The organism is Bradyrhizobium sp. 41S5, assembly GCF_011516665.3.
GTDB classification, from domain to species: domain Bacteria; phylum Pseudomonadota; class Alphaproteobacteria; order Rhizobiales; family Xanthobacteraceae; genus Bradyrhizobium; species Bradyrhizobium quebecense.
On record NZ_CP083721.1, the window covers coordinates 3,291,571 to 4,188,496 of the forward strand.

At 64.0% G+C, this 896,926-nt stretch carries 880 protein-coding genes, 7 tRNA genes, 14 pseudogenes and 2 riboswitches (2 of these 903 running past the window's edge); of the genes and pseudogenes, 510 read left to right on the top strand and 391 right to left on the bottom strand.

Annotation, left to right across the window (positions count from 1 at the left end):
* From HAP47_RS15470 to HAP47_RS15485, 4 genes are all read right to left on the bottom strand, one after another.
* On the bottom strand, window positions 1–321 hold the 5' end (the start) of the coding sequence (locus HAP47_RS15470) for an SDR family NAD(P)-dependent oxidoreductase (RefSeq protein ID WP_173637500.1). 450 nt of this gene lie to the left of the window's left edge; only the first 321 of its 771 coding nucleotides appear in the window; it begins with the start codon at window positions 319–321; the stop codon falls past the left edge of the window.
* Between the two features lie 20 nt (window positions 322–341).
* Window positions 342–2,006 (bottom strand): thiamine pyrophosphate-binding protein, encoded by a 1,665-nt coding sequence (locus HAP47_RS15475; protein WP_173637499.1) that lies wholly within the window; start codon window positions 2,004–2,006, stop codon window positions 342–344.
* Between the two features lie 119 nt (window positions 2,007–2,125).
* The gene (locus HAP47_RS15480; RefSeq protein WP_173637498.1) at window positions 2,126–3,352 is read right to left on the bottom strand and encodes an ABC transporter substrate-binding protein; all 1,227 of its coding nucleotides are present in this window, start codon (window positions 3,350–3,352) and stop codon (window positions 2,126–2,128) included.
* Window positions 3,353–3,571: 219 nt separating this feature from the next.
* Entirely contained in the window at window positions 3,572–4,033 is a 462-nt protein-coding gene (locus tag HAP47_RS15485) for a PACE efflux transporter (RefSeq protein WP_173637497.1), read from the bottom strand.
* Window positions 4,034–4,118: 85 nt separating this feature from the next.
* Between HAP47_RS15485 and HAP47_RS15490 the strand changes: the two genes are divergently transcribed.
* From HAP47_RS15490 to HAP47_RS15500, 3 genes are all read left to right on the top strand, one after another.
* Complete coding sequence (locus HAP47_RS15490; RefSeq protein WP_173637496.1) at window positions 4,119–5,009, top strand: LysR family transcriptional regulator; 891 nt, start codon at window positions 4,119–4,121, stop codon at window positions 5,007–5,009.
* 102 nt (window positions 5,010–5,111) lie between these two features.
* The gene (locus HAP47_RS15495) at window positions 5,112–5,840 is read left to right on the top strand and encodes an SDR family oxidoreductase (RefSeq protein ID WP_173637495.1); all 729 of its coding nucleotides are present in this window, start codon (window positions 5,112–5,114) and stop codon (window positions 5,838–5,840) included.
* A 273-nt stretch (window positions 5,841–6,113) separates the two neighbouring features.
* Window positions 6,114–7,223: a tetratricopeptide repeat protein gene (locus HAP47_RS15500; RefSeq protein WP_173637494.1), complete on the top strand. Its 1,110-nt coding sequence runs from the start codon at window positions 6,114–6,116 to the stop codon at window positions 7,221–7,223.
* Between the two features lie 44 nt (window positions 7,224–7,267).
* Here the strand turns inward: HAP47_RS15500 and HAP47_RS15505 are convergent, their stop codons facing one another.
* Together HAP47_RS15505 and HAP47_RS15510 are read right to left on the bottom strand one after the other, a co-directional pair.
* The gene (locus HAP47_RS15505) at window positions 7,268–8,485 is read right to left on the bottom strand and encodes a GGDEF domain-containing protein (protein WP_173637493.1); all 1,218 of its coding nucleotides are present in this window, start codon (window positions 8,483–8,485) and stop codon (window positions 7,268–7,270) included.
* Window positions 8,486–8,746: 261 nt separating this feature from the next.
* The gene (locus HAP47_RS15510; RefSeq protein ID WP_173640484.1) at window positions 8,747–9,406 is read right to left on the bottom strand and encodes a TetR/AcrR family transcriptional regulator; all 660 of its coding nucleotides are present in this window, start codon (window positions 9,404–9,406) and stop codon (window positions 8,747–8,749) included.
* Between the two features lie 266 nt (window positions 9,407–9,672).
* Between HAP47_RS15510 and HAP47_RS15515 the strand changes: the two genes are divergently transcribed.
* From HAP47_RS15515 to cynS, 7 genes are all read left to right on the top strand, one after another.
* Window positions 9,673–10,215 carry an OsmC family protein gene (locus HAP47_RS15515; RefSeq protein WP_173637492.1) on the top strand — a complete coding sequence of 181 codons (543 nt, stop codon included), beginning with the start codon at window positions 9,673–9,675 and terminating at the stop codon, window positions 10,213–10,215.
* Window positions 10,216–10,250: 35 nt separating this feature from the next.
* Window positions 10,251–11,378 carry an acyl-CoA dehydrogenase family protein gene (locus tag HAP47_RS15520; protein WP_173637491.1) on the top strand — a complete coding sequence of 376 codons (1,128 nt, stop codon included), beginning with the start codon at window positions 10,251–10,253 and terminating at the stop codon, window positions 11,376–11,378.
* 48 nt (window positions 11,379–11,426) lie between these two features.
* Entirely contained in the window at window positions 11,427–12,305 is an 879-nt protein-coding gene (locus HAP47_RS15525; protein WP_173637490.1) for a sulfurtransferase, read from the top strand.
* 106 nt (window positions 12,306–12,411) lie between these two features.
* Window positions 12,412–13,803 (top strand): CmpA/NrtA family ABC transporter substrate-binding protein, encoded by a 1,392-nt coding sequence (locus HAP47_RS15530; RefSeq protein WP_173637489.1) that lies wholly within the window; start codon window positions 12,412–12,414, stop codon window positions 13,801–13,803.
* 157 nt (window positions 13,804–13,960) lie between these two features.
* Window positions 13,961–14,800, top strand: a complete 840-nt coding sequence (ntrB, locus tag HAP47_RS15535) for a nitrate ABC transporter permease (protein WP_173637488.1) — start codon at window positions 13,961–13,963, stop codon at window positions 14,798–14,800.
* Window positions 14,801–14,802: 2 nt separating this feature from the next.
* The gene (locus tag HAP47_RS15540) at window positions 14,803–15,714 is read left to right on the top strand and encodes an ABC transporter ATP-binding protein (RefSeq protein WP_173637487.1); all 912 of its coding nucleotides are present in this window, start codon (window positions 14,803–14,805) and stop codon (window positions 15,712–15,714) included.
* Window positions 15,715–15,734: 20 nt separating this feature from the next.
* On the top strand, window positions 15,735–16,217 hold the full coding sequence (gene cynS, locus HAP47_RS15545) for a cyanase (protein ID WP_173637486.1): 483 nt from the start codon (window positions 15,735–15,737) through the stop codon (window positions 16,215–16,217).
* A 50-nt stretch (window positions 16,218–16,267) separates the two neighbouring features.
* Here the strand turns inward: cynS and purB (HAP47_RS15550) are convergent, their stop codons facing one another.
* Together purB (HAP47_RS15550) and HAP47_RS15555 are read right to left on the bottom strand one after the other, a co-directional pair.
* Window positions 16,268–17,698, bottom strand: coding sequence for an adenylosuccinate lyase (gene purB, locus HAP47_RS15550; protein WP_173637485.1), 1,431 nt, complete (start codon window positions 17,696–17,698; stop codon window positions 16,268–16,270).
* Window positions 17,699–17,914: 216 nt separating this feature from the next.
* Window positions 17,915–18,739 carry an isocitrate lyase/PEP mutase family protein gene (locus tag HAP47_RS15555; protein WP_173637484.1) on the bottom strand — a complete coding sequence of 275 codons (825 nt, stop codon included), beginning with the start codon at window positions 18,737–18,739 and terminating at the stop codon, window positions 17,915–17,917.
* Window positions 18,740–18,853: 114 nt separating this feature from the next.
* On the opposite strand from HAP47_RS15555, the gene HAP47_RS15560 reads away from it, so the two are divergent.
* The gene (locus tag HAP47_RS15560) at window positions 18,854–19,798 is read left to right on the top strand and encodes a LysR family transcriptional regulator (RefSeq protein ID WP_173637483.1); all 945 of its coding nucleotides are present in this window, start codon (window positions 18,854–18,856) and stop codon (window positions 19,796–19,798) included.
* Between the two features lie 47 nt (window positions 19,799–19,845).
* Here the strand turns inward: HAP47_RS15560 and HAP47_RS15565 are convergent, their stop codons facing one another.
* Window positions 19,846–20,169 (bottom strand): DUF1476 domain-containing protein, encoded by a 324-nt coding sequence (locus tag HAP47_RS15565; RefSeq protein ID WP_173637482.1) that lies wholly within the window; start codon window positions 20,167–20,169, stop codon window positions 19,846–19,848.
* 347 nt (window positions 20,170–20,516) lie between these two features.
* Between HAP47_RS15565 and purC the strand changes: the two genes are divergently transcribed.
* From purC to HAP47_RS15590, 5 genes are read left to right on the top strand one after another with little or no spacing between them, the layout of a single operon-like run.
* The gene (gene purC, locus HAP47_RS15570) at window positions 20,517–21,284 is read left to right on the top strand and encodes a phosphoribosylaminoimidazolesuccinocarboxamide synthase (protein ID WP_016843454.1); all 768 of its coding nucleotides are present in this window, start codon (window positions 20,517–20,519) and stop codon (window positions 21,282–21,284) included.
* Between the two features lie 15 nt (window positions 21,285–21,299).
* Entirely contained in the window at window positions 21,300–21,542 is a 243-nt protein-coding gene (gene purS, locus HAP47_RS15575) for a phosphoribosylformylglycinamidine synthase subunit PurS (protein ID WP_173637481.1), read from the top strand.
* A gap of 12 nt (window positions 21,543–21,554) precedes the next feature.
* Window positions 21,555–22,136, top strand: coding sequence for a hypothetical protein (locus HAP47_RS15580; protein WP_231168895.1), 582 nt, complete (start codon window positions 21,555–21,557; stop codon window positions 22,134–22,136).
* A gap of 4 nt (window positions 22,137–22,140) precedes the next feature.
* Complete coding sequence (gene purQ, locus HAP47_RS15585; RefSeq protein ID WP_173637480.1) at window positions 22,141–22,842, top strand: phosphoribosylformylglycinamidine synthase subunit PurQ; 702 nt, start codon at window positions 22,141–22,143, stop codon at window positions 22,840–22,842.
* A 5-nt stretch (window positions 22,843–22,847) separates the two neighbouring features.
* Window positions 22,848–23,828, top strand: a complete 981-nt coding sequence (locus HAP47_RS15590) for a tripartite tricarboxylate transporter substrate-binding protein (RefSeq protein ID WP_173637479.1) — start codon at window positions 22,848–22,850, stop codon at window positions 23,826–23,828.
* A gap of 8 nt (window positions 23,829–23,836) precedes the next feature.
* On the opposite strand, the gene HAP47_RS15595 is transcribed toward HAP47_RS15590, so the two are convergent.
* On the bottom strand, window positions 23,837–24,820 hold the full coding sequence (locus HAP47_RS15595) for a DMT family transporter (protein WP_173637478.1): 984 nt from the start codon (window positions 24,818–24,820) through the stop codon (window positions 23,837–23,839).
* 162 nt (window positions 24,821–24,982) lie between these two features.
* On the opposite strand from HAP47_RS15595, the gene HAP47_RS15600 reads away from it, so the two are divergent.
* Entirely contained in the window at window positions 24,983–25,387 is a 405-nt protein-coding gene (locus HAP47_RS15600) for a hypothetical protein (RefSeq protein ID WP_210285213.1), read from the top strand.
* Window positions 25,388–25,454: 67 nt separating this feature from the next.
* Here HAP47_RS15600 and HAP47_RS15605 read toward each other — a convergent pair whose 3' ends face one another.
* Together HAP47_RS15605 and HAP47_RS15610 are read right to left on the bottom strand one after the other, a co-directional pair.
* Window positions 25,455–27,683: an alkaline phosphatase family protein gene (locus HAP47_RS15605; RefSeq protein ID WP_173637477.1), complete on the bottom strand. Its 2,229-nt coding sequence runs from the start codon at window positions 27,681–27,683 to the stop codon at window positions 25,455–25,457.
* 344 nt (window positions 27,684–28,027) lie between these two features.
* A complete protein-coding gene (locus HAP47_RS15610) occupies window positions 28,028–28,519 on the bottom strand; it encodes a PaaI family thioesterase (RefSeq protein WP_173637476.1) in 492 nt (163 codons plus the stop codon).
* A 186-nt stretch (window positions 28,520–28,705) separates the two neighbouring features.
* Between HAP47_RS15610 and purL the strand changes: the two genes are divergently transcribed.
* Window positions 28,706–30,925: a phosphoribosylformylglycinamidine synthase subunit PurL gene (gene purL / locus HAP47_RS15615; RefSeq protein WP_173637475.1), complete on the top strand. Its 2,220-nt coding sequence runs from the start codon at window positions 28,706–28,708 to the stop codon at window positions 30,923–30,925.
* 108 nt (window positions 30,926–31,033) lie between these two features.
* On the opposite strand, the gene HAP47_RS15620 is transcribed toward purL, so the two are convergent.
* Complete coding sequence (locus tag HAP47_RS15620; RefSeq protein ID WP_173637474.1) at window positions 31,034–31,294, bottom strand: GlsB/YeaQ/YmgE family stress response membrane protein; 261 nt, start codon at window positions 31,292–31,294, stop codon at window positions 31,034–31,036.
* Between the two features lie 118 nt (window positions 31,295–31,412).
* Window positions 31,413–31,889 carry a redox-sensitive transcriptional activator SoxR gene (gene soxR, locus HAP47_RS15625; RefSeq protein WP_173637473.1) on the bottom strand — a complete coding sequence of 159 codons (477 nt, stop codon included), beginning with the start codon at window positions 31,887–31,889 and terminating at the stop codon, window positions 31,413–31,415.
* A 135-nt stretch (window positions 31,890–32,024) separates the two neighbouring features.
* Between soxR and HAP47_RS15630 the strand changes: the two genes are divergently transcribed.
* Window positions 32,025–33,140 (top strand): efflux RND transporter periplasmic adaptor subunit, encoded by a 1,116-nt coding sequence (locus HAP47_RS15630; RefSeq protein ID WP_173637472.1) that lies wholly within the window; start codon window positions 32,025–32,027, stop codon window positions 33,138–33,140.
* 33 nt (window positions 33,141–33,173) lie between these two features.
* Window positions 33,174–36,254, top strand: a complete 3,081-nt coding sequence (locus tag HAP47_RS15635) for an efflux RND transporter permease subunit (RefSeq protein WP_173637471.1) — start codon at window positions 33,174–33,176, stop codon at window positions 36,252–36,254.
* On the opposite strand, the gene HAP47_RS15640 is transcribed toward HAP47_RS15635, so the two are convergent.
* Window positions 36,255–37,439, bottom strand: a complete 1,185-nt coding sequence (locus HAP47_RS15640) for an acyltransferase family protein (RefSeq protein ID WP_173637470.1) — start codon at window positions 37,437–37,439, stop codon at window positions 36,255–36,257.
* A 186-nt stretch (window positions 37,440–37,625) separates the two neighbouring features.
* On the opposite strand from HAP47_RS15640, the gene HAP47_RS15645 reads away from it, so the two are divergent.
* A complete protein-coding gene (locus tag HAP47_RS15645) occupies window positions 37,626–37,799 on the top strand; it encodes a DUF1328 domain-containing protein (RefSeq protein WP_021077845.1) in 174 nt (57 codons plus the stop codon).
* Window positions 37,800–37,927: 128 nt separating this feature from the next.
* Here HAP47_RS15645 and HAP47_RS15650 read toward each other — a convergent pair whose 3' ends face one another.
* Window positions 37,928–38,287 (bottom strand): DUF427 domain-containing protein, encoded by a 360-nt coding sequence (locus HAP47_RS15650; RefSeq protein ID WP_173637469.1) that lies wholly within the window; start codon window positions 38,285–38,287, stop codon window positions 37,928–37,930.
* A 209-nt stretch (window positions 38,288–38,496) separates the two neighbouring features.
* Between HAP47_RS15650 and HAP47_RS15655 the strand changes: the two genes are divergently transcribed.
* Entirely contained in the window at window positions 38,497–38,733 is a 237-nt protein-coding gene (locus tag HAP47_RS15655; protein WP_021077843.1) for a BolA family protein, read from the top strand.
* Window positions 38,734–38,763: 30 nt separating this feature from the next.
* Entirely contained in the window at window positions 38,764–39,945 is a 1,182-nt protein-coding gene (locus HAP47_RS15660; RefSeq protein ID WP_173637468.1) for a low temperature requirement protein A, read from the top strand.
* 123 nt (window positions 39,946–40,068) lie between these two features.
* Here the strand turns inward: HAP47_RS15660 and HAP47_RS15665 are convergent, their stop codons facing one another.
* The 3 genes from HAP47_RS15665 to egtB are packed head-to-tail and all read right to left on the bottom strand — an operon-like array spanning window position 40,069 to window position 42,647.
* Complete coding sequence (locus HAP47_RS15665; RefSeq protein ID WP_231168896.1) at window positions 40,069–40,347, bottom strand: DUF4345 family protein; 279 nt, start codon at window positions 40,345–40,347, stop codon at window positions 40,069–40,071.
* A gap of 24 nt (window positions 40,348–40,371) precedes the next feature.
* On the bottom strand, window positions 40,372–41,340 hold the full coding sequence (egtD, locus tag HAP47_RS15670; RefSeq protein ID WP_173637467.1) for an L-histidine N(alpha)-methyltransferase: 969 nt from the start codon (window positions 41,338–41,340) through the stop codon (window positions 40,372–40,374).
* Window positions 41,341–41,393: 53 nt separating this feature from the next.
* Window positions 41,394–42,647, bottom strand: coding sequence for an ergothioneine biosynthesis protein EgtB (egtB, locus tag HAP47_RS15675; RefSeq protein WP_173637466.1), 1,254 nt, complete (start codon window positions 42,645–42,647; stop codon window positions 41,394–41,396).
* Window positions 42,648–42,939: 292 nt separating this feature from the next.
* On the opposite strand from egtB, the gene grxD reads away from it, so the two are divergent.
* From grxD to HAP47_RS15695, 4 genes are read left to right on the top strand one after another with little or no spacing between them, the layout of a single operon-like run.
* Window positions 42,940–43,272 (top strand): Grx4 family monothiol glutaredoxin, encoded by a 333-nt coding sequence (gene grxD / locus HAP47_RS15680; RefSeq protein WP_028336765.1) that lies wholly within the window; start codon window positions 42,940–42,942, stop codon window positions 43,270–43,272.
* Window positions 43,269–43,820, top strand: coding sequence for an O-acetyl-ADP-ribose deacetylase (locus HAP47_RS15685; protein ID WP_173640481.1), 552 nt, complete (start codon window positions 43,269–43,271; stop codon window positions 43,818–43,820). The genes grxD and HAP47_RS15685 overlap by 4 nt, the downstream gene beginning before the upstream one ends.
* Before the next feature lie 49 nt (window positions 43,821–43,869).
* The gene (locus tag HAP47_RS15690; protein WP_173637465.1) at window positions 43,870–45,156 is read left to right on the top strand and encodes a serine hydrolase domain-containing protein; all 1,287 of its coding nucleotides are present in this window, start codon (window positions 43,870–43,872) and stop codon (window positions 45,154–45,156) included.
* A 1-nt stretch (window position 45,157) separates the two neighbouring features.
* Window positions 45,158–46,420 (top strand): serine hydrolase domain-containing protein, encoded by a 1,263-nt coding sequence (locus HAP47_RS15695; RefSeq protein ID WP_173637464.1) that lies wholly within the window; start codon window positions 45,158–45,160, stop codon window positions 46,418–46,420.
* A gap of 121 nt (window positions 46,421–46,541) precedes the next feature.
* Here HAP47_RS15695 and HAP47_RS15700 read toward each other — a convergent pair whose 3' ends face one another.
* The 4 genes from HAP47_RS15700 to HAP47_RS15715 form a co-directional block, all read right to left on the bottom strand.
* The gene (locus HAP47_RS15700; protein WP_173637463.1) at window positions 46,542–47,609 is read right to left on the bottom strand and encodes a threonine aldolase family protein; all 1,068 of its coding nucleotides are present in this window, start codon (window positions 47,607–47,609) and stop codon (window positions 46,542–46,544) included.
* A gap of 92 nt (window positions 47,610–47,701) precedes the next feature.
* Entirely contained in the window at window positions 47,702–48,319 is a 618-nt protein-coding gene (gene rpsD / locus HAP47_RS15705) for a 30S ribosomal protein S4 (RefSeq protein ID WP_092115295.1), read from the bottom strand.
* Between the two features lie 269 nt (window positions 48,320–48,588).
* Entirely contained in the window at window positions 48,589–48,777 is a 189-nt protein-coding gene (locus tag HAP47_RS15710) for a hypothetical protein (RefSeq protein ID WP_173637462.1), read from the bottom strand.
* Window positions 48,774–48,875: a hypothetical protein gene (locus tag HAP47_RS15715; RefSeq protein WP_231168897.1), complete on the bottom strand. Its 102-nt coding sequence runs from the start codon at window positions 48,873–48,875 to the stop codon at window positions 48,774–48,776. The genes HAP47_RS15710 and HAP47_RS15715 overlap by 4 nt, the downstream gene beginning before the upstream one ends.
* A 751-nt stretch (window positions 48,876–49,626) precedes the next feature.
* On the opposite strand from HAP47_RS15715, the gene HAP47_RS15720 reads away from it, so the two are divergent.
* From HAP47_RS15720 to HAP47_RS15730, 3 genes and pseudogenes are all read left to right on the top strand, one after another.
* Window positions 49,627–50,631, top strand: coding sequence for a formylglycine-generating enzyme family protein (locus tag HAP47_RS15720; RefSeq protein WP_173637461.1), 1,005 nt, complete (start codon window positions 49,627–49,629; stop codon window positions 50,629–50,631).
* A gap of 15 nt (window positions 50,632–50,646) precedes the next feature.
* Complete coding sequence (locus HAP47_RS15725; RefSeq protein WP_210285212.1) at window positions 50,647–52,479, top strand: arylsulfatase; 1,833 nt, start codon at window positions 50,647–50,649, stop codon at window positions 52,477–52,479.
* Window positions 52,480–52,597: 118 nt separating this feature from the next.
* A pseudogene (locus HAP47_RS15730) lies at window positions 52,598–52,843 on the top strand (haloacid dehalogenase-like hydrolase); the annotation flags it as partial.
* A gap of 381 nt (window positions 52,844–53,224) precedes the next feature.
* On the opposite strand, the gene HAP47_RS15735 reads toward HAP47_RS15730, so the two are convergent.
* Window positions 53,225–54,583: an IS701 family transposase gene (locus HAP47_RS15735; protein WP_173637460.1), complete on the bottom strand. Its 1,359-nt coding sequence runs from the start codon at window positions 54,581–54,583 to the stop codon at window positions 53,225–53,227.
* 158 nt (window positions 54,584–54,741) lie between these two features.
* Here HAP47_RS15735 and HAP47_RS15740 point away from each other — a divergent pair, with 158 nt between their 5' ends.
* Window positions 54,742–55,845 carry an IS5 family transposase gene (locus HAP47_RS15740; RefSeq protein ID WP_173637459.1) on the top strand — a complete coding sequence of 368 codons (1,104 nt, stop codon included), beginning with the start codon at window positions 54,742–54,744 and terminating at the stop codon, window positions 55,843–55,845.
* A gap of 145 nt (window positions 55,846–55,990) precedes the next feature.
* On the top strand, window positions 55,991–56,125 hold the full coding sequence (locus HAP47_RS41315) for a hypothetical protein (RefSeq protein WP_256459761.1): 135 nt from the start codon (window positions 55,991–55,993) through the stop codon (window positions 56,123–56,125).
* Between the two features lie 7 nt (window positions 56,126–56,132).
* Here HAP47_RS41315 and HAP47_RS15745 read toward each other — a convergent pair whose 3' ends face one another.
* Both HAP47_RS15745 and murI read right to left on the bottom strand, forming a co-directional pair.
* Window positions 56,133–56,909, bottom strand: coding sequence for an HpcH/HpaI aldolase family protein (locus HAP47_RS15745; protein ID WP_173637458.1), 777 nt, complete (start codon window positions 56,907–56,909; stop codon window positions 56,133–56,135).
* Between the two features lie 60 nt (window positions 56,910–56,969).
* On the bottom strand, window positions 56,970–57,767 hold the full coding sequence (murI, locus tag HAP47_RS15750) for a glutamate racemase (RefSeq protein WP_173637457.1): 798 nt from the start codon (window positions 57,765–57,767) through the stop codon (window positions 56,970–56,972).
* 172 nt (window positions 57,768–57,939) lie between these two features.
* Between murI and HAP47_RS15755 the strand changes: the two genes are divergently transcribed.
* Window positions 57,940–58,506, top strand: coding sequence for a cytochrome b (locus HAP47_RS15755; protein WP_173637456.1), 567 nt, complete (start codon window positions 57,940–57,942; stop codon window positions 58,504–58,506).
* Between the two features lie 186 nt (window positions 58,507–58,692).
* On the opposite strand, the gene HAP47_RS15760 is transcribed toward HAP47_RS15755, so the two are convergent.
* The 4 genes from HAP47_RS15760 to HAP47_RS15775 form a co-directional block, all read right to left on the bottom strand.
* Window positions 58,693–59,865 carry a M20 aminoacylase family protein gene (locus tag HAP47_RS15760; protein ID WP_173637455.1) on the bottom strand — a complete coding sequence of 391 codons (1,173 nt, stop codon included), beginning with the start codon at window positions 59,863–59,865 and terminating at the stop codon, window positions 58,693–58,695.
* 185 nt (window positions 59,866–60,050) lie between these two features.
* Window positions 60,051–61,358, bottom strand: a complete 1,308-nt coding sequence (gene purB / locus HAP47_RS15765) for an adenylosuccinate lyase (protein WP_173637454.1) — start codon at window positions 61,356–61,358, stop codon at window positions 60,051–60,053.
* A 175-nt stretch (window positions 61,359–61,533) separates the two neighbouring features.
* On the bottom strand, window positions 61,534–62,199 hold the full coding sequence (locus HAP47_RS15770; RefSeq protein ID WP_173637453.1) for a response regulator: 666 nt from the start codon (window positions 62,197–62,199) through the stop codon (window positions 61,534–61,536).
* Between the two features lie 19 nt (window positions 62,200–62,218).
* A complete protein-coding gene (locus HAP47_RS15775; protein WP_173637452.1) occupies window positions 62,219–63,589 on the bottom strand; it encodes a sensor histidine kinase in 1,371 nt (456 codons plus the stop codon).
* 221 nt (window positions 63,590–63,810) lie between these two features.
* Between HAP47_RS15775 and HAP47_RS15780 the strand changes: the two genes are divergently transcribed.
* The 5 genes from HAP47_RS15780 (at window position 63,811) to HAP47_RS15795 (ending at window position 67,228) form a co-directional block, all read left to right on the top strand.
* Window positions 63,811–64,602 (top strand): MotA/TolQ/ExbB proton channel family protein, encoded by a 792-nt coding sequence (locus HAP47_RS15780; RefSeq protein WP_173637451.1) that lies wholly within the window; start codon window positions 63,811–63,813, stop codon window positions 64,600–64,602.
* Window positions 64,599–65,270, top strand: a complete 672-nt coding sequence (locus tag HAP47_RS15785) for a hypothetical protein (RefSeq protein WP_173637450.1) — start codon at window positions 64,599–64,601, stop codon at window positions 65,268–65,270. The genes HAP47_RS15780 and HAP47_RS15785 overlap by 4 nt, the downstream gene beginning before the upstream one ends.
* Window positions 65,263–65,871: a hypothetical protein gene (locus HAP47_RS15790; protein ID WP_173637449.1), complete on the top strand. Its 609-nt coding sequence runs from the start codon at window positions 65,263–65,265 to the stop codon at window positions 65,869–65,871. Before HAP47_RS15785 ends, HAP47_RS15790 begins: the two co-directional genes overlap by 8 nt.
* A gap of 632 nt (window positions 65,872–66,503) precedes the next feature.
* A complete protein-coding gene (locus HAP47_RS41320; protein ID WP_256375171.1) occupies window positions 66,504–66,638 on the top strand; it encodes a hypothetical protein in 135 nt (44 codons plus the stop codon).
* Complete coding sequence (locus HAP47_RS15795) at window positions 66,635–67,228, top strand: TetR family transcriptional regulator (RefSeq protein WP_173637448.1); 594 nt, start codon at window positions 66,635–66,637, stop codon at window positions 67,226–67,228. The genes HAP47_RS41320 and HAP47_RS15795 overlap by 4 nt, the downstream gene beginning before the upstream one ends.
* A gap of 115 nt (window positions 67,229–67,343) precedes the next feature.
* Here HAP47_RS15795 and HAP47_RS15800 read toward each other — a convergent pair whose 3' ends face one another.
* Window positions 67,344–68,225: an SDR family NAD(P)-dependent oxidoreductase gene (locus HAP47_RS15800; protein WP_173637447.1), complete on the bottom strand. Its 882-nt coding sequence runs from the start codon at window positions 68,223–68,225 to the stop codon at window positions 67,344–67,346.
* A gap of 73 nt (window positions 68,226–68,298) precedes the next feature.
* Between HAP47_RS15800 and HAP47_RS15805 the strand changes: the two genes are divergently transcribed.
* The 3 genes from HAP47_RS15805 to HAP47_RS15815 all read left to right on the top strand — a co-directional run bounded on the left by HAP47_RS15805 (window position 68,299) and on the right by HAP47_RS15815 (window position 71,116).
* Entirely contained in the window at window positions 68,299–68,763 is a 465-nt protein-coding gene (locus HAP47_RS15805) for a MarR family winged helix-turn-helix transcriptional regulator (RefSeq protein ID WP_173637446.1), read from the top strand.
* A gap of 128 nt (window positions 68,764–68,891) precedes the next feature.
* Window positions 68,892–69,632, top strand: a complete 741-nt coding sequence (locus HAP47_RS15810) for a metallophosphoesterase family protein (protein ID WP_173637445.1) — start codon at window positions 68,892–68,894, stop codon at window positions 69,630–69,632.
* A gap of 5 nt (window positions 69,633–69,637) precedes the next feature.
* Window positions 69,638–71,116 (top strand): serine/threonine protein kinase, encoded by a 1,479-nt coding sequence (locus HAP47_RS15815; RefSeq protein ID WP_173637444.1) that lies wholly within the window; start codon window positions 69,638–69,640, stop codon window positions 71,114–71,116.
* Window positions 71,117–71,215: 99 nt separating this feature from the next.
* Here the strand turns inward: HAP47_RS15815 and rpe are convergent, their stop codons facing one another.
* On the bottom strand, window positions 71,216–71,917 hold the full coding sequence (rpe, locus tag HAP47_RS15820; protein ID WP_173637443.1) for a ribulose-phosphate 3-epimerase: 702 nt from the start codon (window positions 71,915–71,917) through the stop codon (window positions 71,216–71,218).
* Window positions 71,918–72,168: 251 nt separating this feature from the next.
* On the opposite strand from rpe, the gene HAP47_RS15825 reads away from it, so the two are divergent.
* Window positions 72,169–72,993, top strand: coding sequence for an EF-hand domain-containing protein (locus HAP47_RS15825; protein WP_173637442.1), 825 nt, complete (start codon window positions 72,169–72,171; stop codon window positions 72,991–72,993).
* A gap of 233 nt (window positions 72,994–73,226) precedes the next feature.
* Here HAP47_RS15825 and HAP47_RS15830 read toward each other — a convergent pair whose 3' ends face one another.
* From HAP47_RS15830 to HAP47_RS15860, 7 genes are all read right to left on the bottom strand, one after another.
* Window positions 73,227–74,222 (bottom strand): P1 family peptidase, encoded by a 996-nt coding sequence (locus HAP47_RS15830; protein WP_173637441.1) that lies wholly within the window; start codon window positions 74,220–74,222, stop codon window positions 73,227–73,229.
* Window positions 74,223–74,411: 189 nt separating this feature from the next.
* A complete protein-coding gene (locus tag HAP47_RS15835) occupies window positions 74,412–75,530 on the bottom strand; it encodes a branched-chain amino acid ABC transporter substrate-binding protein (RefSeq protein ID WP_173637440.1) in 1,119 nt (372 codons plus the stop codon).
* Between the two features lie 166 nt (window positions 75,531–75,696).
* Window positions 75,697–76,431, bottom strand: a complete 735-nt coding sequence (locus tag HAP47_RS15840) for an ABC transporter ATP-binding protein (protein ID WP_173637439.1) — start codon at window positions 76,429–76,431, stop codon at window positions 75,697–75,699.
* On the bottom strand, window positions 76,428–76,949 hold the full coding sequence (locus HAP47_RS15845; RefSeq protein ID WP_231168898.1) for an endonuclease domain-containing protein: 522 nt from the start codon (window positions 76,947–76,949) through the stop codon (window positions 76,428–76,430). Before HAP47_RS15845 ends, HAP47_RS15840 begins: the two co-directional genes overlap by 4 nt.
* Window positions 76,949–77,782, bottom strand: a complete 834-nt coding sequence (locus HAP47_RS15850; RefSeq protein WP_173637438.1) for an ABC transporter ATP-binding protein — start codon at window positions 77,780–77,782, stop codon at window positions 76,949–76,951. Before HAP47_RS15850 ends, HAP47_RS15845 begins: the two co-directional genes overlap by 1 nt.
* Window positions 77,779–79,104 carry a high-affinity branched-chain amino acid ABC transporter permease LivM gene (gene livM / locus HAP47_RS15855; RefSeq protein ID WP_305879387.1) on the bottom strand — a complete coding sequence of 442 codons (1,326 nt, stop codon included), beginning with the start codon at window positions 79,102–79,104 and terminating at the stop codon, window positions 77,779–77,781. The genes HAP47_RS15850 and livM overlap by 4 nt, the downstream gene beginning before the upstream one ends.
* Window positions 79,105–79,114: 10 nt before the next feature.
* Complete coding sequence (locus tag HAP47_RS15860) at window positions 79,115–80,032, bottom strand: ABC transporter permease subunit (protein WP_173637437.1); 918 nt, start codon at window positions 80,030–80,032, stop codon at window positions 79,115–79,117.
* Window positions 80,033–80,310: 278 nt separating this feature from the next.
* Here HAP47_RS15860 and HAP47_RS15865 point away from each other — a divergent pair, with 278 nt between their 5' ends.
* Window positions 80,311–80,466, top strand: coding sequence for a hypothetical protein (locus tag HAP47_RS15865; RefSeq protein WP_173637436.1), 156 nt, complete (start codon window positions 80,311–80,313; stop codon window positions 80,464–80,466).
* A gap of 102 nt (window positions 80,467–80,568) precedes the next feature.
* Here HAP47_RS15865 and HAP47_RS15870 read toward each other — a convergent pair whose 3' ends face one another.
* Window positions 80,569–81,327, bottom strand: a complete 759-nt coding sequence (locus HAP47_RS15870; protein WP_173637435.1) for a hypothetical protein — start codon at window positions 81,325–81,327, stop codon at window positions 80,569–80,571.
* A gap of 182 nt (window positions 81,328–81,509) precedes the next feature.
* On the opposite strand from HAP47_RS15870, the gene HAP47_RS15875 reads away from it, so the two are divergent.
* Complete coding sequence (locus HAP47_RS15875; protein ID WP_173637434.1) at window positions 81,510–82,037, top strand: hypothetical protein; 528 nt, start codon at window positions 81,510–81,512, stop codon at window positions 82,035–82,037.
* On the opposite strand, the gene HAP47_RS15880 is transcribed toward HAP47_RS15875, so the two are convergent.
* The 3 genes from HAP47_RS15880 to HAP47_RS15890 all read right to left on the bottom strand — a co-directional run bounded on the left by HAP47_RS15880 (window position 82,017) and on the right by HAP47_RS15890 (window position 84,715).
* On the bottom strand, window positions 82,017–82,409 hold the full coding sequence (locus tag HAP47_RS15880; RefSeq protein WP_173637433.1) for a carboxymuconolactone decarboxylase family protein: 393 nt from the start codon (window positions 82,407–82,409) through the stop codon (window positions 82,017–82,019). The genes HAP47_RS15875 and HAP47_RS15880 overlap by 21 nt on opposite strands.
* Window positions 82,410–82,520: 111 nt before the next feature.
* Window positions 82,521–83,303: a 3-oxoadipate enol-lactonase gene (gene pcaD / locus HAP47_RS15885; RefSeq protein ID WP_173637432.1), complete on the bottom strand. Its 783-nt coding sequence runs from the start codon at window positions 83,301–83,303 to the stop codon at window positions 82,521–82,523.
* A gap of 56 nt (window positions 83,304–83,359) precedes the next feature.
* The gene (locus HAP47_RS15890) at window positions 83,360–84,715 is read right to left on the bottom strand and encodes a 3-carboxy-cis,cis-muconate cycloisomerase (protein ID WP_173637431.1); all 1,356 of its coding nucleotides are present in this window, start codon (window positions 84,713–84,715) and stop codon (window positions 83,360–83,362) included.
* A gap of 210 nt (window positions 84,716–84,925) precedes the next feature.
* On the opposite strand from HAP47_RS15890, the gene HAP47_RS15895 reads away from it, so the two are divergent.
* The 19 genes from HAP47_RS15895 to HAP47_RS15985 all read left to right on the top strand — a co-directional run bounded on the left by HAP47_RS15895 (window position 84,926) and on the right by HAP47_RS15985 (window position 102,524).
* A complete protein-coding gene (locus tag HAP47_RS15895) occupies window positions 84,926–85,372 on the top strand; it encodes an SRPBCC family protein (RefSeq protein ID WP_016840413.1) in 447 nt (148 codons plus the stop codon).
* A 168-nt stretch (window positions 85,373–85,540) separates the two neighbouring features.
* Window positions 85,541–86,026, top strand: coding sequence for a (2Fe-2S)-binding protein (locus HAP47_RS15900; protein ID WP_021077804.1), 486 nt, complete (start codon window positions 85,541–85,543; stop codon window positions 86,024–86,026).
* A 56-nt stretch (window positions 86,027–86,082) separates the two neighbouring features.
* On the top strand, window positions 86,083–86,889 hold the full coding sequence (locus HAP47_RS15905) for an FAD binding domain-containing protein (RefSeq protein ID WP_173637430.1): 807 nt from the start codon (window positions 86,083–86,085) through the stop codon (window positions 86,887–86,889).
* A gap of 128 nt (window positions 86,890–87,017) precedes the next feature.
* Window positions 87,018–87,926 carry an AAA family ATPase gene (locus tag HAP47_RS15910; protein WP_092115264.1) on the top strand — a complete coding sequence of 303 codons (909 nt, stop codon included), beginning with the start codon at window positions 87,018–87,020 and terminating at the stop codon, window positions 87,924–87,926.
* A 90-nt stretch (window positions 87,927–88,016) separates the two neighbouring features.
* The gene (locus tag HAP47_RS15915; RefSeq protein ID WP_173637429.1) at window positions 88,017–89,219 is read left to right on the top strand and encodes a vWA domain-containing protein; all 1,203 of its coding nucleotides are present in this window, start codon (window positions 88,017–88,019) and stop codon (window positions 89,217–89,219) included.
* A gap of 29 nt (window positions 89,220–89,248) precedes the next feature.
* Window positions 89,249–89,572: an XdhC family protein gene (locus tag HAP47_RS15920; protein ID WP_021077800.1), complete on the top strand. Its 324-nt coding sequence runs from the start codon at window positions 89,249–89,251 to the stop codon at window positions 89,570–89,572.
* 2 nt (window positions 89,573–89,574) lie between these two features.
* Window positions 89,575–90,276, top strand: coding sequence for an XdhC family protein (locus tag HAP47_RS15925; protein WP_173637428.1), 702 nt, complete (start codon window positions 89,575–89,577; stop codon window positions 90,274–90,276).
* Entirely contained in the window at window positions 90,273–91,877 is a 1,605-nt protein-coding gene (locus tag HAP47_RS15930; protein WP_173637427.1) for an NTP transferase domain-containing protein, read from the top strand. The genes HAP47_RS15925 and HAP47_RS15930 overlap by 4 nt, the downstream gene beginning before the upstream one ends.
* Before the next feature lie 494 nt (window positions 91,878–92,371).
* Window positions 92,372–92,728, top strand: coding sequence for a DUF4189 domain-containing protein (locus tag HAP47_RS15935; RefSeq protein ID WP_231168973.1), 357 nt, complete (start codon window positions 92,372–92,374; stop codon window positions 92,726–92,728).
* A gap of 33 nt (window positions 92,729–92,761) precedes the next feature.
* Window positions 92,762–93,172 carry a DUF2000 family protein gene (locus HAP47_RS15940; protein ID WP_173637425.1) on the top strand — a complete coding sequence of 137 codons (411 nt, stop codon included), beginning with the start codon at window positions 92,762–92,764 and terminating at the stop codon, window positions 93,170–93,172.
* A gap of 278 nt (window positions 93,173–93,450) precedes the next feature.
* The gene (locus tag HAP47_RS15945) at window positions 93,451–94,164 is read left to right on the top strand and encodes a TetR/AcrR family transcriptional regulator (RefSeq protein WP_173637424.1); all 714 of its coding nucleotides are present in this window, start codon (window positions 93,451–93,453) and stop codon (window positions 94,162–94,164) included.
* Window positions 94,161–94,946, top strand: coding sequence for an HlyD family secretion protein (locus tag HAP47_RS15950; RefSeq protein WP_173637423.1), 786 nt, complete (start codon window positions 94,161–94,163; stop codon window positions 94,944–94,946). The genes HAP47_RS15945 and HAP47_RS15950 overlap by 4 nt, the downstream gene beginning before the upstream one ends.
* Complete coding sequence (locus HAP47_RS15955; RefSeq protein ID WP_173637422.1) at window positions 94,943–95,902, top strand: ABC transporter ATP-binding protein; 960 nt, start codon at window positions 94,943–94,945, stop codon at window positions 95,900–95,902. The genes HAP47_RS15950 and HAP47_RS15955 overlap by 4 nt, the downstream gene beginning before the upstream one ends.
* A gap of 6 nt (window positions 95,903–95,908) precedes the next feature.
* Window positions 95,909–97,072: an ABC transporter permease gene (locus HAP47_RS15960; protein WP_173637421.1), complete on the top strand. Its 1,164-nt coding sequence runs from the start codon at window positions 95,909–95,911 to the stop codon at window positions 97,070–97,072.
* A gap of 112 nt (window positions 97,073–97,184) precedes the next feature.
* Window positions 97,185–98,498 carry an adenylate/guanylate cyclase domain-containing protein gene (locus HAP47_RS15965; protein WP_173637420.1) on the top strand — a complete coding sequence of 438 codons (1,314 nt, stop codon included), beginning with the start codon at window positions 97,185–97,187 and terminating at the stop codon, window positions 98,496–98,498.
* 72 nt (window positions 98,499–98,570) lie between these two features.
* The gene (locus tag HAP47_RS15970) at window positions 98,571–99,299 is read left to right on the top strand and encodes a GntR family transcriptional regulator (RefSeq protein ID WP_173637419.1); all 729 of its coding nucleotides are present in this window, start codon (window positions 98,571–98,573) and stop codon (window positions 99,297–99,299) included.
* A 45-nt stretch (window positions 99,300–99,344) separates the two neighbouring features.
* Window positions 99,345–100,589 carry an MFS transporter gene (locus tag HAP47_RS15975; protein WP_173637418.1) on the top strand — a complete coding sequence of 415 codons (1,245 nt, stop codon included), beginning with the start codon at window positions 99,345–99,347 and terminating at the stop codon, window positions 100,587–100,589.
* A 15-nt stretch (window positions 100,590–100,604) separates the two neighbouring features.
* On the top strand, window positions 100,605–101,516 hold the full coding sequence (locus tag HAP47_RS15980; RefSeq protein ID WP_210285211.1) for an amidohydrolase family protein: 912 nt from the start codon (window positions 100,605–100,607) through the stop codon (window positions 101,514–101,516).
* Window positions 101,517–101,606: 90 nt separating this feature from the next.
* Window positions 101,607–102,524, top strand: coding sequence for a PhzF family phenazine biosynthesis protein (locus HAP47_RS15985; RefSeq protein WP_173637417.1), 918 nt, complete (start codon window positions 101,607–101,609; stop codon window positions 102,522–102,524).
* Between the two features lie 235 nt (window positions 102,525–102,759).
* On the opposite strand, the gene HAP47_RS15990 is transcribed toward HAP47_RS15985, so the two are convergent.
* Both HAP47_RS15990 and HAP47_RS15995 read right to left on the bottom strand, forming a co-directional pair.
* On the bottom strand, window positions 102,760–103,221 hold the full coding sequence (locus HAP47_RS15990; protein ID WP_173637416.1) for a DUF488 domain-containing protein: 462 nt from the start codon (window positions 103,219–103,221) through the stop codon (window positions 102,760–102,762).
* Between the two features lie 10 nt (window positions 103,222–103,231).
* The gene (locus HAP47_RS15995; protein ID WP_173637415.1) at window positions 103,232–104,059 is read right to left on the bottom strand and encodes a DUF72 domain-containing protein; all 828 of its coding nucleotides are present in this window, start codon (window positions 104,057–104,059) and stop codon (window positions 103,232–103,234) included.
* Between the two features lie 141 nt (window positions 104,060–104,200).
* On the opposite strand from HAP47_RS15995, the gene HAP47_RS16000 reads away from it, so the two are divergent.
* The 7 genes from HAP47_RS16000 (at window position 104,201) to HAP47_RS16030 (ending at window position 111,254) form a co-directional block, all read left to right on the top strand.
* The gene (locus HAP47_RS16000; RefSeq protein ID WP_173637414.1) at window positions 104,201–104,572 is read left to right on the top strand and encodes a hypothetical protein; all 372 of its coding nucleotides are present in this window, start codon (window positions 104,201–104,203) and stop codon (window positions 104,570–104,572) included.
* 67 nt (window positions 104,573–104,639) lie between these two features.
* The gene (locus HAP47_RS16005) at window positions 104,640–104,849 is read left to right on the top strand and encodes a hypothetical protein (protein ID WP_173637413.1); all 210 of its coding nucleotides are present in this window, start codon (window positions 104,640–104,642) and stop codon (window positions 104,847–104,849) included.
* 287 nt (window positions 104,850–105,136) lie between these two features.
* Window positions 105,137–106,270, top strand: a complete 1,134-nt coding sequence (locus HAP47_RS16010) for a glycosyltransferase (RefSeq protein WP_173637412.1) — start codon at window positions 105,137–105,139, stop codon at window positions 106,268–106,270.
* A gap of 7 nt (window positions 106,271–106,277) precedes the next feature.
* Window positions 106,278–107,780, top strand: coding sequence for a glycosyltransferase family 39 protein (locus tag HAP47_RS16015; protein WP_173637411.1), 1,503 nt, complete (start codon window positions 106,278–106,280; stop codon window positions 107,778–107,780).
* A 78-nt stretch (window positions 107,781–107,858) separates the two neighbouring features.
* Complete coding sequence (locus HAP47_RS16020) at window positions 107,859–108,554, top strand: DUF899 family protein (RefSeq protein WP_173637410.1); 696 nt, start codon at window positions 107,859–107,861, stop codon at window positions 108,552–108,554.
* 424 nt (window positions 108,555–108,978) lie between these two features.
* A complete protein-coding gene (locus HAP47_RS16025) occupies window positions 108,979–110,106 on the top strand; it encodes a DUF2778 domain-containing protein (RefSeq protein ID WP_231168900.1) in 1,128 nt (375 codons plus the stop codon).
* A 191-nt stretch (window positions 110,107–110,297) separates the two neighbouring features.
* Entirely contained in the window at window positions 110,298–111,254 is a 957-nt protein-coding gene (locus tag HAP47_RS16030) for a GAF domain-containing protein (protein ID WP_173637409.1), read from the top strand.
* A gap of 6 nt (window positions 111,255–111,260) precedes the next feature.
* On the opposite strand, the gene HAP47_RS16035 is transcribed toward HAP47_RS16030, so the two are convergent.
* Window positions 111,261–112,209, bottom strand: a protein-coding gene (locus HAP47_RS16035) for an IS630 family transposase (protein ID WP_173637148.1) whose coding sequence is annotated in 2 segments (ribosomal slippage) — window positions 111,261–111,872 and window positions 111,874–112,209 — 948 coding nt in all. Because the reading frame shifts where the segments join, the coding sequence is not laid out codon by codon here.
* A 281-nt stretch (window positions 112,210–112,490) separates the two neighbouring features.
* On the opposite strand from HAP47_RS16035, the gene adh reads away from it, so the two are divergent.
* From adh to HAP47_RS16050, 3 genes are all read left to right on the top strand, one after another.
* Window positions 112,491–114,008 (top strand): aldehyde dehydrogenase, encoded by a 1,518-nt coding sequence (gene adh, locus HAP47_RS16040; RefSeq protein ID WP_173637408.1) that lies wholly within the window; start codon window positions 112,491–112,493, stop codon window positions 114,006–114,008.
* Between the two features lie 84 nt (window positions 114,009–114,092).
* Window positions 114,093–114,443, top strand: a complete 351-nt coding sequence (locus tag HAP47_RS16045) for a DUF779 domain-containing protein (RefSeq protein WP_173637407.1) — start codon at window positions 114,093–114,095, stop codon at window positions 114,441–114,443.
* A gap of 209 nt (window positions 114,444–114,652) precedes the next feature.
* Window positions 114,653–116,149, top strand: coding sequence for an AMP nucleosidase (locus HAP47_RS16050; protein ID WP_173637406.1), 1,497 nt, complete (start codon window positions 114,653–114,655; stop codon window positions 116,147–116,149).
* A 57-nt stretch (window positions 116,150–116,206) separates the two neighbouring features.
* Here the strand turns inward: HAP47_RS16050 and HAP47_RS16055 are convergent, their stop codons facing one another.
* Together HAP47_RS16055 and HAP47_RS16060 are read right to left on the bottom strand one after the other, a co-directional pair.
* Complete coding sequence (locus HAP47_RS16055) at window positions 116,207–116,836, bottom strand: glutathione binding-like protein (protein ID WP_173637405.1); 630 nt, start codon at window positions 116,834–116,836, stop codon at window positions 116,207–116,209.
* Window positions 116,837–116,845: 9 nt separating this feature from the next.
* Window positions 116,846–117,439 (bottom strand): cysteine hydrolase family protein, encoded by a 594-nt coding sequence (locus HAP47_RS16060; RefSeq protein ID WP_173637404.1) that lies wholly within the window; start codon window positions 117,437–117,439, stop codon window positions 116,846–116,848.
* Window positions 117,440–117,567: 128 nt separating this feature from the next.
* Here HAP47_RS16060 and HAP47_RS16065 point away from each other — a divergent pair, with 128 nt between their 5' ends.
* From HAP47_RS16065 to HAP47_RS16080, 4 genes are all read left to right on the top strand, one after another.
* A complete protein-coding gene (locus tag HAP47_RS16065) occupies window positions 117,568–118,407 on the top strand; it encodes a LysR family transcriptional regulator (RefSeq protein WP_173637403.1) in 840 nt (279 codons plus the stop codon).
* Window positions 118,408–118,714: 307 nt separating this feature from the next.
* Window positions 118,715–119,560 (top strand): DUF3313 domain-containing protein, encoded by an 846-nt coding sequence (locus HAP47_RS16070; RefSeq protein WP_231168901.1) that lies wholly within the window; start codon window positions 118,715–118,717, stop codon window positions 119,558–119,560.
* Window positions 119,561–119,745: 185 nt separating this feature from the next.
* Entirely contained in the window at window positions 119,746–123,102 is a 3,357-nt protein-coding gene (locus HAP47_RS16075; protein ID WP_173637401.1) for an adenylate/guanylate cyclase domain-containing protein, read from the top strand.
* 303 nt (window positions 123,103–123,405) lie between these two features.
* Complete coding sequence (locus HAP47_RS16080) at window positions 123,406–124,200, top strand: Crp/Fnr family transcriptional regulator (RefSeq protein WP_173637400.1); 795 nt, start codon at window positions 123,406–123,408, stop codon at window positions 124,198–124,200.
* 17 nt (window positions 124,201–124,217) lie between these two features.
* Here the strand turns inward: HAP47_RS16080 and HAP47_RS16085 are convergent, their stop codons facing one another.
* The 4 genes from HAP47_RS16085 to groES all read right to left on the bottom strand — a co-directional run bounded on the left by HAP47_RS16085 (window position 124,218) and on the right by groES (window position 127,353).
* Complete coding sequence (locus HAP47_RS16085; protein ID WP_173637399.1) at window positions 124,218–124,415, bottom strand: hypothetical protein; 198 nt, start codon at window positions 124,413–124,415, stop codon at window positions 124,218–124,220.
* Window positions 124,416–124,455: 40 nt separating this feature from the next.
* Window positions 124,456–124,671, bottom strand: a complete 216-nt coding sequence (locus tag HAP47_RS16090; protein WP_016840464.1) for a hypothetical protein — start codon at window positions 124,669–124,671, stop codon at window positions 124,456–124,458.
* Window positions 124,672–125,339: 668 nt separating this feature from the next.
* The gene (gene groL, locus HAP47_RS16095; RefSeq protein WP_173637398.1) at window positions 125,340–126,980 is read right to left on the bottom strand and encodes a chaperonin GroEL; all 1,641 of its coding nucleotides are present in this window, start codon (window positions 126,978–126,980) and stop codon (window positions 125,340–125,342) included.
* A gap of 58 nt (window positions 126,981–127,038) precedes the next feature.
* Complete coding sequence (gene groES / locus HAP47_RS16100) at window positions 127,039–127,353, bottom strand: co-chaperone GroES (protein WP_097674118.1); 315 nt, start codon at window positions 127,351–127,353, stop codon at window positions 127,039–127,041.
* A gap of 379 nt (window positions 127,354–127,732) precedes the next feature.
* Here groES and HAP47_RS16105 point away from each other — a divergent pair, with 379 nt between their 5' ends.
* Together HAP47_RS16105 and HAP47_RS16110 are read left to right on the top strand one after the other, a co-directional pair.
* On the top strand, window positions 127,733–128,023 hold the full coding sequence (locus HAP47_RS16105; RefSeq protein ID WP_173637397.1) for an usg protein: 291 nt from the start codon (window positions 127,733–127,735) through the stop codon (window positions 128,021–128,023).
* 107 nt (window positions 128,024–128,130) lie between these two features.
* Window positions 128,131–128,709 carry a cupin domain-containing protein gene (locus HAP47_RS16110; RefSeq protein WP_173637396.1) on the top strand — a complete coding sequence of 193 codons (579 nt, stop codon included), beginning with the start codon at window positions 128,131–128,133 and terminating at the stop codon, window positions 128,707–128,709.
* 153 nt (window positions 128,710–128,862) lie between these two features.
* On the opposite strand, the gene HAP47_RS16115 is transcribed toward HAP47_RS16110, so the two are convergent.
* Window positions 128,863–130,113: a NupC/NupG family nucleoside CNT transporter gene (locus tag HAP47_RS16115; RefSeq protein ID WP_173637395.1), complete on the bottom strand. Its 1,251-nt coding sequence runs from the start codon at window positions 130,111–130,113 to the stop codon at window positions 128,863–128,865.
* 116 nt (window positions 130,114–130,229) lie between these two features.
* Here HAP47_RS16115 and HAP47_RS16120 point away from each other — a divergent pair, with 116 nt between their 5' ends.
* Complete coding sequence (locus HAP47_RS16120; RefSeq protein ID WP_173637394.1) at window positions 130,230–131,450, top strand: MFS transporter; 1,221 nt, start codon at window positions 130,230–130,232, stop codon at window positions 131,448–131,450.
* A gap of 388 nt (window positions 131,451–131,838) precedes the next feature.
* Here the strand turns inward: HAP47_RS16120 and HAP47_RS16125 are convergent, their stop codons facing one another.
* Together HAP47_RS16125 and HAP47_RS16130 are read right to left on the bottom strand one after the other, a co-directional pair.
* Entirely contained in the window at window positions 131,839–132,600 is a 762-nt protein-coding gene (locus HAP47_RS16125; RefSeq protein WP_173637393.1) for an SDR family oxidoreductase, read from the bottom strand.
* 12 nt (window positions 132,601–132,612) lie between these two features.
* Window positions 132,613–133,374 carry a proteasome-type protease gene (locus tag HAP47_RS16130; RefSeq protein ID WP_173637392.1) on the bottom strand — a complete coding sequence of 254 codons (762 nt, stop codon included), beginning with the start codon at window positions 133,372–133,374 and terminating at the stop codon, window positions 132,613–132,615.
* A 297-nt stretch (window positions 133,375–133,671) separates the two neighbouring features.
* On the opposite strand from HAP47_RS16130, the gene HAP47_RS16135 reads away from it, so the two are divergent.
* Window positions 133,672–135,282 (top strand): ABC transporter substrate-binding protein, encoded by a 1,611-nt coding sequence (locus HAP47_RS16135; RefSeq protein WP_173637391.1) that lies wholly within the window; start codon window positions 133,672–133,674, stop codon window positions 135,280–135,282.
* Between the two features lie 27 nt (window positions 135,283–135,309).
* Here the strand turns inward: HAP47_RS16135 and HAP47_RS16140 are convergent, their stop codons facing one another.
* From HAP47_RS16140 to HAP47_RS16155, 4 genes are all read right to left on the bottom strand, one after another.
* The gene (locus tag HAP47_RS16140; protein ID WP_173637390.1) at window positions 135,310–135,735 is read right to left on the bottom strand and encodes a carboxymuconolactone decarboxylase family protein; all 426 of its coding nucleotides are present in this window, start codon (window positions 135,733–135,735) and stop codon (window positions 135,310–135,312) included.
* Window positions 135,736–135,923: 188 nt separating this feature from the next.
* On the bottom strand, window positions 135,924–136,766 hold the full coding sequence (locus HAP47_RS16145) for a transglutaminase family protein (RefSeq protein ID WP_173637389.1): 843 nt from the start codon (window positions 136,764–136,766) through the stop codon (window positions 135,924–135,926).
* A gap of 153 nt (window positions 136,767–136,919) precedes the next feature.
* Window positions 136,920–137,864 (bottom strand): alpha-E domain-containing protein, encoded by a 945-nt coding sequence (locus HAP47_RS16150; RefSeq protein ID WP_173637388.1) that lies wholly within the window; start codon window positions 137,862–137,864, stop codon window positions 136,920–136,922.
* Window positions 137,865–138,033: 169 nt separating this feature from the next.
* Window positions 138,034–139,452 carry a circularly permuted type 2 ATP-grasp protein gene (locus tag HAP47_RS16155; RefSeq protein WP_173637387.1) on the bottom strand — a complete coding sequence of 473 codons (1,419 nt, stop codon included), beginning with the start codon at window positions 139,450–139,452 and terminating at the stop codon, window positions 138,034–138,036.
* Window positions 139,453–139,677: 225 nt separating this feature from the next.
* Between HAP47_RS16155 and HAP47_RS16160 the strand changes: the two genes are divergently transcribed.
* The 3 genes from HAP47_RS16160 to HAP47_RS16170 all read left to right on the top strand — a co-directional run bounded on the left by HAP47_RS16160 (window position 139,678) and on the right by HAP47_RS16170 (window position 141,701).
* Window positions 139,678–140,430 (top strand): competence/damage-inducible protein A, encoded by a 753-nt coding sequence (locus HAP47_RS16160; protein WP_173637386.1) that lies wholly within the window; start codon window positions 139,678–139,680, stop codon window positions 140,428–140,430.
* Window positions 140,431–140,436: 6 nt separating this feature from the next.
* The gene (gene gpt / locus HAP47_RS16165) at window positions 140,437–140,964 is read left to right on the top strand and encodes a xanthine phosphoribosyltransferase (protein WP_173637385.1); all 528 of its coding nucleotides are present in this window, start codon (window positions 140,437–140,439) and stop codon (window positions 140,962–140,964) included.
* 113 nt (window positions 140,965–141,077) lie between these two features.
* Window positions 141,078–141,701, top strand: a complete 624-nt coding sequence (locus HAP47_RS16170; protein ID WP_173637384.1) for a hypothetical protein — start codon at window positions 141,078–141,080, stop codon at window positions 141,699–141,701.
* 16 nt (window positions 141,702–141,717) lie between these two features.
* Here the strand turns inward: HAP47_RS16170 and HAP47_RS16175 are convergent, their stop codons facing one another.
* Window positions 141,718–142,740 carry a methionine synthase gene (locus HAP47_RS16175; RefSeq protein ID WP_173637383.1) on the bottom strand — a complete coding sequence of 341 codons (1,023 nt, stop codon included), beginning with the start codon at window positions 142,738–142,740 and terminating at the stop codon, window positions 141,718–141,720.
* Between the two features lie 99 nt (window positions 142,741–142,839).
* Here HAP47_RS16175 and HAP47_RS16180 point away from each other — a divergent pair, with 99 nt between their 5' ends.
* The 3 genes from HAP47_RS16180 (at window position 142,840) to HAP47_RS16190 (ending at window position 145,202) form a co-directional block, all read left to right on the top strand.
* Window positions 142,840–143,544: a glutathione binding-like protein gene (locus HAP47_RS16180; protein WP_173637382.1), complete on the top strand. Its 705-nt coding sequence runs from the start codon at window positions 142,840–142,842 to the stop codon at window positions 143,542–143,544.
* 75 nt (window positions 143,545–143,619) lie between these two features.
* A complete protein-coding gene (locus HAP47_RS16185; protein WP_173637381.1) occupies window positions 143,620–144,231 on the top strand; it encodes a 2-hydroxychromene-2-carboxylate isomerase in 612 nt (203 codons plus the stop codon).
* Window positions 144,231–145,202 (top strand): NADPH:quinone oxidoreductase family protein, encoded by a 972-nt coding sequence (locus HAP47_RS16190; protein ID WP_173637380.1) that lies wholly within the window; start codon window positions 144,231–144,233, stop codon window positions 145,200–145,202. Before HAP47_RS16185 ends, HAP47_RS16190 begins: the two co-directional genes overlap by 1 nt.
* 157 nt (window positions 145,203–145,359) lie before the next feature.
* Here the strand turns inward: HAP47_RS16190 and HAP47_RS16195 are convergent, their stop codons facing one another.
* The 12 genes from HAP47_RS16195 to HAP47_RS16250 all read right to left on the bottom strand — a co-directional run bounded on the left by HAP47_RS16195 (window position 145,360) and on the right by HAP47_RS16250 (window position 159,623).
* Entirely contained in the window at window positions 145,360–146,034 is a 675-nt protein-coding gene (locus HAP47_RS16195; RefSeq protein ID WP_173637379.1) for an esterase/lipase family protein, read from the bottom strand.
* Entirely contained in the window at window positions 146,031–146,921 is an 891-nt protein-coding gene (locus tag HAP47_RS16200) for a crotonase/enoyl-CoA hydratase family protein (RefSeq protein WP_173637378.1), read from the bottom strand. The genes HAP47_RS16195 and HAP47_RS16200 overlap by 4 nt, the downstream gene beginning before the upstream one ends.
* A gap of 135 nt (window positions 146,922–147,056) precedes the next feature.
* Window positions 147,057–148,475 (bottom strand): amidase, encoded by a 1,419-nt coding sequence (locus tag HAP47_RS16205; protein WP_173637377.1) that lies wholly within the window; start codon window positions 148,473–148,475, stop codon window positions 147,057–147,059.
* Window positions 148,468–149,640: a M20 aminoacylase family protein gene (locus tag HAP47_RS16210; RefSeq protein WP_173637376.1), complete on the bottom strand. Its 1,173-nt coding sequence runs from the start codon at window positions 149,638–149,640 to the stop codon at window positions 148,468–148,470. The genes HAP47_RS16205 and HAP47_RS16210 overlap by 8 nt, the downstream gene beginning before the upstream one ends.
* Before the next feature lie 5 nt (window positions 149,641–149,645).
* Window positions 149,646–151,166, bottom strand: a complete 1,521-nt coding sequence (locus HAP47_RS16215; RefSeq protein WP_173637375.1) for a M81 family metallopeptidase — start codon at window positions 151,164–151,166, stop codon at window positions 149,646–149,648.
* Window positions 151,167–151,428: 262 nt separating this feature from the next.
* Window positions 151,429–153,093, bottom strand: a complete 1,665-nt coding sequence (locus HAP47_RS16220; protein WP_173637374.1) for an ABC transporter ATP-binding protein — start codon at window positions 153,091–153,093, stop codon at window positions 151,429–151,431.
* Window positions 153,090–153,977 carry an ABC transporter permease gene (locus HAP47_RS16225; RefSeq protein WP_173637373.1) on the bottom strand — a complete coding sequence of 296 codons (888 nt, stop codon included), beginning with the start codon at window positions 153,975–153,977 and terminating at the stop codon, window positions 153,090–153,092. Before HAP47_RS16225 ends, HAP47_RS16220 begins: the two co-directional genes overlap by 4 nt.
* 3 nt (window positions 153,978–153,980) lie before the next feature.
* Entirely contained in the window at window positions 153,981–154,922 is a 942-nt protein-coding gene (locus tag HAP47_RS16230) for an ABC transporter permease (RefSeq protein ID WP_173637372.1), read from the bottom strand.
* 263 nt (window positions 154,923–155,185) lie between these two features.
* Window positions 155,186–156,484 carry an ArgE/DapE family deacylase gene (locus HAP47_RS16235; protein ID WP_173637371.1) on the bottom strand — a complete coding sequence of 433 codons (1,299 nt, stop codon included), beginning with the start codon at window positions 156,482–156,484 and terminating at the stop codon, window positions 155,186–155,188.
* Window positions 156,481–156,678 carry a hypothetical protein gene (locus tag HAP47_RS16240; protein ID WP_173637370.1) on the bottom strand — a complete coding sequence of 66 codons (198 nt, stop codon included), beginning with the start codon at window positions 156,676–156,678 and terminating at the stop codon, window positions 156,481–156,483. Before HAP47_RS16240 ends, HAP47_RS16235 begins: the two co-directional genes overlap by 4 nt.
* Window positions 156,679–156,804: 126 nt before the next feature.
* Window positions 156,805–158,112 (bottom strand): D-amino acid dehydrogenase, encoded by a 1,308-nt coding sequence (locus HAP47_RS16245; RefSeq protein WP_173637369.1) that lies wholly within the window; start codon window positions 158,110–158,112, stop codon window positions 156,805–156,807.
* A 65-nt stretch (window positions 158,113–158,177) separates the two neighbouring features.
* Window positions 158,178–158,291, bottom strand: a riboswitch (glycine riboswitch).
* 3 nt (window positions 158,292–158,294) lie between these two features.
* Window positions 158,295–158,400, bottom strand: a riboswitch (glycine riboswitch).
* A gap of 92 nt (window positions 158,401–158,492) precedes the next feature.
* Window positions 158,493–159,623: a M20/M25/M40 family metallo-hydrolase gene (locus HAP47_RS16250; RefSeq protein WP_173637368.1), complete on the bottom strand. Its 1,131-nt coding sequence runs from the start codon at window positions 159,621–159,623 to the stop codon at window positions 158,493–158,495.
* A gap of 269 nt (window positions 159,624–159,892) precedes the next feature.
* On the opposite strand from HAP47_RS16250, the gene HAP47_RS16255 reads away from it, so the two are divergent.
* Window positions 159,893–161,512, top strand: a complete 1,620-nt coding sequence (locus HAP47_RS16255) for an ABC transporter substrate-binding protein (protein ID WP_173637367.1) — start codon at window positions 159,893–159,895, stop codon at window positions 161,510–161,512.
* A gap of 84 nt (window positions 161,513–161,596) precedes the next feature.
* Here HAP47_RS16255 and HAP47_RS16260 read toward each other — a convergent pair whose 3' ends face one another.
* Complete coding sequence (locus HAP47_RS16260; RefSeq protein ID WP_173637366.1) at window positions 161,597–161,917, bottom strand: hypothetical protein; 321 nt, start codon at window positions 161,915–161,917, stop codon at window positions 161,597–161,599.
* Between the two features lie 280 nt (window positions 161,918–162,197).
* Between HAP47_RS16260 and HAP47_RS16265 the strand changes: the two genes are divergently transcribed.
* Entirely contained in the window at window positions 162,198–162,485 is a 288-nt protein-coding gene (locus HAP47_RS16265; protein WP_231168902.1) for a PilZ domain-containing protein, read from the top strand.
* 192 nt (window positions 162,486–162,677) lie between these two features.
* Window positions 162,678–164,594: a phospholipase D-like domain-containing protein gene (locus HAP47_RS16270; RefSeq protein ID WP_175609469.1), complete on the top strand. Its 1,917-nt coding sequence runs from the start codon at window positions 162,678–162,680 to the stop codon at window positions 164,592–164,594.
* A 19-nt stretch (window positions 164,595–164,613) separates the two neighbouring features.
* Here HAP47_RS16270 and HAP47_RS16275 read toward each other — a convergent pair.
* Together HAP47_RS16275 and HAP47_RS16280 are read right to left on the bottom strand one after the other, a co-directional pair.
* A tRNA-Leu gene (locus HAP47_RS16275) sits at window positions 164,614–164,700 on the bottom strand.
* A 186-nt stretch (window positions 164,701–164,886) separates the two neighbouring features.
* Entirely contained in the window at window positions 164,887–165,333 is a 447-nt protein-coding gene (locus HAP47_RS16280; RefSeq protein ID WP_173637365.1) for a MarR family winged helix-turn-helix transcriptional regulator, read from the bottom strand.
* Window positions 165,334–165,478: 145 nt separating this feature from the next.
* Between HAP47_RS16280 and HAP47_RS16285 the strand changes: the two genes are divergently transcribed.
* Window positions 165,479–166,261 (top strand): alpha/beta fold hydrolase, encoded by a 783-nt coding sequence (locus HAP47_RS16285; RefSeq protein ID WP_173637364.1) that lies wholly within the window; start codon window positions 165,479–165,481, stop codon window positions 166,259–166,261.
* 48 nt (window positions 166,262–166,309) lie between these two features.
* Here the strand turns inward: HAP47_RS16285 and HAP47_RS16290 are convergent, their stop codons facing one another.
* The 4 genes from HAP47_RS16290 to HAP47_RS16305 are packed head-to-tail and all read right to left on the bottom strand — an operon-like array spanning window position 166,310 to window position 169,929.
* Window positions 166,310–167,332, bottom strand: coding sequence for a quinone oxidoreductase family protein (locus tag HAP47_RS16290; RefSeq protein ID WP_173637363.1), 1,023 nt, complete (start codon window positions 167,330–167,332; stop codon window positions 166,310–166,312).
* A gap of 9 nt (window positions 167,333–167,341) precedes the next feature.
* Window positions 167,342–168,250: a 3-keto-5-aminohexanoate cleavage protein gene (locus HAP47_RS16295; RefSeq protein WP_173637362.1), complete on the bottom strand. Its 909-nt coding sequence runs from the start codon at window positions 168,248–168,250 to the stop codon at window positions 167,342–167,344.
* Window positions 168,251–168,262: 12 nt separating this feature from the next.
* Window positions 168,263–169,018 carry an SDR family NAD(P)-dependent oxidoreductase gene (locus HAP47_RS16300; RefSeq protein WP_173637361.1) on the bottom strand — a complete coding sequence of 252 codons (756 nt, stop codon included), beginning with the start codon at window positions 169,016–169,018 and terminating at the stop codon, window positions 168,263–168,265.
* Window positions 169,019–169,026: 8 nt separating this feature from the next.
* Window positions 169,027–169,929, bottom strand: coding sequence for a dioxygenase family protein (locus HAP47_RS16305; RefSeq protein ID WP_173637360.1), 903 nt, complete (start codon window positions 169,927–169,929; stop codon window positions 169,027–169,029).
* 55 nt (window positions 169,930–169,984) lie between these two features.
* Between HAP47_RS16305 and HAP47_RS16310 the strand changes: the two genes are divergently transcribed.
* Both HAP47_RS16310 and HAP47_RS16315 read left to right on the top strand, forming a co-directional pair.
* The gene (locus HAP47_RS16310; RefSeq protein WP_173637359.1) at window positions 169,985–171,073 is read left to right on the top strand and encodes a LacI family DNA-binding transcriptional regulator; all 1,089 of its coding nucleotides are present in this window, start codon (window positions 169,985–169,987) and stop codon (window positions 171,071–171,073) included.
* A gap of 274 nt (window positions 171,074–171,347) precedes the next feature.
* Entirely contained in the window at window positions 171,348–171,782 is a 435-nt protein-coding gene (locus HAP47_RS16315; RefSeq protein ID WP_173637358.1) for a twin-arginine translocation pathway signal, read from the top strand.
* Between the two features lie 51 nt (window positions 171,783–171,833).
* Here HAP47_RS16315 and HAP47_RS16320 read toward each other — a convergent pair whose 3' ends face one another.
* Together HAP47_RS16320 and HAP47_RS16325 are read right to left on the bottom strand one after the other, a co-directional pair.
* Entirely contained in the window at window positions 171,834–173,036 is a 1,203-nt protein-coding gene (locus HAP47_RS16320) for an FAD-dependent monooxygenase (protein ID WP_173637357.1), read from the bottom strand.
* Window positions 173,037–173,043: 7 nt separating this feature from the next.
* Window positions 173,044–173,289, bottom strand: a complete 246-nt coding sequence (locus HAP47_RS16325; RefSeq protein WP_173637356.1) for a zinc-finger domain-containing protein — start codon at window positions 173,287–173,289, stop codon at window positions 173,044–173,046.
* 236 nt (window positions 173,290–173,525) lie between these two features.
* Here HAP47_RS16325 and HAP47_RS16330 point away from each other — a divergent pair, with 236 nt between their 5' ends.
* Both HAP47_RS16330 and HAP47_RS16335 read left to right on the top strand, forming a co-directional pair.
* Window positions 173,526–174,659, top strand: coding sequence for a hypothetical protein (locus HAP47_RS16330; RefSeq protein ID WP_173637355.1), 1,134 nt, complete (start codon window positions 173,526–173,528; stop codon window positions 174,657–174,659).
* Window positions 174,660–174,731: 72 nt separating this feature from the next.
* A complete protein-coding gene (locus HAP47_RS16335; RefSeq protein WP_173637354.1) occupies window positions 174,732–175,484 on the top strand; it encodes an alpha/beta fold hydrolase in 753 nt (250 codons plus the stop codon).
* Between the two features lie 24 nt (window positions 175,485–175,508).
* On the opposite strand, the pseudogene HAP47_RS16340 reads toward HAP47_RS16335, so the two are convergent.
* Window positions 175,509–176,891 (bottom strand): annotated as a pseudogene (locus HAP47_RS16340) (hypothetical protein); the annotation flags it as partial.
* 182 nt (window positions 176,892–177,073) lie between these two features.
* On the opposite strand from HAP47_RS16340, the gene cysE reads away from it, so the two are divergent.
* The gene (gene cysE, locus HAP47_RS16345; RefSeq protein ID WP_173637353.1) at window positions 177,074–177,901 is read left to right on the top strand and encodes a serine O-acetyltransferase; all 828 of its coding nucleotides are present in this window, start codon (window positions 177,074–177,076) and stop codon (window positions 177,899–177,901) included.
* 137 nt (window positions 177,902–178,038) lie between these two features.
* Entirely contained in the window at window positions 178,039–178,257 is a 219-nt protein-coding gene (locus tag HAP47_RS16350) for a DUF3126 family protein (protein WP_050406403.1), read from the top strand.
* Window positions 178,258–178,397: 140 nt separating this feature from the next.
* On the opposite strand, the gene HAP47_RS16355 is transcribed toward HAP47_RS16350, so the two are convergent.
* Window positions 178,398–179,108: a hypothetical protein gene (locus tag HAP47_RS16355; protein ID WP_173640474.1), complete on the bottom strand. Its 711-nt coding sequence runs from the start codon at window positions 179,106–179,108 to the stop codon at window positions 178,398–178,400.
* Between the two features lie 219 nt (window positions 179,109–179,327).
* On the opposite strand from HAP47_RS16355, the gene HAP47_RS16360 reads away from it, so the two are divergent.
* Together HAP47_RS16360 and HAP47_RS16365 are read left to right on the top strand one after the other, a co-directional pair.
* Entirely contained in the window at window positions 179,328–179,657 is a 330-nt protein-coding gene (locus HAP47_RS16360) for a DUF6949 family protein (RefSeq protein WP_092115175.1), read from the top strand.
* Between the two features lie 126 nt (window positions 179,658–179,783).
* Window positions 179,784–180,314: a gamma carbonic anhydrase family protein gene (locus tag HAP47_RS16365; RefSeq protein WP_173637352.1), complete on the top strand. Its 531-nt coding sequence runs from the start codon at window positions 179,784–179,786 to the stop codon at window positions 180,312–180,314.
* Window positions 180,315–180,318: 4 nt separating this feature from the next.
* Here the strand turns inward: HAP47_RS16365 and HAP47_RS16370 are convergent, their stop codons facing one another.
* Window positions 180,319–180,573: a hypothetical protein gene (locus HAP47_RS16370; protein ID WP_173637351.1), complete on the bottom strand. Its 255-nt coding sequence runs from the start codon at window positions 180,571–180,573 to the stop codon at window positions 180,319–180,321.
* 65 nt (window positions 180,574–180,638) lie between these two features.
* Here HAP47_RS16370 and HAP47_RS16375 point away from each other — a divergent pair, with 65 nt between their 5' ends.
* The 3 genes from HAP47_RS16375 (at window position 180,639) to HAP47_RS16385 (ending at window position 181,964) form a co-directional block, all read left to right on the top strand.
* On the top strand, window positions 180,639–180,971 hold the full coding sequence (locus HAP47_RS16375; protein ID WP_173637089.1) for a hypothetical protein: 333 nt from the start codon (window positions 180,639–180,641) through the stop codon (window positions 180,969–180,971).
* Window positions 180,972–181,126: 155 nt separating this feature from the next.
* A complete protein-coding gene (locus HAP47_RS16380; RefSeq protein ID WP_173637350.1) occupies window positions 181,127–181,612 on the top strand; it encodes a hypothetical protein in 486 nt (161 codons plus the stop codon).
* 202 nt (window positions 181,613–181,814) lie between these two features.
* Complete coding sequence (locus HAP47_RS16385; protein ID WP_173637349.1) at window positions 181,815–181,964, top strand: hypothetical protein; 150 nt, start codon at window positions 181,815–181,817, stop codon at window positions 181,962–181,964.
* Window positions 181,965–182,360: 396 nt separating this feature from the next.
* Here the strand turns inward: HAP47_RS16385 and HAP47_RS16390 are convergent, their stop codons facing one another.
* From HAP47_RS16390 to HAP47_RS16400, 3 genes are all read right to left on the bottom strand, one after another.
* Window positions 182,361–182,858 carry a hypothetical protein gene (locus HAP47_RS16390; RefSeq protein WP_173640473.1) on the bottom strand — a complete coding sequence of 166 codons (498 nt, stop codon included), beginning with the start codon at window positions 182,856–182,858 and terminating at the stop codon, window positions 182,361–182,363.
* A gap of 160 nt (window positions 182,859–183,018) precedes the next feature.
* Window positions 183,019–183,549 carry a bifunctional 3-hydroxydecanoyl-ACP dehydratase/trans-2-decenoyl-ACP isomerase gene (gene fabA, locus HAP47_RS16395; protein WP_173637348.1) on the bottom strand — a complete coding sequence of 177 codons (531 nt, stop codon included), beginning with the start codon at window positions 183,547–183,549 and terminating at the stop codon, window positions 183,019–183,021.
* 33 nt (window positions 183,550–183,582) lie between these two features.
* Window positions 183,583–184,212, bottom strand: a complete 630-nt coding sequence (locus HAP47_RS16400) for a TetR/AcrR family transcriptional regulator (RefSeq protein WP_173637347.1) — start codon at window positions 184,210–184,212, stop codon at window positions 183,583–183,585.
* 42 nt (window positions 184,213–184,254) lie between these two features.
* Between HAP47_RS16400 and HAP47_RS16405 the strand changes: the two genes are divergently transcribed.
* Window positions 184,255–184,395, top strand: coding sequence for a hypothetical protein (locus HAP47_RS16405; RefSeq protein ID WP_173637088.1), 141 nt, complete (start codon window positions 184,255–184,257; stop codon window positions 184,393–184,395).
* A 128-nt stretch (window positions 184,396–184,523) separates the two neighbouring features.
* Here the strand turns inward: HAP47_RS16405 and HAP47_RS16410 are convergent, their stop codons facing one another.
* The 4 genes from HAP47_RS16410 to HAP47_RS16425 all read right to left on the bottom strand — a co-directional run bounded on the left by HAP47_RS16410 (window position 184,524) and on the right by HAP47_RS16425 (window position 188,756).
* On the bottom strand, window positions 184,524–185,138 hold the full coding sequence (locus HAP47_RS16410; protein WP_173640472.1) for a transglutaminase-like cysteine peptidase: 615 nt from the start codon (window positions 185,136–185,138) through the stop codon (window positions 184,524–184,526).
* A 332-nt stretch (window positions 185,139–185,470) separates the two neighbouring features.
* The gene (locus tag HAP47_RS16415; RefSeq protein WP_092115166.1) at window positions 185,471–186,088 is read right to left on the bottom strand and encodes a PilZ domain-containing protein; all 618 of its coding nucleotides are present in this window, start codon (window positions 186,086–186,088) and stop codon (window positions 185,471–185,473) included.
* 150 nt (window positions 186,089–186,238) lie between these two features.
* Window positions 186,239–187,795: an FAD-dependent monooxygenase gene (locus HAP47_RS16420; RefSeq protein WP_173637346.1), complete on the bottom strand. Its 1,557-nt coding sequence runs from the start codon at window positions 187,793–187,795 to the stop codon at window positions 186,239–186,241.
* 433 nt (window positions 187,796–188,228) lie between these two features.
* Window positions 188,229–188,756 carry a hypothetical protein gene (locus HAP47_RS16425; protein ID WP_173637345.1) on the bottom strand — a complete coding sequence of 176 codons (528 nt, stop codon included), beginning with the start codon at window positions 188,754–188,756 and terminating at the stop codon, window positions 188,229–188,231.
* 233 nt (window positions 188,757–188,989) lie between these two features.
* Between HAP47_RS16425 and HAP47_RS16430 the strand changes: the two genes are divergently transcribed.
* The 3 genes from HAP47_RS16430 (at window position 188,990) to HAP47_RS16440 (ending at window position 193,418) form a co-directional block, all read left to right on the top strand.
* Window positions 188,990–190,141, top strand: a complete 1,152-nt coding sequence (locus HAP47_RS16430) for a zinc-binding dehydrogenase (protein ID WP_173637344.1) — start codon at window positions 188,990–188,992, stop codon at window positions 190,139–190,141.
* A 122-nt stretch (window positions 190,142–190,263) separates the two neighbouring features.
* On the top strand, window positions 190,264–192,219 hold the full coding sequence (locus HAP47_RS16435) for a patatin-like phospholipase family protein (protein WP_173637343.1): 1,956 nt from the start codon (window positions 190,264–190,266) through the stop codon (window positions 192,217–192,219).
* A 59-nt stretch (window positions 192,220–192,278) separates the two neighbouring features.
* A complete protein-coding gene (locus HAP47_RS16440) occupies window positions 192,279–193,418 on the top strand; it encodes an amidohydrolase/deacetylase family metallohydrolase (RefSeq protein ID WP_173637342.1) in 1,140 nt (379 codons plus the stop codon).
* A 606-nt stretch (window positions 193,419–194,024) separates the two neighbouring features.
* Here HAP47_RS16440 and cax read toward each other — a convergent pair.
* Window positions 194,025–195,188, bottom strand: a complete 1,164-nt coding sequence (gene cax / locus HAP47_RS16450) for a calcium/proton exchanger (RefSeq protein ID WP_173640471.1) — start codon at window positions 195,186–195,188, stop codon at window positions 194,025–194,027.
* Between the two features lie 359 nt (window positions 195,189–195,547).
* Between cax and HAP47_RS16455 the strand changes: the two genes are divergently transcribed.
* Window positions 195,548–196,390 (top strand): metal-dependent phosphohydrolase, encoded by an 843-nt coding sequence (locus HAP47_RS16455; RefSeq protein ID WP_173637341.1) that lies wholly within the window; start codon window positions 195,548–195,550, stop codon window positions 196,388–196,390.
* Window positions 196,391–196,440: 50 nt separating this feature from the next.
* On the opposite strand, the gene HAP47_RS16460 is transcribed toward HAP47_RS16455, so the two are convergent.
* Window positions 196,441–196,677, bottom strand: a complete 237-nt coding sequence (locus HAP47_RS16460; RefSeq protein ID WP_173637340.1) for a hypothetical protein — start codon at window positions 196,675–196,677, stop codon at window positions 196,441–196,443.
* Window positions 196,678–196,856: 179 nt separating this feature from the next.
* On the opposite strand from HAP47_RS16460, the gene HAP47_RS16465 reads away from it, so the two are divergent.
* On the top strand, window positions 196,857–198,866 hold the full coding sequence (locus HAP47_RS16465; RefSeq protein ID WP_173637339.1) for an SPFH domain-containing protein: 2,010 nt from the start codon (window positions 196,857–196,859) through the stop codon (window positions 198,864–198,866).
* A 302-nt stretch (window positions 198,867–199,168) separates the two neighbouring features.
* Here HAP47_RS16465 and HAP47_RS16470 read toward each other — a convergent pair whose 3' ends face one another.
* The gene (locus tag HAP47_RS16470; RefSeq protein WP_173640470.1) at window positions 199,169–200,779 is read right to left on the bottom strand and encodes an ABC transporter substrate-binding protein; all 1,611 of its coding nucleotides are present in this window, start codon (window positions 200,777–200,779) and stop codon (window positions 199,169–199,171) included.
* A 359-nt stretch (window positions 200,780–201,138) separates the two neighbouring features.
* Between HAP47_RS16470 and HAP47_RS16475 the strand changes: the two genes are divergently transcribed.
* From HAP47_RS16475 to coaA, 4 genes and pseudogenes are all read left to right on the top strand, one after another.
* Entirely contained in the window at window positions 201,139–201,999 is an 861-nt protein-coding gene (locus HAP47_RS16475) for an FAD binding domain-containing protein (protein WP_173640469.1), read from the top strand.
* Between the two features lie 4 nt (window positions 202,000–202,003).
* Window positions 202,004–202,486: a (2Fe-2S)-binding protein gene (locus tag HAP47_RS16480; RefSeq protein WP_173637338.1), complete on the top strand. Its 483-nt coding sequence runs from the start codon at window positions 202,004–202,006 to the stop codon at window positions 202,484–202,486.
* Window positions 202,483–204,741: a xanthine dehydrogenase family protein molybdopterin-binding subunit gene (locus HAP47_RS16485; protein ID WP_173637337.1), complete on the top strand. Its 2,259-nt coding sequence runs from the start codon at window positions 202,483–202,485 to the stop codon at window positions 204,739–204,741. Before HAP47_RS16480 ends, HAP47_RS16485 begins: the two co-directional genes overlap by 4 nt.
* Window positions 204,742–204,905: 164 nt before the next feature.
* Window positions 204,906–205,845: pseudogene (gene coaA, locus HAP47_RS16490) on the top strand (type I pantothenate kinase).
* A gap of 699 nt (window positions 205,846–206,544) precedes the next feature.
* Here coaA and HAP47_RS16495 read toward each other — a convergent pair.
* A complete protein-coding gene (locus HAP47_RS16495; protein ID WP_173637336.1) occupies window positions 206,545–207,489 on the bottom strand; it encodes an ornithine cyclodeaminase family protein in 945 nt (314 codons plus the stop codon).
* 143 nt (window positions 207,490–207,632) lie between these two features.
* On the opposite strand from HAP47_RS16495, the gene HAP47_RS16500 reads away from it, so the two are divergent.
* Window positions 207,633–208,373 carry a bestrophin-like domain gene (locus HAP47_RS16500; RefSeq protein ID WP_173637335.1) on the top strand — a complete coding sequence of 247 codons (741 nt, stop codon included), beginning with the start codon at window positions 207,633–207,635 and terminating at the stop codon, window positions 208,371–208,373.
* 144 nt (window positions 208,374–208,517) lie between these two features.
* Window positions 208,518–208,910 carry a COG4315 family predicted lipoprotein gene (locus HAP47_RS16505; RefSeq protein ID WP_173637334.1) on the top strand — a complete coding sequence of 131 codons (393 nt, stop codon included), beginning with the start codon at window positions 208,518–208,520 and terminating at the stop codon, window positions 208,908–208,910.
* A gap of 237 nt (window positions 208,911–209,147) precedes the next feature.
* Here the strand turns inward: HAP47_RS16505 and HAP47_RS16510 are convergent, their stop codons facing one another.
* The 4 genes from HAP47_RS16510 to HAP47_RS16525 form a co-directional block, all read right to left on the bottom strand.
* Entirely contained in the window at window positions 209,148–209,387 is a 240-nt protein-coding gene (locus HAP47_RS16510; RefSeq protein WP_173637333.1) for a hypothetical protein, read from the bottom strand.
* Between the two features lie 38 nt (window positions 209,388–209,425).
* On the bottom strand, window positions 209,426–209,881 hold the full coding sequence (locus HAP47_RS16515; protein ID WP_173637332.1) for a hypothetical protein: 456 nt from the start codon (window positions 209,879–209,881) through the stop codon (window positions 209,426–209,428).
* 224 nt (window positions 209,882–210,105) lie between these two features.
* Window positions 210,106–210,447 carry a hypothetical protein gene (locus HAP47_RS16520; protein ID WP_173637331.1) on the bottom strand — a complete coding sequence of 114 codons (342 nt, stop codon included), beginning with the start codon at window positions 210,445–210,447 and terminating at the stop codon, window positions 210,106–210,108.
* Window positions 210,448–210,862: 415 nt separating this feature from the next.
* Complete coding sequence (locus tag HAP47_RS16525) at window positions 210,863–211,444, bottom strand: HdeD family acid-resistance protein (protein ID WP_173637330.1); 582 nt, start codon at window positions 211,442–211,444, stop codon at window positions 210,863–210,865.
* Window positions 211,445–211,687: 243 nt separating this feature from the next.
* On the opposite strand from HAP47_RS16525, the gene HAP47_RS16530 reads away from it, so the two are divergent.
* Window positions 211,688–211,909 (top strand): dodecin, encoded by a 222-nt coding sequence (locus tag HAP47_RS16530; protein ID WP_173637329.1) that lies wholly within the window; start codon window positions 211,688–211,690, stop codon window positions 211,907–211,909.
* Between the two features lie 203 nt (window positions 211,910–212,112).
* Here HAP47_RS16530 and HAP47_RS16535 read toward each other — a convergent pair whose 3' ends face one another.
* Entirely contained in the window at window positions 212,113–212,673 is a 561-nt protein-coding gene (locus tag HAP47_RS16535) for a GNAT family N-acetyltransferase (protein WP_173637328.1), read from the bottom strand.
* Between the two features lie 18 nt (window positions 212,674–212,691).
* Window positions 212,692–215,049: an Orn/Lys/Arg decarboxylase N-terminal domain-containing protein gene (locus HAP47_RS16540; protein WP_173637327.1), complete on the bottom strand. Its 2,358-nt coding sequence runs from the start codon at window positions 215,047–215,049 to the stop codon at window positions 212,692–212,694.
* Between the two features lie 148 nt (window positions 215,050–215,197).
* Here HAP47_RS16540 and HAP47_RS16545 point away from each other — a divergent pair, with 148 nt between their 5' ends.
* Complete coding sequence (locus tag HAP47_RS16545; protein ID WP_173637326.1) at window positions 215,198–216,355, top strand: acyl-CoA dehydrogenase family protein; 1,158 nt, start codon at window positions 215,198–215,200, stop codon at window positions 216,353–216,355.
* A 33-nt stretch (window positions 216,356–216,388) separates the two neighbouring features.
* On the opposite strand, the gene HAP47_RS16550 is transcribed toward HAP47_RS16545, so the two are convergent.
* The 3 genes from HAP47_RS16550 to HAP47_RS16560 form a co-directional block, all read right to left on the bottom strand.
* A complete protein-coding gene (locus HAP47_RS16550; protein WP_173637325.1) occupies window positions 216,389–216,811 on the bottom strand; it encodes a cupin domain-containing protein in 423 nt (140 codons plus the stop codon).
* Between the two features lie 187 nt (window positions 216,812–216,998).
* Window positions 216,999–218,732 (bottom strand): adenylate/guanylate cyclase domain-containing protein, encoded by a 1,734-nt coding sequence (locus HAP47_RS16555; RefSeq protein ID WP_173637324.1) that lies wholly within the window; start codon window positions 218,730–218,732, stop codon window positions 216,999–217,001.
* A 128-nt stretch (window positions 218,733–218,860) separates the two neighbouring features.
* Window positions 218,861–219,415, bottom strand: coding sequence for a PAS domain-containing protein (locus tag HAP47_RS16560; protein ID WP_173637323.1), 555 nt, complete (start codon window positions 219,413–219,415; stop codon window positions 218,861–218,863).
* A 735-nt stretch (window positions 219,416–220,150) separates the two neighbouring features.
* On the opposite strand from HAP47_RS16560, the gene HAP47_RS16565 reads away from it, so the two are divergent.
* The 4 genes from HAP47_RS16565 (at window position 220,151) to HAP47_RS16580 (ending at window position 221,900) form a co-directional block, all read left to right on the top strand.
* Window positions 220,151–220,303 carry a hypothetical protein gene (locus HAP47_RS16565; RefSeq protein ID WP_173637087.1) on the top strand — a complete coding sequence of 51 codons (153 nt, stop codon included), beginning with the start codon at window positions 220,151–220,153 and terminating at the stop codon, window positions 220,301–220,303.
* Window positions 220,304–220,497: 194 nt separating this feature from the next.
* Window positions 220,498–220,800 carry a hypothetical protein gene (locus tag HAP47_RS16570; RefSeq protein ID WP_176396213.1) on the top strand — a complete coding sequence of 101 codons (303 nt, stop codon included), beginning with the start codon at window positions 220,498–220,500 and terminating at the stop codon, window positions 220,798–220,800.
* A gap of 273 nt (window positions 220,801–221,073) precedes the next feature.
* Window positions 221,074–221,385: a c-type cytochrome gene (locus tag HAP47_RS16575; protein WP_173637321.1), complete on the top strand. Its 312-nt coding sequence runs from the start codon at window positions 221,074–221,076 to the stop codon at window positions 221,383–221,385.
* Window positions 221,386–221,510: 125 nt separating this feature from the next.
* The gene (locus HAP47_RS16580; protein ID WP_173637320.1) at window positions 221,511–221,900 is read left to right on the top strand and encodes a hypothetical protein; all 390 of its coding nucleotides are present in this window, start codon (window positions 221,511–221,513) and stop codon (window positions 221,898–221,900) included.
* Between the two features lie 61 nt (window positions 221,901–221,961).
* Here HAP47_RS16580 and HAP47_RS16585 read toward each other — a convergent pair whose 3' ends face one another.
* The 4 genes from HAP47_RS16585 to HAP47_RS16600 all read right to left on the bottom strand — a co-directional run bounded on the left by HAP47_RS16585 (window position 221,962) and on the right by HAP47_RS16600 (window position 225,281).
* Window positions 221,962–222,129, bottom strand: coding sequence for a hypothetical protein (locus tag HAP47_RS16585; RefSeq protein WP_173637319.1), 168 nt, complete (start codon window positions 222,127–222,129; stop codon window positions 221,962–221,964).
* A 569-nt stretch (window positions 222,130–222,698) separates the two neighbouring features.
* A complete protein-coding gene (locus HAP47_RS16590) occupies window positions 222,699–222,917 on the bottom strand; it encodes a hypothetical protein (RefSeq protein WP_176396212.1) in 219 nt (72 codons plus the stop codon).
* A gap of 399 nt (window positions 222,918–223,316) precedes the next feature.
* A complete protein-coding gene (locus tag HAP47_RS16595; protein ID WP_173637318.1) occupies window positions 223,317–223,634 on the bottom strand; it encodes a hypothetical protein in 318 nt (105 codons plus the stop codon).
* Between the two features lie 198 nt (window positions 223,635–223,832).
* Entirely contained in the window at window positions 223,833–225,281 is a 1,449-nt protein-coding gene (locus HAP47_RS16600) for an amidohydrolase (protein ID WP_173637317.1), read from the bottom strand.
* A 259-nt stretch (window positions 225,282–225,540) separates the two neighbouring features.
* On the opposite strand from HAP47_RS16600, the gene HAP47_RS41325 reads away from it, so the two are divergent.
* On the top strand, window positions 225,541–225,675 hold the full coding sequence (locus HAP47_RS41325; RefSeq protein ID WP_256460304.1) for a hypothetical protein: 135 nt from the start codon (window positions 225,541–225,543) through the stop codon (window positions 225,673–225,675).
* 747 nt (window positions 225,676–226,422) lie between these two features.
* Window positions 226,423–227,475 (top strand): sensor histidine kinase, encoded by a 1,053-nt coding sequence (locus HAP47_RS16610; RefSeq protein WP_231168905.1) that lies wholly within the window; start codon window positions 226,423–226,425, stop codon window positions 227,473–227,475.
* 392 nt (window positions 227,476–227,867) lie between these two features.
* Here the strand turns inward: HAP47_RS16610 and HAP47_RS16615 are convergent, their stop codons facing one another.
* Window positions 227,868–228,131, bottom strand: a complete 264-nt coding sequence (locus tag HAP47_RS16615) for a hypothetical protein (RefSeq protein WP_176396211.1) — start codon at window positions 228,129–228,131, stop codon at window positions 227,868–227,870.
* A 160-nt stretch (window positions 228,132–228,291) separates the two neighbouring features.
* Here HAP47_RS16615 and HAP47_RS16620 point away from each other — a divergent pair, with 160 nt between their 5' ends.
* Together HAP47_RS16620 and HAP47_RS16625 are read left to right on the top strand one after the other, a co-directional pair.
* A complete protein-coding gene (locus HAP47_RS16620) occupies window positions 228,292–229,140 on the top strand; it encodes a rhomboid family intramembrane serine protease (protein ID WP_371821814.1) in 849 nt (282 codons plus the stop codon).
* A 188-nt stretch (window positions 229,141–229,328) separates the two neighbouring features.
* Window positions 229,329–229,757, top strand: coding sequence for a CBS domain-containing protein (locus HAP47_RS16625; RefSeq protein WP_097674180.1), 429 nt, complete (start codon window positions 229,329–229,331; stop codon window positions 229,755–229,757).
* A gap of 17 nt (window positions 229,758–229,774) precedes the next feature.
* Here the strand turns inward: HAP47_RS16625 and HAP47_RS16630 are convergent, their stop codons facing one another.
* Window positions 229,775–230,806: a patatin-like phospholipase family protein gene (locus HAP47_RS16630; protein WP_173637315.1), complete on the bottom strand. Its 1,032-nt coding sequence runs from the start codon at window positions 230,804–230,806 to the stop codon at window positions 229,775–229,777.
* A gap of 272 nt (window positions 230,807–231,078) precedes the next feature.
* On the opposite strand from HAP47_RS16630, the gene HAP47_RS16635 reads away from it, so the two are divergent.
* On the top strand, window positions 231,079–232,149 hold the full coding sequence (locus HAP47_RS16635; protein ID WP_173640466.1) for a hypothetical protein: 1,071 nt from the start codon (window positions 231,079–231,081) through the stop codon (window positions 232,147–232,149).
* Between the two features lie 279 nt (window positions 232,150–232,428).
* On the top strand, window positions 232,429–234,927 hold the full coding sequence (locus HAP47_RS16640; RefSeq protein ID WP_173637314.1) for a putative bifunctional diguanylate cyclase/phosphodiesterase: 2,499 nt from the start codon (window positions 232,429–232,431) through the stop codon (window positions 234,925–234,927).
* A 151-nt stretch (window positions 234,928–235,078) separates the two neighbouring features.
* Here the strand turns inward: HAP47_RS16640 and HAP47_RS16645 are convergent, their stop codons facing one another.
* The gene (locus HAP47_RS16645) at window positions 235,079–235,642 is read right to left on the bottom strand and encodes a nitroreductase family protein (RefSeq protein ID WP_173637313.1); all 564 of its coding nucleotides are present in this window, start codon (window positions 235,640–235,642) and stop codon (window positions 235,079–235,081) included.
* Between the two features lie 84 nt (window positions 235,643–235,726).
* Window positions 235,727–237,772, bottom strand: a complete 2,046-nt coding sequence (gene thrS, locus HAP47_RS16650) for a threonine--tRNA ligase (protein WP_173637312.1) — start codon at window positions 237,770–237,772, stop codon at window positions 235,727–235,729.
* Between the two features lie 228 nt (window positions 237,773–238,000).
* Here thrS and HAP47_RS16655 point away from each other — a divergent pair, with 228 nt between their 5' ends.
* Window positions 238,001–239,314, top strand: a complete 1,314-nt coding sequence (locus HAP47_RS16655) for an ATP-dependent Clp protease proteolytic subunit (protein ID WP_173637311.1) — start codon at window positions 238,001–238,003, stop codon at window positions 239,312–239,314.
* 121 nt (window positions 239,315–239,435) lie between these two features.
* Window positions 239,436–240,572: an MFS transporter gene (locus tag HAP47_RS16660; protein ID WP_173640465.1), complete on the top strand. Its 1,137-nt coding sequence runs from the start codon at window positions 239,436–239,438 to the stop codon at window positions 240,570–240,572.
* A 41-nt stretch (window positions 240,573–240,613) separates the two neighbouring features.
* Here HAP47_RS16660 and HAP47_RS16665 read toward each other — a convergent pair whose 3' ends face one another.
* The 3 genes from HAP47_RS16665 to yidD form a co-directional block, all read right to left on the bottom strand.
* Window positions 240,614–240,940: a GrlR family regulatory protein gene (locus tag HAP47_RS16665; protein WP_173637310.1), complete on the bottom strand. Its 327-nt coding sequence runs from the start codon at window positions 240,938–240,940 to the stop codon at window positions 240,614–240,616.
* A gap of 211 nt (window positions 240,941–241,151) precedes the next feature.
* Complete coding sequence (locus HAP47_RS16670; RefSeq protein WP_173637309.1) at window positions 241,152–241,319, bottom strand: hypothetical protein; 168 nt, start codon at window positions 241,317–241,319, stop codon at window positions 241,152–241,154.
* Between the two features lie 99 nt (window positions 241,320–241,418).
* Window positions 241,419–241,712, bottom strand: coding sequence for a membrane protein insertion efficiency factor YidD (yidD, locus tag HAP47_RS16675; protein ID WP_210285207.1), 294 nt, complete (start codon window positions 241,710–241,712; stop codon window positions 241,419–241,421).
* 302 nt (window positions 241,713–242,014) lie between these two features.
* On the opposite strand from yidD, the gene HAP47_RS16680 reads away from it, so the two are divergent.
* Window positions 242,015–242,932 (top strand): hypothetical protein, encoded by a 918-nt coding sequence (locus HAP47_RS16680; protein ID WP_173637307.1) that lies wholly within the window; start codon window positions 242,015–242,017, stop codon window positions 242,930–242,932.
* Window positions 242,933–242,953: 21 nt separating this feature from the next.
* Here HAP47_RS16680 and HAP47_RS16685 read toward each other — a convergent pair whose 3' ends face one another.
* Window positions 242,954–243,400: an iron-sulfur cluster assembly scaffold protein gene (locus HAP47_RS16685; protein WP_029080129.1), complete on the bottom strand. Its 447-nt coding sequence runs from the start codon at window positions 243,398–243,400 to the stop codon at window positions 242,954–242,956.
* A 239-nt stretch (window positions 243,401–243,639) separates the two neighbouring features.
* On the opposite strand from HAP47_RS16685, the gene folE reads away from it, so the two are divergent.
* From folE to HAP47_RS16705, 4 genes are all read left to right on the top strand, one after another.
* Window positions 243,640–244,320: a GTP cyclohydrolase I FolE gene (gene folE, locus HAP47_RS16690; RefSeq protein WP_173637306.1), complete on the top strand. Its 681-nt coding sequence runs from the start codon at window positions 243,640–243,642 to the stop codon at window positions 244,318–244,320.
* 28 nt (window positions 244,321–244,348) lie between these two features.
* On the top strand, window positions 244,349–244,777 hold the full coding sequence (hisI, locus tag HAP47_RS16695) for a phosphoribosyl-AMP cyclohydrolase (RefSeq protein ID WP_173637305.1): 429 nt from the start codon (window positions 244,349–244,351) through the stop codon (window positions 244,775–244,777).
* 111 nt (window positions 244,778–244,888) lie between these two features.
* Complete coding sequence (locus HAP47_RS16700; protein ID WP_173637304.1) at window positions 244,889–245,893, top strand: transglycosylase SLT domain-containing protein; 1,005 nt, start codon at window positions 244,889–244,891, stop codon at window positions 245,891–245,893.
* A gap of 161 nt (window positions 245,894–246,054) precedes the next feature.
* Window positions 246,055–247,236: a DUF2336 domain-containing protein gene (locus HAP47_RS16705; protein ID WP_173637303.1), complete on the top strand. Its 1,182-nt coding sequence runs from the start codon at window positions 246,055–246,057 to the stop codon at window positions 247,234–247,236.
* Window positions 247,237–247,295: 59 nt separating this feature from the next.
* Here the strand turns inward: HAP47_RS16705 and HAP47_RS16710 are convergent, their stop codons facing one another.
* From HAP47_RS16710 to HAP47_RS16720, 3 genes are all read right to left on the bottom strand, one after another.
* Window positions 247,296–247,874, bottom strand: coding sequence for an Hpt domain-containing protein (locus tag HAP47_RS16710; protein ID WP_173637302.1), 579 nt, complete (start codon window positions 247,872–247,874; stop codon window positions 247,296–247,298).
* A 9-nt stretch (window positions 247,875–247,883) separates the two neighbouring features.
* Window positions 247,884–248,429 carry a response regulator gene (locus HAP47_RS16715; RefSeq protein ID WP_092115128.1) on the bottom strand — a complete coding sequence of 182 codons (546 nt, stop codon included), beginning with the start codon at window positions 248,427–248,429 and terminating at the stop codon, window positions 247,884–247,886.
* Window positions 248,430–248,542: 113 nt separating this feature from the next.
* Window positions 248,543–249,322, bottom strand: a complete 780-nt coding sequence (locus HAP47_RS16720) for an NAD kinase (protein ID WP_173637301.1) — start codon at window positions 249,320–249,322, stop codon at window positions 248,543–248,545.
* Between the two features lie 162 nt (window positions 249,323–249,484).
* On the opposite strand from HAP47_RS16720, the gene HAP47_RS16725 reads away from it, so the two are divergent.
* Window positions 249,485–251,071: a S10 family peptidase gene (locus HAP47_RS16725; protein ID WP_173637300.1), complete on the top strand. Its 1,587-nt coding sequence runs from the start codon at window positions 249,485–249,487 to the stop codon at window positions 251,069–251,071.
* A 343-nt stretch (window positions 251,072–251,414) separates the two neighbouring features.
* Here HAP47_RS16725 and HAP47_RS41330 read toward each other — a convergent pair whose 3' ends face one another.
* Window positions 251,415–251,669 (bottom strand): LysR substrate-binding domain-containing protein, encoded by a 255-nt coding sequence (locus HAP47_RS41330; RefSeq protein ID WP_256460309.1) that lies wholly within the window; start codon window positions 251,667–251,669, stop codon window positions 251,415–251,417.
* Window positions 251,642–252,295, bottom strand: coding sequence for a LysR substrate-binding domain-containing protein (locus HAP47_RS16730; RefSeq protein WP_256460310.1), 654 nt, complete (start codon window positions 252,293–252,295; stop codon window positions 251,642–251,644). The genes HAP47_RS41330 and HAP47_RS16730 overlap by 28 nt, the downstream gene beginning before the upstream one ends.
* Before the next feature lie 182 nt (window positions 252,296–252,477).
* Here HAP47_RS16730 and HAP47_RS16735 point away from each other — a divergent pair, with 182 nt between their 5' ends.
* From HAP47_RS16735 to HAP47_RS16775, 9 genes are all read left to right on the top strand, one after another.
* Entirely contained in the window at window positions 252,478–252,939 is a 462-nt protein-coding gene (locus HAP47_RS16735; RefSeq protein WP_173637299.1) for a (2Fe-2S)-binding protein, read from the top strand.
* Between the two features lie 3 nt (window positions 252,940–252,942).
* Window positions 252,943–255,120, top strand: coding sequence for a xanthine dehydrogenase family protein molybdopterin-binding subunit (locus tag HAP47_RS16740; RefSeq protein ID WP_173637298.1), 2,178 nt, complete (start codon window positions 252,943–252,945; stop codon window positions 255,118–255,120).
* Between the two features lie 222 nt (window positions 255,121–255,342).
* On the top strand, window positions 255,343–255,675 hold the full coding sequence (locus HAP47_RS16745) for a hypothetical protein (protein ID WP_231168906.1): 333 nt from the start codon (window positions 255,343–255,345) through the stop codon (window positions 255,673–255,675).
* Window positions 255,676–255,752: 77 nt separating this feature from the next.
* Window positions 255,753–256,064: a hypothetical protein gene (locus tag HAP47_RS16750; protein ID WP_173637297.1), complete on the top strand. Its 312-nt coding sequence runs from the start codon at window positions 255,753–255,755 to the stop codon at window positions 256,062–256,064.
* A 9-nt stretch (window positions 256,065–256,073) separates the two neighbouring features.
* A complete protein-coding gene (locus tag HAP47_RS16755; RefSeq protein WP_173637296.1) occupies window positions 256,074–257,492 on the top strand; it encodes a TolC family protein in 1,419 nt (472 codons plus the stop codon).
* A 12-nt stretch (window positions 257,493–257,504) separates the two neighbouring features.
* Window positions 257,505–258,860: a multicopper oxidase family protein gene (locus HAP47_RS16760; RefSeq protein ID WP_173637295.1), complete on the top strand. Its 1,356-nt coding sequence runs from the start codon at window positions 257,505–257,507 to the stop codon at window positions 258,858–258,860.
* A gap of 44 nt (window positions 258,861–258,904) precedes the next feature.
* Window positions 258,905–259,378 (top strand): cupredoxin domain-containing protein, encoded by a 474-nt coding sequence (locus tag HAP47_RS16765; protein WP_173637294.1) that lies wholly within the window; start codon window positions 258,905–258,907, stop codon window positions 259,376–259,378.
* A gap of 29 nt (window positions 259,379–259,407) precedes the next feature.
* Entirely contained in the window at window positions 259,408–259,710 is a 303-nt protein-coding gene (locus HAP47_RS16770; RefSeq protein ID WP_173637293.1) for a copper-binding protein, read from the top strand.
* A gap of 223 nt (window positions 259,711–259,933) precedes the next feature.
* Window positions 259,934–260,203, top strand: coding sequence for a hypothetical protein (locus HAP47_RS16775; protein WP_173637292.1), 270 nt, complete (start codon window positions 259,934–259,936; stop codon window positions 260,201–260,203).
* 128 nt (window positions 260,204–260,331) lie between these two features.
* On the opposite strand, the gene HAP47_RS16780 is transcribed toward HAP47_RS16775, so the two are convergent.
* A complete protein-coding gene (locus tag HAP47_RS16780; RefSeq protein ID WP_173637291.1) occupies window positions 260,332–260,889 on the bottom strand; it encodes a tetratricopeptide repeat protein in 558 nt (185 codons plus the stop codon).
* A 280-nt stretch (window positions 260,890–261,169) separates the two neighbouring features.
* Here HAP47_RS16780 and HAP47_RS16785 point away from each other — a divergent pair, with 280 nt between their 5' ends.
* The 4 genes from HAP47_RS16785 to HAP47_RS16800 all read left to right on the top strand — a co-directional run bounded on the left by HAP47_RS16785 (window position 261,170) and on the right by HAP47_RS16800 (window position 263,661).
* On the top strand, window positions 261,170–261,490 hold the full coding sequence (locus HAP47_RS16785) for a His-rich protein BRANT (RefSeq protein ID WP_173637290.1): 321 nt from the start codon (window positions 261,170–261,172) through the stop codon (window positions 261,488–261,490).
* Window positions 261,491–261,708: 218 nt separating this feature from the next.
* A complete protein-coding gene (locus tag HAP47_RS16790; protein ID WP_173637289.1) occupies window positions 261,709–262,149 on the top strand; it encodes a hypothetical protein in 441 nt (146 codons plus the stop codon).
* Window positions 262,150–262,509: 360 nt separating this feature from the next.
* The gene (locus HAP47_RS16795) at window positions 262,510–263,226 is read left to right on the top strand and encodes an outer membrane protein (protein WP_173637288.1); all 717 of its coding nucleotides are present in this window, start codon (window positions 262,510–262,512) and stop codon (window positions 263,224–263,226) included.
* Between the two features lie 195 nt (window positions 263,227–263,421).
* Complete coding sequence (locus tag HAP47_RS16800) at window positions 263,422–263,661, top strand: DUF6719 family protein (RefSeq protein ID WP_173637287.1); 240 nt, start codon at window positions 263,422–263,424, stop codon at window positions 263,659–263,661.
* A gap of 63 nt (window positions 263,662–263,724) precedes the next feature.
* On the opposite strand, the gene HAP47_RS16805 is transcribed toward HAP47_RS16800, so the two are convergent.
* Window positions 263,725–263,976 carry a hypothetical protein gene (locus HAP47_RS16805; protein ID WP_173637286.1) on the bottom strand — a complete coding sequence of 84 codons (252 nt, stop codon included), beginning with the start codon at window positions 263,974–263,976 and terminating at the stop codon, window positions 263,725–263,727.
* A gap of 498 nt (window positions 263,977–264,474) precedes the next feature.
* Between HAP47_RS16805 and HAP47_RS16810 the strand changes: the two genes are divergently transcribed.
* The 3 genes from HAP47_RS16810 to HAP47_RS16820 all read left to right on the top strand — a co-directional run bounded on the left by HAP47_RS16810 (window position 264,475) and on the right by HAP47_RS16820 (window position 266,979).
* The gene (locus tag HAP47_RS16810; protein WP_210285206.1) at window positions 264,475–264,843 is read left to right on the top strand and encodes a hypothetical protein; all 369 of its coding nucleotides are present in this window, start codon (window positions 264,475–264,477) and stop codon (window positions 264,841–264,843) included.
* Complete coding sequence (locus tag HAP47_RS16815; RefSeq protein ID WP_173637285.1) at window positions 264,840–265,688, top strand: alpha/beta fold hydrolase; 849 nt, start codon at window positions 264,840–264,842, stop codon at window positions 265,686–265,688. Before HAP47_RS16810 ends, HAP47_RS16815 begins: the two co-directional genes overlap by 4 nt.
* Before the next feature lie 133 nt (window positions 265,689–265,821).
* Window positions 265,822–266,979, top strand: coding sequence for a DUF2652 domain-containing protein (locus tag HAP47_RS16820; RefSeq protein ID WP_173637284.1), 1,158 nt, complete (start codon window positions 265,822–265,824; stop codon window positions 266,977–266,979).
* A 35-nt stretch (window positions 266,980–267,014) separates the two neighbouring features.
* Here HAP47_RS16820 and HAP47_RS16825 read toward each other — a convergent pair whose 3' ends face one another.
* From HAP47_RS16825 to HAP47_RS16870, 10 genes are all read right to left on the bottom strand, one after another.
* Window positions 267,015–267,563, bottom strand: coding sequence for a hypothetical protein (locus HAP47_RS16825; protein ID WP_173637283.1), 549 nt, complete (start codon window positions 267,561–267,563; stop codon window positions 267,015–267,017).
* A gap of 133 nt (window positions 267,564–267,696) precedes the next feature.
* Window positions 267,697–267,927 carry a hypothetical protein gene (locus HAP47_RS16830; protein WP_173637282.1) on the bottom strand — a complete coding sequence of 77 codons (231 nt, stop codon included), beginning with the start codon at window positions 267,925–267,927 and terminating at the stop codon, window positions 267,697–267,699.
* Between the two features lie 129 nt (window positions 267,928–268,056).
* A complete protein-coding gene (locus HAP47_RS16835) occupies window positions 268,057–268,236 on the bottom strand; it encodes a hypothetical protein (protein WP_173637281.1) in 180 nt (59 codons plus the stop codon).
* Between the two features lie 87 nt (window positions 268,237–268,323).
* On the bottom strand, window positions 268,324–268,512 hold the full coding sequence (locus HAP47_RS16840) for a hypothetical protein (RefSeq protein WP_173637280.1): 189 nt from the start codon (window positions 268,510–268,512) through the stop codon (window positions 268,324–268,326).
* 123 nt (window positions 268,513–268,635) lie between these two features.
* A complete protein-coding gene (locus HAP47_RS16845; RefSeq protein WP_173637279.1) occupies window positions 268,636–268,947 on the bottom strand; it encodes a hypothetical protein in 312 nt (103 codons plus the stop codon).
* A gap of 43 nt (window positions 268,948–268,990) precedes the next feature.
* Entirely contained in the window at window positions 268,991–269,284 is a 294-nt protein-coding gene (locus tag HAP47_RS16850; RefSeq protein ID WP_173637278.1) for a hypothetical protein, read from the bottom strand.
* A gap of 13 nt (window positions 269,285–269,297) precedes the next feature.
* Window positions 269,298–269,483: a hypothetical protein gene (locus HAP47_RS16855; protein ID WP_231168907.1), complete on the bottom strand. Its 186-nt coding sequence runs from the start codon at window positions 269,481–269,483 to the stop codon at window positions 269,298–269,300.
* 99 nt (window positions 269,484–269,582) lie between these two features.
* Window positions 269,583–269,897: a DUF5658 family protein gene (locus tag HAP47_RS16860; RefSeq protein ID WP_231168908.1), complete on the bottom strand. Its 315-nt coding sequence runs from the start codon at window positions 269,895–269,897 to the stop codon at window positions 269,583–269,585.
* 178 nt (window positions 269,898–270,075) lie between these two features.
* Window positions 270,076–270,150: transfer RNA gene (locus HAP47_RS16865), tRNA-Thr, on the bottom strand.
* A gap of 164 nt (window positions 270,151–270,314) precedes the next feature.
* Entirely contained in the window at window positions 270,315–270,617 is a 303-nt protein-coding gene (locus tag HAP47_RS16870) for a hypothetical protein (protein WP_231168909.1), read from the bottom strand.
* A gap of 176 nt (window positions 270,618–270,793) precedes the next feature.
* Between HAP47_RS16870 and HAP47_RS16875 the strand changes: the two genes are divergently transcribed.
* The 4 genes from HAP47_RS16875 to HAP47_RS16890 all read left to right on the top strand — a co-directional run bounded on the left by HAP47_RS16875 (window position 270,794) and on the right by HAP47_RS16890 (window position 272,931).
* Window positions 270,794–270,958, top strand: coding sequence for a hypothetical protein (locus tag HAP47_RS16875; protein WP_173637277.1), 165 nt, complete (start codon window positions 270,794–270,796; stop codon window positions 270,956–270,958).
* A gap of 71 nt (window positions 270,959–271,029) precedes the next feature.
* The gene (locus HAP47_RS16880; RefSeq protein ID WP_173637276.1) at window positions 271,030–271,743 is read left to right on the top strand and encodes a HoxN/HupN/NixA family nickel/cobalt transporter; all 714 of its coding nucleotides are present in this window, start codon (window positions 271,030–271,032) and stop codon (window positions 271,741–271,743) included.
* A 173-nt stretch (window positions 271,744–271,916) separates the two neighbouring features.
* The gene (locus tag HAP47_RS16885) at window positions 271,917–272,390 is read left to right on the top strand and encodes a hypothetical protein (RefSeq protein ID WP_173637275.1); all 474 of its coding nucleotides are present in this window, start codon (window positions 271,917–271,919) and stop codon (window positions 272,388–272,390) included.
* Window positions 272,391–272,481: 91 nt separating this feature from the next.
* Entirely contained in the window at window positions 272,482–272,931 is a 450-nt protein-coding gene (locus HAP47_RS16890) for a hypothetical protein (protein ID WP_173637274.1), read from the top strand.
* A 351-nt stretch (window positions 272,932–273,282) separates the two neighbouring features.
* Here HAP47_RS16890 and rlmB read toward each other — a convergent pair whose 3' ends face one another.
* Window positions 273,283–274,110, bottom strand: coding sequence for a 23S rRNA (guanosine(2251)-2'-O)-methyltransferase RlmB (rlmB, locus tag HAP47_RS16895; RefSeq protein WP_173637273.1), 828 nt, complete (start codon window positions 274,108–274,110; stop codon window positions 273,283–273,285).
* Between the two features lie 309 nt (window positions 274,111–274,419).
* Between rlmB and HAP47_RS16900 the strand changes: the two genes are divergently transcribed.
* Together HAP47_RS16900 and HAP47_RS16905 are read left to right on the top strand one after the other, a co-directional pair.
* Window positions 274,420–274,505: transfer RNA gene (locus HAP47_RS16900), tRNA-Tyr, on the top strand.
* A 565-nt stretch (window positions 274,506–275,070) separates the two neighbouring features.
* Window positions 275,071–275,415, top strand: a complete 345-nt coding sequence (locus HAP47_RS16905; protein WP_173637272.1) for a hypothetical protein — start codon at window positions 275,071–275,073, stop codon at window positions 275,413–275,415.
* Window positions 275,416–275,944: 529 nt separating this feature from the next.
* Here HAP47_RS16905 and HAP47_RS16910 read toward each other — a convergent pair.
* A complete protein-coding gene (locus HAP47_RS16910) occupies window positions 275,945–276,871 on the bottom strand; it encodes a LysR family transcriptional regulator (protein ID WP_173637271.1) in 927 nt (308 codons plus the stop codon).
* 121 nt (window positions 276,872–276,992) lie between these two features.
* Here HAP47_RS16910 and HAP47_RS16915 point away from each other — a divergent pair, with 121 nt between their 5' ends.
* From HAP47_RS16915 to HAP47_RS16925, 3 genes are all read left to right on the top strand, one after another.
* Window positions 276,993–278,348 carry an MFS transporter gene (locus HAP47_RS16915; protein ID WP_173637270.1) on the top strand — a complete coding sequence of 452 codons (1,356 nt, stop codon included), beginning with the start codon at window positions 276,993–276,995 and terminating at the stop codon, window positions 278,346–278,348.
* A gap of 86 nt (window positions 278,349–278,434) precedes the next feature.
* Window positions 278,435–279,679: a metal-dependent hydrolase family protein gene (locus tag HAP47_RS16920; RefSeq protein WP_173637269.1), complete on the top strand. Its 1,245-nt coding sequence runs from the start codon at window positions 278,435–278,437 to the stop codon at window positions 279,677–279,679.
* A 163-nt stretch (window positions 279,680–279,842) separates the two neighbouring features.
* Window positions 279,843–281,042: an adenylate/guanylate cyclase domain-containing protein gene (locus HAP47_RS16925; RefSeq protein ID WP_173637268.1), complete on the top strand. Its 1,200-nt coding sequence runs from the start codon at window positions 279,843–279,845 to the stop codon at window positions 281,040–281,042.
* A gap of 8 nt (window positions 281,043–281,050) precedes the next feature.
* On the opposite strand, the gene HAP47_RS16930 is transcribed toward HAP47_RS16925, so the two are convergent.
* Window positions 281,051–282,364, bottom strand: a complete 1,314-nt coding sequence (locus tag HAP47_RS16930; protein WP_173637267.1) for a chloride channel protein — start codon at window positions 282,362–282,364, stop codon at window positions 281,051–281,053.
* A 169-nt stretch (window positions 282,365–282,533) separates the two neighbouring features.
* Window positions 282,534–282,929 carry an NUDIX hydrolase gene (locus HAP47_RS16935; protein ID WP_173637266.1) on the bottom strand — a complete coding sequence of 132 codons (396 nt, stop codon included), beginning with the start codon at window positions 282,927–282,929 and terminating at the stop codon, window positions 282,534–282,536.
* A 449-nt stretch (window positions 282,930–283,378) separates the two neighbouring features.
* On the opposite strand from HAP47_RS16935, the gene HAP47_RS16940 reads away from it, so the two are divergent.
* Both HAP47_RS16940 and HAP47_RS16945 read left to right on the top strand, forming a co-directional pair.
* Window positions 283,379–283,675: a hypothetical protein gene (locus tag HAP47_RS16940; protein ID WP_173637265.1), complete on the top strand. Its 297-nt coding sequence runs from the start codon at window positions 283,379–283,381 to the stop codon at window positions 283,673–283,675.
* 155 nt (window positions 283,676–283,830) lie between these two features.
* Entirely contained in the window at window positions 283,831–284,058 is a 228-nt protein-coding gene (locus HAP47_RS16945; protein WP_173637264.1) for a hypothetical protein, read from the top strand.
* A 67-nt stretch (window positions 284,059–284,125) separates the two neighbouring features.
* Here the strand turns inward: HAP47_RS16945 and HAP47_RS41335 are convergent, their stop codons facing one another.
* Window positions 284,126–284,254 carry a hypothetical protein gene (locus HAP47_RS41335; RefSeq protein ID WP_256460312.1) on the bottom strand — a complete coding sequence of 43 codons (129 nt, stop codon included), beginning with the start codon at window positions 284,252–284,254 and terminating at the stop codon, window positions 284,126–284,128.
* 138 nt (window positions 284,255–284,392) lie between these two features.
* Here HAP47_RS41335 and HAP47_RS16950 point away from each other — a divergent pair, with 138 nt between their 5' ends.
* Both HAP47_RS16950 and HAP47_RS16955 read left to right on the top strand, forming a co-directional pair.
* Window positions 284,393–285,190 (top strand): lytic murein transglycosylase, encoded by a 798-nt coding sequence (locus HAP47_RS16950; RefSeq protein ID WP_173637263.1) that lies wholly within the window; start codon window positions 284,393–284,395, stop codon window positions 285,188–285,190.
* A 128-nt stretch (window positions 285,191–285,318) separates the two neighbouring features.
* Window positions 285,319–285,726 (top strand): hypothetical protein, encoded by a 408-nt coding sequence (locus HAP47_RS16955; protein WP_173637262.1) that lies wholly within the window; start codon window positions 285,319–285,321, stop codon window positions 285,724–285,726.
* 6 nt (window positions 285,727–285,732) lie between these two features.
* Here HAP47_RS16955 and HAP47_RS16960 read toward each other — a convergent pair whose 3' ends face one another.
* Window positions 285,733–286,119 carry a YciI family protein gene (locus HAP47_RS16960; RefSeq protein WP_173637261.1) on the bottom strand — a complete coding sequence of 129 codons (387 nt, stop codon included), beginning with the start codon at window positions 286,117–286,119 and terminating at the stop codon, window positions 285,733–285,735.
* Between the two features lie 497 nt (window positions 286,120–286,616).
* Between HAP47_RS16960 and HAP47_RS16965 the strand changes: the two genes are divergently transcribed.
* Window positions 286,617–286,690 (top strand) — tRNA-Gly (locus HAP47_RS16965).
* Between the two features lie 72 nt (window positions 286,691–286,762).
* Here the strand turns inward: HAP47_RS16965 and HAP47_RS16970 are convergent.
* The gene (locus HAP47_RS16970) at window positions 286,763–287,071 is read right to left on the bottom strand and encodes a hypothetical protein (protein ID WP_231168911.1); all 309 of its coding nucleotides are present in this window, start codon (window positions 287,069–287,071) and stop codon (window positions 286,763–286,765) included.
* A 482-nt stretch (window positions 287,072–287,553) separates the two neighbouring features.
* Between HAP47_RS16970 and HAP47_RS16975 the strand changes: the two genes are divergently transcribed.
* Together HAP47_RS16975 and HAP47_RS16980 are read left to right on the top strand one after the other, a co-directional pair.
* The gene (locus tag HAP47_RS16975) at window positions 287,554–288,192 is read left to right on the top strand and encodes a hypothetical protein (protein WP_176396210.1); all 639 of its coding nucleotides are present in this window, start codon (window positions 287,554–287,556) and stop codon (window positions 288,190–288,192) included.
* A 1,015-nt stretch (window positions 288,193–289,207) separates the two neighbouring features.
* Complete coding sequence (locus HAP47_RS16980; RefSeq protein WP_173637259.1) at window positions 289,208–290,686, top strand: alpha/beta hydrolase; 1,479 nt, start codon at window positions 289,208–289,210, stop codon at window positions 290,684–290,686.
* A 260-nt stretch (window positions 290,687–290,946) separates the two neighbouring features.
* Here the strand turns inward: HAP47_RS16980 and HAP47_RS16985 are convergent, their stop codons facing one another.
* Complete coding sequence (locus HAP47_RS16985) at window positions 290,947–291,666, bottom strand: carbonic anhydrase (RefSeq protein ID WP_173640460.1); 720 nt, start codon at window positions 291,664–291,666, stop codon at window positions 290,947–290,949.
* A 64-nt stretch (window positions 291,667–291,730) separates the two neighbouring features.
* Window positions 291,731–293,083 (bottom strand): metal-dependent hydrolase family protein, encoded by a 1,353-nt coding sequence (locus tag HAP47_RS16990; RefSeq protein ID WP_173637258.1) that lies wholly within the window; start codon window positions 293,081–293,083, stop codon window positions 291,731–291,733.
* A gap of 1,171 nt (window positions 293,084–294,254) precedes the next feature.
* Between HAP47_RS16990 and HAP47_RS16995 the strand changes: the two genes are divergently transcribed.
* The gene (locus HAP47_RS16995; RefSeq protein WP_173637257.1) at window positions 294,255–294,482 is read left to right on the top strand and encodes a DUF3551 domain-containing protein; all 228 of its coding nucleotides are present in this window, start codon (window positions 294,255–294,257) and stop codon (window positions 294,480–294,482) included.
* Between the two features lie 393 nt (window positions 294,483–294,875).
* Window positions 294,876–296,252 (top strand): patatin-like phospholipase family protein, encoded by a 1,377-nt coding sequence (locus HAP47_RS17000; RefSeq protein WP_173640459.1) that lies wholly within the window; start codon window positions 294,876–294,878, stop codon window positions 296,250–296,252.
* Window positions 296,253–296,296: 44 nt separating this feature from the next.
* Here the strand turns inward: HAP47_RS17000 and HAP47_RS17005 are convergent, their stop codons facing one another.
* The 3 genes from HAP47_RS17005 to HAP47_RS41580 form a co-directional block, all read right to left on the bottom strand.
* Window positions 296,297–296,461, bottom strand: coding sequence for a hypothetical protein (locus tag HAP47_RS17005; RefSeq protein WP_173637256.1), 165 nt, complete (start codon window positions 296,459–296,461; stop codon window positions 296,297–296,299).
* A gap of 70 nt (window positions 296,462–296,531) precedes the next feature.
* Window positions 296,532–296,744: a DUF992 domain-containing protein gene (locus HAP47_RS41575; RefSeq protein WP_371821787.1), complete on the bottom strand. Its 213-nt coding sequence runs from the start codon at window positions 296,742–296,744 to the stop codon at window positions 296,532–296,534.
* 2 nt (window positions 296,745–296,746) lie between these two features.
* A complete protein-coding gene (locus tag HAP47_RS41580; protein WP_371821815.1) occupies window positions 296,747–296,941 on the bottom strand; it encodes a DUF992 domain-containing protein in 195 nt (64 codons plus the stop codon).
* Here HAP47_RS41580 and HAP47_RS17015 point away from each other — a divergent pair.
* The 5 genes from HAP47_RS17015 to HAP47_RS17035 all read left to right on the top strand — a co-directional run bounded on the left by HAP47_RS17015 (window position 296,907) and on the right by HAP47_RS17035 (window position 300,319).
* The gene (locus HAP47_RS17015) at window positions 296,907–297,386 is read left to right on the top strand and encodes a hypothetical protein (RefSeq protein ID WP_231169063.1); all 480 of its coding nucleotides are present in this window, start codon (window positions 296,907–296,909) and stop codon (window positions 297,384–297,386) included. The genes HAP47_RS41580 and HAP47_RS17015 overlap by 35 nt on opposite strands.
* A 1,217-nt stretch (window positions 297,387–298,603) precedes the next feature.
* Complete coding sequence (locus HAP47_RS17020) at window positions 298,604–299,122, top strand: DUF1269 domain-containing protein (RefSeq protein ID WP_173637255.1); 519 nt, start codon at window positions 298,604–298,606, stop codon at window positions 299,120–299,122.
* A complete protein-coding gene (locus tag HAP47_RS17025; RefSeq protein WP_173637254.1) occupies window positions 299,119–299,340 on the top strand; it encodes a hypothetical protein in 222 nt (73 codons plus the stop codon). Before HAP47_RS17020 ends, HAP47_RS17025 begins: the two co-directional genes overlap by 4 nt.
* Before the next feature lie 138 nt (window positions 299,341–299,478).
* Window positions 299,479–299,709: a YMGG-like glycine zipper-containing protein gene (locus HAP47_RS17030; protein ID WP_231168977.1), complete on the top strand. Its 231-nt coding sequence runs from the start codon at window positions 299,479–299,481 to the stop codon at window positions 299,707–299,709.
* Between the two features lie 133 nt (window positions 299,710–299,842).
* Window positions 299,843–300,319 (top strand): DUF992 domain-containing protein, encoded by a 477-nt coding sequence (locus tag HAP47_RS17035; protein WP_173637253.1) that lies wholly within the window; start codon window positions 299,843–299,845, stop codon window positions 300,317–300,319.
* 269 nt (window positions 300,320–300,588) lie between these two features.
* Here HAP47_RS17035 and HAP47_RS17040 read toward each other — a convergent pair whose 3' ends face one another.
* The gene (locus tag HAP47_RS17040) at window positions 300,589–301,125 is read right to left on the bottom strand and encodes an MFS transporter (protein WP_173637252.1); all 537 of its coding nucleotides are present in this window, start codon (window positions 301,123–301,125) and stop codon (window positions 300,589–300,591) included.
* Window positions 301,126–301,219: 94 nt separating this feature from the next.
* On the opposite strand from HAP47_RS17040, the gene HAP47_RS17045 reads away from it, so the two are divergent.
* Window positions 301,220–302,188 carry a helix-turn-helix transcriptional regulator gene (locus tag HAP47_RS17045; RefSeq protein ID WP_173637251.1) on the top strand — a complete coding sequence of 323 codons (969 nt, stop codon included), beginning with the start codon at window positions 301,220–301,222 and terminating at the stop codon, window positions 302,186–302,188.
* Between the two features lie 452 nt (window positions 302,189–302,640).
* On the opposite strand, the gene tnpC is transcribed toward HAP47_RS17045, so the two are convergent.
* The 3 genes from tnpC to HAP47_RS17060 all read right to left on the bottom strand — a co-directional run bounded on the left by tnpC (window position 302,641) and on the right by HAP47_RS17060 (window position 306,587).
* Complete coding sequence (gene tnpC / locus HAP47_RS17050) at window positions 302,641–304,176, bottom strand: IS66 family transposase (RefSeq protein WP_173640457.1); 1,536 nt, start codon at window positions 304,174–304,176, stop codon at window positions 302,641–302,643.
* Window positions 304,177–304,270: 94 nt separating this feature from the next.
* On the bottom strand, window positions 304,271–304,462 hold the full coding sequence (gene tnpB / locus HAP47_RS17055) for an IS66 family insertion sequence element accessory protein TnpB (protein WP_173640456.1): 192 nt from the start codon (window positions 304,460–304,462) through the stop codon (window positions 304,271–304,273).
* Between the two features lie 34 nt (window positions 304,463–304,496).
* The gene (locus tag HAP47_RS17060) at window positions 304,497–306,587 is read right to left on the bottom strand and encodes a recombinase family protein (protein ID WP_173637250.1); all 2,091 of its coding nucleotides are present in this window, start codon (window positions 306,585–306,587) and stop codon (window positions 304,497–304,499) included.
* Between HAP47_RS17060 and HAP47_RS17065 the strand changes: the two genes are divergently transcribed.
* Window positions 306,571–306,861, top strand: a complete 291-nt coding sequence (locus HAP47_RS17065; protein ID WP_173637249.1) for a hypothetical protein — start codon at window positions 306,571–306,573, stop codon at window positions 306,859–306,861. The genes HAP47_RS17060 and HAP47_RS17065 overlap by 17 nt on opposite strands.
* Window positions 306,862–306,929: 68 nt before the next feature.
* Here HAP47_RS17065 and tnpB (HAP47_RS17070) read toward each other — a convergent pair whose 3' ends face one another.
* From tnpB (HAP47_RS17070) to HAP47_RS17080, 3 genes are all read right to left on the bottom strand, one after another.
* Window positions 306,930–307,229, bottom strand: coding sequence for an IS66 family insertion sequence element accessory protein TnpB (tnpB, locus tag HAP47_RS17070; RefSeq protein ID WP_173637248.1), 300 nt, complete (start codon window positions 307,227–307,229; stop codon window positions 306,930–306,932).
* Window positions 307,226–307,621 carry an IS66-like element accessory protein TnpA gene (gene tnpA / locus HAP47_RS17075; protein ID WP_173637247.1) on the bottom strand — a complete coding sequence of 132 codons (396 nt, stop codon included), beginning with the start codon at window positions 307,619–307,621 and terminating at the stop codon, window positions 307,226–307,228. The genes tnpB (HAP47_RS17070) and tnpA overlap by 4 nt, the downstream gene beginning before the upstream one ends.
* 215 nt (window positions 307,622–307,836) lie before the next feature.
* Window positions 307,837–308,118: a hypothetical protein gene (locus HAP47_RS17080; RefSeq protein ID WP_371821816.1), complete on the bottom strand. Its 282-nt coding sequence runs from the start codon at window positions 308,116–308,118 to the stop codon at window positions 307,837–307,839.
* Between the two features lie 367 nt (window positions 308,119–308,485).
* Here HAP47_RS17080 and HAP47_RS17085 point away from each other — a divergent pair, with 367 nt between their 5' ends.
* From HAP47_RS17085 to HAP47_RS17095, 3 genes are all read left to right on the top strand, one after another.
* Window positions 308,486–309,118, top strand: a complete 633-nt coding sequence (locus HAP47_RS17085) for a response regulator (protein ID WP_173637246.1) — start codon at window positions 308,486–308,488, stop codon at window positions 309,116–309,118.
* A 570-nt stretch (window positions 309,119–309,688) separates the two neighbouring features.
* A complete protein-coding gene (locus HAP47_RS17090) occupies window positions 309,689–310,801 on the top strand; it encodes an efflux RND transporter periplasmic adaptor subunit (protein WP_173637245.1) in 1,113 nt (370 codons plus the stop codon).
* On the top strand, window positions 310,798–313,854 hold the full coding sequence (locus tag HAP47_RS17095; protein WP_210285203.1) for an efflux RND transporter permease subunit: 3,057 nt from the start codon (window positions 310,798–310,800) through the stop codon (window positions 313,852–313,854). The genes HAP47_RS17090 and HAP47_RS17095 overlap by 4 nt, the downstream gene beginning before the upstream one ends.
* Here the strand turns inward: HAP47_RS17095 and HAP47_RS17100 are convergent.
* The 7 genes from HAP47_RS17100 to HAP47_RS17130 are packed head-to-tail and all read right to left on the bottom strand — an operon-like array spanning window position 313,843 to window position 319,277.
* The gene (locus HAP47_RS17100) at window positions 313,843–315,462 is read right to left on the bottom strand and encodes a complex I subunit 5 family protein (RefSeq protein ID WP_173637244.1); all 1,620 of its coding nucleotides are present in this window, start codon (window positions 315,460–315,462) and stop codon (window positions 313,843–313,845) included. The two genes, HAP47_RS17095 and HAP47_RS17100, sit on opposite strands and share 12 nt — an antisense overlap.
* A complete protein-coding gene (locus HAP47_RS17105) occupies window positions 315,459–316,961 on the bottom strand; it encodes a complex I subunit 5 family protein (RefSeq protein ID WP_231168912.1) in 1,503 nt (500 codons plus the stop codon). The genes HAP47_RS17100 and HAP47_RS17105 overlap by 4 nt, the downstream gene beginning before the upstream one ends.
* Window positions 316,958–317,296, bottom strand: a complete 339-nt coding sequence (locus tag HAP47_RS17110; RefSeq protein ID WP_173637243.1) for an NADH-quinone oxidoreductase subunit K — start codon at window positions 317,294–317,296, stop codon at window positions 316,958–316,960. Before HAP47_RS17110 ends, HAP47_RS17105 begins: the two co-directional genes overlap by 4 nt.
* Window positions 317,293–318,243, bottom strand: a complete 951-nt coding sequence (locus HAP47_RS17115; protein WP_173637242.1) for a hydrogenase subunit MbhD domain-containing protein — start codon at window positions 318,241–318,243, stop codon at window positions 317,293–317,295. Before HAP47_RS17115 ends, HAP47_RS17110 begins: the two co-directional genes overlap by 4 nt.
* Window positions 318,240–318,524: a cation:proton antiporter gene (locus tag HAP47_RS17120; RefSeq protein WP_173640453.1), complete on the bottom strand. Its 285-nt coding sequence runs from the start codon at window positions 318,522–318,524 to the stop codon at window positions 318,240–318,242. The genes HAP47_RS17115 and HAP47_RS17120 overlap by 4 nt, the downstream gene beginning before the upstream one ends.
* Window positions 318,524–318,796 carry a multiple resistance and pH regulation protein F gene (locus HAP47_RS17125; RefSeq protein ID WP_173637241.1) on the bottom strand — a complete coding sequence of 91 codons (273 nt, stop codon included), beginning with the start codon at window positions 318,794–318,796 and terminating at the stop codon, window positions 318,524–318,526. The genes HAP47_RS17120 and HAP47_RS17125 overlap by 1 nt, the downstream gene beginning before the upstream one ends.
* Complete coding sequence (locus HAP47_RS17130; protein WP_173637240.1) at window positions 318,789–319,277, bottom strand: Na+/H+ antiporter subunit E; 489 nt, start codon at window positions 319,275–319,277, stop codon at window positions 318,789–318,791. Before HAP47_RS17130 ends, HAP47_RS17125 begins: the two co-directional genes overlap by 8 nt.
* Window positions 319,278–319,352: 75 nt before the next feature.
* Here HAP47_RS17130 and HAP47_RS17135 point away from each other — a divergent pair, with 75 nt between their 5' ends.
* On the top strand, window positions 319,353–319,574 hold the full coding sequence (locus HAP47_RS17135; protein WP_173637239.1) for a hypothetical protein: 222 nt from the start codon (window positions 319,353–319,355) through the stop codon (window positions 319,572–319,574).
* A 199-nt stretch (window positions 319,575–319,773) separates the two neighbouring features.
* On the opposite strand, the gene HAP47_RS17140 is transcribed toward HAP47_RS17135, so the two are convergent.
* Window positions 319,774–321,213: a GntP family permease gene (locus tag HAP47_RS17140; protein ID WP_173637238.1), complete on the bottom strand. Its 1,440-nt coding sequence runs from the start codon at window positions 321,211–321,213 to the stop codon at window positions 319,774–319,776.
* Window positions 321,214–322,253: 1,040 nt separating this feature from the next.
* Here HAP47_RS17140 and HAP47_RS17145 point away from each other — a divergent pair.
* The 9 genes from HAP47_RS17145 to HAP47_RS17185 all read left to right on the top strand — a co-directional run bounded on the left by HAP47_RS17145 (window position 322,254) and on the right by HAP47_RS17185 (window position 329,685).
* Window positions 322,254–323,036, top strand: coding sequence for a sensor histidine kinase (locus HAP47_RS17145; RefSeq protein ID WP_173637237.1), 783 nt, complete (start codon window positions 322,254–322,256; stop codon window positions 323,034–323,036).
* Between the two features lie 54 nt (window positions 323,037–323,090).
* A complete protein-coding gene (locus HAP47_RS17150) occupies window positions 323,091–323,627 on the top strand; it encodes a LuxR C-terminal-related transcriptional regulator (protein ID WP_231168913.1) in 537 nt (178 codons plus the stop codon).
* A gap of 162 nt (window positions 323,628–323,789) precedes the next feature.
* Window positions 323,790–324,290 (top strand): urease accessory protein UreE, encoded by a 501-nt coding sequence (locus HAP47_RS17155; protein ID WP_173637236.1) that lies wholly within the window; start codon window positions 323,790–323,792, stop codon window positions 324,288–324,290.
* 41 nt (window positions 324,291–324,331) lie between these two features.
* On the top strand, window positions 324,332–324,949 hold the full coding sequence (gene ureG / locus HAP47_RS17160) for an urease accessory protein UreG (RefSeq protein ID WP_173637235.1): 618 nt from the start codon (window positions 324,332–324,334) through the stop codon (window positions 324,947–324,949).
* A gap of 409 nt (window positions 324,950–325,358) precedes the next feature.
* Entirely contained in the window at window positions 325,359–326,180 is an 822-nt protein-coding gene (locus tag HAP47_RS17165; protein WP_371821788.1) for an urease accessory protein UreD, read from the top strand.
* A gap of 22 nt (window positions 326,181–326,202) precedes the next feature.
* A complete protein-coding gene (ureA, locus tag HAP47_RS17170) occupies window positions 326,203–326,505 on the top strand; it encodes an urease subunit gamma (protein ID WP_173637234.1) in 303 nt (100 codons plus the stop codon).
* A 10-nt stretch (window positions 326,506–326,515) separates the two neighbouring features.
* Window positions 326,516–326,821: an urease subunit beta gene (locus tag HAP47_RS17175; protein WP_173637233.1), complete on the top strand. Its 306-nt coding sequence runs from the start codon at window positions 326,516–326,518 to the stop codon at window positions 326,819–326,821.
* A gap of 9 nt (window positions 326,822–326,830) precedes the next feature.
* Window positions 326,831–328,534 carry an urease subunit alpha gene (gene ureC, locus HAP47_RS17180; RefSeq protein WP_173637232.1) on the top strand — a complete coding sequence of 568 codons (1,704 nt, stop codon included), beginning with the start codon at window positions 326,831–326,833 and terminating at the stop codon, window positions 328,532–328,534.
* Between the two features lie 101 nt (window positions 328,535–328,635).
* A complete protein-coding gene (locus tag HAP47_RS17185; RefSeq protein ID WP_173637231.1) occupies window positions 328,636–329,685 on the top strand; it encodes an urea transporter in 1,050 nt (349 codons plus the stop codon).
* On the opposite strand, the gene HAP47_RS17190 is transcribed toward HAP47_RS17185, so the two are convergent.
* Window positions 329,671–330,354, bottom strand: a complete 684-nt coding sequence (locus HAP47_RS17190; protein WP_173637230.1) for an urease accessory protein UreF — start codon at window positions 330,352–330,354, stop codon at window positions 329,671–329,673. The two genes, HAP47_RS17185 and HAP47_RS17190, sit on opposite strands and share 15 nt — an antisense overlap.
* Window positions 330,355–330,647: 293 nt before the next feature.
* On the opposite strand from HAP47_RS17190, the pseudogene HAP47_RS17195 reads away from it, so the two are divergent.
* The 3 genes and pseudogenes from HAP47_RS17195 to HAP47_RS17205 form a co-directional block, all read left to right on the top strand.
* A pseudogene (locus HAP47_RS17195) lies at window positions 330,648–330,993 on the top strand (transposase); the annotation flags it as partial.
* A gap of 153 nt (window positions 330,994–331,146) precedes the next feature.
* A pseudogene (locus tag HAP47_RS17200) lies at window positions 331,147–332,106 on the top strand (IS256 family transposase); the annotation flags it as partial.
* Window positions 332,107–332,509: 403 nt separating this feature from the next.
* A complete protein-coding gene (locus HAP47_RS17205; protein WP_231168914.1) occupies window positions 332,510–333,217 on the top strand; it encodes a Bax inhibitor-1/YccA family protein in 708 nt (235 codons plus the stop codon).
* Between the two features lie 175 nt (window positions 333,218–333,392).
* On the opposite strand, the gene HAP47_RS17210 is transcribed toward HAP47_RS17205, so the two are convergent.
* From HAP47_RS17210 to HAP47_RS17245, 8 genes are all read right to left on the bottom strand, one after another.
* Window positions 333,393–334,028 carry a response regulator gene (locus HAP47_RS17210; RefSeq protein ID WP_173637228.1) on the bottom strand — a complete coding sequence of 212 codons (636 nt, stop codon included), beginning with the start codon at window positions 334,026–334,028 and terminating at the stop codon, window positions 333,393–333,395.
* A 615-nt stretch (window positions 334,029–334,643) separates the two neighbouring features.
* Window positions 334,644–335,267: a response regulator gene (locus HAP47_RS17215; RefSeq protein WP_173637227.1), complete on the bottom strand. Its 624-nt coding sequence runs from the start codon at window positions 335,265–335,267 to the stop codon at window positions 334,644–334,646.
* A gap of 1,697 nt (window positions 335,268–336,964) precedes the next feature.
* Window positions 336,965–338,380: a pyruvate kinase gene (gene pyk / locus HAP47_RS17220; protein WP_173637226.1), complete on the bottom strand. Its 1,416-nt coding sequence runs from the start codon at window positions 338,378–338,380 to the stop codon at window positions 336,965–336,967.
* Window positions 338,381–338,383: 3 nt separating this feature from the next.
* Window positions 338,384–339,679, bottom strand: coding sequence for a glycerate kinase type-2 family protein (locus HAP47_RS17225; protein ID WP_173637225.1), 1,296 nt, complete (start codon window positions 339,677–339,679; stop codon window positions 338,384–338,386).
* Window positions 339,669–340,988: an oxalate/formate MFS antiporter gene (gene oxlT / locus HAP47_RS17230; RefSeq protein ID WP_173637224.1), complete on the bottom strand. Its 1,320-nt coding sequence runs from the start codon at window positions 340,986–340,988 to the stop codon at window positions 339,669–339,671. Before oxlT ends, HAP47_RS17225 begins: the two co-directional genes overlap by 11 nt.
* A 55-nt stretch (window positions 340,989–341,043) precedes the next feature.
* The gene (locus tag HAP47_RS17235; RefSeq protein ID WP_173637223.1) at window positions 341,044–341,826 is read right to left on the bottom strand and encodes a fumarylacetoacetate hydrolase family protein; all 783 of its coding nucleotides are present in this window, start codon (window positions 341,824–341,826) and stop codon (window positions 341,044–341,046) included.
* A 5-nt stretch (window positions 341,827–341,831) separates the two neighbouring features.
* Window positions 341,832–342,848, bottom strand: a complete 1,017-nt coding sequence (locus HAP47_RS17240; RefSeq protein ID WP_173637222.1) for a 2-dehydropantoate 2-reductase — start codon at window positions 342,846–342,848, stop codon at window positions 341,832–341,834.
* 84 nt (window positions 342,849–342,932) lie between these two features.
* Complete coding sequence (locus tag HAP47_RS17245; protein WP_173637221.1) at window positions 342,933–343,346, bottom strand: CBS domain-containing protein; 414 nt, start codon at window positions 343,344–343,346, stop codon at window positions 342,933–342,935.
* Window positions 343,347–343,583: 237 nt separating this feature from the next.
* Between HAP47_RS17245 and HAP47_RS17250 the strand changes: the two genes are divergently transcribed.
* The 5 genes from HAP47_RS17250 (at window position 343,584) to HAP47_RS17270 (ending at window position 349,988) form a co-directional block, all read left to right on the top strand.
* The gene (locus HAP47_RS17250) at window positions 343,584–344,426 is read left to right on the top strand and encodes an IclR family transcriptional regulator (protein ID WP_173637220.1); all 843 of its coding nucleotides are present in this window, start codon (window positions 343,584–343,586) and stop codon (window positions 344,424–344,426) included.
* A 192-nt stretch (window positions 344,427–344,618) separates the two neighbouring features.
* Window positions 344,619–346,406: a glyoxylate carboligase gene (gene gcl / locus HAP47_RS17255; RefSeq protein ID WP_173637219.1), complete on the top strand. Its 1,788-nt coding sequence runs from the start codon at window positions 344,619–344,621 to the stop codon at window positions 346,404–346,406.
* Window positions 346,407–346,445: 39 nt separating this feature from the next.
* The gene (gene hyi / locus HAP47_RS17260; RefSeq protein ID WP_173637218.1) at window positions 346,446–347,231 is read left to right on the top strand and encodes a hydroxypyruvate isomerase; all 786 of its coding nucleotides are present in this window, start codon (window positions 346,446–346,448) and stop codon (window positions 347,229–347,231) included.
* A gap of 125 nt (window positions 347,232–347,356) precedes the next feature.
* Window positions 347,357–348,244: a 2-hydroxy-3-oxopropionate reductase gene (locus HAP47_RS17265; protein ID WP_173637217.1), complete on the top strand. Its 888-nt coding sequence runs from the start codon at window positions 347,357–347,359 to the stop codon at window positions 348,242–348,244.
* A gap of 151 nt (window positions 348,245–348,395) precedes the next feature.
* Window positions 348,396–349,988 carry a gamma-glutamyltransferase family protein gene (locus HAP47_RS17270; RefSeq protein WP_173637216.1) on the top strand — a complete coding sequence of 531 codons (1,593 nt, stop codon included), beginning with the start codon at window positions 348,396–348,398 and terminating at the stop codon, window positions 349,986–349,988.
* Between the two features lie 52 nt (window positions 349,989–350,040).
* Here HAP47_RS17270 and HAP47_RS17275 read toward each other — a convergent pair whose 3' ends face one another.
* From HAP47_RS17275 to HAP47_RS17285, 3 genes are all read right to left on the bottom strand, one after another.
* The gene (locus HAP47_RS17275) at window positions 350,041–350,778 is read right to left on the bottom strand and encodes a TetR family transcriptional regulator (protein WP_173637215.1); all 738 of its coding nucleotides are present in this window, start codon (window positions 350,776–350,778) and stop codon (window positions 350,041–350,043) included.
* A gap of 142 nt (window positions 350,779–350,920) precedes the next feature.
* Window positions 350,921–352,141: an amidohydrolase family protein gene (locus HAP47_RS17280; RefSeq protein WP_173637214.1), complete on the bottom strand. Its 1,221-nt coding sequence runs from the start codon at window positions 352,139–352,141 to the stop codon at window positions 350,921–350,923.
* Between the two features lie 17 nt (window positions 352,142–352,158).
* Window positions 352,159–353,154: a polysaccharide deacetylase family protein gene (locus tag HAP47_RS17285; RefSeq protein WP_231168915.1), complete on the bottom strand. Its 996-nt coding sequence runs from the start codon at window positions 353,152–353,154 to the stop codon at window positions 352,159–352,161.
* A gap of 130 nt (window positions 353,155–353,284) precedes the next feature.
* Between HAP47_RS17285 and HAP47_RS17290 the strand changes: the two genes are divergently transcribed.
* The 15 genes from HAP47_RS17290 to HAP47_RS17360 all read left to right on the top strand — a co-directional run bounded on the left by HAP47_RS17290 (window position 353,285) and on the right by HAP47_RS17360 (window position 371,816).
* The gene (locus HAP47_RS17290) at window positions 353,285–354,481 is read left to right on the top strand and encodes an ABC transporter substrate-binding protein (RefSeq protein WP_210285202.1); all 1,197 of its coding nucleotides are present in this window, start codon (window positions 353,285–353,287) and stop codon (window positions 354,479–354,481) included.
* A gap of 40 nt (window positions 354,482–354,521) precedes the next feature.
* Window positions 354,522–355,397, top strand: a complete 876-nt coding sequence (locus tag HAP47_RS17295) for a branched-chain amino acid ABC transporter permease (RefSeq protein WP_173637213.1) — start codon at window positions 354,522–354,524, stop codon at window positions 355,395–355,397.
* The gene (locus tag HAP47_RS17300) at window positions 355,394–357,928 is read left to right on the top strand and encodes a branched-chain amino acid ABC transporter ATP-binding protein/permease (protein ID WP_173637212.1); all 2,535 of its coding nucleotides are present in this window, start codon (window positions 355,394–355,396) and stop codon (window positions 357,926–357,928) included. Before HAP47_RS17295 ends, HAP47_RS17300 begins: the two co-directional genes overlap by 4 nt.
* 105 nt (window positions 357,929–358,033) lie before the next feature.
* Window positions 358,034–358,876 (top strand): oxamate carbamoyltransferase subunit AllH family protein, encoded by an 843-nt coding sequence (locus HAP47_RS17305; protein WP_231168916.1) that lies wholly within the window; start codon window positions 358,034–358,036, stop codon window positions 358,874–358,876.
* Between the two features lie 204 nt (window positions 358,877–359,080).
* Complete coding sequence (locus HAP47_RS17310) at window positions 359,081–359,269, top strand: hypothetical protein (protein WP_050404632.1); 189 nt, start codon at window positions 359,081–359,083, stop codon at window positions 359,267–359,269.
* Between the two features lie 10 nt (window positions 359,270–359,279).
* The gene (locus HAP47_RS17315) at window positions 359,280–360,530 is read left to right on the top strand and encodes a DUF1116 domain-containing protein (RefSeq protein ID WP_173637210.1); all 1,251 of its coding nucleotides are present in this window, start codon (window positions 359,280–359,282) and stop codon (window positions 360,528–360,530) included.
* Entirely contained in the window at window positions 360,527–362,035 is a 1,509-nt protein-coding gene (gene fdrA, locus HAP47_RS17320) for an acyl-CoA synthetase FdrA (protein WP_173637209.1), read from the top strand. The genes HAP47_RS17315 and fdrA (HAP47_RS17320) overlap by 4 nt, the downstream gene beginning before the upstream one ends.
* Window positions 362,036–362,039: 4 nt before the next feature.
* Window positions 362,040–362,999 (top strand): carbamate kinase, encoded by a 960-nt coding sequence (gene arcC, locus HAP47_RS17325; RefSeq protein ID WP_173637208.1) that lies wholly within the window; start codon window positions 362,040–362,042, stop codon window positions 362,997–362,999.
* A gap of 232 nt (window positions 363,000–363,231) precedes the next feature.
* Window positions 363,232–364,830: an acyl-CoA synthetase FdrA gene (gene fdrA, locus HAP47_RS17330; RefSeq protein WP_173637207.1), complete on the top strand. Its 1,599-nt coding sequence runs from the start codon at window positions 363,232–363,234 to the stop codon at window positions 364,828–364,830.
* Window positions 364,830–366,275, top strand: a complete 1,446-nt coding sequence (locus HAP47_RS17335) for a DUF1116 domain-containing protein (RefSeq protein WP_173637206.1) — start codon at window positions 364,830–364,832, stop codon at window positions 366,273–366,275. Before fdrA (HAP47_RS17330) ends, HAP47_RS17335 begins: the two co-directional genes overlap by 1 nt.
* 101 nt (window positions 366,276–366,376) lie before the next feature.
* On the top strand, window positions 366,377–367,366 hold the full coding sequence (locus HAP47_RS17340; RefSeq protein WP_173637205.1) for a BMP family protein: 990 nt from the start codon (window positions 366,377–366,379) through the stop codon (window positions 367,364–367,366).
* A 2-nt stretch (window positions 367,367–367,368) separates the two neighbouring features.
* Window positions 367,369–368,922, top strand: coding sequence for an ABC transporter ATP-binding protein (locus HAP47_RS17345; RefSeq protein ID WP_173637204.1), 1,554 nt, complete (start codon window positions 367,369–367,371; stop codon window positions 368,920–368,922).
* Window positions 368,923–368,935: 13 nt separating this feature from the next.
* Window positions 368,936–370,024: an ABC transporter permease gene (locus HAP47_RS17350; RefSeq protein WP_173637203.1), complete on the top strand. Its 1,089-nt coding sequence runs from the start codon at window positions 368,936–368,938 to the stop codon at window positions 370,022–370,024.
* A complete protein-coding gene (locus HAP47_RS17355; protein WP_173637202.1) occupies window positions 370,021–370,944 on the top strand; it encodes an ABC transporter permease in 924 nt (307 codons plus the stop codon). Before HAP47_RS17350 ends, HAP47_RS17355 begins: the two co-directional genes overlap by 4 nt.
* Window positions 370,945–370,988: 44 nt before the next feature.
* Window positions 370,989–371,816: a cysteine hydrolase family protein gene (locus HAP47_RS17360; protein WP_173637201.1), complete on the top strand. Its 828-nt coding sequence runs from the start codon at window positions 370,989–370,991 to the stop codon at window positions 371,814–371,816.
* A 28-nt stretch (window positions 371,817–371,844) separates the two neighbouring features.
* On the opposite strand, the gene plsY is transcribed toward HAP47_RS17360, so the two are convergent.
* A complete protein-coding gene (plsY, locus tag HAP47_RS17365; protein WP_173640448.1) occupies window positions 371,845–372,531 on the bottom strand; it encodes a glycerol-3-phosphate 1-O-acyltransferase PlsY in 687 nt (228 codons plus the stop codon).
* Between the two features lie 197 nt (window positions 372,532–372,728).
* Here plsY and HAP47_RS17370 point away from each other — a divergent pair, with 197 nt between their 5' ends.
* The 4 genes and pseudogenes from HAP47_RS17370 to HAP47_RS41585 form a co-directional block, all read left to right on the top strand.
* Window positions 372,729–373,244: a GNAT family N-acetyltransferase gene (locus HAP47_RS17370; protein ID WP_173637200.1), complete on the top strand. Its 516-nt coding sequence runs from the start codon at window positions 372,729–372,731 to the stop codon at window positions 373,242–373,244.
* Between the two features lie 107 nt (window positions 373,245–373,351).
* On the top strand, window positions 373,352–373,807 hold the full coding sequence (locus tag HAP47_RS17375; protein WP_173637199.1) for a cupin domain-containing protein: 456 nt from the start codon (window positions 373,352–373,354) through the stop codon (window positions 373,805–373,807).
* Window positions 373,808–373,895: 88 nt separating this feature from the next.
* Window positions 373,896–374,078: a hypothetical protein gene (locus HAP47_RS17380; protein ID WP_231168917.1), complete on the top strand. Its 183-nt coding sequence runs from the start codon at window positions 373,896–373,898 to the stop codon at window positions 374,076–374,078.
* Window positions 374,079–374,123: 45 nt separating this feature from the next.
* Window positions 374,124–374,346, top strand: a pseudogene (locus tag HAP47_RS41585) (NrtR DNA-binding winged helix domain-containing protein); the annotation flags it as partial.
* A 3-nt stretch (window positions 374,347–374,349) separates the two neighbouring features.
* On the opposite strand, the gene HAP47_RS17385 reads toward HAP47_RS41585, so the two are convergent.
* Window positions 374,350–375,381 (bottom strand): phosphotransferase, encoded by a 1,032-nt coding sequence (locus HAP47_RS17385; protein ID WP_173637197.1) that lies wholly within the window; start codon window positions 375,379–375,381, stop codon window positions 374,350–374,352.
* A gap of 130 nt (window positions 375,382–375,511) precedes the next feature.
* Here HAP47_RS17385 and HAP47_RS17390 point away from each other — a divergent pair, with 130 nt between their 5' ends.
* The 4 genes from HAP47_RS17390 to HAP47_RS17405 all read left to right on the top strand — a co-directional run bounded on the left by HAP47_RS17390 (window position 375,512) and on the right by HAP47_RS17405 (window position 379,149).
* Entirely contained in the window at window positions 375,512–375,997 is a 486-nt protein-coding gene (locus tag HAP47_RS17390; protein ID WP_231168918.1) for a copper chaperone PCu(A)C, read from the top strand.
* 134 nt (window positions 375,998–376,131) lie between these two features.
* Entirely contained in the window at window positions 376,132–377,904 is a 1,773-nt protein-coding gene (locus tag HAP47_RS17395; RefSeq protein ID WP_231168919.1) for a PQQ-dependent dehydrogenase, methanol/ethanol family, read from the top strand.
* A 79-nt stretch (window positions 377,905–377,983) separates the two neighbouring features.
* Window positions 377,984–378,526 (top strand): c-type cytochrome, encoded by a 543-nt coding sequence (locus HAP47_RS17400; protein ID WP_173637195.1) that lies wholly within the window; start codon window positions 377,984–377,986, stop codon window positions 378,524–378,526.
* Window positions 378,523–379,149, top strand: a complete 627-nt coding sequence (locus tag HAP47_RS17405; protein WP_231168920.1) for a hypothetical protein — start codon at window positions 378,523–378,525, stop codon at window positions 379,147–379,149. Before HAP47_RS17400 ends, HAP47_RS17405 begins: the two co-directional genes overlap by 4 nt.
* A gap of 24 nt (window positions 379,150–379,173) precedes the next feature.
* Here the strand turns inward: HAP47_RS17405 and HAP47_RS17410 are convergent, their stop codons facing one another.
* Window positions 379,174–380,112, bottom strand: coding sequence for an IclR family transcriptional regulator (locus tag HAP47_RS17410; protein WP_173637194.1), 939 nt, complete (start codon window positions 380,110–380,112; stop codon window positions 379,174–379,176).
* Window positions 380,113–380,427: 315 nt separating this feature from the next.
* Between HAP47_RS17410 and HAP47_RS17415 the strand changes: the two genes are divergently transcribed.
* Together HAP47_RS17415 and HAP47_RS17420 are read left to right on the top strand one after the other, a co-directional pair.
* The gene (locus HAP47_RS17415) at window positions 380,428–382,206 is read left to right on the top strand and encodes an acyl-CoA dehydrogenase family protein (protein WP_210285409.1); all 1,779 of its coding nucleotides are present in this window, start codon (window positions 380,428–380,430) and stop codon (window positions 382,204–382,206) included.
* 36 nt (window positions 382,207–382,242) lie between these two features.
* Complete coding sequence (locus tag HAP47_RS17420; RefSeq protein WP_173637192.1) at window positions 382,243–383,463, top strand: ABC transporter substrate-binding protein; 1,221 nt, start codon at window positions 382,243–382,245, stop codon at window positions 383,461–383,463.
* Window positions 383,464–383,549: 86 nt separating this feature from the next.
* Here the strand turns inward: HAP47_RS17420 and HAP47_RS17425 are convergent, their stop codons facing one another.
* From HAP47_RS17425 to HAP47_RS17435, 3 genes are all read right to left on the bottom strand, one after another.
* Entirely contained in the window at window positions 383,550–385,229 is a 1,680-nt protein-coding gene (locus HAP47_RS17425; RefSeq protein ID WP_210285408.1) for a bifunctional protein-serine/threonine kinase/phosphatase, read from the bottom strand.
* A gap of 58 nt (window positions 385,230–385,287) precedes the next feature.
* On the bottom strand, window positions 385,288–386,547 hold the full coding sequence (locus HAP47_RS17430; RefSeq protein ID WP_173637191.1) for an MFS transporter: 1,260 nt from the start codon (window positions 386,545–386,547) through the stop codon (window positions 385,288–385,290).
* Between the two features lie 321 nt (window positions 386,548–386,868).
* Window positions 386,869–387,069 carry a hypothetical protein gene (locus HAP47_RS17435; protein ID WP_173637190.1) on the bottom strand — a complete coding sequence of 67 codons (201 nt, stop codon included), beginning with the start codon at window positions 387,067–387,069 and terminating at the stop codon, window positions 386,869–386,871.
* Between the two features lie 114 nt (window positions 387,070–387,183).
* Here HAP47_RS17435 and nirB point away from each other — a divergent pair, with 114 nt between their 5' ends.
* The 3 genes from nirB to HAP47_RS17450 are packed head-to-tail and all read left to right on the top strand — an operon-like array spanning window position 387,184 to window position 392,654.
* Window positions 387,184–389,643 (top strand): nitrite reductase large subunit NirB, encoded by a 2,460-nt coding sequence (gene nirB, locus HAP47_RS17440; protein ID WP_173637189.1) that lies wholly within the window; start codon window positions 387,184–387,186, stop codon window positions 389,641–389,643.
* Window positions 389,640–389,969, top strand: coding sequence for a nitrite reductase small subunit NirD (gene nirD, locus HAP47_RS17445; protein WP_173637188.1), 330 nt, complete (start codon window positions 389,640–389,642; stop codon window positions 389,967–389,969). The genes nirB and nirD overlap by 4 nt, the downstream gene beginning before the upstream one ends.
* A gap of 21 nt (window positions 389,970–389,990) precedes the next feature.
* On the top strand, window positions 389,991–392,654 hold the full coding sequence (locus HAP47_RS17450) for a nitrate reductase (protein WP_173637187.1): 2,664 nt from the start codon (window positions 389,991–389,993) through the stop codon (window positions 392,652–392,654).
* A gap of 78 nt (window positions 392,655–392,732) precedes the next feature.
* Here HAP47_RS17450 and HAP47_RS17455 read toward each other — a convergent pair whose 3' ends face one another.
* Window positions 392,733–392,948, bottom strand: coding sequence for a hypothetical protein (locus tag HAP47_RS17455; RefSeq protein WP_173637186.1), 216 nt, complete (start codon window positions 392,946–392,948; stop codon window positions 392,733–392,735).
* 3 nt (window positions 392,949–392,951) lie between these two features.
* On the opposite strand from HAP47_RS17455, the gene HAP47_RS17460 reads away from it, so the two are divergent.
* On the top strand, window positions 392,952–393,905 hold the full coding sequence (locus HAP47_RS17460; RefSeq protein WP_173637185.1) for an amidohydrolase family protein: 954 nt from the start codon (window positions 392,952–392,954) through the stop codon (window positions 393,903–393,905).
* A gap of 50 nt (window positions 393,906–393,955) precedes the next feature.
* On the opposite strand, the gene HAP47_RS17465 is transcribed toward HAP47_RS17460, so the two are convergent.
* Window positions 393,956–394,195, bottom strand: a complete 240-nt coding sequence (locus HAP47_RS17465) for a hypothetical protein (RefSeq protein ID WP_173637184.1) — start codon at window positions 394,193–394,195, stop codon at window positions 393,956–393,958.
* Between the two features lie 285 nt (window positions 394,196–394,480).
* Between HAP47_RS17465 and HAP47_RS17470 the strand changes: the two genes are divergently transcribed.
* The gene (locus HAP47_RS17470) at window positions 394,481–395,707 is read left to right on the top strand and encodes a CaiB/BaiF CoA transferase family protein (protein ID WP_173637183.1); all 1,227 of its coding nucleotides are present in this window, start codon (window positions 394,481–394,483) and stop codon (window positions 395,705–395,707) included.
* Window positions 395,708–395,960: 253 nt separating this feature from the next.
* Window positions 395,961–396,356, top strand: coding sequence for a RidA family protein (locus HAP47_RS17475; RefSeq protein WP_173637182.1), 396 nt, complete (start codon window positions 395,961–395,963; stop codon window positions 396,354–396,356).
* A gap of 120 nt (window positions 396,357–396,476) precedes the next feature.
* Here HAP47_RS17475 and HAP47_RS17480 read toward each other — a convergent pair whose 3' ends face one another.
* Complete coding sequence (locus tag HAP47_RS17480) at window positions 396,477–397,166, bottom strand: TetR/AcrR family transcriptional regulator (RefSeq protein WP_092115017.1); 690 nt, start codon at window positions 397,164–397,166, stop codon at window positions 396,477–396,479.
* 271 nt (window positions 397,167–397,437) lie between these two features.
* Between HAP47_RS17480 and HAP47_RS17485 the strand changes: the two genes are divergently transcribed.
* The 4 genes from HAP47_RS17485 to HAP47_RS17500 all read left to right on the top strand — a co-directional run bounded on the left by HAP47_RS17485 (window position 397,438) and on the right by HAP47_RS17500 (window position 401,496).
* On the top strand, window positions 397,438–398,670 hold the full coding sequence (locus tag HAP47_RS17485) for an acyl-CoA dehydrogenase family protein (RefSeq protein WP_173637181.1): 1,233 nt from the start codon (window positions 397,438–397,440) through the stop codon (window positions 398,668–398,670).
* Between the two features lie 134 nt (window positions 398,671–398,804).
* The gene (locus HAP47_RS17490; RefSeq protein ID WP_173637180.1) at window positions 398,805–399,863 is read left to right on the top strand and encodes a phosphotransferase family protein; all 1,059 of its coding nucleotides are present in this window, start codon (window positions 398,805–398,807) and stop codon (window positions 399,861–399,863) included.
* Window positions 399,864–400,016: 153 nt separating this feature from the next.
* The gene (locus tag HAP47_RS17495) at window positions 400,017–400,931 is read left to right on the top strand and encodes a DMT family transporter (RefSeq protein WP_173637179.1); all 915 of its coding nucleotides are present in this window, start codon (window positions 400,017–400,019) and stop codon (window positions 400,929–400,931) included.
* Between the two features lie 166 nt (window positions 400,932–401,097).
* Window positions 401,098–401,496 (top strand): contact-dependent growth inhibition system immunity protein, encoded by a 399-nt coding sequence (locus HAP47_RS17500; protein ID WP_173637178.1) that lies wholly within the window; start codon window positions 401,098–401,100, stop codon window positions 401,494–401,496.
* A gap of 151 nt (window positions 401,497–401,647) precedes the next feature.
* On the opposite strand, the gene lepB is transcribed toward HAP47_RS17500, so the two are convergent.
* The 4 genes from lepB to HAP47_RS17520 form a co-directional block, all read right to left on the bottom strand.
* A complete protein-coding gene (gene lepB, locus HAP47_RS17505) occupies window positions 401,648–402,406 on the bottom strand; it encodes a signal peptidase I (protein WP_173637177.1) in 759 nt (252 codons plus the stop codon).
* A gap of 38 nt (window positions 402,407–402,444) precedes the next feature.
* Window positions 402,445–403,614: an acetylornithine deacetylase gene (argE, locus tag HAP47_RS17510; RefSeq protein ID WP_173637176.1), complete on the bottom strand. Its 1,170-nt coding sequence runs from the start codon at window positions 403,612–403,614 to the stop codon at window positions 402,445–402,447.
* A 90-nt stretch (window positions 403,615–403,704) separates the two neighbouring features.
* Entirely contained in the window at window positions 403,705–404,619 is a 915-nt protein-coding gene (locus tag HAP47_RS17515; RefSeq protein ID WP_173637175.1) for a hypothetical protein, read from the bottom strand.
* A 283-nt stretch (window positions 404,620–404,902) separates the two neighbouring features.
* A complete protein-coding gene (locus HAP47_RS17520; protein WP_173637174.1) occupies window positions 404,903–405,688 on the bottom strand; it encodes an SDR family NAD(P)-dependent oxidoreductase in 786 nt (261 codons plus the stop codon).
* Between the two features lie 140 nt (window positions 405,689–405,828).
* On the opposite strand from HAP47_RS17520, the gene HAP47_RS17525 reads away from it, so the two are divergent.
* On the top strand, window positions 405,829–406,536 hold the full coding sequence (locus tag HAP47_RS17525) for a histidine phosphatase family protein (RefSeq protein ID WP_173637173.1): 708 nt from the start codon (window positions 405,829–405,831) through the stop codon (window positions 406,534–406,536).
* Between the two features lie 76 nt (window positions 406,537–406,612).
* Window positions 406,613–407,380, top strand: coding sequence for an SDR family NAD(P)-dependent oxidoreductase (locus tag HAP47_RS17530; RefSeq protein ID WP_092115009.1), 768 nt, complete (start codon window positions 406,613–406,615; stop codon window positions 407,378–407,380).
* An 82-nt stretch (window positions 407,381–407,462) separates the two neighbouring features.
* On the opposite strand, the gene HAP47_RS17535 is transcribed toward HAP47_RS17530, so the two are convergent.
* Entirely contained in the window at window positions 407,463–408,686 is a 1,224-nt protein-coding gene (locus HAP47_RS17535; RefSeq protein ID WP_173637172.1) for a serine hydrolase domain-containing protein, read from the bottom strand.
* Window positions 408,687–408,866: 180 nt separating this feature from the next.
* Here HAP47_RS17535 and HAP47_RS17540 point away from each other — a divergent pair.
* A tRNA-Trp gene (locus HAP47_RS17540) sits at window positions 408,867–408,942 on the top strand.
* Between the two features lie 64 nt (window positions 408,943–409,006).
* Here HAP47_RS17540 and HAP47_RS17545 read toward each other — a convergent pair.
* Window positions 409,007–410,212 carry an ABC transporter substrate-binding protein gene (locus tag HAP47_RS17545; RefSeq protein WP_173637171.1) on the bottom strand — a complete coding sequence of 402 codons (1,206 nt, stop codon included), beginning with the start codon at window positions 410,210–410,212 and terminating at the stop codon, window positions 409,007–409,009.
* A gap of 184 nt (window positions 410,213–410,396) precedes the next feature.
* Here HAP47_RS17545 and HAP47_RS17550 point away from each other — a divergent pair, with 184 nt between their 5' ends.
* From HAP47_RS17550 to HAP47_RS17610, 13 genes are all read left to right on the top strand, one after another.
* On the top strand, window positions 410,397–411,161 hold the full coding sequence (locus tag HAP47_RS17550) for a FadR/GntR family transcriptional regulator (protein ID WP_173637170.1): 765 nt from the start codon (window positions 410,397–410,399) through the stop codon (window positions 411,159–411,161).
* 54 nt (window positions 411,162–411,215) lie between these two features.
* On the top strand, window positions 411,216–412,829 hold the full coding sequence (locus HAP47_RS17555; protein ID WP_173637169.1) for an acyl-CoA synthetase: 1,614 nt from the start codon (window positions 411,216–411,218) through the stop codon (window positions 412,827–412,829).
* Between the two features lie 332 nt (window positions 412,830–413,161).
* Complete coding sequence (secE, locus tag HAP47_RS17560) at window positions 413,162–413,353, top strand: preprotein translocase subunit SecE (RefSeq protein WP_173637168.1); 192 nt, start codon at window positions 413,162–413,164, stop codon at window positions 413,351–413,353.
* A gap of 20 nt (window positions 413,354–413,373) precedes the next feature.
* Window positions 413,374–413,907: a transcription termination/antitermination protein NusG gene (gene nusG, locus HAP47_RS17565; protein WP_173640444.1), complete on the top strand. Its 534-nt coding sequence runs from the start codon at window positions 413,374–413,376 to the stop codon at window positions 413,905–413,907.
* 130 nt (window positions 413,908–414,037) lie between these two features.
* On the top strand, window positions 414,038–414,466 hold the full coding sequence (gene rplK, locus HAP47_RS17570) for a 50S ribosomal protein L11 (protein ID WP_066499365.1): 429 nt from the start codon (window positions 414,038–414,040) through the stop codon (window positions 414,464–414,466).
* A gap of 6 nt (window positions 414,467–414,472) precedes the next feature.
* Window positions 414,473–415,165 (top strand): 50S ribosomal protein L1, encoded by a 693-nt coding sequence (rplA, locus tag HAP47_RS17575; protein ID WP_029081784.1) that lies wholly within the window; start codon window positions 414,473–414,475, stop codon window positions 415,163–415,165.
* Window positions 415,166–415,362: 197 nt separating this feature from the next.
* Window positions 415,363–416,316: a 2-hydroxyacid dehydrogenase gene (locus tag HAP47_RS17580; RefSeq protein WP_173637167.1), complete on the top strand. Its 954-nt coding sequence runs from the start codon at window positions 415,363–415,365 to the stop codon at window positions 416,314–416,316.
* Between the two features lie 580 nt (window positions 416,317–416,896).
* Window positions 416,897–417,415 (top strand): 50S ribosomal protein L10, encoded by a 519-nt coding sequence (gene rplJ, locus HAP47_RS17585; protein ID WP_173637166.1) that lies wholly within the window; start codon window positions 416,897–416,899, stop codon window positions 417,413–417,415.
* Window positions 417,416–417,468: 53 nt separating this feature from the next.
* Window positions 417,469–417,846, top strand: coding sequence for a 50S ribosomal protein L7/L12 (rplL, locus tag HAP47_RS17590; protein ID WP_050420389.1), 378 nt, complete (start codon window positions 417,469–417,471; stop codon window positions 417,844–417,846).
* Between the two features lie 441 nt (window positions 417,847–418,287).
* Window positions 418,288–422,406, top strand: coding sequence for a DNA-directed RNA polymerase subunit beta (gene rpoB, locus HAP47_RS17595; protein WP_173637165.1), 4,119 nt, complete (start codon window positions 418,288–418,290; stop codon window positions 422,404–422,406).
* A gap of 127 nt (window positions 422,407–422,533) precedes the next feature.
* The gene (rpoC, locus tag HAP47_RS17600; RefSeq protein ID WP_173637164.1) at window positions 422,534–426,736 is read left to right on the top strand and encodes a DNA-directed RNA polymerase subunit beta'; all 4,203 of its coding nucleotides are present in this window, start codon (window positions 422,534–422,536) and stop codon (window positions 426,734–426,736) included.
* 181 nt (window positions 426,737–426,917) lie between these two features.
* Window positions 426,918–428,978 (top strand): FAD-dependent oxidoreductase, encoded by a 2,061-nt coding sequence (locus HAP47_RS17605; RefSeq protein WP_173637163.1) that lies wholly within the window; start codon window positions 426,918–426,920, stop codon window positions 428,976–428,978.
* A gap of 162 nt (window positions 428,979–429,140) precedes the next feature.
* Entirely contained in the window at window positions 429,141–431,189 is a 2,049-nt protein-coding gene (locus tag HAP47_RS17610; RefSeq protein WP_173637162.1) for an ABC transporter ATP-binding protein, read from the top strand.
* A gap of 96 nt (window positions 431,190–431,285) precedes the next feature.
* On the opposite strand, the gene HAP47_RS17615 is transcribed toward HAP47_RS17610, so the two are convergent.
* A complete protein-coding gene (locus tag HAP47_RS17615) occupies window positions 431,286–432,494 on the bottom strand; it encodes an FAD-dependent oxidoreductase (RefSeq protein WP_173637161.1) in 1,209 nt (402 codons plus the stop codon).
* A gap of 701 nt (window positions 432,495–433,195) precedes the next feature.
* Between HAP47_RS17615 and rpsL the strand changes: the two genes are divergently transcribed.
* The 32 genes from rpsL to HAP47_RS17775 all read left to right on the top strand — a co-directional run bounded on the left by rpsL (window position 433,196) and on the right by HAP47_RS17775 (window position 453,328).
* A complete protein-coding gene (gene rpsL / locus HAP47_RS17620) occupies window positions 433,196–433,567 on the top strand; it encodes a 30S ribosomal protein S12 (protein ID WP_028168167.1) in 372 nt (123 codons plus the stop codon).
* 15 nt (window positions 433,568–433,582) lie between these two features.
* Window positions 433,583–434,053 (top strand): 30S ribosomal protein S7, encoded by a 471-nt coding sequence (rpsG, locus tag HAP47_RS17625; protein ID WP_050402248.1) that lies wholly within the window; start codon window positions 433,583–433,585, stop codon window positions 434,051–434,053.
* Window positions 434,054–434,083: 30 nt separating this feature from the next.
* Entirely contained in the window at window positions 434,084–436,156 is a 2,073-nt protein-coding gene (gene fusA / locus HAP47_RS17630) for an elongation factor G (RefSeq protein WP_173637160.1), read from the top strand.
* A gap of 39 nt (window positions 436,157–436,195) precedes the next feature.
* Window positions 436,196–437,386 (top strand): elongation factor Tu, encoded by a 1,191-nt coding sequence (gene tuf / locus HAP47_RS17635; protein ID WP_173637159.1) that lies wholly within the window; start codon window positions 436,196–436,198, stop codon window positions 437,384–437,386.
* Window positions 437,387–437,480: 94 nt separating this feature from the next.
* Window positions 437,481–437,789 (top strand): 30S ribosomal protein S10, encoded by a 309-nt coding sequence (gene rpsJ / locus HAP47_RS17640; RefSeq protein ID WP_002712302.1) that lies wholly within the window; start codon window positions 437,481–437,483, stop codon window positions 437,787–437,789.
* Between the two features lie 54 nt (window positions 437,790–437,843).
* On the top strand, window positions 437,844–438,563 hold the full coding sequence (gene rplC, locus HAP47_RS17645; RefSeq protein ID WP_092114994.1) for a 50S ribosomal protein L3: 720 nt from the start codon (window positions 437,844–437,846) through the stop codon (window positions 438,561–438,563).
* Between the two features lies 1 nt (window position 438,564).
* On the top strand, window positions 438,565–439,185 hold the full coding sequence (rplD, locus tag HAP47_RS17650) for a 50S ribosomal protein L4 (protein ID WP_173637158.1): 621 nt from the start codon (window positions 438,565–438,567) through the stop codon (window positions 439,183–439,185).
* Window positions 439,182–439,481 carry a 50S ribosomal protein L23 gene (locus HAP47_RS17655; protein ID WP_029081770.1) on the top strand — a complete coding sequence of 100 codons (300 nt, stop codon included), beginning with the start codon at window positions 439,182–439,184 and terminating at the stop codon, window positions 439,479–439,481. The genes rplD and HAP47_RS17655 overlap by 4 nt, the downstream gene beginning before the upstream one ends.
* A gap of 12 nt (window positions 439,482–439,493) precedes the next feature.
* Window positions 439,494–440,327 (top strand): 50S ribosomal protein L2, encoded by an 834-nt coding sequence (rplB, locus tag HAP47_RS17660; RefSeq protein WP_021081655.1) that lies wholly within the window; start codon window positions 439,494–439,496, stop codon window positions 440,325–440,327.
* Between the two features lie 12 nt (window positions 440,328–440,339).
* Entirely contained in the window at window positions 440,340–440,618 is a 279-nt protein-coding gene (gene rpsS, locus HAP47_RS17665; protein WP_018272137.1) for a 30S ribosomal protein S19, read from the top strand.
* A gap of 10 nt (window positions 440,619–440,628) precedes the next feature.
* On the top strand, window positions 440,629–441,015 hold the full coding sequence (gene rplV, locus HAP47_RS17670; protein WP_018272136.1) for a 50S ribosomal protein L22: 387 nt from the start codon (window positions 440,629–440,631) through the stop codon (window positions 441,013–441,015).
* 20 nt (window positions 441,016–441,035) lie between these two features.
* Entirely contained in the window at window positions 441,036–441,737 is a 702-nt protein-coding gene (gene rpsC, locus HAP47_RS17675) for a 30S ribosomal protein S3 (protein WP_018272135.1), read from the top strand.
* 30 nt (window positions 441,738–441,767) lie between these two features.
* Window positions 441,768–442,181: a 50S ribosomal protein L16 gene (gene rplP / locus HAP47_RS17680; RefSeq protein WP_016843752.1), complete on the top strand. Its 414-nt coding sequence runs from the start codon at window positions 441,768–441,770 to the stop codon at window positions 442,179–442,181.
* Window positions 442,182–442,186: 5 nt separating this feature from the next.
* Complete coding sequence (gene rpmC / locus HAP47_RS17685) at window positions 442,187–442,393, top strand: 50S ribosomal protein L29 (RefSeq protein WP_021081654.1); 207 nt, start codon at window positions 442,187–442,189, stop codon at window positions 442,391–442,393.
* A 10-nt stretch (window positions 442,394–442,403) separates the two neighbouring features.
* Complete coding sequence (rpsQ, locus tag HAP47_RS17690; RefSeq protein ID WP_092114991.1) at window positions 442,404–442,652, top strand: 30S ribosomal protein S17; 249 nt, start codon at window positions 442,404–442,406, stop codon at window positions 442,650–442,652.
* 75 nt (window positions 442,653–442,727) lie between these two features.
* Window positions 442,728–443,096: a 50S ribosomal protein L14 gene (gene rplN / locus HAP47_RS17695; RefSeq protein WP_011473865.1), complete on the top strand. Its 369-nt coding sequence runs from the start codon at window positions 442,728–442,730 to the stop codon at window positions 443,094–443,096.
* Window positions 443,096–443,410, top strand: a complete 315-nt coding sequence (rplX, locus tag HAP47_RS17700) for a 50S ribosomal protein L24 (RefSeq protein WP_173637157.1) — start codon at window positions 443,096–443,098, stop codon at window positions 443,408–443,410. The genes rplN and rplX overlap by 1 nt, the downstream gene beginning before the upstream one ends.
* Complete coding sequence (rplE, locus tag HAP47_RS17705; RefSeq protein ID WP_173637156.1) at window positions 443,403–443,960, top strand: 50S ribosomal protein L5; 558 nt, start codon at window positions 443,403–443,405, stop codon at window positions 443,958–443,960. Before rplX ends, rplE begins: the two co-directional genes overlap by 8 nt.
* 46 nt (window positions 443,961–444,006) lie before the next feature.
* Window positions 444,007–444,312, top strand: a complete 306-nt coding sequence (gene rpsN / locus HAP47_RS17710) for a 30S ribosomal protein S14 (RefSeq protein ID WP_173637155.1) — start codon at window positions 444,007–444,009, stop codon at window positions 444,310–444,312.
* Window positions 444,313–444,328: 16 nt separating this feature from the next.
* The gene (gene rpsH / locus HAP47_RS17715) at window positions 444,329–444,727 is read left to right on the top strand and encodes a 30S ribosomal protein S8 (RefSeq protein WP_021081651.1); all 399 of its coding nucleotides are present in this window, start codon (window positions 444,329–444,331) and stop codon (window positions 444,725–444,727) included.
* 14 nt (window positions 444,728–444,741) lie between these two features.
* On the top strand, window positions 444,742–445,275 hold the full coding sequence (gene rplF, locus HAP47_RS17720) for a 50S ribosomal protein L6 (RefSeq protein WP_092114986.1): 534 nt from the start codon (window positions 444,742–444,744) through the stop codon (window positions 445,273–445,275).
* 11 nt (window positions 445,276–445,286) lie between these two features.
* Entirely contained in the window at window positions 445,287–445,646 is a 360-nt protein-coding gene (rplR, locus tag HAP47_RS17725; protein WP_029081760.1) for a 50S ribosomal protein L18, read from the top strand.
* A gap of 58 nt (window positions 445,647–445,704) precedes the next feature.
* Window positions 445,705–446,280: a 30S ribosomal protein S5 gene (gene rpsE / locus HAP47_RS17730; RefSeq protein WP_028349043.1), complete on the top strand. Its 576-nt coding sequence runs from the start codon at window positions 445,705–445,707 to the stop codon at window positions 446,278–446,280.
* 39 nt (window positions 446,281–446,319) lie between these two features.
* On the top strand, window positions 446,320–446,523 hold the full coding sequence (rpmD, locus tag HAP47_RS17735) for a 50S ribosomal protein L30 (RefSeq protein ID WP_173637154.1): 204 nt from the start codon (window positions 446,320–446,322) through the stop codon (window positions 446,521–446,523).
* A 21-nt stretch (window positions 446,524–446,544) separates the two neighbouring features.
* Entirely contained in the window at window positions 446,545–447,030 is a 486-nt protein-coding gene (rplO, locus tag HAP47_RS17740) for a 50S ribosomal protein L15 (RefSeq protein ID WP_173637153.1), read from the top strand.
* A gap of 159 nt (window positions 447,031–447,189) precedes the next feature.
* On the top strand, window positions 447,190–448,524 hold the full coding sequence (gene secY, locus HAP47_RS17745; protein WP_024578584.1) for a preprotein translocase subunit SecY: 1,335 nt from the start codon (window positions 447,190–447,192) through the stop codon (window positions 448,522–448,524).
* Window positions 448,525–448,594: 70 nt separating this feature from the next.
* Entirely contained in the window at window positions 448,595–449,521 is a 927-nt protein-coding gene (locus HAP47_RS17750; RefSeq protein WP_173637152.1) for an adenylate kinase, read from the top strand.
* A 191-nt stretch (window positions 449,522–449,712) separates the two neighbouring features.
* On the top strand, window positions 449,713–450,081 hold the full coding sequence (gene rpsM / locus HAP47_RS17755) for a 30S ribosomal protein S13 (protein WP_173637151.1): 369 nt from the start codon (window positions 449,713–449,715) through the stop codon (window positions 450,079–450,081).
* A 113-nt stretch (window positions 450,082–450,194) separates the two neighbouring features.
* A complete protein-coding gene (gene rpsK / locus HAP47_RS17760) occupies window positions 450,195–450,584 on the top strand; it encodes a 30S ribosomal protein S11 (protein ID WP_006021048.1) in 390 nt (129 codons plus the stop codon).
* Between the two features lie 118 nt (window positions 450,585–450,702).
* A complete protein-coding gene (locus HAP47_RS17765) occupies window positions 450,703–451,734 on the top strand; it encodes a DNA-directed RNA polymerase subunit alpha (RefSeq protein ID WP_092114981.1) in 1,032 nt (343 codons plus the stop codon).
* A gap of 164 nt (window positions 451,735–451,898) precedes the next feature.
* Window positions 451,899–452,315 carry a 50S ribosomal protein L17 gene (gene rplQ / locus HAP47_RS17770; protein ID WP_173637150.1) on the top strand — a complete coding sequence of 139 codons (417 nt, stop codon included), beginning with the start codon at window positions 451,899–451,901 and terminating at the stop codon, window positions 452,313–452,315.
* 218 nt (window positions 452,316–452,533) lie between these two features.
* Window positions 452,534–453,328 (top strand): SDR family NAD(P)-dependent oxidoreductase, encoded by a 795-nt coding sequence (locus HAP47_RS17775; RefSeq protein ID WP_173637149.1) that lies wholly within the window; start codon window positions 452,534–452,536, stop codon window positions 453,326–453,328.
* Between the two features lie 92 nt (window positions 453,329–453,420).
* On the opposite strand, the gene HAP47_RS17780 is transcribed toward HAP47_RS17775, so the two are convergent.
* Window positions 453,421–454,369, bottom strand: a protein-coding gene (locus HAP47_RS17780) for an IS630 family transposase (protein ID WP_173637148.1) whose coding sequence is annotated in 2 segments (ribosomal slippage) — window positions 453,421–454,032 and window positions 454,034–454,369 — 948 coding nt in all. Because the reading frame shifts where the segments join, the coding sequence is not laid out codon by codon here.
* Window positions 454,370–454,476: 107 nt separating this feature from the next.
* A protein-coding gene (locus tag HAP47_RS17785; protein ID WP_173637509.1) for an IS5 family transposase occupies window positions 454,477–455,240 on the bottom strand; the annotation gives its coding sequence in 2 pieces (ribosomal slippage) (window positions 454,477–454,902 and window positions 454,905–455,240; 762 coding nt in all).
* 77 nt (window positions 455,241–455,317) lie between these two features.
* Between HAP47_RS17785 and HAP47_RS17790 the strand changes: the two genes are divergently transcribed.
* Window positions 455,318–455,533, top strand: a complete 216-nt coding sequence (locus HAP47_RS17790) for a DUF1330 domain-containing protein (RefSeq protein WP_173640443.1) — start codon at window positions 455,318–455,320, stop codon at window positions 455,531–455,533.
* Window positions 455,534–455,539: 6 nt separating this feature from the next.
* Here HAP47_RS17790 and HAP47_RS17795 read toward each other — a convergent pair whose 3' ends face one another.
* From HAP47_RS17795 to HAP47_RS17805, 3 genes are all read right to left on the bottom strand, one after another.
* Entirely contained in the window at window positions 455,540–456,667 is a 1,128-nt protein-coding gene (locus HAP47_RS17795; RefSeq protein ID WP_173637147.1) for a hypothetical protein, read from the bottom strand.
* A gap of 62 nt (window positions 456,668–456,729) precedes the next feature.
* Window positions 456,730–457,809 (bottom strand): phosphotransferase, encoded by a 1,080-nt coding sequence (locus HAP47_RS17800; RefSeq protein ID WP_173637146.1) that lies wholly within the window; start codon window positions 457,807–457,809, stop codon window positions 456,730–456,732.
* 253 nt (window positions 457,810–458,062) lie between these two features.
* Entirely contained in the window at window positions 458,063–459,073 is a 1,011-nt protein-coding gene (locus tag HAP47_RS17805; RefSeq protein ID WP_173637145.1) for a zinc-binding alcohol dehydrogenase family protein, read from the bottom strand.
* A 118-nt stretch (window positions 459,074–459,191) separates the two neighbouring features.
* Here HAP47_RS17805 and HAP47_RS17810 point away from each other — a divergent pair, with 118 nt between their 5' ends.
* The gene (locus tag HAP47_RS17810) at window positions 459,192–459,572 is read left to right on the top strand and encodes a winged helix-turn-helix transcriptional regulator (RefSeq protein ID WP_092114975.1); all 381 of its coding nucleotides are present in this window, start codon (window positions 459,192–459,194) and stop codon (window positions 459,570–459,572) included.
* 72 nt (window positions 459,573–459,644) lie between these two features.
* Here the strand turns inward: HAP47_RS17810 and HAP47_RS17815 are convergent, their stop codons facing one another.
* Window positions 459,645–461,243 carry an OprO/OprP family phosphate-selective porin gene (locus HAP47_RS17815; RefSeq protein ID WP_173637144.1) on the bottom strand — a complete coding sequence of 533 codons (1,599 nt, stop codon included), beginning with the start codon at window positions 461,241–461,243 and terminating at the stop codon, window positions 459,645–459,647.
* A 345-nt stretch (window positions 461,244–461,588) separates the two neighbouring features.
* Between HAP47_RS17815 and HAP47_RS17820 the strand changes: the two genes are divergently transcribed.
* Window positions 461,589–462,947, top strand: coding sequence for a DegQ family serine endoprotease (locus HAP47_RS17820; protein WP_173637143.1), 1,359 nt, complete (start codon window positions 461,589–461,591; stop codon window positions 462,945–462,947).
* Complete coding sequence (locus HAP47_RS17825) at window positions 462,944–464,278, top strand: replication-associated recombination protein A (RefSeq protein ID WP_173637142.1); 1,335 nt, start codon at window positions 462,944–462,946, stop codon at window positions 464,276–464,278. Before HAP47_RS17820 ends, HAP47_RS17825 begins: the two co-directional genes overlap by 4 nt.
* Window positions 464,279–464,561: 283 nt before the next feature.
* On the opposite strand, the gene HAP47_RS17830 is transcribed toward HAP47_RS17825, so the two are convergent.
* On the bottom strand, window positions 464,562–465,503 hold the full coding sequence (locus HAP47_RS17830; RefSeq protein WP_173637141.1) for an alpha/beta hydrolase: 942 nt from the start codon (window positions 465,501–465,503) through the stop codon (window positions 464,562–464,564).
* Window positions 465,504–465,644: 141 nt separating this feature from the next.
* On the opposite strand from HAP47_RS17830, the gene HAP47_RS17835 reads away from it, so the two are divergent.
* The 3 genes from HAP47_RS17835 to HAP47_RS17845 all read left to right on the top strand — a co-directional run bounded on the left by HAP47_RS17835 (window position 465,645) and on the right by HAP47_RS17845 (window position 468,165).
* Window positions 465,645–466,838: an RluA family pseudouridine synthase gene (locus HAP47_RS17835; RefSeq protein WP_173637140.1), complete on the top strand. Its 1,194-nt coding sequence runs from the start codon at window positions 465,645–465,647 to the stop codon at window positions 466,836–466,838.
* 124 nt (window positions 466,839–466,962) lie between these two features.
* The gene (locus HAP47_RS17840; RefSeq protein WP_173637139.1) at window positions 466,963–467,427 is read left to right on the top strand and encodes an amidohydrolase family protein; all 465 of its coding nucleotides are present in this window, start codon (window positions 466,963–466,965) and stop codon (window positions 467,425–467,427) included.
* A gap of 159 nt (window positions 467,428–467,586) precedes the next feature.
* Window positions 467,587–468,165, top strand: coding sequence for a glutathione S-transferase family protein (locus HAP47_RS17845; RefSeq protein WP_231168921.1), 579 nt, complete (start codon window positions 467,587–467,589; stop codon window positions 468,163–468,165).
* A gap of 234 nt (window positions 468,166–468,399) precedes the next feature.
* On the opposite strand, the gene HAP47_RS17850 is transcribed toward HAP47_RS17845, so the two are convergent.
* Window positions 468,400–468,999: a hypothetical protein gene (locus HAP47_RS17850; protein WP_173637137.1), complete on the bottom strand. Its 600-nt coding sequence runs from the start codon at window positions 468,997–468,999 to the stop codon at window positions 468,400–468,402.
* Between the two features lie 242 nt (window positions 469,000–469,241).
* Window positions 469,242–469,937, bottom strand: a complete 696-nt coding sequence (locus tag HAP47_RS17855) for a VIT1/CCC1 transporter family protein (RefSeq protein WP_173637136.1) — start codon at window positions 469,935–469,937, stop codon at window positions 469,242–469,244.
* A 130-nt stretch (window positions 469,938–470,067) separates the two neighbouring features.
* On the opposite strand from HAP47_RS17855, the gene HAP47_RS17860 reads away from it, so the two are divergent.
* A complete protein-coding gene (locus tag HAP47_RS17860; RefSeq protein WP_173637135.1) occupies window positions 470,068–471,150 on the top strand; it encodes an AI-2E family transporter in 1,083 nt (360 codons plus the stop codon).
* A 35-nt stretch (window positions 471,151–471,185) separates the two neighbouring features.
* Here HAP47_RS17860 and HAP47_RS17865 read toward each other — a convergent pair whose 3' ends face one another.
* Window positions 471,186–472,442 carry an MgtC/SapB family protein gene (locus HAP47_RS17865; RefSeq protein ID WP_173637134.1) on the bottom strand — a complete coding sequence of 419 codons (1,257 nt, stop codon included), beginning with the start codon at window positions 472,440–472,442 and terminating at the stop codon, window positions 471,186–471,188.
* Between the two features lie 47 nt (window positions 472,443–472,489).
* Complete coding sequence (locus HAP47_RS17870; protein WP_173637133.1) at window positions 472,490–473,059, bottom strand: cytochrome b; 570 nt, start codon at window positions 473,057–473,059, stop codon at window positions 472,490–472,492.
* 287 nt (window positions 473,060–473,346) lie between these two features.
* On the opposite strand from HAP47_RS17870, the gene HAP47_RS17875 reads away from it, so the two are divergent.
* On the top strand, window positions 473,347–474,729 hold the full coding sequence (locus HAP47_RS17875; RefSeq protein WP_173637132.1) for a TAXI family TRAP transporter solute-binding subunit: 1,383 nt from the start codon (window positions 473,347–473,349) through the stop codon (window positions 474,727–474,729).
* 341 nt (window positions 474,730–475,070) lie between these two features.
* Here HAP47_RS17875 and HAP47_RS17880 read toward each other — a convergent pair whose 3' ends face one another.
* Window positions 475,071–476,624: a winged helix-turn-helix domain-containing tetratricopeptide repeat protein gene (locus HAP47_RS17880; protein ID WP_173637131.1), complete on the bottom strand. Its 1,554-nt coding sequence runs from the start codon at window positions 476,622–476,624 to the stop codon at window positions 475,071–475,073.
* A gap of 163 nt (window positions 476,625–476,787) precedes the next feature.
* Between HAP47_RS17880 and HAP47_RS17885 the strand changes: the two genes are divergently transcribed.
* The 6 genes from HAP47_RS17885 (at window position 476,788) to HAP47_RS17910 (ending at window position 483,361) form a co-directional block, all read left to right on the top strand.
* A complete protein-coding gene (locus HAP47_RS17885) occupies window positions 476,788–477,828 on the top strand; it encodes an alpha/beta fold hydrolase (protein WP_173637130.1) in 1,041 nt (346 codons plus the stop codon).
* Window positions 477,829–477,932: 104 nt separating this feature from the next.
* Window positions 477,933–478,301: an ArsC family reductase gene (locus tag HAP47_RS17890; RefSeq protein WP_173637129.1), complete on the top strand. Its 369-nt coding sequence runs from the start codon at window positions 477,933–477,935 to the stop codon at window positions 478,299–478,301.
* A 291-nt stretch (window positions 478,302–478,592) separates the two neighbouring features.
* Window positions 478,593–478,988, top strand: a complete 396-nt coding sequence (locus tag HAP47_RS17895; protein ID WP_173637128.1) for a hypothetical protein — start codon at window positions 478,593–478,595, stop codon at window positions 478,986–478,988.
* Between the two features lie 425 nt (window positions 478,989–479,413).
* Window positions 479,414–480,205 carry a hypothetical protein gene (locus HAP47_RS17900; RefSeq protein WP_173637127.1) on the top strand — a complete coding sequence of 264 codons (792 nt, stop codon included), beginning with the start codon at window positions 479,414–479,416 and terminating at the stop codon, window positions 480,203–480,205.
* Window positions 480,206–480,479: 274 nt separating this feature from the next.
* A complete protein-coding gene (locus HAP47_RS17905) occupies window positions 480,480–482,930 on the top strand; it encodes an arylsulfatase (RefSeq protein WP_173637126.1) in 2,451 nt (816 codons plus the stop codon).
* Window positions 482,931–482,974: 44 nt separating this feature from the next.
* Window positions 482,975–483,361: a hypothetical protein gene (locus HAP47_RS17910; RefSeq protein ID WP_173637125.1), complete on the top strand. Its 387-nt coding sequence runs from the start codon at window positions 482,975–482,977 to the stop codon at window positions 483,359–483,361.
* A 145-nt stretch (window positions 483,362–483,506) separates the two neighbouring features.
* Here the strand turns inward: HAP47_RS17910 and HAP47_RS17915 are convergent, their stop codons facing one another.
* The 3 genes from HAP47_RS17915 to HAP47_RS17925 form a co-directional block, all read right to left on the bottom strand.
* Entirely contained in the window at window positions 483,507–484,061 is a 555-nt protein-coding gene (locus HAP47_RS17915) for a hypothetical protein (RefSeq protein ID WP_176396312.1), read from the bottom strand.
* 203 nt (window positions 484,062–484,264) lie between these two features.
* Window positions 484,265–484,882: a hypothetical protein gene (locus tag HAP47_RS17920; RefSeq protein ID WP_173637123.1), complete on the bottom strand. Its 618-nt coding sequence runs from the start codon at window positions 484,880–484,882 to the stop codon at window positions 484,265–484,267.
* A 3-nt stretch (window positions 484,883–484,885) separates the two neighbouring features.
* Window positions 484,886–485,488 (bottom strand): PAS domain-containing protein, encoded by a 603-nt coding sequence (locus HAP47_RS17925; RefSeq protein ID WP_173637122.1) that lies wholly within the window; start codon window positions 485,486–485,488, stop codon window positions 484,886–484,888.
* 339 nt (window positions 485,489–485,827) lie between these two features.
* Between HAP47_RS17925 and HAP47_RS17930 the strand changes: the two genes are divergently transcribed.
* From HAP47_RS17930 to HAP47_RS17960, 7 genes are all read left to right on the top strand, one after another.
* On the top strand, window positions 485,828–486,583 hold the full coding sequence (locus HAP47_RS17930) for an ABC transporter ATP-binding protein (RefSeq protein ID WP_173637121.1): 756 nt from the start codon (window positions 485,828–485,830) through the stop codon (window positions 486,581–486,583).
* Window positions 486,576–487,319 (top strand): ABC transporter ATP-binding protein, encoded by a 744-nt coding sequence (locus HAP47_RS17935; RefSeq protein ID WP_173637120.1) that lies wholly within the window; start codon window positions 486,576–486,578, stop codon window positions 487,317–487,319. Before HAP47_RS17930 ends, HAP47_RS17935 begins: the two co-directional genes overlap by 8 nt.
* A 42-nt stretch (window positions 487,320–487,361) precedes the next feature.
* Window positions 487,362–488,582: an ABC transporter substrate-binding protein gene (locus HAP47_RS17940; protein ID WP_173637119.1), complete on the top strand. Its 1,221-nt coding sequence runs from the start codon at window positions 487,362–487,364 to the stop codon at window positions 488,580–488,582.
* 64 nt (window positions 488,583–488,646) lie between these two features.
* Window positions 488,647–489,510: a branched-chain amino acid ABC transporter permease gene (locus tag HAP47_RS17945; RefSeq protein WP_050406473.1), complete on the top strand. Its 864-nt coding sequence runs from the start codon at window positions 488,647–488,649 to the stop codon at window positions 489,508–489,510.
* 1 nt (window position 489,511) lies between these two features.
* Window positions 489,512–490,480, top strand: a complete 969-nt coding sequence (locus tag HAP47_RS17950) for a branched-chain amino acid ABC transporter permease (RefSeq protein ID WP_173637118.1) — start codon at window positions 489,512–489,514, stop codon at window positions 490,478–490,480.
* A gap of 147 nt (window positions 490,481–490,627) precedes the next feature.
* A complete protein-coding gene (locus HAP47_RS17955; protein WP_173637117.1) occupies window positions 490,628–491,272 on the top strand; it encodes a DUF47 domain-containing protein in 645 nt (214 codons plus the stop codon).
* Window positions 491,273–491,286: 14 nt separating this feature from the next.
* A complete protein-coding gene (locus HAP47_RS17960) occupies window positions 491,287–492,291 on the top strand; it encodes an inorganic phosphate transporter (protein ID WP_092113372.1) in 1,005 nt (334 codons plus the stop codon).
* A gap of 58 nt (window positions 492,292–492,349) precedes the next feature.
* On the opposite strand, the gene sugE is transcribed toward HAP47_RS17960, so the two are convergent.
* Window positions 492,350–492,664 carry a quaternary ammonium compound efflux SMR transporter SugE gene (gene sugE / locus HAP47_RS17965; RefSeq protein WP_092113374.1) on the bottom strand — a complete coding sequence of 105 codons (315 nt, stop codon included), beginning with the start codon at window positions 492,662–492,664 and terminating at the stop codon, window positions 492,350–492,352.
* 156 nt (window positions 492,665–492,820) lie between these two features.
* Between sugE and HAP47_RS17970 the strand changes: the two genes are divergently transcribed.
* The 9 genes from HAP47_RS17970 (at window position 492,821) to HAP47_RS18010 (ending at window position 502,658) form a co-directional block, all read left to right on the top strand.
* A complete protein-coding gene (locus HAP47_RS17970; RefSeq protein WP_173637116.1) occupies window positions 492,821–494,440 on the top strand; it encodes a peptide chain release factor 3 in 1,620 nt (539 codons plus the stop codon).
* A gap of 233 nt (window positions 494,441–494,673) precedes the next feature.
* Window positions 494,674–495,285 (top strand): hypothetical protein, encoded by a 612-nt coding sequence (locus tag HAP47_RS17975; protein WP_173637115.1) that lies wholly within the window; start codon window positions 494,674–494,676, stop codon window positions 495,283–495,285.
* An 81-nt stretch (window positions 495,286–495,366) separates the two neighbouring features.
* Complete coding sequence (locus tag HAP47_RS17980) at window positions 495,367–495,951, top strand: NnrU family protein (protein ID WP_173637114.1); 585 nt, start codon at window positions 495,367–495,369, stop codon at window positions 495,949–495,951.
* A gap of 2 nt (window positions 495,952–495,953) precedes the next feature.
* Window positions 495,954–496,775 (top strand): 3-methyl-2-oxobutanoate hydroxymethyltransferase, encoded by an 822-nt coding sequence (gene panB, locus HAP47_RS17985; protein ID WP_173637113.1) that lies wholly within the window; start codon window positions 495,954–495,956, stop codon window positions 496,773–496,775.
* A gap of 10 nt (window positions 496,776–496,785) precedes the next feature.
* A complete protein-coding gene (locus HAP47_RS17990) occupies window positions 496,786–498,378 on the top strand; it encodes a class I adenylate-forming enzyme family protein (RefSeq protein ID WP_173637112.1) in 1,593 nt (530 codons plus the stop codon).
* Between the two features lie 200 nt (window positions 498,379–498,578).
* On the top strand, window positions 498,579–499,235 hold the full coding sequence (locus tag HAP47_RS17995; RefSeq protein ID WP_173637111.1) for a tetratricopeptide repeat protein: 657 nt from the start codon (window positions 498,579–498,581) through the stop codon (window positions 499,233–499,235).
* 86 nt (window positions 499,236–499,321) lie between these two features.
* Window positions 499,322–499,882, top strand: a complete 561-nt coding sequence (locus tag HAP47_RS18000) for a hypothetical protein (RefSeq protein ID WP_173637110.1) — start codon at window positions 499,322–499,324, stop codon at window positions 499,880–499,882.
* 152 nt (window positions 499,883–500,034) lie between these two features.
* The gene (gene der, locus HAP47_RS18005) at window positions 500,035–501,417 is read left to right on the top strand and encodes a ribosome biogenesis GTPase Der (protein ID WP_173637109.1); all 1,383 of its coding nucleotides are present in this window, start codon (window positions 500,035–500,037) and stop codon (window positions 501,415–501,417) included.
* A gap of 29 nt (window positions 501,418–501,446) precedes the next feature.
* Complete coding sequence (locus tag HAP47_RS18010) at window positions 501,447–502,658, top strand: MFS transporter (RefSeq protein ID WP_173637108.1); 1,212 nt, start codon at window positions 501,447–501,449, stop codon at window positions 502,656–502,658.
* A 245-nt stretch (window positions 502,659–502,903) separates the two neighbouring features.
* Here the strand turns inward: HAP47_RS18010 and HAP47_RS18015 are convergent, their stop codons facing one another.
* The 12 genes from HAP47_RS18015 to HAP47_RS18065 form a co-directional block, all read right to left on the bottom strand.
* Window positions 502,904–504,130, bottom strand: a complete 1,227-nt coding sequence (locus tag HAP47_RS18015; protein WP_173637107.1) for an ABC transporter substrate-binding protein — start codon at window positions 504,128–504,130, stop codon at window positions 502,904–502,906.
* A gap of 171 nt (window positions 504,131–504,301) precedes the next feature.
* A complete protein-coding gene (locus HAP47_RS18020) occupies window positions 504,302–505,438 on the bottom strand; it encodes a hypothetical protein (RefSeq protein ID WP_173637106.1) in 1,137 nt (378 codons plus the stop codon).
* Window positions 505,439–505,658: 220 nt separating this feature from the next.
* The gene (locus HAP47_RS18025) at window positions 505,659–506,399 is read right to left on the bottom strand and encodes an SDR family NAD(P)-dependent oxidoreductase (RefSeq protein WP_173637105.1); all 741 of its coding nucleotides are present in this window, start codon (window positions 506,397–506,399) and stop codon (window positions 505,659–505,661) included.
* A gap of 156 nt (window positions 506,400–506,555) precedes the next feature.
* Window positions 506,556–508,133: an amidophosphoribosyltransferase gene (gene purF, locus HAP47_RS18030; protein WP_173637104.1), complete on the bottom strand. Its 1,578-nt coding sequence runs from the start codon at window positions 508,131–508,133 to the stop codon at window positions 506,556–506,558.
* 26 nt (window positions 508,134–508,159) lie between these two features.
* Window positions 508,160–508,795: a CvpA family protein gene (locus HAP47_RS18035; RefSeq protein ID WP_173637103.1), complete on the bottom strand. Its 636-nt coding sequence runs from the start codon at window positions 508,793–508,795 to the stop codon at window positions 508,160–508,162.
* Window positions 508,796–508,965: 170 nt separating this feature from the next.
* The gene (gene radA / locus HAP47_RS18040) at window positions 508,966–510,447 is read right to left on the bottom strand and encodes a DNA repair protein RadA (protein WP_176396311.1); all 1,482 of its coding nucleotides are present in this window, start codon (window positions 510,445–510,447) and stop codon (window positions 508,966–508,968) included.
* Window positions 510,448–510,539: 92 nt separating this feature from the next.
* Window positions 510,540–511,265: a sulfite exporter TauE/SafE family protein gene (locus tag HAP47_RS18045; protein ID WP_173643181.1), complete on the bottom strand. Its 726-nt coding sequence runs from the start codon at window positions 511,263–511,265 to the stop codon at window positions 510,540–510,542.
* 373 nt (window positions 511,266–511,638) lie between these two features.
* Window positions 511,639–512,409: an exodeoxyribonuclease III gene (locus tag HAP47_RS18050; RefSeq protein WP_173643182.1), complete on the bottom strand. Its 771-nt coding sequence runs from the start codon at window positions 512,407–512,409 to the stop codon at window positions 511,639–511,641.
* A gap of 24 nt (window positions 512,410–512,433) precedes the next feature.
* Entirely contained in the window at window positions 512,434–513,738 is a 1,305-nt protein-coding gene (alr, locus tag HAP47_RS18055; RefSeq protein WP_173643183.1) for an alanine racemase, read from the bottom strand.
* Between the two features lie 46 nt (window positions 513,739–513,784).
* Complete coding sequence (locus tag HAP47_RS18060) at window positions 513,785–515,293, bottom strand: replicative DNA helicase (protein WP_173643184.1); 1,509 nt, start codon at window positions 515,291–515,293, stop codon at window positions 513,785–513,787.
* A gap of 291 nt (window positions 515,294–515,584) precedes the next feature.
* The gene (locus HAP47_RS41340) at window positions 515,585–515,707 is read right to left on the bottom strand and encodes a hypothetical protein (protein WP_256460480.1); all 123 of its coding nucleotides are present in this window, start codon (window positions 515,705–515,707) and stop codon (window positions 515,585–515,587) included.
* A 371-nt stretch (window positions 515,708–516,078) separates the two neighbouring features.
* Window positions 516,079–517,332, bottom strand: coding sequence for an SAM-dependent methyltransferase (locus HAP47_RS18065; protein WP_173643185.1), 1,254 nt, complete (start codon window positions 517,330–517,332; stop codon window positions 516,079–516,081).
* A gap of 258 nt (window positions 517,333–517,590) precedes the next feature.
* Between HAP47_RS18065 and HAP47_RS18070 the strand changes: the two genes are divergently transcribed.
* The 3 genes from HAP47_RS18070 (at window position 517,591) to HAP47_RS18080 (ending at window position 519,721) form a co-directional block, all read left to right on the top strand.
* Window positions 517,591–518,565, top strand: a complete 975-nt coding sequence (locus tag HAP47_RS18070) for a hypothetical protein (protein ID WP_173643186.1) — start codon at window positions 517,591–517,593, stop codon at window positions 518,563–518,565.
* A gap of 92 nt (window positions 518,566–518,657) precedes the next feature.
* Entirely contained in the window at window positions 518,658–519,263 is a 606-nt protein-coding gene (locus HAP47_RS18075; protein ID WP_173643187.1) for a TetR/AcrR family transcriptional regulator, read from the top strand.
* Window positions 519,260–519,721: a PaaI family thioesterase gene (locus HAP47_RS18080; RefSeq protein WP_097675616.1), complete on the top strand. Its 462-nt coding sequence runs from the start codon at window positions 519,260–519,262 to the stop codon at window positions 519,719–519,721. The genes HAP47_RS18075 and HAP47_RS18080 overlap by 4 nt, the downstream gene beginning before the upstream one ends.
* A gap of 39 nt (window positions 519,722–519,760) precedes the next feature.
* Here the strand turns inward: HAP47_RS18080 and rplI are convergent, their stop codons facing one another.
* The 4 genes from rplI to rpsF all read right to left on the bottom strand — a co-directional run bounded on the left by rplI (window position 519,761) and on the right by rpsF (window position 522,224).
* The gene (gene rplI, locus HAP47_RS18085) at window positions 519,761–520,363 is read right to left on the bottom strand and encodes a 50S ribosomal protein L9 (protein WP_173643188.1); all 603 of its coding nucleotides are present in this window, start codon (window positions 520,361–520,363) and stop codon (window positions 519,761–519,763) included.
* A 52-nt stretch (window positions 520,364–520,415) separates the two neighbouring features.
* The gene (locus HAP47_RS18090; RefSeq protein WP_173643189.1) at window positions 520,416–521,384 is read right to left on the bottom strand and encodes a hypothetical protein; all 969 of its coding nucleotides are present in this window, start codon (window positions 521,382–521,384) and stop codon (window positions 520,416–520,418) included.
* A gap of 126 nt (window positions 521,385–521,510) precedes the next feature.
* The gene (gene rpsR, locus HAP47_RS18095; protein ID WP_016844287.1) at window positions 521,511–521,750 is read right to left on the bottom strand and encodes a 30S ribosomal protein S18; all 240 of its coding nucleotides are present in this window, start codon (window positions 521,748–521,750) and stop codon (window positions 521,511–521,513) included.
* A 6-nt stretch (window positions 521,751–521,756) separates the two neighbouring features.
* Window positions 521,757–522,224: a 30S ribosomal protein S6 gene (rpsF, locus tag HAP47_RS18100; protein WP_173643641.1), complete on the bottom strand. Its 468-nt coding sequence runs from the start codon at window positions 522,222–522,224 to the stop codon at window positions 521,757–521,759.
* A 352-nt stretch (window positions 522,225–522,576) separates the two neighbouring features.
* On the opposite strand from rpsF, the gene HAP47_RS18105 reads away from it, so the two are divergent.
* The 9 genes from HAP47_RS18105 (at window position 522,577) to gmk (ending at window position 531,397) form a co-directional block, all read left to right on the top strand.
* Window positions 522,577–523,287 carry a TetR/AcrR family transcriptional regulator C-terminal domain-containing protein gene (locus HAP47_RS18105; RefSeq protein WP_173643190.1) on the top strand — a complete coding sequence of 237 codons (711 nt, stop codon included), beginning with the start codon at window positions 522,577–522,579 and terminating at the stop codon, window positions 523,285–523,287.
* Window positions 523,284–524,309 carry a fatty acid desaturase family protein gene (locus HAP47_RS18110; RefSeq protein WP_173643191.1) on the top strand — a complete coding sequence of 342 codons (1,026 nt, stop codon included), beginning with the start codon at window positions 523,284–523,286 and terminating at the stop codon, window positions 524,307–524,309. The genes HAP47_RS18105 and HAP47_RS18110 overlap by 4 nt, the downstream gene beginning before the upstream one ends.
* A gap of 206 nt (window positions 524,310–524,515) precedes the next feature.
* Window positions 524,516–525,469, top strand: coding sequence for an ACP S-malonyltransferase (gene fabD / locus HAP47_RS18115; protein WP_173643192.1), 954 nt, complete (start codon window positions 524,516–524,518; stop codon window positions 525,467–525,469).
* A gap of 21 nt (window positions 525,470–525,490) precedes the next feature.
* Entirely contained in the window at window positions 525,491–526,228 is a 738-nt protein-coding gene (gene fabG / locus HAP47_RS18120) for a 3-oxoacyl-[acyl-carrier-protein] reductase (protein WP_173643193.1), read from the top strand.
* Between the two features lie 289 nt (window positions 526,229–526,517).
* A complete protein-coding gene (locus HAP47_RS18125) occupies window positions 526,518–526,757 on the top strand; it encodes an acyl carrier protein (protein ID WP_002716125.1) in 240 nt (79 codons plus the stop codon).
* Window positions 526,758–526,853: 96 nt separating this feature from the next.
* Window positions 526,854–528,119: a beta-ketoacyl-ACP synthase II gene (gene fabF / locus HAP47_RS18130; RefSeq protein ID WP_173643194.1), complete on the top strand. Its 1,266-nt coding sequence runs from the start codon at window positions 526,854–526,856 to the stop codon at window positions 528,117–528,119.
* A 232-nt stretch (window positions 528,120–528,351) separates the two neighbouring features.
* Window positions 528,352–529,611: an endolytic transglycosylase MltG gene (gene mltG / locus HAP47_RS18135; protein WP_173643195.1), complete on the top strand. Its 1,260-nt coding sequence runs from the start codon at window positions 528,352–528,354 to the stop codon at window positions 529,609–529,611.
* 241 nt (window positions 529,612–529,852) lie between these two features.
* Window positions 529,853–530,740: a YicC/YloC family endoribonuclease gene (locus HAP47_RS18140; protein WP_173643196.1), complete on the top strand. Its 888-nt coding sequence runs from the start codon at window positions 529,853–529,855 to the stop codon at window positions 530,738–530,740.
* Window positions 530,741–530,743: 3 nt separating this feature from the next.
* Entirely contained in the window at window positions 530,744–531,397 is a 654-nt protein-coding gene (gene gmk / locus HAP47_RS18145; RefSeq protein WP_173643197.1) for a guanylate kinase, read from the top strand.
* Between the two features lie 66 nt (window positions 531,398–531,463).
* Here gmk and HAP47_RS18150 read toward each other — a convergent pair whose 3' ends face one another.
* From HAP47_RS18150 to lptF, 8 genes are all read right to left on the bottom strand, one after another.
* The gene (locus tag HAP47_RS18150; protein WP_173643198.1) at window positions 531,464–532,498 is read right to left on the bottom strand and encodes a hypothetical protein; all 1,035 of its coding nucleotides are present in this window, start codon (window positions 532,496–532,498) and stop codon (window positions 531,464–531,466) included.
* A 262-nt stretch (window positions 532,499–532,760) separates the two neighbouring features.
* Window positions 532,761–533,819 carry an alcohol dehydrogenase gene (locus tag HAP47_RS18155; protein ID WP_173643199.1) on the bottom strand — a complete coding sequence of 353 codons (1,059 nt, stop codon included), beginning with the start codon at window positions 533,817–533,819 and terminating at the stop codon, window positions 532,761–532,763.
* 19 nt (window positions 533,820–533,838) lie between these two features.
* Complete coding sequence (gene rsmA, locus HAP47_RS18160) at window positions 533,839–534,693, bottom strand: 16S rRNA (adenine(1518)-N(6)/adenine(1519)-N(6))-dimethyltransferase RsmA (protein WP_173643200.1); 855 nt, start codon at window positions 534,691–534,693, stop codon at window positions 533,839–533,841.
* Window positions 534,694–535,695: a 4-hydroxythreonine-4-phosphate dehydrogenase PdxA gene (gene pdxA, locus HAP47_RS18165; RefSeq protein ID WP_173643201.1), complete on the bottom strand. Its 1,002-nt coding sequence runs from the start codon at window positions 535,693–535,695 to the stop codon at window positions 534,694–534,696.
* 17 nt (window positions 535,696–535,712) lie between these two features.
* On the bottom strand, window positions 535,713–536,660 hold the full coding sequence (locus tag HAP47_RS18170; protein WP_173643202.1) for a SurA N-terminal domain-containing protein: 948 nt from the start codon (window positions 536,658–536,660) through the stop codon (window positions 535,713–535,715).
* Window positions 536,661–536,747: 87 nt separating this feature from the next.
* Window positions 536,748–539,165: an LPS-assembly protein LptD gene (locus HAP47_RS18175; protein WP_173643203.1), complete on the bottom strand. Its 2,418-nt coding sequence runs from the start codon at window positions 539,163–539,165 to the stop codon at window positions 536,748–536,750.
* Between the two features lie 77 nt (window positions 539,166–539,242).
* On the bottom strand, window positions 539,243–540,340 hold the full coding sequence (lptG, locus tag HAP47_RS18180; RefSeq protein ID WP_173643204.1) for an LPS export ABC transporter permease LptG: 1,098 nt from the start codon (window positions 540,338–540,340) through the stop codon (window positions 539,243–539,245).
* Entirely contained in the window at window positions 540,337–541,503 is a 1,167-nt protein-coding gene (lptF, locus tag HAP47_RS18185) for an LPS export ABC transporter permease LptF (protein WP_173643205.1), read from the bottom strand. The genes lptG and lptF overlap by 4 nt, the downstream gene beginning before the upstream one ends.
* Window positions 541,504–541,864: 361 nt before the next feature.
* Here lptF and HAP47_RS18190 point away from each other — a divergent pair, with 361 nt between their 5' ends.
* From HAP47_RS18190 to HAP47_RS18200, 3 genes are all read left to right on the top strand, one after another.
* Entirely contained in the window at window positions 541,865–543,367 is a 1,503-nt protein-coding gene (locus HAP47_RS18190) for a leucyl aminopeptidase (RefSeq protein ID WP_173643206.1), read from the top strand.
* 18 nt (window positions 543,368–543,385) lie between these two features.
* Entirely contained in the window at window positions 543,386–543,838 is a 453-nt protein-coding gene (locus HAP47_RS18195; protein ID WP_173643207.1) for a DNA polymerase III subunit chi, read from the top strand.
* A gap of 103 nt (window positions 543,839–543,941) precedes the next feature.
* The gene (locus HAP47_RS18200; RefSeq protein ID WP_173643208.1) at window positions 543,942–544,493 is read left to right on the top strand and encodes a hypothetical protein; all 552 of its coding nucleotides are present in this window, start codon (window positions 543,942–543,944) and stop codon (window positions 544,491–544,493) included.
* A 143-nt stretch (window positions 544,494–544,636) separates the two neighbouring features.
* Here the strand turns inward: HAP47_RS18200 and HAP47_RS18205 are convergent, their stop codons facing one another.
* From HAP47_RS18205 to HAP47_RS18215, 3 genes are all read right to left on the bottom strand, one after another.
* Window positions 544,637–546,499 (bottom strand): ABC-F family ATP-binding cassette domain-containing protein, encoded by a 1,863-nt coding sequence (locus HAP47_RS18205; protein ID WP_176396310.1) that lies wholly within the window; start codon window positions 546,497–546,499, stop codon window positions 544,637–544,639.
* Between the two features lie 107 nt (window positions 546,500–546,606).
* The gene (locus tag HAP47_RS18210; protein ID WP_173643209.1) at window positions 546,607–546,777 is read right to left on the bottom strand and encodes a hypothetical protein; all 171 of its coding nucleotides are present in this window, start codon (window positions 546,775–546,777) and stop codon (window positions 546,607–546,609) included.
* A gap of 230 nt (window positions 546,778–547,007) precedes the next feature.
* Window positions 547,008–547,277, bottom strand: coding sequence for a sulfur globule protein precursor (locus tag HAP47_RS18215; RefSeq protein WP_173643210.1), 270 nt, complete (start codon window positions 547,275–547,277; stop codon window positions 547,008–547,010).
* Window positions 547,278–547,628: 351 nt separating this feature from the next.
* Here HAP47_RS18215 and ndk point away from each other — a divergent pair, with 351 nt between their 5' ends.
* The 3 genes from ndk to HAP47_RS18230 all read left to right on the top strand — a co-directional run bounded on the left by ndk (window position 547,629) and on the right by HAP47_RS18230 (window position 551,306).
* A complete protein-coding gene (gene ndk, locus HAP47_RS18220; protein WP_139482959.1) occupies window positions 547,629–548,051 on the top strand; it encodes a nucleoside-diphosphate kinase in 423 nt (140 codons plus the stop codon).
* A gap of 110 nt (window positions 548,052–548,161) precedes the next feature.
* Entirely contained in the window at window positions 548,162–549,001 is an 840-nt protein-coding gene (locus tag HAP47_RS18225; protein ID WP_173643211.1) for a TerC family protein, read from the top strand.
* Between the two features lie 526 nt (window positions 549,002–549,527).
* Window positions 549,528–551,306 (top strand): B12-binding domain-containing radical SAM protein, encoded by a 1,779-nt coding sequence (locus HAP47_RS18230; protein ID WP_231168922.1) that lies wholly within the window; start codon window positions 549,528–549,530, stop codon window positions 551,304–551,306.
* A 140-nt stretch (window positions 551,307–551,446) separates the two neighbouring features.
* Here HAP47_RS18230 and ppx read toward each other — a convergent pair whose 3' ends face one another.
* From ppx to HAP47_RS18250, 4 genes are all read right to left on the bottom strand, one after another.
* Complete coding sequence (gene ppx / locus HAP47_RS18235) at window positions 551,447–552,949, bottom strand: exopolyphosphatase (protein WP_173643213.1); 1,503 nt, start codon at window positions 552,947–552,949, stop codon at window positions 551,447–551,449.
* A gap of 12 nt (window positions 552,950–552,961) precedes the next feature.
* A complete protein-coding gene (locus tag HAP47_RS18240) occupies window positions 552,962–555,166 on the bottom strand; it encodes an RNA degradosome polyphosphate kinase (protein WP_173643214.1) in 2,205 nt (734 codons plus the stop codon).
* A 132-nt stretch (window positions 555,167–555,298) separates the two neighbouring features.
* On the bottom strand, window positions 555,299–555,976 hold the full coding sequence (locus HAP47_RS18245) for a chromosomal replication initiator DnaA (protein WP_173643215.1): 678 nt from the start codon (window positions 555,974–555,976) through the stop codon (window positions 555,299–555,301).
* A 95-nt stretch (window positions 555,977–556,071) separates the two neighbouring features.
* Complete coding sequence (locus HAP47_RS18250) at window positions 556,072–556,614, bottom strand: CDP-alcohol phosphatidyltransferase family protein (protein WP_092113493.1); 543 nt, start codon at window positions 556,612–556,614, stop codon at window positions 556,072–556,074.
* Window positions 556,615–556,774: 160 nt separating this feature from the next.
* On the opposite strand from HAP47_RS18250, the gene purM reads away from it, so the two are divergent.
* The gene (purM, locus tag HAP47_RS18255; protein WP_173643216.1) at window positions 556,775–557,860 is read left to right on the top strand and encodes a phosphoribosylformylglycinamidine cyclo-ligase; all 1,086 of its coding nucleotides are present in this window, start codon (window positions 556,775–556,777) and stop codon (window positions 557,858–557,860) included.
* Window positions 557,857–558,507 (top strand): phosphoribosylglycinamide formyltransferase, encoded by a 651-nt coding sequence (gene purN, locus HAP47_RS18260; RefSeq protein WP_173643217.1) that lies wholly within the window; start codon window positions 557,857–557,859, stop codon window positions 558,505–558,507. The genes purM and purN overlap by 4 nt, the downstream gene beginning before the upstream one ends.
* An 89-nt stretch (window positions 558,508–558,596) precedes the next feature.
* Here the strand turns inward: purN and HAP47_RS18265 are convergent, their stop codons facing one another.
* Both HAP47_RS18265 and rnd read right to left on the bottom strand, forming a co-directional pair.
* The gene (locus HAP47_RS18265; protein ID WP_021079877.1) at window positions 558,597–558,800 is read right to left on the bottom strand and encodes a cold-shock protein; all 204 of its coding nucleotides are present in this window, start codon (window positions 558,798–558,800) and stop codon (window positions 558,597–558,599) included.
* Between the two features lie 346 nt (window positions 558,801–559,146).
* Entirely contained in the window at window positions 559,147–560,295 is a 1,149-nt protein-coding gene (gene rnd / locus HAP47_RS18270) for a ribonuclease D (protein WP_173643218.1), read from the bottom strand.
* A 537-nt stretch (window positions 560,296–560,832) separates the two neighbouring features.
* On the opposite strand from rnd, the gene HAP47_RS18275 reads away from it, so the two are divergent.
* A complete protein-coding gene (locus HAP47_RS18275) occupies window positions 560,833–561,531 on the top strand; it encodes a hypothetical protein (protein ID WP_173643219.1) in 699 nt (232 codons plus the stop codon).
* A 48-nt stretch (window positions 561,532–561,579) separates the two neighbouring features.
* Here the strand turns inward: HAP47_RS18275 and HAP47_RS18280 are convergent, their stop codons facing one another.
* The 6 genes and pseudogenes from HAP47_RS18280 to HAP47_RS18305 form a co-directional block, all read right to left on the bottom strand.
* Window positions 561,580–562,293: a hemerythrin domain-containing protein gene (locus HAP47_RS18280; protein WP_231168923.1), complete on the bottom strand. Its 714-nt coding sequence runs from the start codon at window positions 562,291–562,293 to the stop codon at window positions 561,580–561,582.
* A 64-nt stretch (window positions 562,294–562,357) separates the two neighbouring features.
* On the bottom strand, window positions 562,358–562,567 hold the full coding sequence (locus HAP47_RS18285) for a hypothetical protein (protein WP_173643221.1): 210 nt from the start codon (window positions 562,565–562,567) through the stop codon (window positions 562,358–562,360).
* A 106-nt stretch (window positions 562,568–562,673) separates the two neighbouring features.
* Window positions 562,674–563,747: an acyltransferase family protein gene (locus HAP47_RS18290; protein WP_173643222.1), complete on the bottom strand. Its 1,074-nt coding sequence runs from the start codon at window positions 563,745–563,747 to the stop codon at window positions 562,674–562,676.
* A gap of 112 nt (window positions 563,748–563,859) precedes the next feature.
* A complete protein-coding gene (gene chrA / locus HAP47_RS18295) occupies window positions 563,860–565,086 on the bottom strand; it encodes a chromate efflux transporter (RefSeq protein WP_210285403.1) in 1,227 nt (408 codons plus the stop codon).
* Window positions 565,087–565,583: 497 nt separating this feature from the next.
* Window positions 565,584–565,922 (bottom strand): annotated as a pseudogene (locus HAP47_RS18300) (LysR substrate-binding domain-containing protein); the annotation flags it as partial.
* A gap of 110 nt (window positions 565,923–566,032) precedes the next feature.
* Window positions 566,033–567,505 carry a protein adenylyltransferase SelO gene (locus HAP47_RS18305; RefSeq protein ID WP_173643223.1) on the bottom strand — a complete coding sequence of 491 codons (1,473 nt, stop codon included), beginning with the start codon at window positions 567,503–567,505 and terminating at the stop codon, window positions 566,033–566,035.
* 207 nt (window positions 567,506–567,712) lie between these two features.
* Between HAP47_RS18305 and aspS the strand changes: the two genes are divergently transcribed.
* Window positions 567,713–569,485 carry an aspartate--tRNA ligase gene (gene aspS, locus HAP47_RS18310; RefSeq protein WP_173643224.1) on the top strand — a complete coding sequence of 591 codons (1,773 nt, stop codon included), beginning with the start codon at window positions 567,713–567,715 and terminating at the stop codon, window positions 569,483–569,485.
* 215 nt (window positions 569,486–569,700) lie between these two features.
* On the opposite strand, the gene HAP47_RS18315 is transcribed toward aspS, so the two are convergent.
* Window positions 569,701–571,686, bottom strand: coding sequence for a hypothetical protein (locus HAP47_RS18315; protein ID WP_173643225.1), 1,986 nt, complete (start codon window positions 571,684–571,686; stop codon window positions 569,701–569,703).
* Between the two features lie 222 nt (window positions 571,687–571,908).
* Between HAP47_RS18315 and HAP47_RS18320 the strand changes: the two genes are divergently transcribed.
* Window positions 571,909–574,218, top strand: coding sequence for an NADP-dependent malic enzyme (locus tag HAP47_RS18320; protein ID WP_173643226.1), 2,310 nt, complete (start codon window positions 571,909–571,911; stop codon window positions 574,216–574,218).
* A 100-nt stretch (window positions 574,219–574,318) separates the two neighbouring features.
* Entirely contained in the window at window positions 574,319–574,771 is a 453-nt protein-coding gene (locus HAP47_RS18325; RefSeq protein WP_173643227.1) for a DoxX family protein, read from the top strand.
* A 44-nt stretch (window positions 574,772–574,815) separates the two neighbouring features.
* Here the strand turns inward: HAP47_RS18325 and HAP47_RS18330 are convergent, their stop codons facing one another.
* The 5 genes from HAP47_RS18330 to HAP47_RS18350 all read right to left on the bottom strand — a co-directional run bounded on the left by HAP47_RS18330 (window position 574,816) and on the right by HAP47_RS18350 (window position 580,620).
* Window positions 574,816–575,934 carry a helix-turn-helix domain-containing protein gene (locus HAP47_RS18330; RefSeq protein WP_173643228.1) on the bottom strand — a complete coding sequence of 373 codons (1,119 nt, stop codon included), beginning with the start codon at window positions 575,932–575,934 and terminating at the stop codon, window positions 574,816–574,818.
* A 538-nt stretch (window positions 575,935–576,472) separates the two neighbouring features.
* Window positions 576,473–577,030: a dihydrofolate reductase gene (locus HAP47_RS18335; protein ID WP_231168924.1), complete on the bottom strand. Its 558-nt coding sequence runs from the start codon at window positions 577,028–577,030 to the stop codon at window positions 576,473–576,475.
* Between the two features lie 20 nt (window positions 577,031–577,050).
* Window positions 577,051–578,037 (bottom strand): polysaccharide deacetylase family protein, encoded by a 987-nt coding sequence (locus tag HAP47_RS18340; protein ID WP_173643229.1) that lies wholly within the window; start codon window positions 578,035–578,037, stop codon window positions 577,051–577,053.
* 163 nt (window positions 578,038–578,200) lie between these two features.
* Entirely contained in the window at window positions 578,201–578,770 is a 570-nt protein-coding gene (locus tag HAP47_RS18345; RefSeq protein WP_173643230.1) for a glutathione peroxidase, read from the bottom strand.
* Window positions 578,771–578,853: 83 nt separating this feature from the next.
* Window positions 578,854–580,620 (bottom strand): L,D-transpeptidase, encoded by a 1,767-nt coding sequence (locus HAP47_RS18350; RefSeq protein ID WP_173643644.1) that lies wholly within the window; start codon window positions 580,618–580,620, stop codon window positions 578,854–578,856.
* Between the two features lie 223 nt (window positions 580,621–580,843).
* Between HAP47_RS18350 and HAP47_RS18355 the strand changes: the two genes are divergently transcribed.
* Window positions 580,844–581,404: a CreA family protein gene (locus HAP47_RS18355; protein WP_173643231.1), complete on the top strand. Its 561-nt coding sequence runs from the start codon at window positions 580,844–580,846 to the stop codon at window positions 581,402–581,404.
* 126 nt (window positions 581,405–581,530) lie between these two features.
* Here HAP47_RS18355 and HAP47_RS18360 read toward each other — a convergent pair whose 3' ends face one another.
* The gene (locus tag HAP47_RS18360; protein ID WP_173643232.1) at window positions 581,531–581,758 is read right to left on the bottom strand and encodes a hypothetical protein; all 228 of its coding nucleotides are present in this window, start codon (window positions 581,756–581,758) and stop codon (window positions 581,531–581,533) included.
* A gap of 422 nt (window positions 581,759–582,180) precedes the next feature.
* Here HAP47_RS18360 and HAP47_RS18365 point away from each other — a divergent pair, with 422 nt between their 5' ends.
* Together HAP47_RS18365 and HAP47_RS18370 are read left to right on the top strand one after the other, a co-directional pair.
* Window positions 582,181–582,339 carry a hypothetical protein gene (locus HAP47_RS18365; RefSeq protein WP_173643233.1) on the top strand — a complete coding sequence of 53 codons (159 nt, stop codon included), beginning with the start codon at window positions 582,181–582,183 and terminating at the stop codon, window positions 582,337–582,339.
* 39 nt (window positions 582,340–582,378) lie between these two features.
* Window positions 582,379–582,786 carry a hypothetical protein gene (locus HAP47_RS18370; RefSeq protein WP_173643234.1) on the top strand — a complete coding sequence of 136 codons (408 nt, stop codon included), beginning with the start codon at window positions 582,379–582,381 and terminating at the stop codon, window positions 582,784–582,786.
* Window positions 582,787–582,840: 54 nt separating this feature from the next.
* Here HAP47_RS18370 and HAP47_RS18375 read toward each other — a convergent pair whose 3' ends face one another.
* The 3 genes from HAP47_RS18375 to pdxR are packed head-to-tail and all read right to left on the bottom strand — an operon-like array spanning window position 582,841 to window position 584,805.
* Window positions 582,841–583,083 (bottom strand): DUF6719 family protein, encoded by a 243-nt coding sequence (locus HAP47_RS18375; RefSeq protein ID WP_173643235.1) that lies wholly within the window; start codon window positions 583,081–583,083, stop codon window positions 582,841–582,843.
* A gap of 11 nt (window positions 583,084–583,094) precedes the next feature.
* Window positions 583,095–583,244, bottom strand: a complete 150-nt coding sequence (locus HAP47_RS18380) for a hypothetical protein (RefSeq protein WP_173643236.1) — start codon at window positions 583,242–583,244, stop codon at window positions 583,095–583,097.
* Window positions 583,245–583,290: 46 nt separating this feature from the next.
* Complete coding sequence (pdxR, locus tag HAP47_RS18385) at window positions 583,291–584,805, bottom strand: MocR-like pyridoxine biosynthesis transcription factor PdxR (RefSeq protein ID WP_173643237.1); 1,515 nt, start codon at window positions 584,803–584,805, stop codon at window positions 583,291–583,293.
* A gap of 106 nt (window positions 584,806–584,911) precedes the next feature.
* Between pdxR and HAP47_RS18390 the strand changes: the two genes are divergently transcribed.
* Window positions 584,912–585,604 (top strand): pyridoxamine 5'-phosphate oxidase family protein, encoded by a 693-nt coding sequence (locus HAP47_RS18390; RefSeq protein WP_371821817.1) that lies wholly within the window; start codon window positions 584,912–584,914, stop codon window positions 585,602–585,604.
* Window positions 585,605–585,658: 54 nt separating this feature from the next.
* Window positions 585,659–586,936 (top strand): ArgE/DapE family deacylase, encoded by a 1,278-nt coding sequence (locus HAP47_RS18395; RefSeq protein WP_173643239.1) that lies wholly within the window; start codon window positions 585,659–585,661, stop codon window positions 586,934–586,936.
* Between the two features lie 106 nt (window positions 586,937–587,042).
* Here HAP47_RS18395 and HAP47_RS18400 read toward each other — a convergent pair whose 3' ends face one another.
* The gene (locus HAP47_RS18400) at window positions 587,043–587,831 is read right to left on the bottom strand and encodes a cobalamin-binding protein (protein ID WP_173643240.1); all 789 of its coding nucleotides are present in this window, start codon (window positions 587,829–587,831) and stop codon (window positions 587,043–587,045) included.
* A gap of 149 nt (window positions 587,832–587,980) precedes the next feature.
* Here HAP47_RS18400 and HAP47_RS18405 point away from each other — a divergent pair, with 149 nt between their 5' ends.
* Window positions 587,981–588,379: a PaaI family thioesterase gene (locus tag HAP47_RS18405; RefSeq protein ID WP_092113549.1), complete on the top strand. Its 399-nt coding sequence runs from the start codon at window positions 587,981–587,983 to the stop codon at window positions 588,377–588,379.
* Window positions 588,380–588,519: 140 nt separating this feature from the next.
* The gene (locus HAP47_RS18410) at window positions 588,520–589,143 is read left to right on the top strand and encodes a GNAT family N-acetyltransferase (protein WP_173643241.1); all 624 of its coding nucleotides are present in this window, start codon (window positions 588,520–588,522) and stop codon (window positions 589,141–589,143) included.
* 137 nt (window positions 589,144–589,280) lie between these two features.
* On the opposite strand, the gene HAP47_RS18415 is transcribed toward HAP47_RS18410, so the two are convergent.
* The 3 genes from HAP47_RS18415 to HAP47_RS18425 form a co-directional block, all read right to left on the bottom strand.
* Window positions 589,281–589,589, bottom strand: a complete 309-nt coding sequence (locus HAP47_RS18415) for a hypothetical protein (RefSeq protein ID WP_050401418.1) — start codon at window positions 589,587–589,589, stop codon at window positions 589,281–589,283.
* Between the two features lie 89 nt (window positions 589,590–589,678).
* On the bottom strand, window positions 589,679–589,978 hold the full coding sequence (locus HAP47_RS18420; RefSeq protein WP_173643242.1) for a putative quinol monooxygenase: 300 nt from the start codon (window positions 589,976–589,978) through the stop codon (window positions 589,679–589,681).
* 16 nt (window positions 589,979–589,994) lie between these two features.
* Entirely contained in the window at window positions 589,995–590,678 is a 684-nt protein-coding gene (locus HAP47_RS18425; RefSeq protein WP_173643243.1) for a DUF2161 domain-containing phosphodiesterase, read from the bottom strand.
* A 137-nt stretch (window positions 590,679–590,815) separates the two neighbouring features.
* Here HAP47_RS18425 and HAP47_RS18430 point away from each other — a divergent pair, with 137 nt between their 5' ends.
* On the top strand, window positions 590,816–591,160 hold the full coding sequence (locus tag HAP47_RS18430; RefSeq protein ID WP_173643244.1) for a GrlR family regulatory protein: 345 nt from the start codon (window positions 590,816–590,818) through the stop codon (window positions 591,158–591,160).
* Here HAP47_RS18430 and fabG (HAP47_RS18435) read toward each other — a convergent pair.
* A complete protein-coding gene (fabG, locus tag HAP47_RS18435; RefSeq protein WP_173643245.1) occupies window positions 591,157–591,837 on the bottom strand; it encodes a 3-oxoacyl-ACP reductase FabG in 681 nt (226 codons plus the stop codon). The two genes, HAP47_RS18430 and fabG (HAP47_RS18435), sit on opposite strands and share 4 nt — an antisense overlap.
* Before the next feature lie 124 nt (window positions 591,838–591,961).
* On the opposite strand from fabG (HAP47_RS18435), the gene HAP47_RS18440 reads away from it, so the two are divergent.
* A complete protein-coding gene (locus HAP47_RS18440; protein ID WP_231168925.1) occupies window positions 591,962–592,669 on the top strand; it encodes an SGNH/GDSL hydrolase family protein in 708 nt (235 codons plus the stop codon).
* A 113-nt stretch (window positions 592,670–592,782) separates the two neighbouring features.
* Entirely contained in the window at window positions 592,783–592,989 is a 207-nt protein-coding gene (locus HAP47_RS18445; protein ID WP_038375209.1) for a hypothetical protein, read from the top strand.
* A 99-nt stretch (window positions 592,990–593,088) separates the two neighbouring features.
* Here HAP47_RS18445 and HAP47_RS18450 read toward each other — a convergent pair whose 3' ends face one another.
* The gene (locus tag HAP47_RS18450; protein ID WP_173643246.1) at window positions 593,089–593,832 is read right to left on the bottom strand and encodes a tyrosine-protein phosphatase; all 744 of its coding nucleotides are present in this window, start codon (window positions 593,830–593,832) and stop codon (window positions 593,089–593,091) included.
* 127 nt (window positions 593,833–593,959) lie between these two features.
* Here HAP47_RS18450 and HAP47_RS18455 point away from each other — a divergent pair, with 127 nt between their 5' ends.
* Window positions 593,960–594,271: an MliC family protein gene (locus tag HAP47_RS18455; RefSeq protein ID WP_173643247.1), complete on the top strand. Its 312-nt coding sequence runs from the start codon at window positions 593,960–593,962 to the stop codon at window positions 594,269–594,271.
* 90 nt (window positions 594,272–594,361) lie between these two features.
* Here the strand turns inward: HAP47_RS18455 and HAP47_RS18460 are convergent, their stop codons facing one another.
* Window positions 594,362–594,562, bottom strand: a complete 201-nt coding sequence (locus tag HAP47_RS18460; RefSeq protein ID WP_173643248.1) for a DUF2735 domain-containing protein — start codon at window positions 594,560–594,562, stop codon at window positions 594,362–594,364.
* A gap of 541 nt (window positions 594,563–595,103) precedes the next feature.
* Between HAP47_RS18460 and HAP47_RS18465 the strand changes: the two genes are divergently transcribed.
* The 5 genes from HAP47_RS18465 to HAP47_RS18485 all read left to right on the top strand — a co-directional run bounded on the left by HAP47_RS18465 (window position 595,104) and on the right by HAP47_RS18485 (window position 598,900).
* A complete protein-coding gene (locus HAP47_RS18465; RefSeq protein ID WP_024581543.1) occupies window positions 595,104–596,138 on the top strand; it encodes a glutamine synthetase beta-grasp domain-containing protein in 1,035 nt (344 codons plus the stop codon).
* Window positions 596,139–596,348: 210 nt separating this feature from the next.
* On the top strand, window positions 596,349–597,053 hold the full coding sequence (locus HAP47_RS18470; protein WP_173643249.1) for a hypothetical protein: 705 nt from the start codon (window positions 596,349–596,351) through the stop codon (window positions 597,051–597,053).
* A gap of 5 nt (window positions 597,054–597,058) precedes the next feature.
* Window positions 597,059–597,745 (top strand): substrate-binding domain-containing protein, encoded by a 687-nt coding sequence (locus HAP47_RS18475; RefSeq protein ID WP_173643250.1) that lies wholly within the window; start codon window positions 597,059–597,061, stop codon window positions 597,743–597,745.
* 32 nt (window positions 597,746–597,777) lie between these two features.
* Window positions 597,778–598,596, top strand: a complete 819-nt coding sequence (locus HAP47_RS18480; RefSeq protein ID WP_173643251.1) for a tetratricopeptide repeat protein — start codon at window positions 597,778–597,780, stop codon at window positions 598,594–598,596.
* A gap of 154 nt (window positions 598,597–598,750) precedes the next feature.
* A complete protein-coding gene (locus HAP47_RS18485; protein WP_016843021.1) occupies window positions 598,751–598,900 on the top strand; it encodes a hypothetical protein in 150 nt (49 codons plus the stop codon).
* Window positions 598,901–598,910: 10 nt separating this feature from the next.
* On the opposite strand, the gene HAP47_RS18490 is transcribed toward HAP47_RS18485, so the two are convergent.
* From HAP47_RS18490 to HAP47_RS18505, 4 genes are all read right to left on the bottom strand, one after another.
* Window positions 598,911–599,528, bottom strand: coding sequence for an Isoquinoline 1-oxidoreductase subunit (locus tag HAP47_RS18490; RefSeq protein WP_173643252.1), 618 nt, complete (start codon window positions 599,526–599,528; stop codon window positions 598,911–598,913).
* An 11-nt stretch (window positions 599,529–599,539) separates the two neighbouring features.
* Entirely contained in the window at window positions 599,540–600,064 is a 525-nt protein-coding gene (locus HAP47_RS18495; protein WP_092113576.1) for a (2Fe-2S)-binding protein, read from the bottom strand.
* A complete protein-coding gene (locus tag HAP47_RS18500) occupies window positions 600,061–602,835 on the bottom strand; it encodes a xanthine dehydrogenase family protein molybdopterin-binding subunit (protein ID WP_173643646.1) in 2,775 nt (924 codons plus the stop codon). The genes HAP47_RS18495 and HAP47_RS18500 overlap by 4 nt, the downstream gene beginning before the upstream one ends.
* A 142-nt stretch (window positions 602,836–602,977) precedes the next feature.
* Window positions 602,978–604,069: a hypothetical protein gene (locus HAP47_RS18505; protein WP_173643253.1), complete on the bottom strand. Its 1,092-nt coding sequence runs from the start codon at window positions 604,067–604,069 to the stop codon at window positions 602,978–602,980.
* Between the two features lie 284 nt (window positions 604,070–604,353).
* On the opposite strand from HAP47_RS18505, the gene HAP47_RS18510 reads away from it, so the two are divergent.
* Window positions 604,354–605,058, top strand: a complete 705-nt coding sequence (locus tag HAP47_RS18510) for a hypothetical protein (protein WP_173643254.1) — start codon at window positions 604,354–604,356, stop codon at window positions 605,056–605,058.
* Window positions 605,059–605,091: 33 nt separating this feature from the next.
* On the opposite strand, the gene HAP47_RS18515 is transcribed toward HAP47_RS18510, so the two are convergent.
* Window positions 605,092–605,535, bottom strand: coding sequence for a DMT family transporter (locus tag HAP47_RS18515; protein WP_173643255.1), 444 nt, complete (start codon window positions 605,533–605,535; stop codon window positions 605,092–605,094).
* Window positions 605,536–605,695: 160 nt separating this feature from the next.
* Here HAP47_RS18515 and HAP47_RS18520 point away from each other — a divergent pair, with 160 nt between their 5' ends.
* On the top strand, window positions 605,696–607,318 hold the full coding sequence (locus HAP47_RS18520) for an ABC-F family ATP-binding cassette domain-containing protein (protein ID WP_173643256.1): 1,623 nt from the start codon (window positions 605,696–605,698) through the stop codon (window positions 607,316–607,318).
* Between the two features lies 1 nt (window position 607,319).
* On the opposite strand, the gene HAP47_RS18525 is transcribed toward HAP47_RS18520, so the two are convergent.
* Complete coding sequence (locus tag HAP47_RS18525) at window positions 607,320–607,952, bottom strand: DapH/DapD/GlmU-related protein (protein WP_173643257.1); 633 nt, start codon at window positions 607,950–607,952, stop codon at window positions 607,320–607,322.
* Window positions 607,953–608,318: 366 nt separating this feature from the next.
* Here HAP47_RS18525 and HAP47_RS18530 point away from each other — a divergent pair, with 366 nt between their 5' ends.
* Both HAP47_RS18530 and HAP47_RS18535 read left to right on the top strand, forming a co-directional pair.
* Entirely contained in the window at window positions 608,319–608,615 is a 297-nt protein-coding gene (locus HAP47_RS18530) for an HU family DNA-binding protein (protein WP_092113589.1), read from the top strand.
* A 129-nt stretch (window positions 608,616–608,744) separates the two neighbouring features.
* A complete protein-coding gene (locus HAP47_RS18535) occupies window positions 608,745–609,620 on the top strand; it encodes an MBL fold metallo-hydrolase (RefSeq protein ID WP_173643258.1) in 876 nt (291 codons plus the stop codon).
* A 24-nt stretch (window positions 609,621–609,644) separates the two neighbouring features.
* On the opposite strand, the gene HAP47_RS18540 is transcribed toward HAP47_RS18535, so the two are convergent.
* Genes HAP47_RS18540 through HAP47_RS18550 form a run of 3 tightly spaced genes read right to left on the bottom strand, consistent with a single transcriptional unit; the run spans window position 609,645 to window position 611,300 of the window.
* Window positions 609,645–609,836: a hypothetical protein gene (locus HAP47_RS18540; protein ID WP_231168926.1), complete on the bottom strand. Its 192-nt coding sequence runs from the start codon at window positions 609,834–609,836 to the stop codon at window positions 609,645–609,647.
* Between the two features lie 10 nt (window positions 609,837–609,846).
* Window positions 609,847–610,182: a PilZ domain-containing protein gene (locus HAP47_RS18545; RefSeq protein ID WP_173643260.1), complete on the bottom strand. Its 336-nt coding sequence runs from the start codon at window positions 610,180–610,182 to the stop codon at window positions 609,847–609,849.
* An 8-nt stretch (window positions 610,183–610,190) separates the two neighbouring features.
* On the bottom strand, window positions 610,191–611,300 hold the full coding sequence (locus HAP47_RS18550; RefSeq protein ID WP_173643261.1) for a DUF2336 domain-containing protein: 1,110 nt from the start codon (window positions 611,298–611,300) through the stop codon (window positions 610,191–610,193).
* On the opposite strand from HAP47_RS18550, the gene HAP47_RS18555 reads away from it, so the two are divergent.
* The 3 genes from HAP47_RS18555 to HAP47_RS18565 all read left to right on the top strand — a co-directional run bounded on the left by HAP47_RS18555 (window position 611,290) and on the right by HAP47_RS18565 (window position 612,898).
* Window positions 611,290–611,652: a hypothetical protein gene (locus HAP47_RS18555; protein ID WP_173643262.1), complete on the top strand. Its 363-nt coding sequence runs from the start codon at window positions 611,290–611,292 to the stop codon at window positions 611,650–611,652. The two genes, HAP47_RS18550 and HAP47_RS18555, sit on opposite strands and share 11 nt — an antisense overlap.
* The gene (locus HAP47_RS18560; protein WP_231168927.1) at window positions 611,612–612,583 is read left to right on the top strand and encodes an AraC family transcriptional regulator; all 972 of its coding nucleotides are present in this window, start codon (window positions 611,612–611,614) and stop codon (window positions 612,581–612,583) included. Before HAP47_RS18555 ends, HAP47_RS18560 begins: the two co-directional genes overlap by 41 nt.
* A gap of 120 nt (window positions 612,584–612,703) precedes the next feature.
* Entirely contained in the window at window positions 612,704–612,898 is a 195-nt protein-coding gene (locus HAP47_RS18565) for a hypothetical protein (protein ID WP_371821789.1), read from the top strand.
* Window positions 612,899–613,001: 103 nt separating this feature from the next.
* Here the strand turns inward: HAP47_RS18565 and HAP47_RS18570 are convergent, their stop codons facing one another.
* Window positions 613,002–613,250: a hypothetical protein gene (locus tag HAP47_RS18570; RefSeq protein ID WP_173643264.1), complete on the bottom strand. Its 249-nt coding sequence runs from the start codon at window positions 613,248–613,250 to the stop codon at window positions 613,002–613,004.
* A 150-nt stretch (window positions 613,251–613,400) separates the two neighbouring features.
* Here HAP47_RS18570 and HAP47_RS18575 point away from each other — a divergent pair, with 150 nt between their 5' ends.
* The 3 genes from HAP47_RS18575 (at window position 613,401) to HAP47_RS18585 (ending at window position 615,636) form a co-directional block, all read left to right on the top strand.
* On the top strand, window positions 613,401–614,078 hold the full coding sequence (locus HAP47_RS18575) for a nitroreductase (RefSeq protein WP_173643265.1): 678 nt from the start codon (window positions 613,401–613,403) through the stop codon (window positions 614,076–614,078).
* A 39-nt stretch (window positions 614,079–614,117) separates the two neighbouring features.
* Window positions 614,118–614,333: a hypothetical protein gene (locus tag HAP47_RS18580; RefSeq protein ID WP_173643266.1), complete on the top strand. Its 216-nt coding sequence runs from the start codon at window positions 614,118–614,120 to the stop codon at window positions 614,331–614,333.
* Between the two features lie 139 nt (window positions 614,334–614,472).
* Complete coding sequence (locus tag HAP47_RS18585; protein WP_173643267.1) at window positions 614,473–615,636, top strand: acyl-CoA dehydrogenase family protein; 1,164 nt, start codon at window positions 614,473–614,475, stop codon at window positions 615,634–615,636.
* Here HAP47_RS18585 and HAP47_RS18590 read toward each other — a convergent pair.
* Window positions 615,633–616,634 (bottom strand): zinc-dependent alcohol dehydrogenase family protein, encoded by a 1,002-nt coding sequence (locus HAP47_RS18590; protein WP_173643268.1) that lies wholly within the window; start codon window positions 616,632–616,634, stop codon window positions 615,633–615,635. The genes HAP47_RS18585 and HAP47_RS18590 overlap by 4 nt on opposite strands.
* Window positions 616,635–616,731: 97 nt before the next feature.
* On the opposite strand from HAP47_RS18590, the gene HAP47_RS18595 reads away from it, so the two are divergent.
* Window positions 616,732–617,586, top strand: coding sequence for a LysR family transcriptional regulator (locus tag HAP47_RS18595; protein ID WP_173643269.1), 855 nt, complete (start codon window positions 616,732–616,734; stop codon window positions 617,584–617,586).
* Here HAP47_RS18595 and HAP47_RS18600 read toward each other — a convergent pair whose 3' ends face one another.
* Both HAP47_RS18600 and HAP47_RS18605 read right to left on the bottom strand, forming a co-directional pair.
* Window positions 617,587–619,668 (bottom strand): methyl-accepting chemotaxis protein, encoded by a 2,082-nt coding sequence (locus HAP47_RS18600; RefSeq protein ID WP_173643270.1) that lies wholly within the window; start codon window positions 619,666–619,668, stop codon window positions 617,587–617,589.
* Window positions 619,669–619,839: 171 nt separating this feature from the next.
* Entirely contained in the window at window positions 619,840–620,094 is a 255-nt protein-coding gene (locus HAP47_RS18605) for a hypothetical protein (protein WP_173643271.1), read from the bottom strand.
* A 179-nt stretch (window positions 620,095–620,273) separates the two neighbouring features.
* On the opposite strand from HAP47_RS18605, the gene HAP47_RS18610 reads away from it, so the two are divergent.
* Together HAP47_RS18610 and HAP47_RS18615 are read left to right on the top strand one after the other, a co-directional pair.
* Window positions 620,274–620,864 (top strand): NADPH-dependent FMN reductase, encoded by a 591-nt coding sequence (locus HAP47_RS18610; RefSeq protein ID WP_173643272.1) that lies wholly within the window; start codon window positions 620,274–620,276, stop codon window positions 620,862–620,864.
* Between the two features lie 33 nt (window positions 620,865–620,897).
* The gene (locus HAP47_RS18615; RefSeq protein ID WP_173643273.1) at window positions 620,898–621,680 is read left to right on the top strand and encodes an SDR family NAD(P)-dependent oxidoreductase; all 783 of its coding nucleotides are present in this window, start codon (window positions 620,898–620,900) and stop codon (window positions 621,678–621,680) included.
* A gap of 10 nt (window positions 621,681–621,690) precedes the next feature.
* On the opposite strand, the gene HAP47_RS18620 is transcribed toward HAP47_RS18615, so the two are convergent.
* Window positions 621,691–622,074, bottom strand: coding sequence for a hypothetical protein (locus HAP47_RS18620; RefSeq protein ID WP_173643274.1), 384 nt, complete (start codon window positions 622,072–622,074; stop codon window positions 621,691–621,693).
* 239 nt (window positions 622,075–622,313) lie between these two features.
* On the opposite strand from HAP47_RS18620, the pseudogene HAP47_RS18625 reads away from it, so the two are divergent.
* A pseudogene (locus tag HAP47_RS18625) lies at window positions 622,314–622,880 on the top strand (L,D-transpeptidase).
* Between the two features lie 185 nt (window positions 622,881–623,065).
* Here HAP47_RS18625 and HAP47_RS18630 read toward each other — a convergent pair.
* Window positions 623,066–624,118, bottom strand: coding sequence for a hypothetical protein (locus tag HAP47_RS18630; RefSeq protein WP_173643275.1), 1,053 nt, complete (start codon window positions 624,116–624,118; stop codon window positions 623,066–623,068).
* 379 nt (window positions 624,119–624,497) lie between these two features.
* Here HAP47_RS18630 and HAP47_RS18635 point away from each other — a divergent pair, with 379 nt between their 5' ends.
* Together HAP47_RS18635 and HAP47_RS18640 are read left to right on the top strand one after the other, a co-directional pair.
* The gene (locus HAP47_RS18635) at window positions 624,498–625,079 is read left to right on the top strand and encodes a septal ring lytic transglycosylase RlpA family protein (RefSeq protein ID WP_173643276.1); all 582 of its coding nucleotides are present in this window, start codon (window positions 624,498–624,500) and stop codon (window positions 625,077–625,079) included.
* Between the two features lie 410 nt (window positions 625,080–625,489).
* Complete coding sequence (locus tag HAP47_RS18640; protein ID WP_173643277.1) at window positions 625,490–625,696, top strand: hypothetical protein; 207 nt, start codon at window positions 625,490–625,492, stop codon at window positions 625,694–625,696.
* Window positions 625,697–625,791: 95 nt separating this feature from the next.
* On the opposite strand, the gene HAP47_RS18645 is transcribed toward HAP47_RS18640, so the two are convergent.
* A complete protein-coding gene (locus HAP47_RS18645; RefSeq protein WP_173643278.1) occupies window positions 625,792–626,520 on the bottom strand; it encodes a class I SAM-dependent methyltransferase in 729 nt (242 codons plus the stop codon).
* 191 nt (window positions 626,521–626,711) lie between these two features.
* Here HAP47_RS18645 and HAP47_RS18650 point away from each other — a divergent pair, with 191 nt between their 5' ends.
* Together HAP47_RS18650 and HAP47_RS18655 are read left to right on the top strand one after the other, a co-directional pair.
* Window positions 626,712–626,897, top strand: coding sequence for a hypothetical protein (locus tag HAP47_RS18650; protein ID WP_092125583.1), 186 nt, complete (start codon window positions 626,712–626,714; stop codon window positions 626,895–626,897).
* 152 nt (window positions 626,898–627,049) lie between these two features.
* A complete protein-coding gene (locus HAP47_RS18655; protein WP_173643279.1) occupies window positions 627,050–627,571 on the top strand; it encodes a DUF1993 domain-containing protein in 522 nt (173 codons plus the stop codon).
* Between the two features lie 115 nt (window positions 627,572–627,686).
* On the opposite strand, the gene HAP47_RS18660 is transcribed toward HAP47_RS18655, so the two are convergent.
* From HAP47_RS18660 to HAP47_RS18695, 8 genes and pseudogenes are all read right to left on the bottom strand, one after another.
* Entirely contained in the window at window positions 627,687–627,923 is a 237-nt protein-coding gene (locus tag HAP47_RS18660) for a hypothetical protein (protein WP_092113629.1), read from the bottom strand.
* Between the two features lie 322 nt (window positions 627,924–628,245).
* A complete protein-coding gene (locus HAP47_RS18665) occupies window positions 628,246–628,419 on the bottom strand; it encodes a hypothetical protein (RefSeq protein ID WP_173643280.1) in 174 nt (57 codons plus the stop codon).
* 9 nt (window positions 628,420–628,428) lie between these two features.
* Complete coding sequence (locus HAP47_RS18670; RefSeq protein ID WP_173643281.1) at window positions 628,429–628,659, bottom strand: DUF6894 family protein; 231 nt, start codon at window positions 628,657–628,659, stop codon at window positions 628,429–628,431.
* A 141-nt stretch (window positions 628,660–628,800) separates the two neighbouring features.
* Window positions 628,801–629,145 carry a tRNA-binding protein gene (locus tag HAP47_RS18675; RefSeq protein WP_173643282.1) on the bottom strand — a complete coding sequence of 115 codons (345 nt, stop codon included), beginning with the start codon at window positions 629,143–629,145 and terminating at the stop codon, window positions 628,801–628,803.
* Complete coding sequence (locus tag HAP47_RS18680; protein WP_173643283.1) at window positions 629,145–629,771, bottom strand: LysE family translocator; 627 nt, start codon at window positions 629,769–629,771, stop codon at window positions 629,145–629,147. Before HAP47_RS18680 ends, HAP47_RS18675 begins: the two co-directional genes overlap by 1 nt.
* 17 nt (window positions 629,772–629,788) lie before the next feature.
* Window positions 629,789–630,661, bottom strand: coding sequence for a pyridoxal kinase PdxY (gene pdxY, locus HAP47_RS18685; RefSeq protein ID WP_173643284.1), 873 nt, complete (start codon window positions 630,659–630,661; stop codon window positions 629,789–629,791).
* A 10-nt stretch (window positions 630,662–630,671) separates the two neighbouring features.
* Window positions 630,672–630,845 carry a hypothetical protein gene (locus HAP47_RS18690; protein WP_016840760.1) on the bottom strand — a complete coding sequence of 58 codons (174 nt, stop codon included), beginning with the start codon at window positions 630,843–630,845 and terminating at the stop codon, window positions 630,672–630,674.
* Between the two features lie 379 nt (window positions 630,846–631,224).
* Window positions 631,225–631,906: pseudogene (locus HAP47_RS18695) on the bottom strand (IS110 family transposase); the annotation flags it as partial.
* Between the two features lie 311 nt (window positions 631,907–632,217).
* Between HAP47_RS18695 and HAP47_RS18700 the strand changes: the two are divergent.
* The 6 genes from HAP47_RS18700 (at window position 632,218) to HAP47_RS18725 (ending at window position 637,899) form a co-directional block, all read left to right on the top strand.
* The gene (locus tag HAP47_RS18700; RefSeq protein ID WP_176396309.1) at window positions 632,218–633,225 is read left to right on the top strand and encodes a transporter; all 1,008 of its coding nucleotides are present in this window, start codon (window positions 632,218–632,220) and stop codon (window positions 633,223–633,225) included.
* Between the two features lie 377 nt (window positions 633,226–633,602).
* The gene (locus HAP47_RS18705; protein WP_173643285.1) at window positions 633,603–633,845 is read left to right on the top strand and encodes a hypothetical protein; all 243 of its coding nucleotides are present in this window, start codon (window positions 633,603–633,605) and stop codon (window positions 633,843–633,845) included.
* 85 nt (window positions 633,846–633,930) lie between these two features.
* Window positions 633,931–634,593 carry an FMN-binding negative transcriptional regulator gene (locus HAP47_RS18710; protein WP_173643286.1) on the top strand — a complete coding sequence of 221 codons (663 nt, stop codon included), beginning with the start codon at window positions 633,931–633,933 and terminating at the stop codon, window positions 634,591–634,593.
* A gap of 631 nt (window positions 634,594–635,224) precedes the next feature.
* Window positions 635,225–635,974 (top strand): ROK family protein, encoded by a 750-nt coding sequence (locus tag HAP47_RS18715; RefSeq protein WP_210285399.1) that lies wholly within the window; start codon window positions 635,225–635,227, stop codon window positions 635,972–635,974.
* 130 nt (window positions 635,975–636,104) lie between these two features.
* On the top strand, window positions 636,105–636,365 hold the full coding sequence (locus HAP47_RS18720) for a PepSY domain-containing protein (protein WP_173643287.1): 261 nt from the start codon (window positions 636,105–636,107) through the stop codon (window positions 636,363–636,365).
* Window positions 636,366–636,615: 250 nt separating this feature from the next.
* A complete protein-coding gene (locus HAP47_RS18725) occupies window positions 636,616–637,899 on the top strand; it encodes a cystathionine gamma-synthase family protein (RefSeq protein ID WP_173643288.1) in 1,284 nt (427 codons plus the stop codon).
* Between the two features lie 40 nt (window positions 637,900–637,939).
* Here HAP47_RS18725 and HAP47_RS18730 read toward each other — a convergent pair whose 3' ends face one another.
* Window positions 637,940–638,284, bottom strand: coding sequence for a zinc ribbon domain-containing protein YjdM (locus tag HAP47_RS18730; RefSeq protein ID WP_173643289.1), 345 nt, complete (start codon window positions 638,282–638,284; stop codon window positions 637,940–637,942).
* Window positions 638,285–638,448: 164 nt separating this feature from the next.
* On the bottom strand, window positions 638,449–639,165 hold the full coding sequence (locus HAP47_RS18735; RefSeq protein ID WP_173643290.1) for a carbonic anhydrase: 717 nt from the start codon (window positions 639,163–639,165) through the stop codon (window positions 638,449–638,451).
* 166 nt (window positions 639,166–639,331) lie between these two features.
* Here HAP47_RS18735 and HAP47_RS18740 point away from each other — a divergent pair, with 166 nt between their 5' ends.
* A complete protein-coding gene (locus tag HAP47_RS18740) occupies window positions 639,332–640,243 on the top strand; it encodes a MarR family transcriptional regulator (RefSeq protein WP_173643291.1) in 912 nt (303 codons plus the stop codon).
* Between the two features lie 12 nt (window positions 640,244–640,255).
* Here the strand turns inward: HAP47_RS18740 and HAP47_RS18745 are convergent, their stop codons facing one another.
* From HAP47_RS18745 to HAP47_RS18755, 3 genes are all read right to left on the bottom strand, one after another.
* A complete protein-coding gene (locus HAP47_RS18745) occupies window positions 640,256–641,257 on the bottom strand; it encodes an LLM class flavin-dependent oxidoreductase (protein ID WP_173643292.1) in 1,002 nt (333 codons plus the stop codon).
* Window positions 641,258–641,527: 270 nt separating this feature from the next.
* A complete protein-coding gene (locus HAP47_RS18750; RefSeq protein ID WP_231168929.1) occupies window positions 641,528–641,815 on the bottom strand; it encodes a hypothetical protein in 288 nt (95 codons plus the stop codon).
* Window positions 641,745–642,368: a hypothetical protein gene (locus HAP47_RS18755; protein WP_173643294.1), complete on the bottom strand. Its 624-nt coding sequence runs from the start codon at window positions 642,366–642,368 to the stop codon at window positions 641,745–641,747. The genes HAP47_RS18750 and HAP47_RS18755 overlap by 71 nt, the downstream gene beginning before the upstream one ends.
* A gap of 222 nt (window positions 642,369–642,590) precedes the next feature.
* On the opposite strand from HAP47_RS18755, the gene HAP47_RS18760 reads away from it, so the two are divergent.
* The 7 genes from HAP47_RS18760 to HAP47_RS18790 all read left to right on the top strand — a co-directional run bounded on the left by HAP47_RS18760 (window position 642,591) and on the right by HAP47_RS18790 (window position 648,080).
* On the top strand, window positions 642,591–643,217 hold the full coding sequence (locus tag HAP47_RS18760; protein WP_173643295.1) for a hypothetical protein: 627 nt from the start codon (window positions 642,591–642,593) through the stop codon (window positions 643,215–643,217).
* Window positions 643,218–643,384: 167 nt separating this feature from the next.
* Window positions 643,385–644,509, top strand: a complete 1,125-nt coding sequence (locus HAP47_RS18765; protein ID WP_173643649.1) for a metallophosphoesterase — start codon at window positions 643,385–643,387, stop codon at window positions 644,507–644,509.
* A 159-nt stretch (window positions 644,510–644,668) separates the two neighbouring features.
* Window positions 644,669–644,941 (top strand): DUF2312 domain-containing protein, encoded by a 273-nt coding sequence (locus tag HAP47_RS18770; RefSeq protein ID WP_021079629.1) that lies wholly within the window; start codon window positions 644,669–644,671, stop codon window positions 644,939–644,941.
* Between the two features lie 320 nt (window positions 644,942–645,261).
* Window positions 645,262–646,233 carry an MBL fold metallo-hydrolase gene (locus tag HAP47_RS18775; protein ID WP_173643296.1) on the top strand — a complete coding sequence of 324 codons (972 nt, stop codon included), beginning with the start codon at window positions 645,262–645,264 and terminating at the stop codon, window positions 646,231–646,233.
* A 334-nt stretch (window positions 646,234–646,567) separates the two neighbouring features.
* On the top strand, window positions 646,568–646,972 hold the full coding sequence (locus tag HAP47_RS18780; RefSeq protein WP_173643297.1) for a carboxymuconolactone decarboxylase family protein: 405 nt from the start codon (window positions 646,568–646,570) through the stop codon (window positions 646,970–646,972).
* Window positions 646,973–647,223: 251 nt separating this feature from the next.
* Window positions 647,224–647,619, top strand: coding sequence for a lysozyme inhibitor LprI family protein (locus HAP47_RS18785; RefSeq protein ID WP_173643298.1), 396 nt, complete (start codon window positions 647,224–647,226; stop codon window positions 647,617–647,619).
* 221 nt (window positions 647,620–647,840) lie between these two features.
* A complete protein-coding gene (locus tag HAP47_RS18790; protein ID WP_173643299.1) occupies window positions 647,841–648,080 on the top strand; it encodes a hypothetical protein in 240 nt (79 codons plus the stop codon).
* A 15-nt stretch (window positions 648,081–648,095) separates the two neighbouring features.
* Here HAP47_RS18790 and HAP47_RS18795 read toward each other — a convergent pair whose 3' ends face one another.
* The 5 genes from HAP47_RS18795 to HAP47_RS18810 form a co-directional block, all read right to left on the bottom strand.
* The gene (locus HAP47_RS18795) at window positions 648,096–649,067 is read right to left on the bottom strand and encodes an AlbA family DNA-binding domain-containing protein (RefSeq protein WP_173643300.1); all 972 of its coding nucleotides are present in this window, start codon (window positions 649,065–649,067) and stop codon (window positions 648,096–648,098) included.
* A 38-nt stretch (window positions 649,068–649,105) separates the two neighbouring features.
* Window positions 649,106–649,363, bottom strand: a complete 258-nt coding sequence (locus tag HAP47_RS41345) for a TIR domain-containing protein (protein ID WP_256460353.1) — start codon at window positions 649,361–649,363, stop codon at window positions 649,106–649,108.
* Window positions 649,360–649,932, bottom strand: a complete 573-nt coding sequence (locus HAP47_RS41350) for a TIR domain-containing protein (RefSeq protein WP_256460354.1) — start codon at window positions 649,930–649,932, stop codon at window positions 649,360–649,362. The genes HAP47_RS41345 and HAP47_RS41350 overlap by 4 nt, the downstream gene beginning before the upstream one ends.
* A gap of 179 nt (window positions 649,933–650,111) precedes the next feature.
* Window positions 650,112–650,366, bottom strand: coding sequence for a hypothetical protein (locus tag HAP47_RS18805; RefSeq protein WP_173643301.1), 255 nt, complete (start codon window positions 650,364–650,366; stop codon window positions 650,112–650,114).
* A 330-nt stretch (window positions 650,367–650,696) separates the two neighbouring features.
* Window positions 650,697–654,473 carry a vitamin B12-dependent ribonucleotide reductase gene (locus HAP47_RS18810; protein ID WP_173643302.1) on the bottom strand — a complete coding sequence of 1,259 codons (3,777 nt, stop codon included), beginning with the start codon at window positions 654,471–654,473 and terminating at the stop codon, window positions 650,697–650,699.
* 831 nt (window positions 654,474–655,304) lie between these two features.
* Between HAP47_RS18810 and HAP47_RS18815 the strand changes: the two genes are divergently transcribed.
* Window positions 655,305–656,198 (top strand): DMT family transporter, encoded by an 894-nt coding sequence (locus HAP47_RS18815; protein ID WP_173643303.1) that lies wholly within the window; start codon window positions 655,305–655,307, stop codon window positions 656,196–656,198.
* Between the two features lie 6 nt (window positions 656,199–656,204).
* On the opposite strand, the gene HAP47_RS18820 is transcribed toward HAP47_RS18815, so the two are convergent.
* Both HAP47_RS18820 and HAP47_RS18825 read right to left on the bottom strand, forming a co-directional pair.
* On the bottom strand, window positions 656,205–658,442 hold the full coding sequence (locus HAP47_RS18820; RefSeq protein ID WP_173643304.1) for a CHASE3 domain-containing protein: 2,238 nt from the start codon (window positions 658,440–658,442) through the stop codon (window positions 656,205–656,207).
* A 19-nt stretch (window positions 658,443–658,461) separates the two neighbouring features.
* A complete protein-coding gene (locus HAP47_RS18825; protein WP_173643305.1) occupies window positions 658,462–658,866 on the bottom strand; it encodes a response regulator in 405 nt (134 codons plus the stop codon).
* 180 nt (window positions 658,867–659,046) lie between these two features.
* On the opposite strand from HAP47_RS18825, the gene HAP47_RS18830 reads away from it, so the two are divergent.
* Entirely contained in the window at window positions 659,047–659,943 is an 897-nt protein-coding gene (locus HAP47_RS18830; protein ID WP_173643306.1) for a DMT family transporter, read from the top strand.
* 48 nt (window positions 659,944–659,991) lie between these two features.
* On the opposite strand, the gene HAP47_RS18835 is transcribed toward HAP47_RS18830, so the two are convergent.
* Window positions 659,992–660,567 carry a BA14K family protein gene (locus tag HAP47_RS18835; RefSeq protein ID WP_173643307.1) on the bottom strand — a complete coding sequence of 192 codons (576 nt, stop codon included), beginning with the start codon at window positions 660,565–660,567 and terminating at the stop codon, window positions 659,992–659,994.
* Window positions 660,568–660,831: 264 nt separating this feature from the next.
* Here HAP47_RS18835 and HAP47_RS18840 point away from each other — a divergent pair, with 264 nt between their 5' ends.
* A complete protein-coding gene (locus HAP47_RS18840; protein ID WP_173643308.1) occupies window positions 660,832–661,242 on the top strand; it encodes an NADH:ubiquinone oxidoreductase subunit NDUFA12 in 411 nt (136 codons plus the stop codon).
* 373 nt (window positions 661,243–661,615) lie between these two features.
* Here HAP47_RS18840 and HAP47_RS18845 read toward each other — a convergent pair whose 3' ends face one another.
* The gene (locus HAP47_RS18845; RefSeq protein ID WP_173643309.1) at window positions 661,616–662,302 is read right to left on the bottom strand and encodes a DJ-1/PfpI family protein; all 687 of its coding nucleotides are present in this window, start codon (window positions 662,300–662,302) and stop codon (window positions 661,616–661,618) included.
* Between the two features lie 129 nt (window positions 662,303–662,431).
* Between HAP47_RS18845 and HAP47_RS18850 the strand changes: the two genes are divergently transcribed.
* Both HAP47_RS18850 and HAP47_RS18855 read left to right on the top strand, forming a co-directional pair.
* Complete coding sequence (locus HAP47_RS18850) at window positions 662,432–663,370, top strand: GlxA family transcriptional regulator (RefSeq protein ID WP_173643310.1); 939 nt, start codon at window positions 662,432–662,434, stop codon at window positions 663,368–663,370.
* A gap of 248 nt (window positions 663,371–663,618) precedes the next feature.
* Window positions 663,619–663,837, top strand: coding sequence for a hypothetical protein (locus tag HAP47_RS18855; protein ID WP_173643311.1), 219 nt, complete (start codon window positions 663,619–663,621; stop codon window positions 663,835–663,837).
* A gap of 243 nt (window positions 663,838–664,080) precedes the next feature.
* Here HAP47_RS18855 and HAP47_RS18860 read toward each other — a convergent pair whose 3' ends face one another.
* The 5 genes from HAP47_RS18860 to HAP47_RS18880 all read right to left on the bottom strand — a co-directional run bounded on the left by HAP47_RS18860 (window position 664,081) and on the right by HAP47_RS18880 (window position 669,497).
* Window positions 664,081–664,515 carry a hypothetical protein gene (locus HAP47_RS18860; protein ID WP_231168930.1) on the bottom strand — a complete coding sequence of 145 codons (435 nt, stop codon included), beginning with the start codon at window positions 664,513–664,515 and terminating at the stop codon, window positions 664,081–664,083.
* 195 nt (window positions 664,516–664,710) lie between these two features.
* Entirely contained in the window at window positions 664,711–666,072 is a 1,362-nt protein-coding gene (nhaA, locus tag HAP47_RS18865) for a Na+/H+ antiporter NhaA (RefSeq protein WP_173643312.1), read from the bottom strand.
* A gap of 432 nt (window positions 666,073–666,504) precedes the next feature.
* On the bottom strand, window positions 666,505–667,740 hold the full coding sequence (locus HAP47_RS18870; protein WP_173643313.1) for a cation:proton antiporter: 1,236 nt from the start codon (window positions 667,738–667,740) through the stop codon (window positions 666,505–666,507).
* Window positions 667,740–668,681, bottom strand: coding sequence for an alpha/beta hydrolase (locus HAP47_RS18875; RefSeq protein ID WP_173643314.1), 942 nt, complete (start codon window positions 668,679–668,681; stop codon window positions 667,740–667,742). The genes HAP47_RS18870 and HAP47_RS18875 overlap by 1 nt, the downstream gene beginning before the upstream one ends.
* Before the next feature lie 36 nt (window positions 668,682–668,717).
* On the bottom strand, window positions 668,718–669,497 hold the full coding sequence (locus tag HAP47_RS18880) for an SDR family NAD(P)-dependent oxidoreductase (protein ID WP_173643315.1): 780 nt from the start codon (window positions 669,495–669,497) through the stop codon (window positions 668,718–668,720).
* A 267-nt stretch (window positions 669,498–669,764) separates the two neighbouring features.
* Between HAP47_RS18880 and HAP47_RS18885 the strand changes: the two genes are divergently transcribed.
* A complete protein-coding gene (locus HAP47_RS18885) occupies window positions 669,765–670,778 on the top strand; it encodes a DUF2155 domain-containing protein (RefSeq protein ID WP_173643316.1) in 1,014 nt (337 codons plus the stop codon).
* Window positions 670,779–670,840: 62 nt separating this feature from the next.
* Here HAP47_RS18885 and aat read toward each other — a convergent pair whose 3' ends face one another.
* Window positions 670,841–671,521, bottom strand: coding sequence for a leucyl/phenylalanyl-tRNA--protein transferase (gene aat, locus HAP47_RS18890; RefSeq protein WP_173643317.1), 681 nt, complete (start codon window positions 671,519–671,521; stop codon window positions 670,841–670,843).
* Window positions 671,522–671,745: 224 nt separating this feature from the next.
* On the opposite strand from aat, the gene HAP47_RS18895 reads away from it, so the two are divergent.
* The 7 genes from HAP47_RS18895 (at window position 671,746) to HAP47_RS18925 (ending at window position 683,260) form a co-directional block, all read left to right on the top strand.
* A complete protein-coding gene (locus HAP47_RS18895; RefSeq protein WP_173643318.1) occupies window positions 671,746–673,191 on the top strand; it encodes a DASS family sodium-coupled anion symporter in 1,446 nt (481 codons plus the stop codon).
* A gap of 178 nt (window positions 673,192–673,369) precedes the next feature.
* The gene (locus HAP47_RS18900; protein ID WP_210285397.1) at window positions 673,370–674,710 is read left to right on the top strand and encodes an MdtA/MuxA family multidrug efflux RND transporter periplasmic adaptor subunit; all 1,341 of its coding nucleotides are present in this window, start codon (window positions 673,370–673,372) and stop codon (window positions 674,708–674,710) included.
* Window positions 674,707–677,814 (top strand): MdtB/MuxB family multidrug efflux RND transporter permease subunit, encoded by a 3,108-nt coding sequence (locus HAP47_RS18905; RefSeq protein ID WP_173643319.1) that lies wholly within the window; start codon window positions 674,707–674,709, stop codon window positions 677,812–677,814. The genes HAP47_RS18900 and HAP47_RS18905 overlap by 4 nt, the downstream gene beginning before the upstream one ends.
* Window positions 677,815–677,817: 3 nt before the next feature.
* Window positions 677,818–681,102: an efflux RND transporter permease subunit gene (locus tag HAP47_RS18910; RefSeq protein WP_173643320.1), complete on the top strand. Its 3,285-nt coding sequence runs from the start codon at window positions 677,818–677,820 to the stop codon at window positions 681,100–681,102.
* A complete protein-coding gene (locus HAP47_RS18915) occupies window positions 681,103–682,590 on the top strand; it encodes an efflux transporter outer membrane subunit (RefSeq protein WP_210285396.1) in 1,488 nt (495 codons plus the stop codon).
* Window positions 682,591–682,598: 8 nt separating this feature from the next.
* Window positions 682,599–682,910: a hypothetical protein gene (locus HAP47_RS18920; RefSeq protein ID WP_173643321.1), complete on the top strand. Its 312-nt coding sequence runs from the start codon at window positions 682,599–682,601 to the stop codon at window positions 682,908–682,910.
* An 11-nt stretch (window positions 682,911–682,921) separates the two neighbouring features.
* Window positions 682,922–683,260 carry a BA14K family protein gene (locus tag HAP47_RS18925; protein ID WP_231168931.1) on the top strand — a complete coding sequence of 113 codons (339 nt, stop codon included), beginning with the start codon at window positions 682,922–682,924 and terminating at the stop codon, window positions 683,258–683,260.
* 25 nt (window positions 683,261–683,285) lie between these two features.
* On the opposite strand, the gene HAP47_RS18930 is transcribed toward HAP47_RS18925, so the two are convergent.
* From HAP47_RS18930 to HAP47_RS18980, 11 genes are all read right to left on the bottom strand, one after another.
* A complete protein-coding gene (locus tag HAP47_RS18930; protein WP_176396308.1) occupies window positions 683,286–684,083 on the bottom strand; it encodes a hypothetical protein in 798 nt (265 codons plus the stop codon).
* A gap of 35 nt (window positions 684,084–684,118) precedes the next feature.
* The gene (locus tag HAP47_RS18935; protein WP_173643324.1) at window positions 684,119–685,210 is read right to left on the bottom strand and encodes a sensor histidine kinase; all 1,092 of its coding nucleotides are present in this window, start codon (window positions 685,208–685,210) and stop codon (window positions 684,119–684,121) included.
* Window positions 685,207–685,647 carry a response regulator gene (locus HAP47_RS18940; RefSeq protein WP_173643325.1) on the bottom strand — a complete coding sequence of 147 codons (441 nt, stop codon included), beginning with the start codon at window positions 685,645–685,647 and terminating at the stop codon, window positions 685,207–685,209. The genes HAP47_RS18935 and HAP47_RS18940 overlap by 4 nt, the downstream gene beginning before the upstream one ends.
* Window positions 685,644–687,170, bottom strand: a complete 1,527-nt coding sequence (locus HAP47_RS18945) for a sensor histidine kinase (RefSeq protein WP_173643326.1) — start codon at window positions 687,168–687,170, stop codon at window positions 685,644–685,646. Before HAP47_RS18945 ends, HAP47_RS18940 begins: the two co-directional genes overlap by 4 nt.
* A 99-nt stretch (window positions 687,171–687,269) precedes the next feature.
* A complete protein-coding gene (gene accC / locus HAP47_RS18950) occupies window positions 687,270–688,628 on the bottom strand; it encodes an acetyl-CoA carboxylase biotin carboxylase subunit (protein ID WP_173643327.1) in 1,359 nt (452 codons plus the stop codon).
* Between the two features lie 24 nt (window positions 688,629–688,652).
* Entirely contained in the window at window positions 688,653–689,147 is a 495-nt protein-coding gene (gene accB / locus HAP47_RS18955) for an acetyl-CoA carboxylase biotin carboxyl carrier protein (protein WP_173643328.1), read from the bottom strand.
* Window positions 689,148–689,199: 52 nt separating this feature from the next.
* Window positions 689,200–689,661, bottom strand: a complete 462-nt coding sequence (gene aroQ, locus HAP47_RS18960) for a type II 3-dehydroquinate dehydratase (protein WP_173643329.1) — start codon at window positions 689,659–689,661, stop codon at window positions 689,200–689,202.
* Window positions 689,662–689,974: 313 nt separating this feature from the next.
* A complete protein-coding gene (locus HAP47_RS18965) occupies window positions 689,975–690,820 on the bottom strand; it encodes a DUF1236 domain-containing protein (protein ID WP_173643330.1) in 846 nt (281 codons plus the stop codon).
* 125 nt (window positions 690,821–690,945) lie between these two features.
* Window positions 690,946–691,521: a hypothetical protein gene (locus HAP47_RS18970; RefSeq protein ID WP_173643331.1), complete on the bottom strand. Its 576-nt coding sequence runs from the start codon at window positions 691,519–691,521 to the stop codon at window positions 690,946–690,948.
* Window positions 691,493–692,260, bottom strand: coding sequence for a DsbA family protein (locus tag HAP47_RS18975; RefSeq protein ID WP_173643332.1), 768 nt, complete (start codon window positions 692,258–692,260; stop codon window positions 691,493–691,495). Before HAP47_RS18975 ends, HAP47_RS18970 begins: the two co-directional genes overlap by 29 nt.
* 86 nt (window positions 692,261–692,346) lie before the next feature.
* The gene (locus tag HAP47_RS18980) at window positions 692,347–693,768 is read right to left on the bottom strand and encodes a M48 family metalloprotease (protein ID WP_173643333.1); all 1,422 of its coding nucleotides are present in this window, start codon (window positions 693,766–693,768) and stop codon (window positions 692,347–692,349) included.
* Between the two features lie 226 nt (window positions 693,769–693,994).
* Here HAP47_RS18980 and HAP47_RS18985 point away from each other — a divergent pair, with 226 nt between their 5' ends.
* Window positions 693,995–695,182: a pyridoxal phosphate-dependent aminotransferase gene (locus tag HAP47_RS18985; RefSeq protein WP_173643334.1), complete on the top strand. Its 1,188-nt coding sequence runs from the start codon at window positions 693,995–693,997 to the stop codon at window positions 695,180–695,182.
* Between the two features lie 185 nt (window positions 695,183–695,367).
* Window positions 695,368–696,702 (top strand): dicarboxylate/amino acid:cation symporter, encoded by a 1,335-nt coding sequence (locus HAP47_RS18990; RefSeq protein ID WP_173643335.1) that lies wholly within the window; start codon window positions 695,368–695,370, stop codon window positions 696,700–696,702.
* Between the two features lie 7 nt (window positions 696,703–696,709).
* On the opposite strand, the gene HAP47_RS18995 is transcribed toward HAP47_RS18990, so the two are convergent.
* Window positions 696,710–697,942 (bottom strand): NAD(P)/FAD-dependent oxidoreductase, encoded by a 1,233-nt coding sequence (locus tag HAP47_RS18995; protein WP_173643336.1) that lies wholly within the window; start codon window positions 697,940–697,942, stop codon window positions 696,710–696,712.
* Window positions 697,943–698,048: 106 nt separating this feature from the next.
* Complete coding sequence (locus tag HAP47_RS19000) at window positions 698,049–701,240, bottom strand: Rne/Rng family ribonuclease (protein ID WP_173643337.1); 3,192 nt, start codon at window positions 701,238–701,240, stop codon at window positions 698,049–698,051.
* A 705-nt stretch (window positions 701,241–701,945) separates the two neighbouring features.
* Here HAP47_RS19000 and HAP47_RS19005 point away from each other — a divergent pair.
* From HAP47_RS19005 to HAP47_RS19025, 5 genes are all read left to right on the top strand, one after another.
* The gene (locus tag HAP47_RS19005) at window positions 701,946–703,271 is read left to right on the top strand and encodes an N-acetylmuramoyl-L-alanine amidase (protein WP_173643338.1); all 1,326 of its coding nucleotides are present in this window, start codon (window positions 701,946–701,948) and stop codon (window positions 703,269–703,271) included.
* Window positions 703,272–703,578: 307 nt separating this feature from the next.
* Window positions 703,579–706,080: a penicillin-binding protein 1A gene (locus HAP47_RS19010; RefSeq protein ID WP_173643339.1), complete on the top strand. Its 2,502-nt coding sequence runs from the start codon at window positions 703,579–703,581 to the stop codon at window positions 706,078–706,080.
* 106 nt (window positions 706,081–706,186) lie between these two features.
* Window positions 706,187–707,318 (top strand): peptide chain release factor 2 gene (gene prfB / locus HAP47_RS19015; RefSeq protein WP_173643340.1). Its coding sequence is split into 2 segments (ribosomal slippage): window positions 706,187–706,255 and window positions 706,257–707,318, totalling 1,131 coding nucleotides; the frame shifts between segments, so codons are not numbered across the junction.
* Between the two features lie 3 nt (window positions 707,319–707,321).
* Window positions 707,322–708,191, top strand: coding sequence for an NAD(P)-dependent oxidoreductase (locus HAP47_RS19020; protein WP_173643341.1), 870 nt, complete (start codon window positions 707,322–707,324; stop codon window positions 708,189–708,191).
* An 84-nt stretch (window positions 708,192–708,275) separates the two neighbouring features.
* Window positions 708,276–709,211 (top strand): DMT family transporter, encoded by a 936-nt coding sequence (locus HAP47_RS19025; RefSeq protein WP_173643342.1) that lies wholly within the window; start codon window positions 708,276–708,278, stop codon window positions 709,209–709,211.
* Here the strand turns inward: HAP47_RS19025 and HAP47_RS19030 are convergent.
* A complete protein-coding gene (locus HAP47_RS19030; RefSeq protein ID WP_231168932.1) occupies window positions 709,171–711,234 on the bottom strand; it encodes a carbamoyltransferase C-terminal domain-containing protein in 2,064 nt (687 codons plus the stop codon). The genes HAP47_RS19025 and HAP47_RS19030 overlap by 41 nt on opposite strands.
* A 250-nt stretch (window positions 711,235–711,484) precedes the next feature.
* On the opposite strand from HAP47_RS19030, the gene HAP47_RS19035 reads away from it, so the two are divergent.
* On the top strand, window positions 711,485–712,720 hold the full coding sequence (locus HAP47_RS19035; RefSeq protein WP_173643344.1) for an ABC transporter substrate-binding protein: 1,236 nt from the start codon (window positions 711,485–711,487) through the stop codon (window positions 712,718–712,720).
* A gap of 191 nt (window positions 712,721–712,911) precedes the next feature.
* Here HAP47_RS19035 and HAP47_RS19040 read toward each other — a convergent pair.
* The 5 genes and pseudogenes from HAP47_RS19040 to HAP47_RS19055 all read right to left on the bottom strand — a co-directional run.
* Window positions 712,912–713,037 (bottom strand): annotated as a pseudogene (locus HAP47_RS19040) (M23 family metallopeptidase); the annotation flags it as partial.
* A 9-nt stretch (window positions 713,038–713,046) separates the two neighbouring features.
* A pseudogene (locus tag HAP47_RS19045) lies at window positions 713,047–713,183 on the bottom strand (IS5/IS1182 family transposase); the annotation flags it as partial.
* Between the two features lie 177 nt (window positions 713,184–713,360).
* Entirely contained in the window at window positions 713,361–713,915 is a 555-nt protein-coding gene (locus HAP47_RS41590) for a putative immunity protein (protein ID WP_371821792.1), read from the bottom strand.
* Between the two features lie 124 nt (window positions 713,916–714,039).
* Window positions 714,040–715,392, bottom strand: coding sequence for a M23 family metallopeptidase (locus tag HAP47_RS19050; protein ID WP_173643345.1), 1,353 nt, complete (start codon window positions 715,390–715,392; stop codon window positions 714,040–714,042).
* 99 nt (window positions 715,393–715,491) lie between these two features.
* Window positions 715,492–716,226 (bottom strand): peroxiredoxin, encoded by a 735-nt coding sequence (locus HAP47_RS19055; RefSeq protein ID WP_173643346.1) that lies wholly within the window; start codon window positions 716,224–716,226, stop codon window positions 715,492–715,494.
* Window positions 716,227–716,452: 226 nt separating this feature from the next.
* On the opposite strand from HAP47_RS19055, the gene HAP47_RS19060 reads away from it, so the two are divergent.
* Together HAP47_RS19060 and HAP47_RS19065 are read left to right on the top strand one after the other, a co-directional pair.
* Window positions 716,453–720,157, top strand: coding sequence for a YhdP family protein (locus tag HAP47_RS19060; protein WP_173643347.1), 3,705 nt, complete (start codon window positions 716,453–716,455; stop codon window positions 720,155–720,157).
* Between the two features lie 593 nt (window positions 720,158–720,750).
* Complete coding sequence (locus tag HAP47_RS19065) at window positions 720,751–721,575, top strand: LysR family transcriptional regulator (RefSeq protein WP_173643348.1); 825 nt, start codon at window positions 720,751–720,753, stop codon at window positions 721,573–721,575.
* Window positions 721,576–722,626: 1,051 nt separating this feature from the next.
* Here HAP47_RS19065 and HAP47_RS19070 read toward each other — a convergent pair.
* On the bottom strand, window positions 722,627–722,962 hold the full coding sequence (locus HAP47_RS19070) for a c-type cytochrome (protein ID WP_371821818.1): 336 nt from the start codon (window positions 722,960–722,962) through the stop codon (window positions 722,627–722,629).
* A 525-nt stretch (window positions 722,963–723,487) separates the two neighbouring features.
* Window positions 723,488–723,670 (bottom strand): annotated as a pseudogene (locus tag HAP47_RS19075) (MFS transporter); the annotation flags it as partial.
* Window positions 723,671–723,812: 142 nt separating this feature from the next.
* Between HAP47_RS19075 and HAP47_RS19080 the strand changes: the two are divergent.
* Complete coding sequence (locus HAP47_RS19080) at window positions 723,813–725,567, top strand: hypothetical protein (protein WP_173643349.1); 1,755 nt, start codon at window positions 723,813–723,815, stop codon at window positions 725,565–725,567.
* Window positions 725,568–725,655: 88 nt separating this feature from the next.
* On the opposite strand, the pseudogene HAP47_RS19085 reads toward HAP47_RS19080, so the two are convergent.
* A pseudogene (locus tag HAP47_RS19085) lies at window positions 725,656–726,901 on the bottom strand (MFS transporter).
* Between the two features lie 56 nt (window positions 726,902–726,957).
* The gene (gene tyrS, locus HAP47_RS19090) at window positions 726,958–728,211 is read right to left on the bottom strand and encodes a tyrosine--tRNA ligase (protein ID WP_173643350.1); all 1,254 of its coding nucleotides are present in this window, start codon (window positions 728,209–728,211) and stop codon (window positions 726,958–726,960) included.
* 152 nt (window positions 728,212–728,363) lie between these two features.
* On the opposite strand from tyrS, the gene HAP47_RS19095 reads away from it, so the two are divergent.
* From HAP47_RS19095 to HAP47_RS19105, 3 genes are all read left to right on the top strand, one after another.
* Complete coding sequence (locus tag HAP47_RS19095; protein ID WP_173643351.1) at window positions 728,364–729,467, top strand: anhydro-N-acetylmuramic acid kinase; 1,104 nt, start codon at window positions 728,364–728,366, stop codon at window positions 729,465–729,467.
* 82 nt (window positions 729,468–729,549) lie between these two features.
* A complete protein-coding gene (locus HAP47_RS19100) occupies window positions 729,550–730,227 on the top strand; it encodes a glutathione S-transferase family protein (protein ID WP_173643352.1) in 678 nt (225 codons plus the stop codon).
* A gap of 3 nt (window positions 730,228–730,230) precedes the next feature.
* Complete coding sequence (locus HAP47_RS19105) at window positions 730,231–730,560, top strand: DMT family transporter (RefSeq protein ID WP_173643353.1); 330 nt, start codon at window positions 730,231–730,233, stop codon at window positions 730,558–730,560.
* Between the two features lie 77 nt (window positions 730,561–730,637).
* Here HAP47_RS19105 and HAP47_RS19110 read toward each other — a convergent pair whose 3' ends face one another.
* Both HAP47_RS19110 and HAP47_RS19115 read right to left on the bottom strand, forming a co-directional pair.
* Window positions 730,638–731,093: a hypothetical protein gene (locus HAP47_RS19110; protein WP_173643354.1), complete on the bottom strand. Its 456-nt coding sequence runs from the start codon at window positions 731,091–731,093 to the stop codon at window positions 730,638–730,640.
* A gap of 50 nt (window positions 731,094–731,143) precedes the next feature.
* On the bottom strand, window positions 731,144–731,791 hold the full coding sequence (locus tag HAP47_RS19115; protein ID WP_016843213.1) for an alpha/beta hydrolase: 648 nt from the start codon (window positions 731,789–731,791) through the stop codon (window positions 731,144–731,146).
* Between the two features lie 461 nt (window positions 731,792–732,252).
* Between HAP47_RS19115 and HAP47_RS19120 the strand changes: the two genes are divergently transcribed.
* From HAP47_RS19120 to HAP47_RS19180, 13 genes are all read left to right on the top strand, one after another.
* On the top strand, window positions 732,253–733,410 hold the full coding sequence (locus tag HAP47_RS19120; protein ID WP_173643355.1) for a cysteine desulfurase family protein: 1,158 nt from the start codon (window positions 732,253–732,255) through the stop codon (window positions 733,408–733,410).
* A 96-nt stretch (window positions 733,411–733,506) separates the two neighbouring features.
* Window positions 733,507–735,003: a Fe-S cluster assembly protein SufB gene (sufB, locus tag HAP47_RS19125; RefSeq protein WP_173643356.1), complete on the top strand. Its 1,497-nt coding sequence runs from the start codon at window positions 733,507–733,509 to the stop codon at window positions 735,001–735,003.
* Window positions 735,004–735,061: 58 nt separating this feature from the next.
* Window positions 735,062–735,814 carry a Fe-S cluster assembly ATPase SufC gene (sufC, locus tag HAP47_RS19130; RefSeq protein WP_173643357.1) on the top strand — a complete coding sequence of 251 codons (753 nt, stop codon included), beginning with the start codon at window positions 735,062–735,064 and terminating at the stop codon, window positions 735,812–735,814.
* Window positions 735,815–735,831: 17 nt separating this feature from the next.
* A complete protein-coding gene (sufD, locus tag HAP47_RS19135) occupies window positions 735,832–737,154 on the top strand; it encodes a Fe-S cluster assembly protein SufD (RefSeq protein ID WP_173643358.1) in 1,323 nt (440 codons plus the stop codon).
* Window positions 737,151–738,398, top strand: coding sequence for a cysteine desulfurase (locus HAP47_RS19140; RefSeq protein WP_173643359.1), 1,248 nt, complete (start codon window positions 737,151–737,153; stop codon window positions 738,396–738,398). Before sufD ends, HAP47_RS19140 begins: the two co-directional genes overlap by 4 nt.
* Window positions 738,395–738,766, top strand: coding sequence for an SUF system Fe-S cluster assembly protein (locus HAP47_RS19145; RefSeq protein ID WP_028342143.1), 372 nt, complete (start codon window positions 738,395–738,397; stop codon window positions 738,764–738,766). The genes HAP47_RS19140 and HAP47_RS19145 overlap by 4 nt, the downstream gene beginning before the upstream one ends.
* A gap of 64 nt (window positions 738,767–738,830) precedes the next feature.
* A complete protein-coding gene (locus tag HAP47_RS19150) occupies window positions 738,831–739,220 on the top strand; it encodes a HesB/IscA family protein (protein ID WP_173643654.1) in 390 nt (129 codons plus the stop codon).
* A gap of 150 nt (window positions 739,221–739,370) precedes the next feature.
* Entirely contained in the window at window positions 739,371–739,817 is a 447-nt protein-coding gene (locus tag HAP47_RS19155) for a TfoX/Sxy family protein (protein ID WP_173643360.1), read from the top strand.
* A gap of 531 nt (window positions 739,818–740,348) precedes the next feature.
* A complete protein-coding gene (locus HAP47_RS19160; RefSeq protein ID WP_173643361.1) occupies window positions 740,349–741,599 on the top strand; it encodes an ABC transporter substrate-binding protein in 1,251 nt (416 codons plus the stop codon).
* A 40-nt stretch (window positions 741,600–741,639) separates the two neighbouring features.
* Window positions 741,640–742,509, top strand: a complete 870-nt coding sequence (locus HAP47_RS19165) for a branched-chain amino acid ABC transporter permease (RefSeq protein ID WP_173643362.1) — start codon at window positions 741,640–741,642, stop codon at window positions 742,507–742,509.
* Window positions 742,506–743,510, top strand: a complete 1,005-nt coding sequence (locus tag HAP47_RS19170) for a branched-chain amino acid ABC transporter permease (RefSeq protein WP_173643363.1) — start codon at window positions 742,506–742,508, stop codon at window positions 743,508–743,510. Before HAP47_RS19165 ends, HAP47_RS19170 begins: the two co-directional genes overlap by 4 nt.
* 2 nt (window positions 743,511–743,512) lie before the next feature.
* Complete coding sequence (locus tag HAP47_RS19175; protein WP_210285394.1) at window positions 743,513–744,256, top strand: ABC transporter ATP-binding protein; 744 nt, start codon at window positions 743,513–743,515, stop codon at window positions 744,254–744,256.
* Entirely contained in the window at window positions 744,253–744,975 is a 723-nt protein-coding gene (locus tag HAP47_RS19180) for an ABC transporter ATP-binding protein (protein WP_173643365.1), read from the top strand. The genes HAP47_RS19175 and HAP47_RS19180 overlap by 4 nt, the downstream gene beginning before the upstream one ends.
* A 107-nt stretch (window positions 744,976–745,082) precedes the next feature.
* Here the strand turns inward: HAP47_RS19180 and HAP47_RS19185 are convergent.
* The 6 genes from HAP47_RS19185 to HAP47_RS19210 form a co-directional block, all read right to left on the bottom strand.
* Window positions 745,083–746,031, bottom strand: a protein-coding gene (locus HAP47_RS19185; protein ID WP_173637148.1) for an IS630 family transposase whose coding sequence is annotated in 2 segments (ribosomal slippage) — window positions 745,083–745,694 and window positions 745,696–746,031 — 948 coding nt in all. Because the reading frame shifts where the segments join, the coding sequence is not laid out codon by codon here.
* Window positions 746,032–746,405: 374 nt separating this feature from the next.
* On the bottom strand, window positions 746,406–747,473 hold the full coding sequence (locus HAP47_RS19190) for a GGDEF domain-containing protein (protein WP_173643366.1): 1,068 nt from the start codon (window positions 747,471–747,473) through the stop codon (window positions 746,406–746,408).
* Between the two features lie 316 nt (window positions 747,474–747,789).
* Window positions 747,790–749,283 carry a DEAD/DEAH box helicase gene (locus tag HAP47_RS19195; RefSeq protein ID WP_173643367.1) on the bottom strand — a complete coding sequence of 498 codons (1,494 nt, stop codon included), beginning with the start codon at window positions 749,281–749,283 and terminating at the stop codon, window positions 747,790–747,792.
* A gap of 518 nt (window positions 749,284–749,801) precedes the next feature.
* Window positions 749,802–753,650 (bottom strand): autotransporter domain-containing protein, encoded by a 3,849-nt coding sequence (locus tag HAP47_RS19200; protein ID WP_173643368.1) that lies wholly within the window; start codon window positions 753,648–753,650, stop codon window positions 749,802–749,804.
* Between the two features lie 153 nt (window positions 753,651–753,803).
* On the bottom strand, window positions 753,804–754,394 hold the full coding sequence (locus HAP47_RS19205) for a helix-turn-helix transcriptional regulator (RefSeq protein WP_371821794.1): 591 nt from the start codon (window positions 754,392–754,394) through the stop codon (window positions 753,804–753,806).
* Window positions 754,395–754,592: 198 nt separating this feature from the next.
* Complete coding sequence (locus tag HAP47_RS19210) at window positions 754,593–755,546, bottom strand: AraC family transcriptional regulator (protein WP_173643370.1); 954 nt, start codon at window positions 755,544–755,546, stop codon at window positions 754,593–754,595.
* Window positions 755,547–755,796: 250 nt separating this feature from the next.
* Between HAP47_RS19210 and HAP47_RS19215 the strand changes: the two genes are divergently transcribed.
* Window positions 755,797–757,293, top strand: coding sequence for a caspase family protein (locus tag HAP47_RS19215; RefSeq protein ID WP_173643371.1), 1,497 nt, complete (start codon window positions 755,797–755,799; stop codon window positions 757,291–757,293).
* Between the two features lie 72 nt (window positions 757,294–757,365).
* On the top strand, window positions 757,366–758,610 hold the full coding sequence (locus HAP47_RS19220) for an FAD-dependent oxidoreductase (RefSeq protein WP_210285391.1): 1,245 nt from the start codon (window positions 757,366–757,368) through the stop codon (window positions 758,608–758,610).
* A 78-nt stretch (window positions 758,611–758,688) separates the two neighbouring features.
* Here HAP47_RS19220 and HAP47_RS19225 read toward each other — a convergent pair whose 3' ends face one another.
* From HAP47_RS19225 to HAP47_RS19245, 5 genes are all read right to left on the bottom strand, one after another.
* Window positions 758,689–759,459 carry a glucose 1-dehydrogenase gene (locus HAP47_RS19225; protein ID WP_176396307.1) on the bottom strand — a complete coding sequence of 257 codons (771 nt, stop codon included), beginning with the start codon at window positions 759,457–759,459 and terminating at the stop codon, window positions 758,689–758,691.
* A 199-nt stretch (window positions 759,460–759,658) separates the two neighbouring features.
* Window positions 759,659–760,450: an outer membrane protein gene (locus HAP47_RS19230; protein WP_173643372.1), complete on the bottom strand. Its 792-nt coding sequence runs from the start codon at window positions 760,448–760,450 to the stop codon at window positions 759,659–759,661.
* Between the two features lie 243 nt (window positions 760,451–760,693).
* Window positions 760,694–761,457, bottom strand: a protein-coding gene (locus tag HAP47_RS19235; protein ID WP_173643373.1) for an IS5 family transposase whose coding sequence is annotated in 2 segments (ribosomal slippage) — window positions 760,694–761,119 and window positions 761,122–761,457 — 762 coding nt in all. Because the reading frame shifts where the segments join, the coding sequence is not laid out codon by codon here.
* 69 nt (window positions 761,458–761,526) lie between these two features.
* Window positions 761,527–763,587, bottom strand: coding sequence for a DNA topoisomerase IV subunit B (gene parE / locus HAP47_RS19240; RefSeq protein ID WP_173643374.1), 2,061 nt, complete (start codon window positions 763,585–763,587; stop codon window positions 761,527–761,529).
* 127 nt (window positions 763,588–763,714) lie between these two features.
* Window positions 763,715–764,083, bottom strand: coding sequence for a hypothetical protein (locus HAP47_RS19245; RefSeq protein WP_173643375.1), 369 nt, complete (start codon window positions 764,081–764,083; stop codon window positions 763,715–763,717).
* A 188-nt stretch (window positions 764,084–764,271) separates the two neighbouring features.
* Between HAP47_RS19245 and HAP47_RS19250 the strand changes: the two genes are divergently transcribed.
* The 6 genes from HAP47_RS19250 (at window position 764,272) to HAP47_RS19275 (ending at window position 769,594) form a co-directional block, all read left to right on the top strand.
* The gene (locus HAP47_RS19250; RefSeq protein ID WP_173643376.1) at window positions 764,272–764,802 is read left to right on the top strand and encodes a DedA family protein; all 531 of its coding nucleotides are present in this window, start codon (window positions 764,272–764,274) and stop codon (window positions 764,800–764,802) included.
* 153 nt (window positions 764,803–764,955) lie between these two features.
* Complete coding sequence (locus tag HAP47_RS19255; RefSeq protein WP_173643377.1) at window positions 764,956–765,945, top strand: MBL fold metallo-hydrolase; 990 nt, start codon at window positions 764,956–764,958, stop codon at window positions 765,943–765,945.
* Between the two features lie 221 nt (window positions 765,946–766,166).
* The gene (locus HAP47_RS19260; protein ID WP_173643378.1) at window positions 766,167–766,838 is read left to right on the top strand and encodes an FMN-binding negative transcriptional regulator; all 672 of its coding nucleotides are present in this window, start codon (window positions 766,167–766,169) and stop codon (window positions 766,836–766,838) included.
* The gene (gene argC / locus HAP47_RS19265; protein WP_173643379.1) at window positions 766,838–767,884 is read left to right on the top strand and encodes an N-acetyl-gamma-glutamyl-phosphate reductase; all 1,047 of its coding nucleotides are present in this window, start codon (window positions 766,838–766,840) and stop codon (window positions 767,882–767,884) included. The genes HAP47_RS19260 and argC (HAP47_RS19265) overlap by 1 nt, the downstream gene beginning before the upstream one ends.
* A gap of 119 nt (window positions 767,885–768,003) precedes the next feature.
* Entirely contained in the window at window positions 768,004–768,984 is a 981-nt protein-coding gene (gene argC, locus HAP47_RS19270; RefSeq protein ID WP_173643380.1) for an N-acetyl-gamma-glutamyl-phosphate reductase, read from the top strand.
* 16 nt (window positions 768,985–769,000) lie between these two features.
* Window positions 769,001–769,594 (top strand): class I SAM-dependent methyltransferase, encoded by a 594-nt coding sequence (locus HAP47_RS19275; protein WP_173643381.1) that lies wholly within the window; start codon window positions 769,001–769,003, stop codon window positions 769,592–769,594.
* Window positions 769,595–769,635: 41 nt separating this feature from the next.
* Here the strand turns inward: HAP47_RS19275 and HAP47_RS19280 are convergent, their stop codons facing one another.
* A complete protein-coding gene (locus tag HAP47_RS19280) occupies window positions 769,636–770,034 on the bottom strand; it encodes an MAPEG family protein (protein ID WP_173643382.1) in 399 nt (132 codons plus the stop codon).
* A gap of 91 nt (window positions 770,035–770,125) precedes the next feature.
* Window positions 770,126–771,934: a PHA/PHB synthase family protein gene (locus HAP47_RS19285; RefSeq protein WP_173643383.1), complete on the bottom strand. Its 1,809-nt coding sequence runs from the start codon at window positions 771,932–771,934 to the stop codon at window positions 770,126–770,128.
* Between the two features lie 292 nt (window positions 771,935–772,226).
* Here HAP47_RS19285 and HAP47_RS19290 point away from each other — a divergent pair, with 292 nt between their 5' ends.
* The 7 genes from HAP47_RS19290 (at window position 772,227) to HAP47_RS19320 (ending at window position 780,073) form a co-directional block, all read left to right on the top strand.
* Window positions 772,227–772,514, top strand: a complete 288-nt coding sequence (locus HAP47_RS19290; protein WP_173643384.1) for a hypothetical protein — start codon at window positions 772,227–772,229, stop codon at window positions 772,512–772,514.
* Between the two features lie 215 nt (window positions 772,515–772,729).
* On the top strand, window positions 772,730–773,950 hold the full coding sequence (locus HAP47_RS19295; protein ID WP_173643385.1) for an LL-diaminopimelate aminotransferase: 1,221 nt from the start codon (window positions 772,730–772,732) through the stop codon (window positions 773,948–773,950).
* A 38-nt stretch (window positions 773,951–773,988) separates the two neighbouring features.
* On the top strand, window positions 773,989–775,308 hold the full coding sequence (locus tag HAP47_RS19300; protein ID WP_173643386.1) for a homoserine dehydrogenase: 1,320 nt from the start codon (window positions 773,989–773,991) through the stop codon (window positions 775,306–775,308).
* Window positions 775,309–775,388: 80 nt separating this feature from the next.
* Window positions 775,389–776,387: a class II fructose-bisphosphatase gene (gene glpX, locus HAP47_RS19305; protein ID WP_173643387.1), complete on the top strand. Its 999-nt coding sequence runs from the start codon at window positions 775,389–775,391 to the stop codon at window positions 776,385–776,387.
* 138 nt (window positions 776,388–776,525) lie between these two features.
* The gene (locus HAP47_RS19310; protein WP_173643388.1) at window positions 776,526–777,245 is read left to right on the top strand and encodes a haloacid dehalogenase type II; all 720 of its coding nucleotides are present in this window, start codon (window positions 776,526–776,528) and stop codon (window positions 777,243–777,245) included.
* Window positions 777,246–777,400: 155 nt separating this feature from the next.
* Entirely contained in the window at window positions 777,401–779,242 is a 1,842-nt protein-coding gene (gene recJ, locus HAP47_RS19315; protein WP_173643389.1) for a single-stranded-DNA-specific exonuclease RecJ, read from the top strand.
* Window positions 779,243–779,260: 18 nt separating this feature from the next.
* Window positions 779,261–780,073 (top strand): SDR family NAD(P)-dependent oxidoreductase, encoded by an 813-nt coding sequence (locus HAP47_RS19320; protein WP_173643390.1) that lies wholly within the window; start codon window positions 779,261–779,263, stop codon window positions 780,071–780,073.
* 189 nt (window positions 780,074–780,262) lie between these two features.
* Here the strand turns inward: HAP47_RS19320 and HAP47_RS19325 are convergent, their stop codons facing one another.
* Together HAP47_RS19325 and HAP47_RS19330 are read right to left on the bottom strand one after the other, a co-directional pair.
* Window positions 780,263–781,498 carry a lytic murein transglycosylase gene (locus HAP47_RS19325; RefSeq protein WP_173643391.1) on the bottom strand — a complete coding sequence of 412 codons (1,236 nt, stop codon included), beginning with the start codon at window positions 781,496–781,498 and terminating at the stop codon, window positions 780,263–780,265.
* Between the two features lie 111 nt (window positions 781,499–781,609).
* Complete coding sequence (locus tag HAP47_RS19330; protein WP_173643392.1) at window positions 781,610–782,182, bottom strand: MarR family winged helix-turn-helix transcriptional regulator; 573 nt, start codon at window positions 782,180–782,182, stop codon at window positions 781,610–781,612.
* Between the two features lie 83 nt (window positions 782,183–782,265).
* Here HAP47_RS19330 and HAP47_RS19335 point away from each other — a divergent pair, with 83 nt between their 5' ends.
* The 4 genes from HAP47_RS19335 (at window position 782,266) to HAP47_RS19350 (ending at window position 784,909) form a co-directional block, all read left to right on the top strand.
* Window positions 782,266–782,745 carry a carboxymuconolactone decarboxylase family protein gene (locus HAP47_RS19335; RefSeq protein WP_173643393.1) on the top strand — a complete coding sequence of 160 codons (480 nt, stop codon included), beginning with the start codon at window positions 782,266–782,268 and terminating at the stop codon, window positions 782,743–782,745.
* A gap of 43 nt (window positions 782,746–782,788) precedes the next feature.
* Window positions 782,789–783,295: a cupin domain-containing protein gene (locus HAP47_RS19340; protein ID WP_173643394.1), complete on the top strand. Its 507-nt coding sequence runs from the start codon at window positions 782,789–782,791 to the stop codon at window positions 783,293–783,295.
* A 185-nt stretch (window positions 783,296–783,480) separates the two neighbouring features.
* Window positions 783,481–784,374 carry a dihydrodipicolinate synthase family protein gene (locus HAP47_RS19345; RefSeq protein WP_173643395.1) on the top strand — a complete coding sequence of 298 codons (894 nt, stop codon included), beginning with the start codon at window positions 783,481–783,483 and terminating at the stop codon, window positions 784,372–784,374.
* 112 nt (window positions 784,375–784,486) lie between these two features.
* Entirely contained in the window at window positions 784,487–784,909 is a 423-nt protein-coding gene (locus tag HAP47_RS19350) for a chorismate mutase (RefSeq protein ID WP_173643396.1), read from the top strand.
* Between the two features lie 369 nt (window positions 784,910–785,278).
* Here the strand turns inward: HAP47_RS19350 and HAP47_RS19355 are convergent, their stop codons facing one another.
* Together HAP47_RS19355 and efp are read right to left on the bottom strand one after the other, a co-directional pair.
* A complete protein-coding gene (locus HAP47_RS19355; RefSeq protein WP_173643397.1) occupies window positions 785,279–786,865 on the bottom strand; it encodes a M23 family peptidase in 1,587 nt (528 codons plus the stop codon).
* Between the two features lie 152 nt (window positions 786,866–787,017).
* The gene (gene efp, locus HAP47_RS19360; RefSeq protein WP_173643398.1) at window positions 787,018–787,584 is read right to left on the bottom strand and encodes an elongation factor P; all 567 of its coding nucleotides are present in this window, start codon (window positions 787,582–787,584) and stop codon (window positions 787,018–787,020) included.
* A 524-nt stretch (window positions 787,585–788,108) separates the two neighbouring features.
* On the opposite strand from efp, the gene epmA reads away from it, so the two are divergent.
* Genes epmA through HAP47_RS19380 form a run of 4 tightly spaced genes read left to right on the top strand, consistent with a single transcriptional unit; the run spans window position 788,109 to window position 790,752 of the window.
* Window positions 788,109–789,161 (top strand): EF-P lysine aminoacylase EpmA, encoded by a 1,053-nt coding sequence (gene epmA / locus HAP47_RS19365; protein ID WP_173643399.1) that lies wholly within the window; start codon window positions 788,109–788,111, stop codon window positions 789,159–789,161.
* Complete coding sequence (locus tag HAP47_RS19370; RefSeq protein WP_173643400.1) at window positions 789,158–790,249, top strand: lysine-2,3-aminomutase-like protein; 1,092 nt, start codon at window positions 789,158–789,160, stop codon at window positions 790,247–790,249. Before epmA ends, HAP47_RS19370 begins: the two co-directional genes overlap by 4 nt.
* Window positions 790,218–790,469 (top strand): hypothetical protein, encoded by a 252-nt coding sequence (locus HAP47_RS19375; protein WP_231168933.1) that lies wholly within the window; start codon window positions 790,218–790,220, stop codon window positions 790,467–790,469. The genes HAP47_RS19370 and HAP47_RS19375 overlap by 32 nt, the downstream gene beginning before the upstream one ends.
* A gap of 22 nt (window positions 790,470–790,491) precedes the next feature.
* Window positions 790,492–790,752 (top strand): hypothetical protein, encoded by a 261-nt coding sequence (locus HAP47_RS19380; RefSeq protein WP_173643401.1) that lies wholly within the window; start codon window positions 790,492–790,494, stop codon window positions 790,750–790,752.
* A 132-nt stretch (window positions 790,753–790,884) separates the two neighbouring features.
* Here the strand turns inward: HAP47_RS19380 and HAP47_RS19385 are convergent, their stop codons facing one another.
* The 4 genes from HAP47_RS19385 to HAP47_RS19400 form a co-directional block, all read right to left on the bottom strand.
* Window positions 790,885–791,328 carry a VOC family protein gene (locus HAP47_RS19385; protein ID WP_173643402.1) on the bottom strand — a complete coding sequence of 148 codons (444 nt, stop codon included), beginning with the start codon at window positions 791,326–791,328 and terminating at the stop codon, window positions 790,885–790,887.
* Window positions 791,329–791,499: 171 nt separating this feature from the next.
* Complete coding sequence (locus tag HAP47_RS19390) at window positions 791,500–792,585, bottom strand: 3-deoxy-7-phosphoheptulonate synthase (protein ID WP_173643403.1); 1,086 nt, start codon at window positions 792,583–792,585, stop codon at window positions 791,500–791,502.
* 235 nt (window positions 792,586–792,820) lie between these two features.
* Window positions 792,821–793,393 carry an HdeD family acid-resistance protein gene (locus HAP47_RS19395; protein ID WP_173643404.1) on the bottom strand — a complete coding sequence of 191 codons (573 nt, stop codon included), beginning with the start codon at window positions 793,391–793,393 and terminating at the stop codon, window positions 792,821–792,823.
* Between the two features lie 80 nt (window positions 793,394–793,473).
* Window positions 793,474–794,511 carry a PrsW family glutamic-type intramembrane protease gene (locus HAP47_RS19400; RefSeq protein ID WP_173643405.1) on the bottom strand — a complete coding sequence of 346 codons (1,038 nt, stop codon included), beginning with the start codon at window positions 794,509–794,511 and terminating at the stop codon, window positions 793,474–793,476.
* Window positions 794,512–794,720: 209 nt separating this feature from the next.
* Between HAP47_RS19400 and HAP47_RS19405 the strand changes: the two genes are divergently transcribed.
* A complete protein-coding gene (locus HAP47_RS19405) occupies window positions 794,721–794,939 on the top strand; it encodes a DUF2061 domain-containing protein (RefSeq protein ID WP_173643406.1) in 219 nt (72 codons plus the stop codon).
* A 432-nt stretch (window positions 794,940–795,371) separates the two neighbouring features.
* On the opposite strand, the gene HAP47_RS19410 is transcribed toward HAP47_RS19405, so the two are convergent.
* Both HAP47_RS19410 and HAP47_RS19415 read right to left on the bottom strand, forming a co-directional pair.
* Window positions 795,372–795,860 (bottom strand): YciE/YciF ferroxidase family protein, encoded by a 489-nt coding sequence (locus tag HAP47_RS19410; RefSeq protein ID WP_173643407.1) that lies wholly within the window; start codon window positions 795,858–795,860, stop codon window positions 795,372–795,374.
* A 99-nt stretch (window positions 795,861–795,959) separates the two neighbouring features.
* Entirely contained in the window at window positions 795,960–797,192 is a 1,233-nt protein-coding gene (locus HAP47_RS19415) for a Zn-dependent hydrolase (RefSeq protein ID WP_173643408.1), read from the bottom strand.
* Between the two features lie 192 nt (window positions 797,193–797,384).
* On the opposite strand from HAP47_RS19415, the gene HAP47_RS19420 reads away from it, so the two are divergent.
* Both HAP47_RS19420 and HAP47_RS19425 read left to right on the top strand, forming a co-directional pair.
* Window positions 797,385–797,735, top strand: a complete 351-nt coding sequence (locus tag HAP47_RS19420) for a hypothetical protein (protein WP_173643409.1) — start codon at window positions 797,385–797,387, stop codon at window positions 797,733–797,735.
* Between the two features lie 390 nt (window positions 797,736–798,125).
* Window positions 798,126–798,200, top strand: a tRNA-Glu gene (locus tag HAP47_RS19425).
* Window positions 798,201–798,588: 388 nt separating this feature from the next.
* Here the strand turns inward: HAP47_RS19425 and HAP47_RS19430 are convergent.
* The 3 genes from HAP47_RS19430 to HAP47_RS19445 form a co-directional block, all read right to left on the bottom strand.
* A complete protein-coding gene (locus tag HAP47_RS19430) occupies window positions 798,589–799,350 on the bottom strand; it encodes an outer membrane protein (RefSeq protein WP_173643410.1) in 762 nt (253 codons plus the stop codon).
* 309 nt (window positions 799,351–799,659) lie between these two features.
* On the bottom strand, window positions 799,660–800,325 hold the full coding sequence (locus HAP47_RS19435; RefSeq protein ID WP_173643411.1) for a helix-turn-helix domain-containing protein: 666 nt from the start codon (window positions 800,323–800,325) through the stop codon (window positions 799,660–799,662).
* Between the two features lie 1,064 nt (window positions 800,326–801,389).
* Complete coding sequence (locus HAP47_RS19445) at window positions 801,390–802,166, bottom strand: hypothetical protein (RefSeq protein WP_173643412.1); 777 nt, start codon at window positions 802,164–802,166, stop codon at window positions 801,390–801,392.
* Between the two features lie 397 nt (window positions 802,167–802,563).
* Here HAP47_RS19445 and HAP47_RS19450 point away from each other — a divergent pair, with 397 nt between their 5' ends.
* Both HAP47_RS19450 and HAP47_RS19455 read left to right on the top strand, forming a co-directional pair.
* Window positions 802,564–802,821 carry a PilZ domain-containing protein gene (locus tag HAP47_RS19450; RefSeq protein ID WP_173643413.1) on the top strand — a complete coding sequence of 86 codons (258 nt, stop codon included), beginning with the start codon at window positions 802,564–802,566 and terminating at the stop codon, window positions 802,819–802,821.
* Window positions 802,822–802,852: 31 nt separating this feature from the next.
* Window positions 802,853–803,098, top strand: coding sequence for a hypothetical protein (locus HAP47_RS19455; protein WP_173643179.1), 246 nt, complete (start codon window positions 802,853–802,855; stop codon window positions 803,096–803,098).
* A 12-nt stretch (window positions 803,099–803,110) separates the two neighbouring features.
* Here the strand turns inward: HAP47_RS19455 and HAP47_RS19460 are convergent, their stop codons facing one another.
* From HAP47_RS19460 to HAP47_RS19470, 3 genes are all read right to left on the bottom strand, one after another.
* The gene (locus HAP47_RS19460) at window positions 803,111–803,752 is read right to left on the bottom strand and encodes a glutathione S-transferase family protein (RefSeq protein ID WP_173643414.1); all 642 of its coding nucleotides are present in this window, start codon (window positions 803,750–803,752) and stop codon (window positions 803,111–803,113) included.
* A gap of 347 nt (window positions 803,753–804,099) precedes the next feature.
* On the bottom strand, window positions 804,100–804,552 hold the full coding sequence (locus HAP47_RS19465) for a VOC family protein (RefSeq protein WP_173643415.1): 453 nt from the start codon (window positions 804,550–804,552) through the stop codon (window positions 804,100–804,102).
* Window positions 804,553–805,341: 789 nt separating this feature from the next.
* Window positions 805,342–805,515, bottom strand: a complete 174-nt coding sequence (locus HAP47_RS19470; protein WP_171947558.1) for a hypothetical protein — start codon at window positions 805,513–805,515, stop codon at window positions 805,342–805,344.
* A 168-nt stretch (window positions 805,516–805,683) separates the two neighbouring features.
* Here HAP47_RS19470 and HAP47_RS19475 point away from each other — a divergent pair, with 168 nt between their 5' ends.
* The 3 genes from HAP47_RS19475 (at window position 805,684) to HAP47_RS19485 (ending at window position 807,066) form a co-directional block, all read left to right on the top strand.
* Window positions 805,684–806,031 carry a GrlR family regulatory protein gene (locus HAP47_RS19475; RefSeq protein WP_173643416.1) on the top strand — a complete coding sequence of 116 codons (348 nt, stop codon included), beginning with the start codon at window positions 805,684–805,686 and terminating at the stop codon, window positions 806,029–806,031.
* 241 nt (window positions 806,032–806,272) lie between these two features.
* Window positions 806,273–806,458, top strand: a complete 186-nt coding sequence (locus tag HAP47_RS19480; protein WP_173643417.1) for a hypothetical protein — start codon at window positions 806,273–806,275, stop codon at window positions 806,456–806,458.
* A gap of 320 nt (window positions 806,459–806,778) precedes the next feature.
* On the top strand, window positions 806,779–807,066 hold the full coding sequence (locus tag HAP47_RS19485; RefSeq protein ID WP_173643418.1) for a hypothetical protein: 288 nt from the start codon (window positions 806,779–806,781) through the stop codon (window positions 807,064–807,066).
* 136 nt (window positions 807,067–807,202) lie between these two features.
* Here HAP47_RS19485 and HAP47_RS19490 read toward each other — a convergent pair whose 3' ends face one another.
* Complete coding sequence (locus HAP47_RS19490; RefSeq protein WP_171947559.1) at window positions 807,203–807,364, bottom strand: hypothetical protein; 162 nt, start codon at window positions 807,362–807,364, stop codon at window positions 807,203–807,205.
* 267 nt (window positions 807,365–807,631) lie between these two features.
* Between HAP47_RS19490 and HAP47_RS19495 the strand changes: the two genes are divergently transcribed.
* The 6 genes from HAP47_RS19495 to HAP47_RS19520 all read left to right on the top strand — a co-directional run bounded on the left by HAP47_RS19495 (window position 807,632) and on the right by HAP47_RS19520 (window position 811,976).
* Complete coding sequence (locus tag HAP47_RS19495) at window positions 807,632–808,393, top strand: SIR2 family NAD-dependent protein deacylase (RefSeq protein ID WP_173643419.1); 762 nt, start codon at window positions 807,632–807,634, stop codon at window positions 808,391–808,393.
* A 212-nt stretch (window positions 808,394–808,605) separates the two neighbouring features.
* Window positions 808,606–809,268: a cold-shock protein gene (locus HAP47_RS19500; protein ID WP_173643420.1), complete on the top strand. Its 663-nt coding sequence runs from the start codon at window positions 808,606–808,608 to the stop codon at window positions 809,266–809,268.
* Window positions 809,269–809,390: 122 nt separating this feature from the next.
* The gene (locus tag HAP47_RS19505) at window positions 809,391–809,870 is read left to right on the top strand and encodes a DUF192 domain-containing protein (protein ID WP_173643421.1); all 480 of its coding nucleotides are present in this window, start codon (window positions 809,391–809,393) and stop codon (window positions 809,868–809,870) included.
* A gap of 120 nt (window positions 809,871–809,990) precedes the next feature.
* Window positions 809,991–810,067: transfer RNA gene (locus HAP47_RS19510), tRNA-Pro, on the top strand.
* Window positions 810,068–810,146: 79 nt separating this feature from the next.
* Window positions 810,147–810,419, top strand: coding sequence for a hypothetical protein (locus tag HAP47_RS19515; protein WP_173643422.1), 273 nt, complete (start codon window positions 810,147–810,149; stop codon window positions 810,417–810,419).
* Window positions 810,420–811,199: 780 nt separating this feature from the next.
* The gene (locus HAP47_RS19520) at window positions 811,200–811,976 is read left to right on the top strand and encodes a cyclase family protein (protein ID WP_173643423.1); all 777 of its coding nucleotides are present in this window, start codon (window positions 811,200–811,202) and stop codon (window positions 811,974–811,976) included.
* Between the two features lie 356 nt (window positions 811,977–812,332).
* Here the strand turns inward: HAP47_RS19520 and HAP47_RS19525 are convergent, their stop codons facing one another.
* The gene (locus tag HAP47_RS19525) at window positions 812,333–812,599 is read right to left on the bottom strand and encodes a hypothetical protein (protein WP_173643424.1); all 267 of its coding nucleotides are present in this window, start codon (window positions 812,597–812,599) and stop codon (window positions 812,333–812,335) included.
* Window positions 812,600–812,965: 366 nt separating this feature from the next.
* Here HAP47_RS19525 and HAP47_RS19530 point away from each other — a divergent pair, with 366 nt between their 5' ends.
* On the top strand, window positions 812,966–814,783 hold the full coding sequence (locus HAP47_RS19530; protein ID WP_173643425.1) for a carbamoyltransferase family protein: 1,818 nt from the start codon (window positions 812,966–812,968) through the stop codon (window positions 814,781–814,783).
* A gap of 40 nt (window positions 814,784–814,823) precedes the next feature.
* On the opposite strand, the gene HAP47_RS19535 is transcribed toward HAP47_RS19530, so the two are convergent.
* From HAP47_RS19535 to HAP47_RS19545, 3 genes are all read right to left on the bottom strand, one after another.
* Window positions 814,824–816,278 carry a SagB/ThcOx family dehydrogenase gene (locus HAP47_RS19535; RefSeq protein ID WP_231168934.1) on the bottom strand — a complete coding sequence of 485 codons (1,455 nt, stop codon included), beginning with the start codon at window positions 816,276–816,278 and terminating at the stop codon, window positions 814,824–814,826.
* Between the two features lie 12 nt (window positions 816,279–816,290).
* Window positions 816,291–818,555, bottom strand: coding sequence for a TOMM precursor leader peptide-binding protein (locus HAP47_RS19540; RefSeq protein ID WP_173643426.1), 2,265 nt, complete (start codon window positions 818,553–818,555; stop codon window positions 816,291–816,293).
* 181 nt (window positions 818,556–818,736) lie between these two features.
* On the bottom strand, window positions 818,737–819,126 hold the full coding sequence (locus HAP47_RS19545) for a hypothetical protein (RefSeq protein WP_173643180.1): 390 nt from the start codon (window positions 819,124–819,126) through the stop codon (window positions 818,737–818,739).
* A gap of 262 nt (window positions 819,127–819,388) precedes the next feature.
* Between HAP47_RS19545 and HAP47_RS19550 the strand changes: the two genes are divergently transcribed.
* Window positions 819,389–820,276: a VOC family protein gene (locus tag HAP47_RS19550; protein WP_173643427.1), complete on the top strand. Its 888-nt coding sequence runs from the start codon at window positions 819,389–819,391 to the stop codon at window positions 820,274–820,276.
* 10 nt (window positions 820,277–820,286) lie between these two features.
* On the opposite strand, the gene HAP47_RS19555 is transcribed toward HAP47_RS19550, so the two are convergent.
* Window positions 820,287–821,453: an OpgC domain-containing protein gene (locus HAP47_RS19555; protein ID WP_173643428.1), complete on the bottom strand. Its 1,167-nt coding sequence runs from the start codon at window positions 821,451–821,453 to the stop codon at window positions 820,287–820,289.
* 241 nt (window positions 821,454–821,694) lie between these two features.
* On the opposite strand from HAP47_RS19555, the gene HAP47_RS19560 reads away from it, so the two are divergent.
* Complete coding sequence (locus HAP47_RS19560) at window positions 821,695–822,000, top strand: ETC complex I subunit (RefSeq protein WP_092113947.1); 306 nt, start codon at window positions 821,695–821,697, stop codon at window positions 821,998–822,000.
* Between the two features lie 141 nt (window positions 822,001–822,141).
* Here HAP47_RS19560 and HAP47_RS19565 read toward each other — a convergent pair whose 3' ends face one another.
* Complete coding sequence (locus HAP47_RS19565; protein ID WP_173643657.1) at window positions 822,142–822,639, bottom strand: Lrp/AsnC family transcriptional regulator; 498 nt, start codon at window positions 822,637–822,639, stop codon at window positions 822,142–822,144.
* A 2-nt stretch (window positions 822,640–822,641) separates the two neighbouring features.
* Complete coding sequence (locus HAP47_RS19570) at window positions 822,642–823,295, bottom strand: TetR/AcrR family transcriptional regulator (RefSeq protein WP_173643429.1); 654 nt, start codon at window positions 823,293–823,295, stop codon at window positions 822,642–822,644.
* 191 nt (window positions 823,296–823,486) lie between these two features.
* Here HAP47_RS19570 and HAP47_RS19575 point away from each other — a divergent pair, with 191 nt between their 5' ends.
* The 5 genes from HAP47_RS19575 to HAP47_RS19595 all read left to right on the top strand — a co-directional run bounded on the left by HAP47_RS19575 (window position 823,487) and on the right by HAP47_RS19595 (window position 831,093).
* Complete coding sequence (locus HAP47_RS19575; protein ID WP_173643430.1) at window positions 823,487–824,659, top strand: isovaleryl-CoA dehydrogenase; 1,173 nt, start codon at window positions 823,487–823,489, stop codon at window positions 824,657–824,659.
* An 86-nt stretch (window positions 824,660–824,745) separates the two neighbouring features.
* On the top strand, window positions 824,746–826,350 hold the full coding sequence (locus tag HAP47_RS19580; RefSeq protein WP_173643431.1) for a carboxyl transferase domain-containing protein: 1,605 nt from the start codon (window positions 824,746–824,748) through the stop codon (window positions 826,348–826,350).
* 14 nt (window positions 826,351–826,364) lie between these two features.
* A complete protein-coding gene (locus tag HAP47_RS19585; RefSeq protein WP_173643432.1) occupies window positions 826,365–828,374 on the top strand; it encodes an acetyl/propionyl/methylcrotonyl-CoA carboxylase subunit alpha in 2,010 nt (669 codons plus the stop codon).
* A complete protein-coding gene (locus tag HAP47_RS19590; RefSeq protein WP_173643433.1) occupies window positions 828,371–829,297 on the top strand; it encodes a hydroxymethylglutaryl-CoA lyase in 927 nt (308 codons plus the stop codon). The genes HAP47_RS19585 and HAP47_RS19590 overlap by 4 nt, the downstream gene beginning before the upstream one ends.
* Window positions 829,298–829,581: 284 nt before the next feature.
* On the top strand, window positions 829,582–831,093 hold the full coding sequence (locus HAP47_RS19595) for a sensor domain-containing diguanylate cyclase (protein ID WP_231168935.1): 1,512 nt from the start codon (window positions 829,582–829,584) through the stop codon (window positions 831,091–831,093).
* Between the two features lie 147 nt (window positions 831,094–831,240).
* Here HAP47_RS19595 and HAP47_RS19600 read toward each other — a convergent pair whose 3' ends face one another.
* Together HAP47_RS19600 and HAP47_RS19605 are read right to left on the bottom strand one after the other, a co-directional pair.
* Window positions 831,241–832,326 (bottom strand): tetratricopeptide repeat protein, encoded by a 1,086-nt coding sequence (locus tag HAP47_RS19600; RefSeq protein WP_173643435.1) that lies wholly within the window; start codon window positions 832,324–832,326, stop codon window positions 831,241–831,243.
* Window positions 832,323–833,432 (bottom strand): tetratricopeptide repeat protein, encoded by a 1,110-nt coding sequence (locus tag HAP47_RS19605; protein WP_173643436.1) that lies wholly within the window; start codon window positions 833,430–833,432, stop codon window positions 832,323–832,325. The genes HAP47_RS19600 and HAP47_RS19605 overlap by 4 nt, the downstream gene beginning before the upstream one ends.
* 820 nt (window positions 833,433–834,252) lie before the next feature.
* Here HAP47_RS19605 and ilvD point away from each other — a divergent pair.
* Window positions 834,253–835,977: a dihydroxy-acid dehydratase gene (gene ilvD / locus HAP47_RS19610; RefSeq protein ID WP_173643437.1), complete on the top strand. Its 1,725-nt coding sequence runs from the start codon at window positions 834,253–834,255 to the stop codon at window positions 835,975–835,977.
* Window positions 835,964–836,800 (top strand): tetratricopeptide repeat protein, encoded by an 837-nt coding sequence (locus tag HAP47_RS19615; protein ID WP_173643438.1) that lies wholly within the window; start codon window positions 835,964–835,966, stop codon window positions 836,798–836,800. The genes ilvD and HAP47_RS19615 overlap by 14 nt, the downstream gene beginning before the upstream one ends.
* 37 nt (window positions 836,801–836,837) lie before the next feature.
* Here HAP47_RS19615 and xth read toward each other — a convergent pair whose 3' ends face one another.
* Window positions 836,838–837,629 (bottom strand): exodeoxyribonuclease III, encoded by a 792-nt coding sequence (gene xth / locus HAP47_RS19620; RefSeq protein WP_173643439.1) that lies wholly within the window; start codon window positions 837,627–837,629, stop codon window positions 836,838–836,840.
* A gap of 222 nt (window positions 837,630–837,851) precedes the next feature.
* Here xth and HAP47_RS19625 point away from each other — a divergent pair, with 222 nt between their 5' ends.
* Together HAP47_RS19625 and HAP47_RS19630 are read left to right on the top strand one after the other, a co-directional pair.
* Window positions 837,852–838,922 carry an efflux RND transporter periplasmic adaptor subunit gene (locus HAP47_RS19625; RefSeq protein WP_231168936.1) on the top strand — a complete coding sequence of 357 codons (1,071 nt, stop codon included), beginning with the start codon at window positions 837,852–837,854 and terminating at the stop codon, window positions 838,920–838,922.
* Between the two features lie 3 nt (window positions 838,923–838,925).
* Window positions 838,926–842,054, top strand: coding sequence for an efflux RND transporter permease subunit (locus tag HAP47_RS19630; protein ID WP_173643441.1), 3,129 nt, complete (start codon window positions 838,926–838,928; stop codon window positions 842,052–842,054).
* A 63-nt stretch (window positions 842,055–842,117) separates the two neighbouring features.
* Here the strand turns inward: HAP47_RS19630 and erpA are convergent, their stop codons facing one another.
* The gene (erpA, locus tag HAP47_RS19635; protein ID WP_021081206.1) at window positions 842,118–842,447 is read right to left on the bottom strand and encodes an iron-sulfur cluster insertion protein ErpA; all 330 of its coding nucleotides are present in this window, start codon (window positions 842,445–842,447) and stop codon (window positions 842,118–842,120) included.
* 137 nt (window positions 842,448–842,584) lie between these two features.
* On the opposite strand from erpA, the gene HAP47_RS19640 reads away from it, so the two are divergent.
* From HAP47_RS19640 to surE, 12 genes and pseudogenes are all read left to right on the top strand, one after another.
* Window positions 842,585–843,793, top strand: coding sequence for a deoxyguanosinetriphosphate triphosphohydrolase (locus HAP47_RS19640; protein WP_173643442.1), 1,209 nt, complete (start codon window positions 842,585–842,587; stop codon window positions 843,791–843,793).
* A 9-nt stretch (window positions 843,794–843,802) separates the two neighbouring features.
* A complete protein-coding gene (argS, locus tag HAP47_RS19645) occupies window positions 843,803–845,599 on the top strand; it encodes an arginine--tRNA ligase (protein ID WP_173643443.1) in 1,797 nt (598 codons plus the stop codon).
* Between the two features lie 118 nt (window positions 845,600–845,717).
* Window positions 845,718–847,184: an SPOR domain-containing protein gene (locus HAP47_RS19650; protein ID WP_173643444.1), complete on the top strand. Its 1,467-nt coding sequence runs from the start codon at window positions 845,718–845,720 to the stop codon at window positions 847,182–847,184.
* 46 nt (window positions 847,185–847,230) lie between these two features.
* Entirely contained in the window at window positions 847,231–848,253 is a 1,023-nt protein-coding gene (gene nagZ, locus HAP47_RS19655; protein WP_173643445.1) for a beta-N-acetylhexosaminidase, read from the top strand.
* On the top strand, window positions 848,250–849,071 hold the full coding sequence (locus HAP47_RS19660; RefSeq protein ID WP_173643446.1) for a segregation and condensation protein A: 822 nt from the start codon (window positions 848,250–848,252) through the stop codon (window positions 849,069–849,071). Before nagZ ends, HAP47_RS19660 begins: the two co-directional genes overlap by 4 nt.
* A gap of 22 nt (window positions 849,072–849,093) precedes the next feature.
* Window positions 849,094–849,987, top strand: a pseudogene (gene scpB, locus HAP47_RS19665) (SMC-Scp complex subunit ScpB); the annotation flags it as partial.
* A 192-nt stretch (window positions 849,988–850,179) separates the two neighbouring features.
* Window positions 850,180–850,413 (top strand): twin-arginine translocase TatA/TatE family subunit, encoded by a 234-nt coding sequence (locus tag HAP47_RS19670; RefSeq protein WP_050400528.1) that lies wholly within the window; start codon window positions 850,180–850,182, stop codon window positions 850,411–850,413.
* A gap of 160 nt (window positions 850,414–850,573) precedes the next feature.
* Complete coding sequence (tatB, locus tag HAP47_RS19675; protein ID WP_173643448.1) at window positions 850,574–851,083, top strand: Sec-independent protein translocase protein TatB; 510 nt, start codon at window positions 850,574–850,576, stop codon at window positions 851,081–851,083.
* Complete coding sequence (gene tatC, locus HAP47_RS19680; protein WP_173643449.1) at window positions 851,080–851,874, top strand: twin-arginine translocase subunit TatC; 795 nt, start codon at window positions 851,080–851,082, stop codon at window positions 851,872–851,874. The genes tatB and tatC overlap by 4 nt, the downstream gene beginning before the upstream one ends.
* Before the next feature lie 203 nt (window positions 851,875–852,077).
* The gene (serS, locus tag HAP47_RS19685; protein ID WP_173643450.1) at window positions 852,078–853,409 is read left to right on the top strand and encodes a serine--tRNA ligase; all 1,332 of its coding nucleotides are present in this window, start codon (window positions 852,078–852,080) and stop codon (window positions 853,407–853,409) included.
* Window positions 853,410–853,422: 13 nt separating this feature from the next.
* Window positions 853,423–854,157 (top strand): hypothetical protein, encoded by a 735-nt coding sequence (locus HAP47_RS19690; protein ID WP_231168937.1) that lies wholly within the window; start codon window positions 853,423–853,425, stop codon window positions 854,155–854,157.
* Window positions 854,158–854,236: 79 nt separating this feature from the next.
* A complete protein-coding gene (gene surE, locus HAP47_RS19695; protein ID WP_173643452.1) occupies window positions 854,237–855,004 on the top strand; it encodes a 5'/3'-nucleotidase SurE in 768 nt (255 codons plus the stop codon).
* A gap of 116 nt (window positions 855,005–855,120) precedes the next feature.
* Here the strand turns inward: surE and HAP47_RS19700 are convergent, their stop codons facing one another.
* Both HAP47_RS19700 and HAP47_RS19705 read right to left on the bottom strand, forming a co-directional pair.
* Window positions 855,121–855,498 (bottom strand): response regulator, encoded by a 378-nt coding sequence (locus HAP47_RS19700; RefSeq protein ID WP_173643453.1) that lies wholly within the window; start codon window positions 855,496–855,498, stop codon window positions 855,121–855,123.
* 194 nt (window positions 855,499–855,692) lie between these two features.
* Entirely contained in the window at window positions 855,693–855,878 is a 186-nt protein-coding gene (locus HAP47_RS19705; RefSeq protein WP_173643454.1) for a hypothetical protein, read from the bottom strand.
* Here HAP47_RS19705 and HAP47_RS19710 point away from each other — a divergent pair.
* Window positions 855,871–856,527 carry a protein-L-isoaspartate(D-aspartate) O-methyltransferase gene (locus tag HAP47_RS19710; RefSeq protein WP_173643455.1) on the top strand — a complete coding sequence of 219 codons (657 nt, stop codon included), beginning with the start codon at window positions 855,871–855,873 and terminating at the stop codon, window positions 856,525–856,527. The two genes, HAP47_RS19705 and HAP47_RS19710, sit on opposite strands and share 8 nt — an antisense overlap.
* A 110-nt stretch (window positions 856,528–856,637) precedes the next feature.
* Complete coding sequence (locus HAP47_RS19715) at window positions 856,638–858,014, top strand: LysM peptidoglycan-binding domain-containing M23 family metallopeptidase (RefSeq protein WP_173643456.1); 1,377 nt, start codon at window positions 856,638–856,640, stop codon at window positions 858,012–858,014.
* A gap of 90 nt (window positions 858,015–858,104) precedes the next feature.
* Here the strand turns inward: HAP47_RS19715 and HAP47_RS19720 are convergent, their stop codons facing one another.
* Window positions 858,105–859,100, bottom strand: coding sequence for an ATP-binding protein (locus tag HAP47_RS19720; RefSeq protein ID WP_173643457.1), 996 nt, complete (start codon window positions 859,098–859,100; stop codon window positions 858,105–858,107).
* Between the two features lie 190 nt (window positions 859,101–859,290).
* Between HAP47_RS19720 and yajC the strand changes: the two genes are divergently transcribed.
* Genes yajC through HAP47_RS19745 form a run of 5 tightly spaced genes read left to right on the top strand, consistent with a single transcriptional unit; the run spans window position 859,291 to window position 863,572 of the window.
* Complete coding sequence (gene yajC / locus HAP47_RS19725; protein WP_173643458.1) at window positions 859,291–859,647, top strand: preprotein translocase subunit YajC; 357 nt, start codon at window positions 859,291–859,293, stop codon at window positions 859,645–859,647.
* A 40-nt stretch (window positions 859,648–859,687) separates the two neighbouring features.
* Window positions 859,688–861,283 (top strand): protein translocase subunit SecD, encoded by a 1,596-nt coding sequence (gene secD / locus HAP47_RS19730; protein ID WP_173643459.1) that lies wholly within the window; start codon window positions 859,688–859,690, stop codon window positions 861,281–861,283.
* 10 nt (window positions 861,284–861,293) lie between these two features.
* Window positions 861,294–862,322: a protein translocase subunit SecF gene (gene secF / locus HAP47_RS19735; RefSeq protein WP_092114012.1), complete on the top strand. Its 1,029-nt coding sequence runs from the start codon at window positions 861,294–861,296 to the stop codon at window positions 862,320–862,322.
* Between the two features lie 6 nt (window positions 862,323–862,328).
* Complete coding sequence (locus HAP47_RS19740; protein ID WP_173643460.1) at window positions 862,329–862,712, top strand: Mth938-like domain-containing protein; 384 nt, start codon at window positions 862,329–862,331, stop codon at window positions 862,710–862,712.
* Window positions 862,709–863,572 carry a phytoene/squalene synthase family protein gene (locus tag HAP47_RS19745; RefSeq protein ID WP_173643461.1) on the top strand — a complete coding sequence of 288 codons (864 nt, stop codon included), beginning with the start codon at window positions 862,709–862,711 and terminating at the stop codon, window positions 863,570–863,572. The genes HAP47_RS19740 and HAP47_RS19745 overlap by 4 nt, the downstream gene beginning before the upstream one ends.
* Here the strand turns inward: HAP47_RS19745 and HAP47_RS19750 are convergent.
* The 4 genes from HAP47_RS19750 to HAP47_RS19765 form a co-directional block, all read right to left on the bottom strand.
* Window positions 863,569–863,853: a DUF1488 family protein gene (locus HAP47_RS19750; protein ID WP_173643462.1), complete on the bottom strand. Its 285-nt coding sequence runs from the start codon at window positions 863,851–863,853 to the stop codon at window positions 863,569–863,571. The genes HAP47_RS19745 and HAP47_RS19750 overlap by 4 nt on opposite strands.
* Window positions 863,854–863,928: 75 nt before the next feature.
* Window positions 863,929–865,032, bottom strand: coding sequence for a serine/threonine protein kinase (locus HAP47_RS19755; protein ID WP_173643463.1), 1,104 nt, complete (start codon window positions 865,030–865,032; stop codon window positions 863,929–863,931).
* Between the two features lie 5 nt (window positions 865,033–865,037).
* Entirely contained in the window at window positions 865,038–866,471 is a 1,434-nt protein-coding gene (gene trmFO, locus HAP47_RS19760) for a methylenetetrahydrofolate--tRNA-(uracil(54)-C(5))-methyltransferase (FADH(2)-oxidizing) TrmFO (RefSeq protein ID WP_173643464.1), read from the bottom strand.
* Window positions 866,472–866,581: 110 nt separating this feature from the next.
* On the bottom strand, window positions 866,582–866,734 hold the full coding sequence (locus tag HAP47_RS19765; protein ID WP_016846063.1) for a DUF1127 domain-containing protein: 153 nt from the start codon (window positions 866,732–866,734) through the stop codon (window positions 866,582–866,584).
* Window positions 866,735–867,478: 744 nt separating this feature from the next.
* Here HAP47_RS19765 and HAP47_RS19770 point away from each other — a divergent pair.
* Complete coding sequence (locus tag HAP47_RS19770; protein ID WP_371821795.1) at window positions 867,479–867,751, top strand: hypothetical protein; 273 nt, start codon at window positions 867,479–867,481, stop codon at window positions 867,749–867,751.
* Between the two features lie 131 nt (window positions 867,752–867,882).
* Here the strand turns inward: HAP47_RS19770 and HAP47_RS19775 are convergent, their stop codons facing one another.
* Together HAP47_RS19775 and HAP47_RS19780 are read right to left on the bottom strand one after the other, a co-directional pair.
* Window positions 867,883–868,698, bottom strand: a complete 816-nt coding sequence (locus HAP47_RS19775; protein WP_173643466.1) for a lytic murein transglycosylase — start codon at window positions 868,696–868,698, stop codon at window positions 867,883–867,885.
* 234 nt (window positions 868,699–868,932) lie between these two features.
* Entirely contained in the window at window positions 868,933–869,844 is a 912-nt protein-coding gene (locus HAP47_RS19780) for a DUF2189 domain-containing protein (protein WP_173643467.1), read from the bottom strand.
* Between the two features lie 286 nt (window positions 869,845–870,130).
* Between HAP47_RS19780 and HAP47_RS19785 the strand changes: the two genes are divergently transcribed.
* Both HAP47_RS19785 and HAP47_RS19790 read left to right on the top strand, forming a co-directional pair.
* Window positions 870,131–870,544: a DUF3597 domain-containing protein gene (locus HAP47_RS19785; RefSeq protein ID WP_092114034.1), complete on the top strand. Its 414-nt coding sequence runs from the start codon at window positions 870,131–870,133 to the stop codon at window positions 870,542–870,544.
* Window positions 870,545–870,657: 113 nt separating this feature from the next.
* On the top strand, window positions 870,658–871,449 hold the full coding sequence (locus HAP47_RS19790; protein ID WP_173643468.1) for a fumarylacetoacetate hydrolase family protein: 792 nt from the start codon (window positions 870,658–870,660) through the stop codon (window positions 871,447–871,449).
* Window positions 871,450–871,460: 11 nt separating this feature from the next.
* Here the strand turns inward: HAP47_RS19790 and HAP47_RS19795 are convergent, their stop codons facing one another.
* A complete protein-coding gene (locus tag HAP47_RS19795) occupies window positions 871,461–871,733 on the bottom strand; it encodes a GNAT family N-acetyltransferase (protein ID WP_173643469.1) in 273 nt (90 codons plus the stop codon).
* A gap of 100 nt (window positions 871,734–871,833) precedes the next feature.
* On the opposite strand from HAP47_RS19795, the gene HAP47_RS19800 reads away from it, so the two are divergent.
* From HAP47_RS19800 to HAP47_RS19815, 4 genes are all read left to right on the top strand, one after another.
* Entirely contained in the window at window positions 871,834–872,778 is a 945-nt protein-coding gene (locus HAP47_RS19800) for a tetratricopeptide repeat protein (protein ID WP_173643470.1), read from the top strand.
* Window positions 872,779–872,962: 184 nt separating this feature from the next.
* A complete protein-coding gene (locus HAP47_RS19805; protein ID WP_173643471.1) occupies window positions 872,963–873,364 on the top strand; it encodes an SPW repeat protein in 402 nt (133 codons plus the stop codon).
* Window positions 873,365–873,588: 224 nt separating this feature from the next.
* Entirely contained in the window at window positions 873,589–875,229 is a 1,641-nt protein-coding gene (locus HAP47_RS19810) for an acyl-CoA synthetase (protein ID WP_173643472.1), read from the top strand.
* 4 nt (window positions 875,230–875,233) lie between these two features.
* Window positions 875,234–876,109, top strand: coding sequence for a PCC domain-containing protein (locus HAP47_RS19815; RefSeq protein ID WP_173643473.1), 876 nt, complete (start codon window positions 875,234–875,236; stop codon window positions 876,107–876,109).
* A gap of 112 nt (window positions 876,110–876,221) precedes the next feature.
* Here the strand turns inward: HAP47_RS19815 and HAP47_RS19820 are convergent, their stop codons facing one another.
* The gene (locus HAP47_RS19820; protein ID WP_173643474.1) at window positions 876,222–876,413 is read right to left on the bottom strand and encodes a hypothetical protein; all 192 of its coding nucleotides are present in this window, start codon (window positions 876,411–876,413) and stop codon (window positions 876,222–876,224) included.
* A gap of 198 nt (window positions 876,414–876,611) precedes the next feature.
* Here HAP47_RS19820 and HAP47_RS19825 point away from each other — a divergent pair, with 198 nt between their 5' ends.
* The 4 genes from HAP47_RS19825 (at window position 876,612) to HAP47_RS19840 (ending at window position 879,135) form a co-directional block, all read left to right on the top strand.
* A complete protein-coding gene (locus HAP47_RS19825; protein ID WP_173643475.1) occupies window positions 876,612–877,379 on the top strand; it encodes an AAA family ATPase in 768 nt (255 codons plus the stop codon).
* Between the two features lie 146 nt (window positions 877,380–877,525).
* Window positions 877,526–877,756 carry a DUF6894 family protein gene (locus HAP47_RS19830; RefSeq protein ID WP_173643476.1) on the top strand — a complete coding sequence of 77 codons (231 nt, stop codon included), beginning with the start codon at window positions 877,526–877,528 and terminating at the stop codon, window positions 877,754–877,756.
* Window positions 877,757–877,763: 7 nt separating this feature from the next.
* Window positions 877,764–878,480 (top strand): Crp/Fnr family transcriptional regulator, encoded by a 717-nt coding sequence (locus HAP47_RS19835; RefSeq protein WP_173643477.1) that lies wholly within the window; start codon window positions 877,764–877,766, stop codon window positions 878,478–878,480.
* Window positions 878,481–878,919: 439 nt separating this feature from the next.
* Entirely contained in the window at window positions 878,920–879,135 is a 216-nt protein-coding gene (locus HAP47_RS19840; RefSeq protein ID WP_371821796.1) for an SRPBCC family protein, read from the top strand.
* Here HAP47_RS19840 and HAP47_RS19845 read toward each other — a convergent pair.
* The gene (locus HAP47_RS19845; protein ID WP_173643478.1) at window positions 879,107–879,502 is read right to left on the bottom strand and encodes a c-type cytochrome; all 396 of its coding nucleotides are present in this window, start codon (window positions 879,500–879,502) and stop codon (window positions 879,107–879,109) included. The genes HAP47_RS19840 and HAP47_RS19845 overlap by 29 nt on opposite strands.
* Window positions 879,503–879,586: 84 nt before the next feature.
* Window positions 879,587–880,150: a hemerythrin domain-containing protein gene (locus tag HAP47_RS19850; protein WP_173643479.1), complete on the bottom strand. Its 564-nt coding sequence runs from the start codon at window positions 880,148–880,150 to the stop codon at window positions 879,587–879,589.
* 275 nt (window positions 880,151–880,425) lie between these two features.
* Here HAP47_RS19850 and HAP47_RS19855 point away from each other — a divergent pair, with 275 nt between their 5' ends.
* The gene (locus HAP47_RS19855; protein WP_173643480.1) at window positions 880,426–880,758 is read left to right on the top strand and encodes a PRC-barrel domain-containing protein; all 333 of its coding nucleotides are present in this window, start codon (window positions 880,426–880,428) and stop codon (window positions 880,756–880,758) included.
* A gap of 155 nt (window positions 880,759–880,913) precedes the next feature.
* The gene (locus HAP47_RS19860) at window positions 880,914–881,282 is read left to right on the top strand and encodes a VOC family protein (protein WP_173643481.1); all 369 of its coding nucleotides are present in this window, start codon (window positions 880,914–880,916) and stop codon (window positions 881,280–881,282) included.
* Window positions 881,283–881,432: 150 nt separating this feature from the next.
* Here the strand turns inward: HAP47_RS19860 and HAP47_RS19865 are convergent, their stop codons facing one another.
* The 5 genes from HAP47_RS19865 to HAP47_RS19885 all read right to left on the bottom strand — a co-directional run bounded on the left by HAP47_RS19865 (window position 881,433) and on the right by HAP47_RS19885 (window position 886,675).
* Complete coding sequence (locus tag HAP47_RS19865) at window positions 881,433–881,651, bottom strand: hypothetical protein (protein WP_173643482.1); 219 nt, start codon at window positions 881,649–881,651, stop codon at window positions 881,433–881,435.
* 53 nt (window positions 881,652–881,704) lie between these two features.
* Window positions 881,705–884,680, bottom strand: coding sequence for an excinuclease ABC subunit UvrA (gene uvrA, locus HAP47_RS19870; protein WP_173643483.1), 2,976 nt, complete (start codon window positions 884,678–884,680; stop codon window positions 881,705–881,707).
* A gap of 267 nt (window positions 884,681–884,947) precedes the next feature.
* Window positions 884,948–885,607: an outer membrane protein gene (locus HAP47_RS19875; RefSeq protein ID WP_173643658.1), complete on the bottom strand. Its 660-nt coding sequence runs from the start codon at window positions 885,605–885,607 to the stop codon at window positions 884,948–884,950.
* A 54-nt stretch (window positions 885,608–885,661) separates the two neighbouring features.
* On the bottom strand, window positions 885,662–885,916 hold the full coding sequence (locus HAP47_RS19880; protein WP_173643484.1) for a hypothetical protein: 255 nt from the start codon (window positions 885,914–885,916) through the stop codon (window positions 885,662–885,664).
* Between the two features lie 15 nt (window positions 885,917–885,931).
* Window positions 885,932–886,675: an outer membrane protein gene (locus HAP47_RS19885; RefSeq protein WP_173643485.1), complete on the bottom strand. Its 744-nt coding sequence runs from the start codon at window positions 886,673–886,675 to the stop codon at window positions 885,932–885,934.
* A gap of 441 nt (window positions 886,676–887,116) precedes the next feature.
* Here HAP47_RS19885 and HAP47_RS19890 point away from each other — a divergent pair, with 441 nt between their 5' ends.
* The 3 genes from HAP47_RS19890 (at window position 887,117) to gyrA (ending at window position 891,228) form a co-directional block, all read left to right on the top strand.
* On the top strand, window positions 887,117–887,611 hold the full coding sequence (locus HAP47_RS19890) for a single-stranded DNA-binding protein (protein WP_097672149.1): 495 nt from the start codon (window positions 887,117–887,119) through the stop codon (window positions 887,609–887,611).
* A gap of 255 nt (window positions 887,612–887,866) precedes the next feature.
* Window positions 887,867–888,265: a DUF2306 domain-containing protein gene (locus HAP47_RS19895; protein WP_173643486.1), complete on the top strand. Its 399-nt coding sequence runs from the start codon at window positions 887,867–887,869 to the stop codon at window positions 888,263–888,265.
* 236 nt (window positions 888,266–888,501) lie between these two features.
* Window positions 888,502–891,228, top strand: a complete 2,727-nt coding sequence (gyrA, locus tag HAP47_RS19900) for a DNA gyrase subunit A (RefSeq protein ID WP_173643487.1) — start codon at window positions 888,502–888,504, stop codon at window positions 891,226–891,228.
* Window positions 891,229–891,633: 405 nt separating this feature from the next.
* Here the strand turns inward: gyrA and HAP47_RS19905 are convergent, their stop codons facing one another.
* Entirely contained in the window at window positions 891,634–891,813 is a 180-nt protein-coding gene (locus HAP47_RS19905; RefSeq protein ID WP_173643488.1) for a hypothetical protein, read from the bottom strand.
* Window positions 891,814–892,073: 260 nt separating this feature from the next.
* On the opposite strand from HAP47_RS19905, the gene HAP47_RS19910 reads away from it, so the two are divergent.
* A complete protein-coding gene (locus HAP47_RS19910; protein WP_173643489.1) occupies window positions 892,074–892,883 on the top strand; it encodes a transglutaminase-like domain-containing protein in 810 nt (269 codons plus the stop codon).
* Window positions 892,880–893,071, top strand: a complete 192-nt coding sequence (locus HAP47_RS19915; protein WP_106326168.1) for a hypothetical protein — start codon at window positions 892,880–892,882, stop codon at window positions 893,069–893,071. Before HAP47_RS19910 ends, HAP47_RS19915 begins: the two co-directional genes overlap by 4 nt.
* Window positions 893,072–893,261: 190 nt before the next feature.
* Here HAP47_RS19915 and HAP47_RS19920 read toward each other — a convergent pair whose 3' ends face one another.
* Together HAP47_RS19920 and HAP47_RS19925 are read right to left on the bottom strand one after the other, a co-directional pair.
* Window positions 893,262–895,160 (bottom strand): potassium transporter Kup, encoded by a 1,899-nt coding sequence (locus tag HAP47_RS19920; RefSeq protein WP_231168986.1) that lies wholly within the window; start codon window positions 895,158–895,160, stop codon window positions 893,262–893,264.
* Window positions 895,161–895,314: 154 nt separating this feature from the next.
* Complete coding sequence (locus HAP47_RS19925; protein ID WP_173643490.1) at window positions 895,315–895,572, bottom strand: hypothetical protein; 258 nt, start codon at window positions 895,570–895,572, stop codon at window positions 895,315–895,317.
* 266 nt (window positions 895,573–895,838) lie between these two features.
* Between HAP47_RS19925 and coaD the strand changes: the two genes are divergently transcribed.
* A complete protein-coding gene (coaD, locus tag HAP47_RS19930) occupies window positions 895,839–896,336 on the top strand; it encodes a pantetheine-phosphate adenylyltransferase (protein ID WP_173643491.1) in 498 nt (165 codons plus the stop codon).
* 47 nt (window positions 896,337–896,383) lie between these two features.
* A protein-coding gene (locus tag HAP47_RS19935; RefSeq protein ID WP_173643492.1) for a peptidylprolyl isomerase crosses the window boundary here: on the top strand, window positions 896,384–896,926 show its 5' portion. The gene runs 21 nt beyond the window's last position; 543 of the gene's 564 nt are visible here — the first part of the coding sequence; the start codon lies at window positions 896,384–896,386; its stop codon lies beyond the right edge, outside the window.

Sequence of the window (896,926 nt, forward strand, 5' to 3'; positions counted from 1 at the left end):
ATGGATGCGTTGGCCGGGCGGGCCGACGGAGCGCCCCGCCACGCCGGCATTGTTGAACGCGCAATCGATGCGCCCAAACGCCGATACCGTGCGTGCCACCATGTTGGCGACATCAGCCTCGTCGGTGACGTCGCCCTGGATCGCGATCGACTGGCCGCCCGCGGCGTTGATGAGAGCGACTGTCTGTTCGATTCCGTCCTTTGACAGATCGGACACCGCCACGCGCGCACCCTCGCGCGCCATGGCGATCGCCGTTGCCCGGCCGATGCCGGAGCCTCCGCCCGTCACCAATGCAGCCTTGCCGTCCAGAATGCCTGCCATCAGAAACTCCTCCAGCGCGTTTAGCGCTTGCCTTCGATTGCGATCTCGACGAGGTACGGGCGCTGCGCCGCGACAGCCTTGGCGATTGCGCCAGCGATGTCGTCCGCCTTCTCGACCCTGACGGCCTCGACGCCCATGCCGGCGGCAAGATGCACGAAGTCGAGCGCGGGACCGGTGATATCCATGTTCTGATAGGGATGCTGGGTGCCGGCCTCGAAATTCTGGCGCCAGACGTCCACATTGTGCTTGAGGATGCGGTACTCGCGGTTCGCAAGCACCACGAACACGATCGCAAGCTTGTGGTGCGCGGCGGTCCACAGCGCCTGGATCGCATACATCGCCGAGCCGTCGCCGGAGATCGCGACAACCGGGCGATCCGGAATCGCAACCTTGACGCCGATCGCGCCGGCAAGACCCTGGCCGATGCCGCCGCCGCGTCCGCCGAAATAATCGCCGAAGCCGTGATAGTCGAAGGCGCGGGCGAGATCGAGGCTCGCCGTGATGCTTTCATCGACGATGACCACATCATCAGGCAGCCCGCGACGAAGTTCCGCGGTGACGCGCGGCATGGAGCTCGGCTCGCGGTTCCAGCTCTTCTCGACGCGTGCGCGATAGGCTTCCTTCTCCTTCGCCTGCAGCTCGGCCAGCGCAGTATTGCGGTTTTGCGCAGCCTGCCTGAAGTCCGCGTTCGCCTTGGCCCGCAGCGCGTCCGTCAATGCGCCGAGGCTGACCGCGATATCACCGACAATGCCGGCATCGAGCCTGTTGTTGAGCGCGAGCCGCTCGGTTGAGGCTTCGATCTGGAGCACGGACGCGCCGTGGGGAATGTGGCTATCAGGCGCGAACCAGATGTCCTCGAAGAACGGACCGCTGATGAGGAGAACGAGATCGGTATCGCCGAGCACCTTGCGTACCTGCCGGGCGTCGCCGGGGAGCGACTGACGATAGCTCGGATGGCTGGTCGGGAAGGGCGCGTGATGCCGCAACCCTTCGAACCATACGGTGGCGCCGATCGTTTCCGCAAGTGCGACCAACGCCTGCTCGCCGCCCGATCTCGCGACGTCGTCGCCGGCGATGATGGCCGGATTTTTCGACTTCAGAAGCAGCGCAACCAGTGCTTCGATGCCTGCCGGATCGGGTCGTGTCGACCGCCACAGATGATCCGGCGTCGATGCGTCGACCGCGGTCTCCTGTTCCAGGATGTCGATCGGGAGCGATACGAACACCGGCCCTTGTGGCGCATCGGTCGCCACCTTGAACGCGCGGCGCATGATTGGTGCGATCTCGTCGGCGCGCTCGATCTGAACGCTCCACTTCGTCACGGGTGCGGCCATTGCAACGAGATCGTGGCCGAGGAGCGGATTGTTGAGCCGCATTCGCGTGTCCTGCTGACCCGCCGTCACGACCAGGGGCGAATTTGCTTTCAGCGCGCCGTAGAGCGAGCCGATGCCGTTGCCGAGGCCGGGAGCGACGTGCAGGTTGGCAACGGTGACGCGTCCGGATGCCTGCGCATAGAAGCTGGCGGCGCTGACTGCGACGCCTTCATGCAGCGCCATGATATATTCGAGTTGCGGAAATGCCGGCAGGCTGTCGAGCAGCGGCGTTTCCGTCGTGCCGGGATTGCCGAAGATATGACGCACGCCGTGCGACACGAACGACTCCATCAGCACACGGCGTCCACGCATTCACTTCCTCCCGGTTGGTTGGGTCCGTTTCGCGCATCATCGGCCGATGAGGGGCCGATGGCAACTGCGAGGCGGTTCGCGTCCGCGCCGCGCTGGTTTTCGCGGAACGCCGCGGACGATCACGCCTTCGAGATGCCGCCGTCGATCACGGGACCCATCGGCTCGTAGCGTTCGCCGCTGAAGCGTGTCAGTTGCAGTTGCTCGAGCGGATAGTAGTCGGTCGGCGAGGTGTTGATCTTGATGCCCGGCAGCAGCATGTCGGATTCGACGTCCCTGAGGTTCGCCGCCTGCCTGATGATGTTTTCGGGCGAGACGTCGTCGCCGCACTGCTTGAGCACCTGAACCAGGATCTGGCTGGTAAGATAGCCGGTGACTGCGTAGATGTCGTTCTTGGCCGCCGCCGGATCGTATTTGTCGAGGAAGGCGCGCCATTTCTGGATGGCGGGATCGCTGTCCCAGGCGGCGTCGACCGGATCTTTCAAATAGGCGCTCGAAATGATCCCCTTGGACACGTCGAAGCCGGCGGCCTTCAGGGTCGAGCCTGCGGAGGAGGCGTTGTTGCCGATGTAATGCGCCGGCTGCCAGCCGAGCTCGGCGATCTTCTTGATGCCTTGCGCGGCGAATTTCGGCGTGGTCATGCTCATGAACACGTTGGCACCGGCGGATTTGGAGCGGACCACCTGGCTGTCGATGGTCGGGTCAGCGGTCTCATAGGACAGCTCGGCGACGATTGCGGAGGTCTTGCCGCCGAGTCCGTCCTTGAAACCCTTCAGCACGTCGCGTCCGAAGTCGTCGTTCTGGTAGACGATGCCGATCCTGGGATCATTCTGTGTCGACAGGACGTGTTGCGCGAAGGCCCGGCCTTCGATCTGGTAGCAGGGCTGGAAACCCATCGTGTACGGGAAGTTCTTGTAGTCGCCGAACTTGGTCGCGCCCGAGGCGATGAAGAGGTGCGGGACCTTCTTCTGGTTCATGTACTTCATGATCGCCGCATTGGTCGGCGCACCGAGCGGCGCAAACAGCACGTCGATCTCGTCGCCCTCGACCAGCTTGCGCGCCTGCTCGACGGTCTTGGCCGGGCTGTAGGCGTCGTCATAGGTGATGTACCTGATCATGCGGCCGTTGATGCCGCCTTGATCGTTGATCATCTTGAAATAGCCGCCGGGCGTGCGGCCGATCGACGAATAGACCGCAGCCGGTCCCGAATAGGCGTCGATGTTGCCAATCACGATCTCGGTCTTGCCCTTGGCAATGGCGGGCTTGCCGAGCAGCAGTGTGGCCGACGTGGCGGCAGCGCCTTTGATGAAATGACGGCGGGTGAGGTGGGGTGAACGGTTCCTTGGCATTGTAGTCCTCCGCTTCTTCTTTTTGGCCGTTTTGGCAGCCTCTGACGGGCATGTCGGCCTGAAGCATTCCACAGCGCTCAAGCCGGATCAAACCAGTCTATGAGCGCTGCGCAGCGGAACTTGTGCGCAGTCGCTACCATTAGGAATATTGCTGCGGTGTCAGGGTCCGGCGCGGCGCCGCAGATCACATGATCCGAGGCGCCGAGTACCGAGGGCCGATCAGGCCGGCAGGGCTCGGCTTGCCGTGCGACCCTGCGCGCTGAGCTCGCGGACCAGGAAGACGCGATCGTAAGCGATGTTGAATACGAACGCGTAAACCAGATAGAACGCGACGATGGAGATATCCATCATCAGCGCGGCCCACAGCGAGATGCCGAGATACCAGGCGACGAACGGGATCAGCAGCACGATCAGGCCGGCCTCGAACAGCATCGCGTGAGCGACACGGATCGGCATCGTCTTGATGACACGGCCGGTGACGCGGACCAGCGCGTGGTCGAAGCCGAGATTGAACAGCAAGTTCCAGATCGTTGCCACCGTCGCCGAGACGACGCCGATGACGCCCATATGGGCGACCGGCTGATTGAACAGCCAAGCGGCTGCCGGCGTGAAGATGGCGATACCGATCAGTTCGAACAGGACTGCGTGCCTGACCCGGTCGGAAAAGGAACGCATAGACATTTTGAAACCCTTTCTGTCGTTGTGACCGGGTTTCTATCTGATATTGTGGGATTAAAAAGTTAGGTAATATCTGGAAAGCAGATAGATGGCCGTTTCCATGGACCAGCTCGAATCCTTCGTGGCGGCGGCCGAGCAGGGTTCGTTCTCCGGCGCGGCCCGGCTTCTGAAGAAGGCGCAATCGGCCGTCAGCACCCACGTCGCCAATTTGGAGACCGACCTCGGGATTGCGCTGTTCGACCGGGCCGGTCGCAACCCGGTGCTGACCGAAGCCGGTGCGCGGCTGTTGCCGGAAGCAAGATTGATCCTCGATCGCCGTGAGCATCTGATCGGCGTCGCGAGCAGTTTCGAGGCGCATGTCGAGAAGCGGTTGGTGGTGGCGATCGACGAGCTCTATCCGGAGAGCGCGGTCGGGGAGCTGTTTGCGGAATTCGCCAAGCGCTTTCCTCATGTCGAAGTGGAGCTGCTGTTTCCGATCATGGAGGACGTCAGCCGTCTCGTGCTCGACGGCAAGGCCGATGTCGGCGTGATGTGGCGGCAGGAGCATCTGCCGCCCGAGCTCGGCTTCAAGACCATCGGCTGGGTGCCGCTGCAGCTCGTGTGCGGCAAGAACCATCCGCTGGCGCATGGCCGGGTGGACTGGGAGGAGCTGAAGCGGCATCGCCAGATCATGGTCACGGTGCGCAACGAAGGCACCGAGCGGCACCGGCTTCGTGTCGCCGCGGAGGTGTGGTGGGTCGAGAGCCATTGGGTGATCCTGCAGATCCTCAAGCAGGGCGTCGGCTGGGCGCTGATCCCGGCGCACATCATGGCGAGCTCGCAGGTTGCCGAGGAGCTCGCAATTCCCGAGCTGGAATTCGACGAGGGCGCGCATCCCGTTGCGCTCGAAGTGGTCTGGCACAAGCAGCGGCCGGCGGGGCCGGCGGCAAAATGGCTGCGTCGCCGTTTCGCCACGCGGCCGCCGATGCTCCGCATGTGACGAGACATGCGCGTCAGGCAACGTCGCCTGCCGCATGGGAGCTGACATCGCGACCGCGATGTGTTGCCATGCGCGCCGCACTGACCGGACAGGGTGGAGACGATGGCGAAGCAATTGGAAGGCAAGGTCGCGGCGGTGACCGGGGCGGCGTCGGGCATTGGACTTGCGAGCAGCGAGGCGATGCTGGCCGCGGGCGCGCGCGTGGTGATGGTCGACCGTGACGCGGCCGCGCTGCAAGCGCTCGCCGGCCGGCACGGCGATGCGGTGATCCCGCTGGTCATCGATCTGCTCGATCCGAAGGCCTGCGCGACGCTGTTGCCCGCGATCCTCGAGAGGGCCGGCCAGCTCGACATCCTGCACGCCAATGCGGGGATCTATGTCGGCGGCGATCTCGTCGATGCCGATACCGGCGCGATCGACCGGATGCTGAACCTCAACGTCAACGTCGTGATGAAGAACGTGCGCGACGTGCTGCCGCACATGATCGCGCGCGGGACCGGCGACATCATCGTGACGAGCTCGCTCGCCGCGCATTTCCCGACGCCGTGGGAGCCGGTCTATGCGTCGTCGAAATGGGCGATCAACTGCTTTGTGCAGACGGTGCGGCGCCAGGTGTTCAAGCACGGCATCCGCGTCGGCTCGATCTCGCCCGGGCCCGTGATCAGCGCGCTGCTCGCGGACTGGCCGGCGGAGAAGCTTGAGGAGGCCAAGGCAGCGGGCGGCCTGCTGGAAGCCAGCGAGGTCGCCGAGGTCGTGATGTTCATGCTGACCCGGCCGCGCGGCATGACCATCCGCGACGTCGTGATGCTGCCAACGAATTTCGATCTGTAGGCTCGCGCCAATACCGTCGCCGGCGCGCCGCTGCGGCACAGGCAACGAAAGGTTGTGTTGCGGGCAGGGGCTTTGCTACTAGTCTCCTGGTGGGCGTGGGGGACAAAGTGACAGAACGGGTAAAACGTGTATTCGCCGCCAGGGCGATGATGATCGCGCTTGGCGTGTTGCTGGTGCCGATTCCGGCTGCTCGTGCACAACTTCCCCCTGCCGGCCAAGTGCACCGTAGCCGGAAATATCAGCCTGGATGATCGCATCGCAGGTTGCACTGCCTTGATCGAGGCGATGTCGACCAATTTGCAAGCGACGATCTCCGCGCATTTTCGACGCGCCGCGCTCTATCTTGATAAGGGCGACGTTGATCGGGCAATCGAGGACTACAATTACGTTATCGAGCGCGATCCGAACAATCAGATCGCTCTTCTCCGCAGGGCGTGGGCGCATAAACGGAAGGGCGAGATCGATACAGCGCTTGCCGACTACGGTCGAGCCATAGAACTCGCTCCAACAGACACCTACGCATATCTGGGACGGGCCGGCGCCCACTTGATCAAGCAGGATGTTGACAGCGCGATCGACGACTACGGCCGAGCCCTTCTAACCCATCCCGACAATGTGGCTGCGTATGTCGGCCGCGGGCGCGCCTACAATCTCAAGGACGAGCCAGATCGGGCCATAGCTGACTGCAATCGTGCGATCGAGATCAGCCCAGAACGCGGGGCGGGGGTGGGCCTCATTTGCCGCGGACACGCTCACATCATCAAGGGCGACATCGAGCTCGCATTGGACGACTTCAATCAAGCTATCCGTTTCAATCCAAAAAATCCCCTGCCTTACGTTGGTCGAGCCAGCATCCTTCGCGCTCGCGGCGACCTCGAACTGGGACTATCCAACATCAAACAGGCGATCGAGCTGGCCCCGAACGATCCTCAACTTCATCGCTGGGCGGGGAGTGCTTACTTTCAAGGCGGGCTCCTGTCGGAAGCGCACGACGAGTTCGTTCGTGCCAGCGAGCTCGATCGGAAGGATGTTTACACACTGCTATGGCTCGACCTCGTGCGCCAGAAGACCGGCCAACCGAGCGGACTTGATGAGGCCTCCGGGCGGCTCGACCAGTCGCAATGGCCGGCGCCGATCGTTCGCCTGTTCCTCGGTGCCACAACGCTGGAGGCGGTTATTAAAGCCGCCGACGATGCCAATCCGGTCAAGGTAAGAGGGCAGCTTTGCGAAGCGCATTTCTATGGCGGTGAGCTGGCGCTCGCGAAGGGTGCGACAGACGAGGCATCGCGGCTGCTTCGCCTCGCCGTGGACGGATGCCCGAAGACCTACGTCGAATGGGCGCCAGCCAATGCCGAATTGCGCAAGCTCGACACAAGACACTGACGGCGTTTGCCGGTTGCTGGGCCGCGTCCCTGCCGGACGTCGCCTCAGGCGGCGCCGCGATCGAGCGCCGGCGTGGGGTCCGTTTGCGTCAGCCGGCGCAGTGCCGCGACATTGGTGGCGACGGACGCCAGGCGGCACTGTGCCTTGCCGTCGGATTTGGCCTCATACAGCGCGGCATCGGCAACGGCCAGGAGCTCCTCGGCTTCGGTGCCGTGCTCGGGCGACACAGCGACACCGACGCTGACGCCGACCTTTGCGAAGATGCCGTCGGCGAGCCGGTAGGGCATCGTGACAGCCTGGATGATGCGCTGCCCGATCGCGCGCGCCTGATCGGCGATGACGCCGTTCGCCAGCACCACGAATTCATCGCCGCCAAGGCGCGCGATCACCGCGGTCTCGGGCAGAGCGCGCCGCAGCCGCTCGGCGGCCAGCATCAGCACCTGATCGCCGGCCGCATGGCCATAGGTGTCGTTGATCGGCTTGAAATTGTCGAGGTCGAGGAACAGCAGCGCGAACGGCCCGCCATTTCCAGCCGGAGCCGCCAGCTTCGTGTTCAGCGCGGCGACGAAACCGGCGCGATTGCGCAGGCCGGTCAGGGTGTCGTGATGGGCAAGATGGCCGTTCTCGCGCTCGGCGCGCATGGTTGCGATCAGCATCTTGTTGAGGCGGAAGGCCGCGACCGTCATCGCCGCGAGATACATCGGCACCTGCAGGAACACGATGGAGAGCAGCGGCTCGCCGGCAAGCGCTGCGCCCGGCACGATCGGGCCGAGGCTGAGCAGGATCATGGTTCCGGCGAGGCGCGGGGCGCTGAAGTTGCGGAAGCAGATGCCGCCGACCATCGCCGCCGCCGACAGCGAGGCGAGCATCGCAACCACCCAATCGCCGCTTGCGAGGCTGATCAGGATGCCGAAGCCCACGCTGGCGCTCCAGGCGACCGCGAGGACGAGGTGCAGATCGGTCGGCGTCGGCCGCCCTTCGCGTGCCGCGCGATGCGCAGCCACGAGCACTGACAGTCGCGAGAGGCAGATGACGAGTTCGAGGATGACCCAGGCGATGAACGGCGCGGTCGGCTCGCGGATCGCAATCACGGCCGCGACGGCGACCGTATTGACCGCGCCGGCTGCGAACACCGGCAGCGAGCCATAGAGATCCCCGATCAGCGCCGAGCGGATGTCGTCGGGCACGCCCGGACCCGCATCGGCGAGCCAGCGCGTCACGTCCCAGCGCGGCTGGCTGTATCGTCCTTTTTCGGACTGCATTGTTCTTGCCTCGTGCTTTCACGTGGCAACTGACCCGGCCGGACCTAACAGGCGTTTAAGGCCGCGGCGGATCGCGCGGTGTGATTGACGACAGGTAAATCCCGCGGGCGATCGCGCCGCCAAATACCGATGCCGGAGGCTGCGACGCGGCCGTTGTCGCGACGGTCCATTCGGCCGGCGGTTAATTTTCGGGCGGGCGTGCCGATCAAGGCGGGCAACGAGGGGATCGGGGGCGTCGCTATGTCGCGGCGTCTTCTTCTGTCAGACTGCCATGAGTTCGTCCGAGCGTCCCGCGCGCTTCGTCTTCTTCAGCTTCGCCGGCGCGAACAGATTGCTGGCGGCGAGGCCCGCGGTGTCGGCGACACCGGGATCGCACGATACCATGGCGGCGACGATGGCGCCGTCGATCAACAGCGCGAGCTGATGCGCGAGCACCGCCGGTTCGGTCGCGCCCATATCGCCGGCGAGCTTCTCGATATGCGCCAGCACCACCTTCTTGTGCTTCAGCGCGATATTCCGGAACTGCTTGGCGTCCTTGTCGTGCTCAGCGACCGCGTTGATGAACGGGCAGCCGTAGAAGCGTTCCTCGGCAAACCAGGTCTTGAGGGCAGGGAAGATCCGCGACAGCTTGGTCTGCGGATCGCCGCCGCCGGCCTCGATCGCGCCGATGAACCACTCACGCCACTGCTTGCCTTCGCTTTCCAGCACGGCATGCACGAGGTTGGTCTTCGAGCCGAACAATTTGTAGAGCGTGGTCTTGGCGGTTCCAGCCTCGTCGATGATCGCATCGATGCCGGTGGCATTGATGCCGTTCTTGCAGAACAGATGCGTCGCCGCATTCAGCAGGCGCCCGCGCGCCGATTCGTCGTCGCCGGCGGCGAACGCCGCGGCAGGTTTTTTCTTCGCAAGCGATCTGACCATGCGCGGCAGTAAATCGGAGCGCGGCGGAATCATCAAGCCGCATCTTCACGGGGGCGGGCATGTGCGCCGTCCTGCGCTCAAAATAATCGCGGCGGCGCGGCAGATGCACCGCGTTTGAGCAGCCGCGCCCTGATCAATCCGCAGGCAGGCACAGCTAAGCGTCTGCGGGATTTCGCCTTTTGATTTGGCGGAGGACTGGCACGCTTCGTGCAGGAAACAGACCGTTCGGTATCCTGATCAATCCATCGCTCCCAGGGAGAAAACTGATGACCGCTGTCGCTCAAAAAACCGCACTGACCGGCTGCCTCGCGCCGATCGATAGAGGCGGGCTCGAGCAGCTGATTGCCAACGGCAAGGCCAACCCGAAGGTCATCAAGACCTTGAAGTGCAAGACGGTGGCCGAGGGCAAGTTCCGTCACGCCAACTACATCCGCAACCTCGCGCCCTACATCGTCGACGAGCCGCCGGGCTTGCTCGGCGACGACACCGCGCCCAATCCGTCGGAGGCCTCGCTCGCCGCGCTCGGCTCCTGCCTTGCGGTCGGCCTGCACGCCAACGCGGTGCATCGCGGCTGGATCGTCAACAAGCTCGAATTGGAATTGGAGGGCGACCTCAACATCACCGCGGTGTGGGGCACCGGCGACGTCAGCGAGAAGCCGGTCGGCTTCACCGACGTCCGCGTCAAGGTCGATATGGAATGCGAGGGCGTCGCGCAGGACGAGATCGACGCGCTGGTGGCGCATGTGAAGAAGTGGTCGCCGGTCGCCAACACCTTCACCCGCCCCGTCAATCTCGAGGTCAGTGCGTAAGGCTCGACCGACCATTCAAGGTGCGGAGACCAACCATGGGTTCACTGGCTTTATCGCGGGTCGCAGCTCAAGATCCCGCACCGACCATCACGGACGAGGTCGCGCGCCTCGCCCGTCAGGAGCTGGCACCGCTCGCATCCGCGATCGATGCCGGCTCGGTCTATCCCGGCGAATTCCTGCGCCGGCTCGGCAAGGTCGGGGCGTGGAGCAGCCACGTGCCGCAGGAGGGGCCTGCCGACCTGCGCTGGGCGATCCAGTCGATGGCCGCGCTCGGCGAGGTTTGCGGCGCCACCGCATTCATGGCGTGGTGCCAGAACACGCTGGTCTGGTACGTCGCCAACTCCACCAACATGAAGCTCGCCGCTCGGTTCGGCAACTGCTTCTCCAGCGGGCGGGCGCTCGGCGGCACCGGGCTGTCCAACCCGATGAAGAGCTTCTTCGGCATCGAGCGGCTGAAGCTGAAGGGCCGCAAGGTCGACGGCGGCTACATCGTCCGCGGCGCGCTGCCCTGGGTGTCCAATCTCGGCCCCGACCATTACTTCGGCACGATTTTCGAGCGCGAGGACGAGGGCGCCAAGGGCGAGCCGGGCAGCACCGTGATGTTTCTTGCCGATTGCTCCGATCCCGGAATCACGCTGACGCCGTGCAAGCCGTTCCTGGCGATGGACGGCACCGGCACCTATGGCGTCCAGTTCCGCGACGTGTTCGTGCCGGACGAGCTGATCCTGGCCGAGCCGGCTGCGCCGTTCGTCAAGAAGATCCGCGCCGGATTCATCCTGCTGCAGGCCGGCATGGGCCTCGGCCTGATGAAGGATTGCAGCAACATCATGGACGAAGTCCATGCGCCGCTCGGTCACGTCAACCGCTATCTGCCGCAGCAGCCGCTGCAATTCCGCGAGCTCTATGCCGAGTTCGAGAAGGAGGCGATGACGCTGGCAAGCGATCCCTACAATGCCGATGACAGCTACTGGCGCCGTGTTGTCGCGCTCCGCCTGCGGATCGGCGATGCCAGCGTCGCCGTCGCGCACGCCGCGATGCTCCATTGCGGCGCGCGCGGCTATCTGATGAGCCACCGCGCCCAGCGCAGGCTGCGCGAAGCCTATTTCGTCGCCATCGTCACGCCCGCCACCAAGCAGCTGCGCAAGATGCTGGCGGACGGCTGACAAGGAGTTCGGGACCACCACAACTGCAACCACAAACAGGAGAGAGCCATGACGGACGTTCTGATCACCGCCGGCGAACTTGCCGAGCTCGTCAAGAAAGAACCGTGTGTCATCATCGACACGCGGAATCCGGATGCCTATGCGGCGGGACATCTGCCCGGCGCCGTCAATGTGCATGACATCTTCACATTCCTTGCGACCTCGACGCCGGAGGGCATCCACGAGCTGAAGACCAAGTTCGCCGACGCGTTCGGCGCGGCTGGTCTCTCCGGCAAGGAGACCGCCGTGATCTACGAGCAGTCGATGAATTCCGGCTTCGGCCAGTCCTGCCGCGGCTACTATCTGCTGACGATGCTGGGCTATCCCAAGGTGAAGGTGCTGCATGGCGGCTTCGATGCCTGGAAAGCCGCCGATCTGCCTGTCACCACCGACGTTGCGGTGCCGCCGAAGGCCTCCTTTGCGATCGTACCGGAGGCCAGCGACATCATGATCGACGCCAAGGCAATGCTGGCCGCGGTCGGCAAACCCGGCGTCGCGATCCTCGATGTGCGCGATGTCGACGAGTGGATCGGCGAGAGCTCCTCGCCCTACGGCAAGGATTTCTGCCCGCGCAAGGGCCGCATCCCCGGCGCCGTCTGGCTGGAATGGTACCGGATGATGAAGCCAACCGGCGAAGGCCCGCGCTTCAAGTCGAAAGACGAGATCCTGGCGGAATGCGCCACCGTCGGCATCTCGCAGACCACGCCGGTCTATCTCTACTGCTTCAAGGGGGCGCGCGCCTCGAACACCTTCCTGGCACTGAAGAACGCCGGCGTGAAGGACGTGCGCATGTACTTCGGCTCCTGGAACGAGTGGTCGCGCGACCCGGCGCTGCCGATCGACGAGGGTCTGCCGACCGCGGCCGTCGTCACGGACAAGGCGGCATAGAACCTGCATGTTTGTCGGCGTCCGGCGGCGCAAAACGCGGCCGGACGCCGATCAATGAACCGGATCGCGGAGTTCTGCGTGGTTCGGTGCGACAATGAGGCGCAGCATGTCCACGTCAGACGATCCCTTCGACGCCGACCGCGCGCTCGTGCGATCCGGCTGCGCCTGTGGCCGGCACAGCTCAGCCGCCGAGCATGTGCGTGCCGAGCGCACGCTGCGCTGTGAGCCGGTCGCCGATCTCGGCGAACAGAAGCGCTACGAAGGCATCGTCGCGTCGGCGGTGATGCGGGCCGTGTTTCCGCAGGATGTTGCGCGGCGCGCCTTCCTGAAATCGGTTGGCGCCGCGACCGCGCTTGCTGCGCTGTCACAATTCTTCCCGCTGAAGACGGCGACGGAGGCGTTCGCCGACGCCGGACCGCCGGAGAAGAAGGACCTCAAGGTCGGCTTCATCCCTATCACCTGCGCCACCCCGATCATTATGGCGGCGCCGCTCGGCTTCTATGCCAGGCAGGGCCTCAACGTCGAGGTGGTGAAGACCACCGGCTGGGCGGTGATTCGCGACAAGACCATCAGCAAGGAATACGACGCCGCCCACATGCTGGCGCCGATGCCGATCGCGATTTCGCTCGGGCTTGGCGCGAACGCTATACCCTTCACCGTGCCCGCGATCGAGAACATCAACGGGCAGGGCATCACGCTTGCCAGCAAGCACAAGGACAGGCGCGATCCGAAGGATTGGAAAGGCATGAAGTTCGCCATTCCGTTCGACTACTCCATGCACAACTATTTGCTACGCTATTATCTCGCCGAGCACGGGCTCGATCCGGATACCGACGTGCAGCTCCGCTCGGTGCCGCCGCCGGAGATGGTCGCCAATCTGCGCGCCGACAACATCGACGGCTTCCTCGCGCCCGACAACATCTGCCAGCGCGCGATCTATGACGGTGTCGGCTTCCTGCACATCCTGTCCAAGGAGATCTGGGACGGCCATCCCTGCTGCAGCTTTGCCGCGAGCCGCGAGTTCATCACGACGGCGCCGAATTCCTTCGCGGCGCTGACCCGCGCGATCGTCGATGCCACCGGTTACGCGGCGAAGGCCGAGAACCGCAAGCAGATCGCGGAGGCGATCGCGCCAGCCAACTACATCAACGCGCCGGTGACGGTGCTGGAGCAGGTCCTGACCGGCACCTATGCCGACGGCCTCGGCGGCGTGAAGACCGATCCGAAGCGCGTCGACTTCGATCCGTTCCCCTGGCAGTCCTTTGCGGTGTGGATGCTGACGCAGATGAAGCGCTGGGGCCAGATCAAGGGCGACGTTGACTACAAGGCGGTCGCCGAGCAGGTCTATCTCGCCACCGACACGAAAAAGGTGATGGCCGAGATGGGGCTTGCGCCGCCCGCCACCTCGTACAAGTCGTTCTCGGTGATGGGCAAGACTTTCGATCCGGCCAAGCCCGACGATTATCTCGCGAGCTTCAAGATCAGGAAGTCGTCGTGAGGGGAGAAATTCTATCCACGCCGTCGTCCCTGCGAAAGCAGGGACCCATACGCCGTACTCTCTCGGCTAGGCGCGCGGGGAGACACTCAGCGCAACAATTGGGGCCGGTGGTTATGGGTCCCTGCTTTCGCAGGGACGACGCGGGGAGGGAACGCGCATGACTCTCTCGCTCCGTCTCCGCGCCGCCATCGTCTCGCTTGCGCTGCTCGCGGCCTTCCTCGGCACATGGCACCTCGCGACCCGCAGCAGCGGCACAACGGCGGCCATGAGCCCGGAATACGCCAGGCTGATGGGGCTGACCGCGACCCAGGGCAAGTCGGCCATGCCCGGACCACTCGATGTCGGCGCCAAGCTGTGGGAGCATCTGAAGCGGCCGTTCTACGACAACGGGCCGAACGACAAGGGGATCGGCATCCAGCTCGCCTATTCGATGGGGCGCGTCGGGCTCGGCTATCTCATTGCGGTCATCGTCGCGATCCCGCTTGGCTTCATAATCGGGATGTCGCCTTTGATCAGTAGGGCGATCGACCCGTTCATCCAGATATTGAAGCCGATCTCGCCGCTGGCCTGGATGCCGCTCGCGCTCTACACCATCAAGGATTCCTCGATCTCGGCGATTTTTGTCATTTTCATCTGCTCGGTGTGGCCGATGCTGTTGAACACCGCGTTTGGGGTCGCAGGCGTGCGAAAGGAGTGGATCAACGTGGCGCGGACGCTCAAGGTCGGCACCATCAGGCGCGCCTTCACCGTGATCCTGCCGGCGGCGGCGCCAACGATCCTGACCGGCATGCGAATCTCGATCGGGATCGCCTGGCTCGTGATCGTCGCCGCCGAGATGCTCGTCGGCGGCACCGGCATCGGCTATTTCGTCTGGAACGAGTGGAACAATCTGTCGATCACCAATGTGATCATCGCGATCCTTCTGATCGGCCTCGTCGGCATGCTGCTCGACCAGGTGCTTGCGCGATTCACGCGCATGGTGACATTTCCGGAGTAGCGATGATCGACAAATTCATCTCCATCGAGGGCATCGCGCGGCGTTATCCCGGCGCCGGCGGCGGCCCCACTACGGTGTTCGAGAATTTTTGGCTGTCGATGACACGCGGCGAGTTCGGCTGCGTGATCGGTCATTCCGGCTGCGGCAAGACCACCGTGCTGAACATCCTCGCAGGGCTCGACGAACCGAGCGAGGGAACGGTCATCGTCGACGGGCAGGGGATCGAGGGCACCAGCCTCGACCGCGCGGTGATCTTCCAGAGCCACGCGCTGCTGCCGTGGCGCACGGTGCTCGGTAATGTCGCCTATGCCGTGAGCTCGAAATGGCGCAAATGGGACCGCGCCCGGGTCAGGGCCCACGCGCAGAGATTCATCGATCTCGTCGGGCTGACCGGCTCCGAGCACAAGCATCCGTCCGAGCTCTCGGGCGGCATGAAGCAGCGCGTCGGCATCGCGCGGGCGCTGTCGATCACGCCGAAGATCATGCTGATGGACGAGCCGTTCTCGGCGCTGGACGCGCTGACCCGCGGCACGCTGCAGGACGAGGTGCGGCGCATCTGCCTGGAGACCGGGCAGACCACCTTCATGATCACCCACGACGTCGATGAGGCGATCTTCCTCGCCGACAAGATCTTCCTGATGACCAACGGGCCTGGCGCGGTGCTGGCCGAGATCGTCGAGAACCCGCTGCCGAAGGAGCGCGGCCGCATCGACCTGCACCGTCATCCCTATTACTATGCGCTGCGCAACCATATCGTCGATTTTCTGGTCAGCCGCAGCAAGACCTTTGCGGCCGATGTCACCGATCACGATCCGCGTCACGTCCCGACAGTGCGGCCCGGTGTCGGCGAGCCCACGATCGTCTCGCCGCCACGCGTCGTCGAACCCAATCCCGCGCAGAGCGCTGCGCGTTGAAGCCTGAGGAGGAAACCCCCATGAAACGCGAAGACCTCACCGAGAAGCTGCTCGACATCAAGCGCGAGAAGGGCTGGACCTGGAAATACATCTGCGAAAAGATCGGTGGCTATTCCGAGGTGCTGATCACGGGCGCGATCCTCGGCCAGATGAAGCTGACAAAACCGCAGGCTGCCAATGCCGGCGAGCTGTTCGGCCTGTCGAAGTCCGAGATCGCGATGCTCAACGAGACACCGATGCGCGGCATGCCGATGCCGCCGACCGATCCCCTGATCTATCGCTTCTACGAGCTCGTGATGGTCAACGGACCGGCGTGGAAGGCGCTGATCGAGGAGGAATATGGCGACGGCATCATGTCGGCGATCGATTTCGACATGGTGATGGAACGCCTGCCGAATCCGAAGGGTGATCGCGTCAAGATCACCATGAGCGGCAAGTTCCTGCCGTACAAATATTACGGCGCCAGCGGCAACGTGCCGGAATACGGCTTCAAGGAGGAGTGAGGAGGGGCGCGACCGTTACACGCCGCGCGCCTCCCGGGTGTTTCGCCAGGCTACAGGATCGTGCCCGGCGTGTAGCTCGCAGCGTCCGGCTTGGCCTTCGCCAGGGCGTCGACCTGCTCGGCGAAGTGATCGACCTGGGCAGCGGCGTCGCCGGAGTTGGCGCGGCCCTGGTCGAGCACGGCCTGCAGCTCGGCTTCGCTCAAGCCGAGGCGCTGATCGGCGGCGAGCCGCTGCAGCAGGTCGTTCTGCACGATCTTGCCGGTGCGCAGGTCGCCGATCGCCGCGACGGCGTGCTCCTTGATCGCCTCGTGCGCGCCTTCGCGGCCGGCGCCCTTCTTGACCGCTTCCATCATGACCGTGGTGGTCAGCAGGAAGGGCAGATAGCGGTTGAGCTCGGTCGCGACGACGGCTTCGAACACCTCCATCTGGTCGAGCACAGTGAGCAGCGTTTCGAGCAACCCGTCCATGGCGAGGAATGCGTCGGGCAGCATGACGCGGCGGACGACGGAGCAGGAGACGTCACCTTCGTTCCACTGATCGCCGGCGAGCCCGGCAGCCATCGCGAGATAACCCTTCAGGATCACGTGCAGGCCATTGATGCGCTCGCAGGAGCGGCTGTTCATCTTGTGCGGCATCGCCGAGGAGCCGACCTGGCCCTTGGCAAAGCCTTCGCTGGCGAGCTCGTGGCCCGCCATCAGGCGGATGGTCTTGGCGAAGTTGCCGGGACCGCTGGCGAGCTCGGTGAGCACGCTGACCGCACGGAAGTCGAGGCTGCGCGGATACACCTGGCCGACGGCATCGAGCGCTTTCGGCAGGCCGAGGTGAACGAGGATGCGCTCCTCGAGCGCGCGCGCCTTGCCGGCATCGCCATTGAACAGGGTGATCTGGTCGAGACGCGTGCCCACTGCGCCCTTCAGGCCGCGCGCGGGGTAGGTCTGCAGCACATTGACCAGGTTCTGATGCGCCAGCAGCATCTCTTCGCCTGACATGGCGATGCGCTTGCCGAGCGTCGTGACTTGCGCGGCCACGTTGTGGGTGCGCGCGGTGAACGGGATGTCGCGCAATTGCTGGGCGCGCTTCGCAAATCGAATCAGCGCGGCGATGCTCTTGGTCTCGACCAGCTGCAACGCGCGGTAGACCTGCAACTGCTCGACATTCTCCGTGAGGTCGCGGCTGGTCATGCCCTTGTGCAGGTGCTCATGACCGGCAAGATCGCAGAACTCCTCGATGCGCGCCTTGACGTCGTGGCGGGTGACGCGCTCCCGCTGCATGATGGAGTCCAGGTTGATCTGGTCCTTCACGCGCTCGTAGCTTTCGATCACGCCGTCCGGAACCGGAATCCCGAGATCGCGCTGGCCCTTCAGCACGGCGATCCAGTAGTCGCGTTCGAGGCGAACCTTGCCCTCGCCACTCCAGATGGCGCGCATGGCGGGTGAGGCATAACGTTCAGCGAGAACGTTGGAAATGTGATCCTGGGACATGATCCCGCTCTCTTGGCATTGCCTGAGGCTGCCTGCAAGTCGCGACCTGTGATGAATCGTCAGGTCTGATGGCGCCTTGGCCGGACTTGCGGTGTTGACGCTACCATACCAGATCCTTGCAGCCGTCGCCTCTGGCGATCCGGGGCGGCGCCGGCATGCCTCGCGCTGGCCAACGGCTCGTCGCCAGCGCCCCTCCGATGACCGTCGGCGGTTAGGTCATGCCTGACCAGCTGCAAACATGTCTCTTATCTCCTTCACCGGCGCCATGTCGCGCACGAAACTGAACGTTCCCTGATCCTTCATCTCGCCGGCAGCGCGCAGGAACGCGGCCAGCGCGTGCCGCTCCATCGCGCCACCGACGCTGATGCGCTTGACGCCGGCGGCTGACAGCTGCTCGACCGTAAGGGTCGGGTCGGCAAAGCCCATCACGAGATTGAACGGCCGCTTCACGGCCGCGACCGCGGTCCTGATGGTGCCGATGTCATACAGACCAGGCGAATACAGCACGTCGGCCCCGGCGGCCTCGAATGCCTGCAGCCGCTTGATGGTGTCTTCGAGATCCTTGCGGCCGTGCAGGAAGTTCTCCGCGCGCGCGGTCAGCGTGAATGGGAACGGCAGCGCCCGTGCCGCCTCGACGGCGGCCTGAACCCGCTCGACCGCGAGCGAGAAGTCGTAGATCGGATGCTGCGGATTGCCGGTCGAGTCCTCGATCGAGCCGCCGACGACGCCGGCTTCGGCGGCGCGGGTGATCGCCTTTGCGGCAGTCTTGGGATCATCCGCGCCGCAATTCTCCAGATCGGCATTGACGGGCAGGTCGGTGGCATCGGCGATCGCCCGGCAGTTCTCGATGATGGAATCGAGGCTGACGGTTGTGCCGCCGAGCGTGTTGGCGAGGCCGAGGCTCGTGGTCGCGAGCGCCTCGAAACCCATCGCCGCGAGCAGCTTCGCCGTGCCGGCATCCCAGGGATTCGGGATGATGAAGGCGCCGGGGCGCTGATGCAGCTCGCGAAACCGTGCTGCCTTGTCTGCCTGGGTGCGCATGTGAACTCCTGATGGCTGGAAAAGCGACTGAGACCAGCGATAGGGCGGTTTCGGCTATCAGACAAATTTGTTATTTCTTTCGATATCATCAGTTTTTTGCATGATGGGTGAGGGATGGACAGCGACGCGCTCAACACGTTTCTGGTGGTGCATCGCCGCGGCGGAATCTCGAATGCCGCCAAGGCGCTGCATCGTTCGCAGCCGGCGATCTCGCGGCGCATCGCGCTGCTCGAGCAGGAGCTCGGCGTGCCGTTGTTCGAGCGGATCGGGGGCAAGACGAGATTGAGCGACGCGGGGCGGGTGATGGTGCCCTATGCCGAACGGGCGGTGGCGGCGGCACAGGATGCCGAGAATGCGGTGCGCGCGCTGCTGCGCGACAATTCCGGTCCGGTGGCGCTGGCGGTGACCGGCACGCTTGCGGGCGAGCGGCTCTCGAAGGTGCTGAAGCGCTTTGCGCGCCGGCATCCGGATGTCGCCCTGACGCTGCGCACCGCGACCAGTGCCGAGGTCAGCGATCTGATCCGGCGCGGCGAGGCGACCATCGGGCTGCGCTACGACCGCGACCGCTCGGCCGATCTCGATTGCGAGGTGCTGTTCGCCGAGCCGCTCGGGGTGGTCTGCGCGCCGGACCACCCGCTGGCGGGACGCCGGGTCGGCCGTCTTGCCGATCTCAGGGACGAGCGCTGGATCGCCTTTCCCGAGGTGCCCGGACGGCGCGAGATCACCGCTTCGCACGTGTTCGCCCTGTTCCTGACGCACGGGCTCGGCGAGGTCGACTGGACGCCGGTCGACAGCCTCACGGCGCAGAAACGGCTGGTCGAGGCCGGGCTCGGGATCGCCCTGCTGTCACGAAGCAACGCGGCGGAGGAGCTGCGCGCCTCCTCGATCGCGACGATCCGCGTCGGCAATCTCACCGCAAGTCATGAGGTCGTCGCGGTGACGCGGCGTGGCGGCTTTCTCAGCGCCGCGTCGCGCCGCCTGCTCGACATCATCCGGGCCGACTTCACCAAAGCGAGGGGCACAAAAACGTCGCGCCGGAAAGGTGTCCGGCGCGCGTAGAAAGTCGAATCGGAGCTCAGGCGGCGCGAGAACTTAAGTTTCCGCCTTCACGTTCCGGCTTTTACCTGGGCCGCAGCCACGGCCAGCAGTTCGTCCATCTTGGCGCGGACGTCGCGCTCGGTCGTGGCCTGGCCCTTGGCGGTGAGGTCTCTCAGAACCTTGTGCAGGACGTCATTGTCGCCGGCTTCCTCGAAGTCGGCGGCCACCACTTCCTTGGCATAGGCGTTGGCGGCATCGCCCGTGATGCCGAGCTTCTCGGCGGCCCACAGGCCGAGCAGCTTGTTCCGGCGGGCTTCGGCCTTGAACTTCTGCTGCTCGTCGAGGGCGAACTTCTTCTCGAAACCTTCCTCGCGCTTGTTGAATTCGTTCATGCCGAAGTTCCAATTCCCTGCTGAATGCGGGGTGATGCTCGTTGCGGCAGCCCCGATGCCTGCCTAGATAGGCAGGAGGAATCGGCAAGACAACGAGCCGTTAAGCCGCAGGCAAAACAGGCGGAATCGGGCCTTTTTGATGGGGCGGTATAAGTGCCCCGATGGGGGCACTATCGATTGTGCTGGATGGGCCAATCGGATAGGTTGCCAACAGGCATGGTTCTTGTTCTGTTTCCAGTTGGATTGCCCAGGTTCCAGGCCTCCGCGGCAGCTCCGTCGTGGGTCGTAACCCCAAGTCATCCGGAGCACCCAAATCCATGGATTTCAACAAAACACGGTACATCCCAATGAGCCGTCGACGCCGTATTTATGAAGGCAAGGCCAAGGTGCTTTACGAAGGCCCCGAGCCGGGAACCCTGATCCAGCACTTCAAGGACGACGCGACCGCGTTCAACGCCAAGAAACACCAGGTGATCGAGGGCAAGGGCGTCCTCAACAACCGGATTTCGGAGTACCTGTTTCAGCACCTCAACGACATCGGGGTGCCGACCCACTTCATCCGTCGCCTCAACATGCGCGAGCAACTGATTCGCGAGGTCGAGATCGTGCCGCTCGAGGTGGTGGTGCGGAATGTCGCCGCCGGCTCGCTGTCGCAGCGGCTCGGGATCGAGGAGGGCACCCAGCTGCCGCGCTCGATCATCGAGTTCTATTACAAGAACGACCAGCTCAACGACCCCATGGTGTCGGAAGAGCACATCACTGCCTTCGGCTGGGCCACGCCGCAGGAGATCGACGACATCATGGCGCTCGCGATCCGCGTCAACGATTTCCTGACCGGTCTCTTCCTGGGCATCGGCATCCGGCTCGTCGACTTCAAGATGGAGTGCGGGCGGCTGTTCGAGAACGAAATGATGCGGATCATCGTCGCCGACGAGATCTCGCCGGACTCCTGCCGGCTGTGGGACATCAAGTCGAACGAGAAGCTCGACAAGGACCGCTTCCGCCGGGATCTGGGTGGCCTGCTTGAGGCCTACACCGAGGTCGCGAAGCGGCTCGGCATTCTGATCGAAAACGAGCGGCCGGCCGGTAGCGGCCCGGTGCTGGTGAAGAGCTAAGCTTAAGGGGCGACCGTGAAGGCACGTGTAACTGTGACATTGAAGTCGGGCATCCTCGATCCGCAGGGCAAGGCGATCGAGGGGGCGCTGAAATCGCTCGGCGTCGACGGCGTCGCCAGCGTTCGCCAGGGCAAGGTGTTCGACATCGAGCTCGCCGCGACCGACAGGGCCAAGGCGGAGGCGGCGCTCAAGGCCGCCGCCGACAAGCTGCTGGCCAATACCGTGATCGAGAACTACCGGGTCGAGGTTCTGAGCTAGCGAGCGCGCCAAATGATAACAGCCGCTCCCGCCGCTGCTCGCCGCGACCGAATCTTCGTCGGAGCGCTCTTGGTCGGCCTGCTGACCGCAGCTGGAATCGGCGGGGCCTCGGCTCAGCCGGCACCGGCAGCGCCTGCCGCGACGACGCAGCCGCCGCCGTTCACGGTCAGCGGTTGGAGCTACGAGCGCCGCGGCTCCGATGTGCATATGTTCCGCTGCGCGCAATCGTCCTGCGGTGCGGGCTCCAAGGTCAGCTACCGGTATTATACCGGCGGAAAACAGATGACGCTCGACCAGTTCCGCGAGGGGCAGGAGCAGATCATCAAGGCGCTGGAGCAGCGGACGCCGGGGCAGCACATTACGCTGCTCGGCGTTGATGGCGACAAGGGCACCGCGGGGCCGCGCATGTTCAAGGCACGGCGCCTGACCGTGACAGCCAACGGCGCGAGCGAGTATCAAGTCAGCGGCTTGCTGCTTGGCGGACAAGGCTCCGCCAGCCTGATCAGCTCGGCGCGTGACGAGAAGGCCAGCAACGACAATTACGCGAAGTTTGCCGCCGCAGTTAAGCTCGTGCTGGCACCCAAAACCAGGTGATGCAATGAAATCAGCCGTCCTCGTCTTCCCCGGCATCAATCGCGAGCGCGACATGGCGCGCGCGCTCAAGCTTGCATCCGGTAATGAGACCGCGATGGTTTGGCACGCCGAGACCGCGCTGCCCAAAGGCACCGACCTCGTGGTGGTGCCCGGCGGCTTCTCCTATGGCGACTATCTGCGCTGCGGCGCGATCGCGGCCCGCGCGCCCGTGATGGACGCGGTGCGCGACTTCGCAGCCTCGGGCGGGCTGGTGCTCGGCGTCTGCAACGGCTTTCAGATCCTCTGCGAGTCCGGGCTGTTGCCGGGCGTGCTGATGCGCAACGCCGGGCTGAAATTCGTTTGCCGCGACGTGCATATGCGAATCGAACGCTCCGACACGCCGTTCACCCGCGGCTACAATGCCGGCCAGGTGATCCGCGTGCCGGTCGCGCATGGCGAGGGCAATTACGAGGCGGACGAGGAGACGCTGAAGCGGCTCGAGGGCGAGGGCCGGGTGCTCTATCGCTACTGCTCCGCCGAGGGCGTGGTCGACGAGACCTCCAACTTCAACGGCGCCGCGCATTCGATCGCCGGCATCGTCAACGAGCGCGGCAACGTGCTCGGCATGATGCCGCATCCGGAAAACCACGTCGAAGAGATCATGGGCTGCACCGACGGCCGCGGCCTGTTCGCAGGGCTGGTCCAGCATCTGGAAAAGGCGGCCTAGTTGTCATGCTGCGAAGGTGCCTTGCCGCGGCGGCGGCCGCGGTCCTGCTGCTTGCGACGGTGGCCAACGCCCAAAATACCTCGAAGCTGAACTTCCCGAAGCGTCCGATCACGATGATCGTGCCGTTCACGGCGGGCGGCACCTCGGACGTGATTGCCCGCGCAGTGGCCGACCAGATGAGCACGGCGCTCGGCCAGACCATCATCATCGAGAATGTCGGCGGCGCCGGCGGCTCGACCGCGCTGACCCGCGCCGCGCGCGCCGAGCCGGACGGCTACACGATCGCGATCGGCAACGCCGGCACCAATGCCGTGACCTACACGATCTATCCGAAGCTGTCGTTCACGCCCGATTCCTTCGCGCCGATCGCCGTGGTCGCCAAGACCTTCGGCATCGTCGCGCTGCGCAAGGATTTTCCGGCCAGGGACCTCAAGGAATTCATCGACTACGCGAAGAAGAATCCGGGCAAGGTCAATCTCGGCCATGCCGGCATCGGCTCGTCGAACTATTTGATCTGCAAGAGCTTCGTGCATGCCGCCGGGATCGACGTGCAGCTGGTCGGATATCGCGGCGCGGCGCTCGCGCTGACGGACGCGATCGGCAGCCAGATCGACGGCGTCTGCGATGCAGCCGCCTCGGTGTCGCAGGCGATCGACGACAAACTGGTGAAGGCGGTCGTGGTCGGCTCGACCGTGCGGCTCGCCTCGTTGCCGGAATTGCCGACCTCGGCCGAGGCCGGCCTGGCCGAGTTCGAGGCGCAGGGCTGGAACGGCCTGTTCGCGCCGAAGGGCACCCCGCCTGAAATCATCGCCAAGCTCAACGCCGCCGCGCGCACCGCAGTCGCGAGCGAGGCGGTGAAGAAGCGCTTCGTCGAGTTGTCGACCGTTGCGCCCGACGCCGATGAGCTCGCACCCGAGGTGCTGCAGCAACTCGTGACCCGCGACGTCGCGAAATACCGCGCGCTGCTGGCGGACGACAAGAAATAGCCGGAAGGCTATCCTCGCAACCTGCCAAGCCAGCGCTTCACGGCCTCGCCCGGGATTGTCATCGCGGCGACGCCGGCCATGACCAGCAAGAGGCCGAGCGCTAGGTTCGACGGCACGGATTCCCCGAGCAGGATCACCGACAACGCGACGCCGATCGGAATCCGCAAATAGCCTTGCGCGTTCGTGGTGAGTGTGCCGAGCCGCGTCAGGCACATGTAGAACAGCATCAGGCCGAACGCGCTGGAGAAGATGCCCATCACGATGGTCGCGACCAGTGCCTGCGTCGTCGGGTACAGCGTCCAGGGATGGTCGACGATCAGGGCGACCGGCAGCAGCACGGTGCCGCCGAACAAGAGCGAGCCGGCGGCCACCACCATGGGATCGTAGTCGGAGAGACGAAGCCCGAAGATCGTGGCGCAGGCGAACGAGACGGTGGCGAGCAGGATCGCGATCTCGGCGACAATCTCCTTGCCGAAGCCCGAGAGCGCGTCGAGGCCGATGATCGCGACCGTGCCGGCGAGGCCGAGGATCGCGCCGACGAATTTGAGCGGCGAGGCCGGCTCGTGCCGCGTGATCGCCCAGGTGATCAGGAAGGCGAAGATCGGCGTCGTCGAGGCCAGCACCACGGTGTTGGATGCCGGCACGTAGAGCTGCGCCCAGGTGATCACCAGGAACGGGATCGTCGAGTTGATGGTCTGCTGGAAGGCGAACAGCTTCCAGGCCTTGATGTCGGTCGGGATGCGGATGCCGCGAATCCGCAGCACCACGAGCAGGAAGGCGGCCGCGACCAGCGAGCGCGCGGAGATGAAGGTGACCGGCGGGATCGAGCCGAGCCCGATCTTGGTCAGCGGATAGGTCGAGCTCCAGCAGCAGGCCAGCGCCAGCAGCAGCGCATAGTCGCGCCAGCCGCGCGCGCCGGGAGCGGCGCTGGACGGCGTGGGCGTTGCTGCGGGAGCCGTCACGCCACCCGTCTTCGCTGTGCTCTGCGGCACCTTGATTGGCTCCCCCGCGCATTGGCGCGCGACGTGTATAATGTAGCGCGGCGCCGCGCCGCAAGGCTAGGGCGTTTGGCCGGTGCGCAGCCGTTCCTTGCGAAGCGCAGGGAGCAGTCCGGACGACACCGCATTCTGCGAACGACTGACAAGGAGCACAGCATGAAGAACACTCTCGTTTGCGGCTTCGCCGCAGTGGTCATCTGCTTGATGGCGGCGGACGTCGCTCGCGCTCAATCCGGAGTTCCTCCGGTACCGACGACACGAATTCTTGCGATCGGGCCCCTGAACCCGGGTGTCGATCCGGCCGCCGCGCGAGCGATCCTGCCGACCGAGGTCCGCGAGACCGTCAAGCTCTACCTCGCTGGCAAGATCGACCAGTGGTTCTCGCTGCAAGGACGTCCCGGCGTGGTGTTCATCCTGAACATGACCGACACCGCTGCGGCCCACGAGATGCTGGAGAAATTGCCGCTGGGGCAGGCGCATCTGATGAGCTTCGAATTGATCCCCGTTGGCCCGCTCAATCCGCTCCGGCAGTTGCTGGGGACGGCGACGGGGTCGCCGTAGGCCGGATATGGAGGAAACAACGATGGACGCCGGCCTGGCGTCCATCGCTTGACATTTGCGTGAGATCCTAGCGCAGGACCTCGCTCAGCACCTCGCCATCGACCTGGTGCGGTGTGGTGCCGAGGATCCGCATGATAGTCGGCGCCACGTCGATATTGCGCATGTGCCGCACCACGGTGTCCTTGCGGATCTGCGGCCCCGCGGCGATGAACGTCGCGCTCATCACCGGAAGCTCGGGATCGTGACCGTGGGCGCCGTAGAAATTCGGCATCGATAGCGCGGTAGTCGCCGAATTGAACGGCGCGTCGCCCTGGCGCGCGACGCCGGGGTTCTGCACGCCGTCGAAATTGTAGCCGGGCGCCATCAGCGCGAACACATCGCCATAGTCCTGGCCGACGGTCTTGCTGGTGCACTGTCCGGTTCCGGCGTCGCATTGCAGCGGCCGGGCCTCGACGACGGTGAAGATGCGCTGATCCCTGAGCGAGTAGTTGAAGCGCGCATTGGGATCGACGGCGTTCTTCACCGCATCGGTGATCTGCGCCACCAGAGTACGGTAGGTCGCCAGATCGACGGTGCCGCCGAGTTCGCGGTTCTGCAGGTTGGCGTAGATGTCGGCGGCCGGGCCGGAGGTGCGGATCCCGACCTTGCTGGTGTCGATGCCGGCGTTGCGGAGGATGTTGGTGAGATTGACCGAGGTGTGGAACGGCGCGAAGCCGTGGTCCGACACCACGACGACGTTGCTGTCACGGCCTGCAGCATCGGCAATCTGCTTCACCGCTCTGTCGGCGGTCTGGTAGGCGAAGCGGATGTAGGACGCGTATCGCTTGACCTTGGCGGGATCCTGGTTGGCGCCGATCGAATTCGGGTCGGTCGGGCTGGTGCCCTGGCGCGGATCGGTCAGCAGGAACTGGTGCTCGGAGCCGTCGGGCTGCTCGATATAGACCATGACGAGATCGGCGTCCGGATGGGTCTTGATCGCCCGTTCGCCGATATTGGCCTGGTAGCGCACGAAGGTCTTCACCATGTCCTCGAACATCGTCTCGATCTCGACGTCGGGGAAGCTGGTGAAGCCTGGGCTCAGACGCTCCGGAATGCGGAAGTCGGCCTGCGGACGCCAGAACCCGATATTGTTGTTGATGTCGTCGACATCGGCCAGCACCGGCGTGTTGCGCGGGATGAAGTTGGCACCGTAACGGGCGAAGCGCACCACCGAGAGGTCCGGCGACAGCGCCGAGACAAAGTAGGCGGCGCCGACCTTCGCCCCGCTGCCCTCGAAGAAGAACGGCGCGTTCTCGCCGCCGAACTTGACGTAGGCCGGGCCGGTCGACGGCGCGTGGAACGGTCCTGCGGTGATGCCGCGGTTGGCGTCGAAGAACACCAGCGTGTCGTAGTTCACCTTGCGGTCATTGGTGGTGTCGATGGCGGCGACGCGGATCGAATATTTGACGTCGAGCGTCGAGGCGTTGGTGCAGGTCGCGGTCGCCGCCGCGGAACATGAGAACGTCTCGATCGGCGCCGAGGTCACCAGCACCGGGCTGAACGAGAAACGGCCGGCAGCCTGCAGCGCCGCGACGATGCCCGGATCGGTCGTGAAGTCGCTGCGCGACAGTGAGAAGCCCTGGGCCCCGATGCCGCCGAATGCGCCGAACGGCACTGTGAAGTCGGTCACGCGGGTCGGCTGGGCCGGCTGCACCACGGTCTTGTTGATCAAGATGTCGGCGCCGTCGCCGCCGGGCCACGTTGCGGTGATGACCTTCTTGCCCTGCTGGCGCAGCTGCACCCAGAGCGGCTGCGCCGTCGGGTGCGCCGACGGCCCGAGCGGGCTTTCGTTGTAGCCGCCGATCGGCGCGGCGAAGCCGCTGATGCTGCTGGAGATCGGGCCGACGATCGGCTCGAACGTGTTGGAAGGGATGTCGTTATGGACCGCCGTCGAACCGGTCGCGATCGCAATGTGCGAGACCGCGGTGAGCGACGGCGACGCCGTCACGTTCTGCAGCGCCACTGCGCCGCGCCGGCTGAGCCGGGCGAGGCCGCCGTCGCGCGGCAGCACGCCTTCCTCGATGAATTTCTGGATGAGATCGGGCTTGGCACCATCGAGCGAGATCATCACCACGCGCGGCTTGCGGCCATGATGGTCGCCGTCATGGTCCTGATCCTGATCGTGACCGCGGGACTCGCCGACGCCGCGATCGCCATTGTCGCCGTCCTGACCGGCGCGCGCCAGAGTTGCAACGCACGCCACCGATGCGACAAGCGACATCACCGACGTGACGGAAACAAACGTCTTCAATTTCATGAGAATGCCCCAACTTCGCTGTGCGAATGCACAAACAGAAACCGTTCAGCAATCTTCTGGGGCTTGGCTGACGTGCATGTGACGCGCGCGCGACGACGCAACGACAGCATGTCGTCGTGTCACAACGGGCGTTTGAATGCTTCACGCAAAGAACGCGCGTGAACACAACGCGCCGGCGCGGTGCTGTCGATTCAACCCGCGGCGATGTAACGGCTGGATGACGGCGGGTGTCCACGGACGCGAAGCGTTTTCGATCAACGTGCGTAGCGGTTCACGTGAAGAAAACGCGTCAAAGAAAAGTCTGGAGCCCGTTCCGATTCAATCGGAGCGGCCTCCGGCGCGCTCTACGTTGTTGCTTCCGCCGGCGCCTTGCGCTTCGTCCGCTTGATGGTGCCGGAGAAGCTGAACAGCGGCCGCTCGGCCGATGTCAGCATGCCGCGCACGAAGATCAGCGATCCACCGGCGCGGGTGACCTCGCCGGTGCATTCGATCAAGGCACCCTCGCGGGCCGCATCGAGGAATTCCGAGGCGAACGAGACCGTGACCCCGGGGCCCTGGAGCACCGGGGAGGCGAGGGCGAACAGGCAGTAATCCGCGAAGGTCATGAGGCAGCCGCCATGGACGTTGCCGGAGCCGTTGAGGTGCTTCGGGCCGACCCGGAACGCGCAGGCGATGCGACCGTTCTCGTCCATGCGGTGGTAGAAAGGGCCGGTATGGGTCTCGAAACTGTCCCGGGTCCAGGTTCGCCAGCCGGCGAATTCGCCTCCGGTCTCGACGTGCAGGTCGGGGCGGCGGTTGAATGCCGTAGTGCGTGCGGTCTTGGCGAGTTCGTTCACGAAATCTGGCCTTCAATTATCGGGTTCGGGACCTTAAATCCGATCCATCCCCATTGTGCAAATCCCAGGTGCAATTCCGGGCTGCAAATCCCGGGCCGCGCCAAACCGCCGCAAAGCTCTGGACAGGCCGGAAATGGGCCGTAAAAGGCCTTTTCGCCCCCGTTCGATCTACCTAATAAGGGTCCCATGACCGCGCCCAAGAACGAGCCTCAAATCACCCCCGAACTCGTCGCTGCCCACGGGCTGAAGCCGGACGAGTATGAGCGCATCCTGAAGCTGATCGGGCGGGTTCCGACCTTCACCGAGCTCGGCATCTTCTCGGCGATGTGGAACGAGCATTGCTCGTACAAGTCGTCGCGCATCCATCTGCGCGGGCTGCCCACCAAGGCCCCCTGGGTGATCCAGGGCCCCGGCGAGAATGCTGGCGTGATCGATATCGGCGACGGCCAGGCCGTGGTCTTCAAGATGGAGAGCCACAACCACCCGAGCTACATCGAGCCCTACCAGGGCGCGACCACCGGCGTCGGCGGCATCCTGCGCGACGTCTTCACCATGGGTGCCCGCCCGATCGCCTGCCTGAACGCACTGAGCTTCGGCGCGCCCGAGCATCCCAAGACCCGGCATCTGGTGTCCGGCGTGGTCGCGGGCGTCGGCGGCTACGGCAATTCGTTCGGCGTGCCGACGGTCGGCGGCCAGGTGCGCTTCCACACCCGCTATGACGGCAACATCCTGGTCAACGCGATGGCGGTCGGCCTCGCCGACGCCGACAAGATCTTCTACGCGGCGGCCTCCGGTGTGAACATGCCGATCGTCTATCTCGGCTCCAAGACCGGCCGCGACGGCATCCACGGCGCCTCGATGGCTTCGGCCGAATTCGACGACGCCTCCGAGGAGAAGCGCCCGACCGTGCAGGTCGGCGATCCCTTTGCCGAGAAACTCTTGCTCGAAGCCTGCCTCGAGATCATGGCAGCCGATTGCGTGATCGCGATCCAGGACATGGGCGCGGCCGGCCTGACCTGCTCGGCGGTCGAGATGGGCGCCAAGGGCGATCTCGGCGTCGACCTCGATCTCGACGCGGTGCCGACCCGCGAGACCGGCATGAGCGCCTACGAGATGATGCTCTCGGAGAGCCAAGAGCGCATGCTCATGGTGCTCAAGCCCGAGAAGGAGAAAGAGGCCGAAGCGATCTTCCGCAAGTGGGGGCTCGATTTCGCCATCGTCGGCTACACCACGCCGAGCAAGCGCTTCGTCGTCAAGCATGGCGGCGACGTGATGGCCGATCTGCCGATCAAGGAGCTCGGCGACGAGGCGCCGGTCTATGATCGCCCGCACGTCGCATCGACTGCGCTGCCGGTGATCCGCGGGCAGGACGTCAAGCCGCCGCTCGGCATCGCAGAGGCGCTGACCAAGCTGATCGGCACGCCCGAATTGTGCTCGAAGCGCTGGGTGTGGGAACAGTACGACCACGTCATCCTGGGCAATACCGTGCAGCGCCCCGGCGGCGATGCCGCGGTGGTCCGCGTCGAGGACGGGCCGAAGGGACTTGCGCTCACCGTCGACGTGACGCCGCGCTATTGCGAGGCCGATCCGTTCGAGGGCGGCAAGCAGGCGGTCGCGGAAGCCTGGCGCAACATCACCGCGGTCGGCGGCCGGCCGCTCGCCATCACCGACAATCTCAACTTCGGCAATCCGGAGCGGCCCGAGATCATGGGCCAGTTCGTCGGCTGCCTGAAGGGCATTTCGGAAGCCTGCCGCGCGCTGGACTTCCCGGTCGTGTCCGGCAACGTCTCGCTCTACAACGAGACCAACGGCCGCGGCATCCTGCCGACGCCCTCGATCGGCGGCGTCGGCCTGCTCGACGACTTCACCAAGTCGGCGACCCTGGCCTTCAAGGCGGCGGGCGAAGCGATCCTCTTGGTCGGCGACACGCAAGGCTGGCTCGGCCAGTCGGTCTACCTGCGCGATGTCTGCGGCCGCGAGGAGGGCGCTCCGCCGCCGGTCGATCTCGCCACCGAGAAGCGCAACGGTGACGTGGTGCGCGGCATGATCCACGCCGGCACCGCGAGTGCGGCGCATGACGTCTCCGACGGCGGGCTCCTGATCGCGCTCGCCGAGATGGCGATCGCCAGCGGCATCGGCGCGCAGCTGCTGGCGGCGCCGTCCTCGATCGTGCCGCATGCCTATTGGTTCGGCGAGGATCAGGCCCGCTACATCGTCACCGTGCCCGCGGCCGACGCTGGCCTCGTGCTGGCCAAGATGAAAGGCGCCGGCGTGCCCTGTGCGCGCATCGGCACCACCGGCGGCGAGGCGATTGCGGTCGCCGACGAGCCGCCCGTGACGATCGAAAGCCTGTCCCGCGCCTTCGAGCACTGGCTGCCGAACTACATGCACAACACCGCCGCCTGATCCGGCAAGACCAAGCGCTGCGGCGCAAAGCAAACCATTTCAATAGCGCGATGAACCCGTCATCGCGCTATTTTCGTCTGTTCGACCACTGTCCCTGCGGATCAAAGCCTACGTCGCGCCGCGGATCGCGCGCCACGCAAAGATGATGATGCAGGCGCCGATGAAGCCGGCGACGAGAAAGCCGATCCATCCGCCGCCGAGCGACACGCCGAGCAGAGCCAATAGCCAGTTCGCCAGCGCGGCGCCGACGATGCCGAGGATGATATTCATGAAGATGCCGGTTCCGGTCTTCATGAACATCTCGGCGAGCCAGCCGGCCAATCCGCCGACGATGATAGCGGCGATCCATCCAACTTGAGGGTCGTTCATCCCAGGACTCCTTGAGGTCAGCAGTCCGGCCAGCATAACCGAGAATCACGTCGCGGCACGTGACCAATGGCAGGTTGTGCGCAACTTGTCGGCCGCGATCTTGCCGTCAGCGTTGCCGTCAGCCTTGCCGCCCACGGCGCTGCCGGCGTTCGGCCGCGGTGATCAGGATGCGGGGGCCCGGACCCTCGGCGCCGAGCCTGTCGTCGCCGTTGCGCAGCGGGCAATCGGTCACCGACAGGCAGCCGCAGCCGATGCAGTTGAACAGCTTGTCGCGGAGGTCGGTGAGATCGCTGATGCGCTGCTGCAGCGCCTCGGTCCAGGCCCGCATCGCACGCTCCCATTCGCGCATGGTCGGGGCGCGATCGAGCGGTATCGCGGCGAAGGTCTGCCTGATCTCTTCCAGCGGAATCCCGGCGCGCTGCGCGATCCTGATCACCGCGATGCGCCGCAGCACGCCGCGCATGTAGCGGCGCTGGTTGCCGCTGGTGCGCCGGCTCGCGATCAACCCCTTGCTCTCGTAGAAGTGAAGGGTGGAGACGGCGAGGCCGCTGCGCCGCGCCACTTCGCCGACTGAAAGCTCCTGTGGAAGCGCCATTGATCGGAAATCCCGGATTAGAAGTCCTGCAAGCTGTCAGCCTTGACCTCAACCATACTTGAGGTTCTATACCAGTCGCGGGCTTGCAGGGGCAAGCTTCCGGCCGCGATGCCGGGGTTCGTTCTTGGAAGCGAAATGCCGTCCGCATCATCCTCGTCGCGCCGCTGGCTCGGGCTTCGTGCCAAGCCGCTCGGCATCACTCTTGTCTTGCTGGCTTGTGCCGGGGCCGCCTTGTTCGTCTGGCGTGCCGGCGGATCCAGTGCGTCAGCCAAGGCCTCGACTGAGGCCCCGCCGACGCCGGTGGCGGCCATGGTGGTGCGGACCGAAACCTTGCCGAGCTCGATCGAGGCGATCGGCTCGTTGCAGGCAGTGCGGCAGGTGATTCTGGCGCCCGAAGTTGCCGGCCGCGTCACCGCGATCAATTTCGATGCCGGCACCGATGTCGCCGAGGGCGCAACGCTGGTGCAGCTCTATGACGCGCCGCTGCGCGCCTCGCGCGTGGTTGCGGTTTCCAAGGGACGCTTTGCGCAATTGCAGGAGAAGCGTTCGCAGGGCCTGGCGCCCTCCGGCTTCGTCACCCAGGAGACGCTGCAGCAGCGGCAGGAAGACCTGAAGCAGGCCGACGCCTCGGTCGAGCAGCTCGATGCGCAGATCGCGCAGACGACGATCCGCGCGCCGTTCGCGGGCCAGATCGGCCTGCGCAAGGTCAATCTCGGTCAATACGTCAATGCCGGCGATGCGCTCGCCACGCTGACCGCGCTCGACCAGCTCTATGCCAATTTCACCGTTCCGCAGCAGCGCCTGTCAAATCTGAAGGTGGGAGGCACGGTGACGATCCGTACCGATGCTTTCCCCGATCGGGTGTTCGAGGCCAAGATCGACGCCATCGAACCGCAGGTCGCCCAGGATACTCGCAATGTCCTCGTGCAAGCCCTGTTCGATAATCCCGACCGGCTGCTGCGGCCTGGTCTCTTCGTGACGGTGAACGTCGTGCTGCCGCCGCAGTTCGACGCCATCGTGGTGCCCGTCACCGCGATCCAGACCAGCGCGTCGGGTGAGAGCGTGCTCGTGGTGCACGACAACAAAGCGATTGGCGTCGCCGTCAGGACCGGGCAGCGCATCGGCGAGCGCGTCGTGGTGGAGCACGGGCTTTCGCCGGGCGATCACATCGTGACCGCGGGCCAGCTTCGCGTCATGCCGGGTGCTGCCGTCCAGATGACCATGGCGGAGACGCCGGAGAAAGGGCGCTAGCCCGCGAGCGGCAAGCGACCAGGGGCAGCCATCATGCATTTCACCGACATCTTCATCCGCCGGCCTATTCTTGCGACGGTCGTCAACCTGCTGATCCTCTTGATCGGCACCGCCGCGATGGTCTCGCTGCCGGTGCGGCAATATCCCAGCATGGAAAGCGCCACCATCCAGGTCGACGTGTCGTTCCCCGGCGCGACCCAGGACGTCATGCAGGGCTTCGTGACGTCGGTGATCGCGCAATCGATCGCGACCGCCAACGGCATCGAGTACATGACCTCGAACTCGACGCTGGGTCTCAGCCAGATCAAGGCCAAGCTGGTGCTCAACGCCAATGCCGACCGCGCCATGACCGAAGTGCTCGCCAAGGTGCAGCAGGTCAAATACCGCATGCCGGCCGGCGTGTTCGACCCTGTCATCACCAAGATCACCGACGGCGCGTCGGCGGTGCAGTACATCGCTTTCACAAGCGACACGCTCACGCCCGCGCAGATCACCGACTTCGCCACCCGCGTGGCGCAGCCGCTGTTGACCTCGGTGCCCGGCGTGGCCTCGGCCGACACATCGGGCGGATCGTCGCTGGCGATGCGGGTGTGGATCGATCCGTTCAAGCTGGCAGCGCGCGGCCTGACCGCGGCCGATATCGCCGCTGCGCTGCGCGCCAACAACGTGCAGGCGGCGCCCGGACGACTGCGCGGCGAGATGACGGTGACCAACATCACCGCGGCGACCGACCTGCGCAATCTCGACGATTTCCGCAAGATGGTGATCAAGACCGGTGCCGGCGGCGGCGGCCTGGTGCGGCTCGGCGACGTCGCGACGCTCGAGATCGGCGGTGAGAATTATGATTCCAACGCGCGCGACAGCGGCAAGCCCACCGTCTATATCGCGGTGCAGCCGACCCCCGACGGCAATCCGCTGGAGATCGTCGCCGCCACCGCCAAGGTGATCGAGGACCTCAACCGCGTGGCGCCGCCCGGATTGAACGTCGCCGACGTCTTCAACATCGTGCACTTCGTCAAGGCGTCGATATCGGAGGTGCAGCATGCGCTGGCCGAGGCAATCGCGATCGTCGTGGCGGTGATCCTGCTGTTCCTCGGATCGTTCCGCTCGGTGCTGATCCCGGTCGTCACGGTGCCGCTGTCGCTGGTCGGTACCGCCGCGATGATGCTGGCGCTCGGCTTCTCCATCAATTTGCTGACCCTGCTCGCGATGGTGCTGGCAATCGGGCTCGTAGTCGACGACGCCATCGTCGTCGTGGAAAATATCCATCGCCACATCGAGGAGGGCCTGAGCCCGGGCGACGCGGCACTGATCGGCGCGCGCGAGATCATCGGCCCCGTGATCGCGATGACGATCACGCTGACCGCGGTCTATGCGCCGATCGGCCTGATGGGCGGCCTGACCGGCAGCCTGTTCCGCGAATTCGCCCTCACGCTGGCAGGCTCGGTGGTGGTCTCGGGCGTCATCGCGCTGACCTTGTCGCCGATGATGAGCGCGCAGCTGCTGGGCGCGGCGACCTCGCACGGACGGTTTGCCCGCTTCGTCGAGCATCAGTTCTCGAAGCTGTCGCGCGGCTACAGCCGGCTATTGACCGCGACGCTCAAGATGCGCGCCGCGGTGCTCGTGGTCGCGGTCAGCGTGCTGGGGGCGATCGTGGTGCTGTTTCTCGGCAGCCAGCGCGAGCTCGCGCCGTCGGAGGATCAGGGCTATGTGTTCACCGTGCTCAGGGCACCGCAATATGCCAGCGTCGACTACACCACGCGCTACACCGACCAGGTCGAGCAGCTGTTTCGCTCGTTCCCGGAGTATCACGCCAGTTGGGTCATCAACGGCACCGACGGCCAAAACCATGCTTTCGGCGGCATCACGCTGACCGATTGGGACAAGCGCGAGCGCTCCGCCAACGACATCCAGAACCAGCTCTACGGCATGTCCTATGGCGTGCTCGGCGCCAGCGTGACGCCGTTCCAGCCGGCCGCATTGCCGGCCGCGACCGGCGGTCTGCCGTTCCAGATGGTCGTGCGCTCGGCCGGCGATTTCGCAACCATCTATCAGGAGGTCGAGACGCTGAAGCAGGCCGCCTGGAAGAGCGGGCTGTTCGTCTTCGTCGACAGCGATCTGGCGTTCGACAGTCCGACCGCGCGGATCACCATCGATCATGCCAAGGCAGCCGAGGCCGGCGTCAGCATGCAGACCATCGCAGACACGCTCGCGGTGCTGGTCGGCGAGAACTATGTCAACCGCTTCAACTTCTTCGAGCGCTCCTACGAGGTGATCCCGCAGGTGCGCCAGGCCGACCGGGTCACGCCGGAAAATCTCGGAAACTTCAATGTCCGTTCGAGCTCGGGGCAGATGTTCCCGCTGTCGACGGTGATCAAGGTCAACGTCAAGCCCGAGCCGAACCGGCTGCCGCAGTTCAACCAGATGAATGCGGCGACGATCTCGGCGGTGCTCAAGCCCGGCGTCACCATGGGGCAGGCGGTGGCGTTCATGCAGGCGCAAAAGCTGTCGCCGGGCATGACCGTCGACTGGCTGTCGGACAGCCGGCAATATGTCCAGGAAGGCAACCGCCTGATCGTCACCTTCGGCATGGCGCTGATCGTGATCTTCCTGGTGCTGGCGGCGCAGTTCGAGAGCTTCCGCGACCCGCTGGTCATCATGGTCACGGTGCCGCTCGCGGTCTGCGGCGCGCTGCTGCCGCTGTATTTCGGCTTCACCACGCTGAACATCTATACCCAGATCGGCCTCGTCACCCTGATCGGGCTGATCTCCAAGCACGGCATCCTGATGGTGAGTTTCGCCAACGAGATCCAGCATAACGAAGGGCTCGACCGCGTCGCCGCGATCCAGAAGGCCGCCGCGGTGCGCATGCGGCCGGTGCTGATGACGACGGCCGCGATGGTCGCGGGCCTTGCGCCGCTGCTCTATGCCGACGGCGCCGGTGCGGCCAGCCGCTTTGCCATCGGCATCGTCGTGGTGATGGGGGTGCTGATCGGCACGCTGTTCACGCTGTTCGTGCTGCCGACCTTCTACATCCTGATCGCCCGCGATCATCGCGCCGCGGCCGCACCGCGTCTCGAACGCGTGGCGGCGCGGGGCGAGATCGCTGCGTAGTTACAGCACGTATTTGGCGCCCGGCAGCTTGCGCAGCACGGCTGTGACGGCCCAGCTCAGTGCCACGGCGGCGAAGAACGCGATCGCGGCCTTGGCGATCGCCGGCAATTCCATATCGAACAGCCAGTATTGCAGCCACAGTACGATCGGATAGTGCACCAGGAACATGCCGTAGGCGTCGCCCTGCATGCGGTCGAGCAGTGTCGGTCCCTGCGCCTTCGATTGCAGGAAGTAGGCCAGGATCGCGAACAGGATCGAGGCGCTGAACAGCACGTAAAAGGTGCCGTAGGACGCGAGATACCAGCCCGGCAGCGGGTCGGGGTTACCGATGATCTCGCGCTTGATGTAGATCATCACCCACATCAAGCAGTAGGGGATCACCGTGATGCCGGTCCAGAACCAGCGCCGCTCGGTCAGCCGTCCGTGCGCGCTGAGCAGGCCGCCCTCGAAGTTTGCCGCTCCGATTCCTGCACCGATGAAGAAGTAGGACGCATACAGCAGCACCCGGCTCGCCTGCACCGAGAACGGTCCGAGCTCGAACCAGTAGTTCTGTCCGTAATGGACCAGCATCGGCAAATAGGCGGCGGCACTGACGACCACGATGAACAGCCAGAACTTCGAGGGACGTTCAAATCCCTTGATCGACAGACGGTTGATCGGCTCGAGCAGGCGCGATGACACCCGGTACAGCACGCTCGCCGTCACGTCGAAGGTCATCAAGACCCAGACGAACCAGATCGGGCCGCTCGGCCAGGGCCCGAAAATCATGGTCTTCCACCAGTATTCGGAGAACGTCAGGTCCGGCGTCTCGCGCAGCGCGATCGCGTAATAGGCGATCGGAATCACTGTGAACGCGCAGATCACAAAGGGCAGGCCGAGCCGCAGCAGCCGGTCGCGCAGGAAGATCAGCCACGGCTTGTGGCCGAGCCCGGGCCAGACGAACAGCCCCGACAGGAAGAAGAACATCGCCATGAAGAAGCTGTCGGTGGCGAGCACCACGCAGTCGAAGCCGATCCAGGACGTCGGGTCGGTGTGGCCGAAATGGGTGTAGGGGATCACCGCGTGGTGCAGCAGCACGACCAGCGTCAGGAAGGTGCGTGCACGGTCCAGGGCGACGTTGCGCTTGTGGAGCTTCGGTGCTGCCTGGACGTCGACGGCCGGAGCCGCGTGAGCAATTGATTTCATGGTGCCCCCAGCCGGGTCTGCCCCCGGATGTTGCAATCGGGAACCCGATTCAGCAAGGCCCAATCGTGCCGATTCCGAGGTGTCGAGGTCGGTCATTTCAGCGATCTGTTTCGTTCTGGAACCGGGGTCGGTGGCGGGCGTTGTCGGGTGGACGCGCTGAGCGCGCGCGGTTTTGTGGAGCAAGCAATGACACTGCTGAAATGGGCGTTGGTCTTCCTTGTCGTCTCGATCATCGCGGGCCTGCTCGGCTTCACCGGCATTTCCGCCGCCTCCGCCGACATCGCGCGCTTCCTGTTCTACGTGTTCGTCGTGATCTTCCTGGTACTGCTGATCCTCGGGCTCACGATATTCAGGGTCTAGCGGCGATCCGGCCGAACCCTCCCGTCGTCATGCCCGGGCCTCGCCCGGGCATTTCCGCTTTTTCAGGCTGGGTGGACACACGCCGAACCGGCCGGGCGAGGCCCGGCGCTTGCGGCAGGCGCGACGGTCTAGGCGACTTCCTCGATCTTCACCTTGTCCGGATAGAAGGCGAGGTGGCCGGCGATCTCGGTCATGGCCGGAAAGGGCGCCTCATAGGTCCAGATCGCATTGTCCAGCGTCTTGCCATTGGCCTTGATGCTGAAATAGCTCGCGTCCCCCTTATAGGGGCAATGCGTGGTCCGCTCGGTGCGGGTCAACAGCTCCATGTTGGCGTCCCGCCGGGGGACGTATTGCACGGCCGGATAGCTCGCTTCCTTCAAGGTCAGCGCATGGGTGGTCTCGGCGATGACGATGCCGTCGGCGGTGACGCGGACACGCTTGGCATTGGGCGTGATCGTGATCGGATGGTCGGGGCCGGGGAGCTTCATGATTCTGCGCCTCTTCTGGTCATTTCGGCGTGATGGCTTGTGACCGATTGATGCAGGTTTAATTCGCTGGGAATGGGAATATAGTGTGCCTCAGGATGACCTAGAAGACCTCAAGCGGTAGGTTTTGTCTGAGGTTTATCTTAGGTTTCGTCTTAGTTTTCCTGGCCGAATCGGCCCTGATTCGAATGACCTGACGGAGGTGGACTGGGATGCCGATGGACGCCCGTGATATCGAATCGATGATCAAGGCAGCGATCCCCGATGCCGAGGTGACGATCCGTGATCTGGCCGGCGACGGCGACCACTACGCGGCCACTGTCGTTTCCGAGTCATTCCGCGGCAAGTCCCGCGTTCAGCAGCACCAGATCGTCTACCAGTCGCTGAAGGGGCAGATGGGCGGCGTGCTGCACGCGCTGGCCCTGCAGACCGGCGTGCCGGAAGGCTAGTCCCCGGCAACCGGGCGGGGGCCCCAAGCGATGGCAGATAATCCGCGCGGCGCGATGTTTCGCGTCATCGTGCCGAACCAGCACAGCCGCGTCACCAATGCCGAGCTGTTCTTCGACCTCGTCTTCGTCTTCGCCGTCACGCAGCTGTCGCACACGCTACTGCACCACTTCACCCCGCTGGGCGCGGTTCAGGTTACGGTGCTGTTCCTCGCAGTGTGGTGGGTATGGGTCTACACCACCTGGGTCACCAACTGGCTTAATCCCGACCTGACGCCGGTCCGCCTGCTGCTGTTCGTCCTGATGCTGGGCGGGCTGCTGCTGTCGACCTCGATCCCGACCGCCTTCGAGGGCCGCGGGCTGTGGTTTGCCGGGACCTATGCGGCGATGCAGGTCGGCCGTACCGCGTTCTGGCTGCTGGCGACGCCGCGGCTCCGGACCGCGGTGCGCCACAACGCGATCCGCATCCTGACCTGGCTGTCCTGCTCGGCCGTGCTCTGGATTCTCGGCGGCTTCGCCGAGCACGAGACGCGGATGTGGCTCTGGATCGCGGCGCTGGCCATCGAGTACGTCGCGCCGGCTCTGCGGTTCTGGACTCCTGGGCTCGGCTTCTCCTCGATGGAGGCCTGGTCGGTCGAGGGCGGCCACATGGCCGAGCGCTGCGCCGGCTTCATCATCATTGCGCTCGGCGAGGCGATCGTGGTCGACGGCGCGACCTTTGCCGAGCTGACCTGGACGCCGGAGAATGTCGCCGCGTTCATCTCGGCGCTGGTCGGCAGCATCGCGATGTGGTGGATCTATTTCAACAAGGGCGCCGAGGCCGGCGCCGACATGATCTCCAAGTCCGAGGAATCCGGCCGCGTGGCGCGGATCGCCTACACCTATCTGCACATGCCGATCGTCGGCGGCATCATCCTCACCGCGGTCGCCGACGAACTGGTCCTGAAGCATCCCAGCGGCCATTCCGACCTGAAGACCATCGTGAGCTCGGTCGGCGGCCCCGCGCTGTTCCTGGTCGGAACCATCCTGTTCAAATACGTGATCCGCAACTTCCTGCAGCTCTCGCACGGCATAGGCATCGTGGCACTTGCGATCACGGCCTATTTCGCCCGCGAGATGTCACCGCTGGTGCTTTCGATCGTCACCACCGCGATCATGATCGTGGTCGCCGCGTGGGAATCGATCTCGCTGCGGTCGACCGGGGAGGAAGAATAGCGGGTCGCTACCTGCGGCCGGCGGTGGCCACGCGGTGCTGCCAGTAGACGAACAGCGGGGCGCCGATTACCTCGAGCGCAGTGAAGCCCACGAAGGGCAGCGGCGGGAGGCCACCATCGCCATCTACAGCAGCCTGCCGATGCCGCCGAGGAAGATGCCGCCCCAGACCACGCGGAACAGCACGCTCTCGGTTTCGATGCGCGGCACCAGCCAGAGCAGAGCAAGGCCGAGACCGAGCCAGACCCCGCCGAAGAAGCGCAGATTGCTGTCGAGCACCGGCAGCGCCGGAACGCCCGACGAGGCGTAGAGCGGGTCGCTCACGCCGAGCATGCTGATGATGCCGGTCAGGATCGGGACGAGGGCGAGCACCATTGTTGCGATCTGCAGCGCACGCCGGCCCATGACCGAGCCCCGTCCGGTTTGGTCTTAGTCCGCGACCAGCGCGTGCACCGAGAACATGGTGTTGGCGTCGGTCCAGCTGTCGCGCACTGTCCAGCTCGCGCTGCGGGCGAGCGCGGTGAATCGCTCGAGCGAGTATTTGTAGCTGTTCTCGGTGTGAATGCTCTCGCCCGGACGGAACGCGAAGGTGTTGCCGAGGATGCGCACGGTCTGCGCCTTGCGGCTGATCAGGTGCATCTCGATGCGATGGCGGTCGCGGTTGTAGATCGAGCGGTGCGTGAAGCCCGACACGTCGAAATTGCCGCCGAGCTCGCGGTTGATCCGAACCAGCACATTAAGGTTGAAGCGGGCGGTGACGCCGGCTGCGTCGTTATAGGCGTCGTACAGCACGCGCTCGTCCTTCTCGAGGTCGACGCCGATGATCATCTGCGCGCCGTGGCCGAGGATCTTGCGCGCACTGCGCAGGAAGGCCAAGGCCTCGCTTGGCTCGAAATTGCCGAGCGTCGAGCCCGGGAAGAAGCCGACCTTCGGCATGTCAGTGACCGCATCGGGCAGTGCGAACGGCGTGGTGAAATCGGCCGCGACCGGATAGATGCCAAGACCCGGAAAATCCCGGCGCAGGCCATCGGCCTGGGCCTTGAGGAAATCGCCGGAGATATCGACCGGCACATAGGCGGCGAATTCGCAGTGCTCGAGCAAGAGGCGCACCTTGGTGGTCGCGCCGGCGCCGAACTCGACCAGCGCCGCGCCCTCGGGGATGATCGCAGCGATTTCGTGGCCGCGATCGCGCAGGATGCCGAGCTCGGTGCGCGTCGGATAATATTCCGGCAGCACCGTGATCTGCTCGAACAGCTCCGAGCCGGTGGCGTCGTAGAAATATTTCGGCGACAGCCGTTTCGGGTGACGGGCGAGATCGCCGATCACATCGCCGGCAAACGCCGATGTCGCTTCGTCGAACGGATACGCTTTGGCCAAAGTGGCGGCATGCACATTCATGATACTCTCCCGAACGCGCTTACCGACGCGTTATCGATGTCGACAGGACTCAATCAGGCATAGTCGGCGAGGCGTAACCCCGTGAATTGCCAGCGATGGTGCGGATAGAAGAAGTTGCGATAGGTGACACGGCTGTGACCGGCCGGCGTCGCCAGCGACGAGCCGCGCAGCACGAGCTGGTTGACCATGAACTTGCCGTTGTACTCGCCGAGCGCGCCTTCGATCGCGCGGTAGCCCGGGTAGGGCGAATAGGCGCTGCGGGTCCATTGCCAGACGATGCCGTAGGCGTCGTTGAGCAGGCCGGCGCGGGCCGCGACCTCCCATTCCATCTCGGTCGGCAGATGCTTGCCGGCCCAGCGGGCGAAAGCGTCGGCTTCGTAGTAGCTGACGTGGCAAACGGGAGCCTGCGGATCGATCGGCTGCAAACCGCCGAGCGTCATGATCTTCCATTCGCCGTCGATCTCGCGCCAGTGGCCCGGCGCCTGCCAGCCCTCGTTGCTCACGGTGCCGAAGCCGTCCATCAGCCACAGCGTGGCGGTGGAGTAGCCGCCGTCCTTCATGAAGGCGAGCCAGTCGGCATTGGTGACGAGGTTCTTGGCGAGCCTGACCGGGCCGACCAGCGCGCGATGCGCGGGCTTCTCATTGTCGAAATGGAAGCTGTCGTCGGCGTGGCCGACGGTGTGGATGCCCTCGTTGAGCGTCACCCATTCCTCAGGCCCGAGCTGCGATGCCGGGAAGCGCCACGCCGGATCGTAGGCCGGCGGGATCGGGTTCTGTGCGAAGGCATGCAGGATGTCGGTGTACATCAGCTCCTGATGCTGCTGCTCGTGATTGAGCCCGACCTCGACCAGCGGCACCAGCGCCGCGAGCTTGTCCGTCGGGGCGCTCTCGAAGAATTTCACCACCTCGGCGTCGACATGGCGGCGGTAGGCGGTGACTTCGTCGGCGGTCGGGCGGGTCAGATGGCCGCGCTGGTGGCGGGCATGGCGGGGGCCGGCGCTGACGTAATAGGAATTGAACAGATAGGCGTAGTGCGGGTGGAACGGCGTGTAGCCCTTGACGTGCTCGCCGAGCAGAAACTGCTCGAAGAACCAGGTCGTGTGGGCGCGGTGCCACTTCGTGGGGCTCGCATCCGGCATCGACTGGATCAGCTGGTCTTCCGCCGACAGCGGCGCGGCCCGGCGCTCGGTCTCGTCGCGGACCGCGCGATAGGCGTCCACCAGCCGCTGCGCGAGCGAACCGGATTCGGAGGACAATGACGGGGAGGTGCCGGGAATGGCGGCCGCGGCAGAGGCTGGTTTCGTCAACGATGGTCTCCGATTCAAGGGGAGAACGTTGCTTCGGTAAACTGGTTCCAGACGGACAGTTCGTCCTAGATAGGGGCTCCGTTACGGGAAAAAAGCCTCCCCCATGATGATATTGGGGCCGTCAGATAATCCTGGCCCTTTTTGCGGCGCCGTCCGGCCCAGGCCGCATGCCAGATTTCCGCCATTTTGCTTTGGATGCACAATGGTTTGAGCTACATATATAGCCAGTCACGGGTTAGAAGGGTGGGCCGGCCCGCAAGGCTTGAGAGCGCCGCCCCCGAAGGAAGCGAAAATGAGCATCGAGCAATTCATCGACAACGAAGTGAAGTCGAACGACGTCGTGCTGTTCATGAAGGGCACGCCGCAATTCCCGCAGTGCGGGTTTTCCGGTCAGGTCGTGCAAATCCTCGACCACATCGGTGTCGGCTACAAGGGCCTCAACGTTCTGGAATCGGCCGAGCTGCGCGACGGCATCAAGGTTTATTCGAACTGGCCGACGATTCCGCAGCTCTATGTGAAGGGCGAGTTCGTCGGCGGTTGCGACATCATCCGCGAGATGTTCCAGGCCGGTGAATTGCAGCAGTTGTTTGCCGACAAGGGCATCCCGGTGGACGTGGCTGCCTGACCTTGACGGCGCGCCAGATCGGCAAGGCGCGGCTCGAAGTCATCGTTACCGACATCACGACCCTGCGCGTTGACGCCATCGTCAACGCGGCCAATTCGTCGCTGCTTGGGGGCGGTGGCGTCGACGGCGCGATCCACCGCGCCGCGGGCCCCGAATTGCGTGCGGAATGCCGCACGCTGCACGGCTGCAAGGCGGGCGATGCCAAGATCACCGGGGGCTACCGGCTCCCTGCCAAACATGTGATCCATGCCGTCGGGCCGATCTGGCATGGCGGCACCCAAAACGAGGATGCGCTGCTCGCATCCTGCTATCGGCGAGGCATCGAGTTGTGCCACGCTAACGGGCTCGGCTCCGTCGCATTTCCCGCCATCTCGACCGGCGTCTATCATTTCCCGCCGGACCGCGCCGCCGCTATTGCGGTCAAGGCCGTCGTCGACGCCCTGGCAGCCGCACCCGGCGTCACGCAGGCGATCTTCTGCTGCTTCTCGGCGCAAGGCGGCGAGCTCCATCGGAAGGTCCTGGATAGCCTCGGTAGCCCTTGTGCCTGATGATACCGCCGCTACACTTCCCCGTGATTTCCGGGAAGGGATTGATCAAATGCATTCACTTCGTTTGACGTGCGCCGCCGCAGCCGGCGCGGTGTTGCTGGCGGCATCGTTGGCTTACGCGCACACCGAGGGCACCTACGAGATTCCGGCGGGCGCGCATTTCAACCCCGACAAGCTCGCCAAGATCAGCGAGTTCTTCAAGAACGAGGTCGCGACCGGAAAGATTCCCGGCGCCATCGTCCTGATCCAGCAGCACGGCAAGCCGGTGTATCACGAGGCCTTCGGCGTGCAGGACGTGGTCAGCAAGGCGCCGATCACCGACAAGACCATCTTCCGGCTGGCTTCGATGTCCAAGTCGATCACCGCCGTGGTGTCGATGCAACTGCTGGAAGAGGGCAAATACAAGCTCGACGATCCCGTCTCGAAATACATTCCTTCCTTTGCCAATGTGAAGGTCGGCGTCGAGAAGAAGGCCGAGGACGGCACCAAGACGCTCGAACTGGTGCCGCCGCAGCGCCCGATCACGATCCTCGATTTGATGACGCATACGTCGGGCATCACCTACGGCTTCTATGGCGACAGCCTGGTCCGCAAGGCCTACAAGGAAGCCAATATTTATGCCGGCGATTTCGATCTTGCCGAATTCGCCGAGCGGATCGCCAAGCTGCCGCTGCACAACCAGCCCGGCGCGCTCTGGCAATACGGCCATTCCACCGACATTCTGGCGCGCGTGATGGAGGTAACCACCGGCGAGAAGCTCTCAACGATCGAGCACGAAAGGCTGCTCGACCCACTCGGGATGAAGGACACCGGCTTCTTCGTCACCGATCCCGAGAAGCAGAAGCTGATGGCGGAACCGATGCCGAACGACAGCGACTTCCGGGTCGGCCGGGTGAACGATCCGACCAAGGTCAAGAAATGGGAGTCCGCCAGCGGCGGCATGGTCTCGACCATGGCGGATTACGCGCGCTTCGCGCAAATGCTCCTCAACGGGGGCACTCTCGACGGCAAGACCATCATGAAGCCCGAGACATTCAAGGAACTGACGACCGACCGCGTCGGCCCGGGCTCCGGCGTCGAGCGCGACTTTTTCTACTTCCCCGGCGACGGCTTCGGCTTCGGGCTTGGCATCGCGGTGCGTACCGATCCGGGCACTGCGAAGCCGCCACCGCCCGGCGATCTCGGTGAACTGAAGTGGGACGGAGCAAGCGGCTGCTATTACGTGATTGACCGCAAGCAGGACATGTTCTTCATCCTGCTGGAGCAAACACCGAGCCAGCGCCAGCCCATCCAGCGGATGCTGAAGCAACTCGTCTATGAAGCCATGGAAAACTGATATGCGCGAGTGCCGCGCACTCGTCGCGGCACTCGTGCTCGCGTCCGCTGCTACGATTGCGCAGGCCGGCTCCGCGGGGCCGGCCGCGCAGAGCTTTTCTCCGGAAGGCTTCGCCAAGGTCTCCGACTATGTCAGGAACGAGGTCGCGACCGGGAAGATTCCCGGCGCGATCCTGCTGCTGCAGCAGCACGGCAAGCCGGTCTATTACGAGAATTTCGGGGTTCGCGACGTCGCAACCGAACTCTCGATGAGCGCGGATACCATCTTCCGCCTCTATTCGATGTCGAAGCCGATCACGTCAGTCATCGCGATGATGCTGGTGGAGGAAGGCAAGCTTGCGCTCAGCGATCCGGTGTCGAAATACATCCCGGCCTTTGCCGACATGAAGGTCGGCGTCGAAAAGCGCGGCGATGAGGGCAACGCGACGATGACGCTGGAGCCGCTCAAGCGTCCAGTGACGATCGAAGACCTGATGCGGCACACGGCAGGACTGCCCTACGGCTATTATGGCGGCGGTGTCGTGAACAAGACCTACGCCGATGCCGGCCTGTTCAACAACGATCCCGACAATGCCGAATTCGTGGCGCGGCTCACCGCGCTGCCGCTCGCCGAGCAACCCGGCACGCAATGGGATTATGGCTATTCCACCGACGTGCTCGGCCGCGTCATCGAGGTAATCTCGGGGAAACCCCTGTTCCAGGTCGAGAAGGAGCGGCTGCTCGGCCCGCTCGGGATGAACGAGACCGCATTCTATGTTGCCGACCGGGCGAAATGGCCGCTGATCGCCGAGCCGATGCCGAAGGATCGCAGGATCAGCCCGGTGGCCGAGGTTCGCGACCCGCGCCAGCCGCTGCGACGGGAATCCGGCGGCGGCGGCATGGTCGGCACCGTCGGCGACTATGCACGCTTCTCGCAGATGCTGTTGAACGGCGGCAGCTATGGGGGGAAGCGCTATCTGAAACCGGAAACCATCGCGCTGATGGCGTCAGATCACATCGGTCCCGAAACCGGTGCCGTGCGCGACAAGAACTATTATCCGGGGCCGAACTCCGGCTTCGGCCTCGGCTTCGCGGTCCGCACCTCGGTGCCGCCGAACACCGCATGGCCGCTCGGCGAATATCGCTGGGACGGCGTCGGGGGCACGTTCTTCTTCATCGATCCCGCCGACGATCTGTTCGGGATCTTCATGGTGCAGACGCCGTCACAGCGCGGCCGGATCCAGCAGAAGCTGAAGACGCTGATCTATCAGGCGATGGGGCGCTAAGGCACGATCCGGAAAAGTGCGAAGCGGTTTTCCGAAAAGATCATGCTAAAACAAGAATCTAAAGCGCGATGACGATTCAACCTGATCTCATCGCGCTTTAGACGCTCATCGGGCTACGTAGCTACGCCCCGCGCACGATATCCCTGACGTGACCGACCGCTTCCTCGATCATCGCGGCCGTGACGTCGAGATGCGTGCAGGCCCTGATCCGGCCGTCCATCATCGCGAGCGTCACCCCGCGCTTGCGCAACTCGCTGACCATCTTGTCGCCGGAGACGCCGGCGCCGTCCGGCTTGAAAAAGACGAGGTTGGTCTCGGGCGCCTGCACGGCGATGCCGTTGATCTGCGCCAGCCCGCGCGCCAGCGCCCGCGCATTGGCATGGTCGTCGGCGAGGCGATCGACATGGCGATCGAGCGCGTAGATGCAGGCGGCGGCACAGACGCCGGACTGCCGCATCGAGCCGCCGAGCCGCTGCTTCCAGCGCCAGACGTCGTCGATGAAGGCGCGGGTGCCGGCGATCACGCCGCCGATCGGCGCGCCCAGGCCCTTGGAGAAATCGATCCAGGCGGAATCCCATCCCGCCGTCATGTCGCGCGGCGAGATGCCGGAGGCGACCGTCGCGTTCAGGAGCCGCGCACCGTCCATGTGGGTCACAAGACCGTGCTCCTTGGCGATGCGCACGACCTCGTCCAGCGCGGTCTTCTTCCAGATCGTGCCGCCGCCGATATTGGCGGTCTGCTCGACGCTGACGAGCACCTGCGGCGGCTGGTAGCGGGTGCGCGGATGCAGCGCGGCGCGAAAGGTCTCCGGCGTGAACTGGCCGTCATCGCCCGGCAGCTGCGTGATCTGGAAGCCGCCGAGCGCGGCATGCGCGCCGCCCTCGCGGGCGATGATATGCGCGGTCGCGTGCGCCAGGATCTCGTCGCCGGGGCGGCAATAGGCCAGCGTCGCCGCGACGTTGCACATCGTGCCCGACGGCATGAAGACGGCGGCTTCCTTGCCGAGCATATCGGCGACGCGGGCGCAGAGCTCATTGGTGGTCGGATCGTCACCGACCTGCTCGTCGCCGACCTCCGCCCTTGCCATCGCCTCGCGCATCGCCGGCGTCGGCTTGGTTTGGGTGTCCGACAACAGGTTGATGCGGACGGCGGGCGCCTTGGGATCGGGCCGGGCAGGGGTGTAGTGCATGATGTTTCTCTCGGTCGACGTGCCGCGACTGTAGCCAAACAAAAAGGCCCCGGCAAAACCGGGGCCTTTCGGATCTCGCAATGCTGCTGTGATCAGCGCGAATAGAATTCGACGATCAGATGCGGCTCCATCTGCACCGGGAACGGCACGTCGCCGAGCGCCGGGATGCGGACGAACTTCGCGGTCATCTTGCCATGATCGACTTCGAGGAAGTCGGGCAGGTCGCGCTCGGGCAGCTGGGCGGCCTCCAGCACCGGGGTCAGCTGCTTGGAGGCTTCCTTGACCTCGATGGTGTCGCCGACCTTCAGCTTGTAGCTGCCGATGTTGACCTTGCGGCCGTTCACCTTGACGTGGCCATGGTTGATGAACTGGCGCGCGGCGAACATCGTGGCGACGAACTTGGCGCGATAGACCACGGTGTCGAGACGGCGCTCGAGCAGGCCGATCAGGTTCTCGCCGGTGTCGCCCTTCAGGCGGCTGGCCTCGACATAGATGCCGTGGAACTGGCGCTCGGAAATGTTGGCGTAGTAGCCCTTGAGCTTCTGCTTGGCGCGGAGCTGCACGCCGAAGTCGGAGAGCTTGCCCTTGCGGCGCTGGCCGTGCTGGCCGGGGCCGTACTCGCGGCGGTTCACGGGGCTCTTCGGGCGGCCCCAGATATTCTGGCCCATGCGGCGATCGATCTTGTACTTCGCCTCACTGCGCTTTGTCATCGCGTCCTCTTTGATAGCCGTCGCACGAAGCGCCCGGCGTTTTGTCAGTTTCAGGTTTGAGGAGACGCGCCCTCCTGTGTACCGGCCAAAAGGCCCGTACCGACAGGTCCGCCTCGAAAGCTCGGGGAGAACCACGGGTCGCGAAACGCATCGCGGGCCGAAACCGGCCCGCGAGCAGGGTGGTCATAAGGAGAAAGTCCGGTCCTGTCAAACAAAACGGGGGGGCGATTTGGACCGAATCGGCGTCAAAATGGGCCCCCTTTCGCGGCTCAAAGCCGGGTCCCGGCGGCCCGGACCGGCCGAGCGTCGGCTTGCGGCCGGATCGCGCCCAATTCGGCGGCGATTGCGCCGCCGAGCACCTGCTCGAGCCGGGCCAGGGTCTGGACGATCAGGGCGGCGTCACAGACCAAATGGTCCCAGCGCAGCACCACGTCGACGGTGTGGTCCGGCTTGATCACGCCATACCCGCACCTTCCGGGATCTGGCAGGAATGGCCTGCCTTAAGCTTCAACGGCAGCTTGCCGTCGATCACAAGTTCCAGCTCGTCTTCGAGCACATAGCGGGTTTCAGCACCGGGATGGCTGTGACGACCCGAACCACCGGATGGAACCTCGGCAGTCGCCGTGACCGTGTGTCGTATCTGGGATCAAGGCAAGCCCAATGCGAAGCAAGTCGGCGTCTGCGGCAAATCCCCCGTTCGAAACTGCGTGAGATTGACCGAGGCGCTTGTAGTCGGTGCACCGAGCGCCGTGCGACATCGTGCCTCGCTTGGCTGGATTCGAACGGCTAGCTCGTAGGTCGGATTTTGCAAACGCGCAGTTTTCCGCTTGTTTTCTCGAAAAACAAATCTGACGACAGCATCGGATTGATGGAATTGGGACATCTTCCGTTAAGGCTGCACGCCTTGGGTTGCGATCGGCACAAATTGCACATCACACGCAAGGCGAGTTGCGCTAATGTTTGATCTCAAAGCGAAACAGCTCGCGACAACGTCCGGTCGGGACGGGGCACGCGCCGCGGGAGCGGATGCGCTCGTCCAGATGGCGAAGAGGAGAGAAAGGGAAGAAGGCCTGACGCAATCAACGCTGCCGAAAAGTGCAGCGTCAAAAAATAGAAGGGCGCGACGATGCAATCGAGCACGACGTTCGATCACCAGGAACCCAAGCCCGTGATCCACAAGGCTTCGATCTCCAAGGCTGCCATCTTCAGCAGCATTTTCCGCGGAGCGCCCATCGGAGTCATCGCCCCATCGAGAACGCAGCGTTTCTGGGACTATTGCCCACAGTAGCACGAACAGGTGCATCGCCATGTCCCGGGCAGAGATCGCCTCCGCTGAACCCGAGCCGAACGACCGCATGCAGACCGACGACATGGTCTGGATTCCCAGCGGCACCTTCCGCATGGGCTCGGACCATCATTATCCCGAGGAGGCGCCGGCGCATCGGGCCTCGGTCGATGGCTTTTGGATCGACCGCACGCCGGTGACCAACGCCCAGTTCCGCGAATTCGTGCAGGAGACCGGCCACATCACGGTTGCCGAGCGGCCGCCCGATCCCGCGCAATATCCGGGTGCGCTGCCGCATATGCTGTACGCCGGCTCGCTGGTGTTTTCACCGCCGCGCCGGGTCCACACCCTGCGCGACTGGAGCCAATGGTGGACATTCCTGCGCGGCGCGAACTGGCGTCGTCCCTACGGGGCGCGCAGCAACATCAACGTGCTCAGCAGCCATCCCGTCGTCCACATCGCATATGCCGATGCGCTCGCTTACGCCAAATGGGCCGGCAAGCAGCTTCCGACCGAAGCCGAGTGGGAGTTCGCGGCGCGCGGCGGGCTCGAGGAGGAGGAATATGCCTGGGGCAATGCCCTGACGCCCGGCGGCAAGCACATGGCCAACACCTGGCAGGGCAATTTTCCGCTGCAGAATCTCTGCGAGGACGGCTTTGACCGAACCTCGCCGGTGACTGCGTTTCCGCCGAACGGTTACGGCATCCATGACATGATCGGCAATGTCTGGGAGTGGACCGCCGACTGGTGGTCGGCCCGCCATGAGGCCGACGTTGCAAAGCCTTGCTGCATCCCGCAGAATCCGCGCGGCGGCCGCGAGGACGCGAGCTACGACGCCTGCCAACCGAATATCAGGATTCCGCGCAAGGTGCTGAAGGGCGGCTCGCATCTCTGCGCGCCGAACTATTGCCGCCGTTATCGCCCCGCCGCGCGTCATGCCGAGCCGGTCGATACATCGACCAGCCATGTGGGATTTCGCTGCGTGAAGAGGACGCCCGCGGCGCAACCAAGTTCATCGTCCTCATAGTGCACAGGAGCCGAAATGCCCGACGACACTAGAGACCAGGGGCGCCATCAAGCGTCATCGAACGAGATCGAAGACCGCACGCTGAACCGTCGCAACATCTTGCTGGGGTCGTCGGCCCTGGTGGCTGCGGCGACGATGACGTCGAGCGCGCTCGCGCAGGCCCAAAAGGGCGCGCCTGCGACCCCCGCCCCAGCCGGCACCTCCGGCCGCAAGCCGAACATCCTGGTGATCTGGGGCGACGATGTCGGCGTCGCGAACATCAGCGCCTATTCGAATGGCCTGATGGGTTACGAGACCCCCAACATCGACCGTATCGGGCGTGAGGGAATCAAATTCCTGCACTATTACGGCGAGCAGTCATGCACCGCCGGTCGCGCGGCGTTCTTGACGGGCCAGCACGGCATCCGCAGCGGTCTGACCAAGGTGGGATTTCCCGGCGCCCCGATGGGCATGAGTCAGCTCGATCCATCAATCGGGGGCCTGCTCAAGAATCTCGGCTACGGGACCGGGCAGTTCGGCAAGAATCATGTCGGCGATCGCAACGAGTCGCTGCCGACTGTGAACGGGTTCGACGAATTCTTCGGCAATCTCTACCACCTCAACGCCGAGGAGGAGCCGGAGCTGCCGGATTATCCGAAAGACCCGAGCTATCTTGCCAAGTTCGGCCCACGAGGTGTCTTGAAGTGCAAGGCGACCGATCGCGACGATCCCACAGTCGATCCGCGCTTCGGCAAGATCGGCAAGCAGACCATTGAGGACACCGGGGCACTCACCAAGAAGCGCATGGAGACGGTTGACGACGAGACCTCGGCCGCCGCCATCGACTACATGAAGCGGCAGCAGGGCGCGGGCAAACCGTTTTTCTGCTGGTTCAACGCGACCCGGATGCACCTGCGAACCCACGTGCGCGCCGAACATCGTGGCCGCTACACCCACGGAGATAGCGAGTATATCGACGGCATGATGGAGCACGACGACACCGTCGGTGCCTTGCTCAAGGCTCTCGACGACATGGGCATCGCGGACAACACCATCGTCGTCTACTCCAGCGACAACGGCCCCCACATGAACTCGTGGCCGGATGGCGCCATGACCTGGTTCCGATCCGAGAAGAACACCAACTGGGAGGGCGCCTTCCGCGTCCCATGTCTGGTGCGATGGCCCGGCGTCATTAAGCCAGGCACAGTCACCAACGAACTGATGAGCCACAACGACTGGATTCCAACGCTGTGCTCTGCCGCGGGTGAACCTGATATCGTAAATAAGCTCAAGGCCGGCTACACCGCGAACGGCATCAATTACAAGGTCCACCTAGACGGCTTCGACCAGACCACGTTCCTGCGTACCGTCAGCGGCACAGCCGGCAATAACAACGGCACCAAGAGCGCCCGCGACAAGTTCTTCTACTCCGACGACGACGGACTGCTGGTGGCACTGCGCAAGGGTGACTACAAGTATGTCTACGCCGAGCAGCGGCTGCCCGGGACGCTCGGCGTGTGGGCGGAGCCCTTTACCAAGCTTCGCCTCCAGAAAATATTCAATCTGTTGCAGGATCCGTTCGAACGGGCCGACATCACCTCGAACACGTTCTGGGACTGGCAACTCAACCATGTCGGGCAGGTCTATGGCGCGATGGACGACGTCGGCGCCTTCGTGTTGACGTTCAGGGAGTTTCCGCCGCGCTCGTTCCCGCCGAGTTTCGTGCCGGCCACGATCCTTGAAGAGCAACTGGACGACATCAAGGACAACCGGGCCAAGGCCGGACAACGCGCCCAGAGCATCGACAAGATACGATCCGGCATCAACCAGATGATCGACCAGCAGCTCCAGCAGCGTGGCTTGAAATAGCTGGTACCTCCTACGCGCCGGCCCGCCCGCTCCGTTGCGGGCCGGTGTGATCTTCGCGTTTGGTGTGAGGTTGGGCTTGTTTGCTTTTGTCGCATCTGCTGTTCGACGCGGGCTGCTGATCGCTTTCATCGTGGTCAACTGCGTCGCGTTCGCTTGTGCTGCCGCTGTTGCCCAGACCGATCCGCGGCCGTCGTGGAATGACGGCGCTGCGAAGAAGGCGATCACCGGTTTCGTCGCACGCGTGACGACGCAGGGCGGGGTGGACTCCGTGCCACCCGCCGAGCGTATCGCGACCTTCGATAACGACGGCACGCTGTGGACCGAGCAACCGTTCTATTTCCAGCTCGCCTTCGCCGCCAACCGGGGCGTCTTCGACCGAATCGTTCGCGGCTGGGCCGACGCCAACGACCACGTGCTGCGCAACGGCAAGGCCGTGGCCGATACATTGCGGAAGAACCACTATCCACAGGCGTCGATCGCCGACATCGAGGAAGCGCTATCAGCGCAGAAGATGTTTTCGTCGCGCGAGTGGAAGCGGCTCTATGCCGACGGCACCGTGGCCCGATGGCTGCACCAGGTCAGCGATTTCTTCGTGGCTGAGGCGCCGCTCACAACCGCAACGCCGGCCACGCAATATTTCGATCCGAGCCTTTATCTGACGACGCTCTAGTCTTACTGCGTCACAAATCATGACGGCGCATCGACCTGGATTTGGACTGCGCAGCACGGACATCTACGTAGCCGGCTAACCAATGCGCTGGTAAGGCGCCGCCGCATGGTAGCGATCGAATTCGGAATATGACGCTCGGTTCTGAGCGGTAGCGCCCCGCGGCTTTTGATTTTTGGGAAGCGCAAATTCTTTGACGAACGCGGGCCGACGAGGTCGTGAGGGGGGAATCGTCTCCCTTTCGGAGATCAGGAAGCCGTAGGCGGCGATGCATAACGTGGCGTGGTGATGGAAGCCGCGCCAACCACGCCCTTCATAATGCCCCAGGCCGACCTCCTGCTTGAGCTCTTGGTAGTCGCGTTCGATGCGCCATCTGAGCTTGGCGAAGTTGACCAGGGCGCGGAAGGAGATGTTTTCAGGCAGTGTCGAGAACCAGTATTTGGTCGGCTCCGCCTCGCCGTCAGGCCATTCGATCAACAGCCATTCCTCCGCACGGGGCTCGCTCAGCCAGTAATCGCGATTAGCGGGACGGACCCGAACGCGTGCAAAGCGCGAGGTCAGCCAATCAGCACTGCCTTCGCGCCATCTGACATTGCGCCAGGCCGTTCTCGGCAGCGCGAGCGCCTTGACTGAGCAGGGCTTATTTTTGTCGTCGCGCCGGATCAGCTTTGGCGGCCGCCCATTCCCAGACCATCGCTTTGGTGGCAGCGGTCTCGTGCCTGGTGGCCAGACAGAGGTGTGCGGCAAGATACCGGCAACATAGCGCAACCCCAGTGCCGTCACTTCCCCGCGCAGCGCGGTATCGGCCCCATATCCCGCATCCATCAGCACAACACCGCGTGCAATGCCCGCTGCACACGCCGACCGGATCTGCTCCAGCGCGATCTCAGGCTTGGTCTTGAAGGTGACATCCTTTGGTACGCCCGCCTTCTCTCGGCGATCCTCATCCTCGGCCCAACTTTCCGGCAGGTACAAACGGTAGGCGATCGGCAAACTCGCATGATGATTGGCAATCGATAGCGAGACCGCCACTTGGCAATTGTCCTGCTTACCAAGCTGACCGCAGTATTGCCGTGCCACGCCAACCGAATGCCGCCCTTTCTTGGGAAAGCCAGTATCATCGATGATCCAGGCCTCGATCGGACCGTGTCGCTCGATCTTGGGCTGGACCATCTCTCGCACCTTGCTCAAGACCTTCTCGTCCGACCATCCGCCCGCGCCGACGAAATGCAATAATGATTGATGCTGGGCCGCCGTTCGCTCCGGGGCTGTTATCGCCGCCATCGGCTCGACGCTTTTGCGATCCCCGGGCAGCATCAGGCCAACACAGTAGTCCCTCAGCGGTCTCGTCCGATCCGCGTGCCCGATCACGCTCGCCAAACCCTCGACATAGGCCGTAAATCGCGATTCACCCTGGTTACCGCTTCGGCTACCCATTCCAGCTCCCCCTCGCGTGAGTCCCTCGGGTAGCCGATTCGTCGTCAAAAACGTCCGCGACTTTCTGACTCAGTAAGACTAGCAGGCTGTTGAAGAAGTCGCTGGCGAAGCGGTTTAGATCGTGATTCCCTAGGATCTGGGCGTGGCGGGGGATTGCGATGCGGGGAAGCGACGAGCGGTCTGGCGCGCTATTCAGTTATATTGACCTGGAGGCTCGGGTTCGCGCCGACCACCCGCTACGGGTGATCAGGGAGCTGGCGAATGCTGCGCTGGGCGATCTGTCAGGCGAGTTCGGCAAGCTCTATACGGACTTCGGCCGGCCCTCGATTGCGCCAGAGAAGTTGCTTCGGGCGATGCTGCTGCAGGCGTTCTATGGGGTTCGCTCGGAGCGGCATCTGATGGAACGAATGGAGTTCGATCTTCTGTTCCGCTGGTTTGTCGGACTTGGGGTCGACGATGCGGTTTGGGACCATTCAACCTTCTCGAAGAACCGGGATCGGCTGCTTGAAGGCGAGATTGCGGCCAAGTTCTTAAACGCGCTTTTGGCGCAGCCGAAGGTGAAGCGTTTGCTGTCAAGCGATCACTTCTCAGTGGACGGCACGCTGATTGAAGCCTGGGCTTCGATCAAAAGCTTCCGGAGGAAGGGCGGCAGCGACAAGGACCATGACGGTCCGGGACGCAATGCCGAGCGTAGCTTCCACAAGGAGAAGCGATCCAACGAGACCCATGAGAGTACGACCGATCCCGAGGCCCGGCTCTACAGGAAGGGCGACGGCCAGCCGGCCAAGCTCTGCTACATGGGCCATGCGTTGATGGAGAATCGCAACGGTTTGGCGATTTTAGGCGGGGTGAGCCAAGCGACTGGCACAGCCGAACGGGAGGCCGCGCTCGCTATGATCGACGGGCGTGGATCCGCGAAGCGGATTACTCTCGGAGCGGACAAAGCCTACGATGTCACCCAGTTCGTGTGCGACCTGAGAGAGCGGTCAGTCACTCCGCATATCGCGATCGACGGACATCTGAGCAAGACCGGCAAGCCACGCAAGACGGCGGTCGACGCCCGCACCACGCGTCACGCCGGCTATGACATCAGCCAGCGCTGCCGCAAACGCATCGAAGAAGTATTCGGCTGGATCAAGAGTTCCGCCGGTCTCGCCAAAATCAAGCTGCGCGGCCGTGCGCGTGTGGACGCCGCCTTCACACTTGCGCTGGCAGCTTATAACCTCATTCGCCTGCCCAAGCTTCTGACGGCGCCGGCATGAGCATCCGGGGTCGATGGCGCGTCGTCGAGACCCCGGGCCACGCACGAGATCGGCGGCGAATTCGCCTTCGATTGCCTCACGGGCTCCATCCACGGCTCCTTGCGACAGCGATGCCGTCCAGTTCAGTTGGGAAGGAAACGACGAAATGGAGCCAGCCGGCGGTGATGGCTGGGCCGAACTGCAGGATAACCGATCGCTCGAAGGTGAAATCTGCCTCGTCAACGGCGACGACATCCCATTCATCGCACGTCGTTCCGACATTTCTTCAACAGCCTGCTAGCGCCTTCCTACCGCTTGATCCCTGCGAACGCGGCGGCAATGCCGCGCTGGAACAGCGACCAGTCGAACCCGAGCGCAAGTGCGAGGTAACCCCGATCGATCATCGCATTGGCCTGCTCTGCGGTGCGCGCGACGCCGCTGATCGGCACGCCGCTCTTCATGATGCCTTCTTCGGCGCGCTGCATCAGCGCGACCACTTCGGGGTCGTCAGGCAGGCCGCGCTTGTTGATCGAGGTGGCGAGATCGCCGGGCCCGATCACCGCGAGGTCGATGCCTGGTGTCGCCATGATCTCGTCGATCCGGTTCACGGCATCGACATGCTCGATCGTGATCATGCAGATCATGTCGTCGTCGGCGGTCGCCATGTAGTCGTTCATCGAGACGCCCCAGCGGAACGGCGCATGGAACGGCCCCCAGAGCCGGTCGCCCTTCGGCGGATAGCGCACGCTGCGCGCGGCCTTCTCGGCGTCGCCGCGGTTGCAGATCATCGGAAAGTTGATGCCGAGCGCGCCGATGTCCATCGGCGCCTTGGCGAGGTGCGGCTCGTTGGCGGCGATCCGCACCATCGGCACGCACGGCGTCCCTGACGTGGCCACGATCATCGCATGCGCGGTGCTGAGATCAATCGGGCCATGCTCGAGATCGACGATGATCCAGTCCAGCGACTGCGCCATGATCTGCACGGTCTGGATGCTCGGAATGGTCGCGATCGCGCCGAAGGTCGGGCGCTTGTCACGCCACGTCTTGCGCAGGCGGTTGAGCGGCGTCAGCGGTGCTGAGGTCAATGCAGTGCTCCCTCGATGAGGCGAAGGGAAGCTAGCAGCACATGGTGACGGCGAAAAGGATCAGGCCGGAACGCGGCCGCCGAAGAACGGCGTCAGCGCCTCTGTCAGCGCATGTGGGCGCTTCGAGGTGAAGATCATCTCGGCACCGGCCTCGTCGCTTTCGGCGCCGGCAGGACCGAGCAAATCGGCGACGCGGCGGGCGATCGCGGGCGCCGGATCGATCCAGTCGACCGGCCAGGGCGCGAGCCTGGTCAGGCGTTCCAGCAGCAGCGGATAGTGGGTGCAGGCGAGCACGACGGTATCGGTGCGGACGGGGTCATTGGCGCCATCGCCGACGAAGCAGGGCGCGAGCTCGGCCGCGATGTCCTCGTCGCGCACGCTCCCGCCGCTGAGCGCGGCTTCCGCCAGCGAGGCCAGCTCGCCGGAGCCGACCAGAGTCACCTCGCAGCCCTGCGCGAAATCCGAGATCAGCTTGCGGGTATATTCGCGCTTCACGGTGCCTCTGGTGCCGAGCACCGAGACGCGCCTGGTTTTCGACGAGGCGCAGGCCGGCTTGATCGCCGGCACCGTGCCGACGAAGGGCAGGCGGTAGGCGTCGCGCAAATGCGACATCACCAGGGTGGATGCCGTGTTGCAGGCGATCACGACGAGGTCGGGCGCATGGGCCTCGATCAGCTCGCCGACCAGCGGCACCACCCGGGCGATGATCTCGTCCTCGGTGTGGTGGCCATAGGGGAAGAAAGCGTCGTCGGCGACATAGACATAGTGCGCGTCGGGCCGGGCGCGGACGATCTCGCGTAGCACGGTGAGGCCGCCGAGGCCGGAATCGAAGACGAGGATGGTCGGGGGAGTGGACACGGTGACAAGTCTATCCGAGGCAGGGTTACCATTCAGTTGTTTTGGCTAGCCAGCCTCTGCGGCCGACAAAAGGCGGTGGAGGCGGGAATTTCATATGGCCTTGGCCGATCCCTGCAAGTATCACGGCAAACTATTGCTGCGACGTGCGAAATCCAAACGGGGCAACTCGACCATGATCCGCAATACGACCGCGAGCTGGGGCTCGCTCGCCCGTGCGTTCCACTGGGTGCTGGGCATCACCATCATCGGCATGCTGGCCTATGGCTGGTGGATGAACCACTTCCCGGCACGGGCGGACAAGTTCTTCTACCGGTCGATCCATGCCGATATCGGCTATCTGGTGCTGCTGCTCACCGTGCTGCGGCTGCTCTGGCGCGGCGTCAATCCGACGCCGGCGCCGCTGGCCGACATGCCCGCCTGGCAGCGGATCGCCGCCCGCGTCAACCATGGCGCGCTCTATGCCGTCACCATCCTGGTCGCGATCCTGGGCTGGGCGCATTCCGGATCCCGCGACCAGGACTATTCGAGCTTCTTCGGCCTGTTCCACGTTCCCCAGATCACCTCGCCCGACAAGGCGGCGGCGGATGCCTTCGAGCATCGCCACATCTTCTTCGCCTATGTGCTGCTCGGGCTGATCGTGCTGCACCTCGCCGCGGTCGCCTTCCATCATTTCGTCAACCGCGACCGCGTCGCCGCGCGGATGATCGGCGGCGCCGGCGAGGTCGACGGCGCTCGTTAGGTTCACGCGCTCAGGGCGAGCGGACAATCGCCGAGTCACGCGCCAAGTCACGCGCCAAATCATGGCATCTCTACCGGCGGCGGCATTCACTGCATGACGCAACGGCAGCCGCGCTCGTGAAAACGATGACGCCGGCGCGAATTGATCGCGACCGGCGTCATGTTCGTCAACGGCCCGTGGCCGGTGCTAACCCGCCGGCATCTGCTTCTCGACCAGCCGCACCCAGTAGGACGCGCCGTGGCCGAGGATGTTGTCGTTGAACTTGTAGGCCGGGTGGTGGCACATCGGGCCGTCGCCCATGCCGAGGAAGACGAACGCGCCGGGGCGCGCTTCCAGCATGAACGCGAAATCCTCGGCGCCCATGACCGGCACCAGATTGTCGTTGACGCGGTCGGCGCCGGCCACATCGCGGGCGACCTCGGCGGCGATGCCGGCCTCACGCGCATGGTTCAGCGTCACCGGATACATGCGCCCATAGTCCGTCTCCGCCGATCCGCCATAGGCTTTGGCGATGTTGGAAGCAACCTCGCAGATCCGGCGCTCGACCAGATCACGCACCCCGGGATCCAGCGTGCGCACGGTGCCGCCCAGCGTGACGGTCTCCGGGATCACGTTGAACGCGCTGCCGGCCTCGAACATGGTGATCGAGATCACAGCCGATTTCAGCGGATCGACATTGCGCGACACGATCGATTGCAGCGCATTGATGATCTGGGCGCCGATCAGCACGCTGTCGACCGCCTCGTGCGGGGCCGCACCGGCGTGGCCGCCCTTGCCGTGCACGACGATCTTCAAGGTGTCCGACGAGGCGAGCATCGGGCCCGGCGTGGTCGCGAAATAGCCCTCGGGCAGGCCGGGCATGTTGTGCAGGCCATAGACCTCCTGGATGCCCCAGCGGGTCATCAGCCCGTCGTCGACCATCGCCTTGCCGCCGGCGCCGCCTTCCTCGGCGGGCTGGAAGATCACGACCGCGGTGCCGTCGAAATTGCGGGTCTCGGTGAGGTATTTCGCGGCGCCCAAGAGCATCGCGGTGTGGCCGTCATGGCCGCAGGCGTGCATCTTGCCGGGGACCTTCGAGGCGTAGGCGACGCCCGAGGCCTCGGCGATCGGCAGCGCGTCCATGTCGGCGCGCAGCCCGATGGTCTTGCCCGATCCGGACTTGCGGCCGCGGATCACGCCGACCACGCCGGTGCGCCCGATCCCGGTCACCACCTCGTCGCAGCCGAACTCGCGCAGTCTGTCGGCGACGATGCCGGCGGTGCGGTGCACCTCGTAGAGCAGTTCGGGATTCTCGTGGAAGTCATGGCGCCAGGCGGCCATTTCATCCGAGAGGGCGGCAACGCGATTGACGATGGGCATGGGGACGTCCGTTTCTTGTGAGCTTTGTAGGGCGGGCAGCGTAACCTAACCCGCCGACTTGTCACGCGAAAGCAACCGTCATTCCGGTGCGGCCAAAGGGCGAACCCCAATTCGCAATTGCGAATTGTGGAATCTCGAGATTCCGGGTTCGATGCTTCGCATCGCCCCGGAATGACGGAGGAAGGTTAGGTTTCCCCGAACACCCGCCGGAAGATCGTGTCGACATGCTTGAGGTGATAGCCGAGGTCGAATTTTTCCTCGATCTCGGCATCCGTCAGGTATTTCTTCACGTCCGCGTCCTGCTTCAGCAGCGTCTGGAAGTCGCCTTCGCCGCGCCAGACCGGCATCGCGTTGCGCTGCACGAATTTGTAGGCGTCCTCGCGGCTGGCGCCTTTCTGGGTCAACGCGATCAAGACGCGCTGCGAATGCACCAGGCCGCCGAGCCGGTCGAGGTTCTTCTGCATGTTCTGCGGATAGACCAGCAGCTTCTCGATCAGGCCAGCGAGCCGGACCAGCGCGAAGTCGAGCGTGACGGTGGCGTCGGGGGCCATCATGCGCTCGGCCGAGGAGTGCGAGATGTCGCGCTCGTGCCACAGCACGACGTTCTCCAGCGCCGGCGTTACATAGGCGCGCACCATGCGCGACAGGCCGGAGAGGTTCTCCGACAGCACCGGGTTGCGCTTGTGCGGCATCGCCGACGAGCCCTTCTGGCCCTCGGAGAAGAACTCCTCCGCTTCCAGCACCTCGGTGCGCTGCAGATGGCGCACTTCCACGGCGAGCCGTTCGACCGAGGCGGCGATCACGCCGAGGGTGGCAAAATACATCGCGTGGCGGTCGCGCGGGATCACCTGCGTCGAGACCGGCTCCGGCCGCAGGCCCATCGCTTTCGCGACGTGCTCTTCGACCCGCGGGTCGATCTGGGCGAAGGTGCCGACCGCGCCCGAGATCGCGCAGGTCGAGATTTCGTCGCGCGCGGCGACCAGGCGGGCGCGGGCGCGAGCGAACTCGGCATGGGCATAGGCGAGCTTGAGGCCGAAGGTGACCGGTTCGGCATGGATGCCGTGGGAGCGGCCGATGGTCGGCGTCAACTTGTGCTCGAAGGCGCGCGTCTTCAGTGCCGCCAGCACCCGGTCGAGATCGGCGATCAAGAGGTCGGCGGCGCGCTTGAGCTGGACGTTGAGGCAGGTGTCGAGCACGTCGGAGGAGGTCATGCCCTGGTGCACGAAGCGCGCCTCGGGGCCGACGATTTCTGCGAGATGGGTCAGGAAGGCGATGACGTCGTGCTTGGTCTCACGCTCGATCTCGTCGATCCGCGCGACGTCGAAGGTGGCGTCCTTGCCCTTGGCCCAGATCGTCCTGGCGGGTTCCCTGGGGATCACGCCGAGCTCGGCCAGCGCGTCGGCGGCATGCGCCTCGATCTCGAACCAGATCTTGAAACGCGTCTGCGGCTCCCAGATGGAAGCCATTTCCGGGCGGGTATAGCGGGGAATCATTGCGCACTCCGAATCGAGCGGGGCGGGGCCATTCACAGGGGAATATAGTGCGGAAAACCGGCCAATATAGCCGGCGTGGTGGCCGCAGCCCGGATGAGCGCAAGCGATATCCGGGGCCTCGCGGCCGCTCCCGGGTGTCACTTGCGCTCACCCGCTACAGGGACGGAGGGACGGTCTACAAATTCGCCAGTCCGCATTCGACCGCCAAGCGGACCAGCTGGGCGTCGGTCCGCATGCCGGTCTTGGCCTTGATCAGATAGTGATAGTTCTGCACGGTCTTGGTGCTGAGGTTGAGGTTTGCAGCGATCTGTTCCTTGGTGCTGCCGGCAGCGAACTGACGGAGAATCTCGATCTCCCGCTCGCCGAGCTGGTCGAGGGCCGATTTGGCCGGCACCAGGCTCTCCAGCGCGAGCACCCGGGCGACGTCGTCGCTCATCGCATGCTCGCCGCGCGCCACCGAGCGGATCGCCGCGATCAATTCGGCCGGCTCGCTGCCCTTGGTGACGAAGCCGCTGGCGCCGGCGCCGAACGCCGCCTTCACCTGGGCGGCCTCGCTGTGCATGCTGAACACCAGGATGCGGGCGTCGGCATCGCGCGCGCGGATGTTGCGGATCGCTTCCAGTCCGCTCGCGCCGGGCATCGAGATGTCCATCACCACCACATCGGGCTGGTGCGACTTGAAGGCGCGGTAGGCATTGGCGGCGTTGTCGGCCTCGGCGACCACGCGGAAATCGTCCTGATGCTCGAGCACGCGCCGGTAGCCCTGGCGGACGACGGGATGATCGTCCACCAAGAGGATCGAGATGCCGCGACTCTTCACGTTCGTTGTCTTTACGGCCATCGTCTTTGCAGTCGTCATCTCAGGCGGCAAGCGGGATCGTGGCGGCGACCGAGAGGCCGCGGCTGGCCCGCGCGATCGACAGCGAGCCGCCGAGTGCGGCGACGCGCTCGCTGACGCCGGTGAGGCCGAAGCCCGCCGACTGCGCCACCTTGGCCGCATCGCCGCCGCCGTCGTCCTCGACCCGCACCAAGAGCGCGTTCTCGGTTCCGGTGCGCCGCTCGATCCGCAGCACGATCTCGCGCGCGGCGCTATGGCGCAGCGCATTGGTCAGGCACTCCTGCGCGATGCGATAGGCAGTCGCGGCGACCGTGCCGCTGATGTCGGCGAGATCGCCCTGCAAATCGAGCTGGATCATCGGCTGCGTCGTGCGTGATCGCCAGCTGTCGACCAGATCGACCAGGCTTGCCTCCAGCCCGAGTTCCTCGGCCGGCGGATGGCGCAGGCGGTTCAACGTATCGCGCAGGCAGGCGATGATGCGGCGCGTGGCCTGCGAGATCATCCGTGCGTCCTGCGCAATTTCGGTGCCGGCGGCGTATTTGTCGCCGGCGCTTGCCTCGATCGTGGTGGCGAAGGCGAGGATCGCGGTGAGATTCTGGCCGAACTCGTCGTGCAGCTCGCGGGCCAGCGCGCGGCGTTCGTCGCTGCGGATTTCGAGCAGCCGCCGCGTCAGCATCGTGCGCTCCTCCTCGGCCTGCGCGAGGCGGTCGCCGAGATCGCCGACGGCGCGTCCGATCATCGCGAGATCCATCGAGCGGACGCGCGGCAGCGGCGTGCGGTACTCGCCGTCGGCCATGCGCCGCAGAGCTGACACGATCGAGTGGGCGGGCGCCAGCGTGTGCGCGATCGCGAGCGAGGCGAGCAGCGCGATCGCGAGCGCCATCAGCAGCGCGACATGGATATTGTCCAGGATGTGCTGCCAGGCGAGCGCGATCGCGGCGTCCGGATCGGAGATGGCGCGGACGGTTCCAGCCGTCGCGGCGCGGGCGCTGATCGGCCGCTCGACGGTGGCGTGATCGCCGAGCACCGTCTGCACGGTTGCCGCGAACCAGCGCGGCGGCGCCCTACCGATCCCCTTGCTCTGGCCGCAGAGCGGCTTCTCGAAGGCGCCGGCCGGTTCGAACTGCACGCAGATCCCCGGCGCGATCAATCCCATGGTTTCGATGGTCCGCCAGTCCGGCGCCGGCAGCAGTTGCTCGCGCATCCGGTTGCTGCGCAGCAGCAATTCGCGCCAGTACAATGCTTCAAGCGCCTGCGAGACCCGCTCGGCGGACGCCGACGTGGCGCGATCGACGCTGCGGTAGGCATCGATCGTGGCCCAGCCGGTGGCCGCGCCGAGGCACAGCGCGACGATGACGAGCAGGCGGGCGACCAGTTGAAGCACGAGGCGCATGCGATCACTCCAAAGCCGGAGCACGATCCAGAATGAAGGACGAAGCGTAACAGCAACCCCGTTCCCGGCAAGTGCAAGCATGCCCAGCCATGCAGGTCGGGAAATTTGCCCGACGAAACTTGGGCAGATGTCTTTGGACGACACACGCCGGCTCTGCTCTAACAGAAGGCGAGGCCGCCGCGGAGCCTCATGGAACAATCGTCACAGGGAGCTCACGCAGCATGAATGCCAAGGTCGGCGCCGCCGCATCGGCCGGCACGGATGCGGCGGAGCGCAGCGTCCTGCTGCTCTGGATGATCTTCACCGGCCTTTCGGTGTTCGCCGCCTTCCTGCTGTGGCGCTACGGGCTGATCCGCCTCATGGTCAATTCCGACCGCACCTATATTTCCAGCGTCATCGCCGTGCTCTACATCGTCACCTGCATCCATTGCTTCTGGCGGACGCGGGCGATTGCGCGGGAAGGCGAGGTCGCGCGCGGCTGCCGCGCCATCCTCGCCGCGCCCGATGGCGCCAAGGTGCTTGTATCAGAGGCGCTTGCATCGGACGCGCGCGGCCTGCCCGGTGGCCTCGTCACCGATCACATCAAGAGCCTGGTGCAGAAGGCCGATGCGCAAGCCAAAGGCCGCATCGACCAGACCCTGCTGCTGCGGACGCTGGCGGATCGCCTGCGCGGCTCGAACGGCTTTGGCGCCTTCGTCTCCGACACGCTGATGAAGCTCGGCCTGCTCGGCACCATCATCGGCTTCATCATCATGCTGGCGCCGATCGCCACCCTCGATGCCGCCGACAAGGTCGCGATGAAATCATCGATGGGCCTGATGAGCGACGGAATGGCGGTCGCGATGTACACGACGCTGGCCGGGCTGATCGGATCGATCCTGGTCCGGATCCAGTACTACATGCTGGATTCCGCGACCCAGCGGGTGTTTTCCGATGCCGTCGTGCTGACCGAGACGCACGTCACCCCGGCGTTGGAGCGTCGCCTTGGTACGCCCCTTGGAACGTCGCCATGATGGACGAGTTCGGGCTCTATCCGCGCGAGGAAGCATTCGATCCCCTCGGTGTCATGCTGTTCAAGGCGCTGCAGGTCGTCGCTTTCCTGTTCTTCCTGGCGCTACTGGCGGTGTCGCCGGACTCCAAGGAAGGCAAGATCGAATCCAAGGCGGAGTTCATCATCACGATGGACTGGCCGGACAACCACCCTGATGATCTCGACCTGTTCGTGCAGGACCCGGCCGGCAACATCGCCTGGTACCGGCATCGCGAGGCCGGCTTCCTGACGCTCGATCGTGACGATCGCGGCGGCGCCAACGACTTCATCGTGGTCAACGGCAAGAAGATCGCGTCGCCGATCCGCGAGGAGATCGTCACCTTGCGCGGCATCGTCGCCGGCGAATACACCGTCAACGTCTCGCATTTCCAGGCGACGACCGGCGAGCCGGTGCAGGCCAATGTGAAGGTGCAGAAGCTCAATCCGACGGCGCAGGTCATCTTCGACGACAAGCTGACCGTCACTCACACCGGCGACGAGAAGACCGCGGTCAGGTTTCGCATCGACGCCGAGGGCAAGGTGATCAACGTGGACCAGCGGCCGAAATCGCTGCTGGAGACGTTTCGTAACGTCCACGCCAACGGCGCCGATCTCGACCCGAAGACCGGGGTGAGGATGCGCCGTGATTAGTCTGCAATCAGTGATTCTCACGCTTGCGGTCGCCTACGCGGCGGTCGGCGCGCTGCTGCTGATCGTGCTGGTCTATGCGCGGCTGCACTGGTCGCTGAAAGCGATCGTGATCGTCGTGACCAGCGCGTTCTATTTCGTCAGCTTCGGCGGCATGCGCAGCCTGCTCGGCTGGGCCTCCGCGGAAAAGCTGCCGGCGAACTTCAAGCTGCTCTCGACGCGGATCGTGGAGCCGCATTCGCTGGAGGGCGATCCGGGCTCGATCTATCTCTGGGTGGAAGAGCTTGATGAAGACAACCGGCCGAGCGCCGTGCCGCGCGCCTTCCGGATTCCCTATAGCGACGCGCTGGCGGAGCAGACCCACACCGCCGACAACGAGATCAAGGCCGGGCATCCGCAGGGTGGACGGGCAGCCGATTTCGGCGGCGGCGACGGGACCATCATGGACTTCGTCAGGGAGTACATCACACCGAAGACCATCCTGGAGACCACCGGCGGCGACTCCACGACCGGGACCTTCGTGCCGCCGCCGGCCGGCGCACAAGGGTCGGTCTTCACGCCGCTGCCGCCGCCTCGGATGCCGCCCAAGGACGAGCAGCAATAGGTGGATGCGCACCGACACGCGGATGGCATAAAAATAGGGATCGCCAATAATCGGTCAGCCGGGTGGACGGTAGTCATCCGGAATCCCGCCAACGGTCAGGTGGGTGTAATCTAAGTCCTAACCGGGGCTAGATTTCATCCCGAAGCCATTTTCCCGGCAAAGGGGCCGCTGCGTGAAGCGGCCCCTTTCGATTCCGGCGCCAATTCCACGGTTTGAGGTTCCGGTGCTGGAGGCGGCCTCAGAGCACTGTCAGGAATGCGATCGCGAGAACCATCAGCCACCCGACGATGATGAGCGAGACCACCGCGCCCGCGGTGATCTTGGCGATCTCCTTGAAGGTCATCGGCCGGTCCATGCAAACCTCTCCCGGGCAGCCCTGAGGGGGACATAGGTACGGACTGGCTAGTCGCCCCGGCCGCTCACGGAACGGTGTAGCGCGCAGCATGGCCGGGCCGCAGGGGCCCGTCCCGACGCATAGCTGTCATCTCGCAAAGTTTGTCTGACAGATATTGAAATCTGTCAGCGGGATGGTCTATATGCTAACGAGCCCAAGGGAGGAGGGCGCCCAGTGGCTGTTCCGGCATTTGGCCGGGGAGCCGTACTTAATTTGACTACCTCGAAGGACTACCTCCATGACGATAGAAATCTTTCAATTGACCGCCCAGATTCAACAGTGGCTCAATCTTCGCGTCGCCCGCCATTTGGCAGCCCAGGCCGCCAAGTTCAGCCGCGGGCAGGACAGCGATAACCAGACGGTAAACGCATGAACGAGGCGGTGGTATTGACACCCGAGCGGATCCTCGAAGCAACCGAGGATGTTTTGAGGCGCTTCGGGCTCGCCAAGGCCACCGTTGTCGACGTTGCCCGTGCGCTGGATGTGAGCCACGGCAGCGTCTACCGCCATTTCCCCAGCAAGGCCTCGCTCCGCGATGCGGTCGCCAAACGCTGGCTCGACCGCGCCAACGAGCCGCTGTGCAAGCTGGCGGCAAGCGATGGCCCTGCGCCGGAACGGCTGGAGAAATGGCTGCGCACCGCCTTCACGATCAAGCAGAAGAAGGTCTGTGACGATCCCGAGATGTTCGCGACCTACCTCGCGCTTGCGCAGGACGCGCGCGAGGTGGTGGAAGCCTACAAGGACAAGCAGGTCGATCTGATCGCGAAAATCCTGTCCGACGGTGTCGCGCAGGGCGTGTTCGAGGTCGACAATGTGAAGGCGACCGCGCGGGCCGTGTTCGACGCCACCGTCCGCTACCACCACCCGGCGCACGCCGAGGAATGGGCCAAGCCCGAATGCCCGTCGCGGATTGACGCCCTGATTGCCCTGCTGCTGCGGGGCGTGCGGGTGTGCAAGCACTAGCTCGTCTCCGAAGAGCACACTGCCGCAGAAACCCGCGACGATGCTCTGGCATGTGGACAGCCGGACCGTGCGAGGCAGCGGTGCGCGATAGGTCCTTCCAACCGCAAGGACGGACTCACATGCTTGAGGGGATCGCTCGGAGCACGTCTTTGGTGATTGCCCACACGGCCCGCCGGACATCAGGATCGTCGGCGGGTGATGCAGGCTTCAGTGGCCTTGTGCCCTTGACGGAGAAATACCCACCCGAGACGGCCTCGAATTCTGCGTCCTTGGCGAGGCGGACGATGATGCCCGCTCCCCGACGGGGATCGCCAATCCTAAGCTTCGTCAGCATTCGTTCAAGGATCGGAGCAAAGCGCAGCTCCCGCCCCAGACCGGTGACGTTGAAGCCCGGATCGAGGCAGTTCGCTGTGACGCCCGTTCCCTCCAGCTGCCTTGCAAGTTCGAGCGAGAACATAATGTCCAGCAGTTTCGTCCGTCCGTAGATCCGTGAGGATCCCAAACGGGAAAACTGCGTGTGCGCAAACATGTCGCCGGTCAGCTCGACCATTGCGTGATGGCGCGATGCTTCCGATGCCGTGGTCACAATGCGCGAAGGCGCCGAGCGGATCAGCGTCTCACGCAGGGTGCGCGTAAGCAGCCAGGGCGCGAGGTAGTTGACCGCCATCATTTCGTCGTAGCCGTCAATCGTGGTCCGCGGCGCGAAGGCGTGAATGCCCGCGTTGTTGATCAGCACGTCGATCCTGTCATATCGCGCGGCGATCGTCCGGCCGGCAGCGGCAACGGTCTCCAAACGCGTCAGGTCCGCAAAATGAAAATCGATTTGCGCCTGCGGTGCTATCCCCCTGATTGCCTTCCGCGTGGCTTCGGCGTTGACCTCGGAGCGGGCGATCAAAACGAGATGTGCGCCTCGGCTGGCCATCTCGGTCGCAGCCAGACGTCCGATCCCGCTCGTGGCGCCAGTCATGACGATGATGGGGGCAGGAATATCGGGCATGGACACCTCACGGATATAGTGGATATATATCCATCATATCTGCAGCGCCAAGGAATGGAAGGCAGCCCGGCGCATGGCGTCCTCAGTTGAAAACGAAACAAATGAGATGCCGCCGCTCTGGCTGTCGCTCGGCGAACAGCTCAATGCACTGCTGAGCGCGTCCCGCGCGGTCGCGGCTGAAATGGCTGCCAGTTTCGACGCCGATCTGCAACCGGCGGCCTACCACATCATCCAGTGGCTTTACGCGTTCGGGCCTGCCCAGGCGAGCCATGTCGCGGACGCGTTGGCCATGGACCGAAGCGCGACCAGCCGCCTGGTTCGGCAGCTCAAGCAAGCCGGAATCGTCGAGTCTCGTCCCGATCCAGCCGACAAGCGCGGAGTTCTACTGTCCCTCACAGACCAAGGTTCGAACAAAATGCGCGCGGCGATCAAGCACAAGGGCGAGGTCTTTCGCCGTCGTCTCGATGGCTGGAGCGAGGCGGATCTACGCCTCTTCACGGCCCTGCTTCGTCGCTTCAACACGGGGATGGCAGACTAGCTCGCTCCCCTCCCGAATTCACGGCGTCCAGATACCGCCTTCTGCCCGATTGCGAGCTGGAGGCCGCTTGTGCTTGATGGCGGTCAAGATCAGGCTCGCTCCCTTGAGGCTAACTGCTGCGGAAGACGATGCGGCTCGCGCTCTTTGCGGATATCCACGCCAACCGGCAGGCCTTCGCGGCCTGCCTTGATGCTGCGCGTGCGCGCGGCGCCGAACGGCTGATCTGCCTCGGCGATATCGTTGGCTATGGCGCCGATCCGGATTGGGCCGTCGACACAGTGATGGACCTCGTGGCCAAGGGCGCGATCGCGGTGCGCGGCAACCATGACAATGCGATCGGCGTGCCGAGCGACAGCATGACTGCCGACGCGCAGGCCGCCATCGACTGGACTCGCGGCCGGCTCAGCGGCGAGCAAAAGCAGTTCCTTGCGAGCCTGCCGATCAAGCGCGAGGAGGACTACCGTCTCTACGTGCATTCGGAAGCCTCCGATCCGGCGAAGTGGCGCTATATCCGCGACACTGCCGACGCTGCGCGCAGCATGATGGCAACCGAATTGCAGATCACCTTCTGCGGCCACATCCATCGTCCGGGCCTCTACTCGATGTCCTCGACCGCGAAGATGACCAGCTTCGTTCCGACCGCGGGCGTCGCGGTGCAATTGTTGACGGGGCGGCGCTGGCTAGCCGTGCTCGGCTCGGTCGGCCAGCCGCGCGACGGCGATCCGGCGGCTTCGTTTGCGATGTTCGACACCATCAGCCGCGAGATCACCTATCACCGCGCGCCCTACGACGTCGCGACCGCCGCGGCGCGGATCAAGGCCAGCGGCCTGCCGCATTGGCTCGCCGACCGCCTGCCGATCGGCAGGTAATGCAGATGGCGGCGCTGACGATGCAGCCGGGCACCGAGATCGATGGCTTCACCATCGGCGAGCGCGTGCACCGCGGCGGCATGGCAACGCTGTGGACCGTCACCCATCCGGGCATCACCGTGCCGCTTTTGATGAAGGTGCCGCTCACCTCGGAGGGCGAGGATCCGGCGGCGATCGTCAGCTTCGAGATGGAGCAGATGATCCTGCCGCGGCTGTCGGGGCCGCACGTGCCGGCCTGTTTCGGCAGCGGCGATTTCGAGCGCCAGGCCTATGTGGTGATGGAGCGCATCCCCGGCCAGACGCTCTACAAGCGGCTCGACGCCCTGCCGATGCCGTATGAGGAGGTAAGGGTGATCGGCGGCAAGGTCGCGACCGCGCTCGCCAGCCTGCACCGGCAGAACGTCATCCATCACGACATCAAGCCGAGCAGCATCATGTTCCGCGAGCGCGGCGAGGCGGTGCTGATCGATTTCGGTCTCTCGCATCACCAGCATCTGCCCGACCTGTTACAGGAGGAGTTTCGGCTGCCTTACGGCACCGCGCCGTATATGGCGCCGGAACGCCTGCTCGGTGTGCGCGACGATCCGCGCAGCGATCTGTTTTCGCTCGGCGTGCTGCTCTATTTCTTCACCACCGGCGTTCGCCCGTTCGGCGAGACCGAGACCCTGCGCGGCATGCGCCGGCGGCTGTGGCGCGACCCGTATCCGCCGCGCAAGCTGAAGCCCGACTATCCGCTTTGGTTGCAGGAGATCGTGCTGCGCTGTCTGGAGATCGACCCGGCCGCGCGCTACCCGACCGCGGCGCAGCTTGCGTTCGATCTCGGCCACCCCGAGCAGGTCAAGCTGACGGCGCGGGCGCAGCGGCTCGATCGCGATCCGCTCGGCACGGTGTGGCGCCGCCGCTTCAATCTCGGTGCGGTGCCGCCGCAGCCGAAGTCCGATGTCGCGGCGCAGCTCGCCTCGAGCCCGATCGTCGCCGTCGCGCTCGATCTCGGCGAGGGGACCGAGGCGCTGAACGAGACCATCCGCGTCACCGCCGAGCAGGTGCTGTCGACGTCGCCGTCGGCGCGGCTCGCCTGCGTCAACGTGCTGAAGCTCAATCGCCTGGCGATCGACCGCACCCATGACGAGCAGGGCCAGAACAAGCATGTCGACCGCCTGGTGGCGCTCCAGCATTGGGCGCGGCCGTTCAGGCTCGAGGAGGGGCGGCTGACCGTGCATGTGCTGGAGGCGATCGATCCCGCTGCCGCCATCCTGGAATTCGCCGCGGTCAATCTGGTCGACCACATCATCATCGGCGCGCGGCAGAACTCGGTGCGGCGTGCGCTGCTCGGCAGCGTGTCCGCCAAGGTCGCAGGGGAAGCGCCGTGCACGGTGACCGTGGTACGGCCGTCGCGGCTGACGCCGGCGACGGAGGCCGAAGACGGCGACGGCGCGGCGGACCCGGCGACCGGTGCCGCGGTCACGCCGCCCGCATTATTCTAGAACTTCGGTTCTGATCGGATCAGAACCGAAGTTCTGGATTCTTGTTTGGACGCGTTTTCTTCACGCGAACCGGTACCCACTTGGCTCGAAAACGCTCTGTCAGATCGCTTCGCCGCGCGCCTCGGCGGCCGCATGGCGGATCGCGGCGATGTTGGTCTTGTAGGCCTCGATGGTGCCGCCCTTGAAGACGGCGGAGCCCGCGACGAAGGCATTGGCGCCGGCGGCGGCGAGTTGGCCGGCGACATCGGGCGCGACGCCGCCATCGACCTCGATGTCGATCGGGCGGCCCGCGACCATCGCCCTGACGTCGGAGATCTTGCCGATCGCCGAGCGGATGAAGGCCTGGCCGCCGAAGCCGGGATTGACCGACATCACCAGCACGAGGTCGATCAGGTCGAGCACATATTCGATCGCGCTCGCCGGCGTTGCCGGATTGAGCGAGACGCCGGCCTTCTTGCCGAGTGCGCGGATCGCCTGCAGCGAGCGGTGCAAATGCGGGCCGGCCTCGGCATGCACCGTGATGTGGTCGCAGCCCGCCTTGGCGAACGCCTCGAGATATGGGTCGCAAGGCGAGATCATCAGATGGGCGTCGAAGATCTTCTTGGTGTGCGGCCGCATCGCCTTGATGACGTCGGGGCCATACGAGATGTTGGGAACAAAGTGTCCGTCCATCACGTCGAGATGGATCCAGTCGGCGCCGGCCTGGTCGACGGCGCGGACCTCCTCGCCGAGTTTTGAGAAATCCGACGCCAGGATCGACGGAGCGATGACGAGGGGACGCGGTGTGAATGACTGAGTCATAGCGCAGTTCCGAAAGGCTTCAGGGGGCGACGGGTGATCCCGCCTAACACGCGGGCGCGTGGCGGGCAATGCGAGCGGACGGCACCTTGGAGCCGGAAAATTCTGCCGCCGGCGGCAGCTCTTGCCGGGTGCGCGGAACCTGCATCGATGCGCCAAGGCCTGGATTTATTGGGTTTTTGCCATGGCATGCTCCTTGCTGCGCCTTTGGCAAGCGTTTGAGCCGCCATGCGCGGCCTTGTTGGAGTATTGCCATGTTATTTGCCATTGGCGCTGCGTCATCCGCCATCGATCTTTTGAGCTCGCTGATGTCGTCGAAGTCGACGACACAGACCGGCAGCTCCACGCAGGGAAATCAGTCGACCGGGCTGTTCTCGGCCTCGACCAGTACCTCGACGTCGACCAGCAGCAGCTCGGCTACCGGCTCGGGCAGCAGCAGCTCGACGCAGATTTCGCCGCTGACCATGAGCGCGCTGCTCGACGCGCAGAGCCAGTCGCAGACCACGGCCTCGACCAGTGCGACCCCGACCAGCCGGTCGGATGCGCTGAAGGACCTGTTCTCGCAGATCGACGCCGACGGCAACGGCCAGATCACCAAGACCGAATTCGAGAATGCGCTCGGCGCCGGCGGCACCAACATCGCGCAGGCCGACGACGTGTTCTCCAAGCTCGATACCAATGGCGACGGCAGCGTCAGCCTCGACGAGATGTCGCAGGCGTTGCAGGGCCACAAGGGCGGCGGCCATCACCATCACCACGCAGCCGGCGGCGCGACCGACGGATCCGGCGCCAGCAGCGGCTCGGGCGGATCGAGCGATCCGCTGATGCAGGCGCTGAACGGCGCGACCTCGACGTCGGTGACCAACAGCGACGGCTCGACCACGACGACAACGACCTATGCCGACGGCTCCAAGGTGTCGATGACGTCGGCGGCCACGTCGTCGACCAACAGCAGCGCGAACTCGTCCTCTGCCGGCAGCAACGCGACCTCGTCCTACAATTTCATCGAGCAGCTGATCCAGCGCCAGTCGCAGGCGATCTCGGCCCAGGCCTCGTCGTCGCTGTCGGTCAGCGCTTAAAGCAACATTCTTCGCTTTGAATGGAGCAGGCTGGCTCTGCTTCGCCTCGCCCCGCGTGCGGGGAGAGGCCGGAGCGGATCGTGAGATGCGCTCCGGGTGAGGGGGAGTCTCCACGAATGCACCTGTCACCGTTGATGCGGCGGCGGCCCCTCACCGCAACCCTCTCCCCGTAAGAACGGGGCGAGGGAGCGCACCTCCCTCGTGGTCGCGCTTCAACTCGACTTCATGATGATTTAGCCGAACCGGTCCTGCCAGCTCGGCAGTGCGCCGGGGAAGGGCAGGGCGGTGGCTGAATGGACGCCGCGTGCGATCGCGCGCGCCACCGTGTTGGCGGCGATCGCGCCGAGCTTGGTCAGCCCAAACAGCGGATCGACCGGCTTGGCGCCCGTGGCCGCGGCAAACACCACGTCGCCATCGAGCGGGGCGTGCACCGGATAGATCGCGCGCGCCATGCCGGTCTGCGCGATCATCGCAAGCCGCCTCGCCTGCGGCTTGGTCAGCTGTGCATCGGTCACGACAATGACGAGCGTGGTGTTCTCGGCGGCGGTGGCGTCCGCGCCGCCCTTCAGCCGCAGCTTCAGCATGTCCGGCGTGAACGCGGGCGGCAGGCCGCGCCCGCCGAACTCGCCGGCGACCTCGAACGGCGCCGCCCAGAACCACGGGCCGCTGCCGACCGTAACGCTGCCGACCGCGTTGACCACCGCGAGCGCCGCCACCTTAACGCCGTCGTCGGTCACATCAGACGCCGAGCCGAGGCCGCCCTTGAGGGTGGCGGTGGTCGCGCCCATGCCGGCGCCGACGCTGCCGAGCTCGAAATTGTCGGAGGCGGCATTCGCGGCCGCGTAGCCGAGATCGCGATAGGGCGGAAAGCGTCCCCACGCCTTGTTGCCGCCGTTGAGCAGATCGAAGCAGATCGCGCCCGGCACGATCGGGATCACCGCATCGCGGATCCGAAAGCCGCGGCCGCGCTCGGCAAGCCAGGCCTGCACGCCGCCGGCGGAGTCAAGCCCGAGCGCCGAACCGCCCGACAGCGTGATGGCATCGATCGCCTCGACGACATTGTGCGGAGACAGCAGCGCGTCCTCGCGGGTGCCCGGACCGCCGCCGCGGACATCGATCGAGGCGACCGCCGGCCGCTCGAACAGGATCGCGGTGACGCCCGAGGCGATCATGGCGTCGTCGGCGTGGCCGACGCTGACGCCGGCAATATCGGTGAGAAGGTTTTTCACGATTGAGTCCGTCCGCCTGCTGTCCGATCGACCCGGTATAGCAGCCGCGGCGGATGCAGCAACCTTTGACCGCGCGTGCGCACGGACTTGCGGCAGGACTTAGGTAAGACCTGCAGGTATCCGGTCAAAAAAAACGCCCCGGCGGAGCGGGGCGTTTTCGTTGCTCTGAATGGATCGGGCGCGCGAGGATCAGGAGCCCTTCGGATTGATCTCGGTGTAGTTGCCCTTGGCGTCCCACTTGTAGACGACGTAGTCGATCGCCTTGATGTCGCCCTTGGCGTCGAAGCCCATCTTGCCGAGCACGGTGTCCCAGTCGCCGGCCTTGATGGTGTCCATCACCTTCTTGGCGTCGGTGGTGCCGGCCTTGGCGACGGCCTGCGTCCACACCTGCATCGCGGCGTAGGTGTAGAGCGTGTAGCCTTCGGGATCGATGTTCTTGGCCTTGAACTTCTCGACGATCGCCTTCGCGGTCGGCTTGTTGCGCGGATCGGGGCCGAAGGTGAACAGCGTGCCTTCGGCGGCGGGGCCGGTGATCGAGGCGAATTCCTTGTCGTTCATGGCGTCGCCCGCCATCAGCACGGTCTGCAGGCCCTGGTCGCGCATCTGGCGCAGGATCAGGCCGGCTTCCTGATGGTAGCCGCCGACATAGACCAGATCGATATTGTCGCGCTTGAGGCGCGAGACGATCGAGTTGAAGTCCTTGTCACCCTTGTTGTAGGACTCGAACATCTTCTCCTGGAAGCCGGCCTTGTTCAGCGCTTTCTTGGTCTCATCGGCGAGGCCTTTGCCGTAGGTGGTCTTGTCGTTCAGGATCGCGACGTTCTTGCCCTTGAAGTTCTTCATGATGTAGTCGGCGGCGACCAGGCCCTGCTGGTCGTCGCGACCGCAGACGCGCGCCACGTTCCACAGCTTGCGCTCGGTGAACAGCGGGTTGGTCGAGGCCGGGGTGATCTGCAGCACGTTGGCGTCGGCATAGGCCTCGGAGGCCGGGATCGAGGACGACGAGCAGAAATGGCCGGCCACGAACGGGATCTTCGCGGAGCCGATCTTTTCCGCGATCGAGCGCGCCTGCTTCGGATCGCAGGCATCGTCGTCGGCTTCCAGCGCGAGCTTCTTGCCGAGCACGCCGCCAGCGGCGTTGATATCGGCGACCGCCTGCTCGGCGCCGTTCTTCATCTGCCGGCCAAAAGCGGATTCGGAGCCCGTCATCGGGCCCGCGACTGCGATGGTGATGTCTTGCGCGAACGCGCTCGCCGATAATGCGAACGACGCGCCCAGTGCCAGGCCGATCAGCTTCAGTGATTTCATGAGACGTCCCTCGTGGTCGTTGCCTCTTGCGGAAGGGCCCGGCACGCCGGGCCCCAAAACCGCCGGCATTCTCGGCTGATTTCGCGGCGAAGTCACCGGCAATTTTCAGGCAAATCGACGCTGCATCAGCCGCATCCTGCTGCAAGGGGCGGCGCTCAGGGGTGAGCTAGCCGCGGCGGCCGCCTTCCAGATAGGCGGCGCGGATTTCCGGGCGCTGCAGCAATTCGGCGCCGGTTCCGGCTAGCGTGATCAGGCCGTTGACCATGACGTAACCGCGATGGGCGAGCTTCAGCGCATGGTTGGCGTTCTGCTCGACGATCAGCACGGTGAGGCCGTCCTGCCGGTTCAGCGTGCGGATGGCATCGAAGATCTGGCGCGCGATCAGCGGCGCGAGGCCGAGCGAGGGCTCATCCAGCATCAGCAGCCGCGGCCGGCTCATCAGGGCGCGGCCGATCGCGAGCATCTGCTGCTCGCCGCCCGACAGCGTGCCGCCGCGTTGCGCGACGCGCTCCTTCAGCCGCGGAAACAGCGCGAACACGCGCTCCAGCCCGGCCTCGCGTTCGGCCTCGCTGCATTCGGTGGCGTCGGCGCCCATCTGCAGGTTTTCGGCGACGCTCATGCGCGGAAAGATCCGCCGGCCCTCGGGCGATTGCGCGATGCGCAGCCGCGCGATCTCGTGGGTCGGCACGCCGGTGATGTCGTGGCCGTCGAATTCGATGCGGCCGGCGCGGGCGCGCGGCCGGCCGAAGATCGTCATCATCAGCGTCGACTTGCCGGCGCCATTGGCGCCGATCAGGGCGACGATCTCCCCTCGGTTGATCTCGATGTCGACGCCCTTCAGCGCCTCGATCTTGCCATACGCCGCACGCACGCCGCGCACCGCGAGCAGGGGTGTGGTCATCGCTCGCTCCCGTCTTCGCCAAGCGTGCGATTGTTCGTTCTCCCTCCCCCTGAAAGGGGGAGGGCCGGGGTGGGGGTTGCCTCCGCTTGCGCCAATCGCTCCAAGTGAGTGACCAGATCGCTCAGCACGCCCTCCAAATTCGACAGCACGTCGTTGTTCCAGTAACGGATGACGGTGACACCTTTCTCCGCGAGCCAATGCGTCCGCCGATCGTCGGCCTGCTTGCGCTGCTCGGCATGCTGCCCACCATCCACCTCGACGGCCAGACGAAGCCGCGAGCAGTAGAAGTCGACGGTGTATTGACCGATCGGGTGCTGCTTGCGGAAAGAGAAGCCATAGAGCTGAACGCGGCGCAACGCGCGCCAGAGACACGCTTCCGCATCGGTCATGTTGACGCGGAGGGAGCGTGCGCGCGCCGTCATATCTTTCGTGCGGGAAAAGCGTGACCCCCACCCGCCCGCTTCGCGGTCGACCTCCCCCTTGCAGGGGGAGGTGGGGGGCTTGCCGGCTGCGCTCATCACGTGCCGCTCTCCATCACGGCGATCGCCTCTTCCTCGTCGGCGCCGAGATAGGCGGCGATCACCTTGGGATCGTCGCGCACCGCTTGCGGCGTGCCTTCGGCGATCTTGACGCCGTAGTCCATGACCACGACGTGATCGGAGATCTCCATCACGACAGACATGTCGTGCTCGATCAGGAGGATCGAGGTGCCCTGTTCGTTGCGGATCGACCGCAAGAGCTCGTTGAGGCCGCCGCTCTCGCGCGCGTTCAGTCCGGCCGCGGGCTCGTCGAGACAGAGCAGCGCAGGCTCGGTGCACATCGCGCGCGCGATCTCGAGCCTGCGCTGGTCGCCATAGGGCAGATTGCCCGCGGCGTCGTCGGCGCGGTCGAGCAGGCCGACGCGGTTGAGCCAGGTCCGCGCCAGCTCGATGGCGCGCGCTTCGGCCTCGCGCCAGGATGGCAGGCCGAGCAGGCCGAGCAGGGTCAGGCCCGAGGCGCGCATCAGCGCGTTGTGCTGGGCGACCATCAGGTTCTCCAGCGCGGTCATGCCGGGAAACAGCCGGATGTTCTGGAAGGTACGCGCCACCTTGGCCTGCCTGGAGATGCGGAAATCGTTCAGCCGCTCGAGCTGGATGGTGCGGCCGTCATCATGGGCGAGGCGGATCGCGCCGCCGCTCGGCCGGTAGAAGCCGGTGATGCAGTTGAAGACGGTGGTCTTGCCGGCGCCGTTCGGCCCGATCAGCGCGGTGATCTTGCGCCGCTCGGCCGCAAAGGAGAGCTCGTTGACCGCGACGATGCCGCCGAAGCGCATCATCAGGCGATCGACGGTGAGGATTTGGTCGCCGCTCATCCGTGGCCCTCCTTGACGAGGTCGGAGGAGATCGCCTGGTTGCGCTCCAGGAACACGGTCGGCGCGCGATGGCCGATCAGCCCGCGCGGCCGCCAGATCATCAACAGCACCATGGCGATGCCGAACACCAGCATGCGGTATTGATCGAGGCCGCGGAACAATTCGAAGCCGCCGATCATGGCGAGCGCGGCAAGCGCGACGCCGAGCTGCGAGCCCATGCCGCCGAGCACGACGATCGCCAGCACCAGCGCCGATTCCTGGAAGGTGAAGGATTCCGGGCTGATGAAGCCCTGCCGCGTGGCGAAGAACGCGCCGGCGAGGCCGCCGAACATCGCACCGGTCGCGAATGCCGTCAGCTTGGTGGTCGTAGTGTTGATGCCGAGCGCGCGGCAGGCGACCTCGTCCTCGCGCAGCGCCTCCCAGGCGCGGCCGATCGGCAGCCGCCGCAGCCGGATCGTCACCCAGTTGGTGAGCAGCGCCATCGCCAGGATCAGATAGAACAGGAAGACGAGGCGGTGGGTCGGCGAGAATTCGATACCGAGCTTGGCGGCGAGCCCGTCGTCGCCCGGCGTCAGCGGAATGCCGAACATGGTCGGGCGCGGAATCCCCGAGACGCCGTTGGGACCGCCGGTCAGGCTTTGCCAGTTGATGATGACGAGGCGGATGATCTCGCCGAAGGCGAGCGTCACGATCGCCAGATAGTCGCCGCGCAGCCGCAGCACCGGGAAGCCGAGCAGCACGCCCCAGAACGCCGCGAGGATGCCGGCGAGCGGCAGGCAGACCCAGAACGACAATCCGAAATTGGTCGCAAGCAGCGCGTAGGAATAGGCGCCGACCGCATAGAAGGCGACATAGCCGAGGTCGAGCAGGCCGGCGAGGCCGACCACGACATTCAAGCCCCAACCCAGCATCACATAGGTCAGGACCAGGATCCCGAGATCGAGAATGTAGCGTTGATCGTAGAAGATCACGGGGACGAGGAAGGTGAACACAAGCAGCGCCGTCGCAAGCCAGCGGCCTGCGAATGCAAGCGTGGTTTGCACCGGCTTGGGTACGATGCGCACCTTGTCGACCGGGCCCCACCATTGCCGCAACAGTTCGACGATGATGCTTCCGCCAAACACGATCGCGACCATGGCGGCGAGGTCGCCGAACCGCGTCCAGTAGATCAGGCCGCCTTGCGGCCCGGCCTCGGTGCGCACGCCGATCATCAGCGAGAACAGCACCAGCGCGACCAATGCGCTGATCAGGGCTTTCTTGAGAATGAAGGCGCCGCCCAAGGGCTGCGCGGCGTGCGAGGGGCGGGCTGAGGTCGCGCTCACGAAGTGCCTGTCAGACTTTTTCGACTTCGGGACGGCCAAGCAGGCCGGTCGGCATGAAGATCAACACCACGATCAAAATCGAGAACGCGGCGACGTCTTTGTATTCCACCGAGAAATAGGCCGACCAGAACGTCTCGATCAGACCGATCGCAAGCCCGCCGAGCATCGCGCCCGGCAGCGAGCCGATGCCGCCGAGCACGGCGGCGGTGAACGCCTTGATGCCGGCGACGAAGCCCATGAAGAAATCGACCAGGCCGTAATACAGCAGATACATCATGCCGGCGACGGCGGCGAGCGCGGCACCGATCACGAAGGTCATCGAGATGGTGCGGTCGACGTCGACGCCGAGCAGTGCGGCCATGGTCTGGTCCTGCTCGCAGGCGCGCATGTCGCGCCCGAGCCGGGTGCGCGACACCAGCCAGGTGAACAGCGCCAGCACCACGATGGTGGCGAGCACGACCATGATCTGGATATTGGATAGCTGCACGGCGAAGCCTTCGGAGCCCTCATGCAGCGTGTAGCCGCCGGTGATGATCGGCGGCACCGGCTTGACGCGCGCGCCCTGCGACACCTGCGAGAAGTTGGTCAACACGAACGACATGCCGATCGCCGACAGCATCGGCGCCAGGCGGAACGAATGCCGCAACGGCCGGTAGGCGATGCGCTCGATGGTCCAGCCATAGAGCGCGGTGATCGCCATCGAGACCAGCAGCACGATCAGAAGGATCAGGGGGATCGCGGTGAGGCCGAGCGACACCAGCACCAGGAATGAGATCAGCGCAATGAAGCCGCCGATCATGAAGATGTCGCCATGGGCGAAGTTGATCATGCCGACGATGCCGTAGACCATCGTGTAGCCGATTGCGATCAGTCCATAGATCGAACCGAGCACGAGGCCGTTGATCAGTTGCTGGGCGAAATAATCCATGCGCTGCCGTAACTCGAGGGGTGACGCGCCGAGGGCCCCCGGCAGCCTGATCCGTCGCGTCGTGGTATTTTCTAACAGTGGAACCCCGGCGGCGGCAACAGTGCCGGCTGCGGCCGAAAGGGCTTGTACATAACTACTTCGACGGGTGCGGTTCCGATGTCACAGGGTCGACACTCCGTTGCCTTGCAATGATCGCGCCGGAACCCGTGTTCCCCGAGCAACCGCAGTCCTGACGGCGCGTTGTCCCGAGCTTGATGAAAGCAAAGGGAGTTAAGCGAATGAGCAATCAGAACCAGAACCCCGGCCAGCAGAACCAGAACCCAAGTCAGAATCCGGGACAGAAGCCCGGTCAGCAGCAGGGCGGCGGTCAGAAGCCCGGCCAGCAGCAGCAGGATCCCGGCCGGCAGGGCCAGAAGCCCAATCCGGAGCGCTAGCTCGGCGCAATTGAGCAAATGTAACACAAGGGCCTCGCCGAACGGCGAGGCCTTTTTGTTCGGGACTTCTGTTTCGTTGGGTCTTCAGCTTCTGACTGTTGCTCAGGCCAGCTGATCGGCGAAGCGGCCGCGAAAGGCGTAGGAACCGAAATGCGTCAGCTCGCTTCGAAGGTCGAGCCAGATTTCGCCGCCGAGATCGAGCCAGCGCCGGCAGAAGGCGTAGTCTTCGGACAAATACTCGCCGGTCGTCTTGTCGATCATGCATTCGAACAGCGAGACGCGGTCGAGGTCGGCGCGAACCAGGTCGCCGGTGTTCAAGTCGTTGCTCTTGTGGTTCGCCCGATATTTGAGTTCGGGATGGGCGTCGCACAGCCTTACCAGGGCGGATCGCTTCATCATCAGGAAGCCGGTTCCGGCATATCGGACCTTGGCGAAGCCATCGCCGCGAGCCGTGATCTGGTCGCCCTCCCATGTGACGACATAGTCCAGCGAGGATGACGCGAGGTTCTGCCGCTTGGCTTCCGCAGCCCGCTGCACCTTTGCCCAATCGATGTGCTTGAGCGGGTAGGCCGCGGCCGCAACATCGGTGCCGCAATCCAGCAGCCGGAACACGGCCTCGGGTTCGAACCCGATATCGGCATCGATGAACAGCAGATGGCTGGCGCCGGATACGAGGAACTGGTGGGCCAGTTCGTTCCGGGCGCGCACGATCAGCGATTCGTTTCCTATCAGGTGGAACTGGATGTCGATGCCCCGGGCAGTGGCCGCAGCCTGAAGCTTCAGGGCGGACAGCACATAGGCCATCTTCAGGTCGCCGCCGAAACAGGGCGTCGCGACGAAAACGCGGGTTCTTTCGGTCATTTTACCCCCTCTATCTCGGCCGGCGCAGGTGCCGGCCTGGCCCGATCGCATCGATCCGGAACCATCGCACCGCGCTTAACCTTAACAAAGGGTTTAAATTGCTGCCGGCAATCGATCGGCGTTACCTCGCAGGCTGAACCGTCGCCGATCCAAAAGGCGCCGGAGAGAAGCGGGAAGCGGCAATGTCGAGCAACTGGCGGATCAGCTCCTTCAACGGCGCGCTGCTTGCGGCCTATTTCATTCCGGTCTGGACCATCATCGCCTTCAGCATCATGGTGTCGCCGATCCACGGCCTCTATGAGCGGCCGAGCGTGTCGATTGCGCTGTATGCCAACGACTATCTGCACCTCGGCAAGATGGCGACGGTGCGGCTGGCATGGCTGCTGGCGCTGGCGCGGATCACCGTGGTGGCGTTCTTCGCGGTCTTCCTCGCAATGGCCGCGTTCTCGCCATTGCGCAAGACCAGCAGCGGCGCCGACGAGGCGCTGGCGGTCGCGCTCTGCCTCGGCAGCGTGCTGAGCTTTGCCAGCATGATGATGGCATCCAAGGTCGGCGAGATCGAAGCGTTGCGCATGCATGCGGCCGAGCTTCTGATGCTGCTCGGCACCGCGATCGTGATGCTGTTCGAGACCTCGCCGAAGTCCGTCGCCAAGGCGCCGGCCGTCGAGACCAACGCAGCGGCGAGCGAGCTATCCCTTCAGCAGCCCTAGTTCGGCGATGATCGCGCCGGCTTCCTTGACGGCGTGATTGGCCGCGGGCACGCCGCAATAGATCGCCTGCTGCAGCAGGATCTCCTTGATGTCCTCGGGCGTGAAGCCGCCTTCGCTGAGCGCTGCGCGCACATGCAGGCGGAACTCGTCCCACTGGCCGAGCGCGACCATGGTGCCGATGACGAGCACGCGGCGCGTGCGGTGATCGAAATGCGGCCGGGTCCAGATGTCGCCCCACGCATAGCGCGTGATCAGGTCCTGGAAGTCGGTGTTGAACGCGTTGCGGTTCTTGATCGACTTGTCGACCCATTCATTGCCCAGCACCTTGCGGCGCTGCGTCATGCCGTCGTCACGGCGCTGATTGTCGTCCATTGATGTCTCCTCCCGTCATTGCGAGCGAAGCGAAGCAATCCATTTCACCGCTTGCGGAGGCATGGATTGCTTCGTCGCTTTGCTCCTCGCAATGACGTTTGTGGTTGTGGATTAGCGTTGCGTCAGGAAGCCGACCACGGCTTCGGTGAAGGCGTGCGACTGCTCGACATTTGAGATGTGCGCGGCGTCGAGCAGCGTCATGCTGGCGCCGGGAATGCCGCTGCGGATCATTTCACCTGCCGACACCGGCGTTGCCATGTCCTGCTTTCCTGCGATCACCAGGGTCGGGCTCTTGATCCTGGGCAACAGCGCGCGCTGGTCGAGCGTCGACAGCGCTTCACAGCAGGCGAGATAGCCCTCGACGGGAGAGGCGAGCAGCATCGCCTTCATGCGCGCCGTGGTCTCGGGTTCGCGCTCGCGGAAGTCCGCGGTCAGCCAGCCCGCGATCACGGCGTCGGCGACCGCCGCGATGCCGCCTTGCTTCACCGCCTTGATGCGGTTCAGCCAGTTGGTGGGATCGGGATAGTAGCAGGCGGTGTTGGCGAGGATGATCTTGCCGAATCTTTCAGGGGCGTTGGCGCCGAGCCATTGCCCGACCATGCCGCCCATCGACAGGCCGCACCAGTGCACCTTCTCGATGTTGAGGTCGTCGAGGATCGCGAGCACGTCGCGGCCGAACCGCTCCATCGAGTAGGGACCTGCCGGCACGTCGGATTTGCCGTGGCCACGACGATCGTAGCGGATGACGCGGAACATCTGCGTCAGTGCCCGCATCTGCGGCTCCCACATCTGCAAGGTGCAGCCGAGCGAGTTCGACAGCATCAGGGTCGGTCCGCCATCGCGGCCATCCACCTGGACGTTGAGCATGCATCCGTCGGCGTTGATCATCGGCATCGTCTTGTCCCTCTTGTCATGCGATCGCCGGGGCAAGCCCGGCAATGACATCGTCGCTACTTGTCGTCCAGTGAAGCAAGCAGGCGGTCGATCAGCGCCTGCGAGGCGCCCTGATAGGCCATCGGCTCGAACAGCTCCGCGATCCGCTTCGCGTCGAGATGCGCGGTGACCTTCGCATCCGATGACAGCAGGTCGCGCAAGTGCTTCTTCTCCGCAACCGCTTTCTTGCTGGCGGCCTCGATCAGATGATGGGCGTCGCTCTTGCCGATCGTTTCGGCCAGCGCAAAGGTGACGGCTTCCGCCATGATCAACCCATGGGTCGCATCGAGATTGACGCGCATCCGCGCCGCATCGACCTCGAGCCCTTCGGCGAGTTCGACGATTGCGGCGAGCGCGCCCGACGTCACCAGCATCAGGCCCGGCAATGTCGGCCATTCCGCATGCCACGGGCCGGCGCTGCGCTCATGGTCCTGCACCTGCGCGGCGAAGATCGTCGCGGCGAGGTTGGGCGCCATGGTCGCAGCCCCCAGCGCGCTCGCGGCGGCGACCGGATTGCGCTTGTGCGGCATGGTGGAGGAGCCGCCGCGGCCGGCGCCCGCGGGTTCGAAGGCTTCGCCAACATCGGTCTGCATCATCAGCGAGACGTCGCGCGCGATCTTGCCGCAGCTGCCGGCGAGGATCGCAAACACCGACGCGGCCTCCGCGATGCGGTCGCGGTGGGTATGCCAAGGTGCATCGGGCAGGGGCAGGTCCAGCTCTTTCGCAAGGCAGGCCGCGACCGCGAGGCCGTTGTCGCCGAGCGCGGCGAGCGTGCCGGCGGCGCCGCCGAATTGCACGGCCAGCGTCTCGCGGCGCAGGCGCAGCAAGCGCTTGCGGGAGCGGTGCAGGGCCGCGGCATATTCGGCAAGCTTCAGGCCGAACGGCATCGGCAGCGCGTGCTGCAGCCAGGTCCGCGCCACCACCGCGGTGTGACGATGGGCGCGGGCAAGGCCGGCAAAACCCGCAACGGCGCGGTCGAGGTCGATGAGCAGCGCATCGATGCCGGCGCGCAACGACAGCATGGTGGCAGTGTCGATGACGTCCTGGCTGGTCGCCCCCCAATGCACGTAACGCGCCGCCTCGGCATCCGCCTTGGCGACGTTGGCGGTGAGGGCCTTCACCAGCGGGATCGCCAGATTGCCGGATCGCGTCGCGGCATCGGCCAGCGCTGCGAGGTCGAATGATTCGGCTTTGCAGGCCGCGGCGATCGGTCCCGCGCTGGCTGCGGGAATCACGCCGCAAGCCACCTCGGCCCGGGCCAGCGCGGCCTCGAAATCCAGCATGTTCTGCAGGGTGGCGTCGTCGTCGCAGACCGCGCGCATCGCGGCGCTCGACAGCATCGACGCAAGCAGGGGGGAGAGGGCTGTGCTCATGGCGCGCGACCTAACCACTGTCGCGCGCTCCTGCCAATGCCCCGGCGCTGCCGCCAATTTCGACAGCGCCGATCGCGCGATTTCGTGAACGGCGGACGCGTCTTGCTGCGGTGCGAATATGCATCGCTCATCCTCCGAAGGTGCCCTTTCCTTTGCGCCCCGGCTGCTTTACTTGGGGGAAAAGGTTTCTTGTGATCGAGGAGGTCCCCCATGGCCATGACGATGACCGGCGAAGTCCAGCTTGCAGCGCCGCGCCAGGCTGTGTGGGACAAGCTCAACGATCCCGAAGTGCTGAAGGCCTGCATTCCCGGCTGCGAAGAGCTGGAGAAGACCGACGAGGGCGGCTTCCGCGCCACCGCCAAGATGAAGGTCGGCCCGGTCTCTGCCCGCTTCAAGGGCAAGGTCACCTTGAGCGATCTCGATCCGCCGAACGGCTACAAGATCTCAGGCGAAGGCGAGGGCGGGGTGGCCGGCTTCGCCAAGGGCGGCGCCACCGTCGGCCTCGCCGACAAGGATGGCGGCACGCTGCTGAGCTACAACGTGGAGGCGCAGATCGGCGGCAAGCTCGCCCAGCTCGGCCAGCGCCTGATCAATGGCGCCGCCAAGAAGCTGGCGGACGAATTCTTTGCAAATTTCGCCAAGGCGGTACAAGGTTAGCCCCGCGGGCGGGCCGGATCATTCAGGCCCCGCCGTGCCTTGCCGTTATGTCCTGGATGGGTGGCTCGAAAGGTTGCCCATCGCAGGGCGCGCCCATATTATGCCGTCTGGAATGATTTTAAACCGCCTGCTTCGCCGATATGCGGTGGCGCAGATAAGAGAGTGCTGATGGCCAAGATCTCAATGATCGTGAACGGCAACCCCGTTAACGCGAATGTCGACCCCCGTACCCTTCTGGTCCAGTTTCTGCGCGAAAACCTGCGGCTGACAGGTACCCATGTCGGCTGCGACACCTCGCAGTGCGGCGCCTGCGTCGTGCACCTGGACGGCAAGGCGGTGAAGTCCTGCACGACGCTTGCGGTGATGGCCGACGGTCATGAGGTCAAGACCATCGAAGGGCTGGCGGCCGATGGTGCGCCGCTGCATCCGATGCAGGAGGCCTTCCGCGAGCATCACGGCCTGCAGTGCGGCTTCTGCACGCCGGGCATGATCATGACCGCCGTCGACCTTGTGCATCGCAAGGGCCACGACCTCTCCGACGAGGTGATCCGCGAAGAGCTGGAAGGCAATCTGTGCCGCTGCACCGGCTACCAGAACATCGTTGCTTCGATCGCAGCCGGCGCCAAGGCGATGGCCAAATCGGACCTGGCTTAACAAGTCGCATCTCGCCCAATCAGCGATTCGTCGCGACAAGCGATCAGGACATTCCAATGTACGAATTCAAGTATCATCGTCCCGGGACCGTGCGGCAGGCCGCCAACCTGCTGGTGAAGAACGAGGACGCCAAGCTGATCGCCGGCGGTCACACGCTGGTGCCGGTCATGAAGCAGCGGCTCGCGAGCCCGCCGCATCTGGTCGACCTCTCCCATATCGAAGGTCTCGACACCATCGAGATGAAGGGCCGCTCGCTGGTGATCGGCGCCACCGCCAAGCACGCCGAGGTCGCGAACTCCGCGATCGTGGGCGAGGCGATCCCGGCGCTGGCCGAACTTGCCGGCATGATCGGCGATCCAGCCGTCCGCCATCGCGGCACCATCGGCGGCTCGCTCGCCAACAACGACCCGACCGCCGACTACCCGGCTGCGGTGCTGGCGCTGGGCGCGACCATCGTCACCAACAAGCGCCGTCTGAAGGCTGAGGAATACTTCCAGGGTCTGTTCTCGACTGCGCTGGAGGCCGACGAGATCATCACCAAGGTGATGTTCCCGCTGCCGAAGAAGGCAGCCTATGTGAAGTTCCGCAACCAGGCCTCGCGTTATGCGTTGGTCGGCGTGTTCGTGGCCAAGCGTCCGTCCGACGTGCGCGTCGCGGTCACCGGCGCGGGCTCCGACGGCGTGTTCCGCGTCACAGCGTTCGAGGAGGCGCTGAAGAAGCGCTTCTCGCACAAGGTGCTCGACGGCATTGCGGTTTCGGCCGACGGGCTGAACAGCGACCTGCACGGCAGTGCCGAATACCGCGCCCATCTGATCGGCGTTCTGACGCGCAGGGCGGTGGAAGCCGCCAACGCCAAGGACTAGATCCAAGGGACTAGATAAGGGACTAGATCCCAAGAGCTAGATCCCAAGGTCTAGATCCCAAGGTCTAGATTCAAGAACCAAATCCACGGCGTGATTTTGCTAACCCCTGTTCGAAGACTGGCTGTTCCATGAGTGCACCGGCGTTACCCACTTCCGTCGATGCGCTCGAGGAGCTGCTGACATCGCGCGGCTATCTCGCCGAACGGTCGCTCGCGACCGTGACCTATCTCGCGCTGCGCATGGGGCGGCCGCTGTTTCTGGAAGGCGAGGCCGGTGTCGGCAAGACCGAGATCGCAAAGGTCCTGTCGGCGGCGCTCGGGCGCAAGCTGATCCGCCTGCAATGCTATGAAGGCCTCGATGTTGCTTCCGCCGTCTATGAGTGGAGCAGCGCGGCGCAGATGATCGCGATCCGGCTCGCGGAGGCCTCCGGTGACACCGATCGCGACCAGCTTGCGAGCGACATTTTCGCCGAGCGCTTCCTGATCAAGCGACCGTTGTTGCAGGCGCTCGAGCCTGATGTCGCTGGCCCCCCGGTGCTGCTGATCGACGAACTCGACCGCGCCGACGAGGCGTTCGAGGCGTATCTGCTCGAAATCCTCAGCGACTTCCAGGTCACGATCCCCGAGCTCGGCACCGTGAAGGCGCCGGCGCCGCCGATCGTCATCATCACCTCGAACCGCACCCGCGAGATCCACGACGCGCTGAAGCGCCGCTGCCTCTATCACTGGGTGGATTATCCCACGGCCGACCGCGAGCTTGCGATCGTCAAGTCGCGGGTGCCGAACATTTCCGCGAAGCTGTCGCAGCAGGTCGTCCGCTTCGTGCAGGCGCTGCGCAACCAGGATTTCTACAAGTCGCCGGGCGTCGCCGAGACCATCGATTGGGCCACCGCGCTGTCCGAACTCGACGCGCGCTCGCTGACGCCGCAGGTGGTCGGCGACACGCTGGGCGCGCTCTTGAAGTACCAGGACGACATCGCGCGGATGCAGGGCGATGCGTTGCAGAAGACATTGAAGGAAGCGACGAGCGAGACGTAAGTCCGCGTGTTGCATTTTGCGCCCCGTCATTCCGGGGCGCGCCTGCCGGCGCATCCCGGAATGACGAGGCTGATGGATCGAGCAAACAAGATGGCCATCAACCACCTCGCGCCTCCGACCGGCCACATGGCCGACAACGTGATCGGCTTTGCCCGCGCGCTGCGGGCGGCCGGGCTCCCAGTCGGGCCGGGCTCGGTGATCGATGCGCTCGATGCGCTGCAGCTGATCGAGGTCGGACATCGCTCCGACTTCTACGCCACGCTGGAAGCGATCTTCGTCAAGCGCCATGAGCATGGGCTGATCTTCCGCCAGGCCTTCGAGCTGTTCTTCCGCGCCGCCGAGGAGTGGAAGAGCATGCTGGATTCCGTCCCGCTGCCCGACCACGCCAGGAAGAAGCCGCCGCCGGCCTCGCGCCGCGTCCAGGAGGCGATGGCGCAGCCGGCGAAGAGCGAGGAGCGGCCGCAGGCCCAGGAGCAGGAGCTGAAGCTCTCGGTCTCCGACAAGGAGGTGCTGCAGAAGAAGGATTTTGCGCAGATGACCGCGGCGGAGATCGCCGAGGTGACGCGCGAGATCGCCAGGATGCGGCTGCCGCAGGCCGAACTCGTGACCCGCCGCTACCAGCCGGATGCACGCGGCTTGCGGCTCGACATGCGCCGCACCGTGCGCAACTCGCTGCGCACCGGCGGCGAGATCATCGACATCCGCAAGCTCGGCCGGATCGAGAAGCCGGCGCCGATCGTGGCGCTGCTCGATATCTCCGGCTCGATGAGCGAATACACCCGCCTGTTCCTGCACTTCCTGCATGCCATCACAGACTACCGCAAGCGGGTCTCGGTGTTCCTGTTCGGCACCCGCCTGACCAATGTGACGCGCGCGTTGCGGGCGCGCGACCCCGACGAGGCGCTGGCGAGCTGCACGTCCTCGGTGGAAGACTGGGCCGGTGGGACGCGGATCGCGACCTCGCTGCACACCTTCAACCAGCTCTGGGCCCGCCGGGTGCTCGGGCAGGGCGCGATCGTCCTCCTTATATCCGATGGACTAGAACGCGAGGCCGATGCCAAACTGGCCTTCGAGATGGACCGATTGCACCGCTCCTGCCGCCGCCTGATCTGGCTCAACCCGCTGCTGCGCTATTCGGGCTTCGAGGCCAAGGCGCAGGGCATCAAAATGATGCTGCCCCACGTTGACGAATTTCGCCCGGTGCATAACTTGACGTCCATCAAGGGCTTGATCGGGGCGCTGTCATCCCCGCCGCCGGCGCACCACCGCAGCCTGATCCGCTCTGTAGCCTAAGAAGCCTGACCCGATAGCAGGAGGCCACCATGCTGAACCGCGACGAAGACATCCTTCAGGCCGCCGAGACCTGGCAGAAACAGGGCCATGGCGTGGCGCTCGCCACCGTGGTCGAGACCTGGGGCTCGGCGCCGCGCCCGGCCGGCTCGAGCCTCGTCATCAATGACGATGGCACGTTTCTCGGCTCGGTCTCCGGCGGCTGCGTCGAGGGCGCGGTGGTGACGGAAGCGCTCGACGTGATCGCGAGCGGCCAGCCAAAAATGCTCGAATTCGGCGTCGCCGACGAGACGGCCTGGAATGTCGGCCTGTCCTGCGGCGGTACCATCCGCGTTTTCGTCGAGAAGGTCGGTTAGCCGTGAAGCTCGAGATCCTGAAAGAGCTAAACGCCGAGCGCGCGGCGCGCCGCCCGGTCATCATCGTCACCGACACCGCCAATGGCGAGCAGCGCTTGGTGAAGGCTGCGGACATCGCCGCCGATCCGCTGCGCGTCGAGCTTGCCAAGCAGCTGCGGATGGGCAAGAGCGGCAATGTCGAGGCCGGCGGAAGAAAGCTGTTCCTCAACGTCTACGCGCCGACCGCAAAGCTCGTGATCATCGGCGCGGTCCATATCAGCCAGGCCCTGGCGCCGCTGGCGCGCTCGCTCGACTATGACGTGACGGTGGTCGATCCGCGCACCGCGTTTGCAAGCCCCGAGCGTTTCCCCGACGTGCCGCTGGTCGCCGAATGGCCCGACGTCGCGCTGCCGCCGCTCAACGTCGATCACTACACGGCGTTCGTCGCGGTGACGCATGATCCCAAGATCGACGACCCGGCGCTGCTGCACGCCTTCGACCGCGACTGCTTCTACATCGGCGCCCTCGGCTCGCGGAAGACGCATGCCAAGCGCGCCGAGCGGCTGCGCGCGCTAGGCGCGCGGGACAGCGACATCGCGCGCATCCACGCGCCGATCGGCCTCGACATCGGCGCGGTGTCGCCGTCGGAGATCGCGGTTGCGATCATGGCCGAGATCACCGCGCAGCTGCGCTTGCCCCCCAAGGAAAAAGAAGAAGCGGCATGAAGTTCGGTCCCGCCAGTCCGGCCGACGCGATTGGCGGCGTCACCGTGCACACGCTCCGCCAGGGCACGCTGGTGCTCAAGAAGGGCACCACGATCGGCCCGGATGAGGTCGAGGCGCTGACCAAGGCCGGCGTCAAGGACGTCGTCGTGGTGCGGCTCGAGGAGGGCGATGTCTCCGAGGACGTCGCGGCCGCCAGCATCGCGCAGGCGGTGGCGGGCGAGGGCGTCAATGTCGAGCGCGCCTTCACCGGCCGCGCCAATCTGTTCGCGGCGCGCCCGGGCGTGCTGGTGGTCGACCGCGCCGCGGTCGACCGCATCAACGGCGTCGACGAGGCCATCACCTTCGCGACGCTTGCGGCGTTCAAGCCGGTGGTCGAAGGCGAGATGATCGCGACCGTCAAGTTGATCCCGTTCGGCGTCGAGGGCCGGCTGCGCGATGCGGCCGTCGCCGTCGCCGGCAAGGACACGCTGCGGATCGCGCCCTATGTGATCCGGAAGGTCGGCGTGGTCTCGACGCTGCTGCCGGGCCTCGCGCCGAAAGTGATCGACAAGACGCTGCGCGTCACCGCCGAGCGGCTCGCGCCGGCCGGCGCCACCATCATCGCCGAGCGCCGGGTGCCGCATGACGAGACGGTGCTTGCGGCGTCGATCAAGGAATTGCTCGGCTTGGGGGCCGAGCTCGTCATCGTGTTCGGGGCGTCGGCGATCGCCGACCGCCGCGACGTGATCCCGGCCGCAATCACCGAGATCGGCGGCGCCATCGAGCATTTCGGCATGCCGGTCGATCCCGGCAATCTGCTCCTGATCGGCAGCGCCGGCGGCGTGCCGGTGCTGGGCGCGCCGGGCTGCGCGCGCTCGCCGGTCGAGAACGGTTTTGACTGGGTGCTGATGCGGCTGCTCGCCGGCATCAAGGTGACGCGGTCGGATCTCACCGGCATGGGCGTCGGCGGCCTCTTGATGGAGATCGTGACGCGGCCGCAGCCGCGCACCGTCCCCGACACCGAAGGCAACCGCAACGTCGCGGCGATCGTGCTCGCGGCGGGACGCTCGACCCGGATGGGCGGCCCGAACAAGCTGCTCGCCGAGCTCGACGGCAAGAAGCTCGCGCGCATCGTCGCCGAGCAGGCGCTGGCCTCGAGGGCTTCGGAGGTGATCGTCGTCACCGGGCATCAGGCCGACCTGGTCGAGCAGGCGCTTGATGGGCTCAAGGTCAAGTTCGTCCGCAACCCGGATTTCGTCGGCGGCCTCGCCAGCTCGGTGAAGGCCGGCATCTCGGCGGTCTCCGACAGCGCCGATGGCGCGGTCGTCTGCCTCGGCGATATGCCGCTGATCGATGCGAAGCTGATCGATCGTTTGATCGAGACCTTCGAGCCCGATCGCGGCCATCTGATCGCGGTCCCCGTCAGCGAGGGCCGCCGCGGCAATCCGGTCTTGTGGTCGCGGCGTTTCTTCAGGGAATTGATGACGCTCGATGGCGACATCGGCGCGCGTCATCTGATCGCCAAGCATTCCGAGGTGGTTGCCGAGGTCCCGGTCGAAGGCAACAGCGCCTTCCTCGACATCGACACGCCGCAGGCGCTGGAAGCAGCAAGGCGCGGCTAGCTCCATCCACCGTCGTCCCGGCGAAGGCCGGGACTCATAACCACAGGATGCACTTATTGTGCGACGCTGGGGGCCCGAGCGAATTCGATCACACAAGGCGTCCCGGCGACCGTGCGCAGCTGCGCACTAAGGCGGGATGAGTTTTGGTTGAATCGGCTTGCCGCGTTTTCGGTTCACCTCTCCCCGTCGGGGAGAGGTCGGATTGCGAAGCAATCCGGGTGAGGGCTCCTGCTCTTTCGATAGACCGTAACCCCTCACCCGATTTGCTGCGCAAATCGACCTCTCCCAAGGGAGAGGTGAACTCTCGACGCCGTTCCAGCTCAACCTAATCTCATCGCGCTTTAGGCCGGGACGACGTCGGATAGAACTCGTCTCAACCCGTCATTCACCATCTGGAAACGACCCCTGCGTACAGTCCGCGCCGGACTTTGGGGGATTTCCGCTTGATCATTTCGACCGCCGCCGCGCAGCGTCGCGTGCTGACGATTCTCGCTCTGACGTTGCTGCTCGGTGCCACGCGTTTCTCCGTGGAAAACTTCGTCCCCAAGGCTCGCGCGGCCGGCGCGTTCGCGGTCGGCAAATGCGGGGCGTATGGCCAGGCCTACGACTATCCGGCGGAGGGTGCGGCACGCGTCGCGGCGCTGAAGCAGTGCAAGGGCGATTGCACCACCGTCACCATGAAGCGCGCCTGTGCCGCGCTTGCGATCGACATGAAGAATCCTTGCGGCGCGCATGGCTATGCGGTGGCACCGAAGATCTCGAGCTCGCTCAATGCCGCGACCAAGAAGTGCTACGACTATGGCGGCAAGGAATGCGTGATCCGCGCCTGGGCCTGCGACGCCAAGGGGTAGCCCGGCGCGGCATACTGCGGCTAAGCTCCCGCCATGCAGTTCGACACCAAGATCGCGGTCGTGATCCGCACCGACCTGGAAGTCTGGCAGAAACTCAACGTGGCGTCGTTTCTCGTCGGTGGCATCGCCGCTTCGTTCCCCGAATGCATCGGCGAGAATTATGAGGACGGATCGGGGACCAGATATCTCCCCCTGATCGGCCAGCCGATTCTGATCTACGGCGCCGACCGCGCGCAGCTATCCCGGGCACTGGAGCGTGCGTTGGCGCGCGACGTGCGGCCGGCGCTCTACACCGAGGACATGTTCAGGACCACGCATGACGCCGCCAATCGCGAGGCGGTGAGGGCGGTGGCACGTAGCGATCTCAACCTGGTCGGCCTCGCCATCCGCGCCGAGCGGAAGGTGGTCGACAAGATCCTCGATGGATTGAAGTTTCACACGTAGCTCCCAGCGCAAGCAAGCGCCTGGGCGCGTGAGCGGAGCAGGGCTTCAGCGCGTGTCCCTTCCGTCGTCATTCCCCGATGCGCAATTGCGCATCTGGGGCGACGCGTAGCGTCGAGCCCGAAATCCATTCCACCAGGCGGCATGATCCCGAAATGTGGCGCGGCGTTTTGATCGCGCTCAAGGCGGCCAACAGCAACCTTTCGTAAGCAAGCGAGTTCTCCCTTAATCGCATTGACAATGACTGACTGGTCAGTCATATTCTGGCCATGACCGAGCGCATGAACACATCGACCCGTACCCCACCTGCAAAACGCCGGACCGCGAGCCGGGCCGCCTCGGCGAGGATCCCCAAGGTGACTTCGGCCAAGCTGCCTGAGGCGAGGCCGCCTGCGAACCGCGCCGAGAAATCGGCGGAGCGGCGCGCTGCGATCGTCGAGGCGGCGATGGACGAGTTCATCGCGCGCGGCTTTGCCGCGACGCGGCTCGACGACATCGCCAAGCGGGCAGGCGTCGCCAAGGGCACCCTCTATCTCTACTTCAAGGACAAGGAATCGATGTTCGAGGAGCTGATCCGCACCGCGCTGGTGCCGCTGATCGGCCGCTTGACCGCGCTGCCGGCCATCACCGGCCCCGTGCGCGACGCGGTGGAGGGATTTGCCGAGACCTTCATGCGCGAGATCGTGGCGACCCGCCGCGGCGACATCATCCGCCTGATCGTCGCCGAAGGGCCGCGCTTCCCGACGATCGCCGACTTCTATTTCCGCGAGGTGGTGTCGAAGGGCCTGGCCGGCATGAAGGCGCTGATCCAAATCGCGATCACGCGCGGCGAGATCAAGCAGCGGCAGCTCGGGGATTTCCCGCAGCTGGTGGTCGCGCCCGCGATCGTCGCGGTGATCTGGCAGAGCCTGTTTGCCCGCCACGCGCCGCTCGATGGGCTCGCGATGTTCAAGGTTCATCTCGATCTGATCTTCGGCGAACGGAGCAAGACATGACCGCTTCGCGCATGATGAAGCTGATCACGATCGTCGCGCTGGCGACGGCGCTGGCCGGATGCAAGGAGAAGCGCGACCCCGGCTTCCAGGGCTGGGTCGAGGCCGATATGATTTTCGTCAGCCCGGATGAATCCGGCCGCGTCATCAAGCTCAACGTGCGCGAGGGCGACGAGGTCAAGCCCGGCGATCTGCTCTACTCGGTCGATGACGATCTGCAGCGCGCCGATCTCAACCAGAACAACGCAACCCTGGCGAACGCCCGGCAGAGCTATGACCGCGCGGCCTCGCTGCGCGGCACCGGCGCCGGCACCCAGGCCAACCTGGATGCCGCCGTCTCGGCGCTGCGCGTCGCGGAGGCGCGCGTCGTCACCTCGCAGACGCGGCTCGACCGCCGCAAGGGTTTTGCGCCGATCGCGGGCTCGATCCAGCAGATCTATTTCCGCCAGGGCGAGATGGTGCAGGCGCAGCGGCCGGTGCTGTCGATCATGCCGCCCGGCAACATGAAGCTGCGCTTCTTCGTGCCGGAGACCGAGCTGCCGAAGCTTGCGCTCGGCGACGAGGTGAGGGTGACCTGCGACAATTGCGCTGATGATCTCACCGCCAAGATTTATTTCATCGCCACCACGGCGGAGTACACGCCGCCCGTCATCTACAGCCTCGATGAGCGCAACAAGCTGGTCTATTTGATCCAGGCGCGGCCGAGCCGGCCCGACGTGCTGCGCGTGGGCCAGCCGATCAGCATCTATCTCAACCCCAAGACGCCGGTGGCGGACCGCAGATGAACGGCGGCCCCACCAGCGCGCGGTCCAACGCATCGTCCATCGCGATCGATGTGAAGGGCCTGACCAAATCGTTCAACGGACGAGAGGTGGTCCACGACCTGTCGATGCAGGTCAAGCGCGGCGAGATCTATGGATTCCTCGGTCCAAACGGCAGCGGCAAGACCACGACCATCCGCATCCTGTGCGGCCTGTTGACGCCCGACAGCGGCGAGGGCACCTGCCTCGGCTACGACATCCGGCGCGACGCCGACAAGATCAAGCGCAAGGTCGGCTACATGACGCAGCGCTTCAGCCTTTACCAGGATCTGTCCATACGGGAGAACCTGGAATTCGTGGCGCGGCTCTACGGGATGCCCGATGCGCGCGGCGCCGCGCGCGACATGATCGCGCGCATCGGCCTCAAGGGGCGCGAGGAGCAGCTCGCCGGCGAATTGTCGGGCGGCTGGAAGCAGCGACTGGCGCTCGGCGCCTGCACGCTGCCCAATCCGCAATTGCTGCTGCTCGACGAACCCACCGCCGGCGTCGATCCCAAGGCGCGGCGCGATTTCTGGAACGAAATCCACGCGCTCGCGGCCGAGGGCCTCACCGTGCTGGTCTCGACCCACTACATGGACGAGGCCGAACGCTGTCATGAGATCGCCTATATCGCCTACGGTCATCTGCTGGCCCACGGCACGGTGGATGAGGTGATCGCGAAGTCCGCGCTGTCGACCTGGACGGTCACGGGCGAGGATTTCAACGGGCTGATGGCCGAGCTCACCGGCAAGCCCGGCGTCGACATGGTGGCGCCGTTCGGCACCAGCCTGCACGTCTCCGGCCGCGACAAGGCGGCGCTCGAGGCTGCCATCGCGCCGTATCGAGACAATTCGAAATGGCGCTGGCAGCCGAGCGAGCCATCGCTCGAAGACGTCTTCATCGATCTGATGGGGCGCTCCAAAGACAATTTTCAGGGATAGGTTCCGATGAGCGCGACGGATACGATCCGGAAGGATGAGGAGAGGGAGCCGGCATTCGGTTTCTGGCGGCGCAGCTACGCGATGCTGGTCAAAGAATTCATCCAGCTTCGCCGCGACCGCGTGTCGTTCGCCATGATTATCATCATTCCCGTGATGCAGCTGCTGTTGTTCGGTTTCGCGATCAACACCACGCCGCGTCATCTGCCGACCGCCGTGCTGCTGCAGGAGGATTCCGATCTCGGACGCTCGATCCTGAAGGCGATGGAGAATACCGCCTATTTCCATTTCACGCGCGAGGTGCATACCGTCGAGCAGCTCGACGAGCTGCTGCAATCCGGGAAGGTGCTGTTCGGCGTCGAGATCCCGCGCGGCTTCGAGCGCGCGGTGCGGCGCGGCGACAGACCGGCGCTGCTGGTCGCGGCCGACGCCACCGATCCGGTCGCTGCAGGCTCGGCGCTCGGCGCGCTCGGGCCGCTGGTGCAGTCGGCGCTGGCGCACGACCTGCATATCGGCGATCCGCCCGAAATGCCGTTCGAGATCCGCGCCCATGCCCGCTACAACCCGGCGGCGGAATCCCGCCTCAACATCGTGCCGGGCCTGGTCGGGACCATTCTCACCATGACCATGCTGATCTTCACCGCGCTGTCGGTGACGCGCGAGATCGAGCGCGGCACGATGGAAAGCCTGCTGTCGATGCCGATCAAGCCGGTCGAGGTGATGTTCGGCAAGATCATCCCGTATGTGATGGTGGGTTTCATCCAGGCCGGGCTGATCATCGGCATCGGCGTGTTGCTGTTCGGCGTACCGGTGCTCGGCAGCCTGACATTGCTGGGGCTGCTGACCACGCTGTTCATCACCACCAATCTGTCGATCGGCTATACTTTCTCGACCATCGTGCAGAATCAGCTGCAGGCCATGCAGCTCTCGATGATGTTCTTCCTCCCGAGCATCCTGCTGTCCGGCTTCATGTTTCCGTTCGCGGGGATGCCGGTCTGGGCGCAATATATCGGCGAGGTCCTGCCGCTGACCCATTTTATCCGCATCGTCCGTGCCATCATGCTGAAGGGCGCGGCGATGCCGAACCTGCAATATGACACGATTGCGCTCGCCGCCCTGATGCTGTTCGCCATGACAGTCGCCGTGACGCGCTTCCGCCGTACGCTCGATTGAGGCTAGGATGGATGCCGTCAATGATCGTCACTCCGGGGCGGCGCGCAGCACCGAACGCGGAATGACGAGATTTCGGGCTCGCTTCGCGCCCCGGAACGACGGGAGCAGGGGAATGGCCGGATTCCGGGACGAAGCGAAGACGGGACAGGACACCACCGTATCCGCGGACTTCCATCACGCCCTGATGCAGGAGGTGATGACCACCGAGCTGCTGCGCATCAAGGTGCTGATCGGCATCGCCGTGGTATTTTCGGTGATCAGTTCGGTGATCTACTTCACGGCTCCCGATGCGCTGGTGCGGGTGTGGCATGGCAATTTCAAGCCGTCCTATCTCTACTCCATCATTGTGCCGTTCATCCTGTTCGAATTGTGGGTGCATAGCGCGATCATCAGGCACCGGAAGCAGGGCCGCGACCTGCCGATTATCAGGCGCTATATCGGCGCCCTGATCGAGACGTCGATGCCGACGGTTGCGCTCGGCCTGCATATCGACAGCATGGGCCCGGTCGCCGCGCTCGGCTGGGTCGCACCGCTGGTCTATTTCATCTTCATCATCGCCTCGACCTTGCGGCTGGATTTCTGGCTGTCGACCTTCACCGGCTTTGTCGCGGCCTCCGAGCTGTTCTGGATGGCGATGTATTATCGTCCTGACGGGACGCTCGATCCCGCGCCGGATTTCTTCTATCACTGCGCGCGCAGTGTGGTGGTCCTGGTGTCGGGCGTGCTCGCGGGCACCGTCGGCCTGCAGCTGCGGCGCCAGTTCGCGGCCAGCATCGCCGCCGCCACCGCGCGCGACCGCATCACCAATCTGTTCGGCCAGCACGTCTCGCCGCAGGTGGTCGAACGCCTGATGGCGGAGGAGGCCTCTACCGCGAGCGACATCCGCCGGGTCGCCGTGATGTTCGTCGATTTCCGCAGCTTTACCGCGGGCGCGCGCTCACGCTCGCCGCAGGAGGTGGTCGATCGGCTCGACGGCGCCTTTGCGGTGCTGGTCGATATTCTCGATCGCCATGGCGGCATCGTGAACAAGTTTCTCGGCGATGGCTTTCTCGCGCTGTTCGGCGCGCCGTTCGAGGCCGGCGACGCCGCGCATCAGGCGGTCGCCGCCGCGCGCGAAATGCTTGCCGCCAACGAGCGCACCAATGCGGCCTCGAGCTGGCCGCTGCGCATCGGGATCGGCATCCATATCGGCGAGGTCGTCGCCGGCAATATCGGCTCGCCGCGGCGCAAGGAATACACCGTGATCGGCGACACCGTGAATTTTGCCGCCCGGCTCGAGGCGCTCAACAAAGAGCTCGGCTCGCAGTTCCTGATCTCCTCTGCCGTGCGCGAGGCGCTCGGCGATGCGTGCCCGGACGCCGTCTCGCGCGGCGAGATCCCGGTGCGGGGTTACGAACATCCGGTGCCGGTCTGGCAATTGGGGTAGGCCGCAGCCATCCAGATTTGAGGTAATAAGGTAGCGATTGACGCGGCATCATATGCTCATATAGATGACTAGATGAATTCAACCCTGGACGACCGCCTCCCGCGCTACCAGCGTCTCCGCGACGACCTCGCGGCGCGCATCAATCGCAATGAATGGCGTCCAGGGGACCTGATCCCCTCCGAGCCCGAGCTCGGCGCGCATTACTGCGTCGCGATCGGCACCGTGCGCAAGGCGATCGACCAGCTCGTCGGCGACGGGGTGCTGGAGCGCCAGCAGGGCCGCGGCACCTTCGTGCGCCGCGCGCGATTCAATTCCTCGCTGTTCCGCTTCTTCCGCTTCCAGTCGGAGAGCGGCGAGCGCCGCGTGCCGCAAAGCCGTATCCTGCGGCGCAAGGCGATGCCGGCGACCTCGGCGGTGGCCTCGGCGCTTCGAATCGGCGTCGGCGAGCCCGTCATCAGCCTGTCGCGCCTGCGGCTGATCGACGACGTGCCGCTGCTCGCCGAGGAGATCTGGCTCGAGAGGTCGCGCTTCGAGGCGCTGCTCGCGCTCGCGACCTCCGAGTTCGGCGACTTGCTGTATCCGCTCTATGAGGACCGCTGCGGTCAGGTCGTGGTGTCCGCCGATGAAATCCTCACCGTCGAGATCGCGACTGAGATGCAATCGCGCCTGCTGCGATTGGAGGCCAGCGCGCCGCTGATCGTGATCGAGCGCCTGGCCTTCGATCTGGAGCGGCGGCCGATCGAATGGCGCCGCTCGCGTGGGCCGGCGGACCGCTTCCGCTACCACGCCGAGATCAGGTAGCGCGGCGTCAAAACAGAACAACAGACAAGATCACGGGGGGGAATGATGGCAAATTGGTACAGCGAATGCTCGCCGCTCGAGCGACGCACCTTCTGGGCAAGTTTTGGCGGCTGGGGACTCGACGCGCTCGACGTCCAGATGTTCAGCCTCGCCATTCCGGCGCTGATCACAGCCTTCGGGATCAGCAAGGCCGATGCGGGGCTGCTCGGCTCGGTCACGCTGTTCTTCGGCGCGTTCGGCGGCTGGCTCGGCGGCGCGCTCGGTGATCGCTTCGGGCGCGTGAAGGCGCTGCAGATCACGGTCGCGACCTTTGCGCTGGCGACCTTCGCCTCGGCCTTCGCGATGAACTACAGCCAGCTCGTGGTCCTGAAGGCCATTCAGGGCGTCGGCTTCGGCGCCGAATGGGCCTGCGGCGCGGTGCTGATGGCGGAGATCATTCGTCCCGAGCATCGCGGCAAGGCGCTCGGCGCGGTGCAGAGCGCCTGGGCGGTCGGCTGGGGCGCGGCGGTGCTGCTCTCGGCCCTGGTCTTCACCTATGCGCCCGCCGATATCGCCTGGCGCATCCTGTTCGCCGTCGGCCTGATCCCGGCGCTGCTGATCCTGTATATCCGCCGCGGACTGAAGGAGCCGCCGCGCGCCGCGCCGCGCGAGGGCGAGCCGCCGTTCTTCGCCACGCTCGCCGGAATCTTTCACCGCGACGTGCTGCGCGCGACCTTGATCGGCGGCCTGTTCGGCATCGGCGCCCATGGCGGCTATGCAGCGCTGACGACATTCCTGCCGACCTATCTGCGCGAGGTGCGGCATCTCTCGGTGCTCGGCTCCAGCGCCTATCTCGCCGTGATCATCGTCGCCTTCTTCTGCGGCTGCGTGGTGTCGGGGATCATCAGCGACCGAATCGGGCGGCGCGCCAACGTGACGCTGTTCGCCGCCGCCTGTGTCGTGACAGTGCTGGTCTACATCTTCGCGCCGCTCTCCAATTCGCAGATGCTGGTGCTCGGATTCCCGCTGGGCTTCTTCTCGGCGGGCATTCCCGCCAGCATGGCGGCGCTGTTCAGCGAGCTCTATCCGGCGGGCGTGCGCGGCACCGGCGTCGGCTTCTGCTACAATTTCGGCCGCATCGTCTCCGCGGCGTTTCCCTTCCTGGTCGGCTACCTCAGCGATCACATCGGCCTCGGTGCTGCGATCGGGATCGACGCGGCGTTCGCCTATTCGCTGGTGCTGGTCGCGGTGCTGATGCTGCCGGAAACCCGCGGCAAGGTTTTCGAGCAGGCCGTCGCCACGCGCGCGTGATGATGAGGAATGATCATGACATCGTACGAACTTGGGTACGAACGTGGGTTGACGCGGCGCCGGTTTGCCGCGGGGATGGTTGCCGCGCTGTCGGCGGGCGGATTGGCGAGCAAAGTGAGGGCTGAGGTGCCGAAACTCGCGATCGATACCCACGCCCACGTCTTCCATCGCGGGCTGAAGCTTGCGCCCGGCCGACGCTACGCGCCCGACTACGACGCGCCGCTCACGCTCTATCTGCAGCAGCTCGACCAGAACGGCATCACCAATGGCGTGTTGGTGCAGCCGAGCTTTCTCGACACCGACAATTCCTATCTGGTCGAATGCCTGAAGGCGACCAATGGCCGCCTGCGCGGCATCGCCGTGGTCGACGTTGCCGTTGCCGCCGAGGAGCTTCGCACGCTCGATCGCGCCGGGGTAGCGGGCATCCGTCTCAATCTGGTCGGCCAGAAGCTGCCTGATCTTTCGTCGCCGGAGTGGACGGCGCTGCTGGCGCAGATCAGAACGCTCGACTGGCAGGTCGAGATCCAGCGCAACGCCAGCGATCTCGCGACGCTCGCGCCAACGCTGCTCGACCAGGGCGTGAAAGTCGTGCTCGATCATTTCGCCTTGCCCGATCCAAAGCTCGGCATCGACGATCCCGGATTCCAGTCGGTCCTCAAGCTTGGCGCGACGCGAAATGTCTGGGTCAAGATCTCGGCACCCTATCGCAACGGCGCGGCCGGCGAGGCATTCGCGAAGCAGGCCTATCCGTTGCTGCGCACGGCGTTCGGCGTCGATCGACTGCTGTGGGGCAGCGACTGGCCGCACACCCAATTCGAGACAACGCAGAGCTACGCCAAGAACCGCAAATTCCTCGACGAGCTCGTCACCGATGCCGATGAGCGTGCCCGCGTGCTCGCATCGCCGCGCGAGCTGTTTCGCTTTTAGCTCGCGCGATTGTACCGAGTGCTCTGAAGGGTGTCGTTGCTGCTGTGCTACGATGACGCCATCGGAATGACCGGCACAAGGACACGCAAGATGCAGCGCCGCTATATCACTGTCGACGTTTTCACCGACCGCGCCTTCGGCGGCAACCCGCTCGCCGTGGTGCTCGACGCCGAAGGGTTGTCGACCGGGCAGATGCAGGCGATCGCGACCGAGTTCAACTATTCCGAGACGACCTTCGTGCTGCCGCCGCAGGACAAGGCCAACGACGCCCAGGTTCGCATCTTCACGCCGGTCAGAGAACTGCCGTTTGCCGGGCATCCCAATGTCGGCACAGCCTTCGTGCTGGCGCAGCTGGCGAAGGAGCCGAAGCCGCGTCTGATCTTCGAGGAGAAGGCGGGATTGGTCCCGGTCGATATCGCGCGAGAGGGTGGCAGGGTCGTTGCCACTGAACTGACCGCCCCGCAGCCGCTGTCGCGCCTGTCGCAGTTCTCCGCCGGCGAGGTCGCGAGCCTGATCTCGCTCACGGCAGACGACGTCAGGACGGATCGCCAGGCACCGCAGGTGGTCGGGGTGGGAACGCCGTTCCTGGTCTTCGAGGTCGCATCGCGCGATGCGGTCCGGCGGGCCAAGCCGGATGCGGCGGCGTTCGCGCGCTTCTTCCCGCGTGACGGAGCATTCTCCGCGTATTTCTACACGCGCGACGTCCCCGTCGCGGAGGCGCCTTGCGATCTGCAGGCACGGATGTTCTTTCCGGGATCAAGCGGCCTGATCGAGGACCCGGCCACCGGCAGCGCCACGGTCGCCGCGGCCGCGCTGCTTGCCGCGCTCGATGCGTTGCGCGACGGCGACCTGAAGCTGACGGTCGGCCAGGGTTTTGACATGGGCCGGCCGAGCCTGCTGCTGACCCGCGTGCGCAAGCAGAATGGCGCAATCATATCCGCGCATGTCGGCGGGGCCTGTGTGCAGATGATGGAGGGGACGTTGCGCATCGCGGGGAACGAAGGCTAAAGCGGGATGAGTTTTGGTTGAATCGGTCTGGCGCGGTCTCGGTTCACCTCTCCCCGTTGGGGAGAGGTCGGATTGCGCCTGGCGATGCGAAGCATCGTCCAGTGCAATCCGGGTGAGGGCTCTTGCTCTCTCGATTGACCGTAACCCCTCACCCGATTTGCTGCGCAAATCGACCTCTCCCAAGGGAGAGGTGAACTTTCGACGCCGTTCCAGCTCAACCTGATCTCATCAGGCCTTAGACCTGCGGCGCTGCGAGGTTCTCGATCTTGACGCCGTCGCGCTCCTCGATGATCTCGGCGATCCAGCGGCGGTGACAATGTTCGTGGTCGCGCTCGTAGCAGAGGATGCAGACCGGGCCCGACTTCTTCACCAGCGCCGACAGCTCGTCGAGCTCCTCCTTGGCCTGCACCGTCTTGAGGTGCGCCGAGTAGATCTTGTGCAGCAGCGCATATTGCCCGCTGCGCGCCGCCTCCCGTCCGCTCTTCGGCGTACCGAGGCCGCGGAGGTGGACGTAGCCGATGCCGCGCTCGTCGAGGCCCGCGGCGAGCTGGCTCTTGGAGAAGCCGGGGCGGCGCGAGGAGGCGACCGCGCGGACGTCGACCAGCAGCTTGACGCCGGCGTGCTGGAGCTCATCGAGCACGGCCTTGGACGGCGTCTGCTCGTAGCCGATGGTGAACAGCCTCGATGCCTTCGCCATCGGCTCTCCCTCACTTCACCCGTTCGATCAGCTCCATCGCGCCCGCTGGCGCGCGGATCTTGCCCTCGTGGATCACGTAGGCGAACACGTCGCGCGGCGTCTTCTTCGGCACGGATTTGTCGACCCGCGGCAGGTCGTCCGGCTCGCCGCCGCCGGCCCAGTCCCGGAACCGCTTGGCCCAGGCGTCGAGCTGCTTCGGCGGATAGCAGGTCTTCAATTCGTCATTGCCCTTCTGCAGCCGGGCATAGACGAAGTCGCTGGCGATATCGGCGATCGCCGGGTATTTGCCGTGCTCGGCGAACACCACGGGTACCTCGAATTGCCGCAGCAGCGCGATGAATTCCGGCACGCAAAAGCTGTCGTGACGCACTTCGACGACATGACGCAGCGCGCGGCCGTCGAGCTTGCGCGGCAACAGCTCGAGGAATTTGCCGAAATCGGCGCCGTCGAATTTCTTGGTCGGCGCAAACTGCCAGAGCACCGGGCCGAGCCGGTCCTTCAGCTCAAGCACGCCCGAATCATAGAACCGCTTCACCGAATCGCCGGCCTCGGCGAGCACGCGGCGGTTGGTGGCAAAGCGCGGCCCCTTCAGCGAGAAGATGAAGCCGTCGGGCACTTCGTTCGCCCATTTGCGAAAGCTCTCCGGCTTCTGCGATCCGTAATAGGTGCCGTTGATCTCGATCGAGGTCAGCTTGGAGGCGGCGTAGGACAGCTCTTTCGCCTGTGTGAGCTTCTCGGGATAGAACACCCCGCGCCACGGCTCGAAGGTCCAGCCGCCGATACCGATATAGATTTTGCCTGCGTCTGTCTTGGTCGCCTTGGTGGGAGCTTTGGCCACGACTGCACTCATCGCGAGGAGGGGGAACAGGGATCGAACGTAGTCAAAATAATCGTGATTGGCCAGTTTGCCAGATTGGCGCGGCGGTGCTTATCGTCGCTCTCGCTCTTCGCTACGATGCGCCAAAATGGAGAACAACAGATGCGCATGCTGGTTGCGGCCGCCCTCTTGATCACGTCCTCCGCTGCGATATCCTCCGCTGCGATGGCCGACGAGGTCGACGATGCGCACAAGCTCGCGATCACCGGCCGCGACGCCTACTGGAATTGTCTCGCCCGCGAATATCCCCGCGACAGCAACAAGGCGATGTCCGACCAGGAGTTCACCTCGCTGATCGCCAATGTCTGTCCCTCGGAACGGCAGAATTTCCGGGTATCGCTGATCGACTTCCTGTCGCTGCAGTTTCCGAAGCAGGATGCCGACGCCAATCTGGCGACGGCCAACCGCGCGATCGAGCTGGCGCAGAAGGACATCGTGACCGCCTTCACCCGGCGCAGGGCCGCGGCGAAATAGGTTCCCGAATCCTGTTGCGGCCGGCCGATTTTTGATATCAATCCGCGCAGGCGAGGGGATGATCGGCATGAGATCGCAATCGACGGCAGGCTTTTTGGGCGCAGTGGTCGCAGCCATCGCGCTGGCGGCGGCGTTCATCTACGGGCCGTCGCCGAGCCAGCTCCGCAATCCGACCCAGCCCGCAGCAGCGCAGCCGCAGGCGGCTCCGGCCACTGAGGCCGCACCGGCGGCCCCGGTGCCACGTGGCCCGGTGATCCGGGAAGTCCCCAACAACTAGCGCCAAGACCCTTCGCGGACCGCCCTTCGGGACCGCCCTTTGCCGACCGCCCCTTGCGGACCGCCTGGGGCCTTCCTATCTAGCTTGCAACGGCGACGTTGCAGCTTAAGGGCTCCGGCGCCGGGACGACCACGACATTGTTTGGCTGCGCCGGATGTACGCGCGCCTCTTGTTCGTGGTCGTTGGCATTTTCGGGGGTATTTTGCCCCGTTTTCCCGCCTCCCGAGACCGCGTTTGGGCCAGCCCGCCTTGGCAGCGGCGGAGGCTGCGGCTATACGCTGGCGCTCATGAATGACGCCATCAAGCTAGCCCCCGAAACCGCCTCGCAGGCAGCAAGTTTGCCGCAGCTTTCGGTGGTCGTCCCGACCTTCAATGAGCGCGACAATGTCACGGTATTATACCGCCGGCTCGACGCGACCCTGAAGGACGTGTCCTGGGAGGTCATCTTCGTCGATGACAATTCGCCCGACGGGACCTGGGACGTGGTGCGCGCGCTGGCGCGGAAGGATTCCCGCGTACGCTGCATCCGCCGGATCGGCCGGCGCGGCCTGTCCGGCGCCTGTATCGAGGGTATCCTGGCGTCGAGCGCGCCCTATGCCGCGGTCATGGACGCGGACCTCCAGCATGACGAGACCCAGCTCCCGAAGATGGTCGCGCTGCTGCAGAGCGGCGAGGCCGAGCTCGTAGTCGGCAGCCGCTATATCGAGGGCTACAAGACCGAAGGCTTCAACAAGCAGCGCGCCGGCGCCAGCGCCCTTGCTACCGAGATCGCGCGCCGCTCGCTGAAGGTCGAGATCGCCGATCCCATGAGCGGCTTCTTCATGATCCGCCGCGACCGTTTCGAGCAGCTCGCGCCGCAGCTGTCGACCCAAGGCTTCAAGATCCTGCTCGATGTCGTGGCGACGGCGGAGGGCAAGCTGCGCGCGGTCGAAATTCCCTACACATTCGGTTCCCGCCAGCATGGCGAGAGCAAGCTGGACTCGATGGTCGCGCTCGACTTCCTTGGCCTGGTGCTGGCGAAGCTGACCAACGATCTTATCTCGCTGCGCTTCATTCTGTTCGCAGCCGTCGGCGGGCTCGGCTTGCTGGTGCATCTCAGTGTGCTGTTCATCGCGCTGGAATTGTTCAAGGCGCCGTTCCCGGAGGCCCAGGCCACCGGCGCGATCGTCGCCATGACCAGCAACTTCATCCTCAACAATTTCCTGACCTATCGCGACCAGCGGCTGAAGGGCTTCGGCATCCTGCGCGGCCTGCTGCTGTTCTATCTGGTCTGCAGCGTCGGCCTGCTCGCCAATGTCGGCGTCGCGTTCTCGGTCTACGACCAGGAGCCGATCTGGTGGCTTGCGGGCGCGGCCGGCGCGCTGATGGGCGTGGTGTGGAACTACGCGATGTCCGGGCTGTTCGTCTGGCGCAAGCGATGACGGTGGCATGAACGCGAACGAGGCGCGGCTGGCCCGGAACACCGCTCTTGCGGTGTGCGCGCTGCTCGTGCTGCGGCTGGCCGCCGCCGCATGGACGCCGCTGACCTTCGACGAAGCCTATTACTGGATGTGGTCGAAGGCGCTTGCCGGCGGCTATTACGACCATCCGCCGATGGTGGCGGTCGTGATCCGGATCGGCACCATGATCGCGGGCGACACGGCGTTCGGCGTGCGGCTGGCGTCGATCCTGCTTGCGTTGCCGATGAGCTGGGCGATCTACCGGGCAGCCGAGATCCTGTTCGGCGGCCGGCGCATCGCCGCGAGCGCAACCATCCTGCTCAATGTCACGCTGATGGCCGCCGTCGGCACGCTGATCGTGACGCCGGATGCGCCGCTGCTGGTTGCCGCGAGCTTCCTGCTGTATTCGCTCGCAAAGGTGCTGGAGAGCAGCCGCGGCGCCTGGTGGCTTGCGGTCGGCGTCAGCGCAGGCCTGGCGTTGCTGTCGAAATACACGGCGCTGTTCTTTGGACCCGCGATCCTGATCTGGCTTGCGATGGTGCCGAAGCTGCGGCGCTGGTATCTCTCGCCTTGGCTCTATCTCGGTGGCCTTGTTGCGGCCGGCCTGTTTGCGCCGGTCATCCTCTGGAATGCCGATCACCACTGGGTGTCGTTCATCAAGCAGATGGGCCGCGCCCGGATCGAGGACTTCCGCCCGAATTACATCGCCGAGCTGATCCCGACGCAGTTTGCGTTCGCGACGCCCTTGGTCTTCATCCTCGGTGTGATGGGCCTCTACGCGCTCTCCCGGCGCCGCGCCGGCGCGATGCCCGCGCGCGTGCTGGTCAATACGATGTTCTGGACCATCGTGGTCTACTTCACCTGGCACGCGCTGCATGCGCGGGTCGAGGCCAACTGGTTCGCGCCGGTCTATCCGGCCTTTGCGGTGGCGGCCGCGGTCGCGGCGATCCAGGTGCAGTGGGCGCCACGCGAGCAGCGCACGATCGATTTCTGCCGCCGCTGGGCCGCGCCCACTGGCGTCGTGCTGTTCGCTCTGCTGATCGTGCAGGCCAATACCGGCATGCTCTCGGGCTACCGCCGCGACGCTACCGTGCGCAGCGTCGGCGTCGGCTGGCAGGAGCTCGCCAATGAGATCGAGGCGGTGCGCGCGCGCTCCGGCGCGAGCTGCGTGCTGTCGCCGGACTACGGCACCACCGGCTGGCTTGCCTTCTATCTTCCCAAGGGCACCTGCGTCGCCCAGCAGGGCCAGCGCATTCGCTGGGTCAACATGCCCGAGCCGAGCCCGGCGCAGCTGGCCGGCAAGCTGCTGTATGTGCATGAGGTCGAGCAGGCGATGCCTGCTTCGGTGCGCGACAATTTCGCCCATGTCGAAACCGTCGCCGAGGTCAAGCGCATGCGCGGGCCGCTGGTGATCGAGACTTACGCGCTCGATCTGCTGGACGGCGCAAAGGGCGACGTCTTCGACCGGTCGCCGCCGCCGGAACTGCAGTAAAACTGTCACTGGCGCATGTCGGATCGTCCGGGTCCGGCTCGTCTTCCAGGGACCCGTCAACCCCGCGAGGTTCCAACCATGACCAGTTCCGTCCTCAAGCCCGCAGCCGAACTCGCCAGCACCAACGCCAGGCGCTTTCCCAATGAGAGCGCCGAATATCGTCGGGCGCGCCAGGCGCTGCTCGTCGAGGAGATCGAGCTGCGCCGGCACATCGCGCGCGTCGCCGAGCTGCGCCGCGCCCTGCCGCCGGGCGGCGAGGTGACCGGGGCCTATGAGTTCACGGGAGAGTCCGGCCCGGCCTCGCTCGCCGATCTCTTCGGCAGCAAGCAGACGCTCATCATCTACAGCTACATGTTCGGCCCGCAGCGCGAGAAGCCGTGCCCGATGTGCACATCGTTCATGGGCACATGGGAGCAGAAGCTGCCCGACATCGAGCAGCGCGTGTCGTTCGTGTTCGTGGCGCGCTCGCCGATCGCGCGGCTGATCGAGGCGAAGAAGGCGCGCGGCTGGACGCGTCACAAGGTCTATTCGGATGCGTCGGGCGATTACACGCGCGACTATGTCAGCAAGGATGACCGCGACGTGCCCGGCTACAATGTCTTCACGCGCCAGAGCGGCGTGATCCGGCATTTCTGGGCGGGCGAGATGGGAGCCGGCACGGTCGACCCCGGCCAGGACCCGCGCGGCGCGCCGGACATGGATCCGCTCTGGACCCTGCTCGACACCACGCGCGAGGGGCGCGGCGCGGACTGGTATCCGAAGCTCAGCTATTGAGAGATGGATTTTGCTCGATCCCCGCGCGATTACGGGGCCATCGGCAAGGAAATTCTCCCTAGGATTTATCTCGCATGCGGCGGCGGTGCCGCGTGCCGGAATGTCCCATCATGGGACAAAAAAGCCGCTTTGGCGGTCCAATGTGATCTTAAAAAAGCCCTACGCCACAGGCACTTCCCGCGCCGCAGGGGATCGCACGCGGTTAAGTCGCATTTAACTAAAAGTCGCCTTAATGGCCGTCTGTGCCCCCGCGCGACGTTGAGCCGAACATCGTTCGACGATGCGTCGAGTGAGGGACAAAGGTGGACCTGTTTTGAGCGCCGGGCGTATGGGTACGAGTGCGAGTGCGTATGTTCTTGGGGCGCCAAGCCGCAAGAAATCCTCCCGAAAAATCCTCCCACAGCATTTCCTCGGCAGTGCCGCGGTGGCGGGGCTGGTGCTTGGCTGCGCCTGGACCGTCTATGCCAACATCTTTGCGGCGAGCGTCTATCCGTCAGTCGGCAATGCGTCGTTTGACGCGCCGGTGGCGAAACGGCCCGTCGCCGTTGCCGCGCGGCCCGCACCTGCGTTCAACGAGGTGTTCGCGTCCCTGACGCCGGCGCCGGCCGCGCCCGCCAAGACCGAGGTCGCGAAGTCGGAAGCCCCGACACCGTCGCTTATGTTTAACGATCGGTTTGCGGCCGCCGCGCCCGAGGGCGTCGCGTCCAGCGTCGTGGCTGACGCCGCACTGCAGATCGACCCGATCAAGCAGGCCGCTGAATCCAAGGTTGCCGTTGCGGCGAGGGCGGTGGCGACGGCAGAACTCGCCGAGACATCGAAGCCTTTGCCGGCGCCGAAATCGGTCGAGACCGCCAAGAAGCAAGCCGCCGCCAATCTGAAGGTGGCGCTCAACGATCCCTCCGCGACGGTTGAACCCAAGGGAACTGCGAAGGCGCCCGAGGCCAAGCAGGCGACCAAATCCGGTGGCGTCCGTGACATGGCCGCGCGCGCCAAGGCCGCAGTGCTGTCGATCGCATCGAACGAGCGGCAGACCATGGTCGAGAAGCTGTGGGGCAAGCGCGAGCCGAGCGGCGGGCTGCTCTCCTTCGCCTCCGCCGATGCCAATGTCACCGGCAGCATCCCCTCGACGCTGGACCAGAACCCGATGCTCGGCGGCTCGCCGCCCTATGACCGCCAGACCGCGGTCTACGACATCTCGGCCAAGACCGTGTATTTGCCCGACGGCACGCGCCTCGAGGCGCATTCCGGCCTCGGCTCCAGGCTCGACGATCCCAGGTCCTCGCATATGAAGATGGTCGGCGTGACGCCGCCGCACATCTACGAACTCAAGCCGCGCGAGGCGCTGTTCCACGGCGTGCCGGCGCTGCGGCTCAATCCGATCGGCGGCGAGGGCAAGATCTTCAACCGCGACGGCCTGCTCGCGCACACCTTCATGCTCGGCCCGAACGGCGACTCCAACGGTTGCGTCTCGTTCAAGGACTATTACGCGTTCCTCGATGCCTACCGTAACAAGGGCATCCGCCGCCTCGCGGTCTTGGCGAGGATTCAGTAAGCGCCGTCCATCTGGGGGCGCTGCCCCCACGGCGTGAACGAGCGATGCAGCCCCCGTACCTGTCCGAAGGTCGCAGTCCCATCCCTTGAAAGGCCGCCGGGGGCGCTATATCCTGCGAAATACAAGGATGCCAGGGCCAACAGCGCCGCGCTTGCGAGGGTCACAGAACCCGCGGAGCAGGGGAGGGAAGCATGAGCCGGTCGCCAGGCGTCATGCACACGGACAAGGTTCTCGACGTGCTGGCCGGAGGCGGGGCGCCATCCGACCTGTCGGCGTCGTGGCGTCGTTCCGGCCATCTGCATGCGCTCGATCCGGCGAGCCGCCTGCCGTCCCATCGTCTCGGCCAGGCTGAAATCGCCGCTGCACAGCAGCGCCTCGGTGAATTCCTGAAGGTCGCACAGCGCACGCTCGACCGGCTGTTCCTTGCCGTGGGCGGGGTCGGCTGCTCGGTGCTGCTGGCGGACCGCGACGGCGTCGTCGTCGACCGGCGCGGCGCGGGCGCCGATGACGCGACGTTCGACGCCTGGGGGCTCTGGACCGGTGCGGTCTGGAGCGAGAAGTACGAGGGGACCAACGGCATCGGCACCAGCATCGTCGAGAAGCGTCCGCTGTCGATCGACCGCGAGCAGCACTTCTTCACGCGCAATTCCGGACTGTTCTGCACCACCGCGCCGATCTTCGACGAGCATGGCGAGCTTGCCGCGGCGCTCGATGTGTCGTCCTGCCGGGCGGACCTGACCGACGGATTTTCCCGGCTGATCGCGACCACGGTGACGGACGCCGCGCGCGTGATCGAAGCCGAGAATTTTCGCCGGGCGTTTCCCGATGCACGAATCCTCCTGACCCCGCGAAGCGGGCGCGCCGTCAACTCGCTGCTCGCGGTCGATCGCGACGATCTTGTGATCGGTGCAACGCGCGCCGCGCGCCGGGCGCTTGGCCTCAACGCGGCGTCGCTGGCGCGGCCATTGCCGGCGGCCGATCTGATCGGCGAGACGCGCGACGATGGCGGCCTGGCTGCTGCGGAACGCGCAGCGTTGCAGCGCGCGCTGGCGCGCGCCGGCGGCAACGTGTCGAAGGCCGCCAAGGATCTCGACATGTCCCGCGCCACATTGCACCGCAAGCTCAAGCAGCTCGGCTTGCATCGCTAGAGCGTTTCACATTTTGACTGAAGCATAACCGGCGTTTGCGAAGTAGTTTGCGCATTCGCGAGGCTGGATGTCCTGAACGAGGTGACCGATGTGGCGCCAAGTGTCTTCGACGGTGCGCCTCTGAGCCTGCCGCATCCAGTGTTTGATCTTGGAGAAGGCCTGTTCGATCGGGTTGAGGTCGGGCGAGTATGGCGGCAGGTACCAGAGCCTGGCGCCAGCAGCCTGGATCATTTGCCTGACAGCTTTCGACTTGTGGCTTCCGAGGTTGTCGAGAATGACGATGTCGCCTTCGCGCAGGGTTGGCAGGAGAAGGTGCTTCACATAAGCGCAGAAGCATTCGCCGTTGATCGGGCCGTCGAAGACGCAGGGTGCCGTGAGTTGGTCATGGCGGAGCGCGCCGAGGAATGTGAGGGTACGCCAGTGACCGTGCGGGGCGAAGCCGCGCAGGCGTGCGCCCTTGGGGCCCCAGCCCCGCAAAGGGGCCATGTTGGTCTTGATCCAAGTCTCATCGATGAAGACGAGCCGGCCCGGATCAAGTCCGGCCTGCCAGGATCGCCAACGCTGGCGCCTACGAGAGACGTCGGCGCGCGCTTGTTCGAGGGCGAACAGTGTTTTTTTTGAACCGCAGCCCTTCCCGGCGCAGGAACAGCCAGACCGCGTTGTGTGAGACCTTGACCCCACGAGCTGCCAGTTCCGCCTTCAGACCATGCAGCGTCAGGTGCGGCGTCTGAATGATCCGCTCGACAATGAAGGCACGATGCGGATCAAGCAAGGGCTTGCGGTGACCGCCCATCTTGCCGGGCGCAACCGAGCCGGTCGCCCGCTGCCGCTGTGACCACTTCACAACCGACGAGACCGCAACACCAAACCGTTCCGCCACAGATCGGCAGCTCTCGCCCGCCAAAACCGACGCCACCACACGCTCGCGAAGATCCAGGGAAAGAGGTCGGGTCATGCGATGCTGGCCTCCAATCCAGTCAGCATCTTGAATCACAAACCGCCAAAAACCGGAATCCCCTCCGATTCAGTTAAGCAATGAAATGCTCTAGGGCATACCCGAGCGTGCAGAACCAGCGTCCGGAGCGCTGGCGCGCCTGTGCCAATTTGCGGCGCACTCTGTCTCAGATTTGCGACAGTTCTCCCGCGGCCCTTGGGGCGAGCCCCTGTTCTGTCCGTCTGATTTGACCGAGCGTTCCGGCCAACGCCGTGTGCATCGGCGTGCCAACGGAGGAACACATGAACAAGGTTGACATGCAGCCCGTGCTCAAGGCGCCGTTCGCCAAGCGCTACGGCAATTTCATCGGCGGCGAATGGCGCGAGCCCCGCTCCGGAAAGTATTTTGAGAACATCTCGCCGGTGACCGGCCTTCCGGTCTGCGAGATCCCGCGCTCCGACGCGTCGGATATCGAGGCGGCGCTCGATGCCGCGCATGCGGCCAAGGAGGCCTGGGGCAAGACCAGCGCCGCCGAGCGCTCGCTGATCCTCAACAGGATCGCCGACCGGATGGAGGCCAATCTCGAAAAGCTCGCCACCGCCGAGACCTGGGACAACGGCAAGCCGATCCGCGAGACGATGGCCGCCGACATGCCGCTGGCGATCGATCACTTCCGCTACTTCGCCAGCGCGATCCGCGGACAGGAAGGCTCGATCTCGGAGATCGACCACGACACGATCGCCTATCACTTCCACGAGCCGCTCGGCGTGGTCGGCCAGATCATTCCCTGGAACTTCCCGATCCTGATGGCGACCTGGAAGCTTGCGCCCGCGCTCGCCGCCGGCAACTGCGTGGTCATCAAGCCGGCCGAGCAGACGCCGGCCTCGATCCTGGTCTGGCTCGAGCTGATCGGCGATCTCCTGCCCAAGGGCGTGGTGAACGTCGTCAACGGCTTCGGCCTCGAGGCCGGAAAGCCGCTCGCCTCGTCGAACCGGATCGCCAAGATCGCCTTCACCGGCGAGACCACGACGGGCCGGCTGATCATGCAATACGCCTCGCAGAACCTGATCCCGGTGACGCTCGAACTCGGCGGCAAATCGCCCAACATCTTCTTCAAGGATGTCTGCGCCGAGGACGACGATTTCTTCGACAAGGCCGTCGAAGGCTTCGTGATGTTCGCGCTCAATCAGGGCGAGGTCTGCACCTGCCCGAGCCGGGCGCTGATCCACGAATCGATCTATGACCGCTTCATGGAGCGCGCACTCAAGCGCGTCGAAGCGATCACCCCGGGCAGTCCGCTCGATCCGACCACGATGATCGGCGCGCAGGCGTCCTCCGAGCAGCTCGAGAAAATCCTCTCCTACATCGACATCGGCAAGAAGGAAGGTGCCGAGGTGCTCGCCGGCGGCGGGCGCAACAATCTCGGCGGCGGGCTCTCGGGCGGCTACTATGTCAAGCCGACGGTGTTCAAGGGCCACAACAAGATGCGCATCTTCCAGGAGGAGATCTTCGGGCCCGTGGTGTCCGTGACCACCTTCAAGAACGACGAGGACGCGCTCTCGATCGCCAACGACACGCTCTACGGCCTCGGTGCCGGCATCTGGAGCCGCGACGTCAATCGCTGCTACCGATTCGGCCGGGCCATCCAGGCCGGCCGGGTCTGGACCAACTGCTACCACGCCTATCCGGCGCATGCGGCGTTCGGCGGCTACAAGCAGTCCGGCGTCGGCCGCGAGAACCACAAGATGATGCTCGACCATTACCAGCAGACCAAGAACATGCTGGTGAGCTACAGCCCGAAGAAGCTCGGCTTCTTCTGATATCCCGGTTGCCCCGCGTTCAGGGGACGAAGACGACAGGCTTCGGCGGGGCGTCCCGCCGGAGCCTCCATCACGGAGGCCGAGATGGCTGACAAGGTGACCGCGACGCCGGCTGCGCTGGCGCTGATTGCCGAGATCGTCGCCGATCATGGCCCGGTGCTGTTTCACCAGTCCGGCGGCTGTTGCGACGGTTCGTCGCCGATGTGCTATCCGCAAGGTGACTTCCTGATCGGCGATTATGACGTCAAGCTCGGCGAGATCGGCGGCGCGCCGTTCTATATCAGCAGCGCGCAATACGATGTCTGGAAGCACACCGATCTGATCATCGATGTCGTTCCCGGCCGCGGCGGCATGTTCTCGCTCGACAATGGGCGCGAACGCCGGTTCCTGACAAGGTCCGAAATCTGCACGTTGCCGCCGCACGAGCCGGAATAGGGCATGATCCGGAAAAGTGCGAAGCGGTTCTCCGAAAAGATCATGCTAAAACAAGAATCTAAAGCGCGATGACGCTTCAGCCTGATCTCATCGCGCTTTAGAACGGTCCGGCGCGATCGGCGTCGATCTGGAACTGAAGGCCATTGTCGCTATACTGCGCAGATCCAGGGCGAGTCCCAACTCGGCAACGGATCGGGTGCAAAGCGAACATGTCTCCCACGCCTCCCATCGAAACTCCGCCGCCGATCACGACCGAAGCGTTCGTCGACGCTAGCGCCGCCGTTGCCCGTCTCGAGGAGATCTACGAGCGCAACACCGGATTCCTGCGCAGTCGCTTCGAGGCCTATGTCAACGGGGTGCCGTGCACGACGCGGGTGCGGGCGCATTACCCGTTCGTGCGCATCACGACCTCCTCGCATGCCCGGCTCGATTCCCGTCTCGCCTACGGTTTTGTCGCGGGACCAGGCGTCCACGAGACCAGCATCACGCGGCCGGACATTTTCCGGACCTACCTCACCGAGCAGATCGGGCTCCTGATCAAGAACCATGGCGTGGTGGTCGAGATCGGCGAGTCCAACGAGGCGATTCCGATCCATTTCGCCTACCGGCGCGACATCAATATCGAGGCGGCGCTGACCATCGCCGACAGTTCGGCCTTCACAAGGTCGCTGCGTGACGTGTTCGACACGCCCGACCTTGCCGCGATGGACGATGCGATCGCCGACGGAACGTTTGAACTGACGCCGGGAACACCCGAGCCGCTGGCCCTGTTCCGTGCCGCGCGCGTCGATTACTCGCTGCGCCGGCTCTATCACTACACCGGCACCGATCCCGAGCACTTCCAGAATTTCGTGATCTTCACCAACTACCAGTTCTATGTCGACGCCTTCGCGCAATCGAGCCTGCAGCGTCTCGCCTCGGGTGAGGCAGGCCTCGAGGCGTTCGTCGCGCCCGGCAATGTGATCACGCGCAACGCGCTGACAGGCGGCGGCGTGAGCGGGACGGCCTCGGATCGCGTCCCGCAGATGCCGGCGTTTCATCTCGTCGAGCCCGGCTATCGCGGCATCACCCTGATCAATATCGGGATCGGTCCATCGAACGCGCGCAACATCACCGATCACGTCGCGGTGCTGCGGCCGCATGCCTGGCTGATGATCGGGCATTGCGCTGGCTTACGCAACACGCAGCGGCTCGGCGACTACGTGCTGGCCCATGGCTATGTCCGCGAGGACCACGTGCTGGATCAGGAGCTGCCGCTCTGGGTGCCGATCCCCGCGCTTGCAGAGATGCAGGTCGCGCTCGAGGAGGCGGTCGGCGAGGTGACCGGGCTCACCGGCTTCGAGCTCAAGCGGTTGATGCGCACCGGCACGGTCGCCAGCGTCGACAATCGCAATTGGGAAATCAGCGGGCCGCAGGTGATCCGGCGGATGTCGCAATCGCGCTCCATCGCGCTCGACATGGAATCGGCGACGATCGCCGCCAATGGCTATCGCTTCCGCGTGCCCTACGGCACGCTGCTGTGCGTCTCGGACAAGCCGCTGCATGGCGAGATCAAGCTGGCGGGCATGGCGAGCGAATTCTATCGCCAGCGCGTCGGCCAGCACCTTCAGATCGGCCTGAAGGCGCTGGAGCGGCTCAAGCAGCAGGAATCCGAACGGCTGCATTCGCGCAAGCTGCGCAGTTTTGCCGAGGTCGCGTTTCAGTAGCCGATCACGGTCGATGCGCTCGTAAGCCCTCGCTGGAGAGGGAGCGCCCGCCGGCGATCACGCCGCCATCTTCTTCCACAGCTGCGTCTCGATGCCGACGGCGGCCTTCACGTGCGGGCGTGCGTGCATTCGCGCAAGATAGTCGACGAGTTCGGGCCACTGCGCGATATCGACGCCGGCAGAGCGAAGCAGCATCAAGGCCCAGGCGAGATGCGCGTCGGCGACCGTGAAGCGGTCGCCGACGAGATAGTCGCGACCATTGAGGCGCGCGGCTGCGACCGACACGGTTTGCCCGATCCGTTCGCGCGCGCTGGCCTTCGATGCATCGTCCTTGTACCAGAAGGTCGGAAACAGGAAGCCTTTGTGGATCTCGGTGCCGATGAAGCTCAGCCATTCCTGCAGGCGATAGCGGTCTAGGTCGCCAGGCGGCGGCGCGAGACCGAGCTCGGGCTTCCGATCGGCGATATACTGCAGCACGGCCGCGCTTTCGGTCAGCCGCTCGCCGTTCTCAAGAACCAGCACCGGCACCGCACCCTTCTGTGACACCACGCGAAAATCGCTGTCGTCGTCCAGCACCTTCTTGGTCCAGATATGGGCCAGGTGGTAACGCGCCTCGATGCCGGCTTCCATCAACGCGATGCGGCTGGCGAGCGAGCAGGCCATGGGAAAGAAATAGAGCTGGAGCATATTGCATCCTCAGGCGAGGGCGTTGCCGCGCGCGATGATCGCGAAGCGGTCGGACAGTTCGGCGAGGGCGACGTCGTGAATGAGCTTCGCGGCGATCGTGCCGCCGATGCCATCGGGCAGGTCGCGGGTGGCGCAGCTGTCCGCGTCGATGGTGGTGCGGAAGCCGAGATCGAGCGCGGCGCGGGCGGTCGAGCTCACGCACATATGCGTCATGAAGCCGGCTAGCACGAGCTCCTTGCGGCCGGTCGCGGCGAGCTGCGCGTTCAGGTCGGTGCCGGCGAAGGCGTTCGGCAACTGCTTCTCGATCACGATCTCGCCGGGCCGTGGCGCCAGCGGCGCGACGATCGCGCCACGCTCCGCGGTGCGATCGAACAGGCTTCCCGGCGCTCCCTTGTGCGCGACGTGGATGATTGCCGTGCCGCTCTCCCGCGCGCGGGCGAGCAATGCGGTGGCGCGTGCGATCGCGGATTTGGCGTCGGGCAGGGCGAGGGGACCGGCGAGATATTCGTTCTGGATATCGATCAGTACCAGGCAGCTGTCGCCGAGGCGGGGCGGGGAGAGGTCGATACCGGCAAGCTGCATCAGCGTTTGGGCTGCGGTCATGGTCCTGAGAACTCCAGAGGATGCGTCTTGCGAAAATATAGCCGCGGACCGGCCTGCCGTTATGCAGGGATATTGCAGCCGATGGCTGCGTTATTGCAGGCCAGCCGGAGGCGATGTAACCTGTGGTCATGAACTGGGACGACCTTCGCATCATCGCGGCCGTCAGGGACGAGGGCACCTATGCCGGCGCCAGTGCGCGGCTGCGGATCGACGAGACCACCGTTGGCCGCCGGCTGGCGCGGATCGAGCGTGCGCTCGGGCTGCGGTTGTTCGAGGCTGCCGACGGCGTCCGCAAGCCGACCCGGCAGTGCGACGTGGTGCTCGCGCACATCCAGGCGATGGCCGCGCATGCCGAGGAGATCGGCCGGATCGGCGAAAGCCTGCCCGGCCCAATCGGCCGGCTGCGCATCGCCGCCACCAATGCGATCGCGGAGGAGGTGCTGGCGCCGCGCACCAGCGAATTGCTGCGCGCCCATCCGGGGCTGACGTTGCAGTTTCTGACGTCGAGCGAGAATGTAAAATTCTCGCGCTGGGAAGCCGATCTCGCGATCCGCCTGCGCAAGCCCGACAAGGGCGACTTTTCGATCTCGAAGCTCGCCGAGGTCAGGCTGTATTTCTTCGAGCCGGTCGCGACGACGGCGGGAGAGGCGGTGACGTGCGCCTATCCCGACGAACTCGGAGGGATTCCGGAAATGCAGTTCCTGCGCGCGAAGCGGCTTCGCGCGCGCTGCGTGACCGACAATGTTCGGATCATCCACAAGCTCATCCAGTCGCATCAAGCGGTCGGTGTGCTGCCGGAGCATAGTTGCGTGGACCTGATGACCGATCGCCGTCTGCACGCCACGCTGTTGCCGAAGCGACGCGATGTCTGGCTGCTGGTGCAAAGCCACCTCAAGCGGGATGCGGCGACGCGCGTCACCATCGACTGGCTGCGCGCCTGCTTCCAGGACGCCGCGCGCAGCGGCTGAGGTTGACGGAAGCGGATTTCTCCGCTCGTCATTCCCCGGTGCGCAATTGCTTGCTCGAGCCAGGCGTCGACCGCGATGCGCAGTGCGCCGCTCGCGGCCATCGCGACAAGACGGAGGCGGTCGCGGCGGTCCTTGCCCGGCCACAACTCGCAAAGCGTCTCGTAGACGACCTGCTCCCGATGCAGATCGTTGCCACGATAATTACACCAAGTGTAATATTTACACGAAGTGTAAGTCAGTCGGGGCCCCAATGACAACCTGCTCGCGCATATACCGGATCAAGCTGATTCCGGCGGCAACTGGATTCGTGAGCGGGCCGAGGGCACTCCTCCGCGGCTGGGCGGGGGCGACGTTGCTCGGGCTGCTGGTCTCGGGCTGCGCGACCGCGACGCTGGACCAGGCCGGTTCACTCCGCTCCTACGACAATATGGAGCAATCGGACGGGATGTTGACCCGTTCGAAGCTGCGGGTGAGCAAGGAAGAGGTGCTGGCGGCGAAGACGATCAGGATCGTGCCAACCGTGTTCTCTGACGGAACGGCAGTGCCCTTCACGGCGGCACAGCGCAGGCTCGTCACCAACGCCGCCGACCGTGCATTGTGTGCGGGCCTGAGCGAACGCTTCTACGTGGTTGCGTCAGAGCCCGCCGACCTGACCGTTCACGCTGTCATCACGCATGTGGTGCCGACCGATCCGACGGCAGTCGGCGTCTCCAAAGGTGTGTCGGTGGCGAAGACGATTCTGTTGCCCGGCGTGCCGGTGCCGGTTCCGCGCATTCCCGTGGGGCTCGGCAGCCTGTCGCTTGAAGCCGAGGCGCGTAATCCGGCCGGACAGCAAAAGGCGGCGATGGTCTGGGGCCGTGCGGCCAATGCCTTCGACAGCGGGCGGATGTCGGAGGAGGGGGATGCGTACGGCCTTGCGGCATCGTTCGGCGGCGATTTCAGCCAGATGCTGGTCACCGGCGTGACGCCCTTCGGCGGCGTGCCATCGATGCCCTCGATGCAGCGGCTGGGCTTCCTGCTCGGCGGCGCGCCGAAATATCCGGCCTGCGAGGCGTTCGGACGCGCGCCGGGCCTCGTCGGCATGGTCGGCGACAGCGCCGGCGTGCCGCCGGATTGGACCGACAAGGGGCCGGTTGCGGCGAAGGTGGAGTGAGGCGGCCGGCACGCTTACGAATGTTCGCATGCACACGGCTGTAACGGGGCACCGCCAAGGCACAATTCGCATATCCTGCTCCGGGCGGACGACCGCAAAACAGAGTGCCACCCCGGACAGATTGCGGTAACGTCGGTTTACCGTAGTTCGGAATTCGGCCAGCCGTCAGCCCGTCGGTGGTGCCAATGCAACAAATTGCGGAATGGCTTGAGAAGCTGGGGCTTGGGCAATACGCGCTGCGTTTTGCCGAGAACGGGATCGACCTTGGCGTTCTTCCCGAATTGACGGATGAAGACTTCGACAGGCTCGGGGTCCTGCTCGGCCACCGCCGCAAGATGCTGCGTGCGATCGCCGATTTCAATCAAGCCGAACTGATCGCCGCGCCGGTTTCACCGCACGATGCCGAGCGCCGCCACCTCACTGTGATGTTCTGCGACCTGGTCGGCTCGACGGAATTGTCGGCGCGTCTCGATCCCGAGGACATGTGGGAGGTGATCCGCGCCTATCGCGCAGCCTGTGCACGGGTGATCACGACATACGACGGCGTCGTTGCCAGATTTATCGGCGATGGGATCCTCGCTTATTTCGGCTATCCGCGTGCCCACGAGGATGACGCGGAGCGCGCGGTGCGCGCCGGCCTCGATGTCATCGCCGCAATCGGCAAGCTCGAGACCCGCGCGGAAGAGGGAGTTGCGGTACGGATCGCGATCGCAAGCGGGCTTGTCGTGGTCGGCGACCTCGTCTCCGGCGGCGCATCGGAGGAGCAGGCGCTGGTCGGCGATGCGCCGAACATCGCGGCGCGGCTGCAGAGCCTGGCGGAGCCGGGCGTGGTCGTCGTGGCCTCCACGACACGCCGGCTGCTCGGCAATCTGTTCACGCTTCGCAACCTCGGTCGCCGCGAGGTCAAGGGTATCTCCGAGCCGATCGCGGTGTGGGCCGTCGAAGGCGAGCCGGCATCGGAAAGCCGTTTCGAGGCGGTGCGGACCGCGCGCTCGATCGGTTTTGTCGGCCGCAAGGCGGAGATCGAATTTGCATTGTCGCGCCAGCAACTGGCGTGGCAGGGCCAAGGCCAGGCAGTGCTGATATCGGGCGAAGCGGGTATCGGCAAATCGCGCATCGTGGCGATGCTGTCCGACAGCCTCGCGCCCGGGACACACCGCCGTGTGCGGTATCAATGCTCGCCCTATCACACCAACAGCGCGCTGCACCCTTTTGTCGCCCAGCTCGAGCGTGCCGCCGGCATCAGGTCGGAAGATGTTTCGGACCAGAAGCTGGACAAGCTCGAAGCCATGCTGGCGCTCGGTACCCAGCACGTGCCCACCGTGACACCGCTGATCGCGGCGCTGCTGTCGATCCCGACCGGTGACCGCTATCCGCCGCTCGGCCTGAGCCCGGCGCAGCAGCGGCGGCAGACATTCGCCGCGCTGCTCGACCAGCTCGAGGGCCTCGCCCGGCAGCAGCCGGTGCTTGTCGTCTGCGAAGACATGCATTGGGCCGATGCCACGTCGCTCGAACTGCTTGATCTCGCGGTCGACCGGATCAGGGGATTGCCAATCCTCATGCTGATGACGTTCAGGCCGGAGTTCGAGCCGCCATGGGCAGGGCTTGCCAATGTCAGCCTGTTGCGGCTCGATCGGCTCGACCGGCAGGATACGCGCGCGCTGATCGAGCAGGTGACCGTCGGTCGGTTGCTGCCCGGCGAAATGATGACGCAGATCATCGAGCGGACGGATGGTGTCCCGCTGTTCGTCGAGGAGCTGACCAAGATGGTCATGGAGTCGGGGCTGCTCGTCGAGAATGCCGGACGCTACCGCCTCGACAATCCGCTGCCACCGCTGGCGATCCCCGCGACGCTGCAGGACTCGTTGATGGCCCGGCTCGACCGCCTGGCGCCGGTCAAGGAGGTGGCGCAGATCGGCGCAGCGATCGGCCGTGAGTTCTCATACGCGTTGCTGCGCAGCGTGGCCGGTCGCGATGATCTGACGCTTGCCGCGGCGCTCGCCCAGCTCGAGGAGGCGGAGTTGCTGTTGCGTCGGGGCACGCCGCCGGATGCAAGCTACAGTTTCAGGCACGCATTGGTCCAGGAAGCGGCTTACGAGAGCTTGCTCAAGAGCCGTCGGCAATTGCTCCACAAGCAGATCGGCGATGTGCTGCGCGCCAAGTTTGCCGAGATCGCCGAGATCGAGCCCGAAGTCGTTGCGTATCATTTCACCGAGGCGGGGCTCGGCCGGACTGCGCTCGCGTGGTGGCGCAAAGCCGGTCAGCAGGCGCTGAAGCGCTCGGCCTATTGCGAGGCGATCGCACATCTCGGCAAGGCGGTCGCCATCGCCGATGAACTGCCCGACGAGCGGGGTCGGATGATCGGCCGGCTCCATCTGCAAATCGCCTACGGCCGCGCGCTGCGGGGCAGTCTTGGGCACAGCGCCCCCGAGACGGTGGCCGCTTGGACGCGAGCCCGGCGGTTCGCCTCTGACATTGACGATCCAATCGAACTGGCGCCGATCCAGTCGGGCCTCTTCAACGCCTGCTTGACCCACGGTGAGCTCGCGCCGATGCGGGAGTTGGCGGAGGCGATCATGGGCGCGGCGGAACGGCATCCGGAATCGCCGGTGGCGACGATCGTCGCGGGCTGGACCAGCGGAGTGACCTGCTGGTTTGCGGGCGACTATCTGAGCGCGGCCATCCATCTCGAGAAGGCGTTCGCTGCCTATGCGACCGAGCCGGATCCGGCAACGTTCAAGGCGTCGACGCTCGATCTGCCGTTCGTCATCATGAGATTTCTGGCGCTCGTGCTCTGGCCGCGTGGCGAGATCGATCGAGCCCGGCAGCTCGCGGGCGCAGCGGTGAGCGTCTCCGGAGAACAGCGCGCGCTCGCGCGTGCCAATGCGCTGGTTCACAAGGCCGTTTTCGACGGGCTGTGCGGCAGCCGGTTGCGGCAGACCGAGACGATCCTTGCCCTCGGACTGGCGCAGGATCACACGATGCCGCTGTATGTCGCCGCCGGCACCTATCTCAATGGTTTGGCGAAGTGGCGTGCCGGCGACCTAGTGGCAGGTCTCGCGGAGATGCAGCGCGGCTGGACATTGCTTCACGAGAACGACTGCTACCTCTGTGATCCCTTCTGGGGACTGCATATCGCGGTGGCGAACGCGGAGGCAGGGCATGTCGAGGCGGGGCTCGACATCATCAACGAGCTGATCGACGCGACGGAGCAGTCCGGGCAGCACTGGCTGGATGCCGAGCTGTATCGTGTATTGGGCGAGCTGCGGTCGCGTCGCGACACCCCCGACATTTCCGGCGCCGAGGATGCCTTCCACCGCGCCCTCGAGATTGCGCGAAGGCAACAGACCAGGACGTTCGAGCTCCGCGGCGCGCTGGGACTTGCACGTCTTTACAGCCGCAGCGGCCGGGCAGAGGAGATATCTCAATTGTTGGCGCCGTTGCTCGCCGGCTTCGATGCGGCGCTCGATCTTGCCGAAATCAAGGATGCGCAGGAACTGCTCATGCGAGCGTGGCCGGATCGCCACTCGCGCGCGTCCTGACGGGTGCCGCAGTGGAGCAGTCACATCACGTCAGCCCATCTTCCTGAGCCGGCGCAAGTGGTGAAAGAGCAGGTTCGGATGTCGCGCGCGGCGCTTGCGGTGCGAAACTGGAACTCTTGGGCTCGGCGAAGTTCTTGGGTTCCCGAAGTTCTACGGTGCGACGATGCGCATTTTGCTATTGCGTCCGACGGCGCATTTGCATCTAACTTTAAGGACGCTGCCGCGGAGAATTCCACCTTGCGGTCAATCGTTTGGAATTTGTTTTTGATCCTGTGTTCGAGTGAGTAAGCTGTGCGACCATTGATGACGTTCCCGCAGGTGAGCATTTCCGGCGGAACTCGCAATCGCCTTCTCGCGACATTGTTGCCGGCGGATCTGGACCTCCTGAAACCGGAACTTGAGACTGTCGCGCTCGAACAGGATGCGGTCCTGGCGCGCGCCGGTGACGAGATCGACTACGTCTTCTTTCCTCACAGCGGCGCGATCCTGCTGATGATCGACATGGCGGATGGGCAGACGGTCGCGACCGGTGTGGTCGGATGCGAAGGGGCCGTGGGCAGTCTTTCGGTCCTTGGAGCCTCGCCGTCGGGCATTACCGCCGTCGTTCGTGCGGCTGGTACCGCCTCGCGGATCCCGGCGCCGCGCTTTCATGCCGCTTTCGGCCGCAGTCCCGGGATTCGGCAGGCGATCCAGAAGCACGTCAGATCGATGCTGATCCAGTTTCAGCTCGGCTCCGCCTGCAATGCGCTCCACCCGGTCGAGGCGCGGATGGCGCGCTGGCTGCTTCAGCTTCGCGACCGCGTCGACAGCGACGTCCTCCCGCTGACCCAGCACGCGCTGTCGCAAATCCTCGGCGTACGACGAACAACGGTGACCTTGCTGATGGGCAATCTGCGCAAGCGCGGTGCGATCAGGTCGGATCAACGAGGCCGGATCGAGATCGACCAGGCGCGGCTCTTGGCGGCGGCGTGCGAATGCCATCGCGTCATGCGTATCGAGGCCGAGGAGATCTTCTCGGGCGACAAGGTTCGAACGCGCGGAATGGCGCCGGCTAACGATCCGCGCATCCCGGAAATCGAGGCGGACGACGCCGTGTGAGCGCGTTCCTGGTCGAATCAGCTTCCCGGCAGCCGATCAAGCTCCCGTGCAGGCGAGGATACCCCTTCGAGCTTCGCGATCTCGCGCAGCACCTTTGCGGTCTCGCCCAACTGATTGCGCTTTGGACCGGGCTTCAGCCGTCGTGCTTCATCGAGAAAGTCCTTGGCCTGCAGCAGCCGGGCAGACGTTTCCGTCGAGATCTGCACCTGCGCCATGGTGTCCCTCCATCGCGGTCGTCAATAGCGGTGGCCATTGTCAGGCCGGTGAACCGCCGCCGCGGCGTCGCCGCACGCGGATGCTCGGCTCATCGACCCAGGCGTCCCGCGCAAACCAGGCGTGATCCGCGCGGCAAAACGGACAGGGCGTGCGCGCGAAGAACACGGTACTGCGTCGAAAGCTCTCGCGATCGGTTTTGATTCCGGTGGAAATCGCGTGTCCGGTTTGCGGACATCTGACCATTACCATGCCCATGAGCGCCTCCCTCCCATATCGCCTTTTGCTTTTTTGCCTTTTGCCTTGCAGAAATAGTCCGGCCGGTTGGATTGGCCCCAGATCGGTGCGCGGGGTAGTTGGGGGGCATCGCACACCTGCGGCGTTTGACGGAGCATCGGCAGTGGGGGGCTGCACGCTCTCGTCACTGGGCTTCTTCCAACCGGCCAGGTCCCTCCTTGAACGAATCCTCGATGTGACTTCAACGCCGCTTCTTCAGGCGGCTTGGCAGAGAACCTCTTCGCTTTCCCCCACCGCACAGCCTCCATCGCAAGTGAGAGCATTCTCCGCGACGCTTGCCCGCGTCACGGGAGCTGACGCTCCGTGCTCGATTCAGATTTTTGAGAGTGAAGTTCGATCTCGTCCCGAGCTTACTGTGCGGGACGAAGGCGACAGTGTCGGTTCGGTTTGCGACTCTCGCACGAAATTTTTTTTGAGATTGTCAACTCAGGCCAACGTATGTTTACGGAGAGTGTTGTGCATAGCGTGCATGCTGAGAGCCGCGTGAAGCCCCTGCATCAGCGTGAGGTTGTGCAAGGTATTTGCATTGGCCGCGCTGCGGTAAGTAGCCCGGCAAGCCTACCCCAAACAAAAACCCCGGCATTTCTGCCGGGGTTTTGCATTTCGTGGATCGCCCGAGAGGCTGGACCTTAGAAGTCCATGCCGCCCATGCCGCCGCCCGGAGGCATCGCGGGGCCGCCCGAGTTCTTCTTCGGCAGTTCGGCAACCATCGCTTCCGTGGTGATCAGCAGCGCGGCAACCGAGGCAGCGTTCTGGATCGCGGTACGGACGACCTTGGTCGGGTCGATGATGCCCTTCTTGACGAGGTCGGCATACTCGCCGGTCTGGGAGTCGAAGCCGTAATTGTAGGCCTTGTTCTCCAGGATCTTGCCGACGATGACCGAACCGTCTTCACCGGCGTTGATCGCGATCTGGCGAGCCGGGGACGACAGCGCCTTGCGCACGATCTCGACGCCGGTCTTCTGGTCGTCGTTCTTGGTGCGCAGGCCCTTGAGCTGCTCGGAAGCACGGAGCAGGGCGACGCCGCCGCCCGGGACGATGCCTTCCTCGACAGCTGCGCGGGTCGCATGCATCGCGTCATCAACGCGATCCTTGCGCTCCTTCACCTCGACCTCGGTCGCGCCGCCGACGCGGATCACCGCGACGCCGCCCGCGAGCTTGGCGAGACGCTCCTGCAGCTTCTCACGGTCGTAGTCCGAGGTGGTCTCCTCGATCTGCGCCTTGATCTGGGCAACGCGGGCGTCGATGTCGGCCTTCTTGCCGGCGCCGTTGACGATCGTGGTGTTTTCCTTGTCGATCATCACCTTCTTGGCGCGACCGAGCATCTGCAGCGTGACGTTCTCGAGCTTGATGCCGAGGTCTTCCGAGATGGCCTGGCCGCCGGTCAGGATCGCGATGTCCTGCAGCATGGCCTTGCGGCGATCGCCGAAGCCCGGAGCCTTGACGGCCGCGACCTTCAGGCCGCCACGCAGGCGGTTGACGACGAGGGTGGCGAGCGCTTCGCCTTCGACGTCTTCAGCGACGATGACCAGCGGCTTGCCGGTCTGCACCACGGCCTCGAGCAGCGGGAGCAGCTCGTTCAGCGAGGAGAGCTTCTTCTCGTTGATGAGGATGTAGGCGTCGTCCATCTCGACGCGCATCTTGTCGGCGTTGGTGACGAAGTAGGGCGAGATGTAGCCGCGGTCGAACTGCATGCCCTCGACGACGTCGAGCTCGGTCTCGAGCGACTTGGCTTCCTCGACCGTGATCACGCCCTCGTTGCCGACCTTCTTCATGGCGTCGGCGAGGAACTTGCCGATCTCGGCATCGCCGTTGGCCGAAATGGTGCCGACCTGGGCGATTTCATCGTTCGAGGTGACCTTCTTCGAGTTCTTCTGGAGGTCCGCAACGACGGCTTCGACCGCGAGGTCGATACCGCGCTTCAGGTCCATCGGGTTCATGCCGGCGGCAACCGACTTGGCGCCTTCACGCACGATCGCCTGGGCGAGCACGGTGGCGGTGGTGGTGCCGTCGCCGGCCGCGTCCGCGGACTTGGAGGCGACTTCGCGCACCATCTGCGCGCCCATGTTCTCGAACTTGTCCTCGAGCTCGATCTCCTTGGCGACTGTGACGCCGTCCTTGGTGATGCGGGGAGCGCCGAACGACTTCTCGAGCACGACGTTGCGGCCCTTCGGGCCGAGAGTGACCTTCACCGCGTTGGCGAGGATGTCGACGCCGCGCAGCATCTTGTCGCGCGCATCGACGGAGAATTTGACTTCTTTAGCTGCCATCTGAATTTTTCCTTGGAATGGTTTTACCCTGGAGGAATCTTGCGGAGCGAGGAGGCGCTTAGGCCGCCTTCTTCTTGGAAGCGGGGACGTCGAGCACGCCCATGATGTCGCTTTCCTTCATGATCAGCAGGTCTTCACCGTCGATCTTGACCTCGGTGCCCGACCACTTGCCGAACAGGACGCGGTCGCCGACCTTGATGTCGATCGGGATCAGCTTGCCGGCCTCGTCGCGGCCGCCCGGGCCGACGGCGATGACTTCGCCCTGCGAGGGCTTTTCCTTGGCGCTGTCGGGAATGATGATGCCGCCAGCAGTCTTCTCTTCGGCGTCGATGCGCTTGACCACGACGCGGTCGTGAAGCGGACGGAATTTCATGCAGTCCTCCTAAACGTTTGCATATGCTGTAGATTTTTGGAGTGTTAGCAATCCAGCCCGGCGAGTGCCAGCTGGTTGAGCAGGAGATAAGCCAAGCCTTGGCGGCGGGCAAGTGGCTCTAGCAGAAAAATTGGCACTCGCGAATGACGGTTGCCAGGATCATTTCGGCATCCTTAACCGCGCCCGGCAGGGGGTGCCGGGCTATTAGCAGATGCGGTAAGCTGCTGCTAGCGCAAGAAATTTCAACAACCTATTAAACATTTAGGCTTGAGATGGGTTAGTCGCGTGCGTCACATTTCTCTCATGTGAGCGCATCCATTGCCGGTGGTCCGGCGGGGGTCGGCCGCCATGTGAATGCGCTCCGTCACAGGAGGTTGGCATGGTCTCGCGAGTTGGTGGGGGTGTTTCCGACGATTTCCGGAAGCAGTTGCTGGGGTATGGACTGACGACGGCGCAAATCCTCTATCGGATGCCGGATCATCCCTCGTTGCTGCAAACCTATGTCTGGCAGAACTACGACCTGTTTCCGAAATTTCCGGCGCTGCGGGATTTCCTCGCCTTCTGGCAGGAGAAGCTCGAAGGCCCGCTGTTCTCGGTGACGGTGGCGCATTCCAAGCTGGTCAAGCCGGCCGAACTGCGCGCGGTCGACGGCGTGTTCCGGCTGCATTGATCCGCAAAGGGGGCAAGGGAAGCAAGGCGCGGCCTGCGCCTTTGCCCACCTCGCGCGGCGCGACTTGTGTTAGCCTTCGCCCGTCACAAAAAGACGGGAGGCAAACAATGGCCAAGAAGACGGCATCGAGATCCGCAGCCAAGACCGCGGTGAAGAAGAAATGGTCGGGGCTTGGCGCCGGCGCCAAGAAATCGTCGACGAAATCGTCCGCGCGCAAGACCATCAGGTCCAAGGGCCGCGTCACCGCGGCCAAGAAGAGCGCGCCCAAGACAGCGAGCAAGGCAGCAAGCAAGGCGCGGCCGAAGCAGCGCGTCGCCGTAAGCCATCACCGCGAAGAGGATTTCAAGGCCGACGGGCTGCGCGCCTATGCCAAGTACCGCGACCTCGGCATCGCCGCAGCATCCCATGGTCTCGCGCAAGCGCATGTCATCCGGCTGCAGGGACCGTGCAATCCGGACGAGGTGTCGAAGCTGCACTTCCACGACGTCGAATTCCAGATGGTCTATGTCCTCAAGGGCTGGGTGAAGACCTACATGGAAGGCGAGGGCGAGACGCTGATGAAGGAAGGCAGCGCCTGGACCCAGCCGCCGCGCATCCGGCACATGATCCTGGACTACTCCGACGACGTCGAACTTCTGGAAGTGATCCTGCCGGCCGAGTTCAAGACGGTGGAGCTGAAGGCGTAACTCACGCCGTCATTCCGGGGCGCGCCAACGGGTCGCGCGAACGCGCGCCCGATGACAGGCTCCGCGCGAGCCCGGAATCCATCTATCGGCATAACCGGCGGCACAATGGATTCCGGGCTCGTCCTTCGGACGCCTCGGAACGACGCTGTGAGGTCACGTCAGCATCCCCACGATCGCCCCCATCAGGCACGTCGTCAGCGTGCCCGAGACGATCGACTTCAGCCCGAGCGCGTTGATCTCGTCGCGCCGTTCGGGCGCCATGATGCCGAGGCCGCCGATCATGATGCCGAGGCTCGCGAAGTTGGCAAAACCGCACATCGCGTAGAGCATGATCAGCCGCGAGCGCGGATCGAGCGCGTCGGGGCCGAGCTTCGACAGGTCGACATAGGCGATCAGCTCGTTCAGCACGGTCTTGGTGCCCATCAGGCTTCCCGCCGTGATCGCCTGCGGCCATGGCAGGCCCATCAGCCAGCACACCGGCGCCATCACGTAGCCGAGCAGCCGTTGCAGCGAGATCTTCGCGCCGCCAACCTCCGGCAGCAGGCCGATGATTTTGTTGGCGAGGTAGACCAGCGCGACCAGCACCAGCAGCATCGCGATGATGTTCATCAGCAGCTCGAGCCCGGCGGCGGTGCCCTTCACGATCGCGTCCATCGTCGATGACACCTGAACATCGGGATCGTCGAGCGACCCTCCGGTGCGCTTGTCCGACGTTTCCGGCACCATGATCAGGCTGACCAGGATCGCGGCCGGCGCGCCGAGCACCGAGGCAATGACGAAATGCGCGGCGGCATCGGGAATCAATGGCGCGAGCAGCGTCGCGTAGAGCACCAGCACGGTGCCGGCGATTCCCGCCATGCCGCCGGTCATCACCAGAAACAATTCGCTGCGTGTGAGCTGCGCGAGATAGGGGCGGATGAAGAGCGGGGCCTCCACCATGCCGAGGAAGATGTTGGCGGCGGTCGAGAGCCCGACTGCGCCGCCGACGCCGAGCGTGCGCTCGAGAAACCAGGCCATGCCGCGCACCACAGGCGGCAGCACGCGCCAATAGAACAACAGCGTCGTCAGCACGCTCATCACAAGCACGATCGGCAGCGCCTGGAAGGCGAGGATGAAATCCGAGCCCGGCGCCTTGGGATCGAACGGCGCCGGACCGCCGCCGACATAACCGAACACGAAGGCGGTGCCGGCGCGCGTCGCGGCCGCGATGGTGCCGACGGCATCGTTGATCACCCCGAAGGCCTGCGTCACCAGCGGCACCTTGATCAGCACCAGCGCGGTGACGACCGTGACGACAAGCCCGATCGCGGCCTGCCGCAGCGACACCTTCAGGCGATTCTCGCTCAATGCCCAGGCGATCACGAGCAATGCCACCACGCCGAACGCCGATTGCAATTGCAGCATCACGCCCCCAAGAACCCTCGAGCGATTATGAGCAGGGGCCCCGCGCAGCGCAATGCTGTTACGCGGTCATCCCGAATCCATTGACAAGTTGCAGGGGCTCAGTCACGCAATCATGCATGTCCTCTGCCACGCCGGCCGGTGCCCGCGAACTGCTCGGCCACAGACCCTTCCTGTTCTTCTTGTCGTCGCGCAGCCTGTCGCGCTTCTCCAGCCAGATCGGCGCGGTCGCGATCGGCTGGCAGATCTATGATCTGACCGGCAGCGCGTTCGACCTCGGCGTGGTCGGCCTGGTCCAGTTCCTGCCGACGGCGCTATTGGTGTTCGTCGCCGGCCACGCCGCCGACCGGTTCGAGCGCAAGCGTGTGGTGCAGGCCTGCCAGGTCGCAGAGGCGTTGACCGCATTGTTTCTCGCCGGAAGCACATTTGCCGGCACCATCTCCGAGATCCAGATCTTCGCTGCGACCTTCGTGCTTGGAATCGCCGGCGCGTTCGAGAGCCCGGCGACCGCCGCGCTGTTGCCGCTGATCGCGCCGCAAGGCTCGCTGCAACGGGCGACCGCGATCTCGAGCGGCGCCGCCCAGATTGCCACCATCACCGGACCCGCGCTTGGCGGCTTTGCCTATGCGATGATGCCGAGCGCGCCCTATGCCGTGATGATGGTGTTCTGGCTGTTCGGCGCGCTGCTGACCGGCGGCATCGGCCGGCTGCAACAGGCGCCGGCAAAGGATGGCGCATCGGTTGACCTGTATGCCGGCGTCACCTTCGTTCGCAGCAATCCGGCGATCCTCGGCACCATCTCGCTCGATTTGTTCGCGGTGCTGTTCGGCGGCGTCACCGCGCTGTTGCCGATCTATGCGCGCGACATCCTGCAGACCGGCCCGCTCGGGCTCGGCATCCTGCGCGCCGCGCCCGCGGTCGGTGCGCTCTTGATGACGATGCTGCTGGCGCGACACACCATCAACCGCCGCGTCGGCATGCGCATGTTCCAGGCGGTGATCGTGTTCGGCGTCGCGACGGTGGTGTTCGCGCTGTCGCAATGGATGTGGCTGTCGGCGCTGGCGCTTGCGGTGCTCGGCGCTGCGGACACGATCAGCGTCGTGATCCGTTTCTCGCTGGTGCAACTCGCCACCCCCGACGAGATGCGCGGCCGCGTCGGCGCGGTGAATTTCCTGTTCATCAACGCCTCCAACCAACTCGGCCAGTTCGAGAGCGGCGTCACCGCCGCGCTGCTCGGCGCCGTGCCGTCGGCCGTGCTCGGCGGCGTCGCGACGGTCGCGGTCGCGCTGCTCTGGATGAAGCTGTTCCCGACGCTGCGGAATGTCGAGAGGCTGGAGTAGGGCTTCTCCCTACCTCGCCGCGCTTGCGGGGAGAGGTCGCCGCGAAGCGTCGGGTGAGGGGACTCTCCGCGAATTCTTCTGACACCGGCTTCGCCGAAGCAGCCCCCTCACTTCCAACCCTCTCCCCGCAAGAGCGGGGCGAGGGAGCATGCGCGATTTCGGAATAATGGAAAAATACCGCTGATTTGCCCGACGTGTCAAGTTGCGGTGTCGAACGCCGGCAGCCACCGGCTACTTTGCATGGGGTTGTTTTCGATATTTTGGCAGTGCGCCCCTGGAACGGCATGGCCGGGACATAGGCCGAGCGGAAGCGACGCCGTCCTTCGGACGGCTATGCCCCGGCCATGCCGACGTGACAGTCCTGCCGCGAGCAGGGAGAAGGAGAAGATCAGCCCCGGCCCACGAACGGCATCTTGGTCGCCATGACTGTCATGAACAGCACGTTGGCGTCGAGCGGCAGGCCGGCCATGTAGGCGACGGCGTCGCCGACCGCTTTCGCGTCCATGCGCGGCTCGTGCTTGGTGGTGCCGTCCGGCTGCAGCACGCCGGGGCCGTTGACCATGCGGTCGGTCATCGGGGTCGCGGCATTGCCGATATCGACCTGGCCGACCGCGATGTCATACATGCGGCCGTCGAGGTTGGAGGCTTTTGTCAGGCCGGTGATGGCGTGCTTGGTCGAGGTGTAGGCCGCCGAGAACGGCCGCGGCGCGTGCGCCGAGATCGAGCCGTTGTTGATGATGCGGCCGCCGCGCGGCGTCTGGTCCTTCATGATGCGGAAGGCGTGCTGGGTGCACAGGAACGGCGCGGTGAGGTTGGTGTTGACCACGGCCTGCCACTGCTCGAGCGGCAGATCCTCGAAATTCACCGGCGGCGCGCCCATGCCGGCATTGTTGAACAGCACGTCGAGCCGGCCATAGGTCGCCTTCACCTTGTCGAACAGCGTGGCGATCGCGGCCGGATTGGCCATGTCGGCCGACACGCACAGGCTCTTGCCGGCGGGCCCGAGCTTGGCGGTCTCTTCCAGCATCTCGATGCGGCGTCCGGCGAGCACCACGGTGTAGCCCTTGTCCATCAAAGCGAGCGATGCTGCGCGTCCGACGCCGGTGCCGGCGCCGGTCACAAGCGCGATCTTGCTGTTTGCTTCGGTCATCCGAGTTTCCTCTTACCTGGTTTTTGCTTCGGTTTCGTTCTTGTAGGGTGGGCGTGGAATGTTCTGATGCGCCGCGCGCAGCGCTGCCGACCAGCGCGAGCGCAGGTCGTGGAAATAGGGCTCGCCGGCCTCGATGCGGTGGTTGAGATCGGCCTCGCACGCATCGGTGCGCACCACCAGCACGTCGATCGGCAGGCCGACGCCGAGATTGGAGCGCATCGTCGAATCCATCGAGATCAGCCCGGTCTTCAGGGCCTCATAGAGCTCGACGTCGTAATGCATGGCGCGGTCGAGCACCGGCTTGCCGTATTTGTGCTCGCCGATCTGCAAATACGGCGTGTCGGTGGTGCACTCGATGAAGTTGCCGGCGGTGTAGACCATGAACAGCCGCATCCGCGAGCCCTTGATCTGGCCGCCGAACAGGAACGAGACGTCGAAGGAAACGTCCTCCGCGCGCAGCGCCTCGCCTTCGGTGGCGTGCACGGCGCGGATGGCGCGGCCGATCCGCTGCGCCGCCTGGAACATGGTCGGCGCGTTCATCAGCGTCTCGAGCTGGCCGGTGTGCGGGTCTTCCATGCCCTCGGTCAGCGTCGACAGCACCGACTGGCTGATCGCGAGATTCCCCGCGCTGGCGATCGCCATGATGCGGTCGCCGGGCTTTTCGAAGATGTGCAGCTTGCGGAAGGTCGAGACGTTGTCGAGACCGGCATTGGTGCGGGTATCGGCGATCATGACGAGGCCGTCGCGCACCAGAATTCCGCAGCAATAGGTCATTTGCAGTCCCCAAACGGTCCGAGTTTCTCGGCGCCAAACGTGTAGCCAATTTCGAGGTCGCATCCAACCCTAATTCCCCGTGACGGGACATGCGATGGCTGGTCAAGGGGGGTCGGCGACGGTCCGTGTCAGGACCCGTTCCACCGTCGGCCGCCTGAGAATCCCGGTCCGCGCCAAGGCCTCGTTCGGCGTTGCGCGCAGCCGGCAATGATCAGCGCTCCCGTGTCATTGCGGGGCGCCTGGCGTTGTGGTCGACTGCCCGCAACCGACAACAACAAGAAATCCCGGGAGGCGAGAATGTCGTTCAAACTGGCCACGTGCCTCATGGCATTGGGCGCAGCAGTGATGGCGGCGAGCCCGGCATCGGCGCAGAAGAAGGGCGGCACCTTGCGGCTCTATCACAACGACAATCCGCCCTCGACCTCGCTGCTCGAGGAATCCACCATCGCCTCGGTGATGCCGTTCGCGGCGGTCTTCAACAACCTCGTGGTGTTCGATCCGGCCAAGGTGCACGAAAGCATCGACACCGTAATCCCCGATCTCGCCGAGAGCTGGTCGTGGGATTCCACCAACACGAAGCTCACCTTCAAGCTGCACCACGGCGTGAAGTGGCATGACGGCCAGCCGTTCACGGCCAAGGACGTGCAATGCACCTGGCGGATGCTGATCGGCAAGAGCGAGACCCAGGACTCCAAAATCCAGGACTTCAAGCGCAATCCGCGCAAGGTCTGGTACACGAAGCTCAAGGATGTCAGCGTCAATGGCGACGATGAAGCGACCTTCGAACTGACCGAGCCGCAGCCCGGCCTGCTGGCGCTGCTCGCCAGCGCCTTTTCGGTGGTCTATCCCTGCCACGTCCCGCAGCAGGTGATGCGCACCAAGCCAATCGGCACCGGGCCGTTCAAGTTCGTCGAATTCCGGCGCGGGGATTCGATCCGCCTCGTCCGCAACCCCGATTACTTCAAGAAGGACCGGCCGTATCTCGACGAGATCACGGTGCGCTCGATCGACAGCCGCGCCACGCGCATGCTGGCGTTCGCGACCGGCGACTATGACATCACCTTTCCGTCAGACGTCAGCATTCCCCTGATGAAGGACGTCAAGGCGCGCTCGCCGAACGCGATCTGCGAGATGACGTCGACCAATCTGCAGATCAATCTCTTGGTCAACCGGGTCAATCCGCCGTTCGACAATCCGGAGATTCGCGAGGCGATGTCGCTCGCGCTCGATCGCAAGGCCTTCAACACCATCCTGTTCGAGGGCACCGGGCGGCTCGGCGGCGCGATGCAGGCCAAGCCCGAAGGCGAGTGGGGCATGCCGCCGGAAATCCTGTCGACGCTGATGGGCTACGGCGCGGATGCCGGGAAGAATCTCGCGGACGCGCAGGCGATCATGCAGAAGCTCGGCTACAGCGACGCCAAGCCGCTGTCGATCAAGATCCAGACCCGCAATTTGCCGACCTATCGCGACCCGGCCGTGATCCTCGCCGACCAGTTGAAGAAGATCTACATCGTTGCCGAACTCGATATCCTCGACACGCCGCGCTGGTACTCGCGACTGCAGCGCAAGGACTACACGATCGGCCTGAATGTGACCGGCGTCAGCGTCGACGATCCCGACGGCAATCTGGTCGAGAACTATTCCTGCAACTCCGAGCGCAACTACACCCAGTATTGCAATGCCGAGGTCGACAAGCTGCTGACTGCGCAGTCGCGCGAGGTCGACAAGGACAAGCGCCGCAAAATCGTGTTCGACATCGAGCGCCTGCTGGTCGACGACGCGGCGCGGCCGGTCATCCTGCACTCATCGGCCGGCAATTGCTGGCAGCCCTACGTGAGGAATTTTCATCCGCACGACAACAGCCAGTACAACAATCTGCGCTTCGAGGATGTCTGGCTGGACAAGTGACGCGGCATAGGGGCGGGTGCAGGGCCGTTACGGCTCCTCGCTTCGTCCCGCCGGTGCCCCGACCAGAAATGCGTCGTCCACCGCCACGCCGAGCGCGGTGACCAGCCGGTTGGTTTCGGCGGCCATGCCGACGATCGCCAGCATTTCCTGATACTCGGCCTCGGTCATGCCTTTGGCGCGAGCGGCCGCGGTGTGCGAATGGATGCAGTAGCTGCAGCCATGCGCCACCGAGACCGCAACGTAGAGCATCTCCTTGACCTTCGGGTCGAGCGCGCCCGGCGCCATCACCTCCTTGATGCTCTCCCAGGTTCGCCGCAGCGTCTTCGGATCATGCGCGAGTGCGCGCCAGAAATTGTTGATGAAGTCCGAGTTCCGCGTCTTGCGGATGTCGTCGAAGACCGCACGTGCGTCGGCCGAGATTTCGTCGTCGGAGAGCAGTTTCACGGTTGCCATGGTTTCTCTCGCTGATCCGGTTTGCAGCCGCGATCATAGCACCGCTGCCGTCATTGCGAGGAGCCAACGGGTCCGGCCTTCGGCCGGCCCGATGATAAACTCCGCGACGAAGCAATCCATGTCTCCGCAAGCGGTCAGATGGATTGCTTTGCTGCGCTCGCAATGACGGATGCGGAGAGGGATCAGCCTTACGACTGGGTCTGGCTCTGCCACTGACCGGGGCGGCCGGCCTGGTCGACCTTGACCGCGACCGACAGCGTCTCGTTGCCGCCGCCATAGCGAGTGCCGCGGACCGGGGCGGCGCCGAGATAGTCGAGGCCGATCGCGACGCGGGCATGGGCGTCGGTGGTGCAGATGCCGTTGGCGGCGTCGAAGCCGACCCAGCCGAGTTCGGGCACGAAGGCCTCGGCCCAGGCGTGGCCGGCCTGCTGGTTGACCATGCCGTCGGAGCGCAGGAAGTGGCCGGAGACGAACCGCGCCGGAACGCCGCCGGCGCGCGCGCAGGCGATCAGGATGTGCGCGTAGTCCTGGCAGACCCCGCGCTTCAGCGCGAACGCCTCGGAGGCCGAGGTCGCGCTGTTCGTCGGGTCCTCGTCGAAGGTCATGTGCTCGTAGATCTGCACCATCACCGCGTGCAGGAAGCCGAGCACGTCGGCGCCGGCTTCGGCGCGCAACTCGCGCACGAAACTCGTCATCGCTGGGTTGAGGTCGGTCAGCGGCGTGGCGCGCAGGAACAGGCTCGGGGGAAACCGCTCGTCGGTGCCCTTCAGCACGCCGCCGGTGTCCTGGGTCTCGACCAGTCCCTCGCAATGGATCGTGAGGTCGGTGATCGAACCGTGCGTCAGCACGTGGGTGACGTTGCCGAACGCGTCCTCGTGGGTGTCGAGCCGGGAATCGGTCGAGACGTCGATCTGCCAGTCGGCGACATACTGGCCGTCATGGCTGCCCGGCGTCATCCGCAGGATCTGGATCACGCCCGAGGCCGCCGGCTCGTAGCGATAGGTGGTGGTGTGGGCAATCCGCAGGCGCATGGCTCAACCGGAGTTCAGTCGGTCTTCTGGGGCAGGAACATCACGCCCCGGGCACTCACGTCTTTCTTCCTAATCGGCCGCGAAAGCAAGACATGGGTGACCGGGACAGACCCGGTCATGACGACATTTTGAGCACTTTTCCCGCCGCGGCGGTCAGATCAAATATTGCTTGGCGATGATCTCACCCAGCCGCGAATTATCCGCAAGGAATTCCTGGATGAATTCATGCACGCCGTGCTGGAAGATATCGTCCATATGGCTGTGCTCAAGCCGGTTCCTGATGCCGCGGGCGTGGCGCTGGGCGGCGCCCTGGCGGCCATAGGCGACGCCGATCTGGTCGAGATTGCGCACCAGGTTGCTGTAGCAGCTGGCGAGCGACCGCGGCAGCGTGTCGTTGAGGATCAGGAGGTCGGCGATCAGCCAGGGCTTCAGGGTTTCCCGGTATACCCAGTGATAGGCGGTCGTTGCCGACACCGAGCGCAGGATCGAGGTCCACTGGTAGTAATCCAGCGGGCCGCCGACATGCTCCTCCTCGGGCAGCAGCATGTGATACTTGACGTCGAGAATGCGGGCGGTGTTGTCGGCGCGCTCGAGATGCACGCCGAGCCGCGAGAACCAGTAGGCGTCGTTGCGCAGCATGGTGCGGTAGGCCGAACCGTCGAAGCGCAGCGAGGTCTCCTGCACGAAGCGCAGGAATTTCGCCAGCTCCTCGCGGTTGGCGGGACCCTTGTTCCAGACTGCCTGCAGCTCGATCCACGATGAATTGATGGTGTCCCACATCTCCGACGTCAGCGCGGTGCGCACCGAGCGCGAATTGAGCCGTGCAGCTTCGATGCAGTTCTTGATCGAGGAGGGATTTTCCGACGAGAAGGACAGATACTCGACGACGTTTCGCTCGTTGGCTTCTTCGTAATGGTCGTAGAAGGCCGCGCCGACGCCGGCGGTGAGCAGCGCGGAATCCCACTCATTGGTCTTGCCGATATAGGCCGCGGGCAATGCGGTGACACGGAGCGTGGCGTCGATCGTGCGCGCGAGATACTCGGCGCGTTCGACATAACGGGCCAGCCAGAACAGATTTTCGGCGGTGCGCGACAGCATGCGATAGTCCCTACAAGACGAAACGTGTTTCACCTCCCCCTGAAAGGGGGAGGTCGACGCGCAGCGGCGGGTAGGGGTCCTCTCTCCATTCGGCGTATGCGGCCGACCCCCACCCCTCCCTCCCCCTTGCAGGGGGAGGGAGGGCTCGCGCTGCGCGTTGGGCTTCAAATCACTCACTCAATATCCAGGTGTCCTTGGTGCCGCCGCCCTGGCTCGAATTGACCACCAGCGAGCCTTCCTTCAGCGCAACGCGGGTCAGGCCGCCGGGCACGATGGTGGTGTGGCTGGAGCCGGTCAGCACGAACGGGCGGAGGTCGACATGGCGCGGTGCCAGCCCCTTGTCGGTGCAGGTCGGGCAGGTCGACAGCGCCAGCGTCGGCTGGGCGATGAAGCCCTCCGGCTCGCGCTTGAGCTTGTCGCGAAACGCCTCGATGGTCGCCTTGGTGGCGGCGGGTCCGATCAGCATGCCGTAGCCGCCCGAGCCGTGCACCTCCTTGACGACGAGGTCGGCGAGGTTGTCGAGCACGTAGGACAGATCCTGCGCCTCGCGGCAGCGCCAGGTCTGCACGTTCTTCAGGATCGGCTCCTCGCTGAGGTAGAACTTCACGATGTCGGGCATGTAGGAATAGATCGCCTTGTCGTCGGCGATGCCGGTGCCGACCGCGTTGGCGAGCGTGATGTTGCCGGCCGCATAGGCCGACATCAGCCCGGGGACGCCGAGCGCGGAATCCGGGCGGAAGGTGAGGGGATCGAGGAAATCGTCGTCGACGCGGCGGTAGATCACGTCGACCCGCTTCAGCCCCTCGGTGGTGCGCATGAAGACTTCGTCGTTCTTGACGATGAGGTCGCGTCCCTCGACCAGCTCGATGCCGAGCTTGTCGGCCAGGAAGGAGTGCTCGTAATAGGCCGAGTTGTAGACGCCGGGCGTCATCAGTGCGACCGTCGGCTCGGCGGAGGCGCTGTGCGGCGCCACCGACCGCAGCGCCGACAGCAGCTCGTCCGGATAGCGCTCCACCGGCGCAACGCGGTGACGCGAAAACAGGTCCGGAAACAGCCGCATCATGATCTCGCGGTTTTCCAGCATGTAGGAGACGCCGGACGGCGTGCGCGCATTGTCCTCCAGCACGATGAAGTTGTCCGGATCGGTGCGGATGATGTCGATGCCGGCGATGTGGACGTAGATGTCGTGCGGCACGTCCTGGCCGTTCATCTCCGGCCGGAACACCGGGTTCTGGAAGATCAGGGCTTCCGGGATGACGTTGGCGCGCAGGATATCGCGGCCGTGATAGATGTCCTTGAGGAACATGTTGAGCGCGAGCACGCGCTGCTTGAGGCCCTTCTCCAGCAGCGTCCACTCGGTCGCGGACAGGATGCGCGGGATGACGTCGAAGGGGATCAACCGTTCCTGGGCCTCGGAATCGCCGTAGACCGCGAAGGTGATGCCGATCCGGCGGAACAGCAGCTCCGCTTCCTGGCGCCGATATTCGAGCGCGTCCGGCGGCGTTTCTTTGAGCCAGCGGGAGAGCTCCTGGTAGGCCGGGCGGATATCCTCGCCGAGGCCGTTCATCTCATCGAACGCGACTGCCATATATCCCGACTGCCCTCCCAAGCCATGTGACACAGTGCATGACTTGATGGGATGGTAGCAAGGGGCGGGCCAGCGCGATATGCATTGGCTTCTGGCATTTGCTAAGGGGAGGCGGAAGGCCTGCCCGAAAAACCGGCTGAGGTCTGCTTAATTCGGCGGCAAACCCCGTGACATCAAGGCATTGGATCGGCAATGTCAGGGGATCAAGTTTAAGGAAATGGGACCATGAGCGAGATCGTCACGGCGGGGATATTGGTGATCGGCGACGAGATCCTGTCCGGCCGGACCAAGGACAAGAACATCGGCTTCATCGCCGAATACCTGACCAATATCGGCATCGACCTGAAGGAGGTCCGCGTCGTCGCCGACGACGAGGCCGATATCGTGTCTGCCCTTGATGCGCTGCGGCATCGATACACCTACGTGTTCACCACCGGCGGCATCGGGCCGACCCATGATGACATCACCGCCGACAGCGTGGCGAAGGCGTTCGGGGTCGAGATCCACCATCATCCCGACGTGGTGGCGCGCTTCAGGGAGCGCTGGACCGAGCAGGACCTCAACGAGGCGCGGCTGCGGATGGCCCGGGTGCCCGATGGCGCCGAGCTGATCCAGAGCGCGACCATCCTGGCGCCGGGCTTCAAGCTCGGCAACGTCATCGTGATGGCCGGCATCCCCACCATCATGCAGGCGATGATGGACATCGTGGCGCCGACCCTGAAATCCGGCGTGCGGATGCTATCGGACTCGGTCCGCGCCGACGCCCGGGAAGGCGACATCGGCGGCCCGCTGCGGGCGATCGCGGAAGCCCATCCCGACACCATCATCGGCAGCTATCCGTTCCAGGATGAGAACCAGAAGCCGAACACCAATCTGGTGGTCCGCTCGCGCGATCCGGAGAAGCTCGCGACCGCGATGGCCGCGGTGAAGGAGATGTTGAAGCAGGTGCAGGCCGCGCAGAAGAAGCCGGCGGGTTGAGTCGACATGGTTGAACGAAATTCTGGACCGCATGCGCAGGATCGGGCCGGTAGGCCGTTCCCGGTCTCGTGGGATCAATTCCATCGGGATTGCCGGGCGCTGACCTGGCGGCTCAACGAGGTCGGCCCATTCCATGCGGTGATCGCGATCACCCGTGGTGGGTTGGTGCCGGCGGCGATCGTGGCGCGCGAGCTCGGCCTGCGGGTGATCGATACCGTCTGCATCGCCAGCTACGACCATGACAAGCAGGGCGACCTGAAAGTGCTCAAGGGCATTTCGGAGCAGACCGCCAAGCTCGGCGGCGGCACCGGCAAGGGGCTTCTGATCGTCGACGACCTCGTCGATACCGGCAAGACCGGCAGGCTGGTGCGCGAGCTGCTCCCCGACGCGCATTTCGCCACAGTATACGCCAAGCCGAAGGGCCGGCCGCTGGTCGACACCTACATCACCGAGGTGTCGCAGGACACGTGGATATTCTTCCCCTGGGACACGGCGCTGTCGTTCCAGCCCCCGATCCGAGACGGGGCGGCGTGAGGTAGTCGTCATTGCGAGCGCAGCGAAGCAATCCATTCCTTCGCATATGCGGTACGATGGATTGCTCCGTCGCTTGCGCTCCTCGCAATGACGATCGTGGTTAGAGCTGTGCCATGCCCCTGCAAAACCGCGTCACGCCCACTGGCGACATCGTTGCGACCGAACACCGCGGCACCTTCACCGGCAATCGCGGCATCATCCACGATCCGGCGACCCGCACACTGCTGAACAAGCGCTGGTCGAGCCCGGCCTGGCTCACCTGCGTCTGCGAGTTCAGGGGACGGCGACGCAAGGTGATGAGCCGGCAGAGCTGGACCGAGCTGTTCTTCCTCGACGAAGCGACCGCATTCGCGGCCGGCCACCGGCCCTGTTTTTACTGCCGCCGCGACGACGCCAAGCGGTTTCGTGCCGCGTGGGAGGAAGGCAACGGCCTCAGCGATCTCGGCGTCAAGGCGATGGACGCCGTGCTGCACGCCGAGCGGCTCGATCGCGGCAAGAAGCGGCTGCATCCGCTGCCGATGCCGCTCGCCGTGCTACCTGACGGCGCGATGGTGCAGGCGAACGGCGAGAGCTACCTCGTTGCCGGTGGCAAGACCTTGCGCTGGTCGTTTGCCGGCTACGAGCGGGCCGATGCGACCGCTCCCGCCATGCTGCTGACGCCGCCGTCGACGGTCCGTGCGTTCCTGGCCGGCTATCGGCCGGTGTTGCATCCGAGCGCGATGGCCGTTTTGGGGTGATCTGTCGGCGTAGTCCCTAAGCCAGCCGCTGCCGTGCCAGCTTGGCGCCGGCGCCGAGCGCGATCAGCTTGGCTTCGGCGATATCCCGCCGCATCGGGGCCATGCCGCAATTGGTGGTCGCGATGATGTTGCCCTTCGGTACGTGTTTCGCGACCGCCTCGATCACCTTGACGACGTCCTCCGCGGTCTCGACCTCGTCGCTGGCGACGTCGATGACGCCGGCCTGCACGATCTTGCCGGGGAGTGCCGCGAGCAGCTCGATCGGCACCTTCGAGTTGCGGCATTCGATCGCGACCTGCTGGATCGTGCTCTTGTCGATCACCGGGAAGGTCTCTTCATATTGCCGCCACTCGCCGCCGAGCGTCTGCTTCCAGTCGGTGTTGGCCTTGATGCCGTAGCCGTAGCAGATATGCACGGCGGTGGCGCAGGTCAGGCCTTCGGCGGCGCGCTCCAGCGCCTTGATGCCCCAGTCGCGGACCTCGTCCATGTAGACGTTGAAGGCAGGCTCGTCGAACTGGATCATGTTGACGCCGTCGGCCTGCAGCGCCTTGGCTTCCAGGTTCAACAGCTCCGCGAAAGCGAACGCCATCTTCACGCGGTCGCCGTAATATTTGTCGGCGATGGTATCGATGATCGTCATCGGGCCGGGCAGGGTGAACTTCAGCCTGTTCCTGGTGTGGGCGCGCGCCGCACGCGCCTCGCTTTCATGGACGCGGCCCTTGAGCTGCAGCGGCGCGACCACCTGCGGGACCATGGCTTTGTAGCGGTCCTTGCGGATGCCCATCTCGACCTTGTGGGCGAAATCGATGCCTTCGATCCGCTCCAGAAAACCATGCACGAAGTGCTGGCGTGCCTGCTCGCCTTCGGTGACGATGTCGACGCCGGCATCTTCCTGCAGTTTCACCGCAAGCACCGTGGCATCGCGCTTGGCGCGGGCGAGTTCGGCGCCTTCGGATTTCCACGGCGCCCACAGCATGTTCGGTTCGGCGAGCCATTCCGGCTTCGGCAGGGAGCCTGCGATCGTGGTTGGAAACAGCATGGGTGCCTCCCACTGGGTTCTGATTGAGCGCCTGTGTGCCATGTCCTAAGGTGGACGTACAGAACAACAAAAGTCTTTGTGACGGGGAAGTGGACGCCGATGATCGACCTGCACTATGCGCCGACGCCGAACGGCTGGAAGATATCGATCATGCTGGAGGAACTGGGGCTGCCCTATCGGGTGATCCCGGTGAACATCCGTGCCGGTGAGCAGTTCCGGCCCGAATTCCTGGCGATCAGCCCGAACAACCGTATCCCTGCGATTGTCGATCATGCGCCCGCCGACGGCGGCGGTCCGTTCTCGGTGTTCGAGACCGGCGCGATCCTGATCTATCTCGCCGACAAGACCGGCCGCTTTCTGTCGCAGGAGCTGCGTGCGCGGTCGAATGTCATCCAATGGGTGATGTGGCAGATGGGCGGGCTCGGGCCGATGCTCGGCCAGCACGGCCATTTCGCGCTCTATGCCGCCGAGAAGATTCCCTACGCGATCGAGCGCTACCGCGACGAGACGGCGCGGCTCTATGGCGTGCTCGACCGCCAGCTCGGCAAGACCGGCGCCTATATCGCCGGCGACGATTATTCGATCGCGGACATCGCCTGCTTCCCCTGGACCATGACCCACAAGGCGCAGGGCTTTACCCTCGACGATTACCCGAACATCAAGCGCTGGTACGCGACCGTGCGCGCCCGGGCCCAGGTGCAGGCGGGCCTTGCGATCGGAAATTTCGTCAAGGAGCCGTTTGACGAGGAATCACGCAAGAACATGTTCGGCCAGCGTGCGAAGGAGCTGGTCGAGAGGAAATAGCCGGCATTCCGCGGCGCGGACAAAGTCGCGATCTTGGAATGACGAGATTGAAAGAATGAAACAAAGGAAACGCCAATGATCGAATTCTTCTTCGACTGTTCCAGCCCGTGGACCTATCTCGCCTGGCACAACATCCAGCCGATTGCGAAGGAGTTCGACGCGCCGATCACCTGGCGGCCGATCCTGGTCGGCGGCATCTTCAACACCGTCAATCCGTCGGTTTACGCGCAACGCGAGAAGCCGGTGCCGCTGAAGGCGCGCTACATGAAGAAGGACCTCGCCGACTGGGCGCGCTCGGCCGGTCTTGCGATCAAGATGCCGCCGACCGTATTCCCGGTGAACAGCGTCAAGGCGATGCGCGGTTGCATCTGGCTCGGCAACGACAAGATGGTGCCGTTCGCCCGCGCGGTGTTCGAGGCCTATTGGGGTGACGACAAGGACATCTCGCAGGATGCGGTGCTGACCGGGATCTGCAGCAAGCTAGGGATCGATCCGGCGCAATTCCTCGCCGGTATCGGCGACCAGGCGATCAAGGATCAGCTCAAGGCCAACACAGAGGAGGTGATGGCGCGCGGCGGCTTCGGCTCGCCCACGATCTATCTCGACAAGACCGACATGTATTTCGGCAACGACCGCCTGCCGCTGATCCGCGAGGCGCTGGCCCGCCTCAAGGCGCGAGCCGCCTGATGCCGAAAGCCGTTTTTTGCCGCGAGCTCGGGCCGCCCGAGCGCCTTCAGCTCGAGAATTTTGCCTCGGTGCCTTTGCAGCCGGGGCAGGTGCGCGTCGCGATCCGTGCCGCCGGGATCAATTTTCCCGACATCCTGATGGCCGCCGGCGAGTACCAGCTCAAGCCGCCGCTGCCGTTCACGCCGGGCTCGGAGGCTGCCGGCGATGTCGTCGAGGTCAATGAAGCTGCCGGTGTCGCCGTCGGCGCCAAGGTGATCGTCAAGATGCGCTTCGGCGCCTATTGCGATGAGACCGTCGCGACGCCGTCGCAGCTCGTGCCGGTGCCGTCGACCTTCGACTATGCGGAAGGCGCGACCTTCCTCGCCGCGCACGGCACGGCGCATCACGCACTGATCGACCGCGGGCAGATCAAGCCGGGCGAGGTGCTGCTGGTGCATGGCGCCGGCGGCGGCGTCGGGCTTGCCGCGGTCGAGATCGGCAAGCTGCTCGGCGCCACCGTGATCGCAGCGGCCTCGAGCGAGGAGAAGCTCGCGATCGCCAAAGAACGTGGCGCGGATCATCTTGTGCTCTACGCGCGCGAGCCGTTCCGCGATGCGGTCAAGCGTCTCACCGACGGCCGCGGCGCCGATGTGGTGTTCGATCCCGTCGGCGGCGAGGTGTTCGAGAACTCGATGCGCTGCATCAACTGGGGCGCGCGCATTCTCGTCGTCGGCTTCACCGGCGGCATCGGCCTTGCGCGCACCAACCTCCTGATGATCAAGGGGGCGAGCGTGCTCGGCGTTCGCGCCGGCGAGGCGGTGCGGAAGGACCCCGCGCTCGGCGAGGTCAGGGTCAAGGCGCTGAGCGAATGGGCCGAGGCCGGCCGGGTGCGACCGAATATCTCGCACCGGCTGCCGCTGGAGGACTACGCGAAGGCGATGCGGCTCCTGATTGAGCGCAAGGCGATCGGCCGTGTGGCGTTGATGATGTAGTAGTTCGTCATTGCGAGCCAACGGGTCGCGCGAACGCGCGTCCGATGACAGGCTCCACGAAGCAATCCATGCTCACCGGGAGGTATGGATTGCTTCGTCGCGGAGTTTATCATCGGGCCGGCCGAAGGCCGGACCCGTTGGCTCCTCGCAATGATGGTTACGCCTTTGCGAACTTCCCATTCCGCAGAAACACAAGCGTCTGCGCGATCGCCTCGCGGTTGCGTATCAGCCAGGGATGCGAGGTGCGGATCACGATGTGATCGGCCATGCCGTCGAGCCGGGTGTTGGTAACCGACACCCGGCCGTCATGCGGACGCGGCAGTCCCATCGACGTGATCGGATAGACCGAGCGGTTGCCGGCGATGATGCCGGCGGGAAAATCAATCGCCGGCAGCAGCGCGCTGGTCGCGGCATCGCGGCGGGTGACGAGCTGCTGGCCGGCCGGACCGAAGAAGGCACGATAGGCCGCGAGGTGTTTCAGGCGGTCGGCGATCTCGCTGCCGCCGTTCGGCGTGCCCAGCATCACGACGCGGCCGAGGCGCGCGGGGCGATGTCGTGCGAGGTAGACGCGGGCGAGCAGGCCGCCCATTGAATGGCAGACGAAATGCACGGAGCCGTCGAGGCTCTGCGCGAAGCGATCGAGCGGAGGATGGATATCTTCGGCCAGCGCATCGAGTCCTTTGCGCCGGCTATCATAGTCGAGATTGAGGGTGGCAAAACCGGCATCCCTGAGCGCCAGCTCCATCCTGCGAAACGAGCGCGCCGTCCTGCTGATGCCATGCAGCAGGACGACGCCGTCAGGAGTGGACGCCGCGGGACGCCGTTCGCTCACTTATAGTCGCGCTCTTGCCACCACGGGAAATAGTCGGGCATGTCCGACGACACCTTGTTCTTGAACTGCGCCGGGCGCTTTTCCAGGAACGACACCACGCCTTCCTTGACGTCCTCGGAGCGCCCGCGGGCATAGATGCCGCGGCTGTCGACCTTGTGCGCCTCCATCGGATCGTCGGCGCCCATCATGCGCCACATCATCTGGCGGATCAGCGCCACCGATACCGGCGCGGTCTTGGCCGTGAATTCCCTGGCGAGCGCGCGCGCGGTCGGCAGCAGATCCTCCGGCGGCACCACCTTGCTGACGAGACGGCCGGCGAGCGCTTCCTGGGCCGGAAAGACGCGGCCTGAGTAGCACCACTCGAGCGCCTGCGAGATGCCGACGATGCGCGGCAGGAACCAGCTCGAGGCGGCTTCCGGCACGATGCCGCGCTGGGAGAACACGAAGCCGAAGCGCGCGGCCTCCGACGCGATTCGGATATCCATCGCAAGCTGCATCGTGACGCCGATGCCGACCGCGGGACCGTTCACCGCGGCGATCACAGGCTTCAGGCACTTGAAGATGCGTAGCGTCACCTGGCCGCCGCCGTCGCGCACCTGCGGATCGCTGTAGTCGACGCTGCCGTCGGCATTGCGCTTGACCGGGCCGCGCCGCGCATCGCGGTCGAACGTGTTGGCGCCGGACGACAGGTCCGCCCCGGCGCAGAAGCCGCGGCCTTCGCCGGTCACGATGATCGCCCTGACGTCGTCGTCCTTGTCGGCCTTGTCGAACGCGTCGATCAGCTCCTGCTGCATCGTGGCGTTGAAGGCGTTGAGCTTGTCGGGCCGGTTCAGCGTGATGGTCAGTATCTGCTCGGCGACCTCGTACTTGATCGTCTCATACGCCATGGGGATGATTTCCTCTCGGTTTTCTTGAATGAACGGCGCTGGCGCGCGTCTCCATCCAGTTAACCCGGCAATCATCCCTTGTGAAGAAGAGGGATGCGCGGTGTGGTTCCGCGCATCCTGACTTGTGTTGAGGCGCTACTTCTTCGGCGGCGTCGGCCACGGCTTCTGCGGGCCGCGCAGGCCTTCGAACGCCTTGCCCATGCCGAGCACGCCGATGTCGTCGAAGCGGCGGCCGATGATCTGGACGCCGATCGGAAAGCCCTTCTTGTCGTAGCCGCCGTTGATCGACAGCGCCGGGCTCTCCGACATATTCCACGGCACGGTAAAGCAGATGTGCTCGAACGGCTTTGCGGGGTCGTTCAGCGGTGCTGCGAACTCAGCCGGGAAGTTCACAACCGGCGATACCGGCGAGATCACGTAGTCGACCTCGCAGAACAGTTTTGCAGCAGCCGCGCGGATCGCCATCGTCTGGTTGAAGCCGCGCACCACGTCGACGCCGGAGAGCTTTGCGCCGGCCTCGGCCCAGTTGAGGATGTAGGGCAGGGTCTTGCCGCGGTCGGCCTGCGACAGCTTCGACAGCTCGTCCCAGGTCCGCGCACGCCAGAAATTGTCGAGCCCCTCGAGCATCTCAGGCGTCAGGATGCCGTCGATCTCGGTGATGACGGCACCGGCGGACTCGAACGCCTTCGCCGCCTTGACGACGATTTCGCGGACTTCCTCTTCCACCTTCTGGCCGGATCCGGCGTCGAGCATCAGCCCGATGCGCAGCTTGCGCGGCGACTTCTCCAGCGCCTTCCAATTCACCTCGAGTGCCGGCAGGCTCATGCCGTCGCGGCGATCAGGGCGCGACAGCACGCTCATCATCAGCGCCGCGTCGTCGACGGTGCGGGTCATCGGCCCCGCCACGCGGCCGACATAGGGCGGATCGATCGGCACGCGGCCAAGACTTGGCTTCAGGGCGACGAGACCGCACCAGGAGGCCGGCAGCCGCACCGAGCCGCCGATGTCGGTCCCGAGATGCAGCGGGCCGTAGCCGGCCGCACCGGCCGCGCCGGCGCCTGCGCTCGAGCCGCCGGGATTCTTGCTGACGTCCCAGGGGTTGCGGGTGAGCGGATGGAACGACGACAGCCCCGACGACAGCATGCCGTAATCCGGCATCGTGGTCTTGGAGAAGATCACGCAGCCGGCTTCACGCAGCCGCGCGGCAGGCGGCGCATCCTTCTCGGCGGGCGCGAGCTTGACGCTTGCCGCACCCAGCGGCACCGGCTGACCCTTGGTCGCGACGTTGTCCTTGATCGTGACCGGCACGCCGTCGAGCGTGCCGACCGGCTCGCTCTGCTGCCAGCGCTCGGTCGCGGCCTTGGCGACCTTCCGCGCGCCTTCGGGGTCGTACAGATACAGCGCCTTGATGTGCGGCTCCCAGGTCGCGACCTGGGAGATGATGTCCTCCAGCACCTCGGATGGCGAGAACTGCTTGGCACGGTAGCCGGCGAGCAGGTCGACGGCCGAGAGATCGTGCAGCGACGTGATGGCGTCCCCTTTCGGCTTATGCATGCGCACCTGCCGGCATGCGTTTCTCGATGATGCGGGCGAACATGCTGGCGCCGATCGGAAGGATCTTGTCGTCGAGAACGTAACCGGGATTGTGCACGGGCACCGAACCGTCATGGCCGACCCAGAAATAGGCGCCGGGAATGGCCTGCATCATGTCTGCGAAATCCTCGCTGCCCATCTTCGGTGTCGAGCGGGTGATCACCTTGGCTGGATCGACCACCGTGCGCGCGACTTCCTCGACCACGCGGGACTGTTCTTCCTGATTCACCAGTACGCTGAAGCCGTCGCGGATCTCGACCGAGATTTCGGCGTCATATGCCGCCGCAAAGCCGGCGGAGATTTCGCGCATCCGCTTGCGGATCAGCGCACGGATCTCGTCGGAGAAGCAGCGCACCGTGCCGCACATCCAGGCCTCGCCGGGAATGACGTTGTACGCCGACCCGGAATGGATCTGCGTGATCGACAGCACCGCAGCCTGCAGCGGATCGACGTTGCGGCTGACGATCGACTGCAACGCTTGTCCGAGTGTCATTGCGATCACGACCGCGTCCTTGGAGCGCTCCGGCATCGCGCCATGCGCGCCGTAGCCCTGGATCCTGATGTCGAAGAAGTCGGCTGCGGCCATTGCCGGGCCCGGCAGGATCGCGATCTCGCCATGGTTGAGGTCGGGCGCGTTGTGCAGGCCATAGACCTCGTCGCAGGGGAACTGCTTGAACAGGCCGTCCTTGATCATGGCACGGGCGCCGCCGAGGCCTTCCTCGGCCGGCTGGAAGATGAAATGCACGGTGCCGTCGAAATTGCGGGTCTCGGCGAGATAGCGCGCCGAGCCGAGCAGCATCGTGGTGTGGCCGTCATGGCCGCAGCCATGGAAGCGGCCGGGGATCGTCGAGCGCCACTTCAGATTGGTGTTCTCCTCCATCGGCAGCGCGTCCATATCGGCGCGCAGGCCGATCTTCTTGGAGCTATTGCCCTTGCCCTTGAGCACGCCGACCACGCCGGTGCCGCCGAGGCCGCGATGCACCTCGATGCCCCAGCTCGTGAGCTTGTCGGCGACGATGCCGGAGGTGCGGACCTCCTCGAAGCCGATCTCGGGATGCGCATGCAGATCCCGTCTGATGGCGGTGAGTTCGTCGGCAAAACTGTCGATGCGCTCAATGGTCGGCATGATCTCTATCCGTTTGTGCGTGATGGGGAGGAGAGGGTGAAAGCGGGGCCGTTGGGCTTGATACGAATGCCGGGACGCAAATGTTTCCACGGCAGTGTGGCGGTATCGGCCGGCATTGCGCCGGGCGCGGCGCAGATCAGCAGTTTCTCGGCGATCGGCTCGAAATCGGCGCGGAAATGCACCGAGCTCTTGTTGACCAGGATTTTCTGCGCGGTCGGCTCGATGCCGACATAGCGGTACATCGACTGGTCGGCAAGCTGGGCCTTGTAGGAGCCGACGACGACGCGGACGTCGCCGACCCGCAGGCAGGCCGAGGGCCCCATATCCATGTCGCGGCCGCCGAAATACGGGCCGGGTGCAACGAACTTGCCGTCCGAGAGCTGCTCGACGATGAAAGTCTCCCGGTACGGCGCATCGCCTGGAATGCCGGACTTGCCGCCGAGCTCGAGCGTGACGGTGGCGCCGACGCCGGCCGAATGCGCGGCCTTCGCCGATTGAGGGTCGTAGATCACGCCGGTTGCGGCACTCGCTCTGTTGCGTACCAGCGCGCGCAGCATGCCTGTGGTGTCGGAATCGCCGCCGGCGCCGGGATTGTCCTGGGTGTCGGCGATGATGATCGGCTTGCTGGCCGACTTCGCCAGCTCCATCGCCAGCTGCACGCCTTCGTCGGGCGAATAGATCCGGCCGTCGAAATCGTCCTCATGGCTCTCGACCAGGGCGACGACCTTGTCGGCCGCCGCGTCCGCATCGGCCTGCGTCCGACCATAGGCGAACACGCTCGGCCCGCAATCCCTGAAATCGGCGGCCGGGAAGCCCGGCGCAAACGACAGCGTCGGCACGGCCTCGTTCTCGAGGGCGGCGAGTTTCTGATAGATGCCCTTGGTGGGCTGGTCGTTGGTGCATTGCCAGCTGATCGGGATCAGGAACGGCAATTGCCGGAATGCCTTGGCAAAGCGCTCTCCGGACTTGAGCATCAGCGCCAGATGCCCGGCGCAGGCGCGGCCGGTATCGGCCATGTCGACATGCGGATAGGTGCGGTAGGCGATCAGTGCATCGGCATGTTCGATCATCTCAGGCGAGACGTTCGCATGCAGATCGAGGCTCACCACCAGCGGGAGATCATTGCCTATGGCCTTGCGCACGCGGGCGAGGGTTTGGCCTTCGCCGTCGTCATAATGCTCGGTGACCATGGCGCCGTGCAGGTCGAGATAGACGGCATCGATCGGGCCGGCCGCGACAATGCCGTCGACCATTTCCGTCACGATCCGCTCGAACGCGTCCTTGCTCACATGCGCCGACGGGCTCGCCGCGGCGAAAATCGTCGGCACCAGCTCCCAGCCATTGGCTTCCGCGGCCTCGACAAAGCCGGCGAGGCCGACATTAATCTTGCGCATGACCTTGAGCACCTCGGTGCCATGCGTCATCGACGGCCAGCCGCCGCCGTGCACGAAGTCGTCATAGGTTGCTTTCGTCGGTGCGAAGGTGTTGGTCTCGTGCAGGAAGCCGCCAACGGCAATGCGGGTCATGAAGTTGGTCTCGATACGTTTCTTCGATCATGATGCGAACGGAACGGTTCGCGCCACGATCTCGTTTCATTGGTTTGAGCGCGATCTTCCGGCGAACCGGTGTCCACCGTCCGGCTCACGCTCTGGCGCGCGACGTTAAGCGTGTCGTCGCGCCAAGCGCAAGCCGTCGAGCACTTCCGGATTTGCATGCCCTATGGGCGTAAAGGCCCAAGGCTAAGCCAAGGCAGAGACCAAGGCTGAGACTGAGGCTACGGCTAAAGGCTTAGGCCGTTGCCACGAGGCCTTCCGAAACAGGGCGGAAGTTCGCAAAATCCCAGCCGCGCCCGGGCGCCGCCTCGAGCAGCGCACGGGTGTAGGCCTGCTGCGGATTGGTCAACACCTCCGCCGCCGGTCCCTGTTCCACGACACGGCCATGTTGCATCACCGCGACGTCGTCGCAGATTTGTGCGGCGACGCGCAAATCATGCGTGATGAACAACAGCGCGATGCCGAGCCGCCGCTGGATTTCGTCAAGCAGATTCAGAACCTGCGCCTGCACCGAGACGTCGAGCGCGGACACCGCCTCATCCGCCACCAGCACGTCGGGATCGAGCGCCAGCGCGCGCGCGATCGCGATGCGCTGGCGCTGGCCGCCGGAGAACTGGTGCGGATAGCGCGAGATCGCGTCGGGCGGCAGGTGGACGAGCTCGAGCAGCTCGCGGGCCCGCGCCAGCGCATCCTTGCGCGGCATGCCGTAATTGACCGGGCCTTCCGCAATGCTCTCGCCGACAGTGACGCGCGGATTGAGCGAGCGGTAGGGATCCTGGAAGATAATCTGGATCTTCTGGCGATGCGGCTGCAACAGCCGGCGCGACAGGTCGGATATCTCGCGGCCGACGAGGCGCACCCCGCCCGAGGTCGGATCGATCAGGCGGACGATGCAGCGCGCCACCGTCGATTTGCCGGAACCGCTTTCGCCGACGATACCGAGCGTGCGGCCCTTCCGCAAAGTGAGGGTGACGTTGCTGGCGGCGGCGACCTCGCGGGGTTTGCCGAACAGCGACCGCTCCCGGTAGACCTTGCTGAGCTCGTTGGCTTCCAGCACCACCGGCTCGGTCGTGTCCGGGCGCGGCGCGCGCGGCACGAGGCTCGGCACCGCGGACAGCAGGTTCCGGGTGTATTCCATCGTCGGGTTGCGCAGCACGTCTTGCAGCTGGCCTGTCTCGACCAGCCGACCATGCCGCATCACCGCGACGCGATCCGCGATCTCCGCCACCACGCCCATGTCGTGGGTGATGAACAGAACGGCTGTGCCGTGGTCGCGTTGCAGGTCGCGGATCAAAGTGAGGATCTGCTTCTGGGTGGTGACGTCGAGCGCGGTGGTCGGCTCGTCCGCGATCAGGAGCTTCGGTTCCAGCACCAGCGCCATCGCGATCATGATGCGCTGGCGCTGTCCGCCCGAGAGACGGTGAGGGTAGGACGAGAAGATGCGCTCCACATCGGGCAGCCGCACATGCTCCATCATCGCCAGGATCTTCTGACGCCGCGCGCGGGAGTCGAGATCGGTATGGGCCCGCAGCACCTCGTCGATCTGGCGGCCGACCGGCACGACCGGGTTGAGCGCGGTCATCGGCTCCTGAAAGATCATCGCCATCCGCGTCGCGCGCAGCTGGCGCAGCCGCCGGTCGGTCGCGGTGAGCAGTTCCTCGCCGACCAGTTTGACGCTGCCGCCGGTCGGCACCAGCGTGCCCTTCTGCAGCAGGCCCATTGTGGTCAAAGAGGTCACCGACTTGCCCGAGCCGCTTTCGCCGACAAGGCAGAGCGTCTCGCCCTCGCGCACCTGCAGCGACAGATCGTCGATGATGCGGTGCGCGTCAGCCTTGCGGCCGAGACCGACGACGAGATTGTTTATGTCGAGGACGACGTTGGCAGAGTTGGTTGTGGTCACTTGCCCTCACGCTGTTTCATGCGGGGATCGAGCGCGTCGCGCGCGGCGTCGCCGATCAGGTTGATGCTGAGAATGGCGATCGAGAGCAGCAGCCCCGGCCAGAAGATCAGCGATGGCTTGATTTGGAAGTAGGCGCGGCCCTCGGCCATGATGTTGCCCCAGGTCGGCGTTTCCGGCGAGATGCCGGCGCCGAGGAACGACAGGATCGCCTCGGTCAGGATCGCGGATGCGCAGACATAAGTGCCTTGCACGATCAGCGGCGCGATCGTGTTCGGCATCAAATGCCGCCACATGATCTTCGGCAGGCTCGAGCCCAGCGAGATCGCGGCCTCGACATAGGGCTCTTCGCGCGCGGTCAGCACCACCGAGCGCACCAGCCGCGCCACGCGCGGGATCTCGGGGATGGTGATCGCGACCATCACGGTCCAGATGCTGGCGCCGGACAGCGAAACCACGGCGATCGCGAGCAGGATGGCGGGGATCGCCATCAAGCCGTCCATCACGCGCATCATCACTGCATCGACCCAGCGGAAGAAGCCGGCGACGAGGCCGATCAAGAGCCCGATGGCGATCGAGCAGACGGCGGCGCCGAGCCCGATCAAGAGCGAAATCCGTGCGCCGTAGATGACGCGCGACAGCAGGTCGCGTCCATACGCATCGGTGCCGAGCAGGTATTGCGCGCTCGACGGCTTCAGCCGCAGCGATGGCGTCAGCAACAGCGGATCGTGCGGCGCGAGCAGCGGCGCGAAGATCGCCATCAGGATGATCAGGACGAGGCAGATCGTCGCAACAGCGATGATCGGCGTCGACGCCAGGAAGCCGAACTTGACGCGGAACGGCCGGGTGACGGGGATAGAGGATTCGGGAAGGGTTTCGATCGCCATTGCTCAGTACCGGATACGAGGATCGAGCAGGGTGTAAGCGAGGTCGATCAAGAGATTGACCGCGACATAGATACCCGACGTCAGCAGGATCATGGCCTGGATCACCGGATAGTCGCGCGCCAGCACCGCATCGACGGTGAGGCGGCCGATGCCGGGAAGGTTGAACACGCTCTCGGTGACGACGACGCCCGAGATCAGCAGCGCGAAACCGGAACCGATCACGGTGATAACCGGAACCGCGGCGTTGCGCAGCGCATGGCGCAGCAGCACGCCGGTCTCGCCGATGCCCTTGGCACGCGCGGTGCGCACGTAATCCTCACCCAGCACATCGAGCATCGAGGCCCGTGTCATGCGCGCGATCAGCGCGACATAGATGAAGGAGAGGGTGCAGGTCGGCAGGATGATGCGCTCGAAGAACGGACCGAAGCCGGCCGAGATGCTCTTGAAGCCCTGCACCGGCACCCAGCGCAGATCGATCGCAAACACCTGGATCAGCACATAGCCGATCACGAACACCGGCACCGAGAAGCCGAGCACCGAAAGCCCCATCACGCAGCGGTCGATCCAGGTGCCGTGCTTCCACGCCGCGATCACGCCGAGCGGTACCGCCACCAGGATCGAGAGGATGATGGTGGCCAGCGCGACCGAAATCGAGGGCTCGAGGCGCGGTCCGATCATCTCGAGGATCGGCTTGTTCGAGATCAGGGAGACGCCGAGGTCACCGTGCAGCAGCTTGGCGACCCAGGTATAGAACTGGATGTAGATCGGCTCGTTGAGACCAAGCGAGGTGCGGATGCGATCGAGCTGTTCGGGCGTCGCATTGTCGCCGGCGAGAATGGCGGCCGGATCGCCCGGCGTCAGCCGCAGCAACAGGAACACGAACAGAGCCACCACGCCCATCACGGGAATGGCGGCGAGGATGCGGCGGAGCAGATAGCCGAGCATCGTTGCTATCTCCTGCCGTCAGATGGTGCGAAGCGAAGGCTGGGCCGCATCATACTCATAGTGTCCCCGTGATGTGTCTCATGCGCTTCTGCGTCTTGTCTCAAGGCTAGCGCGAACGTGATGAATTTGCAGGCAAATACTGTGCCAATGGCGACGTTATATCAAGGCGCGGTTCAGGCCGTTGGAAGCCTCCCTTGGTCTGAAGCTGCTATTTCGAATTGCACATGTCGTCATGTGCCACCGACCCGAAACGACAAGTCCATTCATGCTCGCATCACGCCGCACCAGTTGGCGACGAACAGTGCGATGCTCTGCGTTGTTTTGCGAAGGCTGTCGAGCTCGACACGTTCGTTGAACCCATGCGGGCCGATACCGTAAGGACCATAGCAAAGTGCGGGGATGCCGTAGTCGACGCAATAGTAGCGGGTGTCGTTGACGGCCGTGGACAGGCGCTCCTGCATTGGAGCCTGGAAGACGGAGTGATGGGCGGCAGACAAAGCTGCTTCCGCTTCGCTGCCGGGCTCGCACACCGCTGCGTCCGCCTGAAAGCCACTCCACACGAGCTCGGCCGGATTGTCGGACAGGAAGTCGTCGGCATTGTGCGCCTCAGTCAGGCATTCCTCGATGCCGCGCATCGCCTGCTGTGGTGTTTCGCCCGGCAAGAGACCAAGCCGGCAATCCAGCTCGCACCACGCCGCGGTCGAACTGGCCCAATCGCCGCCTTTGATGATCCCGACGTTGAACTTGATCGGGTTCTTGACGGTGCGGAACCAGCCGTTGTCGAGCGCCCGGGCATTGAGCGCCTTGGTGTAATCCTGAAACGCGCGCACCAGATGCATCGCCGACAGGATCGCGCTGGTACCGGCCTCGGAATAGGCGACATGCACCGGCGTGCCGCGGACGCGCAGGCGAAACCAGACGGCGCCAACCTGGGCGCGCGTGAGCGTGTATCCGGTCGGCTCGGGAATCAGGCAGGCGTCGGCGCGATAGCCGCGCATCAGCGTCGACAGCGCGCCGTTGCCGGTGCTCTCTTCCTCTGTCACGGTCTGCAGATGGATGCGCCCGCCCGGGGCATACCCGGCGTCGCGGATGGCATCGAGCGCGAAGATCATTGCCGAGACACCGGCCTTCATGTCTTGCGCGCCGCGCCCGAACATCCAGCCGTCGTGCACGACGCCCGCGAACGGCGGCTGGTCCCAAAGGTCAGCGGGCCCCTCCGGCACCACGTCGATATGACCTTGCAAGATCAGGCTGCGACCGCTGCCCTTGCTGTTGAGCGTCGCAACGACCTGCTGCGATCCCGCAAGATCGATGCCGTCCATTGGTGCAGCCTTCGGATGGCTCATCAGGTTGACGTCGGCAAGGCTGAACGCATCGACGTCGTAGCGGCGCTTTGCGAATTGCTCGGCCAGCCAGCGTTGCTGCGGTGCTTCCTGTCCGCGCAAGCTGCGAAACTGCACCATGCGCGACAGGAACGCGATCTGATCGTCGAAGTTTCGATCGACCGCCGCACACAGCTCCGCGGCAATCTGATCCGGCCTGGTCAACGTCTCTGTTGTCATGTCGCGCCTTTCGTGGAGCCCAGCGCAGAGGCCTGAGCGTTGACCGCTTCGGAAAGGCGGCGCGCCGAGTTGGTGCACGTGCCGGCGGCGAGGTTACGTATCGGTCCGCCGAAGAAATCGCAGCCGGCACGCCTGCCGTCCGGAATCCCGCGCCGGACCGCAATGCCATGCGTGTCCGCCACCCCAATGCGCATTGTCCCCTCCCGCGCTGAAGCGCTTTTCCGCAATGTGACGCTAGTCCTTGTCATGCGGTGTTTCTCAGCGAATTCCGACTTGGCCACACGCAAATACGCTCATAATCTTCCTCGTCGGCCGGATAATCAGGGGAAAGCTGCGCGGGCGGTCGCGGTCGCATCGACCTGCGACGGCACCATCGAAGGCGTGTCGAGGTCGCGCCAGTCATCGATCGCCCCTGCCACCATCTGCGCCGTCGCGGCCGACAGCGTCCAGCCGAGGTGACCGTGGCCGGTGTTGTAGAACACGCCCGGAATCCGTCCGGCGCGCACCACCGGCATCATGTTCGGCATCATCGGGCGCAGGCCGGCCCACGGCACGACCCTCGACGTGTCGATGCCGGGAAAATGCTGCCGCACCCAATCCACCAGCGGCTGGATGCGGTCGGCGCGAATGTCGCGGTTGAAGCCGTTGAACTCGGCCGTGCCGGCGACGCGGAAGCGGTCGGCGCCGAGCCGGCTGGTGACGATCTTCGCGGCTTCATCGAGCAGGCTGACGGTCGGCGCAGCGTCCCGGCTTGGCGGCGCATCGAGCTGCACGGTGATCGAATAGCCCTTCACCGGATAGACGTTGACGCGGTCGTTGAGCAGGCCGGCGAAGTGGCGGCTCGCGACGCCGGCGCAAATGACGATGCCGTCCGCCTGCAACTCATGTCGCGTCGCGACCGCAGCATCGTGCGAAGCGGCTTCGTTCCAGCCGATGCGGAAACCGTCGTCGCCGCGCGCGATCGCATCGACGTCGGCTTCATGGACGAAGCTCGCGCCGCGGCGGATGCAGGCGTCGGCGAGCCCGCGCGTGAACTTGTGGATATCGCCGGTCGCATCCGACGGCGTGAAGAAGCCGCCATAGCAGGTCGTCTGCAGCGCAGGTTCGATGCTGCGGACTTCGTCCGCCGTCACCGGGCGGCGGTCGAGCCCGCCTTGTTGCAGCAGCGTGTTGACGCGCAGGCCCGCCTCGAAGCCGGCCTTGTCGTGATAGACGTGCAAGATGCCGCGGCGTTCGAGATCGAAGGCGATATTCTCGCGCTGCGCGATCGAGAACAGATGCCTGCGCGCTTCGATTGCGAGCCGCGTGGTCTCGATGGTGTTGGTGCGGTAGCGGCCGATGTGGCCGACGAACTCGCCGATCCAGGAATATTTGTGCCAGCTCGGCTTCGGATTCATCAGCAGCGGCGCGTCGCTGCGAAGCATCCAGCGCAACCCCTTGAGAATGGTCGCGGCGTTGTTCCACACCTCTGCGTTGCTGGCGGAAAGCTGTCCGCCATTGGCGAACGAGGTTTCCATCGCGGCGTAGCGATGCCTGTCGAGGACAGTCACCCGGTAGCCGCGTTCGAGCAGGGCATAAGCGGTCGTCACGCCGGTGATGCCGGCGCCAATGATTGCGATGTGAGGCATGGTGGTCTTCAGGCTCCCGTGGGTTAGAGTCGCCGAACCACCGGTGAAACCGGCGTCGGCGCCCCATCTGTCACGGTACCTGAGAGCTTGATCCGCATCGGGCCTCGGCCCGATGGCAGACTATCCCCTTCGGTGGACGTCACGGCCCTTGATGCGGTCGTGTCCGCCTCTCTCCAGATCGTCCTGACGATACAGTCCTTTTGCCTGAGAGTTTCCGGGGCGGTTGCTCCGTCGGCGCCGAAGCAACAACACGAATGTTGTTGCTACGATCTCTCCCGCATCGTCGCGTTGGACGGCCGGACCGTAGGCGAAGCCTCAAAATTGGACAAGGCTAAATTTCGGTCCGGCATTGCCAACGTGTTGTGCAGTGCAAATCGATGTTAGTCCAGCGTCGCCAGCAGTGCCGCCATCAGGCGGCCGCGCTCGGCGAGACTCTCGATCTCGATATGTTCGTTGAGCGTATGCGCATCGGCGCCGCGAACGCCGAGGCCGTCGAGGGTAGGGATGCCCATCGCGCCGGTGAAGTTGCCGTCCGATCCGCCGCCGGCGCTGCCGTGCGGCAGATCGAGGCCCATCGCCGCTGCAAGGTCCTTGGCCTTTTCATAGAGCGCCATGGTGCCGGCATCGGGCTCCCATACCGGGCGGGTGACGCCGCGCGTCACCTTGAAGGTCACGTCGTTGGCGGTGCCCGACAGCGCCAGCATGCGCTCGACGCCGCGGTCGAGATCGGCCTGGCGCTTGGCCATGCTGAGCGCTTCGCCGGTGCAGGTCGTTGCGACGCAATTGACCCATTGCCCGCCATGCACGATGCCGACCGAGAAGGTGCAGTCTTCGGTGGTCATGCCGTCGATGGCAATGATTTTCCGGGCCATTTCGCGGATAGCGGAACGGCCGGAGGACAGCGTCGCGCCGGCGTGGCTCGGCTTGCCGACAGCTTCCAGATTGAAGCGCGCGATTGCGTAGCGGCCGGTGACGACGCCGTTGTTCGGCCGGCCGGGCTCCGGCACCAGCACGTATTTGTTGCGCGCGGCTTCCGCCTCGATGATGTCGCGCGTCGATGGCGTGCCGACCTCTTCATCGGGCGTGAACAGCACCGTGATCGGCAGCGGCGTCGTAAAGGAGGCGCGCGCCAACTGCCGGATCGCCTCGATCGACAGATAGTTGCCGCCCTTCATGTCGAAGATACCGGGCCCGAAGCACTTGTTGCCTTCGCGCCGCCACGCGAGCTTTTCGATGGTGCCGACGGGGTGCACGGTGTCCAGATGGCCGGCGATGAGGATGCCGGGCTGGCCTTGTTTCGGATGGGGAAAACGGGCGCGGACGCAGCCGGCAAAGCCCTGGCGTCCCGCGATGCGTTCGATCGTCGCACCCATGACCGCCATCTCGCGCGCGGCGAGGTCGAGCATGCGCTCGACTGCGGCCGCATCCCATGTCGGGCTCTCGCATTCCACCCAGCTGCGCAGCCCCTGCAGCATCGCTTCGGAATCAAAAGGAAGATTGGCGGGGTTCATGTCTTTTCTCTCTTGTTGTTTGTGCGCGCCGATACACGTTCGCGTGCCGTACGAAAAGCTCGGAAGACGAGTTTGTAAAGTCAAATGCGCTGAACCTGCCGCTCATTCGTTCGTATACGTTCGATCTTGCCGGAAACCGATTGACGCGCATTGCGCTTGATGCAAGTCTCGATTTCACAAGCCATACAGCATGTTAGTTCGCCTAAATAACGAACCGCATGCATAACGAATAAGCCGGCTTTGACCAGTTACACGTCAGGAGAAATTGCATGTTCCCTATCTCGCGTTGGAAGCACCGCACGCTAGCGGCTGCGTTGACGGCGCTCGCGTTGTCGTTCGCGCCGCAGGAATTGTCGTTTGCGCCGCAGGCCATCGCCGCGGACAAGACCATCACCGCGGTGATGCATTCGGATCTGCGCGTCATCGATCCGATCCTGACCACGGCCTACATCACGCGAGACCATGGCTACATGGTCTACGACACGCTGGTCGCGACCGACTCCAACTTCAAGATTCAGCCGCAGATGGCCGACTGGAAGGTGTCCGACGACAAGCTCACTTACACGTTCACGCTGCGCGACGGCCTGAAGTGGCACGATGGAACGCCGGTGACCGCGGAAGACTGCGTCGCTTCGCTGAAGCGCTGGGCCAAGGTCGACGGCATGGGCCAGAAGCTGATGGACTTCACGGCGAGCCTCGAGGCCACCGACGCGAAGACGATCACGCTGAAGCTGAAGGAGCCCTACGGCCTGGTGCTGGATTCGATCGGCAAGCCGTCGTCGCGCGTCGCCTTCATGATGCCGAAGCGGCTCGCCGAAACGCCGCCGGACAAGCCGATCCCGGAGCAGATCGGCTCGGGACCGTTCAAGTTCGTCCAGGCTGAATTCCAGCCGGGCGTGAAGGCGGTCTATGTCAAGAACAAGGATTACGTGCCGCGCAAGGAGCCGGCGAGCTGGACCGCGGGCGGCAAGGTCGTAAAGGTTGACCGCGTCGAGTGGGTCACGATGGCCGACGCGCAGACCGCGATGAATGCGCTGCAGTCCGGCGACATCGATTTCCTGGAGAACCCGTCGTTCGACATGTTGCCGATCCTGGAAAGCGACAAGGACCTCAAGGTCGAGACGCTGAACAAGTTCGGCTTCCAGACGCTCGGCCGCATGAACTTCCTTTATCCGCCGTTCGACAACATCAAGGTTCGCCAGGCGGCGCTGATGGCGATCAACCAGAAGCAGGTGCTCGACGCGTTGGTCGGCAATCCGAAGTATTACAAGACCTGCGTCGCCTTCTTCATCTGCGACACGCCGTTCGCGTCCGAAGTCGGCGGCGAGACGCTGTTGAAGGGCGGCGACATGGCGGCGGCCAAGAAGGCGCTTGCCGAGTCGGGCTATGATGGCACGCCCGTCGTCATCATGGCGCCGGGCGACGTCACCACGCTCAAGGCGCAGCCGGTTGTTGTCGCCCAGCAGTTGCGGGACGCCGGCTTCAAGGTCGACCTGCAGGCCACCGACTGGCAGACCGTGGTGACCCGCCGCGCCAGCCAGAAGGCGCCGAAGGACGGCGGCTGGAACATGTTCTTCACCAACTGGGTCAGTGCCGACGTCTCCAACCCGATCGCCAACCTCTCGATTGGCGGCCAGGGCAAGAATGGCGGATGGTTCGGCTGGGCCGACGATCCGAAGATCGAACAGCTGAAGGACGCCTTCGTTCGCGCGCCGTCGCTTGACGAGCAGAAGAAGATCGCGGCCGATATCCAGAAGGAAGCCTACGAGCAGGTCATCTACATTCCGCTCGGTCAGTATCAGGGTCCGAGCGCCTGGCGGAAGTCGCTGACCGGTGTGCTCGACGGTCCGGCGACGCCGATCTTCTGGAATGTCGACAAGTCCGAGTAGGCTTGCGGCTTGACGCAACACAAACGGCCGGGACTTGTCCCGGCCGTTTTCGTTTCGCGCAGCCGCTCCGCAACGGCGGCTGACCTAGTTCGCGTGACCTGATTTCGCATTGCTCGTGCTCGACAGGCTCGAGAGCTCTGTCTGTCCGACACCGCCGCCCTTCATCCAGACCATCGCTCCCGCGGCAAATGCCAATAATCCGTACAGCACGATCGCGCTGCGAATCCAGCGCCGGTAGATCGCGCGCTCGTCGGGCGTCGCATCAAGGAATTTCTGTGCGTTGAGCCCGTTGCTGCAATGAGCCGCGTCGTCGCCGTGCTCGAGGACAGAAGCGCCATGATCGGGCGCGGCATTGCCGACAATCTGATTGCGACCGGCAATCCGATTGCGATCAGCAACCGTCATCGCCTATCTCCAATTCATTGATCTCGAAGTGTGGGGCCGCGAAATGTGCGGCCGGAATTTTCAATGCGACGACACTACACCAAGTGGCGCTCGCGGCATGTGAACCCTGCCACACCCGCAAAACACGATGAGGTGATGCAAGCACCGTGACGCCGCGGCTGCCTGCTCAGGCCGTGGGCGGGCGCGTGGCATACCAATTTGGATAGCGGCCGCTTTAATGTTCCCGTCAGTATTGCGTCGCAGTCTGACCGCCAACTTGTGTACCTACCGCGATGGGCCCATGGCCGACGACCATAGCAGGCCCGCACCGGCCAGCGCGCAACAGCCAATGCCGACCGAGAAGCGGCGTGCCGGCGTACGCCGCCGCGTCCTCAAGTCGGGCGCGATCGAATTCGGCAATGAAGCGATTGCCTGCACGGTCCGGAGTCTCTCGCCTCAGGGCGCCTGCATCGAAGTCAACTCTCCGCTGTGGTTTCCCGACCGCTTCACTCTCGCCGTCGACGGCCAGCGGTGGCCGTGCCGCATCGCATGGAAGAAGCAGAAGCGGCTGGGACTGGCGTTCGAGTAGGGCTCGATGCCAGGCGCGGCGCGCCTGCACCGATTTGCGCGAACAGTTGTCGCCTATTTCACAAACTACCCAAGGTTACCGGGGTATTGTCCGACGGGCCGATATCGGTGCCGCTCCAGGACGCTCTCGCCGTGCGAAGGCGGTGTCCAATATTTCGCAGCTGCGGATTCACCCAGCCTCGGGGAAATTGTGATGACCATCAATGTCAAGGCCTACGCGAACGCCGATGATATCCTGATCGCCTGGCAGCCGGACACCTGGTCGAACGACTGGGTCGGTTTCCAGCTCGAGCGGCGCAACAACATCACGCAGCAGACGACCGTGCTGTCCAACCGCATTCCGCCGAAGCCCGGCGAGAAACCGGTGGCGGATGCCGGCATCTCCTCGACGCAGTCGCCGTTCCGGCGCTGCATCTGGACCGATCACAGCGTCGTCGACACCGACAACGTCTCGTACCGCGTCACCGCGATGAAGAGCGGCGCGAACGGCACGTTCACGCCCGATGCCGCCTCGGTGTCGGCCTGGACGACGCCGACGGTCGCTTCCGGCGATGCGGGCGGCGGCCTGTCGGCCTATTTCAACCGCGGCACCCTGATGTCCCAGATCGTCAGCCGCTTCGTGCAGGGCAATACCTCCGACGACTCGCTGCGCAATTTCGTCAAGAGCCTGTCCGACCCGGCCAACCAGGCGCGGCGCTACCTTTCAGGCGACGCCCTGCACGAGATCCTGGCCTTTCTGCATGATGCCGATCTCCGCGGCAGCCAGATCCATGCCGCCATCTACGAGATGAATGACGAGGAGTTGGTCGGCGCGCTGAAACCGTTCGGCAGCCGCGGCAACGTCCTGCTTGGCAATGGCAGTGCGACCAAGCCGAACATCGCGGGCGAGCTCGGCGGCGCCGGTCTGACGGTCAAGCATCGCGATCTGTCGAATGCGGGCAGGTCGTCGCCCAGCGTCCACAACAAGTTCGTGGTCGAGAGCGACGCGCACGGCAACGCCATCCGTGTGCTGACCGGCAGCACCAATTGGACCACCACCGGGCTGTGCACGCAGCTCAACAACGTGCTGATCATCGAGAATGCGGTGATCGCCAAGCGCTATCTCGATCAATGGGGCAAGCTGGTCGCCGCGGGCAACGCCATGCCGCCCGCGCTCAAGACGTCGAATTCCAGTCCGACCAGCGACAGCAACATTTCGGTCTATTTCGCCGCGACCAACGGCGAAGCCGAGTTCAAGCCGGTGCTGGATCTGATCAAGAACGCCAAGGACGGCGCGCTCTTCCTGATGTTCATGCCGGGTCAATCGCCGCTGCTGGATTCCCTGTTGGACCGCGCACAGCAGAACGACATCTATGTCCGCGGCGTGGTGTCGACCATGATGGCGAGCAAGAACGGCAGCATTGTTTCGGTCGGCGGGGAGGTCGTCAAATCGGGCGCACCGAAGCAATCCTTCCATGACGACGTCCAGCTGCCTCATGGCGTGAGCGCGACCAACGAACCCTCATGGGCCGACGTCGAATTCAGCGTCCAGCAGATCCGCAACGCGGGCATGATCGCGATCGTTCACTCCAAGACCATCGTGATCGATCCGTTCTCCGACAATTGCGCCGTCGTCACCGGATCGCACAATTTCTCGGTCGCCGCCTCGGAGAAGAATGACGAGAATCTCGTGATCATCCGCGGCAACAAGCAGCTTGCCCAGGCCTATGCGCTGCACATCAACGGCGTCTACGACCACTATTCCTGGCGCGGCTATCTCGGCAGCGGCGGCAATCCGGATCAGATCTATTCGCTCGACGGCTGGAAGCCGGGCGGCGGCAAGGAGCAGGAGCTGGATTTCTGGATGGAGGAGCCGGTGCCGCCACGCCCGACGCGTGGTGGAGGCGGTGGCGGCGCGGCGCAACGGCCCAGCGCGGCTGGCGGGGCGTCGGCGAAGACAGCCGTCAAGAAGACCCCCAAGAAAGCCACGAAGAAAGCCCCGAAGAAATCGGCCAAGAAAGTCGCCAAGACGTCAGCCAAGACATCGGCGAAGAAGGCGAAGGCCGGCAAGCCGGCAAAGGCGAAGAAAACAAAGGCCAAGACGACGAAGAAGGCGCAGGCCAAGAAATAAGAGCGGTTGCGCAGCAGACTGGTGCGGGCGGTGGGACTCGAACCCACATGACGTTGCCGTCGAGGGATTTTAAGTCCCTTGCGTCTACCAGTTCCGCCACGTCCGCATCTTGATTTTATTGAGTTTTCGCAATTTAGACCGAGAGACTTTCCAAGATACCTCGGCGGTTTTCCAAATCTGGTTTCGTTCTGTGCCGGACAAAACCCCGGCGGGCGCATCTTCTAGCTCTTCGTCGTCAGCCGGGCAAACGCCGGGATAACGAATCGCAGGTCTGAACGGCACGGTTTGTCCGTTAGCCCGTTCCTGAATTCGTCAGCGCGTTGCGAAGCGCCTGGACGCGCTTGTTGAGTGAGATGAGTTCGTCGACGGTCAGGCCGGACCGCTCCAGCAAGGTATCGGTCAGGCAGCCGGTGCGCGATTGCATCGCCTTGCCGCTGTCGGTCAGATGGACTCCGACCTGCCGTTCGTCCTCCATGCTGCGCCGACGCACCACGAAGCCGGCATTTTCGAGCCGCTTGACCAGCGGCGTGATGGTGCTGGGCTCGAGAGCGAGCCGGTCGGCGATTGCCGAAATCATCTGTCCGTCCTTTTCCCAGAGCACGCTGAGAACGAGGTATTGCGGATAGGTGATGCCGAGGCCGTCGAGCAGGGGCTTGTAGGCGCGGTTGATCGCAATGGTCGTCCCGTAAAGAGAGAAGCAAAGCTGGCTATCCAGCGGAATCGGTCCCGGATTTGGCATGGGAGGGCCCTTTCGATGTGGTTTGCCCAGCATAGCACAAAATAATTATCGCGATAAAAACTATCTAGACAGGTAAATCGAGCGCGGCTATATGATGATTATCGCGATAAAGATTATCGCGAAATAAACATCCAGGAGAACTTCAATGTCTGTTGTCACCAAATTGCTCGCCGCCGCAGCGTCGCTGGGCCTCGCCATCGCGACGATCCCTGCGGCCCACGCCCAGTCCGCCCCGGTCAAGTCGATCGTCCTCGTCCACGGCGGTTTCGTCGACGGTTCGGGATGGGAAGGCGTCTACAAGATCCTGAAGAAGGACGGCTACAAGGTCAGCATTGTCCAGAACCCGACCACCACGCTGGCGGACGACGTCGCCGTCACCAAGCGCGCCATCGCCGCCGCCGACGGCAACGTCATTCTGGTCGGACATTCCTATGGTGGCGTCGTCGTCACCGAAGCGGGCACCGATCCGAAGGTCGCGGGACTGGTCTACATCACGGCTTTCGCGCCCGAACAGGGTGAATCGGTCGGCAAGCTGATCGCCAATCCTCCGCCCGGCGCGCCGGTGCCGCCGATCCTGCCGCCGAAGGACGGCTTCCTGTCGCTCGATCACGCGAAGTTCGCCTCAGCGTTCGCAGCCGATGTGAAGCCCGATGTCGCGGCATTCATGGCTGACTCGCAGGTGCCCTGGGGTGTCGCCGCCTTGAATGGCGAGGTGACCGCGCCGGCCTGGAAGAGCAAGCCGAGCTGGTACCTGGTGGCGACCAACGACAAGATGATCCCGGTCGACGCGCAGCGGATGATGGCCAAGCGCGCCGGTGCCAAGACCGTCGATCAGGCCGGCAGCCACGCCGTGTATGTCTCGAAGCCGGAGGCAGTGGCACAGGTCATCGAGCAGGCCGCCAAGGGCGTCGGCGACAAGCAGAAGTAACGCAGCCGTCCCTGACCGAGTTCCTGATCGGGCTCAAGCGATGCCCGATCAGGCTCCCGGTCGCAGTACGACGCGGTTGCGCGATGATCCGATCACGGCGGTGTAGGCCGCCTTCGCCTCAGCAAGCGGGTAGATCGAGGACGGGATGATCGGATAGGGGCGCAGGAAGCCGCCGGCGAACCCAGGTAGCACGCTACGCAGCAGCTCTGCGCTTTCGATCGTGGAAAACGCGAGGGTGTCGATGCCGAGATAAGTGTGCCGTCCGCGATAGAATTCCAGGATGTTGAATTTAACCGTCTGGTTGGTCGTGGCAATCAGGATCTGCCGCCCGGCCTTTGCGAGCGAATGATGCGCATCGTCGAAATAGGGGTCACCGACCGTGTTGAAGACGATATCGGCTCCGTGGCCGTTGGTCAGTTCGCGCACACGTTCCGCGACGTCGGCCATCGAGGAATTGATGATCTCGATCGGGGCGTTGGCGTGGCCTTCGTAGGGTTCGTCCTTGCGCATCACGCCGATCACCTTGGCGCCTTGCCAGGTCGCAAGCTGGACCGCAGCCTGTCCGACCTTGCCGTTGACGCCCATGACGAGGACATATTCGCCGGGTCTCGGCGCGCCGGCTCGCCGAAAGCCTTCGATGGCTGTCACGAACGGTACGCCGATCCCTGCAGCCTCATCCATTGAAATTCCATCCGGCTTTTCGACCAGGGCCGCGGCTTCGACGACGACATGGCTGGCGTGCGTACCGTCGCGGCGGATTCCGAGGTCGCCCGACGAACCGAACACGGCTTTTCCGATCAATGCGTCCGGCCCTTCGACCACCCGCCCGGAAAAATCACGGCCCGGGGTTCTTGGGAACACCGCATAAGGCATCAATCCCGTGGCGGCCTTGACGTCCGACGGATTGACACCCGCCGCTTCGATCGCAACCACGACTTCGTGCGGTTGCCGCGTGAGCGAATGTTTCTCGATGGTCGGCGCGATCGCCGCCGCATCGGCAGCTTTGGCATTGAGCCGCACGCAGGTCGCCTCGACGACGACATCGGTCCCCGATCTGGTGATGGCACTCATAGCTCGCTCCTAAGCCTTGATTGTCTTCGTGGGCGAGGGCAGGCCGACGATCCGCCTGCTGTCCTCGATCGTCGCGACGGCGCCTCCGAGATCCTCGACGATGCGGCGCGCCTTTGTGACCATTTCCGCGTTGGAGGTCGCGAGCTGGCCGCGTGTGAGATAGACCGCATCTTCCAGGCCGATCCGTACGTGACCGCCCGCAAGATAAGATTGTGCAACCGTCGTGAATGCGGCCTTGCCGATGCCGACCGCGGTGAATTCCGCGTCCGACGGCAGCAGGCCGCGCGCGTACAATACGGTTTCCGGGGAAGGCTGAAGGCCGTAACGAACGCCCATCACGAAGGAACACAGGACTGGCCCTTGCAGGGAGCCGTCGGCCAAGAGATCGCGCATCAAGGCAATATCGCCGGAATCGAACAGTTCGATCTCCGGTTTGACGCCGGCGTCCGCGATCACTTTCGCCATCCGGCGAACGTTCGCCGGCGTATTGATCACGACCTCGCCTCCGGAGTTCATGGTGTTGAGATCGAGCGTGCAGATGTCCGGTCGCAGCACGGCGATGTGCTCGACCCGCCTCTCCGGCGCCATCAGGGTCGTGCCTTCGGCGGCCATCTTCGGATCGTCCCTGGACGGAACAAAGCGTCCGCCCGGTCCGGTCGTGATGTTGAGGATCAATGCGGGGTTGCGCGCGCGGATGCGCTTGACGACGTCGACATAGTGGTCGAGCAGCATCGAGGGACGGCCGGTAAGCGGGTCTCGAACGTGAATGTGGACGATGGCGGCGCCCGCATCGGCGGCGTAGAGACAGGCGTCAGCGATCTGCGCCGGCGTGATGGGAAGATGAGGGGTCTGCTCGGGTGTCGTCAGGTTGCCGGTCACGGCGCAGGTGATGATGACCTTTTCGCGGGGAGATCGCATAGACTTGTTCCTTCAAAGCGAGCGGCCGCCGTCGACCACGAAAGTCGTTCCGGTCGCGAAGCCGAGTTGGGTTGCACAGGCGAGAATGGCCGAGGCGATGTCCTCTGCAGTCGCAATCCGCTTCAGCGGTGTCGTCGTCGCGGTCTTGGCGTTGAAGTCCGCGCCGCGCCCCGGAACGAAGCCGGTGTCGACCACGCCGGGCGCGACCGCGAGCACCCGCACCTCGGGGGCCAGCACGCGGGCGAGCGATTTCGTCATGACGTCGATGCCGGCCTTGACGGCACAATAGGCAATCGAGGACCCGATCCCGTTGGTGCCCGCGATCGATGATATCGAAACGACGAGGCCGTCACCGGACGCCTTCAGGAGCGGAGCGAAGGTGCGGATCGCCGCAAACTGTCCGCGCCAGTTGACCGCGAACATCCGGTCAATCAGGTCGTCATCCAGCGCGTCGAGATCGGCGTGAGGCACCGGCTTGGTAAAGCCGGCGGCATTGACGAGGATATCGAGCCGGCCGAAGCGCCGCTCGATCTCGGCGCGCAGTGCTTTCAAGGTTGCCGTCTGCGCGACGTCGGCGATCAAGGCGGCGTGGCCGTCTCCAGGCAGGGATTGCACCACCGTTGCCGCGGAGGCGGTCTCGTCCGGAACGTCGCGGTGGCTGATTGCGATGCGTGCACCGAGTTCGGCGAAGCGCTTGGCGGACACTGCCCCGATGCTGCCGGCGCCGCCTACGACGAGCACGACCTTGTCCTTCATGGATTGATTCATCGTCGGCTTCACTTGATCGGTGGCTTGGGGAGGATCGCTTCACCATTTTCCATGGTGAAGCGATAGTTCAGCGTGTACCAGGGAGCGCGGACCCCGGGCGCCGGTGGATCGCCGTCGTCATGCCGGCGATAATCGCCGACCAGCGTGCGCGTCACCCCGAACACCACGTCGCTGTCCAGGTGTTCGTCGTGGTCGACGAAGACCTGCGTGATCAGCGTCTTGTAGCCAGGCTTGAAGCCCAGGAAGTGCATGTGTGCCGGCCGGTAGGGATGCCTGTTCTGGGCGCGCAGCATGTCGCCAACCGGGCCGTCGGTCGGCACGGGATAGCCGGCGGGCTTGACCGATCTGAATGAGAATCGACCCGAGGCGTCTGTGGTGAACTTGCCGCGCAGGTTCATGTCGGCCTGCGTTTCGTCCTGGTTCTCGTAGAGGCCGACAGGTGAGGATTGCCAGACGTCGACCTCGACATTGGCGAGGGGCTTGCCCGCGATGTCGACGACCTCGCAGTCGACGAAGAGTTCGGGGCCGGGTGTCTCAGAACGAACGATCGATGCCCCGTTCTCCGTTCGGGGAGAATTGGCCCGCCAGAACGGGCCCAGCAATGCCGCCGCGGTTTCGGTCGCACCGGCGTTGCCGTTGTTCAGCAGGCAGACCAGCGTCGAGAAGCCGGTCGCATCCGCGAAGAGGATGCCCTCGTTGTGGCTGTCGTGGGTGGCCTGTCCGATCCGGTTCAGGAAATCGATGCCGAGATCGTATTCCGCCTCGCTGAGTTTCACCTCGCGGGCGAAGGCATGGAGGTGCCTCACGAAGGCTTCCATCACCGTTCGGAGCCGCGCATTGTCGGCCGACGCCATCGCCCGCAACACGGTCGGCGTCACGTCCTCGAGCTTTTCGATAATGCCGTGAGACATCGGTAGGCTCCTGTACGTTCGGTTACACTTATTATGCAATCGATTGCAGTTACTAATGCAATCGATTGCAGCCGGTCAAGGGAGGCGCTATGCTCATTTCGCAAACGAGCTAAGCAGCAGGAATCGCTGGGTGAATCGACCTGTCACGACAATCAAGCAGATCGCGGACGCCGCCGGCGTCCATCCTTCGACCGTGTCGCGGGCCCTCGATCCCAAGAAACGGCATTTGGTCGCGGACGACGTCGCCAAGAGGATCTCCGCCCAGGCGGAGGCGCTGGGCTACCAACCGAACCGGCTGGCCGCCAACCTGCGACTGGGTCGATCCGATCTCGTCGGTGTGCTGCTGCCCGACATCACCAATCCGGTGTTCGCTCCGATCCTTGGCGGCATTACCGAGGTTCTCTCTGCGGAAGGCTACGCACCGATCGTCGCGGACGCAGGGAATATATCGTCGCAGCAGATCTCCTTTGTCGAACGACTGCTCAGCCAGCGGGTCGACGGACTGATCCTGGCGACGGTTTCGCAGGATGACGAACTCGTCGGTTTCTGTATCCGGCGCGGCGTTCCCGTGATCCTGGTCAACCGATCCGAAGCGCGCGATCGCGTCTCCTCAGTCGTCTCGGACGACGAAATGGGAATGCGTCTCGCCGTCGATCATCTCGTCGATATCGGACACCGCCGCATTGCGCATATCGCAGGGCCGCTGTCGACATCAACCGGCGCGCTGCGGCGTGACGGCTTCGAGCGCGCGATGGCGCGGCACGGATTGACCGGTGCCGTACGTGACGCCGCGGGATACACGCGCGAAGGCGGCGCGTTGGCGGCGATGCATCTCGTCGGCGGGCCGCATCAGGTGACTGCGATCGTTGCCGCGAACGACCTGCTGGCGATCGGCGCCCTTGACGCTCTGAGGGAGCGGCACCTGCGGTGCCCGGAGGATATCTCGCTCGTCGGTCACAACGACATGCCACTCATGGACGTCGTCTCGCCGCCCCTCACCACCGTGCGCATCGAGCACCGCGAGATGGGGCGGATCGCTGCCAGAATGCTGATCGAAATGCTCCAGAGCAAGTCGGCCGAGATCCGGCACGTCGTACTTCCTCCCGAGTTGGTCGTCAGGAAGTCCACGCAACCGGCAGCCTAGACATACGCACGTCTTCAACGCGGTCGTACGCTTGTGTCCGCTCCGCGACCTCCATCCTGGGATGCTTGATCAAGCTACTGTCGCAAGGGGGGCGGCGCCTGGTATCCATCCTGGCTTAGCCCCGCGCTCCGTTATCCGCTGCCTGCGGCCTGCAATTCCATTTGCTTCAGCGGCCGAGCGCTGGGATAAGCGGCGCGCCGCCGCGATTGAGCCTCAATCCGGACACCGGCGGCTGCTTTAGGCAATCTCAACACTGTCGGACTAAGAAAGCTGAATGTCTGTTCGTCCCTCACGCCGCCCAAATCTGTCGCGCGCGGCAGCCATCGTTGCGCTGCTCGCCTCGGCTGCGGGCGTTTCCGGTTGCGCACAGATCGGTGACAGCGTGCCGTCGGCATTCGCCGATCCCGCCAAATACGATTTGTATGATTGCAAGCAGCTCGAGACCGAGCGCAAGAATCTCGCGTCTCGCGCGACGGATCAGGAAAAGTTGATGGCCAAGGCGGAGACCGGCGTCGGCGGTACCGTGGTCTCGGAGATGGTCTATCGCAACGAGCTGATCTCGATCCACGCCCAGCAGAGGCTTGCGGATCAGGCCTGGCGCGCCAACAAGTGCCATGAGAGCCCGCCGGACACGCCGGCGGCGGCCGCACCCGCGGCGCCTGCGCCGGGGGCAAAGGGCCCGCGCGCGCCGCGAGGCCTCGTTCGCTAAGTCAACGTTTCCGGACGAGCCGGTTGCTGTGTGCGCATAGGCGCGCTCGGCTCAGGCGCGCCAGTCGTAGATCCAGTCCTGCCGCGCCAGCATGCGCTGCGGACCGATGGCGCGGATCGCAAGATCGCGCGCGATCGCCAAGGGTCCGCTCAAATGATAGATGCGACCCTGCTGCCGCGCCGTGCGCTGCACCTTCAGCACGCGGCCGCGCCGCATCTCGGCGTAGCGCTTCAATGCGGCGGGAATGCCTGCGGTGTTTTCGCCGGTGCAGTCGGCCAGGGCCTTGGCGAGCACGGCCGCATCCTCGATCGCCATGCCGGCGCCTTGCGCGGCAAACGGCAGCATCGCATGCGCGGCGTCGCCGAGCAGCGTCACCGCGCCTTCGCTCCAGCGGCCGATGTCGGGCAGGGTGAACAGCGCCCATTTGCGCCAGCCATCGACCGCGCCGATCAGCATCCGCGCCGCGGCGGGCCAGCGCGCGGCAGCGAACGCATCCTTGATCTCGTTGATGTCGCCGGGCGCGCTCCAGCCCGGCCGGTTCCAGGTGCCTGACACGATCGCGACCACGTTGAGCTGGCGTCCGGCCGAGATCGGATAGGCCACGAGATGCGCATCCGGCCCCATCCACAGCTGCACGCGTGGCGCGGTGTATTCATGCGGCAGGGCGGTCGCGTCAAGCGTGCCGCGCCAGGCGATCATGCCAGAGAATTGCGGTTGTACATCCGGAAACAAATGTCCGCGGACCGACGACCAGATGCCATCCGCGCCGATCAGCGCAACCGCCAATTCCTCCTGCCGTGCATTGCCGCGGCGTTGCACCACCGTCAGCCCCTTGGCGTGCTTGGTGACATCCTCGAACTGGCAGCCGAGCCGCAGATCGATATCGGGATGGTCGTTGACGACGGCCTGCAACGCGGCCTGCAGATCGGCGCGGTGGATCACCCAATAGGGGGCACCGGCGCGGAACTCGGCGGCCCGGCCAAGCGGCATCCGCGCGATCTCGCCACCGGCCCGCGTGCTCAGGATGTTGACGGATTCCGGCGTGACCGCACGCCGCGCCAGCGGTTCCTTGAGCCCGAGCTCGACCAGGATGCGGCTGGCATTGGGAGAGAGCTGGATGCCGGCGCCGGCTTCCTCGAGCCGCTCGGCCTTTTCCAGCACGACGACGCGAAAGCCTTGAGCAGCCAGGGTCAGCGACGCCGTCAGTCCTCCGATCCCGGCGCCGGCAACGATGACGGTTCGCGTCAGCGCCACGGAGCGGTCAGGCGACCTTGTCTTTCAGCACGCATTCCGGCGGCCGTGCTTCGCCGGCACCAAGGTCGGACGCGAAGCGATAGAGCGTCGAGCAGTACGGGCAGATGATCTCGCTGTCGTTGCCGAGGTCGAGGAACACGTGCGGATGGTCGAACGGAGGGTTGGCGCCCACGCACATGAACTCCTGCGACCCGATCTCGATCACCGAGACACCGGCATCGTTATGGAAGTGCGGGACGATGTGGTCGGACATATTCTCACCTTGGTGGCAACGATGGGCAGACGCATCAACAGCATGCGGCATCGCGAAATGCCGCGCACCATACTGGCGGGAACAGTTGATTCCTAGAGCCCCGATGGCTCATTTGCTCATGCAAATTCGACACAATCTTGTCGTCCCAGAGAAGCCCTTCTTTGGTCGGAGCCGTTGTGTCGCAAAAGCGGCACACACTATTTCCAAGGCGAATAAAACTAGAGGTTTTCAGCGGAATGAACGGGGTGCGCCTCAGTTTTGCGGTGGCCGGCCTGGCAGCGAGCGCTGCCGTGGGCGCGGCCATTTGGCCGCACGCCCGGGACGCCGGCACGGTGCTGTCAGCGCGGAACGATCCGGCTGCGCTCGCCGACCTCAGGCTCAATTCCGTCCTGCGCAACAACCCGGCGTTGATATCGGACAATATCGAGGCGGCACTCTCCTCCGGAGATGCCGATCTTGCGACCAGCTTTGTCGCGCTCGCAAGCGAGAAGGACATCGCGCTCAGTGATGAACTTACAAGGCGCGTCGACGACGCGCGTGCCGAGCAATCGTCCACCACGCATTTCGCCAAGGGATTTGCCGCCGGTCTCGTGACCGGCAATGCCGACGATGTCGCAAGCCTGTCCGGCACTGTCGCCGGCGACCTGTTCGTGTTCGGTGACGTCAGGGATGTCGTGCGCGAGGGCAAGCACCTCGTGATGGGCGAGGACACCGACCGACTGGTGCTTGGCCTTGCGGCCGCCGGGCTCGCCGTGACTGCGGCCACCTATGTGTCGGTCGGCGGTGCCGCGCCGCTGCGTGCCGGACTGACGCTGGTCAAGGATACGCGCAAGGCCGGACGGCTGAGCGAGGGGATGATCGAATGGGCCGGGCGCTCGACCCGCGAGGTGGTCGATCAGTCGGCGCTGCGTGAGGCGGTCGCGTCCGGCTCGGCGCTGCGGCCGGCGGAAACTGCAACCGCGATCCGCGCGGCGTTCCGCGCCGAGAAGGCCGGCGCGCTGGTGCGCGTCGCCAAGGACGTCGGGCGCATCGGCGAGGCGGCCGGGGTTCGTGCCGCGCGGGATACGCTGAAGGTCGCGGAGAACCCGCAGGAGATCGCGCGCGCGGCCCGCATCGCGGGCGTGAAGGGCGGCCAGACCCGCGCGATCATCAAGCTGCTCGGCCGCGGCGCACTGCTGCTCGCGGCCGGCACATTCAATCTCACCATGTGGCTGTTCGGCGCGCTGCTTGCGCTGTTCGGCTTCCTGTCGTCGATCAAGGCCACCACCGAGCGAACCACGGCGTGGTGGCTCAGACGAAGCAAGGCGCTGCGCCTGAAGCGGCAGATGACCGCGCAGGCCGCGCTGGCGAGTATGCCCGTCCAGGGCTAAGCTTGCGGTCGCCGGTCGATCGCCAATCCCAAATCCCAAATCCCAAATCGCAAGAAAAAAACGGAATCGATGATGCCGAGTTTCCATCACGGCGATGTTGAAATTGCCTATATCGACGAAGGCGCGGGCGAGCCGATCGTGCTCGTGCACGGCTTTGCGTCGAGCAAGAACGTCAACTGGATCTATCCGACCTGGGTGTCGGAGCTCGTCAAGGCCGGGCGGCGCGTCGTCGCGCTCGACAATCGCGGCCACGGCGAATCCGCCAAGCTCTACGATGCCGCGCAGTACGAGATCGCGAACATGGCAAGCGACGTGATCGCGCTGATGGATCATCTCGGAATCGCGCGCGCCGACATCATGGGCTATTCGCTGGGCTCGCGGATGACGGCGATCCTGGCGCGTGAGAATGCCGACCGGGTGCGTTCGGTGATCCTCGGCGGCATCGGCATCGGGCTGATCGAGGGCGGCGGTCCCGGCGAGGCCGTTGCGCTGGCGCTGGAGGTGCCGTCGCTCGACGACGTCACCGATCCGGTCGGCCGCACGTTCCGCGCCTTCGCCGATCAGACCCGCTCCGACCGCCGCGCGCTCGCCGCCTGCCTGCGCGGCTCGCGCCGCCTGATGACGCGCGAGGAGGCTGCCGGCATGCGTGTGCCGGTTCTGATCGCGGTCGGCAGCAAGGACGAGATCGCGGGCTCGGCGTCAGCGCTCGGCCGGATCATTCCGGGATCGCTGGTGCTCGACATTCCGAACCGCGACCACATGCGGGCGGTCGGCGACAAGGTCTACAAGACCGGCGTCATCGACTTCCTGTCGCGGCGAAAATAGCTCGTCGGCATCGTTCCCGGCATCGTCCTTGGCGAAGGCGCACGCCGCCGCGATCAGAACCACGAAGGTCGCGACCCACACCATGCGTGCGCCATAGCGGTCGTGTGGCCCCGAGATCACGCCACAGACGGCGGCATTGCCGAGCAGAGCGAGCGTCACCGTGCCCGCCAGCAGCGTCAAATCGTCGAGCCGCCGCTGCCACAGTCCGCGGGCGAACAAGATCACGACCAAGAGCATCGAGGCCAGCGCGACCGGCACGTGGATGCGATTGATCGCGGTGAAGTCGAGGGCCCATTGTTGTTGCCGCGCGGCGCGCATCGGCGCGACCTGCTTGGGAATATAGCGCTCGATGATGCCGTAGGTATGCGGGATCCAGCCTGAGGAGCCTTCTCCGGTCGCGACATCCAACAGCTGGTCGGCGGTTGCTTTCAGCGCCGCCCTGGCCTGCCATCCCGGATATTCGGCCAGCGAGCGCACCACGATGTGGCCCATCTCGTCATTCAGTCCCTGAAAGCGGCCGAGCGTGTCGAACATGCTGTGGCCCCACAGGAAGTCGTCGGCGGTAGGCGGCAACTCGTCGCGATAGGGGCACAGCTTCAGGTTCTCCTTGGCGCAATGATCGCGCAGATATTGCGCGACGATGCCATCCTGCAGCATGCGGCCGAAGGCGACGCCATAGCCGCCGGGTGTCCAGGCAAGCTGACCCGACAGCGCGAAGTTCGCCGCCAGCAGCATCACGGCGGCGGTGACGATGGTCAGGCTGCCTTGCATGAGGCCCGCGACCGGGACGCGGCGGCCGAGCCACGGACGCAGCATCCAGACGACGCAGCAGAGCCCAAGCAGCACCGCGAGCGTAGCGCTGTGCGTGGCGGCGGAAAACGCTGTGAATCCGAACAGCACCGCCTTCTCGAGCGTCGAAATCCGCTCGCCGTGCAGGACGAGGATAAAGAGCGCGAGCACCGAGAGGCCGGCAAAGATGTCGGTCAGCAGCATGCTGGCGAGCCAGGGCAGGGCGGTGGTGGCGATCAGCGCGAGGCTGATCGCGATCAGCCGGGCCGGCCGGGCGAGCTCGAGCATGCGCAGGGTCAGTTGCAGGATCCACAGCGTCGCCAGGGTCTGGATGCCGAGGTTGAGCCAGAAGCCCGATGTCTCACCGACATGGAGGTAGATGCCGAACACCGTCGACCGGCTCGGCACCAGATAGCCCTCGTACCAGCGCGCCAGATAGCCGCCGGTATCCCATTGGAGCAGCGGATAGCCGTTCCAGAAGGCAGGCGCGAGCAGCAGGAGGGGAATGGCGATGGTGGCGATCCAGACCGACCGTGCGTCGGTCAGACGGGCACGTAAACTGCGGGTATTGATGATGTTTCCCCCTTTTATTGGGGCCGACCATGCCCAAAACCACATTCGGGACGAAATCCGCCAATAGTTGCAGAAGCACGGCTTGATTTCGGCAAAATCCCGACCAACTCCCTTTAGACGTCGGCCCGGGGCGTTCGGCTGGGATTTACCGTGCCGAGCCTTCCCGGGACGCGCTGGGGTCACCGTGCTATAACGCACATCAGAACAACCGAATTGCGAGAGCAGCGATGGCAGTTCATCAGGTCAATCCGCAGGGGGCAAAGCTGGCGGCGCTCGATCCGATCTGGGATCGAATTCGCGGTGAGGCGGAAGACATCCTGCGGCGCGAGCCGGAGCTCGCATCCTTCATCTATGCGACCGTGCTGCATCACGAGCGCCTGGAAGATTCCGTGGTCCATCGCATTGCCGAGCGGCTCGATCACGCCGCGCTGTCGGGCGACCTGATCCGCCAGACCTTTGGCGAGGCATTGCGCGATGAGCCCGATATCGGCAACGCCTTCCGCGCCGATCTCGTCGCCGTCTATGACCGCGATCCCGCGACCTCGCGCTTCATCGATCCCTTGCTCTACTTCAAGGGCTTCCACGCGCTGCAGACCCATCGTCTTGCGCACTGGCTCTATCAGAAGGGCCGCAAGGATTTTGCCTTCTACCTGCAGAGCCGCTCGTCGGCGGTGTTCCAGACCGACATCAACCCGGCGGCCAGGATCGGCCGCGGTATCTTCCTCGATCACGCCACCGGTTTCGTCTGCGGCGAGACGGCCGTCATCGACGACGATGTCTCGATCCTGCATGGCGTCACGCTCGGCGGCACCGGCAAGGAGAACGAGGATCGCCATCCGAAAATCCGCCACGGCGTGCTGATCGGCGCCGGCGCCAAGATCCTCGGCAATATCGAGATCGGTCATTGCGCGCGGATCGCGGCGGGCTCCGTCGTGGTCAAGCCCGTGCCGCACAACGTCACGGTCGCGGGCGTGCCGGCGAAAATCGTCGGCGAGGCCGGCTGTGCCGAGCCGTCGCGCACCATGGACCAGATGCTCAACGCGATCGGGCTTTGATTTCACTCGCTTTCTGATCGCGACGCGCTTTAGCGTGTGCGCAACATCACGTCGCCAAAGCCTGAAAAGGCTCTGGCGATCTTTGCCGTCTCGTCCTAAAACTCCCCCGAAAATCATCGACCCGATTGGAGACGGCTGTGGACGTTCAGGAAGTCAGGAAGCTCGACGCGTATCTCAAACGCGTGTTCAGCAATCCCAAGATCCGCGTGGTGCCGCGGCCCAAGAAGGACGACTCGGCCGAGGTTTATATCGGCGAGGAGTTCATCGGCGTGCTGTTCGTCGACGACGAGGACGATGATCGCTCGTTCCAGTTCCAGATGGCCATCCTGGAAGAAGATCTGGGCGAGCAGGGCTGAACAGCCTGGTCTCGGCGCGTCATTGCGAGGAGCTCGCGACAAAATTGCAAAGCAATTTTGCGCTGAAGCGACGAAGCAATCCATATTTCCGCGTTAGCGGCTCGATGGATTGCTTTGGTTCGCTCGCAATGACGAGGAAGCTACCCCTTCGCGCTATGCATCTGCGCGGAGAGGCGGTTCATCGCGGTGGCGATGTCGCGCCATTGCGCAAGCCAGACGCGTGGAAAGCGGAAGGTCAGGTCGGCGCCCTCGATGCGCTGCTCACTCAGGCACATGCCGGGCGTCGACGTATCGCGCGTGCAGCGCGCGATCAATTGCGGCTCGGTCGCGGTGAACAGGTCCTCGCCGCCATAGGGCGTGCCGTCGCGGAACGCGCGTGCCGTCAGGCCGTCATCGGTATTCGCGCGCTCGTCGAGATAGCGCGGATAGATCGTGCGCAGCCGCATGTCCGGCGCGAGCGAATCGTGATGCGCCGCGATCGACACGAAGATCCTGTCGATTGGCTGCACCTTGTCCTCGACCGTATCGGCGCTGTAGTGCTTCGGCGCGGCAGGCGCCTCCAGCGACGGATAGAGGAAGCTCAGATCGACGCGCTCCTGCGGCCCGGAGTGGCGCTGGATCTTCATGCGCACCGCCATGGTCGGCACGTTGAACAGCGTGCCGCCGACGCTCACCGGCAGTCGCGACGGATCGCTGGGCGGGACGGTCGTATAGGTCGGCCACAGCAGATAGGCGACGAGCGCAATCGCACCGGCCGCGATGACTGCCGAGGCGATGATCGGAACGAGATGCGCGCGCGGATTGCGGCGGGTGTCGCGGGCGAGATGCTGGGCGGTCGAGAGTAGCGTCATGAGCGAGGCAAAGTGCAGGTCGGGAGTGGCCGAATCATCTGCCGAATATGCCACGTGACGCGGAATTTCCGTACGATTCCAATGGAATCCCGGAGCGAATGGCAATGCGCAAACGCCGCGCCAAGCGCCCCCGGTTAACCTTTCCTTAAGGATGATGTGGCGGCCTGCCGCCAATTCTGCGAAGCAGGGTGAGTGGCCTGTTGCGTAGCGGAAGTTCCGATGTCGCCCGATACCTTGAATTCCCTGTTCTCGCTCTTCATCGGCTTTGCGCTCGCCGGCGCATTGGCCAGCGGCTATCAGGCGATGGCGGAGCGTCCGGCCGGCTTCGGCCTGCTGCAGGAGGGCGTGGCGCCGAGAACCTTCGCCGCGGTTCCGTTTCTCGTCTTTGCCGCACCGTTCATCATCATGCGCAACACGCTGCGTGGTGCGCGCATCGAGCGCCGCCGTTTCGAGTTCGTGATGATGGCAACCGTCATCTCCGGCTTCTGGAGCCTGATGTCGGGCACCTTCTTCGTGATGACGCTGCGCGCTGCCGGCGTGATCGGGTGATCCGCGCCGGATCCTGATCCGTGGATCGCGCTTGCTTGAAACCATGTCGGCCGCTGTGCCAAGGTCGTCCTGACGAGAGCCTCGGTTCTGATCAATCAGAACCGAAAACGCTCCAGGGAGACCTCCATGGCGATCTACGAACTCGACGGGCAGGGGCCCGATCTTCCCGCCGACGGCAGCTACTTCATCGCCGACAATGCCGTTGTGATCGGCAAGGTGCGCCTCAAATCCGCGGCGAGCGTCTGGTTCGGCGCCGTGCTGCGCGGCGACAATGAGTGGATCGAGATCGGCGAACGCTCCAACGTCCAGGACAATTCGACCCTGCATGTCGATCCCGGCTTTCCCCTGATCATCGGCAACAACGTCACGATCGGCCACAATGCGATCGTGCACGGCTGCACGCTGGAAGACGGTGTGCTGATCGGGATGGGATCGATCGTGATGAACGGCGCGCGCATCAGGCGCGGCAGTGTCGTCGGCGCCGGCTCCGTCATCACCGAGGGCAAGGAGTTTCCTGAAAATTCCCTGATCATCGGTGCGCCCGCGCGCGTGGTGCGCACACTCGATGCCGCGCAGGCGGAGGCGTTGTCGCGGCCGGCGAAGTCCTACGCGATCCGGGGCCCGCAGTACAAAGCCGGACTGAAGAAGATCGGCTGAAGCCTCAGCGCTTCCGGCCCTGCTTGCGTGCGCCCTTCGGTGTTGCGGGGCCTGGCTTTGCCGCCTCCTGTAGTCTTGCTGTCTCCTGAAGTCTTGCGCTCTTGCGCAGCGCGTCTTTCAGGTCGATCGGAATACCGTGCTTCTTGAGGAGGTCGGCGAAGGCCTCGTCCGCGAGCTCCTGCAGCGTCGCCATCCGGTCGCGCCCAAGCTGCTTCAGCTTGTCGAAAGTGTCGTCGTCAAACTCGATCAGCTTGCGCAAATTGAATTGCTCCCAAACTGTATTGCTCCAACGCCTGTGGGAACCGGCGTTTTGCGGACCCGTTGATGTCCGCAAGGGAGAATTGCCATGCGCAAATTATCCGTCACCGTCGCGTCAGCGACAATCGCCATTCTGCTGGCGCCCACGGTTACCGTCGCCCAAGGTACTGGAACGGTACCGGGAGCGGCAGCCCCTCGTCAGCCAGCCCGGCATCGCCGCAAGTCGCGTCACCGCCGCCCGGCACCAACAGCGCCGGCACGGCTCAGTCTTCCGGCCGGCTGAATACCGGTGAGGGCGTCACCACCGGTTCGGCGTCGAGCGAAAGCTTCGACAAGGCGATCGCCGACGAGAACAGGACCGTCGACCGCCGCGTCAATGGCATCTGCCGCGGCTGTTAGTTTTTGACGGCTGCGCCTTGATGAACGTGGGTCGCGCAGAAGTGAGCGCGGCATAGGCGCGCGGTCGAAGCCCCGGTCCTACATTAGGTTAGCATGCGCGGGACGCGGCGGAGGAGGCTTAAGACGAAAAGCCTTGGAAAGAGGAGTAACGGGTGATGTTGCGTAAAACGATGATTGCCTTGCTGGCGACGGCCTCGGTCGGCCTGTTCACGGTCGACGCCGCGTCGGCGCGCGGTGGCTTCGGCGGCGGCGGCTTCCACGGTGGCGGTGGCTTCCATGGTGGTGGCGGCTTCCACGGCGGCGGATTTGGCGGCGGAGCTTTCCGCGCCATGGGCGCGGGCGGTGGCTTCCGGTCGGCTGCAATCGGCGGCGGCTGGCATGGCGGCGGCTGGCATGGTGGAGGCTGGCACGGCGGCTACTATCGGCGTGGCTGGGGCTATCCGTTGGCGGCGGCCGCGATCGGATTCGGCCTGGGCTACGGCGCCTACGATTACTATGACGGCTATTACGGCAACCCGTACTACGCCGGTTACGGCTACGACGACGGGTATGGTTACGGTGACGGCGGTTGTTATGTCGTGCGCCGTCGCATGCTGACGCCGTATGGCTGGCAGGTGCGACCGGTGCAGGTTTGCAACTGAGATATCTGCCGACGCATGGCCGGTCCATCGGATCGCCATGCTGATGGTCCTGGAATGATCGGCGCGGCCTCGGTGTCTTGATGCCGGGGCCGTCGCGCATTGGTACGCGGCTTGCAGCGCAGCGCGGCAGTCTGTGTGTGAACGCGTCGCGAAAGCAAACGGTCCGGCTGCGATTGGAGCCGGTTCTCAGAGGATACCAGAGATGCTGACCATTCCTGATCTGACATTGCTGTTCATGGTGGTTGTTTCGGGCCTCGCCGCCGCATTCGTCTACATGCTCCACGAGCTCGAGCCGAAGCTTGCGCGGCTGCGGCAGCGAAGCGATCGCGTGCTGCGCGACCGCACCAGGTAGGCGGTAACCCGGATCGCTGCGGCTTCGGCTGCTGCGATGTCGCGCGTGCAGAGCCGTCATCCGAGCACGCCGCGTTTTCGGGGTGGGCAATCCAGAGGTCGGGAATTCACGGCCCCCAAAAAACAAGGCCGTCGACGTAGTATACCGTCAACGACCTTGCCAGCCCCGGATATTGAAATCGGCTCACGCCATCCGGTGATTAAGGATGACTCGGATTCGAAGTCGGATATGTGAACCAGTTCACAAAGTCCGGATTAATTCACGCTAACGGGCACTCATGCAGGGCCGCCGCCGGCTGGCCTGGAGCGGGAAAATTCCACCTCAGGTCCTGATGTTGTTCGGGATTTGGCGCATTTTGATGGCCGCGCTGGTGACGGCGCTCAGCGTCTTCGGTCGTCAACCGCGCGGTCTTTGGCTTTGGCGCTTGCGGTTGGAACTCCGGGTGGCCTTCGACCGCTTGCGCGGCTCGGGCTCGGCTGCCGGCTCATTGGCCTGCGCGCTCGCGAGCGACTGGCGCAGACCCTCGACCTGTTCGGTCAGTGCGGCGACCTGGTCGGAGAGCTTCTTGGCGTCGGCCTGCTGCGCGGCGAACTGCTTGCGCATGGTCAGCAGCTGGTCCTGCACCTCCTGCAGCTGGTCGATGGATTCCTGCTGGGTCGCCTCCATCCCCTTGGTCTTTTCAACCAGGGCCTCGGAGACCTGTGCGGTCCGCGCCTGCAATTGGCGGGCGGCGATCATCCGATCGGTCTCCGGCACGTTGCCGCTGAAGGCGCGCCACAGCGCGATCGAGCCGATCCCGAATAGCACGAGCACCAGCGCCACGGCGCCGATCGCGATCGGCTGCACGCCGATCAGGCTGCTGGCTTGAGCATTCCGGGGGGCAAGTTCGACCATGCGACCAGAACCGGACATCAATTGAAAGGTTCCGCATAGCACAACCGCGATGCGGGCAAAACCCCCGGGGATTCAAGCAGGTGGCGCGGGGAGTGCAAAACTCGCCGCAAATTCCGCGGCTCCTGCCTCAAAACGGGACTGTCCGGCGCGCGTCCGTGGCTCAGTCCGTCGGCGCGATCAGCCCGACCCGCATGTCCTTCGCCAGGTAGACGCAAGCGCCGTCGGCGAGCACGCGGCCGTCGGCGATGCCCAGCACCAGTCGGCCGCGCCTGATCTGACGCATGTCGACCTCGTAGCGCACGATCCTGACGTCTGGTGTGATGTGGCCCCGGAACTTGACCTCACCGACCCCGAGCGCGCGGCCCTTGCCCGGCGAGCCGGACCAGCCGAGCCAGAAGCCGATGATCTGCCACATCGCGTCGAGACCGAGGCAGCCGGGCATCACGGGGTCGCCGGCGAAGTGACAGGCGAAGAACCAATGGTCCGGCGCAATGTCGAGTTCGGCGGCGACACGGCCCTTGCCGAAGGCGCCGCCGTCGATACCGATGTCGGTGATGCGATCCATCATCAGCATCGGTGGCGCCGGCAGCTGCGCATTGCCGGGGCCGAAATAGCCGCCCGTGCTCGAGCGCAGCAGATCCGGCTTGCTGTAGGACGATTGCGGCGTGTGAAAATCATGCGGGTTGAACAAGATGGCCACCGACCTTGGGGTTATGGTTAAACGTTAGGAGCGGCCGCGCCGCGTGGCTTTTGGCTTGACGGGCCGGGACTTGGCAGTCAGGCGCAGCGCCGCGGCCATGAAGGCCCAGATGTCGCCGGTCAGCCTTGCCGGATCCGGCCGCCGCTCGGCCGTGAGCGCGCCGATCAGCGCCTGGCGGATGCCGCCGATCATCAGCGCGATGGTGAGGTGAGGGTCGAGGTTGCCGGGAACGATCCCGTCGCGCTGCGCGGCCTCAAGCATGCGCGCCCCGGCTGCAAGCTGGCGGCTGGTGAAGGCGGTCTCGACATCAAGCACTTCGGGCGCCCGGCTCAGCGGTCCGATCACCAGCGGCGCAAACGGGTGCTCATAGTGAAAGGCGACATAGGCGCCGATCCGCTCCTTCTCCCGGTCCGCCCAGTTCCTGGCGGACAGCTTGGCGCCGCCGAAGGCCGCCTCATCGAGATGTTCATAGAAGTCTTCGACCACGGCGGCGATCAGGCCGGCCTTGGATCCGAAGTGGTGATAGGCAAGCCCGACCGAGACTTGGGCCCGTCTCGCGACGGCCTGCATCTCGAGATGCCCATCGCCTTCGATCAGTTCGTCTTGGGCTGCCGAGAGCAGTCGCTCCCGTGTCCCCTGGCTCGTCGCGCCCATCGTTTGTCCATTGGTTGAATTGAATTCAATTCAATCGGGCGGATGCTAGGATGTCAAGCTTGGGGCGTTGGGGCGACGGCCGGCGCCGAGACCGAGCTCAATTTCAAATTCGATCGCCAGACCGCCAACAAGATCGCCGGCATCTCGGACGAGACGGCCGCGTTCCTCGATCGGTTCTTCTGATCGGTTACCGCGTCCCCCTCAAAAGGTTGCGGCCACCCTTTGGGGGAAGGGTGGCCGCGCGCGAACCGGTCTGGGACGGGGAGGGGTGGGGATGTGACCGGGTCGCGAACTCGATTCCTTGTTGCCGCTCAGCGCGAGCTTGCGGTTGAAACTGCCGGGCGGTTGTCGCCGAGCGAGACCCACACATTGGGATCGCTCTGCGATTGCCGCTTGACGAAGCGGTAGCCGGTCTCCGTCCAGGCGACGATGCTCTCGTTCTGGTTATCGAGCACGAATTCGCCCTTGTCGGTCTTCACCGTCAGCACCGCGTGGCCTTCGCCCTTCTTGTCGCGGACCACCGTGATCAACAGCGCCTCGCGCGGCCAGCCGGCGTCCATCAGCATCTTGCGCTTCAGGAGCACGTAGTCCTCGCAGTCGCCGTAGCCGTCTGTCGGCAACGACCATTTCTCGATCACGCCCCAATGATCCATGTCGGTTATCGGCTTGATGGATTCGTTGACCCACTTGTTGACCCGCACGAGGTCGCGCCAAGCGGTCTGCGACAACACGATGTCGCGTGGTTGCGTCTTGCCGCCGCGGCACTCGGCGGGGTTGTCGGCGCAGAATTCGACCCAGCCGATCGGCGAGCGCGCAACGTCACCCAGGCTGGCATAGACCACGTCGCCGGCCTTGGCCGACACGCACGTCGCAAACAGAATGGCGGCAACCGCCAAACCTTTCCCCTGTCCCCTGAACCCAAACATCATGGCCCCCGTTCTTCTTGTTGGGACCACGTTTCGCACAAAGCTTTTGCGCCGCCGCTAAGTGTGCGAAGTAGATTTGACGCGAATACTGATAAAAGCTGCGGCGAATTCGATCTTTACTTGAATCGAATTCGCGTAAAATTTGAAACAACTGCAATTGATTCAAATTTTATCTATTAACCCGGCAAGCGCTGCGCCTGCACGGTTTGTTGCAGCAAACGCCGCGGCCGTTAACCGCCGATTTCGCCGGACCAAACGCACCGAAGGCGGCCACCGGTGTACCGGAGGCCGCCTTCGCGGGCTGAAAACGGGGTCTTGAGCGGTCTTTCGCTTTACCTCGCGGTAACGCTCTCTTCGAGCGTTTCCGCGGACTGCTCGTGGACGAACTCGAGCGCGAAGCCTTCCTCGAGATTTCGCACCACGCGGGCCTGCACCCGGCCGAGCATCACGAGCGACTTCAGCGGCGGGCGGTTCTCCGCGGCGATCGCAGCACCGGACAGCGAAAGGTCGATGATGCGGCAGGTCATCCGCGAGCCGTCTTCCTGGGTGAGCAGGGCGATCGGGTTGCGCGGCACGATACGGTCGTGGCGGCGATCCTCGGGCAGATTGAGGATGTCGCGGTTGGCGAGCCAGGTGAGCTGGGCGGCGAGCTTGTCGCGCTTGCGCGCGGTGGCGCCGATCGTCATCGCAAAGCCGTTGTCGATGATGCGGGTGATGCGGCCCTCGACCCGGCCGATATGGTCGAGATAGGCGATCACGCGGTCGCCGACATTGCCGATGCCGGGCGCAAGCAGCGCGAGGCCGCCCGGGGACATGTTGATAATCTGGCAGGGAAACTCGCGCCGGTCGGGCAGCATGTAGCGGCCGAGCAGGTGCACTTTGACGCGCTGGAAGCGCCGCCGCTCCTCGGCAACGGGGACGACGGTAGTTTTCTTCTGTGCAAACGACATCACGACAAAACCCGGCCACCGTCCATTCGGAGCCCCGACGACCGTAAGGCTGATAGGGTTAACAGGGCGTTACGGTTGTGAAGGGGAACCCGGACACGGAGCGAGAGCGACAAGCGAAATTCACGCGAGCCGTGCCCGGGGGCGTTAGGCTCATTCTGATGCCGCGTCAGGTTCTCCGAACCATCGCGCCGCGGCTTGAGCAGTCTCCTCCAGATCCGGCTCGATGTCTGTGGCCCAAGCCACAAAGCCATCGGGACGCACGAGCACCGCGCACAAGCCCAGCCGATTCCCGGCATCGCTCGCGACATAGTTGATCCGCCCACGCCAGCGATCGGCCAGCGCGCGCAGAGGAGAGCGCGGCTCGAAGTCGAGCAGCAGGCCGCGCCCATCTCTGAGCAGTTCGCCGAGCCTCATGGCGCAGGCGAGCTCGAAGTCCGGCGCGCTACGGCCGACCAGCGGATGGCCGCCGCCAAGATCGTAGCGCAGCGAAACGCCCCACACGCGCTCGGCAAAATAGGTCGCGCCGTCGGTCGTCGCGATCAGATCGCGGATGATGGCTTCGAGCGCGCGCGAACTGCGGCTCGGCCGCATCAGCGCGACCTGCGCCCGCGACCAGTCGAGGATCTGCGCGCCCACCGGAAGCCGTTCGCTGCAATAGCTGTCGAGCAGACCGGCCGGCGCGTCGCCGCGGATCGTGGCTGCGAGCTTCCAGCCGAGATTCATCGCATCGCCAAGCCCGAGGTTGAGCCCCTGGCCGCCCAGCGGAGAATGGATGTGCGCGGCGTCGCCGGCGAGCAGCACACGTCCGTTCCGGTAAGCCGTCGCCTGACAGGCGCGATCCGTCCAGGTGGTGGCAAGCTGGAGGGCCGTCAACGTCACGTCGGTGCCGGAGACGCGGCGCAGCACCGCCTGCACATGCTCGCGCGTGATCTCGTGGGTGCGGTGGAAGGCACCGCCGTCGAAATCGACCATCGCGATGGTGCCGGGGCGCGTGTAGGTATACATGCCGGTCGGTGTGTAGTGGCGGCCCGGACGGAGCGTGTCCGGATCGGCAATCTCGACCTCGACCGAATAGCCGGTGAACTCGGGATCGCTGCCGACAAACTCAAAGCCGCCGGTCTTGCGCACAATGCTGCGGCCGCCGTCGCAGCCGACCAGCCAGCGTCCATGAAAGATCTCGCCGCCGGCCCGAACGGTCACGCCGTCATCCGACTGATCGAACGCCTCGACGGCCGCGCCGCGCCTGATCTCGACGTCCATCGCGATTGCACGCGCGGCGAGCGCAGATTCGAGTGACTCCATGTCGACTGCCATGCTGGTGCTGGCCGGACCCGGCAGGCGATAGGACCATTTCGAACTGTCGATCTCGTCGTGATAAAACTGGATGCCGGCGAAATGGCCGGCCGGGCGGCGCGGCTGCTGCATCCAATGCGCGCCGTTCGACGCATTGCGGCCCAGGCCATCTTTCGCGCGCTGCGGCATCGCGATCTCGTCCAGCATCCCGCGACGATAGAGGGCCTCGATGGTGGGCGCCGAGAGGCCGCGCATGCCGAACGGCAGTCGCTTCAACGGCGAGTGCGGGTCTGTGGCCTGCTCCAGTACCAGCACCGAGTACCCGGCAAGCCGCAGCTCGCAGGCAAGCAGCAGGCCGACCGGGCCGGCGCCGGCAATCACGACGTCATGGGGAAGCGGGTGGTGGTTCTGCATGAACTGCTCCTTTGTCGATGTTCGACCGGAGCGGTTCGTCGGATTGAGAACCACACGGACGAACAATGGACGCTTCGATAGCGTCCGGTGTTCGTCGTGGGGATCTCATGCACGCAGCAGGAGACCAGAGCTTTCGATTCCGAAGGGACTTCGTTTCGAAAGGACTTGGGCTTACCAAACCAAGTCTGCCTTTTCCGACATGGGCGATATAGCGGCGTGACGGCAGATCCGCAATGGCGATCCGTGCGCGCAAGTTATGGGAACAATGCAGGGCCGCGATGTTCCGGTGCGACCGTCGGGCGCGGTTCGACCATCCACCTGTTCCAGAAGAAGATCTCGATCGGCGCGATCACGGCGCACTTTATCACCCATCTGCACGCCGAGCACATCGTGGGCCGTCCCGACGATCTCGGTGCGCAGGCGACGCGGCTTGTTACTTGGCTTCCGCGTCCATGGCCGGTTCGACCGGCTCCGCCGGTGGCTCAACAGTCACGGTCTTTAGCACCTTGCGCTTCGCCGCACGGATCTCGAGCTGCAAAGGCGGCTGATAGGAGCCGGCCGGCGGCTCGAACATGAAGCCGTGGTGCCCATCGCCCTTGTTGAGCTTGAGAAGATCCTTGCGGAATTGATCGGCGACAACTTCGGCAACATGATCGCCGTTGAAATAGATATCGATCGTGACTCGTTTGTCGGGGTGCTGGTCGTACAAGGCCCAGCCGGCGATCCTGTTCTCGCTGAAGACGTCGACATGGCCGGTGACCTCGCCCGAGAGGCTCTCGATGCCGGCTTCGATCACCTCGATGTCGCTCTTGTAGATCGATCGCGTGACGTCGAAGCTGAAATGCGCGGTGTCGACACATTGGTCGAGCAGGTTCTGCCGATGCTCCTTCATTCGTTGCAGCGTGTCCAGCTCGCCCAGCCTGACATACATGCCGACGATGCCTTCGATACCAGAATTCATGTGTCGTTCCCCGCAATGCTACCAGCCTGTTGGCCCTCGGTTGCGTTCACAATCAACGGTTCTTTGCGATGCTTCCTTGCGGAAAAATACTCCCGGCAAGACTTGAAGCGCGTCGTCCCGCCAGGTCTGTCATAGAGGCGTTCATGACAGGCGTTCATGACATCCCGATCGTCCTGACCTAAAGTCGGTGCGGCCGAACCCGGCCCAATGACAAGGACAGGGAGAGCGAACCGATGGAGCAGATCCGCGTCTGCACGCATGACGGACCGGGAGCCAAGCCGGTAATCCGGACCGTGCCATGGCCGGATGTCGGCAAAAAGGCGGCCCTGATCAAGGTCGGCGCCTGCGGCGTTTGCGGAACCGACCTGCACATCCTGAAGGGACACTGGCCGAAGCCGCTGCCATGGCCGTTCACGCTCGGCCACGAGCTCGGCGGCGTGATCGTCGAATGCGGCCCGGAATTCACCGAAGACTTCATGAGCAAGCCGCTGCGGGTGGGATCGAAGGTCATGATCCCGCCCTTGATGCCGTGCGGCCGCTGCTATTACTGCATCCATTATCCCGAGAGCGCCAACAAGTGCCTGATGCCGGTGTATTACGGCCGCTATCTCGGCTTCGACAAGGCGCCGCACATGTGGGGCGGCTGGGCCGAATATGTCTATGTCGATCTCGACATGCTGCCCGGCACCAAGATCTACAAATTGCCCGACGACATGTCGCTGCGGCTGGGCGCGCTGTCGGAGCCCCTGACGTCCTGCATCCGCGCCTTCAACCGCGCCACGCGCGCCGGCGGCTTCAGCTGGGGCGACACCGTGGTGATCCAGGGCTCCGGGCCGATCGGCATCCTCGCGGTCGCGGCCGCGCAGGAGATGGGAGCGGGGCGCGTGATCTGCGTCGGCGCGCCGGAAACGCCGCGGCTGGCGCTGGCGCGCGAGTTCGGCGCCGAGGCGACCGTCGATATCGAGCTGCTGAAGACGCCGGAGGAGCGCATCAAGGCGGTGCGCGACATCGTCGGCGGCTTCGGCGCCGACCTCGTGATGGATTGCTCGGGCCATCCGACCGCCGGCCCCGAAGGCATCGAGATGCTGCGCGACGGCGGCACCTATGTCGAGATGGGGCAGTTCACCGACGCCGGCTCGATCAATACGTCGTGGCACCGCATCTGCACAAAGGACCTCAACGTGCTCGGCTCCTGGGGCTTTACCGGCAACGACCTGCCGCTCGGCGTCGACATGCTCTACCGCACGCGCAACAAATACCCGTGGCTCGACATGCAGACGATCTATCCGTTCACCGAGGACGGCGTCGCACGCGCGGTGGCGGACGCGATGGCGATGAAGACGGTGAAGTCGACCATCGTGCCGTGGCCGGAGCTGGTCGGATGAAGCAGGCCAATGGAAGCGTCGCTATTCCTGTTGCAGTGCTCCCAAGGAATGCCAGCCGGGGCGCCGTCAGGACCGGCCTGATATCGCTCGCCGGGACGGCGGCCCGGCGCTAACATGCGCGCATGCAATCGAACCGTGTGCCGCCGAGCGCAACGTTTGCGTGGGGAAACCTGTCCGAGGACTTCGCGCTGTTCCGTAAGCTCAGCCCTGAGCAGCGGCTGATTGCCTTTGGCGCGATGACCCGGCGCGACCTGGTGCGTGGTGAGCTGCTGGTCGAGCAGGGCGGCGCTTCGGACGCATTGTTCCTGGTGCTACACGGCGCGCTGGCGGTGCATCGGACCGATCATCCCGAGCCGATTGCGGAGCTTCGCGCCGGCGAACTGGTCGGCGAGATCGGCTTCTTCGCCAACATCCCGCGCACGGCCAACGTGATCGCGATCCGCGATACCAGCGTGCTGGTATTGACGCGGGCGGCCTATGCAAGGCTTGTGCAGGAAGCGCCCGGCATCGTCGAGGCACTGCTTGCCGCGCTTGCGCAGCGGTTTGCCATCCAGACCGCGCGGCTGTTGCCCGTCCGGGCGTCGCCAAAGGCGCGCACCGTCGCGCTGATTGCGGGCGGACGGGAGCCGGTGCCGGCTGCCTTTGAACGGAGGTTGCGCGAAGGCCTAGCCACAGCAGGTGCCGAGATCGTCGATCTCGCGCGCGTTCAGGCGTTGTTTCCCGGCCGCGCGCTGGACTCGTCCGAGGTCGCCGACTGGCTCAACCGGATCGAGTACGACGCGCCGCTGGTGGCTTATTTCGGTGGTGCGGAAGCATCCGAATGGGCGCGCAAGACCATTCGCCAGGCCGACCTCGTGGTGTTCGCCTGCCGCGGTGAGGCTCCGCCGCCGGTTCTCACCGATCTCGAAAGCTTCGCCTGCGGGGTGCATCCGGCGTCGGCGCGACGCCTGGTTCGTGTTCATGATATCAGGCAACACGAGGTCAGCGGCACCGCGGCCTGGCTGGCGCGACTGCCTTGCTTCATGAATCACCATGTCGCGCTCGAGGACCAGATCGATATCGAGAGTCTGGTGCGCTTCCTGTGCGGTCGCGCCATCGGGTTTGTCGCCGGCGGCGGCGGCAGCCTCGGCACCGCGCATGTCGGCATCTACAAGGCGTTTCGCGAGCGCGGCACCATGTTCGACATCTTTGTCGGCACCAGCGTCGGTTCGGCGATGGCGGCGGGCTTTGCCAAGAACTACGACGCCGAGCATCTCGAGCGCGGCACGCATGAGATCTTCGTCTCCAGCCGCAGCTTCCGCCGCCCGACCTGGCCGCGCTATGCGCTGCTGGACCACAAGGCCTTCGATCGGGCGCTTGCCGATCAGTACGGCGACAACTGTCGGATCGAGGATTGCTGGCGGCCGTTCGCGGCGGTCGCGACCAATCTGTCGACGCACAATCTCGAATTGATCAGGACCGGCCTGCTCTGGCAGGCGGTGCGTGCATCGAGCGCGATCCCCGGCCTGCTGCCGCCATTCTATACCAAGGACGGTTCGATGCTGGTCGATGGGTGCCTCGTCGACAACGTTCCGCTGGCGCAAATGCACCAGCTGAAGAGCGGGCCGAATCTGGTGGTGCATTTCGGCGAGCCGGCGACCGAGATGTTCGACGTCGACTATGCCGCGCTGCCTGGACGGCTGGAACTGCTCGCGTCGCTGCTGACGCCGTTCCGGCGGAAGGCGCTTCCGGCCGCGCCGAGCGCCGTCAACGTGTTGTGGCGAAGCCTCGTCGCGCATCAGCGCTACGATACGCTGCCGACCACGCCGCTCGACCTGGTGATGCGCCCGCCAACGCCTGAGGGCATCGACGTGACCGATTTCGACCGCCATCAGGAAATCTTCGAGTCCTCGTATCGCTGGGCGCAAGACACCATTGCCGCCTCGGAGGCGGCGCATAATCCGGCCATTGCTGCCATCGTCGCGTCGGCCAGGGTGGCGGATAAGGCTGCGGACACGGGTGCGGACTTGAGCGCGGACGACAGCGCGGATCAGACGACGGTGAGCGCGCCGGTCTCTCATCAGGCGAGCGTCGGCTGAACGTCTTGCGGGCGGCGCCGAAGTCGACCATCGTGCCGGACTGAAATCCGGAGACGACGATGCCTTTCGATTTGATTCTGCGCGGCGGACGGGTGGTCGACCCGTCGCAAAAGCTCGATGCGGTGACAGATGTCGCCTTTGCCGGCGGCAAGGTCGCTGCGGTCGGCCGGGAGCTGATGGCCGATCCCGCAACCGAGGTCCGCGATGTCTCCGGGCTGATCGTCTCGCCGGGGATCATCGACCTGCACACCCATGTCTATTGGGGCGGCACCTCGCTCGGCATCGACGCGGAGGAATTTTGCCGCAACTCCGGCGTCACCACCTCGGTCGACACCGGCAGCGCCGGTCCCGGCAATTTCGCCGGCTTCCGCAAGCACGTGATCGAGCCGAGCCAGGTCCGCATCCTCGCCTATCTGCATGTCTCGCATGCCGGCATCTTCGGCTTCTCCGATCGCGTGATGGTCGGCGAGAGCGAGGAATTGCGGCTGATGAATCCGGTCGACGCCGCGCGCGTGGCTGACGAGAACCGCGATCTCATCGTCGGCATCAAGGTGCGGGTCGGCTTGCACGCCTCGGGTACCTCGGGGCTGGTGCCGCTCGAGATCGCGCTCGAGGTTGCCGAGCAGGTCGGCATGCCCTTGATGGCGCATATCGATCACCCGCCGCCGAGCTACGAGGAGGTGCTCGCGCGCTTGCGCCCGGGCGATGTGCTGACGCATGCGTTCCGACCGTTCCCCAACACGCCCGCGACCGCGCAGGGCACGGTGAAGAAGGTGGTGCTGGAGGCGCGCGAGCGCGGCGTGTTGTTTGACATCGGCCATGGCAAGGGCTCGTTCGCCTTCAAGACCGCGCGCGCGATGCTCGCCAACGGCTTCTACCCCGACACCATCTCCTCCGATATCCATCGGCTCTGCATCGACGGTCCTGCCTTCGACCAGGTGACGACGATGTCGAAATTCCTCTGCATGGGGATGTCGCTGCCGGACGTGATCGCTGCGTCCACCGTCAACGCCGCGATGGCGTTGCGGCGGCCGGAGCTCGGCAGCCTGAAGCCGGGCAGCGTCGGCGACGCCACGCTGATCTCGATCAGGGACGGGCAGTTCGATTATGTCGACGTGGTCGGCGAACACCTGACCGGCGATCGCAAGATCGCATCCGAAGGCGTCGTGATCGGCGGCCGCTGGTGGCATCCGAGGTAGCGCCGTTCCTCACAAGACCCGCGAGCGCTTTGCCCTCAAGAAGGCGACATCGATGCCGGTCTGAATGTTGGACCCGAAACCGGAAGCCCGGCGGACCTGTTCGACCACCTCACTGCCGCTGCTTCTGACGGTCTCAGCAAGGCGGATATGGATAGTAACCGCAGCGACGGCCGTAATAGTACGCTCCAGTAGCCGCTGCTCCGACGGCAGCCGCACCTGCCGCAGCTCCGTAGTACGCGCGCCGATGCACTCGCCTATTAACCCCCGCGACGCTGCCAGGTGTGAGCGGGCGACCGACACGAGCGTCAGCCTTGTCCACGGAGATAACGACAGTCCCCGCAGGCGACAAGTGAAGCGAGACGGGAGACAAACACAACATCGCTGCTCCTAGGGCCGCGCCGACTACCGTTAGCGTTTTCATGCTCTTCTCCTGATCAGGTTCTGTGCCGCCTTCCGAGGCGGCTTTACTTTGGCTTGAGCGTTTCCACACTGACCCGGGTTCCTCGATGGTGCTCTTGATCCATGTCAAGCTATTCCGGTCTTCCCTCAACAGCGGGCACCACGTCTAGAGCCACCACTTCCAAAAAGGGGCCAGACTCCACTCAGTTACTCGCGCGAATGAGTAAACGGGGTGGGGCTGACGGACGGGCCACGGAAAGAGGTGTCGGCTTTAGCCGGCCCCTGGGTCGCCGGCGGAACTACGTAGAGCGTCAACGCGAAGACCGCGTAGATGAAGATGAGCAGCGCGCCGATGAACCATGCCGAGCGCCCACTGCTCGTGATGAAGCTCGCCGTCACGGTCGCGATCATCACCATGGTCACCGCGCCCGGCCAGAACTGCAGGCTCATCGGTGATGGTCCGACGACATAGCTGAGCAGCACAAGCGCAGGTGCCACGAACAACGCGATCTGGGAGGCGCTGCCGAGCGCGATGCTGACGCTCATGTCAAGCCGGTCCTTGCGCGCCGCGGAAAAGGCCACGGCAAACTCGGCGGCGGCGCCGACCAGCGAGACGATGATGAAGCCGACAAAGGCCGGGCTCATCCCAAATGTTTCCGCCGCCTTCTGCACGGACTCCACAAAGATCTCGCTCACCAGCGCGACCAGCACAGTGACGCCGAACAGCGTGCCGGCCGCAAGGCCAACTGGCCACTGCACCTCAACCTCGTTGTGCTCCGCGCTCGCGAACAGCTCCTTATGGGTCTTCAACGAAAACAACAGGCCGAGGCTATAGGCGACCATGAGCAGGACGGCGAGACCGACGCTGAGCCTCTGCATGATTGCCTCGCCTTGTGCGAGGTCGAGGTCGGCAACCGCTGACGGAGCGAGCAGCGCGACGGTCGCCATCAGCAACAGACCGGAATAGAGCCGCCCACCGGAACGGTTGAATTCCTGCACGTGATAGCGCAGCCCGCCGATCAGCAGACAGACGCCGAGCATGAACAGAGCGTTGGTGACGATTGCACCCGCGATCGACGCCTTCACGAGCGTGTACTGGCCGGCGCGCAGCGCGGTGATGGCGATGATCAGCTCCGTCAGATTGCCCAGCGTCGCGTTGAGCAGTCCACCGACCGCGTCGCCGGTTTTCGCGGCGACGGCTTCGGTGGCGTGGCTGAGAAGAGCGGCAAGCGGCACTATCGCAAGCACAGCGAGCACGAACAGCAAGGTGTGGGAGTGTGGCGCAGCCCTTTCGGCCACCAGCACGGCCGGCACGAAGACCAGCATCCAGAGCAAAGGAGTGTGCCGGATTTCCTTGAGTAAAGGTTGCATCACGGGGTGCCATCTCCAGACTGGCTGCACGGCGGAAAGTCGAACCCGGCGGCGAGGCGAGCATTGATCTGGCTCAACATATTCATGGGCCTTGCCCCAGGAAATGTCCGCTTCGGGGTCAAACTCGGACGTCGGAAAGCGCAACCGTGAGGTCCGCTTCACCCCGACACCGGACTTTCGATAGCTTGCGCGGCGCTTCCGAAAAGGGGCGGTGACCCAGGCGCCTACTACATTGATCCAGATCAACGGGCAGGGGCCAGCTACTCTAGAGTTGCGCTGAAAGCGTTAAATACTCCCAACCCTGCCCGACACGAAGTGCTCGACGTGTCATTGCTGCGCAAGCTGAAGGGAATATTGAAATGATCACAGTTCCGGAACTGGTATCGCAAGCCTTGGGGGCGTTTCTAACGGCGGAAACGAAGGACCGGTTTGGAGCTTCACACGCCGGTTTGACTGAGCTGCTTCCGTTTGCGGCGAAGCTCACGTTGGAGTGCATCGGTAACAGCGACGCCCTGTACCACAACATTGAGCATACACTGCTCGTTACCCTTGCCGGGCACGACATCTTAACCGGACGTACGCTGTTGCGGCCGACGACAGCAAACGATTATGCGAGTTTCATTTTGGCGTGCCTCACCCATGACATCGGGTACGTTCGCGGCGTTGTTCAAGGAGATGAAGACGAGTCCTTCATCGCAGATGTAAATGGTGGCACCATTCGTCTGCCTCGGGGATCGTCCGATGCCGCGCTTGCCCCGTATCATGTGGACCGTTCGAAATTGTTCGTCCTCGAGCGCCTGGACTCGGAAGAGCTGGATGCGAACCGCGTGGCCCGGGCAATCGAATATACCCGCTTTCCTTATTCGCTATCGTCGAACGAGAGTCTGATAGAAGAAGAGGGGTTGCTGCTGCGGGCCGCCGATCTTATCGGGCAGCTCGGCGATCCCCATTATCTGAGGAAGTCGAACGCGCTGTTCTACGAATTTGAAGAGGTCGGGCTCAACAAAACGCTGGGCTACGCGACGCCGGCAGACATCGTTTATAAGTATCCCCAGTTCTATTGGAAGACTGTTGCTCCCCAAATTCAGACGGCGATACGCTATCTCAATGTCACCTCTCGCGGCCGTCGATGGATAGCAACTCTTTATGGTAACGTGTTTCGGGCGGAGCGTGAGATGAATCTGTCGGGACCGCAGCCGTAGTTGGCGCCGGCTGGGGCCATCGACCCGCCTGAAGCCGGGCCAAGTCCGATTCAGCGCAGCTCGTCGACCGCCGCGAATCCGCGTTCGACGGTCTCGGCGAATAGCGTTTGGTGCCGCGTTCCGTCGCGAGACGTAGCAGGCTCGCCGATCGCGATGAGTCGCTGATAACGTCTGACGTTTTCGTGATTTATGTAATTTTGCATTGCGCTCTCCAACAGCTGACAGCTTTGCGCGCTGTCGCGCAAGGCGAACGCACTGCGAATGATGCGCAATCGCAGCAGACTCATCGCGCATCAATGTCGCGCGACCGGTTCGGCGGTTCATCCTGTCATCAAAAAAAGATTGGCAGTGCGAATAATGTTCGCGCCTTGCGGCCCTTGGGCCGCCGACCACATCTCCGCACCGCAATTCTTCGGTGCAGGTTTGGGCTCCCAAACCGCCCAGTTGCGAATTGTGGAGATGGATTATGGACTTCCTCGGTTTTCTTAATGGTTCAGGTTTAACCCAGCCTGCCATTTGGATCGCGATAGCGGTCGCATGTGTGATCCTGCTGCGCGTATCGAACGTATTTCGCTACATTCCCAACAATCAGGTCGGCATCGTCGAGAAGCTGTGGGCGATCAAGGGCTCGATCGAGGACGGCTTCATCGCGCTGAACGGTGAGGCCGGCTACGAGCCGGAAGTGCTGCGCGGCGGCCTGCACGTGATGTTTCCCTTCATGTACCGGATCCACCGCTCGGATCTCGTGACCGTCGGCCAGGGCAAGATCGCCTACGTGTTCGCGCGCGACGGTGCGGCGCTGGAGCCGTCGCAGGTGCTCGGCGCCAACGACACCGAAGACAAGTCGGACTTCCAGGACGCGCGCCGCTTCCTGCTCGGCGGCGGCCAGAAGGGGCCGCAGCGCAAGGTCCTGCGCGAAGGTACCTATGCGATCAACACAACGCAGTTCGCGATTATCACCGACGAGCGCGTCTACGGTCATGCGCTCAGCGAGCGGGAACGCGGCGTGCTCGAGAGCATGCAGCTCACGATCACCGAGCGCTGGGGCTTTGCGCCGGTGGTGCTGGCGGCCGATCACGATCTGGTCGGCATCGTCACCGTGCATGACGGCCCGTCGCTGCCTCCGGGCGAGATCATCGCGCCCGAGGTCGGTATCGAGCTGCGGGATGCTGCGACCTTCCACAACAATTTCCAGGAGCCCGAGAAATTCCTGCTCGCCGGCGGTTATCGCGGCCGCCAGCTCCAGGTCATCGTCGAGGGCACCTGGTACATCAACCGCCTGTTCGCGACCGTCGAGGCGGTGCCGAAGACGGTGATCCCGGTCGGCAATGTCGGTGTCGTCATCTTCTACACCGGCCCGCGCACCGACGACGTCTCGGGCGAGCAGTATCGCCATGGCGAGCTGGTGCTCAACGGCAGCCGCGGCGTCTGGAAGGACCCGCTGCTGCCGGGCAAGTACGCGTTCAACACCTATGCCGGCAAGATCGAGGTGATCCCGACCGTCAACTTCATCCTGAAATGGGTGCGCGGCGAGGTCGGCGCGATGAAGCTCGACGAGAACCTGTCGGAGATCTCGCTGATCACCAAGGACGCGTTCGAGCCGACGCTGCCGCTCTCGGTGGTGATGCATATCGACTACAAGAAGGCGCCGATGATCATCCAGCGCTTCGGCGACGTGAAGAAGCTGGTCGAGCAGACGCTCGACCCGATGGTCAGCGCGTTCTTCAAGAACATCGCGCAGAAGATGACGCTGATCGAGCTGCTGCAGAACCGCGCCGCGATCCAGGCGGAGGCGGAACACGACATGAAGGCGAGGTTCGAGAGCTATTCGCTCGACCTTCAGGAGGTGTTGATCGGCACGCCGCGCGCGGCCCCCGGTGACCACACCATCGAGAACATCCTGATTCAGCTCCGCTCGCGCCAGATCGCACGCGAGCAGATCGAGACATATCAGGAGCAGGAGAAGGCCGCGGTGCAGGAGCGCGCGCTGAACGAAGCCAAGGCGACGGCGGCAGCGCAGACGGCACTGACCCAGTCGCTGATCCAGGTCAAGGTCCACGAGAACGAGGGCGCGGCTGCGCTCGCCCGCGCGCAGAAGGATGCCGAGACGAGGAAGGTGACCGCAGCTGCGGTCGGCGAGCAGTCGCGGCTGGAAGGCCAGGGCGAGGCCGACCGGGTGCTCGCGGTCGGTACCGCCAACGCACAGGCGACCAAGCTGTCGGTCGATGCCTATGGCGGGCCGGAGTACCGGCTTGCCGAGCAGAACTTCGCGAAGTTCGCCGATGCGCTGACGCGGATCAACCAGCCGCTGGTGCCGCAATTCCTGATGTCGGGCGGGCAGGCGGGTGAAGGCGGCAATGCGGGCCTGATCCCGACCGCGATGCTGAGCTCGATGTTCGGGCAGATGATGCCCGGCGCATTGGAGAGGCTGAAGGACGAGGCGCCGAAGGCCGGGCGCCGCACCAACGGCCAGTGACACGGCGATCGTGCGATGCCGTCGAGCGAGCGACCGCAAAGATGTTGTGCTCCCTCGCACGGAAACCAAGACGTGGATGCCCGGCACAAGGCCGGGCATGACGCGTTCGTGGGGAGATCGAGCCCATATGCGATAGCCTCGCCATTGCGGGGCGAGGGGTGCATGCACGATTTCGGAATATTGGAAATATATGCCTGATTTGCCCGACGTGTCAAGTTGCCCGGTCGAACGCCGGCGGCCGTCGGCTCCTTTGCATGGGGTTGTTTTCGATATTTTGGCAGCGCGCAAAAGCGCCGCCGATCCTATTCGCTCTTGTCCACGTTCCAGAACACCGGCGGCGCCGGGCCTTCCAGCACGCCGGTGAGCGATTTGCGCCAGGCGCTCGGCAAGCGGAACTGGCCGAGCGGGACATAGATCACCTGCTCGTAGGCTTGCTTCTGGATCTCCACCGCGAGCTTCTTCTGCTCTTCAGGCGAGGTGGCGCGCGCGTAGGCGTCGCGCATCTGCTCGAGCTTGGCGTCCTCGGGCCAGCCGAACCAGGCCCGCTTGCCGTTCGCGGCGATCTGGTTGTTGACGATCGGGTTCATCACCTCGGTTGCGCCGGTGAAGGTGAAGAACAGGTTCCAGCCCCCTTCCTTGGGCGGCTTCTGGCTGGCGCGTCGGCTCACCACGGTCTGCCAGTCGGTCACCTGCGCGTCGACATTGAAGCCGGCCGCGCGCAGCAGCTGCGCTGCGACGGTCGGCGGTCCCTTCAGCGTCTGCACGTCGCCGGGGATCATGATCACGACGGGCGTGCCGTCATAGCCCGAGGCGGCGAGCGCCTTCTTCGCCTCGGCCATGCCGTTGCCCTTGATCAGCGTCTCCGCGCCGGCGTCGCTCGCGAGCGGCGTGTCGCAGGCGAAATAGGAGCCGCAGATCTCGTAATATTTTGAGTTGCCGACGGTGGCGTCGAGCACGTCCTTCTGGTTCATCGCCAGGAATGCCGCGCGGCGGATCTTGGGATTGTCGAACGGCGGGTGCAGGAAATTCATTCGGCCTTCGATCTGGAAGCCGAACTTGTTCAGCACGGCCACGGTGAGATCGGAATTGGCTTCGAGCACCGGCACCAGGTCGATCGAGGGCTGTTCCAGGAAATCGATGTCGCCGGATTGCAGCGCGTTGATCGCGGTCTGCGCATCGGGCATCGTGATCCATTCGACGCGATCGACCTTCGCGACCTTGCCGCCCGACAGCCAATCCGGCTTTTCCTTGCGCGGCACGTAGTCGGCGTTCCGCTCATAGACCGCCTTCACGCCCGGCTGGAATTCGGCCTGCACGAATTTGAACGGCCCGGAGCCGATCTGCTCGGCGATCTGCTTGCCTGGCGGCGTCTCCGCGAGCCGCTTCGGCATCATGAAGGCGACATAGGAGGAGGGCTTTGCCAGCGACTCCAGCACCAGGCCGTACGGCTCCTTGAGCTTCAGCACGATCGTCTTCGGTCCGCCGGCCTCGAGGGAGGCGGTGAACTCGGCCAGCTTCTGCGCCATGCCGTCGACGACGGTCCAGCGCTTCAGCGAGGCGATGCAGTCCTCCGCCGTGACAGCCGCGCCGTCATGCCATTTCAGGCCGTCGCGCAGCGTGAAGGTGTAGGTCAGCTTGTCGTCGGAGACCGTCCAGTCCGCCATCTGCGGCCGGACCTTGAAGCTTGAATCGATGCCGAGCAGCGTGTCGTAGACCATGTAGCCATGGTCGCGGGTGATGTAGGCGGTGGTGAAACCGGGATCGATGATGCGCAGGTCCGAATGCATCACCGCCGATATGGTCTTGCCCTTGCCGGCGGCGATGGCTCTCGATGAGAGGAGAGCCGGGGCCGCAATCGCCGGCGGCACGCTGGCCGCGAGCTTGAGGAGCGTTCTGCGCGAAACATCGACCATTCGCCGTCCCTCGATCTGTCGTTGCGCCGGCACGTAGGCCGCAGCGAGCCGCATGCTTCACCAATCCGTGACGCAAAGCAAGCAAGGGCCATGCCGCCAATCTCAGGATTTCGGCGGCGGGTTCGCATGGTCCGGTGACGTGAACGTTCGATGACCCGTCGCCGTCGCGCGCCACCACAGGCACCGCGCAAGCGCGCATCCTGCATAGGAGCCTGCGCTTCCTGCCGCACCTCGCAGGCTGTTCGGACGGCGATCCGCCGTGTAGGCTTGCGGTCTGCCGGCCAGCAATAAGGCCATATCCCGCACATCCTTAAGGGAACAAGCAGCCGAGGGAGACCAGAAGAACCGTCATGACCGATATCCGATACGTAGCACCGCGCACGCTTGATGAAGCGATCGGCGCATTTGCTGCCGCCGGGAGTGCCGCCCGCATTATGGCAGGGGGCACCGACTTATTGGTGCAAATGCGCTCCGGCCTGGTGCGGCCGGGATTGATCGTCGACATCAAGAAGATCGGCGAGATGACCGAGATCACCGAAACCGCCGATGGCGGTTTCCGCGTCGGCGCTGCCGTCTCCGGCATGGAGCTCGCCGACCATGCACGCTTCGGCAAGGTCTGGCCGGGCGTGCTCGAGGCGGTGAACCTGATCGGCTCCAAGCAGGTGCAGGGCCGGGCCTCCGCCGGCGGCAATCTCTGCAACGGCTCGCCGGCCGGCGACAGCGTGCCGGCGATGATCGCGGCAGGCGCGGTCGTCACCGTGCAGGGCCCAAACGGCCGCCGCGAGCTCAAGGTCGAGGATGTGCCGGCCGGGCCGGGACAGACCAACCTCAAGCCGGGCGAGATCCTCGTCAGCTTCACCTTGCCGCCGCGTCCCAAAGGCTCCGGCGATGCTTACTTGCGGATGATCCCGCGCACCGAGATGGACATCGCGGTGGTCGGCATCGGCGTCAGCCTGACCTTGCAGGACGGCGTCTGCACCGCGGCCCGCGTCGGCCTCGGCGCGGTGGCGCCGACCGCGCTGCTGGTCGCGCCGGCAGCGCAGGCGCTTGTTGGTTCGAAGCTCGACGATACGGCGCTGGAAGCGGCTGCTGCGGCATGCCGTGCCGCCTGCCGTCCGATCGACGACAAGCGCGGCACCATTGCCTACAGGACAAAAACCGCCGGCGTGCTGCTCAAGCGCACCGCCGCGATCGCCGCCCAGCGCGCCGGAGGACACTAGCACCATGCCGAAGCTGCACGTCACCACCTCCGTCAACGGCGAGCCGGTCGAATTCCTGTGCGAGCCGTATGAGACCATGCTCGATGCCTTGCGCGGACAATTGGGGCTCACCGGCTCCAAGGAGGGCTGCGCCTCGGGCGATTGCGGCGCCTGCTCGATCACGCTCAACGGCCGGCTGATCTGCTCCTGCCTGATGCTCGCGGCCGAGGCCGAGGGCCACGAGATCCGGACCATCGAGGGCATGGCCACGGGCGAGAAGCTGCATCCGTTGCAGCAGAAATTCCTCGAGCACGCCGCGCTCCAGTGCGGCATCTGCACCTCGGGCATGCTGGTGGCGTCCGAGGCGCTGCTGGCGCGCAACGCGAATCCGACCGAAGAGGAAGTCCGATTCTGGCTCGCCGGCAATCTCTGCCGGTGCACCGGTTACGACAAGATCGTCCGCGCGGTGATGGAGACCGCCGCTGAAATGCGGGAGATGAGGCCATGAACGTCGTCAACAACAAATGGATCGGTCAGCGCACCATCAGGCCCGATGGCGTCGACAAGGTAACCGGCCGCGCGGCGTTCGCCGCCGACACCACCATGCCCGGCATGATCTGGGGCAAGGTGCTGCGCAGCCCGCATCCGCATGCTCGCATCAAGTCGATCAACACCGCGAAGGCCGAGGCGCTGCCCGGCGTCAAGGCGGTGGTCACCTCGCGCGACATCGTCGACTTCACGATCGAGAAGGGCGCCGTGATGCTCGGCATCCAGGATATGCGCTGGATGTGCCGCAACGTGATGGCGCGCGACAAGGCGCTGTTCCCCGGCCATCCCGTCGCTGCCGTCGCCGCGACCACGGAGGCGATCGCGGCGGAAGCCTGCAAGCTGATCGAGGTCGACTACGAGGTGTTGCCCTGGGCGATCGAGATCGACGACGCCTTGAGGCCTGACGCACCGATCCTGCACGAGTTCAACAAATTCGACGGCAAGCCCTCGAACATCATGGGCCGCATCGAATCCAGGAAGGGTGACATCGCGCAAGGGTTCAAGGACGCCGAGATCGTCGTCGAGCGCTCCTTCACCACGCGCCCGGTGCACCAGGGCTATATCGAGCCGCATGCCTGCCTGATTTCTGTCGCCGCCGACGGCAAGACCACGATCTGGTCGTCGAGCCAGGGCCAGTTCATGGTGCGCGCGATGACCTCGATGCTGACCGGCATCCCACAGAACGACATCCGCGCCATCCCCGCCGAGATCGGCGGCGGCTTCGGCGGCAAGACCATCGTCTATCTCGAGCCGCTCGCGACCTTGCTCGCGAAAAAATCCGGCCGGCCCGTGAAGATGGTGATGACCCGCGAGGAGGTGATGCGCGCCACCGGGCCGACCTCGGGCTCGAAGAGCACGGTGAAGATCGGCGCCAGGAAGGACGGAACCATCGTCGCCGCCCACGGCAGCTTCTATCTGCAGGCCGGCGCCTTCCCGGGTTCGCCGATCCGCGGTGCGGTCGGATGCAGCTTCGCGCCCTACGACATTCCGCATGTGCTGTCGGAAGGCTTCGACGTCTGCTCCAACCGCTCCAAGGTCGCGGCCTATCGCGCGCCCGGCGCGCCGATCGGCGCCTACGCGGTGGAATGCGTGCTCGACGAGCTTGCCGAGGCGCTGAAGATGGATCCGCTGGCGCTGCGGCTGAAGAACGCGGCCAAGGAAGGCACCAAGGCCGCGCACGGCCCGGTGTTTCCGCGCATCGGCTATATCGAGACTCTGGAGGCCGCGAAGAACCATCCGCATTATGCCGCGCCGCTCCGCAAATATCAGGGCAGGGGCGTCGCCTCCGGATTCTGGTTCAACGCCGGCGGTGAATCCTCCGCGCAAGTCAACATCACCGAGGACGGCAACGTCGTGGTCACGACCGGGCATCCCGACATCGGCGGCTCGCGCGCCGGCATCGCCAACATCTGCGCCGAGTTGCTCGGCATCGATTACAAGCGCGTCTCCGTCATCATCGGCGACACCCAGACGATCGGCTTCTCCAACCTTACCGGCGGCAGCCGTGTGCTGTTCGCCTCCTCGATGGTGGTGACGCAGGCGGCCGACAAGGTGATCGCGACCTTGCGCGAGCGCGCCGCGAAGATCTGGGAGATCGACCCGGAAGCGGTGAAGTGGGAGAACGGCGCCGCGCATCCGGTGAGCCCGAATGCCGGCCAGTTCGAACCGCTGACGCTCGCCGACCTTGCCGAGAAGGCGCCGTCGCAGGGCGGCCCGATCGGCGCCAGCGTGCAGCTCAACACCCAGGGCGCCGAGGGCGGCTTCGGCACGCATATCTGCGACGTCGAGGTCGATGTCGATCTCGGCATCGTCAGGGTGATCCGCTACACCGCCGTGCAGGATGTCGGCCGCGCCGTGCATCCGAGCTATGTCGAGGGCCAGCTGCAGGGCGGCGTCGCGCAGGGCATCGGCTGGGCGCTGAACGAGGAATACATCTACAACAAGGACGGCAAGGTCGATAATCCGGGCTTCCTCGATTACCGGATGCCGGTCTGCTCCGACCTGCCGATGCTCGACTGCGCGCTGGTCGAGGTGCCGAACCCGAAGCATCCGCAGGGCGTCAAGGGCGTCGGCGAAGTGCCGCTAGTGCCGGTGATGGCCGCAGTCGCCAACGCGGTGCATAACGCACTCGGCAAACGCTTCTACAGCCTGCCGATGTCGCCGCCGAAGGTGTCGGCGGCGCTGGACGCACCGGCGCAGCGGGCCGCGGAGTAGGAAGCGGCAGGGCGGGTTAGCGCTAGCGTAACCCGCCGCGCACTCGACCAACTGAAAGACGGCGGGTTACGGCTTCGCCTAACCCGCCCTACGGTTCTGCGCCATTGACGTGGCAGTCTTTGCCTCGGCAAGATCGATCGCATGCATCAGGCTCACCGTGACGGATGAGAATGACCCACCCCGACGAGCTGTCCGCCTACATGTTCTTCAGCCGAAGCGATTGGGCGGCGTTGCGCGCCAGCACGTCGCTGACGCTGTCGGACGCCGATCTCGCGGCGCTTCGCGGCCTGAACGGGCCGATCACATCGTCCGAAGTCAGTGATGTGTACCTGCCGCTGACGCGCCCTGTTGAATCTGCATTTCTCGGCGGCGCGCAATCTGATGCAGGTCAAGGCGGAGTTTCTCGGCCGGCCGGCGCGCCGTTCGCCCCACATTGTCGCGTTAGCCGGCAGCGTCGGCGTCGGCAAGAGCACCTTCGCCCGTGTGCTGTGCGCGCTGCTGGCCGGTTGGGCCGACCATCCGCGGGTCGCGCTGGTGACGACCGACGGCTTCCTGCATCCCAACGCTGTTCTCGAAGAGCGCGGCCTGATGCGGCGCAAGGGCTTTCCGGAAAGCTACGATCTGCCGCGCATGCTGCGGTTTCTCGCGGCGGCCAAGGCGGGTGAAGCCGAGCTGGAGCTGCCCGTCTACTCGCATCTGATCGGCGACATCGTGCCGTCCGAACGCCAGGTCATCCGCCAGCCGGATATCCTGGTGTTCGAGGGCCTCAACGTGCTGTTGGCGCGCGGCACCGCGCCCGTGGTGGTGTCGGACTTCTTCGACTTCTCGATCTACCTTGATGCCGACGAGGCCGACATCCAGTCCTGGTATGTCGAGCGCTTCCTCAGGCTGCAGCCGACTGCGTTCCGAAACCCCGCCTCCTATTTCCACCACTACAGGGACCTGCCGCCCGGCGACGCGCGCAAGGTCGCGGAGAGGTTGTGGCGTGAGCATCATCGCGCCAATCTCAGGGAGAACATCCTGCCGACGCGGACGCGGGCCGACGTCGTGCTACGCAAGCGCTCCGACCATTCGATCGGTGAGGTCTGGCTGCGGGAGACGTAAAGTAGAGATCTAGCCCGGATGAGCGAAGCGATATCCGGGGAGCGATTTTCCCGCATGTCGCTACGCTCATGCCGGCTACTCATCGACCGCCGGGTCGTTTGTATTAGTTCGTGGAACGAGCCACAATCCTCGCGCTCCCTATGGCGCTCTCAACTTCTCGGAGTTCCGAACTAAGAAGCCTAATCTTATTTGATAGGTCATCGATCTCTGCCGGACTTATGGTCTTCGTTTGATAGGGTAGTTTTCCTGCCTCAGGCGTCGCTGTCCTAAGCATAATATAAACTTGGTTCTCCACGCTTCGCCCAATCGGATTATGCAGCAGCTCATTTCGACCTTCTGCCAACCGACGATAATCCTTCAGCGCACTGCGAAGACTCGCTTTCAGTTCCTCGGTCATGAACGGCGCCATCTTCGCTAGCTTATTTAGCACGTCACATTGGGTACGAGTTGCCTTAAAGAAGCTGAAAACGGTTACTGCGACAGTCAAGTTCGTATCCGTGAGGTGACTGAACATCCAGGCAAGAATGGACTCCACATGGGTCCAATTATTAGAACATCGCCCTATTGCTGATGCCATGACTGGATCGTCATCTACGGGATGAGACATCAAATTGGCTCGATGAGTTTCAACAACTACAAATTAACGCCGACAATTCTCGGTAAGCAAGCAGCAATTGCTGCGCTCGCGTGGGCTACCTGTCACCGCAGCTCCTTCCCCAGCTGCGCAAGCACCGTCTCGCAGGTCATCAGATCGAGATGCCCGCCGCCGGCATTCTTGAAGAAGGTGATGTCACTGGCCGACTGCCGGCCGGCGACCTTGCCGGTCGCGAGGTCGTAGTGATCGCCGAGCACGTCGCTCTCGCGGATGGCGCCGCTGGCGATCGGCGCAAGGATGTCGCCGACGCCGTCGAAGGCGGATTCGTGGCGGTCGACGAAGATGCGCGCGCGCCGCGCCGCCTCGTCGTCGGACTCGCGGGTGTCGGGGGTGAAGCCGCCGACCAGATCGAGATGGGTGCCGGGCTTCAGGTTGGCGCCCTTCACCAGCGGTTCGCGCGAGCGGGTGCAGGTGGTGATGATGGCGGCCTCGCGCGTCGCGGCATCGAGATCGGTGACGACATCGGCGGCGATGCCGTCGTCCTCCAGCAGCGTGGCGAGCTCCTGCGCGCGCTCGACCGTCCGGTTCCAGATCCGCACCCGCTTCAGCCGCGGCCGCACCGTGCGGTGGCCGCGCACCAGCCAGCGCGCCATCTCGCCGGCGCCGACCACCAGCAGCGTCTCGGCGTCCGGCCGCGCCAGATGCTTGGCGCCTAGCGCGGAGTCCGCGGCGGTCTTCCAATGAGTGATCTCCGCGGCGTCCATCACCGCCAGCGGCCGCCCGTCATTGCCGTCGAACAGCACGCAGACCGCCTGCACGGCCGGCAGCTTGCCATGCGCAAGGTTGCCCGGGAAGCTGGTGTACAGCTTGGTCATCATGAAGCGGCCGGCATCGACCGCGCTGCGCGTCACCAGCTGCTGGCCCCTGTCGTCGCCGAGATAGCCGTCCTTGACGGCGATCTTCGGCCGCCGGTGCGCGGCCTCGATCGCCTCGATCAGGATCGGAAAGGTCAGGACGCGGTTGACCTCGCGGTCGTCGACAATGTGCACTGTTTCTCTCCTCGGGCGCGCCGGACGCCCCAAAAAGCGCTCCGGACTGATAGCGCGTAGGGACGGCCAGTCAACCGGACATGCGCCGCCGCGCGGCGCTTGCTATCCTGCGCACCTGATTCTCTCGCAGGTTTTCGCAAGCCGTGGTTGCAGTCGTCGTCGCCATCCTGATCTTCATGCTGCTCGGCGGCGCCGCGCTTGCGACCATGGCGATCCATGGCCGGCTCAAGGACCATCACCGCAGCGACGAGACCAATACCTCGATACGCCTGGTCGCAACACTGTTCGTCACCATGCCGTCGCTGCTGCTCGGCCTGATGATGAACAATTCGGCCAACACCTATGTGGCTGTTGACCGCAACCTGCATGTCTTCGCGACCGACCTCATCCTGCTCGACCGCAGCCTGCGGCCGCTTGGCCCCAGCGCCGACGAGCCGCGCCGGCGGCTGCTCGCCTATGTCGAGCAGGCGCTCAAGGATGCCCCGATCTCGCGCGCGAACGAGGTGTCCGAACATTTGCTCGACGAGGTCGGCACCAGCATCCGCGAGCTGAAATTCGACGACGAGCAGAGTGTCGCGCTGTGGAACGACGCCCGGTCGGTCTACCGGCAGGCGGTGCAGCAGCGCTGGACCTTTGCCGAGCAGTCCGACAGTTCGTTTCCTTCGCCGCTGATCTGCATCCTGGTCGGGTGGCTGACGCTGATGTTCGCGACGCTGGGCTTTCGCGCGCCACGCAATGCGGTCGTGGTCTCGATCACCATCGCTGCCGCGGCGCTGATCTCGGCCGCGATCTATCTGATCCTCGAAATGAGCACGCCGTTCTCCGGCCCGATCCAGCTCTCCGACCGCCCGCTGGTGCGCGCGGCCGAGGAGATCAGGCGGTAGCTGCCGGTATCGGCACGCGCTCTCGGCTTTATTCCCCTCACGCCCGTCGCCCGGTCGAAAATTCTTCGCAGGCCGCCAACGGAATACGGTGCTTACTTCGGCGTCCTACGCATGCAAGCCATTTGCATTCGAAAGGGAGACACCATGAAGACAACGCTCGCACTCGCACTCGCGCTCGCCACCGCCGCTTCGTTCGCGCTCGCATCTGCCGCCCTTGCCGCGCCGCCGACCAAGACCGGCACCACGGCGAAGGGCTCGGTCCTGACCGACACCAAGGGCATGACGCTCTACACCTTCGACAAGGACACCGAAGGCAAGTCGGCCTGCAACGGCCCGTGTGCCACGAACTGGCCGGTGTTGAAGGCGGAAGCCAGCGACAAGGCCGAAGGCGGCTACACCATCATCTCGCGCGACGACGGCTCGAAGCAGTGGGCCTACAAGGGCAAGCCGCTCTATACCTTCGCCAAGGACCAGAAGGCCGGCGACATCACCGGCGACGGTTTTCTCAACGGCGCCTGGCACCTCGCGCAGCCCTGATGAGTTGCGGGGAGGACCGTAGGGCGGGTTAGCGCAAGCGTAACCCGCCATCTCGCGCGCATGCGCTGCGCGGCGGGTTCGCCCAAGCGTGCGACCCATATGGCGCGGCCCGAGATGGCCGACAGCCGGAAGCGATCTGTTTGCCTGACGCAATCCCTCGGAGGGCTCCATCCTATCGGAGCGTAGTTCGTTCGATCCTCCGAAGACCCGATCGCGAACCGATCGCCGCCGGCGCCGTCACTCGTATCGGGCGCAGACGCCGCCATGCCAGCGCAGGCATCGGCGCGCGGCCCGACGGGTGTGACGGACGGTGGTCCTTGCCACGCAGACGCCGGCGACGCGAGTTCTGCCAATACCGCAGCCGACGGCGACTTGGGTGAACATGTTGTCCGCTTGAGGAAGCGGTGCCGGGGTTATCGCGTGCGCCGAAGCCGTCAGCGAAACGGCAAAACCCAAGACAGCAATGAATCGAAACATGGCGTTTCTCCCTTGATCGTAGTTTTTGGATGCGGTTCTTACCAGTACCTCAACCAAGCGAATTGCCTCGAATGCGCTGCCACAATCATCCGCGGCCTCGGATGTCTTTTCGTCCGTGACGCGCCACGTTGCGGTACCGGCCGCCGTCGGTATTGGTCGAGCGAAGTTGGCGGACGCAAATCTGCGGGCGTCATCAGCGCAAATGCGGCGCGCGCCGACGCGGTCTCGAAGCTTGTGGCCGGCGGCCCGCAGTCACTGGAAGCGATATCTGCGACTTCGGTGTTTGCGCGGGCAGGGACGGCGACAATCAGCAATTGCTGCGTTGTATCGAAATCGACGCGATCGGGCAATTTATCGAGTGAATGAATGCGTATGACAGGTGGGTAGACCTTTTCCCTTTCAACGATGGCCGGTTTCGGCAAATAATAATCCGCAGCAAAGAGCAGCAGGAGAAGAGCCGCGCCTACGTTGCAAAGATATGCGGCCAGAGGCATTTTTCTCTCCGCGACCCACACGTCTACCGGGCCGAGTCCGCGACGTAGTCAAATTGATCTGCCGGGACGATGCTCGTCGGCAGACCCCAACTCGTGGCGAGGGCACTGAGTGCGCTCGCCACGACAGTGCGCTTCCGGCGAACCTCGAGGGAATGATGTCGCCATCAACCGAAGTGATCGATTTGACGAGCATTGCCAGGTTCGCCGATCTTCAGCGATCGATCCTACTGGCAAACATACATGATGCCGTCGCCGCCCTTGATCGCGGCGCCGGGCGTGCAGGCAATGCCATTGCGCGCGGCATAATCGCTCCAGCCCGTATAGCTGTAACCGGCGCCGCTCCAGGGACCATCGAAGTAATACGCTCTCACGGCATTCCAAGGGACGCCCTCCGTCGTGTAATAGTTCGCGCTCGCGGCGTAGCCGGTGTGAATATAGACACGTGCCCGTGCCTCCGCTGTGCTCATCAGCGATAAGACGCCCTGCCCCGTCCAGTTTGGCGAGAACGACAACGCGCATGCGAATGTCAAAGCCGCCAGTGCTGGAGTACTAAAAGCCATCTTCATATCGATTTCCTCCGTTACTAAGGCCGTTGTATGCTGCGCGTCGCGAGTAACAGCATGTTGATCTAGATCAAGCGCGATGACCGGCGGTCGCATGCTGGCCGCTGAGCTCGGCAGCCGTGCCGACAACACGGTGATGCTCGCGGATGTGTCGTGGAGGAGGTTGTCTATTCTGCCTGACGGAAGAAGCCCCGGGTTGATGAAGCTTGAGCCTTCAACGGGAGAACCGAACGGGCATCAATAATGCGTCTCTGACGAAAGGCCGAGAGGTGATGGTGCGGGTGGTGAGGCGGCCTAACGAAGGCTGCAGCCGTACACCGGTCCACACCATAGCAAAGACGATCGCCAACGGGGCGGGCGCTTCCACACGGCTTGCTTCTTTGCCACCAGCGTCACGGCCCGAGGCGATGAGGCCGCCTTACGCCCTGCGCTTCAGCGCCATGCCCATGCTGATCCAGCTGACGCCGGCGCAGATCAGGTCGACGCTGAGGAAGATGCCGAGCACGTAGAGGCTCGACACCGGCCAGCGCGCCAGGATCATGGCCCCGAGCACCAGCGTGATCAGCCCGGAGATCGCGACCATTCCCCACGGCGCCGCCGAGTTCATGCCGAACGCCAGGAAGATGCGGACGATGCCGGAGACCACCAGCGCGATGCCGAGGAATAGCGTCAGGGTCGCTGCGGCGAGCAGGGGGTTCTCGAAGGTGATGAAGCCCGCGACGACATAGAGCGCGCCGAGCAGCAGCCAGAACAGGAACTTGCCCCAGGTCTTGAACTGGAACGCGTTGATGATCTCGGCGACGCCGGCCACGATCATCATCGCGCCGACGAACAGCACGCTGACGACGGTGGCGAAGAACACGCTGCCGAAGGCGAGCACGCCTGCGATCAGGTAGATCACGCCCAGGGCGACGATCCAGCCCCACTTCGCGCGAAGATGGGCAAGCCCGGATCCGAGGCTGTGAGGAGGTGTGACGGGTGAGCTGGACGCGGTCGACATCGTATCGCTCCCGAATACTGGAATGGATTATGCTACCATAGGTGCCGGTGCGGACAAAGGGCCGCTGAAATGGCACCAAATGCATGGTGGCACCAAAGGCGTTGCAACACGTTGATTCAAGTCAACCGGTGTGTTGCCGCGCAGCATTCGTCGGTTTGACGAGAGCCGGTCCGCATCGGACGACGAATTGTCCGGATCGGAGAGCAAATTGTCCGGATCGCGCATCCACCCAAGGAGGTCGACATGCCCACGACACACGATAAGGACCACGTCTACAAGATCCTCGAACTGGTCGGATCATCGGACAAGAGCATCGAGGCGGCGATCGAGAACGCCGTCAGCCGCGCGTCGAAGACGATCCGGGAAATGAAATGGTTTGAGGTGGTGCAGACCCGGGGCCATATCGAAAACGGCAAGGTCGGCCACTACCAGGTGGCGCTGCGGGTTGGCTTCACGTTGGAATAGGGCGCACGGTCGCGAGAATGCGGACGTGTGACTCCGGGGCCGTGCAACATAGTCGATGTCGTCCCTGCGAAAGCAGGGACCATAACCACCGACAGACATTGTTGTGCGATGGTGGAATGACGAGTCCCGGTCACGACGTCCGCCGCGGAGTATGGGTCTCCCTGCTTTCGCAGGGACGACGACGGATGGTGTGTGGTCCCCCCTTACCGCCGCGACAGCGGCGCGGGCGGCGGCGGGGCGGTCGAGCCGGAGGCGAGCGAGCGCTGCAGCATCACGGTGTCGGACCAGCGGCCGTAGCGATAGGCGACACCGGGCAGATGGCCGACGCGGGCGAAACCGAACCGCTCGTGCAGCGCCAGCGACGCGGCATTGTCGCTGTCGATGTAGCCGATCATCTGGCGAAAGCCGGCCGCGGCGCAGGCGTCGACCAGTTCCTGCAACAGCCGGCCGCCGACGCCCTTGCCGGTGAAGCGGTGGTGAATATAGATCGAATGCTTCACCGTGTAGCGATAGGCCGGGCGCTTGCGGAACTGGACCACATAGGCGTAGCCGACCACCTCGCCGTCGCACAGCGCGACCAGATGCGGCAGGCGGGTGTTGCGCAGATTCTTGCGGCGGTCGCGCAGGTCATCGGGCTCCGGCGTGCCGGAATCGTCGACGCTCTCCTCGATGCCGTGGCGGATGTGATGGCGGTAGATCGACAGCATCGCATCGACGTCGCTGTCGCGCGAGGGACGGACGGTGATCTTTTGATCATTCTCCATTGTGTTGCGTCCGCTGGCCTATTCGGACACGACATAGGTGTAGAAGCGGACGCGGCCCGCGTCGTCGATCTCCTTGTAGATGCCCTGGACCTCGACCTCGAAGCCCGGGAATGCATTGAAACTCGCCTCGAACATCTTGAGGTAGTCGATCATCGGCTTGCTGCGTTCCGACAGCCGCTCGCCGGGCACGATGGTGGCGATGCCGGGCGGGTAGACCACGAACGGCGTCGCGGCGATGCGACCGAAGATCTGGTCGATCGGCAGATAGTCGACGTCGTTGCGGATCAGATATTGCGCCGCCTGGCGCGGCGACATCGCGATCTCGGGGAGATGTTCGGGCAGGAACTGCTTGGCCTGCAGCGTGCTGACACCGCCGTCGCGGAAGAAGCGGTGCATGTCGCCGCAGAGGTCGCGCAGCCGCACGCCGGCGTAGCGTTGCGGGCGGCGGCGGAAGAATTCGGGGATGACGTCCTCGACCAGCGCGTTGTCGTCGTGCAGCTTCTTGAAGGCGACGAGCCCGGAGATCAGCGTGCCGGCCTTGCTGGCCTCGACGCCGGGCGTCAGCAGGAAGAGCAGGGAGTTGAGGTCGTTCTTCTCGGCGACGATCTGGTTCTCGCGCAGATATTGCGCCACGACCGGGGCGGGGATGCCGTGGTCGGCATAGGCGCCGGTGGCATGATCGAAGCCCGGCGTCAGCAAGGTGAGCTTGTTCGGGTCGGTCATGGCAAAGCCCGCGGTCAGCTCCGGGAAGCCGTGCCAGGTTTCGCCCGGGCTGAGCTGCCAGTAGGACGGATTGGTCGCGAGCTGATCGGTCGAGATCGTCTCCCAGGCGACATTGTGCACGCCGTTCTTGCGCGCGACGTCGGGGATCATCACGCGGTCCGGCACGAACGACTCGAAGAACCAGCGTCGCTCGGCGCGCGTCTCCTTCTCCTCGAACTCGCGCTTCACCGCGCGGATCTTCTTGCGCAGCTCGATGCCGAGCCGGATCGTGTCGTCCCATAGCACTTCGCCGGAGCGGCCCTTCATCATCTGCGCGCCGACGTCGAGCGAGGCGAAGATCGGATAGAACGGCGAGGTCGAGGCGTGCTGCATGAAGCTTTCGTTGAAGCGGCGGTGCTCGACCCGGCGCTTCTGGCCCTTGATGTGGCGGTCGCGGATGTGGATCTGCGAGGCCTGCGAGAAGCTCGCGAGCTGCTTGTGGGTCGATTGGGTGGCGATGATGCCAGGCGCCTCGGGGCTGAGGTTGGAAAGCCCCATCGCGAAGCGGCCGGAATAGATCGGGTGGAACTTCATGAAGCCGGCCCAGGCCTCGTCGAACAGGATGTAGTCGCAGAGATGGCCGATCCGCTTGAGGATCATCTCGGCGGAGTGGATGGTGCCGTCATAGGTGCACTGCTCGACCACGGCGACGCGGAACGGACGCTCCTTCTTCCAGGCGCTCTCGTCCTTGACCAGCGGGTGCTTGCGGATCTGGTCGCGCAAGCTCCCCTCGTCGAGCAGGTCCCAGCGCATCGGGCCGATCAGGCCCCAGGCGTTGCGCACCGTCGGCACATAAACCGGGATGCCGCCGCCGATCAGGAGCGCGCCGTGATGCGCGGCCTTATGGTTGTTGCGGTCGAACAGCACGAGATCGCCGTCGGTGACCAGCGAGCCGAGCGCGACCTTGTTGGAGGTCGAGGTGCCGTTGAGCACGAAATAGGTCTTCTCGGCGCCGAAGATCTTGGCGGCTTCCTTTTGCGCCCGCAGCGCCGGCCCCTCATGGGTGAGAAGGTCGCCGAGATCGAGCACGGAATTGTCGAGGTCGTCGCGGAACACCGCCTCGCCGAGATGCTCGACGAACACCCGGCCGATCGGGCTGCGGCTGTAGAACACGCCGCCATTGTGGCCCGGGCAGGTCCAGAGCTGGTTGCCTTCCTCGGCGTAGTCGACCAGCGCCCCGAAGAACGGGGTCTTCAGGTTCTCGGCATATTGCTTGAGCCTCGAAATCAGGTTCTTGGCGATAAAGGGCGGGGTTTCCTCGGACAGGAACACGTAGCCGTCGATGAAATCGAGCACCTCGACCGGCAGGTCCTCGAACCGCTTGCGACGGATCAGCAGGAGGATCGGGAAGTCGAGGCCGCGCCGGCGCATCAGGTTGATCAGCGCCGCGGTCTTGCCCTCGAGACCCTTCTTGCCCCAGTCGACCACCATGCAGCCGATCGCCGCATCGGTCTGCACCGCGATCTCGGCATCTTCCAGCTTGCGGGCGCGGACCACCTCGAAGCCGGAGCGCTCGATCTCGGCGATGATCTGGTTGAAGCGGATGCCTTCGAGGTCGTCGGCCTCGAAAACCGGCGCCGCGAACAGGAAGTTGAAGCGTTTGAAATAGTCCATGCATGTCCCCGAAACTGGTCCGCTGAACCTGTCTGCACAATTCATGACAAAGAGATGACAATCCCGCTGCGACGCCAGGTGCCATGGCCAAATCCGCGTCGCTGCGCTGAACTCCCGATATTGCCAGCTTTCGCAAAAGGAAGGCGCTATGCCCCAGCCTGCCAACCCCGCTGTTGCCGACCATTTGGCCGCGCTCGAGCGCGTTGCCCCGCTGATTGCCGAGCAACGGGCGGATTTCGACCGCGAGCGCCGGCTTCCCGACGCCGTGGTCCGCGCCCTGGCCGAGGCCGGAATGTTTCGGCTGTACCTGCCTAAGGCGCTGGGCGGGCCGGAATTCTCGCCGCTCGACTTCATGACGATCGTAGAGGCGGCCGCCGCGCTCGACGGTTCGGTCGGCTGGCTAGTCGGCAATGGCGGCGGCATGAGCCGGGCCGGCGGCTATCTGCCGGAGGAGGTGGTGCGGGGCTGGTTCGCCGATCCGCACGCCTTCATCGCGAGCGCCACCGGGGCGATCGGGACGGCGGTCGAGGTCGAGGGCGGGTATCGCGTCAGCGGACGCTGGCCGTTCGGCAGCGGCGCGCCCCACGCCACCAGGTTCATGGGACTCGCCAGCGTGAAGGGGCCCGACGGCAAGGATGGCCCGCCGATGTGCTGCTACGTCGATCGCGCCGACGTCCGCCTCCACGACACCTGGTTCGTGTCCGGACTGCGCGCCACCGGAAGCTGCGACTTCGAGATGCAGGACTGCTTCGTGCCTGACAGCCACACCCATCCGCTGGTCGACTTCAAGCCGACCCAGCCGGGCATCCCGTACCGGCTGCCGGGTCTGGCGGCGTTTTCGTGGACGGTCTCGGTCGTGCCGCTCGGGATCGCGCGCGGCGCGCTCGACGCCTTGATCGCGCTCGCGGGCAAGAAGCCGCGGCTGGGTGGCGTCGGCCAGCTGCGCGACGGCGAGCTGGTTCAGGCGATGGTCGGCCGAGCCGAAACGGCGCTGCGGTCGGCGCGGGCGCTGCTGGTCGAGGACATGACGGAGCTGGTGGCAGCGAGCGAGGCCGGAGGCGAGCGCCTGATCGAAGCAAGGCTGCTGCACCGGATCGCGTGCGCCAATGCCGGCGAAAGCGCCGCGCGAATCGTCGAGATGATCGCGGCGGCCGCCGGCACGGCCGCGATCTTCGAGACCGGCACGCTGGAACGTTCGATCCGCGACGTCCAGGCGGCGATCAAGCATGTCGCGATGACGCCGAACAGCTATACGCTGACCGGGCGCATGAAGCTCGGCCTGCCGCTCGGCACGACGCGGTTTTGAGCAAGGCCGCCGGCGGTGCAGGTTTCTGAGCGGTCAGGAGGCGACCGGCACCAGGCCGTAGCGCAGCATTGTCTCTTTCATCCTGGCTGGATCGGGGGCACCCCCCGCCATCAGTGCCGCCATGTCCTTGAAATATTGTGGCCCGAGCGCGCCGGGGCTGAGGAGGCAGAGGCAGGTCGCCGGACCGTTCGAACGGTTGGTGAAGCCGTGCACGACACCGCGCTTGATGAACACCGACTCGCCGGGCCCGATGTCGATCTCCTTGCCGTCGACCCGCCAGGTCGAGACGCCCGAAAGCCCGTAGATCGTCTCGTCCCAGCTCTCGTGATAGTGCGGAATCGGCATCCGGGAATTCGGTTGCAGCGTCATCTCGAACAGATCGACGCTGCCGCCGGTGGTCTCCTTGCTCTGCAGGAATTTGAGCTGCAACGTACCGAAATCAATCAGGTCGGGCATGACGGACTCGCGAACGGTTCGGGTGCCCACGATAGCGGACGGGGCCGAAGGACGCCAACGGCCCGTGCAGTCCGGACGAGTCAATGCGTGTAGTCCGGATGAGCGAAGCGATATCCGGGATATTTCTTTCCGCATATCGCGGCGCCCGTCATCTGGCGCGCGTGTCGCGCGCGCCGCTGGCTCATCGCTATTTCTGCTCCAGGTGCCAGGCGCCGTCCCAATCCGCCGCAGGCGGATTTTGCCTGAACGCTGCGACGCGCGCCTTCAAGGCGATCGACGGTCCGTCGCCCGGCGCCGCAGCCAGCGCGGCCGCGAAAGCTTGCTCGGCGTCGTCCCAGCGGCGGTCACGATAGGCGGCGAGACCATCGGCGTAGCGCTGCCGCAACTCGGTCTGCGCCGGCGTCAGTTGATCCTTCTTGCCGAGGATCTCGAACACGGCGACCGGCTGGGTCTGGCCGACGGCGACCAGGCGGTCGACCTCGCGCAGCTCGATGGTCGCGGCGCAGGCGCTCGCGGTGGCCTCCGAGATCAGGCTGCGGCTGCCGTAGAACTTGTTGGCGCCTTCCAGCCGCGAGGCGAGGTTCACGGTGTCGCCGAGCACGGTGTAGCTCATCATGAATTCCGAGCCGATGCTGCCGACCAGCGCTTCGCCAGTGGCGATCCCGATCCGGATATCGCAGTCGGCCGGGATTGCGCGCACGCCGAGCAGCTCGGGCAGATCCTTGCGCAGCTGGTTGACCTGGCCGATCATGTCGATGGCGGCAAGCGCGGCCAGATGGGTCTGCTCGGCTTCCTCGACGAAGGGGGCGCCCCAATAGGCCATGATGGCGTCGCCGATATATTTGTCGATGATGCCGCGATGCGCGTGGACCGGCGCGGACATCGTCGACAGATACAGGTTCATGATCTTGACGAGGCCGCGCGGCGTCACGCCTTCGCTCAGGCTGGTGAAGCCTTTCATGTCGCAGAACATCACCGTCATGATGCGGCGCTGGCCTTCGGTGGCGGCGATCGCCGGCTGCTCGAGCAGGCCCTCGGCGATCCGCGGGTTGATGTAGCGGCCGAAGGTCTCGCGGATGCGCTGGTTGTGACGCAGCGTCTCGATCATGCGGTTGAAGGCGGCGGAGAGCTGGCCGATCTCGTCCTGGGTCGTGATCGCGATGGTGCCGTCGAGGCGGCCCGCCTCGACCTCGCGGGTGCCCTCCAGCAGCCGCATCACCGGGCGCGTGATGCCGCTGCCGACCAGCATCGCGAACACGAAGCCGAGGATCGCGGCAATCGCGGTCACGACACCGGAGATGATGATCGCCCGCTGCTGGGCACTCATCACCTTCGCGGCGGCCGAAGCGACCTGCGCCAGCATGTCGGTACGAATGCCTTCGATCCTGTTGTTGAAGTCGTCGCGCAGCACGTCGGCGCGGAGCGTGGTCGCTCTCGCGGCTGCAAAGTCCTGGGCGTCGAGCTGGTCGAGGAGCGTCTTGTTCTCGGCGTTCAGGCGCATCAGGAGGTCGTTGACGGCATTGTCGATGCGGTCATCGAGGCGCCCGAGCGCATAATTGTCGGAGGGGGTCGAGGGATCGGCGATGATCGCATCGATCAACGCGCGTGCGGCGTCGGCCTCGCGCTTGATCTGGGGCTCGATCTCGTCGAAGGCCTTGCGTGCCGCGTCGTAGCCGCTGGCTTCCCCCGGCGCCTGCATCTTCGCCATCATCATCCGGCGCATCGCCAGGGACCGCTCCAGCGAGCGGATGTTGACGCGGGCGAGATGGCCATAGGCGGGGATGTAGCGGTTGGTGAGCTCATCCAGGAGATGGCCGACCTGGCCCGCCATCACCATCGACAGCAGCGAGGTGATCACCGCGAGGACGATGAGTCCCGCGGCGATGCCGACGATCTTCTGCCTGATCGAATTGCGAAACATGCCCAGCCCGGCCGCAGCTACAATAAGCGGATCACCCCCGCCATGGCGGCGAAACAGCTAATAGAGTTCCGCGGCCCGCGGTGCAAGCGACCGGCGCGGCCGGTCTCGCCGCCGGACGAGGGCAGGCGTCAGCGCAGCCCTTCGTAGACCATGAGGCCGCGCGCGATGGCCAGCTTGCGCAGGGTCCGCGGCACCAGCCGCTCCTGGGGATGCAGGTAGCGCCACGAGGTCAGGACGAGGTCGTGCAGCCGTGTGACGTCATCCTCGAACGGGGCGAGCAGGCCGGTCAGGCTCGCCGGCATATGGACGCGAGCGGTAAAGGGCAGCAGCAGCAATTCAAGGTGCGCCTTGGAGCCGGTTTCGGTCGTGGCGGTGACACCGGCGATGGCCGGCAGGGTCTCTTCGACGACACAGGTGATGATGTCTTCGATCTCGCCGCGGCTCGCATCGGCGAACAGGGCGGAAAAGCTGCGGTTCTTGAGGTCGCAGCCGAGCAGGGCGGAGGTGCGGGTGCCGGCGACGCGGAACGGAAAGCGGGTCTCGCCGTCATAGGACAGCACGAAGATGTCGGACAGCAACTCGCGCACCGCGGACGGTTCGAATTCACTCCGGTCGGGTGCACGCGCAGCGCCGCGCTTCGCATTCCAATAGGCGAAGAATTCGCGGCTGGAGCTGTGTTTCATCCAAAAACCTTGCCCGGCAACTGGCTCGGCGGGACACATCTGTCCCGGTCTTGCTCAGGCGCCTTCCCTTCTCTGTTGTGCAGGGAGGGCTGTGCAGCGTCCATGCCGTGGCCGCGGTTTGGGCGGCTTATCGGCAGCTTTGTGTTGTTAAGGTAAATTTAACTATGTCCTTGGCGGCCGCGGAACCTGCGCGTAGGGTCCGCGCGTTCCCGTTCGCCGGCTGCCCCAAGCGCCGGCGTGGTTGGTACACAGGTGGCGTCAAACAGTTTGGTCACCGTGCGGGGAGGGGTGGGGATGCTCTCCCGATCCCTCTGGGGCACGAGAAGACCAGCCGATCAGGGAGGGCGTTCTCAGCGCCCTCCCTTGTTTGTCTTTATTGACGTGTTTCCGGTTTTTTAAGCTCCGCCCCCTGTTCGGTCCTTGGCCCGGTCAATACAGCGGCGCGCGTCAGCCGCAGCGCGGGCGTAGGAGCACGGTCAGCGACCGGGAGGGCCGGACGGGCCGCCGGGCCGGAAAACGCTACCGGACAGCCGCGCTGCGTGTCGGGACGGGCGCTCGGAGCGGAGGCCGAGGGCCGCTTCCGGGCCGCTTCCGGGTCGATCCGACGGGTTCGCGCCGGGACGTTTGGACTATCGATCCCCGATTCTATGGCGCACTGCATTTCCAGTTCGGGACAGCCGTCTCCTTTTGATCCACCGCAACGCGTCCCTCATCTCGTCGCGAGAGGATTTCGCTATGACCCCCGACGACGAACCGCCGCCCCCGCCGAAACCAAAGCCTGCACCCAGGCCGAAGCGCAGGGCGCGGCAGATGGATGAGGCGCGGGCTAACATCGAGGAATACGCCAACAACTTGCGGCAGTTGCTCAAGAAGCTCGGGCAGCGGTAGTTGCATTGAGGGTAGCGCGGCTTGCGAAAAGCCGGGCAGCAAGTGAAGGCCGCCGGGTGCAAGCTCCGGGAAACCCCTTACGCACACCACCCGAATTTTAAGTACGGGCTCCTTCGGGCTAGATGATGCTCGATGAGGTCAGGATGCTCGGGCCATGATGAGCAAAGAGTATCCAATAACAATGTTCGACGACAATGACCAAGCTTGAATTGATGAAGGTCAAAGACGCTGCCAAGGAACTGCCAGACCATTTTACTATGGGCTGGCAGACGATAGCGAGCGCACCGTTCGACCGTGATCTCGAAGTCGCGGTCTTCGACGCTGGAGAAACCCACGCGGTTGTCTTTCCGTGCCGCCGTGTGCTTCGGGGTTGGGTAAGCGCGGAGACGGCGGCCCCCGTGGCCATTCATCCAACCCATTGGCGCGAATGGCAGGCCTCCAACTCAGCGCTCTTTGTTGTGCTCGGTCCGGGCATTGCGGAAGGCGGCGACCTTTAGCTCCTCCTCCGCCAGTAGACGTTCGATGGCGGCGCGCCTCTCCGCGTCCGTTTCCGTCTCAAGGAGCGTCTTGAAGTGCGCAATGTTGGCGTTCGCGATCTCTTCAGGCATCCGGATAGGCGTCCAATCACCGACCAAGTTGATCCGACCCCGATCCCACAAGGGACATACGGCCGTGCTGCAATGCGGCACGAGAGTATCGCGATCATCTGCCCCCTTCAAGCCGTGGCCGATCAGCGGTACAAGCGATCCATCGAGTAGGAATCTTGCTCAATGCAAATCTGTCATGCAGCGATTTTCGCCGTCGCGTTTGAACTGACCGGATCGGCGGCCCTTGCTGCAGATGCAAACCACGGGGCGGATCTGGCAAAACGATGGTGCGCCACCTGTCACGTGGTGAGCGACGACCAGAAACAGGCGGTCGCCGATGTGCCGCCATTTGCTGCAGTTGCGCGTAACCCAGATTTTAGTCCCGAGAAGCTGGCGTTTTTCCTGCTCGACCCGCATCCAAAGATGCCAAATTTTCCGCTGAACCGAGCCGAAGCAGCGGATATCGCCGCTTACATCGCGTCGCTGCGCAAATAGCGCAGAGGCGAGGTTATAAGCATCCCCGCAAGCACAAATGGCCCCTCAATTACTCAGTAAACGGATGTTATGCCCGCGCCGGTTGTGGCCCAATATTGCTCCAGTGAACGTGCGGGGGATGAGCTATGGCGGACTTCATCTTCACGGCGAACATCGCCCACTTCAAAGACCTTCTGGGGACCGAAACGGACGCGGTGAAGATCGCAATGCTGCGCAGGCTATCGGAGCGCGCGCACGTAACCGATCATCTCTTCGGTATCATCAGCGTCTTTGAAGAGTGTCCTCAGCAGCCGCCACAATTCGCGGTGCCCGGCTGTTTGGCCACCTTGCTTGAGATAATCCGCGATATCCATCGCGGCAGTTTGGATCTCGATCGTACCGCTGACTCGTGCGTCCAAATGCGCCACCTCCCGCTCGACATACAAGCTTTTGGTGTCCGTATCGAAGACCAGTGCGCAACGATCCGCATGGGTGACCTCAGGGCCTCTAACTTGACGGTACAACTCGCGTCGTAGGAGGGCCATGTTCAACTCCTGACGATGACGGTTTCCGACAGCAGAATCCGAAGCTTCAGCTTCATGAGGCCGCCGCCTTCTCTCTCGCCTTCTTGATATGGAAGTCGGCCAGCTTGGCTTCTTCCTCCGCCAACAGCTTGTGGAGCATGGCGATCTTCCTAGCGTCGGTCGCCGTCGCCAGTAGCTCTTTGTAGTGAGCGATGTTCGCCTGAAAAATGAAATTCAACATGGCTCGACTTCCTTTGGTTGAGCCAAGGTTGGTTATGCTGCGCCTCGGAAACGCAAATAGCGAGTCAAATGTCGGCTACTGGACAAATGCAAACGAAGGCCACTGCAAAAATCGAAGGCCACTGCAAAAATCGAATTGGGGCGCCCCTGGGGTCAAAATAGTCCAACATCGTCCGCGCATCGATTTCATCTATAGGACAGCAATGCTTGCTTGATTAGCATCGTCGCCAATCACACGTCACAAGCCATCGGGGCTCGTTGGCCCGACACATTGGTAATGCAATAGCGTCTCATTTGAGCGCGGCACCCACGGCAAGGCAGTCTCTGGCTACGTTCGAGCGAGACTCGGCGCGGTAAACTGCGATGCAAACGCAACGCAACGGTAAGAGCCGTCGAGGGAAACCTTGGCGGCTTTTGCGTGGGGCCAGATTGGACTAGCGAGCAGGGTTTATCGGAGGGCGTGCGACAGCTGATCAAGAAGCTCCAGCAGCGGTGCTGGCATTGAGGGCAGCGCGGCTCTGGAACGGCTTCGGTTTGAACGTTGGTCTGGAATTCTTTTTGGCCATGCCCCTAGGCCGCCCGCCAGTGATCAGGCGTCTTCTTATCATTCAAGTGCCTGACACGAGCGACAAGAGGGGCATGACCCTGACCCTTCGCCCAATCGATTGCTTCACGCTGCGTTTTGAAAGTGGCGAGTGCGTGGTCCGCATGGTCTTCCACGACATATTCGTTGATATGGGTCCCCTCGGAGCGGCCCTTGGGGTGTGCCTCAATGTAAACGTTCGGCATGATCTTCTCTCTTTCTGTCGATGAAAGGAAAACTACGCTTCACAAAACCCGTCGGCGGTCAACCGCGCGCTATAACTTCGTTAGGTCGCAGTGGAAGCAGCGGTTAGCTGTGAGAGCGACAGAGCTGACGCTGGGGTATTGGGCTGAGGGGCTGATTCTTTGTTTGGCTTGGAAACTTTGAAAGGGCCGTAAATGTGAAACGCATTGCCCATGTTCAGAAATCCGTCAGAGAAGCGGATATGCTGTACTGATGGCAGAGCCTCACATTGATCCAAATCAACGGAATTAGATCGAGGTCCAGAAATTAGCGACTGAAGGCAAGGCAATGGCATGTATCGGACCTCGTTGTAGTGCACTCTTACCAAGGCGACATCCCTGCGGTCGGATGGCGTGTCCGCCTTACTTCTCGAAAGCGGACATGCAGTATTTGCGAGTATGCGCCCGAGCCACTTGCTCCTCGTCCCGGCTGGCGGTGGTTACTTGTTTCGCGGCACTCGCCGTCTTGCCGCGCCGGAGCATCATCATGGATGACCCAGCCATGAGGGACACCCTGCGAGCGCGACTGAGTGAAGCAGCTTTGCTTGCCGCGAATTGAAACACTGCCGGGACGGAATTGCCGTCACGCGCCTGGACTATCACGATAACTTTGCCCTTCCCGTTCTGGTTCCTGACCAAGCGGCGATCACGGCGATGCTCTTTTTGATTGGCGAGCTTCACGTAGGACCACCATCGACCTCGGCAACCCTCGTGGCCTTGCATCGAAAACAACATTCGCGGCCGCGTGATAGGCACTCCAGCACCACGGCCAAGGATCGGCACCATCAGGGGCAGGTCAGCAGCCCGAACCATATCCGAGAAACGGTTAGTGGATGAAGCCGGACCATCCACGCTGCAGTTGCCAATCGCGGGTATCGCTCACGTTTCAGAACTAACCTCGCTGAGGATTTCATCCCCAATATCCTTCGTCAGCCGATCGGGAATGCCCGGCGGCTGTTTGATCTCTGGCGGAATTGGCGAGACATATTTGTAGTCACCTCGGCGGCGCACCAGATCGGCCTTCGCCGCTTTGCGCAAGTCGGCGTTGGTCATCAGATCGTGTCCAATGCCTGCCATGATTTTCGCCGACGCGATGGATGCCTTGTCACCGATAGACATCCCGCCACATGCCGTCACACCCCATGTGTGCAAGGCAACGCCGAGCGGAACCGGCAGCTTCATTTCTTTCTGAACAGTTTTCGCAAACGTCTGCTCTGCTTCTGTCCACTCAATCGGCGTCGCCTGCATGTGCCGATGTGTCAGCGCAATCAATGTATCATTCGGAAGTATCTGGTGAACGCCGGTGAACACTTGGAATTCCGCTTTTGTCTGGGTCATCTGGGCCGCACCTTCGGCGATGCCCTTCGCCCACTCAGTTAGCTTCACTACGCTTTGGCGATTCTTGTCCCGGATCGTGAGGAGCATTTGCGCAAAATCCGGCACGATGTTCGGTGAGACGCCCGCTTCTTCGTAAACGTAGTGCATGCGAACGGTCGGCTCCACATGCTCGCGCATAAACTGTATGCCAATCCCGAATAGTTCCGCTGCCTTCAGTGCGCTACGCCCCTGCCACGGCTCCACGCCAGCATGCGCAGTCCTGCCAAAAAACTTGATGCGAATGCCATCATTGGCAGCGGTAGAGACGGAGCCTGTGACTGCAACTGGCGCTGGATGCCAGGACAAAGCGGCGTCGACATCGTCAAAAAGTCCATCTCGCGCAAAATAGGCTTTTACGGCTCCACCCTCCTCGGCGGCACAGCCAAAGACCAAGATGGTGCCAGGCGATTTGTCCTGCTCCATCATTTTCTTCAGCGCTATAGCGGCCCCCGTGCACCCAGCGCCCAGCATATTGTGTCCGCAGCCATGTCCGACCTCAAAGCCGGTCGGCCCTGGGGTCTTGCGCGGCTCAGCTGCGTTGCCGAGGCCAGGGAGGGCATCATACTCAGGCAGGAAGCCGATCTTGGGACCGCCCGATCCCTGGCTCCATTCCGCGAGAAAGGCGGTTGGAATATTTGACGTTCCGGTGATCACCTTGAAGCCAGCCGCCTTCAACTCTCGCACGTGAATCGCCGACGATTTGTCCTCGACGAAGAGACCCTCGGCGTTCATCCAAACCTCGCGGGAAATGCGCAGAATGACGTCGCGCGTGCTCTCCACTGCTGTCGCAGCAATAGCTGCAGAAGGAGGAGGCGCGGCGACTGCGGTTGGTACGGGTGCCGCCTGCGCCAGGACTGATCCCACCGACCCGATGCTGCTTACGCCGACACCGACTGCGCTAGTCGCGAGGAACGTTCTGCGATCGAAGCCGGCCTTGTTGTTTGCAGCCATTTGCGCCTCCAGTAAGCATGTTTGCCTCTGAGGCATGCCTTACAGGCTATACAGTTACCATCAAGGATGATTGATCCATCTCAAGAAGCGCTGTCGCGGCTCCCGATATTATTGGTTGTGTCTGCCTTTGGCCCTCTTCGGGCTTTCGTCCCACGGTCCAGCGGACTTCGACGGGAGCCCGCGCGGGTACTGTCCGTAAAAATGAAGGAAATTCAGAACTAATCTCGAGAAGCTCCGCTGCGATGCTGGGGAGTGCGCCATGATCCGCGATCTCACCGCCGACATTCCGAAGCGAGAGCTTTTCTCCAGACTGGCCGGGCATTTGAATTTGCTGGGGTCGATCGTTGAGCGTGAGATCGCGACGGGGGATACACCACCCGTCAGTGCACCGTAAGGCCGATGTTCCACTCTCTCCAATGGGTTGGATGAACCAGCACGGGTCGATTTGAATCGGCCTTGACCCATCCGCCGAGAACTCGGCAACAGGGAAATATCAGCGCGTGGAGGCCGTCCGAGTCCACTACGGCCAATTCCAAAACGCGGTTAAAGGGCGCAGTTTCAATATTGTGCCAAATCATGAAGGGTAAACTAGGCCATCGGTGACGACAGAACTTGACCACGATCAAAAATCTCAAGCCGGACCAACAGTGCGGCTACCGACCGACGTTCTGTGTCCCTAATTTCTCTCTTCGAAGCGTCGGCTAGCGTAAGAGAGGCACTAATTCCTTCTCGCAAGTGGCAGCCATGCTTCTGCAGCATTCTGGAGTGCCTTCCTGCAAGGGCCGATATTCCGCTCGGGCCTGCGCCAGCTTCCCGGCCGCCTTTTTTCCCGGCATTCGACTGCGGTACACGGACGCGGCGAGGTTTGTCTGATCAAAACAGAACTTATTCGGCTAGTCTGGAAGACTGTTCGAAGTCAGAATCTGGCCCATATCTGAAGGTCTGTATGACCATCGCGAACGCCGGCTCTTCTAGGGTGAAGCGGAAGTCCCTTGTCGATTCGCAGATCGGCCGCTTTTGACCCGCCCGGGACATTGCACTCTACGGAACTTAGGCTTTAGGCTTGGGCGTCAAGCGTCCGAGTGAGGTTGAGCGTATGGGCGGAGAGGCAGTCAGCGACTTCTTGGCGGGGGGCGGCGAGATGGGCGCTTTGACGAGAGGGTTCGACTGGTCAAAAACGTCGCTCGGCTCGCCTGAAACATGGCCGCAAAGTCTTCGGGTTACTGTCCGGCTCGTCCTTACCTCGCGCCATCCGATGTTCATTTGGTGGGGACCGGAGCTCGTCCAGTTCTATAACGATGCATATCGCGAAACGATGGGGCCCGAAAGGCACCCGAGCGCTTTGGGAGCGCGGGGACGCGATTGTTGGGCCGAGATATGGGACATTATTGGTCCCCAGATCGAGTACGTCACGGCTGGTAAGGGTGCGACCTGGCATGAGGATCAACTGGTGCCGGTAACGCGTCACGGTCGTCGCGAGGATGTTTGGTGGACGTATAGCTTTGGTCCAATCGATTTCGAAGGTAAAGTGGGCGGCGTGCTTGTCGTCTGCAGAGATGTCACCTCCGAGCACATGGCGAGAGAGGCGCTGAACCTCATCAATGAAGAGTTAAAGCACCGCGTCAAGAACACTCTAGCTGTACTTGGTGCTGTGGCCACTCAGACATTCCGCGATGTATCTAGCAAAGCCGATCTCGAAAAGTATCAAGGACGCCTTGCAGCGTTCGGACGAGCGCACGACTTACTTACCGCAGCAAATTGGGCTGCTGCGCCCCTTCAAGATGTAATCAGCACTGCCCTGAGCCCATATAGAACAGACGAAGGTCGGTTTACGGTTTCGGGTCCTCCACTTCTTGTCAAATCGCGACAGGCTCTCGCTCTGTCCTTGGCAATCCACGAGCTTGCGACCAATGCTTTGAAGTACGGCGCTTTGAGTGTGACGGGCGGCCGCGTGTCGATTACATGGACACCCGAAGATCAAGCCGGTGAGCCAAACTTCGTTTTCGTCTGGCAGGAGTTTGGGGGACCACCTGTGTCGGAGCCAGCCAGTGTAGGCTTTGGTTCGCGCCTCATTTCTAGGGTATTAAAAGACGATTTCAGAGGCTCCGTTGAAGTGTCTTATGGATCAACCGGACTGATTTGCTGCCTGACGGCCCCCCTCGAAAATCTAGGAACTTCCCAGAATAGTGGGTGAGAGACTCTTTCTCCGAGCCAAGGTGTGGCCAAACGTTCCGGTTCTGGCCCTTGGGGACATTCACTTAGGCGTTGTCGATGTCTACAGGGTAACGGGGACCTCGCTGTATCCCGACGATGCAGTAAATCAAAGGTGCAGTCGCGGAGGAAAGGGTCTTCCTTTATCCCACCGGCTGACGGCGTTCGACTTGCTAACGCACGCACTCGATCGTCGTGTTACACGCGCCAGAGCACCGTCATGGATGCTACGAGCCATGAGGGACACGCGCCCCGGCAACAGGGAGACGGGGAGATGATCAGCCTCGCCCTTTCGATACCGAGCGTTGAAAGGATAAGGCCGCCTTCGCGACGCCAAACCAACATAAACGTCGCGAATTAGAATTTCTTCTACCGCTACAGGAAGCAAAAAGCTTCGCGGGCGAGTTTTTCGGGCCAAGCTTCTAAAACCCCCCGCGTCAACTGATGCGCCTTGCGCAGGTCAACATGGTCGAAGGCGGTCGCGGGACGTTCACCGGCCTTGCGGGTCGCCTGCGCCTCGGCGTCGAAGAGCTTCGCGAATTCGGCCTCGGTGACACCGCCCAGCGGCTTGGTCACGCCCACATACTGCGTTCCGTTTCGCCCGCTCGCGAGGATGTAAACAAAGAATTGCGCGTTCATCTTGCACCAAATGGATGCGGAAGGCGTCTTAAGTCTCGCAAGTTCAGGGAACGTTGCCAAATTTCGATGGGTGCCGGCTCTGCGTCGCAGCAGTGCGTGCTGCGCCTCGTCCGGGACACGAGAGATGTCCGATTTCGGGATTGTGCACTTGCACAGCGGTATGAAAGCCGCCTATCTGGGATGCATAGCCGCGTGCGAGGTCGCCGATCCCTTGGACTCCCATCCCGAATCCCCGCTCGTGCCGCCGCCGGAGGCGCCGCGCGAGCCGATCCTGACCTTGCCGCCGGCGCTCACCGCCTACATCCTCCTGATCGCGGTGATCCATCTGCGGGTGCTGCTGCCGCCGGAGATGGAAAACTGGACCATCGACGTCTTCGGCTTCATCCCGAAGCGGTACGATTCGACGCTGCTCGACATCACCTTCCCGGGTGGAGACGGCGCCAAGGTCTGGACCTTCGTCACCTATTCGCTGCTGCACGCGAACCTCACCCATATCGGCTTCAATGTGCTGTGGCTGCTGCCGTTCGGCAGCGCGCTGGCGCGGCGCTTCGGCGCGGTGCGGTTTTTTGTCTTCATGGCGGTGACGGCGGCCGCCGGCGCGCTCGCGCATCTGTTGACCCATGAGCACGCCATTGCGCCGATGATCGGCGCGTCGGCCTCGGTGTCGGGGACGATGGCGGCGGCAATCCGCTTCGCCTTTGTGAAGGGCAGCTTCCTGTCGTTCAGCCGCGGCGATGCCGATGCGGCCGCCAAGGTGCCCGCGCTGTCGCTGTGGCGGGCGCTGCGCAACGGGCGGGTGCTCGCGTTCCTGGCGATCTGGTTCGGCGTCAATATCCTGTTCGGCGCGACCTCGCTGTCGCTCGGTGGCGAGGAGGCGAGCGTCGCCTGGCAGGCGCATATCGGCGGCTTCCTCGCCGGGCTGTTGCTGTTCTCGCTGTTCGATCCGATTCCGCGCGCGCGAGACGATGCTGCGGATGCGTCGTCGATGGACCAGTCCGGCCGGGTCTGATCGCCGCTTGCGGCTCGGTTCGAATTCCTCCATCATCTTTGCGACACAGAACAAAGCGGGCCGACACATCGAGCCCAGCTACCGACCGCGCCCCGGAACCGAAATCGGCGCGGAACTGTTGATTGAAGACTCTGGCGAACAGGCTCGACCCCGCTGAAGCGGGCGCGAGCGGATTCAGGGAGGCGGCAATGACGGTACGTTCCATTCTCGATGCAAAGGGCCATCAGGTCATGAGCGTCGCGCCCGGCGCGAAGCTCTCGGCCGCGGTCAAACTGCTCGGCGAGCGCAAGATCGGCGCCGTACTGGTGATGGAGCAGGGCCGGATGGAAGGCATCCTGTCGGAGCGCGACATCGTGCGCGTGCTCTCAGAGCGCGGCGCGGGCGTGCTGGACGAGCCGGTGAGCGCGGTGATGACCAAGAAGGTCGTGAGTTGCCGCCAATCCGATACCGTCAGCGGCCTCATGGAGATGATGACCACCGGCAAGTTCCGCCACCTCCCTGTCGTCGAGGACGGCAAGGTGGTCGGGCTGATCTCGATCGGCGACGTCGTCAAGCGCCGTGTGCAGGAATATGAGCACGAGCAGGAAGCGCTGCGCGACTACATCAAGACCGCCTGAGCAAAACGGCCTAAGTGCTACTTCCCGGTGGCGCCCGCGCCGTTGGACGGCGGCACCAGGATATCGATCGCTTCCTCGATCGCGCTGATAGAGCGTTCGGCTGCGCGGATGCCGTGTGCGATCAGGTCGTCGGCGCGGTGGAAGTCGAACCAGCCGATCTGACCGACGCGCGGCGAGATCAGCATGTCGGGCGGGTCGCCGGCGAGGCGCGCACGGGTGATGCGGTCCTGCATGATATTGAAGGCGTCGACCATGACGCTCGAGATCCCGGGCCGGCTGGCGCTGCCGAAAAACTCTCGCTTCACGGTCCGTTCGGCGGAGAAGAAGCGGCCGAACCGCCGCTTCGGCGGCTCCGGCTCGATCTCTGCCTCGGCAGTCACCGCGACCGTCACCTCGGGCGCGGCGGACGGCCCGTGATTGTAGATCGTGGTCGAGTGCGCGAACACGTCGCTGGAGAGGTTCGCCGCAATGACGATCTCGGCGCCGAGGGCGCGGGCGGCCGAAACCGGCACCGGATTGACCAGCGCGCCGTCGACCAGCCAACGGTCGCCGATCAGCACCGGCGCGAAGATGCCGGGCAGGGCGTAGGAGGCGCGCATCGCGTCGACCACGCGGCCCTGGGTCAGCCAGATCTCGTGCCCGGTGCGGACTTCGGTTGCGACGCTGGCGAACTTGACCGCGAGGTCCTCGATCATGACCTGGCCCAGCGCCGCCTCGATCTCGGCGGCGAGCTTGGCGCCGCCGATCAGGCCGGAGCCGTTGAGGCGGATGTCGAGGTAGCCGAGCACGCTGCGCGGCTGCAGGCTGCGGGCCCACTGCTCCAGCTTGTCGATATGGCCGGCCGCATAGGCACCGCCGACCACGGAGCCGATCGAGGTGCCGACCACGACGTTGGGGACGATGCCATGGGCGAGCAGGGTCTTGATGATGCCGATATGGGCAAAGCCGCGCGCGGCGCCGCCGCCGAGCGCAAGCCCAATCACCGGCCGGCGAACCGTTCCAAGTCCTACCTTGTCGGGGCCGTCGGAGCTCTTTTGGCCTCGGCCCATCCAGCTATCCAACACGGCAAATCTCCTGCCAGCGCGAGACTAGGCCGCGCGGCATCGCTGCGCCAGCGTCGTCCGGTTTCATGGTTATTCCCCACAGGCATGATTCATGCCCCGGGTGGACCGCGGTAGGCAGGGAATGTGACTTGACCGCGACGATAGGACTAACATCGGCTTGATCGAGCGGTTCCAAACCGGGGACGGTGCCCCCGGGACTGTGACAAAGCATTGGACGAAGGCTTGAATTTGCCGCGTTTTCGTTGAAAAGCATGATGATGACTTCGAGGGGCAACGGCATCGGCGGATGCGGGCGGGGCATGCGGCTCCTTCCGCTATTGACGCTTGCGGCATTTTTGCTCGCCTTGATCCCGACTTCCGTGTCGGCGCAGTTCTTCAGCGACCGGCCACCGCCAATCCCGCCCGCCTCGGTTCCGGACGTACCGTCCGGCCCGGCGCTCAATTTGGCGCCGCCGTCCGGGCCCGGTTCAGGGCCCGTTCTGCCCGGTCCGCTGACCCAGCCGACCATCGTCCAGCCGTCGACCGCGACCGTGCCTCCGGTGATGCCGCCGGCCGGCTCGCCGACCGCCGGGCAGGCGGTGCTGTCGCTGACGGCGCGATACGGCAAGGACCTGCCGGTCATCAATGCCGGGCTGGTGTGGCGGGTGTTCGCCGACAAGCCGGATGACAACGGCACCTACAAGCTGATCCGCGAGGAGCGCGGGGCGACGCCCAATGTCGTGCTGCCGCCCGGCAACTATGTCGTCCATGTCGCGCTCGGCCTCGTCAGCGCGGTACGCGCCGTCAGTCTGAAGTCGGAGACCGACCGCGAGTCCTTCGTGCTGCCGGCCGGGGGCCTGCGGATCGAAGGCCGGGTCGGCTCCAGCAAGATCCCGGCCAACCAGATTTCGTTCGCGATCTACAAGGGCAGCCAGTTCGACGGCTCGGACCGTGGCCCGCTGGTGCCCAACGTGTCCGCCGGCGACGTCGCGCTGCTGCCGGAGGGCACCTATTACATCGTCTCCAACTATGGTGACGCCAACTCGGTGGTGCGCTCCGACATTCGCGTCGCGGCGGGCAAGCTCACCGACGTCACCGTCACGCATCGCGCGGCCGTCATCACCCTCAAGCTGGTCAGCGAGAAGGGCGGTGAAGCACTCGCCAACACCGCATGGTCGGTGATCACGCCGGGCGGCGACGTGATCAAGGAATCGATCGGCGCGTTCCCGCGCGTCGTGCTCTCCGAAGGCGAGTATCGTGCGATCGCCAAGAACGAGGGCAAGGTGTTCGAGCGTCCCTTCAACGTCGTCAACGGCGTCGATGGCGAAGTCGAGGTCGTGGCGCGCTGACGCCCGATCGAATTGCATTTCATGCAACTGTCATAGTATCTAACGTGAACTAACCATCGCGCCAATTTGAGCTGTCATAATCGCTGACGGCGACGCACGGGCTCGCTATTTTTACATGGCGTTAAGCCGCGGCATGACTTGGATGCCACGGGGACTAAAGCGCGCTGAGTTCACGTTGTGTCGTCATCGCGCCTTGGCTTTTGGTTGAGCATGATCTTTTCGGAAGGCTGTTTCGCACTTTCCGGATCATGCTCCGGCGTTGCGTGAACGGGGCGTGCCATGATCATGGCCAACAAGAAATCAGCAAAGACTTCGGCCAAGTTCAATTCCGAGATGTTCGCCGACGTTCCGGTTCTGCAACGCAAGTGGCAGGCGGCAGTCCGTCCCGGTGAAAATCTGCCGCATTATGAAGACGTGATGCTCGGCAGTCTTGGCCGGCTCGCGGATCACATCGTGCTGTTGCGGAACGTCGACGGCGAGCTCAGCGTCTCGCACACCGGCCGCTATGTCCAGACCTGGCTGAACGACGAGCGCTGGGACCTTCCACTCAGCGCGCTGCCGCCGGACTGCGCGACGGCATTGACCGAAGCCGCCGCGAATGCGCGCGAGAACTGCCGGCCCTATCTCGCGTCGGCGCATTGCGTGCGCGACGGTCTGGTGCGGACCTTCGACGTGCTGGCGCTGCCGACGCGGTCGCGTTGGGGCGGCATCCTGGTCGGCGTCTATGTCAACGAGCGCAATGCGCAGTACAATCTTCTCGATACGATTTTCTCGGCCACCGACGAAGGCGTGCTGTCGCTCGCCGCGATCCGCGACGCGCGGGGCGAGGCGGCCGACTTCCAGATCGTGCATCTCAACCAGGGCGCCGCAAGGCTCCTGATGCAGCCCGCGACCGAATTGCTGTGGCGCCGGCTCAGCGCCGGCGGCAATCCGCTCGCAGCGCCGGCGGTGATGAACCGCCTGCGCGGGTTCGTCGGGAGCGGATTCGTCGGCAACGGTCCTGGCGGCCAGTTCGAGATCGACAGCGGCGATCGCTGCCTGCGGCTCGGCGTCACGGCGTTCGGAGACATGCTGTCGCTGACCGTGTCCGATGTCACCGCGCTGAAGCAGCGCGAGCTGTCGTTCCGCCTGCTGTTCGAGAACAACCCGATGCCGATGTGGGTATTCGACGCCGGCACGATGGAGTTCCTCAGCGTCAATGACGCTGCCGTTCAGCACTATGGGTACAGCCGGGAGAGATTTCTCGGCATGACGCTGCGCCAGATCTGGCCGGAGGATGAGTGGGCCATGCACAGCGCCGCCTTGCGCGAGGTCGGCGACGTCTATCAATCTAGCCGCGACTGGCGGCACATCAAGGCGGACGGCGCCGAGATCCATGTGCTGACCTTCGGACGCAGGGTGGCGTTCGAGGGCCGCGACGGCTATCTGGTCGCGGTGGTCGACATCACCGAACGCCGTGCCGCCGAAGCGCGGATCGCGCACATGGCGCACCATGACGGTCTGACCAACCTGCCGAACCGAGACTTCTACCAGGAGCGCCTGCGCGAGGCGCTGGAGCGCAGCCGGTCCGGCAATCGGCGCGTCGCGGTGATGTGCATCGATCTCGATCTGTTCAAGAACGTCAACGACTCCTTCGGGCATCCGATGGGCGACCGGCTGCTCAAGCTGGTGGCGGAGCGGCTGCGCGAGGTGGTTCGCGACGACAACGTGGCGGCCCGTCTTGGTGGTGACGAGTTCGCGATCGTGCTAGCCGCGGATGTCTCGCCGAACGAAGCGAGCGCTTTCGCCGAGCGGCTGATCGATGCCCTGAGCGCGCCCTACAAGATCGACGGGCTCGAAGTCGTGGTCGGCGCCAGCGTCGGGATCGCGCTGTCGCCGGGCGACGGCACGACGTCGGAGGACCTGATGCGCAATGCCGACATGGCATTGTATCGCGCCAAGTCCGAGGGCGGCGGCGTGCATCATTTCTTCGAGCCGGAGATGGATCAGCAGGCGCAGAAGCGCCGCGACATGGAGCGCGATCTGCGCGCGGCCTTCAGCAACGGCGAATTCGAGCTGCACTACCAGCCGCTGGTCGACATCGCCGCCGACCGCATCAGTGGCTTCGAGTCGCTGCTGCGGTGGCAGCACCCGCAGAAGGGCATGATCTCGCCCGCGGAGTTCATCCCGGTTGCGGAAGACATCGGCCTGATCGTCGCGCTCGGCGAATGGGTGCTGCGCGAAGCCTGCGCCGAGGCGATGAAGTGGCCCGCCGACGTGAAGGTCGCGGTCAATCTTTCGCCGGTGCAGTTCCGCAGCCGCAATCTGGTCCAGGCCGTGATTTCGGCACTGGCGCATTCCGGCCTGTCGGCGCGGCGGCTCGAGCTGGAGATCACGGAGTCGGTGTTTCTGGCGGAGACCGAGGCCAATCTCGCCATCCTGCATCAGCTGCGCGAGCTCGGCGTCAGCATCTCGATGGACGATTTCGGCACCGGCTATTCCAGCCTGAGCTATTTGCGCAGCTTCCCGTTCGACAAGATCAAGATCGACCGCTCCTTCGTGAAGGACCTGGCGCGGCGCTCCGATTGCCTCGCGATCGTGCGCGCGATCTCCGGCCTCGGCCGCAGCCTCAAGATCACCACGACCGCGGAAGGGGTCGAGACAACCGACCAGCTCGACTGGCTGCGCGCCGAAGGCTGCAACGAGGTGCAGGGCTTCCTGTTCAGCGCGGCGCGGCCCGGGCACGAGATTGCGGCCCTGCTGCGCGGCTTTGCGGAGCGCGCGTCGAAGGCGGCTTAGGCGCGTTCGAGGCGTCAAGCCGGTTACGGCTACGGCTTTCGTGGCCCGGGTGAGCAACGCGACACCCGGGACGAGGGACCCGCATATCGCGTCATCGGGCGCGCGTTCGCGCGACCCGTTGGCTCATGCGGGCTACAAGGCTGAGCCCCGTCTAAAATCGCGTCACGATATCCGACAGCGCCGGGCGCGGGCGATCCTCGCTCGGCTTGGTCGGCGTGCCGATGTGAATCAGGCCGGCGAGCTTCTCGTCCGGCTTCAGGCCGAGACCGTCGAGCACATCGCGGTCGAAGGCGAACCAGCCGGTCAGCCAGCAGGCGCCGTAGCCGAGCGCGGTCGCGGCGGTGACGATGTTCATCGCGCTCGCACCGGCCGACAATTCCTGCTCCCATGGCGGCACCTTCGGGTGCGGTTTGGTGAAGGAGACCACGCCGATCACCAGCGGCGCATCGGTCAGGCGCTTCTTCTCGACCTCGATGTCGGTGGCGGGCGCACCGGGATTCTTGCGGGCAAACACCTTCGCGATCACGTCGCCGGCGCGCGCGCGGGCCTCACCCTCGAACACGATGAAGCGCCAGGGCGCCAGCTTGCCGTGGTCGGGCACGCGCGCACCGATGGTCAAAATGGTCTCGAGCTCGGCCGCGGACGGGCCCGGGCCGGTCATCTCGCGCGGTTTCATCGAGCGGCGTGTCTTCAGGAGTTCAATGGCATCGGGCACGGAAATGTCCTTCAAGTGGAGTCGTGCCCCCAAGATGGGGGCACGACCAAGCCGACGAAAGGCAGTTTAGACCGATTGTGAAGATCAGGCGACCGATCGCGCCCGTTTCACGTCCGGCGGCGTCGCTTCATCCACCAGCGCGGCGATCGCCTCATCGGTCGGCATCACGGTCTGCCGCTCGCTGCCGAGGCGGCGGACCGAGACCGAATGCGTCTCGGCTTCCTTCTTGCCGACGACGAGCAGGGCCGGGATCTTGGCCAGCGAGTGCTCGCGGACCTTGTAGTTGATCTTCTCGTTGCGCAGGTCGATCTCGACGCGCAGGCCGGCGCGGCGCGCCGCTGCCGCAACCACCTTGGCGTACTCGTCGCCCTCGGAGGTGATGGTCGTGACCACGAGCTGGGTCGGCGCCAGCCAGAGCGGGAAGTTGCCGGCATAGTGCTCGATCAGGATGCCGATGAAGCGTTCCATCGAACCGCAGATCGCGCGGTGCACCATCACGGGCGCCTTCTTCGAGCCGTCGTGATCGATGTAGAACGCGCCGAAGCGTTCCGGCAGGTTGAAGTCGACCTGGGTCGTGCCGCACTGCCAGTCGCGGCCGATGGCGTCGCGCAGCACATATTCGAACTTCGGCCCGTAGAACGCGCCTTCGCCCGGATTGATCTCGGTCCGGATCCGGTTGCTGCCCTTGGCCTTGATCTCCGACAGCACGGTCGCCATCACGCGCTCGGCATGATCCCACATCTCGTCGGTGCCGACCCGCTTCTCGGGCCGCGTCGAGAGCTTGACCGTGAGCTCGCCGTCGAAGCCGAAATCGGCGTAGGTCGACAGGATCAGCTCGTTGATCTTGAGACACTCATCGGCGAGCTGCTGTTCGGTGCAGAACACGTGGGCGTCGTCCTGGGTGAAGCCGCGCACCCGCATCAGGCCGTGCATCGCGCCCGATGGCTCGTAGCGATGCACGACGCCGAACTCGGCGAGCCGCAACGGCAGGTCGCGGTAGCTCTTCAGTCCGTGCTTGAAGATCTGCACGTGGCCCGGGCAGTTCATCGGCTTCAGCGCGAACCAGCGCTTGTCCTCGGCCTCGTCGCCGGCGGACTGCGCCGCGAACATGTTCTCGCGGTACCAGTCCCAGTGGCCCGAGGTCTCCCACAGCACCTTGTCGAGGATCTGCGGCGCATTGACCTCGCTGTAGTCGCCGAGCAGCCGGCGCCGCATATAGGCGATCAGCTGCTGGAAGATGGTCCAGCCCTTCGGGTGCCAGAACACCACGCCGGGGCCTTCTTCCTGGAAGTGGAACAGGTCGAGCTCGCGGCCGAGCTTGCGGTGGTCGCGCTTCTCGGCTTCCTCGATCTGCTTGAGGTAGGCGTCGAGATCTTCCTGCTTGGCGAACGCCGTGCCGTAGATGCGGGTCAGCATCGGATTGTTGGAATCGCCGCGCCAATAGGCGCCGGCCACCTTCATCAACTTGAAGGCGTTGCCGATCTTGCCGGTCGAGGTCATGTGCGGGCCGCGGCAGAGATCGAACCAGTCGCCCTGGAAATAGATCTTGATCGGCTCGTTGCCGGGAATCGCGTCGACCAGCTCGACCTTGAAGGCCTCGCCCTTGTCGCGGAATACCTGCTTGGTCTTCTCGCGATCCCAGACTTCCTTGGTGAACGGCTTGTCGCGCGCGACGATCTCGCGCATCCGCTTCTCGATGGCGGCGAAATCTTCCGGGGTGAACGGCTCGTTGCGGAAGAAGTCGTAGTAGAAGCCGTTCTCGATCACCGGGCCGATCGTGACCTGGGTGCCGGGCCACAGCGACTGCACGGCCTCGGCGAGCACATGCGCGGCATCGTGCCGGATCAGTTCCAGCGCGCGGGGGTCTTCACGGCTGATCAATTCAATCCTGGCGTCGGCTTCGATCGGATCGTTGAGATCGGCGAGCGTGCCGTCGAGCGCCATCGCTACGGTGCGCTTGGCGAGCGAGGGCGAAATGCCTTTGGCGATGTCGAGGCCGGTCGTCCCTCTCGGGAAATCGCGCCTCGCTCCATCAGGGAAGGTGAGGGCGATCTTGTTCACGGGCTCTGCGGGTTTGAGGTTAGAGAGGCTGTACTGGAATCCGGACTCGGATTTGGGCGTTTCTGCCATCGATGTCTCCTGTAGCTCACTCCTGCGAACGAGCGCAGGTAAGCGGAAAGCAGCGGTATAGCAGGGGATTTGACGCCTGCAATCCGGCAATATCAAGAAAATGGGCCTCCGGCGCACCGATTCGAGCGCAGCTCGCCTGAACCTGGCGGCACCAAGCGTTGCGACGCTGCCGATCATCGTTTAACGTCGAATGTCAGCTTTCCCGCCATCGCGCGATCCGCAAGGTTCATGTTTTCCCGTCTCCTGTTTTTCGTGGCGTTGCTTCTGGTCCCGGGCGTCTTGCGGGCGGAAGAAGCACCGGTCGAGAAGGCCGGCTTTGCGAAGAGGCTGACCATCTACCTCGCGAAGGGACCGGCGAATGCCTGCGGCACCGGTTGCGATCGCTGGATCGCGATCGAAGGCGAGATCGATCGGAATGCCGCGGCGCGGATTCGCAGCTTCCTGCTTGCCGTCAAGGACCCGCAGCTTCCGATCTACCTTCATTCGCCGGGCGGAAACGTCGAGCAGTCCTATGCGATCGCGCGCTTTCTGCGTGCACGCAAGGCGATTGCCCGGGTCGGCCGCACCAGCGTGCCGGCCTGTTCCAAGGGTACGCAGATCGACGCCGCCTGCCAGCAGATCAAGGCTGCGAAAGGCGAGGTCGAGGCCGAACTTACCACGCGCAACGCGATGTGCGTTTCGGCCTGCGCCTATCTGTTCCTCGGCGCGACCGATCGTGAAGTGGCCCCCGACTCGGTGCTCGCGGTGCATAACTCCAAGCTGATGTTCGTCGTCCACGGGAATCCGCCGCCGCAGGTCGTCGCCGATTTCAGGCGGCGCGAGATGGTCAGCGCCGATCGCGACCGCAACCTGTTCCTAGCGGCGATGGGGATCAGTCATGAGCTCAGCGAGCTGATCCGGACCGTGAAGTTCGAGAACCTGCACGTGCTGACGCGGCCGGAACTCTATCGATTTGGAATCGATACGCGGCCGTTGCCGGAAACGCTGTGGGCGGTGGAGAGGGAAACTCGGCCCTATATCCGCAAGATCGCGCAACAGAAGAAGGGCGACGGCAGCTCGTTCCGCATGATGGAGTGGCGGCTGTTCTGCGAGAGCAAGGATCGCGGGCGGCTGATGTTCGTGCGCGAGTTCGACGAGGGCGCCGCCGGCAAAGGCACGGTGGTGATGATGGCTGGCGCCGCCAAGGCGATCGCATTCGGCAGGTTGCCGGCGCGGTTCGGCAAATACGAGGTCTGGAGCGACCCGGTGGGGTCGGACACTGTCAAGGCCATGCTGGCGGTCCCGCATCTGCAGATCGGCGAAAGCACGCCGCCGTCGGACGGCAAGTCCGATCCCAAGTCGGATCCGAAGTCCGATATCAAGTCCGATCTCAAGCCTGACTTTGCGACATTCGATATCGACACGACCGGGCTGGAGCAGGGCTGGACGCAGCTATTGGCGTCGTGCCCGGCAACGAGCGCCGGCCCGAAGCCTGCGAGCCCGTTGCCGGCCACCGTGTCGCCGAGCGTCAACGCGGTGCCGGCCGCGTCGCCGTCGCCATGAGCGCAACAGGCGCCATTCGATCACGTGCCAATCGATCACGTGCCATGCGTTTAGATGCAGTTGCATCGATTTCGGGGTCTGCTATCAACGCGGCGTGAAACGCTTCGCTCCCACCGCATTGATGCTCGGCAATATCGTCACCGGTTGTTCGGTGCTGGCGCCGGCCGGCATGCTGTCCGAGCTGTCCAACGGGCTCGGCGTCACGATCCACGCCGCGGGTCTCCTGATCACCTTCGGCGCGATCGTGCTGTGCGTGGGCTCGCCGGTGACGGCGTGGCTGACCAGCCGGTTCGAGCGGCGGGCGCTGCTGACGGCGACGCTCCTGGTGCTGACGCTGACCAACGCGGCATCGGCCTTCGCGCCGGACTACGACAGCCTCTTGACCATCCGCCTGGTGATGCTTGCGGTCGGTGTCCTCTACACGCCACAGGCGGCCGGCACCGCGGCGCTGATCGTGCCGGTGGAGAAGCGCGGCAGCACGATCGCCTATATCTTCCTCGGCTGGTCGCTCGCCGCTGCGATCGGGTTGCCGCTGATCACCTTCATCGCAAGCCGCTACGGCTTTCGCGCGACCTATGGCGCGATCGCGCTGACCGGGCTCGTGAGCTGCCTGCTGCTGTGGTGGCGGTTGCCCGGCGGGTTGCATGGCGCGCCGGTCGACTTGAGGACCTGGGCCGATCTCGGCCGCAATCCGACCGTCATCCTGCTGCTGTCGATCACCACGTTGCAGATGTCCGGCCAGTTCGTGGTGTTCACCTTCATGGGGCCGCTGCTCGGCAAATTGACCGGCGCCAACGCGGACGCCGTCGGCATCGTGTTCGCGCTCTACGGCATCTTCGGGTTCGTCGGCATTGCGATCGCGACCCGCATCGTGGATTCCTGGGGCGCCTGGAAGACGTCGGTGCTGTTCACCGTGCTGCTGCTCGCCGGCGTGGCCGGCTGGGCATTGAGCGCCGGCGCCTACGCATTGATGGCGGCCTCCGTTGCGGTGTGGGGCCTCGGCTTTGCGTCCACCAATTCGATGCAGCAGGTGCGTCTGGTCGGTGCGGCGCCGACGCTTGCGTCGGCATCGGTCTCGCTCAATACCTCGGTGCTCTACATCGGCCAGGCCATCGGCTCCGCGATCGGCGGATTGCTGTTTGCGCGCGAATGGCTCTACAGCGCGGGCTATGTGGCCACGGCCTTCGTCGCGGCGGCCCTTGCGGTCGTGGTCATCACGCGACCGCGACAGACGGTGCGCGCTGCCGCAGCCGAGTGAGCCTCTTGCCGTAACGCGGTTCTCTGCGTGCGCCCATAGCGCTAGTCGGCGATCCAGGTCAGGAACGCCTTGAAGCTCACGCCCGGCAGCTGCAGCGCCTCGCCCTCGAAATCGACCATGTCGCCGTTCGCGGTGCCCTTCAGCACCAACGTGATCATGTCGGTCCCGAACAGCGGCCGGAAGGTGGGATCGGGATTGTGCCGCTGGGTCGAGACCTTGGCGTGAATGCCGTCACCGCGGTCGGTGTAGTTGTCGACGAAGGCAAAGGCCGAGTTGCCGCCGCGCAGCTTGCCGCCCGTCGCGTAGAGCACACCGGTGCCGGTGCCGTGGACGGTGTGAAATTCGAGCTTGTACAACCCTTCCTGCAATGCGCACCCCCGAGAAAATATCTGTCCCAATGGTTGCAGCCTATGGTGCATGCGGGATGCAGACAATGCCGCGTGGCGCAGATCGCTCGGTCGTCAATACCACATGGGGTGAGGTTGGCGCATGGTCCGGGGCTTGGCGCTGCGGCTGTTTGCGTCGCGCGCTGGTCGTGGCGCGGCTTCTGGTTCTAGCCGGCGACTGACGCGCTCCGCGTCACCACTTCACGCTCTGGCTGGGCACGATGAACGCCATCGTGCTCGGCTTGTTCGGACTGTGGGTGAAGTAGCCGTAGGCGGCAACGATCACGACGAGCAGGGCAAGCACGGCCAGCAAATCGATCTGCCGGGGATCGTGACCGCTGTGGCTGGGTTTCCAGCGCATTGTTGTTTCCTCCCCAAGGGGGCAATGAAACAATGCGCCAGGTATCGCCACAGTTCCGCCGGACAGCAATGCGCGCCGCGGGAGCGGCGCAGCAATCGATCAACTGTCGTTGACGCCGCGCCAACGGCCGTAGCGCCAGGGCAGATACCAGTGTGCCTCAGGCGGCCGCGTCTGCGGGACATTGTCGATGCCGGAGGTTCCCCACGGCTGGCAGCGCAGCAATCTTGCCAGCGTCATCCACCCGCCGGCCCATAGTCCGAAGCGCTCGATCGCCTCATCGCCGTAGACCGAGCAGGTCGGCAGATGCCGGCAGTTGTAGCCGACCAGCGGTGACAGCGTGTGCCGGTAGATCCAGACTAGGACGCGGCCGAAATTGCGCGGCATGCGGCGCATGGTGCTGGCACAGTCCGTGCATCGCGAGAGGTGTGACGTTGAATGATCTGTCGGCTGCATGACGCAACTATGTACGTAGTCTTGCGGGGGTTCCAAGCCAGGGAACTGTGCTGTCACAGATATTTACGCCACAGTTTACCATTATCGCACAGCGCTGGTCGCGGTGCAGCAAGGGGTCCTATGGACGGTCCAGGTCGGCAACGCTACCGTTCCCATTACGCGCCGATGACAGATTCGTGGCGCATTGCCATGGGGCCATTGCCACCGCTCGCATCACCAAGGGCTTGGGGGAAGGAACCAAATTGAGGCTCGCGAACTCGCTTTCGTTGCGCAGTTGGGTGCTCACCGGCGCCGTTGCCCTTTGCTTCGCGGTTTCCGGCACCGCCACATGGGCGGGGAGCTCCACGCAGACCAGCTCGACCCTCGAAGAACGCAAGCTGCCGATGAAGTTCAGCTGGGTCGCCTGCCAGCCGAATTGCCGGGGCTGGGTGTCGGCGGTCGGCATCATCACGGCCGACAGCCCCAAGGAATTCGACGAGTTCGCGCGCAGCCGCCAGCTTGGCGGCGCCACCATCGTGCTCGACTCCAGCGGCGGCTCGGTCAACGACGCGATCGCGCTCGGCCGCCGCTTCCGCGGTCTCGGCGCGCTGACCACGGTCGGCACCAGCGTCGTCAATGCGGCCGCGCAGGGCGACCGCGCCAGCGTGCTGCCGGATGCCTATTGCGAGTCGATGTGCGTGTTCCTGCTGTTGTCGGGCAAGACGCGCTATGTGCCACCGGCCGCGCACATCCGGGTGCATCAAATCTGGATGGGCGATCGCGCCGATGACGCCAAGGCCGCCAGCTACACCGCGCAGGACCTGATGATCGTCGAGCGCGATATCGGCCGTCTTGCCAAATACACCTTCGAGATGGGTGGGGCGGGTGAGCTGCTGTCGCTCGCGCTCAGCGTGCCGCCGTGGGAAGATTTGCACGAATTGTCGGCGGCCGAATTGCGGCTGACCAATCTCGTCACCACGGATGCAGTCGCCGACGTGCTGCCGCATCAGGACAATGCAATCCCGGTCGCCGAGGCGAAGCCGAAGAACGCCGATCGCTTCGTCAGCAGCGCGGTGGAAGGCGAGGCGCTGCCGCAAGCCGCGAAGGCGACCAAGACTGCCGAGGCCGTGGTGCCGACCGGCGGCACCGCCGCGCCGGCGCCGGTCCAGCCGTCGCAGTAAGGTTGAGGCTGGCGGTCGGGCTTACGCTGGCTGCTTTGCCTTGGCCTCGATCTGGCCGATCGCATCGACCACGGCGTCGAAGGTCAGTAGCGTGGAGGCATGGCGGGCCTTGTAATCGCGCACCGGCTCGAGCAGTGCGATGTCGGCCCATTTGCCGCCCTGCGGAGGCTGGCCATTTTCCTTCAGCATCTTGCGGACGGTCTCGCGCAATTCGCGCAGCTCGTCTGCGGTCGACCCCACCACATGGCTTGCCATGATCGAGGAGGAAGCCTGGCCGAGCGCGCAGGCCTTCACGTCATGGGCGAAATCCGTCACCACGGGACCGTCCATCTTGAGGTCGACCTTGACGGTCGAACCGCACAATTTGGAGTGGGCGGTGGCACTGGCGTCCGGCTCGGCCAGTCGTCCGAGGCGCGGAATATTGCCGGCCAACTCAATGATCCGCTTGTTATAAATGTCGTTCAGCATGGGGGTAGGTGCCTGGTTCCGGCTGCGCCGGGCGCTCTTGGCGGCTGGGTCTCACCGTCCTATATATGAACGGCATCGTCCGAAACATAGCCCGGCTATGCTTCCACCGCGGGCCACTTGCGCCGCGGCGGTGCTACAAAGATGGGACTCAGGCGCCCGGCGGTTCGACGATCCGCCCCGTCTGCCCGGTGACACATCCGGCCCAAAGGCAAATGCCTGGCCGGTCGAACGGAGAAGACATGGACGCCTTGATCAAATCGATTCGCCCCAACAAGCCGGCCGATGCGAAGGCCAGCGAGCTCGACCCTTCAGAATTCCTGGCGGCGGCCGTCCGCGCCGACCAGCCGCGCCCGTCGCGGGCGGAGGCCGAGGACGCCGTGAAGACGCTGCTCGCCTATATCGGCGAGAACACCGGCCGCGAGGGCCTGCTCGACACGCCGCGCCGCGTGGTCGAGGCCTATGACGAGCTCTATCAGGGCTATCATCAGTGCCCGGCCGAAGTGCTGAACCGCACCTTCGGCGAGACCGCTGGCTACGACGACTTCGTCCTCGTCCGCGACATCGAATTCACCTCGCAGTGCGAGCATCACATGATGCCGTTCTACGGCAAGGCGCATATCGCCTACACGCCTGTGGAGCGCGTCGTGGGTCTCTCCAAGCTGGCGCGGCTGACCGATATCTTCGCCCGCCGCCTGCAGACCCAGGAGCATCTCACGGCGCAGATCGCGGCCGCGATCGACGAGGTGCTCAAGCCCCGTGGCGTTGCCGTGCTGATCGAGGCGGAGCATACCTGCATGTCGGTGCGCGGCGTCGCCAAGCATGGTGCATCGACCTTCACCAGCCGCTTCACCGGCATGTTCCGCGACAATCCGGCGGAGCAGCAGCGTTTCCTGTCCCTGGTGCGAGGACCGAACCGGTAACCTCGCATTTTCCTCAGCGAGGTTTTCCGTGTCCGCATCGACCCACGATCATGACCGCGAGGAAGGGCTGGCCTTCCAGCCCAAATTCGACGCGACAGGTCTTGTGACCTGCGTCGCGACCGATGCCGCGACCGGCGACGTGCTGATGGTCGCGCATATGAACGAAGAAGCCCTGCGCAAGACGATCGCGACCGGCGAGGGCTGGTATTTCAGCCGCTCGCGCAATGCGCTGTGGCGGAAGGGCGAGAGCTCGGGCCAGACCCAGCGCGTGATCGAGATCCGGATGGATTGCGATCAGGACGCGGTGTGGATCAAGGTCGAGCAGATCGGCGCGGCCTGCCACACCGGACGGCGCTCCTGCTTCTATCGCGCCGTAAAGGGCGAGGGCGGCAATGTCAGCCTGTCCTTTGTCGACGACGAGCGGCTGTTCGATCCGGCGCAGGTCTACCGCAAATAGCGGGTCCTGCTGGGCTCTCTGGATTCATCTTAACGCGCCGTTAACCATAATTACGGCAAGTTGAACGGACATGGGTGCCGATTGCCGGCGCCCGGCAAGGCACCCGGACAGATGGCGGTCGACCTCTTCAATGCGACGGCTTCGGCAGGTGTCGATGCTTCGCGCCTGAAGGTCGCCGGTTCGATCAAGCAGGCGGCCGCGACCACCGGCACGAGCTTCGAATATTTGCTCACGACCGCGAAGATGGAATCCAATTTCAATCCGCGGGCCGGTGCCACGACCTCGTCGGCGCACGGACTCTATCAATTCATCGACCAGACCTGGCTCGGCACCGTCAAGGAGGCCGGAAGCCAACTGGGCTACGGCCAGTATGCCGACGCCATCACCAAGAATTCCGACGGCAGTTATTCGGTCAGCGATCCCTCAGCGCGGAGTGCGGTCATGAAGCTGCGCGACGATCCCGATGCGGCGTCGTCGATGGCGGCGGTGCTGACGCAATCCAACAGCTTCAAGCTCACCGGCACGCTCGGCCGTCGTCCGACCGATGCCGAGCTCTATATGGCGCATTTCATGGGCGTCGGCGGCGCCGGCAAGCTGATCTCGAGCGCCGAGGACAGCCCGAGCGCCAATGCCGCCGCGATGTTTCCGAAGGCGGCGGCCGCCAACCAGTCGATCTTCTACGACAAGTCGGGCAGCGCGCGCAGCGTCAGCCAAGTCTATTCGATGTTGACCATGCGCTACGCCGCGGCTGCGAATTCGAACGACACGCGCACGGCCTTTGCCGCGGCGGGCGGCGACACCATGAGCCCCTATGCGATCGCAAGCGCTGCGCCGACACAGGCGCTGACCATGGACACCGCGTCCTATCTTTCGACCTTCCCGAATGCCCGCGCCGCCTCATCAGCCGGTGCGACCTCGGCCGTCGCATCGGCACAGCTGGCGCCAGCCTTCCGCTCGCTCTACCAGGGCGGCGATCGTTCGGAGCCGATCTCGCCGGCGGTGCAGGAACTGTGGGGCAATTCCGCATCGCTGACCGCGTCGGCGACGCCAAAGGTCCGCGCGCCCGGACGGCTTGATCTTTTCAGCGACCCGAACGGCACCTACAGCAACGGCTAGATTGCTGGCTTCGCAGGCGCGTTGGCGCGCCGTGGCCGTCTTAACGAAACGTCAATAATCCCAAACGTTTATGGTGAACCCTTTGTTAAGCGTCATGGTTTATTTTTCCTTGTAGTGGCGTCGTATGTCGATGCCGTCTCGTTGCGTAAGCCGGCAGGACCATGATCGTTCGGCAGTTCATTAGTTGGATTAGGACCGCTCCAGCAGGCGAGCGGGCAGAGGCGACGCGGGCGTTGGCCCGGGCCTGGCTCATTTCGGATCTCACCGAGGACGACCGCATCGCAGCCGAAGGCGCGCTGCTGATGCTGCTCGATGACCCGTCGCCGCTGGTGCGACAGGCGATGGCCGAGGTGTTTGCCTACAGCGCGGAGGCGCCGGCCACGATCGTGCAGGCACTGTCGGCCGACCAGCCGGCGATCGCGCTGCCGGTGCTGGAGCATTCGCCGCTGTTGATCGACGCCGACCTGGTCGACATCGTCGCGACCGGCTCCGACGAGATGCAGTGCGCGATCGCGCGCCGCGCCAATCTGCCGGCCTCGGTCGCCGCGGCGATCGCCGAGGTCGGCTCGGCGGCGGCCGCGCTCGAGCTGATCGAGAATCCCTACGCCGGGCTTGCGCCATTCTCCTTCGACCGCATCGTCGAGCGCCACGGCCATCTCGCCGCCATCAGGGAATCGATGCTGCAGCTGGAAGATTTGCCGTCGGCGACGCGGCTGGCGCTGGTCGCAAAGCTCTCCGACACGCTGGCGCAGTTCGTCGTCGCGCGAAACTGGCTCGGCGCCGACCGCGCCGACCGCATCGCCGGCGAGGCGAAGGAGCGCTCCACGGTGAACATCGCCGCGCGTGCCTTCGGCGACGACATGCAGAACCTGATCACGCATCTGCGCGCCACCGGTCAGCTCACCGCCGGGCTGATCCTGCGCGCGCTGCTCTCGGGCAATCTCGATTTGTTCGGGGCCGCGCTCGCCGAACTGTCCGGACTGCCCTATGGCCGCGTTTCCGCGCTCCTGAACGACCGCGGCGGCAACGGCCTGCAGGCGCTGCTGCGGCGGGCCGGCCTGCCGGAATCCACCTACGCGGCGTTCCGCGTCGCGCTCGAGGCCAGCCACGAGGTCGGCTATGTCGACAGCGGCGACGGCGCCGCGCGGCTGCATCGCCGCATGGTCGAGCGCGTGCTGACCCATTGCGAGACCGATCATTCGGCCGCCGAGCCGCTGCTGATCCTGCTGCGCCGCTTTGCGACCGAATCGGCTCGCGAGGATGCGCGGATGTTCTGCGAGGAGCTCGCCGCGGAAGACGCGATCGCGGTGCTGCCTTACGACGACGATCTGATCGCGGCCTGAAGGCCGCGTTTCCCGTGATTGACGATGATTGAAGCCGTGGCCGCCGCCGCGGCGCGCCGCTATTCGCCAGGTGCGATGCTCGGCGCGAGGATGGCCTCGAGGTGCTCGGGCCGGTCGCGGTTGGCGTGGGTCAGGAATTCATCGGCGATGCCGCGGAGCTGCTTGCTCAGCACGCCGGCAACGACCGCAGTGTCGAGCTTGGTGCGGTTGCGCACGATCGCCTGCACGGCATTGATATGGTGGGCAATCAGCTGCGCCGGCACCGCGGCGAGGTCGGGCGCGTGCTCGATGATACGGCACAGGCTCTCGGCCGCCGCCGCCGCCGAGGGATAACCGAATGTCGCGGCATCGCCCTTGATGTCGTGCGCGGCGCGGAACAGCTCATCGCGCGTCTTGTCGTTGAAGCCTTCGCGCTGCACCGTGGCGTGCGCGGCCGAGAGGCGGTCGGCCTCGATCGCCATCCATTCCTTGAACTCGCCCGACAACCCGGCGAGCGCCTTTTCGGCGCGGCCGACCGGATCGTCGAGATCGCTCTCGGGGACGCGCAGCAGCACCTTGCGCAGCGGGTTCGGCTGCGTGATGACATGGTGGGTGCCGAAACTCTTGACCTCGATCGTCCCGGGTTTGTCTTTCGCCATGGCGATATCCTAAATGGTCGAGCGCGCCTTCTCGAGCAGCGACGGCTGTTGCAGGATTTCGACCTCGCCGCTGCCGCGGCGTTCGGGGCCGATATAGGTGTTGGTGGTGTTGCGGCGGCGGTCGGGACCAAAATAGGTCTTGGTCTTGATGAACGGGCGCGGGTTGGCGACCACGTTCATGATGCGCTGGTAGAGGCCCTTGGCCGAGATCGGCTTGGCCAGGAATTCGGTGACGCCGGCATCGCGCGCCACGGTGACGCGGCGCTTCTCGGAATGCCCGGTCAGCATGATGATCGGCGCGTAGGGATTGCCCTTGGATTCCGGCTGTCGGATCATCTGCGCGAGCTCGAGGCCGTCGAAGATCGGCATCGACCAGTCGGTGATGACGATGTCGGGCACGTAATGGGTGTACATCTCGAGCGCGGTGGCGCCGTCCTCGGCCTCATACACCTCGCGCGCGCCGAACGAATGCAGCAGCGTCCGCAGGATGCGGCGCATGTGCGGATTGTCGTCGCAAATCAAAAATCGCAGCTTGTTGAAATCGATGCGATACATGGTCCGGTCCCGAACGGGCATACCGGGCCAATGCGGTATTACCCGACGTTAACCATATCCTGCCCGGGGTTAATGATTGGTTGCCGGGCAAGGGGAGCAAGGGCGGCGCGCCGTCAGTAGCCGAACTGCTCGCGCAGGATGCGCTCTTCGAGCGAGTGGCCGGGGTCGAACAGCATCCGCATCGCGATCGTCTTGTCGGAGAGCACCTCGACCCGGCGGACGTCGCGGACCTCGTCATGGTCGGCGACCGCGGCGACCGGGCGCTTCTCGTCCTCGATCACCTCGATCACCACGAAGGCGGAATTCGGCAGCAGCGCGCCGCGCCAGCGCCGCGGCCGGAACGCGCTGATCGGGGTCAGCGCCAGCAGCGCCGCGTTGATCGGCAGGATCGGCCCCTGAGCGGAGAGGTTATAGGCGGTCGACCCGGCCGGCGTCGCCACCAGGATGCCGTCGGCCATCAGTTCGGGCATCCGCTCATGCTCGTCGATCAGGATGCGCAGCTTGGCGACCTGGTAGGTCTGCCGGAACAGCGCGACCTCGTTGATGGCGTGATGCAGATGCACCGCGCCGTGGATGTCGGTCGCGCGCATCAGAAGCGGATTGATCAGCGACTCTCGCGAGGCGGCCAACCGCGTGCGCAGTTCGTGCGTCGAATATTCGTTCATCAGGAAGCCGACGGTGCCGCGATGCATGCCGTAGATCGGCTTGCCGCTGCGCATGTTGGCGTGCAGCGTCTGCAGCATCAATCCGTCGCCGCCGAGCGCAACCACGACGTCGGCATCGGCGGCCGAATGGTTGCCGTACATCGCGGTCAGCTGCTCGAGCGCGGTCTGCGCTTCCGCGCTCGCGCTGGCGACGAAGGCGATCTTGTCATACCGCTTGGAGCTAGCCATCGCTCACGAACTCGTTTGGCACGGAACACGCCGCGCTCGTCTATACATCCCGGACGGGCTTGTCGAGATGGTCCAGGAACGGACCGCATGCCTTGCGGGTGCCGCCAAGCTAGCGCAGTTTGCAGACGAAATGCGTAAATGTCGGCCCAGGGAGTGAACGGCATGGCTAACAGTTTTGCGACACAGCTCACCGCGGCGTTGCTGGTGGCCTGCCTCGCAACCGCGGTGCGGGCCGACGACGAGACACCGCAACCGTCGCCGTCGCCGAGCGCGCAGGCCCCAAGCGGTCAGAACCCAAGCGGCCAGAAGGGAGGACGGGCAGGGCGCGGCGAGGCCGGCTCCGGCGCCGTGGCCAACACGCCTGCCGCCGAGCAGCACCGCCTGCCGCCGGATTCCACGACCAAGCAATCGGTCGCGCTGCCAGGCCGCACGCTGAACTTCAGCGCGACCGCGGGCTCGATCCGCGTGTTCGACGACAAGGGCGAGCCGCTCGCCGATATCGCCTATACCTCCTACCAGCTCGACGGCGCCGAGAAGGCGAGCCGCCCGGTGACGTTCCTGTTCAACGGCGGGCCGGGCTCCGCGTCGGCCTGGCTGCAATTCGGCAATGTCGGGCCGTGGCGACTGCCGTTCGACGGCGACGGCGCGGTGTCCTCGGCCTCGCCGGAGCTGCAGCCGAATACGGACACCTGGCTCGATTTCACCGATCTCGTTTTCATCGATCCGGTCGGCACCGGCTACAGCCGCTTCGTCACCACCTCGGAGGATGCGCGCAAGCGCTTCTTCACCGTCGATGGCGATGCCAATTCGGTCGCGCTGGTGATCCGCCGCTGGCTGGAGAAATACGACCGGCTGACCTCGCCGAAATATCTTACCGGCGAAAGCTATGGCGGCATTCGCGGGCCCAAGGTGGTGCGCAATCTGCAAATGCAGCAGGGTGTCGGGGTCCGCGGCCTGATCCTGATCTCGCCGGTGCTCGATTTCCGCGACTATACCGGTACCAGCATCCTGCAATATGTCGCGAGCCTGCCGACCATGACGGCGGTCGCGCGGCACGCGAAGGGGCCGGTGACGCGCGAGGATCTCGCCGACGTCGAGAGCTACGCGCGCGGCGATTTCCTGCTCGATCTCGTCAAAGGGCAGGCCGATACCGAGGCCACCGCGCGGCTCGCCGACAAGGTCGCAACCCTGACCGGCATCGACCCGGCGGTGAGCCGCAGGCTCGCCGGCCGCTTCGACATCGGCGAATTCCGCCGCGAGTTCGATCGCAAGAACGGCAAGGTGACCGGCCGCTACGATGGCTCGGTCGAAGGCTTCGATCCCTTTCCGGACTCCAGCTCGTTCCGCTTCAACGATCCGTCCGGCGATCCCTTGATGGCGCCGCTGACCAGCGCCGCCGTCGATCTCACCACGCGCAAATTGAACTGGCGGCCGGACGGCTCCTATCATCTGCTCAGCGAGAGCGTGAACAAGGCCTGGGAGTTTGGTCATGGCGTCAACCCGCCGGAGTCGGTAACGCAGCTGCGCCAGATGCTGGCGCTCGACCCCAAGCTGAAGCTCCTGATCGGTCACGGCCTGTTCGATCTCGCGACGCCGTACTTCGCCTCGAAGATCATCCTCGACCAGCTGCCGGCCTTCGCGGGTCCGAGCCGCACCAGGCTCGCGGTCTATCCCGGCGGCCACATGTTCTACTCTCGCGACGGCTCGCGCCAGGCATTCCGCAAGGAGGTCGAGGCGCTGGTGAAGTGAGGGGAATATCGCTGCCGATCGGAGTGGAGTAGCGGACGGAGCGTGATCTCTTTCCGACGAAAGCCGGACCCATACGCCGCGGCGGCGTTGGGACCAAACGATTTCGCCGTCCGCTTTGCGTGCTCTCGTCAGCACCACGCTCGGCGTCCACCGCATCTCGACCCACGCTCGTGACGACCGCGAGCGCCCCTCGATCGGGTGAGACTGGTGCATTGAACGTCTGGTTTGGGGAATGTTCTGAAAAGCCAAATAGGTCGCCGGCGCCGGCGATATTTGATGGGTATCACTTCGTTCCACCCATCCTCCGATTCCACGCTTCCGAATTGCACCGGGTCAATTTATTTCAGCCATAGGTCTCCACAATGAAATCGATCAGGGCGCGGAGCTTCGGCGTCATCTTGCGGTTCTTCGGCCACAGGATCTGGCGCGCGCGGCTTTGCGTCGTGTAATTGGGCAGCAGCACCTGCAGCCGCCCCGCGGCGATATCGTCGGCCAGCAGCTCGTCGCGCATCAGTATGATGCCCGCGCCGGCGAGCGCCGCATAGCGGATGCCGAATGCGTTGTTGATGGTCAGGCGGCTCTCGACGTCGACATGCACTTCGCCTTCCGGCCCGGAGAGCTCCAACGCCTCGCGTCCGACCAGCCAGGATAGCGCAGGCATTCATGGGCGGCGAGATCCGTTGGATGGGTCGGCGTGCCGTGTTCGGCGAGATAGCCTGGCGCTGCGCAAACCACGCCGGTGTAGGGCGACAGCGAGCGCGACATCATGGTGGAGTCGGTCAGCGTGCCGACGCGGATCGCGGCGTCGAGGCCTTCCTCGAGCAGATCGACCATCCTGTCGCTGAGCACGAGGTCGACCGAAACCTCCGGGTATTTCCTCATGAAGCGGACCAGCGCGGGCGCCAGGCTGTACGACCCGAAGGCGACCGAGGTCGCGACGCGGAGCTTGCCGCGCGGCGCGCTCAACGCTTCCTCGACCAGCGCATCGCCGGCCTCGGCCTGTTCCAGCAAATGCTTGCAGTGATCGAGATAGCTGCGGCCGAGCTCGGTGAGGCCCTGCCGCCGCGTCGACCGGTTGATCAATTGCGAGCCGAGCCGGTCCTCGAGAAAACGGATATGCTTGCCGATCATGGTCGGCGAGATCCGCAGCTCTTTGGCCGCCGCGGTGAAGGAGCCGAGATCGGCGACGCGGGCGAACACGGCCATGCTGGTCAGTCGGTCCATGGATTGTAAACCAATGGTTATTTCAGTGCGCATCATCGCGCCGCTTACGCGGCATTGGAATTGGATTTATTACCACAAGTGAGTAATCGGCGCGATTGCGCGTTCGATCGCTTTGGAATGTCGCGGTTGCGCCCGGAGGGGCGCAGTCCGGGCGGGTCTCGAACGAGGACAGGAGTGTCAGGATGCCTTTCCAGATCATGATCAATGGGACCAGTCATTCGGTCGATGCCGATGGCGATACGCCGCTGCTGTGGGTGCTGCGCGACGTGCTCGGCATGACCGGCACCAAGTTCGGCTGCGGCATGGCGCTGTGCGGCGCCTGCACGGTGCATCTCGACGGCACCGCGGTGCGCTCCTGCATCACGACGATCGACAGCATCGGGGACTCCAGGATCACGACCATCGAGGCGGTCGGCGGGACGCCGGCCGGCAAGAAGATCCAGGACGCCTGGCTCGCGCATGAGGTGCCGCAATGCGGCTATTGCCAGTCGGGGCAGATCATGTCCGCCTCCGCCTTGCTCGCAAGCAAGCCGAAGCCGACCGATACTGATATCGACGACGCGATGTCGGGCAATATCTGCCGCTGCGGCACCTATGTGCGCATTCGCGAAGCCATCAAGCAAGCCGCGCAGTCGGGAGGTTGAGCCATGACGCTGATCGACAATTTGTCTGAGCGCGCCGCCGATCTGTCGCGGCGCAATTTCCTCCGCACCAGCGCGATCGCAGGCGGCGGCCTGCTGCTCAGCGTGAGCCTGCCGTTCGCCAGCCGCGAGAGCGAAGCCGCGGCCGCCGGTCACTTCGCGCCGAATGCCTTCATCCGGATCGGCAGCGACGGCAAGGTCGTGTTGACCATGCCCTATGTCGAGATGGGGCAGGGCACCTACACCTCGATCCCGATGCTGATCGCCGAGGAGCTCGAGATCGGCCTGAAGCGGGTTCAGCTCGAGCACGCGCCGCCGAGCGACAAGCTCTATGCCAACCCGCTGCTCGGCGTGCAAGCCACCGGCAATTCGAATGCGATGCGCGGCGCCTGGCAGCCGATGCGGAAAGCCGGCGCCACGGCGAAGGCGATGCTGGTCGCGGCCGCGGCGAAACGCTGGAACGTCGAGCCCGGCGCGTGCCGCGCAGAGAACGGCGAGGTGCATCATGCGGCGTCGGGACGCAAGCTCGGTTACGGCGAACTGGCGGCCGACGCGGCGCAGATGCCGGTGCCGGAGAACGTGACGCTGAAGAGCCCGGCCGAGTTCAAGCTGATCGGCACGCCGGCCAAGCGGCTCGATACGCCCTCCAAGATCAACGGCTCGGAGGTCTACGGTATCGACGCGCGGCCGCCCGGCGTGAAGATCGCGACGCTGGCGCAGTCGCCGGTGTTCGGCGGGCGGGTCAAGCGCGTGGATGATGCGGCGGCGAAAGCCGTCAACGGCGTGCGCCGGATCGTGAAGCTCGATGACGCGGTCGCCGTGGTGGCCGATCACATGGGGGCGGCGAAGAAAGGTCTCGCGGCGATCACGATCGAGTGGGACGAGGGCGCTCACGCCAAGCTCGCCACGTCAGATATCGCGCGCGAGCTCGAAGCCGCCACTACGAAGCCCGGCGCGGTCGCGCAGAATATCGGCGACGCCGACAAGGCGCTGGCGGGCGCGGCGACGAAACTCGAGGCAAGCTATCAGCTGCCGTTCCTCGCCCATGCAACGATGGAGCCGATGAACTGCACCGTGCATGTTCGCGCCGACGGCTGCGAAATCTGGGTCGGCAACCAGGCGCTCTCGCGCGTGCAGGCGGTGGCCGCGAAGATGCTGGACCTGCCGCCGGAGAAGGTGGTGGTGCACAATCACCTGCTCGGCGGCGGTTTTGGCCGCAGGCTCGAGGTCGATGGTGTCATTCGCGCCGTACAGATCGCAAAGCAGGTCGATGCGCCGGTCAAGGTGGTATGGACCCGCGAGGAGGACATCCAGCACGACATGTACCGGCCGTACTGGTGCGACCGGATTGCGGTCGGCCTCGATGCAGCCGGCAAACCGGTGGCTTGGAACAACCGCTTCGCGGGTTCTTCCGTCATTGCGCGATGGGCGCCCCCGGCGTTCCGCAACGGTCTCGACCCCGACACGACAGAAGGCGCGATCAATCTCGTCTATGACATTCCGAACTTCCACGTCGAATATGTCCGGGTCGAGCCACCCGGCATTCCGACCGCGTTCTGGCGCAGCGTCGGGCCCTCGCACAACGTGTTCGTCACCGAAAGCATGATCGACGAGATGGCGGCGGCCGCCAAGCAGGACCCGGTCGAATATCGCAAGGCGCTGCTCGGCAAGTCGCCGCGCGCCAAGGCGGCGCTCGAGCTCGCGGCGGCCAAGGCCGGTTGGGGCGGCAAGCTGCCTGCCGGGCGTGGCCGCGGCGTGTCGCTGCAATTCGTGTTCGGCAGCTACCTCGCACAGGTCGCCGAGGTCGAGGTTGCCAAGGACGGTTCGATCCGTGTCCATCGCGTCGTCTGCGCGATGGATTGCGGCACCGTCGTCAATCCCGACACCGTGCAGGCGCAGCTGCAGAGCGGAGTCAATTTCGGGGTCACCGCCGCGCTCTATGGCGAAATCACGCTGAAGGACGGTCGCATCGAGCAGAGCAATTTCGACAGCTACCAGATGCTGCGGATCGATCAGGCCCCGGCCATCGAGGTCCATATCGTGCCGAGCACAGAGCCGCCGGGCGGCATGGGCGAGACCGGGACATCGGGAATCGTGCCTGCGATCAGCAATGCGATCTTCGCGGCGACCGGCAAGCGGCTGCGAAAGATGCCGGTCGATCCGGCGGTGTTGAAGCAGACGTGATCGATTGCGCGATACCCAGAGGGGGTATATAGCTGGTCGCGATTTGCAGCAGGCTGATTTGCGGCTGGCCTGCTGCTGGGTGCGATCGGAGCGATCGGGCGGGTGTTGGTGCGGTTGGACAGGTCAGGGCGGGTGCGGGCGGGGTGTTCCATCATCTTGGCCTATTTGTTTTGCGTTCTCGCCCCGTCCGTTGCGCTTGCATTCGGAGCGCCGTTTCCGTGCTTGACTGATGAGGTCCCGCCGGCCGCCGCCGCGCATGTGCACGGGATGACGAAGGTGCATGCCGAAGGCGTCGCGCACGATCATGCCGCACATGATCATGGTGGCATGCATGGCCAGCACGCGGCCAATGCCACCGACCAACATGCGAAGCACAGCCACGACGGCAAGAATGCGCCGGGACCATGCTGCGCGATGATGTGCGTGTCGGCGCTGCCGGCCGATCTTCCGTCCGTCACTGCTCCCTTGCACCCGATCGCGACCCGTCTCGCCGAGGCTCTTCAGAGCCTGCACAGCGAGGCGCCGGCGCGGCTCTATCGTCCCCCCATCGCCTGATCCTCAGCTGACATCGTGGCTGCGCCGCGCGCTCGCGTGCGCATGCCTGTCATTCATCTGACGATCGGGACAGACCCATGTATTCGCATTTCGGGGGGAGGCTCGCCGCCGTGGCCACACGGCTTGGCAACCGGCTTGGCTGGCGCGCGCCATCCACATTCGCGTTGCGGATCGCCTCCGCCATCCTCGCGGCCGGGTCGCTTGCCGGCTGCATGGCCAACGGCCGGCCGCTTGCCGCCGCAGGCGATCCGGCAAACCCGTCGGCGGGCAGCGCCAGCGTCGGCTACCGCTCGACGATCGCGCCCTACAGCAGCCTGCGTCCGGCGACGCCGCTGCCCTGGCGCGAGCGCAACGACGGCGTGACGCCGCCGACCAATTCGAATCGGTAGGAGGGCGCCATGCGACATCTGGCCATCGTGCCGATCCTGCTGCTGACATCCGCGCTCGCGGGATGCGCGTCATTCTCGCCCGACGGCGGCATGGGCGTCGTCTCCGAGGTCACCGCGCAGGCGATCGGCAAGGACATCGCCTTCGTTCGCACCAAAGACGAAGCCACAACTGTCGACGCCGCGGTGAAGCGGCTGCTGGCGCGCAACCTGACTGCGGATGCCGCCGTCCAGCTCGCGCTATTGAACAACAAGGGTTTGCAGGCCGCCTATAACGAGCTGGCGTTGGCGGAGACGGAACTCGTCGCCGACAGCCTGCCGCCCAACCCGACCTTCTCGGTTTCCCGGATCACCGGCAACGGCGCCAGCGAGGTCGAGCGGCAGGTGGTCGGCGACATCCTGGCGCTCGCGATGCTGCCGGCGCGCTCCGAGATCGCGCGCGAGCGCTTCCGCCAGGCGCAGCTCAAGGCTGCGCTCGCTACCTTGCGGCTCGCTGCCGAGGTGCGGCGCGGCCATGTCGCGGCGGTAGCGGCGAACGAGACGGTCGCGCTGCTGACGGATGCGAAGGCGACTGCCGAATCGACCGCGCAGCTCGCGAAGAAACTCGGCGAGACCGGCGGCATGAACAAGCTCGACCAGGCCCGCGAGCAGGTGTTCTACGCCGAGATCACGGCCGACCTCGCCAGCGCGCGGCAGAATGCGGCGAGCTCGCGCGAGCGGCTGGCGCGTCTCTTGGGATTGTGGGACGGCGATCTCGGCTTCCGGATTTCGAGCAAGCTGCCATTGCTGCCGAAGCGGCCACTGGAACAGCCGTCGATCGAGGTCGCCGCGGTCGGTCATCGCGTCGATCTGCAGATCGCACGGATGGAGATTGTCGCGCTCGCCAAGGCGCTCGATCTCACCGAAGCGACGCGCTTCGTCACGCTGCTCGACGTCGCCGGCATCGACAGGCGGACGCGCGATCCCGAGGGCCCGCCATTCAGGGAGCGCGGCTTCGACGTCCAGTTCCAGATCCCGATCTTCGACGGCGGCGAGGTGCGGGTGCGTCAGGCGGCCGAGACCTACCGGCAGGCTATGAACCGGCTGACCGAGAAGGCCATCAATGTCCGCTCCGAGGCGCGCGACGCCTATCGCGTCTACCGCTCGACTTACGACATCGCGAGCCACTACCAGCGCGAGGTGCTGCCGCTGCGGCAGATCATCACCGAGGAGATGCAGCTGCGCTTCTCCAGCATGCAGGTCGACGTGTTTGCGCTGCTGACCGAAGCGCGGCAACGGCTCGGCTCGCTGCGCGCAGCGATCGACGCCAAACGCGACTTCTGGCTGGCGCAATCCGACCTGCAGACCGCGATCAACGGCGACGGCCCGGCGGCCGCGCCATCGACACCATCCGCCATCACCTCGACCGCGCCTGCGGCCGGCGATCATTGAGAGGAGACGTAGATGTTTTCACGTCGAGGATTTTTGGGGAGCGCGGCGCTGGTCACGGCAAGCGCGGTCAGCGGCCGCGTTCAGGCTGCCGCCATTCCGGAGGCGCCGACCATGGACAGAGCGGTGATGCAGCCGCCGCTGCATCCGTCGAGCGGGCCCGACTACCGGCCTGTGGTGACGCTCAACGGCTGGTCACTGCCGTGGCGGATGAACGGCGACTGGAAGGAATTCCATCTCGTCGCCGAGCCGGTGGTGCGCGAATTCGCTGACGGCATGAAGGCCAATCTCTGGGGCTATAACGGCCAGGCGCCGGGACCGACGATCGAGGCGGTTGAAGGCGACAAGGTCCGCATCTTCGTCACCAACAAATTGCCTGAACATACCACGGTACACTGGCACGGCATGATCGTGCCGTCAGGCATGGACGGCGTCGGCGGCCTCAACCAGCCGCACATCAAGCCGGGCAAGACCTTCGTCTACGAGTTCGAGATGAAGCACAGCGGGACCTTCATGTACCACCCGCATTCCGACGAGATGGTGCAGATGGCGATGGGCATGATGGGCATGTTCATCGTGCACCCGCGCGATCCGGCGTTTCGTCCGGTCGACCGCGACTTCGTCTTCATCATGAGCAGCTACCTGATCGACCCCGGCACCTATCTGCCGAAGGTCAACGAGATGACCGACTTCAACATGTGGACCTGGAACAGCCGCGTCTATCCCGGCATCGATCCGATGCCGATCCGGCTTGGCGACCGGATCCGCGTGCGGATCGGCAATCTGACCATGACCAACCATCCGATCCATGTGCACGGACACAATTTCGCGGTGACCTGCACCGACGGCGGCTGGGTGCCGCAGAGCGCACAATATCCGGAGACCACGACCGACGTGCCGGTCGGCGCCGTCAGGGCGTTCGACATGCTCGCCGACAATCCGGGCGACTGGGCGTTTCACTGCCACAAGTCGCACCACACCATGAACGCGATGGGCCACGACATGCGCAATTTCATCGGCGTGTCGCGTCAGGATCTGGCGAAGGCGGTCGGCAAGCTCGCGCCCGACGCGATGGTGATGGGATCGACCGGGATGGCGATGGGCAACATGGAGATGCCGGCGCCCGACAACACGCTGCCGATGATGACCGGAACGGGACCGTTCGGGCCGATCGAGATGGGCGGCATGTTCACCGTGATGAAGATCCGCGACGGGCTCGGCCGCGACGATTACGCCGATCCCGGTCCATACAATTATCCATCGGGCACCGTTGCCTATGAGGTCGACGCGCCAGCCGCCGAGCCCGCGCGGCAGCCGCCGGCCGCGCCCGAGCGGAAGAGCAAGCCATCGATGAAGGGAATGAAGATGTAGCGGATCGACGCGACGTCCCACGAAAAGCAAGCATCAAACTCAAGATGGAGAGTCCATTGAAGAATCTCACAACGACCGTCATCGCCCTCGTTGCGCTGTCCATCACCGCGATGCCGTCGCGCGGTCACGAAAGACACGGTCACCAATCCTATTCGGCCGGTGAGCCCGGCGATCCGAGCAAGCCGTCGCGTACGGTCGAGGTCGAGATGAAGGAGATGGAGTTCACGCCGTTCCGCATCGAGGTCAAGCGCGGCGAACAGATTCGCTTCGTGATCAAGAATGGCGGCACCGAGGATCACGAATTCCTGCTCGCGACCACCGAGGAGAATTTGAAGCATGCCGAAGTCATGAAGAAGCATCCGCACATGGAGCATGACGATCCGAACGGCGTCCGCCTCGCGCCGAAGAAGAGCGCGGAGATCGTCTGGAAGTTCACCAAGGCCGGAACATTCGAATATTCGTGCCTGATTCCCGACCATCGCGACTACGGGATGACCGGCCGCGTCATCGTGAAATGAAACCAGCAACAAAAGAAAGGACAACAACGATGAACAGGATGATCCGGATGGCAGGCGCGATCACGCTCGCGCTGGCGCTGACATTGGGCGGCGCTTTCGCGCAGGCCGCAGCCATCAACGGCGAGGTCAAGAAGATCGACGAGGGCGCGGGCAAGATCACGCTCAAGCACGGCCCGGCCAAGAGCCTCGGCATGGACGAAGCGATGACGATGGTCTACCGGGTCAAGGATCCCGCGCTGCTCAAGCGGGTCAAGGTCGGCGACAAGGTCAAGTTCGAAGCCCAGGAGGGCGACGGCGGCTACACCGTCACCGCGATCCAGAAGGCGAAGTGAGGCGACATCGGTCTCGTCGCTCCGCGCACGATGGGCTGTCGGCTGAAACACCGCCGGCAGCCGCGCATGGCGGATTCAGCCGCACGTGCCGTGTTCTGCCGCCTGAGACGTGGGAGGGGAGGCAGGGGAATTCGCCTTGCATTTACCTTAAATGATGGCGCCGGGGGAACGTCCGTGGCAGCGGCGCGTTGCTGTGCATCATTCGTGCGCAGAAGGCCCCTCCATGACAGTCAACGCGGCAATACTGATGGCGGCATTGGTGCTGTCGGGAACCGTGTTGGCGCAGAGCTCCGGTCCGTCGGCCGGCTTGGCGGGAGCCGGGCAGGCCGCCAACGTCACCACCACCGGCCAGGCGCTGAACACCAGCAAGAAGACCGGCGACAGCGGCCCGCCGATCGCGACGGCCGCGCACCCGGCGAAGCCGGCTGACGGCAGCACGTTGGGCGCGAGCCGTCCGCAAAAGCCCGACCGGCGCCTCGAGCACTACCCGTAGGCTGCGGAGCCCAAGCAAGGCAATCACCTCCAGATGGGTTACCTATCCTATCGCAGCGACATCGATCAGCAAAAAGCCGGCGCAGTCATTGTGACTACACCGGCTTGATGTTTGAACGGTTCGCTTGCTCAGTAAACCAGGCCGGTGCCCGGGGGCTTCTCCAGCGCGGCGGCAAGCGAGCGATATTCGTCGCTGCTGGTGCCGGCGAGCTGGGCGATGCGGTTCAGGTGGTATTGCGCCTGATCGCGGTTGCCCTGTTCGACCTGCCAGAGGCCGTAATACTGCCAGGTGCGCACATGGGCCGGGTCGGCCTTGAGCGCGCGCTCGTACCAGATCTGCGAGACCTTGTAGTCGCCGAGCTTGCGATAGGAATAGCCGATCAGGTTGGCGACGTCGGCACGGTCATCTTGGCCGAGCGCCTTCAGCTGCTCGATCGCGGCGCTATAGTCGTGCTTGTCGTAGATCGTGGCATAGGCGGCGTGATAGCCGGCCAGGAACTTCTGATCGTCGATCGCGGAGCTCTTGTCCTTCTTCGCCTTCTTGCCCTTGCTGCCGCTGTCGGAAGCCGGCGGGGAGGGATTGTCGCCGCCTGCGGCGTAGGCCGAGATGACCGGCCCGGCGGCGAGGGTCATCGAGAGCACTGCGAGGCCCAAAAACTTCCAAAGAAACTTCGGCGACTTGCTCATTCCTGGTTGCTCCTGATCGTTCCTGATCGTGCTCGGTAATCCTACACCCAAGCCTGCTGACTTGAACACCCGAGGGTGCAGAACATTCCCGCCCGGGTCCACGATTGCGTGATCCCCGCCGGCAGGGGGCGGCCAACATGACCAAGATGTCATTCACATGAATGAATACCGTCAGCGCCCTTCAGAACGGGTTCAGTGCGCGGCCCATAAGGTCACGTGCATTGATCGGTGAGGCCGACCATCCGGCCGGAGACCTCTCGATCCCGCAGAGGAGACCACCATGCTGAAGACGATTTCCGCCGCGCTGCTCGCCATGTCCGTGATCGCAGCGCCCGCGCTCGCCGCTGAGGCCGGCAAGACTGCTGCGCCCGCGCCGGTGACCACGACCGCCCCGGCGGCCAAGGCCGCCCCCGTCATCAAGAGCGAGCAGCTGCCCTCGAAGGTGCGCAACGCCAACGCCAAGATGCACCACAAGCACTATCGCCATCACCACCACCACAAGCACATGGGCATGCTGAAGGTGAAGGCGCCGAAGCATGCGACCAAGCACGTCCACGCGAAGGTCGCCACCAAGCACGTCGCGCCGGCCAAGCGCGGCTGATCAAGCGGGGCTGAGCCTGATCCGAAGGGCGTCGTTCGATCCACATTGCCCCGCTGCGCCCTTGGGATGCAGAACCGGCCCGTCCGTCCATTGCTTCCCCAATGGCGGCGGGCCGGAGTGCGTCGGGGCTTCGGTTGCGAGGCTGGGCGCCGGCTCGGCGGGAACAACCGAGTTGCGAATTCCCCGCCTGGCGGTTTATGAGACGCGGCCGGGGACTCATGAAACAGCGTCGTTTACGGACCTCATCAAAACTGGCGGCGATCCTGCTGCTCTCGATCCCGCTTGCCGGCTGCCTCACCAGCGATGACGGCGGCGGCTCGACCACCTTTACCGACGATCGCGGCGTCGCCAACCAGCCGTTTCCGGACCGGTACCGCGACCAGATCCTGGCCTTCATGCGGACCTACCTGAACAATCCGGTCGGGGTCCGCGAAGCCGGGATCGCCGAGCCGGTGCAGCGCACGGTCGGCGGCCGGCTGCGCTATGTGGTGTGCCTGCGCTACAGCGCAAAGGATACCGACGGCAATTACCGCCCGGCCCGGGAGCGCGGCGTCCTGTTCGTCGACGGCCGGCTCGACCGCATCCTCGACAATGCCGCCGAGGCCTGCGCCGGCGCGTCCTACGCGCCATTTCCGGAACTGGAAAAAATGGCGCGCTAGGCATGATCCGGAAAAGTGTGAAGCGGTTTTCCCTCGCGACAAACGCGTAGCGTTTGCGCGAAGATCATGCCCGCGCTGTAGAGCGCGGCGGCTCGTCGCAACAAGCCTGATCGAATCCTTAGCGAACTCCGATCACTTTTCGGGGAGCGCTGAACTTCAACTTAGCCGTTTGCGACTTACATACAGCCGAAATGCGGCTGCTTAACCGGTGAAAAAACCTTCTGTGGCAAGGAACAAACGGGCGTTGTTGCGACCCCGTCACAGCTCGGAAACATCACAGGTCAGGCATTGCCCCAAAGCAACCTAATTGGCGTCACGTTGTTTGGCTTAACAGCGCAGCGTTCGTAACGGGGATCAGAGATGAAGAAGTTTTTGCTCGGCACAGTCGCGCTGGCCGCCCTTGCGGGCCCGGCATTTGCGGCTGACATGCCGGCCCGCACTTATACCAAGGCACCGCCGCCCTATACCGCCCCGGCGCTCGTCTACAACTGGACCGGTTTTTATATCGGCGGCCATGTCGGCGGCGCGTTCACCGACGGCACCAATCTGATGGGCAGCGACGCGCGCTTCATGGGTGGCGTGCAGGGCGGCTTCGACTATCAGTTTGCGCCGAACTGGGTGATGGGTATCGAGGCGCAGTATTCCTGGCTGCCGAGTTCCTCGAACAATGGCCTGACGTTCCCCGCCGGAACGGTCGTGACCGGCAATACCGACCAGCTCGGTTCGGTGACCGGCCGCCTCGGCTACACTTGGGGTCCGGCGCTGCTCTACGCCAAGGGCGGCTACGCCTGGCGCGACAATAACAACATCACGGCGTCGGTCGGCGGCGTGCCGGCGGCCTTCACCACCGATGGCGGTCACAAGGATGGTTACACGGTCGGCGCGGGCCTCGAATACATGTTCGCCCCGAACTGGTCGGCGAAGGCCGAGTACCAGTACTACAATTTCGGCAAGACGACCTTCACCAGCGGTCCGGCCGACATTGTCGGTACAAGCTTCCGGAACGACGAACATACTGTCAAGCTCGGGGTCAACTACCGCTTCGGCTGGGGCGGTCCGGTGGGCTCCCGCTACTGATCCGTCATCGTATCGTCGAGATCGAAAGGCCGGCCTTCGGGTCGGCCTTTTTCGTTGGCCTGCCGCGTGCCCGCGCTCCCACATTCACCCGATGTTCAGGCCTGATCGTGCAATGCAAAAAATAATTCCTGCATTGCACGGAACTTTCATCGTGATGCGCTATTGTGGGATCGCCGGGCTGGTGGACAAACAAACATGCGTAGCTTTGCGTTAGGGCTGATCATCTCTGCGGTCTCCGTGCCGTGCTTTGCCCAGACCATCCTCAAATCCGAACCCTTGGCACTCGCGCCTTACGAGGTCGTGTTCGTGCAGGACGCCTCCTGCGCGGCCGGCAAGGTGCTCAAGGTGACCGGGTCGATCCGCGGTCTGCATCGGCGGAAAATCTGCGTCTCGCTCGCCGCCGAACAGGCGTCGCTGGCGACGGCGACGCCGTAACGGCAGCGCGACGGCTGCATCGACATCCGGTCCGCCCATGCGCACCGGACGACCCACTGTCCCTCAGTTCAACCGCGGCTCCAGACGCGCTTCGCGTTCGGCATCGGCCTTGTTCTTGGCCGGATCCTCGTTCGGCTCGGGTTGGCACGGCCGGATTTCGTAGTCATTGTCCAGCACCGGGCGCGGCGAGGACTTCTCCTCCTCGGAGACGGTATCCACCACCAGGCCCGATTTCCAGGCAAGCTTCCAGACGTCCGCCTCGGTCGGGTAGGTCTTGCTCAGCTTGGCGTCTTGATAGAACAGCGCGTACGGCATTCGTCGTTTCCCCAAACAACCGACAACGCCAAGGCACGTCCCGGGTTTCACGCAAGATCGCCGTTCCGATCACGGAACTGTGAGCTAAGATTCCGGACAACCGTCTGAAAACATGGGTCATTTCAGGCCTTTCGCCGGAGGGGCCTGAGTCCTTAATGAGCGGTAAACCCCGGAAAAAAGAATCCCCGGGACTCCCCGGGTAGAATCGCCGGATGCTCCGAGCCATGAGAGCGATCCACCAGCCCCCCTACGAACGCGTGCAGCTCGCGCTTGCGGTTGTGCTGCTCGCAGCCTGTGCCGCCAACGTGGCGCTGGTCTGGTCGTGGCTTTAGGGAAACTGGCTCCGGCCAAAACCTGTATGTAGCGGCCCACGCGAAAACGCCGTGGCCGCGCGACGCCTGTAACGATTGACGGGCCGGCCGTTCCTTCCATCATTGCCGCCAGAACAAGTGCCCGCCGCAGCCTGCGCGGACGGGCCGCGATCGGGGTGGAGCTGTCATGATCGAGATGCTGAAGGAACGGGTCAATTGCGACGCCGGCCTGGTGCGGCGCGGCCGCTACCTCACCACGACATTCCTGCTCGAGATCGGCAAGGCCGCCTGGCTGATTGCGATCCATGAAGGCCGCATCGTCGCGGTGACGAAGGGCCCGTTCGTGATGCCGTCGTCGTCCTTTGCGCTGCGCACCTCGGACGAGGAATGGGAGCGGTTCTGCGAAAAGCGGCCGCCACCGGGCTCCAACGACCTGATGGCGCTGATCAAGCGCCGCGTGCTGAAGGCCGAGGGCGAGCTGCAGATCTTCATGGCGAACCTGCGTTACTTCAAGGAGGCGCTCGGCAAGCTGCGCCGCGAGGGAGCCGCCGCATGAGCGCCAAATTCGAACCGATCACCGGCCGCTACATGCATCTCGAACTGTCAGGCCGGGCGCACCGCGTCTATGTCGAGGAGGCCGGCGAGGGCACGCCGCTGCTCTGCCTGCACACCGCGGGCGCCGACGGGCGGCAATATCGCGGCCTGATGAACGATGTCAGCGTTACGCGCAACCATCGCGTCATCGCCTTCGACATGCCCTGGCACGGCAAGTCGTCGCCGCCCAAGGGCTGGCACGACGAGGAATACCAGCTCACCTCGGCGCAATACATGGCGATGATCCTGGCCGTGATGGAGGCGCTCGATCTCGACCGGCCGATCGTGATCGGCTGCTCGATCGGCGGCCGGATCGCGCTGCATCTCGCGCTCGAGCATCCCGAACGCTTCCGCGCGATCATCGGCCTGCAGGCCGGCGCGCATGTCGATCCCTATTACGACCTGAACTTCCTGCACCGGCCGGACGTGCATGGCGGCGAGGTCGCAGCCGCCATCGTCTCGGGTCTGGTTGGGCCCGACGCGCCCGACAAAGAGCGGTGGGAGACGCTGTGGCACTACATGCAGGGCGGTCCGGGCGTGTTCAAGGGTGACCTCTATTTCTACAAGATCGACGGCGATATCCGCTCCCGCGTCGCCGAGATCGACACCAAACGCTGCCCGCTGTTCCTGCTGTCGGGCGAATACGACTATTCCTGCACGCCGGAGGAGACGCTGGCGGTGGCGAACAGCATTGCCGGCAGTGAGGCCACCATTATGAAGGGCCTCGGGCATTTCCCGATGAGCGAGAACCCGGGCGAGTTCTTGAAGCATCTGCTGCCGGTGCTAGAGAAGATTGGCGGCGGCTAGAGCGTTTTCAAGCGAAGTGGATACCGGTTCGCGCTCAGAAAACGCGTCAGAACAAGATTCGCCACTCTCGACCTCGTATGGCGCGGTGTGACAGACTGCGCAATTGCACGAAAAGGTTACGCGGGAGGTCTCCATGCTTCCGAAGGCTGAAGCGGCATATTTCGCGATTGCCGATATTTCCGGCTATACCAACTTCCTCGCGGCGGTCGAGCTCGACCACGCGCAGGACATCATCGCCGATTTCATGGACGTGGTGGTGAAAGGGTTGCGCCCGCCATTTCGCCTCGCCAAGTTCGAGGGCGACGCCGCCTTCGTCTACTCGACCGGGACAATCGACGGCTCGCTGCTGCAGGACGCGATCGAGGGCGCCTATTTCAAATTCCGCCGGCGCCTGCGTGACGTCCGCCAGGCCTCGACCTGCGAGTGCAAGGCCTGCGTCGCGATGGGCGATCTCGATTTCAAATTTGTCGTCCATCACGGCGAGATGGTGAAGCAGAAGATGGGCGGCAGGGAAGAGCTCGCCGGGCGCGACGTCATTCTGGTCCACCGGCTGCTCAAGAACACGGTTGGCGAGAAGGTCGGCGGGCGTGCCTACGCGCTCTACAGCGACGCGGCGATCCGTGCCATGGGCGTCGACCCGGTGGCACAAGGTCTGATCCCGCATCAGGAAACCATCGACATCATCGGCGATGTGATGCTGTGGGCGCGCGATCTCGAGGCGGCGTGGCAGCAGGACGACGCGCAAACGCGGCTGGAGGTGACGCGCGAAGACGCCTACGCGATACTGGAGTTCGACATCGCCGCGCCGCGGCAGACGGTATGGGAGTTCATTACCGTACCCGGGCAATGGCGGAAATGGTGGGACGCCGACGACATCATCGAGGAGTCAGGCAAGGGGCGACGCGGTGTCGGCACCAAAAATCATTGCGCGCACGGCAACCATACCAACGTCGAGGAGACGCTCGACTGGCGTCCGGTCGATTACTTCACGGTCGGGATCACGCTGCCGGTACCCGGAGCGCCGCGTATCATCATGACCCGGGCCGTTCTCGACGGCCCGGACGGAACGTCGCGTTTCGAGCTGCGGATCGCCAAGCCGAAGCCGAAGGACCGGGCGTTCCTCGATGGCGCCGCGGCCAAATTCGCCGAACGGATGACCCAGGCCGTGGCCGGCCTCCGATCAATGGTGGAAGGCAAGCAGCCTGCCGTTGACGCTGTGGAGGAGCCGACGCTGGCGCGATCGAGCGGACGCTTCCTGAGCGAGCCGGTGAAACCGGGCGCGCGCGGCTGAAGTTCAGCGAACGAGTCGGAGATTAAAGGGGCCGGTTACTTGCCGGAGCGCGGCAGCTCGCTGTTGTCGCGGATCGCGGCGCGGACCTTGGCCATGGTCGTGGTGCAGTATTCCTCGCGCTCCCTCAGGAAACGCTGCTGCTGCGCGCGGAACTTGGCAACACGCTCCCGCACCTCGGATCCGAAGTCGCCGCGGATGTCGAGCTTGGCAAACTGCGGCGGCTGCGCCGGCGGCGGCGGGACTTCGACGACGGTCACAGCCAAAGGCTGTGGAGCGGGGGGCAGGCCTTCGATCACGGTCGGCACCGGAAGCGGTGGCGGCATGAGTGCAGCTTGCACCTCAGCCTCAGGCTTGACGCTGAGCGTGGCGATGGCCTCGACCAAGGCCTGTTCAGCGGCGGTCTGCAACGCGGCAGCGGGTGCAACTGGTGCGGCGGGTGGCGTGGCGGTCGGCTGGGCGGCAGGCGGCGTCACCGTCCGCGGGGCAGGCGTCGGCAGTTCGGCGTCGGGCAGCTTGCCCTTCACCGACTGTACGAAAGCCATTGTCTGCGCGATCAGGAGATCGCGTTCCTTCATCCACTTCATGGTGCACCTTGAGCCCGCGGATTGCATCAGAGCAACCCCGCGGAAGCAAGCGCTCGCCATCATGATGGTTGACGAAGACGCTTGTTTTGCAGGCACGGTGACAAAATTGTGACGCGCCTGGGCGCGAGGACGGTCAGCGCTGGCGGGGATTGGTGTTCGGGACGAACGGGGTACCGACGATCCGGACCGGTGTCTGGGCCAGTGCGTGGCTTGGGACCGGCGCCTGATTCGCGGCCGGCCGGAGCGCGGTGCTGGCCGGCGCGGGCGCCGGATCGAGCACGGCGACGATGCCGGCGGCGGCTACGCTCAGCAGCGTGAAGCTGCCCAGAAGCATCAAATTGCGGTTGGTTTCGTGCACCCTCATGCGGGGAAAATCGCGTGAGGGGGCATAATGTTCCGAACAAATCCTCAGGTGCTTTCGCGCGGTTTGGCCTCGAGCTTGAGACGGTGCGGCAGGAGCAGACCTGAAAGCTCAAGTCGCGAGTCCATCAGCCTAGTGAGCTATCGCCTCGACAGGTGCCGGTTCGATGCTGCGGGCCTCGATCAGGTCGGCGTAGCGGCCATACTCATCGGCCATTTCGAGCAGCTTTTCACGCACCGCGGCGTCGGTGACCTGGCGGGCCAGCCGTCGCGCCTGGTCGGACTGGAAGCGATAATGGGCTGTGTCGGACATCGTAGGCTCCTCACACATGTGTAAGGGCCGTCCGGCAAAGGTTCATCAAGACGTCACTCAAGGGAGGACGTCATTGAAGGGCAGGCGCTATTGAAGGGTGCTGGACCGATCGGTCGCCGTAGCCGCGACCGGGTGGCCGGCCTTGTCCTCGCGGACCTCGACCTCGAACCAACCCATCTCCTTGAGCTCGCGCGCCTTCTTCTCGGCCGCGTCTTCGCTGTCGCGCTTCAGCACGATTTGACTGGTGCCATCCCGGGCAAGGATCAAATAGGTCATTGGCTGAGTCCCATCCCGCATTCTGCATACCCCAATTCGGGTCGCAAGGACAGAAACAAGGCAAGGGATGGGTGATCCTACGGGGATGATCCCACGATTCCTGCCAATGCACAGGGCGTCCGGCTATTCCAGACGGCTGTCGATATCGGCCGGCAACGCCCGATGATCGCCGATATCCGAGACGCGCTTGAGACCAGCGGAAGCTTGATTGGCGAGCTGTCTGCTGCTGGCTTCCAGCGGCAGGTGTACAAGTTGCGTTTCGTAGAGCGCACTGAGATGACGGATATCATCCTGCTTCGCTTGCGAGCCTGCCGCGCAAGGCTCCTTCGATGAGTCACCGGAGTCTTGCGTGTTCCGCAGGTGCCGTCGGTGATGCGAGGCATCTCGTCGAGACCGGAAGACTACGGCTTCCGTCAAACGTTGTGGGTAATCCAAGCGAGGCTCTTTGATTGAGCCGCAAATACATGCTCGGCTTGGATCAAGGACAATGTGCGGCGCAAGCCGTGTAGACATGGATGGAGGACTCGATGCCCAGGCACTTCGGTTTGAAGGCAATATCGGCGGCAGGACGGTCGGCATTCACGGGATCATCAAGAGATTTGCAGCAGCGGACCGCGTCGGCATCTGCGTCGAAGAACCGTGCTTCGGTCAGTTCGCCGACGTCAAAACCCGCTTCGCCATGCTCGGAGCTGCCGTATTCTCCTACGAGTTGGCGGGGCTGCTGCGGTCGACGGTCGATCTCGGCCGACTGAAGCTGCGCGCGACGAGGCATGGCTGGCCAGTCTTTATAGTTCGGACGGCTTGTGTTTCTTGTCGCGCTTCAGGTCCAGGCGATCGACGCGTTCATCGATCAGTCGATTCAGTCTCTCGTCCCGCAGCGTATCCTTCCTGTACAACCCGCCATGCAGGCGATAGGCGATCAGGAGCAGGACAACAGCAACGCCGACGAGATAGTAGGACCAGTTCATCATCAGAACCGCGCCTGGCAGTGTCCATTGTGAAACAGCGAGCGTCGGCAACTCTGCCAGGCCGCACTACCGGCGGCTCGCCAACATCACCGCAGGGTCAGCTCAATTGGCGCCCGCGAGGATGAACAGATTGTTGTAGACGGGCAGTGCGATGAGGGCGACCACATAAGCCATCTGGCGTTCGCTGTTGCCGTGCCAGAGCAACCATATCACGAGGTAGGTCAAACCCAGCTTGGCAACAAGCCACCATTCACCCAGCCACTCCTGGGTCAGCCACATGAACGGGTTCAGTTCGCCCATTCCCCGCTGTAAGATCTCGTTGGTGGTTATCAGATCCGAGTAGCCCATCAGCAGGGCGCAGACCAACAGCATTGCCTTCAGCAACGACGTCCTCGCCCGCAACTGCTTTTTCGTCATCCGGTGCCTGCCCGAAATCCGCCTGTAGCTCCCTGTCGCTCAATTTTGCGGAATGATTGCAGCGAGTGCAAGCCTCCACCACCCGGTTGTCCAACGCTCCGCCCTCCAAGGCGACCACGTTGGGTACCCCGTACGGAGGCACGGTCAACTGACCCGTCCCGTTGATTTCGTGAAAAACTGGTGCCGGCTGAGGGGATTGAACCCCCGACCTTCAGTTTACAAAACTGCTGCTCTACCGCTGAGCTAAGCCGGCGACATGGGAATGATTTGCGCGCTCGCATAGCAGACTTGGTGCGCCGGGGCCAGAACCTGAAGGCCAGAACCCGGGAGGTCCGGATCGACCGTTCGCCTCCACCGGCCAGGCGGCAAAAAAGGCGGGCCGGAGGCCGCCTTTTGCGCATCATTGGTTCGCCTGAGCTACTGACAGGGATGCCGCAGGCCGTCGCTGCCACGGAACCAGGTGCCGGGGGTGCAGACAAAGCCGTTCTGCCGGGCATATTCCTCGCCGCCGATCGGGGTGCGGGCGTATTCGGGTCCGCCGAACGGGGCGGTCGCGATCGCAGCCGCCGTGCCGACCGCGCCGCCGACCACGCCGGCCGCGGCGTCGACGGGCCCGAACGGGCCGGGGTCAACCCGGTTGTAGCTGTCTTGCCAGCCCGGATTCTGCCAGTCGCGGTCCCGCCGATAGGTGTGGTGGCGATAGGCGGCGTCTGACCCCATCGCCCGGCATCGGGCGTCCGGACCGGCGTTCGAGCAGCGCGCGGCGGTGCCGATCGTCTGTTGCGCCATCGCGGGGCCGGCCAGCACGGATGCGAGCAGGGCTGCTGCGCCAAGGAAGCCACCCGTAACTCTCGCGCATGATCCGTTCCGGATGATGCTGTCTTGACGAGAATTGCATGCACACTGGTGACATCGACTGCGCCGCCGGAGACGCCAATTTGCGCGGCTATCTTGCGTTCAAGGACCGCGGCGTAAAGCGTCCCGGCGTGCTCTACGACGCTCGGGCCGACCGCCGCTCCTGGGCGGCGATGCAAGGCCTGTTTGACGAGGTGCTGGTTTGACGAGGTGCCGGCCTGACAAGATCGGCGATGTGGTGTTTGATCTGCCGTCACGCGCCGGCGCGGGGGATTTGATGTTCGCAATCTTGAGTCTTGGCTTTCTGCTCGGCATGCAGCATGCGCTGGAGCCGGACCACATCGCGGCGGTATCGAGCATCGCGGCGCGCCGTACCCATGTCGGTGACATCGTCAAGCACGGCCTGACCTGGGGCCTCGGTCACACCCTCACGCTGTTCGTCTTCGCCGGCGCCGCGATCCTGCTCGGGCACGCGATCCCCGAGACGGTGGCGCAGCCGATCGAGACCGCGGTCGGCGTGATGCTGGTCGGCCTCGGCGCGCATGTCTGGTGGCGGCTGTGGCGCGACCGCGTGCACTTCCACACCCATTCGCATGGCGAGGGCATGACGCATTTCCACGCCCACAGCCATGCCGGCGAAACCGTGGCGCGTGCGTCCACCAGCCCGTATGTCCGCGCGGCGCACAGCCACGCCCATGGCTTCCGCTGGCGCACGCTGCTGGTCGGCCTGATGCACGGCATGGCGGGCTCGGCGGCGCTGTTGGTGCTGACGGTGTCGCAGGCCCCAAACCCGGTGATCGGGCTTGGCTATGTCGCACTGTTCGGCGTCGGCTCGATGATCGGGATGGGCGTGCTGTCGAGTGTGATTGCGGTGCCGCTCGCGGCCTCCGCGCGCTGGCTGACCTGGGCCAATCGCGGTCTGCAGATGGCGGTCGGCGCGGTCACGATCGCAATCGGCATCCACGCGATCATCGAGAACGCGTTTACCTGACGCAACCACGCGCGCCGGACTGCCGTTAACGATTTCTGAGCCCGCACGGCCGCATTGACCGGATGGCGATGCTTACGCGTTAGGCTTACCGCCAGTTTGGCCCGCGTCCTTAACCCTTCCGCCAAGCCGTTGGATTAGGCTGCGGGTGGAACAATTCGGGACGCTGGGTGAACATGCGCGGAAGTCTTGCGCTGGCAATATTGGCTGCGATGACCTCGACGGCGCTGGCCGGCGGCGGCTTCGACATCGTTGTGCCCGTGCGGCCCGGCGTGCCCATCATCATCAATGGCGTCGACGCCTCCTACGCCGTGGTCGAAAGCGCCATGGGGCTGGCCCGCAACGACTCGATGGTGCCGACCGTCTATGGCGGCCGCCCGATCGATCTCCAGCCGAACGTCGGCCACTATTATCCGAGCCTCGGTCGCATGCCGGGTTATGGCCGCCTCGAGATCGAGCCGCCGGTCAACCGCCGCCTGCCTCAGCCGGCCGAGAGCTACCACGAATCCTGGTCGGCGCACTCCGCGCCGCTGCCGGCGCAGTCGAGCGTGCCGGTCGATCCGCCGCCGGTGATCTACGCGCCGCAATTCAACGGGCCGCGGCCGCTGCCGGGACCAGTCCCGCGGCCACCGCGTCCCCGAGGACCCTAAATCAACTGCCCCAAGTCGGGAGCCCCTCGCGGGGCGCCTTCATAGCCACCAAGAGCTACGCGACCAACAGAGAGACCATCAGGAGAGAGTAATGCGTCAAATGATCAAAGGACTGATTGCGGCCGTGGCCGTCATGGTGACCGCGCCCGCAATGGCGTGCGGTTTCAACCCTTGCGGCTATTCCGCGCCCGTCGTGAATTACGGCTGCGGCGGCTGCGGTGGCTACGGCTATGGCTACGGCTACGGCTACGGCGGTTACGGCGCGGTCGAACGCCTGCCCGACCCGGATGCGGCCTATCCCGACGCAGCGCAGCAGTACTATTACGTCAACCAGGGACCGAGCTACACCGGCCCGGGCAATTGGGCGCCGCATCCGTACTACCGCGAAGGCTATGGCCGCCCGTATTACGGCTATCGCCACTATGGCTACCGTCACTACGGCTACCGCCATCACTATCGGCCCTACCGTGCGCACTACGGCTATCGCTACGGCTACGCGCCGCACCGCTACGGCCATCCGGTGCTGCGCCGCTACTACTGATCCGACGATCGGTTCGAGACCCGGTCGAAGACATCAGCGCCCGTTTGCGTCAAGCGAGCGGGCGTTCTTCGTTTGACAATTGAAGCGAGGTCGCTTCCGCATAAGGGCGCCGCAACCCCTGCATGCGACCGCCGCAGGTGCGCGCTGCCAAAATATAGAAAACAACCCCATGCAAAGGAGCCGGCGGCTGCCGGCGTTCGACAGGGCGACTTGACACGTCGGGCAAATCAGGGATACATTTCGAATATTCCGAAATCATGCGAGCGTCGCCTCGCAAGCCCCCCCTGACCCGCAAACTGGCCCTCAAGCGGGAGAGGTGAACGATATCTGCGGCCCCTTCCAACTATCAAACTAACCCATCAGCCCGAGCCGGCTGGCGCCGATATAGAGCGCGAGCACGGCGGCGTTCGACACGTTGAGGCTCTTGATCTCGCCGGGCATGTCGAGGCGGGCGACGACGCGGCAGGTCTCGCGCGTCAATTGCCGCAAGCCCTTGCCTTCGGCGCCGAGCACCAGCGCGAGCGGCTGCTGCAATGGAACCTTGCCTAGATCCTCGGTGCCCTCGCTGTCGAGGCCGACGGTCTGGAAGCCGTGGTCGTTCAGTTCGTTGAGCGCGCGCGCCAGATTCTGCACGGTGACAACAGGCACCAGCTCGAGCGCGCCGGAGGCGGACTTCGCCAGCACGCCGGTGGCCTCCGGGCTGTGGCGGGCGGTGGTGACGATCGCCTTCACCGCGAACGCCGCGGCCGAGCGCAGGATGGCGCCGACATTGTGCGGGTCGGTGATCTGGTCGAGCACCAGCACGATGCCCTCCTGTGCCAGCGCGTCGATGCCGGGCGAGGGCAGGGGATCGGCCTCCGCCAAAAGGCCCTGATGCACGGCATCGGGGGTGAGGCGCCGGTCGATGTCGCCGGGCCGGACGATCTCCGGGGTGACGCGGGTCGCGATGTTTTCGTCGGCAAGGCGCTTCGCGGCGTTCTCGGTGAGGTAAAGCTTGCGGATATGGCGGTCCGGGTTGGCAAGTGCGGCCGCCACCGTGTGCCAGCCATACAGAATCACCGGTCCGTCGGAACCGGATTCGCGCTCTTGCCGGGCCGGCGAGCGGGCGAATTTCGGCCCTTTTTGGAAGGGTTTACCGCCCTTGCCTCGGAAATTGGGTCTGCGCTCGCGATCGCTCATGTGAGGCTTGTGTCACGGCTCTCGATTATTGGCAATTTACACAGCGTTTTCGAGCGAAGTGGAGGGCGGTTCGCGTGAAGAAAACGCGTCAAAAACAAGAATCTAGCCGCCGCTTTTGCTTGTTTGGAACAGAGATCGCGACAGTCTGCAAAAGTATGCCAAATAGGCGGCTCGCTTGGTTGACTTTGGGGACCGCCTTCGCCCATAAACGCGCCCGACCGCGCACCCGTTTCGGGGCGTCCGGTTATCAGCGTCATCTCGATGACCCGGTCCGCCGCCACTCGCGCGGCCGGTCTGATGCTGTTGGACGGGGGAGTGTCCCGAGTGGCAAAGGGAGCTGACTGTAAATCAGCCGCCTCATGGCTTCGCAGGTTCGAGTCCTGCCTCCCCCACCAGCATTTCAATGGCTTACATGGTGGGTGCTTCCCAGTAGCTGCGCGCTTCCCAGATTTGGGAAGCATATGGGAAGCATCGAGAGCGATCGGATTCTATTACCCGATCAGGGCGGCGCTAAGCAGTTGACGGGCAGGGGTAAGGTGCGAGCCGCTTGCCGAGGCGGCCGTCATTGCTTCGCCTTCCCGAGTTTTTTTGAGATCGCTACCGCGTCGTTTAGTGGTGCCAAATCGCAGGTAACAACGTCGCGTATGCAACGGCGCGCGCCGTGACCGAAGGGCACGCGGACACTCTGACGACACACCAGCTCTGGCGGTTCGGTGGCATCACGTCGAACTGCACCGAGTAATGTCCGCTTTGCGGGGTATCCCGGAAGACATGTGCTCATGCTGAGTTCTTCCGACCAGCCCTCGGCGTCCGGCTATTTAATTTCTGACCATCCCGCTTTGCTCAGAATTGCTAAAACTTAGTTGACGCAAATCAACGAGCCGCCGTTCAGTGCGGGGCTAGATAGCTCAGGTTAGCTCTCCGTTGGAGCCAGTTCAGATTGAACGAAGGGATAAATGCATGAAGCGTCTATCGCTGATAATTGGCGCTGTGGCGCTGACGGCGACCGCGGCATCCGCCCAATCGGTTGATCTCACCGGCACCTACGCGTGCGTCCAGATGTGCCGCGGCGATCTGCTTGCCGTTGTCACGCAGAACGGATCCGAGTTCAATCTCACGACCGAAGCCGGCGTGCCTTCCCGCGCTTGGCCGGACTGGTTTAATCCAACCAGCCGTATCTGGATCGATGCCTACAATATTAGTGCAGTCTATACGCCTGATGGCATGACGATTCAGTTCGATAACGGCACCATCTGGCAGCGCTACGTGCCGCCGCCGCCGCTGGCGCGTCGCAGGGTTAGGTAGGGGCATAATTCGAAGCTTACCCGTAAATCTTCCAGCGACTGTTTGATCAACGCTTGATTCTTGCCGTGAGCTGATGAGCACAAGGCGTAGGCCCAAACTACGCCCGACGTTGAGCCGTCAGCTTCCCCAAGTTGGCGGCTCTTCCTTTTTGTCCACAGGGGATGACGCCATCCGAGATCGTGTCAGCGCCATGTCAGCACCGCGAAGCGCTGGGCGTGTCCAGCGCATGTAGCGCTGTCCGGCTTTGTCCAGAAGATGTATCGTAGTTTTAGGCGTTTAGTTTGAGTTTTTGGAAGAAGACCTTATCGGCCAAGAGCTTGAGTCAGGGGTCAATAACGAACTGTAAATCAGCCGCCTCATGGCTTCGCAGGTTCGAGTCCTGCCTCCCCCCACCAGCCTTCGCTCGCTTCGCGAGTGACGGCCAGGCAAGCCAGCAAGACTCCATCGTAGCGAAGTGAGCGAAGGCTGCCGCGCCAAAGCCCAAGGGGCGAAGGCGGGCTGTATTCGACGACCCAATTCGCTCCGTCCTTCACTCCATCCGCGCGAACATCTCCACCAGCGTCTCGCGCAGCCAGCGTTGCGCGGGCACGGTGTCGTTGCGCTGGTGCCAGAACAGGCTGACGATGCGCGGCGGGGCCGGCAGCGGCACCGGCACCGCATGCAGATAGGGCGCGTGGCGGGACTGTGCGCTGAGATCGCGCGGCAGCACCGCGATCAGGTCGGACTGGCGCACGATCTCGTAGGCGGCGTTGTAGTGATTGACGGTCGCGACCAGATTGCGCGACAGCCCGCGCGAGGCGAGAAACTGGTCGTAGGTCGGCAGCGTCTTGCCGGCGAGGCTGACATCGACATGCTTGGCGCCGAGGAAGCTGCGGGCGTTGAGCCGCTTCCTGTTCGCCAGCGGATGATCCCGCCGCATCATGCAGGCATATTCGACGGTCCACAGCGAGCGTGAGCGGATCGCGGCCGGCGGCTGCTGCGCCTCGTTGACATAGACGCTCAGCACGCAATCGACCCGGTTGTCCTCGAGCCGGTCGCCGATCTCGAGAATGGTGTTGGGCAAAGTGTGGATGCGCGCGGAAGGCGCGATTTCGCCGAAGCGGTCGAGCAGCCGCGGCATCACCAGCGACGACACGTAGTCCGACATCGACAGGCTGAATTGGGCCTCGGCGCGCCGCGGATCGAAGGCGTCTTCGTCGAGTGCGTGGCGGACGTGCTCCAGCGCATCGCCGATCGGCTGCCACAGCGCCACCGCGCGCTGCGTTGGGCGGATTCCGCTGGCTGATCGCACGAACAGGGGATCGCCGAGCGCGTCACGCAAGCGGGCGAGGGCGTTGCTGACGGCGGGCTGGGTCATCGTCAGCGCGCTCGCCGCGCGCGTGACGCTGCCCTCGGTCATCAGCGCCTCGAAGACTTTCAGCAGGTTGAGGTCGAGCGTGCGGAAGGACACGAGCAATATTCACAATGGTGATGTACCAGATAACAATTATAAATTATTCCCATAATATTGATTTGTCTATCATTCCCCGGACCGACCTCGCGGCGCGTGCCGACGGCGGGGCGGAGGGGGGCTTTTCATGTCGATGATCTCGGCGCGCATCGAGCGCCTGCCGTTCGCGCGTTTCCATGTCCATCTGCTGCTGATGGGCGGCCTGGGCTATCTGTTCGACGCAATGGATGCCGCCGTGCTGGCGTTCATCCTGCCGGTGCTGCGCACCGCCTGGGGGCTCACCAATGTCGAGACCGGCGTGCTCGGCAGCAGCACTTTCGTGGGCTATCTGTTCGGCGCGCTGCTCGCGGGGACGCTGGGCGACCTGATCGGCCGCCGTGCGGTGATGATGTCGGCGCTCGCGCTCTACAGCGCGGCTTCGCTGGTGAGTGCGACGGTGGACAGCTGGCCGGCGTTCTTTGCCGCGCGCGTCGTCGCCGGCATGGGCACCGGGGCGGAAAGCGCGATCATCGCGCCGTACCTTGCGGAATTCGTGGCGCGGCGTTACCGCGGCGCCTTCACCGGCGCGCTGGCGGGCTTCTTCTCGTTCGGCTTCGTCGCCGCCGCCTTGCTCGGCTATTTCATCGTGCCCGCCTACGAGAATGGCTGGCGCATCGTGCTCGTCATCACAGCCGTGCCAGTCGTGATGCTGCTGTGGTGGCGCCGGTCGCTGCCGGAATCTCCGCGCTGGCTGGAAAGCCGCGGCAAGGTGAAGGAAGCCGAGGCGGTGCTCGATAAAGTCGAGGCGAACTTCGCGCGCGAGGGCCGCGTGCTGCCGCCGCCGGTCGCAGAGCCCGCGCTGCCTGCCGTATCGTCGGGAACGCTGCTGAGCAATTTTGCGGCGCTGTTGGCCGGCCGCCAGGCGCGGATCACCACCATGACCTGGATCATGTGGCTGTCGATCACGTTCAGCTATTATTCGTTCTTCGTCTGGATTCCCGGCCTGCTGGTCCAGAACGGCATGAGCATCACCAAGAGCTTCGGCTATTCGCTCGCGATGTATTGCGCCCAGGTGCCGGGCTATTTCACCGCCGCCTTTTTCAATGAGCGGATCGGCCGGCAGTCCACCATCGCGTCCTACATGATCCTCGGCGGCGCCAGCGCGCTCGGGCTCGCCTTTGCGGCGAGCGACGGGCAGATCATGGCGGCCGGGCTGCTGCTGTCGTTCTTCATGAACGGCACCTATGCCGGCGTCTATGCCTACACGGCCGAGGTGTTTCCGACGGCGATCAGGACCACCGGCGCAGGGCTCGCGTCCGCGATCGGCCGCATCGGCGCGATCATTGCACCGATCCTGGTCGGTTATCTCTACCCGAAGTTCGGCTTTGCCGGCGTGTTCGGCGTCACCACGTCCGTGCTGTTGATCGGCGCCGTCACCGTCCTGCTGATGGGCGTGCCGACGCGCGGGCGATCGCTGGAAGACATCGCAAGCGAAGCCGCGTGAAGCATGATCCGGAAAAGTGTGAAGCGGTTTTCCGAAAAGATCATGCTCAAACTAAAGTGAGCGGCCCCGTCCCGACAGGAGACCTTATGTCCACCATCCTCTTCAAGAATGCCGCGCTGCTCGACCCGCTGCGGTCCGACCTGCTCGAAGGGCACCACGTGCTGGTCGAGGATCGCCTGATCAAGGAAGTGTCCGATCGGCCGATCGAAGCTACGGCCGATCGTGTCATCGACCTCAAGGGCAAGACCCTGATGCCCGGCCTGATCGACCTGCATGTGCACGCGGTCGCCGTCGAGCTCGACCTGTCGCAGCAGGCTCGCATGGCCAACGTGCTGGTGACGCTGCGCTCGACCATGCTGCTGCGGGGCATGCTGAAGCGCGGCTTCACCACCGTCCGCGATGCCGGGGGCGCCGGCTATGCGCTCAAGCAGGCGATCGACACCGGCCTGACCGACGGTCCGAGGCTGTTCGTCTCCGGCCGCGCGCTCAGCCAGACCGGCGGGCACGGCGACGGGCGCGGCCGCTCGGATTATCTGAGCGACCCGACCTGCTCCTGCTGCGTGCGGGTCGGCGCGATCGCGCGCGTCGTCGACGGCGTCGATGCGGTGCGCAAGGCGGTGCGCGAGGAGCTGCAGATGGGCGCCGACCAGATCAAGATCATGGCGTCCGGCGGCGTTGCGTCGCCCACCGATCCGATCGGCGCGTTCGGCTATTCCGAGGACGAGATCCGCGCCATCGTCGCGGAGGCGAAGGCGCGTCACACCTATGTGCTGGCCCATGCCTACACCGCGGAGGCGATCGAGCGCGCGGTGCGCTGCGGCGTGCGCACCATCGAGCACGGCAATCTGGTCGATCTTCCGACCGCGCGCCTGATGGCCGAGCAGGGCGCCTATGCGGTGCCGACCCTCGTCACCTACGAGGCGCTGGCCACCGAAGGCGCGAAATACGGCCTGCCTGCCGCGAGCGTCGCCAAGGTCGCCGGCGTGCGCGACGCCGGCTTGCGCTCGCTCGCGATCTACCGCGAGGCCGGCGTCAAGATGGGATTCGGCACCGATCTGCTCGGGCCGTCGCAGCGCTTGCAGAGCGACGAGTTCCGGATCCGCGCCGAATTGTTGGGCCCGCAGGCGGTGATCGCGAGCGCGACCATTGTCGGCGCCGAGGTGCTCGGCATGGAAGGCAAGCTCGGCCGCATCGCGCCGGAGGCGTTTGCCGATCTGCTGGTGGTCGAAGGCAATCCGCTGCGCGATGTAACGTGCCTGCTCGGCCAGGGCGAGCACATCCCGCTGGTGATGAAGGCCGGCAAGGCCGAGGTCGACCGGCTGGGCCGGTGAGCCGCCTGAGCACGCTCGCGGGCAAAGCGCTCGTCCTCACGGCATCACGCGGAGGCAGGCCGGGCCGATTTGCCCGATCACATTGATGCTGGCAGCGTTGACGCGGCTGGGCGAAAGCACGACATATCGCGTGCCGATCCCACCCGCCGCTCCGGAGCCAGCCATGAACGCGCCCCCCAACATCGATCACGTCACGCCGCAGTCCGACGGCGACGTTGTGAGCTGGCTGACCAGCGAGACGCGCGACCAGCGCTTCATCGACAACATCTTCGCCGAGCTGTGCATCCGGCTGCAGGGCGCGGGCATTCCGCTCAAGCGGGCGACGATGAACCTCCTGATCCAGCATCCGCAATGGCTCGGCGCCCGGATCATCTGGGCCGACGGCAAGCGCGAGGCCGAGATCACGCGGGTCGACTACGATGTCCAGCAGCGATCGGAATATATCGGCAGTCCGGTCTACGAAATCCATCAGGGTATCGACGAGGTGCGCGAGAAGCTCGAACGTGACCCGTCACAGGGCCGCAAGCACGCGCTCTATGACGAGATGCGCGCGCAGGGCCTGACCGACTATGTGGCGTGGCCGCTGCGGCATACGCTCGGCAAGCGGCATGTCGTGACCTTCGCGACCGACCGTGCCGGTGGTTTCGATGACGCGCATATCGCCAGCCTGAAGACGGTGCTGCCGGTGCTGGCACTGGTCAGCGAGATCCGCATGAAGAACCGCCTGGCGCGGACGCTGCTCGAGACCTATGTCGGCTCGCACGCCGGCGAGATGATCCTGGCCGGTGCGACGCGGCGGGGCAGCGGCACGACGGTGAGCGCCGCGATCATGATCTGCGACCTGCGGGATTTCACCCGGATCTCGGACTCCTGGCCGCGCGACGACGTGATCGATCTCCTGAACGACTATTTCGACGCGATGTCGGAGCCGATTGCGCGGCATGGCGGGGAAATCCTGAAATTCATCGGCGACGGTCTGCTCGCCATTTTTCCGCTCAGCGAACCCCAGGCCTGCGCCAACCTGCTCCATGCGGTAGCCGAGGCGCGGCTGGCGATGGCGGCGCTGAGCGAGAGGAACGGCATGATGGGACGGGCGCCGATGAATTACGGCATAGGCGTCCATGTCGGCGACGTCATGTACGGCAATATCGGATCGCGCACCCGGCTCGACTTCACCGTCATCGGCCCCGCCGTGAACATGGCGTCGCGCCTCGAAGCCCTCACCAAGCAGTTGAAGAAGACGGTGCTGCTGTCCCGCGCCTTCGCGGATCTTGTCGAGCACGATTTCGCGCTCGAACATGTCGGCGAGCATCCGGTGCGCGGCTTCAGCGAGCCGATCGAGCTGTTCGCCTATAACGGCTGAAGAAATCTTCAGGCCGGCGTCGCCTTCTGCGCCGGTGCAGCCCGATCGATGAATCCCTTGGCGAGGGCGTGATAGACGCCTTCCTTGCAGATCAGGCGCGAACTGGCGTGGGCGATCAGGGCCGCGGCCATCAGCGGCACGACCATCGCGTGATTGTCGGTCATCTCGGTGACGATCACGAAGGCCGTAATCGGGGCCTGAACCACGCCGGCGAAATACGAGACCATGCCGAGCAGCATGATGGCCGCAAGCGGAGCGCCGTGGAACAGCGGCGCGATGTTGGAGCCGAGCCCGGCGCCGACCGCGAGCGAGGGCGCGAAGATGCCGCCCGGCATGCCGCTGATCGAGGCAAACGTGGTGGCCAGGAATTTCCACACGCTGAAGCTCGCGGGCAATTGCGATCCGGCTTCGAGCGCGGATTTGACCTGCTGATATCCCGTGCCGTAGATCGCGCCGTCGGAAGCAATTCCGCAAATCGCCGCCGCAAATCCGCAGATCGCGGCAAAGCCGACCGGATAGCGCTTGATCGCGCGTCCGACCGGGTTGGCAAATCCGCGCGCCGTTGCGATCAGGATGCGGCTGAACAGGCCGCCCGCCAGACCTCCGGCCACGCCGCAGAGCGGGACCGCGAGCCAGTCGGTGCCGTTGCGCAGGGCCGTCGCGCTGGTGCCGAAATAGGTGTAGTTGCCCATCAAGGCGAGCGACGTCAGGCCCGCGGCGATCACCGCGCCGATGATCAGGCTGGAGGTTCGCGTCTCGAAGGCACGGCTCATTTCCTCGATGCCGAACACGATCCCGGCCAGCGGGGTGTTGAAGGCGGCCGCGACGCCCGCCGCCGCACCGGCAAGGATCAAGCCCGGTTGACGCCGGGGCGAGAAGCGGCCGAGCGCAAACATGATCGACGCGCCGATCTGCACCGTCGGTCCCTCGCGCCCGACCGATGCGCCACACAGCAGGCCGAACAGGGTCAGCAGAATCTTGCCGGCGGCAATGCGCAGCGAAACCAGACTTTCGCGCGCGGTCTGGTCGGTCAGATGGCGTGCGGCGATGGCTTGCGGGATGCCGCTTCCCTGCGCGTTCTGAAAGAAGCGATTGGTCAGGTAGACCGAGAGCGCGAAGCCTGCGGGCGTCAGCACCAGCGAGGCGTAACGGGCATGCGACACCAGTGCGGAGAAGGCGACCTGCGCCAGATCCGCGAGTTCTGCGAGCGCGACAGCGGCCGCACCGACCGCAATGCCGCCTAGCAGGAAGATGGCCCGGCGCTGCCAACGCGCGGAAACGATTCTGAACAGCCGCCTCTGGCGGTTGGAGGGGAAGCCCATTCTGACGCAATTCCGGCTGATGTCGTGGTCCGGTCCGGACGGATCACGGCATTCCTAGCATGCGTCGTTGGTGGGCGAAGCTCAATAAATCAGCAAGGCAAGCCCGCGCAGGCGTCAGATGCCGAAGCCGAAATCTGTGATTTTCCGCGGGCAGCAGATAACCTGCCGTCTATCTCCGGCTCCGCTGCTTCCTTGGAAACAGCCGATCGCGGATGTAGCGCGAGGTCGGCGTCAGGCGAAGTCCGCGGGGCTTCTGCCAGGCGGCGCGGTCGATCTCCTTCTTGTCGCCGATCGCCAGCCGTCCCTTGGCGTTCTTGGCGATGAAGATCGCATCGCTCATCCTGAGGCCGGAACGCTTGTTCTTGGCCGTCACTTCCTTCCACAGGCTGAGCCTGCCGAGCTTGAGCTTCGGCAGCTCTTCCTTGATCTCACGCTTCAGGCAGTCCTTGCCGGTCTCGCGCGCACGCCTGCGTCCGCCGGGGAACATCCACAGCCCGTCAGATCGACGTCGGACCAGAAGGACCTTGCCGCGCTTCGCGGCAACCAGTTTGGAAGACTTCGTCATGTACTGCGCAATGATCGAAACGGAATCGACCCCATCTTAATTTGTCTATTTGAGTAGACAAGTTCCAAGGGCGAATTGTTCCACAGTCATGTGTCGGCGGTTTGTCTGCCGCGGAAGGTCTGAGCACTGAGGAAATCCTGACGATGCGCATCCTCGTAAGGGAGGCCGCAAATGAAGAGGCCGCCGGGCTGTGACGGTCTGTCGCGGCTTCACCGCGCAAGCTTGCACACGTTCGCCCGATCCCCGGCCGGGCGCGTTCGTCCATGGCTCTCGGTCGCTTCATCGAACGTCCTCACGTTGGGTTTGTGAAAATGGTGATCCTCCGGGTTCCCGCAGCAGGAACCGGGCAGGGCCTTCGATGACAAAAATCCATGACAGGCAGGCTCCGCCGCTTGACTATATGTTCTTGTTTTGTTCTAATTGCCCTCCACCGTGAATAGGAGGCCGCCATGGACAACCGTATCAGCGAAATTCGCAGGCAGATCAGGGCGCTGCGCGTCAGCATGCTCGAGGCCGAGGCCATCATGCGACAGCAGATCAACCGGGATGAGGACTGCGCCTTCGTGGCCGGGGACCTCCTGAAGATGCGCCTGGTGATGAGCCGTCTGGTCGAAGAGCGGGGCATGCTGGGCGACCGCGAGCCGATCATCGTGCATGCGAGCGTTGCTCCGCGCCGCCGTGCCGCGACGCCGATCTTTCTTCGCGCGGCGAAGCGGGAGCTCGTCGCCGGCGAAGCGCGTGCCTGATGACACACCCAGGATGCAACGGCTGCGCACCGAGTTGCGCGAGCTCGACGCATCCGTGAACCGGCTCAGGCAGGCCGGACGCGATAGTGCATCGGCGCAGCTTCTGCTGTCGCGCAAGCGCGCCGAGCTGGAGGACGTGATCTGCCGGAGGAAAGATGAGAGAGCCGCTTCGGTATTTCCACGACAGCGATGATCATGCGCCCTGGATCAAGGCGCTGGCCGAGGTCCGGCACATGGCGACGCGGGAAGGCTGGTGCTTTCACCACGTGCAGGCGATCATCGTGGCGATCGACCAGTATGCGGAGACCGCGCTTGGCAACCGCGAGTTCTTCCTCAACCGCCCGCAGACTGTCGGCCCGCTGCGGCGAGGCGAGGTGCCGTAGCGTGCGGCATCGCGTGCGACATTTTGGGAGCTGGCGCTGCCGTCATCACCGCCGTCTGCTGACGTGCTCAAGGCAGCGCGTCGGCGGGATGCTTGTCGCGATGCTCGACATATTCGACGCGTGCCTGATCCGGATGCAGCACCAGCATGTTGCGGCCGGTCGGGACCGGCCTGCCTGATCTGGCCGGGATGGCCAATCCGCTGCCGGCGACATATCGTGACGGTCCGCGGCCGAATCTGAGGCGGATCGTTCATCGCCGGGTCATCTACATCAGGCCATCGTCAGCGCCGCGCCCGCGAGGGGCGGCGGCACATTTTTGCGGAGGAGGTTTCGGATGATCAGGGGCTGGCAGATTGCGACGTCGGCGCTCGCCATCGTCGTGATGGTTGCAACGCTGGGCGCAGAGGCGAACGCGGCGCAGTGCGGCAACGGGCCCGGCGGGTTCGAAGCCTGGAAGGAGCAGTTTGCCGGTGAGGCGAGGGCCAAGGGCGTCGGAGCCACTGCGATCGATGCGTTGATGCAGGCACATTACGCCAGTGCGACGATCGCCGCGGATCGCGGCCAGCGCAGTTTTGGCCTGTCGCTCGAGCAGTTCATGGCCAAGCGTGGATCTGCGACCATCGTGGCACGCGGCCGTTCGCTGAAGCAGTCGCAGGCGGCGCTGTTCGCCTCGATCCAGCAGCGTTACGGCGTGCCGCCTGGACCGCTGATCGCGATCTGGGGCATGGAGAGTGGCTTCGGCAGCCAGCGCGGCAACCAGAACATGCTGTCGTCGATCGCGACGCTTGCCTATGACTGCCGCCGCCCGGACTTCTTCACCGACCAGCTCTATGCCGCGCTGAAGCTGATCGACCGCGGTACTCTGTCCGGGAGCACGCGCGGCTCGATGCATGGCGAAATCGGCCAGACCCAGTTCATGCCGAAGAACGTCCTCGCCTATGGCACCGGCAATCTCGACGTCGCCGCCAACGCGCTGAGCTCGACGGCGAACTTCCTGCACGCCCATGGCTGGCGCGCCGGCGCCGGTTATCAGCCCGGGGAACCCAACTTCGCCGCGATCGAGGCATGGAACGCAGCGCAGGTCTATCAGAAGGCGATCGCCATCATGGGACGGCAGATCGACGGCCAATGAGCACAGGGTAAGTTCCTTCACCCAGGTTCCTCACTCCACGTTCCTTCGTCGCACGTTCCTTCACTCGCTGTTAACGCAACGGTGCCCAGATCGTTTGCGGTGAAACGGAGCGAGTGGAGACCGGCTCCATGCTCAAGAACGGCACCTACGCGGCGTGGTTTCGAACGTCGCTCGCTGACGGCACCGGCATCGTGCACGTGGCCGATGGCAGGCTGTGGGGCAGCGATGCCATCATGCTCTACAGCGGCACCTATGAGGTCGACGGCGAACGCTTCTCCGCCGTTCTCACGGCCAGGCGGCACTCCGACGGACATTCGACCGTGTTCGGCACCGACGATCTCGTGGTGCGGCTCGACGGCGTCTCGAGCGGCGCGATCGCAACCTGCAAGGGCAGGGCCGATGCCGTGCCCGATCTCGCCTTCGAGGTAACGCTGATTCCGAGCCACGAGGTGACACCCGAGCCGCCGCCGGATCTGCCGCTGCCGAAGTTCGATCCGAGCAAGCTGCCGAAATTGCCGAAACGCTCGAGCCGTTGAGCAACTTTATGCGTCGCTCGGGCCCGCGGTCTCCGGAAACGGCGCGCCGGGGATGTAGAGCTTCAGCGCGCGGATCTCGTAGACCGCCGACGGGTTGACGCTGCGCAGGTCGCGCGCCGCGGCGATCGCTTCGGCTTCATCGGCGCAATCGACCACGTAGAAGCCCAGCAGTTGCTCCTTGGTCTCCGAGAACGGGCCGTCGATCACGATGCCGTGGCCGGGCCCGCGCAGGGTGCTGGCGTTCCGGGTCTCGCCGAGCCGGGCAGCCGGGCCAAGCCGTCCCTTCAACCGTTGATGGACCTCGCGCAGACCCGCCATGACGGCTGCGTCCTCATCGGCGCTCCACGACTTGACCTCGGCTTCGACGTGATAGGCCAGGATGGCATAAAGCATCTCGTGAGCTCCTCATTTCTGATACGGCAGGCCCAAGGACGGCTCAAAGCCACCCATGCCGACATTTCATGTGTAGTGAGTCGGACGGTTTTTGTGCTGCGACAAGGTATCCCGCCGACGGCATGGCGGCGGCGAATCGCGCGGCCCGAACAGCCAAAAAAGGCGCGGCGGAATCGCTTCCGCCGCGCCCCCGGATTTGTTGTCTCGCTGGTCCAGGGCTGAGAGCGCCCCGATGCCAGGCTGATTGCTCAGCGCCTAGCGGGCGATCCCAGCGAGGTGACAGCGCTTGAGACAAGACACTGGATCACCTCCTTTCTTTGTTGATGGGACCAGCAATATAGGTGGCGAATCTGCCGCTGTTAAGGCCGCCGTCCATCCGTCCGATCCGGGCCAGGAACCGGTCGCATTGCGCGGACATATTCTCGTTTACCGGCGCACAAGGACGCCCGCCGAGGCAGTTGAGACGGCCGTCCGGCCGTGTTAGGTGATCGCTTGATGCGGGTGTAGCTCAATGGTAGAGCAGCAGCCTTCCAAGCTGAATACGAGGGTTCGATTCCCTTCACCCGCTCCAATGATTTCAAGCGCTTAGCGGAATATTTCATTTCCATTCCGACAAGGGCGCCGAATCCATTCCGACAAATGTTCACTTTCTGGCCGCCTGCTTGCGCCGCTTGATGCGCTTGATCTGCGCGTCCTGCTTGGCCTCATCGTCGTGATGAAGGTCGTGGGCCATCGCCTTGGTCGACGACCATTGGCCCTTCTTCATCAGCTGAGTTTCGGTGAGGCCGGACGTGCTCGCCTCGGTGGTCCCGCCATGCCGGCCAAACGACGTGAAGGTCAGCTCAGGACGCAAACCCGCGGCCAGAATGATTTTCTTCGAAATGCGCTCGACTTGAGTCAGCATCTCGCCTTTGCCGCTCCACGGCAGACTGCTGCCATCTCGCCGCCGCATCAGGCCCCCCGTCGGCCGCAATGCTTCAGGGCGTCGAGCTCGGCCATCAGCAGGGGATAGAGCGGCTTGCCCTTCTTATCGAAGAGCGGCTCCCAAGAGCCCGTGCTCGTCTTGTAGTTGATGACATAGACGTGGTTCGGGCGGCTTTCCGGCCGGTAGTGCGCCTTGAGTTGGTCGATTGCGCAACTCGAAGAGGAATTTGAACGCGCTCAGGACTGCGGCGACAGGGGGGCAATCGAAAAAGTCGTTAGCGAACTCCGCTTCCGCACCACCCCCAAGGCCGGTTCGCTGCTTCAGGCCGCGGAAAGATTCCTGGGCACTGCCGAGCAGCCGCGCAGCGAACCACAGGGCGCGGCAAAACCGCCGCCGAAAGCAAAGACGGGCCCGGCGCCAAGCCGTCTCCCGCCGCGAAGGGCAAGCCTTCGCGTAATCCGACAGGGGAGCAGCAGCAGGCCATCGATCAGTTTCAGCGCGGCGGTTCCGTGAAAATCAACGCCTATGCCGGGACGGGCAAAACCTCAACGCTCGAATTCCTGGCGCACAGCACATCCAGGCGCGGTCAATACATCGCGTTCAACCGCGACATTGTCCGCGATGCCAAGGAGAAGTTTCCCAACACGGTGAACTGCTCGACCAGCCACGGTCTCGCCTTCAAGGCGACGCCCTCAGCCTATCGAAACAACTCCGATAAAATGACCAAGAGGGTCAACGCCAATCAGCTTGCCGAGATGTTGAACCTGAAGCGGTGGGACGTTGACGGCCGGCACGTCCTGCGACCGCGATCGCAGGGGTATCTCATCCTCGATACGTTGCGTCGTTATATGCAGAGCGCCGATGCCGATCTGGCAGCGCATCACGTTTCCCGCCACGGTTCACTGCTTGCCGTCCCCGAGGCCACGATGCGGGCCGTGACGGAGTTCGCGCTCCACGGCGCAAAGCTCGTATGGGGTCGGATGAGGGGCGAGACCGATCCCATGCCACTCGGTCACGACGGCTACCTGAAACTGTGGGCTCTCAGCAATCCCGCGATTGCCGTCGACTTCATTCTTCTCGACGAGGCGCAGGATACAAATCCGGTTGTCCAACAGCAAATGGACGGCGCGCTCCGTGACCCTCGCTAATTTCCTTTTGGGCCAGGTGGCCCAATCGGACCTGCAGGCCCCGGAGGACCTGCCGGCCCCGCAGGTCCCGGAAGGCCGCAATTCTGAATTACTACGTCTCGCGTATCCGATCCGGAGCTGATTTTAACGGTGCAAGTCGACGGAAATTCTGGACCAATCCACCTGAAACCGCCGGTCGCAGAGCTCTCGACCTTCACCGTCTTGCTCGGGCTGATCTTGATCTCTACGTTGGGGTCGCGCGGACGGCGGACCCTTCCTACAATGACTAACTCTCCCCGAGTTATATTCGCTGTGGTGATAAATATCTCCGCATGTGTATTTCCGGGCCACATCGTCACCAAACAAGTTGTGGCAATCGCGGTATTGCCGACTAGCTTCGAAAGCATGGCCAATCTCCCTGTGTCCCCTCTCCAAAAATCGTCTATGGTTGAACCAGATACTGGGAAGCCCTGCGATGCAACTTGTTCGATCGCATGCAGGTCTGCTCCATTATAGTCGTGAACAATCGGCTTGTCCTTAGGCGGAGCCGAAGTGGGTCTCTCAAGCTCACCTTAAAGTCGGCATTCCAATATGCAAATTGGGGATCCTCTGTAGAGGGCAACTAGTGAATGTCAGGTGGAAGTGACCAGCGGAGGCGGTAACCGAATCCCGAGGGAGGTGCTCTTCCGTTTCGAGCATTGAACGAGTCACTCCAATCGTGATGGGGAATCCCTCGCCCTCTAATAGGTGATCTCCCGATACCCGGTGTTATCGTCTGAGCGCACGGTGCGCATCTGAGCGAGACCGGGGCGGGTTACTTCTGCTTGGTCTTCGTCGTGCGAGGTCTTCACATGGTTTAAGCGCATCACCCCAGATGTTTTCGCCGTTCGCGTTGACATCGATGGTGGTCGGCTCGATGGTTGGGTTCGGTATCTTCTCGCTGACGTATCCGGTCACCCGAGGTGCGGTGGATTAAAAAGCTCGATCGGGCAGCCCGGAAAGGAACGAGGAAGTCGGGTGCAGGCGGTGACGATCGATGAAAGTAAGACTCGTTAGTTCTCTAAAAGTTGCGGTTGCGCTGTTTGGGTTAGCGGTAGCGGTGCTTCTCGCCATCCGCATCTACGATTCGCAGAGGGGGTTGCCCCTCGAGCCGTGGCACACTTACGTGCCCCATGAAATGAGTGAGGACGAGCTAAACTCAGCCAATTGGACGCAGTATCTCGAAGCCGAAGCAAGAATATCCGCAGACGTCAAGCGTGAGGTGTCTCAGAAGCTTGGACCCGATGAACGTGTGCCGGCCAATCGCTACTTCGAGGAAAGCCCTGTTTATCCGGCGCACTTTGCGCAGGATTTTAATCGTTCATTTGTGCTTGAACCCGAGGGAAGGCCAATTGGCGTGGCCGTATTGCTTCACGGGCTGACGGATTCTCCGTATAGCCAGCGTCATATCGCAAGTTTTTACCGGGACCACGGATTTGTTGCGATTGTGCCGCGGTTGCCAGCACACGGTACTGTTCCGGCCGCTCTGACCGATGTCAGGTGGGAGGATTGGGTTGCCGCGACCCGCCTGGCTGTACGCGAAGCGCGCCGGCGCGTGCCGACAGGACCACTGCATTTGGTCGGATTTTCGAATGGTGGTGCGCTGGCCTTGATCTACGCATTAGATGCGCTTGGCGACGAAAAACTAGCGAAGCCGGATCGACTAGTGTTGATCTCGCCTATGGTGGGCATCACGCGCTTCGCGCGTTTTGCCGGGCTTGCGGGGTTACCGGCGCTACTACCGGCTTTTGCGAAGGCGGCATGGCTTGGCATAGTACCGGAATTCAACCCCTTCAAGTACAACTCGTTTCCAGTCAATGGCGCGCGTCAATCCCACCGGCTCACTCAGACTCTGCAGTCGCGGATCGCTGACTACTCTCGCGATGGCAAGATTGAGCGGTTACCACCTATCTTGACCTTTCAATCTCTGATCGACTTCACTGTGAGTACGCGAGCGATTGTTTCTTCACTCTACGATCATCTTCCCGCAAACGGGAGTGAGCTAGTATTGTTTGATGTCAACCGGACCGCGAAGTTCGGCCCGTTGCTGCGGGCAAGCGCGGATACTGCACTTGCTCGCATTGTGCCGCGCGGGCCGCGACGGTATCGCCTCACCGTCATCACGAACGACGATAGTGGCGGTGATGATGTGATCGAGCGCGTGACCGAGCCAAATAGCAGCGTCGAGAAGTCTCGTGCTCTTGGGTTGGTGTATCCGCGTGGGTTCTATTCACTGTCGCACGTTGCACTGCCGTTTCCAATGAGTGATTCTCTGTATGGGTCCGAACCGGATGGCTCTGAGAATTTCGGAGAGAACCTTGGTGCATTGGCACCTCGAGGTGAACGCAACGTGCTGATTGCGAGCCTTGATACCCTCATGCGGGCGTCTTCTAATCCCTTCTTTTCATATCTGATCGAGCGAGTAGGGGAGGGGATCCCTGCGAACTCAACAAAAGCCGGTCAAGGCGTCCAATAGGACGAGGAGCTAAGTCTGCGGTCGTGCCCCGGAGTCAATCACAGACTAACCAATGTACTGCGAACCGCATTTCGGACTAGAGCATTTTCGGTTCTGATTGAATCAGAACCGAAGCTCTAGATTCTTGTTTTGACGCGTTTTCTCCACGCGAACCGGGTCCATTTCGCTCCAAAACGCTCTAGCCCGGCAGTCGGCACGTTTGTCCATTGTTCGCAATGACCGTCTCTGGTGCTTCTTGCAACCAAAACCGTATGGGTTGTCTACACCAACGACACTTTCCCCGTAGCAAGGTCATAGACGCCGCCGACGATGCGCAGCTCGTTCTTCGCAATTAATCCTGCGAGGATGGGGCTCGCTTTCTTCAGGTGTTCGACGTTGTATCTGACATTCGCAACTGTCGCCTGCTCGGTAAGATTGGCGTCGCCCTTCTTAACCACCGCTTCAATTCCAGGCTTCATTGCAGTGACGAGCCCGGCGATATGACCTGGCAGATGATTGCCCTTCTCCAGGGCCTCCACAGTGGCTTTCACTGCGCCGCACTCGGTGTGGCCAAGCACCATGATGAGTTTAGTTCCTAAAACGGCCGAGCCGAACTCTAGGCTACCGAGCCCTTCGCTTGTGACGAAGTTGCCGGCGATGCGAACCACGAAGAGATCACCGGGCCTTTGATCGAATGCGAGTTCCGGCGCGACGCGGGAGTCTGCGCATCCAAGTATCGCGGCGAAGGGAGCTTGCCCGATGGCAGTATTTGCCCGGTTCGCGGAGAAATCACGCTCGTGCGGCTGGTTTGCAACGTAGCGGGCGTTCCCGTCCACCAGCAGCTTCAGCGCCGCGTCCGGCGCATCCGCAGCTCGTACCGGCTGAGCCTGGGCGGGGCGCGGAAGGAATGTGCTGCCCATCACGGAAATCGCGGCCAGTGCCAAGCCACCTCGCACCAGTCCTCGTCGTCCGATAGCTGCGTTCGCACATGCGTCACACATAGTTTTGCTCCTCTGCAACAATATTGACAGGCTCATGGCCTGTATCACTCGGGTTGAGCCGCGTTCACTTCGGGACGATATTCTTGTAAACGACGCCGTCCTTCATGATGACGAGAAACTTATTCGTCGGGTCCGCGACGAGACGGATGTCATTCAACGGGTCTCCGTCGACGAGCAAAACGTCGGCTAGCGCGCCTTGCTCGATGACGCCTAATTTGCCTGGATAGGGGTTACGCGGGCCAGACAGAGCAAGCAACTCTCCGTTTGTTGAGGTGGCCATGGTGAGCGCTTCGGCCGGCGTGAACCATCGCGTCAGATCCACAATTTCCTGGCCTTGATGCTGAGCAAGCGCCTCCGAAAACAGGATGTCGGTGCCAAAGGCAGTCTTGATCTTGTATTTCTTGACGAAACTGTAGACTTGGTTGGTTCCGTTCACGACCTGCATCATCTGTTGCTGCTGTGCAGGCGGAAGAACCGCAGCGCCACCCAGATCCGTGAACGGCTGTGTGCTCAACCAGACGCCTTTCTCTGCCATGAGTTGGGCCGTAGCTTCGTCCATCAGATGGCCGTGTTCGATGACCTTCACTCCTGCCGCTATCGAGCGCTGAATCGAGGCTGACGTATAAGCATGGGTGGCAACATAGGTCCCCCAATTCGTTGCCGCCTCAACCGCCGCCTTAAGTTCAGCGTCCGTAAAGGTGACGACGTCGAGTGGGCTAAACGGTGAGGCGACGCCACCTCCGGCCGTCAGCTTGATCTGAGAGGCGCCTTGCATGAGTTGTTCTCGTGCCCGTTTTCGGACTTCGTCGGGGCCATCTGCGATGGCGGTTCCTCCCAGGTCTTCGGCCCGGCTGAGGGGACCGCCTGGCGTTCTGGGTAAGTCGTAGAGTTCTCGAAAATCTCCATGACCTCCAGTGATCGTTATTACGGCACCCGAAGGATAGATGCGCGGGCCCGGGAGAATGCCTTCATCAATCGCTCTTTTGAGGGAGAACACCGGGCCGCCCATGTCGCGGACGGTGGTAAAGCCGCGCATGAGAGTTGCGGTGGCTTCCGCGCCGGCCAATAGCGTCGTGTAGCCTACGTCGTTGGATATCAACTGAGCGGGAGTAGGCCGGACCAGCATGGCGTGCCAATGCATGTCGCTGAGGCCCGGCATCAGGACACGACCGCCACCTCGAATGATTTGGGTATCCGCGCGCCGATCGGCTGGAATCTGGTCTGTTGTAATCCGCTCGATGATGTTGCCGCGGATCAAGACGTTTGACGGAGCTGAAAGAGATGGGTTTTCGCCATCGAAGATGCGGACATTTTCGAAGATCGTGATTAAAGATCGCTCCTGCGCCCACACCGCATTGAAAGGTTGGGACGCATATGCCAGGCACGTGACGCCCGCGCAGATCAGGGTTCGTAACATTGGCTCCCTCATCGAGTCAGCCGCGCGTTGCTTCGCAACCAACCGTCCGGACTAGAATGGCCCGCAAGAAGGGTAGCCGCGACTACGTGAGTTGTTCTATCCGGCGAAACCCTTGGTTCAGCTACGGGCATCCCCACGTGAAGCGCCTAAAGATCGCAGCGAACCCGTAAGGATCGAGTGGCGGGCCGCCGTCCGCGCGATCACTGTTGGTCGCATTGAGATCGACGCTAGCGATCTGCAGCCTCGCCTGGCCTAAGGGCCCGCTTTGATGCCCCTATGAGAGGCGATTCTCCGAAATGCGCGCGACGGGCATGCGAGAGACGGAATAACCTTCGCGGCTGATCCGCCGCGCGACTTCGTTGTATGATGGCCATCAATCCTCTCGCATGACACGGTCGCTTGCATGCGAAACAATAGCGCGTGGACAAGAATTCATAGCTAGCTTGGAACGTCGGGTAACCGTTCGACGCTGCCCGAGCAACGCCTTCGGTTGGGTGAATCGGTCCACCCCGCGACATCGCAATCAATTGCCGACTGTGAAAAGGGACGCCCGCATGCCGCGGAAAGCACGACAGGTCGCCTTAAGGCAACGTTGCAGCAGATATTTTCCGGCTAAGGACCGATGTTTTGGGCCACGCTGGCGCGCTTGTTTCAGCGAAACCTGGGATTCTGCGGTGTTGGGGGGCGTGCTTCGAACGGCAACGCATGATCTCAAATCTAAGATCGAGTTCGCGATGGTCTGCCATCCAGACCAGCTGCGGAATGGAATCGGACAGCGAGTGGAACTGCTGCTCGCGCGCGCAGCGTCGCTTCGGCCTGTTTGCGTTTGGTAATTTCCTCGGCTGCCACGTTGCTTGTTTTGACGCGTTTTCTTCACGCGAACCGGGTCCACTTCGCTCGAAAACGCTCTAGCGTTTTCTTCGGCATGCGATGGACGTTGCTCTGATTGCTCCCTACGAACTCAGGGACATTACCTATATTGTCCTCTCGGATCACGTGCTACCGCGCGTCGATCTCCTCGTCGGCCAACGACTGTCGTGATGAGAACAGAGCATTCCGCCTTGCGGTGGCGCCGCGACGCTGCACTCTCGTTGGTCAATGCGGAACTCAGTTGTGCGACGGGCGTCGAGGTTGAGTGTTGCGATCAAGCATTCATGCAAAGGAGCCTAAAATGCGTCTAAGCATCCTGGCGTTGGCGCTGCTTGCAAGCCTTGCCACGTTAACTTTCTCAAGCCATGTCCAGGCAGCTCCTAACGATCGATACTGTCTACAGGGTCGCCGATGGGGCATTCCTGGCAATTGCCAGTTTGCCACACGTCGGCAGTGCCTGGCCGCAGCGTCCGGCACGAATGCTAGTTGTGGGCTCAATCCGCGCTACGCGTTTTCAAGACGGCGTTAGTCAAACGAACGCGACGCTTCCGGGTGAGGGACAGGTCATTATTTGGAATTTGGGTAGCGGCCAGACCGCGTTGCGGGGGTCGAGCTACGCCGACAGCGTTCTAGCCGGCGCTACTGGGTTCCGACGGAGCCGAATGATCAGCCGACTGGATTTCGAAGTCGTTCGCTCGGGTCTGCCAGACGCTCGGTCAGAAACGTTCTCCATTCACGCTAAGGATTTGCATTCTTGTGTGAAGACATGCATTCGCGTCCGTCAGGAGAATGAAGTCGCGGACATTCTCGAGCTGAGTATGTGTTTCGCGGAGGGCATCAGGTTGGATCGTCGGATTTCGGTAAGAACAAGCCCTTGGAACGATTGCTTACCAAACTCAACGCTTTCGGCCGTGTAAGACAGATGCGCTGGTTATGTTCCGCGATGGTCGCTGTGGCCGCAAGTGCCGCCCTGCTTGGCTGTGTGTCCGTGTACAACTTACCGGTCAATGTGCCGCTGGATGATGCCGGCATCGGTCAGCTGAACGTCGGTCTCACGAGTACGGCAGATGATATTCTTGTCGGACTCTCTTTTTCGGGAGGAGGTACACGTGCGGCGGCCTTCTCATTCGGTGTCCTGTCTGAACTGGACACGCTGCCAGTCCGCGGTGCGGAGGGCTCCATGCTCGACCGGGTCGAATTCGTGTCAGGCGTCTCCGGCGGTTCGGTGACTGCGGCATATTATGGATTGAAGAAGCGGCTCGCCTTGAAAGATTTCCGTGAGCGCTTTCTCCTGAAAAATGCCGAGGAAGGACTGACCACCACAGTCTCTCTTGGAACAATCGGCCGCGCCTTTACCGGAGGCGTTAATGACTCTCGAGGCTTTACTGCCTGGCTCGATGCAAACCTGCTTAACGGCGCGACGTTAGGTGATCTCAGCACCGACCGACCACGGGTCTGGATCAATGCGACTGACATCTTCAATAGGGTACCTTTCGTATTTGGGAGCACGGCATTCACTGCGATTTGCAGCGATCTATCCAAGTATCCAATTTCCGATGCGGTTGCTGCATCCGCGGCCGTACCGATCGCATTTGCTCCCGTCGTCGTTCAAGCGTTTCCTGGTGCCTGCACTAACCTTTTGCCGCCGTGGGTCCGACGCTTGGCCCGCGATCGCAAGGCGCCGCCGATGGTCCGTTCCTATGCCGCTGCGATCGCCAGCTATCGAGATGGTGTGGTGCCATTTATCAAGCTGCTTGACGGAGGCCTTGTCGATAACTACGGAATTTCCGGCCTCACAATCGCGCGCGAATCCTCCGATACGCCGTACGGGCCCTTGACGCCGCAGCAGGCGGTAAAACTGCGCCGAGCGCTGTTCTTGGTGGTTGACGCAAAAACTGGGATCGCTGGCGATTGGGTTCACGCCGTCGACGGCCCCAATGGCGTCGAAACCGTCCGGGCTTCGGTGGCGTCGTCAATGGCTGCCAGTCTCGATGCGATTTACACCGTCTTCAACCGTACCATGAATGATTGGCAGACGTCGCTGGTGCGCTGGCGCTGCCAATTGTCCGCAACCGATCGTGCTAGGTTTGGCGTGGGACCCGGTTGGAACTGCCAGGACTTAAAGTTCTTTGTCGGTCGGCTAGGCTTCGATCAGTTCGATCCCGAGCGCGCTGCCGAGCTCGACGCGGTTCCGACGCGGTTTCAATTGCCTCCGGATCAAGTCGACAACGTCATCGCAGCAGGTCGGGATGCTCTTCGCGAAAGCGCAACGCTGCAGGCTTTCGTGAAAAGCAGGTAGTTCGGCAGCTCCGACGTCAGCTGGCGATATGGAGAATGTAACGGCTACGCGCCTTCGACGACGTGATCGATTTCACGGGTAGAGTATCTGCCGATGCTTTCACCATGCACCGCTAAGAACTCCTCCGCAGCCTTGCGGCCCTCTTCATGCAACGTGCAGAGGAAATCCCATTCGGCATTTAACTTCGAAGAGTAGCCGAGCGTACCCATGATCTTGTTTCGCACCAGGCGGACGATCCACGCGGACCAAGCGTCAAGTTAGTAACAGCAGCTGCGAGCTTCACTCCCCGATTGAACGCTCGATCGATAGTGGTTGGAGCGCAACCGTTCGTCGAGAGCTGCCGATCAGGACGTGTGCGCCGAGGCCTCGTCCAAATGCGAAGTTACCGCTAGCGCCCACATAGCTGCCGCGCAACCTGCCGGGACCGATACGCGAGTTCCTAGCGAAAACTGCCCAGGCGAGAGTCTCTGCACTGCACGTCAAGACCGACACGTCTAATCCGTCCCTCGTAGAGGTATCGCCAAGACGTGTTCCTCGAGTAAAAACAAGCAACGGAGCTGCTGGGCCGAACCAAGCACAAGCCCAACTCGTGGCGTGCTGGCACACACGAGTCTGCCGGCCCTGAACGCCTCGGCGTGTGCAGGAAGCGCAGTGATGGAGAGCAGAGCGACAAGCGTCAGCCGCAACACGCGGTTGAGCGGCAAGATGGGCCTCAAGGCCCTCGCAGCAGCGTCTAGAAAAGCCGCAAACAGTACCCCTGCGAAAACGATGAGGAGACTGGAGATCGTTTGCCAGACTAGAAGGACGGCGACGCATGTGGCGAGCAGGGCGAGGAATGCTGCGTCGCTCGTCAACCGCGAACGGGCCGGTCCGTTCGTCTTCGAGCACATGCTCGCGGAGCTGCTCTTGTTGCGCATGCATATCGTTCATCGATCGGTCAACTCGCCAGACGGGAAATTTCGCGAATTGTACCTGGCTCTAAGTGCGAACGCGGTGGCTGCCAAAGTGCGGATGGCGGCCGCCGCGGTGACGCCAATGGCGATGCTTGGCCGGATTCGTATTTGCGTTGCGAACCGCGCTCCCGGCGGGAGCTGTGACGGCTTCCTTCGGCGCCGATCCGCCATCGCCGCTTGATTGGGCTAGGGACGAGGTTGCTGGAGCAACTACAACCAAACCAGAAAGAACCAAGGTACCCCAGATAGTCCGGATCTTCATGTTCGCCTCGAAGTAACAGTGTGACGCGACCCTTCTCGATCTATGACCTTAGATGCGACGTTCCCCTCCGCACATCAGGGATTCTCTGTAGGCGTCGGGGCATGAAATCGGCATGCACGGCGTTATCTAGGCGAGCGTGGGACCTACACGAGGGGAACGGGCTCCGATCGCAACTGGAAGACGCTCCTGGATTGGTCAGCCGAGCGAAGCTCAACCCGGGCTGTGTTGCCGCGCGTCGCAGGCGGCGGAGCGCAGGATTCTGTGAATCTTTAGCGCGGATGTGGATCCGTCAGGCGGCCTGAACGCGCTGGCAAGTAGATGATTGTTGTTCGGGGCCCAGATGATCATTCGATACTCCCCGGACAGAACTTGAGGATTGGCTTGGCCCTGCTGCTTACACGCAACGTCAGACCTTGGTCGGGCCTTTGATCAGAATCTAGCGGCTACCGCTCGTAGGTGTCGGGGTCTTCGCAGGACGATGCTTCTGCGTCTCGCCGCCAATCGGCGTTAGCTCATATGGAACGCGATGAGCCTAGCAAATGCGGCGCGGGTCTCGATCATAATGTAGCGTCGGATCTGCACTGGTCGAGAGACGATGTATAGAAGATCCTTCAGACCGGCGTCCATCTCAGTCTCCAAGCGTGGATACCGCTGCGATATCTTCGGACAGCATAGCGGTCGAGTGCATTCAAACCGCGCGGATCGCGAATTAACGGCGTGCCCCGTCGTCTTAGCGCGAGCATTGAGAGCGGTGCCGCCGCTGGATTGCGCTAACGGATTGGTCAGCGGCGCATAAAAGGCGATCCAGCTGGACCGGCTGTCGATGGAGGTTGCGAACTGTCGACAACAGCGCAAGGTCATCACATCGTGATCGCTGCCGAAGTGACGCGATCCGAAAACGGCGGGACCGCTCAACGCGAATTGACTAGATCCCCGTAGTTCTCACCCGTCTCTTCGGGAGTATTCTCCTTGCCCCTGCTCGGGGTTTCTTCCGATGGCCCAGGAGACGTCGGGTGGTACTGTTCGCGACGAGCAGTCAAGTCGTGCGCGGACAGCTAAGGCGACGACTTGGTAGCGACGACAAAATGCTCAGGATCCATAAAACGTTCTGCGTCAATAGCACGTAGGAGACCTTGATGTCCGACTTGATAGTTATTGTCTATCCATCTGAAGCAAAGGCAGAAGAAGTCCGACAGCGCCTTCTATCTCTCCAGAAGGAGTACCTGATCACGATCAACGACGCCGTGATCGCGGTCAAGGGCGCAGATGGTAATGTCAAGCTTAACCAGCTTGTGAATACAACCGCCATGGGGGCCGCCTCGGGCAGCTTCTGGGGGCTCTTGGTTGGCATGGTCTTCTTGAACCCTTTGATCGGTGTCGCAGTCGGTGCGGCGTCAGGGGCCCTTGGAGGAGCGTTGTCTGACTTTGGCATCAATGACGCCTTTATGAAGGAGCTCTCCGGAAAGATCGAGGCCGGAAGCGCAGGCCTGTTCTTGTTGGTCAAGAATATGGCGACGGACAAGGTCGTGCGGGAAATCAAGGATGCGGGCGGAACGATCTTGCAGACGTCGCTCGACGACACCAAAGAGCAGAAGCTGCGTGACGCTCTCGCAATGGCGTCGGTCGCGCCACCTCCTGTGCCGTCAGCGACATGAGTCATGTTGGTCTAGAGAAAGAGGAGGCAACGCTGCAGTTCCTTCTGAAAAAGATCATCGGCGTCGGACTATTGGCGGTCGGCCTGGTCATCCTGGCGACGGGCATGACATACGCGTACGTTGGACTGACAGTCTTGGGAAGCGCAATCCTGTTGGTTGGTGCTGGGTTGCTCGCACTCAAGATCGTCTTGCGAAATCGATCTGCGCCGAATGCGTGACTGGCTCGTCGCGCGGAATAAACACAGAGCTGTTCCGATGATCGAACAATGGGAACGCTTCAACGATCACTCGGACTAAGGGGTCTACCAATGAAGCATGGTCTAACTCTTCTGCTGTTCGTTTGCGTTGCGATGACAATGACGCCGCCTACTGAGAGCTTCGCGCAGGCGGGGAGAGGCGCCGTTTCGGGTGCAATTATTGGAGGAGCGGTTGGCGGTCGACGTGGCGCGGCAATTGGCGCTACCGCCGGAGCGATCGCTGGCTCGCACCACCGGAATTGGCATAACTATTATTGGCGCCACGGGCAGTGCTGGTATCGCTCTCGCAGTGGACGTTCTCACGCTGTGTCACACCGGTACTGCCGTTGAGAAGTGGTTGCTCAGGTTGGCACACCAACTCTGTCGCTCATGAAACGTCAATTGGCCCGCCGGCGCAGTGCGCGGGGAGTCAAAGCAGTAGTTCAGGAACACTAGCCTTTATCTACTCGTGGGAGATAGGTTGATGGTGAAGTATAAGTACAGTGTGCTGACGGGCGTTTGTTTGCTGACTATCGGTCTATCGGCCCCGGCACTCGCGCAAGCACAGCCAATTCGGGTGGGTGGGCTGACTTGTGATACCGGCCCAAGGGTTGGATTACTTGTTGGCTCACGCCAGCGGATGAATTGCGTGTTCCGTTCGAATGCAACGGGACGACGATACTACTACACGGGCAGGATAAACCGGCTCGGTCTTGATGTGGGCGTTACCGGCGGTGGTAGGCTCTTTTGGGGTGTCTTTGCGCCGACATCGCACATCGGTCCAGGCACGCTGCGCGGGACCTACGTGGGTGCGAGTGGTAACGCATCGTTCGGTCTTGGTTTGGGCGCGAACGTACTCGTCGGTGGATCCAATCGTACAATTTCGTTGCAGCCATTGTCGATTGAAGGACAGTTCGGCGTAAATCTCGCATTGGGCATCGCAGGTTTGTCTCTTCGCTAGCCCCGACTTGCTGAGTCCGATTGATTGCCAGACGAGTGAAGCTGGAATGTCCTGGCTCCACAAGCCAACAGGTAGGCCTGTGCCTTCAAGGTTCCTCATGTACTGCGAGATGCTGGTGAGGAAAATCGTAACGGCACGATAGAGCACGAGGATCGGCATTTCGTAGAGCCCGATGCAACAATCCTACGACCTAACCGTCGCTCCAGGAGTGCTTCGCCCAATCGGCCCATGAATTTTGACTATGATCCTTCGCGTCGTGGTCACGGATATTACTCCAGCTTTTGCGGAGTGGGAACGTGGGCAAGAAGATCGTGCGCGAGCGACGTCGCCTGCGGTGTTAGAATCTCGAAGGGGCGCTCTTGGCTTATCGGCGAGGTTGTCGCCAAACCACGAGTTACGGCTATAAGGGCCAAGAGCAGGCTGAGAGCAGCCATGACATAGAACGGGCCGTTGATGGTAAAGTGCGCCATCATCGTTGTGCCGATCAACGGACCGAGGATTGAGCCAAGGCCGTCGATCAGGATCAGTCTACCGCTCACTGCAACTGCTTGATCAGATGGCATTTGATCGTGTGCGTTGGCAACACAAATCGGATAGAGCGTCGACGTAGAGCCGCCGAGCAGCACAGAGGCGGGTAGGATCACGTGGCGGGAATGCGGTAACTTGACCACCGCGATCACAGTAACACTTAAACCGAAGCTAATCATCGTTGGTGGATATGTGGTATGCGGCGATTGTCCTGGGCCCTCCTGACATCCGTTACTTGGCGATCTGACTGCGCGACGACGCACGATATCCATGTCCATTGAAATGTGCAGCTCAACAAGATAGCGTAGGTTAATATTCGAGCAGTCTCGCTGATGTCGTGTTCGTTAGCGATCGGCAAAATGGTGCGATTGCATGCACAAGTGGTTGGACATCGATTTTAGAGCTATTCAGAGCGAGCTTCGCGGGCGTGACTTTGTCCGTAGCAGCGAGATATTGGGTCCTACTGAAAGCCTATTCAAGACAAAGGAACATGGATACCGTCGCATCGACGATGCCATCTTTCTTCACGTCATGGATTTCGAAATAGGCCGGCCTTACAGCCTCCAGATGGCGCGGCCAGAGTTCATATGCATCCAGATTGCCGTGAGCGGAACCTACAACCGCTCGATTGGCGATCACGTCGACGTTGTGAAGCCGGCATCGATCCACATCTCGAATGCGCCCTTGTCAGTCTCGGATACACGGGCGGGAACGAAGCTGTGCGGCGTTCTGATTGCGTGCAACCGCGAATATTTCGTTGATCATTTCAAGTTGAATGTCGATCGCGTCCCGGAGGCCTACCGACCGATTTTCAGTTCCAGGATTGGCAGCCCGTCATCTTTGATGTTGCCCGCGAAACCGGACATCATGTTAGCTGCAGACCAGATATTGTCTTGCAGGTATCACGAACCATTGAGGCATTTCTATTTGAACGCGAAAGTGGTCGAGATCATTTGCGGGATCGCAGCGCAGATCAACGGCTTGCCAGCGCAAATGCCTCTGCGCGCAGTGCCGAACAAGCGGGCCGTGATAGAAGCCGCTGCGATGATCTATCGAAGGGAAACATTCAACCCTCCTACAATCGCGCAACTTGCGACGCGCGTTGGTTTGAATCGGAATGATATCACGAGTGGATTCCGCGAAGCATTTGGTATGACGCCTCATGCGTATGGTCACTTGCTTCGGATGGAGAAAGCGCACCTGATGCTGCAGGATGGACAATTGTCGGTCAGTGACGTCGCGCGACGGGTTGGCTATGAAGGATATTCGAGCTTCTGCCGAGCTTATCGCTCCCACTTCGGACGATCCCCATCCATAGTCAAACCTAAACCTGGCCGTTAGATGCAGCTGCTGTTCCAGAAGTTGTGCTCACAAGGCGATCGGAACATATCGACGCCTGTGTCGCTTTCTCCGGTTGTTGAGGAGCCGGCGGACAACGCTGAGCTTCCGATGGGGCTCATCACCGAGGCGAGGCTGTACGAGGTGAGCCTGGTCATCTGCCCGATGCGATGAATAGCGGTCCCCGGCCGCAATCATGCATGTTAGCCGGGGACGCTGCCCGGCCTGGGACGGACTGGGATGACCGCGCGGGTGCAATTGCATCAGCAACTGCGTTCGCCGTAAGTGCCGAAAGTCATGGCGTAAGCGTCGTTCTCAGGCCAAAGCTTTGAGGGCTTGTGCTCGCTTGGCCCCGGACACATAGGCAGCTCCCGAGAATGGATCTGCCCGCATGCTCCGCGCCCCGTACGCATCCGGTCAGCACCCCGGGCAGGCGCGCCGGTCAGCCGTGGCGCTCAGGCGGCAGCCGCTCTGGACTGTTGGGTTGCCTTCCAATTCCACGGGAGCAGGTCGGCGACTTTGTTGACGGGGTGATCTGGAAGCCTGGCCAACACATCCGCGAGCCAGGCTTGCGGATCAACGTCGTTCATCTTGCAGGTTTCGATCAGGGTATAGATGGCGGCGGCGCGATGGCCGCCGGCATCTGAACCGGCGAAGGTCCAATTTCGTCTTCCGACAGCCACACCGCGTAACGCTCGTTCGGCAGCGTTGTTCGAGAGGCAGACGCGACCATCGTCCAGGAAGCGGGTGAACGCCGCCCAACGGTTGAGCAGGTAGTTGATCGCCTTTGCAGTATCGTTGCCTGATGAGAGCAAGGTTCGCTGCTGACGCATCCAGATTTCGAGATCGGCGACGATCGGCCTCGACTTATCACGACGTACCGCAAGCCGCTGTTCCGGCGTTTTGCCGTTGATGGTGCGCTCGATCTCGAACAGGATATCGATGCGTCGCACGGCCTCGCTGGCAATCGGCGCCTCTCCAGATTTCGCCAGGTCGAAGAACTTTCTGCGGCCGTGGCTCCAACAGGCCGCTTCAAGGATCGGAGCTGGCTTCCTTTGGGCCTTGTAGAGCTGGTTATACCCATCGAAGGCATCGGCCTGCATGAGGCCGACATAGCCGGCAAGATGGCTTTGCGGGTGTTCTCCAGCCCGGTTGCGTGAGTAGTAGAACAGGGCCGCCGGCGGATCCGTGCCGCCAAACGGCCGGTCATCGCGAACATAGGTCCAGATCCGGCCGGTAACCGTCTTGAGCTTGGCCAGCACCGGCACCGTCGTATCGTCGGCGTGGATGCGTTCCGCGCTCATGACGTGGATCCGGATCGCCTCAATGATGGGATCGAGTGCCACCACGCAGGCGCCGATCCGATCCGCCAGGGTCGAGACGTCGATCTCGATCCCTTCGCGGGCATAGGTCTTGCTCTGTCGGTTCAACGGCTGGTGCAGCAGGAACTTGTTGACCAGCACCATCGCCAGCAGGCTCGGCCCGGCAAAGCCTCGCGGGATCGGATGGGAGGGCGCCGGCGCCTCGGTGATTGCCTCACAATCCCGGCAGGAGAACTTTTCGCGGACATGCTCGATAATCTTCCAGCGCCGCGGCTCACATTCCAGGGTCTTCGATACCACCTCGCCGAGCTTGTGCAGTCGCTCGCTGCCGCACTTGCCACATACGCAAGGAGCGGGTTCGACGATGCGTTCGATCGGCAGATTGTCCGGCAACGGACGTCGCGGCGGCCGTGGATTTTGCACGCGCTGCTGTTTGGCGGCTTCCGGCGCTGCGAGCTCGGCCTTGGTTTCCTGCTCAGCCTGGGTCTCTTCAAGATCCTCGATGGCGAGTTCGAGCTGCTCGACCAGCAGCTTGCCGCGCTCAGAAGATTGCCCGAACTGTTCTCGCCGTGCCTTGGCCAGCATCAGCTTCAGCCGCTCGATCTCCAACCGGCCGACGGTCACCTCGCTCTTCGCCAGCGTCAGCTGCTCGCGCTGCGCAATGATCATCGCGTGTGCTGCGGCAAGGTCGGTGGGAAGCGGATCGGCGGGCGTCGTCACGAGGACGAATCAACCATATTCGTCGCAAAAAATCCCGCTCGATTTAACCGGAAGCCTGTGGACGCCAGGTTGCCTGCGGCATCCGCCAATCAATTCCGGAGAGGAGATAGGATAGCTGCGCAACGCTGATCGTCACAACGCCGTCCGCCATTGATGGCCACAAAAAGCGGCCTCGCTCCAGCCGCTTCGTGAACAGACACGCGCCTTGGCCATCATGCCAGATGATCTTGATCAGGTCGGCACAGCTCGTTTCATTGTACGTCCCTTTGTCAGATACCGGGTAGGCGGATCATTCTATCATATTGATAATCAATGTAGTTTCTCGGCCGACGCTCGATCACGCGCTGCACCGCTATACGTACTGTTTCCGAGCTCAGCGCGTCGACAGGAACCAACCATTGCGAGCCCTTGATTGCTTGTGTGGCCGGCAAGATGTCCTTCAGCACCAAGCTCTTTGCTGATCCGACGCAAATTCCAAAGTGTGCCGCAGCCTTCGCAAGGCTGATCATTTTGCCGTCGGACGATGCGGGGTCGTATTCCGGCAAGCCCAGGCGTTCGCGCATTTCCCGCACGCGAACAGTCGTCCAGGTCTCGCCGTCGCCGGTCTTGCAGCGCATCCGATTGAGCGACACGGCGAGCTCTCGATCAGGCCAATGACCAGCGAGTTTACGAAGTGCGTCAACGGCAGTCGGTGCCATGTCGCCCGGATATCGGCCCGTCTTAACGCGAGCAACGCGAACCTCCGTGTGCCGGCCGCCGGTCCAGTGGATGAGCAGAACCGCCTCATTGGTGTTCCTATCGAGATCGCAAACAATCTCTCGGACCACAATGTGAACCAGCCGCTGCTTGGTGCGCGTGTCCGTGGACGGTGCATTCCAAACCCGCGGAAGATCATGCGCAAGTTGCAGAAGCAGGGCGCGGTCGATCTTGGGACTTTCCGCCGATGCGGTGCGCAGCTCCTTTACACGACCTTCAAGCTCGGCAACCCGCTCCAATGCGCCATTCCAGCGCGCCTCGAGTTCGCGGGCAACGTGGCGCTTGGCCGGATCCACAAGCTCGTATCGGCGTGCAGCAAGAGACGCTTCGTAGCGTACGACTTCAAGCTCCCGTTCGACGGCCGTGATGATCTCTTGTCTTGAGCGCTCAACCTGGTCGGACGCCAATATCGCTGCTTCAACAGCCCGATCGGAGACGGCCTCAAGGATTTGCAGCGCGACCGCACGATCGACCCGCACCCCGCCGATGCCGATACATAGGCCAGCGCCGACATGGGCGTCATCGCCGCGGCATTGATAACGATGGGCATTCCCCTTGGCCTGGCCGTAGAACACACGCATCATCCGCCCGCAATGGCCGCACCGCATCAATCCGGTCAGAAGTGCGCGTCCCCCGCGCGCCGATTTTCGCGAGCAGTTCTTCTTCATGTGGGCGTTTTCCAGCAGCAGCCTCTGATTGTCCTCATACTCCTGCCAGCTGACATAGCCGGGATGATTGTCGCGCAGGAGAACATTCCATTCCTCCCGCGGCTTTTTGAACCCGCTGACCTTGCGGGCGCGACCGTCCACGATCCGTGTCTTCTGGGCGATTCGGCCAAACGCATAGGCGCCAGCATAGAGCGGATTGTGCAGGATCTGCATCACCGTGTGATAGGCCGGCGCCTTCCAGCTGAGCTTGTAGATTTGAACGTTTTTTAGAACCACAGGCATTTTGATGTCGGCAGCACGCAGCCAAAGAAAGACCTGCCGGGCGCTACCGAGCTCGCGGAACTTCGTGAAGACGAGTCGAACCAATCCCGCCACATGTTCGTCGGGATCCATTTCGATCTTGCCGAGTTCACTCCAACAAAATCCAGGTGGAAGCATGAAGCGGTACTCGCCGCGCTTGGCCTTAGAGTCCCGAGCGGCGATTCCACGTTGGCGAAGCAGGCTCAGCTCATACTCCGACATCGTTCCCTTCAGTCCGAGAAGCAGGCGGTCGTTGACAAGCCGCGGATCATAGGCGCCGTCGGGATCAATGACCAACGCGCCCGCGAGGGCGCATAGGTCGATCAAGTGATGCCAGTCGCGTCCATTGCGCGCCAGCCGCGACGCCTCAATGCAATAAACGGCACCGACGTTACCCGAACAAACCATCGCCACAAGCCGCTCAAATCCGGGCCGTTGAGTGCTGCCAGAGCCTGAGCGGCCAAGATCATCGTCAATTACCGCCACCGACTTAAATCCGGCGGTTTCCGCGGCCTGCGCCAGGTCATATTGCCGCCGCTGGCTTTCGAGATTCCCCATAACTTGGGACATTGTCGATTGGCGAACATAGACGACGGCGGCGCGGTCGAGGTGATCACGTGTGATCTTGACACTCATGGTCACCTCCCGACATCTGAGCGGGTTCGACGCCAGCCGCTTCCAGCAACAGATCGGCGAGCGCCTCGATCAGACCTTTGGGATTGGCGCCCAGCGGGTTCTGGGGAATCCGAAGACGCAGATCCAGACCCAGTTGCATCGGCTCGCGATATTGGCTTTTTCTCCGCACGTCCTTTCTCCCTCTTCAAAGAAGGACGGGATTGTGCGCCCGACGCCTGAGTCGCGCCCAGAAGCTTCAGAACAGCAGCAAATTCGTTCAGCCCCTCAATACTGACCTGCGGCGGTCCTAGCGCCATGCCGGCGCAGTAGCTTTCGTCGAGCATCCAATTGGGAACTTCGCGGCTAAACCCACGCCGCTCCTCTGTGTAGATGCATTTCAGCTCCTTGCCGCGTCGGAACGGTGCCACCTGAAGCGTCCGCCCAAAAAGCGGATGCCACGGATACGCAATCTTCGCGCTTCGAAGACTGTATGCAGAATGTCGAGTGTTGGGCGCGGCGGCCTCTAAAAACATAGAGATCACCGGCATGCGGATCACGCTTCAAACTCTCCTGGACCAGACGCGCGAGGCTCGGGAAGCCGCGGCGCATATCGGTGTGGCCGGTCGCAAGCCACACCCGCACATTACCCGGTATGGCAATCATCGGCGCTCAAGTACCTCGAGGACCCGCGCCAGCGCTTCTGGATCGACGTGCGAATCCACTCGGATCCGTCGCCGGTTACCGAGGTCGATCTCGATCAATCCAATACGCGCGGCCACTACAGACCGCCCTCGGCTATCACCCGCAGGTAAGAGCTTCGGAGTTTCCTCTGCCTCCGTGGCGGCGATCTGCACCGGCGCAAAAGACGGTGCGACCTGCTCGGATGTCCGCGCTTGACGACGCCAGGTGAACACCAGGCTGGCCGCTACTCCGTTGCGACGTGCAACCGCTGTCACCTTTGCGCCCGGCGCCAACGTCTCCTCGACAATCCGTGCCTTGTCATCCTGCGACCAACGCCGCCGACGCTCCAGCCCGCCCAAAACCTCGACCCGCATCGCCTGATGACCTTAAAGCTAGACTTAAGGTCACACGCTTGGCGAATTACAGCGTGTCAGACAAGACGGCGCCCGCCGGATGCGTACCGCGCCCCAGGATCGCAAGCCCTTCCATCCGCTTGCGGAAGTCTGCCGGTTTGGTGGCCAACATCACCCGAATCGCACCCGGCGGGCCGGTCACCGGTTCGCCTTCAGTGCCTGGACGATCGATGCTATCATTGCGGGGTCCACTCCACGACCGGCCCGGATCGTGATCCCATCGACTTCGATCTCGATGATCCCGGAATCCGACTTGGCCTTGCAGAGCGCCACCTTGCGCGCCGGCCAAGAGCACGCGCCGGCACTAGGGCATCGACCACCGCCGGCACAAACCGTAATTCTTCCGCTTCGGAATGATCGCCCGCTGCTTCTCTCAACTGACATCGCCAGCCAAACGACTGCTGCAGCGACAATCCGTGCCGACGGGCTACCGAACAGACCGAGCCGCTGCTCATCATGATCTCCGCAGCTATCCGCGCCTTGTCCTCGTCGCTCCACTTCCGTCGACGGCCGGCTCCGGCGAAGACCTCAGGCTGCCGCACCGGCAAGCTCTCCGATCCAATCGGCGCTGTAGCGTTTTAGCCGTAGACGCGGGTTCCTTAAGAAGAGGGGCAGGACATCAACATAGCCAAGATCTCGGTGCCACATCAGTTCTTCTCCAATCATGGATGGCTAGGACTGCTGTCACTTGGTAGAGTTGCTCTGGGGTCTCAGGGTTTCATGGGATACCCGGTTGATATTGTCACCGGTACTGTCTCTGCCGTAACTGTAGATCATCGCCGTCGATTGCTCTACTCCATTGAGCCGGCAAACGGGAACGACGCCGTGAAACGCATCGTGATAGCGGATGATCACGAAGTCATCCGTTCCGGACTTCGCACGATTGTTGAAACTCGATCCGATTGGATCGTGAGCGGAGAGGCGATCAACGGCGAGCAGGCTGTCGCTCTGGTGGTGGAGACGCGGCCTGACATCGTGATCGTGGATTACTCGATGCCAATTCTGAACGGACTGGAAGTCAGTCGCCGGCTCAAGGCAATGCATCTCCGGGCCGCGGTCTTGATCCTGACAATGCACGAAGGTGAAGAGTTGCTGACCGAAGCCGTCTTGGCTGGTGTTCGCGGCTTCCTGTTCAAGTCGGACGCCGGCAAGCACCTGGTCTCGGCAATCGAGACATTGCTTGATGGTAGGCCCTATGTGACCGGTACTCTCATGGAGACGCTGCTCCACAATTATGCCAACAAGCAACGCGGGCCAGAGAATCCACTTACGCCGCGCGAGCTGAGCATAGTGCGGCTCATCGCGGAGGGCCACACGAACAGGTCCATCGGAGCTGTTCTGGAACTCAGCGCGAAGACCGTAGAGACGCATCGCGCATCAGCGATGCGAAAGCTCAGCATCTCGTCGACAGCAGAGCTGGTCCGCTACGCTGTCCGCAAGAAGCTGATCGCGCCCTGAAGAAGAGAAGAACAAACGAGCTCGAAGCGCTGTGGAGTGAAGTTTTGCTGCAATTGACGCATTGCGCGGACTATGGGGCGTGGCTTCATGTTGGGGCGACGTCGGAGAACGACAACCCATGATATCAGCTGTTACCGTTGCAGGCGTGCTTGCGCTGATGCAGAGCCCCGTGGACCAGTTTCCTGATAATGCGCTACCGCAATCATGGTCAGCGCGATGGTGCCCGGTGTCTCCACAGAGGTCGTGGAGAGCAGTGTCGCCCAACTTCATGGGGCGCGAGTGCTCCATATTGGGGACGCACGGGGTGGTTCCGTTCACCGTACCTTTATTCCAGTCGGTCGGTTGTCGTCGGTCTTGGAACGGGTGCCTTCGCTGGTCGCGATGGCTAAGCCTGTTTCGCAAAAACAGTTTTTCCTATGCCGACGGCTGCATTCTTCCGACCTGGTACAAGGGCAGGAGACTTCCATCGGCCAGATACAACAACGTCGTGTAGTGGCATGATGATAGGCATTCGGAGGTGCGTTTTGAAAGTGTTCTACTGCGACTTCCCTGCGTCAACCTGAGGTTCGCATGCTGGCTTCACCTTGCTCTCGACTTTCCCAGCGTCTACGCCGCTTCTTGCTCGCGGCCGCACCGGCGCTCGTCTTGACGCTCTGCGGCTGCAAGCAAGAGGTCGCCAAAGAAGCGCCGCCGCCACGTCCCGTGCGTACGGTGGTCGTCCAAAAGGGCGGTCTTGGCCAGTCGATTGTCCTCACGGGACAAATTCAGGCGGAGAAGGAAGTCGCGCTCGCTTTTCGTATTGGCGGCCGGATCATCGAGCGCCTGACGGATACGGGTGATCGAGTCGAGCCTGACCAAGTGGTGGCTAGGCTGGATCCGCAGAACGAATTGAACTCACTTCGTTCCACGCAAGCCGCGCTTGCTGCTGCTAGAGCTCGTTTGGAGCAGGATTCTAATCATTTCGACCGCCAGGAGACACTGCTGAAACAAGGCTGGACGACGCGTGCAAGTTTCGATCAGGCTCAGCAAGCATTGCGTACAGCGCGGGCGACCGTAGATGACGCCAAGGCGCAGGTCGAAATTGCGGAGGACCGCGTCAGTTATACCCAACTCAAGGCCGGTGTGAGCGGCACGATTACCCGACGTGCAGCGGAATCCGGCGAGGTGGTGCAGGCGGGGCAGATGGTGTTCACGGTCGCGCGTGAAACAGGCTGGGACGCGGTCTTTGACGTTCCGGCACAGGTATTGCGTACGGCCCCGGGAGACGCCGATGTGATCATCGCCCTGACGGACGATCCCAGCGTCACAGCAAAGGGCCGAGTGAGACAAGTCGATCCGCAGGCTGATCCGGTCACACGCACGTTTAAGGTCCGTGTGGCCGTCAGCGACCCACCGCCGTCCATGCGGCTTGGTGCGACCGTGTCAGGGACCATGGAAGTCGACCATGGCCACGGAATCTCGCTCCCTGCGAGCGCCTTAACCGCCACAGAGAAAAATCCGGCGGTTTGGGTCGTCGATCCGAAGAGCATGACCGTTGCCCTGAAGCCAGTTGACGTCTTGCGCTTTGATCCCGGGACAGTGGTGCTGTCGGGAGGTCTCGACGGCGGTGAGATCGTTGTGACTGCCGGCGTGCAGGTGCTGCATCCGGGACAAAAGGTCAGGCCGTTAGGGGTGAAATCATGATCGGCCCCAATCTTTCCGACTGGGCGCTGAAGCATCGGTCTTTTGTCATTTTCGCGATGATCGCGATCGTGGTCGCCGGTGTGTCCTCCTATTACCGCCTTGGACGCAACGAAGACCCGGCCTTTACCTTCCGCACCATGATTGTGCAAGCAGCGTGGCCAGGCGCAACACTCGACGATACCTTGGCCCAGGTCACCGAGCGCCTGGAGCGCAAGTTGCAGGAAACACAGGGCTTGGACTACCTGCGTTCGTATACCAGTCCGGGTCAAACGACGATTTTCGTCAACCTCAAAGGATCGACTCCCGCAAGGCAGGTGCCCGACATCTGGTATCAAGTGCGCAAGAACATCGGCGATATACGCCGGACCTTCCCCCAGGGCGTGGTGGGCCCCGGCTTCAATGATGATTTCGGCGACACCTATGGCCTTATTTACGCATTCTCTACGGACGGCGGCTTCAGTCATCGTGAGCTGCGCGACTATGTCGAGGACATTCGCTCGAAGCTCTTGCACGTTCCGGACGTCTCCAAGATTGAGATGCTCGGCGCGCAGGACGAGCAGATTTATGTCGAGTTTTCGACGCGGCAGCTTGCAGGCCTCGGGATCGACCGCGCGGCGCTGATTGCCGCACTCCAGGCGCAGAACGCCGTAATTCCGGCGGGCGCGCTCCAGACCGGCGATGAGAAAGTGTCGATCCGCGTGACCGGTGCCTTTAAGTCTGAGAATGATTTGCTCGATGTAAATTTTGTTTCGAACGGACGCCTGATCCGCTTGCGAGATATCGCGGAGGTTCGGCGCTCGCTATCCGATCCACCGCAGCCCATGTTCCGTGTCAATGGCAAGCCAGCGATCGGGCTTGCCATCGCCATGCGCGATGGCGGCGATATTTTGACGTTGGGCAACAATATTAAGAAGGCGATCGATTCCAGCATGGTTGATCTTCCGATCGGCATCGATGTGGCTCTCGTGTCGGACCAACCGGTCGTGGTGAAGAATGCTATCGGCGAGTTTATGGAATCTCTCTGGCAGGCTATTGCCATCATCATGGCCTGCAGCATCGTCAGTCTTGGTTTCCGCCCTGGGGCGGTGGTCGCGTTGTCCATTCCGCTTACTGTGGCGATTATCTTTCCGATCATGGAATCTGCCGGGATCGATCTGCAACGCATTTCGCTTGGTGCGCTGATCATTGCGCTTGGCCTATTGGTGGACGACGCGATGACGACGGTTGACGTGATGACCTCAAGGATGGCAGCTGGCGACAGCAAGGAGAGGGCAGCGACTTTTGCTTATGACACGCTGGCATTTCCGATGCTCACCGGCTCATTCGTCACCGCAGCGGGCTTCGTGCCGATCGGCTTCGCGCGGTCATCGGCTGGTGAATACACGTTCTCGATCTTTGCTGTCGTATCGATTGCGCTGATTGTTTCCTGGTTTGTTGCGGTGCTTTTCGCGCCCCTTCTTGGAGTGTGGTTTCTCAAAGCTCCCGATCAGAGAAAAGACGAGAAGCCGAGCCGTATTGTGAGCGCTTTTCGCGCGCTTTTGCTCACGGCGATGCGACGTCGCTGGATGACCCTTGCCGTCACTCTTGGATGCTTTGTTGCATCGCTTCTTGCTCTTCCGCTTGTGCCCCGACAGTTCTTTCCGGCCTCGGACCGTCCAGAGCTAGTGGTCGATCTGACCTTGCCACAAAATGCCTCGATTTTCGCCAGCGATTCTGTAGCGCATAAGGTCGACAGCATGCTCAAGGACAATCCCGACGTCGCTAGCTGGAGCACATACGTCGGACGCGGCGCGATCCGATTTTATCTTCCGCTGAACGTTCAGCTCAACAACGACTTTTTTACCCAGGTCGTGGTCATCGCCAAGGATGTTTCGGCCCGCAAGAGGCTGCAGGCAACGCTTGAGAAGAAGTTGGCAGAGGAGTTGCCGAGCGTCGTTTCGCGCGTCTCCCCGTTGGAGCTGGGACCGCCGGTGGGATGGCCAGTGCAATATCGCGTCAGCGGCCCGGATTTGACGCAAGTTCGAATGATTGCATTGCAGCTCGGTAAAGTGCTCGGCTCTGACAGCGATCTGCGACGGGTAAACTTCGACTGGATGGAGCCGGCGCGGAAGGTGCGGATTGTGATCGATCAGGATCAGGCCCGCCTCCTCGGGCTGAGCTCGACCTCGCTTTCGACCAACCTGAACGCGGTAATGACCGGCGCCTCGGTCACTCAACTGCGTGACGATATTTATCTCGTGGACATCATCGCTCGAGCTCAAGACGAGCAACGTGCTTCGCTCGACACGATGCGATCGTTGCAGGTGCCCTTGCCGAGTGGCCGCACGGTCCCCTTAAGCCAGATCGCGCGCTTTGAGTTCGACCAGGAATATCCGCTTGTTTGGCGACGCGATCGGGTGCCGACCCTCACGGTTCAGGCCGATGTGGCCCCAGGCTCGAGCCCGGAGGCCGCGGTGGCCTCTTTGGCTCCGGAGGTGGACAAGTTGCAGGGGAGCTTGCCGACGGGTTATCGCATCGCGGTGGGGGGCACGGTTGAGGAAAGCGCCAACTCGCAGGCCTCGGTCTATGCGATGGTTCCGGCAATGCTATTCCTGATGCTGCTGTTCCTTATGGCGCAGCTGCATAGCTTCAGTCGTCTCGCGATGGTGCTCTGCCTCGTACCGATGGGACTTATCGGCGTCGTTGCGGCCCTCTTGATTTCTGGCCGCCCTCTCGGTTTCGTCGCAATTCTCGGAATTCTGGCGCTGATGGGCATGATCGCGCGCAATGCGGTCATTCTCATCGAGCAGATCGAGGCAGAGCGTGCCCAGGGACGCGAGTTGTGGGATGCGATCGTGGAGGGCGCGGTCTCGCGTTTCCGGCCGATCATGCTGACGGCGATCTCAACCGTTTTGGGCTTTATTCCGATTGCACCGACTGTGTTCTGGGGCCCGATGGCCTTCGCTATCATGGGCGGCCTGTTTATCGCGACCATGCTAACTCTCGTCGTCCTGCCTGCGCTCTACGTTATTTTCTTCCGCGTCAAGGAACCGGTCGGACAACTAGCTTCCTGAGACGCTCGCTGTGAGCAGGGCCAGGATAATTAGAAGCAATGAGACGCCCGCCACCGGCCATTGCCGGAGCCGGGCTTCAAGCATTTCGAGCGATGGACCAATACTTAAGAGGCTGCGGAACGCACTCTCTTCAAGGACGACGCTGTCGCCGACTGGCACGTTGGGCAGAGGCCAGCCGATCCGTTGCAGCACCAGGGCGAGGCCCGCACCGACCGCCACAGGCCAGAACCCATCTAGGAGTTTGCCGAATTCAAATGCATTTGAAGTATCGCCAATTGCCGGATAGAAAACCCACGGCAGCGCGATCGCGGCAAACGCCGCCGCGTGCCAGAAACGGATCAGGCTGGCTGGACACTCCTGAGCGGCCTCGTGCAGCGGCACGGCGAGGCGGATCAGGAAATGTGTCATCAGTAGTGCTGTCCCGATCGAAGAAAGCGTGGCGAATATCGCTGTTGGTCCGCTGGCGAATTGCGCCTTCAAGGCAAGCTTTGCCAGAGCGCCGCCTGTAAACGGAAGGCCCGCAAGGCTCAGGGCAAGAATTGCGATCAGAATAAGCGACGTATAGGAAGATCTTCTGTCTCGCAGGGCTAGCGAACCAATCGCCAGGAATAGTGTGGCTTTGACCAGTAAATGGTTTGCGGCATAGAAAGCGACATTGAGAGAAGCGTCAGTTTGTCCATTGACGAGCGCCATGCCAAGAGCAGCTGTGATGATCCCCATCTGGCTGATGCTGGAATATGCCAGAATGACTTTGGGATTTCGTTGGGTCATTCCGAATACGACGCCGTAGAAGGCGGAAAGAAAGCCCATGATGGCCAAAGCGCTGCCCCAACCTTCCAACGCAGCAGCAAGCGGCAGAAAACGCATCAGCCCGATCACGCCGGCTTTAACGCCCGCGCCGCTCAGTGCGGCCGCAGCTGGAATCGGCGCGGCACTATAGGTCAGCGGCATCCAGCCATTGAAGGGAATCATGCCGACCTTCATGCCGAAACTGACAATGATTAACCCCAGAGCGGCGTCTCGCCAAGATGAGGCGGGCAAGGCCGCCACTACATCGTCGATGCGCAGGCTTCCGTGCGGTGCACCTACGATGAGCATCGCGAAGGCCAATAGCAGGAACGCCTCGCCAAGAATTGTGAAGGCGATATAGATCGCACCCGCGCGCTTTCGTTCAGTTTCATCTGAAAACGCGAACAGTCCATAGGCTGGGATGCTTACGAGGGCATAGAAAAAGTAAAAGGAAACCAGATCACCGGCGACGAAAACACCGATGTTGCCTGTCATGGTCATAAGCCAGCAAAGTCCGAAGCGATTGTCGGGCTGATGGTCACGCCAGAGGGCGGCGCTGATGATAATCCAAAGCAAGGCCGCGGCGGTGAGAATCAGTGCCCCCGGCGGATCGAGGCGGAGCGCGAAGCTCAAGACCGGCATGTCACAGGTCATCGGCGCGTGGGTCAAGCCGATGAGGCCAGTTGCGAGACTGGGTATTGGGGCAAGCCATTGCAAGGCCAGGGCGTGGCGGCGCCAGCGTTTGGCGAAGCAGGCGGCTAGAAAGGCCGCGGGTATCGCCAAGCTCGCACCAAGCAGTGCGGAGTACAGATTAGTCATGGCAGTCCCCTTGCAATTGGACGACCAATTTCAAGGAGATTAAAGAAACTCTGCGGCATAAGGCCGAGCGCAATGGCGATCGTTGCGAGTGCGAGCGCCGCCGCCTCTTGGCTGCGCTTGGGGGCCAATACCAACGAGATTTGGTCGTCAGAGAATGCGGGCGCAAGAATCCGGTAGACGTAGCCAGCCGCTAGAAGGCCACCGGCAAGAACGGGAAGCGTCCAGATCCATTGGCCCGACGCGACGGAGGCTTGCAGCATCAACCATTTGGTACTGAAACCGCCGCTTGGTGGCAGACCCACCAACGATACCCCTGCGAGGGCGATGGTCAGGAACGTGAGGGGTAGCATACGCGCAGCGCCGCGGATTCCAGCGATCTGGTCATGACCGAGCGCCTCAGCGAGCACTCCCGCAGACAAGAACATCGCTGCTTTGGCAAATGCGTGAGCCAGCATTTGCATTATGCCGGCGCTCCAGCCGAGCGCACTCCATGTTTGCGAGCCGGTAGCGAGCGGAAAAACCAGAAAAAGGTAGCCGATCTGGGCTACAGTCGAATAGGCGATCAGTAGCTTCAGTCGTGCTTGAAGCAAGGCCATTATGCTACCTGCGACAATGGCCACTGAGCCAAGACAACCGAGAAATATGGCCGCCTTGTCTGCGGGAAGCGCCGGAAGGATATAGAACCACAGCCGTAGCGTGAGAAAAAATGAGCCTTTAACGACCAGGCTGGAGAGTATTGCACTCGCCGCCGCCGGCGCGTTGGCGTGAGCGGGCGGCAACCAGAGGTGTACCGGGAAAAGAGCCGTCTTGGCGATTAGGCCAGTGGTCATCAGGGCAGTTGCTGTCCAAGTAATGGGTGTAGCCTGAACCCGTTGTGCGAGAAGTGGAATGTCTAGAGTCCCATACGCACCGTAGAACAAGGCGACGCCGAGCAGATAGGAAATCGATCCGAAGAGAGCAAAGAGCAGGTACCGCAATGCGGCGGCGAGCGTCTCGGGACGGGCGTCGATACAAACGAGGGGCACTGCAGCGAACGTCAGCAATTCCAAGGCGACGTAGAGGTTGAATAGGTCACCACCTACGAAAATCATAGTCAGCGCCGCCCAGATTGCCTGGAGCATGATCCAGAAAGTCAATGAACTTCGGTTCTCTCGGACGCTGCGGGGCGTATTGAATTTTGCACGCGCGTAGAATGCGGCGACGGTTACGATCACCGCCGCGGTGATCAGCATCACCGCCGAAATGCCATCGGCGCGCAAGGCGATTCCGAGCGGCGGCGGCAGTCCACCAATCGCATATACGACGGGCTTGCCCGTTCGACCGACGCAGAATGCGATTGCGCAAGCGAGAGCAAACCCGAGCGGCGTCGAGCTGAGAGCGACGCGTTCGGCATTACGGCCTCCAAGCGTGATAGACAGGATAATTCCAGCAATCGGCAGCAGAATCGCGAGAACAAGTAGGCTGCCGCCCGGTGTGGTCGCCCCCAGTTCCGCTATCACCCTGCGTCCCCATCGTTCAGCTTGGTCGAGGCATCAGGGTCTAACGCGACGTGGCTGCTTTCCGCGGCAAGCCGCAAGATGAGTGCCACTGCGACGGCGCTAGCGGCGAAGGCGACAACAATTCCGGTAATGACCATGGCCTGCGGAACAGGGTCGAAGCGTAGGCCATCAGTTGCGCCGCGGCGTGCAACAATCCCGAATACAAGGAAAACGCCGCTGCCGATCAGGTTGAACGCCAGCAATTTGCGAAGTGGATGCGGATGGAGAATGAGGCCGTAGAGCCCAAGACCAACCAAAGCTGCGCCTGTCAATCCCGCGAGAACTGAGGGAGTCATAGATCAGATCTCTCGTTTGGAGGACCGGCGACGAGCATCGGTAAGGCCACTGCGATGGACAAAACCATAAACGCCTCGATGAACAGAATGGTTGGTTTGGCAAAGCTGTGCGGATAGGCGAAAAAGCTTCCCGCCACCGGCTCGCCTGCGAGACCGACGATCAGGAATACAGCAGGCCCTGCGACCAAAGCCAGCCGGAGATAGCGCGCGTCGATACGGGGCGGCTCGACCAGCCGCGCCATCATGGTAACCATCCACATGGCCGCAAGCAGAGCGCCGCCCTGAAAGGCACCGCCCGGGCCGTCGGCGCCGGCCCAAAAAATATGAACTCCCACGAGCACGCCGATCGGCGCAAGCATCTGGGCGAGAAACACCATCGGAGCATAAGGTTTGGATTGGCGGAACGGCGCGGGTGCGCCGCCCCACGCCGTGTCGGTGCCCACCGACCAGATCCCGAACACGGCCAGGATCAGCACGACCTTCTCAAGCATCGTGTCGAAGGAGCGATAGGACATCAAGACCGCTGTGATGAGGTTACCGAGACCCGCGCCGGCACTGTCGACGGCTGCTGCTGCCTCGGGTGCAAGCGAGGCTGGCGGCTGAGGCAGCATCAGGATGACAGCCCCCAAAACGCTGGCGACGAGAGCCGCGAGCAGACCAGTAAACAGTTTGATGGTTAATCCTGGTGCCGCGGGAGTAACATTCTTGAGCGCTTTTAGCCTTTTTCCTGCGGTGATTAGCAGGACCCCTGTCACCCCTCCGCCAACTGCAGCTTCGGTCAAGGCAACGTCTGGTGCATAGAGGCGGATCCAGACGAAAGCGAGCAGTAACCCATACGCGACATAACCAATCACGGCGGCGAAGAGATCTCGTGCCGCGATGGTCCAAATGGCGACCCCGACGACCAAGAGGGCAAGACCAATATCGAGATAGGCAAGTAGACTCATTTGCGGCCTCGCCTGAGCGAGCGGCCAATCAATTGCGCCGTCGACGCGCTAGCCAGCAGAACTAAAGCCCAGATGACGATCAGTTTAAGCGCTGAAAGCGTGTTTTCCGCGAGCGGGATCAAGCCGAACGCGACCAGACCAAGGCCAAGGTTGTCGGCCTTGGCCAAGGCGTGGAGGCGGGTGAGCGAGTCAGGAAAGCGCAGAAGGCCAACCGTCCCCGCGAAAAAGAAGAACGTACCGGCGCTGATGGCCGCGATGCTGAAAAGATGAAGAAGCGTCATCACGCCTCGGCGTCTCCGTGGTCAGCATCGAGCAAATTGACGAAGGCAATCGCGACAAACGCGGCAAGCAAAGCGAGGCCGAGCGCGACGTCCTCCACGCCTGGGACGCTTGTTGCTGTAGCTATCAGCAATAGCGCGGCGATGCCGCCCGTGCCGAGCAGTTGAACTGCCATCAGCCCTTCTACGTCGTCCGACCCGCGCATAATGCGCGCGAGCCCTACCGCAACCGTGAAGAGAATCAGGCCGGCTGCGACGAGAAGCAAATCATTCATAGCCGATCGCCTTCTTGAACAGAGCCTCGTCAGCCAGAACAGCTGTCGCTATCGGCAGCGAAATGTCGAGGCAATGCACCTGGAGTATTTCGCCTTCCGCGCTGGTCGGTGCGGTCCCCGGCTGAAGGCTCTGATATAGGAGGAAGGCGTTTCGAGCGGCGCCAGGTGGCAGGGTAAAGGCGACATCGACGAATCCTGGACGCAAATCGAGGTGCGGCAGGAGTGCGCGTCGGGCGACATCTAACCCCGCGATGATTGAGCCGCTAAGAAAGCGAAGGCTGAGTTTGGCAAGCGGGGCAAGGCGTGGACGAGCGACGGCGGGCGACAACAGTGACAGGCTGATCCACGCCGCAAGTGCGGAAGCAATGAGGCCGACCGGTAGGTCCTCTTGCCTCCAACCAGCGATCATGAGCCAAACGCTCAGAAAGAAAGAAAAGCGAGCAGGTAAGGACGTCATGATCAAAGGTGCGCGAAAGGCCATCGAACACCTCACCTTTCTCGTTTGAACTTCCTGCGACAATCAGGCTACCATTTTCGCATCTCAACAACAACCGTGATGAGAGAGACAGCATGCGAAGCAGTCGCTTACCTCGCTCGCAAGCTGATCAAGCTCTTCCTTCACGAGAGGCTCGCATCCGTCCCGCGCGTCACGACCACGACAATCGTAAGAGCGCTGATCGCGGCGGTGGACGAGATGGGCAGCATGTCGCACGAGGCGATCGCCTTCGAGTCTGAATTTGCGGTGGCGGAGCTTCATGACAGCAATGTCTCGGCATAGGCATCGGAGGGGATACGCCGGAAGGTTGGTGCGCCTCCGTGATCATCTCCCTGATCTCGGAATGCATGAACGTTTCGCCGTTCGGGGCGCGAAGCGCTATACGATCTCTGTCATTCGAGTATCTTCATTCGGGAGGTGCCCGTGAGCTGTTGATTGGTTCCGCAATGACGTCGACATCGCTCGAACCTCAGTTCGTGCTTTAGAACGAGCCAAACATCGAACCCAACACCAAGACGACCGCCAGCGAAATGATCACGCTAACGATCACGGTCATTACCATGTCGAAGTAGCTTCCCGCGTGGGTCTGTTTGCTGATTTGCAGGAGAAGAAGAACAGTGCCGTTGTGCGGCAATGCATCAAGCGTGCCGGCACTGATCGTGGTCAAGCGATGCATCAGTGCGGGGTCGATGCCATGCTCATGGGCGAGGCGCATGTACTCGCTCCCCAATGCATTCAGCGCAATGGCCATCCCGCCGGAAGCGGTGCCAGTGAGTCCGGCCAGTACGTTCATCGCTACTACCAGTGACGCCAGCGGTCCCCCCGGAACCTGCAGCACAGCATCGCGCACAATCGTAAATGCCGGCATCGCAGCGACGACGGCGCCGAACCCGACGAGGCTGGCTACAGTCATGATCGGTAGCACTGAGGAATTCGCGCCGGCGTCAAGACTTTCGCGCAGCTTGGGAAGTCGCTGATAGTTGACAATAATGAGAGCGAGGATTGCGGCTGACAGCGCAATGAGAACTGACCATATGCCGACGAGTCCACCGACATTCAGCCTCCATGGTTCGGCAGTTAGGAAAGAAAAGTCGATGCGCGGAAGAACAATGAGCGCCATCAAGAAGTTCACTACGATAACGACAATGAGGGGCAACACCGCGAAAATGAAAGGCGGGCTTCTATCGGTGCGTTGGCCGTGGAGCAATTCGGCTGGGTCGAAATCACCCGATATCGTAGCTCGTTCACGGGTCTTCTCGTCGAGAACGGGGATGTTGGAGTCATCGACATATGCTTCCCCGGCCTTGCGCGCCGCGCCTTCTACCCGCGCAAGCCACCACATTCCGAAAGCAAAGGTGACAATGGACGCAATAATGCCCAGCCCCGGCGCCGCGAAAGTCGTCGTTCCGAAATAAGGCATCGGAATAGCATTGTTAGTTGAAGGGGTTCCTGGAAGCGCGGACATGGTGAATGTAAAGGCGCCAAGCCCGATCGCCGCCGGCATCAACCGGGCCGGGATGTTCGCCGCCTTGAACATCTCACGGGCCATTGGAACAAGAACGAAGAATGCAACGAAGACGCTCACCCCACCATAGGTCACCACCGCGGATGCGAGCACGACTGAAAGCATCGTGCGTTGAACGCCCAACCGTTCCGTGAGGAAGCGCGCGATTGAAGTGATTGAGCCGCTGTCGTCCATCAGTTTGCCGAAGATCCCTCCGAGCAGAAACATTGGAAACCACTGTGCGACGAAGCGAGCCGAACCACTCATGAACGTTTGCGTCCAGTGGGCCAGAAGGGGCTCGCCAGAAATTACGGCCGCGATGAGCGCGGCCGCTGGCGACAAGATGAGTACGCTCCAACCTCGGTAGGCAAGCCACATCAAGAGCGCTAACGCCACCAATATCCCGACAAGTCCCATGACCAGACCTTTAGTGTGAAAGAGAGTGACGTTGTTCAGCTTTGCGTGACGAAGTAGGAATCAGAAAGATCGTCCTGCGATCGATAACCGCAATAACAGCTGACGATAGCAACGGAGCGCGCTCGATATCGGAATATAGGCGCCGTCCGCGATGCCTTGCGAGGGGCGTCGGAAGGCAAGTTGCGAACGCCGCGCCGACGAGGCCATAGCAGAGCGACGTCCTAGTCGCTACGACTGTGTCAAAGGCGAGCTGAAGTATGGCGACAATTGCATGCCATCCCAGCTCGGGTGAAACGTCAGGACCGCGCGGTGCGCTGGCTGTGACGGCCGATGCCTCAGTCACGCTCAGCGACCTGCCTATGCGCTCGTGGTGTTGCTCTGGTGAGTATGGGGCCTTCGTGGGCATCGCACCGAACACGATACATGAGCGCGACACGCGCTGCAGTTAGGGGAATCCTTCCTCCACGGATAGGTAATTACCCAGTGTTTCGGTTCGTTCGATTTATCGTGGCCTCAATAGAGACCGAGATCTTCCCTTCCAATATCTGGCGCGACGTACCGTTGCCTTCAGAACGGATGAAGCTTCGTTCGGAGACGGTCTTATGGCGTTCTGGTCTTTAGGCGTCAGGGCCAGCTTGGAGATGGTCAAGGAGGACTTACGGGAGGCCGTTTGCAAGGCTGCGCAGGTTCGGACGCTCGCTTCGGTGGGACCGCTTGTCGCGGAGCAAACATTGGGTCAAAGCGAGAAGTCTCGGGTCGAAATGGCAGGAATGCTGTCCAAAATTTTAGGGTGGCTGGCCTGCCATTGGGGTTCTCGGATTCTTGGACTAAAGGGTTTCTACCTAGTGGTTTATATAAGTTTCGGGTACAACTGCTAACGCAAAGGTTGTACGGGATGAGGCGGTCTTCAAGTGCCCGAGCGATCGAAGACCCGCGCCGACGCTGTAATCCGTGCCGGCGCTGTAAGTTGAGCGAGTGATGTCATGCGAAACGTGACGATAGGCCGGAATGTTCGAAGTATACGTCGGAAGGAGTTGAGATTGGAGGACAAGCGCGGCTCTGAGTTCATGCACCTGCAAGAGGAACTCCATCGGAAACTGTCAGAAGAGCTTCACGATTCGACGTGCCAGCATCTTGTCGCGGCGAGCTTGACTATGATGCAAGTCAAACGGGCGATGAACGATTCGCAGGTGGGAGATGTACTTTGCGAGCAGGTTGCCGACTCCATCAATCTGGCTCTTAACGAGTTACGCTCTCTTACATATTTGCTTCACCCGCAGAGCTTCTTCGAGGACGGCGTAAAGGCCGCAATTGAACGCTATGCAGACGGGTTTGCAGCGAGAACCTTGTTGTCCGTCGATATCGGCATCTCATCCGAAGTGGATCGCTTGTCATTCGAGAAGCAACGTTCGGTGATGCGGATCGTGCAGGAAGCGCTGACGAATATTTACCGACATGCGAACGCAACGAAGGTATCAATCGCGCTCGTTGCCAAGGGCCGGCAACTGATGCTCGAGATTCGAGATAACGGGCGAGGTATGGTGTCCCGAGACAGCAAATGTCACCTCCGACCGCCCTCCCCAGGAACCGGACTTCGCATTATGCAGGCTAGGGTGCAAGAGATGGGCGGTCAGCTGCAAATACTATCGCCCCCGGTGATGGGACACCGAGGAACGACCCTGCGCGCGACGTTTCCGAGCGATCCTGTACCCAAGACAAGTGAGCTGACGCTCGGGAGACGAAGTGCCAAGTGGCAAGGGCGCTCCTCAAGGGCGGGCGCCTCAAGGAAGACCATGGGTAATGAGGCGAACCCTCAAAGCTGACGACGATGTTGCAGTGCGGACTGGGCTGCGTACGGAGCTGGAGCAACGCCCAGGTTGGAACGTCATCGCGGAGTAGCCGGCGGCAAGGGGGTGTTCGAGGCGGCAATTGAGACACTGCCCGATGTCGCAATACCGGAGTTTTCGCTTCCGCGCATGGCAGAAAGCGAAGTCGGGCGAGTGATCAGTAGTCGCCTGCGCGAGACACTGGTGCTGATCTTCACGATCCATGAATCGAGGATCTTGGCCAAAGAGGCGTTTCAAGCCGGCACCCACGTATGTCTTGTCAAATCAGATGCGAACAAGTTGCTGCCGACGGCGGCAGCCGCGTTGATAGCGCACAGTCCGCTTGCTGACAGGCTGTTCCGTGGTCGGTCAAGTCGTGAGCCGGGTGATGCATCGGAGGAGGATCAGGAAAGTGCGCCGCGCGAGCGATTCGTTGCAGCCTTTGTGGCTGAGGGCTGCGGCAACACGGATATCCGCGCTGTCTTGAATCTAAGCGTCAAAACCACAGAAGTCCATCGTGCGCTTGCTGTGCGCAAGCTTGAAGTGTTCGCTTGTGAGCGATCCACCGCTGACGAACCGATCGGCTAGGTAGTTTCCCGACGCGAACTAAGGCAAAGTCGGTATGTTAAGGCACTTGTCTCGATGATGCCTGCGTGATCAAGCTTATGTTGGCGTGAGATGCGGCCTCGCTCTGGATGGTCCTCGTGTACGTGTATCTTTGACCGCCGTCTAATTGTTGTGGAGCCACAGATGTTGCGCGCGATAGCGGTACAGCGGTCGAATGCAGAACCGGCGCGCGGGCCGTCGACGATCGGTACGATCGTCCTAAGGCATGACGAGCGTCATCTGCGTAGGAAGACGATTAGTCTGAGGAACGGCGTCGAGCTTCTCGTCGACCTGCCGACCCCAGTTGTTCTCGTTTCGGGTGACAAGCTTGTACTCGACAATGGTGCCGTGGTGGAAGTTGATGCGGCCCAGGAGCCATTATACGCAGTTACTGCGAATGGCTCCGCTCAGCTCGCTGAGCTGGCGTGGCACATCGGCAACCGTCACCTTCCGGCCGCTATATTTCCGGATCAGATCCTGATTCTGCGCGACCACGTCATTAAGTCGATGCTCGAAGGCCTCGGCGCTGCCGTTCGGGAAACAGTGGCGCCGTTCAGTCCGGTTCGCGGGGCTTACGACGGCCAAGAACACGGACACGACCTCGATCACAATCAGTCGCATCCGAACCATCAGGAACATTCGTAGCTGTAAGCTTGGAGTGTTCGACAGTAATCGGGACATCGCACATGGCGTCAAAAAATGGACCGCTCCGGGTGGGCATAGGAGGTCCCGTCGGCTCAGGAAAAACCACTCTAACCGAGAAGCTGTGTAAGTCGCTTCGTGATCGCTTCTCAATAGCTGTCATAACAAATGACATTTACACCAAAGAAGACGCGCTCATTCTCGCGCGACGTCAAGCGCTTTCCGAAGAGCGCATCCTGGGCGTTGAGACCGGTGGCTGTCCCCACACAGCGATACGCGAGGATGCCTCGATTAATCTCCAAGCGGTTGCCGAGATGAGCCGAAGGATTCCTGATCTCGACGTCGTCTTCATTGAATCCGGTGGCGACAATCTGGCTGCAACGTTCTCGCCCGATCTCGCTGATCTGACGCTGTATGTCATCTCCGTGTGCCAGGGCGAAGAGATTCCTCGAAAGGGGGGGCCAGGCATTGCGCGCTCGGATTTTCTTGTCATCAACAAGAGCGATCTGGCTCCATACGTGAACGTCAGCCTCGACGTAATGCGTCAGGATGCAGAGCGAATGCGCGGAGGTCGACCTTTTGGCTTTACCGATCTGTCGAGGGGCAAAGGTCTGGATCCGATCCTTGAATTCGTTGTCTCGCACGGGGGCCTAGGCGTCTAGTTGGCCGATTGCGTTGGCGGTGGAGCGGTCTAGGCAATCCGATCTACGGTTCGCGCTTTGTCAAGCATTTGCTCGGTTGGTTATCAGGTCTTGGATGGGAGACTCGGCTGCGGAGGACGCGCCAGCGTTAAGTGGCTTTTGACGTACGTGCGGTGAATTGTTGGCGCAGCTTGGAATCGTGCGCAAGCAGTAGGTTCCGTGCGTTCGCGAGCCGGCCAATGTCACGCTAAGGGTGCGACGAAGAGTGCAACTGTGATCGCGGAGCTATCCAAATTCGAAAGGAAAGGGAGGATGGGAGTCCCTCAAGCGGCTGGATGTTCAAGGCAATCTGCCCGGGAAAGTCTGGCGCATCCGTTGCGTGCCGTTCGCGCCGATCGTCAAACGGAAGAGCCCCGATCGTGAGCGCGCGGTGAGCGAGTGGCACGCCGAACTCGAACTGTGGTTCGAGAGAAATAATGGAATGACGCGGCTCATGCGGCGGCGGCACGTCGGGCCCCTTTCTGTGCAACGCCCATTTCATCCAGAGGCAGATGGTTCAGCCCACGTCTATCTCCTGCATCCTCCGGGCGGTATCGCGGGAGGTGATCGGCTGGCGATAAGCAGCCATCTGGGCCCACAATCGCGGGCTGTACTTACGACGCCCGGCGCAACCAAATTCTATCGCTGTCTGCAGAACCGTAGTGCATTGCAAACTGAGATCAATGTGGGAGCCGAAGCGATATGCGAGTACCTTCCTCAGGAGACCATTTTCTTCGACGGAGCGAATGCTTCGATCGCTACGCGCATTACGCTTGCTGCCGGTTCAATTTATCTTGGATGGGAATTGATCAGCTTTGGGCGCCCCGCGTCCGGCGAGCGCTTTGCGACCGGGCGCGCTCGGCAACGTGTTGAGATCGTACGGGACGGAGCGCCGATCTGGTTCGAGCAGTTCGACTTATCTGGGAAGTCGCGGATGACGGAGGCGCCGTTCACATTCGGGGGCCGACCGATCTTTGGAACGATGGTTTATGTCGGACCAGTGATGGAGGATTTAGCCGAACGGATGCGTGAAGAGCTCGGAGAGGCAGCGAGCGGTGTCTTTTCAGTTACTCAACTCAGGCAGGTAGTTGTCTGTCGCTATCTGGGAGGTCGGATGTCGGAAGGAAAGTGGCTTTTCCTTCGGGCGTGGGATGTGTTGCGCGAAGCTGGCATTGGCAAACGGGCTGTAGCTCCGCGCGTATGGGCAACATGAAGTCGACAAGAGAGGACCAACAATGGAACTATTGCCGCGCGAAAAGGATAAGTTGCTTCTCTTCACGGCAGGGTTGGTTGCGGAGCGCAGAAGGGCGAGGGGCCTGAAGCTCAACTATCCCGAGGTCGTTGCCTATATTTCGGCCGCGATCCTGGAAGGCGCCCGGGACGGCCGGACCGTTGCAGATCTGATGTCATACGGTGCAACTCTTCTCACCCGCGAGGAGGTGATGGAGGGCATTCCGGAGATGCTCCACGACATTCAGGTGGAAGCAACGTTTCCGGACGGCACGAAGCTTGTCACCGTCCACAATCCGATCCCCTGAGGAGGTCGTCATGATTCCGGGTGAGTATCTTATCGAGGATGGATCTGTTGAGCTCAATGTCGGTCGCGATACCAGGGTGATGCATGTGGAGAACTCGGGCGATCGTCCAATTCAGGTGGGCTCGCACTACCATTTCTACGAGACAAACGAAGCGCTCTTATTTGATCGTGAATTAGCCAGGGGCTTTCGCCTCAACATTCCGGCGGGGACAGCAGTGCGCTTCGAGCCCGGTCAAGATCGAAAAGTCGAGCTTGTGGCGCTCGACGGTGCACGGGAAGTCTACGGATTCAATGCCAAGATCATGGGCAAACTGTAGGAGGGGCTGATGACCACGATCACGCGGCAAGCTTACGCAGATCTTTACGGCCCGACAAAAGGCGATAGGTTACGGCTCGCCGATACGGACCTCGTAATAGAGATCGAAGATGATCACACCATCTACGGCGAGGAAGTTACCTTCGGTGGCGGCAAGGTTATTCGCGATGGCATGGGACAGGGCCAGCGCAACGCCGCCGACGTCGCGGACGTTGTCATTACGAACGTCATCATTCTCGATCATTGGGGCATCGTCAAAGCTGATGTTGGCATCAAGGGCGGGCGCATTTCTGGGATCGGCAAGGCGGGAAATCCCGATATTCAGCCTGGAGTGAATATCGTTGTCGGGCCGGCTACCGACGTCATCGCAGGCGAAGGCAGGATACTTACGGCGGGCGCGATCGACACGCACATCCATTTTATTGCTCCGCAGCAAGCCGAAGAGGCGCTGGCAAGCGGAACGACCACGCTGGTCGGCGGCGGGGCCGGCCCGACGGTTGGGACCCTGGCGACGACCGTGACGGCCGGTCCTTGGGCAATTCATCGGATGTTAGAGGCGGCCGAGGCGCTGCCGATCAATGTCGGCTTGCTCGGCAAAGGGAATGCCAGCAAGCCTGAGCCACTGCGTGAGCAAATTCGGGCAGGAGCTGTCGGCCTCAAGTTGCATGAAGACTGGGGAACGACGCCGGCTGCGATCGATAATTGTCTCACTGTGGCTGACGAGGAAGATATCCAGGTCGCCCTTCATTCCGATACGCTTAACGAAAGCGGCTTCGTGCGCGACAGCTTTGCCGCGATGAAGGGGCGGACTATCCATAGTTTCCATACGGAAGGTGCCGGCGGAGGGCACGCACCCGACATCATTACGGCGGCCGGCGAGGAGAACATATTGCCCTCGTCCACGAATCCCACACGGCCCTACACCATCAATACGGTGGACGAGCATTTGGACATGCTGATGGTTTGCCATCATCTCAGTCCGAAGATCCCTGAAGACGTGGCATTCGCAGAATCGCGTATCCGGAAAGAGACTATTGCGGCTGAGGACATCCTACATGATCTAGGTGTTTTCTCGATGATGTCGTCGGATTCGCAAGCGATGGGGCGGATCGGAGAAACCACGTTGCGCTGTTGGCAGACCGCCCACAAAATGAAAGTTCAGCGTGGGGCTCTGCCGGAGGACAATAGCCGCAACGACAATTTTCGCGCCAAGCGGTATGTCGCCAAGTACACCATCAATCCGGCGATTACCCATGGCTTTGCTCATGAGATCGGCTCAATCGAGATTGGTAAACGCGCTGACCTAGTTCTTTGGAAGCCCGCGTTTTTCGGCGTGAAGCCGAGTCTCGTCTTGGTGGGAGGAATGATTGCTATCGCTCCCATGGGCGACCCCAATGCTTCCATCTCGACGCCGCAGCCCGTGCACTACCGGCCTATGTACGGCGTGCTGGGGCGTGCGCTCGGCTCGACGGGCGTCACCTTTGTTTCGAAGGCAGCGCTTGATGATGGCATCGGGTATAAACTGAAACTGAGCAAGCAGCTTGTTGCGGTCCGCGGTATTCGGACGATCCGCAAGCGGGACATGGTGCATAACGGTCTTACGCCGAGGCTGGAGGTTGATCCTCAGAGTTATGAGGTTCGGGTTGACGGAAAAATCATCAGTTGCGAACCGGCAGACGTCTTGCCAATGGCACAGCGTTATTTTCTGTTTTAGAGGCTGCCGGACACGGAGCCTTGCAACCATCTTGGAAGCAAGGCTCCCGGGATCGAGCAAGCGGAGCACCGCCGAGAGGTGGCCTGTAAGAGGGGGGCGCCATGAAGCTGGACCAATTTCGGGACCATCCCGTCCTTGGCTTTGTCGACTGGACGTTGCGGGGGGTCGGTCAGGTCGTCTTCCAGAACAATCCTGTTTCTGGTCTCGTTATTCTGATTGGTCTCCTGGTCAATTCTTGGATCTATGCTGCCATCTGTGTTGTCGGTGTCATTGCGAGTACCCTGACGGCCCTCATCCTCAAGGCGGATCGAGCTGCTATTCGAGACGGTCTCTACGGCTTCAATGGAGCGTTGGTCGCGCTGGCGCTCGTTGCGTTTACGAGCGAGAACTTCCGCACAGGTGCTGTCCCGTCATTCGCGATGCTTGTTTATCTCGTCTGCGGAGCCGCACTCACGACCATGGCGTTCGCCAGCATAGGCGTCGTATTAGGGCCGCATAAAGTCGCCCCGCTCACCATGCCCTTCGTTCTGATCGGTTGGCTGTTTCTCTTTGCGGTCTTGAAGTTTGACGCCATCGATGCGGGTCCGATGGCGAAACCTGTTTCGCCAGATCAGTTCTCCTATGCAGACGCTTATATCCTTCCGACTTGGTATATGGGCATAGGGACCTCCATCGGCCAGATATTTTTTCAGGACAACTGGATCAGTGGATACATAATCCTCGTTGGCATTGCCGTTAATTCACGGATTTGCGCGTCGATGGGATTGCTTGGAGCGGTCGTTGGAGCGGCCGTGGCCGTGCTGTTCGGCGGGCCGGAAGGTGCTATTCGCGACGGACTTTTCGGATACAACGCTGCTCTTACGGCCATGGCGCTTGGCGGCTTCTTCCTAGTTTTGACTTGGAGCAGCTTTCTGTACGCCATTTTCGGTGCAATCGTCGCTACGTGGCTATGGGCGTCTATTGCTATATTTCTTAAACCGATCGGGATGCCGGTATTGACGTCCACGTTCGTGATCGTCACGTGGCTCATGCTGATCGGGCAGTATGCCTTCAGGGCTCTTGTGCCGGTGCCACCGGCCGAAGCGACGACCCCGGAGGACAATCGCCGACGGTACATGGAAGGCGGATGGCGATCTTCAGGAGCGGAATAATCGGCTATATTGGCTCTCATGCCACGCGCTCGCCATCGCCATGGCCGGTGCTAGGTTGCCGATTTCGTCATCCGTGAGGGTTGCTGCTCTCCGGAAAGCACGCTCGATGGTCGAGGTGCTGTCGATGAGAATGCGCTGGCCGGCTGTGTGCCCCAAGGGCACGAGCCGGATCGCGGCCGCGACCTGGCCTTCGACAACGGTCCACATCAGTCCGCGCAATGCATCCGCGGGTGGAATGTTCCAATGATTGGCGGCAACTGCGAAGGCTGCAGGATAGGTGAGACGCCGATCGCAATAGTCACGGGCGCAGCCAACGCCAAGCTCTGCTAGGAGGTGCAGCAAAGACTCACTCATTCGCAGGTCCTCCAACTCGAGTTCTCGGCTTTCTCGGCTGGCGGCGAGCCACGCATTTGCATCGAGAAAGAGTTGTCTGCTTCCAGCTTGTAGCGCGTGCATCATGCGCCAGAACAATGCCCCGTCGAGGGTGGCGTAGCTGTGCTCAAGCAAGCCTAGAATCCAGGCGCTCGCAGTCTGCTCGTTTCGGACCGTTCCTGTGTGTACTACCCATTCCAGTCCCCTGGAATAGGAGAAGCCGCCTACCGGTTGGCTTGGGCTGACAAGACGCAACAGATGGAGAGACAGTTCTGTCGGATGTTTATGAGTGGTCAAAGCGCGTCCTTAGTTGAAAAGCCGGCTTGCCGATCTGCGAAGGCGGTCTCTGCCGAGTGGAATAGCCACTGCCTCGAACTCAGCCGGAGATCACCAAGAGCTCGCCGATCCTCGCTGCACCGCCGGTCACGGGTCAAGGGGTAAACGAAAGTAAATTCAGACCATTAACGGCAGCGCCATAAGTCATGGGGGGTGGTGGCGCTGGCCGAGACTTGATTCAAGCTCCGAAACCGGAGCCTCGAATCATGTCCTACCAACTCAGCGATTATGTATGGACCGCCATCTGATCTAGGCTGCCGAACAAGCCGCGTTGCGTTCAACGTGTAAATGACCGTCGCGTCCTGAACGGTATCTTTGGGCCTTGCGCTCAGGCGTTTCCTGGCGCGACCTACGGGAAAGCCACGGTCCCCGGACCACTTGTTGCAATCGCTTCGTTCGGTGGCGGCGGGCGGGCGTCTGGGACCAAATCATGAATGCACTGGCTGGCGGTCATGACGCGGCGGTGCAAAAATGATCGATACTTCCGTCGTGTGCGTGCACCAGCGCGGAGCCTGTATCGGCAACAACAATCATCAAGATACGGGGCGCTCACGAGGTGCCCTGACCAGCAAGAGTTACCTGGTGGTGGACACCAATGGCCGGGTCGTGTCCCGAGTGATCGTGTAGCTCGATCGAGCAAAGCCGCCTGCGCGCGCCCAAACAGCGCCGTAGCGGGCGGCGGCTTTGCGGTGGTCATCGATGATTCGCCGGTAGGGTTGGTTGCTGACACCAACCTGATTCAAGGAGCCACCGATGACCGACGAAATGATGAACCTGCGCACGCGCGTGGAGAAGCCCCTAATGCCGATCTGCTGCGCGAGATGATCGGCTTTGCCGCTCAGCGGCTGATGGAATTGGAAGTGGAAGGCCAGACCGGGTCAGCCTATGGCGAGAAGAACCCCGAGCGCCTGGCCCAGCGCAACGGCTACCGCGACGGGATCTGGGAGACCCGTGCCGGCGCGGTCGAACTGCGCATCCCGAAGCTGCGCAAGGGCTCCTACTTCCCGGGCTTCCTGGAGCCGCAACGCATGGCCGAGAAGGCGCTCACCGCCGTGGTGCAGGAGGCTGAGGCTTACCTGCAGGGCGTCTCGACCCGCTCGGTGGACGATCTGGTGCAGGCGATGGGATGAGCGGCATCTCCAAAAGCCAGGTGAGCCGGCTGTGTGGCGAGATCGACGACAAGGTGAAGGCGTTGCTCGCCCGGCCGATCGAGGGTGACTGGCCGTATCTGTGGATCGACGCCACCTGCGTGAAGGTGCGCCAGAACGGGCGCATTGTCTCGGTCGCGGTGATCGTCGCAGTCGGCGTCAACAGCGACGGCCGGCGCGAGGTGCTCGGCATGGACATCGGCCCCTCCGAGGCCGAGACGTTCTGGACCGCGTTCCTGCGCAAACTGGCCCGCCGCGGCCTGCGCGGCGTCAAGCTGGTCGTGTCCGACGCCCACGAGGGCATCAAGGCCACCGTGGCCAAGGTGCTCAACGCCAGTTGGCAGCGCTGCCGCGTCCACTTCATGCGCAACGCGCTGGCGCATGCCGGCAAGAGCGGACGGCGCGTCGTCTCCGCGTTCATCGCCACTGCGTTTGCCCAGGACGATGCCGAGGCCGCTCGCACCCAATGGCGGAAGGTCGCCGACCACCCAAGCTGCCCAAGCTGCCCAAGCTCGCCGGCTTCCTCGACGAGGCAGAGACCGATGTGCTCGCCTACATGGCCTTCCGGCCGCAACAGGGCGAGCCGAGACCGCTTTGCGACAGTCACGTGAGGCGACGCGATGTGAATTCACGCCAGATTCGCTGCAGTTCCGTGACCGCTTACGCTTGGCACGCTCGGTCCGACGCGAGTAGATGGAATCGGCATACTTGGCGTCCAGATGGTCCATGCGGTCAGATCGGGCCGAGTATTGTTGGTTTTCGGAGACGAGCGTGCGGCGGTCTCCGCAGGTGGAATGGGAACTGACGGGGTCTCGACCTACGACTTGCAAAGGTGGATGATGATCCGAGACCAGCCTGACGGTACTGGAAAATAGGGTAAATTGCCCCTGGAGGCTCGGGTGATTATCCGATGGCTCGGCTGGCGCCTGAAGGCTAATCTGTTTCGTGGCCGGCGATGGAGGTGCGTGGTGTCAAAGTATGATGAGAACTTCGCGGCTTTGAGGGCCGACGATACACTGGCGATCGATACCGGACTTCGCAGCTACATGTTGCGAATTTACAACCACATGATGGCGGGCGTTGCCCTAACGGCGCTCGCCGCGTGGCTGACGTACCTGGTGACGGGCCCCGCGCTTCTACAGAGCCCACTGATGTGGGTGTTCGTCCTGGCGCCTTTGGTACTGGTATTCTTCATCAGTGCGCGCATCAATTCGCTGTCAGTGACGACGGCGCGATGGCTCTTTTTCGCCTATGCGGCACTGGTCGGGGTGTCGCTCTCGACGCTGTTCCACATCTACACCAATTCCTCGATTACGCGCGTATTCTTCATCACCGCCGCGACGTTCGGCGCGCTTAGCCTTTTTGGGTACACCACCAGGCGCGACCTTTCCGCACTCGGCACTTTCCTGTTCATGGGGTTGATCGGAATCATCATTGCAAGTCTCGTCAACCTCTTCCTGCGCTCGACCGCACTCGACTGGTTGGTCTCGGTCGTCGGCGCCGGGGTCTTCGCAGGGTTAACTGCCTACGATACACAGCGGATCAAGGCTTTGTACGACAGCCGGGACGATGAAACGTCTATGGGACGCAAGGCGTTGATCGCCGCGCTATCGCTTTACCTCAATTTTATCAATCTGTTCATGATGCTACTACGATTGGCCGGCAACCGGCGCTAGGCGGCTTAGAGGCGCGGCACGCCCGGCAGATGTAGCGCCCGCAGTGGCCACCAAGCGGCGCCGATCACCCTAGGTCGAAGGATATTGCGCAAGAGCGCCAGCTGCCAGCTTTTTGCGGGCCAAAACCAGGATGTCGGATCGCTGGCGCGACGCCTGGTTCGCGCGGACGATTCCATCAAGGTTCGACCATGTTCTTTCGGATCGCATAGCGGACTAGATCGGCGGTCGAAGACAGGCCGAGCTTGCGCATGGCTGACGCGCGGTGGGTCTCGACAGTCTTCACACTCAGTTTCAGGATAGTGCCGATAGACCGATTGGTGTGTCCTTCCGCGATGAGCTGGACGACGCTCTGCTCACGTGACGTGAGGAGCATGTCCGGATTGCTGCGCTTGCTAACCTGGTAGTCGTGGAGCAACTTCTCCAGCAGGATGCTAGTGAAGTAGGGTTTGCCGTCGAGCAATGCTTCTATCGCGGAAACCAGATGCTTACTGGCATCCGACTTGAAGAGGAAGCCCCGGATGCCAGCCACTATGGCCTCGGTCAGCAGCTCCTCGTTTTCGTACATCGTTAGTAGCAAGATTTCAGTGCGCAGACGAAGGGTCTTGAGCCGGCGACTGACCTCAAGTCCGTTGATCAGCGGCATCGAATAGTCGACGATCACAATGTCCGGCCGCGTCTCCAATACCATCGCTACGGCTTGTTCGCCGTTGGCCGCCTCTCCGCTAACGGTCCAGTCAGAGTTTACCTCAATGATCGCGCGAAGCCCGGATCGCACGATTTCATGATCATCCGCAATAACGATGCGTTTCACGGCGCCTTCTCCGTATGCCGGCCCGCAATTTATCAGAAAATCAATGGAGATACCCGCAGCAAAACTGATCAAACATATCGGCACCCAAAGGGTTATCCCGCAAAACCCTGAAACACGTACGACAAATCTACCAATGGGTTCACCGACGTCACACCTCAAGCGGCTTTGCAGGTATCACCCAATATTGCGGCCGCCGCCAAATAGACCGCTGTTGCACAGATCAGTCATTGCAAAATGTGCTCGCTGCAATCAACCTAGTGGCAAAGCCTTGTGGCCGTCGTGATCAGGACGGCCCGCCGCGGAGGAGGGTAGCACCCTGTGCTAGCCGTTCTATCTGGCGAGACCCCAAGCGCAAGGATTGGGGTGCTACTATGAATTTGAGGACCTCCGATCGCCGGCAAAGTCCAAATCGTCCTCCTTTGACGACGGATTCAGAAATCGACGCCCCGGTTATCGGGTCGGCTTAGGCTTTGGTGCGGCAAAACCAAACAATGCGGCGCGGTAGCATGATTTGCCATGACACCAAAAGCCATTGCACATATTTGAAGGTCTATCGGAGGCTGGCAGGCCGTGCCGTACCTTCCTTAAATTGGTTCGGCACGTGCAGACGAGCCATCACGGTTCGATGAGTTCGGTCCGAACAGCGTATCGAACGAGACCTGCAATTGAATTTACATCCAGCTTGCGCATCGCGGCCGCGCGATGCGCCTCGGCCGTCTTCACGCTGATGTTCAGGATGGCGCCGATGCTCTTGTTACTGTAACCCTCCGCCACCAGTTTGATCACAAGTTGTTCCCGCGGTGAGAGCCTCTGATGGCCATCTCCGACCCTGCCGCTATTCGATTTGCTTGAAAATCTGCCATTGAAGACGTGCTTGTGTGTCAGAAGCGAGTCAACGGTGGCCAGCAACAGCTTGTTCGCGTCCGACTTGAGCAGGTATGCTCTAGCGCCGGCTTCAAACGCTTGCTGCGCGATGAGGTCGGAGTTGTGCACCGTGAAGATCAAGACCTCAGTCTCCAGAGGATGCTGTCTTATCCGCCGCGCGACCTCAACACCGGTCATGCTAGGCAGGGAGAAGTCAACGATGGCAAGGTGAGGGCGGGTTTGAATTGCTGCGGCCAGTGCCTTTCTTCCGTCGCTGGCTTCAGCAACGACTTCCCAGTCCGCGCGTTGCGCCAAAACCGCCCGTAGTCCTGATCGGACAGCTGTATGATCGTCAGCTATAAGGATCTGCTTCATCAACAAACTCCGAATCGCCAAGTGAACGGAACTGGCCCGGTCGCTGAACGTGATCGCAACGCAAAATTGAATTCATGTCAGGACGCTGGAGCATAAAGGCACGCATTCGGTTCGGCCGGCATCTAGCTGTGCAAGATTGCACTAAGTTCGTGAAGATTTGCCATAGTGTGCCTGGTAGTTTCATGGTGATTGATGCAGGTATTGCCGCTTTCGTCCAAGCGCTCTGCCTTAATGTCGGCCCGGGGCGGTCGCGTCTTGCGTTACGCTCACGCGCCGTTGCGAAGCCTGACGATTACTCGACCTGGGCGTTGTCACTCGCAGTTAGATTCTTCACCGTCTTCGCTGGCTGCGCAAGCGTTAACGGCGCTGATCATGTGAAGCACGAACGGGCGACGGCTTAGCCAGCCTCTGCGAGAGGTAAGCCAACTCGTTCGAAAGAGGATTTAGTTGTCTCGTCCCCTTTGAGTACTGCCTCACGAACGTTGGCACAAACTGCACAACGACTATTTTCATCGATGGGGGATCTGGGCAGGCGCGTGGGCCAGATCAGCCCAGGCTCCGGGAAGAGCGTAATCTTGCGGCGAGAACAAAAAGCGACAGACCAAAGAGCGCAACCACAACCATCATCCAGTAACAGCGCTCGCCGAAGTCCGAATAGGCTGCGCCGCAAAGGCCTGTCAGCGCTGCCATAACGCTAGCCCATCCTGCAGCTAACCCAGCCTTGGGCGCGGGCCGGCATTCCGGACGGCGTGAAATGCGAAATCGCGATCATACTCCCGAGCTGTGTTGCGCCAAACGTCAAGCCGTGGCCAATCTGAAGTGGGATCAAGACACTGATCGGCGGATCGAGCGCCATAGCCGACCAGCGTATGACAGATGCGCCAGCGCCAAGGACAAGCATAGCCAGTGGTCCCCGCAATAGCCCCGAAATACGAGAGGGGCACTCGCCTCAGCTGAAGGGTCTCCAGGGCAAGCGGCACCAGGCCATTTGGGTGCCAGAGCAAGCTATTCGGACCAATCACAGCCGCGGTGAGGGAGCCTGTTAGCGCTCGGTAACAGTGCTTGCGGCCGTTTCGACAAAGCGAAATTCTGTGGTGATCTCAATCGTCCGGAAGGCTGTAAAATATCGGAATTGATGTTGAATATACTGGCGAAGATCGAAGACTTCCAAGCTGAATACGAGGGTTCGATTCCCTTCACCCGCTCCAATCGCCGGTCCGTAAAAATAACGACAATACAATGTGTTGCGTGTAGACGCGGCCATAGTCAAAGCTGCGCGGGAGGCTCGTTTGACGTGCTTTCGGGCGCACATTGCGCGCAGGTTTGCGAGACGCATTGATCCGTTGAGCGTTCGCTAACCTCGATCTTCCAAGTCGCCGGATTGGAGAGAAGCGGGCGGGTGCCAGTGGCGTGCCTTCGCGGTCCTGCCCGGATGTGTAGACGTAATAGCTACCGGGATTTTGCATTTCCTTCCTGGGGCTAGAGCCGACGCCGTCCGCATGCATTTTAAGCGGGCGGTGTTGGTGCCGATGTGAACCACCGCCCCGGCGCAGCATCCCGCTCCCGCACGATGTTCGCGCTCGTGATCTGGTTTGGCGCCATGCCGTGAGACTAGGGCGCCCGCAACGAGCCCGAGAAAATCCGGATGGCCCGGATGCGTGGGGCGTCTGGGACCGCGGCGCCGGGCGATGGCTCCGTCAGGGGAGCGAAACGACTCGCAGGTTGTTTGTGCTTCCCGCCTGCCCGAAGGGAATGCCGGCGACAACGACCAGCAGGTCTCGGCTTGATGCAAACTGCTCTGCATGCGCGAGAGCCGTCGCGCGCTCGACCATCTCCTCATAGTTCTGAACGTCGTCGGACAGGACGCTGTGCGCGCCCCAGAGCAGGCACAAGCGGCGCGACACTTCGCGGCTTGGGGTGATGGCGAGGATCGGCAGGCTCGGCCGCTTGCGCGCGACGCGTGCGGCCGTGGTGCCGCTCGACGTGTAGGCCACGATGGCCGCGGCGTGAATGACGGAGGCGAGGTCGGCGGCGGCCGTTGCAACGGCATGCGGCGGCGTCTGCTCTTCGCCGGGCTGGGTCGCCTCGACGATCGAGCGGTACATCTTGTGCTGTTCGGTGCTGCGGATGATGCGGTCCATCATCTCGACGGCCTCGCGTGGATAGCGGCCGGTCGCGGATTCTGCCGACAGCATCACGGCATCTGCGCCGTCATAGATCGCCGTCGCAACGTCGGAGACTTCCGCGCGCGTCGGTGTCGGCGCGGCGACCATGGAGTCCAGCATTTGCGTGGCGACGATCACGGGCTTCACCGCGAGACGGCAAGCCCGCACCAGCTCCTTCTGGCGCCCGGGCACGTCCTCATGCGGAATTTCGACGCCGAGATCACCCCGCGCCACCATGATGGCGTCGCACAACTGGATGATGTCGTCGATCCGCTCGAGTGCTGCCGGCTTCTCGATCTTGGCCATCAGGCCGGCGCGGTCGCCGACGAGGCCTCGCGCCTCGATGATGTCGGAAGGCTTCTGCACGAATGACAGCGCGACCCAGTCGACCCCGAGGTTCAGACCGAACTCCAGATCGAGGCGGTCCTTGGCGGTGAGCGGCGAAAGATCGAGCACCGTTCCCGGCAGATTGACGCCCTTGTGGTTCGAGATCGTGCCACCGACGATCACCTTGGCCTCGATGAAATCGTCACCGAGCCCGGTGACGCGAACCCGCACCCTGCCGTCGTCAATCAGAAGGTCGTGGCCTGGGGTCACGGCCGCAAAGATTTCCCGATGCGGGAGCGGGATTGCGGTTCGGTCGCCATCCGATCCGGACAGCACGAACCGGATGGTCTCGCCGGCCGCCACGGTAATCTTTCCATCGCGCAAGGTGCCGACGCGGATCTTCGGACCCTGGAGGTCCATCAGAATGCCGATCGGCCGGCTGACTTCCTGTTCCAACTTTCGGATCGCGGAATGGATGCTTGCGTGGTCGCTCTGGGTTCCGTGGCTGAAGTTCAGACGGAAGGTATCGACGCCTGCCAGCAGCAGCGCCTTGAGCATCTCGCGGGAACTGCTGGCAGGGCCGATGGTTGCGACGATCTTGGCCCGTCGATGACGACGCATGGGTCACCTCATTGCTGGCTTGCCGGCCGCAATCAGCACGGCACGGATATCGTTGACATTGGTAAGCGTTGGGCCGGTGCGCACGAGGTCTCCAAGGCGGTCGAAGAACTTGTAGCTGTCATGGGCTGCCAGATAGGCCCGTGCGTCGAGACTGCTTGTGGCTGCGCGCCGCAGCGTATCCGGACTGATCAAAGCTCCAGCCGCATCTTCCGTTCCATCAATACCGTCGCTGTCTCCGGCAATCGCCCAGATATCGGACGTACCGGACAGGGCGATGACAAGCCCCAGCAGGGATTCGGTGTTGCGGCCGCCGCGGCCCGCCGGCCCACGTCCGATCGTCACCGTCGTCTCGCCGCCGGAGAGCAGCACGGCAGGGGCAGGGCCGGGCTGCCCATGCCCCGCGACCGACCTGGCGATGCCCGCCATCACGGTTCCGAGTTCGCGCGCATCGCCTTCGATCGCGTCTCCAAGGATGATCGGGGTCAGGCCTTCATCCCGTGCGGCCCTGGCCGCAGCATCGAGCGCGTGGAACGGCGCGGCAAGGATGCGGACATCGGCGTCGATCTCGCCAGGTTTCGGGGTCTCGTCGGCTCGCTCGAGCACGAGTCGCGCCGCGTCCGGCAGGTCGATCGCAAACCGGCGCACGATCTCCTGCGCATCGGCTTTTGTGCTGCTGTCCGGCAGCAACGGACCGGAGCCGATCGCCGCGGGATCGTCGCCGGGGATATCCGATATCACGAGGGTCGTGACGTGGGCGGGGCGGGCGGCGAGCGCCAGCCGCCCGCCCTTGATCGCGGACAGATGTTTGCGGACGACGTTCATCTCGGCAATCGTTGCGCCGCTTGCAAGCAGGGTACGGTTGACCGCCTGCTTGTCGGCGAGCGTCATCGGGGATGCGGGAAGGGTCATCAGGGCCGAGCCTCCGCCGGACATCAGGGCGATGACGAGATCGTCAGCTGAAAGTCCCTGAACGGCATCGAGCATGCGAACGGCGGCCGTCTTGCTCGAGTCGTCCGGCACAGGATGAGACGCCTCGAGCACTTCGACGCGGCCCGCGGGAACGGAATGGCCGTGGCGCGTCACCACGACGCCTGACAGGTCGACATCGGGCCAGGCCGCGTCGAGGCCTGCGGCCATCGCCGCCGAAGCCTTGCCCGCGCCGACGACGATGCATCTGCCCTTCGGCTTTGCCGGCAGGGCGCGTGCGACGGTTATCCTTTGATCGCAGCTGGCGATGGCAGTATCGAAGATCCTCCGGAGCGCCGTCCGAGCCCGCAAGTCCGTCCAATCAGTGTTCAATCGCCGCACTCCGGCGGGGTGCAGGCGCGATCGCGGCCTTTGCCGTCGTCTCACTGCCGAGAATGAAGGCGCGCCGCATCGGCTTGATCACCAGCAAGGCCGTGAGGGCCGCGGTGGCATTGAGCGCAACCGCGACGATGAACACGGCCTGCCAGCCGAGCTGCGAGGAGATGATGCTCGCAAGCGGCACGAGCATCGCCGCGGTGCCCTTCGCCGTGTAGAGCATGCCGTTGTTGGTGGTTGCGTATTTGGCGCCGAACGTGTCGCCCGACGTCGCCGGAAACAGGCTGTAGATTTCGCCGAAGACGCCGAAATAGACCGCCGTCGCCAGCACGAAAACAACCGGAATATGGCCGTAGGCGGACAGCGTCAGCAACATCAGCGCCGCAGTCGCGAACGCAATGAACATCGTGTGCTCGCGGCCGATCGTGTCGGAGACCCAGCCAAAGAACGGACGGCCGAAACCGTCGAAGACACGATCGAGCGAGATGGCAAAGGTCAGCGCCGCCATCTGGAAGCCCGCCAGGGTGACTGGCGTATCCGCGATCTTGAAGTCGTGGGCGATCGGCCCGATTTGCGCGGCGGTCATCAACCCGCCGGAAGCAACCATGACGAACACGAGGTACATGACCCAGAAGATCGGCGTGCGCAGGACCTGGGGCGGCGTGTAGTCGATTGCGCTCTGCGGCAGATTAAGCTGCTTTTTCCTCGGGGCCTCGACGCCATGCGGCGGGCGGACGAACCAGGCCAGCAGCAGAACGATGAGGCCTTGCACGATTCCGAACGTCAGGAAGGTGCTTTGGTAGCCGCTGGCGGCAATCATGTTGGCGATCGGTACGACGGTGAGGGCTGCGCCGGCGCCAAAACCTGCGGCGGTCGCGCCTGCGGCCAGGCCGCGCCGGTCCGGAAACCATTTCAGCGCGTTGCCGACGCAAGTGCCGTAGACGGCGCCAGCGCCGATGCCCGCGACCACAGCCGCTGCATAGAGCATGACGAGAGAAGAGGCGCATGAGTTCAGCACCCAGGCCAATCCGATCATCAGCCCGCCGAACATGATGACGATGCGCGGGCCGTATTTGTCCACGAACCAGGCCTCCACCGGCACCAGCCATGTCTCCGTCATCACGAAAATCGTGAAGGCGAGCTGGATGGCCGGACGGCCCCAGTGAAACCTAGCGTCGATCGGATCAACGAACAGCGTCCACCCGTATTGCAGGTTGGCGATCATCGCCATGCAGACGATGCCGATCGCGAGCTGGAGCCAGCGGAAGCTGCCGGGCGACGATGCCAGTTTCGTGCTGGAGATCATGTGCGCTCCCAAAAGAGATGGTGGTCGTTGGGCCGGGCTGTCGTCCTGCCGCCGCCTACTGACGAAATTCGTTGGTCAACTCGCCGATTCCGTCGATCGCGACGGTGACCGTATTGACGGGCTCCTTCATCACCCCGACGCCGATCGATGTCCCGCAGCAGATCAGATCGCCCGGCAACAGCGTCATGTCGTGGGAGATCTTGCTGACCAGCGCCTGCGCGCTGAAGATCATGTCGGCGATCGGATAATTCTGGCGCTCCACGCCGTTGAGGATGGTGCGCACGACAAGGCGTGCGGGGTCGAGGCCCGAGGCAATGACGGGACCGAAGGGGCCATATCCGTCGAAGCCCTTGGCCCGCGCCCATTGCGGGAAGGTCGGATCGCGATTGAGAATGTCGGCGGCGGTGACGTCGTTGGTGCAGGTATAGCCGAAGATGAAGGCGTCGGCCTGTTCGGGGGCTATGGCCGTGCCGCTCTTGCCGATGACAATGCCGAGCTCGCCTTCGTAGGTCGTCTTGCCGTCGTAGCCCGGAGGGCGCGTGATGACGGCACCGGGCGCGGTCACGCTGGTCTGCGCTTTCAACAGGTACAGCGGTTCGGCAGGCTCAGGTGATTTCAGCTTCGCCGCCAGTGCGTGAAAATTGTTCCAGAGCGCGATGATCTTGCTCGGTTGGGTCGGAGCGAGCAACTCGACATCGTCCAGCGCCAGCGTCTGTCCAGTCGGTCGTGTCTCGCCGAACATCTCTCCTGCGTGCACGGAGATGCCCGACGGAGTGAGTTGCCCGAAGCCGATCTCGGCATGGTGGCGGAAGCGGACCCAGCGCGTCACATTGGCCATCGCGATCACGCCACCGCAAGCGATTGGGCTTCGACGCCGGCGGCCCCGTCATAGAGGCCCGCCAGTCTGCTGCGCTGCGCGACCAGCGCCAGCACCGCATCGAGGGCGGGCGTCGCAATCCCCGTCATCCGGCCCATCTCCTGCACCACGGTGATCAGCGGATCGATCTCGACCGGACGTCCACGCTCGAGATCCTGCAGCATCGAGGTCTTGTGCGCGCCGACCTTGCGAGCGCCCTCGATGCGGCGTTCGACATCGACCCGGAACTTGACGCCGAGGCTTTCCGCGATCGCCTGGGCCTCCAGCATGATCGCCCTGGACAGTGCGCGCGTGCCGGGATTGGTGCAGATCACGTCGAGGGTCGCGTGGGTGAGGGCGCTGATCGGGTTGAAGCAGACATTGCCCCACAGCTTGAGCCAGATCTCGTCGCGGATGCGGTCGAGGACCGGCGCCTTCATGCCCGCTGCCGCGAACAGGGCGGCAAGCCGCTCGACATCAGGTGTGATCTCACCGGAGGGTTCGCCGAGCGGAAAGCTGTTGCCGTAGACGTGGCGGATCACGCCGGGCGCCTCGATTTCGGTGGCGGGATAGACCACGCAGCCGATGGCGCGCGCGGGGTCGAGTTCGTTCCACTGCCGTCCGCCGGGATCGATGCTCTCGAGCGCCGATCCTTCGTGCCGTCCGCCGTGCTTGTAGAAATACCAATAGGGAATGCCGTTGACGGCGGTGACGATGCGGGTCCGCTCACCCAGCAGGGGGCGCATCGGTTCGATGACGCCGGTGATCGAATGCGCCTTGAGGCAGATGATGACGAAATCCTGCTCGCCGAGTTCGGCGGGGTTATCGGTACAGCGAGGATGCACCACGCGCTCCTCGTCGCCGATCAGGAGCTTCAGGCCATTCTGCCGCATCGCGGCGAGATGCGCGCCCCGCGCGACCAGGCTGACATCGGCGCCAGCGCGCATCAATTCGACACCGAGATAGCCGCCGATGGCACCGGCGCCGTAGATGCAGACCTTCATGAAATCCTCTTGAGCAGAGTGGGAACACAGCATGAGCCGCAACGGCTCGAACCGGGTTGCGTGGCAATGGCTCGGAAAAGTCCGTCAGGCCGCGCAGGCGGCTTCCTCCAGGGCAAAGCCGATGTCCCGCATGCTCACGACACCGACGAGCCGGCCGTTGTCGATGACGGGGATATGGCGGATGTCGTGACGGACCATCAGATGCTCGACATCGGTGAGCGCGTCTTGCGAAGTGCAGGACACCAGCGGCCGCGGCGAAATGAACTGCGCGACTTTCGCTGCAAGTCCACCCGTGCCGCGCTCGGCGATCACAGCGACGACGTCGCGCTCGCTGAACATGCCGACCACGGCGGCGTCGACGCTGCGCGAGGCGTTCCTGACCACGAGTGCGCCGACATTGCTCGCGTACATCAGGTTCGCAGCAATGCTCACGGTTTCGCTCGAGCCGATCGTCACCACGTGCGCACTGTTGGTGCGAAGGATGTCCCCGACATACATGGCATGGTCCTCCCGGTTGCATCATTGGATCGTTAAGAAACAATCGTGGTATACATTATCCCAGAAGTCAAACAAAAGAATCGCCGCATTCTGCGAAAGAAATGGCAAAAATACTTACCTATTCTCGAATTTCATGACATTGACTCAGAGGTCTTTTGGTATGCCATATGCCAATCCTACGCTCGTTGTCGGCGAGCAATTTCGTTCTGAACCGCAACCGGTTAGGGGCAGGTCGTGATGAAAAGAGAGCCGATCCGGCGCAAGCCGTCCGATCCCGATTTTCGCGCGCAACCGGATCAGGACACGCGAGACGGCGGCGTTCAATCGGTCGATCGCGCGCTGCAAATCATGGAAGCGCTTGCAGAGGATGACGAAGGCTATCGGCTGACCGATCTTGCGATCCGCATCGGCTTGCCGCCGTCGACGGCTCACCGGCTGCTGACGACGCTGGAGAACCGCAGGTTCGTGCAGTTCGACCGCGAGGAATCCAAATGGCACATCGGCGCGCAAAGCTTCGTGGTGGGCTCGACCTTCATGCGCCGGCGCAATTTTTCCGCGCGGGCATTGCCCTATCTGCGCAAGCTGCGCGACCAGACCAGGGAAACCGCCAATCTTGCAGTGGTCGATGATGATTCCATCATCGTCGTATCGCGCATCGAAAGCCGGGAGATCATGCGATCGCTGACCAAGGTCGGCGGACGCGTGGCGCTGATTGCCTCGGGCGTGGGGAAGGCGGTGCTGGCCGCGTATTCCGATGCCGACATCAACGCGATCATCCGCAGTCGCGGCATGCCGCGCCTGACGGAAAAGTCGATCATTCGGCCGGGCGAGCTGTTTCGGGAATTGGAGACCGTGCGACGCCAGGGCTATGCGGTGGACGATGAAGAGGCGCGGCTCGGCCTGCGCTGCGTGGCCGCAGTCGTCTTCAACGATTGCAGCGAGCCGTTCGCCGCGGTTTCGGTCTCGGGGATGGCGGTTCGGCTGACCGACGAGCGCTTGCCGGAGATCGGCGCCATCGTGCATCAGATCGCAGCCGAGCTCTCCGCAGAGCTTCGCGGGAGCAGCTGCACGCAACCCTAGCAGGGCGCAAGGCCCGCGGCTGTTCTCGCCCTTGCCGGTTTCCATTCCTTCGCACGCGCTAATCATTTGGAGACATGCAAGAAATTGCGAGCGCTGCCACTGTGCGGAAAATCCAATCGTTTGCGTTGAGATCGATGATCGCGGGCCTGATGATCATGCTCAGGCCAACTCATAGCGAAGCGGGATCATCAGATGAAAATGCGAGCAGTGGATGCAGCAGTGCGCATTCTCGAACGCGAGGGGATCACCTGCGCGTTCGGCGTTCCCGGCGCCGCGATCAACCCGCTTTACTCCGCGCTGAAGCGCAACGGCTCGATCCGGCATATTCTGGCGCGGCACGTCGAAGGCGCCTCGCATATGGCGGAAGGCTATACCAGGGCGAAAGCCGGCAATATCGGCGTCTGCATCGGCACATCCGGCCCCGCCGGAACCGATATGATCACCGGCCTCTATTCGGCGATCGCGGATTCGATTCCGATCCTCTGCATCACCGGTCAGGCGCCGCGGGCGCGGCTCTACAAGGAAGACTTCCAGGCCGTCGACATCGAGGCGATCGCGAAGCCGGTGACGAAATGGGCCGTTACCGTCCGCGAGCCGGCGCTGGTGCCGCGCGTGTTCAGCCAGGCTTTCCATATCATGCGGTCGGGGCGGCCGGGACCGGTGCTGATCGATCTTCCGCTCGATGTGCAACTGGCCGAGATCGAGTTCGACGACGAGACCTATTCTCCGCTGCCGGTCTACAAGCCGGCGGCGACGCGCAAGCAGATCGAGAAGGCGCTCGAAATGCTCAACGCCGCGGAGCGACCGCTGATCGTGGCCGGCGGCGGCGTGATCAACGCTGATGCATCCGAGCTGCTGGTGGCCTTCGCCGAAGCGGTCAACGTTCCGGTGGTCCCGACGCTGATGGCCTGGGGCGCCATTCCGGACGACCACGCGCTGATGGCCGGCATGGTCGGCTTGCAGACCAGCCATCGCTATGCCAACGCCACGATGCTCGAATCTGATTTCGTGCTCGGCATCGGAAACCGCTGGGCCAACCGGCATACCGGTTCGATCGAGACCTACACCAAGGGTCGCAAATTCGTCCATGTCGATATCGAGCCGACGCAGATCGGACGGGTCTTCAATCCGGACCTCGGCATCGTGTCGGACGCGAAGGCCGCGCTGGAAATGTTCGTGACCGTCGCCCGGGACTGGCGGAAGTCCGGCAAGCTGCGCGATCGGCAGGCCTGGCCCGCGGCCTGTCGCGACCGCAAGCGCTCGATGCTGCGCAAGAGCCACTTCGACAACATCCCGATCAAGCCGCAGCGCGTCTACGAGGAGATGAACAAGGCGTTCGGTCGCGACACCTGCTACGTGACGGTGATCGGATTGTCGCAGATCGCAGGCGCCCAGTTCCTCAACGTCTATCAGCCGCGCAACTGGATCAACGCCGGGCAGGCCGGTCCGCTCGGCTGGACGTTGCCCGCCGCGCTCGGCGTGCGCGCCGCCGATCCCGGACGCGACATTGTCGCGCTGTCGGGTGATTACGACTTCCAGTTCCTGATCGAGGAGCTTGCGGTCGGGGCGCAGTTCAATCTGCCCTACATCCACGTCGTCGTGAACAATTCATATCTCGGGCTGATCCGGCAGGCGCAGCGCGGCTTCGACATGGATTATCACGTCCAGCTCTCGTTCGAGAACATCAACGCACCCGAGATCGGCGCCTACGGCGTCGACCACGTTGCCGTTGCCGAAGGGCTGGGCTGCAAGGCGATCCGCGTGACGGATCCGAACGACGCACAGACCGCGTTCGCGACCGCACGCGAGCTGATGGCGAAGCACCGCGTACCCGTGGTGGTGGAGTTCATTCTCGAGCGGGTCACCAACATCGCGATGGGAACGGAGATCGACAACATCGTCGAATTCGAGGAGGTGCTCGATCTCCCGCTCGATGACGTGCCGAGCGCACAACGATCCGGCACGCTGTTGCCGGCCTGACGACATCATTCAGCGCTGCCCCAAGCGGAGATCCCACCCGTGCCTCAATTTGCCGCCAACCTCACCATGCTCTTCAACGAGCTGCCGTTCCTCGATCGATTCGCCGCCGCCAAGGCCGCCGGCTTCAACGCCGTCGAGTATCTCTTTCCGTACGACTTCGAAAAGGGCGCGTTGGGGGAGGAACTGGCGCGCTGCGGGCTGACCCAGGTGCTGCACAATCTTCCGGCCGGCAATTGGGCTGCCGGCGAGCGGGGCATTGCAATCCTGCGCAACCGGGTCGATGAATTTCGCGACGGCGTGATGCGCGCGATCGACTACGCGAAGGCGTTGGATTGCCGGCAGCTGAACTGCCTGGTCGGCATCGCGCCCGCCGGTGCGGATGCCGCAGAGCTGCGCGAAGTCCTGGTGTCGAATCTGCGCTTTGCCGCCGGCGCGCTCGGCCAGCACGGCATCAAGCTCCTGATCGAACCGATCAACACGCTCGATATTCCCGGCTTCTTCCTGAGCGGGACGGAACAGGCGGTGCAGCTCATTTCCGACGTTGGCTCATCCAACCTGTTCATCCAGTACGACATCTATCACATGCAGATCATGGAAGGTGATCTGGCGCGGACCCTGCAGAAGCATCTCGGCCGGATCGCGCATGTCCAGCTCGCCGACAATCCTGGCCGTTACGAGCCGGGGACCGGCGAGATCAACTATCCCTATTTGTTCAAGCATCTCGACAGCATCGGATATCGCGGCTGGATCGGATGCGAATACAAGCCGCGGACGACCACGCTCGAGAGCCTCGCCTGGCACGCCGCGCAGACCTTCGTGACCTAGAGCTTTTGCGTTTCGATCGAATAGGAACCGAACTCTGGATTTTTTGTTTTGACGCGTTTTCTTCCCGCGAAGCGGAATCCGCTTCGCTGGAGAACATCCAATCCGGCTGACAGGAGCGACGACAAATGAAAGACATAGGATTCATCGGGCTCGGCACCATGGGACGTCCGATGGCGAGCCACCTCCTGGCTGCCGGCTATCGCCTGTTCCTGCACGACGTCGCACCCATTTCGCCAGAGCTGGTTGCGGCCGGGGGCATCGCTTGCGAGTCCGCCAGGCAGGTGGCGCAGGAAGCGGACGCCGTGATCATCATGGTGCCGGATACGCCGCATGTGGAAGCCGTGCTGTTCGGTCAGGGCGGTGTCGCGGAGGGCGTCTCCAAGGGCATGATCGTGGTCGATATGAGCTCGATCTCTCCGCTGGCGACGAAGGAGTTCGCTCGGAAGATCGATGCGCTCGGAGCCGACTATCTCGACGCGCCGGTTTCCGGCGGCGAGGTTGGCGCAAAGGCGGCAAGCCTGACAATAATGGTCGGCGGGCGGGAGCGGGCGTTCAACGCGATGAAGCCCCTGTTCGACGCGATGGGAAAGAATGTCACGCATGTCGGCGGCAATGGCGATGGGCAGACCACCAAGGTCGCGAACCAGATCATCGTGGCGCTGACGATCGAGGCGGTGAGCGAGGCCCTGCTGTTCGCGTCCAAGGCGGGCGCCGATCCTGCGCTGGTGCGCAAGGCGCTGATGGGCGGCTTTGCCTCGTCCCGGATCCTCGAGGTGCACGGCGAGCGTATGCTGAAGCGCAATTTCGATCCGGGCTTTCGCATCGAGCTGCATCAGAAGGATCTCAACCTCGCGCTGGAGGGCGCACGGGCACTCGGGTTGTCGCTGCCGGGCACCGCGGCAGCCCAACAGCTGTTCAACGCCTGCACCGCGCTCGGCGGCAAGGCCTGGGACCATTCCGCGATTCTGCGGGCGCTGGAAGTCATGGCGGGCCACGAGGTGGCGGCCGCCTGAGCTTCATGCAAGGATCGCGGTGTCGAACTGCAATGGCCGGTCTTGATGACGAGATCGACGGCCCGGCACCCGTATCTCAAAGACCGATCTCTGGCGCCTTGACACGGTAAGTAAAAATATTATTACATACCGTGCTTGGGAGAGACGGCTGATGTTGCAGACAAAACGAAGCTATGGCGGCATGGTGACCGCGCCGCACCACCTCGCGGCGCAGGCTGGGCTCGCGGTCCTGTCGGAAGGTGGCAATGCGATCGAGGCGATGATCGCCGCGGCCGCGACGATTGCCGTGGCCTATCCGCACATGAACGGGCTCGGCGGCGACAGTTTCTGGCTGGTCGGCCGCGCTGGTTCGATGCCGGTCGGGATTCAGGCTTGCGGACGGGCTGCGATGGCAGCGGATCGCAGCTGGTATCGCGAGCGTGGCTGCAGCAGCATTCCTGGCCGGGGCCCGCTCGCCGCGCTCACCGTCGCCGGCACGGTCGACGGTTGGCAGAAGGCCTATGAGCTCAGCCGCGATCGTCATGACGGTCGGCTGCCGATGGCGCGGCTGCTCGAGCCCGCAATCCGGCATGCCGAGGAGGGCGTGGCCGTCACCAGCACGCTGCACGAGAACATCCGCAAGAAGCGGCATGAGCTCGAAAACGTGCCCGGCTACGCCGAGGTCTATCTGCCGCAAGGCACCCCGCTCGCGGTCGGTGCGCGGCTGCGGCAGCCTCGGGTCGCCGAGACGCTGCGGCGTCTGGCCAAGGCCGGGCTGGCTGACTTCTATCGCGGCGAACTGGCGCGCTCGATGGCGGCTGACCTCGAGCGGGTAAGGAGCCCGCTGCGGCTCGCTGATCTGGAGCGACATCAGGCATCGCTGGTGACCCCGCTCTCGGTTGAGGTGGCCGGACACAAGGTCTTCAACATGCCTCCGCCGACGCAGGGGCTGGCCTCGCTCCTGATCCTGGCGCTTTATGCCCGGCGCATCGCTGGCGAAGCCGATGGCGTCGATCATCTGCACAGGCTCGTCGAATGCACGAAAGCTGCGTTCCGTATTCGCAACGGCCACGTGACCGATCCCGACTACATGAAGCGCCCGGCCGCCGAATTCCTGTCCGAGGAATCGCTCGCCGCGCTTCACGAAACGGTCTCCGACCGCCGCGCCGCGCCGTGGCCCGATCCGTCCAAGCAGGGTGATACGGTGTGGCTTGCTGCGACCGATCGCAGCGGACTCAGTGTCAGCTTCATTCAAAGCGTCTACTGGGAATTTGGCTCGGGCGTCATCCTCCCCGAGAGCGGAGTGACCTGGCAAAATCGCGGAACGAGCTTCAGCCTCGGCGAGGCCGATACCAATCGGCTGGATCCGGGACGCCTGCCGTTTCACACGATCCAGCCGGCGATGGCCGAACTAGGCGATGGGCGGCTGATATCCTTCGGTACGATGGGCGGAGAAGGGCAGCCGCAGACCCAGGCCGCCATCTTCTCCCGCTACGCCATGCACGGCCAGGAGCTGCAGTCGGCGATTACGGCGCCGCGCTGGCTGCTCGGTCGCACCTGGGGCGAGGAAAACAACAATTTGAAGATTGAATCCCGCTTCGATCCCGCGATCGTCGATCGGCTACGCGCGCTCGGCCACGATATTCAGGTGACCGGCCCGTTCGAGGAGGTCATGGGACACGCCGGCGCGATCGTCTGGCATCCGGATGGCCTGATGGAAGGGGCCAGCGATCCGCGCAGCGACGGCGTCGTTGCGACCCGCTGAGGGGCATTTGGTGCGCTCGATCCGCACGATATTACGTCGTGCGGCTTGCCCGCTAGCGGGACGGCTTGCCGAGGCGCGCCGTCGCCTTCGATGCTGCCGACTTGTCCTTGCGATCCCCGGCCGGGGCCGTCAGCCAGGTCAGGATCATGTCCTGCGCATGCTTGCGGCGCAGCTCCAGCCAGTCCGGCGCGCCGAGATCCTTGTCGAACATCGCCGACAATGTGTACCGGTTGGAAACGTGGAAATAGCTCATCGCGGTGATTGAGACATAGAGCTGGATGGGATCGACGTCATCGCGAAACAGGCCCGCCGCCACGCCTCGACGCAGAATGCTTTTGATGCTTGCAACCAGGGGCAAGGTGAGCTCGGCAATCTTGCGCGACTTGCGCATATTGCGTCCGCGCTGAAGGTTCTCGGTGTTGATCAGGGCGATGTAGTTCTGGTGCTGCCCGAAGAACGTGAACGTGAAATCGATCAACCCGCTCATTGCGGCGATCGGCTCGAGATCATCCAGTTTCAGCCGCTGTTCGGCGGCGCGAATTTCGGTGTAGACGTCCTCGAGGACGGCAATGTAGAGCCCGTTCTTGTCGCCGAAATAGGCGTAGAGCAGGCGCATGTTGGCCTTGGCGCGCTGCGCAATGGCCTCGACACGTGCGCCGCCGAGGCCATTGTGGCAGAACTCGAAGGTCGCGGCGCGCAGGATCGCTTCCTTGGTGAGCGCGGAGTCGCGAGGCCGCTTTCCGCGTGTGGTGGTGCGGGTGGGGCTGGTCGGTGCTGTCGTCTCTGTCACGGCGTCAACCTTGCCTGGGCTCGGGTACTCACGCAGGGCACGTCCGCATCAGGCCACATCGGGCAGCGGACCGGTTCCCGGCGCAAGCAGCTGGGATTGAGATCGGCATTACGACTGTTCGTCAAGGGCGATTCCTCCATGTTCACTGCTTCCGGGCGCCGGCTACCACTATTGCGCCGGCGCGCGCGACCAGCCGGCCAGCCTTGTAGACATCGCGCGGCTTGGGACGAGAGACCACGGCTTCCTGGACATGCCGGGCATCCAGCACGACGAAATCCGCCATCCCGCCGACGGTGAGGCCGTAATCCTTGAGGCCAAGCGCGCGCGCTGCGTTGGTCGTCACCATGTCAAAGGCCGCGGCCAATTGATCGTCAGTGTTGAAGCCGGAGCGATAGCCGACCATCATTGCGCGTTCGAGCAGGTCGCCGTCGCCGTAGGGCCACCAGGAATCGCGGATATTGTCGTTGCCGGAGAACACAATGACACCGGCATCGCGGAGCAGCAACACGGGCGGAAATGCGTGCGCACCCGGGGCATTGGTGAAAATGGCGACGCGGGCCTCGGCAAGTTGCTGCGCGGTACGTTGAGCCACGTCAACAGCCACTTCGCCGAGCGCGTAGGCGTGACTGATCGTGACCTTGCCGCCAAGGCCCGACGCTTTGGTGCGTCGCGCGATCTCCTCGATCTCCGAGATGCCCTGCAAACCGCCGTCATGCAGGTGAATATCGATGCCGACGCCATGCCGCTCGGCGATCCCGAAGACGACGTCAAGATGCCCGGCGACGTCACCATCATGGCCTGCGGGATCAAGCCCGCCGACCAGATCGGCGCCGGCGCGAACGGCTTCCTCGAGCAATTTGGCCGTTCCGGGCGATGTCAGGATGCCGCTCTGGGGAAATGCGACGATCTGGATCGAAACCTTCTCCCGGTGGGCCTCCCGCGCGGCGGCGATCGGTTCGAAATGTCGCAGGCCGACCTCGGCATCGACATCCACATGGCTGCGCATGTGAGTGGTGCCCTGCGAGACGCAAAGGTCGATCAGAGCCGCGGCCCGAACCGGGATCGGCTTGGCGCCGGCGAGCGCTTCCTTCTCGAATTTGACACGCTCGCGCACGTTGAAGCCCGCGCTGCAGGGCCGATGCGGCTTCCAGTCGTCGCCGATGAAGCATTTGTCGAGGTGGATGTGACCTTCGACCATGCCGGGGAGCACCAGGCGTCGGCCAAGGTCGCGCCTTTCGCCGACTGTGCCGTAGCTTTGCGGGGACGACGCGATCGCCACGATCTTGCCGCCGCGGACGGCGATTTCGACCAGCTGGCCCTCGGTCAGCCGCGCGTTCTGAAAGAGTGTGTCGATGGCAGTCAATTCGAGTCTCCAGTTTCTTATGTCGGGACGATGCCATCGGGCAGGGCGCGGGAAAATGCCGCGATCTCGCCGGCGGTGGTGATCCAGATGTCGTCGCGCCTTGCGACGATCGTCTGTAGGGCGCGTCGCAGCGGCCGCAGCCGGTGCGGCTGGCCGACCAGGTATGGATGCAGCGCGATGCCCATCACCAGCGACTGCTTGGCGGATTGTGTAAGCATCTCCTCGAATGTGTCCGTGAGCATGGTCGCAAACTGTTCGCCGCTGTCCTTGCGCCCGACAATCGAGGGGATGTCGTTCAGTTCCTGTGGATAGGGGACGGACAGGATCCGCCCGCCAGCCCTCGTCGCGAACCACACCGGCTGGTCGTCCATGCACCAGTCGAGCAGATATTGGTAGCCCGCTTCGGCGAGAAGGTCCGGCGTTACCGCGGATTGCGAGATCCACGGACCGAGCCAGCCGAGCGGCCGGCGTCCCTCGGCACGCGCGATGACATCGGTCGCCTCCTCGATCAGCCGCTGCTCCTCGGCAGGTGAGAGCACGCCCTGACGTTCGGAATTGGTCCGTCCATGGCCGACGACCTCGTCGCCGCGCGCGCGAAATGCGTCCATGACTTCCGGGCAGTAGTGATAGATGCTGCTGTTAACGAGCACGGAGATGGGCAGTTTCAGTTCGTCGAACAGATCGATGAGCCGCCACACGCCGACCCGGTTGCCATAGTCGCGCCAGGCGTAATTGAGGACGTCCGGATGCGGACCGCCCGGACAGAGTTCGGCGCCAAGTCCATCGCCGAAAGCGAAATGCTCGAGGTTGAGCGCGATGTAGACCGCGAGCCGCTTTCCGTGCGGCCATACGAAGTCGGGGCGGCGGGTGATCGCGCTGTAGCGGTAGCGGTCATGAGAGATGAGACCCCGCGCTGGATCCGCCGCTTGCGCGGATGTTGCACCGCCGAGAACGCCACGCGAGGTGGCCCGCTCCGGTTCTGCTCCAGTCTCCCGTTGCATTGCAATCTCCATTCGGCGCGCGATCAGCCGCTTGACATTCGTCAATTTGTGAAGAAAGTTTTTACTTCCGTCAAGGCCGCGGAGACGGCGGCAGCGGACCAGAGGCGGCTCGGGAGCCGTCGGAGCGGGAGGAATCGCAGAAATGAGCTACGCTTGTACCCCCATCACCGGGTTGTGCCGCCGCGTTGTCTTGCAGGGCGCGCTCGCCATTCTCATCAGCTCTGTGCCGCTTGCGGCGCGGGCCGCCGAGCCGATCAAGATCGGCCTGGTCACGGCGCTGTCGGGCCAGTCGGCGCGCGGCGGCGAAGCGTTGACCCGCGGTGCCACGATCGCGATCGAGGAGATCAACGCGAAAGGGGGCGTGCTCGGCCGTCCGCTGGAGCTGGTGCGCCGTGACGATGAAAGCAATCCTGCGAAGGGGCTGACCGCCGCGCGCGAACTGATCCAGCGCGAGAAGGTCGCGGTGCTGCTCGGCGGTCTCGATACGCCCGTCCAGCTCGCGATCGTGCCGTTCGTCAACAACGTCAAGATGCCGTTCGTGGTGCCGTGGGCCGCCGGCACCAACATCACGCAGAACGGCGCCGCGTCCAACTATGTATTCCGCGTCTCGGCGATGGACGACGAGGTCGACAAGGCGATCGTTGCGTTCGCCGGCAAGACCTTCGCAGCCAAGAAGCCGGGCCTCATCCTCGTCAACAATCCCTGGGGCGAATCGAACGAGCATGGCCTGCGCGCGGCGCTGAAGGCGGCCGGGATCGAGCCGGCGGGTGTCGAGAAGTTCGAGGCGAACGATGTCGACGTGGTCGCGCAATTGTCCCGGCTCAAGCAGGCGGGCGCCGACTCCCTGTTCCTGGTCGGCAATGTCGGTCCGTCCTCGCAGGTCGTGAAATCGCTCGACCGAATGGGCTGGGCGCCCCCGATCGTGTCGCATTGGGGGCCGGCCGGCGGCCGCTTCACCGAGCTCGCCGGGCCGAGCGCCGAGAGCGTCGTCTTCGTCCAGACCTACAGCTTCTTCGGCAACCTCTCGCCGGTCGGCAAGCGTGTGCTCGCCGAGTTGCAGGCGAAGTATCCGGACATCAAGGGCCCCGCGGATGTGACACCTGCGGTCGGCTTCGCCAACGCCTATGACAGCGTCCTGGTGATCGCCGGCGCGATCCAGAAGGCCGGCAGCACTGATCCGACCGCCGTTCGTGACGGCTTTTACGGAATCGACCGGCTCGAAGGCCTGATCAAGACCTATGAAAAGCCGTTCGCCCAGGACAAGCACGATGCGCTGACGGCGCAGGACTACATCTGGGCCCACTTCGAAGACAACCACATCCTGCCGTTCAAGAACTGACGGCAGCGGTCGTCCAGCAAGCAGATCAGGGTGATCATCGATGTCGTTTCTTTCGGCGATAATAACCGGAATGGCGCTGGGGAGCATGTACGGTCTGCTCGCGCTGGGCTTTCACGTCACTTACGCCGTATCCGGCACGGTCAACTTCTCGCAGGGCAGCTCAATGACTCTGGGAGCCGTTGCCGGCTACTTCTTCCTCATCGTGTGGGGCTGGCCGGCCGCAATCGGCATCCCCGCGGTGCTGCTGGTCTGTGCGGTTTACGGCGTTCTGATTGAACGCTTCGCGGTTCGTCCGTTCGTGCTGCGCGGGTCGGACAACTGGCTGATGGCGACCGTTGCGGTCGGCATCATCGTCGACAATGTGATGCTGTTCGTGTTCGGCAAGGAGCCGCGCAGCTTCCCGTCGATGCTCGCGGCCAAGCCGATCCAGATCGTGGAGGGGGCAGGGGTCTATCCCCTGCAGCTCCTGATCCCCCTGGTCGGCCTGTTGCTTGCGCTGGCGCTGCATCTGATCACCCGCCGCACGAGGCATGGCGTCGCGATGCTTGCGGTGGTGCAGAATCCCAATGCCGCGCGGCTGATGGGCATCAATGTCAGTGGCGCCATTGCCGCAAGCTACGCGGTGTCGGCCATGCTGGCGGGCGTCGCCGCGCTGCTGATCGCGCCGCTGTTCAACGTTTCGTCCGAGATGGGCACGCTGTTCGGCATCAAGGCGTTCGCCGCCGCCATCATCGGCGGGCTGGCCAGCGCCTGGGGCGTCATGCTGGCTGGATTGTGTCTTGGCCTGATCGAGGTGTTCGCGACCAACTATCTCGGATCGGTCTACACCCAGATCATCACGTTCGCTTCCGTCATCGTCATCCTCGTCGTCATGCCGCACGGGCTGCTCGGCCGAGCTGGAGTTAAGAAGGTATGACCTCGCGCGCCTCCCTTCTCGTCGCGGTCGCGGCGTTCGTAATTGCCATCGGCTATGCCGCGGTCGCGGACAGCTATTCGGTGTTCCTGATCGCAACGATCTCGCTGACGGCGATCGGCTGCATCGGCCTCAACGTCCTGCTCGGCCTCGCCGGCCAGATCTCGCTCGGCCATATCGGCTTCATGGCGATCGGTGCGTACACCACCGTGCTGCTGATGGAGAAGGCCGGCTGGCCCTACCTCGCCGCGACGGCGGGGGCCATCGTGCTGGTCAGCATCGTCGGTGGGCTGCTCGCGATGCCGGCGCTGCGCGTGCGCGGGCCGTATCTGGCGATGGTCACGATTGCCTTCGGCTTCATCGTCGAGCACGTCACGATCGAGTGGCGCGATCTCACCGGCGGCGGCAACGGCCTGATGCTGAGTGCGCCGCCGAGCGTGTTCGGCTATGCGCTGTCCGAGCGTTCGCTTGCCATCGCGGGCGTCGTGCTGGTGTTTGCCGGTCTCATCCTGTTCGAGCGGCTGAAGCGCAGCGGCTGGGGCTATGCGATGCGAGCCGCCCGCGATACCGAGGTCGCGACGCGTTCGCTCGGTATCGATCTGGTGCAGGTCCGCGCCGTGGCCTTCGTGATCTCGGCGGCCGCGATGGCGCTGGCCGGCGCGCTGTTCGCACCGCTGCAGGGCTATATCAGCCCGAGTTCGTTCCCGTTCCTGCAATCGGTGCTGCTGTTGTTCGCCGTGATGGTCGGCGGCGCCGGCTCGGTGCTCGGTCCGGTGATCGGCGCAGCGCTGGTGGTGCTGCTGCCGGAAGCGCTGTCGGATCTCGCCGAGTATCGCCTGCTGGCCTTTGGCGTGCTGCTGTTCGTCGTGCTGCGCGCCGCGCCCTCCGGCATCGTTGGCCTCGTGGAGCAACTCGCGGCAAGAGTCCTGCCGGCGCGCAAGCCGGTGGCCGGGCCCGCGATCGCTGCGGCGGAAACCGATGTGGCGATCCTCGAGACCCACAACGCGGTGGGGCTCGACGCCACGGATCTCTCGATCTCGTTCGGCGGCGTGCGCGCGGTCCAGGGCGTATCGTTCAAGGCGCCGCCCGGTGCCGTCACCAGCATCATCGGTCCCAACGGCGCCGGCAAGACCAGCGCTCTCAATCTGCTCTGCGGCTTCTACCGGCCGCAGGCGGGGACGGTGAAGCTCGGCGATCGCGATGTCACCGGCATGACGTCGCATTTGCTGGCGCGGGTCGGCGTGGCACGCACGTTCCAGACCACGCAGCTGTTCGGCTCGCTCACGATCCTGGAAAACATCCTGCTGGCCGAGCGGGTCGGCCGTCTCGGCGGCGTGGTCTCCGCGCTGCGCAACGCGGAGACCGAGGGTTTCGCCCGGTTCCTGCTGCGCTTTGCCGGTGTCGACGGCGATGTCGATCGTCTCGCGGATTCGCTGTCCCATGGCGAGAAGCGGCTGGTCGAGATCGCGCGCGCGCTCGCGTTGCGGCCCCGCATCCTGCTGCTCGACGAGCCCGCGGCCGGCCTCTCCAAGGGCGACAAGCAGCGCCTGACCGCGCTGTTGCGCCGGATCGCCGATCTCGGGATCGCCGTCATCATCGTCGAGCACGACATGCCGATGATCATGTCGCTGAGCGATCTCATCGTCGTGCTCGACGGCGGCAAGCGCATCGCGATCGGCGATGCGGCGGCGATCCGCAACGATCCGTTGGTCCGCAAGGCCTATCTCGGCGATGCGATGGCCGGCGAGAAGAGCCGCGCGCCGCGGCCGGCGCGGCAGGGCACCGCACTCGAGGTCAAGACGCTCGATTCGTTCTATGGCCTGTCGCGCGCCTTGAACGGGATCGATCTGGTGGTCGCTCCCGGAGAGGCGGTCGCCGTGCTCGGCGCGAACGGCGCCGGCAAGACCACTTTGATGCGGTCGATCGCCGGTCTTGAACCGCCGCGCTCCACGGGTGAAGTGCGGCTCGCCGAGACGCGCATCGACAGGATGCCCGCGCATGTTCGTGCCCGCCATGGCGTCGTGCTGGTGCCGGAAGGGCGGCAGGTGTTTCCGGAGCTGACGGTGAAGCAGAACCTGCAGCTCGGCGCCTATGCGCGCAAGGGACTCGATCTCGATGCCGAGATCGAAGCGATGTTCGTGCGCTTTCCGCGGCTGAAGGAGCGCATCGACCAGCGCGCCGGCCTGTTGTCCGGAGGCGAGCAGCAGATGCTCGCGGTGGCGCGCGGCCTTCTGACCGGGCCGAAGATCTTCATGCTGGACGAGCCGTCGCTCGGGTTGGCGCCGCTCGTCGTCGATCAACTGTTTGCGTCCTTCGAGCGGCTGCGCAGTGAGGGCATGACCATCATCGTGGTCGATCAGATGGCAGGCCATGCGCTCGCGCTGGCCGACCGGGCCTATCTTTTGGAGACCGGTGCGATCCTGAAGAGCGGGGCCGCCGACATCATCGCCGAGGATCCGCTGCTCGAGGCGGCCTATCTCGGCGGCGAGGCCCAGGCGGGCGCGCCGCAACGGTTCGCGGCCCAGGTACGCTGAGGGAGGCGAGGGCGGATGTTGGTTGGAGGCCGGGAAACGGACGGAAGGCAGTCGGGCCGCGCGGGCGCGCGGCGTCCCGAGCCTGTAGCGACGTTTTGTGCCGAAGTGGAAGTCGGGCTCCTCGCCGACAGGGCGCTTCGCGATCGCGCCGCGGGCGAGGTCGTCGCCGTGTTCGAACGGTCGTTCTACGCCGTGATCGACGGGATCTGGATCTGCGTTGGACGGATCGGCATCGGATCGGGTCCGTTGCACGTGGTCGGCGACTTCCGATGGCCGGGACTGGCGGTCGGCGATCCGGTGCGGGTTGCGGACTCCATTCTGTGGATCGGAGCGACGCCGCTTGCGAATCTGGCCGCGCGGTCGGTCTGGGCACCGCCCGCTGCACCACACTGGTCGACGGCCAGCCTGCGACGCGGCCTTGATGCCGTCGACGAAGTGTGGCGCGGTGATCTGACTTCGGAAGGCCTCGCCGCGGTCGGGGCCGGACGTGATCCGGGCGTCGCCTCTGCGCTGGTTCGGGCCGCCATGCCCGGTCTCGCTGCACTGGAGCTAATCCTCGCAGGCTCGGATGACGATGCGGATCGCGAGTCCGGGCTTGCCAGCCTGATTGGTCTCGGGCCGGGGCTTACGCCGTCCGGCGACGATCTGATCGGCGGTGCGCTGATCGCGCTGGCTGCGCTCGGACGCATCGAAGCTCGCGACGCATTGTGGGACCATTGCCGCGCGCTGCTCGACGGCACCAACGACATCAGCCGAATCCACCTGCGCGCGGCGGCGCTGGGTTACGGCGCGGCGGCACTGCACGCTGCCGTCAATGCAACGATGAGCGGCGAGGCCGCCGGATTTCATCGCGCCCTCACGGCCCTGACGGCGATCGGGCATACATCCGGACTGGATGCATTTGCCGGCAGTCTGATCGTCCTGCGCCACGCTCTTCGCGCGCGGTGACGCCGTTGCAGATCAGATTTCGAGTTCTCCCAGACTGCTCCGAACGAAGTTCGGAGCTCTTTTTTAAGGCGTGATTGCGCTTCGGCCGGTCCGTCATTCGAGCGGATACGAAAATTCGCATTTTCCGAGAATCCAGCCGTGACGAAGTAAGTGTTTTCTTATTAGCTCGACACAACGAAAACGAACTTGATTAGGGCGGAGACGATGACGGATCAGGATAGGCCGCAGTATCAGCAGTTGCTGGCGCGCAAGGTCGAAGTCGTGAATGTCGGGCTTGAGGGGTTCGTGAAGGATCTTCGCGACTGCGGCATCGACGTCGTTCACGTCGACTGGAAGCCGTCGGCGGGCGGAGATCCGCAGATGGCGGCCCTGCTCGCGAAGCTCGGTGTGTGAGGGCGCACCGATGAAACTGATCGAAGACGCAAACCAGCAGGCGCTCGCCCGGATCCTCGAAGGGGAGCCACGGCTGATCGACATCGTTCCCGCCCGCCAATTGATCCCGGGCCTGCGCGAACGGATGATCCTCCACGCCGGACCGCCGATCTCCTGGGACAGGATGTGCGGCCCGATGCGCGGTGCGGTCGCAGGCGCCATCGTGTTCGAGGGATGGGCGACGGACCTGCCGACCGCGACCAAGCTCGCCGCCAGTGGCGAGATCGAATTTCATCCGAACCACCACTTCGGGGCGGTTGGCCCGATGACCGGCATGACGACGATGTCGATGCCGCTGTTCGTGGTCGAGAACGCGCGCTTCTCCAACCGTGCCTATTGCGCGATCAACGAGGGGCTCGGCAAGGTGATGCGCTTCGGCGGCAACGACGCGAGCGTGCTGAAGCGTCTGGCCTGGCTGCGCGACGTGTTCGGGCCGACGCTCGGCAAGGCGATCCGTGCCGCCGGCGGCATCGACCTGAAATCGATCGTCGCGCGGGGCCTGTCGATGGGCGACGAACTGCATCAACGCAATCTGGCCTGCTCGAGCGTCTTCCTTCGCGAGATCGCACCCTGGATGGCGCGAACCTCGACCGACAACGCCGTTCTCGCCGAATGCCTCGCGTTCATCGGGCAGAACGATCAGTTCTTCCTCAACATCGCGATGGCGATGGGCAAGGCGATCACCGATCCCGCCAACGGCATTCGGGGGTCGACCATCGTTACCACGATGTGCCGCAACGGCACCGATTTCGGGATCCGCGTGAGCGGGCTCGGCGAGCAATGGTTCACCGCGCCGGTCGAAATGCCGGAAGGGCTGTATTTTGCCGGCTATTCCGAGAAGGACGCCAATCCGGACATGGGCGATTCCGCCATCGTCGAGACGATCGGCCTGGGCGGATTTGCGATGGCGGCGGCGCCGGCGGTCGCAGGCTTCGTGGGGGCCGGTGCGCCGTCCGAGGCCGGCAACTTCACCCGCTCGATGGGCGAGATCACGGTTGCGCAGAATCCGGAATGGACCATCGCCGCAATGGACTTCGCGGGCGTGCCGACCGGCATCGATATCCGTCTGGTCGTCGATTCCGGCGTGGTGCCCGTCATCAACACCGGCATCGCGCATCGCGAGCCCGGCATCGGGCAGGTCGGTGCCGGCGTGGTCAAGGCACCGTTGGCGTGCTTCCAGCAGGCGATCGTCGCGATCGCCAAGGATTTGGGTGTGTCATGAACGTCGTTGTCCTGAACGAGGTCCGCAAGGGATTCTATCTCGACTCGGTCGCGCTGATGCGGCTGTCGCGCGAGGTGGCCGGCTCGCCCGGCGTGATCGAGGCGGCGTTGATGATGGGAACTCCGTCGAACGCTGCGATCATGCGCAATGCGGGGCTGCTGGAGGAGGGCACTGCCGTGAAGGGCAACGACCTCGTGATCGCGGTCAAGGCCGAGTCCGAGCCCGCTGCCCGCGGAGCCCTCGACAATGCGATCAAGTCGCTCGACAAGCCGAAGACCCAGGGCGAGGCGCAGGCTGCCTGGCGGCCGCACTCGATCGCCGCCGCTGTGAAGGTCAGGCCGGAGATCAATCTTGCGCTGATCTCCGTTCCCGGCGAGTTCGCCGCCGCCGAGGCCCGCAAGGCGCTCAATCGCGGCCTGCATGTCCTGATGTTCAGTGACAACGTGTCCCTCGAGGACGAATTGTCGCTCAAGCAGCAGGCGCGGGCGGCCGGTCTGCTGATGATGGGGCCGGATTGCGGAACGGCCGTGATCGGCGGCGCGCCGCTGGCGTTCGCCAACAAGATCAGGCGCGGCAGGATCGGCATCATCGGCGCATCGGGGACCGGAACGCAGGAGGTCTCATGCCTGATCTCGGAAGCCGGCGCGGGAATCTCTCACGCCATCGGGGTCGGCGGGCGCGATCTGAAGAAGGATATCGGCGGCATCACCACGCTGATGGCGATCGATGCCTTCGAGTCCGATCCGGAAACCGATCACGTGGTGCTGATCTCGAAGCCGCCGCATCCCGATGTCGCCAAATCCATCCTTGAGCGGATCGGCAGAAGCAGGAAGTCGTACACCGTGTGCTTCATCGGTGCTTCGGAGACCGAGCTGCCACCGAACGCCCGTTTCTCGCCGACACTGAAGGGCGCCGCGGAACTGGCACTGGGAGACAAGAAGATCGGCGCGGGCTTCGATGCGAATGCTGTCGCATCACGGCTTCCGCGCAGCGGCCGAGGCGGGATCGAAGGTTTGTTTGCCGGCGGAACGCTGTGTGCCGAAGCTCAGGTGATCCTCGCTGCCGCAGGTCGGAAGGTGGCGTCGAACGCCGCCATCCCCGGCGTGGTCAAGCTCGGCGTCGAGCCGAACGCCGGACGGGACCGGCTGATCGACCTCGGCGACGACGAATATACCCGTGGCCGACCGCACCCGATGATCGACCCCTCGGTGCGCGACGACGCGTTGCGTGCCGCGCTCAAGGACCGCGATCTTTCGGTGGTCCTGCTCGATCTTGTGCTCGGCTATGGCGCGCATGCCGATCCCGCCGAGCATCTGACCAGGATCGTCGCTGATCGCGGGCAAGATGCGCCGGCGTTGATCGCGTCCGTCGTCGGCACGGAGCAGGATCCGCAAGGGCGCTCCGCGCAGGTCAGGAAACTGGAGCAGGCCGGAATCCTCGTTGCGCCGTCGAACGCGCAGGCGTGCGAGCTTGCGGTTGCCATCGTCCGGAATGCCGGGAGGTAAGGAAATGCGTACACTCAATGACGTGCCGCGTCGCCTCGTGGTCGCGATCGGTGGCAATGCGGTTCACCCAGAGGACATCAGGGGCACTTCCCAGGAGCAGAAGTCCGTCGCGCGGATCACTGCGGAAGCGCTGCTGCCGCTCGCGCAACTCGACAATGAACTGGTCATCACGCACGGCAACGGCCCGGTCGTCGGCAAGATCATGATGCGCCAGATGCTGACGATGAGCCGAATCCCGCCGATGGACATGGACATCTGCGTCGCGCACAGCCAGGGCGGCATCGGCTATCTCCTGATGCAGGCGATCGAGAATGCCCTGCGCGAGCAAGGCAACCAGCGCCATGTGGCAAGCCTGCTGACCCAGGTCGAGGTAGACAAGGACGATCCCGCGTTCGAGAATCCAACGAAGTTCGTCGGACCGTTCTTTTCCGAGGACGAGGCGAAGAAGATCAGCGCCGAGCTCAATTGGGCGATGCGTGAGGATTCCGGGCGCGGCTGGCGTCATGTCGTGCCGTCGCCGAAGCCCAAGCATGTCTGCGACATCTCGCTGGTCGACGCATTGGTCAAGCGCGGAACGATCGTCATTGCGGGCGGCGGCGGCGGCGTGCCCGTGGTTCGTGACGCAAAGGGCGTGCGCACCGGCGTGCCGGCGGTCATCGACAAGGATCTGACGTCCGCTCACATCGCGAATGTGCTTGGTATCGAAGAGTTGCTGATCCTGACCGCGGTCCCGCGCGTCGCGGTGAATTTCGGCAAGCCGAACAAGAAGGATCTGGATCAGGTCAGTCTCGAGGAGATCAAGGCCTACCACCGTGAGGGACATTTCCCGCCGGGAAGCATGGGACCCAAGGTCGATGCGGCGATCCGGTTTCTCGAGGGCGGCGGCAAGCGTGCGATCATCAGTCACCTCGATTGCGCCATGGCGGCGCTGCGGGGCGAGACGGGAACGCACGTCTTTCAATAGCCACCGGGTTTGGCGCATCGGCGGGACATCCGCCCGCGCCAATCTGCATTCGAGCGTCGAGCAAGATGGCGGTCCGATGTTGATGGCCGCGATGGCGCCCGGCTCGTCGAGTTGAAGCAGTTGAGACGCATCGGCGCCTCATTCTGATCAGGCAATCGAGCTGGCCGCTGGCTCAAGCTCACACATACAAGACAAACAAGCAGCCTGCGGGATTCAAGGGAACGACAAGGCAATGGCCATTCAATCCAGCATTAGGGCGAACCTGTACAAGGATTCCGTGTCGTTGATGCGGATTTCCCAGGTCACGGTCGCGCGGACCGGCGTGCAGCGGGTCACGCTGCTGATGGGAACGCGCAGCAACAAGGAGTTCCTGCGGCAGGCCGGGCTTATGAGTCCGGCGCTCGAGAGCGCCAAGCCGGGCGATATCATGATCGTCGTGGCGGACGATGCGCCCGAAAAGCTCGCAGCCGCGGAACGGGAGATTCACTCCCTGATCGCCGGCGAAGAGCCGAAGGGCGGATCGGCTGAAGCTGCGGCCGAAGCACCGCCGCGCTCGATCTCCGGCGGTGTCGCGATCGCCGACCATGCCGACCTCGCATTGATCTCGGTGCCCGGCCCCTATGCCGCCGCGGAAGCCTTGAAGGCGCTGCGCCAGGGCCTCAACGTGCTGCTGTTCAGCGACAACGTGCCGATCGAACAGGAGCAGGCCATCAAGCGCGTTGCGGCGCAGAAGGGCCTGCTGGTGATGGGACCGGATTGCGGCACGGCCATCATCAACGGCGTGCCGCTTGGATTTGCCAACGTCGTTCGGCGGGGCGTGATCGGGCTCGTCGGAGCGTCGGGAACGGGCCTGCAGGAGGTGATGTGCCAGATCCATCGCCATGGCCAGGGCATATCGCAGGCCATCGGCACCGGCAGCCACGACGTTTCCAGCGAGGTCGGCGGCATCACCATGTTGCAGGGCCTGGAACTGCTCGCGGCCGACGCGCAGACCAAAGTTGTCGCCATCGTCTCCAAGCCTCCTGCGCCAGATGTGCAGAAGCGGGTGATCGAGCGCGCCAGCGCGATTGGAAAGCCGGCCGTGATCTGCTTCCTCGGCGGCGAGCCGGCAGCATCCGCCGGCAATGTTCACCGCACATCGTCGCTCGAGGAGACGGCGCGGCAGGCCGTCGTGCTTGCGGGAGCGCGCCAACCCGGGAGTGACGAAGGTGCGATCGAACAGTTGGCAACAAGGGTTTGTGCGTCGCTGGCACCCTCGCAGCGCTACCTGCGCGGTCTCTACTCCGGCGGAACGTTCTGCTCGGAAGCCCAGACCATTTGGCGGGCGGCGGGTATTCGTGCCCGGTCGAACGCGCCGCTTGCCGGCGTAGATCGTCTGGCCGATGTGGAAGAGAGCCATGCGCACACGGCGATCGATCTCGGCAGTGACGAATTCACGGTGGGGCGTCCGCATCCGATGATCGACTATGGCGTCCGGATCGAACGGCTGCTGAAGGAAGCGGACGATCCGACCGTTGCCTGCATCATTCTGGACGTCGTGCTCGGCTATGGCAGCCACCCCAATCCGGCAGAGATCCTGACCCCAGCGATCCGCCGGGCGAAAGCCGCGGCGCGAGCGCAGGGGCGGGAGCTTCCCGTGGTCTGCTTCGTCTGCGGCACGGATTCAGATCCGCAGCCCTGCGAGACCCAGAAAGCCATGTTGGCGGACGCCGGCGCGGAGATCGTCGGCAGCAGCACGGGCGCAGCCCGTTCCGCGCAAGCCATCGCGAGCCGCATGGCCGCGGCCGACAACGCCACGGGGCGTCGCATGATGCAAGGTGGAGAACGATGATGACCGCAGCTCCCTCCGCGCTCCGGAACAAGACTTCCGTCATCAGCCTCGGCGCCTCCGGCCTCGATCGCGGTGTCGAGAGCAGCGGTGCCCCGCTGGTGCGTCTGCACTGGCAGCCGGTCGGCGACGGAAGTCCCGAGGTCGCCTGGAGCCTCGCGCAACTGGTTGGCGACGCCGGTGATGCGGACTGCCTCGGATCGCGGATCGATCGCGCCAATGCCGAAGTGCTCGAGCGCATCCTGACCGCGCAGCCGGTATGGGTCGACGTCGCGGCGCACGCATCCGAGGTCTGGCCGGACATGGGCCGAACGCTGCTCCATGCCGGTCCGCCGATCGCCTGGGACGATATGTGCGGCCCGATGAAGGGGGCGGTCGTCGGCGCAGTTCTCTATGAGAAATGGGCGGCGACCCAGCAAGAGGCCGAACAACTCGTCGTGGCAGGCGGCATCCGCTTCGCGCCGTGCCATGAATTCGGCGCAGTCGGGCCGATGACCGGGATCATCTCGCCCTCGATGCCGCTTTTCGTGGTGCTGAACCAGACCACCGGCAATCGCGCCTACGCGCCGATGATGGAATCCGGCGGCGCCAAGACACTGCGTTTCGGCGCTTTCGCGCCCGAGGTGATCGAAGGCCTCAAGCTGATCGAGAATGTATTGGCGCCATGTCTGAAGGCCGCGGTCGCCGGCATCGATGGTGGATTGCCGTTGAAGCCGCTGATGTCGCAGTCGCTGCACATGGGCGACGACGTCCACAACCGCAACACGGCCGCGACCCTGCTGCTCTATCGCGCCGTCACGGAATCGCTGCTCAAGTCTTCGATCTCGCGCGATCTCGTTCACGAGACGCTGCGGACGATCGGGGCGGACGACATGTTCTTCCTCAGCCTGTCGATGGCGGCATGCAAGGCGACCATGGATGCCGCGCACGGCGTGCCGTTCAGCAGCATCGTGACCGCAATGGCGCGCAACGGCGTGAATGTCGGCATCAGGGTCAGCGGACTGAACGGGCAGTGGTTTGTCGGTCCGGCCGACATCCCAGTCGGCCTGTTCCTGCCCGGCTTCAGCGAGGCCGATGCCAATCCCGATATCGGCGACAGCGCGATCACCGAGACCGCGGGACTCGGCGCGTTCGCGATGGCGGCGGCGCCCGCGATGGTCCAGTTCGTCGGCGGCACGCCGCAGGACGCGCTGCGTTATTCGCGCGAGATGGCGCATGTCACGATCGGCCGCAATCCCGGCTTCACCCTGCCGATGCTCGATTTCATCGGAGCTCCGGTCGGCATCGACATCCGCAAGGTCGTGGACGAAAGCATGCGGCCGGTCATCAACACCGCAACGGCGCACAAGGAGCCGGGTATGGGGATCATCGGCGCCGGCGTCGTGCAGGCTCCGATGAAATGCTTCGTCGACGCCGTCGGTGCGCTGGCGGCGATGGCCGCGAGATGACGTTGCTGCGATTTTGAGGACGACGGCGCGGGCGCGCCGCCGATGCAAAAAACGCCGCAGCAAACAATGCGGCAACACCGGGAACGAACAGGAGGAAACACATGAGCGGTACCCGTCGTGCATTTCTGCAAACAGGCCTGCTCTCGGCGGCCTGGATCGGTTCATCAGGCCGGCTCGCCTTCGCCGACGATGCGGCGAAGCCGCTGCGCATCGGCATTCTCATTCCGGGGTCGCGGGCCGACCACGGCTGGATGGAGTCGGCCTACAACGGCATGAAGGCGGCCGAGCAGCGCCACGGCAGCAAGGTCGTGATCACGTCGATCGAGAACGTCAAGTTCGCCGACATGGAGCAGGCGCTCGTCACGCTCGCGAGCAAGAACGACATGGTGATCGGCGCCGCGGGGCAGACCCAGGCATCGGTGCTCAAGGTCGCCAAGCGATTCCCGAGGGTGAAGTTCTCCATCGTCGGGCCGACCGGACAGCCGACCGAAAACGTCGCGCAATACGACGTGCTGCAGGCCCAGATCGGCTTCATTGCCGGCGCGGTCGCCGCGATGATGTCGAAGAACAGTGCGGTGAGTTACGTCGGCGGGCTTGAGATTCCGGCCATCGTCAACACCGGAACGGAGTTCGCGAACGGCGCCAAGCACGTCAAGCCGGACACCAAATGCTTCGTGACCTACACCGGTGACTTCGACGACGTCGCCAAGGCGAAGGAAGCGACTCTTGCCGCGATCGCGCAGGGGGCGGACGTCCACTACAACATCCTCAATCTCGGCGTGCGCGGAATGGAGCAGGCGGCGCGCGAGAAGGGCACGAGGATGATCGGGAGCTATACCAACTACTGCTCCGACAACAATCCGCTCTACATCGCCTACACGGTCAGCGGCATCGGCTTCATGGTCGAATATGCCATCGACCAGGCCGTCGCCGGAACGTGGCACCCGGAGTACAAGCAGTTCGGCCTCGCCATGGGGCCACGTTCGGCCGACATCGAGATCTGCGCCGCGGCGACGCCGGAGATCCAGGCAAAGATCAAGGAGCTCAAAGACGACCTGCTGTCGAACAAGATCAAAGTCAAGGTGGGTTGACCGTGGCTCTTCTCGAACTGTCTGGCTTGACCAAGCGCTTCGGGGCTTTTACCGCGCTCGACGACATATCGCTGCTGATCGAGCGCGGCGAGGTGCACTGCCTGCTCGGTGAGAACGGCGCCGGCAAGTCGACATTGTGCAATCTGGTGTTCGGGGTGCACCGGCCGGATGCCGGCAGGATGACGCTGGGCGGAGAGCCGTTCGATCCGCGCGGCCCGGCGGAAGCGCTGCAGCGCGGCGTCGTCATGGTGCATCAGCATTTCAGCCTGGTGCCCAACATGAGCGTGGCCGAGAACCTGATGCTCGGCCGCGCCAGCGCGGTGCTGAAGCCACAGGACATCATCGTGCGGATGGAGCAGCTCGCCGCGGAATACGGGCTCGAAATCGACCCCGAGGCGCGGATCGATGAACTTTCGGTCGGCGAGCGGCAGCGGGTCGAGATCATCAAATGCCTGCTCGGCGATCCACAATTGCTCGTGCTCGACGAACCGACGGCCGTTCTGCAGCCGGACGAAATCGACGCGCTGTTGGCGATCTGCCGCCAGGTGGCGCTGCGCGGCAAGTCCGTGATCCTGGTGACGCACAAGCTCGGCGAAATCAGCCGCGTGGCCGATCGCACGACGGTGCTGCGGCAGGGCCGGATCATCGAGACCGTCGCGATGGACGGCGCCGACATCCGGTCGCTGGTGCGCTCGATGGTTGGCCGCGACGTTCAGTCGGCAGGTTCGGTGCTCGCCGCCGCCGTCGACATCGAGGGCAAGACGGCGGCGAAACCCGCAGTCGCGGCCGGTCCGGTGTCGCCGGGTGAGGCCGTGCTGCAGATCTCGGACCTCGTATATCGCGACCCGCATGGGGTGCCGAGGCTCGACGGCCTGAGCCTCACGGTCGGTACCGGCGAGATCGTCGGGATCGCGGGCGTCGAGGGCAACGGCCAGACCGAGCTCGGACTGGTCCTGGCCGGTCTCGCCACGCCAAGCGCCGGCGCGATCGTCGTCGGCGGGACCCAGGTCGGCGGCTGCACGCCGCAGGAAATCACGGATGCGGGTGTCGGCATCGTTCCCGAGGATCGCCATGCGGTGGCTTGCATCAAGGAATTGTCGGTGGCCGAGAACCTGTTTCTCGGCGCGATCGGAAAATTCAGCCGCTTCGGCCTGCTCGATAAGTCGGCGCGGCGCAAGGCGGCGGAGGCCATGATGCGCGACTTCGACGTGCGGGCGAGCAGCCCGGATGTTTCGATGGCGAGCCTTTCCGGCGGCAATCAGCAGAAGGCGGTGCTCGCGCGCGAGCTTTCGCTCGATCCGCTGGTGTTCCTGCTCGCCGCGCAGCCGACGCGCGGCCTCGACGTCGGTGCGATCGAGGCCGTCTACAATCGGATCCGTGCCGCGCGCGATGACGGCCTCGGGGTGCTTCTGATCTCCAGCGAGCTCGAGGAGCTGATGGCTGTGTCGGATCGGATCGCGGTGATCTACCGCGGAAAGCTGGTTGGCGAGCTCGCGGCCGGGTCGTTCAGCCGCGAGGCGATCGGAGCGATGATGTCGGGGCACGCGCATGTCTAGGTTGGCCATGGTTATGAAAAATCCGAAGCTTGCGCGGGTCGCGCAGGGCGCGAAACTCGAGCTCGTGCCGTTGCAGGTTCTGGTTCCGGTGGTATCGACCCTTGTCGCGCTCGGGATCGGCCTGCTCATCATCGCCGCCACCGGCGCCTCCGTCCTCGAGGCGATCGAAGCGTTCTGGGACGGCATGGCGGGAAGCGATTTCAACATCGGTGCGTCGATCAATCGCGCCATCAGCCTCGCGCTGGTCGGGCTCGGCTTCATTTTCGCCAGCCGTGCCAACCTGACCAATGTGGGAGGCGAGGGGCAGATCGCGATGGGCGGGATGTTCGCGACGGCCGCGGCCCTGTATGGCGCCGGCGACCTGCCGTTGGGACTGGCGTTCATCGTGCCGCTCGCGGTGGGAACCATCGCCGGCGCCGTTTGGGGCGGCCTGGCCGGCTTCCTCAAGGCGGCGCGCGGCACCAACGAGGTCATCAGCACATTGCTGTTGAGCTTCATTGCGCTGCCGCTGGTGTACTGGTCGGTCGAATCCTTTCACCTGCTGCGCAAGCCGATCAGCGATGTGTCGTCGCTGCCGGAATCGGCGGAGATTCCGGACACGACCAAGCTGCCGCTGCTGTTCCCGGACAATGGATCTCCGCTCCACATCGGCTTGCTGATCGCGGCGATTGCGGTGGTCGTGGTGTGGCTGGTGCTCAAGCACAGCACGCTCGGCCTGCGGCTGCACGCTGTCGGCCTGAATGCGACCGCCTCCCGCCGCGCGGGCATGCGGACGAGCTTCTACGTGATCCTGGCCATGACGGTCTCCGGCGGCCTGGGCGGTCTCGGTGGCGCGATCATGATCCTCGGCCAGCAATTCTATCTGACGAGCGATTTCTCGTCCGGATACGGATTTGACGGCTTGGTGGTCGGCCTCTTGTCGCGCGGCTCGGCCGTCGGCGTGGTGATCGGTGCGCTGCTGTTCGGCTTCCTGCGATCGGGATCCATCAACATGGAAATCTCGGCGCACGTCCCGTCCGCCGTGGTTCTGATCTGCCAGGGCCTGATCGTCGTTGTCATTGCAGGCTCCGCGATCCTCACCAACCGAAAGGTGACCCGATGATTGACGAACAGATGGCCGTGTTCATCGGTTCCGGACTTCGCCTCGCGGTTCCGATCATCTTCGCCGCAACCGGCGAGATGCTGAGCGAGCGTGCCGGCGTGCTCAATCTCAGCCTCGACGGCATGATGCTGATGTCGGCGTTCACGGCGGCGCTCGCATCGTGGGCGACCGGCTCGCCGCTTCTCGGCGTGGCGGCCGGCGTCTTGGTCGCGATGGCGGTTGCCGCGGTCCAGGCCGTGCTGAGCGTGACCTTGCGCGCCAATCAATTGGTGGTGGGGATCGGGTTCAACATCCTGGCGCTGGGAACAACCACGTTTCTCTACCGCGAGATCTTCGGCCCGCTGTCGCGCGATCCGATTCCGGGCTTCGCGCAGCTCAATCTGCCGTGGCTCGCGCATATCCCGGTGATCGGACCGGCATTGGCGAACCAGACCGGCCTTGCCTATGTCAGCATCCTGATGGTCGTCGCGACGTGGTTGATCCTGAAGTACACGTCGTTCGGGTTGGCGGTGCGGGCGGTCGGCGAGGATCCGCGCGCCGCGGACAAGGCGGGCATCAGCGTGGCGAGGACGCGCTATCTCGGCGTGCTCTACGCCGGCATCCTGGCGGGCCTCGGCGGCGCCTTCATGTCGGTTGCGGACAGCAATACGTTCACCGAGAACATGACTAAGGGCGCGGGCTATCTCGCGATCACGGCCGTGATCTTCGGCGGCTGGAATCCCTGGTACACGCTGGCGGCGTGTCTGCTATTCGGCTTCGCGACCGCGCTGCAATTCCTGGTGCCGGCGCTGCAGCTCGATGTGCCGGTCGCGCTGCTGTTGCTGCTGCCATATTTGCTTGCGCTGGTCGCCATCGCGGGCTTCGTCGGAAAGAGCCGACAGCCCTCGGCCCTGACCATTCCGTTCGAGCGCGGCGGCTGACCGCAACAGGCTTCAAGAAAACATGGGCAACGGAGGAAAGTCCGATGACGAGTTCCAATTTAGCAAAGGCCGCGGAATCCGCCGCGCCCGGCACCGCCAATCCTCTTGGGTCTGCTCCCGGTTACAAATGGCTGGTCGACGACAACAACGTCAACATGGCGATGGCGCCGCCGCCGCCCAGGGCGGTCACGATCGATGCGCAGCCTCAAACCGTGACGGTCGATCTGCATCGCACCGTTCTCATCGTCGTCGACATGCAGAACGACTTCTGCGCGAAGGGGGGATGGGTCGACCATCTCGGCCTTGACCACACGCCGGATCGGGCACCGATCGAGCCGCTCCAGAAGCTTCTCCCAGTGTTGCGGAATGCCGGCGTGCATGTCATCTGGCTGAACTGGGGCAATCGGCCCGATCTCAAGAACATGGCGCCCAACCAGCTCCATCTCTACAAGCCGAAGGGCGTCGGCATCGGCCTTGGCGAGCCGTTGCCGGGCAGTGGAGCGCGTGTGCTGCAGAAGGACAGTTGGGCCGCGGCCGTTGTCGATGAATTGAAGCAGGAGCCCGAGGACATTCACGTCGACAAATACCGGATCAGCGGCTTCTGGGACACGCCGCTGGATAGCATTCTGCGCAATCTCGGAACCAAGACGATCCTGTTTGCCGGCGTCAACACCGATCAATGCGTGCTGCATTCGCTCACCGACGCGAACTTCCTGGGCTACGGTTGCCTTCTGGTCGAAGACTGCTGCGCAACGACCTCGCCGGGCTACTGCGTTGAAGCAACTCTCTTCAACGTCAAGAAATGCTTCGGCTTTGTGACGCATTCGTCAAACGTCATCGGGGCCATTTCAGGAGTAGATCCAACGGCGTGACGGATCGGTCGCGCTCCGAGTGCACGCGCTAGCCTTGTGACGGCGCTTGCGATTCTCGTCCACCGGATCCCAGGCGCGGCTCGGCCCCGGCAAGCAGCCGCTGAATGTTGGCGCGGTGGCGCGCGATCACGTGAAGGCCACCTGCGATGACCAGCAGCCGATAGGGCAATGGCTGCTCCAACGCGCAGACCAGTGCGATCGCAGTGAGTGCCGCCGACATTGAGCTCAGGGAAACGATCCGGGAAATTGCCAGCACAACGCCAAAGGCTGCAGCGGCGCCGAAACCGACCGGCCAGGACAGCGCCAGCAACACGCCGAGCCCCGTCGCGGCGGATTTGCCACCCGTGAAATTCAACCAGATCGAACGGCTGTGCCCCAACAATACCGCAAGTCCGGCCAGGCAGACCGCCCAAGGCAGCAAGGTTTGCAGATCGATCGCCGTCGGTGGCGTGACCGACGGTAATGTCCCGAGCCAGGGATAGAACCAGCGGGCAAACGCGATCGCACCGGCGCCCTTCAGCACATCGACCAGCAGGACCGCCAACGCGGGCCACTTGCCCAGGGTACGCAACACGTTTGTGGCCCCGGTGGACCTGGAGCCGTGTTCCCGGATGTCGATGCCCTTGAGCAGTTTCCCCGCCAGATAGCCCGCGGGTATGGAACCGAGGAGGTAAGCTGTCGCCAATCCAGCCGCACTCGCAATCCAAAAAACCATCAGCTTCTCCTCGATACGCCAGTGTCGGGCAAGCGTCATCCGGAGTCTACCTCCATGCGAGGCCGATATCGTGGATACGAAGGGACGAATCCCTTACCGGCTCCAATCCCCTTTTGAATAGGCTGGCCTTGCGATAGATACCGCGATCGACGTGCCGATCGATCGGCGATGCTGCCGCGACGGAGACGGGACACGGAATGACGACGCAATCAATCGAGATTCGCCGCCTCCTGCCTGCGGACGCTGCGCTCTATCGCGACATCCGTCTCGAGGCGCTGCGCTTCAGTCCGGAGGCGTTCGGCAGTGCGTATGAGACGGAGAGCGTGCATCCCGGCGAATGGTTCGCGGACCGGCTCACGAGCGGTGCGGTGATCCTCGGGGCGTTTCGCGACGGCGAACTTGCCGGGATCGTCGGCTTTGTCGCGGCCGAGGGGCCGAAGCGGCAGCACAAGGGCGCGCTGGTGAGCATGTATGTGCGTCAGGCGTCGCGGCGCGGCGGTGTCGGCCGGCTTCTGGTCGAATCCGCCCTCGAGTTCGCCGTGCAATCGGTCGAACTGGTGCAGCTTGCCGTGGTGAAGGGCAATGAGCCGGCCGTCCGGCTCTACCGGAGCATGGGCTTTGTGGAGTACGGGCTGGAGCAGCACGCGCTGAAGATCGACGGCCGCTACTACGACGACATCCTGATGACGAAGGATCTGGTCGGGCGCGACTGACGTCGCACAATTTGAACCGTCACAATTCTGGCGGCCCGTTGCGATAGCCCCACATCCACGTTTAGGGCCACGCATTCGTTTGCTGTCATCGCCCCCGGGACGCTGCCATGCCGAAGATCGATCTGACAAAAGTGCCGGAACGCAAGGGGACCGGCTATCCGGCCGAGTTCGCCGCACCGTGTGCGGAACGAATCCGGCAGCGTCTCGGCGACGCCGGCGGGCTCGCTGATTTCGGCGTCAATCTGATGCGGCTGCCACCGGGCAATTGGTCGAGCCAGCGCCATTGGCATTCGGACGAGGACGAGTTCGTCTATGTGCTCGCGGGCGAGGTGGTGCTGATCGAGGACGGCGGCGAGACGGTGCTGCGCGCCGGCGATTGCGCGGCGTTCCCGAAGAATTCCGGCAACGGGCACCACATGATCAACAGGTCGCAGATGACGGCGACCTATCTCGAGGTCGGCTCGCGCTCGCGTGCCGACGTCATCACCTGTTCCGACATCGATATGATGAGCCCGAGCTCCGACGGCCGCTTTCTGCACAAGGACGGCCGGCCGTACGAATAGGCCCTGGACCGCAGGCCGGCGAAAAATCCGGCGTTGCGGATTGGCCGGCGAAGGACCAATCTTCCGGCCAGGGAGATTGGTCGCGTCCATGACGGAATGGTATTTCATCTGGATTGACGGTCCGCGCGGACCCGAGCCGCAGAAATGGTCGTCGGACGCGCTGTGGGGCCAGCTTGCGCGCCAGGACATCATTGTCCGCTTTCCCCTGACGGAGCGCGAAGCCGGGTTGTCGCTTGATCAGCTGGCGCGGCTGCATCCGGTGCCGCAGTGAGCTGTGCCCGGCAGGCTCACACCACCAGCCGGCCTTCGCGGTCCGGTGCCGCCGGAGTTCACGCTGCCGGAATTGCAGCGGACCTATGAGATCGTGCTCGATCGTCCGCTGGAGAAAAGGGCCTTCCGCACCCGCATGCTCGCCGCCGACCTGATCGAGCCGGTCGCGAAGATGCGCAAGGGACCGAACCGGCCGGCGCAGCTCTATCGGCTGAAGAAGGCCAAGGCCTTGGTGTTCTTTTGCGCGAACGTTCAATCCGCCGGGCTGACCGTCAAACCGAAAGATCGAAGCCGGGCGTCGCGACGTCGGTCAGGAACGAGGCCAGGAACATTTTTCCAAGTACGTGCCTGGCCGCGGGCGTGCCAGCCTTGAGCCGGCCCCTTCGGATGGCCGCCCTGAATTCCGTTGGCGTGGGCACCGTCATTTCTGTGTCAGGTGCCGCGCGTGGCGCCATTGCTGACGCGCTGAGCAGGACGCTGGCGTAATAAAGTCGGCTAAGGGCACGCACGAGCCGAAGCCGGGCGCGCACGGCGCCGTCCGGGGCGCGGCCGAGGCATGACTGTAGCAGGACGTCTTCGAGTTCGGGCGACCGCGCGATGCTGTCGCCGATGATGGCGATATCGACCAGCGGATCGTTGCGATAGCCGGACTCCCAGTCGATCATCCAGAGCCGCTTGCCGTCGTACAGGATGTTGGCGGGAATCAGATCATTGTGGCTGGAGAGCGAATTCGCATCATTCCAGACATAGGCCGCGCGGATACGCTCGAAGTGCTCACTGTATCGATCAAGCGTGCCAGGAGCAAACAAACCGGTACGACAGACGTGGGACCAGAGCCAGCCCACGATATCCGAATAGCGTACCAGATGTGGAAAGACCGGCGTCGCGTGCAGTCGCGCCAGCAATTCGCCGAGCGCCGTTGCCAACGCAGGCAATCCGCCAGCGTAGCTGCCCAGCGGTTGCCGCGCGACGAAGTCCATCACGGCAATGCGCGAGCCTTCGTCGGCGTAGTAGAGCCTTGGTGCAACGCCGGCTTCGGCGGCGATGCGCAGTGAGGTATATTGATGCGGATTTTGCAGCGCGCTCGCTGGTCCCTCGATCCGCAATCGCTGCAGCGGACTGACCGGCCCCTCCGCTCGCAACAGATAGCGGCGGCCGCCCGCATCGATTCCGAACAGCCGCGCCCCCGTCGTGCCGCCTGAGATCGGCGTCACGGCGTCGACCGTTGCCCTGCCGATCACGTCACGCAGCGCAGCATGCGCTGCATCGCGCTGTTCCGGCTGAAGTGTATCGATGTCGCTCATGCACAAAAAGTTAGCATGACGGCTATGCGTGCCGAAATCGAATTGATGTTGGGTTCCCGATCTTCAATTGCTGGTCGCGCGCGACGAAGCATGAAGCAATGCCGCAAAAATCTTGTCGGGAGAAAACTTGATGTCGTTCGAGCGGGGGTTGCATTGCGCCGTTGCGTGCAGGATCGCGAAGTGCAGATCATGGATTGCATTGCCATTATTCTGCCTGATCAGCACGTTCGGAGTGATGCATGACGCCGTCGCGAACGAGTCCCTGGCGATCGTGGATGCGCGTGTACCGGCGGTCGACAAAGCAGGCGGGGACCTTCCCTTGACGATGACGATCAGGAATGAGGCAGACAGCGCCGACGCGCTGCTGCGGGTCCGCTGCCCGGTCGCCAATTTTTCCGAGCGTCACACGGTCGATCGCGGCGAAGGCGCACCAGCCATGCGTTCGATTCCGAACATTCCGATACCTGCAAAGGCTGCGCTCGAGTTGAAGCGCGACGGCTATCACGTCATGCTGCTGCAGTTGCGTCAGGCGCTCGCGCCGGGCGAGACCTTCAAATGCGCGATCGTTTTTCAGAAAGCTGGAACCATCGAGACGGAGGTGCAGGTCCAGAAGTGACCCAAGATACGTGACTAAAGAAGGCGGCGGGTGTGAAGAATCACCCGCCGGGACGCAAGGCTTCTCGCGCGACTGCCCGTGTATGACGGGCGGTTCGATCAATGAAGAACGCTGGATCCGGAGGAAATGAACTCATGACAGGGTTGAATTGGGTTAGATCGCATATGCTTGCGGCAGCAGTAGCATCCGCTGCGACCTTCGCGGGCTCTTTCGCGCTCGCCGACGATGTCAACCAGGATCGCCTGCTCAATGCTGACAAGGAAGCAGGCAACTGGCTGCACCATCACAAGGACTATTCGGCGACCCGCTTCTCGTCGCTGGCGGATATCAACAAGGACAACGTCAAGAACCTGAAGGTCGCCTGGACCATGCATCTCGGCGGCGTCGAGGGCGGCGGAATCTGGGGGCACGGCGGCCTGGAGGGAACTCCGATCGTCGAGAACGGATTCATGTACGTCACCGACGGCTGGGGCTCGGTCTACAAGATCGACGCGCATGGCGGCAAGGGCGTGCTGCTCTGGAAGATGGATCCCAAGACCGACCACGACTGGGCCGGCGCGGTCGCCTGCTGCGGCGTCGACAACCGCGGTGTCGCGCTTTGGGACAACCTCGTGATCTCGCACACGCTCGACGGCCGCCTGATCGCGACCAACAAGGAAACCGGGCAGGTCGCCTGGCAGCGTCAGGTCGCCGATCCCGACAAGGGTGAGGTGATCACCGGCGCGCCACTGATCGTCAAAGGCATGGCGATCACGGGCGTCGCCGGCGCCGAATACGGCATTCGCGGCTGGATCGCGGCGACCGACCTGAAGAGCCAGAAGGAAGTCTGGCGTACCCACACCATCCCGGGCAAGGACGAACCCGGTTCCGATACCTGGAAGGACGACAAGAACGCCAAGGCAAGCGGCGGCGGATCGACCTGGGTCACCGGCAGCTACGACCCGTCGACCAACACCATCGTGTGGGGCGTCGGCAATCCCGGACCGGACTGGGACAATGAGTACCGGCCCGGCGACAACCTCTACACCGACTCGTCGCTCGGTCTCGATGCCGACACCGGCAAGATCAAGTGGCACTACCAGCACACGCCGAACGATCCCTACGACTATGACAGCGTGGCGGAGAACGTGCTGGTCGACGTCCCCGGTCCGAACAACACGACGCTGAAGCTCGCGCTTGAGGCCGATCGCAACGGCTTTGCCTATGCGGTCGATCGCAACACCGGCAAGTTCATCTGGGGTCTGCCCTTCGTCAAGAAGGTGACCTGGACCAAGGGTCTCGATCCCGAGTCCGGCAAGCCGGTGGAGTATGATCCGAAGCAGGGCGTGCAGAAGTACAACGCGTCGGTGACGCCGAGCCGGACCAACAAGGAAACGGACATCTGCCCGGGCAACATGGGCGGCAAGAACTGGCCGCCGACCGCCTACAATCCGAACCTGAAGCTCTGGTACATCCCCGTCATCGAGAGTTGTAACCACATCAAGGTCGAGGAGATGACGCCGGACAAGGTCAAGCCGCGCGAGTTCTTCACCGGCGGCGGACCGAGCCAGCCGGTCAAGATCACCGGCAGCGTGACCGCGATCGACGTCACCACCGGCAAGGTGGCAGGGAAGGCGGAGACGCAATTCCCGAACCTCGGCGGCATCCTGGCGACGCCCGACCTCGTGTTCTCCGGACAACCGTCCGGCGAGGTGATCGCCTACGACGCGAAGTCGCTGCAGCAGCTCTGGCAGTTCAACACCGGCGGCGGCGTCAATGCGCCTCCGATGACGTTCTCGGTGGACGGCAAGCAGTATGTCGCGATCCTGGTCGGCCTCGGCGGAGCCTGGGACAAGTGGTTCATCGATGCCACGCCCGAGCTGAAGCGGATGCAGCCGGGCTCGATGCTCTACGTGTTCGCACTCTGACATCGCAAGCGCGGGAGGCTTCGGCGAGAAGCCTCCCGCGTCGATCTGGCCGAGAGAAATCAGACAAGAAACAAGACAAATGAAACAAACATGGCTGGTTGGCGCGTGGCTCGGCTGCGCGCTGGTGACGGGATTTGTCGGTACCGCGCAGGCACAGTCGGCGAGCGATCCGACCGATGCGGGCAAGGCGGTGTTCAGGCGCGGCAATTGTGTCGGCTGCCACAAATGGCACGGCAATGGCGGCGGCGGCTATGGTGGCGATGCACTGTCGCTGCGCAAGACCGAGCTGACGCGCGAGCAGATCATCGAGACGGTGACGTGCGGGCGGCCGGGCACCGGCATGCCGTTCTTCGTGCGCGGCTCCTATGACACCACGAGATGCTACGAGATGACGAGGCAGGATGTCGCGGAGCGCATGCCGCCCGAGGCCAACGTGTTCCTGCGGCCGAACGAGATCGAGGCCGTCGCCGATTACGTGCTCGCCCATGTCAAGGGCAAGGGCGAGCCGACCTATGACGAATGCATCGCCTTCTTCGGCGACGGCTCGCGTGTCTGCAATATCTACAAGGAGGCCGGCCAGGCCGCCGCGTCGTCCGACCAGAGCGAGAAGGCAAAGCCATGAGCAAGCAGGGATCGGCAATCCGCGGGTTGGTCTTCGCCGCGTCAGTCACCGCGGCCGTGCCGGCGATGGCAACTGCGGGCGACCTGCGCGACATCAATGTCGGCATGGCAATCAGCAGCGTTCCCGACGCGGGATACATCAACCTGACCTGTGTCGGTGAGAAGACGCACCGATTGGCGGAATGGGCGCAGTGGGCGGCTTGCCCGGCCGGGCCGGACCAGCTGCGCGGCATCCGCTTCGAGTATGATCGCGAGACCGCGCGGGAAGGCACCATGGTCGGCGGCCATCCGGCGATCCTGACCGTGATGATCGACAAGGACGCCAGGATCGCGGCGCTGACGATCGAGACCGATCCCAAGGCGAGGCTCTATCTGCGCAAGAAGGCGTTTCTGCTCGGCCTGCAGGCGAAGTCACGCTACGGCGAGGACGGCTGGAGCTGCTCGGAGGCGAAGCCGGGCGCCGGAAAGCAGGAGGTCGGCGGCGTCTTCGTCGACGAGACATGCAGCAAGACCACCGACGGCCGGACGGTCGAGATCGAGCGTCACCTCTATCGCGAGCCCAACAAGGAGCTCAAGGATATGACCGACGAAAGCCGGATCACGATCCGCCGCGCCGGGTCCTGACGCAGTTCCGAAGCGCGGCCGGTCTCAGGTCTCGATCGGCGCCGCGTCGGTGTCGATCTGCGGCAGCAGGCCGGGCGACTGGCGCTCGACCAGCTCGCGCATCTTGCCGATGATCGCCTTCGCCTCCGCGGAGATGATCGAGCCCGGGCCGGCGACGGTGATGACAAGCGGCGGCGTCGGGTCGAGATCGGTCAGCCGCATTGCGATCGCGCTCAGACCCGGCGTTCCCATGTCGCGGGTATAGGCAAATCCCTGACGGCGGATGGTCGCCAGCGCCTGCTGGATATCGCCGAAACGGACGGCCGATGACGGCGCTTCCTCGGCGTTGATCCGCTGCACGATCCGCCGGGCGTCCTCGTCGTTCATCAGGCTGAGAAACAGCCGGCCCGGGGTCGAGTGGGTCAGGAGCCGTCGTGCGCCGGGTTCGAGATAGTAGCGCACTGGCGTGGTGCCCTGCAGCACGCGGATATACTGGCTGTAGAGCTGGTTGCGCGCCACGACGAAGGTGGTCAGCCGTGTCGCCTCGTGCAGCTCGTGCGTAATGGCATCGAGCGTGCCGGCGGGGAGCGTCTGGCTCTTGAGCCAGCCGCCGAGCAGGGCGACGCGGACCGTCGGCAGATAGCTGCGCGCCTGCCGGTCGTGCTCGAGATAGCCGAGTTCGACGAGGCTCTTCAAAAGCGCCGACGTGCTCGACGGCGGATAGTTCAGCCGGCGCGCGATCTCGGTCATGGCCGCGGGCCGTTCGATCTCGGCGAAATACTCGAAGATGCGGAGCACGCGGTGCGCCGACTTGACGATTGACGGATCTGGGCTGCCGTCGGCGGCGCGAAACAACTCGTCATGCCGGTTGGCCTCGATCACCATCGCCGCGGGATCGTCCGCTTGCGTGCGCACACGGTCGGCGACGATGCGCCTGCGGCCCCGCCGGGACGGGGGCTGGGTGTCGGAGCGAACTCCCTTCATCTCTGGCCGCTCGTGTCCTTTAACGCAGCGCATGCTTGGTGCGATGCAGCATTCATCGTCACCTTCCACTGTCGAATGTGCAGCGAAACCAACGGAGGTCAAGCGTCCGCGGTGCAGCATGACCGGACGTACGATCCGCGCGCGGGCGGCATTTCTTCCACGTATCTGAAATTATTCGCGCAAGCTGGTCCGCCGGTGGACATCGCCGCGATCGTTCCCGATGTTGCAGGCGAAGTGTGAACACCGAGCGATGACATCACGCACACCGGCAAGGCTGCTGCGACGTCATTCCGAACAAGGAGAGCCTCGATGCAGATGAGTGCGCGCGACCTTCGCAGCCCCGACAATGCCGTGGAGCCGGCCGATCCGGCCCGCCACATTTCGCATGATTGCGCAGGCCTCAACTTCTATGACCTCGACCGCGGACTTCGCGGCCTGCTGGGGCTCTATCTGTCGCGCGAGGATCGCGAGCGGCTGGAGCCCCATTTCCGCCGCCTCGGCGAGCTAGCGGGCGGCAGGCTCGACCGGCTTGCGCGGATCGCCGACAAGCATGCGCCGGTGCTCAATCCGAGGGACGCCTACGGTCGCGACGAGGACTGGATCGACTACCACCCGGCATACCGCGAGATGGAGGCGATCGCGTTCGGCGATTTTCAGTTTCACGCCATGAGCCATCGCGCCGGCGTGCTCGGCATGGACCGGCCGTTGCCGGCCGTGGCCAAATACGTGTTTCAGTATCTGTTTGTGCAGTCCGAGTTCGGGCTGATGTGCCCGATCAGCGTCACCGACACCTCGACGCACCTGATCCGCAAGTTCGGCTCCGACGAGCTCAAGGCCTATCTGTTGCCGAAGATGCTGTCGGACGACATGGCGACGCTGTGGAAGGGCACGCAGTTCATGACCGAGCGGGCGGGCGGCTCCGATGTGGGCGCGGTCGAGACCGTTGCGCGCCGGGATGGCGACGTCTGGCGTCTGACCGGCGACAAATGGTTCTGCTCGCACGCCGATGCCGATGTCGCGCTGATGCTGGCGCGGCCGGAAGGCGCGCCCGATGGCACCAGGGGGCTCGCGCTGTTCGCACTGCCGCGCCGCCTCAAGGACGGCCGGCGCAACAGCTACCGGATCGTCCGCCTCAAGGACAAGCTCGGCACCAAATCGATGGCATCAGGCGAGATCCGGCTCGACAACGCGGTCGCCTATCTCGTCGGTGATCCGGCGCAGGGCCTCAAGCAGATGATGGAGCAGGTCAATCTCTCGCGCCTGTCGCACGGCGTGCGTGCCGCCGCGATGATGCGCCGCTGTGTCAACGAAGCCGTCGCCAGCGCCTCGTCGCGCGCGGCGTTTGGCCGGCGCGTCATTGATTTCCCGCTGCTGCGCCGTCAGCTGATGAAGCTGATCGTGCCGACCGAGCAGGCGCTGTCGATGATGCTGGTGGCCGCGCGCGCGATGGACGATGCCAATGCCGGTTCGGCGCAGGCGAGGGACCTGCTGCGCATCCTGACGCCGCTGTTGAAGTACCGCGCTTGCCGCGACAACATTCCGGTCGCGACTGGCGCGATGGAGGTGCGCGGCGGCAATGGCTACATCGAGGAATGGGTGCAGCCGCGGCTGGTGCGTGATGCCCATGTCGGCGTGCTCTGGGAGGGCACCAGCAACATCAACGCGCTCGACATCATCTCGCGGGCTGTCGGCAAGAGCGGCGCGCACCGGGCACTTGCCGCTGTCCTTCAGGCGCGCCTCGAGGAGGCGAAGGCGTTGCCCGAGCCGTTCCGCCAGCGCCTACGCGTTGCGCTCGACCGGGCGATTGCCTTTGCAGAGCGGGTGGCGGCCGATCCCGGCTCGGAGCATGCGGCGCGGCTTGCCGCCAGCGCGCTCTACCATGCCACCTCGGCGATCATGCTCGCATGGGAAGGATCCCAGCCGGAGGTCGATGCGCGGCGGCTGTTGCTGTCGCGCTCCGTGCTTGAGCATCGCCTGTCGACGAAGGATCCACTGGCCCCGGCCGACGACGCGTGGGGGCGCGAAGCCATCGATCTGATGCTGGGCGATGCGCCGGTCACATTCGGTCAAGCGGTCAGGTCCCTGACAGCCTGACCACAAGAGAACAAAAAACATCGCGGGGAGGTCTCTATGCGATCGATTGCGGCCGCGCTCACGGCGGTCTTGTGTCTGGCTGCGGTTGGGTCCGTGCGCGCGCAGGTGTCTGGCGACGTGGTGCGCATCGGCGTCATCAACGACATGTCGGGACTTTATTCCGATCTTGGGGGCGAGGGGTCGGTCGAAGCGGCCCGGCTCGCGATCGAGGATTTTGGCCCGACCGTGCTCGGCAAGAAGATTGAGCTGATGTCCGCCGACCATCAGAACAAGCCCGATATCGCCTCCGGCATCGTGCGTCGTTGGATCGACGAGAACGGTGTTGATCTGATTGCCGATGGCGGCAATTCGGCGACGGCGCTGGCCATTCAGGCCATCACCCGCGAGAAGAAGCGCATCTTTGTGATTTCTGGGCCTGGTAGTTCCGATCTTACGGGAAAGCAGTGCTCGCCTTACGGGTTTCATTTCACCTATAGCACTTACGCTGAAGCCTCCGCCGTCACCAAGGCCATGCTCAAGAAGGGCGCGGATACGTGGTTCTTCCTGACCGCGGACTACGCCTTCGGCCATGCGCTGGAGCGTGACGCATCAAGCTTCATCACGACCGCGGGGAGCAAGGTCGTTGGCTCGGTTCGCCATCCGCTCGGTGCGTCGGACCTATCGTCGTTCCTGCTTCAGGCACAGAACTCGAAGGCGAAAGTCATTGCATTGGCGAACGCGGGCGGCGATACGGTCAACAGCCTAAAGCAGGCTTCGGAGTTCGGCATCGGAAAATCTGCCGACCAGAACATCGTCGCTCTTCTGATGTTGATCACGGACGTGCATTCGCTCGGCCTTGAGGCGGCGCAGGGCATCATCTACGCGACGTCGTTCTCGTGGACCCAGAACGAGGCAACCCGGACCTTCGGTCATCGTTTTATGGCGCGTCGGCACGGGCAAGCGCCGACCATGATCCAGGCCGGCGTCTACAGCGGAGTGATGCATTATTTGAAGGCAGTGCAGGCGGCCGGAACCGACGATGCTGGCGCCGTTGCCGCCGCCATGCGCAAGCTTCCGGTCAACGATTTCATGACGCAGAATGCACAGATCCGCGAGGATGGGCAGGTGATGCGTTCGATGTATTTGGTCCAGGCCAAATCACCATCCGAATCGCGCGAGCCTTGGGACTACGAAAAGGTGATTGCGACGATTTCGCCGGACGAAGCCTGGCGGCCGCTCTCGGAAGGCGGCTGTCCGTTCGTGACGAGGGCTCAGTAACGTTTGCGTTCAGTTGAAGAATTATTCCATGGCCTCGCGGTGAAGTCAGCTTCGTCGCTGCCATGGAATACGTCTTCAACGGCCTCCTAGTGCCGCGCCAGCAGCACCACGATGATCAGGGCCAGGACGGCGCAGAGCACCTTCCAGAACGTCACTGGATCGCGGTCGTGCAGCGATTTGCGGGCCGTGACGGCGGGCCCGGCCCAGGTCGCGCCGTTTTCGAGCTCGTGCGCGAACTCGATGGCGTCGCCGAAGCGCTGCGCGGGTTCGACGCTGAGCGCCTTGCCGATCACGGCGTCGAGCCAGGCCGGCAAGTCCGGCCGGTAGCGTGACAGCGGCGCGGGCTTGCCGAACCGTGGCCGCGAGAACGGCTCGATCTCGCCGAACGGATAGTTCGCGGTGAACATGCGATAGACGGTGACGCCGAGCGCGAACAGGTCGGAGGCCTCATCGCCGGCCTTGCCGCCGAACAGCTCGGGCGCCATGTAGCTCGCGGTGCCCGGAATATCCTCGGCGGGAAAGTCTTCCAGCAGCGGCACGCGCGCGACGCCGAGATCGACGAGGCGTAGCCCACCGTCTTTCAGCAGGATCACATTGTCGGGCTTGATGTCGCGATGGATGATGCCGGCGCGGTGCAGCGCCGTGACCGCGCGCACAAGCTTGGTTGCGATCGCGATGCCTTCGGTGAGCGACAGCCGCGGCGCGCGGCCAAGCCGCTGCTCCAGCGTTTCACCCTCGTAGAGCGGCATTGCCGAATAGAGCCTGGTCTGCCGCTCCGCCGGCACCTCGATGATTTCGCCGGTCCAGAGGCTGCGGACGCGCGCGGCGACCCAGGCCTCGCGCACGAAGGCGAGGCGGTAGGAACCTTCGCTGGCGACCCGCGGATGCGGAAACTTCAGCACGACCTCCCGGCCGGCGCGCTTGTCGGTCGCCTTGAACAGGCGGCTGTAGCGCCCCTCGGACAGCACGTCGTGGAGCGCGAAATCGTCGATCGTGTCGCCGCTCACGGGCAAGTCGAGGATCGGCAGCGTCGCGATCGCGTGGGTAAGATCGTCGCGATCCGCCGGCGGCAGGTCGACGACGTCCAGCACCAGTGCGGTCGTGTTGTCGCTGCTGCCGGCCGCGAGCGCGGCATCGACGATGCTGCGCGCTGATTCGTCAGGCGGCGTGCGCTCCTCCAGCAGTTGCTGGAGGCGGGAATCGGAGAGCGCGCCGTGAACCCCGTCGCTGCAGATCACGAGACGGTCATGTTGCCGCAGCCCGACCGAGGTATAGTCGAAGCGGGCGAACTCCTCGAAACCGATGGCGCGGTTGAGCATGTGGGCGAGGTCGCCGCGGCCGGCGATATGGTCCTGCGTCAAGCGCTCCAGCCGTCCGTCGCTCAGGCGGTAGGCGCGGGTGTCGCCGATATGGATCACATGGCATTGCCGCCGCGACAGGATGATCGAGGAGAACGCGCACGCCATGCCACTGCGCGCGGCATCGACGCGGCCCTGACTGTGGATCCAGCTGTTGGCGGCTTCCAGCGCCCGCGCGGCGCGGCGGCGCACGCCGAGCGTCTCGGGCAGCGAATAATAGGCGTCGATGAAGCTGCGGACCGCGACCTCCGCGGCCTCGCGTCCGCCCTTGTGGCCGCCGACGCCGTCGGCGACCGCGGCCACGACGTCGCGGTGCACTGAGCCCGGCTGGCCGAGGCAGGCCGCGACATAATCCTCATTCGCGGCGCGCTTGCCGGTCTCGCTGGCGAAACCGACACGGATGCTCAAATCCGGTTGCGCGCCATTCGCCACGTCCGAGCTATCCTCTCCCTGGGGGAGCGAGCGGTCAGACGCGCGCTCCCGACACCGCGCCCCAGGTGGTGCGCCAGCGGACCTTGACCATCGCAAGTCCGATGAAGCCAAGCAACGCCAGCGCGCCGAAGAACAGGAAGCCGGCGCCGAATCCGCCGGTCATGCCCTTGGCGAAGCCGAGCGTCTGGGCGAGGAAGAAGCCGCCGATGCCGCCGGCGCAGCCGACAAGCCCGGTCATCAGGCCGATCTCGTGGCGGAAGCGCAGCGGGATCAGCTGGAACACCGCGCCGTTGCCCATGCCGAGCGCCAGCACGCCGATCGAGAACAGCAGCACCGAGATCCAGGCGATGCGCGGCAGCTCGGTCAACGCCCAGCCGCCTGCAGTCGGCGCCGTCGGGCCCTCCGGCATGAAGGCGATCACGAGATAGGCCGCGACGACCACGCCGAACAGGATCGACAGCGAACGAATGCCGCCGATGCGGTCGGCAATCATGCCGCCCACGGGGCGGAAGCCCGAGCCGAACGCGACGATCAGCGCGACCAGCATGCCGGCCGCGACGCCCGAGACGTGATACTGCACGGTGAAATAGAGTGGTAGCGCGTTGGCGAGGCCGACGAAGCCGCCGAAGGTGATGAAGTAGAAGAACATGAACCAGCGGCTGTCGGAATCCTTCAGCAGCGTACCGTAGGCCTTCAGCGAGATCTTCTTGCGCTCGCCCGGCGCGTCCTTGGCCGCGAACGCGTAATAGGCGAGCACCATCAGCATCGGAATCAAGAGGCAGCCGAACACGGCCTGCCAGCCCCAATGTTCGGCAATGCTCGGTGCGAGCAGCGTGTCGAGCACGACGCCCATATTGCCGGCACCGGCGATCCCCATGACAACGCCCTGATATTGCGGCGGATACCAGCGGCTGGCCTGGGGCAGGGCGACGGCGAACGAGGCGCCGCCGACGCCGAGCGCAAGCCCGAACAGCTCGATCGCGAGCTTGCTGGTCAGCCCGAAATGCCAGACCGACGCGGTCGCGGCGATCACGACGAGCTGGGCGATGATGCCGGTGCGCTTGGCGCCGATGATGTCGGCGAGAATGCCCATCGGCACGCGCAACAGCGCGCCGGCGAGCACGGGAATGGCGACCAGGGTGAACTTCTCGTTCACGGCCAGGTTCATGTCACGCGCGATGTAGACGATCAGCGGTCCGAGCGCGACCCACGCCATGAAACTGATGTCGAAGTACAGGAACGCGGCGAGCAGGGTCGGCCAGTGACCTGCCTTCTTGAACTCGGCTAGCTTCATCACAACGTCTCGCGGTGATGCGGCGGAGATAGCCGCACACGTGCGGTTCTCTCGGGCGCAGATAAATCGAATGTGGGTGAATGCGTGTGCGCGCTCGTCGTTGAGACGCACTCCGTCAAGAGTCCAGGTCAGCAATTAGCGTGCCATCGAATCGATCGCGTCGCTTTGCCTTGCAGTCGCAAGACGTTGCCGCGAGATCGCGAACGAAATTCGGCGATCGGAATTGGCGTGGCTTGCAGCAAGCGCCGCCGCGCAAACGCGCACGCTGATGCTTTCTTGTGCGACGCGCCGCGAGCGCGCGATGGCGTATCAATGGCGGGTTCACGATTGCCATCGCGGCCGGCGATGCTGTGCTGCACAAGAGATCATCGCCGTGGCTAAAAATTCGGCCAGAAGGCCGGGCGGCGCATCATCAGGCACATGCGAGGTCACGGAAAACCTGTTGATTTTGCGTTGAGATTCGTTCGCGTCGAGTTGGCACGCGTTTTGAATGTTATCCGACAACGGAACATCGGTCGTCATCGAAGACGGTCTGCGCCCGCGGCTGGGCTTCCTGCAACTCCAAACCTTTATCGGTGCCCATCGACGACGCACATCGCGTCGCTGCGCAGCGCCGTCGGAATTGAAAGGCAGACCATGCTCGACAAAGTGACCAGGCAGAAGCTCGTGGTGATCGGCAACGGGATGGCCGGCATCCGCACGGTGGAGGCGCTGCTCGAGCGCGCCCCCGATCTCTACGACATCACGGTGTTCGGCTCCGAGCCGTACGGAAATTACAACCGCATCCTGCTGTCGCCCGTGCTCGCCGGCGAGAAGACCGTCGACGACATCATGCTCAACACCGTCGACTGGTACGAAGACAACAACATCACGCTGCGCAAGGGCGAGACGGTCAGCATGATCGATCGCCGCACGTGTGAAGTCGTCACCGATGCCGGCGATCGCGTGCCCTATGACCGCCTGCTGATCGCGACGGGCTCAAATCCGATCATGCTGCCGCTGCCGGGCAAGGACCTGCCGGGCGTGATCGGCTTCCGCGACATCTATGATGTCGACCGCATGATCAAGGCCTCGACCGACTATCGCAGCGCCGTCGTGATCGGCGGCGGCCTGTTGGGCCTCGAAGCCGCCAACGGGCTGATGAAGCGCGGCATGAACGTCACGGTGGTGCATCTGCTCGACACCTTGATGGAGCGCCAGCTCGATCCGGTAGCCGGCGGACTGCTGCGCAAGTCGCTGGAAGAGCGCGGCATGGTGTTCAAGATGCCGGCGCAGACCCAGGCGATCCTGGGCGCGGACCGCGTCACCGGCGTGCGCTTCGGCGACGGCACCGAGTTGCCGGCCGATCTCGTGGTGATGGCAGTCGGCATCCGCCCGAACTTCGAGCTCGCCAAGAAGGCCGGGCTTTACTGCGAGCGCGGCATCGTCGTCTCCGACACCATGCAGACCTATGACGGCCGCATCTACGCGGTCGGCGAATGCGTGCAGCACCGCCGCCAGACCTACGGTCTCGTCGCGCCGCTGTTCGATCAGGCCAAGGTCTGCGCCAACCACCTCGCGATGAAGGGCTTTGCCACCTATGACGGCTCGGTCACCTCGACCAAGCTGAAGGTCACCGGCATCGACCTGTTCTCGGCCGGCGACTTCGCGCCGGGCCCGGACAAGGAGGAGATCGTGCTGCAGGACGCCAATCGCGGCGTCTACAAGCGCATCATCCTGAAGGACAAGAAGATCGTCGGTGCCGTGCTCTATGGCGACACCATCGACGGCCCCTGGTACTTCCAGCATCTGCGCGACGGCACCGACGTCTCGCATATGCGCGAGCGCCTTGTGTTCGGCGCCGCCAATCTCGGCGAGGGCGGCGTCAGCGGCCAAAACTCGGTTGCCGCGATGAGCGACGAGACCGAGATCTGCGGCTGCAACGGTGTCTGCAAGGGCGCGATCGTCAAGGCGATCTCCGAGAAGAAGCTGTTCACGCTCGACGACGTCCGCGCCCATACCAAGGCCTCGTCATCCTGCGGCTCCTGCACCGGCCTCGTCGAGCAGGTGTTGGCGTTCACGCTCGGCGGCGACTATTCGGCGGCGCCGAAGGTCAAGCCGCTGTGCAAATGCACCGATCACAGCCACGACGACGTTCGCCGCGTCATCGTCGAGCAGCAGCTCAAGACCATCCCCGCCGTCATGCGTTTCATGGAATGGAAGACGCCCAACGGCTGCCACTCCTGCCGTCCGGCGCTCAATTACTATCTGCTCGCGACCTGGCCGGGCGAGTATCGCGACGACCAGCAGTCGCGCTTCATCAACGAGCGCGTCCACGCCAACATCCAGAAGGACGGCACCTATTCGGTGGTGCCGCGGATGTGGGGCGGCGTCACCACGCCGAGCGAGCTGCGCGCCATCGCCGATGTCGCCGAGAAATTCAACATCCCGACGGTGAAGGTCACCGGCGGCCAGCGCATCGACCTGCTCGGCGTCAAGAAGGAGGACCTTCCGGCGGTGTGGGCCGATCTCAACGACGCCGGTATGGTGTCGGGCCACGCCTACGCCAAGGGACTGCGCACGGTGAAGACCTGCGTCGGCTCCGAATGGTGCCGCTTCGGCACCCAGGACTCCACCGGTCTCGGCGTCAAGCTCGAGAAGTTCATGTGGGGCTCGTGGACGCCGGCCAAGGTCAAGCTCGGCGTCTCGGGCTGCCCGCGCAACTGCGCGGAGGCGACCTGCAAGGACGTCGGCGTGGTCTGCGTCGATTCCGGCTACGAGATCCATTTCGCCGGCGCCGCCGGGCTGCACATCAAGGGCACCGAGTTCCTGACCAAGGTCGAGACCGAGGACGAGACGCTCGAGGTGATCGTGGCGCTGACCCAGCTCTATCGCGAGGAGGGCTGGTATCTCGAGCGCATGTACAAATGGTGCGACCGCGTCGGTCTCGAGCAGATCAGGAAGCGGGTGGTCGACGACATCGCGAACCGCAAGGCGCTGTTCTCTCGCTTTGCTCATTCGCAGCAATTCGCGCAGACCGATCCGTGGGCCGAGCGTGCCAGCCGCGGCGTCGACCGCAACGAGTTCGCGCCTCTCGCCGAATTGGAGCTCGCATGACCAGCTGGATCGAAATCGGCGCGCTCGACGACATTCCGCGGCTCGGCTCGCGCGTGGTGCGCACGCCAGGCGGCAACATCGCGGTGTTCCGGACCGAGAGCGACGAGGTGTTCGCGCTCGACGACCGCTGCCCGCACAAGGGCGGCCCGCTGTCGCAAGGCATCGTGCACAACAAGCGCGTGACCTGTCCGCTGCACAATTTCGTCATCGAGCTGGCCAGCGGACTGGCGGTCGCGCCCGATGAGGGCTGCACGCATACTCATCCGGCCAAGGTCGAGAACGGCGTTGTCTGGCTGTCGGTGCGGCAGGCGGCCGCGGTGAGCTGAGCGGGCAAGGATCGGCCAACCATGTCCGTCAAGACCACGTGTCCCTATTGCGGTGTCGGCTGTGGCGTCATCGCGTCGAGGGACGCGGCGGGCGCCGTGCGGGTCGAGGGAGACAAGCAGCATCCGGCCAATTTCGGCCGGCTCTGCAGCAAGGGCTCGGCGCTCGCCGAGACCATCGATCTCGACGGGCGTCTGCTCGCGCCTGTCGTCGACGGCGCGCCGGCGGCGTGGGATGACGCGCTCGATCGTGTCGCCGATGGCTTCAGTCGCGTTATTCGCGAGCACGGGCCCGACGCGGTCGCGTTCTATGTCTCCGGCCAGCTCCTGACCGAGGACTATTACGTCATCAACAAGCTCGCCAAGGGCTTTGTCGGCACCGCCAATATCGACACCAATTCGCGGCTGTGCATGGCTTCCAGCGTCGCGGGGCACAAGCGTGCGTTCGGCAGCGACACCGTGCCGGGTTGCTACGAGGATCTCGAGCAGGCCGACCTTCTGGTGCTGGTCGGCTCCAACGCCGCCTGGTGCCATCCGATCCTGCATCAGCGCATGCTGGCGGCGAAGGAGAAGAACCCGGCGTGCAAGATCGTGGTGATCGATCCGCGCCGCACCGCGACCTGCGAGGGCGCCGATCTGCATCTGCCGCTGCGCTCCGGCAGCGACTCCGTGCTGTTCAACGGGCTGTTCGCGTTCCTCGCCGGCAGCAACGCGGTCGATCGCGGCTTTGTCGGCAATTGCACGACGGGGATCGTCGACGCCCTCAAGCAGGTGGCCGGCCAGACCCTGGCGCAGACCGCGGCGACCTGTGGCCTGACCGAAGGCGCGGTCGGACTGTTCTTCGACTGGTTCACGCGGACCGAGCGCGTCGTCACGCTGTATTCGCAGGGCATCAACCAGTCGTCGAGCGGCGTCGACAAGGTCAACGCTATCATCAATTGCCATCTGTTGACCGGGCGCATCGGCCGTCCCGGCATGGGGCCGTTCTCGCTGACCGGGCAGCCCAACGCGATGGGCGGCCGCGAGGTCGGCGGGCTCGCCAACCAGCTTGCCGCGCATATGGAGATCGAGAACCCGGCGCATCGCGAGCTGGTGCAGCGGTTCTGGCGCGCGCCTATGATTGCGGAGAAGGGCGGGTTGAAAGCGGTCGACATGTTCGATGCGATCGCCGACGGCCATATCAAGGCGGTGTGGATCATCTCGACCAATCCGGTGGTGAGCCTGCCCGATGCCGACCGCGCGCGCGCCGCGCTCGACGCCTGCGAGCTCGTGGTGGTGACGGATTGCATGCGAGACACCGACACTACGCGCCATGCCGACGTGCTGCTGCCGGCGCTGGCGTGGGGCGAGAAGGACGGCACCGTCACCAATTCCGAGCGCCGGATATCGCGGCAGCGGCCGTTCCTTGCAGCACCAGGCGAAGCGCGCGCCGACTGGCGGATCATCTGCGACGTCGCTGTCCGCGTGGGATATCCGGGTTTCGACTACGCCTCGGTGGCGGAAGTGTTCCGCGAGCACGCCGAATTGTCGGGCTTTGAGAATAACGGCCGGCGCGATTTCGACATCTCGGCGCTGGCTGCGCTCGATGACGGCGCCTATGACGCACTGGCGCCGGTGCAGTGGCCGGTGACATCTGACCATCCGGCCGGCACGCCGCGGATGTTCGAGAGCCAGAAATTCTTCACGCCCGACGGCAAGGCGCGCTTCGTGCCGGTCGCGCCGCGCGCCGCGCGCCATGCCACCAGCCGCGACTTTCCGCTGGTGCTCAACACCGGCCGTATCAGAGATCAGTGGCACACCATGACGCGGACCGGGAAAACCGGTCGGCTGCTGTCGCATATCTTCGAGCCCTACGCCGAGTTTCACCCCGAGGATGCGCGGCAGGCCGGCCTGCAGAATGAAGGGCTGGTGCGGCTGACGAGCAGCTGGGGCGAGATGATCGCGCGCGTCGTGGTCAGCGCCGACCAGCGCCGTGGCTGCGTGTTCGTGCCGATGCACTGGAACGAGGAATTTGCCGGCGAGGGGCGCGTCAACGCGCTGGTCAATCCGGCGGTCGATCCGCTGTCCGGCCAGCCGGAGTCGAAGCACACGCCGGTCAAGGCCGATCCCTACGCGCCGAAATGGCACGCCTTTATCCTGAGCCGTGATGCGATCAAACGCCCTGTGAGCGGCTATTGGGTTTACGGCAAGGCCGGCGATTGCACGCGGCTTGAGCTCGCGCTCGACCTCCGCCCGGAGAGCTGGCGCGACTGGGCGCGGGCGCAGCTCGGCCTCGAAGGCGTCGAGATCGAATGGATCGCCTATCGCGATCCGGCCGCGGGCCGTTTCCGCTACGCGGCGGTGCGCGACGGCCGGCTCGAGGGCTGCGTGTTCATCGCGCCCGATCACGCGCTGCCGTCGCGGGCGTGGCTCGCCGGGTTGTTCGCGGAGCAACAATTGTCGGCCAATGCGCGGATGGCGCTGCTCGCCGGGCGGCCGTTCGGCGCCGGCGAGGATGTCGGTCCGATCGTCTGCTCCTGCTTCAGCGTCGGACGGCACCAGATCACAGCGGAGATCAGGAAGGGGGCCGACAGCGTCGAGGCGATCGGCCGCTGCCTGCAGGCCGGCACCAATTGCGGCGGCTGCAAGCCCGAGATCGGCAAGCTGGTCGGCGCCACCGCGCAGCCGCGGCAGGCGATCGCATCCTGAGTTTCCGCGCGTTGCGGCGGCGCCAGGGCGAAGCGCAAGCCGTGCAATTGGGGCGCTATCCGCCCATAAGCAGATTCGTCATACTCTCCTTGAGTGCGTCCGGCCTTGACCCAACCGGGACACGCGCGGTTCAAGGTTGTTGCGACGCAATTGACCTTTGAACCCCATTTCTATGATCGCAATTTTCTGATGTGATCTTTCAATATTGCGAGCCAGTTTGCTGTCACCTCTGCTCAGGGGCGTCGTGTCGATCACCATCATGTCGTGACCAAAACGATAGAACAGGGAGGACATCACATGCCTTCACGCCGTCATTTTCTGACCGGCACGGTCGCGACCGGTGTCGCGCTGTCAATGCAGTACGTGCCGGCAACAGTCGCGCAGCAAAAGCGAGTGATCGTTGATTCGCAGGTTCACCTGTGGCCCGCGAGCACGCCGGAAAGACCCTGGCTCCCCGGTGCCAAACCGCAGCTACCGGAGCCCTTCACCACTGAGCGAATAATTCCACTGATGGACGAGGCTGGCGTCGACCGCGTCGTCATCGTTCCGCCAGTGTCGCTCGAAGGCGAGCGCATCGACTATGCCCAAGAGGCGGTCAAACGGTACCCCGGCCGCTTCGCCATCATGGCGCGTGTCGCCCTCGACAAGCCCGACCGCGCGGCACGGCTTGCGACCTGGCGCGACCAGCCCGGCGTGCTGGGTGTGAGGTTGAACTTCGGCCCCGGCGAAGCGGCGTGGCTGACCGACGGAACCGCGGACTGGTTCTGGCCGGCGGCGGAGAAGGCCCGCCTGCCTGTGATGTTTCTGACGTCGGGCCAGACATCGCTGTTCGCCCGCATCGCCGAGCGACACCCGCAACTGACGCTCATCATCGACCACATGGGCGTCGGCGCAGGCCTACGCCCTCGTCATGATTCATCGGATTCCACAAGCAGCAACGCGGTGCCGGAAGCTATTGCCCAGGCGGTCGCGCTCGCAAAGTATGCCAATGTGTCGGTGAAGTTGTCGTCAGTCCCGCTGATTTCGACTGAGCCATATCCATTCCGTGACGTGATCCCGCATATCCACCGCCTATTCGACGCCTACGGACCGGAGCGCTGCCACTGGGGAACCGATGTCACCAATTCATTCGCCCGGGCCACCTACCGGCAGCGCGTGACGCAATTCACAGAGGAGCTTCCGTTCCTCACCGAAAGCGACAAGGACTGGATCATGGGCCGCGCGATCCTGGCGCGGCTTCGCTGGACGTGAACCAGGTTTGCTACCGCCTCTGGCCCATTGCGGAATTATCACGACACGCTTTAGCAGCCGCGGCAGATGCTCTTCAGCTTGTTGTTGAGCACCTCCTCTTCGGAGGCTGCCTTGGTGTAGGGGTCGTCGGCGTGGCGTTTGTCGGCGGCAAATCCGCCACCGCGACTTACGCCGCCGGCATGCATGCCGTGCAAGCCGCCGCCATGGCCGTGGCCGCCGCGCGCATCCGCCGGCGGCATTGCGGCCGCAAGCAGAGTCAGCAGCAGTCCGACTGTTGCGATCGTCCGCATGATGTCCTCCTCGTCGCGCTCAAATACCGCTGATGCTGCGGCAAATCGGTGTCGGCCAACTTCACAATTTCGCGTGGCGGCAATCGGCCCGATACGCGCGGCGGGTTCCCGAGGGACCCCGCGGCTGCGCCACACGGGGATGGCTTCATGCCGACAATGCAGTGCTCGCGGCAGCAAAATGGTGTATCGGCAAGCTCTGGCGCGCCCAGGAGACGGGCAGGAAACGGGCAAGACACGGTCCGGTGCCGGATAATCAAGATTTAGCGAGATTTCGGAGGAACGTTCATGTCGGCTCTGCCACTTTCGGGCATCAAGATTCTCGACCTCACGCGGGTGCTCGCGGGCCCGCTGTCGGCCCAGATGCTGGCGGATCTCGGCGCCGAGGTGATCAAGATCGAGCGCCCCGGCGGCGGCGACGACGCCCGCGCTTTTGGCCCGCCCTATCTCAAGGATCCCGAAGGCAAGGCGAACAACAACAACTCGTTCTACCTCTGCGCCAACCGCAACAAGAAGTCCGTCACGGTCAATATAGCCAAGCCCGAAGGGCAGGCGATCATCCGCGAGCTCGCCAAGTCGGTCGACGTGATGATGGAGAACTACAAGGTCGGCGATCTCAAGCGCTACGGCCTCGACTACGACACCATCAAGCAGCTCAACCCCGGCATCATCTACTGCTCGGTGACCGGCTTCGGCCAGACCGGCCCCTACGCCACGCGCGCCGGCTATGACGCGATCCTGCAGGCGATGGGCGGCCTGATGAGCGTCACCGGCCATATCGACGGCGAGCCCGGCGCGGGCCCGATGAAGGTCGGTCCCTCGATCGTCGACTACATGACCGGCATGAACACCTCGATCGGAATTCTGTCGGCGCTGTACCATCGCGACGCCAACAACGGCGAAGGGCAGCATGTCGACGTCTGCCTGTTCGATACGGTGATCGCCTCGCTGTCGCATTGGCTGCAGATCTATCTCGTCAACGGCACCATGCCGCCGCGCCGCGGCACCTGGGGCAATGGCGGCATGCCGGCTGGCGTGTTCCGCTGCACCGACGGCGAATTGATGCTGGTGGTCGGCAATGACGGCCAGTTCCAGCGCACCTGCGCCGTGCTCGGCGAACCCGAGCTCGCCAACGACAAGCGCTTCGTCAAGAACAACGACCGCGTCGTGCACGGCAAGGAGATCATGGCGATCTTCGCCGGCCTGTTCCTGAAGCATCCGGTCGCCTACTGGCTGGAGAAGCTCGAGGAGGCGGGCGTGCCGTCGGGCCCGATCAACAATTTCGAGCAGGTGTTCAGCGACCCGCATGTGCAGTCGCGCGGCATGCGGGTCAAGGTCGATCACCCCTTCGAGCCCAACCTGTCGCTGATCCGCAACGCGCTGACCTTCTCGGGCACGCCGATCACCGACTACCGCGCCCCGCCGCTGTTAGGGGCCGACACCAAGGATGTGCTGGCGACGATCGGCTATGACGACGCCAAGGTCGAAGGACTGAAGGCGCAGGGGATCCTGTAGGCGCTGGTGCGCCAACAGCCGTTAGCCGATTCCGCCGCTCTACTCCGTTCCGTCGTCCTGAGGTGCGAGCGGAGCGAGCCTCGAAGGATGAATCGGCCACCAGCCGGGCCGTTCATCCTTCGAGGCTCGCGAGAGCTCGCTCGCACCTCAGGATGACGGTCTTCTGCGCTACAACACTTCGATCCGTATCGAAGCATCATTGACACCGCCGTGCTAGATTGGCGCCATCGATCCCTTATCGAAGGTGCCAATCATGAAACGGGAAGTGATGCGCGTCGAACCGATCTCGAGCTGGCTGGAGCGCTGGAATGCGCCGGCTTCGGCAGTCACGCGCGCCGGCAACATGATCTTCGTCTCCGGCCTGCCGCCGTTCGATCCGGCAACCGGCGAGATCGCCGCCGGCGCCTCGATCGAGCGGCAGAGCAAGCTGGTGATGGAGCAGCTCAAACAGTGTCTGGAGGCGGCCGGTGCTTCCTTCGACAATGTGATGAAGTGCAACATCTTCTGCACCTCGGCAAGGCACTTCGCGACCTTCAACGCGATCTACCGGAGATATTTCGCGGATGATCTGCCGGCGCGGATCTTCGTCTGCATCCCGGAATGGACCGGCCCGTTCGACATCGAGATCGATTGCATCGCGATGGTGTAGGGCACGATCAGGAAAAGTGTGAAGCGGTTTTCCGTCGCGACAAGCGCAAGGCGTTTGCGCGGATCGTGCTCAGAAGAAAACGAAAGCGCGATGGAAAATCGCGCTTGAGGGCGGGGCCTCTCACAAATCCTGGCGCGTCAGCCGGCCGTGCACAACGACCGGCCGCAGCGCCGGCTTGCTCGGCACGTCGCCCATCGTCAGCGCCATCACCGAGACCGTGACCACGCGATCGATGATGGCGCGAACGTCGTCGAGGTCGCATTTGCCTTCCGACAGCCGCAGCAGGCGTTCCTTCTCGCGGATGGTGTGATGCGCCATCGCGAGCGCGAAGTGCAGGCCCCAGTACAGTTCGGTGTCGTCGCGGCCCGGCATCGCGCGGCGCATCGCGGCGGCGAATTTGCGCAAGTGATCGACCTCGCGATTCTTGATGCGGCGGATCGGCGGCACGGATTCGATCGAGGCGCGGATCATGAAACGTGCCGCGGTCGAGCCCTCGCGATCGGGCCCGAGGCAGCCGCGCAAAGTGGGGCCGACGAGGGCGCGCATGATGTCCTCGATCGAGGCGCGTCCGCCGCCATTTTCCTCGGCCGCCTTCAATTCATTGAGACGTTCGCGGTTGGTCTGGATGCTGCGGGTGACGAACAGCTCCGCGATCAATTCGTCCTTGGAGCCGAAATGATAGTTCACCGCCGCGAGGTTGACGTTCGCCTCCGCGACGATGTCGCGCAGCGTGACGTCGCCGAAGCCGCGGTCGGCATACAGCCGCTCGGCGGCGGCGAGAATGGCGGATCGGGTCTGGTCGCTGGCCATGGTCTTGAGCCTTTCCGTTATTCCGCGGTGCGCCGGAGAATGACGAAGACGACGGGGAGTTGCATTTCAAACATTTGTATGAAACTATTGTTTGAAGAGCCGGAAATGTCAATCCGCTGATCGCGGGCCGGCATTCCGGCGCCCCAGCGCCGCCGTTTCCGCGAACGCCCTTGCGGGCTGCGGAGGCGAGGTCAACAATGTTGCCCAAAAGGCCAAGGCCCAAACTCAGGGCCGGGTCCAAAGCCCAAGTCTAGGAAACGAGGAGCGTCCCATGGATTTCACGTTGTCGGCCAGGCAGAAGGAATGGCTTGAGCGCATTCAGGCCTTCATGAAGACGCATGTTCGTCCGGCGGTGCCGATCTACGACCAGCAGGACGCCGAAGGCCCGCGCTGGAAGGTGATCCCGATCCTCGAGGATCTGAAGAAGAAGGCGAAGGCCGAAGGCCTCTGGAACATGTTCATGCCGCCGTCCTCGCACGAGGACGACGAATTCCACGGCGCGGGATTGAGCAACCTCGAATACGCGCTGCTGTCGGAAGAGATGGGCCGCATCTCCTGGGCCTCGGAAGTGTTCAACTGCTCCGCCCCCGATACCGGCAACATGGAAGTGTTCATCCGCTACGGCACCAAGGAGCAGAAGCGCAAATGGCTGCGCCCGCTGATGGACGGCGAGATCCGTTCCGCCTTCCTGATGACCGAGCCGGCGGTTGCGTCGTCTGACGCCACCAACATCGAGACCCGGATCGAGAAGGACGGCGATCACTACGTCATCAACGGCCGCAAATGGTGGTCGTCGGGCGTCGGCGATCCCCGCTGCAAGGTCGCGATCCTGATGGGCAAGACCGATTTCAACGCCGCCAAGCATCAGCAGCAGTCGCAGATCCTGGTGCCGCTCGACACACCCGGCATCAAGGTCGAGAAGATGCTGCCGGTGTTCGGCTTCGACGACGCGCCGCACGGCCACGCCCAGGTGCTGCTCGAAAACGTCCGCGTGCCGAAGGAGAATATCCTGCTCGGCGAAGGCCGCGGCTTCGAGATCGCGCAGGGCCGTCTCGGTCCGGGTCGCATCCATCACTGCATGCGCACCATCGGCAAGGCCGAGGAGGCGCTGGAGAAGATGGTGAAGCGGCTCGCCTCGCGCTCCGCGTTCGGCAAGAAGATCATCGAGCACTCGGTCTGGGAGCAGCGCATCGGCGAGGCCCGCACCGATATCGAGATGAACCGCCTCTTGTGCCTCAAGGCCGCCGACATGATGGACAAGGTCGGCAACAAGACCGCGCAGGCCGAGATCGCGATGATCAAGGTCGCTGCTCCAAACATGGCGCTGAAGATCATCGACCAGGCGATCCAGGCCTATGGCGGCGGCGGCGTCTCCGACGAAGCCGGGCTCGCCAAGGACTACGCCCACATCCGCACGCTTCGCTTGGCAGACGGTCCGGACGAGGTGCACAATCGCGCCATTGCCAGACTTGAACTTCGGAAGTATGCAAACACGTCGCACTGAGCATGATGCGGAACGCATGGCGTTCCCGCTGACATCGTGCTCAGAATGAAAAGAGAAATCAGGCTGGCGTGCCAGCCTGATTTAAGGGAGCGCCCGATGTGCTCCTTGAAAAATCGAGTTGAGGGAGCGTCATCGTGGCGGACGGCGTCAGGAAAGACGAAGAATTTTCCGGCACAAGGGAAGTCGAGGAGCGCCATCGTATCAACGAGGCGAACCTCGCGACCTGGATGCAGGAACACGTCGAGGGCTATCAGGGCCCGCTCAAGGTCCTGCAGTTCAAGGGTGGCCAGTCCAACCCGACCTACAAGCTCGAAACCCCCGGCCGCAACTATGTGATGCGCCGCCGTCCGTTCGGTAAATTGTTGCCGTCGGCGCATGCGGTGGATCGCGAGTTCCGCGTCATCGCGGCGCTCGGCAAGCAGAATTTCCCGGTCGCCAAAGCCTACGCGCTGTGCACCGACGATGCGGTGATCGGTTCGGCCTTCTACATCATGTCGATGGAGGAGGGGCGGGTGTTCTGGGACCCGACGCTGCCGAGCCAGCCGCCCGACGCGCGCCGCAAGATCTTCACCAGCAAGATCGAGACGCTGGCGAAGCTGCACATGCTCGATCCCGAAAAGATCGGCCTCGGCGATTTCGGCAAGCCCGGGAATTATTTTGCGCGCCAGGTCGACCGCTGGACCAAGCAGTATCGCGCCTCCGAGACGCAGCACATTCCCGAATTCGAGAAGCTCGCGGAGTGGCTGCCGAAGACGGTGCCGGAGCAGAAGCGCGTCTCGGTCGTGCACGGCGACTATCGCCTCGACAACATGATCTTCCACGCCACCGAGCCGCGAGTGCAGGCGGTGCTCGACTGGGAATTGTCGACGCTCGGCGATCCCATGGCCGACTTCACCTATCTGTTGATGCAGTGGACCATGCCGGGCCTCGCCAATGCCGACCTCAAGGCGTTGAACATTCCAAGCCAGGACGAGGCTGCGCAGATCTACTGCGACGTCACCGGCATGGCTGTGCCGGATCTGAATTGGTACTTCTCCTACAACCTGTTCCGCCTCGCCGGCATCACGCAGGGCATTGCGGGCCGGGTTCGCGACGGCACCGCCGCGAATGCCAAGGCCCTCGAGTCGGCCAAGCGCACCGTGCCGCTGTCGCAGGCGTCCTGGGAATACGCGCAGAAGGCCGGCGCAACCTGATGAGAAAAAGCGGCGCGATCCCCCAGGGTTCGCGCCGCTTCCGCGAGCTGCGGCATGTTTCCGCATTGTAGCCATGTGACTTGAGTTCGCTGCGCCGCTTTGGCAAGTCAGTCCGGTCAACGCCCGCCCTGGTCCTGATCGGACATTTTCACTTTGACCCTTTCCTCGAATCTTCGCGGCAGCCTGTTCATGGCTGCGGCCATGGCCAGCTTCACTGCCAACGACACCATCACCAAGGCGGTGTCGGCGGAGCTCAACATCGGGGAGATCCTGCTGGTCCGCGGCCTGGTCGCGATGGTGCTGGTCGCGGCACTCGCCTGGTACCGCGACGCGCTCCGCAGCTTCAGTGCGCTCCTGATCTGGCCGGTCGGATTGCGCGTGATGGGCGAGATCGGCGGCACGCTGACTTATCTCTCGGCGATTTCGCAGATCCCGCTCGCCAACGCGTCGGCGATCTTCCAGGCGCTGCCGCTGGTAATCACGTTAGGGGCGGCGCTGGTGTTCGGCGAGCCGGTCGGCTGGCGGCGCTGGCTTGCGATCGCCGCTGGCTTCATCGGCGTGCTGGTCATCGTGCGGCCGGGGGCAGAGGGCTTCAGCCAGGCCTCGCTTCTGGCGCTGGCGTCGGTCGGCTTCTGCGCGGTGCGCGATCTCGCCACCCGCCGCATCCCGAAAGCGCTGCCGACCGTGTTCATCACGCTGCTCACGACGGTGACGGTGACGACGGCAGGCGCTGCCGTCCTGGTGCCGCTCGGCGGCTGGAAGGCGCCGTCGGGCCACGCGCTGGGCCTGCTCGTGCTAGCCGCGGTGCTGATCCTGATCGGCTATCAATGCATCATCGTGTCGCTGCGCACAGGCGACATCTCGGCGGTGGCGCCGTTCCGTTACTCCGCATTGCTGTGGGCGATGCTGCTTGGCTATCTCGCCTTCGGCCACCAGCCCGACGTTCAGATGCTCACGGGCGCTGCGATCATCGTCGCCTCCGGCCTCTACGCCTTCTACCGCGAGCGCAAGCGCGACAAGCTGCGCCCGGCCGCGACGGGGCCGGGCCTGCCGCCGGACGGGTTGTAGTCCATCCGTGGTCTCGTAGGATGGGTTTCGCTACGCTCTACCCATCCCTCAACGGCCGGTACGATAAGCCATAGGCGGACTCCAAAGGGCGCGGTGTCCCACGCGTTCGAGGACCGAATGACGAGATCGCCGATTCTCGCTACAACTACACATCGCGGAGAGCGCAATGGTTGATGAGCGGCGAACGCTACAGGAACTTGACGGGCAGGATTGGGGGGAGCCGGAGACCGCTCCAACCGGCATGGTGGCACGCTGCCTGCGCTTGAGGCGTACACCTTTGAAGAACCTGAGCGCTGGCGACGTGCGTCTGCTGATCGGCCAAAAGATTGGCCTCCATGTGCTGATTCCAATGGCGTTTCGGTCCCTGCGTACCGATCCGCTCGTTGAATCCGAGTATTTTCCCGGCGATCTGCTGAGGTCGCTCCTGTCTGTCGACCGAGCTTACTGGTCCGATAACCCTGTCGAACTTGAGCAACTGATAGCCATAGCCAGTTCCGTCGCAGCCGCAGACGGAAAGGTTGCCAATGAGTGCCGAACATTCTTGGCTGCGAATGGTTGTCCGTAGTTCGTTGCCTCGGGCGAACGACGTAGCGTCGCAGCCCGGGTGAACGAAGCGATACCCGGGAGTGCTCCCGCATATCGCTTCGCTCATGCAGGCTACGTCTTGATCCGGGTCGCAGTCACCACGTTCGTTCTGTCGGTGACGGACTCGCTCATCAGTGAATGCCGGTGAACAGCCGGTCCCAGCGCACAGAGGACGGCCAGCGCCACACTTGCCATGCCGGCGCTTCGTTGCCGATCGAGAAGAAGATCACCTTGGCTTGCCCGATCAGGTTCTCGAACGGCACGTAGCCGACGCCGCCACGCGCGGGCGGCACGCGGCTGTCGGCCGAGTTGTCGCGGTTGTCGCCCATCGCGAAGAAATGCCCCGGCGGCACCACATAGACCGGCGTGTTGTCGTATTCGGAACGCTCGATGCGATCGAGCGTGTCGTAGCTGACCCCGTTCGGCAGGGTCTCGCGCCAGCGCTTGACGCGGACCGGGCGCGGCCCCTCGTCGCGATCGACATAGTCATCGACCCGCTCGCGCTTCACCGCGGTGCCGTTGAGGTACAGTTGCCCGTCGATCATCTGAATGCGATCGCCCGGCAGGCCGATCACGCGCTTGATGAAATCAACGGAGTCGTCGCTCGGCAGCCGGAACACCACGACATCGCCGGGCTTGGGTTCGGAGCCGAAGATGCGGCCCGAGAACAGCGGCGGCGAGAAGGGCAGGGAATAGTGGGTGTAGCCGTAGCTGTATTTCGAAAGAAACAGGTAGTCGCCGACCAGCAATGTCGATTCCATCGACTCCGACGGGATGTTGAAGGACTGGAACAGGAAGGTGCGGATCACCAGCGCGATGATCAGCGCCTGCACGGCCACGCGAAAGGTTTCCGCTACTCCGCCCTGCTGACGTTGCTTTTCGGTCGACATGGTCCCGGTTCCTGTTTCACGCCCTGCGCAGCAGAGTATCACTTCGCGCAATGCGCAATCAGCCGCGCGACGAACTCTCCGCAGGCCGCGAGCTGCGACATCTCGACGAACTCATCCGGCGTGTGCGCCTGCGCGATCGAGCCGGGGCCGACCACCACCGACGGCACGTCGGCCATGCTGACGAACAGGCTCGCCTCGGTGCCGAACGCGACCTTGGCGTGGTCGTTGCGGCCGGCGAGCTGCTTGGCGAGCGTGACGATCGGCGCGTCCGCCGCGGTGTCGAGCGCGGGGTAGTCGAGGATTTCCTCGAAATCAATGCCACACTCCGGATGCCGCTTGCGCATGTCAGGCTCGATCTCGGCCTTGGCCCAGGCGATGATCGCGTCCGTCACCTGCCGGGACTCGGTGATGCCGATGCCGCGGCATTCGAATTCCACCACGCAACTGTCAGGCACGATGTTCAGCGCGGCGCCGCCATGCACGATGCTGGTGAGCAGGGTCGAGTGCGGGACGTCGTAGAGGCTGTTTCGCTCGGCATCCGCGGCCAGCAGCGCGGCGCGGCGGCGGATTTCGGTGATCAGATCGGCCGCGTATTCGATGGCGTTGACGCCATCAGGCGCGATCGATGAGTGGCGGGCGAGCCCGCGGAACGTGGCGCGCACGCCGTGCTTGCCCTTGTGGCCGATGATCACCTGCATCTGGGTCGGCTCGCCGACGAAGCAGCCGAGCGGCTTGATCGGCTTGCGTGCGACGTCGCGCAGCATCGGGCGCACGCCGACGCAACCGATCTCCTCGTCATAGGAGATCGCAAGGTTGATCGGCGTCTTCAGACCGGCGGCGAGCATTTCCGGAACCATCGCGAGACAGACCGCGACAAAGCCCTTCATGTCGGTGGTGCCGCGGCCGTACAGCCGCCCGTCACGCTCGACGAGCTCGAACGGGTTGTGGCTCCAGTCCTGTCCCGCAACCGGCACGACATCGGTATGCCCCGACAGAACCAGCCCGGCCTTGTCCTCGGGGCCGACCGTGACCCACAGCGAGGACTTCTGTCCGGTGTCATCGACGATGCGCTGTCCGCTGACGCCAAGCGAGGCGAGGTAGCGCTCGATGTAGTCGATCAGGGGCAGGTTCCTGCGGTCGCTTATGGTGTCGAACGCGACGAGGTCGGCCAATAGCTTGCGGATACGGTCGGGGCGTTGATGTTGCATGGTCCAGGTCGGTTGAAGGGGCGCGGCTATGCCGGCCGACGAGTACAACAACTAGGTCGCCCAACGCAGCTGGGCAAGCATGGTGCGGACCTAGGTGGGTTGCGCGGGCCGATGCTCGAAGAAGTGCTGGTAGGCGTATGACAGGAAACCAATGCTGATCGGCAGGATCAGCAGATCGACGACTGCCACTAGGACGTCGGAGCCAATCATAGTCAATATGAGGTCTGCGGCTAGATTCTCCTCTAAATCCGCGCCAGCGTTCCTTGCGAAAATGGGATAGCCGACCAGCCTGCCAAACGTGAATTTGGCGGCCAGGTGGAGCGGGAGTGTGGTGAAGACCAGCCCCCAGAACAGCCGCCAGACGTTTCCTCTTGTCCGTTCCCATGCTTCTCGTATCGGCCATCTGCCTCGACCGACTGCGCTAGCCGGGAGCAGAAGACAAAGCCGGGCAATAATGACGGCAGATACACAGTACGCCACAAGCAATCCCAGCGTCAGCACGAGCAAGGTGTTTTCGGAATGGATATTCATGTTTGCAATCAACGACGCGGGAAGGATGTATCCGATAGGCAGAAGGCTCCACATCACCGGCACAAGCCCAAGTGCGCCAAGAACGAGGCTGATGACCACGTAGCGCCAGAAGTTAATCGTTGCCACGTTGCGTCCGATCAAACTGGGAGGTTCCTTCAGGATGATCAGCCGGTGCCATGTGACTGCAATGCTTACTGCCACGACGATCGTCAGGGTGGTATCGATCAGAAGGAGCGCTCTCAGCCATGCTGATACCGCCCAGAAAGATGGAGGTGCGGTAAAGTCGCCAAACGCCTCTGGCCCTTGTTGCCACTTGGTCAGACCAGCGACCGCTGTGACGAGCAGCAGCGCCGGCCAGGCGACGCGCAGGAGATCGGCGAGGTTCCGGAAATAGCTCGAATAGGAAAGGCGAACGGTGCTCGAGAATGGCAGCTTCGGATAGGGGAGCTGAGGCGGGCCGTTCGCAAGGCTCATTGCATGCTCGGTTGGGGTGGCGGAATCGTTCGATCAGGACGGAATTTGTCGCGAGAATGCGGTAGTTTGACTCACAAGCCGCGCCGCATATTTGGTGTCGTCCCGGCGAAGGCCGGGACCCATTACCACAAATGCGCATTGTTGCGTGGCGCTGGGGCCACGGCTTGTTTCCAACAACACAACTCGGTGGTTATGGGTCCCGGCCTTCGCCGGGACGACGGTGGTGGATGTGGCGCCGTCATCGCACCATGCAGACTCGCGCCGCGAACGGGGAATGCCGTTGCTAGATCGGCTTGCCCGTATACGGCATCGACGCGGTGAGGCCGCCGTCGACTGGGATGGCCTGGCCGTTGACGTAGGACGCCTCGTCGCTCGCCAGGAACAATCCCATAGCGGCGAGTTCGTGCGGCTGGCCGGGGCGCTTCAGCGGATTGAGCTGGCCGATCTTGTCCTGGGTGCCGCGCTCCTTGGCGCGATCGAACACCGGCTTGGTCATGCCGGTCTCGATCAGGCCCGGGCAGACCGCGTTGATGCGCACGCCGGTGCCGGAGAGCGAGTAGGCGGTGGTCTGCACCAGGCTGATCACGCCGGCCTTGCTCGCGCCATAGGGATGTCCGCTGGCGCCGGCCTTCAGGCCTGCGACCGAGGCGGTGCAGATGATCGAGCCGGAGCCCTGCTTGGTCATGTGCGGGATTGAATGCTTGATCGCGAGGAAGGGCCCGATCAGATTGATGCGCAACACTTCCTGCCAGTGCTCCACGGTCTGGTCGGCGAGCGGCACGAGGCCGCCGCTGACGCCGGCATTGGCCCAGATCGCATCGAGCTTGCCGTACGTCGACAGCGCCTTGTCGATGAACGCCTTCACGTCGCTCTCCGAGCCGGCATCGGCGGTGACGGCTTCGACGGTGCCGCCGGCATCGCGCACCAGCTTGGCGGTCTCGTTGACGCCCTCGGTGCGATCGACCGCGATCAGCTTGGCGCCTTCCCTGGTGAACAGCAGCGAGGCGGCGCGGCCGATGCCGCTTCCAGCGCCGGTGATGATGACGGATTTGCCTTCGAGGCGGCCCATGGTTTTTCTCCCTGTTCACATGGTCCGTGGCGCGTCTGCCGCGCGACGGAATTCAAACAAAATTTCAAACGTCCGAAGCACTTGAGACGATGTGCGGCGTGACGTACAGCGACGGGGGACAGTATTGAAGGGCTCATCCGATGTCCAATCCAGACAAGCCTAACGTGACGGTGACGCGGTGGTGGTGGGTTCGCCACGCGCCGGTGCGCAGCGACGGCGGCAACATCTACGGACAAGAGGATATCGACTGCGACACCGGCGACATCGAAGTGTTCGAAGCGGTCGCCAAGATGCTGCCACGCGATGCGGTCTGGTATTCGAGCAATCTGAAGCGCACGCACAAGACCGCGGAAGCGATCTGGGCCGCAGGTTTTCCGAAGCCGGCCAACATGACGCAGGAACGCGATTTCGCCGAACAGCATCTCGGCCAGTGGCAGGGCATGAACCGGGCCGCGCTGCTCGCGCGCCAGCCACCCGGCAGAAGCTGGTTTGCCGACGTCAACGAGCCCGCGCCCGGCGGCGAGAGCTTCATGGATCTCTATACGCGGGTCTGCCGCACGATCGTGCGGATCACGGCCGCGGAGCCGGGCAAGAACATCATTGCGGTCGGCCATGGCGGCGTGATCCGGGCTGCGGTCGGTCTTGCGCTCGGCGGCCAGCCGGACCGGGGCCTGTCGTTCGACATCGACAATGTCTCGGTGACGCGGCTCGATCACATCGCAGGCATCGGCCTGTCGACCTGGCGGCTGCCGATGGTGAACCAGCAGCCCTGGATCGCCGATCCGCGCCACGCCGCGATGCATCAGCCGTCCGGACCTGAAGTCCGGCCGGCGAGCAAGCTTGCATGATTGCCGCTATCGCAACTCCGGAACGCTGCCTAAGCTCAACCGCAGAATTCAAACGCCTTACATCAGGGAGAGAAACATGACCTTGTTCGACATGAAGGGAAAAGTCGCCGTCATCACCGGCTCGACGCGCGGCATCGGACTCGCCATTGCCGAGCGCATGGCCGAGCACGGCGCCAAGGTCGTGATCTCCTCGCGCAAGGCCGACGTCTGCGAGCAGGTCGCGGGCGACATCAACGGCAAGTTCGGCAAGGGCACCGCGGTCGCGATCGCCGCCAACATCTCATCGAAGGAAAACCTGCAAAATCTAGTCGACGAGAGCAATCGCGCCTTCGGCAAGATCGACGTGCTGGTCTGCAACGCGGCGTCGAACCCGTATTACGGCCCGCTTGCCGGCATCTCCGACGATCAGTTCCGCAAGATCCTCGACAACAACATCGTCGCCAACAACTGGCTGATCTCGATGGTGGTGCCGCAGATGATCGAGCGCAAGGACGGCTCCATCATCATCGTGTCCTCAATCGGCGGCCTCAAGGGCTCGACCGTGCTCGGCGCCTACGCGATCTCCAAGGCCGCCGACATGCAGCTCGCGCGCAACCTCGCCTGCGAATATGGCAAGCACAATATCCGCGTGAACTGCATCGCGCCGGGCCTGATCAAGACCGACTTCGCCAAGGCGCTGTGGGACAATCCGGACACCCTCAAGGCCTCGACCGCGCGCTCACCGCTGCTGCGGATCGGCGTGCCTGACGAGATCGCCGGCGCCGCCGTGTTGATGGGCTCGCGCGCCGGCGACTTCCTCACCGGCCAGACCATCGTGATCGACGGCGGCGCGACGATCAGCTGACGCGAAGCGTCATCCCGGGGCGCGCGTCAGCGCGAACCCCCGATGCGCAATTGCGCATCGGGGATCTCGAGCCGCAATGACCTCACTCCACCGCCGCGTAGACGCCGTTGCGCACCAGCGAGCGGGTATATTCGCGCTGGCCGGGGCCCTGCATCATGAAGACCGCGATCAGGTCTTCGCGCGGATCGATCCAGAAGAACGTGCCGGCCATGCCGCTCCAGAAGTACTGGCCGACCGAGCCGGAGAACGGCGCGATGCCCTGCTGCACGCGCACGGCGAAGCCGAGGCCGAAACTGTGGCCGGGCGACACCAGCGTGCCCTGGACCTTGACGCCGGCGCCGAGGTGGTCGGAGGCCATGAATTCGAGCGTCTTGCGGCCGATGATCCTGACACCGTCGAGCGAGCCGCCGTTGAGCAGCATCTGCGCGAAACGCGCATAGTCCATCGTGGTCGACACCAGACCGCCGCCGCCGGATTCCATCGCCGGCTTCTCCAGCATGTTGAACAGCTGCACCTTCTCGTTGGTCCAGGGATCGTTGGCAAAGGCCTCGGCGAGCCGGCCGGCGTTGGCTTCCGGGGTGTGGAAGGCGGTCTCGTTCATCTGCAGCGGCGAGAGGATGCGCTCGGTGAGGAATTCGCCGAGCGTCTGGCCGCTGACGACTTCGATGATGCGGCCGAGGACGTCGGTGGAGCGGCTGTAGTTCCACTCGGCGCCGGGCTGGCAGATCAGCGGCATGCCGGCGAGCATGGTGGCGTGCTCGGCATTGGTGATCTTGCGGCTGCGCAGCCGCGACTGCTGGTAGAGCTGCTGCACCGGGCCGTTGCCGGTGTGGTCGTAGGTCAGGCCAGAGGTGTGGCGCAGCAGGTCCTGGATCGTCATCTGCCGCTGGACGGGGACCAGCTCGAGCTTGCCGTTGTGCTCGACGCCGACCTTGGTCTCGGCGAATTCGGGGATGAATTTCGCGACGGGGTCGTTGAGCAGGAAGTGGCCGTCCTCCAGCAGCATCATGATGCCGACCGAGACGATCGGCTTGGTCATCGAGAAGATGCGGAAGATCGTGTCATGCGTCATCGGCGCCGACGCCGCCGGGCTTTGCCGCCCGATCGCATCGAACCAGCCGATCTGACCGCGCCGCGCCACCAGCACCGTGAAGCCCGGCGCGGTTCCCTTGTCGACCTCGCGCTTGAAGGTGTCGGACAGTGCCTGCAGCCGCGCGCTCGACAATCCGATCGATTCGGGCTTGGCGAGGGGGAGGGGCGGGGTGGTTGGGCTGGCGGCGTGCTTGGTGGCGGTCTGGGCGTTCATGGTCTCTCCCGGGTTATTGATTCTTGCGGCGGAGCGCCGGCATGGGGTGATCTTGGAGTGATGGCCGAAGTCTGGCGCAGAAGTTTTGCAATGAACAGAAGCTTCACCGCTTCGCCCTTGCAAACCGGCCATGCCCTGTGCTTGAAACGGCGCGAACCGGCGGCGACGCAGGTTCCCTGCAGGAGTGTAGCTCAATTGGTAGAGCACCGGTCTCCAAAACCGGGGGTCGCAGGTTCGAGCCCTGCCACTCCTGCCAGCTTTTACCCAATCATTTGAATGTGTTGGCCGAGGTCCTGGACCCCGGCCATGATCGTATTCACTCACTTGATGAGCGGGCAGCCGCCGTCCTTCAGCGGCCGGAACGCCTGGTCGCCGGGCACCTCGGCGAGCACCTTGTAGTAATCCCACGGCGCCTTCGATTCCTCGGGCTTCTTGACCTCGAACAGGAACATCGAGTGCACCATGCGGCCGTCCTCGCGCACCACGCCATTGTCGGTGAAGGCGTCGCGCACCGGGGTCGCGCGCATCTTTGCCAGCACCGGCTTGGTCTCCTTGGTGCCGGCCGCCTTCACCGCATTGAGGTAGTGCAGGGTGGCGCTGTAGGTCGCAGCCTGGTTCATGGTCGGCATCCGCTTCATGCGCTCGAAGAAGCGTTTGCCGAAGGCGCGGGTGCGGTCGTTGAGATCCCAGTAGTAGGCCTCGGTGATGATCAGGCCCTGCGCGAGCTTCAGCCCGAGGCTGTGGATATCAGAGATGAACATCACGATCCCGGCCAGATTCTGTCCGCCCGCGACGATGCCGAACTCGGCGGCCTGCTTGATCGCGTTGATGGTGTCGCCGCCGCCATTGGCGAGGCCGACGATCTTGGCCTTCGACGATTGCGCCTGCAGCAGGAAGGACGAGAAGTCCGGCGTGTTGAGCGGATGGCGGGCGCTGCCGAGCACCTTGCCGCCGGCGGCGCGGACCACGTCGCCGGTGTCGCGCTCGATCGAATGGCCGAACACGTAGTCGGCGGTGATGAAGAACCAGCTGTCGCCGCCGTTCTTGACGATCGCGCTGCCGACGGTGTGGGCGTTGGCGTAGGTGTCGTAGGTCCAGTGCAGCGTGTAGGGCGAGCAGGACTTGCCGGTGATGTCGGAGCTCGCCGCGTCCGTCACGATCATGATCTTCTCGAACTGCTTCGACATCTCCATGCCGGCGAGCGCGGTCGCCGAGGTCGGCATGTCGATGATCATGTCGACGCCCTCGGCCTCGTACCATTTGCGGGTGATGGTGGCGGCGACGTCGGCCTTGTTGAGGGCGTCGGCGGTGACGAGCTCGATCGGCTTGCCGAACATCGAGCCGCCGAACTCCTCGATCGCCATCTTGGTGGCCTCGACATTCCCGGCGCCGCCGATGTCCGAATAGACCGACTGGAAATCGGTCAGCACGCCGATCTTGAGCGGCGTCTGCTGCGCGAGCGCGGGCCCCGCCAGCACCGCGGCGATCAGGCCGGCGGCGGACAGACTCGTGACGATGGATTTCATGGTGATGCGCCTCCCAGATGTTCTTATCGGTTTGTCCGACAAAGCTAGATTTGCCCAGTTCCGCTGTCAATTCGTGCCGAGCGGGTGCGACAATCCGGCCAAAGTTAGCCGATTTGACGCTCAAAATGCCTTCGCCTATTCTTTGTCCGACAAACGACAATCGGAAGCCTCCCGGGGAGTGAAGATGCCCGCCACGCCGCTGTTCCGGCGCATCGATGTCGCGCCGGCCTATCAGAAGGTCGCGGACGCGATCGAACGCGAGATCATCAACGGCCGGATCAAGCCGGGCGAGCCGATCGGCACCGAGCAGCAGCTGGTCGCGCAGTTCGGCGTCAACCGCTCGACGGTGCGCGAAGGCATTCGCGTGCTCGAGGAGGGCGGGCTGATCCGCCGCGATTCCAGCCGTCGCCTGCAGGCCTGCCTGCCGCGCTACAACAAGCTCGCCACGCGGCTGTCCCGCGCGCTGATCCTGCACGAGGTGACGTTCCGCGAATTGTTCGAGACGTCGATGACGCTGGAGGTCGCGAGCGTCGAGGGGGCGGTCGAGCGCGCGACCGATGCGAATATCGCGGAGCTCGCCGGCAATCTCGACCGCAGTGCGGCCGTGGTCGGCAATCCCGCCAATCTCGCCGAGCTCGATGCGGAATTCCACGTGCTGATGGCCAAGGCCTCACAGAACCGCGTGCTGCAGCTCGCCCGCGAGCCCGCCGCGCAGCTGTTCTTTCCGACCACCGAGATGATCGTCGGCGGCGTGCCGGAGGGCGGCGCGCGCCTTGTCGAGGCGCATCGCCACATCCTCGATGCGATCACGCGGCGCGACAAGGAGGCCGGCGTGCTGTGGACCCGGCGGCATTTGCAGGACTGGCGGCGCGGCTTTGAGAAGATCGCCTCGCTCGATCGCTCGGTCGAGCACACCTACATGGAACACGCCTACGCCGCCCGGCAGTAGGGACGGCGCGGCGAAGACACGACAACGACAAGAAGCACATTCGGGAGGGACTTCATGAGCGGAGACATCGCAGCAACCATCCGGCGCGCCCGCGAGCACAGCATCGGCGATCTGCTGCGCCGGTCGGCCAAGCGCTACCCCAACAAGACCGCGCTGATCTGCGGCGAGGTGAGCTGGACCTTCGCGGAGATGGACGCGATCTGCAATCGGCTCGGGCGCGGCTTGCTCGCGCTTGGCATTGCGAAGGGCGATCGCGTTGCAGTGCTGTCGCGCAACTCGCACGGCTTCGCCGCGCTGCGTTTCGCAGTGGCGCGGATCGGCGCGATCCTGGTGCCGATCAACTTCATGCTCAATCCCGACGAGATCAATTTCATCCTCGCCAACTCCGGCGCGAAGCTGCTCGCGGTCGGCCCCGATTTCGTGGAGACCGCGCACGCTGCGGCCGCCAAGGGCTCGGCGGTCGAAACCCTGATCTGGCTGCCCGGCGAGGATCCGGCCACCGCGCCCGACGGCATCACGACGTTCGACAGCCTGCTGCACGGCGACGCCTCGGCGCCGGAGGCCTCGGTCGACAGCCGCGATCCCGCGCAGATCGTCTACACCAGCGGCACGGAATCGCTGCCGAAGGGCGCAATCCTCACCCATGAAGCCGTGATGTGGCAGTATGTCAGCTGCATCATCGACGGCGGCATGGCGACCGACGACACCGTGCTGCACGCGCTGCCGCTCTATCACTGCGCGCAGCTCGACGTCTTCCTGGGGCCCGCGATCTATCTCGGCGCCACCAGTCTCATTACCGGCAAGCCGGTGCCCGACAACGTACTGGCGCTGATCGCGGCTCACAAGATCAATGCGTTCTTCGCGCCGCCGACGATCTGGATCGCGATGCTGCGCTCGGCCGCGTTCGATCGCACCGACCTGTCGTCCCTGCGCAAGGGCTATTACGGCGCCTCGATCATGCCGGTCGAGGTGCTGCTCGAATTGCAGCGCCGGCTGCCCGACGTGAAGTTCTGGAATTTCTACGGCCAGACCGAGATCGCGCCGCTCGCGACCGTGCTGGCGCCGGAGCACCAGCTGCCGAAGGCCGGCTCGGCCGGCAAGCCCGCGATCAATGTCGAGACGCGGGTGGTAAAGCCGGACATGACCGACGTCGGGGTGGGGGAGGTCGGCGAGATCGTGCACCGCTCGCCGCATCTCTTGTCCGGCTACTACAACGATCCGGTCAAGACCGCTGCGGCATTCGCCGGCGGCTGGTTTCATTCCGGCGATCTCGCGACTGTCGATGCCGACGGCTACATCACGGTCGTCGATCGCGTGAAGGACATGATCAAGAGCGGCGGCGAGAATGTCGCGAGTCGCGAGGTCGAGGAGATGATTTACCGGCTGCCCGCGGTGTCGGAGGTCGCGGTGGTCGGGCTGCCCGATCCGCGCTGGATCGAGGCGGTGACCGCGATCGTGGTGGCCAAGGCGGGCGAGAGCCTCGATGCCGAGGCCGTGATCAAGCACTGCGCGGCGTCGATGGCCCATTTCAAGGTGCCGAAGCGGGTCATCTTCGTGGATGCCCTGCCGAAGAATCCGAGCGGCAAGCTGCTCAAGCGCGAGCTGCGCCAGCGCTATGTCGGCGGTGCCACGCTGGATCAGGCGGTCCAGAAGAGCTTTGCCGGGTGATCCACCCGGTCGCCGCGGTGGGCGGCCGGGGCAACGGACCTCGTACCATCAGCCTAAGTCCTTGATTCGAGGGGCCCCGTTCCGATCCGCCGCGGACGCGGCCGGGGTGGGGCGCGACCCCGCCGACCTTGACCTTTGGCCGGTCTCGCAGTAGATACCCGGCACTCGCAGCCGGCCCGCTTTGATCGCGGATATCCGGCGCGGCCTAATTCCCCGAACATTCGAGCTCGTTTATCGGCTCAACCTTCCAAACGAGGGCTGGGTCCGCAAGGTCGGCTGTTCGGATTCCTTGAAACGTTGCAAATCGTCCGGAGACGGGCGCGGATCTCACGATGGCTTTCAGCCCGTTCAAATTCCTGCAGGAAGTGCGCTCGGAGACCGCCAAGGTCACCTGGCCTACGCGTCGCGAGACGACCATCACCACCATCATGGTGTTCGTGATGGTGGCGCTGGCCTCGATCTTCTTCTTCGCCGCGGACCAGGTCATCCGCTACCTCATCACCCTGATACTGGGCATCCACTGATGAGCATGGGAACTCAATTGATGGACAAGCGCTGGTACATCGTTCACGCCTATTCGAACTTCGAGAAGAAGGTCGCGGAATCGATCCGCGAGCAGGCCAAGCAGCGCGGGCTGGAAGAGCTGTTCGAGCAGGTGCTGGTGCCGACCGAGAAGGTCACCGAGGTGCGCCGCGGCCGCAAGATCGACGCCGAGCGCAAGTTCTTCCCGGGCTATGTGCTGGTGAAGATGAAGCTGACCGACGAGGCGTTCCATCTGATCAAGAACACCCCGAAGGTGACCGGCTTCCTGGGCGCTGAAAACAAGCCGATGCCGATCTCGGAATCGGAGGCGATGCGGATCCTGCACCAGGTGCAGGAGGGCGTGGAGCGTCCCAAGGCGTCGGTATCGTTCGAAATCGGCGAGAACGTGCGCGTGGCCGACGGCCCGTTCGCCTCGTTCTCCGGCGTGGTGGAAGAAATCGACGAGGCGCGCTCGCGCGTGAAGGTCGCGGTGTCGATCTTCGGCCGCGCGACCCCCGTGGAACTGGAATTCGGTCAGGTCGAAAGGGTGGTCTGACCGGACGGCGTGGGGTATATGCCCGGCGTCAAGTGAGAGGCCGTGGGAGGAAGGAGGCGGTCGCCAGCCCCTTCAACCGAACCACGGAACCTGAAACCGCCGGCACCGTCCGGCACAACAGGAGCGATAAATGGCAAAGAAAGTGACCGGATACCTGAAGCTTCAGGTCCCGGCCGGTGCGGCGAATCCTTCGCCCCCGATCGGCCCCGCGCTTGGTCAGCGCGGTCTCAACATCATGGAGTTCTGCAAGGCGTTCAACGCGCAGACCCAGAAGGAAGAGAAGAATACCCCAATCCCGGTGGTGATCACGATCTACGCCGATCGTTCGTTCACCTTCGAGATGAAGACGCCCCCGATGTCGTTCTTCCTCAAGCAGGCTGCCAAGATCCAGTCCGGCTCGAAGGCGCCGGGCCGCGACAAGGCCGGCCAGGTGACTAAGGCGCAGGTGCGCGAGATCGCCGAGAAGAAGATGAAGGACTTGAATTGCGACACCATTGAATCGGCCATGAAGATGGTCGAGGGCTCTGCCCGTTCGATGGGTCTGGAAGTTGCGGGGTAACGGGCCATGGCAATCGGAAAGCGTTTGAAGAAGGCCCGCGAGGGTGTCGATCGCGAGAAGCTCTACCCGCTCGCGGACGCCATCAAGATGGTCAAGGAGCGCGCCAAGTCGAAGTTCGACGAGACGATCGAGATAGCGATCAATCTCGGCGTCGACCCGCGCCACGCCGACCAGATGGTCCGCGGCGTCGTCAACCTGCCGAACGGAACCGGCCGTACGCTGCGCGTCGGCGTGTTCGCGCGCGGCGCCAAGGCTGAGGAAGCCAAGGCCGCCGGTGCCGACGTCGTCGGTGCCGAAGACCTGGTCGAAAAGGTGCAGGGCGGTGCGATCGACTTCGATCGTTGTATCGCCACTCCCGACATGATGCCGCTGGTCGGCCGTCTCGGTAAGGTGCTCGGTCCGCGCGGCATGATGCCGAACCCGAAGATCGGCACCGTGACCATGGACGTCACCAACGCCGTCAAGGGCGCCAAGGGCGGCTCGGTCGAGTTCCGCGTCGAGAAGGCCGGCATCGTGCAGGCCGGCATCGGCAAGGCCTCGTTCTCCGAGGACAAGCTGGTCGAGAACGTCAAGGCGCTCGCGGACGCGGTTTCCAAGGCGAAGCCGGCGGGCTCCAAGGGCACCTACATCCAGCGCGTGGCGGTTTCCTCCACCATGGGCCCGGGCGTGAAGGTCGAGCCGGGCACGATCCTCGGCTGAGGTCTTTCGTCGTGACGAAATAAAGAGGGGCGGGATCGGGCAACCGGTTCCGCCCTTTGTTTTGCCGGAGCGTTGTCGCGCGAAGCGGCCACCGGCTCGCATCAAGAAGACGCGCCAAGACAAGAATCCAAAGCCTCGTTCCGATTCAATCGAAAGGGAAAGGCTCCAGGTGAAGCCTCTCGCAGGAAACAACAACAATGCCCGATAAGGTGCTGGTCTATTCGCGCTTTCCCAGAAACGAACTGGTGCGCTTCGGCGAGCGCTACGAGCTGCTGAATGCCGCGGGCAAGCCGCCGACCGAGATATTTCCGGCGGCGGAGCTTGGCGAGATCCGGGCGATGGTCACGGCGGGCGGGACCCCGCTTGGCGGCGAGGCGATGGACATGCTGCCGAAGCTTGGCGCGATCATCTGCTACGGCACGGGCTATGAGGGGATCGACCTTGCAGCTGCGGCCAAGCGCGGAATTGCGGTCGGCCACAGCCCCGGCGCCAATGCCGCATCGGTTGCCGACATCGCGGTGACGCTGATGCTGGCCGCTGCGCGTCGCCTGCCGGTCGCCGATCATTACGTCCGCAGCGGCGACTGGATCGCCGCCAAACCGTCGCCGATGATGCGACCGCAGGCCGGCATGCGCGGCCGCAAGGTCGGCGTGTATGGTCTCGGCGAGATCGGCCGCAAGATCGCCGCGCGGGTCGCGGCGTTTGAAACCGAGGTCGGCTATTTCAGCCGGTCACGGCGAGACGTGCCGTATCAGCACTTTCCGAGCCTTGAGGCGCTCGCCGACTGGTGCAGCGTGCTGATGATCGCGGTGCGCGCCGGTGCGGACACGGTCCATGCCGTCAATGCCGATATCCTGCGCCGGCTCGGCAGCAGCGGGATCGTCGTCAATATCTCGCGCGGCTCCGTCATCGACCAGAATGCGCTGATCGCAGCACTGACCGATGGCGCAATCGCCGGCGCAGGCCTCGACGTGTTCGCCAAGGAGCCGCACGCGCCGGACGAACTGACCGCGCTGCCGAACGTCGTGCTGTCGCCGCATATCGGCGGCCACACCCTGGAATCGCACGTGGCGATGCAGGACTGCGTGCTCGCCAATCTCGACGCGTTCTTCGCCGGCAAGCCGCTGCCGTATGAGGTAAGGGGCGACTGAGCGGCTGGCGGTTCCGGTCTCGAAACCGGTTCCCCTGCCGCAATGTGAAACTGGTCTGAAATTTGCTCTTGGCAAGCAGGGCGGGACCGGTTACATAGCGGCTTCCGGGCGTGCTGGCACTTGCTGGCATGTCCGTGTTCGCATTCCGAAAACCTGAGATGATAGGGGATCATTCCTTTCCGCATGTCCGCAAGGATGCTCGAAAGGAAGGAAACCCGTCGCCTCCAACGGAATGAGAGCAGGGCGTTCGGCCCCGGCCGATAGCCCGATCCTGTCCGAGACTGCAGGCGCCCACGAGAACCTCGTGTTTTCAACGGCTTAATCGCATGGCCTGCATAGACGGGTGAAGACCGGATTTTGTGCTCCACGTCGCGGCCTGTTCGCGGCTAGGAGGCTGGTTTGGTTCGAACCTCGACAGCCCATGGCCGCAAGGCTCTGGGAGGGCAGGCTTCTAGATGTCGTCTTGCCCGGCATGTCCGAAGGGTCTTCGCGCCCAACGGATCAGGTTTAGGGCGGGACGATGGGTGCAACCCGGCGGTCCTGCCTTCGCGGAAAGGCCGCCAACCGGAAAGAGCTTGCTGTGGAACGAGCGGCAAAAAAAGAGTCGGTCGAACAACTCAACGAGGTCTTCAAGACCACGTCGGTTGCGATCGTTGCTCATTATTCCGGCCTCACCGTGGCCCAGATGCAGAAGCTGCGCATGCAGATGAAGCAGGCGGGTGCGTCGGTGAAGGTCTCGAAGAACCGTCTCGCCAAAATTGCTCTTGAAGGCACTGACGTCGCTGCCATCGGCTCCCTGCTGAAGGGGCCGACCGTGATCGCCACTTCGAACGATCCGGTTGCGGCGCCAAAGGTTGCCGTCGAATTCGCCAAGGCGAACGAGAAGTTCGTCATCCTCGGCGGCTCGATGGGTAAAACCGTCCTGAATGTCGACAGCGTGAAGGCGCTTGCCTCACTGCCGTCGCTCGACGAACTGCGCGGCAAGATCGTGGGCCTCATCGTGGCGCCGGCGACCAAGCTCGCTCAGCTGTCGAACGCGCCTGCGGCCAAGCTCGCACGCGTCATTCAGGCTCATGCCTCAAAGAGCGAAGCGGCCTGACCCTTCGCTAATCTCAAACCTGGTTCGAACCAAACGTTTAAGGAAACAGATCAATGGCTGACTTGCAGAAAATCGTCGACGACCTCTCGAGCCTCACCGTGCTCGAAGCCGCCGAACTCGCCAAGCTCCTCGAAGAAAAGTGGGGCGTGTCCGCCGCTGCCGCCGTCGCGGTTGCCGGCCCGGCTGCCGGCGGCGCTGCCGCTGCTCCGGCTGAAGAGAAGACCGACTTCACCGTTGTGCTGGCTGCCGCCGGCGACAAGAAGATCGAAGTCATCAAGGAAGTCCGCGCCATCACCGGCCTGGGCCTGAAGGAAGCCAAGGACCTCGTCGAAGGCGCTCCGAAGCCCGTCAAGGAAGGCGTCAACAAGGACGAAGCCGACAAGATCAAGGCCCAGCTCGAGAAGGCTGGCGCCAAGGTCGAACTCAAGTAATGCGCGATCCGGGAGCGCCGCGGGGCGCTCCCGGGCCATGCAAACGGCGTGCGACAGGTTGTCGCGTGGCGCATTGGACACAAAAAAGTGTGGGGATCCGTGGACTTAACCCTCGAATCTCCTTTATTGCCATCCCATATCGGGTTGGCAGCAGAAAAACACGGTAGGCGGCGGGGGCGGCAGGGCACCCGGCGGAAGCCGTTGGGAGACAGTCAGATTTCGGGCTTTTTCAGTCCGTAAAGCGAAGCGTTTGGACGAGCGGGTGCAGTGATGCGCCTCGCGCGTCGTTTTGCGTTTTGGAGGTGATGGGGCCGAGCCGGGGATTTAATTCCTGACCTTGCGCTTCGTTCCTTCGGGACGATTCGAAATTCAACCCGGGGGCGATGGCAATCGCGTCCCGGAAGGTTCGCCCCACAAAGGCGACGAAAATGAGAGGCCACGATGGCGCAGCAGACATTCACCGGTCGCAAACGCGTACGCAAGTTTTTCGGTCACATCAAGGAAGTCGCCGAGATGCCGAACCTCATCGAGGTTCAGAAGGCATCCTACGACCAGTTCCTGATGGTTGACGAGCCAGCCGGCGGTCGCCTCGACGAGGGCCTGCAGGCGGTGTTCCGCTCGGTATTTCCGATCTCGGATTTTTCGGGCACCTCGATGCTCGAATTCGTCCGCTACGAGTTTGAACAGCCGAAATATGACGTCGACGAGTGCCGCCAGCGCGGCATGACCTTCGCTGCGCCGCTCAAGGTGACGCTGCGCCTCATCGTGTTCGATATCGACGAGGAAACCGGCGCCAAGTCGGTGAAGGACATCAAGGAGCAGGACGTCTACATGGGCGATATTCCGCTCATGACGATGAACGGCACCTTCGTCGTCAACGGCACCGAGCGCGTCATCGTCTCGCAGATGCACCGTTCGCCCGGCGTGTTCTTCGACCACGACAAGGGCAAGACCCATTCGTCCGGCAAGCTCTTGTTTGCCGCGCGCGTGATTCCGTATCGCGGTTCCTGGCTCGACATCGAGTTCGACGCCAAGGACATCGTGTTCGCGCGCATAGACCGCCGCCGCAAGCTGCCCGTGACCTCGCTGATGTACGCGCTCGGTCTCGACGGCGAGCAGATCCTGTCGACCTTCTACAAGAAAATTACCTACAAGCGGACCAAGGACGGATGGCGCGTGCCGTTCGATGCCAACCGCTTCCGCGGCTATTCGACCGTCAACGACCTGATCGACGCCGACACCGGCAAGGTGGTGCTCGAGGCCGGCAAGAAGCTGACCGTGCGCAGCGCGCGTCAGATGCAGGAAAAGGGCCTCAAGGCCCTGCGGATGTCGGATGAGGAACTCGTCGGCAACTATCTCGCCGAGGACCTCGTCAACCCGAAGACCGGTGAGATCTACGCCGAAGCCGGCGAGGAGATCACCGAGAAGTCGCTCAAGGTGCTGAACGAGCAGGGCTACAAAGACCTGCCGCTGCTCGACATCGACCACGTCAATGTCGGCGCCTATATCCGCAACACGCTGTCGGCCGACAAGAACTTGACGCGTGAGGACGCGCTGTTCGACATCTACCGCGTGATGCGTCCGGGCGAGCCGCCGACGCTGGATTCGGCGCAGGCGATGTTCCAGTCGCTGTTCTTCGATGCCGAGCGCTACGACCTCTCCGCGGTCGGCCGCGTCAAGATGAACATGCGCCTCGAGCTCGATGCGCCCGACACTCATCGCACGCTGCGCAAGGAAGACATCCTGGCGGTCATCAAGACGCTGGTCGACCTGCGCGACGGCAAGGGCGAGATCGACGACATCGACCACCTCGGCAACCGCCGGGTGCGCTCGGTCGGCGAGTTGATGGAGAACCAGTACCGGATCGGCCTGCTCCGCATGGAGCGTGCCATCAAGGAGCGCATGTCGAGCGTCGATATCGACACCGTGATGCCGCAGGACCTGATCAACGCCAAGCCCGCGGCCGCCGCGGTGCGCGAGTTCTTCGGTTCCTCGCAGCTGTCGCAGTTCATGGACCAGACCAACCCGCTGTCGGAGATCACCCACAAGCGGCGCCTGTCGGCGCTTGGCCCGGGCGGTCTGACCCGCGAGCGTGCCGGCTTCGAAGTCCGCGACGTGCATCCGACGCATTACGGCCGTATCTGCCCGATCGAAACGCCGGAAGGTCCGAACATCGGCCTGATCAACTCGCTGGCGACGTTCGCGCGCGTCAACAAGTATGGCTTCGTCGAGACGCCCTATCGCAAGATCAAGGACGGCCGGGTCACCGACGAGGTGGTCTATCTGTCGGCGATGGAAGAGGGCCGCTACCGCGTCGCGCAGGCCAACGTGCCGCTCGACGCCAAGGGCCGCTTCACCGACGACCTGGTGGTCTGCCGTCATGCCGGCGAAGTGCTGCCGGTGACGCCGGACAAGGTCGACTACATGGACGTGTCGCCGAAGCAGCTGGTTTCGGTCGCCGCGGCGCTGATCCCGTTCCTCGAGAACGACGACGCCAACCGCGCGCTGATGGGCTCGAACATGCAGCGCCAGGCAGTGCCGCTGGTTCGCGCCGAGGCGCCGTTCGTCGGCACCGGCATGGAAGGCGTGGTCGCCCGTGACTCGGGCGCGGCGATTGCCGCGCGCCGCTCGGGCGTGATCGACCAGATCGACGCCACCCGCGTCGTGATCCGCGCCACCGAGGATCTCGATCCGACCAAGTCGGGCGTCGATATCTACCGGCTGATGAAGTACCAGCGCTCCAACCAGTCGACCTGCATCAACCAGCGTCCGCTTGTGAAGGTCGGCGATGTCGTCAAGAAGGGCGACATCATCGCTGACGGTCCGTCGACCGATCTCGGCGAGCTCGCGCTCGGCCGCAACGTGCTGGTCGCGTTCATGCCGTGGAACGGCTACAACTTCGAAGACTCGATCCTGCTCTCCGAGCGCATCGTGAAGGACGACGTGTTTACCTCGATTCATATCGAAGAATTCGAGGTGATGGCCCGCGACACCAAGCTCGGTCCTGAGGAAATCACCCGCGACATTCCGAACGTTTCGGAAGAAGCGCTGAAGAACCTCGACGAAGCCGGTATCGTCTACATCGGTGCGGAAGTCCGCGCCGGCGACATCCTGGTCGGCAAGATCACGCCGAAGGGCGAGAGCCCGATGACGCCGGAAGAGAAGCTGCTCCGCGCCATCTTCGGCGAGAAGGCCTCCGACGTCCGCGACACCTCGCTGCGCGTGCCTCCGGGCGTGCAGGGCACCATCGTGGAAGTCCGCGTGTTCAACCGCCACGGCGTCGACAAGGACGAGCGTGCGCTGGCGATCGAGCGGGAAGAGATCGAGCGACTGGCCAAGGACCGCGACGACGAGCAGGCGATCCTGGACCGCAACGTCTACAACCGCCTCGCCGAGCTCCTGGAGAACCGCCAGGGCATCGCCGGCCCGAAGGGCTTCAAGAAGGATACCAAGATCACCCGTGCGGTGCTCGACGAGTATCCGAAGTCGCAGTGGTGGCTGTTCGCCTCGCCGAACGACAAGCTGATGGCCGAGATCGAGGCCATGCGGAAGCAGTACGACGAGTCGAAGAAGGGCCTCGAGCAGCGCTTCCTCGACAAGGTCGAGAAGCTGCAGCGTGGCGACGAGTTGCCGCCCGGCGTGATGAAGATGGTCAAGGTCTTCGTTGCGGTGAAGCGCAAGATCCAGCCCGGCGACAAGATGGCCGGCCGTCACGGCAACAAGGGCGTGGTGTCGAAGATCGTGCCGATCGAGGACATGCCGTTCCTCGAGGACGGAACGCATGCCGACATCGTGCTCAATCCGCTCGGCGTGCCGTCGCGCATGAACGTCGGTCAGATCCTTGAGACCCATCTCGGTTGGGCCTGCGCGGGCCTCGGCAAGCGCATCGGCCAGACCATCGACGCCTACTATCAGAGGCAGGATCTCAAGCCGCTGCGCGAGACCCTGAAGAAGATCTATGGCGAGGATGAAACCATCAAGTCGCTGAACGACAACGAGTTGGTCGAACTCGGCCGCAATCTGAGCCACGGCGTGCCGATCGCAACGCCGGTGTTCGACGGCGCCAAGGAGGCCGACATCGAGGAGATGCTGAAGCTCGCGGGCTTCGACGCCTCCGGCCAGTCGACCGTCTATGACGGCCGCACCGGCGATGCGTTCGATCGCAAGGTGACGATGGGCTACATCTACATGCTCAAGCTGCACCATCTCGTGGACGACAAGATCCACGCGCGTTCGATCGGTCCGTACTCGCTCGTCACCCAGCAGCCGCTGGGCGGCAAGGCGCAGTTCGGCGGCCAGCGCTTCGGCGAAATGGAGGTCTGGGCGCTGGAAGCCTACGGCGCCGCCTACACGCTGCAGGAAATGCTGACCGTGAAGTCGGACGACGTCGCCGGCCGTACCAAGGTGTACGAGGCGATCGTGCGCGGCGACGACACCTTCGAGGCCGGCATTCCGGAATCGTTCAACGTGCTGGTCAAGGAAATGCGCTCGCTCGGCCTCAACGTCGACCTGCACAATTCCAAGGTGGGACCGGCGCCGACGTCGGAAGCGGCCGAGTAACGCGTTGATTTACGCCCGGCGCGAAAGCGCCGGGCCTTCGCGCTCTGCTCGGACGTTGAGTGGGGCGCGCGTTGAATAAAAGTTTCGAATTTGCTGCCGGTGACGATCGGCACGCGAGGAGAAGACCATGAATCAAGAGATTATGAATCTTTTCAATCCGACGACGCCGGCTCAGGTCTTCGACCAGATCCGGATTTCGATCGCGTCTCCGGAGAAGATTCTGTCCTGGTCCTACGGCGAGATCAAGAAGCCGGAGACCATCAACTACCGCACCTTCAAGCCGGAGCGTGACGGCCTGTTCTGCGCGCGCATCTTCGGGCCGATCAAGGACTACGAGTGCTTGTGCGGCAAGTACAAGCGGATGAAGTACAAGGGCATCATCTGCGAGAAGTGCTCGGTCGAAGTGACGCTGTCGCGCGTCCGGCGCGAGCGCATGGGCCATATCGAGCTGGCGGCGCCGGTCGCCCACATCTGGTTCCTGAAGTCGCTGCCGTCGCGCATCGGCCTCTTGCTCGACATGACGCTGAAGGATCTCGAGCGGATCCTGTACTTCGAATACTACGTCGTTCTCGAGCCGGGCCTGACCGCGCTGAAGGACCGTCAGCTGCTGTCGGAAGACGAGTATCTGAAGGCGCAGGACGAGTACGGCCAGGATTCCTTCACCGCCATGATCGGCGCGGAAGCGATCCGCGAGCTGCTCAAGGGGCTCGAGCTCGAAAAGCTCGAGGCGACGCTGCGTGCCGACATGGCGGAGACCGACTCCGACATCAAGCACAAGAAGCTCGCCAAGCGTCTGAAGATCGTCGAGGCCTTCCGCGTCTCCGGCAACAAGCCGGAATGGATGATCATGACGGTCGTGCCGGTGATCCCGCCGGACCTGCGTCCGCTGGTGCCGCTCGACGGCGGCCGGTTCGCGACCTCGGACCTCAACGACCTGTATCGCCGCGTCATCAACCGCAACAACCGCTTGAAGCGGCTGATGGAGCTGCGTGCGCCTGACATCATCATCCGCAACGAAAAGCGCATGCTGCAGGAGGCCGTCGACGCGCTGTTCGACAACGGTCGCCGCGGCCGCGTCATCACCGGCGCCAACAAGCGCCCGCTGAAGTCGCTCGCCGACATGCTGAAGGGCAAGCAGGGCCGGTTCCGTCAGAACCTGCTCGGCAAGCGCGTCGACTATTCGGGCCGTTCGGTGATCGTGGTCGGTCCCGAGCTGCGCCTGCATCAGTGCGGCCTGCCGAAGAAGATGGCGCTTGAGCTGTTCAAGCCGTTCATCTACTCGCGGCTCGACGCCAAGGGCCTGTCCACCACGGTGAAGCAGGCCAAGAAGCTGGTCGAGAAGGAGCGTCCGGAGGTCTGGGATATCCTCGACGAGGTGATCCGCGAGCATCCGGTGCTGCTGAACCGCGCGCCGACGCTGCACAGGTTGGGCATCCAGGCGTTCGAGCCGGTGCTAATCGAGGGCAAGGCGATCCAGCTGCATCCGCTGGTCTGCGCCGCGTTCAACGCCGACTTCGACGGCGACCAGATGGCCGTGCACGTTCCGCTGTCGCTCGAAGCGCAGCTGGAAGCGCGCGTCCTGATGATGTCGACCAACAACATCCTGCATCCCGCAAACGGCCAGCCGATCATCGTGCCGTCGCAGGACATCGTGCTCGGCCTCTACTACGTCTCGATCATGCGCGAAGGCCTGCCCGGCGAGGGCAAGATCTTCGGCGACATGGCCGAGCTCGAGCACGCCCTGCATTCGAAGGTCATCCACCTCCACACCAAGATCAAGTACCGGTGGGAAGGCCTCGACGAGGAAGGCAAGATGTCCAAGCGGTGGATCGAAACCACCGCGGGCCGCGTCATGCTAGGCAACCTGCTGCCGAAGAGCACCAAGATCTCGTACGACATCATCAACAAGCTGATGACCAAGCGCGAGATCTCCGGCGTGATCGACCAGGTCTACCGTCACTGCGGTCAGAAGGAGACGGTGATCTTCTGCGACCGCATCATGGCGCTCGGCTTCTACAACGCCTTCAAGGCGGGCATCTCGTTCGGCAAGGACGACATGGTCGTGCCGGCGTCGAAGTGGAAGATCGTGGATCAGACCCGTACGCTGGCGAAGGATTTCGAGCAGCAGTACAATGACGGTCTGATCACCCATGGCGAGAAGTACAACAAGGTCGTCGACGCCTGGTCGAAGGCCGGTGAAGAAGTCGCCAAGGCGATGATGAAGGAGATCTCGTCCGTCAAGAAGACGGCCAGCGGAGCGGAAGCCGAAGTGAACTCCATCTACATGATGGCGCACTCCGGTGCGCGTGGTTCGCCGGCCCAGATGCGCCAGCTCGCCGGCATGCGCGGCCTGATGGCCAAGCCGTCGGGCGAGATCATCGAGACGCCGATCATTTCCAACTTCAAGGAAGGTCTGTCGGTGCTCGAGTACTTCAACTCGACCCACGGCGCCCGCAAGGGCCTCGCGGACACCGCGTTGAAGACCGCGAACTCCGGCTACCTGACCCGCCGTCTGGTCGACGTCGCGCAGGACTGCATCATCACGCAGACCGATTGCGGCACCAAGCTCGGCATCAAGATGCGCGCCATCGTCGATGCCGGCACGGTCGTTGCCTCGCTCGGCTCGCGTATCCTGGGCCGTACGGCCTGCGATGACGTGCGCGATCCCGCCACCAACGAGATTGTCGTCAAGCGCGACACGTTGATGGAGGAGACCCATGTCGACGCGATCCAGCAGGCCGGCATCCAGGAAGTGAAGATCCGCTCGGCGCTGACCTGCGAGCTGATCAACGGTATCTGCGCCAAGTGCTACGGCCGCGATCTGGCCCGCGGCACCCCGGTCAACCACGGTGAGGCCGTCGGCGTCATCGCGGCGCAGTCGATCGGTGAACCCGGCACGCAGCTGACGATGCGCACGTTCCACATCGGCGGCGCAGCGCAGCTCAACGAGCAGTCGTTTGTCGAATCGAACTTCGACGGCAAGATCGTGATCAGGAACAAGGCGATCGCCCGCAACAGCGAAGGCAATCTGGTCGCGATGGTGCGCAACATGGTCGTTGCGATCGTCGATGCCGACGGCACCGAGCGTGCAACCCACCGTATTCAGTACGGTTCGAAGATGCACGTCGACGAAGGCGACATGGTCAAGCGCGGCCAGCGCATCGCGGAGTGGGATCCCTACACCCGTCCGGTGCTCACCGAAGTCGAGGGCACGATCGGTTTCGAGGATCTGGTCGAAGGCCAGTCGATCTCGGAAACGCTCGACGAGTCGACCGGTATCGCCAAGCGCGTGGTCATCGACTGGCGCACGACGCGCGGCGGTTCGGACCTGCGTCCGGCCATCGTGGTCAAGGGCAAGGACGGCAAGGTGATGAAGCTCGCGCGTGGCGGCGATGCCCGCTACATGCTGTCGGTCGACGCCATTCTGTCGGTCGATACCGGCGCGAAGGTGATGCCCGGCGACATCCTGGCGCGTATCTCGACCGAGAGCGCCAAGACGCGTGACATCACCGGCGGTCTGCCGCGGGTGGCGGAACTGTTCGAGGCTCGCAAGCCGAAGGATGCGGCGATCATCGCGGAGACCGCGGGAACGATCCGCTTCGGCCGCGACTACAAGAACAAGCGCCGCATCTCGATCGAGCCGATGGACAAGACCGAGGAGCCGCGCGAGTACCTGATCCCGAAGGGCAAGCACATCCACCTTCAGGACGGCGACATCGTCGAAAAGGGCGATTTCATCGTCGAAGGCAATCCGGCGCCGCACGACATCCTGGCGATCAAGGGCATCGAGGAACTCGCTGCCTATCTGGTCAACGAAATCCAGGAGGTCTACCGGTTGCAGGGCGTGCTCATCAACGACAAGCACATCGAGGTGATTGTCCGTCAGATGCTGCAGAAGGTCGAAGTTACCGATCAGGGCGACACCGACATGATCTCGGGCGAGCAGGTCGACAAGATCGAGTTCGACGCGCTCAACACCAAGGCCAAGGAGGAGGGCAAGAAGCCCGCCACGGGGACGCCGGTTCTGCTCGGCATCACCAAGGCGAGCTTGCAGACCCGCTCCTTCTTCTCGGCGGCGTCGTTCCAGGAGACCACGCGCGTGCTCACCGAAGCTGCCGTCAACGGCAAGGTGGACCCGCTCGAAGGCCTCAAGGAGAACGTCATTGTCGGCCGCCTGATCCCGGCCGGCACCGGCGCCTCGATGGCGCGGATTCGCGAAGTCGCGGTCAAGCGCGACAAGCTGATCCTCGACGAGCGCGAGAAGCAGCAGGCGGCGATCGTGCCGACGGCTCCGGAAGCGGAGCCGCTGGCGCTGCCGCCCGCGGAATAAGCATCCGCAAGACTACGGTAGTCAGCGAGAAGGCCGGCGTTCTGCCGGCCTTTTTGTTACTTTCTTGCCTTGCTGCGGTGCAGGGACGCAGTTTGTTCATCTTCCCTTCAGGCAAAAAAGTGCCTTTGCTAGGGTGACTTAGACCGGCTGTTTGGCTCGTGCCGGAGACGACGGAATCGATATGCTCGACTTGGCGATTGTAGGCGGCGGCCCCGGGGGGCTGATGAGCGCCTGGTATCTGAAGCGCAAACTCGGCGACCTCTGCCGCATCACCATCTTCGAGGCGTCGAACCGTCTCGGGGGCAAGATTCTCACGCGCAAATTCGACACCGCGCCCGCGATGTACGAGGCCGGCGTCGCCGAGATCTACGATTACTCGATGACGGGACCCGACCCGCTGCGCGAGCTGATCCAGCATTTCGGACTGCAGACGATCCCGATGGATGCCGAGCAGGTGCAGCTCGACGGCGAACTGCTGGCCGACGTTCCCGGCATGCGCCGCAAATACGGCGCGAAGACCGCGGCTGCGATCGAGGCGTTCCGCAAGCGCTGCAGCGAGCTGGTGTCGCCGATCGAGTATTACGAGGGCGTCGGCGCCCACGACAACGAACATCCGTGGGCCTACAAGACCGCCGAGCAGATCCTCGACGAAGAGGTCGAGGACGTGACCGCAAAGCGGTTCTTCAAGGTGATGGCGCGCTCCGACCTCGCGACCGAGAGCCACAACACCAACGGCCTCAACGCGCTGAAGAACTACGTGATGGATGTCGACGGCTATATCGGCCTGTATTCGATCCAGAACGGCAACGAGCAGCTGATCGATTGCCTGCGCTCGGAGGTCAGCGCCGACATCCAGCTCAACCATCGCGTCCTCAAGGTCGGCAAGACCGCAAGCGGCCGCTACCAGCTCAACATGATGAACGGCAAGGGGCCGGAGACGCGCGACTTCGACCTCGTGCTGGTCTGCCTTCCGCACTCCTGGCTCGCGACCATGCGCTGGGACGGCGAACAGCTGCGCAAGTCGATGGTCAAGCACGTCGCCTATTTCGATCGTCCGGCGCACTATCTGCGCGTCTCGATCCTGTTCGACGAGCCGTTCTGGGGCGAGAAGATCCCGGGCGCCTGGTTCATGTCGGAAGCGTTCGGCGGCTGCTGCGTCTACAACGAGGGCGCGCGCCACGATGTCGGCAAGCACGGCGTGCTGAACTGGCTGATCGCCGGCTCCGACGCGCTCGCCTTCGCCAATCTCAGCGACGAGGAACTGATCGACACCGCGCTGAAGTCGCTGCCGGCCTCGCTCGGCGATGCGCGTGCGCATTTCCTCGAGGGCAAGACCCATCGCTGGCTGTCGTCGGTCAACGCGCTGCCGGGCGGCCTGCCGGTGCGCGACGTCATGACCAACCACCGTCCCGACCCGAAGCAGCACCCCGGCATCGTGGTGGTCGGCGACTATCTGTTCGATTCGACGCTGAACGGGCTGCTCGATTCCTCCGACGCCGCGACCGACATCATCGTCACCGAGATGATGCGGCTGCGCCGCGCCCGTGCGCAGGACGAAGGCGCGCTGTCCGACAAGATCGATCGCCACTATTTCGAGAATTATCGCGGCGCCGGTCCCTACAGCGAAGTCTGGCGCAACTTCACCGACCCGGCCTATCTGACCGACCTGATCAAGACGGTGTGGGGCAGGGCGAAGGGCTACAAGCTGCTGATCGCCGGCTCCGCCAGCGGCGAACTGGTCGGCGCGTTGCGCGAGCGCGGCATCGATGCCTGGGGCATCGAAAACAACCGCTACATCCACGGCAAGACGCCGAAGGCGCTCAAGAAGTACAACAAGCTCGGCTCGATCGCCGATATGCCCTTCAAGGACAACGAGTTCGACTTCGTGTTCGAGACCTCGCTGTGCCATCTAAGCGAGAAGCAGGTGGTGCGCGGGGTGCGCGAGCTCAACCGCGTGGTCAAGACCGGTGTCGTATTCGCGTCGGTGACCTCGGACATGGCGCCGGCGGTGATTGATCGCTACGACCTGCTGCGCGGCGTGAAGAAGCTCGGCACCTGGTGGGAATGGTCGGAACTGTTCTTCGGCAACGGCTTCGACCTGTCGATGCATCGCCGCGACTGCACCGATGCGCTGTGGACGTTGACGCTTGCCGCCAACAAGGGGCCGGGGCAGTGGTACGCCGACTCCGACAGCCTGCGCTATTCCTTCTTCGACAAGGTCGAGGCCGATCTCGACGACTAGCGGCAACGCGGCGTTGCCGTGATCCCGAATCCACGGACCGCGCGCCGCGCCGTTGCAAACGCTTTGCCGAATTCAATGTGATCGCATAGGATTGTACCGGCAGCGTTCGCCGCTGCGGTTTCGATTTGCGGTCATGCCGGCCGTGGAGCATCGGTTGGTTTCATGGCGCCAAGACCTCCTGCATCAAGACCTCCTGCATCAGACGATCCGAATCGATCGGCGGCCGACGATATCGAGCTGAAGAAAAAGTCTGCGGCCGCGGCCGGTGCGCCTGCGGCAACGGCCTCCGCCAAGCCGGCCGCTGCGCCGGCCAATGACGACGATGATCAGGACGAGGACGACGAGTTCGAGCTCGACGACGATGATGACGAGGACCTCGTCGTCTTCACCGCCAGGGAAGCCGCCGGCGCGCTCTCCACGATCTTCGGCTTCGTCAAGCCGATCCTGACCAACTACAAGAAGCCGCTCGCTTTCGTCGCCGTAGGCGTGCTGGTCGAGACGTTGTTCAACGTCATCATGCCGCTCAGCCTGAAATTCCTGATCGACGACGCGCTCGGCGAGGAGGATTTCCAGGCCCTTTACAAGATACTCGGCGTACTCGCGGTCGCCGGCATCGTCACCTCGATCATCGCGGTCTGGTACGAGCGCTGGGATGCGCGGCTTGGCGCGGGCATCATCGCCGACGTCCGGACCCGCATCTTCGACCACGTCCAGAACCTGCCGTCGGCCTATTTCGCGCGCACCAAGCGCGGCGAGATCCTGTCGCGTTTCTCGATCGATCTGTCGGCCTTCGAGGGCTCGGTCAAGACCTTCGCCAACAGCGCCGCGCTGCCGGGCCTCGAGCTGATCGCCGGCATCATCCTGATGCTGTTCCTGAACTGGCAGCTTGCCGTGGTCGCCTTGCTGGTGTTTCCGATCACGCTGATCGGGCCGCGAATCCTGACGCCGAAGGCGGTGCTGGCGAACTACGAGCAGAAGCAGAACGAAGCCGCGCTGCTCGGCATGGTGCAGGAGAACGTCGCTGCCCAGGCGGTGGTGAAGGCGTTCAACCTGCAGCGCCGGGCGCTCGGCTGGTTCACGCTGCGCAACCGCGACGTCCGCGCCAAGGCCGCCTCAGCCATGTTCCTGTCCACCATGGTGGAGCGCACCGTCACCATTTCGGTGCTGCTGCTGCACCTCGTGGTGTTGGCGATCGGCGCCTATCTCGCCACCAAGGGGCAGATCACGGTCGGCACCTTCGTGACCTTCGAGAGCGCATTCTGGGAGGTGTCGTACAACATCGCCCATCTCATGCATTTCATCCCGGTGTCGATCCAGTCTGCGGCGGCGGTGCGGCACATCCAGGAGTTGCTCGATGAGCCGACCCGCGGCGCCGACCGTCCCGGTGCGCCGGATCTGCCGCGCATCACCAACGACATCTCCTTCGACCGCGTCACCTTCCAATATGAGGGAACGCAGACGCCGGTGCTCGACAATTTCAGCCTCAAGCTCAATGCCGGCAAGAGCATTGCGATCGTCGGTCCCAGCGGCTCCGGCAAGAGCACGTTGATCAACCTGATCCTGCGGCTCTACGTGCCCGACGAGGGCCGCGTCACCATCGACGGCGTCGATATCCGCCGGGTGACGCGCGAGTCGCTGCGGGCCAGCATGGCGGTCGTATTCCAGGAGAACATGCTGTTCAACATGTCGATCCGCGAAAACATCCGGCTCGGCAAGGAGGGGGCCAGCGACGCGGAGGTCGAGGACGCCGCGAAGAAGGCCGAGATCCATCGCTACATCATGAGCCTGCCGCAGCGCTACGACACGCCGGTCGGCGAGCGCGGCGACACCTTGTCCGGCGGCCAGCGCCAGCGCATCGCGATCGCGCGCGCGATCATCCGCAACCCGTCCGTGCTGCTGCTCGATGAGGCGACCTCGGCGCTCGACCAGACCACGGAAGCGGCGATCAACCGCACGCTGCTCAAGGTCGCCGAGGGTCGCACCATGATCTGGTCGACGCACCGACTGGCCTCGGTGGTCGAGATGGACGAGATCATCGTGATCTCCGGCGGCAGGGCGATCGAACGCGGCTCGCACGAGGAACTGCTGGCCCTGAATGGCGTCTACCGCAAGCTGTGGGACGACCAGAGGCATGTCCACCACGACGCGGACGACGAGGATGACGACGACGATGACGATGACGAAGACGATGAGGACGAAGACGAGGTGTGAGTCCCGCGCCGCGTCGCCGGCGATGGTCGGACGCTGGATTCTTTTTAACGCGTTTTCTTTCCCCTTCGCTCGAAAACGCTCCTGCTGATCACGCCTCTACGCCCTGTCTGCGGCGTGCGGACGTTGCTGGAAGTGATTGGCGGACCGTGTCGCTGACGCTGCCTGCGGGCGGTGCAGCCGGCGCAGCGTGCCCCGGCCGAGATAGCCGAGGAAGCGCGCCCAGCGCTGGGCCTGCCAGTAGGGCCCGCTGCCGATCGACACCTCGCGGAAGTTGAATGCCTTGGCATTCGACCAGGCGTCGCACTCCGTCTTGACCGGATCGTCGTAGAACGCCGTGATCTTCTCCTCGCCCATCCCGTCGGTCGCAAGCCAGGCCGGGATATGGACGTTGCAGAGCTGGGACACGTCGGTGAACACCTTGTCGGTCCCGGTGCCGGTGACGGGGCAGGTGCTGGCGAAGGCGTCGCCGACCAGCACGACGCCGGCCTGCCGATAGCCGGTGCTGACATAGACGTCGGCGGGCCTGATCTTGATGTCGCCGGCGACATCGAACTCACCGGTGAGCCGGCGCAGCCGCGGCAGCGCCGCGTTGAGCGTCTCGACCGGATTGCGCCGCATCGCCCGCAGCCACGGATCGTCGGCCGGGCGGTAGGTGAACAGGTTGGCGCGCATCCGGTTTCCGACCGGAAACAGCGTGATGTAGGGGATGCGGTCGCTCGGCCGCTCCGAAAAGTAGGTCATGGCCGCGAACGGGAAGGCGGGGCGGCCGACGGGGACGAAATCGAAGCCGATCGAGATCGAGTGGCAGAAGCTGGTCACCAGCCGCTCGATACCGAGCATCCGGCGCAGCCCGACATTCAGGCCGTTGGCGAGCACCACGAGGCGCGCCGAGATTTCCTCGCCGCCCGAAAGCACCAAGCGCTGCCGCTCGGAGCTGGTCGCGACATTGACGACCTTGTCGCGGATGAATTCGGCCGGCCCGGCGATCTCGGCCCGGATCGCAGTGATCAGCGCGTCGTACATGAGACCGTATTGCCGGCTCGGCTGCCGGTCGAGCAGACGGCCGAATCGCGCGATCCAGTTCTCGCCGTCGAGCGTCGCCGAAAGCAGCACGGATTCGGCAATCCCGGTCCGGGCGAATCGCGCGAGCTGCAGGTCGCCGCCGATCTTTTCGACGCGGAAGTCGAACGGATAGACCTGATGGGGGTCGATCAGGACGGTCGGTATCCCGGCACGGCCGAGCATGGCGGCCGCGGTCGAGCCCGCAAGACCTCCGCCGATGATCGCGATGTCGGTGTACCGCATGACGTTTTCCGTGGCCGTAGACCGCAATTTTTGCGCTGCGAATGGCAAATAAAGGCTTAGTTTCGAAATTGGCCTTCGGGTCCAAGTTGGGGAGAATTGTTTCCAATCATATTGTACCCGGATATAATGTGATTCCGCTGGCGTACCGGAGATTCGGATTGAGGCGAGGGGAGGCGTGAAGGCTGTCACATTTCATCGCTCGGCGAGGCGCCGCGAAATGCGAAATCTGCAAGCGCCAGAGGCGTTTCTTTGCTTGTCGTTTTGCTTGACTTCACTATCTCTCGCTTATACAAGGCGCTCACTTAACGACAGGCGGTGAGCTACGCCAGCGTCGGAACGGAACACCCCAAAGCCCTTTTTCAGGCGCCGGACGGGCACCAACCTCGACGAATGCCGCTCAAACGCTGTCGATGATAGCTAGGCAATGCCAGGACGATTTTAGTTCTCTTGAGCGCGTCCTCTTGAGAGTGAATTCGGATGCATGACCTCGGTGGCGGACCGAACAGCGAACGCTGAACGGTTCGGAATCGCGGTCCTCTGTGGCGTCGATGCGCTTTCCGCTCAGTGATGAGTGGTTGGCGCGATTTCGCTTTGCGCGGGTGTTTGTTCCGCGTCGGGCGGGCCGTACGGGACGGCTAGTCCTGAGAAGAAATTTGCGGAGCCATTCAAGGTTTCCGCGCGAACTAAAGGGTGAAGGCTGCATGCCGACGATCAACCAGCTGATCGCAAAACCACGTGAAGTGCAGAAGTCGCGCAAGAAGGTGCCGGCGCTGCAGCAGTCGCCGCAGAAGCGCGGCGTGTGCACGCGCGTCTACACCACGACCCCGAAGAAGCCGAACTCGGCGCTTCGTAAGGTCGCCAAGGTGCGCCTGACCAACGGCTTCGAGGTGATCGGCTACATCCCGGGTGAAGGCCATAACCTGCAGGAGCACTCGGTGGTCATGATCCGCGGCGGCCGCGTCAAGGACTTGCCCGGCGTGCGCTACCACATCCTCCGTGGCGTGCTGGATACCCAGGGCGTCAAGAACCGTAAGCAGCGTCGTTCGAAGTACGGCGCGAAGCGTCCGAAGTAAGCGGGAAACGATCAGATGTCGCGTCGCCATTCTGCTGAGAAGCGTGAAGTTCTTCCGGATCCGAAGTTCGGGAACGTCATCATTACGAAGTTCATGAACTCGGTGATGTACGCCGGGAAGAAGTCGGTCGCCGAAAACATCGTCTACGGTGCGCTCGGCATGATCGAGGCCAAGACCAAGCAGCCGCCGCTCGGCGTGTTCGAGCAGGCGCTTGAGAATGTGATGCCGACCATCGAGGTTCGTTCCCGCCGCGTCGGCGGCGCGACCTACCAGGTGCCGGTGGAAGTCCGCTCGGTGCGCCGTCAGGCGCTCGGCATCCGCTGGCTGATCTCGGCCGCCCGTGAGCGCAACGAGAAGACCATGACGGAGCGTCTGTCGGCGGAGCTGCTCGACGCCTCGAACAATCGCGGCAACGCCGTCAAGAAGCGTGAAGACGTGCACCGGATGGCGGAAGCCAACCGCGCCTTCTCGCACTATCGCTGGTAAGGCGATCAACGGAATTTAAGGAACAGTCTCATGCCCCGCCAACATGCCATCGAGGACTACCGCAACTTCGGTATCATGGCGCATATCGACGCCGGCAAGACCACGACCACCGAGCGCATCCTGTATTACACCGGCAAGAGCCACAAGATCGGCGAAGTGCACGAAGGTGCCGCGACGATGGACTGGATGGAGCAGGAGCAGGAGCGTGGCATCACGATCACTTCGGCTGCGACCACCGCGTTCTGGAACGGCAAGCGCCTGAACATCATCGACACCCCCGGCCACGTCGACTTCACCATTGAAGTCGAGCGTTCGCTGCGCGTGCTCGACGGCGCCGTTTGCGTTCTCGACTCCAATCAGGGCGTCGAGCCGCAGACCGAGACCGTCTGGCGTCAGGGCGACAAGTACAAGGTTCCGCGCATCGTCTTCGCCAACAAGATGGACAAGACCGGTGCCGACTTCTTCAAGTGTCTGTCTGACATCGTCGACCGCCTCGGCGCCAAGCCGATCGCGATCCAGCTGCCGATCGGTGCCGAGAACAACTTCAAGGGTCTCGTCGACCTCGTGAAGATGAAGGGCATCGTCTGGAACGATGAGTCGCTCGGCGCCAAGTTCGACTATGTCGACATCCCGGAAGACCTGGTCGAGCAGGCCAAGGAATATCGCGAGAAGATGGTGGAAGCCGCCGTCGAGCTCGACGACGATGCTTTGGCTGCCTTCCTCGACGGCAAGGAGCCGGACGAGGCGACCCTGAAGCGCCTGATCCGCAAGGCCGTGCTGACCGGCGCGTTCTATCCGGTGCTGTGCGGCTCCGCGTTCAAGAACAAGGGCGTGCAGCCGCTGCTCGACGCCGTCGTCGACTACCTGCCGTCGCCGATCGACGTGCCCGCGATCAAGGGCACCGATGAGGACGGCAACGAAGTCGTGCGCCATGCGGACGACAAGGAGCCGCTGGCTCTGCTCGCGTTCAAGATCATGGACGACCCCTTCGTCGGCACCATCACCTTCTGCCGCATCTATTCGGGCATCCTGCAGTCGGGCACCGGCGTGGTGAACTCGACCCGTGAGAAGAAAGAGCGCATCGGCCGCATGCTGCTGATGCATGCGAACAACCGCGAAGACATCAAGGAAGCCTATGCCGGCGACATCGTCGCGCTGGCTGGCCTGAAGGAAGCGCGCACCGGTGACACGCTGTGCGATCCCGACAAGCCGGTCATCCTCGAGAAGATGGAATTCCCGGAGCCGGTGATCGAGATCGCGATCGAGCCGAAGTCGAAGGCCGACCAGGAAAAGCTCGGCGTGGCGCTTGCCAAGCTCGCCGCGGAGGATCCGTCGTTCCGCGTGTCGACCGACCAGGAGTCCGGCCAGACCATTCTCAAGGGCATGGGCGAACTGCATCTCGACATCAAGGTCGACATTCTCAAGCGCACCTACAAGGTCGATGCCAACATCGGCGCGCCGCAGGTGGCGTTCCGCGAGCGCGTGACCAAGAAGGCCGAGGTCAAGTACACGCACAAGAAGCAGACCGGCGGTACCGGTCAGTTTGCCGAAGTGTCGATCGTCGTCGAGCCGAACGAGCCCGGCAAGGGCTATGAGTTCGAATCGAAGATCGTCGGCGGTGCGGTGCCGAAGGAATACATCCCCGGCGTCGAAAAGGGCCTCAACAGCGTGATGGGCTCCGGCGTCGTTGCCGGCTTCCCGGTGGTGGACGTCAAGGTGCAACTGGTCGACGGCAAGTATCACGACGTCGACTCGTCGGCGCTGGCGTTCGAAATCGCGTCGCGGGCTGCGTTCCGCGAGGCGCTGACGAAGGGCAAGTCCGTTCTGCTCGAGCCGATCATGAAGGTCGAGGTGGTGACCCCGGAAGACTACACCGGTTCGGTCATCGGCGATTTGAATTCGCGGCGCGGCCAGATCCAGGGTCAAGACATGCGCGGCAACGCCAACGTCATCAATGCGATGGTGCCGCTCATGAACATGTTCGGTTACGTGAACAACCTGCGCTCGATGAGCCAGGGGCGCGCGACCTTCACAATGCAGTTCGATCACTACGCCGAAGCTCCGGCGAACGTGTCGGCTGAAGTCCAGAAGAAGTTTGCCTGATTGTCGTTGATGGCAGTCAACGATTGAACGGAGAGTCAAATGGCCAAAGCTAAATTCGAACGTAACAAGCCCCACTGCAACATCGGCACCATCGGTCACGTCGACCATGGCAAGACCTCGCTGACCGCAGCGATCACCAAGGTGCTCGCAGAAACCGGCGGCGCGACGTTCACCGCCTACGACCAGATCGACAAGGCGCCGGAAGAGAAGGCGCGCGGCATCACGATCTCGACCGCTCACGTCGAGTACGAGACGAAGAACCGCCACTACGCTCACGTCGACTGCCCCGGCCACGCCGACTACGTGAAGAACATGATCACCGGTGCTGCCCAGATGGACGGCGCGATCCTGGTCGTGTCGGCTGCTGACGGCCCGATGCCGCAGACCCGCGAGCACATCCTGCTCGCCCGCCAGGTCGGCGTGCCCGCGCTCGTCGTGTTCCTCAACAAGTGCGACATGGTCGACGATCCGGAGCTGCTCGAGCTCGTCGAGCTCGAAGTCCGCGAGTTGCTCTCGAGGTACGAATTCCCGGGCGACACGATCCCGATCATCAAGGGCTCGGCGCTCGCCGCCCTCGAAGACAAGGACAAGAAGCTCGGCCACGACGCCATCCTCGAGCTGATGAAGAATGTCGACGAGTACATTCCGCAGCCGGAGCGTCCGATCGACCAGCCGTTCCTGATGCCGGTTGAAGACGTGTTCTCGATCTCGGGCCGCGGCACCGTCGTCACCGGCCGTGTCGAGCGCGGCATCATCAAGGTCGGCGAGGAAATCGAAATCGTCGGTATCCGCGACACCCAGAAGACCATCGTCACCGGCGTCGAAATGTTCCGCAAGCTGCTCGATCAGGGCCAGGCCGGCGACAACATCGGTGCGCTGCTCCGCGGCACCAAGCGCGAGGAAGTCGAGCGTGGCCAGGTGCTGTGCAAGCCCGGTTCGGTCAAGCCGCACACCAAGTTCAAGGCTGAGGCTTACATCCTCACCAAGGAAGAGGGCGGCCGTCATACCCCGTTCTTCACCAACTACCGTCCGCAGTTCTACTTCCGCACCACCGACGTGACCGGTGTCGTGCACCTGCCCGAAGGCACCGAGATGGTGATGCCGGGCGACAACATCGCGATGGAAGTGCACCTGATCGTGCCGATCGCGATGGAAGAGAAGCTGCGCTTCGCGATCCGCGAAGGCGGCCGCACCGTCGGCGCCGGCGTCGTCGCCGCCATCATCGAGTAAGGGTGGATCAGTCAGTTTGCAGCGGGTGGGTTCGCCCACCCGCCGCTCACCACTCGCTATTCGCTAATTGAGCGACGAAGAAAGAGATACGGCAATGAACGGCCAAAACATTCGCATCCGTCTCAAGGCGTTCGACCATCGAATCCTCGATACGTCGACCCGTGAGATCGTGAACACGGCGAAGCGCACCGGTGCGCAGGTTCGCGGACCGATTCCGCTGCCGACCCGCATCGAGAAGTTCACCGTCAACCGTTCGCCGCACGTTGACAAGAAGAGCCGCGAGCAATTCGAGATGCGCACTCACAAGCGCCTCCTCGACATTGTCGACCCGACCCCGCAGACCGTCGATGCGCTGATGAAGCTCGACCTGGCCGCCGGTGTCGACGTCGAGATCAAGCTCTAAGGTTTTGGATTTTTACGTCCGCCGCTTGCGGACAGAAAGACAGGAAGCACGCCGATGCGCTCCGGAGTGATCGCACAAAAGGTCGGGATGACGCGGGTCTTTACGGAGACCGGCGAGCATATCCCTGTGACCGTGCTGAAGTTGGGCAACTGCCAGGTGCTGGGCCACCGCACGACCGAGAAGAACGGCTATGTCGCTCTTCAGCTCGGCTCGGGCGCCCGCAAGACGGTGTACATGCCGAAGGCCGAACGCGGCCAGTTCGCGGTCGCCAAGGTCGAGCCGAAGCGCAAGGTCGCCGAGTTCCGCGTGTCCGAGGACGCGCTGATCCCGGTCGGCGCGGAGATCCAGGCGGACCATTTCGTGGTCGGCCAGTTTGTCGACGTGACCGGCACCTCGATCGGTAAGGGCTTCGCCGGCGGCATGAAGCGCTGGAACTTCGGCGGTCTGCGCGCCACCCACGGCGTGTCGGTCTCGCACCGCTCGATCGGTTCGACCGGTGGTCGTCAGGATCCCGGCAAAACCTTCAAGAACAAGAAGATGCCCGGTCACATGGGCGTCGACCGCATCACCACGCTCAATCTGCGCGTGGTATCGACCGACGTCGAGCGCGGCCTGATCCTCGTCGAAGGCGCCGTTCCCGGCTCCAAGGGCGGCTGGATCTCGGTGCGCGACGCCGTCAAGAAGCCGCTGCCGAAGGAAGCCCCGAAGCCCGGCAAGTTCAAGGTCGCCGGCGGTGAAGCTACCGAGGCTGTAGCCGAGAAGGAGGGCGTGTGAGATGGAACTGAAAGTCACCACCCTTGAAGGCAAGGACGCCGGCTCGGTTCAGCTGTCGGACGAGATCTTTGGTCTCGAGCCGCGCAAGGACATCATCCAGCGTTGCGTGCAGTGGCAGCTCAACAAGCGCCAGGCCGGCACCCACAAGGCCCAGGGCCGCGCCGACGTCTGGCGCACCGGCAAGAAGATGTACAAGCAGAAGGGCACCGGCGGCGCCCGTCACGGCTCGGCCCGCGTGCCGCAGTTCCGCGGCGGTGGCCGTGCATTCGGTCCGGTGGTTCGCTCCCATGCGACCGACCTGCCGAAGAAGGTGCGCGCGCTCGCGCTGAAGCATGCGCTGTCGGCCAAGGCCAAGGACGGCGGGCTGATCGTGATCGACAATGCGCAGCTCGAGGCCGCCAAGACCAAGGCACTGCTCGGTCACTTCTCGGGCCTCGGCCTGACCAACGCGCTGATCATCGACGGTGCGGAGCTGCACAACGGTTTCGCGACCGCGGCCCGCAACATCCCGAACATCGACGTGCTGCCGATCCAGGGCATCAACGTCTACGACATTCTCCGCCGCCACAAGCTGGTGCTGACCAAGGCTGCGGTTGATGCGCTGGAGGCGCGCTTCAAATGAAGAACATCGATCCGCGCCACTACGACGTCATCATCTCGCCGGTCGTGACGGAAAAGGCGACGCTCGCCTCCGAGCACAACAAGGTGCTGTTCAAGGTCGCCGGCAAGGCGACCAAGCCGCAGATCAAGGAAGCGGTCGAGAAGCTGTTCGACGTCAAGGTGAAGAGCGTCAACACTCTCGTTCGCAAGGGCAAGACCAAGGTGTTCCGCGGCAATCTCGGCTCGCAGTCGGACTCCAAGCGCGCGATCGTGACCCTTGAAGAGGGCCACCGCATCGACGTGACTACCGGACTATAAGGCGCAACGACGATGGCATTGAAAACCTACAATCCCACGACGCCGGGCCAGCGCCAGCTGGTCATGGTCGATCGTTCGGCGCTCTACAAGGGCAAGCCGGTGAAGACCCTGACCGAGGGCAAGCTCGGCAATGGCGGTCGCAACAACACCGGTCGCATCACCGTGCGTTTCCGCGGCGGCGGCCACAAGAAGGCCTACCGCACCGTCGACTTCCGCCGCGACAAGGTGGACATGCCGGCGGTCGTGGAGCGGCTCGAGTACGATCCGAACCGCACCGCGTTCATCGCGCTGATCAAGTATCAGGACGGCGAGCTGGCCTACATCCTGGCGCCGCAGCGTCTGGCGGCGGGCGACACCGTCGTCGCCGGCAACTATGTCGACGTGAAGCCGGGCAACGTCATGCCGCTCGGCAACATGCCGGTCGGCACGATCGTGCACAACATCGAGCTGAAGATCGGCAAGGGCGGCCAGCTGGCGCGCTCCGCCGGCACCTATGCCCAGATCGTCGGCCGCGACCAGGACTACGTGATCGTCCGCCTGAATTCGGGCGAGCAGCGTCTCGTGCACGGCCGCTGCCGCGGCACGATCGGCGCGGTCTCGAACCCCGATCACATGAACATCTCGATCGGCAAGGCCGGTCGTACCCGCTGGCTCGGCTGGCGTCCGCACAACCGCGGCGTCGTCATGAACCCGATCGATCACCCGCACGGCGGTGGTGAAGGTCGTACCTCGGGCGGCCGCCACCCGGTTACTCCGTGGGGCAAGCCGACCAAGGGCAAGAAGACCCGCACCAACAAGTCGACCAACAAATTCATTCTCCTCAGCCGCCACAAGCGGAAGAAGTAAGGAACGCCGGACATGGTTCGTTCAGTCTGGAAAGGCCCGTTCGTCGAGGGTTCTCTGCTCAAGAAGGCAGATGCCGCGCGCGCGTCCGGCCGTCACGACGTCATCAAGATCTGGAGCCGTCGCTCCACCATCCTGCCGCAGTTCGTCGGCCTGACCTTCGGTGTCTACAACGGCCAGAAGCATGTGCCGGTGGCGATCAACGAGGAAATGGTGGGTCACAAGTTCGGCGAGTTCTCGCCGACCCGGACCTTCCACGGCCACTCGGGCGACAAGAAAGCCAAGAAGGCTTGAGGAATAGACGATGAGCAAACCAAAGCGCGAACGTAGCCTCGCGGACAATGAGGCCAAGGCCGTCGCCCGCATGCTGCGCGTCAGCCCGCAGAAGCTCAACCTGGTGGCGCAGCTGATCCGCGGCCGCAAGGCATCGGCTGCGCTCGCCGACCTGCAGTTCTCGCGCAAGCGGATCGCGGTCGACGTCAAGAAGTGCCTGGAATCGGCGATCGCGAACGCCGAGAACAACCATGACCTCGATGTCGACGATCTCGTCGTTGCCGAGGCGCATGTCGGCAATGGCATCGTGATGAAGCGTTTTGCTCCGCGCGGCCGTGGCCGTTCGGGCCGTGTGTTCAAACCGTTCTCGCACCTGACCATCGTGGTTCGTCAGGTCGAGGCCGAGGCAAGCGCCTAAGAAGGGCGCAGGAGAAGACGATGGGTCAAAAGATCAATCCAATCGGGCTGCGTCTCGGCATCAACCGGACCTGGGACTCCCGTTGGTTCGCCGGCAAGCAGGAATACGGCAAGCTCCTGCACGAGGACGTCAAGATCCGCGAGATCCTGCACAAGGAGCTCAAGCAGGCGGCTGTCGCCCGCATCGTGATCGAGCGCCCGCACAAGAAGTGCCGCGTGACGATCCACTCGGCCCGTCCGGGTGTCGTGATCGGCAAGAAGGGCGCCGACATCGACAAGCTGCGCAAAAAGGTCGCCGACATCACCTCGTCGGACGTCGTGATCAACATCGTCGAAATCCGCAAGCCGGAGCTCGACGCGACCCTGGTCGCTGAATCGATCGCCCAGCAGCTCGAGCGCCGCGTTGCGTTCCGCCGCGCCATGAAGCGCGCCGTGCAGTCGGCGATGCGTCTCGGTGCCGAGGGCATCCGCATCAACTGCTCGGGCCGTCTCGGCGGCGCCGAAATCGCGCGCATGGAGTGGTATCGCGAAGGTCGCGTGCCGCTGCACACGCTGCGCGCCGACGTCGACTACGGCGTTGCCACCGCGTTCACGACCTTCGGCACCTGCGGCGTCAAGGTCTGGATCTTCAAGGGCGAGATCCTCGAGCACGATCCGATGGCCCAGGACAAGAAGATGGCCGAGGGCGACAACACGCCGCGTTCGCGCCGCGACGCCGCTTGAGGCAAAGCAGGAATTTGAGGGCTTAAAGCCATGATGCAACCTAAGAAGACGAAGTTCCGGAAGGCGCATAAGGGCCGTATCCACGGCGTTGCGACCTCTGGCGCGACGTTGGCGTTCGGCCAGTTCGGCCTGAAGGCGATGGAGCCTGAGCGCGTCACCGCCCGTCAGATCGAAGCCGCCCGCCGCGCGCTGACCCGTCACATGAAGCGCGCCGGCCGCGTCTGGATCCGGGTGTTCCCGGACGTGCCGGTGTCGAAGAAGCCCGCCGAAGTCCGCATGGGCTCCGGCAAGGGTGCGCCGGAATTGTGGGTGGTCCGGATCAAGCCGGGCCGCGTGATGTTCGAAATCGACGGCGTGCCGGTGCAGACCGCCAAGGAGGCGCTGTCGCTCGCCGCCGCCAAGCTGCCGATCAAGACGCGCTTCGTTGCGCGCATTGCGGAGTAATCGCCATGGCCGAGATGAAAGTTGAAGACATTCGCGCGATGAGCGACGACCAGCGGGAAGACGCGGTCCTGAACCTGAAGAAGGAACGCTTCAACCTGCGTTTCCAGCGCGCCACCGGGCAGCTGGAGAACACGTCGCGGATGCGGGAAGCCCGCCGCGATATCGCTCGTATCAAGACCATCGCCGCGCAGCTGCGCGCGAAGAAGAAGTAAGGGGCCAGCTATGCCGAAACGTACTCTGCAGGGCGTGGTCGTGAGCGACAAGCAAGCCAAGACCGTGGTGGTGCGCGTCGATCGCCGCTTCACCCACCCGATCTACAAGAAGACGATCCGCCGTTCCAAGAACTACCACGCGCACGACGAGGACAATCAGTTCAAGCCGGGCGACATGGTCTGGATCGAGGAATCGAAGCCGATCTCGAAGCTGAAGCGCTGGACCGTGGTCCGGGGCGAACACAAGAAAACGGCCTGATTACTTCGGCCTGGCCGAAGACATTCAGGGAAATTTTGGGCGCGCTAAAGCGCAGAAAGAGGACGAGGTGCATCAATGATTCAGATGCAGACCAACCTCGACGTGGCCGATAATTCAGGCGCACGCCGTGTCATGTGCATCAAGGTTCTTGGAGGTTCCAAGCGCCGCTATGCCACCGTGGGCGACGTTATCGTTGTGTCGATCAAGGAAGCCATTCCGCGTGGCAAGGTGAAGAAGGGCGACGTGATGAAGGCCGTCGTGGTCCGGGTCCGCAAGGACATCCGCCGCGCCGACGGTTCGGTCATCCGTTTCGACCGCAACGCCGCCGTGCTCATCAACAATCAGTCCGAGCCGGTCGGCACCCGTATCTTCGGGCCGGTGCCGCGCGAGCTGCGCGCCAAGAACCACATGAAGATCATTTCGCTTGCGCCGGAGGTGCTGTGATGGCTGCCAAGATCCGCAAGGGCGACAAGGTGATGGTGCTCACCGGCCGCGACAAGGGTCGCACCGGCGAGGTGTTCGAGGTGCGTCCGGACGAGAACAAGGCTCTCGTTCGCGGCATCAACATGGTGAAGCGTCACCAGAAGCAGAGCCAGACCCAGGAAGGCGGCATCATCTCCAAGGAGATGCCGATCGACCTGTCCAACATTGCGTATGTCGGCAAAGACGGAAAGCCGACCCGCATTGGGTTCAAGATTCATGCCGATGGCAAGAAGGTTCGTGTTGCCAAGAGCTCGGGAGCAGAGATCGATGGCTGAGACAGCTTACACGCCGCGCCTGCGCGCGGAGTATGACAAGAAGATCCGCGGCATGATGACCGAGAAGTTCGGTTATGCCAACGTGATGCAGGTGCCGCGCCTCGACAAGGTCGTGCTCAACATGGGCGTCGGCGATTCCGTCAACGACCGCAAGAAGGCCGAGACTGCCGCTGCCGAGCTGAGCCAGATCGCCGGCCAGAAGGCGATCGTGACCTATTCGCGGATCGCGATCGCGACCTTCAAGCTGCGTGAGAACCAGCCGATCGGCTGCAAGGTCACGCTGCGCAAGACCCATATGTACGAGTTCATCGACCGCCTGGTGAACGTGGCGCTGCCCCGCGTCCGTGACTTCCGCGGCCTGAACCCGAAGAGCTTCGACGGCCGCGGCAACTATTCGCTCGGCATCAAGGAGCACATCATTTTCCCCGAGATCGACTTCGACAAGGTCTCGGAAGCGCGTGGCATGGACATCACGGTGTGCACCACCGCCAAGACCGACGACGAGGCGCGTGCCTTGTTGGCCGCTTTCAATTTCCCGTTCCGGCAGTGAGTAGCTGAGCCAAAGCCACTCAAACGCGGATACCCAGGAGCCAAGCATGGCAAAGAAGAGTTCGATCGAGAAGAATAACCGGCGCAAGCGGATGGCGAAGAACGCTGCCCCGCAGCGCGAAAAGCTGAAGGCGATCATCGCCGACAAGACCAGGCCGATGGAAGAGCGCTTCGCGGCGACGCTGAAGCTCGCCGAGATGCCGCGCAACTCGTCGCCGACGCGCATCCGCAACCGTTGCGAGCTGACCGGGCGTCCGCGCTCGATCTATCGCAAGAACAAGCTCTCGCGCATCGCGCTGCGTGAACTCGGCTCCAAGGGCCTGGTTCCGGGCCTCGTGAAGTCGAGCTGGTAAGGGGAGGGTCGGAACAATGTCTACGCACGATCCGATCAGCGATCTCATCACCCGCATCCGCAACGCGCAGATGCGTTCGAAGTCCAAGGTCTCGAGCCCCGGCTCGAAGATGCGCGCCAACGTGCTCGAAGTGCTGAAGTCCGAGGGCTACATCCGCGGCTACGCCAGCGTCGAGCATGCCTCGGGCCGCAGCGAGCTCGAGATCGAGCTGAAATATTTCGACGGCGAGCCCGTCATCCGCGAGATCGAGCGGGTGTCGAAGCCGGGCCGCCGCGTTTACGCATCGGTGAAGAACCTGCCGCGCGTGAACAACGGTCTCGGCATTTCGGTGTTGTCGACGCCGAAGGGAATCATGGCTGACCACGAGGCGCGCGACGCCAACGTGGGCGGCGAAGTTCTCTTCACGGTGTTCTGAGGAAGGATTTTACGATGTCACGTATCGGCAAAAGGCCGGTGGCGATCCCGTCGGGTGTGACGGCAAGCGTCGAGGGCCAGACGGTGAAGGTGAAGGGGCCGAAGGGCCAGCTTCAGTTCGTCGTGCATGACGACGTCGAGGTGAAGTTCGAGAACGGCCAGGTCAAGGTCGCTCCGCGCGTCAAGACCAACCGCGCGCAGGCGATGTACGGCACCGCGCGCGCGCAGGTCGCCAACCTCGTCGAGGGGGTCACGAAGGGCTTCGAGAAGAAGCTCGAGATCACCGGCGTCGGCTACCGCGCCGCGATGCAGGGCAAGAACCTGCAGCTCGCGCTCGGCTACAGCCACGACGTGGTCTACGCGATCCCGGAAGGCATCACCATCGCGGTGCCGAAGCCGACCGAGATCACGATCACCGGCAACGATCCGCAGCGCGTCGGCCAGGTCGCCGCCGAGATCCGCGCCTACCGTCCGCCGGAGCCCTACAAGGGCAAGGGCGTGAAGTACGCCAACGAATTCATCTTCCGCAAGGAAGGCAAGAAGAAGTAACGGAGCCGGTCATGTCACTCAAGGTTACGAATGCCCGGCGCAAGCAGCGCGTCCGCCTTGCGCTTCGCCGCTCGGCAGGCGGCCGTCCGCGGCTGTCGGTGTTCCGCTCGTCCAAGCACATCTACGCCCAGGTCATCGACGACCAGAAGGGCGAGACGCTCGCGTCCGCCTCGTCGCTGGAGAAGAACCTGCGCGACGCCGGCAAGACCGGCGCCGACATCGATGCGGCGAAGGCCGTCGGCAAGCTGCTGGCGGAACGCGCGGCGCAGAAGGGTGTCAAGGAAGTCGTGTTCGATCGCGGCGCCTACATCTATCACGGGCGCGTCAAGGCGCTCGCGGACGCGGCGCGCGAAGGCGGATTGAGCTTCTAAACGAATCGAACGATTACCGGGATAGAGGCGTCAGGCCTCCTAGAGATTGGAAAACACCATGGCAGGTGAACGCGAACGCGGCGGACGCGAACGGAGCAGGGATCGCGAGGAGCGCGACAGCGAGTTCGTCGACAAGCTCGTCCACATCAATCGCGTGGCGAAGGTCGTCAAGGGCGGCAAGCGCTTCGGCTTTGCGGCGCTGGTCGTGATCGGCGATCAGAAGGGCCGGGTCGGTTTCGGCCACGGCAAGGCGCGCGAAGTTCCGGAAGCGATCCGCAAGGCGACCGAATCGGCGAAGCGCAACCTGACGCGGGTCGCGCTGCGCGAAGGCCGCACGCTGCATCACGACATCGCCGGCCGTCACGGCGCCGGCCGCGTCTATCTGCGTGCCGCTCCGGCCGGTACCGGCATCATCGCTGGCGGCCCGATGCGTGCGGTGTTCGAGACGCTCGGCATCCAGGACGTGGTGGCGAAGTCGATCGGCTCGTCGAATCCCTACAACATGGTTCGCGCGACTTTCGACGCGCTGAAGCATCAGGATTCGCCGCGCTCGGTGGCTGCGCGCCGCAACATCAAGGTCTCCACCCTGCAGTCGCGCCGCGTCGGCGGTGACGCCGAAGTGGTGGCGGAATAACAACGCGCGCTTCTCGAAGCGCTATTCGGAGTTACTGTCATGGCCAAGGCCAACAATCAGGCCAGCAAGACCATCAAGGTCGAGCAGATCGGCAGCGCAATCCGCCGCCATCACTCGCAGCGTTCGACGCTGATCGGCCTCAAGCTCAACAAGATCGGCCGGGTTGCCGAGCTGCAGGATACCCCTGAAGTTCGCGGCATGATCAGCAAAGTTCAGCATCTCGTCCGCGTCGTCGGCGAGTAAGCAGAGATAAGGAGAAGGGCGATGAAGCTCAGCGATATCGCCGACAACGCCGGCTCGCGCAAGAAGCGCATGCGTGTCGGCCGTGGCATCGGTTCCGGCAAGGGCAAGACCTCGGGCCGCGGCGGCAAGGGCCAGACCGCGCGTTCGGGCGTCCGCATCAAGGGTTTCGAAGGCGGCCAGATGCCGTTGCATCGCCGTCTGCCGAAGCGCGGCTTCAACAACATCTTCCGGCTCGACTTCGCCGAGATCAATCTCGACCGTCTGCAGGAAGCGATCGACAACAAGCTGGTCGATGCGAGCGCGACGGTGAACGTCGAGTCGCTGGTGAAGGCCGGCGTGCTGCGCCGCGCCAAGGACGGCCTGCGGCTGCTCGGCCGCGGCGAGATCAAGACCAAGCTGACCATCGAGGCGCACGGCGCTTCCAAGTCGGCCATTGCTGCGGTCGAGAAGGCCGGCGGCTCGGTCAAGATCCTGGCCCCCGCCAAGGACGAAGGCGAGGCGGCGTAACATCTGCGTCATTGCCCGCGGCCTGCGCGGGCAATCCGCAGATCGAATGATGGACTTATCGAGGCCGAGCACCAGATAATGTCCGGTGTCTGCCGATGGCCCCGAGAGAACTAGTTTCTTGGGGGCGTCGGCGAAGCGGGCTCCGGGAGAAAGCCGAACATGGTCTCAGCAGCCGAACAACTTGCCGCAAACCTCAATTTCGGACAGCTGGCGAAAGCCGACGAGCTGAAGAAGCGCATCTGGTTCACCCTGGGTGCGCTGCTTGTTTATCGGCTGGGCACCTATATCCCGCTGCCGGGCATCGATCCCAACATCTGGGAGCAGGTGTTTCGCAGCCAGTCCGGCGGCATCCTCGGCATGTTCAACATGTTCGCCGGCGGCGGCATCCACCGCATGGCGATCTTTGCGCTGAACATCATGCCGTACATCTCGGCATCGATCATCGTGCAGCTGCTGACCACCGTGTCGCCGCAGCTCGAGGCGCTCAAGAAGGAAGGCGAGGCGGGCCGCAAGACGCTGAACCAGTACACCCGCTATCTGACGGTGATCCTGGCGCTGTTCCAGTCCTACGGCATTGCGATCGGCCTCGAAGGCGCCGGCAACGTCGTCAGCGACCCCGGCATGTTCTTCCGGATCTCGACCGCGATCACGCTGACCGGCGGCACCATGTTCCTGATGTGGCTCGGCGAGCAGATCACCTCGCGCGGCATCGGCAACGGTATCTCGCTGATCATCCTGTCCGGCATCGTCGCCGAGCTGCCGTCGGCGCTCGCCAACATGCTGGAACTCGGCCGCCAGGGCGCGATGTCGACCGGCCTGATCCTGATCGTCATCGTGATGGCGGTCGCCGTGATCGCCTTCATCGTGTTCATGGAGCGTGCGCAGCGCCGGCTGCTGATTCAGTATCCGAAGCGCCAGGTCGGCAACAAGATGTTCGAGGGCCAGTCCTCGCATCTGCCGCTCAAGCTCAACACCTCGGGCGTGATTCCGCCGATCTTCGCCTCGTCGCTGCTGCTGCTGCCGACCACGGTTGCGAACTTCAACGCCGGCAAGGGGCCGGAGTGGTTCCAGTGGCTCACCACCCAGCTCAGCCATGGCCGGCCGCTGTTCCTGCTCTTGTATCTCGCGCTGATCGTGTTCTTCGCGTTCTTCTACACCGCGATCGTGTTCAACCCGACCGAGACCGCCGACAATCTGAAGAAGCATGGCGGCTTCATCCCGGGCATCCGGCCCGGTGAGCGCACCGCCGAATACATCGACTACGTGCTGTCGCGCATCACGGTGCTCGGTGCGATCTATCTCGCGATCGTCTGCCTGATCCCCGAAATTCTGATTTCCTACGCCTCGGTCCCATTCTACTTTGGTGGCACCTCGCTTTTGATCGTCGTCAGTGTAACGATGGATACGGTGTCGCAGGTTCAGGGCTATCTGCTCGCCCATCAGTATGAAGGGCTGATCAGGAAGTCGAAGCTCAGGGGAGGCCGCCGCCGCTGATCGCGGCGCGGCTCCAAACTCAAAACACAGGTGTGCGGACTTCGCCACCTAGCCGGGGGGCGAAACAGATATGAGATTGATCCTTTTAGGGCCGCCGGGCTCGGGCAAGGGAACCCAGGCGCAGCGGCTGGTGCACCGGCATGGCATCGTTCAGCTCTCGACCGGCGAGATGCTGCGCGCTGCCGCTGCCGCTGGCACCCCGGTCGGCTTGCAGGCCAAGGAGATCATGGCCAATGGCGGCCTGGTTCCCGACGAGGTCGTGGTCGGAATCATCGCCGACCGGATCGAGGAGCCTGATGCGAAGAAGGGCTTCATTCTCGACGGTTTCCCGCGCACCGTGCCGCAGGCGGAGGCGCTCGACGAGCTGCTCCGGAAAAGGCACCTCAAGCTCGATGCCGTCGTCGAACTGCGCGTCAACGAGAGTGCGCTGCTCGCCCGCGTCGAGAAGCGTGCCGAGGAAACCCGCGCGCGCGGCGAGGAAGTGCGCCTCGACGATACGCCGGAAGTGCTGACCAGGCGCCTGGCGCAGTACCGCTCGCTGACGGAACCTCTGATTCACTATTATTCGGAGCGGCGGAAGCTTCTGACGGTCGATGGCATGATGACCATTGAGCACGTCACGCGCGAGATCAACCGGATCCTGAGCGCACTCGGCGCGCTGGAACCGAAGGAGCACGAGGAGCCCAAGAGCGCCTCGAAGGCGTCCAAGACGGCTAAGAAGACTGCGAAAAGGGCGACCAAGAAGGCCGCCGAATCGGCCAAAAAAGCCGCCAAGCCGGCCCGGAAGGGGGCCAAGGCGGCCTCAAAGCTGGTCTCCAAGGCCAAAGCTGCCAAGAAAACTACCAAGAAAACTACCAAGAAAACGGCGAAGCAACCGGCCAGGAAGACCGTGAAGAAGGCCGCAAGGCAGGCCGCCCGTACCGCGAATGCCCGGAAGGGGGCAAAGGCCGCCAAAAAGGCAGCAAAAAGGCTCACGAAAAAGCGAGCTAAACGCTAGGAGCGGTTGACGAAACCGACATGAATCCTTTAATAAGCCCCGCATCCAAGTTGGATAGTTTTATGACGATGCCGGGCCCCGAAGGACATCAGGGGAAGGGCGTCGTGTTCGCGTTTGTGGACACAAGCCCGCAGAGAGCAAGAACTTGAGAAGCCCGCATCCGTGATGGAGCGGCGACAGGAGAGAAGTCCGTGGCCCGTATTGCCGGCGTCAATATTCCTACCAACAAGCGCGTGCTGATCGCGCTTCAGTACATCCATGGTATCGGCCAGAAGAACGCGGCCGACATCATCGAGAAGGTCAAGATTCCGGCGGACCGTCGTGTCAGCCAGTTGACCGACCAGGAGGTCCTGCAGATCCGCGAAGTCATCGACCGCGACTATCTGGTCGAGGGCGATCTCCGTCGCGAGGTCGGCATCAACATCAAGCGGCTGATGGACCTCGGCTGCTATCGCGGCCTGCGCCATCGCCGTGGTCTGCCGGTGCGCGGCCAGCGCACCCACACCAATGCGCGCACGCGCAAGGGCCCGGCCAAGGCAATCGCCGGCAAGAAGAAGTAAGTTTCGCGATTGCATGTGGGGAGTAGCGAATCAAAATTCGCTGCTCGCCATTTGCGTTTTGAGGTGTAGCCGCTGGCACTACGGCGGCGTTGAGATCACAGGAAAGGTTTGAAATGGGCAAGGAAGCCACCCGCGTACGCCGCCGCGAACGCAAGAACATCGCCTCCGGCATCGCGCACGTGAATTCGTCGTTCAACAACACGACCATCACCATCACCGACGCGCAGGGCAACACCATCGCCTGGTCGTCGGCTGGCACGATGGGCTTCAAGGGCTCGCGCAAGTCGACCCCCTATGCCGCGCAGGTCGCGGCCGAAGACGTCTCCAAGAAGGCGCAGGAACACGGCATGCGCACGCTGGAGGTGGAAGTGGCCGGCCCGGGTTCGGGCCGTGAGTCGGCGCTCCGTGCGCTGCAGGCTGCGGGCTTCACCGTCACCTCGATCCGCGACGTGACCACGATCCCGCACAATGGCTGCCGTCCGCGCAAGCGTCGGCGCGTCTGATCTGTAAATCGCGGGCGGCGTCTAGCCGCCCTGCGATCGTTTTTGGAATTGACCGCGCGGACTGTTCCGCGATCTCCAACGCCAGGTTCGGCCATTCGACGGGCCCGACGACTGGCCCATGGGTGAACAAGTGACGATCCAGAAAAATTGGCAAGAACTTATTCGACCGAATAAGCTGCAGGTGACGCCGGGCTCGGACGCGAGCCGGTTCGCCACCGTGGTCGCCGAGCCGCTCGAGCGCGGCTTCGGCCAGACGCTCGGCAACGCGCTGCGCCGCATCCTGCTGTCCTCGCTGCAGGGCGCCGCGGTGCAGTCGGTGCATATCGACGGCGTGCTGCACGAGTTCTCCTCGATCGCCGGTGTCCGTGAAGACGTCACCGACATCGTCCTCAACATCAAGGACATCTCGATCAAGATGCAGGGCGAAGGCCCGAAGCGCATGGTCGTGAAGAAGCAGGGTCCGGGCGCCGTCACTGCCGGCGACATCCAGACCGTCGGCGACGTCACCGTGCTCAATCCCGACCTGCAGCTCTGCACGCTGGACGATGGCGCCGAGATCCGCATGGAGTTCACGGTCGCGACCGGGAAGGGCTATGTCGCCGCCGAGCGCAACCGGCCTGAGGATGCGCCGATCGGCCTGATCCCGGTCGACAGCCTGTTCTCGCCGGTCCGCAAGGTCTCCTACAAGGTCGAGAACACCCGTGAGGGCCAGATCCTCGACTACGACAAGCTGACCATGACGATTGAGACCAACGGCGCGATCACGCCGGAGGACGCGGTGGCCTATGCGGCGCGCATCCTGCAGGATCAGCTCAACGTGTTCGTCAACTTCGAAGAGCCGCGCAAGGAAGTCACGCAGGAGATCATCCCCGATCTCGCGTTCAATCCGGCGTTCCTCAAGAAGGTCGACGAGCTCGAGCTGTCGGTGCGTTCGGCAAACTGCCTGAAGAACGACAACATCGTCTATATCGGCGACCTCGTGCAGAAGTCGGAAGCGGAAATGCTCCGCACCCCGAACTTCGGCCGCAAGTCGCTGAACGAGATCAAGGAAGTGCTGGCGCAGATGGGTCTGCACCTCGGCATGGAAGTGCCGGGCTGGCCGCCGGAGAACATCGACGAGCTCGCCAAGCGCTTCGAGGATCACTACTGAGAATTCGTCATTCTGGACGTCGCGAAGCGGCGATCCGGAATTTCGAGATTCCGGGTTCGGCTCTGCGAGCCGCCCCGGAATGACGTCCGGGCGAACGCAGGCAGCCCACCTGAGCAACATGTCCGACGAACCGTCGCGGCAGATCACAAAGTAAGGAATAGACAATGCGTCACGGCAAGGTTCATCGGAAGCTCAACCGCACCGCCGAGCACCGGCGTGCGATGTTCGCCAACATGGCGGCAGCCCTGATCAAGCACGAGCAGATCGTCACCACGCTGCCGAAGGCCAAGGAGCTGCGGCCGATCGTCGAGAAGCTCGTCACCCTCGGCAAGAAGGGCGGTCTCGCCCTGCGCCGCCAGGCGATCTCGGAGCTGCGCGACCTCGACCAGGTCAAGAAGCTGTTCGATACGCTGGCGACCCGCTACAAGGACCGCCAGGGCGGTTACACCCGCATCATCAAGGCCGGCTTCCGCTACGGCGACAACGCGGCGATGGCCGTGATTGAGTTCGTCGACCGCGACGTCGATGCCAAGGGCCAGGACTCCGGTCCGACCCAGGGCAAGGAAGCCGAGGCGGCGTAACGCCACTTCACCGAGGCGGCTAGACCGCTCTCGAGCCAGGTTTCGAAGACGGCGCCTTCGGGCGCCGTTTTCATTTTGCGCGGCGTTCCATCCCAGTGGTCGTCCTGGCTTTCGCCAGGACGACCAGATGTCTTCAAGTTCCTCACGCGTCGGTGAGGTGCAATTGCTATGCGTGATCCCACGCCCGATATCTCCATTCACATCAATGGAGATGACAAATGAAAATCGACCTTTCCGGAAAGACCGCGCTGGTGACCGGCTCGACCGCGGGCATCGGCAACGCGATCGCCAGGGGGCTGGCAGAAACCGGCGCCGATGTCGTCATCAACGGCCGCAGCCAGGCCAAGGTCGATGCAGCGGTTGCCGCGATCACCAAGACGGTGCCGGGCGCCAAGGTCCGCGGCATTGCGGCCGACGTCTCGACATCGGCCGGTTGCAAGGCGTTGCTCGCGGCGCTGCCCGAGGTCGACATCCTCGTCAACAATGCCGGGATCTTCGAGCCGAAGCCGTTCTTCGACATTCCCGACGAGGATTGGAGCCGCTTCTTCGAGGTCAACGTGATGTCGGGCGTGCGGCTGTCACGCGGCTACATGCAGGGCATGCTGAAGCGCAATTGGGGCCGCATCGTCTTCATCTCCTCGGAATCCGGCCTCAACATCCCGACCGAGATGATCCACTACGGCACGACCAAGACCGCGCAGCTTGCGATCGCGCGCGGGCTCGCGCAGCTGACCCGCGGCACCGCGGTCACCGTCAACTCCGTGCTGCCCGGGCCGACGATGTCCGAGGGCGTCGAGACCTTCGTCAAGGATCTCGCCCAGCAGAACGGCCAGTCGGTCGAGGAGGCGGCCTCCAACTTCGTCAAGCAGCACCGGCCGACCTCGCTGTTGCAGCGCTTTGCCAGCACCGAGGAGATCGCCAACCTTGTCGTCTATGTCTGCTCGAAGCAGGCGTCCGCGACCAACGGCGCCGCGCTGCGCGCCGAGGGCGGCATCGTCAACACGATTGCCTGAGGTGCGGCCATGTCAGCCTATGTGATTTCCGAGGTCGACCGGAGGGATGCCGCGGGCTTCGAGGCCTATCGCGCGATCGCCGCTAGAGCGTTTCACATTTTGACTGAAGCATAACCGGCGTTTGCGAAGTAGTTTGCGCATTCGCGAGGCTGGATGTCCTGAACGAGGTGACCGATGTGGCGCCAAGTGTCTTCGACGGTGCGCCTCTGAGCCTGCCGCATCCAGTGTTTGATCTTGGAGAAGGCCTGTTCGATCGGGTTGAGGTCGGGCGAGTATGGCGGCAGGTACCAGAGCCTGGCGCCAGCAGCCTGGATCATTTGCCTGACAGCTTTCGACTTGTGGCTTCCGAGGTTGTCGAGAATGACGATGTCGCCTTCGCGCAGGGTTGGCAGGAGAAGGTGCTTCACATAAGCGCAGAAGCATTCGCCGTTGATCGGGCCGTCGAAGACGCAGGGTGCCGTGAGTTGGTCATGGCGGAGCGCGCCGAGGAATGTGAGGGTACGCCAGTGACCGTGCGGGGCGAAGCCGCGCAGGCGTGCGCCCTTGGGGCCCCAGCCCCGCAAAGGGGCCATGTTGGTCTTGATCCAAGTCTCATCGATGAAGACGAGCCGGCCCGGATCAAGTCCGGCCTGCCAGGATCGCCAACGCTGGCGCCTACGAGAGACGTCGGCGCGCGCTTGTTCGAGGGCGAACAGTGTTTTTTTTGAACCGCAGCCCTTCCCGGCGCAGGAACAGCCAGACCGCGTTGTGTGAGACCTTGACCCCACGAGCTGCCAGTTCCGCCTTCAGACCATGCAGCGTCAGGTGCGGCGTCTGAATGATCCGCTCGACAATGAAGGCACGATGCGGATCAAGCAAGGGCTTGCGGTGACCGCCCATCTTGCCGGGCGCAACCGAGCCGGTCGCCCGCTGCCGCTGTGACCACTTCACAACCGACGAGACCGCAACACCAAACCGTTCCGCCACAGATCGGCAGCTCTCGCCCGCCAAAACCGACGCCACCACACGCTCGCGAAGATCCAGGGAAAGAGGTCGGGTCATGCGATGCTGGCCTCCAATCCAGTCAGCATCTTGAATCACAAACCGCCAAAAACCGGAATCCCCTCCGATTCAGTTAAGCAATGAAATGCTCTAGGTCGTGTGGACACTTACCGCATCCAAAGGACGATGGCTGCGAGAGTGACGACGGCGCGATAATTTCGGGCGGTCTTTTCGAAGCGGGTTGCGACGCGGCGGAACTGCTTGAGCTTTGAGAAGCAGCATTCGACGAGGTGACGCTGGGCATAGAGGTGCTTGTCCAGCGGGTATTTGAGTGCGCGTGACGGGTTGTTGGGGATGACGGCGAGCGCGCCCTTGGCGGCGATGGCTTGGCGCAAATGATCGGCGTCATAGGCCGTATCGGCCATGACGACCTCGGCAGGTAGTCCCTCGATCAATGCGGCAGCTTGCGGTGCATCGCCCTGCTGGCCTGCGGTCAGCGCGAACCGTACGGGACATCCCAAGCCACGAACGGCCATATGTATCTTGGTGCTCAGCCCCCCGCGCGAGCGGCCGATCGCCTGATCTTCAGACCCCCTTTTTTGGCGCCGGCGGCGTGCTGATGCGCCCGGACGATGGTGGAATCGACGATCAGATATTCGAAGTCCGGATCATCGGACATCGCCTCGAAGATCCGCCACCAGACGCCCTTGATGCTCCATCGACTGAAGCGCCGGAACACGCTGTTCCAATCCCCGAACGCCTCCGGGAGATCACGCCAGGGAGAGCCCGTGCGAACAATCCAAAGTACACCTTCCACGAACATCCGATTGTCGCGCCCAGTGGAGCCCTTCTGGTCGGGGCGACCTATGATCAGCGGCGCCATCCGCTCCCAAGCCGCGTCGCTCAATACCAAACGGTCCATCACACCCAAGACTGCCTCCCCAAAAGCAGTCTTGAATCTGATTTGCGCCTAAAAGGGAATCCTTAGAGTCCACACCACCTAGGGCCATCGCGCAGTACGGCGGGCGCTATCTGGTGCGCGGCGGTGCTGCGGAGGCCGTCGAAGGCGGGCCGCCGCCGAAGAACATCATCGTCGTCGAATTCCCGTCGATGACGCGGCTGCGCGAGTGGTACGCATCGCCGGAATATGCCGAGGCGCTCAAGCATCGGCGGACCGCACTGGACCGCAGGCTGATCTTCGTCGAAGGCGTGCCGCCGAGCTAACCCTTGCTAACCCTTGGCGCCGTCGAGAAACTCGCTGAAGCCGGCCGCACGGTAGGGGCCGAAGCATATCTGCTCCAGGACGCCAATACCCGTCCGGTCGCCCTGGCGGGCGCGCACCACCTGTTGCACGTGCACGTTCTCGCGGGCCAGCGGGTCGAGCGTGACGGGATCGAACGACTCGCCGCCGATCTCGAGCTCGCCCTTCCACATGCCCTGGCCCCATTGCGGATGGCCGTAGCCGAGGCCCTTCATCTGGAATTTCAGGATCGGATCGAGCGCGATGGTCAAGGTGTGGCCGTCGATGTCGACCAGGTCGATTTCGGCTGACTGCGCAAGGCGCGTGTTCGGGACGTATTTGACGCGATGCCGCGCGGTTGCCATGCGGCGGTCGCGCCCATCGACGACGCCGGGGATCTCGGCTTCGCTTCGGTAGAGCGGCGCGGTGATGCCCTCGCGGACCAGCGCCTCACCCTGCGTCCCGTCGAAAAAGATGGCGTGCGAGATGTGGTCGTCCCAGACCAGCGGGGCCCAGAGGAAGAACACGTTCGGCGGCGGCATCGGCGCGCCGCCGACATCGCGTTCGCCGACATTGCGAACGCCCCAGGAGCGATCCTTGGTGCCGTAGCACGTGTGCTCGTCGACCTTGATCTCGCCATCGGGGTGGCGCACGACGCCGCTCCAGCGGCCGAACTGGTCGAACCGGGTCGAATCCATCGCGCGGCGGTCGCCGGACCAAAGCGTCTGCCGTGCTTCCTGGATCGCGGCCGTGCGCGCGGAGAAGGTCAGGTCGCAGGCGAGACCCGTCGCATTGTCGTCGAGCACGACCCGCGTCCGCCGCATCGGTTCGATGACCTCCAGCCTGAACGGGCCGACCTGCATCTCGGTGCGCTCGAGCGGCGCCCGCCGCGAACCGTAGAAGCAATGCTGCCGTCCGCCACGCTCCACGACGCTGAAGGCGCAATCGAGGATCTTGCGGTGCGGGTAGATCGCGATGCCGATGCCGAAATAATACGCGCCGTCCGCGGTGTAGCCGTTGAACCAGGTTCGGTCATAGACGTTGCGGTCGCTGGTCGAGGGAACCGCGATCGGCTCCGGCGTCTGGTGGATGGGGAAGTCGTCCAGTTTGTTGAGCACGCCGATCCCTTTCGCTGTCTTGACGCGTTGTCTTCACGGGAATCATTTCGCCCGATCGCGCTTCAGTCCTGCCAGTATGAAAAACTGTCGTGGTCCAGCGCTTGCGCGCAGGCGCCACGGGTCATTTTCAGGAACAGCGCGTCGCCCCGCTCGGAGCGCTGGACGCTGAGCGCCGAGACGACGCCCATCATGATGCCATGCAGCGTGTAGCGCCGGTAATCCCGCCAGCAATCATCCCAGCCATAATCCCGCACGCCGCGCCGGATCAGCTCGGAATGATAGAACCGCACCAGATCGGCTTCATGAAGCCGCCGCTCGGACGGATCGACGCCGGCCGACAGGAAATAGGCGACGTCGACGATGCCTGGCCCCACCGTCAGCGTCTGCCAGTCCAGCGTCGCCATCGGACGAGCGTTGCCGCGCACCTCGAACAGCATGTTGTCGAGCCGGAAGTCCGCGTGCTGCAAGGTTCGCGGCACCGATCGATCGGACTGGTAGCGCGGTATCGCGTCCGGAAGCCGGTCGATCAGATCCAGGAATTCCGGCTCGATCACGCCGTGATAGCGCTCCTTGTAGTGACCGATGATGGCGGGCAGCACCGCGCGAAGATCCCTGCGCCGGCTTGCGGCGAACACGAAGCATTGCACCGCGTCGAGCGTTGGGTCGTTCCATCGCGGCGCATGCAGCGCGGCGGCCTCACGCATCGCCGTCAGGCAGTCCGCGATCGCGCATCCGGCGAGCTGGTCGCCCGGGCGTGCGGGCGCCAGGTCTTCCAGGATCAGCGTGAAGTCGTCGGTCGCAGGATCGATTTCGGCGAGGATCGGCCGCGGGGTGTGAATGTCGACGGTGGCCGCCAGTTCGCGATAAAAGGCGACCTCGCGGATGTAGAGCGTGTGCGCGGAACCGGAGCGGCGGCTGTCGGGATCTGCGGCCGGGAATTTGCCGACGACGCTTGAGGGCGCGTTCGGCTCATCGCCGTCATAGGTCAGATGAAATCGATAGCTGTCGCCGACGAGGCCATTGCCGACCGGCTTGCAGACGAGTTCGACGACCTTCACCTGGTCGATGATACCGGCTGCGCGCAGCGCCTGCGTCATCCACTCCGGATCGATCCGCGACGGATCGGCCGTGAGCAAACTCATCGGTTTCCTCCCATCCCCGTATTTCCCCTTGGGGCGTCACCACCGTTCCGGCCGCGTCTCGCGCGGCCGGATTGAGGACGGGGTGATCGTTGCGCAAATTATACAGGCGATGTCAGGGCTTTGGCAAAGCCACGCGCCAGTCTGTGGGGATATCTCGCGAGTTGGCAGGGCGGGTTAGCGTCGGCGTAACCCGTCGTTCGCAGAGCGAAATGATGGTGGGTTACGCTGCGCTAACTCACCCTACGCATCGGGGCTACCAGCCCTCCAGCACGATCTTGCCGCGCGACTTGCCGCTTTCCAGCAGCGCATGGGCGCGCTTGAGGTTGGCGGCGTTGATGGTGCCGAAGGTCTGGTCGAGCGTGGTGCGCAGCGCGCCCTTGTCGATCAGGTCGGCAACGTCGTTGAGCAGATGATGCTGCGCGATCATGTCAGGCGTCTGGAACGATGAGCGCGTGAACATCGATTCCCAGTGCACCGACACCGCCTTGCCCTTGAACACGGCGACGTTGAATTCGGCGGGATCGTCGATCAGGCCGAACTTGCCCTGCGGCGCGATGAAGTCGGCGATCGACTTGTAGTGCTGGTCGGTGAAGGTGAGGCTGGCGACGAGGCCGACCGGCGGCAACTTCAGCTGCTCGATCTGCTCCTTCATCGGCTGCGAGTGATCGATCACCGCATGCGCACCGAGATCGAGGCACCACTTCTGAGACTCCGGCCGCGTCGCGGTCGCAATCACGGTCAGCCCGGTGAGGCGGCGCGCGAGCTGGATCAGGATCGAGCCGACGCCGCCGGCGCCGCCGGTGATCAGCAACGTGCGCGGATCGAGGCTCTTGCCCGGCACCGCGCCGAGCCGGTCGAACAGCAGCTCCCACGCGGTGATCGAGGTCAGGGGCAGGGCGGCGGCCTGCGCGAACGAGAGCGATGCCGGCTTGTTGCCGACGATGCGCTCGTCCACCAGATGAAATTCCGAATTGGTGCCCTGGCGCTGGATCGAGCCCGCGTAGAACACTTCATCGCCAGGCTTGAAGAGCGAGACGTCGGGCCCGACGGCGTCGACCACGCCGGCAGCGTCGAAGCCGAGGATCTTGTAGCCGTCGGTCGGCGCCGCGCGCTTGCGCACCTTGTAGTCGACCGGGTTGGCCGAGATCGCCTTCACCGCGACGCGAATGTCGCGCCCCTTCGGTTCTGGCTTGGCGATTTCGAAATCGACGAGCGAATCCGCCGCCTCGATCGGCAGCGATTTTTGGTATCCGACGGCCTTCATGCCTGGTCTCCGTGGTGGGCGATTGCCTGCCGTCTTACCTGTCGCGCTGGCGTCGTTTTGGCAAGTACTGTAAAATCAGGGAACTAGTCCCTGTTTGTATACTATTGGGAAATTACCAATGAAACGGAAGAATTTCGCGCGCCGGCCGGGCTGCGCGGTCGAGGCGGCGCTCGACCTGATCGACGGCAAGTGGAAGGGCGTGATCCTGTATCACCTGCAGGCCGGCACCCAGCGCTTCGGCGAGTTGCGGCGGCGAATGCCCGGCATCACCCAGCGCATGCTGACCAAGCAGCTGCGGGCGCTCGAGGACGACGGCCTCGTGACCCGCAAGGTCTACGCCGAGGTGCCGCCGCGGGTCGAATACACGCTCTCCGAACTCGGCGAGAGCCTGCGTCCGGTGATCGATATTTTGAAAGCCTGGGGCGAGGGCCATCAGGAACGGCTGTCCTGCGCGCCGGTGCCGGAGGTCGTTGTGAAGAAGTCGAAGCGCGCGGCCTGACAATTTGTAATGAAGAAGGCCGGGAGCGGCGTGTCGCTCCCGGCCATTGTTATCGGCGCTGATCAGATCGCGTCAGAACGCAACCTGCGTACGCAGCGCGACCGCGTCGAACTTCGAGCCGGCATCCACAGGCGATGTCGCCGAGGCCTGCTTGGCGATGTCGCCGTGCAGGTAGTTCAGCATGAAGCGGACGTTGTTGTTGACGTACCAGTTCAGCGCGGCGGTGTAGACGGTCTGCCGTCCGCCCGCGATGCCGACGGCCTGGCCGACCTGGTCGTTGAGATTCATCGTGCTGACGCGGCCGGCAATTTCCCACGCGCCCATGCCGCCGCCGGCAAGCGAGAACGGATCGTGCGGCTTGATACCGCCATAGGAGGCCGTTGCCGGATTGTAGGCGTGGTTCTCGCCGGTCAGCACGTAGCCGACCTGCGCGTAACCGCCGTCGAATTTCAGGCTCGGCGCGCCGAACGGCGGCAGCCCGGTATTCGCAGAGCGGTCGACATTGAACCAATAGTACTCGCCTTGTGCGATGAACGGGCCGTAGGTCGCTGCCGCCTCGACGCCGTAGACCTGCGCGCCCGAGACGTTGGCGATCGCACCGGTCGAGATCAGCGTCGTCGGGTCGATGCGCAGCTCGGGCCGGTCGTTCAGCGTGAGCGTCTGCGCCTGGGTGAGCTGGTTGCGCGGCGGCTGAACCAGCCATTCCGCATCGGCGCCGATATGCACCGAGTAGTTCTTGCCGCTGATCGGATTGCCGGCGACGCGGATGACACCGCCATACTGCTCGGACGTGCCGGCCGGCGCGGCTGACGACGCGGAGTGAATCGCGCCCGTCGTCGGTCCCGTGACATAGCCGCCGACCCAGAGCTGGTCGTTCCACCAGCGGGTGCCGGCGCCCGAACGGAAGTCACCGGCCGCGATGTTCTGTGCGATGATGCCGACCGAGGCGCGCTCCATGAACAGGATGTCGTTGGAGCTCGTCGATTCGTCCAGCGTCCACGGGATGTCCATGATTCCGCCTTCGATCGCCATCTTGCCGCCGAATGGCCTGAAGCCGGTGAAGCTCAGATAGGCATTCTCGACGCCGGAGGTGCCGCCGCCGGGCAGCGATCCCGGTGCCGCACCGCCGAAGCCGTCGGACGAGCCGCCGAAATCGTAGATCAGCGCGTAATTCCAGTCGCCGAAGAATTTGCCGACGATGCCGATGCGGGCGCGGCGCAGGTTCTCGCCGCTGTCGAGCTTCTGCGGCGAGGTGGCCGCGGTGTTCGGACGATAGTCGTAACCGCCGACGTCCCAGTGCACGCGGCTCGTGATCGCGACGCAGTTCTGTTCGTCCGCGGTGCAGATCGTCGGCCGGTTGTTCGGCATCGTCACCACGACGCCCGACGGCGCGATCGGGCCCTTGACCGGGATCGCGGCGTTGGCGCTTGCGACCCGCGCGGCCTTGGCATCCGCCGCCTTCGCGTTGGCATTCGCGCTGGCTGCGGTCGCGGTATTGGCATTGGTCTGCTTCTGCAGCTTGTCGAGCTTCTGCTCGAGCATCTTCAGCTGCTGTTTCAGCAGCGCGATCTCCGCGTCGCTGCCGCCTCCGGCCGATTGCGAATAGGCCGGCGAGGCGGCGAGCGCCCCTGCAAGCCCTATGGCGATTGCACCAACTTTTGTCGCACCCATTGTGCACCCCTGTTGTGTTTGAATTCCCCACTCACTCACTGAAACGTCCTAGGAGTTGATCGTGACTGACGCACGACAGCGCCGCCTGGCATCGCGGTTCCGCTTGTTGTCCGCAGGCAACAAGCGGATCGACGCAGTGAGACGACAGTCATCATAGGGGCCTGGTGGCGCGCTTCAACGCGGCTTCCGGCGGTTTTGCACTGGTCCGGCGGGGGGCCAGTTATCCGGCCGGGCGCCCTTCAATTGCCAGGCGAACACGCCTATATTCCGGCGTTTCCACGAGAGGTGAGAATGCTCCGACCAATCCGCTTCGCTGCCATATCCGCTCTGTGCACATTGGCTTTCATGGGGAATCCGTCCCCGTCCGCGGCCCAGGATCGCCGCGTGCCGTCCTCGCAGGCCGAGCTCCAATTGTCCTATGCGCCGATCGTGCAGCGGGTGCAGCCGGCGGTGGTCAACGTCTACGCCGCCAAGATGGTGCAGAACCGCAATCCGTTTCTGGACGACCCTATCTTCCGCCGCTTCTTCGGCGTCCCGGGGCAGCAGCCCGAGCAGATGCAGCGCTCGCTCGGCTCCGGCGTGATGGTCGATGCTTCCGGCCTCGTGGTCACAAACAATCACGTGATCGAGGGCGCCGACCAGGTGAAGGTTTCGCTCGCCGACAAGCGCGAATACGAGGCCGAGATCGTGCTGAAGGACAGCCGCACCGACCTCGCCGTGCTGCGGCTGAAGGAAACCAACAGGGAGAAATTCGCGACGCTCGACTTCGCCAATTCGGATCAGCTGCAGGTCGGCGACGTCGTGCTGGCGATCGGCAATCCGTTCGGCGTCGGCCAGACCGTGACGCACGGCATCATCTCGGCGCTGGCGCGCACTCAAGTCGGGATCACGGATTATCAATTCTTCATTCAGACCGACGCGGCGATCAATCCCGGCAATTCGGGCGGCGCGCTGGTCGACATGACCGGCCGGCTCGCCGGTATCAACACCGCGATCTTCTCGCGCTCCGGCGGTTCGCAGGGCATCGGCTTCGCGATCCCCGCCAACATGGTGCGCGTGGTGGTGGCCTCCGCCAAGAGCGGCGGCAAGGCGGTGAAGCGGCCATGGCTTGGCGCGCGGCTGCAGGCCGTCACGCCGGAGATCGCGGAGACGCTCGGGCTGAAGCTGCCGACCGGCGCGCTGGTCGCCAACGTCGCGCCCAACAGCCCGGCGGCGAAGGCCGGGCTCAAGCTGTCCGACCTGATCGTCGGGATTGACGGCACGCCGATCGACGATCCCAACGCGTTCGACTACCGCTTCGCGACCCGCCCGCTCGGCGGCAGCGCGGAGATCGAAGTGCAGCGCGCCGGCAAGCCGGTGAAGCTCACCGTGCCGCTGGAGACCGCGCCCGATACCAACCGCGACGAGATCGTGCTGACCGCGCGTTCGCCATTCCAGGGCGCCAGGGTTGCCAACATCTCGCCGGCGCTGGCTGATGAGCTGCATCTCGACGCCGGCGCGGAGGGCGTCGTCGTCACCGAGCTCGCCGATGACGGCACGGCCGCCAATGTCGGCTTCCAGAAGGGCGACATCATCCTTGCGGTCAACAATGAGAAGATCGTGCGGACCAGCGACCTCGACAAGGTATCGAAGGCGGGGTCGCGGATCTGGCGCATCACGCTGGTGCGCGGCGGCCAGCAGATCAACGTGACGCTCGGCGGATGAGCCCCAAGCAACCGCGGGACGCGACGAACCTGTTCGCTGCGGCGGGGATGGAGCAGGACGCGCCACACCCGCTGCCGGACCGGCTGCGCCCGCGTACGCTGGCCGACGTCGTCGGTCAGGATCACATCCTCGGCCCCGACGGCGCGCTGACCCGCATGCTGGAGACGCGCACGCTGGGCTCGTTGGTGTTCTGGGGACCCCCCGGCACCGGCAAGACCACCGTGGCGCGGCTTCTGGCCGATGCCACTGAGCTGCATTTCGAGCAGATCTCCGCGGTGTTCTCCGGCGTCGCCGACTTGAAGAAGGCGTTCGATGCCGCGCGGGCCCGGCGCGAGACTGGCAAGGGCACGCTGCTGTTCGTCGATGAGGTGCACAGGTTCAATCGCGCGCAGCAGGATTCCTTCCTGCCGGTGATGGAGGACGGCACCGTGGTGCTGGTCGGCGCCACCACGGAGAACCCGTCGTTCGAGCTCAACGCGGCGCTTCTATCGCGTGCCCGCGTGCTGGTGTTTCACTCGCTCGATACGGCTGCGATCGAACGGCTGTTTGCCAATGCCGAGAAGATCGAGGGCAAGACCCTGCCGCTCGATCCGGAAGCACGCGCCGTGCTGGTGCGGATGGCCGACGGTGACGGCCGCGCCTCGCTGACGCTCGCCGAGGAGGTCTGGCGCGCCGCGCGCAAGGGCGAGGTGTTCAACGCCGAGCAGTTGCAGGCCATCCTGCAACGCCGCGCGCCGATCTACGACAAGTCGGCCGACGGCCACTACAACCTGATCTCGGCGCTGCACAAGTCGGTGCGTGGCTCCGATCCGGATGCGGCCTTGTATTATCTCGCGCGCATGCTCGATGCCGGCGAGGACCCGCTGTTCCTGGCGCGGCGCGTTGTACGCATGGCCGTCGAGGACATTGGTCTTGCCGATCCGCAGGCGCTGGCGGTCTGCAACGCCGCCAAGGATGCCTATGATTTCCTGGGCTCGCCGGAGGGCGAGCTCGCGATCGCACAGGCCGTGGTCTATCTCGCCACCGCGCCGAAATCGAACGCGGTGTACACTGCGTTCGGCGCTGCGATGCAGACCGCGAAGCAGGGCGGCTCGCTGCTGCCGCCGAAGCATATTCTGAATTCGCCGACGAAATTGATGAAGTCGGAGGGCTACGGCTCCGGCTATCAGTATGATCACGACGCGCCCGACGCGTTCTCCGGCCAGGACTATTTCCCGGAAGCGCTGGGCCGCCAGACCTTCTACGATCCCCCCGACCGCGGCTTCGAGCGCGAGATCCGCAAGCGGCTGGATTACTGGAACAGGCTGCGCAAGGAGCGGGGCGGGAGCTAGAGCAAGACGAGATTAGGCTGCGGCCGCGAATAACGCGTGTTCCCGTTCCGGCCCGCAGCGCGGGAGCGTCCGTTGCAGAAGCCCGCAAATGCCATATGCAACAGCTTTGGACGAGGAACACTTGCGCGCGATTTCGGAATATTAGAAATATATCCCTGAATTGCCCGACGTGTCAAGTTGCTTGTCGAACGCCGGCCGCCGCCGGCTACTTTGCATGGGGTTGTTCTCGATATTTTGGTAGAGCCCGCTGCGACGGCCCATAATTTCATATTGCTCTCGCGCGTCACTTGACGCTTTTCACGAACTCCAGAATCTCATCCGTCAGCCGCGTGTCCGGCGTGTTGATCGCGTAGACCTCCGACATATGGCTGTGCTGCGGCAGCATGAAGCTGCGGACGCAGCCGCTCGGCCGCTTGCAGCCGGCCTGCTTCATGAGCTCGAACTGTTCGACGAAGCGCGGCGGATCGAGCTCGGCTGCGGTGATCAGAAATGGAATCGGACTGGCGACCAGGCCTTGCAGCGAGGAGCGTTCGGCGTAGCGCGAGGGGTCGGAGCCGTAATAGGCGAGCTCGGCGTCGCCGGCGGGCGAGGCGGTCAGATCGTAGATGCCCGACACCATGATCGCGCCGGCAAGGCCGCCGCCCGTCACCTTGTGGAATTCGCTGTGCGAGACATAGCTCGCGACATGGATCGCGCCGGCCGACTGGCCCATCAGGAAAATACGGCTGGGGTCGCCGCCGCGGGAGCCGATGTTCTCCGCGACCCACTGCACGATGGCGCCCATGTCTTCGGCGCCTGCCGGCCAGGGAAAGGTCGGCGCCAGGCGGTAGGTGGCATTGACGCCGACAAAGCCGCTCTTGGCGGCCCACAGCATGACGTTGTCGTAGAACGGGCTGCCGGGGTTGCGCTTGCTGCCGGCAATGAAGCCACCGCCATGGATGTAGATCAGCACCGGCCGGGCCGCCGCCGACGCTAGGTCCGGCGTGAAGATGTCGAGCAGATGGCGGTCGGCAGGGCCATACTTGACGTCGCGTTCGACCTTGACGCCCTGGTAGGGCTCCTTCTGCTGCAGCGGTGCGTAGAGCGCGGCCGTCTTGGGCGGGTCGATGACGCGGCCGAGTTCCAGGAGCTTCCAGGCCAGATCTTCCGGCATCGGGCCTTGCTGGGCCAGCGCCGGTCCGGAGAGCATCAGGGCCGCCGCCACAGCCGATACCGCCAGTCTCATTCCAAGCCCCCTTCCATGGCTCCCCACGATTGCCGCAGGCGGCCGAACATGGCCGATGTTGCGCCGGATTTGTACCGATTTCGCCGTGACGATTCGCGGCATTTGCGCTACCCACGGGCTTAACTTCGGAGTTGCAACCCCATGAGCCGCCGCGTCAAGAGACCTCTCCGCCCAGCCGGCGACCGCGCCAAAGGCGCGCGTCCCCATCGCGGCCCGGCAGCCGAGCGGGGGCCGGCGCATCGTGCGGGCGGCAAGCAGGCGGTGCGCCTTGGCGACAAGCAGCGGGCGCCCAAGCCATTCGTGCCCGAGCCGGAGAAGAGCGTCGCCGACCCGCCGCCGCTGCCGACCAAGGTGCAGACCGTGGTGGTGACGGCGGACGAGGACAACATGCGCGTCGACCGCTTTCTCGAGGCGCGTTTCCCCGGCCTGTCGTTTTCCCACATCCAGCGCATCGTTCGTAAGGGCGAGTTGCGCGTCAACGGCAAGCGTGCGGACAGCAAGGACCGGCTGGAAGAAGGGCAGAGCGTCCGCATTCCGCCGCTGCGGCTCGATACGCCGAAGGCAGCTGCTAGTCTCTCCGAAGCGGCGAAGAAGACCCTCCAGGATCTCAAGGACATGATCCTGTTCGAGGACGCCGACGTGATGGTGCTGAACAAGCCCGCAGGTCTGGCGGTTCAGGGCGGCTCCGGCATCACGCGCAATGTCGACGACATGCTGGAGGTGATGCGCGACGCCAAGGGGCAGAAGCCGCGGCTGGTGCATCGGCTCGACCGCGAGACCTCGGGCTGCCTGCTGATCGCCAAGACGCGCTTTGCCGCAACCGCTCTGACCGGCTCGTTCCGGCATCGCTCCGCGCGCAAGATCTACTGGGCGCTGGTCGCCGGCGTGCCGAAGCCGAAGCAGGGCCGCATCTCGACCTATCTCGCCAAGGAGGAGAGCGAGGAGGACAGCATCATGCGGATCGCGGCGCATGGCGACGAGGGCGCCAGCCACGCCGTGACCTACTATGCCGTGGTCGAAACCTCGGCGACGAAGCTCGCCTGGGTGTCGCTGAAGCCGGTGACCGGGCGCACCCATCAATTGCGCGCCCATATGGCGCATATCGATCACGCGATCGTGGGCGATCCGAAATACTTCAACAAGGAAAACTGGCAGCTGCCGGGCGGCCTGCAGAACCGGCTGCATCTGCTCGCCCGCCGCATCGTGATTCCGCATCCGCGCGGCGGCGTGATCGATGCCACCGCGCCGCTGCCGCCGCACATGCTGCAATCCTGGAATCTGCTCGGGCTCGAGGCCGACCGCTTCGACCCGATCGAGAACGCGCCCGAGGAGTGACGAGGCGGGGGCGCTGCCTCCATATCCCTCGCGTACAGCAAGAACGATCAAATCGCGCCGCGCACAGCCTCTATGTTGCCGCGCGCCGGACCGTTGCCGGCGTGAAATCCTGAAAGAGGCCGTCATGACCGGGACCTGGCTACGCGTCGCGCTTGTTCTCATTGGTTTGGCCGCCACCTCGGTGGCGTCGAATGCCGAGACCGTGGTGCTCCGCGGCGGCACGCTCTACGCGTCGGCCGATGCCGCCGCGCTTCCTGATGCCGTGATCGTGATCTCGGACGGCGTCATCAGCGCGGTCGGAAAATCCGGCGAGGTCGCCGTGCCCTCGGATGCACGGGTGATCGATTGCAGCGGCAAGACCGTTGTTGCCGGGTTCTGGAACAGCCATGTACATTTCACGGAACGTGTCTGGCGCAATGCCGGCGCAGCGCCGGCCGCGGTGCTGACGCAGCACATGCAGGAGATGCTGACGCGCTGGGGTTTCACCACGGTCTGGGATCTCGGCTCCGATCCAAACAACACGCTGCCGCTGCGCAAGCGCATCGCGGCGGGCGAGGTCGCCGGTCCCACCATCCTGCTCGCCGGGTGACCGACAAAGAGCCCGCCGCGAAGCGGGATTTGTCAATTTGCGAAGATTGGCTCAAAATGAAGGCCCGCATGGTAGGATGACGAATATGCGCCAAGCCTTCCCTGCGTTATGCGCCATCGATCGTCCGTTGCGCGGACGGCTAGCCTCTGCGAGTTAGGGATGGCTTATCGGCTGCGCCCGGTCGATCTGCTCGCAGTCGAGAGCGATCGCGATTTCCTCACGATCAACCCCGCCGGCTTTATTCCCGCACTGCAGGACGGCGAGACGATCATGGTCGAATCGATCGCTATTCTTGAGTACCTGCTTGCCCGCCACGGCTCAGGTTCGCTTGCGGTTGCCCCTGATGATCCCGCCTTCGCGTCCTATCTGCAATTTCTCCACCTGGGCGAGGCGGGGCTCGCCGGGCCGATGAACGCCGTCATTGTCGGTCGCCAACTGGCGCCTGCAGCCGAGCGAGATGCCCGGGTGACCTGCTGGGCACGCGAGACCTTCGAGAGCCGGCTGGGGTTGGTTATCCGCCGACTCGCGGATTGCCCTTATCTCGCCGGCGACCGATTCACTGCTGCCGATATCTCGGTGAGCTACGCCCTCCTGCTCGGCCTGCGAACCGGCAACTACGTCCCCGGTTCGACCGAGCGGGACTATCTCGCCCGCACGACGGCACGCCCAGCCTACGTCCGAGCGATGGAAAGCTGCCAGGCCACCAAGGCCTGGGCGGCGAGATCACCGGGATTGTAGTGCTCGCTTCATCGGAGCGGCCAAGCGAGTGGAGTAGCACTGCGTAAGCCGTGTACTCATTGAGCGGCGGGCGCCTGATGTCTGCTTAACCGCAACAGCGGCCGAAAAGCGCACATCTCCCGAGATCGCCGAGGGGCCACAATCGGAAGTCTGCCAAATGTCATTCTTGATCCTCGTCGAGCAAACAAGAAAGACCGCCTCGCAGCGGTCTCTCCGAGTCTAACCGATGCTCGGTCAAGCAACTCGCTTGAACGCTTCCCGGGCAGCCTCATTAGCGCGATCGAAGGCAGTTCGCGTTTCCGTCAAAGCCGCCATGAGTGCGGACCATGACTGGGTCCCCGCCTGGCTCAACTTCTCGAGTTTTTTCTCCGCCTCGACTGCATCGGCGTTCATACGCTTAACGGCGGCGTCGATATCGCCCCGTCGCTCAGAAGCGAATTTCTTGGCATCGCTGCCAAGCTTGTCGGCTGCTTCGCGCCACGCTTTCAATTGGGCATCGGCTTGAAGCTTGAACGTCGCCTGCTGGTGCTCGATTTGCTTGCCGAAGCCTTCGACATATTTCCTGACCTCGGCCTCGAACAAGCGCCAGTCAGCCTCCAGTTTTGGTTTGGCCTGGATCCAGGCCGCCTCGTTCGCTTCCGACTGCTTCTTCATGGTGTCGCGGAAGTCATCACGTTGCTTGCGCAGGTCAGCAAGAACCTTCTTGGCCTTTTCCCGGACATCGGCCTGCACCTCGGCAGCCTTGCCCTCAAGCGAGGTCACCGTTGCGTCCATTTCATCGAGACGCTCCTTGGCCCAATTTGTAAAGAAGTGGATATTGCTTTGCGTAACCATTTGCTCGTATCCATGATTGCCGGATGGCGCCGCCCCATGTTGCTGATTAACATGCCGCACCAAGCTAATTTTTGATGTGAGTCAATTTCAAACTTAAGAGCGTGCGCGATCTGACCTGACTTCGCCCAAGAAATTGCGAGGTCCGAAATGGATCAAACTCCGATGTCGGAGGTGCAAAGCGCGGCACTTCCGAGAAGGGCCAGTTAGTCTTCAAATTGAAACTGTTCCATGCCAGAACGAGTTTAACCGAACAGGTGGGCAAGCCAGAATGCAGCTGCGGCGGCCAATCCGCCGACCAGCAAGGTTTGGCCCGCAGACACAAGCCGGTTGAGGCCGGTAAAGTGTCCCTTCACGCCTCCAAAAACCAGAAGCGCAACGCCCGTTGTCAGCACCGAGATTTTCAACGCTTCTGTCAAATTGCTTGTCAGCATATAGGGGAGCAGTGGAATCAGACCGCCCACTAGATAAGACACCGCGATTGTCGCCGCACTGATCGGGGCGCGTTTTGGATCCGGCTTCTCCAGTCCGAGCTCGAACCGCATCATGAAGTCGATCCAGCGCTTACGATCGGACGTGATGGAGCTCACGACACTTTCAAGTGCGGCCCCGGACAGTCCGTATCCGGCAAAGACTTCGCGAACCTCTTTGAGCTCGAACTCGCGCTTGTTGTCGACTTCCCAGCCCTCCCGCGACAGCTCCGAAGCGAAGTGCTGGGCATCAGTGCGGGCCGCGAGATAACCGCCAAGGCCCATTGCGATCGCGCCGGCGGCGATTTCGGCGAGCCCGGCAGTTACGATCACCGATGTATTGGAAACGGCCGCAGAAAGTCCGGCCGCCAGCGCGAATGGCACAGTCAGTCCGTCGGCCATGCCGATGACGACATCCCTAACGGTCTCGGTCGCCATGAAGTGCTTTTCGACATGCGAAATAGTAGGCATTGTGTGGCGGCCCTTTGATCGCAACGTCGATTTATGCTCAACGAAGGCTCGTTCGAATAGCACGCCAAAGCGAAGTAGTTTTGAGAGTCATCAACAGGGGCAACAGTAAAGGTGCAGCATGTAATCTCAGATGCTCAACACACCGGAAGAGACCCAAGAGCAAGCCGGGTATGCAGACCGACCATTCGTGCACCACCTGTTGCTTGTGGTTCTCGGGGGCGCGGTCGTGCTGGCGGCCTGGCGGCTTTCCGATGTTCTGATACTCGCGTTCGGAACCGCTCTCCTGGCCCTCCTGTTGCGGGGCCTGGCCCGCTTGGTGAGCCGCTGGACACCCATACCAGAAGCCTGGGCCGTTGGTCCTGTAGTTGTGGCGCTTCTCGCGTTGTTCGGCGCCGTAGTCTGGCGCTTCGGCTCCCAGATCGCAACGCAATTTGACTTTCTTGTCGAAACCCTTCCGAAAGGCGTCTCTCGGTTCGTCCAGGAATTCGGCGCCAACCCCTGGGGCGGGTGGTTGCTCGGTCTCGCGCGCGATATGAACCTCACGAGTGCGACCGGGCAGGCCGCCGGATATATCGCGGCACTGTTCGGCTCCGTCTTGCGTGCCACCGCCTATATTGCCGTGTTGCTATTTGCTGCCGTTTATCTCGCGGCACAGCCCGAGCGATACCGTCACGGTTTGTTGCAGCTCGTTCCGCAGGATCGACGCGAACGGATCGGCGATGTGCTTGACCTCATGGGGACAACTCTCGGACGTTGGTTGATCGGCCAATCGGTGACGATGGCCTTTGTCGGCACGTTGACAGCGTTCGGTCTATGGTTGTTGGGCATTGCGGCGCCTCTGGCCCTTGGCCTGACCGCAGGAATGTTCGCCTTCGTTCCGTATGTCGGCCCGATCCTAGCCTCAGCCCCTGGCATCCTGATAGCCGCAGTGCAGGGACCGATGCCAGCGCTCTACGCCGCGGCGCTCTACGGGGGCGTCCACTTTGCGGAGGGCAATCTGGTCACGCCGCTGGTTCAAGCGGAAGCCGTGGAACTTCCACCAGTTCTCACGCTGTTCGCAACCGTGGTTTTCGGTTTGCTGCTTGGGCCCGTCGGCGTGCTTCTGGCAACTCCGCTCATGGTCGTGATACTGGTCCTCATCAACACTCTTTATCTCGAAGATGTGCTTGGGGAGCCGCGGGCCTGGCCATCAGTTCGTAAAGGCGACGATTAGCAGCCGTAACGTCACTTCTTGTCGTGCCGACGTCGTCACTGTCCGAGCAGGCGCGGAGCGTATGCGCCAACCCATGCTGCCGATATGACCAGGAGCAGCCCCGGGATCAACCGCAATGCGAAAGGTCGCCCGCCTGTGGTCCACGCGACGATGATCTTACTCAACGTGTTGGTCGAAAGCGCAGCGAGGATGGGAGATACAGCATCGGCTGGACTCATCTTTCCTGATGCGACCAGCGAAGCAATCGAAACAGCCGCCGAATGCGTGTCCGCGAAACCCGCCAGTGCGGCGCCGACAATCACACCGGTCTCGCCGAACTTCTCGCGCAAGGCAGCCGAGATAACCAGGATCCCGGACAAGGTCGCCGCCAGGATGATTGCGGATAAAAAGCTAAAGGCGTGCCCGGGCTCAGAATCAATTCCCTTCCTCCCACGCAGGCCCTTAATGGTGAACACTGCACCGTAGGCAGCCGCTGCCATTCCCGCGCAGAGCAGCGGAATCGATAGTTCCCGTAGTACGACTATGCTTGTAGGCGCGAGGACCGCACACATCTGCACGATCGTCGCCACCGTCGATAGAACCGCTGCTGCGACCGCAGCACCAAGAATGCCCGGGGTTGTCGTCGCTCGAGTGCCCATGGCGCCAATCGTAGCGATGCTGGAGACAAAGCCCGATGCCAGGCCCGCGACGGCCAGTCCAAACCGGTCGCCCAGGATGCGGACCGCAATATGCCCTGCAGCGCCTATCGCCATCATGAGGATGACGATGAGCCAGATCGACCGCGGGTTGAGTGCTGCATAAGGTCCCATCGGCTGGTTGGGCAGCAGCGGCAGGACCACCAGCGTAGCGCCGGCGAAAATCAGGCCGTCTGTTACTTCGCGCTCGGTGAGCACCGAGCGAACGAAATGATGCAGTTGCGTTCGTGAAGCCAGCAGGACGGCCAGCGCCACGGCCACGCCAGCCGCCAATGCCGGCTGGCGCATCGAAAGCCCCCCGAGCAGGACGGTTAGAACTAGCGCGATCTCACTTGTGAGGCCGGGGTCGTCGCTGCGAGATCGGAAATACGCAACCGCAGTCAATATGATCGCACCTGCCGTTGCGACCGCCAGAAGGATTTCACCGCCAATCGCAAAGCTGACGGCACCGGCGAGCGACGTCACCGCGAAGGTACGTATTCCTGCAGGTGATCGTGAGGGTCCTTTACCTTTTCGACGCTCGCGCTCGGCGCCAATCAAAAGCCCAATCCCCAGAGCCACCGAAAGGTTCACGATCACTGAATCAAGGATCGGCATGTGAGCCTGTCCTCAGGCCATTCGGCGCTGGGATCGGGTCATCAACGTCACGGCTTCGCGCCGGGTATCATCCGAGCCAGCGTGCGATCTCCGAAAACCCAATGATGGACCAGAGCGGCTGCGGCATGCAAGCCCCCTACAGCCAACAGACCGTGTGCGAGCAACTCGTGGGCTTCCTTCACGCCTTCAGCGAAAGCCCGATCGCGCGGCCATGGCGATGCGATATCGACAATTCCGAATATTGATAGGCTGTCGCCGCGCGCGAACTGCAGAACGATTCCCGCGATGGGAACGGCTAACAGCAAGACATAAAGCGCAAGGTGCGCCAATTTTGCCCCCAACCCGATCCAGTCCGCGAACAACCATTCGCCAAAGTACGTCCAGTCGGCAGGCGGCGATGGATCGACGAGCCGCCACAGCAAACGCAAGACGGTCAGCGCAATGACCAATAGCCCGGCGGTCGCGTGAATATATAGCCCCAAAGCTCTGCTCGCGCCTCGCGGCAACTCGTCGCCTAGCATTCCCAGCGTCCATGCCAACAACACGAGTGCCACCGCCGTCCAATGAAGGCACTGTGCAATCAGCCCATAGCGCGTTGCCGAATTGAATATTTGCATGACTATCACACTCGCGGGGCGCGTGAACCTACGATGTCGCGCTAATCAATCGAGCGAGTCATCTTCAATAGTTAATTTTTACAATCGATTGGTGGCAACGTCGTTGATTCAAATCAATCACCCAAGGCAGCGCCGCTCAGGAATGGGATCTTAGCGGCTTAAACAGCTACGTTCCCCCCGTCGGCACGGGCTCATTGAGCCTGCCGAGCCATGCTGGCGTACAAAGCTGCTGGACTTCCGCCGGGGAGCCGATAGGGTCGGCCCGACCGCAGCCGGACGCTGGAAGCATGCCGGGTTTAGGGCTCAGGTACATCCTGCTTTTCACGATATTGGTGTTCGCCGCCGTCTCGTGGGCGCTCATCTATTTCTTCCCGGCGCCTCCCTCGACTGTCACGATCGCCACCGCCTTCAAGGGCGCCAGTTTCGATTATTACGGCCGCCGATACCGGGAGAAATTTGCAGTCGCCAAGGTGAACCTGGAACTGCATGCGACCGAAGGTGCGCTGGAGAACCTGAAGCTGCTACACGATGCCGGCTCGGGAGTTCAGATCGCGTTCGTCACGGGCGGCGTCGCGGAGCCCGACAGCCCTTCCGGCCTTCTATCGCTCGGCACGATCGATTACCTGCCGATCTGGTTGTTCTACGTCTCCGGCGAGCGCCTTGAGAAACTGTCGCAGCTCAAGGGCAAACGCGTCGCCGTGGGACCTGTCGGAAGTGGTACCCGCTTCAGCGCTGAAAAAATACTGGGCAAAGGCGGCATCAGCGCGGAGAACGCGACCTTCGTCCCGATCGCGGGAGACAAAGCTGCGCAAGCACTGCAGGCCGGCGAAGTGGACATCGTATGGATACTTGGCTCGCCAAATGCGTCGGCCGTGCAATCTTTGCTGCGCAGTCCGAAGGTCCGACTCATGAGCTTCCCCATGGCCGAAGCGTTCACCCGGGTGATTCCAAGCCTCGTGCGGTTGGACCTTCCAGAAGGGGTCATCGACATCGCTGAGAATATTCCGGCTCATGACGTTGCGCTCATCGCGACAACCAGCAGCGTGCTGGTCCGCAGTGACCTGCATCCGGAAATCGTCAGCCTTCTTCTCAGGACTATGCAGGAGATCCATGGTGCGCCTGACATATTCCAACGCGCCGGCCAGTTTCCCATGGCAAGCGACCCGGATTTCCCGATGGCCGCGGCAGCAGTGGATTTTTACAAGAACGGCCCCTCCTTTCTGCAGAGGCATCTGCCGCTCTGGCTGACCGTTCACGCGCAAAGAGCGATCGCTGTGCTGGTGACCGCAATCGCGATCGGGCTGCCGCTCTTCCGATATCTGCCCGCAGCATACGAGTGGCACATCCGCAGACGCCTGCTCTATTGGTATGGCCAGCTCAAGACGCTGGAAGTCTCCATCGAACGTGACCAAAGCAGCAAGGATCAGGTCGCTATGCGAGCGGCGGTAGACAAGATCGAAGAAGCAGTTAGCCACATCCGTTTCCCGCTCGGCTTCGCAAACCAGGTTTATGATCTGCGGGGCCATATCGATATTGTCCGCCGCCGCTTGGCCGCACAAGCAGACGCGCCGAACAACCAAGAGATCAAGGAGGCGCCACTCCGCGCGCCTCGGCTCTCCGATGCAGACCTCCGAGACCGGCCGCACCAATTGGGCGGCACCGGGGCGTGACGTTTCCAAGGGAGCTTCTGTTGCGACCTGTCTTGCGCTTCATGGCACCCAAAGAGCTCTGGCTTTTTGTGCAGATCGCCAGCCGCAACAATTCCGGTTCGGATCAAACCCGACAAAACTCAAGGTGAGCATGATGCGTCCGCTTCCGGGCACATCGCGACCACCCCCCGTCGGCACTGGCTCATTGAGCCTGACTGCCGAGCCATGATTCAAATCTTTGACCGAAGCGGGCCGAATCATGCGCTACGAACTCTACGACGAGGAATGGACTGCCATTTGGCCGATGCTGCCAGCCGCGCGGCGTACCACGGGTGAATGATCGTCGCGTCGTCTGAGCGGCGTCAGTCCGGGACGCCGGACGCCTTGAGGGTTTCACGATAAGTCGCGGACATCGCTTCCACCGGGAAGGGGATCCGCGTCAGAAAACCGGAGATCGTGAACTCCGGATCGACCTTGAGCAATTCGCGCGCGATCTGGGTCGCGCGCTCGTTGTCGCCGGTCTTGACCAGCGCGACTGTCAAGACGCGGAGTGCCACCGCGAAGCGCCGGTTCTGCGCCAGCGCCTTGTCGGCCCATGTCACCGCTTCGGCAAAATTGTTGTCGAGCACAGCGCAGATTGCGAGCGCCGCGGAAGCGAACCAGCCGCGTGGGTCGCGCGGGTTCAGCCGCTGCGCGCGCTCGATCTTCGCCCGGCCAGCCTGCTGGTTGCCGCGCATCGCCTCGATCCAACCGGAGAGGACGAGCGCCATCGCCGAGTTCGGGTTGATCGCAAGCGACCGCTCGAACAATTCGTGCGCGGGTTCGATCTCGTCGGCCATGTTCCAGATCGCGAACGCCGCCATCCACAGCACCTGCGGGTCACCGGGGGCGAGCTCGACCGCGCGCCAGGCTTGCGCGACCGCGCGTTCCCGGTAGGCGTCGTTCGGCTTCAGCCAACCCTGGACATGACGCATGGCGTGGCAATAGGCCGACGCTGCCAGCGCCGGCGCGTAAGCCGGATCGAGCGCCAGCGCCCGGTCGAGGCAATCGAGCGCGGCTTCCATGCTCTCGGGCGTGAACTCGTACCTCAGACTGTACGCGCGCAGCAGCAGGTCGTAGGCGTCGAGCCTGTCGGGCGGCGCCGTCCGCACGCGCTCGGCTTCGGCGACCAGCAAAGTCGGCTCGATCGCGCCGACCACGTTCTCGGTGATGCAATCCTGCAGGTCGAACACGTCGGTCGCCGCGCCGTCGAACCGGTCGGCCCACAGATGCGCGCCGGAGACGGCGTCGATCAACTGGCCGGTGATGCGCAGGCGGTCGCCGCCGCGGCGGACGCTGCCTTCGAGCACGTAGCCGACGCCGAGATCGCGCCCGACCTGGCGGATATCGACCGCCTTGCCCTTGTAGGTGAAGGCGGAGTTGCGCGCGATCACCGTGAGGCGGCTGCAGCGCGCCAGCGCGGTGGTGATGTCCTCGGCGATCCCGTCGGCGAAGTAATCCTGCTCGGGGTCGCCGCTCATATTGGTGAAGGGCAGCACCGCGATCGACGGACCCTCGCTCGGCCGCGGCGGGGCGGCCTTGTCCGCAGCCGGATGATCGGGGGCGCTGTGCTCCCTGACATCGCCGACGAAGCGGAGGCCCTTGCGGGGCAGGGTGCGGATCAGCCGCTGCTCCTCGCCATTGTCGCCGATCGCGGTCCGTGCCGCATTGACCCGGCTGCTCAGCGTCGCCTCCGAGACTATCCGCCCGTGCCAGACCGCCGCCAGCACCTCGTCGCGGCTGACAACGCGGTCGCGGGCGCGGATCAGGAACTCGAGCAGGTCGAAGACCTGCGGCTCGACGGCCACCAGCGTATCGCCGCGGCGCAGCTCCCGGCGCCCGGAATCGAGGGTCAAGTCGTTGAAATGGTAAGTCAAATCCGATAGTCCGGCGGCCGGCGGCTGAATCCGGGGCGGAACCTAGCACAGGCGGCGCGGGGCCAAAATCACGACGGTCTGAAGGACAAATCCACGTTCTCTGAAAGCGGGCGGGGTCGGTCTCTGCAATATTGACTTCGACACCAGACGTAAGGAGATCGCCTTGTCCCAATCCATCAATCAGCAACGCCGCCGCTTCCTCGGCATCGCCGGCGGGATCCTCGCCGCTTCCAGGCTCGGCTTCATTGGATCGGCTCAGGCTCAATCCAGGACGGCGCTGCCCACGGTCAAGGCTGGCGGCCACACCACGATCGGTCCGGTCAAGCAGATCAATGCCGGCGTGCTCGATACCGGATATGTCGAGATGGGCCCGGCGTCGGGTCCCGCCGTGATCCTGCTGCACGGCTGGCCCTACGATATCCACAGCTACGCCGATGTCGCGCCGGCGCTGGCCGAGGCCGGTTATCGTGTGATCGTGCCGCATCTGCGCGGCTACGGCACCACACGCTTCCTCGCCAGCGACACGATGCGGAGCGGCCAGCCGGTCGCGGTCGCCGCCGACATCATCGCGCTGATGGACGCGTTGAAGATCGAGAAGGCCGTGCTCGGCGGCTATGATTGGGGTGCGCGCACCGCCAACATCATGGCGGTGCTCTGGCCCGAGCGCTGCAAGGCGATGGTGTCGGTGAGCGGCTATCTGATCGGCAGCCAGGCGGCCGGCAAGATGCCGCTGCCGCCGAAGGCCGAACTGCAATGGTGGTACCAGTTCTATTTCGCGACCGAGCGCGGCCGCGAGGGCTATGCCAAGAACCAGCGCGATTTCAACAAGCTGATCTGGCAGCTTGCCTCGCCGCAGTGGAAGTTCGACGACGCCACCTATGACCGCAGCGCCACGGCGTTCGAGAATCCCGACCATGTCGATATCGTGATCCACAATTACCGCTGGCGGCTGGGTCTCGCCGAAGGCGAGGCGAAGTACGACGCGTTCGAGAAGACGCTCGCGGAGGCGCCTGTCATCGCGATCCCGACCATCACGATGGAGGGCGATGCCAATGGCGCGCCGCATCCGGAGCCTGCGGCCTATGCCAAGAAATTCTCCGGGCATTACGAGCATCGGACCCTGACCGGCGGCATCGGCCACAATCTGCCGCAGGAAGCGCCGCAGGCATTCACCCAGGCCATCATCGACGTCAGCAAGGCCTGAGTTGCGGAAAGCGTGGATCGGTTTGGAGACCGGCGCGGTCCGATCTGGCGCAGTGATTGCCGCGGGGCTAGTTTCCCCGCAGCAATCGCATGCGGGGAACGGCTTTGACCATCACCATCTACGGCATCAAGAACTGCGACACCATGAAGAAGGCGCGCGCCTGGCTCGACGACCATGGCGTGGCCTACGACTTCCACGACTACAAGACCGCCGGCATCGCCAAGGACAAGCTCAAGCAGTGGAGCGACGAGGTCGGCTGGGAGACGCTGCTCAACCGCGCCGGCACGACCTTCAAGAAGCTGCCCGATGCCGACAAGGAAGGGTTGAACGAGCGCAAGGCGCTGGCGTTGATGGCCGAGCAGCCTTCGATGATCAAGCGTCCGGTGCTCGATCTCGGGCCGAAGCGCGTCGTCGGCTTCAAGCCGGACATTTACGCCAAGGAAGTGCCGGCGAAGGTGCGCAAGAACGGCTGACGCATTCCGCGCGAACCCCAGTTTGGGAGTTTGAATCACAGGGGGTGGGCAATCGCAACGCTTCCAACCCGGACCCCCGGCGCTTAGGGGCAGAAGCGGACATCAGCTTGCCAATAGTCCCCGCCGAGACCGTTGAAAATGACCCGACACGGACACTGGGACGGCGTGGTTTTGCTTTCCCAAGCCGTTCATCAGCATTAAATTGCGCGGAAACCGTTCCGCCAACGGTGGTCGGAGGAAACTATCGCTGGATTGTCGGTTGAAGTTCCGGGAACAACGGAGGCTTCGGAAATGAAGAAAGCAGCATTGGCGTTAGTGACCGCTGCCACCATCGGTGTCTCTGCCTTGGTGGCCCCATCACCGGCCCAAGCGTGGCGTGGTGGTGGCTGGGGCGCTGGACTCGCGGCCGGACTGATCGGAGCGGCGGTAGTTGGTGGCATTGCCTCCAGCGCCTACGCCTATGGCCCAGGTTACGGCTACTACGGCGGACCGGGTTATGGCTATTACGGCGGCTACGCCCCCGCGTATTACGGCGGCTATGCGCCAGCGTATTATAACTACGGCTACGCCCCCGCATACTACGGCGGATACCGGTCCTACTATGCTCGTCCCGCGTACCGGCGCGTTATTCGCCCCGCATACGTCTACGGCCCTGGGTACTATCGCGGGTATGGCTATCGCTGGTGATCGCCAGCGGCGGCACGGGAACTGGGCAACGAACGCCGAGGGGGGCCGCGGCCTGCTTCGTTGCCCGCGGGTGCTTGAGTGTTTGTAGCGAGCGGCGAGAGGACCGTGAGCATTGACGTCGGCGGCAGGCATAGACCGATAGCCGGCGTGTCTTCTGTTGGCCCATTTCGGAAGTGCCCAGCTGGCTATCGAAAGTCCGGTGACGGAGTTTAAGCGGACGTCGCGGTTGCGCCCTCCGACTTCCGCGTTTGACCCATAGCCGACGTCGTCAGCATCGCGTCCAGTTACGGAACCGACATCGCAATTGATAAAGTTAGATTTGCTCGGCAAGTCTTTCTTTTGGAACGAGCCGATAAGTTGCTCCCGTTCACCGAAAATTCAGCAACCCAAAAGAGGGTGCCAGGATCGGCAAGCGGACTGGGGACATGGCTGAGTTTGGACGAAGGCAATATTACACGACCAGCATCTCCTCCGGCGCAGAAACTTCCGACCGGATGAAGTGGCTTGTCTGTGGCGCCGTTGCGATTGCGCTGATCGCAGGCTCCTTCCTGAGCTACAAGATGCTTTATCAGCCTGCCGACCCGCTGTTGAAGCACGAGTCCTTTGCGGAGAAGTTGGAAAGGCATGCCTCTCGCGAGGAGCTCTGGCAAAATTATCCGTCTCTCGATGAGAGGACGATTCCCATCGCTTTTGGCGACAAGATCTACAAGATTCCGCGCAACTATTTGGTGGACCTGGATCGATCAAGTGCCGATCCCAAAGAGACTGCGTTCGAAATTTACGTGCTGCTTCCCAATCTGGAGCCAAGAACGGCCAATAACGCTGCAAGGTTCGCGAAGGGCCCGTTCTACGGCGGATACGGAGATCAGGTGAATGCGAGGATCCGTGGTGGGCAGAAGGAACTGGACTGGTCGGAACGGAGACTTCTGTGGAATCGTCGGTGCCAGGAGAAGGGCTCGGGCGTTTTTCTTATGGTCGAGTCCGGGTATCAATTATGTGAGGCTGATTCTGATCTGTTCTTGAAAGATACGCCTGAAGGCCCTTTGGTTTTTGCTTGCGAGAAGGTCACGATCAAGAGCCCTGACTGCACGATTGCGGATCTGACTGGAGCCGGATGGGGCGTTCTCACATTGGGTTTCAGTCGCAAGTACGTCTACCAGGCCGACGAGATAAGGAAGCGGTTTCGTTCGCTTTTGGATTCGTTCGCCGAAGATTAGGCTGGGTCATCCCTTATCTTGTGATCTTGGCTGATCGGCGACTTCCGCTGTTGGCCCCTTTCGGAAGTGCCGCGCTGGCTATTGAAGGTCCGGTGCCGGTAGTGAAGCGGAAGTCGCGATCGCGCGCTCCGACTTCCGAGTTTGACCCGGAGCCGACGTCCACTGGCTCTCAGACGGTCCGGACCAATTGATATGCATCAAGCCGCGGACCGCTCAATGCGAGCATTTTGAGGAGATTGTGCGCGCCCTCTCTTGCTAACGGGGAGTTTTCATCGTGAAAATCAGCATCCTTGCAGGCGTCAGCTTTCTCGTCCTCAATGGCATCTCGGCATCGGCGCAGCAGGTTACAGGGGTTTCGGGGTCGCCCGAAGCCACCACCACGATCACCGGCAAGCAACTTCCGCCGCCTTATCCACAATTTGGCGGGGTAATCAAGGAGAAGGCCGCGGAGTCGAAGGCCTGGTGGGCACCTCGGGTCGTGCCGCCAAAGGGCGCGCCCAACGTGTTGCTTATTATGACGGATGATCAAGGCTTCGGAGCGCCGGGTACCTTCGGCGGCGTCATACCCACTCCCACCATGGATCGCATCGCCGCGCAGGGGCTGCGCTACACCAATTTCCATTCCACTTCGCTTTGCTCACCAACGAGGGCAGCCCTCATTACGGGCCGCAACCACCACTCCGTGGGTACAGGCGTGGTCGGCGAATTGGCAACGGGGTTTCCGGGTTACGACACAATCATCCCGATTGAGAAAGGCACCATCGGTACGATCCTGAAGGAAAACGGCTACGCGACCTCGTGGTTCGGCAAGGACCACAACACACCTTCGTTTCAATCGAGCCAGGCCGGCCCGTTCAATCAGTGGCCCAACGGAATGGGCTTCGAGTACTTTTATGGCTTCGTCGGCGGCGACGCGAGCCAGTGGCAACCGAACCTGTTCCGCAATACGACAGCGATCTATCCGTTCCAGGGCAATCCCGGCTGGAATTTGGAGACGGCGATGGCCGACGAGGCCATCCAGTACATGAAGCAGCTCAAGGAGGTTGCACCCGACAAACCGTTCTTCGTCTATTATGTACCGGGAGCCACCCATGCGCCTCATCATCCGACGCCGGAGTGGATCAAGAAGGTGAGCGACATGCACTTGTTCGATGACGGGTGGAACAAGCTGCGTGAGACCATCTTCGCCAACCAGAAGCGGCTGGGTATCATGCCCGAAAACGCCAAGCTGACGCCGTGGCCGAAAGAATTGCCGCAGTGGGAGTCCCTGAGCTTTGACGAGAAGAAGCTCTTCATCAAGCAAGCGGATATCTATGGGGCATACCTCGCTTACGCCGACAATGAGATCGGACGGGTCATCAAGGCGGTCGAAGACCTTGGCCAACTCGACAACACCTTGATCATCTACATCGGTGGCGACAACGGCGCGAGCGCCGAAGGAATGCTCAACGGCACGCCGAACGAATTCACCACGTTCAACGGCATTGAAGTGCCGGTTAAGGACCAATTTCTTTGGTATCCGTTCTGGGGATCGGAACGGACTTTCCCGCACTTTGCTGCTCCCTGGGCGTGGGCGATGGACACCCCGTTCAAATGGGTGAAGCAGGTGCCGTCGCACTTCGGCGGGACGGCTCAGGGCATGGTTGTTTCCTGGCCCGGCCACATCAACGACACCGGTGGCATCCGTCGCCAATTCCATCACGTCATCGACGTGGTTCCGACCATCCTCGAAGCGGCTGGCATTTCGCAACCCGATACGATCAATGGCATCAAACAGATCCCCATCGAAGGCACGAGCATGGCGTACACGTGGGACAGGGCGAACGCGAACGCCCCGACCCAGCACACGACGCAATACTTCGAGATGCTCGGCAATCGCTCCGTCTATAACAACGGCTGGGTCGCGGCGACGACCCCGGTGACCCTGCCATGGGAGCTGAGCACTAAGGCGCCTCCCGATGTGATCACCGGCTACAAGTGGGAGCTTTATAACGTCCAGGAGGACCCCACGCAGTTCAACGACCTGGCCACCCAGATGCCGGGTAAGCTCAAGGAGATGCAGGACCTCTTCTATTCCGAGGCGAAGAAGTACAATGTGCTGCCGCTGGACAATTCGACGCTCACGCGCTGGAACGCTCCGCGCCCGAGTCTAACGGCAGGACGAACGCTCTTCACCTATTCGGGCGAACTAAGCGGCGTGCCTGCGAGTGCCGCGCCGAGCATCCTGAACAAGTCCTACACCATCACCGCCGAGGTCACGATCCCGGACGGCGGCGCGGAAGGCATGATCGTCACCGAAGGCGGGCGATTCGGCGGCTATGGCCTGTTTCTGAGCAAGGGCGACTTTGGCGTCGGCCGGGGCAAGGTCGTGTTCCTCTATAACTTCCTTGACCTCAAGCGCACGACTTGGGAAGGGCCCGAGTTGAGCGCGGGTAAACACACCATCGTCTTCGATTTCAAATCGGATGGTCCGGGCCTGGCCAAGGGAGGAACAGGGGTCCTCTCCGTAGACGGCAAGGAAGTAGCCAAGAATTCCATGGAGCATACCACTCCGATCACCTTCCCGGAGGACGAAACCTTCGACGTTGGCCAGGACAGCCGCACTGGCGTGGCGATGATCGAGTATCGCTATGACTCTCCGTTCAAGTTCACTGGCAAGATCGACAAATTGACTTTCAAACTCGAACCTTTCACGGCGGAGCAGGAGGCTAAAGCCAAGCCCTAACAGCTCGAGTATAGGCAGATGCCTCACACCCGTGGGCCGAAACGATGAAGAACGCGCTGACTTTCGCCGCGGTCGGTGAAGCCGCCACCGGATTGGCGTTGTTGATTGCTCCCTCGCTCGTCGTGCATTTGTTGTTGGGCGAGCAACTTACCGACGTCACAATACCGGTTGCGCGCGTAGCGGGCATCGCTGTGATCGCCTTGGCAATTGCGTGCTGGCCGGGTCCGCCACTTGTCGGCATGTTGATCTACAGCGCATTGATAACGCTTTATTTTGCCTACCTCTTCTTCGTGGGTGGTTTGACCGGCGTCCTTCTATGGCCAGCGGCAGCGCTTCACGTAATTCTAACGGTCCTTCTCGGTCGCGCTTGGCTCGCCGCCGCGCGGCGAGATAATGGAGCGGCCGATTTTCCGGTCAGGACGAGACCTTGATTGCTAGATGTCCCCGAGTCTGGCCCATCGCGTCCGTTGGCGCACTGTGGCGACATGCCGAATGAAGACCGGAAGTGCTGACCCGCCGGTGCGAGGTCTCAGTTTGACCCACAGCAGACGTAAGCTCCAACAATCTCAGGCTCGTCTATTTCGGCCTCGGGGCATAGACTGTGAAAGCCAACTCAAGACTAACGTTGGCAATCATCATCAGCGTCTTTGTGGAAACCGCAGACGTGAAACTGGGGGCCTGACAGTCATTTCCGGCTTGTATTCCAATATCCGCCCTTCGGTATTCCAGTCGGTCCCATGCAGCTCGCGCTTCGTTCGGAAGCATTTCTACCAACTTGACGAATTCCTGCAAAGTGGCTTCGGGCGTCGCGAGTTGCTCCGCGAGCTCTAAAGATGCATCGCAGTCCTCGTGCATCAAAACGACAATCGAGGAACGCGCCGAGCTGAGCAATATCTGCACGTCGGCCGCGTCTCCGCGAATATCGAGATCAACATTAAGAAAAATGGTGTTGCTATGGCTCAACGCGGGCTGAACCCGAACAGGCAAGGTTTTTCGGCCAGGAAAGTCGGCTTCCGGATGCTTGGCGTAGAATGCTTCCGCCCTGGATAGAGCGTCGGTCTCATCTTGCGCATGGAGGCATAGGTTTGGGGCGTCATCGGCGTTGCCCCAGGTCAGTTCAAAGTATTTCATGCCAGGCTGCCAGGCATGCCAGGATTTGTGCATAAGGGCCTCATGATCGCCGCTGCTCGACAAACTCTAACACATCCGGGGTGAATTCGATGTCAGCTTGTGGCCCTTTGCTGACATTCACTTAGGCATCGTCGATGTCTGCTTTTGAGGGCAACTCGGACATCGCATCCCGCGCACGTGCGTACCGGATTCATGAGTACGCCCTAGATCAGCTCGACTGAATCCTGGCTCGCCGGGTGATCTGCGGGCACGAACCTGCGGTCGATCACCGCCCGCACGGTGACGACAGGCACGGCCTTGGCCTTTACGCCCATCAGATTGTGCAGCCGGAATCCGCCCTCGATGCTGATCGCCTTGTACGAGCCGATGACGTGCTCGACGGTGTCGCCGCGTCCGAACGGCAGCAGCAGCCGTTCGTAGTACACGTCCTTGCCGTCGGCGTCGGAGAGTTCCGCAACCGTATAGGTCGGACGCTTGCGCGCGAGGCAAGCGCGATAGGACAGGATGACGCCGGCATAGCGCTCCGGGCCGATCGCATCATCGAGATAGCGGTTGGTGCGCAGTCGCGGCTCGACGTGCTCGTTGCCATAGGCCGTCGTCAGCCGCGCGCCTTCCTGCGTGATCAGGAAGCGTGCCGCGTCACCGCTGCCGACCACGTCAAAGCCCATCATGTCGGCGCGCTCGTCGGCGGTGCCGTCGGTGTGGAAATCGCACAGCAAGGGAAGGGCATCCGGCATGCGCAGCGCGCGCAGCCAGGCGTTCAGCAGCACCCGCTGCGTGATCGATTTCACCACCGATGGATCGGCGCTCCTGAATGGCATGGGCTAGCCGAACTCGAGCACATCCCCGGGCGGGATGCGGCCGGGGACACGGTGGAACAGGTCGCGGTCGATGATCGCGCTCAGTTTGAAGTTCGGCAGCGTGTCGTTGCCGCGCATCAGATTGCGGATCTCGAAACTGCCATTGTCGCTGATCGTCTTCAGCGAGGCGACAAGATGCGTGACGGCGCCGCCGTCCGAGAACGGCAGCAGCAGCCGTTCATAGGCCACGACGTGACCGTAGATGTCGTCGATATCGGTGATGGTGTAGGCCGGCAGCCTCCGCGCGATGCATTCGTGGTAGACCGGCATCACGGCCGGCGCGAGCCGCGGTCCGAGATAGTCGTCGAGCAGGCGGCCCTTGCCGCTGTGTCCGTAGGCGGTGGCCATCCGCGTGCCGTCGCTCTCGATCGTCAGTTGCGGCGGCCGCGTTGTCGCGTCGACGGTGAAGAAGACGGTGTCGGGCAGATCTTCCTCGATCCGCTCCGGCTGAAATTCATCGATCCGTGGGATGGTCTGGCCGCGGGCATAAAGTCGCAGCCACGTGTTCAGAAAATCACGTTGCCGGATCGACTTGATGACCGAGGGATTGGCGCTCTCGAAATGCAAGGCTCTAACCGCCCTTAATACAATGGCGGGAGCTTCGGCGAGAGGCGGAAATATTCTATGAAAGGGAAAGACCAGAGCAAAACACCCTTAACGGCGGCTTTCCGAGGCGCAAAGCGCGCTCAGGGGCCATTCGACTAAGGATCAACCGGAACTGGTCGTGCCAATACTGCACTGCACAGCTTTCCACCTTGCGTAACCGCCACAGATGACGGCATATTCCGGCCCGGAGGCGACAGGCCCCCGGACGGTTTCCAAGACGTACGGACAACCTGTCGGACACGAAAAAGGCTGGCCACGCGAGCGACGGGCTTCGCGGCGATGGCGTATGGGGGAATCTATTTGGCCGATGAGTTTATTCTCGAAACCAGCGGATTGACCAAGGAATTCGCGGGTTTCTTTGCCGTTCGCGACGTTGCGCTGAAGGTGCGTCGCGGCAGTATCCATGCGTTGATCGGGCCGAACGGCGCCGGCAAGACGACCTGTTTCAATCTGCTGACCAAATTCCTGAAGCCGACGGGCGGGCAGATTCGCTACAAGGGCCAGGACATCACCGCGATGCCGCCGGCCGACGTGGCGCGGCTCGGGCTGGTCCGTTCGTTCCAGATTTCGGCGGTATTTCCGCACATGACGGCGCTCGAGAACGTCCGGGTGGCGCTGCAGCGCCAGCACGGTTCGTCATTCGATTTCTGGCGTTCGAAGACCGTGCTCGACCGCTTCAATCCGCGCGCCCATGAACTGCTGAACGACGTCGGCTTGAGCGAATTCGCCAACACCCCGGCGGTCGAGATGCCGTACGGCCGCAAGCGCGCACTTGAAATTGCAACGACGCTCGCGCTCGACCCCGAGATGATGCTGCTCGACGAACCGATGGCCGGCATGGGCCACGAGGACATCGACAAGATCGCGGCGCTGATCAAGCGGATCTCCGCCAAATACACCATCCTGATGGTCGAACATAACCTCTCGGTGGTGGCCAACCTCTCCGACATCATCACCGTGCTGACGCGCGGGCAGGTGCTGGCGGAGGGCAACTACGCCGACCTCTCCAAGGACGAGCGCGTGAAGGAAGCCTATCTGGGAGCGGGTCATGGCTGAGGCAAAACTGGCGGAGAGGCCCGTGGCTGCGGCCGGCGTGGAGGTGCTGACGGTCAACGATCTGCAGGCCTGGTACGGCGAATCCCACATTCTGCACGGTGTCAATTTCAACGTGAAGGCCGGCGAGGTGGTGACGCTGCTCGGCCGCAACGGCGCCGGCAAGACCACGACGCTGAAGTCGATCATGGGCGTCATCGGCAAGCGCACCGGCTCGATCCGTTTCGACAACAAGGAGATCATCCGCGCCACGTCGGACAAGATTGCGCGGCTCGGCATCGCATTCTGCCCCGAAGAGCGCGGCATTTTCGCCAGCCTCGACGTGCGCGAGAATTTGCTGCTGCCGCCGGTGGTGCGCCCGGGCGGCCTGCCGCTCGACCAGATCTTCACGCTGTTTCCCAACCTGAAGGAGCGGCTCAACAGCCAGGGCACCAAGCTCTCGGGCGGCGAGCAGCAGATGCTGGCGATTGCGCGCATCCTGCGCACCGGCGCGCGCTTCCTGATGCTGGACGAGCCGACCGAAGGGTTGGCGCCGGTGATCATTCAGCAGATCGGGCACACCATTGCGCGGCTGAAGTCGCAGGGATTCACCATCCTGTTGGTCGAACAGAACTTCCGCTTCGCCTCGACCGTTGCCGACCGCTACTACATCGTCGAGCACGGCAAGGTGATCGACGGCTTCGCCAATTCGGAGCTGTCGGCCAACATGGACAAGCTGCATACCTATCTCGGCGTCTGAAGTCGCCCGAGCCAGAAAATTTAAGAACTGAGGGAATACGCCATGAGGAATACGATTTCAGCGCTTCTGCTCGGCACCGCGATGGTGCTCTCCGTCGCCAGCATCGCCTCCGCTGACGACAAGACAGTCAAGATCGGCGTGTTGTCGGATCAGTCCGGCCTCTATGCCGACCTCGCCGGTCCCGGCTCGACGCTGGCGGCGCAGATGGCGATCGAGGATTCCGGCCTCAAGGCCAAGGGCTGGACCATCGACCTGATCTCCGGCGATCACCAGAACAAGCCCGATATCGGCACCACCATCGCGCGCCAGTGGTTCGACGTCGACAAGGTCGACACCATCGTCGACGTGCCGAATTCGGGCGTCGCGCTCGCGGTCAACAACGTCGTGAAAGAGAAGAACGGCGTCTACATCAATTCGGGCGCCGCGACTTCCGATCTCACCAACGCACAGTGCACGCCGAACACGGTGCACTGGACCTACGATACCTACATGCTGGCGCACGCCACCGGCCAGGCGCTGGTGAAGGCGGGCGGGGACACCTGGTTCTTCCTGACCGCGGACTACGCGTTCGGCGCGGCGCTGGAGCGCGACACCACCGCCGTCATCACCGCCAATGGCGGCAAGGTGGTCGGCGGCGTCAAGCACCCGCTCAACACCGCCGACTTCTCCTCGTTCCTGCTGCAGGCACAGGCCTCCAAGGCCAAGATCATCGGTCTCGCCAATGCCGGCGGCGACACCACCAACTCGATCAAGCAGGCGGCCGAGTTCGGCATCGTCAAGGGCGGCCAGAAGCTCGCCGCGCTGCTGCTGTTCCTCACCGACGTCAAGGCGATCGGGCTGGAGACCGCGCAGGGCCTCAACTTCACCGAGACGTTCTACTGGGACCTCAACGACAAGACCCGCGCCTTCTCGAAGCGCTTCTCGGAGAAGATGAAGAACGGCGCTCCTCCGACCATGGTGCAGGCCGGCGTCTATGCGGGCCTGCTGCATTACTTCAAGGCGCTGGAAGCGCTCGGCGGCAATCCGCATGACGGCGCCAAGGTGGTCGCGAAGATGAAGACCATCCCGACCGACGATCCGCTGTTCGGCAAGGGCGAGGTCGAGGCCAACGGCCGCGTCACCCACGACGCCTATCTGTTCGAAGTGAAGAAGCCCTCGGAGTCCAAGGGGCCGTGGGACTTCTACAAGCTGGTCGGCACCGTGCCGGGCAACCAGGCCTTCACGCCGCTCGACAAGAGCACCTGTGCGCTTCTGAAGAAGTGACGATCATGCCCGCCGGCCATGCGCGTGGCCGGCGGGCTTCATCTATCTAGCGAAAGCTCATTCGATGCAGGCTCTCTACGCACAGCTTCTGGTGGGACTGATCAACGGCTCGTTCTACGCGCTGCTCAGTCTGGGGCTCGCCGTCATCTTCGGCATGCTCAACATCATCAATTTCGCGCATGGCGCACTCTACATGATGGGCGCCTTTGTGGCGTATTTCCTGCTCAATCTGGGCGGCATCAACTACTGGTGGGCGCTGCTCATCGCACCTGTCATCGTCGGCATCTTCGGCATGATCCTCGAGCGGACCATGCTGCAATGGCTCGCCGGCCTCGACCACCTCTACGGACTGCTGCTGACGTTCGGCATCGCGCTGATCGTGCAGGGCGTGTTCCAGAATTATTTCGGCTCCTCCGGCCTGCCTTACTCGATCCCGGATCAGCTCAAGGGCGGCGTCAATCTCGGCTTCATGTTTCTGCCGATCTATCGCGGCTGGGTCGTGATCTTCTCGCTGGTGGTGTGCCTTGCCACCTGGTTCCTGATCGAGAAGACGCAACTCGGCGCCTACTTGCGCGCGGCCACCGAGAACCCGACGCTGGTGCGGGCCTTCGGCATCAACGTGCCGCGCATGATCACGCTGACCTACGGGCTCGGCGTCGGTCTCGCCGCGCTCGCCGGCGTGCTGTCGGCGCCGATCAACCAGGTTCGTCCGCTGATGGGCGCCGATCTCATCATCGTGGTGTTCGCGGTGGTCGTGATCGGTGGCATGGGCTCGATCATGGGCTCGATCATTACCGGCTTCGCGCTCGGCGTGATCGAGGGACTGACCAAGTATTTTTATCCCGAGGCCTCCAACACCGTGGTGTTTGTCCTGATGGTGGTGGTGTTGCTGGTGAAGCCAACGGGACTGACGGGACGGGCGGCTTGATATGTCAGCATTGACCGACGATACACTTCCGGTGACGCCGCGCGCGGTGCGCGACGAGATGATCGTATTCGCCGTGATGGCGGTGCTGCTCGCAGTGGTGCCGTTCACGGGGATCTATCCCTTCTTCGTCATGCAGGCGCTGTGCTTCGCGCTGCTCGCCTGCGCCTTCAACCTTTTGATCGGCTATGGCGGCCTGCTGTCGTTCGGCCACGCCATGTTCCTCGGCACCGCCGGCTACGTCTCGGCGCATGCGCTGAAGGTGTGGGGGTTGCCGCCGGAGCTTGGCATCGTGGCCGGCACCGCCGCGGCCGCCTTGCTCGGCCTCGTCACCGGCTTCATCTCGATCCGCCGCCAGGGCATCTACTTCTCGATGATCACGCTGGCGCTGTCGCAGCTGCTCTATTTCATCTATCTGCAGGCGCCGTTCACCCATGGTGAAGACGGCATCCAGGGCATTCCGCAGGGGCGCCTGTTCGGGATCTTCGACCTGTCGAAGCCGACGGTGCTCTACTACGTCGTGCTGGCCGGATTCCTCGCCGGCTTCCTGCTGATCTACCGCACCATCAACTCGCCGTTCGGCGAGGTGCTGAAATCGATCCGCGAGAACGAGCCGCGCGCGATCTCGCTCGGCTACAAGACCGACCAGTACAAGATGCTGGCCTACATCCTGTCGGGCACGCTGGCGGGCTTTGCCGGCTCGCTGAAGGTGTTCGTGGCGCAGAACGCCTCTCTCACCGACGTGCACTGGTCGATGTCCGGCGAAATCGTGCTGATGACGCTGGTCGGCGGCCTCGGTACCATCTTCGGCCCGGTGGTCGGCGCATTCGTGATCATCGCCATGCAGCAATATCTCGCCGGTTTCGGCCAGTGGGTGACGGTGATCCAGGGCGTGATCTTCGTGGCCTGCGTGCTGCTGTTCCGGCGCGGCCTGGTCGGCGAGCTGGCCCACCTGCTGCGGCGGTCGCTGTAGGGCAGGGTAACCGATTTGCTGCCGACGACATAGCGGTGGACGACCGCCCGTTCGGGCGGTCGGTCCCGGTATTTTCCCCGCCAGATGCTCTATGACAGTTCTGTGACAGTCGCTAAAAGAGCTGTCCCGGAACGATGGAACTGAGACATGCTGCGCTGGTTTCGCGCCTTTCTGCCCAAGGAAGAGCGATTTTTCGACCTGTTCGCCCGCCACGCCCAGACCTCCGTGCAGTGCGCGCTGGCGCTGCAGGACATGCTGAAGGGCGGCGAGGAGACCCCGGTCTTCTGCCAGCGCGTCAACCAGTTCGAGAACGACGCCGATAGCGTCACCCGCGAGGTCCTGACCGCCGTTCGCCGTACCTTCATCACCCCGTTCGACCGCGGCGACATCAAGAACCTGATCACCGCGATGGATGACGCGGTCGACCAGATGCAGTCCACCGCAAAGGCGGTGATGCTGTTCGAGGTGCGGGAGTTCGAGCCCCCGATGCGCGAGATCGGCACCCTGATCGTCGAATCCGCCAATCTAGTCGTTCGCGCGCTGCCTCTGTTGCAGGCGATCGGCCAGAACGTCTCGATGCTGACCCAGATCACCGAGGAGCTGACCAAGCTCGAGGGCCGGGTCGACGATCTCCATGATATCGGGCTCAAGGAATTGTTCTTGAAGCACCGCAACGCCAACGCGATGGACTTCATCGTCGGCGCGGAGATCTACGATCACCTCGAGAAGGTGGCTGACCGCTTCGACGACGTCGCCAACGAGATCAACTCCATCGTGATTGAACAGGTTTAGGGCAGGGACATCACGTGGACGCCACGCTGGGTCTTCCGGTCCTGACTATCCTGATCGCGGTCGCGCTGCTGTTCGACTTCCTGAACGGCCTGCACGATGCCGCGAACTCGATCGCGACCATCGTCTCGACCCGCGTGCTGCGGCCGCAATATGCGGTGTTCTGGGCGGCGTTCTTCAACTTTGTCGCCTTCGCGGTGTTCGGCCTGCACGTCGCCAACACCATTGGCACCGGGATCATCGAGCCGTCGGTGGTGGACGCGACCGTGATCTTCGCGGCGCTAGTCGGCGCGATCGCTTGGAATGTGATCACCTGGGCGCTCGGCATTCCCTCGTCGAGTTCGCACGCGCTGATCGGCGGCCTGGTCGGCGCCGGCATGGCCAAGGCAGGCATTTCGGCGGCGGTGTGGAGCGGGCTCACCAAGACCTTGCTTGCGATCGTGCTGTCGCCGCTGGTCGGCTTCCTGCTGGCACTGGTGCTGGTTGCGATCGTGTCCTGGCTCTCGGTGCGCTCGACACCTTTCGCTGTTGATCGCGCCTTCCGGATTCTGCAATTCGCCTCGGCGTCGCTCTATTCGCTCGGCCATGGCGGCAACGACGCGCAGAAGACCATGGGCATCATCGCAGTGCTGCTCTACTCGCAGGGCCATCTCGGCGACAAGTTCGAGATTCCGTTCTGGGTCGTGCTGGCCTGCCAGAGCGCGATGGCGCTGGGCACCCTGATGGGGGGCTGGCGGATTGTGCGCACCATGGGGCTGCGGATCACAAAGCTGACGCCGATGCAGGGCTTTTGCGCCGAGACCGGGGGCGCCGCAACCCTGTTCATCGCGACCTATCTCGGGGTTCCGGTATCGACCACCCACACCATCACCGGCGCCATCGTCGGCGTCGGCGCCGCACGGCGGCTGTCCGCCGTGCGCTGGAACGTGGCAAGCTCGATTGTCTACGCCTGGGTGATCACGATCCCGGCCTCGGCTGCGGTTGCAGCCGCGACCTATTGGGCGGTGCAGGTTCTGAAGTAGCGTTTTCGAGCAAAGTGGAAGCCGGTTCGCGTCAAGAAAACGGGTCCAAAACAAGTAATCAACCGACCAGCTTCAAGCCGACGATGCCGGACACGATCAGCCCGATGCTGGCGAGCCGCATCGCGGTCGCGGGCTCGCCGAGCAGGATGATGCCGAGTGCCGCGGTGCCGACCGCGCCGATCCCGGTCCAGACCGCATAGGCGGTTCCAATCGGCAGCGTCTTCAGCGCGATGCCGAGCAGGATCACGCTGCCGGCCATCGCCGCGAGCGTCAGCACCGATGGCACCAGCCGCGAGAAGCCCTCGGTATATTTCAGCCCGATCGCCCAGCCGATCTCGAGCAGGCCTGCGGTGAACAGAATGGCCCAAGCCATAACGAACCCTCCGGATAAGGCAGGGTCGTCCCCGCGGATGGTATGGTGAGAAGAAGGTCGTCCTTCCGGTCCCTATATGTGGGTGGTGCGGCCATCCCGCATTGCGACAAAACGCCCTTGATTGCGCCCGTTTTCCCTGCCAAACGCTGCCCCGCCATGTCTGATACCGCTGTTTCAACCGAATCGCCGTCCCGCTCGCTGCTTTCCGAGGAAGTGGCGCGACGGCGCACCTTTGCGATCATCTCGCACCCGGACGCCGGCAAGACCACGCTGACGGAAAAGCTGCTGCTGTTCGGCGGCGCAATCAACCTCGCGGGCCAGGTCAAGGCCAAGGGCGAGCGCCGCAACACGCGCTCGGACTGGATGAAGATCGAGCGCGAGCGCGGCATCTCCGTCGTCACCTCGGTGATGACCTTCGAGTTCAACGACCTCGTGTTCAACCTCTTGGACACGCCGGGCCACGAGGACTTTTCGGAAGACACCTATCGCACGCTGACCGCGGTCGACTCCGCGGTGATGGTCATCGACGCCGCCAAAGGCATCGAGGCGCGCACGCGAAAACTGTTCGAGGTGTGCCGCCTGCGCGACATCCCGATCATCACCTTCATCAACAAGATGGACCGCGAGAGCCGCGACACGTTCGAGCTTTTGGACGAGATCGAGAAGACGCTGGCGCTCGACACCACGCCGATGACCTGGCCGGTCGGCCGCGGCCGCGACTTCCTCGGCACCTATGATGTCGTCAATGGCGGCGTGCGGCTGCTCGAGGGCGGCGGCGCCAAGACCGGCGCCACCGAGCAGATCGACATCGCCGATCTCGGCAAGCGCAATCCCAATCTCGACGTCGCCGAGGTCAGGGATGAGCTGGCGCTGGCCTCGGAAGCCTGCAAGCCGTTCGAGCTCGCGGCCTTCCGCGAGGGCCATCTGACGCCGGTCTATTTCGGCAGCGCGCTGCGCAATTTCGGCGTCGGCGACTTGCTGGAGGGTCTCGGCAAGTTCGCGCCGGCGCCGCGCGCGCAGGATTCCGATCTGCGCAAGGTCGAGGCGGCGGAGCCGCGCATGAGCGCGTTCGTGTTCAAGATCCAGGCCAACATGGATCCGAACCATCGCGACCGCATCGCGTTCGCCCGGCTGTGCTCCGGAAAACTCAGCCGCGGTATGAAGGCCAAGCTGGTGCGCACCGGCAAGAACATGAGCCTGTCGAGCCCGCAATTCTTCTTCGCCCAGGATCGCTCGGTGGCGGACGAGGCTTTCGCCGGTGACGTCGTCGGCATTCCGAACCACGGCACCTTGCGGATCGGCGACACCCTGACCGAGGGCGAGGATCTGACCTTCGTCGGCGTACCGAGCTTCGCGCCGGAAATCGTCCGCCGCGTTCGGCTGACAGATGCGATGAAGGCGAAGAAGCTGAAGGAAGCGTTGCAGCAGATGTCGGAGGAGGGCGTCGTGCAGGTGTTCCGCCCGCGTGACGGCGCGCCAGCGCTGGTCGGCGTGGTCGGTCCGCTGCAGCTCGACGTGCTGAAGGCGCGGCTCGATGCCGAATATTCGCTGCCGGTCGAGTTCGAGATCTCCGAGTTCTCGCTGGCGCGCTGGATCTCGTCCGATGACCGCAAGAAGTTGGAGGCCTTCATCGCCGCCAACAACTCCGGCATCGCCGACGACGTCGACGGCGATCCGGTGTTCATGGCCAAGAACGAGTTCTATCTCGGCTACACCCGCGAGCGCGCCGAGGGCATCACCTTCTCCAACGTCAAGGACGTGAAGAAGAAGGCGTAGCGCCGAATACGATAGCGCCACATACTCAGTGTCGTCCCCCGGCTCGACCGGGGGACCCAGTACGCCGCGGCTTATCCGTTCGATCACTGCCGTCTCTGGAATACTGGATCGCCCGGTTCAAGCCGGGCGATGACAGTTGTGGTTACGGCGCGCGCAAGGAATTGAACGCGGCCCGCTTGATGCGGTCCGGCCGCGGTACCATTTTCCCCGGAGCGCAATCCGGGTCCGTCTGCATGCTCCGACGCGTCGCCATCTGTCTCGCTTTTGCCGTGCTGGCCGTTGTGCTCGCGAGCGCTGCCTCTGCGCAGCAGCGGCAGCAGACCAATCCGGCGCCGTTCGCACACACGCCTTGCAGTGTGCTCGACGAAGGGCCTTGCATCCCGTCCTATTGCAGCGTGTTCAATCACGGGCCGTGCTTTCCCGAGATGGATTATCCGTACGGCGAAAATCTCCAGCTCACGATCCTGACGGTGCCGCCCGAGGACCAGGCCGCGAAATACCGCAAGCCGGATCATGATCTCGATACCATCGGCGATCTGTTCGCCGCGCTGCGTGCCTGCTGGGCGCCGCCGCCGGCGGACGATGCGCGCGAGGGCATGCAGATGTCGGTGCGCTTCAGCTTCAAGCGGACCGGGGAGATGATCGGTACGCCGCGCCTGACATTCGCGACGCGGGGCATCCCGGCGGATACCCGCACGACCTACCTCAACGCGATCAACGCCTCGCTCGGCGCCTGCCTGCCGCTGAAATTCACCGGCGGGCTCGGCGGCGCGCTGGCCGGCCGCCCAATCATGATCCGCTATGTCGACAATCGCGAGCTGGGCAAGCCGGCCGGCAATCCGTAGCCCGCCACCCGGCGTGACGCATTGCGTCCCGCCCGGCGAAGATGTTACGCGAAGGTAGCAATCGATCAGGGGAGGAACATCGTGGGACTGCTCGTCATGATCCTGGGTCTCGTGCTGTTCCTCGGCATCCATGTGCTGACCAGCCTGCGCGGCCTGCGCGCCGGCATCGTGAATGCTATGGGCGAGGGGGCCTACAAGGGCGTCTATTCGCTGGTGTCGTTCGCCGGCCTCGCGCTGATCATCTGGGGCTTCGGCCACTACCGCGCGACCGGCTGGATCGACGTCTGGACGCCGCCGACCGCGTTCAAGCACATCACGGTGGCGCTGATGCTGCCGGCCGTGATCCTGGTGGTGGCCGCCTATGTTCGCGGCCGCATCTACACCACGCTGAAGCATCCGATGCTGGCGGGCGTGAAGCTGTGGGCGTTCGCGCATCTGCTCGCCAATGGCGATCTCGGCTCGATCATCCTGTTCGGCTCGTTTCTCGGCTGGGCCGTTTATGACCGCATTTCGCTGAAGCGCCGCGCGGATGCCGGCGGGCCGCCGATCCCGGTAGGCGGCCCGACCAACGACCTGATCGCGATCGCGGTCGGTGTCATCGTCTATCTGGCGCTGGCGTTTGCGTTCCACCCGGTCGTGATCGGCGTGCCTGTCATGGGAGCCTGACTATGTCTGTTCAATCCGCCATCAAGCGCAAGACCGCGCCCGATCTCCGCGCCCGCAAGAATGGCGAGCCGATCGTGATGCTGACGTCGTACCATGCGCACACCGCGGCACTGGTCGACCGGCACTGCGACGCCATCCTGGTCGGCGATTCCCTCGGCAACGTGATGCACGGCTTCGAGACCACGGTGCCGGTTACCCTCGACATGATGATCCTGCAGGGCCGTGCGGTGATGCGTGGCTCGCAACAGGCGCTGGTCGTGGTCGACATGCCGTTCGGCTCCTACGAGGGCTCGAAGGAGCAGGCGTTTCAATCCGCGGTGCGGATCATGAAGGAGACGCTGTGCGGCGCGGTCAAGCTCGAGGGCGGCGCGCGGATGGCGGAGACGGTGGCGTTCCTGTCCGAGCGTGGCATTCCCGTGATGGGCCATATCGGCCTGACGCCGCAATCGATCAACACGCTCGGCTCGTTCCGCGCACAGGGCCGCGAGGAGGAGACCTGGGCGCCGATCGAGAATGACGCCAAGGCGATCGCGGAGGCGGGCGCCTTCTCGATCGTGGTCGAGGCGGTCGCCGAGCCGCTGGCGCGCAAGATCACGCAGTCGATCGCCGTTCCCACCATCGGCATCGGCGCCAGCGCTGCCTGCGACGGCCAGGTGCTGGTGCTGGAGGACATGCTCGGGCTGTCGCCGCGCGCGCCGAAATTCGTGCGCCGCTACGGCAACCTCGGCCCGATGATCGAGGAAGCGATCGCGGGCTATGCGCGCGACGTGAAGAGCCGCGCCTTTCCGGGCCCGGAGCACGTCTACGGCATGAAGAAGAGCTGACGAGGCGCGAATGGACTGGTCGCAACATGCACTGCCGCTGATGCGGCTCGAGCCGCGCTTCGGCGACCGCGTCGTACCTGTCTTCGCCGAACGGCCAGCCAGCCTGTGGGCGATGATCGCAGACGCCGTCGCGCAGAATGGCGACGGCGAGGCGCTGGTCTGCGGCGAGACGCGCCTCTCCTGGCGCGAGGTTGCCGAGCAATCCGCGAAGGTCGCAGCCGGCTTTGCAAAGCTCGGCCTCGCGCCCGGCGACCGCGTCGCGATCCTGCTCGGCAACCGCATCGAGTTCGTGCTGACGATGTTCGCCGCAGCCCATGCTGGCCTGGTCACGGTGCTGCTCTCGACGCGCCAGCAGAAGCCCGAGATCGCTTATGTGGTGAACGATTGCGGCGCGAAGCTTCTGGTCCACGAAGCCGCGCTTGCCGACCGCATCCCCGACGCCGCCGATATTCCCGGCCTCGCGCATCGCATCTCGGTCAGCAACGACGGCGCGTCGCAATTCGCGGGTCTGCGCGACAATGCTCCGGCGCAAGCACCGGCGGAGGTGAGGGAAGAGGACACCGCGATGATCCTCTACACGTCGGGCACCACGGGGCGGCCGAAGGGCGCGATGCTGGCCCATTGCAACATCATCCATTCCTCGATGGTGTTCGTCTCTTGCCTGAAGCTGACCAGGGCCGATCGCTCGATCGCCGCGGTGCCGCTCGCGCATGTCACCGGCGCCGTCGCCAACATCACCACCATGGCCCGCTGCGCAGGCGCGCTGATCATCATGCCGGACTTCAAGGCGTCGGAATATCTGAAGGTCGCGGCGCGCGAGCGCGTCACCTACACGGTGATGGTGCCGGCGATGTACAATCTCTGCCTGATGCAGCCGGATTTCGACAGCTACGATCTGTCGAGCTGGCGGATCGGCGGGTTCGGCGGCGCGCCGATGCCGGTCGCGACCATCGAAAAGCTCGACGCCAAGATTCCCGGGCTCAAGCTTGCGAACTGCTATGGCGCGACCGAGACCACGTCGCCCTCGACCTTGATGCCGGGCGAGTTGACCGCGACGCATATCGACAGCGTCGGCCTGCCGTGTCCCGGCGCCGAGATCGTCGTGATGGGCGCCGACGGCCGCGAGGTGCCGCGCGGCGCGATCGGCGAGCTGTGGATCCGCAGCGCCTCCGTCATCAAGGGCTATTGGAATAATCCGAAGGCGACCGCCGAGAGTTTTACCGCCGGCTTCTGGCATTCCGGCGATCTCGGCTCGGTCGATGCTGAAAACTTCGTCCGCGTGTTCGACCGCCAGAAGGACATGATCAACCGCGGTGGCCTGAAGATCTATTCCGCCGAGGTCGAGTCCGTGCTTTCGGGTCATCCGGCCGTGGTCGAGAGCGCGATCATCGCAAAACCGTGCCCGGTGCTCGGCGAGCGCGTGCACGCCGTGATCGTGACCCGCAGCGACGTGAATGCGGAGAGCCTGCGCGCCTGGTGCGCCGAGCGTCTCTCCGACTACAAGGTACCGGAGACGATGGCGCTGACATCAGAGCCGCTGCCGCGCAACGCCAACGGCAAGGTGATCAAGCGCCAGCTCAGGGAGAGCCTCTCGGCGTCCTAGCTTCCTTACCTCCCCGCAAGCGGGAGAGGGGAGGCCGCCACGTCGCGTGCCGCTGCAAACTTGCCCGGTTAACGCTTTGATCCGCCTCGCTTTGCCTTGCCTCCGCCACACCGTTAGGGTAACGCCGCCGCGATGTGGGGATCGGGTAGGGGCTGCGCTCCACCGAGATTCGCGGTCCCGAGGGGATGGGATAGCCTTAAGTGTCTGAATTATTTGACGAAGTCGACGAGGAAGTCCGTCGCGATCAGCTCAAGAAGCTGTGGGACAAGTACTCGCTTTTCATCATCGCGCTGGCGATCCTGGTGGTCGCGGGCGTCGGTGGCTGGCGTGGCTACCAATATCTCGAGGGCAAGAAGGCCGCCGAGGCCGGTGCGGCGTTCGACCGCGCCGTCGAGCTGTCGGATCAGAACAAGCACGCCGAGGCCGAGGCCGCGTTTGCCGACCTGATCACCAAGGCGCCGTCCGGTTACCGCAATCTGGCGCGGTTGCGCATGGCCGCTGAAGTCGCGACCCGCGATCAGCCGGCCGCTGCGAAACTCTATGACGAGATCGCGGCCGACCGCAGCGTCGGCGGCCCCGATCAGGATCTGGCGCGGATCCGTGCCGCGCAGATGGTGATGGACACCACGACCTATCCGAACATGGTGCAACGGCTCGAGGCGATGGCGACGTCGAAGGACTCGACGTTCCGCCACTCCGCGCGCGAGCTGCTGGCGCTGTCGGCCTGGCGCGCCAACGATGCCACCGCCGCGCGGCAGTGGCTCGACCAGATTGCCAATGACGGCGAGACGCCGCCGAGCCTGCGTTCGCGCGCCGAAGCGCTGCAGGCGCTGTTGCCGCCGGTCGCGAAAAGCTGACCTAAGGCATGATCCGGAAAAGTGGGAACCGGTTTTCCGATCGGATCATGCCCAGACAAAACCCGAGTTTGAGTGAGAGATCGACCATGCGCCGCTCGCAACGCCTGATCGCAGCCGCAGTTCTCCTCGCGCTTTGCAGCGTGCTGGCCGGCTGTGGCAGTGGCGGCATGGCCAATTTCGATCCGAGCGACCTGCTCGACTTCCTCGACACCAAGAAGAAGCTGCAGGGTGACCGCAAGCCGGTATTCCCGGAAGGTGTGCCCGGCCTCGAGCAGGGCGTGCCGAAGGAATTGTACAAGGGCTCGCAGCAGGAGCAGCTCGACCAGCAGAACGCCGCGGCAGCGGCCGCCGCCCAGCCGGCTCCGCCGCCGGAGCCGCCGAAGAAGGGCGCCAAGAAGCACACCAAGCGGGCCGCTCCGGCCGCGGATCAGGCGGCTGCTCCCGACGCGGCGGCGCCGGAAGAGGGCGCGCCCGCCGCGTTGCCGCCCGAGCCGAAGCCGAAGAAGATCGTCCGCCGCCGCACCACCGCGCCGCCGGCCGACGACCAGCAGGCGCAGCCTGCGGCGCCGGCCCAGCAGACCCAGACCACACAACAATCCGGCGACGCGTTCCCCGCACCGCTACCGAGCGGCGGATTTAGCCGCTAATGCGATGAGATAAGGTTGAATCGTCATCGCGCTTTACCTCCTTGTTTGAGCATGATCTTTTCGGAAAACCGCTTCGCACTTTTCCGGATCATGCTTTAGGCTCCTGCTTCAATTCATTAGACGCGCGTCGCGCCGCGGCGCCGGGATGATCCATGCCTTTTACCATTGCCATTATCGGCCGGCCCAATGTCGGAAAGTCGACGCTGTTCAACCGGCTGGTCGGCCAGAAGCTTGCGCTGGTGGACGACGAGCCCGGCGTGACGCGCGACCGCCGCGAGGGCCAGGCCCGGCTCTACGATCTCGACTTCACCATCATCGACACCGCGGGGCTCGATGAGGGCGCCAAGGGCTCGCTGACGGCGCGGATGCAGGAGCAGACCGAGACCGCGATCGAGCTCGCCGACGCTCTGATGTTCGTGATCGACGCCCGCGTCGGCCTGACGCCGACCGATCGCGCCTTCGCCGACTTCGCCCGCAAGGCCAACAAGCCGGTGGTGCTGGTCGCCAACAAGGCCGAGGGCAAGCATGGCGAGATCGGCGCGATGGAATCCTACGCGCTCGGCCTCGGCGATCCCGTGCAGATCTCGGCCGAGCACGGCGAGGGCATGGGGGACCTCCACGAGGCGCTGAGCGCGCTGGTGCCCGCGACATCGGAGGAAGACGACGAGGTCGAGGATGACGAGGACATTTCGGAGGAGGAGGCCGCGCAGCGCCCGATCCGCGTCGCCATCGTCGGCCGGCCCAACGCCGGCAAGTCGACGCTGATCAATCATCTGCTCGGCGAGGAGCGGCTGCTGACCAGCCCCGAGGCCGGCACCACGCGCGATTCCATCGCGGTCGAGATCACCTGGCAGGGCCGCCAGTTCCGCGTGTTCGATACCGCCGGCCTTCGCCGCCGCTCGCGGATCGAGGAGAAGCTGGAAAAGCTCTCGGTCGCCGACGCGTTGCGCGCGGTGCGTTTCGCCGAAGTCGTCGTGATGATGATGGACGCGCAGAACAAGTTCGAGGAGCAGGATCTGCGCATCGCCGACCTGGTCGAGCGCGAAGGCCGCGCCATCGTGCTCGCGGTCAACAAATGGGACCTCGTCGAGCGCAAGCCCAACCAGATCTCGCAGCTGCGCACCGATGCCGACCACTGGCTGCCGCAGGTCAAGGGCGTGCCGATCATCGCCGTCTCCGGCCTGATGGGTGAGGGCATCGACCGCCTGATGATTGCGATCCAGGAAGCCTATGCGGTCTGGAACCGGCGCTTGCCGACTGCGGGGCTCAATCGCTGGTTCGAGCAGGCGATCCAGGCCAACCCGCCGCCGGCCGTCTCGGGCCGCCGGCTGAAGCTGAACTACATCACGCAAGTGAAGGCGCGCCCGCCGAGCTTCGTTCTGTTCTGCTCGCGCGCCGATGCGATCCCGAGATCCTATCTGCGCTACCTCACCAACTCGCTGCGCGAGACCTTCGATCTGCCGGGCACGCCGATCCGGATCACGCTGCGCGAGAAGGCCAATCCGTTCGCCTACAAGCGCAAGCGGCCATCGTGAGCGGGAGCGCTGAAGTTGACCCTGCGGCCATGCCGCAGGCACGCGGCGGCGCCGTGATCTTCATCTTCATCACCCTGCTGCTCGACATGCTCGCGCTCGGGATCATCATCCCGATCCTGCCCAAGCTGATCGAAGGCTTCGTCAACAACGACACCGCCAATGCCGCGCGTATCTTTGGCGTGTTCGGATCGATCTGGGCGTTGATGCAGTTCGTCTGCTCGCCGATCCTCGGCGCGCTGTCCGATCGCTTCGGCCGCCGGCCGGTGGTGCTGCTGTCGAATTTCGGCCTTGCCGCGGATTATGTGCTGATGGCGCTGGCGCCGAACCTGATCTGGCTGTTCGTCGGGCGAGCGATCTCGGGCATTACCTCGTCGAGCATCTCGACCGTGTTCGCCTATATCGCCGACGTCACTGCACCGGAGCAGCGCGCCGCGATGTTCGGCAAGATAGGCGTTGCGTTCGGCGCGGGCTTTATTCTGGGACCTGCGCTGGGCGGCCTGCTCGGCGAGATCGATCCGCGACTGCCGTTCTGGGCGGCGGCGGGCCTGAGCTTCGTCAACGGCCTCTATGGCCTGTTCATCCTGCCGGAATCGCTGCCGCCGGAGCGGCGCGCGCCGTTCAAATGGAAGAGCGCCAATCCGATCGGCGCGTTGCATTTCCTGCGCGCGAACCCGACGCTCGCCGGCCTGTCGCTGGCGACGTTCTTCGGCCAGCTCGCGCATGTCGTGCTGCCCTCGGTGTTCGTGCTCTACGCCACCTATCGCTACGGCTGGGACACCGGCACCGTCGGCGCGACGCTCGCGCTGGTCGGGCTCTGCGGCATGATCGTGCAGGGCGCGGCGATCGGACCGATCGTGCAGCGGCTCGGCGAGCGCAATGCGCTGTTCCTCGGCCTCGTCTGCGGTGCCTTGGGCTTCGTGATCTTCGGCGCGGCGCCATCAGGCCAGTTGTTCTGGATCGGCATTCCCGTGATGGCGCTGTGGGGCATTTCCGGCGCCGCGACGCAGGCGTTGACGACGCAGCTTGTCGCCGCCGATCAGCAGGGCCAGTTGCAGGGCGCGACATCGAGCGTGCAGAGCATGTCGGAATTGATCGGCCCGTTCCTGTTCACGTTGACCTTCGCCTATTTCATTGGCGACAACGTGCCCATGAAGCTGCCCGGTGCGCCGTTCTATCTGGCGGGCGCGCTGCTGCTGCTCGCGCTCGCCATCGCCTGGCGCGCGACGGCGAAGAGAGCGTAGGGCGGGTTCGGACCGCTCGTCGGCCTGACCGGCGACGCCGCGGCCCGCGCGCCGACAGGGAATGGGCATCGCTGCCGGCGCCGGCGCGGAAGTCGGCCGGGAAGTGATGGCGCGGAGTAGGGTGGGTTAGCGAAGCGTAACCCACCGACCGACTCGTGCCGCGAAGAGATGGTGGATTGCGCCTTCCGCCTTCGCTCGTTGAGCTACGGCGGACGTAGTCGGCTATTCCACCCTTCAGAGCTCGCTTATTTCTTCACCAGCGGACAATCGCTGGCCTCGAGCGGCTTGGCGGCGTCTTCCGGCGAGATGGTAGCGATCAGCTTGTAATAGTCCCAGGGATATTTGGACTCTTCCGGCTTCTTCACCTCGAACAGATAGGCCGGGATGATGCGGCGGCCGTCGATCCGCAGCGGGCCCTTGCCGAACAGCGGGTCGTCGGTCGGGATCTCCTTCATCTTGGCGACGACCTTGGCGCCGTCATGCGGATTGCCGCCCATCGCGTCGAGCGCCTTCAGGTAATGCAGCACGCCGGCATAGACGCCGGCGACCGTCATCGATGGCATCGAGCCCTTCGGCGAGACCTTCTGGAAGCGCTTCGACCAGGCGCGGGTCTGGTCGTTCATGTCCCAATAGAACGACTCGGTGAAGGTGAGGCCCTGCGCGATCTTCAAGCCCAGCGCGTGCACGTCGTTGACGAACAGCAACAGCGCCGCGAGCTTCTGTCCGCCCGCGGTGACGCCGAATTCGGAAGCCTGCTTGATCGCGTTGGTGGTGTCGCCGCCGGCATTGGCGAGACCGATGACCTTGGCCTTTGATGCCTGCGCCTGCAGCAGGAACGAGGAGAAGTCCGCGGTGTTGAGCGGGTGCTTGACGCCGCCGAGCACCTTGCCGCCGTTCGCGGTGACGACCGCCGAGGTATCGCGCTCCAGCGCATGGCCGAAGGCGTAGTCGGCGGTAAGGAAGAACCAGGTGTCGCCGCCCGCCTTGGTCAGCGCCTTGCCGGTGCCGTTGGCGAGCATGTAGGTGTCGAACGTGTAGGAGATCGTGTTGGCGTTGCAGGCCTTGCCGGTGAGATCGGCGGTCGCCGCCCCCGAGTTGAGCACGATCGAGTTCTTCTCCTTGGCAAGGTTGCTCACCGCGAGCGCGACGCCGGAGTTCGGCGTATCGGTGATGATGTCGACCTTGTCGTTGTCGATCCAGTTGCGCGCGATGTTGACGCCGACGTCCGGCTTGTTCTGGTGGTCGCCGCTGACCACCTCGATCTTCCAGCCCTTGGCGCGCAGGCCGGAATCTTCCACCGCCATGTTGGCCGCGGCCACTGAATTGGGCCCGCCGATGTCGGCATAGAGGCCCGACATGTCGTTCAGCACGCCGATCTTGACGTTCTTGTCCTGAGCAAAGGCAGGGGTAGCAAGGCCGAGTGCAGCGCAAGCGAGAAGCACGGCGTAGCGCCGTGCGAGCGTCGTCGTCATGAGACATTCCCTCCACTGTCAATTTTTTCCGGACGGCCCTCTTATGGAGCCTTGTGCCGGTCGTTCGCGTTCCCGCTTACCCTTTCCTTTGGCGAGCGGCAATCCGCATAAAGCCGGATGAGCTGCGTCGAAGCGTCATGATTCAATCAGAACCGAAGCTCTGGGTGCCGCTTATTTGAGCGCCTCCGAGGTCAGCCTGAATTTCTGGATCCGCTTGCCCTCGACCTCGCCGGTGTAGACGTTGCCCTTCTGATCGACCGCCATGACGTGGAGCAGGGCAAACTGTCCGGCATTGCGGCCGCTATGGCCGAAGGTGCCGACCACGCTGCCGTTGTCGCGCTTCAGCACGCGGATCTCGTTGTTGGCGCCGTCGGCGTTGAGCAGATAGGTCTGCTTCGGATCGGGCCACAGCGCGAGATCGAACACGGCGCCGTCGCCGCGGGTGTTCTTCTCGTAGAACCATTCTCTGACGAAGGTGCCGTTCTTCTGGAAGACCTGGATGCGGTCCTGGCTGCGGTCGCAGACATAGACCAGCCCGTCATTGGCGATCTTGATGCAATGCACGGGGTTGCCGAACTGCTCCTGCACCGCGGCGCTCGGATCATAAGGCGGCTGCTTGTCGTCGGTGGGGAGCTTGCCGTAGCCGCCCCAGTGCCGCTTGTAGGCCAGCGTGGTGGCGTCGAACACGATGACGCGGCGGTTGCCATAGCCGTCGGCGATGTAGAGCTCGTTGGCATCCTTGTCGATCGCCATCTCGGCGGGGCGGCCGAGCTGGGTGGTGTCGTTGCTGTTGGTGCGTGCTGCGATCTTGCCGATCTGGCCGAGATACTTCCCGTCGAGCGAGAACTTCAGGATCGCGCTGTCGTCATCGGCATTGCCGCCGATCCAGACGAAGCCGCGTTCGTCGACCTCGATGCCGTGCTCGCGGCCGACCCATTGATAGCCGTCGCCGGGACCGCCCCAGGCCCGCAGCAGATTGCCGTCGACATCGAACTCCAGCACCGGCGGTGCAGCCACGCAGCATTTCGCGCGCGGCGGCATGAGGCTAGCCGCCTTCTCGCCATCGGTCAGCGAGCGCGGCCGGTGGACCACCCAGATATGTCCCTGCCAGTCGACGGTGATGCCCCCGACCTGGCCGATGATCCAGTTGTTCGGCAGCTGCTTGGGCCAAGACGCGTCGACCGCGAAGGTCGGGACGTCACCGGCCCTGGCGGGCGAGAGCGGAGCAAAAAGGGCTGACGATGCGATGCCGGCTGAGAGAAACAATCCGGACAGAATGGAGCGCGCGCGATTGAACGTCGGCGTCATGATGCCTCCCGAGATTTTTCTTGGCGGTGGTCCCGCTGCGGAGGGCAGTCAATCGCGGGGAGGGGAACGAGTCAACCGGTACCGCCGTCATTGCGAGGAGCTCGCGACAAAATTGCAAAAGCAATTTTGCGCTGAAGCGACGAAGCAATCCATGCGTCCGCGCATGCCGCAAGATGGATCGCTTCGCTTCGCTCGCAATGACGGGAGAATTTGCTGGTCCTCACGCCGGCGGCTGGAAGCTCCGCAGCGTGCGCGCTTTGTAGTCGTAGAGCTTGCCGGTTTCGGTCCACTCCGGCGAACACATCGGCACGATGAATTCGGCGGCCATGTCGGGCGTGTCCAGCGTCATCGGGTCTTCGCCGGGAAACACCTGTGCGCGCATCCGGGTGCGGATCGGCCCGGGGCTGAACAGGTTGACGCGCAGCGCCGTGTTGGCGGTCTCGTTGGCCCAGGAGCGCACCAGCGCATCCAGCGCGGCCTTCGACGCGGCATAGGGGCCGAGATAGGCGTTGGCCTTGTGCGCCACGCCTGACGTGACGAACACCGCACGGCCGGCTTCGGACTGGCGCAGCAGCGGGTCCATGCAGCGGATCAGCTGGAAATTCGCGGTGACGTTGATCGCGAACACGTCGTTCCACGGCTTCAGCTCGATATGGCCGAGCGGCGACGACGGGCCGGCAGTGCCGGCATTGCCGACCAGGATGTCGAGCTTGCCGTGGCGCTCATGCAGCGCGAGCCCCAGCCGCGCGATGCCGTCGTAATCGGTGAGCGAGAGTGGCACCAGCGTGGCGCTGCCGCCGTCCTTGCGGATCTCGTCGTCGAGCTCTTCCAGCCCTCCTTGCGTGCGCGCCACTGCCACGACATGCGCGCCGGCCTTAGCCAGCGCGACGGATGTCGCATAGCCGATTCCGCGCGAGGCGCCGGTCACGAGGGCAATACGGGAGGCGAGGGGTTTTGTCATGAGCGTAACTCTATCGTGGTCGTCCCTGCGAAAGCAGGGACCCATACGCCGCGGCGGTCGTGTCGTACAAAGGCGTTCGTAACCGATGCCGCCCGAAAAAACGAGGGCCGGTGGTTATGGGTCCCTGCTTTCGCAGGGACGACAGCGGTGGTGGCCTCAGCTCGCCTCGGCCAGCAGCGAGAGCTGGCGCGGCGGAGCCTCGGTTTCGCTCTGGTCGGTGAGGTGGGTCGGATAGGCGCCGGTGAAGCAATGGTCGGCGAATCTCGGATTGGCCGGGTCGCGCCCTTCATAGCCCATCGCGCGGTACATGCCGTCGATCGACAGGAAGGCCAGCGAGTCGGCGCCGATGATGTCGCGCATCTCCTCGAGCGAATGGGTCGCGGCGAGCAGGCCGCCGCGATCCGGCAGGTCGATGCCGTAATAGTCGGGATAGAGGATCGGCGGCGAGGCGAGGCGGAAATGCACCTCGCGGGCGCCGGCATCGCGCATCATGCGCACGATCTTCTTCGAGGTGGTGCCGCGCACCAGCGAGTCGTCGATCAGGATGATGCGCTTGCCTTCGATCGCGGCGCGGTTCGCCGAATGCTTCATGCGCACGCCGAGCTCGCGCACGGTCTGGGTCGGCTGGATGAAGGTGCGGCCGACATAGTGGTTGCGGATGATGCCGAGCTCGAACGGCACGCCGGAATACTGGCTGTAGCCGACCGCGGCGGGCACGCCGGAATCCGGCACGGGCACCACGACGTCGACCTCGGGATGGCTCTCGCGCGCGAGCTGGGCGCCGAACGCCTTGCGCACGTCGTACACCGAGCGGCCGCCGACGATCGAATCCGGCCGCGCGAAATAAATGTACTCAAAGATGCAGGGCCGCGCCGGCTTCGGCGGGAACGGCTTGTGGCTGTGCGCGCCCCGCTCGTCGAACACGATGATCTCGCCGGGCTCGATGTCGCGGACATATTTCGCGCCGATCATGTCGAGCGCGCAGGTCTCCGACGTCAGGATCGGATGGCCGTCGAGATCGCCGAGCACCAGCGGACGGATGCCGAGCGGATCGCGGGCGCCGACCAGCTTCTTGTTGGTCAGCGCGACCAGCGCATAGGCGCCTTCGATGGTGCGCAGCGCCTCGATGAAACGGTCGATGAAGCGGGTGCGCTTGGACTGCGCCACGAGATGCAGGATCACCTCGGTGTCGGTGGTCGACTGCATCATGGCGCCCCCCTTGACCAACTCGCGGCGCAGGGTGAGGCCGTTGGTCAGATTGCCGTTATGGCCGACCGCAAAGCCGCCGGCGCTGAGCTCGGCGAACAGCGGCTGCACGTTGCGCAGGATGGTGCCGCCGGTGGTGGAGTAGCGGACATGGCCGACCGCGGCGTTGCCGGGCAGGCGATCGATCACCTCGCGGCGGGAGAAGGCGTCGCCGACCAGGCCGAGGCGGCGTTCACTGTGGAAGCGGCCGCCGTCGAAGGAGACGATGCCGGCGGCCTCCTGGCCGCGATGTTGCAGGGCGTGCAGGCCGAGCGCGGTGATCGCGGCGGCCTCGGGGTGGCCGAAGACGCCGAACACGCCGCATTCCTCGCGGAGCGTGTCGCCATCGAGATCGGGGTGGTATCTGAGATCGTCGTCCCGGTGGTCGTGTCGGAGATGGTCTTGTCGAAGATGGTCCTGCATTTCGATCGGGCCGAGGTCGAGATCCATTTGGGCGGCGTGATCGGAAGGGGTTTGCATCTCGTTCATCGCCTCTCGTGAGGGGCCCAAATACGTTATCGGCCCGCGGGTTTCTCGATCAGCTTTTTCAAGCTGTCACGCGCAGGTTTGCTGTAGCCATCGCCGGACGCCGGCGTTGCCTGATCGTTGGTATCAGCCGCAGAATCGTCGTCCGGCTTATTCTTCTTGAACTTCTTTAAGATGGTGTTCTCGGGGTCGTCAGGCAAGAGCGCCATCAGCCAATCCCCGGTTCCCTGCAGCACCACCCGGGACTTCGCGCCGGTCACCCAATCGGGCCGCTGCTTGTCCGGAACCAGCCAGGTGAAGAACATGAACGCCACGACCACGATCAGCAGGCCGCGGGCGAGCCCGAACAGGAAGCCGAGGGTGCGGTCGAGCGCGCCGATCCGGGAATCCAGGATCATGTCCGAGATCCGCACCGTGACGATCGAGACCACGATCAGCGTGCCGATGAAGACGCCGGCCACCACGACCACGGCCGCGACCGTGTCGTTATTGAAGTAGGTTTTGGCGGTCGGCAGCAGCTTCGAGAAAGCATACAGGGTGACCAGGGCGGCGGCGCCCCAGGCCGCGATCGACAGGATCTCGCGCATGAAGCCGCGCACCATGGCAAGCAGGCCCGAGATCAGCATCACGCCGAGCAGGACGAGATCAAGTATCGTTATGGGCATCGGCTGGTCAGGTCCGCTGGTACGTTTGGGTCCGCTGTTAAGGGCTCGCGAATCGGCAAAGTCGGTGCCGTCCTAACTGAGGCGCGTCGGGGGCATTCGGCAAGGCCGCAACACCACCTGTCCCGCGCGGCGGATGTATAGCGGCGGGGGGCTGATACGTCACGCCCGCTTTAACTGGTCTCGCGACGGAATCGGGCCGGTGTGGCATTTTTCTCAGCCGCATCAGCGCCTCTGGAGCCACCCTGATCTTCCCGTGGCGCAGCCCGGCCGCCCCGGGGCGTGCCGCGCGCCGCAATTTCGGCGACCAGCGTGGTCAGATTGCCGACGCTGTTCAGCGCGAGCCCGCTATCGCCGCCGCCATCGCCGCGCGCCGATTCGGGCAGGATGGCGCGGCCGAAGCCGAGCTTGAGGGCCTCCTTCAGCCGGGCCGGGGTCTGCGCCACCGGACGGATCGCGCCGGACAGCGAAATTTCGCCGAAATAGACCGCGTCCGTCGGTAGGGGCGCATTCACCAGGGAAGAGACCAGCGCGGCCGCCGCGGCGAGGTCCGCGGCCGGCTCCTGGATGCGCAGGCCGCCCGCGACATTGAGATAGACGTCATGTCCGGACAATTTGACGCCGCAATGTGCCTCCAGCACCGCCAGCACCATCGACAGCCGGCTCGGATCCCAGCCGACCACGGCGCGGCGCGGCGTGCCGAGCGAGGTCGGCGCCACCAGCGCTTGCAACTCGACCAGCACCGGGCGGGTGCCCTCGATACCGGCGAACACCGCTGTACCGGGACTGCCGAGCTCGCGTTCGGAGAGGAACAATTCCGACGGATTGGTGACCTCGCGCAGGCCGAGCCCGGTCATCTCGAACACGCCGATCTCGTCGGTCGCGCCAAAGCGGTTCTTCGCCGAGCGCAGGATGCGGAACTGCTGCGAGCCTTCGCCCTCGAACGACAGCACCGCATCGACCATGTGCTCGACCACGCGGGGGCCGGCGATCTGGCCGTCCTTGGTCACATGCCCGACCAGGATGATGGTTGCCCCTGTTTTCTTGGCGAAGCGAATGAGGGCCTGTGCCGAGGCGCGGACCTGGGTCACCGTGCCGGGCGCGGACTCGACCGTGTCGGTCCACATGGTCTGGATCGAGTCGATCACGATCAGGCGCGGCACCGCGCCTTCCGACAGCGTCGAGACGATGTCCTCGACCGAGGTTTCGGAGGCGAGCTGCACCGGCGCGTCCGCGAGCCCGAGCCGCTCGGCGCGCAGCCGCACCTGAGCGACCGCCTCTTCGCCCGATATGTAGACCGCGCGGTGGCCTGCGCGCGCCATCATGCTGGTGGCCTGGGTCAGCAGCGTGGATTTTCCGATGCCGGGATCGCCGCCGACCAGGAGCACCGAGCCGCGGACGAAGCCGCCGCCGGTGACGCGGTCGAATTCGGCCATGCCCGACGACAGCCGCGGCGCGTCCTGGGTTTTGCCGGACAGCGATTCCAGCGCGAATGTCCGCCCCTTGCGCTTGCTGCGGATCGAGACCGGCACCGAGCCCGTGGTGTCTTCCTCGGCCAGCGTATTCCACTCGCCGCAGGAATCGCACTTGCCCTGCCAGCGATTATACGCCGCGCCGCAGTTCTGGCAGACGAAGGAGAGGGTCGATTTGGCCATCGATGGGATTGGTTCAGCGGTGGTTTCGAATCCGCAACACCCATTAGCACGGAATGAGGAAAGCGTGGCGTTTGATGCGCAGGGGGCGGATTCTACGACGTCATTGCCGACCACAGCAACGCCGTGCCCGCCGCCAGCATGATGCCGTCCATGATCAGGCGAAACGACTCCGGCTTCATCTGCAGCACGAAGCGCTTGGCGATGAAGGCGCCGGCCATCAGCGAGGCGCCGGCGATCAGGCCCTTCATCGCGATGTCTGGTGTCAGCGCGCCGAACCGCTCGAAAGTCACCGACTTGCTGACGTAGAGCCCGAGCGAGCTTGCCGCTTCGGTGGCGAGGAACGCGCCCTTGCTGAGGCCGTAGAACAAAAACAGCGGCACGCTGAGCGGGCCGGTCGAGGCCACGATGCCGGTGAGATAGCCGATCAGCGCGCCGCCGATTGCGAGATGCCAGAGATTGGCTTTCAGCCTGTGCTGCGCCAGCCAGTGCCGCACCGGCACCATCGCGATCAGGAACAGGCCGATCGCAATATCGACCGCGCGCGAGGGCAGAGCGAGCAGGGTGCGCGCGCCAAGCGCTGCGGCCGGAATCCCGGTGATCGAGTAGGCGGCGCAGGCGCGCCAGTCGACCTCGCGCCACCAGGCCAGGATGCGCGACAGATTGGCCATCACGGCGGCGACCGCCATGATCGGCACCGCCTGCTTCGGCCCGTACTGATAGACCAGCACCGGCATCAGCATGATCGACGAGCCGGTGCCGACGATGCCCGAGATGGTGCCGGCAACCAGGCCGACGACGAGGACGAACAGGAAGCCCACGCGCACTCCGGGACGTGTTCCCGAGCCACGCTGGATGCGTGCCTCGAAAGCGAAGGCTCAGTGTGACCTCATGGTTCGAGAACGCGCAAGGCCCCCTGAACCAGGGACATGCAAGTGTGCGCAGCGTCAGTACTTCGCGACGGCCGGGCCGCCGAACCGGTAGTTGACGCGCACCGTCACCATGTCGACATCCTGACGGATGCGTTCGTCATGACCACCTCCGGCTGTCCCCGGTCCGCCACATCCGGCCGCACTCGCGTGCATGTCGCGAGAATACGAGAGTATGACTCGCTGGCGGAGCCACATGTTCGGTGTCGTCCCGGCGCAGGCCGGGACGACGGCGTGGATGGCGGCACGCGCGCAAACATATCGATCACCTCAACACCACCCACGCTGGCGCGTGATCGCTGGCGCCTTCCTCGCCACGAACGCCCCGGTCGACACCGGCCTTCAGAAGCCGCGACGCCATGTCGGGGCTGAGCAGCAGATGATCGAGCCGGAGGCCTGCATCGCGCGGCCAGCGATTGCGCTTGTAGTCCCAGAAGGTGAACATCGGCGCATCCGGATGCAGCGTGCGGAGCGCATCGCACCAGCCTTGGTCGACCAGCGCCTTGAAAGCGGCGCGGCTCTTCGGCTGGATCAGCGCATCCTTGTCCCAGGAGCGGGTCGGATAGATGTCAAGAGGCGTCGGCGCGACGTTGTAGTCGCCGGCGAGCACCACGGGGACCTCCTGCTTGAGCAGCTTGGCGGCGTGGGCGCGCAGCCGCTTGAACCAGGCCAGCTTGTAGTCGAATTTCGGGCCGGGCTGCGGATTGCCGTTCGGAAGGTAAAGGCTGGTCACGACGATGCCGCGCACCGCGGCCTCGATGTAGCGCGCCTCATGGTCGTCGCGGTCGCCGGGCAGGGCGGTGCGGATCAAGACCGGCTCGGCGTTGCGCGCGAGGATGGCGACGCCGTTCCAGGTCTTCTGTCCCTGCCACACCGCGCCGTAACCGGCCTTCTCGAGCGCGGCCGCCGGAAATTCGGCGTCGCTGGCCTTCAACTCCTGCAAGCTGACGACGTCGGGCCTGTCCGATTTAAGCCAGCGCAGCAGGTTGGGGAGCCGGCGATTGACGTTGTTGATGTTGAAGGTCGCGATCTTCATGCGCAATCGCGAACCTCGATCGCGTCAGGTGGACGGTGCCGTTGGCGCGGCGGCAGGCAATGGTGGCGGTGCAGGCGGCGCTGCCGCCGGCAAGGCCGGAGGCGCTGCTTGCGCCGCGGCCGGCTCGCTCTTCTCAGTCGCAGCGTCGCTGCTTGCGGCGACGGCATCGCCGCCCTTGTAGATGCGCACGAAGCGGCGACCGAGGCTGGTCAGCACCTCGTAGCCGATGGTGCCGAAATGATGCGCGAGCTCATCGACCGTGATGCCTTCGCCGATCAGCGTCACCATGTGGCCGCGCCGCACGGCACTCTTGTCGAGATCGGTGACGTCGACCGCTATCAGATCCATCGAGACGCGGCCGGCGATCGGGCAGCGCTTGCCGGCGACCACGACTTCGGCGCCACGGGTGCCGTCATTGGCGCTGGCGGCGCGGAAATAGCCGTCCGCATAGCCCGCGGAGACGATCGCAAGCCGGGTCGGCCGGCGCGCGGTCCAGGTGCCGCCATAGCCGACGGTCTCGCCGCGATCGATGTTGCGGATCTGCACGATGCGCGCCTTGAGGTCGACCACCTGCTGCATCGGGTTGTCGGCCTCCGGCGTCGGGTTGACGCCGTAGAGCGCGCAGCCCGGCCGCACCATCTCGAACTGGAATTGCGCGCCGAGGAACACGCCGGAGGAGTTCGCGAGCGAGGCCGGCACGCCGGTGAACAGGCTCGCGATCTCGCGGAAGCTCGCCAGCTGCCTGGCGTTGGCGGGGTTGTTGAGCAGTTCGGCGGAGACGAGGTGGCTCATCACCAGCGTGATGCCGTGATCGCCGGCGTTGATCCGCGGGATGATGCCTTGCGCTTCGCTGACCGTCAGCCCGAGCCGGTTCATGCCGGTGTCGATATGGATGGCGGCGCCGCCGGACCAGCCGGAGCGGCGGCAGAACACGTCCCATTCGGCGAGCTCGTTGAGATCGCCGATGACCGGCTTGCAGTCGATCCTGGCGTAGGCGTCGCCGGTCTGCTGGAAGAAGCCGCCGAGCGCATAGACGGTTGCCTGCGGAACGGCCGCGCGCACCACGGCGGCCTCCTCGACGGTGGCGACGAAGAAGGTCTTGCAGCCGGCCCTGGCCAGCGCCCGCGATACCTGCTCGGCGCCGCAACCATAGGCGTTGGCCTTCACCACGGCGGCGCATTCCGCCGGGACCGCGGTCTTCTCGAGCTTGCGCCAGTTGGCGATGATGGCGTCGAGATCGACGGTGAGGATGCCGGTGGCGGTCGGATAGGCCGCCAGCAAACTGGCTTCGGGCGTCAGCTGCGATTTCGCGTCGGTCACGATATTCATGGCTCAGTTGTACAAGCGGGGCGGGCCGCCTTCAACTATCCCACCATTAGTAGGAGGGGGGGCGATCCGGGACCAGTCCGTCCGATGCGAGATCGCCGAACCGGGTGACGCTGGCTTCGAAGTGCAGCTCGACGGTGCCGGTCGGACCGTGGCGCTGCTTGCCGATGATGACTTCGGCCTTGCCGAGCGCGCGCTCCATTTCGGCTTGCCAGGTCGCGTGCTCCGGGGTGCCGGGCCGTGGTTCCTTGTTCGCGAGATAGTATTCCTCGCGGTACACGAACATCACGACGTCGGCGTCCTGCTCGATCGAGCCGGATTCGCGCAGGTCCGAAAGCTGGGGCCGCTTGTCGTCGCGGTTTTCGACCTGGCGCGAGAGCTGCGACAGCGCGATCACGGGGACGTTGAGCTCCTTCGCCAGCGCTTTCAAATTGGTGGTGATCTCGGTGATTTCCTGCACGCGGTTGTCGTTGCCGCGCTTGCCCGAGCCCTGCAACAGCTGGATGTAGTCGATCACAATCAGGTCGAGACCCTTCTGCCGCTTGAGGCGGCGGGCGCGCGCGGTGAGCTGAGAGATCGAGAGACCGCCGGTTTCGTCGACGTAGAACGGCAGTGACTGCAACTCGATCGAGCAGTCGCGGATCTTCTCGAAATCGAGCTCGGAGATACCGCCGCGCCGGATATGGCTGGAGGGAATGCCGGTGCGCTCGGCGAGAATACGGGTGGCGAGCTGTTCGCCGCTCATTTCGCAGGAGAAGAAGCCGACCGCGCCGCCGTTCACCGCCTTGGTGGTGCCGTCGGCCTGCACCTCGGGGACATAGGCCCTGGCAATGTTGTAGGCGATGTTGGTGGCGAGCGAGGTCTTGCCCATGCCGGGACGGCCGGCGAGCACGATCAGGTCGCTTGGCTGCAATCCGCCCATCTTGGCGTCGAGGTCGCGCAGCCCGGTCGAAATGCCGGACAATTTGCCGTCGCGCTGAAACGCCTTCGCCGCCATGTCGACGGCGACCGTGAGTGCATCCGCAAAGCGCTGGAAGCCGCCGTCGTAGCGGCCGGTTTCGGCAAGGCTGTAGAGCTGCCGTTCGGCGTCCTCGATCTGCGCGCGCGGGGCAAAATCGACCGGTGCGTCGTAGGCGACGTTGACGATCTCCTCGCCGATCTGGATCAGGTTGCGGCGCAGGCTGAGATCATAGACGGTACGTCCGTAGTCCTGCGCGTTGATGATGGTGGTCGCTTCGGCGGCGAGGCGAGCGAGGTATTGGCTGACCGTCATGCCGCCAAGGTCCAGATCGGCAGGCAGGAACGTCTTCAAGGTCACGGGATTTGCGACCTTGCCCATCCGGATCAGACTGCCGGCCGTGTCATAGATCTGCTGATGGATGGCTTCGAAGAAGTGCTTCGCCTCCAGGAAATCGGAGACCCGGTAGAAGGCATCATTGTTGACCAGTATCGCGCCCAGCAGCCCCTGTTCCGCTTCGATGTTGTGCGGCGCGCTCCGATAGGTCGGGGATGCGGCGTCGGGCGCGAGCTTGTGGACGTTCGAATCAATCAAGGCCATGGACGAGCTTATTCTTCTGATTTCGTCGTTACTGAGATTTTCGGCTGTGGGGCCGCGATCAAGCGCCAGCCCGGCACGAAGCGAAAGGACGGATGTTTCTTATGCACGATTCACACAATGCGATGTGTGAATCCGGGGTGGCCGGATGCATTCCGCTTGACTGCGCTTTGCCCGAAACCAGGCGGAGCCCGGCCGGTCAGCGATGTGGTTGGCAAAAATCTGACGCGGCCTGAACCTTTTTCCGGGCTGCCGCGCCCAACCATCGACGAGGTCGGTGCTGGCCTCGGTTCCTCAGACCAGGATGAGGAAAGCCAGCGCGATCAAGGCGGCGGCCACGCCGGTTGCGATCAAGGCGTAGTCGGTCACGAGGTCGCGTTGCGGGTCCAACATCGTCTGGTGCGGTTTTCGGGTCATCCCGAACCACTACGACAGCCCGGAACGAACCTCTGTGAAGCAGATCACACCTGTCGCATTTTCTTTGCGGCAGGTTCGCGGGAACGACCCGGCGGATTCCGGGTTGTCTTCGTTCAGGGAAGACACGGTGACGATGGCTCGAGAGTTTCAGACAGCGCGACCGAGGCTCGGCCGGGCAGGCAGGATGGACTGCCGCTGGCTGGCGTCGCTTGTCGATGCGATGGAGCAGGCGGCGCGTCCAGAGGTTCGGAGCGTTCCCTGCGACATCAGCCTGATTTCGGCCGCCGCCACTCACTTGGCGCGTCCGGCGCCGACCTTCGCCCATTGCGGCTCGGCCTACTGCGCAACTAGCAATACCGGTTCTTTCAGGCCTATTCGCCGGCGAGTTGCAGCCGGGGTTTTGCGGCGCCGGCTTCCTTGAGCCGGAGGCGGCCTTCCTCGCGTCCGATGTAATCGCGGGTCATCGGCACGATGCCCTGGCGCTTGGTCAGCTGCAGCTGGAAGTTCATCATGTTCTGCACCCGGAACGACATCTCCGAGGCCGCCAGATAGAATTCCCACATCCGGGCAAAGGTCTCGTCGTAAAGCCGCACCGCTTCCTCGCGTCGCGCCATGAAGCGGTCGCGCCACGCCTTCAGGGTCTCCGCATAGTGCAGGCGCAGGATCTCCATGTCGCAGATCAGCAGTCCGGCCTTCTCGATCGCCGGCATGACCTCGGAGAGCGCCGGAATGTAACCGCCGGGGAAGATGTATTTCCGGATCCAGGGGCTGGTCACGTCGGGACCGGTCGAGCGGCCGATCGAGTGCAGCAGCATGACGCCGTCATCGCTCAGCAGCTCGGCGCAGCGCTTGAAGAAGGTTTCGTAAAACGTGACCCCGACATGCTCGAACATGCCGACCGAGACGATGCGGTCGAACGGGCCGGGGATGTCGCGGTAGTCCTCCAGCAGGAAACGCGCCGAATGCGCCAGGTTCTTCTCCGCCGCCCGGGCGTTGGAGATCTGCAGCTGCTCGGTCGATAGCGTGACGCCGGTGACGTCGGCGCCGCTCATCTCGGCGAGATAGAGCCCCAGTCCGCCCCAGCCGGAACCGATGTCGAGGACGCGGTCGCCGGGCTTGATCAGGAGTTTTGCGGCGAGGTGGCGCTTCTTGGCGAGCTGGGCATCGTCCAGCGTCGAGTCCGGCGTCTCGAAATAGGCGCAGCTGTATTGCTTGTCAGCGTCGAGGAAGAGGGAATAGAGGCGGCCGTCGAGGTCGTAATGACGGGCGACATTGCTCCGGGACCGGCCGCGCGCATTGAGCTGCTGGGCGCGCCGCCCGAGGAAACGAACCCAGGCCTGCAGCCTGGCAAAGTTCGGCAACATGGCCGCCTGGCCCATCAAGACAGCCAGCACATCGGCGATGGTGCCTTGCTCCACCACGAACGTGCCGTCCATGAAGGCTTCGCCGAGGTAAAGCTCGGGATCGACCAGAATGCGCAGTTCGGCTGCCCTGGTCATGAACCGTGCGGCGACGGGAATGCCCGTGCCGTCACCACAGGTGAATTTGGCGCCGCTCGCGGTCGTGAACGTGATCGAACCGCGGCGGATGAAGCGCCCCAGGAAAAATCGCAACAATCGGTCCATCGAAGCACCAACGGAACGGCAAGCTGCACACTGACACCACCGGAGCTGATCACTCCAATGTGTCCCCAGCCTAAACATAGGCAGGGAATTGGATCGCGCTATTGCGTTGTGCTCAAAGCCGATATTCCAAAATATGACAATTGCGTGGATGCGTCACGCGCCCGCTTCCATTCGCGTGATAATCGGCTAAAAGGTGACCGCCGCGGCCCATCCATGAGGCGCAGGCGGCGATTTTTCCGGAATCTGGAGACTTAAGGAATGGTGAGCCGAGCCCTCAGTCTGGCGACGGTGACGCTTCTGATTGGCTGCCTGTCAGCCGTATCAGCGCAAGCGCAAAACCTCGAGGCCGGCAAAAGCCCCTCCCAGATCTTCGCCAACACCTGCACGGCCTGCCACAAGAGCCCGCGCGGTCTCTTGAAGACCGTACCTGCCGGCTCGCTACCGGGCTTCCTGCGCCAGCACTACACGACGTCGAGCGACATGGCCGGCGTGCTGGCGTCCTATCTGATTTCGAACGGCGCCAACGATCCGCGCTACCAGGCCAAGGATCAGCCCAAGGGGGCGAAGGGCCGGGACGGCCGCCGGGAGGCAAACCAGTCGCCGGAGCAGCCGGCCGAGCGCCCGTCTCGCCGGCAGCATCAGGGTGCGGCGCCGCAGGAAGGCGTCAAGGACGGTGCGAAGCCCGATGCCGACGGTTTGAATCCGGAAGCACGTCCCGCCCACCGCGGCCGGCGCATGGCGCGCCCGAGCGAGACGCCTGATGGTGCCCAGCCGGACGATGGCCAGATCCCGCAGGCCGCGGGCGAGGGCAGGCCGTCGCGCCAGAAACACGGCCGTCGCGGCAAGCCGGTCGAGGAGCCGAAGTCGGACGAGGCGCCCAAGGGCGAGGCGGCGGGCGACGAGCCCAAATCCCAGACCGCCGTCAAGCGCGAAGACAAGGGTGAGGCCGAGCAGCCGGCGAATCCAGCCAGCCAGCCCGACACGGCCAAGGTCGATGCGCCCAAGGTCGATACGCCCAAGAGCAATGCGGGCAGCGAACCAGCTGCCATGCGATCCGACCCGGTTCCGCAGGTCACGCCCGCGGCTCCCGCCGCTTCCCCTGCGCCCGAGCCGGCCGCTGCCGCATCGCCCGCACCGGCGCCCGCCGCGCCGCCGGTAACCGCGGCTGCGCCGCCTCCGCCGCCCCCGACGACGCCGGGCTCCGGTCCGCCGGAAGCGCCGACGTCGAAGTGATCGCCAACGCCGGGCCGTGAGGTCCGGCGTTATCATTTGACTGCCACTAGAGTAAAACTCTAGAGTAACGATCTAATCAGGAAGGAGCCGGGGTGAGTACGGCACGCGACGATCTCTTGGCGGCGGGACTGGCGGTGTTCGACCGCGACGGGTTCGAGGGCGCGACGGTGGCCGAGATCCGCTCCCGCGCCCGCGCGTCCAACGGCAGCTTCTTCCACTTCTTCACCTCGAAGAAGCAGCTTGCCGGAACCCTGTTCCTGGAGATCCTGCAGGCCTACCACGCCGCGATCATCACCGCGGTCAACGACACGCACGGCGCCGGCGAGGGCGTTGCGCGGCTGATCCGCGCCCATCTCGATTGGGTCGTGACCTTCAGGCGCGAGGCGCGCTTTCTGTTCGAGATTTCGCGCAGCGAGTGGAGCGAGGAGGTGCGCGGCGCGCAGCACACCGAGAACTCGCGGCTCACCGATGGCATCGAGCGCTGGCGCGCGCCGCTGCTCGCGCGCGGCGAGTTGCTGCCGATGAGCGCGACACTTTTCTTCAGCCAGATCATCGGGCCGGCGCAGATCTTTTGCCGCGCCTATCTGTCGGGCCGCCATGCCGGTGATCCGCGCGAACAGGTCGAGACGCTGATCGCCTGCGCGATCCGCGCGGTGGTGGCGCCGGGTGCGCCGGAGCGAGCAGGAGGGACGTCATGAACGAGACCGATCCGGACTTTGCGCCGATCGCGACGCGGATTCGCGACAATGTCGGCCGTCAGGGCTTCATGGGTCTTGTCGGTGCTGAGGTGGCCGAGCTGTCGCGCGGCGCGTGCACGCTCGCGGTCGACCGGCGGCCTGAGCTGTTGCAGCAACATGGCCTGTTTCACGGCGGGGTCACGGCGTTCCTGGTCGACAACGCCACCACGATTGCGGCGGCGACGTCGCGTGGCCAGCCGGCGCTGACGGCCGAGTACAAGCTGAACCTGCTGTCGCCGGCATCGGGCGATCGCCTGATCTGCCGGGCGCGCGTGATCAAGCCGGGACGCCAGGTCGCCGTCGTCGCAGCCGACGTGTTCTGCATCATCGACGGCAAGGAAAAGCATACCGCGACGGCGCTCGCGTCGATCGCGATGCTCGACGATCAGGCGGCTGCACGAATCCAAAGCCCGGCCTGATGGGGCCGGGCTTCAGTCGATGGAGGGATGAAGAGACGCTTACTTCTCTTCGGCAGCCGGAGCCGGCGCGGCCTCGTCGTCGTGCTGCGCTTCCGGATCGAAGAATTCGCCGGCGGCGGCGAGCGCTTCGGCGGCAGCGTCCTGGTCTTCCTGGCGGGTCGAGATGTCCTCGCCGCGCTTGATCCGCTCGGCCTCTTCGGCGGAGCGGGCGACCGTCACGGTGACGCTGGTCTCGACCTCGGGGTGGACGGCGATGGTCACCTTCTGCTGCCCGATCACCTTGATCGGCGAGTCGAGCCAGACCTGCGGACGCGCAACCGTGACGCCGTCGGCGGCCAGCGCAACGACGATGTCGCGCACAGTGACCGAGCCGAACAGCTGGCCGGACTCGGAGGCTTGGCGGATGATGATGATGTCGCGGCCGTCGATCTTCTCGGCGACCACGGCGGCTTCGCCCTTGGCCTTGATGTTGTTGGCCTCGAGCTCGGCCTTCATGCCGTCATACTTGGCGCGGTTCGCATCGGTGGCGCGCAGCGCCTTGCCGCGCTTCAGCAAGAAGTTGCGGGCGAACCCGTCCTTGACGCGCACGACTTCGCCCATCTGACCAAGCTTGGCAACGCGTTCCAGCAGAATGACTTCCATTTTCGTTCTCCTTTAGAGGCTAAGTATCGGGTTTAAGTGGTTGGATCGAATCTCACTCCGCAGGCAGAGGCGGCGGCCGTGTCTGCAGATAGCGCTGGCGCAGGCCGAACACGGCGTCGGCGATGCCGAGCGCGAAGATTGCGACGATCGGCCAGCCGAACATGACGACGACGGCGTAGATGCCGCCGAGCCAGAAGCCGCGATTGGCGAGCGACAGCGTCAGGGTGTGCAGCACGGCGAAGCCGACCAGCGCATAGGCGATCACGAGCGCAGCGGTCACGATCTGCGCCAGCAGCGCAAGCATGCCGCCGGCGAAGCTGACGGCGACCGCCACCAACAACGCGACCAGCGTCATGGCGGGGAGGGCGGTGCTGCGGAGCTCCGGCCATGGTCGATTCAGCCGCCCGGAGGTTTGTGCGATCTTGCCGGCGAGCCACAGGCTGAGCGTCAGCGTGACCATCGCGAGGATTGTTGCGGCGAGGGGCGCGAGGATCACCAGCACGTCGACCAATCGCTCGATCTCACCGCTGGGCAGCCCTTCGCCAGCGCTCAGCACCTTAAGCAGACCGCGCCGCAAAGTACCGGTGACTGTGCCGGCATCCGAGCCGAGCGTGAGCAGCGCGGCGGTTGTGGTGATGATGGCGAAGGCCGCGACCCAGAGCAGGATACGGCCGACGGGGTACCATTCAAGCGCAGGCGGCTGCTGGGCTATGCTGTCGCCGGCTGCGCCCGCGATCGGCCGTCCGAGCAGCGCGAGGTGGCCGAGCCACCAGCCGGGCAGCGCGACGATCATGGCAAACGCGATGCAATAAGGGAGTCCGAAGATCGCGCCGAGCACGGAGGCGGCAGCGACACCGCCGATGGCTGCGGCAAGCGGTCCCCAAGCGAGCGCCGACACCATCAGCGGCAGCGGCGCAAGAAAGTACAGCAGCAACGAGATCAGCGCGCCCGAACTGATCGAGGCGAACATCAGCGCCGACGCGGCGCCGGCGGCAAGTGCAACAATGAGGATCGCGATCATCAGCTGTCCCGCTCCTTTCGAGCGGTTAGAGGCACTCTGTCGAGAACCCCAACCATCGGCGACCGGACGACCCGGAAGCCTTATGAGAATGAGCGGCCGGCGGCGCGTGCCGCCGGCTGGAAACGGTTAGCGAATAACGTAGGGCAGCAGGCCGAGGAAGCGCGCGCGCTTGATGGCGCGGGCGAGCTCACGCTGCTTCTTGGCGGACACGGCCGTGATGCGGCTCGGCACGATCTTGCCGCGCTCGGAGACGTAACGCATCAGCAGCTTGGAATCCTTGTAGTCGATCTTCGGCGCATTCGCGCCCGTGAACGGGCAGGACTTGCGACGACGGAAAAACGGACGGCGGGCACCAGCATCAGCCATGATTCATTACTCCTCGGTCGCAGCTTCTTCTTCGCGCGGACGGCGCGGGCTACGATCGCCGCGGAAGCCGCCGCCATCGCGATCACCACGGAAGCCGCCTTCGCGGTCGCCGCGGAAACCACCGCCACGATCATCGCGCTCGCGGTCACGGTCGGCCTTGCGCATCATCGCGGACGGGCCTTCCTCGTGCTCTTCGACGCGCACGGTGAGATAGCGGATGACGTCTTCGCTGATCCGCTCCTGGCGCTCGATCTCGGTGACGACAGCCGACGGTGCGTCGATGTTCATCAGCACGAAATGCGCCTTGCGGTTCTTGTTCATGCGGTAAGTGAGGGAGCGCACGCCCCAGCTCTCGGTCTTGGTGACCTTGCCGCCGCCCTGTTCGACGATACCCGTCATCTGGGCCGTCAGTTCATCCACCTGCTGGGTGCTCGCATCCTGACGCGCGAGAAAAACATGCTCATAAAGAGGCATGGTTGTCCTTTCCTGTGTTGGCGCGGGTTCCGGCGACAAGCCCTTCGAGACCTTCGGAAAGGACTCGAGCTGCTCAGAAGGCGGGAGCACGGGACGACGGGCCGACTGGCCCTGCCACATCAAAATCAACGGGTGAATTTGCTGAGACCGTCCGTTCAGCTCCCGGCCGGAGCCCACGAATGGGGCGCGTTATACGGATTTTGGCCGCGAAGGCAAGGGTCCGCGAAAGGTTCTCGGCCTTGCGGATTTGCGGGCGGTCGTAGCCGCTCGGGCCGCCTGGCGCAGCTTTCGACGATTTCCGGTTGATTTCTTTGTTTGTATATCATACAAATATCTGACGGGAGGAAGATCGATGGGTTCGGAGACCGCCAGCGGCATGTCTGCGCCCGATCCGAAGCACGCGGTTCGCGCGACGCGGTCGGCGGGGCGCAAGATGCGCTCGCTGCTGCTCGATGCCGCCAGCCGCCTGTTCAAGGAGCGCGGGCTCTCGGGCACGTCGATCTCCGACATCGCCGCAGCCGCCGACGCTTTTCCGAGCCAGATCACCTATTACTTCCGCACCAAGGAAGCGCTGTTCGTGGAAGCCGCCAGCCGCGACATGCTTTACCTCGCGCGCGCGACCGAGCAGGCCGCCCTGAAGGCCCACACGCCGCGGGATTACACCCACGCCTTGGCCGAGACCGTGACCGCGACCGACACGGTCGCCTTCTTCGCCGAGGCCCTGACCCTGACCCGGCGCCGGCAGGATCTCGCACCCTTGGTCGAGCGCACCATCGAGCGTCTGCACGGCGAAGGCGCGCGCGCCTATGCGGATCAGGTCGAGCGACACGGCTGGCGCTCGCTGCGCGCGCCCGAGGAGAGCTCGCGGCGGTTCTGGGCGATTGCGATCGGCGTGATCGTCGAGGGTTTTGCGATGGGCCGCGGCGCCGAGGAGATGTGCCGCGAATTGCTGCGCGCGCTCGGCGAGCAGGCGACATCGACATCGGCCAATGATGGATCGCGGCTGCGCCTGGTCGGCGATCGCGATCATTCACCCTCAACGGACGGGGAGACGAGCTCATGACCGCGCTACGCATGCGTGCCCGCGATTTCCTCACCGAGGACGAACTGGTTGCCGTCCGGCAACGCACGACGTGGAAGGGCGCAGCCCTGATCGTGCACGCCTGGGCCCTGATCCTGGGCGCGATCGCGCTGGTCGCGTGGTGGCCCAATCCGCTGACCTATCTGCTTGCTGTTGCGATCATCGGCTCGCGCCAGCTCGGGCTCGCCATCCTGATGCATGACGGTGCGCATGGCTGTCTCTCCGCGAACGAGAAGACCAATCTGACGCTGAGCCAGTGGTTCTGCGCCTATCCGATCTTCGCCGAAACCCGCGGCTATCGCCGCTATCATCTGCAGCATCACGCCCGGACGCAGCAGGAGGATGATCCGGATCTCGTGCTGTCGGCGCCGTTTCCGATCACCAAGATGAGCTACCGCCGGAAATTCCTCCGCGACATCACCGGGCAGACCGGATACCAGCAGCGCAAGGCGCAGCTGCTCAATGCGATCGGGCCGAAAGAGTGGCCGCTATCGCGGCGCGCCGCCAATTTCTGGCAGAAGCTCGGTCCGCAATGCGTCACCAACGCGCTGCTGTTCGCCGGACTTGCCGCCGCGGGCGTGTGGTGGGCCTATCCGCTGCTGTGGCTGGTGCCGCTGCTGACCTGGATGATGGTGATTACGCGGATCCGCAACATCGCCGAACATGCCGTCGTGCCCGACAGCGCCGATCCCTTGCGCAACACCCGCACCACGCGAGCCAATGTCCTCGAGCGGCTGTTCATCGCGCCGTACTATGTGAACTATCACCTCGAGCATCATCTGCTGTTCTACGTGCCCTGCTACAACCTGCCGCGCGTCCACCGCATCCTAAGCGGAAGCCGCTATGCCGACCGGATGGAAGTCCAGCCGGGCTACGGCGCCGTGCTGCGGCTGGCGACCGCCAAGCCCAACCGGGAAGACCGCCCGGGCCAACTGGTCAACAGTGCGCGCCGGGCGCGGGCCGGCGCCGAGGTTAACGCCGACCAGAATGCCGGTGGATTCTAGGCGGAGCCGGCGCCGGCATCCCCAGGGTTCCGCGCGCGCGGCTTGACATCGCGCCCCCCATCAGTGTCTTACGGCCCGGTCCGAGGCCGGTTGCAAGGCAGGGTCCGGACCCGCTGTGGCGCGTTTCGCGCGACGGGATACCGTTTTCCCCTGCGGCAGGCGCGGCGCTTGCGCGGGGATCACGCTCAACAAGGCAGGGAGCGCCGATGACGGCAGCATTCACGTTTCCCGGGCAGGGCTCGCAGGCGGTTGGCATGGGCAAGGCCCTGGCCGACGCCTTTCCGGTCGCGAAGGCCGTGTTCGACGAGGTCGATTCCGCATTGGGCGAGAAGCTGACCGCGATCATCTGGGATGGTCCGGGCGAGACATTGCAACTGACCGAAAATGCCCAGCCGGCGCTGATGGCGGTCTCGATCGCCACGTTGCGCGTGCTCGAGAGCGAGGCCGGCTTCTCCGTTGGTCGCAACGCGGCCTTCGTTGCCGGGCACTCGCTCGGCGAGTATTCGGCGCTTGCCGCCGCCGGCAGCCTGACGGTCAGCGACACTGCGCGGCTGCTCCGGACCCGCGGGCTTGCCATGCAGAAGGCGGTGCCGGTCGGCGCCGGTGCGATGGCGGCGCTGCTCGGCCTCGATTACGAGGCGGCGGTCGCGGTCGCCAACGAGGCGGCACAGGGCCAGGTCTGCCAAGCCGCCAACGACAATGGCGGTGGCCAGGTGGTGGTCTCCGGCGACAAGGCGGCCGTCGATCGCGCGGTCGAGATCGCCAAGACCAAGGGCGCGAAGCGCGCCATGCTGCTGCCGGTGTCGGCGCCGTTCCACTGCAAGCTGATGCAGCCGGCGGCCGATGCGATGGCAGAGGCGCTGGCCGGCGTCACCATCAAGGCGCCCGCGGCGCCGCTGGTCTCCAACGTGCTGGCTTCCGCCATCACCGATCCCGACGAGATCCGCCGCCGCCTGGTCGAGCAGGTCACGGGGACGGTTCGCTGGCGCGAGTCGGTTGCCTATATGGCCGGCCAGGGCGTGACGCGGTTCTTCGAGATCGGCGCCGGCAAGGTGCTGAGCGGCCTCGTCAAGCGCATCGCCGATGGCGCGGTCGGCGTGTCCGTCGGCGGCCCGAACGATATTGCTGCGGCCAAGGATGCGCTGGCAGCATCGGCGTAAAGCAGCCGGAAGGAGAATTCGATGTTTGATCTGACTGGCAAGACGGCGCTCGTGACGGGCGCAACCGGCGGCATCGGTGGCGCGATCGCGCAGGCGCTGCATGCGCAGGGCGCGACGGTCGCGATTTCGGGGACGCGGCGCGAGGTGCTGGACGGCTTCGCGGCCAAGCTCGGCGAGCGCGTTCATGTGCTGCCGTGCAATCTCTCGAGCAAGGATGACGTCGAGGCGCTGGTGCCGGCGGCGGAAGCCGCGATGGGGCAGGTCGACATCCTGGTTGCGAATGCCGGCATCACCCGCGACAACCTATTCGTGCAGCTGCGCGACGAGGATTGGGACGACGTGATTGCGGTCAACCTGACTGCGACATTCCGCCTGGCGCGCGCGGCGACGAAATTGATGATGCGCAAGCGCTTCGGCCGCATCATCGCGATCACCTCGATCGTCGGCGTCACCGGCAATCCCGGGCAGGGCAACTACACCGCGTCGAAGGCCGGCATCATCGGCCTGATCAAGACGCTGGGCGCCGAATACGCCAAGCGCGGCGTGACCGCGAATTGCATCGCGCCGGGCTTCATCAAGACGCCGATGACGGATGCGCTCAACGACAAGCAGCGCGAAGCCATCCTGGCGAAGGTTCCTGCGGCGCGACTCGGAACGCCCGAGGATATCGCTGCGGCAGCGGTCTATCTGGCCTCGAACGAGGCCGCCTACGTCACCGGACAGACGATTCACGTCAACGGCGGGATGGCTATGATTTGAGCTGGTTGCTGGCTCTCGCAATGCGGCGAAAAGCCGTTTTCGAGAGCCGGTTCAGGCGTATAGTCAAGGCTTGGGAAGTATGATAGCTGAACCCCCCATGGATGGGCAAAGAACGCCATTGCAGGATTTTGAAACCCTGTATATTGGCGTGGCGACGCCTGCCGTTCGCCGGGGCTTTAGTCGGCTACGACCGGGCCGAATCAAGACTATGCGCGACTGAGTAATCGAGACGACCACGATGGCTCGTATCGTCTTGGGGTCGGGTCCAATGGAACAACGAGGTTGAACGATGAGTGAGATTGGCGAGCGGGTTAAGAAGATTGTGGTCGAGCACCTTGGTGTCGAACCCGAGAAGGTGGTCGATAGCGCGAGCTTCATCGATGACCTCGGCGCCGACAGCCTCGACACGGTCGAGCTCGTGATGGCTTTCGAAGAAGAATTCGGTTGCGAGATTCCCGACGACGCGGCGGAGACGATTCTGACCGTGGGCGACGCGACCAAGTTTCTCGAGAAGAACGCGAAGAGCTGACGCCGATCGCGAAGTTGACGGGGCCGGACGGACCGTGATCGAGCGGTCCCCCGGCTTCTTATTATTAGCGGCGCATTGCCGGCCGGAGACGTGGAAATGAGACGAGTTGTCGTCACGGGGCTGGGCATGCTTACGCCGCTCGGCTGCGGCGTTGACGCAACCTGGGCGCGCATACTCGCCGGCGACAGCGGCGGCAAGAAGATCGACACCTTCGAAGTGTCCGACCTCCCGAGTCAGGTCGCCTGCTACATTCCGCGCGGCGACGGCTCCAACGGCACCTTCAATCCGGATCAGTGGATGGAGCCGAAGGACCAGCGCAAGGTCGACGACTTCATCCTCTACGCGATGTGCGCGGCCAAGCAGGCGCTCGACGATGCCGACTGGCATCCGAAGTCCGATGAGGACCAGTTCGCCACCGGCACGATGATCGGCTCCGGCATCGGCGGCCTCACCGGCATCGCCGAGACTGCGGTTCTGCTGAAGGAGCGTGGGCCGCGCAGGATCTCTCCCTTCTTCATTCCGGGCCGCCTGATCAATCTGGCGTCCGGCTACGTCTCGATCGAGCACGGCCTGAAAGGGCCCAATCATGCGGTCGTCACCGCGTGCTCGACCGGCGCGCACGCGGTCGGCGATGCGGCGCGGCTGATCGCGCTTGGCGACGCCGACGTGATGCTCGCAGGTGGCGCCGAATCGCCGATCTCCCGCATCGGCATCGCAGGCTTCTGCGCGGCGCGGGCGCTGTCCACCGGCTTCAACGACACGCCGGAAAAGGCATCGCGGCCCTACGACAAGGATCGCGATGGCTTCGTGATGGGCGAGGGTGCCGGCATCCTCGTGCTCGAGGAATACGAGCACGCCAAACGGCGTGGTGCGAAGATCTATGCCGAGGTCACCGGCTACGGCCTGTCGGGCGATGCCTTCCACATCACCTCGCCGCCGCCGGACGGCAATGGCGGCTTCCGCAGCATGAGCATGGCGCTGAAGCGCGCCGGTCTCGTCGCATCCGATCTCGACTACATCAATGCGCACGGCACCTCGACGCAGGTCGGCGACGAGATCGAGCTCGGCGCGGTCGAGCGTCTGCTCGGCAACGCGGCTTCGAAGGTTTCGATGTCGTCGACCAAGTCGGCGACCGGACATCTGCTCGGCGCGGCCGGTGCGATCGAGGCGATCTTCGCGGTGCTGGCGATTCGCGATAACGTGGTGCCGCCGACCATCAATCTCGACAATCCGTCGGTGCAAACGGCGATCGATCTTGTGCCGCACACGTCGCGCAAGCGTGACGTGAATGTGGCGCTGTCCAATTCCTTCGGTTTCGGCGGCACAAATGCCTCCGTGATCGTGCAGCGCGTGACCAATTAGTAGGTCGTTAGAGCGTTTTCGAGCGAAGTGGGTACTGGGTACCGATTCGCGTGAAGAAAACGCGTCAAAATAAGAATCTAAAGTCCCGTTCCGATGTGATCGGAACGGGACTTTAGAACTAGTCCACCGTTTTGCCGTATTCCGCGGTGACTCCTAATAGCGGGCGTATGCTATTGGCAGGGCAGGGGTTTGTCCGGCCACGATTCAGCCGGCAGGATATTGGTTTGCATCGATGAGTGAGAGGCCGCCCATTTCACCAAGGAGTCCACGTGCCGCGCTGGAGCCCGAGCAGGTTCCGCCGCCGCCCAAGCGCTCGGATCGTGCCCGCAATCCTTTCGTGATCGTCGGAAATGCCATCTTCACCATCCTGATCATCCTGATGATCGGCGCCGGCGCCACCTATTACTACGGCAAGCAGACGCTGGAATCGCCGGGGCCGCTGCAGGAAGACAAGGTCGTCAACATCCCCGCGCGCGCCGGCAAGCGTGACATCGCCGACGTGCTGTCGCGCGAGGGCGTGATCAACGTGAATCCGTGGGTCTTCATCGGCAGCGTGTTTGCGTTGAAGGCGAGCTCCGATCTGAAGCCCGGCGAATATTCGTTCCAGAAGAATGCCAGCCTGCGCGACGTCATCGCCACCATCGTCGACGGCAAGGTGGTGCAGCACGCCATCACGATCCCGGAAGGTCTGACCTCGGAGCAGATCGTGACGCGGCTCACCGACAACGACATCTTCACCGGCTCGGTGCGCGAGATTCCGCGCGAGGGCACGCTGTTGCCGGAGACCTACAAATTCCCGCGCGGCACCACGCGAGACCAGGTGATCCAGCGCCTGCAGCAGGCGCAGAAGCGCGTGCTCGCCGAGATCTGGGAACGCCGCAACACCGATTCGCCGCTGAAATCGCCAGACCAACTGGTGACGCTGGCCTCGATCGTCGAGAAGGAAACCGGCCGCGCTGACGAGCGCAGCCGTGTCGCCGCCGTGTTCGTCAACCGCCTGCGGCAGAGGATGAAGCTGCAGTCCGACCCGACCATCATCTACGGACTGGTGGGCGGCAAGGGAACGCTGGGGCGTCCGATCAAGCGCAGCGAGATCACGCAGCCGTCGCCCTACAACACCTATGTGATCGACGGCCTGCCGCCGGGACCGATCGCCAATCCCGGCCGCGCCTCGCTGGAGGCCACCGCCAATCCGGCGCGCACCCGCGACCTGTTCTTCGTTGCCGATGGAACCGGCGGCCACGCCTTTACCGAAACCTACGACCAGCACGCCAAGAACGTCGCCAAGCTGCGCGCGTCGGAAAAGCAGATCCAGAACGACACCGTCGAGCCCGCGGATGATCCGGCGCCAGCCGCCGCGGCGCCCGGCGCGGCCGACACCAATCCCACGGCGGCCACGCCGCCGAAGCCCACCAATCAGAAGAAACCGCTGCGCAGCGGTCGCCAGGGCGCAGCCCAGCAGACCACTTCGCCGCCCGTTGTGCAGCGCTAAAGCGCGATGAGATCATTGCACTTTAGCTTCTTGTTCGAGCATGATCTCCGCGCAAACGCTTCGCGTTTGTCGCGAGGGAAAACCGCTTCACGCTTTTCCGGATCATGCCGTAGCTCAGCATTTCCCGAGGGTGGAACGTAATTCCACTTTCACGGAATCCGTTTTAAGGTCGTACCGGCTGCCCACGAGTCTCGTCGTCTCCGGGTGAGTCCCATATCCTTCTGTTGGAGAGTTTCACGCGATGGCGCTATCGAGCATGACCGGCTTTGCCCGAAGCCATGGCGCGAGCGGTCCCTATACGTTCGAGTGGGAGCTGAAGTCGGTCAACGCCAAGGGCTTTGACCTGCGGTTGCGGCTGCCGCCGGGCTGGGACGAACTGGAAGCCCTCGCCAAGAAGCGGGCCGGCGAGTTGCTGTCGCGCGGCACGGTCTACGCCAATCTCAGCGTCAAGCGCACCGATGCGGCGCAGACCATCCGGATCAATGAGGACGTGCTGGCCGCGGTCGTGAAGGTCGCAGGTGAGCTCGCGCAGCGGATCGACGCGGTGGCGCCGAGCATCGACGGATTGCTCGGCATCAAGGGCGTCATCGAGGTGGTCGAGCCTGACAGCAACGAGGACGAGGACAAGGCGGCGCGCGAGGCCGCCGCGAAGGCGTTCGAGCAGGCGCTCGGCAGCCTCGTGGAGATGCGCCGCCGCGAGGGCGATGCGCTTGGCCAGATCCTGATGCAGCGCATGGACGAGATCGAGCGGCTCGCCAAGCGCGCCGAGACGGCTCCCGGCCGCAAGCCGGAGGCGATCAAGGCGCGGCTTGCCGAGCAGATCGCGGCATTGCTGGAGACCTCCGATCGCTTCGATGCCGACCGGCTGAGCCAGGAGGCGATCCTGATCGCCACCAAAGCCGATATCCGCGAGGAGCTCGACCGCATCGCCTCGCACATCGGCCAGGCGCGCGAGATGATCGGCAAGGGCGGACCGGTCGGGCGCCGGCTCGACTTCCTCGCCCAGGAGTTCAATCGCGAAGTCAACACCTGCTGCTCGAAGTCGAACGACGTCGAGCTGACCAATACCGGCCTTGAAATGAAGAACGTGGTCGAGCAGTTCCGCGAACAGGTCCAGAATCTGGAGTGAACGATGACGGCGCAGGGTTTTGACGGCGTTGAGCGGCGCGGACTGATGTTCGTCCTGTCGTCGCCCTCGGGCGCCGGCAAGACGACGCTGTCGCGCATGCTGATCGAGCGGATGCCGGGCTTGAAGATGTCGGTGTCGGCGACCACGCGGCCGAAGCGGCCGGGCGAGGTCGAGGGCCGCGACTATTTCTTCGTCGACAAGACCAAGTTCGAGGCAATGGCCAAGCAGGGTGAGCTGCTGGAATGGGCCACCGTGTTCGACAACCGCTACGGCACGCCGCGCGCGCCGGTCGAGGCTGCGCTCGGGGCCGGCGAGGATGTGCTGTTCGACATCGATTGGCAGGGCACCCAGCAATTGCGCGAGAAGGCGCGGGCCGACGTGGTCAGCGTTTTCATCCTGCCGCCGTCAGCCGCCGACCTCGAGAAGCGGCTGCACACCCGTGCGCAGGATTCCGATGAAGTCATCCGCGGGCGGATGAACCGCGCCACCCATGAGCTGAGCCACTGGGCGGAATATGACTACATCGTCGTCAACCAGAACGTCGACGACGCCTTTGCCGAGGTGCAGTCGATCCTGAAGGCCGAGCGTCTCAAGCGAGAGCGCCGCACCGGCCTCACCGAGTTCGTCCGCGGCCTGCAGCGTCAGCTCGAGAAGTAGCGCGACCGGAACAGTGATGCGACCCGGGGATCGAATCACGTCTCATCTGCTTTCCTGAGCGCGATTCTAGTTCGCCACGCTGCGCGCCAGTCGCTGCAGCATCGCCGCGATCTGCTTGTTGTCTTGCTCGGTTTGATCCGCCTCGCGCGGCCTCTCGCGGCGAGCAACCGGCGTCTCGGCGCGGCGCGGAACCGGTGTCTCCGACCGGCGCGGCGTCGCCTCCGACAGGCGCAGCGGACGGTCGCGGCTGACCACTGCCATCGGCGGCGCCGGCTCGGTGTGGAGTGAATCCCAGGGCGCACGCCATTCGTCGCTGATCTGGTAGGGCGGCGTACGCATGCGGGTCAGCCGGAACACCAGCGCGCTGACCAGGCCCGCCAGCGCCAATGCGCCGACCATCACGATCAGCAGCATCTGCGTCGAGGACGACGACTTCTCGGCGGACGCCTCCATTGTCACGGGGGCGGCTGGTGCCGGCGCGGCCGTTTGTTGCGGCGTTGCATCGGCCTGTGCAACTACGGTTGGCTGGTCTGCGGCGTGCCGGGTTCCGTTGGTTCCGGCCATGCTCGATGCATCCAGCCATCGGGCGTTCACCTCCGACGCCTGGGCGTTGGCGCCGGCGGGCGCGGCGGACGCCGCCGGGGCGGTCGTCGCCGCAGTGCCGGACTGACCGGCGTCTGCGCTCGCGACCGGCGCGGTTGCGGCCTGCGGGGAGGGCCACTCGGCATGCGCGTCGGCGACGGATTTGCGCATGGCCGGCTGGGGCGCTGGCTGGCTCTGTGGCGGCGTTGCATCGGCGGTCGTGGTGTCCGGCGCGGCGGCCGCGGGCTGTTGCTGCGTCGTCGCGGTCTTGGCGACGGTCTTGGTCTTGGCGTCACCAAGATACCAGCATTGCTTCTTGGTGCTGCGGTCGAGATGGTAGAACCAGTGGCTCCCCGCCGGCGCGGTTCCCTTCGGCGCGGACAGACAGCTATCTGCGGTCTTCGCATTCGCCGTATTGGTGCTCGCCGTGGCGGCGGTCTGGGCCATGGCCGTGAGGTTGGCACCAGCCAACATGCTGACGGCAAGCGCCGCAGCGAATTTCGCTGAACGATTTGACATACGCGTCCCCGGTATTTCTTTTTACGCAAACGCTGGTGCAGCCAATCTCGGTAAAGAGTTGGGTCGCAATGCGCCGCAAATCCGGAACGGGTAGGGCTTAATTGAGGCTCGCCTCGCACCGCAATTGCGGCGGGCTGAAGGCTGGAACGCGGGCTGAATGATCGCTCGGTCGGCTGTCAGGTTCCGCAGGACCAAAGCTCGCGTTGCTGCTGCGAGAACGTTGCGTCCCGCCGGCGATCGCAACGCCGGCGGGACGTCTTCGTTAGTTCTTCAGGACGATGCGTCCCACGACCTTGCCGGCGCGCAGCTCGTCGATCCACTTCTGGACGTCGGCCATCGGCTCTTCCTTCATCGGGGTCGGCTTGATCTTGCCGGCGCGGGCGAGCGCCATCAGCTCCTGGCCTTCGGCCAGCGTGCCCACCATGAAGCCTTCGATGGTCATGCGCTTGTAGACCCATTGCACCATCGGCAGCGTGAACTGGCCGCCCATCAGGCCGGACACCACGATCTTGCCGCCACGTGCGACCGTCGACACCGCAAACGCCATCGACTTCTCGTTGCCGGCGAAGTCGACCACGCCGTCGAAGCCGCCGTCGCTCTCCTTCAGCATGCGCTTGACGACATCGGGCTCCGCGGGATCGTAGGCCGCCGCGGCACCGTTCTTCAGGGCGGTCTCGCGCGCCGCCGGGCTGAGATCGGCAACCGCGATCGGCTGCTTGAACATCGCCTGCGCAAACGACAGGCCCATCATGCCGACCCCGCCGAGCCCGATCAGCAGCAGATTGCGCTGGCGCGGACGATCGACCAGGCGCTTCAGCGCGCCGTAAGCCGTGACGCCGGAGCACATCAGCGTGGCGGCCTGATTGACCGGCAGCGGATCGTAATCGAGCAGGTATTTCGCGTCGGGCACCAGCACATGGGTGGCGAAGCCGCCGTCGATCGAGACGCCGAGGAAGCGCTGTTTGACGCAGAGATTCTCGTCGCCGGCGAGACAGTCGCGGCACTGGCCGCAGCCGATCCAGGGAAACACCGCCTTCTTCGTGCCGACCAGACCCTTCGGCGCATCGGGACCGACCTCGTCGACCACGCCCGCGATCTCATGGCCGAGCGTGAAGGGCAGGGTCATGCCGCGGGTGGTGTCGAGCTTCTTGCCGCCGCCGAGATCGGCGTAACCGTCCTGGATGTGGAGATCGGAATGACAGAGGCCGCAGCGCTCGATGCGCACCAGCACTTCGCGTCCCTGCGGCTTGGGTGTGTCCACGATGGTTTCGCACAGCGGTGCATCGAATTTGACGAGGGATTGGCGAACCATACGCGCCATTACGTTTTCTCCTGATGTTCTATTTTGTGGACCGTATATCGGCCAATTCCCTGGCCATGGCAACAAAGCCCGTGACCGGAATGGTTTCGGCGCGCCGTGTCGCGTCGATCTGGGCTGCGGCAGCAAGCCGCGCCGGGTCGACTGACAGCGACTTCAGGCTCTGGCGCAGCATCTTGCGGCGCTGGCCGAAGGCCGCGGCGGCCACCTGCTCGAGCATGCGGCGGTCGCACGGCTCCGGCGCGGCGCGCGGTATCAATCGTACCACCGAGGAGGTGACCTTCGGCTGCGGCACGAAGGCTGCGGGCGAAATGTCGAACAGGATCCTGGTCTCGGCGCGCCAGTTGGCGAGCACTGCGAGCCTGCCATAGGCTTCCTCTTCCTCATGGGCGACGATGCGCTCGGCGACCTCGCGCTGAAACATCAACACCATGGTGTCGTACCAGGGCGGCCACGGCTCGATCGACAGCCAGTCGACCAGGAGCGGGGTTGCGATGTTGTAGGGCAGGTTGGCGACGATCTTGGCCTTGCCGCCATCGAGCAGGGGACGCGGATCAAAGTGCTGCGCGTCGCCATGCACGATCTCGATGCGGCCTGGATAGCGCTTGACGATGTAGTCGAGTGCATCGATCGCGCGTTCGTCGCGCTCGATGGCGATGACGCGCTTGGCGCCCATTGCAAGCAGTGCGCGCGTCAATCCGCCGGGGCCGGGTCCGACCTCGATCACGGTGGCGTCTTCCAGCGGGCCCGCGGCACGGGCAATGCGTGCGGTGAGATTGAGATCGAGCAGGAAATTCTGGCCGAGCGATTTGCGCGCCGACAGCGAATGCTCGCGAATGATGTCGCGCAGCGGCGGCAGATCGTCGATCGCGCTCACTTAGCTTGATGCCGCGGCCATACGCGCGGCGAGCCGGAGCGCGGCGATCAGGCTCGAGGGATTGGCCTTGCCGGTGCCGGCGATATCGAACGCGGTGCCGTGATCGGGCGACGTCCGGATGAAGGGCAGGCCCAGCGTGACGTTGACGGCGTCCTCGAACGCGACGGTCTTGATCGGGATGAGCGCCTGGTCGTGATACATGCAGAGCGCGCAGTCATAGGTCTTGCGCGCGGCTGCGTGGAACATGGTGTCGGCCGGCAACGGGCCTCGGGCGGCAATGCCGTCGCGGCGCAGGATCTCGACCGCGGGCGCGACGATCTCGATGTCTTCCATGCCGAGCGTGCCGTCTTCACCGGCATGCGGGTTGAGGCCGGCGACCGCAAGCCGCGGCGAGGCGAGGCCAAACCGCGCCTTCATGTCGGCGACCAGTATCCGCGCGGTCGACACGATCAGGTCGGTCGACAATTGCGCCAGCGCCTCGCGGACCGACACATGGATCGTCACCGGGACGACGGCGAGCGCCGGCGACCACAACATCATCACCGGCTGCGGCGCGGGCCCGCCGCGGGCGGCAAGCTCGGCGAGGAATTCGGTGTGGCCGGGATGGCGGAAGCCGGCGCGGTACAACACGTTCTTGGCGATCGGATTGGTGACGACGGCGCTGGCCTTGCCCGACGCAACATCGGCGACGGCCTGACGGATCGACGCCAGCGCGGCATCGGCGCTCGTTCCGTCCGGCTTGCCCGGTCGCGCCGTCGCCGCCTTGTCGGTCGCAACGACGGGCAGGGCCCGCGCAAATGCCGCGGATGCCTCCTCGGCGCTGACCTCGGCAAACTCGACGGCAAGCCTCAGCGTCTTGGCGCGCTCGGCCAGGGCGGCGCGGTCACCGAGCAGATAGAACGGCGGAAGATCGAGTTCGCGACGGCGCAGCCACGCGGCGAGCGTGATGTCGGGGCCGATGCCTGCGGGCTCGCCGGATGTCAGTGCGAGAGGTTGAGCCATGCGTCAACGATAGTCGATCATCGCCCGCCTGGATATTCGATCATCGCGGCTTTCCGGACTTCCTGCAGGTAGGCCTTCGACTTCGCCTCGTACTTCTGCACGTACATCTTGTCCCGCATCTCACGCTTCTTCGGCGTGTCCACGGTGGTCGCCTTCCGGCCGCAGAGGGCGACCATCTCGATGCCCTGCTTGGTGACCTCGGGAGGGGTGAGGTGGCCGACCGGGGTCTTGTCCAGGATGTCACGCAGCGCCTGCGGCAGGTCGGCCGAAGTCTTTACGACGATCTCGCGGATCGCGGCGTTGCGCATCGACTTGAAGAAGGTGTTGGCTTCCTCGCAGGAGGTCACGCGCTCGCGCAGGGTGTCCGCTTCCTTGCGGCGGTTCTCGAATTCGGATGGCGGAGAGCCGCGGGGCACGATCAGAACGACGGGTTGCATCCGGTATTCGAACGCTTCGGCGTCGGGGGCATCACCGGTCTCCTTGACCGCGGTGGCGACGTCCCTTTCGCCGACCTGCAGGCTTTCCTTGAAGCGGCCGCGGACCAGGCTGGTCCAGACCATGTCGGCTCTGATGCGCTGCTTGAGCGTATCGGGGCGGATGCCCTTGCTCTCGAGGACCTTGGTCAGCTGGTCGTTGTTCAGCCGCATCCGTTGCGCCATGCCGCCATAGGATTGCTCGATATCGTTGGCGGTGGGATCGACGCCGAATTTCTTGGCTTCCTTGATCTTCAGCTTCTCGTCGATCAGTTCGTCGAGGATGGCCTTTCGATCGGGATTCTTGCCGCCGGTCAGGCCGTTCAGCTTGGCGCGCTGCTCGACGTCGAAACTGGTGATGGGTTCGCCATTGACCATCACGGCGATGGTCTGGGCATGCAGTCGCGCACCGCCCCCCAACAGGAGGAAAAGAGCTAGCAGGGAACTCAACACTAGCGAATGGCAGCGGGTTGGCAGGCTAGCGGTCGTCATTGTTGTCATGTCAGCCGTTTAAACCAATTCAAGCCGGGGCCACCGGCCCGCGGGCAATACAAGCCCCCAATTCAAGCTCCTCGCTCGCTACTGCATGCCAGCCGAACTGCTGGTCGTGGAGGTCTGGGCGATGGTCCGCAGCCCGATCTGGAACATGAACGCATGGCTGAGGACGGGCGGCTGCGAGCCTGCTTGATAGGTATAGGACGTGATGTAGTTGGCAGCCAGCACGAAGCAGTCGTCCACATAGCCCGCGCCGACGGCATACTGGTTGATCTTGTTCGCTTCAAGGTCCCAGCGCGCCGCACCCTGAACCACCCAGTTCGACGCCACCTTGACCGATCCGCTGGTGAGGATGCCCTCGCGGCGCGTCAGGTAGCCGAGTTCCGGTTGCGCCGCATAGTCGCCGTAGGTCACGGCGATCGACCAGCGGTCGAAATTCGCGCTCGCCGTTGCCTCGAACCGGTTGATGTTCCAGGTCGCTTCATCCATCCGCGAGCGGACGCTGAAGGTGTAGGTGCGGTTGGGCGAATAGGCGAGGCTCGCGACATAATCCGAGCGCGGGTTCTGCAGCCCGGAGTCGATGCCGGTGTTGGTGACGTCGGCGACCGCGAACGAGTTCATCCCGAACATCTGGTAGGACTGTCCGAACATCCCCTTGATGCTGCCGCCGCGGTCGAATTGCGTGGTGGCCTGCACGCCGACATTGGCTCGGCTACCGCCCTCGACGCGGTCGTAGCCGGAGAACTTGTCGACCGCGAACAGGTTGCTGGTATCGAACACCAGGCTCTGCGCGTCCTCGTTCGGAAGCTTGCCGGCATCGGGTTCGTTGGGCCGGATGATGACCTGCGCGATCGGTTCGACGGTGGTCGTGCCCCACGGCTGCACATTGATGAAGGGATAGCGGTATTCGAAGCCGACGGTCGGCATCAAGCGGACCGTCTGGGTGTCGCCGACCGGCAGGAAGTTGGAAACGCCCGGCTGGTTCGAGATGTCGGCGTTGATCGCATCGGCACGGACGCTGGCGAACGGCGTCCAGATCTGGCCGAGCGGGTCGGTGTAGGACTTGCGCCATTGCGCCTCGGCCGTCAGCCTTGTGTAGGTGCCCGGCATGCCGCGCAGCAGGCACTGCGACGGGGTTCGCGCCATTGGATCCGCGGACGTGGTCAAGCACAGGCCGTTGGTGTTGGCGGTCGTCGTGATCGGATCGAACACCGCGGTTTCGCGGGTCAGGTTGACGAAGTTCATCCTGTAGCTCAACTCGCCACCCAGGATGTTGCTGTTGATCACGTTATTGTAGTCGATCACGGGCGCGACCACCGGGACCTGGTTCTGGTTGCCCGAGTAGCTGAGATAGTAGATCGCGCGCGCGTCGAAGAAGCTGCGGTTGCCGACGCCGGTCAGATAGAGCTGCGAGATCGCTTCCGTCGGCAGCGACAGGAACGAACCGAACGGATCTTTGTACTGGGCGAGCCGGTAGTCGGACATGAAGAAGTAGTCGGACAGCACGACGCCGTCCCAGCCCCAGACCCATTTGTCGTTCAGCGCGAACTGGCCCTTGGTGTCGACGCCCCAGCGGAATTGGCGGTCGCCAGGCTGGCCCTTGAAGGCGTCCTGATCGAGCTGGTCGATGCCGTAAAGCCTGATCTGATAGGAGCCGTCCACGAAGCGCTGGCGGAATTCGGTCTGCAGCAGCACGCCCTGCTTCGTGGTGATGCGCGGACTGAAGGTCGCGTCCATGTCAGGCGCGATCGCCCAATAATACGGGATTTCGACGCCGTAGCCGAACGCCGTGTAGGTGGTGAAGCCCGGCATCAGGAAGCCGCTCTTGCGCTTCACGGTCGGATCGGGCGTCGAGAAATAGGGCATGTAGGCCATCGGAACGCCGAAGAATTCGAGCTGGGCGTTCTCGAAATAGAGCATCTTCTCGGTCTGGTCATGGATGATGCGCGCGCCCTTGACCTGCCAGAGCGGCGGCTTCTTCGGATCATCCTTACAGGGGGCGCAGGCGGTATAAACGCCGTTGTCGAACACCGTGTAATTGCCGCTGGATCGATCGGCGCGGGTCGCCGCCATGCGGGTCTGGTCTTCAGTGTCGACGCGTAGCGAATCGACGAACCCGTCGCGGTAGTCGTCGCTGAGATCCAGGATGTTGGCGTAGGTGATCTTGCCTTCCGCATCGGTCATGCGGATGTTGCCTTCGGCATGAAGACGCTTGGTCTTCTGGTCGTAGATGACCTTGTCGGCCTCGACGCTGGTGCCGTTGTAGAACATCTGGACGTTGCCGACGGCCGAGATGCGGCTGTTGTTGTAGTCGTAATCGACCTCGGTCGCCTGAACGAGCATCTGCCCGTCATTCTTGGCCGGCGGGCGGACCGGCTTCGGCGGACGCGGATTGTAGGTGAAGGCCTGCGCTGAAGCCGGCGTCGACGCGACCACGTCGAGCGCGCCGACCACGACGAACGCGGCAAGCAGAGCAGAAATCGAAACGCCAAACGCGGCCATGCGGCTCCGTTGACGGCGCAGGGCACTGCGCCGCCCGGATACAGGCGACCTCAACTGGCGGGCGGCGACGGTAGCCACTACCCGTCCTCCTGGTACAGCAAGGCTAAGAAACCGGTGAGGCTACCCACAACGACAGGCAACCACGCCGCAGCGATGGGATGCATCAACTCAGCCTTGCTCAAATCTTCAGTTACTTTCGACAGGACGTAGAGCAGAAAGCCTGCGCCCACGCCACTCAAAACCATCTTCTGCACGCCGCCCATCCGGAAGAAGCGGAGGCTCACAGAAGCCGCCAACATCACCATCGCAGCCAGCAAAAATGGCTGTGCGATGAGCTTGTGATACTGCAAGCGATAGCCGGCCGTCGCGAACCCTGAGCTCTCCGACGAACGGATGTAGTTCGGCAGTTGCCAAAAGGACACAGTTTCGGGGGTGGAGAAACTGTTGCGCACCTGTGCTGGTGTCAGGGTGGTGGTCAGGTAGAAGGTGTCCTGATCCACCGGAGCCTTGTCGAGGGTGTATCGGCGTACTCCCGTGAACGCCCAGCGGCCTTCTTCGAGCGTCGCTTCGCGGGCCTCGATTCGTTCCTTGAACTGCAGCGCCGTATCGAATCGGAACACCGTGAGGCCGGTCAGCCGGATGCCCTGCTGCTCGCTGCGGGCTGCATTGATGATCGCCTGACCTTCGTCGTTGATCTGGTTGAGCCAGAAGCCGGACGCGTCCTGGATGCCACCGCCGGGCGCCGAGCCGAACAGCTCGGCCTCCATCCGCTTGGAGAGCTCGCGCAGATTGGCCGACACGGGATTGTAGGCGGTCGTCGCAAAAATGCCGAGCATGATCGCACTGACCAGCGCCGGCGAGATGAATTGCCAGGCCGAGACGCCGGCAGCGCGTGCAACGACGAGCTCCAGTCGCCGCGACAGCGCGAGATAGCAGGTCATCGCGCCGATCAGCACGCAGAACGGCATCAGTTTCTCGAGCAGTTGCGGCACGCGGAACAGCGAGGTTTCCGCGACCGTGATCGCGGAGGCCCCGACGAGGCTCGACGTCTTGCGCACCATCTCGATGTAGTCGACCAGCACGAGCAGCACGAAGATGCCCGCGAACACGCCCACCGCCGCGACGACGAAGCGGCCGGCAAAATAACGCCCGAGCGTATTTGTGACCATGCTCATGCGGTGGCCGGCCTCCGGAAGAGGCGCGCAATGCGTTCGTTGTTCCTGTTGATCGCTTCCATCAATGCCGCTGGCGGTTCGACGACCACGCCGCCAATGATCATCCAGATCCCGACGCCGATGCCGGCGAACAGCATCAGATATTGCACCAGGGCAGCCAGCGGCGTCTTCACCGCCATGACGGAGCAGGCGAATCCGACCATGCGCAGGCCGAACACCGCGAATACCGAGCCGCCAATCGAGAAATTGCGGCTTTGGCGCGTGGTGCGCGGCGCGCCGAGGAAGGCAAAGGTGAGGGCCGCGAACGCAAACGGATAGATCGGCGCCATGAAGCGATCATGCAGCTCCGCGAAGAACTGGCCCGACAGCTGCTGATAGGTCTGGTCGTTCTCGTCCGGCCGCATCAGTTCCCAGAGGTAGCGCTCGCGAATTCCGAGCGTGACGTCGCGGCCTTGCGAGAATTTCGACATGTCGAAAGCGTAGCGCTGAAACACCACCAGCGTCGGATCGCGCTTGCCGACTTCGAATCGCTCGAGATTGCCGTCCTCCAGCACGAGATATGAGCCGCTCTCGTTCTTCAGCACGGTGCCGTGGTCGGCGACGATGGTGACGCGCTGCTGCGGATCGCGGCGATCGTCGACGAAAACGCCGCCGAGCACGCCGCCTGGCAGGCGCTCGCGGATCCGAATCGTCAGGTTCTGATCGAGCTGGGCGAAGCGGCCGGGCTGCAGGATGTTGGTCAGAACGTCGGCGGTGATCTCGGCATCCCACTGCTTGATTCGACGCATGCCGTCGGGGGCGAGATAGGCGCCGATGAAGGCGACCAGCGCCGCGACCACGCAGGTGGCGAAGAAGAACGGCCGGAACAGCCGGAACGGCGAGAAGCCCGCCGCATTCATCACGATGATCTCGGAATCGGTCGCGAGCTTGTTGAGCGTGTGCGAGATCGCGATCATCAGCGCGATCGGGGCGATGATCAGGACCAGGGCAGGAATCACGAGGCTGGTGATGCCGAGGAACGTGAGGATGGTCTGACCCTGGCTGGTCATCAGGTCGATGCCGCGCAACGCCTGGGTAATCCAGATCACGCCGGTAAGGCTGACCAGGACAAGCGCAAACGACGCCAGCGTCGTTTTGAAGATGTACTTGTCGATCGACCCCATCGCTACCGCACGGCCCCGTTGGCGCAACCAAACGCACGGCTTTCGACCAATCCCGTCAACCCGGGTTCCCCAATGGTCGAGCCGCGGACTCGTCCGGCTCACTCTCTGTTCACAATCTCACTACCATCCCTTTGATCCGTCAACAAAATGGCCGGGCCAAGGCACGCTTAATTTATGGTTAATTAATCGCTTTTGTGGCCTTCCGGCCACTCCGGCGCTTGGCAGCGGCGCAGCCGACAGGTCATAGTGTGCCACAAGCCCGGCCCGGGTCGCCCCGGACCGCCATCGCAATGCTCACCGCCGCGTGCCGGAAGGGCCGCCTCAGGCACGAGCAACACCCTGAGTTCTGGAGGATTTTCCTATGTCCGACGCCGTCAAGGTCGGCTTCGTTCCGCTCTCCGCGTCCGCCCGCGGCATTCTGGTCGCCTTTTGCGACGAGCAATTGAAGCTGGGAGCCGCCACCCGGAAGGCGCTGGGAGCTGCCGCCGAGACCGTCAAGCGGGCCGCTGCCGCCAACCAGTTCAAGGGCAAGAGCGGGGCGGCGCTGGACATCCTGGCCCCGGAGGGAATCAAGGTCGACCGGCTGATCGTGATCGGCACCGGCAAGGCGGCCGACCTCAAGGAGAAGGATCTGCTCAAGTTCGGCGGCGTGGTAGCGGGCAAGCTCAACGCCGGCAGCGGCGCGATGACCGTCCTCGCGGAACTGCCAGATGAGGCAATGACAGCCGGCCAGGCGGCGACGATCGCGACCGGCATCCGGCTGCGCGCCTACAAGTTCGACCGCTACAAGACCAAGAAGAAGGACGGCGAGGACGGCACCGTACGCGCCGACGTCTCGATCGCGGTCGAGGACGTCGCTTCTGCCAGGAAGGCGTTTGCGCCCGAATCGTCCATCGTCGACGGCGTGAACCTGGCGCGTGAGCTCGTCAACGAGCCGCCGAACGTGCTGTACCCCGAAGAGTTCGCGCGCCGCGCCAGCCAGCTGCGCAAGCTCGGCGTCACCGTCGAGGTCCTCGACGTCAAGGCGATGACCAAGCTCGGCATGGGCGCGCTGCTCGGCGTCGGGCAGGGCTCGGTACGGCCCAGCCGCACCGTGATCATGCGCTGGAACGGCGGCAAGAAGAGCGAGGCGCCGGTCGCCTTCGTCGGCAAGGGCGTCTGCTTCGACACCGGCGGTATCTCCATCAAGTCGGCCGGCGGCATGGAGGATATGAAGGGTGACATGGGCGGTGCGGCCTGCGTGGTCGGGCTGATGCACGCGCTCGCGGCGCGCAAGGCCCGCGTCAACGCGGTCGGTGCCATCGGCCTCGTCGAGAACATGCCCGACGGCAATGCGCAGCGCCCTGGCGACATCGTTACCTCGATGTCCGGCCAGACCATCGAAATCATCAACACCGACGCGGAGGGGCGCCTCGTGCTCGCCGACGTGCTCTGGTACGTCGCCAAGAAGTGCAAGCCGAAATTCATGGTCGATCTCGCGACGCTCACCGGCGCGATCATGGTCGCGCTCGGCACCGATCACGCCGGCCTGTTCTCCAACAATGACGAACTCGCCGAGCGCCTCGCCAAGGTCGGCCTTCAGACCGGCGAGAAGGTGTGGCGCATGCCGCTCGGTCCCGAATACGACAAGCAGATCGACTCGCAATTCGCCGACATGAAGAACACCGGCGGGCGCAATGGCGGCTCGATCACGGCCGCGCAATTCCTGCAGCGCTTCGTCGACGGCACGCCCTGGGCCCATCTCGATATCGCCGGCACCGCGATGGGCGCGCCGAAGACCGAGATCAATCAGAGCTGGGGCTCAGGTTACGGTGTCCGGCTGCTCGAGCGGCTCGTCTCCGAGTATTATGAAGCCAAGAAATAATAGAGTGTCGGCCGGCGCATGACCGAGGTTCTGTTCTACCATCTGCAGAACGTGACGCTGGAAAGCGTGCTGCCGCCGCTGCTCGAGAAGTCGCTCGAGCGCGGCTGGCGGGTGGTCGTGCAATCGACCTCGCAGGAGCGCGCCGAGACGCTCGACGCGCATTTGTGGACCTACAGCGACGATTCATTCCTGCCGCATGCGAGCTCGCGGGTCGCCGACGCCCAGGACCAGCCGATCATCCTGTCGATCGAGGAGGGCAATCCGAATCGGGCCAATGTCCGGTTCCTGGTCGACAACGCGGCGCTTCCTGCCGACTGCGACAGCTACGAGCGCCTGGTCCTCGTGTTCAACGGCGACGACCCCGACGCGGTGGCTTCGGCGAGGGAGAGCTGGACCGCTTGTAAGGCACGCGGCTTCGAGGTCACCTATTGGCAGACCGACGAGCGGGGACGCTGGCAGCGGCGCCAATAGCGATATCGATGAATTAATGATAATTCGACGTTTCCTCGGGCGGGTCACGGTCATGCCGCAAAGTGATGTTCGGACAAGCCCTTAGGTAGAGGGGTTAGGAGCCTTGTCGATCGTGCGAGACGGAACATTCAGTCGGAAGTCGCTGCTGGCGTTGCTGGTCCTTGCGCCGGGCCTTGCCGGCTGCTCGAGCGCGTCCGACATCTTTTCGCGTGACGCGGATTGGTTCTCTCGCCCTGGACGGGTGTTCATCCGCAACATCTCGATCGAATCGCCGCCGCTCACGCCGGACAAACCGGTGACCAACGACGATCTCGTCAGTGCCGACGGAAGCTGTCCCGGCATGGCGCCGCCAGCGGGTGCCACTGACGCGAACGCGCAGGCTGGCGGTGCGCCACCGCCGCAGCCGACCGGCGGCAGTGTCGCACTCGGCCACACTGAATGCGATGTCGTGCGCGGCATCGGCGCCCCCGACAGCGTCAACCTGTCCAGCGGGCCGGGCGGCGGACGCGTCGCGGTCGTGACCTGGTCGCGCGGCGCGCGCGCCGGTATCTATACGTTCTCCTCGGGACGCCTGACGTCGGTCGAGCGCGGCCCGGATCCTGCGCCGGAGCCGAAGGCCGCGAAGCCGAAGAAGAGAAAGACCGCGCACGGTTAGGGCATTTTCGCCGCAGCGACAGCTCGATCCCTGCATGCGCGCGCATGACACCGGATGGAATGAGAGCCCAGTCTCCCTCCACACGTCGTCCCTGCGAAAGCAGGGACGACACCGAATATGTGGCTCCGTCCGGCAGATCAAATCTAGTTCGCGGCTTCGTCGAGCTCGGCGCTGGCTTCCAGCCATTCCTCCTCGGCGCGTTGCAGTGCGCTCTCGGCGCCGGCGCGCGCCTTGGTCAGCTGTGCGGCCTGCTTGGGATCGCGCGTGAAAATATCGGGCAGCGCGAGCGCGGTATCGATCTTGGCGATGATGCCGTTGATGCGCTCGATCTCGCTCTCCGCCTGCGCGACCCGCTGCCTCGGTGAAGCGCGCTTCTCATTGCGAGCACGTTCCGGCTTTGCCGGCTCCTTGACGCGCTCACGCGACACGGTCCGTCCGTCATTGGCCGACAGGATCATGCGTCGATATTCGTCGAGATCGCCGTCATATGCCGTCACGGTCTGGTTGGCCACGACCCACAGGCGATCGGCGCAGGCCTCGATCAGATAACGATCGTGCGAGACCATCATGATGGCGCCGGGGAATTCGTTGATCGCCTCCGCCAGCGCCGCGCGGCTGTCGATGTCGAGATGGTTGGTCGGCTCGTCCAGGATGATCATGTTGGGGGCGTAGAACGTCGCAAGCCCAAGCAGCAGCCGCGCCTTCTCGCCGCCCGACAGGCTCTTCACCAGCGTGTCGCCGGCCTTGCCCGAGAAGCCGATCGCGCCGACGCGGCCGCGCACCTTGCTCTCCGGCGCCTCGGGCATCAGCTTGCGGATGTGATCGTAGGGCGAGCCGTCGAGGTTGAGCTCGTCGACCTGGTGCTGGGCGAAATAGCCGACCGACAGTTTGTCCGCCCGCGTGATCCTGCCCGCGAACGGCGCGAGCTTGCCTGCCAGCAGCTTGACCAGCGTCGACTTGCCGTTGCCGTTGGCCCCCAGCAGCGCGATGCGGTCGTCGGTATCGATGCGCAGCGTCACGCGATTGAGCACCGGCTTGCCCGGCTCGTAGCCGACCGAGACGTCGTCGACCGCGATGATCGGCGGCGACAGCAGCTTCTCCGGTGCCGGAAAGGAGATCTCGCGAACGTCCTGGGTCACCAGCGCGGTGATCGGCTTCATCCGCTCCAGCATCTTGACGCGCGACTGCGCCTGCCGCGCCTTGGACGCCTTGGCCTTGAAGCGGTCGACGAAGTCCTGCAGGCGCTTGCGCTCATCGGCCTGCCGCTTGGCGTGCTTGGCGTCGAGCAGTTCGCGCGCGGCGCGCTGTTCCTCGAATGAGGAGTAGGTGCCCTTGTAGAGCGTGAGCTTGCCGCGATCGAGGTGCAGGATCTGATCGACCGAGGTGTCCAGCAGATCGCGGTCGTGGCTGATCACGATCACCGTGCGCGGGTAGTTGGCGAGGTGGTTCTCGAGCCACAACGTGCCCTCGAGATCGAGATAGTTGGTCGGCTCGTCCAGCAGCAGGAGATCGGGCGCGGAGAACAGCGTCGCCGCCAGCGCCACGCGCATGCGCCAGCCGCCGGAGAATTCCGCGCACGGCCGTGCCTGGTCTGATGTCGAGAAGCCGAGGCCGGAGAGGATCGCCGCGGCGCGGGCCGGGGCGGAGTGGGCGTCGATGTCGACCAGCCGGGTCTGGATCTCGGCGATCCGATGCGGGTCGTGCGCGGTTTCGGCTTCGCGCAGCAGGGCGTCGCGCTCGAGGTCGGCCTTCAGCACGACGTTGATAAGGCTTTCGGGCCCGTCGGGTGCTTCCTGCGCAAGGCTGCCGATCCGCCAGCGCGGCGGAAGCGCGATGCTGCCGCTCTCGGTCGGGAGTTCGCCCCGGATGGCATGAAACAGCGTCGACTTGCCGACACCGTTACGGCCGACAAATCCGACGCGTGCGCCGGGCACGATTTGCACAGAACTGTGATCAATCAACAGCCGCCCGGCGATCCGGACTGAAATGTCAGTGATGGAGAGCATGCAGCGTTGTCACCGGACCCGCTGCCAAACGCAACCCGTCTGTCTGCAAAATCTCTCCGGACGGCTGTTTCAAAAACGCAATTGGGCTGCTGGTCAGCCCATAACATCTAGTGGCGCTCGTTGTCCCGGCGATGCAGCTCCTCGAGGAGCTGCTGCAGGCGGGACGAAAGTGCGGGTTCTGGCCGCATGCTTTGCTGGAGCCGTTCACCCACGGCATCGCAGATGTAACGGCAGGTCTTGCGATCAATCTGATCGGGATCGTTCTCGGTCTGGGTCATTGTCATCGTCATGGCTCTTGGCATATCTCTTGGCGAGTTCCACCTCGCGTGTCTCGTAAGTCCTTGCCATGACAAGTCGCGACCCCCGAATTTGGTTTCCACTGCGCCTTACTCTCGCCTTGAGGTAGTGTGGCGCATCCTGCGACCGGGTTCCCTGGCGGGCACAAAAGGGCCCCGGCGCAAGGCCGGGGCGAAGGCAAGTCAGGGGAGCAGTCGACAGAACAGATGGATCAATAGCAGCGATTGACCAGGCGCCAGCGCGGACCCCACGGGGTCGGCACGACGCGGCGCACGTAGCAACCGCCACCGTAGCCGTATCCATAGCCGCCGTAGTAGGCCGGACCTCCGACGATGACGCGCGGGCCGCCCCACCAGCCGTGATGCCATCCACCGTGCCAGCCGCCATGCCAACCACCCCAGGCCGAGGCGGAGGTCGGGGCGAGCGCGGCGGCACCGAGCGAAATTGCGGCAACGGCAGCGAGCGATAATTTGCGTAACATGATCGTCTCCTCGAGCTATGGGCGCGCATGACGCGCCCGCGGTGACATCGTTTCCCGAGACGTCCTGTGAGGCTTGCGGATTAGGGGGCCAGCAAGGCGTCCGATCGGTGCAGAGTCTAGGCGGCTGCAGCTGAACGGCAGCGGCACAGTGCTGTCAGAATGGGTTCACCTAGGTGAAATCGCGGTAAGTTGGTCGAGCCTGTCACCGTCTGGAGATCGCCCGGATGACGGTTTCTGTCGTGAAAATCCATCAAAACTAAAGGCTAACGCGTCACAGGGTCGCTTGCCGTTACTCCATCGCGCCGATATAAGCCCCGGCAACTCCCAGCCACCGTTTACAAGGACGAAATCATGGCGATTGAACGCACCTTTTCGATCATCAAGCCCGACGCCACCGAGCGCAACCTGACCGGCGCAGTCAATGCGGTGATCGAGAAGGCCGGCCTGCGGATCGTGGCGCAGAAGCGCATCCGCATGACCCGCGGCCAGGCCGAAACCTTCTATGCCGTCCACAAGGCGCGCCCGTTCTTCGGCGAACTGGTCGACTTCATGACCTCCGGCCCCGTGGTGGTCCAGGTGCTGGAAGGCGAGGGCGCCATCCTGAAGTATCGCGACGTGATGGGTGCGACCGATCCGTCGAAGGCCGCCGAAGGCACCATCCGCAAGCTCTATGCGAAGTCGATCGGCGAGAATTCGGTGCACGGTTCGGATGCGCCGGAGACTGCGGTGGTCGAGATCGCGCAGTTCTTCGCCGGCAACGAGATCGTCGGCTGACGCCGCACAACTGAAAGTGACGCGGTCTCTGGGGGAGACCGTGTCGACATGAACTGGGAGCGGCGGACCACCGCCGCCAGGGGCGGCCGCAAGGCCGAATAGGACTCGCTGTGGACTGGCTGTGGCAGATCTTTGATCCGGCGTACATCGGCGCGTTCTTCACCGAGTTCAAGAACGAGATGGCGACCCCGACCTTCTGGGTCGCCGTCGGCAAGATCATCTGGATCAACGTCCTGCTGTCGGGCGACAACGCGCTCGTTATCGCGCTGGCCTGCCGCGGACTCGCGCCGCGCCAGCGCCTGTGGGGCATGATTCTCGGCGCCGCCGCGGCAGTGCTGCTGCGTGTCATCTTCACCGGCATCGTCGCCAGTCTGATGGAGCTTCCATATCTGAAGCTGGTCGGCGGACTGGCGCTGATCGTGATCGCCGCCAAGCTCCTGGTGCCGGAGCAGGAGGACGAGGACGATGTGCACGCGGCCTCGCATCTCTGGGCCGCGGTTCAGATCGTTGTCGTCGCCGACATCGTGATGAGCCTCGACAATGTGATCGCGGTCGCCGCCGCCGCCAATGGCAGCGTGCCGCTGCTGGTGCTCGGACTTGCGATCAGCGTTCCCCTGATCGTTGCCGGCGCGGCGCTGATCATGGCGCTGCTCTCCAAGCTGCCGATCCTGGTCTGGGCCGGCGCCGCACTGCTCGGCTGGATCGCGGGCGACGTCATCGCGACAGATCCGGCCGTGCATCCCAGGCTGGATGCGCTGTTCGCCGGACCGCTCGGTGCCAGGGTCGATTCCTGGCTGACCTCGGTCGGCATGTCGCCGCAATTCGCCCATGGCGGCAACGGCGGCGAGATCACGCTCGCCGTGCTCGGCATCGTCGTGGTGCTGGTCATCGGATCGATCTGGCGTCGTTACGCGCTCCGGAAAGCCAAGCACGCTGCCAAGGCGGCGTGACGGGTCAGAGGCCCTCGAGCGATCGCTTGGTCCGGTCCTCGACGTCGCCCGGTACAAGGCCGCTTGGTTTGAGGGATAGACTGCCCATAGAAGAACTCAAGCCGCAGATGGGGCAGACCCTTGGCGTTGCCAGATCCTTGATTTGTAACTGCAGATCTCTGATATCCGATCTGTCCTTGATTCCGCCCGAACTCCATGCGAAGCTTTTGGGTAGTCCGTTCGTGCGGCTCGAGGCGACGCCTCGGCATTAGACGATCACCCGACATCCGGGCCGCCAATCATGACCTCATCCACACCTGCGATGAGTGAAAGTGTTACCTTGGACGGCTGTTTACCCTAACCGATCGCAACCGCGACGGGCATCTCGTTCCATCCGAATTCATACCAATCGGTCGGGCTGCAAGGCGAATTGAAAGCTGAACGCATCGATCAGAAGGCACCGAACGGCGAGCGCCGCTGCTGATGCGGATTTCAGCAGATGAGCCGCCGCGGTGTTTATCGCACCGCGCCAATCAGGAGACGGTCAGTGCTGCATTCCGATATAGCGGCGAGGCGACGCTTTCAGCTCATCCTGGTCAAGCCGTCTCACTACGATGATGACGGATACGTGATCCGCTGGTGGCGCGCCATGACGCCGTCGAATTCCCTGGCGGCCGTGTATGGCATTGCGGCGGATTGCGCCGAACGCCGGGTGCTCGGGCCCGATGTCGATTTTGATATTGAAGCCATCGACGAGACGAATACGCGCATCGACATCCCGGCGCTGCTATGCCGCTTCAGGATCCACGACGGGTTCGGATGTGTGGCCCTGATCGGTGTTCAATCGAACCAATATCCGCGGGCTCTCGACATCGCCCGTTCGTTCCGGGCAGCCGGGATTGCGGTAGCCATCGGTGGTTTTCATGTCTCGGGATGCCTGTCGATGCTGGATGGCCGGGCCGTCGAACTCGACGCTTGCCGGGACATGGGCGTCGCCATATTCGCGGGTGAAGCCGAAGGGCGTCTTGAATCCGTCATTGCCGATGTAGCCGCGGGGCGCCTCGCGCCGCTCTACAACCACATGAAAGAGTTGCCGGGCATGGACGGCGTGCCGGTGCCGTTCCTCCCGAAGCGATATATCGAACGGACGCTTGGCTCCAGCGCCAGTTTCGATGCCGGCCGCGGCTGCCCCTACCAGTGCTCGTTTTGTACCATTATCAACGTGCAAGGCCGCAAATCGCGCTACCGATCGGCAGACGATGTGGAGCATATCGTGCGCCTCAACTGGGCCCAAGGCATTCGAAAATTCTTCATCACCGACGATAACTTTGCGCGTAACAAAGAGTGGGAATCGACCTTCGATCGCCTTATCCAGCTCCGCGAAAGAGACGGCATCCCGCTTGGCCTGATGATTCAAGTCGACACGTTATGCCACAAGATCCCGAACTTCATCGAAAAGGCAAAGCGCGCCGGAGTGACAAAGGTCTTCATTGGACTTGAAAACATCAACCCCGACAACCTGGCGCTAGCAAAGAAGCGGCAGAACAAGATCACCGAGTATCGAAAGATGCTGCTGGCCTGGAAGGAGCAGGGCATCCTGACCATCGCGGGCTATATCCTGGGCTTTCCAGCCGACACGCCGGAAACAATCAAACGCGACATCGCTATCATCCAGGAAGAACTGCCGATCGACCTTCTCGAGTTCTTTTGTCTGACGCCGCTGCCCGGCTCTGAAGATCACCAGACGCTCTGGAAGAACGGCACAGCCATGGAAGCGGACCTCAACAGCTACGATGTCGAACACGTCTGTACGGCACATCCCAAGATGAGCAAGAAAGAGTGGCAGGACATCTATCACGAGGCCTGGCAACTCTATTATACGCCGAAGCACATGAAGGTTCTGCTGCGACGCGCCGCGGCCACCGGTGTTCCGATCGGCAATCTCGCAAAGTACCTACTTACTTTTTCGACGACGGATCGCCTCGAAAAGGTACATCCCCTTCAGGGTGGGATTTTCCGCCTCAAGCATCCGTCCGAGCGGCGATCAGGCTTGCCGCGCGAGAATCCGTGGCTGTTCTGGCTGCGTTTTGGTTGCGAGACGCTCGTGAAGCACAGCGTCCTCACCGTGGCGATCGGACGGTTGTTGATATGGAAAACGGTCATCGCCTACACCCCGCGGGCCGGCAGCTATCTTGACCGCGCGCTCACGCCGGTCAGCGACGACGGCGATGAGACGCTCGACCTTCTCACCAAGACGGCGGGCGCCCGCGCTGCGGTCGCTCATTTCAAGAAAATCGCCGGACTGACGGGCACCCAAGTCGCTTGATACAAGGCGCACTTTAGGTCGAGCTGTTGCGGATGGGCTACGGCATACGTCCGGCGAAGCTCGTCTCTGCGTGTTACGGAAGGCGAAGTCCTCGTTTCGGTTCACCGGTTTACCGAACGCTGCCTGTGATAGAAGCAGGCTTAGCGCCGGACGATCGAGCCGGCACGTCCGAGCAGCCGCGCCAATTGCTTGAAACGGCTGCCGACGCGATCGGCGACCAGATCCACCATCCGGTGCTCGAACACCAGCATCAGCTTGCGGCCCTGGGTGCGGAAATGCGTTGCCGGCAGCACGCCGGTGCGTGCCGCCGTGATCAGATGCGCGACGCGGAACGCGGCGCCGAGCACGCGCGCGCGCTCGTCCATCGCCGGCGTCACCAGCGCGCGGATCTGCGGCGGCGGCTCGTTCTCCTCGCTGAGGCCGGCGTAGCGATAGAACACCGACAGCGCGACGAAGGCGCGGCCCTGATGCGTGATCGAGCCGAAATTGCCGTTCATGATCAGGCTGAGGGTTTCCTCGCCGCGATGATCGGGATGCACCCGCCAGCCGATATCGGAGAGCAGGCAGGCGACGTGACGCAGCCTGCGGTCTTCCTCGGTCTCGCGGAGCCTGACGACCCGCACCAGCCGGTCGGTCCAGGCGGTCAGCTCCTGGGCGTGGCGGGCCGAGCGCGACAGCAATTCGTTGAGGTTCTGCGCGGCGCAGACCAAGCCGTCCTTGGCGCGCTCGGCCTGCGGCAGCATCTCGTAGAGCAGACCCTCGCGCACGCCGAAGGTCGAGAATACGATGGTCTTCGGCTGGGCGACGCGGATGATGTATTCGAGCACGAGCGCGGCGTAGGCCAATAGCGGCCGCCGCGCATCTGCGACGGATTCGATATTGGCCAGCATGTTGGTCGCCGCCAGCCGCCGCAGCCGCTGCGCGAAGTCGAGTGCGTCCGCTGCCGGAATGGAATAGCCGTGCATCACCTTGAGTGGGTAGCCGCTCTGGATGATGTGGATGCGCGCCAGCGCGCGCCAGGTGCCGCCGACCGCGTAGAAGGTACGGCCACGGCCGGTCTTGAGCTGGGCGACGCCGAGCACTTCGTTCTTGACGATGCGTTCGGCGCGCTTGAGCGATCTGTTCGAGAGGTCCTGCAGCGCAAGGCTGCCGAGCGGCAGCGTCACGCCGCTGCGCACGCGGTTGCCCTTGACGTCGATCAGTTCGAGCGAGCCGCCGCCGAGGTCGCCGACGATGCCGTTCGGATTGTGCACGCCCGAGACGACGCCGAGCGCCGACAGCTTCGCTTCACGCGGTCCGGTCAGAATCTCGATCTTGGCACCGCAGATGCGCTCGGCCTTGGCGATGAAGTCCGGGCCGTTCTTGGCGTCGCGGCAGGCCGCTGTCGCGATCGCGTGGACGCGGCCGACCTGCTGGATCCGGCACAGCGCGCGAAAACGGCGCAGCGCGGTGAGCGCCTTGTTGACCGCATCGGTTGCGAGCAGGCCGGTACTCTGCACCTCGCGTCCGAGCCCGCACAGCGCCTTCTCGTTGAAGATGGTGATGAGGCTGCGCGCCATCGCCTCGTAAACCACGAGACGAACCGAGTTCGAGCCGATATCGATCACAGCGACGCTGGAAGCGCGCTTCCGCGGCCGCTTCACCGTAAGGCCCCCTTAAGACGATGGCTGCTGACGCTCGTTGCGACGCGTGAGACGGCGCGGTGAAGATTCCTTGAGAGACTTACCACGGCCGGACAGACTCGGATTTGTCATGAAATAGTCATGCAGATTGAAGGGCTCTTCGCCTTTCGCGGCCTTCATACGCGTTGACGACCCATCCGGCAACAATTGCCAGCTCTGCTCGGTGTCCTTCAGGTTCGCGACCATGATCTGTTCGAGAACCTGCTGATGCACCGTAGGATTTTGCAGCGGACAGAGAACCTCGACGCGACGGTCGAGGTTCCGCGGCATCATGTCGGCGGACGAGATATACACAGCAGCTTTTGCGCTCGGCAGGCCCTGGCCCATGCCGAAGCAATAGATTCGGCCGTGTTCCAGGAACCGGCCGATCACCGATTTGACGCGAATATTTTCCGACAATCCCGGCAGCCCCGGCCGCAGGCAGCAGATGCCACGCACCACGAGCTCGATCGAGACGCCGGCCTGCGAGGCCTCATACAGCGCGTCGATGATGTCAGGATCGACCAGCGCGTTCATCTTCATCCAGATCGCGCCGGTCCGGCCATGTTTGACGTGAGCGATCTCGCCATGGATGTGCTCGATGATCCGCTTGCGCAATGTCAGCGGCGACACCGCCATCTTCTCGATGTCGCTCGGCTCGGCATAACCGGTGATGTAGTTGAACACCCGCGCGACGTCGCGGCCGATGATCGGGTCCGACGTAAAGTAGGAGACGTCGGTGTAGATGCGGGCGGTGACCGGATGATAGTTGCCGGTGCCGGTGTGCACATAGGTCGTGAGATTGCCGCCCTCGCGGCGCACCACCATCGACAGCTTGGCGTGGGTCTTCAGCTCGATGAAGCCGTAGACGACCTGCACGCCAGCGCGTTCGAGATCGCGCGCCCAGCGGATATTGGCCTCCTCGTCGAAGCGCGCCTTCAGTTCGATCAGGGCGGTCACCGACTTGCCGGCTTCGGCGGCATCCGCCAGCGCGCGCACGATCGGCGAGTTGTTCGACGTGCGATAGAGCGTCTGCTTGATCGCGACCACGTCGGGATCGCGCGCCGCCTGCTGCAGGAACTGCACGACGACGTCGAAGGATTCGTAGGGATGATGGACCACGAGATCCTTCTGCCGGATCGCGGCGAAGATATCGCCGCCATGGTCCCGCACGCGTTCGGGATGGCGCGGCACGTAGGGCGGGAATTCGAGGTCGGGGCGATTGAGGCGGGTGAGCTGCGACAGCTCGTTCATCGCGAGCACGCCGTCGACCAGGATCACTTCATCGTCCGCGGCCGACAATGCGTGCTGCACGAAGACGCGCAGCTCTTCGGGCATCGTGGCCTCGATCTCGAGCCGGATCACCGACCCGCGCCGGCGGCGCTTGAGCGCGGTCTCGAACAGGCGAACGAGGTCTTCGGCCTCTTCCTCGATTTCGAGTTCGGAGTCCCTGATGATGCGGAACGCGCCCTGGCCCTTGACGGTGTAGCCGGGGAACAGGCGGCCGATGAACAGACCGGTGGCCTGCTCGAGCGTGATCAGCCGCGCCGGCGCGCCTTCCTTGGTCGAGGGGATGCGGATGAAGCGGTCGATCTTGCCGGGCATGCGGATCAGCGCGTTCATCGCCTTACCGTCGGAGATCCGCGACAATTGCAGCGCGACCGTGAAGCCGAGGTTCGGGATGAACGGGAACGGATGCGCCGGGTCGATCGCAAGCGGCGTCAGCAGCGGGAAGATGTTGTGGAGGAAGTGATCCTCGATCCAGGTGCGTTCGGACTTGGTGACGTCGCGCCCGTCGACCAGCTGGATGCCAACCCTGGACAGGAGCTCGCGCAGGTCGCTCCAGATCGCCTGCTGGTCGGAGGCGAGCTGCGACACGGTCTTGTTGATCATCACGAGCTGCTCGGCCGGCAACAGGCCGTCCGGGCTGCGCTCGGCAATGCCCTCGCGGACCTGGGCCTTGATGCCGGCGACGCGGACCATGAAGAACTCGTCGAGGTTATTCGCCGAGATCGACAGGAAGCGGACGCGCTCCAGCAGGGGATGGCCGAGATTGACCGATTCCTCGAGCACCCGGCGGTTGAAGTGCAGCCAGGACAGCTCCCGGTTGATGAATCTCTCGGGGCTGGTCGCGATCGCGGGGACGGGCGGAAGCTCCGCCTCTTTCTCTTTGATTTCAGGAGCTTGTGCCGAGTCCATCAAGTGCTGGTCCAATTCCGGGCAGGGGGCTGGCGCGGTCTAGCCGAGGGCCACGCAGACCATGTGATATTGCGATGACGTTTCGATGACATTGATGTTCCGCCGGCCTACGCCGTCAAGCCGCGGGACTGCTCAGGCATCGCGCAACAGCTCGGCGGCCAGCGCCCGGGTCACCGGCCGGCCCAGCCGGAGCGCCTCGGTGTCGAGCAGTTCGACCGCCTGGCGGACGGCGGTATAGGAGCGCTCGATCCGGTTGGTCAGGTAGCTGACGAGCGGCTCGTCCACGCTCATCTGGCGGTCGGCGCAGAACTTGACGATCAGGCCGCGGAACAGCCCGCCGTCGGGCGGCAGCAACGTCACCGTCGGCACGGCGCGAAGCCGCGACCGCAGATCGCGCAGCTCGATCTCGAACGCCGACGGCGGCACGCGCGCCGTGATCAGGACGAAGGCATCGTCCTGGCGGGCGAGATTCATCAGATGGAACATCGCGCGCTCGTCGAAATCCGACGGCCTCAGGTCCTCGACCACCAGCGCGCCGGTCGCAAGCGCCATCGGCACCGTGTCGGCGGTCAGGGCATGCGCCGCGGTCGAGCGCGCGCCGGCGATCTCGGCCCAGATCGCGGCGAGGTGGCTCTTGCCGGAGCCTTCGGGCCCCACCAGCAGCATGATTCGGTTCGGCCAGTCCGGCCAGCCGTCGATCAGCGCCAGCGCCGCCTCATTGGCGGGCCCCTCTAGGAAATCGTCGCGGGTCAGCTTCTCCTCGTGCGGCAGGGCCAAAGCCAATTGACGAGGTTGAACGCTACCGGCCACGCAAGTCTCCAAACCATATTATTCTAGCATGATCCCAGCGCAAACGCTTCGCGTTTGTCGCGGGAAAGCCGGTTTCCACTTTTCGGGATCGTGCGCTACCGAGCCTCGATCGTGCTCATGTGCCGCACCCACTCCACGAGATAGAGGGACACCGAACCCAAAGTAAAGATCGTGACCAGGCCCATCAGGATCAGGTCGTAGGGGTGCGGCTGAAACCCGAAACCGAGCGAGGCCAGCACCAGGGCCGCGAACGCGACCTGTGCCACCGTGTTCAGCTTCGACACCATCAACGGCTTCATCTCGACCGGCTTGTCGAACAACCATGACACAATCACGGCGGAGACGATCATGATGTCGCGCGACACTACGAGAATCACGATCCAGCGCGGCACCGCGCCCCAGATTCCGAGCGCGACATAGATCGACACCAGCAGCGCCTTGTCGGCGAGCGGGTCGAGCAGGGCGCCGAGCTCGCTCGCCATGTTGAAGCGCTTGGCGAGGAAACCGTCGACCGCGTCCGAGACGCCGGCGATCACGAAGATCGCAAACGCGATCTCCATCTGGCTCGAGACGATGGCCCAGACGATCACCGGCACCAGGATGATGCGGCCGAGGGTGATGATATTCGGAATGCTCAACTTGAATCGCTTCCCGGCTAGAAGCCTGATTTTACTCGATATCCGGCTCTTTTGCGCGGTGGCCGGGTGTTATCTACATAGTATCGCGGCCGCATCGCCGCGAGCCATTGCGCGGGGGCGGAATTCCTCGTAACCAGCCCCTTATCATCTGGAATTGGGCATGACCGAGCGCAAAAACGGGCTCACTTACGCGGATTCGGGTGTCGATATCGACGCCGGCAATCGTCTGGTCGATCTGATCAAGCCGATGGTGCGAGCCACCGCACGGCCCGGCGCGGATGCCGAGATCGGCGGATTCGGCGGGCTGTTCGACCTCAAGGCCGCCGGCTTCAAGGATCCGGTCCTGGTGGCTGCGACCGATGGCGTTGGCACCAAGCTGAAGATCGCGATCGAGACCGGCCTCCACAGCGGCATCGGCATCGATTTGGTCGCGATGTCGGTCAATGACCTCGTCGTGCAGGGTGCGGAACCGCTGTTCTTCCTCGACTATTTCGCCTGCGGCAAGCTCCATCCGGAAGCCACCGCGCAGATCGTCGCTGGCATCGCCGAGGGCTGCCGCGACTCCGGCTGCGCGCTGATCGGCGGCGAGACCGCCGAGATGCCCGGCCTCTACAAGGACGGCGATTACGACCTCGGCGGCTTTGCGGTCGGCGCGGCCGAGCGCGGCACCCTGCTGCCGACGGGGGATATCGCGCCGGGCGACGCCGTGATCGGCCTGGCGTCCTCCGGCGTGCACTCCAACGGCTATTCGCTGGTGCGCAAGATCGTCGAGCAGTCCGGCGTGGCGTATGACGCGCCGGCGCCGTTCGCGCCGGTCATGACGCTCGGCGCGGCGCTGCTGACGCCGACCAGGCTCTATGTGAAATCCTGCCTGCGTGCGATCCGCGAGACCGGCGCGGTGAAGGGGCTCGCCCACATCACCGGCGGCGGCTTCACCGACAACATTCCGCGCGTACTGCCGAAGCATCTCGGCGTCGGCATCGATCTGGCGCGGCTGCCGGTGCTGCCGGTGTTCAAATGGCTGGCCGAGCAGGGCGGCATCGCCGAGCTCGAGCTGCTGCGCACCTTCAACTGCGGCATCGGCATGATCGCGATCGTCAAGCGTGAGGCGGTCGATGCGGTGACCGAGGCCTTCACTGCCGGCGGCGAGACCGTGACGCTGCTCGGTGAAGTGATCGAGGCCAAGGGGGCGCATGAGCAAGAGCATCGGGTGGTCTATCACGGTCATCTCGATCTCTCGCGATGAAGCGCCGCACAGCCATCCTGATTTCCGGCCGCGGCTCCAACATGGCCGCGCTGATCGAAGCTGCGAAGGCTGCGGATTTTCCGGCCGAGATCGTCGCCGTGATCTCCAATCGTCCTAATGCTCCCGGGCTCGAGAAGGCGGCCGCGAGCGGCATTCCGACCCTCGTCATCGAAAGCAAGCCGTTCGGCAAGGACCGCGCCGGTTTCGAGGCGGCGCTGCAGCGGGCGCTCGACGACAAGCAGGTCGAGCTGATCTGCCTCGGCGGCTTCATGCGGCTGTTTACGGCCGAATTCGTCCGGCACTGGTACGGGCGGATGCTCAACATCCATCCCTCGCTGCTGCCCTGCTTTCCGGGCCTCGATCCGCACGGCCAAGCCTTGCGTGCGGGGGTCAAGCTGTCCGGCGCGACGGTGCATTTCGTAATCCCGGAGACCGACGCGGGACCGATTGTGATGCAGGGTGCGGTCACCGTGGCCGACGACGACACGCCGGAGACGCTCGCCGCACGCGTGATCACCATCGAGCATCGCATCTATCCGGAGGCGCTGCGGCTTCTGGCGAGCGGCCGGCTCAAGCTCGAAGGCGACGTCTGCAGGACGCAAGGCAGCGTGGCAACCGACAGCACGCTGATCGCGCCGGCGCCTTAGCGCGCAATTGCACAAGAGATCGCCGAGACCAATCCCCCGGGTGATGCGGCCGGGGGAGGCGTCCGGATGAATTCCGCTAGCAGCGGCGTTCAGTGAACCTTGAGGTTCTCTGCCGACGCCTTGCCGCGGTTCTCCACCAGCTCGTACTCGACGGTCTGGTTCTCGTTCAATGTGCTGAGACCTGCGCGTTCGACCGCCGAGATGTGAACGAACACGTCCTTGTCGCCGACGGCCGGCTTGATGAACCCGTAACCTTTGGTCGGGTTGAACCATTTGACGGTACCCTTCGGCATCGTCTCTCTCCCAGTCTAGACATAAAAAAGACGCGGCCACGTTTTCCACGTGCCACGCCACAAGCGGGCTTTCCGCTGTCTGTTCAATTCCCGGGTCTCTATATCCAAGGTCTTCAAGTCCGAAGTTTCGCCTCTCGAAGCCCAGTTCTTTGAAGACTTGGCTATCAACGTCGTGAAACGCACAGTCGAACGGCCGCAATCCGATTGTGAAGGGATTGCAACACGAAAATTGCGCCTTAGCAAGCGCGCTGGTTTCGCGTGACGCAACCTCAGCCTGTGCCGGTCGAACTCCGGCGCCGAGCGTTCGGCCATTGGCCGACGGCCGGACGTGCCGGAACCTGGTTTGCTAACCCCGATCCACCCGCACCACGCGGCCTTTGTCGATCGCAAGCGCGAGCTGGCCGTGCTTGAGCTTGAGTGCAGCCTCGCCGAACAGTTCGCGCCGCCAGCCGTGCAGGGCGCCGACTTCGGCCTCATCGCTGGCCGCGATCTGTTCGAGGTCGTCGACGGTGGCGATCACCTTGCTGGCGACGCCGTGGCGCTCCGAGGTCATGCGCAGCAGCACCTTCAACAGCTCGACGGTCGCCGCACCGTTGGAATTGTTTCTCGGCTTTTCCAGCTTGGGGAGCGTGGCCTGGTCGCGCGCGAGCCCGCGCTGCACCGCGGCGATGATGTCGGCGCCCCATTTCGAGCGCTCGAAACCCTTCGGCAGCGAACGCAGATTGCCGAGCTTCTCCAGCGAGGTCGGCGCATGGGTGGCGATGTCGCCGACCGCGTCGTCCTTGAGCACGCGCGAGCGCGGCACGTCGCGGCTCTGCGCCTCCTGCTCGCGCCAGGCCGCGACCTCGATCAGCACCGCGAGTTCGCGCGGCTTGCGCACGCGGGTCTTGAGCCGCTCCCAGGCGCGCTCGGGATGGAAGTCGTAGGTCTTCGGCGAGGTCAGGATCTCCATTTCCTCGCTCACCCAGTCGCTGCGGTCGCGCTTCTTCAAGTCGGCGTCGAGCGCCGCGAACACCTCGCGCAGATGGGTGACGTCCGAGACGGCGTAATGCAGTTGCTCCTCGGTCAGCGGGCGGCGCGACCAGTCGGTGAAGCGATGGGTCTTGTCCGGGCGGTGGCCGGTGACGCGATCGACCAGCTGGTCATAGGCGATGCTGTCGCCATAGCCGAGCACCATGGCCGCGACCTGGGTATCGAAGATCGGATGCGGGATCGTGCCGGAGAGGTGCCAGACGATTTCGATGTCCTGCCGCGCGGCATGAAACACCTTCAGCACGGCCTCGTTCGACATCAGATCGAAGAACGGCTTGAGGTCGATGCCGGGCGCCAGCGTGTCGACCACGACGGCTTCATCCGCGCTAGCCATCTGCACGACGCAGAGCAGGGGATAGTAGGTCGTCTCCCGCAGGAACTCGGTGTCGACGGTGATGACCTTGTGTTTGGCGAGCCGGTCGCAGGCGGCGGCGAGGTCGGGGGTCGTGCTAATCAGATCCATGAACAGTCCATGACGGCTTGACACCACGCGTTCTGCCGAAAGGGCAGCTATGTCAAGGGTCTTGCAGGGATTTTGGCCCTGCGCGGGGTGAGGGACAGGGCATTTTTGAATTGATTGGGCGCGATTCGCGGGCGTTTCCGGCCCGGTTGCACCACGAATCCATCCGTCGTCCTGGCAAGGCCAGGGGACCCATATGCCACCAGGGCGTCAGGACCACACGACTTCACCGTCCGCCTCATACGCACTCGTCAGTTGCGCAATCAGCGTCCACCGCATCTCGACCCACCTTTGTGACGACCGTGAAGCGCCCCTTGATCGGGCGAGACAGGGCAGACCGTACACTGAGTTGGGTGTGCTGATAAACCGAACCGAAGTATCTTTCGTGCTGGGGCTTGCCCCGTCGGGCAACTCAGTGATTAGCGATTTGGGGCGGCCGGAGTGCCGAACTCTCTCAGGCCAGCTTGCCAGGAAGATAATGGGTGCAATACTGTGTAAAGGCAATCTGAAGTCGAGTTTCTGAAAGAGGAGGCCGCTACCGTGATCGCGACGCAGCCCAGGGCTGTTACCAGCGAGCTGCTTCAAATCGCCTCGAGCGTCCCGGAACATCGCCGCGATGCAGTGCTGGAGGACATCAACAGCATCATCGAAACGAACTGGTTGACAGAGGAAAGATTCTGGTCTCGCCAGCACTCTCCGTTCAAAGCCGACCATGGCATTGTCCTGTTCCACCACAGCGGTGAATGCGTGGCTTACCTCATCGTTCAGCGCCTGGCCGTTGCTGGCACGCGGGTGATCTATCTTTCAGGCACCGCAGTCAGGGACACGTATCGTGGCAACGGCTTTTTCAAGCGGATGTTCGATACCGCAATGACGGCGGAGTTCGGTGACCCGGTGGCGCCGGCGGAATTCTGCCTGTGCTGGCGGACGAGAAATCCTGTCATCTACGTATTGGGTCGCGCGCAATGCCGAAGCGTGGTGCCGGCTATACCGGCCGGTACACATGCGAGCGATCTCGACGAGCTTTGTGTCAACCTGGCTGCAACCCTGTACCCTCGTCAGACCATCGAGAGAGGGACGATGGCGATGCGGGGTGCCTATGGCCAGCTTCGGTATCGCGATGAGCCGACGACGCAAAGCTCGCCGGATGTCGACCGGTGGTTCGCGCAGACCATCCCCAGCGGCGCCGATGCGGTGTTCTGCGCTGGCTGGGCGAACAATCGCTGGTCGCAGCGGTGAGCTGCGAAGGTAGCAATTGATCTCAGCGACTGGAGGCTCGCAGCGGCGTCACCGCGGCGTGAATTGATCGAGATCGTGGATGCCCATCTGCTGCTCCAGTTGAGCGACGCGGGCCGCCATCTTCTCGAAGCCGTCCTCGCCGAACAGCTCGTGCTCCTTCTTCTCGAAGTCCTCACCCATTGCGTCGTACTCGTGCGGCGAGACCACGTCCTTCAGTTTCGGGAAGAGATCGGTGTCCTCCCGCGCCGCATGCGGCCGGTACATCGTGATGAAGGATTGCATGGAGCCGATCAGCTGCCGGCGATCGTCGACATTGCTCCGACCTGACGGCGCGAGCCGCAGGATCGTCTCCGTGACCTTGCGGCCGGCTGCGTGCTGGCGCAGCAAAGTGTCGACCAATTCCGTCATCTTCCCGGCCTTCTTGAAGCGCGGGAAGACATGCTCCTCCTCCGATTTCTCGTGATAGTCGTTGATGAAATCGCGAATGATCCCGGCCGACTGGGTGACCAATGCGGGGTTGAAGTCTTCGTTCGACGATAGCTTTCGGATTGCCGCTTCGTAGAGCAGGAGAACGCGATCGAGTACGCCGTGCTCGCGCATCAAGTCTTCGGGCGGAGTGACATCCTCTTCCTTTTTCCCTGCAGCCTTCAGCTTGTCGTGGCTTTCTTTCCTTTTGGCGAAGGCCGGCCTGACGAGAACGGCGGGCGCCGCAACGGTCGCCAGCGCTCCTCCGAGCAGAAGCAGGCGACGCTTGCTTGGCATGACGACTTCCATGATGGCACTCCTGCTGCAGAGGCGCGGACTGTCCGGTAATCGTCGGAGCCCGTCAACGCCAGGCTTTTTCGTTCCTCTGTTCGTAGGCCTTGAATGCCTTCTCAAGACCGCCAAGAACCTCTGCAGATGTTTCAAACCTAGCCTTTAACTGCGGTTCATCCACTTTCTCAATGTCTTCGCGCAGGTGGGCGCGGATGTCGTTGAGCGCCTTCTGCATCTTCTGCGTATGATGGCGCGGATCACGATCTGTCGTACTTGCCATGTTGAGTCTCCTTGCTCCTGGGAGAGCTCTGCCGGACTGTGAAAGACTCCGGTGAGATGGCGATCAACGATCGGCTGATAGCAACGTTCCAACAAATCGGCCCGGATCAACCGTCCGTGAGCAAGGCATTGCCGGCGCGGCCGAGGCGCGACGGCCATCCGTGCCGCGAAGCCAGCATCGTGAGCTTGTCCTTGACGAGGTAATGCGCGGGACTTTCGAGGAAGCGCCAGACGAACCATGCCAGCACAACCATGCCCGACACAACAAGCGCGGTCGAAAGCGCGTCCGGTGCTGGCGCGATCAGGAGCAGAAGCACGTAGCCGAGTTGCAGGTGCAGCAGGTAGAGCGGATAGGTGATGCCGCCCACGGCCCTGACGACGCTGTCCGGCAGCGGCACCGACTTGATGCGGGTGGCGGCGAACACGATGCCGAGCGAGACGATGCAGATCACGGTGACGACGCGCGGATCGAAGCTGCCATGGGTGTGGACGCCGAGCCGTTCCAGCTTGTGCACGGCCTGGAACGTCGCAGTGCCCATCGCCAGCGTCAGCAGGCTGTAGAGCCTGGTGTCGCGCCGTCCGCGGTAGTGTTCATAGATCAGCAGCCCGACGGCGAAGAAGCCGCTGTCGTCGGCCATGAACAGCTTCTCGAGCAGCGGAACGTCCAGCGTCAGTTCGTTCGCGAAGGTGATGGCGATCCATGCCACGATGATGGTGTCGATCCGCCGCGGGAAAATACCCCAGGCCAGAAACAGCGCGACCCAGACGTAGAACACGACCTCGATCACCAGCGACCAGTAGGCGTCGTCCATATAGGGCTGACCGAGCATCGGCGCCGCGATGAACAGGTTTGCCAGCCATTGCCCCCACGTCACGTGGAAATACGCCTGGCCCAACAGCAGCGTGGTGAGGAAGGTCAGCGTCATGCAGATGACGAAGGTCGGATAGATCCGGCTGAAGCGGGCGATCGCAAATCCGACCGGCGTGCGGCCTTCGGCCGAATAGGCGATGACGAAGCCAGAGATCGCGAAGAACACGGGGACGCCGAGGAAGCCGTACTGGGCGACCGGGGCGAGGTACGGCATCGCCACCTTTTGAACGCCGTGCGATGCGGTGCCCCAGAAGCCGTAATGGTACAGGATCACGGCCCCGACAGCGGCGAGCCGCAGGAGGTCCAGCACGGGAACCCGGGTCGGATCCGGTTGTTTGGGTAGGCTCGGCATACGCGCCCAATCATGGCGGCGAGGCATGAAGGCGTTCTTAATCCGGCCGGCCGAACGCCCGGGCGGCTGGTCACGATTGCAGGGGGCCCGTGGCGATGCCGGCAGCCGCGCTGAGGACGACCACCATGAGCGGTGGCGCGCGCCATGCCGTGAGCAGGACGAAGCCGGCCAGCGCGATGCCGAAATCAAGCGGACGCTGCACGCTGCTGGTCCAGACCGGATTGTAGAGCGCGGCACCGAGGATGCCGACCACGGCGGCGTTGACACCGCGCATCATCGCCTGCGCCGCCGGCCGTTTGCGGAAGCCATCCCAGAACGGTAGCGCCGCGAGCAGGATGAGAATTCCCGGAATGAAGATGCCGAGGAGGCCTGTGACCGCGCCCGGTACGCCGCCGATCACGGCGCCGAGATAGGCGGCGAAGGTGAACAGCGGGCCCGGCACGGCCTGCGCGGCGCCGTAGCCGGTCAGGAACGCGTCGTCGCCGATCCAGCCCGGCGTCACCACCGCTTCGCGCAGCAGCGGCAGCACGACGTGGCCGCCGCCGAACACCAGCGCGCCGGAGCGGTAGAAGGCTTCGAACAGCCCGAGGCCGGGCCATGCGCGGGCCAGGAGTGGCAGTCCGGCCAGCAGGGCAAGGAACAGGATCAGCGCTGCCACGCCAACGCGGCGCGACACCGGCATCGCGATGTGGGTGACACCGTTGGCCGGTTGCGGTGCCCGGCAGAACCAAAGCCCGGCGATAGCGCCGAGAACGATGGCGCCGATCTGCGCGATCGACGAGGAGCTCGTGAGGATGACGAGTGCCGCGACCGTCGCGATCGATGCGCGCTCGCGGTCCGGACAGAGCGAGCGCGCCATGCCCCAGACCGCCTGGGCGACGATCGCCACCGCGACCAGCTTGAGGCCGTGCACCAGCCCTGCGCCGGCCGGGCCGCTCAATCCGCCGGCGCCGAAGGCGAACAGCACCAGCGCGATCGCCGACGGCAGCGTGAAGCCGGTCCAGGCCGCCAGGGCGCCGAGATAGCCAGCGCGCATCAGGCCGAGCGAAAAGCCGACCTGGCTGCTCGCAGGGCCAGGCAGGAATTGGCAGAGCGCGACCAGATCCGCGTAGGCCTGCTCGTCAAGCCAGCGCCTGCGGGTGACGAACTCGTCGCGGAAATAGCCGATATGCGCGATCGGGCCGCCGAAGCAGGTCACGCCGAGCTTGAGGAAAATGAACAGCACCTCGAGCGGCGAGTGCGCTGAGCTCGCGGTGGAGGGCGGTGTGTGGGGCTGCTGGACGTCGGTGTCGTTCAAGCGTCAATTCCCTGACTTGCGTCCCGCGCCAGGACGCATCAGGGCAAGCATATCGCCATTCGATGACGCCCAGGCGCGGTATTATCGCGCCAAAATTATCGGGCCGATACAAGATCATCCCTGAGGGTAACCACCGAAACGACGGTGGAGACGAGGATGACATTCGAGGTCATCCTGGCCTCACCCGGTAGAGAACGCGCGCATGACGTGGCGGGTGCCAGTTCCGATTCCGGCGCCTCACTCGTAGCCCATGTTCTTCGACGGCCGGCGCGCCGCAGGCATCGCCAGCACGACGAGACACAGCGCGATCATCGCCAGTCCCATGAATTCGAATGCAAATGCGTCCACGGGTCGTCCTCCCCCATCAGAAACAGTTAGACTTGTTGGGGGAGCGTTGACGCGCTGTTAAGCCTTATGGTTACCGCCGCGAGCCTCCCGGCATGGTGGAGGGTGAGTTAACGCTCACGACGGCCGTCGCGGCACAATGCGTTCGCGCGCTACGCCACGAGCTTCGGCAGCGCAGCTGCGAGCGCGTCCACAGCAAGCCGGACCTTCAGCGGCAGTCGCGGCGTCGGCAGCCACAGCGCGTGGCAATCGTAGGGAAGTTCCCCTTCATTGCCGAGAACGCGGACCAGCGTGCCGCTGTCGAGGCGGTCGCGTACCAGCCAGGAGGGCAGCCACGCCAGCCCCATGCCGCGCGCCGCGGCGTCGGCGATGGCCACGAGATCGTCGAGCCTGAGCCGCCCGGCCGGCCACACCTCGCGCGGCGGCTGGCTGTCGCGCGGGAACAGCCGTGGGCGCGCGCGTCCCAGGCGGCGATAGACGATCGCCTGATGCTGGATGCTCGGCCGCGTCATTGCGAGCGGGAGCGAAGCAATCCATCGGGCCGCATGCGCGGATGAGTGGATTGCTTGGTCGCTTCGCTCCTCGCAATGACGAAGGTGGTTTACGTCCCGCAGAACGTCTGCGTCACCATCTGCTCGGGCAGCGGCGGATCGGCATAAGCCGCATATTGCGGCTGATCCTCGAACGGCTTTGCCAGCACCGTCAGCAGCTCCTCGAACGGTGCGTAGTCGTCGCTGTTGACGGCGGCGGCAATCACCGCCTCGATCCGGTGGTTGCGCGGGATGAAGGCCGGGCTGACGGCCCCCATCGCGGCCTTGCGCTCGGCCGGCATCTGCTGTTCCAGCGCGAGGCGCGTGCGCCAGCGGACGGCCCATTCGTCGAAGGCCGCGGGATCGGTGAACTGCGCGCGGATGTCGGCGGCGTCGCCGCTCGCTGCCTCGCCGAGATGGCGGAAGGTCAGCGTGAAGTCGGCCCCGTTCCTGGCCATCGCGTCGAGCAGGTCCTGGATCAGGGCTTCGTCACCGTCTCGCGCGGTGAACAGGCCGACCTTGGCGCGCAGCCCGACCTGATAGGCCGCGGTGAATTTTTCCGGGAATTCGCCGAGGATCACTTGCGCCTGCTCGATGGCCTTCTCCTGCTCGCTGTCGAACAGCGGCAGCAGGCACTCGGCGAGCCGGGTCAGATTCCACAACGCGATGCGCGGCTGATTGGCATAGGCGTAGCGGCCCATCTCGTCGATCGAGGAGAACACCTGCGCCGGGTTGTAGGCGTCGAGGAAGGCGCAGGGGCCGTAGTCGATGGTCTCGCCCGAGATCGAAGAGTTGTCAGTGTTCATCACGCCGTGGATGAAGCCGACCAGCAGCCAGCGCGCGACGAGATTTGCCTGCCGCGCCACGACACCGGCGAGCAGCGCATGATAGGGCTGGGCGGCATCCTTCAGCTCGGGATAGTGCCTGGCGATGACATGGTCGGCCAGCGCGCACACGCCGTCGGTGTCGCCGCGGGCGGCGAAGAACTGGAAGGTGCCGACCCGGATGTGGCTCGAGGCGACGCGAGTCAGCACGGCACCCGGCAGCGCCGTCTCGCGCATCACGGGCTCGCCGGTGACGACGGCGGCGAGCGAACGGGTGGTCGGGATGCCGAGCGCGAACATCGCCTCGCTGACGATGTATTCGCGCAGCACGGGGCCGAGCGCGGCGCGGCCGTCGCCGCGGCGGGAGAACGGGGTCGGGCCACTGCCCTTGAGCTGGATGTCGCGGCGGACGCCGTTTCTGTCGATGACCTCGCCGAGCAGGATGGCGCGGCCGTCGCCGAGCTGGGGCACAAAGTGCCCGAACTGGTGGCCGGCATAGGCCATGGCGATCGGGTCGGCGCCGTCAGGCAGCCGCTTGCCGGCGAGGATTTCGGCGCCCTCCGGTGTCGAGAGCAGGTCCGGATCCAGCCCGAGCTGGACCGCGAGCGGCCGGTTCAGCCTGATCAGCCGGGGGGACGCCACCGGGGTCGGCGCGACGCGGGCGAAAAAGTTCGCCGGCAGCGCCGAATAGGTGTTCTGGAACGGGAAATGGATGGTCATATCGGGAAGATAGGCCTGCGGGCCGAATAGGCAAACGATCGGCGCCCACTTGGCGCCGGATCGGCGTAAAATCTGCGGTTTCGGGGCAAAACCGGCCGTTCCCTTGGTTGCCGCACCCGGCCTCGTCGGGTAAACCCTCCGCAACTTCGGACAGGGCATTTTGGCCCTGTCGCGATTCGACCCTCCGACATCAGTTTTGGAACGAATATGCATCGCTACCGGTCACACACATGCGGCGCGCTCCGAGAGAGCGATATCGACCAGACGGCCAGGCTGTCAGGCTGGGTCCACCGTGTCCGAGACCATGGCGGCGTGCTGTTCGTCGATCTGCGCGACCATTACGGCATCACCCAGTGCGTGGCCGACCCGGACTCGCCGGCGTTCGCCGAGGTCGAGAAGTTCCGCTCGGAATGGGTGGTGCGGATCGACGGCAAGGTGCGCCGCCGTCCCGCCGGCACCGACAATCCCGAACTGCCGACCGGCCTGATCGAGGTCTACATCAAGGAGATCGAGGTGCTTGGCCCGGCGGCCGAGTTGCCGCTGCCGGTGTTCGGCGAGCAGGAATATCCTGAAGACATCAGGCTGAAGTACCGTTTCCTCGACCTGCGACGCGAGAAGCTGCACCAGAACATCATGACCCGCGGCGCGGTGGTCGATTCCCTCCGCAAGCGGATGAAGGAGCAGGGGTTCTTCGAATTCCAGACCCCGATCCTGACGGCATCCTCGCCGGAGGGTGCGCGCGATTTCGTGGTGCCCTCGCGGATCCATCCCGGCAAGTTCTACGCGCTGCCGCAGGCGCCCCAGCAGTACAAGCAGCTGCTGATGATGTCGGGCTTCGACCGCTACTTCCAGATCGCGCCGTGCTTCCGCGACGAGGACCCGCGCGCCGACCGTCTGCCGGAGTTCTACCAGCTCGACGTCGAGATGAGCTTCGTCACCCAGGACGACGTGTTCGCGGCGATGGAGCCGGTGATAACAGGCGTGTTCGAGGAATTTGCCAAGGGCAAGCCGGTCACGAAGAACTGGCCGCGGATTCCGTTTGCGGAAGCGGTGCGCAAATACGGCTCCGACAAGCCCGATCTGCGCAACAAGATCGTGATGCAGGAGGTCTCAGAGCATTTCCGCAGCTCCGGCTTCAAGGTGTTCGCGCGGATGCTGGAAGACCCGAAGAACCAGGTCTGGGCGATCCCCGGCACCGGTGGCGGCTCACGCGCGTTCTGCGATCGCATGAACTCGTGGGCCCAGGGCGAGGGACAGCCGGGCCTCGGCTACATCATGTGGCGAGAAAGCGGCGAGGGCGCCGGTCCGCTTGCGAACAACATCGGCCCGGAGCGGACCGCTGCGATCCGCGACCAGCTCGGCCTGAAGGAGGGCGATGCTGCCTTCTTCGTCGCCGGCGATCCCGAGAAGTTCTGGAAGTTCGCAGGTCTCGCGCGCACCAAGCTTGGTGAAGAGCTGAACCAGATCGACAAGGACCGCTTCGAGTTCGCCTGGATCGTCGACTTCCCGATGTACGAGTATGACGAGGAGAACAAGAAGGTCGACTTCTCGCACAACCCGTTCTCGATGCCGCAGGGTGGCCTTGAGGCGCTGCAGTCGCAGGATCCGCTGACCATCAAGGCGTTCCAATACGACATCGCCTGCAACGGCTACGAGATGGCGTCCGGCGGCATCCGTAACCACAAGCCGGAAGCGATGGTGAAGGCGTTCGAGATCGCAGGCTATGGCGAGCAGGAAGTCGTCGAGCGGTTCGGCGGCATGTACCGTGCGTTCCAGTACGGCGCGCCGCCGCATGGCGGCATGGCGGCCGGTCTCGAGCGCATCGTGATGCTGTTGTGCGGCACCAACAATCTGCGCGAGGTCTCGCTGTTCCCGATGAATCAGCAGTACGTGGACTTGCTGATGAGCGCGCCGGCTGAAGCAACCCCGAAGCAGCTCAAGGAGCTGCACATCAAGACCAACCCGCCGGCGAAGAGCTAGGCGGGTCGCCACCTCGCCCCGCAAGCGGTCACTTACGGGCGGGGCGGCATTTGCGCGACTTCGGAATATTAGAAATATATCCCTGATTTGCCCGACGTGTCAAGTTGCCTCGCCGAGCGCCGGCAGCGGCCGGCTGCTTTGCATGGGGTTGTTTTCGATATTTGGCTGCGCGCACCCGCAGCGGGCGACTTCGAGCGCGTCGCCCGGATGGAAGCTTACAGCCCCGTCGAGGCCTCGATCTTGAATTGCGCCAGCGCCGACTGTGGGTCGGTCTTGAGCAACTGCATCAGCTGAAGCGCCGGCGCTTTCGCGCGCGGGGTCAGCTTGATGACCAGCGTCTGTCCCGGCGTCTCGATGAACTGGCTGATGGCGGTGACGAGAGCCGTGACATCGGCACTGCCTCCGCTCAACGCTTCGCCCTGCGCCTTGATGCTGCCGAGGACGGCGTTGCGCGCCTCGTCGCGGCTGACATTCTGGGTGCGCGCGTATTGGGCGATGGCGAGATCGATGACGCCGAGGTCGTGGACGGCAAGTTCAATCGTGCCGGCTTCGATCTGCGCGGCCGCGCCCATCGCCTCCGCGGCGCTGGTCGAGAACGCTTCGCGCGGCACGTTGGCGAGCGAGACCTTCGCCGACGCATTCAACAGGCCCGCCATGTCGAGCTTGACCGGCTCGAGCGCGAACGAGCGTGACGCCTCGGTCCAGGCGGCGCCGAGATCGGCGTCGACGGCCATCCGGTCGATCCCGGCGGCGATGAGTGCCTGTTGCCGCGGATCGGCCGCATCCAGCGGCGCCGCCATCTTTGCGACGAGCCGCAGCTTGCTCGGGATCGTTCCGACGAACTGGCCCCAGTCGAGGCTGAGGACGTCGATGTTGACCGGCTTGCCGGTGGCCTTGTAGGGCGAGGTGACACCCTTGATCTCGGCACCCTCGATCAGGGGAAACAGCGTGAGCGCCTGTTCGGGCGACGGCTTCTGCGCGGCGAACTGCGCCGAGAGCCGGATGAAGCTGGCGACATCGAGCGATTTCAGCGCGAAACGTCCGACCTTGAAGGGACCGTTCGGGGCATTGCCATCAAGTCCCTCGACCGCAAGCTCGCCGATCTTGCCGTGTTCGAAGTTGAACCGCATCGAGGCAAGCTTGAGTGGGCCTTTCGGAGTCGCAATCGAGAGCCCGTGCATCTTGGCATTTCCGATGCTGGCACCCGCATAGAGGCCGGCGACCTTCTCCAACAGTTCGCGCGCCTGGGCTGGAGATGGCGATGGGCTGCCCGACGGCGGGATCATCGCGAGCAGCGCCGGCAATTGCATCTTTGACGGGTTGATCCTGACGTCGTCGACAGTGATGCCGTCGATCTGCATGTTAACGCCGCGCGTGGAGGTGATGACATAGGGACCGGCCGAAACGTGTCCCTGAACCTGGTACTCCCGGTCGTTATTGGCTTTGGCCGGATCGAGTATCGCCGCGATAGCGCCGACGTCGATATCGGTAGCGACGATATTGGCGAGGTCACCGGTTATCGTGATCGGCGTGCCGGCCGCCTGCTGGTTGATCGTGAGCAAAATCCTGTCAATCTTGCTGGACGCGATCTTTCCGTCCTTGATGTTTGCAATGGCCATGCCTGAATAGACGCCGCCTGCATCAGGGCCGCCCTTTGTGGCTGCGCTGGGAGTGATCGTCGCGGTCAGCTTGGGCGCGGTCACTGATGACGCGTTGATATTGGCGAACCGCTCGAATGCGAACCGGTATAGCTCGAATAGCTCAGACGAGGCCGGAAGCTGCGTCAAACCGGCTGGCCCGGAGTAGCCTTTCACCGTGATCTGCGGCACCTTGTAGTTTACGGAGGCGATCGTTTGGCTGGGCCTCGTCACACCGATCTCGACATCGCCGAACTCGACACTATCGGCGGAGACCCGTACCCCGTCCGTTTGACCGAGGCCCGTCATCGTGAGGCTGGCAATCTTGACGTTGATCGGGGACTGCGTCCCCGACTCGGCGGCAACGTCCGAAATCGTCAGGGTGCGGCTCTTGGTGTCGAACGCGATCTTGCCGTGGCTCGCCTTGGCGCCGGCGGCACGGATCTGCTCGAAGGCGGCCTCGACGTCACGCGTGACCCGGCGCTGGGCATAGAAGTCGAAACCGAAGTAGCCGCCGGCCGCGACGACTGCGACGGCGACCAAGCCGAGCAGAATTTTCTTCATTCGGTCAACTCCGGATCATCAAGGAAAAAAATTGCCAATCGGCGGTCGGAAGGTGCAGCATCGATGAATCGGCCCGCCAGGGCCTGTTGACGGGGATAGTATCCGATGTTGCATCCAAGCGGCGGGACATGCTTCACATCCGGCTCGATTTGCCGGACAACTGACTTTTGCCTGGGTTAGCACAGAAACAAGAAATTTGGGCCGGAAACGCGGGAAGCACGCATGTCGTCATCGTCTGAAGAACTCCATAACGCCGCGCTCGCCTATCACCGGCTGCCGCGCCCGGGCAAGCTCGAGATCCAGGCGATAAAGCCGCTCGCCAACCAGCGCGACCTGGCGCTGGCCTATTCGCCGGGCGTGGCCGCCGCCTGCACCGAGATCGCCAACAACCCGGCCGAGGCGGCGACGCTGACCGCCCGCGCGAATCTGGTGGCCGTGGTCTCGAACGGCACCGCGGTGCTCGGGCTCGGCAATATCGGCCCGCTGGCCTCCAAGCCCGTCATGGAAGGCAAGGCGGTGCTGTTCAAGAAATTCGCCGGCATCGACGTGTTCGACATCGAGATCAACGCCAATACGATCGAGCGCGTGGTGGAGACCGTCGCGGCGCTGGAGCCGACCTTCGGCGGCATCAATCTGGAGGACATCCGCGGGCCGGAGTGCTTCGAGATCGAGACGCAGCTCAAGGAGCGCATGAAGATCCCGGTGTTCCACGACGATCAGCATGGCACCGCCATCATCGTCGCGGCCGCGATCGTCAACGGGCTGCTCTTGAACGGCAAGCAACTGTCCGACGTGAAGATCGTCTGCTCGGGCGCGGGCGCCGCCGCGATCGCGACGCTCAATCTCCTGGTCTCGATGGGGGCGCAGCGCAAGAACATCTTCGTCTGCGACATCGACGGTGTGGTCTATGAGGGCCGCAACACCACGATGGACCGCTGGAAGGCGGTCTACACCCAGAAGACCGACGCGCGCGTGCTCGCCGACGTCGTTCCGGGCGCGGACATCTTCATCGGGCTGTCGGCGCCCGGCGTGCTGAAGCCTGAGATGGTCGAGCAGATGGCCGACAAGCCGCTGGTGATGGCGCTTGCCAATCCGGTGCCGGAGATCATGCCTGAAGAGGCGCGCGCGGCGCGTCCCGACGCGATGATCTGCACCGGCCGGTCGGACTATCCGAACCAGGTCAACAACGTGCTGTGCTTCCCCTTCATCTTCCGCGGCGCGCTCGACGTCGGCGCCACCGCGATCAACGAGGCGATGAAGCATGCCGCAGTCGATGCGATCGCGCAGCTCGCGCGCGATCCGCCGTCGGATGCGGTGGCCCATGGTTTCGACACCGGCGAGACGCAGGGGTTCGGCCCGGGCTCGCTGATCCCGAGCCCGTTCGATCCGCGCCTGATCCTGCGCATCGCACCGGCCGTCGCCAAGGCCGCAATCGAGTCCGGCGTCGCAACCCGTCCGATCACCAATTTCGACGAATACGCTGCAAACCTCGAACGCTTCGCGTTCCGCTCCGGCCTCACCATGAAGCCGGTGTTTGCCAAGGCGAAGACCCAGCCGGTGCGCGTGATCTACGCCGAGGGCGAGGACGAGCGTGTGCTGCGCGCGACCCAGGTGGTGCTCGAGGAAAAGCTGGCGCGGCCGATCCTGGTCGGCCGTCCGTCCGTGGTCGAGACCAGAATCAAGCGCTTCGGCCTTTCGATCAAGGCCGGCCGCGATTTCGACCTGGTCAATCCCGAGGACGACCCGCGCTACCGTTCCTACGTGCAGTCCTATATCGACGTCGCCGGCCGTCGCGGCGTGACGCCGGAGGCCGCGCGGACGGTGGTCCGCACCAACAATACCGTGATCGCGGCGCTGGCGGTGTCGCGCGGCGAGGCCGACGCGATGCTGTGCGGCGTCGAGGGCCGCTACATGAGCCATCTGCGCCATGTCCGCGAGATCATCGGCTTCCTGCCGGGGGTCAGCGACTATGCCGCGCTGGCGCTGATGATCACCTCCACCGGCGCCCACTTCCTCGCCGACACCCAGGTGCGGCCGAACCCGAGCGCGGAGGAACTGGCGGAAGTCGCGTCGCTCGCGGCGATCCATGTCCAGCGCTTCGCATTCAAGCCGAAGGTCGCCTTCGTGTCACATTCCGACTTCGGCAGCTATGATACGGACTCCTCGCGCAAGATGCGGCGGGCCACCCAGCTCTTGAAGGACAAGCATCCGGAAATCGAGGCCGACGGTGAAATGCAGGGTGACACCGCGCTGTCGGCGGTTGCGCGCAAGCTCGTCCTGCCGCAGTCGCGGCTGGAAGGCGAGGCCAATATCCTGATCATGCCGAACCTCGACGCCGCCAACATCGCCTACCAGATGATCAAGTCGCTGGCCAACGCGTTACCGGTGGGGCCGATCCTGATTGGTCCGGCGCGTCCGGCGCACATCCTCACCCCCGGCGTGACGGCGCGCGGCATCCTTAACATGACCGCGGTTGCGGCGGTCGAGGCCCAGGAGCGCGCCGGCCGCGCGCAGCCGACGCTGTTCGGCTGAGCAAGAGACGTCAGGCGGATTCGATTTGATCGAAGCAGGCGGGGCGGCCATACTCGCTCCGCCTGCTTCGTCCGATTTCTGCCATCCAGTGAGGCCGACCATGCCAGCGTTCATCACCTTCGGGCGCATTCTGTTCGCCGTGCTTTTCCTCTATTCGGGGGCGAGCAAGCTGTTCGGGATCCAGGCGACGGCGGATCTGCTCACGGCCAAGGTGACGATCCCGGCCATCGTCGCGCCCTATGCGCAGCAGATCGAAACCTTCGTCGGCATGCCGTTCATGCAGCTGCTGGCGATCACGGTCGGCGGGTTCGAGATCATCGCGGGGCTGATGATCGCGGTGAACGTGCTGGCAAGGTTCTTCGCGATCCTGCTGATCATCTTCGTGTGTTTCACGACCTTCTATTTCCATGATTTCTGGAATCAGCCGGCGCCCGACAACGCCAGGACCTTGATCGACGCGCTGAAGAACCTGTCGCTGATCGGCGCGCTGTTCATCATCGCGGGTTACGGCCGCGGCCCCCGCCGCGACGACCCGGCGTATGGGGACGTGTAGGGCGCCGAAGCCTCGGTCAAGCGAGCCGGGAGTGCGGCCGGCGATCAGTCTGCGATGCGGGGCGGGGCGATTTCCCGCATCCACCTTGAGATCGTCGCGAGGTCGGCATCGGTCGCCGATCGGTCGGTACGTGTGCCCAGCAACGCGGCCTCGCGCGCCGCGCGGGGCGTGATGCCGTAGGCGGCCTTGAACGAACGGGTGAAATGGGCGTCGGTGCCGAGGTGCCAGCGCCTTGCAAGTTCGCCGATCCTCAGGCGGCGCGCGTTCGAGCCAGCGAGCTCGAAGAAAGCCCGATGCAGACGGCGGCTGCGGATGTACTCGGCGATGCCTCCGACCGGCGCGAAGAGCCGGTAAAGCGAGGCCCGAGACAAGCCGAAATGGACCGCAAGCGACGCGGCCGAGAGATGTTCGTCGCCGAGCTGCGCCTCGATATGTTGCCTGATCCGCATCAGCGATGCGTTCGCGGTGACGCCACGGTCGGAAGCGCCGCGCTCCAACTCGCCCCTGAGGCAAGCGGCCAGCAGCGAGATCGTCCCTTCGACGACCGACGGGCACTCCTGGAATGTCATGCGCGGCGCGAACTCGAACAGGGCCTTGAGATGCCCGGCCAGAAGGCGTCCGACCATGCCGCTCGCCGGCAGCACGAGGCCGTGCAGGGCATCGACGTGCACGATGTGGGCCGCGAACATCGGTCGCGGCACGACAAGGGTCACGTTCTCAAAAGCGGTCGCTCTGGTCTCAAGCGTCTGCGCCAGGTCGAACACGCATATGTCCCCGGCGCGCACGCGGACCGGCATTTCACCCGCGACGCCATCGAAGCCACCCTTCAGATAGAGCTGCAGGATGATGTGATCGACGCCCGACCGCGCAACGGTCTCGGTGGTGCGCACGAAGCGCTGGCCGCCGGCGCGGCTGAGCCCGATCAGCAAGGGTCCCATGGCATAGGAACAAAGATCCGCGCTGAACGGCGCTGGCTCGCCGCGCCCCAACTCGTCGACGTCGAACAGCGTCGCGACGGCCTCCCGCCAGGCTGCGATGTTTTCATCCGTCCCCATCCGTGCGGCGGCAAAGCCGAAGGTCGGCAGTAGGGACGACACGGAGGCAGCATCGCCGATTGTTCCGGCGGTTTCCTCCTGGCCGGTTGTCGCGGGGTCGTCGGTCATTGTAGCAGGCGTTCAATCTTCGCGGGGATCCGATCTTCTCGTCCGGCCGGCTCACCCACGGGACACCGGCATATCGTGTCAATCCGTTGATGAATCGTCTCGGAAGATCACGGTATAGGTCGCCTCTACCGGAACGGAAAGTCGCCGCCGGGCCGTTGGCGCAATCCGTTGCCCCAATACGACGGCCGCGCGGCAGGGATCGCCGGCCGTTCGAAGCGATACCGCGGCTTGCGCTTTTGTCTCAGTCTATTGATGCGGCGTTTCGCGAGCATCAGCCTGTATTGACGAGGTTCGTCTCATGCCGGTTATAGCTCGGCGCGCGTCGGACATCGACGCAGGGCTGCGTGGTGGTTTTGTTGAGAAGCGGAACCAGCTGCGGGTTTGGACCGCCGTCGGGGCCGATTGCTGGCTCTTGGCACATTACGCGAGCCGGTTTTTCGCTGGCCGGCGGCGGTACCAGTTTCAACCCAATGACCTGCATCAACCAAATCGCTTGGCGCGAGCGATGTCCGATCGCAAGGTGACCATCGCGGTGCTGTCAACCCACCCGCCTCCACGGCGTCACGCTGACATCCTGGGCGGCGTCGATCAGCTGCGGCGCGCCGGCGTGCAGGCCGTGCGCCGCGAGCACCTGCTGCGGGGTGCGGGCAGGGACGCCGGGAAAGCACGGCTCGCCGTCGGGGATGTGCACCCTGGGCGCGACCGAGAGCCAGAATGTGTCGTAGCGGTCCATGAACATGCCGAACACGCTGGGGCCGCCGATGACCGCGACCATCCCCGAGGTCACGCCGGCCTCGCGGCTCGCGGTCTCGAACGGGCAGCCGGCGGGATTCCACAACAGCGCCTTTGGATTGTCCGGGTCGGGTGCGATCGCTGCGACCTTGCCGGTCACGATCAGGCGGCGCCGTTTCGGTGCGTTCGGCTGCTCTTCCTGGGAGTGGCGGCCATGCACGACGAGATCGGACCGGTCGAGGGCTGCGGTGAAGAACCGCTTGTCGCCCTCGATCTTGAGATCGTCAGGCATCACATTGTGCGCGTTCGCCAGCCGGCCGTCGGCCGAGACGATGACAAAGCCCTCAATACGCAACGCTGACACAGAAGCGATCGTCGGCGCGGCTACTGATCGACGGTGGTGACGACGCTGTTCACCGGCCGTGAGCTCACGGTCGGCAGCTTGACGTCCTTGGCGAGCTCCTGCTCGTATTGCGGCAGCACGGTCGCCGGGAATTTGGCGCGCATCGCCACCACCTTGTAGCCGCCGGCCTTGAGCTGCGTCAGCAGCGTCGGCAGGGCTTCCGCGGTGTGCTTCTGGAAGTCGTGCATCAGGATGATGCCCTTGCCGAGCTTGGCGAGCTTCTTCATCACGGTGTCGATCACCTGTTGCGAGTTCTTCGACTTGAAGTCGAAGGAGTCGAGATCGCAGGAGAAGATCGCGATGTTGCGGTTGCCAAGATAGGTGACCATCTCCGGCGGATGCTGCAGCGCCGGGAAGCGGAAGAACGGTGAGGGCGACGTCTCGAGCGCCCACTTGACCGCGGCCAGGCCGCGCTCGATCTCGTCCTTCTTCTGATCCTCGGTCAGCTTCTTGTTGTTCAGATTCTCGTGCGACCAAGTGTGCGAGCCGACAGTGTGGCCGGCGGCATAGACCTGGCGCAGGATCTCCGGGTGATAGGTGGCGTGCTTGCCGATCGGGAAGAAGATGCCCGTGGTGCATTCATCCGCGAGCGCCTTCAGCACCGCCGGCGTGTTGGCTGGCCACGGACCGTCGTCGAAGGTCAGCACCACCTCATGGTCGCGCAGGAAGTCGAGCTGCTTGAAATGCTCGAAGCCGAAGCCTGGACCGCCGGTGGTGTCGATCTCGACGGTGCGGGCGACGCCGAGCGCATTCGGATTGTTGCAGGCGGCGCGTGCCGGCTGCGGCGCTTGCTTCGGCGGCACTTGAGCGGCCGCTGCGGCGGGCGCCGGTGCAGCTGCGGCAGGCGCTGGAGCTGCGGCCGCCGGTGCCGCGGCGGCGCCCTTGGCGGGCGGCGTCTGCGACCAAGCTGCGCTCGACGCAAGCAACGATACGGTCCCTGCGAAAATCAGACCTGCCGCAATGCGCATGGCGTGTTCCCTGCTGATCGCGCTCCCGGTGCCGGCACTGCCGCAACCAAGGCCGCTTCACCCCCAAACCGATCGTACCCTAGTCACAGTGCCGACGCCAAGGCAATGAACGTGGCAGGCTCAGACCGAAATCCCAGTTAATTCCGGGGATTACCGCCGCCTTTCAGGCCGCCGCCAGTGCCCGTGCGATCGCGGTCTTGATCCGCGTATCGTCCGGCGTGACCGACTCAGGGAAGACGTCGGCGATATAGCCGTCGCGGCCGATCAGGTATTTGTGGAAATTCCAGCGCGGCACGTCCTTGGGCCGTGCTTCCGCCGCCCAGCGGTAAAACGGATGCGCGTTTGCGCCCTTGACCACGGCTTTCGCCGCGATCGGGAAGGTGACGCCGTATTGATGCTGCGCGGTCTCGGCGATCTCGGTCGGGCCGCCGGGTTCCTGGCCGCCGAAATCATTGGAGGGTACGCCGATGATGACGAAGCCGCGATCGCGGAATTCGTTCCACAATTGCTGCAGGCCGGCATATTGCGGCGTGAAGCCACAGAGCGAGGCCGTGTTCACGATCATCAGCGGATGGCCGGCATAGTCGGCAAGGCGAATGTCGCCGCCGGAGAGTGCCGGAAAGGAGAAGGCGTAGGCCGTGATCCGGCTCATCGCCGGCTGCTCCGCATGCAGCGCACGGGATCCTGCAGCCGCGGCCAACGCCGCCACGATCAGTGTCCTGCGGACGATCATGACGATGTCCCCGAAACAGATGTCACTGGCATCATAATCCACTAGGCAGGCGCAGGCCTTCAAGAAGGCGTTATATGTCGCAATCAGCGCAGTGGCAGGATGAAGTCGGTGCCTTCGCCGGTCTCGCCCTGGTTCACGCCGAGGTCGGAGACGATGATCGATCCGCCGGTGCCGAGCGCTTCGTTGATCCGCGACATCGCATCGGCCGGGATCGTGATGCGGTCGAGCGCCTCGGCCGGGGTGTTGGTCGTCGGCTGCGGCTTGACCTCGGCCGGCGCTGCGGTCGCCAGCTTGCGACGATGCGCGGCGCGCTCCTCGACGTCGATGCGGGCGGCGTTGCGGGTCGGCAGCGTCACCACCGACCAGCGCAGCAGGTTCGCATCGGTCTTGTCGGCTTCCGCGGTGAAAACATGCGTGCCGAGCGGCCGGTCGCTCGCCGCGATCGTCACCGGCGCCTCGAACAGCGGCGCAAAGTTCTGCCGCACATAGAGCTTGGAATCCTTGCGGCTGATGAACACCGCGATCTGTCCGGCGCGCTTCGGCGCGTCGATCTTGGCGACGCCTGGCAGCCGTGCCGAATCCTTGGCCGCGTCCTGCTTGGCATCGGGGATATCAGCGGCGGTTGCGGCCTCGGCGGGTTTGTCCGCCGTCTTGACCGCATTCGCCGCATTGGCGGCGTCCTTGGCCGCGTCAGTCTTCGATGCGTCGGCCTTGGGTGCCTCGGCAACGCCAGGCTTGGCGGCGTCTGGTTTCGGCTCGTCGACTTTGGCTTCGGCCTTCACCGGGTCGCTTGCGGACACCCCGGACTTCGGCGTGTCGGTGCTGCCGGTGGTTTCGCCGACCGTCTTGTCGTCGGTGGCGACGCTGCTGTCTCCAGCGGCGGAGTTGGTCTCGGCCGGCTTGTCGGCCGCGGCAGTCTCGGTCGCCGTCGTCTCGGACTTGTCAGCCGCGATCTTCTCCGCAATGGCGTCGCGCGCGGTCGAGGAGGACGCATCAGACATCGTCGCCGACGCGCTCGCCGCCGGCATTGCGCTGCTGGCGTCGGCGGTGTGGGTGTTGTCGCGCAGCGACGCGGGCGCCGCCGCATGGCCGACGCTGCTGCGCAAATCGAGACTGGATTGCTTGTCCGCACCCTTGTCGCTCTTCACGCCGAGCGGCGCATCCATCTTCAGGACTTCATCGGCAACCGGCTGCTGCGGGATGACCTTCTGCGTCGCCAGCAGCGGATGCGAGAAACTCTCCGGCGAGATCGTGCCCGGCGTGACGAACACGCGGGCGCCCATCCGCGTCCAGTTGTACATCTTGACCGCAAACGACATCGGCATGCGGATGCAGCCATGCGAGGCGGCATAGCCGGGCAGCACACCGGCGTGCATGGCGATGCCCGACCAGGTGATGCGCTGCATGTACGGCATCGGCGCGCCGCTGTAGATGTTGGACTGGTGGTATTTCTGCTTCTGGATGACGCTGAAGACACCCATCGGGGTCGAATGCCCCTTCATGCCCGTCGATACCGGGCTCTCGGCGTAGAGGCCGTTGGCGTCGTAGATGCTGACGCGCTGCTGGTCGATCGAGACCGAGATGATCAGGGGACCCTGCGGCTTGCGGCCGGCCTCCTTCTCGATCGCCGGATTCTTCTTGGCCGTGCTGCGCTTCGGCTTCGGCCGGGGCTGCTGCGGCGGCATCGGCTCGACATCGCCGTAATAGCCGGAGTCACGGTTCCAGTAGAACAGGGCTGCGTCGGCCTGCGAGGAGGCGGCCACGGTGCCGGCCACCGTCAGAATTGCAAACTGCCAGAACCGCCCATTCGCAGAATCAAAAATCGAAATCCGACGTCCGCTTGCGCGCATATTCCGAATCCCAGTCCAAACTATCTGTTGGTTGTCGCAGACGCCGAACGCGTTCACCAGCGCAAGCGATCTAACCCTTCCGTGAGGGGCGATTTTTCGACGAAAGAGTAGCAAAAAAGCCTCACAGGAGGTTAAAGCGCCCGGTTTGATCACCGAACTTTCAGCGCCTTCCTGTGCGGCGTTTGCGCACTACATAGGCGGGATCCACCCCGCGGAGACCTCAATGACATCGAGAAATGTGAGCTTGTGTGACGTGCGATTGTTGTCTCGATGGGGCTACGCGGCGCGGCTGATGTTGCTGGCTTTGGTGCAGGCAGTTCCCGCGGCCGCGGCCGACGAGCCGGACCTGATCTTTCGCCGCTCGACAGTGTTCAAATGGGTGAGCCCCAACGACAAGCTCGCGACCTATGGCGTCGACGACCCCGAGGTCGAGGGCGTCGCCTGTCACTTCACGGTGCCGGAGAAGGGTGGCTTCAAGGGCTGGCTCGGTCTTGCCGAGGAAGTCTCCGATATCTCGCTGGCTTGCCGGCAGATCGGGCCGATCCGCTTCAAGGGCAAGCTCGGCCAGGGCGACGACATGTTCAGCAAGCGGCGGTCGCTGTTCTTCAAGAAGATGCAGATCGTGCGCGGCTGCGACGCCAAGCGCAACGTGCTGGTTTACATGGTGTATTCCGACAAGCTGATCGAGGGGTCGCCGAAGAACTCGACGTCGTCGGTGCCGATCATGCCGTGGGGCGCGGCCGACGCTACCGCCGTGCAGAAGTGCGGCGAGTTCATTCAGTAACGGGAGCATGGGCTTGGCCCGGGTGGCTGACGCGGCGGACAAGCCACCATAATCTGGAAAAGTGCGAAGCGGTTTTCCGAAAGATCATGCGCAAACAAGTAGCTAAAGCGCGATCTTCATCGCGCTTCAGCGCTTGATTTGCCCGAACTGCTTCGCGTTGATGCTGAGGTCTGGCTTGACCTTCGGGTCGCGGCAGCCGACGAGATGGACAAGCTTCTGCTGCGCGCACTCATTGTCGCCCATCACATAAGCGCCTTGTTGCGGCATCGCGGCCGTCATCTGTTGCTGCCGGCCGGATTTGCCGGCCGCGGATTGATTGCCAACACCGATGTTGCCACTGCCCACGACTGACATCCTTCGTTGGATCGGGAATCGTTACAACGTGCCACCGCCGAGATGGTTGCACGGCGCCCAGATGAGTCGGCCAGACCGCCGGCCGGTTCACGCCGCACTTGCTGTATTGCTTCTTGTCTCAGCAGAGGAAAGTTAAGAAAGCGCGGTAGCCCGCTCAATTTGCACACATAATCCGCGGGCAGAGTGCAGCCGCCGGGCGGCCCGGTGCGCGAAATTTTGAACGCGCTCATGGGCGTCGCACTCTCACTGAAAACATTGGTGTTTTCCGGCCAATGTTTCGTGGGCTGCCCGCCCACGAAACAATTCGCCGGCCGACGAAACCATTTTCTGCTTGTTCCGCAGAACTCCCGAAACGGCAGATCGTTATCAATCCGTCAACACAACGGCGCCGGACGCCGACCAGGAATGACGGAGACTGTCAGATGCGGACCATGAGCCTGATCCTCGCATTCGCTTTCGTGATGGCTGGTTCGTCGATGGCTGGTACCCCGGACAATGGTTTGCCCGGCATCGGCACCTTCTCCTACAACGGCTCGCCGGTGGTCACCTCGGCCCCGATGGTGATGGCGCAGGTCAACTGAGCGCGACGCAACAAACAGAACTGCCGGTAAAGGCTACCCATGTTGCTCCGTATCCGTTCCGCCGCGATCCTGGCATCGCTCGCCTTGATGAGCCTTTTGGCAGGTTCCGCGCAGGCCCAATCGCAACTTCCGCTCGACTCGATACAGATTCGGTCGCTGTACCGCGTGCCCGAACCGCGCGACGAGTTCGTGCGCCAGTGCGCGCCGCATATGCTCGGGCGCTGGGCGCATCCCGAGGCCGTCTGCGGTTGCCTGCATGACCATGCTGCCGCGACGGTGGACGATCCAGATCTGCGCCAGGCGCTGCTGCGTGGCATCAGCGAGACCGGCGTGCCGACCATCGAGACCGATTGGGTGCCGCCGTCCAAGCAAAACGAGATTGGCCCGACCTTCACCAAGATCGCCAAGCCGACGCTGCAATGCATGTTCGAGCCGATCTCGAACTAAGCGGCGTGTTACCGATGCAATGATGGACGAGGCGCCTCGCGACAGCGGGGCGCTTTACTTTTTGGCGAGGCGCGGCACGCAGCTTTGGGTCCGCACCACGCCGTTCTGGCTCAGCTTGGCGCCGATCACCTGCTTGATCTGCCCGGCCGGGCAGGAGCCGTCATCGACCAGGACACGCTGACCGACCCGGAGGTCGACGATGTCAGCCTCGCGCATGACGGTCTGTGCGGAGGCGGCATGAATGATCGCGACAAGTGCTGCGGCGCTGACCAGCGCGACCAATCCAATGCGCGGCATCGCAGCCTCCTTCACTTGTTCTGGATCTTGACCCCATCGGGGCCGACATTGATCTGCAATCCTTCGGGCTGCTTCTTTGCCTGATACAGATTGTAGCCGAGCATCCCTGCGATCATGACCAGCGCGCCGATCACGAGATACAGGACGTTGCGATTGGGCATCCGGTATCTCCGTAGGCGGACACTGACTGAACGCGGGCGACCTTAGTCAGGTGGTTGCGATTCTCCTAGAGCGCTGCGGCCTGGCGGATGGCTTGACGGATATCTTGCGCGTCGCGCGCAGCGCAGTCAGCGTTGTCTTCGCCAATTGTTCCGCCGACGCGACGAGTTGCGGAACCGGATGACCGGAAAATCCCAGCACGAAGCCGGGCAGTGGGCGCGCGCGATGATAGGTCTCGGCGAGCAGCCAGCCGCCGACGCCGGCAGCCGCCTTGGCCTGCGCGGCAACCAGCGGATCGGTCGCGGGATCGAGCCGCGCCACGAGATGCAGGCCTTGCGACGGCACGGGAACCGTGAGCTCGCCCTCAGATGCATTCGTGAGTGTCGACGCCAGGACGTCGCGCGCCTCGCGATAGAGCTTGCGCGATTTGCGCAAGTTCGCAGCGAAGGCGCCGGAGTTCAGCATGTCGGCGACCGCGCCTTCCATCAAGGTGCCAGGAAAGCGATCGAGCGCGGCACGCGCCGCCGTCACCGGACCGATCAACGCTTCGGGCAGCGCGCAGTAGCCGATCCGCAATCCCGGAAACAGCGTCTTTGCAAACGTGCCCATGTAGATCACGCGGCGCAGATGATCGATGCCGGCGAGCGACAGTAGCGGCGCGCCGTCATAGCGGAACTCGCTGTCGTAATCGTCTTCGAACACGAAAGCGCCGGCGTCCCTGGCCCAGTCGAGCAGCTCGAGCCGGCGCGGCATCGACATCTGCACGCCGAGCGGAAACTGGTGCGACGGAGTGACATAGGCGGCGCGCGCGGCGGGAGCGGATATGCGTCCCCTGTCGATGCGCATGCCTGAGCCGTCGACCGGCACCGACACCGGGCGATAGCCGCAATGCTCGATCGCGCGCCGCGCGGCCGGATAGCCGGGGTCCTCGCACCAGACCTGGTCGCCAGGCTTGAGGATCGCGCCAAGCACGATGCGCAGCGCATGCAGCGTGCCCGAGGCCAGCATGATCTGGTCGGGATCGCAGCGCAGCCCGCGCGCCGACAGCAGATGGTCTGATATCGCGGCACGCAACTCGCTGCTGCCGCGCGGATCGCCGTAATGCAGATGCTCGGAGCCGAAGGCGCGCAGCCTGCGGCCAGCAAAGGCGCGGAAGCGTTGCAGCGCGCGGTCATCGATATGGGTGCAGCCGAGCGACAGCGCATTGTGCTGCGGCGGCTCGATCTCGATCTTCGCGTGTCGGGGCGCAGTGGCTTGTGCCGGAATGCGCGGCGCGACGAAGGTGCCGGAGCCGGTCGTCGCAACCGCAAAGCCGTCGGCGATCAGCCGCTCATAGGCCGTGGTGACCGCGTTGCGGCGAAACCCGGTCTGTTTGGCCAGCGCGCGCGACGGCGGCAGCGGCTCGCCTGGCTTGACGAGGCCGCCAACGATGGTGTGGCACAGCGCCTGATAGAGCCGCTGCTGCGAGGCCGCTGCCGCCGTCACGTGCGGGCCGGTGAGGTCGAGCGGCAGCTCGGGCTTGCGCGCCGCGGGCTTGCGGGAATTGGTCGGAATTTTTCGCATGGAATTGGCACTATCGCAGACCAAATGGGCCGCTACAACTCTGGACAGATTTCAGATTTCGAAAGGCACTGCCGTGACCGAAGGCGCGTCCACTCCGTCCTACCCCATGTCGTCCCGCAACCGGGTCAAGCGCCGCCATGACCGCGGCTTCTACGACCACGCTACCGTGCACAAGATCCTGGACGCCTCGATGCTGTGCCACGTCTCCTACGTGATCGACGGCCAGCCCTATTGCACGCCGACCTTCTTCTGGCGCAAGGGCACCAAGCTCTATTGGCATGGCTCGAGCGCGAGCCGGATGCTGGAGAACCAGTCGGAAGGGCAGCGCGTGTGCCTGACGGTCGCTCATCTCGACAGCCTGGTGCTGGCGCGTTGCGGCTTCAACCATTCGGCCGACTATCGCGCGGTGATGGCGTTCGGCACCGCCTACCTCGTCACCGATCCCGCCGAGAAGGAGCGAGCGATCGTTGCGATGGTCGACCGCTTCTTCCCCGAACGCACCGCGAGCCTGCGCGCCAGCAACAAGCAGGAGATCAAGGCGACCTCGTTCATCGCGATGGAGATCGAGGAGGCCTCGGCAAAGGTGCGCGCCAAGGGCGTCGCCGATGACGATGAGGATTACGAGTTGCCGATCTATGCGGAGCGCATTCCGGTGCGCACCGTGCTCGGCGCGCCCGAGCCGTGCCCGCGGCTGCTTGACGGCGTAACGCGGCCGACAACGCTCGATGGCTATTCGGAAGGCCGTCTGCTCGAAGATGCATTGCGGGATGCCTATTTTGCGCAATACAAGGAGGGGTGAAATCGGGTTACGGTGCGGCTCCCGCCTTTCTGATTTCCCCGATGGAGCCAAAGCATGACTGCCGAGACGCAACAACGAATCCTTGCTGCCGTTGACGAGGGATTCGATGCGCAGCTTGCGACGACGCAGGCCTTTGTCGCGATCCCCTCGACCCGCGGCGCCGAGGGGCCGTGCCAGGACATGATCGGCGATCTCCTGCGCGCGCGCGGCTATGAGGTCGACGACTGGCACATCAATCTCGACGAGCTGAAGGATTTGCGCGGCTTCGGCCCGATCGAGCATGATTTCTCCAAGGCGCGCACGGTGGTCGGCACCTACCGCCCGGCCACCAATGCCGGCAAATCGCTGATCCTGCAGGGCCACTGCGACGTGGTGCCGACCGGTCCGCTCGAGATGTGGGAGACGCCGCCGTTCTCGCCGGTCATCAAGGACGGCAGGATGTATGGCCGCGGTGCCTGCGACATGAAGTCCGGCACGATTGCGGCGCTCTACGCGCTGGATGCGATCAAGAAGGCCGGCCTCAAGCCGACCGCGCGGATTCACTTCCAGTCCGTGATCGAGGAGGAGAGCACCGGCGTCGGCGCGCTCTCGACCTTGCAGCGCGGCTACCGCGCCGATGCCTGCTTCATCCCGGAGCCGACCAACGGCAAGATGATCCGCTCGCAGGTCGGCGTGATCTGGTTCCGCCTGAAGGTGCGCGGCTTCCCGGTGCATGTGTTCGAGGCCGGCGCAGGCTCGAACGCGATCATGGCGGCGTATCATCTGGTGCATGCGCTGGAGAAGCTCGAGATCGCCTGGAACGAGCGCGCCCAGGCCGACCGCCATTTCAAGGACGTCAATCATCCGATCAACTTCAACCCGGGCATCATCAAGGGCGGTGACTGGGCCTCCAGCGTGCCGGCCTGGTGCGATGTCGACTGCCGCATCGCGGTGCTGCCGGGCTGGTCGATCGCCGAATGCCAGCAGGAGATTCTGGCCTGCGTCTCGGCTGCGGCACGCGATCACCGCTTCCTCTCCAACAATCCGCCGCAGGTGGAATGGTCGGGATTCCTGTCGGAAGGCTACGAACTGGTGAACTCCGAGGCGCCGGAAGCCGCTTTCGCCAGGGCGCATCAGGCGGTCTATGGCGGGGCGGTGGAAGATCGCGCCTTCACCGCGCTGACGGATACGCGCTTCTACGGCCTGAACTACGACATCCCGAGCCTCTGCTTCGGCGCCAGTGGCGCGGCGATGCACGGCTTCAACGAATATGTCGAGCTGGACTCGCTGCGGAAGTCGACCAAGGCCACCGCGCTGTTCATCGCGGAATGGTGCGGGGTGGAGAAGGCGTAGCTGCCCCGCTTGCGTCATTGCGAGCGAAGCGAAGCAGTCCATCTCACCACGTGCGGAGACATGGATTGCTTCGTCGCTTCGCTCCTCGCAATGACGGCGGAGAGATTCACGCGCGCTCCGCCCACAACGCCTTCGAGATCTCATCGAGCCCATCGGTCAACGCAGCGGGGCCGGGCTGCAGGATGATCGGCGACTTGATCTCGACGATGCGGTTGTTGCGCACAGCCGGAATGTCGCTCCAGCCACAGCGCTTGCGGATACGGTCGGGCACGACCTTCTTGCCGCACCAGGAGGCCAGCATCACGTCGGGCATCGCCTCGCGCACGGCGTCGGGCGTGACGATGCGATCCTTGGCGGCCTTGTGCACCCGCAGATGCGGTAGCGCGTCCTCGCCGCCGGCGATCTCGATCAGCTCGGACACCCAGCCGATGCCGCTGATCAGCGGGTCGTCCCATTCCTCGAAATAGACCTTTGGCCGCGGCGCCGGACGCGCCGTTGCCGCGATCGCGTTCAGCCGTTGTTCGAGCCCTTGCGCGAGTTGCCCGGCGCGCTCGGCCGCACCGACCATCGCACCCAAAGTGCGGATCATCGCGAGAATCCCGGCGACGTCGCGCTGGTTGAAGACGTGGACGGCGACGCCGGCACGCACGAGATCGGCGACGATGTCGGCCTGCAGATCGGAGAAGGCGAGCACCAGATCGGGATCGAGTGCCAGGATCTTTGGGATGTCGGCGGAGATGAACGCCGACACACGCGGCTTCTCGCGGCGGACCTGCGGTGGCCGCACCGCATAGCCAGAGACGCCGACGATGCGGTCCTGCTCGCCGAGCAGATACAGCGTCTCGGCCGTCTCATCCGTCAGGCAGACGATCCGGCGGGGAGGGAAGTCACGCATCGAGAACGGTATGCAGACTCGCCAGCGATTGTCACGACGGCCATGAGCGTCATCCGTACCATTACCTCGGAGGTCATTGCCCGGCCCGATGAGCCAATCCATCATGCCGGCACCAATCTCGAAGAAGCCCGCACAAGCAGGGAGTGCCCATGACGCCGCTCGAAAAGATCCAGTCGATGAAGATGCCGTTTGCGGAACTGAAGGGCGTCACCTTCACCGAGGCCGGCCAGGATCGCGTGGTCGCGAAAATGCTGGTGCGGCCGGACCTCTGCACCCTCCGCAACACCATCCACGGCGGCGCGGTGATGGCCTTCGCGGACTCGGTCGGTGCCGCCGCCACCGTGATCAACCTGCCTGAGGACGCCAAGGGCACCACGACGCTGGAGAGCAAGACCAACTTCATCGGCGGGGCGAAGGAGGGGACCACCGTAATCGCAACGGCGACCCCGGTCCATCGGGGCCGGCGGACCCAAGTCTGGCAGACCAGGCTGGAAACCGAGGACGGCAAGCTGGTTGCCGTCGTCACGCAAACGCAGCTGGTATTATGATGAGGCAATGATATGATTTACCAGTCACAGCATTGTTTATTTAAATGAATCTGCGCACTTGAATTATATGGTGCAGCGCACAATATAGCGACTGCTAGGGATTCGACGCCTCCTCGAGGGCTACCAAGAGGAGTTATGAAATGAACTATGATTCCATTCGTCCGACGTCCGCCAAGGGCACCGTGCGGACGTTGAGCCAGCAGGAGGAGCTTCCTCTGCTGCGCGATCACCTGTTGCGACTGGATCGTACCAGCCGCCATGATCGTTTTCATGGCTTCATCGACGACAGTTTCATCCGCCGCTATGCCGAGCGTTGCGTCAACGATGGCACGGTCATCATCGCCTATTTCGAGGATGGCGTGGTCCGCGGCGCGGCCGAGCTGCATCCGCCGGAGCAGTCGCCGGATATACAGCCGGAAATCGCCTTCAGCGTGGAGCGGTCGGTGCGGCGCAGGGGCGTCGGCAGCACGCTGTTCCGCAAGCTGATCGCCGAGGCGCATGCCAAGGGCTACAGCAGCCTGCGCATCACCACCGGCGCGCAGAACGACGCGATGCGTGCGCTCGCCACCAAGTTCGGTGCGCAGCTGAGCTTCCGTCACGGTGAGTCCACCGGCAGCATCGACCTGACCGAACAGAACCAGCCTGAACCGGCGCCGGTCGCTGCGCCAGTTACGCCGGTCGAGGCCGCGCGCGCGATCGTCGACATGAACCGCGCCTATTGGCGAATGGTGATGCAGATGTCCGGCTGGGGCCGGGCCGCCTGAGCCGATAGCGTGTCCAAGCGAAGCGGACACCGGTTCGCGTGAAAGAAACGCGTCCAATAAGAATCTCAGATCAAACCTAAAAAGGGCAATCCGTTCAGCGGATTGCCCTTTTTCTTTGAGTAACCGGATGTTGTATTTCAGGTGCCGGTGCGCTTGGCGGGCGCGAGACGGCGGACCACGCGGCGCTCGACCACGACCGAGCGCTGCGCGCCCTGTTCGCCGGCGATCACGCGGGTTGCCGTGCCGGTGCGGGCGCTGACGCGCGCGGTCTTCTTCACCTCGGCCAGCACCTCTTCATAGGGGAGCCCCATCAGCGACGACGCGATCTCGGCCTGGGCCTCCACGTCATCGGTGATGCCGATGGCGGCGAAGATTGCCTCCTCCAGCGTCGGCGGATCATGCCGCACGCGCCGGGTGCCATACTTGGTATTCCAGTCTCCGCTCATCGCCGCCTCATCTTTGAATCGCGGGAGATACGTAAGGTCCCCAATGTTGCATTGCAATATGAATATGAGATGGCAATCCAGCCATGCAGCTAGAGTTGCTCAATCTTCTGAGCGTCATAAAGTTCGATGGTGGTCGCTGCGGCCGCAAGGGATTGCAGGGAGCGGACGAAATCCCGCGAGGCGGGGACCGCGAAATGCGCCGCCAGCGCGGCGCGGTCGGCCCATTGCTCGAAAAACACCAGCCTGAGCGGATTCTCGCAGTCGATCTGGACCGCATGCGAGATGCAGCCGGGCTCGGTGCGCGAGCGATGGACATGTTCGAGGCTCAGCCGACGCACCTCGTCGAACGAGTCGGAGCGAGCGGTGACGCTGCCGGTGACGACAATCACGATCTCCCCCAGTCCGTTACGGGGCGGCTTCCGCCCCAGACGCATTGATCGGTTGCTGCGGCCAGCGCTTCAGCGCGGCACGGCCTGCATCGGTCAGGACATAGATACCGCGCTCCGCGCGATCGAACCAGCCGTAGACATTATTCTGCAGGATCTTGCCGGCGTCAGGAATCTCGGCGCGGAGGTCGCGCACCCGCCGGGGCCCATCCGACAGCGCACAGGCGCAGGCCAGCGCCTGCTGCCGGTAGGCGGTCATGATCGGCGCGCGCGTCGATCCGCCCATGGCTGGATCGCCCTTGCGCTTCCGGTGCTCGGTGATCAGGCGCGAGCGCTTCTTCGGATTGCGGCGCGGTGCCGCAGTCGGCGGCGGCACCAGCACCTCGACGTCGCCGCGGTCGGTGACGCCGAGCATGCCGAAGCCGAGCCGCCGGCACAGATTGCGATAGCGCGCATCGCTCTCGCGGCCCTTGCCGCGGGCCGACACCTTGGCCGCGATCCACACCTCATCGGCGGCGGCGACGCGATCGACCGCCTGCAGGATCAGTTCGAGATTGAAGGCGAGCTTCAGTTCGCCGATCACGACGACAGGCGGATCACCGCCGCTCAGCGCCACAAGGTCGCAGCCGCCGATCTCGCCCTTCACCGTGAAGCCGAGCTTTTCGAGGAAGCGTTTGACGGGCAGATAAAGCGCGGTTTCCAACAGGCAGGCTCCTGCGGCACCCGGCCGCGACTCAGGTGCCAGCATAGCGCGGAATTGCGCCCACTGAGCCCGATGGAATTTGCCCAAAGCGCGGCCGGGCGGCTATTGTTGGGCCGGGACAAGGCGCGACCATTTTCATGATCCGGAACGGCCTCTATCACATCACCGTCGAATTTCTTGATGGCGTCTCTGGCGGCAACCAGGGCGTCATGGTGCTACGCGACGGCCAGATGCGCGGCGGCGACTCGTTCTTCTTCGCCTATGGCAGCTACACTGCGGCCGACGGCAAGTGGAAGGGCGAGGTCACCAACGAGGAGCATTCGCCGACCTATGGCGAGCGCCCGGTGTGGGAACGCAAGGTGGTCACCATCGGTTTTACCGGCACCTACACCGACGAGACCGCCGAGGGCGACGGCATGGCGCTGGCCGGCAAGCAGAGCATTCGCTTCAGGTCGAAGCTGCGGCTTTTAGTTGCCGACTAAACCCTCCCGTTCACCGGCAGCAGCGCGCCGGTGACGGCGCTTGCGGCGTCGCTGGCGAGGAACAGGATGACGTCGGCGAGTTCCTTCGGCGTCACCCATTTCGAAATGTCGGCCTTCGGCATCGCGCCGCGATTGGCGGCGGTGTCGATGATCGAGGGCAGCACCGCATTGACCGTGACCTTGCCCTTGAGTTCGGCGGCGAGCGACTCGGTGAGGCGGTGCACGCCGGCCTTGGAAGCAGCGTAGGGGCCCATGCCGGACGCCGCCTGCAGGGCGCCGAGCGCCCCGATATTGATGATCCGTCCGGCGCCCGATTTGATGAGGTGCGGAATGGCCGCGCGTGACGTGTTGAAGGCGGTCATCACGTTCATCGCGTACATGCGCTGCCAGGTCGCGGGATCGCCGTCGCTCACCGCCTCGAAGGTGAAGCCGCCGGCGATGTTGATCAGTCCGTCGAGCCGGCCGAAATGCGCCGCCGCCTTGTCGATCGCAGCCGTCGCCTGCGCGGTGTCGGTGAGGTCGACATTCCCGAGCTCGATACGATCGGCCGTCGCGGCAAGCTGCGAGGCCGCATGATCGATGCCGGCAACGCGCGCGCCGCGCGCCAGGGCCTCTTCCGCGACCACCTTGCCAAGCGCGCCAAGCGCGCCTGTGATGACGATGGCTTTTCCGTTCATGGCGGTCTCCGTATCAGCAACAGGTTGCTGCCCACTATGATCAGGCGCATTTCATTTGCAATGCTGCCAATTTCGTCTCCTACTGCGCGCATTCCTCAATTCATTCGCCTCAAGGATGTTTGCGATGTCGACACCAAGACCGTGCGAAACCCATCTCGAACTCGTCAAGTTCAGCTACGGATTGCCGCATCTTGCGCAGGCGCTCAAGCGCGACCGGAAGGTCAAGATCGTTGCCCTCGGATCATCGTCGACCGCGGGAGCCGACAAAATTCTCCCATTTCCACCACGGCTGGAGATCTTATGGCGAAGCCAGAAGCAGTCCTTCGGCCGGATGATCGATATCGTCAACCGAGGGATTGGTGGGCAAGAGGCGCCGGAAGAGTTCTCGCGCATCGAGTCCGATGTCATCGCTGAAGCACCGGTGATGGTGATTTGGCAGGTCGGCACCAACGCCGTGTACAGGAACTACAACTTCGATCAGGTGCAAGCGACATTCGAGGCAGGACTCGATGTGCTCGCCGGCCTGCCGCTGGACGTCGTGGTGATGGATTCGCAATACACCCAGGCAATCATCGGCACGCCAGACGTACTCAAGCTCGCCAACCAGTTCATGCCAATGATCGCCGACGTCTCTGCAAGCAGGAAAGTCAACCTGTTCCGCCGCTTTGCGCTGATGAAGCAATGGGTCGCTGCCGGAATTCCGCTCTCCGAACTGGACGACGGCGCACAGGAGCATCTCCATACGAGCGAGTGGGCGACCGATTGTGTCACGCAGGCGTTGCTCGGTGCGATCAACGATGCGGTGGCACGCAGCGCGAGCACGTCGTCTTGACTACGTAAGACTACGGAGGTGGGCCGGTTCGATAAAATTTGCGGCACTTCTGTAAGTCGTTTTCAGAACCCTTTGCTTAGAAGCGGAACTCCGATCAAGGCAGGGGAATGCGAATGGGAAATCTTCCGGATCACGGTTTACCGCTCGTTCAGCTTAAGGAGCAGCGGCGCGATCTCGTGGTGGCGCTGCAAAACCGCAACGGACCAGTGGGCAGCTGGGAGCTGATGCAGATCGCGGCGATCCAGCAGGCGATCTCGGCGTTCGAGGATGTGATCGCCGATCTCGACGCGGAGCTTGAGCTCGAGGCCGCGGCGGCCTGAGCTTTTTTCAGTTTGGCCGCGTTTTCTTCACGCGAACCGGTGTCCATCCCGCATCACGTGCGGGACAGGCTTCGCTCGAAAACGCGTCGCGTAAATTGATCAGGCCTGCAGATAGCGGCCTTCAAGCGCCTTGCGCTCGGCCTGGCCGAGCCCGAGGCCTTCGCGGAAATAGCCGTCGAGGCCGCCATAGTCGGCATCGATCGCTTCGAACGCCGCCTCCAGAAACGCCGCGCGTACGGTGCCGAGCACCTGCTTGACGTCATCGGGCAGTTCGGTGCTGTGGGCCGGGTCGCGCTTATAGAACTGGTTGGTCAGGAGATAGTCGTCCGCGATCACCTGATCGGACACGCCGAGCGCGTGCAGGATCAGCGCGCAGGCAAAGCCGGTGCGATCTTTGCCTGCGGTGCAGTGGATCACTAGCGGAGCACGGTCCTCGAGCAGATGGGCGAACAGCGTGCGATAGCGCGGCGTGTTGTCCCGCACATAGCCGCGGTAGGAATCCCGCATCACATCGATCGCGTCGGCTTCCAGGAGCTGACGTTTGCTGGCGATCGCTCGCAGCGAAGCAACCACCGTCGGCTCGACGGGGAGTGAATGCACGGTAACGTCGTTCATGCCGCACAGCGCTTCGGCGCGCTCGGCAACGCCGCGGAAGTCGAATGCGCTCTTGACGCCGAGGCCGCGCACCACGGTGACGTCCTGCTCGGTGAGATGGGCAAGATGGTTGGAGCGGAAGATCTGCCGCCAGCGCACCGTCCGACCGTCACGCGTCTGGTAGCCGCCCAGATCGCGAAAATTGCTGGCGCCGGCGAGGTTGAGGTGACGGGCAGGTGCTTCTGACATCGGGCGGGCCTGTTGCAGCTGATGAGGTCTTGGCGCAGGAATCCTGGCGCAGGGAATCCTGCCACAGAAATCCTGGCGCAGGAGTATCGGCGCAGACAGGTCTATAACCGGCCTCTCGGGGGAGAATATGACTTATCGCGGAGGTGCCATTCTCGTCGGCGCAATTCTTTTCGAGATTTTTGGTTCCTCGGCGGCGCCGGCGCAATCCGCCTTCCGCAATTATCACTGTGCCGACGGCACGCAGTTCATTGCCGCGTTCTTCAACGGGGACACCCGCGCGCATCTGCAACTCGACGGCAAGGCGGTGACACTGACGAAGCGTCTGTCGCTGACGGGCACGCGCTACAGAGGCAGCGGTGTCACGCTTGAGATCACCCGGGTCGGACTTGCCAGGCTCCGGCACGCCAAGCGGCCGATGACGGCCTGCGAGCTGGCATGAAAAAAGGGCCGAAACGCTTCGTTTCGACCCTCTCTTACTGCCCTGCTGCTGTCTGACGTTTTTGCGTCACGCCTCTCCGTTGCGTCGGCATCAGTGGTCGCGGCTCGGTTTGGCATCGTCGATGGCCGCCTGATGGTACCAGCTCTCGCTGCAGGCCGAGGTCGCGACCTCAGCGGCCAGCTCGCGCGCCGTCCGCACCTCGCCGTAGCGGCGTCCGCCGAGAGCCGCGCGGCCCCCTGACGGAAATTGATAGATCGTTGCCGATCCCTGATTTTGGCCCGTCGTGATCATGTCAAAGTCTCCTATGGCCGGAGCGAGCCTCCATGGTGCGCCCGACTCATTCGCGTGTCGTTACCGTCATTTTGATATCGGTCCGGGTCCGGTAGGGTGCAAGTTGACCAAGAAACAGTCATTTGCTGTCTAATTCGTGTGCAAATCCCGGTTTGCATCCTGCGAGGCAGGATGCAGCTGACCAACGCTTGGGCCGAGCCGATGGTTGCTCAGCGCCCGATAGTTGGACACGAACTGTCACATGGCGCTGCCGCCGCATTAATCGGCGGCGGACGCCGTAGCTGAATTTGCTGCAGAAACGAGCGGCGGAGGGCGCTGAGAGAAGATTTTGGCTGACCATGACGCATGCCAGCTGCGCTGCTTTGTCGCAGCTAAAAACGCGATCTCCGCTGTGGACATCCGCGAGGCCGGCGGGTGCCGCAGTGCAGCGACTGGCATTTTAATTGCTTAGAAAGAGCCGGCCGATGGTGGCCGGGTACGCGTGCGGCGGCCGACTGGCTTTCGGTTCCTCACGGTTTTGCATCATCAACAGAGAGGTTCAATGACCAAGTACAAGCTGGAGTATATCTGGCTCGACGGATATACGCCGACGCCGAGCCTGCGCGGTAAGACGCAGATCAAGGAATTCGCGTCGTTCCCGACCCTCGAACAGCTCCCGCTGTGGGGCTTTGACGGTTCGTCCACCCAGCAGGCTGAAGGCCACAGCTCTGACTGCGTGCTGAAGCCGGTCGCCTGCTATCCCGACGCCGCGCGCGAGAACGGCGTGCTGGTGATGTGCGAAGTCATGATGCCCGACGGCAAGACACCGCATGTCTCGAACAAGCGCGCCACCGTTCTGGATGACGAAGGCGCCTGGTTCGGCTTCGAGCAGGAATACTTCTTCTACAAGGACGGCCGTCCGCTCGGCTTCCCGGAAGAGGGTTATCCGGCGCCGCAGGGCCCGTACTACACCGGCGTCGGCTACAAGAACGTCGGCAGCGTCGCCCGCAAGATCGTCGAAGAGCATCTCAATCTCTGCCTCGCCGCCGGCATCAACCACGAAGGCATCAACGCCGAAGTGGCGAAGGGCCAGTGGGAATTCCAGATCTTCGGCAAGGGCTCCAAGACCGCCGCTGACCAGATGTGGATGGCCCGCTATCTGATGCTGCGCCTCACCGAGAGCTACGGCATCGATATCGAATTCCATTGCAAGCCGCTCGGCGACACCGACTGGAACGGCTCGGGCATGCACGCCAACTTCTCGACCAAGTACATGCGCGAAGTCGGCGGCAAGGAGTACTTCGAGAGCCTGATGAAGGCCTTCGACAAGAACCTGATGGACCACATCGCCGTCTACGGCCCGGACAACGACAAGCGTCTGACCGGTAAGCACGAGACCGCGCCGTGGAACAAGTTCAGCTATGGCGTGGCTGACCGTGGTGCCTCGATCCGCGTGCCGCACTCCTTCGTCAACAACGGCTACAAGGGCTATCTGGAAGACCGCCGTCCGAACTCGCAAGGCGACCCCTACCAGATCGCTTCGCAGATTCTGAAGACGATCTCCGAGGTGCCGACCGGCGCCAAGGCTGCGGCTTAAATGGCTGCGGCTTAATAGCCGCGACCTAGCAGCTGTCGGACCCGGATGGAGCCATCCGGTACGGCAATCGGGTCCGCCAGGGCGACTGCCTTGGCGGACCTTTGCTTTTTAACGACAGTCTTTGCGGCGGGCTTGCCGCCGAAAGCGGTTTCACTGGGTTATGAACCGCGCTAGACAACGGTCATATCTTGGCTGCCGGGGACACGGCGCTTGTTTGAAGGGTTTTACAAGGTCCGGTTCGAACTGGGCGGCGCCGTCGGCCGCAGCGTGATGTATGTCGGCGGCGGCAAGATGCTCGGCGGCAACTCGGCCTTCGCCCATATCGGCACCTACCAGAAAGCCGGCGACGAGGTCGCGGTCGAGATCCAGACCGTCCGCCACAACCCCGATCCGAACTATCGTGCGATGGCCGGCACCGATGATGCGACGCTGCTCGCCAAGGGTGGGCCGGACGGCGAGTTGTACTGCTTCAAGGGCGAGCTCAAGGAATTGCCCGGCGTGCCGTTCCAGTCGGTGATGACGCCGATCGCCGAGGGCGAAGTGCCGATCGCAGGCGGCGTCGGCGAGGGCGGCATCGTCAACGGGCTCTATTCGATCCACATCCAGCTGCTTGACGGTGTCGACGGCAACCTCACCGGCGTGATGCTGCTGAACAACGGCCGCATCCTCGGTGGCGATGCGTTCTTCTACTATCTCGGCACCTACACCTCCGAGAAAGGCCGCTGGAAGGGGCAGATCCTCAATCAGGAGCACACCTCGGCGATGAGCGAGAACCCGGTCTTCGGCGGCCATGAGGTCGGCATCGGCTTTGCCGGTACCTGCGACGCGGAGGGTGCCGTGCTCGAAGCGACGGCGCTTGCCGGCAAGCGCAGCCTCCGCCTCACGGCCGCGCTCAAGCTGATGCGGCGGGCGTAAGCGGGATGGACAATTCGGTTCGCGTGCTCTCGACACTGGCGCTGAAGGGGGCGGTCGCGCGCCTTGCCGCGGCCTACCAGGCCGCAAGTGGTGTCCGGATCGACGCCGACTTCGCGCCGACGCTGGCGCTGCTCGAGCGCATGCGCGGCGGCGAGCGCGCCGATCTCGTGATCCTGACCCGCGAGGGCATCGACGAGATGACCGGCGAAGGCCGCGTTGCGCGGGAAAGTGCTGTCGATCTCGCGCGCTCCTATGTCGGCGTCGCCGTGAGGGCGGGTGCTGCGCATCCCGACATAGCGAGCGAAGCCGCATTGCGTGCGACGCTGCTCGGCGCGCGGGCGGTGGCCTATTCGCGGCTCGGCGCCAGCGGCATCCAGTTCGCGCGGCTGATCGCGCGTCTCGGCATTGCCGAGGCGATCAACGCCCGTGCGGTGATCATTCCGGTAGGCTTCACTGCGGAGCGGCTCGTCACAGGCGAAGCCGAGCTTGCGATCCAGCAGATCAGCGAGTTGAAGCAGATCGACGGTATCGAGGTCGTCGGGCCAATTCCCTTAGGTTTGCAGACGCCGGCGGTGTTTTCCGCGGGCCGCACGGTCGCTTCAAAGCGCGCAGCGGCCGCCGATCATCTGCTGCGTTACCTGGCGTCGGCCGATGTCGCGCCGGTGCTTCGCGAGACCGGGCTTGAGCCTTGAATTTGCCCGCACCGCGACGCAACCTGCCGGTCATGTTCAGAACACTCCATGCAATCGTCCTTGCCGTGGCGCTGGCCGCGCCTGTGCTGGCCCACGCGCAATCGGCCGACCTCGTGCTGTGCGACCGGCTCGCCGCCGATCCCACCGATCCCGACAAGCCGGCCGACGCGAAGGGCGTGCCCGAAATCGCGTCGGCGGATATCGCGACCGCGATCAAATATTGTGGGGTTGCGGCAAAATCGTCGCGCCGCGCGATGTACGAGCTCGGCCGTGCCTATGCCGCCAACCGGCAAACCGCGGAAGCAATGTCGGCCTGGCGCAAGGCGGCCGACAAGGGCTCGACGTCGGCGATGGTCGAGCTCGGCGTGCTCTACGGCAATGGCACCGGCGTCGCCAGGGACGAAGCGCAGGCGCGCAAACTGTTCGAGCGGGCGGCGCAGGCCGGCAACGCGCGCGGCGTCAGCAATCTCGCCGCCCTCGGCGGCAGCGTGGCGTCCGACCCGGCGCGTGCGCGCGAATTGCTCACCAAGTCGGCCGAGACCAATGCGGAGGCGCAGTACCAGCTCGGCATGATGCTGGCCGAAGGCAGGGGCGGCGCGCAGGACGATGCCGGCGCGCGGGCGTTGTTCGAGAAGGCTGCTGCGCAGAACCATCCCGGCGCGCTGGAGCGGTTGGGCGCCTTCGCGCAAGCCGGCCGCGGCGGTCCGAAGGATAGCGATGCGGCAAAAGCCTATTACGAACGGGCGGCGGCGCTCGGCGATGAGGACGCCAAGAAGGCGCTGGAGCGCGCTCGCTGCCCGTACGTGATCAAGGACAAGCGCGGCAATGCCGTGACCAATCTCTGCTTCTAGAGCGTTTTCGAGCGAAGTGGACACCGGTTCGCGTGAAGAAAACGCGTCAAACAAGAATCTAGAGCTTCGGTTCTGATTCACTCAGAACCGAAGCTCTAGGAACGCTCGCGCTTGCATGTCGTTGATATGCACAAGGCGTTGGCGAGGCGATGTCATGATCCGCAAGCTGCGTTCCGGCGAGTACCGGCTGTATTCCCGCAAGGTCAATCCGAAGACCGGCAAGCGCCGCAATCTCGGTACCTTCAAGTCACGCGCGGCGGCGGAAAAGCACGAGCGCGACGTACAGTACTTCAAGCGCCACTAAGCGTGTGCCGCTAGGGCGCCGGGCAGGCGGCGCCGGTCTTCACCCAGGCCTCGACCAAGGCGCCGGCCTCTGCTTGCGTGCCGGGTGCCGGCGAGCGGCCGAAGCCGGGATGCCAGGCCCAGCCGACCAGCGTGTCCTTGCCGATATGCTCGATCAGATCCTCGACTTTGCGGCCGCCATTGCGCGCGGGATCGCGGATTTGCTCGCAGATCTCGCCGATGGTCTTGCCGGCCCACGCCATCTCGTGCGGCGCGAGATGCCATTCCGGGTGGCCCGGCACGCGCCCGGGATCGAAATTGGCGTGCTGGTGGCAGATCGAGCAGCGCATCGCGCTGGTGCCATGGCCGTCGGCGCCGCGCGTGACCGGTGGCTGGTGCATACGGCTGATGTCGCCCTGCCGCGGGCTGTCGCCGGCGGGATGGCAATTGGTGCAGCGCGGATGGGTGAGCACCTTGCCGAGCTCGGTGAAGATCGCCGCCGAGCGCTGCTCGACATTCTCGATCCCGGCAAAGCTTTCCGGCGAGGCGAGGGCGTGGCTCGCGCTCTCCGACGCCGCGTAGCCGGCACACAGGCTGGTCGCGAGTGCCGTCAGCACTGCAACGATCCGAAACCGCGTTTCCGATGTCATCGCTCGCGGGCTCACTTGTTGGCCGTCAGATAGCGTTTGGCATCGGCGAGGATCACGTCACGCACCGCCTGATGATACTTGATGTAGCCGGTGCAGCGGCACAGATGGCCATCGAGCGCTTCGGCGATGATTGTCTCGAGCTGGTCCCGCGCCACCGGCGTCTTCGCCAGCCGTTCGAGCAGCACCTGGCCCTCGTTGAGGAAGCCGGCTGTGCAATAGCCGCACTGGAACGCGAAGTGGTCGATGAAGGCGCGTTGCAACGCGGAGAGTTCGCCGTCCTTGGCGTGGCCCTCGACGGTACGGATCGCCATGCCGTCGAAATTGGCCGCCGGCACCACGCAGGTCGGGCTGGTGTAGCTGGTGCCGTCGGGGTTATCGATGATGACCGCGCAGCTCAGGCATTGCGCGGCGCCGCAGCCGAACTTGGTACCGGTCATGCCGAGCATTTCCCGAAGGAAATCGTTCATCGAGAGGTCGTCGCGGACCTCGATCGGGCCGTGCTTCCGGCCGTTGATGGTGAGGTTGAGCGTCGTCACGCAAGCGCTCCCTTGAGCAGGCTTGATGTCACCGGCAATGAGCGGAAGCGGTGGCCGGTCGCATCGTTGATGGCGTTGAGCAGCGCCGGCACGACCGGGATCATCACCACCTCGGCCATGCCCTTGGGCGGTTCGTCCGGCGTCAATGGCGGCAGCATCTCGATCTCGAGATCGTGCAGCGGCAGGTCGGAGCCGCGCGCGATCAGGTATTGGCCGAGATTCCACTGCCCGTTGCCGGGCCCGCCTTCGAATGGCGGCAGGGTTTCGAGCAGCGCATAGCCGACGCCCATCGCAAAACCGCCATGCGACTGGCCGAGCACCACCTCGGGCACCAGCGCCTGGCCGCATTCGAACACGCTGTAGGCCTTGGCGATCCGCAGGATGCCGGTCGCGCGTTCGATCTCGACACGGACCAGCGTGCCGCACATCGAGGTGTAGGCGGTGCCGATCCGGTTGTTGTCGGTCGGCGGGAATTTCACGCTGACGCGGTCGATCCGCTCGAACCGGCCGCGGCCGCGGCGGATCGCCAGTGCGTCGATCTCGGCGCGGTATTGCTCGCCGGACAGGGGGAAGCGCGCGCGCGACCAGGCCCAGCGCGAGAAGCTGTGCGCCACCGCGCCGGTGACGAAGCCGCGCGCATACGCGGTCGCGGCAAGCGTTGGCAGCGGCAGCGGCGCGAGATCATCGAGCACGAGCTGGCCGTCGTTCCAGCGCGCTTTGTCCCATTGCCGTACGCGCGGATCGGCCTTGCCGATGCGCCAGAGCTCGAGGGCGGCCGGCCACAGGCCGAAGCGGAAGATGACGCGGGCGGCCTCGGCCGACGAATGCGTGCCGACATGGGCGCCGATCGACGCACTCGTCGCCGAGCTGATGGCGGGGACCCAGCGCGGATTTTTCTCGGCGATATCCTGGGTCTTCTGATCCATCGTGTAGGGATCGCCCGAGGTGATGAGCCCGAGCGCGTCGTAACTGTCGACCCGGGAGACGGCAACCTCGTCGGCGACAGCGCCGAGATGGCCGGCAACGCGGTTGGCAAGCGCGGTGCCGATGCCGTTGCCCATCTCGACGTGATCGCAGAAGATCGCGATCCGTCCCTCGGGATCGATCTCGACCCGGCCGAGCGAGCAATCCGCGCCCGCGCCGTAATCCTTGGTGACGCAGGCGACCCCGGTGCCGACCAGCTGTCCCTCCGATGCCTTCAGCTTGGACGCGGCGCGCTGCTGCCAGATCGGATGCTTCTCGAGCTTGTCGAGGATGTCTGACGTGCGCACCGACACGATGTAGGGATTGCCGGTCATGGTCCGGCCGTTCTGCTTCAGCGCGTTGTTGCGGCGGAACGCGATCGGATCGACCTTGAGCTCGCTCGCCGCCTCGTCGATCAGCACCTCCAGCGCGGTCATGGTCTGTAGCGTGCCGTAGCCGCGCATCGAGCCCGCGGTGACGCCACGCGAATGCAGCGCCACGGTGGTGACGTCGACCTTCGGGATGTCGTAGATGCCGATCGCCGCGGTGGCGGCGACGGTCGCGACGTTGGCGGAGAAGTTGGCGAGCCCGCCGCCGTCGAGCACATGGTCTGCGGCGAATGCCGTGATCTTGCCGCTCTTGCGATCGATGCCGATCCGCGAGCGCATCTTGACCGGGTGGCGTTTGATGCCGCCCTGGAATTGCTGGTAGCGATCGTGCGCCAGCCGCACCGGCCGTCCCGGAAAGAACATCGCCGCCAGCGCCACGTACAGCACGAACGGCGTGTGGTCGCGGCCGCCGAAGCCGCCGCCAACATGGGCAAACTGCGCGTTGATGTGCGAGGGGCGGAAGGGCGGGCGGGCCTTGCCGAGCATGAAGGCGATCGACTCGGTCGCCTCATAGGGCGACTGCACGCCGAGCACCAGTTCGAGATTGCCGCTGTTGTCGCTGTACCAGGCGAGCCCGCTTTCCGGCTCGAGGAACATCGGGTCGACCGACTGGGTTTCGAACTCGCGGTCGAGCACGAGCTGAGACGGATCGTCCTTGCCGAGCTGGGCGCGGATCGCTTCGCCATGGATTGCGGCCTTGGCGTAGTCAGCCTTGGTCTCCTTGGCGAGCGGCAGCCAGACCGGCAGCGCTGCGTTCTGGATGCGGCTCGGCGAGACCCAGCCGGCCTGGATCGGCGAATAGACGTCGGGCGCCTCAGGCGTGGCGCCGGCGACGCGGGTGAAGCGATAGGCGCCGTAGTTCGGCAGGATCACCGGACCGGTTTCGTCGCCGAATTTGACGAAGCCGACATCGCGCAGCGCGAGGCGTGCGCGGTCGAAGGCGTCGAACTGCTCGAAGATCAGCAGCGCGACCGGCTGCCCGAGATAGAGCGGTGTCGTGCCGACCGGGCAGAACAGATCGCCGGTATAGAACTCCGGCACCCGCGTGCCGATCCGGTCGAGATCGGCCGACGTCACGACGACCGAGGGCTTCGCCGGACCATCGAGCCGGGCGAGGTCCATGCCGGCATAGACATGCGTGGCGTCGTTGGCGCGGACCAGGATGGCGTGCGAGGTGGTCGCAGGCCAGCCCGGCATGTCGACGGCGCGAAAGTCGGAGGCGTAGAGCTTTGCGCCGGTGACCTTGGCCACCCCGTCGACCCGGCCGGCGCCCTTGGCCACCGGATTGAAATGGCCGCGCCCGGGAAGCGTCTCGCGGGTCGCGAAGGCCGGTTCCTTCGCAAGCGCGAGATGCGACAGGCTGACCGAGATGCCGCCTGCCGACAACCACTTCACGAAGTCGCGTCGCGAGGGCCGCATGGTCTGATCTCTCATCAACGCTTCGGTGGCGTATCACGCCGCGGTTTATGAATTGGCAAAATACACGCTGCAGTGTTGCGGCAAAGCGAGCGCAATCGCAATGCCGCAATAGGTCGTAGCCTTCTCACTTGCAGATCTGGCCTCACTTGAGGTCGGCGATGGTGGCCGGTCCCGGACCCGGGGTGATCAGGGTCGGCCATTGCTTGGAACCGAACGGCACCAGCGGCGGCAGGAAGGTCGTCATGCCGCGTTTCTTGGTCTCGGCGATGATCGCCTCGCGCGCGTCGCCGCCCATGAGTTCATAGTCCATCAAATGGTAGCTGCCGAAGAACAGCGCGCCCACCGAGCGGTCGGCGATGATCCGGGTCAGCGACTCCAGCATGTCCGACGGCGTGGTGGTGAAGGAGATCGTCTCGATCAGCATCAGGCGGCTGTTGATGGCGTCAGGCCCGAAGAACTGCGCCAGCACGCTGAAGATCACGTTGTTCTGCCGCGCGACGTAGATCGTGTTGCTCGCGCCATAGGTCTTGTCCCAGTCGGCGCCGAGCTGGGTCTTCCAGTCGGCCATGACGGTCATCCAGTGCGCGACCTGGGTCTGCGCGGCCCAGGCGACGTTCCTGGCGAGCAGCGGCGCCTGCTTCTTGCCGAAAGCTTCGAGCGTCGCGAAGGGGATCGCGCCGGCGGTGAGGCATTCATCCATGAAGGCGATGTTGTTCTTGAGGATGGCGCGGTTGTTGTCGCGCCAGTCCGCCTGCATTGGCGCGGCGTCGAGCCCGTCGAGCGCCGATTGCATCCGGCTGCGATAGGCTAGCATCGAGCCGCGCCACGCCTTGTCGTCGGGATTGTTGACATAGGGGCCGACCACCTCAGCCAGCGCCATCGTGCTGTGGCCGACCGATTTGAGCAGCTGATAGACGACCGGCACCTGCGGCGCTTCGGTCGGCGGCTTGCCCGGCCGGTACAGGATCAGGCGGCCGCCAGCACCGGAGAACAGGCCGAGGATCACCGGATGCTTGTCGAGGATGTTCTTCTGGAAGATCCGCGCCGCATCGCCATAGAGCTCGAACATGCCAGTGTTGAGCGCAAGCACGTCCTTGGTCGCGACATCGGCCGGCGTGGAGGCGGTCTTGCCCGCGATCGGCGCCATGTAGTCGGGCAGCGATTGGGCCAGCGCCGCGCTACCGCTGCCGAGCAGCAATGCCAGCGCGGCGGCCAGGCGAAAGCGATTGATCATCTGATGCTCCTCGAAGCCTCGCGCCAACGTCGCGGCCGGGTGTCGCCGCGCGACCATTGATGGGATGCGCAAATGCTTGGACGCAATGAACTGGAGAGTAGAGAAGTGAGAGGCCCCCGCGCGACGCAGCACAACGCGGGCGATGCCTACAGCTAAGCGACGAATCACCTGGTGTCCACAGCCGGACATTGCGGGACTTGCCCTGCGCCAAAAGACCCAATGGTGCGGGCTTTGGCCCGGTGCTATCTCGCGAACAGAATCAATTTTATTTATTGGAATTTTACGTGCTCAACGGACTTTACAAGGTCGAGTACGGCATCAACGGCGCATTCTGCCGCAGCATCATGTGCTTGCACGACGGCAAGATGATGGGAGGCAATTCAGGCTTCGCCCATCTCGGTACCTATCGGGTGACGAATGGCGAGATCGCCGGCGACGTGATCACCGAGCGTCACAATGACGATCCCAGCTTCAAGCCGCTGATGGGCGCCGACGTCGCCGCCATCAAGATCCGCGGCCGAACCGAAGGCTCGACCATCCTGCTCGAGGGGCGGGCGGACGCGATGCCTGACGGCGTGTTCTGGGCGAATTTGGCGCCGCTCGACGATGAGGCCCTGCCGCCGCGAGGGGAGGTCGGGCAAGGTGGCATCGTCAACGGGCTCTATTCCATCCATCTCCGCGCGCTCGACGGCGTCGATGCCGGCCTCACCGGGGTGATGCTGCTGATGGACGGCCGCATCCTCGGCGGCGATGCGTTCTTCTATTATCTCGGCTCGTATTCGTCCGCGAATGGCCGCTGGCGCGGCGAGATCGTCAACCAGGAGCATACGTCGGCGAAGGGCGAGTACCCGGTGTTCGGCGGCTACGAGGTCGGTATCGGTTTCGCGGGGAGCTGCTGCGAGGACGGCGCTGAGCTTGAACGCATCGCTCTCGCCGGCAAGCGCAGCCTTCGCCTGTCGGCCATCTTGCGGTTGATGCGCCGCGCGTAGAGCACGCTCAAACAAGGCAGGCTGGACTCGCTCTCAATCCTTGATCAGGAGCACGCCGCCGATGATCAGCGCGATGCCGGCCAGTCGTGAAATCGATACCGGATGCTGCGCCAGCCCGAACACGCCGAAATGGTCCATCGCGATGCCCGCGGTCATCTGACCCGCGACCACCAGCGCCAGCAAGGTTGCGGCGCCGAGCGACGGCAGCAGCAGGATCATCAACAGGATGAAGACGCCGCCGAGGATGCCGCCGCTCCAGGCCCACCATGGCACAGCCGATACCAGTTTCCAGGACGGCACCGGCTCCCGCGTCGCGACCAGCACGACCGCCATTGTCACGAGACCGCCGAGATAGCTGATGAGCCCGGCCCAAGCCGGCGAGTTCAGGGCGGACCGGAGATTGCCGTTCAGGACCTGTTGAACAGCCACGGCGATGCCGGCGCCGAGCGCGAGCAGATAGAGAAACCAGACTTGCATGTGACGCCCCAGAACCGATCGCTGAAGTATTTCATGTCATATTCGATCGGCAACGTTCGTGGCATGCGTAAAGCACGGCGCGAAACCCTAAGGATTGGGCTTCCACCCACGTCCCAGATCGAATAAGAGGCCGCAAACCCTCAGTTCCCAGTATTTGAGCATGATCCGCCTCGATAACGTCTCCAAGCAAGTCGGCCACCAGATCCTCTTCATCGAAGCCTCCGCGGCGCTCCAGAAGGGCGAGAAGATCGGCCTTGTCGGCCCGAACGGCGCCGGCAAGACCACGCTGTTCCGGATGATCTCGGGCCGGGAAATCCCCGACGAGGGCCAGGTCTCGCTCGATCGCGGCATCTCGATTGGCTATTTCAGCCAGGATGTCGGCGAAATGTCCGGCCGCAGCGCAGTCGCCGAGGTGATGGATGGGGCAGGCCCCGTCAGCGTCGTGGCAGCCGAGCTCAGGGAACTCGAGGCCGCGATGGCCGACCCCGACAAGGCCGATGAGATGGACGACATCATCGCACGCTATGGCGAGGTCCAGCACCAGTTCGAGGAGCTCGATGGCTACGCGCTCGACGGCCGCGCACGCGAGGCGCTGTCCGGTCTCGGCTTCAGCCAGGAGATGATGGACGGCGACGTCGGCAAACTCTCCGGCGGCTGGAAGATGCGCGTCGCGCTCGCGCGTATTCTTCTGATGCGTCCCGACGTCATGCTGCTCGACGAGCCGAGCAACCATCTCGATCTTGAAAGCCTGATCTGGCTGGAGCAGTTTCTGAAGGGCTATGAGGGCGCGCTGCTGATGACCTCGCATGATCGCGAGTTCATCAACCGCATCATCAACAAGGTGGTCGAGATCGACGGCGGCCAGCTCACCACCTATTCCGGCAATTACGAGTTCTACGAACAGCAGCGCGCGCTCTCCGACAAGCAGCAGCAGGCCCAGTTCGAGCGGCAGCAGGCGATGCTCGCCAAGGAGATCAAGTTCATCGAGCGTTTCAAGGCGCGCGCCTCGCACGCAGCTCAAGTGCAGAGCCGGGTCAAGAAGCTGGACAAGATCGAGCGGGTCGAGCCGCCGCGGCGGCGCCAGACCGTGGCGTTCGAATTCCAGCCGGCGCCGCGTTCGGGCGAGGACGTCGTCAGCCTGAAGAACGTCCACAAGGCCTACGGCAGCAAGCGCATCTATGACGGGCTCGACTTCATGATCCGCCGCAAGGAGCGCTGGTGCGTGATGGGCATCAACGGCGCCGGCAAGTCGACGCTGCTGAAGCTGGTTGCCGGTTCAACCGAGCCCGACGACGGCGCGGTCGCGGTCGGCGGCAGCGTCAAGATGGGCTATTTCGCCCAGCACGCGATGGACCTGCTCGACGGCGAGCGCACCGTGTTCCAGTCGCTGGAGGACGCATTTCCGCAAGCCGGGCAGGGCTCGTTGCGCGCGCTCGCCGGCTGCTTCGGCTTCTCGGGCGACGATGTCGAGAAGAAGTGCCGGGTGCTCTCGGGCGGCGAGAAGGCCCGGCTCGTCATGGCCAAGATGCTGTTCGATCCGCCGAACTTCCTGGTGCTGGACGAGCCGACCAACCATCTCGATCTCGCCACCAAGGAAATGCTGATATCAGCCCTCTCGGAGTTCGAGGGCACCATGCTGTTCGTGTCCCACGACCGGCACTTCCTTGCCGCGCTCTCCAACCGCGTGCTCGAGCTGACGCCTGACGGCATCCACCAATATGGCGGCGGCTACACCGAATACGTCGCCCGCACCGGGCAGGAAGCGCCGGGGTTGCGGAGTTAGCTCACGTTTTCCACCGCGCGCAGAACGCCTCGACGTCGCCGGACTGGAATTCGCCCAAGCGCTCCCAGATGGTTTCGGGAGGCCAGTTCCACCAGGCGATCTGCGACAGCTCGGCCGCGATCTTGCGGTTAAACCGCTCCTTGATCGGCCGGGCCGGCACGCCGCCAACGATGGTGTAGGGCGCGACATCGCGCGAGACCACTGCACCGGCCGCGAGCACCGCGCCGTCTCCGACGGTGACGCCGGGCAGCACGATCACGCCATGGCCGATCCAGACGTCATTGCCGATCACGACGCGGTCGGCGCGCCGATCGTTGAAGAAGCCATGATCGCGCTCGGCGGAGGCCGAGTAGTATTCAGGGCAGTAAGTGAAGCGGTGCTGCGAGGGGCGCTCGACCGGATGATTGGGCGCGCCGATCCGAACCTGGGCTGCGATCGCGCAGAACCGGCCGATCTGTGCGTCGGCGACGATGCAGCCGCTGCCGAGGTAGGAATAATCGCCGAGCTCGGTGTATTCGATCGCGGTGTCGCCGAGGACTTCGCAGCAACGGCCGACCTTGACCTCCCGCAGCTTGACCGTCGGCTCGATGACGGTTTCGGCAAGCTTGGGGCGGGTTGGGGTCGATTCAGTCATATGATTGTCCTCGATCGGGCAATTCGCGCGGTGTGGTATCTATCACGGCGAGCGGGCAAGGCGATGGTGGTTCGCAGTTTGCTGCCGCGGCCTGGTTCTTGAACTCGTCGACAACGGCAATCGCCTTGTTGAGCAAGTCCGCGCGTGGAATCAAGGCGCTAACCGGGTCGAGAAATATACACTGCAGATTGTTACGCTATCGAAGGTATTGCGATTCGGATGCTTGCGTTTCAGGCCTCGATAGGTTCTAAGCCCGGTGGCTTCATGACCGTTGGCATGAACAAGAAGTGCGCTGCGTGGCTCTACCACATTCTGGACAGAGTTACATCGTAGCTCGCGCGCCCCCCAAATTCCGAGGATTTCAGCATGGCCAAGATGACGAAGAATCAATTGATCGACGCGATCGCCGAGGGCACGCAGATATCGAAGAACGACGTGAGGACCGTCATCGAGCATATGGCGACTGTCGGCTACAAGGAGCTGAACGAATCCGGCGAGTTCGTCATTCCTGGCTTTGTGAAAATGTCTGTCGTGCATAAGCCTGCGACGGAAGCTCGCAGCGGTGTAAATCCTTTCACGAAAGAGCCGATGGAATTTGCAGCGAAGCCGGCCAGCAAGTCGGTCAAGGCGTCACCCCTCAAGGTCGCCAAGGACGCTGTTTAAAGACTACGGTTTGCGGCAAGCCACGCGCGCAAGCAATGCAACGGCGCATGGCCTGCCGCGCTGTGTCCGGCTTGTCCGGCCCAGCATCGCCCGCTACGCTTCCCAAAAAAATAGCGGGAGCGAAGCGGCATGAAGCAGATCAGGATCGGCGACATCACGATCGACGCAGTGATCGAGCGGGAGGGGCCGTGGCGGCGGCCGCAGGATTTCTTCCCGGCCTATGACGAGGCCGTGTTCAAGCATCACCTGAAGACGATAGAGCCGGAGGTCTTCGATGCCGCGCGCGGCATGATGGTGATCACCTATCAGACCTTCGTGGTGCGGACGCCGCGCTACACCATCCTGGTCGACACTTGCACCGGCGAGGACAAGGGACACCCGCCGCCGTTCGATTTCCCGGGCAAGGAGCGCTGGCGCAACGAACTGTTCGCGCTCGGCATCTCCTATGAGCAGATCGACTACCTGTTCTGCACCCATCTGCATATCGATCACACCGGCTGGAACACCACGCTGCGCGACGGCCGCTGGGTGCCGACCTTCCCGAACGCGAAATATGTCTTCCACAAGGGCGAGTATGCCGCCTGGGAGGTCGAGAACGCCAAGGGCGCCAATCCGCCCGGCACGGTGTTTCGCGACAATTGCCTGCCGATCGTCGAGGCCGGGCAGGCACTGCTGGTCGACGACGACTATGCGCTCGACGATACGGTCACGCTGACGCCGACGCCGGGACACTCGCCCTGTCATTGCTGCGTCAACATCTTCTCGAAGGGGCAGCGCGCCGTGGTCGCCGGCGACCTGATGCACCACGCGATCCAGTGCCGCGAACCGGACTGGTCGGCCAAGCCCGATTGGGACCCGAAGCAATCGGCGGTCTCGCGGCGAAAGTTCTTTGCCTCCGTTGCCGGGACCGACACGCTGATCCTGCCGATCCATTTTCCGGCCCCCACGGTCGGCCTGATCAGGGCGGACGGCGACCGCTTCGACTATCGCTTCAAGCGCGAGTAGGCGGCGCGGGCGTTCGAGGCAATGTCAGCCGGACCGCGCCGCGCTGGTCCGGCGCGGAACCTGGGTCAGAAACCGTTCGAGATCGCTGCAGAGGCGATGGGCGAGCTCCTCGTCGATCTCGAACGTCGCGACGCTACCGGAACAGTCGATTGCGATGGTGCCGCGCAATGGTGCGGCGGAGACCGCGGATACCGCGATGCTTGTTGCTCTCTGCATGGTCATGTCGTCAACTTCCCCTCGGGCCGGTTGCCGCCAATCCTGATCTCGGAATGACGGCACGTCCCTTTCGCTTTCGTTCTTCGATGAATCGCACGCCGATCTCGGTGCCGTCGACACGAACCAGTTCGCAGCGGCGGAATGCCAGTCCGCGCGAGGACAAGACCAGGAAGAACTCCTGGGCCTTCAGCACATCAAGCGTTCCATCGACCTCGAGCCGGGCACCGCTTTGCGAGACGTCGAGCAGGATGCAGCTCCGCCGCCACGTGCCGTCGACCCCCATGAGATTGACGGGATGGCGCGTCTCAAGCTTGACGCGCTCCGCCCTGCGGTCACCATACGTCATTGCGCCACTCACACTGCCTGAAGGGGTTTCGCAGCCAGCTCGCTTAGCGTCCCAAACCGGATCATGCGCTGCGCGTTTGAGAGCGGCAGTGCCTCGAACATCTTCCGAGCTTGCTCGAGCTGATCCGGTGGGACCCTGGACCCGGCCGTCCGGTAGCTCACGATGGTGGCCGCCGTATTCCAGTTCAGCCGCGATGCGCGGCAGGCGATCACGAGCCCGCTGATGTCGGCGGCTTCCATCAGCGGCGCGATCGTCTCGATCGGAACGGTCGCGAGTTGCGCCAGCGCCGCGACGACGTTGTGGACTTCCTGTCGGATTGCGAAGCGGTTGACGCTGGAATCGTTCAGCTGTCCGGAATTGTTGAGGGCCATCACCGTGGCCCGCGCCTCCGCATAGTCGATCGTGGCTGGTGGGCTTGCGGAGGCGCGGGCTGCGCCGGCATCGATCGCGGCGCGGATCGCGTGCTGGATCTCGGCGCGCGCGTTCTTGAGCAGCCGGGCTTGCTGGCGCGGCGTGGATCGCACCACGAGGTCGGCAAGAATGCGGTGAGGCAGGTCCTTGCGCGAGATCAACGCGGCTGCGATGTCCTCGTCGCGCTCGGCGGCATCGACCATCATGGCAAGGCCTGCGCTGGTCATGTCCGCGCCGGGATTGCCTGCGAGAGCGCGAAGCACATTGCTGTCGCCGCGCATCAGCAGAATGTCCGTGAGCTCCTGGTTGACGGCCTTGCGTCCGGCGATGGCGCAGAGGTGTCCCTCGGCCCGCATCCAGGCAATGTCGATCAGATCGGCGTCCGGAATGCATTCGCATTTTCGCAGGATCGGAGCGGCGACATCGGCGTCGTCATGGTTGGCCAGGCGACGGACGAGCTCCCGCGGCACCAGGCGCAAGTCGGCGAGCGAGCGGCTGAGCGTGGTCAGGGTGCGCAGCTCGACGCTCTCGGTCAGACGGATCAGGATGTCGTCGAACAGCTTGACCTGATGCTCGCTGAGGCGGTGAGCGTCGTCGAGAAACAGCCCGGCCACCTCCTGCAGCATGCGCGTGCGGAGGTCTGGGGAACCGGCTCTCAAGACGTGGTCGAGCTTGGCAATAAGATCGGGCGAGGCAATGGCTGTCATTGCGGTCCCTAAAATGTTCCGCGACGGGGAACATCATCGTTCCCAACGTCAATCTGCTCCCCGAATCTTTAATAGGGGTATAGAAATTGATGTGGAGGCTGATCCCAACGGTGGATATCCCGGCAAACACTATCGAAATTCGGCAGCAGCGCTATTTTTCCAGATTGTCCGGTTCAACCAACGGACCGCATTTTTGCTGATTGAGCTCATTGGACGATTCGTACTTTGTGCACGGAATTTATCAATGCGGCTGGCGCGCTGTGCGCGGCGCCGCGTGCAAATTTTAGAGACCATTTCACAGGAGCAGTCATTTGACGGCGCCATTGCTGGTGCCGAGAGTCTTTCGTTTTGACGATGTTGATGCATTCCGGAGTTCGATCCGAGGTCTGGATGTTGATTTCACGCCACTTGCGCGGAAGATTTCGGCCGAGCAGGTCATCCTGAGTTTGCCGGGATGCGAGCTCAACTACACGCAGTCCTTTCCGCGGATCGTCGACGCGCAGCTTGCGCGGCAGACCACCGCGGTCGGTTTCACGATGGATGACGGCGTTCCGATGCGGTTCAACGGCGTCGAGCGCGATCGTGCGGTGATCGTGCTCGGCGGCGGCGGCGCGTTCTACACCTCCGTGGAGGAGACGCCCCGCCAATATGCCTCGATCATGTTCACGCCCGAGATTGTCGACCGCGGCTGGCCGAGTGCCGGGCTCCATTTCAGCATTCACGAGATCTCTCAACGCGCGCAGGATCGGCTGCGCGAAGTCGTGAGACAGGTTCTGCTCGTCACGTCAGACCAGGTCACGATTGCGGAGTTCGCGACGGGCGCGTCGATCAAGGAGACACTGCTCGCCGCAATCGACAACGCGTTCGCCGAGATCGTGCCGGCCAAGTGGGCGACGAGGGCCAACACGACGCGCCAGTTCAAGGTCTTCAATGACGCGCGCGCCATTCTGGCCGGCGACGTGGCTCACCCGATCTACAGCGGCGAACTCGCCCGGCAGATCGGCGTGTCGGTGCGCACGCTGCATGACGCGATCCAGCGCTACCGAGGCGTCAGCCTGCATCGCTATCTGCGGCTGCGCCGGCTCTGGCTGGTGCGCCAGCAGCTGCTCGCCGGTGCGCCCAGCGTCAAGGCTTGTGCGCTGGCCTACGGGTTCTGGCACCTCAGCGATTTTTCGCGGAGCTATCGGTCGCAGTTCGGGGAAGCGCCATCGGAGACGCTGGCGGCCTCGCGCCGCACTGGCGTCGTGCCCACCGATCCGTCTGGCGGCAGACACGATTCGTAACAGTACGCTGAACGGAATCTTTACGGCCGCCGAGGAATCTGTTGGTACGATTCCACCAGAGGCGGGCTGATGCATCCCCGACGATTTGCGCGTGTTCGTCCGACAGGATGTGTATCCAGCGTGGTCAAGCTCCAGCTCGAACCGAAGGGGCCACTGATCGAATGCCGGCTGGTGGACTATTCCGCCGGCGGAGTCTGCCTGGAATTCTCCAAGCCCGTCCAGTTGCCCGAACGTTTCGAAATGTTTCACGGCAACACCCGGAAGCGTTGCCGGCGGGTCTGGAGCAAGGGCGTCCGGGTCGGCGTCTCGTTCTGAGGACACCGATCAACAGCGGTTCGGGCCGCGCCCTGCGCGACCCGATTGAGTCCCGATGAAGTCTGTCCCGATTGAGGCGGCTAAATAGGCGCCGCCGAGAGGCTCAGGCGCCGCTCTGGCACTTCTTCATGAACGAGCTCTTGGCCGCGCCGGCGAGCTTCTTGCCGTCGGAGCCGACCGCCTTGGTCTCGCAGGTATCCATCGTGCACTTCTTCATGAACGAGGTCTTGGCCGCGCCGGCCAGCGGCTTGCCGTCCTTGCCGACGGCCTTCGTCTCGCAGGAGGCGTCCTGTGCAAATGCCGAACCGGCGGCAAAGGTCGCGATCACCGCCGCCAAGAAAATCCGCTTCATCTGGGTTCTCCCTAAACCAAACCAGTGGCCGGATTGGATATCGGATTCTTGGCCCGATCAAGTTCCCACAGCCGAATTTGTCTATAAAATACCCGGATTGCCGTGAGAAATTTCCGTGTGCAGCGCGGAACAAAATGGGGGAAACGCGGAATGGAATTCGAGACGCTGGTACAGACACGCAAAAGCGTGCGCGGGTTCAAGAAGCAGCCGGTGTCCCGGGCGACCGTCGAGGGGATCATCGAGGTGGCCAAGCGCGCGCCGTCCTCGATGAACACCCAGCCCTGGCACGTCCATGTCCTGACCGGGGCGCCGCTCGAGGAAGTGCGCCGCCGCAACATGGAGGAGATGATCGCTGGCGCCAAGGCCAAGCGCGACATCATCAGCCACGGCGAGTACCAGGGTGTGCACCGCGGCCGCCAGGTCGACATCGCCAAGAAGCTGTTCGGTGCCATGGGGATTGCCCGCGACGACAAGCCGATGCGGCAGGATTGGGTGCTGCGCGGCTTCCGCCAGTTCGACGCCCCGGTCTCGCTGGTCCTGGCCTATGACAGGATCCTCGATCCCGGCGCGGTCTGCCATTTCGACCTCGGCGCGCTCTGCTACGGCATCGTGCTGGCAGCCTGGGATCGCGGCCTCGGCAGCGTGATCAACGGCCAGGGCATCATGCGCTCCGACATCGTGCGCGAGGTCGCCAACATCCCGGAAGAGCAGGTGATCATGACCTGCGTCGCGATGGGCTATCCCGATGACAGCTTCGCCGCCAATGCGGTGCGGTCGGACCGCGAGGCCAACAGCGATTTCGTCCGCTACGTCGGCTTTGCCGACTAGAAAGGCTGCGACCAGTGCGGACCGGCGGCAGCAAAACTCGTGACGCGGTTGTCGGACGCGTTCGCGAAATCCGGCGGCAAGCTTTCGCTGGTTCGAGCGGCTGCATTCGGCAGCGACGGTCACATGCTGTTCAGCGAGAACGGATCGGCGATCTCGGCACCGATCGTCGATCGCTTGCTTGCGGCCAACAATCTCGTGCTGCGCGATCGGCTGCTCGACGCGCCTGAGCGTCCGGCGCAATTGCGCACGCGCTGACCGCGCCGCGGGATATTGAATTCCGCACCATGAAACCCTCGCGCGACAGTGAGCGTGCGCGCGCGTTTCCGCTATTTGTGTCGACAAAAAATGCGCTACTGGTTTTGTGAAGCGAAACAGCACAGGCGAGGAATCTCAGATGAGCGATGACGAACAGACAGCCATGATCCGCGAGACCGTCGCGAGATTCGTCGATCGCGAACTCATCCCGCTCGAGCCGCAATATCTGAAATCGAAATTGCCCGGCAGCGATCATCCCGAGCTCACCTCGGAGCAGCGCAAGCGGCTGCGCGATGTCTCGAAGGAACTCGGCCTCTGGGGCCTCGATGCGCCCGAGGATCTCGGCGGCCACGATTTGCCGACGCGCACGATGGCCGCGGTGCATGAAGAGCTCGGCCGCAGTTGCGTGCCGTTCGTGCTGCCGCCGGACTCGCCGAACCTGCGCATGCTGCAGGCCGTCGGCACCGACGCGCAGAAGAAGAAATATCTGCAGCCCTATATCGAGGGCCGGATGGCGTCGGCGATCGCGATCTCCGAGCCCGGCGCCGGCGGCGATCCCGCGGGCATGAAGACGCGAGCGGTGCTCGAAGGCGAGCAGTGGGTGCTGAACGGCCGCAAGATCTGGATCAGCAATGCGCGCACCGCCGACTTCATCATCGTGATGGCGCGCGTCGGCAGCGACCAGCGCCAGGGCGGCATCACCTCCTTCATCGTCGAGAAGGGCACGGCGGGCTTCATCATCGAGCGCGAGATCCCGATGGTCGGCGGCGGCTCGACCTATGAGATCGTGTTCGAGGACTGCCGCATCCCGAAGGACTCGGTGCTGGGCGAGGTCGGCAAGGGCTACGCGCCGATGCAGTTGCGCCTGCGCACGCGGCGGCTCGAGATGGGATCGACCTGCGTCGGCATCACCAAGCGTGCGCTCGACATGATGTGCGAGCACGCCAAGCAGCGCGAGACGTTCGGCGTCAAGCTCGCCGAGCGCCAGGCGATCCAGTGGTGGATCGCCGACATCTCCACGCGCATGCATGCCTGCCGGCTGATGGTGCGCGAGGCCGCCGACAAGACCGATCGCGGCGAGGACATCCGCCACGAGGCCTCGATGATCAAGGTGTTCGCGACCGAGATGGCCTATGACGCCTGCGACCACGCCATGCAGACGCTCGGCGCGCTCGGCGTGACGCTGGAATTGCCGCTGAACGCGCTCTGGCAGAAGGCCCGCCTGATGCGGGTGTACGAAGGCCCGAGCGAGGTCCATCGCCAGGCGATCGCCCGCCGCGTGCTCGGCCTGCGCGGCGGTTAAGTCGCGACGTCCACCACCACCTTGCCGGTCGCGGTCCGGTCCCGGATCGCGGCATGCGCCTCGGCGATCGCCGCCAGCGTGAAATGGCGCGGATCGAGGCGCGGCGCGACCTTGCCGCTCTCGACCAGTCGCGTCGCCTCGCGCAGGATCTCGCCGTGATGCGCGCGGCCTTCGCCGGTCAAAAGCGGCAGCAGCGTGAACACGCCGGAGTACGTTGCGGCACGAAAGGACAGCGGCGCCAGCGCGTGCGTGCCCCAGCCGAGCGCGCTGACGACATGGCCGAAGCGCCGCACCGCATTGAAGGAGGCGTCGAGCGTCGCGCCGCCGACGGTGTCGAACACGATGTCGAAGCCGCGGCCTTGCGTGTGGTGGGCGACGTAATCCGCGACGGTCTCGCTGGCGTAGTCGATCGGCGTCGCGCCGAGACGCTCGATGAGGGGCACGCTGTTCGCCGAACCGGTGGCATAGACGTCGGCGCCAGAGGCACGCGCGATCTGGATCGCGACATGGCCGACGCCGCCGGCGCCGCCGTGGACGAGCACTTTCTGGCCGGCGGTCACATGCGCACGATCGACCAGACCTTCCCACGCGGTGATGAAGATCAGGGGCAGCGCCGCCGCTTCGCGCATGGTGAGATTGGCAGGCTTCGGCGCCAGCAGATCGGCATGGACGGCGGCGTAGTCCGCAAGCGAGCCTTGCAAGCCGCCGACGCCGCCGGTCATGCCGTAGACCTCGTCACCCCTGCGGAAGGCCGTGACATTGGCACCGACGGCCTCGACCACGCCGCTGAGATCGATCCCGAGGATGGCTGGCAGCGGCTGCCGCGCATGCACGGCCTGACCGGCGGCGACCTTGAGGTCGAGTGGATTGACGCCGCTGGCCTTGATGCGGACCAGCACCTGCCCTGGACTTGCCTGTGGCCGCACGATGTCGGTCAGGCGAAAAGGCTTGGCGGGTGCGTCGAGTATCGCGGCCTGCATCGAGGATTGGTCGGTCATGTCGGGCTCCTTGGTTGCACCTAATCTGACGAAATCAATATTGTTTGGAAATATACATTGCTGTACAGTTTCCATTCATTTTTGAATGGGTTGGCCAGTGGAATGGAGCGATCTGACGGTCTTCCTCGCCATCGCGCGGGAGGGCACGCTCGGTGCGGCGGCGCGCAAGCTCGGGCAGAGCCAGCCGACCATGGGGCGGCGGCTGCGCGAACTCGAAGCGTCGCTCGGCCAGACGCTGTTTCAGCGCACCGCCGACGGCTTTGTGCTGACAGACGAGGGAGCAAGTGTGCTCGTCCATGCCGAGCGGATGGAGGAGGAAGCCGAAGCCATGCAGCGCCAGGTCGCCGGACAGGATCGGCAGCTCGACGGCCTGCTGCGGATCTCATCGTCGGACTGGTTCGGCGCGCATCTCCTGACGCCGGTGCTCGCCGAGTTTGCAAAGCTTCAGCCACGGGTCGTGGTGGAGCTGTTGACTGATGCGCGGCTGTACAGCCTGCCGCGCCGCGAGGCCGACATTGTGTTCCGCATCACGCCGTTCGACGAGGCGGAGGTGATCTCGCGGCGGCTGATGCACATCGCCTACGGCGTCTATGTGCGGGCCGACAGCTCGCTAGCACCGAAGCCGGGCGATGGGCGCGGCACGCCGCTGATCACGATGGACACGGCGTTCGGCGGCATGCCCGATGCGGTCTGGCTGAAGCAGATGCTGCCCAATGCCCACATCGTCTCCCGCAGCAACAATCGCCAGGTGCAGGCGAGGATGTGCGCGGAGGGCGCCGGCATCGCGGTGCTGCCGCGTCCGCTGGCGGATTCAATAAACGACTTGCGTTTGATCGATCTCGGCGCGCCCCCTCCGGAGCGTGACACATTTGTCGGCTATCATCGCGACCTGAAGCGGCTGGCGCGCCTGCGCGCGCTGCTCGATCTCCTGATCGACCGGCTCGCGAATTAGCTACGCCGCCCGCACGTCGGAGAGGAAGCGGTTGACCTGGCCGGCGAGGTCCTTGGACTGCGTCGAGAGCTGCTCGGCGGCGCCCAGCACCTGGGTTGCCGCCGCGCCGGTGTCGTCGGCGGCGCGCTGCACGCCGGAGATGTTGGAGTTGACCTCCTGGGTGCCGCGCGCGGCTTCCTGAACGCTGCGCGAGATCTCCTTGGTCGCCGAGCCCTGTTCCTCGATCGCGGCGGCAATCGCAGTGCCGATCTGGTCGATCTCGGTGATGACGTCGACGACGCTCCGGATCGCGGTCACGGTCTCGTCGCTTGCGGTCTGGATCGCGGTGATCTGCTCGGAAATCTCCGTGGTCGCCTTCGCGGTCTGGCCGGCCAGCGACTTCACTTCCGAAGCGACGACGGCAAAGCCGCGGCCGGCCTCGCCGGCGCGGGCCGCCTCGATAGTGGCGTTGAGCGCGAGCAGGTTGGTCTGCGCCGCGATGCTCTGGATCAGGGTCACAACGTCGCCGATCTTCTGGGCACCCTCGGCAAGCGAACGCGCGGTATCGCCGGTGCGACGGGCATGGTCGACCGCACGGGCGGCGATCTCGGTCGAGGTCGCGACTTGGCGGGCGATCTCCGAGATCGAGGAGGTCAGTTCCTCGGTCGCGCTCGCCACCGTCTGCACGTTGGTCGAGGTCTGATCCGACGCCGCGGCGACGACCGCGGCCTGGCGGTTGGTGGCGGCCGCGGTGGCGGACATCGATTGCGCGGTGTCCTCCATCACCGAGGACGCCGCGGACAATCCGCCGACCAGCTCGGTGACCTTGGCTTCGAAAGCACGGGTCAGATCGTCGAGCACGCGGGCGCGGCGTATCTTGACGTCGTTCTCGGCTTCCTTCTCGGACGCAAGGCGATCGGCTTCGATCCTGTTGTCCTTGAACACCTGCACGGCGGCGGCCATCGCACCGATCTCGTCGTTGCGCGCGGCGCCCGGGATCGCCTCGGCGACGTCGCCCGCGGCGAGGCGCGACATCCGGCCGGTGAGGGCGGCGATCGGGTTGAGGATCCGGCGGCGGACCACGACGATGAGGCCGGCGCTGACGGCAATGACCGCGAGCAGCCCGATCAGTGCGATCACGAAGCTGAAGCGCGCCGATGAATAGGCGCTCGCAAGCACCTGCTCGGCATTCTCGTAGAACGAGTCGCGCACGGTGATGATGGCGGCGAGGCCGATCTGCGATTCCGGATAGTAGGTGTCGAGATCCAGCTCGTACTTGCCGGTCACTGCGCCTTCCTTGGCAAGCTTCAACGCCTTGCCGAAGCGCTCGACATAGTCAGCCTGCATCTTGCCGAGCGCCGTCATGACGTTGGCCGGCGTCGCCGGATTGTTGCGCAATTCCTGCAGCGTCGAGAGGATCTGCTCGGTGCGGCCGGTCGAGCGGTAGAGTTCCAGCTTCTCCGGCTCGGTCGCGACGCGCTTGGCGCCGACCAGCGCCTTGTGCAGGCTGGCATTCAGGCCGCCGGTGTCGCGCAGCATCCAGGCGACGTTGGCGTAGCTGGCCTGGCGATAGGCATTGCCGTCGAGGCCGGCGAGGCGGCGCACCTGCTCGTCGAGCAGCGTGGTGACACCGGCGTTGAACACGGAGTTGTCGGCGACGATCTTGCCGGCGGCGGCGCGGCGCGCATCGGCCGGTCCGGCGATTGCGGTCGCGATGGCGTCGCGCAGCCCGGCAAACTTCACCTTCAGCGCGTCGATCTCGCGCGCGACGGCCTCGCCATCGTCGAGCGATCCCGGCAGGGTGGCGCGCACCTGGTTGACCTTGGCGAGGGCACCGTCGGTCAGTTGACGCTGACGGTCGAGCTCAGCGATCTGCTTTGGCTCGATCGTGCCGCCAGCGAGCAACAGGTTGGTGGCATAGCCACGCTCGGGGTTCATGTAGCGCGGGATATCCCCGACGGCGCGGACGATCTCGAGCCGGCTCTGCGCGGTCGAAACCTTGTCCATGGTCTGGTACTTGGTCGCCGCGACATAGGCCGCCAGGCCACCGCCGACCGCGGACAATGAGACAATCGCGGCCGTCAGGAGAGTACCGATTTTCATGGGATGCGCGCCATTTCTTGACGAAAGCGGGAAGGCCTCAACCGTACCGGGTGCGCATTAAGCTTGGGTTTATGATGCGGGAGCCGTGGCGATCCCGCACATTCGTATTGTCCAAAAGTCGGAGGCGCCGGGCCGCTCGGCCGCGCGTGGCGGCACGGCGGTGACGATCGGTCAGCGCTCGTCGTCCTCAGCGCCCTTGGTCGCGGCGCGGTGCTGGGTCGCGCCGCCCGTACCGGCCTCGCCGCAGGGAAGCTGGTTCCAGGTGCCGTCGGCGGCCTGTTGGTAGGCCTGGCAGCCGGTCGAATTGGTTGTGGTGGCGGCTTTTTCGTCGGCTTTCTGCCGCTCGGCACTCTTCGCCAGCGCTGGCGTGGCAATGGCAGCGATGGCCGCGAGCGAGCCTGCGAAGACCAGCTTTGCGATCCGCATGTCGGGTTCTCCTTCTCGAAGCGAAAACATATCCAGAAAACAAATCTGGCAATTTTTGGCCGCGGCGAGGGACCTGCGACGAATTGCTTAATGCCGGGAAAACGCGCCGGAATGCCCGTTAACATCTGCGCGCGAGCCGCGGGACGGCTGTCGCAACGCCGTGGTAGGATCGCGCCATCATGACCCACCGCATTCTCGTTCTGTACGGCTCCTATCGTTCGGATCGCATGGGCATCCGTCTGGCGCACTTCGTCGTCGACGGCCTTCGTGCGCGCGGCGACGATGTCGAGTTGATCGACGCCAAGGAGGTCGGCCTGCCGATGCTCGACCGGATGTACAAGGAACATCCCAAGGGCCAGGCGCCGGCCGTGCTCGAAACGCTCGCCGGAAAGATCCGCGACGCCGATGGCTTCCTGTTCGTCACCGGCGAGTACAATTGGGGCATCCAGCCCGGGCTGAAGAACCTGACCGATCATTTCCTCGAGGAATGGTTCTGGCGTCCCGCGGCGATCGCGAGCTACTCGGCCGGGCGTTTCGCCGGTGCGCGCGCGGCGACCGCCTGGCACGGCACGCTCTCGGAGATGGGCATGGTAGTGGTGTCGAGCACGATCAGTGCGGGGCCGATCGCGCAAACCCTGTCCGCCGAAGGCAAGCCGATCGGCGAGGGCGGCAAGTCGCTCGAACGCGCCTTTCCACGCTTTGCCGACGACTTCACCTGGTGGATCGAAGCCGCCAAGGCACAGCGGGCACGCAAGGCGCCGCCATACTGAGCACAGGGCTGCACGTCCTCGGAGACAGGCATCATGAGCCTCTTCACATCGCCGTTCGATCCCGCGCGCGAGGCAGCTCTGGTGACCGGCGCCGGCAACGGCATTGGCCGGGCGATCGCGCAGGCCCTGGTCGGCGAAGGCGTGCGTACGGTGTTCGCCGACCTGCATGAGGACAAGGTATTGGCCGCCATCAAAGCCGCTCCCCGTCCCGATCTCGCCGTACCCTGGGTCGGCGATCTCGCGCAACGTGTGGCGTGCGACGCCCTGCTGGCGCATGCGCAAGCCGCGGTCGGGCAGGTGACGCATTTTGTCCATAGCGCCTCGCCGCCGCGGCGCGAGGCCGATCATGCGATGGCGGTCGATGAAGAGACCTGGCGGCAGATGCACGCGATCAACCTCGATGCGGGCTTTCATCTGTCGCGCGAACTGGCGCGCAAGCTGATCGCGGCGAAGCGGCCTGGCTCGTTTCTGCTGCTTACCTCGCTGCATGCCGGCACGCCGCGCAACCTGCCGCATTACTCGACGGCGAAGGCCGGGATGGCGATGCTGGTGAAGGAGCTTACCAGGAGTTGGGGCCGCTACGGCATCCGCGTCAATGCGCTGGTGCCCGGTGCGATCGCGGCTGGCGGCTTCGTCGCCGATCCCGCGCTGGCCAGGCACATTCCGCTCGGGCGGCTTGGCCAGGCGGACGATCTCGCACCGATGGCGCTCGCCGTGCTCTCGCACAGGCTCTCCGGCTACGTCACCGGCGCATCGATCGTGGTCGACGGCGGCCTGTCGCTGACCAACTGGTTCGCGCCGCCGCAGTTCGATTGAGAATCGAGGCTTACTCCTTGGTCCTGATGTAGCCCGCAAGCCGCGTCTTCTGGTCTTGGCACCAGGTCGTCATGCTGCCGGCGCGGCGCTGGTCGAGGTCGGTGCTCTGGGTCGCGATCGCGACTTCGGTCATCAGGTCGTCGGCCTGCTTCTCGCCCATCTTGCCGCCGGTGTGCATGTAGGCGATCGCCTTGCGCACCTGCTCGGTGGTGCCGTCGGGCAGGTGCATGTCCTGCGCGCGCTGCACGAGGTCCTGATAGACGAGATCGGTGCCGGGGCACTCGACCTTGGCGGCGAAGGCCTGAAGCACCATGGTGACATAGGCCGCGCGCGGATCGGCGTGGGCCGGTGTTGCCGCGACGATCAGGCCACCGATCAGCAGAGCGTAACGCATCGAATTCCTCCCGATGTTTTAGACATTTTGCCGCAAGGCTAGCGTCCGCGGGAACCGACTGCAACCGGAAGGACACACTTGCCGAAGGAACCGATCAAACAGCCGTGTTCCAATCTGCGCTGCCACGATTTCAGCACGATTTCGGCAGCAAGTGCCACAACTTGACGCAGGGGAGAATGATCGTGTCGAAGTTGGGGCTTGCTGCGGTGCTGATGGGGTCGCTTGCACTTGGCGGCTGCATGCAGGCGACGCTGTCGCCGGTGACGGATGCCGCAATGACGCCGCGCGATCGGCAATTGCTGGCGCATCCGCCGTATGCGGAGGCCAAGATTCCGGATCAGTTCTAGCGCCACATTGTCGACTACACGCGGAAGGAGCAGCCGGGTTCGATCCTGGTCGATACCGACGCGCGCTACCTCTATTACGTGCTGCCCGGCGGCAAGGCGATCCGCTACGGCGTCGCCGTCGGCGAGGAGGCGATGGCGTTCTCCGGCGTCGCCACCGTGGGCCGTCTCGCCGAATGGCCGGACTGGGTTCCGACCAAGGACATCCAGGAGCGGCTCGGGCCGTATCCGGCGCGTGTCGCCGGCGGACCGGCCAATCCGCTCGGTGCCCGGGGCATCTACCTCTACCAAGGCAACAAGGACACGCTCTACCGCATCCACGGCACCAACCAGCCCGAATATATCGGGCAGGCGATCTCGTCGGGCTGTATCCGCATGAACAATGCCGACGTCATTGATCTCTACCAGCACGTCAAGCCGGGCGCGACCGTGGTCGTGCTGCCGCCGGGACAGAGCGCCTAATTCGCATTTGAGATACAAAGAAGGGCACCGATCGCGTCCGAGCGATCGGTGCCCTTTCGTTTGCCCGCTAATGCGCGATGAGATCAGGTTGAATCGTCATCGCGCTTTAGCTTCTTGTTTGCGCATGATCTTGTCGGAAAACCGCTTCGCACTTTTCCGGATCATGCTTTAGCGTTGGCAGGCCGTCAGCGGAGCGGCATCGGCGGCCGAACCACGGGGCCGTTATCATCAGCATCGACAACCGAGGACTGCTGCGATTGCACCGCCCGCGGCGCGACAGCCTGCGGTGCGGCTGCAACGGGCGCCGGCAGCGGTGCTGCTGATGCCGGCGGGATGTAGGCCTGCGCCGGGCGGCGGATCGGCGGCGGGGCAACAGCCGTGCGTGGCGCCGTCGGGTACGGCGTGATCGCGGCACGCGGGCGCGGCGCGACCGGCCGCGGTTCGACGGCCCTGGTCTCGGTCGTCCGTGCGACCCGCTGCGTCAACTGATCCTGACCCGCCTTCAGCTGATCGATGCTGGTCTTGAGCTGTTCGATCTGCTGTCCCATCGACGCAAGATCGTGCGCCATCGAGTGCAACAACTGCGTTTGGTCAGGCGCGGCTGCGGCGGGCGCCGCCGGGGAAACCGGCGCCGCCGCTGCAGCGGGTGCTGCGGCCGCCGCTGGCTGCGCTGCAGCGACGTCCTGTGGCGCAGCCGCCGGGGCAGCCTCAGCCGGCTGGTCGGCGGCAGCCGTCTGAGCGGGCGGCGGGCTCGCCTGGTCGGCAACGGGAGTGGCTTTGCCCGGCAGCAGCGACGTCAGGGCCTCGACCTGGGGCACGTACTCCGCCACTATCTGCTTGACGCGATGGCCGTAGTGTTGCCACGCCGCGGTGCCCATGGCGCCGGCGATCGCGAACACGAACCAGAAGGCGCGGATCGCCCATTTGTTGGTCGGACGCGGCGCGCGTTCCAGTCTGATGTCGTCCAGCCTGCCGTCATGGCTTGCGGCGCTGTACTCCGGCGCGGCCGGCGGCGCCGTCACCGGTATCGGCGTCACCGGTGGCACCGAGGCGACTGGCGCGACCTGTGGCGTGGAAGAGGGGGCGAGGCTCGGGCCGAACCAAGGCTCGCGTTGCCCCGCCGCTCCCTTGGCGGCGGGTGCCGGCGCGGTGGCGGCATTGTCCGGGCGGGTTGCAGTGAAGCTATGTTCGATCGCGAAAATATCGTGCGGATCTGCGTCTTTCAGTGTCGATTGCATGGCGGTCCCCGTTTCAGTCCAAGGTCAACCGCAAATGGGCGGCCGGCAATTTGAGCTCTGTATCGACCCCTGGCCCTGGGCCCCACGACTCCAGTCCGGTTTGACCAAAGCAAGGCGAGAGGGTGGAGAGGTTGGGGAGTTTCGGGAACCAAACTGGGAGCCGAGGGAGCGGGCGCCCACCCACGCAGGCGGGGAACCTTCGAGACCGCATTTCCGGGTGAATCTCCCCGGTTGTGTGGCGCATCCACCACACCCGAGGGGAAATCGGCTCGCCTGCGGCACGTCCGATCACGCTCCGCCACCGTTCCGCCCCGATTGGATTCGGCCATGCGGGTGTTGGATTTTCGGCTTGGGCTGGGGCGCGAGTTGGGGATGCAACATGTCACGCGACGATGCAGTCATTTCGTACGTCGACGTCAAACGCAGCGCGCGCGGTGCGGCGCCGGCAATCCGGTTGGCTCGTGCGCGGAAGCCGCTGCGGCTCTGCGCCATCGTGATCGGCGCCGCGTCGCTTGCGGCCTGTGCGCAGTCCTCCGTCGTCAGCCAGCGCTCGCAGGCGCTCGCGAGCCGGTCGGTGTCGGCCGAGCCGACCCGGGCTGCGTCGTCGGCGACGCGCACACATGTCGCAACCGCGCGCAAGCACACGCCGTACGCCTCACGCAAAGGCGGCGAGACCAGGATCGCGTCGCAGGGCGTCGCGAGCTTCTACAGCGACGAGCAGGAGACCGCGAGCGGCGAGAAGTTCAACGCGCACGAACTGACCGCCGCGCATCCGACATTGCCGTTCGGCACCAAGCTGCGCGTCACCGACGTCAAGACCGGCCGTTCGGTCACGGTGCGTGTCAATGACCGCGGGCCTTACGTTCCCGGGCGCATCGTCGACGTCTCGTATTCTGCCGCACAGTCGCTCGGCATGATCGGCAAGGGCGTCGCGAATGTCAGGCTCGACGTGGTGCAGTGAGCTGCGTCGCAAGCCAGGTTCGGGATTTTTGCCGGACGGATCGGGAAAAAGTCCCGGTGTTGCGCGCGCTTTAATCCTGTTGTCCGAACGCTGGCAACAAATAGAATTGATGCCGCTACTTCCCGCGCTCTCCTTTTCCAGGCGCGTGGATTTCAACCCAATGAACCTTCCCCGCCTTGGCGTCCCACCGAGGCGGGGTTTTTCTTTGAGGCATGCGCGCCGCATGTGTTGACAGGGCCTGAGCCATCTGCGGCAAGATCCGGCACATGCTGGATATGCCGACCTTGATGGGTAAGTTGAGCTAGCCGCGACCGCACGTTGCGCTTTGGCGTATCTGGCGCCTTTGCTTCCACCAAATTGTCATGCTCCCGGCGAATTGCGGCCCAACGCCGCTGCCAACACACCGCCGAATGGATGACGTCGGCGAGGGACAAGCGTTGGCCTACAAGATGATCGCAGAACGCGAGAACGAAACGGTCAGGATCGAGCGGGAGAGCACCTTCATCATCGTCGCCAAGGCCAGGGTCTGGGCGAGCGAGGGATGGCAGGTGGTGATCACCGACAAGGACGGAAAATCATACCCGCCGGAGGAATTCGACAAGCTGCTTGCGGCGTAATGCTCAATCACGTTTTGCGCGTGATCTCCGCGCAAACGCTCCGCGCTTGTCGCGAGGGAAAACCGCTTCGCACTTTTCCGGATCATGCGCATGCGCTAGCGCTGCGCTGACACCAGCATCATCATCGGCCGTTCGAGTTCGTCGGCCAGTTCGGGCACAGCCTTGATCTGCTCCCGCGTCGGGGAGAATTCCTCGACATGGCGAAGCGTGAAGCCGGCACCGATCAACGCATTGAGCGTGGTGCCGATGGTGCGGTGATATTTCAGCACGCCTTTCACATACCAGTCGGTCCGGCGTTCGCCTTCGATGAAGTAGCTGTTGACCGGCCAGGTCTTGCGGCCGTCCTGGTCCTGTCCCCAGCCGGGATGGGCGGCGGCCATGTAGATCGGATGCTCGATGGTGAAGACCAGATGCCCGTCCGGGACGAGCGTGCGATACAGCATTCGCGCCAGGCGATCGAAGTCCCTGATGTAGTGGAAGGTGAGGGCGCTGTAGGCGAGGTCGAACGTGGCCTTCGGCAGCTCCAGCGTTTCGAGGTCGGCGATCTCGTAGGTGATGGCCGGATCCTGCGTCATCGCCGTGGCGCGCGCGATCATGTTCTGCGAGAGGTCGACGCCGAGCACGCCGGAGGCGCCTTGCTCGCGCATCCAGCGCGACATCCAGCCGAAGCCGCAGCCGAGATCGACTACGCGCTTGTCTGGGATGTCGGGCAGCATCGCGCGGATCGCGGGCCATTCGGGCGTGCCGAGCAGCCCGCGGACCTGCCGCGGCAACTGGCTGTAGCCGGCGAAGAAGCCGGGGTCGTCATAGATGTTCTGCGCCATGGGTCCGGCAATTCGAGAGGGTACGGAGTTCCCCCTCTGTCTAATCGCCGCCGCAGCGCGTGGAAACCGCTGATTATGCGGCGCCGGGCGGGATGGTGGAACCAGACGTGGCGTTCGGCGGTTTTGATGTCAGTCCGCGGGACGCGCGGTCACGCCTGTCCCTGCGGCGTCAGACAGCAGAGGAGAGCGCCATGATAGCCGAGATGCAGATCCACACCATCGCGCGGCAGATGCTGGAGAAGCACGGCCTGCAGGCGATTGCCGAGGCGGCGCAGAACGCCATCGCCTGCGAGAGCAAGGGCGAGACCGAAGAGGCCCGCGAATGGCGCCATATCGAGGACGCCATGAAGATGATGCGCGGACCGCATCAGAGCTGACCGCCGGAAGTCACTATGCCTGATCGAATGATCCGGCGCCGCGCGCTGGAGCATTCGACTTGCGAATCCCCAAGGTTGTTGCCTTCTCCGGAAATTCCGGGAACTCTGTTCCGGCAAGCATCAGACAAATTTTCTATATGGGGGAATTCGCCATGACCTTTTCACTGTACGACGCGACCGTTGCCAACTATCTGCAGATCCTCGGCGCCGCCTCGGGCTTTCTCGACAAGAGCCTCGCGCATTTCAAGGAGAACGGCATCGATCCGGCCGAGATCGTCGAGACCCGGTTGTTTCCGGACATGTTGCCGTTCCGCTTTCAGGTGGTCTCGCTCGCGCATCATTCCCGCGGCGCGATGGAGGCCGCGAAGAACGGCGTGTTCGTCCCGCCGTCCGGCAAGCCCGATCTGGATTACGCCGCACTGCAGGCGCTGGTGAAGGACGCGCTCAGCGAATTGTCGGCGCTGACGCCAGATGCGGTCAATGCGTTGCTCGGGCGCGAAGTGATGTTCAAGCTCGGCGAACGCTCGATGCCGTTCACGGCCGAGGGATTCCTGATGTCGTTCTCGCTGCCGAACTTCTTCTTCCACTCGACCACCGCCTACGACATCCTCCGCCACAAGGGCGCGCCGCTCGGCAAGCGTGACTTCATCGGCCGGTTGAACATGAAGAAGTGATCGGACCGCGCGCCGACTGATCTTGCTGAGGCGGCAACACCGGCCGCCCCGCACGCAGCAAGATCAAGACCGCGCGCGGACGGGCGCGGTCAACAGAGTCTAAAGCCTGCCGGCGCTAGCCGGCCCTGCGCCAGTGCGGCACGGGGTCGAGCGGCGTCCGGTAGAGCTCGCGCCGGTCGATGTCAGTGACGCGCACGGCGCAGCCGCGTGCCTTCAACTCCGGCTTGACCTGCGATAGCTCGTTGGCGAGCTGATCGGCGCGATCGGAGGCAAGGCTGATGTCTTCGAGGATGATCGTTCCTTGATTCCGGAACTCGTCCCCCACCACGAGATCGAAGGTGTAGTACGGCATCCGAAGTTCTCCGTTTCGGTTTGCATCACAGGGTAACACTGAGTCGTGCGTTCCCGAAGATGCATCGCGCACAATCGTCGGGCGATCGGCGCAAAAACGATGTGCAACGCTCCACGCACGATGAACGACTACACGCGCAGCACGGCGAAGGAGTCCTGTCATGCAGCTCAGCGCTATGCCGTTAAGATTTGATTAAAACTGTCGTCGCAAGCTTGGGACCAGGTGGAATTGCGGCGGAACCGGACTCCGGGAACCGGCAGCCGCAGGAGAAGGCCGGTGGCGTAACGCCCATCGGCCTTTTCTCGTCGCTCAAGCCCTCGGACTAGTCGCGCAGCGTGGCCTGCCGCCTGGCGCGGCATTTCGGACCCGGCCCGCGCATATAATACAGCTCGGGGCGATAGGGGTCGATGACGCCCTCGATCAGCGCGACGCAGCGCTGAGCGAGGCGGGCGAGGTGGCGCCGCAAGGGCCGCAGGGCGAGTTCCATCGAATTCATGGCACGCCCTCAGTGCAATTCGCCGAGGACGGCGGTGAACGGCAGCTCGAAGATCTCGGTACCGATATCGTCGGTGACGTGGACCGCCCAGTTGCGCCAGTCTTCCACACTCGGCGTCATGACAAAGCTGCGCGCCAGCTGCTCCGCATGCACCCGCACCTCCGAAAAATCCATCGCGGCGCCGATGCGATCCAGGATGACGTGCTTGTCGTCGGAGCAGTGAAAGAAAACTGCGGACATCTTCCGATTCCCATGCCGAAGCGATTCTCGAGCGCTGGAATAGCAGCGCGCGCGGGCACTTAGAATCCGGGTGATCCCCCATCGGTAAACTACGGGGAATCCAGACGATTTGAATCACGCGGCCGTGATCGGGGCGGGTCGTCAGAAGATCGGCTCACCGATCGCAACCTCGCTGCGCGGGCCGAGTACGATCACCTGGCCGCGGGCATCCTTGGCGCCCAGGATCAGAAGTTCCGAGGTGAAACCGGCGATGTTCTTTGGCCCGAGATTGCAGACGCAGACGACCAGCGAGCCGATCAGCGCCGCCGGCTCATAATTCGTGATCTGCGCGCTCGACCACATGATCCGCCCGGCGCCGACATCGACGCCGACCTTCAGGGACGGGTTGCGGGCGCGCGGAAACGGCTGCACCTCGACCACCTTGCCGATCCTGATGTCGAGGCGGGCGAAGTCGTCATATGTGGCCTGCGGTTTGAGCGGAGACATCAGCGCTCCTGAAAGGCGAGGCGGATGCCGAGCGCGATGTAGATCGTGCCGACCACGCGGCCCTGCCACTGGCCGATGCGGCGATGCCGCCGGATCCACGGGCTGATCTGGCCGGCGGCGAACGCGAGCCGCGAGGTGTAGGCCGCGCTCATCGCGACGAAGATCAGGCCGAGGGTCGCGAACTGCGCGACGGCGGAGCCGTGGCCGGGATGCACGAATTGCGGCAGGAAGGCGAGGAAGAACAGCGCGGTCTTCGGGTTGAGCATCTCTGCCCAGATCGCCTGTCGGAACGCGCGCCGCGGATCGAACGGCTGCGATGCCGGCAAATGCAGGTCGTCATTCTTCTCGAACAAGGCGCGGACCCCGAGCACGATCAGGTAGAGCACGCCGGCATATTTGACGATCGAGAACGCGAGCGCCGAGGTCATCAGCACGGCCGAGAGGCCGAACGTCGCCATGGCGGTGTGGACGAGGTCGCCGAGCGCGATGCCGAACCCTGTCGCGACGCCGACGCGCGGCCCGCCGGTGACCGAACGCGCGAGCACGAGTAGCACGGCTGGTCCCGGGATCAGGAACAGGCCGAGCACGACGGCGGCGTAGGTGAGGAGAGCGGTGATGTCGATCATGAAACGTGTCCCGGATGTCAGGATGTAGGGATGGCGACCGCCGCGAAGCGCGGCTTCGGATCAAGCATCAGCTCAGCGCTTTCGACAATGCGCATTTCCTCGGCTGCTCGCTCCGCCGTGCGCACCAGCACGCCGTGGATGCCTGACGCGGCGTGGCTGAGCGCCTCCGGCGTCGCCAGGCCACGCACGCGGGCGGCGACGAACAGCGCGGCGAACAGGTCGCCGGTGCCGGACGGGCTGATCGGCACGCGCGGGGTGCGCACGCGCCAGGCGCAAGTCTTGTCGGAATGAACGCGCTCGATCGCCAGCGTCTCGATCTCGCCGTCGGGCGTGCCGGCAAGCTCGGCGCTGGTGATGACGATAGTCGCAGGCCCCCGCGCCATCAGCTCGCGCGCCTGCGCGATGACGTCGTCGGTCGTCGTCACGCGCGTGCCGCAGAGGAATTCGAACTCGAAATGGTTTGGCGTGATGATGTCGGCCAGCGGACAGAGCTGATCGCGCACCAGCGGCGGGATGTCCGATCGCACGAACATGCCGCGATCACGGTCGCCGAGCACGGGATCGCAGCAATAGAGCAGGGCCGGGTTTTCCGCTTTCGCGCGGGCGACGAAGTCGGCGACGTCCGACGCGATGTCGGCCGAGCCGAGATAGCCTGAGAGGATCATGCTTGCGCTTTCGATCGCGCCGCGCTCCTCGATGCCGCGCAAGAGGTCGGCGACCAGCTGCACATCGAGCACCCGTCCGCGGATCGTCGGATAGCCCGGCCGGTTGCTGAGCAGCGTGGTCGGCACCGCGACGACGTCGATACCGTGCAGCTGGATCGGAAAGGTGGCAGCGCTGTTGCCGACATGGCCCCAGGCGACCTGTGACTGGATCGAGATGACGGTCATGTCGTCCGCATCACCCGAACAGCGCGGCGTAGATCACGTAGAGCCAGCCCAGGATACCGTGGATGATCGCCCACAGGATCGAATGGTTCTTGGTGTAGGAGATCGCAATCGCCAGCGCCGAGCCGAACCCCACGCCGTATTTCGCGCCCTCGACGCGAACGCCATAATATCGATTGCCGTTCATGGTGATCCTTCCAGCGAGAGGGCGTGATTGGCGACAGCGTAACCTGTCCGTTGCGGCCAATCCAGCCAAGCTTGACGTGTCAGCTATGTCTCCGAACACCTGTCAGTTATCTGTCCGGTCTAAACAGCATGCGGGTGATCCAGTAAGAGCTTTCTGGGATTGATCGGATCGCTTGCATCCATATGTCCGGCCTGTTGAGTGCGATCGAATGGATCGCTGGCCAAGATGGTTTGCGCGATGCGAGTTCCAAACAACCACGCGACCTGTTGGCGGCCGATGGGTCCTGCGGATTGTCTCGCTTCGTTGCTCGATCGACCGCTCCATCTGCTCTTGCAGCTCCGGGTCGGCTGACGAGCGAGCCCGCCGGCCGGCCAATCTGTTAAGCGGTACCCGTCGTAGCGGCATTCAGCCGTGCGGCGTCATAACTCTCGCCCGTCACCATCAGCTTCCAGGCGATGCGCGCCACCTTGTTGGCGAGCGCTACGGCCGCAAGCTTCGGCGGCTTGCGCTTGATCAGCGCCAGCAGCCAGCGCGAGTGATGACCGCGTCCGCGCCTGGCCTGCTGGATCACCGCCGTGGCCCCGACGACCAGCAAACGGCGCAGGTCCTCATCGCCCGCCCGCGTGATCTTGCCAAGCCTGGTCTTGCCAGCGGTGGAGTGGTCCTTGGGTGTCAATCCCAGCCAGGCCGCAAAGTGACGACCGGAGCGGAACGCGCCCGGATCAGGTGTCTTCATCACCAGCGCGGTTGCAACGATCGGACCCAACGAGGGGCATCTGAGCCAGGCGCCGGCCCGTGGCATCGCCGCGGTGCCAGGCCATCAGCTTGGCATCAAGCGCCTCCAACTCACCCTCGAGCCTGACGCGCTCCCGGCCCAGCACCACAAACAGTTCGCGCGCCAGAGCGGGAAGCGTCTCGTCCTGCGCGATCCGCGCCAGCAGTGGTTCGATCGCGTCCAGTCCCTTGGGCGCGATCAGGCCGTACTCCGCCGCATGGCCGCGTATCGTATTGGTCAATTGGGCGCGCCGGGCGATCAATCCGTCGCGGACCCCCATCAGCATCCAAGTTTATCCCGCGACCCTTTTGGCACGGCTCGTTACCCTCGAATTTTGGGGCTAGCCAGTAACCGCGCTTGGTTAGCGATGCCCGGCGTCGGCGTGTCGGTCGTCGGCGAATCTGCAATCAACGCACTTCGCCCAAATTAACATGCGGGTTGGTACATAAAGGCGAGGCGCGATCCCCGCCGAATGCCGATTTTCGGCGAGCTATTCCTTTGCTTGCTTCTCGCGCCTTGAAACCTGAAGCGATGACGAAGTTCGCCAATGGACCGTTGATCTCTTGATCCGACAAGGTTGCTTGGTAGGATACTTCGATGAACCAGCATTGCGTTGGGGTGCAGTTGACGGTCAGTGATGCGCCCATCGTGGTCGATGCAAGCTCCGATGCGCCTGAAGCGCGCGTCGCAAATGGGCTCTCTCTCGGCTTGGCAATCGGAATGATCGCCGCGATGTCCGTGGTTTCCAATGCGAAGGCACAGGAGGCAGAGCCGCGATCGTACTCGAATACGCCCGTCGGGTTGAATTTCCTGATCTCGGGCTACGTTTACTCGCAAGGCAAGCTCGCGTTCGATCCCAATGCGGCGATCGCCGATGCTACATTCCACTCGGACACCGGTGTGCTGGCCTATGTTCGGTCCTTCGATCTCGCCGGCCATTCCGCAAAATTGGATGTGATCGTGCCGACATCGTCATTCGCCGCGCAAGGGCTCGTGAACGGCGAGGCGCGCGAGCGGGAAATGTTGGGCTTGGGCGATCCGCGATTTCGCGTCTCGGTCAACTTGTTTGGAGCACCCGCGCTCTCGGCGAAGGAATTCGCCGGTTATCAGCAGGATCTAATCATCGGGGCAAGCCTGCAGGTCTCCGCGCCCCTAGGGCAGTATGACAACACCAAGCTGCTCAACCTCGGCGGCAATCGTTGGTCATTCCGGCCAGAGTTCGGGATCTCGAAGGCATGGGGTCCATGGACAGTCGAGCTTGCCCCCAGCGTGACGTTCTTCAGCGACAACACCGACTTCCTCGGCGGCAATACGTTCTCGCAGGCTCCAATCTATTCCTTGCAGGGACATGTCATCTACACGTTCCAGTCCGGCATATGGATGGCGTTGGACGGGCTCTATTTCGCGGGCGGCCGCACGGCCCTCAACGGCGTCAAAAGCGATAACGAGCAGGCGAACACACGCGCTGGCTTAACGGTCGCTTTGCCGATCGATCGACAGAACTCTCTCAAGTTCTCTGCCAGTACGGGCATCACGACCCGCACCGGAAGCGAACTGACAGCTGTCGGTATCGCATGGCAGTATCGTTGGGGCGACCGATATTGAGGAAGGATAGGAAATAGCAGGATGACGGTCAGTCGCGGTCGAACTTGCTTGCTCCGCTGTCGCTGCGGGTTGCGGACGGTGGGCACCGTCCTGCCCCGGTTCAGCCACCAGTGGCCGATGCAGCAAAACCAAATGTCATAGCTCTCGCAACCGGATTTGACTTGCGCGCAGGCAAATTCGGTTGCGGCCGCTCGGGCCTCCGGTCCCGGCGGTCACGCTTCGATCAATCGAATGTGTCGGACCGAGCCGCAGGACAGGCAAATTCGCTGCGTCGTCGCGGAATAATCCGGTCGTGCCGCCCGTCATGGTAGCAGCGAAAATGCTTCAGCAGGCTGGCGAGATGGTCCTATCCTGTTGAATCCAGCAGGAGACGCTCGATGATTACGATCAAACACGTCGCGGCCGGCTTGCTCGCCCTAGCCATGCTGACGACATCGGCCGTGGCGCGCGAAGTTCCGGCCGGCCCATCCGCTTTCGTGAAGGGACATGCCGCGGCCGCCGGCCGCTGGGGCGGTGGACCGCCGCGCATGGCCGTGTCGCGCTCCGGCGAGTTCGAAACGCTGCTCCGGGATCAGCCCGGCGGCGTCTGCGATCACGGCGACAATGCCATGATCTGCTGAGCCGGACGGTGCATGGCGGTGATCTCCGGCAAAAGTTGCGCTAGCTTCGCTGGGTCGTCTCCCTCCAGCCGCGAGCGCCGCCGCCATGCACATCCTCCGTCCCCAATTTCGCATCGAGGACGACCACGCGCTGGCCTTTGCGGCGGCGCGCGGCTTCGGCGCCATCGTCGCCGCCGATGCGCGCGGCCCGCAGGCATCTCATGTGCCGTTCGTGATCGCGCGGCGCGACGATCGCGTGATCGTGCAGATCCATCTCACCGCGAGGAATCCGCTGGTCGAACTCGCCGACGGCGTCATGCGTTTCCTGCTGATCGTCTCCGGCGACGACGCCTACATCTCGAACGACTGGTACGTCTCGCGCGATAACGTCTCCACCTGGCTCTACGAGGCGGTGCATTTGTCCGGCGTTGCGCATCTGCGCGATCACGGGGAGAACCGTGGCCACGGCGACGCGCTGCTCGCGGTGTCCGAGGCGCGGCTGCCGAAGCAGACTTGGGACCTCACGCAGATGGAGCCCGGCAAGCGCGAACAGATGCTGGCGGGGATCCGGGTGATCGACCTCGTTGTCGACCAGATCGAGGGCCAGTCAAAGCTCAACCAGCACAAGAGCGATGCGGACTATGTCGCGCTCGTCAATCGCCTGGCGCATGCGGAGGAGACCTCAAGTCACAGGCTTGCGGAGAAGATGCGCGCGCTGCGGCCGGGGCTTGCGTATGAGGATCGACGACGCGTAGGGCGGATTAGTTAGCGAAGGGCGGCGCGATGACAGGCTCCGCGTAACCCTGCGCAACGGTGCGATGGACAGATGGCGGATCGCGCTTGCGCAAATCCCGCCCTTGAGTCGATCGGCCTCGAATTCGCGAACGTATTGTTAAGATTCGGCTCGCGCCGATTTTTCCGATTCCGATTCGTTCCTTGTGAACAAAATGGAGTCGGATGGAGAACGGAGCGCGGTGCGCGCCTGTCCATGGTTGGACGTTCTCACGCATAAGAAAGCGGCGCATCTGGAGTTGCGCAAACCTGTTGTTAAGAATCGCATTGCGCCGATTTTTCAATTCCGATTCGTTCCTCGGGAACAAACTGGAGTCGGATGGGGAACGTGGCTGTGATGCGAGTCGTCGCTTGATCGGTGAAACGATCGAACGCGATGGGCCGAAATGCGCGGAGATATTCCGTGCCGGGAGCAATTATCCCATCTCGGTACAACATCGGCCGCTCGCACATGTCCGATGCATACGTCTTGTTAATGGTTGGACTGCGCCGATTTTCTCGATTCCGATTCGTTCCTCGTGAACAAACTGGAGTCGGATGCAGAACGGAGCTGTGGCGCGCGATGCGTTTCTCTGCTCCACTCGGTGCGCACAAGAGAGATCGCATTGATGGCCAAGAAGACAGGCAAGAAGACAAGCAGGAAGACAGCCAAGAAGGCGAAAAGGCTCGCGTCGCGCCGGACGGTGCTGGCGATCGACATTGGTGGCACGCATGTGAAGGTCATGACCGACAAGGAGCGCATCAAGCGCGAGTTCGAGTCAGGTCCAACGCTGTCCGCCACCGAGATGGTGCGGCAGGTCAAGGCGCTGACCAGGGACTGGTCCTATGACGTGATCTCGATCGGCTATCCCGGACCGGTGGTTCACAACCGTCCGCTGGCGGAGCCGCACAATCTCGGCCGCGGCTGGGCCGGTTTTGATTTTCACAGCGCGTTCGGCCGGCCCGTGAAGGTGGTCAACGATGCGCTGATGCAGGCGATCGGCAGCTATCAGGGCGGCCGGATGCTGTTTCTCGGCCTCGGCACCGGGCTTGGCTCCGCGATGATCGTGGAGGGCGTTTACGAGCCGATGGAGCTCGGTCATTTGCCCTATCGCAAGGACGGGACGTTCGAGGATTACGTCGGCGCCGCCGGCCTCGAGCGGCGCGGCCGGAAGAATTGGCGCAAGAGCGTCGACGATGTCATCGCGCGGCTGTCGGCGGCGCTGGAGCCCGATTACATCGTGCTCGGCGGCGGCAATGCCGACAAGGTCGACAATCCGCCACCGAAGGTGAGGTTCGGCGACAATGCCAACGCATTCGAGGGTGGCTTCCGGATGTGGAAGAGGGCAACGCGCAAGACGCTCGGTGCGCGTCGGTGAAACTGGAACTGCCACCAAATTGCCGCAACTGCCGAAGTTTCGCGCTGCTCGGTCACCTCTGTTGCCGGAACTGATTGGGTGCGCCGCTCGTTTTATGCGGCATGACATCCCGTTCCATGAGGAGTGACTGATGCGAAGCTTGATTATTCCCGCAATCGCGGCCTTGGCGATCGGCGCGGCGACGCCGGCAATGGCCTATGATTCCGGCAGCCAGATCTCGATGGAGGCAGCCCTCGACGTCGCGACCAATCTCGGCGTCGTGACGGTGTCCAACACCCAGTTCCTCGGCGACGAGTGGGAAGTCGAGGGCCGCGACCGGCTCGGCCGCTGGATGCAGGTCGATGTCGATGCGCGGACCGGCGAGGTGCGCAATGTGGATCGCAGCTGGTAGCCGTATTCACCGCAGCGTGAGCAGCCGGCGCCGGCGATCGGTCCTGGAATCGCCCGCCAAGTGACATCACGCACGCGCGATGCAAGCTACGGTTTTCGGACGGCCGGCGGCGCAGGGCGCACGCCGGCCGTTCGTTATCCAGAGTGCTCGATGCAGTGTTTTGGCAGAACGGCACAAAGGTGGAGTATGCTTGCGGCAGATTCTTATGGATCAGCCGCTGCGGCGATCCCTCGAGACAAGGAGACTGGCCGTGGTCAAACCGTTTCCGTCCAGAACCCACATCGGCAACCACCTGCTGCATCCGGAAACCCAGATGCTCAACTACGGCTACGATCCGCAGCTGTCGGAGGGCGCCGTCAAGCCGCCGGTATTTTTGACCTCGACCTTCGTGTTCCGGACTGCCGAGGACGGCAAGGACTTTTTCGACTTCGTCTCGGGCCGGCGCGAGCCTCCGGAAGGCATGGGGGCGGGACTGGTCTATTCGCGTTTCAATCATCCGAACAGCGAGATCGTCGAGGACCGGCTTGCGATCTACGAGCGCACCGAGAGCTGTGCGCTGTTCTCCTCCGGCATGTCGGCGATCTCGACCACGGTGCTGGCTTTCGCGCGGCCCGGCGACGTCATCCTGCATTCGCAACCGCTCTATGGCGGCACGGAGACGCTGTTCAGCCGGACGCTGGCGGGGTTCTCGATTCAGGCCGTCGGCTTTGCCGACGGCCTCGACGAGACCATCGTCCGCGCCGCTGCCGACGAAGCCATGAAGAAGGGCCGCGTTGCGATGATCTTCATCGAGACGCCGGCCAATCCGACCAACGGCCAGGTCGATATCGCGCTTGTCAGGCGCGTCGCCGACGCGATCGGCAAGGCGCAGGATTTTACCCCGATCATCGCCTGCGACAACACGCTGCTGGGGCCGGTGTTTCAGCGCCCGATCGAGCACGGCGCCGACCTGTCGCTTTACTCGCTGACCAAATATGTCGGCGGCCATTCCGACCTGATCGCGGGCGCGGCGCTCGGCTCGAAGAAGCTGATGAAGGATGTCAAGGCGCTGCGCGGCGCGATCGGCACCCAGCTCGATCCGCATTCCTGCTGGATGATCAGCCGATCGCTGGAAACGCTCAGCCTGCGCATGGAGAAGGCCGACCGCAATGCGCACATCGTCGCCGACTATCTGCGCGACCATCCCAAGGTGGCGCAGGTGCATTATCTCGGCCATCACGACGCGGCGTCGCCGGCGGGGCGTGTGTTCGCAAGCCAAAGCTCTGGCGCCGGCTCGACGTTCTCGTTCGACATCGTCGGCGGACAGGCGGCTGCGGAGAAATTCCTCAACAGCTTGCAGATATTCAAGCTCGCGGTGAGCCTCGGCGGCACCGAGTCGCTCGCGAGCCTGCCGGCGACGATGACGCATTCGGGCGTGCCGGCCGACATCAGGAAGAAGATCGGGGTGCTCGATACGACGATCCGGCTCTCGATCGGGATCGAGCATCCGTCCGATCTGGTCGCCGACATCGCGCAGGCATTGAGCAGGGTGTGAGCAAATGCGCAGGGCGGGAGAAGCATCCGCCCGACGCTTGCTAAGCCTTCTTCACGAACTCCGACTTCAGGTTCATCGCGCCGATGCCATCGATCTTGCAGGCGATGTTGTGTCCATCGCTCCCCTCGGTGAGGCGGATGTTCCGGACCTTGGTGCCACCCTTGACGACCGATGACGAGCCCTTGACCTTGAGATCCTTGATCACGATGACGCTGTCGCCGTCCGCCAGCGGATTGCCGTGCGCATCACGCACGCTTGCCTCCTGCGAGGCTACTGCGATCGCCTCGCCGCTCCATTCATGGGCGCATTCCGGGCAGACCCAGAGAGCGCCATCCTGATAGGCGTGCTCGGAATTGCATTTCGGGCAGTTCGTTGAGGCGTCCATCGCCGGTCTCATCCCCTTGTGGCGAGGGCACCGTAGGGTCATGTCCCGGCAAAGCAAGCGAAAAAAGGCAACCGGAAGCCTGGCGGAGGCAGACGCGGAGGTCCGCCCTGGCAGGGCAGCTTGGCTTGTCGCTGCGCTCGTCCGCTGACGCCGGCTGCGCGGTGTCAAACCGGCGAGATCTTGCCGGTTGCCAGATCATAGGTCGCCCCGACCACCTTCAATTTTCCTGATTGCACGAAGTTGGACAGGATCGGCCTTGCCGTTTCGAGCCGGCGAACGCCACGGCGGATATTCTCCGTGATCGCCGCCGCCAGCAGGTCATCCGGCTTGTTCTTCTTGGCGGCTTCGACCGCCGGCTTGATCTCGCGAATCAACTGCGGCAGATGGCCCGGCAGCGTGACCTTGTCCTTGAGCACCTTGATGGCCGCGTCGACCGCGCCGCAGTTGGTATGGCCTAGCACCATGACCAGCGGTGTGTTCAGGAACTTCACCGTGTATTCGAGGCTGGCAAGGCCATCGTCGTTGACGAGGTTTCCGGCGACGCGCACGACGAACAGGTCGCCCGGCGCCTGGTCGAAAGCGAGTTCGGGGGCAACGCGCGAATCGGAGCAGCTCAGGATGGCGGCGAAGGGATATTGGGCGGTGATGCGCGCGGCGCGCCCGGCCGAATAGTCCTTGTTGGCAGAGGTGTTCGCGGCATAGCGGGCGTTGCCGTCCATCAACCGCTTCAGCGCCTCGTCCGGCGAGATCGCGTTCTGCGGCGCGGCCGATTGCGCCGAAACGTCCCGCAGCGACAGGGCCGCAGCGCCCGCGAACGCCGCGCCGCCCCACAGCAGGCTGCGACGGGACAGCCGAGGCATATGGAAACAATCGTCACACATGATGAGCCCCCTTGTGAGCTTGCGCGCCTGAAGATGCTGCGGGACATCGCCCTCGCCGGACCGGATGTGCATCGACCCGGTTCGCCGCGCATTCTGGAATATCGAGCGCTCGATTATTGCTCCGGGAGCGAGGCGGCTGCAAAGTCCAAACTTTGCAGGGATTCGCATGGCAAGCGCACCACACGATCGCGGAGACGACATTCTCTACCCGTCGGTCCGCGCATATGCCGCGACCGACACGTGGACGCTTGCAAGACAATTGATTCAAATGCGGGGATTTCGCGCCGCGCTGGCGCAGTATTGCGAAGCGATGACGCGGCCGCCGGCCGTGCCCTGGCCTGTGAACAAGGTGTTCGCCCAGAAGCTGCGCTACATCGTCTGCTTCACCCTGATCGGAAATTACGCGCGCTGGCGCCGCGTCGGCGGTGAGCCACCCACGCTGACTGCCCTGCAACGGACGGCGCCGGCCAGCGCCCGGCAAATCGCCGGGTTCGTCAATGCGCTCCGGCACGGCGGCTATGTCGTCGCCGAACGGCATGCTAGCGACCGGCGCGCCATCTGCTTGCGGCCATCCTCCGCGCTGTTGCGGGAGATCGCGCGCTCGCCGTTGGCGTTCCTCGATGCGGCCGAACGCATCCTTCCGCCGGCAACGCAGATCGCCGCCGACGTCAGCGGCGACGACGATCGGCTCGCCGACTGGATCCGTCTGTCCGTCGAACGATTCCAGGCGAACGACATCCTGTTCGCCCCCTTTGCCACTATCGTCCATTTCACCGAGCACGATTGCGGATATCCGCTGCTGGCCGCCGTGATGGGCGCGCATTACGCCGCGCTCTCGCCGCACGCGCCACCGGCGCTGTCCCTGACATATTCCGTGCTGGCCGAGCGGTTTCAGGTCTCCCGCCAGCATATCGGCAATCTCCTGACCGAGGCGGAGCGGCGCGGATGGTTCACGGTGGCGCATAGAGGCGGCTCGGTTGCCGTCTCGGACGAACTGGTGCGCGAGTTCGAGACATGGGCAGCGGGCCAGATGGCCCATTACCGGATCATCGCCGCCTCAGCCGGCATGCCGAAGTGATTCTGCAGGATCCTACTGCCGGGTTTGCGGCTTGATTCCGCCGGCCTCGGCGATCAGCTCGAACGATCGCAGCCGCTTCTGGTGATCGTAGACGTCGGACACGATCATCAATTCGTCGGCGCCGGTCTCGGCGACCAGCGCATCGATCCCGGCACGCACCGTCTCGGGCGAGCCGATGATGGAGCGGGCGAGCATCCGCATCGCCTGGACTTTCTCGGATGGCGACCAGTAGGTCTCGATGTCGTCGATCGGCGGCTGGCTCAGGCCGCGCGCGCCGCGGAAGATGTTGGTGAACGACATCTGCTGCGTGGTGGCAAGCCGCCGCGCTTCCGCGTCGGTGTCGGCGGCGATGATGTTGACGCCGACCATGGTGTAGGGATGCTGGAGCTGCTCCGACGGCTTGAACCGCGCGCGATAGATCTGCAGCGCCTGGATCAGGAGCTCGGGGGCAAAGTGCGAGGCGAAGGCGTAGGGCAGGCCGAGCTCGCCGGCCAGCATCGCGCCGAAATTGCTCGATCCGAGAATCCACAGCGGCACGTCGGTGCCGGCGGCCGGCACCGCCTGGATGCGCTGGTTGGGGCCGGCGGCGGCGAGGAAGGCCTGCACCTCGAGCACGTCCTGCGGAAAGTTCTCGGCGGATTCCGGCGTGCGGCGCAATGCGCGCAAGGTGAGCTGATCGGTGCCCGGTGCGCGGCCGAGGCCGAGGTCGATCCGGTCAGGAAACAGCCGCGCCAATGTGCCGAACTGCTCCGCAATCACGTAGGGCGCGTGGTTCGGCAGCATGATGCCGCCGGCGCCGACCCGGATGGTCTTGGTGCCCGCCGCGATGTGCCCGATCACGACCGACGTCGCGGCGCTCGCAATGCCTGCCATGTTGTGATGCTCCGCCACCCAGATGCGGCGATAGCCGAGCGCCTCGGCATGGCGAGCGACATCGCGCGCATTGTAAAGCGCGCCGCGCGCGTCGGTCTCTTCGGTGACGCGGACGAGGTCGAGGATGGAGAGGGCGGCCACGGCGACTCCGGAATGCTGGGGACGGGGAGCCGATGGTATTTGGCTGTGTCCAGGTGGATGCGAAACGGCGCGGGCAGCCGGTTCATGCAGATGCATATGGATACTGTCCGCGTGCCGGTCAATCTGCCGGATGCGACCGAGGTATCGATACCGACGAAGCAAGGCCAGGAGTCCCAAAATATCGAAAACAACCCCATGCAAAGGAGCAGGTTGCCGCCGGCACCCGGAAAAGCGACTTGACGCGTCGGGCAAATCAGCGATACATTTCCATTATTCCGAAATAGTGCGGGCGCCCGCCGTTCGCCGGTCACCGCCGGCGAAGCGTCGCGTCACGCCCCAGCCAATTGCGGCGGTGGCCGCGGTCGCGATCAGATGCTTCAGGGTGTGGCCGCTGACGAACTGAAGCGTGTTTGCGATCTGATGGTCGAGCACCTCAGTGATCTTGGCCACGACGTACAGCGCCATCGCGGTGGCAAAGGCGATGCGCTCAGCGCGCGGCGCGCGATAGATCGCCTGCCAGAGCGGGATGAGGACGAGTGGCAGCACCTGCAGCAACATACGGTCGCAGGTCGCCCGCGCCGTGCCTGTCGGTCGTGACCCACCATGCGACGCTGGCGGCGGCGTAAAGCGCGAGAGCGATCGCCTCGATGTTCGTCTTCGCTTCCGGTTGCGTGTCGCCGCGGACGCCGATGAGAAGGCCGGCGCCGGCCAGCGCGATCGGCAGCATGTCCCAGGTCAGCCGGTCGTTGCCGGGAGCAAGGTGAAAGAACGCGGAGCCGAACGCGGTCAGCAACAGCCCGATCAGGAACAGGCGATAGCCCGGCCATCCGGCGCGGAGCCGGTCGCTGTCGCGGTGGGGCCGCAGCGCCAACCAGCCAGAGATCGCGACCAGGGCGAAGCCGATGTTGGACAGCACGTCGCCTGCGTGGGGGAGGCCGAAGACGGCCGAGTGGTCGGCGAAATCGTTGTAGTGGGCCGGCTGCGCAATGCGTCCGTGAACTGCGAATGCCGCAATGATGCCGATCGTGATGATCGCCGGGGTGACTTTCATCCACGGTTTCGCGGGCCGGTCGGGCCCGGTCGATCCGTCCAACCGGAAGGTCGTCTGCATCGTCGGCTCCAACAAAATGAACAATGTTCAATAATAGCCAGAAGAATGAGCAATGTTCAAGTTCTTTCTCGTGACAAGGCTTTGGCTATGGGCGTGGCCGCAATTGAGTCATAGGCAGAGGCCGCTCGTTGCAGCCGCCTCTGTGATCTCAGTCGCGCGACGTGCGAAAGCATTGCACCCGACGGCCGGCGGTCCACATCTTGGTGAATTGAGTGGCTGATCGTGCGGGTCGAGCAGCGTCGAAAAGGCAAACCGATGAGGCTCGCGGATTTCGTCCCTAAAGCAAAACGGTCCTTCGCCGATGCCGTCACGTGGGCGGTGGCTTACGTTTGTGCCGAGGCGTTTGGGTGGGCCGGCGGTTTTCTGATCGTGTTGGCGGGAAGCTTCAGTATCTACGCTGGCCTGGCCGTACTTTTATGTCTTGCGCTGTTTGTCACGCTGATTGTGCGGCGAGAACTCAAACTGGACATCAGAGCCCTCGATGATCCCGGCGAGAATCCCCGTGCGAACCGATTGGTCGGCAATGCATCCGCCAGCGCCTCAATCGGAACGCATCGGCGCGCGCTTCGCCCGGCCGCCCTTCGCTCGAACAGTCGCATGACCCGCGCGCTCGACGCGTTGGAAGATATGGCAGTTCGATTTGCGATCGAATTTTCCAAATCCGTCGCAATCATCATCGCACTGACGCTGGGGATGGGCTTTGTCGCTGAAGTGGTTGCGTTCGTTCTGTCCGACCGGGATGTCAGCGGTGCCTTCGGTTCTGGTCTGGCCGGAGTTGCCGGCGGCGTGTTTGGCTTGGTCCTCGCCATCGTGATCGTGCTCAGGCGCATTGCCGATATCGAAGACTGATCGGGCGCTTCCGGCGTTTGCGCCATACCACAGGGGCGGCTTGCGCGCAGGGCGTCTTGGCGCCGCGCACATGCCGAAAATGTGCTGATCGGCGGCTTACGCCCGCGTCCGATCCACCCTACGTTCGCTCTGCACAGCCTTAACCGATCCGATCCGGAGCGAGACCCATTCCCCAACTCATCTTCGGCCTGACCAGTCTCTTGATCCTGGCCCGCTTCATCTGGCCGCTCGACTGGCCGCTTCCGGCAAAGATCGTCGCAGCGTTGCTGGTGCTGGTCGCCTTGCAGTTTCACCGCTGGAACAGGTGGTCGTCGGGATCGGAATTCTCGCCGGAGTTTCCGCGTCCGGTGGTCGTCCTCTTCAACTGGGCGTTCGGTGCGATCGTGCTGCTGGTGCTGCTGCAGCTGGCGCTCGATGCTGGGCTATTGGTCGCAGTCCTGATCCACGGCGGCTTCGTCGGCGCGCCTGACGGCGTCCGCTACGCACTTGCTGCGCTCGCGGCCGCAGCCGCCGCGATCGGCGTCCATCAGGCCATGCGCATTCCGCCGCTCAGGGATGTCGAAGTCGCCATCCGCGGGCTGCCGCAACAGTTCGATGGCTACGCCATCCTGCAACTGACCGACCTGCACATCAGCCGGCTGTTTCCTGCGCCGTGGGCGCGCGAGGTCGTCGCGCGATCGAACAAGCTCGGCGTGGACCTGATCGCGATCACGGGCGATCTGATCGACGGCACCATCGATGCGCGGCGCAACGACATCGCGCCGTTGCAGGATCTTGTGGCCGCCGACGGCGTCTACGTGATCTCGGGCAATCACGAATATATCTTCGGCTATGACGGGTGGATGGCGCACTACGAAGCGCTGGGCCTGCGCTCGCTCGAAAACGGGCACATCGTGCTCGAACGCGGCGCCGGCCGCCTGGTGATCGCGGGGATTACCGACCGCGCGTCGCGGCACCGAGGGCATTCCATCCGCGACCTTGCCGCGGTGCTCGACGGCGCCCCCAAGGGTGCGCCCGTCGTCCTGCTCGACCACCAGCCGAGCGACGCCCGCAACGCCGCCGCGCTCGGCGTCGCCCTGCAACTCTCCGGACACACGCATGGCGGAATGATCCTGGGGATCGATCGCCTCGCCGCGCGCGCCAATGCCGGCTTCGTCTCGGGCCGCTACGACGTCGACGGGATGACGCTCTACGTCAACAACGGCACCGCGCTATGGCCGGGTTTTGCCTTGCGGCTCGGCCGCCCGTCCGAATTGACGCGGATCACGTTGCGGGTGGCGGGCGATGCCTGAGTGATCTGTTGCGCGTGCGATCATGCGCGCGCGGCGTTGTCGCGTGATCGCCGTCGTCACAAAAATACCTCCGCGATCGAGGCGCCGCGGCGTCGCACGGTTAAGACATTGGTCATCTCTTTGCTCGCATTTTCACGACCTCATTCAGCAGGAGGCACCATGTCTGACATCACCATTCCCGGCGGAAAAATTCGTTCCTTCGTCGAGCGGATCGAGAACCTGGACACTGAAATCCAGGAACTCAGCGAGCAGAAGAAGGAAGTCTTCTCGGAGGCGAAGGGCGACGGATTCGACGTGAAGATCCTCAAGGAGATCATCAAGCTGCGCAAGCAGGACCAGGACGAGCGCGACGAGCGTGAATCCTTGCTCGATCTCTACATGCGCGCGATGGAAACCGCGCCGGCAGAAGACAAGACCGCGAAAGCGGCCTGATGTCCGCGGAGGCAGCAGGGCGGGTTGGCGACGTGTCCGCGGTAGCTCATTGAGCGAAGGCGGAAGCGCAACCCGCCGCGACTGCTGCCAGCGAAGCGGCGGACTACGCCGGAGCCTGTCATCGGGCCGCGCTACGCGCGGACCTGGTGGGCTCATCCGCTCTGCGCCAGCTTTGAAGGCTGCAACGTCCGCTTTCGGAAGGTGAGCCGACCTGGGCAAGGCGCGCCGCCCCGGTCGAATTTTGACCCAAAGCCGACCTTGTGCGGTGCACATCCCCATTGATATGCTCGATGCATTCAGTCAGCGGGGCGTCCCGAACGATGTCCGATATCTCGCGTCGAGACGTGACACTTGGCACAGCCGGTGCTTATGCCGCGTTTGGACTCGGCAAGCCGATCACGTTTGTCGACGCGGCTCACGCTCAACAGTCCGTCACTCAACCTTTCCGCAAATACAAGGTCGGCGACATTGAAATCTTCTCTCTGATCGATGGCATGCGTGACGTTCCGCTGCGGGAGGGCATGGTCAGGAATGTCAGCGTCGAACAGGTCAAGACCGTGTTGCGTGGTGCCGGTTTTCCCGACAATCAGGCGCCCCTGCGGTTTATCGTCATGGCGCTCAAGCTCCGCGATCAAGTGGTCCTGATAGACTCGGGTACGGGCGGTCATCCGATCTATGGTGAGGGGAACGGCCGGTTATTCGAGAGCATGGCGGCGGCGGGCCTTGACCCCAAGGCAGTCAAGACGATCCTCATCTCCCATCTCCACGGCGACCACATTTATGGCCTCATGAACAATGAGAGCGATGCGCAGGTCTTCCCGGATGCCGACATCGTGGTGCCCGCCGCGGAATTGAAATGGTGGACGCAGCCGGGGGTCGAGTCGATCGATCTCGGACCGACGCGTAAAGGCCTCGCCCAGCGAATTCAGGCCACGGTGGCGACTTGGAAAAACGTCAGGACCTTTGAGGGAGAACCAGAACTCCTGCCCGGTGTGCACGCCGTTCAGGCGCCCGGCCATAGCCCGGGAATGGTCGCGCATCTGGTCACCTCCGGCGGCGAACAGTTCCTTATCAGCGCTGACGTGGTCAATCTTGCGCCACACATTTCAACAAATCCCGAGTGGCAGCTCGCTATCGACCAGGATCCGCAGATGGCTGTCGAAACGCGAAGGAAGATCTTCGATCGCGCGGTCGCCGACAAGCTCACCATTTCGGGTACTCACTGGTTGATGCCGAACGTCGGCACGCTGGCCAAGGATGGCAGCAGGTACGTATTCGTAGCCGAGGGGTAATATTCCCGCGACACTATCTGGTAATCGGAACACGACTGCTGCTCGTAGCGGAGAACCGGTCGGCATCTGAGTCAGCTATTGGCCCATCGCGTCAGTTGGCCCAATGCAGCGACATGTCCGGAGTTGAGGGTAGACCAGAAATAGCTGGCCGACTGCAAAGACGAATGAGCGGCTCAGGATTGCTGCTGTGCAAACGCAGCGCTGAATCCCGTTTCGCCGGTCGCATTTCCCTGCTCTAATCAGGCTCGTTGCAAACCGCTGGCGTGGTTCTGAGCCACAGCCAATGCGGCGACTTTGATTGCTCGGCGCAAATTATACTTGAGGGAGATCAGTCATGAGAACCTTACTAGCGAGTGCCGGTTTAGCGCTGTTGTTGGCCTTGGCAACGGAACCAGGCGTCAGCGCTCAGGAGGCTCCTGAATATCTGAAGCAGACACTTCCTGAGCAGGTCCTGAAGCCGCATTGGGACGAACAGCTGGCTGTGATGAATCCCAAGGGAGCCTTGGACGCGAAAACCAAGCAACTCATTGCGCTCGGTGTGGCAGCACAAATTCCGTGCGTCTATTGCGTTTACGGTCACACCAAATTGGCGAAGGCCGCTGGCGCGACCGATGCTCAAATCAAGGAGGCCGTTGCAACCGCCGCGCTGGTCCGTTTCAACAGCACGATGCTGCAAGGCGCGGGTTATGACCTTCAGAAACTCCAACAGGAAGTCGATAGATTGACCGCACCGAAATAGCCTTGGCAAGTCGCCCGCATGAGCGAGGTGATCTGCGGGATTGACCTGACCTTGCGACCTGCGCGCCGCTCCCGGATGTCGCGGAGCCTGTCATCGGGCGTGCGTTCGCGCGACCCCTTGGCTCATCCGCCTTATGCTTGCTGAGCAGCCCCGCCAGATAGCCGCTGCATCATTTCCTTGATCTCATTTCGGACGCTTTTGTGCGGCGATGGTTGGCGAAAGACGCTAGGCAGGGTGATCTGGACGTGGTGATGCTTTCGCGAACGCTTGTCATTGTTGCAGCCATGCTCGTGCTCGGGACTTTGTCGGCCCGCGCGCAGCAAGGCACCGAATATGATGCGTGCATGGACAAGGCCGCGGGGGTGTCAACGAAGATGCTCGATTGCGGCAAGGCCGAAATCGGCAAGTGGGACACCAGGCTCAACACCGCCTATCAAGCGCTTCTCGCCAAGTCGAAGGGCGAGGCGCACGCGCAATTGCAGACCGAGCAGCGGGCCTGGCTGAAGCATCATCTCAGCGAAACCCATCGCCTCGCCGCGGACCCCGACAACGGGTCCGTCGCGTTCCTCGACTCCCAGGCGTTCGAATTGAAGGACATCACCGACCGCACGTTGCTTCTTGAAAGGCGTGCCAACTCCTCGCGGTAGACGGTACCGTTTTGATCGTCGGCGAGCAGGGCGGGTGAGCGACTTGTCCGCCGTAGCTCATTGAGCGAAGGCGGAAACGTAACACGCCGAGAATGTTTTGCCCAAAACTCTGGGCCCATGCCGAGACCGTCATTCTTACTCGCCATTGGCGCCTCCTTTTGCGCCCAGCCATATAACGGGCTAATGCTTCGCGATAAGCTTCGCAATGGAGGGAGGTCGGTATGCGAGTGTTGAAGCGGTTGCCCGCGGAAAGAACCAAGGACCGTGCCAAACTTGAGGCAATGCGTCGCCCGGGTGGTGCTCGCCAGCACGAGTTGCAAGAGATTGACGGGAACGGTGGTTACGGGACCTACAAAAATGACGGAGCCCGTTACGCGGCATTTCTGGCTCTTGAATTGAAAATTTCAGGGAGCGGCACAAATCGCCTTTACCGATTGGTTCAGCCCGAAATTTTAAACTGAGACACTACCCATGTTTCATCTCAGCAGTGGATGACCTGGCGGAAGCAAGCGTAGTTGCGATCCGTGTTGGTGAATGAACCAAACTTCCGTAGAGGCAAAACCGGGGCTGAGTATCTCGACGATGATCGGCCACCTGTGTGACTGGGCGAGTGTACGCTCGTGAAACAATAGCGGAACGCCTATCTGGTCTAACGGCTGCTCGAGCTCTTTGAACACCGGAAAAGCGGGTGGAACGCTAAGTCTTTGGTACATCCAGTCGATCTTGCCGTAGTCCGTGGTTTCATCCGCTCCCGCATGAACCCAAGGGGCCGATCGCTTGGCCAGCCGAAGACTCGCCGAAATGCCGACGCGAATAAGGGCATGGAAGGCTGGTTGCGGAGATTTATTGCCAAGCTTTCCCATAAGCGCGACAGGATGGGAGTATTCTTGGTCGGCGCCGAAATCTAAATGTGCGCGCTCTCCGGGATTGAATGAGAAGGTCACGTATAGGTGAGGGGTCGTGGCTCTCCGCATCACGTCGCGGATTTCGTAATCCTCCATCGCTCTGACCTCGAGAGCGAAACGTCTATAGTATTTATTGTCTGGTGCTTGGTGTGGGCCCGTTAAAGATTGCGGTACAGAAATCACAAAGCCCAGTTGGCCATTATGAAGATCGATTGCGTCTATCGAATATTGAGCCAAGCGCGGTTGGATACGGGAATTGAGGATTTGACCTATCCACTCCCGCGTAATATTGCGATCAGTAACCCCTTCATCGACGACAACTGGACCGTTGGTCTTTTTGTTTTCGTTGATGCCATAAATGATCTGGCCGCCGGCTGAATTGGCGAGAGCAGAGACATTGACGCAAAGCTCTGTAATCTTCCCTTCATCGCGAGCCAGGGCGCGTGAGTCCTTGAATTCAAGGGTCGTGCCCTCGGCAGCTCCATCTGCGATAAGTTGTTCCAAGTCTTGGCGTGTTTTGTAGAGCGGGAAATCATCTGCCATAGGCACCTCGTGAAACGTGGGATTCAACGGAGGGGCTGCTATTCGCGATCGAAGTCACCGATGGTCTGCCAAGTCGTTCCGTCAAGATCAATCTTGAACTTCAGCTTTGATGCTAACCGGTCAGCTAGTCGTTTCCGATCTGAAAACGAGTTAGATAAGTGGACCATGTGTTTACCAGCGATGTCGCTAACGTCCCTGACCGTACCAACCTGGACCAAGATCGTTTTGTCAGAATGAGCGCCAAGAGCAAGGCCGGCCTCGAAGATGACATTTGGCCGCGGTTGAAATCCCTTCAAGTGGAGGCTCTTTTTTTATCGCTTGCTGATGCGAACTTCGACCGGACTTTGGCTTCTTCGTCAGGTGAGAAGAGGACCATGACACCTTGGACGCGATCCATGGCTTGGCTGATAACGTCTCCAACGATCGGATTCGCCCCACCTTTCGCCGCCTTGATGGCCTGATCCCATTCCATCGGGACGATACCAATAGAAGCCAAGAACGCGTAAATGTCCTGATTTAGCTTCGCGTCTCGTCCGTGAACCACGAACATTGAATTGTCTTTCGTGGCTTTCACCTTGGTCTTTGCAAGCTTCTTTCCGGGCGGCTGGGCCGTCGGGGCGGATGTGGATGCAGGGGAGGGTGAAACATAGGCCGATGCTGTCGCAAGGCGCATCTCGGCCCGATCTTCTGCCGTGGCAAAAGGTTGGTAGTTGATGCCGTTATCTCTGGCCACAAGTAGCGACGCAACATGACTATCCACGTGGGAGTCGAGTGATCGCCGTTGGATGACTCGGTACACATGCGCCTGGCCAACCCCCATTTTCTTAATGAGCTTGGCCAATAGTTGAGGGTTGATCTTCGCCATTTCACTTCCTCCGACTTTTCGCGACGTTGGCGAAGTTCGAATTCACGTCAAGCAATCGGCCGATGGTAGGGGCGTCGAATCCCGCGCCCAATAAGCGTCGGGCAGCTTCTTCCTTGTCCATGCCCACAGTCGCCGCAATCGCAACTACGCGAGCTAGCTTCTCCATTGGGTCCAGAATTTCAGTTCTTGCCTTTCTTGCCACGGCTGTCCCCTTTCTTCTCCCGTTGACGCAAGTTGGTCTTCACAGAGTTGGCAGTCGTGCCCATCAGGGCGGCGGCTTCCTTGGTCGGCAAGCCAATGCCTTCGAGAAATTTCACTTTCGCAACAAGGTCGGGCACCCGTTTTGGGTCGCTTCGCGAAACTTCCTGGACACACAAGAATGCGAGCGCTTTTCCGATAACGGAAAGCCACTCCGAACTAAGCTCATTGGACAAATTTCACCTGTATCGTTCTGGTGGTGCGAATCACCTGGGACAATCGCTTATTGGAAATACAATGGGTTCCGAGGGCCGGAAGTTAGCAAAAAGCAGTTATCCACCATGAATCACAGGGCACCCGCGCACAGCCGTTTCGCAATAGTGGCCTGATCGTCGAGTTTGGCAGCCTTGGCGAAGCTGGGAGATAGGAGCCCAAGGGGAGCGATCGATGCACGGACCGGTTGGGCGACCGGTGGTGCTGATCGCGGATATCGCTTATCCGGGCTACAAAAGGAAAGGCCGCTCGTTTGAGCGGCCTTTGTAATTTTGTTGGTGTGATCTATCACCTCACGAACACCCCGTCGTGCTCCCACACGTATCGCACTTCATGCAGGTCCCATTCCGCACCAGCGTGAAGTTGCCGCACTCCGAGCACATCTCGCCTTCGTAGCCCTTGGCCTTGGCTTCGGCGCGACGCTCCGCCTTGGACGGAGCGGCGGCTGCGGCGGTGCCGGGCTTGCTCCAGTTCAGCGCCTCGAGCTTCTCGGTCGGCGAGAGGTCGTGGCTGACCTCCTGCTTCAGGGCGACCGCGCCTTCGATGGTGTCGGAGGCGCCGCGGGCGCTGGCGCCGTGCGAGGCCAGCGACGTGACGCGGCTGCCGCCGGCGGGCGCGTTGTCGGCGCTCGCGCTCACCGCGGCCGAGCCGCCGCGCATGACGACGAGGTTGTCGGTGCGCGAACGGGTCAGGCCCTTCGACACGTACTTGGTCGCCTGGTGCTGGGCGGGGGCCTCATCCGGCTCCTTGCCTTCCTCGACGCCCTTGCCGAGCGCGTCGAAGCCAGACTCGTTCGGATCGACATGGGCGAGGTCGAAGCGGCTCATATAGCTCACCGCGAGCTCGCGGAAGACATAGTCGAGGATCGAGGTCGCGTACTTGATCGAGTCGTTGCCCTGCACCGGGCCCGCGGGCTCGAAGCGGGTGAAGGTGAAGGCGTCGACATATTCTTCCAGCGGCACGCCGTATTGCAGACCGAGCGAGACCGCGATCGCGAAGTTGTTGATGAAGGAGCGCAGCGCCGCGCCTTCCTTGTGCATGTCGATGAAGATCTCGCCGAGCCGGCCGTCGTCATATTCGCCGGTGCGCAGGTACACCTTGTGGCCGCCGACAACAGCCTTCTGGGTGTAGCCCTTGCGGCGATCCGGCATCTTCTCGCGCTCGCGCATCACGATGATGCGCTCGACCAGCTTCTCGACGATCTTCTCCGAGACCTGGGCGGCGCGCGCCGCCATCGGCTTCTCGTAGAGCGCTTCCACCGCATCGTCCTCGTCCTCATCGTCGGAGATGAGCTGCGAGTTGAGCGGCTGCGACAGTTTCGAGCCGTCGCGGTAGAGCGCGTTGGCCTTCAGCGCCAGCTTCCACGACAGCAGGTAGGCGGACTTGCAGTCCTCCACCGTGGCGTCGTTCGGCATGTTGATGGTCTTGGAGATCGCGCCCGAGATGAACGGCTGCGAGGCCGCCATCATCCTTATGTGGCTCTCGACCGAGAGATAGCGTTTTCCAATTTTGCCGCAGGGATTGGCACAGTCGAACACGGGATAGTGCTCGGCCTTCAGATGCGGGGCACCTTCCACCGTCATCGCGCCGCAGATGTGCACGTTGGCGGCCTCGATCTCGCGCTTGGTGAAGCCAACGGCCGCGAGCAGGTCGAAGCCCGGCGCGGCGATGGCCTCGGAGCCGATGCCGAGCGTGTCGCGAATGAAGTCTTCGCCAAAAGTCCACTTGTTGAAGGCGAACTTGATGTCGAACGCGGTCGGGAGTGCCTTTTCCACCTTGGCAATGGCTTCGTCGGTGAAGCCCTTTGCCTTGAGGGTGGAGGCGTTGATCCCTGGCGCATTCGACAGCGAGCCGTGGCCGACGGCGTAGGCCTCGATCTCCGCGATATCGCTCTCGCGGTAGCCGAGCGCGCGCAAGGCGGCCGGCACCGCCTGGTTGATGATCTTGAAGTAGCCGCCGCCGGCGAGCTTCTTGAACTTCACCAGCGCGAAATCAGGCTCGATGCCGGTGGTGTCGCAATCCATCACCAGGCCGATGGTGCCGGTCGGCGCCACGACGGTGACTTGCGCGTTGCGATAGCCGTTGACCTCGCCGAGCGCCAGCGCGTCATCCCACGCCAGCTTGGCGTGCGCGACGATGTCGGCCTGCGGGCAGGAGTCGTGGTCGAGCGCCACCGGATTGACGGCGAGCGCCTCATAGCCGCGGCTTTCGCCGTGGGCGGCGCGGCGGTGGTTGCGGATCACGCGCAGCATGTGCGCGGCGTTCTTCTTGTAGCCCGGGAAGGTGCCGAGTTCGGCCGCCATCTCGGCCGAGGTCTTGTAGGAGATGCCGGTCATGACGGCGGTCAGCGCGCCGCAGAGCGAGCGGCCTTCCTTCGAGTCATAGGGCAGGCCCATGGTCATCAGCAGGCCGCCGATATTGGCGAAGCCGAGGCCGAGGGTGCGGAACTCGTAGGAGAGCTCGGCGATCGCCTTCGACGGGAACTGGGCCATCATCACCGAGATTTCGAGCACGATGGTCCAGAGCCGGCAGAGGTGCTCATACGACTCGATGTCGAACCGCTTGGTGGTCGAGCTGTAGAACGTCAGCAGGTTGGCGGAGGCGAGGTTGCACGCCGTGTCGTCGAGGAACATGTATTCCGAGCACGGATTGGAGGCGCGGATGTCACCGGACGCCTTGCAGGTGTGCCAGTCGTTCATCGTGGTGTTGAAGTGCAGGCCGGGATCGGCGCTTGCCCAAGCCGCGTAACCGATCTTCTCCCAGAGGTCGCGCGCCTTCAGCGTCTTCGTCACCTTCCTGGTGGTGCGGCCGACCAGGTTCCAGTCGCCGTCGGTCTCGACCGCGCGCAGGAAGTCATCCTTCAGCGACACCGAGTTGTTGGAGTTCTGGCCGGAGACGGTGAGGTAGGCTTCCGAATCCCAGTCGGTGTCGTAGATGTCGAACTGGATGTCCTTGTAGCCCTGCTTGGCGAACTGGATGACGCGCTTGATGTAGTTGTCGGGCACGAGGCTGCGGCGCGCGAGCTTGATCTCGCGGCGGAGCGCAGGGTTCTTCTCGGGATCGAAGCAGTCGTCGCCACTGCCTTCGCAGTTCACGCAGGCCTTCATCACGGCCTTGAGGTGCTTCTGGTTGATCTTGGAGCCGGTGACGAGGGCGGCGACCTTCTGCTCCTCCTTCACCTTCCAGTCGATATAGGTCTCGATGTCGGGGTGATCGGCATCGACCACGACCATCTTGGCGGCGCGGCGGGTGGTGCCGCCCGACTTGATCGCGCCCGCGGCGCGGTCGCCGATCTTGAGGAAGCTCATCAGGCCGGACGAGCGGCCGCCGCCGGAGAGCTTTTCGCCTTCGCCGCGCAGGCTCGAGAAGTTGGAGCCGGTGCCGGAGCCATACTTGAACAGGCGCGCCTCGCGCACCCAGAGGTCCATGATGCCGCCCTCGTTGACGAGGTCGTCGCCGACGCCCTGGATGAAGCAGGCATGCGGCTGCGGATGCTCATAGGCCGACTTCGATTTTGTCAGTTTGCCGGTTTTCCAATCGACGTAGTAATGCCCTTGGCCGGGACCATCGACGCCATAGGCCCAGTGCAGGCCGGTGTTGAACCACTGCGGCGAGTTCGGCGCGACCATCTGCTTTGCCAGCTGGAAGCGGAGTTCGTCGAAAAAGGCCAGCGCATCTTCCTCGGTGGAGAAGTAGCCGCCCTTCCAGCCCCAATAGGTCCAGCAGCCGGCGAGGCGATCGAACACCTGTTTTGCGCTGGTCTCGCCGACGATGCGCTCGTTCTCGGGCAGGGTGGCGAGCGCCTCGGTGTCCGGCACCGAACGCCACAGCCACGACGGCACGGTCTCTTCCTCGACCTTCTTCAGGCGCGCGGCGACGCCCGCTTTGCGGAAATACTTCTGCGCCAGCACGTCGGAGGCGACCTGCGACCAGAACTCCGGAACCTCGACGTTCTCGGCGCGGAACACGACCGAGCCGTCCGGGTTGCGGATCTCAGATGTGGTCAGGCGGAAATTGATCCCGGCATAGGGAGACTGTCCGCTGGTGGTGTTGCGTCGTTCGATTCGCATGGTCGAGCCCCGTCTCTTCTTCTGCCCGGCCCCACGTTTCTCCGCAGGTGCCGGAATGTTATCGTTCGCGGACATCAGGGAACACGCGTCAGCACGCCTCCCGTCATCCGCAGCTCAGCCGGTGGACCCGGCCTGTTTCTCTCATCCGCTCGGCGCCGGTTTGATCCGGCCCTGGCGGCGGCACGATCCCGGCGCGGACACCGATGTTTCGGGTCCTCCGGGTCATGCATTCAACGCCCCAAACGCTCACGCGACACGTCACGCGTACGCTTCTCGCGGGCCGGTTACGGCCTCTGTTTCCGGGTCCTTCTCGGCCCGTTCTGTGCTCCCGAACCAAGTCCAAAGGACTCGGCCCAAAATCAGGGCAGACAAGCCCTTCACCCGCGGCCCGAAGGCCTGGCGGAGTGGTCATTTTGGAACCCTTGTGGGAGCGACCGGCGGGGACCCAAACACACTCGCGCCGAACAGGTTGAAAGCTAGGCCATGTCCGTTGCGCCCGTCAAGGACTAGTGCGAGTTTCTGAATCAAACACTAAATATGGTGGAAGGAGGGGGATAACAGGGGCCGGTGCCGCGTCTGTGATCGAGCCAACTATCGGTGAGTCCTGAGGGATTCCCAAGCCAAAAAAATTCGCTCCGCCTGTGGATTGGAGGTTCGCCCCGCTGTTCACAGGCGAAGTTTTTATTCGCGCTGGCGGATTGAATTTTGGGGACTCACGTAAGGCTACGGGCAAACTACGGATCAGGCATGTCAGAGCCGTGATGGTCGGGCGACAAAATCGCGGGCAAGCTGCGGCCGACTCACATCCTCTTCACACCCTTGCCGGGTTCCATGACAGACCAGAAGCCTTCCGGGCGGCCGCGCCTTGCGCCCGCCGGCCTGATGTTCCTCGCCATCACCTCGGTGGGCTGGGGGTTCAACTGGCCGTCGACCAAGTTCCTGCTCAGCGAGCTGCCGCCGCTGACCCTGCGCGGCATCACCGGCGTGATCGGCGCCGTGCTGCTGGCGGTGCTGGCGGTGCTCCGCGCCCAGAGCCTGCGTGTCGAGGCAAGGCTGTGGCCGCGCCTCGTGCTGTATGCGGCGCTCAACGTCTCCGGCTGGATGGTGCTGATGGGGCTCGCGCTGTTGTGGCTGCCGGCGAGCGAGACCGCATTGATCGCCTACACCATGCCGGTCTGGGCTTCGCTGCTGGCCTGGCCGGTGCTCGGCGAGCGGCCGACGTGGCTGCGGACCATCGCGCTGGTGATGGCGTTCGCGGGGCTTGCCGCGATCATGGGCGGCAACGGGATTTCCGCGAGCAAGGAGAAGCTGCCAGGGATCATCATGGCGCTCGGCGGCGCGTTCGGCTTTGCGCTCGGCACGGTGCTGGCGAAGAAATACCCGCTGGTGATGCCGCCGATCCCGGCCGCGGCCTGGCAGATCGGGCTCGGCTGCGTGCCGATCGCGATCATCGGCCTCATGATCGAGACCACGCATCTCGATCGAGTCACGACGGTCGGCTGGTGGCTCCTTGCCTATTCGACGCTGATCCAGTTCTGCGTCGCCTATGTCGCCTGGTTTGCCGCGCTCGCCCGGTTGCCGGCCTCGGTGGCGGCGATCGGCACCATGGCGGTGCCTGTCATCGGCGTGATTGCCTCCGCCGTCGCGCTGCACGAGCCGCTCGGGCCGACCCAGATCACAGCCCTGATGTTCACGCTGGCCGGCGTCGCGCTGGCGACGCGGTAGCTCACATCACTCGCCGAGCGCCTGCTGCAGCATGCTGGCGAGCTGTGCCTTGCGATAGGGCTTTGCCAGCAGCAGCACGCCCTCGTCGAGGCGGCCGTGATGCACGATCGCGTTCTCGGTGTAGCCCGAGGTGTAGAGCACCTTGAGGCCGGGCCGCCGCTTTCTCACTTCGTCTGCGAGCTGGCGGCCGTTCATGCCGCCGGGCATGATGACGTCGGTGAACAAGAGGTCGAACTTTTCGCCCTTGTCGACCAGCGCCAGCGCGGCGCGGGCGTCGGGCACGGCAATGGTCTTGTAGCCGAGGGCGCCAAGCTGCGTGACCACGTAGTTGCGCACCAACTGGTCGTCTTCCACGACCAGGATGACTTCGCTGCCGCGCCGCGGCGGCTCCGGCGCAGGCGCCTCCACCTCGACCTGACCGCCGGCAGGGGGCAGATAGAGCTTGATCGTGGTGCCGTGGCCTTCCTCGCTGTAGATCTTGATATGGCCGCCGGACTGCTTGACGAAGCCGTACACCATGCTCATGCCGAGGCCGGAGCCCTTGCCGACCTCCTTGGTGGTGAAGAACGGCTCGAACACCTTGTCCTGCACCGCGTGCGACATGCCGGTGCCGGTGTCGCTGACCGCGAGCAGCACGTAACGGCCCGGCGTGATGTCGGGATTAACAGCCGCATAGGTGTCGTCGAGCACGATGTTGCTGGTCTCGAACAACAGCTTGCCGCCGTTCGGCATCGCGTCGCGGGAGTTGATCGCCATGTTGAGCAGCGAGTTGGCAAGCTGCGACGGGTCGATGTGTACGCTGGCGACATCGGGCGCGAGCACCTGATCGATCTCGATCTGCTCGCCGAGCGTCGGCCGCAGCAGCTTGGCGATATCGACCACGGTGCCGTTGATGTCGACGGTGCGCGGCTCCAGCGGCTGGCGCCGGGCGAAGGCGAGCAGATGCTGGATCAGCTCGCGGCACCGTTCGGCGGCGCGGTCGATCAGCTCGGCGGTTTGCACAAGCTTCGGCTGGCTGCGCAGGCTGTCGACCAGCGTCTCGGTGGTGCCGGTGATGACCGTCAGCATGTTGTTGAAGTCGTGCGCGACGCCCCCGGTCAACTTGCCGATGGCGTCGAGCTTCTGCGCCTGCTGCAGCTTGTGCTCGGTTTCGCGCGAGGCGGTGATGTCGTGATAGATCAGCGCCGCGCCGGTGATGGTGCTATCGTCGTCGCGCAGCGGCCGGCCCGACACCACGAGGTGAATCGGAGGGACGCCTCGGACCGGCTTGGCGACGAATTCCAGCCCGTCGAATTCCTCGCCGCGCAGCGCCCTGGCCGACGGCATGTCGTCGGCCCGCATCGGCGTGACGCCGTCGGCCTCGAAGACGTTGCTGAGGTCGCGCAGCTGGCGGACCGTCATGCCCGGTTTGTAGCGCAGCATCTTCTCGGCAGCCGGGTTCGAGAGCAGCACGGTGCCGCTGGTGTCGATGACAAGCACCGCCTCCGCCATGCTGCGGAACGTCGTTTCCATCACCGAGGTGGAGCGGCGGAGCTCTTCGAGCGCGGTGCCGAGATCCTTGGTGCGTTCGGCCACCTTGCCCTCGAGTGACAGGTTGGTCGCCTTGGTCGCGCTGAGCGCGCCCTGCAGTTCGCGGCTGGCGCGCCGGGCCGCCAGCGTCAGCGCGACCGCGAGCAGCAGGATCATCACCACGCCGGCAAGGTCGACCGCCAGCAACAGCCGGCCATTGGTCTTCGACTGTTCGGTGCGGATCCCGAGCAGGCGCCGCTCTTCGGCGACCAGGCGGTCGAGCGCCGCGCCGACCTTGTCCATCAGCGCGCGGCTCTCGCCCGCGGAGATCAGTGCCGCGGCGCCGGCCGTGTCGCCCGCCGTGCGCAACCTGATGAGCTCGGCACCGAGCGCAATGGCGCGCTCGACCTGTCCCTTGGTCCCCGCGATCAGTTGCGCCTCGTCCGGGGCCGACTCCACCGCAGCCATCAAATCGTCGAAGGCGGCGGTGAGGGTGGTGCTCTGCTCGCGAAACTCGTCGGCGAAGGAGGCGTCGCCCGTCAGCGCGAACCCGCGCGCCGCGCTCTCGACGCCGCGCGGCAGCGAACGCGCATCCGAAATGCGCTTGAGGATGGCGAGTGCGTGATCGACCGAATCAATCTCGCTGCGCGACTTGACATCCAGCCCGATCGACGCCGCGCTGATGACGAGGAGGATCGCAAGGCCGCTGCCGAGGATGAGACGCTGGGAAGCCATCGACGATTAGTACGAGCAATTATTTGGAAAGACGAGCAGAAGGAGCGGACTTCGCAAGACATTCGTTAACGGCGGCAATCAGCGCCTGCGGGGTAAACGGCTTGCGCAGGCAGGCTGACGCGCCGAGTTCGATCGTCATCCGCAGGAAATCCGGCGCACGGTCGGCATTGGCGAAGGCATAGCCGGACATCGCGATCACCGGAACATGGGGCGCGCGCTCGTGGAAGACGCGGATCGCCTCGAAACCGCGCATATGCGGCATGAAGACGTCGACCAGCATGACGTCGAACGACGCCTTGTCCAGCGCGCGCATGCCCGATTCACCGCCATCTGCGACGGTGACGTCGAAGCCCTGGCGCTGCAAACACACCTCGATGGCGACGCACACCATCGGGTCGTCATCGACCACGAGAACGCTCGGCACGATGCATCCTCTTCCTGCGGCCTCGCGTGCCTGCGACTCGCTTGGCCCGTCTGCCGATTAAGGCGGAACCCGGATGGAAAGTCTGTATCATAGATTGCATATGCTGTTTGCTGACAAGCAGATTTCCAGCTAGCCCTGACAGCATCACTTGTATTTGTCCGCCCACATTACGACGGGTCCATGACCGCAGTTCCAGTCGCCGGCCGCGCCCCGCTGTCACCGATCGGCCTCGCATTCCTGGTGGTCGCGTCGACCGGCTGGGGTCTCAACTTCCCGATCATGAAGTTCCTGCTCACGGAGTGGCCGCCGCTGTCGTCGCGCGGGCTCTGCGGCGTGGTCGGCGCGATCGCACTCGGTCTGGTGGCGGTCGCACGGGGCGAGACGCTGCGCGTCCCTGACGGCATGTGGACGCGGCTTGCGCTGGTGTCGACGCTTTCGATCGGCGGCTGGGTCGCGTCGATGGGCCTGGCGTTGATCTGGCTGCGGGCGAGCGAGGCGGCCGTGCTCGGGATCTCGATTCCCGTATGGGTCGCGCTGGTGGCCTGGCCGGTGCTCGGCGAGCGCGTGTCGTTGCCGCGTGCGCTCGCGCTTGGCGTGGCGCTTGCCGGCATCGCCGCGCTGATCGGCGGTGGCGGTCTTGATGCGAGCCTCGGCAAGCTGCCGGGCCTCCTGTTCGCGCTCGCCGGCGCGCTTTGCGTCGGGCTTGGCACGGTGCTGACCAAGTTCTTCAAGCTCGCGATGCCGCCGCTGTCGCTCGCGGCCTGGCAGCTTGCGATCGGCTGCGTGCCGATCGCGATCGCCGGCGTCCTGATCGAGCAGCCGCAGCTTGCGGCGCTGTCGCAGTTCGGCTGGGCGTCGATGGTCTACATGACGCTGATCCAGTTCTGCCTTTGCTATGTCTGCTGGTTCGCGGCGCTCGAGCGGCTGCCCGCGGCGACCGCGTCGATCGGCACGTTGCTGGTGCCCGTCGTCGGCGTGCTGGCGGCCGCGGCCATGCTGCGCGAGCCGCTCAGCACGAGCGACGTCGCGGCGCTCGTGGTGACGTTCGCAGCCGTCGCGGTGGCGTTGCGGACATGAAAAAGGGCGGCGTTGCCGCCGCCCTTCGCCAACTCAGGCATTGAGGCGTTACGGGCAGGGGTGCCGCAGGCCGTCAAAGCCGAGATAGGTGCCCGAGGCCGGATCGTACGACCTGTAGCGCTGCGCGCAGTAGCTCGCGTCGCCGCCCGGCGCGACCTCCACGGCGACAGGCGCACTGTCGTCGTAATAGCCGTAGCTGTCGTCATAGTAGCCGTATCCGGGGCCATAACCGCCGTAATATGCGCCCGAGGCGAGCGCTCCGCCGACGACTGCGCCCGCAACCGCGCCCGGCCAGAAGCCGCCGCCGCCCCGGTGATAACCGCCGTGCCAGCCGCCACCGCCGCCGCTCCAACCACCGCCGCCGCCACCAGCCCAGTGGCTGCCGCCACCACCGCCATGCCAGCCGCCGCCACCGCCCATCGCAGCACCACGGCCGCCGCCAAAGCCACCACCGCCGCCGCCGACATGGCCACCGCCACCACCGCCGCCGCCGCGCGCACCACCGCCACCGCCCATCGCGCCCATCTGTGCGGCAGACTGGGCGAACGAGACGGTCGGCGCCACGGCCAACGGCAGCGCAAGCGCCAGCGCCGCGGCGGTGCTCAGAACCTTCATATTGATCATTTTGGACTCCATTGAATCGGACAATGTCTAACCATCTCTGCGGTCGGACGTTCCTGCGCTCGACATTGATTGCCCGTCATCTTTGCTTGACCGGCGGCGCATGTATGGCGGGTGAACAAAACTCCCCGTGACCGCGTCATTTGGTCGCCAAAGGGCCCGTCACCCGGGCCCATTCCGGGAGTGCCGGGCTACCTTGGCGGCGGCTGGACATTTGGAGATTCAGGTGGCATCAGAGCCGGACTGCCTCGAACCGACCGGCCACGCATGAAACAATTCCTGCTGAAATTCTTCACCTGGTGGAACGGCCAGACCTTTGGCACGCAATTGTGGACCTCGCGCTACGGCGAGCTGGTCGGCGAGGACGAGCAGGGCAATCGTTACTACCGGACCAAGGGCGGCGAGATCGATCCGACGCTGCATTTCGAGCGCCGCTGGGTGATCTATAACGGCTATGCCGAAGCGTCCCGGATTCCGCCCAGCTGGCACGGCTGGCTGCACCACACGGTTGATGTGCCCCCGACCGAGGAGACGTACGTGCCGCGGGAATGGGAAAAGCCGCATCTGCCGAACATGACAGGCACCGCGCAGGCTTACCGTCCGTCCGGCTCGACGCTGGCGAGCGGCCGCCGCCCCAAGGCGACCGGCGACTATCACGCTTGGACGCCGCGAAGCTGAGCTTCTCGCATTCTAGTTTCCGCCGAGCTTGTGCGTAACGCCGCGCGTGCAGCGCACGCGCGGCTGTGGACAACGGTAACAGCGGGGACAGGTGCGCCACATCTGATGCTGTCCACTTGCGCTGCGCGCGCCTTCGCGGCTCAATGAAGCCATCTTACGGAGATGGGAGACCATCGCGTCGGATCGGGCTCCAGATCGCGACTGTCCCGATGAGCAGCGGCCTCCGAGTTGGATGCGGCCGGGAGATAGGCCCCCGGTGCAGACGTCCGGAAATCGCCCGCAAATGTGAGGCTACCGTGAGACAGGAAGGGCCGCTCGGGAAACCGGGCGGCCTTTTTCTTTGTCTCACGATCTTCTTTGTCTCACGATCGGGTCAGGACAGCCGTGCCGCGGCGCGGCTCATCAATTCGCCCCGGCGCGCGTGTGCCGGTCCCATCCGCTCCTTCATGAAGGCGAGGATCTCGGCCGGCGCGGTATCGGGCGAACCGGCATTGAACGGCGGGGCCGGGTTGTATTCGAGCCTGAGCTGGATCGCTTCCGCGGTCTTGCGATCGACGAGCTCGGACACCAGCGTTAGCGCGAAATCGATGCCGGCGGTGACGCCGCCGCCGGTGAAGCGGTTGCGGTCGACGCAGACGCGTGTCTTGGTCGGGATGGCTCCGAAGCCCGCCAGGAAATCGATCGCACTCCAATGCGTGGTGGCGCGATAGCCCTTCAGCAGACCGGCGGCGCCGAGCACCAGGGAGCCCGTACAGACCGACGTGACGTATTTCGCCCCCTCGGCCTGCTTGCGCAGGAAGGCGAGCATCTCCTCGTCGCCGACCATGTCGTCGGTGCCGAACCCGCCGGGCACGCAGATCACGTCGAGCTGCGGGCAGTCGGCAAAGGTCGTGGTCGGCGTCAGGACCATGACGGAGTCGGTCGGAACGGGTTCGATCCGTTTCCAGATCAGATGCACCTTGGCGCCGGGGACCGAGGAGAACACCTGCAGCGGGCCGGTCAGGTCGAGCTGGGTCACCTTCGGGAAGACGAGCAATCCAATCTGCAGGGGTTCGGACATCGGAGGTCTCCAAATAGCGCTTGACGAAACCACGATGCCATGGTGGCCTCATGTCCAAAATGGCGTAATTCCCTCATTTTCGGACGTCGGCGCCGCCTCCGGGGATCTGGCATTGCGAGGATTTGGCAGATGATCGGCATCCTGATCTTTCCCGACTTCCAGCTGCTCGACGCGGCCGGCCCGATCGCGGCGTTCGAGATCGCGGCGCGCTTCGCCAACAACCCGCCTGATATCAAGACGATCGCGGTGAAGGCCGGGCCGGTGCGCTCGTCGTCCGGCGTCGAGATGCTGGCGCGCGGCTTCAAGCCGTCGGCGGCGATCACGACGCTGATCGTCGCGGGCGGCAACGGCGTGCGCACGCCGGCGACCTGTCCTGTGACGCTGTCATTCGTGCGGCGGATGGCGAGCCGCGGCATCCGCGTCGCCAGCGTCTGCTCGGGCGCCTATGTGCTGGCCGAGGCCGGCCTGCTCGACGGCCGTCGTGCCACCACGCATTGGCAGCGCACGCCGCATTTCGTGAAGACCTATCCGAAGGTCAAGCTCGAGCCGGACCAGATCTTCGTCCGCGACGGCAACATCTGGAGCTCGGCCGGAATCACCGCCGGCATCGATCTCGCACTCGCCATGATCACCGAAGACTACGGCGACGAGGTCGCGCAGAACACCGCGCGGCAGCTCGTGCTGTACCATCGGCGCAGCGGCGGGCAGTCGCAGTTTTCCTCGCTGCTGGAATTGAAGGCGCCGAACGGCCGGTTCGGGCCGCTGCTCGCCTGGGCGCGCGAGCACCTCGACGCGCCGCTGACGGTCGAGGATCTCGCCGACAAGGCCGGGATGAGCTCGCGGCATTTCACCCGCGCCTTCATCGCGGAGACCGGCACCACGCCGTCGAAAGCGGTTGAACGGTTGAGGATCGAAGTCGCGCGGCAGCGCGTGCAGTCGTCGGGCGAGGCGATCGAACGCGTCGCCGAGATCACCGGCTTCCGCGATCCGGAGCGGATGCGCCGCGCCTTCATCCGCGCCTTCGGCCAGCCGCCCCAATCGCTGCGCCGGGCATCGCGCGCGGGGTAGGTCGTCGGCTTCGGCAACTCCGGCGCATCGTTGGAAAGAAGGGGGATGATTCCAGCGGCGAAGCGAACACAGCTGCCGATGAGCGACCGTCGCCAAACTCACCGGCGCTGCCGGCAGAGGCAATTTGAGTTTGGGACAAGCTCGCTGTCAGATCTCACACGATCCATGCTGTCGTCGCACTGATGAACCGGCGCGAAGGTTCCTGTGACCCACGTTAGGTGGGCGTTGGGGACCCGAGGAGGTTCTACATGACAAAGCATCGAACGATTACCGGGTTCGTGGCCGTCACCCTGCTGGCTGTCACTGCAACCGCCGCGACGATCAGGTCGCACCTGCCCCGGACCGAGGGCGTTGTCGTCTCCGACACCGACGCGCTCCCGGCCAGGGATTTCAGCGACCGCTGGTCCCCGATTTCAGCTTTGCCGCCGGCGACGGACATGGCTGAGCGCGCACCTGACGTACGTTAAGCCGGTCATCGACGCAGATCCGGCCCAGTCGCGGACACGCCGCGCGCAGAGTTCACCGCAGCACAAAGGCCCCGCCGAAGCGGGGCCGGATGTTGAACCACTTGATGTTGAACGACTTAATCTCGAACGAGTTGGTCTCGAATAGAACTAACGGTTCCGCCGCGCCGGAATAGCGCAGGCCTGCACCTATGCACGACCAAAATCCACGGATGGCTGAGCACGAAACGTGCCCGAGCCAAAATATCAATTGCTCAATGTGTCGGTCGCGATCTTCTTCTTGAGTGCTTCGCAGGTGTTCCTGACCTCCGTGGTCATCAACGAGACGGCTTCGATCTGCAGGAAGAAACGCTTGCCCTGGTCGCGGTAACCTGCAGCGAACTCCTTGATTTCCGCGATCATGTCGTGGACACCCGCCACCATGACCTCGCAGTTCTTGGCGGCCGCTTGCAGTTCCGTTCCAAGGGCCTCGATCTCTTTCACCGCCGCTTCATATTCGCGCACGACCGCCTCGGCCGATAGCTTGCCCACCTCGTTGACGCCGTTGCGGTGCTCGACGTAGTCCGGCATCGGCGAGAGAGGCCGAATGTTGCTGCGTGGGCGATGCGTACCCACCGTGTCGATTTCGCCCTCCGTCGTTTCCATCGGGGCGCGGGCGAGGACTTCTGCACTGACACTCATGCGAACGCTCCATAAGTTGTTACGGCGAATGGAGTTTAACAATGTCAACGGATTTGTCTCGCTTTTCCACAAGTTTGAAGCAGTCCGATTGTGCATCGCAGCATGACGAGCCCCACGCCACAATCGCTGCGCCGGGCACCGCGCGTGGGGGGAGCGAGGCGTCGGGGATCGGGTTCGTTTGCCGTCCGCGAAGTGTCAGGGGTGCGCCGTTGCCCCTTGGCGCTGACGACGCGCGTAGGCTACGCCCCAACCGAGCCCAAGCAGGGCGGCGGCGAGCGAGCCCCCGAGCACACCGAGCTTTGCCGCGTTGAGCAGCGCCTCGTCGGGGAAGGCGAGCATGGCGGTAAATATCGACATGGTGAAACCGATTCCGGCCAACAGGCCGATGAGGCAGACGCCGCCCCACGTCATGCCGGGTGCCAGCCGACAGCGCCCCAGCTTGACCGCGAGCCAGGTGGCACCGACCACGCCGACCGGTTTTCCCAAGGCAAGGGCAAGCCCCACCCCCAGCATCACGGACTGAGCTCCGGCAGCGAGGCCGGAAGCGGTCAGGCTGATGCCGGCGTTCGCCAACGCGAACAAGGGCATGATACCGAACGCGACCCAGCCATGCAGCGCCGTCTGCACGCGCACGACGGGTGGCAACATCTCGCGATGCGCGAGGTGGAGCGCACGGCGCCGTGACCTGAGCCGACGGATATCCTTCCAGGCCGCATCGCCGTCGCGCAACTCCGCGACCACGCGCGACACCATTTGCAGGGGCGGCTCCCGCAGCGGCATCGTCCGCACCGGGGTCATCAGGCCGAGCACGACACCGGCAAGGGTCGGATGCGCTCCGCTCATCAGCAGCCCGGTCCAGACCAGCGCGCCCGGCGGAACGTAGGCGAGGGCGGAGCCGACGCCGATCCGCTGCAGCCCGACGACCATCAGGATGCCGAGCGCCGCCACGACAAACCCGCTCAGCTCCAGTCCGCCGGAGTAGACGAAGGCGATGATCAACACCGCGATGACGTCGTCGATGATGGCGAGCGCCAGCAGGAACACCCGTAGATTGACCGGGATCGATCGTCCCAGCAAAGCGAGCGCTCCCACGGCAAAGGCGATGTCTGTTGCCGTCGGTACGGCCCAGCCCTGGCCGCGCACGGGATCGGCATTCAGGCCAATGTAAATGAGTGCCGGGGCGATGACGCCGCCGGCTGCCGCGATCACGGGCAGCATCGCCTGGTCGAACCTGCTCAGCGCGCCTTCATGTATCTCGCGCCGAATCTCCATGCCGACGACGAGGAAGAAAATCGTCATCAGCCCTTCGTTGATCCAGAAATGCAGCGATCGGGAGCTGACGAAGCCGCCAAACCCGATCGAGAACTGCTGGTGCCAGAGCGCGTGATAGCTGTCGGCGAAAGCAGAGTTGGCCCAGATCATTGCAGCGGCTGCCGCAGCCAGCAGCACGCCGCCGCCGACAGCTTCGACGTGCAGGAAGCGCTGGAGCGTGGCGAACGCCTGCTCGGCAAGTCGTTGGGCTCGCGGCAGGTCCTGGGCGGGCAGTCGGTGATCCATCGGGCGCACGCAGTCCGCGTGGTGGCCCGACCATCGCTTTACCTGTCACTGCGGCATGCAGTTGACACCCACTGCCCGTTTTGCACGGCGACAGGCATAGGGCAACCCTGTTCTCGGGCCTGCGACTGTTTGGCATATCGCGACGAGCCGAACCGGGAACATGGTGCTTTCCGACTTCCTGCTCGAGGCCGGTGGTCAAAGCCAGGTCGTGAGCCCGCTGAGCTGAGTTGCAGCACCGAAGACTAGCAGAATCGCGATGCACGCCGGCAGAGAGTAGGGGTTCCGATCGTTGTCTTGTGACATGGCAGCACCAATCCGGGAGGGATCTCCCATGCGCGCGAAAGCTGCGCTGATGACCTAATCGAATATCAGAGCGACCGCATAGGAATGCGAGACGAACGGCGGAGGCGCGTTATAGGCGCGGAATAAGTGTCAGCCCTGGTCGGCTTCCAGCAGCCCGAGCTTCGAGGCAAGCCAGCGCGTGGTGGAGGCCTGGATCAGGATCGTGGTCAGGATCGCGACGAAGGTGACGGAGGCGATCATCTCCGCTCCCGGCGTCTTCATGCCAAGCATGAGGCCGGCGAGCGCGGCGGGGATGACGCCGGTTTCGCGGGTCCAGCACATGAACAGCAGTTCCGCGAAGCTCCAGCGCGCGCGACGGTCGGGCAGCGCGCACAGGAAGACGGTCGCGGGGCGCGCAAGGAACATCAACACCAGCGTGACTGCGACGCCACCAAGCCAATACTGCTGCATCAGGGCAAAATTGACTTGAGCACCCAGCAGAATGAAAATGAACAGACGCAGAATGAAGGCCGTGGTCAGCACGAACTCATCGAGCTTCTGCGCTTCACCCGGCTCCATTTGGAACCCGAAACGTTCCTTGTTGCCGAGCATGATGCCGAACACGAACACGGCCATGAAGCCGGATGCATGCATGCCCTCGGCGGCGAAATAGGCGCTGATGACGGCGACGACGGTCACCACCGGCGCGTATTCAGCAAGGAATGCCCACTTCTCGTGAGCGATCAACAATGCCGCGAGATAACCCAGCATGATGCCGGCGACGATACCGATGGCGGAATGCGTCACCAGTTCGAACAAGGTGGCGGAGAACGAGAACGCGCTGCCTGTCGCCATCCCCAGAAGGCTGAAGGTGATGATTGCGCCCACGGCGTCGTTGAACGCGGACTCGCTCATCACGGTCTGCGCAACACGGTCCCTGATGCGAACCTGGCGGAAGATCGGTACGAGCGTCGCCGGATCGGTCGAGGCGAGCGTTGCCGCGAGCAGGAACGCCACGACCGCGGGAACGCCGAGAATGAATTTGGCCGCCAGTCCCGTGATGGTCGCGGTGATCAGGACGCCCATTGTCGCGATCACCGCGATCGTGATCCAGACCTGTTTCAGCACGGCGAGCCGCAGCGTCGCACCGCCGTCGAACAGGATGTAGCTTGCGCCGAACAGCAGGATGATCTGGTTCAGCGCGGAATCGGCGGCGATATTGACGAGTCCAAGGGCATGCGGGCCGATCAGGATGCCGACGATGAGGAATACCGCGACGTCGGGAATCCTGACCTTCTGGGCGAAGAGCGCCGCGACCGTACCGATCGCCAGGACCAGACCGCAGGAGAGCAGCGTGTGCCTGGCGATTTCGATCGAGGAGGACACTAGCCCTGTGCCTTCAGCCAGGCGCTGATCTCGGTCACCGCGACATTGGCCTGATTGAGCAGCTTGCCCATGGTGAAGAAGCCATGGAACTGGCCGGGGAAATGCCGGTAGGTCACGGGCACGCCGGCATCCCTGAGGAATGTCGCATACTCGTCGCCCTCGTCGCGCAGCGGATCGGCGCCAGCGGTCAGCACATAGGCCGGCGGCAATCCGGCAAAGTCTTTCGCGCGCGCGGGCGAGGCGCGCCAGTCGCTATTGTCGGCGTCGCCGAGATAATGGTTGCCGAACCAGCCGATGACCGAATGCGTCAGGAGGATGCTGGTCTCGGGCTCGCGATGCGAGGGATGTTTTCGCGAGAAATCGGTCGCGGGATAGACCAGCAGTTGGGCGGCGAGCTTCAATCCGCCGTCGCGGGCGGTGAGGGTAACCACGGCTGCCAGATTGCCGCCGGCGCTATCGCCGCCGACGATCAGGCGCGAAGCATCGATGCCGAGATCCCCAGCATTGGCGGCGACCCATTTGGTCGCGGTGACGGCGTCGTCCACCGCGGCAGGGAATCGGTGCTCGGGCGCGAGCCGGTAATCGACCGAGATCACGATCAGCCCGCCCTCATGGGCAAGCTTCTGGCAAACCACCTCATGGGTATCGAGATCGCCGATCACCCAGCCGCCGCCATGGAAGAACACCAGGCACGGCGCGAGCCCGTCTGTCTTGCGCAGCGTCTTCGGCGTGTAGATGCGGGCCGGGATCGCGCCGTGCGGCGCCGGGATCGCAAGCGCCTTGCTCGACTCAAGCGCCGGCGGCTCGGGATTGGAGACGATGCGGGCGGCCCGATAATATTCGCGCGCTTCCGGTGCGGTCAGCGATTCATAGGCGGGGCGGCCGGCCTCCTGGAAAGCCTTGTAAACGGCGGCGGCATCGGGATCGAGAACGACGGGCATAGGCAACGAACCTTCTTGTGATGCTGAACTGAAGTGTCAGGCGGCGGTGCGGCCGCCATCGACGGTATAGGCGGAGCCGGAGACGTAGCTCGCCTCGTCGGAGGCAAGGAAGGCGACGATCGATGCGACCTCGCTCGCGAGGCCGAGCCGGCGTGCCGGGATGCGGTCGACGATCTTCTCGACCGGTAGCGGCGCGTTGCCGCCGGAACGTCCCTGCAGGATGGTGCTCAGCATCCGGCTCTCGATCATGCCGGGGCAGACGCAATTGACCCGCACGCCGGTGCCGGTGCATTCCCAGGCCGCGCTCTTGGTCAGCCCGATCACCGCATGCTTGCTGGCGCTGTAGACCGCAATCATCGGCGATCCCATCAGGCCGGCGATCGAGGCGGTGTTGATGATGCTGCCCTTGTTCTGCTTCAGCATCACCGGCAGCACATATTTCATGCCGAGGAAGACGCCGACGACATTGACGTCGAGCACGCGGCGAAAGCTCTCCAGCGAATATTCCGGGATCGGCCTGATTTCGCCCTCGATGCCGGCGTTGTTGTAGAAGGCGTCGATGGTGCCGAAGCGGTCCACGGCGGCGCGGACATAGTCCTTGACCTCGTCCTCATCGGTGACGTCGGCGGTGATCGCGAGGGCCTCGGCCGAGGCGGGGAGGTCCTTGATCGCGGCCGCAAGATCGGCCTCCTTGCGGTCGACCGCGACAATCCGCGCCCCGCGTTCGGCAAGCAGCTGGAGCGTGGCGGTTCCGATGACGCCGGCAGCCCCGGTGACGACGGCAACCCGGCCGTCGAGCCTGATGCGATCTGGCATGTTTGGGTTTCCTCTGGCTGGTCCGGTTCGATCCGGATTTTCCTGGTTTTCACGCGGTGCCGCGCGCCTTCAGCGTGAGGACTATCACACGTGTTCCCGGGAGTGACCAGAGGGTGACCAGAGCGTGACCAATGCCTGGCGTAGGGCCGGGGACGGGCGTCCGCGCGCCCTTTCCCCGCCGTATTCGGCGTGTTAACCGGTAGCCTGCGAGCGGCCGATATCAAGGTAGACTGTCGCGAGCCCGATTCGCCTTTTAAAGCCCGCGAGATGCTTCGAACCATTGCCCTGACTGGCTTTGCGGCCTTGGTTGCCGCCTCAACCATCTCGCTTGCGCCGCCCGCGCGCGCGCAGATCGGAACGATTTTCTCCGATCCCGCGCCGCGTCCGCCCGGCTCGATTCCGCGTGGCCAGGTGGCGCCTCCCAGTGACGACGACGAGGAAGTGCCGGAATTGCCGCGCGGCCGCCTGCTGCCGACGCAGCCGCGGGCGTTGCCGCCGGGCCAGGCGGTGCCGCCGCCCGGCAGCGTGCAGTCGCAGCCGCTGGCGCCGCCGCCAGGTAGCACGGTCGCTCCGCCCGGCGTTGCCGTGCAGCCACCGCAGCCCGGCGGTCCCGCCGTTGCCAACACGCCGCCGGGTGCCAATCCGCTGCCTGGCCTGCCGCCGGGGCAGCGTCAGCCCAAGGGGGCGCCGCAGGGTGCTCCGCAGGGCACCCCGCCGCAGACGCCTGCCGCGTTGCAGCCGGGCGACGAGGTCGTGCAGGAGCCGCCGTCGACCAAGATCACCAACAAGAAGGCGAGCTTCTCCGGCCTCGACAAGATTACCGGACGCATCATCAATTTCGACGAGGACATCGGCGAGACCGTGCAGTTCGGCGCGCTGCGGGTGAAGACCGACGCCTGCTATACGCGGCCGTCGACGGAAGCCGCCAACACCGACGCCTTTGTCGAGGTCGACGAGATCACGCTGCAGGGCGAGGTGAAGCGGATATTCTCCGGCTGGATGTTCGCGGCAAGCCCCGGCCTGCATGGCGTCGAGCATCCGATCTACGACATCTGGCTGACCGACTGCAAAGGGCCGGACCAGACCATCGTGACCGCCGCGCCCGATCCGCCGAAGGCGCCGACGCCGCCTCCGCCGCCGGCCCAGAAGCGCGCGCCGCCGAAGCAGGCCGCGCCGCGTCCGCCGCCGCAGCCGCTGCCGCAATACCAGCAGCAGCCGCCACCTCCGCCGCCCCAGCAGCAGCGGCCGGGCGGATTGTTCGGCGGATTGTTCGGGAATTAGTCTCGGTCACGTTGCCCGGATTGGCGCTTCATCCGGGCTACATGCTGTGGCGCGGTCATACATCAATTGCGCGCGGCGATGATCGCCAGCGCGTCGGCACCCTTGACCGGCTGCGTTGTGTCGAGCTTGCGGAAATCCGCCGGCGCGCCTGAGGTCGCCTTGTCGAGCAGCGCCCGATAGCGGCGGCGCGAAATCTCCACCGCGCCGAACGTCTTCAGATGCTCGGTCACATATTGCGTGTCGAGCAGTTCGAACCCGCCTGCGATCAGCCGGGCCACCAGATGCACCAGCGCGACCTTCGATGCGTCGCGCGTGGTGTGAAACATGCTCTCGCCGAAGAAGGCGCGGCCGAGGCTGACGCCGTAGAGCCCGCCGACCAGGTGGTCGTCCTGCCAGACCTCGACGCTGTGGCAATGGCCTGACGCGTGCAGCCCGACATAGAGGTCGCGGATGCGTTTGTTGATCCAGGTGTCGTCGCGGCCGGGCTGCGGCGCCGCGCAACCGGCGATCACGGCCTTGAACGCGGTATCGACGGTGACGGTGAACACATCCGAGCGCACGGTGCGCGCCAGGCGGGAGGCGACACGGAAACCGTCGAATGGAATCACCCCGCGCAATTCCGGCTCGACCCAGAACAGGGTCGGGTCGTCGGCGCTCTCCGCCATCGGGAAGATGCCGCAGGCATAGGCGCGCAGCAGCACCTCGGGCGTGATCTCGGAGGAGGCGGAGTCGCGTGAGGTCATGCCGGCGAAGATAGCAAAGCGCGGGCGGTCTTGCGATGGGGCCTGCCACGGGGGCGCGACGTGTTGACGAAACGCGCCGGTTCCTCCACAAGCCGCGCCATTCCGCCGCAGTTTCCCGAGACGGACTGCGCGGCCATGCTACATTGCCACAAAAAGATGGCGCCGCCGCCCGGGACATGGCGGCTTGCGCGCCCGACAATCAACACAGGTGAGGGGGACGCTGCATGAAGTCGTCATGGCGGACGTTTGCGCCATTGCTGGTCTGGCTGGTGATCTATCTGGTCCCGGTGCCAGCAGGGCTGAACGCCAATCAGTGGCACTATTTTGCGGTGTTCGCCGCCGTCATCACCGGGCTGATCCTCGAATCGATGCCGGTCGGTGCGGTCGGCCTGATCGGACTGACGGTCGCCGGGGTCGGCGGCTATGTCGAGCCCGACCCGAACAAGTCGCTGCGCTGGATGCTCGGCGGCTTTTCCGAGAGCACGGTGTGGCTGATCGTCGGCGCCTTCGTGTTCTCGATCGGCTACCGCAAGAGCGGGCTCGGCCGCCGGCTGGCGCTGCTCCTGGTGCGCGGGCTCGGCCGCCGCACCATCGGGCTCGGCTATGCGGTGGCGTTCTCCGATCTGGTGCTGGCGCCGGCGACGCCGTCCAACACCGCGCGCTCGGGCGGCACCATCTATCCGATCGTCAGCAACATCCCGCGCATCTACGGCTCCGAGCCCGGTCCGACCGCGGGCAAGATCGGCACCTTCGTGATGTGGACGGCGTTTGCGACCACGGCCGTCACCAGCTCGCTGTTTCTGACCGCGCTGGCGCCGAACGCCGCCGCGCTCTCGATCGCCAAGAAGCTCGTCAATATCGAGGTCGGCTGGTCGCAATGGTTCATCGGCTTCGCGCCGCTGGGTATCCTTCTGCTGCTGCTGGTACCGCTGCTGAGCTACGCCATCTGCCGGCCCGAGATCAAGGAGAGCCCGGAGATCGTGACGTGGAGCGAGGGCGAGCTCGCGAAGATGGGGCCGCCGTCGCGGCACGAATGGATCATGGCGGTGCTGGTGCTGCTCGCGATGTTCCTGTGGATATGCGGCTCCAATCCCAATATCAGCGTGCCGCTGCTCGGCTCGAATTTCATCAACGCGACCACGGTGGTGTTCGTCGTGATCTCGCTGATGCTGCTCACAGGCGTGATCGCGTTCGAGGACATCGTCGCGGAGAAGAGCGCGTGGGAGGTCTTTTTCTATTTCACCTCGCTGCTCACGCTGTCGTCGGGTCTCAACGAGATCGGCTTCATCAAATGGGTAGCCGAGGGCTATGCGAAGCCGCTGTCCGGCACGTCGCCGCTGGTCGGGATGATCCTGCTCGTCACATTCTTCTTCTGGATCCACTATTTCTTCTCGAGCATCACGTCGCATACCGCCGCCGTGCTGCCGGTGGTGCTCGCGGTCGGCTCCAGCATTCCCGGCCTGTCGGTCCAGACCCTGATGCTGCTTTGCGTCTATTCGCTCGGCCTGATGGGGGTGATCTCGCCCTACGCCACGGGACCGGCGCCGATGTATTACGGCAGCGGCTATATCGGCAAAGGCGACTTCTGGAAGTTCGGGCTGATCTTCGGCGTAATCTACTTTGCCGGATTGTTGCTGATCGTGTTGCCCTGGCTACAGATGATCGGGTAAAATAGCCACAATCCAGCGAGAAACAGCGCCGACCGGGAAGGAGGACTTTCCTTTCCGATTCTTAACGCGCTTTGTCTGACGGAAGCGTCCAAAATGCTTCCTCGAATGTGGCGCGCGCGGATTTCAGGGAGCACATAGAGCCGCACCGGCTCATTCGTGTTTCCTCGTGGGCAAGTTTATGGACCAGCATATCAAGGACCCGTCGATCGTGGCGCCCGAGCAAACCAGGCGGCCATCGCGCGGGCGAGGGTTTCTGACAGGGTGTGTCGTGCTGGCGGTGCTTGCCGGCATCGTCTGGTGGACGCGGCAGCAGACCGCGCCGCCGAAGGCCGGCGGCGGACGCAATGCCGGGCCGATGTCGATCGTGCCGGAGACAGTCGGCAAGGGCGATATCGGGGTCAGCCTGAATGCGCTCGGCACCGTGACGTCGCTGGCGACCGTGACGATCCGGAGCCAGATCAGCGGCTACCTGATGAAGATCGATTTCAAGGAGGGCGATGAGGTCAAGAAGGGTGACCTGATCGCCGAGATCGATTCGCGTCCCTATGAGGCGACGCTGGCCCAGGCCAAAGGCACTCTGGCGCGCGACGAGGCGCAGTTGAAGGGCGCCCAGGTCGATCTCACCCGCTACCAAAACCTCGCCACGCAGAACGCCGTGCCGCATCAAACGCTCGATACCCAGGTCGCGCTGGTTGCGCAGTATCAGGGCACGGTCGAGGCCGACCGCGCTTCGGTGAAGTCGGCCGAGGTAAATCTGCAATATTGTCGCATCGTCTCGCCGATCAACGGGCGGGTCGGGTTGCGCCAGGTCGACCTCGGCAACTACGTGACGCCGGGCGACAGCAACGGCCTGGTCGTGATTACGCAACTCGAGCCGATCAGCGTACTGTTCACGCTGCCGGAGGACAATCTGCAGGCGGTCGCAAAGCGGCTGAAGGAGGGCGCGGTGCTACCGACGGCGGCCTATGACCGCAGCGGCGCCAACAAGCTCGCCGAGGGATCGCTGCAGACCTTCGACAGCCAGATCGATCCGACCACGGGCACGATCAAGCTGCGCGCCCGGTTCGAGAACGACAAGCGCACGCTGTATCCGAACCAGTTCGTCAACATCCGCCTGCTGCTCGACACCCACAAGGATGCCACGACGATGTCGACCGCCGGCATCCAGCGCGGCGTCCCCGGCACCTTCGTCTATCTCGTCAACGCCGACAGCACGGTCTCGGTGCGACCGGTCAAGATCGGCGTCACCGACGGCGACCGTGTCGAGGTGCTCTCGGGGCTTGTGCCTGGCGATCGCATCGTGATCGACGGCGCCGACAAGCTGCGCGAGGGCGCCAAGGTGGTGGTGCGCTCGCCTGCCGATGCCGCGAACCCGGCCGGTGCGGCCAAGGGGACGGCGAGTGGCGCGGCGAATGGGGCCGCCAAGGGAGACGGCAAGGGAGATGCCAAGGGCGGCGCCGATCCCGACAAGGCGGGAGGCGGCAACCACAAGGGTTCCGCGGACGGGCAGAAGAAATGAACCCGTCGCGGCCATTCATTCTGCGGCCGGTGGCGACGACTCTGATGATGATCGCCATCATGCTGTCGGGCATGCTGGCGTTCAGATTCCTCCCCGTCGCGGCGCTGCCGGAAGTCGACTATCCGACCATCCAGGTGCAGACCTTCTATCCGGGCGCCAGCCCCGACGTGATGACGTCGTCGGTGACGGCGCCGCTCGAGGTGCAGTTCGGCCAGATGCCGAATCTGAACCAGATGAGCTCGGTGAGTTCGGCCGGCTCGTCCGTGATCACGCTGCAGTTCGGCCTGTCGATCTCGCTCGACGTCGCCGAGCAGGAGGTGCAGGCCGCGATCAACGCCGCGGGCAATCTGTTGCCGTCGGACCTGCCGGCGCCGCCGATCTACGCCAAGGTCAATCCGGCTGACGCGCCGATCCTGACCCTCGGCCTGACCTCGAAGACCATGCCGCTGACGCAGGTGCAGGATTTCGTCGACACGCGGCTGGCGCAGAAGATCTCGCAGCTGCCCGGCGTCGGCCTCGTCAGCATCAGCGGCGGCCAGCGGCCCGCGGTGCGGATCCAGGCTGACATCCGCAAGCTCGCGGCCTATGGTCTCAACATCGACGATCTCCGCACCACACTCGGCAACGCCAATGTCAACACGCCGAAGGGCAATTTCGACGGCGCGATGCGCGCCTACACCATCAATGCCAACGACCAGATCCGCAATGCCAGCGACTACCGCTCGCTGATCATCGCCTACAAGAACGGATCGCCAGTCCGCCTCAGCGACGTCGGCAATGTCGTCGACGGCGCGCAGAACGACAAGCTCGGCGCCTGGATGAACGAGACGCCGGCAATCATCCTCAACATCCAGCGCCAGCCCGGCGCCAACGTGATCTCGGTGGTCCAAGGCATCAAGGACCTGCTGCCGCAGCTGCAAGCCACGCTGCCGGCCGCGATCGATCTCAACATCCTGACCGACCGAACCGTCACGATCCGGGCCTCGGTCCGCGACGTCGAATACGAGCTGGCGCTCGCGGTGGTGCTGGTCGTGCTTGTGATCTTCGTGTTCCTGCGCTCGACCCGCGCCACGCTGATCCCGAGCCTGTCAGTGCCGCTCTCGCTGGTCGGCACGCTCGGGGCGATGTATCTGTTCAGCTTCAGCCTGAACAATCTGTCGCTGATGGCGCTGACGATCGCGACGGGCTTCGTGGTCGACGACGCCATCGTCGTGATCGAGAACATCTCGCGCTATATCGAGGAGGGCGAATCTCCACTCGAGGCGGCGCTGCGCGGCTCCGAGCAGATCGGCTTCACCATCATCTCGCTGACGGTGTCGCTGATCGCGGTGCTGATCCCGCTGCTGTTCATGGGCGACGTCGTCGGCCGGCTGTTCCGCGAATTCGCCATCACGCTGTCGGTAACCATCCTGATCTCCGCCGTGGTGTCGCTGACGCTGGTGCCGATGGCCTGCGCAAAACTGCTGAAGCCGGAGAGCATGACGCGCGAGAACGCCTTCCAGCGGCTTAGCCGGGAAGGCTTCGACGCCGTCATCGCGATCTACGGCCGGATGCTCAACTGGGTGCTCGACCGCCAGACCATGGTGCTGCTGGTCGCGCTTGCCACGTTCGGGCTCACTGCGCTGCTCTATGTCGTCATTCCCAAGGGCTTCTTTCCGGTGCAGGATACCGGCGTGATCCAGGCGATCTCGGAGGCGCCGCAATCGGTGTCGTATGCGGCGATGGCCGAGCGGCAGCAGCGGCTCGCCAGCGCGATCCTGAAGGATCCGGATGTCGAGAGCCTGTCGTCCTTCATCGGCGTCGACGGCACCAACACCACGCTCAACAGCGGCCGTATCCTGATCAACCTGAAGCCGCATGAGCAGCGCAAGGCCGGCGTCTCGACGGTGATGGACCGGATCAAGGCGAGCACCGCGGCGCTGACCGGCATCACGCTCTACATGCAGCCGGTGCAGGACCTCACCATCGAAGGCACCGTGAGCCGGACGCAGTATCAGTTCATCCTGCAGGACGCCGACCCGAACGAACTCGCGGAATGGACGCCGAAGCTGGTCGACAAGCTCAGGGAATTGCCCGAGCTCAGCGACGTCACCAGCGATATTTCCGCGCAGGGGCTTTCGGTGTTCGTCGATATCGACCGCGACCAGGCAGCGCGGTTCGGAATCACGCCGGCGACGATCGACAACGCACTGTACGATTCCTACGGCCAGCGCATCGTCTCCACCGTCTTCACCAATTCGAACCAGTACCGCGTCATCCTCGAGGCCGATCCGTCGCTGCAGAACTCGCTGGATTCGCTGTCGTCGATCTATCTGCCGTCATCGGTGGGCTCGACGCCGGTGCCGCTGTCGGTGATGGCCAGGATGCGGGTGGAGACCGCGCCGCTGCAGGTCTCGCATCTCGGCCAGTTTCCGTCGGCAACCGTCTCGTTCAACCTGGCCCCGGGCGCCTCGCTCGGCGGCGCGGTGACCGCGATCAAGCAGGCGCAGGCCGAAATGAACCAGCCGCTCGGCATGATCACGAGCTTCCAGGGCGCGGCGCTGGCGTTCCAGTCCTCGCTCTCCAACCAGCTGTTCCTGATCCTGGCCGCGATCATCACGGTCTATATCGTGCTGGGCGTGCTCTATGAGAGCTTCATTCACCCTCTGACGATCCTCTCGACGCTGCCATCGGCCGGCATCGGCGCGCTGCTGGCGCTGATGATGGCCGGCCAGGATCTCACCATCATCGCGATCATCGGCATCATCCTCCTGATCGGCATCGTGAAGAAGAATGCGATCATGATGATCGACTTTGCGCTCGATGCCGAGCGCAACGAGGGCAAGCCGCCGCGGGAGGCGATCTATCAGGCCTGCCTGTTGCGATTCCGGCCGATCATCATGACGACGATGGCAGCGGTGCTCGGCGCGCTGCCGCTGATGCTCGGCAGCGGCGCCGGCTCCGAGCTCCGGCATCCGCTCGGCATCTCGATCGTCGGCGGCCTGCTGGTGAGCCAGATGCTGACCCTGTTCACGACGCCGGTGATCTATCTCTGGTTCGATCGCCTGGCGCTGCGGTTTGCCGGGCGGGCGGACGAGGTCGGCGAGGCGAGCGGGTCGCGTTGAGCCATGAATCCGTCAACGCCCTTTATCCGCCGGCCGGTCGCAACCACGCTGTTGACGTTCGGGCTCGCGGCGGCCGGCATTGTGGCGTTCTTCAAGCTGCCGGTGTCGCCGCTGCCGCAGGTGGATTTTCCGACCATCTCGGTGCAGGCGACGCTGCCCGGCGCCAGCCCGCAGGATGTCGCGACCACGGTCGCAAGCCCGCTTGAGCGGCATCTCGGCCAGATCGCCGATGTGACGGAGATGACGTCGTCGAGCTCGGTCGGCTCGACCCGGATCACGCTGCAGTTCGGGCTGAACCGCGACATCAACGGCGCGGCGCGGGACGTGCAGGCCGCAATCAACGCGGCGCGGGCCGATCTGCCGACCAGCCTGCGCAGCAATCCGACCTACCGCAAGGTCAACCCGGCCGACGCGCCGATCCTGATCCTGACGCTGACGTCGGACACGCTGACCCGCGGCAATCTCTACGATGCCGCCTCCACGGTGCTGGCGCAGAAGCTGTCGCAGGTCGAGGGCATCGGTGAGGTCGTGGTCGGCGGCAGCTCGCTGCCCGCCGTGCGCGTCGATCTGATCCCGCAGGCGCTCTACAAATATGGTATCGGTCTCGAAGACGTCCGCGCGGCGCTGTCGAGCGCCAACGCCCACAGCCCCAAGGGCGGCATCGATGTCGGCGACCAGCGCTACCAGGTCTACGCCAACGACCAGGCCAACAAGGCCGACGACTACAGATCGCTGATCGTGGCCTACCGCAATGGCGCGCCGGTTCACCTCTCCGATGTCGGCGAGGTCGCCGATGGCGTCGAGAATCTGCGCAATGCCGGGCTCGCCAACGGCAAGCCGGCAGTGCTGCTCATCCTCTACCGCCAGCCGAACGCCAACATCATCAGTACCGTCGACCTGGTGAAGGGGTTGATGCCGCAATTGCAGGCCTCGGTGTCGCCAGCGATCGACATCGGCTTGGCGGTGGACCGCTCGACAACCATCCGCACCTCGCTCCGCGACGTCGAGCGGACGCTGGTTCTGGCGGTGATGCTGGTCATCATCGTGGTGTTCGCGTTCCTGCGCAATTTGCGCGCCACCTTCATTCCGGTGGTGGCGGTCTCGGTGTCACTGGTCGCAACCTTCGGGGCGATGTACCTGATCGGCTACAGCCTCGACAATCTGTCGCTGATGGCGCTGACGGTCGCGACCGGCTTCGTGGTCGATGATGCCATCGTCGTGCTGGAGAACGTCACCCGCTACATCGAGGAGGGCTTGAGCCCGCTCGAGGCGGCGCTGAAGGGCGCCAACGAGGTCGGCTTCACCGTGCTGTCGATGAGCATCTCGCTGATCGCGGTGTTCATCCCGATCCTGCTGATGGCCGGCATCGTCGGGCGGCTGTTCCGCGAATTCGCGATGACGATCTCGATCTCGATCCTGATCTCGCTCGCGGTCTCGCTGGCGACCACCCCGATGATGTGCGCCGTGCTGCTCAAGCCGGACCGTGGCGGCCACGGCCGGCTCTATTGGGCCAGCGAGCGCTTCTTCGAGGCGATGCTGAATTTCTATCGCAGGACGCTGACCGCGGCGCTGCAGCATCCGCTGTCGGTGATGCTGATCCTGGCGGCGGTGTTCGGTCTCAACTTCTATCTCTACGACGTGATCCCGAAGGGCTTCTTCCCGCAGCAGGATACCGGGCGGCTGGTCGGCTCGATCCAGGCCGACCAGAGCGTGTCGTTCCAGCTCATGCAGCAGAAGCTCGCGCAGTTCGTCGGCATCATCAAGCGCGATCCGGCGGTGGAGACGGTGGTCGGCTTCACCGGCGGCGGCCAGACCAATTCCGGTTTCGTGTTCGTCTCGCTGCGTCCGCTCGACCAGCGCAAGATCGGCGCCGACGGCGTGATCTCGCGGTTGCGGCGGGAGATGGCGGTGGTGCCCGGCGCCAGCCTGTTCCTGCAGGCGGTGCAGGACATCAGGGTCGGGGGCAGGGCCTCGAACGCACAGTATCAGTACACGCTGCAGGGATCGACGCTGGAGGAACTCAACGACTGGACGCCGAAGATCGCGGCGGCCTTGCAGCGCGACCCGAACCTTGCCGACGTCAACAGCGACCAGCAGAACAAGGGGCTGGAATCCGACCTCGTGATCGACCGTGATGCCGCGGCCCGGCTCGGCATCACCGTGAGCCAGATCGACAACACCCTCTACGACGCCTTCGGCCAGCGTCAGGTGTCGACGATCTATGTCGCGCGCAACCAGTACCACGTCATCATGGAGGTCGCGCCGCGCTACTGGCAGAACCCCGAGACGCTGAAGGACGTCTACATCAGCACGTCGGGCGGCTCGGTCGGCGGCTCGCAATCGACCAACGCGGTGGCGGGCACCGTCGTGGCGCCGGGAACCTCGAGCGCGGCCAGTTCGGCCAATGCCCAGGCCGCGCGCAACCAGGCCACCAATTCGATCGGCTCGACCGGGAAGGGCGTGGCCTCGACCGGATCGGCCGTCTCGACCAAGAGCGAGACCATGATCCCGCTGTCGGCGGTGGCGGCGTTCAAGCAGGGCGCGACGCCGCTTGCGGTCAATCACCAGGGCCTCCTGGTCGCCAACACCATCTCGTTCAACCTGCCGCCGAACGTGTCGCTGAGCACCGCGGTCAGCAGCATCGAGGCGACCATGAACCGGATCGGCGTCCCGGCCACGATCCGTGGCACATTCCAGGGCTCCGCCAAGGCGTTCCAGGATTCGCTCAGCAACCAGCCGTTCCTGATCCTGGCCGCGATCGTCACGATCTACATCGTGCTGGGCGTGCTCTATGAGAGCTACGTCCATCCGCTGACCATCTTGTCCACACTGCCCTCTGCAGGTGTGGGTGCCTTGCTGGCGCTGATGGCATTCAAGACCGAGTTCAGTATCATGGCGCTGATCGGCGTCATCCTGCTGATCGGCATTGTGAAGAAGAACGCCATCATGATGATCGACTTTGCGCTGGACGCGGAACGCAGGCGCGGGCTGGAGCCGCTCGAGGCGATCAAGGAGGCATGCCTGCTGCGCTTCCGTCCCATCATGATGACGACGATGGCCGCGCTGCTCGGCGCCGTGCCGCTCGCCATCGGGATGGGCGACGGCGGCGAGCTGCGGCAGCCGCTCGGCATCGCCATCGTCGGCGGCCTGATCCTGAGCCAGGTCCTGACGCTCTACACGACGCCGGTCATCTACCTCTATCTCGACCGGTTCCGCTTGTGGGCCCTGCGCGTCCGCCGCGGCGGCGCCATGCGGACGCCGGGCTCCTCACTTCAACCGGGCGAGTAAATGCCGACAGGTGCAGCGTTGCATAGTCTTCGAATATTGCGGAAACCGGTCCGGTTTCGCCGTGTGGCGGCGTTCGGCGGCCTCAGCCTTGGTCTGAGCCTTGGCCTGACCGGCTGCATTCCCGGGGTGGAGAAGCCCGAGCTCAGTCTCGAAGTGCCGGCGAGCTATCGCGCCGCCGCCAAGGGCGATGCCGACGCCGCCGTTCCGGCGCTCGCCTGGTGGCGCGGCTTCCGCTCGCCCGAGCTGACCGGGCTGATGGAATCCGCGCAGCTCTACAATCTCGATATCGCGGTGGCGATCGCCCAGATCGTGCAGGCCGACGCGCAGGCCGGCGTGTCCGGCGCCGCGCTGCTGCCGTCGATTTCGGGATCGGCTAATGCCGAGCGTCAGAAGGTCGCGACTGGATCGAGTTCGTCGCTCGGCGGGAGCAGCGGTACGTTCTCGCAGTACAGCCTTGGGCTGAGCGCGAGCTATATCGTCGATTTCTGGGGCAAGAACCGCGCGACGTTGTCGGCGTCGGAGGAGAGCGCGACGGTCGCCCGCTACAATCGCGAGGTGGTCGCGCTGACCACGATGGCGGCGGTGGCCAACACCTATTTCCAGGTGCTGGCGGCGCAGGACCAGATCAAGGCGACCCGGCGCAATCTGGCCGCGGCCGAGCGCATCCTGGCCTTGATCAAGTCGCAGTTCGCCGGCGGCACCGCCTCGCAGCTCGACCTGTCGCAGCAGGAGGCGCTGGTCGCCACGCAACGCGCGGCGATCCCGCCGCTCGAGGTGACGCTGGGGCAAAACACCGCCGCGCTCGCCCTCTTGGTGGCGCGCGCGCCGGCTGATTTCTCGGTGCGCGGCGGCAGCACCACGCAGATCTCGGTGCCGCGCATCACGCCGGGCATGCCGTCGGAATTGCTCTACCAGCGGCCTGACGTCCGTCAGGCCGAGGCGCAGCTCGCGTCCTCCAATTTCAGCGTCGACGCGGCGCGGGCGGCGTTCTTCCCGCAGATCCAGCTGACCGGCACCACGGGCTTCCAGAGCGCGGCGCTCGCCTCGCTGTTCGCGCCGGGCGCCTGGTACTACACGCTCGCCGCCGGGCTGACCCAGCCGCTGTTCGACGGCTTCCTGCTGGAGAGCCAGCTCAAGCTCGCCAAGGGCCAGCAATTGCAATACCTGCAGGCCTATCGCAGGGCGGTGCTGTCGGCCTTCGCCGATGTCGAGAAGGCGTTGATCGCGTTGCAGCAGTATACGCTGCAGGAGCGGCTGCAGTCCGACGTGGTGGCGAGCTCGCGCAAGGCGTTCGAGGTCTCCGAGACGCAGCTGCGCGGCGGCACGGTCAATCTCATCACGGTGCTGCAGACACAGCAGACGCTGTTCACGGCCGAACTCAACCTGATCTCGGTGCGGCTCAACAAGCTGCTGGCGGCAAGCAGCCTGTTCCAGGCGCTCGGCGGCGGCTGGACGCCGGCCGGCACGCTCGCGGCGGCAGTGCCATGAGGTCGGTCATGCAGCGGTTCGTCACACTCTTCGTCGTTATCCTCGTCATCGCGCTGGGCGCGCCGGCCGGCATGGCCCGTGCGCAGCAGCGGCCACCGAACAGCGTTCCGCTCGCCTTCGGCATGAGCGCCGACCAGGCCAGCCGGTCGCTCGGCGTTCCCCTCAACTATGTTCGCGGCACGCCGGGCAATGAATTGTTCGTCGCGCTGCCCAATGTCAGGGGCAGCGTACTGTCGAGGCGCAGCGACGGGCTTTATCTGCAATTCGGCAAGGGACGCCTGATCGCCTGGAAGGGCGATTGGGGGACCGTTCCGCAATGAGGGGCTTTGGCATGACCGCCATCAGAGCACTGATCGTCTGCGCCGCCATCGCGCTCGGCACGGCCGCTGCCTCGGCCCAGAACTTGGAGCCGCAACGGCCGCTGCGTTACGGCAGCACCGGCGGTGCGTATTTCGACGGCAGGAATGACGACCGCGATTTCCGCAGCAATGGCTCCTTTCCGGGCAGCTTTGCCGCCGATCCCTTCAGCGCGGGCTTCGGCGCGGACGGCCTGTTCGGCTCGACGCCGTGGCACTCGGCGCGGCCCTATCCGTCGCAGGTGATCTTCGGCGCGCGATGTCTGGATTGCCGTCCGTATCGCACGCGGCGGCACCGCGATCGGCCTGATTGAGAGGTTCGGGAAGCGGAACGCGCTTCTAGCTCTTGCGCAGAAGGTCGTCGATGATGCGCAGCTTCATCCAGCCGGCCTTGTCGATAATCTCCCTGCGCAGCGTGTCCTTTTCCATCTCGTATTGCTCGCGCGAGATGTCGCGGCCGCCGTTCGCGGTGATTCCGAATGTCTTGAGCAAGGCGTTGTGCCGCGCCTCCCACCCGATCACATGCTCGGTCATGACCTGCGTCACCGCCGGAAGGAAGCCGGGGTGGCCTGCCAGGCCGCATGCTTCCGTGGTCTGCGGATCTTCCGCCAGCATGATCACGTTCCACTCGTCGTAGCCGATCAGATCCAGTTGCGCGTAGAGAAACGCGCCATGCGGCCCGTCCCAGATCTTGTGGTCGATGACCAGGAACGGCAATGCGTGGCAGTGGCCGTGGCGCGCCGTCATGTCACGGTTGAAAATGTCGGTGCGCTCCTGCAGCCGTTGGTTGGCCGCGGCAAACACGGCGAGGCGATTGTCCGCCGCCGGCACGATGCTGGCGGCGTCGTCGGGTGCGAACCCCGCATCGCGCAGCATCGGCCCGATCCGCGGATCTTCCCACTGCCTCTTGTGAAAGGCGGGGGCCGCGCCGTCGGCACCCGGTGCCGGACGCAAGGGCTCCTTGAGATCGCCCAACGTCGCCTGCTTCTTTCCAAAAACCACCCTGCGCTCGAACATCGCGTGCCGTTCCTGCCAAGCTGGGGGAAAAGCATGGCAAGCAATGCCCAGATTTGTCTTAACCCGGTCAGGGCCAGCGACTCCGATCGAACAACAGGGTGACGCGGCCGTTAAGCCCAACGCGAAAATTCGATCGATCCGCCACCATCAGCGGCCTAACTGGCGGCAGCGCTTGTCGATTTCGCCGGCGCCGGGGTGACGCGGGCGAACCGCACCACGAAGCGGGTGCCCTTGTGGCTGGGGTCGCGCTCGACGCTGGCGTCGAGCTTGACGGCCATCGCGGCGACGATGCGCTGGCCCATGCCGGTGCCGCGTGGATCGGTCTTGTCGGAGAAACCCACGCCTTCGTCGCTGATCGCAAGCTCCAAATCGTCCGCGTGCGGCTTCAGCTCGACATGGATCGGGCCGGCGCCGTCGGGATAGGCGTACTTCACGGCGTTCATCACCAGCTCGTTGACGATGATGCCGATCGCGACCGCGCGGTCGGGATCGATCTCGACCGGGTCGGCCTTCAGCGTCAGCCGGGACATCTTGTTGCCTTCGGCCGATCGCCTGAGATCTTCGAGCAACGCCTCCAGATACTGGTTGAGCATCACCGTCTTGAAGTCGTGCGAGGTGTAGAGGCGGCGATGCACCTGCGCGACGGCAGCGACGCGGCCCATCGCATTGGTGAGCGCCGCCTTGACATCCTGCTGGGTCGAGGAATTGGCTTGCAGATGCAGCAGCGAGGCAATGATTTGCAGCGAATTGCCGACGCGATGGTTGACCTCGCGCAGCAGAACCTCGCGCTCGGCGGCGAGCGCGGCGTAGCGGTCGCGCGAGGCGTGCACCTCGGCCTCGGCCTCGTCGCGTGCCCTCTGGATCGCGGCCCGCCGGATCGCGCCGTTCACCGCAACCTGAAGCAGGGGGATGAATTCACCCCTGACGTCCTTGACCAGATAGTCCGCCGCGCCGGCCTTCAGCGCGGTGACGGCGATCGCCGAATCCTGCGAGGCGGTGACGAACACCACCGGCGGTGCGTCCGCAATCTTGAGAATCTGCTCCAGTGTCTCCAGCCCATCGAGGCCGGGCATGTACTGGTCGAGCGCGACGACGTCGATGCCGCCCTGGGCGAGCCGCTCGAGGCCTTCCTGGCCGCTTGCGGCATGCACCACCTTGTAGCCCGCGCGCGTCAGCCCGCGTTCGACCAGGCGCGCCAGCGCCGGGTCGTCGTCGATATAGAGCAGTGTCGGCGTTGCGCTGGTCATAGAGAAGCTGGCGGCACCTGAATTACGGAAAAGAACAGGCCAAGCTGGCGAATGGCGTTGGCAAAGCTTTCGTAGTTCACCGGCTTGGTGATGTAGACGTTGCAGCCGAGTTCGTAGCAACGCTTGATCTCATGGGAATCGTCGGTGGTGGTCAGCACGACCACCGGCGTCGACTTGAGATGCTTGTTTTCCTTGACCCGCTTCAGAATGTCGATGCCGGTCATGTCAGGCAGATTGAGATCAAGCAGGATGAGCAGGGCCTGGCCCATGCGCTCAACCGCGCTGCCATCCTTGCCGAAAAGGTAGTTCACGGCATCTGTACCGTTGGTGAACGGGACGATCTCATTGTTGACACCTGAGCGCCGGATATTCCGCTCAATCAGGCGGGCATGGCCCTCGTCGTCCTCGATCATGATGATGGTGACTGGATCGCTCATGATTCTTTATCCCGATTCTTGCCTGACCAATTGATGGGCAGCGTGATCGTGAACGTGCTGCCGTTGTGAAGTTCCGATGCTACCGACATGGTGCCGCCCAGTCTGCGCACAAGTGCGCGGACATGGGCAAGCCCGATACCCTGACCGGGCTTGTCCTGGGTCCCGGCACGGCGGAACAGATCGAAGATGCGCTGGTGGTCTTTCGGATCAATGCCGCGGCCATTGTCGGTCACTTCGAAGATCGCAAAACCCAGCTTGGTGCGGCCCTCGATCGAAATCTCGCCGGGGACTCCGTCCTTGAGGTACTTGAGTGCATTGTCGATCAGGTTGGAGAAGATCTGCTCCAGCGCGAGGCGGTCGCTGACGATATTCGGCAAAGCGCCGACCTCGACGGTCGCATTGGCCTCGGCCGCCTGATGCGCGACCGTCTTGACGATGCCGTCGATCAACTCGCGGACGTCGATCCGCTCCAGCTTGAACTCGCGGCGGCCCTCGCGCGTGAGATTGAGGATCGCGCTGATCAGGCGGTCCATCTTTGCGATCGACGATTTGATGAAGCCGAGCGATTCGCTGAAATCCTCGGATAGCTGCTTGTCGGAGCCTTCGAGCTCGGGCTCGGCCACGTCGGTCGCGTCTTCCATCGCCGGCGCCAGCGATGCGGTGCGATTGAGCGTGGCGATGCGCTTGAAGATGTCGCCGCGCAATTCCTCCAGCTCGCTGGTGAAGCCCATGATGTTGACCAGCGGCGAGCGCAGGTCGTGGCTGACGATATAGGCGAAGCGCTGGATTTCCTCGTTGGCCTCGCGCAGGTCGGCGGTCCGTTCGTCGACGATGGTTTCGAGATTGAGGTTGCTGTCGCGCAGCTTGGCCTCGGCCTCGTCGCGCGCCCGCGACGATTGCCGCAGCAGCACGAGCGAGAGGGCGGCGAGCGCCAGCACCATGCAGGAGCCGGCGATGGTGACGGAGGAGGCGAGCACCTGGCTCCTGTCCGCGGTCGCGGTGCGCGTCGCCAGCAGCCGATCCTCCTCGGTGCGCATGTCGCGGCCGATCCGGGCGATCGCTTCCAGCGCGTCAGTCGATGTGCTCTTGCGCAGGGCGTCGATGCTGGTCGCGCTGTCATTGTTGTTGACGCGCTCGTTGCTGAGGGTGAACTCCGCCAGCCGCTGCTCGACGGCGGCTTTCAGCTTCGCGGCATTGGCGACCTGCGCCGGATTGTCGACGGTCATCATCTGGAGATGGCCGAGCGCGGCCGGGAGCCCTGCCGCGGCCGACTGGTACTCGGAGAGGTATTGTGGCGCGGACGTCAGCAGATACGCCCTGGTCGCGCTTTCGGCGCGCCTGACGTCAAGCAGCAGGTTGGCAACCTGGCTCTCGACCTCGACGGTATGGACGACCCAGGCGTTGTCCTGGCGTGCCTTGTTGACCAGCAGGACCGACGCCACGCTGACCGCGACCAGCACGAAAAATCCCGCCGAGAGCAGCAGGATCTGTAACGTGGACCGGCGTCGTGAAACTGGTGTCACGACGGTCTCTTCGCAGGAGTGGGATTCAATGCGTCCCCGTCGAAAGCCAATAACCCTGTATTACGTTTGAACAGGGGCTGGGTTCCACAAAGTTCCAAACTATTTCGGGGCATCGGACGGCTGGCCGGCGAGATATTGCTCCAGCCAGTGGATGTGATAGTCGCCCTCGATGATGTCGGGCTCGCGCACCAACGCGCGGAACAGCGGCAGCGTCGTCTCGATGCCGTCGACCACCATTTCGTCCAGCGCCCGGCGCAGCCGCATCAGGCATTCGCCGCGGGTCTTGCCGTGCACGATCAGCTTGCCGACCAGCGAGTCGTAGTAGGGCGGAATCACGTAGCCCTGATAGACGGCGGAATCGATCCGCACGCCGAGACCGCCAGGCGGATGGAATTGCGTGATCCGCCCGGGCGAGGGACGGAAGGTCTGCGGGTTCTCCGCATTGATGCGGCACTCGATGGCGTGGCCGATGATCGCGATGTCGCTCTGCTTGGCCGGAAGCTCGCCGCCGGCGGCAATCCGGATCTGCTCGAGCACCAGATCGATGTCGGTGATGCTTTCGGTGACGGGATGCTCGACCTGGATGCGCGTGTTCATTTCGATGAAATAGAACTCGCCGTCCTCGTAGAGGAATTCGATGGTGCCGACGCCGAGATACTTCATGTCCCGCATCGCCTTGGCGCAGGTCTCGCCGATCCTGGCGCGCGCGGCCGCCCCAAGCACGGGCGAGGGGCCTTCCTCCCAGACCTTCTGGTGACGGCGCTGCAGCGAGCAGTCACGCTCGCCGAGATGGATGGCGCCGCCGCGGCCGTCGCCGAGAATCTGGATCTCGATGTGGCGCGGCTTCTGCAGGTATTTCTCCAGGTAGACCGAGGCGTCGCCGAACGCGGACTTGGCTTCGTTGGCCGCGGTCGTCAGCGCCAGCGCGAGGTCGGCCTCGGTGTGGGCGACCTTCATGCCGCGGCCGCCGCCGCCGGCCGCTGCCTTCACCAGCACCGGGAAGCCGATCTCCTTGGCGATCGCCATGGCATCGTCGTCCGCCGTCACTGCGCCGTCCGAGCCGGGCACCACGGGGATGCCGAGGCGCTTGGCGGTCTTCTTGGCTTCGATCTTGTCGCCCATCAGGCGGATGTGCTCGGCCTTCGGCCCGATGAAACCCAGATTGTGGTCGGCGAGGATCTCGGCGAAGCGCGCATTCTCGGACAGGAAGCCGTAGCCGGGATGCACGGCGTCGGCGCCGGTAATCTCGCAGGCGGCCAGCAGCGCCGGGATGTTGAGATAGGAATCCTTCGACGGCGGCGGCCCGATGCAGACGCTCTCGTCGGCGAGGCGCACATGCATGGCGTCGGCGTCGGCGGTGGAATGCACCGCGACGGTGGAGATGCCGAGCTCCTTGCACGCCCGGAGCACGCGAAGCGCGATCTCGCCACGATTGGCTATGAGGATCTTGTCGAACATCGCAGCGCCTGACGTTGACGGAAGCTATTCAATGATGACGAGTGGCTCGCCGAATTCTACCGGCTGGCCGTCCTCGACGAGGATCTGCGTCACGGTGCCGGCGCGCGGCGACGGGATCTGGTTCATCGTCTTCATCGCCTCGATGATCAGAAGCGTCTGGCCGGCCGTGACCTTGGTGCCGACTTCAATGAACGGCTTGGCGCCAGGTTCCGGAGCCCAATAGGCGGTGCCGACCATCGGCGAGGGCACGACACCCGGGTGCTTCGCCATGTCGGTGGCGGCAGCGGCGGCAGCCGGCACCGCCGCCGGGGCGGTGACTGCGTGCGCGGCTGACGGCACGGAGGCGGCGATGCTGATATTGCGGGCGACCCGGACGCGCAGGCCGGCGCGCTCGATCTCGATCTCGGTGAGGTTGGTCTCAGCAAGCAGCAGCGCGAGCTCGCGAATGAGGACGCTGTCGTCGTTCTTGGAGTCGTTCTTGGACTTTGCGGCTGATTTGTCGTCTGGCTGGCGCGCCATGTTGTTTGATCCGAAATCTCTGTCTGGTGACGGGGAACGTCAGGATTGACGATTAAGTCTTTGCCTTCGCACCGATCCTGGTGGCGAGGCCGATGATCGCAAGCCGGTAGCCGTCGATGCCGAAGCCGCAAAGCGACGCGAAGGCGGCTTTAGCAGTGAACGAGTGGTCCCGGAAGCTCTCGCGGGCGTGGATGTTGCTGACATGGACCTCGACGGCGGGGATATTGACCGCAACCAGTGCGTCATGCAGCGCGATCGAGGTATGGGAGTAGCCGCCGGCGTTGATGATGATGCCGACCGCCTTCTTGGCGTGGGCCTCATGGATGAAGTCGATCAGTTCGCCCTCGCGGTTGGACTGCCGGCAATCGGCGGTCAACCCGAACTGGCGCGCGGTGTCCGCGCACAGCTTCTCGACGTCGGCGAGGGTGGCATGGCCGTACGTCTCCGGCTCGCGCGTCCCCAACAGGTTGAGGTTCGGGCCGTTCAGCACATAGATCGTTCCGGCAGCAGCCATTTCCAAAAAGATTCCTGCCAAGGGTTCCGAAGGGGAAAGTGGGCCGGGTTATAGGTAACAACCGGCCGCAGGGGAAGTCTTTAGGTGAAATCGGAACGTCTTCAACAGCTTCCTCCGCCCTGTTAGATAGCTGCCGTAACCTACGGAAATTGCTGATTAACCAAATCTGGCGGAAGCCGCCCCTCGGCTTTGCTCCGGCCAGCCATCCACCGGCGACTGCGGGGTGCAGCCGCATGCAAAACCCCGCCCCTGAGGGGGCGAGGTTGAGATCGAGGCGAGGGCCCGTCAAGGCACCCTCGCGCCGAGGCCGAGGTCAGCCCTCGATGACGTAGACGATCTCATGGGTCTCCGGCTGCACGATGATGTAGCGGCCGTGGACCAGGATGAACTCGTAACCGCGCCACTGCGGGTAGATCGTCACGACGCGCTCCGGGACCGGATAGAAGTGCACGTCAGCCGGGACGCGGGTGCCGACCGCCACGTTGAAGTTCACGTTGGTGGTTTCGGTCACATGCTCCGACCTGATCGCGGTCGAGATCTGGGTGCGTTTCTCGGCCGGCGGAGCCGCGGTGGCCGACGTCGCCGCATTGCCCGTCGTGGTCTGGGTGCGGCTGGTGTCGTTGGTCTGGGCGCGGTTGGCGTCGGTCGGGCTCTTGGTCTGAGCGTTCTGGCTGGTGGCGGCGCCGCTCTTCTCACGGCTCTCGGCGGCGTTGTTCATCCTGCCGCTCTTGTCATGCTCCTCGGCTTTCATGTTGCCGCTCTTGTCGCGGCCTTCGGCCTTCATGTCCTTCGGGCCTTCCTTGGCGCCCTTGGTCGCATCGTTCTCCGAGCTCATGCTCTTCGACTTCTGCGTGTTCTCCTGTGCACCCTTGGTGGCGGGGCCGGACTTTTCGGACTCGGCGCCCTTCATACCCGACGAGTCATCCTTCATGCCCGAAGAAGACTCACCGGTCGTGGAGTGTTCGGAACCCTTCATGCCGCCCGTATCGCGCTGCATGGTGCCCGTCGACGCACCACCGGACGGTGCGCTGTGCTGCACGGTCGCGCCACCGCCGGCCCCGGATTCCTTGCTGGCGCCGCCGGCGCCCTGTGCATTCGCAAATCCGGTACCAGCGATCAAAGCCGCCGCAGCGACCGAAATCAGAAAGCGGTTAGACATTGTAGTCCTCCTCGTTATTCAGCATTGCCCGCGCCGACAACGGGAGAGGATGTACGATGTTCCTGTTGATTTGCGGTTCCTCGCAGTTTGTTTCTTCTGTGAACGCGCGATGAACGATTTGCGCTTCAACCGCAGGCCCAGTCGAACTCCATGCTCGCAAGATCGAGCTGGCCGTTGCCGCCGCCGAAATTGAATCCGCCGAAATGCTCTTCGATCTCGAGATAGGTCGCGCTGCATCTCGGCGTCCACTGGTTCGGAAACATCGTGCCGCCGAGATGGCTGCGGCCGTGCAACCGCTCGAGACCGCGTGCACTGCCTTGCTCGCCATAAGGCGCGATGTAGTCGCCAAGCTCGCCCTTGTGCAGCAGATGATCGCGCGGCGGCTTGCCGACATTGGGATCGTTGTCGCGCGGCGCAAGGCCGATGCCGTAGGCGTGGTGCCCGGTCTCGGGGATGCCGCCGAACAGGCGGTACCAGTATGTCTTCTCCAGCTCGTCGATGCGGCTGACGCGGCCGACGTTGATGTCGAACGCTGTGCGTGCCTCACCCTTCGTGAGCCAGCGCAGAGGTGAATTGGCTTCCAGCAGGAGCAGATTCGGTGCCGCAAATAAAAAATCCGGCTGCCTGGGCAGCCGGACTTCACTGAGCGGATGAGCGCTGTCGAAGCGACGATCAGCAGGTCGCCTTGCCGCAGCGGGCAATGCCGATCTTCTCCTTGAGACCCTCGACACCGACCGCGCCGATCACGACCTGCTTGCCGATCACGTAGCTCGGCGTGCCGTTCATGCCCATGGATTCGGCGAGGCGGAAGTTCTCCTCGATGGTGGCCTTCACCTCGGGGCTTGCCATGTCCTTCTCGAGCTTCGTCATATCGAGACCGACCTCCTTGGCGACCGCCAGCGCGCGCGCCTTGTCGGCGGCGCCGCGGCCGCCGAGGAGCTTCTGGTGAAACTCGAGATACTTCTTGCCGGTCGGATCCTGCATGCGCACGGCGACCGCGACCTGCGCGGCCTCGACCGAGCCCTGGCTCAGCACCGGGAATTCCTTCAGCACGACCTTCAGCTTCGGATCCGACTTCATCAGGTCGAGCATGTCGGACATCGCGCGCTTGCAGTAGCCGCAATTGTAGTCGAAGAACTCGACGAAGGTGACGTCGCCGTCCTTGTTGCCGAGCATGACGCCGCGCGGCGAGTTGAAGATCGTGTCGGCGTTCTTGGCGACGCTCTGCTCATGCTTCTCGGCTTCGGCGGCGGCCTGCCGCTTGCTGAGCTCGTTCATCGCCTCTTCGAGCACCTCGGGGTGCGCGATCAGGTAGTTGCGCACGATGGTCTCGATGTCGCCGCGCTGGGTGTCGTTGAAGCTCTGCGCGGACGCTGTCAGCGGCGCGGCGCAAATGCCGAGCGCGAGCAGGGCAGGGGCGAGAAAACGAAGCGCTGGCATGGCAAAATCCTTGTTCGAGGTGGCCCGAAATACGGCAGGGCCGCGGGCCGGTTTCGGTGATCGTTGTATGGAACTACGGTTTATTTCTAGTTGTTTTTCTGACCCGGCATGGGCTTGGCGCTCACAATGTCGTCAGCTTTGACCCAGCCGGGCGTGCCGATCGCGAACCGCGTCTTGGCGCGCGACGCAAGCTCGCGGGCGGTCTTGTTGTCGCCACGGAGATAGGCGGCCTGCGCCGAGGCAAGGTCGGCCTGGGCATAGTCGCCCTTGCGGCCATAGGCCATCGCGAGCTGGGTATAGCCGAGCGGCGCCTCGGGCTCGCGCGCCACGGCGGTGCGCAGCATGTTGATCGCATCGTCGGTGTAGGCCTTGTTGTCGGAGGCGACCAGGGCCTGGCCGAGCAGCATCTCGATCAGCGGCGAGCTGCCGGAAAGCTGCACCGCGCGGCGCAGCGGCGCGATGGCCTCGGCCGGCCGGCCGCCTTCGAGCAGCGCCTGGCCCCGCAATTCGTAGAAATAGGGATTGTTCGGCTGGACCTGGATCAAGCCGTCGATCTGGGCGATCGCCGAACGCAGATCGCCGTGCAGATAGGTGGTGATCGCGCGAGCATAGCGCGCCGGCAGGCTGGTATTGGACAGCGGATAGCGGCGGTAGACGGTGTCCTGCCGTTCCATGAAGCCCGAGATCTTGGCGCGCATCATGTCGTGACGCAGCTGCAGCGCCGGATCGTCCTTCTTGTCCCAATAGGGGCTCGAGCGCGCCAGGTCCTGCAGCGCCGAGACGCGGTCGACCGGCATCGGGTGCGATTGCAGATAGGGGTCGGCGCCGCGCGCGGCGAACAGGCTCTCGTCGGTGAAGCGCTTGAACGTCTCGTACATGCCCTTGGCGGACTGGCCGGTCGCGTTCAGGAACTTGACGCCGGCGCGGTCGGCGTTTTCCTCCTGCTGGCGCTGGTAGGAGAGCAGCGTGCGCTGAATGACCGACTGCGGCGCCGAGATCGCGGCGGCCCCGGCGCTGGAGAGGCCGTTTCCAACGCCTCCGCCCGCAGCGCCTGCGGCCAGCGCACCGACGCCGAGCAGCATCGCGATGATCATCTGGGTCTGCGCCTGCGCGAGCTGCTCGCGCATCTTGGCAAGATGGCCGCCGGCCAGATGGCCCGTCTCATGCGCCAGCACGCCGATGATCTGGTTCGGCGTCTCCGATTGCAGCAGCGCGCCGTAATTGACGAAGATGCGGCGGCCGTCGGCGACGAAGGCGTTGAACGAGCCGTCGTTGATGATCACGATCTGGATGTTCTGCTTCTCGAGGCCAGCGGCGCGCAGGATCGGCCTGGTATATTCGCGCAGCAACTGCTCGGACTCGGTGTCGCGCAGCACCGGCGGGCCCTTCTGCTGGGCTCGCGCTGGAACGACGGGACCAACCGCGAGCGCAACCGCAGTGAGCAATGCGGTCAGCTTGAACGCAGAGGGCTTCAGGGTCCTGGCGCGAAGCGCGTGGCGAAACAGCATGGGCGATCTATCGGCGATTTCTGGCCGCGCCGCGGCAAGGTCCGGTTCCCGGCCCGACCGAGGCAGGCGCGTGGCACAGTCTGTTGTTTTTGCAGTTCTTCTTCACGCGAACCGGGTATTCACTTGGCCTGAAAGCGTTATAAGGAGCCACCGAATGCGGCCAGTCTGGGGCGGTCGCCGGTATCGGAACCCGAATTCGGCAGCGGCCGTGCAATAGCAGAAAACCATGCGTGAAGCGACAGCGAGAGACCGTGTGAGCAGCCTTTTGACAGCGTCCGGCCGGAGCGATGTTCCGCCGTTCATGGTGATGGACGTGATGGCCGCCGCGGCACGAATCGAGGCGGCGGGCGGCCATGTCATCCACATGGAGGTGGGGCAGCCCGCCGAGGGGGCGCCGAAGCCGGCAATTGCCGCCGCACAGGCCGCGCTTGCCGGCGGCCGGATCGACTACACCTCCGCGCTCGGCATTCCCAGTCTGCGCGCGCGCATCGCCCGGCATTACCGCGACACTTATGGCTGCGCGGTCGATGCCGAGCGCATCATCGTCACCACGGGCTCGTCGGGCGGGTTCATCCTGGCGTTTCTTGCGATGTTCGAGCCGGGCGACCGGGTCGCCGTCACCGTGCCGGGCTATCCGCCTTACCGGCACATCCTGACCGCGCTCGGTTGCGAGCCCGTGCTGATCGAGACCTCCGGCGACACCCGCCACGCGCTGACCGGGGAGGCGCTGCTGGCCGCCCATCGCAAGACGCCGCTGAAGGGCGTGCTGGTCGGCAGCCCTGCGAATCCGACCGGCACGATGATGTCGCGCGAGGCGCTGTCGAGCCTGATGGCGGCCGCCGACAGCGCGGGCATCCGCTTCATCTCCGACGAGATCTATCACGGCCTCGACTACGCATTTCCTGCGGTGACGGCGGCGGAGCTGTCGCCGAACGCGCTCGTGATCAACTCGTTCTCGAAGTACTTCTGCATGACCGGCTGGCGCGTCGGCTGGATGGTGGTGCCCGACGTGCTGGTGCGGCCGATCGAGCGGCTGCAGCAGAACCTGTCGATCTCGGTGCCGACCTTGTCGCAGATCGCGGCCGAAGCGGCCTTCGAGGGCCGCGAGGAGATGGAGGCGATCAAGCGCGGCTACCAGGAGAACCATCGCATCCTGATCGAAGGCCTGCCCAGGGCCGGGCTGACCAAGTTCCTGCCGGCCGACGGCGCGTTCTATCTCTACGCCGACGTCTCCGACTTCACCGCCGACAGCTTCGCCTTCGCCAGCGAGATGCTCGAGAAGGCGCATGTCGCAGCGACCCCGGGCGTCGATTTCGATCCGATCCACGGCCGCGCCTTCATCCGATTTTCCTATGCGCGTTCCGCGGCGGAGATGCAGGAAGCAGTTGCGCGGATCGCGCATTGGCTTAAATAGCCCGCAATCTTCAACAGCCCTCCGTCTTGTCTGTTGGATCGATTTCGCAAGCGCTGGCCCGGGTTTCGGCGCAGCAGCACGCGACAGATCGCCGCGGATAAACGGCAGGGCCCACACAGTTCCATTTGACTTGAACGGCCAAGTTGATCTTGGCTATTTCCGCCATTTCTGAGGGGGAGTGACACATGGCAGCGGCAACCGTTGCCACGTCTTCACCGGCGTCTGCCGGTAGCAAGCCGTGGTACAAGATTCTCTATGTCCAGGTTCTGATCGCGATCGTGCTCGGCGCGCTGGTCGGCTGGTTGTGGCCCGGCATTGCCACCAACGAGTGGATCAAGGCGCTCGGCGACGGCTTCATCAAGCTGATCAAGATGGTGATCGCGCCGATCATCTTCTGTACCGTGGTGTCCGGCATCGCCCATATCCAGGATGCCAAGAAGGTCGGCCGCATCGGGGTCAAGGCGCTGGTCTATTTCGAGGTCGTCTCGACCTTCGCGCTGGTGATCGGATTGCTCATCGGCAACATCGTGAAGCCGGGCGCGGGCTTCGGCAATGCGGCGGCGAACGCGCAGGCGGTTGCCGGCTATGCCAAGCAGGCGGAGGCGCAGAAGAGCGTCGACTTCGTGCTGCACATCATTCCGGACACCGTCGTCGGCGCCTTCGCGCAGGGCGAGATCCTGCAGGTGCTGTTGTTCTCGGTGCTGTTCGGCTTTGCGATCATGGGCCTCGGCGAGCGCGGCCACACCATCCGCTCGTTCATCGACGACGCCGCGCATGCGGTGTTCGGCGTGATCTCGATCGTGATGCGGGCGGCGCCGATCGGTGCGTTCGGTGCGATGGCCTTCACCATCGGCAAGTTCGGCACCGGCGCGATCCTCAATCTGATGGGGCTGATCGCGACGTTCTATCTGACCGCCGCGCTGTTCGTCCTCGTGGTGCTCGGCATCATCGCGCGGATCGCCGGGTTCTCGATCTTCAGGTTCCTGGCCTACATCAAGGACGAGCTCCTGATCGTGCTCGGCACCTCGTCCTCCGAGAGCGCGCTGCCGTCATTGATGGAGAAGCTCGAACGTCTCGGCTGCTCGAAGTCCGTGGTCGGCCTCGTGGTGCCCACGGGCTATTCGTTCAACCTCGACGGCACCAACATCTACATGACGCTGGCGACGCTATTCATCGCGCAGGCGCTGGGCTACGACCTCTCGTTCAGCCAGCAGCTCACGATCCTGGTGGTGGCGATGCTGACCTCGAAGGGCGCTTCCGGCATCACCGGCGCGGGCTTCATCACGCTGGCGGCGACGCTTGCAGTGGTCGATCCGCGGCTGGTGCCGGGCATGGCGATCGTGCTCGGCATCGACAAGTTCATGAGCGAGTGCCGTGCGCTGACCAATCTGTGCGGCAACGGCGTCGCCTGCGTGATCGTCGCATGGTGGGAGGGCGAGCTCGACCGCGACAAGCTCAATGCCAATCTCGCCCGGCAGATCGACCCGACGGACATGGAGACCGCGCTGACGACGGACTAGTTCGACGTCAGAACCGGTCCAGCCGATACGGCGAGGTGTCCACGGAGGATGCCTCGCCGTTCATCGTTTCGGCCAGCACCCGCGCCGTTGCCGGGCCCAGCGTAAAGCCCTGATGGCCGTGACCGAAATTCACCCACAGCCCGCGATGGCGCGGCGCTGGCCCGAGCACCGGCAGCATGTCGGTGCTGCAGGGGCGGGTGCCGAACCAGGGCTCGGGCTCGACGCGGCTGCCGATCTCGATCAGCTCGCGTGCGGCCGCTTCGGCATGACCAAGCTGGATCGGCGTCGCCGGCGCATCGGGGCTGGTCAGCTCCGCGCCGGTGGTGATGCGGATCCCCTTGGCCATCGGCGCCATCGCATATCCATTCGCGGTGTCGACCAGCGGCAGGTCGAGCGAGCGGCCGCCCTGATAGTGCATATGGTAGCCGCGCTTGCGCACCAGCGGGATCCGGTAGCCGAACTTGCGCAGCAATTGCGGTGACCACGGCCCGAGCGTGACGACGACATGGGCGGCATCGATCCGGCCGTCGGTCGTGTCGACCGACCAGCCGGTTGCGGTCTCCGTCAGCGTCTGCGCGTCGCCGCGCAGCAGCGTTCCGCCGAGACGCTCGAACAATCCGGCATAGGCCGAGACCAGACCGCCGGGGTCCGACACGGTCCAGGGCCCGAGCCAGTGAATGGCACCGGGGAGGTCGTCGCGCAGCAATGGCTCGGCCCGGGCGAGTTCGCTGCCATCAAGCACGCGAAACTGCACGCCGAAGTCACGCCGGTTCTCTTCGGCGACTGCGATCGCCTGCTCCAGTGCCGCCGGGTCGCGATGCAGCAGGCGATAGCCGGCGCGGCGGATCAGATTGTCGGCATGCGCATCGCGGATCAGCGTGTCGTGCTCCGCCGTGGCGTAGGCGATCAGGCGCGCCCAGGCGATGGTGGCTTCGCGGTGCCGCTCGGGCGTCGAGTTCCACCAATAGCGCAACAGCGGGCCGGCGTGTCGGGGCAACGAGGCCAGGCGATAGCGCACGTCGTTGGTGCGTCCCATCGCGATCCTGGCGAGTGTGGCCGGATCGCGCGGCATCGGATAGGGCCGCACCGCCTCGCTCTGAATGATGCCGGCATTGCCGTAGCTGGTTTCGCGGCCCGGTTCCTTGCGGTCGACGAGCGTCACAGACCAGCCGTGACGTTGCAGGTGCAGCGCCGTGCTGACACCCACCATGCCGCCGCCAAGAACGATCGCGCTTTGCATTGGGATCCGTCTCCGTCAGGCTCCGTCACGCCGGCGCCTGACGAACGGATGGCCTGTCTAATAGAAACGCCCGGCGCGAACCGGGCGTTTTGACTTCCAGGTGGTGCTAGTCGCCGCCGCCACCGAAGCGGCGCGACCACCAGCCCTTGCGGGCCGGAGCCTCGGCCGTGGCGGCGTCCGGTGCGGACTGCGGAACAGAGGCTGCGGGTTCAGGGGCCGGGGCAGGTTGCTCCGTCGGGCTCTGAGCCAGCGCCGATGTTGTCTCAGGTTGCGGGCTCGATGCGAAGCTGACCTTTTCGCGCACCGTCGAGCGGCGCCGCTGCGCGCGGTCGCTTTCGGTCGTGTCCTCGGCCGCGGGTGCTGCAACGGGTTCGGGCTCGGGTGCCGCGATCGCCTCAACCGGCGCGGTCTCGATCGGCTGCCATTCCGTCGGCTGCGCGAACAGCTCAGGCTGCGCGAGCGAGGGGGCCGGCTCCGCGTCGTGGCTATCGAAATCGGCGACCGCGTCCGTGGCTTCAGGTGCTGCCACCGGGCTCAGCTCGTCGGAGATCGATCCGGCAAGACCGTCATCCGGTCCGCCAGTGCCGCGCCGGCGGCGGCCGCCACGGCGTCCGCGGCGCCGCGGGCGGCGATCGCCGTTGCCGGCCTGGTCGTCACGGGCAGCGCCCTGGGCTTCGTCGCCTTCGTCCTCATCGCCTTCCGCTTCGCTCGCGGCAACCACCTCGGTGCCATCGGGCTGGACATGCATCAGATCGCCGTCCTCGCGCGGCTGCGGAGCGCCTTCGCGCGCTTCGCTGCCACCACGGCCGCGGCGCCGGCGGCGGCGCTTGCGGCGTTGGCCGTCGCCTTCGCCCTCAGCGGCGCCTGCTTCTTCGCCGGCCGCCCGGTCGTCGACGAGCCCTTCGGTCTCGTCGGTCTCGATCTCGGCCTCGTATTCGAACAGTTCTTCCTCGTCATCGGGCTCATCGACCTGCGCCGGCGCAGCGGCAGCTTGCGCGGCAAGCAGCGCCTTGGCGGCTTCGAGCGTATGCACCTGCTCGCCGCGATCGATGATGTAGGATTGCTGGCCGTGCACCGTGGCGTCGGCGACGACCGATAGCGAGACTCGGAAGGATTCCTCGAGATCGCGCAGATGGCCGCGCTTGTGGTTGAGCACGTAGAGCGCGACGTCGGTGCGGGTGCGGACCACCAGATTGTGGGTCGCGCCCTTCATCAGGATTTCCTCGATGCCGCGCAGGAGCTGCAGCGCCACCGACGAGACCGAACGGACGTGACCGCTTCCGCCGCATTGCGGGCAGGGCTCGGTCGAGTTCTCCAGCATGCTGGCGCGGATGCGCTGGCGCGACATTTCCAGGAGGCCGAAATGCGAGATGCGGCCGACCTGGATCCGGGCACGGTCCTGGCGCAGGCAGTCGGACAGCTTGCGCTCGACCGCGCGGTTGTTGCGCTTCTCGTCCATGTCGATGAAGTCGATGACGATCAGGCCCGCGAGGTCGCGCAAACGCAATTGACGCGCGACCTCTTCCGCGGCTTCCAGATTGGTCTTGAGCGCGGTGTCCTCGATATGGTGCTCGCGCGTGGCGCGGCCGGAGTTGACGTCGATCGAGACCAGCGCCTCGGTCTGGTTGATCACGATGTAGCCGCCGGAGCGCAACTGCACGGTCGGCGAGAACATCGCGTCGAGCTGGCTTTCGACGCCCATGCGTGAGAACAGCGGCTGGCCGTCGCGATATTGCTTCACCGCGCGCACATTGGCCGGCATCAGCATCTTCATGAAGTCGCGTGCTTCGCGGTAGCCGGCTTCGCCCGCCACCTGAATCTCGTCGATCTCCTTGTTGTAGAGGTCGCGCAGCGAACGCTTGATCAGCGAGCCTTCCTCGTAGACCAGGGTCGGCGCCTGCGACTTCAGGGTCAGGTCGCGCACCGTCTCCCACATGCGGATCAGGTATTCGAAGTCGCGCTTGATCTCCGGCTTGCTGCGGGAGGCGCCGGCGGTGCGCAGGATGATCCCCATGCCCTCGGGCACGTCGAGGTCCTGCACCACTTCCTTCAGCCGCGAGCGGTCCTGGGCGGAGGTGATCTTGCGGCTGATGCCGCCGCCACGCGCGGTGTTGGGCATCAGCACGGCATAACGGCCGGCGAGCGACAGATAGGTGGTAAGCGCGGCGCCCTTGTTGCCGCGCTCTTCCTTGACGACCTGCACCAGCATCACCTGCCGGCGCTTGATCACTTCCTGGATCTTGTACTGGCGACGCGGGCGGAACGCGCGCTCCGGAACCTCCTCGAGCACGTCGTCGCCGCCGACGGACTCGACGACATCTTCTTCCTCGCCGTCCTCGCTGTCATCCTCGTCATCGTCTTCGCCGGCATCGTCGCCATGCCGAGCCTCGGGCGCGGCTCCGTCCGCAAGCGTTGCGTATTCGGCGAGGCCGTGCTCATCGGCCGCGGCGTGGACTTCGCCTTCAGCCACATGCGGCGCGTCGTCGGCATGCGCGGCGTTTTCCGCGACCTGCTCCTCATGGGTCCGCTCGGGCTCATGATTGACCTCGGCGGTCTCGACGAATTCCGGCGCAGCTGATGCAACGGAGGCTTCGACCACCGCGACGACGGGGTCGGACGGAGCGTCGGCGGCCGGTGCCTCGTTCGTTACGGGGGCGTGATCGTGATCGTGCGCATGATCGTGATCATCGTGGTCATGATCGTCGTGACCATGGTCGTGGTGATGCTCATGCTCATGATCGTGGTGATGATCGTGGTCGTCGTGATGCGCATCATGCTCGTGACCCTCATAGGCGGCCACGCCGTGCTCGTGATGCTCGGCATCGTGTTCATGATGCCCGGCATCGACGGGATGTTCGTGAGCCTCGGCTGCCGGCAGCGCCTGCGCGTCGCCTGCACCCTCGATCACCTCGCTCTGGACGCGGTCGCCATGACCGCGGCGGCGCGCATTGCGATGGCGCGACCGGCGGCGATGGCCGCGGTTCTCGTGCTCTTCTTCGGCCTCGCGATGGGCGCGCTCGTCGGCTTCGATCAGCGCCTGACGGTCGGCGACCGGGATCTGGTAGTAGTCGGGATGGATTTCGCTGAAGGCCAGGAAGCCGTGCCGGTTGCCGCCATATTCGATGAAGGCAGCCTGCAGCGACGGCTCTACGCGCGTGACCTTGGCGAGGTAAATGTTGCCGCGCAGTTGTTTGCGCTGGGCGGTCTCGAAATCAAACTCTTCGACGCGATTGCCACGGACCACGACGACCCGGGTTTCTTCCGGGTGGGTGGCATCGATCAACATCTTGTTGGGCATTTTGGAGCTCTTGACGGCGGCGGGCGCGGATCATGGCGCGCGCAAACTGCGCCGCCCGGTGACGCGACGGTCCACCTGATTCGGGGGTGAGGGGAAGGCCAAAACGCGTCTCGCGGCGCAGCGCCGGACGGGAGCCCACCGGGATGATGCGACGGGCGAAGTTTTCACCTCGCGTCAGCGCGATCATTGGGGGGATCCTGGTCGGCAATGCAGTCTGGCGCATTAAGCGTCGGCCCGTCTAAACATGTTGGCGGCGAAAATTACCGCCGTATCTTTTGCTGAAGGCCCCGCCTGGCGCCGAAGCGCCTGCCGGCCATCGCATATCGAGGCCCCAAGGGGCCGGATAATCGGTTACGCCGTGTCTCAAACCGTCCCTCTGGCGAGGGAGTGTGTCTGGGACCGGACGCCGCTCGGGCTTGAATCCGCCTCTCCGTGTCAGCCGCGCGCGGCGCTGGCTGGGGAGGGACCGGAAAAACACGGCGGGATCTTCGACTTGGAAGGTTCCACCGCTGCACCGAGAGGCTGAACGCGACACAACCGGGAGTACTAGCCGTCAGCACTCCGTTCATACGTGGATTGCCCGCCGCGTGCAAGGGAAGCGTCACGCCGCCGCAACACTCGGCTCTTTTCGCCCGCGCGTCATTAGGGTGCGATTAACCGTGTGGTTCTAATGCGGTAAGAAGCAGCTGGGAGGCTCCGAATCGGGTGGAGAACCGCGCAAAACACCTTGTTTTCCTGGGATGCGGGCTGATGTGCGCTGCAGCATTGGCGCTTGCCGTGGCGAGCGCCCCGAGCGCGGCCGAGGGTCCACAGGACAGCCAGCCGGCGCCGACCGCTAGCGCCTCCGCCGCCAGTGCTGCGAATTTCCCGGTCGCATCCGGCGCCAGGCTTGCCGGCGACGACAAGCAGACCCGCTTCATCCTCGATCTCGACCGAAAGATCGAGTTTCGCGCCTTTCCGTTGGCCGACCCCTACCGTGTCGTGGTCGATATCCCGCAGGTCAATTTCCAGCTCGCTGCCGGCACCGGCTCGGCGGCGCGGGGATTGGTGAAGGCGTTCCGCTATGGCCTCGTGATGCCCGGCGGCTCCCGAATCGTGTTCGACATGAGCGGCCCGGTGAAGATCGCCAATTCCTATGTGCTCGATGCCGCCAACGGCCAGCCGCCGCGGCTGGTGCTGGATTTCGAGCAGGTCGATCGCACCAGCTTCGTGCAGTCGCTCGCGCCGGAGAGCCGGCCCGAATTGAAGCCGGCGATTTCCGAATCCACCACCGCGACCATTCCAGCCGTCACCACGGCCGCGCTGCCACCGGTCGCGGTCACCGACTCGCGCCCGCTGATCGTGATCGATCCCGGTCACGGCGGCATCGACAACGGCACCCAGTCCGGCGACCAGACCGAGAAGAACCTGGTGCTGGGCTTTGGCCTCGCTTTGCGCGACCGGATCGAGAAGTCGGGCAAATATCGGGTGGTCATGACCCGGTCCGACGACACCTTCATCCCGCTCAACGACCGGGTGAAGATCGCGCGCTCGCAATCCGCGGCGCTGTTTGTCTCGATCCACGCCGATGCCTTGCCGCGCCGCGAGGGCGACGCCCAGGGCGCCACGATCTACACCGTGTCCGACAAGGCGTCCGACGCCGAGGCCGAACGGCTGGCGGAAGCGGAGAACAAGGCCGACGCGATCGCCGGCGTGAACCTGACCGACGAGCCGACCGAGGTCGCCGACATCCTGATCGACCTCGCGCAGCGCGAGACCAAGACCTTCTCCAACCGTTTCGCTCGTCTGCTGATGGACGAGATGAAGACCACGGTGCGGATGCACAAGCATCCGCTGAAATCGGCCGGCTTCCGGGTGCTGAAGGCGCCCGACGTGCCGTCCGTTCTGGTGGAGATCGGCTATGTCTCCAACAAGGGCGACCTCGAGCATCTGGTCTCCGAGAACTGGCGGAACAAGGCCGTCGGATCGATGGTCCAGGCGATCGACACGTTCTTCGCCAAACGGCTGGCAACTGCCGGACCGGCAAACTGAAATTGGCCGCCTGAAAAGCCGGGCCCGTTGCGCGGAAGCCCTAGTTTGGCCACAGCGGCGACGCTATAGACAAAGGACCGCAGGTCCGCAGAATCGACCATATTGTCCGGCGGCTCTTGTATATTCGCGTGCGCAAGGCGGCTCGCTGGGCCAAGACTTTGATGAAAAGGCTTTGATGTAAAGGCCTCGATGCAAAGGCCTCGCTGCAAAGGCCTCGCTATGTGAGCCTTCGTGGTGTGAGGCTTCGCACTTTTGGACAGGCGCTTCTGACGATTGAGCGCCGGAGGGTAGGAACGGAACGTCGATAATGCGCCTGCTCGTGCGGTTCATGGGTTTCTTGTTCGCCGCCGGAACCGTCGTGTTCCTGGTCGGTGTCGCCGCCGTCGCCGGCGCCATCTGGCATTTCTCCAAGGATCTGCCCGACTACTCGCAGCTCCAGGACTATGAGCCGCCGGTGATGACCCGCGTGCATGCCGCCGATGGCGCGCTGCTCGGCGAATACTCCAAGGAGCGCCGGCTTTATCTGCCGATCCAGGCGGTGCCGAAGCTCGTGATCAACGCGTTCCTCGCCGCCGAAGACAAGAACTTCTACGAGCACGGCGGCATCGACTATCAGGGCATGGCGCGCGCTGCGATCCTCTACGCGCAGAACTACGGCTCCAACCGCCGCCCGCAGGGTGCCTCGACCATCACCCAGCAGGTCGCCAAGAACTTCCTGCTGACGAACGAGGTCTCGTTCGCGCGCAAGATCAAGGAAGCCTTGCTGGCGATGCGCATCGAGCGCGCCTATTCCAAGGACCGTATCCTCGAGCTCTATTTGAACGAAATCTATCTCGGGCTCGGCGCCTACGGCATCGCGGCGGCGTCGCTGGTTTATTTCGACAAGTCGGTCAACGAGCTGACGATCGCGGAGGCGTCCTATCTCGCCTCGCTGCCGAAGGCGCCGGCCGCGCTGCATCCGGTCCGCAACCGTGACCGCGCGATCGAGCGCCGTAACTACGTGATCGACCGCCTGCTGGAGAACGGCTGGATCAAGCAGGCCGACGCCGACAAGGCGCGCAAGGACCCGCTCAACGTCACCAGCCGCTCGAACGGCGCGCACATCTTCGCCGGCGAATATTTCGCCGAGGAAGTCCGCCGCGACATCTTCGAGCGCTACGGCGAAAAGAAGCTTTACGAGGGTGGCCTGTCGGTCCGCACCACGCTGGATCCCAAGATCCAGGTGATGGCGCGCAAGACCATGGTCGCCGGTCTCGTCAACTACGACGAGGCGCAGGGCTGGCGCGGCGCGCTGCAGAAGCTCGACGTCTCCGGCGACTGGGGCGTCAAGCTTGCCGACGTCAAATCGCTCTCCGACATTTCGCCGTGGCGGATGGCAGTCGTGCTCGAGACCAGCGATCAGTCGGCGCGGATCGGCTTCCAGCCGGGCCGCGAGCTCGGCGGCGCGGTCAGCAAGGAGCGGCAGACCGGCATCATCACGATGGACGGCGTGCGCTGGGCCAAGACCAAGGGCAAAGCGCCGACCGCGGTCTCGCAGGTGCTACAGCCGGGCGACGTGATCTATGCCGACCCGCTGGTGACCAAGGACGGCAACGCTGTCGAAGGCCAGTATCGCCTGCGGCAATTGCCTGAGGTCTCCGGCGCCATGGTGGCGATGGATCCGTGGACCGGCCGCGTGCTCGCGATGGTCGGCGGCTTCTCGTTCGACCAGAGCCAGTTCAACCGCGCGACGCAGGCCTACCGGCAGCCCGGATCGTCGTTCAAGCCGATCGTGTACTCGTCGGCGCTGGACAACGGCTATACGCCGTCGACCACCGTGATCGACGCGCCGATCGAGATCGATCAGGGGCAGGGTGCCGGCGTGTGGCGTCCGGAGAACTATTCGACCGGCAAGTATTACGGCCCGACCACGCTGCGCAACGCTTTGCAGCGGTCGCTCAACACCGTGACGGTGCGGCTCGCGCAGGACATCGGCATGCCGCTGGTCGGCGAATATGCAAAACGCTTCGGCGTCTATGACGAGTTGCCGAACTATCTGTCGTATGCGCTGGGTGCCGGTGAAACGACCGTCATGCGCATGGTCACGGCGTATTCGATGTTCGCCAATGGCGGCCGTCGCGTGAAGCCGACGCTGATCGATCGCATCCAGGACCGCTACGGCCATACCATCTTCAAGCACGACACCCGCGAATGCCGCGGCTGCGACGCGCCGGGCGGCTGGAAGAACCAGCCGGAGCCGCAGCTCGTCGACCGCCGCGAGCAGGTGCTCGATCCGATGACCGCCTACCAGATCACCGAGATGATGGAAGGCGTGGTCCAGCGCGGCACGGCGACCGTCGTGAGGGAGGTCGGCAAGCCGATCGCCGGCAAGACCGGCACCACCAACGACGAGAAGGACGTCTGGTTCGTCGGCTTCTCGCCGGATCTCGCGGTCGGCGTCTACATGGGCTACGACAAGCCGCGCAATCTCGGCCGCACCGCGACCGGCGGCCACGTGGCGGCGCCGATCGCCCGCGACTTCCTCAAGCTTGCGCTCGCCGACAAGCCGCCGACGCCGTTCAAGGTCCCGGCCGGCATCAAGCTGATCCGCGTCGACGCCAAGACCGGCATGCGCGCCGGCCCGGGCGATAGCGGCAACACCATCCTCGAAGCCTTCAAGCCGGGCACTGCGCCGCCGGACAATTACTCGGTCATCGGTGTCGCCGATGCCGATGGCCGCGGCCCACCACCTGGTCCGCAGCCGTCGCAGAGTGGCGGACAGCCGGATGGCGGCTTCTTCATGCGGCCGGGAACCGGGGGACTGTACTAGCGGTAGGCCGATCCAAATCGCCGGGATAGCGCGGCCAAGCCGATTGCGCTTTGCCGCGCCGGTCGCTACATCCCCGGCAAGCTTTTTCACCAACACCTGAAAGACCATGCGCGCGGAAATCGAACGCCTTGTTGAAGAGATCAAGCAGTCAGTCGGGCTGCTGAGGAGGCATCTTTGACGTCGAACAATCGACGGCACGCCTCGCTGAGCTGAACAAGCTCGCTGAAGACCCCAATCTCTGGAACGATCCCCAGAAGGCCCAGCGGCTGATGCAGGAGCGCACCTCGCTGGAGGACGCGCTGTCGGGCATCGGCAAGGTCGAGCGCGAGCTCGAGGACAATATCGGCATGATCGAGCTCGGCGAGGCCGAGAACGATGCGGCCGTGGTTGCCGAGGCCGAGAAGGCGCTCAAGGACCTCAAGAAGGAGGTCGCGCGGCGCGAGCTGGAAGCGCTGCTGTCTGGCGAGGCCGACAAGTTCGATTCCTATCTCGAAGTCCATGCCGGCGCCGGCGGCACCGAGAGCCAGGACTGGGCTCAGATGCTGCTGCGCATGTACACGCGCTGGGCGGAGAAGCACGGCTTCAAGATCGAGTTCCTCGAGGAGTCCCAGGGTGAAGAGGCCGGCATCAAGTCCGCCACCATCCAAATCTCCGGCCACAATGCCTATGGCTGGCTGAAGACCGAGGCCGGCGTGCATCGCCTGGTGCGCATCTCGCCGTTCGATTCCAACGCGCGGCGGCACACGTCGTTCTCGTCGGTGCAGATTTTCCCGGTGATCGACGACAGCATCAAGATCGAGATCAAGGAGTCCGATGTCCGCACCGACACGATGCGGTCGGGCGGCGCCGGCGGTCAGCACGTCAACAAGACCGAGTCGGCGGTGCGCCTGACGCACATCCCGACCGGCATCGCGGTGGTCTGCCAGGCCGGCCGCTCCCAGCACAAGAATCGCGCACAGGCCTGGGACATGCTGCGCGCGCGGCTCTACGAGATGGAGCTGAAGAAGCGCGAGGAGCAGGCGGCCGCCGACCAGGCCGCCAAGACCGAGATCGGCTGGGGTCACCAGATCCGCTCCTATGTCTTGCAGCCCTACCAGATGGTGAAGGATTTGCGCACCGGTGTGCAGACCTCCGACACCTCGGGGGTACTCGACGGCGATCTCGATGAGTTCATGGCGGCGACGCTGGCGCAGCGTGCCTTCGGCACCGGGCCCGGCTCTGTCGAGGATGTAGATTAGGTCATGCCGCGCGTCGCCTTCATCGGATTGGGACGCATGGGCCACGGCATGGCCGGCCGTTACCTCGATGCCGGCTTCACTGTCGCGGTGTGGAACCGGAGCAAAGCCAAGGCCGAGGACCTGATCGCGCGTGGCGCGCTGTGGGCGACCTCGCCGGAGGATGCCGCGATCGACGCCGATGCGGTCGTGACCATGGTCGCCGACGACGAGGCATCGCGCGCCGTCTGGCTGACCCGGGACGGCGCCGCTGCCACCATGAAGGCCGGCACGCTCGCCATCGAATGTTCCACGGTTTCGTATCAGCACACGCTCGATATGGCGCGCGAGCTGCACAGCCGCGGCCTCATCTATATCGATTGTCCCGTCACCGGCCTGCCGGAGGCGGCGGCCGCCGGCAAGCTGACGCTGCTGGTGGGCGCTGATCCGGCTGATCTCGAGCGCGCGCGGCCGTTCCTTGCGCCGATCGGCAGCACGATCCGTCACTTCGGCGCAGTCGGCACCGGCACTGTCTTCAAGCTGATCAACAATCTGATCGGTGCGGTGCAGATCGCAAGCCTCGCCGAGGGCGTCGCGATCGCCGAGCGGGCCGGCCTCGACATGCAATTGGTCGCCGAGGCGCTGGCGACCGGCGCGATCGCGAGCCCGCAGGTGATCCGCCACAGCAAGCGGATGATCGATCGCAACTTCTCCGGTGCGTCGTTCACGGCGGCGCTGCGCCACAAGGATGCCGACTACGCCGTGCGTCTCGCCGAGACGCTGCTGCCCGGCGTGCCCGTGAGCCGCGCCGCGCTCACCGCCTACGACAAGGCCAAGACCCATGCGCCCGATGCCGACGAGGGCCAGATGATCGAGATCGTGTCGCGGCCGAAATAGGCAGAGCCGCCATTCACGGAAATCGGGTGGCCAGCGCCGCCGCGCCCGGCTAGGCATCTGCGCCAGCGCAGATGAGTGCCCGCCATGCCTTCCGCCGACAACAGGATCGATCGCCGCGACTGGGGGCTGCTCGGCTTTCTGTCGGTACTGTGGGGCGGCTCGTTCTTCTTCAACGGCGTGATCCTGCGCGAATTGCCGCCGCTGACCCTGGTGCTGCTGCGCGTCGTGCTCGGCGCGCTCATCCTGTTGCCGCTGCTGCGCGCCCGGAAGATCGAGTTCCCGCGTGGCCTTGCTGGTTGGGCGCCGTTCGCCGCGATGGGGCTGTTCAACAACGCGCTGCCGTTCTCGCTGATCGTGTTCGCGCAGACTTATATTCCGAGCGGGCTGGCCTCGATCCTCAATGCGACGACGCCGCTGTTTGCGGTGGTCGTGATGGCGGTGGCCGGCGAGGAGCGGCTGCAGGCGCGCCGCGTGGCGGGCGTGGTGGTCGGACTGATCGGGGTCGCGATCCTGCATGGTGATGCGCTCGGCTTCGAGAGCAGGCAGGGCATCGGCATCCTGCTGTGCCTCGCCGGCGCCCTCAGCTACGGCATCGCGGCGCTGGTCGGGCGACGGCTGCCGCAGTGCGTGCCGCCTCTGGGCACGGCGACGTTCCAGATGATGGCCTCCAGCGTGATGATGGCGGTTGTCGCCGGTGCGGCCGAACGACCCTGGCTGCTGCCGATGCCGCATCCGACCACGTGGCTCGCCGTGCTCCGGCTCGCGGCGCTGTCGACGGCGCTGGCCTACATCGTGTTCTTTCAGATCCTGCAGCGCTCGGGCGCGACCAATGTGATGCTGGTGACGCTGCTGATTCCGGTCACCGCGATGCTGCTCGGATATCTCGTGCTCGGCGAGCCGGTCGCGCCGCGCGAGGTGATCGGCGCACTGGTGATCGCGAGCGCGCTGCTGCTGATCGACGGGCGCGTCTTGACCTGGTTCAGCCGCGCGCCTGTTTCCACGCCGCATACCAGCCGGTGAAGCGGCCGCTGTCGCGCTCGCCGCCGTGCCAGGCGGCGTAGGCGGTGCCGTCGTCGGCCACCAGCACCACGGCATCGAGCCCCCTGGAGCGGCGCAGCGTGTCCATCGCCTGCGCTGGCGTCTGCGCAATCGGGCCCGCGACATTGAACGACGTGTTGACCGACATCTCGACGCCGATATGGCGGCCGAGCGCCTTCAGATAGGCATGGGTGAGGGGATCGTCGGCCTCGCGCACGATCTGGATGCGGCCGGTGCCGTCGGCATGCACCACGGCTGGAATCTTCGCGCGTGCCTCCGGCTTCGAATGCGCCGTGAGCACCATGTAGTTGTAGGCGTTGTAGTCGTCGTCGGATGCGCCGTCTTCCAGCTCGAAATAGTCGTGCGCGGCCTGCAGGGTCGCCATCGGCGCCAGCGGCCGGATCGCCTCGCGATACTTGACGCGCTCGTTGAGCCGCTCGCGCACCTCGGGGTCGCAGGGATTGGCGAGGATCGAGCGATGGCCGAGCGCGCGCGGCCCGGTTTCGGCCGCGCCCTGATAGATCGCGATCACGCCGCCTTGCGCCACCATGCTGGCCATCAGATCGGCGACCGCATCGCGCCCTTCTGATGTCGCGACATAGCCGATCTCGGTCGAGGCGACGTCGTCGGCGCGCAGCGCCGCGGCGATGTCGGCGTTCGAAGGCGGCAGGCCGCAGTAGAATGCGTGCGACAGCGGCGCACCGCGCGCGGCGCCCGCCATATGCGCGAACAGCCACGCCGCGCCGATCGGCACGCCGGGATCGCCGGGCACCGGCGGCACCCACATATGCAGCCGCGTCTTTCGCTGCTGCACGCGTTCGAACCAGGCCTCGTCAAAGTGCTCGAGCAGCCGCATGTTGCCGAGCGCGTTCAGCGCCACGCCGCCGGTCAGCACCAGGCGGTCGGTGCCGGTGATGCGCAGGAGATGATCGATGACATGGATCATCGCGTCCTCGAACACCAATTGCGTCGCGGCCGCCTTGTCGACGCGGTCCTTGGTGTCGGCGCGGTGATTGATGTCCTCGACGCGCAGCACGGCGTCGGGATTCCAGAGCTGGTCGGGCCGCAGCGGCGGGCCGAGAATATCGATCAGCGGTTGATGATAGGGATTGTCGGCGGGGTCGGCATACCAATTGGCCATCGCGCGGTTGAGCTGCACGCTGCCATTGGGCCCGAGCTGCAGCACCGCCTTCAGGCGCTGATAATAGCGATTGGTGGCGCGGTTCATGTCGCCCCAGGCGGCGGCGCCCATGTAGCGGCCCTCGCTGGAGAGCCAGGTCCAGCCGCCCTGGCTCGACGAGATCACGGTGTAGAAGGCGCCGAGCGAATCGAACAGGCTCTCGTTGCAATAGAGCCGCTTCATCTCGCCGCTCTCGGCGACATAGAGCGAGATCGAGCCGACGTCGCCGGTACCGTCGAGCACCGCAATTGCCACACGCTCGCGCACATCGGCGAACGGCGACGCGGTGAACGAGTACCAGGCGTGATTGTCATGATGCGGCATGCAGATCAGCGGCAGCTGTTCGCCAAGCCCGTACATCTCGCCGAGCCTGCGCGATATACGCCGCACCTGGTCCATATGGCGCAGGTTGATCGCCGGCGCGATCGGCGCGCGCAGCAATTTGATGCTGGCCGGCGCTTCCTCGAGCGAGGTGCGGATCAGCATCGCCAGCAGCGCCGGATAGTCCCATGTCGTGACGAAGGCTGCGATGTCGCCGATGTCGCGGCCCATCCGTTGCAACACCTTGCGCATGTCGTCGAGCGCGTGTTGCGGAAACTCGTTGGTGTGTTTGTTTCCGGAAAAGCGCTCTTCCTCGTTGTTGACGATCAGGCGCGGTCCGTCCTTCTGGGTGACCTCGACCAGCGCGACGCCGGTGTTGTGGGTGCCGGGGCAGGCGAGTCCGGCGATGTAGACGGTCTCGCCGCGCTGCAGCTTTTCGCGGATCGAGGCGATCGTGCGTTGCGCGAACTCGCCACTGGCCTTGTGCAGGCCACGCTTCGCCAATGCGGACTCGCTGAGGCGGCGCGTGATCTCATAGCCCGCGGCCGCAATAAGCGGATGCCTCGGACCGGTACGAATGTCCGGTTTACGCAATCAGAACGCCTCGACTCGTGATCCCCAGATCGACTTCAATCATAACTAGCGCCAGGCAACAATGCCGTTTCGCCCAACGGAAAAACCCAGCGCTTGCCAGCACATGCGTCTCTTGCGAGACTTGCCGTCAAAACCAACGACAAAAATCGGGGAGAAAACGATGCCGGTTCGTTCTGGATATATTGGCGCGATCGTGGCCTTCGCAAGTGCCGCATTGATCGCGACCTCGGCCACAGCGCAGAAGAAATACGATCCCGGCGCAAGTGATGGCGAAATCAAGATCGGCAACATCATGCCGTATAGCGGTCCGGCGTCGTCCTACGGCGTGATTGGCAAGACCGAGGCCGCGTTCTTCAAGATGATCAACGAGCAGGGCGGCATCAATGGCCGCAAGATCACCTTCATCAGCTACGACGATGCCTATTCGCCGCCGAAAGCGATCGAGCAGGCGCGCAAGCTGGTCGAGAGCGACGAGGTGCTGCTCATCTTCCAGGCGCTCGGCACGCCTTCGAATTCGGCAATCATGAAATACATGAATGCCAAGAAGGTGCCGCAATTGTTCGTTGCGTCCGGCGGCACGAAGTTCGGCGACCCCAAGAACTTCCCCTGGACGATGGGCTTTCAGCCCAACTACCAGAGCGAGGGGCGTATCTATGCGAAATACATTCGCGACAAATACCCCAACAGCAAGATCGCGGTGTTCTGGCAGAATGACGACGCCGGCAAGGATCAGTTCAAGGGCCTGAAGGACGGGCTCGGCGACAAGGCGGGCATGATCATCGCCGACAAGTCCTACGAGGTCTCCGATCCCTCGATCGATTCGCAGATCGTCGCGCTGCACGATTCCGGCGCCGACATCTTCTTCTCCTGGGCGGCGCCGAAGGGATCGGCGCAGGCGATCCGCAAAGTCGGCGAGCTCGGCTGGAAGCCGAAGTTCTTCCTCGCCAACACCGCGACCTCGGTTGCCTCGGTGCTGAAACCGGCGGGGCTCGAATATTCCAAAGGCATCATCTCGACGGCCTATCTGAAGGATCCGACCGACCCGACCTGGGACAAGGATCCTCCCGTACAGAACTGGCGCGCCTTCATGGACAAGTATTATCCTGACGGCGACAAGGGAAACGCCAACAATCTCTATGGCTATGTGCAGGCCGAGGCCATGGTGCAGGTGCTGAAGCAATGCGGCGACAATCTCACGCGCGAGAACGTCATGAAGCAGGCCGCCAATCTGAAGAACTTCCACTCCGACCTGATGTTGCCGGGCGTCATGGTCAATACCTCTCCGGACGACTACTTTCCGATCGAACAGATGCAATTGATGCGGTTCAACGGCGAAGCGTGGGAGCTGTTCGGCGACGTCATCACGGGTGAGGTCGGACACGACCCGACGCGATAGGCGATTGGGGGTCATGAAGACGTTGCCAGTGCGGCAAACACTGCTGTCGTCCTGACGAAAGCCAGGACCCAAAGCCACCTCATGTGATTGTGAGAAGGATTGGGGCCCGGCGGCGGTGGCCGCCGCTGATCCGGCAAAACGAAACCGGCACAGGCTGCGCCGGCCTTTAGAACCAGAAGCGATTGGAGGTTCTAGCCCGCGCTGAGCCGCACGCCGGCGCCGAGGGATTTCTGCGGATCGACCGCTTCGCCGTCGATGCGGGTTTCTTAGTGCAGATGCGGACCGGTGGAACGGCCGGTCGAACCGACAGCGCCGACGTCGCGTCATGGTGCTCCCGATCGAAGCACCAAAAAATGCCGTTCAGCTCGCGCCGATCATCGACGCGGAGCACGCCTCTCGGCTTGTTGGGCTGCAGCGGCGTGATCACGCGCCATTCGAAGTCGGTCAAATCACATCGGCTCATATTGAGCTTGAATCAGAGTTCGGCGCGATATGAAAGCGGCCAGTCGGCAAACGGCCCCACGTCCGGCATTTGCCGCCGAACCGCGAAGCGCAAGAGCGGTGGCTCGGCGTAGGTCAACACCAATGGAGCCACGCTTTCTTAGCGGACCGAACGGGCGCTTGGTGCTAGATCTTTTGCTCAATCTGGCTTTCGGTCCGGCAGGGAAAGGGCGGCCTGAAGGTCACGGATTATGATGCCTAGTTGGCCTGAGGCGAGGAGCCCCGGCCCTAAGGGACCCGAACGGTCTTCGCCTACACGTGGAAGCGCTCGCAGTGCAGTCCGCACCTCGGCTTTCATATGCATGAGCTGCCAGCGAACCTCGTCATCGGCGGCTCCTGGCCGGTCGGGAGACGCTAAGCTAGCGGCCTTAACTGCATAGGCTGCGGCGCCCAAGGCGTGTGCACCCATGTGGCAAACGGCTGCGGCTTGACCGGCAGCTCTGGCGGCGGCAGCGGCTGCGGGAGACTTCACCTCTTTAGCAGCGCCGCCGCCCATAAACCGTTGGCGAATTTCCACGGCGGTATCCAACTCCCCGCGGGAGTACGCTCGGGTCCGGGCGATAGCAGCGCGAGGGCGACCGTCAGTCGGCCTTTCAGCTTCAAAAATCCGCAGAACTCGTTCAGCACAGTCGGCGGCCCATGCAGCGACAAGTCGCCGGTCGGATTCGCTCAACGCCTGCGAAGATTTCGCCATCTCAGACTCTAAAAATGAAACTCAACCATTCAGCCAAATATGACCGCTTTGCGGTCTACGTGACCCAAAAGCCGACAGTCCCACCAATCTCGGTCGTTTCCCGATTTATGAGTTCACGGCCTACCTAACCCGCGCTGAGCCGGACGCCGGCGCGGAGGAATTTCTGCGGATCGACCGCTTCGCCGTCGATGCGGGTCTCATAGTGCAGATGCGGACCGGTGGAGCGGCCGGTCGAGCCGACGGCGCCGATCACCTGGCCGATCTTGACGTATTCACCGACCTTGACGCCGATCTCGGAGAGATGGCCGTAGCGGGTCGACAGCCCATTGCCGTGATCGACCTCGACCATGCGGCCGTAGCCGCCGGCCCACCCCGCCGACACCACCTTGCCGTTGGCGGTGACGCGCACCGGATCGCCCTGCGCGGCGCGGAAGTCGAGCCCGGTGTGCATCGCCGGACGGCCGAGGAAGGGATCGGAGCGGACGCCGAAGCCGCTGGTGAATTCGACCTCGCCGACGACGGGCTTGCGATATGGCACCAGCGCCAGCGTCTGGTTCAGGCGCTGCATCTGCGCGCGGTTGATGTTGATGCGGTAGAGCTGGCGCTCGAACGCGCCGGCGTCGGGCGCGAGCTTGACCGGCACATAGGGGCCGCCCATGCCGGAGCGCGGCGTCGCGGCTTCGAGCTGCGCCATGTTGAGGCCGAGATCGGAGATCACGCCGCGCATCCGGCGCACCCGCGATTCGATGCCGTCCTCGACCGAGGAGAGCGCGGCGACCTGGCGCCGCTCGACCTGGTCGAGCGAGGTTTGCAGGCGGACCAGGACGTTGTCGACGCCCTGGGCCTTGGCGAACTGGTTCGGTTGCGCCTTGGCGATGAGCGGCGCGCGCGATTCCAGCCGCGCCTCGCGATCCGGCGGCGCCACGAAGATCACGGTGTCGCTGATCGGGGAGGGCTTCGGCGTACCGGATGACGGCGCGGCGTCGGCGCGGCCCTGCGGCTTGATCGATCCGGTGGTCGCAACATCAGGCATCGCGCCGAGCGCGGTGGCGCGTGATTCCAGCGCCGACTGCCGCTTCATGATCTGGTCGAGCTTCTGGTCGAACTGTTCCTGATCGAGCAACTGGCGGCTGGTGGTGCGGTCAACCTTGGCGCGCAGCTCCGAGATGCGGTCCTCATAGGCGTATTGCATCTCGGCCTGGCGCGCGATCAACCGGGTCAGGACGTCGTCACGGAACGCGAAATACGTCGCGGTCGCCGCCGACCACATGCCGAGCAGGACCACGGTGCCGACCGCGATCCAGAACACCACCGGTCCGAACCGGACCTGCTTGCCGGCATGAACCAGGGTATAGCCCTCGCCGGAGGCGGCCGCTGCCGGTGCGGCGGCATGCTGGACCACCGGACGGCGTGCCGGCGAGCGGCCATGGTCTTGCGGATGATGGTGTTTCTGGTGATGACCGGACCGGCTCGACATCGGTACTCCCGCGGCCGGTCGGACCAAGCTCCGTACGGCTAATTTGCGGGGCCGATTTGAGCCGGCCATGGTTAATTTTCAGGAAACGGAACCCTCCGGTCAGAGCGAGCGGGCGGCCTCCAATACCGCTTCGGCATGGCCGTCGACCTTCACATGGCGCCAGATCCGGGCGACTTTTCCACTGGAATCGACTAGAACCGTGGTGCGAATAATTCCCATGAAGGTCCTGCCATACATGGATTTTTCGCCCCAGGCGCCGTACGCCTCGAGCATCTGATGGGCCGGGTCCGAGACCAGCGGCACGGACAGCTGGTGTTTGTTTCGAAATGACTCCTGCGCCTTAACCGTATCGGCGGAAATGCCGACCACCTCGGCACCTGCAGCCGCGAACTCATTCTTGAGCCGGGTGAAGTCGATCGCCTCCCTTGTGCAGCCCGGGGTGTCGGCGCGGGGATAGAAGAACAGCACCAGCTTCTTGCCGGCAAAATCCCTCAGTGAAACGCTGCCTCCGCCGTCGCGCGGCAGGTCGAATCCAGGCGCTGTGGCGCCTTCGGCGAGTGTGACGGCGGACGGCTTGGTCACGGTTGCGGCCGGCGCAGGCTTTAACGGTTTCGATGCGGCCTTGTGCGAGGCTTTGCCTTGAACACCCGCTGCGGTCTTTGTCGTGGTCTTGGCCTTCGCCTTTGTTGCTTTCTTGGCCACGGCCTTCTTCGCAACCGTTGTGCGGGTTTTCGTCGCGGACTTCCCAGTGCTTGCGCTTGCGGCGCGCGCAACCCTTGTTGCGACCCGCTTTCCGGTTGTGTTGGAGGATTTCTTGCGCGTTTTCTTGGACATACGCCTTCCTTTCGTCGCTTTCCGAAGCTCAACCATTGGGGTATTGCGGTCTCATTCGCCGCGGCCGGATTCGCATCGGCCGCTGGGCAAGTTTGATGGCCACGGAGTATGGTGACAAGGAATTCGACGCGTTACCCGTCCGCTTGCTGAATTGGCTTTCGATTGGTTGGTTTGGTCCGTTCCGGGGCCATCGGCGAGTAACATGATTAGGCGAGGATAGGCGGCGATGCCGGCAAGGGAGCGCTCGATAACAGTCGACGGGCGCCCCGATGGCGGCGATCAGCTTCGCCGTCAGCACCGAGAGGCAATGGCAAGGAACACGTCGCCGCAGGGTCCAAATCCACGCGCCGGAACTGACTTCTCGCAATGGGAAGACGACGCCGCGTGGGACGAGCAGGATGAGGCGACGGGCAACCGTGCGCGGCAATTGCTGGCGCGTTCCAACACCAACCTGCATCGTTTCACCGACTTCTGCTCCGGCATGCAGCGCTGGCTGCACGGCGAGCGCTGGATCCGTCGCATCGGGCTGGTGCTCGTGGTGCTGGTCGTGATGTTCGCGACCTGCTTCGGCGCATTGTGGTGGCGGCTCGGCGCCGGTCCGATCAATCTCGATTTGGCGACGCCATGGCTGGCCGCGGCGATCGAGGAGAATATCGGCCACGGCAACACGGTCGAGGTCGGCGGAACGCAGATCGAGCGTGCCGGCCGCGTCAGGATCGCGGTGCGCATCCGTGACATCATCGTCCGCGACCGCGACCACGCGGTCGTTGCCAGCGCGCCGAAAGCCGAAGTGCGCTTGTCGGGAACGGCATTGCTGATGGGCCAGTTGCGGGCGGAGAGCCTCAATCTGGTCGATGCGGAACTGTCGGTGCGCATCACCCCCGACGGCAATGTCACTGTGTCCGCCGGCGACACCGCAAAACCGCTCGCCACCGGCGTTGCATCCAAGCGGGAGGCGGGGCTGCCGCCGACATTCCCGCGGCCGACGACCGCTGCGCCGCCGCCACCGGTTGCCTTGCCTCCGGTTGCCTCCGGGCCCTCGGCGGCTGCACCCGACTCGGCCCAGAGCGGGCTGCTCGCCGGCCTCGACTGGCTCGACAGCCTCAGCATGACCGGCCTCGACGGTCAGAACCTCAACGAGATCGGCCTGAAGAACGGCAATCTCGTCGTCGACGACCAGCAGCGCGGCAACAAATGGAGCTTTGAGAATATCAGCCTGAGCCTGCGACGCCCGAGCGGCGGCGGGGTTGCGCTCAGCTTCGGCGAGGACGGCGCAAAGCCCTGGTCGGTCCGTGTCCTGGTTGGACCGCAGCAGAACGGCGTGCGCTCGGTCGACATCAAGGCCGACAAGGTCTCCACGCGCAACATCCTGCTCGCGATGCGGACCAAGGATCTCACCTACACCGCCGACCTGCCGCTGTCGGGCGAGATGAAGGGCGAACTCGGCCGCGACGGCCTGCCGACCTATTTCCGCGGCAAGATCAATGTCGGCGCCGGCAACATCATCGACACCGACACGCCCGACTACCCGATGCCGGTCGATTCGGCCGAGATGAGCGTCGAGTGGGATTCGGGGCGCCGCGTGCTGCTGGCGCCGATCAAGATCGTCTCGGGGGCCAACCGCATCACGCTGCTCGGCCATCTCGAGCCGCCGAACGACAACGTCACCGACTGGCAGGCTGGCCTGTCCGGCGGCACCATCGTGCTCGCTGGCGCCGACAAGGACGAACCGCCGCTGATCTTCAATCGCATCAACATCGGTTTCCGGTTCGATACCGAGAAGAAGCGGGTGCTGCTGACCCAGGCCGATATCAGCAATGGCGAAATCGGCGTCGCCGGCACCGGCAGCATCGACTATTCGGGCGAGCCGCGGCTGCAGCTCGGCTTCGCCGGCACGCCGATGTCGGCCTCCGCGCTGAAGCGGATGTGGCCGATCATCATCGTGCCCGAGGTGCGCGAATGGGTGCTCGAGCGGATCGACCGCGGCACGCTCCAGCGCATCGATGTCGGCGTCAATTCGCCGGTACACAATCTGTCGCGCAAGGGTCCGCCGATCCCGGATGACGGCCTCTCGGTCAACATCGTCGCGTCGGGTGTCACGGTGCGTCCAGTGGACAAGATGCCTGCGGTGCATGATGCGGATCTGAAGGCCAGGGTCACCGGCCGCACGGCGACCGTGACCATCAACCAAGGCATCGCCGACACGCCGGCCGGCCGCAAGATCACGCTGTCGGATTTCACCTTCGAGGTGCCCGACATGGCGCCGAAACCGTCGCCGTCGAAGGTCAAGTTCCGGGTCGACTGTCCGGTGCCGGCCGCCGCCGAGATCCTCGCATCCGACCGGCTCAGCGATCTCTCCGGTCCACCGATCGATCCCAACGCCAGCAAGGGCAACGTCACGGCCACGATCAATCTCGGCATGCCGGTGACGGGCGGACTGACTAAGGCCGACACGCAATATTCGGTCACCGCCGACATCTCCGGCGTTGCCGTCGACAAGCTGGTCATGAACCAGAAGCTCGAGGCCAACACGCTCAAGGTGATTGCGAGCAATGCCGGCTTCCAGGTCAAGGGCGACGTCAAGATCAACGGGCAGGCGGCCTCGCTCGACTACCGCAAGCCGGCCGACGGCGATGCCGACGTCAAGCTGCAGGCAACGCTGGATGACGCGAGCCGCGCGCGGCTCGGGCTTGATCTCGGCCCCGCAGTGTCGGGCGCGATCCCGATCAAGCTGAGCGGCAAGATCGGCAGCGGCGACAATCCCACCACCAAGATGGGCGTCGAGGCCGACCTGACCCAGCTCAAGCTCGACAACGTCCTACCCGGATGGGTCAAGGCGCAGGGCAGGGGCGGCAAGGCGACCTTCAACGTGGTGCCGAAGGGTCAGTCGACGCGGTTCGAGGATATCTCGATCGAAGGCAGCGGCGTCTCGATCAAGGGCGCGCTCGAGGTCGACCAGAACGGCGACCTCATGAATGCGAACTTCCCGACCTATGCGCCGTCGGACGGCGACAAGACATCGCTGCGGGCCGATCGCGGTCCCGACGGCGTGATCAAGGTGACGATGCGCGGCGACGTGTTCGATGGCCGCGGCTTCCTGAAATCGGCGATCTCCGGCCGCGACAGCGATCCGAAGAGCAAGACCAAGACCACCGATTTCGATGTCGATCTGAAACTCGGCGCGGTGGCCGGGTTCAACGGCGAAGCGCTGCGCGGCGTCGACGCCAAGATTTCGCGCCGCAACGGGTTCTTCAAGGCGTTCACGCTGAGCGGCCGGGTCGGCCGCGACACCCCCGTCAGCGTCGATATGCGCGGCCGCCAGCAGGGACGCGAGGTGATCTACCTGCAAACCGGCGACGCCGGCGCGTTCCTGCGCTTCATCGACACGTACTCGAAGGTGGTGGGCGGCCAGCTCACGCTGGCGATGGAGCCGCCGATCCCCGAGCCGAGCCCGAGGGAAGGACTCATCAACATCACCGGCTTCTCGGTGAAGGGCGAAACCCAGCTCGACCGCGCCGTCGCCGGCGGGCCGGTCAGCACCCAGAACGGCATCGGGTTCGACGCGCTGCGCGCCGAGTTCACGCGCCAGAGCGGCCAGCTTTCGATCCGCAACGGCGTGGTCAAGGGACCGAGCATCGGCGCGACGATCGAAGGCAGCATCGACTATGTCGGCAACCAGGTGCGGATGAACGGCACCTTCATCCCGATGTACGGGTTGAACAATATGTTCGGCCAGATCCCGTTCTTCGGAATTTTCCTCGGCGCCGGCAGCAATGAAGGCCTGATCGGCGTGACCTACGAAGTGGTCGGCACGCCCAGCCAGCCGGTGCTGCGCGTCAACCCGATCTCGGCACTGGCGCCCGGCCTGACGCGCAAGATCTTCGAGTTCAAGCAGTACGGGCCGAACGACCTGCCGACGACGAACAATTAGAGCACGCGCTCGTCAACGTCCGCTGCAGGTGGAGATCGCGCGCTCGCCGTCGTCGTCGTTTTCGACCCGAAGCGGATTTGGCTTCAGTCGCTTCGCATCTTTCGTTTCGAACGATTTGCCATTGAGACTGCACCTTCGTGAACACGTCGCCGGTGCGAGCAGCTGGCTTCCGGCGAAATTACATTCTGGCGGCGCACCGCCGTGTTCGAGTTGAACGGTGCAGTCCAAATGAGCCGCCGTAGACCACGTGCACGTCGTGTCTGTCGATCTCTCGGAATCCTGTGCGCATTCACGGGAGCGTCTTCGAGCGAAGTGGAGGCCCGATGCGCGTGAAGAAACCGCGTCAAGACAAGAATCTAAAGCTTCGGTTTTGATTCAGTCAGAACCGAGAGTGCTCTGGAGCCAGCTCGCAGGTCCTGGCTGCCGCTCCGCGGACGGAGCCGAGCTCGTGGCGAATCCAATTGATTTGTATCAACTGCGTTGCATGCCGGCCCGTCGTAACCTTTTATCGAGGTGACAGGATGCTGCGACGGTCGTCCAATATACCAACGGAGATATTCCGGACAGTCATTGCTATTGCGGAGGCAGGCTCTATGTCGAAAGCGGCTGAGCTGTTGCACCTCAGTCAGCCCGCAATCAGCTCGCAAATAAAGCGCCTTCAACGATACATAGGCGGCGAGTTGTTCGTCCGTACTGCAAATGGCACCAGTCTAACCGAGCTGGGAAAGCTGGTGCTTCAACAGGCACGTCGGGTCATCGACGCAAATGATCAGGTTCTCAGACTTGGTGGATCCGAGCGCCCGTCGGTTTGCAGGCTGGGTATCAGCCAGTTGTTTGCCGAACCGCTCTTTGAAAGGTTCGGCAAGGCAGGTCTTTCCGACGTCTTCGTGATTGGGGAGCATTCGAGCGAAATTCGGCGCGGCCTTGTTGAGCGGTTTGTCGATGTTGGTTGTCTCTTTATGCACGATGCAGACGGACACGAACTCGAGAACCTGATTGTCGACGAATTCAGGTTTGAAACCAGTTGGGTCAAGGCTCGGGACTTTGTCGCGCGACCAGGTGCTCCGATTCCCATCATTACGCTCCCCGAAGACAATTGGATCATCGAACCGCTGGAGCGGATGAAAGTTGCGTACCAAGTCGTGCTTCGGAGCTCCGATTCCGCAGTACGTGCCAGTGCAATCAGAGCCGGGCTGGGCGTATCCGCCATGCCATCAGCATTCGTTCCGTCGGGCCTTGTCGTCTCCAAGGACTCTTATCTGCCTGTCCTGGCGGCTCGCCGAGCTGTCGTATGCATTCGTGAGGGCTGGACCGCGACACACGTGCAGCACCTGGCAGCCGGGCTTTCCGAATTGTTGGAGGACCTCGCAGGGGCAAAGATTGGTGCCATCTCAGACGGTACAATTGACGTTCGGTAACCCGCCGGGCTTCCTGTCGTCCCCCGCCTGCCAATATGCACTTGACCATGGTCGACAGGCTGTTGCTGCAGCGCCAGCGCCCCGGCCCCGAAGGGCCGGGATTTGCACGGGTGCTAGTAGCAGGGTGGATAGGGATAGTAACCGCAGCGATAAGCGCGCGATGCGCCATAGGCAGCGGCTCCGACTGCAGCAGCTCCGACGCCGACGGCAACCCCCCGGCGTACTGCTGCACCACGGTAAACGCCACCCCGGTAAACGCCACCGCGGTAAGCACCACCGTGGTAGACGCCACCGCGGTGGACGCCAGCGCGACCAACCCCGCCGCGATATGCGGAGGCCTCAGTTGAAATGGTCGCAATGCATCCGATGCCAATGATGATGGATGCTGCGACCGAAATAATACTTCGACGTGACATTATTGATCTCCTTCAGTTTACCATGAGAGCGTCTGGCGGCCGTTTGAGGCAAAAGGAACACGGCCCGCCAAAGACTTTGTGTGACGGGTTGCCGTGCTCAACGAGGCCTGGACGGGGTGATCGGGGCCCCTAACACAATCGCCGAATGGCTCCCGCTTGTGCCGTTCGGCAAATGCTCATTGAAATGCTAGGCCTCTGTTTTTGGAGCATATTGATTCAGAACAAGCGCTCCCACTAACGAACACCATTCACGCTTCGAGTATGATCAGCCTTCTCGGTCAATGTTCCCGCGCGAGGACGATCGGGAGCTAGCTTCCGGTAAGAGAAAGCCGTCAGCCTTGGGGAAGCTGACGGCTCCAGGGTGGGGATGCGTAGGGGGTCTACGCATTGTCTGTTTAGACCCTTGGCGGCCGCTTCTGTTGACGGAGATCAAACTCGTAACCAATGAAAAACGTTGGTGAAGCTGTGTGCCAAACGTCCGCCTCGGGCACAAAAGCAGAGATGGTGCATTAGGCGGCAATGTCAGCAATGGGCCGACGCCCTATCAGTCGCTACGCCTCTGGCGGCTTCAAAGTCCAGACGTTTGTTCTCGCGTGCCCGTGTGGCGCCCAGCGCTCCCGCGAGATCGATAGGTGCTATTTCGGCTTGGATGGCTCCTGAATTGACTTCAGATAGCTGACGACCTCCTCAGCATCCTCCTTGTTGAAGCGGAAGGTCGGCATGGAGGGATGAATGCTGCTATAGCCGTCCTGCAGTCGTTGCAAGAAGTCGCTGTCGTAGAGTTTGGTTTCACTAAAGCTGCGAAAGGGTGGCGCCAGCCTGTTCGGGCTCGCGCCGGTCCTGCCAATGGCATGACAGCCGGCGCATAGCTTTTGCAACATGTCTTTGCCCCTCCGTTGCTCCTCAGCTTGAGCGTGGGCGAAGGCGTTCCACAAGAGACCTATTGTCAGTATCAGCAAGAAACGCTTCATCGCAGTCTTTCCGCCGTCTTGTCGCATCATCCTGTCATCCCAGCATCGCGAGGTTCTCAGCGAGGCTCCCGCTGCGGCCGCGAGAGAAGATCTAGGCATAGTTTGCCAGACGCGCCGAGTCACTCCGGAGAATTCCCTAAGCTCTTTTCTCTCATTCTTCTTGAGAAGAGCTGCCCGCTTCTGTTTTTCCTCAGCCAGCTCACGCTCGATGACGCGGCGCTTTTCTGCGTCCTTCTCCCGTCTCGAGCAACTTTTGAGGTGCTCGATATTGGCCCTTGCGATCCAGTCAGCCATCCAATCTTCCGACCGCGAACAACGCAAGTCCCCTACTGGGGGCGACGCCCCCTTGGATGACGGCAAGGAGGCCCCGTTGCAGGTCTCGAGCCAGGGTCCCGGCCTCACGGGCGGACGCCCCTTGCCATCGGCGGTCGACCACTTTGGTGCTTTTTGCATGCGCCTACATTGGCTTTTGGCCGCCTAAACTGGCGGCTTCTCCATATCTTGCCAAGCTTGGGTTTGCAGCAGTCAGCGCCGCAGCGCCGGTACCACCAGGAACGGAATCGGGCCGAGCACGACATTGACGAGCGCGAAGGCGATCAGCGGATTGTAGCTGCGGGTCCAGTCATGGATCAGGCCGCCGCCGCAGGAGCCAAGGCCAGAGCCCAGAGCGCTGCCGATGATGGCGCGGTAAGTCGTGCCGATGCGCCGACGTGAGAGGCTGCAGTGGACGTGCGGTCGATTGTCGCACGCCCGTAACAGTCCGCCCGCAGATTGCGCGCGCCGGCCGCCGCCATGGCGGGCGGCTAGGCGACCCTCACTTTCTGAAAAATCTTACATTGGGAGAAAAGCAATGATCGCCAAAGGATTGCGCCCGCCTGTGGGGCTTCCGCTGTCTCGGCCGGTTTTTGCGTTGACGCTGCTCGCCTCCACGGCGCTGGGCAGCAGTCTTGCGCACGCCGACGGCGACGACGTTCATTTCCGGCCGGGTCATCTGTTGTTGAGCCGTGCGGTGTTCGTCAACAACGCCGTCACCATCACGCCCGGCGTCACACAATTGCCGCCGAACTGCGTGTCGCCAAATTGCGTGACCGCCACGGCGGACGGCACCTATCCAACGGTGTTCAACAACGACGGTGTCGACGGCTCGTTCGGCCTGACTGCCAAGATCTTGCTCGACGAACTGCGTCTCGACGGCAGACATGTGCAGTCGCTCGAGGTGCCGAACAGTGCTCAGCGCGGTGTGTCCCAAAGCAAGGACCAGATGGTCACCAGCTTCTCGTCAAAATCGGAGCTGGCGCTCAATCTGTCGCTCGATCACCGCAGCGTGACCTTCATGGGCTATCTCGCTCCGATCGGCACCATCGACGTGTCGAACTCTAACACCCCTGACGTCATCGATCCGACCAATCCGGTGCCCGGCACCTATTATCGACTGGTCGCTGAAGTCGACGAGAACGGTCGCTTCCACTTCACCAAGGTGAACGGCTATAGCGGCAACAACGGCCGCGCTGCGATCTTCAACGATCGGCATGGTGCCGGTGTGTTCTACACCGCCGGCAATGCGGGCAATGGCGGCAATCCGCAGCCCGCGGGCGTCATCACGGGCGCCGGCTTGCAGATCGCGCGAGAGGCCGATGCGCCGCTCGCCCGGCAGGCGGACCCGGGCGGACCTTTCCCGCTCGGCAGCTTCAACATCACCGAACTCGGCCAGAAGGCTGACAAGATCGGCAAGGACACCAATTTCCGCGGTCTGACCGTGTTCAACAACGTAATCTACACGACCAAGGGCAGCGGCGGGAACGGAATCAACACCGTCTACTTCATCGACACCACCGGCAACGCCGCCAACGGCAGTCCGAAGGCGTGCCCGAACGGCGTCGGCCTGCCGGCTCCGTCTGCGTCGCTGCCGACGACGCAGATCTTCTACGACGGCTCGAAGTTGGCGGGGCAGGGCGTCACGCCCTACAACATGTGCGTGCTGAGCGGTTTCCCGACTGCGCTCAAGAGCACGAGTTCGTTCCCGTTCGGTATCTGGTTCGCCGACGCGAACACGCTCTACGTCGCCGACGAAGGCAACGGCACCGCGACATTCGACCCGACATCGAACAGCTATACCGCTGCCAAGGTGCAGACGTCAGCCGGATTGCAGAAGTGGGTGTTCGACAGTACTGCCGGGGCGTGGAAGCAGGTCTACACCTTGCAGGCGGGACTTGACCTCGGTGTGCCCTACACGGTGCAGGGCTATCCAACCGGCAACAATACCGCGACCGGCAAGCCATGGTCGCCGGCGACCGACGGCCTGCGCAACATCACCGGCCGCGTCAATCGCGACGGCAGCGTGTCGATCTGGGCGATCACCTCCACGGTGAGCGGCAGCGGCGACCAGGGTGCCGATCCGAACAAGCTGGTGATGATCACGGACAAGCTTTCCGCGGCCACGCTGCCGGCCGGCGAGCGTTTTGTCACGCTGCGCACCGCGAACGCCGGTGAGGCGCTGCGTGGCGTGTCGTTCACGCCGGGCACCGGCGATGGCCGGGAAGAGGCCCATGACCGCGGCTCCTGCGGCCGCGACCATCGCGGCGACGATTGCAGCGACACCGACTGAACGAGAGACGTCGCAGCCTTCGGCCTCTCCCCATCTGCCCGTGGGGAGAGGCTGTTGACTGGCATCTACGGTCCAAGGGGTCGTCGACCTAGCGCCGCAGCGCCGGCACCACCAGGAATGGGATCAGGCCGAGCACCACGTTGACAAGCGCAAAGGCGATCAGCGGATTGTAGGTGGGTCCAGTCATGGATCAGGCCGCCGCCCCAGGATCCGAGCGCCGAGCCGAGGCCGCTGCCGATCACGATCGTCCCGTAGATCGTGCCGACGCGCTCGCCGCGGAAGATTTTCAGCGCGGTCGCGGTGATCAGCGGGCCGCGCGAGCCGATCATGCTGCCGAAGCAGATCACAAAGCCGGTCAGCAGCCAGTAGTTCGGATACCACTGCAACAGCCAGAGCAGGATGATGCCGAGGATCGAAGCGCCGTAGCTGAACAGCACGCTGGGGCGGCGGCCGATGATGCCGTCGAGCGTGGACACGCCGAGCATGCCGACGAACAGCGCGACGCCGGAGAAGCCCCAGGCGGTCGCGGCGTGCAGCGGCGGGAAGCCGACATCGATCAGGTAGGCGACGATCTGCGCCGTCAGCGCATACATCGCGACCGCGGTGAAGAAGAAGGTGGAGAACAGCGCCCAGAAGGCGTGGTGGCGCATCGCGGCCAGCAGCGTCCAGCCTTCTTCGGCGAGGCCGGCTTGCGCCTTCCTGACGATGTGCGGCGATCCGCCGGCGAGCAGCCGCCACGGCAGGAACACGAGCGGGACAAGCAGGCCAAGCGCACTGATGCCGAACACCTGATAGGCCTCGCGCCAGCCGATCCGGTCGATCAGCACCTGCGACAGCGGCAGCAGCATGAGGAGACCGGCGCCGGTCGCCGAATACATCACGGCCATCGCGGTCGGCAGCCGCGGCCCGAACCAACGGCCAAGCAGGATCGAGTTCGAGACGTTGCCGATCAGCGCGGTGCCGAAGCCGACGCAGAGGCCGACGCTGAGCTGGAATTGCCAGAGCTGCTCGGCGCGTGAGGCGATCAGGAACGCGCAGCCGAGCAGCGACAGGCCCAGCGCATAGACCACGCGCGGACCCGAGCGGTCGAACAGCCGTCCAACCAGGGGCGCGGCGAGGCCGCTGGCGAGCCAGGTCAGCGAATAGACCGACACGACGGAGGCGCGGTCCCAGCCGAAATTTTCCGAGATCGGTTTGAGGAAGACCGTGAAGCTGTCGCTGAGACCGCGCCCGAGCACCGACAGCACGAAGCAGAGCGCGAGCACGTTCAGCGCGACGCGCGACTGCTGCGCCGGCGTTGCAAGCGTGTCGTTCGGGGGCGTGGTCTGATCCATCGAAAAGAAGGGAGCGCGCTTTCGGCACCCCCTGCAACCGACAAATACGAATGCGCCTATGCAGGCTTCAGCAGGACGTGGCGCTTCTTGCCGAGCGACAGCTTGACCACGCCTTCCGGCGTCAGATTGGCCGGCGTCAGCAGCATCCTTTCATCGGTGACGGCAACATCGTTGACGCGCAGGCCGCCGCCCTTGATCTGCCGCCGCGCTTCGCCGTTGGACGCGACGAGCTCGGCCTTGACGAAGGCGGCAAGCACGCCGACGCCGGCCTCGAACTCGCCACGCGGAATTTCCACCGTCGGCAAGGTCTCGGCCAGCGCGCCTTCCTCGAAGGTGCGGCGCGCGGTCTCGGCGGCCTCATTGGCCGCGTCGCGGCCGTGGAGCAGGGCGGTTGCCTCGGTCGCCAGCACCTTCTTGGCCTCGTTGATCTCGCTGCCACCGAGCGCTGCGAGCTTGCCGATCTCGCTCATCGGCAGGATCGTGAACAGCTTGATGAACTTGACGACGTCGGCGTCCTCGACGTTGCGCCAGTACTGCCAGAAATCGTACGGCGAGAACTGGTCGGCGTTGAGCCACACCGCGCCCTTGGCGGTCTTGCCCATCTTGTCGCCGGAGGCGGTGGTCAGCAGCGGTGTGGTCAGCGCGAACAGTTGCGGCGAGCCCATGCGGCGGCCGAGATCGACGCCGTTGACGATGTTGCCCCACTGGTCGGAGCCGCCCATCTGCAGCCGGCAGCCGGCGCGGCGCGACAGCTCGACGAAGTCGTAGGCCTGGCAGACCATGTAGTTGAATTCGATGAAGCTCATCTCCTGCTCGCGCTCGAGCCGGAGCCGCACCGAATCCATCGTGAGCATGCGGTTGACCGAGAAGTGCCGGCCGATGTCGCGCAACATCTCGATCCAGTTCAATTTGGTCAGCCACTCGGCGTTGTCGAGCATGATGGCGTCGGAAGTCCCATTGCCATAGCGCAGCACCTTGGCGAACACGCCGCGGATCGAGGTCTTGTTGGCTTCGATCTCCGCGACCGTGCGCATCGCGCGCGTCTCGTCCTTGCCCGAGGGGTCGCCGACCATCGTGGTGCCGCCGCCCATCAATGTTATCGGCTTGTTGCCACTCTGTTGCAGCCAGTACAGCATCATCATGGTGAGGAAGTTGCCGATGTGCAGCGACGGCGCGGTGCAGTCATAGCCGACATAGGCGGTCGCCTCGCCCTTCGCGGCAAGTGCGTCGAGGCCCTCGAAATCGGAGCACTGGTGGACGAAGCCGCGTTCCTGTAGAGTGTTCAGGAAATCCGATTTAAATGCAGTCATTTGTCGGCGAGCCAGATCATTCTTGTTTTACGGTTTTTGCATCTATTTGCGGAACCTTGATGCTTGAGGCTGCCGCAGGCGGACGCGCAGTGGCATTATAGGATGTACTTGTTTGAGACAAGCCGGGGGTTCCCGGCTGGGGCGCTTCCACAATGATGTTAACGGCACTCGGTCTGATGAGCGGGACCTCGCTCGACGGGGTCGACGTGGCATTGATCGAGACGGACGGCCGCCAGATCAAGGCCTTCGGGCCTACGGGGTATCGGCCCTATACCGACAGCGAGCGCAGCCTGCTGCGCCAGGCGCTGACCGAGGCGGTTCATCTGACACGGCGCGACGCCCGGCCGGGGATCTTGCGGCAGGCCGAGCAGGCCGTCACGTCAGCCCATGCCGAGGCGGTTGCCAGCTTCACGGCGCAGACACGGATCTCCGCCCAGGATATCGACATCGTCGGGTTCCATGGCCAGACCGTGCTGCATCGCCCTGAGCGGAAGCTGACGGTCCAGATCGGCGATGCGCTGGCGCTCGCCAAAGCGATCCACATTCCGGTGATGCATGATTTCCGCGCCGCCGACGTCGAGGCCGGCGGGCAGGGCGCGCCGCTCGTGCCGGTCTACCACCGTGCGCTGGCGCAATCGCTGAACCGCGAGGGGCCGACCGTCGTGGTCAATATCGGCGGCGTCTCCAACATCACCTATATCGACGGCAACGATACGCTGATCGCCTGCGACACCGGGCCCGGCAACGCGCTGCTCGACGATTTCATGTTCCGCCAGATGCATCAGCCGTTCGACACCGCCGGGAAGTTCGCCGCGCTGGGCAAGCCGGACGAAGCCTGGATCGCACAGGCGCTCAAGCTGCCGTTCTTCTCGGTTCCGCCGCCGAAATCGCTCGACCGCAACGACTTTGCCGGCCTGAAGCTCGGCGCCGTGGCGCCGGCCGATGGCGCCGCGACGTTGACCGCGTTCACGGCGGCCGCGATCGCCCGCGTCGTGCCGCTGCTGCCGAAGCGGCCAAAGAGCTGGATCATCTGTGGCGGCGGCGCCTCCAACCTCACCATGCTGCGGATGCTGCGCGAGCGCCTGGCGCCGGCGCACGTCGAGCCCGCCGAGGCACTCGGCTGGGCGGCGGATGCGATCGAGGCGCAGGCCTTCGGGTTCCTCGCCGCGCGCGGGATGAGGGGGCTGCCGCTGAGCTATCCCGCCACCACGGGGGTGCCGATCCCGATGACCGGGGGCATCATCGCGCGACCGTGATTTAGATGCAAATGCATCTACCTTGACAGTTCCATGCCGCAGCATTTAATTCGATGCAGTTGCATTGAACGCGAGGTTCGTCATGGCCGCCCTGAAGCTGATCAGCCACAAGCTCTGTCCTTATGTGCAACGCGCGGTGATCGCGCTGCATGAGAAGGGCGTGCCGTTCGAGCGGATCGACATCGATCTCGCCAACAAGCCGGACTGGTTCCTGAAGATCTCGCCGCTCGGCAAGGTGCCGGTGCTGGTCGTGACCGGTGACGACGGCAAGGAGGTCGCGCTGTTCGAGAGCAACGTGATCTGCGAGTACATTGAGGAGACGCAATCCGGCGCGAAGCTGCATCCCGAGAACGCGCTGACGCGCGCCGAGCATCGCGCCTGGATGGAATTCGGCTCGGCCATTCTCGGCGACCTCTGGGGGCTCGAGACTGCGACCGATGCCGCGACCTTCGAGAGCAAGCGGCAGGCGGTCGCCGCGAAGTTCGCGCGCGTCGAGGCTGCGCTCGGCGCGGGGCCGTTCTTCGCGGGCGAGAGATTCAGTCTGGTGGATGCGGTGTTCGCGCCGATTTTTCGCTACTTCGATCTGTTCGACCAGCTGACCGATCTGGCTGTTTTCACCCACACGCCAAAACTTCGCGCCTGGCGCAGCGCGCTGGCACAGCGGTCGAGCGTGCGCAGCGCCGTTTCGCCCGATTATCCCGCGCTGCTGCACGCGTTCCTGGTCGGCCACCGCGCGCACATGCTGAAGCTTGCCGCGTAAGCCATGTCGCACTCCATTGCCTGGATCGCGCTCGTCATCGCCGGTCTTCTCGACGTCGGCTGGGCCATTTCGATGAAATATGCCGAAGGATATACGCGGCTCGGCTGGACGCTGGTCTCGCTGGCGCTGCTCGCCGCGTTCGTGTTCCTGCTCGGGCGCGCGTTGCAGGTGCTCGGCGTCGGCATCGCCTATACGGTATGGACCGGGATCGGCGCGGTCGGCACGCTGACCATGGGCGTGCTGCTGTTCAACGAGGCGCTGAACCCGATGAAGGTGGCGGGGATCGCCTTCGTGCTCATCGGCATCGCGGCGCTGAAGCTGGCGCCGGAGTAGACGTAGCCTGGATGGGCGGGGCGATGTCCGGGCCTGTGTCCGCTGCGGCCCCGCATGTCGCCCCGCTGACGCGGTTCCTACGGACCGCTCTGCTTGGTGTAGCAGTAGCCGACGTCTGAATCGAAGCACAGGTCGATACGCCCCAACCAGGAGCGCTCGACCTCACTGACCCAGCCCGCTTTCATCGGCCGCTGCAAGCGGATCTCTTCGCTAATCCGATACGATCGCGTGGTGACGAACTTGGTAAAATCGACCGTCGTCCACTTATACCACTTCGACTCCAGTTGGCTGACCGTCCAAGTGGATGTTTGCTCTTCGACCTTTTGCCCGTTCGCGACGACTGTGTGTGTGAAAGTGTGATCGGGCTTCAAAATGAGGGTTGTGGTCTCTCCGCCATAGTTAGCACGGTAGGTGCCAACCAGGCTGGATTCTGGAACAGCGTCCGAGCAGCCAGACAGCAGGGTGCTTGCTGCCAGTAGGAAAGGGAGTCTCGTTACTTTCGGCCACACACGGATGCATCCCGTCAGGAACATGGCGTGTGGCCGATGGATTTGCTTGGCGATCGATTCATCGATCGCTCGCCTCAACGCACGTTGGCGAGGCGCATGTCCAGATAGCCGGTCACCGTCTCCATCAGCGGCTCGAGCTTGCCGTCGAAGAAATGGTTGGCACCGGGGATGACCTGCTGGTCGATCACGATGCCCTTCTGCGTCTTCAGCTTCTCGACCAGCGTGTTGACGTCCTTGGGCGGCACCACGGCATCCTTGTCGCCGTGCACGATCAGGCCCGACGACGGGCAGGGCGCGAGGAACGAAAAGTCGTAGAGATTGGCGGGCGGCGCGATCGAGATGAAGCCCTCGACCTCGGGCCGGCGCATCAGAAGCTGCATGCCGATCCACGCGCCGAACGAGAAGCCCGCAACCCAGCAGGCGCGCGCCTCCGGATTGATCGCCTGCGCCCAATCGAGCGCGCTCGCGGCATCGGACAATTCGCCGGTGCCGTGATCGAACGAGCCCTGGCTGCGGCCGACGCCACGGAAGTTGAAGCGCAGCACCGAGAAGCCGCGATGCGCGAACGCGTAGTAGCACTGGTAGACGATCTGGTGGTTCATCGTGCCGTGGAACTGCGGATGCGGATGCAGGATCATCGCAATCGGCGCGTTCTTCTGCTTGGCCGGATGGTAGCGGCCCTCGAGACGGCCAGCAGGGCCGGTGAAAATGACTTCAGGCATTGTGTTCCCTTGATTGACGCGTTCCCTTGATTGACGTCGATCAATCAACCGGTTGGAGCCATCTTCGGCGACGGGCGCGGACAGAGCAGCTCATGATGAAATCGGCGCAGCACCGCCGGGCGGCACGCTGGAGGGCCTTCTAGCATGACGCAAGGGGCAAAAATCAAGGAAATTGTGCGGCTTGGCGGTGGCTAATCCGCTCCGTGACGCACGCGTAGCCGGCGCGTCGGCGGCGATCCGGATCAATACGCCGAATTGCTCGTTGGCTACCTGAAGTTTTGGTTTGTCATGTTGCTATCGCGCGCGGCGCGCAGGCGGATGTCTTGCCTGGCAACACGATGGGACTCCCGGCGAGCGTGAAAAATCGCCCGCGCCGCTGACTCTGATCTGGTCTCGCTGCCCGACTGTCGTTATGTCGCAGTGGAAGGCGGCAACCATGGTGGTTGCCGCGGACAAGCTCGATGGCCGATCGCGTCTATCTCGACTGGAATGCCACCACGCCGCTTCGCCAGGAGGCGAAGGCGGCGATGGCTGCGGCATGGGAATTGAGCGGCAACCCGTCCTCGGTGCACAGCGAGGGACGCCGCGCGCGCCGGCTGGTCGAGGAGGCCCGCAATGCGGTGGCGAATGCGGTCGGCGGCCGGCCGCAGGACGTCGTGTTTCTCTCCGGCGGGACCGAAGCCAATGCGCTCGCATTGACGCCGGGTTTGCGCCGCGGCGCGGGCGCGCCGGTCAGCCGGCTGTTGGCGTCCGCGATCGAGCATGCATCCGTCCTCGCGGGCGGGCGGTTTGCGCGTGAGGCCACCTTCGCGATCAATGTCACGCGCACAGGCGTGATCGATCTCGATCATCTGCGTGCGTTGCTGGCCGACGGTGCGACCGCATTGGTCTCGGTGATGCTGGCGAACAACGAGACCGGCGCCATCCAGCCGGTGGCTGACGTCGCCGAGATCGTCCACGCGGCCGGTGGCCTGCTGCATGTCGATGCGATCCAGGCGTTTGGGAAGATCGCGTTCGATCTGTCGTCAACGCAGGCCGATCTGGTGACGCTGTCGGCGCACAAGATCGGTGGGCCGAAGGGCGCGGGCGCGCTGGTGCTTGCCGAAGGCGTTGAAGGACTGGAGGGGTTCCTGCGCGGCGGCGGGCAGGAGCTCGGGCGACGAGCAGGGACCGAGAACGTCGCGGGGATCGCAGGCTTTGGCGCAGCAACGAAGGCCGCGATGGCGGCGCTGAAGGCCGATGCCGCCCGCGTCAGGGGGCTGCGCGACCGGCTCGAGCATGGGCTGCGGCAGACGCCGGACGTGGTGGTGTTCTCCGATGCCGTGAAACGGTTGCCGAATACCGTTTTGTTCACCGCGCCGGGCATGAAGGCCGAAACCGCGGTCATCGGGTTCGACCTGGCGGGGGTAGCGGTGTCTTCCGGTTCCGCCTGCTCGTCGGGCAAGGTCCAGCCGTCCCACGTCCTGGCAGCAATGGGATACCGTCCAGAGGTGTCCCAGGGAGCGGTGCGGCTCAGTCTTGGCTGGTCTACCACGGAGACAGACGTGGATTTGACCCTCAAGGCTTGGCGAAAGCTCGCCGATACCTTAGTTAAGGGAGAGCGACGAAACACAGCTTGAACAGTTCTAAGCGGGTGATTTCGTCTTCAAAGCATCGTAAGAGACTTCGGAACTTGAGATCCACCGCGGTCCTTGAAACCGCGAGCGGAGGATTGAATGCCTGCTGTACAAGAGACGGTCGAGCGCGTCCGGCGCATCGACGTCGACCAATATCGTTATGGATTTGAGACGCTGATCGAGTCTGACAAGGCCCCGAAGGGCCTGTCGGAAGACACCGTCCGATTCATCTCCGCAAAGAAGAACGAGCCGGCCTGGATGCTGGAATGGCGTCTGGAGGCGTATCGCCGCTGGCTAACCATGACCGAGCCGACCTGGGCGCGCGTCAACTATCCGAAGATCGATTATCAGGATCTCTACTACTACTCGGCGCCGAAGCCGAAGAAGACGCTGTCCTCGATCGACGAGATCGATCCGGAAATCCTCAAGACCTATGAGAAGCTCGGCATCCCGCTCCGCGAGGTCGCCATTCTCGAGGGCGTCGAGCCGCCGCCCGGCGGCCCGCCGTCGGCCAATCGCAAGATCGCGGTCGATGCCGTGTTCGATTCGGTGTCGGTCGCGACCACCTTCCAGAAGGAGCTGAAGGCGGCCGGCGTGATCTTCATGCCGATCTCGGAGGCGATCCGCGAGCATCCCGAACTGGTGCGGAAATATCTCGGCACCGTGGTGCCGACCTCGGACAATTACTTCGCGACGCTGAATTCGGCGGTGTTCTCCGATGGCTCGTTCGTCTACGTGCCGCCGGGCGTGCGCTGCCCGATGGAGCTGTCGACCTATTTCCGCATCAACGAGCGCAACACCGGCCAGTTCGAGCGCACGCTGATCATCGCCGACAAGGGCTCCTACGTCTCCTATCTCGAAGGCTGCACCGCGCCGCAGCGCGACGAGAACCAGCTGCACGCCGCTGTGGTCGAGCTCGTCACGCTCGATGACGCCGAGATCAAGTATTCGACGGTGCAGAACTGGTACCCCGGCAATTCGGAAGGCAAGGGCGGCATCTACAATTTCGTCACCAAGCGTGGCGACTGCCGCGGCCGCAATTCCAAGATCTCCTGGACCCAGGTCGAGACCGGTTCGGCGATCACCTGGAAGTACCCGAGCTGCATCCTGCGCGGTGACAATTCGAGCGGCGAGTTCTATTCGATCGCGATCTCGAACGGTTTCCAGCAGGTCGATAGCGGCACCAAGATGATCCACCTCGGCAAGAACACGTCGAGCCGGATCATCTCCAAGGGCATCGCCGCCGGCAAGTCGCAGAACACCTATCGCGGCCTCGTCAGCGCGCACCGCAAAGCCACCGGCGCGCGCAACTACACCGCCTGCGACTCGCTCCTGATCGGCGACAAATGCGGTGCGCACACCGTGCCCTATGTCGAGGCCAAGAATTCCTCGGCGACGTTCGAGCACGAAGCGACGACGTCGAAGATTTCCGAGGACGTGCTGTTCTACTGCATCCAGCGCGGGCTCTCGCAGGAGGAAGCCGTCGGCCTCGTCGTCAACGGTTTCGTGAAGGACGTGCTGCAGCAACTGCCGATGGAGTTCGCGGTGGAAGCGCAGAAGCTGATCTCGATCAGCCTTGAAGGTTCGGTTGGCTAATCCATCCCGCTAACGGCGCGGCCGACGCGCCTGGCGGATGATGCTCAGGAAAAATCAGATGTCTCTGCTGGAAGTGAAAGATCTGCAGGTTCGTGTCGAGGAGCGCGAGATCCTCCACGGGCTGTCGCTCACGGTGAACCCGGGCGAGGTGCACGCGATCATGGGGCCGAACGGCTCCGGCAAATCGACGCTCTCCCACGTCATCGCCGGCAAGCCCGGCTATGAAGTCACCGGCGGCCAAATCCTGTTCAAGGGCGAGGACCTGCTGGAGATGGCGCCCAATGAGCGCGCCGCCAAGGGCGTGTTCCTGGCGTTCCAGTATCCGGTCGAGATCCCCGGCGTGACCACCTGGAATTTCCTGCACGCGGCGCTCAACGCCCAGCGCAAGGCGCGCGACGAGGATGAGATCTCGTCGCCGGCCTTCCTCAAGAAGGTCCGCGAGGTGGCGAAGTCGCTGAACATCCCGCAGGACATGCTGAAGCGCGGCGTCAATGTCGGCTTCTCCGGCGGCGAGAAGAAGCGCAACGAGATTCTGCAGATGGCGCTGTTCGAGCCGGCCGTCTGCATCCTCGACGAAATGGATTCCGGCCTTGATATCGACGCGTTGCGGATCGCCGCCGACGGCGTCAATGCGCTGCGCTCGCCGGAGCGCGCGATGGTCGTCATCACCCACTATCAGCGGCTGCTTAACTACATCGTGCCCGATGTCGTGCACGTGATGTCGAAGGGCCGGGTGGTGAAGAGCGGCGGCAAGGAACTGGCGCTGGAGCTGGAAGAGTCCGGTTACGCGCAGTTCGAAGACGCTGCCTGACAGATGCGGGTTTTCAGATGAACGTTGTTGCAAAGACCGAGACCGGGCGCGCGCTGGGCGATGCATTCGCCGTCGCGCGCGACCGTCTGCCGGGCAAGGGCAAGATCGCCGATCAGCGCCGCGAGGCGTTCGAGGCCTATGAACGATCAGGCCTGCCGCATCGCCGGATCGAGGATTGGAAGTACACCGACCTGCGTGCGCTGATGCGCGAGGTGCTGCCGCTGGCCCCTGCGCCGGATGCGGCGGCGCTGGAGCGTGCCGCTGATGCGGTCAAGCTGCGGGCGATCGACGGCGTGCGCCGCCTGGTGCTGGTCGATGGCGCGTTCGCGCCCGACCTCTCCGACCTCGGTAATCTCGATAAGGGTCTCGGGATCCGCCCGCTGCGCGAGGTGCTCGACGCCGGCGAGGACGCGCTTTCCGCGCAGGCCTTTGCGTCAGACACGTCCAATCCGATGATTGCGCTGAACGGCGCGATGGCGACCGATGGCGTCGTCATCGACGTCGCCAATGGGACGGTGCTGTCCCGGCCGCTGCACATCGTCCACGTCGCCTCTGGCGCGACGCCGGCTGCGATGTTCACGCGCTCGCTGCTGCGGCTCGGCCGCGATACCGGCGTGACGCTGGTGGAGAGCTATCTCGCCGGCGAGGGCGCCAAGGCCTATCAGACCCATGATGGGCTGATTGTCGCGATCGGCGACAATGCGCGGCTCGATCACGTGCGTCTGGTCGAAGACAGCGTCGATGCCTTCAACATTTCCTCGGCGACCGTGACGCTCGGCGCGCAGGCCCATTTCAACACGTTTGGTCTGACCTCGGGCGGTCATGTCAGCCGCTATCAGCTGACGGTCACCTGCGCCGGCGAAGGCTCGAAGGTCGAGACCAACGGCGTCAATCTGATCAACGGCAAGCAGCACGCCGACACCACGTTGTTCATCGATCACGCGGTGCCGCACTGCGCGAGCCGCGAGATCTTCCGTGCCGTCGTCGACGACCGCGCCCATTCCGTGTTCCAGGGCCGCATCATCGTCCGTCCGGACGCCCAGAAGACGGACGCCAAGATGATGACCCGCGCGCTGCTGCTGTCCGACGACGCGGAAGCCGACAACAAGCCCGAGCTCGAAATCTTCGCCGACGACGTCACCTGCGGTCATGGTGCGACCACCGGCGCGCTCGACGAGAGCCTGCTGTTCTACATGCGCGCCCGCGGACTGCCGGAGAAGGAAGCGCAGGCGCTTCTGATCCAGGCCTTCGTCGGCGAAGCGATCGAGAGCATCGCCAGCGACGCGTTGCGCGAGGTCGCAATTGCCACCGCGCAGCGCTGGCTTCAGGCGAGGGCGTGAGCATGCACAAGGCGGTCGCCAACGGTTCTTACGACGTCGCCCTGGTGCGGCAGGATTTTCCGGCGCTCGCCATGCAGATCTACGGCAAGCCGCTGGTCTATCTCGACAACGCGGCTTCGGCGCAGAAGCCGAATGCGGTGCTCGACCGCATGACCGAGGCCTACAAGAGCGAATACGCCAACGTGCACCGCGGCCTGCATTACCTCGCCAATGCCGCGACGGAGGCCTATGAGGGCGCTCGCGGCAAGGTCGCGCAGTTCATCAACGCCCGCCGCAACGAAGAGATCGTCTTCACCCGCAACGTCACCGAGGCGATCAACCTGGTAGCATCTTCGTGGGGCGGGGTGAATATCAAGGAGGGCGACGAGATCGTCCTCTCGATCATGGAGCACCACTCCAACATCGTGCCGTGGCACTTCCTCAGGGAACGCCATGGTGCCGTGATCAAGTGGGCACCGGTCGACGACGAGGGCAATTTCCTGATCGAGGAGTTCGAGAAGCTCCTGAGCCCGCGCACCAAGATCGTCGCGATCACCCAGATGTCGAACGCGCTCGGCACCCTGGTTCCGGTCAAGGAGGTGGTCCGGCTCGCGCACGCCCGCGGCATTCCGGTGCTGGTCGACGGCGCTCAGGGCGCGGTGCATCTGCCGGTCGATGTCCAGGACCTCGATTGCGATTTCTACGCCTTCACCGGCCACAAGGTGTACGGGCCGACCGGCATCGGCGCGCTCTACGCCAAGCACGAGCATCTGGTGGCGATGCGGCCGTTCAACGGCGGCGGCGAGATGATCCGTGAAGTGGCCAAGGATTGGGTCACCTATGGCGATCCGCCGCACAAGTTTGAGGCCGGGACACCGCCGATCGTCGAAGCGATCGGGCTGGGTGCTGCGATCGACTACGTCAATTCGATCGGCAAGGAGCGCATTGCTGCGCATGAGCATGAGCTGCTGACTTACGCGCAGGACCGTTTGCGCGAGATCAACTCGCTGCGCCTGATCGGAACCGCCCGCAACAAGGGCCCGGTGATCTCCTTCGAGATGAAGCGGGCGCATCCCCACGATGTCGCGACCGTGATCGACCGGCAGGGCATCGCGGTGCGTGCCGGCACCCATTGCGTGATGCCGCTTTTAGAGCGGTTCAACGTCACGGCCACCTGCCGCGCATCCTTCGGGATGTATAATACAAAGGAAGAAGTCGACCATCTGGCGCAAGCGCTGATCAAGGCGCGGGAATTGTTCGCATGACCGATACAGCCGAAGTCAAGACGGCCACCATGGAAACCACCTCGGCACTGCCGGCGGAGGAGACCGAGCGCATGAGCGGCGAGATCGTCGCGGCGCTGAAGACGGTGTTCGACCCGGAAATCCCGGCCGACATCTACGAACTCGGCCTGATCTACAAGGTCGACCTCAAGGACGATCGCTCGGTCGACATCCTGATGACGCTGACCACCCCGAACTGCCCGGCCGCCGGCGAGTTGCCGCAGATGGTGGAGAACGCGGTTGCCAGCGTTCCCGGCGTCGGCGTCGTCAACGTCAATCTGGTGTGGGATCCGGCCTGGACGCCGGACCGGATGTCGGACGAGGCGCGCCTCGTCCTCAATATGTGGTGATGCGTTAGGGGATTGAACCTAAGCTCGAGATTGAATTGCCGCTGGGACTGACCACATGAGTGACATGACACAAGCCTCACCGACCCCAGCCAAGCCGAAGCGGCCGCGCCCGCAGGTCATGAGACTGACCGATGCCGCGGCGGAGCGGATCACCGAGCTGACCAAGCGCGCCGATTCCGAGATCGTCGGCCTGCGCGTCGGCATCAAGAACGGCGGCTGCGCCGGGCAATCCTACACCGTCGAATACGCCCACGAGATCCGTCCGGCCGACGAAGTGGTCGAGGACAAGGGCGTGAAGATCCTGGTCGATCCGAAGGCCGTGCTGTTCCTGCTCGGCACCGAGATGGACTATGTGGCCGACAGGATGCAGGCCCAGTTCGTGTTCAACAACCCGAACCAGGTTTCCGCCTGCGGTTGTGGTGAGTCGGTGCAGCTCAAGCCGGCGACGGTCTGATCGCCGCTGCGCCCTCGCGAGGGCGCAATCGCGCTCGCGTCTTGGATCCAATACCTACCAGCGTTGCATGTTGACGCCGTCGTCGACCATACTGCGCTGCCAACAGGCTGCGGCTGGCGCGTTTGGCTGCGCTGGAACAATGGTGGGCATATGGACCGCGAATTCCTGGCCGACCTGTTCGCCGATTTCGGCCCGGTCACGCTGCGCCGGATGTTCTCCGGCTACGGCATCTCCGCTGACGGCACCAATTTCGCGCTCGCGCTGCGCGCCGGGCTCTATTTCCGCGCCGACGAGGAGACCATCCCGCAATTCGAGGCCGAAGGCTGCGGGCCGTTCCAGTACCAGACACGCGCCAAGACGGTGACGGTGAGCTCGTACTGGCAGCTGCCCGCGCGGCTGTTCGACGATGCCGAGGAGCTTGCGGTCTGGGCACGCTCGGCGCTCGGCGCCGCCCAGCGCGCGGCACTGCGCAAGCGGACGAGGGCGCGTAAGGCGAAGCCTTCCGCAAAGAAAGTCGCCAGCAAGGATGCGGTGAAGAAGCCGCTCGCAAGGCGGAAGTCTGTCCAGAGAGCGCACGTCAAGAAGAAGCGTAGTTGAGGCAAGACGAAGCGTCGGCGCCGGACCGGCTAAAGCGCGATGAGATCAGGTTGAATCGTCATCGCGCTTTAGCTCTTTGTTTGATCATGATCTTCTCGGAAAACCGCTTCACGCTTTTCCGGATCATGCTTTAGCGCAAGGGCGATCGCCAGCGATCCGCGGGCGTTGCTGGGCTCTCATTTTGGTGCGGACTTCACAACTTTTTTCGCCGAGCTAACGCTGCTCGGCGAACGTCAGATGTTGCACGGCAGCAAACCGAAGACACTGAATCGACTGCGTCACGGTTAGACGAATTGTGCATTTGTGCCGCAGGAGGAGTGAGGCAATCTGCCGCATCGGCGTGCCGCAGCGACCGCAACCTGCGATGCAGGAAGAACAGAGTCGCACCGCGCGCCCAATTCCTAACAGCGATGTCAAATCGCCCTTGGTCTCTGCGATTGTGATCTCTTCGAGATCATTTGGGGCAGCGGGAATGAGTTTGTCTTCATGAATTAAATGTTCGCAGAAAGCAACAAAACCGGGAGGTTCGAAATGGCTACGATTCGGCTTTCGATCAGTCGTCGCACACTCATCAAGTCCGGAGTTGCCCTGGCCGGAAGCCAGGTGATTGGCGCGCCATTCATCGTCAAGTCTTCTGCGGACGAACCGGTAAAGATCGGAATGGTCAATCCCCTGACCGGGGTACTTTCAGCGCTGGCACAAAGCGAGGTCGACGGCGCCAGATATGCCGAAGCCGATATCAACAAGAAGGGCGGCATTTTGGGCCGCCAGGTTCAGCTTCTGGTCGAAGATTCCGCGAACGACGTCGGCACCGGAGTGCAGAAAACTCGAAAGCTGATCGATCGCGACAATGTCGCTGTGATTCTCGGCGACGTGAATTCCGGCATCGCCTATGCGATGTCGCAGGTGACGAACGAGAAGAAGGTCTTCCACATCGTTCCTGGTGGCCACACCGATCCGATCACCGGCACGAACTGCAAATGGAATGTCTTCCGTATCTGCAACACCACGACAATGGACGCCAACGCGATCACGCCAGAACTGGTGAAGAAGTTCGGCAAGAAGTGGTTCTTCATCACGCCCGATTATGCGTACGGTCATACCTTGCAGGACGCCTTTATCAAGGCGCTGAAGAAGGCCGGCGGGACATTCGAGGGAGACATGCTCCCGATCAACAACACCGACTTCTCGGCCACTCTGATCAAGGCGAAGGCCTACAAGCCGAATGTTCTGCTCAACAATATGGGCGGTCTGACGCAGATCAATTGCATGAAGCAGTTCACGCAATTCGGAATGCAGAAAGAGATGGCGCTTGGCGGCGCGTTGTTCGAGCTGGAAAGCATCAAGGGGTGCCCGCCTGATGCTCAGACAGGCTGGTGGACCATGGAGTGGTGGTGGAATCAGCCCAACGTACCCGAGGTCGTAAAGTTCGTGGGCGATTTCCGCGCGGCAACGAAGAAGACGCCGTCCGCGCGCGACTGGTTCGGCTACGTGGCGATGCACACGGTCCGACTTGCGGCAGAGAAGGCAAAATCATTGGAAGGGCCGAAATTGGCGAAGGCGCTTGAGGACCTCGAACTGCCGCCGGACGTTGCGCTGCAACCGGGAAAGGTGCGCTATCGAGCCGGTGATCATGAATTGATGCCGAACCTTTTCGTCGGTGAAGTGCACCCGTCCAAATCTGTGCCGGATGACGTTTTTACGACCGCGTCGCTGGTCCCTGGCGACCAGGCCGCGGGCTCTGTGGCGGACACCGGCTGCAAGATGGTTGAGCCGGCCTGAGCTGGTCTTTGGCTGAAAAAGCGGCAGCGCCGAGGTCGAGATGATCCAGGTCATAATGTTCAACGTCACGAATGGTCTCATTATTGGTGCATTCTATGTACTGATGGCGCTGGGCTTGTCCCTGATCCTCAACCTCAGCAACGTAATCAACTTCGCTCACGGCAACTTCCTGGCGCTTGGCGGCTATCTTGCTTTCACATTGTCGCCAGTGCTTGGTTACTGGGGGGCGTTGCTGGTCTCGCCTCTCATCACTGCGCTGATCGGCCTCGCGGTGGAGAGGTTGATGATCCGCCGCGTCTATAACCGCGATCCGGTCTACAGCCTGCTGCTTACGTTCGGATTTGCCTTCGTGATGCAGGACGCGGCCCGCTTTATCTGGGGACCCAACGGGCTGCCGCTCGGATTGCCCGAGTTCCTGTCGCAGCCAATCAATCCAACCCTCTTTTTCATAACCTGGTATCGCGTCTTCATGGTCGCGGTCGTTATCGTTGCCGTGCTCGGATTGTTTGCTCTCCTTCGCTACACGAAGGTCGGCATACGCATCCGGGCCGGCACGCTCGATCTCGAAACGGTGGCTTCGCTCGGTGTCAACATCAGCCTGTTGCGAACATTCAATTTCGCGCTCGGCTGCTTGCTGGCCGGCCTGAGCGGGGTGCTTGCCGCGGGGCAAATCGGCCTGAACCCCAACATGGGTGACGACCTGCTGATGCCGAGCTTCATCGCCATCATCGTGGGTGGCGTCGGCAGTCTGATCGGCACCCTGTTCGGCGGGCTCCTGATCGGTGTGGCGGCGGCGCTCACGACAGTGTTCTTGCCGACCGCAAGCGAGGCCGTGATCTACGCCATCATGATGATCGTGCTCCTCGTTCGTCCGCGAGGCCTGATGGGCGAGGAAGGGATGATGGCATGAGCACCGACGTCGGCACCGACGCAGCCGTCGCGGCGATTTCGGCAAGACAGACGCCTGCCGTTCCGCGATGGGTCGTACTCGTGATCGTCTGGGCCGCCCTGATCGCGGTTCCATACTGGCTGCCGTTGCTCGGCGGTTACACGGCGCTCGCGGGGCGAGTGCTGGTCTTTGGGCTTGCGGCGATGGGATTGAACCTGCTGCTGGGTTTCACGGGTGTCCTTAGCTTCGGCCATGCCGCCTATTTCGGGCTGGGCGCCTACGGCGCTGGCCTGACGTTGCGGTATCTCGCGCACAGCACGCCGCTCGCCATGCTGCTGGGGACGCTGCTGGGTGGATTGGCAGGCAGCTTGTTCGGTCTCCTGATTGTACGCCGCCGTGGCGTGTATTTTGCGATGTGCACGATCGCATTCGGGCAGCTCTGTTACTACCTCGCTTATAGCTGGAACGACTTCACCGGAGGTTTTGATGGTCTGCGCGATTTTCACCGCGAGCCGATCGGATTTGGCAGGCTGACGCTGGACATCACACAGGGCGGCGATCGGTTTTATTTCTTTCTTCTCGCCGTCTTCGCTGTTGCCGTCGCGCTGCTGGGCCTTCTGGTCCGCTCCCCGTTCGGTCACACGTTGCGCGCGATCCGGGAAAACGAGCGTCGCGCGCGCTTTCTGGCTATTCCGGTCGAACGCCAGATCTGGCTGTCGTTCTCGATCTCTTGTTTCGTGACTGCGCTTGCGGGCACGCTGTATGCATTGCTCAACAACTTTGCCGATCCGCTGGCATTGCACTACTCGCTGTCAGGCTACTTCGTCGTCATGTGCGTGATGGGTGGCATGCGGACCTTCTGGGGGCCGTTGGTCGGGGCAACGTTGTTCGTGGTCCTGCAGGACTACATCTCGTCGATGACCGTAAACTGGATGTCCTTTGTCGGCGCGATTTTTGTGCTGGTCGTGCTCTTCTTCCCGCGCGGCTTGCTCGGCATGCGGCGCATACGCGGATCGGTGTGACCATGCTCGAGGTTCGCAACGTCACGAAGCGTTTTGGTAATCTCGTCGCCGTGAAAGACGTGTCGATGTCGGTGAAGACAGGCGAACTGCGCGCCATCATCGGTCCGAACGGGGCGGGGAAGACAACCTTCTTCAACATGATCAGTGGCTACTTTCCGCCGACCAAGGGATCGATCCTGTTTCAAGGCAAGGACGTGACGCAGGTGCCGGCGCACCAGCGGGTTGGACTCGGCATGGGGCGCACGTTCCAGATCACGGAGGTCTTTCCGGAGTTGACCGTCCGAGAAAACGTGCTCACGGCGGCCGAGGTCGCGGCGGGACAGACATTGCGCATGCTACCAAACAGGGCCGACGCCAAGCTGGCCAACGACGTCGCAACGGAAACCCTGGCGCTCGTTGGGCTTACTGCCAAGACAGACCGGCTGGTGGGAGAACTCTCTCACGGCGACCAGCGAACCACCGAGATGGCAATGGCGCTGGCGCGGCTTCCGCGCCTGTTGCTGCTTGATGAACCCACGGCCGGCATGGGTGATCAGGAGACGTATGAGATCACGAGCCTCATTCGCCGCCTGCACAAAGAGAGGAACTACACCATTGTGCTGATTGAGCACGACATGCGTGTGGTGTTTCATCTTGCCGATCGCATCACGGTGCTGGATCAGGGCGGCTTGCTAGCCGAGGGGAAACCCGACGAGATCGCAGCCTCCGAGGTGGTGCAGGCGGCCTATCTTGGAGATAGCCGATGACGCTGGAGGTCGTGGGCCTGCAGACTTTCTACGGGAAGAGCCACATTCTTCACGATGTCGGCTTGACGGTGAACGAAGGCGAGATCGTCGTGCTTCTTGGCCGCAATGGCGCCGGAAAGACGACAACGCTGCGCAGCATCATGGGCCTGACTCCGCCGCGCGAAGGTAAAGTAAAGCTGTTCGGAACGGACACTACGCGGATGTCACCCTATCAGGTCGCGGGACTTGGTGTGGGTTACGTGCCCGAGGGCCGCAAAATATTTGCCAACCTGACCGTCGAAGACAATTTACGTGTTCCCGTCGCGCGGCCTGGCGCGTGGAATATCAAGCGCGTCTTCGAGACCTTTCCGCGCCTTGCGGAACGACGGGACAGTCGCGGTCGGCAGCTATCCGGCGGCGAGCAGGAAATGCTTTCGATCGCGAGAGCTCTGTTGATCAATCCAAAACTTCTTCTGCTCGACGAGCCGAGCCAGGGACTTGCTCCCTTGATCGTCAAGGAAGTCTTTCAAATCATCAAGACAATGCGCAGGGAGGGAATCTCCGTGCTGCTGGTTGAGCAGAATGCCAGGGTCAGCCTCGCCATTGCCGATCGCGCTTACGTGCTCGATGATGGTGCGATCATCTACAGCGGCAGCGCTGCCGAGCTCGCAGGGGACGAGGAGCGCGTCCGCTCGATGGCCGGCGCGAGTGCTAAGGAATGGGTCACGGGTGATCTCTAATGCGCGATGAGATAAGGTTGAATCGTCATCGCGCATTCGCTCTTTGTTTGAGCATGATCTTTTCGGAAAACCGCTTCGCACTTTTCCGGATCATGCTTTAGAGCGTTTCACATTTTGACTGAAGCATAACCGGCGTTTGCGAAGTAGTTTGCGCATTCGCGAGGCTGGATGTCCTGAACGAGGTGACCGATGTGGCGCCAAGTGTCTTCGACGGTGCGCCTCTGAGCCTGCCGCATCCAGTGTTTGATCTTGGAGAAGGCCTGTTCGATCGGGTTGAGGTCGGGCGAGTATGGCGGCAGGTACCAGAGCCTGGCGCCAGCAGCCTGGATCATTTGCCTGACAGCTTTCGACTTGTGGCTTCCGAGGTTGTCGAGAATGACGATGTCGCCTTCGCGCAGGGTTGGCAGGAGAAGGTGCTTCACATAAGCGCAGAAGCATTCGCCGTTGATCGGGCCGTCGAAGACGCAGGGTGCCGTGAGTTGGTCATGGCGGAGCGCGCCGAGGAATGTGAGGGTACGCCAGTGACCGTGCGGGGCGAAGCCGCGCAGGCGTGCGCCCTTGGGGCCCCAGCCCCGCAAAGGGGCCATGTTGGTCTTGATCCAAGTCTCATCGATGAAGACGAGCCGGCCCGGATCAAGTCCGGCCTGCCAGGATCGCCAACGCTGGCGCCTACGAGAGACGTCGGCGCGCGCTTGTTCGAGGGCGAACAGTGTTTTTTTTGAACCGCAGCCCTTCCCGGCGCAGGAACAGCCAGACCGCGTTGTGTGAGACCTTGACCCCACGAGCTGCCAGTTCCGCCTTCAGACCATGCAGCGTCAGGTGCGGCGTCTGAATGATCCGCTCGACAATGAAGGCACGATGCGGATCAAGCAAGGGCTTGCGGTGACCGCCCATCTTGCCGGGCGCAACCGAGCCGGTCGCCCGCTGCCGCTGTGACCACTTCACAACCGACGAGACCGCAACACCAAACCGTTCCGCCACAGATCGGCAGCTCTCGCCCGCCAAAACCGACGCCACCACACGCTCGCGAAGATCCAGGGAAAGAGGTCGGGTCATGCGATGCTGGCCTCCAATCCAGTCAGCATCTTGAATCACAAACCGCCAAAAACCGGAATCCCCTCCGATTCAGTTAAGCAATGAAATGCTCTAGCGCCGGAAGCAGAGGCTCTGAATCGGCCTCGCAACATTCACCGCCAGGAGGGAAACGATGTGGGCTTTTGTCGAAGGACATCCCAACGCCGATGTCATGATGTTCTACGGGATTGTTGCAGTCACCCTTGGGCTACTGCTCTATCGCTTTCATCGAAAGCAGGCCTGAGGCCGGCTGCTCCGATCTCGCAGCGCAAATGCCAGTTCGCGCGAAAGCGCCCAGGTTGCTCCGTGTCTGATGGGTGAGCCCGGCGCAATCGTGCTCGTGCCCAGCTCGGAGATCACGCCACGCGGGTCTGGGTCTCGGCGCTGTATTCCGGATCGGCTTCGCAGATCACGCGGTTGCGGCCGGCGCGCTTGGCGGCATAGAGGCAGGCGTCGGCGCGCTCGATCAGTGAGTCCGTGTCGTCGGCCGGCTTCAGCATGGAGACGCCGACCGAGATCGTGACACGGCCCAGGATCTCGCCGGTCGACTTCTTCTTCAGCTCCTTGGCCATCACGGCGCGGCGGATGTGGTCGGCAACCGTCAGCGCTTGGCGCAGCGCGGTGTTCGGCAGCACCACCGCGAATTCCTCGCCGCCGTAGCGGGCGGTGATGTCCTGGCCCTTGATGGTCTGTTTCAGCGACTGCGCCACCAGCCGCAGCACCTGGTCGCCGGTGAGATGGCCGTAGGAATCGTTGAACGACTTGAAGTGATCGATGTCGAACATCAGGAGCGACAGCGGCTCGCCGCTGTCCAATGCGGCCTGCACAGCCATGTCGATCGAGCGGTCGAAATATTTCCGGTTGCCGAGGCCAGTGAGCGGATCGGTCAGGCTCTCGGCGCGGATCGCCTCGAGGCTGTGTTGCAGGTCGCTGATCTCCGACTTCGACAGCGCGAGCCGGTTCTCCAATGCCTGATTGGTCTCGCGCATCTCGCGCGTCGATTTGGCGAGCCCCTCGACGATTGTCTTGATCTGGTCGCGGGTGGTCGCGGTCGAGAGGCGGTCGCTGGCGCCGACCAGGCTGGCGTCGTAGGTCGCGGACACGCCGAGCGCATCGGTGATCAGCCGCATGACGGCATCGATCTCGCCGATGACACGCGCGCCGACCTTGTCGATGCGGTCCGAGGTCTTGATGTGCGAAAGGTAGGTTTCGTAGATCTGCTCGAGATCGGATTCCGAGAGCTTGCCGCTGCGCGCCAGCGTCTCGTTGATGACCTTGTTGAGCGGTGCGTTGTATCCGGTCGCGTAGACGTACCAGATTTCGTAGTTGCGCGGCACGGCGGTCTGGCGAAGCGAGCGAATCTGACCAAGCGCGACTTCGGCAAAGGCCAACGTACGTTCGTGTTCGTCCAGCAGCTTGACCACTGTTACGTCCTCAATGCACGCAATGCCGGTCATACCCGGCAGCAATGACTAAATTATTGGAGCGAGGGTACGGGACGAGAGTGAAGGCAAGGTAAATAGTGGAATTACGGGGATTTCGCCGCGACTAATGTCGTACGAACTCGATTCCGCTGTGGGGCGGGCTCGGCCTTCGCAAGCTTTTCGCTTGCTCGCCATTGCGCTGCGAAAACTGCGCGCATTTCCTTCGAACACGAGCCATCAGCGTGGACGTCGGTCGCCGCCGGCGACACCGACTCGGCAGGGTACCGCCGCTGGTGCGGCGGCATCGGAACCGGCCTTAGGCGCGTGCGCGGACAGGTCGCAGCAGGAAGGCCGGCAGGTGCGAATGATCGGCGGGCTCGTGGTCCACCTCGCGCTGCGGCCGCGATGGCTCGGCACGCCCGATCGACGGCACGTGCGACGGGGTGGCCCGGGGCGAGGTGCCGCGGCCGTGGCGCGGTTCACGCTCCGGTTTGGCTGCACGCTCCTGGCGGGGCTCCTGGTCCTGACGAGGCTCGCGTTCACCCTGACGCGCTTCGCGCTCACCGTGACGCGGCTCGCGTTCACGTCGCGGCTTGCGGCCGCCACGGGCGCCGTCGCGCGAACCTTCGCGGCTGCGCGAGCGGCGCGGCGCCGCGTCGTCGTTCGATGCTTCGCTATGAACGGTGAAGTCGCCCTCGGCGCGCGGGATCGGCTGGCCGATCAGCTTCTCGATCGCCGTCATCGACTTGCTGTCGAGCGAGGTGACGATGGAGATCGCGGTACCGGTCCGTCCGGCGCGGCCGGTGCGGCCGATGCGGTGGACGTAATCGTCGGGGTGGTGTGGCACGTCGAAATTGAAGACGTGGCTCACCGCGGGAATGTCGAGGCCACGGGCGGCGACGTCGGAGGCGACGAGCAGCGGAATCTCGCCCTTGCGGAATTGATCCAAGGCCGCGGTGCGGGCGGACTGATCCATGTCGCCGTGCAGGGCGCCGACACTGAAGCCGTGCTTCTGGAGTGATTTGTGAAGGACGGCGACTTCGCGCTTGCGATTGCAGAAGATAATCGCGTTGTTGAGGTCCTTGGCGTCGCGCAGCAGGCCGCGGAGGATTTCGCGCTTGTCATGCGCTTCGCGACCGGCCGGGACCTGCAATTGCGTCACGGTGACGGCGGTGGTTGCGGGTTTGGAGACTTCGATCCGGGCCGGATTGTGCAGGAAGGCCTCGGTGATGCGGCTGATCTCCGGGGGCATCGTCGCGGTGAAGAACAGGGTCTGCCGCGTGAATGGGACGAGCTTGCAGATGCGCTCGATGTCGGGAATGAAACCCATGTCGAGCATGCGGTCGGCTTCGTCGATCACCAGCAGCTCGACGCCGGTGAGCAGCAATCCGCCGCGTTCGGTGTGGTCGAGCAGTCGGCCGGGCGTTGCGATCAGAACGTCGACGCCGCGCATCAGCTTGGAGTCCTGGTCGCCGAACGAGACGCCGCCGATCAGCAGCGCCACGTTCAATTTTTGACCGGCGCCGTATTTGTCGAACTGCTCCTTCACCTGCGCCGCAAGCTCGCGGGTCGGCTCGAGGATCAGGGTGCGCGGCATGCGTGCCCGGGCGCGGCCCTTCTCGAGCAGGGTGAGCATCGGGAGAACGAAGGCAGCGGTCTTGCCGGTGCCGGTCTGGGCAATGCCGAGGACGTCGCGCCGGGCGAGGACGTGCGGGATTGCCTGTTCCTGGATGGGAGTGGGGGTCGTGTAACCGGTGGCCGCGACTGCGGCGAGGACCTTATCGGACAGGCCTAGATTGGAAAAAGACATTGAGCCTCTGGTCGAAACCGCCGTTCGGCATCGCAGGTAAAAGGCTGTCGCGTTCGGCCCCGAAACGGCTCGCTTTTCTATAAAGCTCGGGGGCTCTGGCTAACGCTGACGGACGGCAAACCTGACGAATCGCGTTTCGATCCGAGGGCCGCGTTGCCCGCAACATAGGGGCGAAAGCGGTAAAGTCAATCTTGGAACCAGCCGATAGCCGAAAAAGCTTAACGTTTTCGCCAAAATAAGCGCCGTCTCCGTCATTTGGCGGTCAAATGAATCGCCAGTCCCGGATCCGATGACGAGGACCGGCGCCGCCTTTGCGGGGGAGGCGCGTCGCCAAAATATCGAAAAACAACCCCATGCAAAGCACAAGGAGCCGGCGGGCGGAGGGGGTTCGATCAGGCCAGTTGACACGTCGGGCAACTCACGGGTGTATTTCAAGTATTCCGAAATCACGCAGATGCACGTTTCCACGACGTCATGGCCGATAGCTACGCAATAGCCCGCCGCGGGTCGGGATGGCGCTACCACGCGTAACGGACCACACCCTTGCCGGCGTAGGAGCGGGTCACGTTGGAGAACTCGCCCTCGAAGCTTGCGAGTGCCGACCAGCCGTTTGACCATTTCAGTTCGGCGGAGGCGGTGGTGAGTGCGGAGTCGGCGGCCTGCGCCGCGCCGCTCACGACGAAGCTTGCACCGGGCAGGGTCTGGAATGTCGCGGCGATGCTGCGGTCGGGGTTGAAATCATGTGCCCAGGCGGCGCGGCCGCGCAGCGTCAGAATTGCATCCGAGAGCGCGAAGGACTTGTCGGCGCGCAGGCCGAGCTCGCGGCGGTTGTCGGTGACGCTCTTGGCGTTGTAGGCCAGTGCAAAGGTGTTGGCACCGACGATGGCCTGCTCGGCGTAGCCGGGAAGCTGAAACGTCGTGAACTGGCCGGCGGCATAGGGCGTGAGGCCGACGCCGCCGATCCATGGTGCGACGAAGCGGTAGCCGCCCTCTGCGCGGCCTGACCATGCATTGGCCATGAACCCGGCGCGCAGGCGATCGACGCTGCCGACCGTCACGGTGCGCTCCGTGGTGACGTCCTGCCAACCATAGGCCAGTGCGCCGGCGAGGTAGGCCGCGCCGACATTGTGCCTGATGAAGGCGCCGGCCTGGAACAGGTCGGAGCGGCCGCCGCCGCTGTTGGCGACGCTGAAATTGGTGCCGCCGCCGGCGAGCGCGAAGCCGGCAATCGTGTTCGGCGAGAAGCGGTAGTCGGCGCCGATGGCGGTACCGAACACCTGGCTCGTGGTGTTGTTCGAGCCGAGCGCGCTGTTGCCGTCGGTGGACTGCGAGCCGCCGTACGCCGCGGCCCATACGCTCCAGCGCGGATCATAGGTCTGGGCAACCGGCGCCTTGCGATAAATCGCGGCGGTGGCGTCGCTGGTCGGATGCTTTGCCGCATAGGCCAGCGAATTGTCGTCTGCGTAAGCCACTGACTCAGCCGGCATCGCCGGCGGACCACGGCCGTCGATGAAGGGATCGAGCATCGTGCCCATGAACTGGTTCATGGCGTTGAAGGTGGTCTGCTGCGATCCGGCCGCGGTCTCGCCCGAGAGCTGGGTCAGACCGTTGAGGAGGTTGTCGCCCGGCAGCTTGAAGATCGCGCTGAACGCGCTGGAGAGACTGGCGCCGCCGAGCAGGCCGTTGTCGATCGCACTGGCGACGCTCTTGTGGTTGATGCCGGCGTTGCTCGGCAGGATGGGAGAGAGCAGGCCGGGATCGAGCGACAGCAGCACGTCGTTGCCGACATAGCTCAGCACCGGATTGCGAGCGAGGTTGTTGGCGAGCATCAGGTTCGCCGAGCCGAATGTGCCGCTCAGCGTTCCCGCATTGACGATCGTGTAGCTGGTCTTCCTGGCGATCCGTTCGAGCGGATCGACGACGACATTGCCGGCGATGTTGGTGGTGCCGGTCACGATCGCCTTGTCGCTGATCGTGTTGGTGACCTGCACCAGATAGGTCGCCGCCGCCGTCATGGTCAGGCTCGCCATCGTGATGGTGCCCGGCGAATTGCCAGGCGACAGCGTGCCGCTGATGATGGTGTTGCCGATGGTGCCGTTGCCGCCGAGCGTGCCGTTGGGGCCGACCGTGACGCTGGCATTCGGCATCGCGCCGTTGAGGATGAACACGCTGTCGACGTTGACCGCTCCGGCAAAGTTCGAACTGCCGGTGAAGCTCCAGTTCGAGCCTGCAAGAACCCCGAAATTGGCGAAGCCGATGCCGAGTTTCGACAGGTCGAAACTCGACGCGGCCGTTCCGCCGAACTGCACGACGCTGGTCCCGCTGCCGACGATGTTGCCGTTGAACACGGCGCCGGACTGCACTTGCAGCACATCGTTGGTGCCGCCGAACTGGACGGCGGTGCCGCCGATGCCGGTGATGGTGCCGTTGGCGACGAGCGTGGTGGTGCCGCCCGACGTCACGATGCCGGTGGCGCCGGTCACGAAGGTCCCGGTCGTGATGAAGATGTTGCCCGGTGTCGAGCGCGATGCGGCGATGCCGATGCCTGAGCTCTGCACGCCGGCGAGCGCGTCGATCCTGATGTCGCCGAGGCCGTCGCGCCGGGCGTAGATGCCGTAGCTTCCGGCGGCCGTGCCGTTCGCAATGACATTGCCTTCGGCGCGCAGCGCCAGCGTGGCAGCATTGTCGGCGCCATTGACCATGACGCCGCTGATGCCGATCGCCGCCGCGCTTGCCGAGGTGGCGCTCACGGTCCCCTTGGTGTCGAGATCGATGCCGCCGAGCCCCGCGGTCAATGAAGCGAATCTGGTGCTGCCACGGCTCAGCGTGATGCCGGTTGCAGCGCCGTCCGAGGTCGCGCTCACATCGCCATTGGCGTGAACGGTGAGCATGCCGGTGTTGATGATGCTCGGAGCAAAGCTGGCGCCTGAGGCCGCGATTCCCGTGGCCGTACTGCCAGTGCCAATTGCGGTCGCCGTCACGGCGCCGTCGGCGGTCAACTGGACCGTGCTCAGATTGTTTTGCACCACGCTGATGCCAGCGACTGCCGACGCGATGTCGCTGATCGACATTGCCGTCACGGCGCCGTGCAGGTTGAAATCGACCGGGACCACGCCGGAGGCCGACAGGGTGGCTCCCGTTACATTTGCGACATAGCCGGATCTTGTCATGCCGGTGATCGTAATCGATCCGTTGGCGTTCAGTGTCGCCGTACCGTCGCTGGATGTACTTCCGAGCGCGGCCGCGAGGCCCGCGACGGTGCCACCGGCCGAAGCGGAGGTCGAAGTCCTGGTGTCGAAGGTTCCGGAAAGATCGCCATTGAAGGTCGCGGTGTTGGTGCCGCTGGCGGCGGAGAAGGCGACCGACGCCAGGGCGCCGTAGTAGGCCGTATCGGGACCGCTGCCCTTGGCAATATTGCCGTCCACGACAAGGCTGTTGTTGGCGCCGCCGCCGGCGGACACCGAAAGCGTCCCACCCGTGATGCCGTGCGTTCGGACCGTCGTGGTGCCAGTGCCGTAGTTCTGCAAGCTCACGGAGCCGTTGATATCCCGATTGAGCTCCACCGTGAACGCGCTGGTGTTGGCCGAATTGTTGCCCTCGAGGTTGATGTTGCCCGAGACGCTTGCATTGGTGGTGAGGTCGACCGTACCGACGCCGCCGTTCTGGAGATAGATGCCGCCGGTGATCGCGCCGTTGGTGGTGACCGAAAGATTGCGTGCAGTATGGAGGCTCTGTCCCATCCGGACGTAGATCGCGCCGCCGGCTTGGGTTGTGACACCGGTGACTGCGCCTGTCGCGATCGCGACGTCGGATTGGCTACCGTCGGTCAGAACGTAGATTCCCTGACCCGCCACGATCTGGCTTCCAACCGTGTTGATGTTGACGCTGGCATTCGGTCCGCTGCCCACGACCTGGATGCCGGTGCCGCCCCTGATCGTGCCGGCGGTCTGCGTAATGGAGGTCAGACCGTTGCCGATCCCGGCAGTGATCGCGTATCCGTCGGCGGTGACGTCGGCCGATCCCGTGTAGGTGATCGTGCCGAGGGCGGAGAGCCCGATGCCATTGTACGGCTGGTGTGCCGTGATGCCGGCGGGGTCATTGTGATTGAAAGTGAGATTGCCGGCGCTGTTCGCCGTGGCGCCGCGGGTCGTGATGCCGGCGCCGGCGTTGATGTTGACCGTGAGATCACCATTGAAGCCCGTGTTGAGCCCGCCGTCCGACGGGTGGGCGGTGTCGCAGAGCACGTTGCCGGTGCCGACGCCCGTGCAGTAGACCGCGGCCTCTGCCGTGGAGCTCAGCGCGATCAACGACGCCGAGCCGAGCAGCGCACCGCGCCACATCGTCAGCCTGCCGCCGATGCCGATCATGACCTTGCCCCCAAGCCCGGATGTATCTGTGTGTTTCTGACGCTGCGGTCGTGCGCTGTCTTCTCAACGTGCGCATGCCGTCAATCCGAAGCGCGCCCGCCGCGAAAATGCAGCCAACTGTGGCCGTAGGGCCACAGCGGAGCGTCGCCGCGGCTAGAGCCCCGCAGCCCGGTATTCGCCGGGCGTCAGGCCCTCCGAAGCGCTGAATATCCGATAGAAGGTGGCGAGGCTGCCGAACCCGCAGGAGAGCGCGACATCGGCGATCGGCCGCGGCGGCTTTTCGGACAGCAGCCTGCGGCTTTCGCTCAGGCGCTGGGCGGTGACGGTCTGCGAGAAGCTCGCCCCGGTCGCTTCGAACAGGACGTGCAGGTAACGGACCGAGACGCCGAGCATCTCGGCGACCATCCCCGGCGACAGCGCGGGCTTCGCGAGGTGGCGGGTGATCAGACGGCGCGCGAGGCTGAGCCGGCCGACGCGCAGCGCCTGTTGGCGGCGGCTGCCCGGCCTGATCGCGCCGCGCTCGATCAGCGCAAGGTCGGCGATGATCTTGACCAGCGCAGGAATGCTCACGGTATCTCCGGCCTCCGTCGCGTCCTTGAAGTCGGAAAGGCTGGCTTCGAGCAGCGGTACCCAGCCGCGATTGCCGGTCGCCGGGGAGCCTGGACGGGCGAGCTCGATCGCTGCGGCCTGGTTCACCGCATCGCCGGCGCGCGTGTGCAGGCCGTCCTCAAGCTTTGTGCGCATCGTGCATAACCCCTCGCTCTGCATCAGAGCGCGCCTCGCGGGCAAGGAAATCGGCTGTGCCGAGACCGGGCGAAGCGCCAGCGCGGTTCTGGCGAAGTCGACGGAAATTATCTTCTCAATGCGCGCAGGCTGTTCACTTCGATCCAGTGGATGCCGGATCGCGCGACGATCGGCCGGATCGTCTGCCCCGGTGGATGCTCAGGCCTGGCGGGCCCGGTAATCGCCCGGCGTCATCGATTCCGAGGCATTGAAGAGGCGGTAGAACGTCGCGAGACTCTCGAAGCCGCAGGCAAACGCCACCTCGGCGATCGTCTGCCCGGACTGCTCGCGGAGCAGGCGGCGGCTTTGCCCGAGCCGAAGCGCGGTGACCGTCTCCGAGAAGGTCTTCTCCGTCTCCTCGAACAGGATGTGCAGGTGACGCACCGAGATGCCGAGCAGGCCGGCAATCAGGGTTGGCGTCAGCGCCGCGCTCGAGAGATGCTGCCGGATCAGGCGGCGCGCCAGTGACAGATGGGCGCTTCGCAGGGCCCGCTGCGCGAGCCGGCTCTTCGGCCGCATGATGCCGCGGTCGATCAGCGCGATATGGGCAAGCGCCTGCACCATCGGCGCCGCGTCCGCCGCGGTGGCGTCATGGCCTTCGACGAGGTCGCGGAAGCAGGATTCCAGCAGTGGCCGCAGCGCGGTCTCATCCTGCACGGGTCTCGGGACCAGTTCGCCGAGCTCGGCACCCGGCGGGACGATGTTCGTCACCGGGATCTTGATGATGCGCAGGTGGAAGCCGTCATCGTGCAGCGGGACGGTGCGATAGGGCAGGTCCGAATAGCTGGTCGCGAACATGCCGTCGCGCACCGCGAATTCATCGAGCCGCGCGCCGCCGAACCAGCCGCCACCGCCGAGCTGCTGGTAGATGCACAGGCTGTCGCTGCGCGCATCTGCGATGTCGACGGCGCGCCGCTCGACGCGGTAGGGCGAGGCACGCAGCTCGACCAGCCCGGCATCGCCGAGCTGGCGCAGCGAGAACTCGCCGAAGAAGTCGCGGCGGCGCTCGGGTTCGAGTTCCGCGGTGACGCCGAACAACCCCTTGGCGCGCACCTCGCGCCAATAGTCGAAGCGATCGCGGGGATCGACTTGCTCAGTGGACCATGTGTACACGGAAAAGCCCCTGGAGTGCCCTTGGGACGTGCGGAGAGCTGGCGCCGGATGCAAGCCGGAATCTATCACGCGGGCCGTAAAAAGAAACTTGACCTGGAATGGACGGGACGACTCATGGGGGCCAAGATGGACGCCAAGGGGGCGGTCACGACGGTCATCCGGCGTCGGCCTTGAACCGGCCAAACGGCTGATCCGACTATTAGGCGGCGGTCGCACGAGCGGCGCACTTGTCGTGCAGGCGGGAATTGGGATGAAGAGCTGGCTTTCGAGACTTTCAGCGGCCCTGTTGGCGGTCGCCTTTGTCGCATCGGCGGCGCCCGCCCGGGCTGAAAAGCGCGTCGCGCTGGTGATCGGCAACAATGATTACAGGAACGTGCCCAAACTGCAGAAGGCGGTCAACGACGCCCGCACCATGGGCGACACGCTGAAGCAGCTCGGTTTCAACGTCATGGTGGCCGAGAATTTGAACCGGCAGGCGTTCTCCGAGACGCTGCTCGCCTTCGACCGCGCCGTGGAACCCGGCGACACCGCGTTCTTCTTCTATGCCGGTCACGGCTTTGAGATCGCGGGCCAGAATTTCCTGCTGCCGACCGACGTGCCGGCCGCCACCGAAGGGCAGGAGGAGCTGGTACGCGACGCTTCGGTTCTCGCCGACCGCATCATCGAGCGGTTGCAGAACAAGAAGGCGCGGACCTCGATCCTGGTGTTCGACGCCTGCCGCAACAATCCATTCGAGCGCTCCGGCACGCGCGCCGTTGCCGGCGGCGGTGGCCTCGCGCCGATGACGCAGCTGCCCGAAGGCGTGTTCTCGGTGTTTTCGGCGGGGCCGCGCCAGACCGCGCTCGACCGGCTCTCGAACGACGATGCCAATCCCAATTCGGTCTTCACGCGAACCTTTGCCAGGGAGTTGCTGCGGCCCGGTGAAAACCTGGTGCAGGTTGCCCAGCGTACGCGGCGCCTGGTCAGCGAGATGGCCGAGACCGTGAAGCACAAGCAGATCCCGGTTTATTTCGACCAGATGGTCGACGACGTCTTCCTGAACGGGATCGCGAAGGGGCAGGCCGAGGCGGTCAAGCCGTCGGCTCCGCCGCAGCAGGTGGCCGCGCTGCCGCCGGTCTCGGTGCCGAAGCCGCCGAAGGACGATTCCATCAACGCGCCGATCGCGAGCTTCTCGCGGCACAATGGCGGCTGGACCGTCGTGTTCTCGATCGCCGATCCGACGCTCGGCATCTCCTGGCGGATCGGCGATAGCGGCGATTTCCGCGAAACCGGCTTCATGGATACGCTCGATCCGCGCACGCGCAAGCGGATGCCCAATCCATCGATCGAGCTGCCGGCCGATGCGCCGGCGGCCACGATCGAGCTTCGCTATGTCGATCCGCAGGGCGAGATGCAGGGGCCGTTCCCGATCAAGTTCGATCCCGACGCCGCGCTGATCCGCGACCAGCGCAAGATCCTCGACATGACCGCGACGAGCTGGCTGTCGTTCCGCGAGTTCAACGGGCTGCTCGTCTACTATACGCATCTGATGTCGTATCGCTGCGCGATCCGCGAGGTGCGGATCGGCATCGACACCGCGGTGCCCGACAAGGTGTTGAAGATGCCGGCCTGCAATTCGCGCGATCCGGGCGCAATCCCGTCCGACGCGCAGCCCTATCTGAAGCTCGCGCCGCAGACCAAATCGGTTTCGGTGGAACTGACCTATCGCGACGGCAGCGTGTCGGAAATCAAGACGTTCAGGCGATAGCATAGCATCCTTGTCGTCCGATCTGCGTTAGAGTCGGCGCCCGAGAGGCGACGCAGCGATAAGGACGGCATCATGGATGCAGGCAATCCGGCAGCGCCGAAGACGCGTCAGATGAAGGTGCGCTGCTGCGTCGTCGGCGGCGGGCCCGCCGGCATGATGCTCGGTTATCTGCTCGGACGCGCCGGCGTTGATGTTGTGGTGCTGGAAAAGCACGCCGACTTCTTCCGCGACTTCCGCGGCGACACCGTGCATCCGTCGACCCTGCAGGTGATGGACGAACTCGGTCTGATCGACGGCTTCCTGAAGCTGCCGCATCAGGAAATCCAGAGGCTCGACGGCATGTTCGGCGGCACCTCGGTGCGGATCGCCGACCTCAGCCGCCTCAGCGTCAAATATCCTTTCATCGCGATGATGCCGCAGTGGGACTTCCTCGATTTCCTGCGCGAGAGCGGCAAGCGTTTCCCCTCGCTGCAGGTTTTGATGAGCGCCGAGGCGACCGACCTGATCCGGCGCGGCGACGCTGTTGCAGGCGTCCATTTGAAAACGCCTGATGGCCCCATCGAGATCGAGGCCGATCTCACGATCGGCTGCGACGGCCGCCATTCGATCGTGCGCGAGCACGCCGGCCTCGACGTCGAGGAGATCGGCGCGCCGATGGACGTGCTGTGGTTTCGCGTCGGGCGGCGTCGGGACGAGACCGAGAATTTGTTCGCCCGCATCGACCACGGCAAGATGATGGTGACGTTCGACCGCGGCGACTATTGGCAATGCGCCTATGTCATCGCCAAGGGACAATACGAGGCCGTGAAGGCGAGGGGATTGCCGGCGCTGCTCGACGACGTGCTGCGGCTCGCGCCGATCCTCAAGGCCGGCATTGCCGACGTGAAGAGTTTTGACGACGTCAAGCTGCTCACGGTTGCGATCAATCGCCTGACGCGCTGGACCCGTCCCGGCCTGCTCTGTATCGGCGACGCCGCGCACGCGATGTCGCCGATCGGCGGCGTCGGCGTCAACCTCGCGGTGCAGGACGGGGTCGCGACCGCCAACATCCTGGCGGCCAAGCTCGCGCAAGGTTGTCCGCCGGAGGATGAGCTCGATGCCGTGCGGCGGCGCCGCGAATTCCCGGTGCGGGTGACGCAACGCATGCAGGTGATCGCGCAGAACAACATCATCAGCGCTGCGCTGAAGGGCGGCGATCAACCGGTGCCGTTCGCGTTGCGGTTGATCACTGCGATGCCCTGGCTGCAAGGGCTGACGGCGCGTCTTGTCGGGGTCGGGGTGCGGCCGGAGCACGTGCACTCGCCGGCGGCGGGCTGAAGCGGCCCGCGTGCCGGCGAACTTCTCCCGGGCCAACCGGACGCGAAGGCCCCGGCGTGGTGCCGGGGCCTCTGTGTCTCAGGCCATCACCGAATAGCCGCCGTCGACGGGGATCGCGGTGCCGGTGACGAAGTCCGACGCCGGCGAGGCCAGGAACACGGCGATGCCCGCGAAGTCGTCGATGGCTCCCCAGCGGGCCGCTGGCGTGCGTGCGAGCACGCGCTCGTGCAGCCCGGCGACCTGCTCGCGCGCGCCCTTCGTCAGATCGGTGTCGATCCAGCCGGGAAGGATGGCGTTGACCTGGATGTTGTCGGGGGCCCAGGCGTTGGCGCAGGCGCGGGTGTACTGCACGATGCCGCCCTTGCTTGCGGCATAGGCTGCAGCGAAGCTCGCGCCGAAGATGGACATCATCGAGCCGATATTGATGATCTTGCCGTGGCCCGAGGCCTTGAGCGCCGGATAGGCCGCCTTCGAGCACAGGAAGGCGCTGGTGAGGTTGGTGTCGATCACCTTGCTCCACTCGTCGAGCTCGAGCTCGTGCGGCGGCTTGCGGATGCTCATGCCGGCGTTGTTGACGAGGATGTCGATCCGGCCCAACTCGCCGATGACCCGCTCGACCATCGCCGCAACGGCGGCCTTGTCGGTCACGTCGGTTGCCACCGCGATCGCCTTGACGCCACGCTTGCCGAGATCCTCGACGGCGGCCTTCGATTTCGCCTCGTTGCGGCCGACCACGGCAACCGCCGCGCCGGCATCCGCGAGGCCGCGCGCCATGCCAAGCCCGATGCCGCCATTGCCGCCGGTGACGATCGCGACCCTGCCCGAGAGATCAAACTGTCCGTTGCTCATTGTCGTTGTCCGCTGTGGTTTGAATCCGGTCGCGAGCGTGCCCGATCGCAGCAGCGCTGACCAGATCGGGCGCGGCCGGTCGGCCCTGCACCGCGAGGGGTGCGCGCGAGCTTGTTCTGGAAGACGTTCGGGCAACAAAAAAGCCCCGGACAATGCCGGGGCTTTTCGTCTGCTATGTCAGCAGGGATCAGTACTCAGCTCAGTACTTGGCAACAACCGGACCGGTCCAGTTGAAGCGGTAGACCAGCGAGGTGCTGATGGTCTGGACGAGCGGCTTGAAGGTGATGTCGCGGCCGTTCGAGATGTTGGTGACGTCGGCGAGTTCCGAGATGTTCTTGCTGTCGTAGTAGGCAGCACGGTACTCGGTCTTCATGAACCAGCCCGGCGCGGTGATACCGAAGATGTTCAGGTTGTTCTCGACGCCGCCGCCGACGAACCAGCCGCTGCGATCGAAGCCGTTGGTGTGCAGGCCCGACGGGAGAGCGGTCGCGGTGTTGAACAGCGTGGTGCCCTTCCAGTGCGAGCTGGAGTAACCGGCGTTGACATAGGACAGAACGTTCGGAGCAACCAGATAGCCGAGGCGCGCACCGGCGGCCCAGCTGTAGTCGTTCTTGATGCTGCCGGCGAGGAACGGACCCTGATCCTGGATCGTGCCCTTCAGGCTGCCGAACTGACCGTCGGCGAACACGCCGAGAACCCAGCTGTTGGCGGTCTGCCAGTCATAGCCGGCGCCGACGGTGCCGTACCAGCCATCGCCGCCCTGGCGCTGGTTGAAGCCGAGGATCGGTGCGCCCGTGACGGTCGACTGAACACCGGTGTCAGCGTCCCAGACGCCGCCGCCGCCACCGCCGAAGATGTAGAAGCCGGTCCAGCTCGGAGCGACTGCGATCGGGGCCGGAGCCTTGGTGTAGGGGCGGGCGGCCAGATCGGCAGCTGACGCGGAACCCGTCATCGCAGCAACCGCGGTCAGAGCGAGCAAAATCTTCTTCATTTCCAAATCCTCGACTAGCGTTCGATCGGGTCGCTGACGGGGGCACGATGGCACCGATTCCCGAAACTCATGTCAGAACTATACGTGGTTCCGCCGGAAATGCTGTTGCGGGTGAGACACAACCGCCCGAAAACGAAACCGCAGACACTCTCCGAAAAGGCGAATGAAAACGGCCGCCCCGATCTGGAGGCGGCCGGAAAATCATTTTAAGTCAGTTGGTTAGGCCCTAGGTCGTGTGGACACTTACCGCATCCATAGGACGGTGGCTGCGATGGTAACGACGGCAAGGTAATTTCGGGCGGTCTTTTCGAAGCGGGTTGCGACGCGGCGGAATTGCTTGAGTTTTGAGAAGCAGCACTCCACGAGATGACGCTGGGCATAGAGATGCTTGTCGAGCGGATATTTGAGTGCCCGTGACGGATTGTTGGGGATGACGGCGAGTGCTCCCTTGGCGGCGATGGCTTGGCGCAAATGATCGGCGTCATAGGCTGTATCGGCCATGACGACCTCGGCTGGTAATCCCTCGAGCAAAGCAGCCGCTTGTGGCGCATCGCCCTTCTGACCTGCGCTCAGCGTGAACCGTACGGGACATCCCAAGCCCCGAACGGCCATGTGAATCTTGGTGCGCAGACCACCGCGCGAGCGGCCGATCGCCTGATCTTCAGACCCCCTTTTTTGGCCCCGGCAGCGTGCTGGTGGGCTCGGACGATGGTGGAATCGACGATCAGATATTCGAAGTCCGGATCATCGGACATCACCTCGAAGATCCGCCACCAAACTCCCTTGAGGCTCCAACGACTGAAGCGACGGAAGACGCTGTTCCAGTCCCCGAATGCTTCAGGCAGATCACGCCAGGGAGCGCCCGTACGAACGATCCAAAGCACGCCTTCCACGAACATCCGATTGTCGCGCCCGGTCGAGCCTTTCTGGTCAGGCCGACCTATAATCAGAGGCGCCATTCGTTCCCATGCCGCATCGCTCAAAACCAAACGGTCCAGCACACCCAAGACTGCCTCCCCAAAGGCAGCCTTGAATCTGATTTGCTCCTAAAAGGGAATCCCTAGAGTCCACACGACCTAGACGTCGAGCAGATCGTCGCTTGCGAATTCGGCCTTGTCGGAGATGAAGGCAAAGCGGGCTTCCGCCTTGGTGCCCATCAGCCGCTCGACCGAGTCGGCGGTGCCCTCGCGATCGTCGGCAAGCAGCACCACGCGCAACAGCGTGCGCTTGGCCGGATCCATCGTGGTCTCCTTCAGCTGCGCCGGCATCATCTCGCCGAGGCCTTTGAAGCGATTCACCTCGACCTTGGCGTTGGCGTTGAATTCGCTCTTGAGCAATTCTTCCTTGTGGGCGTCGTCGCGGGCGTAAACCGACTTGGTGCCGTGCTTCAATTTGTAGAGCGGCGGCACCGCCAGATAGAGATGTCCCTCGTCGATCAGCCGCGGCATCTGCCGGTAGAAGAAGGTGATCAGGAGCGATGCGATGTGCGCGCCGTCGACGTCGGCGTCGGTCATGATGATGATGCGCTGATAGCGCAGATCCTCTTCGCGGTAGTGCGCGAGCGTGCCGCTGCCGATCGCCTGCACGAGATCGGAGAGCTGCGCGTTGGCGGTCAGCTTGTCCTTGCCGGCAGAGGCGACGTTGAGGATCTTGCCGCGCAGCGGCAACACGGCCTGCGTCTTGCGATCGCGTGCCTGCTTGGCGCTACCCCCGGCCGAGTCGCCTTCGACGATGAAAAGTTCAGAGCCTTCGGTGCCGGCATCGGAGCAATCCGCGAGCTTGCCCGGCAGACGCAGCTTCTTGCCGGCGGTCTTGCGCGCGGTTTCCTTCTCCTGGCGGCGGCGCAGCCGCTCCTCGGCGCGATCGATCACGAAGTCGAGCAGCCGGTTGGCCTGGTTCGGATTGCCTGACAGCCAGTGGTCGAACGGATCCTTCATCGCCTGTTCGACGATGCGCTGCGCTTCGGCGGTGGCGAGGCGGTCCTTGGTTTGGCCCTGGAATTCAGGCTCGCGCACGAACACCGAGAGCATCACGGCCGCGCCCACCATCACGTCTTCCGAAGTGATGGAGGCTGCGCGCTTGCCCTGGCCGGCGCGCTCGGCGTGGTCCTTCAAGCCGCGCAGCAGCGCGCTGCGCAGGCCTGATTCATGCGTGCCGCCATCGGGCGTCGGCACGGTGTTGGTGTAGGACGACAGGAAGCCGTCGGCATCGGCCGTCCAGGCCACCGCCCATTCGCAGGCGCCATGCGCGCCGCTGCGGCCAGATTTGCCGGAGAAGATATCCTGATGCACCAGCGTGTCGGCATGGATCGCCGCGGCCAGATAGTCCTTCAGGCCGCCGGGGAAGTGGAACTTGGCTTCCGTCGGGACGTCTTCGACGCCTTTCAACAGCTCCTGGTCGCAGCGCCAGCGGATTTCGACGCCGCCGAACAGATACGCTTTCGAGCGCGTCATCTTGAACAGACGCTGCGGCTTGAAGGCCGCCTTGGCGCCGAAAATATCGGTGTCCGGTTTGAAGCGGATGCGCGTGCCGCGGCGGTTGTTGATCTTGCCGAGGTCTTCGAGTTTGCCCTTGGGATGGCCGCGCTCGAAGGTCATGCGGTGCAACTGCCCGCTGCGCGCGACCTCGACCTCGAGCCGTGAGGAGAGGGCATTGACCACGGAGACGCCGACGCCGTGCAGGCCGCCCGAAGTTTCGTAGACCTTGGAGTCGAACTTGCCGCCCGAATGCAGCGTGCACATGATGACTTCGAGCGCCGACTTCTTCGGGAATTTCGGATGCGGATCGACCGGGATGCCGCGGCCGTTGTCGGTTACGGTCAGGAAGCCGTCGGTGGTCAGCTCCACGTCGATGAAGGTGGCGTGGCCGGCGAGGGCCTCGTCCATGCAGTTGTCGATCACCTCGGCGAACAGATGGTGCAGCGCCTTTTCGTCGGTGCCGCCGATATACATGCCGGGCCGCCGGCGGACCGGTTCCAACCCTTCCAGTACCTCGATATCAGCCGCCGTGTAGCCGGCTTCGGCGCTTCCCGTGGGCCGGGAAGCAGCCTTCGCCGGGGCGCGTCCCTTCGGCTCCGGGGCTCCGAACAAATCGTCGGCAGATTTACTTTTGGCGTTTGATTTCAGTGGTTTGGACATTGTTCTTCAAGTGGTGCGCCGGTCTGGCGCAGCGAATCGGTTGCTCTGACTATGCCACGGATGGGCTGCCAAATGGGGGCGGCCGCGCCGTCAGGGCCCGGCCGCCTGAATAGATAGGAGCCTGCGATTACGCCCGCGAGGTGCGGAATACAACGACCGTGAACAGGGCCATGGCGGCGACCACCATCAGCGATCCCATGATCGGCGCCGCCTCGAACGCGGGACCCTTCAGCAACACCGCGCCAACGCCGGCCGGAAACAGGATTCCGCCGACGATATGCAGCCAGCCCTGGATACTGGCGAGCAACATGGTTCCTGCCGCCGGCACCAGCCGGTAGTACAGGCCGAACAGGAACAGCAGCACGCCGCCGACCAGATTGAGATGGGCATGCGCCGGCCCCAACGTGAAGTCGTGCTGGATACCCATAACGATGCCCGCGAGCATTCCGAACAACAAGACGAGAACGCCGACGCACATCATCAGTGACCCGATCATCCAGTGGTTCCTTTTTCCTATGAGGGAGGTGCCAGCCAGCCCGGACCGCTGGGGCCTTACCGGAAATCACGTTTGATCCCCGCCTTTGTGACTTGATGTCACGCAATGGGCTGGCTTACCTGTTCTTAGGCTGTGTGCCGCTACAAAGGTTCATTCGGTTTTCAACGCAGCGGAGGGCACTCGACGAGATGGAAGACCTTGCGCGGGCCCTGGCCGAATTCGTCCGCCATCATCAGGCTTGGGCCGCTCCGATCGTCATGCTGCTGGCGTTCGCTGAATCGCTCGCCTTCATCTCGTTGCTGGTGCCCGCCTGGGGTGCGCTGGTCGCGATCGGCGCCCTGATCGGCGTCAGCGGGATCAATTTCTGGCCGATCTGGATCGCGGGCGGCATCGGCGCCGCACTCGGCGACTGGCTCTCCTACTGGTTCGGCTATCGCTACAAGGAGCACGTCGCCCAGATGTGGCCGCTGTCGCGCTATCCGGAGATCCTGCCGCGCGGCGAGGCCTTCGTGAAATCCTGGGGCGTGCCCAGCATCTTCATCGGCCGCTTCTTCGGCCCGCTGCGGGCCTCGGTGCCGCTTGCCGCCGGCATTTTCGAGATGTCGTACTGGCAATTCCAGATCGCCAATTTCGTCTCCGCCCTGGTCTGGTCGGCAGCGCTGCTGCTGTTCGGCGACGTCATCGGCCAGATCGTCGAGTGGATATGGCGGGTGGTGTAACGACTTCAGGAATATCGCTACGATGCAGGGGTTAGGCGGAAGAACAATTGCTTGCACAACCGTCTTCGCACGAGTGTCAAAACGCTGAGCAAAACTCACCGCGGCAGACGTGGCTCCGCCGGGCGCATCAACGTTTTACTGGAAGGACAAGACATGGAATTGACACGACGTCACGCTCTCGCAGGCGCGGCCGGCATCGCCGCCGCACCGTTGTTGCCTGCCGTTCCCGCGGCCGCCGCAGCGCCCGCCGCCGACAGGCAGGCGCCGAGCTTCTATCGCTACAAAGTCGGCGACATCCTCGTCACCGCGGTGTCCGACGGCAAGAATATCTTCAAGCTGGAAGATTCCTTCATCCCGAATGCGAAGCGGGACGATGTCAACGCGGCGCTGGAGAAGGCGTTCATGCCGCGCGACATGGTATCGATCTGGTTCGCGCCGCTGGTGCTCAACACCGGCGGCAAGCTGGTCGTGATCGACACCGGCAACGGTGCGCTGGCAAGGGCCAACAGCAAGGGTGCCAACGGCCTGTTCGCCGACAATTTCGCCGCGGCCGGCTTTGATCCGAAGAATGTCGAGATGGTCGTGATCTCGCACTTCCATACCGACCATGTGAACGGCCTGCTCACAGCCGAGGGCACGCCGGCGTTCCCGAATGCCGAAGTGCTGGTGCCGGCAACCGAATGGAAGTTCTGGATGGACGACGGCGAGATGAGCCGGGCGCCGGCCGGCCGCATGCAGGGCCTGTTCAAGAACAACCGCAATATCTTCGAGGCCGGCCTGAAGAAGAAGGTCACGCCCTACGAGTGGGGCAAGGAGATCGCGCCGGGCCTGACCTCGGTCGAGACCGTCGGTCACACGCCGGGCCACACCTCTTACGTGCTGGCTTCGGGTCCGGACAGGGTCTTCATCCAGTCCGACGTCACCAACAATCCGAACCTGTTCGCGGCCAATCCCGGCTGGCATGCGTTCTTCGACCAGGACGGCGACGTGGCGGAGAAGACCCGCCGCCGCATCTACGACATGGTGATCGCGGAGCGGCTCCAGGTGCAGGGCTATCACTATCCGTTCCCGGGCCTCGGCAATGTGGTGAAGGACGGCAACGGCTACCGCGTCGTGCCGGCGCCGTGGAATCCGGCGATCTGAACGGTTTTCCTTGACGCAAAATGGGCGCGGCCTTATAGCCGCGCCCATGATCAACGCCGCGACCATCATCATCGCCCGCCGCCGCCGCATTCTCGCGGTATGGGCGGTCGCTCGCGTCTAAGACCATCGCCTCTGCCGCCGGATCTCCTCCCGCGGCGCTCTCCTGAAAAAAGACACGCGGTTCGATCTGGCGGCTCCTTCGTCACACAGGAGTTTCGACCATGTATACGCCACCGCCCTTCAAGCCTGACCGCGCCGCAAGCCTCGGCTTTGCGGAAGCGCGCGGTTTCGGCATCGCCTGCGCGTGGGACGGCGGCAAGCCGATCGCCTCCGCGCTGCCGTTCTATTTGAGCTACGCCGCCGACGGCACGCCGCGGGCGCTGTTTCATGTTGCCCGTCACAATCCGCTGGTAAAGCTGGCGCACGGGGGCCCTTGGCTGCTGGCCGTCACCGGCGCGGATGCCTATGTGTCGCCGGACTGGTATGTGTCGCCCGACCAGGTGCCGACCTGGCTCTATCAGGCCGTCCATCTGACCGGGCCAGTGCGGGCGCTGTCGGGCGAGGAACTCGCCGTTCAGATCAACACGCTGAGCGCCAAGTTCGAGGATCGGCTGCTGCCGAAAAAGCCGTGGGTGTCGGGCCAGATGACCGCCGCGCGGCTGGAAGCAATGAAGAAGGCCATCGTGGGCCTCGAGATGATGGTGGAAGTGGTGGAGGGCAGTTTCAAGCTGAACCAGCACAAGTCTGAAACTGATTTCGCGGCGGTCGGCAACACGCTCGCATTGCAGGCCGAAGCCGGTGCCCGGGACATCGCGGCTTTGATGCGCGAGGTGCGCCCGCAGGCTTTCGCGATGATACAGGCCGAGATGACGACGCTTCCGAGGAGCGAGTAATGACGAAGAAGAAAATCGGAATTTTGGGCGCGTCCGGCTACACCGGCGCCGACGCGGTGCGCCTGTTGGCGCGGCACCCGAATGCCGAAATCACCGCGCTTACCGCCAACACCCATGCCGGCAAGGCGATGAGCGAGGTGTTTCCTCACTTCTTCATGCTCGACCTGCCAAAACTCGTGGAGTGGGAAAAAGTCGACTGGACGCGGCTCGATGCCGCGTTCTGCGGACTGCCGCATGGGACGACGCAAGAGATCATCGCCGCGGTGCTGAAAGCCAATCCCAGAATCAAGATCCTCGATATGTCCGCGGATTTCCGGCTGCGCAACAAAGACAGCTACGCGCAATGGTACGGCCATGAGCACCGGGCGCTCGAATTGCAGGACGAGGCCGTCTATGGGTTGACCGAACTCTACCGGGAGAGGGTCACGGCCGCGCGGCTGGTGGCCTGTCCCGGCTGCTATCCGACGGCGGTGCTGCTGGCGCTTGTTCCGCTGGCGAAGGCAAAGCTGATTGACGTCGACGAGATCATCATCGACGCAAAGTCGGGCGTCACCGGCGCCGGACGCGGACTGAAGCAGAACACGCTGTTCAGCGAGGCCGGCGAAGGGTTGTCGCCCTATTCGATCGGAAGCCACCGACACTCGGCGGAGATCGAGCAGGAGATCGGCGCAGCCGCTGGCTCGGCTGTGACAGTGAACTTCACCCCGCATCTCATTCCGATGGCGCGGGGTGAGTTCTGCACATCTTATGTCAAGCTCAACGGGGCTACGCCCGACGATTTGCGCGCCGAGCTGGAAAAGGCCTACGCCAACGAGCCGTTCGTATATGTGACGAAGAAGGGCGTGCTACCACAGACGCAGAACGTGCGCGGTTCGAATTACGTTCAGATCGGCGTCGTCGCCGACCGGATCAAGAACCGCGCCATCGTGCTCTCGACGCTCGATAATCTTGTGAAAGGGTCGGCCGGGCAGGCGATCCAGAATATGAACCTGATGTTCGGCTTGCCCGAAACCACCGGGCTGGAGCAGATCGCGCTGTTTCCGTGAGCGGGGGTTGTTGTCGTGGACGAGGATGCGCTCAATCTAGGAATAACAGCCGGATTGGCAGCGCAGGTGCGGCCAGACGTGTTAGCAAACGAAACGAACGAGCTCGAAAGGAGCATGCCATGACCGTCACCGACACCAACCAGCCGAAAACCAAGAGCGGTGCGACCAAGGCCACCGTGTTCGTCGACGGGGCGTCCGGCACCACCGGCCTCGGCATCCAGGAGCGGCTGCACGCGATCGGCGACGTCACGGTGAAGCACATCGCCGACGACAAGCGGAAGGATGCAGGCGCCAAGCGTGCGCTGATGGAGGAGGTGGATATCGTGATCCTCTGCCTGCCTGACGAGGCCGCCAAGGAGACCGTCGCGCTGATCGACACGATGGGCAATTCGGCGCCGAAGGTGCTCGATGCGTCGACCGCCTATCGCGTCGCGCCCGACTGGGCCTACGGTTTCGCGGAGCTCGCGCCCGACCAGGCCGACATGATACGCAACGCGCAGAAGGTCTCCAATCCGGGCTGCTATCCGACCGGTGCGATCGCGCTGCTGCGGCCGATCGTCGATGCCGGCCTGCTGCCGGCGGATTATCCCGTCACCGTCAACGCGGTGAGCGGCTATTCGGGCGGCGGCAAGTCGATGATCGCAAGCTTCGAGGACGGCTCGGCGCCTGCCTTCGAGCTCTATGGCCTCGGCTTCGAGCACAAGCACGTGCCGGAGATGCAGCTTTACTCGCATCTGACGCGGCGGCCGATCTTCATCCCGTCGGTCGGCAACTACCGGCAGGGCATGCTGGTCTCGGTGCCGCTGCAACTCGACACGCTGCCGGGCAAGCCGACCGGCGCTGACCTGCAGGCCGTACTGGCGAAGTGGTACGCCGGCAGCAAATACGTCTCGGCGATGCCGCTTCAGAACGAGGCCAGCAAGGGCGGGCGGATCGAGCCGGAGGCACTCAACGAGACCAACCAGCTCGAGCTCTATGTGTTCGCCAGCGACAAGCACCATCAGGCGGTGCTGGTTGCCCGGCTCGACAATCTGGGCAAGGGCGCCTCGGGTGCCGCGGTGCAGAACATGCGGCTGATGCTCGGGCTGGCCGACACCTGACGGCGAGGTACGCATCGTGGATGACGCCACGCTGCAATTCTACCGGCGCAATGCCGAGGCCTATGCCGGGTGGGCGAAAGCGGCGTCCATCCGGCTGATCGGCTTCCTCAAGCTGCTGCCTCCGGGCGGCGCGATTCTCGAGCTCGGCTGCGGTGCCGGCAATCATGCCGCTGTCATGCTCGCCGAAGGCTTCGTGCTGCGTGCGACCGACGGTTCACCGGAAATGGCTGAAGTCGCCGCGCGGCGCGTCAACCATCCCGTCGAGGCGATGCTGTTCGACGAACTCGAGGATCTCGAAACCTATGACGGCGTCTGGGCCAGTGCGTGCCTGCTGCATGTGCCGCGCGACGATTTGGCCGGCATCCTCGGCCGCATCCATCGTGCGCTGAAACCCGGCGGCATCTTCTACGCGAGCTACAAGATCGGCCATGGCGATGGCCGCGACAGCATCGGCCGCTACTACAATTATCCCGCGGCCGACTGGCTGACGGCGACCTACGCCGCGTCAGGGGCGTGGGTCCAGGTCTCGTCCGACACCAGCGAGATCAAGAGTTTCGACGAGGCGCCCGCGACGATGTTGCATATCGTTATGCGCAAGGGCGAGGAATAGCGCCGGCGCGACCGTCACCGCCGCCGGCGCGGATGTGTTGCTCAGAGAGCCTTGAAGATCGCGAGCGCCAGCACCGCCTGGGCGATGAAACCGACCGTGAAGGCCAGGGTGCGGAACACCGGCAGGCCGAGCGTGTAGACGATCAGATGCGCGACGCGGGCCCAGAAATAGACGGCGCAGGCCAGCACGGTCCATTTGGTGGAATAGTCGGCCGCGTTGAGGATCAGGACCAGCGGCGCGAAGATCACGAGGTTCTCGACCGCGTTGTCATGGGCGAACATCAGCCGGTTGGCCCATTCCGCGTGCGGTTTGTCGTTGCGCGAGGGATTGCCCATGGCGCCGGAGAGGCCGCGCACCTGGCAGCGGTTGATGATGTAGGGAATCCACAGCAGTCCGGTCAGGATCACCGTCAGCGACAGCCAGAACAATTCGCGCGTCATCGTCTCCCCCTCACGTGAATTCGATTCCCGACCGTCGGGACCATCTGTTTATAGCTGAGCGGAAGACCTGGCGCTACGCGAAGACTTGGCGCTACGCGCGGACGCGGACATAGCTGCCCGGAGCGTCCTCGAGCACGGACACCCCGTTCGAGCCCACAATGCGCGCCGGCACCGTCTCCGGATCATGGCTTTCCAGCCAGCCGCGCCAGTCGGGCCACCACGATCCCTTGTGTTCCTCGGCGCCCTTCAGCCAGTCGGCGAGCTTCATGTCCTTGATGTTGTCGTTGGTCCAGTATTGGTACTTCTTCGAGGCGGGCGGATTGACCACGCCGGCGATGTGGCCGGAGCCGGCCAGCACGTATCTCACCGGGCCGCCGAAGAACTGCGAACCGTAGAGCACCGATTCCGCCGGCGCGATGTGATCCTCGCGTGCTGCGAGGTTGTAGACCGGCACCTTCACCTTCGACAGATCGAGCAGCGTGTTGTCGAGCACCATCGTGCCGGTCGACAGCCGGTTCTCCAGATAGCAGTTGCGCAGATAGTAGGAGTGGTTCGACGACGGCATCCTCGTCGCGTCCGAATTCCAGTGCAGCAGGTCGAACGAGGAGGGCGGCTGGCCCTTCAGATAATTGTTCACGACATACGACCAGATCAGGTCGTTCGAGCGCAGCATGTTGAAGGCCATCGCCATCTTGCTGCCTTCGAGTACGCCGGATTCCTGCATGTCGCGTTCCAGCGCCGAGATCTGGTTCTCGTCGACGAACACCAGCAGGTCGCCGGCGTGGGTGAAGTCGACCTGCGCGGCAAAGAACGTCGCCGACGTCACGCGCTGGCGGCGCTTCTCGGCGAGATAGGCGAGCGTCGAGGCGAGCATGGTGCCGCCGACGCAATAGCCGGCGGTGTGCACCTTCAACTCGCCGGTGACCTTCTCGATCACGTCCATCGCCGCGAGCGGGCCCTCGGTCATGTAGTCGGCCCAGGTCTTCTTGCCGAGCTCCTTGTCCGGATTGACCCAGGAGATCACGAACACCGTGATGCCCTGATCGACGCACCATTTGACGTAGGATTTCTCGGGGCGCAGATCGAGGATGTAGAACTTGTTGATCCATGGCGGCACGATCAGGAGCGGCGTGCGCAGCACGTTCTCCGTCGCCGGCGAATACTGGATCAGCTGCATCAGCTCGTTCTGGTAGATCACCTTGCCCGGCGTCGTCGCCATGTTGACGCCGACCTCGAGGTTGCTCGAATCGGACTGGCGGATCCGCAGCGTGCCGTGGCCGGCCTCGATATCCTCGGCCAGCATCTTCATGCCGCGGACCAGATTGTCGCCATTGGTCTCGACGGTGGCGCGCAGCACTTCCGGATTGGTCAGCACGAAATTCGACGGCGCCAGCGCGTTGGTGATCTGCTGGACGTAGAATTCGGCCTTCTTGCGGGTGTGCGGATCAATTCCGTCGGCGTCGTTGACCAGCTGCTGCGCCCATCTCGCGGTCAACAGGTAGAGCTGGAGGATGAAGTCGAAGAACTGATTCGACTTCCACTCCGGATCCTGGAAGCGCTTGTCGCGCGGGGCCGGCGCGATCGCCGGCTTGGCATCGGCTTCGCCGGCCATGCGGCGCACCGCCGATCCCCAGAGATCGAGGTAATCCTTGCCGAGCTGCATCTGCAGCGACGAGGCGCGCTCCTTGTCGGCCAGCCAGTACTCGGCGATCACGCTGAAGGTCTTGATGACCTCACCGAGCTCGTTCGGCGGCTTGTCGCGGACTTCACCGGTCTGGCGCGGCTTGAGATAGGCTGCCAGCGCTTGGCCGCTGCTCTCCATCGCCCGCGCGATGTTCATGGCGAAGGCTTCGGCGTTGAATTTCGGGGCGGCTTGGGTGTCGGTACTGACGTTGCTCATCTGAGGTACCATATAGCGTCGTTTGGAGGGCGTCATCGCGCGGTGCGGCAACAAGAATCAGTCAAAAGCCGATGTTTCGCTCTGTTGCGGTGCGATAAAAAATCTTTGTTCCGTCATATTGAAGCCTCAGGGGTCGCATTTGTTGTTCACGCTTTAAGCGTTTCGGGCGACAATGGTTTGAAACGGCTAAAGCCAGGATTAATGCAGCAGGGACGCTGCAAGGCTCGTACCAGTGCGACCCGTGTCGGCAATGTGCGACGTGCGCGCTAGCTTGTTGGGGACAATTCGGCGCATGCCGATCGATCGAATGAACAGGGGCCTCGCGGCCGCAGCGCTGCTCGCGTCGATGCTGGCGCTCAGCGGGTGCTCGAGCACGATTGCCGATATGGCCATGCCGGCCGATGCGCCGGCGCGGCAAAAGGATGCCAACGGATACCTTCCGGTGCACGACATTCCGCCCGACCGCGCCGATCCGACGATCAAGCCGGCGGATCAGGCCAAGATCGAGCAGGAGCTGATTGCCGCACGCGAGCGGCAGGCGCAGGCGCAGGCGTCGACGGCAGCTCAAGGCGGGAAGTGAGCGCGCGAGATCGGCCGATCAGCGCTGGCGCCGCCCGGTGGCCGTGCTAAAAGAAACCAAATTCAACCGCAGATCCGGCCGCACTCCCCCGATCGTGCGCCTGAATTCGCCCTAAGTCATTGATTCAGTGCGATTTCTGTAAGAGGCCGAGCCGGCTTCCGCAAGTCAACCAAGGGGGACGATTCTGGCATCGCGGTCGTCGGAGCAAGGGTCCCATGGAAGATTTTTACCGCATTCGCCGTCTGCCGCCTTACGTCTTTGAAAAGGTCAACCAGGCCAAGGCGGCCGCGCGCAATGCCGGGGCCGACATCATCGACATGGGCATGGGGAACCCGGACCTACCGACCCCGCCCCATGTCATCGAGAAGCTCAAGGAGACGCTGGGCAAGCCGCGGACCGACCGCTACTCCGCCTCCCGTGGCATCAACGGCCTGCGCAAGGCCCAGGCCGCCTACTATGGGCGCCGCTTCGGCGTCAAGCTGAACCCCGATACCCAGGTGGTTGCGACGCTCGGCTCGAAGGAGGGGTTTGCCAACGTTGCGCAGGCGATCACCGCGCCCGGTGACGTCGTGCTGTGCCCGAATCCGAGCTACCCGATCCATGCGTTCGGCTTCCTGATGGCGGGTGGCGTGATCCGCTCGGTGCCGTCGGAGCCGACGCCGCAGTTCTTCGAGGCGGTCGAGCGGGCGATCCAGCATTCGATTCCGAAGCCGATCGCACTGATCGTCTGCTATCCGTCGAACCCGACCGCCTATGTCGCGGACCTCGACTTCTACAAGGATCTCGTCGCGTTCGCGAAGAAGCACGACATCTTCATCCTGTCCGATCTGGCCTACGCGGAAGTCTATTTCGACGAGAACAATCCGCCGCCATCGGTGCTGCAGGTCCCCGGTGCGCTCGACGTGACCGTCGAATTCACCTCGATGTCGAAGACGTTCTCGATGGCCGGCTGGCGCATGGGCTTTGCGGTCGGCAATGAGCGCATCATCGCGGCACTGGCGCGGGTCAAATCCTATCTCGATTATGGCGCCTTCACGCCGGTCCAGGTCGCGGCGACCGCCGCGCTGAACGGTCCCGACGACTGCATCCGCGAGATGCGCGACACTTACCGCAAGCGCCGCGACGCGCTGGTTGAGTCATTTGGCCGCGCCGGCTGGGACATTCCGCCGCCGCAGGCCTCGATGTTCGCCTGGGCGCCGCTGCCCAAGGCGTTCGAGGCGGTCGGCAGCATGCAGTTCGCGACCCTGATGGTGGAGAAATCCGGCGTCGTGGTGTCGCCGGGCGTCGCGTTCGGCGAGCATGGCGAAGGCTTTGTCCGTATCGCGATGGTGGAGAACGAGCAGCGCATCCGGCAAGCCGCGCGCGGCGTACGCCGCTTCCTTGAAAGCGGCATCGAAACGTTGCACAACGTCGTTCCTCTCGCCAACCGGCGCTAATCCTTCCAGGTTGCTTAATCTCCAGGTCCCTTAAATCCATGGTCGCACCCCTGAACGTGGGCATAGCGGGGCTCGGCACCGTCGGTGCCGATGTCGTCCGCCTCATCGAAACGCAAGGACGGGCGCTGGCCGAGCGCAGCGGCCGCGGCATCCGCGTCGTCGCCGTCACCGCGCGCTCGAAAGCCAAGAAGCGGGGCCTCGACCTGCGCGGCATCGCCTGGGCGAAGAGCCCGCAGGCGCTGGCCGAAGATCCCAATATCGACTGCTTCGTCGAATTGATGGGCGGTGCCGGCGATCCCGCGCTTTCCGCGATCGAAACCGCGCTGAAGGCCGGCAAGTCGGTCGTGACCGCCAACAAGGCGCTGATCGCCAAGCACGGGCTGCGGCTTGCCGCCGCTGCCGAGAAGCACGGCGGTGCGCTGAATTTCGAGGCGGCGGTCGGGGCGGCGATCCCGGTCATCAAGACGCTGCGCGAGGGCCTCGCCGGCACCAGCGTCAACCGCGTCTACGGCATCCTCAACGGCACCTGCAATTACATCCTGACGCGGATGGAGCAGGAGGGTTTGTCGTTCGAAGAATGCCTGAAGGACGCCCAGCGTCTGGGCTATGCCGAAGCCAACCCGTCATTCGACGTCGATGGTCACGATACCGCGCAGAAGCTTGCGATCCTGGCGAGCCTCGCTTTCGGAACCAAGGTCGCGGAAAGCGCGGTCTATGTCGAAGGCATCTCCTCGATCACGCCGGAAGACCTCAAGGCCGCCGCGGAACTCGGCTACCGCGTCAAGCTGCTCGGCGTTGCCGTGCGCACGGCAAAGGGCATCGAGCAGCGCGTGCACCCGACCATGGTGCCGAAATCATCCTCGATCGCGCAGGTGATGGGCGTGACCAACGCGGTGGCGATCGACGGCGAGGGAATTCCCCCGATCACGCTGGTCGGGCCCGGCGCCGGCGGCGGTGCGACCGCCTCGGCAGTGGTCGCCGACATCGCCGACGTGGCCCGCGGCATTCGTGCCAAGCCGTTCGGGCGTCCGGTGGAGCGGTTGCGCGACACCACCAAGGCGCCGATGGAACGCCATGAGGGTGGCTATTACATCCGCCTGATGGCGCGCGATCTTGCAGGCACTGCCGCAACAATCGCCACCCGGCTCGCGGAACAAAAGATATCTCTGGAGTCCATCGTGCAACGGCATCCGGATGGCGTCGATGTGAACGGTGCGGCCAAAAAACCTTCACCGGTCCCGGTCATTCTGATTACCTATGCGACCAGCGAGGATGCGGTGCATCGTGCGCTCGCCGCAGTGCAGCGCGATAAGGTCATCAGCGGCCGGCCGCAGGTGATCCGGATCGAGAAAAACTAGCGCATGGCCTGAACGGGTCGGGCGTGAGACGATTGATGCGGGCAGGCTGGCCTGTCCCCGAGGCTTTAAGGAGTACGCCGATGTCGACCCATATTTCCGTTCCGCCGCAGATGCTGCTCGAGCGCATCCTGACGCTCGAAATCGTGCGCGTGACGGAGCGCGCGGCGGTGTCGGCCGCGCGGCTGCGCGGCCACGGCCAGGAAAAGGCCGCAGACAAGGCCGCGGTCGACGCGATGCGGCGCGAGCTCAACAAGCTGCCGATCGAGGGCACCATCGTGATCGGCGAGGGCGAGCGCGACGAGGCGCCGATGCTGTTCATCGGCGAGAAGGTCGGCCTCAATGCCGGCCCCAAGGTCGATATCGCGGTCGACCCGCTCGAAGGCACCACGCTGTGCGCCAAGAACATGCCGGGCTCGATCGCCACCATGGCGATGGCCGACGGCGGCACGCTGCTGCACGCGCCCGACGTCTACATGCAGAAGATCGCGATCGGCCCGGGCTACGCCAAGAACGTGATCGAGCTCGACGCGCCGCCCGCCGACAACGTCCGCCGGCTCGCCAAGGCCAAGGGCGTCGATCCCAGCGCCATCAACGTGCTGGTGCTCGACCGTCCGCGCCATGCCGACATCATCAACGGCGTGCGCTCGACCGGCGCTGCCGTGCAGCTGATCACCGACGGTGACGTCGCCGGTGTCATTCATTGCGCCAAGCCCGATGAGACCGGCGTCGACATGTATATCGGCACCGGCGGCGCGCCCGAGGGCGTGCTGGCAGCGGTTGCGCTGCGCTGCATCGGCGGCCAGATGCAGTGCCGCCTGATCCTCGATACCGAGGAGAAGCGCGCGCGCGCGCACAAGATGGGCGTCACCGATCCGAAGATGATCTACGGCATCGAGGATCTGGCGAGGGGCGACTGCCTTTTCGCCGCCACCGGCGTCACCACCGGCTCGCTGCTCTCGGGCGTGAAGTTCAAGAAGGACGTGATCGAGACCGAGACGGTCGTGATGCGTTCGGTCACCGGCACCGTGCGCTACATCAAGGCCGAGCACCGCCAGCTGGAGAAGTTCCACCTGGATTGATGACGGCTGTCGTTCCGGGGCGATGCGCAGCATCGAACCACAGATGCGCAGTTGCGCGTCGGGGAAGCTCGAGCTTCCGGGTTCGCGCTCATACGCGTCCCCGGAATGACGCAACAAGAACAACAAGGGGAGACGAGCATGTCCGATCTGTCCGGCGTCAAGGCACTGGTGTTCGACGTGTTCGGGACCGTGGTCGACTGGCGCACCAGCCTGATCAACGACTTCACCAAATGGGGCGAGACGCGCGGCATCAGGGCCGACTGGACGGCGCTGGTCGACGGCTGGCGCGCAGTCTATGCGGCCTCGATGGACGAGGTGCGGAAGAACCCGCAGAACGGCTACGTCATTCTCGATGTGCTTCACCGCCGCTCGCTGGAGAAGCTGGTCGCACAGTTCGACATCAAGGGTCTCACCGAGGCCGACCTGCAGCATCTGACGCTGGGCTGGCATCGCCTGCACGGGTGGCCCGACAGCGTCGCCGGCCTGACCCGGCTGAAGACCAGATACATCATCTCGCCGCTGTCGAACGGCAACGTCGCGCTGCTGACCAACATGGCGAAGTTCGCAGGCCTGCCCTGGGACCTCGTGATGTCGGCCGAACTGTTCGAGCACTACAAGCCGGACCCGGAAACCTATCTCGGCGCGGCAAAGCTGCTCTGCCTGCCGCCGGAGCAGGTGATGATGGTTGCAGCCCACAATTACGATCTCAAGCACGCGCAAAAGCACGGCCTGAAGACGGCGTTCGTCGCGCGGCCGACCGAATACGGCCCGTTGCAGAAAGTCGATTTCGAGGCCACCGGTGCCTGGGACATCGTGGCCAAGGATTTCGGGGAAATCGCCACCCGGATGGGCTGCTAGAACTGGTCTGCTATCCATTGAAGCGCTACGATTCCTGCCCGAAGCGTCGGTTCTGATTGGATTTAGAGCCGAAGCCCTAGATTTGTTTTGACGTGTTGCCGTCACGCGAACCGCTGCCCACTTCGCTCGAAAACGCTCTGGCTCCAGAAGGGATCATGACGCTCCACGCATCCGCACTGCCCGTCGAGGCGCCACAGGCGTTCCTCGGCGTGGCGCGGTCGCTGACCGGAAAGCTCTGGCGCGACCGGCTGGACGCGCGCGGGGCGGCGCGGGCGCTCGCGATCGTGCAGCGGCACAATCTGCCGGAAATGCTGGCGCGTGTGCTGGCCGGCCGCGGCGTCGCGATCGACGAGGTGGCCGACTTCCTCGATCCGACCATCCGCAAGCTGATGCCTGATCCCCACACGGTCACGGAGATGGAGACCGCTGCCAAGCGGATCGCGGATGCCGCGGTGCGCGGCGAGAAGGTCGCGATCTTCGGCGACTACGACGTCGACGGCGCGACCTCAGCGGCGCTGCTGACCTGGCACCTGCGCCATTGCGGGCTGGATCCGCTGATTCACATTCCCGACCGCATCTTCGAAGGTTACGGTCCGAACGTCGACGCTGTCCGCGCCCTGGCGGCAAAGGGCGCGACACTGCTCGTCACGGTCGATTGCGGCACCACCAGCATCGAGCCGCTGGCGGAAGCCAAGAAGCTCGGCATGTCGGTCGTGGTGATCGATCATCACCAGACGGGCGATGCGTTGCCCGAGGTCGACGCGCTGGTGAATCCGAACCGGCCCGACGATCTCTCGGGCCTCGGCCACCTCGCGGCCGTCGGCCTGGTGTTCGTCACATTGGTCGCCGTGAACCGCGAGCTGCGCCAGCGCGGCTTCTGGACCCGCGAGATGCCGGAGCCCGACCTGCTCAGCGTGCTGCATCACGTCGCGCTCGGCACCGTCGCCGACGTGGCGCCGCTGATCGGGCTGAACCGGGCCTTTGTCGCCAAGGGCCTGATCGCGATGCGCCGCCGCGACCATGTCGGCCACACCGCGCTGATGGATGTGGCGCGGCTCAATGGCCCGCCGGAGGCCTGGCATCTCGGCTTCATGCTGGGCCCGCGCATCAATGCCGGCGGCCGCATCGGGCGCGCCGATCTCGGCGTGCGGCTGCTGCTTGAAGGCGATGTCTCGGAGGCCGCGCGGATCGCGGCCGAGCTCGATCGCCTCAATGCCGAACGGCGGGTGATCGAGCAGGCGGCCGAGGCGCAGGCCGAAGCCGAGGCGCTGGCCTCGCTCGGCCTTGAGGACAAGGGCGCGGTGATCATCACCGCGGCGGAAGGCTGGCATCCCGGAGTGGTCGGGCTCGTCGCGGCGCGGCTGAAGGAGAAGTTCGCGCGGCCGGCCTTTGCGATCGCGCTCGAGCCGGGCGGCATCGGCACCGGATCGGGCCGCTCGATCGGCGGCGTCGATATCGGCAAGGTGGTGCGGCAGGCGGTGCACGACGGTCTGCTGATGAAGGGCGGCGGGCACGCGATGGCCGCCGGCGTCACGCTGCGCAAGGAGAAGCTCGCCGAATTCCGCGCCTACTTGGAAAGCGCGCTTGCCGCCGACGTCGCCAACTCGCGCCACGAGAACGAGCTGTTCATCGATGGCGCAGTCACCGCGCGCGCGGTGACGACGGAATTCGCCGCGACGCTCAATCGCGCAGGTCCGTTCGGTGCCGCCAATCCCGAGCCGGTGATCGCGCTGCCGTCGCATCAGCTGGTCTATGCCGACGAGGTCGGGCAGGCGCATTTGCGGCTGCGCTTCAAGTCCGGCGATGGTTCCATCGTCAACGGTATCGCATTCCGCTCGGTCGGACAGAAGCTCGGCAGCGCCTTGACGCAAAATCGCGGCCAGCAATTGCACGTGGCGGGCTCTCTTGCAGTCGACCGTTGGCAAGGCACCGAACGTGTGCAATTCCGTGTGCTCGACGTCGCGGCACCGGATCAGGGCCCGGCGGTGATCAAATAAGAAACGTTGGGAGTGGACATGGCAGGACAGGTTGAAGGCAAGGTCGCGCTGGTGACCGGCGGCGCGTCGGGCATCGGCGAGGCGATCGTCGAATTGCTCGCGCAGGAAGGCGCGACGGTTGTTGCGACCGACATCGACGAGTTGAGGGGGCCCGAGCTCGCCGCGCGGCTCAAGAAGGCTGGTCGCGAGGTGATCTTCCTGCCGCAGGATGTCACCAGCGAGGAGCGCTGGATCGAGGTTATCGCCGACATCGGCAAGCGCTATGGCCGCCTCGATATCATGGTCTCCAACGCCGGCATCGGCATCGGGGCGCCGTCGATTGTCGAGATGTCGCTCGCGGACTGGCGCCGGCAGACCGCCATCAATCTCGATGGCGTATTCCTGTCGGTGAAGCATTCCCTGCCGCTGATGCGCAAGCATGGCGGCGGCTCGATCATCATGATGTCGTCGCTGGCCGGCCTGCGCGGGGCGGCGACGCTCTCCGGCTACAGCGCGACCAAGGGCGCGGTGCGGCTGTTCGCCAAGTCGATCGCGATGGAATGCGCGCAGGTGAACGACGGCATCCGCGTCAACTCCGTGCATCCCGGCATCATCGACACACCGATCTGGGGCAAGATCCCGACCGGCGCGACGGGCGCCGGCCAGAACGCGCCGATCGATCCGGAGGAGCGCGCAAGGTTCGCCACGCCGCTCGGCCGCGCCGGCCAGGCGATCGAGATCGCGCAAGGCGTGCTCTACCTCGCTTCGGACGCATCGCGCTACGTCACCGGCTCCGAGCTTGTCATCGACGGCGGCATGAATGCCGGCGGCGTGGTGCGGCAACCGAAATAGTCTCCGTCGTTGCGAGGAGTTGAGCGGCGCATTTGCATCCCAACCGTCGTCGTCCCTGCGAAAGCAGGGACCCATACTCCGCGGCCGATGTTGTGAACGGGACTTGTCGTTCCAGCGGCGTGCAACAATCATCATCTGTGGTTATGGGTCCCTGCTTTCGTAGGGACGACACGGAGTATATGCTGCGAGCTAGCCACCCTGCCGCAAGCGCGCCAGCACCTTGAGCCCGCCGTACCCGTCGGCGGGCAACAGGCCGGTCCTGGTCTGGTAATCCTTGATCGCCTTCATGGTGTCGTTGCCGACGCGGCCGTCGGTGCCGCCGGTGTCGAAGCCGGCCTTGGTCAGCCGCGTCTGCATCTCCTGTACCTCGGCCAGCGTCAGCGCCCGCTCCGAGCCGGGGAACGGCTGGATGAAGGGCGGCCCGCCGAGACAGCGGTCGCCGAGATGGCAGATCGCCAGCGCATAGTTCATCGAGGGATTGTAGCTCTTCACCGAATTGAAGTTCGGGCCGAGCAGGAAGGCGGGGCCGCCCGCGACCGGGATCCAGAGCTGCGCTGACGCGTTCGGCTGCGGAAACGGCTGGCCGTCGGCCCTGACGACGCCGGCGCCGGCCCAGGCCGCGTAGGTGCGGCTGCTGCCGGCGCCGCCGCCGGGTGCGCGAACCTCGTAGCCCCAGTGCTCGCCGCGACGCCACTTGCCCCGATTGACGAGATATTTCGCGGTCGAGCCCAGTGCATCGTCGGGCCGGCCGAATGGCGAGACCTTGCCGTCGCCGTCATAGTCGAAGCCGACATTGAGCCAGACTTCCGGCATCCACTGCGAATGGCCCATCGCGCCGGCCCAGGAGCCGTTCATCTCCTCCGGCGTGCTCCAGCCGCGCTGCACGATCTTCATCGCGTTGATCAGCTCGGTTTCCCAATAGGCCTTGCGGCGCGGCTCGTTCCAGGCGAGCGCAGCAAGCGAGGGAAACACCGGCGTCATGTGGTTCTGCTGCACCAGCGGATCGCCATAGGCAGATTCAACACCCCACAGTGCGAGCAGCGTGCCGCGTTCGACGCCGAAGTCGCGCTCGATCCGGGCGAACAGCGCCTCGTTCTTCTTCAGCGCCTCGCGGCCGTGGATGACGCGCCAGTCCGAGACGCGGCGGTTGATGTACTGCCAGATCTGCTCGTGGAATTCAGGCTGGTTGCGCATCTGCCTGAACACGCTCATGTCGGGCTCGACCCGACCCATGCAGCGATTCCAGGTCGCCTCCGAAATGCCTTTTGCTAGCGCGCGGGCACGAAAATTGTCGCGCCATTGGTCGAAGCCCGGAGGGGACGCCGCCAGTGCGTCGAGCGGAGTGCCGAGTGTTACGCCTGCCGCGAGCGCCGCCTTCAGGACGGCGCGGCGGGCAGGGGATTTCAAAGAATCAGGCTGTTTCATCGGGCCACTGTAGCGGCGCCGATCGGGTGAGCCAAAAGCCACGCCGCCGCAGGAGCATTATTTGAGCATGCCCTTTTCGGAAAACCGGTTCCCACTTTTCCGGGGCATGCTCTAGGTATCCTGCAAATCTGTGGCGATTTTTGACAGCCATTGCCGGACAATCTGCTCCGACCCGGCGTCGAGGCTGGCGGCGAGCCGCCTCTCCTGGGCCTGGGCGATGTGGCGGCATTTCTCCAGCAGTGTGGTTCCATGGCTGGTCAGCGTCCACTGCAGCACCCGGCCGTGGACCGGATGCGGCGTCTTGCGGATCGCGCCGTCGCGCTCGAGGTTGCGGATGATCACGCTGACGGTCTGCGGCGTTAGCAATGCCACCCGCGCCAGATCGGCGCCCGAGAGGCCCGGATAGGCTTTCAGCATCGTCAGCACGACGAACTGGGGAGAGGTGACGCCGAGCTGCGCGAGCGCGCGCTCCATCGACAGCCGCGAGGCCGCATGCGCCTGGCGCAGCAGATAGGCGAGATAGCCCCGTTCGCCGCGCTTGCCTTCGCCGGGCGGCGGGATCGGGGAGGCGAGTACGGTGTCTGCAGCCGATCCCGGCCCGATCGCAACCTTGCCAGTCGCCCGTTTCCCCGTCGGCTGCCGCTCGGCGGCAGTTGATTTCCCGCGTTTCTGCATTCCCGCCATGTTGCCGCCGCCAATGTCTGCGTCTTGTCCAATATCAGAGCCCTGATAATATGTCAGTACACTGATAACATGAGGCCAGGCCAATGTCACATGCCCGTAAGGAATACACCGACTTCGAGAAGCTCGCCCCTGACGTGTTCGCCGCCGTCCGCGCGCTCGGGCAGTTTGCCGCCAAGGCCGGCCTCGACAAGCAACTGCTGGAGCTCGTCAAGCTGCGCGCCTCGCAGATCAACGGCTGCGCCTTCTGCGTGCAGTATCACATCCTGCAAGGCGAGAGCCTCGGCGTGCCCACAGACAAGCTGAACCTCGTCGTGGTGTGGCGCGAGGCGCCGCAGTTCTCGGCGCGCGAGCGCGCGGCGCTGGTCTGGACCGAAGCGCTGACGACCATGCCGAACGGCGTCAGCGACGAAATCTATGCCGCGGTCACCGCTGAATTCTCCGAGCAGGAGCTGACCTATCTGACTTCGGCGATCGCATCGATCAATGTCTGGAACCGGTTCGGCGCTGCCTATCGCTGGACCCCGCCGCCGCGTCGGCAGAAGGCGGACGCAGCGGCTTCGTAACGCCGAGACCGAAGAAACGGCAACTGACCAGGGGAGACGAACGATGAGCTCGATGACGATGACACCCTCTCTTCCATTCGCGCGGCCGCCGCGGCCGGTTTCGCTGGCCGTGGTCGCGGGGCTGGCCTGCGCCTTCGTGATCGGCAAGGCGCTGCCGACCCCGATGGATGCGATCTCCGCGGTGATCGCGCCGCTCTGCGCGAGTGCCAACGCGGCGTCGCCGCTCGACAAGGTCGAGGTCATTACCTCGCACGCGCTGCCCAACGTACCAGGCAAGCGTGTCACCGTCGTGCGCGTGTTCTACGGTCCCGGTGGCTTCACGCCGCCGCACCGCCATTCCGGTACGGTGACGGCCTACATCACCAAGGGCGAGATCCGTTCCCAGCTCGGCGGCGGGCCGGTCGAGACCTTCAAGGTCGGCCAGTCCTTCTTCGAGCCGCCGGGCTCGACCCACATGGTCTCGGCCAATGCGAGCACCACGGAGCCGGCGGAACTGATCGCGGTGTTCGTCGCGGACGAAGGCGCGCAGCTGACCACGATGCTGGAATAGCCGTCATCGAAGTCGGCCCAATTCCGCAGATCGCGCGCGCCGTCGAGCGCTGGACCAGTTTGCCGTGAAGTCCGCAGCAAACTGGACCTTGCAAGCGGAATCGAGCGCGGTGATTGATGGCGCGGCGGCTACGGCTGCAATGCGATTTCGCCGCTCGCGCGGCGGTCACCGAACAGGAGCGACCGATGGTCAATCTCAAGGGGCTTTCCGCCTTCCCGATCACGCCCTCGAATCGAGATGGGGAGGTCGATGCGGGAGCGCTTCGCGCATTGCTGGAGCCCTTGATCGCGGCAAAGGTGGATTCGATCGGTCTGCTCGGAAGCACCGGCTCATATCCGTATTTCAGCCGCGATGAGCGGCGGCGTGCCGTGCAGGTGGCTGCCGCCCTGGCAGGTGGCAAGACGCCGATCCTGGTCGGCGTCGGCGCGCTGCGCAGCGATGAGGCGGTGAAACTGGCGCAGGATGCACGCGATGCCGGCGCCGCGGCAGGCCTGCTGGCGCCGGTCTCCTATACGCCGCTGACCGATGATGAGGTGTTCGAGCACTTTCAAACGGTGGCGCGTGAAAGCGGATTGCCGATCTGCATCTACGACAATCCGGGCACGACGCATTTTCGATTCACGCCGGCTCTGGTCGGCCGCTTGAGTCATGTTGCGGGAATCCTGGCGGTGAAGAGCCCCGCGCTGGACGCTGCCGCGGTGCCGGGCCACATCGCCGAATTGCGCGCTGTCGTGCCGAGCGGCTTCTCGTTGGGGTACAGCGCGGACTGGAATTGCACCGAGGCGCTGCTGGCGGGCGGCGAGACCTGGTACAGCGTTCTCGCAGGAGTTTTTCCCAAGGTCTGCGTCGACATCGTCCGTGCCGTCGCAAGTGGAGACGCCGCCAGCGCGCGGCAACTCGACGCGCGGCTGCAACCGGTCTGGCAGCTGTTCAAGACATTTTCGAGCCTGCGGGTCACCTACGCGATCGCCAATCTCAGAGGGATCTGCGCGGCCGAGCCTCCGCGTCCGATCCTGCCGTTGCCCCCGGACGCCCAGAAGAAGGTCAGTGAGGTGTTGGCTGGAATGGAGATCGGTTGATCGCATCCATCAGGTTCGCGACGGAATTCGTTCCATCGCCATCCTGGCTTCCATCCGCGCGCAAAATCGGCATAACCATCGACAGGCGTGCTCGCTGACTGGGAGGCGTTCGATGCGATTGCCGGTGGTTCTGTTGACGTTTCTGATCCCCGCCGTAGCGTGGGCCGAGGAGCCCGCGACCAATGCGCCGGCGTTTTGGGGCAGTCCCACCGTCGACAACGGCGCCTGCTGCAAGACGCTTGGCGAGGTGCGTAGCAATATCGACCGGCTCGACCGCGAGATCGTGCGCCTGATGGCTGAGCGCGGCCGCTACGTCCATGAAGCCGCCCGCTTCAAGGCCAACCCCGCGCAGGTCGAGGCACCGGAGCGCGCCGAGGCGGTGGTGAAGAAGGCGATGGCGCTGGCGGAAGCGGACGGGCTGTCGCCCAAGGTTGCGGAAGTCGCCTATCGAGCGATGGTGCGCGCCTTCATCGACTACGAGCAGGGCATTTTCGCGGACGCTGCGGCACGCGGCGATGCCCCCTGGAAGAAGTAGGCGGACGCGGCTCACGATACGACCTCCCTTTCGGCGCGTGCTCGCGGGCGCGACGTTCGTCCCCGGCTTTATGGCCGCATCGATCCTCGCGTTTGTCGATCGGCGCGCTGCGCTCGTGATCGGCAATTCGGCCTATCGCAACACGGTGCAGCTTCCCATCCGCGCAATGACGCGACCGATGTGGCGCGGAGCGCCACGGCCCCGGGGCCAAGCGGCGTTTGCATGATTTCGGAATAATGGAATAATGCTGCTGATTTGCCCGACGTGTCAAGTTGTCGTGTCGAACGACGGCAGCCGTCGGCACCTTTGCATGGGGTTGTTTTCGATATTCTGGCGTGCGCCCGAACCGCGGTCTCCACTTCGCGCGCCCTAATTGCCGCCGCCTTCCTGGGTGTCGATGCGATGCACGACGTCGTCGGGCAGGGCATGGGCCACCGCGGCCGCAGGTCCGGGCTCCGGTCCGATCTCGCGGCCGCGACCGCGGATCAGCCGCTCATAGGCCGACACCAGCGTGGTGTAGGGATTGACCCAGAGCCAGCCGTCGCGCGTGAACACCTGCACGTCGAAATGCAGATGCCGTGACGTGCCGTTGGGATGGTCGAGATAGTTCGAGACCACGCCGATCTTCTCGCCCTCGCTGAGGCGGCGTCCGTTGAGCAGGCCGTCGGCATCCATCACGGACGGGTTCATGTGCATGTACCGGAAGCGGACGTGCTCGGTGCGCGTGTTGACCTGCAATGTCGCGGCCTGCTGCTGCGCCGAGCGGATCACGATACTGTCGCGCACCGCAACGACCGCCTGCTGCCTGGGGTCGCAACCGTCCTTGCTGTCGGCCGGACACGCACCGGGCCTGACATCCTGGCCCTGATGGCCGTAGCCGCTGGCGCATTGGCCGACCTCGAAACTGCGCGCTTCGCAGAAATTGTCCTGCCAGGGATACTCGTCGATCGTCGCGCCCGCCTTGCGCCTGGCGAAGGATTGCGAGTGTGCGAAGGCCGGTGCTTTCTCGAGCGGAAAGCGGATCTGCGAGTACACCGTGAAGTCGGCGTGGCCGCCCTGCTGCCTGCGTCTGCCGCTGCCCGCGACGATGTCGCCGCTCGGGCGGTAGGTGAAGTCCGCCGATTGCGCGCTCGGCCGCTCGGCGATGTCGGAGGCGATGTCGCTGCGCGGCCGCGACGGTTGCCCGCCGGCGACGCGCAACGCCTTCAGGAAGCGCTCGGCCACCGGATAGGCCTCGCGGCACGCCAGCCGCTTCGGCCGCGGCGCGCTGTCGAGGCACTGGATCGAAACGACATAGGGAATCCCGAAGCGGGTGAAAGCATAGCGCACATAGCCTTCACGGATGAAGCGGCGCAGGTCCGGAAACTGCGCGGCCAGCGTCTTGACCGGTTCGCCCTTGCCGCCGAGCCGGTCGGCGAGGTCGTAGACCAGGATCGAGCCCGAGATCTGCACTTCGACCGGTTTGGCAAAGGTCCGCGGCGGCATGCCATCGCCTGCGCCCGGGTCGAGCGAGAACACCGCGTCATAGCCGGACGCGCCGGCATGGAAGACATCGGCCGCGCGGAAGTCGGCCTGGTAGCGCGCGACCGGCAGGCTGTCCGGTGCGCCGCTCTGTCGTGCGTCGAGATAGCTTGCGGGGTCGAAAGGCAGCAGCACCGGGATCGGGCTCTGCGCAATGCCGGGGAACAGCGGCGATGTCACCGCGTTCAGCTGCACCAGCGCGGGCGTCGCGCGCGGATCGGTGGCCGGGACGCGACGCTGTCCGGCGAATGTGAAGCTGGAGGCGATGGCCGGGCGGGTGGTGATCTCTTGCCGGAGCTGGTCGAGCATCGAGCGCCATTCGACCCGCATGGCCGAGATCGAAGGCGTCCGGAATTCGTCGGCATGAGCGCCGGGAGGAGGCAAGAGCAGGGCTGCCAGCCAGCAACTGAAGAAGCTGACGACCTTCCTGTTCACTGCACTCCCCGGGTCATGTCTGATCGCGAGAGATTAGAGCAAGTTCCGGAAAAGTGTGTAGCAGTTTTCCGGAAAGTTTGAGGTTAAACAACAACCTGATGCGCGATTTCATTACGACTGTGACCGCGCCTGGCCCCTCAATCCTTGGCCGCTCAATCCTTGGCGCGTTCAACGTAGGAGCCGTCCTCGGTCATCACGACGATGCGCGTGCCGGTGGAAACGTGCGGCGGCACGCCAGTGCGGATGCCGTTGGACAGCATCGCGGGCTTGTACGACGAGGAGGCGGTCTGCCCCTTGGTCACGGGCTCGGTCTCGACCACTTCGAGCGTCACGCGCTGGGGCAGCTGGATCGCGACCGGATTGCCCTCGTGCATCGACAGCTTCACGGTCATGTTCTCCTGCAGATACGGCGCAGATGAACCGACGATCTCCTTGGAGACCTGGACCTGATCGTAGTTGTCGTTGTTCATGAAGTGGAAGCCGTCGGCGTCCTCATAGAGGTAGTTGTAGTTGTGATCCTCGACGGTGGCCTTCTCGACCTGGTCGGTGGTCTTGTAGCGCTCCGACACCTTCACGCCGTCGCCGATGCGGCGCATTTCGATCTGGCTGACGGGGGTGCCCTTGCCGGGATGAATGTTTTCGGCGGAGAGGACCACATAGAGCTTGCCATCCTGCTCGATGATGTTGCCCTTGCGGATGGAACTGGCGATGACTTTCAAAGGTGTTTTCCTGAATTTGAGAAGCGGGGGCGCAAACCGGACCGGCAGCCCCTCGGCCGTGGCGGCGATTTCGGGCTGCAACATACTGATTTGTCCCTGAGATGCCAGTCTTTTGCGGCCGAATTCGGCAGTTTGCCAACCGCCGGCAACGGCCTTCGGGGCGCCGCTAATGAGGGTCCTTGCCGGGGATTTTTCGGGCCTTCTCGTTATGTTCGGCAAGACTTGCCGGAACCGTGAATGTGCCCGTTTTCAGATCGTAGAGGCAGCAACCAGCCGACCGCGGCCACATCCCGCTTCCGCGGAATTGGCGATCGGACGCGTCAGCCGGCGTTCAGGTTCAGCCGTGGCGACGCATGGACAATGCCGGCATCTTTCGACAAGAAGGGACACGCTTCGCCGCATTCCGCTGCGACCAAGGTCATCTCGACCATGTATTTGTATGGAATCAAGGATTTGCGCCCGGCTCTTAAATTGGGGCGGTGGCTTGTTGATGTTGAATCCGTAACCGTTGGATCGGCCGGCCGATGACAGCCCATGACCAGCCGTCGCCCTGGTGGACGCCGTCACGCTACGCTGATCGCAGGCCATTCCTACAGGCGCGGACCGCGATCACGCGGGCGCTCCGGGCGTGGTTCGAGGAGCAGGGCTTTGCCGAGGTCGAGACCGCCATCCTGCAGATCTCGCCGGGTAACGAGACCCATTTGCACGCCCCCCGTACTGAGCTCAGGCAGGCCGACGGCACACCGGCGCCACGCTATCTGCGCACCTCGCCCGAGTTCGCCTGCAAGAAGCTGCTCGCGGCCGGCGAGCCCAGGATCTACGAGTTCGCGCGGGTGTTCCGCGATCGTGAGCGCGGCGACCTCCATTTGCCCGAATTCACCATGCTGGAATGGTACCGCGCCAATGCCGGTTACGACGCCATCATGGCCGACACGATCGTCGTCATCGCCCATGCAGCGCAGGCGACCGGGATCGCGCGGTTCTCCTTCCGCGGCAAGATCGCCGATCCCTTTGCCGAGCCGGAGTTGCTGACGGTTGCCGCAGGTTTCGAACGCTTCGCCGGCATCGACCTGCTGGCGACGATCTCGGGCGGCGAGGGCGATCGCGCGGCGCTGGCGTCGGCCGCGCGAGAGCGGGTGCGGATCGCCGACGACGACACCTGGTCGGACATTTTCAGCAAGGTGCTGGTCCAGCATGTCGAGCCCAATCTCGGACAGGGCCGCCTGACTGTGCTGTTCGAGTACCCGTCGCCGGAGGCCGCGCTGGCACGCACCAAGGCGGGCGAACCTGATGTCGCCGAGCGCTTCGAGGTCTACGCCTGCGGGGTCGAGCTCGCCAACGGCTTTGGCGAGTTGATCGACGCAGCCGAGCAGCGCCATCGTTTCACCGCAGCCATGGACGAGAAGGCCCGCCGTTACGGCGAGCGCTATCCGCTCGACGACGATTTCCTTGCCGCCATCGGCCAGATGCCCGAGGCGAGCGGCGTCGCGCTCGGTTTCGATCGGCTGGTGATGCTGGCGAGCGGCGCGCCACGAATTGACCAGGTGGTCTGGACGCCGCCTGCAGGAGAGCCATGAACAGGATCGATCCGAAACTGGCGGCAACGCTGCGCCAGCCGCGCGAGCTGGCCGATGCCGGCCTCGTGCCGGTCGCAGCCCTTGCCGAGCTCGAACAGGTGGCTGCGCGCTACGCGGTCGCGGTGACGCCGGAGCTCACGGCGCTGATTGATCCGGCCGACGCCAACGACCCGATCGCGCGGCAGTTCATCCCAAGCGCTGACGAGCTCGTCGAGCAGCCGGGCGAAAACGCCGATCCGATCGGCGACGATGCGCATTCGCCGGTCGCCGGCATCGTGCATCGCTATCCGGACCGGGTGTTGTTCAAGCTCGTCCATGTCTGCGCGGTCTATTGCCGGTTCTGTTTCCGGCGCGAAATGGTCGGACCGGGCAAGGCCTCGGCCTTGTCCGACGATGCCTACCGCGGGGCACTGGAGTACATCCGTAGCCATCAAGAAGTCTGGGAAGTCATCCTGACCGGCGGCGATCCCTTGATGCTATCGTCGCGCAGGTTGTCCGAGATCATGGCTGATCTCGCTGGCATCGATCATGTGAAGATCATCCGCCTTCACAGCCGCGTTCCGATCGCGGATCCCGAACGGATCAATTCCGACATGGCCGCGGCGCTGCGGGTCGACGGGGCGACGACCTGGATCGCAATCCACGCCAACCATCCGCGCGAACTGGGCGCCAATGCCCGCGCCGCGTGCGCGCGCCTTGCCGACGCCGGCATCCCGTTGGTCAGCCAGTCCGTCCTGCTGCGCGGCGTCAATGACGATGCCGCGACGCTCGCGGCGCTGATGCGCGCCTTCGTCGAGTGCCGGATCAAGCCCTATTATCTGCACCACGGTGACCTTGCACCCGGCACCGCGCATTTGCGCACCACGATCGAAGCCGGGCAGGAATTGATGCGGGCGTTGCGCGGGCGCATCTCCGGACTGTGTCAGCCGGACTATGTGCTCGACATCCCGGGGGGCTACGGCAAGGCGCCGATCGGCCCGACCTATTTGTCGCAGTCAGCTTCCCGCGAAGGGGAAGATCCGGTGGAGCGGCGGTACCGTATCGTCGATTATTGCGGTGACGTTCATCTTTACCCGCCGCAACCGTGAGCCTGCGATGAGCGGGGCCGGGGACGGACGGCAGGCGCCGCCCGAGGACGAGGGCAGCCGCGGCGTCGAAAATGCTGTGATGTTCGGCTTCTTTGTGGTGCTGGTTGCCGCGGGAATCTGGCTCCTTGGCACGATGGCCGATATACGGAAGATTCAGGATTGCGCAGCGCAGGGGCGACGCAACTGTGCTACCGTCGAGGGGCCGGAACGGGCGCAATAGGGTTGAGAAGCGGAGACGCGAGATGCGGAAGACTGTTTTGTTGATGGCTCTGATGATGGTTGGAGCGCCCCAGGTTGGTACGTCCCAGGCATGGGCGCAGCAACAGGGCGGATCGTCCTCCATGCAGAAGAACGCGCCCGCGCCGGAGGCGCCGGTCGGACATCGTCAGCCGCGCCGCGGCGACGTTCCCAATGAAAAGAATATCAGCGATCCGAACAACACCGCGAACAAGGAAGACGCTGCGCTCGACAAGAAGATCAAGAGCATCTGCCGCGGCTGCTGAGCCAGCAATAGCGTCGGCACGGTGCCGGATCTACGCTACGCGGCATCGGCATCACGCGATAAGGTGTGGGCGCAAAGCTTTGCGCCCCCCGTGCACAGTTCGTAAGCGCTAAATCCTCACTCTGGGCGATTGCTAGCCATACTTGAGGGTGGTGCTCTGTCCCACCTCGATGAGATAGCCATCGGGATCACGGATGTAGCAGCGCCACTCGCCGTACTTCTCCAATGGCGGCGTGATGAACTCGGCTCCTCGACTTTTCCATAATTGGTAGCAGGCTTGGATGTCCGCAACACGGATATTCAAGAAGCTGTTGATGTGGTTGGGGTCTGGAACGCTGAGCGATACTGTGGGCTTGTCCGGCGTCGGTCCGCCCCCGACGTTCAGGATCATCCAGATATTTGCGAGCTGAAGATACCCTGGCGCGTTGCCGTCTCCGAGGCTCAGAATGCGTGCGCCGAAAACCTTTTCGTAGTAGCGAGCCGATCGCTCGATATCGGTAACGGTGAGAAATTGCGCTATGCTGATCCCCTCCTGCGGGGGCATCTCGTAGCTCTTCTGCTCGATGTTTACGCTCATTGGGAAATCCCTTTCCTACAGAGCCCAGCGACCATTAGACACCCAAAACCCGTCATATGCACCCAAATTGGAAGCCTCGCGCTCGCAGGGGTGCCAACTCGCCGATGCCCGGAAGCTGGCGGAGCGCGATCCGGTGCGCACCGCCAGCAAGCACAAATCCATTCGGCCGCGTCAGGCCGAACGCTCCTGCAGGCCGTCACGCCGCACGCTGCGCCTGGCGTCGACGGCATCGGCCAACTGCTTCAGCACGTCAGCCGTCGTCGCGAGATCGATGCAGCCGTCCGTGATGCTCTGGCCGTAGGTCAGCGGCTTGCCCGGCACGACGTCCTGGCGTCCCGCGACAAGGTTGCTCTCGATCATCACGCCGATGATGCGCTGGTCGCCGCTTGCGACCTGCTGTGCGATGTCGGCGGCAACCAGCGGCTGGTTCTCCGGCTTCTTGCTGCTGTTCGCGTGGCTGGTGTCGATCATCAGCCGTGGCGCGACGCCGGCGTGGCCGAGCTCGGCCGCGGCAGCATCGACGCTTGCTGCATCATAGTTCGGCACCCGGCCGCCGCGCAGGATGACGTGGCAGTCCTCGTTGCCGCTGGTCGCGGCGATCGCCGAACGGCCGCCTTTGGTGACCGCCATGAAATGGTGCGGGTGCGACGCCGATTTCACCGCGTCCGCCGCAATCCGCACGCCACCGTCGGTGCTGTTCTTGAAGCCGACCGGGCACGACAGGCCGGACGCCAGCTCGCGATGGATCTGGCTCTCGGTGGTGCGTGCGCCGATCGCGGCCCAGGAGACCAGATCGGCGATGTATTGCGGCGTCGTCATGTCGAGGAATTCGGTGCCGGCCGGCAGGCCGAGATTGTTCACGGCCGACAGCACGTTGCGTGCAAGGCGCAGGCCCTTGTTGATGTCGAAGCTGCCGTCGAGATCGGGATCGTTGATCAGGCCTTTCCAGCCGACGGTGGTGCGCGGCTTCTCGAAATAGACCCGCATCACGATCTCGAGGCGGTCGGCGAGCTGTTCGCGCAGGCTGGCGAGACGCTCGGCGTAATCGACGGCCGCCGCGGGATCGTGGATGGAGCAGGGGCCGACGACGACCAGCAGGCGGTCATCGGTGCCGTTGAGGATCGCGTGGATGGCGTTGCGGGCGCCCATCACGACGCGGGTCGCCGTCAGGGTGCGCGGGACCTCCCGCATCACCTCTTCGGGCGTACTGAGCTCTTTTAGTTCCTTGATGCGAAGATCGTCTGTCGTACTCAACACGGCTGGCTCCTTTGGATTTCGGGACCTGCCGGCACACAAAAAAGCCGCCAGGTCTGGCGGCTTGTTTTGGACGTTTGCTGCAATTCTTCAGATTGAGCGCGATCCTCCTGCCGCCAGCGAGCTGTCGTAGCTAAAGTACCAAAAATAGCTGGTGGCGACGGTGATCATGGCGGGCTCTATACCCGACGGATATCGGCCTGTCACCCCCCAAAACCGCGGGTGAGCCGGTTCGCCGTCAGGTGTTGCGCGCCGCCAACGCCATACCTATCAGGGTCGCCCCGCCGAACATCAGGTTGAGGCCGACCAGGAGGCCGATCGCCCAGCCCGCCGACTCCGGAAGGCCCGCGATGATGAAGAAGGCGATCACGATATCCATCAGGCCGGCGATCAGCAGCCAGGACCAGCGTCCCGACAATTCGCGACGGTGCTCCAGCGCATACATGATGGTGGCGACGCCCTCGGCGACGAAATAGGCGCCGACGACGATGGTCAGCGTCAGCACGCCCTGCACTGGACGGGCCAGCAGCACCATGCCGGCCAGCACGGCGAGCGCGGCCGAGATCAGCGACCACCAGAAGCCCGGCATGTTGCGCGCCCAGAAGGTCACGATCAGTCCGCCGATGCCTGAGATCAGGAACATCCAGCCGAGGAAGATGGTGACGGCGAGGCCCGCGAATGTCGGCACGATCATCGCCGCGATGCCGAGGATCACGAGCAGGATGCCTTCGAACAGGAACGCCTTCCAGTGTTGCTTGACCGCGGCCTTCATCTCCGATCGCAGTTTGTCGAGATCGTTGGACAGGGTCATCGCGGCTCTCCAAATCTGCAACCGTAAAGTCTGCGAGCTTCAAGTCTTCGAGCACGGGGTCTGCGAGCGTGCGGCGTATCCTAGCTCTGGCCCGGCGCCGACGGAAAGCCCTCCGCGGCGGTCCGCATCCGGTTGCGGCCAAGGAAATAGACCGCGGTGGTCGCGACCAGCAGCGCCAGTCCGATCAGGATCGAGGTGAGGCCGATCGGGACCAGGATGAACGACGCATTGCGCTCGGGATTGACGTACCAGTGATGCAGCGACGTGAGCAGGAACGAGACCCCGGCAAAGCCGGTGCCGCCGCCGACCAACAGCAGTGCCCACATTCGCCGCAGCTGGCTCAGCCGCTCGCGCGCGACGTCGGTGCGCGGCGCATGATGCCTGCCGAGGCGGCGCACCAGGCGGATCGCAAAGCCGATCGAGGAGAAGCCGATCAGCACGCTCGCCGAACCAAGCAGCAGGCGCGTGGTCGAGCTGAGATCGGGAATGCGTTGGAGCGCGAGCAGCGGAAAATCGAACGCCGTGTGCAGCGCGACCGGAGCGACCAGCACCAGCGCCCAGTTGGTGATGCGCGCCCAGTCGCGGTGGCCGCGGTAGGCGCCGAGCGCGCCGCCGGAGCGCGCGATCGCAAGGTAGGCGCCGGCAATGATGCCGAGCGCGCCGTGAAACGGCACCGTGAGCACGCTGCGCAACGCCGCGAGCGCCCGCCACATGTCCTTGTGCTGGACGAGATAGGCGAGGTTCTCGTAGGCCGCAAATCCGAGGCCCGCGGCCGCGCCATACACCACCGTATCCATCGGATCGGCAAAGGCGCGGCGGCGGGTCGAGATGGCGACGATGACGAGGACCTTGACGATCTCCTCCGGTGCCGCGACGCCGAACGCCGCGCGGACCGCCTGCGTTGCCCAGGGATTGTCGGGAATGGCAAGCAGGGCATTGAAGGGAATTCGCGCCAGGCCGAGCAGCGAGATGCTGGCCGCGCCGAGCACGAAGGCGAGCCACACCTGCACCGCCGGTCCGGGGCGCTCGTCGGCGGCAATCACCAGCCACAGCACCAGCAGCGCGGGCGCAATGGCGGCGGCGCCAATCACAGTCGGAAGCGACTCAAGCAACAACATGGGGTCAATCTGTTCTCGTGAAAGGCAAAAATGGCCGCAAACCCAGCACTTTGCAAGGTGGCCGGCGGTCGCGGACACGCGCTTGGGAATTCACGTTTGGCTGTATCCGGCGGCTGGCACGGTTGGATCCTGGAGGATTGCGCGGCGGCCGCGAGCGCGCCGGCGAACGGCATGATAGAAGTGTTCGATCAGACGGGAGACGTTACCGGGTGCATTTACGCGCAGCAGAGAGTCACACGCGATCGATCCTCAAAGCCGTCAGCTGGCGGACATTGGGGACGCTCGATACTTTCGCCATCAGCTGGTTCATGACCGGCAAGGTCGCGCTCGCCGGCTCGATCGCCGGACTCGAGATCGTCACCAAGATCGCATGGTACTACGTACACGAGCGGGTCTGGGCAGTTGTTCCGTTCGGACGGCGCGCCTGACCCGCGCGACCGGTGCGACAAGGCAGGATTTTCTGGGAACGGACCGGGCAATGATAGACCCCGCTGGATTTGCGGGGCCGTGCAGGTGCGCGAGAACAACATCCACTTCTGGATTGAAAACAGTGTTCACGCTGTTGGGCAATTCGGGACGGCGGGAGTGTCGCAGGACGTTGGCGAATTGGTTCGTCGCTCATTGCCGGGGCTGAAGGTTGGCGGCCTCCGCCGTCTCTGCGAACGGCTACTTCGGAGCCGGAATCGCGGACCGGCGACGCTGCATGGAACGCTGCTCCATCTTGTTGGGGAGGGCGGGAGCGCGTGATGGCGTGCTCGTCACCGATAGATGCCGCGTGCGGGGCGATGACGATGACCAACGGCCCGCACGGCAATATGTTCCTGCAATTGGAACAATCCCCGGGCGGGCCGAGGCACATCTCAGGCTGCTTCAGCGTTGATGGCTGCGACGGCCAGTTTGGTCAGCGCGTCGTCGGTTTTCTTTTCCTCAGCCAGGGTCTGATCGAGAAGCTTGACCGCGTCGTTCATGCTCAGCCTGCTGGCCCATGCCTTGAGCGTGCCATAGCGGGAGATTTCGTAGTGCTCGACCGCCTGTGCGGCGGCAAGCAGGCCAGGATCGAGCGCCGGCGTGTCGGCGTATTCGTCCATGATCTCCTTGCCCTCGTCGATGATCCCCTCGATCGCGTCGCACTTCTTGCCGCGCGCCGGCTTTCCCAACAGCTCGAAGATCTTCTCGAGCCGGTCGATCTGGCCTTCGGTCTCCTCGTGATGCTTCTCGAAGGCTGCGCGCAATTTATCCGATGACGCTGCCTTGGCCATCTTCGGCAGCGCCTTATAGATCTGCTTCTCGGCGTAGTAGATGTCCTTCAGGGTGTCGAGGAACAGGGCGCTGAGGTCTTTCTCCGGCATTGACTTTCTCCATCGCAACGGTTGATTTCGCGATCCCAACACGGGCGCAGATGCGATGTTCCTATTTGTGGTGGCTGGAGCTTGAGCCAGCTGAACCGATCATTGCGTCAGCAGGCGTCGGCAGGTTTCGACGAACACCTCGGCGCCGGTGACGATGTCGGCGTCGTCGGTGTTCTCGCTCCAGTGATGGCTGATGCCGCCGATCGACGGCACGAACAGCATCGCCGCCGGCATGATGGTGGCGAGGACCTGGGCGTCATGGCCGGCGCCGCTCGGCATGCGGATTGATTTGCCGCCGGCGCAGGCGGCGCTCGCGGCCTCGATCGCATCCTGGAACGCAGGCGTCATCATCGCGGGCACGCCGGTGCGGATCCGCTCGACCTTCACGCCGCAGCGACCCCGCGCGGTGGCGTCTTCCGCCAGGCGATGCAGGTGCGCCTCGAGCCGCGCGATCACCTCGGGATTGTCGTCGCGGATCTGGAACAGCATCTCGGCGTGGCCTGGGATGATGCTCGGCGCGCCCGGGTCCAGCGTGATGCGGCCGGTGGTCCAGACCGTGCGCGGTCCGCATAGCGCAGGGAAGCTGTCGTCGATTGCGACGTAGAACCGCGCCAGCGCCAGGCCGGCATCCTTGCGCGCCGCCATCCGCGTGGTGCCGGCATGGTTCTGCTCGCCGGTGAAGGTGATGCGATATTGCCAGATGCCGACGATGGAGGTGACGACGCCGATCTTGAGCCGGCTGGCCTCCAGCGTGTCGCCTTGCTCGATATGGGCTTCGAGATAGCCGATATGGCGGCCAAGCTCGGCGGTGAGGCGCGGGCGGCCGGCGAAACCCGCATCGTGCAACGCCTGTCGCATGGTGCGATCGCTGGAGCGGTCGCGCGCAGCATCGATGTCGGCCTCGGTCACGGCGCCGGCAAACGACCGGCTGCCGAGGAAACTGCCGAAATGTCCCTCCTCGTCGCACCATGCGGCGACCTCGACCGCGCCGTTGATGCCGGGATCGCCATTGATGACGCGCGCGGCTTCGAGCGCATAGATCACGCCGAGCGGCCCATCGAGCCAGCCTGCATGGTTCTGGCTTTCGAGATGCGAGCCCGCAAGCAGCTTCGGTCCTGCTTTCGCACTTGTGCCGAACACATTGCCGATGCCGTCGATCGTCGCGGTGAGTTCGGCATCGGGCAGGTGGGCCGCAAGCCAGTCCAGCGAGCGCAGATGCGGCTCCGAGAATGTCGGCTTGTGCACGCCGGTCTTGTAGGCGCCGATCGCGCGCAGCGCATTGAGATCGGCGAGCACGCGCTTGCCGTCGAAGCGACCGTTGATGCCTGGCATGGTTGGACTCCGGATGAGCGTCTTTGGTTTGAGTCTTGATCTACGCCTTGATCTACGTCTTGGCGCCGCAATCCCGTCTTGATGCCGTCGCGGTTGGATGCGACGGAACAATCAGGGCAAACGATTTCTTAGCGGTTCTGCTCTTAGGTCGCAGGTCTGATGTCTCGGTACGAATAGCGTGTGAGTGTGATCATGTCTGCATTCCGGAACTGGGCTCGCAAGGCCGCTATGCTGTTTCTCCCGATCGCGCTCGGCGCCTGCGCGCAGGTCTCGCAGCAATACAGCATGACGACCCCGCCGCCGGGAACCGGTCCGCTGGCCTGGGACGGCGCCGGGCAGGATCCCAATCAGCCGCAGCCGCGACGCCATGCGCGGAATGTGTCGCCGGCGGTGGCGGAGACGCAACTGTCGGAAGCGGATGCCGACGACCGGCTGGCGCGCAAGCTCGTGATCTGCAGCACCTGCATCAAGCAGACGCCGGTGGCGGCGGCCGCGGCGCAGCCGACCAACCGGCAGGACGTCGCGAGCGTGACCAATCACTAGCGCGCTGTCGCCAGACGTCGATCCGGCCTGCAGGCCATAGTTAGGTCACGATGTCGTTCGATGCGCAGGCCCATGTCGTTCCGAAGAATGTCGTTCCGTAGACTCATTGTTCCCGCCGTCGTCGTGGCGCTAGCAGCCGCCATCCTGATTCATGGGGGCGGTTCGCGGGCCCATGCGCATGTGCCGTCGCATTGCGGCTTCTGGACCTCGATCGAGGCCGGATTGTCGTGCAGGTAATCTCCCGCCTGGGCGGCAGTCCGGGAAAAAGCGTGTCTCGACGCTTGCCCGTCCGGCCAATCGCCACTATACGTTCGCCCGTCGCGGCCGTTCGCCGGTAGCGGCCAGTCTGGCATATCTCACGTGTAACGTATTGATTTGCCGGGAGTTTTTGCTCCCTTCGTCTATCGGTTAGGACGCCACCCTTTCACGGTGGAGAGAGCGGTTCGATTCCGCTAGGGAGCGCCATCGCGCAAACCTTTCATAAAAGCTGCAACAATTTCAAACCCTTAAGCCGGTGGCATTTTTCTGTTGGACGTTTTGTTGGACGGCGACGAAATGCGATCTGTCCCTAACTTGTTCGCGGCGTCTAAACGACGGGAAAGTGCGCTGACAAGCTGCGCTTTTTTGCACCCCGGAACGATCATTAACTCGCCGCGCTGAGCTCAGGATCGGGGCGCACCGGTTTCTCTAACGAGCTCCTGGCGCGAAGCTAGTTCGATTGTCGCCGCAACACTATTCATGGCCGCGCTGAAAAAACGCGGCGAGCAAAATCATGGTCCGAAAGACTCTTCTCCAAAAAAAGGGCCGGCATCTCTGCCGGCCTAATTTACGGGAAAAAGCGTACTAGACGAGGTCAGTATCGCGCCGCGACCGGGGCGCCGTAGCCGCCGAAGCGGTAGTTAAACCGGACGGTGACCATATCGACGTCTTGGCTGATCCGGTCGTTGAGCACGGCCGCAAGGCGCGGATCGGCGACGGAGAAGGAGTTATTCGAATGCCCCATGAACAGATGGTCGTATTCAACACCGACAGACCAGTTTGGTGTGAAGCCATACTCAAGGCCGACACCCACTGTGCCGCCCCAGCGCGTGTTACTTGCCGAGACCAGACCGAGCCCGGTGAAAGTGTCGAATATATCAAGGCGATTGCTGGTCACGGCCGCGCCGCCCTTCACGTAGAGCAGGGTCGCATTCCATGCCCAACCGAGTTGGCCTGTGAAGAGGCCGATGCCGTCAGTCTTCACGCGGGTTGAGAGCGTCGGATCGAACAGGCTGACGCGCGTGTTGCTGAGGTCAGCCCAATCGCCTTGTGCTTCCAATCCGAATACAAACTGATTGGCTTGCCAGCGATACCCGATTTGCCCGCCGAAAACGCCTCCCGAACGATCACGGCAACCGCTTGCCACTGTCCCTGCAACTGTAACGAAATCCACGCAATTGTTGCTTTGGCCCCAGCCGCCGTTGGCGCCGATGTAGAAACCGGTCCAGTCATAAATCGGCGCCACCATCGGGGGCGGCGCCTTGGTGTAGGGACGGGCCGCCAAATCCGCGGCGCTTGCCGGTGCCGACGTGCTCAGCGCCATCGCACCAATCGCAACAACCAACAGCTTTTTCATGTGAATTTCCTCCAAGTCCGCTTCCGTAGTCCCCGAAGCGTTTTCGGCCAAGGCAGGAGCGCCCACTTCACGATTCCACCACCAATTGTAAGATGGATGCTGCCGGTATCATGTAACGGAAAGGCCACACCCGCCTGCCAAATTTCGAGGGTAAGGTGTTAACGCAGATTAAGAATTAGGCTCCGCCTTCTGGATAGCGCCGAAGGGGACCGCCACACCTCGCTCGAGATTGGGGGCGACAATTCGCACCAAGAGCGAGAACCCCGTCTCATGACGACTGAAACAGCTCGCGATCCGTCCCGCTTGAGTTCATGCGTCGAGTTTTGCGAGTCCTTCCCGGTCCATCAGGACGACTTGCCTCTGTGTCACCCCGTTGAAGCGGAGTATCCTTTTATCTCGCATGGTTGAGAGTGCCCGCGACACAGTTTCCAATTTCAGTCCGAGATAATCGGCGATGTCGCGACGATTCATCGGCAAGGTCAGTTCGTCCGGATGAACCAGCCGTTCGTCCATTTCAATCAGGAACGCGGCCACTCTCTCCAGCGAACTCTTTCGGCCCAGAAGAAGCATGTGGTTCTCAGCGTGCTGAAGGTTGAGGGTGATCAGACTGAGCAGGTTCGTTACGCCCGTAGATTCGTTGGCCATTGCATCGAGAAGGCTACGCCGTCGTACTATGCGAACTTTGGTTTCAACAATCGCCTCGGCTGTAAAGCGATGGATTGCGCCGTTCTCCAATCCGAACATGTCTCCGATCAGGTGGAAGGAGTTGATCTGGCGGCGACCATCGGGAAGCAGCTTATAAGTCCGCACTGCTCCGGAAATGGTTTGATAGACGTACTCGGCATCCTCTCCCTCGCCAAAAAGCTCAGCCCCTCTGCGATACGTGTACTCACTGGAGAAGACGCGCTCGCCAGCGAGGGCAGCTAAGCGTCCGTCGGATGGCTGGTGGCTCGATCCCTTGACCCTGACCAACATCATGAACTCCCGCACATGAGTCCAAAACTGCGAGACGAACGGCAGGCGACTGAATTCAATCCATCAACTAGAAATCGCAATTATATCGGAAAAAGCGAACTCCGTAAATTAGTTTCGCTTGAGAAGGACGGCGGCGGGGTCTGACGCGCATGTGCAGTTTGTGCCAATGACACTCAAAAGATATCCGCATAGCTGTCGGCTTTTGCCAGACGGGCGCACGCTTCCTTGCTCTGACTCAACGATACGACGATCCGATCGACGCAGGCCGACTAGGGACATTGTTATGCGGGTTCGAAATATCCTGCTTGGGCCGCCAGCGCAGAAACCGACGACCCAGCGTTGTGGGCCAGATGCGGACGTCGGCGGACTCGTTCGACGACCTCATTGCCGCTGGTTCTGACGTTCTCAACACGGCGGATATGGATAGTAACCGCAGCGTCGGCCGTAATAGTACGCTCCGGTAGCCGCTGCTCCGACGGCAGCCGCACCTACCGCAGCTCCGTAGTACGCGCGCCGATGCACTCTCCTATGAACCCCCGCGACGCTGCCAGGTGTGAGCGGGCGACCGACACGAGCGTCAGCTTTGTCCAAGGAGATAACGACAGTTCCCGTAGGCGACAAGTGAAGCGAAACGGGAGATAAACACAACATCGCTGCCCCGAGGGCCGCGCCGACTACCGTTAGCGTTTTCATGCACTTCTCCCGATCAGGTTCTTGGCCCGCACTGAGGCGGCGCTATTTTGGTTTGAATGCTTTCAGACCGACCCGATCCGTCAATGGTGCATTGATCCATATCAAGTCCCACCCGCTATTTCCGGTCTTCGCGCCACGACAATTGTCAGTATGGGCCACTATCTGCACCTGACGGCGCGACCTTGACCTAGATCAAATCATTGATGTCGGTGCCATCGGTCTAATGAGAGAGCTGCCGAATGACTGCCGGTCGGCGCATGCTTCTTAGCCCATTTCTGGGATTTGATTAGTTGGCCGAACGCGTGAGGGCTGCAGATGTCGGACAATCCCCTAGACGTAATCGAAGCCGCCATTCGCTCGGCATTCACCAGTTACCCAAGGGAAGACGATCCCGATTGGAGAAGCCCACATTGGATCAAACCCGAAGAGTGCGCGCACTTGGCGCAGGGCATACTGCTGGAATTGCAGGCAAAGGGGTTTGAGATCGTGAAGAGACAGAATTGATAGATAGACGGCGGGGCGTCGCCTTCGAGCCTGGCGCCGGCGAACACGCGGTCCAGATTGAGCCTATGACGTTTGGAGACGGCCGAGAGCATGCCGGTGATGTGCGTCAGGTCGCGATTGGCCGTCGCGGCCAGGACTTCACCGTCGACCACGCGCTCGATCCAGTGGTCGGTATATTTCAGGACGTCATCGCGCGTCAGCCGCGTGTTGGCCTTGTCGCCGATGACCGTGATCAGCAGCTCGATCGCGTGTTTCTTGCCGTTCTTCCATTTCTTGAACTGACCGGCCGACATCTTGGCGATCGTCGTTTTCTTGGCGACCTCGAACTCATCGCAGAGGCCGGACAGTTTGATCTCGGGCAGGTCGACGCCGCCCAGAGTCGCCGCGGCCGTGGCAGGGTCATGCCGCCGATCACCCACCGCGAGGGCATCGATCCGGCGGAGGATCTCCGCAAGGGCCTCCCGGGCGACATCATCGACCCGCCTGTATGTGAGCTGCAGGGCGTGCGCGCGGTGCCGGGCCTCCTCGAGCGCGACGGTGGCGTCCCGCGTTCCCTGGCCGCGGCGACCTCCAGGATGCCTCAAGGTCAATATCCAGCTGGTCCGCGATCCGGCCGGCGCGGTTGCCAGATCGATCGTCGGCAACGCGAATTTTGGTCGACTGTTTGACGATCCCGCGAGGGTCGACAGCTGTGAACTCGGGTGGCACCCGCCGCACGAAATGCCAGTACCCCTTTTCGCTTGGTGAGACGCTACGGCATCGGACCCTGTTGGACGTTTTGTTGCAAACCAGCATCCTAGAACCGGCGGCTAGAAGTCAATAAATTACGAATTATCCCGAGACATCAACAGCATCGCCGAGGAGGTGATCCGCGCCGCTAGGGAGCGCCATCGGCGCCAAACCGGAAATTATCGGAGGCGAACGCCGCCTTGCCATGCGGTTCGGCTCGCTGTGAACAACGGCACAATCATCGCAATCCGCCGATATTTCGCAACCCTTTGGTAAGCCCATGGCGATAGGCGTGAGCCCGGGGATGATCTGATGGCTTTAGGGTCCAAGAAGCGCGAAACGCGCAAATCACTGCGCCAATCCGGCTGGATCACGCTCGACGGCGGATTCGCCGCCCGGCCGTGCGTGGTCGAGGACATTTCCCCGTCGGGCGCAAAAATCACCGTGCGGGACAACAACACGCTGCCGGCCAAGCTGCGGCTGGCATTTTCGCGCGACGCCCGCACCGGGCGCGCCTGCGAAGTGGTCTGGCGCGAGGGCAAGACGTTCGGCGTCAGATTCGTGCGCTAGCCTGATCTCGCCGCGCGCGATAAAAGGCCAGATGCGCAAGACCTGCTTCGCCGTCATCGCCGTCCTGCTGCCCGCCGCTGCGTTCGCGCAGGCCGGCGACCGCCGCAATTTCCAGACGCCGCCCGATGCCGGCAGAACGCTGCCGTCGAAATCCGTTGCGCGGAGCAATCCCTGCTCCTCGTACGGACCGGGCTTCGTCAAGGTCGAGGGCTCCGACACCTGCGTGAGGCTCGGCGGCGCCATCAGTGTCGGTGCGGGGGTGTCCGGCGGTCGCTGAGCGGATTGCCGCTCACGACATCGGCGGCGCGACGATGCGCACGAAGGCCGGCCGCTGCGCGATCTCGCCGAACCAGCGTTCGAGATGGGGCAGCTTCGGCTTCGTGACGCCCTCGACGCCGAACCAGCGACGCGCAAAGGCGCCGAGCGCGACGTCGGCGATCGTGAACTGATCGCCCTCGACGTAGCGGCGGCTTGCAAGCTGCGCCTCGACGACGCGCCACACCGCGCCCGCGGCATCGGCGTCCTTCTGGCTCTGGAGCATGTCGCGTTTGTCCGGCGCCGTGCGCACCAGCCCCCAGAACAGCGGGCGCTCGACCGGTTGCAGCGTCGACAGCGTCCAGTCGAGCCAGCGGTCAACGGCGGCGCGCGCCTTCGGCGCCTGCGGATAGACCGGCGAGGTCTGACCGTAGGCCATGCAGAGATAGCGCATCACCGAATTGGATTCCCACAGCACATAGTCGCCGTCGACCAGCGTCGGGACGCGGCCATTCGGATTCATCGCGAGATAGTCCGCCTGATCGTTCTTGCCGAACTGCATGCCGGCATCGATGCGCTGATAGGGCAGGTCGAGCTCGGCGAGACACCAGAGCACCTTCTGCACATTGACCGAATTGGCCCGGCCCCAGATCGTCAGTTGCGGCTTGCTGTCCATGACGCGCTTTCTTTCCGCTGTTGTGCTTTGGGCGCGTTCTTAGCCGAACCGTCAGGGAAAAGCGCGTGGTGAATTGTACCGAGCGCAAAAAAAGAGGCTCCGCCGCGATGCGGCAGAGCCTCGTCGATATCAGTCAAAGCGCAGTCAGTGACCGAACAGCAACCACAGCACGATGATCACCGGGATCGGCACACCCAACAGCCAAAGCAAAAGTCCTTTTCCCATCTCCTCGCCTCCTCGCATTCGTGTGAGGAGGCAACGTCAACTGCTGCGTCATGTTCCTCGCGATCGCTCCGCGTTTCACCGATCGAGAAACGCGGATAGGAACGTGTGCGCCGGCGCGGCGTTTACCAGTGCCCGGTGTTCGGCATCGAGGCCCATGGTTCGGCCGGCGCCTTCGGATCGCCCTTCTGCAGGAGCTCGATCGAGTGCAGGTCGGGCGATCGCACGAACGCCATGTTGCCGTCGCGCGGCGGACGATTGATGGTGACGCCCATCTTCATCAGCCTCTCGCAGGTCGCGTAGATGTCGTCGACCTCGTAGGCGAGATGGCCGAAATGGCGGTCCTCGCCATATTTCTCCTCGTCCCAATTGTAGGTCAGTTCGACCAGCGGCGCGCCGCGGCTTTGCGGCAGCGACTTGAGCAGATGGAGATCTTGCTCCGCGCAGAGAAACACCAGCGTGAAGCGGCCCTTGTCATTGTCGATGCGACGCACTTCCTTCAGCCCCAGCGCGTCCTGATAGAATTTCATCGCGACGTCGAGATTGCGGACGCGCAGCATGGTGTGCAGATAGCGCATTTTCTTGTCCTCCTGGGAATTCAGAGATTTTGTTTTGGCTCGGGCGGAGACGCGCCAAGAAATAGCAGCAAAACGCGGCGCGGGGCAGGGGGCCCGCATGACTTTTGCCGACCGCTCCGGGCGTTTGCGTTCTCAAGCTTTCGCGAGCGCTCGCGCGCGCCGAGTGACCATGCCATGCTTGCGCAGTACGCAACACGAGAAAGCCCCGCCCAGGAAAATTCTGGAACGGGGCTTTCGTGGTCGAGCCTTGGAGGCACGGCCCTCTATCTCATCGAATGCCCATCATCGCCAATCAAGGACGCGCGAGGTTGGACCTCCTCTAAAAAGCAAAACCCCGCGAGTGGGCTCGCGAGGTCTGATGCCGGCCGGCCTTGGGGAGATCGTGCCGGCAACCAGCCATCTAACGGTGCGCGCGCCGGCAGGTTCCACCTCCCCAAAATAGAAAGCCCCGCAGGCTGGATGCGGGGCTTTCCCAGTTGACGGACTGGGGATCTCTCAGGGCGTGAGCCGTCAACTGTTGGGGACCAAACTTAAGGTTGAATTTATAAAATGCAACAGCGCCGCGTAGACGGAATATCCTCGTCCCACAGCGCTGCGCCACACGCTGGGCCCTGAAATCCCCAGCGCACTTTTGTCTTGGCGCTGCGAAAAAGGTTCAAAGGAAAAGCCCGGCGAGGGGGATTTGCGGGCGTTCAGGGCCGGCCTGGCGGTGGGCCCCGGATCACGCGCGATATGCGCCGGCGCGCGCCGCCGCGTGTGCAATGCAAACGCAGTTGGCCGGTTGCGATCTCACACCTTGATGTCGAGAATGGTCTCGACGGCATCGCGGTCGGCCTTGTTCTTCGCGGCGAAGACGTCGAGCACATCCTCGCTGATGATGCGCGGCTGCTCCTTCGCCGTTTGATCGACGACGAGCTGCACTCTGGCTTGCGTCACTTCGACAGGTACGGGGTAAACGAGCATGGCTCTCTCCCTCCGGCCGTCGAACCCTGTCAGGGCTTTCTTAACGATTTGTAAGCGCCTGGGCCCGCGCTTTCGGTTCGAATCGGCGGCCGGGCGGTATCGGCCCCGCTCGCCTGCCGCCCTGCTTGGGGTCATACTGCGGGCCTTTGGGACCGGACGGCGCGATCGATGAGGAACGGGCTCTATTCGATCCATATCCATATGATGGACGGCGTGCGGGGCCGCGATAGCGGCGTCCTGATCCTGCGCGATGGTCTGCTGATCGGCGGCGGGCCGTATTTCTGGTCGGTCGGGGCTTACACTGCGGGCGAGGGCACCTGGAAGGGGCATCTCAGGACCAACCAGCATTCCCCGTTGTCCGATCCGTTCGCCCGGCCGCTGTTCGCCGGCCAGGAGGTGACGAGCGGCTTCTCCGGCACCTTCAGCGGTGACCAGGCCGAAGTGTTCGGGACCGTGCTGGTTGGAACCCGCAGCCTGAGCTTCCAGGCAACCCTGAAAAGGCTGGCCGACGCCTGATTGCGGCAAGGCTGTGGATGAGTGCGCAGCAAGCTTCGCATTCTGTTCGGCAAATCGACTTGCAGCAGCTGTGGATTTGCTGCGGACAAATGCGGGATATCGTTGTGGCTGATGTCGCCGCGGCCTCAGGCATCCCAACGACACCTTACCGGGCCACCGCTAACCCTACCGGGTTAGGTTAAGAGCAGCATCGCGTTGTCACCACCTGTGATTGCGGTAGGGATGGTCGTAGGTGACAGCCATGACGCCATCGTTCCATAGCGCTGACAGACCGACCCACCGGCGCGTGATGGTGGCGGGCTTGCTGATCTGTTCCGCCTTTGTCGCGATCAGCTTCTGGCTTCGGCCGCAGCCGGAGAGCGGCAAGGTGCTCGTAAAGGCGGACCGGCTGGTCCGCACGGCAGGAGAGGCGCGGAAATCAAACTAGAGCCGAAATCAAACTAGAATCGTCGACCCGAGCCGCGCCCCGGCGCTCAGTCCGGCAGCTTCCCGTTCGGATGCTTGTGATACATCGCGATGCCGATAAAGCCGGCAAAGCCCATCACATTCAGCAGCAGCTCCATCCACGCCGGCATCGATGCCAACCTCGCTCACGGTCAAGCTAATCATTGAGGTTGTGTTTTTGTTCCAGCGCTAACCGATGGTAGCTTTGCGCTATCGCGTGGCTGCGGGATCTGAAGGGGCGTTTTGCTGCAACCATCCGTTTGCGCCCGCGTTGGTGCCCATATCCACGTGAGGAGATTGGCCATGAAAAGGACATTGGCAGTTTTGGCGGCGGTTGCGACAGTGGGCGCAACGATGGTCAGCGCGCCGGCGCAGGCGCGTGGCATCGGCCCTGGCTTGGCTTTCGGTCTGGCAGCCGGCGCACTCGCCGCGGGCGCCGCAGGCGCAGCGTACGGCGCGTATGGCCCATACTACGGGCCCGGCTACTATCCGGGTTACTATGGCCCGCGCTACGGCTACTATGGTCCCGGACCCTACGCCTATTATCGCGGCCCGTATTATCGGCACCACTACTACCGTCACTACTGGTAACGGCGACCAGCCCGGAGCACAAAGCTCCGGGCTTTCTCAACTGCGCGTCATGGTGTGATCGCGCGGAAGTGGGCTCGGGTGGTCAATGGCTCGCCGTGTGATCGTGCTCCGGTGAGCGCACGCGGTCGCCGCGACATCAAGCGCTCTTGCGCTGCAATCCACTCCAGACATTGCCAAGCGTGTTGTCGTAATATTCCTGGCGATCGCGCTCGAACTTCTGCTGCGTCGCGCGGAAGCTGGCAACGCGTGCGACGATCTCTTCGCGCTCGCGCGCGGCACTGTCTTTCTGATCGGCCATTGCCCATCCTCTTCGTCATGGTCCTATCCCCGCCGCGCATTGGCATCAGTGAATTGGGCGTCAATGCGGAGCAGACTTTGCAGGATTGTGATGAAGCCAAGGCAGCCGAAAAGGCAGCGGAACAGCGACGAGGCTGACGCGCTGGCGGAGCAGGTCGCCAACGCAACCCGATCACCGCGGCCTCACCGCCGATTGCTCGCGTGATGGTTGAGCTCGCAATCGCGCCGACCATGCTATAGTCGCGGCCGGCCAACCGGATCATTCCCAGTGATTGCAAAAGATCTGCGCAGCGGTGTCGAGCGGCTCGGCAACATGATTGCCGAGGCATCGTCGATCGTGCCCTTCACCGGGGCGGGTATCTCCACCGAGTGCGGCATTCCCGACTTCCGCTCGCCTGGCGGGTTGTGGACGCGCAACCGGCCGATCCCGTTCGACGAGTTCGTGGCCAGTCAGGAAGCGCGCGACGAGTCATGGCGTCGGCGCTTCGCGATGGAACCGACATTTGCGGCCGCCAAGCCGGGGCGCGGGCATCGTGCGCTCGCGTCACTCTACCGGGCCGGCAAGGTTCCCGGCATCATCACGCAAAACATCGACAATCTGCATCAGGCGTCGGGCTTCAAGGCCGATGACGTCATCGAGCTGCACGGCAACACCACCTACGCCCGCTGCATCGGTTGCGACAAGGACTACGACCTCGCGTGGGTGAGGCTGCACTTCGACAAGACCGGCGCTGCGCCCGACTGCGCGGAGTGCGGCGATCCGGTGAAGACCGCGACGATCTCGTTCGGGCAGTCGATGCCCGAGGATGCGATGCGTCGCGCGGCGGAACTCGCAAGGCACTCCGACCTGTTCCTGGCGATCGGCTCTTCGCTGGTGGTGTGGCCCGCCGCAGGCTTTCCGATGATGGCGAAGGAGAGCGGCGCGCGGCTCGTGATCATCAACAACGAGCCGACCGATCAGGACGACGTCGCCGACCTGGTGATCCGGCATGACATCGGCGACACGCTTGGTCCGTTCGTAGGCAATTGACGCCTGATTGATTCGCGGCTGTGCAAGCCTGTTCATAGTTCCGGCAAGAATCGTTTTTTAGCTATGCCCGGCAAGCGGGAGTGTTATCTTTTGGTTGAGAGATTCGCGCAGCGTCCAGGTGAGTTGTCCAAGTGAGTTGGTCATGGAGAGCAGCGTGTACAGGGTGCGCCGCAACGTCGGCGCTCTGCATTTGATGTGTGGGGTCCGGGGTCATGGGGTCGGACGGATTTGAGTCCAAGAAGCTCGGCGGACCGCCCATAGGCGGAGTTGGGCAAAGCAGGATTGCACAAGGCGAGTATGGCAGCGCGCCGCGCGATCCGGCGATGGATGCCTTCTCCGGTCTCGGCGACGCCGCGGCCAACCTCGTCGAAGTCTCCGGCGTCATCAAATGGTTCGACGCCTCGAAAGGCTACGGCTTCATCGTCCCCGACAATGGCTGGCCCGACATCCTGCTCCACGTGACGGTGCTGCGGCGCGACGGCCATCAGACCGCCTATGAGGGCGCGCGGCTCGTCGTCGAGTGCGTCCAGCGCGCGAAGGGCTACCAGGCCTTCCGCATCGTCTCGATGGACGAGTCGACTGCGATCCATCCGGCGCAGATGCTGCCGCCGCGAACCCATGTCACCGTGACCGCGACCAGCGGGCTCGAGCGTGCACAGGTCAAGTGGTTCAACCGGCTGCGCGGCTTCGGCTTCGTGACTTGCGGGGAGGGCACGCCCGACATTTTCGTGCACATGGAGACGCTGCGCCGCTTCGGCATGACCGAGCTGCGCCCCGGCCAGTACGTGCTGGTACGGTTCGGGCCGGGCTCCAAGGGCATGATGGCCGCCGAGATTCACCCGGAGACCGGTCCGTCGGCGCTGTCGTCGCACTGAGCCCCGCGCTGGACTCCCTGACGGAAACGTGAGCCGTCGGCGAGCGGTCAGGGCTCTGGCATTTGCCGCGATCATCGGGTTAGGGTCCGCCGGAAAATCTTCCCCGGTGTGAGTATTTGTCGATGGATTTCGATCGCATGGTTGGGCGGCTTCGCCCGTGGCTTCTGGCCTCCCTCGTCATGATGTTCGGCGCGCTGCTGGCCCCAGCCGCGCAGGCTGCCAGCGTCCAGCCGCTCGAGATCGTCACCAAGTCAGGCGTGCACGTCTTCTCCGTCGAAATGGCGACCACCGAGCAGGAGAAGGAGACCGGCCTGATGTACCGGAAGGAGCTCGCGGACGGCAAAGGCATGCTGTTCGACTTCACGCCGGAGCAGGAAGTGTCGATGTGGATGAAGAACACCTACATCTCGCTCGACATGATCTTCATCCGCGCCGACGGGCGCATCCTGCGGATAGCCGAAAACACTGAGCCGATGTCGACCAAGATCATTCCGTCGCGGGGGCTCGCCAGGGGCGTCCTCGAGGTGATTGCCGGCACCGCGCAGAAATACGGCATCCAGCCCGGCGACCGGGTCGGCCACCCGCTGTTCGGCGGCCACTAGCTCCCTGTTCCCAGCGGTTTCCGGGCGGGTAACCGTTGCCGATGTCCCAGCCGGAAGTCCCGCACCAGCGCCTTGCTGGCGCTGGCTGAAGCGTGTATCCACGGGGCTTCTCGGAAATGTCGGGGTATAGCGCAGCCTGGTAGCGCGGCAGTTTTGGGTACTGCAGGTCGTTGGTTCGAATCCAGCTGCCCCGACCATTCAAATCAAAGACTTGATAGGTTTTTCGAGGCTTTTTACTTCCCGGATTTTGCGTCTGGGAAGGAAGAGGGCGGCGTCTTGGACAAGTCCGTCGAACTTACCGATCCGGCCACCGAACTCGCCGAACTTGTTGAGCGGCTGCGACCGACGAAGCGAATGCCGACTGGATTAGAAGTAATCGCTGGCGTCGCGGTCGCTCAAAACGATGGGATCTCTGTTGATCTGCTAGCGATTGTGAAACAGCGAATCGCCTTCGTCGCGAGGAGCATTCCTGAATTTGCGGATCCTGATGGTCAGCTAGCCGGTGAGGCTAGCGCGGCACGCACGCCCGTGGCGACATGCTCTCGCTGATCGGGCTTGCCAATGTGGGGGATCCGAATCAGCCGGGTCCGCGACAAGCACATCACGACGCTCCGCTGATCCACAAATCGTGGTCAGTTGGCATCCTGAAAGAGCAAGCGCGGGACCGAAGCCCCGCGCTCCGCTCGTCGCAACTTCAGCCGCCCGGGCGCTGACCAGATCAACGAGCAGGCGGGTTGTAGCGATCCAGGATCACGGTTCTTTTGCCACTCTCCGACGGTCGCGAGATGGCGTCGTCGAATTTGTGATAGCGGTCAAACTGCTGCTGCTCATCGCGCAGATGTGGCGCTTCGGCGGACGCGTAAGCTCTATTTGCACCGTTCCAGTGATCAAATCCCGACACGACGCAACCCCGTCTTGATTCAGATGCAGGTGGGTTAGCATCGTTGTAAGGGTATCTCTGTATCGCCGTGGCAACACCACCAGCAATCCGCGCGACATGAGGACACGGATTGTTTCTGTGGCTCTCTGTGCGTGAACAGCGTTCTGGCACGGGTAACCACGCTTCGGCCGGGATGTCTTGCCTGACGCAACAACGCCGCCTGGACGGAATATGGGTCGTCCAGACGGCGTCGCCGAATACTGGGCCCTGAAATCCCCAGTGCCCATGGGTCGTCCTCCGCGGGAAATAGGTTCAACGTCGCGGCGCCTTGCCGCTGTCGCAACAGGGGGCGGACCGAAACCTGATCTCGAGCGGATGTGGCTTGCCGATGGTGCGCGCGGACTGGCAGGTTGGCTCAGCCTGACAAGACCAATCCGCGAGGAAGCACCATGGCGCGCAGACTGATCGATATCTCCGTTCCCCTGCAGAACGACGTTCCGGCCGATCCGCCGGGCAATCACCCGACCATCCAGTATATCGACCACCAGCAAGGGCTGCCCCGCATGCTGCAGTTCTTCGATGGGCTGAAGGCTGCGGATCTACCTGACGGGCAGGGCTGGGCCGTCGAGCAGGTCTCGCTCTCCACGCACAACGGCACGCATCTCGACGCGCCCTGGCATTTCCATCCGACCATGAACCGCGGCGAGCGCTCGTGGACGATCGACGAGGTGCCGCTGGAATGGTGCTTTCAGCCGGGCGTGAAGCTCGACTTCCGCCATCTGCCTGACGGCTACGTCGCGACCGCAGGCGATGTCGAAGCCGAGCTGAAGCGGATCGGCCATACGCTGTCGCCGCTCGAGATCGTCGTCGTCAACACCAGCGCCGGCGCGAAATACGGTCAGGCTGATTACGTCAATTCGGGCTGCGGCATGGGCTATGAGGCGACGATGTATATGCTCGATCGCGGCGTGCGGCTGACCGGCATCGACGGCTGGAGCTGGGATGCGCCGTTCGTCTTCACTGCGAAGCGATACGCCGAGACCAGGGACGCCAGCCTGATCTGGGAAGGCCACAAGGCCGGGCGCCACATCGGCTACTGCCACATCGAGAAGCTGCACAATCTCGAGCAATTGCCGTCGACCGGATTCATGGTGTCGTGCTTCCCGGTGAAGATCGAGCGGGCGTCGGCGGGGTGGACGAGGGCGGTCGCGATCCTCGACGATTAGGCGCCTTCGGGCTGTTCCGCCCAGTTCGGGAACCCGTGGACATGCTGTGCATTACGGCAGGTTGTTGCGGCATGGCTACAGCCAGAGGCAGCCGAATCTGCTCTTATGCACGTCGTAGATGCATTGGGTGATCGGGCCGGCGGCTCGTCCTCGCGTCCCGATTTCTGAAGCGTTCTCTCCCGTGACTAGAGCCCCGGCGTCTCCCGGGGCTCTTTCTTGCGTGCCGGAGATGAGCCAGGTCCCAGCCGGTAAACCAGTCCCAGCAGGACAACCAAGCCGCAAAAAGAAAATCAGGTGCGCCGGGACCGACGCACCTGATTGATGTCTTCAATATCGCTTGTATCGGCCGTCGGTTGTTACCACCGGCAAACGCGAACACCACGCGGGGTCCACCAGCAACGGGGCCCGACGTAACCGCCGTAGTAGCCATAGCCGCGGCCATAGCCCCACCCGCGGCCGCGACCCCAGCCACCGCGATAGCCATAGCCACGTCCGCCACCGCGCCAGGCTTGCGCGGGCGAGGTGGTGGCCCCGACCAGGATGGCAGAGGTACTTGCGACATAGACGAACAACAAAGCGACTGCTGCGAGGCAACGAGTCAGGATATTGTAGCGTTTAGTCATTCCGAATATCTCCAGTCACTTCCAAACATCTGAACTGATGCTGGCTGTCTCGCCTAGACGCGCGAGACCGGCGTTCGGTTCGAGCATGCTAAGAGAATAGTTTCACTAAGGTTCTTGCGAGCGTGACGATTCTATTGAGACCAACAGGTAAGGTCAAGTTACGTTCCCGCCTGCAAAGGATGATGTGGTTGCTACACTCATCTTGTCGTTCATCCGCCGTTCATTCTGTTCATCTTGCGTTGCGCCGATGCGATTTGTGCATCACAGAAGCAGAGATTTGCGAGCCGCGGAAAAATGTCGTCGAGAACTTGAAGTCGACACGATCATGTTCTCTGAGCGTCTGAGAATCCTCCCCGAAGAGTGCCCATGCCGAAACAACACACCTACGTCCTTGGTCTCAACGTCTACGACCATGACGTGAGCGCCTGCCTGCTGCGTGACGGCGCGATCGCCTATGCGATCTCCAAGGAGCGCATCACCCGCGAGAAGCATGCCTCGGGCTTCTACAAGGAAGTCATCGACTACTGCCTGTCCGCCGAGGGCATCACGCTCGACGACGTGGATCTCGTGGTGCGCAACAGCTACATCCTGCCGGTGCCCGAGATGGAGGAGCGGATGCTCCACCAGGACATGCCGGGCTTCCTGCCGATCGCCGAGCGGAACAAGGCGATCAAGCATCCGCTGTTTCGCGCGAAGTCCGACAAGGTGGTGTCGATCTCGCATCACCTCGCGCATGCCTATAGCGCGTTCGCGGTGTCGCCGTTCAGGGACGGCGTCGTGATGATCGTCGACGGTGTCGGCAATTATCAGGTCGACGCGATGGAAACCTATCCGCAGGATGGGGCATCACCGCTCGCCCGCGAGTCCGAGAGTTACTACAGGTTCGACGACACCAGGCTCGAATGCCTGAAGAAGGTCTTTATGGAGCCGGCGCGCGGTCTCCTGTCGGACGAGTTCTACAACATGCCGGGTCTCGGCGCGCTGTATAGCCGGGTCTCGACCTATGTGTTCGGCGACTGGAACAAGTGCGGCGAACTGATGGGGCTTGCGCCCTATGGCCGCCATGAGCAGGTCGGCCATCTGCTTGAGATGAAGGACGGCAGGCTGCACGTGCCGTTCTGGGGCGCCGAGAACCAGCAGCCCTTCGTGCTCGACAGCGGCAGCTGGGACAAGAGCCCGTCGATGCGGCACTGGGAGGACATCGCTTGGCGGGTGCAGGACGACACCGAGAACGTGCTGCTGGCGCGGGCGCGCTGGCTGCGCGAGACCACCGGCGCGAAGAACCTCTGCATCGCCGGTGGCGTCGCGCTGAACTGCGTGGCCAACGGGCGCATCGCGCGCGAGGCCGGCTTCGAGAACGTCTGGATCCAGCCCGCTGCCGGCGACGACGGCATCGCCATCGGCTGCGCCTATTACGGCTGGCTGGAGATCCTCAAGCAGCGCCGGTCGTTCGTGATGGACCACGCCTATGTCGGCCGGCGCTACAGCGACGCCGAGGTCGCGGCCGCGCTGCAAAGCTTCCTGGTGCGCATCCAGGTCGACGCCAAGCGCAGCGACAATATCTGTCGCGATACCGCGAAGCTGCTCGCCGACCAGCGCGTGATCGGCTGGTTTCAGGGGCCCTCTGAATTCGGTCCGCGCGCGCTCGGCAACCGCAGCCTGATCGCCGATCCGCGCAAGGCCGAGATGAAGGACATCCTCAACAGCCGCGTCAAGCACCGCCAGGCCTTCCGCCCGTTCGCGCCGATCGTGCTGGCGGAGCGGATGAAGGAGATCTTCGAGGGCGAGGAGGACTCGCCCTACATGCTGATCGCCAAGCCGGTGCGGCCGGAGTGGCGCGACAAGATCCCGGCGATCGTGCATGTCGACGGTTCGGCGCGGGTACAGAGCGTGCGGGAAGAAACCAACCCGGTGCTGTATCGCCTGCTGAAAGAGTTCGAGGCGCTGACCGGCGTGCCGGTGCTGATCAACACCTCGTTCAACGTCAAGGGCGAACCGATCGTCGAGACGCCGCAGGATGCGGTGAGCTGCTTCCTCACCACCGGCATCGACAACCTCGTGCTGCACGACACGCTGGTGTCGAAGACCGCCATGCACAAGGTCGTCACGCCTGTGATGACGACGTTCGGCGACGTCGCCACCATCGTCTCCTCGACCACGCAGGACGGCAGCCGCGGCGGCTGATCACAGTCCTCCAGGCAAGCTTGTCGCGGCGGATCGAGGACTATCCGGCAGGGGGCGGTTCCATGCCGCGCCCCAGCCCGAACTGGCCGACCGGCCCCTCGACGTGAATGTCGAGCCCGGTCATCTTCGCGAACAGATCGACATTGGTGGTGCCGATCGCGCAGCCGCCGAGGCCCAAATCCGTCGCCACCAGGTACAGCGTTTGGGTCAGGACGCCGACATCCTTCAGGATGAGCGCATAAGCGATGGCGCTGTACTTCCAGGAGATCCGGCCAAATCGCGCGGCGATCGTGATCAGTATCTGCGGTGGAGACGGCGCGTCCATGGCAAATCCCGCGCTCTGCAACATGGCCTCGAATTGTTGTGGGCGAACGTCGATGGCCGCCAACGCATGCGCATCGGCGTCATAGTGATAGAAACCTGGCGTCAGGCCGTCGCAATTCGCGACGGCCAAATAGAGCTCAAGCTCGTAGGCGCTGCCCGCTGCCGGATACGGCCTGCTGGTATATTCGATATCGGGACCATCATCGGCAAGCTCCAACTGCCCGCTCCATTTCGCCCGGACCCGCGCGACGTTGTTCAGGAACCTCGAAAGTTCGGCCAACGTGATAGGCTTGTGATTGTCGAAATCGCGAGTTGAATGCCTGTCATGCAGCAGTTGTTCCAGCGGCGAGGCGATGCCGTCGGATTCCGGCAGCTTGATGCTCTTACCGGGCCATGCAGGTCGGATCGCGGGGAGCGGCGCAATCAGGCTGGTGTGCGGATAGAGGCCACCCAGCGGACTGGCCTGTCGGCCTTCCGTGCTGCGGACATGGAACAGCAAGTCGTGAAAATCCCAGAGCACGAGGCCGTCATCGCCTTCCGCCCTTCGCAGCGTATCGCGTTGTTCCGCGTCGACTTCGATCAGGATTTGGCAGTCCATCAGCAGCGCAAGTAATGCAGGGCCCGGATAGCCATCCAGACGTCGGATGCGGCTGATCTTCTGAGGAGTGGCAAGGATGGTCAGCAGCGCCGCAATCCGCGCATCATGGATCCTCAACAGCGCGCCGGCCCGCGGTGATTCCAGGATCATCTCGGTGCCGCGCCGCCGTAGATAGGCGAAGCGTGACAGCACGATAGTTGCAGCATTGTCGAGCTTTGGTGTTCGCGGCCAGTAATCAGGGGTCTGCGGCTCGATCGTAACGAGATCGTTGGTATCGCCCGTACGCGCCAGCCGATATTCCAGCAGGCCGCGGCGTGCCAATTGCCGCATCAGGCGCTCGACTTCTCGCTCGACCGCATCGCCTTCAGAGCGAGGGAGTGGCAGGCCTGCCTGCAGTTCGGGGGCGCGTTGCGCCGCGTCCGTGCTGAACGTTCCCAAAGGCTCCGGATAGCCTTCTACAAGGGCCGCTATGGTCCCGTCCGGTTGCGCTTCGAGCGCGACAAGCGGATTGAGCCGAACGAGCACAGCCGGCGGCGCGGAGCGTGGCGATTTCGTTTTGCTGGGCGCGCGCACGCCTGTATCACCTCAAGTGTGCGGGAGGAATGGCGTGAGTTCGCTTTCCAGCGATGGCCGATCGCGCAATCCGAGCTGGACGGGCACATCATAGAGCCGCCCGGGCGCGAAGCGGCGATAGAAATGGCGCATCCCGGGAACGATGACCCGGACCACCGGTACCTCGACGTCGGGCCGCGTCTGGTCGAGGACGAGGAAGTCGAGACCTGCGCGCGCCGCGATATCAACGCAGGCATCAACCTGTGCGCGGGTGTTGTCGAGCGGCACGTCTGGCGCGGCGGCCGGCGGGATGACGGGATTGGCACTTGGGATCAGGAATGGATGTTCGTCGAGCCGCAGCGGATTGACGCCGTCGAGGCTCGGCTTCTCGCCGCTGCCACCACCCATCAGACCGATCGAGAGGAACTGATTCAACTCGGTCAACGACCGCAGCAACGCGATGCGCGGATCGAAATGAGCGCCCGAACCGAACTCGATGTTTTCCTGACCGTTCTGCATCCAGTGTACGATCGCAACATAGGTCGGAACGCCAAGATCGCTGGTGATATCCAGCACCCAGAGCCGCCGCCCGGATTCCTCGAGTTGGGTCTTGAGATCGCGGACGTAGGAATCGTCGAACTGGTCCAGGTCGACCGCAGCGCGTTGTGACCGGTTGTACCACCAGATCGCATAGGCGTCGCGCTCCATCAATTCGAGGAAGCCCTGCACGATGGCTTCCTCGCGGGTATTGCCGGCAGCGCAGCCGTTGGAATCTGCGGCGAAGGGGGCGGGACCTTCGTAGAAGAAATAGAGCAGGCTGGTCGGAATCTGCCTGAACCTCTTGTCGCGCAACGACCAGACCGGCGTCCATTCGATCCGGGCGGACGGATCAAACGGCTCCGGCGCCGGTTGGGTGTGGTGTGAGTCGTGGTGGTTCGGCTCCGCCCTGTTGCGATACTGCTCGTCGCTGAACAGCAGGATGTCGTTGGGGCGGATGGCATCGCCCGACGGAAAGTCGGTGAAGCGCTTTCGGGCCCGGATTTCATCGCCCTGGAAAATCCCTGAATATCTCTCGATTGCTTCCATCAGCGCGCTGGCCTCGCCTTGCTCGGCCGTACTGCCCTTGCCGAAACTGCCGCCGCTCAGTCCGGCGCGCAGCTGATCCACGTTCTGCGCCGGCGCGGAGAAGTTATGTTGGGCGTAGAAATTGGTGTTCATCGGCAGATCGACCTCGATCCGCTCCAGCCGTGTCACCACACCGGTGAGGGGGCTGACATGCTTCCTGAAGCGCGCTACCGTGGCGCGGGACGACACGGTGCGATAGCCGCCGCTCGTCATGACCAGCTTGGCGCCCGGCCCCAGTTCAATCGGCTCCGGCGCGCGTCTCGGGTTCTGCAATTTCTTGCTTCCGCAGGTGGGGCATTGCGGACGGGCTGCCACGTAGTGCTTTGCAATGGTCGAGCCCAGCAGGTCGAGACTGACGACGTGATTGCGCAGATCGGTACGAAATCCGCTGGCGATCGCCTTGGCGATTTCGACGGCGGCCAGGTGGATCGCGCTCTGTCCAACCGTGTGCTGTACGAGCGGAGAGACCGCGACCGGCCGCGCGGCTCCGCGATCAAGGAAGCCCTTGACCTCGCGGTTGCGGATCATCCGATCGAACAGGCAGGTCCAGCACGCGGTCTGACCCGGATTGAAGACTGGCCCGACCAGGGGAAATACGCCGGAAGGCTGCACCAGCAACCAGGCCGATCCCTCAGATACGCGCTGCAGGTTGCGCTCGGCGAGCCGCCGATCGAGATAGTCGTTCACCAGCGTGACCGTGAGGTCACCCGATGTCTTGACGACGCGGACGCCCAGCTCCTGCAGTGCCTTGCTCAATTCGGCCGCGCCCTTGACATCGATCGTCTCAAGTCGAACGCGGCAGTTGCGCAGGTTCTGTGCGGCGATCGTGTCGGGAAGGCCCAGGCTCGCCCAAAGCCCGGCGACCGTGTTTGCGGGAGCTGGTGCGTGACCTAGCGGCTTTGAGATCAGATAACGGCGGTCGAGCAGTCGCTTGATGGCTTCATTGATCGCCTCGGGCGGAAACCTTCGCCCGAGCTCGTCGGCGAGCTTGGCGGCGCTGCATCCCTTTGTGCCGATCGCGGATGCCAGTGCACAATAAAGCTCGCCGTGGAGAAAGAACTTTCGGTCTTCGGAATAGAGGCAGACAACCTCCGGAGGCAGCACGTAGGCTGTGAAATTCGGTGCGAACTGCAGAACGTCCTTTTTGGCGCGCTGGTTGGATTTTCCTGGCAAAGAATCGTTCCTGTGCAGCTTGTGGGGCGATTATGGAATCGAGCGAGGCGCCGGCCTCGGCACCTCCGCGCCGTTGCCCGAAGCGAGCCGGGCAACGATACGGGGCAACATAATTTGGCCGGGTCGACGTGTGTCGGACCCGGCCATAGCGATCGATGTATGTCAACGCGATGCTGTCTCGTCAGCAGATGCGACAGCCGCCCCACGACAGACAACAGCCTCCACCGCAACCACCGCAGCCACCGCAGCGGCAGGCACGGCAGCCACCGCAGCGGCAGGCACGGCAGCCACGGCAGCCGCCGCATCCGCGCCACGCCACCTGGACGCCGGCTCCGATGTCTTCCTTGTCGAACAGGTGGAATGTCGCCAGGCTGACGTCGGCGATTTCTTCTTCGCCGAGTGTGATGGCTTGCGTCGGTCCGTACTTCTGAATCTGCGGCACGTCGGCTGCCGGAACGGCGGATGCGGACGCACCCCCCACCAGCGAGAAGGTCAATCCGGCTGCACCCAACGCGGGCACAGCGGCCTTGGTCACACGCTTGGTCTTGGGGGCTTGCTTCACTCGTGGCATGCTCGCATCCTCCATCGTTGACGTGTTGTCGGATTCAATCCTCGCGCGACTGTACAATCCGTCGATGCCCCGCGCAAGACAAGCTGCGTACACACACTTGCGAGGCCTTAACGTGCATCAAGTTTCGTCGTTCATTTTCGTTCCAAGGTTCATCTTGATGAACGCAATATCAGCCGGTGCGTTCGCTCGGCCGCGATCATTAACGACACGACAATCCGTATGCTGCATTGCAATTGTCCCGACACCGTAGCGAGGGATCGGCATGGCCGATAATGCGAACTTCGCCTGGTATGAGCTGCTGACCACCGATGTGGAAGGAGCGAGTGCGTTTTACGGCAATCTGCTCGGCTGGTTGACGAAGGATGCGTCTACACCTGAGCTTTCTTACAGATTGTTCATGTCTGGTGAGCTTGCCCGAAGCGGCCTGATGGAGCTGCCGGAGGAGGGCCGACGCCAAGGCGCGACCCCGCGGTGGATTGGTTATGTCGGGGTCGACGACCTGGATCTCGCCGTCCGCCGAATGCAGGAACGTGGCGGCGCCGTCTACGTGCCGCCGACCAGCACCAATATCGGCCGAATCTCGATCGTCGCCGATCCCCAGCGGGCGACGTTCGGATTGCTCAGCGGATCAAGGATCGCTCTGCCGGCGGTTGAAGGCCTCGATGCGGTTGGGCGCGTCGGCTGGCATGAACTGCTGGCTGCCGACTGGCGCAAGGCCTTTGGTTTCTACAGCGAGGTTTTCGGCTGGCGGCAGGCCGACGGCGGCAACGCGCCCGCCGAGACCTATCAGTTGTTTTCGGCCGGCGGGCAGACCGCCGGCGGAATCTTCAACAAGCGTCCGCTCGAACCGATCGCGTTCTGGCTTTACTATTTCAACGTCGACGACGTCGACGCCGCCATCATGCGGGTCAAGGCCGGTGGCGGACGCGTCTATGAAGGGCCGCTGGAGCTGCCGAACGGCAGTTGGATCGTTCGCTGCCTTGACCCGCAGGGCGCCACGTTTGCCCTGGAGGGAGCGCGCAGCCCCGATGGCATCGCGAAGGCGCAGGCGGCCGAGTATCGCTGGACCACCACTTGGGAGGGGTTCAGCTCAAAGGGCAGGTGGCGCAGTGGCCAGCCGGGCGGCAAGAGGCGTCCGGCCAGCAAATGACGTCAATTCGTTAGCCCGTCTTGGCGACCGGTGCCGCGGGCTTCGGCGCCGGCGGCTTGATCGGCTTGTCCTGTCGCTTGGACCACGAGATGTAATAGGCCACGATCGTCATGATCGCGATGCCGGAGATGCTGACGAAGATCTGCGCGAACAGCGAGCCCGAGCTCATCGAGAGCTCGAAATGTCCGACAAAGGACAGGAACACGCCGACGCAGAACACCGCGAGCGACTGCTGGCCGCAGACGATCAGGGGATCGAACACCTTCCACTCCAGCGCCGACCAGTCCTTCGGGACGAAGCGGATCACCAGCACCGTGATCACCACGAAGTGCAGGAAGCGATAGGGCGCGAGGTTGGTCTTGTCGTTCGGGTTGAAGGCCGAATACAGCCAGTCCGGGAACATCGCGCCGAAGTCCGGGAAGCGGCCGGCCATCGTCATGATCAGGGCGAAGATCATATAGGCGATGCAGAACCACAGCGTGTAGCGCGAATTGATGATGTGCATGTTCGCGCGCGCGCCGCCCATCGCGCACCACGAGCCGAACACGAACAGCACCTGCCAGGCGAACGGATTGAAGTACCAGGTCCCGGCCGGGTAGGCGGGCAGGTTCCAGCCCATGTGCCGCGACACCAGCCACAGCGCGAGCGAGGCCAACATGGTCCAGTTCGGCTTCCGGAGCATGAACCACAGCACCGGCGGGAACAGGCCCATCAGCACGATGTAGAGCGGCAGCACGTCGAGATTGACCGGCTTGAACTTCAGGAACAGGCCCTGGCGCAGCGTCTCGGTGGCGTTGTCGACGAGGCCCGCGACATTGAACTCGTTGATGATTTCGGAATCGCCGAAGCGCAGCGCCAGATAGCTGATCGAGGCGATGTAGATCACGAACAGGATGATGTGGGCGACATAGAGCTGCCAGACCCGCTTGGTCAGCCTCGTGGCGCCGACGATGAAGCCGCGCTCCAGCATCATGCGGGCATAGACGAAGGATGCAGTGTAGCCGGAGATGAAGACGAACAGGTCTGCGGCATCGCTGAAGCCGTAATTCCGGGTCGTGATCCAGTTCACGATATTGTCGGGGATGTGATCGAGATAGATCGCCCAGTTCGCGATCCCGCGGAACAGGTCGAGCCGGAGGTCACGTCCTTTGTCGGGCAGATGAGCGTGGATTTCCATGGGGCGCCGCTTCCTCGAGATGATGCTGTCGAGAAGGCCGCGCCGCGGGCCCAAGGGGCTCCAATCGGAAGCCTCCCGGGCCAGATTGTCACAGCGCGGTAGAATGACTATACCGGTCCGGCGAAGGCTCCCTCCGAGATCGAGGAATCACCGATCAGTTCGTTGAACGGTGTCTCTATACTATCCCGGCGGTTTCCTTCAAATCGCTTCCATATTGCACATCCCACGGGGCCGACCATCCATGACCGCACGCATTTTTAAGCCCGCCAAAAACGCGATGCAATCGGGACGTGCCAAGACCAAAGAGTGGCAGCTGGATTACGAACCGGAGCAGCCGCGCACCGTCGAGCCCTTGATGGGCTGGACCTCGTCCACCGACATGAAGCAGCAGCTCACGCTGCAGTTCGAGACCAAGGAGGAGGCGGTCGCCTATTGCGAGCGCAAGGGCATCGCCTACCAGGTGATCGAGCCGAAGGATTCGGCGCACCGCCAGATCGCCTATGCCGACAATTTCGCATTCCGCCGCTGGGAGCCGTGGACGCATTAGGCCATACCGCTTCAGACGAGTTCAATTCCGTCATGGCCGGGCTTGTCCCGGCCATAAACGTCTTTGCTACCTGAATGAAGAAACGATGTGGATGCCTGGCACGAGGCGGGGCATGACGAGTCTGGCGGAAGGGGCTCCGGGTCAGCCCGCGGGGCTTGGCGCGGCGAGGGCGCCCGGGATCGGCAGCGGCGCATCCTTGGAGACGCCGAGCACCGGAAAGCTTCGAATTTTACGCACGTTGGGCAGGCCGGCGAACTGCAGCAGCTGCTGACGCATGTCGTCGACGCTGGGCGCGACGCATCTCAGCATGAAATCCGCATCGCCCGAGATCCGCCAGCATTGCAGGAATCGCGGCACGGCGGCGACCGCGGCCTCGAACGCCTCGATCGCAACCAGGTTCTGGCTGTCGAGCTGGATCAGGACGAAGGTCGTCACCTCATAGCCCAATAGCCGCTCGTCCAGCGTGGCGCGGATCGCCTGCACCACACCGCGTCCGCGCAAGGCGCGGACCCGGCGCAGGCAGGGCGGGGCGGTGATGCCGACGCGTTCGGCGAGCTCGTTGATCCTGATCCGGCCGTCCCGCTGCAATTCGGACAGGATCCGCAGATCGATGTCATCGAGCTGTGGGCGCTCTGTCACAGTCACGAGCCCGCTACCGCAGTCCGCGGGCTCTTGCTGCCGCTGCCGACCCGACCGGGAGCGGCCTGCGGTGCGACGCCCGACAGCACCAGCTTCTCATGCGCCGCGATGATGGCGTCGCGGGTCAGCCGGCCGCCGGGGCGGTACCAGGTGCAAAGACCCGTCAGCAGCGCGATGATGGCGAAGGTCGCGACCTGGATATCGCCAACTTCGAACACGCCGTCCGAGACCCCCTCGGTGAGAATCTGCGCCAGCCGCTGCTCATAGGCACCGCGCAACGCCACCACGGCGTCGTAGTTCTTGGCATCGAGGCTGCGCAGTTCGGAATTGGCGATGAAGACCTCGCGCTTGCGGGTCATGTGATAGCTGACGTGGAAGGAGACGAAGGCGCGCAGCTTCTCGACCGGATCGGCCTTGCCCTCCAGCGCGAGATCGAGCTCGCGCAGCAAATCGTTGATATGCTCCTGCACCAGATCGAACAGCAGGTCCTGCTTGGTTGAGATATGGTTGTAGAGTGAGCCCGCCTGGATGCCGACCTCGGCGGCGAGCTGGCGCAAGCTCATCGCCTCGTAGCCGCGCTCGAAGATCAGGCGCACGCCGGCCTTGCGGATCGCCTCCAGCGTCGTGGGGCCATGTGAGCCGATCGTACGTGCCATCGGGGCCTCGGAGGGATATCGGCTTGTCAGGAAGTGCCAGAAACAAGCAAACGACCGTATGTTTATCGCATGAAATCCCAGTAAATTCAACGAACTGCGGATTCCACTGCAAACCATAGCACAGTCGCTTGCGAAGCCAAGAAAAAAACGTATGATCGTTTAATTGCAGGATGAATCTCATGGGAGGGATCATGGCCTCGAACCGGGCGGCAATCTTCAATTTCGACCTTGGCGAGACCGCGGATGCGATCCGCGAGACGGTGCATGATTTCTCGACCAACGAGATCGCGCCGCGCGCCGCCGAGATCGATCGCTCCAACACCTTTCCGCGCGACCTCTGGCCTAAGATCGGCGCGCTCGGCCTGCACGGCATCACCGTTGAGGAGGAGTACGGCGGGTCGGGCCTCGGCTATCTCGAGCATTGCATCGCGGTCGAGGAGATCTCGCGCGCTTCGGCCTCGGTCGGGCTGGCCTACGGCGCGCATTCCAACCTCTGCGTCAACCAGATCCGCCGCAACGGCAACGAGGCGCAGAAGCGCAAATATCTGCCCAAGCTGATCTCCGGCGAGCATGTCGGATCGCTGGCGATGTCGGAGCCCTCCGCCGGTTCCGACGTGGTCTCGATGAAGACCCGCGCCGAGAAGAAGGGCGACCGCTTCGTGCTCAACGGCAACAAGATGTGGATCACCAACGGTCCCCACGCGGAGACGCTGGTGGTCTATGCCAGGACCGATGCCGATGCCGGTCCGCGCGGCATCACCGCCTTCATCATCGAAAAGGGCATGAAGGGCTTTTCCACTGCGCAGAAGCTCGACAAGCTCGGCATGCGCGGCTCCGACACCTGCGAGCTGGTGTTCGAGGATTGCGAGGTGCCGGAGGAGAACGTGCTCTCCGAGGTCGGCCGCGGCGTCAACGTCTTGATGTCCGGTCTCGACTATGAGCGCGCGGTGCTGGCGGCGGGACCGATCGGCATCATGCAGGCCTGCATGGACGTTGTGCTGCCCTACGTCCACGAGCGCAAGCAGTTCGGCGAGCCGATCGGCTCGTTCCAGCTGGTGCAGGGCAAGATCGCCGACATGTACACTACGATGAACGCCTCGCGCGCCTATGTTTACGCGGTGGCGAAGGCCTGCGACCGCGGCGAGACCACGCGCGAGGACGCCGCCGGCGCCATCCTCTATGCCGCCGAGAAGGCCACCCAATGCGCGCTGGACGCGATCCAGCTCTTGGGCGGCAACGGCTACATCAACGACTATCCGACCGGCCGTCTGCTGCGCGATGCCAAGCTCTACGAGATCGGCGCCGGCACCAGCGAGATCCGCCGCATGCTGATCGGCCGCGAGCTGTTTGCGAAGACGGCCTGAGCTGCGCACCGGCCGTCGCGCCTCCGGCGCGGCGGCTCGCTTTCCAAAAAATCCTGTCGGCCACTCCAACGAAACGTGCAACAGCGATGCCGCTTCATTCGACGATCGATCCCACATCCTCTGAATTCGCCCGCAACGCCGATGTGATGCGCAGCCTGGTCGCGGAGCTACGCGACAAGCTCAAGCAGGTTGCCGGCGGCGGCGGCGAGACCTCGCGCAAGCGGCACACCTCGCGCGGCAAGATGCTGGCGCGCGATCGCGTCGATCTGCTGGTCGATCCCGGCACCGCGTTCCTCGAACTGTCGCCGCTTGCCGCCAACGGGCTCTACGGCGGCGACGTCCATTCGGCCAGCGTCATCACCGGCGTCGGACGCATCTCCGGGCGCGAATGCATCATCGTCGCCAATGATGCCACCATCAAGGGCGGCACCTACTACCCGCTGACGGTGAAGAAGCATCTGCGCGCCCAGGACATCGCACGGCAGAACAATCTGCCCTGCGTCTACATGGTGGATTCCGGCGGCGCCTTCCTGCCGCTGCAGGACGAGATCTTTCCCGACGAGCGGCATTTCGGCCGCATCTTCTACAATCAGGCGCAGATGTCGTCGCAGGGCATCCCCCAGATCGCCATCGTGATGGGCTCCTGCACCGCGGGCGGCGCCTATGTGCCGGCGATGTCGGACGAGAGCATCATCGTGCGCAATCAAGGCACGATCTTCCTCGGCGGCCCGCCGCTGGTGAAGGCTGCAACCGGCGAGGTTGTCACTGCCGAAGAGCTCGGCGGTGCCGACGTCCACTCCCGGCAGTCGGGTGTGACCGATCATTACGCGCAGAACGACGCCCATGCGATCGGGATCGCGCGGCGCATCGTCGGCACGCTGAAGCAGCCGGCAAGGGCGCCGCTCAACATGAAAGCGCCGCAGGAGCCGCTGTTTCCCGCCGAGGAGATCTACGGCGTGGTCTCCGCCGACGGCCGCAAGCCGTTCGACGTCCACGACATCATCGCGCGGATCGTCGATGGCTCCGAATTCGACGAGTTCAAGAAGCTCTACGGCACCACGCTGATCTGCGGCTTCGCCCATATCTGGGGCTATCCGGTCGGCATCATCGCCAACAACGGCATCCTGTTCAGCGAGAGCTCGCTGAAGGGCGCGCATTTCATCGAGCTGTGCTGCCAGCGCGGCATTCCCCTGGTGTTCCTGCAGAACATCACCGGCTTCATGGTCGGCAAGAAGTACGAGGCGGGCGGCATCGCGCGCGACGGCGCCAAGCTGGTGACGGCGGTAGCAACCGCCGGCGTGCCGAAATTCACCGTCGTGATCGGCGGCTCCTACGGCGCCGGCAATTACGGCATGTGCGGCCGCGCCTACAGCCCGCGCTTCCTCTGGCTGTGGCCGAACGCCCGCATCTCGGTGATGGGCGGCGAGCAGGCCTCGATGGTGCTGAGCCAGGTGCGCCGCGACGGCATCGAGGCCAAGGGCGAGAGCTGGTCGGCGGAAGAGGAAGACAAATTCCGCGAGCCGATCCGTGCGCAATACGAGAAGCAGGGCAATCCCTATTACGCGACCGCGCGGCTCTGGGACGACGGCGTGATCGATCCCGCCGACACCCGCCTGGTGCTCGGGCTCGGCCTGTCGGCCGCCGCCAACGCGCCGATCGAGCCGACGAAATTCGGCCTGTTCAGGATGTGACCCAGGATCTGACCATGGACCGTTCAAAACTCTACCGGCGTTTCCGCACGCTTCTGATCGCCAACCGCGGCGAGATCGCCTGCCGCGTCATTCGCTCGGCGCGCGCCATGGGGCTGCGCACGGTCGCGGTCTATTCCGAGGCCGACCGCGACGCGATGCATGTCGCGCTCGCCGACGAGGCCGTGCTGCTCGGGCCCGCCCGGGCGCGCGACAGCTATCTCAACATCGAGCGCGTGATCGCGGCTGCAAAAGAGACCGGCGCCGAGGCGGTGCATCCCGGCTACGGCTTCCTGTCCGAAAATGCCGAGTTCGCGCAGGCCTGTCTCGATGCTGGTCTGGTGTTCGTCGGCCCGACCGCCGCGATGATGACCGCGATGGGCTCGAAATCCGGCTCGAAGGCGCTGATGGAGAAGGCCGGCGTGCCGCTCGTGCCCGGCTATCACGGCGAGGCGCAGGACGAGGCGATCCTGGCGGAGGCCGCCAACCGGATCGGCTTCCCGGTGCTGGTGAAAGCGTCGGCCGGCGGCGGCGGCCGCGGCATGCGCGTGGTCAATTCTGCGGGCGAGCTGTCGGCCGCGATCACCAGCGCCAAGCGCGAGGCCAAGGCGGCGTTCGGCGACGACCGAATGCTGATCGAGAAGTACGTGCAGAACCCGCGCCATATCGAGGTGCAGATCATCGGCGACAGCCACGGCAATCTGCTCTCGCTGTGGGAGCGCGAATGCACGCTGCAACGCCGGCACCAGAAGGTGATCGAGGAGGCGCCGTCGCCGACGCTCAACGGCGCGCAGCGCGAGACGGTCTGCGAGGCCGCCCGCAAGGCGGCCGGCGTGGTCAATTATGTCGGCGCCGGCACGATCGAGTTCGTCTCCGACGGCAAGGATGTGTTCTTCATCGAGATGAACACCCGTTTGCAGGTCGAGCATCCCGTCACCGAGCTGATCACCGGCGTCGATCTCGTCGAGTGGCAGCTGCGCGTCGCGTTCGGCGAGGCGCTGCCGCTGAAGCAGGACGAGATCAGGCTGAACGGACACGCGATCGAGGCGCGCGTCTACGCGGAAAACCCGCAGAGGAACTTCATGCCCTCCGTCGGCCGCATCAAGACCTGGCGGACGCCGCCGGAAGGCGACGGCCTGCGCATCGATGCCGGCTATCGCAGCGGCGACAACGTCTCGCCGTACTACGACGCGATGCTCGCGAAGGTGATCGCCTGGGCGCCGACGCGCGAGGGCGCGATCGAGAAGCTCAATCGCGGGCTGCGAGAGACCGACGTCCGCGGCATTGTCACCAACATCCCGTTCCTGTCGGCGCTGGTGACGCATCCGGAGACGCGCGCCAACGCGATCGATACCGGCTTCATCGAGCGCGAGCTGAAGAACCTGACATCAGGCACAGGCGCCGCCGGTGAGTTCGAGCTCTGCGCGGCGGTGGCCGCGATCGTCAACGACGAACAGAAGGCGGCGCGCCGCGAGGCCAACTCGCCCTGGCAGGCGTTCGGCTGGATGCCGGTCGGCCGCCGCCAGCGGGTGTTCTCGTTCCGCCAGGGCCATGAGCCCGCCCACACCATCACGCTGCACTATGGTAATGGACCGTCGACGCTCTCGATCGGCGGGCGCGAGCTGGCGTTTGCCATCTCGTCTGCCGGCGAAGATGGCTTCGACCTGACGCTCGACGGCCTCAAGTCGCGCATCGCTTCGGTCATCGAGGGCCACGAGCTGTACTTGCGCACCCGCAACGGCCGTTTCGACCTGCACTGGGTCGATCCGTTCGGCGGCGAGAACGAGGAGCTGGTCGGCGAAGACAAGATCGTGGCGCCCTTGCCGGGCACCGTGGTCGCGCTGCTGGCCGAGGAGGGCGCGACGCTGGAGAAGGGCGCGCCGATCCTCACCCTGGAAGTGATGAAGATGGAGCAGACCTTGCGTGCGCCCTATGCCGGGGTGCTGAAGAAGCTCAAATGCAAGGTCGGCGACATCGTCGGCGAGGGCGTCGAGCTTGCCGAGGTCGAGCCTGCGGCCGCGTCATGAGCGATCAGATCCACATCGTCGAGATGGGGCCGCGCGACGGCCTTCAGAACGAGAAGACGCCGGTCAGCGTCGAAGCGCGCATCGCCTTTGTCGAGGCGTTGGTGGCGGCGGGGCTTAACACCGTCGAGGTCGGCGCCTTCGTGTCGCCGAAGGCGATCCCGCAGATGGCGAGCTCCGACCAGGTGCTGCGCGGCGTCAGCCAGATCAAGGACAAGGTCAAGGACGCCGAATTCCACGTGCTGGTGCCGAACGAGAAGGGCTATGATGCCGCGCGCGCGGCCGGCGCCCAGGTGGTCTCGGTGTTCGCAGCCGCCTCGGAAGGCTTTTCGCGCGCCAACATCAATTGTTCGATCGTGGAGTCGATCGAGCGCTTCAAGCCGGTACTGGCGCGCGCCAAGGCCGACGGCGTCAAGGTGCGCGGCTATATCTCCTGCGTGCTCGGCTGCCCGTTCGATGGCGAGATCAAGCCGAAGGCGGTTGCCGACCTCGCGGTGACCCTGTGGGATCTCGGCTGCTACGAAATCTCGCTTGGCGACACCATCGGCGTCGGGACGCCGCTCAAGGCCAAGGAGATGCTGCGCGCGGTTGGCGCCGAGCTTCCGGTCGGCAACCTCGCGATGCACTTCCACGACACCTATGGCCAGGCGCTCGCCAATCTCTATGCCGGCATGGAGGAGGGCGTGCGCGTGATCGATGCCGCCGCCGGCGGCCTCGGCGGCTGCCCTTACGCGCCCGGCGCCACCGGCAACGTCGCGACCGAGGATGTCGTCTACATGCTCGAGGGCATGGGCGTGAAAACCGGTGTCGACATGGAGAAGCTGCTGTCTGCGACGAACGAGGTCGCCGGTTTGCTCGGCCGTCCGCCGGTCAGCCGCGTCGCCTCCGCGCTGAACGCGAAACGGAAGCGGCAGAGCGGATCGTAGTCCTCCACCGCACGGGTTCCACGAGCGCAAGCTGGAACCCGTTTTGCAGCGCACACAGCCTTCGTTCTCTGCTCTGGGTCAAAACCCCTCGAAAGCGTTCATGGCTTGGTGACTCAAACATGCTGAGGTGAGGGGGCTCGCAATTGCTCCAGGTGCGTCTCGCCATGTCCGGACAGGTGTCAGCTTCCCGCGGCCGAACGTTTTTGGCCGGAAAGATCGTCTTCAATTTCGGTCGGTCGGCCTTCGATTGCACGGTCCGGCAGCTCACCGATACGGGGGCGACCGTGGAACTCGAAAGCGTCGTCGGCATTCCGGACCAGGTACAGCTGTTGATTGTCGGCACCAATCAGGTGAGGCCATGCAAACGGTTGTGGCAATCGGACCGCCAGCTCGGCCTGGTGTTCGAGGCGCAGCAGGCGAACGCTGCGGCTCCCGCGCCTGCCGCTGCCGTGCCTGCCGCTCCTGCGCCATCAGCCATTCCGGAGCGGCGCAGCGGCGATATTCTGCGCGGGCACATGCTGGCGCTGCGCGCGGCGCTCGATCAGATCCCGGTCGGCATCCTGCTCTTGGACGCTGAGCTGAAAGCCCTGTTCATCAACCGCGCGTTCCGGAACATGTGGCAGCTTCCGGACGCGGTGGCCGACCGCAATCCTGGCTTCATCGATCTGATGCATCACGGCTGCAAGACCATGGCCTATGAGCTGCCGGCCGAGCAGCTTCAAGCCTATGTTGCCGAAAGGGTCCGCCTCGTGAGCGTCGGCGACGCAAATCCGATCGATCTCAGGCGAAGCAATGGTGATGTGGTTCGGTGCCAGTGCACGCCGCTGCCCGACGGCGGCCGGATGGTGAGCTACACGCCCGTGACCGACATCGTGCGCGCATCGGACAAGTTGAAGGTGCTGACCGGCGCGCTCGAGAACGTGGAGGACGGCGTCGTCCTGCTTGATCGCGATCTCAATGTGATTTTCCTCAACCGGAGAATGCGAGAATTCTGGGAGGTGAGCGAGGAGGAGGTTGCGCGGCATCCGGCGTACGTCACGCTTCTCACGCGCAGCCGGCGGGCAGTCCCGTCGGGCTCGACCCCGGAGCAAATCAGAGCCTTTCCGGCGAAGCGGATCGCGGAGATCAAGGCGGGCGATCACAAGCGCGACGTCCAGACGCCTGGTGGCCGCAATATCAGGATACACTGCTCGACGATGGCGAACGGCGGCCGGATGCTGACCTTTGTCGACGTGACCGATCTTGTCGGTAACGCGCGACAGCTCGAGGTGCTCGCGACCACCGATCCGCTCACCGGACTATTCAACCGCAGGCACTTCCTGACAACGCTGGACGCGGAGTGGAGCCGGTTCCAGCGCTACTATCGCTCCGTCTCCGTCCTGATGGTCGATATCGACTACTTCAAGAGCATCAATGACCGGCTCGGTCATGCGGCCGGCGACGAGGCCATCAAGGCCGTCGCCGAGATTTGCATTCACGGCAAACGCAAGTCCGACGTTGTTGGCCGTGTCGGAGGCGAGGAGTTCGCGGTTCTGCTGCCGGAAACGACGTTGTCGCGCGCCCGGACCGTCGCCGAGCGCATTCGCAAGAGGGCGGAAGGATTGAAGTTGGGGCCGGATGATCGTCCGGTTTCACTGACGGTGAGCATCGGCGTTGCCGAGGCTCTCACCAGCATGCCCGGAATAGACGCGCTGATGAAGGCCGCCGATGCGGCGCTCTACCGGGCCAAGGAGCGTGGCCGGAATCGTGTCGAGTGCTGGGCGCCTCCGGCGCCGCCGAAGCTGGCGGCTGAGTAGACTGTCGGATGGGTGGAGCGACTTGTCCGCCGTAGCTCGAACAGGCAGAAGCGATAGCCATCCTGTCGGCGGCGGTTTTGATGGGTATTGCTGCGCTCCACCGATCCTATGACGCGCTATTCCGGGTGGCCACGTCCGTACTCCCCATCACAGTGAATCGCTGACCTTCTCGAAGCATGAATTCAGGCCCATGCAGGCCTGCATGGCCTTCTTGAGTTCTTCCGAGGGCTGACCGTCCAGAGCGACGTCGGGGAAACCGTTCTGGCGAAGAAACACCTGCGCCTTCAGCAGCGTGCGGCGGCCGCCCGCATTCAATGCCTCGACAGCTTCCGCCGCTGCATCCCCGAAGCGCTTCAATCGAACCGCGACGAGAGCCCGCTGCATGCGGTAGCGGGCGAGTTCGTTGCCGCCAATGGCATAATTAGGCCGGCTTCCGATCGGGCCAAGGATCGTGTTGTAGTCCTCCAGCGCCGCAGCGTCGTCGCCCAGAATTTCGTTGGCTATGGCGCGCGTGACGACCAGATCGAGGCGCGGCTCCTCCTTCATGGCTTCGGTCAGGTCGGCCACCGCCTGCTGCGGATGCCCGGCAGCGACGTTGGCCTTCCCACGGAGCGCCAGCAGGTTGGTATTTCGCTGACCGCCGTTAACGAGGAAATCCAGGTCAGCCACAGCCTCCTTGGGCAGTCCGAGTGCCAAGCGAAGCCTCGCGCGTGCTTCCCGGGAGAAGCGATGGTCGGGATGGGCCGACAATATCCTGTCGAACAGGGGCAATGCCTGATCCGGTCGCGTGTCGATCAGGCGCGCAGCATCAGTCGCTTGCAGGTTTGCATCGTCGGGGCGCTGTTGCAAGGCGAGCTTGATCTCGCGTTCGGCGCGAGCGCTATCTCCAGTCGTCAGCGCAAGACGCGCCACGAGGTGACGAATATCTACATCGTTTGGAGTGAGCCTCAGTGCCTCGTCCGCTTCGACGAGCGCATTGGGCAGTTCTCCCGTATCAATGTAGAGCTTCGCTCGATCGATGCGTGCGGCCGCCTGCTGTTTCGAGTCCGTCACGTCGGCGAGTGCCGGCAACGGGCAGGGCTGCTTCTTGTACTTCGCGATCATGCAGGGGGTGGTGGCCACGTCGATGCCACCAGCCGCGGATTGTCCGGTGTCGAATGCGAGCGCCGGCGTGGTTGCCGCGACGACCAGGACGGCCGCGCAATGCACGATGATATTCGGAATTCTTGTCATCGACAGTCCTCGTCAAGCATGCAGGCGTGAACCGCATCGATTACGGCCGGCCGCGGGTCGGTATCGGGCGCGATTGCGGCGAGGTATCCGCGCTTTTGAAGTTCGCCGAGCTCCCACTCCATGAACCCCGGATCCAGTTGGAATGCCGTGATGCCCTCGGAGGCTGCTTCCTCGTTCTTTCCGAGGGCTCGCAGCGTCTTCGCGTAGTACCATCGCATTGTCCCGTTGATCGGATATCCCTTCAGTGCCCGCGCGAATTCGGCTGCTGCCACTTGATATTCGCGGCGGCCGAAGTGGAGCATCGCCTGTTGGTTTAGGCTGAACCAGTAGTCGGGATCGAGGGCCAGCGCCTTGTCGAGATCGTCCTGCGCAGCGCTCAGCGATGGCGGAGGGGCGCCTGGAGCGTATGTGGCCTGTGTAAGGCTGAATTCCGCGCGCCAGGCGTATGTCAGCGGATCCGGATCGATTTCGATCGCATGGTCGTAGGCTTGCTGGGCTTCATTGGTGCGTCCCACGATCCTGAGCAAAAGCGCGCGCTCGATCGCCATTGCGATCCGGTAGGTAGTCTTCCTCACATAGCAGGTGACGGCCGATGGTCGGGTGATAACAGGCGTCGGCAATCGAAGGATCGCCTCGGCTTCCTCAATGGCTTCACTGTTGAAGTTGTTGGTCTTGAGCAGAAGGAACCGATTGTACCGTGCCAGCGGTTCATCCGGTTGCAACCGGATTGCCTCGTCGTATGCCGCTCTTGCCTGCGCGAGTTTCTCCGGTCCACCCAGAGAAAGGGCTGCGCCAATCATGCCGTACACTTCACCGTATCCGGGCCTGAGTTCCAGCGCGCGGTGGGCATGCGTGAACAGTGCATCGAAATCCCGCTTGTCAAATGCCATCCAGCCGCGGCGCAAGTGCAATTCCGGATCGTCAGGCGCGATCTTGAGGGCGGCTTCATAATCCCCGATGGCATCGTCCAGATGTTCGGTCCTGTAGAGAGCGCGACCGCGCACTTTCATCGCTTCGGCACGGTCCGCCGGCGCAAGCTGGTCCTGGCTTAGGGTGAAAGTGCAGTTCCTGATGGCTTGATGGGGATCGGTCTCGAGTACGCTCATCGAGCACTGCCCGTCGGCAAGTGATGTTCCAGAATTCGCTACCCAACATAGTAGAATGAATAATGCGATGATGCCGCTACGTTGAAGCACTTGAGCCCGCCCCGTGAATGAACGGAGCAGCATTGCCGCTCCTGGTAGTAAAATCGGGTCAATACGATCTCGCAAATTTTAGCTGGTTCGCATTTTGCAGGAGGTATCATTTTCATGGTAGCGCTGGTCGAATTGCGCGATCACTGAATTGCCGACGGCGCAAGCCCCCTTCGCAAGAATGTTTCGATTTATCCGAAGCGTAACTCAATGTATGGTTTGTCCGTCTCACCCGATCGAGGGGCGCTGCGCATCGTCACGGGTGTTGCTGTGAGATGCGGTGGACGCTGATCGTGCAGACGACGAATGCGCGTGAAGCGGACGGTGAAGTCGTGTGGTCCTGAGGCCCTAGCGGCGGGTGTCTTTTCATAGAACGCTGACGCGTCTTGTGAAGGCGGTGACAAGCAAGCCCAGTCTCGCTGCGGCAATTCAATCCACAACTCGGGCGGATTTCGTCGCGAAATAGCAACTCCACATCAATTTAGTCAGGTGCGCGTCAGGTTCCCATAAGGGTCGATAATACATGGTTGCCCCGGAGCCACGATTGTTGCGCCATCGCAACAGTGAATCGACATTTAACCCTAAACACAGGCGGTCCGTCGTCGCGCCGCTTTTTGGCCACACCCTGACATGAAAGGATATTCACCTAGCTGAATAGCCAGCGCTCGCGACGACGGGACTTTTGATCGGTTCCGGCGTTGTTGGAGGAAACAGCGCCGGGAACAGGGTCGCGATGGACGCCAAGACGAACATCAAGGGCAGGCTGCCGAGCCGTCACGTGACGGAAGGGCCCCAGCGCGCACCGCATCGGTCCTATCTCTATGCGATGGGGCTGACGACAACCCAGATTCATCAACCATTTGTCGGCGTTGCTTCATGTTGGAATGAAGCGGCCCCCTGCAACATCTCGCTGATGCGCCAGGCGCAGGCGGTGAAGAAGGGCGTGGCGTCCGCCGGCGGCACGCCGCGCGAGTTCTGCACCATCACCGTGACCGACGGCATCGCGATGGGCCATGACGGGATGCGCTCGTCGCTGCCGTCGCGGGAATGCATCGCCGATTCGGTCGAGCTGACCGTCCGCGGTCACTCCTATGATGCGCTGGTCGGGCTCGCCGGCTGCGACAAGTCGCTGCCGGGCATGATGATGGCGATGGTCCGGCTCAACGTGCCCTCGATCTTCATCTATGGCGGCTCGATTTTGCCCGGCAACTTCCGCGGGCAGCCGGTGACCGTGCAGGACATGTTCGAGGCGGTCGGCAAGCACTCGGTCGGCGCCATGTCGGACGAGGACCTCGACGAGATCGAGCGGGTGGCCTGCCCGTCGGCCGGCGCCTGCGGCGCCCAGTTCACCGCCAACACAATGGCGACCGTCTCCGAGGCGATCGGCCTGGCGCTCCCGTACTCGGCCGGGGCCCCGGCGCCCTACGAGATCCGCGACGCCTTCTGCTCCGCCGCCGGCGAGAAGGTGATGGAGCTGATCGAGAAAAACATCCGGCCCCGCGACATCGTCACCCGGGAAGCCCTTGAAAATGCTGCGGCCGTGGTTGCAGCCTCAGGTGGTTCGACCAATGCTGCGCTGCACCTGCCGGCGATTGCCCATGAGTGCGGCATTAAATTCAATTTGTTCGACGTTGCCGAAATCTTCAAAAAGACTCCTTACGTCGCGGATTTGAAGCCGGGCGGCCGTTATGTTGCCAAAGACATGTTCGAGGTTGGCGGCATTCCGCTGCTGATGAAAACGCTGCTCGACAATGGCCACTTGCACGGGAATTGCCTGACCGTCACTGGCCGAACGATCGCCGAAAACCTCAAAAGCGTGAAATGGAATCCGCACCAGGACGTGGTGCGGCCCGCCGACAATCCGATCACCGTGACAGGTGGCGTTGTCGGGCTGAAGGGTAATCTCGCTCCGGAGGGTGCGATCGTGAAGGTCGCGGGAATGTCCAACCTGAAGTTTACCGGTCCGGCCCGGTGCTTCGACCGCGAGGAAGACGCCTTCGAGGCGGTGCAGAAGCGCACCTACAAGGAAGGCGAAGTGATTGTGATCCGCTACGAGGGACCGAAGGGCGGTCCCGGGATGCGGGAGATGCTGGCTACCACGGCGGCGCTGACCGGGCAGGGGATGGGCGGCAAGATTGCCCTGATCACCGATGGCCGGTTCTCCGGCGCCACCCGTGGCTTCTGCATCGGACATATTGGACCTGAAGCGGCCGTCGGCGGGCCGATCGGGTTGTTGCAAGACGGCGACATCATCGAGATCGATGCGGTCGCCGGCACCCTTAACGTAAATTTGAGCGACGCCGAACTCGCAAATCGTAAGACCAAATGGGCCCCTCGCGCGACGAACCATACATCTGGTGCGCTGTGGAAGTACGCCGAGCAAGTGGGGCCGGCGGTGGATGGCGCAGTCACCCATCCGGGTGGCGCGTACGAGAAACAGTGTTATGCGGACGTTTAGGCGTGCGATATTTGCGTTTGCGCTAGGGGCCATTCCGGTGGCGGGCCCCGGATTCGGATTCGACGGCGCCCCGGTCAGCCCCCAGGATACCGTTCTTCCGGTGGTCGCTCCGCAACCCGGCTCAGCCGCTGCGCTGAAGCGAGCCGCCACGCCGGTTGCCCCTGCGGCGACCTCGCCGACCTCCTCCTTCAGCACGCTGCAGTACCAGGCCGAGGGCGGTCACCCCGTGGCGCAGTGGAAGCTCGGCAAGATGTACGCCGAGGGTGACGGCGTCATCCAGGACGACATGCGCGCGTTCGAGTATTTCAGCCGGATCGCCAATGCGCATGCCGAGGACTCGCCGTCGGCGCCGCAGGCCTCGATCGTGGCCAACGCCTTCGTGGCGCTCGGCCGCTATTATCTGAGCGGCATTCCCAATTCCAAGGTCAAGGCGGACACCGAACGGGCGCGGGAGATGTTCTCCTATGCCGCGTCCTATTTCGGCAATGCCGACGCCCAGTACGACCTTGCCCGGCTGTATTTGAAGACGCCGGACGCCTCGCGGGACGATTTCCGCTATGGCGCACGCTGGCTCGGGCTTGCCGCCCAGAAGGGCCAGCACCAGGCGCAGGCGCTGCTCGGCCAGATGCTGTTCAACGGCGACCGGCTGCCGCCGCAGCGGGCCCGTGGCCTAATGTGGCTGACCCTGGCGCGCGACAGCGCGACGCCGGAAGAGGCCTGGATCAAGGAAAGTTACAACCGGGCGATCGCCAAGGCGTCCGAAGACGACCGTGCGATGGCGCTGCAGATGCTCGAGCATTGGGTGCAGGGTCGTCGCGATTAGAGGCCGCCGGGATTGATATCCCCCGCGGCCGGCGGGCTCAGGCGGTCTCGAAATCGAGATCGGCCCAGACCGGGACATGGTCGGATGGCTTCTCCCAGGCGCGGACATAGCTATCGATCCCGACGTCGATCAGCCGGTCGCTGGCCTGCGGTGACATCAGGAGATGGTCGATGCGCAGGCCCCAGTTCTTCTGCCAGGCGCCGGCCTGGTAGTCCCAGAAGGTGTACTGGCCGGGCTCGTCATTGACCGCGCGCAGCGCATCGGTGAGGCCGAGGCCGAGCAGCGACTGGAAGGCCTCGCGGGTCGCCGGGCGGAACAGGGCATCGTCGGTCCAGGCGGCCGGATTGTAGACGTCGCGGGCCGCCGGAATGACGTTGAAGTCGCCGGCCAGGATCAGCGGCTCTTCGGCCTTAAGCCGTTCCCGCGTGTACTCAAGAAGCCGCGACATCCATTTGAGCTTGTACGGATATTTGTCGGTGTTAGCGGGGTTGCCGTTGGGCAGGTAGAGACACGCGACCCGCACCACGCCCTGCTTCAGCGTGACGACGCCTTCGAGGAAGCGGGCGTGCGCGTCCTCGTCGTCGCCGGCGAGGCCCGACTTGGTCTCGTCGAACGGCAGCTTGGAGAGCAGCGCCACGCCGTTGAAGGTCTTCTGGCCGTGGGTGACGACATTATACCCGAGCGCCTCGACCTCGAGCCGCGGAAACGCGTCGTCGACGCATTTGATCTCCTGCAGGCAGACGATGTCGGGGGAACACTCCTTCAGCCAGGCGACCAGAAGTTCGATCCGTTGCCGGACCGAGTTGACGTTCCACGTAGCGATGCGCATGCAAATGACCGGGATTGTAGCCGCAGGATTTTACTTAGGTGGCATACCATGGGCGATCCGCCTGTGCTAACCCTCTCCAGAAACAAGGCGTAACAATTGCCGATGGGGGAGTTGCGAAGCGTCCCGGCCCTAAGGGAAGTGGGCGGCGCACGTGCAAGACCTATGAAAAAACGCAATTTGGTTCTGACTGTCGCTGTTCTCGGCATTGCGGCCGGGGCTTACATGACCCGAGCTTCATGGATGGGGGGCGGTGCTGCCACCGCGCAGGGGACGGCGCGGCCGCGGGTGGTCTCGGTGGACCTCGCCAAGGCGGAACGCAGATCGGTGCCGGTCGATGTCGACGCGATCGGACAGGTCACGCCGATCTCCAGCGTGGCGCTGAAGTCGCGGCTGGAGACCACCATCGTCTCGGTGCATTTCGAGGACGGCGCGAAGGTCAATGAGGGCGACCTGCTGTTCATGCTCGACGCGCGGCAGATCGACGCCCAGATCGAGCAGGCCGAGGGCGTCCTGGCCCGCGACCAGGCCCAGCTCGAGGGCGCGCAGCGCGACCTGCGCCGCTACACCGAGCTGGTCGGCAAGGGCGCGACCACGCAGGTCAACCTCGACAACGCCAAGACCCAGTCCGACGTCCTGATCGGCACGATCAAGGCCGACCAGTTCGCGCTGGAAAACCTCCGGGTCCAGAAGAGCTACACCGTCATACGCGCACCGTTCGCGGGCCGGATCAGCGCAGCCAACGTCAAGGTCGGGAACTTCGTCCGCCCCGCCGATACCCAGCCACTGGCCGTCATCAACCAGATGGCGCCGGTCTACGTCACCTTCGCGATTCCGCAGCGTGCGCTGGTCGATCTGCGCGACGCCATGGGGAAGGGCGACTCCAAGGTGATCGCGACCATTCCCGGCCACCAGCGCTCCGAAAGCGGCAAGGTCGCCATGGTCGAGAACGCTGTCGACGCGACCACCGGAATGGTGACCGTGCGCGGCATCATGAACAATGCGAGCGAGACGCTGTGGCCCGGCACCATCGTGCAGACCAAGCTGATCATCCGCAGCGAAGATGCGGTCGTGGTACCCACGGTCGCGGTCCAGCGCAGCCAGAACGGCAATTTCGTTTTCGTCGTCCAGGACGGCGTCGCCAAGGTCCGGCCGGTCAAGGTCGATCGCACCTTTCAGGGCTCATCGGTGATCTCCGACGGACTGGCGGGCGATGAAAGCATCGTCGTCGATGGCCAGCTGCTGCTGTCGGAGGGATCGCGGGTCGAGCTGCGGGCACGCAAGGCCGGAGCCTGACCGATGACGCTGTCCGAGCTCTGCATCCGCCGCCCGGTCCTGACGACGCTGATCACGGCGTCGATCATCGCATTCGGCGTCTTCGGCTTCCGCCTGCTGCCGGTCTCGGCGCTGCCCAAGGTGGACTTCCCGACCATCGCGGTCACCGCCACGCTGCCGGGCGCCAGCGCCGACACCATGGCTGCTTCCGTCGCCGGCATCATCGAACGCCAGCTCTCGACCATTGCCGGCATCTCCTCGATGTCCTCGAACTCCTCGCAGGGCACGAGCGTCATCACCATCCAGTTCGACCTCAACCGCAACATCGATGCCGCCGCGCTCGACGTGCAAACGGCGTTGACGATCGCGCAGCGCCGGCTGCCGATCGAGATGACGATTCCGCCGAGCTTCCGGAAGGTGAACCCGGCCGATTTCCCGGTGCTGTTCGTCTCGCTGGGATCGGCGACGCTGCCACTGTCGGCGGTCAACGAATATGGCGACATCACGATCGGGCAGGCGCTGTCGCAGCTGCCCGGCGTCGCCCAGGTATTGATCTACGGCGCGCAGAAGTTTGCGATCCGTGTTCAGGCCGATCCGGAGGCCGCCGCCGCCCGCGGCGTCTCGATGGAGGATATCCGCGCCGCGGTGTCGCGCGCCAATTCCTCGACCCCGGTCGGCACGCTGAACGGCCCCAAGCAGGACGTCGCGCTGCAGGCCTCCGGCCAGATGGACAAGGCGGCCGACTACCGCCAGATCTACGTCGCCTGGCGCAACGGCTCGCCGGTCCGGCTCGACGAGATCGCCAAGGTCTATGACAGCGTCGAGAACGACAAGATCGCGACCTGGATGAACGACGAGCGGGCAATCGTGCTCGCGATCCAGAAGCAGCCCGACGCCAACACCGTGGCCGTCGTCGATGCAGTGCTGGCCAGGCTGCCCTCGCTGCGCGCGGCGATCCCGCCCTCGGTGACCATGCAGGTCATGATGGACCGCTCGGTCTCGATCCGGCAGGCGGTCAGCGATGTCGAGGAGACCCTGCTGATCGCGATCGCGCTCGTGATCGTCGTGATCTTTCTGTTCCTTCGCTCGGCGTCGGCGACCTTCATTCCGGCGCTGGCGGTCCCGATCTCGCTGTTCGGCACTTGCGCTGCGATGTACGCGCTGGATTACTCGATCAACAACATGACGCTGCTGGCGCTGACGCTCTCGGTCGGCTTCGTGGTCGACGATGCCATCGTCATGCTGGAGAACATCGTCCGCCATATCGAGCACGGCATGAAGCCGTTCGAGGCGGCGCTGAAGGGTGCCCGCGAGATCGGCTTTACCATCATCTCGATCACCTTCTCGCTGATCGCCGTGTTCATCCCGGTGCTGCTGATGGGCGGCATCGTCGGCCGCGTGTTCCGCGAATTCGCCGTCACGATCTCGGTCGCGATCATCGTCTCCGGCTTCGTGTCGCTGACCCTGACGCCGATGCTGTGCGCCCGCGTGCTGCGCGCGCATGACGCGACCAGGCGGCCGAACATCGTGCTGCGGGCATTCGAGGCGATGTTCGAGGCCTGGCTGCGCGCCTATGAATGGGCGCTGGACTGGGTGCTGGCGAAGAAGGCGCTGATGCTGGTGGTGACGCTCGCGACGCTCGGCGGCACCATCTACCTCTATATGATCGTGCCGAAGGGCTTCTTCCCGCAGGAGGACACCGGCTTCCTGATCGGCGTGACGGAGGCTGCGACCGATACCTCGTTCGAGGCGATGAAGGTGCGCCAGCAGGCGCTGGTCGAGGTGATGCGGACCGATCCGGCGATCGATTACATCAATTCCACGGTCGGCTCAGGCGGTCCCAATCCGACCACCAATTACGGCCGCCTGTTCATCGCGCTGAAGCCGCAGAAGACCCGCGACAATGCCACCGTGGTGATCGGCCGCCTCAGGCAGAAGGCGCGCGAGATCCCTGGCATGCAGGCGTTCTTCCAGAGCGTCCAGAACCTCAACATCGGCGGCCGCATCTCCAAGAGCCAGTATCAGTATGTGATGCAGAGCGGCGATACCGAGTCGCTGTACCGGCTGGCGCCCGAGATACGCGACAAGATCGAGAAGATCCCGGGCCTGCTCGACGTCACCACCGACCTCTACATCAAGAACCCGCAGATGACGGTCGACATCGACCGCGAGAAGGCGGCGGTCTACGGCGTCACTGTCGATCAGGTCCGCAACCAGCTCTACAACGCCTACGGTTCACGGCAGGTCGGCACCATCTACATGCCGTCGAACGACTACCAGATCATCCTGGAGGTGCAGCCGCAGTTTCGCGTCGATCCGTCCGATCTCTCGAAACTCTACATGAAGACCGCGAACGGCCAGACCATTCCGCTGGATGCGGTGGCGCGGCTGGTGCCGACGGTCGGGCCGCTGCAGATCAACCACCAGGGCCAGCAGCCGGCGGTGACGATCTCGTTCAATCTCGCACCCGGCAATTCGCTCGGCTATGCGGTCGACAAGATCACCGAGATCGAGCAGACCGCGAATTTGCCGCCGACGATTGCAACCGGATTCTCCGGCACGGCGCAGGTGTTCCAGGATTCGCTGCGCGGGCAGGGTGTGCTGATCCTCGCCGCCGTGTTCGCGGCCTTCGTGATCCTCGGCATTCTCTACGAGAGCTTCATCCATCCGATCACGATCATCTCCGGCCTTCCGTCGGCCGGCATCGGCGCGATCCTGACGCTGATGCTGTTCGGGATGGAGCTGTCGGTGATCGCGATGATCGGCATCGTGATGCTGGTCGGCATCGTCAAGAAGAATGCGATCATGATGGTCGATTTCGCGCTGGAGCGCCGCCGCGTCGGCCTCAGCGCCGAGCACGCGATCCGCGAGGCGGCGCTGCTTCGCTTCCGCCCGATCATGATGACGACGTTTGCGGCGATCTTCGGCACGCTGCCGATCGCGCTTGGCGCCGGCGCCGGCGCCGAGTTGCGCCAGCCGCTCGGCGTCGCGGTGGTCGGCGGCCTCTGCGTGTCACAGTTGCTGACGCTGTTCATCACGCCTGTGATCTACATCTATCTCGACCGCATCGACCGCAGGCTGCGCCGCAAGCTCGATCCGCAGGCAGAGGCGGGCGGCGACGTCGAGCGCCCGCAGGTGGTCGCGGCGGAGTAGCGTGCCATCTCTGGCGAACCGGTCACCGGTGCGCCTCGGGAAACCGCGTCAGGCCAGGAAGCGTTAAATCGAGAAGCTGGTGCCGCAGCCGCAGGATGCGGTCGCGTTTGGATTGACGACGCGGAACGAGGCGCCGATCAGGTCGTCGACGAAGTCGACCTCCGAGCCCGCAAGGAACGGGACCGAGGCGGGGTCGATCAGCACCACCGCGCTGTCGCGCTCGATCACGAGGTCGTCATCGGCCTGGGTGCGCTCGACGTCGAATTTGTACTGGAAACCGGAGCAGCCGCCGCCTTCGACCGAAATGCGCAGCTTGGCGCCGTCGCCTTCCTTGCTGAGGATCTGCCCGATCCGGCGGGCGGCCCGTTCGCTGACGGTGATGGCAGCAGTCATATCGGTCTCCGAAACCCTATTTGAGCATGGTTTGATCGGATCATGCTCGGCGTCATGCCCAATTCATTTGGTCAGCCGCGTCAGTCATAGTTAAGTGCGTCGGACCATGGAATCAAATGGATAAGGACTAAAATACCGTGTCGGTCGGAATGGCTGCCCCCCGCGCGCCTTATGCCTGCGACCCCGACCGCAGCCGCGGCCGGCTTGTCGTGGAGCCGCCGAGCCGGACCCGCAGCCCGTTCCGGCGCGACTGCGACCGGGTGATCCATTCCACCGCGTTCCGCCGCCTCAAGCACAAGACCCAGGTCTTCGTCTTTCACGAGGGCGATCATTACCGCACCCGGCTGACCCATTCGCTGGAGGTCGCGCAGATCGCCCGCGCGCTGGCGCGCCAGCTCGGGGTCGACGAGGATCTGACCGAGACGCTGGCGCTGGCGCACGACCTCGGCCATCCGCCGTTCGGGCATGCTGGGGAGCGGGCGCTCGACGAATGCCTCAAGGATGACGGCGGCTTCGACCACAATGCGCAGGCGCTGCGGGTCGTCACCTCGCTGGAGCATCGCTACCCCGAATTCGGCGGGCTGAACCTGACCTGGGAATCGCTCGAGGGTATAGTCAAGCACAACGGCCCGCTGACCGAACGCAACGGCGCGCCCACCGGCCGCTACCTCGACAGCGGCCTTCCGATCGGGATCGCCGATTACACCAAGACCTACGATCTCGAGCTCTGGAGCTATGCCTCGCTCGAGGCGCAGATCGCGGCCTTCGCCGACGACATCGCCTATGACGCGCACGATATCGACGACGGCCTGCGCGCCGGCCTGTTCGCGGTCGACGACCTCAAGGAGATGCCGCTGACATCAGAGATTATCGCCGAGATCGACCGCCATTATCCCGGGCTCGACGAGGTCCGGCGCGGTGCCGAACTGGTGCGTGAGCTGATCTCACATTTCATCAACGCGGTGTTCAACGAGGCGACCCGGCGCCTCGCCGTTGCGCAGCCGCAATCGGCCCAGGACGTGCGCCACCACAATGCGCCGCTGATCGCGTTTCCGCCTGAGGTGGCCGAGCAGGAGGCGGCGATCAAGGCGTTCCTGTTCCGGCGGATGTACCGCCACCGGCGGGTGATGCTTGTCATGCGGGAGGCGGAGCAGGTGGTCCGTAATCTGTTTGAGCGCTACCGGCAATCGCCGGGCGACCTGCCGGCGGAATGGATCGAGGGGAGCGTGCAGGAGACCGGCAGCGCGCGGAACAGGCGGATCGGCAATTTCATCGCCGGGATGACCGACCGTTTCGCCCTGATCGAGCACCAAAGGCTTTTTGACTCGACCCCGGATTTGCGTTAGCGCCCTGCCATGGCCGACACCACTGCTACACCACACCTTTTTGCCGACATGCTGGCGCGCGTGCACGCGATCTGTGCCGCTGTCGCAGCCGAGGACAACTGGCCCGCGGGCATCGATCTGTCCCGCGTCGTTGTCGAGCCGCCGCGCGATGCCAGCCACGGCGACATGGCGACCAATGCCGCGATGGTGCTCGCCAAGGAGGCCAAGGCCAAGCCGCGCGAGCTCGCCGACAAAATCGCCGAGCGGCTTCGTGCCGACGCGCTGGTGGCGTCCGTCGATGTCGCCGGGCCCGGCTTCATCAACCTGACCTTGAAGCCGCAGGTCTGGGCCGACGCGTTGCGCGTCGTGCTGGCCACAGGCTCGGCCTATGGGCGCAGCGACATCGGCAAGGCCGAGAAGGTCAATGTCGAATACGTCTCGGCCAACCCGACCGGGCCGATGCATGTCGGCCACTGCCGCGGCGCCGTGTGCGGCGATGCGCTGTGTAGCCTGCTGCAATTCGCGGGCTTCGACGTCTGCCGCGAATATTACATCAACGATGCCGGCGCCCAGGTCGACGTGCTCGCACGCTCGGCATTCCTGCGTTACCGCGAAGCGTTGGGTCAGGATATCGGCGCGATTCCGGAGGGGCTCTATCCCGGCGACTACCTCGTGCCGGTCGGTGAGGCGCTCGCCAAGGAATATGGCGAGAAGCTGCTCGACATGAGCGAAGCCGCGTGGCTGCCGATCGTGCGCGACAAGGCGATCGCCATGATGATGGAGATGATCAAGGGCGATCTCGCCGCGCTCAACATCCATCACGACGTGTTCTTCTCCGAGCGCTCGCTGATTGCGTCAGGCAACAACAAGGTCGCCGAGACGATCGATTTCCTGCGCGCCAAGGGCGACATCTACGAAGGCCGCCTGCCGCCGCCGAAGGGCAAGCCGGTCGAGGATTATGAAGACCGCGAGCAGTCGCTGTTCCGCGCCACCGCCTACGGCGATGACGTCGATCGTCCGTTGATCAAGTCGGACGGCTCGTACACCTATTTCGCCTCCGACATCGCCAACCACCGCAACAAGTTCGAGCGCGGTTTCACCAACCTGATCGACGTGTTCGGCGCCGATCACGGCGGCTACATCAAGCGGATGCAGGCGGCGGTGAAGGCGGTAACTGCGGGCAAAGCCACGCTCGACGTTAAGATCGTGCAGCTCGTCAAGTTGCTGCGCGACGGCGAGCCGGTGAAGATGTCGAAACGCTCCGGCGAATTCGTCACGCTGCGCGAAGTGGTCGACGAGGTCGGCTCGGACGCGGTCCGGTTCATGATGCTGTTCCGCAAGAACGACGCGGTGCTCGATTTCGACCTCGCCAAGGTGATCGAGCAGTCGAAGGACAATGCCGTCTTCTACGTCCAGTACGGCCACGCCCGCGGCCATTCGATCTTCCGCAATGCGCGGGAGGAGGCGGTTCCCGATCTGCCCGGGACCGACGAGGCCCGGCTGGCCTATCTCCGGAACGCCGCGGTCGAGCGGCTGACCGATCCGGCCGAACTCGACCTGCTCAAGCGGCTTGCGCTCTATCCCCGGATGATCGAAGCCGCCGCGGTGGCACACGAGCCGCACCGAATCGCTTTTTATCTATATGATTTGGCCAGTGAATTTCATGCGCTGTGGACCAAGGGGCGCGATTTGCCCTATTTACGCTTCATTATCAATAATGATGCAGAGATCACGAGGGCGCGACTGGCAATGGTTCAGGGCGTCGTCTCGGTTCTGGCATCGGGCTTAGCTGTTCTAGGCGTCCACGCTCCGACCGAGATGCGGTAGGCAGGGGCATTAGGCTCTCACGAGTGGGGATTTGTGAGGGCATCTGGCAGAGGCCAACTCGTTCGGACCGGCTGTGCCGGCGATCTTGGCGCTGTCCCGAAGGGGATGCATCATCACGATGGCTGATCGATATCAGGACCGACTTTTTTCCACCGACGCGGCACCCAAGGCCGAGAGCGATCCGCTCGCCGAACTGGCCCGGCTGATCGGCCAGACGGATCCATTCGGCGCCGCGAACAAGCCGCCGCCGCGTCCGCTGCAGTCGCGCGCCAATGCGCGGCCGCAACAATATGATCCGCAGGCCGAGGACGAGGATGCGCCGCCTGCGGGCCCGCCGCCCTGGATGCAGCGCGCGCGGCAGGAGACTGTCGCTCCGCCGCCTGTGCGGCACACCGAGTACGAAGAGCCCGAACAGGACTCCCAGCCGAAGCCGGTGCATCCGTTGCACCGCTATGCGGCCCAGCAGGCGCAGCCGCCTGCGCCCGAACCGGTTGCAACCTATCGGCCGGTCGAGCCCCCGCGACAGCCCGAGGCCTTTGACGACGAGCCGCTCTATCAGAGTGGCGATCAGGGCCACGATCCATCGCGCTATGACGATGCGCTTTACGGTCAGCTGGAAGCCGGCGAACAGGATCTGCAGCGCGATCCAGCCTATCCGGACGATCCCTATGCGTATGAGGCCGACGAGGAAGAGCCTGAACCGCGCCGGCGGAGCAGCGGCCTGATGACGATCGCCGCGGTGCTGGCGCTTGGCGTGTTCGGCGTTGGTGGCGCGTACGCCTACCGGACCTATGTCGGCTCGCCCCGCAGCGGTGAGCCGCCGATCATCAAGGCCGACAACACGCCGACCAAGGTGATCCCGGCCCAGGCCGATGCGCCGGCCAAGACGCCGGATCGCATGGCAGCGGGTGACGGCACCGAGAAGATCGTGTCGCGTGAGGAGATGCCGGTCGACGTCAATTCGAAGACCGCCGGACCGCGCGTCGTGTTTCCGCCGCTGAACGCCAATGCGAATCCGCCGTCGGCATCAACCGTGCAGACGGCGCAGCCCGCGCCGCCGCCGATCACCGCGAACGGGACGCTGCCGAACAACGAGCCGCGCAAGATCCGCACGCTCGCCGTCAAGGGCGATTCGCCCGATGGCGCGCAGGCTGCGGCCGCCGTGCCGGCCAAGCCGCCGGCAGTTGCGAAGCCTCCGGTGTCGCGTGGCAACCCGGCTGCGGCCAATGCCAGCGTGAACGCCCCGATGTCGCTGGTCCCTGGCCAGGCTGAGGCCGCTCCGGCCGCGCCTCCGACCCGAGTTGCATCGAACACGACCGCCTCCGTTGGTGGCGGTGGATATCTGGTTCAGGTGTCGTCGCAGAAGAACGAGGCGGACGCGCAATCATCCTATCGGACGCTGCAGGGCAAATATCGCAACGTGCTCGGTTCGCAGCCTTTGGTGGTGAAGCGTGTCGATCTCGGCGAGAGGGGCGTCTACTACCGCGCCTTTGCCGGCCCGTTCGCGTCGTCCGAAGAGGCGAGCCAGCTGTGCCGGAGCCTGATGTCGGCCGGTGGGCCGCAGTGCCTCATCCAAAGAAATTAAAGGCCGTTTCCTTGACCCGGGAGCTGCATACGGCCTAATCGGCCGAATGACGAACCGCGCATTCATCACGGGCGTATCCGGGCTGATCCTCAACGACGCTGAACGCGAATTCCTTCGCGCCGAGCGGCCATGGGGCTTCATCCTGTTCAAGCGCAACATCGAGAGTCCTGCCCAAGTGGCCGCTCTTGTTGGGGAACTAAGGTCTGCGGCCGGCATGGCCGACGCGCCGGTCCTGATCGACCAGGAGGGCGGGCGGGTGCAGCGGCTCGGACCGCCGCATTGGCCGCTCTATCCGCCGGGCGCGAGCTTCAGCGCGCTCTACGACATCGACCCGAAGCTTGGACTTGCGGCGGCCCGACTCAGCTCACGGCTGATTGCGGCCGACCTGATCGATCTCGGAATTACCGTCGATTGCCTGCCGTTGGCCGACGTTCCGGTGGCAGGCGCAGATGCGGTGATCGGCAACCGTGCCTACGGAACCGAGCCGGACAAGGTCGCGACGATCGCCCGTGCCGTCACGGACGGGCTGGAACAGGGCGGCGTGCTGCCGGTTCTCAAGCATATTCCCGGCCATGGCCGCGCCACCGCGGACAGCCATTTCCGCCTCCCGACGGTCGATACCGCCAGAGACGAGCTGGAACGGACCGATTTTGCCGCGTTCCGGCCGCTGGCGGACCTCCCGATGGCGATGACTGCACATGTTGTGTTTAGCGCGCTGGACCCCGTCCATCCGGCAACGACTTCTGCGACAATCGTCGAACAGGTGATTCGCGGCCTGATCGGGTTCCAAGGTTTGTTGATGAGTGATGACGTGTCGATGAATGCGCTGGCCGGATCAATTGCCGAGCGGACCCGCGCCATCGTCAACGCCGGTTGCGACATGGTTCTGCACTGTAACGGCAATATCGACGAAATGCGCGAGGTCGCGCGGGAGACGCCGAAACTGGCCGGCAAGGCGCTTGAGCGGGCCAAGGCGACGCTCGCCGCGCGCAAGCAGCCTGAACCGCTCGACCGGCAGGCGGCACGGGCTGAACTGGATGCGTTATTGAATCGGGTAGGGACGGCATGACCGCTGAAATTCTATCGTTCGAGACCGGGCGGCCGGCCGACCTCGCCGAGAGCGAACCGGCGCTGGTGGTCGACGTCGAGGGCTATGAGGGCCCGCTCGACCTGCTGTTGACGCTGGCGCGGCAGCAGAAGGTCGATCTGTCGAAGATTTCGATCCTTGCGCTCGCCGACCAATATCTGTCGTTCATCGAGGCGGCGCGCAAAATCCGCCTCGAGCTCGCCGCCGACTATCTGGTGATGGCCGCCTGGCTTGCTTTCCTGAAATCGCGGCTCTTGCTGCCCGAGCCGCCGAGCGCGGAGGGGCCGAGCGCCGAGGAAATGGCGACCGCGCTTGCCAACCGGCTGCGCCGTCTGGAAGCGATCCGCGAGGCGGCGAACCGGCTGATGAACCGACCGCAGTTCCAGCGGGATATCTTCCCGCGCGGCAATCCGGAATCGATCGCCGAGATCAAGCATCCGAAGTTCACCGCCACCCTGTACGACCTGCTGTCGGCCTATGCGACGCAGCGCGCGTCGCGCGTACTGACTTCAGTGCATCTGGCGAAGCGGACGGTGTGGTCGCTGGCCGAGGCTCGCGCCTCGCTGGAGCGGCTGGTCGGCCTCGCCGAGGACTGGAGCTGCCTCGACGAGTACCTGATGAACTACGTCGCCGATCCCAAGCAGAAGGCCACGGTATTCGCATCGAGCTTCGCTGCTGCCCTCGAACTGGTTCGCGAGGGCGAGATGGAAATCAACCAGAAGCAGGCGTTCGCGCCGATCTATTTCCGAAAGCGTCAAGCGCAGGCCGCAATGGCTGCGCCGGACCTGTCGGTTGAGTAAGTGGAAGAAGGAGAGCAAGCCCATGGCAAGCTTGGCGGAAGTGCGCAGAGACGAGCCCGAGGAGGAGGTTTCTCCTATGGATCATCCGGTAGCGCGTCCTGAGGAATTGCGGCTCCTTGAAGCCTTGTTGTTCGCATCGGCCGAGCCGATCGATCAGGCAACGCTGGCAAAGCGGATGCCTGACGGCGTCGATATCAAGGTGGCGCTCGCACAGTTGCAGGCGGAATATGCGCCGCGCGGCGTCAACCTGGTTCGGGTCGCCAACAAGTGGACGTTCCGCACCGCCGGCGATCTGTCGTGGCTGATGACGCGCGAGAGCACCGAGACCCGCAAGCTGTCGCGTGCAGCGATCGAGGTGCTGGCGATCGTCGCCTATCACCAGCCGGTGACCCGCGCCGAGATCGAAGAGATTCGCGGCGTGGTCACGTCGAAGGGAACCATCGACGTGCTCCTGGAGACCGGCTGGATCCGGCCGCGCGGCCGCCGCAAGACGCCGGGGCGTCCGTTGACCTTCGGAACCACCGACGCCTTCCTGTCGCAGTTCAGCCTGGAAGCGCTCGGCGATCTGCCGGGACTCGAAGAGCTGAAGGGCACCGGTCTGCTCGACTCGCGCCTGCCGACCGGCTTCTCCGTTCCCTCGCCGTCGGATGATGCGACGCTGCGGGAGGACGAGGAACCGCTCGAGCCCGGGGATACGCTGGAACTGCTACTCGCGCCGGCCGTCGAGCCGGAAGCCGAGGAACCGAACACCGAGAGCGAAGCGGTTGCCGAGGTTGAAGCTGCCGAGGTTGGGACTGCCGAGGTCGAAACCACAGCCGAGGCCGAAACCGACCTCGAAGCGGAAGTTGCCGCCGAAGTGGACGCGGCCGAAACTGACGCGGCCGAAACTGACGCTGGTGAGCCGAGCGAGCACATCGACCACGGGGGCGATCACGACGGCGCCGAGGAGAAGGGCGAATAGCCCGGAATATTCCCGGTTAAGCCTAGCAATATTACGTAGCCGCGACAGCGATTTGCCGCGGCAGAGGTCCTTGTTTTTGCCACCCCGCGGGCCTAACTTCCGGCAAAGTTCAGGCCGGTCCGCCGGCCATTTCTGGAGGGTTGCAGGATGGGTTCGCTGAGCATTTGGCACTGGATCGTCGTGATCGCAGTGGTCCTGCTGCTGTTCGGACGCGGCAAGATTTCGGACCTGATGGGTGACGTCGCCCAAGGCATCAAGGCCTTCAAGAAAGGCATGCAGGACGACGACAAGGTCGCGGACAAGCCGGAGTCCACCAAGGCGATCGACCACAATGCGGCGCCGTCGGCCGCGCGCCAGGATGTCGGCAGCAAGGCCGTCTAGCGCGCTTGCACCGACGCATATTTCGACGTTTTTCTTTGCGCGAAACGGTGACGCCGTCGCCCGGAAGCGCTATGGACGCCGATTGAGAAAAGGCGCCGTCAGCCCCGGATTCTGTCAGGACCGATGGGGCCGATGGCGGCGCGCTTAGGCGGAACAATTCATGTTCGATATCGGGTGGAGTGAACTGGTCGTCATCGCGGTCGTCGCGCTGATTGCCATCGGCCCGAAAGAGCTGCCGGGCGTGCTGCGCATGGTCGGGCAATGGATGGGCAAGGCCCGCAAGATGGCCTCCGAATTCCAGGGCCAGTTCCAGGAAGCCATGCGCGAGGCCGAGATGGCCGACCTCAAGAAGAGTTTTGACGAGGTCAGGGAAGCCGCAACCGGCATCACCAGCGGCAACATCATGACCTCGCTGCACAAGGACGTCAGCGACGCCCTGCAGATCGACAAGCCGGTCGACGCGCAGGTCGCCTCCGCCATCGACGCGCCGGTAACCCCAACAACACCCGCACCACCGACACCGGAGACCTTCGTCGAGGCCGAGACGCACGCTGTCGCTGGCGAGCCGCTCGCGATCACCAGCGAGGTGAAGCCCGAGCCGGCGCCTGTGCCTGCGGAGGACGAGACGCCGCCACAGCCTGACGTGCTCAAGGACGCGAGGGCGTCATGAGCGCCGAAGATATCGAGGCCAGCAAGGCCCCCTTGATGGATCATTTGATCGAGCTGCGCTCGCGGCTGATCAAGGCGCTGCTCGGCTTCGGCGTGGCCTTCATCATCTGCTTCTTCTTCGCCAAGCAGATATTCAACGTCCTGGTCTGGCCCTTCATCTGGGTGGCAGGGCCGGAGAACTCCAAATTCATCTATACCGCGCTGCTCGAATATTTTCTGACGCAGCTCAAGCTCGCTCTATTCGGCGCCGGCTTCATTTCGTTTCCGATCGTCGCGACGCAGATCTACAAATTCGTGGCGCCCGGGCTCTACAAGCATGAGCGCAACGCGTTCCTGCCGTATCTGATCGCGACGCCGGTGTTCTTCGTGCTTGGCGCGATGATGGTCTATTTCGTGGTCTTCCCGATGCTGACCCGCTTTTCGCTCGGCATGCAGCAGTCGGCGGGCACCGAGACGGCGCAGATCCAGTTGCTGCCCAAGGTCGGCGAGTATCTCTCGCTGATGATGTCGCTGATCTTCGCCTTCGGCATCGCATTCCAGCTGCCGGTGATCCTGACACTGCTCGGCCGGATCGGCATCGTCACCTCGAAGATGCTGAAGGAGAAGCGGCGCTACTTCATCGTGATCGCCTTCATCATCGCCGCCGTGCTGACGCCGCCCGATGTGCTGAGCCAGGCCTCGCTCGCGATCCCGCTGCTCTTGCTCTACGAGGGCGCCATCATCGCGGTCGGGATCGTGGAGAAGAAGGCCACTACGTCGGGCGCGCCGTCGGCGACCAATCCGGCCGAGTAGGGCGGTCTTCGCCTCACACTCGGTGTCATACCCCGCGAAGGCGGGGTATCCAGTACACCGCGGCTTCTCGGTGACACGCCGACGCCTCTGGAATACTGGATCACCCGCTTTCGCGGGTGATGACGGTCGTGCTACTGGAAACATGCAACGCAAACGTTGACGTACAACGTTATCTGCAAGCCCGCCGTCAGGACTACCACGCCATGCACGACATCAAAGCGATCCGCGACAACCCGACAGCCTTCGACGCCGGCCTGAAACGCCGCGGACTTGGGGCCCTGTCGCCGTCGCTGCTGGCGATCGACGAGAAGCGGCGTGCGGCAATCTTGGCGTCGGAGCAGGCCCAGGCGCGACGCAATGCGGCCTCGAAGGAGATCGGCGACGCCAAGAAGGCAAAGGACGAGGCGCGCGCGGCCAAGCTGATGGCCGAGGTCGCCGAGCTCAAGACCACGATGCCGGAGCTCGAGGCCGCCGCGAGATCGTTTGACGACGAGCTGACGAAAGAGCTGTCGTCCATTCCAAACTTGCCGCTCGAGGAGGTGCCCGACGGCACCGACGAGCACGGCAACGTCCAGCACCACGTGTTCGGCAAGAAGCGTGATTACGGCTTTGCGCCGAAGCTGCACGACGATCTCGGCACCGCGCTCGGCTATATGGATTTCGAGGCGGCTGCGAAATTGTCCGGCGCCCGTTTCGTCGTGCTGAAGAAGGGACTGGCGCGGCTCGAGCGCGCGATCGGGCAGTTCATGCTCGATTTGCACACCGGCGAGCACGGCTATGCCGAGATCAATCCGCCGCTGCTGGTGCGCGACGCCGTGATGTTCGGCACCGGCCAGTTGCCGAAATTCGAGGACGATCAGTTCTGGGCAATCAAGGGCGAATTGCTCTCGGCGCCGAATGCCGATCTGCGCAGCGAGCGCCTGGGACTGATTCCGACCGCGGAAGTCTCGCTGACCAACCTCGCGCGCGAATCCATCCTCGACGAAAAAGAGCTGCCGATGCGGCTCACCGCGCTGACGCCGTGCTTCCGCGCCGAAGCTGGAGCTGCGGGACGCGATACGCGCGGCATGATCCGGCAGCACCAATTCACGAAGGTCGAGTTGGTGTCGATCACGACGCCGGAAGCCAGCAAGGATGAGCTCGAGCGCATGCTGTCCTGCGCCGAACAGGTGTTGCAGAAGCTCGATTTGCATTATCGGGTGATGACGCTGTGCGCCGGCGACATGGGCTTCTCCGCGCAAAAGACCTACGACATCGAGGTGTGGATGCCGGGGCAGGGCGATGGCGGTGCCTATCGCGAGATTTCGAGCTGCTCGGTGTGCGGGGATTTCCAGGCGCGTCGCATGGACGCGCGCTATCGCGGCCCCGACGGCAAGCCGCGCTTCGTGCATACGCTGAATGGCTCCGGCACGGCGGTCGGGCGCGCCCTGATCGCTGTGATGGAGACCTATCAGCAGCAGGATGGCTCGATCGCGGTGCCCGATGTGCTGCAGCCCTATATGGGCGGGCTCAAAGTCATCGAGCACGGCATGTGAGGCGAGGGCCAGTGTGATGCCGCTCCACCGTGACATCCACTGGCTTGGTCGACAATGGGCCGTTACGGGTCACGGTCTGCAGCTGATCAATCAGAAGCAGATGGGCTATTACGACATCGAGGCCGCGCGCCTGTGGGAAGCCCGCGTAACCGAGGTGCAATCGAAAGTCTGGATCGACAGGCCCGATTTCGACAGGGCGCTGGGGATCGCGCGCGGCAAGTTCGCCTATTTGGCGCCGGCCGATCTGCCCGCCCCCCCAGCCGTCGCGCCGCCTCCGGTCCGGGCCACGCCGCCGGCCTTGCCCCGGGCTCCGCTTGACGCGGAATCGGTGCCCTCGATCGAGGAGCTGCTGGCGAGGCTGAAATCGAAATCGGCTGCGGCCGCGCTCGTCGCAAAGCCGGCCGAGGCGGCGCCCGCGCCGCCGCCCGGACCCGAATCGCCCAAGGTTGAATCGTCCAAGGCCGAAGCTCCCAAACCTGAAGCTGCCCAGGTCGAACCCGCCAAAGCTGAACCTGCGAAGACGGAGCCCCTCAAGTCCGAGGCACTCACGTCTGATATGCGACAGGCCCCGCCGGCCAAGAAGCACGAAGCGCCAACGCTGGCGCCGGTTGTTGCGGTTGTCCGGCGGCCAGCCTTACCGGCCTGGCCGGTGTTCGACAGCAAGATCGCCGGCAGTGGCAGATTCGTGCATCCGTGGCGCGTCACGGCGGCGCGATGGCACGGACGGGGTTTGCCTCCGCGGCCCTAGCCGGTTAAGACGGCAATCAGCTCAAGACACCGCAATTCAAGAAACCCGCGTGGAATCGGAACAAGAGGCACTTTGACGGATGCGAATTCTCTGCACCAATGATGACGGCATCCACGCCCCCGGCCTGCAGGTCGTCGAGCAGATCGCGCGCTCATTGTCGGACGACGTCTGGATCGTCGCCCCCGAGCTCGACCAGTCCGGCGTCTCGCATTCGCTGTCGCTCAACGATCCGTTGCGTCTGCGCGAAGTGGGACCGCGTCACTTCGCGGTGCGCGGCACGCCGACCGATTGCGTCATCATGGGCGCGCGCCACATTCTCGGTGACAAGCTGCCCGATCTCGTGCTGAGCGGCGTCAACAAGGGTCGTAACGTCGCCGAGGACGTGGTCTATTCCGGCACCATCGCCGGCGCGCTGGAAGGCACCATCCTGGGCTTTCCGTCGTTTGCGTTGTCGCAAGAATTTTCGATCGAGACGCGCCACGCGCCGCTGTGGGACACCGCGCTGAAATTCGGACCCGACATCATCCGCAAGGTGATCGGCGCAGGCGTTCCCCGGAACACCGTCATCAATGTCAACTTCCCGTCCTGCATGCCCGACGACGTCAAGGGCATCCGGATCACGCGGCAGGGCAAGCGCAATCAGGGTTTCCTGAAGATCGATCGCCGTCACGACGGACGCGGCAATCCGTATTTCTGGATCGGCTTCGAGCGCGCGGCGATGATGGATGCGCCGGCCGACGGCACCGATCTCGCCGCGCTTGCCGCGCGCTACGTCTCGGTGACGCCGCTGCGGCTCGACCGCACCGATGAAGCATTTTCGGAAGCGCTGATCGCGACGTTGAAGTGATCCCGTGAGATCTGTAGCCCGGATGAAGCACAGCGAAATCCGGAGAAATCCTTAACGCATAGAGAGCGGTCCCGGATTTCGCTTCGCTGCGTCCGGGCTACGAATGCGGGTGAGGTTTAAACCGGCGCGCCCTTCATCGCGCTGGAGATCGCCTGCGCCAGCGTTTCCAGCTGGAAGGGCTTTTGCAGCGCCGGACGATCGCGATACTCCGGAGGCAGGCCGGACGAGCCATAACCGGTCGCGAAGATGAAGGGGCGGTTGCGGGCGTTGATCAGCTCGGCGACCGGGGTGATCACCTTGCCATTGACGTTGACGTCCAGGATCGCGAGGTCGAATTCGGTCGATTGCGCGAGCTTGACCGCTTCGCCGATCTCGCCGGCCTCGGCCGCGACGCTATGGCCGAGCTCTTCCAGCATGTCGGCGACCATCATCCGGATCATGACCTCGTCCTCGACGAGGAAAACTGAACAGCCCGCCGGCCGTGTCGCTGTCATGATGGAATCCCTGCCCGTCCCTGAAATAGGCTCGCAAATAACACTATAAGGCGCAACGCAAACGTTTGGGAATTAGTCGGTTTCCAGCGCGCGCCGCTGCGTCGCCGGATCGACCTGACTGACGCGTTGCGCGGGATTCGTCTAGTCTCCGACCGGGTGCAAACCGTACAACTAAGGCCCCCGCGCCCGGGCGTTCACCGCGCGTCGCTATCGACTATATGGGAAGCTGCTGCGTCGGCGCCAACACCAAATCGGGCTGCCGGTTCCTGGTCGGGAACAAAAGGTGACGGGAAATTTTTCCTTAACGCGGTATTTCGGATTTCAATGGCATCAAGCCCGAGCAAGATTCCGCGCTGCCGCCCAGAGATGCTGATGAACATGGCCGTGAAGCCCGATCCGACCGAGAAGATGATGTTTCAGCTTACCCTGCGGCGGCGAGGGGTCAGCGATCAGGCGGTTTTGCGCACCATGGAGGAGGTGCCGCGCGAGGTGTTCGTCGATCCGCGCGACCGCAACGAAGCCTACCGCGACAGTGCGCTTGGGATCGCCTGCGGGCAGACCATCAGCCAGCCTTTCGTCGTGGCCTACATGACCGAGCAGCTGCAGCTGCAGAAGGACCACCGCGCGCTCGAGATCGGCACCGGCTCGGGCTATCAGGCGGCCGTGCTGTCCCGGCTGTGCAAGCAGGTTCTGACCATCGAGCGCTACCGGACGCTGGCCGACGGTGCCCGCAAGCGCCTCGAAAAGCTCGGTTATTACAACATCGAGGTGCTGCTCGGCGACGGCTTCGACGTCCCGGCGGGGGCCGGCGATTTCGACCGCATCATCGTCACCGCGGCGATGGAGCAGATCCCGGAGAAGCTGCTGGAGCGGCTCGATCCCGGCGGCATCCTGATCGCCCCGGTCGGGCCACATCAGGGCACCCAGACCCTGGTCCGCGTGGTGCGGACGCAGAGCGGCTTCGACCGCAAGGAATTGGTCGACGTCCGCTTTGTGCCGGCGCTGCCAGGAATCGCCCGCGAATTGTAGATTTGGCGATTTGCTGCTTGGCGCCAACGCCTTATTCGCAGGGTTAAGCGGTTATTTACTCGCGACGTGTTTACTCAAAACAGTCTTTTGTTGCGTACGAGTGAGTAACCATGTCTGGGGTTGTTGAGTTGCTTCGCTCGCGTCGCGTACCGCAGGTTGCGGTGCTGACGCTGATGTCCATGGCTTTTGCCGGTTGCAGCGCCGACATGTCGTCGCGCTTCTCGCAAAACTCCTACTCGCAAAATCCGTTTGCGTTTGATCCGCAGCCGACCGGCACCGTGCAGGCACAGCCGCCGCGCGAGCTGCCACAATACGCACGGCCACGCACCCAACCGCAATATTCACAGTACCAGTCACAGCCGTTGCCGCCGCCGGTTGCGGCACCGCAGTCCTACCCGGTCGCCAACGCTGGCGTCTCCGGAGGAGGGCGCGGGCTTTCGTCCTACACGCCGCCGCCGGCGCGCCCGCAGATCGAAGCCACCGGCACCGTTCCGCATTCGGTCGCCGCCGCGCATGCCGGACATAGCGGCACGACCATCATCGTCGGCACCAGCGATACGCTCGAAGTGCTGGCGCGCCGCTACAACGTCTCGACCGCCGAGATCCTGCGCGCCAATGGCTACAAGGGACCACGCGCGCTGTCGCCCGGCCAGCAGCTGGTCATTCCGCGCCCGATGGCCGCCGCAGCAGCACCGGCGATGGTCACGCCGGCGATGCGGCCCGTTGCCGTGGCTGCGGCGCCTGCCGGCGTCCACTACGTCAATCGCGGCGACACGCTGCATAGCATCGCGCGCCAGCACCACATTCCCGTGGCCGAGCTTGCCCGCGCCAACAATCTCGATCAGTCGGCCCGGCTCAGCCTCGGCATGAAGCTGGTGGTGCCTGGCGCCAAGACTGCGATGGCGGCTCCGGCGCCGGTTGCGCAAGGCGTTGCTGCCGCACCGGTTGCAGCTGCTCCGGCACCGGCCATGGCGGCCCCGAAGGTCGTCGCGACAGCGCTGCCGCAGCAGAGCGCGCGGCTGGTTCAGCCGACCGCGACCGTCGAACAGCCGATGGCCGCCGCAGAAGCGCCCGTTGTCACCAAGTCGAGCGAAGCCACCGGCGCATTGCCGACGTTCCGCTGGCCGGTGCGCGGCAAGGTCATCACGGCCTACGGCTCGAAGACCAACGGCAAGGTCAACGACGGCATCAACGTCGCGGTGCCCGAAGGCACACCGGTGAAGGCGGCGGAGGACGGCGTCGTCGCCTATTCGGGCAATGAGCTAAAGGGCTACGGCAATCTCGTGCTGGTTCGCCATTCCAACGGCTACGTCACCGCCTATGCCCATACGAGCGAAATTCTGGTGAAGCGCGGCGACACCATCAAGCGCGGCCAGGTGATCGCCAAGTCGGGCCAGTCGGGCGAGGCCGGCTCGCCGCAGCTCCACTTCGAAATTCGCAAGGGATCGTCTCCGGTCGATCCGCTCCAGTTCCTCAACGGCGCGTAGGTTGCGCGCCGGGACTTCCAAGTCTCACAACAAAGACAACGGGGGAGGCGCAAGCCTCCCCCGTTTTGTTTTGCGCAAATGCTGCCGCGATCAGTTGCCGCTCAGCCGCACGCCGAGCCGGCCGGCGAGTTCCTGCGTGTACTGCCAGGCGACGCGGCCGGAGCGCGAGCCGCGGGTGGTCGACCATTCGAGCGCCTCGCGCTCGAGTTCGCCCTCGGCGATCTTGATGCCGTAATGGTCGCAATAGCCTTTCACCATCGCTAGGTACTCGTCCTGGCTGCAGCGGTGGAAGCCGAGCCAGAGGCCGAAGCGATCCGACAGCGACACCTTCTCTTCGACCGCTTCGCCCGGATTGATCGCGGTCGAGCGCTCGTTCTCGATCATCTCGCGCGCCAAGAGATGCCGCCGGTTCGAGGTCGCATAGAGGATGACGTTCTCCGGACGTCCCTCGATACCGCCTTCCAGCACCGCCTTGAGCGATTTGTAGGAGGCGTCGTTGCCGTCGAAGGAGAGGTCGTCGCAGAACACGATGAAGCGGAACGAGGAGCTGCGCAGGAGCTCCATCAGGCCGGGCAGGCTCTCGATGTCCTCGCGGTGGATCTCGATCAGCTTCAGCCGGTCGGCCGGCTTGCGGTCGACATTGAGGCTGGCATGCGTCGCCTTGACCAGTGACGACTTGCCCATGCCGCGGGCGCCCCACAGCAGCGCATTGTTGGCGGGCAGTCCGTTGGCGAAGCGCTCGGTATTCTCCATCAGGATATCGCGCATCCGGTCGACGCCCTTGAGCAGGCCGATCTCGACGCGGCTGACGCGCGGCACCGGGGCAAGGCGGCCGTCCGGATGCCAGACAAAGGCGTCCGCGGCACCGAACGACTCGGCCGGATCGGGGGCCGGGGAGGCGGCCGCAAGGCGGCTCGCAATGGTCTCCAGGGCGTTCGCGATCCGCTCGGCAGTGGCGCCGTCGAGCGGCATTACCGGGCGTTTTGTCGCGGCGTCTGCGGCACGCTTGGCGGCAGCTTGAGGGGCGGTTTTGCGGGCTGATTTACTGGTGGTTTTGCTGGTGGATTTCTTGGCTTTTTTCGGCATTTGTCCAGTTCCTGACGGCGCAGCCTTATCGGGCTGGCGGCAGTCCCGCAAGCGCCCTAAATGAAGGTCCGTTAACGTTGCAATTGGGACCGCGGCCGCTATAGTCCGCGCGAATTTGTCCGGACCGCCATACCGCCCCGAATCCGAGGGCACTGCCGGTTCTTTCCCGTCTTATCCGAGGATCGTCCGAATGCTGATTACTCCTGCGTTTGCTCAGGCTGGAGCTGGCACTGATACCAACAGCATGTTGATGTCGCTGCTGCCATTCGCGCTGATCTTCGTCATCATGTACTTCCTGATTCTGCGCCCGCAGCAGCGGAAGGTGCGCGACCATGCCGACCTCGTGAAGAACATCCGCCGCGGCGACACCGTGGTGACCTCGGGCGGCCTCGTCGGCAAGGTGACCAAGGTGGTCGACGACGACCAGATCGAGTTCGAGATTTCGGACGGCGTCCGCGTGCGTCAGATGCGCCAGATGATTTCCGGCGTGCGGGCCAAGGGTGAGCCGGCGAAGGGCGATACCAAGGACGAGGCGTCCGCGAGCTGATTGCCGCGGAGCCTTTTGCCGAATCTGACAGGTCAATTCGATGTTGTATTTCACGCGGTGGCGAGCGCTGGGGATTATCCTGACAGCGCTGGTGGTCTGCCTGTGCGCCGTGCCCAATTTCTTCCCCGAGGCGCAGGTCAAGACCTGGCCGGCCTGGGCGCAGCGGCGCCTCGTCCTCGGCCTCGATTTGCAGGGCGGCTCGTATCTGCTGCTCGAGGTCGACGCCAATTATGTGAAGAAGGAAAAGCTCGAACAGGTTCGCGACGACACAAGGAAGGCGCTGCGTGACGCCCGGATCGGCTTCACCGGAGGCATCGCGATCCGCAACGACGCCGTGGAGGCCCGGATCGCCAAGGAGGCCGACGTTCCGGCCGCGTTGGCGAAACTTCGCGAGATCGCACAGCCGATCGGCGGCTTGCTCGGCTCCGGCGGCCAGCGCGATGTCGATGTGACGGATGCGGGAGGCGGCTTGATCCGCCTGACCGTGTCGCAGCCGGCGATGATCGAGCGGATGCGCAAGACCATCGAGCAGTCGATCCAGATCGTCGAGCGCCGCGTCAACGAACTCGGCACCGTCGAGCCCTTGATCCAGCGTCAGGGCACCGACCGCATCCTGGTGCAGGTGCCGGGCCTGCAGGACCCGACGCATCTGAAGGAGCTGCTCGGCAAGACCGCGAAGATGGAATTCCGCATGGTCGACACCACGGCGTCGCCCGATCAGGCCACGGTGCCGGCGGACTCGGAGCGGCTCGTGAGCGCGTCGCCGCCACCGGTTCCGTACATTGTGAAGAAGCAGGTCCTGGTTTCCGGAAGTGAACTCTCGGATGCCCAACCCGGCTTTGACCAGCGTACCGGCGAGGCGATCGTCAGCTTCAAGTTCAATACCTCGGGCGCGCGCAAATTCGCTCAGGCGACCGCCGATAACGTCGGCCAGCCGTTTGCGATCGTGCTCGACAACAAGGTGATCTCGGCGCCCGTGATTCGCGAGCCGATCACCGGCGGACAGGGCCAGATCTCCGGCAGCTTCACGGTGCAGTCGGCCAACGATCTGGCGATCCTGATGCGCGCCGGCGCGTTGCCGGCGCCGCTGACGGTGGTCGAGGAGCGCACCGTCGGTCCCGGCCTCGGCCAGGACTCGATTGAAAAGGGCGAGCTTGCGGCCTATGTCGGCTCGATCCTGGTCATCGTGTTCATGCTGATCACCTACCGGCTGTTCGGTGTGTTCGCCAACATCGCCGTGGCCATCAATGTCGCCATGATCTTCGGGCTGCTGTCTCTGCTCAACGCCACGCTGACCTTGCCCGGCATCGCCGGCATCGTGCTGACGGTCGGTATCGCGGTCGACTCCAACGTGCTGATCTACGAGCGCATCCGCGAGGAATTGCGCGGCGGCCGCAACGCGATCTCGGCGATCGACGCCGGCTTCAAGCGGGCGCTGGCGACCATCCTCGATTCCAACATCACCACCTTCATCGCTGCCGCCGTGCTGTTCTACATCGGCACCGGACCGGTGCGCGGCTTTGCCGTGACGCTCGGCATCGGCATCATCACCACGGTGTTCACCGCCTTTACCCTGACGCGCCTGATTGTCGCGGCGTGGGTGCGGTGGAAGCGGCCGCAAACTGTGCCGATCTGAGAGGCCTATTGTGACTCATACCGTTCTCATTGGCCTTGGCATCCTGATTGCCGTGCTGACCGTGGTCGCGGCGCTCGGGCTGATGCCGGCGCTGCGCATCGTGCCCGACGACACGCATTTCGACTTCACGCGCTTTCGCCGCATCAGCTTCCCCATCTCGGCGCTGCTTTCGATCCTGGCCATTACGCTGTTCTTCACCCACGGCCTGAATTTCGGCATCGACTTCAAGGGCGGTACACTGCTGGAGGTACGGGCCAAGTCCGGCACCGCCGACATTGCCGCGATGCGCACGACCTTGAATGGTCTTGGCCTCGGCGAGGTGCAGTTGCAGCAGTTCGGAGGTCCGGCCGAAGTCCTGATCCGCGTCGCCGAGCAACCCGGCGGTGATCAGGCGCAACAGGACGCCGTGACGAAGGTTCGCGGCGCGCTCGGCGATTCCGTCGACTACCGCCGCGTCGAAGTGGTGGGACCGCGCGTCTCCGGCGAATTGCTCGCCTACGGCATGCTCGGCCTGATGCTCGCGATCGTCGGCATCCTGATCTATCTCTGGTTCCGGTTCGAGTGGCAGTTCGCGCTCGGCGCCATGATCGCCAACGTCCACGACATCGTGCTGACGATCGGCTTCATGTCGATCACCCAGGTCGACTTCGATCTCACCAGCATCGCGGCGCTGCTGACGATTCTCGGCTACTCGCTCAACGACACCGTCGTCATCTACGACCGTATCCGCGAGATGCTGCGGCGCTACAAGAAGATGCCGATGCCGCAACTGCTGAATGAATCGATCAACTCGACGCTGTCGCGCTCGATCATCACCCACGTCACCGTGACCTTGGCGCTGCTCGCGCTGCTGCTGTTCGGCGGCCAGGCGATTCACAGCTTCACCGCCGTCATGATGTTCGGCGTGGTGCTGGTCGGCACCTACACCTCGATCTTCATCGCGGCACCGATCCTGATCTATCTCGGCGTCGGCACCACGAGGCGCGACGCCGCCGACGATGAATCGGAGAAGAAGCCGAACGCGGCAGCCAAGAAGTAGCTGGTCATGAGCAACTCCTCGGACGCTCCCCATCTTCCGAGGTCGGCGCCGATCGAGGCCTACGGCAAGGGCGGCTTCGCGTTTGCCGATATGTCGCACCGCGGCTCGCTGCTGTGCCTGCCCGATGCGATCTGGGCCTGGCCGGTCACCAGGCCGCAGGAGATCGACGAATACGCGCTGCAAAAGGTATTCGCAGCCGCCAATGCGATCGATACGCTGATCGTCGGGACCGGCACCGAGGTCTGGGTGCCGCCGAAGGGCCTGCGCGAGGCTCTGCGCGCAGTCCGGGTGGTGCTCGACCCGATGCAGACGGGCCCCGCGATCCGCACCTACAACATCATGCTGGGCGAGCGGCGTCGCGTCGCGGCGGCGCTGATCGCGGTGCCATGAGCACGACGGAGGCGCCGACCGACGGCGCGGCGTTCTGCGCCGATCTGGTACGGACCCATGACTTCGTGCGCTACGCGTCGACCTTGTTCATGCCGGGTCCGGAGCGCCGGGCGCTGCTCGCGATCTACGCCTTCAACATCGAGGTCTCGCGCGTGCACGAGCAGGTCAGCCAGCCGCTGCCCGGCGAGATCCGGCTGCAATGGTGGACCGACATGCTGGCCGGCGCCGGACACGGCGGCGTCGAAGGCAATCCGGTCGCGGCAGAACTGCTGTATGCGATCCGCAATCACCGTCTGCCGGTCTCGCCGTTCTCGCTCCTGGTCGAGGAGCATCAGTTCGATCTCTACAACGACCCGATGCCGTCGCTGGCCGCGCTCGAGGGCTACCTCGACGCCACGGCATCGACGCTGTTCGCGCAGGCCACGCGCGTGGTGGCGCGGCCATCGGAGGCGATCGATCACCTGGCCCGTCATGCCGGCCTTGCCCAGGGCATGGCCCAGGTCATCGCGGCGCTGGGCCGCGACGCCTCGCGGCAGCAGCTGTTTCTGCCGCTGCCGCTGCTGCAGCAGCACGGCAGCAGCAAGGAGGAGGTGTTTGCCGGCAAGCCGACGCCGAACATCCGTGCTGCGATCGATCAGCTTGCTGACGAGGCTCAGGGTCATATCAAGACCGCATTCGGGCTGCTTGCGGATGTGCCGTCCGGCGTGAGGCCGATCTTCCTGCCGCTCGCTCACATCAGGCGCGAGCTGAACCGGGTGAGGAGGGCCGACTACGATCCGTTCCTGCCGAAGCCGGTGTCACGCCTGCGCACGCTCTGGACGTTGTGGCGCGCTGCGCGCACCGAAGAGTTCGGTCGCTAGCTCTGTTCCTTCGAGATGTGCTTGGTGAAGATCCGGATCGTCGCGCCTTTGACCACCGGGCTGTTGTCAAAGATGTCGGATGCGATCATCTCGATCGCGTCGCGCAGCGCAATGAACTGCGCCTGCCGGGCCAGGCTAGGTGTTCCGCGCGTGCCAGCCAATTCGTCCATTGCGGCGTCGCTGATCTGACATTCAATTTCCTGATCGCCGTGCATCATGGTGAATCCGAACGCCAGGCGTTCGGAATCATATCCCCCGATACGGCCACGGGTGAGTGGCATTAAGCTTGTCCCTTGAGCGCGCTAGCCCCCACAAGATTGGCGCTTCGAGCTGCGTTTGTCGAGAGTGCGCGCGCTTCAGCGCACCGGCCGATCCATCTCGGCAACTTCGAAATTGAAGCGGTCGCGCAAATTCTTGCGTTGCTCGAGGATGTCCTTCAGGAACTTGCGATCGGCGTCGCTGCGCATCATCGGCTCGATCAGGTCGATCTGGTTCATGGCGACGAGCTGCAGGATTTCGGTACGCGGCTTGCCGGCCGCATCGCGCGGCAATGCATGCACGATCTGGATGTGTTCCGGCGGCTTGACGCCCTTGGCTGCGGCAAGCTCGTTGCGCAGGGTCTTTTCCAGTGCGGACTGGTCGGCCTCGACGAAGGCGTAGAGCCCTACGCCGACGCGCCGGTCGGCAAAGGCGACGATCGCGGTGTCGCGGACGTCAGGATTCCTGCGGATCAAATCGACCAGCACCGGCGCGTCGTTGACCAGCCGCCGGCCGCCGCCCTCGCGGTCGGTGAAATTGAAGATGCCGCGGGTGATCGCCTGATAGACCTTCTTGCCGGTCTTGAGCCAGACGCTGGCGACCGCCGACTTCTTCGCGAGCACCTTGCGCTCCTTCGGCGTCAACGCCTCCGGCGCGTAGCTGCGCTTGTGCTTCAACAGATGCCGCAGATCCTCATAGGCTGCGATGCGGAACAGCCGGCTTCGGCTCTTGAAGCAGGCAGCAAGCTGGAAGTCGGTGAGGTAGGCGCGGCCATCGCGGCCGACCAGCCAGTTCTGCTCCTTGGCGAGGTCGTTGTGGCAGATGCCGGCGCGATGCAGCTTGCGCAATGCGGCCTTGGCGGAGCGGAAATAGGCGGCGTCGCCATGCGGCTTCGCCAGATGCAGCGCCGCGCCGTCGATGAAGCCGCGCACCAGCGCGCGCCTGCCTGCCCACAGCAGCTTGGGGCCGACGTCAAGATCGCGCGCCAGGGTCAAGGCGCGGCGTTCGCGCGAGAACAGATGCAGCGCCACGGCGAACGACCAGAACGGCACCTGATCGAGCCGGCGCAGCACGCCCTCAACCTCGCCATCATCGGTCCGGAAACGGCCGCGCTCGACCGTCGAGAACACGTCACGCTTGAGCAGCACGCCCTGGCTCCATCGCGCCGACAGGGTGGCGTCGTCGTCTTTCGGCAAGCTCATGACTGTCAGGCCGCTGCCGCAACGCGCAGGTGCTCCGCGATCCAGTGGTCGAGGTCGACGAGTGCCCGCGCGCTGATGGCCTGTTTCTTGGCGACCGTCTTCTCGTTACCGCGCAGCCGCGAGCCGTCCGGCTTCTTGGTCGGAGGGCTGGCCAGCGGCGGGAACAGACCGAAATTGATGTTCATCGGCTGGAACGAGCGTGCACCGGCGTCGATCGTCTCGATATGGCCACCGGTGATGTGGCCGAGCAGCGCGCCGAGCGCGGTGGTGGCGGGGGGTGGCGTCAGCGCCGCGCCGCGCATGTCGGCGGCAGCGCAGAGGCCCGCGATCAGGCCGACGCTGGCCGACTCGACGTAACCCTCGCAGCCCGTCATCTGGCCGGCGAAACGCAGCCGCGGCTGCGCGCGCAGGCGCAGTTGGCTATCGAGCAGTTTCGGCGAATTCAGGAAGGTGTTGCGATGCAGGCCGCCGAGGCGGGCGAACTCCGCGTTCTCGAGGCCCGGGATGGTGCGGAACACGCGCTGCTGCGCGCCATGTTTCAGCTTGGTCTGGAAACCGACGATGTTGTAGAGCGTGCCGAGCTTGTTGTCCTGCCGCAGCTGGACGATCGCATATGCCTTGACCGTCGGATTGTGCGGATTGGTCAATCCCACCGGCTTCATCGGCCCGTGGCGCAGCGTCTCGTGGCCGCGCTCGGCCATCACCTCGACCGGCAGGCAGCCGTCGAAATAGGGCGTGTTGGTCTCCCAATCCTTGAAGTCGACCTTCTCGCCGTCGAGCAGCGCCGCGACGAAGGCGTCATATTGCTCCTTGGTCATCGGGCAGTTGATGTAATCGGCGCCGGTGCCGCCGGGACCGACCTTGTCGTAGCGCGACTGAAACCAGGCCACCGACATGTCGATGGAATCCTTGTGCACGATCGGTGCGATCGCATCGAAGAACGCCAGCGCGTTCTCGTCGGTGAGCTGCCTGATGGCGTCGGCGAGCGGCGCCGAGGTAAGGGGGCCGGTGGCGACGATCACGTTGCCCCAGTCGGCCGGCGGCAGGCCCGCGACTTCCTCGCGGCTGATCTCGATCAGCGGATGTTCGTTCAGCGCTTTGGTGACGGCAGCGGAAAAGCCATCGCGGTCGACCGCCAGCGCGCCGCCGGCGGGCACCTGGTTGGCATCGGCCGCACGCATGATGAGGGAGCCCAGCCGCCGCATCTCGGCATGCAGCAGCCCGACCGCGTTGCTGGCGGCATCGTCGGAACGGAAGGAATTCGAGCAGACCAGTTCGGCGCAGCCTTCGGTCCGATGCGCCTCGGTCATTCGGTGCGGGCGCATTTCATGCAGGACGGCACGGACGCCGGAATTGGCAACCTGCCAGGCGGCTTCCGAGCCGGCGAGCCCCGCGCCCACGATGTGGACGGTTTGGGAAGAGGATTGATGCGGTGTCATCGCGCAGCGTTAGCGCGTTTCGAGATCATGTGCATCTGAAACCGCACCAGAAACGAGAACGCCCGCTGTGGAAGCGGGCGTTATCCGTTCGTCAGATGGCTTACGGCCGATTAGCCGTTGTAGGTACCGGCGGCAACGCGCGGAATGTCCGAGCGGTCGAGGCCGATATCGGCCAGTTCACGATCGCTGAGCTGGGACAGTTCGCTGACATTGCGCTGATAATCCCGGAAAGCCTGGATCATGCGGATGAGCGAGAGCAACATGGTAGTCTCCTAGTAATTCAGATTCAGCTTTTCAAAAGCCTCATCGTTGAAGTGAATATAGATGATATGGTGCGGCGCAGTAGTTCCAATGGTGCGATGCAGCTAGACCCAAAACGCATGGCGCGGGTAAGTTTCAATTAACCGTTTGGCGCTTGGCGAGCGGGCCTGTAAACGAAGGTTCCGCCGACACAGGGAGGAGCGAAAAAATATTTTTCAAATCAATTGGTTGGTTGGCTCTTTGTGCGCCAGATCAGGTTGGATACGTGGTAATTAATGACCGCCAAATCAAGTTTCTTCGCGCCTTCGCTCGCCGGATCACGGCGATGTGTTCCATGCGTGATTCGCATGCGACAAGCTGACATTAGAATGATTATTAGTTCATATGTTAGCGTGAGCGCCCCTGAATGGGCAGAGCGTCAATCAGCCGCATTGACGCGAGAGGTAATTCGGTGCGTCCGCCGTGCGGATCTCCGTCACGTCCGGCGTGTCGCGCGGAAGATGCTGAGGATTATCGGAAGTGCATTTCGATTGAAGCGAACGTTGGCAGCAAGGCTAATGCCCCGCCGCTTCCTTACCGACATGTAATCGAAACACTATGCAACGCATGCGCGATCCGCGTGCAGCGCCGATCACATTCGTATCGCGCGAAGTTCATTCTGAATGGTGCCGGCAACAGCGAATAATTGCGCAGCAGATTCCGCAATCACGCAGGGATCTGTCCAAGAACAAGAGATGGATCATCCCATGATTAAAACATTCATCGCCGCAGCCACCATGGCTGCCACTGCGTATGCTGTCGCTGCTCCGGCCCAGGCCGCTCATCATCATATGGGCGTCGGTTGCAGCGGTGCCAATTTCGGCAAGACTGAAGCTGCCGTCGAAGCTATGGCTGACAATGAGGTCAAATTCGCGGCGGAGAAGGAAGTCTCGCTCGCGCAGGACGCGATGCTGAACAACAAGTGGGGCGCATGCGGCGAGCACCTCAGCAAGGCTGCTGAATCCAGCATGGCAAAGTAAGCTTTTGATCATGGCGATAAGGGCCGATTGCCTGGGGCAATCGGCCCTTTTTAATTCAGCCCGAGCACGAGCAGTGCTGATCGAAGCAGAGCCGACACGCGGGCTTCTTGCCGCCACGCAATTTCGCCGCGCTACGGAGCCTTGGCGAGCTGGGTCGCGAAGTAGCCGATCGTCTTGGCGTATACCTCGCTCTTGTTCCATTGCTGGATGACCGCGAAATTCTCGCTGCCGGGCTCCCAGCCCTTGCCCTTCTTCCAGCCGTAGCTCTTCAGGAAGTTCGCCGTCGAGGCCAGCACGTCAGGCACGTTGTGCAAGAGGTCGCGCTTGCCGTTGCCGTCGAAGTCGACCGCGAACTTGATGTAGGACGACGGCATGAACTGGGTCTGGCCGATCTCGCCGGCCCAGGCGCCGCGCATCTCCTGCGGCGCGAGATCACCACGCTCGACGATGCGCAACGCATCCATCAGCTCGGCCTTGAACATGTCGGAGCGGCGGCAATCATAGGCCAGCGTCGCCAGCGAGCGCATGGTCGGAAACTTGCCGGTGTTGACGCCGAAATCGGTCTCCAGCCCCCAGATCGCGACCAGGATTTCACCGGGTACGCCGTAGGCCTCCTCGATTCGCGACAGCGCCGATCCGTAGCGCTTCATCATGTCGGAGCCGCGATTGAGGCGCGGCGGCACCATCCGACCCGAGAACTGCTCGAAGGTCTGGCTGAACACCTGCTGCGAATGGTCGCGCGCCAGGATAGCCTTGTCCTGCGTGACGCCATTCAACCCGGCCTGGATCGCGTTCTGCGAAATGCCCTTCGTCACGGCCTCTTTCTTGAAATCGTCGAGCCAGGACTCGAACGTGCCCGTGCCGCATTGGGCGGCGAGCGCAGAAACCGTCGAGGTCAAGAGCCACGCCCCGACGGCGAGCGTGTGAAAGGAAAAGCGCGAGGTCATTGGCAATTTCACTCCGGAGTCGGCGATGACATCGATTGGTCGCGAAACCCGGCGGGTATGTTCGCGGCAACAGCGGCCAAAACATGGCTCGTGATCGAGCCGTTTATCTCAGGCAGGTGTTGCAAATGCCACGCCAATTTCACCCCCATTTGACGATCCGGAACGACAAACCGCCGGCCGAATGTAATCGGCCGGCGGTTGCTTTGGCGTTTACGCATTCGGGATGACGGGCGCTTAGCCGCGATCGCTGCGCCGCCACGGGAACAGGTTGGCCGGGAAGTCGGCGGCGGGCTTGCGCTCACGCGGCTCGGGGATCACCGGCCGTGCGTTCGGATCCTTTACGATGACCTCGCGATAGAGATGCCAGGTGGCGTGACCGAGCAGGGGGATCACGACGGCGAGCCCGAGGAAGAACGGGATCGTGCCCAGCACCAGCAGCACCGCGACGATCAGGCCCCAAGCCGCCATCGGCACCGGGTTCTGTGCGACGGCGCGCATCGACGTCACCATGGCTTCGCCGGCGGTTGCCTGGCGGTCGAGCATCATGGGGAATGCGACCACGCTGATGCACAGCGCGACGAGCGCGAACAGGAAGCCGACGCCGCAACCGACCACGATCAGCCACCAGCCTTGCGGGGTGGTCAGCACGCGCTCGGCAAAATCGGGAATGTTGGCCGCGACCTGATAGCCGAACACCGCAGTGTAGATCGCCTGCGCGGTGGCGATCCAGGTCACGAACAGTGCAAACAGCAACGTTCCGACCCCGAGCATCGCGCCGAATGACGGCGAGCGGAATACCTGTATGGCGTCCCATGCGGATGCCTCACCGCCGTCCTCGCGGCGGCGGCTCATCTCGTACAGGCCGATCGCGGCGAACGGGCCGAGCAGGGCAAAGCCCGCGGCCAGCGGAAACAGCAGAGGCAGCACGGAATAGCCGTGCACGGTGCGCGCAAGCACGATGCCGAGCACGGGATAGATCAGGCAAAGGATAATGGCGTGGCTTGGTACTGCCTTGAAATCTTCCCAGCCGAGACGCAGCGCTTGATGCAAATCGGACAGGCCGATGGTGCGGATAACCGGCGCAGGCGCGGGGCCTTGTCCGCTCTGCGTCATCGATGTGACATTGCCTTGGTATGGCGCGGCCATGGTGTTGTCTCCCTCGGGCCGGCGCATTCTGCGCCCGGCGCGCGGGCACAAACGTACCGCCTCTTGAAGCGATCACGAGCAAGCCAGACGCGAAAGACAGAGCAGGGAACTGGCCGTGTCGCGAACTGTTGAGTGAGGGTACTCCCAAACCGCGCCAAAAGCACTCACGCTTAAGTGAATGTCGCATTGGCAAGGTATTGTGGGGGCGATACACTTGAACTGCGACCTCGGTCAGCCGGTGCGTTGCCGTGTGGCCTTCACATCTCAACTCTCTTGGGAGCGAACGATGAGCATTTTCGGAAAAATCATGGGCGCGATCTTCGGCAGCAGCGCCAGTGCCGCGCCCGCCGGCGGAACGGCCACAAGCGCAGCTCCCGCCGGTGGATCCGGTAGCGCCTCGCCGTCGCCTGCCGCGGTACCCGCCGGTGCGGCGCCTGCGCAGTCCGTTGACGTCGCCCCGATCCTCGACAAGGCGGTAGCCGCGAAGGGCGAGAAGCTCGAGTGGCGGACCTCGATCGTCGACCTGATGAAGGCGCTCGACATCGACTCCAGCCTGTCGGCGCGCAAGGAGCTCGCCAAGGAGCTCGGTTACACCGGCGACACCAACGATTCCGCCAGCATGAACATCTGGCTGCACAAGCAGGTTATGACGAAGCTTGCGGCCAACGGCGGCAAGCTGCCCCCGGATATCAAGCACTGACCGGATCATCATCCCGCGCACCGCCAGGGCCCGCGCTAGCGCGGGCCTTTTTTATGGACCGGCCAGCATCTATAGATCGGCGGACAAGAAGGAGAACGCCCATGAAAACTCCCATGTCTGATCTCGATCGCCGGACGATGCTTGCGACCGGCGCCCTCGCACTGGCCGGCGCCGCCGCGCAATCTGTGCCGGCCCACGCCGAGGCCGCGCCGAAGGCGATGTTTCCGGTCCCGGCCGTGACGATCCCGATCTTCGGCGCCACCGAGGTGTTCCAGGTCCGCCGCATCTACTGCATCGGCCGCAACTACGCCGCTCATGCGATCGAGCGCGGCTCCGATCCGAGCCGCGAGCCGCCGTTCTTCTTCCAGAAGCCGACGGATGCGATCCAGAATGTCGCGATCGGCACGGTCGCCGATCATCCCTATCCGTCGTTGACCAAGAACTATCACCATGAGGTCGAACTGGTCGCCGCGCTGAAGTCCGGCGGCACCAACATCCCCGCCGACAAGGCGCTCGATCACGTCTATGGCTACGCGCTGGGCCTCGACATGACGCGGCGCGATTTGCAGAACGGCATGGCCGCGGAGAAGAAACCGTGGGAGATCGGCAAGAGCTTTGACCATGCCGCGGTACTCGGGCCGATCCATCCGGCTGATAAGACCGGCCATTTCACGCAAGGCGCGATCTCGCTCGCGGTCAACGGCACGGTCCGGCAGAGCTCGGATCTGAAGAACATGATCTGGAGCGTCGCCGAACAGATCGCAAAGCTCTCCGAGGCCTTCGAGCTGAAGGCCGGTGACATCATCTATTCCGGAACGCCGGAGAATGTCGGCCCGGTCGTCAAGGGCGACGTGCTGCTCTGCAAGCTAGAGGGCCTGCCCGACATGTCGATCAAGATCGTCTGACGAACGCGGCGCTAGCCCGCAAGATCCGCGTATTCCGGATGCTTGTCGAGGTAGTCCACCACGAAGCTGCAGCCGCCGATGACCTTGTGGCCCTCGGCGCGGATCAGCTCCAGCGCGCCCTTGACCAGCTCCGACGCGATGCCGCGGCCGCGCAGGGCGCGCGGTGTCTCGGTATGGGTGATGATGACGGCCGCGGCCGTCTGCCGGTAATTCGCAAAGGCTGTGCCCCCCTCGGTATCGAGTTCGAAGCGCCTTTCGGCCTTGTTGTCGCGGACGGCAGCCATCGCAAAATCCCGGTTGATTCACAGGCCTTGATCTAAGCGCGTGAACCCGCCGGTGCAAAGCCGCGACCAACCCGCAAATTGACATTTGTGGATTGACGAGATGCGCATTTTGGCCTGCCTGACCGCTGCATTGCTCGGCGCCGCGTTGACGCTGCCAAATTCGCCGCAAGCCGCGGCCGGCGATGATCCGAGCTGGCAGGCCTGCGTCGGCCTGACGACGGCGCCGGGCGAGCGTGTGTTCGCCTGCACCACGGTGATCGACGGCAAGACCGAAACCGGCAAGCGGCTGGCCGGCGCCTATTGCAACCGCGGCCACGGGCTGACCGAGAAGCGCGAGCTCGATGCAGCGCTCGCCGATCTCAACGAGGCGATCAAGCTCGATTCCTCCTATGCCTGCGCCTACACCAACCGCGGCCGGGTTTACGCCTTGAAGCGCGATCTCGATCATGCGATCGCCGACTACGACGAGGCGATCCGGATCGATCCGGCGTTTGCGATGGCCTACAACAATCGCGGCGATGCTTGGCTCAACAAGGGCGATCTCGACCGCGCGCTGGCCGATCTCAGCCTCGCCATCAAATACAATCCGCAGCTCGCCACCGCCTATGGCAATCGCGGCTTTGTCTATTACCGCAAGCGCGATGCGGCGCATGCGATCGCCGACTACACCACCGAGATCAAGCTCGAGCCCAACGCGTTCGCCTATATCAATCGCGGGAATGTCTATCGCGATGCCGAGCAGCTCGATCGCGCTGCCGCCGATTACGGCGAGGCGGCGAAGATTGCGCCGACCGATGCGCGCGGCTGGCGCAACCGCGGCATGATCCGGCTCTTTCAGGGCGACAACAAGGGCGGGCTCGCCGACTACGACAAGGCGCTGCAATACGATCCCGCCGACGTCTATTCCTGGAACAACCGCGGCCAGGCCAAGCTGCGGCTCGGCGACAGCAAAGGCGCGGCGGCCGATTTTCGCAAGGCGCTGGAGCTGCAGCCCGATCTGAAGTCCGCCAGGGAGGCGCTCGCGCGGCTCGGCGGGGCGCGCTAACGCGCGGTGCCGGGCGCCCTCGATCCTGCCGCATCGCACACACGCCGATCGGGCCTTGCGGGCCGATGCAATTCGATTAGGCTTGTTCCCAGACATACGCCCCCGGATGCGGCCCGACGGTCGTCTGGTACCGAGTGGTGAGGCCGGTCGCTGACGTATGCCCCTTGTCGCAAGGAGGTTCGTCATGTCGGACAATCGTTTCTTCGGCACACACCGCCCCTGGGAGGACTGGCTCGGCATGCTGCTCGGCGTGCTGATCATGGTCTCGCCCTGGTTTCCGATCCAGGTCAGCGACGTCGTCGATGTCGAGCGCAGCCACCTGGTGCTCAACTGCTTCGTGGTCGGCATGCTCGTGCTGGGCCTCGCCCAACTCGAATATGTCGCGCTGCATCGCTGGGAGGAGGTGGCGAGCATAGTGCTGGGCCTCTGGCTGATCGCGTCGCCCAACATCTTCGGCTATTCGGAAGACCAGGTGCTGCAGCTCTGGCACATCCTGCTCGGCGGGCTGGTCGCCCTGATCGGCGCCTTGCAGCTCTGGCAGGACTGGAACCTGAGCGAGCAGGACCTGGCCAAGCATCCGCAATAGCGGCCTCGGGCCAGGTATTGTCGGGCCAAGCATTGTTGGATGGCGGCCGCCGGCGCGGCATCATCGCGCCGCGTTCGGCGGCCCTTGCCGAGGCGCGCTGCTTGGCGATAAACCGGTTGGCACCAATCCCTTGCGGCGCTTGAAGACGCCCGGTTCTGACCGAGGAAACACCCGATGACCGTCCTGACCATGCCCTGTCTGTTGTGCGTATCGGCGGGGCGGCAATGAGCGGGACCGAGGCGACCGCGCCGCGCGGCGGGATCGCGCGGGTGTCGCGCCGGGTGATGAACCTCGCCTACATCCTGACCCAGAACGCCCGCCGCCACGGCGATCGTCCCGGCTTCATCTGGAACGAGAAGGCCTGGTCCTGGCACCATATCGACCAGAACGTCTCGGCGCTGGCGGCGGCGCTGGCCGCGCGCGGCATCAGCAAGGGCGACCGCATCCTGGTGCATTCCAAGAACTGCGACGATATGTTCTGGTCGATGTTCGCGGCCTTCCGGCTCGGCGCGGTATGGGTGCCGACCAATTTCCGCCTGATGCCCGACGAGGTCGCCTATCTGGCGGCGGCCTCCGGCGCCAAGGCGTTCCTTTGCCATGCCGATTTCCCCGAGCACGCCAAGGCGGCCGCCAATCCGGCGCTCGAATTCGTCTGGCGGATCGGCGAAGAGGGCCCGTTCGGCGAGGCGAGCGTCGGAGACGTGATCGCCAAGCACGCCGGTGCCGCGGTCGAGAACACGCCGGTCGAGTACGACGATCCCTGCTGGTTCTTCTTCACCTCCGGCACCACCGGCCGCTCCAAGGCTGCGGTCTTGACCCACGGCCAGATGGCCTTCGTGATCACCAACCATCTTGCCGACCTGATGCCCGGCACCACTGAAGACGACGCCTCGCTGGTAGTGGCGCCGCTGTCGCATGGCGCCGGCGTGCATCAGCTGGTGCAGACCGCGCGCGGCGTGCCGACTATCCTGCTGTCGTCGGAGAAGTTCGACATCGCCGAGGCGTACCGGCTGATCGCCAAATACCGCGTCAGCAACATGTTCACGGTGCCGACCATCCTGAAGATGATGGTCGAGCATCCCGCCGCCGACCAGCACGACCACTCCTCGCTGCGCTACATCATCTACGCTGGCGCGCCGATGTATCGCGAGGACCAGAAGGCGGCGCTTCACAAGCTTGGCTGTGTGCTCGTGCAGTATTTCGGCCTCGGCGAGGTCACCGGCAACATCACCGTGCTGCCGCCCGGCCTGCACGATCCCGAGGACGGACCGCATGCCCGGATCGGCACCTGCGGCTTCGAACGGACCGGCATGCAGGTCTCGATCCAGGGCGATGACGGCCGTGAGTTGAAGGCGCACGAGACCGGCGAGATCTGCGTGATCGGCCCCGGCGTGTTCGCCGGCTACTACGACAACCCCGAGGCCAATGCGAAGGCGTTCCGCGACGGCTGGTTCCGCACCGGCGATCTCGGCCATATGGACGAGGAGGGCTTCGTCTACATCACCGGCCGCGCCTCCGACATGTACATCTCCGGCGGCTCCAACATCTATCCGCGCGAGATCGAGGAAAAGCTCTTGACCCATCCCGCGGTCGGTGAGGTCGCCGTGCTCGGCGTGCCCGATCCATTCTGGGGCGAGGTCGGTATCGCCGTCTGCGTCGCGCGCGAAGGCGTCGACGCGGTCGCGGAGGCAGAGCTTGCGGCATACCTCGCGCCGAAGGTGCCGCGCTACAAGATGCCAAAACGCTTCTTCTTCTGGGAGGCGCTGCCGAAGTCCGGCTACGGCAAGGTGCCGAAGCGGCTGATCCGCGACGAGCTCGAGGCGCGCGGGCTGCTCGACGTTGTCGCCAAATCGACGGGCGCATAGGGCGATGCGCAGCATCGCCCAGCCCGGCGCTGCGGTCGCCGAGCGCATCCAATGGGTCGCCGCGCGCGGCCGCGCCTTTTCATTCATGCTGGAGACCGGCATTCCCTTGCTCGAAGCCGTGCGCCGCGGCTTTGCGGCGGAAGGATTTTCCAGCGGCGTGCTGAGCGCCACGGGCGGCGCGCTCGGGCCGTTCGCCTATGTGATGCCGGCGCTGTCGAAGGATGGCGTCAACGCCGCGTTCTACAGCGACACGTTCCGTCCCGGTGGCGTGACACGGCTCAAGCTCGCGGCGCTGACTTTTGGCGAACGCGACGGCGCACCGTTCTTCCATTGCCACGGGTTGTGGACCGAGGCCGATGGCCGCTTTAACGGCGGACACATGCTGCCGGATGAAACCATCGTCGCCGAGCCGTTCGAGGTCAGCGCGTTCGGCATCGACGGCGCGACCTTTGTGGCCGAGCCCGACAGCGAGACCAATTTCAAGCTGTTCGGTCCGGTCACCAGGGCGCCGGCGGGTGCGAAGACCACGCGCCATGCCTTCGCGTTGCGGCTGCGGCCGAACCAGGATTTCGCCTGTGCGCTGGAAGGCTTCTGTCGTCAGCACGGCATCCTGCGCGCGCGGCTGCATGGCGGCGTCGGCTCGACCATCGGCGCGGTCTTCAGCGATCGCCACAGCGTGGTGCCGTTCGCGACCGAGCTCGCGGTGACCGCGGGGCAGATCGCGCCTGACGCCAATCGTCGAGTGCGCGCCAGTCTCGACGTCGCGCTGGTCGACTATCTCGGCGGCATCGCCGAGGGACGCCTGGTGCGCGGCGACAATCCCGTGCTGATGACGATGGAGCTGGTGCTGGAAGTGCTGGAAGAGGCGGAGCGGCCGTAGGGGCGGGGCGTACTCCATCTTCGCGTCGTCCCGGCCTTCGCCGGGACGACGGCGAGTGTGTGACGCCGCCTGTGAGACACACATCTACATCCTCGCGACAGGTAAGGGCCGCTCACCGCCGCTTGCGGACATGGATGTTGATGTCGAGGTCGATCGCGCTGACACAGGTCTGCTCGGTGCGGTGCGAGCCGCCCTCGTGCCAGCGGCCCTTGCGCAAGCTGATCGCGCTGACCTGGGCAAGCCACAGGCAGCGCCATTGCGGCAGTTTGCCCGAACTCCCGCCGGCGAACTGCCACGTCAGCACGACCTCTTCACCGCTCTTGTTGTGGCCGATGATATGCGGGCAGAGCTCGCATGCAGACCACTTGCTGCTCGGTGAGGATCGCCTCGCGGAAGCGGGCGTAAGCTTTGCTAGGCATGGGACATCGGGCCATCTAGGATTGCGGCGGGCTCCTATCATATAAGCTGGGCCACCTGCCGCTGTTTCCCCGGATCCGCGCCGATGGCCAGAGGACGACACCGCCCGATCAACATGCCCGCGCCGTATCTGAGGCGGATCTGGCTCGATCCCGGGCGCATTCCCGATCGCAACGCATATCCGTTCGTGCTGCCGCTGCTGCGCAACGAATTCGAACTCAGCTTCGATCGGGCGATCACCATCATCGTCGGCGAGAACGGCACCGGCAAGTCGACGCTGCTGGAAGGCATCGCCGTGATGGCCGGCTATGACGATGCCGGCGGCGGCAAGGGCTATCGGCCGGTCGACCATGGTCGTGCGCTGGAGAAAATGGGCGGCTCGCTGGCGTCAGCGCTGCGCGCGAGCTGGCTGCCCAAGATCACCAACGGCTGGTTCTTTCGCGCCGAGAGCTTCTTCTCTGTGGCAAGGTATCTGGACGAGGCAGCGCAGGACGCCGGCGGGCTGCCGCCCGACTTCCTGTCGCATTCCCACGGCGAGGGTTTCCTGCGCTTCTTCGAGGAGCGCTGCCAGCGGCAGGGCATCTTCATCTTCGATGAGCCGGAATCAGCGCTGTCGCCGTCACGGCAGATCGAATTCCTCAAGCTGCTGCACCGGATGAACGGTACCGGCCACTGCCAGGTGATCATGGCCACGCATGCGCCGGTCCTGATGGCCTATCCCGACGCGACGCTGCTGCGGCTGAGCAAATACGGGCTCGAGCCGGTCAGCTTGCGGGAGACCGATCACTACCGGCTGATGCGCGAGTTCTGCGATGACCCGAAGGGGTTCGTCGAGGCGGCGATCGAGGATTGACGCTGATGCCTGGCGGGCTCGCCACGTCCAGGGGCTGCCCGATCGGAGCGAAACGCTTGGCCTCCGCGGCGGTGCTGCGCGTGATGCAGTTTCGTCGCGCGGACGACAGAGATCGCGAAATCGGACGGAACTGAATCGAAATTCGCGTGTTACGGCTGAATGTCTTCGATTATCATTGCTCGGATGGCGGTGCGACAATCGACGAAACGGGGCAGGAATTGGAAACCCTTGACGCCGCACGGGCAATGGCGTTGGCCGCCGCGGGTGATGCCGCTCTCGACATGTCCCGGGATGGTCAAGAAGTTCGCTTGACGATCTACGTCCGAGACGGCGTGCGGATCGTTGCCGGCGCCACCCTTACCATCTCAACCAAGTGACCTTCCAATGCACCAACGATTGATTGCTCGCCTGCAGTCGGTTGCCGGTCTGTCGCAGGATGAACGCGCCGCACTCAATGCGCTTCCGCATACGGTCAGGACCCTCGGCGATCAGGAAAGCATCCTGAAGGAAGGCGACAGAGCGCTCAACTGTGTCGCGCTGACGAGTGGCTTTTTGTATCGCCGGAAGATCGTGGGAGATCGGAGCCAGATATTGTCGCTGCACGTTCCGGGCGACATCCCCGACCTGATGACGTTGTACTTGCCAACCATGGACCACGATCTCATCAGCGTCGGGCGGAGCACCGTAGCGACGGTGCCGCACGCCGCGCTCAAGTCGCTGTTCGACAAACAACCATCGCTCGTGCACACGTTTTGGCGTGAAACGCTGATCGACGCAGCTATCTTTCGACACTGGGTGGGCAATCTCGGAGCCTTGGACGCCATTCGTCGCGTGGCGCAGCTTTTTTGTGAACTCGCCGTGCGCCTGGAGTTTGTAGGCTTGCTCAATCAGGACAGCTTCACGTTCCCGCTTACGCAGGCGGATATTGGATCCGCCTGTGGTCTTTCGACGGTCCATACCAACAGAACCTTGCAGGCGCTCCGGAAACGAAAATTGCTGGAATGGCGCGGCGAAACGGTTTCGCTGCCGAACCGCACGGAGCTCGAAGCGCTCGCTGAATTCAATCCCGACTATTTGCAGCGAAAGGCGCGGACGGCGTAACGGATTTGCGGACAGCGGCACGGAGGGCTTGAGACGTAAGCCTGCGACCGACTAAATCTATGCAGGGGGGCGTCCTGGGGGAAGGAGCCTCGTCGATGACGCCACGATTTATTTTGATCGTATTTTCAATCGTGTTTGGCTTCGCCGTGACATTCGCTGCGATTACAACGTCCAAGCATATTACGGCTTCTCAAACCGGCCCCGTCTCACGCTCAACTTGAGCGGATAGCTCGCGGGCGGGGGCAAACGTGGGCCCGTTAGCGGGGCAGTTCGTCCAGCGAATGTGATCGTGGCCGTCATAAGCGGCTTGCCTCGCGGAGAAGAGCCGCGGTCGCGAACTTCGCTCTGGTGCAAGCAGCCGCTTTCCATCTGGTCCAGAATACCGAAATATAAGCTTCGACACGCGCTTGGCGGTAGACCGAAAGATCGGGGAGACAAGATGAGGAGAGCGATCGCGAAGGCCGGCGTGGTGGTGGCGGCATTGGCCGTGTTGGGGGCCGCATGGGCCCATGGGCCGACCCGCCAGAAGGTGCGGGAATCGATCGAGATCGACGCGCCGCAGGCCAAGGTGTGGGCGGTGATCGGCAATTTCCAGGACATGAACTGGCTTGCCGGGGTCTACGCGGTCAGCGCGCGGTCTTCAGATAGGCAATGACGTCGGCCCGATCGTGGGCGTCGGGCAGACCCTTGAAGAACATCTTCGCACCGTGAACGTCGCCGCGGGGATCGGCGAGGTAGGTATCCAGCGCCGCCGCGTCCCAGGGCGTCTTGTTGCCGCGCATGGCGTCCGAATAATCGAAGCCCTGGACCGACGCCGGCTGGCGGCCAACGACGTGCCACAGGCTCGGGCCGACCTTGTTCACACCGACATCGAGCGAATGGCAGTTTACGCAAGTGCGCTGGAAGATAGCGTGGCCCGCGATCGGGTCACCGTCCATCGCCCGGACCGGCGCCGGAGATGTCGCGAGCAAGGCGGCGGCGAGCGCGACGCTGCCGACAGACCAAGCGGCGCCGAATTTCATTCCCATCACGAGCGTCTCCGGAAATGGATTGGATTGTAATCGGTGAGATATGGGTCGATGTGCCGGCAGCCGGCGGAATGGTGGCTAGTGCCGCTCGGCTTCCGCCTCCTTCTCCAGCTCCATGATATGGTCGCGCAAGACGTCGAACCGCGCTTCGGTCACATCGCTGAACAGCGGATCCTTGTGCGAGGACAGGGCGGACGCGATTTCGGCCCAGTCCTGCGCCGTCAGTGCCTTGACCGCGGCCGGGAAGAAATCGCGGTCTTCCATCATAATGTGCCGCCGCTCGTGCGCCAGGAAATCGCGGATGATGGCGTCGACATTCTCGCGCGGAATTTCGGCCCCGGCGCGCACATTGGCGACGGCATGCGCGACGCGGTGCAGGCGATCGGAGCCCTTTTGATGCTCGCGCGCAAGATCGCCGATTTTCGCGGCAGCGACCGGATCGCGGAGCTGGAGCTTGGCGAAAATCAGATCTTCCTGGCGGTGATGATAGAGTTCTGTGTAGACCTCGAAATAGGCGATGACGCTGCCGATCACCTCGTAGTCCGGCCGGCCGGCGCGATCGAAGATGTCCAGCTCGTGCTCAAGAACGGTAAGCAGCCGCTCGATATTGCGGTGTTCCCGGGACAGAATGTCGATGACCATGGCAGTGATCCACGCAGAAGGTTGGAGGAATCAGTAGACGAAAAGACCGTCCCGGACTTTGCGCTGGATCAAGGCGCCGCCGAATTTGCTTGACGGCTCAAGGTCGGGAATCGCCGCGAAGGCATCGGGGCGGCCGCTAACGGATTGGCTGCGGTGGGTGAAGTCGCGGCGGTGAGCAGGCGGGTTTGGCGCGCCGCGATGGATGCGATCTCTGCACATCCGGCGTGCTCTGGTGCTATAATGTCAATTGAACCAGGGAAAATAGGGAGGATGCCATGCATCATACCTTGGTACCCAGCGACCGGGTCGAGCACGTCTGCGTCTACGGGCGCGACGGCACGAAGCTCGGTTCGATCGAGCGGCTGATGCTCGACAAGGTGAGCGGAACGGTGGCCTATGCCGTGATCAAGACCGGCGGCGTGCTCAGCAGCCACCACCATTATCCGGTCAGGTGGACTGCGTTGAAATTCGATCCCGCGCGCCAGGCCTTCGAGGCCGAGGTGACGCTGGACGATCTGCGCACCGGCCCGTCCGAGTTCGACGGCGACGAATTCGACTGGGGCGACCGCTCGCACGCCTACACGCACCCGAATTATTGGGCGGTGTAGCGCGCTGGTGAGTGGCGGTTGTTGTAGCCCGCATGAGCGAAGCGATATGCGGGACGGTCGTCGGCGGCTGCCAGAGCCCCCGGATGTCGCTTCGCTCATCCGGGCTACCGCTCTGATCCACGACGCATCGTCGTGGCCTAGTCAAAGGCAGGCAGATGACTCAATTCAAGCCCGTCGGGTGGCCTTCCGTCATACCGCGAATTGTCTCGCACGATCTCGCCGGCTTGGCCGAGTTCTTAACAGACGTCTTCGGTGCGGAGGGCGAAGTTCGGTCCGGAGCACCAACGGAAATTCGCATCGGAGACTCGATCATCCTGATCAGCGACGGCGGAGGCGTCCGCGAGGCCATGCCGGCCTTTCTCTATGTGTACGTTGAGAACACGGACGAGACCTATCAGCGGGCGATTGCAGCAGGAGCTGAATCGATCGAGATGCCTACGGATACGCCTTATGGCGACAGACGCGCGACGGTCCGGGATTCCTGGGCAAACGTCTGGCAGATAGCCACGTACCGTGGGAACTGAGGCAGTGCGTAGGGCGGGTTAGCCTTAGGCGTAACCCGCCGTAATTTCGCAGAGGGATCGGTGGATTACGCTTCGCTGATCCACCCTACGAACTCATCCGGGCTACTTGCTAACAATTCTCGTTGGGCGGAAGATAGGACGTGAGCTGGGCTAGGATCTAGTTTCGACCGCGTACACGATCATCGCGTGATCGCCCACCTTAAAGCTGATCCGCCACACCCGCGATAATTCCGGCACCTGCTCCCATTCGCCCCAAGCTTTGGCCAGGTCTTTTCGTATGGCTGGGGTTAGCCCTGGAAGCGCACCATCCGGAATCTGCGCAAGCGCCTGTGGTGCAAAGCCCTTGTAGTTGCTGTAGCTGCCCTGCACGGCACACGTCGACCCTCTGTAGCTCGCGACATATGTGTACAGAGGCACTCCTGCTACTCCGCCGCCTCGCTCGCTGAGCTCTTCCTCGGCTTGCTGTTCGCCTTCTTCAGCACCGGGGCCAGAAACTTGCCGGTGTAGCTGCGGGGCGCCTTGACGATGTCTTCCGGCGGGCCCCAGGCGACGATCTCGCCGCCGCCGTCGCCGCCTTCGGGGCCGAGGTCGATCACCCAGTCGGCGGTCTTGATGACTTCGAGATTGTGCTCGATCACGACCACCGTGTTGCCTTGGGCGACCAGCTCGTGCAGCACCTCCAGCAGCTTCGCCACGTCGTGGAAGTGCAGGCCGGTGGTCGGCTCGTCCAGGATGTACAGCGTGCGGCCGGTGGCGCGCTTGGACAGCTCCTTCGCCAGCTTGACGCGCTGGGCCTCGCCGCCGGACAGCGTGGTGGCCTGCTGGCCGACATGGATGTAGTCGAGGCCGACGCGGTGCAGGGTCTGGAAGGTCTCGCGCACGCGCGGCACCGCCTTGAAGAACTCGGCGGCTTCCTCGACCGTCATGTCGAGCACGTCGGCGATGCTCTTGCCCTTGAACAGCACCTCCAGCGTCTCGCGGTTGTAGCGCTTGCCCTTGCAGGTGTCGCAGGTGACGTAGACGTCGGGCAGGAAGTGCATCTCGATCTTGATGACGCCGTCGCCCTGACAGGCCTCGCAGCGGCCGCCCTTGACGTTGAAGGAGAACCGCCCGGGCTCGTAGCCGCGCGCCTTTGCCTCGGGCAGGCCGGCGAACCATTCGCGGATCGGCGTGAAGGCGCCGGTATAGGTCGCGGGATTCGAACGTGGCGTGCGGCCGATCGGCGACTGGTCGATGTCGATGATCTTGTCGATGTGCTCGAGGCCCTCGATGCGGTCGTGCGGCGCGGCGCCTTCGCTGGCGTTGTTCAGTTTTCGCGCGATCGCCTTGTAGAGCGTATCGATCAAGAGCGTCGACTTGCCGCCGCCGGAGACGCCGGTGACGCAAGTGAACAGGCCGAGCGGGATCTCGGCCGAGACGTTCTTCAGATTGTTGCCGCGGGCGTTGATGACCTTGATGGTGCGCCGGTGGTTCGGCGGCCGCCGCTCGGGCACCGGGACCGAAAGCTCGCCGGTGAGGTATTTGCCGGTCAGCGATTTCGGGTTGCGCATGATCTGGTCGGGCGTGCCTTCGGCGACGATGTGGCCGCCGTGCATGCCGGCGCCGGGGCCGATATCGAGCACATAGTCGGCAAGCCGGATGGCGTCCTCGTCATGCTCAACCACGACCACGGTATTGCCGAGGTCGCGGAGCCGCTTCAGCGTGTCGAGCAGGCGGGCATTGTCGCGCTGGTGGAGGCCGATCGACGGCTCGTCCAGCACGTAGAGCACGCCGGTCAGTCCCGAGCCGATCTGCGAGGCCAGGCGGATGCGCTGGCTCTCGCCGCCGGACAGCGTGCCCGACGAGCGCGACAGCGTGAGGTAGTTGAGGCCGACGTCGAGCAGGAAGGTCAGGCGTTCGCGGATTTCTTTCAGGATGCGCGTCGCGATCTCGTTCTGCTGCGCATTCAACGCTTCCGGCACGGTCTCGAACCATTCGCCGGCGCGCCTGACCGAGAGCTCGGAGATCTCGCCGATATGCTTGCCGCCGATCTTGACGCACAGCGCCTCGGGCTTCAGCCGATAGCCGTTGCAGCCGGCGCAGGGTACGTCGGAGAAATATTTGCCGAGCTCCTCGCGCGCCCACTCGCTTTCGGTTTCGCGGTAGCGGCGGTTGATGTTGGTGACGACACCCTCGAACGGCTTCTTGGTGTCGTAGGAGCGGACGCCGTCCTCATAGGAGAACTTGATCTCGTCGTCGCCGGAGCCGTGCAGCAGCGCGGCCTGCACCTTCTTGGTCAGGTCCTTCCACTTGGTGTCGAGCGTGAACTTGTAGTGCTTGCCGAGCGCGGTCAGGGTCTGGATGTAATAGGGCGAGGACGACTTCGCCCACGGCGCGATCGCGCCCTTGCGCAAGGTCAGCTCCTTGTCGGGGATGACCAGGTCCTCGTCGATATGCTGCTCGACGCCGAGGCCGCCGCAGGCCGGACAGGCGCCATAGGGGTTGTTGAACGAGAACAGCCGCGGCTCGATCTCGGGGATGGTGAAGCCGGAGACCGGGCAGGCGAATTTTTCCGAGAACAGGATGCGCTCGGGGCCGCTCTTGTCGTGGATTTTTGCGGTTTTCTTCTTGTCCTCGGCTGGTGCCGCCGCCGGCGCATCGGCATACTCGATCACGGCGAGGCCCTCGGCGAGCTTCAGCGCGGTCTCGAAGCTTTCCGCGAGGCGCTGGGAGAGGTCGGGGCGCACCACGATGCGGTCGACCACAACGTCGATGTCGTGCGGGAATTTCTTGTCGAGCGCGGGCGCCTCGGACAGCTCATGGAAGGTGCCGTCGATCTTGACGCGCTGAAAGCCCTTCTTGAGGTACTCGGCGAGCTCCTTCTTGTACTCGCCCTTGCGGCCGCGCACGACCGGCGCCAGCAGATAGAGGCGGGTGCCTTCCGGTAGCGCCAGCACGCGGTCGACCATCTGCGAGACGATCTGGCTCTCGATCGGTAGCCCCGTGGCCGGCGAATACGGCACGCCGACGCGCGCCCACAGCAGGCGCATGTAGTCGTAGATCTCGGTGACGGTGCCGACGGTGGAGCGCGGGTTCTTCGACGTGGTCTTCTGCTCGATCGAGATCGCCGGAGATAAGCCGTCGATCTGGTCGACATCCGGCTTCTGCATCATCTCGAGGAACTGGCGCGCATAGGCCGACAGCGACTCGACGTAGCGGCGCTGGCCCTCGGCATAGATGGTGTCGAATGCAAGCGACGACTTGCCGGAGCCGGACAGGCCGGTGAACACCACGAGCTTGTCGCGCGGAATCTCGACGTCGATGTTCTTCAGATTGTGTTCGCGCGCGCCGCGGATCGTGATGGCGCGCGATGAGGAGCCGGCGTTCTGTTGGCGCTTCGCCTTGAGCACTTCATCCATAGCGACATTTCCGGGCGCATGATCGGGCGCCTTTTTGGGCGCGCATCGCCGGTGCTGCCGGGACCTTGCGCCGATGGGTGAGAAGACTGGAACGTAGGAAGAACGGCCGACAATTTCCAGTGCTGAGTCGCGTCCATCAACGGATAGTTTGCCTGATGGCAGCAGCCGTCAGCAGGATGCGGTTCCCGGACGCAAAAAGGCCGGCGCAAGGCCGGCCTTTCCGTGCGATCTGATCCTGTGGACCAGGAATTGCTCAGTCGATTTGGCTTAGTACCTGGCGACGATCGGGCCGCCGAAGTGATAGTTCACGCCGAACTGGACGCTGTGCAGGTTGAGGTCGGGGGAAGGCACGCCGAAGTAGGTCTCGCTGCCGAGGCTGCGATACAGATACTCGCCCTTGACCGACCACTGCGGCGCGATGAACGCCTCGATGCCGGCGCCGACGGTCCAGCCGGAGTGGAAGTTGCTCTGCGAAGCGGTCACGCCGAGCGCGCTGACGCTGATCTTGTTGTCGACCCAGGCGTAGCCGCCGGTGCCGTAGAACAGCACCTTGTCGACGGCGAAGCCGATGCGGCCGCGCACGGTGCCGAGCGCGTCGACCTTGCTCTTCACGGTGACGCCGAGCGTGCTGGCCGAGGCGTCGACGTCAGCCCAGGCACCGTCGGCCTCGAGGCCGTACACGATGTTGCTGGTCTGCCAGTTGTAGCCGATGGTGCCGCCGGCGAAGCCGCCTTCCATTTTCGGATTGCCGGACTCCTCGCTGGCATAGCCACCGAAGCCGCCGATGTAGAAGCCGGTCCAGTTGTAGATCGCGGCCGGCGGCGGAGCCTTCACGTAAGGCGCGCGTGCCGCCATATCGGCGGCCATTGCCGGTGCAATTGCGCTGAGGGCAAACATGCCGGCCGATGCCAGCAAAACATTCCTGATTTTCAAAGTCCCAGTCCCATTTTCTTGTTGTCCCTTCAAACATTGGAGGGAACGTCACAGCAGTGTCGTGTGACGATCAGGTGTTTCTACATAGAAATCCTGGAAGTTGTGTAACCGTGAAACCACCATGCGCGGAAAACGGCCCAGGCGAAGCGCGCGCTTGCTCGCAAGAAGAAAGCCGGCGCAAGACCGGCTCTTGTGGTTGACCACGTTTGATTTGTGGCCCTGGTCCAGCGCGCTCGGCTGCGCAAACAAGCGGCCGCGCCAACAAAAAGGCCGGCGGGGAGGCCGGCCTTTGGTCTGGATCAAATCCGTGTCGCTCGATCAGTAGCGCGGAACCACCGGGCCACCCCACTTGTAGTTCACGCGGACGGTGACGAGGTCTACGTCCTGGCGATCACGGATGCTGCTGAACAGCGCGCCGGTCGGGGTGGTGAGGTTGTAGGTCTTGTCCTGCATGAACAGGTGGTCGTACTCGACACCAGCGGTCCAGTTCGGCGCGAAGCCGACTTCGATGCCGGCGCCGATGGTGCCGCCCCAGCGGGTGTCGCTCGCGCTGCCGGCGAGCACGCCGGTTGGCGTGAAGTAGGTGTTGAAGCGGTTGTCGGTCAGCGCCGCACCGCCCTTGGCGTAGAGCAGCACGTTGTTGACGGCGTAGCCGATCTGGCCGGTGAACAGCCCGAACGCGTCGATCTTGCTCTGGTTGGTGAACAGGCCCGGGAAGATCGCGCTGTTGTTGCTGCCCTTCAGGTCGGCCCAGTCGCCCTGCGCTTCGAGGCCGAACACCCAGGTGCCAGCCTGCCAGCGATAACCGATCTGGCCGCCGGCGACGCCGCCGGTCGCATCATGGCAACCATCCGAGCCGATCAGCACGCCACCCGGGACTTGGTCCCAGCAATTGTGGCTCGAGCCCCAGCCGCCGTTGGCGCCGATGTAGAAGCCGCTCCAGTCATAGACGGCGGCAATCATCGGCGGCGCTTTGGTGTAGGGGCGCGCAGCCAGATCCGCAGCCGCGGCAGGCGCAGCGAGCGTGATCAGGGCAACCGTACCGAGCAAAAACTTCTTCATTATCAAACCCCCAGCTTCCCGATCGGCTTCCAAAGGTCCCGAAGCGCGATCTCAGACGCGAGCGCCCGCCTGATGGCTGGTACCTATACCCTGATTCAACCGGAAACGCCGTCTCCCAAATGCAACACTCGCGGAAGAAGCATCGATAGGGCAAGGTGTTGATTTGACTTATATTTTCGTAAGGCGTCGGAGCCCGCTGGTGACTGGGAGCGAAATCGGCGGATGCGCCATCGCCATCGGCTGTTTCTACGGTTGTGCGAACAAACCTGGAACGGTGTCGGCTGCGGTGCTATATCTTGATAATCGTGGATAACCGCGCGACGGCGAGGGCATCGAGCCGGCACCGGCCGTATAGGTCATTCGCGACGCCTGCAAGTAAGTGGCGATGGTTGAGAGTGGCGGCCGATGCCCGGCGCCCGGTTTTTGAGTGGAGATGATGCGATGGCAGGAAGCGTGAACAAGGTGATCCTGGTTGGAAACCTCGGCAAGGATCCGGAGATCCGGCGGACACAGGACGGCCGTCCGATCGCGAATCTTTCCATCGCCACCTCGGAGACCTGGCGCGACAAGGGCACCGGCGAGCGCAAGGAAAAGACCGAGTGGCACCGCGTCGTGATCTTCAACGAGGGCCTCTGCAAGGTCGCCGAGCAGTATCTGAAGAAGGGCGCCAAGGTGTACATCGAGGGTCAGTTGCAGACCCGCAAATGGACCGACCAGAGCGGCGTCGAGAAGTACTCGACCGAGGTCGTGCTGCAGGGCTTCAACTCCAACCTCACCATGCTCGACGGGCGTGGCGGCGGAGGCGGCAGCTTCGCCGACGATGGCGGCGGCAGCGACTTCGGCTCGTCCGGTCCGGTCAGCTCGGCGCCGCGCCGCGCGGTCGCCGCCGGCGGCGGCAGCCGCAACAGCGACATGGACGACGACATCCCGTTCTGACCGCAGGTCGCGGTTTCAGGATTCCGTCAGGGCCGTTCCGTGAAGATTCATTTCCCGGAGCGGATGTATGACGCGCGAGGCGAGGTCCTTGTGTGAACTATGAGGATAGCCTCATATCGAACTGGTCATATTACACTAATATCCACTGGATCGCACAAGTTCCCCAGACTTTGACACGGGTCGATGTGAATGATATTTACATTGGCCTGCGGCACGGTGACGTCTAGCCGCGAGCTTCACTCGAGGGCTGCCATCATGAGCCTCGCGCCATTGCTCGACGCTGCGCCTGCGATCCCGCTCCATGCCTTTGCTGCGATGGCGGCCTTCGTGCTCGGCTCCATCCAGCTCGCCGCACCGAAGGGCGCGCTGCCGCATCGGACGCTGGGCTGGATCTGGGTGATCCTGATGCTGGTGGTTGCCGGGAGCTCGTTCTGGATCCATCAGATCCAGCTGGTGGGCCCGTGGAGCCCGATCCACCTGTTGTCGATCTTCTCGCTGGTCATGCTGGTGCTCGGCGTGAAGGCCGCGCGGAGCCACAATGTCCGCCGCCACAAGTTCACGATGATCGGCATTTTCTTCGGCGCGCTGGTCATTGCCGGCCTGTTCACCTTCATGCCCGGGCGGATCATGCACGCAGTGGTGTTCGGGCACTGAGGGAGGCGAAATCGCGAATGCCCAGTGGCGAATAACGCGCGGGGGAACCCGTGTTCCATGCGCAGTTCGCCGCTCAAGATTCGCTTCCCGGGCCAAGCCGCGACCGAAGCCGCAAACAAGCCCGTAAGTGCATGAAAAAACGAAGGGAAAAACGGCTTGCCGGAGCCGCGCAAGGGTGGTTATCAGGCCTCCGATGGTCTATATGATTCCCCAGCAGAACTGACCGGATTTCCCCTTTGTCCGAACCCGAAGACGACAAGCCCGGCGAGCCGCCGGTGCCCTCAGATATTCGTCCCGTTTCCATTCTCGACGAGATGAAGAAGTCCTACCTCGATTACGCGATGAGCGTGATCGTGTCGCGTGCGTTGCCCGATGCGCGCGACGGGCTCAAGCCGGTGCACCGGCGCATCCTTTATTCGATGCATGAGCAGGGACACACGCCGGACAAGAAATACGTCAAGTCCGCGCGCGTCGTCGGCGACGTGATCGGTAAATATCATCCGCATGGCGACCAGTCGATTTACGACGCGATGGTCCGTATGGCGCAGGACTTCTCGCTGCGGGTCCCGCTGATCGACGGCCAGGGCAATTTCGGCTCGGTCGACGGCGATCCGCCGGCGGCCTATCGATATACCGAGGCACGGCTGACCAAGGCGGCGCTTGCCGTTCTCGCCGACATCGACATGGACACCGTCGATTTCCAGCCGAACTACGACAACTCGGAGAAGGAACCGGCGGTTCTGCCGGCCCGCTTCCCGAACCTCCTGGTCAATGGCGCCGGCGGCATCGCCGTCGGCATGGCGACCAACATCCCGCCGCACAACCTCGGCGAGGTCGTCGACGCCTGCGTAGCGCTGATCGACAATCCGGCGCTCACGATCGACGAGTTGATCGACATCATTCCCGGACCGGACTTCCCGACCGGCGGCATCATCCTGGGCCGCCAGGGCATCCGGTCGGCCTACCATCTCGGCCGCGGCTCGATCGTGATGCGCGGCAAGGTGGCGATCGACACCATCAGGAAGGATCGCGAAGCGATCATCATCACCGAGATTCCCTATCAGGTGAACAAGGCGACGATGGTCGAGCGCATCGCCGATCTCGTGAAAGAGAAGAAGATCGAGGGCATCGGCGACCTGCGCGACGAGTCCGATCGTGACGGCTATCGCGTCGTCATCGAGCTGAAGCGCGAAGCGGTGCCCGACGTGGTGCTGAACCAGCTCTACCGGTTCACGCCGCTGCAGACGAATTTCCCGGCCAACATCCTGGCGCTGGATTCCGGCCGTCCGCAGACGATGAATCTGAAGGACCTGCTCACCATCTTCGTCGCATTCCGCGAGCAGGTGGTGACCCGGCGGACCAAGTTCCTGCTCGGCAAGGCCCGTGATCGCGCCCACATTTTGGTCGGCCTTGCGATCGCGGTCGCCAACATCGATGAGATGATCCGTGTCATCCGAACCTCGCCCGATCCGAACACCGCGCGCGAGGCCCTGATGTCGCGCGACTGGCCGGCACGCGACGTCGAGGCGATGATCACGCTGATCGACGATCCCCGGCATCGCATCAACGATGACGGCACGCTCCGGCTGTCGATGGAGCAGGCGAGAGCGATCCTCGATCTCCGGCTGCAGCGCCTGACCGCACTGGGGCGGGACGAAATTTCCGAGGAGCTCGACAAGCTCGCGGCCGAGATCGCCGACTATCTCGACATCCTGCGCTCGCGTGCGCGCGTGCAGGGCATCGTCAAGACCGAGCTCGCCGAAGTGAAGCAGCAGTTCGCCACCCCGCGCAAGACCGTGATCATCGAGCAGGAAGGCGAGGTCGAGGACGAGGACCTGATCCAGCGCGAGGACATGGTCGTCACCGTGTCGCATGCGGGCTACGTCAAGCGCGTGCCGCTGTCGACCTACCGGGCACAGCGCCGCGGCGGCAAGGGTCGCGCCGGCATGCAGACCCGCGACGAGGATTTCGTCTCGCGCCTGTTCGTGGCCTCGACCCACACGCCGGTGCTGTTCTTCTCGTCGCGCGGCCAGGTCTACAAGGAGAAGGTCTGGCGGCTGCCGATGGCAGCTCCAAACGCGCGCGGCAAGGCGCTGATCAACATCCTGCCGTTGGAGCAGGGCGAGCGCATCACCACGATTATGCCGCTGCCGGAGGATGAATCCTCCTGGGGCAATCTCGACGTGATGTTCGCGACCACCAGCGGCACCGTTCGCCGCAACAAGCTGTCCGATTTCGTCGACGTCCGCCGCTCCGGCATCATCGCCATGAAACTCGAGGAGGGCGAGGCGATCGTCGACGTGCAGATCTGCACCGAGCGCGACGACGTGCTGCTGACCGCCGCCGGCGGGCAATGCATCCGCTTCCCGGTCACCGATGTGCGCGTCTTCACCGGCCGTACCTCAATGGGTGTGCGCGGTATCGCGCTGGCCGAGGCCGACAAGCTGATCTCGCTGGCGATCCTGCGCCATGTCGAGACCACCTCGGACGAGCGCTCGGCCTACCTGAAGATGCGCCGAGCGGTGGCCGGCGAGGCGACGGCCGAGGAGCCCGCGGATACCGAGGGCGAGGAGACGGCGAACGCGATCCAGCTGTCGCAAGAGCGCTACGCCGAGCTGTCGGCGGCCGAGCAGGTCGTGCTCACCGTCTCCGTCAACGGCTTCGGCAAGCGGACCTCGTCCTACGAGTACCGCACCACCGGCCGCGGCGGCAAAGGCATCGTCGCGATGAGCGTCAACAACCGCAACGGCAACCTGGTGGCGTCGTTCCCGGTCGAGGACGCCGACCAGATCATGCTGGTCACCGACAAGGGGCAGCTGATCCGCTGCCCGGTGGCCGACATCCGCGTCGCCGGCCGCTCGACCCAGGGCGTGATCGTGTTCGACACCGCAGAGGACGAGCATGTCGTCTCGGTCGAGCACATTCCGGAGGAAGAGAACGGCGCGAACGGGAACGGCGAGTAGGGCCGTTCCCGAACGTGGTTCGTTGCATGCGGCTCGAGGTCAGGACCGCGCCAGGTTGACCGATGCCTGATTGCTTGGGCGCGCGGACCTGCGCCTAAGCGTCGTTTCGCTGAGCTTAGAGAACGTGCGTCTCTGTTCGTCGAAGGGCGACCCGTTCAGGGCGCCTTGGGGGCAGACAGCATTGTGAACAGAACGCTATCGCCGTCCCGTTGCGCTGTTTCGCGTGACGTCGCGTAGCCGTGCACGAGCTCCAAACCGCCTTCGGCAATATGCCATTTCCAGCGAGTGGGCTCTTTCTGCGCACTCACGATAACCTCGAGAAGGCGAACGCGGGTTTGTTTGGCCATCTTGCCGACATGCGTCCGAGTTGGCATTGCCCATGCGCCCAATCTGGCTGCGCAGGAGTTATTTCTTCTTCCTCGGCGGGGGAGGATTGATCTCGGCAATCTTGCGCAGGCAATCGGCTTCGGTGTCATGCGGGCCGGTCACGAATGTTCCGCTGACTTTTGTGGAATACCAACCAGACGTCACGCCGAGGCGCACGGACTCTTCGATCTTGACGTGACGAGGCGAGAGATTTTGCATGAAGGTCTTTCGGTGAGTGCGTTGGAATTCGTCTCGAACGCACGGAGGAGGCTTTCAGCCAGCCGACCGGAACATTGGTCGGGTTCGCCTCGCACTGGCAAGCCGCGCCAGCCGGCAAGCGTCGTCGTTCCTGCGCGCGATCACGGCAAATAGCCAGCACTTTCTCGCGCGATACGGGTATTTGTCCGATCAGGCAGATCGTACCTTGTATTCGACCGCATCGTCGCCATGTCGGTAGGACAAACAGGAATGTATTTCGAATGAAGCTTCGCGTCGGATTCGAAATGCACTACGAGTTCCCGCAGCCGACACCCATGATCATGGTGCTGGGCACGCATTTCACGCGCGCGTCCGACATCATCGTCCCCGACTACCTGACCACCACCCCCACAGTGCCGATCACGCCTTATCGCGACGGATTTGGCAATTGGTGCAGCCGTATCGTTGCGCCGGGCGGTCAAATGCGCCTCGCGGCCGATGGTGTCGTGCGCGACAGTGGCGAGCCTGATCCAGTGTTTGCGTCGGCCGGGCAGCACGCGGTCGAGGACTTGCCGGCGGACACGCTGGTCTATCTGCTGGGCAGCCGCTATTGCGAGACCGACCGGCTTTCAGAAATCGCATGGAAGCTGTTCGAGGGCACGCCGCCGGGCTGGCCGCGGGTCCAGGCCATTTGCGATTTCGTGCATCGCCATATCGCTTTCGGTTACGAGCACGCCCGTGCTACCATGACGGCGTGGGAGGTCTTCAACGAAGGCAAGGGCGTGTGCCGCGACTACGCGCATCTCGCCATTACGTTCTGTCGCTGCATGAACATTCCGGCGCGCTATTGCACCGGCTATCTCAGCGACATCGGCACCCCGCTGCCTTGGCCGGCTGGTGATTTCGCCGGCTGGTTCGAGGCCTATATCGGCGGCCGCTGGCATATGTTCGATCCGCGCAACAACGTGCCGAGGATCGGCCGGGTTCTGATCGCACAGGGACGGGATGCCTCCGACGTTCCGATCACCCAGACGTTTGGGCCAAACACGCTGGTTTCGTTCAAGGTCTGGACCGACGAGGTCGCGTCATGACGGACGATCCCCAAGCCCTCAGTTCGGACGAGTTCGCCTCCCTAGTCGAGGTCGGCAAGGGCGAAGCCCAACGGGAGATTCCCCAGTTGCACGGGGAGCGCCTGGTCGGTCTCGGCTACGCAGTCAGACGGCTCGGTGAACTCGGCCTGACCGCATCCGGCGTTCGTCGTCTCGCAGCGGGCGAATAGACCGTTCAGGCCCTAGCCAGGTCTTGGATGCCCGCGTCGGATTTGGGTCAACGAGCCACGCCCTGACCGGTCGAATTCTCGAGTTCTCTATTGAGGCCGGCCAGCGCATCCGTTTTGCTGGGCGTTGCCGTAGGGGTGTTGCGTATCCCAGACTGCGCTTCGTCCCATCCGGGCTACGCAGACTGTGAGATCAAATCTCGATCTCGGTGCCGAACTCCACGACCTGACCGGTCGGCACGCCGAAGAAGGCCGCGGACCGCTCGGCGTTGCGCTGCAGGAAGGCGAACAGCGATTCACGCCATACCCACATGCCCGGAACGTCCTCGCGCGGGATGATGGTTTCACGGCCGATATAGTAGGTCACGTCGGAGAGATCGATGCCGGGCAGCTTGCCCTGCCGGCAGGTGAGCTGCAGCCCTTCGTAGATCGTCGGGTACTGCATGAAGCCGTAGTGCAGGATGATCCGGGTGATGCCCGGGCTGATCTCGATCACGTCGGCGCGTTCCTCGTCGGGAATCCGCGGCCGCTCCTCGATCTGCACGGTGACCAACAGCACGCGCTGATGCAGCACGTGATTATGCTTGACGAACTGGGTCAGCGCGAGCGGCACCCCCTTGGGGGCCGAGGCCAGGAACACGGCGGTGCCGGGCAGGCGGGCGCTGCACTTGTTGACCGCGGTCTCGATCAGATCCTCCTCGGGCTGGCGCAGCTTGGCGCGCGCCTTTTCGACCAGCTTGACGCCGCCGCGCCAGGTCAGCATCAGGAACGCCACCGTGGCCGCAAGCAGCAGCGGGAACCAGCCGCCCTCGAGCAGTTTCTCGGTGTTCGCCGCGAAGAAGATCGCATCGATGATGAAGAAGAAGCCGTTCACCGCGATCACGATGATCGGCGAATAGCCCCACTGGATCGCGACCAGCGCAGCGAGCAGCGTGGTGATCGCCATCAACAGCGACACGGCGATGCCGTAGGCGCCCGCGAGTGCGTCCGAGGTGCCGAAGGCGAGCACGGCGCCGAGCGTTGCGGCCGCGAGCAGCCAGTTCACCAGCGGCACGTAGATCTGCCCGATCGCATCGCTCGTGGTGTGCTGGATGTGCATGCGCGGCAGGAAGCCGAGCTGGATCGACTGCTGGGTCAGCGAGAACACACCCGAGATGATGGCCTGTGAGGCGATCACGGTGGCGACGGTCGCGAGCAGAACAAGCGGGTAATGCGCCCAGTCAGGCGAGAGCTGGAAAAACGGATTCTCGATCGCGGTCGGGTCGGTGATCAGCAGCCCGGCCTGGCCGAAATAGTTCAGCACCAGCGCGGGCAGGCAGATGGCGAACCAAGCAAGCCGGATCGGAAAGCGGCCGAAATGCCCCATGTCGGCATACATCGCCTCACCGCCGGTGACGGCGAGGAACGCGGCGCCGAGGATCGCAAAGCTGACGTGAAAATCCTGATGGATCAGGAAATCGAACGCATAGAACGGGCTCAGTGCGACCAGCACGCCGGGCGCCCTGACGATGCCGTGAATGCCCAGCGCGGCGAGCACGGCGAACCAGAACAGCATCACCGGGCCGAAGATCCTGCCGATGAAACCCGTACCCTGCTTCTGCATGAAGAAGAGGCCGATCAGGATCACGACGGTGAGCGGCACCACCGCCGGCGCCAGCGAGGGCGCATCGACCTTCAGGCCTTCGATCGCCGACAGCACGGAAATGGCCGGCGTGATCGCGCCGTCGCCATAGAGCAGGGCGGCGCCGACCAGGCCGACGACCAGCAAATGGGCGCGCCAGGTGCCGGGCGCCGCATTGCGTGCCGAGAGCAGCGCCAGCAGCGCGACGATGCCGCCTTCGCCGCGGTTGTCCGCGCGCAGGATCAGCATGGCGTATTTGACTGAAATGATGAGGATCAGCGCCCACAGGATCAGCGAGACCGTGCCCAGCACGGCAGTTTGGCTGAGTGGCCCGCCATGGGCGGCGGCCTTGGCGGCTTCCTTCAGGGCGTAGAGCGGGCTGGTGCCGATGTCGCCATAGACGACACCCAGGGCACCGAGCGTGACGGCAAACGAAATCGGGCTGGTTGGAGGATGGCCAGAGGAAACGATGGCGGGCGTACTGGTCACGGCAATCCCCCGATGGCTTGCGCCCGCCGGGTCATCCGATCGGGCGCCTTAGACGATAGTCTGCGACGGGACGTCGCAAATTACCATTGGGTTTTGTGTGACGGTCGGAAGTGACGCCTAGACGGGTCAGAAGTGACTACGGCGTGCGGTCGGCGGTGACGAGGCGGGCTTCGCGAACCTCCGTCTTGTTGCCGGCGCTGCGCAGGCAGGAGGCCTCGAAATTCGGCCAGGCCTGCTGCGAGCAGTCCTTGCCGACCGGGTGGATGTCGAGACGGTCGCTCTTGGCCAGCGGCTGCGGGGTGGAGGCTGCGACCTGCGGCGCAAAGCCCGGCAGAACGGTGAGCGCGGCGGCAATGAACGCGGCAACGGCGATAGCGGAAAGTGCCTTGATCATGACGGTCCCCATATGATCGGACCCCCGGGCCCGTCGTTTCGTTGTGCAATGTCTACCGGCCGCACGTTTCCTGATGTCTTCGCCAGGGTGGAAAATGGTTTCATCGCCGGCCGGTTTTGTTTCGTCCGCCAGCGGCCGACGAAACATTCACCCACGTAGACGCTGGCATCCCACAACTCGTTCACTGGGCGAGCAGGTATTTATTTCGCGTGACAGACGGAACCCGGGCGGCTTGCCGGGGAGAGCCGGGCGGGTTAGGAGGGACGATGTCCCGTATCGCGCTCTATCCCGGCTCCTTCGATCCCGTCACCAACGGCCATCTGGACGTGGTGAGACAGGCCGTCTTTCTCTGTGACCGCCTGATCGTCGCCATCGGCATCCATCCCGGCAAGAAGCCGCTGTTCTCCACCGAGGAACGGCTGGCCATGGTCCATGAGGTGTTCGGCCCCATCGCCCAGAAGGCGGGCTGCGCCTTCGAGAGCGCGACCTATGACAACCTCACGGTCGCGGCGGCGCGCTCGGCCAAGGCCACGCTGATGATTCGCGGCCTGCGCGACGGCACCGATCTCGACTACGAGATGCAGCTGGCCGGCATGAACGAGGCGATGGCGCCCGAGGTGCATACCGTTTTCGTTCCGGCATCGGTCGCGGTCCGCCCGATCACCGCCACACTGGTGCGCCAAATCGCCCAGATGGGCGGCGACTTCTCTGCATTCGTGCCGTCATCTGTCGCCGCTAGCCTGAAGGCCAAGTTCGCCAGCTGATTGCCGGCGGCCTGCCACACCCAGAACGTCAAAGGTCCGGAGTTTCCATGATCCGCATTCTTGCATTCGTTGCCGCGCTGCTCTGCGTCGTGCCTGCGGTCGCGCAGCCGCTGCCTGCCAATCTCGACAAGGCCAATGCGATCGTGATCGACACCACCAAGGGCCGCATCGTCATCAAGCTGCGCACCGACATCGCGCCCCAGCATGCCGAGCGCATCAAGCAGCTGGCGCGCGAGGGCTTCTACAACAACGTGCCGTTCCATCGCGTGATGGATGGCTTCATGGCGCAGACCGGCGACGGCCAGAACTTCAACGGCACCGGCGGCTCGAAATATCCGAACCTGAAGCAGGAGTTCTCGCAGGTCCCGTTCAAGCGCGGCATCGTCGGCATGGCCCGGCGCGGCGACTCTGTCGACAGCGCCAATTCGCAGTTCTTCATCATGTTCGCCGACGGATCGAGCCTCAATGGCCAGTACACCGTGGTCGGCGAGGTGGTGTCGGGCATGGACGTGGTCGACAAGCTGAAGAAGGCTCCCGCGGGCTCTCCCGGCGGCGCCGTCACCGATCCCGACAAGATGGTGAAGGTGCAG

Coding starts and splice junctions, on each gene's coding strand:
- HAP47_RS15475 (WP_173637499.1), bottom strand. CDS start 2,006: ATGCGTGGACGCCGTGTGCTGATGGAGTCGTTCGTGTCGCACGGCGTG.
- HAP47_RS15480 (WP_173637498.1), bottom strand. CDS start 3,352: ATGCCAAGGAACCGTTCACCCCACCTCACCCGCCGTCATTTCATCAAA.
- HAP47_RS15485 (WP_173637497.1), bottom strand. CDS start 4,033: ATGTCTATGCGTTCCTTTTCCGACCGGGTCAGGCACGCAGTCCTGTTC.
- HAP47_RS15490 (WP_173637496.1), top strand. CDS start 4,119: ATGGCCGTTTCCATGGACCAGCTCGAATCCTTCGTGGCGGCGGCCGAG.
- HAP47_RS15495 (WP_173637495.1), top strand. CDS start 5,112: ATGGCGAAGCAATTGGAAGGCAAGGTCGCGGCGGTGACCGGGGCGGCG.
- HAP47_RS15505 (WP_173637493.1), bottom strand. CDS start 8,485: ATGCAGTCCGAAAAAGGACGATACAGCCAGCCGCGCTGGGACGTGACG.
- HAP47_RS15510 (WP_173640484.1), bottom strand. CDS start 9,406: ATGGTCAGATCGCTTGCGAAGAAAAAACCTGCCGCGGCGTTCGCCGCC.
- HAP47_RS15515 (WP_173637492.1), top strand. CDS start 9,673: ATGACCGCTGTCGCTCAAAAAACCGCACTGACCGGCTGCCTCGCGCCG.
- HAP47_RS15520 (WP_173637491.1), top strand. CDS start 10,251: ATGGGTTCACTGGCTTTATCGCGGGTCGCAGCTCAAGATCCCGCACCG.
- HAP47_RS15525 (WP_173637490.1), top strand. CDS start 11,427: ATGACGGACGTTCTGATCACCGCCGGCGAACTTGCCGAGCTCGTCAAG.
- HAP47_RS15530 (WP_173637489.1), top strand. CDS start 12,412: ATGTCCACGTCAGACGATCCCTTCGACGCCGACCGCGCGCTCGTGCGA.
- ntrB (WP_173637488.1), top strand. CDS start 13,961: ATGACTCTCTCGCTCCGTCTCCGCGCCGCCATCGTCTCGCTTGCGCTG.
- HAP47_RS15540 (WP_173637487.1), top strand. CDS start 14,803: ATGATCGACAAATTCATCTCCATCGAGGGCATCGCGCGGCGTTATCCC.
- cynS (WP_173637486.1), top strand. CDS start 15,735: ATGAAACGCGAAGACCTCACCGAGAAGCTGCTCGACATCAAGCGCGAG.
- purB (WP_173637485.1), bottom strand. CDS start 17,698: ATGTCCCAGGATCACATTTCCAACGTTCTCGCTGAACGTTATGCCTCA.
- HAP47_RS15555 (WP_173637484.1), bottom strand. CDS start 18,739: ATGCGCACCCAGGCAGACAAGGCAGCACGGTTTCGCGAGCTGCATCAG.
- HAP47_RS15560 (WP_173637483.1), top strand. CDS start 18,854: ATGGACAGCGACGCGCTCAACACGTTTCTGGTGGTGCATCGCCGCGGC.
- HAP47_RS15565 (WP_173637482.1), bottom strand. CDS start 20,169: ATGAACGAATTCAACAAGCGCGAGGAAGGTTTCGAGAAGAAGTTCGCC.
- purC (WP_016843454.1), top strand. CDS start 20,517: ATGAGCCGTCGACGCCGTATTTATGAAGGCAAGGCCAAGGTGCTTTAC.
- HAP47_RS15580 (WP_231168895.1), top strand. CDS start 21,555: ATGATAACAGCCGCTCCCGCCGCTGCTCGCCGCGACCGAATCTTCGTC.
- purQ (WP_173637480.1), top strand. CDS start 22,141: ATGAAATCAGCCGTCCTCGTCTTCCCCGGCATCAATCGCGAGCGCGAC.
- HAP47_RS15590 (WP_173637479.1), top strand. CDS start 22,848: ATGCTGCGAAGGTGCCTTGCCGCGGCGGCGGCCGCGGTCCTGCTGCTT.
- HAP47_RS15600 (WP_210285213.1), top strand. CDS start 24,983: ATGAAGAACACTCTCGTTTGCGGCTTCGCCGCAGTGGTCATCTGCTTG.
- HAP47_RS15605 (WP_173637477.1), bottom strand. CDS start 27,683: ATGAAATTGAAGACGTTTGTTTCCGTCACGTCGGTGATGTCGCTTGTC.
- purL (WP_173637475.1), top strand. CDS start 28,706: ATGACCGCGCCCAAGAACGAGCCTCAAATCACCCCCGAACTCGTCGCT.
- HAP47_RS15620 (WP_173637474.1), bottom strand. CDS start 31,294: ATGAACGACCCTCAAGTTGGATGGATCGCCGCTATCATCGTCGGCGGA.
- soxR (WP_173637473.1), bottom strand. CDS start 31,889: ATGGCGCTTCCACAGGAGCTTTCAGTCGGCGAAGTGGCGCGGCGCAGC.
- HAP47_RS15630 (WP_173637472.1), top strand. CDS start 32,025: ATGCCGTCCGCATCATCCTCGTCGCGCCGCTGGCTCGGGCTTCGTGCC.
- HAP47_RS15635 (WP_173637471.1), top strand. CDS start 33,174: ATGCATTTCACCGACATCTTCATCCGCCGGCCTATTCTTGCGACGGTC.
- HAP47_RS15640 (WP_173637470.1), bottom strand. CDS start 37,439: ATGAAATCAATTGCTCACGCGGCTCCGGCCGTCGACGTCCAGGCAGCA.
- HAP47_RS15645 (WP_021077845.1), top strand. CDS start 37,626: ATGACACTGCTGAAATGGGCGTTGGTCTTCCTTGTCGTCTCGATCATC.
- HAP47_RS15650 (WP_173637469.1), bottom strand. CDS start 38,287: ATGAAGCTCCCCGGCCCCGACCATCCGATCACGATCACGCCCAATGCC.
- HAP47_RS15655 (WP_021077843.1), top strand. CDS start 38,497: ATGCCGATGGACGCCCGTGATATCGAATCGATGATCAAGGCAGCGATC.
- HAP47_RS15660 (WP_173637468.1), top strand. CDS start 38,764: ATGGCAGATAATCCGCGCGGCGCGATGTTTCGCGTCATCGTGCCGAAC.
- HAP47_RS15665 (WP_231168896.1), bottom strand. CDS start 40,347: ATGGGCCGGCGTGCGCTGCAGATCGCAACAATGGTGCTCGCCCTCGTC.
- egtD (WP_173637467.1), bottom strand. CDS start 41,340: ATGAATGTGCATGCCGCCACTTTGGCCAAAGCGTATCCGTTCGACGAA.
- grxD (WP_028336765.1), top strand. CDS start 42,940: ATGAGCATCGAGCAATTCATCGACAACGAAGTGAAGTCGAACGACGTC.
- HAP47_RS15690 (WP_173637465.1), top strand. CDS start 43,870: ATGCATTCACTTCGTTTGACGTGCGCCGCCGCAGCCGGCGCGGTGTTG.
- HAP47_RS15695 (WP_173637464.1), top strand. CDS start 45,158: ATGCGCGAGTGCCGCGCACTCGTCGCGGCACTCGTGCTCGCGTCCGCT.
- HAP47_RS15700 (WP_173637463.1), bottom strand. CDS start 47,609: ATGCACTACACCCCTGCCCGGCCCGATCCCAAGGCGCCCGCCGTCCGC.
- rpsD (WP_092115295.1), bottom strand. CDS start 48,319: ATGACAAAGCGCAGTGAGGCGAAGTACAAGATCGATCGCCGCATGGGC.
- HAP47_RS15720 (WP_173637461.1), top strand. CDS start 49,627: ATGTCCCGGGCAGAGATCGCCTCCGCTGAACCCGAGCCGAACGACCGC.
- HAP47_RS15725 (WP_210285212.1), top strand. CDS start 50,647: ATGCCCGACGACACTAGAGACCAGGGGCGCCATCAAGCGTCATCGAAC.
- HAP47_RS15735 (WP_173637460.1), bottom strand. CDS start 54,583: ATGGGTAGCCGAAGCGGTAACCAGGGTGAATCGCGATTTACGGCCTAT.
- HAP47_RS15740 (WP_173637459.1), top strand. CDS start 54,742: ATGCGGGGAAGCGACGAGCGGTCTGGCGCGCTATTCAGTTATATTGAC.
- HAP47_RS41315 (WP_256459761.1), top strand. CDS start 55,991: ATGGAGCCAGCCGGCGGTGATGGCTGGGCCGAACTGCAGGATAACCGA.
- HAP47_RS15755 (WP_173637456.1), top strand. CDS start 57,940: ATGATCCGCAATACGACCGCGAGCTGGGGCTCGCTCGCCCGTGCGTTC.
- HAP47_RS15760 (WP_173637455.1), bottom strand. CDS start 59,865: ATGCCCATCGTCAATCGCGTTGCCGCCCTCTCGGATGAAATGGCCGCC.
- purB (WP_173637454.1), bottom strand. CDS start 61,358: ATGATTCCCCGCTATACCCGCCCGGAAATGGCTTCCATCTGGGAGCCG.
- HAP47_RS15770 (WP_173637453.1), bottom strand. CDS start 62,199: ATGGCCGTAAAGACAACGAACGTGAAGAGTCGCGGCATCTCGATCCTC.
- HAP47_RS15775 (WP_173637452.1), bottom strand. CDS start 63,589: ATGCGCCTCGTGCTTCAACTGGTCGCCCGCCTGCTCGTCATCGTCGCG.
- HAP47_RS15780 (WP_173637451.1), top strand. CDS start 63,811: ATGAATGCCAAGGTCGGCGCCGCCGCATCGGCCGGCACGGATGCGGCG.
- HAP47_RS15785 (WP_173637450.1), top strand. CDS start 64,599: ATGATGGACGAGTTCGGGCTCTATCCGCGCGAGGAAGCATTCGATCCC.
- HAP47_RS41320 (WP_256375171.1), top strand. CDS start 66,504: ATGACGATAGAAATCTTTCAATTGACCGCCCAGATTCAACAGTGGCTC.
- HAP47_RS15795 (WP_173637448.1), top strand. CDS start 66,635: ATGAACGAGGCGGTGGTATTGACACCCGAGCGGATCCTCGAAGCAACC.
- HAP47_RS15800 (WP_173637447.1), bottom strand. CDS start 68,225: ATGCCCGATATTCCTGCCCCCATCATCGTCATGACTGGCGCCACGAGC.
- HAP47_RS15805 (WP_173637446.1), top strand. CDS start 68,299: ATGGCGTCCTCAGTTGAAAACGAAACAAATGAGATGCCGCCGCTCTGG.
- HAP47_RS15810 (WP_173637445.1), top strand. CDS start 68,892: ATGCGGCTCGCGCTCTTTGCGGATATCCACGCCAACCGGCAGGCCTTC.
- HAP47_RS15815 (WP_173637444.1), top strand. CDS start 69,638: ATGGCGGCGCTGACGATGCAGCCGGGCACCGAGATCGATGGCTTCACC.
- rpe (WP_173637443.1), bottom strand. CDS start 71,917: ATGACTCAGTCATTCACACCGCGTCCCCTCGTCATCGCTCCGTCGATC.
- HAP47_RS15825 (WP_173637442.1), top strand. CDS start 72,169: ATGTTATTTGCCATTGGCGCTGCGTCATCCGCCATCGATCTTTTGAGC.
- HAP47_RS15835 (WP_173637440.1), bottom strand. CDS start 75,530: ATGAAATCACTGAAGCTGATCGGCCTGGCACTGGGCGCGTCGTTCGCA.
- HAP47_RS15840 (WP_173637439.1), bottom strand. CDS start 76,431: ATGACCACACCCCTGCTCGCGGTGCGCGGCGTGCGTGCGGCGTATGGC.
- HAP47_RS15845 (WP_231168898.1), bottom strand. CDS start 76,949: ATGAGCGCAGCCGGCAAGCCCCCCACCTCCCCCTGCAAGGGGGAGGTC.
- HAP47_RS15850 (WP_173637438.1), bottom strand. CDS start 77,782: ATGAGCGGCGACCAAATCCTCACCGTCGATCGCCTGATGATGCGCTTC.
- HAP47_RS15860 (WP_173637437.1), bottom strand. CDS start 80,032: ATGGATTATTTCGCCCAGCAACTGATCAACGGCCTCGTGCTCGGTTCG.
- HAP47_RS15865 (WP_173637436.1), top strand. CDS start 80,311: ATGAGCAATCAGAACCAGAACCCCGGCCAGCAGAACCAGAACCCAAGT.
- HAP47_RS15870 (WP_173637435.1), bottom strand. CDS start 81,327: ATGACCGAAAGAACCCGCGTTTTCGTCGCGACGCCCTGTTTCGGCGGC.
- HAP47_RS15875 (WP_173637434.1), top strand. CDS start 81,510: ATGTCGAGCAACTGGCGGATCAGCTCCTTCAACGGCGCGCTGCTTGCG.
- HAP47_RS15880 (WP_173637433.1), bottom strand. CDS start 82,409: ATGGACGACAATCAGCGCCGTGACGACGGCATGACGCAGCGCCGCAAG.
- pcaD (WP_173637432.1), bottom strand. CDS start 83,303: ATGCCGATGATCAACGCCGACGGATGCATGCTCAACGTCCAGGTGGAT.
- HAP47_RS15890 (WP_173637431.1), bottom strand. CDS start 84,715: ATGAGCACAGCCCTCTCCCCCCTGCTTGCGTCGATGCTGTCGAGCGCC.
- HAP47_RS15895 (WP_016840413.1), top strand. CDS start 84,926: ATGGCCATGACGATGACCGGCGAAGTCCAGCTTGCAGCGCCGCGCCAG.
- HAP47_RS15900 (WP_021077804.1), top strand. CDS start 85,541: ATGGCCAAGATCTCAATGATCGTGAACGGCAACCCCGTTAACGCGAAT.
- HAP47_RS15905 (WP_173637430.1), top strand. CDS start 86,083: ATGTACGAATTCAAGTATCATCGTCCCGGGACCGTGCGGCAGGCCGCC.
- HAP47_RS15910 (WP_092115264.1), top strand. CDS start 87,018: ATGAGTGCACCGGCGTTACCCACTTCCGTCGATGCGCTCGAGGAGCTG.
- HAP47_RS15915 (WP_173637429.1), top strand. CDS start 88,017: ATGGCCATCAACCACCTCGCGCCTCCGACCGGCCACATGGCCGACAAC.
- HAP47_RS15920 (WP_021077800.1), top strand. CDS start 89,249: ATGCTGAACCGCGACGAAGACATCCTTCAGGCCGCCGAGACCTGGCAG.
- HAP47_RS15930 (WP_173637427.1), top strand. CDS start 90,273: ATGAAGTTCGGTCCCGCCAGTCCGGCCGACGCGATTGGCGGCGTCACC.
- HAP47_RS15940 (WP_173637425.1), top strand. CDS start 92,762: ATGCAGTTCGACACCAAGATCGCGGTCGTGATCCGCACCGACCTGGAA.
- HAP47_RS15945 (WP_173637424.1), top strand. CDS start 93,451: ATGAACACATCGACCCGTACCCCACCTGCAAAACGCCGGACCGCGAGC.
- HAP47_RS15950 (WP_173637423.1), top strand. CDS start 94,161: ATGACCGCTTCGCGCATGATGAAGCTGATCACGATCGTCGCGCTGGCG.
- HAP47_RS15955 (WP_173637422.1), top strand. CDS start 94,943: ATGAACGGCGGCCCCACCAGCGCGCGGTCCAACGCATCGTCCATCGCG.
- HAP47_RS15960 (WP_173637421.1), top strand. CDS start 95,909: ATGAGCGCGACGGATACGATCCGGAAGGATGAGGAGAGGGAGCCGGCA.
- HAP47_RS15965 (WP_173637420.1), top strand. CDS start 97,185: ATGGCCGGATTCCGGGACGAAGCGAAGACGGGACAGGACACCACCGTA.
- HAP47_RS15970 (WP_173637419.1), top strand. CDS start 98,571: ATGAATTCAACCCTGGACGACCGCCTCCCGCGCTACCAGCGTCTCCGC.
- HAP47_RS15975 (WP_173637418.1), top strand. CDS start 99,345: ATGGCAAATTGGTACAGCGAATGCTCGCCGCTCGAGCGACGCACCTTC.
- HAP47_RS15980 (WP_210285211.1), top strand. CDS start 100,605: ATGACATCGTACGAACTTGGGTACGAACGTGGGTTGACGCGGCGCCGG.
- HAP47_RS15985 (WP_173637417.1), top strand. CDS start 101,607: ATGCAGCGCCGCTATATCACTGTCGACGTTTTCACCGACCGCGCCTTC.
- HAP47_RS15990 (WP_173637416.1), bottom strand. CDS start 103,221: ATGGCGAAGGCATCGAGGCTGTTCACCATCGGCTACGAGCAGACGCCG.
- HAP47_RS16000 (WP_173637414.1), top strand. CDS start 104,201: ATGCGCATGCTGGTTGCGGCCGCCCTCTTGATCACGTCCTCCGCTGCG.
- HAP47_RS16005 (WP_173637413.1), top strand. CDS start 104,640: ATGAGATCGCAATCGACGGCAGGCTTTTTGGGCGCAGTGGTCGCAGCC.
- HAP47_RS16010 (WP_173637412.1), top strand. CDS start 105,137: ATGAATGACGCCATCAAGCTAGCCCCCGAAACCGCCTCGCAGGCAGCA.
- HAP47_RS16015 (WP_173637411.1), top strand. CDS start 106,278: ATGAACGCGAACGAGGCGCGGCTGGCCCGGAACACCGCTCTTGCGGTG.
- HAP47_RS16020 (WP_173637410.1), top strand. CDS start 107,859: ATGACCAGTTCCGTCCTCAAGCCCGCAGCCGAACTCGCCAGCACCAAC.
- HAP47_RS16030 (WP_173637409.1), top strand. CDS start 110,298: ATGAGCCGGTCGCCAGGCGTCATGCACACGGACAAGGTTCTCGACGTG.
- adh (WP_173637408.1), top strand. CDS start 112,491: ATGAACAAGGTTGACATGCAGCCCGTGCTCAAGGCGCCGTTCGCCAAG.
- HAP47_RS16045 (WP_173637407.1), top strand. CDS start 114,093: ATGGCTGACAAGGTGACCGCGACGCCGGCTGCGCTGGCGCTGATTGCC.
- HAP47_RS16050 (WP_173637406.1), top strand. CDS start 114,653: ATGTCTCCCACGCCTCCCATCGAAACTCCGCCGCCGATCACGACCGAA.
- HAP47_RS16055 (WP_173637405.1), bottom strand. CDS start 116,836: ATGCTCCAGCTCTATTTCTTTCCCATGGCCTGCTCGCTCGCCAGCCGC.
- HAP47_RS16060 (WP_173637404.1), bottom strand. CDS start 117,439: ATGACCGCAGCCCAAACGCTGATGCAGCTTGCCGGTATCGACCTCTCC.
- HAP47_RS16065 (WP_173637403.1), top strand. CDS start 117,568: ATGAACTGGGACGACCTTCGCATCATCGCGGCCGTCAGGGACGAGGGC.
- HAP47_RS16075 (WP_173637401.1), top strand. CDS start 119,746: ATGCAACAAATTGCGGAATGGCTTGAGAAGCTGGGGCTTGGGCAATAC.
- HAP47_RS16080 (WP_173637400.1), top strand. CDS start 123,406: ATGACGTTCCCGCAGGTGAGCATTTCCGGCGGAACTCGCAATCGCCTT.
- HAP47_RS16085 (WP_173637399.1), bottom strand. CDS start 124,415: ATGGCGCAGGTGCAGATCTCGACGGAAACGTCTGCCCGGCTGCTGCAG.
- HAP47_RS16090 (WP_016840464.1), bottom strand. CDS start 124,671: ATGGGCATGGTAATGGTCAGATGTCCGCAAACCGGACACGCGATTTCC.
- groL (WP_173637398.1), bottom strand. CDS start 126,980: ATGGCAGCTAAAGAAGTCAAATTCTCCGTCGATGCGCGCGACAAGATG.
- groES (WP_097674118.1), bottom strand. CDS start 127,353: ATGAAATTCCGTCCGCTTCACGACCGCGTCGTGGTCAAGCGCATCGAC.
- HAP47_RS16105 (WP_173637397.1), top strand. CDS start 127,733: ATGGTCTCGCGAGTTGGTGGGGGTGTTTCCGACGATTTCCGGAAGCAG.
- HAP47_RS16110 (WP_173637396.1), top strand. CDS start 128,131: ATGGCCAAGAAGACGGCATCGAGATCCGCAGCCAAGACCGCGGTGAAG.
- HAP47_RS16115 (WP_173637395.1), bottom strand. CDS start 130,113: ATGCTGCAATTGCAATCGGCGTTCGGCGTGGTGGCATTGCTCGTGATC.
- HAP47_RS16120 (WP_173637394.1), top strand. CDS start 130,230: ATGTCCTCTGCCACGCCGGCCGGTGCCCGCGAACTGCTCGGCCACAGA.
- HAP47_RS16125 (WP_173637393.1), bottom strand. CDS start 132,600: ATGACCGAAGCAAACAGCAAGATCGCGCTTGTGACCGGCGCCGGCACC.
- HAP47_RS16130 (WP_173637392.1), bottom strand. CDS start 133,374: ATGACCTATTGCTGCGGAATTCTGGTGCGCGACGGCCTCGTCATGATC.
- HAP47_RS16135 (WP_173637391.1), top strand. CDS start 133,672: ATGTCGTTCAAACTGGCCACGTGCCTCATGGCATTGGGCGCAGCAGTG.
- HAP47_RS16140 (WP_173637390.1), bottom strand. CDS start 135,735: ATGGCAACCGTGAAACTGCTCTCCGACGACGAAATCTCGGCCGACGCA.
- HAP47_RS16145 (WP_173637389.1), bottom strand. CDS start 136,766: ATGCGCCTGCGGATTGCCCACACCACCACCTATCGCTACGAGCCGGCG.
- HAP47_RS16150 (WP_173637388.1), bottom strand. CDS start 137,864: ATGCTGTCGCGCACCGCCGAAAATCTGTTCTGGCTGGCCCGTTATGTC.
- HAP47_RS16155 (WP_173637387.1), bottom strand. CDS start 139,452: ATGGCAGTCGCGTTCGATGAGATGAACGGCCTCGGCGAGGATATCCGC.
- HAP47_RS16160 (WP_173637386.1), top strand. CDS start 139,678: ATGAGCGAGATCGTCACGGCGGGGATATTGGTGATCGGCGACGAGATC.
- gpt (WP_173637385.1), top strand. CDS start 140,437: ATGGTTGAACGAAATTCTGGACCGCATGCGCAGGATCGGGCCGGTAGG.
- HAP47_RS16170 (WP_173637384.1), top strand. CDS start 141,078: ATGCCCCTGCAAAACCGCGTCACGCCCACTGGCGACATCGTTGCGACC.
- HAP47_RS16175 (WP_173637383.1), bottom strand. CDS start 142,740: ATGCTGTTTCCAACCACGATCGCAGGCTCCCTGCCGAAGCCGGAATGG.
- HAP47_RS16180 (WP_173637382.1), top strand. CDS start 142,840: ATGATCGACCTGCACTATGCGCCGACGCCGAACGGCTGGAAGATATCG.
- HAP47_RS16185 (WP_173637381.1), top strand. CDS start 143,620: ATGATCGAATTCTTCTTCGACTGTTCCAGCCCGTGGACCTATCTCGCC.
- HAP47_RS16190 (WP_173637380.1), top strand. CDS start 144,231: ATGCCGAAAGCCGTTTTTTGCCGCGAGCTCGGGCCGCCCGAGCGCCTT.
- HAP47_RS16200 (WP_173637378.1), bottom strand. CDS start 146,921: ATGGCGTATGAGACGATCAAGTACGAGGTCGCCGAGCAGATACTGACC.
- HAP47_RS16205 (WP_173637377.1), bottom strand. CDS start 148,475: ATGCATAAGCCGAAAGGGGACGCCATCACGTCGCTGCACGATCTCTCG.
- HAP47_RS16210 (WP_173637376.1), bottom strand. CDS start 149,640: ATGCCGACCATTGAGCGCATCGACAGTTTTGCCGACGAACTCACCGCC.
- HAP47_RS16215 (WP_173637375.1), bottom strand. CDS start 151,166: ATGACCCGCATTGCCGTTGGCGGCTTCCTGCACGAGACCAACACCTTC.
- HAP47_RS16225 (WP_173637373.1), bottom strand. CDS start 153,977: ATGGCGATCGAAACCCTTCCCGAATCCTCTATCCCCGTCACCCGGCCG.
- HAP47_RS16230 (WP_173637372.1), bottom strand. CDS start 154,922: ATGCTCGGCTATCTGCTCCGCCGCATCCTCGCCGCCATTCCCGTGATG.
- HAP47_RS16235 (WP_173637371.1), bottom strand. CDS start 156,484: ATGACAACAGAGACGTTGACCAGGCCGGATCAGATTGCCGCGGAGCTG.
- HAP47_RS16240 (WP_173637370.1), bottom strand. CDS start 156,678: ATGCGCATTGGGGTGGCGGACACGCATGGCATTGCGGTCCGGCGCGGG.
- HAP47_RS16245 (WP_173637369.1), bottom strand. CDS start 158,112: ATGCCTCACATCGCAATCATTGGCGCCGGCATCACCGGCGTGACGACC.
- HAP47_RS16250 (WP_173637368.1), bottom strand. CDS start 159,623: ATGAACCCCGCCAATCTTCCTTTTGATTCCGAAGCGATGCTGCAGGGG.
- HAP47_RS16255 (WP_173637367.1), top strand. CDS start 159,893: ATGTTCCCTATCTCGCGTTGGAAGCACCGCACGCTAGCGGCTGCGTTG.
- HAP47_RS16260 (WP_173637366.1), bottom strand. CDS start 161,917: ATGACGGTTGCTGATCGCAATCGGATTGCCGGTCGCAATCAGATTGTC.
- HAP47_RS16265 (WP_231168902.1), top strand. CDS start 162,198: ATGGCCGACGACCATAGCAGGCCCGCACCGGCCAGCGCGCAACAGCCA.
- HAP47_RS16270 (WP_175609469.1), top strand. CDS start 162,678: ATGACCATCAATGTCAAGGCCTACGCGAACGCCGATGATATCCTGATC.
- HAP47_RS16280 (WP_173637365.1), bottom strand. CDS start 165,333: ATGCCAAATCCGGGACCGATTCCGCTGGATAGCCAGCTTTGCTTCTCT.
- HAP47_RS16285 (WP_173637364.1), top strand. CDS start 165,479: ATGTCTGTTGTCACCAAATTGCTCGCCGCCGCAGCGTCGCTGGGCCTC.
- HAP47_RS16290 (WP_173637363.1), bottom strand. CDS start 167,332: ATGAGTGCCATCACCAGATCGGGGACCGATGTCGTCGTCGAGGCGACC.
- HAP47_RS16295 (WP_173637362.1), bottom strand. CDS start 168,250: ATGCGATCTCCCCGCGAAAAGGTCATCATCACCTGCGCCGTGACCGGC.
- HAP47_RS16300 (WP_173637361.1), bottom strand. CDS start 169,018: ATGAATCAATCCATGAAGGACAAGGTCGTGCTCGTCGTAGGCGGCGCC.
- HAP47_RS16305 (WP_173637360.1), bottom strand. CDS start 169,929: ATGTCTCACGGCATTATCGAAAAGCTCGAGGACGTGACGCCGACCGTG.
- HAP47_RS16310 (WP_173637359.1), top strand. CDS start 169,985: ATGCAATCGATTGCAGCCGGTCAAGGGAGGCGCTATGCTCATTTCGCA.
- HAP47_RS16315 (WP_173637358.1), top strand. CDS start 171,348: ATGTCTGTTCGTCCCTCACGCCGCCCAAATCTGTCGCGCGCGGCAGCC.
- HAP47_RS16325 (WP_173637356.1), bottom strand. CDS start 173,289: ATGTCCGACCACATCGTCCCGCACTTCCATAACGATGCCGGTGTCTCG.
- HAP47_RS16330 (WP_173637355.1), top strand. CDS start 173,526: ATGAACGGGGTGCGCCTCAGTTTTGCGGTGGCCGGCCTGGCAGCGAGC.
- HAP47_RS16335 (WP_173637354.1), top strand. CDS start 174,732: ATGCCGAGTTTCCATCACGGCGATGTTGAAATTGCCTATATCGACGAA.
- cysE (WP_173637353.1), top strand. CDS start 177,074: ATGGCAGTTCATCAGGTCAATCCGCAGGGGGCAAAGCTGGCGGCGCTC.
- HAP47_RS16355 (WP_173640474.1), bottom strand. CDS start 179,108: ATGACGCTACTCTCGACCGCCCAGCATCTCGCCCGCGACACCCGCCGC.
- HAP47_RS16360 (WP_092115175.1), top strand. CDS start 179,328: ATGTCGCCCGATACCTTGAATTCCCTGTTCTCGCTCTTCATCGGCTTT.
- HAP47_RS16365 (WP_173637352.1), top strand. CDS start 179,784: ATGGCGATCTACGAACTCGACGGGCAGGGGCCCGATCTTCCCGCCGAC.
- HAP47_RS16375 (WP_173637089.1), top strand. CDS start 180,639: ATGTCCGCAAGGGAGAATTGCCATGCGCAAATTATCCGTCACCGTCGC.
- HAP47_RS16380 (WP_173637350.1), top strand. CDS start 181,127: ATGTTGCGTAAAACGATGATTGCCTTGCTGGCGACGGCCTCGGTCGGC.
- HAP47_RS16385 (WP_173637349.1), top strand. CDS start 181,815: ATGCTGACCATTCCTGATCTGACATTGCTGTTCATGGTGGTTGTTTCG.
- HAP47_RS16390 (WP_173640473.1), bottom strand. CDS start 182,858: ATGGTCGAACTTGCCCCCCGGAATGCTCAAGCCAGCAGCCTGATCGGC.
- HAP47_RS16400 (WP_173637347.1), bottom strand. CDS start 184,212: ATGGGCGCGACGAGCCAGGGGACACGGGAGCGACTGCTCTCGGCAGCC.
- HAP47_RS16405 (WP_173637088.1), top strand. CDS start 184,255: ATGCTAGGATGTCAAGCTTGGGGCGTTGGGGCGACGGCCGGCGCCGAG.
- HAP47_RS16410 (WP_173640472.1), bottom strand. CDS start 185,138: ATGTTTGGGTTCAGGGGACAGGGGAAAGGTTTGGCGGTTGCCGCCATT.
- HAP47_RS16415 (WP_092115166.1), bottom strand. CDS start 186,088: ATGTCGTTTGCACAGAAGAAAACTACCGTCGTCCCCGTTGCCGAGGAG.
- HAP47_RS16420 (WP_173637346.1), bottom strand. CDS start 187,795: ATGCAGAACCACCACCCGCTTCCCCATGACGTCGTGATTGCCGGCGCC.
- HAP47_RS16425 (WP_173637345.1), bottom strand. CDS start 188,756: ATGAATTCTGGTATCGAAGGCATCGTCGGCATGTATGTCAGGCTGGGC.
- HAP47_RS16430 (WP_173637344.1), top strand. CDS start 188,990: ATGGAGCAGATCCGCGTCTGCACGCATGACGGACCGGGAGCCAAGCCG.
- HAP47_RS16435 (WP_173637343.1), top strand. CDS start 190,264: ATGCAATCGAACCGTGTGCCGCCGAGCGCAACGTTTGCGTGGGGAAAC.
- HAP47_RS16440 (WP_173637342.1), top strand. CDS start 192,279: ATGCCTTTCGATTTGATTCTGCGCGGCGGACGGGTGGTCGACCCGTCG.
- cax (WP_173640471.1), bottom strand. CDS start 195,188: ATGCAACCTTTACTCAAGGAAATCCGGCACACTCCTTTGCTCTGGATG.
- HAP47_RS16455 (WP_173637341.1), top strand. CDS start 195,548: ATGATCACAGTTCCGGAACTGGTATCGCAAGCCTTGGGGGCGTTTCTA.
- HAP47_RS16460 (WP_173637340.1), bottom strand. CDS start 196,677: ATGAGTCTGCTGCGATTGCGCATCATTCGCAGTGCGTTCGCCTTGCGC.
- HAP47_RS16465 (WP_173637339.1), top strand. CDS start 196,857: ATGGACTTCCTCGGTTTTCTTAATGGTTCAGGTTTAACCCAGCCTGCC.
- HAP47_RS16470 (WP_173640470.1), bottom strand. CDS start 200,779: ATGGTCGATGTTTCGCGCAGAACGCTCCTCAAGCTCGCGGCCAGCGTG.
- HAP47_RS16480 (WP_173637338.1), top strand. CDS start 202,004: ATGCCGAAGCTGCACGTCACCACCTCCGTCAACGGCGAGCCGGTCGAA.
- HAP47_RS16485 (WP_173637337.1), top strand. CDS start 202,483: ATGAACGTCGTCAACAACAAATGGATCGGTCAGCGCACCATCAGGCCC.
- HAP47_RS16505 (WP_173637334.1), top strand. CDS start 208,518: ATGAAGACAACGCTCGCACTCGCACTCGCGCTCGCCACCGCCGCTTCG.
- HAP47_RS16510 (WP_173637333.1), bottom strand. CDS start 209,387: ATGTTTCGATTCATTGCTGTCTTGGGTTTTGCCGTTTCGCTGACGGCT.
- HAP47_RS16515 (WP_173637332.1), bottom strand. CDS start 209,881: ATGCCTCTGGCCGCATATCTTTGCAACGTAGGCGCGGCTCTTCTCCTG.
- HAP47_RS16520 (WP_173637331.1), bottom strand. CDS start 210,447: ATGAAGATGGCTTTTAGTACTCCAGCACTGGCGGCTTTGACATTCGCA.
- HAP47_RS16525 (WP_173637330.1), bottom strand. CDS start 211,444: ATGTCGACCGCGTCCAGCTCACCCGTCACACCTCCTCACAGCCTCGGA.
- HAP47_RS16530 (WP_173637329.1), top strand. CDS start 211,688: ATGCCCACGACACACGATAAGGACCACGTCTACAAGATCCTCGAACTG.
- HAP47_RS16535 (WP_173637328.1), bottom strand. CDS start 212,673: ATGGAGAATGATCAAAAGATCACCGTCCGTCCCTCGCGCGACAGCGAC.
- HAP47_RS16540 (WP_173637327.1), bottom strand. CDS start 215,049: ATGGACTATTTCAAACGCTTCAACTTCCTGTTCGCGGCGCCGGTTTTC.
- HAP47_RS16545 (WP_173637326.1), top strand. CDS start 215,198: ATGCCCCAGCCTGCCAACCCCGCTGTTGCCGACCATTTGGCCGCGCTC.
- HAP47_RS16550 (WP_173637325.1), bottom strand. CDS start 216,811: ATGCCCGACCTGATTGATTTCGGTACGTTGCAGCTCAAATTCCTGCAG.
- HAP47_RS16555 (WP_173637324.1), bottom strand. CDS start 218,732: ATGTTTCGCAATTCGATCAGGCAGAAGATCGTCGGCATCGCCGCGGGA.
- HAP47_RS16560 (WP_173637323.1), bottom strand. CDS start 219,415: ATGAAACACAGCTCCAGCCGCGAATTCTTCGCCTATTGGAATGCGAAG.
- HAP47_RS16565 (WP_173637087.1), top strand. CDS start 220,151: ATGACCCCCGACGACGAACCGCCGCCCCCGCCGAAACCAAAGCCTGCA.
- HAP47_RS16570 (WP_176396213.1), top strand. CDS start 220,498: ATGACCAAGCTTGAATTGATGAAGGTCAAAGACGCTGCCAAGGAACTG.
- HAP47_RS16575 (WP_173637321.1), top strand. CDS start 221,074: ATGCAAATCTGTCATGCAGCGATTTTCGCCGTCGCGTTTGAACTGACC.
- HAP47_RS16580 (WP_173637320.1), top strand. CDS start 221,511: ATGGCGGACTTCATCTTCACGGCGAACATCGCCCACTTCAAAGACCTT.
- HAP47_RS16585 (WP_173637319.1), bottom strand. CDS start 222,129: ATGTTGAATTTCATTTTTCAGGCGAACATCGCTCACTACAAAGAGCTA.
- HAP47_RS16590 (WP_176396212.1), bottom strand. CDS start 222,917: ATGCCGAACGTTTACATTGAGGCACACCCCAAGGGCCGCTCCGAGGGG.
- HAP47_RS16600 (WP_173637317.1), bottom strand. CDS start 225,281: ATGGCTGCAAACAACAAGGCCGGCTTCGATCGCAGAACGTTCCTCGCG.
- HAP47_RS41325 (WP_256460304.1), top strand. CDS start 225,541: ATGATCCGCGATCTCACCGCCGACATTCCGAAGCGAGAGCTTTTCTCC.
- HAP47_RS16610 (WP_231168905.1), top strand. CDS start 226,423: ATGGGCGCTTTGACGAGAGGGTTCGACTGGTCAAAAACGTCGCTCGGC.
- HAP47_RS16615 (WP_176396211.1), bottom strand. CDS start 228,131: ATGAACGCGCAATTCTTTGTTTACATCCTCGCGAGCGGGCGAAACGGA.
- HAP47_RS16620 (WP_371821814.1), top strand. CDS start 228,292: ATGAAAGCCGCCTATCTGGGATGCATAGCCGCGTGCGAGGTCGCCGAT.
- HAP47_RS16625 (WP_097674180.1), top strand. CDS start 229,329: ATGACGGTACGTTCCATTCTCGATGCAAAGGGCCATCAGGTCATGAGC.
- HAP47_RS16630 (WP_173637315.1), bottom strand. CDS start 230,806: ATGGGCCGAGGCCAAAAGAGCTCCGACGGCCCCGACAAGGTAGGACTT.
- HAP47_RS16635 (WP_173640466.1), top strand. CDS start 231,079: ATGACTTCGAGGGGCAACGGCATCGGCGGATGCGGGCGGGGCATGCGG.
- HAP47_RS16640 (WP_173637314.1), top strand. CDS start 232,429: ATGATCATGGCCAACAAGAAATCAGCAAAGACTTCGGCCAAGTTCAAT.
- thrS (WP_173637312.1), bottom strand. CDS start 237,772: ATGGCAGAAACGCCCAAATCCGAGTCCGGATTCCAGTACAGCCTCTCT.
- HAP47_RS16655 (WP_173637311.1), top strand. CDS start 238,001: ATGTTTTCCCGTCTCCTGTTTTTCGTGGCGTTGCTTCTGGTCCCGGGC.
- HAP47_RS16660 (WP_173640465.1), top strand. CDS start 239,436: ATGCTCGGCAATATCGTCACCGGTTGTTCGGTGCTGGCGCCGGCCGGC.
- HAP47_RS16670 (WP_173637309.1), bottom strand. CDS start 241,319: ATGCGCTGGAAACCCAGCCACAGCGGTCACGATCCCCGGCAGATCGAT.
- yidD (WP_210285207.1), bottom strand. CDS start 241,712: ATGCGCCGCATGCCGCGCAATTTCGGCCGCGTCCTAGTCTGGATCTAC.
- HAP47_RS16685 (WP_029080129.1), bottom strand. CDS start 243,400: ATGCTGAACGACATTTATAACAAGCGGATCATTGAGTTGGCCGGCAAT.
- folE (WP_173637306.1), top strand. CDS start 243,640: ATGGACGCCTTGATCAAATCGATTCGCCCCAACAAGCCGGCCGATGCG.
- HAP47_RS16700 (WP_173637304.1), top strand. CDS start 244,889: ATGGCGGTCGACCTCTTCAATGCGACGGCTTCGGCAGGTGTCGATGCT.
- HAP47_RS16705 (WP_173637303.1), top strand. CDS start 246,055: ATGATCGTTCGGCAGTTCATTAGTTGGATTAGGACCGCTCCAGCAGGC.
- HAP47_RS16710 (WP_173637302.1), bottom strand. CDS start 247,874: ATGGCGAAAGACAAACCCGGGACGATCGAGGTCAAGAGTTTCGGCACC.
- HAP47_RS16715 (WP_092115128.1), bottom strand. CDS start 248,429: ATGTATCGCATCGATTTCAACAAGCTGCGATTTTTGATTTGCGACGAC.
- HAP47_RS16720 (WP_173637301.1), bottom strand. CDS start 249,322: ATGGCTAGCTCCAAGCGGTATGACAAGATCGCCTTCGTCGCCAGCGCG.
- HAP47_RS16725 (WP_173637300.1), top strand. CDS start 249,485: ATGGCTAACAGTTTTGCGACACAGCTCACCGCGGCGTTGCTGGTGGCC.
- HAP47_RS16730 (WP_256460310.1), bottom strand. CDS start 252,295: ATGGACCGACTGACCAGCATGGCCGTGTTCGCCCGCGTCGCCGATCTC.
- HAP47_RS16735 (WP_173637299.1), top strand. CDS start 252,478: ATGCCTTTCCAGATCATGATCAATGGGACCAGTCATTCGGTCGATGCC.
- HAP47_RS16740 (WP_173637298.1), top strand. CDS start 252,943: ATGACGCTGATCGACAATTTGTCTGAGCGCGCCGCCGATCTGTCGCGG.
- HAP47_RS16750 (WP_173637297.1), top strand. CDS start 255,753: ATGTATTCGCATTTCGGGGGGAGGCTCGCCGCCGTGGCCACACGGCTT.
- HAP47_RS16755 (WP_173637296.1), top strand. CDS start 256,074: ATGCGACATCTGGCCATCGTGCCGATCCTGCTGCTGACATCCGCGCTC.
- HAP47_RS16760 (WP_173637295.1), top strand. CDS start 257,505: ATGTTTTCACGTCGAGGATTTTTGGGGAGCGCGGCGCTGGTCACGGCA.
- HAP47_RS16765 (WP_173637294.1), top strand. CDS start 258,905: ATGGAGAGTCCATTGAAGAATCTCACAACGACCGTCATCGCCCTCGTT.
- HAP47_RS16770 (WP_173637293.1), top strand. CDS start 259,408: ATGAACAGGATGATCCGGATGGCAGGCGCGATCACGCTCGCGCTGGCG.
- HAP47_RS16775 (WP_173637292.1), top strand. CDS start 259,934: ATGACAGTCAACGCGGCAATACTGATGGCGGCATTGGTGCTGTCGGGA.
- HAP47_RS16780 (WP_173637291.1), bottom strand. CDS start 260,889: ATGAGCAAGTCGCCGAAGTTTCTTTGGAAGTTTTTGGGCCTCGCAGTG.
- HAP47_RS16785 (WP_173637290.1), top strand. CDS start 261,170: ATGCTGAAGACGATTTCCGCCGCGCTGCTCGCCATGTCCGTGATCGCA.
- HAP47_RS16790 (WP_173637289.1), top strand. CDS start 261,709: ATGAAACAGCGTCGTTTACGGACCTCATCAAAACTGGCGGCGATCCTG.
- HAP47_RS16795 (WP_173637288.1), top strand. CDS start 262,510: ATGAAGAAGTTTTTGCTCGGCACAGTCGCGCTGGCCGCCCTTGCGGGC.
- HAP47_RS16800 (WP_173637287.1), top strand. CDS start 263,422: ATGCGTAGCTTTGCGTTAGGGCTGATCATCTCTGCGGTCTCCGTGCCG.
- HAP47_RS16805 (WP_173637286.1), bottom strand. CDS start 263,976: ATGCCGTACGCGCTGTTCTATCAAGACGCCAAGCTGAGCAAGACCTAC.
- HAP47_RS16810 (WP_210285206.1), top strand. CDS start 264,475: ATGATCGAGATGCTGAAGGAACGGGTCAATTGCGACGCCGGCCTGGTG.
- HAP47_RS16815 (WP_173637285.1), top strand. CDS start 264,840: ATGAGCGCCAAATTCGAACCGATCACCGGCCGCTACATGCATCTCGAA.
- HAP47_RS16820 (WP_173637284.1), top strand. CDS start 265,822: ATGCTTCCGAAGGCTGAAGCGGCATATTTCGCGATTGCCGATATTTCC.
- HAP47_RS16825 (WP_173637283.1), bottom strand. CDS start 267,563: ATGAAGTGGATGAAGGAACGCGATCTCCTGATCGCGCAGACAATGGCT.
- HAP47_RS16830 (WP_173637282.1), bottom strand. CDS start 267,927: ATGAGGGTGCACGAAACCAACCGCAATTTGATGCTTCTGGGCAGCTTC.
- HAP47_RS16835 (WP_173637281.1), bottom strand. CDS start 268,236: ATGTCCGACACAGCCCATTATCGCTTCCAGTCCGACCAGGCGCGACGG.
- HAP47_RS16840 (WP_173637280.1), bottom strand. CDS start 268,512: ATGACCTATTTGATCCTTGCCCGGGATGGCACCAGTCAAATCGTGCTG.
- HAP47_RS16850 (WP_173637278.1), bottom strand. CDS start 269,284: ATGCCTCGTCGCGCGCAGCTTCAGTCGGCCGAGATCGACCGTCGACCG.
- HAP47_RS16855 (WP_231168907.1), bottom strand. CDS start 269,483: ATGATGAACTGGTCCTACTATCTCGTCGGCGTTGCTGTTGTCCTGCTC.
- HAP47_RS16860 (WP_231168908.1), bottom strand. CDS start 269,897: ATGACGAAAAAGCAGTTGCGGGCGAGGACGTCGTTGCTGAAGGCAATG.
- HAP47_RS16870 (WP_231168909.1), bottom strand. CDS start 270,617: ATGGGGTCAGACGCCGCCTATCGCCACCACACCTATCGGCGGGACCGC.
- HAP47_RS16875 (WP_173637277.1), top strand. CDS start 270,794: ATGCACACTGGTGACATCGACTGCGCCGCCGGAGACGCCAATTTGCGC.
- HAP47_RS16880 (WP_173637276.1), top strand. CDS start 271,030: ATGTTCGCAATCTTGAGTCTTGGCTTTCTGCTCGGCATGCAGCATGCG.
- HAP47_RS16885 (WP_173637275.1), top strand. CDS start 271,917: ATGCGCGGAAGTCTTGCGCTGGCAATATTGGCTGCGATGACCTCGACG.
- HAP47_RS16890 (WP_173637274.1), top strand. CDS start 272,482: ATGCGTCAAATGATCAAAGGACTGATTGCGGCCGTGGCCGTCATGGTG.
- rlmB (WP_173637273.1), bottom strand. CDS start 274,110: ATGAGCGATCGCGAGCGCAGACCCAATTTCCGAGGCAAGGGCGGTAAA.
- HAP47_RS16905 (WP_173637272.1), top strand. CDS start 275,071: ATGAAGCGTCTATCGCTGATAATTGGCGCTGTGGCGCTGACGGCGACC.
- HAP47_RS16915 (WP_173637270.1), top strand. CDS start 276,993: ATGTCGATGATCTCGGCGCGCATCGAGCGCCTGCCGTTCGCGCGTTTC.
- HAP47_RS16920 (WP_173637269.1), top strand. CDS start 278,435: ATGTCCACCATCCTCTTCAAGAATGCCGCGCTGCTCGACCCGCTGCGG.
- HAP47_RS16925 (WP_173637268.1), top strand. CDS start 279,843: ATGAACGCGCCCCCCAACATCGATCACGTCACGCCGCAGTCCGACGGC.
- HAP47_RS16930 (WP_173637267.1), bottom strand. CDS start 282,364: ATGGGCTTCCCCTCCAACCGCCAGAGGCGGCTGTTCAGAATCGTTTCC.
- HAP47_RS16935 (WP_173637266.1), bottom strand. CDS start 282,929: ATGACGAAGTCTTCCAAACTGGTTGCCGCGAAGCGCGGCAAGGTCCTT.
- HAP47_RS16940 (WP_173637265.1), top strand. CDS start 283,379: ATGGACAACCGTATCAGCGAAATTCGCAGGCAGATCAGGGCGCTGCGC.
- HAP47_RS16945 (WP_173637264.1), top strand. CDS start 283,831: ATGAGAGAGCCGCTTCGGTATTTCCACGACAGCGATGATCATGCGCCC.
- HAP47_RS16950 (WP_173637263.1), top strand. CDS start 284,393: ATGATCAGGGGCTGGCAGATTGCGACGTCGGCGCTCGCCATCGTCGTG.
- HAP47_RS16955 (WP_173637262.1), top strand. CDS start 285,319: ATGCTCAAGAACGGCACCTACGCGGCGTGGTTTCGAACGTCGCTCGCT.
- HAP47_RS16960 (WP_173637261.1), bottom strand. CDS start 286,119: ATGCTTTATGCCATCCTGGCCTATCACGTCGAAGCCGAGGTCAAGTCG.
- HAP47_RS16970 (WP_231168911.1), bottom strand. CDS start 287,071: ATGCGGCGGCGAGATGGCAGCAGTCTGCCGTGGAGCGGCAAAGGCGAG.
- HAP47_RS16980 (WP_173637259.1), top strand. CDS start 289,208: ATGAAAGTAAGACTCGTTAGTTCTCTAAAAGTTGCGGTTGCGCTGTTT.
- HAP47_RS16985 (WP_173640460.1), bottom strand. CDS start 291,666: ATGTGTGACGCATGTGCGAACGCAGCTATCGGACGACGAGGACTGGTG.
- HAP47_RS16990 (WP_173637258.1), bottom strand. CDS start 293,083: ATGTTACGAACCCTGATCTGCGCGGGCGTCACGTGCCTGGCATATGCG.
- HAP47_RS16995 (WP_173637257.1), top strand. CDS start 294,255: ATGCGTCTAAGCATCCTGGCGTTGGCGCTGCTTGCAAGCCTTGCCACG.
- HAP47_RS17000 (WP_173640459.1), top strand. CDS start 294,876: ATGCGCTGGTTATGTTCCGCGATGGTCGCTGTGGCCGCAAGTGCCGCC.
- HAP47_RS17005 (WP_173637256.1), bottom strand. CDS start 296,461: ATGGGTACGCTCGGCTACTCTTCGAAGTTAAATGCCGAATGGGATTTC.
- HAP47_RS17015 (WP_231169063.1), top strand. CDS start 296,907: ATGGAGAGCAGAGCGACAAGCGTCAGCCGCAACACGCGGTTGAGCGGC.
- HAP47_RS17020 (WP_173637255.1), top strand. CDS start 298,604: ATGTCCGACTTGATAGTTATTGTCTATCCATCTGAAGCAAAGGCAGAA.
- HAP47_RS17025 (WP_173637254.1), top strand. CDS start 299,119: ATGAGTCATGTTGGTCTAGAGAAAGAGGAGGCAACGCTGCAGTTCCTT.
- HAP47_RS17030 (WP_231168977.1), top strand. CDS start 299,479: ATGACGCCGCCTACTGAGAGCTTCGCGCAGGCGGGGAGAGGCGCCGTT.
- HAP47_RS17035 (WP_173637253.1), top strand. CDS start 299,843: ATGGTGAAGTATAAGTACAGTGTGCTGACGGGCGTTTGTTTGCTGACT.
- HAP47_RS17040 (WP_173637252.1), bottom strand. CDS start 301,125: ATGGACATGGATATCGTGCGTCGTCGCGCAGTCAGATCGCCAAGTAAC.
- HAP47_RS17045 (WP_173637251.1), top strand. CDS start 301,220: ATGCACAAGTGGTTGGACATCGATTTTAGAGCTATTCAGAGCGAGCTT.
- tnpC (WP_173640457.1), bottom strand. CDS start 304,176: ATGATCATTGCGCAGCGCGAGCAGCTGACGCTGGCGAAGAGCGAGGTG.
- HAP47_RS17060 (WP_173637250.1), bottom strand. CDS start 306,587: ATGAGTGTCAAGATCACACGTGATCACCTCGACCGCGCCGCCGTCGTC.
- tnpB (WP_173637248.1), bottom strand. CDS start 307,229: ATGATTGCCATACCGGGTAATGTGCGGGTGTGGCTTGCGACCGGCCAC.
- tnpA (WP_173637247.1), bottom strand. CDS start 307,621: ATGCGGGTCGAGGTTTTGGGCGGGCTGGAGCGTCGGCGGCGTTGGTCG.
- HAP47_RS17080 (WP_371821816.1), bottom strand. CDS start 308,118: ATGATGAGCAGCGGCTCGGTCTGTTCGGTAGCCCGTCGGCACGGATTG.
- HAP47_RS17090 (WP_173637245.1), top strand. CDS start 309,689: ATGCTGGCTTCACCTTGCTCTCGACTTTCCCAGCGTCTACGCCGCTTC.
- HAP47_RS17095 (WP_210285203.1), top strand. CDS start 310,798: ATGATCGGCCCCAATCTTTCCGACTGGGCGCTGAAGCATCGGTCTTTT.
- HAP47_RS17100 (WP_173637244.1), bottom strand. CDS start 315,462: ATGACTAATCTGTACTCCGCACTGCTTGGTGCGAGCTTGGCGATACCC.
- HAP47_RS17110 (WP_173637243.1), bottom strand. CDS start 317,296: ATGACTCCCTCAGTTCTCGCGGGATTGACAGGCGCAGCTTTGGTTGGT.
- HAP47_RS17115 (WP_173637242.1), bottom strand. CDS start 318,243: ATGAGTCTACTTGCCTATCTCGATATTGGTCTTGCCCTCTTGGTCGTC.
- HAP47_RS17120 (WP_173640453.1), bottom strand. CDS start 318,524: ATGACGCTTCTTCATCTTTTCAGCATCGCGGCCATCAGCGCCGGTACG.
- HAP47_RS17125 (WP_173637241.1), bottom strand. CDS start 318,796: ATGAATGATTTGCTTCTCGTCGCAGCCGGCCTGATTCTCTTCACGGTT.
- HAP47_RS17130 (WP_173637240.1), bottom strand. CDS start 319,277: ATGGCCTTTCGCGCACCTTTGATCATGACGTCCTTACCTGCTCGCTTT.
- HAP47_RS17135 (WP_173637239.1), top strand. CDS start 319,353: ATGAGAGAGACAGCATGCGAAGCAGTCGCTTACCTCGCTCGCAAGCTG.
- HAP47_RS17140 (WP_173637238.1), bottom strand. CDS start 321,213: ATGGGACTTGTCGGGATATTGGTGGCGTTAGCGCTCTTGATGTGGCTT.
- HAP47_RS17155 (WP_173637236.1), top strand. CDS start 323,790: ATGTTGCGCGCGATAGCGGTACAGCGGTCGAATGCAGAACCGGCGCGC.
- ureG (WP_173637235.1), top strand. CDS start 324,332: ATGGCGTCAAAAAATGGACCGCTCCGGGTGGGCATAGGAGGTCCCGTC.
- ureA (WP_173637234.1), top strand. CDS start 326,203: ATGGAACTATTGCCGCGCGAAAAGGATAAGTTGCTTCTCTTCACGGCA.
- HAP47_RS17175 (WP_173637233.1), top strand. CDS start 326,516: ATGATTCCGGGTGAGTATCTTATCGAGGATGGATCTGTTGAGCTCAAT.
- ureC (WP_173637232.1), top strand. CDS start 326,831: ATGACCACGATCACGCGGCAAGCTTACGCAGATCTTTACGGCCCGACA.
- HAP47_RS17185 (WP_173637231.1), top strand. CDS start 328,636: ATGAAGCTGGACCAATTTCGGGACCATCCCGTCCTTGGCTTTGTCGAC.
- HAP47_RS17215 (WP_173637227.1), bottom strand. CDS start 335,267: ATGAAGCAGATCCTTATAGCTGACGATCATACAGCTGTCCGATCAGGA.
- pyk (WP_173637226.1), bottom strand. CDS start 338,380: ATGCGTCGTCATCGACGGGCCAAGATCGTCGCAACCATCGGCCCTGCC.
- oxlT (WP_173637224.1), bottom strand. CDS start 340,988: ATGATCTCCAGCACGAAACTGGCATCGTCGCCCGGCAGCTTCCGCTGG.
- HAP47_RS17235 (WP_173637223.1), bottom strand. CDS start 341,826: ATGGCCAATGTGACGCGCTGGGTCCGCTTCCGCCACCATGCCGAGATC.
- HAP47_RS17240 (WP_173637222.1), bottom strand. CDS start 342,848: ATGAAGGTCTGCATCTACGGCGCCGGTGCCATCGGCGGCTATCTCGGT.
- HAP47_RS17245 (WP_173637221.1), bottom strand. CDS start 343,346: ATGTATGTCGGGGACATCCTTCGCACCAACAGTGCGCACGTGGTGACG.
- HAP47_RS17250 (WP_173637220.1), top strand. CDS start 343,584: ATGAAAAGAGAGCCGATCCGGCGCAAGCCGTCCGATCCCGATTTTCGC.
- gcl (WP_173637219.1), top strand. CDS start 344,619: ATGAAAATGCGAGCAGTGGATGCAGCAGTGCGCATTCTCGAACGCGAG.
- HAP47_RS17265 (WP_173637217.1), top strand. CDS start 347,357: ATGAAAGACATAGGATTCATCGGGCTCGGCACCATGGGACGTCCGATG.
- HAP47_RS17270 (WP_173637216.1), top strand. CDS start 348,396: ATGTTGCAGACAAAACGAAGCTATGGCGGCATGGTGACCGCGCCGCAC.
- HAP47_RS17285 (WP_231168915.1), bottom strand. CDS start 353,154: ATGGAGATTGCAATGCAACGGGAGACTGGAGCAGAACCGGAGCGGGCC.
- HAP47_RS17290 (WP_210285202.1), top strand. CDS start 353,285: ATGAGCTACGCTTGTACCCCCATCACCGGGTTGTGCCGCCGCGTTGTC.
- HAP47_RS17295 (WP_173637213.1), top strand. CDS start 354,522: ATGTCGTTTCTTTCGGCGATAATAACCGGAATGGCGCTGGGGAGCATG.
- HAP47_RS17300 (WP_173637212.1), top strand. CDS start 355,394: ATGACCTCGCGCGCCTCCCTTCTCGTCGCGGTCGCGGCGTTCGTAATT.
- HAP47_RS17310 (WP_050404632.1), top strand. CDS start 359,081: ATGACGGATCAGGATAGGCCGCAGTATCAGCAGTTGCTGGCGCGCAAG.
- HAP47_RS17315 (WP_173637210.1), top strand. CDS start 359,280: ATGAAACTGATCGAAGACGCAAACCAGCAGGCGCTCGCCCGGATCCTC.
- fdrA (WP_173637209.1), top strand. CDS start 360,527: ATGAACGTCGTTGTCCTGAACGAGGTCCGCAAGGGATTCTATCTCGAC.
- arcC (WP_173637208.1), top strand. CDS start 362,040: ATGCGTACACTCAATGACGTGCCGCGTCGCCTCGTGGTCGCGATCGGT.
- fdrA (WP_173637207.1), top strand. CDS start 363,232: ATGGCCATTCAATCCAGCATTAGGGCGAACCTGTACAAGGATTCCGTG.
- HAP47_RS17335 (WP_173637206.1), top strand. CDS start 364,830: ATGACCGCAGCTCCCTCCGCGCTCCGGAACAAGACTTCCGTCATCAGC.
- HAP47_RS17340 (WP_173637205.1), top strand. CDS start 366,377: ATGAGCGGTACCCGTCGTGCATTTCTGCAAACAGGCCTGCTCTCGGCG.
- HAP47_RS17350 (WP_173637203.1), top strand. CDS start 368,936: ATGAAAAATCCGAAGCTTGCGCGGGTCGCGCAGGGCGCGAAACTCGAG.
- HAP47_RS17355 (WP_173637202.1), top strand. CDS start 370,021: ATGATTGACGAACAGATGGCCGTGTTCATCGGTTCCGGACTTCGCCTC.
- HAP47_RS17360 (WP_173637201.1), top strand. CDS start 370,989: ATGACGAGTTCCAATTTAGCAAAGGCCGCGGAATCCGCCGCGCCCGGC.
- plsY (WP_173640448.1), bottom strand. CDS start 372,531: ATGGTTTTTTGGATTGCGAGTGCGGCTGGATTGGCGACAGCTTACCTC.
- HAP47_RS17370 (WP_173637200.1), top strand. CDS start 372,729: ATGACGACGCAATCAATCGAGATTCGCCGCCTCCTGCCTGCGGACGCT.
- HAP47_RS17375 (WP_173637199.1), top strand. CDS start 373,352: ATGCCGAAGATCGATCTGACAAAAGTGCCGGAACGCAAGGGGACCGGC.
- HAP47_RS17380 (WP_231168917.1), top strand. CDS start 373,896: ATGACGGAATGGTATTTCATCTGGATTGACGGTCCGCGCGGACCCGAG.
- HAP47_RS17385 (WP_173637197.1), bottom strand. CDS start 375,381: ATGAGCGACATCGATACACTTCAGCCGGAACAGCGCGATGCAGCGCAT.
- HAP47_RS17390 (WP_231168918.1), top strand. CDS start 375,512: ATGTCGTTCGAGCGGGGGTTGCATTGCGCCGTTGCGTGCAGGATCGCG.
- HAP47_RS17395 (WP_231168919.1), top strand. CDS start 376,132: ATGACAGGGTTGAATTGGGTTAGATCGCATATGCTTGCGGCAGCAGTA.
- HAP47_RS17400 (WP_173637195.1), top strand. CDS start 377,984: ATGAAACAAACATGGCTGGTTGGCGCGTGGCTCGGCTGCGCGCTGGTG.
- HAP47_RS17405 (WP_231168920.1), top strand. CDS start 378,523: ATGAGCAAGCAGGGATCGGCAATCCGCGGGTTGGTCTTCGCCGCGTCA.
- HAP47_RS17410 (WP_173637194.1), bottom strand. CDS start 380,112: ATGAAGGGAGTTCGCTCCGACACCCAGCCCCCGTCCCGGCGGGGCCGC.
- HAP47_RS17415 (WP_210285409.1), top strand. CDS start 380,428: ATGAGTGCGCGCGACCTTCGCAGCCCCGACAATGCCGTGGAGCCGGCC.
- HAP47_RS17420 (WP_173637192.1), top strand. CDS start 382,243: ATGCGATCGATTGCGGCCGCGCTCACGGCGGTCTTGTGTCTGGCTGCG.
- HAP47_RS17430 (WP_173637191.1), bottom strand. CDS start 386,547: ATGAAGCTAGCCGAGTTCAAGAAGGCAGGTCACTGGCCGACCCTGCTC.
- HAP47_RS17435 (WP_173637190.1), bottom strand. CDS start 387,069: ATGACGACCGATGTTCCGTTGTCGGATAACATTCAAAACGCGTGCCAA.
- nirB (WP_173637189.1), top strand. CDS start 387,184: ATGCTCGACAAAGTGACCAGGCAGAAGCTCGTGGTGATCGGCAACGGG.
- nirD (WP_173637188.1), top strand. CDS start 389,640: ATGACCAGCTGGATCGAAATCGGCGCGCTCGACGACATTCCGCGGCTC.
- HAP47_RS17450 (WP_173637187.1), top strand. CDS start 389,991: ATGTCCGTCAAGACCACGTGTCCCTATTGCGGTGTCGGCTGTGGCGTC.
- HAP47_RS17455 (WP_173637186.1), bottom strand. CDS start 392,948: ATGTCCTCCCTGTTCTATCGTTTTGGTCACGACATGATGGTGATCGAC.
- HAP47_RS17460 (WP_173637185.1), top strand. CDS start 392,952: ATGCCTTCACGCCGTCATTTTCTGACCGGCACGGTCGCGACCGGTGTC.
- HAP47_RS17465 (WP_173637184.1), bottom strand. CDS start 394,195: ATGCGGACGATCGCAACAGTCGGACTGCTGCTGACTCTGCTTGCGGCC.
- HAP47_RS17470 (WP_173637183.1), top strand. CDS start 394,481: ATGTCGGCTCTGCCACTTTCGGGCATCAAGATTCTCGACCTCACGCGG.
- HAP47_RS17475 (WP_173637182.1), top strand. CDS start 395,961: ATGAAACGGGAAGTGATGCGCGTCGAACCGATCTCGAGCTGGCTGGAG.
- HAP47_RS17480 (WP_092115017.1), bottom strand. CDS start 397,166: ATGGCCAGCGACCAGACCCGATCCGCCATTCTCGCCGCCGCCGAGCGG.
- HAP47_RS17485 (WP_173637181.1), top strand. CDS start 397,438: ATGGATTTCACGTTGTCGGCCAGGCAGAAGGAATGGCTTGAGCGCATT.
- HAP47_RS17500 (WP_173637178.1), top strand. CDS start 401,098: ATGGTTGATGAGCGGCGAACGCTACAGGAACTTGACGGGCAGGATTGG.
- lepB (WP_173637177.1), bottom strand. CDS start 402,406: ATGTCGACCGAAAAGCAACGTCAGCAGGGCGGAGTAGCGGAAACCTTT.
- argE (WP_173637176.1), bottom strand. CDS start 403,614: ATGCAACATCAACGCCCCGACCGTATCCGCAAGCTATTGGCCGACCTC.
- HAP47_RS17515 (WP_173637175.1), bottom strand. CDS start 404,619: ATGAGCCTTGCGAACGGCCCGCCTCAGCTCCCCTATCCGAAGCTGCCA.
- HAP47_RS17520 (WP_173637174.1), bottom strand. CDS start 405,688: ATGGGCCGCCTCGAAGGCAAATCCGTCATCATCACCGGCGCTGGAAGC.
- HAP47_RS17525 (WP_173637173.1), top strand. CDS start 405,829: ATGTCCAATCCAGACAAGCCTAACGTGACGGTGACGCGGTGGTGGTGG.
- HAP47_RS17530 (WP_092115009.1), top strand. CDS start 406,613: ATGACCTTGTTCGACATGAAGGGAAAAGTCGCCGTCATCACCGGCTCG.
- HAP47_RS17535 (WP_173637172.1), bottom strand. CDS start 408,686: ATGAACGCCCAGACCGCCACCAAGCACGCCGCCAGCCCAACCACCCCG.
- HAP47_RS17545 (WP_173637171.1), bottom strand. CDS start 410,212: ATGAAATCCATCGTCACGAGTCTGTCCGCCGCCGGCCTGATCGCCGCG.
- HAP47_RS17550 (WP_173637170.1), top strand. CDS start 410,397: ATGCCCGCCACGCCGCTGTTCCGGCGCATCGATGTCGCGCCGGCCTAT.
- HAP47_RS17555 (WP_173637169.1), top strand. CDS start 411,216: ATGAGCGGAGACATCGCAGCAACCATCCGGCGCGCCCGCGAGCACAGC.
- secE (WP_173637168.1), top strand. CDS start 413,162: ATGGCTTTCAGCCCGTTCAAATTCCTGCAGGAAGTGCGCTCGGAGACC.
- nusG (WP_173640444.1), top strand. CDS start 413,374: ATGGACAAGCGCTGGTACATCGTTCACGCCTATTCGAACTTCGAGAAG.
- rplK (WP_066499365.1), top strand. CDS start 414,038: ATGGCAAAGAAAGTGACCGGATACCTGAAGCTTCAGGTCCCGGCCGGT.
- rplA (WP_029081784.1), top strand. CDS start 414,473: ATGGCAATCGGAAAGCGTTTGAAGAAGGCCCGCGAGGGTGTCGATCGC.
- HAP47_RS17580 (WP_173637167.1), top strand. CDS start 415,363: ATGCCCGATAAGGTGCTGGTCTATTCGCGCTTTCCCAGAAACGAACTG.
- rplL (WP_050420389.1), top strand. CDS start 417,469: ATGGCTGACTTGCAGAAAATCGTCGACGACCTCTCGAGCCTCACCGTG.
- rpoB (WP_173637165.1), top strand. CDS start 418,288: ATGGCGCAGCAGACATTCACCGGTCGCAAACGCGTACGCAAGTTTTTC.
- rpoC (WP_173637164.1), top strand. CDS start 422,534: ATGAATCAAGAGATTATGAATCTTTTCAATCCGACGACGCCGGCTCAG.
- HAP47_RS17605 (WP_173637163.1), top strand. CDS start 426,918: ATGCTCGACTTGGCGATTGTAGGCGGCGGCCCCGGGGGGCTGATGAGC.
- HAP47_RS17610 (WP_173637162.1), top strand. CDS start 429,141: ATGGCGCCAAGACCTCCTGCATCAAGACCTCCTGCATCAGACGATCCG.
- HAP47_RS17615 (WP_173637161.1), bottom strand. CDS start 432,494: ATGCGGTACACCGACATCGCGATCATCGGCGGAGGTCTTGCGGGCTCG.
- rpsL (WP_028168167.1), top strand. CDS start 433,196: ATGCCGACGATCAACCAGCTGATCGCAAAACCACGTGAAGTGCAGAAG.
- rpsG (WP_050402248.1), top strand. CDS start 433,583: ATGTCGCGTCGCCATTCTGCTGAGAAGCGTGAAGTTCTTCCGGATCCG.
- fusA (WP_173637160.1), top strand. CDS start 434,084: ATGCCCCGCCAACATGCCATCGAGGACTACCGCAACTTCGGTATCATG.
- tuf (WP_173637159.1), top strand. CDS start 436,196: ATGGCCAAAGCTAAATTCGAACGTAACAAGCCCCACTGCAACATCGGC.
- rpsJ (WP_002712302.1), top strand. CDS start 437,481: ATGAACGGCCAAAACATTCGCATCCGTCTCAAGGCGTTCGACCATCGA.
- rplC (WP_092114994.1), top strand. CDS start 437,844: ATGCGCTCCGGAGTGATCGCACAAAAGGTCGGGATGACGCGGGTCTTT.
- rplD (WP_173637158.1), top strand. CDS start 438,565: ATGGAACTGAAAGTCACCACCCTTGAAGGCAAGGACGCCGGCTCGGTT.
- HAP47_RS17655 (WP_029081770.1), top strand. CDS start 439,182: ATGAAGAACATCGATCCGCGCCACTACGACGTCATCATCTCGCCGGTC.
- rplB (WP_021081655.1), top strand. CDS start 439,494: ATGGCATTGAAAACCTACAATCCCACGACGCCGGGCCAGCGCCAGCTG.
- rpsS (WP_018272137.1), top strand. CDS start 440,340: ATGGTTCGTTCAGTCTGGAAAGGCCCGTTCGTCGAGGGTTCTCTGCTC.
- rplV (WP_018272136.1), top strand. CDS start 440,629: ATGAGCAAACCAAAGCGCGAACGTAGCCTCGCGGACAATGAGGCCAAG.
- rpsC (WP_018272135.1), top strand. CDS start 441,036: ATGGGTCAAAAGATCAATCCAATCGGGCTGCGTCTCGGCATCAACCGG.
- rplP (WP_016843752.1), top strand. CDS start 441,768: ATGATGCAACCTAAGAAGACGAAGTTCCGGAAGGCGCATAAGGGCCGT.
- rpmC (WP_021081654.1), top strand. CDS start 442,187: ATGGCCGAGATGAAAGTTGAAGACATTCGCGCGATGAGCGACGACCAG.
- rpsQ (WP_092114991.1), top strand. CDS start 442,404: ATGCCGAAACGTACTCTGCAGGGCGTGGTCGTGAGCGACAAGCAAGCC.
- rplN (WP_011473865.1), top strand. CDS start 442,728: ATGATTCAGATGCAGACCAACCTCGACGTGGCCGATAATTCAGGCGCA.
- rplX (WP_173637157.1), top strand. CDS start 443,096: ATGGCTGCCAAGATCCGCAAGGGCGACAAGGTGATGGTGCTCACCGGC.
- rplE (WP_173637156.1), top strand. CDS start 443,403: ATGGCTGAGACAGCTTACACGCCGCGCCTGCGCGCGGAGTATGACAAG.
- rpsN (WP_173637155.1), top strand. CDS start 444,007: ATGGCAAAGAAGAGTTCGATCGAGAAGAATAACCGGCGCAAGCGGATG.
- rpsH (WP_021081651.1), top strand. CDS start 444,329: ATGTCTACGCACGATCCGATCAGCGATCTCATCACCCGCATCCGCAAC.
- rplF (WP_092114986.1), top strand. CDS start 444,742: ATGTCACGTATCGGCAAAAGGCCGGTGGCGATCCCGTCGGGTGTGACG.
- rplR (WP_029081760.1), top strand. CDS start 445,287: ATGTCACTCAAGGTTACGAATGCCCGGCGCAAGCAGCGCGTCCGCCTT.
- rpsE (WP_028349043.1), top strand. CDS start 445,705: ATGGCAGGTGAACGCGAACGCGGCGGACGCGAACGGAGCAGGGATCGC.
- rpmD (WP_173637154.1), top strand. CDS start 446,320: ATGGCCAAGGCCAACAATCAGGCCAGCAAGACCATCAAGGTCGAGCAG.
- rplO (WP_173637153.1), top strand. CDS start 446,545: ATGAAGCTCAGCGATATCGCCGACAACGCCGGCTCGCGCAAGAAGCGC.
- secY (WP_024578584.1), top strand. CDS start 447,190: ATGGTCTCAGCAGCCGAACAACTTGCCGCAAACCTCAATTTCGGACAG.
- HAP47_RS17750 (WP_173637152.1), top strand. CDS start 448,595: ATGAGATTGATCCTTTTAGGGCCGCCGGGCTCGGGCAAGGGAACCCAG.
- rpsK (WP_006021048.1), top strand. CDS start 450,195: ATGGGCAAGGAAGCCACCCGCGTACGCCGCCGCGAACGCAAGAACATC.
- HAP47_RS17765 (WP_092114981.1), top strand. CDS start 450,703: ATGGGTGAACAAGTGACGATCCAGAAAAATTGGCAAGAACTTATTCGA.
- rplQ (WP_173637150.1), top strand. CDS start 451,899: ATGCGTCACGGCAAGGTTCATCGGAAGCTCAACCGCACCGCCGAGCAC.
- HAP47_RS17775 (WP_173637149.1), top strand. CDS start 452,534: ATGAAAATCGACCTTTCCGGAAAGACCGCGCTGGTGACCGGCTCGACC.
- HAP47_RS17800 (WP_173637146.1), bottom strand. CDS start 457,809: ATGAGTTTGCTCACGGCCGATCCGTCGCGGATCGATCCGGAGTGGATG.
- HAP47_RS17805 (WP_173637145.1), bottom strand. CDS start 459,073: ATGAAGGCCGTCGGATACCAAAAATCGCTGCCGATCGAGGCGGCGGAT.
- HAP47_RS17810 (WP_092114975.1), top strand. CDS start 459,192: ATGAAACGGAAGAATTTCGCGCGCCGGCCGGGCTGCGCGGTCGAGGCG.
- HAP47_RS17815 (WP_173637144.1), bottom strand. CDS start 461,243: ATGGGTGCGACAAAAGTTGGTGCAATCGCCATAGGGCTTGCAGGGGCG.
- HAP47_RS17820 (WP_173637143.1), top strand. CDS start 461,589: ATGGGGAATCCGTCCCCGTCCGCGGCCCAGGATCGCCGCGTGCCGTCC.
- HAP47_RS17825 (WP_173637142.1), top strand. CDS start 462,944: ATGAGCCCCAAGCAACCGCGGGACGCGACGAACCTGTTCGCTGCGGCG.
- HAP47_RS17830 (WP_173637141.1), bottom strand. CDS start 465,503: ATGAGACTGGCGGTATCGGCTGTGGCGGCGGCCCTGATGCTCTCCGGA.
- HAP47_RS17835 (WP_173637140.1), top strand. CDS start 465,645: ATGAGCCGCCGCGTCAAGAGACCTCTCCGCCCAGCCGGCGACCGCGCC.
- HAP47_RS17840 (WP_173637139.1), top strand. CDS start 466,963: ATGACCGGGACCTGGCTACGCGTCGCGCTTGTTCTCATTGGTTTGGCC.
- HAP47_RS17845 (WP_231168921.1), top strand. CDS start 467,587: ATGGCTTATCGGCTGCGCCCGGTCGATCTGCTCGCAGTCGAGAGCGAT.
- HAP47_RS17850 (WP_173637137.1), bottom strand. CDS start 468,999: ATGGTTACGCAAAGCAATATCCACTTCTTTACAAATTGGGCCAAGGAG.
- HAP47_RS17855 (WP_173637136.1), bottom strand. CDS start 469,937: ATGCCTACTATTTCGCATGTCGAAAAGCACTTCATGGCGACCGAGACC.
- HAP47_RS17860 (WP_173637135.1), top strand. CDS start 470,068: ATGCTCAACACACCGGAAGAGACCCAAGAGCAAGCCGGGTATGCAGAC.
- HAP47_RS17865 (WP_173637134.1), bottom strand. CDS start 472,442: ATGCCGATCCTTGATTCAGTGATCGTGAACCTTTCGGTGGCTCTGGGG.
- HAP47_RS17870 (WP_173637133.1), bottom strand. CDS start 473,059: ATGCAAATATTCAATTCGGCAACGCGCTATGGGCTGATTGCACAGTGC.
- HAP47_RS17875 (WP_173637132.1), top strand. CDS start 473,347: ATGCCGGGTTTAGGGCTCAGGTACATCCTGCTTTTCACGATATTGGTG.
- HAP47_RS17895 (WP_173637128.1), top strand. CDS start 478,593: ATGAAGAAAGCAGCATTGGCGTTAGTGACCGCTGCCACCATCGGTGTC.
- HAP47_RS17900 (WP_173637127.1), top strand. CDS start 479,414: ATGGCTGAGTTTGGACGAAGGCAATATTACACGACCAGCATCTCCTCC.
- HAP47_RS17910 (WP_173637125.1), top strand. CDS start 482,975: ATGAAGAACGCGCTGACTTTCGCCGCGGTCGGTGAAGCCGCCACCGGA.
- HAP47_RS17915 (WP_176396312.1), bottom strand. CDS start 484,061: ATGAAATACTTTGAACTGACCTGGGGCAACGCCGATGACGCCCCAAAC.
- HAP47_RS17920 (WP_173637123.1), bottom strand. CDS start 484,882: ATGCCATTCAGGAGCGCCGATCCATCGGTGGTGAAATCGATCACGCAG.
- HAP47_RS17935 (WP_173637120.1), top strand. CDS start 486,576: ATGGCTGAGGCAAAACTGGCGGAGAGGCCCGTGGCTGCGGCCGGCGTG.
- HAP47_RS17940 (WP_173637119.1), top strand. CDS start 487,362: ATGAGGAATACGATTTCAGCGCTTCTGCTCGGCACCGCGATGGTGCTC.
- HAP47_RS17945 (WP_050406473.1), top strand. CDS start 488,647: ATGCAGGCTCTCTACGCACAGCTTCTGGTGGGACTGATCAACGGCTCG.
- HAP47_RS17950 (WP_173637118.1), top strand. CDS start 489,512: ATGTCAGCATTGACCGACGATACACTTCCGGTGACGCCGCGCGCGGTG.
- HAP47_RS17955 (WP_173637117.1), top strand. CDS start 490,628: ATGCTGCGCTGGTTTCGCGCCTTTCTGCCCAAGGAAGAGCGATTTTTC.
- sugE (WP_092113374.1), bottom strand. CDS start 492,664: ATGGCTTGGGCCATTCTGTTCACCGCAGGCCTGCTCGAGATCGGCTGG.
- HAP47_RS17970 (WP_173637116.1), top strand. CDS start 492,821: ATGTCTGATACCGCTGTTTCAACCGAATCGCCGTCCCGCTCGCTGCTT.
- HAP47_RS17975 (WP_173637115.1), top strand. CDS start 494,674: ATGCTCCGACGCGTCGCCATCTGTCTCGCTTTTGCCGTGCTGGCCGTT.
- panB (WP_173637113.1), top strand. CDS start 495,954: ATGTCTGTTCAATCCGCCATCAAGCGCAAGACCGCGCCCGATCTCCGC.
- HAP47_RS17990 (WP_173637112.1), top strand. CDS start 496,786: ATGGACTGGTCGCAACATGCACTGCCGCTGATGCGGCTCGAGCCGCGC.
- HAP47_RS18000 (WP_173637110.1), top strand. CDS start 499,322: ATGCGCCGCTCGCAACGCCTGATCGCAGCCGCAGTTCTCCTCGCGCTT.
- der (WP_173637109.1), top strand. CDS start 500,035: ATGCCTTTTACCATTGCCATTATCGGCCGGCCCAATGTCGGAAAGTCG.
- HAP47_RS18010 (WP_173637108.1), top strand. CDS start 501,447: ATGCCGCAGGCACGCGGCGGCGCCGTGATCTTCATCTTCATCACCCTG.
- HAP47_RS18015 (WP_173637107.1), bottom strand. CDS start 504,130: ATGACGACGACGCTCGCACGGCGCTACGCCGTGCTTCTCGCTTGCGCT.
- HAP47_RS18020 (WP_173637106.1), bottom strand. CDS start 505,438: ATGACGCCGACGTTCAATCGCGCGCGCTCCATTCTGTCCGGATTGTTT.
- HAP47_RS18025 (WP_173637105.1), bottom strand. CDS start 506,399: ATGACAAAACCCCTCGCCTCCCGTATTGCCCTCGTGACCGGCGCCTCG.
- purF (WP_173637104.1), bottom strand. CDS start 508,133: ATGAACGAGATGCAAACCCCTTCCGATCACGCCGCCCAAATGGATCTC.
- HAP47_RS18035 (WP_173637103.1), bottom strand. CDS start 508,795: ATGCCCATAACGATACTTGATCTCGTCCTGCTCGGCGTGATGCTGATC.
- radA (WP_176396311.1), bottom strand. CDS start 510,447: ATGGCCAAATCGACCCTCTCCTTCGTCTGCCAGAACTGCGGCGCGGCG.
- HAP47_RS18050 (WP_173643182.1), bottom strand. CDS start 512,409: ATGAAGATCGCGACCTTCAACATCAACAACGTCAATCGCCGGCTCCCC.
- alr (WP_173643183.1), bottom strand. CDS start 513,738: ATGAATATCGTGACCGACGCGAAATCGCAGCTGACGCCCGAAGCCAGT.
- HAP47_RS18060 (WP_173643184.1), bottom strand. CDS start 515,293: ATGGCCTTGATTGATTCGAACGTCCACAAGCTCGCGCCCGACGCCGCA.
- HAP47_RS41340 (WP_256460480.1), bottom strand. CDS start 515,707: ATGACCCGAAAACCGCACCAGACGATGTTGGACCCGCAACGCGACCTC.
- HAP47_RS18065 (WP_173643185.1), bottom strand. CDS start 517,332: ATGGACCGATTGTTGCGATTTTTCCTGGGGCGCTTCATCCGCCGCGGT.
- HAP47_RS18070 (WP_173643186.1), top strand. CDS start 517,591: ATGGTGAGCCGAGCCCTCAGTCTGGCGACGGTGACGCTTCTGATTGGC.
- HAP47_RS18080 (WP_097675616.1), top strand. CDS start 519,260: ATGAACGAGACCGATCCGGACTTTGCGCCGATCGCGACGCGGATTCGC.
- rplI (WP_173643188.1), bottom strand. CDS start 520,363: ATGGAAGTCATTCTGCTGGAACGCGTTGCCAAGCTTGGTCAGATGGGC.
- HAP47_RS18090 (WP_173643189.1), bottom strand. CDS start 521,384: ATGATCGCGATCCTCATTGTTGCACTTGCCGCCGGCGCCGCGTCGGCG.
- rpsR (WP_016844287.1), bottom strand. CDS start 521,750: ATGGCTGATGCTGGTGCCCGCCGTCCGTTTTTCCGTCGTCGCAAGTCC.
- rpsF (WP_173643641.1), bottom strand. CDS start 522,224: ATGCCTCTTTATGAGCATGTTTTTCTCGCGCGTCAGGATGCGAGCACC.
- HAP47_RS18105 (WP_173643190.1), top strand. CDS start 522,577: ATGGGTTCGGAGACCGCCAGCGGCATGTCTGCGCCCGATCCGAAGCAC.
- HAP47_RS18110 (WP_173643191.1), top strand. CDS start 523,284: ATGACCGCGCTACGCATGCGTGCCCGCGATTTCCTCACCGAGGACGAA.
- fabD (WP_173643192.1), top strand. CDS start 524,516: ATGACGGCAGCATTCACGTTTCCCGGGCAGGGCTCGCAGGCGGTTGGC.
- fabG (WP_173643193.1), top strand. CDS start 525,491: ATGTTTGATCTGACTGGCAAGACGGCGCTCGTGACGGGCGCAACCGGC.
- HAP47_RS18125 (WP_002716125.1), top strand. CDS start 526,518: ATGAGTGAGATTGGCGAGCGGGTTAAGAAGATTGTGGTCGAGCACCTT.
- fabF (WP_173643194.1), top strand. CDS start 526,854: ATGAGACGAGTTGTCGTCACGGGGCTGGGCATGCTTACGCCGCTCGGC.
- mltG (WP_173643195.1), top strand. CDS start 528,352: ATGAGTGAGAGGCCGCCCATTTCACCAAGGAGTCCACGTGCCGCGCTG.
- HAP47_RS18140 (WP_173643196.1), top strand. CDS start 529,853: ATGGCGCTATCGAGCATGACCGGCTTTGCCCGAAGCCATGGCGCGAGC.
- gmk (WP_173643197.1), top strand. CDS start 530,744: ATGACGGCGCAGGGTTTTGACGGCGTTGAGCGGCGCGGACTGATGTTC.
- HAP47_RS18150 (WP_173643198.1), bottom strand. CDS start 532,498: ATGTCAAATCGTTCAGCGAAATTCGCTGCGGCGCTTGCCGTCAGCATG.
- HAP47_RS18155 (WP_173643199.1), bottom strand. CDS start 533,819: ATGGCGCGTATGGTTCGCCAATCCCTCGTCAAATTCGATGCACCGCTG.
- pdxA (WP_173643201.1), bottom strand. CDS start 535,695: ATGGCTCAACCTCTCGCACTGACATCCGGCGAGCCCGCAGGCATCGGC.
- HAP47_RS18170 (WP_173643202.1), bottom strand. CDS start 536,660: ATGACGACCGCTAGCCTGCCAACCCGCTGCCATTCGCTAGTGTTGAGT.
- HAP47_RS18175 (WP_173643203.1), bottom strand. CDS start 539,165: ATGGCCGCGTTTGGCGTTTCGATTTCTGCTCTGCTTGCCGCGTTCGTC.
- lptG (WP_173643204.1), bottom strand. CDS start 540,340: ATGAGCATGGTCACAAATACGCTCGGGCGTTATTTTGCCGGCCGCTTC.
- lptF (WP_173643205.1), bottom strand. CDS start 541,503: ATGGGGTCGATCGACAAGTACATCTTCAAAACGACGCTGGCGTCGTTT.
- HAP47_RS18190 (WP_173643206.1), top strand. CDS start 541,865: ATGTCCGACGCCGTCAAGGTCGGCTTCGTTCCGCTCTCCGCGTCCGCC.
- HAP47_RS18195 (WP_173643207.1), top strand. CDS start 543,386: ATGACCGAGGTTCTGTTCTACCATCTGCAGAACGTGACGCTGGAAAGC.
- HAP47_RS18205 (WP_176396310.1), bottom strand. CDS start 546,499: ATGCTCTCCATCACTGACATTTCAGTCCGGATCGCCGGGCGGCTGTTG.
- HAP47_RS18210 (WP_173643209.1), bottom strand. CDS start 546,777: ATGACCCAGACCGAGAACGATCCCGATCAGATTGATCGCAAGACCTGC.
- HAP47_RS18215 (WP_173643210.1), bottom strand. CDS start 547,277: ATGTTACGCAAATTATCGCTCGCTGCCGTTGCCGCAATTTCGCTCGGT.
- ndk (WP_139482959.1), top strand. CDS start 547,629: ATGGCGATTGAACGCACCTTTTCGATCATCAAGCCCGACGCCACCGAG.
- HAP47_RS18240 (WP_173643214.1), bottom strand. CDS start 555,166: ATGGACTCGGCACAAGCTCCTGAAATCAAAGAGAAAGAGGCGGAGCTT.
- purM (WP_173643216.1), top strand. CDS start 556,775: ATGACCGAGCGCAAAAACGGGCTCACTTACGCGGATTCGGGTGTCGAT.
- purN (WP_173643217.1), top strand. CDS start 557,857: ATGAAGCGCCGCACAGCCATCCTGATTTCCGGCCGCGGCTCCAACATG.
- HAP47_RS18265 (WP_021079877.1), bottom strand. CDS start 558,800: ATGCCGAAGGGTACCGTCAAATGGTTCAACCCGACCAAAGGTTACGGG.
- rnd (WP_173643218.1), bottom strand. CDS start 560,295: ATGGATCTGATTAGCACGACCCCCGACCTCGCCGCCGCCTGCGACCGG.
- HAP47_RS18280 (WP_231168923.1), bottom strand. CDS start 562,293: ATGCCAAGCAAGCGTCGCCTGCTTCTGCTCGGAGGAGCGCTGGCGACC.
- HAP47_RS18285 (WP_173643221.1), bottom strand. CDS start 562,567: ATGGCAAGTACGACAGATCGTGATCCGCGCCATCATACGCAGAAGATG.
- HAP47_RS18305 (WP_173643223.1), bottom strand. CDS start 567,505: ATGACCATCCATTTCCCGTTCCAGAACACCTATTCGGCGCTGCCGGCG.
- aspS (WP_173643224.1), top strand. CDS start 567,713: ATGCATCGCTACCGGTCACACACATGCGGCGCGCTCCGAGAGAGCGAT.
- HAP47_RS18315 (WP_173643225.1), bottom strand. CDS start 571,686: ATGAAGAAAATTCTGCTCGGCTTGGTCGCCGTCGCAGTCGTCGCGGCC.
- HAP47_RS18320 (WP_173643226.1), top strand. CDS start 571,909: ATGTCGTCATCGTCTGAAGAACTCCATAACGCCGCGCTCGCCTATCAC.
- HAP47_RS18325 (WP_173643227.1), top strand. CDS start 574,319: ATGCCAGCGTTCATCACCTTCGGGCGCATTCTGTTCGCCGTGCTTTTC.
- HAP47_RS18330 (WP_173643228.1), bottom strand. CDS start 575,934: ATGACCGACGACCCCGCGACAACCGGCCAGGAGGAAACCGCCGGAACA.
- HAP47_RS18340 (WP_173643229.1), bottom strand. CDS start 578,037: ATGCGCATTGCGGCAGGTCTGATTTTCGCAGGGACCGTATCGTTGCTT.
- HAP47_RS18345 (WP_173643230.1), bottom strand. CDS start 578,770: ATGATCGTCCGCAGGACACTGATCGTGGCGGCGTTGGCCGCGGCTGCA.
- HAP47_RS18350 (WP_173643644.1), bottom strand. CDS start 580,620: ATGCGCGCAAGCGGACGTCGGATTTCGATTTTTGATTCTGCGAATGGG.
- HAP47_RS18355 (WP_173643231.1), top strand. CDS start 580,844: ATGACATCGAGAAATGTGAGCTTGTGTGACGTGCGATTGTTGTCTCGA.
- HAP47_RS18360 (WP_173643232.1), bottom strand. CDS start 581,758: ATGTCAGTCGTGGGCAGTGGCAACATCGGTGTTGGCAATCAATCCGCG.
- HAP47_RS18365 (WP_173643233.1), top strand. CDS start 582,181: ATGCGGACCATGAGCCTGATCCTCGCATTCGCTTTCGTGATGGCTGGT.
- HAP47_RS18370 (WP_173643234.1), top strand. CDS start 582,379: ATGTTGCTCCGTATCCGTTCCGCCGCGATCCTGGCATCGCTCGCCTTG.
- HAP47_RS18375 (WP_173643235.1), bottom strand. CDS start 583,083: ATGCCGCGCATTGGATTGGTCGCGCTGGTCAGCGCCGCAGCACTTGTC.
- HAP47_RS18380 (WP_173643236.1), bottom strand. CDS start 583,244: ATGCCCAATCGCAACGTCCTGTATCTCGTGATCGGCGCGCTGGTCATG.
- pdxR (WP_173643237.1), bottom strand. CDS start 584,805: ATGCGAAAAATTCCGACCAATTCCCGCAAGCCCGCGGCGCGCAAGCCC.
- HAP47_RS18390 (WP_371821817.1), top strand. CDS start 584,912: ATGTCGTCCCGCAACCGGGTCAAGCGCCGCCATGACCGCGGCTTCTAC.
- HAP47_RS18395 (WP_173643239.1), top strand. CDS start 585,659: ATGACTGCCGAGACGCAACAACGAATCCTTGCTGCCGTTGACGAGGGA.
- HAP47_RS18400 (WP_173643240.1), bottom strand. CDS start 587,831: ATGCGTGACTTCCCTCCCCGCCGGATCGTCTGCCTGACGGATGAGACG.
- HAP47_RS18405 (WP_092113549.1), top strand. CDS start 587,981: ATGACGCCGCTCGAAAAGATCCAGTCGATGAAGATGCCGTTTGCGGAA.
- HAP47_RS18410 (WP_173643241.1), top strand. CDS start 588,520: ATGAACTATGATTCCATTCGTCCGACGTCCGCCAAGGGCACCGTGCGG.
- HAP47_RS18415 (WP_050401418.1), bottom strand. CDS start 589,589: ATGAGCGGAGACTGGAATACCAAGTATGGCACCCGGCGCGTGCGGCAT.
- HAP47_RS18430 (WP_173643244.1), top strand. CDS start 590,816: ATGATCCGGAACGGCCTCTATCACATCACCGTCGAATTTCTTGATGGC.
- fabG (WP_173643245.1), bottom strand. CDS start 591,837: ATGAACGGAAAAGCCATCGTCATCACAGGCGCGCTTGGCGCGCTTGGC.
- HAP47_RS18440 (WP_231168925.1), top strand. CDS start 591,962: ATGTCGACACCAAGACCGTGCGAAACCCATCTCGAACTCGTCAAGTTC.
- HAP47_RS18445 (WP_038375209.1), top strand. CDS start 592,783: ATGGGAAATCTTCCGGATCACGGTTTACCGCTCGTTCAGCTTAAGGAG.
- HAP47_RS18450 (WP_173643246.1), bottom strand. CDS start 593,832: ATGTCAGAAGCACCTGCCCGTCACCTCAACCTCGCCGGCGCCAGCAAT.
- HAP47_RS18455 (WP_173643247.1), top strand. CDS start 593,960: ATGACTTATCGCGGAGGTGCCATTCTCGTCGGCGCAATTCTTTTCGAG.
- HAP47_RS18460 (WP_173643248.1), bottom strand. CDS start 594,562: ATGATCACGACGGGCCAAAATCAGGGATCGGCAACGATCTATCAATTT.
- HAP47_RS18465 (WP_024581543.1), top strand. CDS start 595,104: ATGACCAAGTACAAGCTGGAGTATATCTGGCTCGACGGATATACGCCG.
- HAP47_RS18475 (WP_173643250.1), top strand. CDS start 597,059: ATGGACAATTCGGTTCGCGTGCTCTCGACACTGGCGCTGAAGGGGGCG.
- HAP47_RS18480 (WP_173643251.1), top strand. CDS start 597,778: ATGTTCAGAACACTCCATGCAATCGTCCTTGCCGTGGCGCTGGCCGCG.
- HAP47_RS18485 (WP_016843021.1), top strand. CDS start 598,751: ATGATCCGCAAGCTGCGTTCCGGCGAGTACCGGCTGTATTCCCGCAAG.
- HAP47_RS18490 (WP_173643252.1), bottom strand. CDS start 599,528: ATGACATCGGAAACGCGGTTTCGGATCGTTGCAGTGCTGACGGCACTC.
- HAP47_RS18500 (WP_173643646.1), bottom strand. CDS start 602,835: ATGCGGCCCTCGCGACGCGACTTCGTGAAGTGGTTGTCGGCAGGCGGC.
- HAP47_RS18505 (WP_173643253.1), bottom strand. CDS start 604,069: ATGATCAATCGCTTTCGCCTGGCCGCCGCGCTGGCATTGCTGCTCGGC.
- HAP47_RS18515 (WP_173643255.1), bottom strand. CDS start 605,535: ATGCAAGTCTGGTTTCTCTATCTGCTCGCGCTCGGCGCCGGCATCGCC.
- HAP47_RS18520 (WP_173643256.1), top strand. CDS start 605,696: ATGATCCGCCTCGATAACGTCTCCAAGCAAGTCGGCCACCAGATCCTC.
- HAP47_RS18525 (WP_173643257.1), bottom strand. CDS start 607,952: ATGACTGAATCGACCCCAACCCGCCCCAAGCTTGCCGAAACCGTCATC.
- HAP47_RS18530 (WP_092113589.1), top strand. CDS start 608,319: ATGGCCAAGATGACGAAGAATCAATTGATCGACGCGATCGCCGAGGGC.
- HAP47_RS18535 (WP_173643258.1), top strand. CDS start 608,745: ATGAAGCAGATCAGGATCGGCGACATCACGATCGACGCAGTGATCGAG.
- HAP47_RS18540 (WP_231168926.1), bottom strand. CDS start 609,836: ATGCAGAGAGCAACAAGCATCGCGGTATCCGCGGTCTCCGCCGCACCA.
- HAP47_RS18545 (WP_173643260.1), bottom strand. CDS start 610,182: ATGACGTATGGTGACCGCAGGGCGGAGCGCGTCAAGCTTGAGACGCGC.
- HAP47_RS18555 (WP_173643262.1), top strand. CDS start 611,290: ATGGCTGTCATTGCGGTCCCTAAAATGTTCCGCGACGGGGAACATCAT.
- HAP47_RS18550 (WP_173643261.1), bottom strand. CDS start 611,300: ATGACAGCCATTGCCTCGCCCGATCTTATTGCCAAGCTCGACCACGTC.
- HAP47_RS18570 (WP_173643264.1), bottom strand. CDS start 613,250: ATGAAGCGGATTTTCTTGGCGGCGGTGATCGCGACCTTTGCCGCCGGT.
- HAP47_RS18575 (WP_173643265.1), top strand. CDS start 613,401: ATGGAATTCGAGACGCTGGTACAGACACGCAAAAGCGTGCGCGGGTTC.
- HAP47_RS18585 (WP_173643267.1), top strand. CDS start 614,473: ATGAGCGATGACGAACAGACAGCCATGATCCGCGAGACCGTCGCGAGA.
- HAP47_RS18590 (WP_173643268.1), bottom strand. CDS start 616,634: ATGACCGACCAATCCTCGATGCAGGCCGCGATACTCGACGCACCCGCC.
- HAP47_RS18600 (WP_173643270.1), bottom strand. CDS start 619,668: ATGAAAATCGGTACTCTCCTGACGGCCGCGATTGTCTCATTGTCCGCG.
- HAP47_RS18605 (WP_173643271.1), bottom strand. CDS start 620,094: ATGCGGATCGCAAAGCTGGTCTTCGCAGGCTCGCTCGCGGCCATCGCT.
- HAP47_RS18610 (WP_173643272.1), top strand. CDS start 620,274: ATGACCCACCGCATTCTCGTTCTGTACGGCTCCTATCGTTCGGATCGC.
- HAP47_RS18615 (WP_173643273.1), top strand. CDS start 620,898: ATGAGCCTCTTCACATCGCCGTTCGATCCCGCGCGCGAGGCAGCTCTG.
- HAP47_RS18620 (WP_173643274.1), bottom strand. CDS start 622,074: ATGCGTTACGCTCTGCTGATCGGTGGCCTGATCGTCGCGGCAACACCG.
- HAP47_RS18630 (WP_173643275.1), bottom strand. CDS start 624,118: ATGCAATCGACACTGAAAGACGCAGATCCGCACGATATTTTCGCGATC.
- HAP47_RS18635 (WP_173643276.1), top strand. CDS start 624,498: ATGTCACGCGACGATGCAGTCATTTCGTACGTCGACGTCAAACGCAGC.
- HAP47_RS18640 (WP_173643277.1), top strand. CDS start 625,490: ATGGATGACGTCGGCGAGGGACAAGCGTTGGCCTACAAGATGATCGCA.
- HAP47_RS18645 (WP_173643278.1), bottom strand. CDS start 626,520: ATGGCGCAGAACATCTATGACGACCCCGGCTTCTTCGCCGGCTACAGC.
- HAP47_RS18650 (WP_092125583.1), top strand. CDS start 626,712: ATGATAGCCGAGATGCAGATCCACACCATCGCGCGGCAGATGCTGGAG.
- HAP47_RS18655 (WP_173643279.1), top strand. CDS start 627,050: ATGACCTTTTCACTGTACGACGCGACCGTTGCCAACTATCTGCAGATC.
- HAP47_RS18660 (WP_092113629.1), bottom strand. CDS start 627,923: ATGCCGTACTACACCTTCGATCTCGTGGTGGGGGACGAGTTCCGGAAT.
- HAP47_RS18665 (WP_173643280.1), bottom strand. CDS start 628,419: ATGAATTCGATGGAACTCGCCCTGCGGCCCTTGCGGCGCCACCTCGCC.
- HAP47_RS18670 (WP_173643281.1), bottom strand. CDS start 628,659: ATGTCCGCAGTTTTCTTTCACTGCTCCGACGACAAGCACGTCATCCTG.
- HAP47_RS18675 (WP_173643282.1), bottom strand. CDS start 629,145: ATGTCTCCGCTCAAACCGCAGGCCACATATGACGACTTCGCCCGCCTC.
- HAP47_RS18680 (WP_173643283.1), bottom strand. CDS start 629,771: ATGATCGACATCACCGCTCTCCTCACCTACGCCGCCGTCGTGCTCGGC.
- pdxY (WP_173643284.1), bottom strand. CDS start 630,661: ATGACCGTCATCTCGATCCAGTCACAGGTCGCCTGGGGCCATGTCGGC.
- HAP47_RS18690 (WP_016840760.1), bottom strand. CDS start 630,845: ATGAACGGCAATCGATATTATGGCGTTCGCGTCGAGGGCGCGAAATAC.
- HAP47_RS18700 (WP_176396309.1), top strand. CDS start 632,218: ATGAACCAGCATTGCGTTGGGGTGCAGTTGACGGTCAGTGATGCGCCC.
- HAP47_RS18705 (WP_173643285.1), top strand. CDS start 633,603: ATGATTACGATCAAACACGTCGCGGCCGGCTTGCTCGCCCTAGCCATG.
- HAP47_RS18710 (WP_173643286.1), top strand. CDS start 633,931: ATGCACATCCTCCGTCCCCAATTTCGCATCGAGGACGACCACGCGCTG.
- HAP47_RS18715 (WP_210285399.1), top strand. CDS start 635,225: ATGGCCAAGAAGACAGGCAAGAAGACAAGCAGGAAGACAGCCAAGAAG.
- HAP47_RS18720 (WP_173643287.1), top strand. CDS start 636,105: ATGCGAAGCTTGATTATTCCCGCAATCGCGGCCTTGGCGATCGGCGCG.
- HAP47_RS18730 (WP_173643289.1), bottom strand. CDS start 638,284: ATGGACGCCTCAACGAACTGCCCGAAATGCAATTCCGAGCACGCCTAT.
- HAP47_RS18735 (WP_173643290.1), bottom strand. CDS start 639,165: ATGTGTGACGATTGTTTCCATATGCCTCGGCTGTCCCGTCGCAGCCTG.
- HAP47_RS18740 (WP_173643291.1), top strand. CDS start 639,332: ATGGCAAGCGCACCACACGATCGCGGAGACGACATTCTCTACCCGTCG.
- HAP47_RS18750 (WP_231168929.1), bottom strand. CDS start 641,815: ATGTTGCTGCAGGTGCTGCCACTCGTCCTCATCCCGCTCTGGCAGGCG.
- HAP47_RS18755 (WP_173643294.1), bottom strand. CDS start 642,368: ATGCAGACGACCTTCCGGTTGGACGGATCGACCGGGCCCGACCGGCCC.
- HAP47_RS18770 (WP_021079629.1), top strand. CDS start 644,669: ATGTCTGACATCACCATTCCCGGCGGAAAAATTCGTTCCTTCGTCGAG.
- HAP47_RS18775 (WP_173643296.1), top strand. CDS start 645,262: ATGTCCGATATCTCGCGTCGAGACGTGACACTTGGCACAGCCGGTGCT.
- HAP47_RS18780 (WP_173643297.1), top strand. CDS start 646,568: ATGAGAACCTTACTAGCGAGTGCCGGTTTAGCGCTGTTGTTGGCCTTG.
- HAP47_RS18785 (WP_173643298.1), top strand. CDS start 647,224: ATGCTTTCGCGAACGCTTGTCATTGTTGCAGCCATGCTCGTGCTCGGG.
- HAP47_RS18790 (WP_173643299.1), top strand. CDS start 647,841: ATGCGAGTGTTGAAGCGGTTGCCCGCGGAAAGAACCAAGGACCGTGCC.
- HAP47_RS18795 (WP_173643300.1), bottom strand. CDS start 649,067: ATGGCAGATGATTTCCCGCTCTACAAAACACGCCAAGACTTGGAACAA.
- HAP47_RS41350 (WP_256460354.1), bottom strand. CDS start 649,932: ATGGCGAAGATCAACCCTCAACTATTGGCCAAGCTCATTAAGAAAATG.
- HAP47_RS18810 (WP_173643302.1), bottom strand. CDS start 654,473: ATGCGAATCGAACGACGCAACACCACCAGCGGACAGTCTCCCTATGCC.
- HAP47_RS18815 (WP_173643303.1), top strand. CDS start 655,305: ATGACAGACCAGAAGCCTTCCGGGCGGCCGCGCCTTGCGCCCGCCGGC.
- HAP47_RS18820 (WP_173643304.1), bottom strand. CDS start 658,442: ATGGCTTCCCAGCGTCTCATCCTCGGCAGCGGCCTTGCGATCCTCCTC.
- HAP47_RS18830 (WP_173643306.1), top strand. CDS start 659,047: ATGACCGCAGTTCCAGTCGCCGGCCGCGCCCCGCTGTCACCGATCGGC.
- HAP47_RS18835 (WP_173643307.1), bottom strand. CDS start 660,567: ATGATCAATATGAAGGTTCTGAGCACCGCCGCGGCGCTGGCGCTTGCG.
- HAP47_RS18840 (WP_173643308.1), top strand. CDS start 660,832: ATGAAACAATTCCTGCTGAAATTCTTCACCTGGTGGAACGGCCAGACC.
- HAP47_RS18845 (WP_173643309.1), bottom strand. CDS start 662,302: ATGTCCGAACCCCTGCAGATTGGATTGCTCGTCTTCCCGAAGGTGACC.
- HAP47_RS18850 (WP_173643310.1), top strand. CDS start 662,432: ATGATCGGCATCCTGATCTTTCCCGACTTCCAGCTGCTCGACGCGGCC.
- HAP47_RS18855 (WP_173643311.1), top strand. CDS start 663,619: ATGACAAAGCATCGAACGATTACCGGGTTCGTGGCCGTCACCCTGCTG.
- HAP47_RS18860 (WP_231168930.1), bottom strand. CDS start 664,515: ATGAGTGTCAGTGCAGAAGTCCTCGCCCGCGCCCCGATGGAAACGACG.
- nhaA (WP_173643312.1), bottom strand. CDS start 666,072: ATGGATCACCGACTGCCCGCCCAGGACCTGCCGCGAGCCCAACGACTT.
- HAP47_RS18875 (WP_173643314.1), bottom strand. CDS start 668,681: ATGCCCGTCGTTCTCGATCCCGATGCCGCCGCCGTTTACAAGGCTTTC.
- HAP47_RS18880 (WP_173643315.1), bottom strand. CDS start 669,497: ATGCCAGATCGCATCAGGCTCGACGGCCGGGTTGCCGTCGTCACCGGG.
- HAP47_RS18885 (WP_173643316.1), top strand. CDS start 669,765: ATGCTTCGAACCATTGCCCTGACTGGCTTTGCGGCCTTGGTTGCCGCC.
- aat (WP_173643317.1), bottom strand. CDS start 671,521: ATGACCTCACGCGACTCCGCCTCCTCCGAGATCACGCCCGAGGTGCTG.
- HAP47_RS18895 (WP_173643318.1), top strand. CDS start 671,746: ATGAAGTCGTCATGGCGGACGTTTGCGCCATTGCTGGTCTGGCTGGTG.
- HAP47_RS18900 (WP_210285397.1), top strand. CDS start 673,370: ATGGACCAGCATATCAAGGACCCGTCGATCGTGGCGCCCGAGCAAACC.
- HAP47_RS18905 (WP_173643319.1), top strand. CDS start 674,707: ATGAACCCGTCGCGGCCATTCATTCTGCGGCCGGTGGCGACGACTCTG.
- HAP47_RS18910 (WP_173643320.1), top strand. CDS start 677,818: ATGAATCCGTCAACGCCCTTTATCCGCCGGCCGGTCGCAACCACGCTG.
- HAP47_RS18915 (WP_210285396.1), top strand. CDS start 681,103: ATGCCGACAGGTGCAGCGTTGCATAGTCTTCGAATATTGCGGAAACCG.
- HAP47_RS18920 (WP_173643321.1), top strand. CDS start 682,599: ATGCAGCGGTTCGTCACACTCTTCGTCGTTATCCTCGTCATCGCGCTG.
- HAP47_RS18925 (WP_231168931.1), top strand. CDS start 682,922: ATGACCGCCATCAGAGCACTGATCGTCTGCGCCGCCATCGCGCTCGGC.
- HAP47_RS18935 (WP_173643324.1), bottom strand. CDS start 685,210: ATGACCAGCGCAACGCCGACACTGCTCTATATCGACGACGACCCGGCG.
- HAP47_RS18940 (WP_173643325.1), bottom strand. CDS start 685,647: ATGAGCGATCCAGTCACCATCATCATGATCGAGGACGACGAGGGCCAT.
- accC (WP_173643327.1), bottom strand. CDS start 688,628: ATGTTCGACAAGATCCTCATAGCCAATCGTGGCGAGATCGCGCTTCGC.
- accB (WP_173643328.1), bottom strand. CDS start 689,147: ATGGCGCGCCAGCCAGACGACAAATCAGCCGCAAAGTCCAAGAACGAC.
- aroQ (WP_173643329.1), bottom strand. CDS start 689,661: ATGGCTGCTGCCGGAACGATCTATGTGCTGAACGGCCCGAACCTCAAC.
- HAP47_RS18965 (WP_173643330.1), bottom strand. CDS start 690,820: ATGTCTAACCGCTTTCTGATTTCGGTCGCTGCGGCGGCTTTGATCGCT.
- HAP47_RS18975 (WP_173643332.1), bottom strand. CDS start 692,260: ATGCCAGCGCTTCGTTTTCTCGCCCCTGCCCTGCTCGCGCTCGGCATT.
- HAP47_RS18980 (WP_173643333.1), bottom strand. CDS start 693,768: ATGCTGTTTCGCCACGCGCTTCGCGCCAGGACCCTGAAGCCCTCTGCG.
- HAP47_RS18985 (WP_173643334.1), top strand. CDS start 693,995: ATGCGTGAAGCGACAGCGAGAGACCGTGTGAGCAGCCTTTTGACAGCG.
- HAP47_RS18990 (WP_173643335.1), top strand. CDS start 695,368: ATGGCAGCGGCAACCGTTGCCACGTCTTCACCGGCGTCTGCCGGTAGC.
- HAP47_RS18995 (WP_173643336.1), bottom strand. CDS start 697,942: ATGCAAAGCGCGATCGTTCTTGGCGGCGGCATGGTGGGTGTCAGCACG.
- HAP47_RS19000 (WP_173643337.1), bottom strand. CDS start 701,240: ATGCCCAACAAGATGTTGATCGATGCCACCCACCCGGAAGAAACCCGG.
- HAP47_RS19010 (WP_173643339.1), top strand. CDS start 703,579: ATGCGCCTGCTCGTGCGGTTCATGGGTTTCTTGTTCGCCGCCGGAACC.
- HAP47_RS19020 (WP_173643341.1), top strand. CDS start 707,322: ATGCCGCGCGTCGCCTTCATCGGATTGGGACGCATGGGCCACGGCATG.
- HAP47_RS19025 (WP_173643342.1), top strand. CDS start 708,276: ATGCCTTCCGCCGACAACAGGATCGATCGCCGCGACTGGGGGCTGCTC.
- HAP47_RS19035 (WP_173643344.1), top strand. CDS start 711,485: ATGCCGGTTCGTTCTGGATATATTGGCGCGATCGTGGCCTTCGCAAGT.
- HAP47_RS41590 (WP_371821792.1), bottom strand. CDS start 713,915: ATGGCGAAATCTTCGCAGGCGTTGAGCGAATCCGACCGGCGACTTGTC.
- HAP47_RS19050 (WP_173643345.1), bottom strand. CDS start 715,392: ATGTCGAGCCGGTCCGGTCATCACCAGAAACACCATCATCCGCAAGAC.
- HAP47_RS19055 (WP_173643346.1), bottom strand. CDS start 716,226: ATGTCCAAGAAAACGCGCAAGAAATCCTCCAACACAACCGGAAAGCGG.
- HAP47_RS19060 (WP_173643347.1), top strand. CDS start 716,453: ATGCCGGCAAGGGAGCGCTCGATAACAGTCGACGGGCGCCCCGATGGC.
- HAP47_RS19065 (WP_173643348.1), top strand. CDS start 720,751: ATGTCGAAAGCGGCTGAGCTGTTGCACCTCAGTCAGCCCGCAATCAGC.
- HAP47_RS19070 (WP_371821818.1), bottom strand. CDS start 722,962: ATGAAGCGTTTCTTGCTGATACTGACAATAGGTCTCTTGTGGAACGCC.
- HAP47_RS19080 (WP_173643349.1), top strand. CDS start 723,813: ATGATCGCCAAAGGATTGCGCCCGCCTGTGGGGCTTCCGCTGTCTCGG.
- tyrS (WP_173643350.1), bottom strand. CDS start 728,211: ATGACTGCATTTAAATCGGATTTCCTGAACACTCTACAGGAACGCGGC.
- HAP47_RS19095 (WP_173643351.1), top strand. CDS start 728,364: ATGATGTTAACGGCACTCGGTCTGATGAGCGGGACCTCGCTCGACGGG.
- HAP47_RS19100 (WP_173643352.1), top strand. CDS start 729,550: ATGGCCGCCCTGAAGCTGATCAGCCACAAGCTCTGTCCTTATGTGCAA.
- HAP47_RS19105 (WP_173643353.1), top strand. CDS start 730,231: ATGTCGCACTCCATTGCCTGGATCGCGCTCGTCATCGCCGGTCTTCTC.
- HAP47_RS19110 (WP_173643354.1), bottom strand. CDS start 731,093: ATGTTCCTGACGGGATGCATCCGTGTGTGGCCGAAAGTAACGAGACTC.
- HAP47_RS19115 (WP_016843213.1), bottom strand. CDS start 731,791: ATGCCTGAAGTCATTTTCACCGGCCCTGCTGGCCGTCTCGAGGGCCGC.
- HAP47_RS19120 (WP_173643355.1), top strand. CDS start 732,253: ATGGCCGATCGCGTCTATCTCGACTGGAATGCCACCACGCCGCTTCGC.
- sufB (WP_173643356.1), top strand. CDS start 733,507: ATGCCTGCTGTACAAGAGACGGTCGAGCGCGTCCGGCGCATCGACGTC.
- sufC (WP_173643357.1), top strand. CDS start 735,062: ATGTCTCTGCTGGAAGTGAAAGATCTGCAGGTTCGTGTCGAGGAGCGC.
- sufD (WP_173643358.1), top strand. CDS start 735,832: ATGAACGTTGTTGCAAAGACCGAGACCGGGCGCGCGCTGGGCGATGCA.
- HAP47_RS19145 (WP_028342143.1), top strand. CDS start 738,395: ATGACCGATACAGCCGAAGTCAAGACGGCCACCATGGAAACCACCTCG.
- HAP47_RS19150 (WP_173643654.1), top strand. CDS start 738,831: ATGACACAAGCCTCACCGACCCCAGCCAAGCCGAAGCGGCCGCGCCCG.
- HAP47_RS19155 (WP_173643360.1), top strand. CDS start 739,371: ATGGACCGCGAATTCCTGGCCGACCTGTTCGCCGATTTCGGCCCGGTC.
- HAP47_RS19160 (WP_173643361.1), top strand. CDS start 740,349: ATGGCTACGATTCGGCTTTCGATCAGTCGTCGCACACTCATCAAGTCC.
- HAP47_RS19165 (WP_173643362.1), top strand. CDS start 741,640: ATGATCCAGGTCATAATGTTCAACGTCACGAATGGTCTCATTATTGGT.
- HAP47_RS19170 (WP_173643363.1), top strand. CDS start 742,506: ATGAGCACCGACGTCGGCACCGACGCAGCCGTCGCGGCGATTTCGGCA.
- HAP47_RS19175 (WP_210285394.1), top strand. CDS start 743,513: ATGCTCGAGGTTCGCAACGTCACGAAGCGTTTTGGTAATCTCGTCGCC.
- HAP47_RS19180 (WP_173643365.1), top strand. CDS start 744,253: ATGACGCTGGAGGTCGTGGGCCTGCAGACTTTCTACGGGAAGAGCCAC.
- HAP47_RS19195 (WP_173643367.1), bottom strand. CDS start 749,283: ATGTCTTTTTCCAATCTAGGCCTGTCCGATAAGGTCCTCGCCGCAGTC.
- HAP47_RS19200 (WP_173643368.1), bottom strand. CDS start 753,650: ATGATCGGCATCGGCGGCAGGCTGACGATGTGGCGCGGTGCGCTGCTC.
- HAP47_RS19205 (WP_371821794.1), bottom strand. CDS start 754,394: ATGCGCACAAAGCTTGAGGACGGCCTGCACACGCGCGCCGGCGATGCG.
- HAP47_RS19215 (WP_173643371.1), top strand. CDS start 755,797: ATGAAGAGCTGGCTTTCGAGACTTTCAGCGGCCCTGTTGGCGGTCGCC.
- HAP47_RS19220 (WP_210285391.1), top strand. CDS start 757,366: ATGGATGCAGGCAATCCGGCAGCGCCGAAGACGCGTCAGATGAAGGTG.
- HAP47_RS19225 (WP_176396307.1), bottom strand. CDS start 759,459: ATGAGCAACGGACAGTTTGATCTCTCGGGCAGGGTCGCGATCGTCACC.
- HAP47_RS19230 (WP_173643372.1), bottom strand. CDS start 760,450: ATGAAGAAGATTTTGCTCGCTCTGACCGCGGTTGCTGCGATGACGGGT.
- parE (WP_173643374.1), bottom strand. CDS start 763,587: ATGTCCAAACCACTGAAATCAAACGCCAAAAGTAAATCTGCCGACGAT.
- HAP47_RS19245 (WP_173643375.1), bottom strand. CDS start 764,083: ATGATCGGGTCACTGATGATGTGCGTCGGCGTTCTCGTCTTGTTGTTC.
- HAP47_RS19250 (WP_173643376.1), top strand. CDS start 764,272: ATGGAAGACCTTGCGCGGGCCCTGGCCGAATTCGTCCGCCATCATCAG.
- HAP47_RS19255 (WP_173643377.1), top strand. CDS start 764,956: ATGGAATTGACACGACGTCACGCTCTCGCAGGCGCGGCCGGCATCGCC.
- HAP47_RS19260 (WP_173643378.1), top strand. CDS start 766,167: ATGTATACGCCACCGCCCTTCAAGCCTGACCGCGCCGCAAGCCTCGGC.
- argC (WP_173643379.1), top strand. CDS start 766,838: ATGACGAAGAAGAAAATCGGAATTTTGGGCGCGTCCGGCTACACCGGC.
- argC (WP_173643380.1), top strand. CDS start 768,004: ATGACCGTCACCGACACCAACCAGCCGAAAACCAAGAGCGGTGCGACC.
- HAP47_RS19280 (WP_173643382.1), bottom strand. CDS start 770,034: ATGACGCGCGAATTGTTCTGGCTGTCGCTGACGGTGATCCTGACCGGA.
- HAP47_RS19285 (WP_173643383.1), bottom strand. CDS start 771,934: ATGAGCAACGTCAGTACCGACACCCAAGCCGCCCCGAAATTCAACGCC.
- HAP47_RS19290 (WP_173643384.1), top strand. CDS start 772,227: ATGCCGATCGATCGAATGAACAGGGGCCTCGCGGCCGCAGCGCTGCTC.
- HAP47_RS19295 (WP_173643385.1), top strand. CDS start 772,730: ATGGAAGATTTTTACCGCATTCGCCGTCTGCCGCCTTACGTCTTTGAA.
- HAP47_RS19300 (WP_173643386.1), top strand. CDS start 773,989: ATGGTCGCACCCCTGAACGTGGGCATAGCGGGGCTCGGCACCGTCGGT.
- glpX (WP_173643387.1), top strand. CDS start 775,389: ATGTCGACCCATATTTCCGTTCCGCCGCAGATGCTGCTCGAGCGCATC.
- HAP47_RS19310 (WP_173643388.1), top strand. CDS start 776,526: ATGTCCGATCTGTCCGGCGTCAAGGCACTGGTGTTCGACGTGTTCGGG.
- recJ (WP_173643389.1), top strand. CDS start 777,401: ATGACGCTCCACGCATCCGCACTGCCCGTCGAGGCGCCACAGGCGTTC.
- HAP47_RS19320 (WP_173643390.1), top strand. CDS start 779,261: ATGGCAGGACAGGTTGAAGGCAAGGTCGCGCTGGTGACCGGCGGCGCG.
- HAP47_RS19325 (WP_173643391.1), bottom strand. CDS start 781,498: ATGAAACAGCCTGATTCTTTGAAATCCCCTGCCCGCCGCGCCGTCCTG.
- HAP47_RS19330 (WP_173643392.1), bottom strand. CDS start 782,182: ATGGCGGGAATGCAGAAACGCGGGAAATCAACTGCCGCCGAGCGGCAG.
- HAP47_RS19335 (WP_173643393.1), top strand. CDS start 782,266: ATGTCACATGCCCGTAAGGAATACACCGACTTCGAGAAGCTCGCCCCT.
- HAP47_RS19340 (WP_173643394.1), top strand. CDS start 782,789: ATGAGCTCGATGACGATGACACCCTCTCTTCCATTCGCGCGGCCGCCG.
- HAP47_RS19345 (WP_173643395.1), top strand. CDS start 783,481: ATGGTCAATCTCAAGGGGCTTTCCGCCTTCCCGATCACGCCCTCGAAT.
- HAP47_RS19350 (WP_173643396.1), top strand. CDS start 784,487: ATGCGATTGCCGGTGGTTCTGTTGACGTTTCTGATCCCCGCCGTAGCG.
- epmA (WP_173643399.1), top strand. CDS start 788,109: ATGACAGCCCATGACCAGCCGTCGCCCTGGTGGACGCCGTCACGCTAC.
- HAP47_RS19370 (WP_173643400.1), top strand. CDS start 789,158: ATGAACAGGATCGATCCGAAACTGGCGGCAACGCTGCGCCAGCCGCGC.
- HAP47_RS19380 (WP_173643401.1), top strand. CDS start 790,492: ATGCGGAAGACTGTTTTGTTGATGGCTCTGATGATGGTTGGAGCGCCC.
- HAP47_RS19385 (WP_173643402.1), bottom strand. CDS start 791,328: ATGAGCGTAAACATCGAGCAGAAGAGCTACGAGATGCCCCCGCAGGAG.
- HAP47_RS19395 (WP_173643404.1), bottom strand. CDS start 793,393: ATGACCCTGTCCAACGATCTCGACAAACTGCGATCGGAGATGAAGGCC.
- HAP47_RS19400 (WP_173643405.1), bottom strand. CDS start 794,511: ATGTTGTTGCTTGAGTCGCTTCCGACTGTGATTGGCGCCGCCGCCATT.
- HAP47_RS19410 (WP_173643407.1), bottom strand. CDS start 795,860: ATGCCGGAGAAAGACCTCAGCGCCCTGTTCCTCGACACCCTGAAGGAC.
- HAP47_RS19415 (WP_173643408.1), bottom strand. CDS start 797,192: ATGCCAGGCATCAACGGTCGCTTCGACGGCAAGCGCGTGCTCGCCGAT.
- HAP47_RS19420 (WP_173643409.1), top strand. CDS start 797,385: ATGTCTGCATTCCGGAACTGGGCTCGCAAGGCCGCTATGCTGTTTCTC.
- HAP47_RS19430 (WP_173643410.1), bottom strand. CDS start 799,350: ATGAAAAAGCTGTTGGTTGTTGCGATTGGTGCGATGGCGCTGAGCACG.
- HAP47_RS19435 (WP_173643411.1), bottom strand. CDS start 800,325: ATGTTGGTCAGGGTCAAGGGATCGAGCCACCAGCCATCCGACGGACGC.
- HAP47_RS19450 (WP_173643413.1), top strand. CDS start 802,564: ATGGCTTTAGGGTCCAAGAAGCGCGAAACGCGCAAATCACTGCGCCAA.
- HAP47_RS19455 (WP_173643179.1), top strand. CDS start 802,853: ATGCGCAAGACCTGCTTCGCCGTCATCGCCGTCCTGCTGCCCGCCGCT.
- HAP47_RS19460 (WP_173643414.1), bottom strand. CDS start 803,752: ATGGACAGCAAGCCGCAACTGACGATCTGGGGCCGGGCCAATTCGGTC.
- HAP47_RS19465 (WP_173643415.1), bottom strand. CDS start 804,552: ATGCGCTATCTGCACACCATGCTGCGCGTCCGCAATCTCGACGTCGCG.
- HAP47_RS19470 (WP_171947558.1), bottom strand. CDS start 805,515: ATGCTCGTTTACCCCGTACCTGTCGAAGTGACGCAAGCCAGAGTGCAG.
- HAP47_RS19475 (WP_173643416.1), top strand. CDS start 805,684: ATGAGGAACGGGCTCTATTCGATCCATATCCATATGATGGACGGCGTG.
- HAP47_RS19480 (WP_173643417.1), top strand. CDS start 806,273: ATGACGCCATCGTTCCATAGCGCTGACAGACCGACCCACCGGCGCGTG.
- HAP47_RS19485 (WP_173643418.1), top strand. CDS start 806,779: ATGAAAAGGACATTGGCAGTTTTGGCGGCGGTTGCGACAGTGGGCGCA.
- HAP47_RS19490 (WP_171947559.1), bottom strand. CDS start 807,364: ATGGCCGATCAGAAAGACAGTGCCGCGCGCGAGCGCGAAGAGATCGTC.
- HAP47_RS19500 (WP_173643420.1), top strand. CDS start 808,606: ATGGGGTCGGACGGATTTGAGTCCAAGAAGCTCGGCGGACCGCCCATA.
- HAP47_RS19505 (WP_173643421.1), top strand. CDS start 809,391: ATGGATTTCGATCGCATGGTTGGGCGGCTTCGCCCGTGGCTTCTGGCC.
- HAP47_RS19520 (WP_173643423.1), top strand. CDS start 811,200: ATGGCGCGCAGACTGATCGATATCTCCGTTCCCCTGCAGAACGACGTT.
- HAP47_RS19525 (WP_173643424.1), bottom strand. CDS start 812,599: ATGACTAAACGCTACAATATCCTGACTCGTTGCCTCGCAGCAGTCGCT.
- HAP47_RS19530 (WP_173643425.1), top strand. CDS start 812,966: ATGCCGAAACAACACACCTACGTCCTTGGTCTCAACGTCTACGACCAT.
- HAP47_RS19545 (WP_173643180.1), bottom strand. CDS start 819,126: ATGCCACGAGTGAAGCAAGCCCCCAAGACCAAGCGTGTGACCAAGGCC.
- HAP47_RS19550 (WP_173643427.1), top strand. CDS start 819,389: ATGGCCGATAATGCGAACTTCGCCTGGTATGAGCTGCTGACCACCGAT.
- HAP47_RS19555 (WP_173643428.1), bottom strand. CDS start 821,453: ATGGAAATCCACGCTCATCTGCCCGACAAAGGACGTGACCTCCGGCTC.
- HAP47_RS19560 (WP_092113947.1), top strand. CDS start 821,695: ATGACCGCACGCATTTTTAAGCCCGCCAAAAACGCGATGCAATCGGGA.
- HAP47_RS19570 (WP_173643429.1), bottom strand. CDS start 823,295: ATGGCACGTACGATCGGCTCACATGGCCCCACGACGCTGGAGGCGATC.
- HAP47_RS19575 (WP_173643430.1), top strand. CDS start 823,487: ATGGCCTCGAACCGGGCGGCAATCTTCAATTTCGACCTTGGCGAGACC.
- HAP47_RS19580 (WP_173643431.1), top strand. CDS start 824,746: ATGCCGCTTCATTCGACGATCGATCCCACATCCTCTGAATTCGCCCGC.
- HAP47_RS19585 (WP_173643432.1), top strand. CDS start 826,365: ATGGACCGTTCAAAACTCTACCGGCGTTTCCGCACGCTTCTGATCGCC.
- HAP47_RS19590 (WP_173643433.1), top strand. CDS start 828,371: ATGAGCGATCAGATCCACATCGTCGAGATGGGGCCGCGCGACGGCCTT.
- HAP47_RS19600 (WP_173643435.1), bottom strand. CDS start 832,326: ATGACAAGAATTCCGAATATCATCGTGCATTGCGCGGCCGTCCTGGTC.
- HAP47_RS19605 (WP_173643436.1), bottom strand. CDS start 833,432: ATGAGCGTACTCGAGACCGATCCCCATCAAGCCATCAGGAACTGCACT.
- ilvD (WP_173643437.1), top strand. CDS start 834,253: ATGGACGCCAAGACGAACATCAAGGGCAGGCTGCCGAGCCGTCACGTG.
- HAP47_RS19615 (WP_173643438.1), top strand. CDS start 835,964: ATGCGGACGTTTAGGCGTGCGATATTTGCGTTTGCGCTAGGGGCCATT.
- xth (WP_173643439.1), bottom strand. CDS start 837,629: ATGCGCATCGCTACGTGGAACGTCAACTCGGTCCGGCAACGGATCGAA.
- HAP47_RS19625 (WP_231168936.1), top strand. CDS start 837,852: ATGACCCGAGCTTCATGGATGGGGGGCGGTGCTGCCACCGCGCAGGGG.
- HAP47_RS19630 (WP_173643441.1), top strand. CDS start 838,926: ATGACGCTGTCCGAGCTCTGCATCCGCCGCCCGGTCCTGACGACGCTG.
- erpA (WP_021081206.1), bottom strand. CDS start 842,447: ATGACTGCTGCCATCACCGTCAGCGAACGGGCCGCCCGCCGGATCGGG.
- argS (WP_173643443.1), top strand. CDS start 843,803: ATGGCCGACACCACTGCTACACCACACCTTTTTGCCGACATGCTGGCG.
- HAP47_RS19650 (WP_173643444.1), top strand. CDS start 845,718: ATGGCTGATCGATATCAGGACCGACTTTTTTCCACCGACGCGGCACCC.
- nagZ (WP_173643445.1), top strand. CDS start 847,231: ATGACGAACCGCGCATTCATCACGGGCGTATCCGGGCTGATCCTCAAC.
- HAP47_RS19660 (WP_173643446.1), top strand. CDS start 848,250: ATGACCGCTGAAATTCTATCGTTCGAGACCGGGCGGCCGGCCGACCTC.
- HAP47_RS19670 (WP_050400528.1), top strand. CDS start 850,180: ATGGGTTCGCTGAGCATTTGGCACTGGATCGTCGTGATCGCAGTGGTC.
- tatB (WP_173643448.1), top strand. CDS start 850,574: ATGTTCGATATCGGGTGGAGTGAACTGGTCGTCATCGCGGTCGTCGCG.
- tatC (WP_173643449.1), top strand. CDS start 851,080: ATGAGCGCCGAAGATATCGAGGCCAGCAAGGCCCCCTTGATGGATCAT.
- serS (WP_173643450.1), top strand. CDS start 852,078: ATGCACGACATCAAAGCGATCCGCGACAACCCGACAGCCTTCGACGCC.
- surE (WP_173643452.1), top strand. CDS start 854,237: ATGCGAATTCTCTGCACCAATGATGACGGCATCCACGCCCCCGGCCTG.
- HAP47_RS19700 (WP_173643453.1), bottom strand. CDS start 855,498: ATGACAGCGACACGGCCGGCGGGCTGTTCAGTTTTCCTCGTCGAGGAC.
- HAP47_RS19710 (WP_173643455.1), top strand. CDS start 855,871: ATGAACATGGCCGTGAAGCCCGATCCGACCGAGAAGATGATGTTTCAG.
- HAP47_RS19705 (WP_173643454.1), bottom strand. CDS start 855,878: ATGTTCATCAGCATCTCTGGGCGGCAGCGCGGAATCTTGCTCGGGCTT.
- HAP47_RS19715 (WP_173643456.1), top strand. CDS start 856,638: ATGTCTGGGGTTGTTGAGTTGCTTCGCTCGCGTCGCGTACCGCAGGTT.
- HAP47_RS19720 (WP_173643457.1), bottom strand. CDS start 859,100: ATGCCGAAAAAAGCCAAGAAATCCACCAGCAAAACCACCAGTAAATCA.
- yajC (WP_173643458.1), top strand. CDS start 859,291: ATGCTGATTACTCCTGCGTTTGCTCAGGCTGGAGCTGGCACTGATACC.
- secD (WP_173643459.1), top strand. CDS start 859,688: ATGTTGTATTTCACGCGGTGGCGAGCGCTGGGGATTATCCTGACAGCG.
- HAP47_RS19740 (WP_173643460.1), top strand. CDS start 862,329: ATGAGCAACTCCTCGGACGCTCCCCATCTTCCGAGGTCGGCGCCGATC.
- HAP47_RS19745 (WP_173643461.1), top strand. CDS start 862,709: ATGAGCACGACGGAGGCGCCGACCGACGGCGCGGCGTTCTGCGCCGAT.
- HAP47_RS19750 (WP_173643462.1), bottom strand. CDS start 863,853: ATGCCACTCACCCGTGGCCGTATCGGGGGATATGATTCCGAACGCCTG.
- HAP47_RS19755 (WP_173643463.1), bottom strand. CDS start 865,032: ATGAGCTTGCCGAAAGACGACGACGCCACCCTGTCGGCGCGATGGAGC.
- trmFO (WP_173643464.1), bottom strand. CDS start 866,471: ATGACACCGCATCAATCCTCTTCCCAAACCGTCCACATCGTGGGCGCG.
- HAP47_RS19765 (WP_016846063.1), bottom strand. CDS start 866,734: ATGTTGCTCTCGCTCATCCGCATGATCCAGGCTTTCCGGGATTATCAG.
- HAP47_RS19770 (WP_371821795.1), top strand. CDS start 867,479: ATGATTAAAACATTCATCGCCGCAGCCACCATGGCTGCCACTGCGTAT.
- HAP47_RS19775 (WP_173643466.1), bottom strand. CDS start 868,698: ATGACCTCGCGCTTTTCCTTTCACACGCTCGCCGTCGGGGCGTGGCTC.
- HAP47_RS19780 (WP_173643467.1), bottom strand. CDS start 869,844: ATGGCCGCGCCATACCAAGGCAATGTCACATCGATGACGCAGAGCGGA.
- HAP47_RS19785 (WP_092114034.1), top strand. CDS start 870,131: ATGAGCATTTTCGGAAAAATCATGGGCGCGATCTTCGGCAGCAGCGCC.
- HAP47_RS19790 (WP_173643468.1), top strand. CDS start 870,658: ATGTCTGATCTCGATCGCCGGACGATGCTTGCGACCGGCGCCCTCGCA.
- HAP47_RS19795 (WP_173643469.1), bottom strand. CDS start 871,733: ATGGCTGCCGTCCGCGACAACAAGGCCGAAAGGCGCTTCGAACTCGAT.
- HAP47_RS19800 (WP_173643470.1), top strand. CDS start 871,834: ATGCGCATTTTGGCCTGCCTGACCGCTGCATTGCTCGGCGCCGCGTTG.
- HAP47_RS19805 (WP_173643471.1), top strand. CDS start 872,963: ATGTCGGACAATCGTTTCTTCGGCACACACCGCCCCTGGGAGGACTGG.
- HAP47_RS19810 (WP_173643472.1), top strand. CDS start 873,589: ATGAGCGGGACCGAGGCGACCGCGCCGCGCGGCGGGATCGCGCGGGTG.
- HAP47_RS19815 (WP_173643473.1), top strand. CDS start 875,234: ATGCGCAGCATCGCCCAGCCCGGCGCTGCGGTCGCCGAGCGCATCCAA.
- HAP47_RS19825 (WP_173643475.1), top strand. CDS start 876,612: ATGGCCAGAGGACGACACCGCCCGATCAACATGCCCGCGCCGTATCTG.
- HAP47_RS19835 (WP_173643477.1), top strand. CDS start 877,764: ATGCACCAACGATTGATTGCTCGCCTGCAGTCGGTTGCCGGTCTGTCG.
- HAP47_RS19840 (WP_371821796.1), top strand. CDS start 878,920: ATGAGGAGAGCGATCGCGAAGGCCGGCGTGGTGGTGGCGGCATTGGCC.
- HAP47_RS19845 (WP_173643478.1), bottom strand. CDS start 879,502: ATGAAATTCGGCGCCGCTTGGTCTGTCGGCAGCGTCGCGCTCGCCGCC.
- HAP47_RS19850 (WP_173643479.1), bottom strand. CDS start 880,150: ATGGTCATCGACATTCTGTCCCGGGAACACCGCAATATCGAGCGGCTG.
- HAP47_RS19855 (WP_173643480.1), top strand. CDS start 880,426: ATGCATCATACCTTGGTACCCAGCGACCGGGTCGAGCACGTCTGCGTC.
- HAP47_RS19860 (WP_173643481.1), top strand. CDS start 880,914: ATGACTCAATTCAAGCCCGTCGGGTGGCCTTCCGTCATACCGCGAATT.
- uvrA (WP_173643483.1), bottom strand. CDS start 884,680: ATGGATGAAGTGCTCAAGGCGAAGCGCCAACAGAACGCCGGCTCCTCA.
- HAP47_RS19885 (WP_173643485.1), bottom strand. CDS start 886,675: ATGAAGAAGTTTTTGCTCGGTACGGTTGCCCTGATCACGCTCGCTGCG.
- HAP47_RS19890 (WP_097672149.1), top strand. CDS start 887,117: ATGGCAGGAAGCGTGAACAAGGTGATCCTGGTTGGAAACCTCGGCAAG.
- HAP47_RS19895 (WP_173643486.1), top strand. CDS start 887,867: ATGAGCCTCGCGCCATTGCTCGACGCTGCGCCTGCGATCCCGCTCCAT.
- HAP47_RS19905 (WP_173643488.1), bottom strand. CDS start 891,813: ATGCAAAATCTCTCGCCTCGTCACGTCAAGATCGAAGAGTCCGTGCGC.
- HAP47_RS19910 (WP_173643489.1), top strand. CDS start 892,074: ATGAAGCTTCGCGTCGGATTCGAAATGCACTACGAGTTCCCGCAGCCG.
- HAP47_RS19915 (WP_106326168.1), top strand. CDS start 892,880: ATGACGGACGATCCCCAAGCCCTCAGTTCGGACGAGTTCGCCTCCCTA.
- HAP47_RS19925 (WP_173643490.1), bottom strand. CDS start 895,572: ATGATCAAGGCACTTTCCGCTATCGCCGTTGCCGCGTTCATTGCCGCC.
- coaD (WP_173643491.1), top strand. CDS start 895,839: ATGTCCCGTATCGCGCTCTATCCCGGCTCCTTCGATCCCGTCACCAAC.